The organism is Pandoraea sp. XY-2 (genome assembly GCF_004193915.1).
Classification (GTDB): domain Bacteria; phylum Pseudomonadota; class Gammaproteobacteria; order Burkholderiales; family Burkholderiaceae; genus Pandoraea; species Pandoraea cepalis.
This window is the reverse complement of the sequence record NZ_CP030849.1, coordinates 1033797-1956542: the sequence shown is the minus strand read 5'-3', so window position 1 is coordinate 1956542 and position 922746 is coordinate 1033797. Positions and strand designations below refer to the sequence as shown.

At 64.3% G+C, this 922746-nt stretch carries 776 protein-coding genes, 6 tRNA genes, 3 other RNA genes, 71 pseudogenes and 1 riboswitch (2 of these 857 running past the window's edge); of the genes and pseudogenes, 324 read left to right on the top strand and 532 right to left on the bottom strand.

What is annotated here, in order from left to right:
• From DRB87_RS08950 to ffs, 8 genes and pseudogenes are all read right to left on the bottom strand, one after another.
• Positions 1–291: the 5' end (the start) of a hypothetical protein gene (locus DRB87_RS08950; protein WP_130025646.1), read on the bottom strand. The gene continues 393 nt to the left of window position 1, outside the view; only the first 291 of its 684 coding nucleotides appear in the window; its start codon is at positions 289–291; its stop codon lies beyond the left edge, outside the window.
• A complete protein-coding gene (locus tag DRB87_RS08945; RefSeq protein ID WP_130025645.1) occupies positions 288–800 on the bottom strand; it encodes a hypothetical protein in 513 nt (170 codons plus the stop codon). The genes DRB87_RS08950 and DRB87_RS08945 overlap by 4 nt, the downstream gene beginning before the upstream one ends.
• Positions 801–805: 5 nt before the next feature.
• Entirely contained in the window at positions 806–1378 is a 573-nt protein-coding gene (locus DRB87_RS08940; RefSeq protein WP_130025644.1) for a hypothetical protein, read from the bottom strand.
• A gap of 752 nt (positions 1379–2130) precedes the next feature.
• Entirely contained in the window at positions 2131–3489 is a 1359-nt protein-coding gene (locus DRB87_RS08935) for a sigma-54 dependent transcriptional regulator (RefSeq protein ID WP_130025643.1), read from the bottom strand.
• 249 nt (positions 3490–3738) lie between these two features.
• The gene (gene recR / locus DRB87_RS08930; protein WP_017231406.1) at positions 3739–4335 is read right to left on the bottom strand and encodes a recombination mediator RecR; all 597 of its coding nucleotides are present in this window, start codon (positions 4333–4335) and stop codon (positions 3739–3741) included.
• A 35-nt stretch (positions 4336–4370) separates the two neighbouring features.
• A complete protein-coding gene (locus DRB87_RS08925) occupies positions 4371–4697 on the bottom strand; it encodes a YbaB/EbfC family nucleoid-associated protein (RefSeq protein WP_017231405.1) in 327 nt (108 codons plus the stop codon).
• A 158-nt stretch (positions 4698–4855) separates the two neighbouring features.
• Positions 4856–6816, bottom strand: a pseudogene (gene dnaX, locus DRB87_RS08920) (DNA polymerase III subunit gamma/tau).
• 322 nt (positions 6817–7138) lie between these two features.
• Positions 7139–7237: signal recognition particle sRNA small type (ffs, locus tag DRB87_RS08915), an RNA gene on the bottom strand.
• A 292-nt stretch (positions 7238–7529) separates the two neighbouring features.
• Between ffs and trxA the strand changes: the two genes are divergently transcribed.
• The 4 genes from trxA (at position 7530) to DRB87_RS08900 (ending at position 10508) form a co-directional block, all read left to right on the top strand.
• Positions 7530–7856 carry a thioredoxin TrxA gene (trxA, locus tag DRB87_RS08910; RefSeq protein WP_010807316.1) on the top strand — a complete coding sequence of 109 codons (327 nt, stop codon included), beginning with the start codon at positions 7530–7532 and terminating at the stop codon, positions 7854–7856.
• Between the two features lie 192 nt (positions 7857–8048).
• Complete coding sequence (gene rho, locus DRB87_RS08905) at positions 8049–9311, top strand: transcription termination factor Rho (protein ID WP_026132103.1); 1263 nt, start codon at positions 8049–8051, stop codon at positions 9309–9311.
• A 172-nt stretch (positions 9312–9483) separates the two neighbouring features.
• Positions 9484–9651, top strand: a complete 168-nt coding sequence (locus tag DRB87_RS23020) for a hypothetical protein (protein ID WP_165385264.1) — start codon at positions 9484–9486, stop codon at positions 9649–9651.
• A complete protein-coding gene (locus tag DRB87_RS08900) occupies positions 9612–10508 on the top strand; it encodes a lipopolysaccharide assembly protein LapB (RefSeq protein WP_130025642.1) in 897 nt (298 codons plus the stop codon). The genes DRB87_RS23020 and DRB87_RS08900 overlap by 40 nt, the downstream gene beginning before the upstream one ends.
• Positions 10509–10683: 175 nt before the next feature.
• Here DRB87_RS08900 and DRB87_RS08895 read toward each other — a convergent pair.
• Positions 10684–11738: pseudogene (locus tag DRB87_RS08895) on the bottom strand (extracellular solute-binding protein).
• Positions 11739–12340: 602 nt separating this feature from the next.
• Here DRB87_RS08895 and DRB87_RS08890 point away from each other — a divergent pair.
• Entirely contained in the window at positions 12341–13291 is a 951-nt protein-coding gene (locus DRB87_RS08890; protein ID WP_130027796.1) for a patatin-like phospholipase family protein, read from the top strand.
• A gap of 139 nt (positions 13292–13430) precedes the next feature.
• On the opposite strand, the gene DRB87_RS08885 is transcribed toward DRB87_RS08890, so the two are convergent.
• The 5 genes and pseudogenes from DRB87_RS08885 to DRB87_RS08865 form a co-directional block, all read right to left on the bottom strand.
• The gene (locus DRB87_RS08885) at positions 13431–14138 is read right to left on the bottom strand and encodes a C40 family peptidase (protein WP_130025641.1); all 708 of its coding nucleotides are present in this window, start codon (positions 14136–14138) and stop codon (positions 13431–13433) included.
• A gap of 290 nt (positions 14139–14428) precedes the next feature.
• Positions 14429–16045 carry an ABC transporter ATP-binding protein gene (locus DRB87_RS08880; protein ID WP_130025640.1) on the bottom strand — a complete coding sequence of 539 codons (1617 nt, stop codon included), beginning with the start codon at positions 16043–16045 and terminating at the stop codon, positions 14429–14431.
• On the bottom strand, positions 16042–17136 hold the full coding sequence (locus DRB87_RS08875; protein WP_130025639.1) for an ABC transporter permease: 1095 nt from the start codon (positions 17134–17136) through the stop codon (positions 16042–16044). The genes DRB87_RS08880 and DRB87_RS08875 overlap by 4 nt, the downstream gene beginning before the upstream one ends.
• A gap of 1 nt (position 17137) precedes the next feature.
• The gene (locus tag DRB87_RS08870; RefSeq protein WP_130025638.1) at positions 17138–18193 is read right to left on the bottom strand and encodes a microcin C ABC transporter permease YejB; all 1056 of its coding nucleotides are present in this window, start codon (positions 18191–18193) and stop codon (positions 17138–17140) included.
• A gap of 42 nt (positions 18194–18235) precedes the next feature.
• Positions 18236–20202 (bottom strand): annotated as a pseudogene (locus tag DRB87_RS08865) (extracellular solute-binding protein).
• Positions 20203–20477: 275 nt separating this feature from the next.
• Here DRB87_RS08865 and DRB87_RS08860 point away from each other — a divergent pair.
• On the top strand, positions 20478–21368 hold the full coding sequence (locus DRB87_RS08860; protein ID WP_240756235.1) for an aspartyl/asparaginyl beta-hydroxylase domain-containing protein: 891 nt from the start codon (positions 20478–20480) through the stop codon (positions 21366–21368).
• Positions 21369–21428: 60 nt separating this feature from the next.
• Here DRB87_RS08860 and DRB87_RS08855 read toward each other — a convergent pair whose 3' ends face one another.
• The 8 genes from DRB87_RS08855 to cysS form a co-directional block, all read right to left on the bottom strand.
• Positions 21429–22646, bottom strand: a complete 1218-nt coding sequence (locus tag DRB87_RS08855) for an MFS transporter (RefSeq protein WP_130025637.1) — start codon at positions 22644–22646, stop codon at positions 21429–21431.
• Between the two features lie 148 nt (positions 22647–22794).
• Positions 22795–23136 (bottom strand): FKBP-type peptidyl-prolyl cis-trans isomerase, encoded by a 342-nt coding sequence (locus DRB87_RS08850; protein WP_130025636.1) that lies wholly within the window; start codon positions 23134–23136, stop codon positions 22795–22797.
• Between the two features lie 121 nt (positions 23137–23257).
• Positions 23258–23351 (bottom strand) — tRNA-Ser (locus DRB87_RS08845).
• A gap of 223 nt (positions 23352–23574) precedes the next feature.
• Complete coding sequence (locus tag DRB87_RS08840) at positions 23575–24825, bottom strand: aspartate kinase (RefSeq protein WP_130025635.1); 1251 nt, start codon at positions 24823–24825, stop codon at positions 23575–23577.
• 197 nt (positions 24826–25022) lie between these two features.
• Entirely contained in the window at positions 25023–26516 is a 1494-nt protein-coding gene (gene tilS, locus DRB87_RS08835; RefSeq protein ID WP_255501468.1) for a tRNA lysidine(34) synthetase TilS, read from the bottom strand.
• A gap of 78 nt (positions 26517–26594) precedes the next feature.
• On the bottom strand, positions 26595–27563 hold the full coding sequence (locus DRB87_RS08830; protein ID WP_130025633.1) for an acetyl-CoA carboxylase carboxyltransferase subunit alpha: 969 nt from the start codon (positions 27561–27563) through the stop codon (positions 26595–26597).
• Positions 27564–27718: 155 nt separating this feature from the next.
• The gene (locus DRB87_RS08825) at positions 27719–28780 is read right to left on the bottom strand and encodes a DNA-3-methyladenine glycosylase (protein WP_370363952.1); all 1062 of its coding nucleotides are present in this window, start codon (positions 28778–28780) and stop codon (positions 27719–27721) included.
• Positions 28781–28936: 156 nt separating this feature from the next.
• Entirely contained in the window at positions 28937–30340 is a 1404-nt protein-coding gene (cysS, locus tag DRB87_RS08820) for a cysteine--tRNA ligase (RefSeq protein WP_130025631.1), read from the bottom strand.
• Between the two features lie 270 nt (positions 30341–30610).
• Between cysS and DRB87_RS08815 the strand changes: the two genes are divergently transcribed.
• From DRB87_RS08815 to DRB87_RS08800, 4 genes are all read left to right on the top strand, one after another.
• The gene (locus DRB87_RS08815) at positions 30611–31315 is read left to right on the top strand and encodes a tetratricopeptide repeat protein (protein ID WP_240756234.1); all 705 of its coding nucleotides are present in this window, start codon (positions 30611–30613) and stop codon (positions 31313–31315) included.
• A 71-nt stretch (positions 31316–31386) separates the two neighbouring features.
• Positions 31387–31965 carry a peptidylprolyl isomerase gene (locus DRB87_RS08810; RefSeq protein WP_130027794.1) on the top strand — a complete coding sequence of 193 codons (579 nt, stop codon included), beginning with the start codon at positions 31387–31389 and terminating at the stop codon, positions 31963–31965.
• Positions 31966–32009: 44 nt separating this feature from the next.
• Complete coding sequence (locus DRB87_RS08805; RefSeq protein WP_017234700.1) at positions 32010–32504, top strand: peptidylprolyl isomerase; 495 nt, start codon at positions 32010–32012, stop codon at positions 32502–32504.
• A gap of 64 nt (positions 32505–32568) precedes the next feature.
• Positions 32569–33387: a UDP-2,3-diacylglucosamine diphosphatase gene (locus DRB87_RS08800; protein ID WP_130025629.1), complete on the top strand. Its 819-nt coding sequence runs from the start codon at positions 32569–32571 to the stop codon at positions 33385–33387.
• A gap of 102 nt (positions 33388–33489) precedes the next feature.
• Here DRB87_RS08800 and cysE read toward each other — a convergent pair whose 3' ends face one another.
• Positions 33490–34269: a serine O-acetyltransferase gene (cysE, locus tag DRB87_RS08795; protein ID WP_130025628.1), complete on the bottom strand. Its 780-nt coding sequence runs from the start codon at positions 34267–34269 to the stop codon at positions 33490–33492.
• Between the two features lie 156 nt (positions 34270–34425).
• On the bottom strand, positions 34426–35244 hold the full coding sequence (locus DRB87_RS08790) for an RNA methyltransferase (protein WP_240756233.1): 819 nt from the start codon (positions 35242–35244) through the stop codon (positions 34426–34428).
• Between the two features lie 430 nt (positions 35245–35674).
• Between DRB87_RS08790 and DRB87_RS08785 the strand changes: the two genes are divergently transcribed.
• Positions 35675–36541, top strand: a complete 867-nt coding sequence (locus DRB87_RS08785; protein ID WP_130025627.1) for an inositol monophosphatase family protein — start codon at positions 35675–35677, stop codon at positions 36539–36541.
• 127 nt (positions 36542–36668) lie between these two features.
• Here the strand turns inward: DRB87_RS08785 and gltX are convergent, their stop codons facing one another.
• Positions 36669–38063 (bottom strand): glutamate--tRNA ligase, encoded by a 1395-nt coding sequence (gltX, locus tag DRB87_RS08780; RefSeq protein WP_130027792.1) that lies wholly within the window; start codon positions 38061–38063, stop codon positions 36669–36671.
• 220 nt (positions 38064–38283) lie between these two features.
• Between gltX and DRB87_RS08775 the strand changes: the two genes are divergently transcribed.
• Complete coding sequence (locus DRB87_RS08775) at positions 38284–39060, top strand: AraC family transcriptional regulator (RefSeq protein WP_130025626.1); 777 nt, start codon at positions 38284–38286, stop codon at positions 39058–39060.
• Positions 39061–39288: 228 nt separating this feature from the next.
• On the top strand, positions 39289–40953 hold the full coding sequence (locus DRB87_RS08770) for a phosphoethanolamine transferase (RefSeq protein WP_130025625.1): 1665 nt from the start codon (positions 39289–39291) through the stop codon (positions 40951–40953).
• A 66-nt stretch (positions 40954–41019) separates the two neighbouring features.
• Here DRB87_RS08770 and DRB87_RS08765 read toward each other — a convergent pair whose 3' ends face one another.
• From DRB87_RS08765 to DRB87_RS08635, 27 genes are all read right to left on the bottom strand, one after another.
• The gene (locus tag DRB87_RS08765; RefSeq protein ID WP_130025624.1) at positions 41020–42453 is read right to left on the bottom strand and encodes an NAD-dependent succinate-semialdehyde dehydrogenase; all 1434 of its coding nucleotides are present in this window, start codon (positions 42451–42453) and stop codon (positions 41020–41022) included.
• A 236-nt stretch (positions 42454–42689) separates the two neighbouring features.
• Entirely contained in the window at positions 42690–43760 is a 1071-nt protein-coding gene (hisC, locus tag DRB87_RS08760; protein ID WP_130025623.1) for a histidinol-phosphate transaminase, read from the bottom strand.
• Positions 43761–43774: 14 nt separating this feature from the next.
• Positions 43775–44962: an O-succinylhomoserine sulfhydrylase gene (locus DRB87_RS08755; RefSeq protein WP_130025622.1), complete on the bottom strand. Its 1188-nt coding sequence runs from the start codon at positions 44960–44962 to the stop codon at positions 43775–43777.
• Positions 44963–45108: 146 nt separating this feature from the next.
• Entirely contained in the window at positions 45109–46707 is a 1599-nt protein-coding gene (gene purF, locus DRB87_RS08750; protein WP_240756232.1) for an amidophosphoribosyltransferase, read from the bottom strand.
• Positions 46708–46762: 55 nt separating this feature from the next.
• Positions 46763–47665 carry a CvpA family protein gene (locus DRB87_RS23235; protein ID WP_240756231.1) on the bottom strand — a complete coding sequence of 301 codons (903 nt, stop codon included), beginning with the start codon at positions 47663–47665 and terminating at the stop codon, positions 46763–46765.
• A 1-nt stretch (position 47666) separates the two neighbouring features.
• Positions 47667–48434, bottom strand: a complete 768-nt coding sequence (locus tag DRB87_RS08740) for an SPOR domain-containing protein (protein ID WP_240756291.1) — start codon at positions 48432–48434, stop codon at positions 47667–47669.
• A gap of 302 nt (positions 48435–48736) precedes the next feature.
• Entirely contained in the window at positions 48737–50035 is a 1299-nt protein-coding gene (gene folC, locus DRB87_RS08735; RefSeq protein ID WP_130025620.1) for a bifunctional tetrahydrofolate synthase/dihydrofolate synthase, read from the bottom strand.
• A 189-nt stretch (positions 50036–50224) separates the two neighbouring features.
• The gene (accD, locus tag DRB87_RS08730) at positions 50225–51100 is read right to left on the bottom strand and encodes an acetyl-CoA carboxylase, carboxyltransferase subunit beta (protein ID WP_017234685.1); all 876 of its coding nucleotides are present in this window, start codon (positions 51098–51100) and stop codon (positions 50225–50227) included.
• 129 nt (positions 51101–51229) lie between these two features.
• On the bottom strand, positions 51230–52054 hold the full coding sequence (gene trpA, locus DRB87_RS08725; protein WP_017234684.1) for a tryptophan synthase subunit alpha: 825 nt from the start codon (positions 52052–52054) through the stop codon (positions 51230–51232).
• Complete coding sequence (locus DRB87_RS08720) at positions 52008–52880, bottom strand: site-specific DNA-methyltransferase (protein ID WP_150551542.1); 873 nt, start codon at positions 52878–52880, stop codon at positions 52008–52010. The genes trpA and DRB87_RS08720 overlap by 47 nt, the downstream gene beginning before the upstream one ends.
• 180 nt (positions 52881–53060) lie before the next feature.
• Positions 53061–54263: a tryptophan synthase subunit beta gene (trpB, locus tag DRB87_RS08715; RefSeq protein WP_130025618.1), complete on the bottom strand. Its 1203-nt coding sequence runs from the start codon at positions 54261–54263 to the stop codon at positions 53061–53063.
• Between the two features lie 58 nt (positions 54264–54321).
• A complete protein-coding gene (locus DRB87_RS08710; protein WP_130025617.1) occupies positions 54322–54978 on the bottom strand; it encodes a phosphoribosylanthranilate isomerase in 657 nt (218 codons plus the stop codon).
• On the bottom strand, positions 54975–55775 hold the full coding sequence (gene truA / locus DRB87_RS08705) for a tRNA pseudouridine(38-40) synthase TruA (protein ID WP_130025616.1): 801 nt from the start codon (positions 55773–55775) through the stop codon (positions 54975–54977). Before truA ends, DRB87_RS08710 begins: the two co-directional genes overlap by 4 nt.
• 97 nt (positions 55776–55872) lie before the next feature.
• Positions 55873–58290, bottom strand: a complete 2418-nt coding sequence (locus DRB87_RS08700) for a FimV/HubP family polar landmark protein (protein WP_130025615.1) — start codon at positions 58288–58290, stop codon at positions 55873–55875.
• The gene (locus DRB87_RS23015) at positions 58227–58910 is read right to left on the bottom strand and encodes a FimV family protein (protein ID WP_165385263.1); all 684 of its coding nucleotides are present in this window, start codon (positions 58908–58910) and stop codon (positions 58227–58229) included. Before DRB87_RS23015 ends, DRB87_RS08700 begins: the two co-directional genes overlap by 64 nt.
• Positions 58911–59035: 125 nt before the next feature.
• The gene (gene asd, locus DRB87_RS08690) at positions 59036–60166 is read right to left on the bottom strand and encodes an aspartate-semialdehyde dehydrogenase (RefSeq protein ID WP_083902239.1); all 1131 of its coding nucleotides are present in this window, start codon (positions 60164–60166) and stop codon (positions 59036–59038) included.
• Between the two features lie 60 nt (positions 60167–60226).
• Positions 60227–61294 carry a 3-isopropylmalate dehydrogenase gene (gene leuB, locus DRB87_RS08685; protein ID WP_017233063.1) on the bottom strand — a complete coding sequence of 356 codons (1068 nt, stop codon included), beginning with the start codon at positions 61292–61294 and terminating at the stop codon, positions 60227–60229.
• A gap of 24 nt (positions 61295–61318) precedes the next feature.
• Positions 61319–61969, bottom strand: coding sequence for a 3-isopropylmalate dehydratase small subunit (leuD, locus tag DRB87_RS08680; protein ID WP_130025614.1), 651 nt, complete (start codon positions 61967–61969; stop codon positions 61319–61321).
• Positions 61970–62090: 121 nt separating this feature from the next.
• The gene (locus DRB87_RS08675; RefSeq protein WP_130025613.1) at positions 62091–62219 is read right to left on the bottom strand and encodes an entericidin A/B family lipoprotein; all 129 of its coding nucleotides are present in this window, start codon (positions 62217–62219) and stop codon (positions 62091–62093) included.
• A gap of 55 nt (positions 62220–62274) precedes the next feature.
• Positions 62275–63684, bottom strand: a complete 1410-nt coding sequence (gene leuC, locus DRB87_RS08670; RefSeq protein WP_130025612.1) for a 3-isopropylmalate dehydratase large subunit — start codon at positions 63682–63684, stop codon at positions 62275–62277.
• Positions 63685–63965: 281 nt separating this feature from the next.
• Positions 63966–65267, bottom strand: a complete 1302-nt coding sequence (locus tag DRB87_RS08665; protein ID WP_130025611.1) for a citrate synthase — start codon at positions 65265–65267, stop codon at positions 63966–63968.
• A 29-nt stretch (positions 65268–65296) separates the two neighbouring features.
• Complete coding sequence (locus DRB87_RS08660; protein ID WP_026131783.1) at positions 65297–65569, bottom strand: succinate dehydrogenase assembly factor 2; 273 nt, start codon at positions 65567–65569, stop codon at positions 65297–65299.
• A 10-nt stretch (positions 65570–65579) separates the two neighbouring features.
• A complete protein-coding gene (locus DRB87_RS08655) occupies positions 65580–66284 on the bottom strand; it encodes a succinate dehydrogenase iron-sulfur subunit (RefSeq protein ID WP_026131782.1) in 705 nt (234 codons plus the stop codon).
• A gap of 12 nt (positions 66285–66296) precedes the next feature.
• On the bottom strand, positions 66297–68072 hold the full coding sequence (gene sdhA / locus DRB87_RS08650) for a succinate dehydrogenase flavoprotein subunit (protein ID WP_017233055.1): 1776 nt from the start codon (positions 68070–68072) through the stop codon (positions 66297–66299).
• A gap of 3 nt (positions 68073–68075) precedes the next feature.
• Entirely contained in the window at positions 68076–68441 is a 366-nt protein-coding gene (gene sdhD, locus DRB87_RS08645; RefSeq protein ID WP_017233054.1) for a succinate dehydrogenase, hydrophobic membrane anchor protein, read from the bottom strand.
• A gap of 1 nt (position 68442) precedes the next feature.
• The gene (gene sdhC / locus DRB87_RS08640; protein ID WP_026131781.1) at positions 68443–68856 is read right to left on the bottom strand and encodes a succinate dehydrogenase, cytochrome b556 subunit; all 414 of its coding nucleotides are present in this window, start codon (positions 68854–68856) and stop codon (positions 68443–68445) included.
• A gap of 191 nt (positions 68857–69047) precedes the next feature.
• Positions 69048–69890, bottom strand: coding sequence for a UTRA domain-containing protein (locus DRB87_RS08635; RefSeq protein ID WP_130025610.1), 843 nt, complete (start codon positions 69888–69890; stop codon positions 69048–69050).
• Between the two features lie 340 nt (positions 69891–70230).
• On the opposite strand from DRB87_RS08635, the gene DRB87_RS08630 reads away from it, so the two are divergent.
• From DRB87_RS08630 to DRB87_RS08605, 6 genes and pseudogenes are all read left to right on the top strand, one after another.
• The gene (locus DRB87_RS08630; RefSeq protein WP_026131780.1) at positions 70231–71214 is read left to right on the top strand and encodes a malate dehydrogenase; all 984 of its coding nucleotides are present in this window, start codon (positions 70231–70233) and stop codon (positions 71212–71214) included.
• Between the two features lie 572 nt (positions 71215–71786).
• Positions 71787–72284 carry a hypothetical protein gene (locus DRB87_RS08625; RefSeq protein WP_130025609.1) on the top strand — a complete coding sequence of 166 codons (498 nt, stop codon included), beginning with the start codon at positions 71787–71789 and terminating at the stop codon, positions 72282–72284.
• A gap of 209 nt (positions 72285–72493) precedes the next feature.
• Positions 72494–75202, top strand: a complete 2709-nt coding sequence (gene acnA, locus DRB87_RS08620; RefSeq protein ID WP_130025608.1) for an aconitate hydratase AcnA — start codon at positions 72494–72496, stop codon at positions 75200–75202.
• A gap of 206 nt (positions 75203–75408) precedes the next feature.
• Positions 75409–76894: pseudogene (locus tag DRB87_RS08615) on the top strand (AlkA N-terminal domain-containing protein).
• Positions 76891–77454, top strand: coding sequence for a methylated-DNA--[protein]-cysteine S-methyltransferase (locus tag DRB87_RS08610; RefSeq protein ID WP_130025607.1), 564 nt, complete (start codon positions 76891–76893; stop codon positions 77452–77454). Before DRB87_RS08615 ends, DRB87_RS08610 begins: the two are co-directional and overlap by 4 nt.
• Positions 77455–77588: 134 nt before the next feature.
• Positions 77589–78767, top strand: coding sequence for a DUF2863 family protein (locus DRB87_RS08605; RefSeq protein ID WP_017233045.1), 1179 nt, complete (start codon positions 77589–77591; stop codon positions 78765–78767).
• 70 nt (positions 78768–78837) lie between these two features.
• Here the strand turns inward: DRB87_RS08605 and DRB87_RS08600 are convergent, their stop codons facing one another.
• The gene (locus tag DRB87_RS08600) at positions 78838–79575 is read right to left on the bottom strand and encodes a tRNA (guanosine(46)-N(7))-methyltransferase TrmB (protein WP_130025606.1); all 738 of its coding nucleotides are present in this window, start codon (positions 79573–79575) and stop codon (positions 78838–78840) included.
• 314 nt (positions 79576–79889) lie between these two features.
• Here DRB87_RS08600 and DRB87_RS08595 point away from each other — a divergent pair, with 314 nt between their 5' ends.
• Positions 79890–80561 (top strand): BspC domain-containing protein, encoded by a 672-nt coding sequence (locus tag DRB87_RS08595; protein WP_130025605.1) that lies wholly within the window; start codon positions 79890–79892, stop codon positions 80559–80561.
• A gap of 44 nt (positions 80562–80605) precedes the next feature.
• On the opposite strand, the pseudogene DRB87_RS08590 reads toward DRB87_RS08595, so the two are convergent.
• Positions 80606–81753, bottom strand: a pseudogene (locus tag DRB87_RS08590) (M14-type cytosolic carboxypeptidase).
• 66 nt (positions 81754–81819) lie between these two features.
• Positions 81820–82599: a peroxide stress protein YaaA gene (gene yaaA, locus DRB87_RS08585; RefSeq protein WP_130025604.1), complete on the bottom strand. Its 780-nt coding sequence runs from the start codon at positions 82597–82599 to the stop codon at positions 81820–81822.
• A gap of 47 nt (positions 82600–82646) precedes the next feature.
• On the opposite strand from yaaA, the gene DRB87_RS08580 reads away from it, so the two are divergent.
• Together DRB87_RS08580 and DRB87_RS08575 are read left to right on the top strand one after the other, a co-directional pair.
• Positions 82647–83159: a putative toxin-antitoxin system toxin component, PIN family gene (locus DRB87_RS08580; protein ID WP_130025603.1), complete on the top strand. Its 513-nt coding sequence runs from the start codon at positions 82647–82649 to the stop codon at positions 83157–83159.
• Between the two features lie 139 nt (positions 83160–83298).
• The gene (locus DRB87_RS08575) at positions 83299–84495 is read left to right on the top strand and encodes a pyridoxal phosphate-dependent aminotransferase (protein WP_240756230.1); all 1197 of its coding nucleotides are present in this window, start codon (positions 83299–83301) and stop codon (positions 84493–84495) included.
• 108 nt (positions 84496–84603) lie between these two features.
• Here DRB87_RS08575 and DRB87_RS08570 read toward each other — a convergent pair whose 3' ends face one another.
• Entirely contained in the window at positions 84604–85260 is a 657-nt protein-coding gene (locus tag DRB87_RS08570) for a glutathione S-transferase (protein WP_130025602.1), read from the bottom strand.
• Positions 85261–85849: 589 nt separating this feature from the next.
• Between DRB87_RS08570 and DRB87_RS08565 the strand changes: the two genes are divergently transcribed.
• The 7 genes from DRB87_RS08565 (at position 85850) to DRB87_RS08535 (ending at position 92887) form a co-directional block, all read left to right on the top strand.
• Positions 85850–87406: a 3-hydroxyacyl-CoA dehydrogenase gene (locus tag DRB87_RS08565; RefSeq protein WP_130025601.1), complete on the top strand. Its 1557-nt coding sequence runs from the start codon at positions 85850–85852 to the stop codon at positions 87404–87406.
• 16 nt (positions 87407–87422) lie between these two features.
• Positions 87423–88202, top strand: coding sequence for an oxepin-CoA hydrolase, alternative type (locus tag DRB87_RS08560; RefSeq protein ID WP_130025600.1), 780 nt, complete (start codon positions 87423–87425; stop codon positions 88200–88202).
• 103 nt (positions 88203–88305) lie between these two features.
• Complete coding sequence (locus DRB87_RS08555) at positions 88306–89064, top strand: histidine phosphatase family protein (RefSeq protein WP_130025599.1); 759 nt, start codon at positions 88306–88308, stop codon at positions 89062–89064.
• Positions 89065–89188: 124 nt separating this feature from the next.
• Positions 89189–90337, top strand: a complete 1149-nt coding sequence (locus DRB87_RS08550) for a phosphotransferase (RefSeq protein ID WP_130025598.1) — start codon at positions 89189–89191, stop codon at positions 90335–90337.
• Positions 90334–91608 carry an acyl-CoA dehydrogenase family protein gene (locus DRB87_RS08545; RefSeq protein WP_130025597.1) on the top strand — a complete coding sequence of 425 codons (1275 nt, stop codon included), beginning with the start codon at positions 90334–90336 and terminating at the stop codon, positions 91606–91608. The genes DRB87_RS08550 and DRB87_RS08545 overlap by 4 nt, the downstream gene beginning before the upstream one ends.
• A complete protein-coding gene (locus DRB87_RS08540; protein WP_130025596.1) occupies positions 91605–92297 on the top strand; it encodes a glutathione S-transferase C-terminal domain-containing protein in 693 nt (230 codons plus the stop codon). The genes DRB87_RS08545 and DRB87_RS08540 overlap by 4 nt, the downstream gene beginning before the upstream one ends.
• Before the next feature lie 254 nt (positions 92298–92551).
• Entirely contained in the window at positions 92552–92887 is a 336-nt protein-coding gene (locus DRB87_RS08535; protein ID WP_130025595.1) for a YegP family protein, read from the top strand.
• A gap of 52 nt (positions 92888–92939) precedes the next feature.
• Here DRB87_RS08535 and DRB87_RS08530 read toward each other — a convergent pair whose 3' ends face one another.
• The 24 genes and pseudogenes from DRB87_RS08530 to DRB87_RS08415 all read right to left on the bottom strand — a co-directional run bounded on the left by DRB87_RS08530 (position 92940) and on the right by DRB87_RS08415 (position 115523).
• On the bottom strand, positions 92940–93395 hold the full coding sequence (locus tag DRB87_RS08530; protein WP_017233029.1) for a MaoC family dehydratase: 456 nt from the start codon (positions 93393–93395) through the stop codon (positions 92940–92942).
• Between the two features lie 52 nt (positions 93396–93447).
• Positions 93448–93921, bottom strand: coding sequence for a DUF1178 family protein (locus tag DRB87_RS08525; protein WP_130025594.1), 474 nt, complete (start codon positions 93919–93921; stop codon positions 93448–93450).
• A gap of 64 nt (positions 93922–93985) precedes the next feature.
• Entirely contained in the window at positions 93986–94579 is a 594-nt protein-coding gene (locus DRB87_RS08520) for an NUDIX domain-containing protein (RefSeq protein WP_017233027.1), read from the bottom strand.
• A 76-nt stretch (positions 94580–94655) separates the two neighbouring features.
• Positions 94656–94970 carry a DUF2818 family protein gene (locus DRB87_RS08515; protein WP_017233026.1) on the bottom strand — a complete coding sequence of 105 codons (315 nt, stop codon included), beginning with the start codon at positions 94968–94970 and terminating at the stop codon, positions 94656–94658.
• Positions 94971–95076: 106 nt separating this feature from the next.
• Positions 95077–96140: pseudogene (nuoN, locus tag DRB87_RS08510) on the bottom strand (NADH-quinone oxidoreductase subunit NuoN).
• 425 nt (positions 96141–96565) lie between these two features.
• Positions 96566–98047 (bottom strand): NADH-quinone oxidoreductase subunit M, encoded by a 1482-nt coding sequence (locus tag DRB87_RS08505; RefSeq protein ID WP_130025593.1) that lies wholly within the window; start codon positions 98045–98047, stop codon positions 96566–96568.
• Between the two features lie 18 nt (positions 98048–98065).
• Complete coding sequence (gene nuoL / locus DRB87_RS08500; protein ID WP_130025592.1) at positions 98066–100111, bottom strand: NADH-quinone oxidoreductase subunit L; 2046 nt, start codon at positions 100109–100111, stop codon at positions 98066–98068.
• A 17-nt stretch (positions 100112–100128) separates the two neighbouring features.
• Positions 100129–100440, bottom strand: a complete 312-nt coding sequence (nuoK, locus tag DRB87_RS08495; RefSeq protein ID WP_023596640.1) for an NADH-quinone oxidoreductase subunit NuoK — start codon at positions 100438–100440, stop codon at positions 100129–100131.
• Positions 100441–100449: 9 nt separating this feature from the next.
• On the bottom strand, positions 100450–101085 hold the full coding sequence (locus DRB87_RS08490) for an NADH-quinone oxidoreductase subunit J (RefSeq protein WP_130025591.1): 636 nt from the start codon (positions 101083–101085) through the stop codon (positions 100450–100452).
• A gap of 79 nt (positions 101086–101164) precedes the next feature.
• Positions 101165–101656: an NADH-quinone oxidoreductase subunit NuoI gene (gene nuoI / locus DRB87_RS08485; protein ID WP_017233020.1), complete on the bottom strand. Its 492-nt coding sequence runs from the start codon at positions 101654–101656 to the stop codon at positions 101165–101167.
• 23 nt (positions 101657–101679) lie between these two features.
• Complete coding sequence (gene nuoH, locus DRB87_RS08480; RefSeq protein ID WP_017233019.1) at positions 101680–102744, bottom strand: NADH-quinone oxidoreductase subunit NuoH; 1065 nt, start codon at positions 102742–102744, stop codon at positions 101680–101682.
• Positions 102745–105056 (bottom strand): annotated as a pseudogene (gene nuoG / locus DRB87_RS08475) (NADH-quinone oxidoreductase subunit NuoG). It lies immediately after the preceding gene.
• 29 nt (positions 105057–105085) lie between these two features.
• Entirely contained in the window at positions 105086–106378 is a 1293-nt protein-coding gene (nuoF, locus tag DRB87_RS08470; RefSeq protein ID WP_017233017.1) for an NADH-quinone oxidoreductase subunit NuoF, read from the bottom strand.
• A complete protein-coding gene (gene nuoE / locus DRB87_RS08465) occupies positions 106375–106875 on the bottom strand; it encodes an NADH-quinone oxidoreductase subunit NuoE (RefSeq protein ID WP_130025590.1) in 501 nt (166 codons plus the stop codon). Before nuoE ends, nuoF begins: the two co-directional genes overlap by 4 nt.
• 171 nt (positions 106876–107046) lie before the next feature.
• Positions 107047–108300, bottom strand: a complete 1254-nt coding sequence (locus DRB87_RS08460) for an NADH-quinone oxidoreductase subunit D (RefSeq protein ID WP_130025589.1) — start codon at positions 108298–108300, stop codon at positions 107047–107049.
• Between the two features lie 9 nt (positions 108301–108309).
• The gene (locus DRB87_RS08455) at positions 108310–108909 is read right to left on the bottom strand and encodes an NADH-quinone oxidoreductase subunit C (protein ID WP_130025588.1); all 600 of its coding nucleotides are present in this window, start codon (positions 108907–108909) and stop codon (positions 108310–108312) included.
• A gap of 12 nt (positions 108910–108921) precedes the next feature.
• Positions 108922–109401, bottom strand: a complete 480-nt coding sequence (locus DRB87_RS08450; RefSeq protein ID WP_010807413.1) for an NADH-quinone oxidoreductase subunit B family protein — start codon at positions 109399–109401, stop codon at positions 108922–108924.
• A 47-nt stretch (positions 109402–109448) separates the two neighbouring features.
• Positions 109449–109808 (bottom strand): NADH-quinone oxidoreductase subunit A, encoded by a 360-nt coding sequence (locus DRB87_RS08445; RefSeq protein WP_017233013.1) that lies wholly within the window; start codon positions 109806–109808, stop codon positions 109449–109451.
• 130 nt (positions 109809–109938) lie between these two features.
• Positions 109939–110023, bottom strand: a tRNA-Leu gene (locus tag DRB87_RS08440).
• A 143-nt stretch (positions 110024–110166) separates the two neighbouring features.
• Entirely contained in the window at positions 110167–110535 is a 369-nt protein-coding gene (secG, locus tag DRB87_RS08435; protein WP_026131777.1) for a preprotein translocase subunit SecG, read from the bottom strand.
• 93 nt (positions 110536–110628) lie between these two features.
• The gene (gene tpiA / locus DRB87_RS08430; RefSeq protein WP_130025587.1) at positions 110629–111438 is read right to left on the bottom strand and encodes a triose-phosphate isomerase; all 810 of its coding nucleotides are present in this window, start codon (positions 111436–111438) and stop codon (positions 110629–110631) included.
• A 148-nt stretch (positions 111439–111586) separates the two neighbouring features.
• The gene (locus tag DRB87_RS08425) at positions 111587–112591 is read right to left on the bottom strand and encodes an NAD(P)H-quinone oxidoreductase (protein WP_130025586.1); all 1005 of its coding nucleotides are present in this window, start codon (positions 112589–112591) and stop codon (positions 111587–111589) included.
• A 443-nt stretch (positions 112592–113034) separates the two neighbouring features.
• Positions 113035–113406 carry a response regulator transcription factor gene (locus DRB87_RS08420; protein WP_130025585.1) on the bottom strand — a complete coding sequence of 124 codons (372 nt, stop codon included), beginning with the start codon at positions 113404–113406 and terminating at the stop codon, positions 113035–113037.
• 146 nt (positions 113407–113552) lie between these two features.
• Positions 113553–115523, bottom strand: coding sequence for a diguanylate cyclase domain-containing protein (locus tag DRB87_RS08415; RefSeq protein ID WP_130025584.1), 1971 nt, complete (start codon positions 115521–115523; stop codon positions 113553–113555).
• A 309-nt stretch (positions 115524–115832) separates the two neighbouring features.
• Between DRB87_RS08415 and mutS the strand changes: the two genes are divergently transcribed.
• Positions 115833–118556, top strand: a complete 2724-nt coding sequence (gene mutS / locus DRB87_RS08410) for a DNA mismatch repair protein MutS (protein WP_130025583.1) — start codon at positions 115833–115835, stop codon at positions 118554–118556.
• A 43-nt stretch (positions 118557–118599) separates the two neighbouring features.
• Here mutS and DRB87_RS08405 read toward each other — a convergent pair whose 3' ends face one another.
• The gene (locus DRB87_RS08405) at positions 118600–118845 is read right to left on the bottom strand and encodes a hypothetical protein (RefSeq protein WP_130025582.1); all 246 of its coding nucleotides are present in this window, start codon (positions 118843–118845) and stop codon (positions 118600–118602) included.
• Between the two features lie 429 nt (positions 118846–119274).
• Here DRB87_RS08405 and DRB87_RS08400 point away from each other — a divergent pair, with 429 nt between their 5' ends.
• Entirely contained in the window at positions 119275–119943 is a 669-nt protein-coding gene (locus DRB87_RS08400; protein ID WP_130025581.1) for a hypothetical protein, read from the top strand.
• A 151-nt stretch (positions 119944–120094) separates the two neighbouring features.
• On the opposite strand, the gene DRB87_RS08395 is transcribed toward DRB87_RS08400, so the two are convergent.
• Positions 120095–120628 (bottom strand): peptidylprolyl isomerase, encoded by a 534-nt coding sequence (locus DRB87_RS08395; RefSeq protein ID WP_130025580.1) that lies wholly within the window; start codon positions 120626–120628, stop codon positions 120095–120097.
• Between the two features lie 130 nt (positions 120629–120758).
• On the opposite strand from DRB87_RS08395, the gene DRB87_RS08390 reads away from it, so the two are divergent.
• Entirely contained in the window at positions 120759–121982 is a 1224-nt protein-coding gene (locus DRB87_RS08390) for a cupin domain-containing protein (RefSeq protein WP_130025579.1), read from the top strand.
• Between the two features lie 175 nt (positions 121983–122157).
• Entirely contained in the window at positions 122158–122394 is a 237-nt protein-coding gene (locus DRB87_RS23010) for a hypothetical protein (protein ID WP_165385262.1), read from the top strand.
• Between the two features lie 121 nt (positions 122395–122515).
• On the opposite strand, the gene DRB87_RS08380 is transcribed toward DRB87_RS23010, so the two are convergent.
• The 10 genes and pseudogenes from DRB87_RS08380 to DRB87_RS08335 form a co-directional block, all read right to left on the bottom strand.
• Positions 122516–123307 carry an MBL fold metallo-hydrolase gene (locus tag DRB87_RS08380; RefSeq protein WP_130025578.1) on the bottom strand — a complete coding sequence of 264 codons (792 nt, stop codon included), beginning with the start codon at positions 123305–123307 and terminating at the stop codon, positions 122516–122518.
• Between the two features lie 8 nt (positions 123308–123315).
• Positions 123316–124458, bottom strand: a complete 1143-nt coding sequence (gene bamC / locus DRB87_RS08375) for an outer membrane protein assembly factor BamC (RefSeq protein ID WP_130025577.1) — start codon at positions 124456–124458, stop codon at positions 123316–123318.
• Between the two features lie 51 nt (positions 124459–124509).
• Positions 124510–125427, bottom strand: coding sequence for a 4-hydroxy-tetrahydrodipicolinate synthase (gene dapA / locus DRB87_RS08370; RefSeq protein WP_130025576.1), 918 nt, complete (start codon positions 125425–125427; stop codon positions 124510–124512).
• Positions 125428–125442: 15 nt separating this feature from the next.
• On the bottom strand, positions 125443–126081 hold the full coding sequence (locus DRB87_RS08365) for a bifunctional 2-polyprenyl-6-hydroxyphenol methylase/3-demethylubiquinol 3-O-methyltransferase UbiG (RefSeq protein WP_130025575.1): 639 nt from the start codon (positions 126079–126081) through the stop codon (positions 125443–125445).
• The gene (locus DRB87_RS08360) at positions 126078–127280 is read right to left on the bottom strand and encodes a tryptophan--tRNA ligase (protein WP_130025574.1); all 1203 of its coding nucleotides are present in this window, start codon (positions 127278–127280) and stop codon (positions 126078–126080) included. Before DRB87_RS08360 ends, DRB87_RS08365 begins: the two co-directional genes overlap by 4 nt.
• Before the next feature lie 25 nt (positions 127281–127305).
• Positions 127306–127971, bottom strand: a complete 666-nt coding sequence (locus tag DRB87_RS08355) for a site-2 protease family protein (protein ID WP_017232996.1) — start codon at positions 127969–127971, stop codon at positions 127306–127308.
• A 73-nt stretch (positions 127972–128044) separates the two neighbouring features.
• Positions 128045–128671, bottom strand: coding sequence for an L-threonylcarbamoyladenylate synthase (locus tag DRB87_RS08350; RefSeq protein WP_130025573.1), 627 nt, complete (start codon positions 128669–128671; stop codon positions 128045–128047).
• 12 nt (positions 128672–128683) lie between these two features.
• Complete coding sequence (locus DRB87_RS08345; RefSeq protein ID WP_130025572.1) at positions 128684–129541, bottom strand: 3',5'-nucleoside bisphosphate phosphatase; 858 nt, start codon at positions 129539–129541, stop codon at positions 128684–128686.
• An 88-nt stretch (positions 129542–129629) separates the two neighbouring features.
• On the bottom strand, positions 129630–130520 hold the full coding sequence (locus DRB87_RS08340; protein ID WP_130025571.1) for an alpha/beta fold hydrolase: 891 nt from the start codon (positions 130518–130520) through the stop codon (positions 129630–129632).
• A gap of 81 nt (positions 130521–130601) precedes the next feature.
• Positions 130602–131404, bottom strand: a pseudogene (locus DRB87_RS08335) (ferritin-like domain-containing protein).
• Between the two features lie 190 nt (positions 131405–131594).
• On the opposite strand from DRB87_RS08335, the gene DRB87_RS08330 reads away from it, so the two are divergent.
• From DRB87_RS08330 to DRB87_RS08320, 3 genes are all read left to right on the top strand, one after another.
• On the top strand, positions 131595–132119 hold the full coding sequence (locus tag DRB87_RS08330) for a gamma carbonic anhydrase family protein (RefSeq protein ID WP_130025569.1): 525 nt from the start codon (positions 131595–131597) through the stop codon (positions 132117–132119).
• A 168-nt stretch (positions 132120–132287) separates the two neighbouring features.
• Positions 132288–133223 (top strand): Hsp33 family molecular chaperone HslO, encoded by a 936-nt coding sequence (hslO, locus tag DRB87_RS08325; RefSeq protein ID WP_130025568.1) that lies wholly within the window; start codon positions 132288–132290, stop codon positions 133221–133223.
• Between the two features lie 20 nt (positions 133224–133243).
• On the top strand, positions 133244–133780 hold the full coding sequence (locus tag DRB87_RS08320; RefSeq protein ID WP_130025567.1) for a hypothetical protein: 537 nt from the start codon (positions 133244–133246) through the stop codon (positions 133778–133780).
• A gap of 88 nt (positions 133781–133868) precedes the next feature.
• On the opposite strand, the gene ftsB is transcribed toward DRB87_RS08320, so the two are convergent.
• The 9 genes and pseudogenes from ftsB to DRB87_RS08275 all read right to left on the bottom strand — a co-directional run bounded on the left by ftsB (position 133869) and on the right by DRB87_RS08275 (position 145975).
• On the bottom strand, positions 133869–134300 hold the full coding sequence (gene ftsB, locus DRB87_RS23920; RefSeq protein ID WP_343032345.1) for a cell division protein FtsB: 432 nt from the start codon (positions 134298–134300) through the stop codon (positions 133869–133871).
• 72 nt (positions 134301–134372) lie between these two features.
• A complete protein-coding gene (eno, locus tag DRB87_RS08310) occupies positions 134373–135656 on the bottom strand; it encodes a phosphopyruvate hydratase (protein ID WP_130025566.1) in 1284 nt (427 codons plus the stop codon).
• A gap of 390 nt (positions 135657–136046) precedes the next feature.
• Positions 136047–136900, bottom strand: a pseudogene (gene kdsA / locus DRB87_RS08305) (3-deoxy-8-phosphooctulonate synthase).
• Between the two features lie 37 nt (positions 136901–136937).
• Positions 136938–138595: pseudogene (locus DRB87_RS08300) on the bottom strand (CTP synthase).
• 186 nt (positions 138596–138781) lie between these two features.
• Complete coding sequence (locus DRB87_RS08295) at positions 138782–139612, bottom strand: alpha/beta fold hydrolase (RefSeq protein ID WP_130025565.1); 831 nt, start codon at positions 139610–139612, stop codon at positions 138782–138784.
• 304 nt (positions 139613–139916) lie between these two features.
• The gene (locus DRB87_RS08290; protein ID WP_130025564.1) at positions 139917–142862 is read right to left on the bottom strand and encodes a DNA internalization-related competence protein ComEC/Rec2; all 2946 of its coding nucleotides are present in this window, start codon (positions 142860–142862) and stop codon (positions 139917–139919) included.
• Between the two features lie 44 nt (positions 142863–142906).
• On the bottom strand, positions 142907–143782 hold the full coding sequence (locus DRB87_RS08285; RefSeq protein ID WP_130025563.1) for a TatD family hydrolase: 876 nt from the start codon (positions 143780–143782) through the stop codon (positions 142907–142909).
• A gap of 209 nt (positions 143783–143991) precedes the next feature.
• Positions 143992–144729 carry a lipoprotein-releasing ABC transporter ATP-binding protein LolD gene (lolD, locus tag DRB87_RS08280; protein ID WP_240756228.1) on the bottom strand — a complete coding sequence of 246 codons (738 nt, stop codon included), beginning with the start codon at positions 144727–144729 and terminating at the stop codon, positions 143992–143994.
• Positions 144722–145975 (bottom strand): lipoprotein-releasing ABC transporter permease subunit, encoded by a 1254-nt coding sequence (locus DRB87_RS08275; RefSeq protein ID WP_130025562.1) that lies wholly within the window; start codon positions 145973–145975, stop codon positions 144722–144724. The genes lolD and DRB87_RS08275 overlap by 8 nt, the downstream gene beginning before the upstream one ends.
• A 217-nt stretch (positions 145976–146192) precedes the next feature.
• Here DRB87_RS08275 and DRB87_RS08270 point away from each other — a divergent pair, with 217 nt between their 5' ends.
• The 5 genes from DRB87_RS08270 to lysS all read left to right on the top strand — a co-directional run bounded on the left by DRB87_RS08270 (position 146193) and on the right by lysS (position 152286).
• Positions 146193–147272, top strand: coding sequence for a regulator (locus tag DRB87_RS08270; RefSeq protein WP_130025561.1), 1080 nt, complete (start codon positions 146193–146195; stop codon positions 147270–147272).
• Entirely contained in the window at positions 147269–148966 is a 1698-nt protein-coding gene (gene recJ, locus DRB87_RS08265) for a single-stranded-DNA-specific exonuclease RecJ (protein ID WP_130025560.1), read from the top strand. Before DRB87_RS08270 ends, recJ begins: the two co-directional genes overlap by 4 nt.
• A 171-nt stretch (positions 148967–149137) precedes the next feature.
• Positions 149138–150242 (top strand): peptide chain release factor 2 gene (gene prfB, locus DRB87_RS08260; protein ID WP_174966640.1). Its coding sequence is split into 2 segments (ribosomal slippage): positions 149138–149209 and positions 149211–150242, totalling 1104 coding nucleotides; the frame shifts between segments, so codons are not numbered across the junction.
• A gap of 3 nt (positions 150243–150245) precedes the next feature.
• Positions 150246–150725: an Ivy family c-type lysozyme inhibitor gene (locus DRB87_RS08255; RefSeq protein WP_130025558.1), complete on the top strand. Its 480-nt coding sequence runs from the start codon at positions 150246–150248 to the stop codon at positions 150723–150725.
• 16 nt (positions 150726–150741) lie between these two features.
• Positions 150742–152286: a lysine--tRNA ligase gene (lysS, locus tag DRB87_RS08250; protein ID WP_130025557.1), complete on the top strand. Its 1545-nt coding sequence runs from the start codon at positions 150742–150744 to the stop codon at positions 152284–152286.
• Positions 152287–152309: 23 nt separating this feature from the next.
• On the opposite strand, the gene DRB87_RS08245 is transcribed toward lysS, so the two are convergent.
• On the bottom strand, positions 152310–152912 hold the full coding sequence (locus DRB87_RS08245) for a hypothetical protein (protein WP_130025556.1): 603 nt from the start codon (positions 152910–152912) through the stop codon (positions 152310–152312).
• Positions 152913–153240: 328 nt separating this feature from the next.
• Here DRB87_RS08245 and DRB87_RS08240 point away from each other — a divergent pair, with 328 nt between their 5' ends.
• On the top strand, positions 153241–153936 hold the full coding sequence (locus DRB87_RS08240; RefSeq protein ID WP_130025555.1) for a glycine zipper 2TM domain-containing protein: 696 nt from the start codon (positions 153241–153243) through the stop codon (positions 153934–153936).
• Between the two features lie 121 nt (positions 153937–154057).
• Here DRB87_RS08240 and iscX read toward each other — a convergent pair whose 3' ends face one another.
• From iscX to uvrB, 12 genes are all read right to left on the bottom strand, one after another.
• The gene (gene iscX / locus DRB87_RS08235) at positions 154058–154249 is read right to left on the bottom strand and encodes a Fe-S cluster assembly protein IscX (RefSeq protein ID WP_017234969.1); all 192 of its coding nucleotides are present in this window, start codon (positions 154247–154249) and stop codon (positions 154058–154060) included.
• Between the two features lie 53 nt (positions 154250–154302).
• Positions 154303–154644, bottom strand: a complete 342-nt coding sequence (gene fdx, locus DRB87_RS08230; protein ID WP_130025554.1) for an ISC system 2Fe-2S type ferredoxin — start codon at positions 154642–154644, stop codon at positions 154303–154305.
• 23 nt (positions 154645–154667) lie between these two features.
• A complete protein-coding gene (gene hscA / locus DRB87_RS08225; RefSeq protein WP_130025553.1) occupies positions 154668–156545 on the bottom strand; it encodes a Fe-S protein assembly chaperone HscA in 1878 nt (625 codons plus the stop codon).
• 86 nt (positions 156546–156631) lie between these two features.
• On the bottom strand, positions 156632–157162 hold the full coding sequence (hscB, locus tag DRB87_RS08220) for a Fe-S protein assembly co-chaperone HscB (protein ID WP_130025552.1): 531 nt from the start codon (positions 157160–157162) through the stop codon (positions 156632–156634).
• 199 nt (positions 157163–157361) lie between these two features.
• Entirely contained in the window at positions 157362–157607 is a 246-nt protein-coding gene (locus tag DRB87_RS08215; RefSeq protein ID WP_130025551.1) for a DUF3565 domain-containing protein, read from the bottom strand.
• Positions 157573–157896, bottom strand: a complete 324-nt coding sequence (iscA, locus tag DRB87_RS08210) for an iron-sulfur cluster assembly protein IscA (RefSeq protein ID WP_017234965.1) — start codon at positions 157894–157896, stop codon at positions 157573–157575. The genes DRB87_RS08215 and iscA overlap by 35 nt, the downstream gene beginning before the upstream one ends.
• A gap of 31 nt (positions 157897–157927) precedes the next feature.
• On the bottom strand, positions 157928–158335 hold the full coding sequence (gene iscU / locus DRB87_RS08205) for a Fe-S cluster assembly scaffold IscU (RefSeq protein ID WP_017234964.1): 408 nt from the start codon (positions 158333–158335) through the stop codon (positions 157928–157930).
• Between the two features lie 18 nt (positions 158336–158353).
• On the bottom strand, positions 158354–159577 hold the full coding sequence (locus tag DRB87_RS08200) for an IscS subfamily cysteine desulfurase (RefSeq protein ID WP_130025550.1): 1224 nt from the start codon (positions 159575–159577) through the stop codon (positions 158354–158356).
• Positions 159578–159607: 30 nt separating this feature from the next.
• Complete coding sequence (gene iscR, locus DRB87_RS08195; protein ID WP_017234962.1) at positions 159608–160135, bottom strand: Fe-S cluster assembly transcriptional regulator IscR; 528 nt, start codon at positions 160133–160135, stop codon at positions 159608–159610.
• 115 nt (positions 160136–160250) lie between these two features.
• Positions 160251–162359 (bottom strand): site-specific recombinase, encoded by a 2109-nt coding sequence (locus DRB87_RS08190; protein ID WP_130025549.1) that lies wholly within the window; start codon positions 162357–162359, stop codon positions 160251–160253.
• Between the two features lie 78 nt (positions 162360–162437).
• Positions 162438–162914: a low molecular weight protein-tyrosine-phosphatase gene (locus DRB87_RS08185; RefSeq protein WP_165385261.1), complete on the bottom strand. Its 477-nt coding sequence runs from the start codon at positions 162912–162914 to the stop codon at positions 162438–162440.
• A complete protein-coding gene (uvrB, locus tag DRB87_RS08180) occupies positions 162911–164998 on the bottom strand; it encodes an excinuclease ABC subunit UvrB (protein ID WP_130025548.1) in 2088 nt (695 codons plus the stop codon). Before uvrB ends, DRB87_RS08185 begins: the two co-directional genes overlap by 4 nt.
• Positions 164999–165318: 320 nt before the next feature.
• Here uvrB and DRB87_RS08175 point away from each other — a divergent pair, with 320 nt between their 5' ends.
• Both DRB87_RS08175 and DRB87_RS08170 read left to right on the top strand, forming a co-directional pair.
• Positions 165319–166518, top strand: coding sequence for an amino acid aminotransferase (locus tag DRB87_RS08175; RefSeq protein ID WP_130025547.1), 1200 nt, complete (start codon positions 165319–165321; stop codon positions 166516–166518).
• Positions 166519–166736: 218 nt separating this feature from the next.
• The gene (locus DRB87_RS08170; protein WP_130025546.1) at positions 166737–167978 is read left to right on the top strand and encodes a polyhydroxyalkanoate depolymerase; all 1242 of its coding nucleotides are present in this window, start codon (positions 166737–166739) and stop codon (positions 167976–167978) included.
• 107 nt (positions 167979–168085) lie between these two features.
• On the opposite strand, the gene DRB87_RS08165 is transcribed toward DRB87_RS08170, so the two are convergent.
• Complete coding sequence (locus DRB87_RS08165) at positions 168086–168724, bottom strand: TetR/AcrR family transcriptional regulator (protein WP_130025545.1); 639 nt, start codon at positions 168722–168724, stop codon at positions 168086–168088.
• Between the two features lie 104 nt (positions 168725–168828).
• On the opposite strand from DRB87_RS08165, the pseudogene rsxB reads away from it, so the two are divergent.
• Positions 168829–169721, top strand: a pseudogene (rsxB, locus tag DRB87_RS08160) (electron transport complex subunit RsxB).
• 65 nt (positions 169722–169786) lie between these two features.
• Complete coding sequence (gene nth / locus DRB87_RS08155; RefSeq protein ID WP_017234932.1) at positions 169787–170431, top strand: endonuclease III; 645 nt, start codon at positions 169787–169789, stop codon at positions 170429–170431.
• Between the two features lie 130 nt (positions 170432–170561).
• On the opposite strand, the gene DRB87_RS08150 is transcribed toward nth, so the two are convergent.
• Entirely contained in the window at positions 170562–171155 is a 594-nt protein-coding gene (locus tag DRB87_RS08150; protein WP_017234931.1) for a malonic semialdehyde reductase, read from the bottom strand.
• A 91-nt stretch (positions 171156–171246) separates the two neighbouring features.
• Positions 171247–172142: pseudogene (locus DRB87_RS08145) on the bottom strand (DMT family transporter).
• 203 nt (positions 172143–172345) lie between these two features.
• On the opposite strand from DRB87_RS08145, the gene DRB87_RS08140 reads away from it, so the two are divergent.
• On the top strand, positions 172346–172777 hold the full coding sequence (locus tag DRB87_RS08140; protein WP_130025544.1) for a DUF1841 family protein: 432 nt from the start codon (positions 172346–172348) through the stop codon (positions 172775–172777).
• Positions 172778–173013: 236 nt separating this feature from the next.
• Here DRB87_RS08140 and DRB87_RS08135 read toward each other — a convergent pair whose 3' ends face one another.
• Positions 173014–173427: a c-type cytochrome gene (locus tag DRB87_RS08135; RefSeq protein ID WP_017234929.1), complete on the bottom strand. Its 414-nt coding sequence runs from the start codon at positions 173425–173427 to the stop codon at positions 173014–173016.
• Between the two features lie 25 nt (positions 173428–173452).
• Positions 173453–173818, bottom strand: coding sequence for a cytochrome c (locus tag DRB87_RS08130; RefSeq protein WP_017234928.1), 366 nt, complete (start codon positions 173816–173818; stop codon positions 173453–173455).
• Positions 173819–174099: 281 nt separating this feature from the next.
• Between DRB87_RS08130 and DRB87_RS08125 the strand changes: the two genes are divergently transcribed.
• The 4 genes from DRB87_RS08125 to DRB87_RS08110 all read left to right on the top strand — a co-directional run bounded on the left by DRB87_RS08125 (position 174100) and on the right by DRB87_RS08110 (position 177844).
• Positions 174100–174942, top strand: a complete 843-nt coding sequence (locus tag DRB87_RS08125; RefSeq protein WP_130025543.1) for a MoxR family ATPase — start codon at positions 174100–174102, stop codon at positions 174940–174942.
• 13 nt (positions 174943–174955) lie between these two features.
• Positions 174956–176131: a VWA domain-containing protein gene (locus DRB87_RS08120; protein ID WP_130025542.1), complete on the top strand. Its 1176-nt coding sequence runs from the start codon at positions 174956–174958 to the stop codon at positions 176129–176131.
• Positions 176132–176215: 84 nt separating this feature from the next.
• The gene (locus tag DRB87_RS08115; protein ID WP_130025541.1) at positions 176216–177412 is read left to right on the top strand and encodes a benzoate/H(+) symporter BenE family transporter; all 1197 of its coding nucleotides are present in this window, start codon (positions 176216–176218) and stop codon (positions 177410–177412) included.
• Positions 177413–177505: 93 nt separating this feature from the next.
• Entirely contained in the window at positions 177506–177844 is a 339-nt protein-coding gene (locus tag DRB87_RS08110) for a DUF2322 family protein (protein WP_130027786.1), read from the top strand.
• A 112-nt stretch (positions 177845–177956) separates the two neighbouring features.
• On the opposite strand, the gene DRB87_RS08105 is transcribed toward DRB87_RS08110, so the two are convergent.
• Positions 177957–178799 carry a spermidine synthase gene (locus DRB87_RS08105; RefSeq protein ID WP_130025540.1) on the bottom strand — a complete coding sequence of 281 codons (843 nt, stop codon included), beginning with the start codon at positions 178797–178799 and terminating at the stop codon, positions 177957–177959.
• Between the two features lie 412 nt (positions 178800–179211).
• Here DRB87_RS08105 and DRB87_RS08100 point away from each other — a divergent pair, with 412 nt between their 5' ends.
• Positions 179212–179892, top strand: coding sequence for a methyl-accepting chemotaxis protein (locus tag DRB87_RS08100; protein WP_130027785.1), 681 nt, complete (start codon positions 179212–179214; stop codon positions 179890–179892).
• 102 nt (positions 179893–179994) lie between these two features.
• Here the strand turns inward: DRB87_RS08100 and DRB87_RS08095 are convergent, their stop codons facing one another.
• From DRB87_RS08095 to DRB87_RS08080, 4 genes are all read right to left on the bottom strand, one after another.
• A complete protein-coding gene (locus DRB87_RS08095; RefSeq protein ID WP_130025539.1) occupies positions 179995–180507 on the bottom strand; it encodes a DNA-deoxyinosine glycosylase in 513 nt (170 codons plus the stop codon).
• On the bottom strand, positions 180495–181103 hold the full coding sequence (locus DRB87_RS08090; RefSeq protein ID WP_017234920.1) for a chorismate lyase: 609 nt from the start codon (positions 181101–181103) through the stop codon (positions 180495–180497). The genes DRB87_RS08095 and DRB87_RS08090 overlap by 13 nt, the downstream gene beginning before the upstream one ends.
• 212 nt (positions 181104–181315) lie before the next feature.
• Entirely contained in the window at positions 181316–183202 is a 1887-nt protein-coding gene (gene htpG / locus DRB87_RS08085; protein ID WP_130025538.1) for a molecular chaperone HtpG, read from the bottom strand.
• Between the two features lie 239 nt (positions 183203–183441).
• Positions 183442–184887, bottom strand: coding sequence for a PLP-dependent aminotransferase family protein (locus tag DRB87_RS08080; RefSeq protein ID WP_130025537.1), 1446 nt, complete (start codon positions 184885–184887; stop codon positions 183442–183444).
• A gap of 211 nt (positions 184888–185098) precedes the next feature.
• Here DRB87_RS08080 and DRB87_RS08075 point away from each other — a divergent pair, with 211 nt between their 5' ends.
• The 5 genes and pseudogenes from DRB87_RS08075 (at position 185099) to DRB87_RS08055 (ending at position 189077) form a co-directional block, all read left to right on the top strand.
• Positions 185099–185452: a DUF2917 domain-containing protein gene (locus DRB87_RS08075; protein WP_130025536.1), complete on the top strand. Its 354-nt coding sequence runs from the start codon at positions 185099–185101 to the stop codon at positions 185450–185452.
• A gap of 54 nt (positions 185453–185506) precedes the next feature.
• Positions 185507–186193, top strand: a complete 687-nt coding sequence (locus DRB87_RS08070; protein WP_130025535.1) for a VOC family protein — start codon at positions 185507–185509, stop codon at positions 186191–186193.
• A 73-nt stretch (positions 186194–186266) separates the two neighbouring features.
• Positions 186267–187162 (top strand): annotated as a pseudogene (locus tag DRB87_RS08065) (DMT family transporter).
• 140 nt (positions 187163–187302) lie between these two features.
• Positions 187303–188492 (top strand): annotated as a pseudogene (locus DRB87_RS08060) (PLP-dependent aminotransferase family protein).
• A 129-nt stretch (positions 188493–188621) separates the two neighbouring features.
• Positions 188622–189077: a RidA family protein gene (locus DRB87_RS08055; protein ID WP_130025534.1), complete on the top strand. Its 456-nt coding sequence runs from the start codon at positions 188622–188624 to the stop codon at positions 189075–189077.
• A gap of 152 nt (positions 189078–189229) precedes the next feature.
• Here DRB87_RS08055 and DRB87_RS08050 read toward each other — a convergent pair whose 3' ends face one another.
• A complete protein-coding gene (locus DRB87_RS08050) occupies positions 189230–190021 on the bottom strand; it encodes an SDR family NAD(P)-dependent oxidoreductase (RefSeq protein ID WP_130025533.1) in 792 nt (263 codons plus the stop codon).
• A 74-nt stretch (positions 190022–190095) separates the two neighbouring features.
• Positions 190096–190860: an SDR family oxidoreductase gene (locus DRB87_RS08045; protein WP_130025532.1), complete on the bottom strand. Its 765-nt coding sequence runs from the start codon at positions 190858–190860 to the stop codon at positions 190096–190098.
• Positions 190861–190998: 138 nt separating this feature from the next.
• Between DRB87_RS08045 and DRB87_RS08040 the strand changes: the two genes are divergently transcribed.
• The gene (locus tag DRB87_RS08040; RefSeq protein WP_370363734.1) at positions 190999–192159 is read left to right on the top strand and encodes a LysR family transcriptional regulator; all 1161 of its coding nucleotides are present in this window, start codon (positions 190999–191001) and stop codon (positions 192157–192159) included.
• Here the strand turns inward: DRB87_RS08040 and DRB87_RS08035 are convergent.
• On the bottom strand, positions 192047–193315 hold the full coding sequence (locus tag DRB87_RS08035) for an MFS transporter (protein WP_130025531.1): 1269 nt from the start codon (positions 193313–193315) through the stop codon (positions 192047–192049). The two genes, DRB87_RS08040 and DRB87_RS08035, sit on opposite strands and share 113 nt — an antisense overlap.
• Before the next feature lie 131 nt (positions 193316–193446).
• On the opposite strand from DRB87_RS08035, the gene DRB87_RS08030 reads away from it, so the two are divergent.
• Positions 193447–194370, top strand: coding sequence for a LysR substrate-binding domain-containing protein (locus DRB87_RS08030; RefSeq protein ID WP_130025530.1), 924 nt, complete (start codon positions 193447–193449; stop codon positions 194368–194370).
• 19 nt (positions 194371–194389) lie between these two features.
• On the opposite strand, the gene DRB87_RS08025 is transcribed toward DRB87_RS08030, so the two are convergent.
• The 9 genes from DRB87_RS08025 to DRB87_RS07985 form a co-directional block, all read right to left on the bottom strand.
• A complete protein-coding gene (locus tag DRB87_RS08025) occupies positions 194390–194842 on the bottom strand; it encodes a CopD family protein (RefSeq protein ID WP_130025529.1) in 453 nt (150 codons plus the stop codon).
• A gap of 12 nt (positions 194843–194854) precedes the next feature.
• Positions 194855–197191 (bottom strand): DNA topoisomerase IV subunit A, encoded by a 2337-nt coding sequence (parC, locus tag DRB87_RS08020; RefSeq protein ID WP_130025528.1) that lies wholly within the window; start codon positions 197189–197191, stop codon positions 194855–194857.
• A gap of 453 nt (positions 197192–197644) precedes the next feature.
• Positions 197645–198415 (bottom strand): lytic transglycosylase domain-containing protein, encoded by a 771-nt coding sequence (locus DRB87_RS08015; RefSeq protein ID WP_240756227.1) that lies wholly within the window; start codon positions 198413–198415, stop codon positions 197645–197647.
• The gene (locus tag DRB87_RS08010) at positions 198399–198815 is read right to left on the bottom strand and encodes a DUF4399 domain-containing protein (RefSeq protein WP_206100078.1); all 417 of its coding nucleotides are present in this window, start codon (positions 198813–198815) and stop codon (positions 198399–198401) included. The genes DRB87_RS08015 and DRB87_RS08010 overlap by 17 nt, the downstream gene beginning before the upstream one ends.
• 108 nt (positions 198816–198923) lie before the next feature.
• Positions 198924–200903 (bottom strand): DNA topoisomerase IV subunit B, encoded by a 1980-nt coding sequence (locus DRB87_RS08005; RefSeq protein WP_130025527.1) that lies wholly within the window; start codon positions 200901–200903, stop codon positions 198924–198926.
• Positions 200904–201208: 305 nt separating this feature from the next.
• Complete coding sequence (locus DRB87_RS08000; protein ID WP_130025526.1) at positions 201209–203140, bottom strand: ATP-binding cassette domain-containing protein; 1932 nt, start codon at positions 203138–203140, stop codon at positions 201209–201211.
• Positions 203141–203226: 86 nt separating this feature from the next.
• The gene (locus DRB87_RS07995) at positions 203227–203715 is read right to left on the bottom strand and encodes a GNAT family N-acetyltransferase (protein WP_130025525.1); all 489 of its coding nucleotides are present in this window, start codon (positions 203713–203715) and stop codon (positions 203227–203229) included.
• 101 nt (positions 203716–203816) lie between these two features.
• Entirely contained in the window at positions 203817–204050 is a 234-nt protein-coding gene (locus DRB87_RS07990) for a hypothetical protein (RefSeq protein WP_130025524.1), read from the bottom strand.
• 554 nt (positions 204051–204604) lie between these two features.
• On the bottom strand, positions 204605–205120 hold the full coding sequence (locus DRB87_RS07985) for a hypothetical protein (protein WP_130025523.1): 516 nt from the start codon (positions 205118–205120) through the stop codon (positions 204605–204607).
• A gap of 154 nt (positions 205121–205274) precedes the next feature.
• On the opposite strand from DRB87_RS07985, the gene DRB87_RS07980 reads away from it, so the two are divergent.
• The 3 genes from DRB87_RS07980 to DRB87_RS07970 all read left to right on the top strand — a co-directional run bounded on the left by DRB87_RS07980 (position 205275) and on the right by DRB87_RS07970 (position 208513).
• A complete protein-coding gene (locus tag DRB87_RS07980; RefSeq protein ID WP_130025522.1) occupies positions 205275–205472 on the top strand; it encodes a hypothetical protein in 198 nt (65 codons plus the stop codon).
• A gap of 109 nt (positions 205473–205581) precedes the next feature.
• Entirely contained in the window at positions 205582–207300 is a 1719-nt protein-coding gene (locus DRB87_RS07975) for a glutamine--tRNA ligase/YqeY domain fusion protein (protein ID WP_130025521.1), read from the top strand.
• Positions 207301–207574: 274 nt separating this feature from the next.
• Positions 207575–208513 carry an urea transporter gene (locus DRB87_RS07970; RefSeq protein WP_130025520.1) on the top strand — a complete coding sequence of 313 codons (939 nt, stop codon included), beginning with the start codon at positions 207575–207577 and terminating at the stop codon, positions 208511–208513.
• A 286-nt stretch (positions 208514–208799) separates the two neighbouring features.
• Here the strand turns inward: DRB87_RS07970 and DRB87_RS07965 are convergent.
• A pseudogene (locus DRB87_RS07965) lies at positions 208800–210295 on the bottom strand (deoxyribodipyrimidine photo-lyase).
• 118 nt (positions 210296–210413) lie between these two features.
• Here DRB87_RS07965 and DRB87_RS07960 point away from each other — a divergent pair.
• On the top strand, positions 210414–210848 hold the full coding sequence (locus DRB87_RS07960) for a hypothetical protein (RefSeq protein WP_130025519.1): 435 nt from the start codon (positions 210414–210416) through the stop codon (positions 210846–210848).
• Between the two features lie 250 nt (positions 210849–211098).
• Here DRB87_RS07960 and DRB87_RS07955 read toward each other — a convergent pair whose 3' ends face one another.
• The 10 genes and pseudogenes from DRB87_RS07955 to DRB87_RS07915 all read right to left on the bottom strand — a co-directional run bounded on the left by DRB87_RS07955 (position 211099) and on the right by DRB87_RS07915 (position 222775).
• The gene (locus DRB87_RS07955; protein WP_165385260.1) at positions 211099–211329 is read right to left on the bottom strand and encodes an MgtC/SapB family protein; all 231 of its coding nucleotides are present in this window, start codon (positions 211327–211329) and stop codon (positions 211099–211101) included.
• A gap of 27 nt (positions 211330–211356) precedes the next feature.
• Complete coding sequence (gene dinB / locus DRB87_RS07950; RefSeq protein ID WP_130025517.1) at positions 211357–212487, bottom strand: DNA polymerase IV; 1131 nt, start codon at positions 212485–212487, stop codon at positions 211357–211359.
• A 282-nt stretch (positions 212488–212769) separates the two neighbouring features.
• Positions 212770–213468 carry a hypothetical protein gene (locus DRB87_RS07945; RefSeq protein WP_130027783.1) on the bottom strand — a complete coding sequence of 233 codons (699 nt, stop codon included), beginning with the start codon at positions 213466–213468 and terminating at the stop codon, positions 212770–212772.
• Between the two features lie 203 nt (positions 213469–213671).
• A pseudogene (locus DRB87_RS07940) lies at positions 213672–214753 on the bottom strand (CaiB/BaiF CoA transferase family protein).
• Positions 214754–214855: 102 nt separating this feature from the next.
• Positions 214856–216137 (bottom strand): annotated as a pseudogene (locus tag DRB87_RS07935) (CaiB/BaiF CoA transferase family protein).
• A 12-nt stretch (positions 216138–216149) separates the two neighbouring features.
• Entirely contained in the window at positions 216150–218168 is a 2019-nt protein-coding gene (locus DRB87_RS07930; protein ID WP_130025516.1) for an aconitase family protein, read from the bottom strand.
• Positions 218169–218296: 128 nt separating this feature from the next.
• Positions 218297–219183: pseudogene (locus tag DRB87_RS07925) on the bottom strand (ABC transporter substrate-binding protein).
• Between the two features lie 368 nt (positions 219184–219551).
• Complete coding sequence (locus DRB87_RS07920) at positions 219552–220463, bottom strand: LysR substrate-binding domain-containing protein (protein WP_130025515.1); 912 nt, start codon at positions 220461–220463, stop codon at positions 219552–219554.
• Positions 220464–220832: 369 nt separating this feature from the next.
• The gene (locus DRB87_RS23005) at positions 220833–220988 is read right to left on the bottom strand and encodes a hypothetical protein (protein ID WP_157211514.1); all 156 of its coding nucleotides are present in this window, start codon (positions 220986–220988) and stop codon (positions 220833–220835) included.
• 65 nt (positions 220989–221053) lie between these two features.
• A complete protein-coding gene (locus tag DRB87_RS07915; protein WP_130025514.1) occupies positions 221054–222775 on the bottom strand; it encodes an iron ABC transporter permease in 1722 nt (573 codons plus the stop codon).
• 301 nt (positions 222776–223076) lie between these two features.
• Here DRB87_RS07915 and DRB87_RS07910 point away from each other — a divergent pair, with 301 nt between their 5' ends.
• From DRB87_RS07910 to DRB87_RS07900, 3 genes are read left to right on the top strand one after another with little or no spacing between them, the layout of a single operon-like run.
• Positions 223077–224186 (top strand): ABC transporter ATP-binding protein, encoded by a 1110-nt coding sequence (locus tag DRB87_RS07910; RefSeq protein WP_130025513.1) that lies wholly within the window; start codon positions 223077–223079, stop codon positions 224184–224186.
• 59 nt (positions 224187–224245) lie between these two features.
• Entirely contained in the window at positions 224246–225040 is a 795-nt protein-coding gene (locus DRB87_RS07905) for a thymidylate synthase (RefSeq protein ID WP_130025512.1), read from the top strand.
• Positions 225037–225525, top strand: coding sequence for a dihydrofolate reductase (locus DRB87_RS07900; protein ID WP_130025511.1), 489 nt, complete (start codon positions 225037–225039; stop codon positions 225523–225525). The genes DRB87_RS07905 and DRB87_RS07900 overlap by 4 nt, the downstream gene beginning before the upstream one ends.
• A 218-nt stretch (positions 225526–225743) precedes the next feature.
• On the opposite strand, the gene DRB87_RS07895 is transcribed toward DRB87_RS07900, so the two are convergent.
• The 7 genes from DRB87_RS07895 to pmbA form a co-directional block, all read right to left on the bottom strand.
• Positions 225744–227183 (bottom strand): sensor domain-containing diguanylate cyclase, encoded by a 1440-nt coding sequence (locus DRB87_RS07895; protein WP_130025510.1) that lies wholly within the window; start codon positions 227181–227183, stop codon positions 225744–225746.
• Between the two features lie 382 nt (positions 227184–227565).
• Positions 227566–228279, bottom strand: coding sequence for an ABC transporter ATP-binding protein (locus tag DRB87_RS07890; RefSeq protein ID WP_017234881.1), 714 nt, complete (start codon positions 228277–228279; stop codon positions 227566–227568).
• Positions 228276–229079 carry an ABC transporter ATP-binding protein gene (locus DRB87_RS07885; protein ID WP_130025509.1) on the bottom strand — a complete coding sequence of 268 codons (804 nt, stop codon included), beginning with the start codon at positions 229077–229079 and terminating at the stop codon, positions 228276–228278. Before DRB87_RS07885 ends, DRB87_RS07890 begins: the two co-directional genes overlap by 4 nt.
• Before the next feature lie 18 nt (positions 229080–229097).
• Positions 229098–229973 (bottom strand): branched-chain amino acid ABC transporter permease, encoded by an 876-nt coding sequence (locus tag DRB87_RS07880; protein WP_130025508.1) that lies wholly within the window; start codon positions 229971–229973, stop codon positions 229098–229100.
• A 13-nt stretch (positions 229974–229986) separates the two neighbouring features.
• Positions 229987–230868: a branched-chain amino acid ABC transporter permease gene (locus DRB87_RS07875; RefSeq protein WP_017234878.1), complete on the bottom strand. Its 882-nt coding sequence runs from the start codon at positions 230866–230868 to the stop codon at positions 229987–229989.
• Between the two features lie 130 nt (positions 230869–230998).
• The gene (locus DRB87_RS07870; RefSeq protein ID WP_130025507.1) at positions 230999–232150 is read right to left on the bottom strand and encodes an ABC transporter substrate-binding protein; all 1152 of its coding nucleotides are present in this window, start codon (positions 232148–232150) and stop codon (positions 230999–231001) included.
• 218 nt (positions 232151–232368) lie between these two features.
• On the bottom strand, positions 232369–233727 hold the full coding sequence (gene pmbA / locus DRB87_RS07865) for a metalloprotease PmbA (protein WP_130025506.1): 1359 nt from the start codon (positions 233725–233727) through the stop codon (positions 232369–232371).
• Between the two features lie 115 nt (positions 233728–233842).
• Between pmbA and yjgA the strand changes: the two genes are divergently transcribed.
• Together yjgA and mog are read left to right on the top strand one after the other, a co-directional pair.
• On the top strand, positions 233843–234448 hold the full coding sequence (yjgA, locus tag DRB87_RS07860; protein ID WP_130025505.1) for a ribosome biogenesis factor YjgA: 606 nt from the start codon (positions 233843–233845) through the stop codon (positions 234446–234448).
• Entirely contained in the window at positions 234448–235068 is a 621-nt protein-coding gene (gene mog / locus DRB87_RS07855; protein ID WP_130025504.1) for a molybdopterin adenylyltransferase, read from the top strand. Before yjgA ends, mog begins: the two co-directional genes overlap by 1 nt.
• Positions 235069–235164: 96 nt before the next feature.
• On the opposite strand, the pseudogene orn reads toward mog, so the two are convergent.
• A pseudogene (gene orn, locus DRB87_RS07850) lies at positions 235165–235802 on the bottom strand (oligoribonuclease).
• A 103-nt stretch (positions 235803–235905) separates the two neighbouring features.
• Between orn and DRB87_RS07845 the strand changes: the two are divergent.
• Positions 235906–237153, top strand: coding sequence for a M48 family metallopeptidase (locus DRB87_RS07845; RefSeq protein ID WP_130025503.1), 1248 nt, complete (start codon positions 235906–235908; stop codon positions 237151–237153).
• Positions 237150–238091 carry a ribosome small subunit-dependent GTPase A gene (rsgA, locus tag DRB87_RS07840; RefSeq protein WP_130025502.1) on the top strand — a complete coding sequence of 314 codons (942 nt, stop codon included), beginning with the start codon at positions 237150–237152 and terminating at the stop codon, positions 238089–238091. Before DRB87_RS07845 ends, rsgA begins: the two co-directional genes overlap by 4 nt.
• A 91-nt stretch (positions 238092–238182) precedes the next feature.
• Here the strand turns inward: rsgA and DRB87_RS07835 are convergent, their stop codons facing one another.
• The 6 genes from DRB87_RS07835 to rpsP all read right to left on the bottom strand — a co-directional run bounded on the left by DRB87_RS07835 (position 238183) and on the right by rpsP (position 242528).
• Positions 238183–239121 (bottom strand): CobD/CbiB family protein, encoded by a 939-nt coding sequence (locus DRB87_RS07835; protein WP_130027782.1) that lies wholly within the window; start codon positions 239119–239121, stop codon positions 238183–238185.
• Between the two features lie 135 nt (positions 239122–239256).
• Positions 239257–239943, bottom strand: coding sequence for a CoA pyrophosphatase (locus tag DRB87_RS07830; RefSeq protein WP_026132134.1), 687 nt, complete (start codon positions 239941–239943; stop codon positions 239257–239259).
• 232 nt (positions 239944–240175) lie between these two features.
• Positions 240176–240562, bottom strand: coding sequence for a 50S ribosomal protein L19 (gene rplS, locus DRB87_RS07825; RefSeq protein ID WP_130025501.1), 387 nt, complete (start codon positions 240560–240562; stop codon positions 240176–240178).
• Positions 240563–240665: 103 nt separating this feature from the next.
• Entirely contained in the window at positions 240666–241436 is a 771-nt protein-coding gene (trmD, locus tag DRB87_RS07820) for a tRNA (guanosine(37)-N1)-methyltransferase TrmD (RefSeq protein ID WP_130025500.1), read from the bottom strand.
• Between the two features lie 60 nt (positions 241437–241496).
• A complete protein-coding gene (rimM, locus tag DRB87_RS07815; RefSeq protein WP_232424674.1) occupies positions 241497–242147 on the bottom strand; it encodes a ribosome maturation factor RimM in 651 nt (216 codons plus the stop codon).
• Positions 242148–242276: 129 nt separating this feature from the next.
• Positions 242277–242528 (bottom strand): 30S ribosomal protein S16, encoded by a 252-nt coding sequence (rpsP, locus tag DRB87_RS07810; RefSeq protein ID WP_017234865.1) that lies wholly within the window; start codon positions 242526–242528, stop codon positions 242277–242279.
• A gap of 199 nt (positions 242529–242727) precedes the next feature.
• Between rpsP and DRB87_RS07805 the strand changes: the two genes are divergently transcribed.
• The 5 genes from DRB87_RS07805 to DRB87_RS07785 all read left to right on the top strand — a co-directional run bounded on the left by DRB87_RS07805 (position 242728) and on the right by DRB87_RS07785 (position 247676).
• The gene (locus DRB87_RS07805; protein WP_240756225.1) at positions 242728–243933 is read left to right on the top strand and encodes a sorbosone dehydrogenase family protein; all 1206 of its coding nucleotides are present in this window, start codon (positions 242728–242730) and stop codon (positions 243931–243933) included.
• A gap of 196 nt (positions 243934–244129) precedes the next feature.
• Positions 244130–244930: an META and DUF4377 domain-containing protein gene (locus tag DRB87_RS07800; RefSeq protein ID WP_165385259.1), complete on the top strand. Its 801-nt coding sequence runs from the start codon at positions 244130–244132 to the stop codon at positions 244928–244930.
• Positions 244931–244939: 9 nt separating this feature from the next.
• A complete protein-coding gene (locus DRB87_RS07795; RefSeq protein WP_130025498.1) occupies positions 244940–245389 on the top strand; it encodes a hypothetical protein in 450 nt (149 codons plus the stop codon).
• A gap of 9 nt (positions 245390–245398) precedes the next feature.
• Positions 245399–246334, top strand: coding sequence for a Rossmann-like and DUF2520 domain-containing protein (locus DRB87_RS07790; RefSeq protein WP_130025497.1), 936 nt, complete (start codon positions 245399–245401; stop codon positions 246332–246334).
• A gap of 187 nt (positions 246335–246521) precedes the next feature.
• The gene (locus DRB87_RS07785; protein ID WP_130025496.1) at positions 246522–247676 is read left to right on the top strand and encodes a PA0069 family radical SAM protein; all 1155 of its coding nucleotides are present in this window, start codon (positions 246522–246524) and stop codon (positions 247674–247676) included.
• A 60-nt stretch (positions 247677–247736) separates the two neighbouring features.
• On the opposite strand, the gene DRB87_RS07780 is transcribed toward DRB87_RS07785, so the two are convergent.
• Complete coding sequence (locus DRB87_RS07780; protein WP_017234859.1) at positions 247737–248225, bottom strand: Lrp/AsnC ligand binding domain-containing protein; 489 nt, start codon at positions 248223–248225, stop codon at positions 247737–247739.
• A gap of 104 nt (positions 248226–248329) precedes the next feature.
• Between DRB87_RS07780 and DRB87_RS07775 the strand changes: the two genes are divergently transcribed.
• From DRB87_RS07775 to DRB87_RS07730, 10 genes and pseudogenes are all read left to right on the top strand, one after another.
• Complete coding sequence (locus tag DRB87_RS07775; protein ID WP_130025495.1) at positions 248330–249616, top strand: D-amino acid dehydrogenase; 1287 nt, start codon at positions 248330–248332, stop codon at positions 249614–249616.
• Between the two features lie 105 nt (positions 249617–249721).
• Positions 249722–250858 carry an alanine dehydrogenase gene (ald, locus tag DRB87_RS07770; protein WP_130025494.1) on the top strand — a complete coding sequence of 379 codons (1137 nt, stop codon included), beginning with the start codon at positions 249722–249724 and terminating at the stop codon, positions 250856–250858.
• Between the two features lie 205 nt (positions 250859–251063).
• Positions 251064–251762, top strand: a complete 699-nt coding sequence (gene ubiG / locus DRB87_RS07765) for a bifunctional 2-polyprenyl-6-hydroxyphenol methylase/3-demethylubiquinol 3-O-methyltransferase UbiG (RefSeq protein WP_130025493.1) — start codon at positions 251064–251066, stop codon at positions 251760–251762.
• Between the two features lie 198 nt (positions 251763–251960).
• Positions 251961–252488, top strand: a pseudogene (locus tag DRB87_RS07760) (HAD-IA family hydrolase); the annotation flags it as partial.
• Positions 252489–252599: 111 nt separating this feature from the next.
• Complete coding sequence (locus DRB87_RS07755; protein ID WP_130025492.1) at positions 252600–256604, top strand: DUF748 domain-containing protein; 4005 nt, start codon at positions 252600–252602, stop codon at positions 256602–256604.
• A gap of 30 nt (positions 256605–256634) precedes the next feature.
• Positions 256635–256993: a transfer-messenger RNA gene (ssrA, locus tag DRB87_RS07750) on the top strand.
• A gap of 179 nt (positions 256994–257172) precedes the next feature.
• Entirely contained in the window at positions 257173–258387 is a 1215-nt protein-coding gene (locus DRB87_RS07745) for an integrase arm-type DNA-binding domain-containing protein (RefSeq protein ID WP_130025491.1), read from the top strand.
• Positions 258388–258714: 327 nt separating this feature from the next.
• Positions 258715–258981, top strand: coding sequence for a BrnT family toxin (locus DRB87_RS07740; protein ID WP_130025490.1), 267 nt, complete (start codon positions 258715–258717; stop codon positions 258979–258981).
• Positions 258982–258990: 9 nt separating this feature from the next.
• Positions 258991–259311: a BrnA antitoxin family protein gene (locus DRB87_RS07735; protein ID WP_130025489.1), complete on the top strand. Its 321-nt coding sequence runs from the start codon at positions 258991–258993 to the stop codon at positions 259309–259311.
• A 183-nt stretch (positions 259312–259494) separates the two neighbouring features.
• Positions 259495–259803: a hypothetical protein gene (locus tag DRB87_RS07730; protein ID WP_130025488.1), complete on the top strand. Its 309-nt coding sequence runs from the start codon at positions 259495–259497 to the stop codon at positions 259801–259803.
• A gap of 68 nt (positions 259804–259871) precedes the next feature.
• Here the strand turns inward: DRB87_RS07730 and DRB87_RS07725 are convergent, their stop codons facing one another.
• From DRB87_RS07725 to DRB87_RS07700, 6 genes and pseudogenes are all read right to left on the bottom strand, one after another.
• On the bottom strand, positions 259872–260288 hold the full coding sequence (locus DRB87_RS07725) for a DUF2726 domain-containing protein (protein WP_130025487.1): 417 nt from the start codon (positions 260286–260288) through the stop codon (positions 259872–259874).
• Between the two features lie 5 nt (positions 260289–260293).
• Positions 260294–260494 (bottom strand): annotated as a pseudogene (locus DRB87_RS07720) (DUF4172 domain-containing protein); the annotation flags it as partial.
• A gap of 95 nt (positions 260495–260589) precedes the next feature.
• The gene (locus DRB87_RS07715; RefSeq protein WP_130025485.1) at positions 260590–262212 is read right to left on the bottom strand and encodes an acyl-CoA synthetase; all 1623 of its coding nucleotides are present in this window, start codon (positions 262210–262212) and stop codon (positions 260590–260592) included.
• Positions 262209–263378 carry an acetyl-CoA acetyltransferase gene (locus tag DRB87_RS07710; RefSeq protein WP_130025484.1) on the bottom strand — a complete coding sequence of 390 codons (1170 nt, stop codon included), beginning with the start codon at positions 263376–263378 and terminating at the stop codon, positions 262209–262211. Before DRB87_RS07710 ends, DRB87_RS07715 begins: the two co-directional genes overlap by 4 nt.
• A 34-nt stretch (positions 263379–263412) precedes the next feature.
• Positions 263413–264171 carry an SDR family NAD(P)-dependent oxidoreductase gene (locus DRB87_RS07705; protein ID WP_165385258.1) on the bottom strand — a complete coding sequence of 253 codons (759 nt, stop codon included), beginning with the start codon at positions 264169–264171 and terminating at the stop codon, positions 263413–263415.
• Positions 264172–264285: 114 nt separating this feature from the next.
• Positions 264286–265107, bottom strand: coding sequence for an SDR family NAD(P)-dependent oxidoreductase (locus DRB87_RS07700; RefSeq protein WP_240756223.1), 822 nt, complete (start codon positions 265105–265107; stop codon positions 264286–264288).
• Positions 265108–265360: 253 nt separating this feature from the next.
• Here DRB87_RS07700 and DRB87_RS07695 point away from each other — a divergent pair, with 253 nt between their 5' ends.
• The 7 genes and pseudogenes from DRB87_RS07695 to DRB87_RS07665 all read left to right on the top strand — a co-directional run bounded on the left by DRB87_RS07695 (position 265361) and on the right by DRB87_RS07665 (position 274559).
• Entirely contained in the window at positions 265361–266254 is an 894-nt protein-coding gene (locus tag DRB87_RS07695; RefSeq protein ID WP_130025482.1) for an IclR family transcriptional regulator, read from the top strand.
• A gap of 118 nt (positions 266255–266372) precedes the next feature.
• The gene (locus tag DRB87_RS07690; RefSeq protein ID WP_130025481.1) at positions 266373–267227 is read left to right on the top strand and encodes a PCC domain-containing protein; all 855 of its coding nucleotides are present in this window, start codon (positions 266373–266375) and stop codon (positions 267225–267227) included.
• Positions 267224–269566 (top strand): molybdopterin-dependent oxidoreductase, encoded by a 2343-nt coding sequence (locus DRB87_RS07685; RefSeq protein WP_130025480.1) that lies wholly within the window; start codon positions 267224–267226, stop codon positions 269564–269566. The genes DRB87_RS07690 and DRB87_RS07685 overlap by 4 nt, the downstream gene beginning before the upstream one ends.
• Positions 269567–269621: 55 nt before the next feature.
• The gene (locus tag DRB87_RS07680) at positions 269622–270641 is read left to right on the top strand and encodes a TRAP transporter substrate-binding protein (RefSeq protein WP_130025479.1); all 1020 of its coding nucleotides are present in this window, start codon (positions 269622–269624) and stop codon (positions 270639–270641) included.
• Between the two features lie 123 nt (positions 270642–270764).
• Complete coding sequence (locus DRB87_RS07675; RefSeq protein ID WP_240756222.1) at positions 270765–272561, top strand: TRAP transporter large permease subunit; 1797 nt, start codon at positions 270765–270767, stop codon at positions 272559–272561.
• Between the two features lie 200 nt (positions 272562–272761).
• Positions 272762–273534, top strand: a pseudogene (locus DRB87_RS07670) (transketolase).
• Positions 273531–274559 carry a transketolase family protein gene (locus DRB87_RS07665; RefSeq protein WP_370363711.1) on the top strand — a complete coding sequence of 343 codons (1029 nt, stop codon included), beginning with the start codon at positions 273531–273533 and terminating at the stop codon, positions 274557–274559. Before DRB87_RS07670 ends, DRB87_RS07665 begins: the two are co-directional and overlap by 4 nt.
• Positions 274560–274686: 127 nt before the next feature.
• Here the strand turns inward: DRB87_RS07665 and DRB87_RS07660 are convergent, their stop codons facing one another.
• The 14 genes from DRB87_RS07660 to DRB87_RS07605 all read right to left on the bottom strand — a co-directional run bounded on the left by DRB87_RS07660 (position 274687) and on the right by DRB87_RS07605 (position 290598).
• Entirely contained in the window at positions 274687–275790 is a 1104-nt protein-coding gene (locus tag DRB87_RS07660) for a linear amide C-N hydrolase (RefSeq protein ID WP_130027778.1), read from the bottom strand.
• Between the two features lie 177 nt (positions 275791–275967).
• The gene (locus DRB87_RS07655; protein ID WP_165385414.1) at positions 275968–277326 is read right to left on the bottom strand and encodes a cytochrome c; all 1359 of its coding nucleotides are present in this window, start codon (positions 277324–277326) and stop codon (positions 275968–275970) included.
• 26 nt (positions 277327–277352) lie between these two features.
• On the bottom strand, positions 277353–279128 hold the full coding sequence (locus DRB87_RS07650) for a GMC family oxidoreductase (protein ID WP_130025477.1): 1776 nt from the start codon (positions 279126–279128) through the stop codon (positions 277353–277355).
• A gap of 3 nt (positions 279129–279131) precedes the next feature.
• Positions 279132–279854 (bottom strand): gluconate 2-dehydrogenase subunit 3 family protein, encoded by a 723-nt coding sequence (locus DRB87_RS07645; protein ID WP_130025476.1) that lies wholly within the window; start codon positions 279852–279854, stop codon positions 279132–279134.
• Between the two features lie 323 nt (positions 279855–280177).
• On the bottom strand, positions 280178–281833 hold the full coding sequence (locus DRB87_RS07640) for a hypothetical protein (protein WP_130025475.1): 1656 nt from the start codon (positions 281831–281833) through the stop codon (positions 280178–280180).
• A 178-nt stretch (positions 281834–282011) separates the two neighbouring features.
• A complete protein-coding gene (locus DRB87_RS07635) occupies positions 282012–282854 on the bottom strand; it encodes a helix-turn-helix domain-containing protein (RefSeq protein WP_240756221.1) in 843 nt (280 codons plus the stop codon).
• 262 nt (positions 282855–283116) lie between these two features.
• Positions 283117–284577, bottom strand: coding sequence for a M20 family metallopeptidase (locus tag DRB87_RS07630; RefSeq protein WP_130025473.1), 1461 nt, complete (start codon positions 284575–284577; stop codon positions 283117–283119).
• A gap of 241 nt (positions 284578–284818) precedes the next feature.
• Positions 284819–285199 (bottom strand): hypothetical protein, encoded by a 381-nt coding sequence (locus tag DRB87_RS23000; protein ID WP_165385257.1) that lies wholly within the window; start codon positions 285197–285199, stop codon positions 284819–284821.
• Positions 285184–285351: a hypothetical protein gene (locus tag DRB87_RS22995; protein ID WP_165385256.1), complete on the bottom strand. Its 168-nt coding sequence runs from the start codon at positions 285349–285351 to the stop codon at positions 285184–285186. The genes DRB87_RS23000 and DRB87_RS22995 overlap by 16 nt, the downstream gene beginning before the upstream one ends.
• Before the next feature lie 1221 nt (positions 285352–286572).
• The gene (locus DRB87_RS07620) at positions 286573–286854 is read right to left on the bottom strand and encodes a hypothetical protein (RefSeq protein ID WP_130025471.1); all 282 of its coding nucleotides are present in this window, start codon (positions 286852–286854) and stop codon (positions 286573–286575) included.
• A 106-nt stretch (positions 286855–286960) separates the two neighbouring features.
• Positions 286961–287893: a DNA/RNA non-specific endonuclease gene (locus DRB87_RS07615; RefSeq protein WP_240756220.1), complete on the bottom strand. Its 933-nt coding sequence runs from the start codon at positions 287891–287893 to the stop codon at positions 286961–286963.
• Positions 287894–287944: 51 nt separating this feature from the next.
• Positions 287945–288103: a hypothetical protein gene (locus DRB87_RS22990; protein ID WP_165385255.1), complete on the bottom strand. Its 159-nt coding sequence runs from the start codon at positions 288101–288103 to the stop codon at positions 287945–287947.
• Positions 288104–288221: 118 nt separating this feature from the next.
• Entirely contained in the window at positions 288222–288866 is a 645-nt protein-coding gene (locus DRB87_RS07610; RefSeq protein WP_130025470.1) for an FMN-binding negative transcriptional regulator, read from the bottom strand.
• 109 nt (positions 288867–288975) lie between these two features.
• Positions 288976–290598: a restriction endonuclease gene (locus DRB87_RS07605; protein WP_130025469.1), complete on the bottom strand. Its 1623-nt coding sequence runs from the start codon at positions 290596–290598 to the stop codon at positions 288976–288978.
• A gap of 461 nt (positions 290599–291059) precedes the next feature.
• Between DRB87_RS07605 and DRB87_RS07600 the strand changes: the two genes are divergently transcribed.
• From DRB87_RS07600 to DRB87_RS07590, 3 genes are all read left to right on the top strand, one after another.
• A complete protein-coding gene (locus DRB87_RS07600) occupies positions 291060–291728 on the top strand; it encodes a phosphatase PAP2 family protein (protein ID WP_130025468.1) in 669 nt (222 codons plus the stop codon).
• Between the two features lie 149 nt (positions 291729–291877).
• Positions 291878–292408, top strand: coding sequence for a glycine cleavage system protein R (locus tag DRB87_RS07595; RefSeq protein ID WP_130025467.1), 531 nt, complete (start codon positions 291878–291880; stop codon positions 292406–292408).
• Positions 292377–293006 (top strand): SRPBCC family protein, encoded by a 630-nt coding sequence (locus DRB87_RS07590; RefSeq protein WP_130025466.1) that lies wholly within the window; start codon positions 292377–292379, stop codon positions 293004–293006. The genes DRB87_RS07595 and DRB87_RS07590 overlap by 32 nt, the downstream gene beginning before the upstream one ends.
• 84 nt (positions 293007–293090) lie before the next feature.
• On the opposite strand, the gene DRB87_RS07585 is transcribed toward DRB87_RS07590, so the two are convergent.
• Both DRB87_RS07585 and DRB87_RS07580 read right to left on the bottom strand, forming a co-directional pair.
• Positions 293091–293849 carry an IclR family transcriptional regulator gene (locus DRB87_RS07585; protein WP_130025465.1) on the bottom strand — a complete coding sequence of 253 codons (759 nt, stop codon included), beginning with the start codon at positions 293847–293849 and terminating at the stop codon, positions 293091–293093.
• Positions 293850–294177: 328 nt separating this feature from the next.
• Positions 294178–295026, bottom strand: a complete 849-nt coding sequence (locus DRB87_RS07580; RefSeq protein WP_240756289.1) for an NAD(P)-dependent oxidoreductase — start codon at positions 295024–295026, stop codon at positions 294178–294180.
• A 346-nt stretch (positions 295027–295372) separates the two neighbouring features.
• Here DRB87_RS07580 and ybgC point away from each other — a divergent pair, with 346 nt between their 5' ends.
• From ybgC to DRB87_RS07535, 9 genes and pseudogenes are all read left to right on the top strand, one after another.
• Positions 295373–295840, top strand: a complete 468-nt coding sequence (gene ybgC / locus DRB87_RS07575) for a tol-pal system-associated acyl-CoA thioesterase (protein ID WP_206100077.1) — start codon at positions 295373–295375, stop codon at positions 295838–295840.
• Between the two features lie 39 nt (positions 295841–295879).
• Positions 295880–296553 (top strand): annotated as a pseudogene (tolQ, locus tag DRB87_RS07570) (protein TolQ).
• Positions 296554–296574: 21 nt separating this feature from the next.
• Positions 296575–297009 carry a protein TolR gene (tolR, locus tag DRB87_RS07565; protein WP_130025462.1) on the top strand — a complete coding sequence of 145 codons (435 nt, stop codon included), beginning with the start codon at positions 296575–296577 and terminating at the stop codon, positions 297007–297009.
• Positions 297006–298076 carry a cell envelope integrity protein TolA gene (gene tolA / locus DRB87_RS07560; protein WP_130025461.1) on the top strand — a complete coding sequence of 357 codons (1071 nt, stop codon included), beginning with the start codon at positions 297006–297008 and terminating at the stop codon, positions 298074–298076. The genes tolR and tolA overlap by 4 nt, the downstream gene beginning before the upstream one ends.
• A gap of 76 nt (positions 298077–298152) precedes the next feature.
• A pseudogene (tolB, locus tag DRB87_RS07555) lies at positions 298153–299443 on the top strand (Tol-Pal system beta propeller repeat protein TolB).
• A gap of 30 nt (positions 299444–299473) precedes the next feature.
• Positions 299474–299971 (top strand): OmpA family protein, encoded by a 498-nt coding sequence (locus tag DRB87_RS07550; protein ID WP_017235174.1) that lies wholly within the window; start codon positions 299474–299476, stop codon positions 299969–299971.
• 10 nt (positions 299972–299981) lie between these two features.
• Positions 299982–300725, top strand: coding sequence for a tol-pal system protein YbgF (ybgF, locus tag DRB87_RS07545; protein ID WP_165385254.1), 744 nt, complete (start codon positions 299982–299984; stop codon positions 300723–300725).
• Positions 300726–301182: 457 nt separating this feature from the next.
• Positions 301183–302298, top strand: coding sequence for a YeeE/YedE family protein (locus tag DRB87_RS07540; protein WP_130025460.1), 1116 nt, complete (start codon positions 301183–301185; stop codon positions 302296–302298).
• 106 nt (positions 302299–302404) lie between these two features.
• Positions 302405–302480, top strand: a tRNA-Lys gene (locus DRB87_RS07535).
• Positions 302481–302639: 159 nt separating this feature from the next.
• On the opposite strand, the gene DRB87_RS07530 is transcribed toward DRB87_RS07535, so the two are convergent.
• The 12 genes from DRB87_RS07530 to DRB87_RS07485 all read right to left on the bottom strand — a co-directional run bounded on the left by DRB87_RS07530 (position 302640) and on the right by DRB87_RS07485 (position 313610).
• On the bottom strand, positions 302640–303011 hold the full coding sequence (locus DRB87_RS07530) for a single-stranded DNA-binding protein (protein ID WP_130025459.1): 372 nt from the start codon (positions 303009–303011) through the stop codon (positions 302640–302642).
• 38 nt (positions 303012–303049) lie between these two features.
• The gene (locus tag DRB87_RS07525; protein WP_130025458.1) at positions 303050–303397 is read right to left on the bottom strand and encodes a hypothetical protein; all 348 of its coding nucleotides are present in this window, start codon (positions 303395–303397) and stop codon (positions 303050–303052) included.
• Between the two features lie 71 nt (positions 303398–303468).
• On the bottom strand, positions 303469–304188 hold the full coding sequence (locus DRB87_RS07520; protein WP_130025457.1) for an isochorismatase family protein: 720 nt from the start codon (positions 304186–304188) through the stop codon (positions 303469–303471).
• A gap of 74 nt (positions 304189–304262) precedes the next feature.
• A complete protein-coding gene (locus tag DRB87_RS07515) occupies positions 304263–305363 on the bottom strand; it encodes an MFS transporter (RefSeq protein WP_165385253.1) in 1101 nt (366 codons plus the stop codon).
• Positions 305303–305596, bottom strand: a complete 294-nt coding sequence (locus tag DRB87_RS22985) for an MFS transporter (protein ID WP_165385252.1) — start codon at positions 305594–305596, stop codon at positions 305303–305305. Before DRB87_RS22985 ends, DRB87_RS07515 begins: the two co-directional genes overlap by 61 nt.
• 37 nt (positions 305597–305633) lie before the next feature.
• Positions 305634–306650 carry a hydroxymethylglutaryl-CoA lyase gene (locus DRB87_RS07510; RefSeq protein WP_130025455.1) on the bottom strand — a complete coding sequence of 339 codons (1017 nt, stop codon included), beginning with the start codon at positions 306648–306650 and terminating at the stop codon, positions 305634–305636.
• Complete coding sequence (locus DRB87_RS07505) at positions 306647–307456, bottom strand: enoyl-CoA hydratase/isomerase family protein (protein WP_130025454.1); 810 nt, start codon at positions 307454–307456, stop codon at positions 306647–306649. Before DRB87_RS07505 ends, DRB87_RS07510 begins: the two co-directional genes overlap by 4 nt.
• Before the next feature lie 54 nt (positions 307457–307510).
• Positions 307511–308719: a CaiB/BaiF CoA-transferase family protein gene (locus DRB87_RS07500; RefSeq protein WP_130025453.1), complete on the bottom strand. Its 1209-nt coding sequence runs from the start codon at positions 308717–308719 to the stop codon at positions 307511–307513.
• Positions 308716–309927 carry a CaiB/BaiF CoA-transferase family protein gene (locus DRB87_RS07495; protein WP_130025452.1) on the bottom strand — a complete coding sequence of 404 codons (1212 nt, stop codon included), beginning with the start codon at positions 309925–309927 and terminating at the stop codon, positions 308716–308718. Before DRB87_RS07495 ends, DRB87_RS07500 begins: the two co-directional genes overlap by 4 nt.
• Positions 309928–309998: 71 nt before the next feature.
• Complete coding sequence (locus tag DRB87_RS24190; RefSeq protein WP_370363700.1) at positions 309999–310829, bottom strand: biotin/lipoyl-containing protein; 831 nt, start codon at positions 310827–310829, stop codon at positions 309999–310001.
• Entirely contained in the window at positions 310763–311929 is a 1167-nt protein-coding gene (locus DRB87_RS24185; RefSeq protein WP_370363698.1) for an acetyl/propionyl/methylcrotonyl-CoA carboxylase subunit alpha, read from the bottom strand. Before DRB87_RS24185 ends, DRB87_RS24190 begins: the two co-directional genes overlap by 67 nt.
• A 55-nt stretch (positions 311930–311984) precedes the next feature.
• Positions 311985–313610 (bottom strand): acyl-CoA carboxylase subunit beta, encoded by a 1626-nt coding sequence (locus tag DRB87_RS07485; protein WP_130027774.1) that lies wholly within the window; start codon positions 313608–313610, stop codon positions 311985–311987.
• A gap of 193 nt (positions 313611–313803) precedes the next feature.
• On the opposite strand from DRB87_RS07485, the pseudogene DRB87_RS24180 reads away from it, so the two are divergent.
• Positions 313804–313923, top strand: a pseudogene (locus tag DRB87_RS24180) (hypothetical protein); the annotation flags it as partial.
• Positions 313924–313935: 12 nt separating this feature from the next.
• A complete protein-coding gene (locus DRB87_RS07480) occupies positions 313936–314580 on the top strand; it encodes an IclR family transcriptional regulator (protein ID WP_240756219.1) in 645 nt (214 codons plus the stop codon).
• A gap of 99 nt (positions 314581–314679) precedes the next feature.
• On the opposite strand, the gene DRB87_RS07475 is transcribed toward DRB87_RS07480, so the two are convergent.
• Together DRB87_RS07475 and DRB87_RS07470 are read right to left on the bottom strand one after the other, a co-directional pair.
• Positions 314680–315492: an IclR family transcriptional regulator gene (locus DRB87_RS07475; protein WP_130025450.1), complete on the bottom strand. Its 813-nt coding sequence runs from the start codon at positions 315490–315492 to the stop codon at positions 314680–314682.
• 177 nt (positions 315493–315669) lie between these two features.
• Positions 315670–316236 carry a VOC family protein gene (locus DRB87_RS07470; RefSeq protein ID WP_130025449.1) on the bottom strand — a complete coding sequence of 189 codons (567 nt, stop codon included), beginning with the start codon at positions 316234–316236 and terminating at the stop codon, positions 315670–315672.
• A 145-nt stretch (positions 316237–316381) separates the two neighbouring features.
• Between DRB87_RS07470 and DRB87_RS07465 the strand changes: the two genes are divergently transcribed.
• The 3 genes and pseudogenes from DRB87_RS07465 (at position 316382) to DRB87_RS07455 (ending at position 320229) form a co-directional block, all read left to right on the top strand.
• Positions 316382–317233, top strand: a complete 852-nt coding sequence (locus DRB87_RS07465; protein WP_130025448.1) for a fumarylacetoacetate hydrolase family protein — start codon at positions 316382–316384, stop codon at positions 317231–317233.
• 62 nt (positions 317234–317295) lie between these two features.
• Positions 317296–318819: a bifunctional 3-(3-hydroxy-phenyl)propionate/3-hydroxycinnamic acid hydroxylase gene (locus tag DRB87_RS07460; RefSeq protein WP_130025447.1), complete on the top strand. Its 1524-nt coding sequence runs from the start codon at positions 317296–317298 to the stop codon at positions 318817–318819.
• A gap of 64 nt (positions 318820–318883) precedes the next feature.
• Positions 318884–320229: pseudogene (locus DRB87_RS07455) on the top strand (MFS transporter).
• Positions 320230–320298: 69 nt separating this feature from the next.
• On the opposite strand, the pseudogene DRB87_RS07450 reads toward DRB87_RS07455, so the two are convergent.
• The 4 genes and pseudogenes from DRB87_RS07450 to DRB87_RS07435 form a co-directional block, all read right to left on the bottom strand.
• Positions 320299–321170 (bottom strand): annotated as a pseudogene (locus DRB87_RS07450) (oxaloacetate decarboxylase).
• 95 nt (positions 321171–321265) lie between these two features.
• Positions 321266–322662: pseudogene (locus DRB87_RS07445) on the bottom strand (MFS transporter).
• 58 nt (positions 322663–322720) lie between these two features.
• Positions 322721–323425: a GntR family transcriptional regulator gene (locus DRB87_RS07440; protein ID WP_130025446.1), complete on the bottom strand. Its 705-nt coding sequence runs from the start codon at positions 323423–323425 to the stop codon at positions 322721–322723.
• 196 nt (positions 323426–323621) lie between these two features.
• Positions 323622–324241 (bottom strand): annotated as a pseudogene (locus DRB87_RS07435) (flavin reductase family protein).
• Between the two features lie 294 nt (positions 324242–324535).
• On the opposite strand from DRB87_RS07435, the gene DRB87_RS07430 reads away from it, so the two are divergent.
• Both DRB87_RS07430 and DRB87_RS07425 read left to right on the top strand, forming a co-directional pair.
• Entirely contained in the window at positions 324536–325189 is a 654-nt protein-coding gene (locus tag DRB87_RS07430) for a DsbA family oxidoreductase (RefSeq protein WP_130025445.1), read from the top strand.
• 101 nt (positions 325190–325290) lie between these two features.
• Positions 325291–326601, top strand: coding sequence for an MFS transporter (locus DRB87_RS07425; protein ID WP_240756218.1), 1311 nt, complete (start codon positions 325291–325293; stop codon positions 326599–326601).
• Between the two features lie 59 nt (positions 326602–326660).
• On the opposite strand, the gene DRB87_RS07420 is transcribed toward DRB87_RS07425, so the two are convergent.
• From DRB87_RS07420 to DRB87_RS07375, 10 genes and pseudogenes are all read right to left on the bottom strand, one after another.
• The gene (locus DRB87_RS07420; protein WP_130025443.1) at positions 326661–327158 is read right to left on the bottom strand and encodes an Rrf2 family transcriptional regulator; all 498 of its coding nucleotides are present in this window, start codon (positions 327156–327158) and stop codon (positions 326661–326663) included.
• Between the two features lie 181 nt (positions 327159–327339).
• Positions 327340–328381 (bottom strand): annotated as a pseudogene (locus DRB87_RS07415) (branched-chain amino acid ABC transporter permease).
• Positions 328368–329258 (bottom strand): branched-chain amino acid ABC transporter permease, encoded by an 891-nt coding sequence (locus DRB87_RS07410; protein WP_130025442.1) that lies wholly within the window; start codon positions 329256–329258, stop codon positions 328368–328370. Before DRB87_RS07410 ends, DRB87_RS07415 begins: the two are co-directional and overlap by 14 nt.
• Positions 329259–329279: 21 nt before the next feature.
• Positions 329280–330034: pseudogene (locus DRB87_RS07405) on the bottom strand (ABC transporter ATP-binding protein).
• Positions 330031–330810: an ABC transporter ATP-binding protein gene (locus DRB87_RS07400; protein ID WP_130025441.1), complete on the bottom strand. Its 780-nt coding sequence runs from the start codon at positions 330808–330810 to the stop codon at positions 330031–330033. The pseudogene DRB87_RS07405 and the gene DRB87_RS07400 overlap by 4 nt, the downstream one beginning before the upstream one ends.
• Positions 330811–330814: 4 nt before the next feature.
• Positions 330815–331494, bottom strand: a pseudogene (locus DRB87_RS07395) (DUF2848 domain-containing protein).
• A gap of 44 nt (positions 331495–331538) precedes the next feature.
• A pseudogene (locus DRB87_RS07390) lies at positions 331539–332779 on the bottom strand (ABC transporter substrate-binding protein).
• A 105-nt stretch (positions 332780–332884) separates the two neighbouring features.
• Positions 332885–333265: a cupin gene (locus DRB87_RS07385; RefSeq protein WP_130025440.1), complete on the bottom strand. Its 381-nt coding sequence runs from the start codon at positions 333263–333265 to the stop codon at positions 332885–332887.
• A 70-nt stretch (positions 333266–333335) separates the two neighbouring features.
• The gene (locus DRB87_RS07380) at positions 333336–334817 is read right to left on the bottom strand and encodes a 4-hydroxyphenylacetate 3-hydroxylase family protein (protein WP_130025439.1); all 1482 of its coding nucleotides are present in this window, start codon (positions 334815–334817) and stop codon (positions 333336–333338) included.
• A gap of 26 nt (positions 334818–334843) precedes the next feature.
• Positions 334844–335362, bottom strand: coding sequence for a flavin reductase family protein (locus tag DRB87_RS07375; protein WP_130025438.1), 519 nt, complete (start codon positions 335360–335362; stop codon positions 334844–334846).
• A gap of 415 nt (positions 335363–335777) precedes the next feature.
• On the opposite strand from DRB87_RS07375, the gene DRB87_RS07370 reads away from it, so the two are divergent.
• Positions 335778–337010 (top strand): IscS subfamily cysteine desulfurase, encoded by a 1233-nt coding sequence (locus DRB87_RS07370; protein WP_130025437.1) that lies wholly within the window; start codon positions 335778–335780, stop codon positions 337008–337010.
• Between the two features lie 22 nt (positions 337011–337032).
• Here the strand turns inward: DRB87_RS07370 and DRB87_RS07365 are convergent, their stop codons facing one another.
• The 5 genes and pseudogenes from DRB87_RS07365 to ribA form a co-directional block, all read right to left on the bottom strand.
• Positions 337033–337575: a MarR family winged helix-turn-helix transcriptional regulator gene (locus tag DRB87_RS07365; RefSeq protein WP_130025436.1), complete on the bottom strand. Its 543-nt coding sequence runs from the start codon at positions 337573–337575 to the stop codon at positions 337033–337035.
• A gap of 170 nt (positions 337576–337745) precedes the next feature.
• Positions 337746–338479, bottom strand: a pseudogene (locus tag DRB87_RS07360) (transporter).
• A 153-nt stretch (positions 338480–338632) separates the two neighbouring features.
• On the bottom strand, positions 338633–341386 hold the full coding sequence (mgtA, locus tag DRB87_RS07355; protein WP_130025435.1) for a magnesium-translocating P-type ATPase: 2754 nt from the start codon (positions 341384–341386) through the stop codon (positions 338633–338635).
• 310 nt (positions 341387–341696) lie between these two features.
• Positions 341697–342053, bottom strand: coding sequence for a hypothetical protein (locus DRB87_RS07350; protein ID WP_130025434.1), 357 nt, complete (start codon positions 342051–342053; stop codon positions 341697–341699).
• Positions 342054–342588: 535 nt separating this feature from the next.
• A complete protein-coding gene (gene ribA, locus DRB87_RS07345; RefSeq protein WP_130025433.1) occupies positions 342589–343236 on the bottom strand; it encodes a GTP cyclohydrolase II in 648 nt (215 codons plus the stop codon).
• A gap of 386 nt (positions 343237–343622) precedes the next feature.
• Here ribA and DRB87_RS07340 point away from each other — a divergent pair, with 386 nt between their 5' ends.
• From DRB87_RS07340 to DRB87_RS07325, 4 genes are all read left to right on the top strand, one after another.
• Positions 343623–344261: a LysE family translocator gene (locus DRB87_RS07340; protein WP_130025432.1), complete on the top strand. Its 639-nt coding sequence runs from the start codon at positions 343623–343625 to the stop codon at positions 344259–344261.
• Between the two features lie 227 nt (positions 344262–344488).
• A complete protein-coding gene (locus tag DRB87_RS07335; protein WP_130025431.1) occupies positions 344489–344785 on the top strand; it encodes a DUF4148 domain-containing protein in 297 nt (98 codons plus the stop codon).
• A 256-nt stretch (positions 344786–345041) separates the two neighbouring features.
• Positions 345042–345719, top strand: a complete 678-nt coding sequence (locus tag DRB87_RS07330; RefSeq protein ID WP_130025430.1) for a heavy metal response regulator transcription factor — start codon at positions 345042–345044, stop codon at positions 345717–345719.
• Positions 345716–347179 carry a heavy metal sensor histidine kinase gene (locus tag DRB87_RS07325; protein ID WP_130025429.1) on the top strand — a complete coding sequence of 488 codons (1464 nt, stop codon included), beginning with the start codon at positions 345716–345718 and terminating at the stop codon, positions 347177–347179. Before DRB87_RS07330 ends, DRB87_RS07325 begins: the two co-directional genes overlap by 4 nt.
• 28 nt (positions 347180–347207) lie before the next feature.
• Here the strand turns inward: DRB87_RS07325 and DRB87_RS07320 are convergent.
• From DRB87_RS07320 to DRB87_RS07305, 4 genes and pseudogenes are all read right to left on the bottom strand, one after another.
• A pseudogene (locus DRB87_RS07320) lies at positions 347208–347965 on the bottom strand (aspartate/glutamate racemase family protein).
• Between the two features lie 30 nt (positions 347966–347995).
• The gene (hydA, locus tag DRB87_RS07315; RefSeq protein ID WP_130025428.1) at positions 347996–349411 is read right to left on the bottom strand and encodes a dihydropyrimidinase; all 1416 of its coding nucleotides are present in this window, start codon (positions 349409–349411) and stop codon (positions 347996–347998) included.
• 4 nt (positions 349412–349415) lie between these two features.
• The gene (locus tag DRB87_RS07310; RefSeq protein ID WP_130025427.1) at positions 349416–350150 is read right to left on the bottom strand and encodes an aspartate/glutamate racemase family protein; all 735 of its coding nucleotides are present in this window, start codon (positions 350148–350150) and stop codon (positions 349416–349418) included.
• 73 nt (positions 350151–350223) lie between these two features.
• Positions 350224–351522: an MFS transporter gene (locus DRB87_RS07305; protein ID WP_130025426.1), complete on the bottom strand. Its 1299-nt coding sequence runs from the start codon at positions 351520–351522 to the stop codon at positions 350224–350226.
• A gap of 218 nt (positions 351523–351740) precedes the next feature.
• Here DRB87_RS07305 and DRB87_RS07300 point away from each other — a divergent pair, with 218 nt between their 5' ends.
• Both DRB87_RS07300 and DRB87_RS07295 read left to right on the top strand, forming a co-directional pair.
• Positions 351741–352418 (top strand): GntR family transcriptional regulator, encoded by a 678-nt coding sequence (locus DRB87_RS07300; RefSeq protein WP_370363946.1) that lies wholly within the window; start codon positions 351741–351743, stop codon positions 352416–352418.
• Positions 352419–352604: 186 nt separating this feature from the next.
• On the top strand, positions 352605–353336 hold the full coding sequence (locus DRB87_RS07295; RefSeq protein WP_130025424.1) for an ABC transporter substrate-binding protein: 732 nt from the start codon (positions 352605–352607) through the stop codon (positions 353334–353336).
• A gap of 323 nt (positions 353337–353659) precedes the next feature.
• Here the strand turns inward: DRB87_RS07295 and DRB87_RS24175 are convergent, their stop codons facing one another.
• The 7 genes and pseudogenes from DRB87_RS24175 to DRB87_RS07265 all read right to left on the bottom strand — a co-directional run bounded on the left by DRB87_RS24175 (position 353660) and on the right by DRB87_RS07265 (position 359602).
• Entirely contained in the window at positions 353660–354646 is a 987-nt protein-coding gene (locus DRB87_RS24175) for an MFS transporter (protein WP_370363688.1), read from the bottom strand.
• Between the two features lie 86 nt (positions 354647–354732).
• Positions 354733–354936, bottom strand: a pseudogene (locus DRB87_RS24170) (MFS transporter); the annotation flags it as partial.
• Positions 354937–355071: 135 nt separating this feature from the next.
• Entirely contained in the window at positions 355072–355863 is a 792-nt protein-coding gene (locus DRB87_RS07285) for an enoyl-CoA hydratase-related protein (protein ID WP_130025423.1), read from the bottom strand.
• A gap of 44 nt (positions 355864–355907) precedes the next feature.
• Complete coding sequence (locus DRB87_RS07280) at positions 355908–356396, bottom strand: hypothetical protein (protein WP_130025422.1); 489 nt, start codon at positions 356394–356396, stop codon at positions 355908–355910.
• Positions 356397–356405: 9 nt separating this feature from the next.
• Complete coding sequence (locus tag DRB87_RS07275) at positions 356406–357629, bottom strand: CaiB/BaiF CoA-transferase family protein (protein ID WP_130025421.1); 1224 nt, start codon at positions 357627–357629, stop codon at positions 356406–356408.
• 152 nt (positions 357630–357781) lie between these two features.
• Entirely contained in the window at positions 357782–358666 is an 885-nt protein-coding gene (locus DRB87_RS07270) for a LysR substrate-binding domain-containing protein (protein WP_130025420.1), read from the bottom strand.
• A gap of 27 nt (positions 358667–358693) precedes the next feature.
• Complete coding sequence (locus tag DRB87_RS07265; protein ID WP_240756217.1) at positions 358694–359602, bottom strand: AraC family transcriptional regulator; 909 nt, start codon at positions 359600–359602, stop codon at positions 358694–358696.
• 309 nt (positions 359603–359911) lie between these two features.
• Between DRB87_RS07265 and DRB87_RS07260 the strand changes: the two genes are divergently transcribed.
• The 10 genes from DRB87_RS07260 to cynS all read left to right on the top strand — a co-directional run bounded on the left by DRB87_RS07260 (position 359912) and on the right by cynS (position 370252).
• Positions 359912–361300: an NAD-dependent succinate-semialdehyde dehydrogenase gene (locus DRB87_RS07260; RefSeq protein ID WP_130025418.1), complete on the top strand. Its 1389-nt coding sequence runs from the start codon at positions 359912–359914 to the stop codon at positions 361298–361300.
• A gap of 398 nt (positions 361301–361698) precedes the next feature.
• A complete protein-coding gene (locus DRB87_RS07255; protein WP_206100076.1) occupies positions 361699–363228 on the top strand; it encodes a sigma-54-dependent Fis family transcriptional regulator in 1530 nt (509 codons plus the stop codon).
• A gap of 217 nt (positions 363229–363445) precedes the next feature.
• Positions 363446–363985 (top strand): OsmC family protein, encoded by a 540-nt coding sequence (locus tag DRB87_RS07250; RefSeq protein ID WP_130025416.1) that lies wholly within the window; start codon positions 363446–363448, stop codon positions 363983–363985.
• Positions 363986–364029: 44 nt separating this feature from the next.
• Complete coding sequence (locus tag DRB87_RS24165) at positions 364030–364710, top strand: hypothetical protein (RefSeq protein WP_370363684.1); 681 nt, start codon at positions 364030–364032, stop codon at positions 364708–364710.
• A complete protein-coding gene (locus DRB87_RS24160; protein WP_370363682.1) occupies positions 364647–365168 on the top strand; it encodes a hypothetical protein in 522 nt (173 codons plus the stop codon). Before DRB87_RS24165 ends, DRB87_RS24160 begins: the two co-directional genes overlap by 64 nt.
• Positions 365165–366520 carry an FAD-dependent oxidoreductase gene (locus DRB87_RS07240; protein WP_130025415.1) on the top strand — a complete coding sequence of 452 codons (1356 nt, stop codon included), beginning with the start codon at positions 365165–365167 and terminating at the stop codon, positions 366518–366520. Before DRB87_RS24160 ends, DRB87_RS07240 begins: the two co-directional genes overlap by 4 nt.
• 59 nt (positions 366521–366579) lie before the next feature.
• Positions 366580–367965, top strand: coding sequence for a CmpA/NrtA family ABC transporter substrate-binding protein (locus DRB87_RS07235; RefSeq protein WP_130025414.1), 1386 nt, complete (start codon positions 366580–366582; stop codon positions 367963–367965).
• Positions 367966–367980: 15 nt separating this feature from the next.
• Positions 367981–368850 (top strand): nitrate ABC transporter permease, encoded by an 870-nt coding sequence (ntrB, locus tag DRB87_RS07230; RefSeq protein WP_130025413.1) that lies wholly within the window; start codon positions 367981–367983, stop codon positions 368848–368850.
• Entirely contained in the window at positions 368840–369769 is a 930-nt protein-coding gene (locus tag DRB87_RS07225) for an ABC transporter ATP-binding protein (RefSeq protein ID WP_130025412.1), read from the top strand. Before ntrB ends, DRB87_RS07225 begins: the two co-directional genes overlap by 11 nt.
• Before the next feature lie 33 nt (positions 369770–369802).
• Entirely contained in the window at positions 369803–370252 is a 450-nt protein-coding gene (cynS, locus tag DRB87_RS07220; RefSeq protein ID WP_130025411.1) for a cyanase, read from the top strand.
• Positions 370253–370474: 222 nt separating this feature from the next.
• Here the strand turns inward: cynS and DRB87_RS07215 are convergent.
• From DRB87_RS07215 to fdnG, 7 genes and pseudogenes are all read right to left on the bottom strand, one after another.
• Positions 370475–370570: transfer RNA gene (locus DRB87_RS07215), tRNA-Sec, on the bottom strand.
• An 86-nt stretch (positions 370571–370656) separates the two neighbouring features.
• Positions 370657–372567, bottom strand: coding sequence for a selenocysteine-specific translation elongation factor (selB, locus tag DRB87_RS07210; RefSeq protein ID WP_130025410.1), 1911 nt, complete (start codon positions 372565–372567; stop codon positions 370657–370659).
• On the bottom strand, positions 372564–373994 hold the full coding sequence (selA, locus tag DRB87_RS07205; RefSeq protein ID WP_130025409.1) for an L-seryl-tRNA(Sec) selenium transferase: 1431 nt from the start codon (positions 373992–373994) through the stop codon (positions 372564–372566). Before selA ends, selB begins: the two co-directional genes overlap by 4 nt.
• An 18-nt stretch (positions 373995–374012) precedes the next feature.
• Positions 374013–375050 carry a formate dehydrogenase accessory protein FdhE gene (gene fdhE, locus DRB87_RS07200; protein ID WP_370363680.1) on the bottom strand — a complete coding sequence of 346 codons (1038 nt, stop codon included), beginning with the start codon at positions 375048–375050 and terminating at the stop codon, positions 374013–374015.
• A gap of 42 nt (positions 375051–375092) precedes the next feature.
• On the bottom strand, positions 375093–375740 hold the full coding sequence (locus DRB87_RS07195; RefSeq protein WP_130025408.1) for a formate dehydrogenase subunit gamma: 648 nt from the start codon (positions 375738–375740) through the stop codon (positions 375093–375095).
• 2 nt (positions 375741–375742) lie between these two features.
• Complete coding sequence (fdxH, locus tag DRB87_RS07190) at positions 375743–376693, bottom strand: formate dehydrogenase subunit beta (RefSeq protein ID WP_130025407.1); 951 nt, start codon at positions 376691–376693, stop codon at positions 375743–375745.
• 9 nt (positions 376694–376702) lie between these two features.
• Positions 376703–379770 (bottom strand): annotated as a pseudogene (fdnG, locus tag DRB87_RS07185) (formate dehydrogenase-N subunit alpha).
• Positions 379771–379988: 218 nt separating this feature from the next.
• Here fdnG and DRB87_RS07175 point away from each other — a divergent pair.
• Genes DRB87_RS07175 through DRB87_RS07160 form a run of 4 tightly spaced genes read left to right on the top strand, consistent with a single transcriptional unit; the run spans position 379989 to position 383575 of the window.
• Entirely contained in the window at positions 379989–380621 is a 633-nt protein-coding gene (locus tag DRB87_RS07175; RefSeq protein ID WP_130025404.1) for a paraquat-inducible protein A, read from the top strand.
• A complete protein-coding gene (locus DRB87_RS07170; RefSeq protein ID WP_130025403.1) occupies positions 380618–381262 on the top strand; it encodes a paraquat-inducible protein A in 645 nt (214 codons plus the stop codon). The genes DRB87_RS07175 and DRB87_RS07170 overlap by 4 nt, the downstream gene beginning before the upstream one ends.
• Positions 381255–382919, top strand: a complete 1665-nt coding sequence (locus DRB87_RS07165; RefSeq protein ID WP_130025402.1) for an intermembrane transport protein PqiB — start codon at positions 381255–381257, stop codon at positions 382917–382919. Before DRB87_RS07170 ends, DRB87_RS07165 begins: the two co-directional genes overlap by 8 nt.
• A 14-nt stretch (positions 382920–382933) precedes the next feature.
• Positions 382934–383575, top strand: a complete 642-nt coding sequence (locus tag DRB87_RS07160) for a membrane integrity-associated transporter subunit PqiC (protein WP_130025401.1) — start codon at positions 382934–382936, stop codon at positions 383573–383575.
• A gap of 100 nt (positions 383576–383675) precedes the next feature.
• Here DRB87_RS07160 and mdtD read toward each other — a convergent pair whose 3' ends face one another.
• From mdtD to DRB87_RS07140, 4 genes are all read right to left on the bottom strand, one after another.
• Positions 383676–385121 carry a multidrug transporter subunit MdtD gene (gene mdtD, locus DRB87_RS07155; RefSeq protein ID WP_130025400.1) on the bottom strand — a complete coding sequence of 482 codons (1446 nt, stop codon included), beginning with the start codon at positions 385119–385121 and terminating at the stop codon, positions 383676–383678.
• A 113-nt stretch (positions 385122–385234) separates the two neighbouring features.
• Positions 385235–387106 carry a glycoside hydrolase family 15 protein gene (locus DRB87_RS07150; RefSeq protein WP_130025399.1) on the bottom strand — a complete coding sequence of 624 codons (1872 nt, stop codon included), beginning with the start codon at positions 387104–387106 and terminating at the stop codon, positions 385235–385237.
• A gap of 306 nt (positions 387107–387412) precedes the next feature.
• Entirely contained in the window at positions 387413–388642 is a 1230-nt protein-coding gene (locus DRB87_RS07145) for a CaiB/BaiF CoA-transferase family protein (protein ID WP_130025398.1), read from the bottom strand.
• Between the two features lies 1 nt (position 388643).
• Positions 388644–389423: an enoyl-CoA hydratase-related protein gene (locus DRB87_RS07140; RefSeq protein ID WP_130025397.1), complete on the bottom strand. Its 780-nt coding sequence runs from the start codon at positions 389421–389423 to the stop codon at positions 388644–388646.
• Positions 389424–389632: 209 nt separating this feature from the next.
• On the opposite strand from DRB87_RS07140, the gene DRB87_RS07135 reads away from it, so the two are divergent.
• Positions 389633–390307, top strand: coding sequence for a GntR family transcriptional regulator (locus DRB87_RS07135; protein ID WP_130025396.1), 675 nt, complete (start codon positions 389633–389635; stop codon positions 390305–390307).
• An 80-nt stretch (positions 390308–390387) separates the two neighbouring features.
• Here DRB87_RS07135 and DRB87_RS07130 read toward each other — a convergent pair whose 3' ends face one another.
• Positions 390388–391107 (bottom strand): GntR family transcriptional regulator, encoded by a 720-nt coding sequence (locus tag DRB87_RS07130; protein ID WP_130025395.1) that lies wholly within the window; start codon positions 391105–391107, stop codon positions 390388–390390.
• 292 nt (positions 391108–391399) lie between these two features.
• Between DRB87_RS07130 and DRB87_RS07125 the strand changes: the two genes are divergently transcribed.
• Positions 391400–392158 (top strand): 2-keto-4-pentenoate hydratase, encoded by a 759-nt coding sequence (locus tag DRB87_RS07125; protein ID WP_130025394.1) that lies wholly within the window; start codon positions 391400–391402, stop codon positions 392156–392158.
• Between the two features lie 268 nt (positions 392159–392426).
• Here the strand turns inward: DRB87_RS07125 and DRB87_RS07120 are convergent, their stop codons facing one another.
• From DRB87_RS07120 to DRB87_RS07105, 4 genes are all read right to left on the bottom strand, one after another.
• On the bottom strand, positions 392427–393377 hold the full coding sequence (locus tag DRB87_RS07120) for a LysR family transcriptional regulator (RefSeq protein WP_130025393.1): 951 nt from the start codon (positions 393375–393377) through the stop codon (positions 392427–392429).
• A 106-nt stretch (positions 393378–393483) separates the two neighbouring features.
• Positions 393484–395271 (bottom strand): NAD(P)(+) transhydrogenase (Re/Si-specific) subunit beta, encoded by a 1788-nt coding sequence (locus tag DRB87_RS07115; RefSeq protein WP_130025392.1) that lies wholly within the window; start codon positions 395269–395271, stop codon positions 393484–393486.
• A 15-nt stretch (positions 395272–395286) separates the two neighbouring features.
• Positions 395287–396417: an NAD(P) transhydrogenase subunit alpha gene (locus DRB87_RS07110; protein ID WP_130025391.1), complete on the bottom strand. Its 1131-nt coding sequence runs from the start codon at positions 396415–396417 to the stop codon at positions 395287–395289.
• 42 nt (positions 396418–396459) lie between these two features.
• Entirely contained in the window at positions 396460–396834 is a 375-nt protein-coding gene (locus DRB87_RS07105) for a hypothetical protein (protein ID WP_017231689.1), read from the bottom strand.
• Positions 396835–397084: 250 nt separating this feature from the next.
• Between DRB87_RS07105 and DRB87_RS07100 the strand changes: the two genes are divergently transcribed.
• Complete coding sequence (locus tag DRB87_RS07100) at positions 397085–398080, top strand: LysR family transcriptional regulator (protein ID WP_130025390.1); 996 nt, start codon at positions 397085–397087, stop codon at positions 398078–398080.
• Between the two features lie 62 nt (positions 398081–398142).
• On the opposite strand, the gene DRB87_RS07095 is transcribed toward DRB87_RS07100, so the two are convergent.
• The 7 genes from DRB87_RS07095 to oxlT form a co-directional block, all read right to left on the bottom strand.
• Entirely contained in the window at positions 398143–398916 is a 774-nt protein-coding gene (locus DRB87_RS07095; protein ID WP_130025389.1) for a fumarylacetoacetate hydrolase family protein, read from the bottom strand.
• A gap of 137 nt (positions 398917–399053) precedes the next feature.
• Positions 399054–400301, bottom strand: a complete 1248-nt coding sequence (gene frc / locus DRB87_RS07090; protein WP_130025388.1) for a formyl-CoA transferase — start codon at positions 400299–400301, stop codon at positions 399054–399056.
• 12 nt (positions 400302–400313) lie between these two features.
• Complete coding sequence (locus tag DRB87_RS22975) at positions 400314–400451, bottom strand: hypothetical protein (RefSeq protein WP_165385250.1); 138 nt, start codon at positions 400449–400451, stop codon at positions 400314–400316.
• Positions 400452–401000: 549 nt separating this feature from the next.
• Positions 401001–401441 (bottom strand): PAS domain S-box protein, encoded by a 441-nt coding sequence (locus tag DRB87_RS07085; RefSeq protein WP_017231694.1) that lies wholly within the window; start codon positions 401439–401441, stop codon positions 401001–401003.
• Between the two features lie 243 nt (positions 401442–401684).
• Positions 401685–402935 carry a formyl-CoA transferase gene (gene frc / locus DRB87_RS07080; RefSeq protein WP_130025387.1) on the bottom strand — a complete coding sequence of 417 codons (1251 nt, stop codon included), beginning with the start codon at positions 402933–402935 and terminating at the stop codon, positions 401685–401687.
• Positions 402936–402960: 25 nt separating this feature from the next.
• Positions 402961–404751, bottom strand: a complete 1791-nt coding sequence (gene oxc / locus DRB87_RS07075; RefSeq protein ID WP_240756216.1) for an oxalyl-CoA decarboxylase — start codon at positions 404749–404751, stop codon at positions 402961–402963.
• A gap of 191 nt (positions 404752–404942) precedes the next feature.
• Positions 404943–406289 (bottom strand): oxalate/formate MFS antiporter, encoded by a 1347-nt coding sequence (oxlT, locus tag DRB87_RS07070; protein WP_130027771.1) that lies wholly within the window; start codon positions 406287–406289, stop codon positions 404943–404945.
• Positions 406290–407029: 740 nt separating this feature from the next.
• Between oxlT and DRB87_RS07065 the strand changes: the two genes are divergently transcribed.
• From DRB87_RS07065 to DRB87_RS07035, 7 genes and pseudogenes are all read left to right on the top strand, one after another.
• A complete protein-coding gene (locus tag DRB87_RS07065; RefSeq protein WP_130025386.1) occupies positions 407030–408043 on the top strand; it encodes a 2-dehydropantoate 2-reductase in 1014 nt (337 codons plus the stop codon).
• A 566-nt stretch (positions 408044–408609) separates the two neighbouring features.
• Complete coding sequence (locus tag DRB87_RS07060; RefSeq protein WP_017231699.1) at positions 408610–408828, top strand: hypothetical protein; 219 nt, start codon at positions 408610–408612, stop codon at positions 408826–408828.
• A 29-nt stretch (positions 408829–408857) separates the two neighbouring features.
• Positions 408858–409571, top strand: a complete 714-nt coding sequence (locus DRB87_RS07055; RefSeq protein ID WP_130025385.1) for a GntR family transcriptional regulator — start codon at positions 408858–408860, stop codon at positions 409569–409571.
• 531 nt (positions 409572–410102) lie between these two features.
• Positions 410103–410569 (top strand): annotated as a pseudogene (locus DRB87_RS07050) (formate dehydrogenase subunit gamma).
• Complete coding sequence (locus DRB87_RS07045) at positions 410566–412167, top strand: NADH-quinone oxidoreductase subunit NuoF (protein ID WP_130025384.1); 1602 nt, start codon at positions 410566–410568, stop codon at positions 412165–412167. Before DRB87_RS07050 ends, DRB87_RS07045 begins: the two are co-directional and overlap by 4 nt.
• A 13-nt stretch (positions 412168–412180) precedes the next feature.
• Positions 412181–415045, top strand: a complete 2865-nt coding sequence (gene fdhF, locus DRB87_RS07040) for a formate dehydrogenase subunit alpha (protein ID WP_130025383.1) — start codon at positions 412181–412183, stop codon at positions 415043–415045.
• Positions 415046–415255: 210 nt separating this feature from the next.
• Positions 415256–415489 carry a formate dehydrogenase subunit delta gene (locus DRB87_RS07035; protein WP_130025382.1) on the top strand — a complete coding sequence of 78 codons (234 nt, stop codon included), beginning with the start codon at positions 415256–415258 and terminating at the stop codon, positions 415487–415489.
• Positions 415490–415624: 135 nt separating this feature from the next.
• Here DRB87_RS07035 and DRB87_RS07030 read toward each other — a convergent pair whose 3' ends face one another.
• Together DRB87_RS07030 and DRB87_RS07025 are read right to left on the bottom strand one after the other, a co-directional pair.
• The gene (locus DRB87_RS07030) at positions 415625–416473 is read right to left on the bottom strand and encodes an EamA family transporter (RefSeq protein ID WP_130025381.1); all 849 of its coding nucleotides are present in this window, start codon (positions 416471–416473) and stop codon (positions 415625–415627) included.
• A 421-nt stretch (positions 416474–416894) separates the two neighbouring features.
• On the bottom strand, positions 416895–417389 hold the full coding sequence (locus DRB87_RS07025) for a hypothetical protein (protein WP_130025380.1): 495 nt from the start codon (positions 417387–417389) through the stop codon (positions 416895–416897).
• A 355-nt stretch (positions 417390–417744) separates the two neighbouring features.
• On the opposite strand from DRB87_RS07025, the gene DRB87_RS23465 reads away from it, so the two are divergent.
• Positions 417745–417882: a hypothetical protein gene (locus DRB87_RS23465; protein WP_240756215.1), complete on the top strand. Its 138-nt coding sequence runs from the start codon at positions 417745–417747 to the stop codon at positions 417880–417882.
• Positions 417882–418292 carry a DNA-binding protein gene (locus DRB87_RS07020; protein ID WP_240756214.1) on the top strand — a complete coding sequence of 137 codons (411 nt, stop codon included), beginning with the start codon at positions 417882–417884 and terminating at the stop codon, positions 418290–418292. The genes DRB87_RS23465 and DRB87_RS07020 overlap by 1 nt, the downstream gene beginning before the upstream one ends.
• Here DRB87_RS07020 and DRB87_RS07015 read toward each other — a convergent pair.
• The 3 genes from DRB87_RS07015 to DRB87_RS07005 form a co-directional block, all read right to left on the bottom strand.
• A complete protein-coding gene (locus DRB87_RS07015; RefSeq protein WP_130025379.1) occupies positions 418276–418947 on the bottom strand; it encodes a ShlB/FhaC/HecB family hemolysin secretion/activation protein in 672 nt (223 codons plus the stop codon). The two genes, DRB87_RS07020 and DRB87_RS07015, sit on opposite strands and share 17 nt — an antisense overlap.
• Positions 418941–419435 carry a hypothetical protein gene (locus DRB87_RS07010; RefSeq protein WP_130025378.1) on the bottom strand — a complete coding sequence of 165 codons (495 nt, stop codon included), beginning with the start codon at positions 419433–419435 and terminating at the stop codon, positions 418941–418943. Before DRB87_RS07010 ends, DRB87_RS07015 begins: the two co-directional genes overlap by 7 nt.
• A 530-nt stretch (positions 419436–419965) precedes the next feature.
• Positions 419966–420268, bottom strand: coding sequence for a hypothetical protein (locus DRB87_RS07005; RefSeq protein WP_240756213.1), 303 nt, complete (start codon positions 420266–420268; stop codon positions 419966–419968).
• A gap of 380 nt (positions 420269–420648) precedes the next feature.
• On the opposite strand from DRB87_RS07005, the pseudogene DRB87_RS07000 reads away from it, so the two are divergent.
• A pseudogene (locus DRB87_RS07000) lies at positions 420649–421978 on the top strand (MATE family efflux transporter).
• 58 nt (positions 421979–422036) lie between these two features.
• Here the strand turns inward: DRB87_RS07000 and hisN are convergent.
• A complete protein-coding gene (gene hisN, locus DRB87_RS06995; RefSeq protein ID WP_130025376.1) occupies positions 422037–422837 on the bottom strand; it encodes a histidinol-phosphatase in 801 nt (266 codons plus the stop codon).
• Between the two features lie 197 nt (positions 422838–423034).
• Here hisN and rarD point away from each other — a divergent pair, with 197 nt between their 5' ends.
• The 3 genes from rarD (at position 423035) to DRB87_RS06980 (ending at position 425030) form a co-directional block, all read left to right on the top strand.
• On the top strand, positions 423035–423955 hold the full coding sequence (gene rarD / locus DRB87_RS06990; RefSeq protein ID WP_130025375.1) for an EamA family transporter RarD: 921 nt from the start codon (positions 423035–423037) through the stop codon (positions 423953–423955).
• Between the two features lie 93 nt (positions 423956–424048).
• A complete protein-coding gene (locus tag DRB87_RS06985) occupies positions 424049–424303 on the top strand; it encodes a hypothetical protein (protein WP_130025374.1) in 255 nt (84 codons plus the stop codon).
• A gap of 265 nt (positions 424304–424568) precedes the next feature.
• Positions 424569–425030: a universal stress protein gene (locus DRB87_RS06980; RefSeq protein WP_017233675.1), complete on the top strand. Its 462-nt coding sequence runs from the start codon at positions 424569–424571 to the stop codon at positions 425028–425030.
• 105 nt (positions 425031–425135) lie between these two features.
• Here the strand turns inward: DRB87_RS06980 and DRB87_RS06975 are convergent, their stop codons facing one another.
• From DRB87_RS06975 to DRB87_RS06910, 14 genes and pseudogenes are all read right to left on the bottom strand, one after another.
• The gene (locus tag DRB87_RS06975) at positions 425136–425954 is read right to left on the bottom strand and encodes a carbohydrate ABC transporter permease (protein ID WP_130027770.1); all 819 of its coding nucleotides are present in this window, start codon (positions 425952–425954) and stop codon (positions 425136–425138) included.
• Positions 425955–426016: 62 nt separating this feature from the next.
• Positions 426017–426892: a carbohydrate ABC transporter permease gene (locus DRB87_RS06970; protein ID WP_130025372.1), complete on the bottom strand. Its 876-nt coding sequence runs from the start codon at positions 426890–426892 to the stop codon at positions 426017–426019.
• Positions 426893–426999: 107 nt separating this feature from the next.
• Positions 427000–428304 (bottom strand): ABC transporter substrate-binding protein, encoded by a 1305-nt coding sequence (locus tag DRB87_RS06965; RefSeq protein ID WP_130025371.1) that lies wholly within the window; start codon positions 428302–428304, stop codon positions 427000–427002.
• A 118-nt stretch (positions 428305–428422) separates the two neighbouring features.
• Positions 428423–429594 (bottom strand): annotated as a pseudogene (locus tag DRB87_RS06960) (ABC transporter ATP-binding protein).
• Positions 429595–429714: 120 nt separating this feature from the next.
• Positions 429715–430584 carry a carboxylesterase gene (locus DRB87_RS06955; protein WP_130025370.1) on the bottom strand — a complete coding sequence of 290 codons (870 nt, stop codon included), beginning with the start codon at positions 430582–430584 and terminating at the stop codon, positions 429715–429717.
• Positions 430585–430586: 2 nt separating this feature from the next.
• Positions 430587–431468 (bottom strand): DUF4118 domain-containing protein, encoded by an 882-nt coding sequence (locus tag DRB87_RS06950; protein WP_130025369.1) that lies wholly within the window; start codon positions 431466–431468, stop codon positions 430587–430589.
• A gap of 176 nt (positions 431469–431644) precedes the next feature.
• The gene (locus tag DRB87_RS06945; RefSeq protein WP_130025368.1) at positions 431645–432463 is read right to left on the bottom strand and encodes a M55 family metallopeptidase; all 819 of its coding nucleotides are present in this window, start codon (positions 432461–432463) and stop codon (positions 431645–431647) included.
• Between the two features lie 24 nt (positions 432464–432487).
• The gene (locus DRB87_RS06940) at positions 432488–433597 is read right to left on the bottom strand and encodes a P1 family peptidase (protein ID WP_240756212.1); all 1110 of its coding nucleotides are present in this window, start codon (positions 433595–433597) and stop codon (positions 432488–432490) included.
• 20 nt (positions 433598–433617) lie between these two features.
• The gene (gene gsiD, locus DRB87_RS06935) at positions 433618–434526 is read right to left on the bottom strand and encodes a glutathione ABC transporter permease GsiD (protein ID WP_130025367.1); all 909 of its coding nucleotides are present in this window, start codon (positions 434524–434526) and stop codon (positions 433618–433620) included.
• A gap of 10 nt (positions 434527–434536) precedes the next feature.
• Entirely contained in the window at positions 434537–435457 is a 921-nt protein-coding gene (gsiC, locus tag DRB87_RS06930; RefSeq protein ID WP_026131899.1) for a glutathione ABC transporter permease GsiC, read from the bottom strand.
• Positions 435458–435553: 96 nt separating this feature from the next.
• Positions 435554–437113 (bottom strand): glutathione ABC transporter substrate-binding protein GsiB, encoded by a 1560-nt coding sequence (gene gsiB, locus DRB87_RS06925; RefSeq protein WP_130025366.1) that lies wholly within the window; start codon positions 437111–437113, stop codon positions 435554–435556.
• Between the two features lie 123 nt (positions 437114–437236).
• Positions 437237–439089: pseudogene (locus DRB87_RS06920) on the bottom strand (dipeptide ABC transporter ATP-binding protein).
• 160 nt (positions 439090–439249) lie between these two features.
• The gene (locus tag DRB87_RS06915; protein WP_130025365.1) at positions 439250–440206 is read right to left on the bottom strand and encodes an isoaspartyl peptidase/L-asparaginase family protein; all 957 of its coding nucleotides are present in this window, start codon (positions 440204–440206) and stop codon (positions 439250–439252) included.
• On the bottom strand, positions 440203–441309 hold the full coding sequence (locus DRB87_RS06910; protein WP_130025364.1) for a MurR/RpiR family transcriptional regulator: 1107 nt from the start codon (positions 441307–441309) through the stop codon (positions 440203–440205). The genes DRB87_RS06915 and DRB87_RS06910 overlap by 4 nt, the downstream gene beginning before the upstream one ends.
• 417 nt (positions 441310–441726) lie before the next feature.
• On the opposite strand from DRB87_RS06910, the gene DRB87_RS06905 reads away from it, so the two are divergent.
• Entirely contained in the window at positions 441727–441948 is a 222-nt protein-coding gene (locus tag DRB87_RS06905) for a hypothetical protein (protein WP_130025363.1), read from the top strand.
• A gap of 192 nt (positions 441949–442140) precedes the next feature.
• On the opposite strand, the gene DRB87_RS06900 is transcribed toward DRB87_RS06905, so the two are convergent.
• The 3 genes from DRB87_RS06900 to DRB87_RS06890 form a co-directional block, all read right to left on the bottom strand.
• The gene (locus DRB87_RS06900; RefSeq protein ID WP_017233659.1) at positions 442141–442698 is read right to left on the bottom strand and encodes a YggT family protein; all 558 of its coding nucleotides are present in this window, start codon (positions 442696–442698) and stop codon (positions 442141–442143) included.
• 64 nt (positions 442699–442762) lie between these two features.
• Positions 442763–444040: an enoyl-CoA hydratase/isomerase family protein gene (locus DRB87_RS23460; protein ID WP_240756211.1), complete on the bottom strand. Its 1278-nt coding sequence runs from the start codon at positions 444038–444040 to the stop codon at positions 442763–442765.
• Positions 444041–444131: 91 nt separating this feature from the next.
• On the bottom strand, positions 444132–445265 hold the full coding sequence (locus DRB87_RS06890; protein WP_130025362.1) for an acyl-CoA dehydrogenase family protein: 1134 nt from the start codon (positions 445263–445265) through the stop codon (positions 444132–444134).
• Between the two features lie 441 nt (positions 445266–445706).
• On the opposite strand from DRB87_RS06890, the gene DRB87_RS06885 reads away from it, so the two are divergent.
• From DRB87_RS06885 to DRB87_RS06875, 3 genes are all read left to right on the top strand, one after another.
• The gene (locus tag DRB87_RS06885; RefSeq protein WP_130025361.1) at positions 445707–447368 is read left to right on the top strand and encodes an acyl-CoA synthetase; all 1662 of its coding nucleotides are present in this window, start codon (positions 445707–445709) and stop codon (positions 447366–447368) included.
• 35 nt (positions 447369–447403) lie between these two features.
• Entirely contained in the window at positions 447404–448171 is a 768-nt protein-coding gene (locus DRB87_RS06880; RefSeq protein ID WP_130025360.1) for a 3-hydroxyacyl-CoA dehydrogenase, read from the top strand.
• Between the two features lie 173 nt (positions 448172–448344).
• Positions 448345–449454, top strand: a complete 1110-nt coding sequence (locus DRB87_RS06875; RefSeq protein ID WP_370363661.1) for an AraC family transcriptional regulator ligand-binding domain-containing protein — start codon at positions 448345–448347, stop codon at positions 449452–449454.
• On the opposite strand, the gene DRB87_RS06870 is transcribed toward DRB87_RS06875, so the two are convergent.
• Positions 449340–450719, bottom strand: a complete 1380-nt coding sequence (locus DRB87_RS06870) for an MFS transporter (protein WP_130025359.1) — start codon at positions 450717–450719, stop codon at positions 449340–449342. The genes DRB87_RS06875 and DRB87_RS06870 overlap by 115 nt on opposite strands.
• A gap of 248 nt (positions 450720–450967) precedes the next feature.
• Positions 450968–451759, bottom strand: a complete 792-nt coding sequence (locus DRB87_RS06865) for an IclR family transcriptional regulator (RefSeq protein ID WP_240756286.1) — start codon at positions 451757–451759, stop codon at positions 450968–450970.
• Positions 451760–452509: 750 nt separating this feature from the next.
• Between DRB87_RS06865 and DRB87_RS06860 the strand changes: the two genes are divergently transcribed.
• Entirely contained in the window at positions 452510–452905 is a 396-nt protein-coding gene (locus DRB87_RS06860; RefSeq protein WP_017233651.1) for a transposase, read from the top strand.
• Between the two features lie 166 nt (positions 452906–453071).
• Here the strand turns inward: DRB87_RS06860 and DRB87_RS06855 are convergent, their stop codons facing one another.
• The 8 genes from DRB87_RS06855 to DRB87_RS06820 all read right to left on the bottom strand — a co-directional run bounded on the left by DRB87_RS06855 (position 453072) and on the right by DRB87_RS06820 (position 461118).
• Positions 453072–454175 carry an NAD(P)/FAD-dependent oxidoreductase gene (locus tag DRB87_RS06855; protein WP_130025357.1) on the bottom strand — a complete coding sequence of 368 codons (1104 nt, stop codon included), beginning with the start codon at positions 454173–454175 and terminating at the stop codon, positions 453072–453074.
• A gap of 114 nt (positions 454176–454289) precedes the next feature.
• Positions 454290–455222, bottom strand: coding sequence for an electron transfer flavoprotein subunit alpha/FixB family protein (locus DRB87_RS06850; RefSeq protein WP_130025209.1), 933 nt, complete (start codon positions 455220–455222; stop codon positions 454290–454292).
• Between the two features lie 13 nt (positions 455223–455235).
• Positions 455236–455985 carry an electron transfer flavoprotein subunit beta/FixA family protein gene (locus DRB87_RS06845; protein WP_130025356.1) on the bottom strand — a complete coding sequence of 250 codons (750 nt, stop codon included), beginning with the start codon at positions 455983–455985 and terminating at the stop codon, positions 455236–455238.
• A 77-nt stretch (positions 455986–456062) separates the two neighbouring features.
• On the bottom strand, positions 456063–457292 hold the full coding sequence (locus tag DRB87_RS06840; RefSeq protein WP_130025355.1) for an MFS transporter: 1230 nt from the start codon (positions 457290–457292) through the stop codon (positions 456063–456065).
• Between the two features lie 90 nt (positions 457293–457382).
• Complete coding sequence (locus DRB87_RS06835) at positions 457383–458273, bottom strand: amidohydrolase (RefSeq protein WP_206100075.1); 891 nt, start codon at positions 458271–458273, stop codon at positions 457383–457385.
• A gap of 107 nt (positions 458274–458380) precedes the next feature.
• Positions 458381–459793, bottom strand: a complete 1413-nt coding sequence (locus DRB87_RS06830) for an FAD-binding oxidoreductase (protein ID WP_130025354.1) — start codon at positions 459791–459793, stop codon at positions 458381–458383.
• 50 nt (positions 459794–459843) lie between these two features.
• Positions 459844–460575 carry a FadR/GntR family transcriptional regulator gene (locus DRB87_RS06825; RefSeq protein WP_130025353.1) on the bottom strand — a complete coding sequence of 244 codons (732 nt, stop codon included), beginning with the start codon at positions 460573–460575 and terminating at the stop codon, positions 459844–459846.
• A 243-nt stretch (positions 460576–460818) separates the two neighbouring features.
• Positions 460819–461118 (bottom strand): antibiotic biosynthesis monooxygenase, encoded by a 300-nt coding sequence (locus tag DRB87_RS06820; RefSeq protein ID WP_130025352.1) that lies wholly within the window; start codon positions 461116–461118, stop codon positions 460819–460821.
• A 382-nt stretch (positions 461119–461500) separates the two neighbouring features.
• On the opposite strand from DRB87_RS06820, the gene DRB87_RS06815 reads away from it, so the two are divergent.
• A complete protein-coding gene (locus DRB87_RS06815) occupies positions 461501–462703 on the top strand; it encodes an ammonium transporter (protein WP_130025351.1) in 1203 nt (400 codons plus the stop codon).
• A gap of 135 nt (positions 462704–462838) precedes the next feature.
• Here the strand turns inward: DRB87_RS06815 and DRB87_RS06810 are convergent, their stop codons facing one another.
• The gene (locus tag DRB87_RS06810) at positions 462839–463732 is read right to left on the bottom strand and encodes a LysR family transcriptional regulator (RefSeq protein ID WP_130025350.1); all 894 of its coding nucleotides are present in this window, start codon (positions 463730–463732) and stop codon (positions 462839–462841) included.
• Positions 463733–463831: 99 nt separating this feature from the next.
• Between DRB87_RS06810 and DRB87_RS06805 the strand changes: the two genes are divergently transcribed.
• From DRB87_RS06805 to DRB87_RS06795, 3 genes and pseudogenes are all read left to right on the top strand, one after another.
• Complete coding sequence (locus DRB87_RS06805; protein WP_130025349.1) at positions 463832–465136, top strand: CitMHS family transporter; 1305 nt, start codon at positions 463832–463834, stop codon at positions 465134–465136.
• A 25-nt stretch (positions 465137–465161) separates the two neighbouring features.
• A pseudogene (locus tag DRB87_RS06800) lies at positions 465162–466528 on the top strand (acyclic terpene utilization AtuA family protein).
• Position 466529: 1 nt separating this feature from the next.
• Positions 466530–466841, top strand: a complete 312-nt coding sequence (locus DRB87_RS06795; RefSeq protein ID WP_130025348.1) for a hypothetical protein — start codon at positions 466530–466532, stop codon at positions 466839–466841.
• A gap of 50 nt (positions 466842–466891) precedes the next feature.
• Here the strand turns inward: DRB87_RS06795 and DRB87_RS06790 are convergent, their stop codons facing one another.
• A complete protein-coding gene (locus DRB87_RS06790; RefSeq protein ID WP_130025347.1) occupies positions 466892–467815 on the bottom strand; it encodes a LysR family transcriptional regulator in 924 nt (307 codons plus the stop codon).
• Between the two features lie 204 nt (positions 467816–468019).
• Here DRB87_RS06790 and DRB87_RS06785 point away from each other — a divergent pair, with 204 nt between their 5' ends.
• The 3 genes from DRB87_RS06785 to ttdB are packed head-to-tail and all read left to right on the top strand — an operon-like array spanning position 468020 to position 470869.
• Complete coding sequence (locus DRB87_RS06785) at positions 468020–469321, top strand: MFS transporter (protein ID WP_130025346.1); 1302 nt, start codon at positions 468020–468022, stop codon at positions 469319–469321.
• Positions 469322–469364: 43 nt separating this feature from the next.
• Positions 469365–470264: a L(+)-tartrate dehydratase subunit alpha gene (ttdA, locus tag DRB87_RS06780; protein WP_130025345.1), complete on the top strand. Its 900-nt coding sequence runs from the start codon at positions 469365–469367 to the stop codon at positions 470262–470264.
• Complete coding sequence (gene ttdB / locus DRB87_RS06775; RefSeq protein WP_130025344.1) at positions 470261–470869, top strand: L(+)-tartrate dehydratase subunit beta; 609 nt, start codon at positions 470261–470263, stop codon at positions 470867–470869. Before ttdA ends, ttdB begins: the two co-directional genes overlap by 4 nt.
• 164 nt (positions 470870–471033) lie before the next feature.
• Here the strand turns inward: ttdB and DRB87_RS06770 are convergent, their stop codons facing one another.
• Complete coding sequence (locus DRB87_RS06770; RefSeq protein WP_130025343.1) at positions 471034–472629, bottom strand: hypothetical protein; 1596 nt, start codon at positions 472627–472629, stop codon at positions 471034–471036.
• Between the two features lie 487 nt (positions 472630–473116).
• On the opposite strand from DRB87_RS06770, the gene DRB87_RS06765 reads away from it, so the two are divergent.
• Both DRB87_RS06765 and DRB87_RS06760 read left to right on the top strand, forming a co-directional pair.
• Positions 473117–474265 carry a flagellar brake protein gene (locus DRB87_RS06765; protein WP_130025342.1) on the top strand — a complete coding sequence of 383 codons (1149 nt, stop codon included), beginning with the start codon at positions 473117–473119 and terminating at the stop codon, positions 474263–474265.
• A complete protein-coding gene (locus DRB87_RS06760; protein ID WP_240756285.1) occupies positions 474174–474857 on the top strand; it encodes an IclR family transcriptional regulator in 684 nt (227 codons plus the stop codon). Before DRB87_RS06765 ends, DRB87_RS06760 begins: the two co-directional genes overlap by 92 nt.
• A gap of 120 nt (positions 474858–474977) precedes the next feature.
• On the opposite strand, the gene dmpG is transcribed toward DRB87_RS06760, so the two are convergent.
• Together dmpG and DRB87_RS06750 are read right to left on the bottom strand one after the other, a co-directional pair.
• On the bottom strand, positions 474978–475997 hold the full coding sequence (gene dmpG / locus DRB87_RS06755; protein WP_130025340.1) for a 4-hydroxy-2-oxovalerate aldolase: 1020 nt from the start codon (positions 475995–475997) through the stop codon (positions 474978–474980).
• A 34-nt stretch (positions 475998–476031) separates the two neighbouring features.
• A complete protein-coding gene (locus DRB87_RS06750) occupies positions 476032–477018 on the bottom strand; it encodes an acetaldehyde dehydrogenase (acetylating) (RefSeq protein ID WP_165385249.1) in 987 nt (328 codons plus the stop codon).
• Positions 477019–477696: 678 nt separating this feature from the next.
• Between DRB87_RS06750 and pagP the strand changes: the two genes are divergently transcribed.
• On the top strand, positions 477697–478359 hold the full coding sequence (gene pagP, locus DRB87_RS06745) for a lipid IV(A) palmitoyltransferase PagP (protein WP_130025338.1): 663 nt from the start codon (positions 477697–477699) through the stop codon (positions 478357–478359).
• Here the strand turns inward: pagP and DRB87_RS06740 are convergent.
• On the bottom strand, positions 478335–479702 hold the full coding sequence (locus tag DRB87_RS06740) for a sugar MFS transporter (RefSeq protein WP_206100074.1): 1368 nt from the start codon (positions 479700–479702) through the stop codon (positions 478335–478337). The two genes, pagP and DRB87_RS06740, sit on opposite strands and share 25 nt — an antisense overlap.
• Positions 479703–479950: 248 nt before the next feature.
• Between DRB87_RS06740 and DRB87_RS06735 the strand changes: the two genes are divergently transcribed.
• The 8 genes from DRB87_RS06735 (at position 479951) to DRB87_RS06700 (ending at position 485607) form a co-directional block, all read left to right on the top strand.
• Entirely contained in the window at positions 479951–480556 is a 606-nt protein-coding gene (locus tag DRB87_RS06735) for a hypothetical protein (RefSeq protein ID WP_130025337.1), read from the top strand.
• Positions 480544–480861 (top strand): hypothetical protein, encoded by a 318-nt coding sequence (locus DRB87_RS06730; RefSeq protein ID WP_130025336.1) that lies wholly within the window; start codon positions 480544–480546, stop codon positions 480859–480861. Before DRB87_RS06735 ends, DRB87_RS06730 begins: the two co-directional genes overlap by 13 nt.
• 311 nt (positions 480862–481172) lie before the next feature.
• Complete coding sequence (locus tag DRB87_RS06725) at positions 481173–481643, top strand: HU family DNA-binding protein (RefSeq protein WP_017233739.1); 471 nt, start codon at positions 481173–481175, stop codon at positions 481641–481643.
• Positions 481644–482122: 479 nt separating this feature from the next.
• A complete protein-coding gene (locus tag DRB87_RS06720; RefSeq protein WP_130027766.1) occupies positions 482123–482920 on the top strand; it encodes a transporter substrate-binding domain-containing protein in 798 nt (265 codons plus the stop codon).
• 287 nt (positions 482921–483207) lie between these two features.
• Complete coding sequence (locus DRB87_RS06715) at positions 483208–483855, top strand: PadR family transcriptional regulator (protein ID WP_130025335.1); 648 nt, start codon at positions 483208–483210, stop codon at positions 483853–483855.
• On the top strand, positions 483855–484694 hold the full coding sequence (locus DRB87_RS06710; RefSeq protein ID WP_130025334.1) for a siderophore-interacting protein: 840 nt from the start codon (positions 483855–483857) through the stop codon (positions 484692–484694). Before DRB87_RS06715 ends, DRB87_RS06710 begins: the two co-directional genes overlap by 1 nt.
• A gap of 57 nt (positions 484695–484751) precedes the next feature.
• Complete coding sequence (locus DRB87_RS06705; RefSeq protein ID WP_130025333.1) at positions 484752–485102, top strand: cupin; 351 nt, start codon at positions 484752–484754, stop codon at positions 485100–485102.
• A 157-nt stretch (positions 485103–485259) separates the two neighbouring features.
• Entirely contained in the window at positions 485260–485607 is a 348-nt protein-coding gene (locus DRB87_RS06700; protein ID WP_130025332.1) for a hypothetical protein, read from the top strand.
• Between the two features lie 124 nt (positions 485608–485731).
• On the opposite strand, the gene DRB87_RS06695 is transcribed toward DRB87_RS06700, so the two are convergent.
• Entirely contained in the window at positions 485732–486487 is a 756-nt protein-coding gene (locus tag DRB87_RS06695) for an SDR family oxidoreductase (protein ID WP_130025331.1), read from the bottom strand.
• A gap of 327 nt (positions 486488–486814) precedes the next feature.
• Between DRB87_RS06695 and DRB87_RS24155 the strand changes: the two are divergent.
• The 8 genes and pseudogenes from DRB87_RS24155 to dxs all read left to right on the top strand — a co-directional run.
• Positions 486815–487303: pseudogene (locus DRB87_RS24155) on the top strand (CDP-alcohol phosphatidyltransferase family protein); the annotation flags it as partial.
• A 237-nt stretch (positions 487304–487540) separates the two neighbouring features.
• The gene (locus DRB87_RS06690; RefSeq protein ID WP_370363943.1) at positions 487541–488353 is read left to right on the top strand and encodes a 2OG-Fe(II) oxygenase; all 813 of its coding nucleotides are present in this window, start codon (positions 487541–487543) and stop codon (positions 488351–488353) included.
• Entirely contained in the window at positions 488354–489376 is a 1023-nt protein-coding gene (locus DRB87_RS06685) for a flippase-like domain-containing protein (protein ID WP_130025330.1), read from the top strand.
• Positions 489377–489391: 15 nt separating this feature from the next.
• Positions 489392–490156, top strand: a complete 765-nt coding sequence (locus tag DRB87_RS06680) for an NTP transferase domain-containing protein (protein WP_130025329.1) — start codon at positions 489392–489394, stop codon at positions 490154–490156.
• On the top strand, positions 490153–491862 hold the full coding sequence (aepX, locus tag DRB87_RS06675; protein WP_130025328.1) for a phosphoenolpyruvate mutase: 1710 nt from the start codon (positions 490153–490155) through the stop codon (positions 491860–491862). Before DRB87_RS06680 ends, aepX begins: the two co-directional genes overlap by 4 nt.
• Positions 491855–493042 (top strand): phosphonopyruvate decarboxylase, encoded by a 1188-nt coding sequence (gene aepY / locus DRB87_RS06670; RefSeq protein ID WP_130025327.1) that lies wholly within the window; start codon positions 491855–491857, stop codon positions 493040–493042. The genes aepX and aepY overlap by 8 nt, the downstream gene beginning before the upstream one ends.
• Positions 493043–493082: 40 nt before the next feature.
• The gene (locus DRB87_RS06665) at positions 493083–494156 is read left to right on the top strand and encodes a 2-aminoethylphosphonate aminotransferase (RefSeq protein WP_130025326.1); all 1074 of its coding nucleotides are present in this window, start codon (positions 493083–493085) and stop codon (positions 494154–494156) included.
• Between the two features lie 22 nt (positions 494157–494178).
• A pseudogene (dxs, locus tag DRB87_RS06660) lies at positions 494179–496094 on the top strand (1-deoxy-D-xylulose-5-phosphate synthase).
• Between the two features lie 99 nt (positions 496095–496193).
• Here the strand turns inward: dxs and DRB87_RS06655 are convergent.
• On the bottom strand, positions 496194–498830 hold the full coding sequence (locus tag DRB87_RS06655) for an MMPL family transporter (RefSeq protein ID WP_130025325.1): 2637 nt from the start codon (positions 498828–498830) through the stop codon (positions 496194–496196).
• A gap of 222 nt (positions 498831–499052) precedes the next feature.
• Between DRB87_RS06655 and DRB87_RS06650 the strand changes: the two genes are divergently transcribed.
• From DRB87_RS06650 to DRB87_RS06630, 5 genes and pseudogenes are all read left to right on the top strand, one after another.
• Positions 499053–499700, top strand: coding sequence for a phospholipid-binding protein MlaC (locus DRB87_RS06650; protein ID WP_026132272.1), 648 nt, complete (start codon positions 499053–499055; stop codon positions 499698–499700).
• 337 nt (positions 499701–500037) lie between these two features.
• A complete protein-coding gene (ispH, locus tag DRB87_RS06645) occupies positions 500038–500997 on the top strand; it encodes a 4-hydroxy-3-methylbut-2-enyl diphosphate reductase (RefSeq protein ID WP_017235476.1) in 960 nt (319 codons plus the stop codon).
• Between the two features lie 23 nt (positions 500998–501020).
• Positions 501021–502142, top strand: coding sequence for an adenosyl-hopene transferase HpnH (gene hpnH / locus DRB87_RS06640; protein WP_130025324.1), 1122 nt, complete (start codon positions 501021–501023; stop codon positions 502140–502142).
• On the top strand, positions 502143–503138 hold the full coding sequence (gene hpnA / locus DRB87_RS06635) for a hopanoid-associated sugar epimerase (protein WP_130025323.1): 996 nt from the start codon (positions 502143–502145) through the stop codon (positions 503136–503138).
• Positions 503135–504336 (top strand): annotated as a pseudogene (locus DRB87_RS06630) (glycosyltransferase). The gene hpnA and the pseudogene DRB87_RS06630 overlap by 4 nt, the downstream one beginning before the upstream one ends.
• Positions 504337–504453: 117 nt before the next feature.
• Here DRB87_RS06630 and DRB87_RS06625 read toward each other — a convergent pair.
• The 4 genes from DRB87_RS06625 to hpnD all read right to left on the bottom strand — a co-directional run bounded on the left by DRB87_RS06625 (position 504454) and on the right by hpnD (position 509456).
• A complete protein-coding gene (locus DRB87_RS06625) occupies positions 504454–505149 on the bottom strand; it encodes a phosphorylase (protein WP_130025322.1) in 696 nt (231 codons plus the stop codon).
• Positions 505150–505160: 11 nt separating this feature from the next.
• Positions 505161–507233, bottom strand: coding sequence for a squalene--hopene cyclase (shc, locus tag DRB87_RS06620; protein ID WP_130025321.1), 2073 nt, complete (start codon positions 507231–507233; stop codon positions 505161–505163).
• A gap of 121 nt (positions 507234–507354) precedes the next feature.
• Complete coding sequence (hpnE, locus tag DRB87_RS06615; protein WP_130025320.1) at positions 507355–508608, bottom strand: hydroxysqualene dehydroxylase HpnE; 1254 nt, start codon at positions 508606–508608, stop codon at positions 507355–507357.
• Positions 508608–509456, bottom strand: coding sequence for a presqualene diphosphate synthase HpnD (hpnD, locus tag DRB87_RS06610; RefSeq protein WP_130025319.1), 849 nt, complete (start codon positions 509454–509456; stop codon positions 508608–508610). Before hpnD ends, hpnE begins: the two co-directional genes overlap by 1 nt.
• Positions 509457–509633: 177 nt before the next feature.
• Between hpnD and hpnC the strand changes: the two genes are divergently transcribed.
• Positions 509634–510497, top strand: a complete 864-nt coding sequence (gene hpnC, locus DRB87_RS06605) for a squalene synthase HpnC (protein ID WP_130025318.1) — start codon at positions 509634–509636, stop codon at positions 510495–510497.
• Positions 510498–510695: 198 nt separating this feature from the next.
• Entirely contained in the window at positions 510696–511874 is a 1179-nt protein-coding gene (locus DRB87_RS06600) for a nitronate monooxygenase family protein (protein ID WP_130025317.1), read from the top strand.
• Here DRB87_RS06600 and DRB87_RS06595 read toward each other — a convergent pair.
• Positions 511828–512520, bottom strand: a complete 693-nt coding sequence (locus DRB87_RS06595; protein WP_130025316.1) for a hypothetical protein — start codon at positions 512518–512520, stop codon at positions 511828–511830. The two genes, DRB87_RS06600 and DRB87_RS06595, sit on opposite strands and share 47 nt — an antisense overlap.
• A gap of 112 nt (positions 512521–512632) precedes the next feature.
• Between DRB87_RS06595 and DRB87_RS06590 the strand changes: the two genes are divergently transcribed.
• Positions 512633–513022 (top strand): LysR substrate-binding domain-containing protein, encoded by a 390-nt coding sequence (locus DRB87_RS06590; protein WP_130025315.1) that lies wholly within the window; start codon positions 512633–512635, stop codon positions 513020–513022.
• 21 nt (positions 513023–513043) lie between these two features.
• Here DRB87_RS06590 and DRB87_RS06585 read toward each other — a convergent pair whose 3' ends face one another.
• The 5 genes from DRB87_RS06585 to DRB87_RS06570 form a co-directional block, all read right to left on the bottom strand.
• The gene (locus DRB87_RS06585) at positions 513044–513484 is read right to left on the bottom strand and encodes a hypothetical protein (protein ID WP_130025314.1); all 441 of its coding nucleotides are present in this window, start codon (positions 513482–513484) and stop codon (positions 513044–513046) included.
• Positions 513485–513590: 106 nt separating this feature from the next.
• Positions 513591–515012: a short-chain fatty acid transporter gene (locus DRB87_RS06580; protein ID WP_130025313.1), complete on the bottom strand. Its 1422-nt coding sequence runs from the start codon at positions 515010–515012 to the stop codon at positions 513591–513593.
• A 153-nt stretch (positions 515013–515165) separates the two neighbouring features.
• A complete protein-coding gene (locus DRB87_RS06575) occupies positions 515166–516110 on the bottom strand; it encodes an ornithine cyclodeaminase family protein (RefSeq protein WP_130025312.1) in 945 nt (314 codons plus the stop codon).
• 34 nt (positions 516111–516144) lie between these two features.
• A complete protein-coding gene (locus tag DRB87_RS24150; RefSeq protein WP_370363643.1) occupies positions 516145–517155 on the bottom strand; it encodes a 2Fe-2S iron-sulfur cluster-binding protein in 1011 nt (336 codons plus the stop codon).
• The gene (locus tag DRB87_RS06570) at positions 517086–519605 is read right to left on the bottom strand and encodes a molybdopterin-dependent oxidoreductase (RefSeq protein ID WP_370363641.1); all 2520 of its coding nucleotides are present in this window, start codon (positions 519603–519605) and stop codon (positions 517086–517088) included. The genes DRB87_RS24150 and DRB87_RS06570 overlap by 70 nt, the downstream gene beginning before the upstream one ends.
• Before the next feature lie 98 nt (positions 519606–519703).
• On the opposite strand from DRB87_RS06570, the gene DRB87_RS06565 reads away from it, so the two are divergent.
• Positions 519704–520630: a LysR family transcriptional regulator gene (locus tag DRB87_RS06565; protein ID WP_130025311.1), complete on the top strand. Its 927-nt coding sequence runs from the start codon at positions 519704–519706 to the stop codon at positions 520628–520630.
• A 41-nt stretch (positions 520631–520671) separates the two neighbouring features.
• Here the strand turns inward: DRB87_RS06565 and pdxA are convergent, their stop codons facing one another.
• The 3 genes from pdxA to DRB87_RS06550 all read right to left on the bottom strand — a co-directional run bounded on the left by pdxA (position 520672) and on the right by DRB87_RS06550 (position 524025).
• Positions 520672–521673: a 4-hydroxythreonine-4-phosphate dehydrogenase PdxA gene (gene pdxA / locus DRB87_RS06560; protein WP_130025310.1), complete on the bottom strand. Its 1002-nt coding sequence runs from the start codon at positions 521671–521673 to the stop codon at positions 520672–520674.
• A 91-nt stretch (positions 521674–521764) separates the two neighbouring features.
• Positions 521765–523039, bottom strand: a complete 1275-nt coding sequence (locus DRB87_RS06555; protein ID WP_130025309.1) for a four-carbon acid sugar kinase family protein — start codon at positions 523037–523039, stop codon at positions 521765–521767.
• On the bottom strand, positions 523036–524025 hold the full coding sequence (locus DRB87_RS06550) for a 2-keto-3-deoxygluconate permease (protein ID WP_017235457.1): 990 nt from the start codon (positions 524023–524025) through the stop codon (positions 523036–523038). The genes DRB87_RS06555 and DRB87_RS06550 overlap by 4 nt, the downstream gene beginning before the upstream one ends.
• A gap of 337 nt (positions 524026–524362) precedes the next feature.
• Between DRB87_RS06550 and DRB87_RS06545 the strand changes: the two genes are divergently transcribed.
• The gene (locus tag DRB87_RS06545; protein WP_017235456.1) at positions 524363–525127 is read left to right on the top strand and encodes a DeoR/GlpR family DNA-binding transcription regulator; all 765 of its coding nucleotides are present in this window, start codon (positions 524363–524365) and stop codon (positions 525125–525127) included.
• A gap of 54 nt (positions 525128–525181) precedes the next feature.
• Here the strand turns inward: DRB87_RS06545 and DRB87_RS06540 are convergent, their stop codons facing one another.
• Genes DRB87_RS06540 through DRB87_RS06530 form a run of 3 tightly spaced genes read right to left on the bottom strand, consistent with a single transcriptional unit; the run spans position 525182 to position 528389 of the window.
• Complete coding sequence (locus DRB87_RS06540; RefSeq protein WP_130025308.1) at positions 525182–526507, bottom strand: dicarboxylate/amino acid:cation symporter; 1326 nt, start codon at positions 526505–526507, stop codon at positions 525182–525184.
• A 44-nt stretch (positions 526508–526551) separates the two neighbouring features.
• Positions 526552–527466, bottom strand: a complete 915-nt coding sequence (locus DRB87_RS06535) for an ornithine cyclodeaminase family protein (protein WP_130025307.1) — start codon at positions 527464–527466, stop codon at positions 526552–526554.
• Positions 527463–528389 (bottom strand): PhzF family phenazine biosynthesis protein, encoded by a 927-nt coding sequence (locus DRB87_RS06530; RefSeq protein ID WP_130025306.1) that lies wholly within the window; start codon positions 528387–528389, stop codon positions 527463–527465. The genes DRB87_RS06535 and DRB87_RS06530 overlap by 4 nt, the downstream gene beginning before the upstream one ends.
• Before the next feature lie 333 nt (positions 528390–528722).
• Between DRB87_RS06530 and DRB87_RS06525 the strand changes: the two genes are divergently transcribed.
• On the top strand, positions 528723–529658 hold the full coding sequence (locus DRB87_RS06525) for an AraC family transcriptional regulator (protein ID WP_130025305.1): 936 nt from the start codon (positions 528723–528725) through the stop codon (positions 529656–529658).
• Here DRB87_RS06525 and DRB87_RS23450 read toward each other — a convergent pair.
• The 7 genes from DRB87_RS23450 to DRB87_RS06495 form a co-directional block, all read right to left on the bottom strand.
• On the bottom strand, positions 529643–529825 hold the full coding sequence (locus DRB87_RS23450) for a cupin domain-containing protein (RefSeq protein ID WP_240756210.1): 183 nt from the start codon (positions 529823–529825) through the stop codon (positions 529643–529645). The genes DRB87_RS06525 and DRB87_RS23450 overlap by 16 nt on opposite strands.
• A gap of 98 nt (positions 529826–529923) precedes the next feature.
• The gene (locus tag DRB87_RS23445; RefSeq protein ID WP_240756209.1) at positions 529924–530394 is read right to left on the bottom strand and encodes a hypothetical protein; all 471 of its coding nucleotides are present in this window, start codon (positions 530392–530394) and stop codon (positions 529924–529926) included.
• 89 nt (positions 530395–530483) lie between these two features.
• Complete coding sequence (locus DRB87_RS06515) at positions 530484–531956, bottom strand: NAD-dependent succinate-semialdehyde dehydrogenase (protein WP_130025304.1); 1473 nt, start codon at positions 531954–531956, stop codon at positions 530484–530486.
• A gap of 87 nt (positions 531957–532043) precedes the next feature.
• Positions 532044–532538, bottom strand: coding sequence for an Lrp/AsnC family transcriptional regulator (locus DRB87_RS06510; RefSeq protein WP_130025303.1), 495 nt, complete (start codon positions 532536–532538; stop codon positions 532044–532046).
• Positions 532539–532657: 119 nt separating this feature from the next.
• The gene (locus DRB87_RS06505) at positions 532658–534061 is read right to left on the bottom strand and encodes an aminotransferase class III-fold pyridoxal phosphate-dependent enzyme (RefSeq protein WP_130025302.1); all 1404 of its coding nucleotides are present in this window, start codon (positions 534059–534061) and stop codon (positions 532658–532660) included.
• Between the two features lie 163 nt (positions 534062–534224).
• Positions 534225–535151, bottom strand: a complete 927-nt coding sequence (locus DRB87_RS06500; protein WP_130025301.1) for a glyoxylate/hydroxypyruvate reductase A — start codon at positions 535149–535151, stop codon at positions 534225–534227.
• Between the two features lie 13 nt (positions 535152–535164).
• Positions 535165–536049: a GNAT family N-acetyltransferase gene (locus tag DRB87_RS06495; RefSeq protein WP_130025300.1), complete on the bottom strand. Its 885-nt coding sequence runs from the start codon at positions 536047–536049 to the stop codon at positions 535165–535167.
• Positions 536050–536382: 333 nt separating this feature from the next.
• Between DRB87_RS06495 and DRB87_RS06490 the strand changes: the two genes are divergently transcribed.
• From DRB87_RS06490 to DRB87_RS06440, 11 genes are all read left to right on the top strand, one after another.
• Positions 536383–537861, top strand: coding sequence for an aldehyde dehydrogenase (locus DRB87_RS06490; protein ID WP_130025299.1), 1479 nt, complete (start codon positions 536383–536385; stop codon positions 537859–537861).
• A 310-nt stretch (positions 537862–538171) separates the two neighbouring features.
• Positions 538172–538840 carry a haloacid dehalogenase type II gene (locus DRB87_RS06485; RefSeq protein WP_130025298.1) on the top strand — a complete coding sequence of 223 codons (669 nt, stop codon included), beginning with the start codon at positions 538172–538174 and terminating at the stop codon, positions 538838–538840.
• 48 nt (positions 538841–538888) lie between these two features.
• Positions 538889–540166, top strand: a complete 1278-nt coding sequence (locus DRB87_RS06480; RefSeq protein WP_130025297.1) for an FAD-binding oxidoreductase — start codon at positions 538889–538891, stop codon at positions 540164–540166.
• Between the two features lie 74 nt (positions 540167–540240).
• Positions 540241–541854, top strand: coding sequence for an ABC transporter substrate-binding protein (locus tag DRB87_RS06475; RefSeq protein WP_130025296.1), 1614 nt, complete (start codon positions 540241–540243; stop codon positions 541852–541854).
• Between the two features lie 115 nt (positions 541855–541969).
• Positions 541970–542926, top strand: coding sequence for an ABC transporter permease (locus tag DRB87_RS06470; RefSeq protein ID WP_130025295.1), 957 nt, complete (start codon positions 541970–541972; stop codon positions 542924–542926).
• A complete protein-coding gene (locus DRB87_RS06465) occupies positions 542923–543867 on the top strand; it encodes an ABC transporter permease (RefSeq protein ID WP_130025294.1) in 945 nt (314 codons plus the stop codon). Before DRB87_RS06470 ends, DRB87_RS06465 begins: the two co-directional genes overlap by 4 nt.
• On the top strand, positions 543864–545750 hold the full coding sequence (locus DRB87_RS06460; protein ID WP_240756208.1) for an ABC transporter ATP-binding protein: 1887 nt from the start codon (positions 543864–543866) through the stop codon (positions 545748–545750). Before DRB87_RS06465 ends, DRB87_RS06460 begins: the two co-directional genes overlap by 4 nt.
• Positions 545747–546121 (top strand): (2Fe-2S)-binding protein, encoded by a 375-nt coding sequence (locus DRB87_RS06455; RefSeq protein WP_130025292.1) that lies wholly within the window; start codon positions 545747–545749, stop codon positions 546119–546121. Before DRB87_RS06460 ends, DRB87_RS06455 begins: the two co-directional genes overlap by 4 nt.
• On the top strand, positions 546106–547545 hold the full coding sequence (locus DRB87_RS06450; protein ID WP_130025291.1) for an NAD(P)/FAD-dependent oxidoreductase: 1440 nt from the start codon (positions 546106–546108) through the stop codon (positions 547543–547545). The genes DRB87_RS06455 and DRB87_RS06450 overlap by 16 nt, the downstream gene beginning before the upstream one ends.
• Positions 547542–548759, top strand: a complete 1218-nt coding sequence (locus DRB87_RS06445; protein ID WP_130025290.1) for an FAD-binding oxidoreductase — start codon at positions 547542–547544, stop codon at positions 548757–548759. The genes DRB87_RS06450 and DRB87_RS06445 overlap by 4 nt, the downstream gene beginning before the upstream one ends.
• Before the next feature lie 92 nt (positions 548760–548851).
• Positions 548852–549193 (top strand): helix-turn-helix domain-containing protein, encoded by a 342-nt coding sequence (locus DRB87_RS06440; protein ID WP_240756283.1) that lies wholly within the window; start codon positions 548852–548854, stop codon positions 549191–549193.
• A gap of 26 nt (positions 549194–549219) precedes the next feature.
• Here the strand turns inward: DRB87_RS06440 and DRB87_RS06435 are convergent, their stop codons facing one another.
• The 3 genes and pseudogenes from DRB87_RS06435 to DRB87_RS06425 all read right to left on the bottom strand — a co-directional run bounded on the left by DRB87_RS06435 (position 549220) and on the right by DRB87_RS06425 (position 553833).
• The gene (locus DRB87_RS06435) at positions 549220–550596 is read right to left on the bottom strand and encodes an MFS transporter (protein ID WP_130025288.1); all 1377 of its coding nucleotides are present in this window, start codon (positions 550594–550596) and stop codon (positions 549220–549222) included.
• Between the two features lie 158 nt (positions 550597–550754).
• On the bottom strand, positions 550755–552362 hold the full coding sequence (locus DRB87_RS06430) for an AMP-binding protein (protein ID WP_130027763.1): 1608 nt from the start codon (positions 552360–552362) through the stop codon (positions 550755–550757).
• 8 nt (positions 552363–552370) lie between these two features.
• Positions 552371–553833: pseudogene (locus DRB87_RS06425) on the bottom strand (aldehyde dehydrogenase family protein).
• Positions 553834–554120: 287 nt separating this feature from the next.
• Here DRB87_RS06425 and DRB87_RS06420 point away from each other — a divergent pair.
• Positions 554121–554885 carry an IclR family transcriptional regulator gene (locus tag DRB87_RS06420; protein ID WP_017235448.1) on the top strand — a complete coding sequence of 255 codons (765 nt, stop codon included), beginning with the start codon at positions 554121–554123 and terminating at the stop codon, positions 554883–554885.
• On the opposite strand, the gene DRB87_RS24145 is transcribed toward DRB87_RS06420, so the two are convergent.
• From DRB87_RS24145 to DRB87_RS06390, 7 genes and pseudogenes are all read right to left on the bottom strand, one after another.
• Complete coding sequence (locus DRB87_RS24145; protein ID WP_370363630.1) at positions 554875–555123, bottom strand: nucleotide-binding domain containing protein; 249 nt, start codon at positions 555121–555123, stop codon at positions 554875–554877. The genes DRB87_RS06420 and DRB87_RS24145 overlap by 11 nt on opposite strands.
• A gap of 425 nt (positions 555124–555548) precedes the next feature.
• Positions 555549–556262: pseudogene (locus tag DRB87_RS24140) on the bottom strand (four-carbon acid sugar kinase family protein); the annotation flags it as partial.
• Between the two features lie 35 nt (positions 556263–556297).
• Positions 556298–557578: a ribulose-bisphosphate carboxylase large subunit family protein gene (locus DRB87_RS06410; protein ID WP_130025286.1), complete on the bottom strand. Its 1281-nt coding sequence runs from the start codon at positions 557576–557578 to the stop codon at positions 556298–556300.
• Positions 557575–558129 carry a VOC family protein gene (locus DRB87_RS06405; protein ID WP_026132269.1) on the bottom strand — a complete coding sequence of 185 codons (555 nt, stop codon included), beginning with the start codon at positions 558127–558129 and terminating at the stop codon, positions 557575–557577. Before DRB87_RS06405 ends, DRB87_RS06410 begins: the two co-directional genes overlap by 4 nt.
• A 163-nt stretch (positions 558130–558292) precedes the next feature.
• On the bottom strand, positions 558293–560212 hold the full coding sequence (locus DRB87_RS06400) for a TRAP transporter large permease subunit (RefSeq protein ID WP_130025285.1): 1920 nt from the start codon (positions 560210–560212) through the stop codon (positions 558293–558295).
• 1 nt (position 560213) lies between these two features.
• Positions 560214–561266 carry a TRAP transporter substrate-binding protein gene (locus tag DRB87_RS06395; protein WP_130025283.1) on the bottom strand — a complete coding sequence of 351 codons (1053 nt, stop codon included), beginning with the start codon at positions 561264–561266 and terminating at the stop codon, positions 560214–560216.
• Positions 561267–561378: 112 nt separating this feature from the next.
• Complete coding sequence (locus DRB87_RS06390) at positions 561379–562194, bottom strand: SDR family NAD(P)-dependent oxidoreductase (protein WP_130025282.1); 816 nt, start codon at positions 562192–562194, stop codon at positions 561379–561381.
• Between the two features lie 215 nt (positions 562195–562409).
• Here DRB87_RS06390 and DRB87_RS06385 point away from each other — a divergent pair, with 215 nt between their 5' ends.
• The gene (locus DRB87_RS06385; protein WP_017235441.1) at positions 562410–563432 is read left to right on the top strand and encodes a LacI family DNA-binding transcriptional regulator; all 1023 of its coding nucleotides are present in this window, start codon (positions 562410–562412) and stop codon (positions 563430–563432) included.
• Positions 563433–563558: 126 nt separating this feature from the next.
• Here the strand turns inward: DRB87_RS06385 and galE are convergent.
• The 12 genes and pseudogenes from galE to DRB87_RS06325 form a co-directional block, all read right to left on the bottom strand.
• A pseudogene (gene galE / locus DRB87_RS06380) lies at positions 563559–564580 on the bottom strand (UDP-glucose 4-epimerase GalE).
• A 30-nt stretch (positions 564581–564610) separates the two neighbouring features.
• Positions 564611–566442, bottom strand: a pseudogene (glmS, locus tag DRB87_RS06375) (glutamine--fructose-6-phosphate transaminase (isomerizing)).
• Between the two features lie 162 nt (positions 566443–566604).
• Positions 566605–567504, bottom strand: a complete 900-nt coding sequence (locus tag DRB87_RS06370) for an endo alpha-1,4 polygalactosaminidase (RefSeq protein WP_240756207.1) — start codon at positions 567502–567504, stop codon at positions 566605–566607.
• Between the two features lie 20 nt (positions 567505–567524).
• Positions 567525–568904: an exopolysaccharide Pel transporter PelG gene (gene pelG, locus DRB87_RS06365; protein WP_130025280.1), complete on the bottom strand. Its 1380-nt coding sequence runs from the start codon at positions 568902–568904 to the stop codon at positions 567525–567527.
• Positions 568904–570451: a GT4 family glycosyltransferase PelF gene (pelF, locus tag DRB87_RS06360; protein WP_130025278.1), complete on the bottom strand. Its 1548-nt coding sequence runs from the start codon at positions 570449–570451 to the stop codon at positions 568904–568906. Before pelF ends, pelG begins: the two co-directional genes overlap by 1 nt.
• On the bottom strand, positions 570451–571113 hold the full coding sequence (locus tag DRB87_RS06355) for a hypothetical protein (protein ID WP_130025277.1): 663 nt from the start codon (positions 571111–571113) through the stop codon (positions 570451–570453). The genes pelF and DRB87_RS06355 overlap by 1 nt, the downstream gene beginning before the upstream one ends.
• A complete protein-coding gene (locus DRB87_RS06350) occupies positions 571110–571451 on the bottom strand; it encodes a hypothetical protein (RefSeq protein WP_130025276.1) in 342 nt (113 codons plus the stop codon). The genes DRB87_RS06355 and DRB87_RS06350 overlap by 4 nt, the downstream gene beginning before the upstream one ends.
• A complete protein-coding gene (locus DRB87_RS06345; RefSeq protein ID WP_017235434.1) occupies positions 571444–572856 on the bottom strand; it encodes a PelD GGDEF domain-containing protein in 1413 nt (470 codons plus the stop codon). Before DRB87_RS06345 ends, DRB87_RS06350 begins: the two co-directional genes overlap by 8 nt.
• A gap of 11 nt (positions 572857–572867) precedes the next feature.
• Positions 572868–573413 carry a penicillin-binding protein activator LpoB gene (locus DRB87_RS06340; protein ID WP_130025275.1) on the bottom strand — a complete coding sequence of 182 codons (546 nt, stop codon included), beginning with the start codon at positions 573411–573413 and terminating at the stop codon, positions 572868–572870.
• A gap of 30 nt (positions 573414–573443) precedes the next feature.
• A complete protein-coding gene (locus tag DRB87_RS06335) occupies positions 573444–577571 on the bottom strand; it encodes a tetratricopeptide repeat protein (protein WP_130025273.1) in 4128 nt (1375 codons plus the stop codon).
• A gap of 37 nt (positions 577572–577608) precedes the next feature.
• Positions 577609–580422 (bottom strand): sugar ABC transporter, encoded by a 2814-nt coding sequence (locus DRB87_RS06330; protein WP_130025272.1) that lies wholly within the window; start codon positions 580420–580422, stop codon positions 577609–577611.
• A gap of 1093 nt (positions 580423–581515) precedes the next feature.
• The gene (locus DRB87_RS06325; protein WP_130025271.1) at positions 581516–582808 is read right to left on the bottom strand and encodes an MFS transporter; all 1293 of its coding nucleotides are present in this window, start codon (positions 582806–582808) and stop codon (positions 581516–581518) included.
• Positions 582809–582923: 115 nt separating this feature from the next.
• On the opposite strand from DRB87_RS06325, the gene DRB87_RS06320 reads away from it, so the two are divergent.
• The 4 genes from DRB87_RS06320 (at position 582924) to DRB87_RS06305 (ending at position 588420) form a co-directional block, all read left to right on the top strand.
• The gene (locus DRB87_RS06320; RefSeq protein ID WP_130025270.1) at positions 582924–583871 is read left to right on the top strand and encodes a LysR family transcriptional regulator; all 948 of its coding nucleotides are present in this window, start codon (positions 582924–582926) and stop codon (positions 583869–583871) included.
• Positions 583872–584034: 163 nt separating this feature from the next.
• Entirely contained in the window at positions 584035–584451 is a 417-nt protein-coding gene (locus DRB87_RS06315) for a DUF2946 domain-containing protein (protein ID WP_130025269.1), read from the top strand.
• Positions 584452–584533: 82 nt separating this feature from the next.
• Complete coding sequence (locus tag DRB87_RS06310; RefSeq protein ID WP_130025268.1) at positions 584534–586834, top strand: TonB-dependent receptor; 2301 nt, start codon at positions 584534–584536, stop codon at positions 586832–586834.
• Positions 586835–586860: 26 nt separating this feature from the next.
• Positions 586861–588420: a PepSY domain-containing protein gene (locus tag DRB87_RS06305; RefSeq protein WP_240756206.1), complete on the top strand. Its 1560-nt coding sequence runs from the start codon at positions 586861–586863 to the stop codon at positions 588418–588420.
• A gap of 192 nt (positions 588421–588612) precedes the next feature.
• Here DRB87_RS06305 and DRB87_RS06300 read toward each other — a convergent pair whose 3' ends face one another.
• Positions 588613–589062: a DoxX family protein gene (locus tag DRB87_RS06300; RefSeq protein ID WP_206100073.1), complete on the bottom strand. Its 450-nt coding sequence runs from the start codon at positions 589060–589062 to the stop codon at positions 588613–588615.
• A 44-nt stretch (positions 589063–589106) separates the two neighbouring features.
• Positions 589107–589927, bottom strand: a pseudogene (locus DRB87_RS06295) (alpha/beta fold hydrolase).
• Positions 589928–590487: 560 nt separating this feature from the next.
• Between DRB87_RS06295 and DRB87_RS06290 the strand changes: the two are divergent.
• On the top strand, positions 590488–591039 hold the full coding sequence (locus DRB87_RS06290) for an antibiotic biosynthesis monooxygenase (protein ID WP_130025267.1): 552 nt from the start codon (positions 590488–590490) through the stop codon (positions 591037–591039).
• A gap of 247 nt (positions 591040–591286) precedes the next feature.
• Positions 591287–592312 (top strand): serine hydrolase, encoded by a 1026-nt coding sequence (locus tag DRB87_RS06280; RefSeq protein WP_130025266.1) that lies wholly within the window; start codon positions 591287–591289, stop codon positions 592310–592312.
• A 61-nt stretch (positions 592313–592373) separates the two neighbouring features.
• Here DRB87_RS06280 and DRB87_RS06275 read toward each other — a convergent pair whose 3' ends face one another.
• Complete coding sequence (locus DRB87_RS06275; protein WP_130025265.1) at positions 592374–598496, bottom strand: autotransporter outer membrane beta-barrel domain-containing protein; 6123 nt, start codon at positions 598494–598496, stop codon at positions 592374–592376.
• Between the two features lie 317 nt (positions 598497–598813).
• Between DRB87_RS06275 and DRB87_RS06270 the strand changes: the two genes are divergently transcribed.
• The 3 genes and pseudogenes from DRB87_RS06270 to DRB87_RS24135 all read left to right on the top strand — a co-directional run.
• Complete coding sequence (locus DRB87_RS06270; protein WP_130025264.1) at positions 598814–599536, top strand: response regulator transcription factor; 723 nt, start codon at positions 598814–598816, stop codon at positions 599534–599536.
• Positions 599537–599679: 143 nt separating this feature from the next.
• Positions 599680–601497 (top strand): ATP-binding protein, encoded by a 1818-nt coding sequence (locus tag DRB87_RS06265; protein WP_165385248.1) that lies wholly within the window; start codon positions 599680–599682, stop codon positions 601495–601497.
• A 20-nt stretch (positions 601498–601517) separates the two neighbouring features.
• A pseudogene (locus DRB87_RS24135) lies at positions 601518–601652 on the top strand (IS3 family transposase); the annotation flags it as partial.
• On the opposite strand, the gene DRB87_RS06260 reads toward DRB87_RS24135, so the two are convergent.
• Entirely contained in the window at positions 601649–602464 is an 816-nt protein-coding gene (locus DRB87_RS06260; protein ID WP_130025262.1) for a DNA-binding transcriptional regulator, read from the bottom strand. The pseudogene DRB87_RS24135 and the gene DRB87_RS06260 overlap by 4 nt on opposite strands.
• A 287-nt stretch (positions 602465–602751) precedes the next feature.
• Between DRB87_RS06260 and DRB87_RS06255 the strand changes: the two genes are divergently transcribed.
• The 5 genes from DRB87_RS06255 (at position 602752) to DRB87_RS06235 (ending at position 608755) form a co-directional block, all read left to right on the top strand.
• Positions 602752–604605, top strand: coding sequence for a bifunctional 3-(3-hydroxy-phenyl)propionate/3-hydroxycinnamic acid hydroxylase (locus DRB87_RS06255; protein ID WP_130025261.1), 1854 nt, complete (start codon positions 602752–602754; stop codon positions 604603–604605).
• 3 nt (positions 604606–604608) lie between these two features.
• Complete coding sequence (locus DRB87_RS06250) at positions 604609–605568, top strand: 3-carboxyethylcatechol 2,3-dioxygenase (RefSeq protein ID WP_130025260.1); 960 nt, start codon at positions 604609–604611, stop codon at positions 605566–605568.
• A gap of 15 nt (positions 605569–605583) precedes the next feature.
• On the top strand, positions 605584–606369 hold the full coding sequence (gene mhpD, locus DRB87_RS06245; RefSeq protein ID WP_130025259.1) for a 2-keto-4-pentenoate hydratase: 786 nt from the start codon (positions 605584–605586) through the stop codon (positions 606367–606369).
• Positions 606370–606478: 109 nt separating this feature from the next.
• Positions 606479–607765, top strand: a complete 1287-nt coding sequence (gene mhpT, locus DRB87_RS06240; protein WP_130025258.1) for a 3-(3-hydroxy-phenyl)propionate transporter MhpT — start codon at positions 606479–606481, stop codon at positions 607763–607765.
• Between the two features lie 111 nt (positions 607766–607876).
• Positions 607877–608755, top strand: a complete 879-nt coding sequence (locus tag DRB87_RS06235) for an alpha/beta fold hydrolase (RefSeq protein WP_130025257.1) — start codon at positions 607877–607879, stop codon at positions 608753–608755.
• A 274-nt stretch (positions 608756–609029) separates the two neighbouring features.
• Here the strand turns inward: DRB87_RS06235 and DRB87_RS06230 are convergent, their stop codons facing one another.
• The 14 genes and pseudogenes from DRB87_RS06230 to DRB87_RS24130 form a co-directional block, all read right to left on the bottom strand.
• The gene (locus DRB87_RS06230; RefSeq protein WP_206100072.1) at positions 609030–609320 is read right to left on the bottom strand and encodes a YciI family protein; all 291 of its coding nucleotides are present in this window, start codon (positions 609318–609320) and stop codon (positions 609030–609032) included.
• A gap of 324 nt (positions 609321–609644) precedes the next feature.
• Positions 609645–610591, bottom strand: a pseudogene (locus tag DRB87_RS06225) (electron transfer flavoprotein subunit alpha/FixB family protein).
• 23 nt (positions 610592–610614) lie between these two features.
• The gene (locus DRB87_RS06220) at positions 610615–611364 is read right to left on the bottom strand and encodes an electron transfer flavoprotein subunit beta/FixA family protein (protein WP_130025256.1); all 750 of its coding nucleotides are present in this window, start codon (positions 611362–611364) and stop codon (positions 610615–610617) included.
• Positions 611365–611391: 27 nt separating this feature from the next.
• The gene (acnA, locus tag DRB87_RS06215; RefSeq protein WP_240756205.1) at positions 611392–614070 is read right to left on the bottom strand and encodes an aconitate hydratase AcnA; all 2679 of its coding nucleotides are present in this window, start codon (positions 614068–614070) and stop codon (positions 611392–611394) included.
• Positions 614057–614920 carry a citryl-CoA lyase gene (locus DRB87_RS06210; protein ID WP_130025255.1) on the bottom strand — a complete coding sequence of 288 codons (864 nt, stop codon included), beginning with the start codon at positions 614918–614920 and terminating at the stop codon, positions 614057–614059. The genes acnA (DRB87_RS06215) and DRB87_RS06210 overlap by 14 nt, the downstream gene beginning before the upstream one ends.
• Entirely contained in the window at positions 614917–616119 is a 1203-nt protein-coding gene (locus DRB87_RS06205; protein WP_130027756.1) for a CaiB/BaiF CoA-transferase family protein, read from the bottom strand. Before DRB87_RS06205 ends, DRB87_RS06210 begins: the two co-directional genes overlap by 4 nt.
• A gap of 136 nt (positions 616120–616255) precedes the next feature.
• Entirely contained in the window at positions 616256–616972 is a 717-nt protein-coding gene (locus DRB87_RS06200) for an IclR family transcriptional regulator (protein WP_130025254.1), read from the bottom strand.
• Between the two features lie 70 nt (positions 616973–617042).
• Positions 617043–617743 (bottom strand): annotated as a pseudogene (locus DRB87_RS06195) (ABC transporter ATP-binding protein).
• Positions 617727–618488 carry an ABC transporter ATP-binding protein gene (locus tag DRB87_RS06190; RefSeq protein WP_130025253.1) on the bottom strand — a complete coding sequence of 254 codons (762 nt, stop codon included), beginning with the start codon at positions 618486–618488 and terminating at the stop codon, positions 617727–617729. The pseudogene DRB87_RS06195 and the gene DRB87_RS06190 overlap by 17 nt, the downstream one beginning before the upstream one ends.
• Complete coding sequence (locus DRB87_RS06185; RefSeq protein WP_240756281.1) at positions 618473–619339, bottom strand: branched-chain amino acid ABC transporter permease; 867 nt, start codon at positions 619337–619339, stop codon at positions 618473–618475. Before DRB87_RS06185 ends, DRB87_RS06190 begins: the two co-directional genes overlap by 16 nt.
• A gap of 122 nt (positions 619340–619461) precedes the next feature.
• Positions 619462–620319, bottom strand: coding sequence for a branched-chain amino acid ABC transporter permease (locus DRB87_RS06180; protein WP_130025251.1), 858 nt, complete (start codon positions 620317–620319; stop codon positions 619462–619464).
• A gap of 80 nt (positions 620320–620399) precedes the next feature.
• Positions 620400–621604 (bottom strand): annotated as a pseudogene (locus tag DRB87_RS06175) (ABC transporter substrate-binding protein).
• A 41-nt stretch (positions 621605–621645) separates the two neighbouring features.
• A complete protein-coding gene (locus DRB87_RS06170) occupies positions 621646–622788 on the bottom strand; it encodes an FAD-dependent oxidoreductase (protein WP_370363940.1) in 1143 nt (380 codons plus the stop codon).
• A 158-nt stretch (positions 622789–622946) separates the two neighbouring features.
• Positions 622947–623105, bottom strand: a pseudogene (locus DRB87_RS24130) (FAD-dependent oxidoreductase); the annotation flags it as partial.
• Between the two features lie 187 nt (positions 623106–623292).
• Between DRB87_RS24130 and DRB87_RS06165 the strand changes: the two are divergent.
• Positions 623293–624791 (top strand): annotated as a pseudogene (locus DRB87_RS06165) (aldehyde dehydrogenase).
• A 452-nt stretch (positions 624792–625243) separates the two neighbouring features.
• The gene (locus DRB87_RS23900; RefSeq protein WP_255501467.1) at positions 625244–625375 is read left to right on the top strand and encodes a hypothetical protein; all 132 of its coding nucleotides are present in this window, start codon (positions 625244–625246) and stop codon (positions 625373–625375) included.
• Positions 625376–625713: 338 nt separating this feature from the next.
• On the opposite strand, the gene DRB87_RS06160 is transcribed toward DRB87_RS23900, so the two are convergent.
• The 3 genes from DRB87_RS06160 to DRB87_RS06150 all read right to left on the bottom strand — a co-directional run bounded on the left by DRB87_RS06160 (position 625714) and on the right by DRB87_RS06150 (position 628078).
• Positions 625714–626457 carry an SDR family NAD(P)-dependent oxidoreductase gene (locus tag DRB87_RS06160; RefSeq protein ID WP_130025250.1) on the bottom strand — a complete coding sequence of 248 codons (744 nt, stop codon included), beginning with the start codon at positions 626455–626457 and terminating at the stop codon, positions 625714–625716.
• A 301-nt stretch (positions 626458–626758) separates the two neighbouring features.
• Positions 626759–627049: a YciI family protein gene (locus DRB87_RS06155; protein ID WP_206100071.1), complete on the bottom strand. Its 291-nt coding sequence runs from the start codon at positions 627047–627049 to the stop codon at positions 626759–626761.
• Positions 627050–627070: 21 nt separating this feature from the next.
• Positions 627071–628078, bottom strand: a complete 1008-nt coding sequence (locus tag DRB87_RS06150) for a quinone oxidoreductase (protein ID WP_370363615.1) — start codon at positions 628076–628078, stop codon at positions 627071–627073.
• Positions 628079–628162: 84 nt separating this feature from the next.
• On the opposite strand from DRB87_RS06150, the gene DRB87_RS06145 reads away from it, so the two are divergent.
• Positions 628163–629077 carry a LysR family transcriptional regulator gene (locus DRB87_RS06145; protein ID WP_130025249.1) on the top strand — a complete coding sequence of 305 codons (915 nt, stop codon included), beginning with the start codon at positions 628163–628165 and terminating at the stop codon, positions 629075–629077.
• 755 nt (positions 629078–629832) lie between these two features.
• On the opposite strand, the gene DRB87_RS06140 is transcribed toward DRB87_RS06145, so the two are convergent.
• Both DRB87_RS06140 and DRB87_RS06135 read right to left on the bottom strand, forming a co-directional pair.
• On the bottom strand, positions 629833–630204 hold the full coding sequence (locus DRB87_RS06140; protein ID WP_130025248.1) for a type II toxin-antitoxin system VapC family toxin: 372 nt from the start codon (positions 630202–630204) through the stop codon (positions 629833–629835).
• Positions 630155–630397: a type II toxin-antitoxin system VapB family antitoxin gene (locus tag DRB87_RS06135; RefSeq protein ID WP_130025247.1), complete on the bottom strand. Its 243-nt coding sequence runs from the start codon at positions 630395–630397 to the stop codon at positions 630155–630157. Before DRB87_RS06135 ends, DRB87_RS06140 begins: the two co-directional genes overlap by 50 nt.
• A 295-nt stretch (positions 630398–630692) precedes the next feature.
• Between DRB87_RS06135 and DRB87_RS06130 the strand changes: the two genes are divergently transcribed.
• Positions 630693–631001, top strand: a complete 309-nt coding sequence (locus DRB87_RS06130) for a hypothetical protein (protein ID WP_130025246.1) — start codon at positions 630693–630695, stop codon at positions 630999–631001.
• A 52-nt stretch (positions 631002–631053) separates the two neighbouring features.
• Here DRB87_RS06130 and DRB87_RS06125 read toward each other — a convergent pair whose 3' ends face one another.
• On the bottom strand, positions 631054–631242 hold the full coding sequence (locus tag DRB87_RS06125; protein WP_130025245.1) for a hypothetical protein: 189 nt from the start codon (positions 631240–631242) through the stop codon (positions 631054–631056).
• Positions 631243–631279: 37 nt separating this feature from the next.
• Between DRB87_RS06125 and DRB87_RS24125 the strand changes: the two genes are divergently transcribed.
• Positions 631280–631657: a tyrosine-type recombinase/integrase gene (locus tag DRB87_RS24125; RefSeq protein WP_130025244.1), complete on the top strand. Its 378-nt coding sequence runs from the start codon at positions 631280–631282 to the stop codon at positions 631655–631657.
• A 33-nt stretch (positions 631658–631690) separates the two neighbouring features.
• On the opposite strand, the gene DRB87_RS06115 is transcribed toward DRB87_RS24125, so the two are convergent.
• From DRB87_RS06115 to DRB87_RS06095, 5 genes are all read right to left on the bottom strand, one after another.
• A tRNA-Ser gene (locus tag DRB87_RS06115) sits at positions 631691–631781 on the bottom strand.
• 102 nt (positions 631782–631883) lie between these two features.
• The gene (serS, locus tag DRB87_RS06110) at positions 631884–633188 is read right to left on the bottom strand and encodes a serine--tRNA ligase (RefSeq protein WP_130025243.1); all 1305 of its coding nucleotides are present in this window, start codon (positions 633186–633188) and stop codon (positions 631884–631886) included.
• Positions 633189–633353: 165 nt separating this feature from the next.
• On the bottom strand, positions 633354–634760 hold the full coding sequence (locus tag DRB87_RS06105) for a replication-associated recombination protein A (RefSeq protein WP_083902402.1): 1407 nt from the start codon (positions 634758–634760) through the stop codon (positions 633354–633356).
• 142 nt (positions 634761–634902) lie between these two features.
• Entirely contained in the window at positions 634903–635553 is a 651-nt protein-coding gene (lolA, locus tag DRB87_RS06100; protein WP_130025242.1) for an outer membrane lipoprotein chaperone LolA, read from the bottom strand.
• Between the two features lie 5 nt (positions 635554–635558).
• Positions 635559–637889: a DNA translocase FtsK gene (locus DRB87_RS06095; protein ID WP_130025241.1), complete on the bottom strand. Its 2331-nt coding sequence runs from the start codon at positions 637887–637889 to the stop codon at positions 635559–635561.
• Positions 637890–638213: 324 nt separating this feature from the next.
• Here DRB87_RS06095 and trxB point away from each other — a divergent pair, with 324 nt between their 5' ends.
• Entirely contained in the window at positions 638214–639170 is a 957-nt protein-coding gene (gene trxB, locus DRB87_RS06090) for a thioredoxin-disulfide reductase (protein ID WP_026132246.1), read from the top strand.
• A 97-nt stretch (positions 639171–639267) separates the two neighbouring features.
• Entirely contained in the window at positions 639268–639945 is a 678-nt protein-coding gene (locus DRB87_RS06085) for a Smr/MutS family protein (protein ID WP_017235377.1), read from the top strand.
• Positions 639946–640237: 292 nt separating this feature from the next.
• Here the strand turns inward: DRB87_RS06085 and DRB87_RS06080 are convergent, their stop codons facing one another.
• From DRB87_RS06080 to DRB87_RS06060, 5 genes are all read right to left on the bottom strand, one after another.
• On the bottom strand, positions 640238–640576 hold the full coding sequence (locus DRB87_RS06080) for a P-II family nitrogen regulator (RefSeq protein WP_017235376.1): 339 nt from the start codon (positions 640574–640576) through the stop codon (positions 640238–640240).
• Positions 640577–640663: 87 nt separating this feature from the next.
• Positions 640664–642766, bottom strand: a complete 2103-nt coding sequence (locus tag DRB87_RS06075) for an NAD(+) synthase (protein WP_130025240.1) — start codon at positions 642764–642766, stop codon at positions 640664–640666.
• Positions 642767–642921: 155 nt separating this feature from the next.
• Positions 642922–644058, bottom strand: a complete 1137-nt coding sequence (locus DRB87_RS06070; protein ID WP_130025239.1) for a GNAT family N-acetyltransferase — start codon at positions 644056–644058, stop codon at positions 642922–642924.
• 172 nt (positions 644059–644230) lie between these two features.
• Positions 644231–644758, bottom strand: coding sequence for an inorganic diphosphatase (gene ppa, locus DRB87_RS06065; RefSeq protein WP_017235373.1), 528 nt, complete (start codon positions 644756–644758; stop codon positions 644231–644233).
• Between the two features lie 103 nt (positions 644759–644861).
• Complete coding sequence (locus DRB87_RS06060; protein WP_130025238.1) at positions 644862–646046, bottom strand: alpha-hydroxy acid oxidase; 1185 nt, start codon at positions 646044–646046, stop codon at positions 644862–644864.
• A gap of 150 nt (positions 646047–646196) precedes the next feature.
• Between DRB87_RS06060 and DRB87_RS06055 the strand changes: the two genes are divergently transcribed.
• Positions 646197–647072 carry an IclR family transcriptional regulator gene (locus DRB87_RS06055; RefSeq protein WP_017235371.1) on the top strand — a complete coding sequence of 292 codons (876 nt, stop codon included), beginning with the start codon at positions 646197–646199 and terminating at the stop codon, positions 647070–647072.
• A gap of 38 nt (positions 647073–647110) precedes the next feature.
• Here DRB87_RS06055 and DRB87_RS06050 read toward each other — a convergent pair whose 3' ends face one another.
• The 5 genes and pseudogenes from DRB87_RS06050 to DRB87_RS06030 form a co-directional block, all read right to left on the bottom strand.
• Positions 647111–648022 (bottom strand): dihydrodipicolinate synthase family protein, encoded by a 912-nt coding sequence (locus tag DRB87_RS06050; protein ID WP_130025237.1) that lies wholly within the window; start codon positions 648020–648022, stop codon positions 647111–647113.
• A gap of 47 nt (positions 648023–648069) precedes the next feature.
• Positions 648070–649776, bottom strand: coding sequence for an ABC transporter permease subunit (locus DRB87_RS06045; RefSeq protein ID WP_130027753.1), 1707 nt, complete (start codon positions 649774–649776; stop codon positions 648070–648072).
• A 99-nt stretch (positions 649777–649875) separates the two neighbouring features.
• Positions 649876–651020 (bottom strand): annotated as a pseudogene (locus DRB87_RS06040) (ABC transporter ATP-binding protein).
• 45 nt (positions 651021–651065) lie between these two features.
• Entirely contained in the window at positions 651066–652109 is a 1044-nt protein-coding gene (locus tag DRB87_RS06035; RefSeq protein WP_130027752.1) for an ABC transporter substrate-binding protein, read from the bottom strand.
• Between the two features lie 214 nt (positions 652110–652323).
• Positions 652324–653760 (bottom strand): FAD-binding oxidoreductase, encoded by a 1437-nt coding sequence (locus DRB87_RS06030; protein WP_130025236.1) that lies wholly within the window; start codon positions 653758–653760, stop codon positions 652324–652326.
• Between the two features lie 260 nt (positions 653761–654020).
• Here DRB87_RS06030 and DRB87_RS06025 point away from each other — a divergent pair, with 260 nt between their 5' ends.
• The 4 genes from DRB87_RS06025 to DRB87_RS06010 all read left to right on the top strand — a co-directional run bounded on the left by DRB87_RS06025 (position 654021) and on the right by DRB87_RS06010 (position 659412).
• The gene (locus tag DRB87_RS06025) at positions 654021–655460 is read left to right on the top strand and encodes an aldehyde dehydrogenase family protein (RefSeq protein ID WP_130025235.1); all 1440 of its coding nucleotides are present in this window, start codon (positions 654021–654023) and stop codon (positions 655458–655460) included.
• Between the two features lie 106 nt (positions 655461–655566).
• The gene (locus DRB87_RS06020; RefSeq protein ID WP_017235364.1) at positions 655567–656325 is read left to right on the top strand and encodes an SDR family oxidoreductase; all 759 of its coding nucleotides are present in this window, start codon (positions 655567–655569) and stop codon (positions 656323–656325) included.
• 93 nt (positions 656326–656418) lie between these two features.
• Positions 656419–657735, top strand: a complete 1317-nt coding sequence (locus DRB87_RS06015) for an MFS transporter (RefSeq protein WP_165385246.1) — start codon at positions 656419–656421, stop codon at positions 657733–657735.
• A gap of 168 nt (positions 657736–657903) precedes the next feature.
• Positions 657904–659412, top strand: coding sequence for an MDR family MFS transporter (locus DRB87_RS06010; protein WP_130025234.1), 1509 nt, complete (start codon positions 657904–657906; stop codon positions 659410–659412).
• A 33-nt stretch (positions 659413–659445) separates the two neighbouring features.
• Here the strand turns inward: DRB87_RS06010 and DRB87_RS06005 are convergent, their stop codons facing one another.
• The 4 genes from DRB87_RS06005 to hemC form a co-directional block, all read right to left on the bottom strand.
• Positions 659446–660618 (bottom strand): heme biosynthesis HemY N-terminal domain-containing protein, encoded by a 1173-nt coding sequence (locus DRB87_RS06005; RefSeq protein ID WP_130025233.1) that lies wholly within the window; start codon positions 660616–660618, stop codon positions 659446–659448.
• A gap of 9 nt (positions 660619–660627) precedes the next feature.
• Entirely contained in the window at positions 660628–661668 is a 1041-nt protein-coding gene (locus tag DRB87_RS06000; RefSeq protein WP_130025232.1) for a uroporphyrinogen-III C-methyltransferase, read from the bottom strand.
• A 118-nt stretch (positions 661669–661786) separates the two neighbouring features.
• A complete protein-coding gene (locus DRB87_RS05995) occupies positions 661787–662704 on the bottom strand; it encodes a uroporphyrinogen-III synthase (protein WP_130025231.1) in 918 nt (305 codons plus the stop codon).
• A gap of 77 nt (positions 662705–662781) precedes the next feature.
• Complete coding sequence (gene hemC, locus DRB87_RS05990) at positions 662782–663750, bottom strand: hydroxymethylbilane synthase (RefSeq protein ID WP_130025230.1); 969 nt, start codon at positions 663748–663750, stop codon at positions 662782–662784.
• A gap of 186 nt (positions 663751–663936) precedes the next feature.
• Between hemC and ppc the strand changes: the two genes are divergently transcribed.
• The 3 genes from ppc to argH all read left to right on the top strand — a co-directional run bounded on the left by ppc (position 663937) and on the right by argH (position 669411).
• Positions 663937–666795: a phosphoenolpyruvate carboxylase gene (gene ppc / locus DRB87_RS05985; RefSeq protein ID WP_130025229.1), complete on the top strand. Its 2859-nt coding sequence runs from the start codon at positions 663937–663939 to the stop codon at positions 666793–666795.
• Between the two features lie 405 nt (positions 666796–667200).
• Positions 667201–667800, top strand: coding sequence for a gamma subclass chorismate mutase AroQ (gene aroQ, locus DRB87_RS05980; RefSeq protein ID WP_165385245.1), 600 nt, complete (start codon positions 667201–667203; stop codon positions 667798–667800).
• A gap of 213 nt (positions 667801–668013) precedes the next feature.
• Positions 668014–669411 (top strand): argininosuccinate lyase, encoded by a 1398-nt coding sequence (gene argH, locus DRB87_RS05975; RefSeq protein WP_130025227.1) that lies wholly within the window; start codon positions 668014–668016, stop codon positions 669409–669411.
• Positions 669412–669524: 113 nt separating this feature from the next.
• On the opposite strand, the gene gltS is transcribed toward argH, so the two are convergent.
• The 4 genes from gltS to apbC form a co-directional block, all read right to left on the bottom strand.
• Positions 669525–670739, bottom strand: coding sequence for a sodium/glutamate symporter (gene gltS, locus DRB87_RS05970; RefSeq protein ID WP_130025226.1), 1215 nt, complete (start codon positions 670737–670739; stop codon positions 669525–669527).
• Between the two features lie 354 nt (positions 670740–671093).
• Positions 671094–673379, bottom strand: coding sequence for an arginine/lysine/ornithine decarboxylase (locus DRB87_RS05965; RefSeq protein ID WP_017235062.1), 2286 nt, complete (start codon positions 673377–673379; stop codon positions 671094–671096).
• A 105-nt stretch (positions 673380–673484) separates the two neighbouring features.
• Positions 673485–674054: a dCTP deaminase gene (gene dcd / locus DRB87_RS05960; protein ID WP_026132167.1), complete on the bottom strand. Its 570-nt coding sequence runs from the start codon at positions 674052–674054 to the stop codon at positions 673485–673487.
• A gap of 123 nt (positions 674055–674177) precedes the next feature.
• A complete protein-coding gene (apbC, locus tag DRB87_RS05955; RefSeq protein ID WP_255501466.1) occupies positions 674178–675305 on the bottom strand; it encodes an iron-sulfur cluster carrier protein ApbC in 1128 nt (375 codons plus the stop codon).
• Positions 675306–675535: 230 nt separating this feature from the next.
• Between apbC and DRB87_RS05950 the strand changes: the two genes are divergently transcribed.
• The gene (locus DRB87_RS05950) at positions 675536–676180 is read left to right on the top strand and encodes an OmpA family protein (RefSeq protein ID WP_017235059.1); all 645 of its coding nucleotides are present in this window, start codon (positions 675536–675538) and stop codon (positions 676178–676180) included.
• Between the two features lie 463 nt (positions 676181–676643).
• Positions 676644–678752, top strand: a complete 2109-nt coding sequence (gene metG / locus DRB87_RS05945; RefSeq protein ID WP_130025224.1) for a methionine--tRNA ligase — start codon at positions 676644–676646, stop codon at positions 678750–678752.
• A 162-nt stretch (positions 678753–678914) separates the two neighbouring features.
• Here the strand turns inward: metG and DRB87_RS05940 are convergent, their stop codons facing one another.
• Both DRB87_RS05940 and DRB87_RS05935 read right to left on the bottom strand, forming a co-directional pair.
• Entirely contained in the window at positions 678915–679643 is a 729-nt protein-coding gene (locus DRB87_RS05940; RefSeq protein ID WP_130025223.1) for a bifunctional 2-polyprenyl-6-hydroxyphenol methylase/3-demethylubiquinol 3-O-methyltransferase UbiG, read from the bottom strand.
• A gap of 96 nt (positions 679644–679739) precedes the next feature.
• Entirely contained in the window at positions 679740–680201 is a 462-nt protein-coding gene (locus tag DRB87_RS05935; protein ID WP_026132166.1) for an Lrp/AsnC family transcriptional regulator, read from the bottom strand.
• A 54-nt stretch (positions 680202–680255) separates the two neighbouring features.
• On the opposite strand from DRB87_RS05935, the gene DRB87_RS05930 reads away from it, so the two are divergent.
• Positions 680256–680582, top strand: coding sequence for a DUF6356 family protein (locus DRB87_RS05930; RefSeq protein WP_240756204.1), 327 nt, complete (start codon positions 680256–680258; stop codon positions 680580–680582).
• 45 nt (positions 680583–680627) lie between these two features.
• On the opposite strand, the gene bamE is transcribed toward DRB87_RS05930, so the two are convergent.
• The 4 genes from bamE to DRB87_RS05910 all read right to left on the bottom strand — a co-directional run bounded on the left by bamE (position 680628) and on the right by DRB87_RS05910 (position 687226).
• Positions 680628–681164 (bottom strand): outer membrane protein assembly factor BamE, encoded by a 537-nt coding sequence (gene bamE, locus DRB87_RS05925; RefSeq protein WP_130027749.1) that lies wholly within the window; start codon positions 681162–681164, stop codon positions 680628–680630.
• A gap of 133 nt (positions 681165–681297) precedes the next feature.
• Complete coding sequence (locus DRB87_RS23895; RefSeq protein ID WP_370363937.1) at positions 681298–681546, bottom strand: translocation/assembly module TamB domain-containing protein; 249 nt, start codon at positions 681544–681546, stop codon at positions 681298–681300.
• Entirely contained in the window at positions 681468–685370 is a 3903-nt protein-coding gene (locus tag DRB87_RS23890; RefSeq protein WP_130025220.1) for a translocation/assembly module TamB domain-containing protein, read from the bottom strand. Before DRB87_RS23890 ends, DRB87_RS23895 begins: the two co-directional genes overlap by 79 nt.
• A 98-nt stretch (positions 685371–685468) precedes the next feature.
• On the bottom strand, positions 685469–687226 hold the full coding sequence (locus tag DRB87_RS05910; protein ID WP_240756203.1) for an autotransporter assembly complex family protein: 1758 nt from the start codon (positions 687224–687226) through the stop codon (positions 685469–685471).
• Between the two features lie 338 nt (positions 687227–687564).
• Here DRB87_RS05910 and DRB87_RS05905 point away from each other — a divergent pair, with 338 nt between their 5' ends.
• The 4 genes from DRB87_RS05905 (at position 687565) to panD (ending at position 690368) form a co-directional block, all read left to right on the top strand.
• The gene (locus DRB87_RS05905; protein WP_017235051.1) at positions 687565–687747 is read left to right on the top strand and encodes a DUF3460 family protein; all 183 of its coding nucleotides are present in this window, start codon (positions 687565–687567) and stop codon (positions 687745–687747) included.
• Between the two features lie 222 nt (positions 687748–687969).
• Complete coding sequence (locus DRB87_RS05900; RefSeq protein ID WP_130027747.1) at positions 687970–688797, top strand: ScpA family protein; 828 nt, start codon at positions 687970–687972, stop codon at positions 688795–688797.
• 184 nt (positions 688798–688981) lie between these two features.
• A complete protein-coding gene (panC, locus tag DRB87_RS05895; protein WP_017235049.1) occupies positions 688982–689818 on the top strand; it encodes a pantoate--beta-alanine ligase in 837 nt (278 codons plus the stop codon).
• A 127-nt stretch (positions 689819–689945) separates the two neighbouring features.
• A complete protein-coding gene (gene panD / locus DRB87_RS05890) occupies positions 689946–690368 on the top strand; it encodes an aspartate 1-decarboxylase (protein WP_017235048.1) in 423 nt (140 codons plus the stop codon).
• Between the two features lie 101 nt (positions 690369–690469).
• Here panD and DRB87_RS05885 read toward each other — a convergent pair.
• Both DRB87_RS05885 and DRB87_RS05880 read right to left on the bottom strand, forming a co-directional pair.
• Positions 690470–691092: pseudogene (locus DRB87_RS05885) on the bottom strand (AAA family ATPase).
• Between the two features lie 60 nt (positions 691093–691152).
• Positions 691153–692709: a cobyric acid synthase gene (locus DRB87_RS05880; protein ID WP_130025219.1), complete on the bottom strand. Its 1557-nt coding sequence runs from the start codon at positions 692707–692709 to the stop codon at positions 691153–691155.
• Between the two features lie 40 nt (positions 692710–692749).
• Between DRB87_RS05880 and cobU the strand changes: the two genes are divergently transcribed.
• From cobU to DRB87_RS05860, 4 genes are all read left to right on the top strand, one after another.
• Positions 692750–693301 carry a bifunctional adenosylcobinamide kinase/adenosylcobinamide-phosphate guanylyltransferase gene (gene cobU / locus DRB87_RS05875; RefSeq protein WP_130025218.1) on the top strand — a complete coding sequence of 184 codons (552 nt, stop codon included), beginning with the start codon at positions 692750–692752 and terminating at the stop codon, positions 693299–693301.
• A gap of 6 nt (positions 693302–693307) precedes the next feature.
• Entirely contained in the window at positions 693308–694288 is a 981-nt protein-coding gene (gene cbiB, locus DRB87_RS05870; protein WP_130025217.1) for an adenosylcobinamide-phosphate synthase CbiB, read from the top strand.
• Complete coding sequence (gene cobD / locus DRB87_RS05865; RefSeq protein WP_240756202.1) at positions 694285–695343, top strand: threonine-phosphate decarboxylase CobD; 1059 nt, start codon at positions 694285–694287, stop codon at positions 695341–695343. The genes cbiB and cobD overlap by 4 nt, the downstream gene beginning before the upstream one ends.
• A gap of 223 nt (positions 695344–695566) precedes the next feature.
• Entirely contained in the window at positions 695567–695785 is a 219-nt protein-coding gene (locus DRB87_RS05860) for a hypothetical protein (protein ID WP_130025216.1), read from the top strand.
• Between the two features lie 258 nt (positions 695786–696043).
• Here DRB87_RS05860 and DRB87_RS22970 read toward each other — a convergent pair whose 3' ends face one another.
• Positions 696044–696208 carry a hypothetical protein gene (locus DRB87_RS22970; protein ID WP_165385244.1) on the bottom strand — a complete coding sequence of 55 codons (165 nt, stop codon included), beginning with the start codon at positions 696206–696208 and terminating at the stop codon, positions 696044–696046.
• 248 nt (positions 696209–696456) lie between these two features.
• On the opposite strand from DRB87_RS22970, the gene DRB87_RS05855 reads away from it, so the two are divergent.
• On the top strand, positions 696457–697410 hold the full coding sequence (locus tag DRB87_RS05855) for a cobalamin-binding protein (protein WP_130025215.1): 954 nt from the start codon (positions 696457–696459) through the stop codon (positions 697408–697410).
• A 27-nt stretch (positions 697411–697437) separates the two neighbouring features.
• Here DRB87_RS05855 and cobC read toward each other — a convergent pair whose 3' ends face one another.
• The 7 genes and pseudogenes from cobC to DRB87_RS05820 all read right to left on the bottom strand — a co-directional run bounded on the left by cobC (position 697438) and on the right by DRB87_RS05820 (position 704644).
• On the bottom strand, positions 697438–698028 hold the full coding sequence (cobC, locus tag DRB87_RS05850; RefSeq protein WP_130025214.1) for an alpha-ribazole phosphatase family protein: 591 nt from the start codon (positions 698026–698028) through the stop codon (positions 697438–697440).
• Positions 698019–698897, bottom strand: coding sequence for an adenosylcobinamide-GDP ribazoletransferase (locus DRB87_RS05845; RefSeq protein WP_240756201.1), 879 nt, complete (start codon positions 698895–698897; stop codon positions 698019–698021). The genes cobC and DRB87_RS05845 overlap by 10 nt, the downstream gene beginning before the upstream one ends.
• Positions 698894–699979 (bottom strand): nicotinate-nucleotide--dimethylbenzimidazole phosphoribosyltransferase, encoded by a 1086-nt coding sequence (cobT, locus tag DRB87_RS05840; protein WP_130025213.1) that lies wholly within the window; start codon positions 699977–699979, stop codon positions 698894–698896. Before cobT ends, DRB87_RS05845 begins: the two co-directional genes overlap by 4 nt.
• Before the next feature lie 31 nt (positions 699980–700010).
• Positions 700011–700667, bottom strand: coding sequence for a cob(I)yrinic acid a,c-diamide adenosyltransferase (gene cobO, locus DRB87_RS05835; RefSeq protein WP_130025212.1), 657 nt, complete (start codon positions 700665–700667; stop codon positions 700011–700013).
• Between the two features lie 92 nt (positions 700668–700759).
• A pseudogene (locus DRB87_RS05830) lies at positions 700760–701583 on the bottom strand (ABC transporter ATP-binding protein).
• Positions 701580–702574 (bottom strand): annotated as a pseudogene (locus DRB87_RS05825) (FecCD family ABC transporter permease). The pseudogenes DRB87_RS05830 and DRB87_RS05825 overlap by 4 nt, the downstream one beginning before the upstream one ends.
• Before the next feature lie 27 nt (positions 702575–702601).
• The gene (locus DRB87_RS05820; RefSeq protein ID WP_130025211.1) at positions 702602–704644 is read right to left on the bottom strand and encodes a TonB-dependent siderophore receptor; all 2043 of its coding nucleotides are present in this window, start codon (positions 704642–704644) and stop codon (positions 702602–702604) included.
• Positions 704645–704797: 153 nt separating this feature from the next.
• Positions 704798–705050: riboswitch (cobalamin riboswitch) on the bottom strand.
• Between the two features lie 89 nt (positions 705051–705139).
• On the opposite strand from DRB87_RS05820, the gene DRB87_RS05815 reads away from it, so the two are divergent.
• From DRB87_RS05815 to ssrS, 3 genes are all read left to right on the top strand, one after another.
• Positions 705140–705451 (top strand): hypothetical protein, encoded by a 312-nt coding sequence (locus tag DRB87_RS05815; protein ID WP_017235031.1) that lies wholly within the window; start codon positions 705140–705142, stop codon positions 705449–705451.
• Positions 705448–705759, top strand: coding sequence for a cell division protein ZapA (locus tag DRB87_RS05810; RefSeq protein ID WP_017235030.1), 312 nt, complete (start codon positions 705448–705450; stop codon positions 705757–705759). The genes DRB87_RS05815 and DRB87_RS05810 overlap by 4 nt, the downstream gene beginning before the upstream one ends.
• A gap of 35 nt (positions 705760–705794) precedes the next feature.
• A non-coding RNA gene (gene ssrS, locus DRB87_RS05805) (6S RNA) lies at positions 705795–705976 on the top strand.
• A 135-nt stretch (positions 705977–706111) separates the two neighbouring features.
• Here ssrS and DRB87_RS05800 read toward each other — a convergent pair.
• The 3 genes from DRB87_RS05800 to DRB87_RS05790 form a co-directional block, all read right to left on the bottom strand.
• Positions 706112–707893 carry an acyl-CoA dehydrogenase gene (locus tag DRB87_RS05800; protein ID WP_130025210.1) on the bottom strand — a complete coding sequence of 594 codons (1782 nt, stop codon included), beginning with the start codon at positions 707891–707893 and terminating at the stop codon, positions 706112–706114.
• Between the two features lie 176 nt (positions 707894–708069).
• Positions 708070–709002 (bottom strand): electron transfer flavoprotein subunit alpha/FixB family protein, encoded by a 933-nt coding sequence (locus DRB87_RS05795; RefSeq protein WP_130025209.1) that lies wholly within the window; start codon positions 709000–709002, stop codon positions 708070–708072.
• Between the two features lie 13 nt (positions 709003–709015).
• On the bottom strand, positions 709016–709765 hold the full coding sequence (locus tag DRB87_RS05790; RefSeq protein WP_130025208.1) for an electron transfer flavoprotein subunit beta/FixA family protein: 750 nt from the start codon (positions 709763–709765) through the stop codon (positions 709016–709018).
• A gap of 369 nt (positions 709766–710134) precedes the next feature.
• On the opposite strand from DRB87_RS05790, the gene DRB87_RS05785 reads away from it, so the two are divergent.
• Together DRB87_RS05785 and DRB87_RS05780 are read left to right on the top strand one after the other, a co-directional pair.
• Positions 710135–711040: an alpha/beta hydrolase gene (locus tag DRB87_RS05785; RefSeq protein WP_130025207.1), complete on the top strand. Its 906-nt coding sequence runs from the start codon at positions 710135–710137 to the stop codon at positions 711038–711040.
• 122 nt (positions 711041–711162) lie between these two features.
• A complete protein-coding gene (locus tag DRB87_RS05780; RefSeq protein ID WP_130025206.1) occupies positions 711163–711945 on the top strand; it encodes a ferredoxin--NADP reductase in 783 nt (260 codons plus the stop codon).
• Positions 711946–712024: 79 nt separating this feature from the next.
• On the opposite strand, the gene DRB87_RS05775 is transcribed toward DRB87_RS05780, so the two are convergent.
• Both DRB87_RS05775 and DRB87_RS05770 read right to left on the bottom strand, forming a co-directional pair.
• A complete protein-coding gene (locus tag DRB87_RS05775) occupies positions 712025–712867 on the bottom strand; it encodes an enoyl-CoA hydratase (protein WP_130025205.1) in 843 nt (280 codons plus the stop codon).
• 60 nt (positions 712868–712927) lie between these two features.
• Entirely contained in the window at positions 712928–713851 is a 924-nt protein-coding gene (locus DRB87_RS05770) for a histone deacetylase family protein (RefSeq protein WP_130025204.1), read from the bottom strand.
• Between the two features lie 430 nt (positions 713852–714281).
• Here DRB87_RS05770 and mltB point away from each other — a divergent pair, with 430 nt between their 5' ends.
• Positions 714282–715511 carry a lytic murein transglycosylase B gene (gene mltB, locus DRB87_RS05765; RefSeq protein ID WP_240756200.1) on the top strand — a complete coding sequence of 410 codons (1230 nt, stop codon included), beginning with the start codon at positions 714282–714284 and terminating at the stop codon, positions 715509–715511.
• A gap of 106 nt (positions 715512–715617) precedes the next feature.
• On the opposite strand, the gene cysM is transcribed toward mltB, so the two are convergent.
• The 24 genes and pseudogenes from cysM to gyrA all read right to left on the bottom strand — a co-directional run bounded on the left by cysM (position 715618) and on the right by gyrA (position 743229).
• Entirely contained in the window at positions 715618–716520 is a 903-nt protein-coding gene (gene cysM / locus DRB87_RS05760) for a cysteine synthase CysM (protein ID WP_130025203.1), read from the bottom strand.
• A 118-nt stretch (positions 716521–716638) separates the two neighbouring features.
• Positions 716639–717364: a helix-hairpin-helix domain-containing protein gene (locus DRB87_RS05755; RefSeq protein WP_130025202.1), complete on the bottom strand. Its 726-nt coding sequence runs from the start codon at positions 717362–717364 to the stop codon at positions 716639–716641.
• Between the two features lie 175 nt (positions 717365–717539).
• Positions 717540–718543: pseudogene (gene rfaD, locus DRB87_RS05750) on the bottom strand (ADP-glyceromanno-heptose 6-epimerase).
• Positions 718540–719529, bottom strand: a complete 990-nt coding sequence (rfaE1, locus tag DRB87_RS05745; protein ID WP_130025201.1) for a D-glycero-beta-D-manno-heptose-7-phosphate kinase — start codon at positions 719527–719529, stop codon at positions 718540–718542. Before rfaE1 ends, rfaD begins: the two are co-directional and overlap by 4 nt.
• A gap of 17 nt (positions 719530–719546) precedes the next feature.
• Complete coding sequence (locus DRB87_RS05740) at positions 719547–720920, bottom strand: UDP-glucose/GDP-mannose dehydrogenase family protein (RefSeq protein ID WP_130025200.1); 1374 nt, start codon at positions 720918–720920, stop codon at positions 719547–719549.
• A gap of 21 nt (positions 720921–720941) precedes the next feature.
• The gene (gene lapB, locus DRB87_RS05735) at positions 720942–722117 is read right to left on the bottom strand and encodes a lipopolysaccharide assembly protein LapB (protein WP_130025199.1); all 1176 of its coding nucleotides are present in this window, start codon (positions 722115–722117) and stop codon (positions 720942–720944) included.
• A 64-nt stretch (positions 722118–722181) separates the two neighbouring features.
• The gene (locus DRB87_RS05730) at positions 722182–722475 is read right to left on the bottom strand and encodes a lipopolysaccharide assembly LapA domain-containing protein (protein ID WP_017232086.1); all 294 of its coding nucleotides are present in this window, start codon (positions 722473–722475) and stop codon (positions 722182–722184) included.
• A gap of 241 nt (positions 722476–722716) precedes the next feature.
• The gene (locus DRB87_RS05725) at positions 722717–723010 is read right to left on the bottom strand and encodes an integration host factor subunit beta (RefSeq protein ID WP_017232087.1); all 294 of its coding nucleotides are present in this window, start codon (positions 723008–723010) and stop codon (positions 722717–722719) included.
• A 12-nt stretch (positions 723011–723022) separates the two neighbouring features.
• The gene (rpsA, locus tag DRB87_RS05720) at positions 723023–724726 is read right to left on the bottom strand and encodes a 30S ribosomal protein S1 (RefSeq protein WP_017232088.1); all 1704 of its coding nucleotides are present in this window, start codon (positions 724724–724726) and stop codon (positions 723023–723025) included.
• A 112-nt stretch (positions 724727–724838) separates the two neighbouring features.
• Complete coding sequence (cmk, locus tag DRB87_RS05715; protein ID WP_217425207.1) at positions 724839–725519, bottom strand: (d)CMP kinase; 681 nt, start codon at positions 725517–725519, stop codon at positions 724839–724841.
• Positions 725520–726039: 520 nt separating this feature from the next.
• Positions 726040–727380: a sigma-54 dependent transcriptional regulator gene (locus DRB87_RS05710; RefSeq protein WP_130025198.1), complete on the bottom strand. Its 1341-nt coding sequence runs from the start codon at positions 727378–727380 to the stop codon at positions 726040–726042.
• Positions 727377–729272 carry an ATP-binding protein gene (locus tag DRB87_RS05705; RefSeq protein ID WP_165385243.1) on the bottom strand — a complete coding sequence of 632 codons (1896 nt, stop codon included), beginning with the start codon at positions 729270–729272 and terminating at the stop codon, positions 727377–727379. Before DRB87_RS05705 ends, DRB87_RS05710 begins: the two co-directional genes overlap by 4 nt.
• Before the next feature lie 254 nt (positions 729273–729526).
• A complete protein-coding gene (locus DRB87_RS23435) occupies positions 729527–729805 on the bottom strand; it encodes a hypothetical protein (RefSeq protein WP_240756199.1) in 279 nt (92 codons plus the stop codon).
• Positions 729757–730233, bottom strand: a complete 477-nt coding sequence (locus tag DRB87_RS05700) for an ATP-binding cassette domain-containing protein (protein ID WP_240756198.1) — start codon at positions 730231–730233, stop codon at positions 729757–729759. Before DRB87_RS05700 ends, DRB87_RS23435 begins: the two co-directional genes overlap by 49 nt.
• Positions 730230–730937: an ABC transporter ATP-binding protein gene (locus DRB87_RS05695; RefSeq protein ID WP_130025196.1), complete on the bottom strand. Its 708-nt coding sequence runs from the start codon at positions 730935–730937 to the stop codon at positions 730230–730232. Before DRB87_RS05695 ends, DRB87_RS05700 begins: the two co-directional genes overlap by 4 nt.
• Positions 730927–731883: a branched-chain amino acid ABC transporter permease gene (locus tag DRB87_RS05690; protein ID WP_240756197.1), complete on the bottom strand. Its 957-nt coding sequence runs from the start codon at positions 731881–731883 to the stop codon at positions 730927–730929. The genes DRB87_RS05695 and DRB87_RS05690 overlap by 11 nt, the downstream gene beginning before the upstream one ends.
• Entirely contained in the window at positions 731876–732757 is an 882-nt protein-coding gene (locus DRB87_RS05685) for a branched-chain amino acid ABC transporter permease (protein ID WP_130025195.1), read from the bottom strand. Before DRB87_RS05685 ends, DRB87_RS05690 begins: the two co-directional genes overlap by 8 nt.
• Before the next feature lie 85 nt (positions 732758–732842).
• Positions 732843–734102 carry an amino acid ABC transporter substrate-binding protein gene (locus DRB87_RS05680; RefSeq protein WP_017232096.1) on the bottom strand — a complete coding sequence of 420 codons (1260 nt, stop codon included), beginning with the start codon at positions 734100–734102 and terminating at the stop codon, positions 732843–732845.
• A gap of 969 nt (positions 734103–735071) precedes the next feature.
• Positions 735072–736394 (bottom strand): 3-phosphoshikimate 1-carboxyvinyltransferase, encoded by a 1323-nt coding sequence (gene aroA, locus DRB87_RS05670; protein WP_130025193.1) that lies wholly within the window; start codon positions 736392–736394, stop codon positions 735072–735074.
• Positions 736394–737266, bottom strand: coding sequence for a prephenate dehydrogenase/arogenate dehydrogenase family protein (locus DRB87_RS05665; protein WP_130025192.1), 873 nt, complete (start codon positions 737264–737266; stop codon positions 736394–736396). The genes aroA and DRB87_RS05665 overlap by 1 nt, the downstream gene beginning before the upstream one ends.
• 21 nt (positions 737267–737287) lie before the next feature.
• The gene (pheA, locus tag DRB87_RS05660) at positions 737288–738370 is read right to left on the bottom strand and encodes a prephenate dehydratase (protein WP_130025191.1); all 1083 of its coding nucleotides are present in this window, start codon (positions 738368–738370) and stop codon (positions 737288–737290) included.
• A 110-nt stretch (positions 738371–738480) separates the two neighbouring features.
• Positions 738481–739592: pseudogene (serC, locus tag DRB87_RS05655) on the bottom strand (3-phosphoserine/phosphohydroxythreonine transaminase).
• Between the two features lie 282 nt (positions 739593–739874).
• Positions 739875–740462, bottom strand: a complete 588-nt coding sequence (locus tag DRB87_RS05650) for a DUF2059 domain-containing protein (RefSeq protein ID WP_130025190.1) — start codon at positions 740460–740462, stop codon at positions 739875–739877.
• A gap of 139 nt (positions 740463–740601) precedes the next feature.
• Positions 740602–743229 (bottom strand): DNA gyrase subunit A, encoded by a 2628-nt coding sequence (gene gyrA, locus DRB87_RS05645; protein ID WP_130025189.1) that lies wholly within the window; start codon positions 743227–743229, stop codon positions 740602–740604.
• 411 nt (positions 743230–743640) lie between these two features.
• Between gyrA and ompA the strand changes: the two genes are divergently transcribed.
• Positions 743641–744306 (top strand): outer membrane protein OmpA, encoded by a 666-nt coding sequence (gene ompA / locus DRB87_RS05640; protein WP_017232104.1) that lies wholly within the window; start codon positions 743641–743643, stop codon positions 744304–744306.
• 107 nt (positions 744307–744413) lie between these two features.
• Here ompA and DRB87_RS05635 read toward each other — a convergent pair whose 3' ends face one another.
• Entirely contained in the window at positions 744414–745202 is a 789-nt protein-coding gene (locus DRB87_RS05635; RefSeq protein ID WP_130025188.1) for a hypothetical protein, read from the bottom strand.
• Between the two features lie 286 nt (positions 745203–745488).
• On the opposite strand from DRB87_RS05635, the gene DRB87_RS05630 reads away from it, so the two are divergent.
• Complete coding sequence (locus DRB87_RS05630) at positions 745489–745959, top strand: EVE domain-containing protein (RefSeq protein ID WP_130025187.1); 471 nt, start codon at positions 745489–745491, stop codon at positions 745957–745959.
• Positions 745960–746146: 187 nt separating this feature from the next.
• Positions 746147–746854 carry an SIMPL domain-containing protein gene (locus DRB87_RS05625; protein WP_130025186.1) on the top strand — a complete coding sequence of 236 codons (708 nt, stop codon included), beginning with the start codon at positions 746147–746149 and terminating at the stop codon, positions 746852–746854.
• A 108-nt stretch (positions 746855–746962) separates the two neighbouring features.
• Here DRB87_RS05625 and DRB87_RS05620 read toward each other — a convergent pair whose 3' ends face one another.
• The 3 genes from DRB87_RS05620 to DRB87_RS05610 all read right to left on the bottom strand — a co-directional run bounded on the left by DRB87_RS05620 (position 746963) and on the right by DRB87_RS05610 (position 750594).
• Positions 746963–748495: a malonyl-CoA synthase gene (locus DRB87_RS05620; RefSeq protein ID WP_130025185.1), complete on the bottom strand. Its 1533-nt coding sequence runs from the start codon at positions 748493–748495 to the stop codon at positions 746963–746965.
• A gap of 67 nt (positions 748496–748562) precedes the next feature.
• Entirely contained in the window at positions 748563–749351 is a 789-nt protein-coding gene (locus DRB87_RS05615; protein ID WP_240756196.1) for an enoyl-CoA hydratase/isomerase family protein, read from the bottom strand.
• Between the two features lie 61 nt (positions 749352–749412).
• Complete coding sequence (locus DRB87_RS05610; protein WP_370363582.1) at positions 749413–750594, bottom strand: malonyl-CoA decarboxylase domain-containing protein; 1182 nt, start codon at positions 750592–750594, stop codon at positions 749413–749415.
• A 222-nt stretch (positions 750595–750816) separates the two neighbouring features.
• Between DRB87_RS05610 and DRB87_RS22960 the strand changes: the two genes are divergently transcribed.
• The gene (locus tag DRB87_RS22960) at positions 750817–751017 is read left to right on the top strand and encodes a hypothetical protein (RefSeq protein WP_165385206.1); all 201 of its coding nucleotides are present in this window, start codon (positions 750817–750819) and stop codon (positions 751015–751017) included.
• An 85-nt stretch (positions 751018–751102) separates the two neighbouring features.
• Here DRB87_RS22960 and DRB87_RS05605 read toward each other — a convergent pair whose 3' ends face one another.
• The 3 genes from DRB87_RS05605 to dctP are packed head-to-tail and all read right to left on the bottom strand — an operon-like array spanning position 751103 to position 754076.
• Positions 751103–752446: a TRAP transporter large permease gene (locus DRB87_RS05605; RefSeq protein ID WP_130025184.1), complete on the bottom strand. Its 1344-nt coding sequence runs from the start codon at positions 752444–752446 to the stop codon at positions 751103–751105.
• Positions 752443–753033: a TRAP transporter small permease gene (locus DRB87_RS05600; protein WP_130025183.1), complete on the bottom strand. Its 591-nt coding sequence runs from the start codon at positions 753031–753033 to the stop codon at positions 752443–752445. The genes DRB87_RS05605 and DRB87_RS05600 overlap by 4 nt, the downstream gene beginning before the upstream one ends.
• Positions 753030–754076 (bottom strand): TRAP transporter substrate-binding protein DctP, encoded by a 1047-nt coding sequence (gene dctP / locus DRB87_RS05595; RefSeq protein WP_017235571.1) that lies wholly within the window; start codon positions 754074–754076, stop codon positions 753030–753032. The genes DRB87_RS05600 and dctP overlap by 4 nt, the downstream gene beginning before the upstream one ends.
• A 340-nt stretch (positions 754077–754416) precedes the next feature.
• Here dctP and DRB87_RS05590 point away from each other — a divergent pair, with 340 nt between their 5' ends.
• On the top strand, positions 754417–755088 hold the full coding sequence (locus tag DRB87_RS05590; RefSeq protein WP_130025182.1) for a GntR family transcriptional regulator: 672 nt from the start codon (positions 754417–754419) through the stop codon (positions 755086–755088).
• A gap of 89 nt (positions 755089–755177) precedes the next feature.
• On the opposite strand, the gene lgt is transcribed toward DRB87_RS05590, so the two are convergent.
• The gene (gene lgt / locus DRB87_RS05585) at positions 755178–756068 is read right to left on the bottom strand and encodes a prolipoprotein diacylglyceryl transferase (protein WP_130025181.1); all 891 of its coding nucleotides are present in this window, start codon (positions 756066–756068) and stop codon (positions 755178–755180) included.
• 201 nt (positions 756069–756269) lie between these two features.
• Entirely contained in the window at positions 756270–757217 is a 948-nt protein-coding gene (locus DRB87_RS05580; protein WP_130025180.1) for a LysR family transcriptional regulator, read from the bottom strand.
• Between the two features lie 221 nt (positions 757218–757438).
• Between DRB87_RS05580 and ilvD (DRB87_RS05575) the strand changes: the two genes are divergently transcribed.
• The 3 genes from ilvD (DRB87_RS05575) (at position 757439) to DRB87_RS05565 (ending at position 761824) form a co-directional block, all read left to right on the top strand.
• Entirely contained in the window at positions 757439–759307 is a 1869-nt protein-coding gene (gene ilvD, locus DRB87_RS05575) for a dihydroxy-acid dehydratase (RefSeq protein WP_130025179.1), read from the top strand.
• A 257-nt stretch (positions 759308–759564) separates the two neighbouring features.
• A complete protein-coding gene (gene ilvD / locus DRB87_RS05570) occupies positions 759565–761238 on the top strand; it encodes a dihydroxy-acid dehydratase (protein WP_130025178.1) in 1674 nt (557 codons plus the stop codon).
• Positions 761239–761437: 199 nt separating this feature from the next.
• Positions 761438–761824: a c-type cytochrome gene (locus tag DRB87_RS05565; RefSeq protein ID WP_240756195.1), complete on the top strand. Its 387-nt coding sequence runs from the start codon at positions 761438–761440 to the stop codon at positions 761822–761824.
• 92 nt (positions 761825–761916) lie between these two features.
• Here the strand turns inward: DRB87_RS05565 and DRB87_RS05560 are convergent, their stop codons facing one another.
• The 3 genes and pseudogenes from DRB87_RS05560 to DRB87_RS05550 form a co-directional block, all read right to left on the bottom strand.
• Positions 761917–762261 (bottom strand): DUF2486 family protein, encoded by a 345-nt coding sequence (locus tag DRB87_RS05560; protein WP_165385242.1) that lies wholly within the window; start codon positions 762259–762261, stop codon positions 761917–761919.
• Entirely contained in the window at positions 762258–762680 is a 423-nt protein-coding gene (locus tag DRB87_RS05555; protein ID WP_130025176.1) for a DNA polymerase III subunit chi, read from the bottom strand. The genes DRB87_RS05560 and DRB87_RS05555 overlap by 4 nt, the downstream gene beginning before the upstream one ends.
• Positions 762677–764187 (bottom strand): annotated as a pseudogene (locus tag DRB87_RS05550) (leucyl aminopeptidase). Before DRB87_RS05550 ends, DRB87_RS05555 begins: the two are co-directional and overlap by 4 nt.
• Before the next feature lie 91 nt (positions 764188–764278).
• On the opposite strand from DRB87_RS05550, the gene lptF reads away from it, so the two are divergent.
• Genes lptF through DRB87_RS05535 form a run of 3 tightly spaced genes read left to right on the top strand, consistent with a single transcriptional unit; the run spans position 764279 to position 766936 of the window.
• Complete coding sequence (lptF, locus tag DRB87_RS05545; RefSeq protein ID WP_130025175.1) at positions 764279–765406, top strand: LPS export ABC transporter permease LptF; 1128 nt, start codon at positions 764279–764281, stop codon at positions 765404–765406.
• On the top strand, positions 765406–766545 hold the full coding sequence (gene lptG, locus DRB87_RS05540) for an LPS export ABC transporter permease LptG (protein ID WP_130025174.1): 1140 nt from the start codon (positions 765406–765408) through the stop codon (positions 766543–766545). Before lptF ends, lptG begins: the two co-directional genes overlap by 1 nt.
• Positions 766546–766555: 10 nt before the next feature.
• Positions 766556–766936 (top strand): sirohydrochlorin chelatase, encoded by a 381-nt coding sequence (locus DRB87_RS05535; protein ID WP_130025173.1) that lies wholly within the window; start codon positions 766556–766558, stop codon positions 766934–766936.
• Positions 766937–767089: 153 nt separating this feature from the next.
• On the opposite strand, the gene cobA is transcribed toward DRB87_RS05535, so the two are convergent.
• From cobA to DRB87_RS05510, 5 genes are all read right to left on the bottom strand, one after another.
• A complete protein-coding gene (cobA, locus tag DRB87_RS05530; protein WP_130025172.1) occupies positions 767090–767878 on the bottom strand; it encodes a uroporphyrinogen-III C-methyltransferase in 789 nt (262 codons plus the stop codon).
• Positions 767879–767961: 83 nt separating this feature from the next.
• Entirely contained in the window at positions 767962–769263 is a 1302-nt protein-coding gene (locus DRB87_RS05525) for a sulfate adenylyltransferase subunit 1 (protein WP_130025171.1), read from the bottom strand.
• 99 nt (positions 769264–769362) lie between these two features.
• A complete protein-coding gene (gene cysD, locus DRB87_RS05520; RefSeq protein WP_017235586.1) occupies positions 769363–770310 on the bottom strand; it encodes a sulfate adenylyltransferase subunit CysD in 948 nt (315 codons plus the stop codon).
• A gap of 129 nt (positions 770311–770439) precedes the next feature.
• Positions 770440–771156 (bottom strand): phosphoadenylyl-sulfate reductase, encoded by a 717-nt coding sequence (locus DRB87_RS05515; RefSeq protein ID WP_130027739.1) that lies wholly within the window; start codon positions 771154–771156, stop codon positions 770440–770442.
• Between the two features lie 103 nt (positions 771157–771259).
• Positions 771260–772036, bottom strand: a complete 777-nt coding sequence (locus DRB87_RS05510) for a sulfite exporter TauE/SafE family protein (protein WP_130025170.1) — start codon at positions 772034–772036, stop codon at positions 771260–771262.
• A 132-nt stretch (positions 772037–772168) separates the two neighbouring features.
• Between DRB87_RS05510 and DRB87_RS05505 the strand changes: the two genes are divergently transcribed.
• The 4 genes from DRB87_RS05505 to DRB87_RS05490 all read left to right on the top strand — a co-directional run bounded on the left by DRB87_RS05505 (position 772169) and on the right by DRB87_RS05490 (position 775535).
• Entirely contained in the window at positions 772169–773110 is a 942-nt protein-coding gene (locus DRB87_RS05505; RefSeq protein WP_130025169.1) for a CysB family HTH-type transcriptional regulator, read from the top strand.
• Between the two features lie 157 nt (positions 773111–773267).
• Positions 773268–774437, top strand: a complete 1170-nt coding sequence (locus DRB87_RS05500) for an ABC transporter substrate-binding protein (protein ID WP_130025168.1) — start codon at positions 773268–773270, stop codon at positions 774435–774437.
• Positions 774438–774444: 7 nt separating this feature from the next.
• The gene (locus DRB87_RS05495; RefSeq protein WP_130025167.1) at positions 774445–775329 is read left to right on the top strand and encodes an NAD(P)-dependent oxidoreductase; all 885 of its coding nucleotides are present in this window, start codon (positions 774445–774447) and stop codon (positions 775327–775329) included.
• A gap of 121 nt (positions 775330–775450) precedes the next feature.
• Positions 775451–775535, top strand: a tRNA-Leu gene (locus tag DRB87_RS05490).
• Positions 775536–775777: 242 nt separating this feature from the next.
• Here DRB87_RS05490 and DRB87_RS05485 read toward each other — a convergent pair.
• Positions 775778–776740: a D-glycerate dehydrogenase gene (locus DRB87_RS05485; protein ID WP_130025166.1), complete on the bottom strand. Its 963-nt coding sequence runs from the start codon at positions 776738–776740 to the stop codon at positions 775778–775780.
• A gap of 275 nt (positions 776741–777015) precedes the next feature.
• Between DRB87_RS05485 and DRB87_RS05480 the strand changes: the two genes are divergently transcribed.
• The 4 genes from DRB87_RS05480 to DRB87_RS05465 all read left to right on the top strand — a co-directional run bounded on the left by DRB87_RS05480 (position 777016) and on the right by DRB87_RS05465 (position 780921).
• Positions 777016–777774, top strand: coding sequence for an SDR family oxidoreductase (locus tag DRB87_RS05480; protein WP_130025165.1), 759 nt, complete (start codon positions 777016–777018; stop codon positions 777772–777774).
• Between the two features lie 61 nt (positions 777775–777835).
• Positions 777836–779158: an MFS transporter gene (locus DRB87_RS05475; RefSeq protein ID WP_130025164.1), complete on the top strand. Its 1323-nt coding sequence runs from the start codon at positions 777836–777838 to the stop codon at positions 779156–779158.
• 26 nt (positions 779159–779184) lie between these two features.
• Positions 779185–779577 (top strand): VOC family protein, encoded by a 393-nt coding sequence (locus DRB87_RS05470; RefSeq protein WP_130025163.1) that lies wholly within the window; start codon positions 779185–779187, stop codon positions 779575–779577.
• 99 nt (positions 779578–779676) lie between these two features.
• Positions 779677–780921 carry a citrate synthase gene (locus DRB87_RS05465; RefSeq protein WP_130025162.1) on the top strand — a complete coding sequence of 415 codons (1245 nt, stop codon included), beginning with the start codon at positions 779677–779679 and terminating at the stop codon, positions 780919–780921.
• Positions 780922–781126: 205 nt separating this feature from the next.
• Here DRB87_RS05465 and DRB87_RS23430 read toward each other — a convergent pair whose 3' ends face one another.
• The gene (locus tag DRB87_RS23430) at positions 781127–781408 is read right to left on the bottom strand and encodes a hypothetical protein (RefSeq protein WP_240756194.1); all 282 of its coding nucleotides are present in this window, start codon (positions 781406–781408) and stop codon (positions 781127–781129) included.
• Between the two features lie 10 nt (positions 781409–781418).
• On the opposite strand from DRB87_RS23430, the gene DRB87_RS05460 reads away from it, so the two are divergent.
• The 4 genes and pseudogenes from DRB87_RS05460 (at position 781419) to DRB87_RS23420 (ending at position 784867) form a co-directional block, all read left to right on the top strand.
• On the top strand, positions 781419–783284 hold the full coding sequence (locus DRB87_RS05460) for a TonB-dependent siderophore receptor (RefSeq protein WP_240756193.1): 1866 nt from the start codon (positions 781419–781421) through the stop codon (positions 783282–783284).
• A 292-nt stretch (positions 783285–783576) separates the two neighbouring features.
• Positions 783577–783897, top strand: coding sequence for a hypothetical protein (locus tag DRB87_RS05455; protein ID WP_130025160.1), 321 nt, complete (start codon positions 783577–783579; stop codon positions 783895–783897).
• A gap of 107 nt (positions 783898–784004) precedes the next feature.
• A pseudogene (locus DRB87_RS23425) lies at positions 784005–784517 on the top strand (NAD(P)H-binding protein); the annotation flags it as partial.
• Positions 784451–784867 (top strand): hypothetical protein, encoded by a 417-nt coding sequence (locus tag DRB87_RS23420; RefSeq protein ID WP_240756192.1) that lies wholly within the window; start codon positions 784451–784453, stop codon positions 784865–784867. The pseudogene DRB87_RS23425 and the gene DRB87_RS23420, both read left to right, overlap by 67 nt.
• 34 nt (positions 784868–784901) lie before the next feature.
• On the opposite strand, the gene DRB87_RS05445 is transcribed toward DRB87_RS23420, so the two are convergent.
• The 4 genes and pseudogenes from DRB87_RS05445 to DRB87_RS05430 form a co-directional block, all read right to left on the bottom strand.
• Positions 784902–785771 (bottom strand): alpha/beta hydrolase, encoded by an 870-nt coding sequence (locus tag DRB87_RS05445; protein WP_130025159.1) that lies wholly within the window; start codon positions 785769–785771, stop codon positions 784902–784904.
• A 22-nt stretch (positions 785772–785793) separates the two neighbouring features.
• Positions 785794–786099 (bottom strand): glycosyltransferase family 9 protein, encoded by a 306-nt coding sequence (locus DRB87_RS23415; protein WP_240756191.1) that lies wholly within the window; start codon positions 786097–786099, stop codon positions 785794–785796.
• The gene (locus tag DRB87_RS05440) at positions 786087–787895 is read right to left on the bottom strand and encodes a tetratricopeptide repeat protein (RefSeq protein WP_240756190.1); all 1809 of its coding nucleotides are present in this window, start codon (positions 787893–787895) and stop codon (positions 786087–786089) included. Before DRB87_RS05440 ends, DRB87_RS23415 begins: the two co-directional genes overlap by 13 nt.
• Before the next feature lie 149 nt (positions 787896–788044).
• A pseudogene (locus tag DRB87_RS05430) lies at positions 788045–790779 on the bottom strand (autotransporter domain-containing protein).
• Positions 790780–791212: 433 nt separating this feature from the next.
• Between DRB87_RS05430 and DRB87_RS05425 the strand changes: the two are divergent.
• Complete coding sequence (locus DRB87_RS05425) at positions 791213–791758, top strand: glutathione peroxidase (RefSeq protein WP_130025157.1); 546 nt, start codon at positions 791213–791215, stop codon at positions 791756–791758.
• Between the two features lie 227 nt (positions 791759–791985).
• Here the strand turns inward: DRB87_RS05425 and DRB87_RS05420 are convergent, their stop codons facing one another.
• The 18 genes and pseudogenes from DRB87_RS05420 to DRB87_RS05335 all read right to left on the bottom strand — a co-directional run bounded on the left by DRB87_RS05420 (position 791986) and on the right by DRB87_RS05335 (position 808448).
• Positions 791986–792957 (bottom strand): VOC family protein, encoded by a 972-nt coding sequence (locus DRB87_RS05420; RefSeq protein WP_130025156.1) that lies wholly within the window; start codon positions 792955–792957, stop codon positions 791986–791988.
• A 34-nt stretch (positions 792958–792991) separates the two neighbouring features.
• Positions 792992–793957 (bottom strand): PDR/VanB family oxidoreductase, encoded by a 966-nt coding sequence (locus tag DRB87_RS05415; protein ID WP_130025155.1) that lies wholly within the window; start codon positions 793955–793957, stop codon positions 792992–792994.
• Positions 793954–794448 (bottom strand): RidA family protein, encoded by a 495-nt coding sequence (locus DRB87_RS05410; RefSeq protein WP_130025154.1) that lies wholly within the window; start codon positions 794446–794448, stop codon positions 793954–793956. The genes DRB87_RS05415 and DRB87_RS05410 overlap by 4 nt, the downstream gene beginning before the upstream one ends.
• Before the next feature lie 17 nt (positions 794449–794465).
• The gene (locus DRB87_RS05405; protein ID WP_017235334.1) at positions 794466–795497 is read right to left on the bottom strand and encodes an aromatic ring-hydroxylating dioxygenase subunit alpha; all 1032 of its coding nucleotides are present in this window, start codon (positions 795495–795497) and stop codon (positions 794466–794468) included.
• A 65-nt stretch (positions 795498–795562) separates the two neighbouring features.
• On the bottom strand, positions 795563–795781 hold the full coding sequence (locus tag DRB87_RS05400) for a recombinase-like helix-turn-helix domain-containing protein (protein ID WP_017235333.1): 219 nt from the start codon (positions 795779–795781) through the stop codon (positions 795563–795565).
• A complete protein-coding gene (locus DRB87_RS05395) occupies positions 795781–796134 on the bottom strand; it encodes a hypothetical protein (protein ID WP_130025153.1) in 354 nt (117 codons plus the stop codon). The genes DRB87_RS05400 and DRB87_RS05395 overlap by 1 nt, the downstream gene beginning before the upstream one ends.
• 13 nt (positions 796135–796147) lie before the next feature.
• Positions 796148–797158: an ABC transporter substrate-binding protein gene (locus tag DRB87_RS05390; protein ID WP_130025152.1), complete on the bottom strand. Its 1011-nt coding sequence runs from the start codon at positions 797156–797158 to the stop codon at positions 796148–796150.
• A gap of 74 nt (positions 797159–797232) precedes the next feature.
• Complete coding sequence (locus DRB87_RS05385; protein WP_130025151.1) at positions 797233–798729, bottom strand: aldehyde dehydrogenase; 1497 nt, start codon at positions 798727–798729, stop codon at positions 797233–797235.
• 13 nt (positions 798730–798742) lie between these two features.
• On the bottom strand, positions 798743–799561 hold the full coding sequence (locus tag DRB87_RS05380) for an aspartate dehydrogenase (RefSeq protein WP_130025150.1): 819 nt from the start codon (positions 799559–799561) through the stop codon (positions 798743–798745).
• Positions 799554–801206, bottom strand: a complete 1653-nt coding sequence (locus tag DRB87_RS05375; protein WP_130025149.1) for a thiamine pyrophosphate-binding protein — start codon at positions 801204–801206, stop codon at positions 799554–799556. Before DRB87_RS05375 ends, DRB87_RS05380 begins: the two co-directional genes overlap by 8 nt.
• Positions 801199–802005, bottom strand: a complete 807-nt coding sequence (locus tag DRB87_RS05370) for an SDR family oxidoreductase (protein ID WP_130025148.1) — start codon at positions 802003–802005, stop codon at positions 801199–801201. The genes DRB87_RS05375 and DRB87_RS05370 overlap by 8 nt, the downstream gene beginning before the upstream one ends.
• Positions 802002–802949 carry an IclR family transcriptional regulator gene (locus DRB87_RS05365; protein ID WP_240756189.1) on the bottom strand — a complete coding sequence of 316 codons (948 nt, stop codon included), beginning with the start codon at positions 802947–802949 and terminating at the stop codon, positions 802002–802004. Before DRB87_RS05365 ends, DRB87_RS05370 begins: the two co-directional genes overlap by 4 nt.
• A 1-nt stretch (position 802950) precedes the next feature.
• A pseudogene (locus tag DRB87_RS05360) lies at positions 802951–803858 on the bottom strand (alpha/beta fold hydrolase).
• Between the two features lie 100 nt (positions 803859–803958).
• Complete coding sequence (locus DRB87_RS05355) at positions 803959–804516, bottom strand: cupin domain-containing protein (RefSeq protein WP_130025147.1); 558 nt, start codon at positions 804514–804516, stop codon at positions 803959–803961.
• 40 nt (positions 804517–804556) lie between these two features.
• Positions 804557–805348, bottom strand: a complete 792-nt coding sequence (locus tag DRB87_RS05350; protein ID WP_130025146.1) for an SDR family oxidoreductase — start codon at positions 805346–805348, stop codon at positions 804557–804559.
• An 18-nt stretch (positions 805349–805366) separates the two neighbouring features.
• Positions 805367–806149, bottom strand: coding sequence for an ABC transporter permease (locus DRB87_RS05345; RefSeq protein ID WP_017235322.1), 783 nt, complete (start codon positions 806147–806149; stop codon positions 805367–805369).
• 39 nt (positions 806150–806188) lie between these two features.
• Positions 806189–807058, bottom strand: a complete 870-nt coding sequence (locus DRB87_RS05340) for an ABC transporter ATP-binding protein (protein ID WP_017235321.1) — start codon at positions 807056–807058, stop codon at positions 806189–806191.
• A 313-nt stretch (positions 807059–807371) separates the two neighbouring features.
• Positions 807372–808448 carry a porin gene (locus DRB87_RS05335; protein WP_165385406.1) on the bottom strand — a complete coding sequence of 359 codons (1077 nt, stop codon included), beginning with the start codon at positions 808446–808448 and terminating at the stop codon, positions 807372–807374.
• A gap of 490 nt (positions 808449–808938) precedes the next feature.
• Here DRB87_RS05335 and DRB87_RS05330 point away from each other — a divergent pair, with 490 nt between their 5' ends.
• Both DRB87_RS05330 and DRB87_RS05325 read left to right on the top strand, forming a co-directional pair.
• Positions 808939–810096 carry an FAD-dependent monooxygenase gene (locus tag DRB87_RS05330; protein WP_130025144.1) on the top strand — a complete coding sequence of 386 codons (1158 nt, stop codon included), beginning with the start codon at positions 808939–808941 and terminating at the stop codon, positions 810094–810096.
• 83 nt (positions 810097–810179) lie between these two features.
• Positions 810180–811025, top strand: a complete 846-nt coding sequence (locus tag DRB87_RS05325; RefSeq protein WP_130025143.1) for an IclR family transcriptional regulator — start codon at positions 810180–810182, stop codon at positions 811023–811025.
• A 31-nt stretch (positions 811026–811056) separates the two neighbouring features.
• Here DRB87_RS05325 and DRB87_RS05320 read toward each other — a convergent pair.
• Positions 811057–811688: pseudogene (locus DRB87_RS05320) on the bottom strand (ArsR/SmtB family transcription factor).
• 213 nt (positions 811689–811901) lie between these two features.
• Here DRB87_RS05320 and DRB87_RS05315 point away from each other — a divergent pair.
• The 3 genes from DRB87_RS05315 (at position 811902) to DRB87_RS05305 (ending at position 816087) form a co-directional block, all read left to right on the top strand.
• Positions 811902–813131, top strand: coding sequence for a cytochrome P450 (locus DRB87_RS05315; protein WP_130025142.1), 1230 nt, complete (start codon positions 811902–811904; stop codon positions 813129–813131).
• A 213-nt stretch (positions 813132–813344) separates the two neighbouring features.
• Positions 813345–814733, top strand: a complete 1389-nt coding sequence (locus tag DRB87_RS05310; protein ID WP_130025141.1) for an MFS transporter — start codon at positions 813345–813347, stop codon at positions 814731–814733.
• 100 nt (positions 814734–814833) lie between these two features.
• Complete coding sequence (locus DRB87_RS05305) at positions 814834–816087, top strand: Hsp70 family protein (protein ID WP_130025140.1); 1254 nt, start codon at positions 814834–814836, stop codon at positions 816085–816087.
• A gap of 17 nt (positions 816088–816104) precedes the next feature.
• Here DRB87_RS05305 and DRB87_RS05300 read toward each other — a convergent pair whose 3' ends face one another.
• The 4 genes from DRB87_RS05300 to zwf form a co-directional block, all read right to left on the bottom strand.
• On the bottom strand, positions 816105–817604 hold the full coding sequence (locus DRB87_RS05300; protein ID WP_130025139.1) for an AMP nucleosidase: 1500 nt from the start codon (positions 817602–817604) through the stop codon (positions 816105–816107).
• A gap of 22 nt (positions 817605–817626) precedes the next feature.
• Complete coding sequence (locus DRB87_RS05295) at positions 817627–819525, bottom strand: bifunctional transcriptional regulator/glucokinase (RefSeq protein ID WP_165385240.1); 1899 nt, start codon at positions 819523–819525, stop codon at positions 817627–817629.
• Positions 819503–820180, bottom strand: coding sequence for a 6-phosphogluconolactonase (gene pgl / locus DRB87_RS05290; RefSeq protein ID WP_130025138.1), 678 nt, complete (start codon positions 820178–820180; stop codon positions 819503–819505). The genes DRB87_RS05295 and pgl overlap by 23 nt, the downstream gene beginning before the upstream one ends.
• A gap of 64 nt (positions 820181–820244) precedes the next feature.
• Entirely contained in the window at positions 820245–821732 is a 1488-nt protein-coding gene (gene zwf / locus DRB87_RS05285) for a glucose-6-phosphate dehydrogenase (protein WP_130025137.1), read from the bottom strand.
• Between the two features lie 232 nt (positions 821733–821964).
• On the opposite strand from zwf, the gene edd reads away from it, so the two are divergent.
• Entirely contained in the window at positions 821965–823812 is a 1848-nt protein-coding gene (edd, locus tag DRB87_RS05280) for a phosphogluconate dehydratase (protein WP_130025136.1), read from the top strand.
• A gap of 92 nt (positions 823813–823904) precedes the next feature.
• Here edd and DRB87_RS05275 read toward each other — a convergent pair whose 3' ends face one another.
• The 4 genes from DRB87_RS05275 to DRB87_RS05260 form a co-directional block, all read right to left on the bottom strand.
• Positions 823905–825296, bottom strand: coding sequence for an FAD-binding oxidoreductase (locus tag DRB87_RS05275; RefSeq protein WP_130025135.1), 1392 nt, complete (start codon positions 825294–825296; stop codon positions 823905–823907).
• 32 nt (positions 825297–825328) lie between these two features.
• The gene (locus tag DRB87_RS05270) at positions 825329–825541 is read right to left on the bottom strand and encodes a DUF1059 domain-containing protein (RefSeq protein ID WP_130025134.1); all 213 of its coding nucleotides are present in this window, start codon (positions 825539–825541) and stop codon (positions 825329–825331) included.
• 259 nt (positions 825542–825800) lie between these two features.
• Positions 825801–828542, bottom strand: coding sequence for a magnesium-translocating P-type ATPase (gene mgtA, locus DRB87_RS05265; RefSeq protein WP_130025133.1), 2742 nt, complete (start codon positions 828540–828542; stop codon positions 825801–825803).
• Between the two features lie 79 nt (positions 828543–828621).
• Positions 828622–828819 (bottom strand): hypothetical protein, encoded by a 198-nt coding sequence (locus DRB87_RS05260; protein ID WP_130025132.1) that lies wholly within the window; start codon positions 828817–828819, stop codon positions 828622–828624.
• Positions 828820–829305: 486 nt separating this feature from the next.
• Between DRB87_RS05260 and DRB87_RS05255 the strand changes: the two genes are divergently transcribed.
• Both DRB87_RS05255 and DRB87_RS05250 read left to right on the top strand, forming a co-directional pair.
• Positions 829306–829635 carry a hypothetical protein gene (locus DRB87_RS05255; RefSeq protein ID WP_130025131.1) on the top strand — a complete coding sequence of 110 codons (330 nt, stop codon included), beginning with the start codon at positions 829306–829308 and terminating at the stop codon, positions 829633–829635.
• Positions 829599–830036, top strand: coding sequence for a phosphatase PAP2 family protein (locus tag DRB87_RS05250; protein WP_165385239.1), 438 nt, complete (start codon positions 829599–829601; stop codon positions 830034–830036). Before DRB87_RS05255 ends, DRB87_RS05250 begins: the two co-directional genes overlap by 37 nt.
• Positions 830037–830191: 155 nt before the next feature.
• Here DRB87_RS05250 and rnk read toward each other — a convergent pair whose 3' ends face one another.
• Entirely contained in the window at positions 830192–830617 is a 426-nt protein-coding gene (gene rnk, locus DRB87_RS05245) for a nucleoside diphosphate kinase regulator (RefSeq protein ID WP_017235301.1), read from the bottom strand.
• Positions 830618–830748: 131 nt separating this feature from the next.
• On the opposite strand from rnk, the gene hemL reads away from it, so the two are divergent.
• The 5 genes from hemL (at position 830749) to ribD (ending at position 835383) form a co-directional block, all read left to right on the top strand.
• Positions 830749–832053 (top strand): glutamate-1-semialdehyde 2,1-aminomutase, encoded by a 1305-nt coding sequence (gene hemL / locus DRB87_RS05240; RefSeq protein WP_130025129.1) that lies wholly within the window; start codon positions 830749–830751, stop codon positions 832051–832053.
• Positions 832054–832137: 84 nt separating this feature from the next.
• Positions 832138–832752, top strand: coding sequence for a LemA family protein (locus tag DRB87_RS05235; protein ID WP_130025128.1), 615 nt, complete (start codon positions 832138–832140; stop codon positions 832750–832752).
• Between the two features lie 130 nt (positions 832753–832882).
• Positions 832883–833734: a YgcG family protein gene (locus DRB87_RS05230; protein ID WP_130027735.1), complete on the top strand. Its 852-nt coding sequence runs from the start codon at positions 832883–832885 to the stop codon at positions 833732–833734.
• Positions 833735–833739: 5 nt separating this feature from the next.
• On the top strand, positions 833740–834279 hold the full coding sequence (locus tag DRB87_RS05225; RefSeq protein WP_165385238.1) for a TPM domain-containing protein: 540 nt from the start codon (positions 833740–833742) through the stop codon (positions 834277–834279).
• Positions 834280–834285: 6 nt separating this feature from the next.
• Positions 834286–835383: a bifunctional diaminohydroxyphosphoribosylaminopyrimidine deaminase/5-amino-6-(5-phosphoribosylamino)uracil reductase RibD gene (gene ribD / locus DRB87_RS05220; RefSeq protein WP_130025126.1), complete on the top strand. Its 1098-nt coding sequence runs from the start codon at positions 834286–834288 to the stop codon at positions 835381–835383.
• Between the two features lie 125 nt (positions 835384–835508).
• On the opposite strand, the gene DRB87_RS05215 is transcribed toward ribD, so the two are convergent.
• Genes DRB87_RS05215 through DRB87_RS05205 form a run of 3 tightly spaced genes read right to left on the bottom strand, consistent with a single transcriptional unit; the run spans position 835509 to position 837306 of the window.
• A complete protein-coding gene (locus tag DRB87_RS05215) occupies positions 835509–836270 on the bottom strand; it encodes a 2-keto-4-pentenoate hydratase (RefSeq protein ID WP_130025125.1) in 762 nt (253 codons plus the stop codon).
• The gene (locus DRB87_RS05210; protein ID WP_130025124.1) at positions 836267–837097 is read right to left on the bottom strand and encodes a 2-keto-4-pentenoate hydratase; all 831 of its coding nucleotides are present in this window, start codon (positions 837095–837097) and stop codon (positions 836267–836269) included. The genes DRB87_RS05215 and DRB87_RS05210 overlap by 4 nt, the downstream gene beginning before the upstream one ends.
• Entirely contained in the window at positions 837094–837306 is a 213-nt protein-coding gene (locus DRB87_RS05205; protein ID WP_017235294.1) for a tautomerase family protein, read from the bottom strand. The genes DRB87_RS05210 and DRB87_RS05205 overlap by 4 nt, the downstream gene beginning before the upstream one ends.
• A 141-nt stretch (positions 837307–837447) precedes the next feature.
• Here DRB87_RS05205 and DRB87_RS05200 point away from each other — a divergent pair, with 141 nt between their 5' ends.
• From DRB87_RS05200 to DRB87_RS05175, 6 genes are all read left to right on the top strand, one after another.
• Positions 837448–838353 (top strand): LysR substrate-binding domain-containing protein, encoded by a 906-nt coding sequence (locus tag DRB87_RS05200; protein WP_130025123.1) that lies wholly within the window; start codon positions 837448–837450, stop codon positions 838351–838353.
• 426 nt (positions 838354–838779) lie between these two features.
• Positions 838780–839892, top strand: coding sequence for a branched-chain amino acid ABC transporter substrate-binding protein (locus DRB87_RS05195; RefSeq protein WP_130025122.1), 1113 nt, complete (start codon positions 838780–838782; stop codon positions 839890–839892).
• Positions 839893–839995: 103 nt separating this feature from the next.
• Positions 839996–840919 (top strand): high-affinity branched-chain amino acid ABC transporter permease LivH, encoded by a 924-nt coding sequence (livH, locus tag DRB87_RS05190; protein ID WP_017235291.1) that lies wholly within the window; start codon positions 839996–839998, stop codon positions 840917–840919.
• An 8-nt stretch (positions 840920–840927) separates the two neighbouring features.
• Positions 840928–842202 carry a high-affinity branched-chain amino acid ABC transporter permease LivM gene (locus DRB87_RS05185; RefSeq protein WP_130025121.1) on the top strand — a complete coding sequence of 425 codons (1275 nt, stop codon included), beginning with the start codon at positions 840928–840930 and terminating at the stop codon, positions 842200–842202.
• A complete protein-coding gene (gene livG / locus DRB87_RS05180) occupies positions 842199–842966 on the top strand; it encodes a high-affinity branched-chain amino acid ABC transporter ATP-binding protein LivG (protein ID WP_130025120.1) in 768 nt (255 codons plus the stop codon). Before DRB87_RS05185 ends, livG begins: the two co-directional genes overlap by 4 nt.
• A complete protein-coding gene (locus DRB87_RS05175) occupies positions 842966–843667 on the top strand; it encodes an ABC transporter ATP-binding protein (RefSeq protein WP_130025119.1) in 702 nt (233 codons plus the stop codon). Before livG ends, DRB87_RS05175 begins: the two co-directional genes overlap by 1 nt.
• Before the next feature lie 135 nt (positions 843668–843802).
• Here the strand turns inward: DRB87_RS05175 and DRB87_RS05170 are convergent, their stop codons facing one another.
• Entirely contained in the window at positions 843803–844300 is a 498-nt protein-coding gene (locus DRB87_RS05170; RefSeq protein ID WP_130025118.1) for an SRPBCC family protein, read from the bottom strand.
• Between the two features lie 2 nt (positions 844301–844302).
• A complete protein-coding gene (locus DRB87_RS05165; protein WP_130025117.1) occupies positions 844303–844635 on the bottom strand; it encodes a helix-turn-helix transcriptional regulator in 333 nt (110 codons plus the stop codon).
• Positions 844636–844875: 240 nt separating this feature from the next.
• On the opposite strand from DRB87_RS05165, the gene ribBA reads away from it, so the two are divergent.
• The 4 genes from ribBA (at position 844876) to DRB87_RS05145 (ending at position 848447) form a co-directional block, all read left to right on the top strand.
• Positions 844876–845997 carry a bifunctional 3,4-dihydroxy-2-butanone-4-phosphate synthase/GTP cyclohydrolase II gene (ribBA, locus tag DRB87_RS05160; RefSeq protein WP_017235287.1) on the top strand — a complete coding sequence of 374 codons (1122 nt, stop codon included), beginning with the start codon at positions 844876–844878 and terminating at the stop codon, positions 845995–845997.
• Positions 845998–846128: 131 nt separating this feature from the next.
• Positions 846129–846644 (top strand): 6,7-dimethyl-8-ribityllumazine synthase, encoded by a 516-nt coding sequence (gene ribH, locus DRB87_RS05155; protein ID WP_130025116.1) that lies wholly within the window; start codon positions 846129–846131, stop codon positions 846642–846644.
• Positions 846644–847096 (top strand): transcription antitermination factor NusB, encoded by a 453-nt coding sequence (nusB, locus tag DRB87_RS05150; protein WP_130025115.1) that lies wholly within the window; start codon positions 846644–846646, stop codon positions 847094–847096. The genes ribH and nusB overlap by 1 nt, the downstream gene beginning before the upstream one ends.
• Positions 847097–847241: 145 nt before the next feature.
• Entirely contained in the window at positions 847242–848447 is a 1206-nt protein-coding gene (locus DRB87_RS05145; protein WP_130025114.1) for a pyridoxal phosphate-dependent aminotransferase, read from the top strand.
• Positions 848448–848619: 172 nt separating this feature from the next.
• Here DRB87_RS05145 and DRB87_RS05140 read toward each other — a convergent pair whose 3' ends face one another.
• The gene (locus DRB87_RS05140; RefSeq protein WP_130025113.1) at positions 848620–849663 is read right to left on the bottom strand and encodes a lytic transglycosylase domain-containing protein; all 1044 of its coding nucleotides are present in this window, start codon (positions 849661–849663) and stop codon (positions 848620–848622) included.
• Between the two features lie 570 nt (positions 849664–850233).
• Here DRB87_RS05140 and DRB87_RS05135 point away from each other — a divergent pair.
• Both DRB87_RS05135 and DRB87_RS05130 read left to right on the top strand, forming a co-directional pair.
• On the top strand, positions 850234–851784 hold the full coding sequence (locus DRB87_RS05135) for a UbiD family decarboxylase (RefSeq protein WP_130025112.1): 1551 nt from the start codon (positions 850234–850236) through the stop codon (positions 851782–851784).
• Positions 851785–852423: 639 nt separating this feature from the next.
• A pseudogene (locus DRB87_RS05130) lies at positions 852424–854039 on the top strand (APC family permease).
• A 94-nt stretch (positions 854040–854133) separates the two neighbouring features.
• Here the strand turns inward: DRB87_RS05130 and DRB87_RS05125 are convergent.
• The 8 genes from DRB87_RS05125 to DRB87_RS05090 all read right to left on the bottom strand — a co-directional run bounded on the left by DRB87_RS05125 (position 854134) and on the right by DRB87_RS05090 (position 860806).
• The gene (locus DRB87_RS05125) at positions 854134–855900 is read right to left on the bottom strand and encodes an EAL domain-containing protein (protein ID WP_130025111.1); all 1767 of its coding nucleotides are present in this window, start codon (positions 855898–855900) and stop codon (positions 854134–854136) included.
• A gap of 545 nt (positions 855901–856445) precedes the next feature.
• Complete coding sequence (locus DRB87_RS05120; protein ID WP_130025110.1) at positions 856446–857258, bottom strand: MetQ/NlpA family ABC transporter substrate-binding protein; 813 nt, start codon at positions 857256–857258, stop codon at positions 856446–856448.
• Between the two features lie 57 nt (positions 857259–857315).
• Positions 857316–857969 (bottom strand): methionine ABC transporter permease, encoded by a 654-nt coding sequence (locus tag DRB87_RS05115; protein ID WP_017235278.1) that lies wholly within the window; start codon positions 857967–857969, stop codon positions 857316–857318.
• Positions 857959–858993 (bottom strand): methionine ABC transporter ATP-binding protein, encoded by a 1035-nt coding sequence (locus DRB87_RS05110; protein WP_026132220.1) that lies wholly within the window; start codon positions 858991–858993, stop codon positions 857959–857961. The genes DRB87_RS05115 and DRB87_RS05110 overlap by 11 nt, the downstream gene beginning before the upstream one ends.
• A gap of 158 nt (positions 858994–859151) precedes the next feature.
• On the bottom strand, positions 859152–859574 hold the full coding sequence (locus DRB87_RS05105) for a response regulator (protein WP_017235276.1): 423 nt from the start codon (positions 859572–859574) through the stop codon (positions 859152–859154).
• Positions 859575–859587: 13 nt separating this feature from the next.
• Positions 859588–860232, bottom strand: coding sequence for a response regulator transcription factor (locus DRB87_RS05100; protein WP_017235275.1), 645 nt, complete (start codon positions 860230–860232; stop codon positions 859588–859590).
• 138 nt (positions 860233–860370) lie between these two features.
• A complete protein-coding gene (locus tag DRB87_RS05095; protein WP_017235274.1) occupies positions 860371–860532 on the bottom strand; it encodes a DUF1328 domain-containing protein in 162 nt (53 codons plus the stop codon).
• A gap of 97 nt (positions 860533–860629) precedes the next feature.
• A complete protein-coding gene (locus tag DRB87_RS05090) occupies positions 860630–860806 on the bottom strand; it encodes a DUF1328 family protein (RefSeq protein WP_017235273.1) in 177 nt (58 codons plus the stop codon).
• Between the two features lie 269 nt (positions 860807–861075).
• Between DRB87_RS05090 and DRB87_RS05085 the strand changes: the two genes are divergently transcribed.
• The 5 genes from DRB87_RS05085 (at position 861076) to DRB87_RS05065 (ending at position 864808) form a co-directional block, all read left to right on the top strand.
• Complete coding sequence (locus DRB87_RS05085; protein ID WP_130025109.1) at positions 861076–862557, top strand: histidine kinase; 1482 nt, start codon at positions 861076–861078, stop codon at positions 862555–862557.
• A gap of 253 nt (positions 862558–862810) precedes the next feature.
• Positions 862811–863017, top strand: coding sequence for a CsbD family protein (locus DRB87_RS05080; RefSeq protein ID WP_017235271.1), 207 nt, complete (start codon positions 862811–862813; stop codon positions 863015–863017).
• Between the two features lie 106 nt (positions 863018–863123).
• Positions 863124–863261, top strand: coding sequence for an entericidin A/B family lipoprotein (locus tag DRB87_RS05075; protein WP_017235270.1), 138 nt, complete (start codon positions 863124–863126; stop codon positions 863259–863261).
• A 115-nt stretch (positions 863262–863376) separates the two neighbouring features.
• A complete protein-coding gene (locus DRB87_RS05070; protein ID WP_240756187.1) occupies positions 863377–863967 on the top strand; it encodes a hypothetical protein in 591 nt (196 codons plus the stop codon).
• Positions 863968–864505: 538 nt separating this feature from the next.
• Positions 864506–864808 carry a hypothetical protein gene (locus tag DRB87_RS05065; RefSeq protein ID WP_130025108.1) on the top strand — a complete coding sequence of 101 codons (303 nt, stop codon included), beginning with the start codon at positions 864506–864508 and terminating at the stop codon, positions 864806–864808.
• 123 nt (positions 864809–864931) lie between these two features.
• Here DRB87_RS05065 and DRB87_RS05060 read toward each other — a convergent pair whose 3' ends face one another.
• Positions 864932–866344: a methyl-accepting chemotaxis protein gene (locus DRB87_RS05060; protein WP_130025107.1), complete on the bottom strand. Its 1413-nt coding sequence runs from the start codon at positions 866342–866344 to the stop codon at positions 864932–864934.
• A gap of 308 nt (positions 866345–866652) precedes the next feature.
• Here DRB87_RS05060 and DRB87_RS05055 point away from each other — a divergent pair, with 308 nt between their 5' ends.
• Complete coding sequence (locus tag DRB87_RS05055) at positions 866653–867561, top strand: LysR family transcriptional regulator (RefSeq protein ID WP_130025106.1); 909 nt, start codon at positions 866653–866655, stop codon at positions 867559–867561.
• 67 nt (positions 867562–867628) lie between these two features.
• Here the strand turns inward: DRB87_RS05055 and DRB87_RS05050 are convergent, their stop codons facing one another.
• Complete coding sequence (locus DRB87_RS05050) at positions 867629–867961, bottom strand: flagellar hook-basal body complex protein FliE (protein ID WP_130025105.1); 333 nt, start codon at positions 867959–867961, stop codon at positions 867629–867631.
• Between the two features lie 214 nt (positions 867962–868175).
• Between DRB87_RS05050 and DRB87_RS05045 the strand changes: the two genes are divergently transcribed.
• The 7 genes and pseudogenes from DRB87_RS05045 to DRB87_RS05015 all read left to right on the top strand — a co-directional run bounded on the left by DRB87_RS05045 (position 868176) and on the right by DRB87_RS05015 (position 874777).
• The gene (locus tag DRB87_RS05045) at positions 868176–869033 is read left to right on the top strand and encodes a FliM/FliN family flagellar motor switch protein (protein ID WP_130025104.1); all 858 of its coding nucleotides are present in this window, start codon (positions 868176–868178) and stop codon (positions 869031–869033) included.
• Positions 869034–869049: 16 nt separating this feature from the next.
• Positions 869050–869568, top strand: coding sequence for a FliM/FliN family flagellar motor switch protein (locus DRB87_RS05040; protein WP_165385237.1), 519 nt, complete (start codon positions 869050–869052; stop codon positions 869566–869568).
• 23 nt (positions 869569–869591) lie between these two features.
• Positions 869592–870386, top strand: coding sequence for a flagellar type III secretion system pore protein FliP (locus tag DRB87_RS05035; protein ID WP_370363934.1), 795 nt, complete (start codon positions 869592–869594; stop codon positions 870384–870386).
• 10 nt (positions 870387–870396) lie between these two features.
• Positions 870397–870669, top strand: a complete 273-nt coding sequence (gene fliQ / locus DRB87_RS05030) for a flagellar biosynthesis protein FliQ (RefSeq protein ID WP_130025102.1) — start codon at positions 870397–870399, stop codon at positions 870667–870669.
• A gap of 39 nt (positions 870670–870708) precedes the next feature.
• Positions 870709–871524 carry a flagellar biosynthetic protein FliR gene (locus tag DRB87_RS05025; RefSeq protein WP_240756185.1) on the top strand — a complete coding sequence of 272 codons (816 nt, stop codon included), beginning with the start codon at positions 870709–870711 and terminating at the stop codon, positions 871522–871524.
• 4 nt (positions 871525–871528) lie between these two features.
• Positions 871529–872695, top strand: a complete 1167-nt coding sequence (gene flhB / locus DRB87_RS05020; protein ID WP_130025101.1) for a flagellar type III secretion system protein FlhB — start codon at positions 871529–871531, stop codon at positions 872693–872695.
• Positions 872696–872699: 4 nt separating this feature from the next.
• A pseudogene (locus DRB87_RS05015) lies at positions 872700–874777 on the top strand (flagellar biosynthesis protein FlhA).
• A gap of 286 nt (positions 874778–875063) precedes the next feature.
• Here DRB87_RS05015 and gcvA read toward each other — a convergent pair.
• Positions 875064–875981 (bottom strand): transcriptional regulator GcvA, encoded by a 918-nt coding sequence (gene gcvA / locus DRB87_RS05010; RefSeq protein WP_240756184.1) that lies wholly within the window; start codon positions 875979–875981, stop codon positions 875064–875066.
• Positions 875982–876158: 177 nt separating this feature from the next.
• On the opposite strand from gcvA, the pseudogene DRB87_RS05005 reads away from it, so the two are divergent.
• The 8 genes and pseudogenes from DRB87_RS05005 (at position 876159) to DRB87_RS04975 (ending at position 884880) form a co-directional block, all read left to right on the top strand.
• A pseudogene (locus DRB87_RS05005) lies at positions 876159–877006 on the top strand (transketolase).
• A complete protein-coding gene (locus DRB87_RS05000; RefSeq protein WP_130025100.1) occupies positions 877003–878001 on the top strand; it encodes a transketolase family protein in 999 nt (332 codons plus the stop codon). Before DRB87_RS05005 ends, DRB87_RS05000 begins: the two are co-directional and overlap by 4 nt.
• Positions 878002–878054: 53 nt before the next feature.
• Complete coding sequence (locus DRB87_RS04995) at positions 878055–878819, top strand: SDR family NAD(P)-dependent oxidoreductase (RefSeq protein WP_130025099.1); 765 nt, start codon at positions 878055–878057, stop codon at positions 878817–878819.
• Positions 878820–878917: 98 nt separating this feature from the next.
• Positions 878918–879961: a TRAP transporter substrate-binding protein gene (locus tag DRB87_RS04990; protein ID WP_130025098.1), complete on the top strand. Its 1044-nt coding sequence runs from the start codon at positions 878918–878920 to the stop codon at positions 879959–879961.
• Positions 879958–881811: a TRAP transporter large permease subunit gene (locus tag DRB87_RS04985; RefSeq protein WP_130025097.1), complete on the top strand. Its 1854-nt coding sequence runs from the start codon at positions 879958–879960 to the stop codon at positions 881809–881811. Before DRB87_RS04990 ends, DRB87_RS04985 begins: the two co-directional genes overlap by 4 nt.
• A gap of 104 nt (positions 881812–881915) precedes the next feature.
• Entirely contained in the window at positions 881916–883895 is a 1980-nt protein-coding gene (tkt, locus tag DRB87_RS04980; protein WP_130025096.1) for a transketolase, read from the top strand.
• 29 nt (positions 883896–883924) lie between these two features.
• A pseudogene (locus DRB87_RS23410) lies at positions 883925–884308 on the top strand (glycerate dehydrogenase); the annotation flags it as partial.
• Positions 884197–884880: an NAD(P)-dependent oxidoreductase gene (locus tag DRB87_RS04975; protein ID WP_240756278.1), complete on the top strand. Its 684-nt coding sequence runs from the start codon at positions 884197–884199 to the stop codon at positions 884878–884880. The pseudogene DRB87_RS23410 and the gene DRB87_RS04975, both read left to right, overlap by 112 nt.
• A 164-nt stretch (positions 884881–885044) precedes the next feature.
• Here the strand turns inward: DRB87_RS04975 and DRB87_RS04970 are convergent, their stop codons facing one another.
• From DRB87_RS04970 to DRB87_RS04905, 14 genes are all read right to left on the bottom strand, one after another.
• Complete coding sequence (locus DRB87_RS04970; RefSeq protein WP_130025095.1) at positions 885045–886271, bottom strand: flagellin; 1227 nt, start codon at positions 886269–886271, stop codon at positions 885045–885047.
• Positions 886272–886430: 159 nt separating this feature from the next.
• The gene (locus tag DRB87_RS04965; RefSeq protein WP_130025094.1) at positions 886431–887609 is read right to left on the bottom strand and encodes a hypothetical protein; all 1179 of its coding nucleotides are present in this window, start codon (positions 887607–887609) and stop codon (positions 886431–886433) included.
• Positions 887610–887663: 54 nt separating this feature from the next.
• Positions 887664–888560 (bottom strand): hypothetical protein, encoded by an 897-nt coding sequence (locus DRB87_RS04960; RefSeq protein WP_130025093.1) that lies wholly within the window; start codon positions 888558–888560, stop codon positions 887664–887666.
• Between the two features lie 25 nt (positions 888561–888585).
• Positions 888586–889917 (bottom strand): hypothetical protein, encoded by a 1332-nt coding sequence (locus tag DRB87_RS04955; RefSeq protein WP_130025092.1) that lies wholly within the window; start codon positions 889915–889917, stop codon positions 888586–888588.
• Positions 889918–889957: 40 nt separating this feature from the next.
• Positions 889958–890278, bottom strand: coding sequence for a hypothetical protein (locus tag DRB87_RS04950; protein WP_130025091.1), 321 nt, complete (start codon positions 890276–890278; stop codon positions 889958–889960).
• A 17-nt stretch (positions 890279–890295) separates the two neighbouring features.
• Positions 890296–891447, bottom strand: a complete 1152-nt coding sequence (locus DRB87_RS04945) for a flagellar basal body P-ring protein FlgI (protein WP_206100070.1) — start codon at positions 891445–891447, stop codon at positions 890296–890298.
• Positions 891448–891457: 10 nt separating this feature from the next.
• Positions 891458–892123 (bottom strand): flagellar basal body L-ring protein FlgH, encoded by a 666-nt coding sequence (gene flgH / locus DRB87_RS04940; protein ID WP_130027729.1) that lies wholly within the window; start codon positions 892121–892123, stop codon positions 891458–891460.
• Positions 892124–892183: 60 nt separating this feature from the next.
• Complete coding sequence (gene flgG / locus DRB87_RS04935; protein ID WP_130025090.1) at positions 892184–892972, bottom strand: flagellar basal-body rod protein FlgG; 789 nt, start codon at positions 892970–892972, stop codon at positions 892184–892186.
• 35 nt (positions 892973–893007) lie between these two features.
• Complete coding sequence (locus tag DRB87_RS04930) at positions 893008–893739, bottom strand: flagellar basal body rod protein FlgF (protein ID WP_130025089.1); 732 nt, start codon at positions 893737–893739, stop codon at positions 893008–893010.
• Between the two features lie 4 nt (positions 893740–893743).
• Complete coding sequence (locus DRB87_RS04925) at positions 893744–894847, bottom strand: flagellar hook protein FlgE (protein WP_130025088.1); 1104 nt, start codon at positions 894845–894847, stop codon at positions 893744–893746.
• Positions 894848–894862: 15 nt separating this feature from the next.
• Positions 894863–895549 carry a flagellar hook assembly protein FlgD gene (locus tag DRB87_RS04920; protein WP_130025087.1) on the bottom strand — a complete coding sequence of 229 codons (687 nt, stop codon included), beginning with the start codon at positions 895547–895549 and terminating at the stop codon, positions 894863–894865.
• Positions 895546–895956, bottom strand: coding sequence for a flagellar basal body rod protein FlgC (gene flgC, locus DRB87_RS04915; protein WP_130025086.1), 411 nt, complete (start codon positions 895954–895956; stop codon positions 895546–895548). The genes DRB87_RS04920 and flgC overlap by 4 nt, the downstream gene beginning before the upstream one ends.
• Positions 895957–895958: 2 nt before the next feature.
• Positions 895959–896345: a flagellar basal body rod protein FlgB gene (gene flgB / locus DRB87_RS04910; protein ID WP_130025085.1), complete on the bottom strand. Its 387-nt coding sequence runs from the start codon at positions 896343–896345 to the stop codon at positions 895959–895961.
• Positions 896346–896578: 233 nt separating this feature from the next.
• Positions 896579–896758 carry a hypothetical protein gene (locus tag DRB87_RS04905; protein WP_130025084.1) on the bottom strand — a complete coding sequence of 60 codons (180 nt, stop codon included), beginning with the start codon at positions 896756–896758 and terminating at the stop codon, positions 896579–896581.
• Between DRB87_RS04905 and DRB87_RS04900 the strand changes: the two genes are divergently transcribed.
• Positions 896758–897045: a hypothetical protein gene (locus tag DRB87_RS04900; protein ID WP_130025083.1), complete on the top strand. Its 288-nt coding sequence runs from the start codon at positions 896758–896760 to the stop codon at positions 897043–897045. The two genes, DRB87_RS04905 and DRB87_RS04900, sit on opposite strands and share 1 nt — an antisense overlap.
• Here the strand turns inward: DRB87_RS04900 and flgM are convergent.
• From flgM to DRB87_RS04800, 20 genes are all read right to left on the bottom strand, one after another.
• Positions 897027–897323 (bottom strand): flagellar biosynthesis anti-sigma factor FlgM, encoded by a 297-nt coding sequence (gene flgM, locus DRB87_RS04895; protein ID WP_130025082.1) that lies wholly within the window; start codon positions 897321–897323, stop codon positions 897027–897029. The genes DRB87_RS04900 and flgM overlap by 19 nt on opposite strands.
• A gap of 18 nt (positions 897324–897341) precedes the next feature.
• On the bottom strand, positions 897342–898208 hold the full coding sequence (locus DRB87_RS04890) for an OmpA family protein (protein ID WP_130027728.1): 867 nt from the start codon (positions 898206–898208) through the stop codon (positions 897342–897344).
• On the bottom strand, positions 898205–899077 hold the full coding sequence (locus DRB87_RS04885) for a motility-associated protein (protein ID WP_130025081.1): 873 nt from the start codon (positions 899075–899077) through the stop codon (positions 898205–898207). The genes DRB87_RS04890 and DRB87_RS04885 overlap by 4 nt, the downstream gene beginning before the upstream one ends.
• A gap of 14 nt (positions 899078–899091) precedes the next feature.
• A complete protein-coding gene (locus DRB87_RS04880; RefSeq protein ID WP_240756182.1) occupies positions 899092–900009 on the bottom strand; it encodes a FliA/WhiG family RNA polymerase sigma factor in 918 nt (305 codons plus the stop codon).
• Positions 900006–901280 carry a flagellar hook-length control protein FliK gene (locus DRB87_RS04875; RefSeq protein ID WP_130025080.1) on the bottom strand — a complete coding sequence of 425 codons (1275 nt, stop codon included), beginning with the start codon at positions 901278–901280 and terminating at the stop codon, positions 900006–900008. Before DRB87_RS04875 ends, DRB87_RS04880 begins: the two co-directional genes overlap by 4 nt.
• Positions 901270–901569 (bottom strand): hypothetical protein, encoded by a 300-nt coding sequence (locus DRB87_RS04870; protein WP_130025079.1) that lies wholly within the window; start codon positions 901567–901569, stop codon positions 901270–901272. Before DRB87_RS04870 ends, DRB87_RS04875 begins: the two co-directional genes overlap by 11 nt.
• Positions 901562–901939: a flagellar export chaperone FliS gene (gene fliS, locus DRB87_RS04865; protein WP_130025078.1), complete on the bottom strand. Its 378-nt coding sequence runs from the start codon at positions 901937–901939 to the stop codon at positions 901562–901564. Before fliS ends, DRB87_RS04870 begins: the two co-directional genes overlap by 8 nt.
• 35 nt (positions 901940–901974) lie before the next feature.
• Positions 901975–903393 (bottom strand): flagellar filament capping protein FliD, encoded by a 1419-nt coding sequence (fliD, locus tag DRB87_RS04860; RefSeq protein WP_130025077.1) that lies wholly within the window; start codon positions 903391–903393, stop codon positions 901975–901977.
• On the bottom strand, positions 903381–903956 hold the full coding sequence (locus DRB87_RS04855) for a hypothetical protein (RefSeq protein ID WP_130025076.1): 576 nt from the start codon (positions 903954–903956) through the stop codon (positions 903381–903383). The genes fliD and DRB87_RS04855 overlap by 13 nt, the downstream gene beginning before the upstream one ends.
• Entirely contained in the window at positions 903947–905227 is a 1281-nt protein-coding gene (locus DRB87_RS04850; RefSeq protein WP_130025075.1) for a FliI/YscN family ATPase, read from the bottom strand. Before DRB87_RS04850 ends, DRB87_RS04855 begins: the two co-directional genes overlap by 10 nt.
• Positions 905224–905964, bottom strand: coding sequence for a FliH/SctL family protein (locus tag DRB87_RS04845; RefSeq protein ID WP_130025074.1), 741 nt, complete (start codon positions 905962–905964; stop codon positions 905224–905226). Before DRB87_RS04845 ends, DRB87_RS04850 begins: the two co-directional genes overlap by 4 nt.
• Positions 905961–906980: a FliG C-terminal domain-containing protein gene (locus DRB87_RS04840; protein WP_130025073.1), complete on the bottom strand. Its 1020-nt coding sequence runs from the start codon at positions 906978–906980 to the stop codon at positions 905961–905963. Before DRB87_RS04840 ends, DRB87_RS04845 begins: the two co-directional genes overlap by 4 nt.
• Positions 906964–908610 (bottom strand): flagellar basal-body MS-ring/collar protein FliF, encoded by a 1647-nt coding sequence (gene fliF, locus DRB87_RS04835; protein ID WP_130025072.1) that lies wholly within the window; start codon positions 908608–908610, stop codon positions 906964–906966. Before fliF ends, DRB87_RS04840 begins: the two co-directional genes overlap by 17 nt.
• A 363-nt stretch (positions 908611–908973) precedes the next feature.
• Positions 908974–910572, bottom strand: coding sequence for an alkyl hydroperoxide reductase subunit F (gene ahpF / locus DRB87_RS04830; protein WP_130025071.1), 1599 nt, complete (start codon positions 910570–910572; stop codon positions 908974–908976).
• 261 nt (positions 910573–910833) lie between these two features.
• Positions 910834–911397: an alkyl hydroperoxide reductase subunit C gene (gene ahpC / locus DRB87_RS04825; RefSeq protein ID WP_017235263.1), complete on the bottom strand. Its 564-nt coding sequence runs from the start codon at positions 911395–911397 to the stop codon at positions 910834–910836.
• Positions 911398–911588: 191 nt separating this feature from the next.
• Complete coding sequence (locus DRB87_RS04820; protein WP_130025070.1) at positions 911589–912266, bottom strand: PQQ-binding-like beta-propeller repeat protein; 678 nt, start codon at positions 912264–912266, stop codon at positions 911589–911591.
• A 44-nt stretch (positions 912267–912310) separates the two neighbouring features.
• Positions 912311–913531: a helix-turn-helix domain-containing protein gene (locus DRB87_RS04815; protein ID WP_130025069.1), complete on the bottom strand. Its 1221-nt coding sequence runs from the start codon at positions 913529–913531 to the stop codon at positions 912311–912313.
• 88 nt (positions 913532–913619) lie between these two features.
• Complete coding sequence (locus DRB87_RS04810) at positions 913620–915119, bottom strand: YfcC family protein (RefSeq protein ID WP_130025068.1); 1500 nt, start codon at positions 915117–915119, stop codon at positions 913620–913622.
• A 107-nt stretch (positions 915120–915226) separates the two neighbouring features.
• Positions 915227–916021, bottom strand: a complete 795-nt coding sequence (locus DRB87_RS04805) for an IclR family transcriptional regulator (RefSeq protein WP_130025067.1) — start codon at positions 916019–916021, stop codon at positions 915227–915229.
• Positions 916018–916944, bottom strand: coding sequence for an N-formylglutamate amidohydrolase (locus DRB87_RS04800; RefSeq protein WP_130025066.1), 927 nt, complete (start codon positions 916942–916944; stop codon positions 916018–916020). Before DRB87_RS04800 ends, DRB87_RS04805 begins: the two co-directional genes overlap by 4 nt.
• 378 nt (positions 916945–917322) lie before the next feature.
• Here DRB87_RS04800 and DRB87_RS04795 point away from each other — a divergent pair, with 378 nt between their 5' ends.
• The 3 genes from DRB87_RS04795 (at position 917323) to DRB87_RS04780 (ending at position 921337) form a co-directional block, all read left to right on the top strand.
• Positions 917323–918555 carry a porin gene (locus DRB87_RS04795; RefSeq protein ID WP_240756181.1) on the top strand — a complete coding sequence of 411 codons (1233 nt, stop codon included), beginning with the start codon at positions 917323–917325 and terminating at the stop codon, positions 918553–918555.
• Between the two features lie 537 nt (positions 918556–919092).
• Positions 919093–919530 (top strand): MarR family winged helix-turn-helix transcriptional regulator, encoded by a 438-nt coding sequence (locus tag DRB87_RS04785; protein WP_130025064.1) that lies wholly within the window; start codon positions 919093–919095, stop codon positions 919528–919530.
• 52 nt (positions 919531–919582) lie between these two features.
• Positions 919583–921337, top strand: a complete 1755-nt coding sequence (locus DRB87_RS04780; protein ID WP_130027725.1) for a chloride channel protein — start codon at positions 919583–919585, stop codon at positions 921335–921337.
• A 72-nt stretch (positions 921338–921409) separates the two neighbouring features.
• Here the strand turns inward: DRB87_RS04780 and DRB87_RS04775 are convergent, their stop codons facing one another.
• Positions 921410–922746, bottom strand: partial view of an MFS transporter gene (locus DRB87_RS04775; RefSeq protein WP_130025063.1) — the 3' portion only. 40 nt of this gene lie beyond the right edge of the window; only the last 1337 of its 1377 coding nucleotides appear in the window; the start codon falls outside the window, past its right edge — the gene reads right to left on this strand; its stop codon occupies positions 921410–921412.

Genomic DNA, 922746 nt, shown 5'->3' with positions numbered 1-922746 from the left:
GACGATCGCCTGCTGATTCGTGCTCGACGCGCCGACGCTCACTCCGCCGCCATTGGCGATGACCGCGCTGTTGGCCTGGGCGTTGTTCACGCCGGCCGCTTGATTGACACCAAGGGCCCCGGTCACACCCACCGCCACTCCGTTATCGATGGTGGCGTGCGTGCCGGCGAGTTCGCCGTTCACGATCCACACGTCTTGTGCCGACGACACCCCTGCGACGGCGCTCAGGGCGGTGGCTGCCGCCAGAGCGATGGCGCGATGGGCACGATGCGACAGGCGATGCGCGCTCATTTCGCCGCTCCCGCCGCACCAATGCTCGTGAGCGGTGCCAGTGCCGAGTTGATCACTGACGGTACGAGCGTACCGATGCTGCCGATACCACCGCCACCGCCGACGCCCGCGCTGAAGCCGCCGCCCACGCCGTTCGAGGTGTTGAGGGCGTTGCCACCGCGGGCATTGCCCACCAGCACTCCCATCACCGGGTCGATGCCGGAGTGCACGGCCCCCGTGACGAGACCGACCGAGGCGCGGCCCGTCAACTCACTATCCATGACCTGATTGACAGCCCCCATGGCGGTGTTGAACGGCCCCGTCGGGAATGCCGGTACGGCGATGCCAATCGGGTTCTGCTCACGGGGCAAGCCGCGATAGGCGACTTCCGGGCCGATATTGCGTTCGATCACCAGGTCCCCGGGCGTCGCCGGTTCGGCGTGCGCGCGGCCGGGGAGCAGCGCCGGGGTCAGCGCCACCATCATCGTGGCGAGGACGCTGCCGGCATGCACCAGGGAGAATTGAGTCATCTGATTCACCGCGTGGAGTAAGTCACACGCGTCACCTGAACGTTGTTCACGCCGCTCGACAGTTGTTGCGGACGCGGCATCGGCGTCACGGCGCCGGGCAGTTCGTCCCACAACGTCACGCCGTTGGCGAGCGTCATGCCAGGTGACTGGACCATCGCGCCGCCTTGCAGATTGCGGCCGCGCTGGCTCCCGAGTTGTGCGTCATCGATGCGGGCTGCCGCAAGGGGCACCCCGGTCACGCCGATGTCCTGGACGCTGGCAGTGGGACTCGTGTCGTCGCCGCCGGCAGCGGCCGGAGCTTCGTCCGTCGTCGTCCGGGCCGCGACCGGTACCAGGTCGGAGACCGGTGCCACCATGGCAGGGTCGGCATCCGTGACCCGCATCGCAGGCAGCGTCGTCGAAAACGACGTCGGCACCATTGAGCCCGTCAGCATCGCCACATGCATAAGCGGCGAGCGCGAGAATTCATGCGCTTGCGCCGGTGCAGCGCACAGACCGAACGTCGCGGCAATGGCAGCGGCCAGCGCGCCTGCGCCTTGTCGTACTCGGTACTGAATGTCGGTGGTGAGAATTCGCATCGCTGTGCCCTCCTTGCCCGGCTCAATAAAGCGACTTCCGTGCCACCCGACTTAAGTGATTGAAAACATTGACGTTAGATTTTTCGACTTAGTCGAACGCCTGGGCCAATGCGCGAAAACGTTTCAGCATTGATACGCAGGCCATGCCAGGCCGCCGATGCCACATCACCGACGCATTCCACAAACATTCCGAACTGCGAACGATATCGGCGCCGCCAGCGACGCTTGCCCTGGAGCCCCGGTTGACAAGGGCTTCCGGTGACAGAATTGCGGCAGTTTTATCCGCCTGCGACATAACGACACAGCGTCGTCACAGATGCCCGCGCGAGGCGCGACGCCGTACGGTGCCGTGGATGTTTCATCTTTGATCGGTCTGCGCGACCACCGGCCGCGCCCATTTTCGGTGGCGGCAAAGCGCGTTCCCCCCGACCGCGGGCAGGACTTCGCGACGTTGAGAAAACGCAGGTGACGACGCGCCGCAGACGCACACGCATGACGCCGCGAGACGCGTGCTCTCGACAGGAGAGACAACGCAATGCGTATGGAAGAAGTTCAAGGGGACTGCGGGAAGGTTCGCCGGATTCGCCCGTCGTTATTGGCGATGGCAGAAGTCGTGGATTGCGAGGACAGCGGTGAAAACACAGCGTAGGCCGGTCATTCTTGTGGCCCCGACGCGACGATATTCAGGAGCCCAAAAAGAAACGACCGCCCTGCTCATCACAGGACGGCCGCCCTCTCTTCGCCAGAAGACATCAGGCCGGCACGCCCGATTCGTCACCACGCATTCCATATCGGCACATGAGCCGGTAGAGGGTAATGCGCGAAATGCCCAGCTCTGCCGCCACGTCCGTGAGCCGATGACAGTGGCGCAGCAATGCCTGCTCGATGGCCGTTCGTTCGGCCTCCGCGCGAATTTCCTCGAGCGTTCGCACGAGGGTCGGCACCCACGGCGTCAAGTCGAGATCCTTGGCCGAAATCATGCGGCCGTCGGCCATGACAATGGCGCGGCGCACGCGGTTGATCAGCTCGCGTACGTTGCCCGGCCAGTGATATTCGTACATCGCCTGTACCGCGCATTGAGTGAAGCCGCGGATCTTGCGATGGTTGTCGCCCTTGAAGCGTTGCAGAATATGGTGCGCGAGGATCTCGATGTCCTGCCCGCGCGCGCGCAGCGGCGGTTCGTCCACCCGCAGTACGCAAAGGCGATGGAACAGATCCATGCGGAACCGCCCTTCTTTGACGGCTTCCTCCAAATCGACGTGCGTCGCCGAAATGATGCGCACGTTGACCGGAATCACTTCATGGCCGCCGAGACGCTCGATGGCGCCCTGCTGCAGGAAGCGCAACAGGCTCGCCTGGCTTTCGATCGGCAGGTCACCGATTTCGTCGAGCAGCAGCGTGCCGCCATTGGCGGCCTCGACACGGCCGATCTTGCGCGCATTGGCGCCGGTGAAGGCGCCGCGTTCGTAGCCGAAGAGTTCGGATTGCATCAAGTGCGGCGGAATTGCCCCGCAATTGATCGCGACGAACGGCCCTTTGGCCCGCGAGGAGCGCTCGTGAATCGCCACGGCGCTCAGCTCCTTGCCCGTGCCCGACTCACCCGAGATGAACACCGGGGCTTCGGTATTGGCCACTTTGCGGATCGTGCGGAAGAGTTGCTGCATCGCCTCGCACGTGCCGACCATCTCCTGATCGCCGCCGACTTGCGGCGCGACGAACTGCGCCTCCGAGAGCGATGCCATGCCCCAGGCATGTCCGATCGAATGGGCGAGTTGGTCGTTCGTACAGGGAACGTTGACGTAATCGAAGCAATAGTCGCGGATCAGCCGGCGGATCGCTTTCGTCGTCAGTTGTTCGGGATTCGTCGCGGCAACCCAGCCGACCGTGGCGGGTTGCATGCAGGACTCGAATGCGCCCATCTCGCGGTCGCTATAACCGCTCGCCAGGTCGATGAGTGCTGCGCTGGTCGTCCCCGGATTCAGAATGCGACTGACGTCGCTGGCGCTCTTGGCCGGCAAGACTTGCCAGCCTTGCTCTCCCAGGAAAGACAACAGACCGTCGTTGTGCTTTCGGGAGGCGTAAATCAGGGTGCGCCCGGTATCGTTAGCCATACCTTAACTCCCTGCCTAAGCAGTGCCCGTGCGCAGTTATTGGGTCATCGACCGGATCTACGCGACGGGAATACGGCCCCGCGCCGCTTGTGAACTTTTTGAATGCCCCGTGCTGGTGGGTCATCAAGTCGGCAGGTTCAGTCTAGAAGACCGGGATAGGTGCAGAAATACCGAATAACAGCTAATCCGATTGGATGAGAGGAGCAGTACCTACGCGCAGCGTTGGACCGCGACACACGCGCGTCATGCTCAGAGCGTATGTCTGTCGAGCACGGCACGTGCGATCGTACCGGCATCCACATACTCGAGTTCGCCCCCCACGGGCACCCCCCGTGCCAGCCGACTCACGCGCAAACCGCGCGCCTTGAGCATCTGTCCGAGATAGTGCGCGGTGGCTTCGCCCTCGTTGGTGAAGTTGGTGGCGAGCACCACTTCCTTGACCACGCCGTCCGTGGCGCGGCGAATCAGTTGCTCGAAGTGAATCTCGCCGGGACCCACGCCGTCGAGCGGCGAGAGATGCCCCATGAGCACGAAATACAGCCCCTTGAAGGTCAGCGTCTGCTCCAGCATGTTCTGGTCGGCAGGCGTTTCCACCACGCACAGCAGGCTCGTGTCGCGCTCGGGATCGAGACACGTCTCGCAAATCTCGACTTCGGTAAACGTATTGCAGCGCGCGCAATGGCGAATCTGCTCGGCGGCATGCACCAGCGCCTCGCCCAGCCGCACCGCACCTTTGCGGTCACGTTGCAGCAGGTGGTAAGCAATGCGTTGCGCGGACTTCGGGCCGACCCCCGGCAACGCGCGCAGGGCATCGGCGAGTTCCTGCAGGCTCGAGAGCTGGGACATGCGTCGTGTATCTCTTGAAACTGGCGGAGGACCGCTCAGAACGGCATCTTGAAGCCCGGCGGCAGCGGCAGACCGGCGGTCAGGCCGCCCATCTTCTCCTGCGCCGTCGCTTCGGCCTTGCGCACCGCGTCGTTGAACGCCGCCGCCACGAGGTCTTCGAGCATGTCCTTGTCGTCCGCCAGCAGGCTCGGGTCGATGGTCACGCGACGCACGTCGTTCTTGCACGTCATCACGACCTTGACCAGCCCCGCCCCCGACTGACCCTCGACTTCGATCAGGGCAAGCTGCTCCTGCGCCTTCTTCATGTTTTCCTGCATTTGCTGGGCCTGCTTCATCAGACCTGCAATGTTTCCCTTCAGCATGGTGACTCCTGAATCAATCGTATGAGGTAGGTCGGATGCCGCGCGTCGAATACGGTACGCGCAGAGCATCGCGGTGTGTCGTCGTGTGTCGTCGTGTGTAACGCGCGTTTGAGGATTTTCTTCGAAAACCCGGCACCGAATTGCGACAGCGAACGGCCTTATTGTAACGGGCGAACGCTGCCCGGCAGAATCTGGGCGTCGAATTCGTCGATCAGTTCGCGCACGAGCGGATCGTCCGCGATCGCCTGTTCCGCCGCGCTTTGGCGCGCCGCCGCCGCTTGCGCGGCGAGCGAAGCCGCTGTCGTCCCCACCTGCCCCAGCTCGACATGCAGTTGCACCTCGGCGCCGAAGTGCTCGGTCAGCGTCTGACGCAGCTTGTCGGTGGTGGCCGCGTCGGCCAACTGACGCAGCGGCACGCGCAAATGCAACGCGCGACCGGCGACTTCGGTCAACTCGCTTTGAAACGCCAGTTGTTGGGCAAGACCGCGTGCCGGGAGACCGGCGGCCAATGCCGGCCATTCGCCGGTAAAGACCGGTGCGACACCGTCGGCTTCACGATAGATGCAAGCACGCGGGGTCGCCGCAGGCGCTGCCGTTACCGCACCGGCAGCCCCTTCAGGCTCGGGCTCCGGGTCGGCACCGGCTGGCGCCTCGTCCGGGGCGCGCGACGCGCTGCCGCGAGGGGCGCCTGCGCCGCCGGCTGCGCGCCCTGCCGTGCCCTTGCGTCCAGCATTGAGGGCGGCAAGGGCCGCGCGGGCGGGCGACATCGGGGCGCCATCGGCCGGCGCACTGCTTCGCGCCGACGGGGCACGGCGTGCCTCGGGTTGGGCGGCCGGGGCGGCAGGCGGCGAATCCGCCGACGATGCACCGGAAGCGGCTGAGGTGGGCGAACGCGATGACGCCGATGCCGCAGACGATGGGGACGCACGCCCCGTTTCCGCCATTGGGGCCCGCGACGGTGCGGCCGCTGGGCCGCAGCCCGCGCGACACCCGCCGTCTGCGGCGTTGGCGGTTCCGCCAGCGTGCCGCCCGCGAGCAACGGCGTGAACGCCGCCATTCGCAGCAGCGCCATCGAAAAACCGGTGTATTCGTCCGGCGCAAGTCCAAGATCGCCACGCGCACGCGTGGCGATCTGGTAATACAGCTGGACGGCTTCAGGCGACAACGCCTGCGCCAGACGTCGCACGTCCGCCGCTTCCGGCCATTCGTCCGACACGGCCTGGGGGGCGTATTGCGCCAGCGCAATCTTGTGCAGCAAGCTGCCGAGATCCTGCAATCCCGCCGCAAACGAGAAACTGCGCTCGGCCATTTCGTCGGCAACGGCCAGCAGGTCGGTGCGCGATTCGTCGTTGAGGGCGTCGAGCAGACGCACGAGCACGCTCTGATCGATGGCCCCGAGCATGCCGCGTACGGCCGTCTCGGTCAGCGGTCCCGCGGCATAGGCGATGGCCTGATCGGTGAGCGACAAGGCGTCGCGCATGCTGCCGCCCGCCGCCTTGGCGAGCAGACGCAATGCCTGCGTCTCGTTCTCGATGCCTTCCTCGCCGAGAATGGTCGTGAGGTGCGACACGATGTGCCCGGCCGGCATCTGCTTGAGATTGAATTGCAGGCAGCGCGAGAGCACAGTGACCGGAATCTTCTGCGGATCGGTCGTCGCCAGGATGAATTTGACGTGCGCGGGCGGCTCTTCCAGCGTCTTGAGCATCGCGTTGAACGCGTGCCCCGTCAGCATGTGCACTTCGTCGATCATGTAGACCTTGAAGCGCGCATCCGCTGGCGCGTAGACGGCCTTTTCCAGCAGCGACGTCATTTCGTCGACGCCGCGATTCGATGCCGCGTCCATTTCCACGTAGTCGACGAAGCGCCCTTCGTCGATCGCCCGGCAGGCCTTGCACACGCCGCACGGCTCGGCCGTGATGCCCGTCTCGCAATTGAGCGCCTTGGCCAGAATGCGCGAGAGCGTCGTCTTGCCGACGCCACGCGTGCCGGTAAACAAGTAGGCGTGATGCAAACGCTGTTGCTCGAGCGCGTGCGTCAACGCACGCACGACATGCTCCTGGCCCACCAGGGTCGAGAAGCCTTTGGGGCGCCATTTGCGCGCGAGTACTTGATAGGTCATGCCAAATTGTAACAGTTCGGCGTTGAGCGTCCGCACCGATGTCAACGCCCAATCGGGCGTTGTCAGTCCGGGAAATCCGTCAGGCTATCGGTGCGATAGAAAAAAATGTTGCGCGATTCTACCAAGCGGTCCTGGCCCACGCGATACGCGTTGAAATAGCACCGACGGGACGCACACGGTCGCCGTCAGCGGGCGTCGACGAACCACGGCGGCGCCCTGTCCATTCACCATGGAAACGGCCGATCGCTACGTCACGCGGCATGTGAAAGCGGAGGCGGAATGTGCGCGAATGCGCTGAGAACATTGATAAAACAAGGGGGTAGGTGACGAGCCTGACCCTCGGCACTGGCAGAAAACGGTTGTGGCTGCTTCGTTCCCGACCTGACCAGATTGGCCGCGCCACCATGCGAGGAGGCCCGTCAGGAACAGATTCTACCAGAGTCGGCGTGCCAACAGAAGCCCGACGCGCGAGAATGTGGGGCGCGGGCGCTCCCAACGGCAACCTCGCGGCGCGCTCAGGCACGACGCGCAAGCGTTTGCGATTTCCGCTAAGATGAGCACAAACTGCATTGGCGAACGCTATTGAAGCACGCGATTGCAGCCTCCATATGGAGAATGCACGCCCGGGAAAGCCGGGTGACGTCTCCGGCGTCGGTGAAAGCGCGCTGTTTTCACCGGACGTTTCCGAATAGTCAGACGAGGCAACAATACTCATGAGCGAACAAATCAAGCACATTTCCGACGCCAGCTTCGACGCGGACGTTTTGAATTCCGACAAGCCGGTGCTTCTCGACTTCTGGGCGGAATGGTGCGGTCCGTGCAAGATGATCGCCCCGATCCTGGAAGACGTGGCCAAGGAATACGGCGACAAGGTGCAAATCGCCAAGATGAACGTGGACGACAACCAGGCCACGCCGGCCAAGTTCGGCATCCGCGGCATCCCCACCCTGATCCTGTTCAAGAACGGCGCCGTCGCTGGCCAGAAGGTCGGCGCCCTTGCGAAGGGTCAACTGACCGCCTTCCTCGACCAGCATCTGTAATCCCCAGCCAATGACGGCAGGTGCCGGGCCTTTGTCGCCGCAGTGCGACAGCCCGGCGCCGGACAAGCGGCGCAGTGCTTGCGCGCGGCGCTGCTTGCTATATAATCCGGCAACAAGCATCTCAAAGTTCTTCGAGCGTTCGCTCACTTTTCCCTGATCCTTCACTTGTCGTCCGTCGGACGGCACCCCCGTATGCATTTATCCGAACTAAAGTCCCAGCACGTCTCCGAACTGCTTGAAATGGCGAACGGTCTCGATATCGAGAACGCAAACCGCCTTCGCAAGCAGGAGCTGATGTTCGCCATTCTGAAGAAGCGCGCAAAGACCGGCGAGACCATCTACGGCGACGGTACGCTCGAGGTGCTGCCGGATGGCTTCGGTTTCCTGCGCTCGCCCGAGACGTCGTATCTGGCCAGCACGGACGATATCTATATCAGCCCGTCGCAGATCCGCCGCTTCAACCTGCATACCGGCGACACGATCGAAGGGGAAGTGCGTACGCCGAAGGACGGCGAGCGCTACTTCGCGCTGGTGAAGGTCGACAAGGTCAACGACCATCCGCCCGAGGCCTCGAAACATAAGATCATGTTCGAGAACCTCACGCCGCTGCACCCGAACAAGCCGCTGCTGCTCGAGCGCGACATTCGCGGTGAAGAGAACGTGACGGGCCGCATCATCGACATGATTGCGCCGATCGGCAAGGGCCAGCGCGGTCTGCTCGTGGCCTCGCCGAAGTCGGGCAAGACCGTGATGCTGCAGCACATCGCTCACGCGATTGCCACCAACCATCCGGAAGCCAAGCTCTTCGTGCTGCTCATCGATGAGCGCCCGGAAGAAGTGACGGAAATGCAGCGCTCGGTGAAAGGCGAAGTGGTCGCTTCGACATTCGATGAGCCGGCCACGCGTCACGTGCAGGTCGCCGAAATGGTGATCGAGAAGGCCAAGCGCCTGATCGAAATGAAACAGGACGTGATCATTCTGCTCGACTCGATCACCCGTCTGGCCCGCGCTTACAACACCGTGATCCCCGCCTCGGGCAAGGTGCTCACCGGCGGTGTGGATGCCAACGCGCTGCAGCGCCCGAAGCGTTTCTTCGGCGCCGCGCGTAACGTCGAAGAAGGCGGCTCGCTCACGATTATCGCCACCGCGCTGATCGAAACCGGCAGCCGCATGGACGACGTGATCTACGAAGAATTCAAGGGCACGGGCAACATGGAAGTGCACCTTGAGCGTCGTCTCGCGGAAAAGCGCGTCTACCCGGCCATCAACCTGAACAAGTCGGGCACGCGTCGCGAAGAGTTGCTCATCAAGCCGGAAATCCTGCAAAAGATCTGGGTGCTGCGCAAGCTCATCTACGATATGGATGAGGCTGAAGCCATGGAATTCCTGCTTGGCAAGATCAAGCAGACGAAGAACAACGCCGAGTTCTTCGACCTGATGCGCCGCGGCGGCTGATTTCGCCCCCTGCGCGTCATGAGAGAAAGCCGCGACCCGCGTGTCGCGGCTTTTTCATTGCGCCCCCCCGCCGCTGCGCGGGCTGTCACGATGACTGTTATATGATGGAACGGCACCGCGCACTGGCCGCCAACACGCGTTCCCCAACGCGGTTCCCGAAGGAGAGATTGCAATGTCCGAGCAAGACGATTTGATGGCGGAAGCCTTTGCCCACCTCGAAGCCGGCGACCCCGAGTCGGCGCTGGAGATCGGCAAGCGGCTCGAGTCGATGCAGTACTCGGGGCCTATGAGGTGCAGGCAATGGCCTACGCCGATATGGACGACATGGAACAGGCCGTGACCATTCTGGAAGCCGGTGTCGCGCATGCGCCGGGCGTCTGGCTGCTCTGGCAACTGCTCGGCAACTACCGCTCCGATCTGGGGCGCTTCCCGGCCGCCATCGAGGCATACGAAGCGGCTGGCAATTGCGCGCCGGACGAAGACGTCGTCATCGTCGACTTCAATCACGCCAACGCCCTCACCCGCCACGGCGATTTCACGTCGGCACAAACGCGTCTCGACCGTGTGCTTGAGAGCCCGCACCTCGCACAGGCCGGACGTGCCTTCATCGAAAACGCCATTGCACTGCGCATGCACCTGTTCAACGCCCAAGGTGAGCCGAAGGCCGCCATTGCCACCTACGAATCGCTGCACCAGCACGAGCGTGACGACGAAGGTAGCAACGTGGCAATGGCCGACGTGCTCGCCGAGCTATCGCTGGCGTACAAGCAGTCGGGCGATAACGATAAGGCGCTTGCGTCGGCGCTGGAGGCCGTGCAGCTCTACAAGTGGAGCGACACTGCCCTGTGGGCCCTGCGTGCCGCACGCGACGCGCAATCGGATGTGGCCCACGTGATGCATCTGATCGTGGAAGGGCAATGGTATGAGCCGCTGGAGGATGAGGATCCCGATGGCCCGCCGCCCGCGTTCGTCACCACCTACGACGTGGTGGCCGAAGATGAAGCCGAAGCGCTGCGTCTGGTCGCGGAATGCGAGCCGCCGCAAGTGCGCGACTCACTGCGTATCGCCGAGACGCACCCGCTCGAGCACGACGAGGAGTCGCCTATGCCCTACAAGGGGTCTATGCCACGGGCGACTACCATATGTATCAGCCGGGCGATGATATCGACTGAGCGCACTGCCAAGCGCATCGCCTGAGCACACGGATCCCGCGGGTCGATCCACTGAATCGACCTGATTGTCCGGCATCGCACAGGTCATCAGCGACCGTTAGCGACAAAGGGCACCGGAATTCACCCGGTGCCCTTTGTCGATTGACTGCATGCACGCCGATGATCGCGGGGGCGTCGCGCCCCCACGATCACGCATCAGCTTATTTATAGCCCGCTCGATCGAGGATACGCTGCGCTTCCGGCAGGCTTTTCGCGATGGTGCCGATGGGCACGTCTTCTGCCTTGAATGGGCCCAGCGCGGCGAGTGCCGGGTTGTCGACGCGAGTCGTCGGCACGGCGGGCCACTCGTTGTTGCCGTTCGCGAAGTACCGCTGCGCGTCGTCGCTCGCGAGATATTCCAGGAACTTCACGGCATTGGCATGGTTCGGTGCATGCTTGGCAATGCCCGCCCCCGCGACATTCACGTGAGTGCCCTTGCCCGTCTGATCCGGCCAGATCAAACCCACCTTGGCCATCAGCGCCTTGTCCTCAGGTTTCTCCGAACGCGCCATGCGCACGTAATAGTAAGAGTTCGCGAGCGCCACGCTGCACTCCCCTGTCGCCACCGCCTTGATCTGGTCGGTATCTCCCCCGCGCGGCGCGCGCGCAAAGTTCGCCACCATGCCTTCGGCCCATTTTTGCGTCGCCGGCGCGCCTTCACGCGCGATCAGCGCGCCCACCAATGAGAGCATGTACGGATGCGAGCCCGACCGGGTGCAGACTTGCCCCTTGTGCGACGGATCGGCCAGCGAGGCGTAGGTCTGCACCGTCTTCGGGTCGATCTTGTCCTTGTTGTAGACGATCACACGCGCCCGCGTCGAAAAGCCGTACCAGTCAGTGCCGGCCGTCGTGCCCGCGGCATGCAGCTTGGCTGGAATGCGCGCATCGAGCGTCGTCGACCGGGTCGGCTGGAACAGCCCTGCCTCGTCCGCCTTCGCCAGACGCGCCGCGTCGACCATCAGAATGACGTCCGCCGGACTCTTCGCCCCTCGCTCTTCAACCGCTCCAGTAGCGCCGCGTCGTCCGCTTCGATCCGATTGATCTTGATGCCGGTCTGTCGCGTGAACGCACCGAAAAGCTGTTCGTCGGTCTGGTAATGACGCGCCGAATACAGGTTCAGCACGCCACCGGTGTCGGCCTGCGCGCCGAATGTCGCGCCCATCAACGTACCGAGTACCGTCAGTCGCGCCAGTTTGCCGATCGTCTTCGCCTTCATGGGCCATTCCCCCGCTGTCGTGGTTTCGTAGAGAGGAACAGGATAATGAATGATGACCAATATTGCAAATGATTCCCATTATCGTTAATTCGCATCTTCATTATGGGAAACGTGCAGGGCGCGGCTAGGTGGGGCGGTGGCGCGCGGGGTGCGGCCGGCAAATCCTCAAGGCCGCCGCCCCTGGGGACAGAAGGCACCCGAACCTGGCGCGCTCCGTCGGTTGCGGCTGATAAGACGAGGCACCCCGTCAAAGGTTCCGGTCAGGTGCGCGCCTCTCGACGATCTCCTCGAAAAGTGAACTGAATTGCGCCCGGGCGGCTCCAACCGCCGTAAAATTGCGCGTCGACGCGCGCCAGTCGCCCGCCATCCCCCGGATCGAAGGCGCCACGCGCGTTTGTCCTGCCCTGCCGGAGTTTCCCCTTGTTGTCGTCGATTCGAAAACTACGTCGCCCTGTCACACCGACAGTCCACGGCGCCCCCGCCCCGCGCGGCCTCACTCGCACTCGCTTTTGCTCCCTCTTTTGCGCCCCCTCTTGCCCTTCCTCGCCAGCGCGCGCGTCCCGCTCGCCGCCTCACCCCGCACGGCCTTGAGCGCACTCGCCATGGCCGCCGTGTTGGCCGGGTGCGCGAGCGCGCCAGGGGGCAATGCGCCCGTGACCTCTGCCGACAGCACGTCGTCGAGCGCGCAGACACCGACGGCCCCCGCCACCCCGGCGGCGCCGCCGAAGGTCGTCCGGCCGCTGAAGATCGGTCTTGCGCTCGGCGGCGGCGCAGCGCGCGGGTTCGCGCATGTGGGCGTCATCAAGGCGCTGGAGGCCCGTGGCATACACGCGGACATCGTGGTCGGCACCAGTGCGGGGAGCGTCGTCGGCGCAATGTACGCCTCCGGTCTGAACGGCTTCCAGCTCAACCGCCTGGCGTCGACGATGGATGAGGCATCGATCAGCGACTGGACGATGCCATTCCGCTCTCGCGGCATGCTGCGCGGCGAAGCCCTGCAGTCCTACGTCAACAAGATCCTCAAGGATCGCCCGATCGAACAGATGCCGCGCCAGTTGGGCATCGTGGCCACCGACTTGCAGAGCGGTGCACCGATCCTGTTCCGCCGCGGCAATACCGGACAGGCCGTACGCGCGTCGAGCAGCGTGCCGGGTGTGTTCGAACCCGTGCATATCGGCACGCGCGATTACGTCGATGGCGGTCTGGTCGCGCCGGTGCCCGCCGAATACGCCCGCCGGATGGGGGCCGACTTCGTGATTGCCGTCGACATTTCGGCCAACCCGACCGCACAGGCCACGCAAGGCCAGTTCGACATCCTCATGCAGACGTTCACGATCATGGGGCAGTCGATCAAGCAGTACGAGTTGGAGAAGAATGCGGACGTGGTGATTCGTCCGTCGCTGGCAAAGATGGGGGCCTCCGACTTCCAGGGCCGCAATCGCGCCATTCTGGCTGGCGAAGAAGCGGTTGCCGCGATGTGGCCGCAGATCCAGCGCAAGCTCGCCGAGGCACAGACGGAAGCCACGCGCGGCATGCCGCAAGCCTCGCGCTGAGCGAAGCAACGCCGGGCCGCGCCAGGCACCCGGCCAAGCGCAGAAAGCCGGCGCCTGAAATGAGAAATGCCGCCCACTGGGCGGCATTTCGTTTTGTTGTCTCGTCTGGATATCCGCCAACGCCGCGGACATCGAACGCTTACATCGGGTGGTCGTTCTTGAAGAGCTGCTCGACGCGCGTCAGTTCGGCGCTGGCCTTGAGCGTTTCGACACGGCGGGCGCCATTGTAGCGGGCCGACCAGTATGACTCACGCAGGTCTTCCACACGAATCTTGCCGCCGGTGGCCGGGGCATGCACGAACTTGTCGCCGCCAATATAGATGCCGACGTGCGAGAAGCTTCTACGCATCGTATTGAAGAACACCAGATCGCCCGGCTTCAGATCGGTCTTGGCGATACGCTCGCCCACCTGACTCATTTCTTCCGCGCGGCGCGGCAGCATGAAGTTGAGCGTGTCCTGGAACACGTAACGCACGAAGCCGCTGCAATCCAGACCGCTGTCCGGCGTATTTCCACCGTACTTGTAGCGCACGCCGATGTAGTTCAACGCGCCCAGCACCACGTCAGAGGCCTTGTCCGTCACGTTCGAGAGCAGCTTCTGTGCACGTTGCACACGCGATTCTTCGACAGGCGCTTGCGGCGCATCGGATGCCGCGACGGCGGTCGCCGCGCTCTGGGCAGCGCTGAAACTACCGCCGGCCTGGAGGGTGGCAGCGGCCGCTCGGGCGGCGGCGGTCGGGCCGTTGTTGTAGTCGTCAGCCTGCGCCGACAACGAGGCGGTAACGAGGCCGGCGGCAGTGAACGCGAGAAGGAGTGTCTTGCGGATGCGCGGAGGGATCGTCTGCATTAGTCGCCGGGTTGAGTGTGTCGGATGGCCGATGAGTAGCTCGTCAGGTGCAACAGGATGCTGCCGTGTCGAACGCCTTCGAGTTACGCCCGGCTGACCCACCGCCGAACCTGTCGTCTTGACTGACTGTTAACTCGTTGAATATTCAACTTAATTGGTACGCGATAGTAATGTGAACGTCACATGATGTCAAAAGGTAATAGAAAAAAACAATCAGTGCAATCGGAAAATTTTCATTAGCAATCAAGCCCTTGCGATTTAGCCGATGTTCCGCGACGTTGCGTGATATTTCACCGGGGCGTCATGGGGTCCTCCCCCATGGCCGCCGCGATCAGCGTCCTCGTGTAATCGTTTTGCGGATCGAAAAATATCGACTCCGTGTCCCCCTGCTCGACCAGTCGCCCGTCCTTGAAGACCAGAATACGATGTGCCATCGCACGCATGACGGCCAGATCGTGACTGATGAAGAGGTAGCTCAGGTTGTACTTGATCTGCAACTGCGCGAGCAAATGGAGCACTTGCTGTTGAATGGACACGTCGAGCGCGCTGGTCGGTTCGTCGAGCACGATCACCTGCGGATCGACCACGAGCGCGCGCGCAATCGCAATGCGCTGGCGTTGACCGCCCGAGAACTCGTGCGGATAGCGCGACATGGCACGCGCATCGATTCCCACCTCGCGCAACACGTCCGCGACACGGGCTCGCCGCTCGTCTTCCGTCTGTTGCGGCCGATGCAGCGCGAGCCCCTCGCCCACGATCTCGTCGATCGTCATGCGCGGCGACAACGAGCCGAACGGGTCCTGGAACACGATCTGCATGCGCGAGCGCAGCGTGCGCTGCGCCTTGCCACGATAGGCGGCGAGCGGCTCGCCCTGGAATTCGACCTGCCCGGCACTCGTGCGCTGAAGTCCCAGCAACGCCATCGCGAGCGTCGACTTGCCGGAGCCCGACTCGCCCACCACGCCCAACGTCTCGCCCTGGCGCAATGCCAGATCGACCGGATGCACCGCGCGGAATCGTCCGCGCTGAAACCAGCCGCGCATGCCGGGCTGCGAGGTCGGGTAGTCGACCGCGACCCCGCGCGCCTCGAGCAACACCGGCGCAATGGGCAACACCGGATGAATCTCCCGCTGCGGACGACTATCGAGCAGCTTGCGCGTGTACGGATGTTGCGGATCGGTGAAGAGCGTCTCGGTGTCCGCACATTCGACGAGAACGCCCTTCTCCATCACCGCGACGCGTTGCGCGAAACGCCGCACCAAATTCAGATCGTGCGTGATGAGCAGCACCGCCATGCCACGCGTCTCGGCGGCTTCGCGTTGCAGCGCCAGCAATAGTTCAACGATCTGGGCACGAATGGTGACGTCGAGCGCCGTGGTCGGCTCGTCGGCCAGCAGCAACTTGGGCCGGCACGCGAGCGCCATGGCGATCATGGCACGCTGGCGTTGCCCGCCTGACAGCTCGTGCGGGAAGTGCGCCACACGGCGCTCCGGCTCGGGAATGCCCGTGCGGCGCAGCAGCTCCACCGCGCGCGCCTTCGCCTCCCTGGCAAGAAGCCCTTCGTGCAGCTCAAGCGCCTCGGCAATCTGGTCGCCGATCGAATAGAGCGGATTGAGCGCGGTCATCGGCTCCTGAAAGATCATGGCGACGTCGTTGCCGCGGATGCCTCGCATTTCGCGCTCGCTCATGCCGGCCAGGTCGACACCGTCGAGCATGATCCGTCCCTGTACCTGCGCGTCCTGCAACAGGCGCAGGATGGCCAACGCCGTCACGCTCTTGCCCGAGCCCGACTCGCCGACCAGCGCGACCCGCTCGCCCCGCCCAATGGCAAGACTCACGTCCTTCACGGCTTCGGTGTCGCCAAAGTACACCGACAGGTTTTCGATACTGAGTAAGGGCGCGCTCACATTGCCCCCCCGGCGGCGGCCTGCTTGTCCGCTACACGCGTGTCGAGCGCATTGCGCAAGGCGTCGCCCATGAACGTGAGCAGCAACAGCGTGAGCACGAGCACCACGAACGTGGCCAGCGAAATCCACCATGCATCGAGATTCGCCTTGCCTTGATTGAGCAACTCGCCCAGGCTGGGCGTCGGCGGCGGCACGCCAAGGCCCAGGAAGTCGAGACTCGTCAGCGCAAGAATCGCACCGCTCATGCGGAACGGCAGGAACGTGATGACCGGCGTCATGCTGTTGGGCAGCACGTGACGCCGGATGATCTGCCAGTTCGAAAGTCCCATCGCCCGCGCAGCGCGAACGTAATCGAGCTGACGATTGCGCAGGAACTCGGCGCGCACGTAGTCGGACAAGCCGATCCAGCCGAACAGCGAGAGCAGCACGAAAAGCAGCCACAGATGAGGCTCGAAGATCGACGCAAAAATGATGAGCAGGTACAGCTCCGGAAGCGAACCCCAGATTTCGATCAGGCGCTGCAGCGTCAGATCGATGCGCCCGCCGTAGAAGCCCTGCACGGCGCCGGCCAGCACCCCGAGCAGCGTGCCGGAGACCGTCAGCGCCAGCGCGAAGATCACCGACAACCGGAACCCGTAGAGCAACCGTGAGAACACGTCTCTGCCGCGATCGTCCGTGCCCAGCCAGTTCTCCGACGACGGCGGCGCAGGATTGGGTGTGGTCGAAAAATAGTTGATGGTGTCGTAGTGGTAGCGCACCGGCGGATAGATCGCAAAGTTATCGCCCGCGCGGATGCGCTTCTCGATGAACGGGTCGAGGTAATCGGTCGGCGTCGGAAAATCGCCGCCGAAGGTCAACTCGGGATAGGTCTCCACGAGCGGGAAATACCAGTGCCCCTCGTAGCGAACGACCCACGGCTTGTCGTTGGCGATCACCTCGGCAAACAGACTGATGCCGAACAACACGACGAACACGACGAGACTCCAATACCCCAGTCGCTGGTTGCGAAAGCGCCGCCAGACACGCCAACGCGGCGACCGCGATGGGGCGAACGACGACGGGCGTGGCGTTGGCGTGGCGGATCGGGTCACGTCAGTGCTCCAGTCGATCGAATTGAATACGCGGGTCGACCAGGACGTAGCACAGGTCGGAGATGAGCTTGGTCACCAGGCCGATGAGCGTGAACAGATACAACGAGCCGAGCACGACCGGATAGTCGCGCCGCTGCACCGATTCGTACGAGAGACGCCCCAGCCCATCGAGCGAGAACAGCGTCTCGATCAGCAGGCTGCCCGCGAAGAACGCGCCAATGAAGGCCGACGGGAAACCGGTGATCAGCGGAATCAACGCGTTGCGAAAGATGTGCTTGAACAGCACCTTGCGCTCGGAGAGTCCCTTGGCGCGTGCGGTGAGCACATACTGGCGGCGAATTTCGTCGAGGAACGCGTTCTTCGTGAGCATGGTGACGACGGCGAAACTCCCCACGACCGACGCCGTCACCGGCAGCGTGATGTGCCACAGATAGTCGGTGATCTTCGCCGGCCACGATAAATCGCTCCAGTTATCGGAGACGAGTTCGCGCAACGGGAATAACTGCCAGAACGTGCCGCCGCCGAAGAGCACCAGCAGCAACACCCCGAGCACGAAGCCCGGGATCGCGTAGCCGACGAGCACCACCAGACTCGTGAGCGTGTCGAATCGAGAACCGTTGCGCACCGCCTTGGCGATACCCAACGGCACCGATATCAGGTACGTGAGGAAAAACGTCCACAGGCCCAGGGAGATCGACACGGGCAACTTCGAGACGATCAGCGACCACACGCTCTGGTGATGGAAGTAACTTTGGCCGAGATCGAATTTCGCGAAGCGCTTGAGCATGAGCCAATAGCGCTCCGCCGGCGTCTTGTCGAAGCCGTACAACGCCTTGATCTGGGCCAGTTGTTGCGGGTCGATGCCGCGCCGTCCGCGATAGTCGCTCGCGGCGCCGCCGCCGCTCGCTTCCCCGCCGCCGCCGCGCCCCTTGAGTTCGAGCATGACCTGCTCGACCGGACCGCCGGGCACAAATTGGATGACCACGAAGGTCAGCGTGATCACACCGAGCAGCGTCGGGATCATGATCAGCAGGCGTTTGAGAATGTAGGACCACATGGTTGGGGGGCAGCTCCTGTCGGTTCCTGACTCGGTGACGTGCTATCGGGACGCGGCAGACGCCGGGGACGGCGCAGCGGACATCGACGCCCCTGGCGTCGCCGCCTGCGTCTGCCCCACACGCGAATCCCACCACGTCGACACGAGCCAGCCTTCAGCGGTGTAGTACTTCGGCAACTTGTCCGGGAAGTGCAGATACTGCTTGTAGGCCATGCGATGCGTCGAAGAGAACCAGTGCGGCACGATGTAGTAGCCATGCATCAGCACGCGGTCGAGCGCGCGCGCCGCGGCCACGAGGTCGTCGTAGGTATGCGCACGCACGAGATCCGCCAGGAGCGCATCGACGGCCGGATCCTTCAGACCGATGGCGTTATCGGAGCCTTCCACGTCGGCCGAGTGGCTGCCAAAGCGGTCGAGCAATTCGGTGCCGGGAATCTGCGAATCGGGATAGCGCAGCGAAATCATGTCGAAGTCGAACGCCTCCAGACGCTTCTGATACAACGCGAAGTCGCTTGTGCGAAAGTTCAGCGTAATACCCAGCTTGGCGAGGTTGCGTGCGTAAGCCGACGCGACCGGCCCCATCGCACCGCCATCATCGAGAAACTCGAAGACGAACGGCTCGCCTTTCGCGTTACGCAGTGCGCCGTCGCGATAGGTCCAGCCGGCCTGCGCCAGCAGCTCGCGCGCCTGGCGCAGGTTCTCACGCAGACTGGCGGGCGGGGTCGTCGTCGGCTGCACGACCATCGGCCCGAACACGGCCGGATCGAGCGATTTGCGCAGCGGTTCGAGCAGCTTGCGTTCCGCCTCGCTCGGCAGTCCGCGCGCGGCGAGATCGCTGTTGGTGAAATAGCTGTCGATGCGCTGATACTGGTTGTAGAACAGTTGACGGTTAAGCCACTGATAATCGAGCGCAAGATCCAGCGCCCGGCGCACGCGCACATCGCGAAATTTGTCGCGTCGCAGGTTCAGGATGAAGCCCTGCATGCCCGCCGTGTTGTGATGCGCGAACTCGCGCTTGATCAGTTCGCCATCGCGAAAGCGCTTCCCCACATAGCTGCGCACCCAGCTTCTGGCACGGTATTCGGTGATGGCGTCGAACTCGCCCGCCTTGAAGCCTTCAAGCCGCACGATGTCGTCGGAGTACAGCTTGTAGACGATGCGCTCGAAGTTATAGGTGCCGCGTCGCACGGGCAGCGCGTTGCCCCAGTACGTCGGGTTGCGCCGGAAGGTGATGCGCCTTCCGCCGTCATACGACTCGATGAGATACGGACCACTGGCGATGGGCGTCTCGAACGTCAGCGCATCGAAGGCCTTGCGCTTGCCATCCGCGCCGGCCCCCACTTGGGCGAAAACACCGGCACCGTTGCCACGAGCAGCGGCAGGTCGGGACTCACGCGACGGAAGTCGAAGCGCACACGACGCGCGTCGAGCACGCTCACACCTTTCACGTCCGCGAACATCACCTTGAAGCCCGGCGAGGCCTGCGGGCTCATCAGCGTATCGAACGAATACTTGACGTCTTGCGCCGTCACCGCGTCGCCGTTGTTGAAGCGTGCGGCCGGATTGAGGTGAAACGTGACCGACGCGCCATCGGGAGCCACCGCGATGTCGTCGGCGAGCAGGCCGTAGACGGTGGCAGGTTCGTCGGCGCTGCCAATGCCGAGCGTCTCGAACATGAGGCCGAGCACGCCCGGGGCCGACGTGCCGCGCAGCGTGAATGGATTGAACTTGTCGAAGCTGGTGCGGCGATCGGGGTTGGCCAGCGTCAGCGTGCCGCCACGAGGCGCATCGGGATTGACGTAGTCGAAGTGTGTGAACCCTTGCGGATACTTCGGTTCGCCGTATTGGGCGATGGCGTACTTCGCCTGCGCCGACGGCGCCAGCAACAGGGCGACGGCGAGCGCCGGAACGAGGGCGGGAACGACGCTCAGCACGCGGACCAGAGAAGTCACCAAGCGGTTGAGCGAGCCGCGTGCCGTGTATGAGTGCCGTGAAGTGGGCGCTTTCATGCGTCTCCTGTGTTGGTCGGCCAGCGCCAGCCTGCCGGGGCCCGGACGCATCCAGCCCCCTCCCCTTCGCCCCGCCACCGTGTTTGGCGACGTGGCATAACGGCGCGTAACATCTCGTCATGGCGCATCCCTGTGCCGTCACGCACAATTCCCGCACGAGGCTTGGCGACATGGCCGGACCGCGCGACAATTGTACCCAAAAGCCCGGCGGTTACCGCACTGAAAGACACAATCTCGCCGGCCCGGTTCCCCTGTTTCCGCCCTGGAGGCCGACGTTGAGTGCTACACGATCGCCCGCGCAGAACCCCAACCGTACCCTGCCTCGCTGGCTCGCCCGATTTTTCTTTCAATGCGTGGAAGCGGCGCAACGTCGTATTGCGCGTGGGTCATTGGTCGGCGACCGACCCATTTTCGACAACGCGCAGTTCCCGTGGGTCGAAGCCCTCGAAGCGCAGGCGCCGGCCATCGCCGCGGAGCTCGACGCCGTCCTCGCCACGCCCGGGCGTTTGCCGGCGTTTCACGAAATCTCGCCCGACGTCGCCACCATCACGCAGGATCATCAGTGGCAGACCTTCGTGTTTCTTGGCTACGGCATGCGCGCCGAGCGCAATCTCGCGCGCTGCCCGGCCACTGCGGCCGCCCTCGACGGCATTCCCGGGTTGCGCACCGCGTTCTTCTCGATCCTCGCGCCGGGCAAGCAGATCCCGCTGCATCGCGGTCCTTACAACGGGGTGCTGCGCCTGCACCTTGCACTGAAGGTGCCGCGCGAGCGGGAGCACTGCTGGATCGAAGTCGACGCTCAGCGTTATGTCTGGCAAGCGAACCGCGCCGTGATCTTCGACGACGCCTATCCCCATCAGGTGCACAACGATACGCCCGAGACACGCGTGGTGCTGTTCGTCGACTTCGAGCGCCCATGCAAAGTCCCGGTATCGTGGCTCAACAAGTTGCTGCTGGCCTTCGCGCCGCTCACGCCGGAGTTGCAGCAGGCGAAGGCAAATCACGAACAGTGGGAGCGCGATTATTACGCGGCGCCCGCGCCGGCCGCAGACAATGTCACGGGCAAGCCGGTGCCCAATGCGCCGGCTGCCAACCCGGCAACGCCCCCTGAGAAAGCGGACTCGCCGACCACGCAGACCGTGACCGACGACCGCGCACACGGCTGACGCGACGCATAAAAAAACGCCAGCGACGCTTTCGCTGGCGTTTCATTGGGGCGGTCGGACTTACGAAGGCCGGCCGGGCTGCGCGAGCGCGTCCTGCGCGGGCGGTGGGACAAAGTTCGCCGCAAGCACCGCGACCAGCGCCGCTGCCATCATCGCACCGATGCCGAGCGCGGCATCGCCGAAGTGAAGGTACGCCACCTTCATCGTCTCGATCACGGCCACGGCCACAACGATGGTGATCATGCTGAGCATGCCGGCCACCGTCGCGCGATTGGGACTCTCGACAGCGAACAACGACTGGCGATACACGACGCCGTAACACAGGCCCATGCCGAACGCATGCAAAGACGTGCCAACCAGCAGGGCCGGATAGCCCGGCGCAAGAATCACTGTGCCGATGAGCGACACCGCCGCGCCAATCAGCATCGCCGCCACGCCCATCGCGAGCAATCGGCCATTCGACCAGCGCCCGACCTGACGCGCAAGCAACACATTGCCGAGAATCAGCGCCGCGAAGACCGGCACTTGCAGCAACGCGTATTGCATCTGCGACAAACCGGCGCGCTCGATCAGGAACACCGGGCCGAGGGCGATCCATGTCAGCAGCGGCGTGATGGCAAGCCCCGTGAGCACGGCACCGCGCCAGAACCGCGCGCTCGAGAGCGGCAGCTTGTAGCCCGTCCAGAGCTGCTTCGCGTTCAGCGCCGTGCGGTCATGGCGCGACAGTTCCGGCATGGTGCGATACAGCCCCACGAACGAAAACACGGCCACGATGGCGATGAGCCAGAAGATACTGCGCCATGGCCAGTACGACACCACGGCCGCGCCCGCGAGCGGACCGAACAACGGCGAGAGCAGCGAGACGTTCGCCATGAGCGCCATTACACGCACCGCCGTCTTCTCGTCGAACGCTTCGTGCACGGTCGGATAGCCCACCGTCAGCACGAAGCAGCACCCCATGCCCTGGAGGAAGCGCAGCGCAATGAACTGCGGCATCGTCTGCACGTAGTGCGTGGCCAGACAGGCGACGATGAACATCACGAGACCGCCGAGCAGCACGCGACGGCGTCCGAAGCGATCGGCGAGCGGTCCGAGCAGCCATTGCAGGCTGGCGTTGCCGAGCATGGCCGCAGTCAGCGCGAGCGTGGTCATGTCCGCCGACGCCCCGAATTCGCGCGTGACCATCGGCATGCCGGGCATGATCATGTCATTCGAGATGTAGACGGCAAACTCGAAGAGCACGAGCGAGAACGGAAACCAGAATCGGGAAACAGACATGGCGGGGTGAGACACCTAATGAAGGCTCCTTTGTGCAGCCATCGCGCATGGCGAAGGCCCACGTAAAAAGACAACACCCCCGGTACCTGCGAGGCACCGGGGGTGTCTATTGCATCGATGATGCCGCTTGGTGACGGCTTTGGATCGCTCAGACGTCCAGAAGTTCGACCTCGAAGACCAGCGTGGCGTTGGGCGGAATCACGCCGCCGGCGCCGCGTGCGCCATAGCCCAGTTCGGGCGGAATGACCAGCTTGCGCTTGCCGCCGACCTTCATGCCGGCAACCCCCTCATCCCAACCGCGAATGACCATGCCACCGCCGAGCACGAAGGCGAACGGGTCGTTGCGGTCCTTGCTGGAATCGAATTTCTTGCCGTCGGTCAGCCAGCCCGTGTAGTGCACGGTGACGGTCTTGCCCGGCGTGGCTTCGGCGCCATCGCCCACTTGCAGCTCGTCGTATTGCAGGCCGGAATCGGTAGTGATGATCGACATCGTTGTCCTCGCTCGAAACAGAAAGAGTATCGACGCGCGAGGTATCGCCAACGCGCGAACTCGGGAAAGAAAAAACCCCCGGCGCTCCGCGAAGCGCCGGGGGTGTTCCGCCAAGGCGACTTGGCGGAGACGGAGGGATTCGAACCCTCGATCCAGGTTTTGGCCCAGATGCTCCCTTAGCAGGGGAGTGCCTTCGACCTCTCGGCCACGTCTCCCAAACTTGTCGTCACATCAGGGAGGTGATGTAACGAAGGCGTGATATTACCTACTGTTCGTGATGTCGTCAAACATTATGCGCATCGAAAACCAACAAAATTTGCGCATGTGTCATGCCTTCGACACGCTTGGGGAACATTCCCCGCACTGCCGCGCGAAAATCGCGCGTCGCGCCGCATGCCTCTTGCGCGCATGCGGCACACTCGGTGTCGTCAACGACGCTCAGGCCTGATCGAGTTCGAACGCCTTGTGCAGCGCGCGCACGGCCAGTTCCATGTACTTCTCGTCGATCAGCACGGAGATCTTGATTTCGGACGTCGAGATCAGCTGAATGTTGATGCCCTCTTCCGACAGCGTGCGGAACGCCTTGCTGGCGATACCGACGTGCGAGCGCATGCCCACGCCCACGATCGACACCTTCGAGACTTTCGGGTCGCCCACGACTTCGGCGGCACCGATGTGGCCCTGCACATCCTTTTGCAGCAGCGTCATGGCGCGCTGGTAGTCGCCGCGCGGCACGGTGAACGTGAAGTCGGTCTTCCCCTCGATGCTCAGGTTCTGGATGATCATGTCGACATCGATGTTCGCGTCGGCGATCGGACCGAGGATCTGGTAGGCGATGCCCGGACGATCCGGCACGCCGCGCACAGTGATCTTGGCCTCGTCGCGCTGGAATGCGATACCCGAGATGATGGCCTTTTCCATTTGTTCGTCTTCCTCAAAAGTAATCAGCGTGCCCGAGCGCGCTTCTTCGTCCAGCGCGATCATCGGGTCGGTCAAGCTCGAGAGCACGCGCGTCTTGACCTGGTACTTGCCGGCAAATTCCACCGAGCGGATCTGCAGCACCTTCGAGCCGAGACTGGCCATTTCCAGCATCTCTTCGAAAGTGACCTTGTCGAGGCGGCGCGCGTCGTCGACCACGCGCGGGTCGGTCGTGTACACGCCATCGACGTCGGTGTAGATCAGGCACTCATCGGCCTTCAGCGCAGCGGCCACCGCCACCGCCGACGTGTCCGAGCCACCGCGACCCAGCGTGGTCACGTTGCCGTTCGGATCGATTCCCTGGAAACCCGTGATGACGACCACGCGCCCGGCATTGAGATCGGCCATCACGCGCGTGTCGTCGATCTCCGAAATACGGGCTTTGGTGAAAGCGCTGTCGGTCTTGATCGGTACTTGCCAGCCGGCATAGCTCACGGCATCGACGCCCGCTTCCTTGAGCGCCATCGCCAGCAGGGCAACGCTCACTTGCTCGCCCGTGGCGGCAATGGCGTCGAGTTCGCGCGGATCGGGATGGGCCGAAATCTCCTTGGCCAACCCCAACAGACGATTGGTCTCGCCAGACATGGCCGACGGCACCACCACCATCTTGTAACCGGCCTTGTGCCACTTGGCCACGCGCTTGGCGACATTCTTGATGCGCTCCACCGAGCCCATCGACGTGCCGCCGTATTTGTGTACGATCAGAGCCATAACATTGCTAACACATTGATTTGAAACCGTTTATGAATCACGCACGGAGACCCGCCGAAGGGTATCGGTAGCGTTTCGATTCGCGGAACTTTTGATTATCGCACGAATGTATCGCGCCTGAGCCAGTCTGGCGCAGATTGCACTGCCCAGGACGCAACGCGCCGCATTCGACAGCAGATTGTGCCGTTTACGGTCGCTTACGCTTCGTCGCGCCACATCATCCGCCAGCGCGCACCGCGGTATTCACCGGTTTGTGCCGCCCCGTCGATTCCCAGGCGGGGCACGAACACGATGTCGTTTCCCTGCCAGACGATCGGCACATGACGCAACCACGCCGCGACGCCGCGGCTTTGATACCAGTGCTTCAGCGAACGCGAATGACCCTGCGCGTGTTCGCGCCATCGCTCCCCACCCGCGCGCGCCCTCGCCACGAGCGGCCTTGCCCTTAGCACGCGCTCGTCGATGGATGCCTCGCCCCCCTCGCCCTCGCCCTCGGCGACCGGCACGAACACAATGCTTCCCTGCCATTGCGGCAACGACCATTCGCGCTCACCCGACCATCGCAATACGACATCGGAGGCTCCTTCGTCCTGCTGGACCGCGTCGTACACCGCGGTCCATTGCAAGGCGTCGCGATACAGACGCAAGACCGCGCCGCCATGGGGCAATTCGAGCGATGCGTCGTCGTGCGCGTCGCGAATCTGTCGCACCCATTCGTCCAGCCGCGCTTCGGGCGGCATCGCCAATCCGCGACGCGCCGCCCAATACCGCAGAAGGTTCGCCAGTCGTGGCGTGTCCAGCGCTTGCAATCGACTGCGCTGCAAACACTCGTCGCCAGATGCCTGGATCACGCGGGCCATGTCGAAATCCGTCTGCGCGAGCTGGTCGAGCAGCGATTGCGCTTGCGCGGCATGACGCGCAAACCGCGCCAACGTTTCCCGATACGCAGGCACGTGGGCCGCGATTGCGGGCATGACATCGTGACGCAGTGCGTTGCGCAAGTAGTGGCGATCGTCGTTCGATGGATCGTCGACCCATGACAGCGAGCGCGCCTTTGCATACATCAGCAACGTCTCGCGCGAGACGTCGAGCAACGGCCGCAGCAGCCGTGCACGACTCGGCTCGCCTGCCGCGACCGGCAACACGCCCTCCACGCCCATTGCCGCCACGCCGGGCAGCCCCGCACCGCGCAGCATCTGCAACAGCACGGTCTCGGCCTGATCATTCGCGTGGTGAGCGCTCAACAGCCAGCCCACGCCATGTGCGTCGCAGCACGCCGCCAGCGCTTGATAGCGCGCCGCACGCGCCGCGCCCTCGATGCCCTGCCGGGCGTCGCGCCGCACGCTCACCCGTTGCGCCTCGAACCCAAAACCGCGCAGACGCGCCTCGCGCTCGCACGCGGCGAGCCACGCGTCGGCGTGCGCGGAGAGTCCGTGATGGATGTGGATGGCCAGCGGTGGTGCGATCGCCTCGCCCGCGTCTCGGCGCGCCTGAACCCAATGCGCCAGCGCATCGAGCAGCACCATCGAGTCGAGTCCGCCGCTCAGCGCGACGGCCAGAGGCGGGGTGCCGTGGGAGGGGGGGATGACGCGAGGTGCGGCGTCGCATGCGGCGTCGCGTGCATCGCCAGGGCGAGGCGCAGCGCGACGTCCACATGGACCACTGCCGCGTCGCTTCGGGCAGAAGCGCACGCGGCAGCGGAAGCATCGTGACGAGGCATGGCATCCGGCGTCATCGCCACCACGGGCGACGACGCCGTGGCAGGCGCGTTACTTCGCGACCGCTTCCTTGTACTTGCCATAGCTCATCAGGCGCTCGAAGCGGCGCTCGAGCAGTTCCTTGTGGCTGTTGCCCTGGAACTGGCGCAGCGAGTCGGCCAACGCACGCTTGAGCATGCCGGCCATACCGAGCGGGTCGCGATGCGCGCCGCCCAGCGGTTCGTTGACGATCTTGTCGATCAGGCCCAGCGCCTTGAGGCGGTGCGCCGTCAGACCCAGCGCCTCGGCCGCCTCGGGCGCCTTGGCCGCGCTCTTCCACAGGATCGACGCGCAACCTTCCGGCGAAATCACCGAATACGTCGAGAACTGCAGCATCATGACCGTGTCGGCAACCGCCACGGCGAGGGCGCCGCCCGAGCCGCCCTCACCGATGATCGTGGTGATGATCGGCGTCTTGAGTTCGGCCATGACGAACAGGTTGTGACCGATGGCTTCGGACTGGCCACGCTCTTCGGCGTCGATGCCCGGGTAGGCGCCCGGCGTGTCGACGAACGTGAATATCGGCAGACCGAATTTCTCGGCGAGCTTCATCAGGCGCATGGCCTTGCGATAGCCCTCGGGACGCGGCATGCCGAAGTTGCGCAGTGCACGCTCCTTCGTATCGCGCCCCTTCTGATGACCGATCACCATGCAGGCCTGACCGTTGAAACGCGCCATGCCCCCCACGATGGCCAGATCGTCCGCGAACGAGCGATCGCCATGCAGTTCATGGAAATCGGTAAAGATGTCGCGAACGTAGTCGAGCGTGTAGGGGCGCTGCGGATGACGCGAAATTTGCGAAACCTGCCACGGCGACAGGTTCGTATAGATGTCCTTGGTGAGCTGCTGGCTCTTCTTCGAGAGGCGCTCGATCTCTTCGGAAATGTCGACGGCTGAATCGTCTTGCACGAAGCGCAGCTCTTCAATCTTCGCTTCGAGTTCGGCGATGGGCTGTTCAAAATCCAAAAAGGTGTTCTTCATCAGGCTTCCCCCGGAAATGCGGCAGCGTATTGTACCGCCGGCAACGTCTACCCGATCGAGATAGACAACTTTCATTGCCACTCAATCCACAATAGACGTTAATAATGACTGGATACGATGGGATGGACGCGGATTATACGTCTTTGACTGAACGTTCAGTATTCGACGGGCACCGGTTCGAGGCTTCTCCACATATACCAGGTGGCGACGGAGCGCCACGGCTCCCAATTGGCGGCCACGTCACGCGCTTCGCTGCGCGTGACGGGCTCCCCGCTGAAATAATTGACGCTGATGGCGTTGATCAGCCCGACATCGTCGAGCGGCAGAACGTCGGGGCGCAGCAGGTTGAACATCAGGAACATTTCGGCGGTCCAGCGACCGATGCCGCGAATGCCGGTCAACTCCGCAATGACCGCCTCGTCGTCCATACTGGCCCAGGCGTCGACGTGTAGCGCCCCCGATTTGAAGTGCGTTGCCAGGTCGAGAATGTACTCGGCCTTGCGGCGCGACAGCCCGCAACCGGCGAGCGCATCGTGCCCTACCTTGATGAACTGCGCTGGCGTGAGCTTCGGACAGGCGGCCTGCACGCGATCCCACACGGCCTGCGCGGCCTTGACCGAGATCTGCTGACCGACGATCGAGCGCGCCAGCGTAACGAACGGCTCGCCGCGCCCGGTCAGATGGGCCGGCCCAAATTGAGGGATCAACTTCTTGAGAATACGGTCGCGCTTCATGAGATCGGCGCAGGCCTGATCCCAGTAGAGCGGACGCGTCGCCCCGGCCGCGACCGGCAGCGGCACCACGCCTGTCACGACCTGCTCGACGATGTCGTGGTCGATGCGCTCGATCTCGGGCGTCACGATACGCGTCTCGCCATCGCGCTTGGCGATGACCCGGCGCGCGTCGTCGGGCGTCGACGGCGCGGCCTTCACCGGCGCCTTGCGCGCGACCTTCGTTCCCGCCTTCGGTGCGGCCTTTTTTGCGACCTTGTCGGTGACCGGCTTTGCAGCCTTTTCCGCGCTTTTTTGTACGCGCTTTTCTACGCCCTTCTCTGCGACTTTTCTCGCGACCTTTTGCGCAACCTTCTTTGCGGCTTTTTGCGCCGGCGGCGGCGCGGCCTTGCGGGCGGCGCCGGCCTGCGTTGCCTTCGCCGCCGCGTTACCCGTCGCGGTCTTGCGACCCGACTTGACGTTCGTCGTCGCGCGCTTGCCGGCCACCTTGGCCGGCGCGCGGCGTTCGCCATCGTCGGTCGGCGCGACCGATCGGGTGGCCTTCACGGCCCCCTTCGCGCCCTTCGCTGCGGCAGTTTTAGTCGCCACCTTAGCGGCCACGGAGTTACGAGTCACCATGAAATTTGCCTCGATGCGTCGCGCTCAGGCACGACGCCATTCGGTGGCGCCTCCGGGACGGTCTTCCAGCACGATACCTTCGGCCAGCAGTTCGGCGCGAATACGATCGGCCTCGGCGAAATTGCGTTCGCGCTTGGCTTGCGCACGGGCTTCAATGCGCGCCTCGACCGACGTGCGCAAGGCGTCGTCGTCGCCCGCCGAGTCGCTCCCCGCCGCCCCTTGCAGAAACGACTGCGGATCGCGCCCAAGCAGGCCAAGCGTAGCGGCGAGCCCCTGCAACTGACGCACGAGCACCGGATCGCGCTGCTTGTTGATTTCTCCGGCGAGGTCGAACAGCACGGCGATCGCCACGGCCGTATTGAAGTCGTCGTTCATCGCCGCGGCGAAACGCTGCGCGAACGGCTCGTTCCAATCGAGTGGCGCGCCGTCGCCCGTCGCATCCTTGAGCGCCGTGTACAGTCGCGTCAGACCGCCGCGCGCGTCGTCGAGATGCGCATCGCTGTAGTTGAGCGGGCTGCGGTATTGCGCGCGCAAAATGAAAAAGCGTACGACTTCCGCGTCGAACTTCGCGAGCACTTCGCGAATCGTGAAGAAGTTGCCAAGCGACTTGGACATCTTCTCGTTGTCCACACGCACGAAACCGTTGTGCATCCAGTAGTTCACGAACGTTTCGCCCGTCGCGCCTTCGCTCTGGGCGATTTCGTTCTCGTGGTGCGGGAACTGCAGATCCGCCCCGCCGCCGTGAAGATCGAAGTGATTGCCGAGCAACTGGCAGCTCATCGCCGAGCACTCGATGTGCCAGCCCGGACGGCCGGCGCCCCACGGCGAGGCCCATTTAGACTCGTCGGGCTCGGTCTCCTTGGCGCGCTTCCACAGCACGAAATCGAGCGGATCCTGCTTCGCGGCATTGGCGGCAACCCGCTCACCAGCGCGCAGATCCTCGATGGACTTGCCCGAGAGTTGCCCGTAGCTGGCAAACTTGCGCACGGCGTAGTTCACGTCGCCGTCGTCGGCTTGATACGCGTAACCGTTGCGTTGCAGCGTGCCGATCATGTCGACCATCTGCGGGATGAAGTCGGTGGCGCGCGGCTCGTGATCTGGGCGCTGGACACCGAGCGCGTCGGCATCTTCATGCATCGCGGCAATGAAACGCGTCGTCAGTTCGCGCATCGTTTCACCATTCTCGACGGCGCGCTTGATGATCTTGTCGTCGATATCGGTAATGTTGCGCACGTAGGTCACGCGGTACCCGAGCGTTCGCAGCCAACGTTGCACCATATCGAACACCACCATCACGCGCGCATGGCCGATATGACAGTAGTCGTACACCGTCATCCCGCAGACATACATGCGGACTTCGCCGGGAACGAGAGGTACGAACGGCTGTTTGTCTCGCGCGAGCGAGTTGTAGACACGCAGTGAATCCATAGATAAGCGCTTGACCGGGCGGCACCAGCGCCGGACGCTGCGACGATGGCTCCGGCGCCGTCACACATGGCGTGACGGGGGCGACATCGCGAGGCGGGCTGCGCGCCGTGCGGTAGAAAAAACAAACCTGCGAACCGCATTCGCCGCCATAACGAGAAATGGCGCGGGCCGGGCGCAGGTGTTTTGTTAGAATGCGGCCGAGTATAGCATCTCTTGCGCACCTCTCAGGTATCCCAAGCACCCACTATGACGCAACGAAGCCGGTCACTTTTGTCCCCCGCAACGCGCCTGCTCCATGCACGCCGCCCGCTCGCCGCTGCCGCTCGCAGCGCCCGCGCGCTGGCGCTTGCCGGCGTTACCCTCGGCCTCGCGGGCACGTTGTTCTCGCTACCCGCCGGGGCACAGGCCATCACCGATCCGCCGCCGCCCGCGCCGCTGCAAACACCGCAGCAGGCCAGCGAGTCGGCCATCGACAAACTGGTCGCCGCCGGCAAGTTCAACGACGCGCTCGCGAAGGCCGACGAACACCTCAAGCAATATCCGCGCGACGCGCAGGTGCGCTTCACACGCGGGCGCGTGCTCATGGAAATGGGCCGCAACGCCGAGGCCATCGACGCCTTCACCGCGCTCACGCAAGACTTCCCGGAACTGCCCGAGCCGTTCAACAACCTCGCGGCGCTCTACGCGCAGGTCGGTGAGTACGACAAGGCACGCGCCGCCCTCGAGAGCGCGATTCGCAATAACCCGAGTTTCGCCGTGGCATACGCGAATCTCGGCGACATCTACGCCAAGCTCGCGCAGCAGGCGTATCAGAAATCGCTCAAGCTAGCGCCGACCGCGCGCGTGTCGAACCGCGAAAAAATCCTGTCCAACATGCTCGCCCCGCAGCGCGCCGCCCCCGTGAGCCAGACCCCGTCAGCGCCCAAGACCGGCGACGACGCCGCGCTCAAGAACGTCGGCAAGTCGGGCAACTGAACCCCGCCCCCGTCTTGCCAAGAATCGATTCCTCATTGCCTACGGAGACATGCATGAATTTTCCGAATCGCCTGCGTCGCGCGCTGCTCGGCGGCGCACTCGCTGCGGCCGTCCTGTCGGGGACGAGCCTGAGCGCGTTCGCGCAGGACGTCCAGCCGCAAGTGCAGTTCAAAACGTCGGCCGGCAACTTCGTCGTCGAACTCAACCCGAAGGCCGCCCCGAAAACGGTCGAGAACTTCCTTCAGTACGTCAACAGCGGTTTCTATAACGGCACGATCTTCCATCGCGTGATTGGCAACTTCATGATTCAGGGCGGCGGTTTCACGCCGGAGATGAATGAAAAGCCCACGCGCGCGCCGATCCCCATCGAATCGCAGAACGGCCTGAAGAACGTGACCGGCACCATCGCGATGGCCCGAACGTCGAATCCGAACTCCGCGACCGCGCAATTCTTCATCAATGTGAAGGATAATGCGTCACTGGACTACCCCAACCCGGACGGCTACGGCTACGCGGTCTTCGGCAAGGTGGTATCCGGCATGGATACCGTCGAGAAAATCAAGGGCGTTGCCACGACCCGCAAGGGCATGTACCAAGACGTGCCGGCCACGCCCGTCGTGATCGAATCGGTCAGCGTCGTCAAGCGCTGACATTCTCCGGCCCAACGGGACCCTTTCATCTGAAGGAAAGCATCATGGTTGAACTGCACACGAATCACGGCGTCATTCGCATCGAACTGGACGCCGACAAGGCACCGAAGTCGGTCGAGAACTTCCTGAACTACGTCAAGAACGGCTTCTACGACAACACGGTGTTCCACCGCGTGATCAACGGCTTCATGATCCAGGGCGGCGGCTTCGAGCCGGGCATGAAGCAAAAGCCCACCGAGGCGCCGATCGAGAACGAAGCCAACAACGGCCTGAAGAACGTCAAGTACACGCTGGCCATGGCCCGCACGAACGATCCGCATTCGGCCACGGCGCAGTTCTTCATCAACGTCAGCGATAACGACTTCCTGAACCACAGCGCACCGACGCCGCAAGGCTGGGGCTACGCCGTGTTTGGCAAGGTCGTCGAAGGCCAGGACATCGTCGACCAGATCAAGGGCGTGAAGACCGGCTCGAAGGGCTTCCACCAGGACGTGCCGGTGGACGACGTCGTCATCGAGAAGGCCGTGATCGTCGCGTAAGCGCGCCCACCGCCAACGCAGACCCTCGATGTCAGCATCGACGGCGCGGTGCTCGCCATGTCCCGTGACACCACGGGGCGACGGGCCCGCGCTTTTCATTTCCGATCTTCACCTCTCGCCGGCGCTGCCGCGCACGGTGCAAGTCTTCGAGGACTTCCTGCGCGGGCCCGCGCGTGAAGCGTCCGTCCTGTTCATTCTCGGCGATCTGTTCGAATACTGGATCGGCGACGACATGCTCGACACCGCCACGCCGGCCGACCCCCGCACCGAAACCGCCACGCCCCACCCCGAACCCCTCGGCGCATTCGCACGTCGCATGACGGCCGCCATGGCGGAACTGTCCGCGAGCGGCGTGCCGATCGCCGTGATGCGCGGCAATCGGGACTTCCTCCTCGGCAAGCGCTTTGCGCGCGCGGCCGGCGCGATCCTGCTCGACGATCCGTGTGTCTTCTCGTTTCTCGGGCAGGCGCTGGTGCTCAGTCACGGCGATCAGTTGTGCACCGACGACGTGGGCTATCAGCGCTTTCGCCGCGTCGCCCATTCGCCGCTCGGCAAGGCGTTTTTCCTGACGCTGCCGCTGCGCTTGCGCATGGCCATCGCGAATCGCATCCGGCGGCGAAGTGCCGCCAAGGGCGCCCATCGCATGGCCTATGCCGATGCAAACGCCCAGGCCATCGCCGCCCTGCTCGACACCGCCGGTGAGCGCACCCTCGTGCATGGGCACACGCATCGTCCGGCACGCCATGCCGACGCTCGACGCGTGCGCTGGGTGTTGCCCGACTGGGAGTTCGATGTGGCGACGCCGCGTGGCGGCTATCTGCAATGGGACAGCCACGGCTTGCGGGCCATCGATCTTGCGGGCTCCGCGCCGGACAACACGTAAGGCGTCGGCCCCTCAAAACAAGACGGCCCGTGCGGATGACGGGCCTTCTTTGCAAGCACAAGCTCAAACGCAAGCCCAGGCGCGACGTCGCGCCATGGCGCGTTACATGTCCTGGATTTCCTTGCCCAGCTTGCGCAGTTCTGCCGTATCGATCTTGCTCGCGCCAAGCGCTTCGAGATGCGCGCCAAGCTGATTGAGCGCGGCCACCATCACATCGATCTTGTGTGCCTGATCGGTCGCGTTCTCGATCAGCCCGTGAATGGCGAGCGAGACGGGATCATCGGCATTCGGCGTAATGCCGTAAGCGGAGAATTCCGGCTTGCGCGCGTTGTCGTTCGGCTTGGCTTGCGCGTCCTCGCGGGGCGCGTCGGGACGAATGATGCGCGCGGGATTGCCCACCGCCGTGCCGCCGGCGGGCACCGCCTTCACCACCACCGCGTTCGAGCCGATCTTCGCGCCCTCACCCACCGTAAAGCCGCCGAGTACCTTGGCGCCCGCGCCAACGATCACCCCGGGCGCCAGCGTCGGGTGGCGCTTCGCGCCGCGCGCAAGCGACGTGCCGCCGAGGGTGACGCCCTGGTAAATCGTGCAGTCGTCGCCAATGACGGCCGTCTCGCCGATCACCACGCCCATGCCGTGGTCGATGAAGACACGGCGGCCAAGTGTCGCGCCCGGATGGATTTCGATGCCGGTGAGAAAGCGCGCGTACTGCGACACGTAGCGGCCGAGCCATTTGAAGCCGGACGTCCAGCATCCGTGGGCAACGCGATGCAGCATCACGGCATGCAGGCCCGGGTAGCACGTGAAGACTTCCCAGTTGCTGCGCGCAGCCGGGTCTTTCTGTCGAATGGCGGCGATATCTTCGCGAAGGCGGGTGAACATGAGTCTGGATTCGATCCTGTGGTGCGCGTCCGGCCGCTCTGTCGCGGATCGTCGCGGCGTTACCTGGGGCCATGCCGGTCATGACGGTCGTGACGGTCGTGACGGTTGGGCACAGCGGATACAGTTGGCGCTTCAAGCGCGTTGAGCGGTGGCGCGTTAGCGCCGGAGCTTGCGCTCCAGAATATGCTTCGCGATGCCGCGCAGGATGTTGACCTCCTCACGCTCCAGATGGCTCTTCGCGAAAAGTCTGCGCAGGCGCGTCATGAGCTTTTTCGGATTCTCGGGGTCAAGAAAATCGAGTTCGACGAGCGCGCGCTCCAGATGCACGAGCATGCCTTCGACGTCATCGCGTGTCGCCAGCGACGCATGCGCGGTGGCATCGAGTTCCGAGGGCAACACGGCCACCGTCGCGGCATGCGATCCCTCGCCGCGCTCGCGCGTCAGACAGCCCATGCGCACTTCGTAAGCGATGAGTTGCACCGCCTGCGAGAGATTGAGCGAGCTGTACACCGGGTTGGCGGGGATATGGACAAGCGCATTGCAGCGCTCGACATCGTCATTGGACAAACCCGTGCGCTCGCTACCGAACACGAACGCCACCGCCTCGCCCTGCCCCGCATGCTGCACTGCGATTGCGGCGCTCTCGCGCGGCTCGGCATTGGGCGGCCCGTATTCACGCGAACGCGCCGACAAGGCGACGGCCCAGCTCACGCCCTGCAAGGCCGAATCGAGATCGGGCACGACCCACGCATTCGCCAGCACGTCGTCGGCGCCGCTCGCGAGCGCCACGGCTTCCGGATCGCGCAGCACGTCGGCCCCCGCGCGCGGTGCGGCCAGGACCAACCGGCCAAACCCCATCGTCTTGATTGCACGGGCGGCCGAGCCGACGTTGCCGGGATGGCTCGTCTCGTTGAGCACGAAACGCACTTGATCGAACAACGACGACGCGGGATGGGCAACAACAGACTGTGACATGAGGCAGCGATGAGGAGTGGAAACAGAGGCATGCGGAAACACGACGCGCCGTCACCGGGATCGGGAACGGTCTCCGCTTGTCGTTCAGATCGGACGGCCGCTCAACGGCGAACATCGCTATTTTGCCCTGAATCGCGTGCGCTGCGGGCGTCCATGACGGCCCGATCGCCGGACCGCGCCGGCACTGGCACGAAACCTCGGAACCCTTAAAAGGGTCAGAAGAAGGCCCAAAACCCGAAGACGCCACAGCGCACACGCCGCGTTTTTGCTAAAATACGCGTTTTCGTCCTTGCAAACGAGCCGCCACCCGGTGCGCGGCGCTTGCAGGGCATCGCTCTTGCTCAATTTGTTCGCTTTGTCTGCCATGCCTGACGGCCGGCCCAGAGGGGGTCGCGCGTACCGTCGGCAATGGCCTTAACAGGAATCTGTCATGCAGCATCCCATGCTCAATATCGCGGTGAAGGCCGCGCGCCGCGCCGGCAACATCATCAGCCGCGCCTCTCTCGACATCGACACTGTCAAGGTCACCAAGAAGCAGCACAACGACTTCGTGACGGAAGTGGACAAAGCGGCTGAGCAAGCGATCATCGAAACCCTTCTGCAAGCCTATCCGGACCACGCCATCCTCGCCGAAGAATCGGGTGAGGAACATGGCAAGTCGGGTTCCGAATACCAGTGGATCATCGATCCGCTCGACGGCACCACCAACTTCATTCACGGCCTGCAATACTATTGCACGTCGGTCGCACTCGCCCACAAGGGTATCGTCTCGCAAGCCGTGATCTACGATCCGACCCGCAACGAACTGTTTACCGCATCGCGTGGCCGTGGCGCCTTTCTCGACGGCAAGCGCATTCGCGTGTCGCGCCGCGATCGTCTGGCCGATGGCCTGATCGGCACCGGCTTCCCGTTCCGCGACCTGCAAGGCGTTGAGAACTATCTGAAGATGTTCGGCACGATGACCGAGCACTGCGCGGGCATTCGCCGTCCGGGCGCGGCGGCACTCGATCTGGCCAACGTCGCGGCCGGCCGCATGGACGGCTTCTTCGAGCAGGGCCTGAACGCGTGGGACATGGCGGCCGGCAGCCTGCTGATTACCGAAGCCGGCGGTCTGGTCGGCAACTACACCGGCGAATCGGACTTCCTGTTCGAAGGCGAAGTGCTGGCGGGCAACCCGAAGATCTACGCGCAAATGGTCAAGCTGCTCGAAGGCTATTCGCGTGCGAAGCGCCCGGCATCGCCGGCCAGGGCCAGCGCCGCGAGCGCTGTTGTCTCGGAAGGCAACCTGCCGTCGTAAGGCCTGTGCAGGGACGCCGGATGTGATGGCGTCCCTCGTAAAAAACCCCGGCGATGCTCACGCATCCCGGGGTTTTGTGCTTCCGGCGCCGCCGCTGGCGGCCCGGAAAGGTCTCACGCGTGGTGCCTCAGGCGCCCAGACGCGCCAGCACCGCATCGCGGCCGAGCAGTTCGAGCACGGCGTCGATGGCCGGCGTGTGCGTCGTACCGACCACGAGCAGACGCACCGGCATCGCGAGCTGCGGCATCTTCATGCCGTGCTGGGCGAGCGTGGCCTTGAACGCCGGCGAGATGGCCGCCTTCGTCCACTCTGGCAGCGCCGCCAGCGCCGCGCCGAGATCCTTGACCGCCGCGCGCGCGGTATCCGTCATGTGCTGGGCCAGATCGTCGTCCGACGGCGCGGGCTTGCGGTAGAACATTTCGGCGCTCGCCGCGATGTCCTTGATCGTGTTCGCCCGGTCCTTGAACAGCCCGACCACACCTGCGAGCGACGGACCGCCTTCGATCGACACGCCCGCCTTCTGCAGGAACGGCTCGGTCAGCCCGGCCAGGCGCTCGTTATCCGCCTGCTTGAGGTACTGGTTATTCATCCACAGCAGCTTTTCGGGATTGTGCTGTGCGGGCGACTTGCCCAGATGATCGAGATCGAACCACGTCACGAACTGCTCGCGCGAGAACACTTCGGCGTCACCATGCGCCCAGCCCAGACGGGCCAGGTAGTTCACTACCGCCTCGGGCAGAAAGCCCTCGTCCCGATACTGGACCACGCTCATGGCGCCGTTGCGCTTGGACATCTTTTCGCCCTGGTCGTTGAGCACCGTGGGCAGGTGGGCGTAAATCGGCGGCTGCTTGCCGAGCGCCTCGAAGATGTTGATCTGACGCGGCGTGTTGTTCACGTGGTCGTCGCCACGAATCACGTGCGTGATGTCCATGTCGATGTCATCGACAACAACACAGAAGTTGTAGGTCGGCGTGCCGTCCGGACGCGCGATCACAAGGTCGTCGAGCTCGTCATTCGAGATTTCGATGCGGCCCTTGACGGCGTCTTCCCACACTACGCTGCCGGCGAGCGGGTTCTTGAAGCGCAGCACCGGCTGCACACCGGCCGGCGGCTCGGGCAGCACCTTGCCCGGCTCCGGACGCCAGCGACCGTCGTAACGCGGCTTTTCGCCGCGCTCGCGCTGCTGCTCGCGCAGTTCGTCGAGGGCTTCCATGCTCATGTAGCACGGATAGACGTGACCGGCGGCCTTCAGTTGCTCAAGCACTTCGCGATAGCGGTCCATGCGCTGCATCTGGTAGAACGGACCTTCGTCGTAATCGAGGCCGAGCCATTCCATGCCTTCGAGAATGACCTGCACGGCTTCCGGGGTCGAACGCTCGAGATCGGTGTCTTCGATGCGCAACACGAACGCGCCGTGATTGTGACGCGCGAAGGCCCACGGATAGAGAGCGGAACGGATGTTGCCCAGATGGATGAAACCGGTCGGGCTAGGCGCAAAGCGGGTGCGGACAGTGGTCATGATTTGGCGTGGATGCATCGCGTCGGCGACAAACAAAAACGCCCGCGGCGGAGGGTCTCGCGCAGGCGGGTCGCCAACATTCGGAAGCTGGCATTATATCAGCCACGTGCGCGCACTCACCGAGAACGTGAGGTCATCCCCCCTTGTGCGCCGTATTTCGTCGATCGGTGATAACGTCGAATAATTCGCCGTTCGCTCACGGTCGTATTCTCCTCCTCCTGCCATGTCCATCCCGATCCTCGCGCTCCGCGAATACTGTCCGACCGATCGCACCGACACCCACGACTTTCATCAGGTCGTGATCGGACTGTCCGGGCGCATGTCGATGTCGCTGGACGGCAACGCAACGCAATATGGGCGTGTAGGCGCGCGCAACGGCGTGGTGATTCCAGCCGGCGTGCGGCATGAGTACCGGGGCGACGGTCCCAACCGACAAGTCGTGCTGGATGTGCCGTCGCGTCTGGTGGCGACGACCGGCTCGCAGCGCGCGTTTGCGCACGAGGCTTTTTTCACGCTCGACGCCAACCTGCTGGCAATGGCTCGGCGCGTGAGCGCGCGCATGGACGGCGAGCGTCCCCTGAGCGCGGACGACCCTGTCGTGCGCGCTTGGCTGGGCGCCCTCACGGCGCGGCTGGCGTCGTCTCGCCCCGCACAGCGCTCCGTTCGGCTGGACCTGGCGCGCATCGACGCCCGACTGCGCACTGCGCTGGCAACGCCACCGGGTACGGGAACGCTCGCACGGGAAGCCGGCATGAGCGTGCGCCGTTTTCATGATGCCTTTGTCGCGATCACCGGCGAGACGCCTCACCAGCATCTGATGCGCCTGCGGCTCGCGCGCGCCGCCACATTGCTGAGCGCGGGCGACGCAACGCTCGCCGACATCGCCCTGGAAGTCGGCTTCAACGACCAAAGCGCCTTGTCCCACGCGTTTCGCCAGCACTACGGCCAGCCCCCCGCCGCGTGGCGGCGCGAGCGTCTCGCCCGCGGCCCTTCAGGCTAAGTCGATCGGTCGGGTGCAGGCGCATTGGTCGGAATGCGCTGAATATCGAATAGAATTCGCCCAAAAATATTCGCATCCACGACACCAATCTCCCAATTTCTGGTCGAATTGCGGCGCTGACCGGTGCCAGGCGCCACGCCGCATGCCAACCGGAACTGGCCCGGCGCCGGTCAAGCGGCCATCGACAGGCACGCAACGACGTGCGCGACGCATTGGGAGACACGCACCTTGAAACCACTTCTCTACCGCCTGCTCATCGGACTGGGCGGCCTGGCCCTGTTCTGGGCGTTCGGCATGCTCAGCGCCAAAGAGTACGGCAAGAGCGCGGCACTCATGGCAACCGCCCTACCCGGGCTCACGGGCTTGTGCCTGATGCTGCGCACGCGCCCGGCATGGCTGAGCGCGACAACGCTGGGCATCGTTGCCGTCTTCTTTCTCGACGCAGCAACCAAAGGGTTCCTGCGCGACTATTTCGGTCTGCGCCCGAACCATCTGCTGGTCCTGCAAGCGGTGTTCAACACGAACCCTTCGGAAGCCGGCGAGTTCTTCCGCCACCACTGGCGCGATCTCGCCGAGGCGAGCGGTGTCTTCGCCGTGCTGATGTCGGTGGTCGTCATGCTGGAGCGCCGCCTGTCGCGGGCGGAGGCCGCGAACGCTCCGCCGCCAATGCGACGCCGCAGCCAAATCGCCGTAACCAGCCTGCTCCTGGGCTTTCTCGCGCTGCATCTGAATCCGACGATGGCCAAGGAAAACCCGCTGCTCTACTGGCCGATCCGCTATCTCGACTACCAGCGACAACTCGCGCATGCCGACACGCTTCAACGCGAACTCGACCGCAACATGGCGCAGCGCAGCGACTGGCGCGTGCAGTATCGGGGGCCCGCGCGCAAGACCGTTGTGTGGGTGATCGGCGAGAGCCTGAACCGCAACAACATGTCGCTCTACGGCTACGCGCGCAACACCACGCCGATGCTCGACACATTGCGGCGCGAACTCACCGTCTTCCGTGACGTGGTGTCGTCCGAGCCCGCGACCATGGCCTCGCTCATCAAGATGCTTACACCCGCAAGCCTCGCCGATCCCGACGCCTGGACGCATCAGCCCGATCTCGTCATGCTCGCCAAGGAAGCAGGATATCGCACCTACTGGATCTCGAATCAGGCGCCCAACGACGGCTGGCTGGGACTCGTGGCCAATCGCGCCGACGAGCGGGTCTTCATCAACAAGGGCTTGGGGCGCGGCGAGAACAATTACGATGGCAACCTGTTGCCGGAGGTCGAAGCCGCACTCGCGAGCGACGCCCCCCGCAAGCTTATCGTCGTGCATCTGCTCGGCGCGCACCCGACCTACGATATGCGTTACCCGGAGGCCTTTGCACGCTTCGACAACACGGACGATGCCATCGCGCGCCAACTCGCGACGCAAGGTCGCTCGCTCTGGGTGCGTCGCCTGCGCAACGAATATGACAACGCCATCGCCTACAACGATTACGTGGTCGCCAGTCTGATCCGCAAGACCATGGCGGCCTCGGCGACGTCCGACGCCAGCCTGCTGTTCAGCTCAGACCACGCCCAGGAGGTTGGTCACACGCGCAATCACACAGGGCAGTCTGTCGCCGATGCCTCCGGCTACGAGATCCCGATGCTCGTCTGGACGCGAGACAGGATCGATGCGAAGCGACGCGCAACGCTGGAATCCCGGCCCTATCAAACCGACCAGCTCGACCACACCATGCTCGGCCTGCTCGACATCGACACGACTTACTACAATGCATCGCACGACGTGATGAGCGACGCGTTTGCCCCGGCAGCGCGCAGCATCAACGCACGCCCGTATCGAGCATCCATGGATATGGCGTCGGCCGACGGGGCAACAAAAAAGCCGATGCGATAGCTCGCATCGGCTTGCTACCCGACCGTTATCTGCTGACTTGTCGCAGACAACCCGGGCCAGCCCGCGTCAAGCCTCCAGCCGCGACACGAACTTCGGCTGCAGGTACGCTTCGAGCGCTTCCGGGCCGCCCTCCGAACCGTAGCCGCTGTCCTTCACACCGCCGAACGGCACTTCCGGCAGGGCCAGCCCCGAATGGTTGATCGTCAGCATACCGGTCTCGACGCGCGCCGACAGGCGATGCGCCGTGCCCTGCGACGTCGTGTACGCATATGCGGCCAGGCCGTACGGCAGACGGTTCGCCTCGGCAATGGCTTCCTCTTCCGTATCGAACGGATTGACGATCGCGACCGGGCCGAACGGCTCTTCGTGCATGATCTTCGCGCTCAACGGCACGTTGCACAGCACCGTCGGCGCGTAGAAGTGACCGCCTTCAGCCGCACGCTTACCGCCGGTTTTGAGCTGAGCGCCTTGGGCCACCGCATCGTCGACGATCGCGCTGATCGCCTCGAAACGCTTGCCATTGACCAGCGGCCCCATCGTCGTTTCCGGATCCAGCCCGTTACCCACGCGCACCGCTTCGGCGGCCTTCACGAAGGCGTCGACGAACTGATCGTACACGCCGCGCTGTACGAGGAAGCGCGTCGGCGCGATACACACCTGACCGGCGTTGCGGAACTTGCCGGCGGCAAGATTGCGCACGGCGGCGGCGATATCGGCATCGTTGAAAATCAGCACCGGCGCATGCCCGCCGAGTTCCATCGTCACACGCTTCATGTGCAGACCGGCCATCGCCGCCAGTTGCTTACCCACCGGCGTGGAACCCGTGAACGACACTTTGCGGATCGTCGGATGCGGGATCAAATACGACGAAATTTCGGCCGGCACGCCATACACGAGGTTCAGTACACCGTCGGGCAGTCCGGCGTCGGCGAAGGCGCGAATCAGCCCGGCCGGCGAGGCGGGCGTTTCTTCCGGTGCCTTGACGATCACCGAGCAACCCGCGGCCAGCGCGGCCGAGACCTTGCGCACCACCTGATTGACCGGGAAATTCCACGGCGTGAATGCCGCCACCGGACCAACCGGCGTCGGGATCACCATCTGGTAGACATTCGGCACACGGGCCGGCACCAGACGGCCGTAGGCGCGCTTGCCCTCTTCCGCGAAGAATTCGATGATGTCGGCCGCCGAGAGCAGTTCGCCCTTGGCTTCGCCGATCGGCTTGCCCTGCTCCATCGTCATCTGACGTGCGATGTCGCCGACGCGCTCGCGCAGCAGACCGGCGGCCTTGCGCATGAGCTTGGCGCGCTCGAACGGTGCGATTTCGCGCCACTTGGCAAAGCCCGCTTCGGCCGCCGCGAGGGCGGCGTCAAGATCCGGCTGGGTCGCGCGGGCGACGGTTCCGATGGTTTCGCCAGTGGCCGGGTTTTCGATCGGCAGCGTGAGGCCTTCCGCGCCTGCCTTCCACTGCCCGTTAATGAAAAGTTCTACGTTGTGCGACATGCTGAAGTCTCCGGTTGGCAACACGCCCAACAGCATAACGCAGGCGGCGGATTCCTGTTGCCCGCCCACCGAGACCCAGCCGATGCGTTTCCCGGGGACTACGGAGACATCTCATCACATGAAACAAAAGGGCCGACAGCCCCGGAAACGTTCCACGTCCCCGCGCTGCCGGCCCTCAGGGGATCGGTCATCCCGTCCCTGTCGTCTTGCGGGACGCCGAGACGCCCCTAGACATATCAGCCCGCCAGAATTTCCTTCAATGCGTCCGTGAACGCGACGCACTCTGCCTCCGTGCCGACCGTGATGCGAAGGAACTGGGCCACGCGCGCCTGCTTGAAGTGACGCACGATGATCGAGCGTTCCCGCAGCGCCGCCGCGAGTTGGGCCGCATCGTGCGACGGGTGACGCGCGAACACGAAGTTCGCCGTCGACGGCAGTACCTCGAAACCAAGCGCCGACAAGCGCGTCACCAGGGCCTCACGGCTTGCGATTACCGCCCGGCGCGTCTCGTCGAAATACGCCTCGTCTTCGATGGCGGCCACGCCGGCTGCCTGCGCAAGACGGTCGAGCGGGTACGAGTTGAAGCTGTTCTTCACGCGCTCGAGCGCTTCGATCAGATCCGGATGCCCGATGGCGAAGCCCAGACGCAACCCCGCCAGTGAGCGCGATTTCGAAAGCGTCTGAACCACGAGCAGGTTCGGGTACTTCGCGATCAGTTTCGCTGCGCTCTCGCCACCGAAGTCGATATAGGCCTCGTCGATGACGACCACCGAATCCGGATTTCCCGCCAGCAAACGCTCGATCTCGCCACCGGCCAGCAGGCGACCTGTCGGCGCATTCGGGTTCGGGAAGATGATGCCGCCGTTCGGTTTGAGGTAATCGTCGACGCGAATCTCGAACGTGTCCGTCAGCGGCACGTTCTCGAACGCCACGCCGTACAGCCCGCAGTACACCGGGTAGAAGCTGTAGGTGATGTCCGGAAACAGAATCGGCTTGTCGTGCTTCAACAATCCCTGAAACACGTTCGCCAGCACTTCGTCGGACCCATTGCCCACATGCACGTTGGCCACTTCCAGACCGAACCGCGTGGCGATGGCCTGCTTGAAGCGGCGCGCGTCGGGATCAGGGTACAACTTGAGCGCATCGGCGTCGCCGCCGAGCGCCTCGCGAATCGCGGCGAGCACGCGTGGCGACGGACCGTACGGGTTCTCGTTGGTATTGAGCTTGATGAGACGCTGCATCTGCGGCTGCTCACCGGGCACATAGGGCGTCAGATCCGCAACGCCCGCGCTCCAGAATCGACTCATGACGGCCACTCCGCTCAACTCACGAAACCGCGAGCCAAATCGGCCCGAATATCCGCAGGCGACTCCAGACCGACCGCCAGACGGATCAGGCCTTCGGTGATGCCCGCCGCCGCGCGCGCTTGCGGCGTGATGCGACCGTGCGTCGTGCTCGCGGGATGCGTAATCGTCGTTCGCGTATCGCCGAGGTTGCCGGTGATCGAGCACACCCGCGTGTTGTCGATCACACGCCAGGCGTTCTCACGCTGTTCGGCCGGGGTTGCCCCCTTGAGTTCGAACGCGACGATCGCGCCGCCTGCCTTCTGCTGGCGCTGGGCGAGTTCGTATTGCGGGTGTGACGGCAGTCCCGGGTAATACACACGGGCGACCTGCGGCTGCTGCTCCAGCCACTGCGCGATCGCCAGCGCGTTCTCCGATTGCTTCTCGACACGCAGCGACAACGTCTCCAAGCCCTTGAGCAACACCCAGGCATTGAACGCGGACAGCGTCGGACCGGCGCTGCGCACGTACGTAAACACCTTGCCCATGATGAATTCCTTCGTGCCGACAATCGCCCCGCCCAGCACGCGGCCCTGACCGTCGAGGAACTTTGTCGCGGAATGCACGACGACGTCAGCGCCGTACTCGATGGGCCGTTGCAACGCCGGCGTACAGAAGCAGTTGTCGACGACGAACAAGGCACCCGCTTCCTTCGCGATCTGGCCGATGGCGGTAATGTCGGCGATATCGGTGAGCGGGTTGGACGGCGTCTCGAGGAAGAACATCTTCGTGTTCGGACGGATCGCGGCGCGCCAGGCGTCGAGATCCGTCGGGTCGACGAACGTCGTCTCGACACCGAAGCGATTGAAGATCGTGGAGAAGACGTTGAGCGTGGAGCCGAAAATGCTTTGCGAACTGACGAGGTGGTCGCCGCCCGAGAGCGCCGACATCACGACCGAGACGATGGCACTCATGCCCGACGCGGTCGCCATGCACGCCTCACCGCCTTCGAGCGCGGCCAGACGGTCCTGAAACATCGACACGGTCGGATTGGTAAAGCGCGAGTAGGTGAAGCCCTCCTCCGAATGCGCAAAGCGTTCGGCGGCCTCGGCCGCGCTCTTGAATACGAAGCTCGAGGTCAGGTAAAGCGCCTCGGAATGCTCACCAAATTCGGAGCGCTGCGTGCCAGCGCGCACCGCAAGGGTATCGAAGTCGAAGGAGTCCATCGTGTGTCTCGTCATTAGGGTGGCCCGCCCGTCGGCCAAAAAAAGAAAAGCCCGTTTCGCTGATCAGCAAAACGGGCTCGAAATCCATCTGTCTAGGCCTCGCTTTAGCTGTTTCGGGGAAGTTCCCCCACGTCCGCAAGCTGAATTCAAATCGACGTGAAAACGAGTGTAGCACGTTGCCGACGGGGAGGGAAAATCCCCACCGCCCGCGGCACCTGGGTCGGCTCAGAGGCCGAGCTGCGCCCGCGCGGCTCGTTGTCGTCGCCGTCACCCGACTCCACCACCGGGGCCTTCGGCGCCTTGCGCTGCTGCTCCAGACGCGTCAGATACGCCGGCGTGACGTCACCGGTGATGTAGTTGCCGTCGAAGCACGAGGCGTCGAAGTCGGCCAGCGCCGGGTTGATGTCACGCACGGCCGCCTTCATGTCTTCGACGTCCTGATAGATCAGGGCGTCGGCGCCGATGATGCGCGCCACTTCCTCGTCGCTGCGGTCATGTGCCACCAGCTCGCTACGCGTGGGCATGTCGATGCCGTATACGTTCGGGAACTTCACGGGCGGCGCGGCCGACGCGAAGATCACCTTGCGCGCACCGGCGTCACGTGCCATCTGCACGATTTCCTGACTGGTCGTGCCGCGCACGATCGAGTCGTCGACGATCAGCACGTTCTTGTCCTTGAACTCGACGCGCATGGCGTTGAGCTTCTGGCGCACCGACTTCTTGCGCATCGCCTGGCCGGGCATGATGAAGGTACGGCCAACGTAGCGGTTCTTGAAGAAGCCTTCGCGATAATTCAAGCCCAGTCGCTTGGCGACCTGCATCGCGGCCGGACGGCTGGAGTCCGGAATCGGCATGACGACGTCGATGTCCTGATAGTCGATCTCGCGCCGGATCTTCTCGGCGAGGTAGTCGCCCATGCGCAGGCGCGCGTCGTAGACCGGCACGCCGTCGAGCACGGAATCCGGACGCGCCAGATACACGAGTTCGAAAATGCACGGATGCAACGATGCGGCGACGGCGCACAACTGCGACGTCAGCTCACCGTCGTTGCTGATGAAGACCGCCTCGCCCGGCTTGACGTCGCGATCGAACGCGAAGCCCATGCCCTCGAGCGCCACGGACTCCGACGCCACCATCCACTCCGTGCCGTTCGGGCCATCGAAGCGGCCGATGCAAAGGGGACGAATGCCGTGCGGGTCGCGGAAGGCGAGCAGACCGAAACCGGAGATGATGGAGACGATGGCGTATGAGCCCCGCAGACGACCATGCACCTTGCCCACCGCCTCGAACAGCGACCCGACGCTCAGGCCGTCGCGCGAGCTTTCCTGCAGCTCGTGCGCAAGCACGTTGAGCAGCACTTCGGAATCGGACGTGGTGTTGATGTGGCGGCGGTCGACACGGAACATCTCGTCCTTGAGCTGTTCCCAGTTCGTCAGGTTGCCGTTGTGGGCGAGCACTATGCCGTAGGGTGCATTCACGTAGAACGGCTGGGCTTGTGCGGCGCTCGACGAACCGGCCGTCGGGTAGCGCACCTGGCCGATACCGACGTTGCCCGGCAAGTCGCGCATGTTGCGCGTGCGGAACACGTCGCGCACCATGCCGTTGCCCTTGTGCATGTAGAAGGACTGGCCATCCGTCGTCGCGATACCGGCGGCATCCTGGCCGCGGTGCTGCAGCAGCAGCAGACTATCGTAGATGAACTGGTTGACCGGGGATTTGGAAACTACACCGACGATGCCACACATGGCATGAATCCTTCAAAAAACATCGAAATCTGCAACTAACGGACCGTATTATCCGTCATTCCGAAACCTTGTGCAGGCCGGTCGACGGCGTGACCGATCCGCCCGCCCCGCCTGCCCCGCCCGCCCCACCGACACGCATGCCCCACCCCTGCGATTGACCGAGCGCGCCTTGGCCGCTCAGACCATCGCCCGTCAGCCCCGTGCCGAGGCTACCGCTGCTGCTACCGCCGCTATCGCCGCGAACGGCGCCACCGCCCATTGGGGCTGACGTCCCCGAGCTCTCGGCAGCCCCGGACGTCCCCTTGGCTCGCTCACCGTCCGAATGGCGCGTCGAACCCTGCGCCCCCTGCCCGCCCGCATCCGGCGTGCCACGATACGGCGCCAACTGCGGCAACGGAATCGGCGTTCCCAGCGGATTGACGCTCGGCACCGCCGCCTCGGGATTGTGCAGGTAGTGCTGCACCGGCTCGGGCAGGTACGGCATGAGCCGCGACAACCCCACCTCGACCCACGGACGCACCAGCGACTGCTGCCACACCGGTTGTTGCGGCAATGACGTTAACTTGGCGGCGACCATCAACAACATCAAGAGCAACATGCCGCGCACGATGCCGAACACCATGCCCAATCCGCGATCGGCCGGACGCAACCCGATCAGATCGGTCATGCGCCCGACGAGCGCGCTGACGATACCGGCGCCGAACACTACCGCGACCAGCACCAGCAGGAAGCCGATGGCACCTTGCGTCATCTCGCCGCCCGGCAGATCGGCGGGCAACCAATGTGCGACCGACGGACCGAAGGCGCGGGCCACGAAGAACGCCACGACCCAGCCCACCAGATTGAACAACTCGCGCACCAGGCCGCGCAACATGCCCAGCAGCATCGAGCCGAGCAGGATGGCAATGGCCGCGTAATCCACCACGGTCAGCAGACCGCCATGCACCGGATCGCTCAACTCAGCCTGCCTCGGCGACCTGCGCCGTCAGTCCGGCGTCGCGAATCTTCTTGCTCGCCGCCTCCGCACTCGCGCGATCGGCGAACGGTCCTGCGCGCAGCAGGTAAAGCTCACGGCCACCCACCTTGCTCTTCACCATGTAGCTCGGCACATTCACGAGCTTCAGTTTGACGAGCCAGGCCTGCGCCCGGTCCTGCGTCGAAAATGCGCCAATGCGCACCTGGTACTTGCCGCCCGATGCCGCCGGCTTCTGTCCACTGTCGTGACTATCCGCCGATTTCGCGGATTTGGCCGTCGTGTTGTTCTGGGCGAACTGCGCAATCGGATCGGCGACGTTGTTGTTCGGCGGCGTCTTGGCTTGCGCCTTGGCCGTGTCGTGCGACTCCGGCTTCGCGGCCGGCTTCACCTCCGCGTGCGGCTCGGGCTTCTTGACGTCGGGCTTGATCTCCGGCTTCGCTTGCGCCACGGCCGGTTCCGGCACCGTGCTTGGCGAGGGAGCCATCGCGGCGGACGGCGGCACGGCCGTCGGTGCCGGGGCAGGCGTCGAGACCGCCGGCTTGGCGGCACTCGCGCCTCCCAGTGCGTTGCTGTCGAGCGCGACTTCGCCCTTGTCGAGCGACGCGTCGGTCGGCGGCGTGGCCGCCTTCGGCTTCACACGCACGGGCGGCGAGTTGGTGTCTTTTCCGGGGATCTGGATCGCGATGTTGTCAGCCGACGGTTTCGGCTCCGGGGCCAGCACCATCGGCAGAATGATGACGGCCGCGAGCACCAGCGCCAATGCCCCCACCAGACGGCGGCGCGCGCGTTGCTTCTCGGGCAGCAGCGGGTCGAGTTGCTCGTGCTCGCCGTATTCACCCCTCCCGCCGCACGGGCGCCGGTTCGGCCGCTCCGGCGGCTACCGCGCTTGGGGGGAACGGCTTCGGCGTCTTTCTTGCGGAAGGAAAACAATCCCATAGGCCCTTGGCTCTGGTCGTAACTCGCGTCGTTGGACGGATGATGATCGCGCATCGGGGGCGCCCAGCGCATGACATTTCTCGTAAGCAATTGTCACGGCCAACGTCCCGTCATGCCTTAATGGCGCTGTAATTTGCGGTGCGACATGACGCCGGACACCGTAAAGAACGATCCAAAAACCACGATTCTATCATTCTCGCCGCACTGCTCGAGCGCGGCGGCATAAGCTTTCTCGGGAGATTCAAAGGTCTCGACCGAATGATCGGCATCCGGCGCGAACCCCACCGCCCGCAGACTCGCTTCCAGCTTCTGTGGACTCGCGGCACGTTCGGTCGGCAGCGCGCACAGACGCCAGTGATCGACCTTGTCGACGAGATGCCGCAGCACCCCCTCGATATCCTTGTCGGCCATCGCCCCGAACACGGCGTATGTGTATGGAAAGTAGCCCATGCCGTCGAGATTGTGGCCAAGCGCGGCAGCGGCGTGCGGGTTGTGCGCCACATCGAGCACCACGGCCGGACGCCCCGGCAGCACCTGGAACCGCCCCGGCAACTCGACCGAAGAGAGCCCCAGCCGAATGTCCTGCGCCGACACCGGGAGCGTGTCGCGCATCGATTCGAGCGCGGCCAGCGCCGCCGACGCGTTGAGCAACTGGTTCGCGCCCCGCAAGGCTGGATACGCAAGCGACGGGCGGCGCATCTGGCGTCCGCCATAGCTCCACTGCTGCTTGTCGCCCTGATAGTTGAAATCGCGACCGAACAGCCACAGGTCCGCGCCGATGCGCTCCGCCTCGGCCAGCAGCGAGGCTGGCGGCACGGGATCGCCACAGATCGCCGGTTTTCCCGCACGGAAGATGCCCGCCTTCTCGATGGCAATCGCCTCGCGGGTGTCGCCGAGGTACTGGGCGTGATCGATGTCGATGCTGGTAACGACCGCACAGTCGGGGTCGATGATGTTCACCGCATCGAGACGCCCGCCCAGGCCGACTTCCAGAATCACGGCATCGAGCCCGGCGGTGGCGAACAAGTGCATGATCGCGAGCGTGGTGAACTCGAAATACGTGAGCGAGACCGGCGTTTCGAAGCTCGTGCGCGCGGACTCGACCGCCTCGAAATGCTTCAGCAGCGTGGCGTCGTCGACGTTCTCGCCATTCAGGCGGGCGCGTTCGTTGAACGAAATCAGATGCGGCGACGTGTGACAGCCCACGCGATAACCCGCCGAGAGCAGAATGGCTTCGATGATCGCGCAGGTCGATCCCTTGCCGTTGGTCCCGCCCACCGTGAAGACGGGGCACGGGAATTGCAGTCCGAGCGCCTCTTTCACGCGGCCAATGCGCGTGAGGCCCATATCGATGCCCACAGGGTGAGCGGTTTCCAGATGGGCGAGCCAGGCGTCGAGAGTGGAGTAGGTCGGCATGGATGGTCGGGCGGGAAAACAAAAACGCGGACGTCACGTAACGTCCGCGCTTTCTATCCTGCTGAGTGATGCGTTCAAGCGCCGCATGAGCGGCACGGCGTGGCGTTGCGACATTCTACGCCGTTGCACCGCCCTTTGGGGCACCGCAGCAGCGCTCGCGACGCCGTCGCGCCCGTGAATTTTCCGTGCTCAGGCGACGGCGTCCGCCGGCTGGCATTGCATCAGGGCGATCAGGCGAGCAATCTCCTCACGCATCTTGCGACGGTCGACGATCATGTCGATCGCGCCCTTTTGCAGCAGGAACTCCGAACGCTGGAAGCCTTCCGGCAGTTTTTCACGCACGGTCTGCTCGATCACACGCGGGCCGGCGAAGCCGATCAGCGCCTTGGGTTCGGCGATCACCACATCGCCGAGGAAGGCGAAACTCGCCGACACACCGCCCATCGTCGGATCGGTCAGCACGGAAATGAACGGCAGCTTGGCATTGGCCAGCTTGGTGAGCATGGCCGTGGTCTTGGCCATCTGCATGAGCGAGAGCAGGCTTTCCTGCATGCGCGCACCGCCCGAAGCGGTCACGCAGACGAACGGCACGCCCTGTTCCAGCGCGTTCTGCGCGCCGCGCACGAAGCGCTCGCCGACCACCGACCCCATCGAGCCCCCCATGAATGCGAACTCGAAGCAGGCGACCACGACCGGCAGCGTATGGATCGCGCCGCCCATGACCACCATTGCATCGGTCTCGCCGGTGTCGTCCATCGCTTCCTTGATGCGGTCCGGATACTTGCGGCTGTCCTTGAACTTCAGCGCGTCGACCGGCACGATCTCCTGGCCCAGTTCGTAACGGCCTTCCGGATCGAGCAGCGCGTCGAGACGCGCACGGGCGCCGATACGCATGTGGTGATCGCACTTCGGGCACACGTGCAGATTCGCTTCCACGTCGTTGCGATACAGCACCGCCTCACACGACGGGCACTTGATCCACAGCCCTTCCGGGATGCTCTTGTTGCGCTGCGTCGGATCGGTTTGCTTGATCTTCGGGGGCAGCAGCTTATCGAGCCAGCTCATAGTTTCTCCTTGGCAAACGCCCGCGCCAGGCGGGGCGGGCGTTTCTGGCGACCGTGCAACACGGCCGTGTCAATTCAGCGTTTCACCGGGCGGTTCGACGAATCGACCCCGCGAACAAACGCCGCAAATCTACGCCGATTTGGCGCCCTCGTCGAGCGCCTGGCGAATACCGCCGATGAATTCAGCGAGCGATTTTACCGCGTTATGGCCTTCCAGATCACGCGGCGTGTTTTCCAGGCGCTGAACGATGGCGCTGCCGATGACCACGGCGTCGGCCACGCTCGCGATGGCGCGCGCTGTCGCGGCGTCGCGAATACCGAAGCCCACCCCCACGGGCAGGGGTGCGACGGCCTTGATTTCAGGTATCTTCGCGGCCACGCTTTCCAGATCCAGGCTCGCCGCCCCCGTCACGCCCTTGAGCGAGACGTAATAGAGATAACCGCTGGCCTGCCGCGCCACAGCGGCAATCCGCGCTTCGGTCGAGGTCGGTGCGAGCAGGAAGATCGGATCGATGCCATGCGCACGCACCGCCCCGGCATAGGTCTCGGCCTCCTCGGGCGGATAGTCGACGACCAGCACGCCGTCGACACCGGCCTTGGCGGCCCGCTCGGCGAAGGTGTCGAGACCCATCGCCTCGATCGGATTGGCATAGCCCATCAGCACGACCGGCGTGCGGTCGTTGGTCTGACGGAACACTGCCACGTAGCCGAGCACCTCCGCCAGGCTCACGCCGCGGGCCAGCGCACGCTCGGAGGCGCGTTGAATCACCGGGCCGTCGGCCATCGGGTCGGAGAACGGCACGCCGAGTTCGATGACGTCGGCTCCGTTGTCGGCCAGCGCATGCATCAGCTTGACCGTCCAGCCCGGCTCGGGATCGCCGGCGGTGATGAACGGGATGAGGCCTTTTTTACCCTGCGCTTGCAAGGCTTGGAACGTCGCTTGAATGCGGGACATGATCGGAAAGTCTCTGAAGTCTTTGGTGGGCGAGCGCGTGGTAATGCGCGTTCAGCTCGAAGCCGACGAAACGCCGGCCGTGCAACGCGCATGCCACGGCCGTCGTGCCGCTGCCCATGAACGGGTCGAGCACGAGACCGCCGGGCGGGCAACTGGCCAGCACCATGCGCTCGATGATATGCAGCGGTTTCTGCGTCGGATGATCGACGCGTTCGGGGTCTTGCCGGTGCAATCGCGAGATCGACCACAGATCCTTCGGGTTGTAACCCAGTTCCAGCCACTTGCTGCCCTCGAAGATACGGCGCGAGCGCGCCTTCTTCGTCGCGGCGTCGTACGGCACCCGCACCGCATCGAGATCGAAGTAGTAGTCCTTCGAAACCGCGAAAAAGCCGATGTTGTCGTGCACCGACGAGAACCGCCGGGTGCTGCCGCCCATGCTGGGCACGCGGCGATCCCAGATGATCTCGTTGATCATCAGCATGCGCCGCTTCAGGAACACGAACAGCTCGGGGGCATACTGCCACGTACAGAACAGGTACAGCGAGCCGCGCGGCGCGAGCTTCGGTATGGCCGCTTCGAGCCAGCCATACGTCCAGCCGAGGAAATCCTCGCCGGAGCGCTTGTCGGAGTCGTTGCCATAATCCTTGCCGAGCCCGTAAGGCGGATCGGCAAGGATCAGGTCGACACTACCGTCGTCGAGTTCGTGCAAGTGCTCCAGGAAGTCGGCATGACGCAAGGTGATGTCGCCCGGCGCCCAACGCGCACGCAGCTCGCCGGCCGCTTCCCTGGCCTCGAGACGTGCGGCGGCGGCTTCGGTGGCGTCCATGGGGCGCTCGGCCCCGAGAACGTCAAGTGGCGCCTTGCGATCAGTCAGATCGGTCATGCTGGTTCTGGTGTCCTTGATGGATCTTGGAATCTGAGGATTTTAGGATCTGTCATCGATGGCGTCTCGCGACGCCGCCGATGTCGCCAATGTCGCCAATGTCGCCAATGTCGCAAATGCTGCTTATGCCCCGCTGGGCGCCGGCCTGGGCAGTGCCATCACGGTGTGCATGTCCTTGTCGCCGCGCCCCGAGAGATTGACCAGCACGATCTGATCGCTCGGCAGCGTCGGCGCCAGCTTGCACGCGTAAGCCAGCGCGTGGCTCGACTCCAGCGCCGGAATGATGCCTTCGATCCGGCAGCAGTCATGAAACGCGCGCAGCGCCTCGGTATCGGTCACGCCCACGTACTCAGCACGCTTGATGTCATGCAGCCACGCGTGCTCCGGGCCCACCCCCGGGTAGTCCAGCCCTGCCGAGATCGAATGCGTCTCGGTGATCTGACCATTGGCGTCCTGCAGCAGATAGGTGCGGTTGCCATGGAGCACGCCGGGCGTGCCACCGATGATCGACGCCGCATGACGGCCGGTCTCGATGCCGTCGCCCGCCGCTTCCACACCCACCAGCTTGACGTCCGGAACGTCGATATACGGGTAGAAAATACCCATGGCGTTCGAGCCGCCACCGACGCAGGCGAGCACATAATCCGGCTGACGGCCGGCCAGCTCGGGCATCTGCACCTTGCACTCTTCGCCGATCACGCTCTGGAAATCGCGCACGAGCATCGGGTACGGATGCGGCCCGGCCACCGTGCCGATGATGTAGAACGTGCTCTCGACATTGGTCACCCAGTCGCGCATGGCTTCGTTGAGCGCGTCCTTGAGGGTCTTCGAACCCGATTCCACCGGCACCACGGTCGCGCCCAGCAGTTGCATACGGTAGACGTTGGCCGCCTGACGCTTGACGTCTTCCGAGCCCATGTAGACCACACACTCCATGCCGAAGCGCGCGGCAATGGTGGCCGTCGCCACGCCGTGCTGGCCGGCGCCGGTCTCCGCAATCACGCGGCGCTTGCCCATGCGACGCGCCAGCAACGCCTGCCCGATCACGTTGTTCACCTTGTGCGCGCCGGTATGGTTCAGGTCTTCGCGCTTGAGGTACACCTGCGCGCCGCCCAGTTCCTGGCTCCAGCGCTTGGCGTGATAGATCGGCGACGGACGGCCGACGTAGTGCTTCAGTTCGTAATGGAATTCTTCGAGGAAGGCCGGATCGTGCTGGTACTTCGCATAGGCCTCGCGCAACTCGTCGAGGGCGTGAATCAGCGTCTCGGCCACAAAGACACCGCCGTACGGACCGAAATGGCCGCGGGCGTCAGGAAAATCGTACATGGTTGTCACTCTTCGCAGTACCGGTGCGCGGCCCAGGCGGGGCGCGCCGGCGGGTTGCTCATTCGGCGTCGGCGGCACGCACTGCGTGCACGAACGCCGTCATGCGGGCGTGATCCTTCACGCCACGCGACGCCTCCACACCGCTCGACACGTCGACGGCGTAAGGCGTCACCCGGCCGATGGCTTCAGCAACGTTGTGTGCGCTCAAGCCACCACTCAAAACGGCCCGACGCGCGATGTCTTTTGGAATAAGTGACCAATCGAAAACCTTTCCCCCACCGCCGTAGCCCTCGACCAGGGCATCGAGCAAGATGCCTTGCGCGGCGGTGTATGCATTGGCGAATTGTAGCAAATCGCCGCTGTCTTTCGTTTCCGGGCCGATACGCATGGCGCGCATGTACGGACGGTTGCCCGCCGCGGCCGCCAACACCGCGCACTGCGCCGGCGTTTCGTCGCCATGGAACTGCAGCGCGGTGAGCGGCACGGCCTCGACCGTCCGGGCGATCTCATCGGCCGTCGCGTTCACGAACAGGCCGACCAGACTCACGTACGGCGGCACCCGGCGGGCCAGCTCGGCCGCGCGCGCCAGATCCACGTAGCGCGGGCTCGGCGGGTAGAAGACGAGGCCGATGGCGTCGACGCCCAGCGCCACCGCGTGATCGATGTCGGCCGGCTGCGACAGGCCGCAGATCTTGATTCGAGTACGGGATTTCATGAACTTGCCCACGGCATCGGGAACGGCCACGCAGCCCAGTTGGGCTCGGGGACCGCGAAACGCTCAGGATACCCCACCCGCGCCAGATACAGCCCGTCCGGCATGAACGTCGGGGCGGCCTGACGACGGTCGAGACTCGCGAGCACATCCGTCGTCCAACTGGCCGGCTGACGCCCGCGGCCCACGGCGACCAGACAGCCCATGATGTTGCGCACCATGTGATGCAGGAACGCGCTCGCCCGAAAGCGGAACACAAAGAAGTGCCCATGCTGCTCGATGTCGATGGCGTACAGATGTTTCACCGGCGTCTTGGCCTGACACTCGGACGAGCGGAACGCCGAGAAGTCGTGCTCGCCGACCAGCACCTGGCTCGCGGCACGCATCGCTTCGAGATCGAGCGGCGTGTGCAACCAGCCGCATCGGCCGTCGAGCAAGGGTGAGCGCACGGGATGCACGTACAGCACATAGAAATACGTGCGCTCGAAGGCGGTAAAGCGGGCGTGGAAATCGTCCGGCATCGCCTGCGCCCATTGCACCGCGACCGACTTGGGCAGAAACGCGTTGACGCCGCGCACCCACGAGAACATGGCGCGGTCCAGATCGGTGTCGAAATGGGCCACCTGACCGATGCCGTGCACACCGGTATCGGTGCGGCCCGCGACGGTCGTGGGCAGCGCAACGCCGCCGAATTCCCGCAACGCGGCTTCGAGCGTCTGTTGCACGGTGTTGCCATGCGGCTGCGATTGCCAGCCGGAGAACGCCGTGCCGTCGTAATGGATGCCCAGTGCGATTCGCATATGAAAAAGAAAAATGGGCGCTCAACCTACGAGCGCCCCAAACTACGGTCAATCTGTGGTGGGTTCGTCAGCCTGTCGTGGCGTCAACTTCCCGGCGTCACTTGCCAAGCTCGGCGAGCCGTGTGCGGGCGACGGACTGCTGCGCGGCGTCGCCACCGGCAATCACCTCTTCGAGCAGTTCGCGTGCGCCTTCGTCGTCACCGATGGTCTGATACGCAGTGGCCAGCTCCAGCTTCGTATGGTATTCATCCGGCACGCCCGGCTCGACGGACGCCGCGGCGACGGGTGACGCCGGCACGGCGGGCACCGGCGCAACCGATTGCGGCACTTGCGGCGCCGCAGGTTCGGCCGCATACGGCGTTTCCGGCGCCGGTGCATGCAGCACCTCGTGCTCGATCAGGGCTTCCGTTCCGATATCGGTTGCCAGCGTCGGCGCGCTCACGAACGCCGGGCTCGCCTGCGCGTCGTCGCCCTTGAGATCGAGGCTAAAGTCCGATAGATCGAACGACAACGGCTTGAGCGAGGGTGCCTCGTGCGCGGTGTCCGTATAGCTGCGCGACGCGACGGGCGAGTGACTGGCCTGCTGCATCGCGGCGTCGAAGTCTGCATCGCTCAGTTCGCCGTCCGGCTCGTCGAATGCCTCTTCGTCCGCGCTGGCATGCGAGCGCAGCGGATCGTCCATCGGCGCCATCTTGAACTGCACCGAACCCATCCCCTTCGAGAGCGACGGCAACGCATCGCTCGAAATCGTGCCTACATGCGCCGCCTGTCCCGGGATCGCCAGATCCAGATCGCCCAGCATGCCGGCTACGCTGCCGTCGAGCGAAGCGTCGACGGGCTCGGCCGGCGCGGAAATGTTTGACTCAGGCGCAGACACTGACGTGGCGGCAGCACCGCCTACAGCGGCGGCGGCACCCAGCGCTTCGAGCGCCGACAAGGTGGCAGCCGCCGAGTCGTCATGGGCGGCGGGCGCTTCGTGGGAGTCCCCGGCGGCCTTGCCGGCTTCCTCGGCAAACGCAGCGCCCCAATCGATTTCCGGCTCGCTGGCGGCTTCGGCTGGTGTTTCCTGCGGAGGGGCCGTCGCCTCGCCCACGAACGGCTCAGCCACCGCTTCAGACGATGCCACGGAGGCCGACGACACCGGCAACACATCGCGACCTTCGTCATGCTCGTCGACGGACTCGTCGTTCAGGGCCACTGGCTCAGCGTTCCACGCATCGGGTCCACCGGCTTCGTCCACCGCAGACTCGTGCTGAATCGCGTGGACGGCGGCAACGCCCTCGTCCGATGCCGACCAGGCATCGTCGGCCGCTGGCTGCCGCGCTTCGGCTTGCGCTTGATTGGCCGCGTACAGTGCCGCGGCGCCTGCGGCACCCGCAGCCGCCACCGCCACGCCGTCCGACGCCTGCGTGGCGCCAGGTGCACCGTCATGCGGCACATCGTGGCCCTCGTGGTCGTCAGGCATATCACGCCCGTCGTCATACGGCCCGGGCTGCCCCACCGGTGCCGCCGCGCGACGGCGGCGCAACAGTGCCCACAAGCCAAGCAGCACCACCAGCGCGCCAGCGCCCGGCAGCACGTAAGGATTCTGGCTCACGGCACGCCAATTCATCGCGCCATTCGGCGCCGGCTTCGCTGGCGCAACCGCGGCACTGGCCGCCGTCGTCGCGACGACATCGCTTGCGGGTACCGCCGCCGCAGCCGCCGCCTCCGATGCTGCCGTGCTCGCCGATGCGGCGGAGGCAGCCACCGCGGCCTCGGTCACGGCAGCCCCCGAAGCGACGCCCGTCTCAGCCGCACTGTCAGCGCGCGCAGCGGCGTCGGTTTCGTTAGTGCCATTGCCGTTGGCGGAATTCGTTGCCGTCTTGGCCGCTGCCGCCGCAGCCGTCGTCGTGCCGCCGGCCGGTTTCGCCGTCTTTTCCTGCGCAGTCGCCCCGGAAGCGGTGGCGGCCTGTTGCTCCAGGTTGGCGACGGCCTGATTCTTCATCGCCAACAACTTCTGGAGATCTGCAACGTTCTTCTGCAACTCGTTCACCCTGCCCTGAGCCTCGGCCTGCGCCTTGCCCTGGGCGATTTGTGCTTCTTCGCTGCCGCCGGTTCGACCGGCCGTGCCGCCCGCCCCTCCCTTACCGGGTCGCGACAGCTTCAATTCATCGCGTGTCGCGGGCGTGGCAGCTTCCGGTGCCTTGCCCGCTTCGATCGCGCCCTGTGCACTGCGGCCACCGGCCGGTGCTGCCTGCTGCGCCGTCGATTCGGCCAGCCGCGCGCGATACGCGTCGAACTGTTCCCGTGCCGCCGACACGAACTTGCGGGCTTGCGCGGGAGGAATGCCTTGCACCTGCGCGTCGGACGGACGCGTGAGCGTCGCCCCCTGACGCAGTCGATTCGGATCGTTGCCGATGAACGCGGAGCGGTTTGCCTCGAACAGCGCGCTCATCATCTGCGCCAGCGTCACCCCGCCTTCGCCGCCCGTGAATTCACGGGCAATCGACGACAGCGATTCGCCATGCCCCACCTTGCGCTCGCCCCCGCCCCGACGCCGACGGCAGACGCCTTGCCCGGCTGGGCAGAGGTTGCGGACGCGGAGGTGGACAAGGCGGGCGCGGTGGACGCGGGAGACGCCGCGGGCGGGGCCTGACTCGCCGCCGCTGCGGGCACGACGGCCTGGGCCTGGGTCGCGCTCGCTTCCGGGATGGCGGACAGCGTCACGGCATTGGACTGACGGCCGGTGCGCCATTCGAGCACCAGCAACAGGTCGAGGAACGACGTACTGATCGGCTCGGCCGAATCGACATGCACGAGATACGTGCCGCTGTAACCGGGCGCGCGCCCCGCCGTTGGCGAGACCGAGACGGAAAGCTTCTCGAGCGTGGGGTCGTAGCGCAGACCGGCCTGCTTGAACGCGTCGCGCGGCGCGAGCTTCACCGACAATCCGTCGGCTTCCGCCTGCGACACGTTGCCCAGCACGATGACAGCACGCAACGGCTGGCCCGGGCCCGAGCGCACCTGCTGCGGGCCGAACTCCGCCGCACCGGCGTTGAGCAGCCCGAGGCTCCACAAGACGGCCGCTGCCGCGCTCAGGCGGAACGCATTACGGGACGAGTTTGCACGCTTGCCGATCGAGTATTTCCGCACTGTGTCTTGTCAGGCCTGTCAGTCGTTTGTCACTGGCCGCCCCGGCTACAAGGGGTGCCTCCCAAAGCGCGGACGGCGGCCTCGCGGGCCGCCGTTCTTCACGCCTTACCGATGCGCTGCGACGCTCAAGCGTCGAGCAGGATTCGCAGCATGCGGCGCAGCGGTTCCGCCGCGCCCCACAACAGTTGATCGCCGACGGTAAACGCCGACAGATACTCCGGCCCCATCGACATCTTGCGCAGGCGACCGACCGGAATCGTCATGGTGCCGGTCACGGCCGCAGGCGTCAAATCGGTCATCGACGCCTCGCGGGTGTTCGGCACGACCTTCACCCAGTCATTGGCCTGGCCGATGATGTCCGTCAGCTCGTCTAACGGCACATCTTTCGTCAACTTGATGGTCAGCGCCTGGCTGTGGCAACGCATCGCACCGATGCGCACGCACAGACCGTCCACCGGAATGGCGCGGGTGTTCGGGAAACCGTCGCCCAGCCCCAGGATCTTGTTGGTCTCGGCGCCGCCCTTCCATTCTTCCTTCGACTGACCGTTGCCCAGATCCTTGTCGATCCAGGGAATCAGGTTGCCGCCCAGCGGCACGCCAAACTGCTTGGTCTCGTCGGCCGTGAGCGCGTGCTGCTTTGCGAGCACCTTGCGGTCGATCTCGAGAATGGCCGAGTGCGGATCGTCGAGCAGCGCCTTGACTTCGGCGTTGATGCTGCCGAATTGCGTGAGCAGCTCACGCATGTGTTGCGCGCCGCCGCCCGATGCCGCCTGATACGTCATCGACGTAAGCCAGTCGACCAGACCGTGCTGGAACAGACCGCCCAGCCCCATCAGCATGCAGCTCACCGTGCAGTTGCCGCCAACGAAGTTCTTGGTGCCCTTGCTGAGCGAGTGCTTGATCACGTCGAGGTTGACCGGATCGAGAACGATGATCGCATCGTCCTTCATGCGCAGCGTCGAGGCCGCGTCGATCCAATAGCCGCTCCAGCCCGCCGCGCGCAGCTTCGGGAAGATCTCGGTCGTGTAATCACCGCCCTGGCAGGTAATGATGATGTCGCACTTCTTCAGCTCGTTGACATCATTGGCGTCTTTCAGCGAAGTCTCGTTCTTCGCCATCGACGGGGCTTTTCCGCCCGCGTTGCTGGTGCTGAAAAACACCGGCTCGATCAAGGCGAAGTCGTTCTCCTGTTGCATGCGCTGCATCAGAACCGAACCGACCATGCCCCGCCAACCTACCAGACCTACGGTTTTCATTTATCCACTCTCTTATCGTTGCAATTGCGCCGAGGGGCGTCTCACGACGCCCCGTCAACGTTATAGCGCGGCAACCACTGCCGCACCCATCTCGCGCGTACCGACCTTGGTCGCGCCTTCCTGCCAGATGTCCGGCGTGCGCAGCCCTTGCGCCAGCACCTTCTTCACCGCATTTTCCACGCGATCAGCCTGTTCCGCGCGGCCCAGCGTGTAACGCAGCATCATGGCCGCCGACAGGATCGTAGCCAACGGATTGGCGACACCCTTGCCGGCGATATCGGGCGCCGAACCGTGCGACGGCTCGTACAGCCCCTTGTTATTGGCATCCAGCGACGCCGACGGCAGCATGCCGATCGACCCCGTGAGCATCGCGGCCTCGTCCGACAGAATATCGCCGAACATGTTGCCGGTCACCACGACGTCGAAATTCTTCGGCGCCTTGACCAGTTGCATCGCGGCATTGTCGACGTACATATGCGAGAGTTCGACCTCCGGATACTGCTTGGCGACCTCGATCATGGTGTCGCGCCACAGTTGCGACGTCTCGAGCACATTGGCCTTGTCCACCGAACACAAGCGCTTGTCGCGCTTGGCCGCGGCCTGAAATGCGACGTGCGCGATGCGCTCCACTTCCGGCACGCTATACCGCATGGTATCAAAACCTTCGCGCGCCCCTTCGAAAGCGCCATCGGGCGACTGGCGGAAGCCCTTCGGCTGGCCGAAGTAGATGTCGCCGTTCAGCTCGCGAATGATCAGGATATCGAGCCCTGCCACGATTTCCGGCTTCAGGCTCGATGCGTCGGCCAGTTCCTTGTACAGGATGGCCGGACGGAAGTTGGCGAACAGCTGCAGATGCTTGCGCAGCCCCAGAATCGCCTGCTCGGGACGCAGTGCGCGCTCGAGCGAATCGTATTTCCAGTCGCCCACGGCGCCGAACAGAATGGCATCCGCTTCCTTGGCGAGCTTGAGCGTGGCGTCCGGCAGCGGATGACCCGCCGCCTCGTAGCCCGCGCCGCCCACGGGCGCTTCTTCCAGTTCAAACGTCTCGCCAAGTGCGTTCAGCACATTGACGGCTTCCGTCACGATTTCCGGACCAATGCCGTCACCCGGCAACACTGCAATTTTCATGCGATCTCCTTGAGTGCGCGGGCCTCAGCCCGGCAGGCGCGTTGCGAGCCACGGCTGCTTGGCGAGCCGCTCGGCCTCGTAGGCGCGAATCTTGTCGGCGTGACGCAGCGTCAGGCCAATGTCGTCGAAACCGTTCAACATGCAGTACTTGCGGAACGGCGCGATGTCGAACTCGTAAGCGCGACCGTCGGGCGTCATCACCGCTTGCTTGTCCAGATCGATGGTCACCTGAAAGCCGTTGAACGCGGCAGTCTCGTTGAACAGATGATCGACCTGCATCTCCGACAACGCGATAGGCAACAGCCCGTTCTTGTAGCAGTTGTTGAAGAAGATGTCGGCGAAGCTCGGCGCGATGACCGCGCGGAAGCCGAACTGCTGCAACGCCCACGGGGCGTGCTCACGCGAGCTGCCGCAGCCGAAGTTCTTGCGTGCGAGCAGCACCGTGGCGCCCTGATAACGCGGCTGGTTGAGCACGAAGTTCGGGTTGAGCGGACGCCCGCTGCAATCCTGGCCCGGCTGGCCGACATCGAGATAACGCCACTCGTCGAACAGGTTCTGGCCGAAGCCCGTGCGCTTGATCGACTTCAGGAATTGCTTGGGGATGATCGCGTCGGTATCGACGTTTTCGCGATCCAGCGGCGCCACCAACCCCGTATGGACGGTAAATTTTTCCATCACGAACCACCTGATCAAAACAGTTCGGCTGCGGCCGGTTGCGAAGCGCCCTGGCCGTCAAAACCGGAAATTTCATCGGTGCGCACGCGCGGCGATTGCCCGCGCGATGCGCACCGTCGCATCACTTCTTCGCGGCGTTTTCGAGGGCCGAGCCAGCGGCTTGCGTATCCTTGCCAAGGCCCGCCATCGTGTTGCAGCCCGACACGCCCAGCACCAGCACCGCACCGATCAGCATCCACAGTTTCTTCATGGTTTTTTCTCTGTCAAAGTCGATGTCAAACGACGGTTATATCGATGCGAGTGCGTCAGACCAGACGACGCACGTCGACGAAATGGCCTTCGATGGCGGCGGCCGCGGCCATCGCCGGACTCACGAGGTGCGTACGCCCGCCCGCGCCCTGACGGCCTTCGAAGTTACGATTCGAGGTCGAGGCGCAACGCTCGCCCGGTTCCAGACGGTCGGCGTTCATCGCCAGACACATCGAGCAGCCCGGCTCGCGCCATTCGAAGCCGGCGGCCTTGAAGACCTGATCCAGCCCTTCCTGCTCAGCCTGATGCTTCACCAGCCCCGAGCCCGGCACGACCATCGCCAGCCGCACGTTCGGCGCCACACGCCGACCGAGCGTCTTCACAACGTACGCCGCCGCGCGGATATCTTCGATACGCGAGTTGGTGCACGAGCCAATGAACACCTTGTCGACGTTGACACTGGCCATCGGCGTGTTCGGCGTCAGCGCCATGTACTCGAGCGCGCGCTCCATGGCACTGCGCTTGACCGGGTCCTTTTCCTTCTCGGGATCCGGCACACGGTCTTCGATACTCACGACCATCTCCGGCGACGTGCCCCAGCTCACTTGCGGGCGCAACGTGTTCGCGTCGATCTCGACCACGTGGTCGAACGCCGCGCCCGGATCGGTGTGGAACGTACGCCAGTAGGCTTCGGCCTGCTGGAATTCCACACCCGAGGGTGCGAACGGACGGCCCTTCACGTACTGGATCGTCGTGTCGTCCACCGCCACCAGACCGGCACGCGCACCGGCCTCGATGGCCATGTTGCACACGGTCATCCGGCCTTCCATCGTGAGCGAGCGGATCGCCGTGCCAGCGAATTCGATCGTGTAGCCCGTGCCGCCGGCCGTGCCGATCTTGCCGATGACGGCCAGCACGATGTCCTTGGCGGAACAACCGCGCGGCAGCGTGCCTTCGACCTTCACGAGCATGTTCTTGCTCTTCTTCATGAGCAGCGTCTGCGTGGCGAGCGTGTGCTCGACTTCAGACGTGCCGATGCCGAACGCCAGTGCGCCGAACGCGCCGTGCGTGGACGTGTGCGAATCGCCGCAGACCACCGTCATGCCGGGCAGCGTGGCGCCCTGCTCCGGGCCGATCACGTGCACGATGCCCTGACGCAGGTCGTTCATCTTGAATTGGGTGATGCCGAAGCTGTCGCAGTTGTTGTCGAGCGTGTCGACCTGCAGACGCGAAATCGGATCGGCGATACCTTGCGTGCGGTCGGTGGTCGGCACATTGTGATCCGACACCGCGAGGTTGGCAGACAGTCGCCAGACCGGACGCTTCGCGAGTTTTAGCCCCTCAAACGCCTGCGGACTGGTCACCTCGTGCAACAGATGACGGTCGATGTAGAGCAACGTAGTGCCATCGTCCTCGGTATGCACGACATGTGCATCCCACAATTTGTCATACAGCGTCTTGGCCATGATAAAAACGCGGGGCTAAATATCGTTGTAGGAACAAACGTCGTTCCGTGAACTTTTGATTATGCCATAGCGCTTTCGCGCCGGCGGAATACGAAATCCCCGGGAAACCGGGCGGTAAACGCACGATCAACCGGGGATTTGTGCGAATCACGGCAGCTTGTGCCGTGGCTTCGAATATAGCGCAACGAGGGCTCGTTGCGGCGCCGCACCGCCTTGCCGTTTCGGCAAGGTTGCAGTGCCGGCACGGCAAGGAGGCGCCGTGCCGAACGCCTCCGACAGGCTTAGCGCTTGTCGATGGTCACGACTTCGCGCGGCGTGTGGCCGATGAACAGCTGACGCGGACGACCAATCTTCTGGTCCGGCTCACCGATCATTTCGTTCCACTGCGCGATCCAGCCCACGGTACGGGCCAGGGCGAAGATGCAGGTGAACATCGACGTCGGGATGCCCAGCGCGCGCTGAACGATACCCGAATAGAAGTCGACGTTCGGGTACAGCTTGCGCGACACGAAGTATTCGTCTTCCAGCGCGATCTTCTCGAGCTGCATGGCCAGCTTGAACAGCGGGTCGTCGTGCAGGCCCAGTTCGTTGAGCACTTCGTAGCACGTCTCGCGCATGAGCTTGGCGCGCGGGTCGTAGTTCTTGTACACACGGTGACCGAAGCCCATGAGCTTCACGCCCGAGTTCTTGTCCTTCACCTGCTTGATGAATTCGGGGATCTTGTCGGGCGAACCGATCTGCTCGAGCATGGTCAGCGCGGCTTCGTTCGCACCACCGTGCGCCGGGCCCCACAGACACGCGATACCGGCAGCGATACAGGCGAACGGGTTGGCGCCCGACGAACCGGCCAGACGCACGGTCGACGTGGAGGCGTTCTGCTCGTGATCGGCGTGCAGGATCAGGATGCGGTCGAGGGCGCGCACCAGCACGTCGTTGACCTCATACTCTTCGCACGGGTTCGCGAACATCATGCGCATGAAGTTCGCGCTGTACGACAAGTCGTTGCGCGGATACACGAACGGCTGGCCGATGCTGTACTTGTACGCCATCGCAACGAGCGTCGGCAGCTTGGCGATCAGGCGGATGGCCGAGACTTCGCGGTGCGTCGGATTGTTGATGTCCAGCGAGTCGTGATAGAACGCCGACAAGGCGCCGACCGAACCGGTCAGCACAGCCATCGGGTGCGCGTCACGGCGGAAACCGCGGAAGAAGAAATTCATCTGCTCGTGCACCATCGTGTGACGGGTCACGGTCTTGACGAATTCGTCCTTCTGCTGGGCGTTCGGCAGTTCGCCCTTGAGCAGCAGATAGGAGCTCTCGAGGAAGTCGCAGTGGGTGGCCAACTGCTCGATCGGGTAGCCGCGATACAGCAGCTCGCCCTTGTCGCCATCGATGTACGTGATGGCGGAATTGCACGCCGCCGTCGACATGAAGCCCGGGTCATACGTAAACTTGCCGGTCTGGCCGTACAGCTTGCGGATATCGATTACATCCGGGCCCATCGTTCCCTGATAGATCGGCAGTTCGACGCTGGGCGAACCGTCAGAGAAAGATAGGGTGGCTTTAACATCAGACGGAGTCATATCGCTTCCTCAAAAAAATACTTAAACCCCTACACGGCACGCAAAAGCGCCAGCAGGCGCTGCACGTCCGGCCCGTCCAGATCCGCGTCGGGCTCTTTACGCGCTAGCAGCAGATCCATCAAATCGTTGTCGCTCAAATCGAGCAACCTGGTGAGGGCGCCCACATCCTCGTCGGTCATCGAGGCTTCGTACTTCGCGAAGAAGCGTTCGAGAATGAGGTCGTTTTCCAGCAAACCGCGGCGTGCCCGCCAACGCAGGCGGGCACGTTTGACCGGATCGGACTGGTGATTGATATCCGGCATGATCGCTAGGTCAGACGGCGCGACGCACCATCAGCTCCTTGATCTTGCCGATGGCCTTCGTCGGGTTCAGACCCTTCGGGCACACATCCACGCAGTTCATGATCGTGTGGCAGCGGAACAGGCGGTACGGATCTTCCAGGTTGTCCAGACGCTCGCCGGTGGCCGTGTCGCGGCTATCCGCAATAAAGCGGTACGCCTGCAGAAGACCGGCCGGACCGACGAACTTGTCCGGGTTCCACCAGAAGCTCGGGCACGACGTGGAGCACGACGCGCACAGAATGCATTCGTACAGACCATCGAGCTCATCGCGCTGTTCGGGCGACTGCAGACGCTCCTTCTCCGGTGCCGGCTCGGGGTTGATCAGGTACGGCTTGATCGAGTGGTACTGGTTGAAGAAGTGCGTCATGTCGACGATCAGATCGCGAATGACGGGCAGCCCCGGCAGCGGCTTCAGCACGATCTTGTTCGGCAGATCGTTCATGTTGGTCAGGCAGGCCAGACCGTTCTTGCCGTTGATGTTCATCGCATCCGAGCCGCACACGCCTTCGCGGCACGAGCGGCGGAACGCGATGCCTTCATCGAGCTTCTTGAGCTTGACCAGCGCATCGAGCAACATGCGCTCATGACCGTCGAGTTCGACCTCGTAGGTCTGCATGTACGGTGCGGCATCCTTGTCCGGATCGTAGCGGTAGACTTCAAAAATACGTTTCATGATCTTGCGAATCCCTTAGAACGTCCGCGCCTTGGGCGGAACCGAGTCGACGGTCAGCGGCTTCAACTGCACCGGCTTGTAATCCAGACGGTTGCCTTCGCTGAAGAACAGCGAGTGGCGCATCCAGTTGGCGTCGTCGCGCTCCGGATAATCGCTGTGCGCGTGCGCGCCACGGCTTTCCTTGCGGGCTTCGGCTGCGATCATGGTGGCCTTGGCCACTTCGATCAGGTTGTCCACTTCCAGCGCTTCCATGCGCGCCGTGTTGAACACCTTCGACTTGTCCTTCAGGTGAACGTGCGACACGCGCTCGGCCACTTGCTTGATCTCGTCCACGCCTTCCTTGAGCAGGTCGGACGTACGGAACACGCCGGCATGCTTCTGCATCGTCGCGCGGATGTCGTTGGCGATGTCCTGTGCGTACTCGCCCGTGCTGGAGGCTTCCAGACGACCCAGACGCGCCATGGCGTTGTCGCCGGCATCGGCGGGCAGCGGCTTGTGCTCGCCGTGGTTCTTCACGAAGTCGACGATGTGGTTGCCGGCCGCACGGCCGAACACCACGAGGTCGAGCAGCGAGTTCGTGCCCAGACGGTTGGCACCGTGGACCGACACGCAGGAGCACTCGCCCACGGCGTAGAAGCCGTTGACCGGGGTCGATTCGCCGTTCTGCTGCACGACAACCTGGCCGTTGTAGTTCGTCGGAATGCCACCCATCTGGTAGTGGATGGTCGGCACGACGGGGATCGGTTCCTTGATCGCGTCGACGTTGGCGAACTTCAGGGCGATTTCGCGAATCGACGGCAGGCGCTTCATGATCGTCTCGGCACCGATGTGCGAGAGGTCGAGCAGCACGTAGTCGCCATTCGGGCCGCAGCCACGGCCTTCCTTGATTTCCTGGTCCATCGAACGCGACACGAAGTCACGCGGCGCCAGATCCTTCAGCGTCGGGGCATAGCGCTCCATGAAGCGCTCGCCGTTCGAGTTGCGCAGAATACCGCCCTCACCGCGAACACCTTCGGTAATCAGCACGCCCGCGCCGGCCACGCCGGTCGGGTGGAATTGCCAGAATTCCATGTCTTCGAGCGGAATGCCCGCACGCGCGGCCATGCCAAGACCGTCGCCGGTGTTGATGAACGCGTTGGTTGAGGCGGCATACACACGGCCGGCACCGCCGGTGGCGAACAGCGTGCACTTGGCTTCAAGCAGGTAGACTTCGCCGGTTTCGAGCTCGAGCGCCGACACGCCCAGCACATCACCGTCTTCGTTGCGAATCAGGTCGAGCGCCATCCACTCCACGAAGAAGTGGGTCTTGGCCGCCACGTTCTGTTGATACAGCGTGTGCAGCAGGGCGTGACCGGTACGGTCGGCGGCCGCGCAAGCGCGCTGGACCGGCTTCTCGCCGTAATTGGCCGTGTGACCGCCGAACGGACGCTGGTAGATCGTGCCGTCCGCGTTACGGTCGAACGGCATGCCGAAGTGTTCCAGTTCGTAGACGGCGTTCGGCGCCTGACGGCACATGAACTCGATCGCATCCTGGTCGCCGAGCCAGTCGGAGCCCTTGATGGTGTCGTAGAAGTGGTAGTGCCAGTTGTCTTCGCTCATGTTGCCGAGCGAGGCGCCAATGCCGCCCTGAGCGGCCACGGTATGCGAACGGGTGGGGAACACCTTGGACAGCACGGCGACCGACAGACCGGCCTTGGCCAGTTGCAGCGACGCGCGCATGCCCGAACCACCTGCGCCCACGATGACAACGTCAAAGCGGCGACGCGGCAGCGAATTTTTAATTGCAGCCATTCTTTACACTCTCCACAGAATCTGCGCGGCGTAGCCAGCACACGCCAGCAGCCAGACGATCGTCAACGTGTACAGCGCCAGTCGCACACCGACCGGCTTGACGTAGTCCATCCAGATGTCGCGCACACCGACCCACGCGTGATAGAACACCGCGAGCAGCGTGACGAACGTCGCCAGCTTCATCCACTGATGCGAGAAGATGCTTGCCCAGCCTTCGTAGGAGAAATCCTTGGCGGTGAAGAACCACACCAGCAGGATCACGGTGTACACGGCCATGATGACCGCGGTCAGACGCTGCGCCATCCAGTCGCGCAGGCCGTAGTGGGCGCCGACGACCAGGCGCTTCGAACCGATATTGTTCTGTGCCATCTTAGAACGCTCCGAACAGCTTGAGGGCGACGGCCAGCGTCAGCACCAGCGACACGACCAGCACGACCACGGCCGAATTCTTGCCGCCTTCCTTGCTCACGGCGTCGTGATTGAAGTCCATGCGCAGATGGCGCACGCCGGCGCAGAAGTGCTGCAGGAAGCCCCACGACAGTGCCAGGATGACAAGTTTGACAAACCAGTTGGAGGCGATGCTTCGCAGAACGTCGAAGCTGAGTTCCGACGTGAGGCTCTGTTCGAACAAATAAAGCGCGAACGGCAACAGAAGGAACAAGATCACACCGCTAATACGGTGCAGAATGGACACGATCCCAGCCAGCGGGAGACGGTACGAGACAATCTGTCCAATACCGATATTCCTGTAGACTGGCCGCTCTTTTTTTACCACTTCAGCCATGCTAGACCCCATGTAGTTACATCAGCCCCAGATTTTAGCGCCGATTCTAGTGCGTTGCACCATACCGGTTCCAATGCTCCGGAAATTCCTGCCGACAGCACGCACTCCGCCGCCGCTCATGCCTGGACTTTCAGGCACTCGCCGGCCACGACGCCGGCTCGCCCCTGGGAAGTCGCCACCCTCTCAATGCGTCAACTCAATTCGTTCTGGTAATGATGTTCCGTCGTCACGTACCAGCCCCGGCGCACTTCCACCGGCTTGTCCCCGTAAGTGTAGGAAACACGCTCGACGCTCAACAGCGGAAACCCCTTCGGCACCTTGAGCAGATCGGCGGTCATGTCGTCCGCGGCCACGGCGCGAACTTTTTCCACGGCGCGGATCATGCGTGTGCCGAATTCATCTTCGAACAGGCCGTACATCGGCCCCTTGTATTCATTCAACCTTTCCGCCGTCAGGCCGCGGAACAGCGCGCCCGGCAACCAGATTTCGTCGAGCACCGTGGGACGGTCCGAGAAATCCAGCATGCGGCGGATCAGAATGACGCCATCGCCCGCGCGCAAATCGAGCTGGCGCGCGATTTCCGCCGGTGCACGCATACGGCGGCACTCGATCAGGCGGCTGGGCGGGTGATGGGGTTCGCCCGAATCGGGCGCGAGTCGCAGAAACCGGAACTGCACCCGGTCCTCGTGATGGGTCGCGACAAACGTGCCGCGCCCCTGACGGCGCACAAGCAGGTTTTCTGCGGCCAGTTCGTCGATGGCTTTGCGCACCGTTCCCTGGCTCACCTTGAAACGGGCGGCCAGCTCGACTTCGCTGGGAATGATTTCGCCGGGCTTCCATTCGCCGGCTTGCAGACCCTGGGTAATGAGCCCCTTGATCTGCTGGTACAGCGGGCTGAAGGTCGGCGACGCTCCTGCCGAAGCCGCACTCTGCGGGGCCTGGGAGGCCGGTGCGGCGTCACGCGCGCTGTCCGGTCGCTGCGGAGCATCGACAGGCGTCGTGGGGTTGGATGTGTCGCGAACATTCGCATTCATGGCGGCGATTTGACCACAAATCAAGACCTTCGTCTATCGAATAACAGCAATAATCCTATGTCTTATATAAGACATAAGATACAGTTGACATTCGTTGTGGCGACTCCTACACTGGCGCGGGCTAACAGGGGCCTGCAGACGCAGCACGGCTATCTTATAAGAGAGTCCGGCGCTTCGCACTTATTCACGGCAGTCGACCCCGCAGCCCGCAAGCTTCCGTAGGTCAAGGAATTTTAGGGGCTTTGTGTGACGCGGCGCTGTCAGCCTGGCGAAAATGCCACCCGGACGGCGAGCTTACTCCGAGCTTCGCAGGAATTTGTACACGTCTGGAGAGATTCTCATGGCAAAACCCGCAATGCGTGTCGCCGTCACCGGCGCCGCTGGCCAAATCGGCTATTCCCTGCTGTTCCGCATCGCCAATGGCGACATGCTCGGCAAGGATCAGCCCGTCATCCTGCAACTGCTCGACCTCCCGCAAGCTCAAGCCGCCGTCAAGGGCGTTGTGATGGAGCTGGAAGACTGCGCATTCCCGCTGCTCGCCGGCGTGGTTGTGACCGACGACCCCAAGGTCGCCTTCAAGGATGCCGACGTCGCCCTGCTGGTGGGTGCCCGTCCGCGCTCGAAGGGCATGGAGCGCAAGGATCTGCTCGAAGCCAACGGCGCAATCTTCACGGTGCAGGGCAAGGCCCTGGATGAAGTCGCCAAGCGTGACGTCAAGGTGCTGGTCGTCGGCAACCCGGCCAACACCAACGCCTATATCGCCATGAAGTCGGCACCGAACCTGCCGAAGGAAAACTTCACCGCGATGCTGCGCCTGGACCACAATCGCGCCCTGTCGCAACTCGCCGCCAAGACCGGCAAGCCGGTCGCGAGCATCGAGAAGCTGGCCGTGTGGGGCAACCACTCGCCGACGATGTACGCCGACTACCGCTTCGCCACGATCGACGGCCAGAGCGTCAAGTCGATGATCAACGACGACGTGTGGAACAACGACGTGTTCCTGCCCACGGTTGGCAAGCGCGGCGCCGCCATCATCGAAGCCCGCGGCCTGTCGTCGGCCGCTTCGGCGGCCAACGCGGCCATCGACCACATCCATGACTGGGTGCTGGGCTCGAACGGCAAGTGGGTCACGATGGGTATCCCGTCGGACGGCTCGTACGGCATTCCGCAAGACGTGATCTACGGCGTGCCGGTGATCTGCGAAAACGGCAAGTACAAGCGCGTGGAAGGCCTCGAGATCGACGCTTACTCGCGAGAAAAGATGAACTTCACGCTCAACGAACTCGAAGAAGAGCGCGCTGGCGTGGCACATCTGCTGGGCTAATCCCCCAGGGACTCGACCCCGGACGGCGTCATGAGCGTCGTCGGGGGCCGAAACTGCGCCGGCGGCTTACCCCCACTGCCGGCGCAACTCCCGCGATCGACGGAACGGCTCTAACGTCCGCAGCCCAGTGACGACATTTTGCGCAACGGTCCGCGCCATCTATCGCGCTATGACCTCGGCACGACGTCACGCAACACCGAGCGATTTCTTGGCCAAGCCAATGCCACGCCTGACTGCCGTGCCCCGCGCGCCATACCGGGCGACCGGTGAGCGCGCAATGTCCGCAGCGAGCGCGCCGCATGGTTCCCGGCGTTGGCTTCGCCAAGCATCCCGCCCGACACCCGTCATGTCCTCGCTCGACAACGGTTTCACGCGCGAGCGCCGTCCGGCCCCGCGCCCTCTCGAATTCCGCACTGCAACACCCCGCTCAGCGACGCCGGTCCGTACCGCCGACGCCGATGGCGCTTCGCACGAAGGAATTGAAAAAATTTGTATGGTGACGCCGACCAACGCAAACTTCGTACGATAATCTGCGTTTTTGTCGCACCTTACCTATTGTTTGGAGATTCACCATGAAGAAGCTTTGCCTGACCGTGTTGGTCGCCCTCTGCTCTGCCGCCGTTGTGCCTGCCGCGTTTGCCGCTGAACCGGCCAGCCATACTGCGGCCAAGAAGGCCGCACCGAAGAAGAAGCTGAAGCGGGCGCCCGCCAAGAAGAAGGCGACCGTCGCCGCTGCGCCGGTGCAACCGGTGGACGGTTCGGAACTCTGGAGCTGCAAGGAAAACGAGAAGCTCTTTATCAAGGGCGACATGAAGCGCGACCAGGTGCTCACCATGTTCTGGGAAGGCCGCAACTACAAGCTGCCGCGTCAACAGACGACGACCGGCGCAGACCGTTTCTACGACGCCGCCAGCGGTTTGGATCTGGTGGTGATTCCGGCCAAGGCCATGCTGTTTACGCACCGTGATGGCGGCAGCCGACTGGCCGACGAGTGTTTGACGCGCGAAATGGCGGAGCACGACAAGCTCGCCCCGACGCAATCGGTTCAACTGATCAATGTGACCAACTGAGCCACGCTCGGTTGACATCGATCGCTCGAGGCGCCGGCCGCTTTCCTGTTGCCGCCTCGGCATGACATGCAGTCCCCGGCGTACGGGTTACGCCGGTCGCTCGCCGTACCGGCATCGCAGGGGCGCCCACGCCGGCGCCCCTGCGATGCCGGGCTTCATTGAATGGCATTACCACCGCTTCGTTTTTCTGTATCACTCAAGGAAAGATCATGGCCCACAACCTCCACAAAACGCTTAAAGAGTTCAAGCTCGGCGGCAACAAGAAAGGCAAGTTCTACTCGCTGCCCCAACTGGGTAAAGCCCTGGGTGTGAACGTCGAACGCCTGCCGGTGTCGATCCGCATCGTGCTCGAGTCGGTGCTGCGCAATTGCGACGGCAAGAAGGTCACCGAGGCGCACGTCCAGCAGCTGGCCAACTGGAAGCCGAATGCCGAGCGCGTCGACGAAATCCCGTTCGTCGTGGCACGCGTCGTGCTGCAGGATTTCACGGGCGTGCCGCTGCTGGCCGACCTGGCCGCCATGCGTAACGTTGCCGAGCGCCAGGGCAAGAACCCCAAGCGCATCGAGCCGCTCGTGCCGGTGGATCTGGTGGTTGACCACTCGGTCACGATCGATCACTTCCGCGAGAAGAAGGCGCTCGACTTGAACATGAAGCTGGAATTCCAGCGCAACAACGAACGCTATCAGTTCATGAAGTGGGGGATGCAGGCGTTCGACACATTCGGCGTCGTGCAACCGGGCTATGGCATCGTGCACCAGGTGAACCTGGAGTACCTCGCACGTGGCGTGCACAAGAAGGACCACGTGTTCTACCCGGACACCCTGGTCGGTACCGACAGCCACACGACCATGATCAACGGTATCGGCGTGGTGGGCTGGGGGGTGGGCGGCATCGAGGCGGAAGCCGGCATGCTGGGTCAACCGGTGTACTTCCTCACGCCTGACGTTGTCGGTGTGGAACTGACGGGCCGTCTGCGCGAAGGCGTGACCGCCACCGATCTGGTGCTGACGATCACGGAAATGCTGCGCCGCGAGAAGGTCGTCGGCAAGTTCGTCGAATTCTTCGGCGAAGGCACGACGAGCCTGGCGCTGCCGGACCGCGCCACCATCGCCAATATGGCGCCGGAATATGGTGCCACGATGGGCTTCTTCCCGGTCGACGAAAAGACGATCGACTACTTCAAGGGCACGGGGCGCACGAAGTCGGAAATCGACGCCTTCGAATCGTACTTCAAGGCCCAGAAGCTGTTCGGCATTCCGAAGAAGAACGACATCGACTACACGAAGACGCTCTCGCTGGATCTGGGCACGGTTGCACCGTCGCTGGCCGGTCCGAAGCGTCCGCAGGACCGCATCGAAATCGGCAACGTGAAGTCGACGTTCAAGGACCTGTTCACGAAGCCGGTCGCCGAGAACGGTTTCAACAAGACCGAAGCGCAGTTCGACACGACCTACAAGACCGCCGGCGGCATCGACGTGAACAACGGCGACGTGCTGATCGCGGCGATCACGTCATGCACGAACACGTCGAACCCGAGCGTGCTGCTCGCTGCCGGCCTGCTGGCCAAGAAGGCGGTGGAAGCCGGCCTGAAGGTCGCACCGCACATCAAGACGTCGCTCGCCCCGGGAAGCCGCGTGGTGACCGAGTACCTCGAAGCGGCCGGCCTGCTGCCGTACCTCGAGAAGTTGGGTTTTGGCGTGACGGCCTACGGCTGCACGACCTGTATCGGTAACGCTGGCGATCTGACGGCCGAGCTCAACGACGTGATCGTGAAGAACGACATGGTCGCTGCCGCCGTACTGTCGGGCAACCGTAACTTCGAAGCGCGCATTCACCCGAACATCCGCGCCAACTTCCTGGCGTCGCCGCCGCTGGTCGTGGCCTACGCCATCGCCGGCAACGTCACGCGCGACCTGATGACCGAGCCGGTCGGCAAGGGCCGTGGCGGAAAGGAGATCTTCCTGGGCGACATTTGGCCGACCAGCGAAGAAGTCCAGAAGCTGATGAAGTTCGCGATGAACGCGAAGACCTTCAAGGCGAACTACGACACGGTGAAGGACCCGAGCCCTCTGTGGGCCAAGGTCAAGGGTTCGAAGGGCCAGGTCTACGATTGGCCGGGTTCGACGTACATCGCCGAGCCGCCGTTCTTCGAAGGCTTCACGATGGAGCCGAACGCCGACATCAAGCCGATCCATGGCGCGCGCGCACTGGGCGTGTTCGGCGATTCGGTCACGACCGACCACATCAGCCCGGCCGGCTCCATCAAGGAAAGCTCGCCGGCAGGCAAGTGGCTGCTCGAAAACGGCGTGCTCAAGGCCGATTTCAACAGCTACGGCTCACGTCGTGGTAACCATGAAGTGATGATGCGCGGCACGTTCGCCAACGTGCGCATCAAGAACCTGATGATCCCGGTGCAGGCCGACGGCTCGCGCGTGGAAGGCGGCCTGACGATTCACCAGCCGAGCGGCGAACAGTTGTCGATCTACGACGCTGCGATGAAGTATGTCGGCGAGAACACCCCGACGGTGGTGTTCGGTGGCGAAGAGTACGGCACGGGTTCGTCGCGTGACTGGGCGGCCAAGGGCACGCAACTGCTGGGTGTGAAGGCGGTCATCGCGCGCTCGTTCGAGCGTATTCACCGCTCGAACCTGGTCGGCATGGGCGTGCTGCCTCTGCAGTTCAAGGGGTCGGACAGCGCCCAGTCGCTGGGCATCACGGGCGAAGAAACGTATGACATCGAAGGTCTGTCGGCCGATATCAAGCCGCAACAGGACGTCACGCTGGTGATCCATCGCAAGAACGGCGACACGCAGAAGGTGCAAGTCCTGCTGCGTATCGACACGCCGATCGAAGTCGATTACTACAAGCATGGCGGCATTCTGCCGTTCGTGCTGCGTCAGTTGCTGGCTGCTGCCTGATCAGCCACGCTGTCGTGACCCACGCTGCCGGGTGACGATTCGTTGCCCCGCAGTCCGCAAAACCCGGCCCCGTGCCGGGTTTTGTCTTGTTGGGGGGATGTGTCGCTGTCATGTCCGAAAATGACTAGCACCTCATGCGCCTCGCGCGTAGAGTGGCAGGCATAGTCTCTGACCTCGTGCCGCCGGACCCACGCCGCCCCATGTCCATGCCCCTCGACCCAGAAGTCTGCTACAAGGCCGTCTCCGCCCGTGACCGGCGCTTCGACGGCTGGTTCTTCGTCGGCGTGTCATCGACCGGCATCTACTGCCGGCCGGTGTGCAACGTGCGCACGCCCCGCTTTGAAAATTGCTCGTTCCATGGCAGCGCCGCCGCCGCAGAGAAGGCTGGCTTTCGTCCGTGCCTGAAATGCCGTCCCGAACTCGCGCCCGGCCTCGCCCGTTTCGACGCCACCCGCGAACTCGCCGACGCCGCAGCCGCCATGATTGACGAAGGCTTCCTCAATCACGCCAGCCTCCCTGCCCTCGCGGACCGAATCGGCATCACCGAACGTCACCTGCGCCGCATCTTCGCTGACGAATTCGGCGTCTCCCCCGTGGAGTACGCGCAGACGCAACGACTCCTGCTCGCCAAACGTCTGCTGACCGATACGGCCATGCCCGTCACCGACGTTGCGCTCGCCGCCGGCTTTGGCAGCGTTCGGCGCTTCAACGGACTCTTCAAGACCCGCTACGGCTTCCCCCCGGCCGGCTCCGCCTGAACGCCCACCACGACGCCCTGCGCGGCAGCGATCTCGTGTTCCAGCTCGCGTATCGTCCGCCCCTCGCCTGGCACGCCCTGCTCGACTTTCTCGGCGAGCGCGCCATCGAAGGGGTCGAGCGACGCGATGACGACGTCTACACCCGTACGCTGAGCCTTGAACAGCCCGACGGACAGACGATCTCGGGCTGGTGTCGCGTCACCCCACTGCCGGATCGCCATGCGCTTCAGGTGACATTGCCGCCCACGCTGGCCGGCAGCGTGCCGCAGGTGCTGGCCAAGCTTCGACATTTGTTCGATCTCGGCGCGCGTCCAGACGTGATCGACGCGCACCTCGGCCCACTCGCCGCGGCGACGCCCGGCCTGCGCGTGCCGGGGGCGGTCGACGGTTTCGAGATCGCCGTGCGCGCCATCGTCGGCCAGCAGATCACCGTCAAAGGGGCGCGACGCTTGCTCGGCCGGCTCGCGCAACGCTTCGGCACGCCACTGCCCGCCCCGCGCACGGGCTGACGCATACGTTTCCAAGTGCCGCGCAACTCCTCGCCGTCGCCCCCGACGCCCTCGGCGAAGCCGGTATCATTCGAAGTCGTATCGCCGCCATTCACGGGGTCGCACAAGCGATGGTCAACGGCCGCTTGCGGCTCGATCCCCTGGTACCGCTGGACGCCACGCTCGACGGTTTGCTCGCGATCAAGGGCATTGGCCCCTGGACGGCGCAGTACATCGCAATGCGCGCGCTCGGCTCGCCCGATGCGATGCCCGTCGACGATCTGGTCCTGCGTCAGGCACTGGGCGCAGCCGATGGCCGTGCGGTCGCCGCGCGGGCGGCACAATGGGCGCCATGGCGGGCGTATGCTGCGCTGCACGTCTGGCGCGCGGCAGCACAGGGACCGGCGGGCCAGCCGGTCGAGACTTTGCAGGAGGTGTGCGCATGACCCACTACGAAACGTATTACGACAGCCCGCTGGGTGACATGCTGCTCGTCGCCAACGGCGACGCCCTCACCGGCGTGTATTTTTCGCATCAGAAGTATTTTCCGCAAGCGGGCGACACGCGCCGCGATGGCGCCGACGTCGCGGTCCTGCGTGACGCGAAGCGCCAGCTCGACGAGTATTTTCACGAAGGACGGCGCACCTTCGATCTGGCGCTGGCGGCGCACGGCACGCCGTTTCAGCAAGGCGTCTGGGCCGAACTGCAACGCATTCCGTTTGGCGAGACGCGCAGCTACGGCGACCTCGCGCACGCGTTGGGCGACCTCAACAAATCGCGCGCGGTCGGTGCCGCGAACGGCCGAAATCCGATCGCGATCATCGTGCCCTGCCACCGCGTGATCGGCGCAGACGGCACGCTCACCGGCTACGCCAGCGGCGTCGAGCGCAAGCTTGCCTTGCTCTCGCTGGAAGGGGCCGCGCTGGCCCCGGTGACAGGCGCCACCCAGATGGCCACGCGTCGAACCCGACTCTCGGCGCCCGCCAATCTCGCGTTCGATTTCTGACGGCCCGGGGCGCCAAGGCCGCGCCATATCGTCATTTTCAGGGCCGGCACGATGCAATAGGTGCGCGCGTCCCATCAATCGCGTTCACGCATGCCGTACAATCGTGAGTCCATGTATTTCTGCTTTGCACGACTATGCGCTCACGCACCGCCAAACGACTGACGCCCGACGCTGAAAAGCTGGTCGGCCATGCGCTCGCGCTCGCTGCCTCCGGCAGCCGTATCGAAGACCGCTTCTGGGAGGCCCAGCTCGACACGTTGCTCACGCGCGTGCTGCGCACCGGTAACCAACCGGCCATCGACGCCGCCCTCGACCATCTTCAGGCCAACCACAGCGAGGCCTATGGCGCGCTCGCCGATCTGATCGAGTCGCAAAGCGAATCCGCCGAACCGGAAGCCGAAGGTCAGGTGTGGGACGGTCTGCTCGTCGCCATCCCCATCCTCGCCTGGACCCGTTACGCGATTCCCTCGGGGCCGGTGAAAGCCGACGCGCTCATGCCCGTTCGCGCGCATCTGCACGCTCACGTGCTGGCCGAACCGGCGCGCGTGACCATTTCGCCGTATCTCTACAGCATCGACCAACTGCCGCGCACGCACTGCGAGTCGTGGAAGGTCACACAGCAATTGGTACGCGCGGCGGTCGAGAACACCGAAGTCAAGCAACCCGGCAGCGACCTGCCGGAAACGGCCCCGATTCTCGCCGACCCGCGCTTCCTGCTCGCGGCCGTCAGCGTACCCAAGGGCGCGCCGATGTTCCGTTGGCAGGAAGAAGGGGCGCGCCACGCCGAACGCGGCCAATGCCAGGAGGCATGGTCGACGCAGGGCGGCCCGAACCTCAATGCACTGCTACCCGGCTGCGAAATCGAGTGCCTGCTGCCCGACGCCTATTATGCGAGCTGCCGCGAAGCCGACGAGCGCATCCGGCCCCACACGATCCGCACGGCGCTGCGCTATCTCGAAGACGTGCTCACCCTCACGCCGGCCGAGTTGCGCGCCGTGGTGGCGGGCTTCGGCGAGCAGAACATTGACGAGTACCGCATCGGCTTCACGCAGCGGGGCAGCAACGACGTCATCTATGGGGTCGTGTGGCCGCTCTACGGTCGCGAGAATGGCGAGATCGAAGGCGGCGCGCTCGAGGAAGTCGCCGATCTGCTCAAGGCCTGCGGTGTGACCGAGATTCGCAAGCACCCGGGGCGCTTCGATCCGGAGTATTGCGACGATTGCGGCGTGCCGCTGTATCCGGATCCGGTGGGCGAAATCGTGCATGCGGAAATGCCGGAGGACGCCGAACCGAGCCGTCCGCATTTCCACTGATCGGCGGCGTGTCGAAGCGACGCGCGACGACAGCAAGACAATGGCCGTGCCCGATCAGTGCGCGGCCATTTTATTTGGGCGACGCGTTCGGCGTGCTCCACCTGTCACCCGGCGCCGATGGCAACGACGACGGCAACGTCACGACACATCGATGCAGCCCATGTCCCGATGCCAGATACTTGCGCTCGAACGGCGTCATGGGAGCGACGCCCCCCTCAGGCGTCCAGACCTCCACGGCCGGGCGCACACCGCTGAGCCACTCGACGGCCAACGCCATTTCCTCGATGTAGAGATCCCAGTTGCTGCGGCACTCCAGCACGCCGCCGAGCGCCACCACCGTGGGGAACACCGCGTGGGCATGCCAGCGTCGGGCGAGTTGGCCGATCTTCGGCCACGGGTTCGGATAGAGAAGGTAATGACGTGCCGGGCGAATGCCGGCCTCGAACAGTTGCCGCCAGAAGTCGACCAGATCAGCCCGCACCCACACGAAGTTCTCGGGCCACGCCCCGCCCCACCAATCCTTGCCGCGCACGATGCGGCTCTCCGATTGATCGATGCCAATGACGAAGTGATCGGGAAACTGCGTGGCCAGCCGCAACGTGCTTTCGCCGACACCGCATCCTGCATCAATGATCAGCGGTGCGGCGCCGGCGCTGCGCCACGCGACGATGGCGGCCTCGAACGCCCCCGCGCTATAGGCGGCGAGCGGCTTGCGAAAGACCGCGTCGCGATGACGTCTGACGAGCGCCGCCAGTCTGTCGTGCGGGCCGGTTTGAGCACTGGCCACGGTGCGTGAATTTGCGAACATGCTGAAATGAAGAAACGCGGGGCGAACGAAAGGCGTGCCTGCCGCATGCGCGAGGTTTTCTGCGCGGCGACGCGTCGGTCAGGCCCGCATTGTAGCGCTCTGTAACTTTCGCGGTCAGTCCTGTTACGTCCGAGGGCTTACCCGGCGGGCGTCGGCGACTTTTTTTCGGTTAAGATGGGAGCCGCTTTGCCGTTGTCTATCATAATGCGGTCAAGCCTCTTCGCGAGCGGCGCGTGCCGAAGACTCCTACGATGGGTCATCGCATGCCCGCATTGCTCTGCAATGCCTTAGCGCCCCCGAGAATACTTCAAGCAATGTCAAATCGATTTTTTCAACGCGCCGCCGGCGTCGTGATGCGCGCCGCGCGACAGGTCGTCGCAGCCGCACAGGCAGCCCCCATCGCATCCGTCGCGTCCGTCGTGTCCGTCGCTGTCCCTCTTTGCCTGTGCGCCGTTGCGGCCCCGGCACAGGCCTTCACCCTCGAACAACATCGCGCGCTGGTTGAGCAGTTCGTCAACACGCGTCACGCCGATCCGCTGGTGGCCGATTGCGCCGCGCACGCCAGTTTCGTCGTTGCCACGCTGCCCGGATACGAGAGCGTCGAGTATGCCGAGAACGCGCTCGATTCGGAGCATGCCAAGGTCTTGCCGTGGTCAGGGCCATTTGACGACCACAAGCAACGTGTGGACGTCACGCAGATGGTCGAACTCGACGGCGTCGGCAAGCGCACCAGCGGCCAAACGGACAACATCCATATTCGCTGCGGCTACGCCGACGGTCGCATGATGGGCTTCAACTATACGTCGCCGCTATCACAGGTCGAACAGCCGGTGACGCGTGCCAAACGCGGCAGCTCGCACGGCAAGGTGAAGCACGCGGCCGCGAAATCGGGCCGGCATGGCACCTCGTCCAAGGCGTCGCGCGGCAAGTCGTCGGCGAAGTCGAGCAGCACCAAGAAGACCGCGACGAAAAAGAAATCGCACTGAGCGCCGGGTGACGGTCGGCGCTCGCGCTGACCGTCCCTCCCCTCTCACGCGTTATCGGCCTGCATCTGTGCCCAGATCGCGGCAAGCATCGACGCGCCCAACGCGGCGCTTCGCGCGCCGCTCCACCCGACGTGCGGATCGGGACGGTTCGCGTTGTCCTTGAACGGCATCTCGAGTGTGAGCGACAGGCAGCCGAAGCGATGGGCGACCCACTTCGACGCGAGCTTGAGCGAGTCCGGCCCGTGTTTGCCCGGCGGATAGCCGAACCTGTCCTGGAAATCGAGGCTCGCCGCCTTCAGGCGCTCGCCGAAGGCCTTCTCGCGCGCGAGTGTCTCGTCGGTCGCCCATTCCACGCCGTCGTTGCCCGCCAGGAATACGTAGGGCAGCGCCTCGTCGCCGTGAATGTCGAAGAACATGTCGCAGCCGAGCGTCTCGATGGCTGCGCGCACGTGATACACCTCGGGCTGCGCATCGGGTCCGGCGCCAGCCACTCGCGATTGAGATTCGCGCCCACCGCATTGGTCCGCAGATGGCCGCGCGCCGAGCCGTCCGGATTCATGTTCGGCACGATATGCAGCACCGCTTCGTCGAGCACCGCCGTGGCGAGCGGGTCGCCCGCCCAGTCGCCCGCCCCGAGCAGGCGGCGCAAGAGCCCTTCCACGAACCACTCCGCCATCGTCTCGCCGGGATGCTGACGCGCGATCACCCAGAGATTGCGCTTGCCCGCGCGCGGTTCGCCCACGGTGAGCAACGTCATATCCCGCCCGTCGACGGTTTGCCCCAACGAGCGCGAACTCACCCTCGGCGAGTTCTGCGCCGTGCCGAGCAGTGCCAGGTGACGCTCCTCGGCATACGGCTCGAAATACGCGAGATACACGCTGTCATGCGCCGGCGTGAACGACACCGTCATGACCTTCGCGTCGTACGAGGTCGGCACGCGGAACCAGTTCACGCGATCGTACGACGCCACCGCGCGGTAGTTCTCCCAACCGCGCGGATACGAGGTTTGCCCCGCGTTATCGAACACGATTCGGCACGGCGTACCGCCCACCCCCTGCACACGGAAATGGAACCACTGCGCAAATTCGGCGGCACCGTCCCGGGCAATGCGCACGTGAATGTCGTCGGCACGCTCGGCACTCACCACTTCGATGGCGCCGCTATCGAACTTGCTGCTGATCTGGACGGTCATGACTTGTCTCGCTGGCGGAAATCAAAAACCCCGGGACACTTGCCCAGGGTCGAAGGCTCACGAACCTCAGGCCACGCGACGGCGGAAGACCCAAAGCGCATCGTTCGAAACCGTGTGGTCGAACGCGTAGCCTTCGCTGTCGAAGGCCTTGAGCTGCTGCACGTCGGTCACGCCGCGCTCGATGGCGTAACGCGCCATCAGGCCGCGCGCGCGCTTGGCATAGAAGCTGATGATCTTGTACTTGCCGCTCTTCCAGTCCTCGAACACCGGCGTGATCACCGGCGCCGCCACCAGACGGCGCTTGATGACCTTGAAATACTCTTCGGACGCCAGGTTCACGAGCACGCGACGCGTCTCGGCGTGCTCCGCGAGCGACGCGTTGATCGTCTGCGTCACACGCTCGCCCCAGAACGCGTACAAATCACGCCCGCGCTTATTGGCAAAGCGCGTGCCCATCTCCAGACGATAGGGCTGCAGCAGATCGAGCGGGCGCAGCACGCCGTACAGGCCCGACAGAATGCGCAGATGTTTCTGGGCGAAGTCGAGCTGCGTGGCGCTCAGGGTGCGGGCCGCGAGGCCCTCGTAGACGTCGCCGTTGAAGGCCAGCACGGCCTGCTTGGCATTGCTCGTGTCGAAGCGGGCGTTCCAGTCGGCGTAGCGGGTGACGTTCAGCGCGGCAAGTTGATCGGAAATGCTCATGAGCGAGCCCACCTGTGCCGGGCTCAGTTCGCGCAGACCGTCGATCAGTTCGGCCGCGTCGTCGACGAACTGTGGCACGGTGTGCGTGCTCACGTGCGGCGGCGTTTCGTAGTCGAGCGATTTGGCCGGCGAGAGAACAATTATCATATCGGGTGCAGCGTCCCTGCGAAAACGAGAAACCGACATTCTATCCAATGCTTCAGAACGCTGTTGCCACGCCCGCCGAACGGGCCTTCGCCGAGCATCTCGATACGCTCGCCACGCCACCGCGCGTGGTGCTCGACACCAATGTCTGGATCGACCTGCTCGTCTTTGACGACCCCATTGTGCGAGCACTGCGCGATGCCCTCGTCGAGCGCCGCCTCACGGCGCTCATGGCGTCGCGCTGCCGTGACGAACTCGCCGTGGTGCTTACTTATCCGCAATTCGCGTCGCGCGAAATCGACAACGACGCCGCGCTCGCCTGGGTCGACGCCAACACGCATCGCATTGTCGTGCCGGAAGACGCCACGCCGGGCGCCCCGCTGCCGTTGTGCCGCGACCGCGACGATCAGAAATTCCTCGAGGCCGCACGCGACGGTCATGCACACTGGCTCGTCAGCAAGGACAAAGCAGTGCTTAAGCTGCGCAGCCGGGTGGCACGCCAGTTCGGCTTTCGCATCGTGACGGCGAGCGCGTTCGCGTCGCTGCTCAATGCGAACGGGTAATGTCCGAAAGTCCGATCGGAATCGGCGGACGCATGGCCGCGGCATGTCCGAAAACGCGGCCCAACCTCCGGCATCGCCCGCAGGCCGGGCGCAGCGGCGGTAGAATGGCGGCCTGATCACTGCATCGTCCACTGCCTACATGAACGCGCCCCACACCGCATCTGTCGCGCCCGCCGCTCAGGCGTTGGTCGCCCCGCCGCTTGCGTCACGTCTGCCGAACGTCGGCACCACCATTTTCACCGTGATGTCGGCGCTCGCCGCCGAGAAGCAGGCGGTGAACCTCGGGCAGGGCTTCCCCGATTTCGCGTGCGATCCGAAGATCGTCGATGCCGTCTCGCGAGCCATGCGCGATGGCCACAACCAATACCCGCCGATGGCCGGCGTACCGGCACTGCGTCAGGCGATCGCCGACAAGATCGGCAAGCTGTACGGGCAGCATTACGACTGGAACACGGAAATCACGGTGACGGCCGGTGCCACCCAGGCCCTGCTCACGGCCATTCTCGCGTGCGTGCATCCGGGCGACGAGGTGATCGTGTTCGAGCCGACGTATGACAGTTACGTGCCCTCGATCGAGCTGGCCGGTGGCAAGCCGGTGTTCATCACGCTCGACGCACCCGAGTTTCGCATTCCGTTCGACAAGCTTGCGGCGGCGATCACGCCGCGCACGCGTCTCATCCTGTTCAACACGCCGCACAATCCCAGCGGCACCGTGTGGCACGAACACGATCTCGCGAAGCTCGCCGAGATCGTGGCCGGCACCGACATCCTGCTGATCTCGGACGAGGTCTACGAACACATGGTGTACGACGGCAAGCGGCATGAGAGTGTGGCGCGCCATCCCGAACTCGCGCGCCGCAGCTTCATCGTGTCGAGCTTCGGCAAGACGTATCACGTGACCGGCTGGAAGGTCGGATTCGTGGCGGCGCCGGCGTCACTCTCGGCCGAATTCCGCAAGGTGCATCAGTTCAACGTGTTCACGGTCAACACGCCGATGCAGGTCGGTCTGGCCGACTACATGCGCGACCCCGCGCCCTACCTCGAACTTGCGGGCTTCTACCAGAAGAAGCGCGACCTGTTCCGCGAAGGGCTAGCGGGCACGCGCTTCAAGCTGCTGCCGTGCGAAGGCACTTACTTCCAGTGCGTGGATTACAGCGCGATCAGCGACATGAGCGAAGCCGACTTCGCGCTGTGGCTGACCGGCGAGATCGGCGTGGCAGCGATTCCCGTCTCGGCGTTCTACCATGAGCCGCATGAATCCGGCGTGGTGCGCTTCTGCTTCGCCAAGCAGGACGACACGCTGCGCGAGGCGCTGACACGACTCGCCAAGATCTGACGCGAACCGCGTCAGCAAGACGCTAAAAGGGCCGCGATCTTTTTCAAATCGCTGCCCTTTCGTTTTTGCCTCGGCGCGTGATGCGCGGCGGTGGCAGGCTCGGCGGAATTACCCCGCCTTCTTTGCCTGCTGTGCCTGCTGGTACGCCTTCTGCTCGGCGCGCATGCGCTGGAACGACTCGCGTTCGGCGAGCCCCTTGCCATACGCCTTCCAGTCGATGCCGGCCGCTTGCAGGAAATCCTCCCCATACACGGCTTGCGTGGCCATCCCCAGGATCGGCAGATGGATGCCCGCGGCGACGTCGGCCATCGAGAAGGTATCGCCGGCAAGGTAAGGCGCAAACTTCGCCAGCCGCTTGAACGCCACGATGTTGCGGCGCAGCAGCTTCTCGGTGCGTTGGCGCGTGCCATCCGAGGCCGTCGCGCCAAAGAACGCCTGCCCGTAGATGTCGCGCACAACCAGCTCCAGGTGCAACTCCACCATCGTGAGCAGTTCGCGCTCCTTCGCCTGCCGCCACGGATCTTTCGAGAAAAGCGCGGGCGACGGATGCGTCGCTTCGAGGAAATCGCAGATCACCTGCGACTCGGACAGGAACCCTTGTTCCGTTTCCAGATACGGCACCTTGCCGAGCGGCGAGCATTGCAGCAGCGACTCATCCTGGCAGGGAATCGACTCCGACTCCTCGAATGCCAAGCCCTTCTCATACAGTACTACCTTGACCTTGTTGTAATAGTTGCTGATGGGAAAACCGTACAGCTTCAACATGATGTCTCCGATGCGTCACGGCTAGCGCCTCGGTTGTGGCCGAGGCCGCGGCACGTGTGCAGTGTCATGATGCGTCCCTGGTGCGCTGCCGCCGATGGAGCGGTAGCGCGTCGTTGTCGGCCGATCGCGCGACGGTGGTGCGACGGTTGCAGCATCGTTGTCGATCCACACGCTCTTCACGTCATGCAGCGAGAGCCACGGGGTCAACCTTGGCGATGCGTGCCGCCGACGCGACTGGCGGCCACCCGCAGTGTAACGGCATCGCACGATCGGTCGTGAGACACGCATACGGGAAGATGTCCCGAAATCTGCCTCTCGGCCCAACGGCAGGTCCAAGAACGGTCCGATGCACTACGCCCCCGGCCGACCGCCCAGCGGAACAAGCGCTGGCAGCCGCGGCAAGATCGGCGACAATAGCGCCAACGCGTGATGGGCACCGGTTTGCATCGCTCGGCGAGTCGTCAGGAAATTCATTTCCAGACCGACCGGTCGGACGATAGAATGTTGCATCCCCGCCGTGCCAGCGCCGGGCGCGCCCATCGCGCGACACCGATCGACGACCATCGACCCCCATTTCGAGACACTCCGAATGACTGCATCCTCCTCCCAGGCCTGCGCGAACGCCCCCGGCAAGACTATCGACGTGCTGGGTATCGTCGGCGCCGGCGCCATGGGCCGTGGCATCGCACAGATCGCCGCGCAGGCTGGCCTGCGCGTGAAACTTTACGACACCAACGCCAGCGCCGTGCAAGCCGCACTGGGCACCCTGCGCGACACGCTCGACAAGCTCGCCGCGAAGGGTAAGATCGAAGCGTCGAGTGTCGAGGCGACGATGGGCCGTCTGCAGGCATGCAGCGTCCTTGAGGATCTGGCCGATTGCCAACTCGTAGTCGAAGCCATTATCGAAAAACTCGACATCAAGCGCGATCTGTTCCGCTCGCTAGAGGGCATCGTCGCGGCAGACGCGATTCTCGCGTCGAACACGTCGTCGCTATCGATCACCGCGATCGCCGCCGCGTGCGAGTGCCCGGAGCGCGTGGCCGGCTACCACTTCTTCAACCCGGTACCGCTCATGAAGGTGGTGGAGGTGATCGACGGCCTGCGCACCGCCCCCGAAGTCGGCGATGCGCTGCTCGCGCTGGGTCAGCGCATGGGGCACACGGCCGTGCGCTGCAAGGACATGCCGGGCTTCATCGTCAACCACGCCGGGCGCGGCATGAACACCGAAGGCCTGCGCGTGGCGAGTGAAGGTGTGGCGAGCTTTGCTGACATCGACCGTATCCTGCGCGAGCAGGCGGGCTTTCGTCTTGGCACGTTCGAACTGCTCGATCTCACGGCACTCGACGTCTCGCACCCGGTGATGGAATCGATCTACCACCAGTTCTACGAAGAAGCCCGCTTCCGTCCGTCGCCGATCACAGCGGTACGCTTCGCGGGCGGCCTGCTGGGCCGCAAGGTCGGCGAAGGCTTCTATCGCTATGTCGACGGCAAACAGCAAGTGCCGCCTGAAGCCCCGGCGCCCGACACCCTGCCCGCCAGCGTCTGGGTGAGCCGGGCCGATACGCGCGGCTTCGCGGCCGTGGTCGAACTGCTCGGCGCGACGGGCGTGCCCCTCGAAAGCGGCGACAAGCCATCGGCAACGGCGCTGATCGTTGTCACGCCGCTCGGCCTCGACGCCACGACCTGCGCCGTTGAACAGGGACTCGACGCGGCGCGCACGGTGGCCGTCGACACGCTGCTGCCGCTCGCCGGCGCGAAGCGCCACACGCTGATGACCACGCCGATCACGACACCCGAAGCACGCAACGCCGCACACGCCCTGTTTGCGCACGGCGGCACTCCCGCGACGGTGATTCGCGACTCGGCGGGCTTCGTCGCACAGCGCGTGATCGCCACCATCGTGAACATCGGCGCCGACATCGCGCAGCAACGCATCGCGGCACCCGGCGACATCGATCGCGCCGTGACGCTGGGCCTGGGCTACGCCAAAGGGCCGCTCGCACTCGGCGATGCCGTCGGCGCACGCCAACTGCTTACCGTGCTGCGCAATCTGCAATCATTCTATGGCGATCAGCGCTATCGTCCGTCGCCGTGGCTCACGCGCCGCGCGCAACTGGGCGTGTCGCTGCTGACCGAAGAACAGTGATCTGGAGACTCGCCACATGAGCGCCGAACTGCTTGCCGAACGCGTTGACCACACGCTGGTGCTGACGCTGTCGAACCCGGGGGCGCGCAATGCGCTGCACCCCGACATGTACGCCGCCGGGGTCGAAGCGCTGAGCACGGCCGAGCGCGATCCGTCCGTGCGCGCCGTGGTGCTCACCGGCGCCGACAACTTCTTTTGCGCGGGCGGCAACCTGAACCGGCTGCTGGAGAATCGTCAGAAGGACCCATCGGTACAGGCGGCAAGCATCGACGCGCTCGCTGAATGGATCGAGGCGCTGCGTGCGTGTCCGAAGCCGGTCATCGCGGCCGTCGAGGGCGCCGCCGCCGGGGCGGGCTTCTCGCTCGCGCTCGCGTGCGACCTGCTCGTCGCGGCCGACAACGCCAAGTTCGTGATGGCCTACGTCAAAGTCGGCCTCACGCCCGATGGCGGCGGCTCGTGGTTCCTCTCGCAAGCCCTGCCCCGCCCGCTCGCCACCGAGATCCTGCTCGAAGGCAAGCCGGTCGCGGCGGCACGCCTGGCCGCGGCCGGTCTCGTCAACCGCGTGGTCGCGCCGGGACAAGCCCGTGCCGAGGCGCTGAACTGGGCGACCGATCTCGCGCAGCTCTCGCCGAACGCCGTCGGCCGGATCAAGTCGCTCATTGAAAGCGGCGCCCGGGAGACGCTCACCTCGCAGTTGGGCGCCGAGCGCGATAGCTTCGTCGCATCGCTTCACCATGCGGACGGTCTGGAAGGAATCAGTGCCTTCCTTGAGAAACGTCCGGCAAAATACGCCTGATGGCTTGACCGACCGCGCACGAACTTTGAACGCGCGCGGTCGGTCAAGGCCTTGCCGCAGCGCCCCGTTAGACTGCCGGCGCCCCTCTCAGGAGAGTTACCGAATGCGCGACTCACTCGGCCAATCCGGCGCCGCCGCCGGTCCCTTGGCATTCACGCCGCCACAGCGCCGCCGCATCTACCTGATGCGTCATGGCGACGTCACCTACTTCGACGACAGCGGCAAGCCTATCGACGCCGACGCCGTCGCGCTCAACGAGCTGGGGCGCTCGCAAGCCAGCGCCGCCGGACGCGCCTTTGCCGCCGAGAACATCCGCTTCGATCGCGTGATCGTGAGCGGCCTGCCGCGCACCCGCGAGACGGCCGATCGCGTGCTGGCCGAGACCGGGCAACAGATCGACATCGAGACGTGGACGTGCTGGCAGGAAATTCGCGCCGGCAACATTGCCGACCTGCCGCCGGGCGAGATCGCGCAGGCGTTTCTCGGCGCGTTCGACGGCCTCGTGCCCGAGAGCACCCGCTTCATGAACGGCGAGTCGGTGCGCGAGTTGCTCGACCGCGTGGTGCCGCCGCTGGCGGAGCTGCGCGCCGATACGTCGTGGGATACGGTGCTGCTGGTGTTGCACGGCGGCGTGAATCGGGCGATTCTCTCGCATGCCATGCATCCGCTCGGACGCCTCTTCCTGGGCCAGCTCGCTCAAACCCCCGCCTGCATCAACGCGCTCGACGTGGGCGACAAGCCCGAAGACTGGGTCGTGCGCCTGATGAACTTTGCGCCGCCGCAAGTGCTGCATCGCGATAACCGGCTGACCGTCATGGAAAAGATCTTCGCGTCGTTTGTGCGCACGCGAGCCCGAGGATAAGCTCGTCAGGCCATCGCGCGACGTGAAGCGTCCGCACACGCAATAAGCAACAAGCAACAAACAACGCAGTCGAAACTGTCGAAATCGTCACGAACAACGTAGCACCGGGAATGCAGGAGACAGCATGGCCGAGGAGCTCGCGCAGGACTATTCCACATTTGCCGGCGAACGCGCACTGGACGCGCGCGCGCCCTTCGATACCGCTGCGCTCGAAGGCTGGCTCGCCGCGCATGTCGACGGCGTCGTCGGGCCGCTGACGATCACGCAATTCAACGGCGGCCAATCCAACCCGACTTATCGCCTGACGACCCCCGACGCCGCCTACGTGCTGCGCACCAAGCCCGCACCGGCCGCCAAACTGCTCCCGTCCGCCCACGCCATCGAGCGCGAATATCGTGTGATGCATGCCCTCGCCGGCACCGATGTCCCCGTCGCCCGCATGCGGGGCCTGTGCATGGACGAAAGCGTGATCGGGCTGGCGTTCTATGTCATGGACTTCGTGCCGGGGCGCGTGTTGTGGGACCCCTCGCTGCCCGGCATGACACCGGCCGAGCGCGGTGCCATCTACGACGAGATGAACCGCGTCATCTCGGCCCTGCACCGGGTCGACTACGCGGCCATCGGCCTTGCGTCCTACGGCAAGCCTGGCGGCTACATCGCTCGACAGATCGCCCGGTGGAGCCAGCAATACCGCGCCTCACAGACGCAGACGATCGACGCGATGGACCGTCTCATCGAGTGGCTGCCCGCGCATTTGCCGTCTGGCGTGCCCGAGCGCACCAGCATCGTGCACGGCGACTTCCGCCTCGACAATCTGATCTTCCATCCGAGCGAGCCGCGCGTACTCGCCGTGCTCGACTGGGAACTGTCGACGCTCGGCGACCCGCTCGCCGACTTCAGTTATCACTGCATGGCATGGCACGTCACCCCCGGCGTGTTTCGCGGCATTGCCGGCCTCGACTGGGCCGCCCTCGGCATACCGGACGAAAACGCCTACGTCGCCCGCTACAGCGAGCGCACGGGGATTGCCCGGCCCGCGCAGTGGTATTTCTATCTCGCGTATAACATGTTCCGTATCGCCGCAATTCTGCAAGGCATCATGAAGCGCGTCGCCGACGGCACGGCGGTCAGCCAGCAGGCGCTCGATGCCGGCCAGCGCGCGCGGCCGATGGCCGAACTCGCCTGGATGTACGCGCAGCGCAGCACAGCCCCCGCGCAGTGCGGGTCCCGGGATCTCGATCACGCAGGCAGTCACGGAACGCAGACCTCATGAATTTCACCTACAGCCCGAAAGTCGAGGCATTACGCGAGCGCCTCACCGCATTCTTCGACGAGCACATTTTCCCGAACGAGCGTCACTATCTCGAAGCGATCGAGGTAGCGCGGCGCCAAGGCGACGCATGGCAGCCGTCGCCGGTCATCGAACGCCTCAAGCCGCTCGCGCAGCAGGCCGGGCTGTGGAACCTGTTCCTGCCCGACTCGGGGCGCGGCGCGGGCCTGACCAACGTCGAATACGCACCGCTGTGCGAGATCATGGGACAGGTCCCGTGGGCGCCGGAAGTCTTCAATTGCAACGCCCCCGACACCGGCAACATGGAAACGCTCGAGCGCTACGCGACCGACGCGCAAAAGGCGCAATGGCTCGAACCGCTGCTGCGCGGCGAGATCCGCTCCGCCTTTCTGATGACGGAGCCGGACGTGGCGTCGTCCGACGCCACCAACGTCCAGTGCCGCATTCGCCGCGACGGCGACGACTACGTCATCAATGGCCGCAAGTGGTGGTCGACCGGCGCGGGCGACCCACGTTGCGCCGTCTACATCGTGATGGGCAAGACCGATCCGGAGGCGCCGAAGCATGCCCAACAGTCGATGATTCTCGTGCCGGCCGACGCCAAGGGCGTGACGCGCGTGCGCCCGCTCACCGTCTTCGGCTACGACGACGCCCCGCACGGCCATATGGAAATCGTGCTCGATGACGTGCGTGTGCCGGCCAGCAGTCTCCTGCTCGGCGAGGGACGCGGCTTCGAGATCGCGCAGGGGCGTCTCGGCCCGGGGCGTATCCACCATTGCATGCGGCTCATCGGGCTGGCCGAGCGTGCGCTTTCGTTGATGTGCCAGCGTACGCTCTCACGGGTCGCGTTCGGCAAGCCGATCGCGGCGCAGGGCGTCACGCGCGAGCGCATCGCCGAAGCCCGGTGTTTGATCGAACAGGCGCGCCTGCTCACGCTCAAGGCCGCCTATATGATGGATACCGTCGGCAACAAGGCGGCGCGGGCCGAGATCGCCATGATCAAGGTCGTGGCGCCGACCATGGCGTGCCAGGTGCTCGACTGGGCGATGCAGGCCCATGGCGCGGCGGGGCTCTCGGGCGACTTCCCGCTGGCCTACGCGTATGCGAGCGCGCGCACGTTGCGCTTCGCGGACGGCCCCGACGAAGTCCATCGCAACGCCATCGCCAAGCTGGAACTGGCGCGCTACGCGAGCGCGCCGAGCGCCCCCGGCGCCCCGTCGTCGACCGACACCCCAACAAGGAGCCACAATTGATTCAACTCTATTCCTGGGCCACGCCCAACGGCCACAAGGTCCACATCATGCTCGAAGAGTGCGGGTTGCCCTACCACGCACATGCCGTCGATATCGGGGCGGGCGACCAGTTCAAGGACGCCTTCCTCGCCATCTCGCCGAACAACAAGATTCCGGCCATCGTCGACGAGGACGGGCCGGACGGCAAGCCGATCTCGCTGTTCGAGTCGGGAGCGATCCTGCTGTATCTGGCGGGCAAGACCGGGCGCTTCCTGCCCGAGGATGTGCGCGGCAAGTACGAGACGCTCGAATGGCTGATGTTCCAGATGGGGGGCGTGGGGCCGATGCTCGGTCAGGCGCACCATTTTCGGATCTACGCGCCCGAGAAAATCGATTACGCGATCAAGCGCTACACCAATGAAGCCCGGCGTCTGTACGGCGTGCTCGACAAGCGGCTCGGCCATCACCCGTACGTGGCGGGCGACATGTACACGATTGCGGATATTGCCATCTGGCCGTGGCTGCGCTCGTGGAAGAATCAAGGTGTGGTGATGTCGGACTTCCCCAATGTGCAGCGCTGGTTCGACGCCATCGAGGCCCGTCCGGCCGTGCAGCGCGGCATCAAGGTGCTGGCCGACGCGCGCAAGCCGCTTCAGGACGCCAAGGCCCGCGAGATACTGTTCGGCGCGACACAATACGCGCGCCATTAGGCCGCGGGGCGAGCGGTGGCGGTCCGGCGGGGCGTAGCGCGAAGTGGTTGACACTTCGCAACAGACTGCGGTTTCGCCGCGACGCTGGCGGTGCTAATCTAGGCGCATTACGCTCGATGCGTAGGCGCGTCGCACACGCCGAACACGTACCTGCAGACGTTTTTCAAACGTCTGCGACGCGGCTGGCCGCCGTCGTCCCCTTGCAGTTCGCAGTCCCTCGCCGCTGGCTTTTGGAAGATCCGGGAGATCCACATATGTCAGGCAAGTTCGAACTCAAGCGCAGTCCCAACGGTGAATTCCACTTTCACCTGATGGCCGACAGCGGGCACATTATCCTTTCGTCCGAGACATACAAGGCGCGGGCCTCTGCGCAGAACGGCATCGAGTCCGTTCGCAAAAATTCGGCCGAGGACCACCGTTTCGAGCGCAAGACGTCGACGTCCGGCCGCCCGTATTTCGTGCTCAAGGCGCGCAATGGCGAGATCATCGGCCAAAGCCAGATGTTCTCGAGCGCCGAGCAGATGGAAGACGGCATCTCGCAGGTCAAACGCGATGCCCCGGCGGCCTCGGTGAGCGATCTGTCACATTGAGTCCACCGCGGCAGGCCGACGCGAGCGCCGGTGAGCCCGATGCTCGCGTGACTCAGTCGCCGCGCTTCAAATAGAGCCCGGTTCCGCGGAACCGGCACACTTCTTCGCCATGCTGATTCGTTGCCGTCCAGAGCTGGCGCACGATGCCCCGATCGGGACGGCTTTTCGACGCGCGCACTTCCAGCGTGCTGCTCGTGACCGTGATCGTGTCTCCCGGACGCACCGGTTTGAGCCACTCGATCTGCTCGACGCCCGGCGACCCCATGCTCGACGAGCGCGAGAGCAGTTGGTCGACGTTCATCCGCATCATGATGCTGCACGTGTGCCAGCCGCTGGCCACCAGCCCACCGAAATGCGACTCGCGCCCGGCCGCTTCATCGATGTGAAACGGCTGGGGATCGAATTGCCGCGCAAAATGCACGATCTCGTCCGCCGTGAACGTGTATTCGCCCAGATCGAAGGTGTCACCCACCGTGAAGTCTTCGAAGTAGTACTCGAGAGTTGCCATCGCTAGCTCCTGCATGCGGCGTGCTGGCGTCATCCGCCAGACGGTTACGGGCTTACTGCAACGTATCCTTGAAGCCGTCGGGAATCGGCAGCGGCATGACGTCGATGCCCTCTTCCGCCAGCGCTTCGCTCTCTTCGCGCGACACCGTGCCGCGAATATTGCGCTCCGGGGCTTCCGCATAGTGAATCTTGCGGGCTTCCTCGGCAAACTGGCTGCCCACGTCTTCCGTGTTCGCCATGACGTGACGCACCGCCTTCATCCAGAGCGTCTGTAGCTCGCTTTTCGCTTTGGCGACGTCCCGCGAGGCCGTTTCGCCTGGCGGTCGCGCGGCCGGCGCGCCTTCGGCACGCAACGTCGCCCCCGACAGATTCAGGCGCGGCGCAGACGGCATGCGGGCAATCTGCGCGTCGCCGCAGACGGGGCATGTCACCAGCCCCCGCGCTTGCTGCGACAGGTAATCGTCCTCCGAGCCGAACCAGCCCTCGAAGGTGTGCTCGTGTGCACAACGCAAGTCAAAAACCTTCATGACGCAATGGATGTATCCCGACCCCGTGGGTCACGAGACCGGGGATCGAAAAAATGACGATGGATCAGCGTTGTGGCGACCGCTCGTTCGGCTGCCACACGCCCGATAATATCTTTTCCAGCCAGAACGCGCCGATGATCGATTTGACGTCCGTGATACGCCCGTCCCGCACCCATTGCAGCAGTTCGGTCGCGGGCATCTTGAACACGTCGAGAAACTCGCCCTCGTCGAGGCGTTGTTCGCCAAGCGTGAGGTCGCGCGCAAGCCAGATGTCGATGAATTCCGTCGAGTACGAAATCACCGGGTGAATACGCGTGAGGTAATCCCAGCGCTCGGCACGATACCCCGTCTCTTCCAGCAACTCACGCTGGCCGCACGCGAGACCGCCCTCCGCATCGTCGAGCTTGCCGGCGGGCAGCTCCGTCATCACGCGCTCGAGCGGATACCGATACTGACGCTCCATGAGCACCTGGCCGTCGTCGAAGAGCGGAATCACCATGACGGCCCCCGGATGGGTGGTGTATTCGCGCGTTGCCGTCTTGCCGTCGGGTAGACGCACGCGGTCGCGCTTGATGGTCAGGAACGAACCGTCATAGACCGTATCGCTCTCAAGACGCGTCTCAATCAGATGTCGATCGTCGAATTGACGCTGGGTCATAAGCCCTCCACGGCTGAAAATTGGCGAACCCAAAACAAAACGCCGCCCAAGGGCGGCGTCTTGCGAAGCAAACATCTCAGGCCACAACGGCAGCCGGTCGATGACGCCACAAATACCGGTACACGAAGCCCGGAAACGCGAACACGACGAAAAGACTGGCCGTGACCGCATAGAACTGCCAGCCCTGCGAAAACACGTTGCCGATGCCCGACTCGATCAGATAACCGAGCGCACCCACCACGAAATAAGCCACCGCCATCTCGACCAGTCGGCACCACAGCGGCTTGACTGCTCGCTTGAGCGCGATGACGCCAAACAGGCGCTGGTTCACGAACGGCAGATTCGCGCCCAACAAGGACAGCACAATCACCAGCATACCGCCTGCCGACATACCCATCGATCATCCCTCCGCCGGTTCGTGTATCGTGCGCCGGGCCGGTCATTTCGACCCGCCCGGCCGCCTTCGTGTAGTCTAACGCGCTCAGCCGCTCAGCCGCTCAGCTGGCGAGCGTCAGCTTGATGGTGCGCAGGCACCAGTCCATCAGCGGGCCCGGCATCAGGCCCAGATAGAGCAGGACCAAACCGTTGAGCGACAGCACGAAACGCATCGTGCCGCTGCCCTGCAGCGCATTGTGGTCGTCGGCCTTGTCGAAGTACATCAGCTTGACGACACGCAGGTAGTAGAACGCACCGATCAGCGAGGCCAACACCGCCACCACCGCCAACCACACCATGCCCGCGTTCACCACGGCTTGCAGCACGGCCAGCTTGGCGTAGAAGCCTGCCAGCGGCGGAATGCCGGCCAGCGAGAACATCAGCATCAGCATCACGAACGCGAACCACGGGCTACGCTGGTTCAGGCCCTTCAGATCGGAGAGATTCTCGGCCTCGAAGCCCTGGCGCGAGAGCAGCAGCACGATACCGAACGTGCCCAGCGTCGTGAGCAGGTAGATCACGCTGTAGAACATCGACGAACCGTACGCGTCGGCGATCCCGTCGATCTTGCCGCCCACCACGCCCGAGAGCATGCCCAGCAGCACGAAGCCCATGTGCGAGATGGTCGAGTAGGCCAGCAGGCGCTTGACGTTGGTCTGCACGATCGCCGTCAGGTTACCGATCACCAGCGAGAGCACCGCCATGATGATCAGCATCTGCTGCCAGTCGATCGCCAGCGGCAGCATGCCTTCGACGAGCAAGCGCAGCAGCAGCGCGAAGGCACCCAGCTTCGGCGCGCCACCGATGAGCAGCGTGACCGGGGTCGGCGCGCCCTGGTAGACGTCGGGCACCCACATGTGGAACGGCGCGGCGCCGAGCTTGAACGCCAGACCTGCCACCACGAACACAACGCCGAACACCAGCACGACCTTGTTCACAGCGCCCGAGGCGATGACTTCGAAGACCTTGGACAGTTCGAGCGAGCCGGTCGCGCCGTACATCATCGACATGCCGTACAGCAGGAAGCCCGAGGCGAGCGCCCCAGAACGTAGTACTTCATGGCCGACTCGGTCGCGTTCGTCGAATCGCGCCAGACGGCGGCAAGGGCGTACAGCGACAGCGACATCAGTTCCAGACCCAGGTACAAGGTCAGGAAGTTGTTGCCCGAGATCATCACCGACAGGCCCAGCAGCGAGAACAGGCTGAGGACGTAGAAGTCGCCGCGGGCGAGACCGCGGGCTTCCAGATACTTTTGACCGTAGACGAACGTGACGAACGTGGCGAGGCCACCAAAGGCCTTGAGCAGGTTCGACATCGGATCGGCGACGAACACATTACCGAACAGGTAGTGCGACGCCGGATCGCTGGCGTTGCATGCCCACAGCACGGACACGACCGCGGACGTGATGAGCGCCAGCACATAGTTGAGCTTGCGCGTCTGGCCGAGGAACGCGTCGCACATCATGATCACGAGGATCATGAGCAGCAGGATGGCCTCCGGCAACGCAGGCAGCAGATTGATGTTTTGCATGATCTGGATATCCTCCCCGATTAAGGCAGCTTGGTCTGCGCCACGTGGGCGAGGAGGTTAACGACGGAGGTGTGCATCAGGTCGGTAAAGGGCTTCGGATAGATACCCATGAACAGCGTGAGCGCCGCCAGCACGGCCAGCATGAAGAATTCGCGCTTGTTGATGTCGACCAGCTCGCGCACGTGATCGTTGGCGATCGCGCCGAAAATCACGCGCTTGTACATCCACAGCGAATACGCCGCACCGGTGATCAGCGAGGTCGCAGCAAGCAGACCCACCCAGAAGTTCAGCTTCACGGCGCCCAGGATCACCAGGAATTCGCCCACGAAGCCCGACGTCGCCGGCAGACCGCTGTTGGCCATCGCGAACAGCATGAACAGCGCCGCGAACTTCGGCATCGTGTTCACCACGCCGCCGTAGTCGGCGATGTTGCGCGAGTGCATGCGGTCGTAAAGCACACCGATACACAGGAACATGGCGCCCGAGACGAAGCCGTGCGAGATCATCTGCACCAGTGCGCCCTGCATGCCAATTTCGCTGAACATGAAGAAGCCGAGAATCGCGAAGCCCATGTGAGCGATCGACGAATACGCCACCAGCTTCTTCATGTCGGTCTGCACCAGGGCCACGAGGCCGATGTAGACGACGGCGATCAGCGCGAGCGTGATCATGAAGCCCGACAGGTAGTGGCTGGCGTCAGGCGCGATCGGCAGCGAGAAGCGCAGGAAACCGTAGGCCCCGAGCTTGAGCATGATCGCGGCCAGCACGACCGAGCCGCCGGTCGGCGCTTCCACGTGGGCGTCCGGCAACCAGGTATGCACCGGCCACATCGGCACCTTCACGGCGAAGGCCATGAAGAACGCCGCGAACAGCAGTATCTGCACGTTCATCGGCAGCTTCGCGGCGTACCAGTCGGTCAGCGTGAACGAGTGCGTCACGTTGTACAGGTAAATCAGCGCGACCAGCATGAGCAGCGAGCCGAGCAGCGTGTACAGGAAGAACTTGAACGCGGCATACACCCGGTTCGGGCCGCCCCACACACCGATGATCAGGTACATCGGGATCAGCGTGGCCTCGAAGAAGACGTAGAACAGCAGGCCGTCTTGCGCCGAGAAAACCCCGATCATCAGACCCGAGAGGATCAGGAACGCGGCCATGTACTGGGCGACGCGCTCCGTGATCACTTCCCAGCCAGCGATCACCACGATCACCGTGATAAGCGAGGTCAGCACGATCAGCCACAGCGAGATGCCGTCGATGCCGAGGAAGTAGTTGATGTGGAAGCGGTCGATCCAGCTCGATTTCTCGACAAACTGGAACGCCGCCGTATTGGCGTCGAAGTTCGAGATCAACGGCAGCGTGACCAGGAAGCTCATCAGCGACCCGATGAGCGACAGCGCACGTGCGCCGCCCGGGTTGCGGTCGTTACCCACCGCGAGGACAACGATCCCCGAGATGATGGGTAGCCAGATGGCCAGACTCAGAAGCGGTAGCGATTGCATTATTGTTGGCTCCCCCTATTACTTGCCGTTCAACGTCACAAACAGCGTCAGGAGCCCGAGCATGCCGAGGATCATGGCGAACGCGTAGTGGTAGATGTAACCGGATTGAACGAAGCGGATGACACCGGCGAACCAGCCCACCAGACGCGCGCTGCCGTTCACGACCGCGCCATCGATGAGACCTTGATCGCCCGCCTTCCACAGGCCGCGACCGATCTTGAGCGCGCCCTTGGCGAAGACCACTTCGTTGATCTTGTCCATGTAGTACTTGTTGTCGAGCAGGTTGTAGATGCCCGAGAACCGATGCTTCAGTGCTTCCGGAATATCCGGGCGCTTCAGGTAGAAGAACGCCGCGAGCACGATGCCCAGCGCCGACAGGGCGATCGGGAGCGTGCCGAACGAGTGCAACGCCATCGCCAGCCAGCCGTGGAAATCGTGGCTCAGCTCTTCCATCGCCGGATGGTTTTCGCCAACGTAGATCACGTCCTTGAACGCCACGCCTTGCTTGAAGAAGCTGCCGAACAGCATCGGGGCAATCGCGATGGCACCGATGATGACCGACGGAATCGCCAGCAGAATCAGCGGGATCGTGACCACCGCCGGCGACTCGTGCGGCTTCTGACCCGGGGCCAGACCGTGGTGGTGATCGGCGGTTTCCTCTTCTTCCTCGTGATGCGCGTCATGGTCGTGATGCACCTGACCGAAACGCTCCTTGCCGTGGAAGACCATGAAGTACATGCGGAACGAGTAGAACGCCGTGACGAAGACGCTGGCGACCACGGCGAAGTACGCGAAGCCCGAGCCCGGCAGATGCGAGGCGGCCACGGCTTCGATGATCGAGTCCTTCGAGTAGAAACCGGCGAAGAACGGTGTCCCGATCAGCGCGAGCGAGCCCAGCAGCGAGGTGATCCATGTGATCGGCATGTACTTCCACAGGCCGCCCATGTTGCGCATGTCCTGATCGTGATGCATGCCCATGATGACCGAGCCCGCACCGAGGAACAGCAGCGCCTTGAAGAACGCGTGCGTCATCAGGTGGAAGATGGCGACCGGGTAGGCCGACACGCCGAGCGCGACCGTCATGTAACCGAGCTGCGAGAGCGTCGAGTAGGCCACGACACGCTTGATGTCGTTCTGGATCATGCCCAGGAAGCCCATGAACAGCGCCGTGATCGCACCGATGATCGTGATGAACGACAGCGCCGTGTCCGAGAGTTCGAACAGCGGCGACATGCGGCTCACCATGAAGATCCCCGCGGTCACCATCGTGGCCGCGTGAATCAGTGCCGAAATCGGGGTCGGGCCTTCCATCGAGTCCGGCAGCCACACGTGCAGCGGGAACTGCGCCGACTTACCCATCGCACCGATGAACAGGCAGATACAGGCCACGGTGATCAGGCGCCAGTCGGTGCCCGGGAACGACAGGGCCGCGACCTCGTTGGCCTTCGCGAACACTTCGCCGTAGTTCAGCGTGCCGGTGAAGGCCAGCAGCAGGCCGATACCGAGCAGGAAGCCGAAGTCGCCGACGCGGTTGACCAGGAACGCCTTCATGTTGGCGTAGATCGCGGTCGGACGCGTGTACCAGAAACCGATCAGCAGGTACGAGACCAGGCCCACCGCTTCCCAGCCGAAGAACAGTTGCAGGAAGTTGTTGCTCATCACGAGCATCAACATCGAGAACGTGAACAGCGAGATGTACGAGAAGAAGCGCTGGTAGCCAGGATCTTCCGCCATGTAGCCGATGGTGTAGATGTGCACCATCAGCGAGACGGAAGTGACCACGCACATCATCGTGACGGTGAGCGTGTCGACGAGGAAGCCGATCTCGAGCTTGAGCTCGCCGATGCGGGCCCATTCGTAGACGGTGGCGTTGAAGCTCGCCCCGTTCATGACGTCGATGAACGTCATGACCGAGAGGACAAACGCGACCAGCACGCCGAGGATCGTGACCGTGTGGGCGCCCGCGCGTCCGACTTGCTTGCCGAACAGGCCGGCAATCAAGGAGCCGACGAGCGGCGCCAGCGGGATCGCGAGCAGCAGGTTGGGATTCAATGTGGATGCCATAACAGCGTTCGCTTTGTTTAACCCTTGAGGCGGTCGAGATCTTCGACGTTGACCGTTTCGAGCTTACGGAACAGCGTGACCAGAATGGCCAGCCCGATCGCGGCTTCCGCCGCGGCCACCGTAAGAATGAAGAACACGAATACCTGACCGGCAATGTCGCCCAGGTAATGCGAAAACGCGACGAAGTTCAGATTGACCGCGAGCAACATCAGCTCGATGGCCATGAGCAGCACAATCACATTTCTGCGGTTGAGGAAGATACCGGTAATGCTGATCGCGAAGAGAATCGCGCCCAACACCAGGTAATGCGCTAGCGACAACGACATCATGCTGTCTCCTTATTCCGCCGCCGGCGTGTCGGTGCCGGTGGACTGCTGCCGGGCTTCGGCGGGCATCGACACCAGACGCACGCGGTCGCGCGCCTTCACGCGCACCTGCTGGCTCGGGTCGGTCTGTTTGTGGTCCTTACGGGTACGCATCGTGAGCGCGACTGCCGCCACGACCGCCACCAGCAGGATCAGACCTGCCACTTCGAAGGCAAAGATATAGTCGGTGTACAGCGCGATACCGAGCGCCTTGGTGTTCGCCACGTCCGGGGCCGAGACGGCCTTGACCGGCGCGCGCGTGGCACCGTAGCCTCGCATGAGCACCAGTGCCGCTTCGACGATCATGATCGCGCCCACGGCGCTCGCCAGCGGAATGAACTTGCCGAAACCGCGCCGCAGTTCGTCGAGATTGATGTCGATCATCATCACCACGAACAGGAACAGCACCATCACCGCGCCGACATACACGAGCACGAGCATGATGGCCAGGAACTCTGCCTGGAGCAGCATCCAGATCGCCGCCGCATTGAAGAAGGCGAGCACCAGGAACAGTGCCGACTGCACGGGGTTGCGCGCGGTCACGACCTTCAGGCCGGAGATCACGAGGATCAGCGCAAACACGTAGAAAAGAAAGGTTGTGAATTCCATAATCACCGGGTGTTGCGAGAATTAGCCAACGTCAATTGCCGTACCGGGCGCACCGTCGCTGCGCTGCGCCCTGCCCTGCTTAACGGTACGGCGCATCGGCCGCCTTGGCCGCCGCGATCTCGTTTTCGTAACGATCGCCCACCGCGAGCAACATCTCCTTGGTGAAGTACAGATCGCCACGCTTCTCGCCGTGGTACTCGAGAATGTGCGTCTCGACGATCGAGTCCACCGGGCAGCTTTCTTCGCAGAAGCCGCAGAAAATGCACTTGGTCAGATCGATGTCGTAGCGCGTGGTGCGGCGGGTGCCGTCGTCGCGCACATCCGACTCGATCGTGATGGCCATTGCCGGGCACACCGCTTCGCACAGCTTGCAGGCGATGCAGCGCTCTTCACCGTTCGGATAACGGCGCAGCGCATGCAGACCGCGAAAACGCGGCGACATCGGCGTCTTCTCTTCCGGAAACTGCACCGTCACCTTGCGTGCGAACGTATAGCGCCCTGTGAGCGCCATGCCCTTGAGCAGTTCCAACAACAGGAAACTGCCGAAAAAGTCTTTGATTGCCCTTACCATGGGATTCCTCTACTCCGTTCGCCTCAGCCCCAGATGTTCCAGGGGGACATGATCCAGACACCCACCACGATCACCCAGATGATCGTCAGCGGCAGGAATACCTTCCAGCCCAGACGCATGATCTGGTCGTAGCGGTAGCGCGGGAACGTCGCACGCACCCAGATGAACACCGACAGCAGCAGGAACACCTTGAACGCCAGCCAGAACACACCCGGGATGAACGACAGGAAGCCGAACGGCGCACTCCAGCCTCCCAGGAACAGCACCGAGGCCAGCGCCGAGATGATGATCATGTTGATGTACTCGGCCAGGAAGAACAGGGCGAAGCCCATGCCCGAGTATTCGATCATGTGACCGGCCACGATTTCCGATTCGCCTTCCACCACGTCGAACGGGTGGCGGTTCGTTTCGGCAATGCCCGAGACGAAGTAGACGACGAACATCGGCAGCAGCGGCAGCCAGTTCCACGACAGCAGGTTCAGCCCCAGGCCCGCGAACATGCCGTGCTCTTGCGAGCGCACGATGTCCGACAGGTTGAGCGAACCGGCCGTCATCAGCACCGTGACCAGCGCGAAGCCCATGGCGATTTCATACGAAATCATCTGGGCCGACGCGCGCATGGCGCCGAGGAAGGCGTATTTCGAGTTCGACGCCCAGCCGGCCAGAATCACGCCGTACACGCCGATCGACGAAATCGCGATGGCGTAGAGCAGACCGGCATTCACGTCGGCCAGCACGGCGCCCGGCTGGAACGGAATCACCGCCCAGATCGCGAAGGCCGGCAGCACGGCCATCACCGGCGCGATCGCGTAAATGCCCTTGCTCACCTGCGACGGCGTAATGACTTCCTTGAGCAGGAGCTTCAACACGTCGGCGATCGGCTGGAGCAGACCGGCCGGGCCCACGCGGTTCGGGCCCAGACGCACGTGCATCCAGCCGATGAGCTTGCGCTCCCACAGAATCAGGTACGCCACGCACAGCAGCAGGATCACGGCCACGACGAGAATGCGGACCAGCGCCCACACCGTCGGCCAGGCCACGCCCAGCAGTTGCGTGCCGTATTGATTGATGACTTCGTTCAGGCTCATTTACGCCTTCTCCACCGAAATTTCACCGAACATCGCGCCAAGCGCGGCGGATGCCGGCGTGGCCGCCGGCACGCGCACCACATTGGCAGGCAACGTTTCCGAACGCGCAGCCGGCAGCGTGACCACCGCATCGCCCTGACGCACGCGCACGGCATCGCCCACGACGAGGCCCAGGCGATCGAACAGCGCCGCCGGGAGCGTGGCACGCAACGCGGCCTTGGCGTCGTTGGTCAGTTGCAGCGACGGGGCACGGCGGACCAGCGCGTCGGCCGAGTAGATCGGCACGTCGGCCAGACGCTCCAGGCCCTGTCCCGCTGCCGTCGGTGCGGCCAGCGCGGCCTTGGCGCGGTTATCGAGCGAGGCGGCCGAGAATCCGGCGAGCGCTTCGTCGCGCACCTGTTCCGCGGTGTCCTGCGCGAAGCCTTGCAGCTTGAGCAGATTGCCCAGCACGCGCAGCACCTTCCAGCCCGGACGCGTCTCGCCGAGCGCACGCACCACACCGTTGAAGTGTTGCGGCAGCCCTTCGGCGTTGACGAACGTACCGGCCGTCTCCGTGAACGGGGCGATCGGCAGCAGCACGTCGGCGTACTCGAGGCCGTGCTTGAACGGCGAGAGCGAGACAACCATCTTCGCCGCGTTCAGTGCCGTGAGCGCTTGCTTCGCGTCGGCCGAGTCGTACTCCGGCTCGGCGTTCAGCAGCAGATACGCCTGACGCGGTTGCGCGAACAGCGCAGCAGCGCCCTTGGCATTCGTGGCCTTCACTGCGTAGGCGCCGACCGTGTTGGCGCCTTCGGTGAGGAAGCCCAGCGTGGCGCCGGTGATATCGGCGATCACTTGCGCGATGGCGTGCAGTTGTGCGAATTGCGGATGCTGCACCACGGCGTTGCCCAGCAGGATGGCACGACGCTCGCCGTTCACCAGCGAGGCGGCGATGGCCTTGGCCGTATCGCTGACGTTCACGCCGGCGAGTTCGGCCGGGGCGGCAACGCCCTTGGCCGCCGCAGCGGCGAGCGCGATACCGGCCAGCTCGCTCACCCATGCGCTCGGTGCGGCGATGATCTTGTTGGCGAGCTTCACCAGCAGATCGTCGTCCGAGCCGTGCAGCACGTGCAATTGGCCACCGGCCTTCACGGCGGAACGCAGACGCGAGGCAAACAGCGGATGATCCTTGCGCAGGAACGAGCCGACGACCAACGCGCTTTGCAGCGTGTCGAGGTCCGCGATCGGCAGGCCGAGCCACGGAGCCCCCTGGGTGCCGCCCGACACGTCCGTCTGACGCAGACGGAAGTCGACGTTATCGCTGCCCAAGGCGCGCACGAACTTTTGCAGCAGGTGCAGTTCTTCGATCGTGGCGTGCGGCGAGGCCAGCCCGGCGACGGCATCGGCGCCGTGGTCGCGGATGATGTCCGTCAGACCGTGACCGACGTACTCGAGCGCCGTCTGCCAGTCGACTTCGTGCCACTCGCCGCCTTGCTTGAGCATGGGCTTGGTAAGGCGCTCGTCGCTGTTCAGACCTTCGTACGAGAAACGGTCCTTGTCCGAGATCCAGCATTCGTTGAGCGCTTCGTTTTCGAGCGGCACAACGCGCATGACCTGATTGTTCTTCACTTGCACCACGAGGTTCGCACCCACGCCGTCGTGAGGGCTCACCGACTTGCGGCGCGACAGCTCCCACGTCCGGGCGCTGTAGCGGAACGGCTTCGAGGTCAGGGCACCGACCGGGCACAGGTCGATCATATTGCCCGAGAGTTCGGAGTCGACCGTCTTGCCGACGAACGACGTGATTTCCGAGTGCTCGCCGCGCCCCAGCATGCCGAACTCCATCACGCCGGCCACTTCCTGGCCGAAACGCACGCAACGGGTGCAGTGAATGCAGCGCGACATCTCTTCCATCGAGATGAGCGGGCCCACGTTCTTGTGGAACACCACACGCTTCTCTTCCTGATAGCGCGACGCCGACTTGCCGTAACCGACGGCCAGATCCTGCAGTTGGCACTCGCCCCCCTGATCGCAGATCGGGCAATCGAGCGGGTGGTTGATCAGCAGGAACTCCATCACCGATTGCTGCGCCTTCACAGCCTTCTCGGAGTTGGTGCGCACGATCATGCCGTTGGCCACCGGCGTGGCACAGGCCGGCACCGCCTTCGGGCCTTCTCGACCTCGACCAGGCACATGCGGCAGTTCGCGGCGATGGACAGCTTCTTGTGGTAACAGAAGTGGGGAATATAGGTGCCGTTCTTCTTGGCAGCCTGGATCACCATGCTGCCTTCGGGCACCTCGACCTTTTGGCCGTCAATTTCGATTTCAACCATAGCGGTTCAATGCCAAGCGTCAAAAGGGATTAGTGAGCGCCGACCAAGCAATGCTTGTGCTCGACGTGGTAGGCGAACTCGTCCCAGAAGTGTTTGAGCATGCCGCGCACTGGCATCGCTGCGGCGTCGCCCAGCGCGCAAATGGTGCGGCCCATGATGTTCTCGGCCACCGAGTTGAGCAGGTCCAGATCTTCCTGGCGGCCTTCGCCATGCTCGATTCGATTGACCACGCGCCACAGCCAGCCAGTGCCCTCACGGCACGGCGTGCACTGACCGCACGATTCTTCGTAGTAGAAGTACGACAGACGCAACAGCGAGCGCACCATGCAGCGTGTCTCGTCCATGACGATCACGGCGCCCGAGCCCAGCATCGATCCAGCCTTGGCGATGCTGTCGTAGTCCATCGTCGTTTCCATCATCAGCCCGGCCGGCACGACCGGTGCCGACGAGCCGCCCGGAATCACAGCCTTGAGCTTCTTGCCGCCGCGCATGCCACCGGCCAGTTCCAGCAATTCGCCGAACGGCGTGCCCAGCGGCACTTCGTAGTTACCCGGCAGCTCGACGTCGCCCGACACCGAGAAGATCTTGGTGCCGCCGTTGTTCGGCTTGCCCATTTCCAGGTACTGCTGCGGGCCAGTGGCCAGCAGGAACGGAACCGCGGCGAACGTCTCGGTGTTGTTGATGGTCGTCGGCTTGCCGTACAGACCGAAGCTCGCCGGGAAAGGCGGCTTGAAACGCGGCTGGCCCTTCTTGCCCTCAAGCGATTCGAGCAGCGCGGTCTCTTCGCCGCAGATGTACGCGCCATAGCCATGGTGCGCGTGCAGCTCGAACGAGAAGTCCGTACCGAGAATGTTGTCGCCCAGATAACCGGCAGCACGCGCTTCCTCAAGCGCCTCTTCGAAGCGTTCGTACACTTCGTAGATTTCGCCGTGGATGTAGTTGTAACCGACGGTGATGCCCATGGCGAAACCGCCGATGGCCATGCCTTCGATCAGCGCATGCGGGTTGTAGCGCAGGATGTCGCGATCCTTGAACGTACCGGGTTCGCCTTCGTCCGAGTTACAGACCAGGTACTTCTGCCCCGGGAACGCGCGCGGCATGAAGCTCCACTTGAGCCCCGTCGGGAAGCCTGCGCCTCCGCGGCCACGCAGGCCCGATGCCTTGACGTCGGCAATGACCTGCTCCGGCGTGAGGCCTTCCTTCAGGATGCGGGCAAGCTGCTGGTAACCCCCGCGCTTGACGTAATCTTCGAGGTGCCAGTTCTCGCCATTGAGGTCGGCGAGGATCAGCGGCTTGATGTGACGGTTGTGCAGCGACGTCATGCTTTCTCTCCCGCGGCGCCCTGGGCCTTGAGCTCGTCGAGGAGCGCGTCGACCTTGGCTTCGTTCATGAAGCCGCACATGCGATGGTTGTTCACCAGCAGGACGGGTGCGTCACCGCAAGCGCCCATGCACTCGCCTTCCTTGACCGTGAAGAGACCGTCCGGCGTGATGTCGTTGTAGTCGACACCCAGCTTCTCTTTCAGGTACTTCGCCATCTCTTCGCCACGCGTAAGCTGGCAAGGCAGGTTCGTGCACACGGTCAACTTGAACTTGCCCACGGGGCGCGTGTTGAACATGGTGTAGAAGGTTGCGACCTCTTGCACCGCGACTGCGGGCATTTCGAGGTAGTCCGCCACGAATTGCATCACTTCGGGCGACAACCAGCCTTTCTCGACCTGCGCTACGGCAAGGGCGTGCATCACCGCCGACTGTTTCTGGTCGGCAGGGTATTTGGCAACGGCACGGTCGATTTTCTTCAGGGCTTCGGGAGAAAGCATTTCCGATCCGACGGTTCTTTAAAACGTTATCCCCGCTCGCGCCAGCGCTGGCAGACCGGTTTTTTCGGCCACCCGCGACTCACAGGCACGGCAACTGGAACGGCAATGGCATCGACCTGCGAAACCCTGCCGAATTAAAACTTGCGGGCGCCAGAGGCGCCCGCTGCGCGTTCAACGATCGATCTCGCCGAACACGATGTCCTGGGTCCCGATGATCGCCACAGCATCGGCAATCATGTGACCCTTCGCCATCTCGTCGAGCGCGGAAAGATGGGCAAAGCCCGGCGCACGAATCTTCAGGCGGTACGGCTTGTTCGCGCCGTCCGACACCAGATAGATGCCGAACTCGCCCTTCGGGTGCTCGACGGCGGCATACGTCTCGCCGGCGGGCACATGGAAGCCTTCGGTGAAGAGCTTGAAATGGTGAATCAGCTCTTCCATGTTCGACTTCATTTCGACCCGCGAAGGCGGCGCCACCTTGTGATTGTCCGTAATCACCGGACCTTCATTGGCACGCAGCCACGTCACGCACTGGCGGATCAGGCGGACAGACTGGCGCATTTCTTCCACGCGCACCAGATAGCGGTCGTAGCAATCGCCTTCCTTGCCCACAGGAATGTCGAAATCGAGACGATCGTACACTTCGTACGGCTGCTTTTTGCGCAGATCCCAGGCAATGCCCGAGCCGCGCAGCATAGCGCCGGAGAAGCCGAGCTGCATGGCACGCTCGGGCGATACGACGCCGATCCCCACCAGACGCTGCTTCCAGATACGGTTGTCGGTGAGCAGCGTTTCGTACTCGTCGACACACTTCGGGAAGCGGTTGGTGAAGTCCTCGATGAAGTCGAGCAGCGAGCCTTCGCGTGCTTCGTTCATCTTCTTGATGGCGCGCTCGTTGTGGAACTTCGATGCACGATATTGCGGCATCGCGTTCGGCAGGTCGCGATACACGCCGCCCGGACGGTAGTAGGCCGCGTGCATACGGGCACCCGAGACCGCTTCGTACACGTCGAACAGGTCTTCGCGTTCACGGAAGGCATACAGGAACACCGCCATCGCGCCCACGTCGAGTGCGTGGGAACCAATCCACATCAGGTGATTCAGAATCCGCGTGATTTCGTCGAACATCACACGGATGTATTGCGCGCGAATCGGCACGTCGACGCCGAGCAGCTTCTCGATCGCCATCACGTAGGCGTGCTCGTTGCACATCATCGAGACGTAGTCCAGACGATCCATGTACGGCACGGATTGCAGGAACGTCTTCGACTCGGCGAGCTTTTCCGTCGCGCGGTGCAACAGGCCGATGTGCGGATCGGCGCGCTGGATCACTTCGCCATCCAGCTCGAGCACCAGGCGCAGCACGCCGTGCGCTGCCGGGTGCTGCGGACCGAAGTTCAGAGTGTAGTTCTTGATGTCTGCCACAAGGCCACCTTAATGTTTCAGACCGGCGTAATGTTCTTCGCGGATGATGCGCGGCGTAATTTCGCGCGGCTCGATCGTCACCGGCTGATAGATCACCCGCTTCTGCTCGGGGTCGTAACGCATTTCGACATAGCCCGAGGTCGGGAAGTCCTTGCGGAACGGGTGACCGATGAAGCCGTAGTCCGTCAGAATGCGGCGCAGATCCGGGTGCCCTTCGAACACGATACCGACCAGATCGAACGCTTCACGCTCGAACCAGTTGGCCGAACTCCACAGATCGATCAGCGACGCCACGACCGGCAGATCGTCGTCCGGGGCGAACACGCGCACGCGCAGACGCCAGTTGTGGGTCAGCGAGAGCAGATGCGAGACGGCGGCGTAGCGCGGGCCGTCGTAGGCACCGTCGCCGTAGGCCGAGTAGTCCAGGCCGGCAACGTCCATCAACTGCTCGAACTTGAGCTCGGGATGATCGCGCAGCGCGCGCGCAACCTCGAGATAGTCGCTCGCCTTGACGGTCAGCGTCAGCTCGTCGAGGGCTTCCACCAACTGCTCGGCGCGGGCGCCAAGCACGTTTTGCAGGGTGGTCTTGAGTTGTTCTAGTTTAGACATGGGCGGGAGCGGTTATTTACGCGCGATCGTCGCAGTCCGCTTGATCTTCGACTGCAACTGGATGATGCCGTAGACGAGCGCCTCGGCCGTCGGCGGACAGCCCGGCACGTAGACGTCGACCGGCACGATGCGATCGCAACCGCGCACCACCGAGTAGGAGTAATGATAGTAGCCGCCGCCATTGGCGCACGACCCCATCGAGATTACCCAACGCGGCTCGGCCATCTGGTCGTACACCTTGCGCAGCGCGGGTGCCATCTTGTTGCACAGCGTACCGGCCACGATCATCACGTCCGACTGACGCGGGCTCGGGCGGAACACCACGCCAAACCGGTCCAGATCGTAACGCGCCGCGCCAGCGTGCATCATTTCGACGGCACAGCAGGCCAGGCCGAACGTCATCGGCCACAGCGAACCCGTGCGCGTCCAGTTGATGAGTTTGTCAGCCGTGGTGGTGACGAACCCTTCGCGCAAAACCCCTTCGATGCTCATATGCTTACCCTGAATCCTTCTGCAATGCGGCCAATACGATGCCGGCCTTATTCCCAGTCGAGCGCACCGCGCTTCCAGAGGAACACGAAACCGATCAGCAGCTCAAGCAGGAAACCCATCATGGAGATAAAGCCCACCCAGCCGATATCGCGCAGGGCGACGCCCCACGGAAACAGAAATGCCGTTTCGAGATCGAACAGGATGAAAAGGATGGCGACGAGATAGTAGCGCACATCGAACTTCATGCGCGCGTCTTCGAATGCCTCGAAGCCACACTCGTACGGAGAGAGTTTTGCGCTGTCGGGTTTGTTGGGGCCGAGGAATTTACCGACCCCAATCAGTAGCGCCCCAAGACCGCCACCTACCAGAATAAACAGCAGGACGGGATAATAGGTTCCGAGGTTCAACTCTACCCTCTTTTTGGTTAGTCCAAAAACCGCTTTCGTCATTGGCGTGGGGGCCAAAAAGCGGATGAACAGTGAGCACAAAATAAAATGCCAGCCAAAGCATAAACGCAAGGCTGGCATCGGAGAACTGTGGTGCCGACGGCGAGACTCGAACTCGCACAGCTTTCGCCACTACCCCCTCAAGATAGCGTGTCTACCAATTTCACCACGTCGGCATTCAAATTCTGCAATCCGCTGTCACTTACGAATCGCTTCAAGACCGCTATATTAGCGCTCTTCAGCATTTTGTTCAACGCACAAATCGATTTTTTTTCGATTTTCTTTACAGCTTATTACACGTCGCAAACCGTGCTGCGCCTTACTTCGGCACGTCCTGCGGATTGGCTGCGGAAGCACTCACCGGCGCACTTGCCGCGACCGCGCCCGACGCCGTCATCGGCGACGTTGCGGCCGGCAAATTACCAAGGACACCGATGTTTGCCGCCGGCTTGTACGAACCAAGATACGTGAGACCCAGCGTGGTTACGAAGAACACGGCCGCCAGCACTGCCGTGGTCCGCGACAGGAAGTTTGCGGAACCCGACGCACCGAAGAGACTGCCCGACGAACCGCTACCGAATGCAGCGCCCATATCGGCACCCTTGCCATGCTGGAGCAGCACCAGACCGATGATGCCCAGCGCGGAAAGCACCTGCACCACGATCAACAACGTTTTCAACAACCCCATCTCATCACCCGTATAGAAGAATCCGATTTGCCGTGCATTTTTGGTGCACTGCATCATAACCATTTCGTGCCGTTACGAAACCCGGCATCGGCGTCAGCGCGACAGACCCGCCTCGCAAATCGCCAGAAAATCGACCGCCTTCAATGCCGCCCCGCCGATCAACCCACCATCGACATCCGCCATCGAAAACAGCTCGGCCGCGTTATCCGGCTTCACACTGCCACCGTACAACACCGCCACATCCATCACCGCCTCGCCCTTCGCACGCAGCAGCGAGCGCAAATGCGCATGCACTTCCTGCGCCTCGGCCGACGTTGCCGTCTTGCCTGTGCCGATCGCCCAGACCGGCTCATAGGCCACAACAATCTGCACCGCCTGCGCCGCCGTCAGCGCCGTGAGCACCGCATCGAGCTGACGCGTCACGACAGACATTGTTTCGCCGGCTTCACGCTCGGCGAGCGTTTCGCCGACGCATACGATCGGCGTCATGCCCGCGTCGAGCACACGCAAGGTCTTTGCCGCGACGCCCGCATCGGTCTCGCCGTGGTACGTGCGACGCTCCGAATGCCCCACAATCACGAACTGTGCGCCGAACTCGGCAATCATCGGCGCGGAGACTTCGCCCGTGTAGGCACCACTCACCTGCGCCGACACCTCCTGCGCACCGAAGCCCAGCACCTGCCCCGAGAGGCGAGCCTGACATTGTGCGAGATAGGGGAACGGCACACACACGGCCGCCGTCACGCCCGGGGCGCTCAACACCGGTGACGCCAGCAGGTCGCCCAGCAGCGCCTCGTTGCCGGCCAGACTGCCATGCAGTTTCCAATTGCCCACGACGAGCTTGCCCGCCTTGCGGCCTAGGGTGCGAGCCGAAGCCGCAGTACCCGCAGTACCGATTGTCACGCGTGATCCCCCAATGCGTAAGGACGAAAAACCTCTCATTCTAGTGCGTCAGGGGCATGGGGGTCAATTTCGCCGACTTTCAAACGTGCGAATCCGCATGAAATGGGGCTTTCACGCGGATTCGCCTCGTGCGCCGACGCGAGATGACTTACCAGGTCAGCACGATCTTCCCGACGTGCGTACTCGTTTCCATCAATGCATGGGCTTTGTCTGCTTGATCGGCCGGGAACGTCTGATAAATCACCGGCCGGATCTTGCCAGCCGCGAACAACGGCCAGACCTTCTCGTAGAGGTTCTGTGCAATCGCCGCCTTGAACGCCACAGAGCGCGGACGCAGCGTCGAGCCAGTCACCGTCAGGCGGCGGCGCAGCAGCGCCCCCATATCCAGCGTGGCCTTGCTGCCGCCGAGCAGCGCGATGATCGCGATGCGCCCATCGAATGCCAGCGCCTGCACTTCACGCGGCAGATAGTCGCCCCCCACCATGTCGAGCACGACGTCCACGCCGCGATCGCTGGTGAGTGCCTTCGTGACGGCGACGAAATCCTCGGTTTTGTAATTGATGCCCCGCTCCGCGCCGAGCGCTTCGCACGCGCGAGCCTTTTCATCGGAACCGGCGGTCGCGAACACACGATGGCCCATGGCCACGCCGAGCTGGATCGCCGTCACGCCGATACCGCTCGTGCCGCCCTGCACCAACAACGTCTCCTTTTCGCCCGACTCGGTCTCGCCGAGGTGAGCGCGATCGAACACATTGCTCCACACGGTGAAGAACGTTTCGGGCAGCGACGCCGCCTCGACGTCCGAGAGCCCCTGCGGCACCGGCAGCACCTGCGCGAGCGGTGCGGCGCAGTACTCGGCATAGCCCCCGCCCTGCACCAGCGCGCAGACGCGCGAGCCGACTTTCAATCCCCAGCGGTTATCCGGGCCGTCGAGCTTGCCATCGACGATCTCGCCCGCCACTTCGAGCCCCGGCAGGTCCGAGGCGCCCGGCGGCACGGGATACTGCCCGATGCGCTGGAGCACATCGGGACGGTTCACGCCCGACGCGGTGACCTTGATGAGCACTTCGCCCGGCTTGAGTTCGGGGCGCGGCCGCTCTGTGAGCTTGAGCACTTCCGGTGCGCCGTATTGGGTGATCTCGATCGCCTTCATCGTGTCTTTCCTCGGTTGTCTGGACGACGCGCCGCATCAACGCCGGCTGCCCGTCTCGTTTCGTGGGATCGCGAGTCGTGCGGCCGCCCGCGAGTCAAACGCCGCGCGCGCCATGCCACAGACCTCGCATGAAAAATGGTGTCGAGCCGTACCTTATCACCGACGGCGCGATCGCGTCGGGCGTCGATGCAGGTCTCGGCGGCATTCGGGATCAAACGAGATCAAACGAGATCAAACGGGATTATTCGGGACAACTGAGGGGCAACTGAGGGACCACGGCCAGACAGGGGCATGCGCGGACGCCGGGGGCATTGGCGCGCGCGCCGTTTGACGAGCGCGTCGCGTGCGATCTCGAGACCGCGCGCGACGCGCCGGGTTAGCCCCAAAAGCGGGGCGCCGGCTGCCCGCAGGCCGCTCGGCGCCGCCACCTCGCCCTGGCGCCGTCAGGCGACGCCTTCCGACCCTTCGTCGATCAGCCCGTGCCGTATGGCGTAGTCGGTCAGCTCCGCACGATCGTCAAGCGCGAGTTTGTGCAGAATTTGTGCAACGTGTGATGCAATCGTCCGCTCGCTCAAATGCAACGCGTGCGCGACTTCATTGACGGCCAGGCCGTCGACCAGCATATGAAACACTTCATTTTCGCGAATCGACAAGCTCAGGTGCCTCGACTTGTCGTCGTGCGCATCGGCGTCGTGCCGCGCGCGCGGCCCCCGATGCGAAGCCTGCGGTGGCTCACGGCGCGCCCCGGGTTCGCGCCACCTTGCGTCGGAAGCCGCCCGCGATGCTGCCCGGCTTCGTCCGCCTTCGAGTTTCATGCCCGCCTCCTGTAAAGAAACGTCCCACGCCCGAACCGTCGGCCGCACGTCGAGGCGAACGGAGGGCGTCGCCTATTGTGCGTCAGACAATTCGCGCTCGTATCTTCGGGGAAGCTGATCGCTGTGGCGCATTCGATTGGTTGTGCCTAATCCGCCACGCATGCACCGTCGCCGAGCACGAAGCGGCCGCGGCCGCCATGCTTGGCGTCGTACAGCGCGCGGTCCGCCGCGTCGAACATCATGTCGGGCGTCTTGACTTCACCGCTCGCGACCATCGCCACGCCCACGCACGCGCCCACCGTGACGGCCCCGACGGACAGCGACATCGGCCGCGATGCTGCATCGAGAATCGACATGGCCGTGCGCTCCACATCGAGAATATCCTGTACGTCGCGCATGATGACGGCGAATTCATCGCCACCGAAGCGGGCAATGACGTCGCCCTCGCGCACGCTCGCGACCAGCCGTTTGGCCAGACGCCGCAGCAACTCGTCGCCGAGCGCATGCCCCCACGTGTCGTTGACGAGCTTGAAGCGATCCAGATCGACGAACAGCAGCGCCTGCGCGCCGCCCCCCTCGCGCGCCACGCGCAACGCACCCGCCAGCGCCTGATCGAAGCCCTTGCGATTGAGCAGCCCCGTCAGATGATCGGTGTGCGATTCGCGCCGCCAGCGCCGCTCGTTCGAGCGCTCGACGGTGATATCGCGGACAAACACATGAACGCCGGCGAGGACATCGTGCATGGCCCATTCCGGCTGATAGCTCACTTCAAAGCAGCGGAACGCCGCGTCGTCGCCAAAATCCCAGATGAACGTGGCGGCTTCGCCCGCGAATGCCCGGGCGAGATGCGGCGCGAACTCGCGATAGAGCGATGGGCCGAGCAGCTCGCTCGCCGTCGCCCCGAGAATGCGTTCACGCGGCCGCCGCAAACGCAATTCACAGGCCCGATTCACGAACGCAAAGCGCTCGTTGCTGTCGAGAAACGCGACGAGATAGGGCACCCGATCCGCAATTTCCTGCATGCGCCGCACACTCGCCCGCGCCGCCTCGCGCGAGCCCTCGAGCGCCTCGGTACGATCGCGCAGTTGCTCCATCATGTCGCGAAACGCGTTTGCGAGCGCGCCTATCTCGTCGGCACGCTGAACAGGCAGCGACTGCACCGCGCGCATGTCGCCGGCGCTGCGCCGCACGAGGTTGCGAAGTGTATCGAGCGGACGCAACATGTGCCGCGCCATCCACCACATCGCGAACGCGGCCAGCCCGATCGCGGCGATCGCGAGCAGGATCACGCGACGCCGCACGCGCGCAAGCGGATCGAACGCTTCGGCGCCGGGCACCACCGCGACGACCGACCAGCCGGTCGTGGCCATGGTCGCGCGCGCCACCAACGGATGCATGCGCAAGAGAGGGTTCGGCCCCGGATCGTGCACGCCGCAGAGCGTCTGCGCCGGGCCGACGGGCGAGAGAATCTTCGTCACGTCCGCCTGAATGACGTAGCGCGCGGGATTTTCATTCGTCGTCACGCAGTAGCGCCCGCTGGCGCCGACCGCATTGCTCGCCAGATCGACCATGAAGTTTTGCCGCAGCAGATTGATCGCGCCGCCGATCACGGCAATCGTCTTGCCCTGCGCGCCCACGACGGGTACCGCGAGGATAATGCCCGGCGAGCGGGTGATCCTGCCCGCGATCAGTCCGGACGCCGCCTGAGGCGCGCCCGCGAGCACCTGCCGGAAATAGTCGCGATCGGCAATGTTGATCGCCGTGGCGGGGAACGTCGAGTCGTAGCGCATACGGCCGTCGGGCGCGGCTACGAAAATCGTGTTGAAGGTCTCGGGCATCGACACCGACATGTTGGCGAAGGCATCGAACTGGGCGAGCGTCATCGCGTCCGGATTGCCAAGGTGGCGCGCCATGCGATGCAGAGCGAGAAACTTCCCGCGCATCTTGTCGTCGAGCTGTTCGGCAACAAGCTGGACCTGGGTGTCGAGCTGCGCCTGCATCGAGCTTCGCAACTCCCCGTAGACAAAGAATTCGATGCCGACGGCGACGCCGACGATCAATATCATCGAGACCAGGGCCGTCGTGGCTGCGACCCGTCCCTTCAACGACTTCACCATGCTGGCCCGTGCGAAAGTAGCTTGTGATGCTTTTTGGTTATTTTTGCGGGTGCTTATCCCCGAAACGGCACATTTTCTGGAAACTTGAGCAAAATTTGCCGCCTTCGTGTCACCACCTCATCGACACGCGCTTGCGACATTGCCGGATGGCGGCTAACGATGTTCGCCGAACCCGTCGTAAAATTGCGCATCCAACGCGCCACGAGGGGGCGACGCGGCGCGCGCCACGCTGAATCGGCGCGGTATCGGACGCCGGCAGGGTCTCCCCGCCACCCCTCGTGACCCGATCTGCCCGACCCGACCGAATTCATGACGAGCACCCAAGCCCAAGCCACCCCCGCCGCCGCCGCACCGATGACGCCGATGATGCAGCAGTACACGCGCATCAAGGCCGACCATCCGAACATGCTCGTCTTCTATCGCATGGGCGATTTCTACGAGCTGTTCCACGACGACGCAGCCAAAGCGGCACGACTGCTCGACCTGACGCTCACCGCGCGGGGCCAGTCGGGCGGGCAACCGATTCGCATGGCCGGTGTGCCGCATCACGCCGTGGAGCAATACCTCGGCAAGCTCGTCAAGCTCGGCGAGTCGGTGGCCATCTGCGAGCAGATCGGCGATCCCGCCACCGCCAAGGGTCCGGTCGAGCGCAAGGTCGTGCGCATCGTCACGCCGGGCACGCTGACCGACGCCGCATTGCTCAGCGACAAGGTCGACCAGTATCTGCTGGCCGTACAAATGCCGCCGGCGCGACGCGCCAGCGAGCGTGTCGCCGGCCTCGCCTGGCTGTCGCTCGCCAGTGGCGAGCTGCGCCTGATGGAAGTCGCCGCCGACAAGCTGCCGCGCGAGCTGGAGCGCATCCGCCCGGCCGAGACGCTGGTGCCCGACAGCGCCCTCGAAGCCTTCGAGGGCTTCTCCCTCGGCACCACGACGCGCGTGCCCGACTGGCACTTCGACACGGCCGCCGGCACGCAACGCCTGCGCGATCAACTGGGGGTCGCGAGCCTGACGGCCTTCGGCTGCGACGGCCTGAACCCGGCGCTCGGCGCAGCCGGCGCATTGCTGCAGTACGCGGCGGCCACGCAGGGCCAGTCCTTGCGCCATGTGCAAAGTCTGAACGTGGAGCGGGAAGCCGCCTATATTGGCCTCGACGCGGCCACGCGGCGCAATCTGGAACTCACCGAAACGCTGCGGGGCACCGAATCGCCGACGCTACTCTCGCTGCTCGACACTTGCGGCACCACGATGGGCAGCCGGCTGATGCGCCACTGGCTGCATCATCCGATGCGCGATCAGCAGGTGCCGCAGTCGCGTCAACTGGCCATTGCGACGCTGCTCGAAGGCCCGGGCACGTGGCGCGCGCTGAACAGCGAATTGCGGCATGTGGCGGACGTCGAGCGGATCACGGCGCGCCTGGCGCTGCTCACCGCGCGACCACGCGATTTGTCGAGCCTGCGCGATGCGTTGCGCCGCCTCCCCGAACTGCACACCACGCTGCGTGCCGTCGAAGCGCGCTCGCCGCTGCTTGCGATGCTGCACGAAGACCTCGCGATTCCAGAGGCCGCGCTCGCGTTGCTCACGCGCGCCATCGCCGAAGAACCGGCGGCCATGCTGCGTGACGGCGGCGTCATCGCGCGCGGTCACGATGCCGATCTCGACGAACTGCGCGATATCTCGGAGAACTGCGGCCAGTTCCTCGTCGATCTGGAAACGCGCGAGCGTGCGCGCACCGGCATCAACAATTTGCGGGTCGAGTTCAACAAGGTGCATGGCTTCTATATTGAAGTCACGCGCGGCCAGACCGACAAGGTGCCCGACGACTACCGCCGCCGCCAGACGCTCAAGAACGCCGAGCGCTACATTACGCCGGAGCTGAAGACGTTCGAGGACAAGGCATTGTCCGCGCAGGAGCGCTCGCTCGCGCGGGAGAAGCTGTTGTACGACGCGCTGATGCAAGCACTGCTGCCGCACATCACCGAGTTCAAACGCATTGCGCAGGCGCTCGCCCAGTTGGACGTTCTCGCCGCGCTGGCCGAGCGTGCCGAAACGCTCGGCTGGGTCAAGCCCGAGCTGGTGGACGATCGCGTGGTCGACATTCGCCAGGGTCGCCACCCGGTCGTCGAACGACAAGTGGAACGCTTCATCGCCAACGACTGCTCGCTGGACGACGCGCGCCGCCTGATGCTCATCACCGGCCCGAACATGGGCGGCAAGTCGACCTTCATGCGTCAGACCGCCCTCATCGCCCTGCTCGCTTACGTCGGCGGCTACGTGCCCGCCGAGGCGGTGCGACTTGGCCCGCTCGACGCCATCTTTACGCGAATTGGCGCGTCGGACGACCTCGCGGGCGGACGCTCGACGTTCATGGTCGAGATGACCGAGTCGGCTGCGATTCTGCACACGGCGACCGACCAGAGTCTGGTGCTGATGGACGAGATCGGGCGCGGCACGTCAACGTTCGACGGTCTCGCGTTGGCCTGGGCGATTGCGCGGCATCTGCTTGGGCACAATCGCAGCTACACGCTGTTCGCCACCCACTACTTCGAACTGACGCAACTGCCCGACGAGTTTGCGCAATGCGCGAACGTGCATCTGTCCGCCGTGGAGCACGGCGAAGGGATTGTGTTCCTGCATGCGGTGCAGGACGGCCCGGCCAGCCAGAGCTACGGATTGCAGGTCGCGCAACTCGCCGGGGTGCCGATGCCAGTCATTCGCGCGGCGCGCAAGCATCTCGCGTTACTCGAACAGCAGGCGCTCGATCCGGCCGCCCCACAACTCGATCTGTTTGCGCCGCGAGCACCGGTCGATGCCGACATCGATGACGCATCGGAGGACACTTCGGATAGCGTGCCGAACGGCCCGCTCGCGACGCAGGGTAGCGGTGGCTCGACGCACCGTGCCGCCGCCCTCGATCCCGCCGCCGAGGCGACGTTGGCGCGTCTGTCGCAGATCGATCCCGACGAGCTGCGCCCGCGCGAAGCGCTCGAGCTGCTGTATGAACTGCGCGGCCTGATGGACGGTCGCAAGCACTGACGTCGCCCCTCATGCCGAGCCTGCCTCGCCTGCGCGCCCCTCGTCACACAAGCCACGGCCTGCGCGCCGTGTGCCTCTTGGCGCTCGCGTTCGCGCTCGTCACGGGCACCGCACCGACGACGGCCGCATCGGCAAACGCCAGGATGGCCACGACCTCCAGGGGGAAGACAACGACCAAGCCCGGCGCCAAAGGCCCGCGCAAGCCGCCACCGTTCGAATTCGCGGTGCTGGGCAACACCCCCTTCGGCAACACGGAGGTGCCGGTGGTGCGCAACGTGCTCGCGAGCATTGGTGACAGTCAGGCCGTGTTCGTCGTCCATGCGGGCAATCTCAAAAGCGTGACGGAGTCGTGTCGCGACGAACTCGTCACGCAGCGCCTGAGACTTCTCGCCAGTTCGCCCAAGCCGCTCATCTACGTACCGGGGGCGAACGACTGGGCCGATTGCCAGCGCGCCACCGAGGGCGGCTACAACCCCGTGGAGCGGCTCGACTTCCTGCGCGATCAAGCGTTCAGCGACGATGCGTTGCTCGGCCCCGGCCCCGTGGGTCACGCGCCACTCGATCTCACGCGTCAAAGCGACATGGCGCGTTTTCGCCAGTATCACGAAAATGTGCGATGGTTCTATAACGGCGTGGTATTCGTCGGCCTGAATCTGCCCGGCAACAACAACAATTACCGCTCGGCGGGGGACGCAACGGCGAATTCGAGGACCGGGCCGTGGCGACGCGCGTCTGGCTGCAGCATGCGCTCGTCTACGCGAAGCAGAAGGAGGCGGTCGGCATGGTCATCATTGCGCAGGCCGATCCCGCGTTCGAACCGGCGCGACGCGCAGGGCTGGGAAGTCTTTTCTCGGATCGCGTGGGACGCCACGGCGTCGACGGCTTCAAGGAATTCCGGACGCAGTTGCTACGGCTCACGAATCGCTTCAAAGGACCGGTGCTGCTCATCGACAGCGGCAAGACGATGCGTCACGTGCAACCGCTGCGCGATGCCCGCGGCGCACCGGTGAAGTCGTTCACCCAACTGAGCACCTACGGCTCGCCAACCGCAAATCGATGGGTGCGCGTGCTGGTCGATCCGGGCGCGTCGTCACTCTTCCGTTTCGAGGGGGTGACACTACCGTCCAATAGCGCCGCGGCAACTAACACCCCGCGCGGCGGCGCAACACCGGCGTCTGGCGGACCCCCCGCCGGTGCGGCAGCGCCGGCGCCCGGCAGCTTGCCCCACGCAATGCCCTATGCAGCGCCCTATTCGGCGCTCTACCCGTCGTCCGGCATGTCGAACGACCTGGGCCCGGCCGCGTCGGATCCCAATCAAGGGGTCATGCCCATCGGGCCGGCGCTCCATCCGAACACGGGTACGCGCACCCCCAGGCGTGGCAACTGAATGCTCGCCTGAAAACGCAAACGCCGAATCCGGCGCATTGCATATCGCAATGCGCCGGATTCGGCGAAAGCCCGCGTACGGCGCGTGCGTCTTGCGTCACCTGCCCGGCCATGCGCCACAAGGCGGCAGCGGGCAGCGCGACGCGTCAGCCTCAATGCAGCGTAGGCGCGTCGTCCTGATCTTCGTCTTCGTCGACGACTTCAAGCCCCGACGCGCCATGGGCGTGCTGGTGCTCGATTTCTTCTTCCGTCGCCTGACGCACGTCGGCCACCTTCAGGTCGAAACGCAGCGCCATGCCCGCGAGCGGGTGATTGCCGTCGAGCACGACCTTGTCTTCGGCAACGTCGGTCACCGTGTAGATCAGCGTGTCGGCCTCCTCGTCGCCATCTTCCGGCGAGCCTTCGAACTGCATGCCGACTTCGAGCGGATCCGGGAAACGACCACGCGCTTCGATCTTGATCATCTCGGGATCGTAGTCGCCGAACGCGTCGGACGGTTCCAGTTGCAGTTGCGTTTCATAGCCCACGTCCTGGCCGTCGAGCGCTTCCTCGATCTTGGGGAACGTGCCATCATATCCGCCGTGCAGGTAAACCATCGGCTCGGCGCCGCTTTCTTCGATCAGGTTGCCCTGAGCGTCCGACAACTTGTAAGTCACCGAGACGACGGTATTCTTTTCGATCTTCATCAAACTCTCCGAAAAACAGCCCGCATTATACGCGCAGCTGCATGACATCGCCCCGCGCGCAACCCGACGCCACCTTGAATCGTACAACGGCGTGCATGGCGCAGCCCTCTCTTGATGCATTGATCCACCCATGACGACATCCCGCCTCCCCTCGCCTCTGCTCGGCGGCCTCGCGCCGGACGCATTCATGAAGCGCTACTGGCACAAGCGCCCGCTCCTCATCCGCCAGGCCATTCCCGGCTTCACCGCGCCACTCTCGCGCGACGCGCTGTTCGCGCTGGCGGCGCGGGACGACGTCGAATCCCGACTGATCAGCCATGCCCGCAAACGTTGGCAACTTGAACATGGGCCGTTCGATGCGGACGATCTGCCGCCACTGAGTCGCAAGCAATGGACGCTGCTCGTGCAGGGGGCGAATCTCCACTCGCCGGCCGTCGACGCACTCATGCAACAGTTTCGCTTCGTTCCCGACGCGCGTCTGGACGACGTGATGATCAGCTACGCCACCGACGGCGGCGGCGTCGGCCCGCACCTCGATTCCTACGACGTTTTTTTGCTGCAGGCGCATGGCAAGCGACGCTGGCGTATCGGGCCGCAGCGCGACACCACGTGGCTCGATGGCGTACCGTTGCGCATCCTGAAGCACTTCGAGGCCGAAGAGGAGTGGGTGCTGGAGCCGGGCGACATGCTGTACCTGCCGCCGGGGTATGCGCATGATGGCGAAGCGCAAGGCGAGTGCATGACCTACTCAATCGGCTTTCGCGCGCCGCTGGAGCAGGAAATGCTTCAGAACTTTCTGTACTACCTCGCGGAAAACGCGCCCGCACTACCGTTCGCCCGCCATTTTGCGGGCCGTTACGCCGACCCGGGACAATCGGCCGTCAAACATCCGGCGGCGCTACCCGATGCCATGATCGAGACCCTTGTGGCGCAGCTCGAAAAGGTGCGTTGGGGACAAAAAGAGGTCGAGGATTTCCTTGGGCGTTGGCTGAGCGAGCCCAAGTCGCATGTGTTTTTCGATCCGCCGCAAACCCCGCTTTCGGCGACAAGATTCGTGCGCGAAGCGGCCGCGCGCGGCTTGGCCCTCTCGCCCAAGACGCAATTGTTGTATCGACGCAACCGATATTACGTCAACGGCGAGCCGCTCGACGTCCCTGTCGATGCGCGCGCGACCTTACGGCGCCTCGCTGACCACCGTCAGTTAAATGCAGGCGAATGTGCGAATTTGGGGCAAAAAGACCAAGAAATCGTCGAAATTCTGTACGATTGGTATGCTTCCGGGTGGCTGCAGGTGGAAAGCGACCCGAAGACCCCGCTAAAGTTGCGCGCCGTAAGGAAAAAAGCGGGGAAATGACGCGAGATTGACGTGACGGGTTGGGGAAAACCCAATATAATTTCTCGCCAAGCAGCTTGCATGACCAAGGGTAATCCTCAATTGCCAATGTCTCGCAATCGGCTTTGCGCTGGCAAGAGCGTATTACCGTAATTAATATTCATTCGCTTGTCTTCTACCATAAAAGGACGTGATCATGAAGAAGTCTCTCCTCGTCGCTTCGTTGTTGGCTATCGCCCTGACCGCCTGCGGCAAGAAGGAAGAAGCCGCTGCTCCGGCTGCTGACACGGCTGCTTCGGCTGCTGCTGCTGTTGCTGACACGGCTGCTTCGGCTGCTTCGGCTGTCGGCGCTGCTGCTGACTCGGCTGCTTCGGCTGCCGGCGCTGCTGCTGATGCCGTTGCTTCGGCTGCTGACGCTGCTGCCAGCAAGTAAGCTATCGCTGCCGCAAGGCAGTTGAGAAAAAAGCCGGTCGAAAGACCGGCTTTTTTGTTTGTCGCAACGCTTCGCGTCCAACGCCAGGCACCCTGCCTGCATCAAGACACGCTCTGTATCGCTAGCACGTCAGCCAATCGAAGCCCCCCGCCTGCGTCGCCACGAGGATCTCGGTGGCCGCCGAGCCGATGACTGACGACATCGCCGCCATCGCCAGCTCGGGCGTATTGTTCTGCTCGCTCAAATGCGCACCGATCACGCGCTGCAGCTTCCTCCGGTCGATCGCTCCCAGAATCTCCGCCGCCGAGTCGTTCGCCAGATGGCCATAGGTGCCGCCAATGCGCGCCTTGAGCGATGCCGGATACTTGCTGTTCGCCAGCATGTCGCGGTCGTGGTTGCATTCGAGCACCAGGGCATCGCAGCCACCCAGTGCCGCGACCAGATGCGCCGTCGCGCACCCCGCATCCGTGAGCACACCCAAACGGCGGGCGCCGTCGGAAAACACGAACTGCAGCGGCTCGCGCGCGTCGTGAGGCACCGTGTAAGGATGAAGCTCGATATCGCCCACGGCAAGCCGCTCATCGGCGCGGCACCAGCGCACGAGGGCCGCATCGCCCTCGCCCTTGAGCGTGGCGTGGACCTTGACGGCCTGCCCCGTTCCCCAGCTCATGATGAGAGGAATCCGGTACTTGCGAGTGAGGGAAAGTGCGCTGCCGATGTGGTCGGCATGCTCGTGGGTGATGACAATGGCGTCGAGCGACGCCACATCGATCGCGCGTGCCGTCAGGCGCCGCTCGACCTCCCGCATCGAGAAACCGCAATCGAGGAGAATGCGTGTCGTGGAGGCGCCTTCCGACGCCTCCACCAGCAGGGCATTACCTTCGCTGCCACTGCCAAGACTGGCGAACCGCACGCCCCGCCTTAACGGAGTTGGTTGCCGATCACACTGATGATCGTCTGTGCGATCTGCGAGTTATCGACGTTACCCTTATCGTCGAGCACCTGCACACGGGTCTGGTTATCGCCGCGCCCCTGCACGTTCACGCTAAGCTTTTTGGCCTTCTTGCTGTCCTGCACTTCCTTCGCATGGAACAAGCTGTAGAAGAAACCATTGTCCTTCGCCAGCGATGCCGGATCCACGTAGCTCACGAAGTAAATGCCCTTCGCGCGGTCGCGATCGTCCACGGTGAAGTTACCGCGATCGAGCGCCACGCCGACACGGCGCCAGGCTCGATCGAACGGCTCGTTGATGTCGAGATACGCGGCGTCGGCCGTCTTCACGATCTGGCTCGACGGGCCGCCCGCCTTGGCGCCTTCGACTTGCGCCTTGGCCTGATCGGCCTGCACGCCAAAGCGCTGCATCAACTTGGTCAGGAAGATCGCCTCGAGACCCGGATCGTTCGGCGCCGGCTCCCACTTGGTCGTATCCTTCTGCGCGTTCGTGAACACTTCCACCATGCGGCGGTGCGTGATGTAGACGTCCGTACCGCCATTCGGATCACGTTCCACGCGCGTGCGGAAGCGATCGCGTTCGCCGGTCGAATACAGGCTGTCGAGCACCTTGCCGAGCAGATCGCGGATGATGTCCTGATTCAGCTTGGCGCGGTTTTCCGCCCAATCCGTTTCCATCACGCCCGTGTCCGGCGAATCGATCGTCAGCACAAAGCCGTTCTCTTGCCAGAATTCACGCAACGTCGGCCACAGGTCGCCCGGCGCCTTCTGAATCACCAGCCAGCGCTCGTTACCGTCGCGCACGACCTTCATGCCGGGCACCGCCGGCAGCACCGTGTCCGTCGGGTTGGCCGCGACGACCTTCTGCTGGTTCTCGTAGGTCGACAACGTTGCGATGCCGGCCGGCGACACGTACTTCCGGTCGGTCGCCTGGACGTTCGTCAGATCCGGCGGGACGTCGAGCGAGGGGCCGGTCTTCGAGCTCTTGTAATCGACCTTGTCAGAGGACAAGGCGCTCGAGAGCGAACTGCATCCGGCGACGAGGGCCAACGAGGCAATAGCGGCCCATGCCAGCACGGGACGAGCTACGGAATTACTGACGATTCGTTTCATGAGTCGCAAAAAAAGGGGTGGGCAATCGAACCCGGGTGCCGGAACGACAGGTTAGACAACGGCAATGTTGGCCGACTTGAGGGCACCAAGCACCGTGTCTTGGTAAGGCTGCGCCAGCGGCGTGAGCGGCAGGCGGATGCCCGACGCGATCATGCCCATCTGTTGCAGCGCCCACTTCACGGGGATCGGATTGGCTTCGACGAACATGGCGCGGTGCAGTTCGAACAACTGGAATTGCAGTTCCCGTGCCTTGGCCACATTGCCGGCCAGCGCAGCCACGCACAACTCGTGCATCGCACGCGGTGCCACGTTGGCAGTGACCGAGATATTACCCTGACCGCCCATCAGCATGAGCGCAACCGCCGTCAGGTCGTCGCCGCTGTACACGGCGAAGCTCTTCGGGGCACGCCGGATCAGGTCAATGCCGCGATCCAGATTGCCCGTGGCGTCTTTCACGCCAACGATGCCAGGCACTTGCGCCAGACGCAGCAGCGTGTCGTTGCTGGCATCCGCCACGGTACGGCCGGGCACATTATAGAGAATGACCGGCAGTTCGACGGCTTCGGCAATGGCGCGGAAGTGCTGGTACTGGCCTTCCTGCGTGGGCTTGTTGTAGTACGGCACGACCTGCAGCGACGCGTCGGCGCCCACCTGCTTCGCATGTTTCGTGAGTTCGATGGCTTCGGCCGTCGAGTTGCCGCCCGTGCCGGCAATGACCGGCAGTTTGCGGCCGCGCGACTCGCCGGCTTGCGCGGCTTGCTGCACGGCGATCTCGATGAGTTCGCAATGCTCCTCGACGTTGACCGTCGGCGATTCACCCGACGTGCCGACGATCACGATGCCGTCGGTGCCCTCGTCGGCGTGCCAGTTGATCAGGTTGCGCAGTGCTTCACGGTCAAGGCTGCCGTCCTCTGCCATCGGGGTGACGATCGCGACGATACTGCCTTGCATCGGAGTTTGGGTAGTCATGGTTGATCGAACAATTCAGCGATAAGGGTGGATTGTAGCGGATTCCGCCGTCGGCTCGTACAGGGCGGCATTGCCGGGGTTTTCCCCGGGGACGGCACGCGTGGCGCACACGCGCTGCACGCACGCCGCGCGCGGCGCCGCCAACGTGACATCCTCGAAACCCGCCACACGCAGGCCGGCCTCGCGCGCCACGTCGAGCAGTTCACCGGGAGCCAACAGAAACTGCGGATTGGACGGCTTTCCGTACCGTTCGTTTCCCTGCGCAAAGGTTTCGTAAATCAGCACGCCGCCCGGCGCGACACTGGCTGCGATACGCGACAAGAGCGGTCGATGCAAATAATTCGTCACGATGACGGCATCGAAGCGCTCGCCCTCGGCCAACGGCCACGGCGCGCCCTCCAGGTCGGCGGTCAGCGTCGTCACGTTCGCCAGCATTGACATCGTGGCAAGCGCCGCCTCGTCGCGATCCACGGCGATGACGTGCATGCCGCGGGACGCGAGCCAACGCGCGTGGCGTCCTTGACCGCAGGCCAGATCGAGTGCGCGGCCGCCCGACGGCATCAGATGCGCCCAGCGCACCAGCCACGGCGACGGCGCGCCAGTACCGTGCGCACTACCGCCTTGCACCACGCCGGGAGCGACCGCGTGCGTCATGAATATTGCAGCCCCATCGCTTCACGCACGTCGCGCATGATCTCCTGCGCGGAGCGTCGCGCCTTCTCACATCCATCGGCCACGATGGCGCGCAGCAGCGACGGATCGTCCATGTACTTCTGGGCGCGCTCGAGCATCGGCTGCTGTTCGCGCAGAATGCCTTCGATGACCGGCTGCTTGCACTCGATGCAACCGATCCCGGCGCTGCGGCAGCCCTTCTGCACCCAGTCGCGCGTGTCGTTGTCGCAATAGACCTGATGCAGTTGCCACACCGGACACTTCTCCGGGTCGCCCGGATCGGTTCGACGCACGCGCGCGGGATCGGTCGGCATCGTACGCACCTTCTTGGTGATCGATTCCGCGTCTTCGCGCAAGCCAATGGTGTTGTTATACGACTTCGACATCTTCTGACCGTCGAGTCCCGGCATGCGCGACGCCGGCGTGAGCAACGCCTGCGGCTCGACCAGAATCAGCTTGCGCGCGCCTTCGAGATAGCCGAAGAGCCGCTCGCGGTCGCCCATGGACAGCGACTGCGACTCGGAGAGCATCGCGCGTGCCTGTTCCAGCGCTTCGTCGTCGCCCTGCTCCTGGTATGCCGTCCGGAGTTCGAGATACAGCTTCGCGCGCTTGCCGCCAAGCTTGCGTGCGGCTGCCAATGCCTTTTCCTCGAAACCGGTTTCGCGGCCGTAGAGATAGTTGAAGCGGCGCGCAATTTCGCGCGTCATTTCGACGTGCGGCACCTGGTCCTCCCCCACCGGCACGTGCAGCGCACGGTAGAGCAGAATGTCGGCCGCCATCAGCACCGGATACCCGAGGAAGCCGTACGTCGAGAGATCCTTCTCCCTGAGCTTCTCGATCTGTTCCTTGTACGTCGGCACGCGCTCGAGCCAGCCCAGCGGCGTGCTCATGCCGATGAGCAGCGCCAGCTCCGCATGTTCGGGCACCTTGCTCTGGATGAAGAGCGTGGCCTGATTCGGATCGATCCCTGCGGCAAGCCAGTCGATCAGCACGTCCCATACGTTCTGTTCGATGACTTCCGGCGTCTCGTAGTGCGTGGTGAGCGCGTGCCAGTCGACCACACAGAAGTAGCATGGATATTCCGACTGAAGCTGAATCCAGTTCTTGAGCACGCCATGATAATGGCCGAGGTGGAGACGACCGGTCGGTCGCATGCCGGAGAAAACGCGTTCGGGATACATGGTCTCGTTATGTTCTGCAAAAACTTCAGGAAATCAGCGACAACAGCGGCGTGAGCATCCAGACGATGAAGTCACGCCCCCACTGAATCAGCGGCCACAGCCAGACACGGCCGAGCACACCGCTCACCACCAGCGCCATCACGATGAAGAACCCGTAGGGCTCGACGCGGGAAAGGCGATAGGCTGCACGCGCCGGCAGCAGCGACACGAGCACGCGGCCGCCATCGAGCGGCGGCACCGGAAATAGGTTGAACATACACATCACGAGGTTCACCAGGAGACCGGCCTGCGCCATCATCATGAAGAACGGCTCGTGAACGCCGGCGATTTGCAGCCCCACACCGAACACAGCCCACAGTATGGCCTGGACGAAGTTGCACAACGGACCGGCCAGCGCCACCCAGATCGTATCGACCCGCGGATTGCGCAGGCTGCCGAACGCCACCGGCACCGGCTTGGCATAGCCGAACAGAAACGCTCCGCTCGTCATGAAGTAGAGGGCAAGCGGCACGAGCACCGTGCCGATCGGATCGATGTGCTTGAGGGGATTGAGCGTCACGCGCCCCATCAGATAGGCCGTGGGGTCGCCGAAATACTTCGCGACATAGCCGTGCGCGGCCTCGTGCAGCGTAATCGCGAAGAGGACGGGGAGCGCATAGACCGCAACGGTCTGGATCAGGTCTGCATTCATAGCCGCGTATTGTAGCAAGCCGACCTGCGCGCCAGTATTACCGCGTATTGCAAGGCGAGCGACACGCGCCCGTTCACGACAGACCGAACGGCGCCAGCGAGCCGCGACCGCGACGCAGCACCTCGGGCGGCGTCACCGTCAGGTCGACCACCGTGGACGGTTCTTTAGGACAGGCCCCGCCGTCGATCACCAGATCCAGTTGCTTTTCCAGGCGCTCACGAATCTCGTCGGGGTCGTTCAGCGGCTCGGTTTCGCCCGGCAGAATCAGGGTGGTGGCGAGCAACGGCTGCCCCAGCGCCTCGAGCAGCGCCAGCGTGATGGCATGATCCGGCACCCGCAGACCGATCGTCTTTCGCGACGGATGCGAGAGCCGGCGCGGCACCTCCTTCGTCGCTTCGAGAATGAACACATAGGGCCCCGGCGTCGTCGCCTTGATCAACCGGTATTGCCGGTTATCCACCATGGCGAACTCGGCCAGCTCCGACAGATCGCGGACCAGGAGCGAGAGCAGTTGCTTGTCGTCGAGACCGCGAATACGACGCAGGCGTTCGACGGCCTGCCGGTCGTCGATGTGACAGGCGATCGCGTAGCTGGAGTCGGTCGGCAACGCCACGATGCCGCCCTTGTCGATGATCTGGGCGGCCTGCTTGATGAGTCGTGACTGAGGATTTTCCGGATGGATCTGGAAGAATTGCGACATAGTGTCGGAAAGTTACTGCCAGCGGCTCCAGACCGGGGTGAGATCGTCGGGCAGCGCAGGCAGCTTGCCGAGCAGCGCACGGCTCTCGGACGGCCCATGGAAATCCGAGCCGCGCGACGCCAGAAAATCGTAGCGGCGCGCGACGTCGGCATACTCGCGGTACTGATCCGGCGTATGGCTGCCGGTCACCACTTCGATGGCCTCCCCGCCCAGTTCGCGGAACTGATCGAACAGTACCCCAAACTCGAGCGGCGTGAATTTGTAGCGTCCCGGGTGTGCCACGACGGCAATGCCCCCCGCCCCGCGGATCCAGCTCACGGCATTCTCCAGCGTGGCCCAGCGGTGCGGCACGTAACCCGGCCGCCCCTCCGCGAGATACTTCGAAAACACATCGGAAACCGACGTGCATTTGCCGATTGCCACGAGATATCGGGCGAAGTGCGTGCGCGAAATCAGATCGGGATTCCCGACGAAACGCAGCGCCCCCTCGTAGGCGTGCGGAATGCCGGCGGCCGCCAATTGCTCGCTCATCTGCTGGGCTCGCAACGCCCGGCCACCGCGCGTGGCCGCCAGTCCATCGATCAGCGCGGGATTATCGGGATCGAGATTCAGCCCGACGATATGCACCGTGCGGTTGGCCCACGTAATGGAGATCTCCACACCGCTCACGTACCCCATGCCGAGCGCTTCGGCCGCCGCGCGCGCTTCGCGCTGGCCACCGATCTCGTCGTGGTCGGTCAGCGACCAGAGGTCGACACCGGCCTCAAACGCCACCTGCGCCACCTCGGACGGCGCGAGCGTGCCGTCGGACACTCGGGAATGACAATGAAGATCCGCGTTGAACATGATGAGCCGCCGGGGGGATGACATATCGCGTCCGCCCGGCACCGCCGTATGACGTGGTTGTGACGCCTTTATTCTACCGCTCAAGTGAGCGCGGCGCGAGTGACCCGCGGCCTCACTCCCGGCAGAAGTCGTCGATCAACCGGGCAACGACGTCGGGTTGGTCGTGATGCAGCATATGACCGGCATCATCCACGAAAGCCTCCGTCAAATTCGGAAAGACCTCGAAGCGCTCCCGGAACGCCGCCGTCCCCTGTGCCCCGACGAAATGTCGCAGCACGTCCGAGTCCGTGGCCTCCACATGCAGGACGGGCGCGCTCACGTTGCCCCATACCGCCATCGCTTCATCGAGCCGGTACGGGTAGGGATTGGCGATCTTGTGCGCCGCATCGGCAAGCAAATGCCATTGTCCATCGACGTCCTGGCGTGCCCAGCGTTGTGCCAGCCAGTCCGCCCGCACCTTCGTGAGGCGCGGATTGGTCTTGCGCAGCCGCGCCACCACCGCGTCGAGCGTGGCATAAGGACGCAACGTCGGCGCATGCTGCAAATCGTCGAGCCAACGGCCGAGCTGACGGATCGCCGCGATCGGCTGCGACGGTGGCAGACCGAAGCCCTCCAGATTCACGAGACGCCGAACCCGCGAGGGCCGCACCCCGGCATACAGACACGCGACGTTGCCGCCCATGCTGTGACCAATCAGCCGGACAGCTTCGCCGGGCTCCGTGTAGACGTCGAGCAGGGCGTCGAGGTCGGCGAGGTAGTCTGGAAACCAGTAGCTGCCGCAGCGGCCTTGCGCCACTGGCCAGTCGGTGAGGCCGAAACCGCGCCAGTCCGGGGCGAGCACATGCCAGCGCTGCGCCAGCGTTTGCGCGACGAACTGGAACGACGCCGACACGTCCATCCAGCCGTGCAACGCGAACAGTTTCGGCGCGCCGGGCGTACCCCACTGCCGGACATGGTGGCGCAGGCCGCGCACCGTCAGAAATTCGGATCGCGAATCGGTCATGGCGCTGGCAGAAAGTGAAGATCGAAACGATCGAGGAACGCCGAGTCTATCAGCGTCAAAAATGACGAATCGGCCGCGCCGTTACACAAGCGCCTGCAGCGCAGCCAGTTCGTCGTCGTCGAAGCCCGCCGCCCGGCGGGCCTCCAGGTTGAACGGCCCGCGCAGACGCGGCGCACCATATTGCGCCGCGAGCCGGGCATAGGTCTCGATGGGATCGCATCCGGCGCGCTCGCATCCCCAGCGATACCAACGGTTCCCGATGGCGACATGTCCGATCTCGTCGCGCAGGATGATATCGAGAATGGCGGCCCCGGCGGCATCGCCCGCGCTCGCCAGCTTGGCCTTGATCGGCGGGCTGGCGTCGAGCCCGCGCGCCTCCAGGGTGCGTGGCACCAGCGCGAGGCGAGCCAGCCAGTCGCCGGACGTCCTGCGCGCCATCTCCCATAAGCCGTCGTGCGCCGGGAAATAGCCGTAGCGGTACGGCTCACCGAGCGTGTTCAAGTGCTGGGCAAGCAGAGAGAAGTGATGCGCCTCCTCCGCCGCGACCTGAAGCCAGTCGTCGTAATAATCGGTGGGCAGGCCGTCGAAGCGCCACAGGGCGTCGAGCGCAAGATTGATCGCGTTGAATTCGATGTGGGTGAGCGCGTGCAGCAAGGCGGCACGGCCCTCGACCGACGTCGCGGCGCGGTGCTTCAATTCTCGCGGCGACACCAGCCGGGGCGCGGCGGGACGTCCCGGAATGCCGGCCTCCCCCGCGCGCGCCGGCGCCGCCGGCTCGGCCACCTCGAAGCGACGCTCGGGTGCCAGCGTGCACGGCCGTCTCGCACTACGTCGCGAAGTGCCGTCACGCCGTGCGCCTTCTCATACGGATCGCACAGGCGCAGGAGCGCAAGCGTGTGCTCGCGGGCACACGCCGATCCGGTGAACGCGAGATGCGCGTTGCCGGATGTGCAGGCTTCGGAGCCATGGCCGGGGTCGGCGTTGCGCGCGGCACGGCCGCTGGGCGTGGGAGTGAAATCGGTCATGACGTTACAATACCTAATTCATCGATTTTAACCGCGAACCGAAGCCGCCATGCCGATCTACAAACTTGGAGACAAGACCCCCCAGATCCACGAGAGTGCTTTCGTGGCCGACACCGCCAGCATCATCGGAGATGTGATCCTCGCCGAGAACAGCAGCGTGTGGCCGGGGGTCGCGATTCGCGGCGACAACGAGCCGATCAAGGTCGGCGTGGGTACCAACGTACAGGAAGGTGCCGTTCTGCACGCCGATCCGGGGTACCCGCTCACGCTGGCCAGCGGCGTGAGCATTGGCCATCAGGCGATGCTGCACGGCTGCACCGTGGGCGAAAACTCGCTCATCGGCATTCAGGCGGTGCTGCTCAATGGCGCGGTCATCGGCCGCGACTGTCTGGTCGGTGCGGGCGCGCTGGTCACCGAGCGCAAGACGTTCCCTGACCGCTCCCTGATCCTGGGTGTGCCCGCCAAGGTCGTGCGCGAGCTGACCGACGAGGAAGTCGCGAACCTCAAGCGCAACGCCGAGGGCTATGCGGCACGCCGTCAGGTCTTCAAGGAACAGTTGGTGCGCATCGGCTGATCGCCCCGCCGGTGTGTTGAAAATGCGGTGCGCGCCCCCAGATTACGCAGTATTGACGCGCCAACCACCGGCGTTCGTGCAGCATCCGGCTCGAATCTGCGCGGTCGTTACCGCGCAACGCGGCCCGCCACGACAACCGCCGTTGCCGCATTTTTCAGGAATTCAACCGTGTCCGATCAACTTCAGAAATTCATGTTCGACGCCGCCCCGGTGCGCGGCGAATACGTCAGCCTCGACGCGACGTGGCGCGCCGTGCTCGAGCGTCACGACTACCCGGCGCCGGTACGTCATCTGCTCGGTGAAATGATGGCCGCGGCGGCGCTGCTCACCGCCAACGTCAAATTCGACGGCGCCCTGATCCTGCAACTGCACGGCGATGGCCCGGTCACCATGATCGTCGTCGAATGTAACGCCGACCTGACGATGCGCGCCACGGCAAAGTACAGCGGCGAGATCCCCGACGACGCGACCCTCAAGGCGCTCGTCAACGTCGACGGCCGCGCACGCTTCGCCATTACGCTCGACCCGCGCGTGAAGCAACCGGGCCAACAGCCTTACCAGGGCGTGGTGCCGCTGTCGGATGAACACGGCCCCCTGCCCGATCTGGCGTCGGTGCTCGAACACTACATGCATCATTCGGAGCAGCTCGACACACGCCTGTGGCTCGCGTCAGACGACCGCCACGCGGTGGGCATGCTGCTGCAGAAGCTGCCCGGCCATGGCGGCACGGCCGGCACCGGTGCCGAGCGTGCGCCCGAGCAAGACGAGGACATGTGGAATCGCGTCTGCCAGCTTGGCAATACGCTCAAGCGAGACGAAATGCTGAGCGTCGATCGGGAAACGCTGCTGCAGCGCTTGTTTTGGGAAGAAACGGTGCGCGTGTTCGAGCCGGCCGTCACGGCGTTTCGCTGCACGTGCTCGCACGAGCGGGTCACCAACATGCTGCGCACGCTCGGCGAAGCAGAAGTCATGAGCGTATTCGACGAGCGTCCCGATCTTGAAGTGGCGTGTGAGTTCTGCCGCCAGACCTATCGTTTCGACAAGGTGGATGCGGCGCAGCTCTTTACGGAGCAACTGCACGCCGCGCCGTCCGCGCAACATTGAGCGACGCGGAGATCGCAGGCATGCGCCGGATAGACGTCACCAGGCACCGCATGCAGGATGTGGCGGGCGGTGGTTCGGCTCGCCACCCCGCTATCGCCCTCGGCGCATCGCTCATGCCGCGACTCGCGTTCAACGCCAGCACTACGCGCGCCACGCGTGAACGGCCCCCTCGGCTTGTCGTCGGCGCCCTCGGTGTCCTCGGCGCGCTGCTCCTGATGCTCGCCGCCGGCTGTGCGCCACTGCCACCGCCTGACGCGCCCGCGGCACGTCTGCCGCAGACGCAAGGCATCCCGGCAATGACCGATGCCCAGAAGCAGGACCTGACACGCTTGAACAAACGCATCTACGACGAGCAGGAAGCGACCATCGAGCACGAACGCGCACAGCGCGCCATCGAGGCTGCGCTGGGCAGCAACGCCAGCAACGCGTATTTCTACGGTGGTTGGGGTGGTCCTGCGTGGTATGGCCCGGGATGGTACGGACCGGGATGGTACGGACCGGGCGGATATGGCGGCTATGGCCCACGCGCATCGGTGGGTGTGGGCATCGGCTTCTAGTGTGCGGCACCGCGAGATGACATGAAAAAATGGCGTTCCCGTGGGAACGCCATTTTTTCGTACTGTCTGCGCGTTGTGCCGGCGACGCTCAGTGATGCTGAGCCTTGTGCGCCGCGTGCGCCCCGCGCTTCGCTGGGGACGAAGTCGGCGGTGCCGGTGGCGCTGCCGCGACCGACTTGTGTGCCGGTTCGGTCGACGAGACCAGTGGCGCACCCGCGGCGGAAGCGGCCTGCGGACCGCCCGAGCCGTCCGGCGCCACGAACTGAACGAACACTTCGCCGTCCTTGACCATACCCAGCTCGAAACGCGCGCGCTCCTCGATCGCCGACGTGCCGTCCTGCAGATCCTGCACTTCGCCGGCAAGACGATCGTTACGTTCTTTCAACTGCTCGTTCTTCTGCTGTTCGGCGCTCAACTCGTCGCGCAGTTCGTGCACGTACAGCCAACCACCATGGCCGAACCAGAGCGGATACTGGATCACCGCCAGCAGCAGCACCAGCAGCAAGGTCACCATTCGCATGCTTTCGCCTGGCAAGAATGCCGAGAAGCGCGCCTCGACAGCCGTCGGGGCGCAACCTCCCGGGAAACGGAATTAGCGCAGATTGTAGAACGCTTCCTTGCCCGGATACGAGGCGATATCGCCGAGATCCTCTTCGATGCGCAGAAGCTGGTTGTACTTGGCGATACGATCGCTGCGCGAGAGCGAGCCCGTCTTGATCTGGCCCGCGTTCGTGCCAACGGCGATGTCGGCAATCGTCGAGTCTTCGGTTTCGCCCGAACGGTGCGACACGACGGCCGTGTAGCCGGCGCGCTTGGCCATTTCGATGGCGGCGAACGTTTCGGTGAGCGTACCGATCTGATTGATCTTGATGAGGATCGAGTTGGCGACGCCCTGCTCGATGCCTTGCTTCAGGATCTTGGTGTTGGTCACGAACAGGTCGTCACCGACCAGCTGCACCTTATGGCCGAGCTTGTCGGTCAGGACCTTCCAGCCGGCCCAGTCGTCTTCCGACATGCCGTCTTCGATCGACACGATCGGGAACTTGTCGCACAGGTTGGCGAGGTAGTCGGCGAACGCTTCCGAGGTCAGCGACAGGCCTTCGCCGGCCAGCTCGTACTTGCCGTTCTTGAAGAATTCGGTCGAGGCGCAGTCCAGCGCCAGGAGCACGTCGTCGCCCATGCGGTAGCCGGCGTTCTCAACCGCCTGCTGAATGGTCGTCAGGCACTCTTCGTTCGACGCGAAATTCGGTGCGAAGCCGCCTTCGTCGCCCACGGCCGTGCTCATCCCCTTCTCGGCGATGAGTTTCTTCAGCGCGTGGAAGATTTCGGCGCCGCAACGCAGGGCTTCGCGAAAGCTCGACTGGCCCACCGGCATCACCATGAATTCCTGGATGTCCAGGCTGTTGTTGGCGTGCGCGCCGCCGTTGACGATGTTCATCATCGGCACCGGCATTTGCATGGCGCCCGAACCGCCGAAGTAGCGGTACAGCGGCAGGCCGGCTTCTTCCGCCGCGGCCTTGGCCACGGCCATCGACACGGCCAGCATGGCGTTTGCGCCGAGACGCGACTTGTTGTCCGTGCCGTCGAGTTCGATCAGCGTCTTGTCCAGGAAGGCTTGTTCCGCCGCATCCAGGCCCATGATCGCTTCCGAAATCTCGGTATTGATGTGCTCGACTGCCTTCTGCACCCCCTTGCCGAGATAGCGACCCTTGTCGCCATCACGCAATTCGATCGCTTCGCGCGAGCCGGTCGATGCGCCCGACGGCACTGCCGCACGGCCCATCACGCCCGACTCCAGCAGCACGTCGCACTCGACCGTCGGGTTGCCGCGCGAGTCCAGCACTTCGCGCCCGATGATATCTACGATTGCACTCATGTATTCCTCGGTATCTGTATGACAAAAACGCTAAAGGGAACCTGCTTCGCGCCGCGGCCCGTCACCTGCCCTGTTCACGTCGGGCGCTCGCGCCGAACCCTGACGTGGATGCCGGTGCGGCGCTCAAGCGCGCAACGACGCGGTACTGCATGGACGGGGAAACAACGGCACCTCGAAATAAGGTACGGCGGCCTGCGGGATGACATCGATGTCGACGGTGCGCTCGGCGTACCGCACGCGGGCATCTCCTTGTGGGCTTGCCCTCGCGGCGACTTCCGACGACCGCTGCGCGACAAGCTTAACGACTCGACGCCACGCTGCCAAGGCATCCGAGCGCTATACCCGTCCTGTGGGCGTGCTGATAGTGGCCCCAGGACGGCGTGTCTCATTTCAACTGAAATTATTTTCCAGGAACTCGCCCTGCTTCACCGCCGCATCAATCGTCTTGAGCGTGGTGAGCAGTTCGCGCATGCGTCCGAGCGGCACGGCGTTGGGGCCGTCCGACAGCGCGCAGGCCGGATCCGGGTGCGTCTCCATGAACAGGCCCGACACGCCCACGGCCACGGCGGCACGCGAGAGGACCGGCACGAACTCGCGCTGACCGCCCGAGCTGGTGCCCTGGCCGCCGGGCAACTGCACCGAGTGCGTCGCGTCGAACACAACCGGCGCACGGGTCTCGCGCATGATCGCCAACGAGCGCATGTCCGAGACCAGATTGTTGTAGCCAAACGAAACGCCACGCTCGCAAGCCATGAACACGTCATCGGGCAGGCCGGCCTCGCGCGCGGCGTCGCGGGCCTTGTCGATGACGTTGATCATGTCGTGCGGGGCAAGAAACTGCCCCTTCTTGATGTTCACCGGCTTGCCCGACTGGGCGCAGGCACGAATGAAATCGGTCTGGCGGCACAGGAACGCCGGCGTTTGCAGCACATCGACGATAGGCGCGGCCACGGCCACATCCTCTTCGGTATGCACGTCGGTGAGCACCGGCACGCCGAGTTGGCGGCGCACTTCCTCGAGGATCTTCAGGCCAGCCTCGCGCCCGGGCCGCGAAACGACTTGCCGGAGCTGCGATTCGCCTTGTCGAACGACGACTTGTAAATGAACGGAATGCCCAGCGCGCTCGTAATTTCCTTGAGCTGTCCCGCGACGTCGATCGTCATTTGCTCCGATTCGACGACGCAGGTCCCCGCGATCAGGAAAAACGGCTGGTCCAGGCCAACCTCGAAACCGCACAGTTTCATGAGAACTCCTTATGTCTCGCTCGCGGCGGGCGGGGCCTCAGGCGGCCTTCTTGCGCGACTGCTGACCCGCCAGCGCCGCCTCGACATACGCCTTGAACAGCGGATGGCCATCGCGCGGCGTCGAGGTGAACTCCGGGTGGAACTGAACGCCGACAAACCACGGATGCACCTGCTGCGGCAACTCCATCATCTCCGGCAGGTTCTCGCTCGGCGTGCGCGCCGAGATCACCAGACCGGCGGCTTCGAGCTGCGGAACATAATGATTGTTGACTTCGTAACGGTGGCGGTGACGCTCATTGACCGAATCGCCATAGATGCGCGACGCGAGCGTTTCCGTCTTGACGGGTACACGCTGCGAGCCCAGGCGCATGGTGCCGCCCAGATCCGAATTTTCGGTACGCTGCTCGATCTTGCCGTCGCGGTCCTGCCACTCAGTGATGAGGGCGACGACCGGATGCGGCGTCGACGGCTCGAATTCCGTGCTGTTGGCGTCGGACAACTTGGCCACGTCACGCGCGAATTCGATCACGGCGAGCTGCATACCCAGGCAGATGCCGAGATACGGCACGCGGTTCTCGCGCGCATAACGAATCGCCTTGATCTTGCCTTCGGTACCGCGTCGGCCGAAACCGCCCGGTACGAGAATGGCGTCCAGATGTTTGAGCGCGTCCGTGCCGTCCTTCTCGATTTGTTCCGAATCGATGTACTCGATGTTCACACGCGTTTCCGTGTGGATCGAGGCGTGACGCAGCGCTTCGATAAGCGACTTGTACGACTCGGTCAGATCGACGTACTTGCCGACCATGCCGACAGTGACCTCGTGCTTCGGATTCTCGACCGCGTGCACCAGATGCGTCCACATGGACAGGTCGGCCGGCTTGGCTTCGATCTTCAGTTCGTCGCAGATGATCTTGTCCATGCCCTGGTCATGGAGCATCTGCGGAATCTTGTAGATCGTGTCGACGTCCCACACCGAAATCACGGCGTCCTGCGGAATGTTCGCGAACAGCGAAATCTTGGCGCACTCGTCTTCCGGAATCTGACGGTCGGCGCGGCACAGCAGCACGTCCGGCGAAATGCCGATCTCACGCAGCTTCTGCACACTGTGTTGCGTCGGCTTGGTCTTCAGTTCGCCAGCCGTCGCAATGTACGGCACGAGCGTCAGGTGCACGAAGGCCACGCTGTTGCGGCCCAGGCGCAGGTTCATCTGACGCGCGGCTTCGAGGAACGGCAGCGATTCGATATCGCCGACCGTGCCGCCGATTTCAACGATGGCGACGTCGGATGGCCGTCCCACGTCGAACGCGCACCGCGCTCGACGAAAGCCTGAATTTCGTTGGTGATGTGCGGAATGACCTGAACGGTCTTGCCGAGATACTCGCCACGGCGCTCCTTACGGATCACCGATTCGTAGATCTGGCCCGTCGTGAAGTTGTTCGCACGACGCATCTTGGCGCTGATGAAGCGCTCATAATGGCCCAGATCGAGGTCGGTTTCCGCACCGTCCTCGGTGACAAACACCTCGCCGTGCTGAAACGGGCTCATCGTGCCCGGGTCGACGTTGATGTAGGGATCAAGCTTGAGGAGGGTGACTTTGAGGCCACGCGATTCGAGAATCGCGGCCAGAGATGCGGCAGCAATTCCCTTACCAAGAGAGGAAACCACGCCGCCCGTGACAAAAACAAATTTGGTCATCGCAGTAATTGCTCGCGGGAAAGCCGGATTATACCCGAAAGCGGCCCCGCCCTCGACGTGCGGCGCGGCAAATTTTGACCTTGACAGGCGCCCTGCGCGGCGCTCCGCATGGCCGGGACATCGCTCCCGACCGGCAAGCATGCGCCCGGATCGGACACCCCGCGACGCGATTCCCGCCCGGGCGTCTCAGGCGGCCAGCGAACGCCGGCGCTCGCCGCGCAGTTCCGCGAGCATGTCGCGCACGGCGGCGGCCGTTTCCAGCGGATGCTCCATCGGAAAGAGATGGGTGCCCTGCACGTAACGCAGATGGGTGCCGACGATACGACGCGTCGCCCCGATCCCGGCTTGCCGTAGCTCGCGAGACTCGGTGCCCGCGAGAAAACCGACTGGCACCGGCACGCCGCGCATTGCACGCACGGCGAGCAGCGGCGGCAGCGTCAGATAGATCCGATATTCGATGTCACGCGCAAACGCAAGACGCCGGGCCTCGCCCTCGCCGGTCGGCATCGTGCCGCGGTCGATGTAGTCACGCAGCACGTCCGAATCCCAGCCGGCGAACACCGGCTTGCTCGCGAAATGTTGCCAGGCCGTTTCCCAGTCGGGCCAGTGATCGCGACGCCGCTTGGTCACGCCCGCAGGCGACATTCGCTCGTACAGTCCGGTGAGCAGGCCCAAGCGGAGCATCTGCGTGCGCCAGCCGGGCGTAACGATGGGCGAATCGATCATGACCACCCCGCGCACGCACTGCGGCGCCTTGAGCGCGGCCATCAGGCTCAGGAAGCCGCCGAGCGAATGTCCGACGAGCCAGACCGGCTCACCGCGGTATTCGCGCATGAGGGTGTCGACCAGTTCGTTGCGCAGATAGCGCCAGCCCGGCGTGACGGGATAGTGCGGGTCGTGACCGATGCGGTCGATGGCGCGAACGTCGTAATCGTCGGCCAGCGCGCCCAGCAGCTTGCGATAGACGCCGGCAGGAAAGCCGTTGCCGTGCGAAAAATGAAGGATGTCTCTTGTCATGGCATTCGTTGTCGTGGCGAGCCGGCCTTGTGCGAAATGTGCTGAAATCGGCCGCCCGGCGGCCACTGAAAACCAGGGACGACAGCCCGCGGCAATCGGTGCAGATCGACGGGAATCACTGTGTGGGTCAGGCCCAGCCGGTGCATGCGCGAGCGCACCGCAATCCGGCGCATCGGGCCATTCTAGCGAACCGCTCGTTAAGTACCGGTAGAGGTTTCCGTCGAATCGCGACGCCCGGGCACACTCCGCGATCCCGTGGCGAAGCGCCGGAATGTCCACGCTTGCCGGTGGCATGACATCAACGTCATGACGTATCCGGTACTTCCGCGTGCCAGTACCGTCGATATTGCTCGCGGTAAGACTGCGCCTCGATTCCATCCTTTGTGAACGAAAACCGAACGCCCCCGTGCGTCACGCTTTGCCAAATCCGCGCGCCGGCTGCCTGATAACGAGCCACGACCCCGGGCCTTGGATGTCCAAAGCGGTTGCGGTAGCCCGCCTGGAACACCACGTGCGCTGGCGATACAGCCTCGATGAACACGGTTGTCGACGACGTCAGGCTACCGTGATGCGGTGCCAACAGGATGTCAGAGCGCAAACCGGCACCGAAGCGTGCCAGCATGGTGCGCTCCTGCGGCGCTTCGGCATCCGCCGCGAGCAGCGCACTGTGCTCGGCGTTCGATACGCGCAGCACACAACTGACGCTGTTCGGTCCCATGCGTCCCTCCCAGCCGTCGCGCAACGCCCCTTTATCAGGATGCAGGAAGCGAAACGTGACGCCGTCCCACGTCCATTGCTGCCCGGCCAGGCAAGTGCGATGGGCCGCTGCGGCGCTTCGCACCCCATGCGTCGCCGGCAGCGACGACAGTACCTGCGCCGACGGATACGCCCGCAGCACGCTCAGTGCGCCGCCGAAATGATCGTCATGCGCGTGGCTGATCACGAGCCGATCCAGCCGCCGGATGCCGTGCGCGCGCAGATAGGGAACGATCACGCGGCGCCCGGCATCGCTATATCGCCCCAGCGGCGGCCCGGCGTCGAACAACAGCGTACGCGACGCCGTCTCGACGAGCACCGCATTGCCCTGCCCGATATCGAGCAGGGTGACCCGAAATTCTCCGGTGCCCGGCCGCGGCGGCGACGCGAGCAACGCCGGCCCCAGCAACGCGAAGCCGGCAAAACGAACACCGACGCGCCCCCCCCTCAGCCGACGCATCGCGGCCGGCCAAGGCATCAGACAGAGCAGCACGCCGCCGACAGCGGCCGCCTGCGCCCAGGGCGGCGCAACGGCCGCTCGCCACACCGCCCAGGGCCACGCTGCCAGCATGCCGAGCCAATTGGCCAGCCAGACGACCACCGCGTGCGCTACCGCCAACGCCCAATGGGCCAACATCTCGGGCAGCAACAGGCTCGCCAGCGTCAGCGGTGTCACGATCAACGTCATCACCGGTATGGCAATCGCATTTGCCAGTGGCCCAAGCAGTGGCACCGACCCAAACCATGCCAACGTCAATGGCACCAGTCCGATCGTGACCGCATATTGTGCGCGCACCGCAGGCCGCAGACGGGCCAGGGTCGCCGCGCGCCAGCGGCGGATCACGCCTTCCCGACGTTCAGCGTCCTGAGGTTTACCGCCCCGACGTTTGCCTGCCTGATATTCAAGGCCCTGACGTCCGCCGTCCCGACTGTCGCCCGGCCGACGTTCACCGCCCTGACGCTGAGCGCCCTGAAGCGGAACGTCCCGACATTCGCCTGGACGCCGCACATCCGCCAACGCGCGCCCCATCGTGCTCGCTGTTGACGGCGACCGCGCCACCTCCGGGATGCCGCGTCGACGTGCCACCCGCGGCGTTTGCTTCCGCCCAGCGCCCAGGACCAGTGCCGCGACCGCACCAAACGAGAGCCACAGGCCCGGCGTTACCACGGCCCACGGATCGAGCGCGACAACGGCGGCCAACGCCCACGCCAGCACATACGATGGCGCCGCCATACGGCCATTGAGCAAGGCGAAGACCAGAATCGCCACCATGCCGACGGCGCGCCGCACCGGAACGCCCCACCCCGCCACCGCCCCGTACGCCATCGCCGCCAGCAGACCGGCGACGGCCGCCGCCTTGGGCGCAGGCCACCATAGCGGCAAACTGAAGCGCCGTCCGCAAGCGCGCCGCCAGAGCGTGCCAACCAGTGTCGCGAGCACCCCCGCCACGAGCGACACATGCAATCCGGAAATCGCCAGCAAGTGACTTACACCGGTATCCGCAAAAACCTGCCAGTCGTCGGCCGCGATATCCCCCCGCTCCCCCAACGCCAGCGCGATCAAAACGCCGCCGTATCGCGCCGACGGCCCGAGTCCGGCACGAAGTTTGTCGCGCAGCCGTTCCCGCCAGGCTACGAATCGATACCCGGGCACCGTCTCCGCTTGCAGACGAAGCGGCGCCATTGTCCCAGTCGCGCCGTCTCTGCCGCTCAACGCCCGCACGTATCCCGTCGCGCGAATGCCGCGCACCAGCGCCGTCAACTCGGCATCGGCCCCATGCCAATTCGCAAAACCTCTTGGCGCTTTGAGCCGCACCGGCAAGCGCCATCGCTCACCGGCGTGCGGATCTCCCGCCGCCGCCCCACCCCGGCCCGGTTTGCCCCCCAATCGCGAGCGCCCCGGCCACACCAACTCAATGGCCTTCGGCACACGCACCGCCCGGCACGGCACGGCGCGGGTATCGGCGTCGCGTCGGTCGCCGCGCGTGTCCGACATTGAGCGCACCGTCGCGGACATCGGCATCTCACATCGTTTGTCCAAGACGTACGCGCGCTCCACATGGAAAGCGAACCGCCGCCCATCATCCGTCGACGCAGGAAGTCCGGACACGACACCGACGACCATCACGTCGCGCCCTTCCAGTTCGACGGGCAGCCGATCGTTCAATCGCGCCTCCGCCCGAAACGCTGCCCACGAATAACCGAAGACACCCGAGCAAAGCGCCAGTACGGCCACCACGCTCCGGTGACGCCAGCGCACGCCGGCGTGCGCGCCGCTTCGTGCGAAGCGTGCGCCACTGTCCCGCGTCGTCGGGCTGGCGCGCGCAGCACCGCGATCGCACCCCACTACGCCCCAGATCGCCCACACCGCCCACATGGCAAACAGGCCCGCGGCAACGCCGAGCGCGGCACCGAACGCTCGCCCCTGAGGCAACACGGCCGCCTGTTGCAACCACCAGACGCCGGCGACCCACGCAAGCAGCACAAGTCTCATGACGTCACCGCGTCATGTATTCGCGACCGCGCAACGCCGCATCGTCAGCGCGCCAAGCCGTCAGAGCTATCGGAGATGTCGGAGATGTCGGCGATCAGAGAAACGCCGGTAGCCGGCCCGTCGCCCGGCGCCATGGCCATGGCGCCAGCCAGACGCGGCAACACGCGCCAAGCATTGCGGCAAGTCGCCTGCGCCAAGGCTGCAGTCGTCACCCCACGCAGGTCCGCCAGCACTTGCGCGATGCGCGCCAACTCGACCGGGCTATTACGCTGCTTGTAGCGCCATTGCGGCGCAATATCGGGCGCGTCGGTCTCCAGCACGAGCGCATCGAGCGGCAGATCCGACGCGAGACGCCGAATCTGCAGGGCGCGCTCGAATGTCATCTGCCCGCCAAACCCCAGGCAGAAGCCACGCTCGACGAACATGTCCGCTTGTTGCCGGCTACCGTTGAACGCGTGCGCGATGCCGCCGCGCGGGGTGAAAATGCGCAGTTGCTTGAGCAAGGCATCCTGCGAGCGACGCACGTGAAGGATGACGGGCAAATCGAAGTCGCGCGCGATCTTCAACTGCTCGACATAAAAGAATTGCTGACGCTCGGGGTCCAGCGTCGTCACGAAGAAATCGAGACCGATCTCGCCGATACCGACGAAGCGCGGATCGCCCATCGCCCTCGCCACGGCACGGCGCAGCGTGGCGATGTCCTCGTCGCGCGCGCGTGGCGTGTAGAGCGGATGAATCCCCAGCGCGTAAGCGCCGCCGGGGATTGCGCGAGCCGCGGCCCGCGCCGCGTCGAACGTTGCGCATTCGACGGCGGGCACCACGAGCCCCACCACTCCGGCAGCAGTGGCGTCGGCGATCACGGTCGCACGGTCGGCGTCGAACTCGGCCGCATCGAGATGGCAATGGGTATCGATCCACATGGTCAAAGGTCCTTGAGCGTCAATTCTACGGGTCGTTGACAAGGCTCGCACATCGTTCTGGCGATGACCATCGGAAGACACCGCGTTACGGTCTAGGACGTTGCCGAAATCGACGGCGGCTGCCGCCTCGCGAAATGCGAAACGCCGGGGAGAACCCCGGCGTTTCGCTCACGTCAGCCGCCGCTCGCGCTAACGCGCTTGCACCACGGTCATGCCGGTTCCAGCACCCCATCGCGCAGTCGCAGAGCACGATCGCAGCGCTTCGCCAGATCGATGTCGTGCGTCACGATCACGAAGCTGGTCTTCAGGGTCTCCGACAACTCGAGCATCAGTTCGAACACGGTCTCGGCGGTATGCCCGTCGAGGTTGCCGGTCGGCTCGTCAGCCAGCACGCAAGCCGGCTGCGTGACCAGCGCGCGCGCCATTGCCACGCGCTGACGCTCGCCTCCCGACAACTCCGAGGGACGGTGCTTCACGCGCGAGCCGAGCCCGACACGCTCAAGCATGGCCAGCGCCGTCGCTTGCGCCTGCTCGGTCGGCAAGCGGCGAATGCGCAGCGGCATCGCCACGTTATCGAGCGCCGAAAACTCGGCCAGCAGGTGGTGGAACTGATAGACAAAGCCCAGCGACTGATTGCGCTGCGACGTCTTCTCGCGCTCGCGCAACGACGAAAACGGCTTGCCGAGCAGCGACACCTCGCCGCGCGACGGATCGTCGAGCCCGCCCAACACGTGCAGCAACGTGCTCTTGCCCGATCCCGACGCGCCCACGATGGCCACCTTCTCGCCGGGGGCCACGTCGAGACTCGCGCCGTTGAGCACCGTCACATTGAGCTGGCCTTGACGGAATGTCTTGTGCAGATCGCGCGCGCGCAGCACCGGTCCGTCATAGGCAAGGTTCGGCACACCGGCCAACGATGCATTCGCTTGATTTTTCGCGTTACTCATAGCGCAGGGCCTCCGCCGGTTTGACGCGCGAGGCACGCCAGCTCGGGTAGATCGTCGCCAGCGCCGAGAGGATGAACGAAATCACCCCGATGCGGATCACGTCCGACGACTGCAGATCCGAGGGCAATTCGGAGATGAAATAGATGTCTTGCGGCAGGAAGTGGATACCCAGCAAGTGCTCGATGAATGGCACGATGGTGCCGATATTCACCGAAATCAGGCAGCCCAGCGCCACGCCGAGCAGCGCTCCGGCAAAACCGATCGTCACGCCCTGCACGATGAAGATCTTCATGATCGAGCCGGGCTGTGCGCCCAGCGTGCGCAGAATGGCGATGTCCGCATATTTGTCGGTCACCGTCATCACCAGCGACGACACCAGATTGAAGGCCGCCACGGCGATGATGAGCGTCAGGATGATGAACATCATGCGCTTTTCGGTCTGCACCGCGATGAACCAGTTCTTGTTCTGTTGCGTCCAGTCGCGCACCCACATATTGCCGGACAGGGTTTTGGCCAACTCGCGGGCCACGAGCGGCGCCCGCTCCATGTCATGGATCTTCAGCCGCACGCCGGTCGGGCCGTCGAGTCGGAAGAGCGTCTCGGCATCGTGCAGATCGATGAGCGCCAGCGAGCTGTCGTATTCGTAGTGCCCCGCCGTGAAAACGGCCACCACCGTGAACTGTTTCACGCGCGGCAACACGCCTGCGGGCGTGATCGTCCCTTGCGGGGCGACGAGGGTGATCTTGTCGCCGATGCTCACGCCCAGCGCCCGCGCCAGTTCGCGACCGAGCACGATACCGAAGCTGCCCGGCGTGAGATTGGCGAGCGAGCCCTCGGTAATCTGCTTGCCGAGATCGGACACCTTGGCTTCCTCGCTCGGAACAATGCCGCGCAACACCACGCCGCGCACGTTGTCCTCGCGCGTTAGCATGGCCTGCTCGCCCACGTAGGGCGCCGCCGCAATCACGTTCTTGTTCTGCAACGCTTCGGCCGCCGTGCGGTGCCAGTCGGGCAGATTGCCGTCGACCGCGAAGACTTCGATGTGCGCAAGCACGGAGAGCATGCGGTCCCGAACTTCCTTCTGAAAACCGTTCATCACCGACAGCACCACGATGAGCGCCGCCACGCCGAGCGCAATGCCGGCCATGGAGATGAAGGAAATGAAGGAAATGAAACCGTTGCCGGATGATCGCTTGCCGGTGCGCGTATAGCGCCAGCCGATCTGCCATTCGTATGGGAATTTCAAACGGATTCCTGATTCTTGATAAGGATCGATCGGAGCGTTCCGGCGCCAGTCCGCACCGGTGCCCAGCGCCCATGTATCTGACCGCCACGTGGCCACCATGTCGTCGCGGCCCGGCGGCCACCTGACCCGAACCCGGCTCGACACATGGCTCGTTCAGCCCCCGACGTGAGGGTCAGCCAACTGCCAGCGCGAAGTTTGCCATACAATTCGCCTCGATATGGATACACCTGCCCTGCACTTTCTCTTGCCGTTCGCGCTGCCCGCGTCGGCCCATTTGCCCGCACTGCTGGCCAACTTGGAGTTGCCTGCGCTCGAAAAGTTGCTCGCGCGCGGCGTCCAGGCTGCGCAGGACGTGCCGGCCGACCCGTTTGTCCCCACGCTGCCCCATGAACGCTGGCTGACCGAAGCCTTCGGCCTGCCCGGCGGGCCGTCGCGCGCGCCGCTCGCGCCGTTCATGCTGTTCGAGGACAGCGGCATGCTCGACACCCGGTTCTGGTATTGCGCGCAGCCGGCGCACATCCACATCGCCACCGACCACCTGGTACTGACCGATCCCACCGAACTCGCGTTGAGCCACGAGGATTCAGCCGCCCTGTTCGCCACCGCGCACGCCCTGTTCGCGGAGGTCGGCGGCGACCTCGTCGCCCCGCGCCCGGACCGGTGGTACCTGAGCGCGCCGGCGCTGGGCGACCTGCTGACCGCGTCGCCCGCGCGCGCGGCCGGCCGCAATGTCGACATCTGGCTGCCGCAAGGCAAGGCCGAACTGACGTGGCGCAAATGGCAGAACGAAGTCCAGATGGCGTGGTACGACCATCCCGCCAATCAGGCGCGCGAAGCCCGCGGCCTGCCGCCGGTCAATGCCATCTGGCTGTACGGCGGCGGTCAGCGCATTGCCGCGCCGCGCCTGAACCGGCCCTGCGTGACGATCCTGGCAGACGCCCCCGCCACCCGCGGTCTGGCGAACCATCTGCAAATCGCCTTGCACGGCACGGACGCCGGCCTTGCCGCCGCGAACGGCAGAACCGTCGTGCAACTCGACACGCTCACGCCGCATTTCCTGACGGAAGACTGGGCGCGCTGGCGCGATGCCCTCGTCGACATCGACCGTGACTGGCTGGCGCCGGCGCTCGCGCGTGTCGCCCAGGGCCAGGCCCGCGAAGTCTCGCTCACATTGTGCGGCGACAGTCACAGCGTGACGATGCGCTCGCGCGGCGGCGACTTGCGCAAGTTCTGGCGCCGTCAGGCGCTCGCCGCCCGCATGGTGCCGCTCGCGCGGCTTGGCGAGGAAGTTGCATGACCGACATCGTCACCCGTCATGTCGACGACGCGACGGCCAACGCCCTCGCGCGCGACGGCGTCCACCCGGTGCTTGCCCGCCTGTTCGCATCGCGCGGCGTGGCCGAGACCGCCGAGACCGAAACGGCGCTGGCCCGTTTGATCCCCCCGACCCAGCTCAAGGGCGCGCAAGAGGCGGCCGCCTTCCTCGCCGACGCCATGGCCGCCGGCAAGCGCATGCTCGTGGTGGCCGACTACGATTGCGACGGTGCGACCGCCTGCGCCGTGGCCGTGCGCGGCTTGCGCATGTTCGGTGCGAAGGTCGAGTACCTGGTGCCGAACCGGTTCGAATACGGCTATGGCCTGACGCCCGAAATCGTGGCTCTGGCCGCGCAAGGCAAGGCGGGGCCGCCGGACGTGCTGATCACCGTCGACAACGGCATCGCCAGCCTCGAGGGCGTGGCCGCCGCGCAGGCGCTCGGCATCGAAGTCGTGGTGACCGATCACCATCTGCCGGGCAACGAATTGCCCAACGCGCGTTGCATCGTCAATCCCAACCAGCCGGGCTGCGCATTCCCGAGCAAGCACCTGGCCGGTGTCGGCGTGATGTTCTACGTTCTGCTCGCGCTGCGCGCCGAGTTGCGCGCGCGCGGGGCGTTCGAGGCGCGCGAACAGCCGCGGCTCGATACGTTGCTCGACCTGGTCGCACTGGGCACGGTCGCGGACGTGGTCAAGCTCGACGCCAACAACCGCATCCTCGTGGCGCAAGGCCTCTCGCGCATGCGCGCAGGGCGCATGCATCCCGGGATCAACGCGCTCTTTCGCGCGGCCGCCCGCAATGCGCGCCAGGCGGGCAGTTTCGATCTGGGCTTCGGCCTCGGGCCGCGTCTGAACGCCGCAGGGCGCCTTGCCGACATGTCGCTCGGCATCGAATGCCTGCTGACGGACGACGACGCTCGCGCCTGGACGCTCGCGCAGGAACTCGACGCGATGAATCGCGAGCGCCGTGAGATCGAAGCAGGGATGCAGCAGGAAGCCCTGGCCGATCTGGCGCGCTTCGACCCTCGCGCCGCCACCACGCTGTGCGCGTTCAACGAGACCTGGCACCAGGGCGTAATCGGGATCGTCGCCGCACGGCTAAAAGAAAAGTTCTACCGTCCGACCATCGTGTTCGCCCCGGGCGACGACGGCCAGATCAAGGGGTCCGGCCGCTCGATCCCCGGCTTTCACTTGCGCGACGCGCTCGATCTCGTCACCAAGCGCGAACCGGGTCTCATCGGCAAGTTCGGCGGTCACGCGATGGCCGCAGGCCTCACGATCGCTGCCGACGCCCTGCCGCGCTTCCAGTCGGCATTCGAAGCCGTGGGACAGGCGTGGCTCGACGAGACGGCGCTCTCACGCGTGATCGAGACCGACGGCGACATCGGCGACGAGTGCTTCGTGCCGCCCTTTGTCGCCCTGCTCGACGCACAAGTGTGGGGACAGGGTTTCCCGCCGCCCGTGTTCTCGGGCGAGTTCGATGTGCTCTCCCAAGCCATCCTCAAGGACAAGCACCTGAAGTTGCAACTCGGTCGCGGGCGCATGCGCTTCAACGCCATCTGGTTCAATCACGCCGATACCTTGCCGAGCCGTGCGCGATTTGCCTATCGGTTGGCCGCCGACACCTTCAACGGCGTCTCGCGCGTGCAGATGATCGTCGAACACGCCCAGGGCTGACCGTATGCGGTGCCAGGGCCGCCCGTCTTGCCCGCCGACAGCGAAATCCGGCCAGCGGCTGGCAGTCACCCGCCGTCAGGACGGCGTCTCAACTGCCCGGGAAAAGTGGGGAAACGGGGGCTTCGCTGCGCTATAATCCTCGTTTCCCCGAATTCGCCCCTGTCAAAGCTCATGGAAGCCGAACGCCTTAACGCACTTGAATCCCTGCTCGCCGACCTGCGCACCCGCGTTGGCGAGCTCAGGGGGTATCTTTGACTTCGATGTCAAGCAAGCTCGCCTGATTGAAGTCAACAAAGAACTAGAAGACCCCAACATCTGGAACGATTCCAAGCGTGCGCAGGCACTGGGCAAGGAAAAGAAGGCGCTCGACAGCATCGTCAGCAACCTGACCGAACTCGACGCCAGCCTTTCCGATACGCAGGAACTGTTCGAAATGTCCCGCGACGAGGGCGACGAAGACTCGTTGCTGGCGCTCGAGAGCGACACGCAGGGTCTCGCCGCTCGCGTGGGCGAGATGGAGTTCCGCCGGATGTTCAACACCCCGGCCGACCCGAACAACTGCTTCATCGACATCCAGGCCGGCGCCGGCGGCACCGAGGCCAACGACTGGGCCGGCATGCTGCTGCGCCAATATCTGCGCTACTGCGAACGCAAGGGCTTCAAGGCCGAAGTGCTCGAAGTGTCGGACGGCGACGTCGCGGGCATCAAGAGCGCCTCGCTGAAGGTCACCGGCGACTACGCCTACGGCTATCTGCGTACGGAAACCGGCGTGCATCGTTTGGTGCGCAAGTCGCCGTTCGACTCGTCGGGCGGTCGCCATACGTCGTTCGCCAGCTTGTTTGTGTACCCGGAAGTGGATGATTCGATCGACATCGAAATCAATCCGGCCGACGTGCGTACCGACACGTATCGCGCGTCCGGCGCAGGCGGTCAGCACATCAACAAGACCGACTCCGCCGTCCGTCTGACGCACATCCCGACCGGCATTGTCGTCGCCTGTCAGAACGACCGTTCGCAGCACCGCAATCGCGCAGAAGCGTGGGACATGCTCCGCTCGCGCCTGTTCGAGCATGAGATGCGCAAGCGTCGCGCCGAGCAGGACAAGCTGGAGTCAAGCAAGACCGATGTGGGCTGGGGCCATCAGATTCGCTCGTACGTGCTCGACCAGTCACGCGTCAAGGACCTGCGCACCGGCGTGGAAACCGGTAATACCGGCAAGGTACTCGACGGCGACCTGGACGACTTCATCTCCGCGAGTCTCAAGCAGGGAGTGTAAGGAATGGCGTTTGTCCGCACGCTAGCCGTGTGGGGGGTGAGCGCGCTGTGTCTGCAGTGCGCCGCCGTTGCTGCCCCGGCCAGTACACCGGGCGCACCGGGAGCCAATCCCGAGACGGGACCGTACCTGCATGAATTGCTCAAGCGCCCGGACTTCTCGGGGGCGTATGCGCGCATCATCACGCCACGCAACGTTCCCGCGTGGGTGCGTCAGGGTGGCACATCGACGCCGTCGCAACGCGTGAGCGTCGCGGGCAAGCCCTGGTTGCTGGTGCAGAGCTGCAAGCCGCACGATTGCCCGAGCGAGTATGTCCACATTTTGTATGAGCCGCGCTCACAGGCGATCGCGGCGCTGTTCGTGCGGGACCCGAGTGCGGCGGCCAATGCCGGACCGCATCAGGACCGCACGGAATTGATCTGGCTGGGCACGCCCGACGGCTTGCTCAAGAATGCCCTGCTGCACACGCTGCGTTTTACCGAATAACCTCATCGCTCGCATCATGACCGATCACAATACTCCGGCCCATACGGGCACCCCGGCGGGCGACCTGCCGCACGACGACAACAAGCTCATCGCGGAGCGTCGCGAGAAGCTGCAGGCGCTGCGTGCCAACGGCGTGGCGTTCCCGAACGACTTCCGTCCCGAACAGCACGCCGGCGACCTGCAGGCGCGCTATCAGGACGTGGACAACGAGGTGCTCGAAGCCGAGCCCGTCCCCGTGTCGGTGGCCGGTCGCATGATGCTCAAGCGCGTGATGGGCAAGGCCGCCTTCGCCACCGTGCAGGACGGCAGCGGTCAAATCCAGTTCTTCATCGGCCGCGACGACGTCGGCGCCGATGCCATGACCGCCTTCAAGGGCTGGGACATCGGCGATATCGTCGCCGCTACCGGCACGCTGTTCCGTACGCGCACCGGCGAACTGTCGGTCAAGGTGAAGGCACTGCGGCTGCTCGCCAAGGCGCTGCGCCCGCTGCCGGACAAGTTCCACGGCCTGTCGGATCAGGAGACGAAGTACCGTCAGCGCTACGTCGACCTGATTACCTCGCCCGAAACGCGCAGCACGTTCCGCGCCCGCGCGAAGGCCATCGCCTCGATGCGCAAGTACATGACGGACGCCGACTTCATGGAAGTCGAAACGCCGATGCTGCACCCGATTCCGGGCGGCGCCGCGGCCAAGCCGTTCATCACGCACCACAACGCGCTCGACATGCAGATGTATCTGCGTATCGCGCCGGAGCTGTATCTGAAGCGCCTGATCGTCGGCGGCTTCGAGCGTGTGTTCGAGATCAACCGTAACTTCCGCAATGAAGGCGTGTCACCGCGCCACAACCCGGAATTCACGATGATGGAGTTCTACGCGGCCTACACGGACTACCGTTGGCTGATGGACTTCACCGAAGCGCTGATCCGCAACGCCGCACTCGACGCGCGCGGCACCGCAACCATCGAATACCAGGGCCGCGAACTGGATTTGTCAAAGCCGTTCCACCGCCTGACGATCGTCGAAGCGATTCGCAAATACGCGCCCGAGTACACCGAAGCGCAACTGGCCGACATCGAATTCGTGCGTGGCGCGCTGGGCAAGTATGGCGTGAAGGTCGATGCGCCGCAGTTCAAGAACGCGGGCCTCGGTGCGCTGCAACTGGCCCTGTTCGAAGAGACGGCCGAGAGCCAGTTGTGGGAGCCGACTTTCATCGTCGACTATCCGGTGGAAGTCTCGCCGCTCGCGCGCGAGTCCGATACCGTGCCGGGCATCACCGAGCGCTTCGAACTGTTCATCACGGGCCGCGAGATCGCCAACGGCTTCTCCGAGTTGAACGACCCGGAAGATCAGGCAGCACGCTTTCGTGCGCAAGTCGAGCAGAAGGACGCGGGCGACGAAGAGGCCATGTATTACGACGCCGATTACATTCGCGCGCTCGAATACGGCATGCCCCCGACGGGCGGCTGCGGCATCGGCATCGACCGTCTGATCATGCTGCTCACCGACAGCCCGAACATTCGCGATGTGCTGCTCTTCCCGCACCTGCGCCGCGAAGACTGAGTCGTTTGGAACGGTTGCGACACTTAGAAGGCCGGAACGCCGCGATAGGCGGACGGCCACTCCCCATCGAGCCGCAACCAAGTGCGCGCGATGGGGAGAATCGCACCGCTCGCCGCCCCTTCGACCAATTGCCGTAACGCCAGCGACGACAGCGTTTTGGCATCGGTCGGAAACGCGAGAAGCAATGTGCGATTGACGGGGACGGCCGCAAAGTCCGTCACCTCGAAATGCTCGACCATCGACTGGTAGAGATTGCCCAGCACCAGGCCGCCAGCCGGTGCCATCCAATTGCCGCGACAGCCGGCAATCGGCGTGCCGTCGTCGAGCCGCGCAATGCCGAACTCGAAATGCCCCGCCTTCCATGCGCGCGCGAGGTTCGACGCGGCTTGCGCAAATGCCGCCTCGAACGTCAGACCAGCCGCGCGCAAATCCTCGCCCTGCAGCCGGCGCAGTCCAGCCGTGCCATCGAGCACGAGCGTCACGAAAACGTCGTCCGAAAACGGTTCGCTGACCTCCCCTTGCGGATCGTGGACGTCGACCCACGCGCGTTGTACTACGTACGGATAGAGGTGCGCGTGGCTTGCGGCGTCGAGCGGGGTATCCAGCGGCGGCAGCGTATCGATCATGGCGTTGGGACGAATCGGCAAGAAGGACGTTGACGGACAATGCGTGCCATTATGCGCGCGGCGCGACTTGTTTCATTTGTTATGACAACCGTGCGCGATGACGACGCAGCGCCCCATCAATTGCGAAAAATTCTCATATTTTTCAATGAATTAGCGATCAGTCAAAGGGCACTCGCCTGGGACTGCCGCGATGCACATCTTACATCGCGTTACAAAATGAAACGGATGCCGCGCCTGCCATGACGGAGACTTTTCTCATGCGAAGCCTCCCGTGCCTGTCAGCACGAAGAATGGGGTTCGCGACAACCGCACGATGGAGAAAAACCACATGAATAACGATCTTCAACCGCGCCGCATGCATCCGCTGGTCGCTGCCGCAGCCGGCAGCATCGTGGTCGTCAGCCTGCTCGGCGTTGCCGCCATCACGGGCGTGCTCCCTGTCGCCAAAAGCACCGACGGCCCCGCAACGACCGTCGATCATTCGCAGTACGCGCTGACGTCGGCCCAACAGCCGTCTTCGAACGCGATGCGCAGCTCGCAGGTGACGGAGCAGCCGACCCAGCAGACGCAATACGCGCCGCAGCAAGCTCAGTACGCGTCGCAGCGGGCGCCGGCACAACGGGCCCCGGCGCCGCCGCCGTCATATGCCCAATCCTCGGCCGCCCCCGCACAGCGCCAGGCGGCGACATGCTCGACGTGCGGCACGGTGCAGTCAGTGGAACCGATCAGCACGCAAGGTCAGGCCTCGGGCCTGGGCGCCGTCGGCGGTGCCGTTGCTGGCGGCCTGCTCGGTAACCAGTTTGGCGCGGGTAACGGCCGCACGGCAATGACCGTGGTCGGCGCGCTGGGCGGCGGTCTGGCCGGCAACGAAGTCGAGAAGCGCGTTCGCTCCGAAACCGTGTATCGCGTGTACGTGCGCATGGATACCGGCAAGACGCGCTACTGGACCTATCAGTCCGCCCCTGGCGTGCAGCCGGGGGATCGCGTGCGGCTCGAGAACAACGGGCTGGTGCGCGCGGGCTAAGGGGGTGGGATCCGCGTCACGCCGTTCGTGCCGCGACGGATCTCGTGTTAACGCAAAAGCCGCTCGTCATGAGCGGCTTTTGCGTCTGCGGCAGCGTCGCGCACCCTGCGCGATCGTCGGGTCAGACCTCGTCGATCCACGCCATCTGAATCGCTTCAAGCACCTTCTCACCGGCACGGTCGGGCGCGTCGTCAAAGCCATCGAGCGCCATCACCCATTGATGCAGGTCAGTAAAGCGCACGTACTGCGGGTCGATGTCGGGATGCGCCTCGGTAAGCGCAATCGCGATGTCCTGAATGTCGGTCCATTTCATGGGCAGAGTCCTCTTCTTCTGACGTGTCGCCACGCAACGCCAAACGGCGTCGATCAGTGGCTTTCCTTGGCGTGATTGATCGTGTACTTCGGAATCTCGACGACCAGATCGGTGTCGGCGGGCATCTTCGCCTGGCACGACAGGCGCGACGTCGGCTCCAGGCCCCAGGCCTTGTCGAGCAGATCCTCTTCCTCGTCTTCGGCCGGCTCCAACGCCTCGAAACCCTCGCGCACGATCACGTGGCACGTGGTGCACGCGCACGACAACTCGCACGCGTGTTCGATTTCAATGCCGTTGTCCAACAACGCTCTGCACACGGTGGTGCCGGTCGGAACGTCCAGCACCGCGCCCTCCGGGCACAGCTCGACGTGAGGCAATACAACAATTTGAGGCATGGCTTTGGCTTTCCGTGTGTGTCTTACAGTTTGTCGATGTCCGCCACGCGCCGGCCGGCCAGCGCCGCGCGGATGCTCTTGTCCATGCGGCGCGCGGCAAACGCGTCGGTCGCATGCGAGAGCGTTTCGGTCGCCGTCTTGATGGCAATCTGATCGTCGCCGGACGCCTTCTGGCGCAACTCAGCCAGCAAGCCGTCGATCTGTGCGCGCTCGTCGGCGTCGAGCAGTTCCGGGTCCGCCTGCAAGGCGCTGTCGATCGCAACCAGCAGACGCTCGGCTTCCACTTGCTGCTCGCGCAGCGCGCGGGCGCGCATATCCGCCTCGGCCGAACCGAAGCTGTCTTGCAGCATGCGCGAGATATCGTCGTCCGCCAGACCATACGACGGCTTGACCTCGATAGAGGCCGCCACGCCCGAGTGCAACTCCTGGGCGGAGACGGAGAGCAGCCCGTCGGCGTCGACCTGATACGTCACGCGAATACGTGCCGCGCCGGCCGTCATCGGCGGAATGCCGCGCAATTCGAACCGGGCCAGCGAGCGGCAATCGGACGCCAGCTCACGCTCGCCTTGCAGCACGTGAACGGCCATCGCCGTCTGGCCGTCCTTGAACGTGGTGAATTCCTGCGCACGCGCCACGGGAATCGTAGCGTTACGCGGAATGATCTTCTCGACAAGGCCGCCCATCGTCTCGACACCGAGCGACAGCGGAATCACGTCGAGCAGCAGCCAGTCGTCACCGTCAGCCTGATTGCCCGCCAGCAGGTTCGCCTGCACGGCAGCGCCGAGCGCCACCACCTGGTCCGGATCGAGATCGATCAGCGGTTCGCGTCCGAAGAAGGTCGCCACCGCGGCACGCACTTGCGGCATGCGCGTGGCGCCCCCGACGAGCACGACGCCCTTGACGTCCTCCGGGCCCATGCCGGCGTCGCGCAACGCCTTGCGCATCGGGCCGATCGTGCGTTGCACGAGCGGCGCGCCCAGCGCCGTGAATTGGTCGCGCGTGAGCGTCAGCGCGAGGTTGCGCTCGCCAGACAGCGTCAGGGCGATCGTCGTTTGCGCGGCGTCGGTCAACGCTTCCTTGGCGGTGCGCGCGTGATCGAGCAAGCCGCGCACATCCTCAGGCGTGAGCGAAGCCGCGTCGAGACCGGCCGCTTCCACCGCCCAGCGGTAGATCACCTGATCGAAGTCGTCGCCGCCAAGCGCCGAATCGCCGCCCGCCGCAAGCACTTCGAACACGCCCTTCGTCAGTCGCAGAATCGAGATGTCGAACGTGCCACCACCCAGGTCGTAGACCGCGTAAAGACCTTCCACCGCGTTGTCGAGACCGTAGGCAATCGCCGCCGCCGTCGGCTCATTGAGCAGCCGCAGCACATTGAGGCCGGCCAGACGCGCGGCGTCCTTGGTCGCCTGACGCTGCGCGTCGTCAAAGTAAGCGGGCACGGTGATCACAGCGCCCACCAGATCGTCGCCGAGCGTGTCTTCGGCGCGCTGACGCAACGTGGCGAGAATTTCGGCAGACACTTCCACCGGGCTCTTGACGCCGCCGGCCGTTGTCATCTGCACCATGCCCGGCGCGTCGACGAAATCGTACGGCGCGTTGTCGGCATGGGCGACATCGGCCAGGCCCCGGCCCATGAAGCGTTTGACGGAGACGATGGTGTTGCGCGGATCGCTGGCGGCGGCCGCACGAGCGTCGTAGCCGATCTGGGTACGGGGACCGCCCAGATAGCGCACGACGGACGGCAGCAGCACGCGGCCCTGTTCGTCCGGGAGCACTTCGGCCACACCGCTACGTACGGAGGCCACGAGCGAATGCGTCGTGCCCAGGTCAATGCCCACGGCGAGTCGCCGCTGATGCGGCGCGGGGGACATGCCGGGTTCGGAAATTTGCAGAAGGGCCATGACTTTGCAATGCGGGCGACGCGCTCGCGCGGCCGCCCTGTTCTCAAGCAGTTCTCAATGACATGTGACGGCGCCGCACCGGGCCGTCACGCGTTTTCCAGCATTTCGATGCGCTGCGCGATGTCTTCGTCGGCGCGCGCAATGAACATCAGTTGCCGCACGGCTTCGGCGGCCGGTTGCCACGCCTGGCTTTCGAGCCAGTCGCCCAGCTTGGCCAGCCGCACGCGACGATCCTCGCGCAACGATTTGGCAAGGGTTTCCAGAGCGCCGATATTGCGCGCGTCCACGGCGTCGTCGATGGCTTCGCGCCACTCCATCTGCTGCATCAGGAAATCGGGGGCCATCGCGGTGTTGTTCTCCGCGCCCACATCGATGCCCTGCAGCGTGAGCAGATACGTCGCGCGTTGCAGCGGGTCGCGCAGCGTGCGGTAGGCGGCGTTCGCCTGCGCGGCCCATTGCATGGCCACACGGCGCTCTGCATCGCTCGCACTCGCGAATCGATCCGGATGCACGCGCGATTGCACGGCACGGTAGGCCGTGTCGAGCGCGTCTGCGTCGAGCGCAAATCGCTGCGGCAGATCGAACAGCGTGAAGTAGTTGTCAGTCAATGCACTCATCGCGCACTCATCATCCATCCAGGGCGCCCATGCGAGGGAACGTCGCGCCATGCGCGCCATGCCCCCCCGCCGTCGGCCCGTAAAAAAAGCGGCTCGCGCCGCCTGGTTGCCTACGCTGCTGCTTTGGCGCCGAACCGTCCGACGGTCCGGCGACGTATTTCGCGGCTACGGTGACCGCCGCCACGCGAAGCCCACCGCCTCACGCATCGGGCGGCTCGCCGCGCTCACATTTGCGGCAGCGCAACCGGCTACCCAGCATCGCGTCGCGACCTGCCGCGCTTTGCGTCCATGTCCGGATCTGCCACGGGGGAAGATGCCGGACATGTTGCCCATGCCCACACGCCAGACGCGCGACCCATTGGCCTTCGTCGTCCTGCCGGAACCCGACGATCTTGCGCAACGGCGCGGTGTCAGATCCGGAACGACTCGCCGCAGCCGCACTCATCCTTGACGTTCGGATTGTTGAAGCGAAACCCTTCGTTCAAGCCTTCGCGCGCGAAGTCCAGCTCGGTGCCATCGATATACGGCAGACTCTTCGGATCGACGATCACTTTCACGCCGTGGCTCTCGAAGACGGTGTCCTCGCCCGCCACGTCGTCGGCGTATTCCAGCTTGTAGGCCAGGCCCGAGCAGCCGGTCGTCTTCACGCCCAGCCGCAGGCCCACGCCCTTGCCGCGCCGCGTCAGATAACGCGAAACGTGCTGCGCGGCCTTCTCGGTCAATGTAATGGCCATGATTGCCTGATTCCTTTATCCGTCGTGCCGCTTACGCAGCCTTGGCCGGCTCGGCCGTCTGGCCGTGCTTCTGCTTGTAGTCGGCCACGGCCGCCTTGATGGCGTCTTCGGCCAGAATCGAGCAGTGAATCTTCACCGGCGGCAGCGCCAGTTCCTGCGCGATCTGGGTGTTCTTGATATCGAGCGCCTGATCGAGCGTCTTGCCCTTGACCCACTCGGTGACCAGCGACGACGATGCAATCGCCGAGCCGCAGCCGTAGGTCTTGAACTTGGCGTCTTCGATCACGCCGGCTTCGTTCACGCGAATCTGCAGCTTCATCACGTCGCCGCACGCCGGTGCGCCGACCATGCCCGTGCCGACGGCGTCATCGCCCTTTTCGAACGAACCGACGTTGCGCGGGTTTTCGTAGTGATCCAGAACTTCCTTGCTGTAAGACATGGCTAACTCCTTGAATGCTCAGTGTGCGGCCCACTGGATCGAATTCAGATCGACCCCGTCCTTGTACATTTCCCACAGCGGCGACAGATCGCGCAGCTTGCCGATCTTGGCCTTGAGCAGATCGACCACATAGTCGACTTCCTGCTCGGTCGTGAAACGACCCACCGTGAAGCGAATCGAGCTGTGCGCCAGTTCGTCGTTGCGACCCAGCGCACGCAACACGTACGAAGGCTCCAGCGAGGCCGACGTGCACGCCGAGCCCGACGACACCGCAACGTCCTTGATCGCCATGATCAGCGACTCGCCTTCGACAAAATTGAAGCTGATGTTCAGGTTGTGCGGCACACGCTTTTCCATGTCGCCGTTCACATACACTTCTTCCATTTCCGTCAGACCGCGCAGCAGACGATCGCGCAGCATGCGCACGCGCTCGTTTTCCGTCGCCATCTCTTCACGCGCCAGACGGAATGCCTCGCCCATGCCCACGATCTGGTGCGTGGCGAGCGTGCCCGAACGCATGCCGCGCTCGTGACCGCCGCCGTGAATCTGTGCCTCGATGCGCACACGCGGCTTGCGACGCACGTACAGCGCGCCGATGCCCTTCGGGCCATACGTCTTGTGTGCCGAGAACGACATCAGGTCGACCTTCAGCTTGGCCAGGTCGATGGGCATCTTGCCCGTGGCCTGTGCGGCGTCGACGTGGAAGATGATGCCCTTCTCGCGGCAGATCTCTCCGATCGCCTCGATGTCCTGGATCACGCCGATTTCGTTGTTCACGGCCATGATCGACACGAGAATCGTGTCCGGACGCAGCGCGGCCTTGAAGACGTCGAGATCGAGCAGACCGTCGTCCTTGACATCCAGATACGTGACTTCGAAGCCTTCGCGCTCCAGCTCGCGCGTTGTGTCGAGCACTGCCTTGTGCTCAGTCTTCACCGTGACGAGGTGCTTGCCCTTGCCTTGGTAGAAGTGCGCCGCGCCCTTGATGGCGAGGTTGTTCGACTCGGTGGCGCCCGACGTCCAGACGATCTCGCGCGGATCGGCGTTCACCAGCTTGGCGACTTCCTCGCGTGCCTCTTCCACGGCCTGCTCGGCAGCCCAGCCGAACGAGTGGCTGCGCGATGCCGGGTTGCCGAACTGCTCGCGCAGGTACGGCAACATCTTGTCCACGACGCGCGGGTCAATCGGCGTCGTGGCGCTGTAATCCATGTAAATGGGGAGGTTGAGGGTATCGTTTTTCATGGGTGCTCCAGGATCGTGCCGTGGCGCCAGTTAAGAACGGGCCATATCGAAGACCGAATTGGGAATGCGCGTGGCAATGGTCTGGCTGGGTGTGCCGGACTCGCGCGTGTCGTGCAGCACGGCCTGTTGGGCCTGCTTGCTGCGCTGCTGCTCGACGAGGTCGCGCAGCGAAACCGAATCGAGATACTCGACCATCTTCTGGTTGAGCGTTGCCCACAGCTCGTGCGTCATGCAGTGGCCGCGATGGCCGTCCTGGCCCTTCTCGCAATTGCCTTTGCTGCCGCACTGCGTGGCGTCGAGCGGTTCGTCGACCGCGATGATGATGTCCGCGACCGTCACCTCTTCCGCGCGACGCGCCAGACTGTATCCGCCGCCCGGCCCACGCACGCTCTCCACGATCTCGTGGCGGCGCAACTTGCCGAACAACTGTTCCAGGTAAGAGAGGGAAATCCGTTGACGCTGACTAATGCCCGCAAGCGTCACGGGACCCGCGTCCTGGCGCATGGCCAGGTCGATCATCGCCGTGACGGCGAAACGGCCTTTCGTGGTAAGTCTCATGAGGATGCAGGGATTAATCTCGACTATTTTCGTCAAGTATAAATTCCCTACGAAATCAGTCAAGTACTTCTGGCCCATTTTTTGCAAAAGTTCCGTCGTCCATTTGGGAAATTTGCTAATTTTCGGGACGCGCGTTCGCCTGGGGGGCGCGCAGGGGGAACAGCAGCACCAGCGGATTGCGCAGCACGGCGCGCCAGAGGGCACGGTGAATGTGCCGGCGGTCGCCCATTCGCAGGGGACGCGATCTGAGCGCCATGTGGAATGCTAACGCGAAACTCACCCCGACGTTGAGCAGCGCCATCGACCCGACACCGGCAACGGCCAGCCAGAGTGCCGGATCGCGCAGCACCGGCATGCCCAGCACGCCGATCGACGTCGCGATCGCGCCGGTCGACAGCGTGACGTGGCGCACTTCGAACGGCAGCGCGAACGCCGTCAGCACCGCCGGCACGAGACCCAGCATGAAGCCGAGCGTCAGATTCCCGAGCACCGGCGCAATGTGACGGCGGCATGCGTCCGCCAGCCGCGCCGCCCCGTTCCGTCCGAAGACGAAGCGCAGTCGTCGGTTGTAGGCCAGGACATCCCCGATGCCGTGCAGCGCAAACCAATTGTCGGCCCAGCCTGAAATCAGACTGGAGAACCACAACAGCACCGCCGTCATGGCCGCGAACAGCGGCGTGATGCCCAATATCGAGAACGAATTCAGCGTCGCATGGGCTTTTTCAGGCGGAATCGTGTTCATGCCAAGCGCCGCCGACACCGTCCATTGCACCAGCAGGCAGAACGGGAACACCACGGCCAGGTTCCCGAAGATAGCCGCCGCTTGCGTACGCACCAGAGCGATGACCTCGCCCACGAAGGCGTCCATACCGGCGGGCGTGTCGACGTCGTCGAGCTTGCGGGCGATGGCCGGCGCGGTCATGGCCGGCTGCTTGGTCGCGAGCGTGAAATGGCAGAAGTGCATGAACAGGAAGCAGAGCGCGTAATTGGCCCCGGCAAGGAACCCCTCGACGACGCTCGGCAGGTGCGCGCTCGCAATCAGGAACTTGACGTAGACGGTGACCACTGTCACCAGCCCGCCGCCGCACGCCATCTTCAGCATGGTGAAGTACTCGCTGCGATTTCGGGCGATGTAATGCTCGCCCGTCTCGGCGCTGCGCTCGACGACCTTGCGCGCGAGCAACCCGAACGAAGTGCGCGCCAATTCGCCCACGCTCTGGCTCGCCCGGTTCGCACGCACCAGATCGGCGAGGAGCTGCACCCGCGCGACGGCGCGATCGCCGCTCTCGCCGTGCGTCAGCCAGGCTTCGAGCAGACGCTCGAGCCGACGGATCCGCGCCTTGGTGCGTTCGACCTGAAATACGATGTCCACGCTCACGCCGTTTTCGTCCAGATGGGCATAGACCTGACGCGCCGCGCGCGCGCAGTCGTCGATCAGCGCGCGGAATACGTTGATCTGCTGCACGAAGTGCTGCGACGGTGGCGCACCATGGGCGAACGCCTGCCCAGCCGATTCGAGCGCCTGCATGGCGCGTCCGATCTGGTAGAACGGCGATTCGGTGGCGCGCGGATATGCCAGGCGCGAGCGCACCGCCTGCGACAGCCCGGTCGACCCAATCTGGTCGACGAGGTGGTGCATCGCGACGAGCAAGTCTTCGCCGAAAGGGTTCCAGTCGGCGTTGTCATCCTCGTCCTCGCCTTCATGCAAAAGCGCGATGAGGTCGGCCAGCAATGCCGGCGGCATGGCGGCGATCCAGTCGGCGGCGTCGCCATCGGGAAACATCAGCGAGCACAGTGCCGAGAGATCGCGCCGCGTCGGCGGTGGTGGAATCAGCGCCTTCTCGACGCGCTCGACCAGCGCCCCCCAAAACCCTGGGCGCACCGGCATGCCTGTATCGCACAGCAGCGAAATGGCGTCGCTCTCGGCAACGACGCTGCGCAGCGTGCGCGCCACGGGGAGTCGCCATGCGGGGTTCCGCTCGAGCATCTGCAGCAGATAGCGCAGCCGCGTGTGCGGGCGATAGCGCGCCGCCTCCCCCTCCCCGCGCGCCTCGTTGACGAGGGCGCCGCGCTTTTGCACCCAGTGCGCCAATTCGATCAGCCATTGGTTACGGACCGCCAGCGGCGCAGACGGATCGGCGTGCGCAAGCAGTTCGTCGAGCTGATGGCCGGCGTGACGCGACGCGCGCCATTTACGCCAGTACGAAGTGAGCGAAGTGAGCATCGATGGGAGACGAGGTGAAGGGGGAGGAGAAAAGCACAGTACTACAGGACAGACCGCGCAAAGCAACGTCGCTGACGCTCAGCGTTGCGTTTCCAGATGGGCGAGCAGGCCGTCGAGCCCGTCTTCGATGTAGTCGAGCACGGTCTCGAAGCCTTGTGCACCGCCGTAATACGGGTCGGGCACTTCGGTGGCGTCGTGCCGCGTGGCAAAGTCCATCAGACGCACGATCTTGTGACGATACTCAGCCGGACAGCGCGCCACGAGTTCGGCGACGTTGGCGTCGTCCATCGCCACGATCCATTCGAAGCGCACGAAGTCATCGGCATCGACGCGGCGCGCGCGCAGTGCGCTCAGGTCGTAGCCTCGCCGCTCGGCAGCGGCCTGCGTGCGTTCGTCGGGGGCGTGACCGAGATGATAGCTGTGCGTGCCCGCCGAATCGACGGCGATCACGTCGGTGAGCCCAGCGGTGGCCAGCCGGTGACGAAAGATGCCGTCGGCGCTGGGGGAGCGGCAGATGTTGCCCATGCAGACGAAGAGAACAGAGGTCGTTTTCATGCCTTCGGCCCCAACTCCGCCTCGCTCGCCCCATCGGTGCCGAAGACCAGTGCCTTGACGTGCAGCAACTGGTCGCGCGCCTTGGCGGCCTTCTCGAACTCCAGGTTGCGCGCATGCTCCTGCATCTGCTTTTCGAGCTTCTTGATCTCGCGCGCCAGTTGCTTTTCCGACATGTCCTGGTAGTGCGCCTGCTCCTTGGCTTCGGCGAGTTCCGCCTTGGCGTCCTGCGGGTCGTAGACACCGTCGATGATGTCCTTGATACGCTTCTTCACCCCCTGCGGCACGATGCCGTGCGCCTCGTTGTGCGCCATCTGCTTGGCACGGCGACGCTCCGTCTCGCCGATCGCGCGCGTCATCGAATCGGTCATCTTGTCGCCATAGAGGATGGCCGTTCCATTGACGTTACGCGCCGCGCGCCCGATCGTCTGAATCAATGACCGCTCGGAACGCAGAAACCCCTCCTTGTCTGCATCGAGAATCGCCACCAGCGACACCTCGGGAATATCCAGCCCCTCGCGCAGCAAGTTGATCCCGACCAGCACGTCGAACGCGCCCAGACGCAGATCGCGAATGATCTCCACGCGCTCGACGGTATCAATGTCGCTGTGCAGATAGCGAACCTTCACCCCGTTATCCGACAGATAATCGGTGAGTTGCTCGGACATGCGCTTGGTGAGCGTGGTCACAAGCACGCGCTCTCCCACGGCCACGCGCTTGTTGATCTCACTCAGCACATCGTCGACCTGTGTCTGCGCCGGACGCACGATGATGATCGGGTCGATCAATCCGGTCGGGCGCACCACCTGCTCCACCACCTGCCCGGTGCGCTTTGCCTCGTAATCGGCCGGGGTCGCCGACACGAAGATGGCCTGACGCATCTTGCGTTCGTATTCGGCAAACTTGAGCGGACGGTTGTCGAGCGCCGACGGCAGCCGGAAGCCGTAGTTGACGAGGTTCTCCTTGCGCGCCCGGTCGCCGTTGTACATGCCGTTGAACTGCCCGATGAGGACATGCGATTCGTCGAGGAACATCAACGCATCGGGCGGCAGATAGTCAACGAGGGTCGGCGGCGGCTCGCCCGGTGCCGCGCCGGACAGATGCCGCGAATAGTTCTCGATGCCCTTGCAGAAACCCAGCTCCTGCAACATTTCCAGATCGAAGCGCGTGCGCTGCTCAAGGCGCTGCGCCTCGACCAGCTTGTTTTCCTTGTAGAAGAAGTCGAGGCGCTCGCGCAGTTCGTCCTTGATCGTCTCGATGGCGCGCAGCACCGTATCGCGCGGCGTCACGTAGTGAGACGACGGGTACACCGTGAAGCGCGGCACCTTCTGCCGCACGCGTCCCGTGAGCGGATCGAACAGTTGCAGCGTATCGACTTCGTCGTCGAACAGGTCGACGCGCAACGCCAGTTCGGCGTGTTCCGCCGGGAAGATGTCGATGGTGTCGCCGCGCACGCGGAACGTGCCGCGACCGAAGTCGGTTTCGTTGCGGGTGTACTGCATCGCGATCAGGCGCGCGATGATCTCGCGCTGCCCCAGCTTGTCGCCCTGCCGAATCGTCAGAATCATCCGATGGTATTCGCTCGGATTGCCGATACCGTAGATCGCCGAGACGGTCGCCACGATCACCACGTCTCGCCGCTCCAGCAGGCTCTTCGTCGCTGACAGACGCATCTGCTCGATGTGTTCGTTGACGGACGAGTCCTTCTCGATGAAGAGATCGCGCTGTGGAACGTACGCTTCCGGCTGGTAATAGTCGTAGTACGAGACGAAGTACTCCACCGCATTTCGCGGGAAGAACTCGCGGAATTCCGAGTAAAGCTGCGCGGCGAGGGTCTTGTTGGGCGCGAACACGATGGCCGGCCGGCCAAGACGCGCCAGGACGTTCGCCATCGTGAACGTCTTGCCCGAGCCGGTCACGCCAAGCAGGGTCTGAAAGGCGAGCCCGTCCTCCACGCCCTCGGTCAACTGGGCAATGGCCGCCGGCTGATCGCCGGCCGCGTCGAATGGGCAGTAGAGCTGATAAGGCGAGTCCGGAAACGTCAGGAACTTGCTTTCGTCGAGATCGTGGTCAGCCGCAGGAGTCATGGCGAGCGCGCAAGCGTGTGGGACGTAATCGAGCATTCTAGCGCGTCGGACGATTCCCTGAGGCCCATGGGTGACAACGGATCGGGCAGCGGCGCGAATCAGAGCCGACGCTGTCGCCACATGGCCCACGACAGGGCGATGTCGTCAATTTCTGGCAATACGTGGCAGTTTTCGTGCCGAAAGCGGGCAATTTCGCGCGGCGTGGGCCGGTGTTTCCCACAAGCGTGGAGAATCTTCGCTAAAATGTCGCGTTGAGCTGATCGCGCGTCTGATGCCGCCGACCCGCCGCGTTTTCCTACTACCTGCCTCGAGCCGTCGAAATGACCCTGTTCTCCGCTGTCGAACTCGCCCCGCGCGACCCCATCCTTGGCCTGAACGAAGCCTACAACGCCGATCACCGCACCGAGAAGGTGAACCTGGGCGTGGGCGTGTATTTCAATGCGGAAGGCAAGCTCCCCCTGCTCAAGGCCGTGAAGGCCGCCGAAGAACAACGCGTGGCCGCCGGTCTGCCGCGCGGCTACCTGCCGATCGAAGGCATTGCCGCCTACGACAAGGCCGTGCAGGAAATGCTGTTCGGCAAGGAATCGCCCGTGCTGGCCGAAGGCCGCGTGGTCACCGCGCAAGCCCTGGGCGGCACCGGCGCCCTCAAGATCGGCGCTGACTTCCTCAAGCAACTGAACCCGAATGCCACCGTCGCCATCAGCGATCCGAGCTGGGAAAACCACCGTGCGCTGTTCAGCCAAGCCGGCTTCAACGTCGTCTCGTACCCGTACTACGACGCCGACTCGCATGGCGTGAACCTGGCGGGCATGCTCGACATGCTCGGCAAGGAACCCGAAGGCACCATCGTCGTACTGCACGCCTGCTGTCACAACCCGACCGGCGTCGACCTGTCGATGGACCAGTGGGCGCAAGTCGTCGAGGTCGTGAAGGCCCGCAAACTGGTGCCGTTCCTCGACATCGCCTATCAAGGTTTCGGTGACGGCATCGACGCCGACGCCGCCGTGGTGCGCCTGTTCGCCTCCACCGGCCTGGACTTCTTCGTGTCGAGTTCGTTCTCGAAGTCGTTCTCGCTGTATGGCGAACGCGTGGGTGCCTTGTCGATCGTGACGGGCAGCAAGGACGAATCGGCCCGCGTGCTCTCGCAACTCAAGCGCGTGATCCGCACCAACTACTCGAACCCGCCGACGCATGGCGGATCGGTCGTCGCCGCCGTGCTGGGCAGCCCCGAACTGCGCGCGCTGTGGGAAGAGGAACTGGCCGAAATGCGTGAGCGCATCCGCGCGATGCGTCTCGCCCTGGTCGAGAAGCTGCGTGCGCATGGCGTGGAGCGCGATTTCTCGTTCGTGATCAAACAACGCGGCATGTTCTCGTACTCGGGCCTCACCGCCGACCAGGTCGAACGCCTGCGTGAAGAGTTCGGCATCTATGCCGTGAGCACGGGCCGTATCTGTGTGGCCGCGCTCAACGACAAGAACATCGACCGCGTCGCCTCGGCCATCGCCCAAGTGCTGCGCTAAGCCCATCCGGCATCGTCGAAGTCGAAGCCCGCCACCCGGCGGGCTTTTTTTGCACCCCAATTTGTTGCAGCGCAGCAACGATAATTGAAAACAATTGTCAAAATAGTCAAAAGCTATCGCAATGATGCAGAAATGCCATATATCAGGGTTATGCTGCGTTGCACAGCCGCGATAAACGGTTGCATAATTCGCTCACCATCCGCCTCTGGGCTCACAACATGCTGTATCAGATTCACGAATACAACCGTGCGTGGTTGAACCCCCTCACCACTTGGGCCAAGGCAGCGGCGACCACGTTTGTCAATCCGAGCAGCCTGCTGGCCATGATGCCGGGCGCGCCCCGCATCGCCGCGGGATACGAGTTGCTCTACCGGCTCGGCAAGGATTACGAGAAACCCGAATTCAATATCAAGGCCGTCGAAGTCGACGGTCACAATATTCCGGTCGTGGAAGTCACGGCAATGGAAAAGCCGTTCTGCCGCCTGCTGCGCTTCAAGCGGTACGCCGACGATGCCGGCGCCGTCGGGCAGCTCAAGGACGACCCGGTCGTGCTCGTGGTCGCGCCGCTCTCCGGCCACCACGCCACGCTGCTGCGCGACACCGTCACCACGCTGCTCAAGGACCATAAGGTCTACATCACCGACTGGGTCGATGCGCGCATGGTGCCGCTCGAGGCCGGCGCGTTCCATCTTGACGACTACGTCGCGTACATCCAGGCGTTCATTCGCCACATCGGCGCGGAGAACCTGCACGTCATTTCGGTGTGCCAACCCACCGTGCCGGTGCTCGGCGCCATCTCGCTCATGGCATCGAATGGCGAAACGACGCCCAAGACCATGACGATGATGGGCGGCCCGATCGACGCGAGCAAGAGTCCGACGTCGGTCAACTCGCTGGCGACGAACAAGTCGTACGAGTGGTTCGAGAATCACGTGATCCATCCGGTGCCCGCCAATTATCCGGGCTCGGGCCGGCTGGTCTATCCGGGCTTCCTTCAGCACGCCGGGTTCGTGGCGATGAACCCTGATCGTCACCTCACGTCGCACTGGGATTTCTATCTGGATCTGGTGCGCGGCGACAACGACGACGCCGACTCGCATCGTCGCTTCTACGACGAGTACAACGCGGTGCTCGACATGGCTGCCGAGTACTACCTCGACACGATCAAGACCGTTTTCCAGGACTTCAGCCTCGCGCGAGGTACGTGGGATGTGGCTGGCCAACGGGTTCGTCCGCAAGACATCAAGACCACGGCGCTCTTCACCATCGAAGGCGAGCTGGACGACATTTCCGGCAGCGGACAGACGCAGGCCGCGCATGAGCTGTGCATCGGCATCCCCGCCAAACGGCGGGCGCATTTTACCGCCCCGGCTTGCGGTCATTACGGCATTTTCTCGGGCAGCCGTTGGCGCAGCGTGATTTATCCGCAGATTCGCGACTTCATCGCCAAGCACGCCTGAACCGTCACCGGTTCGCCGGGCGGCCATGACAAAACCGCCGCGGGGCTTCGGCCCTCGCGGCGGTTTTGTTTTAACGAGCCTACGGCAAGCGCCGCACGCTTAATCGGTCATCGCGTACGCAATGAATCCAGCAGCATTTGCGTATTGAAGGACGAATACGACTTGCGCGCGTCGCCGGCCATGAAATCACGCCCCATCACGATGGACAGCGTGTGGCGGTTCGACATCACGTAATAGCCCATTGCCGAGATCGTCACGTACAGATCGACCGGATCGACGCCCGGCCGGATTTCGCCGCTGGCTTCGCCGCGCTTGAGCGTCTGTGCGAGCAGCTCCACAATCGGCGAGACCTGTTGGCGAATCTCGGTCGACTGACGCATCGACTTCGCGTCGTGCAGATTCTCGTTGTTGATGAGCCGAATCAGTTCCGGATGGTCGGCGTAATAGTCCCACACGAAGCGGGCCAGTTCGGCCACGGCGTCGAGCGGCGCCAGCACATCCAGCCTGAGCGCGTGTTCGGCGCGGTTGAACTCGCCATAGACCTCCTCGAGCACCGCCAGATAGAGCTGGTCCTTGTTGCCGAAGTAGTAATACAACATGCGCTCGTTGATGTCGGCCCGGCGTGCAATGCTGTCCACGCGCGCACCGCTTGAACCCCGCTCCGCAAACTCCTCGATCGCCGCAGCAAGAATGCGCTGACGCGTGCGTTCGGGGTCGCGTTTGATCTTGGTTTGAGGTGTAGTCATGATCGGCCGGTCGTTCTCATCGGGCGGAATTATGGCACATCGGTTTCAGTGTTTCCGGAAAATGCAGGATAATTCGACTTTCCGCCGAATCCCCCTCAAACCACGTGTCCGAAGTTAGCGCGCTCGCGCAGCGCATCGATGCCCTTTTGCCCCAGACGCAGTGCACCAAGTGCGGTTACGCCGGGTGCCGCCCGTATGCCGACGCCATCGCCAGCGGCCAGGCCAGCTACAACCAGTGCCCGCCCGGCGGCGCCGAGGGCGTGGCGCGTCTGGCCAAGCTGCTGGATCGCCCCATCATCGCGCTGAATCCGGACAATGGCGCAGAGCGTCCCCGGCCGCGCGCCGTCATCGACGAATCGCTGTGTATCGGTTGCACGCTCTGCCTGCAGGCCTGCCCGGTCGACGCCATTGTCGGCGCCGCCAAACTGATGCACACCGTGATCGAGGACCGTTGCACGGGCTGCGATCTCTGCGTGCCGCCCTGCCCCGTCGACTGCATCGACATGGTGCCGGTCACCGGCGAGCGCACCGGCTGGGACGCCTGGTCGCAAACGCAAGCCGACGACGCGCGCTCGCATTTCGAGGTGAATCAGGCCCGTCTCGCGAAGGATCGGGCAGCGCGGGAAGCGCGGCTGGCCGCGCGCGCGGCGCGGGTTGCCCCCGCAGCGCCCGGCACGCCTTCGGCGCCCGCCTCGGGGCAAGATGTGTCGCCGGTAGTGCAAACGGGCGACGTGGCGCCGGCGCCTTCCCCGTCGCCGATGAAGCCGCTGCGGCCGCAGCTCGCAAGCAGGCCATCATTCAAGCGGCTTTGGCGCGCGCGAGAGAGAAAAAGGCCGCGCTGGCGGCCGAAGGGCTCGCGCCCAAGAACACGACGCACGTTTCGGCCGCCGTGCAGGCACAGATCGACGAAGCGGAAGCCCGTCGCAAACGCCTGGGCCTCAGCGCAGACGACGATGCCGCCCCCTCGGGGGCCGACAGCGCCCCGCAAAAAGTCTAGGCGGGCGGCCGCACACGCCGTCACCTGATAACAAGACAGACGCCCCAACCCACGCGCCACCCGCCATGAACGACGCCAAACGACGCGCCCTGTTCGAAACGTTGCAGCAACTGAATCCGCATCCGACGACGGAGCTGGAGTACACGTCGCCATTCGAGTTGTTGATCGCCGTGCTGCTTTCGGCCCAGGCGACCGACGTCTCCGTAAACAAGGCCACACGCAAGCTCTACGCGGTGGCCAACACCCCGGCAAAGATGCTTGCGCTGGGCGAGGCCGGGGTTGCCGATTACATCAAGACGATCGGGCTGTACCGCACCAAGGCCAAGAACGTCATCGCCACCTGCCAGTTGCTGCTCGACGCGCACGGCGGCGAAGTGCCCCGCTCGCGCGAAGCGCTCGAAACGCTGCCGGGCGTCGGTCGCAAGACGGCCAATGTCGTGCTCAATACCGCGTTCGGCGAAGACACCATTGCTGTCGATACGCACATCTTCCGCGTGGCGAACCGCACGGGTCTCGCGCCTGGCAAGGATCCGCTGGCCGTGGAACTGGCGCTGGAGCGCGTCATCCCGCGCGAGTTCAAGCACGATGCGCACCACTGGCTCATTTTGCACGGCCGCTATGTGTGCAAGGCGCGCAAGCCGGAGTGCTGGCACTGCGCCATCGAGCCGTTGTGCGACTTCCGCCCCAAGACACCCGCGCCGAAGGGCTGACCGGCGCTCCCCCGGTAACGCCGTCGCAAACGACGCAGACGACACAAATGACAACGGGCGGTCCCGACATCGGGACCGCCCGTTTGTTCTGTACGCGCCGAGAATACGCGCGGCGCGCGACAAATCCTGCTTAGATGATGCGCGCCGCCTCGTCGAACGACAAACGCGGATTGCGCGGGAACAGCTTGCCGTGATCGCCGTAGCCCAGATTGCAGATGAAGTTCACACGCCACTCGGTACCGCCGAAGAAGGTGTCGTTGACCTTCTGTGCGTCGAAACCGGCCATCGGGCCGCAGTCGAGGCCCAGCGCCCGGGCAGCGAGGATGAAGTAGCCGCCTTGCAGCGAGCTGTTCATGTGCGCGGCACCGGCAGCCTTGGCGGGGTCGCCCGAGAACATCGGCACCATCTTGTCGGCCCCGTTCGGGAACAGCTTGGGCAGGTGCTCGTAGAACTTCAGGTCGTACGCGATGATGGCCGTCACGGGCGCCGTGCGGGTCTTGTCCACGTTGCCCGGCGCCATGCATTCAAGCAGCTTGTTCTTCGCTTCCGGGCTCTTCACGAAGACCACGCGCGCGGGCGTGGTGTTGGCCGAGGTCGGGCCCCATTTGACGAGGTCGTACAGCTCACGCAGCGTTTCATCGCTGACCGTTTTGTCGAGCCACACATTGTGCGTGCGGGCATCGGTGAATAGTTGGGCGATGGCTTCTTTGGCGATGATGCTCATGACAATGGACCTCGGGAGATGAGTGGCGAATGACCGGCGATTGTACCGTTGCCGCGCGACACGCGCTGACGTGGCAAAAATGCCCGCGAGATCAGGGGGTTGCGGCGGCGCCACGCGCCGACAGCCAGACCACGCCCGCCAGAATCAGCATGCCGCCGCCCAGTTGTGCCGCCGTGAGCGTTTCGCCCAGCAGCATGGCCGCGAGCAGCACCGTGACGACCGGCTCCAGCGTCGAGAGCATGGAGGCGCGTCCCGCCCCCAGTCGTTGCAAACCAGCGAAGAAGGTCAGAATGGCAACGACCGTCGAACACACCGCAATGGCCGCGAGCGCCGCCCAGCCCCCGGCGCCTGCGGGCCAGTGCAGCGGCAGCCCTTGCGTGGTTCGCACCGCCGCCATCGCTCCGAAGGAAACGGTGGCCGCCAGGCAGACGAGCGTTGCCGTGGCGCGGGCATCGACACCGCGTGTCAACCGCGTGCCGATCACGATGTAGCCCGAATAGATCAACGCCGCCACCACGGCCAGCGCCATGCCCAGCGGCTGCCCCTGTCCCCCCCGACGGTGAGCGCCGTGCCCAGCGAGCAGAGCGCGAGCGCGCCGAGCGTCACGGGCGTGAGGCGTTCATGGAGGAAGATGGCCGCCAAAATCGTCACAAAGACCGGGTAGAGATAGAGCAGCAGCGCGACGAGCGACGCCTGCGCGTATTGCAGCGCGCCGAAATAGCAAAGCGACTGGCCGACGTAGCCGATGCCGCCCATCAGCGCAATGCCGAGCGCCTGACGGCGCGACGGGAAGCGCACCCGCTGCAACCGACACCAGGCCAGCAGCAGGACCGCGGCGACGAAAAAGCGAAACAACAGCATCGCGAAGATGTCGGCACCGGACGCCGCCGCCGCCCGTGCGAAGATGGCCATGGCGCCGAACGCGGACGCCGACACGGCGATCAGCGCGACGCCGGTCCAGGCCGAGGGACGGGGGGCCGGCGGCATGACGGCGGCGTTGCCGGAGGGCGCGTGCGCGCGAGGGCTTTGCGACATGACTGGATAAATTGAGCGACAATACGGCGAGATTTTCAGGCGTTGGCGGCGCGTTTCCCCTGCGCCTGGCACGATGCACGGCAGCGATCGATCCGCCATTGTAGTCAAGGGGCGGCGCGCCGCAAGCGGCGACATCAGAACCCCACGGAGTCCCCATGTTCAATCCGAGCCGTGACGAAGTCCGGCAATTCTTCTGCACCACCTGGCAAAAGCAGCGCAGCGGCAGCATTCTCACGCCGCTTGAGACCATGGCCGCCGACTGGATCCAAGCCCATCCCGAGTATCACGACGCGTTGTCCGACACCGAAGACGCCAACGCCCGCGACTACTCGCCCGAGGCCGGGCAGACGAACCCGTTCCTGCATCTGTCGATGCATCTGGCGATCAGCGAGCAGGTCTCGATCGACCAGCCGCCGGGCATTCGTGCCGCCTACGAGAAACTGAGCCAACGGCTCGATTCGCCCCACGAGGCGCAGCACCGCATCATGGAGTGCCTGGGACAAACGCTCTGGGAAGCGCAACGCAGCGGCCAGCCGCCCGACTCGGACGCCTACCTGCAGCGTATCGAGCAGCAAGCGTCGCGCTGAGCGCCAACGTCGGCTTATCGGCTTATCGGCTTATCGGCTTATCGGCGGATAGGTGGATAGGTACATCGGGAGGCAGGCACGTCGGCACATCGACGTATCGACGGCTCGTGAGCGACGAACGCCGACCGACAGCCCCGATGACAGCGACGCTCCCCCCATTCACGCCCATGAAAAGCGACGACGGTCCCCCTGAGGGTCACCGTCGTGCCTGATGCCGGATAGCGCGGCCGGTCTGCTTACTTCTTCGTGACGAGATCGCCGGGCAGCGATTCGACATAGGCCGAAATATCACGCAACTCCTGCGAGGTGAACGGACGCGGCTTGCCGTCCTTACCGACCGTGGCGGGATTGGACATGACCTGCGTCTTCATGATCGCGTTGCTGCGACCGTAAATCAGGCTGGTTTCGTTCTGATACGCCCGCAGCGCGTTATAAACGTAGTCTGCATACTGACCGGCCAGCTTCGGATACTCAGGGCTGATCGGCGCGTTCAGATTGGCGCCGTGGCAGCTCACGCACATGCCTTTCTCGACGAGCGCGCGTCCATTGGCGACGTTGCCGGCGGCAAACGCCGAGCCGACCCCACCCGCGAGCACGGCGCCGAGCGCCAGGGATGCCGCCGCGGCGGCCTTTACCATCGAATGCTTCATCGTGTTCTCCTCAGCCACGCACGTTTTACTTCTGGGGATTGACCGGCGTCGACGCCGTCTGCGCCGCGTAGTAGGCGGCAATGTCGACGATGTCCTGCTCGGTCAACGTGGCTGCGATGCCATGCATCGTCTGGAACTTGCGGTCGCCCTTGGCGTACTCCTTCAGGGCGTTCTCAAGGTACTTCGCATTCTGTCCGCCGAGCCGGGGCACGTGATAGACCTCGGGAAACGCGGTGCGATAGTCGGGAATGCCGTGGCAGCCAATACACATGGCGACCTTGTCCTTCGCCGCGTCGAGATTGGGCTTGAGATCGGCCGCATGCGCCGCGCCGAGCGACATGAACGACGTGCTGCCGAGCGCCAGCGCCATCATCGTGAGGAACTTTTTCATGGTCTTCTTGGGAACGTTTTTGGTTGGAATACCGGCCCGCAACACGCAGGTCGACGGCCCGACTCCAAGGCCACCGTCCTGTGAAAAAAGCAATCGATTGTAACCCACAGCCTTCGGTCCGCAAACTCGGGGCTGACCCGCACAGTTCTCCGAAGTTTTCCCGCAAGCCTTTGATGTCACAGCCGATTTCCGCTGTCCGAGCGAGCCGTATGCGCAATGTCTTATACTGAACTTTTTCCCTGCCCGGCCGGTAGGCCGGCTGTTTGCGGACGGCTCAGACAATGCGCTTCGAAGGCTCTTCCCAGTACGTCGCGACCGACGACCTCAAGCTCGCCGTGAACGCGGCGGCCACACTGCAACGACCGCTGCTCATCAAGGGTGAACCCGGCACCGGCAAGACGATGCTCGCGGAGGAAGTCGCCGCCGCGCTCGACATGCCACTGCTGCAATGGCACGTGAAGTCCACCACCAAGGCCCAGCAAGGCCTGTACGAATACGACGCCGTCTCGCGACTGCGCGATTCGCAACTGGGCGACGAGCGGGTGCGCGATATCGCCAACTACATCGTCAAGGGCGTGCTCTGGCAGGCCTTCGAGGCCGACCAGCCCGTCGTGCTGCTGATCGACGAAATCGACAAGGCCGACATCGAATTCCCCAACGACCTGCTGCGCGAACTCGACCGCATGGAGTTCTATGTGTACGAGACGCGCCAGCTCGTGAAGGCACGCCACCGCCCGCTGGTCATCATCACGTCGAACAACGAAAAGGAGCTGCCCGACGCTTTCCTGCGCCGCTGCTTCTTCCACTACATCAAGTTCCCCGAGCCGTCGACGATGCAGTCGATCATCGACGTGCATTTCCCGAACATTCGCCGCGAGCTGGTGAACGCCGCGATGGCGACCTTCTTCGAGGTGCGCGATATTCCCGGACTCAAGAAGAAACCGTCGACCTCGGAGCTGATCGACTGGCTCAAGCTGCTGATGGCCGAGGAGATCGGCCCGGAAGCGCTGCGCAGCGCCGACAACAAGCTCGCGATTCCGCCACTGGCCGGCGCCCTGCTCAAGAACGAACAGGACATGCACCTGTTCGAGCGCCTCGTCTTCATGAATCGCGCCAATCGTTAAGCGCGCCGCCGTCATGCTGATCGACTTCTTCTATACCTTGCGCGCGGCGAAGCTGCCGGTCTCGGTCAAGGAATACCTGACGCTGCTCGAAGCGCTGCAGCGTCAGGTCATCGCGCCCTCGCTCGACGAGTTCTACTATCTGGCGCGTCTATCGCTGATCAAGGACGAGAAGCACTACGACAAGTTCGATCAGGCCTTCGGCGCGTATTTCAAAGGCGTGCAACACATCGTCGACGCCTCGGGCGAGGTGCCGCTCGAATGGCTCAAGAAGCGCATGCAACGCGAATTGTCGCCGGAAGACAAGGCGCGCATTCAGGCTTTGGGCGGGATCGACAAGCTCATGGAGCGCCTGAAGCAACTGTTCGACGAGCAGAAAGGCCGCCACGAAGGCGGCAACAAGTGGATCGGCACCGGCGGCACCTCGCCGTTCGGCAATGGCGGCTTCAACCCCGAAGGCATCCGCATCGGCGGCGAGAGCAACGGCAATCGCACGGCGGTGAAGGTGTGGGACCAGCGCACTTACCGCGACTACGACGACGCCGTCGAACTTGGCACGCGCAACATCAAGGTGGCACTGCGGCGCCTGCGCAAGTTCGCGCGCGAGGGCGCCGCGCAGGAGCTGGACCTCGACGACACCATTCGCTCGACGGCAGCCAACGCCGGCTGGCTCGACCTGAAGCTCGTGCCGGAGCGTCATAACAACGTGAAGGTGTTGATGCTGCTCGACGTGGGCGGTTCGATGGACGACCACATCGCGCGTACCGAAGAGCTGTTCTCCGCAGCGAAATCCGAATTCAAGCATCTCGAGTTCTACTACTTCCACAACTGCGTCTACGACTATTTGTGGCGCCAGAACCGACGCCGCCACAACGAGCGCTTCGACACGTGGGACGTGCTGCGCAAATACCCGCCCGACTACAAGCTGATCTTCGTGGGCGACGCCACGATGAGTCCTTACGAAGTGCTGCAGGCAGGCGGCTCGGTCGAGTACAACAACGCAGAAGCCGGGGCGGTGTGGCTACGCCGCTTCATCGACCGCTACCCGCGTCACGCCTGGCTCAATCCGGAGCCCGAGGCGATATGGCAATATCGCCAGTCGATCTCGGTCATTCGTCAGGTATTCGCCGGCCGCATGTATCCGATCACGCTCGCAGGACTGGAGTCGGCCATGCGCGCGCTGAGCAAGTAAGGCTCGCCGCCCGACGTCGCAGGGCGCGGCAAGGCAACGCAACGCACCAACAACGTAACAAGAACCCAGAGACCGCTTCCCATCATGACGTCCAGCACGACTCCCCTGCCACCGCTCCGGCCGTTGGCGGACACGTCGCCGTCGGCCATCGTCGCCGGCTTCGTTGCCATGATGACGGGCTATACCAGCTCGCTCGTCCTGATGTTCCAGGCCGGACAGGCCGCCCATCTCACCCCCGCGCAGATTTCGTCGTGGATCTGGGCGCTCTCCATCGGCATGGGCGTGACAACCATCGGGCTATCGCTGCGCTATCGCACGCCGGTGGTCGTGGCGTGGTCCACGCCGGGCGCCGCGCTGCTGATCACCTCGTTACCGGGCGTGCCCTATGGCGAGGCCATCGGCGCGTTCATCGTCTGCAATGCCCTCATCGCCCTGTGCGGGCTGACCGGGGGCTTCGAGACGATCATGCGCCGCGTACCGCCGGCGCTGGCGTCTGCGCTGCTCGCGGGGATCCTGTTTCGCATCGGGCTGGAGATCTTCGTCGCCGCGCAGCACCAGACGGCGCTCGTGCTCGCGATGTTCTTCACGTATCTCGTCGTCAAGCGCTTCGCGTCGCGTTACGCCATTCTGCTGGCGCTGATCGTTGGCACGGCGGTCGCGGGCAGCGCGGGCCTGCTCGATTTCAGCCACTTCCACGTCGCGCTGGCGAAGCCCGTGTGGACGACGCCCTCGTTCTCGCTGTCGGCCGCGATCAGCATCGCGATCCCGCTGTTCGTGGTGGCGATGGCCTCGCAAAACGTGCCCGGGCTCGCCGTGCTGCGTGCCGACGGTTACACCGTGCCGGCCTCTCCCCTCATCTCGACGACGGGCATCGCCTCGGTACTGCTCGCGCCGTTCGGCTCGCACGGTATCCATCTGGCGGCCATCACGGCAGCCATCTGCACCGGACGCGAAGCCCACGAGGACCCGGCCAAGCGTTACACGGCCGCCGTGTGGTCCGGCGCGTTCTATCTGATCGCGGGCACGTTCGGGGCGACCATCGCTGCCTTGTTCGCGGCGTTTCCGAAGGCCCTCGTGGTCTCGATTGCCGCGCTCGCCCTGTTCGGCTCGATCATGAACGGCCTGGCCAACGCCATGCACGACATGCGCCAGCGCGAAGCGGCGCTCATCACGTTCATGGTGACGGCGTCGGGCCTGACGCTGTTGTCCATCGGCTCGGCGTTCTGGGGCCTGATCGCAGGCGTGCTGACGCTGACGATCCTGCAATGGCGGCGCGCGTGAGCGTTGTGTGAAGCCGCGCGGGCCGGAGTGATACCATTCGGCCCGCAACATTTTTCGAACGCAACGTAACCGCAGGAGCCGCACCCCATGGCAATGATCGAACCGACCCCGGTCTTCAAGGACAACCTCGCACGGATGGCCGCCATCGGCAGCATCGAGGGCATCGCGCGCATTGCGCTTCGCGACGGCACGGGCGCCGTCGTGGCGAGCATCGAGAACGCACCGGGCAAGCAAGGCTCGCTCGCCGTGTACCACTATCTGAAGCAGGCCTTCGGCACGCTCGACGCCAAGGCGGCCGAGCATGGGTTGGCGGTCTTCGGCGAACACACGGCCGATGCGCGCAATCGTCCGGGCGCGCACCCCAACGTCGACCGCCTGCTGGCGATCGTGGCCGGCGGCGAGACACTGAGCATCGAGGAAGTCGCAGCCTGAGAAGGCCACACCCGTCGCACCCAATGAAAAGCCAGCCTCGCGGCTGGCTTTTTTACATCCACGACAGGCATCGCCGCGCAGAGGTGCGCCGAAATGCGCCGACGCTCTGAGGTCAGATCGTCAGCACCGGACCACCGTCGCCGTTGGCCGAGCGAAGCTGCTTGACCCAACGCTTGGCCGGCAGGCCCGTGGCGGCTTCCACCACCTTCGCGCGGGCTTCCACATCCTTCCACTCCACCGAGAGCAGCGGACCGTTGAAGGCCAGCACGATCACGTTGCCGTCGTGCACTTCCGGGAATTCGATCACACGATTGTCGAAGGCCTGACGCAGGCGACGGATGTTCTTCGGATAGCTGTCGTGATCGCCGAACAGGTTCGTCGTCAGCATGCCGGGTGCGCTCAGCGTGGCGCGGCAAGCCTTGTAGAACGCGGGCGTGTCATGCACCGGGCCACGTGCGGTCGCGTCGTAGAGATCGACTTGCAACACGTCGACCGTGCCGTGCCTCGCCGGGTCGGTAACGAAATCCCAGGCATCCGCTTCCAGCACCTTCAATCGGCGCGAGTCATCCGGCAGGCTGAACATGGTGCGCGCCGCCACGACCACGGCCGGGTTCAGCTCCACGGCGGTGACCTGTGTACGCGGGAACTGGCGATGCGAGAACTTGGTGAGCGACCCAGTGCCGAGACCCAGTTGCACCACGTGCTTGGGCGCACGCATGAACAGCAGCCACGCCATCATCTGTTGCGCGTATTCCAGCTCGATCCGGTCAGGCTTGGACAGACGCATTGCCCCTTGCACCCACGGGGTGCCGAAGTGCAGGTAACGCACGCCACCCATTTCGGAAAACGTCACCGGCGCGAAACGCGGCTTGTACGCGGGACGCGGGGAACGGACGGTGCGCTCGTCGCTGACGAACGCTTCGGCTTCGATGGATTTGCGTTTGATGAGGGTCATGTGTCCTTCAATGAAACTCGGGAGATTCCGATGGGAACGCATTGTACCGGGTTCGCTTCCCGTCCCCCGTCGAGACGCCGCAACGCACGCGTCGCGATGACGCATCCGGCACAAGATCAGTGCCCCCGGGCAGGATCCGCCGCACCATTTCGCTGCGCCCCGACGCTCAGGGCCGCCGCAATGAGCGATGGCATGGATATTGCAGAAGACACGCACAGGCCAACGGCGGCCTGAAAACAAACTGGCAAGTCGCGATGACACGCTCCGGCAAGGAGCGTCCCGGGCAATGGCGCCCCGAAGCGAGATGACCAAGCACCGGGCAACCGGCTCGCAGGCATCTCGCTTCGGGGCGCTTTTGCTTTGCCGGTCAGCGCGGCGCGCCTCTGCGTCGACACTCTCTGTAAGGCATGGCATGAACGCTTTCTCCACGCAGTCAACCGAGGCCGAAGTGTCCGCCGAAACCCTCGGCACATTGATCAACCTCTCCGGCAGGCAGCGCATGCTGTCGCAACGAATCATCCTTCAGTTGTTACTCGCTTCGCGTGGGGACACGGCCGCGCTCGATATCGCACGCCAGTGTCTGTCGATGTTCGAGTCGGCGCATTCGGATCTCGCGACGGGCAATGAGCGCTTCCCCGGCGCGTTTTCCAGCGCCTTGCAGCAGCTTTATTTCGGCAGTCCGCGCGCCGACGCACGTATCCGTGATTTCATCGCCCAGGTCAGAGCCGCGATAGACGCCCCTTTGGCGGACCCGCAACGGCAAGCGTCATCCCTCGATGCGCTGGTCGCACAGGCCACCCCGCTACTTGACCTGCTACAGACCGTCACGCAGGCCTATCAGGAGGAAATGCACCGTTGCGAAGTTGCCGTGCGCAAACGCCAGACCGACCTCGTGGAGCGCCTCAGCGGTATTTCGATGCAAGCCAATATCGTTGCGCTCAATGCGCGCATCTCGGCAGCTCGGGCGGGAGAGCATGGCAGGGAGTTCGCGGTGATCACGCAGGTGCTTGCCGACATCATCAAGGAGATGGATCAGTTGATCCGCAACGTCGTCGGTTCGAACGACAAGTCCAAAGGTTCGGCCAGGATTTGATGCGCCGACACCCGTGGATCGCTCCCCCCGCGCCTCGCACAGTGGCGTGCAGCCACGCGCGGGCATGACCGAGCGACCCCGGACGCGCCGCTCGACAGGCCGTCACGCGATCAATGCCTGCCACATGCGCAGCTTTTCCGCATAGGCCAATGTGTAGGCCGGGCTGCTGGAGGGAAGCATCACGATCCGGTACCGCTGCGCATGATGCGCCAGCGCTTTCATGCCCAACCGGGCCGCCGTGCCGCCATTGAATGCGATCACCTCGAGATCCGGTAGCGTCTCGATGAGACCCATCAGGTCGTTGCCCGTATGGTCGCGGATATTGCTGTCGAGGCTGCCTTCGCGCCGGGCCTCGGCGACCACGTCCCACAACCCGATGCGATGGGCGAGCAGTGCCTGCAGCTTCGCATCGTAGGCGAGCGACGGCAGGTCGACGCGGATCGTATCGCCCACCAGATGCCAGAAGCGATTCTGTGGATGCGCGTAATACTGCTGATGCGCGAGCGAGACGTCGCCGGGCAGGCTACCGAGAATCAGCACGCGCGTTTGCGCGTCCACCACCGGCGGAAAGTTGCGTTTGCGTTCGGGGGTGAGGTCCGTCGTCATGACACGCATCCGTCGTGAGCCAGCGCACCGTGCGTCGCTTCCAAACGCCGCCAGAAACGCGGCAGGAACGCTTCGGTGACAAGCAACGGCGCGCCACGGCGTACGAAGACCGAACGACGCGCCCACAACCGCGCACGTGGATTCGCACCGACGAGCGGGTCGCGCGCATCGTGACGCGCACGGCCGTGCAACAGGTGGCGTGGCGCGAGCGGGCACGACACCAGCATGGACCGCGTGACGGTGGGATCGTGATAGAGCAGATCGGCCAGCGGCCGCGTACGCAAACGGCGCATGGCCTGCCAGATCGAGCGGCTATAGGCGAGCGGCGTGACGCTGTGCGCCACGACCACCGGTTCGCCGTCGACCAACAGGATGACATCGCGGGCCCACATCGGCGTGCGCAATGGCACACCGATGGCGCGGCACTGGTCCGCGTCGGCGGGCATCACTCGCTCCGCCACGACGCGCACGCTCACGCGCCCCAGGGTCGACAGATGGCGCGTGAGCGCGCCGCCCCGGGTAAGCCAATCTTTATGACGACGCGAAAGCGCCGGCGCCGGGACAGCCTGCCAGCGCCGCCCCCCCACATCAAATCGGAAAGTCATGGCTCGGCATTATAAAGGCGCAAGGCGACGGCGCACCGCCCACACGTCACGCAGCGGCGGCATTGAAGCCGGTCTCCGGACACCGGTCCAACACCCTTGATCCGCCGCCCCGTAACGCTCGCGCCCAAAAAGCAAAAAGGCCCCGCGACATATCGACGCGGGGGCCCATCGGCAACACCATGGTCAGCGCTGCGCGCTCTGCACTGGCGCGCTCACTGCGCGGCGAGCAGCAACGCGTTCGTACGCTTCACATACGCCGCCGGGTCTTCCAGGCTGCCGCCTTCGGCCAGCAGCGCCTGATCGAACAGCAGTTGCGCCCAGTCCGCCAGATCGGCACGCTCTGCCGTCAGACGCTGGATCAACGCATGCTCCGGGTTGATTTCGAGAATCGGACGGAATTCCGGCATCTTCTGCCCCGCCGCCTTCATCAAGCGCTGCAGCGTGCCGCTCATGTCGTTCTCATCCGACACCAGGCACGACGGCGAATCGGTCAGACGGAACGTCACACGCACGTCCTTGGCCTTGTCACCGAGCACTTCCTTCATCTTCTCGATGAGCGGCTTGAGGTCGCCGCTGGTCTTCTCCTGGGCGGCCTTTTCCCCCGCATCTTCCAGCGCGCCCAGATCCAGATCGCCACGCGCCACGCTCACGAGCGCCTTGCCGTCGAAGTCGTGCACGTACGAGAGCATCCACTCGTCGACGCGATCGGTCAGCAACAACACTTCCACGCCCTTCTTGCGGAACACTTCCAGATGCGGGCTGTGGCTCGCCGCCACCCAGCTCTCGGCCGTGACGTAGTAAATCTTGTCCTGACCGTCCTTCATGCGGCTCACGTAGTCGGCCAGCGACACGTTCTGCTCGGCCGAATCGTTGTGCGTGCTCGCAAAGCGCAACAGCTTGGCAATGCGCTCGCGGTTCGCCTGATCCTCGCCGGTACCTTCCTTGAGCACCTGCCCGAACGCGCCCCAGAACTGCGTGTACTTGTCCTTCTGGTTCTCGGCCAGATCTTCCAGCAGTCCCAACACACGCTTTGCGCAGCCTTCGCGGATTGCCTTCACATCGCGGCTTTCCTGCAGGATTTCACGCGACACATTGAGCGGCAGATCGGCGGAGTCGACCACCCCGCGCACGAAGCGCAGGTAGTTCGGCAGCAGTTGTTCCGCGTCGTCCATGATGAACACGCGCTTGACGTACAGCTTCAGCCCGCCCTGCGAATTGCGATCCCAGAGATCGTACGGCGCATGGCCCGGCACATAAAGCAGTTGCGTATATTCGCTGCGCCCCTCGACGCGGTTGTGCGTCCACGCCAGCGGCGCCTGCATATCGTGCGCGATGTGCTGATAGAACTGCGTGTACTGCTCGTCCGTGATTTCGCTCTTGCTGCGGGTCCACAGCGCGCTCGCCTGGTTGACGGTCTCGTCGGACTCGGCGGGCACCATCGCCTTCTTTTCTTCGTCCCATGTTTCGCCGCGCATGACGATCGGCAGCGAGATGTGATCCGAATACTTGCGGATGATCGACTGGAGTTGCCACGACGAGAGCAGTTCGTCTTCGCCCTCGCGCAGATGCAGCGTGATGGCGGTGCCGCGCGGGGCGCGCTCGATGGTCTCGACCGTGAAGTCGCCCTCGCCCGCCGACGACCAGCGCACACCCTCCGAAGCCGGCAGCCCGGCGCGGCGCGACTCGACCGTCATGCGATCGGCCACGATGAAGCCCGAGTAGAAGCCCACGCCGAACTGGCCTATGAGCGCGGCGTCCTTCTGCTGATCGCCCGACAGGCGCGAGAAGAACTCCTTGGTGCCGGACTTGGCGATCGTGCCGAGATGCGCGATGGCTTCCTCGCGGCTCATGCCGATGCCGTTGTCCTCGATGGTGACGGTGCGGGCGTCCTTGTCGAACGACACGCGAATCTTGAGTTCCGGATCCTGCTCGTACAGCGCGGCGTCGTTGATCGCCTCGAAGCGCAGCTTGTCGGCGGCATCCGAAGCGTTGGAGATCAGTTCGCGCAGGAAGATTTCCTTGTTGCTGTACAGCGAATGAATCATCAGTTGCAGAAGCTGTTTGACTTCTGCCTGAAAGCTCATGGTGTCTTGCGCCATGGTCGGGAATCCTCGTGAATCGGTGAGATGGATGGAATATCGACACTGACCGCCGGCCGGCGCACTTGCGCGCGCGCTGCCGGAGCGGCGGTACCCGATGAAAATAGGGACGGCGGGCCGGCATTTCAAGGCCGGCAGCAGGGTTATTTCGCGGCAGCTTGCGCGACGATACGGGAAATTACGGCAAAACCTGGCGAAGCGCCGTGCCAGCGAGACGGTCGAACCGCCCCCACACCCGCTCAGGCGGCCAGTTCGAGCTGCCGCGAGAGGAAGGTCAGCATGGCGGGGTCGCTGGAACAGGCGATATTCATGCGCATCCAGGTACTCGGCGCCTGACGCGGCGAGAACAACGCCCCCGGCGCAAACAGGAAGCCCGCTTCGTGCCCCGCGGCGGCGACCGCGCTGGTATCGACGCCGGTGTCGACCCAGAAAAACATGCCCGACGTCGGTTCGCCGAACATGCGCAGGCCGATGCGCTCCAGACGCCGGCGCGTGGTGTCGCGCACCTCGTCGAGACGCGTACGCAAGCGCTCTACGTGACGCCGGTAATGCCCCTCGGTCAGCGCCTTGTAGACGATCCGCTCGTTGATCTCCGGCGTCGTCGAGCCGGACAGCATCTTGTGATCGACGAAGGTCTTCGCCAGCGCCGGCGAACACGCCACGAACGCCACCCGCAGGTTCGCGGCGAGCGTCTTCGAGAAGCTGCCCATGTAGATCACGCGCTTGAGCTGATCGAGACTCGCCAGTCGCGCCACCGGCTGGTGCGACGGGCACAGATCGCAGTAGATGTCGTCTTCGAGCACCATGAAGTCGTACTGCTCGGCCAGACGCAGGATCTGGAAGGCGCGCGCCGCCGTCAGCGACGTTCCGGTCGGATTCTGCAGGATCGAATTGAGGATCAGCAACTTGGGCCGATGCTGCTGTACCAGGCGCTCCAGCGCCGGCATGTCGAGTCCGTCGGGGGTGTACGGCACGCCGATGGTGTGGGCGCCTTGCGACGCGATGCGTCCGAACATGACAAACCACGCCGGGTCCCCCACCAGCACCGTATCGCCCGCGCGCACGTACAGGCGCAGCAGAAAGTCCACCGCCTGCGTAATGCCTGACGTCAACACGATTTGCTCGGGGCGCGCGCCGATTTCGAGTTCCGCGAGTTGCGTCTGAAGTTGCACGCGCAGTGGCAGGAAGCCGTGCGGGTTACCACTTTGGAGCAGATGCGCGCTCGACTGACGGCTCATCGAGCGCATGGCCGACGTCATCATGTCGGCATCGAGCCAGCTCGGCGGCAGATAGCCCATGCCCGGACCGCGCTCCGGCGCGACCGAGTGAAGCATGCTGCGCACGAGCCAGGCCACGTCGATCGGCCCCTGCGCGACCATCGGCGCCGCCGCGTTCTGCGCGGGCATCACAGGCCGCTCGCGCACGTAAAAGCCCGAGCCGCGCCGCGCCTCGAGATAGCCCTGCGCGACCAGCCGCTCGTACGCCTCGACGACGGAAAAGCGCGACACACGCTTGTCTTCCGCCAGCGAGCGAATCGACGGCATGCGCATGCCGGGCAGGAAGACGCGCTCCTCGATGCGCAGGCTCGCCCAATGCACGAGCTGATCGACAAGCGTCATGCGCGACGTGTCGAGCGCGGCGTTATCGGCCAGCACCAGCGGAGAAATGGGGGTCGTTGTCGTCATCGTCTATCCACCTGGGCAAAGCTGAGCGCCGCGTCGCGGTCAAAGTGTCTGCTGCGCGTCGGCCCGGTATTGCGGGGATTGTCCATCGGTCGCCACTCTACGCGCGCCAAATTCTCTGTCAATCCTTAACTGTACCGAAGATTACTTTGTCATCTGTACCGGTACTGTACCGGAGTTAACCGATAAAGTGTCTTCTCAACTGGAGACCGCCATGCGTGAAATCCGACTCTTCGAACTGGACCGGGAACAGACCGTCTTCTGGCAGGCCCCGGCTGCCGACCTGCCGCAATCGCTTCAGGTGCTGCAAGGCGTCCTGTGGCTGACCGTGGAAGGTGAGCCCGCCGACCATTGGCTGCAAGCCGGCGAGAGTTTTGAGATTCGGGCCGGTCAGCGCGTGTGGCTGGGCACATGGCAAGACGGCGTGCGTCTGCGCGTGAGCCATCCTGCGGCCACACTCACCGCGTCTGCCGGCAAGCGCCTCGTGCGCGCCGGGTGGCGACTGGCGTGGCGCGATCTCGCCGTGCGCATGGCCAATCGGACGATGACGCGACTCTCGCGTGGATGACCCGAGGAAGGAACGAGGCGGAGTAAGCTATCGATTTTGCCGCCCGAACCCGCCATGACCGCACCCCAAGTCCTGAAACTGGATCATCTCGTCGTTGCCGCGCAAACGCTGGAGGCGGGCGAAGCCCATGTCATCGAGCAGCTCGGCCTCACCGAGGTCGTACCGCAGCGCGGCGGCAAGCACGCCCGCATGGGCACGCATAACAGTTTGCTGGGCCTGTGGGGTGGCGCTTACCTAGAGATCATCGCCATCGATCCGGAAGCCCCGCCGCCAGACCGGCCGCGCTGGTTCGGCCTCGACGACGAGGCCGTTCAGGCGCGCCTCGAGGCCGGCCCCTACCTCGCGCACTGGGTGGCGCGCGTGGAACGTCCGCGCTCGCTGCCACGCTGGCAAGCGCAGTATCCGCAGCGGTTGGCGCCAGTCATGGCGATGCAGCGCGGCGCGCTGTCGTGGCGGATCGGCGTGCCCGACGACGGCAGCCTGCCCGCTTGGCAAGGCGCCGGACAAGGTCTGCTGCCCACGCTGATCCAATGGGATTCGGCGCAGCACCCGAGCGATGCGCTGCCGAGCGCCGATTGTGCCGTTACCGCGTTGCGCGGCTTCCATCCGCAGGCGGCGGCGATCCAGGCGCAATTGCAGTGGCTTGGGGCCGACGCGCTCGTCAACGTCGAAGCCACGCTGGTCGAGCCGTCGCTCACCGCCGAAATCGAAACCCCCGACGGGCCGCGCACGTTGCGCTAGGCCCGCCGCACCGAACGCCCGGCACACCGTATGACGGGCGGATGACGCAGGACCAGACATACGAGGCGACACCATGAATTCGCGTGAATCCCGGGGCATGCTGATCGGATTGATCGGTGTGCTGATCTTCAGCCTGACGTTGCCGATGACACGCATCGTCGTCGCGGAAGTCAACCCGTTGCTCAATGGGCTGGGGCGCGCGCTGGTCGCCTCCGTCTTCGCGGGCGCCCTGCTCTGGTGGCGTCGCGAGGCATGGCCCACGCCACGCCAGATCAAGAGTCTCGCCATCACCTCGTTGGGCGTGATCATTGCGTTCCCGGTGTTTTCCGCATGGGCGATGAAGACGATTCCGGCGTCGCACGGCGCGGTCGTCAACGGCTTGCAGCCGTTCTGTGTCGCGATCTATGCCTATTGGCTCGGCGGTGAACGTCCGTCGCGCGGGTTCTGGGCTGTGCCCTCGCCGGCAGCGTGCTGGTGATGGCCTTCGCGCTGCGCGCCGGGGGCGGCAGCCTGCATGCGGCCGACGGGCTGATGCTGCTGGCGGTGGTCATCGGTGCGCTCGGCTATGCCGAGGGTGGCAAGCTCGCGCGCGAGATGGGGGGCTGGCAGGTGATCTGCTGGGCGCTCGTAGTGTCGGCGCCGGTGCTGGTGCTGCCGGTGGGCTGGCTGGCGTGGCATCAGCCGTGGCCGGTCAGCGGCAAGGCATGGGGTGCGTTCGCCTACGTGACGCTCTTCTCGCAGTTCATCGGCTTCTTCGCGTGGTATGCGGGTCTCGCCATGGGCGGCATCGCACGCGTGGGCCAAGTACAATTGCTTCAGATTTTCTTTACGATTGCGCTGTCCGCCCTCTTTTTCGGCGAACACGTCGACACGGCAACGTGGCTCTTCGCCGCGGGCGTCGTCCTGACTATCGCACTCGGCAAGCACATGAAGATCGGCGCCTCGCGACTCACGGGCAAACCGGTCTGAAGGCACGCCACGGCGCATGCGATCCCTGCGCCGCGACGCGTCTCCCCCCGGCGTTTGCGCCAGCCCCCACGCGCTCGGCATGCGCAACGCCCGATATCAGCGGCCGGTCGATCCGGCCGCCCTCTCAAAGCGAGACCCTCATGCATGATTGGCAATATTCCGAACGTGCCCGCCATCTGACCAGCTCGGCGATTCGCGAAATCCTCAAGGTCACGGAGCGCCCGGACGTCATTTCGTTCGCCGGCGGCCTGCCGTCGCCCGCGACCTTCCCCGTCGAGCGCATGCGCGCGGCCGCCGAGCGCGTACTGACCGACTCGCCGCAGGCCGCTCTGCAATACAGCGCCACCGAAGGGTTCGCCCCGCTGCGCGAATGGATCTCGAAGCGCTACTCGCGAGATGGCCTGACGCTCGCGCCCGAGAACGTGCTGATCACCACGGGGTCGCAGCAGGGCCTGGACCTGATCGGCAAGATCTTCATCGACGAAGGCAGCCGCGTGCTGGTCGAAGCGCCGAGCTATCTGGGCGCGCTGCAATCGTTCTCGCTGTTCGCCCCGACGTATGTGCCGGTGCCGACCGACGACCACGGTCTGCTGCCCGAGGCGCTCACGCCCGAGCAAACAAAGGGTGCGCGCTTCCTGTATGCCATGCCGAACTTCCAGAACCCGACCGGACGCCGCCTGCCGATGGCGCGCCGCGAAGCGCTGGCCGCCGTTGCCAAGCGCGACGGCCTGGCGATCATCGAAGACGATCCGTACGGCGAACTCGACTACGAAGGCCAGCGCCTGCCGAGCCTCATGTCGCTCGCCCCGGCGCATGTGCTTTACATGGATCGTTCTCGAAGGTGCTCGCGCCGGGGCTGCGCCTCGGCTTCATCATCGGCCCACAGACAGTGATCGCCAAGCTGGTGCAGGCCAAACAGGCCGCCGACCTGCACACACCGAGTCTCACGCAGCGCATCGCCTACGAGGTCGTGAAGGACGGCTTCCTCGACACGCACATCCCGTCGATCCGCACGCTCTACGCCGCGCAGGCCAACGCGATGCTGGCATCGCTGGCGAAGCACATGCCGGCAGGCACCCGTTGGACCCCACCGGCCGGCGGCATGTTCGTCTGGTTGACATTGCCCGCCGGCATCGACACCATGCAGTTGCTGGAAAAAGCGATTGCGCAGAATGTGGCGTTCGTGCCCGGCGCGCCGTTCTATGTCGGCACGCCGCCCGCGAATACGCTCCGGCTGTCGTTCGTCACCGTGCCGCCCGAGAAGATCGAGGTGGGCGTTGCGCGCCTCGGGGCGCTCGTCGCCGAAGCGCTCGCGCGGCGCGCCGCCTGATCCGTTTGTCGCCCCTGCCGGCCTGAAGCGATTCAGGCCGGTCGTCGACGCGATCGACAGGCTCGCACTCAACCAACCTATCGGGCCGATGGCTCGGTCCGATTCAACGCATCTGCAAGGAAGCCGTACATGTCCGTCTACGACAAACTGAAGCAACTGGGTATCGAACTGCCGACCGCCGGCGCGCCCGCTGCCGCCTACGTGATGAGCGCGCAGACCGGCAACACCGTGTTCCTCTCGGGCCACCTGCCCAAGAAAGACGGCAAGATCTGGACCGGCAAGCTCGGTCAAGACGTGAGCGTCGACGAAGGCAAGGCCGCGGCGCGTGCCATCGCCATCGAATTGATCGCCACGCTGCACGCGCACACGGGTGACCTGAACAAGGTCAAGCGCGTTGTGAAGCTGATGAGCCTGGTCAATTCCACGCAGGACTTCACCGATCAGCATCTGGTGACGAACGGCGCATCGGAACTGATCGCCGAAGTCTTTGGCGAGGCCGGCAAGCATGCGCGTTCGGCGTTCGGCGTCGCGCAAATCCCGCTGGGAGCGTGTGTCGAGATCGAGCTGATCGCCGAACTCGCCTGATCATCGTTCGATGGCCGCCTGACGCTCGGCGCATGGCGTTGTGATGGGAGGCGTGCCGCCTTGCGGCCGTCTTCCTCCCCCAACCACAACCGCTCCCCGCCGATCCGTCATCGAGCCAGCACTGGGCAGCGCCGGCCAATGCTCGTGTGGGTCTAGAACGCGCTCTTGATCACGCCCCCGTCGGCTCGTAACGCCGCGCCTGTCGTCGCCGACGACAGCGGACTGGCGACGTATGCCACGAGCGACGCAATTTCCTGCGGCGAAGCAAATCGCTTGATGAGCGATGTCGGGCGGACCGTCTCGAAGAATTCTTTTTCGAACGCCTCGAACGACTTGCCGTCGGCCTTGGCAAGGGTCTCCACGAATTCCCCCACGCCCCGCGATTTCGTCGGCCCCGGCAGAACGCTATTGACGGTAATGCCCGTGCCGGCAACGGCTTCCGCCAGCCCGCGCGAGACTGCAAGCTGCGCGGTTTTCGTCATCCCGTAGTGAATCATTTCCGTGGGAATCTGTACGGCGCTTTCGCTTGAAATGAAAATAATGCGGCCCCAGTTGGCCTGCCGCATCGCCGGCAGGAACAGACGCGCCAAACGCACGCCACTCAGCACGTTGACGTCGAAGAAGCGCTGCCAGTCCTCGTCGGGAATGGCTTCAAACGGCTTGGGCTCGAAGATGCCCAGGTTATTGACCAGAATTTCCACATTCGGATAGCGCCGCGCGAGTTCGTCCGCTGACGCCGCGGTACTCAGATCCCCCGCAAATCCGCACACGTCGCCGCCGGTGTTCGCTTTGAGTTGCGCAACCACGTCGTCGACCGATGACTGGGCGCGACCATTGACGATCACGCGCGCGCCTTCCTGCGCCAGTGTGCTGGCAATGGCGAGACCGATGCCGGCCGTGCTTGCGCTGACCAGCGCGAGTTTGCCCTTCAATTGCAGGTCCATGAGTGATTTCCTATTCAGTGAATGCATTGAGATGACGACGTCCCGTCTTGAACAACGGAACGTCGCCCACAGGTTCACGTACGGGTGATCGAGGCGCCGCCATCCACCAGCGACGCCGTACCGGTCACGAAAGACGAATCGTCCGACGCAAGATAGAGAACCGAACGCGCCAGTTCTTCTGGCTTCGCGACGCGCTTGAGCGCATGCAACCCGGTCACGAATGCCTGCGACGCGTCGGTATCGTTCATGTCGCGATACATCTCCGTGTCCACGGCGCCGGGCAACACGGCGTTGACGCGCACACCCTGCGCACCGTACTCGGCGGCAAGCGCCTGCGTCAACCCGATCAGCCCGGCCTTGCTCGCCGCGTAGGCTGCCGTGCCGGGAAACGCGAACGAGTAACCCACGAACGTCGACGTGAAGATGATCGATCCGCCGCCTTGCTTCAGCATCTCGGGAATCTGGTGCTTCGCGCCCAGAAAGGCACTCGTCAGGTTCGTCGCCAGCGTGGCGTTCCAGCCCGCTTCGGAAATGCCGGTGGTCGGTCCCATCTCACCGAGCGTGCCGGCGTTGTTGTAGGCGATGTCCAGACGGCCGAAGCGGCTTACCGCAAGCGCGACCAGCGCCTTCGCAAAGTCCTCCGATTGCACGTCGCCGGCCAGATACGCGGCTTCGCCACCTTCGCTGACGATCTCCGCCGCGAGCGTTTCCAGTTCCGCCGAGCGGCGCGCCGCCATCACCACCTTGGCGCCTTCCTTCGCGAAAAGCTTAGCGGTGGCTCGTCCGATACCCGCACTGGCCCCCGTGACGATGGCGACTTTCCCTGTCAAGCGTTGCATGTTCAATCTCCTGAACCGCTGTGTCGGCCAGTGCGGTATGCCCTGGCCCGTGAAGAGACTATAGGTTTCATATTTGATTGCAAAAAGGCATAGAAAATGTTTATATCATTCATCTTTTATGAATGATTGCGAATGGGTATGGACCGTCTTCGCGCCTTTGAGGTTTTCGTGACCGTGGTCAGTCGGAGGGGGTTTGGGCGCGCGGCGGAGGCGCTCAGCACGTCGCCCGCAAACGTCACTCGCTATGTCAACGAACTGGAAGCGCATTTGGGCACGCGCCTGCTGAATCGCACGTCGCGTACGCTGTCGCTCACCGAAGGCGGAGAGACGCTCTACGCCCGCTGCAAGTCCATCCTTGACGATGTCGCGGAGACCGAAGGACTTGTGAGCTCCGCAGCGGTCGAACCGCGTGGACGACTTCGCATCAATGCGCCCGTGAGCTTTGGGATTCAATATCTGGCACCGCTATGGCCTCGGTTCACGCAGACCTATCCCGGCATCGAACTCGACGTTGCGCTGATCGACCGCGTCGTCGATATCGTCGACGAAGGCTACGATCTGGCGATCCGCATCTCGCGTGCCGGTCCGACCAGCCACGCCGCCCGCAAACTGGCCACATCGCAAAACATCCTGTGTGCGTCGCCGGCCTACCTGGACCGCGTCGGACATCCAACCGTGCCGGCGGACCTGTTCACGCATCGCTGCATCGGATACACGTATGCGGCCACCGGCGACGAGTGGCAACTGATCGACGGTGGCGGCAAGACCCACGCCGTGCGGGTCGACTGCCACATGCATACCAATAACGGCGATACGGCGCGCGCGGCGGCGTTGGCCGGACAAGGCATCATCTGGCAACCCACGTTCCTGATCGGCAACGATCTGCGTGCGGGCACGCTCGTTCAGGTGCTGCCCGACTATCGTCTGCCTGAAATCGACATACTTGCCATGTACCCGAGCCGCCGACACCTCAGCGCACGCGTGCGCGTCATGATCGACTTTCTGGTCGGTGCGTTCGGCGGTGTGCCCCATGGGATCGGGGTGACGCAAACGAGGTGGGCATCGCGCCGGCGACGCGCTGATGGCGCGTCACGCGCCTATGTTCGGCGTGCTCGGACGTTCCGGTTCAGGGGCCGGGGAATCGTTCTGCGCGTTGGTGCGCGTTGGTGCGCGTTGCCGGTGACGATCAACGCGGCTTGCCGCTGCCGTAAGCGCGCCGCATGGCTATCGCGACAGCAAGCGATATCACAACCGCCACCGCCAGCAGCGCAATCACGCCGTGCCAGCCGTGCGACTTGAGCATGACGCCCGAGTAGCTGCCGAGCAGGCTTGAGCCCATGTAGTAGAAAAACAGGTATAGCGCCGAGGCGATCGCCCGCCCCTCGGTCGCGCGGCGCCCCACCCAACTGCTGGCGACGGTGTGCGCCCCAAAGAAGCCGAACGTCAAGATCGCGAGACCGATCACCACGCCCAGCACTTGCGACGCCAGCAGGGTCACCAGTCCCACGAACGCCAACGCCACCAGCACCCACAGCAGCCGGGGACGTCCCACGCGGTCCGACAGCGGTCCCGCGATGAACGAGCCAATCACGCCGATCAGATACATCGCAAAGATTGCGCCAATGGCGGCGTGCGGCAAGTGAAATGGCGGCGCCGACAGGTGAAAGCCCAGATAGTTGTAGACGCTCACGAAGCTGCCCATCATCAGGCCGGCGAACAGGTACAGGCCGAGCAGCGCCGGATCACCGAGGTGCCGCCGCGCATGTCCGATCGCTTCGCGCACCGTCATGTCGCGCGGCGAAAAACGACGCGAATGCGGCAGGCTGCGGGCGAACTCCAGCCCCATCGCCAGACAGACCAGCCCGATTACCGCCACCGACACGCGCCACGAGAACAGGTCGGCAATCAACGCAGACAGCACGCGCCCGGCCATGCCACCGAGAATGTTCCCGCCAATGTAGAGCCCCATCGACATTCCGAGCGAGCGCTGATCGATTTCCTCGCTCAGGTATGCCATTGCGATCGCGGGCAGTCCAGAGAGCGCCAGGCCCTTGAGGGCGCCAAGGATGACGATCGTCTCGAAGTTGGTAGAAAAGGCACTCGCAAGCGTGAGCACCGACGAACTGAGCAGCGCAATGGTCATCATCCGCTTGCGGCTCACACGATCTGCGGCGACACAGGTCACGAGCAGACCCAGCGCCATCATCATCGTGGCTGCCGAGACCGACCAACTCGCCTGTGCCGGCGTGATGCCGAAGGTCGTGGTCAGCAGCGGCAACAGCGACTGCATGCAGTACAGCTGAGCAAACGTCGAGAACCCGCCGAAAAAGAGGGCCCGGCTGATGACGGCGTATTCGCGTGTACCGCGCGCGACACCCGCCGGAAGCTTGGATGCCGACGTACCGGCGCTTGAGGCCATGCCATTGGGAAGCGGAAGGGAGTTCGTTGATGCCATGACGCTGGACCGGCTCACGCGAGTCTGGGGGGAAATGTATACAGCGAATGATAGGTTTGCCGTTACCCCACGTCCAATATATATTTAATCGATATTTCCATATATAAAACAGATCAATCGAGGACTGAAGGATGGAACTGCGTCATCTGCGCTACTTCGTGGCCGTCGCTGAAGCGTTGCATTTCAGCCGTGCGGCGCAGAAGCTCAATATCGGCCAGCCGCCGCTCTCCATGCAGATCCGCGCGCTGGAGGACGAGTTGGGCGTGGCGCTCTTCGAGCGCTCACAGCGACGCGTTTTCCTGACCACCGCCGGGCGGGCGTTCCTCGTGCGGGCGCGTCAGATCCTCGCCGACGCGGAAGCCGCCCGTCAGGAGGTGCAACAGATTGCGGGACTCGACGCCGGGGAATTGCGCATCGCGTTCACGACGTCCGCACCGATGACGAACCTGATGAAACGGGTCCTCACCGGCTATCGCCTGCGATATCCGCGCGTGACGCTGACGTTGATCGAATCGCCTTCGGAGCGGCAACGGGACGCGCTCACCGAGCGCACGCTGGACATTGGCCTGGTGCGTCAGGCGGACGACGCGCCGCCAATCGCAGGGCTCAGTTTCGAGACATTGATCGACGAAGCGCTCGTCGTGGTCTTGCACCAGGGTCATGCGCTGTCAGGGCGCGCAAGCCTGTCCATGGCCGACCTCGCCCATGAGGCGTTCATCATGCATCCGCACGATGTGGGCACGGCGATCGATGGAAAAATACGGCGGATGTGCGAGCGCGCAGGGTTTTCGCCGCGCGTCGTACAGGAAGCCCGCGAGTCGACCACCATCGTGGCACTCGCGGCGAGCGGGCTGGGCGTGGCGATACTCCCGGCCGCCGTACGATGCATCCAGATCGAGGGCGCATGCTTCATGGACCTTAGCGAGCCCGACGCGCACACGCCCCTGCTGCTGGCCAAGCGACGCGACGACACGAGCCCATTGGTGCAGGCGTTCGTCGCGATTTGCCGCGAAGTGGCGGGCCGCCTTCATGAGACGACGCCGCCAGGCGCATGAGGTCCCGCGAGGTCCGCAATCAGCCGCGCAGCGACGCTGCCAGACCGATGACGACGACGCCCAATACAAGATTCAGGATCACGAGCCGCCGGATCCCATTGACCGCGGCAGCGCCGTCCGGCCACGACTGCGCCTGCACCGCGCGTTGCAGACGCGGAAACAGCGCAAAGCGAATGTGACCGAAGACGAGCATCATCACCACGCCAATGCCGGCCATCGCATGCACGGGCCAACGGGCGCGCATGCCGCCCATCCCGAGCATCATGTGTCCGCCCGAGAGCAGGATCAGAACGATGGCCACGCCGACCCAGGTGAAAAAGCGCGAGAGCGCCGCCTCCCATAACGGCAGTCGTTGCTGCGGCGACAATTCGGAGGATGCCGGACGCAGGCAGGCGAGCGCAAAGAACATCCCCCCGATCCAGACCGCCACACTCACCAGATGCAAGAACAAGCTCAAGGCATAAACGTTCATGCGTGACTCCCGTCAGGATGCCGAAGGGGCGGCCGGCAGTACCGGCTCGAGCGAACGCGGCTTGAACGTCGCGAACTTGACTGCCGGCGCACGTCCCTTGCGGGCGCGCTTGCCGATGTTCGGGGCGAGCGACGGCCCAGAGAGCGTCTCGGCCTGAAGCTTGCCTCCGCGCACTTCGCCATACACGGTAACGCCCGCTTCGCCGATCGGCACGGCCGACACCAGCGTCTGCTTGTCATCGAGCCCGATCAGCGTGACACCGCGTCCGCCCGCGGTAAGCGACTTCATCTCGTCCATGCCGAACACGAGCAGTCGACCGTCGCTCGACAGGCACGCCACCGCACTGGCACCCTGCCAGATCGGCGTGGGAGCCAGCGGTGCCGCGCCTTCGTCGATGGTCATGAACGACTTGCCGGCCTTCACTCGGCTGACCATATCGCCCAGCTTCGTCGTGAAACCGAAGCCCGTCGACGTTGCCAGCAGCAGCGGTTGCTCGCCCGACGCCGCGTAGTAATGCAGCAAGCGCGAGCCCGACTCCAGTTCGATCAACGACGTGAGCGGTACGCCATCGCCCCGCCCGCCCGGCAATAGCGCCACGGCCACCGAATAGACGCGGCCATTACTGCCCCACGCGATCAGCGGATCTATGGTGCGGCATTCGAACGCGCCATACAGCGCGTCGCCCTGCTTGAACGAGAAGCCTTGTGCATCGAGGCCATGGCCCTTGAGCGCGCGCACCCACCCCTTGGCGGACACCACGACCGTTACCGGCTCGTCGACCACACGCGCTTCGGCCACCGCACGCTTCTCCTCCTGAATCAGCGTGCGACGATCGTCACCGAACTGCTTCGCGTCGGTTTCGATTTCCTTGATGATCAAACGCTTCATCGTGCTGTCGTTGGCGAGCAATTCTTCGAGCTTCGCCTTCTCGTCGCGCAACGACGCCAGCTCCTGCTCGATCTTGATCGCTTCCAGACGCGCGAGCTGACGCAGACGGATTTCCAGAATGTCTTCCGCCTGACGCTCGCTCAACCCGAACGCGCTCATCAGCGCGGCCTTTGGCTCGTCGGACTCGCGAATGATGCGAATGACTTCGTCGATATTCAGGAAGACGATCATCCGGCCTTCGAGAATGTGAATCCGGTCGTCGACCTTGCCCAGACGGTGGCGCGAACGACGTGTGACCGTCTCGAAGCGGAATCCGATCCACTCGGACAGAATGTCGCGCAGCGACTTCTGCGTCGGGCGGCCGTCGGCGCCGACCATCACGAGGTTGACCGACGCGCTCGACTCAAGGCTCGTGTGCGCGAGCAGCATCGTGATGAATTCCTGCTGGTCGATGCGGCTCGACTTCGGCTCGAACACCAGTCGCACGGGGGCGTCCTTGCCCGATTCGTCGCGAACCGCGTCGAGCATGCCGAGCATCGACTGCTTGAGATTCTGCTGCTCGGGCGTGAGCGTCTTCTTGCCGAGCTTGACCTTTGGGTTGGTGATTTCCTCGATTTCCTCGAGCACCTTCTGACCCGACGTGTTCGGCGGCAGCTCATAGACCACCGCCTGCCACTGACCTCGCGCCATCTCTTCGATCTTCCAGCGCGCGCGCATCTTGAGGCTGCCACGGCCGCTTTCGTAGGCCGCGCGAATTTCCGCAGCACTCGAAATCAACTGGCCGCCGCCGGGGAAGTCCGGTCCCTGCACGAGCGCCATCAATTCGGCGTCGTCGAGCTTCGGGTTGCGAATCAGGGCAACCGCCGCCGACGCGACTTCGCGCAGATTGTGCGACGGAATTTCCGTCGCGAGACCCACGGCAATCCCCGACGCCCCGTTGAGCAGCACGAACGGCAGGCGCGCCGGCAATAGTCGCGGCTCCTGCGTCGAGCCGTCGTAGTTCGGCACGAAGTCGACGGTGCCCGCGTCGATCTCGTCGAGCAGCAGCTTCGCAATCGGCGTCAGACGCGCTTCGGTGTAACGCATGGCCGCCGCGCCGTCGCCGTCGCGCGAGCCGAAATTACCCTGACCGTCGATGAGCGGATAGCGCATGGAGAAATCCTGCGCGAGACGCACCAGCGCGTCATAGGCGGACTGGTCGCCGTGCGGGTGAAACTTGCCGAGCACATCGCCGACCACGCGCGCCGACTTCACCGGCTTGGCGTCGGCCGCGAGGCCCATTTCATTCATTGCAAACAGAATCCGGCGCTGCACCGGCTTCTGGCCGTCGCACACATCCGGTAGTGCGCGGCCTTTGACCACACTGATCGCATAGTCCAGATAGGCACGCTCGGCATAGGCGCCGAGCGTCAGCGTGTCGTCATCCGACGGTTGCGTAAAGAGATCTTCTACTTGTTCCATAAAACCTATGGGTTTGCTGCGAACGTTTGACGAGAGTTCGAGGAGACGTTGACCGCGAGATCATACCAAGCTCGTCGGCACATTTCGGCAAAAACACGTCCGATTGGCAAAGCGAGACGTGTTTTCGGATCAGAGGACGCGGGAATCGGCAGAATTGCGCACGCATTTCGGACAAATCCGAGCGTCAGACCGTGGCAATCGACAGGCGACGGCGCCGCCGGCGCCTTCGTGACGCCGCCCCTGGCAGCGTTGCTGGGGTGCCTCAATCAATCGTTGGCGAAGACGACAGCGCCCCTTGCGCCGATTCTCGGACCGACGCATTCGGCATAGCAGCCGGCACGACGGGCAGTCCGGACGGCGCCCCCAGAATGACGTGGATGCGACCGTCGCGCGAGCCGCTCACGCGCGCGCCGCCAACGCGCCCCACGTGAGCGCCGCCCGGGCTCGCCCCGCTCATACGTAACGCCCCGCCGCCCTGCCCCAGCGCGGGCGCATCGGGATCGAAGCGTCGATAAAGTGCGAGCACGGTCGCCACGTAGTCGCGCGTCTCGGCATACGGCGGGATCTGGTCGGCGTGACGCGCCACCGCCCCTCGCCCGCGTTGTACGACGCGAGCACCAGTTCGAGACGGTCGGGATAACGCGTTTGCAGATCACGCAGATAGCGGGCTCCGGTCAGCACATTCGTCCGCGGATCGGCGAGCTTGTCGGCGACTGTGTGCCGCGCGTCTGCGCGCACGCCGTAGCGCTCGCCCGTTGACGGAAGCACTTGCATCAAGCCAACGGCGCCTTTGGGTGACACTGCGGCGCTATCGAATCCCGACTCCGCCGCAATGACCGCTTTGAGCAACGCCACATCGACGTGATAACGCTGCGCAGCCTGCGCGATCACGGGAGCCAGCGTCTTCAGATTGGGATGTCGGGCGAGGGCATCGTACAGGCGCGAGCGATCCACGCCACCGGCCGTATCGCCGTGCGGCGCACGCAGGTCGACGTTGCCGCCCGCCCCGACGACCGGACGATAACGCGCGTCGAGCTTGCGTGCCGCGAGATGGGCGACGCCGTTCTCATCGACATAACCGTAGAGTTCCGCGTGTGCGAATGGCGTCGCGACAAGCAGCACGGCGGCCAGCGCGGGCCCAACGAAACGTTGCGGCGCGCAATGTCGGCAGATCGCTCGAATGCGGCGCGCCATCGAAACGGTGAAGTTACCGACCTTTGACATGCACCTTGATGGTCTGGCTCATGGCGGGACCGTACGATTGGTGAGCACCGTTGGCGAACTGCAGCGTCAGCGTGTGATCGCCGGGCGTGAGATTGACGCTCGTTTCGGTCTGCCCTTTACCAAAATGCAGGTGCGTGTCGTCCGTGGGGACAACCTGACCTGCGGGAATGGGATCGCCGTCGATGATGAGATGGTGATGACCGGTGTTGGGCGTCATGTCGCCTGCCGGTTTGATCGCCATGCCCTCGACGCCGAAATTGACCGCGACCGGGTTCGACACCGTTGCGCCGTCCGTCGGCGCCACAAAGAAGACGCGCGGCTGAGGCGACTGCGCCAGCGCGGTGGCGCTTGCGCCGGCAACCAACAGCGACACAAAAATGCAACGCATGGAACGCAACATAACGCGACTCCCGGAAGGGTGAAGCGTGGATTATCCCACGATGTGAGCGCTCACGCTGGCCTGCCAGCGCGTGCGGCACCCGCCACTGCACCGATGCCGGGAATCCGCTCAGATGTCGGCCTCCACCTCATTGCCCTTGGCTTCGAGCCAGCTGCGTCGCTGCGCCGCCTCGCCCTTGCCCATGAGCATGTTCATGCGCGCCACGGTCGCATCGAAATCGAGTCCCCCGAGCGCCACGGGGCTCAACCGGCGGGTGTCGGGATTCATGGTGGTTTCCCACAACTGTGCGGCACTCATTTCGCCCAGCCCCTTGAAGCGGCTGATCGACCACGCGGTGTCACGTACGCCATCCTTGCGCAGCTTGTCGAGGATCGCTTCCAGTTCGCCCTCGTCGAGTGCGTAGAGCTTCTGTGCGGGCTTCTTGCCACGGGCCGGCGCATCGACGCGATAGAGCGGCGGGCGTGCCACATACACATGTCCCTTCGCGATCAGTTGCGGGAAATGGCGGAAGAACAGCGTGAGCAGCAGCACCTGGATATGCGAGCCGTCGACGTCGGCATCCGAGAGAATGCAGATCTTCCCGTAGCGCAGATTCGACAGGTCAGGCGTGTCGTTCGCGCCATGCGGGTCGACACCGACGGCCACGGCGATGTCGTGCACTTCGTTGTTCGCGAAAAGTCGGTCGCGCTCGGTCTCCCACGTGTTGAGGACCTTGCCGCGCAGCGGCAGAATCGCCTGAAACTCCTTGTCGCGCCCCATCTTCGCCGAGCCGCCCGCCGAGTCGCCCTCGACCAGGAACAGTTCGTTGCGCGTGATGTCCTCGGTCTCGCAATCCGTCAGCTTGCCCGGGAGCACCGCCACGCCGGAACTCTTCTTCTTCTCGATCTTCTGGCCCGCGCGCGTGCGCGCCTGCGCCTGACGAATCACGAGTTCGGCCAGCTTCTTGCCATGCTCGACATGATGGTTGAGCCACAGCTCGAGCGCCGGGCGCGTGAAGGACGACACCAGACGCACGGCGTCGCGGCTGTTCAGGCGCTCCTTGATCTGGCCCTGGAACTGCGGATCGAGCACCTTCGCGGACAACACGAACGAGACGCGCGAAAAGACGTCTTCCGGCAGCAGCTTCACGCCCTTGGGCTGCAGGTTGTGCAGTTCGATGAACCCGCGCACCGCCTGGAACAACCCTTCGCGCAGACCCGATTCGTGGGTGCCGCCTGCCGGTGTCGGAATCAGGTTGACGTATGACTCGCGCACCGGCGCGCCATCTTCGGTCCATGCCACGACCCAGGCCGCGCCCTCGCCTTCGGCGAAGCTTTCCTCGTTGCCATCGGCATAGCGCTCGTCTTCGAACAGCGGGATCAGCGGCTCGGCGCCGCCCAGCGATTCGACAAGATAACCGCGCAAACCATGCTCATAGCACCACGTCTGCTCGTCGCCGGTCTTCTCCTGCCGCAACGTGACGCGCACGCCCGGCAGCAGCACCGCCTTCGAGCGCAGCAAACGTTGCAGCTCGCTTAGCGGCAGCGTGGGATTATCGAAGTACTTCAAATCGGGCCAGACGGTGACGCGCGTGCCGCTCTTCTTCTCGCCGCGTTGTGCGGCGCGCGAGTGCAATGCCACGTCGACATTGCCGCCATCGGCGAATTCCAGCTCGGAGACCTGGCCGTCGCGCCAGACCGTGACGGCCAGTCGCGTTGCCAGGGCGTTCGTCACCGACACGCCAACCCCGTGCAAGCCGCCCGAAAACGTGTAGGCGCCACCGGCAGCCTTGTCGAACTTGCCGCCCGCATGCAGGCGCGTAAAGACGATCTCGACGACCGGCACGCCCTCTTCCGGGTGAATGCCGACGGGAATGCCCCGGCCGTCGTCCTCGACGCTCACCGAACCATCCTTGTTCAGTGTGACGAGGATCTGCTTGCCGTAACCGCCAAGCGCTTCGTCAGAGGCGTTGTCGATGACTTCCTGGATGATGTGCAGCGGATTTTCGGTGCGGGTGTACATGCCCGGGCGCTGCTTGACCGGTTCAAGGCCCTTCAGGACCTTGATGGACGCTTCGCTGTATTGGGCAGGCGTATTTTTTTTCGACATAGCGTGACTGAATTAGGGTACGAGGCCCGGCGATTATCCACAGTTCCTGTGGACAACCACGGGGAAAACCCATGAACACATGACAAAAGTGACGCCGTATCAACGACTTGAGTTGCGGCGCCCACAGAATGGGCACGCTGAACACGGCCAGCGCCCGGCATGCGTTGTCCGGAGGCGAGCCGCGCCCGATGCATCGCGGCCTATTGTACTGTCACTCGCGACGTGATCGGGCGAGAACACCAAGGGGCCAATGCAACGCGGTCGGGTACCCGGCCGCTCGCCGCTCGCTGACTGGATGCCGACGCTTATGCGCCCTCGCCGCGCTGCTTGGCTTCGAGCACTTCCCAGCGTTCGAGCGCTTCGAGCAACGCCAGTTCAATCGCGTCGAAACGTTCGGACAACGCCGCACCGGCGGCCGGATCTTTCGCATAGATCGAACCGTCTTCGAGCTTTGCCCCCACTTCCTGTTGCTCGGTTTCCAACGCAGCGATGCGCGCCGGCAGGCCGTCGAGTTCGCGCTGCTCCTTGTAGCTCAGTTTGGCGGTGCGATTCGTACTGCGCTTTGATGCGGTTGCCGTGTCCTTCGCGGCGACTTCGACGGGGGCGCGTTGCGCGGCGAGCGCAGCGGACCGATGGCTCTGTACCTGCCAATCAGTAAACCCGCCGACATACTCGCGCCAGTTTCCGTCGCCTTCGGCCGCGATGACCGAGGTCACGACGTTGTCCAGGAACGTGCGATCGTGGCTCACGAGGAACACCGTACCGCTGTATTCCTCGAGCAACTCTTCGAGCAGTTCGAGCGTCGGGATGTCCAGATCGTTGGTCGGTTCGTCGAGCACCAGCACGTTGGCCGGACGCGCGAACAGGCGCGCGAGCAGCAGACGATTGCGCTCGCCGCCCGAGAGCGACTTCACCGGTGAGCGCGCGCGCTCCGGCGAGAACAGGAAGTCGCCGAGATAGCTCATGACATGCTTGCGCGCGCCATTGATTTCGATCCAGTCGCTGCCCGGGCTGATCGTATCGAGCAGACTCTTCTCGGGATCGAGTTGCGCGCGCATCTGGTCGAAGTACGCCACCTGAAGATTGGTACCGACACGAATCTGTCCGCTGTCCGGCGCGATCTCGCCGAGAATGAGTTTGAGCATCGTCGTCTTGCCCACACCATTCGGGCCCACCAGACCGACCTTGTCGCCGCGCATGAGCGTCGCCGTAAAGTCGCGCACGATGACACGCTCGCCGTAAGCCTTCGTGACATGGGTCAGCTCCGCCACGATCTTTCCGGACTTCTCGGTCTGCGCCACATCCATGCGCACGTTGCCCTGAATCTCGCGGCGATCGGCACGTTCGCTACGCATCGTCTTCAGGCGCTCGATGCGCGACACGCTGCGCGTACGGCGTGCTTCGACACCTTTGCGAATCCACACTTCTTCCTGCGCGAGCAGCTTGTCGAACTTCTCGTTCTCCACGCGCTCGATCTCGAGCTGCGCAGCCTTGCGCTCTTGAAACTGGGTGAAGTTGCCCGGATAGGAGAGCAGACGCCCACGATCCAGTTCGACGATACGCGTGGCCACACGATCCAGGAAACTACGGTCGTGAGTAATGAACAATAGCGCGCCACGATAGCCGATGAGCAAATCCTCCAACCAGCGAATCGCTTCGAAATCGAGGTGATTGGTCGGTTCGTCGAGCAGCAGCACGTCGGGTTTGGCCACCCAGGCCTGCCCGAGCGAGACACGCTTTTGCATACCGCCGGAGAGCGACCCGACGCGCGCGTGTCCATCGAGGCCGAGTTGCGCGACCGTCGTTTCCACCCGTGTCTTGAGTTGCCACGCGTTCGCGTTGTCGAGCGACGCCTGCAAAGTATTCAACCGCGCGAGCAGCGCGTCGTGCTCGGCGCCCTCAGGGGCATCGGCAAGCGCGTCGACCGTGTGTTCGTAGTCGGAGAGCAGCCCATGCAATTCGCCGAGGCCAAGCGCAACGGCGTCGAAGACCGTCAGGTCGGGATCGAACACAGGCTCCTGCGGCACATAGACGGTATTGAGTGAGGCCTGCCGTGCCACAAGGCCGTCGTCGGGGACCATCAGCCCCGCCACGATTTTGAGCAGCGACGACTTACCGGCGCCGTTGCGGCCGATAAGCCCAACGCGCTCACCGGCTTCGAGCGAAAAATCGGCATTGTCGAGCAATGCCACGTGACCGAACGCCAATTGGGCGCCCGAAATGGAATACAAGGCCATGTGTCGGGGGAACGGGAGAACTACGATGGGAGATATTGTAGTGCCGGGCGCGAGGGCCCGGCCGATAATGCACGGCTACGGCTTGGCTATGGCTTGAAGGTTGTTCTGTTGGACGCCGCCGGCGGACGCAGCATTTCGATATGCAGAATGCCGTCTTCGTCATACGGCTCACTGGCCTTGACGAAACCGAAGGCGCCATAGAATGCCTCGAGATGCGCCTGGGCCCCGATGCGCAGCGAGGCCAACGGCCATGCCTCTTCGGCGATCGCCACGGCCCGCGCCAGCAATTCGCGCCCGAGGCCGGTGCCCCGATGCGACGCCGCCGTGATCACACGCCCGATCGACGCTTCGTCGTAGGCCAGTCCGGGCGGCAACAGGCGCAAATACGCGGCAATCTGCAGCGCACCCGCCGCATCGCGCACTTGCGCGACGAGATGCAGGCTGTGAGGGTCGCGTCCGTCGATGTCCTGATACGGGCATTGCTGCTCGACCACGAACACGGCATTTCGCGCGGCCAGAATACGGTAAAGCAGGGAGCTGCCCAGCGCATCGAACGACTCGCACATCCATTCCATTCCCGACTCTCCCGCCATACGTTGCGAAAGGCGGGACTATAGCACCGTCGCCACACAACGATGCCGGTATCGCGCACAGGGAATGAATGGGGGAAATCGACTTACTGGAAGTAGACGATGCCCTGCTCGATGTCGGCACGGGCATTACGCTCGGCGTCGTCGAGGGCGTTGCCTTGCGTGGCAAAGCCGTAGGCGGTCTGGACCTGGTAGGCCCCGACTTTTTCCAACCCGCCATGGGTCGGGCGGTGAATCTCGTAAAACGCGTCCCAACGAGCGTTGTCGCGCTCGACGGCACGCACGATGTACTGAAATTCTTGAAATTGTGTTGTTTTCATTTTTGAATCCTTCTTACTGCAAAAAATATGACTGATAACTATCCCTCTCGAATCGGCTTACGGTGATGAGAGTGCAAATCTGCACAAATGTTTCCGTGAAGTGCACGCAGCCTATCTGCTCCATATGACAAACACACGACATTCGCGTGACTGACATACGACAGGCGGTGCAGGTGAACGCGTCACGTAGCGCAAGGCCACGTGCGCACCGGCATTGCGCAATGCGGGCGCAATGAGGGCGTTCTGTACGACTTCCAGTTTCGGGGAACGATGCGCTGTCGCCCAATCGGGGGCGACGGCAAGAACGTTGGACGCGAGGATTCACGCCAAGCGTTCAGCGTGACATGCGGTAGCAAAGTCGTGCGGCACATTTGTAGTGATAATCGTGCCACACGCCAGCCGCCTCGGGACAAGCTCTCAGCCGGTCCCGCCATTCATGCCTCGCGTGACTGCCAACCGCTTGGTTCGAAATTAACGAAAAAAACGGTGCAGATGGCGAATGATAACAGAAAATTACTGTCTCGACACCAAAGCAGTCCCATGCTGAAGTCAGGTTACGACGCGGCGGCGCGGTCGTCGATTTGGGCGAGCACCCAATACATATAGCCCGCGAACGCGCCGAAGATCACGTGTCCGGCCACCATCGTCCAGCCGCGCGAGGCGACGAACCATGGGAACCACTGCGTCATGACGTAAAAATTGACGGCGTACACGGCCAGCCCGAAGATCGCCCCCGCCACCGACACCGTCACCACATCCGAATCCAGCCGGAAGGGGGCGACGATCGCGCCAAGCACCACGCCCAGCACGACACCGATGACTGCGTGGACAATGAGCGCCATCGCGACGATGGACAGATCGAACGTGGCAGGCTGCGACAGAATGCCGGGCCCCAGCGCGATGGCCGCGACCATGCGGGATGGCACCCATGGGCTCTGGCCGGAGACCAGCAGCACCATCAGCATTTCCACCGCCGAGAAGAAGGCGCAGGCGACAAAACCGGAAACGGCGGCGGCGGCCCAGTCGGGCGAGCGGTGCGTGTAGCGATGCGAGTGGAGGTGCAGTTCCATGATGTTCTCCCTTGAGGGTGACTCTTGGAGCCGCCGGCAGGGCCGGCAGTGCTTTCAGGATAGAACAATCCAGACGCGGCGAAGGCGGATCCGCGCGATATACTTGGACTTGGTGCCACGCCCCGCCGCCGGCGGGGCTATCGGGAGATATCGTATGTCCAGTCTCATTGGCTTGCTCGTCGCTATCGTGCTCGTGGGTGTTCCCGTCTGGCGGATTCTGACCCGCCTCGGCCTGTCCCCCTGGTTCACGGTGCTGGCCTTCATCCCGGTCGTCAACATCATCTCCCTCTGGCTGTTGTCCTACGCCACTTGGCCGGGCCAGCGGACATCGGTCCAAGCGTCCAACGGGTAACACCTGCGGGCCGAGATCACTTGCCTTTGTCGACAGGGCGTGTCGACGCCTGTCCGTGGTGCAGTGCGGTACGGTAGAATATTCGCCAAACTCCGAACACTGGACTGGCATGAGCACAGAGCTGAACGCGGCATCCAATTTCATCCGCAACATCATTGACGAAGACAATCGCTCGGGCAAATGGGGCCAACGCGTCGAAACGCGCTTCCCGCCGGAGCCGAACGGTTATCTGCACATCGGCCACGCCAAGGCCATCTGCCTGAACTTCGGCGTGGCGCGCGACTACGATGGCGTGTGCCATCTGCGCTTCGACGACACCAACCCCGAGAAGGAAGAGACCGAATACGTCGATTCGATCATCGACATTGTCAAGTGGCTCGGCTTCAGCTACCAGACGCCGCAAAAGGAACACCTCTACTTTGCGAGCGACTATTTCGAGCAGTTGTATCAGGGCGCCGAGATCCTGATCCAGCGCGGCAAGGCGTATGTTGACAGCCAAAGCGCCGACGACATGCGCGCCAGCCGCGGCAATCTCACCGAGCCGGGCAAGGATTCGCCGTTCCGCAACCGCTCGGTTGAGGAGAACCTCGATCTGTTCCGTCGCATGCGCGCGGGCGAGTTCGCCGACGGCACGCATGTGCTGCGCGCCAAGATCGACATGGCTTCGCCGAACATCAATCTGCGCGACCCGGCGATCTATCGGATCCGTCACGCGCACCACCACCGCACCGGCGACGCGTGGTGCCTCTACCCGATGTACACCTATGCGCATCCGCTGGAGGATGCCATCGAGAACATCACGCACAGCCTGTGCACGCTGGAATTCGAAGATCAGCGTCCGTTCTACGACTGGGTACTCGGCGAGCTGGCCGACGCGGGCATGTTCAAGCGGCCGATGCCGCAGCAGATCGAATTTGCGCGCCTGCAACTGACCTACGCCATTACGAGCAAGCGCAAGCTGCGCCAACTGGTCGACGAAAAGCACGTCGACGGCTGGGATGACCCACGCATGCCCACGCTCGTCGGCCTGCGCCGTCGCGGCTTCTCGCCGGAAAGCCTGCAGTTGTTCTGCGAGCGCATTGGCGTGGCCAAGTCGGCGTCGTGGATCGACATGAGCGTTCTCGAGCAAGCCCTGCGCGATGACCTCGACCCGAAGGCACCGCGTGCGACGGCGGTGCTCGACCCGCTCAAGCTGATCATCGACAACTATCCGGAAGGCAAGCAGGAAGACTGCCAGGCGCCGGTGCATCCTCACGCGCCGGAGCGAGGCATGCGTACGTTCCCGATCTCGCGCGAGCTTTGGATCGAGCGCGAAGACTTCCAGGCCGAGCCGGTCAAGGGCTTCTTCCGTCTGTTCCCCGGCAACAAGGTGCGACTGCGCTACGGTTACGTGGTGGAGTGCACGGGCTTCGATACCGACGCCGATGGCAACGTCACTGCCGTGCATTGCCAGTATTTCGAGGACAGCCGATCAGGTACGCCGGGCGCCGACAACTACAAGGTCAAGGGCAACATCCACTGGGTGAGCGCGCCGCACGCGCTTGCGGCGGAGGTGCGCATTTACGACCGTCTGTTCGTCGATCCGAATCCGGATGCGGGAGACAAGAATTTCCTCGACGCCATCAATCCGAACGCCAAGCGCGTCACGCAGGCCTACGTCGAACCGGGCCTGATGAGTGTTGCGCCGGAAGATCGCGTGCAGTTCGAGCGCCACGGCTACTTCGTAGCCGACCGTCAGGACTCGGCACCGGGCAAGCCGGTGTTCAATCGCATCGTCTCGCTTAAGGACAGTTGGGCGGTCAAGCCGGCCAAGGGCGGCGGCAAGTAAACGCTTCGCGGAAAATCTCCGCGCAGCACTCAACCCGCGCCCTCGTGCGCGGGTTTTGTTTTTTGGGGCGCCGGTCAGACGCAGCCTCGCCGCCATACCTGCGCGCTATCGGAGCACTACCGACACAATGCCAACGCTATACCCACTATAAGGCGCCGACGCGCCCGAAAACGCCGGTTCGGCGTAAGCTCGCGCCCATTGTTCGCCCACCGCTCAGCCGCTGTGCACCGGATGCCGCGAGCCCCCCGATTCGCCCGATTCTCCACGATCGCCCATGTCAATCCCTCACCTTTCGCCGCCCACGGCATCGCCCGCGACGTTGGCCCTGCCGCGTGCCGCTGCCAAGCGCCGAGGATGGATCGATGCGTTGCCCGGCATGGCGGCGAATTTTGCGCAGATCTATTTCGTCCCTTCGGCAAGGGTCGGATTGTTGCTGTTCGTCCTACTCGCCCTCGCCAACCTCTCGGCTGCGATCACAGGATTGGCGGCGAGCGTCGCCGCGTCGTGCCTCGCCGTCACGCTACGACTGCCACACGCACTGCTTCGTAACGGGCGATTGGGATACAACGCGACCCTCACCGGTATTGCATTCGGCGCGTTATGGCAACCCGACGCCACGCTCCTCGCATGGCTGGCGGTCTGTGTCTGCCTGACCGTGATCGCAACCGCGATCCTCTCGCGTTACGCACTGCCTGCCCTCACCGGCCCGTTCGTGGGTGTGATGGCACTCACCTGGGCGATGCAGCCGTGGCTGCATTGGTTACCGCGGGCCGGGGCGCTCGCCTGCGACACCGGCACGCCGGGTTTCGTCTTCTGCTCGGTCGGTCAGGTCGTTTTCGTCGCCCCACTGGTGCTGGGCCTGCTGACCTGGTACGTCCTGGCCCTCTGGAACCCCCGCGCCACGCTGTGGGCGCTCGCGGCGGGCGTCACCGTCTGGTCGGGTCTCGCCGCACTGGCGACACTTTGGCCGGCAATGGCCACGCAGGCAGGGGGCATTGGCATCAACGCGTTTCTCGCTGCACTCGGCCTAGGGATGTTCGGACATCGCCCAACCGTACGTTTCGCGGGCGCCTTTCTGGCCTCCATCATTTGCGTTGCGCTCGGCACCGTGTTCGGTCCGTTCGGCTGGCCGTACTTTACGTTGCCGTTCAATCTGGCGGTATGGGCCATGCTACGCGCGACGGCCCGGCCAAGGCCACCGATCTCCGCATAAAAAAATGCCCGAAACGCTAACGTTCCGGGCACTCGCTCATCGCTAACCCCGTATTGCGAGACTGCCGTCTGCGCGGCGAAGCATCCGCTCGCTGTCCCGTGTGGTTTTGGCTTGCCCTTGCTCGTTCCCGAGCCGTGCCGTCGTTATTGTGTTGCTTCTCCCCCGACACCCGCAAACGCCCCCCGACGTTGCCGATGCACCACCGAAGCCCGGCCCTCTCGCGTGCCTTACCTCTATCAACGGTGAGACGCGTGAAAAGTTGACGGGGGTATACACCGATCGTTGCTCAGTCGGCATCCGAACCATCATCGTGCGTGCCGGAAACCGCCGGCGTCTTCACGACCGCATATCGTGCCAGCGTTTCCTTGCGCGCCACGTCGTGCGCCACCCGCGGCGGCGGATAGTCGCGTCCCAGCTCCACGTGGGCATCGAGCAGCGTCTGCGCGTCGGCCCGCCAGGGAGCATGCAGCGCCTTGTCGGGCAGATTGGCCAGCTCCGGCACGTACTTCCGAATGAAGCGCCCTTGCGGATCGAACTTCTCCGACTGCGTCACCGGATTGAAGATGCGGAAATACGGTTGCGCGTCGCATCCGGTCGACGCCGCCCACTGCCAGCCGCCGTTGTTCGCTGCGAGGTCGAAGTCGTTGAGCGCGTGCGCAAAGTACGCTTCCCCGCGCCGCCAATCGATACCGAGATCCTTGACCAGGAAGCTCGCCGTTACCATGCGCAGGCGGTTGTGCATGTAGCCGGTCTGGTTGATCTGGCGCATGGCGGCATCGACGAGCGGATACCCCGTGCGTCCCTCGCACCAGGCCTGAAAATCGGCATCGGCCGCTTGGCCGGCAGCCCATTCGATAGCATCGTAGGCCGGTTTGAATGCCTGGGCCACGACGCGCGGATGATGGTGCAGGATCATGAAATAGAACTCACGCCAGATAAGCTCGCTGAGCCATGTTTGCGCGCCGCGACCGGCGTCCCCCCTTGCAACATGGCGGCATGCGCCTCGCGGGCGAGCGTGCGTATCGAAATCGTGCCGAAACGCAGATGTACCGACAGATAGCTCGGCCCGCGTACGGCAGGGTAGTCGCGTCGCTCATGGTAATGCGTCATGCGCGGCAGAAAATCGTCCAGCAATTGACGGGCGCCAGACTCCCCGGCAGGGATGGCCATCCGGCGCGCGTCGGATACCTCGAAACCCAACGACGCCAGTGACGGGAGCGCACCGCTGCCCGGCGGCGGCACGGCCAATCGCTGCCGATCGGCGTCGCGTCCGTGCGGCGCCAAATCCACCGGTCTCACTTGCTTCAACCAAGCGCGCTGGTACGGGGTGAACACGCTGTAGGGCTCGCCCTGCGCCGTGAGAATCTCACTCGCCTCGAAGATCACCTGATCCTTGATGCCTTCGAAGGCAATGCCGCGTTCGTCGAGCGAGCGCGCCACCGAGCGATCGCGCGCCACGGCGGCGGGCTCGTAATCGCGCCCGGCAAAAACAGCCTGTACGCCGAGCGACTTCGCCAGCCACGGAATCTCGGTCACCGGATCCCCGTGCCGCACGATCAATGCGCCTCCGGCATGCGTCAGCGTGGTGGCCAATTCACCCACGCTGTCGTGGATGAACGCGACACGACGATCGTCGCGCGGCAGGACGTCGAGAATCGTTGTGTCGAACACAAACACGACGTACACCTCTCGGCACGTGGCGAGTGCGTGCGCAAGCGTTGCATTGTCTGTGCAGCGCAAATCGCGCCGGATCCAAACCAACCCCTTCTGGAATTCGCTCATGTCAGATCGGCGCAACACATGCGCGCCATTGTAGGTTCTGTCCAATCCCGTACCATAGCGATATCGCGGACTTTATGCCATCGGCCTCGATTACCTTATGATTCGGAAGCTTCCGATTTTGACTCGCACTCGCGGGGTGGTGCCGGCCCTGTTCTGCCTCGCGGCCGCGCTGCTCGTGACCGCCTGCGCCACCTCGACAGCGCCGCGCGGCGCATCGACCTCGGCGCGTTCTGGCGCGCCCGATGCCGCCCAGTTGCGCGAGCATCATCTGGCGGCTGCCGACGCCGCTGCCGACCAGTACCGCACATGCCTATACGGCCACGTCGCCCGTTACGTCGACCTCGTGCCGGACCCGATCCGGCTGGCGGACGAAGCCGCCGCCGAGTGCGCCCCGATCACCGGGCGCTTCAGACGTGAGCGACAGGCTGCTGTTGTGACGTACACCTCAGCAACCGACGCCTCGCAGCAAGCCGATGCCGCCACACTCACGCTTCAAGCCGACGGCCTGCGCGTGGCGCGCGCACGTGCCAGGGAGTTGCGCGCGCTGCGGTAAGCGTCTCGCCGGTCTCGCGTCGAACCGACGGCGTCTCATGGGCGTGCTTTCCCTAATCGGGCAACCCCGATTGGCGAACGACCGGCCGCTGACCAAAATGCAATCGCCCTCTTACGTCCTTTTGGGGGTACTGCGACAACGTCATTTGCCCGCCTCGGCGGGCATTTTCTTTGGTATCCGCAGGATCTTCCAATGACGTCCACCGGGGAGCGAGGTCGACGTGCCCCGTCCCGGTCACGCCGGATGGCGCTTACTTGTCGTCGGGCTCGCGCGGCACCGGCGTGCCCATGTCGGACGGCGGCCCCGGCAGCTCGTCGTGTCCCAGCCATCGGTGAGCGACGTCTTCGATACGCCCGCCGATCGCCAGTACGACGAGCAGCAGGACCATCGCCGCCAGCGCGATATGCCAACGGCCCAAGCCGCAGATAATGCCGATCCCCGTGGTACTCCAGAGCGCCGCCGCCGTGGTGAATCCGTGCACCGACGCGCTGCGGTTCGGCCGAACGATCTATGCCTGCGTTGATGCATTATCGCCCGTCCCGGGCAGGGTGAGTCGGGTCGTGTCGACCTCGTCGTCGAACAAGCGCAGTTGGCGCGCGGCCTGGGCTTCGAGCAGGCGCACCCCCACGCCCATCAGGCGCACCGGCCGGCGTTTCCGGCCGACGGCCTCGGCCAGCAATTCGCGACATTGCGCGGCATCGACACTCAGCGCGCCGGCTTCTGCCGTGGTTCTTGAAAAGTCGGCGAAACGAATCTTGACGAACACCTTGGCGATCGCCAGCGGCTCGCTGCGGCGCGCCCGCTCGATCCGCTCGGATAACTGACGAAGCAGTGGCTCAAGGGCCGCCTCGCAGTCAGCCGGCGTGCGCAGATCGCGCGTGTAGGTGGTCTCGACACTGATCGACTTGCGTTCCCGGTCCGGGCTGACGTCGCGCGTGTCGATGCCGCGGCAGCGCTCATACAAGCGCTGACCGAACACGCCGAAACGCTCGGCAAGATCGGCCATCGAATGGCTGCGCAGATCGCCGCAGGACTGCACTCCAAGCGCCCGGAGCTTCTCCGCCGTGACCTTCCCCACGCCGAACAGGCGCTCGACCGGGAGCGCGGCCACGAAGGCGTCGATTTCCGCCGGTCTCACGACGAACATGCCGTCGGGCTTGCGCCAGTCGCTGGCGATCTTGGCGATGAACTTGTTGGGGGCGACGCCGGCCGAGACGGTGAGCCCGACCTCCTCTGCGACCCGTGCGCGAATCTCGCGGGCGATCAATGTGGCCGAGCCGTCGCAACGCTCGCTGTGCGTGACATCGAGATACGCCTCGTCGAGCGAAAGCGGTTCGACGAGATCCGTGTAATCGCGGTAGATCGCCATGATGCGCTGCGATGCCTCCTGATAACGGCGCATCGTCGGCGCAATGATGCGCAACTCGGGACAGAGCTTGAGCGCCTGTGCCGAGGGCATGGCAGAGCGCACCCCGAAGGCGCGTGCCTCGTAGTTGCACGTTGCGACCACACCTCGCTGATCGGGCTGGCCGCCGACGGCCAGCGGAATGCCCCGCAACGATGGGTCATCGCGCATCTCGACAGAGGCGTAGAAGCAATCGGCGTCGCAGTGAATGATCTTGCGTGTAGAGGAGGACATGGCTCGCAACGAAAACACTGTGTAAATATACAGCATTCACGCCGCATGTGCGCCCGACGCGTGACATTGCGTCAGCGCCTCACCGCATCACCGCATCACCGCCTCACTGCCTCACCGCATCACTGCATCACCGCATCACCGCATCACTGCATCACTGCATCACTGCATCACTGCATCACTGCATCACCGCATCACCCACATCTTCACCTCTTCACCTCTTCACCTCCACGCCTCAGCAACGCCACACATCTGCACATCCGCAACGCTCCCCCCCCCAGCGCCTCATCGCACAGGCAGGAACTGGAGGAACTGTGCGCCGAGCACATTCTGGACGTACCCGATGCCGGCGCGCCGATACTTCTCGTCGAGCATCTCGGCGAGCAGATCGAGCCGACCGATGATCTTGCCGAACTCCCGTTCGAAGCTCACGTTGCGCACGTCGGTAAGTTCGTTAGCCAGCAGCAGCGACTTGCCCGTCATGTCGTGACGACTCGACAGCAGCCACGCCGCGATCTCGACGTTGCGTGCCGCATTGTAGATTCGCTGTGCGTCGAGGCCATCGCTCAGGTAGAAGACCGTCGTCCCGCCATGCGCCGCGACGATCGTGTCAGAAAGACTGTAGACGAACGCGGCCACGCGATCGCCACTGAAGGCCGGGTCGAGCGAGAGGGATAATGCCTTCACGTCGCGCAAATTCCGCAGCGCCGGCAGGTTTCGTCGCCCTTCGATGTCCGCGCGCAATTGCGTCATCGCCTGCGCCTGTGTCGCAGCCCCGCCCTTGCGCCATTCGCGCGGGTTGCGCTTGTAGAGCTTGTCGGCAAGCCGGTACAAGCCCTCGAGGTTGGCCCGCATGCCCAGCGTCGCCATGCGATTGATGTCCGTCTGTGCGAGATCGGCGGTCGTCATGGCAGTCGAGCGCACTTTGCCATGATCGGTGGGCGCGTCTTGATAGGAGACGCATCCCGTACACATCGCCGCCATCACTACCGCAACCATAACCACCACTGCCGTCATTCGCCCTGCCGCGGCATGGGCGATCCCGTTTCGTGCTTGGCGCAAGGCGAGCCGTCGTGTCATGGCGGTATCAGGGTGGGCAAGCGATGACTCTACGCGAACAAAGGCCAGACTTCGTGTCGTTGCCCCTTGAAAAGTTGTGACATTCGGTAACGCAGCCTCGCCCGACGTCAGGGCGTCAGCGCCTCGCGGGCCTGCGCGAACAGCGCGTGGTTCATGGCCTCCTCCAGGCGAAGCACTGGCGTCACGCAGCAGTCGGCATCGGCAAAACGCAACGTCCAGTCGGCCTGCGACGCGCTCGCAAATACCGCCGCCAGTTCAGCCTGAAGCGCACGTGCGTCGTCGCCGCCGATCGTCTGTCCGAGCGACCAATGCCGCACCTTCCATTCGCTGCGCCCCAGTACGTCGCACAACGTTTGCCAGAACTTGAGTTCGAGAGCGCCCACGGCCATGTAACGTCCGTCCCGCGTGCGATAGACCTGATAGCAAGGCACGCCGCCGTTGAGCAAGTCCGCGCCCGCCCGCGGCGCATGCCCTTGCCGATGCAGAGCGACGGCGGGAATGAGATTCGCGCGGAACACCTCGTGCGTCATCGAGACGTCCAGCCACCGGCCGCGGCCGGTGCGCTGCGCCGCGACCAGCGCCGCCAGCACGGCTTGGACCGCCGCCTGCCCGCCGCCGTACAAGTCGCCAATCTGGAAATTCGGCACGATCGGCGCGTCGTTTGAATCACCCAGTTGGTCGAGCACGCCCGCGTAGCCGATGTAATTGATGTCGTGTCCGGCGGCCTGCGCCATCGGCCCCTGCTGACCGTACCCGGTGATCGATGCCATCACCAACGACGGCCTGAGGCGCGCCAGCGTCTCGTAATCGAAACCGAGCCGCGCCATCACCCCTGGGCGAAACCCCTCCAGCAACACGTCGGCGCGAACGACCCAGTCGAGGAACGCCGCGCGGTCGCTATCGCGTTTGAGATCGAGTCGCTCGACCGATTTGCCGCGATTGAGCAAACGCCAGAATGCACTTGGCGGCGGCTCGCCATCGTTGAGCATCATCTCGCGGGCGTAGTCGCCGGCCCCGGTGTCTTCGATCTTGACGACATGCGCCCCAGTTCCGCGAGGCGCAGTCCCGCGAGCGGACCGGGCAGCAAGCGCGTGAGATCCAGCACCGTGACGCCGGCCAGCGGTGCGTCGGCGACGACAGACGATTCACGGGCGTCGGGGCTTTCAGGCAAATCGAGCGATTCGGTCATGGCGAGCGAGCAAGGGATGAAGGAGGATGTCCACACCGTACCGCGCCGCACTGTCCGCGGGCAAGCGGACGGAACGCCTTCTTTGCTCGGACACTTCCGAAATCAGCCCCGATCCGTGCCGTCTTCCCGCAAAACGGGACCGGTGGCGTCGCCGAGCCTCGGCGTCTCGCCGGCCGAACCGTCGCGCAGCGGACCGGCCACCACCGCGTCCGTCAGCAGCCGCGCGATCTGGCCGTCGAGATACCCCAGATCCCGCAAGATTTCAAACGTATGCTCGCCCGCAGCGGGCAACGGCCGGCGCGCGGGCAAGCGCTGCCCGCCATCGCGATCGGCAGCAGCGGCACCTGCGTGTGCTCGCCTTGCTCGGTCACCAGATCGCCCAGTCCGCCGCTCGCGCGCAAATGCGGGTCGTCGAACAGCGCCTGGGGCGTGACGATCGGCGCGAACGGCAGACCGTGCCGCTCGAACGCGGCCGCCAGATAACCGGCGTCGAACCCCAACATCATCTCGCGCAGCAAAGGCAGCAGCCAGTCACGCGCGAGTACCCGATCGTTGTTCGTCGCGAGTCGCGCGTCGTCCGCCAGATCCTGCCGGCCGAACACGTCGCAGAAGATGCGCCACTGGGTGTCGCTCACCACCGCGAGGAAGATTTGCACGCCGTCGCGCGCCGTAAACACGTCGTAAATCCCCCAGGCCGACACGCGGGCGGGCATCGGGTCGGGCGCCACGCCCGTCACCGCGAACTGCTGCATGTGTTGCGCCGCCAGCAGCACGCAGTTCTCGAACAGCGCACCCTGCACCTCCTGTCCGCGCCCGGTGCTCTTGCGCTCGTATAGCGCGGCCAGCGCGGCGAGCGCGCCAAACACGCCCCCATGATGTCGTTGACCGAGGCCCCCGCACGCAGCGGCTGACCGGGCGGTCCCGTCATATACGCGAGCCCCGCCATCATTTGCACGACTTCGTCGAGCGCGGTGCGTGCGGCGTACGGGCCGGGCAGGAACCCCTTGAGCGAAACGTAGACAAGCGCCGGATTCAAGCGTGATAGCGTCGCATAATCCAGGCCGAACTGGCGCATGCGCCCGGGCTTGAAGTTCTCGGTCAGCACGTCCGCCGTGCTCACCAGGCGCAGAATCAGCTCGCGCCCCTCCGGCCGTGTGACATCCACGGCAAGACTGCGCTTGTTGCGATTGAACGCCCGGAAGAAGCCCGCGCCCGTACCCAGCAGGCACCGCGTGGGGTCGCCGCCGACCGGTTCCACCTTGATGACGTCGGCACCGAGATCGCCGAGCACCATACCGCAGGTCGGGCCCATGACCATATGAGAAAACTCCACAACCCGAATGCCTTTCAACGGCATAGGCGTTGCAGCAGACACGTCCGGCATCGGCTATTCTCCTCAACCCGCGCGCAACGCGTCGCCACGCCGCCGATCCGGCAGGCGCGCGGCATGCGCCGCGAAGCCGTTGCGTCGTAATTGATCGAAGCCGACGATGTACCCCGCCAAGGCACTCGCGGCCACGGTGGCCGGACTGCCCAGCCACATCTGCCCGGGTCCCGAACGACCCGGGAAATTTCGGTTCTGCGCGCTGATGACCACCTCGTCGGGTGCACGCGACACGCCCGGGCCAGCGTTCACACACGCGCCACACCCCGGCGAGAGCACCTTGACGCCGGCCGCCGCGAACACGTCCGAGTAGCCCTGTGCCTCGCACCACGCACGGACATCTTCGCTGCCGTACTGCAGGTAGAAGCGCACACCATCGGCGACCTTGTGCCCTTGCGACAGGCCCCATGCGAGCACTTCGTGGCATGCGCGCAGGTCCTCACGCTTGCTGCCCGTACACGATCCCCCGTACGCGATATCGATCGGCACCTCCGCCGACAACTGGGTGAGCGCCACGCCGTTGCCCGGATCGCCGGGACTCGCCACCATCGCGCCGAGCCGGGCGCAATCGATCTCGATGACGTGGGCGTAAGCGGCCTGCGCATCGCTTGTCATCCACGGCGCCAACGCAACGTCGACGCCGCGCCGTTCACGCAGGTATCTCAAGGTCTCGGCATCGGGCACGATGAGCCCGGTCAGTCCACCGATTTCCGCCACCATGTTGGTCAGCGTCGCCCGCTCGTCGGTCGACAGGTGGGCCACCGCCTCGCCGGAAAATTCGATGATCTGACCGATGGCACGGCCGTCGCGGATGTACGGGAGATGCAGCAAGTGCAGCGCGAGATCCTTCGCCCCCACGCCCGCCGGCAAGCGCGAGCGCAGATGCACGAGACAGGTGCCCGGCACCGCCAGTCGCGCGTCGCCCGTCAACCAGGCGTTCGCCATCTCCGTGGCGCCCACGCCGAACGCAAACGCACCGACCGCGCCGCAATGCGGCGTATGCGAATCGGTGCCAACGATGACCTGCCCCGGCAGCGCGTAGCGCTCGAGCATCAAGGCATGGCAGATGCCTTCCGAGCCACCGCCCGCCGCGCGTCCATGCAGACGCAGATCATGCTGCGCGCAGAACTCGCGCTGGACCGAACCCAGACGCTGCGCCGCATCCACCAGCGGCGGCGGCCTGCCACTGCCGACGGACACCGTGTCGAGATGGGTCAGGTGATCCTCAAAGCACAGCATCGACGCCGGGTCATGCAGCGCCGGCACCGCGTCGCCGAAGGCGTGACGCAGGAAGCTCACGGCCATCGGCGTCACGTATTCGTGGGAAAAACGCCAGTCGGCGGGGACGAACACGGCGTCGCCTGCGCGCACACGAGGCACGCCGAGCGCCCTGGCAATGATCTTCTCGCCGTAGGTCATCGGTCCCGGCGCATGGGCGGGCCGCGGCGCCACGACGTCTCCCGCCAGCCGGCGCCGTGTATAACCGAACAATCCCCCGCTGCGCACGATCTCCTCGCCCAATGGATCGCAGTCTTCGAGAAAGGCGTCGATGGCGACCGTCTCCCCCGCTTGCAGCCGCTCCGCGAGCGCCAAGTCAGTCGACATCAGCAGCCCGAGGTTCTGGCAGTTCTGCGCATAAATGCGCTCGAAACTCTCGGCGATTACGATCCGGATGCCCGCGCACCATTCGGCGAACGGACTGGCCTCGCGCGACGACCCCTTGCCACGGCGCATGCCGGCGACCGACAACGCGAAGCCGCCTTCGCGCACCGCCTTCTGCCTAACGGGAAACACGCCGGCCGGATTCGTTGCGTCTGCACTGCATCGCAATCCGACATAGACGTAGTCGCCGAGCGTCTCATCGAACGCCAGACACGCCCATGCGGGCGTCATCTCGTCGGTGGATATCTGGTCGCGCAACGGTCCGGCTTCGGTGCGCGTCAACGATTCGCCCGCCAGTTGCCGGGCCATGGCCTCAGCCCGGTCGCTCAACCACAGCACACGTCCGTGGAGTTGCACAGTGGCTTGCATGAGATCGCTCCTCGAATGTTCCCTAAGGGGTTCACCCGTCTCGATCGCACGTTCCGTACCGCGTCCGCTGGCCGCCGCGGGACGGACGTGAGGTCATGAGATCCAGACGCGCGTTCGTCTGGACATCATCAGGGATACTGCCGATTGGCCTGTGCCGCAAAAACGTTGGTCCACGTATCGCCGAGCCGGATCTGCGACGGCTTGACCTCGGGCGTGAACGACGCAAGCGCCTTGAGCGCCGTGGCCGGACCGCCGGCGGGCATCATGCCGTCTGGCGAGAACGCCTCGCGGCAGTTGGCGAACGCTTCCAGGTAAAGTGCCTTGTTGCCCAGCAGATAGGACTCCGGCACGGTCTTGATCAGTTCGGCGGCGGTGGCGTGCTGAAGCCATTTGTCCGCCCTCACGATGGCGTTCGCGACGGCCTGCACGGTGTGCGGATTCTTCTCGATGAAGCTCTGCGGCGCGTACATCACGGCCGCCGGCATCGGCCCGCCGAACATGGCGCGGGTGCCCGCCTGCGTACGCGTGTCGACGAGTACCTTGATGTCGCCCGACGACTGCAGCAGCGTCATCATCGGATCGACGTTGGAGACGGCATCGACCTGCCCGCCACGTGCGGCGGCGACGACCGTCGCATTGCTGCCGACGCCCACGATGGACACGTCGCTCGGCTTGAGCCCGGCTTTGGCGAGCGCCACGTTGACCAGCATATGCGTGCTCGACCCCGGCGCGCTCACGCCGATGCGCATCCCCTTCAGGTCCTTGACCGATTTCACCTCCGCGGCCTTGGCCTTGACCACACCGAGCACCAGTTGGGGGCCGCGCCGAGCACCACGAACGCTTGATAGGTCAATCCCTTGGTCTGCATGAGCAAGGTATGCTCGAAAGCCCCGGCGCCCACGTCGGCGCTACCACCGACGACCGCCTGCAAGGCTTTGGAGCCGCCGGCGAAGTCGTCGATGGTGACGTCGAGTCCTTCGTCCTTGAAGTACCCGAGTTGTTCGGCGATGGTCAACGGCAGATAGTAGAGGCCGGGCTTGCCGCCCACGGCGATCGTGAGCTTCGGCTTTTCGAGCGCCTGTGCGCTCGCGGCGCAGGCCCCGGTGCTCAGCCCCAATGCTGCGAGGCCCGACGCCACCAGCGAGAAGACGAGAGCCCAACGTCCTACGGCAACGCGCACGCGGCGCGCTTCGGTATGTGTCATCGCGTGTCTCCTCCCGCCCTATGCGGGAAATCGGCGCGCTCCAGCTCGTCGGCCGGAATCGCTATCGGCTCTGAGAGCATCCGCTGCCCCGAAGCGCCGACAAGTTGTGTTTCGGCATGCCAGACATCGCCGTTCGCGACGCTTGCCGCCCTGGGGCGAACCTTTGGCGTTCCTATGCTTTACGCAATGTTGCGAGCGCACAGGTGGTCAACGAGCATGCGCGAGGCGACGGGCAACGCGTCGTAGCGTCGCACGCACACGATCAGCCGGCGCTGCGCCCACGGATCGGTCAGCGGCACGATGCGCAGCGCCTCCCCGTCAGTCGCCTGCGAGTAACTGCCGACGGCCTCGCGCGGTACCACGGCCAGCCCGAGATTGGCGCGCACCATGCGGCACACCGCCTCGAACGTCGACACATGGATGCGAAATTTGACCGTCTTGCCCTGCTCGGCCGCCAAGCGCCGCAGCACGGTGTACATGGCGCTGTCCGGATGCACGCCGATATGATCGAAATCGAGCGTGTCGACAAAGGCGAGCTGTTCGCGGCCGGCCAGCGCGTGGTCGCGGTGCAGTACGGTCACGATCTGGTCGTTGCGATAGGGGAAGACCTCGACGTCGCGGGTATCCACGGCGTCCCAGCAAATGCCGATGTCGGTGGCCCCGTCCGCCACCCCCCGCACGACCTGTGCGCTGGTGTGGTCTTCCAGGTCGACCTTCACGCCGTCGTGGCGACGCAGGAACGCGCCGAGTTCATCGGGAAGGGTTTCGACGATCGAGGAAACGTTGGCGAAGATGCGAATATGGCCGCGCACACCGCTGGTGTACTCGGACAGATCGCCCTGCATCTTCTCGAGGCTGCGCAACACATTGCGCGCGTGGTGCAGGAGAGCCTCGCCTGCCGGGGTCGCCCGCACGCCCCACTTGTGACGTTGGAGCAACGCCGAACCGACCAGGGACTCCAGGTCGTTGATCCGCTTGCTGACGGCAGAGGGCGCGATGAATTCGCGCTCGGCCGCCCGTGCAATGCTGCTTTCTTCGCAAACGGCGACGAACAGTCGCAACGAGACTAGATCGATCCGCCATAGCGCCATGCCTGGTCTCCCAAAGGCACTGCATTGACAGCGATTCTGCGGCGCATGTGGCGAAAACGCCACGGTCTACCGCCCCGACGACACAGAAAAACACCCGCGAAGCGTCAACGTGCGACAACGACCACCCTGGTGAACGACGGCAAACGACTACGACATTCGGGGAAGCGGCGAGTCGAATCAGGGCGAAGCGACTCGTCAGGCGCGGGAAGCGGTGAAACCGACGTCAAGTCCCGGAAATACACGTTCCCATCGGACGTCGCGCATCCGTCTCGAAGTGCCGGTGCCGGTCCCTCCCGGGACACCCGCTAGCGCATCGCTCCCGCCAGCAGCACGGCGCCCCAGCCGCCGTCTGCCGTGTTCAGCGGTGCCTCAGGTGGCGGTGCCGACGCCAAGGCCATGAACAGCCAACATTTGCAAATGACGATCGCAATCATTTTGTTGACGCTCGATCATCCCGGCATCGTTGCCGGGCCTGCTTTGACTATAGTGCGGCGCTATCGGAGCGGCAACCAGGAAACGTTTCAAACGGGAATTCGATCGGGGTTCCCGCCACAAGTCGCGCGAAGCCTCGATGCCGCCGCCCCATCCATTCAGGCGCGCTTCGCGATGGCGCGCGCCAGCACCAGCACCGGCAACAGGCCCACCAGCACAAGCGTCAATGCCGGCACGGCCGCCTCGGCGAGGCGTTCGTCGGCGGCCAGATGACTGGCAACGACCGCCAGCGTGTCCATGTTGAACGGCCGCAGTGCGAGCGTGGCGGGGAGCTCCTTCATCACGTCGACGAACACCAGCAGCGCGGCCGTCAACACGCTGCCGCGCAGCAGTGGCAGATGCACCCGGCGTAGCATCGCCCAGCCGCCCACGCCGAGGCTACGGGCGCTGGCATCAAGATTTGGCGGGATGCGGGCGAAGCCGGCGTCCACGCTCTGTAGCGCCGCCGGCAGAAATCGCACGAGATAGGCATAGATCAACACGCCGCTCGTGCCTGCAAGCACCAGTCCGTTAGCGCCGAACACGTGGCCCAGCCACGTGTCGAGTCGGAGCACCGGCGTGAGAATGCCCAGGGCGATGACCGCGCCCGGGATCGCGTAGCCCACGCCCACGAGCCGGATGGCGATACGCGTAACGCGTCCCGGGGCCAGTCGCTGTGCGTACCCCAGCACCACGGCGAAGACGCTGGCGACAAGCGCCGCCAGCGCCGCGAGGCGCACCGTATTGAAGACCCACTCGCCGTACCGATGCCAAGGCACCTGATCGAGCTCGGCGACCGCCAGCCGCAGCATGATGAGCACGGGGAGCACGAAGCCGATGATGAGCGGCAGCGCGCACGCGAGGGTTGCCAGGGCGGCGCGCACCCCGGACAGACGCGCACGCCGCGACGTCGACGGCGCCCGGCCCGGCGCCCCGTAGAACCGAAGGCGTGTCCGGCTGCGCGCTTCCGCGATCAGCAGGACGAGGACGGCGAACAGCAGACAGGCGGAGAGTTGCGCGGCCGCCACCCGATCGCCCATCGACAACCACGCGCGATAGATGCCGGTCGTGAGCGTCGGCACGCCGAAGTACGCCACCGCGCCGTAATCGGCGAGTGTCTCCATCAGCACCAGCGCCAGCCCCGCGACCAAGGCCGGTCGCGCCAGCGGTAACGCCACGCGCCAAAACCCCTGCGCAGGCGTACATCCCAACGTGCGTGCGGCTTCGAGGTACCGTTGGCTGTGTTCCAGAAAGGCCGTGCGCGCCAGCAGATAGACATAGGGATAGAAGGCGCCGGCGAAGACCCAGGCAGCGCCGTACCAGCTGCGAACTTCCGGGAAGCCGGCGAGACGTTCGACCGCGAGCAGCGTGCGCAACGCGCTTTGCACCGGCCCGGCGAACTGCAGGAAATCGGTATAGGCGTAAGCGGTAACGTAAGCGGGCATCGCGAGCGGCAGGATCAGTGCCCACTCCAGCACACGGCGCCCGGGAAACGCGCAGTGCACGACCAGCCAGGCACTGGCCACGCCCATCACCAGCACACCGGCGCTCACGGCCATCGAGATACGAAGCGAGTTGAGCAGGTACTCAGGCAGCACCGTATCGAGCATATGCGCCAGCACGGCATGCGTCTCCGCGTCGCCCGCGCCGAGCGCCGCCACAATGCCGAACATCGGCACGAGCACAACCAGCGCGGGAACCCATGCGACCAGCCGCCACGCCCAGGCGCCGGAAAGACGGCCAGCGCGCCTGCGGCGGGCGACGGGAGGCGAACGCTCGGCCATGACGGGATCGATGGCGGCAGAATCGGCGGCGGCGCGGAACGGGGGCGTCGATGACATCGGCAAATCGTAACGGGTAGCGGAAATGGGGCGGACGAGCGAGCGGCGGGAAAACCCCCGGGCGACGGCGCACAGCCGTTGCCCCGTCGCGTGACTTCGGGGAACTGGTAGACACTTACCGGTCTAAAGCGTTGTAAATTATACGCATTCGCGATTGCGACTCTGACGCGCACGGCCGCAGAAAGTGCCCGGCCTCCCGCGAAAATGCCACCTTGCGGGCATTCATGTCCATTCGCGTCGGCTCGTTTCCATGACTCTGCTTCGTTGACGTGCTTGCGTCGACTCACACTTTTCCACGCCGATGCCCCTGCCCTACCTGCTGCTCGACCATCTCTGTGTAAATTACGAGACTGACGGCCACGTCCACACCGCGGTACGCGACTTGTCGCTGTCGCTCGCGCGTGGCGAGATCGGCTGCCTGCTCGGCCCGTCCGGCTGCGGCAAGACGACGGTGCTGCGCGCCGTGTGCGGGTTCGAGCCGTTGGCGGGCGGGCGCATCGTGCTCGATGGTCACGAAGTCGCCAATGCGCAGTTCAGCGAGCCGCCGGAGCGTCGCCACGTCGGTGTTGTGTTCCAGGACTACGCGCTGTTCCCGCATCTGGACGTTGCGCGGAACATCGGCTTCGGCATCGGGCGCATGGCGCGGGGCGAGCGTCAGGCGCGGGTGGAGGGGCTCGCCGAGCGCGTGGGGCTGGCGGGGGCGTTGAAGAAGTACCCTCACGAGCTCTCCGGCGGTCAGCAGCAACGCGTGGCGCTCGCGCGCGCCCTGGCCCCCGCCCCGGCACTGCTGTTGCTCGACGAACCTTTCTCGAACCTCGATCTTGATTTGCGCGAGCGACTGGCGGTCGAGGTGCGGGAGATCATCCGGGCGAGCGGCGCGACGGCGATCCTTGTCACCCACGACCAGCATGAAGCGTTCGCGATGGCCGATCGCATCGGGGTGATGCATGCGGGGGCCATCGCTCAGTGGTCGCCCGCGCAAGCGTTGTGGCGCATGCCCGCCAACCGTGTGGTGGCGGATTTCATCGGACGCGGCGCCTTGATACCCGGCACCTTCCGCGGCAATGCCGACGGTGGCGGCATCTCGCTCGAACTTGGGGAACTGGCCGTCTCGCCCATGCTGGCCGACAAGCTGCTGAGCAGCGCCGCCAAGGACACGTACCCCGTGAGCGTCGACGTTTTGCTGCGCGCAGATGACATTGCCCACGACCCGGCCAGCCCGTTCGAAGCGACGCTGGTACGGCGTGCGTTCCGCGGGGCCGATCAGCTTTACACGCTTCGTCTGGCGTCGGGTCGCGAGGTGATCGCTCGCGTGGATAGTGAACTGGCCCACGAGGCGGGCGAGCGCGTGGGCGTACGCCTGACGGTCGAGCATCCGGTGGCTTTCGCCGCGAGTGTCGCCGACGTCTGACCCTCGCGCAGCACGGCGTCCCCCGGAGGCTGGTAAAATCCGGCAAAACGGATGGGCCTATGAAACAGTACCTAGACTTCATGCGCCATGTACTTGAACATGGCACAGACAAGACCGACCGCACCGGCACGGGCACGCGCTCGGTGTTCGGCTACCAGATGCGCTTCGACCTGCAGGAAGGTTTCCCGCTCGTCACCACCAAGAAAGTGCACATCAAGTCCATCGTGCACGAACTCCTGTGGTTCCTGCAGGGCAGCACCAACGTGCGCTATCTGCAGGAAAACGGCGTGTCCATCTGGAACGAATGGGCCGATGCCGAGGGTGAACTCGGCCCTGTCTACGGCGCGCAGTGGCGCTCGTGGCCGACGCCCGATGGCGGCCATATCGACCAGATCACACAGCTCGTCGAGCAAATCCGCACGACGCCCGACTCGCGCCGTCTGATCGTGTCCGCCTGGAATGTCGGAGAGATTCCGCGCATGGCGCTGCCGCCGTGTCATGCGTTCTTCCAGTTCTATGTGGCTGACGGCAAGTTATCGTGCCAGCTCTATCAGCGCAGCGCGGATATTTTCCTGGGCGTGCCGTTCAACATCGCGAGCTACGCGATGCTCACGCACATGATGGCGCAGCAGACCGGGCTCGAGGTGGGGGATTTCGTCTGGACGGGCGGCGACTGCCATCTGTACAACAACCACCTCGAGCAGGTTCGCACGCAGCTTGCGCGCGAGCCGTTGGCGCTGCCGACGCTTGAGATCTCGCGCAAGCCCGATTCGATCTTCGATTACCGTTTCGAGGACTTCCATATCGCCGGATACGAAGCGCATCCGCATATCAAGGCACCGGTGGCCGTATGACGATCCTGACGCTGGTGGTCGCCCGCGCCAAGAATGGCGTGATCGGGCGGGACAATCAATTGCCGTGGCGTCTGCCGGAAGATCTCGCTCATTTCAAGCGCACGACGCTGGGCAAGCCGATCGTGATGGGGCGCAAGACGTTCGATTCGATCGGCCGTCCGTTGCCGGGCCGCCGCAATATCGTCGTATCGCGCAATCCGGATCTGAAGATCGACGGCTGCGACGTGGCCGGGTCGCTCGTCGACGCGATGCGGCTGTGCGTAGGTGTCGAGGAAATCTGCCTGATTGGCGGCGCGCAGTTGTACGCGGAGGCGCTGGCAAGCGCGGACAAAGTGATTGTCACCGAGATCGCGAAGGCGTTCGAAGGCGACGCGCACTTCCCGGATTTGCCCGCGACCCAATGGCGGGAAGCTGCCCGCGAAACCCACCACTCGCCCGCGCCGAACGACTTCGACTATGCGTTCGTGACTTACGAACGGATTTGAAGCGACGAGACCCACGCCGCTCACCGCTCACCGCTAACGACGCCTGTGACGCTGCGAGCAGCATCAGCACCGTGACGCCCTCCGGCAGGCATTTCAGGTCGGCAATCGCTCGCAACGGATCGACGCGGCCATCGTCGCTGGACACTTCGCGAGAATTCCCGCATCACTGTTCAATCGGCAGTTGTGGGTCATGCCGAACGCATGGCGTCTCCCCCCGCTCATGCACTAAGGTTTTCGCGCGGCGCCTGCGCGAGCGCGCCGTGTCGTTCGCCGCCGTTTGTCGGCAGGTGCTCCGACACATGTACGCGATCACGGCCGAGGCGCTTGGCGGCGTATAACGCGTCATCCGCCAAGGCGATCAAACGCGCCGGCGTATCGCCTGCCCCCCCCTGCTGCGGCACATACGTTGCGCAGCCAACGCTCACTGTCACGTATCCCGGCGGCCCCGGATCGGGCTCCGCCAGTGCCCGAACACTTTCCGTCACGCGCGTAGCGACGAACCTGGCGCCGTTCTCGTCGGTCTCCGGCAGGACGACCACGAATTCCTCCCCGCCGTATCGCGCTACGAGATCCGTGGGTCGATGCGTCGCCCGCATGATGGCCAGCGCCACATGTGCCAGGCACTCGTCGCCAAGCGGATGCCCATACGCGTCGTTGTAGCGTTTGAAGTGATCCACGTCGACCATCAACAACGATAACGGATGACCCGAGCGGCGGGCCTGATCGAAGTCGCGCGGAAACCGGTCGTTGAAGTAGCTGCGATTGAAGATGCCTGTGAGCGCATCGCGGTTGCTGTATTCGATCAGACGCTCGTGCGCGCGCGCCAGCTCGCGGTATAGCCGCGTGACTTCCCACACCAGCACGCAGACAAGCAACCCCGGGGCCGACATGCTGAATAGCCGCGCCAGGTACCACCCCAGCGAGAATCGCACCGTACTCATCAGGCTGAGCACGGTATCCGTCACACAGGCAAGCACGGCGAGCGCTACCCACACGTCGAGCACCGTGTGCAGGCGACCGATCGCCAGTACGGCGCACAGTGCGACGAGATTCACGACGAGCAGCACGATGCCAGCACCGCCGCTGGAGAAATCCCCGGGCGCGCTCGCCGGTGACAACGCAGGCGGCAGTGGCACGGTCAGCGCCGTCAGGCAGAGCAGCACGCCCATCACAAGCGGCAGGCCCACAAAGAGCCACATCGCACGACCGGTGGGCGCCAAATCCGTCACGGACTGCGGAGTCAAACGGCGTCGCACCGTCATCGCGATGAGCACGAGGGCGGGGAACCCCACATGCCAGAAGACCCAGATCCAGCCGGATGTCGTCGGAAGCGCCCCGAGCAGCCCCTGCGGCGCAAAAAGACCCGGGAGCGTCAGCAGTTGCATCGCGACGGTCAATGCCATGAAGGCATAAGCTCCGGCAAGCAGCCCGAGCACCGGCAGCCGGCTCACCCGAAACTGTGCCGCCAACAAGAACGAAGCGATCGTCGCCGTCGTGAAGACCGCCAGCCCACACATGGGCAGGAACGCAGCAACCGCCGGGAATGCAGCGGTCGCCCGCGGCGCCGTGGATATCAGGGCAGCGAGGATGACAATCGCCAGGCAACAGGCAAAAACCTGCTGCCCGGGCGACGCACGCTCCATCAGAAAGGCGTCCATGAGATACCCTTTGATTCTGGATGTCCGATGCAGGCAACAACAATCGGTAGCGTTGGGTACACCTCTCCCCCGCCCTATGCCAGTTAGCCGAAGCATGCACCAATTGCGCTGGTCTGCCAATGCGTCTGGTCGTCCGTTCTCCCCCTCCAGCCAAATTGAAGCCCGCCCAAGTCGCTTGGACATCAACCCAACGGGCGGCAGGAACGGGCTCCGATCCGTCTGCGCAAGCGTGCCGGCTCACTGCGTCTGCTGCCTCGCACAAAAAAAGCGGCGTCGACACGCTATCGTCAGATAGCCCGTCGACGCCGCCTGATCGACGCCGTCCTCGTCCTACGGTGAAGCGACGGGCAGCGCGCACGCGACCGCGCCCCACCGCCAGACGTCAACCGCCCAGATACGCCTCGAGCACGCGAGGATTGCCCAGCAGATTTCGCCCCGTGTCTTCGAGCACCACCTTGCCGGTCTCGAGCACGTAGCCGTGTTGCGCAATCTTCAGCGCCTGGCGCACGTTCTGCTCGACCAGGAAGATGGTCAGCCCCTCGGCGTTGATTTCCTTGAGGGTGCTGAAGATGCCCTGCACGATGATCGGCGCGAGCCCCATCGACGGCTCATCGAGCAGCAACAGACGCGGCCGCGCCATCAACGCACGACCAATCGCCAACATCTGCTGTTCGCCACCCGACAAGTTGCCGGCCATCTGCTCGATACGCTCGGCAAGCCGTGGGAAGCGCCCCAGCACCTTGTCCAGATCCGCCTTCACGTTCTGCTTGTCGCGACGCGTATAAGCACCAAGCTCCAGGTTCTCGCGCACGGACATCGTCGTGAGCGTGGCGCGTCCCTCGGCCACCTGCACCAGACCGCGCTGCACGATCTTGTTCGGTGCCAGTCCGCCGACGTCCTCCCCTTCGAAGAGAATCGTGCCCGCCTGCTTCTTGATGAGACCCGACAAGGCGAGCAGCGTCGTCGACTTGCCCGCGCCATTGGCACCGACGAGCGAGGTGATCTCGTGCTCGCGCAACGAAAAATCGACGCCCTTCACGGCTTCGATATGCCCATAGGCCACCTTCAGGCCCTTCACTTCGAGCAGCGCGCTCATGCCTTGTCCTCCGCGCCAGCCGCGAGGGCAGCCGCATCGTCGTCATCGTCATCGCGGCCGAGATAGGCTTCGATGACCTGCGGGTTGTGCTTGATTTCGTCGGGACTGCCTTCGGCGATGATGCGTCCGAAGTTCAACACGGCGATGCGTTCGCACAAGCCCATCACAAAGCGCATGTCGTGCTCGATCATGAAGATCGTGTAACCGCGCGCCTTGATGTTCTCGATCTCGCTCATGAGATCAACCTTCTCGCCCGTGTTCATGCCGGCTACCGGCTCGTCGAGCAGCAACAGCTTGGGCTCGGTCGCCAGCGCCCGTGCCAGCTCGAGCTTGCGCTGGTCACCGTACGACAGGTTGTCGGCAATGTCATGCGCCTTGTGATCGAGCTTCACCCAAGAGAGCAACTCATGCGCGCGTTCGCGCGAGCGCTTCTCCATCTCTCGATACCCTGGCAGCGAGAGCAGCAGGCCCGCCGGGCCATACGAGAGATGCCGGTGCATGCCGACCACCACGTTCTCGATCAGCGTCATCTCCTTGAAGACACGAATGTTCTGGAACGTGCGGGCAATGCCGCGCTGCGTAATCTTGTGCGGCTTCTGCCCCACGAGACTCTCGCCGTCGAACGTAATGCTGCCGCCCGTGGGCTGCAACAGTCCGGTGATCAGATTGAAGACGGTCGTCTTACCCGCCCCGTTCGGGCCGATCAGGCCGAAGATCGTGCCTTGCGGCACCTCGATGTTCACGTCCTGGAGAACGTGCAGACCACCGAATCGTTTGGAAATATTGGAAAGCTTGAGCATGTCGTATCCCTCGTCCGCTTACGTGGAAGAGGCCGAGCGCGTCTTGCCGGCACGGAACCAACGGCGAAAACGCACCGGATCCCAAATGCCCTTGGGCAGGAACAGCACGATCAGCACCAGAATCAGACCGTTGACCACCAGACGGAAGGCATCGAACGCACGCAGCAATTCGGGCAGCAGCGTAAGAATCGTGCTGCCGAGCACCGGCCCCACGAGCCCGTTGATACCACCAAGAATCGCCATGGTGAGAATCTCCACGCCGCGGTCGAAGCCGAATTCGTTCGGTCCGATGAAGAACGTCAGATGCGCATTGAGTGCTCCGGCCAGCCCGGCGAGCACCGCCCCCAGCACGAACGCCAACATCTTGTAGCCCGTGACGTTGATGCCCATGAGGCCCGCCGCCGTCTCGTCTTCCTTGATGGCTTCGAAGGCACGGCCCACTTTGGAGCGGCGCAGGCGCCACAGCACGACGAGCGAGATCACCACGGCCCCCGCCACATGCCACCACTGCGTGAGTTGAGGAATGCCGTTCAGGCCCAGCGCACCGCCGGTCAGCCCCTCGGCGTTGAGCGTCAGCACACGCACGACTTCGCCGAAGCCCAGCGTCGCCATCGCGAGATACACGCCCGACAGACGCAGCGTCGGCTTGCCGATGATGAACGCGATGAGCGCGGGCGCTGCCATGCCACCGGCCAACGACACCGCAAACGGCGTGTCGTAGTTCATCGTGAGCAACGCCGCCGTGTATGCACCGATGCCCATGAACGCGGCATTGGCCATGGCCAGCATGCCGCACGAGAGCGTGAGGTAAATCGACAGGGCCAGCAGCGCATTGGTGCCGAATGTCAGCACCAGATTGCTATAAACCGCCCAGAAATTGTTAAACCAGTCCATTGCGCCCCCGTGATTACGCTTTGCGTTCGAGCACTTTGCCGAACAACCCCTGCGGACGCACCAGCAGGATCAGGAACAACAGGCCGAATGCCACGGCGTCGCGCATGTTCGAGCCGATATACGCGACCGACAACACTTCCGCGAAGCCGAGGAAGAGGCCGCCGATCATCGCGCCGCGAATGTCGCCCATGCCGCCGAGAATGATGACCGCGATCCCCTTGTGCAACATCGGCTGCCCCATCAGCGGGAAGACGGCGTTCGAGTAAAGCCCGATCAGCACCCCCGCCATGCCGCCCAGCCCCGCCGCGGCGAACGACGTCGCCAGGAACAGGCCCTCGACGTTAATCCCGAGCAGGTAGGCTGCCTTCGGCGACTCGGCAATGGCGCGCAGTGCGCGCCCGAGTTGCGTCTTCTTGATCGTGGCAATGAGCACGGCCATGAGCGCAAACGAGATGAAGATGATCGCGAGTTCCAGTACCGTCATGTGCACGCCGGCCACCGTCAGGGTGTCCTGCGGCACGAGTTCGTACGGGAATCGCAGGTTCTCCGCGCCGAAAATACCTTGCACTCCGTTGTTGAGCAGAATGCCCACGCCAATGGTGGCAATCATCGGAATCAGGTGAGGCGCACCGCGTTTGCGCAACGGTTTGAGCACCAGCACGTCGATGAGCAGGCCGACCAGGCCAGCCACCACGACCGCCGTGACGATAGCCGCCCACAGCGGCAGATGAAGACGCACGACGGCTTGCAGCGCCGCATAGGCGCCGACCATGAAGACCGCGCCGTGCGAGAGATTGATAACGCCGAGGATGCCGAACACGAGGGTGAACCCGAGCGCGAACAAGGCGTACACGCACCCGAGGGAGAGTGCGTTGACGAGTTGCTGTTCCAGCATGGTGTCTATTCCAGCCTGAGGGACGGGGACACGCGCCGCACGGGGGTACGGCGTGCGCCAGAAACGCCGATGGGCGTAGCGCCTTTCAGCTCTACGCCCATGCGGACTTCTTCAAGTACTGCCGGGCTGCTTACTTCTCGATGACGTACTTGGTGCCCTTCGTCACGCTGACGATAGGCGCCTGTTGTGCGTCGTACCCGGCCGGCTTGCCGTTCTTGCCCATGGCCTGACGGAACGCAAACTTGCCCGTGGCGCCGTCGTGCGTGACCTTCGGCAGCGCGTCGCGCAGCGCCTTGCGGTCGGCATCCAGGTTGCCCGAGATCTTCACGCTCTTGATTGCGCCCGCCGCGATATACATCGCGTCATAGGCTTGCGCCGCGAACTGGTCCGGAGACACGTTGTACTTCGCCTTGTAGGCGGCGATGAACTTCGTGTTGGCCGGCGTGCTGTTCTCGATCGACCACGGGCTACCCACCCACAAGCCGTCCGAGCTGCCCTTGGCCAGATCGAACACCTTGACCGAGTTCATGCCGTTGCCGCCGATGAACGGCACGTTGATGCCCAACTGACGGGCCTGCACCATGATCGGCGCGCCTTCGGCGATCAGGGCCGACAGCACGATGGCGTCAGGGTTGCTCGCCTTGATCTTCGTGAGCTGTGCCTTGAAGTCCACGTCACCCTTGGCAAACGTCTCGGTCGTCGTGACCGGGATCTTCAGATCGGCCAGCGCCTTCTTGAAGTTGTCGTAGCCGCTCTTGGTGAACACGTCGTCGTTGCCATACAGCACCGCGACTTTCTTGATGCCCGTGTGCTTGGTCGCGACCTTGATGGTCTCGGGCAGCACGTCGGCTTCCGTCACGGAGTTGCGGAAGATGTAGTCGCCGATGGACGTAATGCCGTCAGCCGTATTCGACGTGCCGAACGCCACCGTCTTGGCGGCTTGCGCGATCGGATCGGCCGCCTGCGCCGAGTTCGACAACGTCGGGCCGAAAACCATCAGCACCTTGTCCTGGAAGATCAGCTTCTTGAAGACGTTGATCGCCTCTTCCTTCTTGCCCTGCTCGTCTTCGACCTGCAGTACGAGCTTGTTGCCGTTGATGCCGCCGGCGGCGTTGATTTCGTCAGCCGCGAGCTGGAAACCGTTCTTGATGGCGGCGCCATATTGCGCCGCACCGCCCGACAGTGCCTCGGCCACGCCGATCTTCAGATCGGCTGCGTGAGCCGCAGCCACCATTCCGGTCGCGACAAGCGCGCTCAGCAACTTGGTCATGGTGCTTTTCATGAGTCTTTTTCCTCCAATTCCTGGTCTCTAGTTATGAGAAGGCGCGCCTTATGAGCGCGCCCATTACCCTAACTACCGCGTCTGTTCTTAAGCCACGGCTTAAGAAAACCCCTAAGCATAACGCAAACTACTTGTACCGGACACGGCAAATGGGGTTTTGCCCCGTTGCGGCGCACAAATGCAACGCGTTTATGGCGTCGCAACGGCGATTCGCAGCATCAATGACCGGCGATGGTCATTTGTTCAATCAGGATTGACCCGACCTCCTTGGTACCGCGCACGAGGGCGTCGGCCCCGATCGCCACGATCTGGCGGAACATGTCGTTCAGGTTGCCGGCCAGCGTGATCTCCTCGACCGGATACTGAATTTCGCCGTTCTCCACCCAGAAGCCCGAGGCGCCGCGCGAATAATCGCCCGTCACATAGTTCACGCCCTGCCCCATCAGTTCGGTCACGAGCAGGCCCGTGCCGAGCTTGCGCAGCATCGCTCGGAAGTCGTCCGTCGGCGCGGTGAGCTTGCTGTACATGCGCAGGTTGTGCGAGCCGCCCGCGTTGCCGGTCGTCTGCATGCCGAGCTTTCGGGCCGAATAGGTCGACAGGAAGTAACCCTGCACCACGCCATCGCTCACCACGTCTCGGGCGCGCGTCCTCACGCCTTCTTCGTCGTACGGAGCGCTGCCCATGGCGCGCGGCACGTGCGGATCTTCGTAAATGCCGACATGATCGGCAAACACCGGCTTGCCGAGGGTATCAACGAGGAACGTGGCCTTGCGATACAGCGCGCCACCGCTCACACCCTGCACGAACGCCCCCAGCAGACCGGCGGCGAGCGGTGCCTCGAACAGCACGGCGCACTTGCGCGTGGACAGCTTGCGCGCGTGCAGGCGGGCCAGCGCGCGCTCGGCGGCGTAGCGGCCGACCGTTTCGGGCGAGGCCAGGTCTTCGGCGGCGCGCTTGGACGAATACCAATCGTCGCGCTGCATATGGCGGCCCGATCCGGCAATCGGCGAGACCGACAGGTAGTGTCGCGAGTACGGATATCCCGACAGGAAGCCGCGAGTCGTCCCCAGCATGAATTGCGAGTGCTGGGCCGACACGCCGGCGCCTTCGGAATTCCGGATGAGCGGACTCACCTCGAATGCCGCCGTCTCGGCGCGACGCGCCAATTCGACCGCGTCGTCGGCCGAAATGCCCCACGGGTGAAACAACGACAGGTCCTGCGGATGCATCTCCAGCAGTTCGGACTCGGCAAGCCCGGCGCAGTCGTCTTCGGCCGTAAAGCGGGCAATGTTATAGGCCGCATCGACCGTGTCGTGCAGCGCCTTGCGCGAGAAGTCGGACGTGCTGGCATTGCCGCGGCGCTGACCGATGAATACCGTCACGCCCACCAGCTTGTCGCGATTGCGCTCGATGGTCTCGACCTTGCCGCGACGCACCGAGACCGACAAGCCGTCGCCCTCGGAGATCTCAGCCGCGGCATCGGTGGCGCCGAGCGAACGAGCGTATTGCAGTACGTCGCTGACAATTTCCTTGAGTTGATCTTGGGTATGCGTGAAATGCTGGGTCGCTTGGGACATCGGCGCGATTCGGTCAGTGGCTGAATAGGAACCGCCATCTTAGCGCGACTTCCCCGCCGCCGTGCGTCGGCACGGCAACTATTTGGACGCCGCGCGCCGCGCTACAATAGCGCCCATGACGCACAATCAACGCTTTAACCAAATCGCCCACGCCGAGCTTCCCGACGAAGGCCCGAGCAAATCCCAACGCAAGCGCGAGTCGCATGCCTTGCAGGATCTTGGCGAAGAACTGGTCAATCTGGCCAAGGACGCGCTCGCCCGCGTGCCGATGCCCGAGAACCTCGAACGCGCCGTCAAGGACTGCCGCAAGATCACCGCACATGAAGGCCGCCGTCGCCAGATGCAGTACGTGGGCAAGCAAATGCGCACGCTGCACGAGTCGGAAGTCGAAGCGATTCGCCGCGCCCTCGACGTCATCAAAGGCGTCTCGAAGGCGGAAACGGCCAAGCTGCATGCGCTCGAGCGCTGGCGCGAGCGCCTGCTGGCCAAGGACGAGGCGCTCACCGAGCTGCTCGCCCAGCACCCGCAAGCCGATGCCCAGCAACTGCGCACACTGATTCGCAACGCCCGCCGTGAGCAGGCCGCGCAAAAGCCGCCCAAAGCCTTCCGCGAGCTATTCCAGGCGCTCAAGGATCTGCTGGGCACCGGATCGTCCCACGCCGAAACTTCAGACGACGCCGAGAACGAACTGCCGGAATTCCCAACCCGCGAGGAAGAGTGATGGTCGCCCGCTCCCACCCGGACGAACTTCGCGTAGGCCTCGTCTCGATCAGCGATCGAGCGAGTCAGGGTACCTATGACGACCAGGGCATTCCGGCGCTCCAGGCCTGGCTTGGCGCCGCGCTCCGGTCCCCCTGGGTGGCCGAAACTCGCCTGATTCCCGATGATGCCGACGGCATTACCGCCACGCTGATCGACCTGGTCGACACGATGCAGTGCGATCTGGTGCTCACCACGGGCGGCACAGGCCCTGCGCGACGCGACGTCACGCCGGAGGCCACATTGCGGGCGGGTACGAAGGAGATGCCCGGCTTCGGAGAGCAGATGCGTCAGATCAGCCTGCGCTTCGTACCGACGGCCATCCTGTCGCGTCAGGTCGCCGTGATCCGCGAGACGCCGGCGCGTGCCGCGCTCATCATCAACCTGCCCGGGCAGCCCAAGTCGATCAAGGAAACGCTCGAAGGGTTGCGCGATATGGACGGAAAGTCGATCGTGCCCGGCATTTTTGCCGCCGTGCCGTACTGCATCGACCTGATCGGCGGACCTTACATCGAGACCGACGACGCCGTCTGCAAGGCCTTCCGTCCCAAGAGCGCCATTCGCGCACCGAAACCCGCCTGATGGACTGACGACAGGACGTTCCGGGCCATGCCACTCGGCCATCCAAAGCACAACGCCAGCGATGTGGCTGGCGTTGTGAAGTGTCTGTGGTGAAGATCAGGCCGAAGTGGGTGCGGCCGCCTCGGGGGCGCCGGGTACGGTCGTCTTCAGGAAATGCTCGCGGTAGTACACCAGTTCGTCGATCGACTCATGAATGTCGGCCATCGCCGTGTGGGCGGCCCGCTTGTTGAAGCCCTTGTAGACCGCGGGTTCCCAGCGACGGCAAAGCTCCTTGAGCGTGCTGACGTCCAGGTTCCGGTAATGAAAGAACGCTTCGAGCCTGGGCATGTAACGCGCCATGAAACGGCGATCCTGACAGATCGAATTGCCGCACATCGGCGACTTGTTGGGCGGCACGTACTGCGAGAGGAACTCGATCAGTTGCGCTTCGGCAGACGCCTCGTCCACCGCCGATGCCTTCACGCGTTCGATCAGCCCCGAGCGCCCATGTGTCGACTTGTTCCAGTCGTCCATTGCGTCGAGCACGGCGTCCGATTGATGGATCGCGAACACCGGCCCTCGATGCGGCGCGTCAGCGCGGAGTCCGTGACGATCACCGCCACCTCGATGATTCGGTCGCTGTCGGGCTGCAGGCCGGTCATTTCCATATCGAGCCAGACCAGATTGAACTCGGCGCGCGCAAGCGTCGTCTCGGCATCGGCAGACGTGGGATGTTGGGATGGAATGACAGACATGGTCGGAAGACTCTGGAAAACGCGTCGGTAGGCGACCGGCAAGGGCGCCCCGCCGGTCGAAAGAACTTATAATTCTCGCATACTTCGGATTCTCCTTAAGCGCATGCTCACTTACCTCTTCGTGATCTTCCTGCTGGCGATGGTCATGACCAAGCTTTGGCTGGCCGCTCGTCAGATCCGCCATGTGGTCACCCATCGGGCGGCCGTTCCCGAGCGATTTGCCAGCACGATCACACTGACCGACCATCAGCGGGCCGCCGATTACACGGTCGCCCGCACCCGTCTGGGCATGGCCGAGATCTTTGCCCAGGCGGTACTGCTCGTCGCTTTCACGCTGCTCGGCGGGTTGAACCTGCTGCATATCGGCGTGACCGAGTGGCTCGGTGAAGGCTATCTGGGCCAGATCGCATTGATCGCCGCCGTGCTGTTGATTTCCGGCCTCGTCGACCTGCCCTTTACTTACGTGCGGCAGTTCGTGATCGAACAGCGTTTCGGCTTCAACCGCATGTCGCTCGGGCTGTTCATTGCCGATATGATCAAGGCCACCGCCATCGGCGTCTTGCTCGGACTGCCGTTGCTGTTCGCCGTGCTGTGGCTCATGGAGCGCGCAGGACCGTTGTGGTGGCTGTACACGTGGGTGGTCTGGGTCGGCTTCAATCTGTTCGTGCAGTTCATCTTCCCGCACGTCATCGCGCCAATGTTCAATAAGTTCGAACCGCTCTCGGACGTGTCGCTGGCGCAGCGCATCGAGGGGCTGATGCAGCGCTGCGGCTTCGCGGCGCGCGGTTTGTTCGTGATGGATGGCTCGAAGCGTTCGGCACACGGCAATGCCTATTTCAGCGGCTTCGGCCGCACCAAGCGCATTGTGTTTTTCGATACGCTCATCGAGCGGCTCTCACCCGCCGAAATCGAAGCCGTGCTGGCCCACGAGCTGGGTCACTTCAAGCGTCGTCATATCACGAAGCGCCTGATCGTCGCCTTCGTGCTGTCGCTGGCATTCCTTGCCCTGCTCGGTTGGCTGATCGGCCGCACATGGTTCTACACCGATCTCGGCGTGATGCCGTCGCTGACCGGCAGCAACAACGCGTTGGCGCTGGTGCTGTTCTTCCTCGTGCTTCCAGTGTTCGGCTTTTTCGCCAGCCCGCTCGGCAGCCTGACATCTCGCAAGCACGAGTTCGAAGCCGACGCCTTCGCCGCCAGCCAGACGCAAGCCAGCGATCTGGTCAACGCCCTCGTCAAGCTTTACCAGGACAATGCGTCGACGCTCACGCCCGACCCCGTCTACACCGCGTTCTACTATTCGCATCCGCCCGCCTCCCAGCGCATCGACCGTTTGCTGGGGCACGCATGAAGCGCAGCCTCAAGGGAAAAGCCGCGCCGGCCGAAACAACCGCGCAGGAACGCCGTCACGGCCGAGTCACGGCGGCGCACGGCCGTCACTACGTCGTGGAAGCCGACGATGGCGAAACGGTGCTGTGCTTTCCGCGCGGCAAGAAGAGTGAAATTGCGGTCGGCGACGAAGTCGCCTGGGCGCGCACCGGCGATCAGGGCGTGATTGAAGAGATCCTGCCGCGCCGCAACCTGCTTTACCGCTCAGACCAGTTCAAGAGCAAGCTCTTCGCCGCCAACATCGACCAGTTGGTCATCATGTTGGGCACCGAGCCGTACTTCAGTGAGGATTTGCTGGGCCGAGCACTGGTCGCCTCGGAAGCCAATGCACTGCGACCGCTGATCGTGCTCAACAAGACCGATGTCACCGCGGCCTTGCCCGCTGCGCGAGAGCGCCTGGCGCCCTATCGCGCGCTCGGATACGACGTGCTGGAGCTTTCCGTGCGGGCGGACCCGGAAGGGGCGAAGGCGCTTTTGCTGCCTCGCTTGGCACATCAAGCGTCGTTGCTGCTCGGGCAGTCGGGCATGGGCAAGTCCAGCCTCGTGAACCTGCTCGTCCCCGATGCCGACGCCGCGACACGCGAGATCTCCACGGTGTTGAACTCGGGCAAGCATACGACGACCTTCACGCGAATCTTTCACCTGCCCGAAGGCGGACTGCTCATCGATTCGCCGGGCTTTCAGGAATTCGGTCTGCATCACCTCAAGGAAGGCGCACTGGAGCGCGCCTTCCCCGAGTTCCGTGCGCTGCTCACCGGCTGTCGTTTCTACAATTGCCATCACCTGAAAGAACCCGGTTGCGCGATTCTCGCGGCCGTGTCCGACGGAAGCATCTCGCAACAGCGCCATACGCTCTATGCCCAGCTCGTTCACGAGTCGGAGCAAGAGATTCCCTATTGACGCCTCGGTTGGCGGTAGAGAGAAGCCAGCGCGAGTCGGCCATAAAAAAACCCCGCTTTTGCGGGGTTTTTTGCGGGATCTTCCTTGAGCGTCAGCCCAGCCACACGGCGAGGGTCAGCAGCAGCAACAGGAGCATCCAAAGCAGAACCGCCCGCCAGACCAGGCCGACGGCTGCCTGAAGCGTGCGCGGCGTGCATTCGCTGCCGACAGGCAGGACGGCGTCGTCGCCCTGGTTCAGCGCATCGACGCTCGAGACCTCGGCCAGCGGGCCGGTCAATCGCGCGCCGAGTGCGCCGCTACCCGCGGCCAGCAGAATGCCTTCGTTCTCGTTCGGCCACTGCTTGGCATAGTGGCGCCAGGCATAAATAGCGTCTTCGAAGTTGCCGACGATGGCGAAACCGATGGCGGTCAAACGAGCCGGCACCCAGTCGATGACATAGAAAACCTTGCGCGCGAAGGCCCCGAACGCCGGGCTGCGATCGGGTGCGGGTTCCGTCCAGCGACGCGACAGATATTCGGCGAGACGGTACAACACCGCCCCCGCCGGACCGACCGGCATCAGGAACCAGAAAAACACGCCAAAAACGTGGCGATGCGAGGCAATGACCGCGTGCAACAGTGTGTGACGCACGATCTCGTCCACCGGCATGTCGACCGTGTCGATGCCAATCCACTGATGCAGGATTTCTCGTGCTTCGTTCACGTTATCGTTGTTCAGCGCAACGTGAATGTCCGTGAAGTAGTGACTGAACTGCCGGAATCCCATCGTCAGGTAGACGACGAGCACGTTCCACGCGAAGCCCAGGAAAATGTTGACCCGCATGAGCAGGTAGTAGATGACGCCGACCGCCAGCACAAACGGCAGCACTACGACCAGCCACGCAAGCACGCCATGGCGGGGTAGCCCGGCATCGAACGATTGCGACGTATGGGTCGCGTGGGAGCGAATCAGGTTGTAGATCGGGTTTTGCGTGGAGAGGGCACGCATCTGCTCGAGGATCAGCGCGAGGAGTACCGAAAAGAATGTCATGCGTGCGTTCAGATCACCAGACGGAATGGTGTAACGATAGCACAGCTTCTCGCAAATGCCCGCCCCAGGCGCCTGCACGACGCACTCACTTCACGCTATAGGCAGACAACTCGCGAAAACGATCGGTCTCTCGCGTCAGGCCCGCAGGAGCTGATAGAAATTACGAAGCATGCCGGCCGTTGCACCCCAAATGAAGTATTCACCTCCCGCGGGCTTCGGATAAGGCATCGCGTAAAACCGGCGTTCGCCCACCTGATAGTGGAAGACGCGGATCTGATGATGTGCAGGGTCCATCAGGAAATCCAGCGGCACCTCGAAAATCTCGTCGACTTCACCGGCGTCGGCGATGAGATCGAACGGCGGCTTGACCAGGCCCACGACCGGTGCAACACGAAAGCCGGTTCCGGTGACGTAGTCGGGCAGGCGTCCGATCACTTCCACCGCCCCCGAATCGAGACCTATTTCTTCACGCGACTCACGCAAGGCTGTGGCGATCGGCGACAGATCGTCGGGCTCGCGGCTACCGCCAGGAAAACTCACTTGCCCGGCGTGCGTGCTCAGATGTTGGGTTCGCTGCGTCAGCAGCACAGTCGTGCCATGCGCGCGCATCACCAACGGCACGAGCACGGCCGCCGCGCGCGGCGTAAATTGCGCAGGCGGCGCGAGTTCGATCGCGCCGGCCTCCGGCGTCCAGATCGGCGGGCTCGCGAGCCGGTCACGCAACGCGGCGGGCGTTAGCCGCTCCGCCGGCACCGCAGGCTCCCCCTCGCCCGTCGAGACGATGGGTAACGCTTCAGGATGCAGGATCAGAGGTGGCGCCACGTAGACCTTTGCTGGGTGGAGAACTTCACTATTTTAGCGAGGAAGCCCTGAACACGTACACGCAAACAAAATGCCAATGGCACGGCAATTCGTGGCGTTCGATGACGAGGACACGCCGCAACATCGGCGTCGATGAAAGACAGCACAACGAAAAAAGCACCCCGAAGGGTGCTTTTCCATACGGCTTTGGCTGCGCCCGGCCACGAGGTCGCCAGGCGTAGCGGCGTCCGACTTACTGGGCAGCAGCGGTCTTGCTCTTGAACGAGAGCTTTTCCTTGATACGTGCCGACTTGCCCGAACGCTCACGCAGGTAGTACAGCTTGGCGCGACGAACGTCACCACGACGCTTGACTTCGATGCTGGCGATCAGCGGCGAGTACGTCTGGAACGTACGCTCAACGCCTTCACCCGACGAAATCTTGCGGACGATGAATGCCGAATTCAGGCCACGGTTACGCTTGGCGATGACGACGCCTTCGTATGCCTGAACGCGCTTGCGCGTACCTTCAACCACGTTCACGTTGACGATCACGGTGTCGCCCGGGGCGAATTCGGGAATCGTCTTGTTCGCGGTCAGACGCGCGATTTCTTCCTGCTCGATCTTGGCGATCAGATTCATTTACCACTCCTTGTGCCATCGTATCGGCGTTATATACCGGCATGCCGGCCCCGACAGAGGATGGGTGCAAACCGAATGCCGTCCCCATGACGACACCCGCTACCTACTTGGCCGACGTATCGACCCGCAGGCTTGCCAGCCATGCCTCATCGGCACGACTGAGCAATCCGTTGGCGCGTGCGCTCTCGATCAGATCGGGGCGTTTGCGCCAGGTATTGGTCAACGCCTCGCGGCGTCGCCATTTTTCAATCTCTGCATGATGCCCGCCCAACAGCACGTCGGGCACACGCACCCCTTCGTACTCTTCGGGTCGCGTGTAGTGCGGACAATCGAGCAGGCCATTGACGAAACTGTCCTGCTCGGCCGACTGCTCGTCGTTCAGTGCCCCCGGCAGCAGCCGGATCAGCGAGTCCATCAGTGCCATGGCGGGCAACTCTCCGCCCGACAGCACGAAATCACCAACACTGACCTCTTCGTCCACGACGCGATCGATCAAACGCTGATCGATAGCTTCGTAGCGCCCGCAGAGCAGAATCAATCCCTGCTCCTGTTCGCGCAGTTCCACGACACGACGATGCGTCAGTGGCTTGCCTTGCGGCGACATCAGCAACACCCGGCCGCGCGGTACGCCGGCTTGCGCCTGCGCAGCCTTTGCTGCCTCGATGGCGTCGTCGAGCGGCTTGGCGAGCATCACCATGCCCGGGCCGCCGCCGTACGGTCGATCATCGATCGTGCGGTAGTTGTTATGCGTGAAATCGCGAGGATTCCAAAACCGCAGACCGTAGCGCGACTGCTTGAGCGCCCGGCTGGTGACGCCCCAGTCGGTCAGTGCCCGAAACATCTCGGGAAAGAGCGTCACGACGTCAAACTGCATCAAACCGGTTCCGTCCAGAGGTGCCCGGACACCACAGCGGCCGGGCGATCAATCGGTATCTCAGTAGTCGAGACCCCAGTCGACCACAATGCGCCCCGCCTCGATATCGACGGATTGCACATATTTGGCGACGAACGGGATCAGACGCTCAGCGGTCTTCGCCGACTTGTCGTCGACGGCAGGCGCCTCGTAAGCGACACGCAACACGGTGTGCACGCCGTTGTCGAGCAACCCGACGACCTTGCCAAGCGATTCGTCCTGCAGATTCGTTACCTGGGCACCTATGAGGTCCACCCAGTAAAACTCGTCTTCACCGGCGGTCGGAAACGCACTGCGCGGCACCCAGACCTGAAGGCCCTTGAGCGCCTCGGCAGCCGACCGGTTTTCGCTGCCGCGCAATTGCGCGACCACGGTACCGGAATGCCCTCGACTGTGCAGCACATTGGCCTTGGTGTAGGCCGACTCACCGGGACGACGAAAATACCAACAATCGGCGGACAAGAGACCTTCGCCCTCGCCCGTATGCGGCTGCACCTTGATCCAGCCGCGAATCCCGTAGGCGTCGCCAATGTAACCCAGCTCGACGAGATCGTCGGGCACTTCGGTCACCGGGGCGAGCACCTGCTCGGCACGCATGCCGGCGGCGCGGCGCGCCTCAGCACCGATTTTCAGCGGTACCCGCTCACGTGCGGGTCGAGCGGAACGAACCATGCCAATCCAACGTTGTGACGAACACACGGCGATGACCGCTCCAGATCGCTCGGGAGCAGGCACCGCCGTTCAATTCTCATGCCATCGGCAAACCGACGGCAATGCTGATAGCTTGACTAGCCGAAGCGCTTAGGCAGCAGCCTTGGCGCCTTGCTTGATCAGACGAGCCACGGTCGGCGACAGTTGTGCGCCAACGCCTTGCCAGTACGTCAGACGGTCTTGAGCAATACGCAGACCTTCCGTGCCTTCGGCAGCGACCGGGTTGTAGAAGCCAATACGCTCGATGAAGCGGCCATCGCGACGGTTACGCGAGTCGGTTGCAACGATGTTGTAAAACGGGCGCTTCTTCGCGCCGCCGCGAGCCAGGCGGATAACGACCATAATAAATCCTTGTGAATCCAGAAGTGTTCGGACAGAAAACGCGACATTATAGCGCAAAACCCTCGTCAAAACAAACACTTCCCCGGACACCGGCGGCGCCCCGCCAAGCCGCGCCCCGATTGGGGGACAAGACCGCCACGTTGGCTCCGGCGGGCACTGGTCTACAATGCACGCATTCTGTGCGTGAAGCGAGTCCAGCATGCAACGATTGACCGGTGGATGGCAACGCCCCGCTCGGCCGCAATGGCCAGTGCGGGTCGCCTTGCGAGTCATCCATCTTGTGAAGCATGTGCGTCAAGTCGGTTTGTTTTTCGGTGCCGCGCTGGCGCTGGCCCCATGCCTCGCCACGGCGCGCGACGCCCTTCCCATCGAACGTCTCGTCCTGCCGCCCGGCTTCCACGTCGAAGTCCTCTCCGACCGGGTGCCCGGCGCCCGCGGCATGACGCTTGGCCCGAAAGGCACCTTATTCGTCGGCAGCCGCGCACAAGGCGTTGTCTATGCCATCACGCTCGATCCGTCGCGCGCCTATGCGGCCAGGGTCCAGACCGTCGCCACGGGGCTGAACATGCCCGTCGGCGTCGCATTACGCAACGGCGCACTCTATATCTCGGCCGTCTCGCGCATCGTCAAGCTCGACAATATCGAAAGCCGGCTCGACAATCCCGGCAAACCGATCGTCGTCTACGACAAGCTTCCTGGCGAAAGTCACCACGGCTGGCGATACATCGCATTCGGCCCCGATCAGCGCCTGTATGTCGGCGTGGGCGCACCGTGCAATGTCTGCAAGCGCGACGGCGATCGTTTCGCGATGATCGGCAGCATGAAGCCGGACGGCACCGACTGGCAGGTCGTCGCCCGTGGCGTGCGCAACACCGTAGGCTTCGACTGGCAACCCAGGACACGCACGCTCTGGTTCACCGATAACGGTCGCGATCAACTCGGCGACGACGTGCCGGACGACGAGCTGAACCGCCTCACACGCCTCGGCGAACACTTCGGATTCCCTTACTGCCATGCCGGCAACATCGCGGATCCTGAATACGGGCGAGAGAAACGCTGTGCGGACTTCACGCCCCCCGTGGCAAAGCTTGGCGCCCATGTGGCCGCGCTCGGCGTGCGCTTTTACACCGGCAAACAGTTCCCCAAGGACTATCGCGGCAGTCTGTTCATCGCAGAGCACGGCTCCTGGAACCGGAGCCGCAAGGTCGGCTACCGGGTCGTACGCGTCGTGCTCGACGCCAAGGGCAACGTCGCCAGGCAGGAAATCTTCGCGCAAGGCTGGCTGGGAGACGACGAGTCGGTCTGGGGCCGCCCTGTCGACCTCCTTACGTTACCCGACGGCTCACTGTTGATCAGTGACGATGAGGCCGGCGCGATCTACCGTATTACTTATCGGAAACCGTGACGCGGCCGCACGACGACGACCGACATCGACTCGGGAATCTCACCGCAATGACGATGCAAGGAACTGCACTGACCGGCATTCGGTCAACCTTTCATGGACTCAGGGCTGCGCACGGCGTCCGCCGCCTGCGTGTGCCGCGACACTTTCGCTGATCGTGCCCTCCCGGCACGCCCGGCAATTCCACCAAGACATGATCATGACCCAACGCCGACGCTCTTTCCTGCCCGCCTCGTTCGCCATCTATATGGCAACGCTCCTCGTGCCGGCGGCCATGTTGGCCGGCTGCGCCGCCCCGTCGGGCGGCGCCGGTCCATCGCAGGCGTCGCCCGGTGCGCCGGCCGCCGCCACCGCCCCGGCCGACATCCTCGGCACCTGGCAACTGATGCGATGGGAAGGTGTCGACGACTTGCCAAGTCTGCCGGAGAGCCGCGCCATCAACCTGACCTTTAACGACAAGGGGGCGTTCTCTGGCTCGGGCGGATGTAACCGGATCTTCGGCCAGTACTCGGTGGGGCCGGCCAAGGGCCAGGTCAGCCTTCAGGCGCCGGCCGCCACGCGCATGGCTTGCCCGGACTCGATGGCCTTCGAAGACCGCTACCTGAAGACGCTTCCCCGCGTCACCCGTTTCGAACGCCGCGACACACAGTTGATTTTGCGCACCCCGAATGGTGAGACGCTGACCTACGCCTCTCAGACGTTGCTGGATCGTCCGGTCGCCAGCACCACCAAGACAGAAGACCGTATTGTCGATGTCGATTCGCAAATGGCGGATTGCGTGGGCGTCGCGCCGCGAAAGTGCCTGCGCGTGCGCAACGCCGACGATTCCAGGAAAGCGCCGTGGGAACTCTGGTATGCCCACATCGATGGCTTCTCGTGGAAGCCCGGCGTAGAATACCGCGTGAAAATCCACGGCGAACCCGTCGTCAATCCGCCCGCCGATGCGTCGAGCATGCGCTGGACGCTGGTCGAAGTCATTCGCGAAACGCCAGCCCGATAACCCATCCCAATGAATGCAGTCGCCTATAAATCCAAGACCCTGACCGCGGGCCTGGCAATGCTGTTCGGCACGCTGGGGCTGCATCGTTTCTACCTGTACGGTCTGCGCGACCGCTTCGGGTGGGCCCATGTCGTGGGATCGGCCTGCGGTGTAGCGGGTTGGGGGCTGCTGGTCACGAGTGAGCTGCAGTCTCCCGCCGGATGGGGCCTGACGATTCTCGGCGCCATCTCGCTGTTTTCCGCATTCCTGGCGGCGATTGTCTACGGACTTCGGCCCGACGAGCGCTGGGATGCCCAGTTCAACGCCAGCGCCCAGCGCAAATCGCGCTCGGGGTGGATCGCCGTCATCATCGTAAGCGTGTCGCTGTTCGTGGGTGCGATGTTGATGATGGTTGGCCTCGCCGTGGCGTTCCAGACATATTTCGAAACGCACGACACGCCGAATCGCCTGTCGCAGTAACGCGTCAGCATGACCCCACGCTCCGCCACCACGCCCCCTCGACCGACACTCGGCTTCATCGGCGCCGGTCGCGTTGCATGCGCCCTCGCGCTCGCGGCGGCACGCGCGGGGTATGAGGTGACGGCGATCGCAAGCCGACGCCTCGATGCGGCGCAACGCGTCGCGGTCGCCTTGCCGGCGTGTAAGGCCCTGCCAATTCACCGGCCGAACGACATGAACGCGGTCTTCGCGCATGCCGACCTTGTCTTCCTGAGCGTTCCCGACGACGCCATCGCCACGTGCGCCGCGCATCTGTCGCCGAGCGCCGGGCAGGCACTGGTACATTGCAGCGGCGCCTCGGAAGTCGGTCTGCTCGCGGCCGCCACCCAACACGGTGCGCAAATTGGCGGCTTCCACCCGCTGTTTCTTTTTGCCGGTCTCGATGACGACGCGATGCGCCTGCCGGGCAGCGCCATTACCATCGAAGCCGACGCCCCGCTGAACGCTGTGCTCCACGCGCTCGCGAGCGCGATGGGGTGCCGCGCCCTGTCGATCCCGGCGGGCGAACGGATGCGATATCACGCCGGCGCCAATTACGCCGCCAGTTTTCTGCTGTGCCTGCTCGATGAAGCTACCCAGCTCTGGCAAGCGATCGGCATGCCGGAAGCCGACGCCCAAGACGCCATGTGGCCGCTGGTCATGGGCACCCTCACCGCCGCCCGCGAGCGCGGACTCGCCGGTGCGCTCTCCGGCCCGGTGTCGCGGGGCGACGCAGGCATCGTCACCCGCCACACCGAAGCGCTTGCCTCGCTGGGCGGCAATCACGCGACGCTGTATTCGCTGCTGACGCTCAGGGCGATTCACCTCGCCCATCAACGCCCGAACGCGGACGGCGCCGCACTCGACGCCATCGCACGCGCCATCGCGCCATATTTGCCGCCGTCCGCCCCAGAAAGCGCCGCATAAGGGCATCCAGCGCCTCCAGCCCATCCAACCGCTCGACGCTCCCCACCCGCGCCACCCCGCCTCGCCCGCCAGTCCGTTCTGTGTCATGCTCGCCCCTCGGATACTGTACAAAAACACAGTATAATGACAAGCATTCCTCGCGAACGCCCTGCCTTCGCGCCCCGGACTGCCATCAAGGAGACAAGTCATGGCTTCCTCATTCGCGCCGCCCCCGTCGCGTAAGGGCCGAGGCGCTACCGCCAATCTCGAATCGCGCTTTTCCGAATTCCGGCGCGAAAGCGATGAGACCCGACATGAATCGGATGCTGCCCAAGAATGCGAGGTCAAGTTCGTCACGCAAGTCGCGCTGGAAAATGCGCGAACGATCATCTCGCGCAATCAATCGACGGACATTCCCTTCGACCGTTCGATCAACCCATATCGGGGATGCGAGCATGGCTGCGCCTATTGTTTTGCGCGTCCCACGCACGCCTATCTCGGCCTCTCGCCGGGGCTCGACTTCGAAACCCGCCTTTACGCGAAACACAACGCCGCCGAGCGCCTCGACGCCGAGTTGCGCAAGCGCGGCTATCAGCCCGCCCTGCTCGCACTCGGCGCAAACACCGACCCGTACCAGCCCATCGAACGTGAATACGGCATCACCCGAAGCGTGCTTGAAGTGCTCGAGCGTTTCGGCCATCCCGTCGGCATCACCACGAAATCCGCACTGGTCACGCGCGACATCGACATCCTGTCGCGAATGGCGCAGCGCGGTCTGGCCCGCGTATTCATCTCAGTGGGAACGCTCGATGCGGAAATCGCCCGCAAGATGGAGCCGCGCGCCAATACCCCGGCACGTCGCATCGAGGCCATCCGCAAGCTGACGGACGCGGGTATCCCCACCGGGGTGATCGTGGCGCCCATCGTGCCGGCGCTCACCGATTTCGATATCGAACGGGTATTGACGACAGCGGCGCAAGCCGGCGCAACGTACGCGGGCTATGTGATGCTGCGACTGCCGCGCGAAGTTCACGATGTTTTCGTGACGTGGCTCGAAGCGCATTACCCGCTCAGAGCACGCCACGTCATGAGCCTGATCGAGCAGGTGCGCGACGGCAAGCACAACAGTTCCGAGTTCGGCACGCGCATGCGCGGCACCGGTTTGCATGCGGAGTTGATCCGTCAGCGCTTTCATCTGGCGGCACGCAAGTTGGGTCTCAATCAGGCGCGACCGCCGTTGCGGAACGATCAGTTCAAGGTCCCTGCACCGGCAACCTCAAGCGCCGCCAATGGACGGCAAACCGCCGCGCAAGCCACCGTAGCCGGGACGGACAAGGCCGACCCGCAGATGCCACTCTTCTAAAGAGGGACGCCGAACGCAACGGCAATTTAGGTTTCTCGAAGCCCTCCCGCTGCCCCCCGCTCACTCCTCGACGTGGATGGTGAGCGTCTCCTTGATCTCCTCCATCACCACGTAGCTCTTCGACTGCACGGCCCCTGGCAGTTGCAGCAGGATGTCGCCGAGCAACTTACGGTACTCGGACATCTCTCGAATGCGCGCCTTGATCAAATAGTCGAAGTCGCCCGAGATGAGATGGCACTCCATCACCTCCGGGATGCGCAGCACTTCCCGCCGAAACTGATCGAACATGTTGCCTGACTTGTGATCGAGCGTGATCTCGACGAATACCAGCAACGCGGCGCCAAGCGCGGCCGGATTCACCCGGGCGTAGTACCCCATGATCACGCCGTCGCGCTCCATGCGTTTCACGCGCTCGATGCAGGGCGTAATCGACAGGCCGACCTGCTCGGCGAGGTCTTTCATCGACATGCGCCCGTCTTGCTGAAGCAGCGCGAGAATGCGCCGATCGAGGCGATCCAGCGTTCGGATCGATTGCTGCTGGACTCTCATTACTTATTCCTGAATTTCAGATATATACATTAACTAAACCTACCAATCAGATAATACTATGCCAATTATTACTGGATAACCATGGTTTTACAGGAGTCAACGCAATGAAGGTCATCGTTCTCGGTAGCGGCGTCATCGGCGTCACCAGCGCCTATTACCTGGCGAAGGCCGGGCACGACGTCACGGTGCTCGATCGTCAAGCCGGACCGGCGCTCGAGACCAGCTTCGGCAACGCCGGCCAGATTTCGCCGGGCTACGCCTCGCCGTGGGCAGCGCCGGGCATTCCGATGAAGGCCATCAAGTGGTTGTTCCAGAAGCACGCCCCGCTCGCCATCCGTCCGGACGGCACGCTCACGCAACTCAAGTGGCTCTATCAAATGCTGCGCAATTGCACGCCCGAGCGTTATGCCGTCAACAAGGAACGCATGGTGCGGATCGCCGAGTACAGCCGCGACTGCTTCCGTGCGCTGCGCGCGGAGACGGGCATTCCTTACGAAGGTCGTCAGGCGGGCACACTGCAACTGTTCCGTACCGACGAGCAACTGGCGAACGCCGCGCGCGACATGGCGGTGCTTGAAGAGGCCGGTGTGCCGTTCGAGTTGCTCGACCGCCAGGCACTCGCCAGCGCCGAGCCGGCATTGGCGGCCGTTGCTCACAAGCTCGCGGGCGGCCTGCGCCTGCCCAACGATGAAACCGGCGACTGCCAGTTGTTCACCACGCGTCTGGCGGCGATGGCCGAGGCACTCGGCGTGAAATTCCGCTACGACATGCCGATCGACGGTTTGAACGTTGTCGGCGACAAGATCGATGGCGTGGTCTGCGCAGGCACGGTGCAACGCGCCGACGCCTACGTCGTCGCCCTCGGGTCGTACACCACACCGTTTCTGCGCGGCCTTGTCGACATTCCGGTGTATCCGCTCAAGGGGTACTCGATTACGGTGCCCATCGTCGATGCATCGCGCGCCCCGGTGTCGACCGTGCTCGACGAGACCTACAAGATTGCCGTCACCCGCTTCGACGACCGCATTCGCGTTGGCGGCATGGCCGAAGTGGTCGGCTACGACAAGACGCTCAATCCGGCTCGCCGCGCCACGCTGGAAATGGTCGTGAACGATCTGTATCCAGGCGCCGGCAACACGGCCGACGCCTCGTTCTGGACAGGGCTGCGCCCGATGACCCCCGACGGCACGCCGATCGTGGGCGCCACCGCCCTGCGCAATCTGTTCCTGAATACGGGACACGGCACACTGGGCTGGACGATGTCCTGCGGCTCCGGGCAGTTGCTGGCCGACCTGATGTCGGGACGGCGGCCCGCGATTCTGGCCGACGATCTGTCGGTGGCGCGCTACAGCCGCGCGCCCGACGCGCAGGCCCAACCGGCCTTCGCCTGAGCTTCCAGACGGCACCTTCGGGTGCCGTTTTGATTGGCGCCGCTGAAATGTTGGCATGCGCTGTCGTCACTTTTTACTGTCACATCACAAAAAAGGAGACGCATCATGAAAATCGGTGTACCCAAGGAGATCAAGAACCACGAATACCGCGTCGGCATGACGCCCGCCGCCGTGCGCGAAGTCGTCGCCCGCGGGCACGAAGTGTGGATCGAGACCCAGGCCGGCGCCGGCATCGGCATGGACGACACGGTCTACGCCGCCGCCGGTGCGCGCATTGCCGCAACGGCGGTCGACGTGTTCGATCGCGCCGAACTGATCGTGAAGGTCAAAGAGCCGCAGGCCGTCGAACGCGCCCGGCTTCAGCCCCATCACACACTCTTCACGTATCTCCATCTCGCCCCCGATCCCGACCAGACCCGTGACCTGCTCAAGAGCGGCGCCACGTGCATTGCCTATGAGACGGTGACCTCTGCGAATGGCGGACTTCCCCTGCTCGCCCCCATGTCCGAGGTCGCCGGACGCATGTCGATTCAGGCCGGGGCCACCGCGCTCGAAAAGACGCATGGCGGACTGGGTCTGCTCCTCGCCGGTGTACCGGGGGTGGAAGCCGGCAAAGTCGTGATCCTGGGCGGTGGCGTTGTCGGCACCAATGCCGCGACGGTGGCCGTGGGCATCGGCGCGCAGGTGACGGTGATCGACAAATCGGTCGACGCGTTACGCCGCCTCAATGCGCAGTTCGGTGGCCACGTGCAGACGGTCTATTCGACGCAACACGCCATCGAAACGCATTTGCACGACGCCGACCTCGTCATCGGCGGTGTCCTCATTCCGGGCGCGGCGGCGCCGAAACTCATTACGCGCGCGATGCTCGGGCTCATGCGCAAGGGCGCTGTCATCGTCGATGTCGCAATCGATCAGGGCGGTTGTTGCGAGACCTCACACGCGACGACGCACGCCGATCCGGTCTACGTCGTGGACGGGATCGTGCACTATTGCGTCGCCAACATGCCCGGCGGCGTGCCGCGCACCTCCACGTTCGCGCTCAACAACGTGACGCTGCCGTTCATTCTGCAACTGGCCGATCATGGGCCGGTCGCCGCGATGCGCGCCGATTCGCACCTGCTTGCCGGACTCAATGTGGCACGCGGCAGGGTGACCAACCGTGGTGTCGCCGACGCGCTGGGTCTGGTCTATCACGATCCGCATGCCGTACTGGCGGACTTACTACCGACCGCAGCGTAAGCACAACGATGTAGACGCGAGGCATGGCGCGACGCCGGGGATCTTCACACCCGGCGCCGCGCCATGCCTCGCGCTTTGGACATGGGCACACTCCCTTCGTTATACTTGCCTCATCTCGACGGCGCCCACCGGTCAAGCCGGTCTCCGGGCACGTGCTGCCGCGCGGCATTCTGCCTGTCCCCAAGCCGTCCCTGTCCATGAGCAAGTGATGAACGCCGACCCGCAAGAACTCAATAAATTCAGTGAATTGGCCCACCGTTGGTGGGATCCGCACAGCGAATTCAAGCCGCTGCACGAGATCAACCCGCTGCGCCTCGACTGGATCGAGCAGCATGTGCCGCTCCACGGCAAGCGCGTGCTGGACATTGGCTGCGGCGGCGGCATTCTCTCCGAATCGATGGCGCGCCAGGGCGCACACGTCAAGGGAATCGATCTGTCGAAAAAGGCGCTCGGCGTGGCCGATCTGCACAGCCTCGAAGCCGGCCTGTCCATCGACTACGAAGAGATCTCCGCCGAGGCGCTCGCCGCGCGCGATGCGGGTACGTACGACGTCGTGACCTGCATGGAGATGCTGGAACACGTGCCGTCGCCGGCATCCGTCGTGGCGGCCTGTGCAACGCTCGTCAAACCGGGCGGTCATGTGTTCTTCTCGACGCTCAACCGTAACCCGAAGGCCTGGCTGCTGGCCGTGGTCGGCGCCGAATACGTGCTGCGCATGCTGCCGCGCGGCACGCACGATTACGCCAAGTTCATCCGTCCGTCGGAACTCGCGTCGTTCGCCCGCGCCAGCGGCCTGACGGTGCGGGATCTGCGCGGCATGACCTACAACCCGCTGAGCAAGCGTTACGCGATCAACCGCGATACCGACGTCAACTACATGATCGCGTGCACCCGCGATGCCTGATATGTTCGAGCCCCCCGCCCGAGTGCCCGCAACGCCCTTCGCCGCCGATGCGCAACTGCTCAACGGCAACGTTCACGCCGTCCTGTTCGACCTGGACGGCACGCTGGCCGACACCGCGCTCGATCTCGTCGCCGCCGTCAACAAGGTACGCACCGACCGCGGTCTGCCGCCGGGCCCCTACGAGACGCTGCGCCTGCAAGCGTCGCACGGCGCGCGCGGGCTGATCGGCAGCGCCTTCGGCGTCGCCCCGAGGATGCGGCGTTCCCTTCCTTGCGCGACGCCTTCCTCGCCAATTACGAAGCTGCCTTGTGCGTGCAGAGTCGCCTGTTCGACGGGATTCCCGCGCTGCTCGAGGCCTTGGCCGCGCGTGGTATGCCGTGGGGCATTGTGACCAACAAGGCCGCGCGTCTGACCGATCCGCTCGTCAAACTGCTCGGGCTCGCCGAGGGCGCCGCGTGCGTGGTGTCGGGTGACACGACGCCGCACAGCAAGCCTCACCCCGCCCCCCTGCTGTACGCCGCCGAGTGCATGGGCATCACGCCCGGGCGCATCGTGTACGTCGGCGACGACCTGCGCGACATTCAGGCGGGCAAGGCGGCAGGGATGGCGACTGTCGCGGCGGCCTATGGCTATTGCGGCGACTCGCTGGCCCCTGCCGAGTGGCAGGCGGACGCTGTCGTCGAACACGCGGGGGCGATCGCCCCGCTGGTAATGTTGCCGGCCTGACGGGTCGGGTCATTACCTCCCGGGACAGGGCCACCGCAGCCGATCCCGGGTCTGTCTCGCCGCGCAACAGTGGCGCGGCGCCTGCGTCACTGGCGACTTACGGGAGACCGCATGGCCGAGCAAGAGAACGATCGCAAACCCCCTTCAGCCTCGCCGGAATCGTCCGCCGACGGCAATCGTCTGCAACAGGGTCTCGTTCGTGCCCGCGCGCTCGGGCGCGACCCCAACGTGCGCCGCCGTGCGCGCAAGACCAGCCTGTGGACCGCCGGGGTGATCGCCGTGTTCGGCGTCATCGGTTATTTCACCGTGCCGGCGGTGGTCAAGCATTACGCCATCGAAAAGCTCTCGGCCTATCTGGAACGACCGGTGAGCGTGGGCGACGTCAGCTTCAACCCGTACACACTGCGCCTGGATTTGCATCAGGTCCACATCGGCGACAAAACGCCGGGGCAGCCATTCGTGGACGTGGGCATGCTGCGCGTGAACGCCTCCTGGGGTTCGCTGTTCCGCCTTGCGCCGGTCGTCGACGAGCTTTACGTCGACACGCCGGTGCTCAACATCGTGCGCACGGCCCCTCAACGCTTCAACTTCTCGGACATCATCGATCGCGCAACGTCGGGACCGCCGTCGCCCGAGCCGTCCAAGCCCGCTCGCTTTGCACTGAATAATGTTCAGATCAAGAACGGTACGGTGCGCTTCGACGACGCCGTGCAGAACGAAAAGCACGTTATCGACCATCTGCAGGTCGGCGTGCCGTTCATCGCGAACCTGCCGGCCGACACCGACATCTTCGTGCAGCCGCTGCTGCAGGCCTCCATCGACGGCTCGCCGGTGCGGATCTCGGGCCAGACCAAGCCGTTCGCCGATTCTCTGGAATCGACGGTCGACATCAAGCTCGACCGGTTCGACCTGACCAAGTACCTCGGGTATTCGCCGGTCAACGTGCCCGCGCAGATCAAGAGCGGCGCCATCAGTACCGATCTGAAGCTGCATTTCACCCGCGATAAAGACGGCAATCACGTGCTGCTCACGGGTACGGCGGGATTGTCCGACGCCGTGGTCAACGAGCCGGACGGCTCGCCGCTCGTCGCCGTCAAACAGGTCGACGTGAAGCTGGGCAAGGTCGAGCCGCTGGGCAATATCTATCACATCGACAGCGTGCGAGTCGACGGTCTCGACCAGCACGTCACGCTGGAAAAAGACGGCTCGATCAATGTCGCCAAGGCGCTGCTGCCGCAGCGTCAGGTCATCAAGGCGGTGGGCAAGGCGGTGGATCAGGCTGCGGCGTCGCCGCAAGCGAGCGAAGCGGCCAAGGCGGCACCGAAGGTGCCGGCCGAGCAGACGGCACGTCCTGCGTCGCCGGCGTCGGCGGCCGAAGCGGCCCAGGCGAAAGCGTTGGCCGCTGCCGAGCCCGCGCCGCTCGACCTGCTGGTCGGCGACGTCTCGCTCGTCAACAGCAAGGTGCGCTTGACCGACGAGCGCGGCGCGAAACCGGCGAGCCTCGCGTTGGAGAATATCCAGATCGGCGTGAAGCAGTTCTCGACGCTCGGCAAGGACCCCGCGACGTACGACGCCTCGCTGGGTATCCAGAGCGGCGGCTCGCTCAAAGCCCACGGCCAGTTCAGCTTGCCCGCGTACAACGCGAGCGGCGAACTCGAGGCCCAGTCGATTGCGCTCGCCGCCCTGCTGCCCTTCGCGCAAGGCGCGCTCGCGGGCGATCTGAAGAGTGGCACGCTCGGCGCCCAGGCCAGGTTCAGCGCGGCGTTTGCCCCCGACAAGCAGCCCAACGTCCAGATTGCGCCGGCCACGGCCACGCTCGAGAAGATCGAATGGCTGACCGGTCTCAAGGGCGACGCGCCGGTCAAACTGGCCAAGGCTGAAGTGAAACTCTCGCACTTCGATCTGGGCGCGCGGCAAGCGGCGATCGACGAGGTCACCGTCAACGGACTGCAGGTGTCGGCGCGTCGCGACAAGGACGGCAAGATCAACCTGCTTGCCCTGACCGGCGACGGCCAGCCGAAAGCCGCGGCAAACCAACGCAAAGGCAAAGGCATCAAAGCGCGCGTGGGCACGGAGCGCGGCCGGCGAACGTCCGCCTCGGCGACTTCATCGAACGCGCAGGCGGGCGCCGGTGGCTGGCAATGGACTGTCGGCAAGGTGGCGTTGGAAAACGCCAGCCTCGGGTTTGAAGACCGCGACGTCAAAGGCCGTCCGATCAACGCGACGTTCGCACCGCTCAACGTCAAAGTGCAAGGCGCGTCGCAGGACATGAGCAAGCCGTTGCAGGTGGACATCAGCGGCACGCTCAATAAGAAAGGGTCGCTTAACGCCACCGGTCACGTCACGCCGCAACCGCTCGCGGCCGATCTTCAGATCAAGACGCAGCAGCTCGATCTGGCGGCGTTCGATTCGTACATGAGTGACCAATTGAACGCGAGCATCGCGAGCGCGCTGCTCTCCAGCAACGGGCGGGCCACGTTCGCGATGAAGGGCGACACCCCGCAGGCAACCTATCGCGGCGATGCCACATTGGGCAACGTACGTCTGCTCGACAAGGTCACGACGGATGACTTCATGCGCTGGAATGCGCTGGCGGTGCAGCAGATCAATCTGGCGGTGGGCAGCGGCAAGCCTAACGTCCAGTTGGGCAGCATTGCGTTGTCGCGCTTTTACGCGCGTTTGATCATCAACGCGAACGGGCGCTTGAATCTGGCCGATGTGGTCGGCAACAAGGAAGCGGCACCGCGTTCGCTGACGCGTGCGAATGAAGGCGTGCCGCTCGGTGGATCGACGGCCAAGCCACCGCTCGATGCGGCGGCGTCCGCCGTGGAAGCGGGACAACCGACGGGCGTCGAGACGCCAGCGCAGAAGCCTGGCGAGACGACGGCACAGCGCGGCCCGGGCTACGGCGCCGGCAAGGCGCTGCCTGCGGATGTCCACATCGGGCGTATCACGCTGCAAGGCGGAAACATCAACTTCACGGACAACTTCGTCAAGCCGAACTACACGGCGAACCTGACGGATATCGGTGGGCAAATCGGCGCATTCGGCACGGCGACGACCGAGCCCGCTGCAGTCTCGCTGCAAGGCAAGGTCAACCGGAATTCACCGATCGGCATCAACGGCAAGATCAATCCGCTTGCGCCGATGGCGTTCGTGGATCTGAGTGCCAAGGCCGACGGTATCGAGCTGACCAATCTCACGCCGTACTCCACGAAGTACGCGGGCTACCCCATCGAGAAGGGCAAGCTCACGGTCGATGTGCACTACCTGCTCGATCAGGCGAAGCTGACGGCGAACAATCACATCTTCATCGACCAGTTGACGTTCGGGGATCACGTGGACAGTCCGACGGCGACCAATCTTCCGGTGCGTCTGGCGGTATCGCTGCTGAAAAATTCGCGCGGCGAAATCGATGTGGACATCCCGATCTCCGGCTCGCTCGACGATCCGCAGTTCAGCCTTGGCGGGGTGATTTTCCGGGCGTTCGTGAACCTGATCGTCAAGGCGGCGACGGCGCCGTTCAGTTTGCTGGCGTCGGCGTTTGGCGGCGGCGACCAGGAGCTGGGCTACGTGGAGTTCGCGCCAGGCAGCGCGCGTCTGACGCCGGAGAGCGAGAAGCGGCTGGAGACGCTGGTCAAGGCGCTGACGGATCGTACGGCGTTGAAGCTCGATATCGAGGGCCGGGTCGATCCGGCGAAGGATACCGACGGTCTGCGCAAGGTGGCGGTGGAGCGTGCGATCAAGGCGCAGAAGGTCAAGGCGATGGTCGGCAAGGGAGAGAGCATCGACGTGGACACCGTGAAGGTCAGTCCGGAGGAGCGCAGCAAGTACTTGACGGCCGCATACAAGGCAGCGGACTTTGCCAAGCCGCGCAACATGATCGGGTTTGCGAAATCGCTGCCGGACGACGAGATGGAAAAGCTCATGGAGACGAACGTCAAGGTGGGCGACGACGATCTGCGGGCGCTGGCGGATCGGCGGGCGCAGCGCGTACGGTCGTGGCTGGACGGCAAGATCGCGTCGGATCGGATGTTCGTGGTGGCGCCGAAGCTCAACGCGGACGGCATCAAGGACAAGGGGGCGACGACACGGGTGGACTTTGAACTTAAGTAGGCCATTTGTGTCATAATCAGCGTTACCACTGGGGCCGACATGGTTTCGACGTGGGTAGCGAAGCGAATCAGGGCATACCGAGGACCCGTCACCTCGTTAATCAATGGGAAAATTAGTAACTGCAAACGATAACTCGTACGCACTGGCTGCCTAAGGGCGCCTGCCTCGCACTAGCTCTCTGACGGGTTAGGGTAGCAATACCAAGCGAGGTTATTCACGTCAGATAATCTTCGGTGGTGCCACGGCGCCGGAGCCTAAAATCAAGTGGATCGCTGTTGCGTAGCGTGTTCGTCCGCGACAAAACGGTTAAATCAAATGACTGAACTAAGTATGTAGAACTGATCGTAGAGTACTTGCGGACGCGGGTTCGATCCCCGCCGGCTCCACCAACAACACTTCCGAAGACTGTCTCAGTCTTCCTCAAAACCCCGATAGAGCAAGCCTCTTCGGGGTTTTTCTTTTCCTCCGTCGATGATTCCCATTCGCGCTTTTCCGGTGGTACGTGGTGGTATTTGTGGTGGCATCTGCGCTAGGCTGAGAACCCGATACCACCAACACCACCCGTGAGATGCCGCTTACTGACATTGCCGTCCGCAAGGCCGCACCGGCTGACAAGCAATACCGCTTAGGTGATTCCGCAGGCACGTACCTTGAAGTACAGCCGAGCGGCGCGAAGTACTGGCGCCTGCGGTACCGGTTCGACCAGAAGCAGAAAACGCTCGCGCTCGGCGTCTACCCTGCCGTCGGTCTGAAGGACGCACGCGAAGCGCGCGATGCGGCCCGCGCTCTGCTCGGCAAGGGGGTTGACCCGGGCGCAGCACGTGCGGCCACAAAGTCCAGTCGCGGAACCGCTGCGGCAAACTCGTTCGAGAGTATCGCGCGGGAGTGGCACCGCAAGTTTTCAGCGGATTTTTCCGAATCGCACGCGGCGAGGAACCTGCGGCGCTTGGAGGCGCACGTCTTCCCCTACTTCGGCCGGATTCCCATTGCGGACGTGGACGCGCCGACGATCCTTGATGCGCTGCAACGGGTTGAGGCGCGGGGAAACCTCGAGACCGCCCATCGGCTGCGCTCGATCATCGGCCAAGCATTTCGGTACGCGATCGCCACCGGCTGCGCCACGCGTGACCCGAGCGCAGACCTGCGCGGCGCGATCCCTCCCAAGCCCGTGCGGCACTACGCAGCGATCATCGACCCGGAGCAGCTTGGCCTGACGCTCAGGACGATCCACGGTTACACCGGCAATCCCGTCGTGGAAGCGGCGCTGAAACTGAGCCCCTACCTTTTCCAACGGCCGGGCGAGCAACGGCTGGCAGAGTGGTCGGAGTTCGATTTGGACGGCGCGACATGGGAAATCCCGCCGAGCCGGATGAAACGCACGAAGGAGGAAAAGGCAAACGGTGCGGGGCACGTCGTGCCGCTCGCTCGCCAGGTGGTCGACATTCTGCGGGATTTGCATCGCCTGACTGGCACCGGACGGCACGCCTTCCCGAGTGTTCGCGGCGATGCACGGCCGATCAGCGATGGAACCTTATCGGCAGCGCTCAGGCTCATGGGATTCGACGCCCAGACCATCACCCCACATGGATGGCGCGCCACGGCTCGCACACTATCAGTCGAAGCACTGGGCTTTCCCGCTGAAGTGGTAGAGATGCAACTTGCGCACTGTGTGCGCGACTCGCTCGGGCGCGCCTACAACAGAACGCAATGGCTAGAGAAGCGCCGGGGATTGATGCAGGCATGGGCTGACTATCTCGACCATTTGAGAGAGTCCGCGAAGTAACGACCACCCGCGGCTACAGCGATCGGCAAAGAGAAGCCGCTTTCGATTTGAAGGCGAACCAAGGATTCGGCTCTCCCCGGACCTGCGGATTATGATTCTCGCGCCAGAACGGCTCGAATCATGAGGTTGAGCCTCGTTGATGTTCCGATCCGGCGAGGTGACGGCAGGGCTAAGATCCTTACCCCGATTGGGATGCGCAAATGCTTGCGGAACGATTTTCGGTCGGAAGGCCGGCCCCGTTTTCCAGCGGTTCACGCTGTGTCATGCAAATTTATGCCCATACAAAAAATCATTGACGCACAGAATTTTCGCCCATACAATAAATAAATGCAAATCGAATTCGACCCAGCGAAAGACGAAGCGAACCGTGAGAAACATGGGCTGTCACTGGCGCTTGCAGAACTGTTTGACCTTGAGGCTGCACTGCTGGCGATTGACGAGCGGCACGACTACGACGAGGAGCGATTCGTTGCGCTCGGCCCGCTTGGCGACAGGCTCCATGTCATGGTGTTTACGGTGAGAGACGAGTCGATTCGAGTTATCAGTCTCCGCAAAGCTAATCGACGCGAGGTGAAAAAGTATGACGAAGCGTAAATTCCCCCGATGACCGACGCTGAGGATGCTGCTATTACGCGTGCCGCTGAAACAGATTCGGATAGCGCACCGTTGAGCGATGAGCAGTTGCGCAAGATGCGCCCCGCGCGCGAGGTGCTTTCCAATGTATTGGGTAAAGAGCGTGCCGATGCCGTGTTGAAGCGCCGGGGACGCCCGGCAATGCCGGAGAGTCAACGAAAAGTGGCGCTCAACATGCGTGCCGACCGGGACGTGGTGGAAGCATTCAAAGCCACCGGCGATGGTTGGCAAACGCGCATGAATGAGGCCCTGCGCGAGTATGCCCAGTCGCATCACATGTTGCCTGCTTGATCTTACGGGGCACTCTTGGTCTGTCGTACGCTGTAAGCGTTTCTGCCGCGTGTCGAAACGTTTCGAGTGTCGACGCATAGGCTGGGGTATTCGGAAGTTGCTGAAACGCAAGGCTCGGCACTCCTGCGATGATGGATTCAGCCGTTAGGTCGGCTCAATCCACTCACATTTCAGGAGACTTGGATGAACGATTCAACCAAAAGCGACGGAAAGGATGGAGGAAACGACGGTCAAGGCGATGACGGACTCGATCTCCCCAAGTCGTTGACGCGTGAAGGGCATGTTGTCTGGTTCCACGAATACAGGAAGTACCTCGGTTACGCGTGGGACGAGACAGCAGGAGAAATCAGGCGAGCGCACGTGTCCGACCCTGAGCATGCGATTTACTTCGAGACGTTCGCGGAGGCGATGGTGGCGACGGATAGGTTGATGGGGCCCCACGTCATCCTTCACACGGCGAAGCGGGGCGAGAAACCGCGATTGGTGCGGTAATTGTGGTTGCGGCCCATCCAATGCGGTGGGCCGTTATCCGCAAATTCTGGATTCACCCTCGCATTTTTCTAAGCCGCCACCGACTGACATTTCTCATTTTCGTTTTGGCCAAGCACTTGCTTGCGAACTTCAAATTCGGACGGATAGCGTCTGACGTCAAACCGGATGAGACGCACGCCGGTGGCCTTCATCACCGCATCCTTTTCCTCATCGCGCGTTTTCTGTCGTTGTCGGTCATGCGATGGATCGTCTAGCTCGATAGCCGCAACCACGGAAAAATCACGACGACATATCACGTAGTCCAGTGAAAGCTGTGCCACTCGATTGAAATGCTGGTGGCTCTTGTTTCGCTTTGTTCTCACGATCCGCTTGATGTCCACCTGAGCCAGGATCACGTGGCCGGGCAAACTACTTTCGATGCGTCGAAAAAATGCTTGTTCTGTCGCGGTTAACGGCTTTACTGCGTAGTACGCGGACGCATCAATTTCTCGCTGGTGTTGATGACATACTCCGTCAGTGCCGACAGACTGGCCTGATCGCGCAACGTCATTCCGACATCGGCCAGGCGTCCCATCAACAGACCCTGGGCGCGGCTGACGTCGGCCAACGACGGGGCCATGCTAGCCAGATCGTAGCGCCAACTTGGCCCGTCGTCGGCCTGCCAGATATAAGTGTAATCGCCGCTTTTCATGCGGAGGTTATGGGCCGCATTCTCCGCAAACGCAAGCTATTCGCCGCATATAATGCGGTGATAGTGCGGCCCATTCACCGCCCCGCCCCATCCCCTCAATCCGACCGCATCTCCACCTCCTGAGAGGCCTCATCGCGCCGCTTCAACTCGTCGAGCACCAGCCGCTTCGGCACCTTGCCGTAGCCCGACTTCGGCAGCGCGTCCCAAAAGACCATTCGCTTGGGAACCTTGTACTTGGCGATACGGGTCTTGAGCCAATCCTGCAGCGCCGATTCGTCCAGACGCTCCCCGGCATGCAAAACGCAGACGGCCACACCGACCTCGCCCCACTGCGCATCCGGCACGCCGACCACCGCGACCTCGTTGATCGCACCGTGGGTCAGTATCAATTCCTCGATCTCGCGCGGATACACATTGGAGCCGCCCGAGATATACATATCCGACGCCCGACCGGTCAGATACACATAACCGTTCTCATCCATATGCCCGATGTCGCCCGTGCGAAACCAGCCATCGCGGAACGACTTGGCATTGGCTTCGGGGTTGCGGTAATAGCCAGCGAAAACCGCCGGACCGATGACGCAGACCTCTCCCGTCTCGCCCGGCCCAAGTTCGTTGCCCGCATCGTCCTGAATCGTCACTTGCATGCCGCTGCGCTCGACCCCACACGTCCGCGGTCGCAACGCGATGGTCTCGTCGTTGTGGTCGTGCGTCGGCAACACGGTAATGTTGCCGGTGACTTCCCCCAGGCCGTAATACTGCACCAGCACAGGTCCGAGCTTGGCCAGCGCGCGCTTCTGATCCTGCTCGTACATCGACGCGCCCGCGTAGATCACGTAGCGCAGACTCGCGTGGTCGTACGCGTCGACAGCCGGGTGCTCGACCAACATCTTGAGAATGGTCGGCACCGTGAACATATTGGTCAACCGATACCGCTCGATCAGCGCGAACGCTTGCGCCGGATCGAGCTTCTGGGCCGGCATCATCACCGTCGTGCCGCCACGCGCCATCACGTTGAGCTGATGCATGCCCGCGCCGTGCGAAATCGGCGCGACCACCAGCGAGCCATCCTCGTGCGTCAGGCCGGGCATGAGATCACACAGGTGGTTGTTGATGACGAACGCCAGTTGTCCGTGCGTGAGCACCGCCCCCTTTGGACTCCCGGTGGTGCCCGACGTAAAAAACAGCCAGCACGGCGTGTCGCGCTCGACCACCGCGTTGGCCATCGGGGCCGACAGGTGGCGATCGATCAGCGCACTCACGTGCGGCGATTCGTCCGGTGCCGCATTCTCACCAGTGAACCAGACGATGTTGCAGCCCGGACGCTCTGCGACAACCGCCGCAGCATGTTCCGGGTAATCCGTCTGGCACAGAAATACCGTCGGTTCCGCCACGCGTGCCATGGTGACCACCTCGCCCGGCGCGAGCCGGAAGTTGGTCGGCACCCATACCGCGCCCAGACGAAACACGGCGAGCATCGCCTCGATCATCTCGTTGCTGTTGCGCGAGTGGGCAAGCACGGTATCGCCGGCGCCCACACCGACCGCGCGCAAGCCCGCCGCGAGCGCCGAAACGCGTGCGTCGAACGCTTGCCACGTCCATTGCTGTTCGCCGAAAACGATCGCCGAATGATTCGGAAAACGACGCGCGTTGCGCGTCGCGAAATACGCAAGATTCATCACTCGTGCCGAGCTCGGCGTCATGTGGATGAAGCTCATTTGGCGCGCTCCATGATCGAGACGTAGTTGGCCACTGCGGCGCCCCCCATGTTGAAGACGCCCGCGAGCGTGGCGTCAGCGATCTGCATGTCGCCCGCCTCCCCCGTGAGCTGCATCGCCGCCATCACATGTTGCGAGACCCCCGTCGCACCCAACGGGTGGCCGCGCGACTTGAGCCCGCCCGACGGGTTGACCGGCAAGCGCCCGTCGCGCAACGTCACCCCCTCCTCGATCACCCGCCAACCCTCACCGGGCTCGGCAAGCCCCATCGCCTCGTACTCGATCATCTCGGCGATCGTGAAGCAGTCGTGCGTCTCGACAAGACTCAGATCCCCCAGCGTCACCCCTGAGCTGCCGAGCGCCGTGCCCCACGCGCGACGCGCGCCTTCGAACGCGATCGGATCGCGCTTCGCGAGCGGCAGGAAATCGTTGACCTGCACGCGTGCGCGAAATCGAATGGCACGGTGCATCGTCATCGCGACCTCGGGCGCGGCGATCACCATCGCTGCGGCGCCATCGGAGACGAGCGAGCAATCGGTGCGGCGCAGCGGGCCGGCGACGAACGGATTCTGTTCCGACGGCGTATTGCAAAACGTGAAACCCAGATCCTTGCGCAAGTGCGCATAGGGATTGCGCACGCCGTTCGCATGGTTCTTGGCCGCGATCATCGCCAACGCGTCGCTGTGGTCGCCATGGCGCTCGAAGTATGTCTGCGCGATCCGTCCGAAAATGCCGGCGAAACCGTCGGGGTTGCTTTCCTCGCGACGATAACACCCGCTCATCAGGATGTCGGGAATGGCCCGCCCCGGCACGGCGGTCATCTTCTCGGCCCCGATCACCAACGCGAGCTTGCCACGCCCTGCCGCAATGAAATCCATCGCCGCATGAAGCGCTGCAGATCCTGTCGCGCAGGCGTTCTCCACATGCATCGCAGGTGCGAAGCGCAGGCCCGGTTGCGCAAGCGAAGCGAGAGCGCCCTCGAAGCCCTGCGGCGTGAGGCCGTTGTTGTAGACCCCGACCATCACCGCGTCGATGTCTTCGGCCACGACGCCCGCGTGCGCCAACGCGTCGCCAATCACGTCCCGCATCAGCGTTTCCACGTCAGGCGCATCAAGCTTGCCGAAGCGCGAGTGCGCCCAACCAACCAGCATGGGTTGCGTATTCATCTTGTCTCTTCCTTAAGCTCGGTGCAGGCCAGCGTCATTCGTCGAGGATGCCCGCGGCAACGAAGCCGCCATCGACCGCGAGCGTCTGGCCGGTCACGAAACTCGCCCCCTCCGACGCGAAGAACGCGACTGCCGCGGCAATCTCGCTCGGCTGGCCGTAGCGCTTCATCGGCACTTGGCGCAGATAGGTCTCGCGCGCCTGCGCCGAGTGATGCCGGGTGAGCGGCGTCTCGACCGGCCCCGGCGCGATTGCATTCGCCGTGATCCCCGACTGGGCAAGCTCGATCGCGATCTGTCGCGTGAGCCCCATCATCGCGGTCTTCGACGTGCCGTAGCCGGTGCGCCCGGCACCGGCGCGGATGCCGCTCGTCGACGCGATGTTGACGATCCGACCCCACTGGCGCGCGCGCATGCGGCGCGCCGCGTGCTGCGCGAGCGCCAACGGGCCGGTCACGTTGATCTCCATGATGCGGCGGAACGTGTCGAGCGGGAAATCGATGAATGGCTTGAGGCTCGCGATACCGGCGTTGTTGACAAGCACGTCGCACCGGCCATGTCGGTCGTCGAGCGCGGCGAAGAACTGTTCGATCGAATCGTCGCTACCCACATCGAGCGTCATGGCATCTGCGCGACGTCCGCGCGCCATGATCGCCGACGCCACGGCCTGCGCGGCCTCCAGTTCCAGATCGCTGACGATCACCATGAACCCATCGTCGGCCAGCCGTTCGGCGATCGCCGCGCCGATGCCGCCCGCGCCGCCCGTGATCACCGCGACCCGTGACTCTGCTTGCATGTGTAGCTCCTGTGTCGAATTCGAGATGCCCGCGCTGAACGCCGCACGGGTCGATGAAATTGCGGAATCGATGATGGGCATTCGCGCGACGTCACGCATCGCCCACGGTGTGCGTTACGTGAGCGGAACCATCGAGCAGCTCTGCCCGCCATCGACGGGCAAACACACGCCCGTGATAAATCGAGCTTGCTCCGAAGCGAGAAAGACGGCCGCGTTGGCCACGTCCCACGGGTCGCCCATGCGGCCCATGGGTACCATCTTGTTGCGTGCCTCGATCATGGCTTCCACGCTGCTGTACTGCGACGCGATCTGCGTGTAGATCAACGGGGTGTGAATCGCGCCGGGAAGCACGCAATTGGCCCGAATGCCATGGCGTGCGTACTGCATCGCCATGCTGACGGTGGCCTGATTCACGGCCGCCTTCGAGGCCGAGTAAGCGAAATAGGGATAGCCGGTCCACCCCAGCGCTGCCAGCGACGAGATGTTGATGATCACGCCGCTGCCGCGCTCGATCATATGCGGCAAGACGGCCTTGGCCGTGCGATAGACCGAGCCGAGATTCAATTCGATGGCGAGATGCCAGGTCGCTTCGTCCAGCTCGACCGGGCCGCCCATGTGCGTCACGCCCACGTTGTTGTGCAGTACGTCGATGCGCCCCAGGCGCGACAGCGTCTCGGCAACCGCTTGTGCCACCGACGCGGCGTCCGTGACATCGGCACGCACGGCGAGCGCCGTGCCCCCCGCTTGCTTGATTGCATCGGCCGTGCCGTCGGCCAGATCGCCGTCGAGATCGACGCAACACACACTTGCGCCAGCACGCGCATAGGCGAGCGCGGCCGCTTTGCCATTGTTCCAGCCATCGCCTCGGCAGCCCGCGCCGAACACAATCACCGTCTTGCCTTGCATCGACGCCGTGGCGTTCATGGATTCGTTCACACACCACCTCGCGATCTCGTTAATTTATTTAAATCCATAATGTGGACTGCAAATAAAACGGAATACGTTGAACGAAGAATAGGAGATTACCCGCATTTGTGGATAGTGCTCGTTAACCACGATTCATAACGGAGCGCTAATCCCTATAATTTTCGCAGGGTTACACACATTAGCCGTCCACAATGTGAATTAAGCAAGTGTTAATTCACACATCGAATTCAGAATCAATAGTCCACAATGTGGAGTTTAATAAATGATTCAATCGTCCGCCGATAACAAGCGGTTGCAAGGCGAAGACACGACCGCCGCCGTGGTGCCGATCGAACGAGATGGCTCGCAAAGCATCGACCGCGCGATGGCGTTGCTCAGTCTTGTGTCGGCGCAGAGCCGGGTCGGCATGCCGTTGCGTGAACTGGTCGCACAAAGCGGCCTGAAGCAGCCCACGGTACACCGCCTGCTCGGCGCGCTCACGCGAGCCCGTCTGATCGAGCAGGATCCGCAGAGCAAGCGCTATCACCTCGGCATTGAAAGCTACGTGCTGGGCACGCTGGCGGCCGAGCGCTTCGGCGCGCATCGCATCGCCGTGGGCAGCGTGGTGCGGCTCGCGCATCAGTCGGAGGACACCGCCTTTCTGACCGTGCGCCGTGGCGATTACGCCGTTTGTATCCACCGTGAGGAGGGTGCGTATCCGGTGCGCGCGCAGGTGCTGACGATCGGGGACTGCCACCCGCTCGGCGTGGGTGCCGGCGCCATCGCGCTATTGGCGGCACTGGACGACGACGAGGTCGAGCAAACGCTGCGCGCGAACGCGGCGAGTTATCGCGAACATTACCCGTCGATCACGCCCGAGGGGCTGTGGGCGCTGGTGCGCGAGACGCGCGAACGAGGCTACTCGATGCATCGCGGCTTGGTTCACCCCGGCTCATGGGGCCTGGGCATCGTGTTCCACGACGAATCGGGCACCCCGGCCGGCGCACTCTCGATCGGCGCGATCGAGAGCCGCATGGGCGAGGACCGTCAGCAAAAGCTGGTTCGCATGCTGCAGTCCGAGGTACGCAATATCGAGACGCGCTTGAAACAACGATCAGACGCCCGCCCCGCCGATGCATCGGTGACGGCAGTTCGCGCCGGTCGCCGCGCGAAGTAAGTCAGGTCCGTCGCCAGACGGCGACGACAACGAGCCCCCTCGCACGCGCCAACCAAACGCCTGGAGACACCTTGAATCTGCCCTCCCAACGTCATTTGAAGCAGCCCGGCCCCCGGCTGTGCAGCGGATCGAATCCATCGTCGGCGACGCCCTGTCGCTCACCTTCGCCCTGGCCGGCGGCCAAAGCTTGCGCGATGCCATTCTCGGCCCGCTTGAAGCCGCCGGCATGGCCGCAGCGACCGTGCGTATCGAAGGCCTGCGAGTGCACTCGATGCGCTATGTCCGCCCAGCGGCGTCGCCCGACGACGAGCACGTGGCGTTCTATAGCGAGCAGCACCGCATCGACGAACCCGTCACGATCGAGCTGGCCTGCGCGACGGTCGGTCGCCGCGACGGCGGGCCGTTCATCCACTGCCATGCCATGTGGCGCGCTGCCGACGGTCATTGGCAGGGGGGGCATATCTTCTCCGACCAGGTGATCGTCGCGCAGGACACCGAGGCGCGCGCGTGGGGCATCGCCAACGCCGAGATGCGCGCGGACTTCGATGACGAAACCAATTTCACGCTGTTTCGTCCGGTGCCCATCGAGGCCGCGCACAAGCCAGTGCCGGCGTCTACCGGCCGCCGATGCGTGGTCGCGCGCATTCGCCCCAACGAGGATCTGGTGCAGAGCATTGAACAGGTTTGCCGCGAACACGGTCTGCGCGCGGCAACGATTCGCGGCAGTGTCGGCAGCATCGTCGGCGCGCGCTTCGAGAACGCCGCGCCGGTCGACGACATCGCCACCGAGATCTTCGTGCTCGACGGTGTCGTTGCCGAGGCCGCAAACGGTCCGCGCGCAACGCTCGATATCGCACTGATCGACCCGCGCGGCAACATTCACCAGGGTCGCGTGGTACGCGGCGACAATCCGGTGCTGATCTGCTTCGAACTGTTCCTGGAGGAGTCCCTCGCCGTCGGGACTGCGGCATGACGCGATACACGCTCTCGCACTGGGGCGTCTACGAGGCCGGCGTCGACGACACGGGCAAGACCTGTCTGCGCCCGTATGCGAAAGACGGCGACCCATCGCCGATCGGCACTTACCAGACCGCCGCTTCGCTGCGCGCCCTGCGCGTTCGCCGTCCGTCGGTGCGGCGCGGCTGGCTCGAGAATGGACCGGGAAGCGCCACGCATCTGCGCGGCAAGGAGCCCTTCGTCGAAGTGTCATGGGACGTCGCGCTCGATCTCGTCGCGAAGGAACTTGCGCGGGTTCGCGAGACCTACGGCAACACGGCGATTTTCGGCGGATCTTATGGCTGGGCGAGCGCGGGCCGGTTCCACCACGCCCAGAGCCAGGTGCATCGTTTCCTGAACTGTGTCGGTGGTTACGTCCGCCATCGGGATTCATACAGCCTCGGCGCAGCCCACGTGATCATGCCGCATGTCGTCGACGACATGAACGAGTTGATCGGCTATCACCATTCGTGGGACGTGCTCGCCGAACACACGGAACTCTTCGTGACCTTCGGCGGCGTGCCACAGAAGAATGCCCAGTCGGCACCGGGCGGCGTCGGGCGACATCGCGTTCCTGGTGGACTGCGCGCGATGCACGACGCCGGCGTCAAGTTCGTCAACGTCGGCCCGGTCTCGGACAATCTCGACACCGGCGGCGAGGTCGAATGGGTCGCATCGCGCCCCGGTACCGATACCGCCTTGATGCTTGCCCTCGCCTGGGTGCTGCGTCACGAAAACCTGCACAGCCCCGCGTTCCTCGCCTCGCACTGCACGGGATACGACGAATTCGAGCAGTATCTGCTCGGACATGTCGACGGCATTCCGAAGACGCCCGCGTGGGCGGAACCGATCACCGGCGTATCAGCCGACACGATCACCGCGCTTGCGCGCCGCATGCACGCGAGCCGCACGATGCTCAACGTCGCATGGTCGTTGCAGCGCGCGCATCACGGCGAGCAACCGTTCTGGATGGTCGTCACCCTCGCGGCGATGCTCGGCCAGATCGGCCTGCCCGGCGGCGGCTTCGGCGTCGGCTACGGCTGCGTGAACACCTTGGGCACGCCGCACGACAAACTCGGCGGACCCACGCTGCCGCAAGGCCGCAATCCGGTCAGCGAGTTCATTCCCGTGGCGCGCATCGCCGACATGCTGCTCAAACCCGGCGAGCCGTTCGACTACAACGGCGAGCGCTATCGCTATCCCGACACGCACCTGGTCTACTGGGCCGGGGGCAATCCATTCCACCACCACCAGGACATCAACCGCCTGCTGCGCGCCTGGCGGAAGCCCGACACGATCGTCGTCCACGAGCAATCGTGGACGGCAACCGCGCGATACGCCGACATCGTGCTGCCGATTTCCACGTCGTTGGAGCGCGACGACCTCGGCTACGCGTCACAGGAAGCGATCCTGATGTGGATGGCGAAGATCGACGAGCCGGTCGGCGAATCGCGCGATGACTTCACCGTCTTCGCGGGTCTCGCGCAACGACTCGGCGTCTTCGCGGAATTTACCGAGGGCCGCGACGCCGACCAGTGGCTAAGGCACATGTACGAGGAGACGCGCAAGCGCTATGCGCGCGCCGACATCGTGTTACCGGACTTCGACACCTTCCGCGACGTGGGTATGGTCGATCTCCATTCACGCGCGCGGCCGGTGGTGATGCTCGAGGCGTTTCGCGCCGATCCCGCCGCTGCGCCGCTGAATACGCCGTCAGGACGCATCGAGCTGTATTCGCACGCGATCGCCTCGTTCGATATTCCTGACTGTCCGGGCCACGCGTGTTGGCTGCCGCCCGCCGAATGGCTCGGCGCACCGCTCGCGACGACCTATCCGCTGCACCTGCTCTCGGACCAGCCACGCCATAAACTCCACAGCCAGCTCGACGGCAGCCCTTACAGCGCCGCCAACAAAGTCAGGGGCCGCGAGCCGCTCTACCTTCACCCGCGCGACGCCGCCGCACGCGGCATCCACGACGGCGACATCGTCGAGGTGTTCAACGCGCGTGGTCGCTGCCTCGCGGGCGTGCGCATCACCGATCGCATTCTGCCCGGCGTGGTGCGGATGTCCACCGGCGCCTGGTACGACCCGGAACCGGACACCGGGCGCGACAAGCATGGCAATCCCAACGTCTTGACGGCCGACTTGCCGGCCTCGGGCCTGTCGCAGGGCTGCGCCGCGCAGTCATGCCTGGTCGAGGTCAGTGCGCCGGTCACGAACCCGCCGCCGGTGAGTGCCTTCGACTTACCCCGCTTCACGACGGAAATCCCGACCGAAATCACTGCCGCAACCGCCGCACCGACCGAGCGCCACTAGCGCCCGGTCGCATCAGGCACCCAAATCCAAAAAAGCAATCTTCAGGAGACACATCATGCAGAGCCTTTCCCGCCGTTCGATGCTGAAGCTTTCCCTGGGTACGGCGATCGCGGCCCCGGCGATCCTCAAGCACACGCGCGTCTACGCGGCCGACTTCACGCTGAAATACGCCAACAACGCGCCGATCACCCACCCGCTGACGGTACGCATCACTGAGGCTGCCGAGGCCATCCGCAAGGAGACGGGCGGCAAGGTCGACCTGCGCGTGTTCCCGAACAACCAGCTCGGCGGCGACACCGACATGCTGTCGCAGTTGCGCGCCGGCGCGCTCGACTTCTTCACGCTGTCGCCGATGATCCTCTCGACGCTCGTGCCCAAGGCCGCGATCAGTGGCGTGGGCTTCGCGTTCAAGGGCTACGACCATGTGTGGAGCGCGATGGATGGCGAGCTGGGCGACTATGTGCGCGCGCAGATCGAGCGCGGTGGTCTGCACCCGTTCCCGCGAATCTTCGACAACGGCTTCCGTCAGATCAGTTCGTCGACGCGATTGATCAAGACGCCCGACGACCTGAAGAGTTTCAAGATTCGCGTCCCCCCGTCGCCGATGTGGACCTCGATGTTCCAGGGCTTCGGCGCGGCACCGCTCACCATCAACTTCGCGGAAGTCTATTCGGCGCTGCAGACGAAGATCGCCGACGGACAGGAAAACCCGCTGGTCACGATCAATTCGGCCAAGCTCTACGAAGTGCAGAAGTACGTGGCAAAGACCAACCACATGTGGGACGGCTTCTGGTTCCTGTCGAACCGCGCGTCGTGGGGCAAGCTGCCGGCGGAAGTCCGCAAGGTGATCGAAGACCAGATCACGGCCGCCGCGCTCAAGCAGCGCACCGATGTCGCCGCGCTCAACGACTCCCTCGAAAAGGACCTCACCGCGAAAGGCATTGCCTTCAACTCGGTCGACGCCGCGGCCTTCCAGAACAAGCTCCAGACCGCCGGCTTCTACAAGGAATGGCAGGGCAAGTTCGGCGAGCAGGCCTGGGCACTGCTGCAAAAGAGTGCGGGCCGCACGCTCTGAGCCCCCACAGGCCTTTCGAAGGAGACAGCGTATGAACCGCGCCAGGCTGGAGACTCGCATGAACAAAGGCATACTGCCGGCAGCCCCTGCCCAGGGGGGCTGATCGCCGCGCTGCAATCCACCTTGGCGAAGTGTGTCGAGCTGCCGGCCGCACTGCTCGTGCTGGCCGAGATCGTCACGCTGTTCGCCGGGGTCGTCAGCCGCGCCGTATTCCACAGCCCGCTGGTATGGTCGGATGAGCTGGCCTCGATCCTGTTCATCTGGCTGGCGATGCTCGGCTCCGTGATTGCCTTGCAGCGCGGCGAACACATGCGCATGACCGCCCTGGTCGGGCGCATGAACGCCGGCCGGCGCGCGTTCCTCGACGTGCTGGCGATCGCCACGCCGCTCGCGTTCCTGCTGCTGTTCATGCCGAGCGCTTACGACTTCGCGGCAGATCAGGCCTTCATCACGACGCCGGCGCTCGAAATTGCCGACTCGTGGCGGGCCGCCGCGATTCCGGTGGGCTGCGCGCTGATGGTGCTGACCGCGTTGCTGCGGCTGGCCCGTCACGGCAACTTGCGCATGGTCGTCACTGCCGCGGTAACGATCGGCGCGATCGTCGGCGCGCTGCTGCTCGCGCAACCCGTGCTGCGTGGGCTTGGCAACCTGAACCTGCTGATCTTCTTCGTCGGCTTCGTTGCGCTGATGGTGCTCACCGGCGTGCCGATCGCCTTCTCGTTCGCGCTCGCCACCTTCGGCTACCTGTCGCTCGGCACGACCACGCCGGTCGTGATTCTGGCGGGTCGGATGGACGAAGGCATGAGCCACTTGATCCTGCTCGCGGTGCCGCTGTTCGTGTTCCTCGGCCTGCTCATGGAGATGACGGGCATGGCGCGCTCGATGGTGGCGTTCCTCGGCAGTCTGCTCGGCCACGTGCGCGGCGGCCTGCAGTATGTGCTGATCGGCGCGATGTACCTCGTCTCCGGCATCTCCGGTTCGAAGGCAGCCGACATGGCCGCGGTCGCGCCGGTGTTGTTCCCGGAGATGCAACGCCGAGGCGCCAAACCCGGCGACCTCGTCGCGCTGCTCGCCGCCACCGGCGCGCAAACCGAGACGATTCCACCGAGTCTCGTGCTGATCACCATCGGCTCGGTGACCGGCGTATCGATTGCGGCCCTGTTCACCGGCGGCCTGCTGCCCGGCGCGATCCTCGGCGTCACGCTGTGCACACTGGTGTGGTGGCGCTATCGCAACGAGAAGGTGGGCAGCGGCGCGCGCGCCTCAGGCCGGGAGATCGCGAAGAGTTTCGCCATCGCGCTGCCCGCGCTCGCGCTGCCTTTCGTGATCCGTGTCGCGGTGATCGAGGGGATTGCCACGGCGACGGAAGTGTCGACCATCGGCATCGTCTATTCGGCCGCGATTGGGATACTGATCTATCGCCGCTTCGATCCCAAGCGGGTCTATCCGATGCTGGTCGAGACGGCCTCGCTGACGGGAGCGATCCTCTTGATTATCGGTGCGGCGACCGGCATGGCGTGGTCGCTCACGCAGTCAGGCTTCTCGACGATGCTCGCCGCAGCGATGCGCGACGTTCCGGGCGGTCCGGTCGGCTTCATGGCGATCTCCATCCTGGCGTTCATCGTTCTGGGCAGCGTACTGGAGGGTATTCCCGCCATCGTGTTGTTCGGCCCGCTGCTGTTCCCGGTCGCGCAGAGCGTGGGCATCAACGAAGTGCACTATGCGATGGTGGTCGTGCTCTCCATGGGCATCGGCCTGTTCGCGCCGCCGTTCGGCGTCGGCTACTACTCCGCCTGCGTCATCAGCAAGGTTCATCCCGACGAGGGCATGCGGCCCATCGTCGGCTATATCGTCGCGCTCGCCGTCGGCCTGGTGTTGGTCGCCGCCGTGCCCTGGCTCTCGACGGGCTTCCTGACCTGATTTTCCCCACTTCCCCGAAATCCGGATCGGCCAACGATCGGCCAACGCAGCGCGCGCTGCCATGCAGCGCGTGGCCCGACGCGCGCCGGAATACGTCCACTTTGCACAGGAGACTTTATGAGCAGCGTTGCATCCCCCCCACCGATACCCTGAGTACGCTTGCGCAGCGCGCGCATCGCATCCGCCACAACGCCATCACCATGGCCGAGGTTCAGGGCCAGGGCTATGTCGCGCAAGCCTTGGGATCGCCGACGTGCTGGCCGTCGCCTATTTGCATGCGATGAACGTGCGGCCGCACGAGCCGGAATGGGAGGCACGCGATCGCTTCCTGCTGTCAGTCGGCCACTACGCCATCGCGCATTACGCCGTGCTCGCCGAGGCCGGCTACTTCCCGAGGGAGGAACTCGTCACCTATGGTTGCGACGACAGCCGACTGCCGATGTCGGGCATGATGTCGTACACGCCGGGCGCGGAAATGTCGGGCGGCTCGATCGGTCTTGGCCTGCCGATGGCCGTCGGCATGGGACTTGGCCTCAAACGCAAACAGTCGACGTCGTTCGTCTACACGCTGATGGGTGATGGCGAGCTTGCCGAAGGACCGACCTGGGAAGCCGCCACATCGGCCTCGGCGTTCAAGCTCGACAACATCATTGCCGTCGTCGACGTCAACGGCGTGCAAGCCGACGGCCCGTCAACGCTCATCATGCCGACCGAGCCGCTGGTGCAGAAGTTCGAGGCGTTCGGCTTCTACACACAACGCGTGAATGGCAACGACCTGGCCGCCGTGCTGCAAGCCTTCGACAATGCCCGGTCGCACGACCAGCCCGTGCCGCGCATCATCATCTGCGACACCAAGATGGGCAAAGGCGTCGATTTCCTGGAAGCCCGCGAAAAGAATCACTTCATCCGCCTCGACCCGCCCGAGTGGCAACGAGCATTCAGCGCGCTCAACGCGCAAGGGAGCGCCGCATGAACACGTCCGTAGCCGATCAACCGACGACAACCCAAACCAGTCGGAACGCCATGCCCGCCACGCCCGCCATCATCGCGTCGTCGGTCGATGAGGGACACCGCACACGCGCCACTCCGTTCGGCAAGGCGCTCGTGACGCTGGCCGATGCGCGTCCCGAGATTGTCGGCATGAGTGCCGATCTCGCGAAATACACGGACATGCACATCTTCGCGCAGGCCTATCCGGAGCGGTTCTACCAGATGGGCATGGCCGAGCAGTTGATGGCGACCGCCGCGGGCGGACTGGCCAAGGAGGGCTTCATTCCCTTCGCGTCGACCTACGCGACGTTCGCCGCGCGCCGATGCTACGACTTCATCTCGCAGGGCATCGCCGAGCAGGATGCCAACGTTAAAATCATTGGCGGCCTGCCAGGCCTGACCACGGGCTACGGCCCCAGCCACCAGGCCACGGATGACATTGCGATCTTTCGCGCGATGCCCAACCTGACCGTGATCGATCCGTGCGACGCCCTGGACATCGAGCAAATCGTGCCGGCCATCGCCGACCACCCCGGTCCGGTGTATATGCGTGTGTTGCGCGGCAACGTTCCGCTGGTGCTCGACGAGTACGACTACAAATTCGAACTCGGCAAGGCCAAGCCGATACGCGATGGCAACGATGTCCTGATCATCTCGACCGGCTTCATGACCATGCGCGCCCTCGACGCCGCCAAGGCACTGGCGTCGGATCGCGTTGACGTGGCGGTGCTGCACGTGCCAACGATCAAGCCGCTCGATGAGGCAACCATCGTGCGCGAAGCCGCGCGCGGCGGGCGTCTGGTGGTCGTTGCGGAGAACCACACGGTGGTCGGTGGTCTGGGCGAAGCGGTAGCAAGTGCGCTCATGCGCGCCGAGGTATCGACGCGCTTTCGCCACATCGGTCTGCCTGACCAGTTCCTGGACGCGGGCTCCCTCCCGGTGCTGCAGGATCGCTATGGCATTTCGCGCAAAGCGATCATCGCATCGATCAAGCATTGGTTAGCGTGACGCGGGCGAAATGAGGCGGGGCCGGCAAGCGCGATGACGGATGCGCCACCCGCTTTACATGCCCGGCGCATGCCGGGCATGTCTGCTATCGGGGACGGTTGACGGCGTCAGGGCTGCCACGTGCCGTTCACAGGCCGGTGCTTCCTGACCGGTCTTTCGACGCAGGCACGGGAACGTCGCGCAATCCCAGAAACGGAAACGGCGGCGCCACCTTGAAATCGGCCGAGACCTCACCGCTGAAGGTATTGCGCTGATCCTTGCCGAGATCGAGCCGCTTCACGGGCGCCCCGGCCGCGAAATCGACCTTGTTCAGATCCACCCAAAACGTGTTGGGCGTGAGCGCCGATTCAAAGAAGTAAAGCATGCGCTTGTGATCGACGACCGTGCGCCAACGCGTCGACGAAATATTCGGCTCGCCCGGCGTCGTGATGCCGAACGGCACCGACGCATTGCGAATGACACTGAACACGCTCGCCAACGCCTCGACCGGCGATTCGGTCTTCGGAATCGCATTGATGTAGAACGACGCTCGCGCAAAGCGATCCGACGAGCGATTCGTCCCCGGAAGGAACGTCGTTCCGCCAATCTGCTTCCAGTAACTGTTCAACGCAAGCTGCTCGTCAAACGTCGGCGAATTGGTCATCACCTGATACTGGCGGCCGTGGTGAATCACCTGCCGGCCGTTGATGTACTCGACGATCGCACTGTCGCCCGACTTGTCGGACATCGACAGATGCAGCGTCGCGATCCGATCCTCGCCGGGCACGTTGTCCGTCACGATCGTGAACGGCGTCTTCTCCAGCGCCGCCACGGCTTGTGCGACCGTCGCGAAGTTATCCAGCACGTACTGCGCCCAGGCCGCGATCGTCAGCCCCGGCTTCGACCCCTTGTCGAACGTCGGATACTGCGACTCCACCAACCAGAGCAACTGGGCCGACAGCCCCTTCTCGTTGACGCCGTCGGTCGTCGACACGTCGTAGCCCGTGGCCACCACGCTGCCGTACTTCGCCGTCCAGCGAAGCGAGTTGGGCCCCGCCTCGCCCGAGCGCGTCATGCCGCGCGGCAACACATAGAGATTGGTGGCGACGTCGACCCTCCAGTCCATCGAGCGCGCGGTAATGACGTCGTCGTTCGCGCCGAGATACACCACACGGGTACAGGCCAGTGCCGACAGCGCAGACAGGGCGAGCGTTGCGGCGGCGACGAGACACGGCAAGGTCTTGGCGAACATTCGGGCCATGGCGATACCTCACGTTGGGGAGACGGTTGCGCAAGAACCGTCAGTATAACGATGGAATCCGCTCCCTCCCCCGCCCGATCGAGAACAACGAAGCCCCGCCAGCGATGCTGCCTGGCGAGGCTTCGACTTCCCCCCTGGGGCCGGTCACCGGCCCTACGATTTGCCGACTCAGCGCTGCGGCTGCGCCGCCGCGCCAACCTCCTTGCGCACCTTGGCCACCTGGGTGGCCGTCACCGCCGGCGCCTTGTTGCCCCAGCTCGAGCGCACGAACGTCAGCACGTCGGCCACATCCTGATCGGTCAGCCGGTCGTCGAAGCCCGGCATCGCGTAATGCGTGGGCGCCGACTTCGTCCACGGCATTTCCGCGCCGCGCAACACGATGTGGATGAGCGAGGTCGGATCGGCCGAGTTCACCGTCGAGCTGAGGGCGAGCGTCGGGAACGTCTGCGTGTAACCCTTGCCGGTGCTGCGATGGCACGCCGCGCAGTTGTCGAGGAACGTGAGCGCACCGTTGCCCTTGCCTGCGCCCGTCCGCAATGCCTTGGCCACGGTGTCGTCATAGGCGAGCGCCTTGGCGTTCGGATCAACCGGCTTGAGCGTCTTCAGGTACTTAGCAATCGCCGTGAGGTCGTCGTCGTTCATGTGCTGGGTGCTGTGCTGCACCACGTCCGTCATCCCGCCGAACGCCGCGGAGTGGTCGTTACGTCCGCCCTTCAGGAACGCCGTGATATCGCCTTCGCTCCAGTTGCCCAGACCGTCGGTGACATCGCCCCGCAGATTCTTTGCGAGGAAGTTGTCGACCACACCGCCCGACAGGAATGCGGTGCTGTCGTCGGTGAGCGCCTTCTCCTGGAACGCAAAGCCGCGCGGTGTGTGGCAGGCGCTGCAATGGGCCAGGCCTTCGACAAGATAGCGTCCGCGCGAGATCGGATCGTTATCGGTCGAGGCGGTGTCGCCAACGACCGCGGGCGCGAACATGTTGCGCCAGATCGACAGCGGCCAGCGCATCGACATCGGCCACGGGATATCGGTCGACTTGTTGGTCTGCGCGACGGGCTTCACGCCGTTCATGAAGTAGGCGTACAGCGCCTTGACATCGGCCGGACGCACCTTCGCGTACGACGTGTACGGCATGGCCGGATACAACGTCGCGCCATTTCTCGCGATACCGTGACGCACCGCCTTGTCGAAGTCCTCGAGGCTGTAGCTGCCGATGCCGGTGTCCTTGTCCGGCGTGATGTTCGTCGAGTAGATCGTGCCGATCGGCGAGGCGATCGGCAGGCCGCCGGCGAACGGTAGCCCCTTGGGCGCCGTGTGGCACGCGGCACAATCGGCCGCGCGCGCGAGGTATTCGCCCTGCTTCACGAGTTGCGCCTGCGGGTCGTTCGCGGCGGGCGCCATCGGCGTCGGCGACACGGCTGGTGCGGCCGGTGCCGAGGCCGGCGCCGCCGCATTCTGCGCCCACACGGCAAAGGCCGCGAGCGCGAGGGTCCCGGCGGCAAGTGTGATCGCGGAGCGTTTCATCATCGTTTTGCGGATCATGGTTGCGCTCCTCAGGCCTGGACCAGCGGGCCGGCGTTCTTGAGGTACTGTTCGCGAATCGCCTTCGCAGACCAGTACGCCAGCGCCGCCACCACGCCCGTGGGGTTGTAACCCATGTTCTGCGGGAACGCCGACGCGCCCATCACGAACACGTTGGACACGTCCCAGCTTTGCAGGTACTTGTTGACCACGCTGTTCGACGGGTTCGTGCCCATGATCGCGCCGCCGGTCGTATGCGTGCTCTGGTAGATCCGCGTGTCGTAGTGCGTGCCCTTCTTGCGGATCGCGCGGAACACCTTCTCCGGATTCATCGCGCGGCCGACCGCTTCCATGCGGTCGCCCATATAGCCCAGCATGGCGTACTCGTTGTCATGCCAGTCGAACGTCATGCGCAGCAACGGTACACCGTAGGCGTCCTTGTAGGTCGGATCGAGATCGAGACACGCGTCGCGATACGACATGACCGAGCCGGAAATGCCGATCGTCATGTAACGTTGATACGCGTCCGTCACACCCGCTTTCCACTTGCTGCCCCACGACGGTGTGCCCGGCACGCTCGGCGTCATCTTGATCGGACGCCCGCCGGTGCGCACGTGACGGATGCTCGCGCCGCCGATAAAGCCCAGCGGCCCGTGGTCGAACTGGTCGCCGTTCAGATCGTCCATCGACACGCCGCCCGCGCCCGTGCCGATGAATGGATTCAACTGCGTGCCCTTGGGCAGCAGCACATTCACGGCGCCGTTCATCTGGTACGCATAGTTTTTGCCGACAACGCCTTCGCCCGTCTTCGGATCGTAGGGCTTGCCGATGCCGGAGAGCAGCAGCAGGCGCACGTTGTGCATCTGGTACGCGGCCATGATGACCAGATCGGCCGGTTGCTCGACTTCTCGGCCCTGTGCGTCGATGTACGTCACGCCCGTGGCCTTCTTGCCGTCGCTGTCGAGATTGACCTTGACGACGTAAGCATGCGTGCGCAGTTCGAAATTGGGTTTCTTGAGCAACACCGGCAGAATGGTCGTCTGCGGCGACGCCTTCGAGTACATGTAACAGCCGTAGTTTTCGCAGAAGCCACAGAAGTTGCATGGCCCGAGACGCACACCGTACGGATTCGTATAGGGCTGAGAGGTATTCGCGGCGGGGGCCGGATACGGATTGAAGCCGACTTCGCGGGCCGCCTTCTCGAAGAGCGTCGCGCCATAGGTGGTCTGTAGTGGCGGCGTGGGGAATTCGCTCGACCGCGCGCCCTCGCGCGGATTACCGCCAGGCACGATCGTGCCGTTCAGGTTGCCGGCCTTGCCCGACGTTCCGAACACTTTCTCGGCGAAATCGAAGTGCGGCTCCAGTTCCTCATAGCTCACGCCGAAGTCCTGAATCGTCATGCCGTCGGGGATGAACTTCTTGCCGTAGCGCTCTTCATAATGACTGCGAAGCTTCAGTTCTTCCGGCAGGATGCGGTAGTGCATGCCGTTCCAGTGAAAGCCCGCGCCGCCCACGCCATTACCCAGCAGAAACGAGCCGTTCTGGCGGTAAGGCACCGCGAGATCGTCCGGCGTATGACGAATCGTAACGGTCTCGCGGGCCAACTCCTGGAAGAGCTTGCCCCGCACCGAGTATTCGAGTTCGTCAATGACTTTGGGGTACTGCGCGTCGGTGGGCGTATCGCGCATCGCACCGCGCTCGAGCGCCACGACGTTGAGCCCGGCATCGGTGAGTTCCTGGCCGAGGATGGCCCCGGTCCAGCCGAAGCCCACGATGACGGCGTCGACCTTGTCTTTCTTGATGGCCATGAATTAGCCCCGCTTTCCGGAAATCGACACGGGCCCATACGGGTACTTGACGTTCGGCTGATCCGCCCAGTCGAGGAAGTCGGCGCGCGCGCCGGGGAACCCCACCATCTTCCAGCCCACCATGTCCTTGTTGCCGCCGTGGATCGGATCCGAGAAGAAACCTTCCTTCGTATTGGCGAGCAGATAGGAGAAGAACGTGCGCGCCGGCACGCTATCGAACTCGACCTTCGCGTGCTCCAGATCGCCGAGCACCGTCTCCTGCGTGGCGTGATCGAGATCGGCAAATGCCTTGTTGTACTGCTTTTTGCAGTAAGCGTCGCACGCCGCAATGCCGTGACGATAGATGTCGCGCGGCACGAGACTCAACTGGTAGCCCATCTCGGGAGGCTGATCGGTATGAAACGGCCCCTGCATATACCAGAGCTTGCCGTGCCCGAAGGGCGTTTCCATCTGACGGTCGATGAACTGTGGCACGTCGGCCTGAAGCGCTCCCGGGCCGAGGTCGTCGGCGGGAATCAGGCGGTCGACGGCGGCATTCACAAAACGCCATTCGTCGGCGGTGAAGTACTTGGGCTCGTAGGGCGCGGTGGACGCGGCGGGGGCGACGGGCTTGTCGCTGCTGCAGGCGGACTGACTCAACGTCGCACCGGTGGCGAGGGTCGTGGCGGGCACGATCGCCAGCACCTGGCGCAAAAAGCGCCGGCGCGGTTCCTTGTCCTGTGACATGGGGTTCTCCGTTTTGTGGGGGACGAATCACGCATGACAGTCAAGCAATGGATCGCCATGCGTGAAGAAAACCTGACAGGCTATTCGCTTCGCGTAGCGTTTTTTTAACGCGACCATTCTACTGACAAGCCCCCACGCGGCAAAACCCAAGTGTTGCTTAAACCTCGCAAACCGTTGATTAAAAAGGCTTGCGAATAATTAAAGTATTTACTATTACGCGCGCACGAAGCGTTTTGCCACATAAAATCTTTCGCGCGGCTTTCGCATGAAAAAGGCCGCTCCGTGTTCCGGTAGCGGCCTGACCTGCCTAATGCAGCGGTGGATTACTCAGGAATGGGCGGCAGTGCCGACAACGGCGGCGGTGGCGACAATGGCGGCGGCGGTGGCAGTGGCGACGGCGTCGCGACGGCTCGAGCGCTGCCGACGGGGCCGTGTCCGCCTGCGGCCTGTTCGCTCGGCAACGGCGAGGACACCATCGATCGAGCAAACATTGCCCCCAGGCTATGCTGCCTGCCCGGATGCGCGTTGCAGAACGCCTGCGCAAAAATTTCGCGCCGCGAGGGTTGCGACGTCGCGCTGGTCGATGCCGGCGAGCGTTCGGCTCGCGTGACGCGCGCGTATTCACTGCCGTCCGGCGCGACAAAGTGGGGCACGTCCGACGGGGTGTCTGACCTCACGAGGCGGGCGTAACCGCGCGCGTCCATCTCCGATGTCTCGGAATCGTCGGAATCCTCAGAATCGTCGAGCACCAACTCGGCGGAAGGCTCGGCCAGCGAGGGGCGAACGAGATCGGAAAGCCGGGTGGCATCGATCGGATTGGCCGTGGTCCGACGCGACCGCTCACGACTCGGACTCCGTGGGTCCACGCCTGAGTCGACTTCGTCGCCAAGCAGGCTGTCGTCGTGCGCAGGCGCCGGTGTGTCCGCCGGCGCGCGACACGTGTCGGACGGTGACAGGCCATCGTACACAGCACGGGTGGCGGCCTTCCAACTGTCGATGTCCAGCGCCCTGACGGCGAGCCAGGAACGCGCGGCGTCGCGGCCGCTGGATCTGGCATCGTTGAGCACGGTCGTGTACTCGTGCGCGCCGAACCCCCGACTGCGAATCATCTTGAGCGTGACAGGCTGGTCGGCCGGGTAGCCAAGGAGGAGTGCCAGCCGAGCCGAATCATTGGCCGCCCGCGTCTTGTTCCTGGCGAACCAGGAGGTCGACGCGGCAGGCTTGAGAACCCAGTTGCCATCGCGTACAGCCAGGCGCAGCGGTACGTCGGCGCCACCGTTGCTCATCTCTCGCTCCGCCTCGCGCGCCATGTCGTTCAGCGCGATCAGGGCGTTCAGTTCCGAGCGAAGCAGATCGTCCTTCCTGCCATGCGAATTCATGGTCAATCGCGCCATCGCATCTCTGAGCGCAGCAAGGTCATCGCGATTTCTTAGCGCAATTTTCCTGGCGCTCCCGTCGGGCAACGACGGGATGGTTGCAGTCAGCTTGCCCACCTCATCGCTCAGACGCGCGATCTCGCCAAGTTGCGCGCGCACCGAGCCAGTGGCAAACGTTCGAATGAAAGGGGTCGGCTCGGCTGGAGTCCTGTGACGGACCCGCTGCATGGCCGACGCACGCTCACGCTCGAAGGTCACGTCGGCGGCGACGGCGTCGGTAAACTGGGTGCGCCAGCGCCCAAGTCCCTCGCCGACGAATTTTGGCATCAGCGGGTCGGCGCGCAGGCGCTTGGCGTGAAGCACCTCGCGATCGCGCTCCGCGCACCAACTCCCCAGCGGAATGCCACTGTTGGCTTGCGTGCTTCGCGGCCGCACGGGATAGGACTGCCAGGGCTTGCCAGTCGGACTGAGCGCGGACGTGGCGACCGATCCCAGTCGCTGAAAGTCCGAGCCGAAGCTGTTCCCATCGTCGGGCGGCTTCGACCGGGTGATGGAAATGAGTTGCACCGGCGAGCCGCGCGATGCGGCGGAAATGGTTCCCATGATCGTCTCCAAGGTAAACAGACCGGATGGTCGTCAAGCGCAAGGAGACTAGAGTGGTTTGCCGCGATGTGATGTCGAATGTGTGGGAAGACTTCGTTTTGTGGAACCGGTTCGTCGTTTTCCCGCACGCAAAGCGCATGCTCAACGACGGTGGTCGACGCGTGGCCCGCCCGCCCCTTCAGAACCGGGCCAGCAGTTCTTCGAGCACCGCCGCGCCCTCCCTGCCCTTGGCGGCATCCGCCCAGAGACGATCGATCATGGCGCGATACATGCCAACGCCGTCGGGTGACGTCGTGATGGTGGCGATGCCGGTACGCAGATTCGGTAGTTCGCCCAACCGGAACGGCGAGACCGCCACGTAGGCTTCGCCCTGCGCCTCGAAGATCTGGAACGACTCGTTGGGCATGTTGTCGCTCACGATGCCGATCTGCACGCCCGTCGTGTCGGTCACGAGAAACTCGACGATGCGCGCCACTTCACGCCGCGCAGCCATCTTCCGTTCGAGCTGCACGCCAGGCGGGAGTCCCAGCCGTCCGACGAGTCCGTGATGCAGAAACTGCTCGATCTGACGCAGCCCGATGAGGCTCGTCACCGCCAGCCGCTGGCGCGAGAAGCTCGACTTGCGCTCCTGCAAGATGGCCAGCACGCGATCGATCGTGTTTGTCCAGCGCTGGTCGGCGAGCTTGGGCGGTATGCTCTCGTCGAGCATGTGGCGCAGCCAGACGTCGTAATCTTCGGACGTCAGCAGGAACGAAATGGGATCGAAATGCGCGACGATACGCTCGGAACGGCGCTCCAACTGGCGCATACGCTCGAAGTAGCTGACCGCTGAGTCGTGATATTCGACCTCCACGCCCAGCAGATTCGCCAGCGACACGCCCAGCAGCGCCGCGAGCCGTTCCAGCGTATCGATCTTGACGATCTCGCCGCGCTCGAGCTTGTAGATCGCCGCGCGTGAGATATCGAGCTGCTCCGCCACATCCTCGCTACGCAACTCCGCAGCGATCCGGTAGGCGCGCAAACGTTCGCCGATAGCTCGGAAATTGAAACGCGCGCCCCTCGGCGCGCGGGATGTCGTCGCAACGCGATTCAAATCGTCCCCTTTCGGATGCCCGTGCGCCGCGCGGCGGATCGCGCCGCGCCCACATCGCAGAGCGGCGATTATACCGGGTGCTCGCATGCCTCGATGCGGCTTGCCCCCCCGTCGGCAACGCGCTCGACCCGGGGGACGAGGCCGCCGCGCGCTTGCCCGGCCGGCTGCGTCGTGACAACGCGAGCGCCGTCTACGGCGCGAGCGCGATGACCTCGGCCACCGCGGCCGTCAACTTCTTCGCGTAAGGTACGTGCAGGAATTCGTTCGGGCCATGCGCGTTCGACTTCGGTCCGAGCACACCGCACACCATGAACTGCGCCGACGGGAAACCCGCCAGCAGTGTATTCATCAACGGAATGGTGCCGCCCTGCCCGATGTACGCCACGTCTTCCCCGTAGTGCCGTTGCGACGCCGTGTTCAGTGCCGACGTGAGCCACGGCGCAACATCGGGCGCATTCCAGCCAGAGGCCGCGCCGGCGTCCGGCTTGAACGTCACCCTGGCGTTGTAGGGCGGATCGAGTTCCAGCAGCGATTTGAGTTCGGCCACCGCCTGCGCGGCGTCGACGAGCGGCGGCAGACGCAGCGACAGCTTGAAGGCCGTGCGCGGACGCAGCACGTTGCCTGCATCCGACAGCGCCGGCAGTCCCGCCGCCGCGGTGACCGACAGCGACGGGCGCCACGTCGAATTGAGCAGCGCCTCCTTCGGATCGGTCGTGGTCGGCAATACCGACAGGCCGTCCTGACCGCAGGCCCACGGCATCTTCTTCCAGACATCGTCGCCAAGAATGCGCGCCGTCGCTTCCGCCTCCTTCAGGCGCTGCAACGGAATCGGCGTATGAAAGCCCTCTGGCAGCACATTGCCGCTGCCTGCGTCTTCCAGACGTTCGAACAATTGACGCATGATGCGAAAACTCGACGGCGCAATTCCGCCATAGCCGCCCGAATGAATGCCCTCGTCGAGCACTTGCACTTCGAGACTGCCGGAGATCAGGCCGCGCAGCGATGTCGTGAGCCACAACTGATCGTAGTTGCCTGCGCCCGAATCCAGGCAGACGACCAATCCGACACGGCCCAGTCGCTCACGCAGCGCGTCGACGTAAGGCAGCAGGTCGTAACTGCCCGACTCCTCGCACGTCTCGATGAGACCGACGCAACGCGGGCGCGCCACGCCCTGGGCATCAAGGGCCGCGAGCGCCGTCACGCTGGCATAGATGGCGTAACCGTCGTCCGCCCCGCCTCGGCCATAGAGCTTGCCGTCTTCAAACTTGGGCGTCCACGGGCCAAGATCGCGACGCCATCCATCGAACTCCGGTTGCTTGTCGAGGTGGCCGTAGAGCACGATGGTTTCGTCGCTGCCCGAGCGCGTAGCGGGGGCCTCGAAGAAGATAACCGGCGTGCGTCCGTCAAGGCGAATCACTTCGAGCTTCAGCCCCTTCACCGGCTGGCGTTCGGCCCATTGCGCGGCGTCGCGCACGACGCGATCGATGTATCCATTGCGTGCCCAGTCGGCGTCGAAGCCCGGGCTTTTGGCCGGCACGGCAATGTAGTCGGTCAGCGCGTGCAGGATGTCTTCATTCCATTTGCGATCGACGAATTCGCGCAAGGCAGCGGTGTCGAGCGACGGCTGAGTCGGGGTGACGATGTCGTTCATGGGGGCGTCCTTAGGGAGGGCTTGTTTGATGTGGCGGACCGGACCGAGCGGATCAGGCGTGGCTCGAGGATCCTGCCAGGGCACGCGTCGGGTACGCCGGCGGGCCGTATGACGACATCATAGCCATTCCCGGCGGCAGTGGCGACTGGCCGTCAAGACAGCGCGCGGCCGCCTTGGGCGCCGCGCCAGCATGCTCAAGATACTTGCGCCATGCAAACGGGAAGACGGGCGCGGTGGGTGCTCAGTTGCCGGTGCCTGGCGGGCCAAAACGAAACACGATCTCTCCGGCGGCCCCTGCCGCCTTCAAACACGAGGTCGATTGCGTCCCCTTGCCGGGGATGCCCAGCGAATGCTCGGTGTCCGCAGCGCTGCACCGCCAAAAGAACGAGACCGGACGGTCGCACCCGTTCGATGCCTCGTACCGGTATTGCGTGACGTCGGCAGGCAGTGCACGTAGCGCCCCGCAGGGGTTCCCGGCAGCATCGAGCGGTTCGGACGGCGCGGGCGTCGCGGATGACGTTTGGGCGTGAACCGACGCGCTCGCCGCGAGCGCGAGCCACACCACCGCTGCCGTCATCCTCAAGCGGTGCGCTGCCGTGACGACCATCAGAGCCAGCGCCAAGCAATGGCGACGGCCCCGACGGCAATGCCAACGGAGATGACGACGCCAAACCATGCCAGTTGCGCACGCCGCGCCCGACGACGGCTCGATTCCGAAGTGTCGTAAAAACGACCCAATCCGCCCGAGTACAACTTTTCCCAGCGAATTTCCATGGCGCACCTCACAAATCAATCAAACCGGCCCGCGTGATAATCTTTTTTCTTCTTTATCGAAAATTCTGAGACGCAAGACAATTCGGATAAATCCGGGCAAATCCGGAACCCAGGACTACCCAAAATTCCGACACAGCGCCGTCGCTTCAAGATGTCACTATTCTTTCGTTAACGCAATAGCGTGAACCCGCAGAATGCTGCGCCGGCGCCACGAGAGACCACGTTATCGACGATGGATATCAACGTGCTTAACGCGCTTTATCGCAGGCGGCGTCGAATCTTTAAGGGAAATGGCAGCGATTTGTAGTAATTCAGACGTGCCAGCCTTTCCGAAACGCCGCGCTCATGTAACAAAACGTTTCAAAACATCGCGGGTGTGCTGTTGCATCGGGTGATTGAAGCGACGCGGCGAACGTGCCGAAACCTCCGTAGCATAAGCTCGGGAGGCGGCATTGGCTTGGAAGTCGTGGAGGAAAAGCGTTAGCCGAAGCAACGCGGCGCGGCCGTCCGCCGGAGGCGGTGCCGCGCACGAAAAGGAAGATGGGTGACTTTAGCGTCCCAGGAAGGCCGCACCGACCGACAAGAGCACGAATCCGCCGACGCTACAGGCGATCGCGATTGTCAAAAGGCGTTGAAAGAGCTGCTCGCGCTCGCTCGCGCTGCGATGGGAACGGGGTGCATCGTGATGAATCGTTCCCCAACCACTCGAATACACTTTTTTCCAACGGATGTGCATAAGTTACCTCGCGTTGTTTAGTGTTCTTAGCCTTGCCCGTCATCGATTCACACTGTCGGAATCGACGAGACGCAGGGCTAGTATGCGCTTCGCCGAGCCGCCGTAAACCCCCCATCCGTGCTGCGTCGCCGCAAGCCAACCCCTTGATTTCGATGGATTCCGAGACGGGAGCGAGTGAGGTTGAATCCTGCCCCTCCGACGCAACGAGCGATTTATGACAGAGGGTGTCAATGCGACAGAATGTCGCAGGTGCGACAAGTTGTCGCGCAACCCGCATGGATCTTGGAATTATGGATTTCAACCGGTGCGACGGGGCCAGTCATGTCGCAGGTGTGAAAGCGGTGGCCGGCCGGACGACCCGGGTGTTCGAAGCCGCGTAGGCGTGTCCGGCGCGCGACATCGTGCAGCGCAACATCGATTGTTCGAATAAGCGACAAAGCTGGGGTAAATCCGGGGGAAGGAAATGGGCCCCCTCCCCACCAGGGTCACGATTCGAATGGATTTCTCACCTGTCGCGCCGTCGTGCCCCCCGGCGCGCCCGCCTGGGCCGGCAGATCGGCGCGGGAGAGCGTCGCGACCACGGCGTCGAGCACCGCTTTGAGCATCTGCGCCTGACGCAGCCCTTCGGCATCACGGCGAATCTCCAGATTGCCAAAGAGCGCGACGTGGTCCGTATGGTTTTCGACGTTCAGCTCACCCAGCGTGAGCGCGTCGGCATCATTGGCGAACGGGACGAACGCGGCATTGGCAGAAGACGAAGTGGACATTCTGGACTCCTGAATCGAGGGATAGTCAGTCAGTTGAGATCGGCCGACGGGGTGGCCATCGTCAGTGGCGGGGCAAGGACAACGCCTGTGGCGATCGGCGTCGTGCTTAGCGAATGATCGTACGCAAGAAATCGAGCACCGTCTGCACCTCCCGATACGACGGCACGCTCGGATCGCGCTTGCGCTTGCCGCCAGCCGCCTTGGGCGCGGGCAGGCGCATGGCCGTGCGCTTGACGTCCAATGGCATGCCGGGGAAAAAGTCGATGCCGGCGAGCGTCTCGAGTTCCGCCACGCTCACCACCGAATAGTCGCTCGTGGCCTCGTTCGCCACCAGGTAGGCACCGGCCTGCTTGCGTTTCGGGTCGTAGACAATCTTGTAGAGCTGCGTGGGCACCATCACCCGATCGCCGACCTGCGTGATCGACTTGCCCTTGAACAGCGGGCCCGTAATGACGAACAACTCGCCGCGATCCTGCGCAAGCTTGCGCACGCTCGACTCGATGCCCGCCCACAGATATCGATTGTTCTCGCTGTTCTGCGGCACCATGTTCGACAGCGAAAAGCTTTCCGACTGCGCTTGCGCATTCGGCATGTCGGCCGACGGCGCCATGTGCCCCCGGTCGTATCCCGAACGCACGTAATCGCGAAGCTCGGCCCGTTCATCGGCGGGAAGGCGAGATTCGGCATGGAAATTGTTGACGCGCGAGATCTGGCGCGCGTCACGCAAGCCCGCTGCGCTCAGGTGCTCGGCCGACCAGAGCGGGGTACGTGTCACCCCCGAATGCATGACACCGAACGCGCTGAAGCACACTTCGCGCGCGTCGCGATTCATGGCGGACTGGGTAATGTCGGGCGCGGTAGCGGCCCAGTAATGCTCCCCGCAGGCCGAAGCGGCGGCGATTGCATGGCCCGAAAAGGTCATGACGCACGTCACGACCCCGACTCGGGTAAGGGTGGCCAGAGAGGCGGCCAACTGCCCGGCCATCGCGCGCAAGCGGCTTGCGCGCACCGCGGTGACCGTCCATCGAGACTGCTTCATCGCACTGCTTACGGTAAGACGTGAGGGGGTGCGATTGTAGCGGATGAACCGCTATTCGGGGACGACACTGCCCACACCGTAAGCGGCGCATTGCAGGGTCTGGGCGGGGCCGAGGTTGTCGCACTCGTCCGCGCGCGCACTCGGCAGCCACGCCTGTGCCAGGAACAGCACACAGAGCACCAGCGCGAGCACGAGGAGCAGCGTCTTCATTGCGGCATCCGAGTAGGGTTGCCGCATTGTATGCGGGGACGCCCCCACACAACCGGTCCGGCGCGCCCGAGAATTGTTTCGTAGCGTTACCGCGCCGCGGGCTGGACGTTCGTCGCCATCACCCCACGGACACCTCGCCTCGCAGCGCGACGAGCGCGGCCAACGGCTCGCTCAATGCGCCTTCGGCGCGCAGGCCATCCACCACGCCAACACGGTCGGGCATCGCGCGATTCTGCGACATCTTGAATTTGCCTTCGATGCGGCGAATCGGAATTTCCACGCCGACGATGGCGCGCAGCATGCCGTCGATGTAATCGGCCGGCGCGTCTTCCACCGCCCACGGCGCGGCACGCCCCTGCTCCTGCGACTGCGTGAGATCGCCGACGAGGCGACGCAACCACGAGGCATCGTCGATCACTTGAGGTTTGCCCCATACATGCACCGCCGCGTAGTTCCAGGTCGGCACGACTTTGCCGTGCTCCACCTTGGCGGCATACCACGAGGGGGTGATGTACCCTTGCGGGCCGGTAAACGCCACGAGGCAATCGCCGACCCCACGCAGCGCCGCAGCATGCGGATTGGCCCGCGCCAGATGCCCACGCAAGAGGCCGAACTCGCCTTCTTCCGGATACATCAGAAACGGAATCGAATCGGCGATCAGCCCCTGCGAACCGGCGCTGACGAGCAGGCCAAGCGGATGGGTGCGAATGAGGTCGTGCAGGATTTCAGGGCGATCCTCGGCAAAGGCGACGGGCTGGTACATCGACGACTCCGGACAAAAGCAGCGGGAAGGGAATGACGCCGAGCCTACGCCCTCCCATGGCCCTTGGCAAAGACCCAAAACCGATCATTTTTTTGGTGCCACGATACGGTCAGAGCGGCGCGGCGGCGGGGGCGAGTGCCTCGGGCACCCCGACGCTGGCATCGACGCCCGCGTTCTCCTTGAGCAGGAAGACCAGATGATGCCCGGCGAGCAGCTCGATGCGACGATCGCGTGCGAACTCTTCCACCCCATCGTCGAACGCCCCCGTGGTAATCAACATGCCACGGGCGGCGCCAATCTTCTGCATCTCGGCGAGCATGGTGCGCGCGGCGGCGATCTCCAGACGTGCGCCGTGGTGCATTTCGCGATAGACGTGCACGACAACGTCGCCCCCGAAAATCGGATGCGGATCCCACGCGCGGCAGGTCAGCATGCCGGCCTGCTCGCCGGGCAGAAGCGGCGGCCCTTCGAAACCGTGCGAGCGCAGCAGGTGGAACATCACCTGCGTGAAGTCCTTGTCGGTGAGTGTCATCAGATTGAAGCGGCGGTCGACGGCGACGTCGGCGTCCGTGACGACCTTCGTCATGTCGACACCGGCCACCGGTGCGACCGCCTCCAGCGCCTCAGGGCTCGCTGATACGCGCGCCCCCAGCGCCGCCAAATGTTCCGCCGGATCGCCCTCGGCCAATGTGAGCGCCGCGAAGTCGGCGCGCGCCACATGGACGCTCGCCAGACACACGCGCGTATCGCCATCGCTGGCATACGCATTGAAGACGATGGCGTTCACTTGACGCAGCGGATCGGCCGAGAACAGCTCGTGCAGCGAGCGGAGCACGAGCTGGCGCAACGCGTTGGCATACACCTTCGCGCGGACGGCATCGCTTGCCGGCACGCCCTCCACGCGCCCCTGCGCGGCATGGTAGTGATAGTCGAACGCGACGGGCACGGCGGCGTCGAGCGTCGGCACGTCATAGCCGATGGCCAGCAACTTGTGGTGCTCGACGTAGTGCGCCGCGAGCGTCTGCATGAACGCTTCGGGATACGGACTGCGGCTGAGCACGATGCGCGCATAGCCCGTGATGGCCGCCGCTTCGCCGCGCAACAGTGCCCCTTCGAAATCGGCCACGGCCGCGTTGTGACGTGCACTCTCGGCCCGTGCGGCTTCCGTGGCCTTTTGCTGCGCGATCTGGAGAATCATCGAACCCTGCGCTCGGCGGACCTTCGATGCCTCGTGCTCGCGTTCCGCATGAACGAACTCGCCACGCGCCTTGGCGACGGCTTGCTCGTAACGCCCCGACGCGCCCGGCATGGCCAGCGCGAGCCGGCCCGGCTTCTCGGGCGCGAAGGCTTCCCACTCGGGCTTGGGCAAGATCTTTGGGAGATGCCGGGTATCGAGCACCGGCGGCGTGGTGCTCGCGCGCAGGTCGGCCGGCGCAATGCGCAGATCGCGCGCGAGACCGTCGGCGAGCAAACGCTCCAGCCGCGCGACCTCCAGTTTGGCCTGAGCGCCTTGCGCTGCCGCTTCGGCTTGTCGCCACGCCACATGTGTGCGCTCACGCGCGGCGGCGTCGGCGACCGGCGCCGCTTCCATGGCGCGCAATGCCTGATCCACGGCGCGGACTTCCGCCAGCGAGCGCGCCAGCATTTGCGCATGCTGCTGCTCGCGCACGTGCGCGGCGCGCCAAAACTCACGCGCCAGACGATCAATGATGCTCTCGAATCCCCGGTTCACTACTGCCCCCGCAAGCGATATTGGTTTTGTTTTGTCAAGCCCACTACAACATCCACGACGTTCGGAACGAAGCCACTTGGCCCGCGCCGCGCAGGAAGCGGAAATGTTCACGCAGCGTCGTCGTCGCGCTGAACGCCGCCCCCCTGAAAACCGCCCGCTGCGCCTTGTGACATCAGGCTGGCACACGACTTTTGCGTAGGGGACGATTGTAGGACGATGGCCGCTCGCCAAGCAAAAAATCTTTCATTTCCTTCCCGGGCGAGCATGTCATGCGCGCAACACGGGTGCCCTGATCGTCATCAAATCGCAATGACGGCACAGACCGGCACATACGCCCCCCCGGCCGGGGAAAACGTTGCCCCGTTGTCATCAATGACGGTTACCATGACGCGGCTTCCCCGACGGTCGATGCCGCCGGGGTCCGCTCGGATCCGGTTCCATTTCTCTACCGACATCGCATCATGAACGAGCTAGCGCCCGCCCCTGCCGTCGCCTCCCTTTGCCTGCGTAGCGCATGCGTGAGCGCGTTCGCGTGCTTGTTGCTGGCACTTGTCGCCATCCCGTGGATCGACCGTCCGGTGGTGGACTTCGTGCATGCGCATACGCAAGGTACGCCGTGGATTCAGCACGTTGCGGAGTTGCCCGCGCCACTGTTTGTGCTGGCCTGGCCGACGTTTGGGATCGTTGGCGCCGCGCTCGTCTGGCGACACCGCCTCCCGGCGTGGGCCACGACGCTGTGGCTTGCGGCGGGTGCCGTGGGCGTTGGCAGCGTGCTCAAGCAAGGACTGAAGTTCGCTTTCGGGCGGACGTGGCCGGCCACGTGGGTTCATGACAATCCGTCTTATCTGCGCGACGGCGTGTTCCAATTCCGGTGGTTCGGCGGCGATACTGCCGCGTATGCGTCGTTCCCCTCGGGGCATCTCACCGTCATGCTGGCGTTCGCCACCGTGCTCGCGCTGCGACACCCTGCGCTGCGCTGGCCGTGCGCCGTTGCCGTTGCGCTGACGGCCTTCGGCCAACTCGCCGCCGCGTATCACTGGACGAGCGACGTGCTCGCAGGGGCCGCGCTCGGCATCGCGGTGGGCACGATGTTTGTCGGGCTTGGCAACGCTGGGCCACTCGGCACGTGATTGCGCTGTAGATGGATTGGCGGGCATGCCGTAGCGGCGCACCGCACGATTGCACTACACTTGAACCTGCTGCGCGCAACGCCTCCCATCGGAAATCGAGCGCGCTGCCTGCGCCGCCTCTTGCCCCCTCAGTTTCGACGGAGCCTGTGATGACGACGTCCCTGATTCTCAATGTGATCGGCCCGGATCGTCCGGGTCTGGTCAACGCGATCGCAGATCGCGCGAGCGCCGCTGGCGCCAACTGGCTGGAGAGCCGTCTGGCCAATCTGGCCGGCCAGTTCGCCGGCATCATCCATCTGCAAGTTCCCGACGAACACGCCGACGCGCTCACGCAAGCCCTGCAGGCGCTGGAAACCCAAGGCCTGCGCATCGCCGTCACACGCGCCCAGAGCGCCGCCGCCGACCCGGCCGCACGCGCGCTTCAGCTCGATCTTGTCGGGCAGGATCATCCAGGAATCGTCAAGGAAATCTCGCACGTGCTCTTCTCGCGCGGCATCAGCATCGACGAACTCGCCACGGAGTGCGTCGAAGGATCGATGTCGGGCGGCACGCTGTTTCGCGCGACCGCCCGACTGCACGTTCCCGCGAGCGTCAGCACGGAATCGCTGCGCGAGACGCTCGAAAGTCTGGCCGACGACCTGATGGTCGATGTCGAACTCGATTCGCCTTCCGGTGCGTGAGCGCGCACGGATGAAGCGGGTCTTCCTGTTCTTCCTCGGGGCGGCCGTCGTCGTCGCCCTGCTCTCGCTGCTGCCGGTGCCGTTCGAGCGCCGGACCCACATCGTGAGCACGGTCACGGTGCAGGCGCCGCCGCAGGCCGTCTACGACTACGTGACCACGCCGGCCAACTGGCCGAAATGGCATCCGGCGTCGCTCGCCGTGCAGGGCACGACCGATCACTCGCTCGTCGTGGGGGAAAAAGTCGCCGAAGAGTTTCGCCTCGCGGGACGTCACGGCATCATTCACTGGAAGGTCGTCGAGGCGAAGCCACCGCTCGAATGGCGCCTCGAGGGCGAGATGAACCGACGTCCGTCGGGAGAAGTCCGCTACACGCTCACGCCCGACGGCACGGGTACGCGCTTCGAGCGCGATGTCGTCTATCGCACGCCGAATCTGCTGTACCTGATGCTCGATCCGGTCTTCATCGGCCCGCGCATGCGCGCGGAGTCGGCGCAGGGCGCGAAGCAACTCGAACAAATCTTCGCGACATCGACGGCCGGCATCCCCGCGCCGGCGTCGATGTCGGCCGTCGCCACACGTCCCGCGCAGGCCCAGTAGCGGTGGGGGTCGCGGTGTCGTAGCGTGCCGGTGGCGTGGTGGCGCGGCGCCGAGGCATCTCAGTGTCGCCTCGCAGCGCCCAGCCTACTCGTTGAACGTGGCCGCCATCGCCTCGGCCGCCGCCTGAAGTTCCGGCAGAAACGTCATGAGCGCATCAAGCGTGCGGCGCTGCGCGCTCGCCTGCACCGCGATGGCCGCACACGCGCGATTGCGGTCGAGCATTACGGGCACGGCCACGGCGATCATGCCCGGCACATGCTCTTCGTTGTTGGTGCCGACCCGGCGCTTGCGCGTCTCGCTCAACTCCTCGCGCAAGTCCTCGAGATCGGTGATGGTGTTCTCCGCACGCGGTCGCAGCGGCAGATGCGCGATCAACTTCTCGCGGCGCGCGCGAGGCAGGAACGCCAGCAGCAGCTTGCCGCTCGCCGTGCAATGCAACGGCACACGCGAGCCCGGCGCGAGCTTGAGCTGACGCGACCAATCCGTCTCGACACGATCGAGATAGACCAGGTCGTCGCCCGAGAGCATCGACAGATTGCACGTCTCACCCAGCTTGTCGACCAGTTGCTGAAGAATCGCATGACGCGCGGCTGCCGGGCCGACGTGCATCAACGCATTGACGGCCATCGCGCGCACCCGCGACGACGGCTCGTAATGCCGGCTGCCCGCTTCGCGCGACACGAGAAACGCCGCTTCGAGCTGCTTGAGAATGCGATGCACCGTCTGCTTGGGCAGACCGATGACAGCGACAATTTCCGCCAAGGTCATTGGCGTGCCTGACGCACTGAGAATTTCGAGAATGCGAAATGCGCGGACGGCCGCGGCGTTCGACTGATTGCTCATGTCGGTACTGGGGTCTCGGGGTCGAGTTGTTTTCTGGATCGTTATCGCTCGCGGTGGTCTCCCTGCTGCCCGACGTCGACACGCCACCGTCCCAACCCGCTCCCGAGCTGCCACGCCGCCATGCCGTCGCACCGCGACGTCCCGTTTTCCGCATTCTAGTGCCAATCGGCCTTCGCTGACGATTGGAGACAAACCCGGAGATATGCCGAATATCTTATATCTATGACCCCATGACGGCAGGCGAAGACCCGGCCGGCTCTCGGGTCGTCCCCTGCCCCAACGTCTCGAGCGTGGCGCCACGATGCCGTGACCGAAGCGCCGCGGCCGCTCAGGCCTTGCCCGACAGCATGCGCAGCCGATGAATCAGGCTTGAGGTGTCCCAGCGCGAACCGCCGAGCGATTGCACATCCCCATAGAACTGGTCGACGAGCGCCGTGACCGGCAGCGATACACCGTTGCGCTGTGCTTCGGCCAGGCAGAGCCCCAGATCCTTGCGCATCCAGTCCACCGCGAAGCCGAAATCGAACTTGCCGTCGATCATCGTCTTGCCGCGATTGTCCATTTGCCAGCTCGCTGCCGCCCCTTTACTGATGACGTCGAGCACAAGCGGCATGTCCAGACCGGCACGCTGGCCGAAGTGGATCGCTTCCGACAGTCCCTGCACGAGACCGGCGATGCAGATCTGGTTGACCATCTTGGCCACCTGCCCCGCGCCGGCCTCGCCAACGCGCGTGACGGCTCGGCCGTAGGCGCCCAGCGTTGGGGCAACCCGGTCGAATGCCGGCGCATCGCCGCCGCACATGATGGTCAGCACGCCGTTCCTGGCACCGGCTTCGCCACCCGAGACGGGGGCGTCGACAAAGTGCAGCCCCTTCGCGTGCGCGGCGGCGTAGAGTTCGCGTGCCACGTCGGCCGAGGCCGTCGTGTGGTCGACGAAGACGGCGTTCGCCTTCATGCCGGCGAAGGCGCCATGCTCGCCGAGCACGATACTGCGCAGGTCGTCGTCATTGCCCACGCAGGCGGCCACGATCTCGGCGTCGCGCGCCGCCTCGGCCGGGGTGGCGGCGGCCGCACCGCCATACTCCTTGGCCCATTGCTGCGCCTTGGCGGCCGTACGGTTATAGACCGTGACCTGATGACCGGCACGTTGCAGATGACCGGCCATGGGATAACCCATCACGCCCAGGCCGAGAAACGCGACGCGGACAGACGTTGCTTGCGATGAAGGGGAAGTCAATTCGAGGGCCTCGCAGGTTGATTCGCTATGAGGGAACCCAGGGGCGCACGATGCAGGGAGCACCCATGGGGTCCTGTCTGAAATTCAGGGGGCTTGCGAGCCCCCATTATAAAGATGGCCTTCGCTCGGGCGCCAGCGCAATCCCCCGCCACACGGGGATCTGCGCAAACCAGCCCCAATTTGGTGCGCCGTAGGGCTTTCAGTAATTCCCCGTAAACATGAGGCCGTCGTTACCGTTTGAAAAATTGTGTTTCCGTGACTGGCGTTGGTCCAAGGTTCCGCTACAATGCGCGGCATGGCTGATTTTGATACCTGTTGGTCAATTCGCGTTTACTACGAGGACACGGACGCCGGAGGCGTCGTCTTCTATGCCAACTATCTGAAATTCTTTGAACGGGCCCGTACCGAGTGGCTCCGTTCGCTCGGCATCGAGCAACTCGCGCTGGCCCGCGAAACCGGCATGATTTTCATCGTGCGTGCAACCGCACTCGACTATCTGGCCCCCGCCCGGCTCGACGATCTCCTCACCATCAAAAGCCGCATCGAGCGCGTTGGCGGCGCCTCTGTCGATTTTCACCAGGAAGCCTGGCGAGAGGCGCCGGACGGCAGCAGCGAACTGTTAGTGCGCGGCAGCATCAAAATCGGCTGTGTGGCGGCCAGCACGCTGCGCCCAGGCAAGATGCCCGCGAACGTGCGCCTCGCCATGCTGTCGGCCGCCACAGCGGGTGAACCGCCCCGTTCGGCAGCCGCCTGAAGCCAACAACAAGAATTCCGGTCAGTCAATAACCACACCATGCCCGATCAAGACCTTTCCATTATTTCGCTGGTCCTGCATGCCAGCGTGCTCGCTCAGGCCGTCATGGGCCTGCTGCTGCTGCTCTCGCTGCTCTCGTGGACCCACATCTTCCGCAAGATCTTCGCGATTCGCCGCGCGCGCACCCAGACCGAGCGCTTCGAGCGCGATTTCTGGTCGGGTGGCGATCTTCAGGCGCTCTATCAAAGCGCGCTGAACAACCGTCATCAGACGGGGCGCTCGAGCGCATCTTCGAATCGGGCATGCGCGAGTACATCAAGGCGAGCGAGAAGGGTCTGCACGATCCGAGCGCCATTCTGGACGGCGCGCGTCGCGCGATGCGCGCTTGTTATCAACGTGAAATGGATTCGCTCGAAGCCAATCTCCCGTTCCTCGCATCGGTCGGCTCGGTGAGCCCGTACATCGGTCTGTTCGGCACGGTGTGGGGTATCATGAACGCTTTCCGCGGCCTGTCGAACGTGCAACAAGCCACGCTCGCCAATGTGGCGCCCGGTATCGCGGAAGCCCTGGTGGCGACTGCCATCGGTCTGTTCGCCGCAATCCCTGCCGTGGTTGCCTACAACCGCTTCGCCAACGACATCGACCGGCTGTCGATCCGCTTCGAAAGTTTCGTCGAAGAATTCTCCAACATCCTGCAACGGCAGATTCACTAAGCACTCCGGGAGCGCCGAGACATGGCAGGTTCTATGCGCAACGCTCGCCGCGGCCGTCGCGCCATGGCGGATATCAACGTCGTACCGTACATCGACGTGATGTTGGTGCTGCTCGTCATTTTCATGGTGGCCGCGCCGCTGGTCGCGCCCTCGATCGTCAACCTGCCGAGCGTCGCCAACGCGAGCCCGCAGCAGCAGACGCCGCCCGTGGTCGTCAACATCGAAGCCGACAACCGGATGCTGGTGCGCTACAAGGATGGCGAGAACACCATCGAGCAGCGCATGGGCGCCGCCGATCTGACCGGCTTCCTTCAAGGGCGCCAGGCCGCGAATCCGGATCAGCCGGTTGTCATCGCCGCCGACAAGACGGTGCGCTATGAAATCGTCATGAACGTGATGTCCGATCTCAAGGCCCAGGGCGTCAAGCGCGTGGGCCTGCTCGTCAAGCAGAAATGAGCCGCACCGCAGCCCGCACCGACCGTCCCAATCGCCCTATCGGCCCACGCAACGATGAGCGGGGCACGGGTCGGGCATTTCTCCTCGCGCTGTTCATGCACGCGCTGCTGTTCGCGCTGCTCTTTTATGGCATGCGCTGGCAGAACAGTTCGCCGGCCGGGTCAGAGGCCGAGCTGTGGACACCGTCCGAAGTCGCGGAGCCGACGCCGCCCGTGGTGACGCCACCGCCGACGCCCGCGCCGCCCGCCGTGGCCGCGCCGACGCCGCCGGTCGAAGACGCCGACATCGCCCTCCAGCAAAAGAAGCGCAAGCAGGAGCAGCAGGCCGCCGAGCAGGCACGCCTGCTCGAAGCGCAGCAGGAGAAGGCCCGTCAGGAAGCGCTCAAGCAGAAGCAACTTGCCGAGCAGCAGGCAGCAGCCGACATCGCTCGCAAGAAGGCGGCGGAGGAAGCCGCCCGTCAGCAGAAGCTGGCCGACCAGAAGAAGGCCGACGAGTTGAAGCATCAGAAGGACGAAGCGGCGAAGAAGGCCGAAGCGCTCAAGCAGCAGCAACTCGTCGATGCACAGAAGAAGGCAGACGCCGAGAAGAAGGCCCAGCAAGACAAGGCGGCCAAGGCCAAGGCCGCGCAGGAAGCGGCGGCGCAAAAAGCAGCCGACGCGGCACGCGCCCAGCGTCTGGCGGCGTTGCGTGGGATGGCCGGGGGCACGGCCGGCGCGACCGGCAACGGTCTGGGCTCGCAGGCGGGCGGTACCGGCTCGGGCGCAGGCGGCACAGCGTCGGCGGGCTATGCCGATCGCGTGCGCGCGAAGGTCAAGCCGAACATTGCTTATGGCGGCGACACCACGGGCAATCCCACGGCCGTCGTCTCGGTACGTCTGGCGCCGGATGGCAGCGTGCTGTCCATGCAGCTGGTCAAATCGAGCGGCAATCCCGCCTGGGACGCCGCCGTGCAGTCCGCTATCACCAAGTCCGATCCATTGCCACGCGACACCAATGGCAAAGCCCCCCGAGCGTCAACCTTCGCTTCAGCCCCAAAGGCTGAGAGTGTTGTCAAACGGGAACGATAACCGAGCGACGTGAGTCCATTTTCATCCGAGTGTGGTAAAAATGGCGCTTGCACCGCGTAACTGACCAATCGAACGCATGCGAATTTCCAGTCAATATGCATGGCGTGCGCTGGTGGCCACCTGGCTCACCGCAGCGTGCACGATCGCCCATGCGCAGACGCCGCTGACCGTCGACATCACGGGCGTCGGCACCAACCGTTACCCGATCGCCGTGTCCAATTTCAAGGGCGCCGCGCCGACGGACATCGTGTCCGTCGTCAAGGCCGACCTGAGCAACAGCGGACGCTTCAATCAGATCGATACCGGCGGCGCCGCCGTCGGCGTGGACGATTCGGTCGATCTCGGCACGTGGCGTGCCAAGGGGCGAACGCCTTCGTCTCGGGCACGATCGTCCCCGCGGGCAACGGCAACTTCCAGGTCAGCTTCCGTTTGTACGATGCCGTGAACGGACAACCGCTCGGCGGTCTGGCCCTCACCTCGTCGGCCGCGAACTTGCGGCTGACGGCGCACAAGATCGCTGACTACATCTACCAGAAGCTGCTGGGCGACCGCGGTGTGTTCGCCACGCGTCTGTCTTACGTGTTGCACAGCGGCAACCACTACCAGTTGCAGATTTCGGATTCCGACGGCCAGGATGCGCGCGTTGCGCTCAACAGCCGCGAGCCGATCATCTCGCCGGCCTGGTCGCCGGATGGCACGAAGGTCGCCTACGTCTCGTTCGAGAAGCGCAAGCCCGTCGTGTACATCCACGATCTGCCGACCGGCCGCCGTGCCGTGTTGGCCAACGAGAAGGGCAACAACTCGGCGCCCGCGTGGTCGCCGGACGGCAGCAAGCTTGCCGTAGCCCTTTCGCGCGACGGCAACACCCAGATTTATCAGGTCAACGCCAATGGCGGCGGCCTCAAGCGTCTGTCGCGCAGCGGCGCGATCGACACCGAACCGCAGTATTCCCCGGACGGCAAATGGATCTACTTCACGAGCGATCGTGGCGGTGGTCCGCAAATCTACAAAATGCCGGCCGGTGGGGAAGGAGCAGGCGCTGCGCAGCGCGTGACCTTCAAGGGGAGTTACAACGTCAGCCCGCGAATCAGTCCCGACGGCAAGTTGCTCGCGTTCATTGCGCGACAAGGCGGCGGATTCAAACTGTGCGTGCAGGATATGAGTACTGGCGATGTTACGGCTCTGACCGACACCAGCCACGACGAGTCACCGAGTTTTGCCGCGAACGGCAAGTACATTCTTTATGCAACGCAGTCGGGGGCCGCAAGGTTCTCGCGGCAGTCTCGGTGGACGGGCAAACCCGGCAGATTCTTCAGGTTCGGGGAGGGGAAGTTCGCGAACCCTCCTGGGGCCCTTTCATGCAATAACATCAACAGCAACATCAATCGGAGGCTCAAATGAGTTCCCTGCTTCGTAATATCCTCGCCATCTCTTCGCTGGCCGCTCTGGCCGCTTGCTCGTCGGGCGTGAAGCTCGACGATCAGGCTAACGCCAACAAGGGTCAAGCCACGGACGCCCGCGCTGTCGCCCCCGTCGACGCCTCGGCTGACGAACTGAACAACCCGAACGGCCCGCTCGCCAAGCGCAGCGTGTACTTCGGCTTCGACCAGTACAGCGTCGATGCTCAGTACACTCCGATGCTCCAGGCGCACGCCGCGTTCCTGAACAAGTACTCGCAGCGCCACGTGCTGGTGCAGGGCAATACCGACCCGCGCGGCACGAGCGAGTACAACCTGGCCCTGGGCCAGAAGCGTGCTGAATCGGTGGTGAAGGCGATGTCGGCACTGGGCGCCAACACCAACCAGATGGAAGCCGTTTCGCTGGGCAAGGAAAAGGCAACGGGTACGGACGAGGCCAGCTGGGCTCAGGACCGTCGCGCCGATCTGGCTTATTGATTGAATCGTCATGACGTCTCGTTTGCTTAAAAACATGATCTGCGCGGTGACGCTCGGCACTGCGGTGCTGAGTCCGCTGGCGCATGCCGGATTGTTCGATGACGACGAGGCGCGCAAAGCGATCCTCGATATCCGCAGCCGTCTGGATTCGGACAAGCAGCGGATCGAGGGGCTCACGCGCAACGTGCTGGATTTGAACAATCAGATTCAGCAGTTGCAACGTGATCTGGCCGACCAGCGCGGTCAGAACGAAGATCTGAAAAACCAGCTTGCGAACCTGCAACAGAGTCAAAAGGATTTCTACAACGACCTCGACGGTCGGCTGAAGAAATTCGAACCGCAGCAGATGACCGTCGGCGGCGTGACAGGCACCGTCCAACCGGGCGAGAAAGATGTCTTTGACGCCGCGCTGACGAAATTCCGCAATGGTGACTATAAGGGCGCGCAAACGGCATTCCGAACCTTCTCGGCCAAGTATCCCGACAGCCCGTATCAACCCGAAGCTCAGTTCTGGCTTGGCAATGCGCAGTACGCCAACAAGGATCTGAAGGGGTCGACCGCGACGCTGCAAGGGATCGTGACGAAGTACCCGACGAGCCCGAAGGCTGCCGAGGCAATGCTGGCAATCGCCAGCAACCAGGCGGAATCCGGGCAGATTGCGACAGCGAAGAAAACGTTGCACGATTTGATGGCCAAGTACCCGGACAGCGAATCGGCAGCCGAGGCCAAGAAGCGTGTGGCCAAGCTGAAGTAAGACGTCTCACGGGAGACTGTGCGAACCAGCCTACCGTGCGAGGTCACTCGTCAAACGCATAACGCCGCCTTTGGGCGGCGTTGTCGTTTCCAGTTACCGTCGTTGCCGTCGTTACCGTCGTTACCGTCGTTACCGTCGTTGCCGTCGTTGCCGTCGTTGCCGTCGTTACCGTCATCGTCAACGGTCGCGCGACCGCCAGGCGCTCCCATCCTTCCCGGCTTTGCGGATGCCGAACGCGACCTCAAGTAGAATACGGGCTTTGCAAGCGTTCGAAGCGCGGCGTCTCAGGGGATGTGTGCGGGTCCAACCGGGTCTGCAGGGCATGACGACCGCACCCGCGATGTGATCGCGCGCAGACTGTGCGCGGCACGTCTGATAATTATCATGCCGGCTACGCCCCGTGGCTCGCGACAACGAATCGAATGGCCGGGCACGGCCGCCATCGCCTTCTCGCCTCATGACCGACGTCGATCTCACTGCCCTCTCCCACACCGTAGTGTGGTTCACCTTTGCGCTGGCCTTCGTGTTTGGCGCTGTGCTGCAGCGCACGCATTTCTGCACGATGGGCGCGCTCTCCGACATCGTGAACATCGGCGATTGGAACCGCATGCGGATGTGGTTGCTCGCCATCGGTGTCGCGACCATCGGCACGGGGGTTCTGGCGTCGCAGGGTGTCATCGATCCTATCAAGGCGATTTACACGACGCCGCGCTTTACCTGGCTGTCGTATCTCGTTGGCGGCTGGCTGTTCGGTTTCGGCATGGTGCTGGCGTCCGGTTGCGGCAGCAAGACACTGGTGCGCATCGGCGGTGGGAATCTTAAGTCGCTGCTGGTTTTCGTGATGATCGGTCTGTCGGGCTACATGACGCTCAAGGGCTTGTTCGCGGTATTGCGTGTGACGGCCATCGACAGCGTGCAAACCACGTTTGCGACATCGCAGGATCTGCCGACATTGCTGGGCGGCTGGTTTGGTGGTGACGTACACCGCGCGCAACTCATTCTCGGGTTGGCGATTGGCGGGGCGTTCGTGATCGCGGCGCTCGCACGACGCGAGTTCTGGACGTTCGACAACCTGCTGGGCGGCCTCGTCGTGGGCGCGATCATCGTGGCGCTGTGGTACGTCTCGGGCAAGTTAGGGTACGTGGCGGAGAATCCGAATACGTTGGAGGAGAGTTTCGTTGCCACGAATTCAGGGAAGATGGAAGCGTTGTCGTTCGTCTCGCCGCTCGCGTACACGATGTATTGGCTGATGATGTGGAGCGACACGAGCAACGTCATCACGTTGGGCATTTCGAGCGTGTTGGGCGTGATCGCCGGTTCGTTCGTCTATGCGCTGGTGTCGCGCAATTTCCGTTGGGAGGGCTTTCTGGGCACGGAAGACACGGCGAATCACATGGTGGGTGGCGTGCTGATGGGCTTCGGCGGCGTGACGGCCTTGGGCTGCACGGTCGGTCAGGGGTTGTCGGGCGTGTCGACGCTGGCGCTGGGATCGTTCCTCGCGACGGCGGCGATTCTCGTGGGCGGCGTCTGCGCGTTCAAGTACCAGATGTGGCGCATTGAGCGCAGCGTTTGAGCACAAGCCGCGCACAACCGCTCGAATCGCACCAGAAAGAGCCGCCGTCGCGCCACCCAGGTATTGACACTATGGTGACAGCGCCGCTATAATTTTGGTCTTCGTTGGGTCGTTAGCTCAGCTGGTAGAGCAGCGGACTTTTAATCCGTTGGTCGCAGGTTCGAATCCCGCACGGCCTACCAAACGAATTCAAGGGGTTACAAGCGCTTCGCTTGTAACCCCTTTCTCTATTCCGGCGTCATGGAACCGCCTTGCCGGCGGATTGCGTCAATGAGACGCTGGCGCAACCAGCGCTACGCGCTGGCATCCCACATCACAACGCCCCGCCCCCCGCATCTCCTTTAGCGATCGTCGTCCTCAACGTGGTCGCCGCTCGCCGGCGCAGACTCTCGTTGGACGGCTTGTCGCTTGCACTTGACGTGGTAGGCCGTCAGCACTGCATGCGCCACCATATCCAGCGCGGGGCGCGTCTCGCCGTTCTTGTCCGTCCATACCTTCGGCGTGAGCGCACCAGACAGAGAAACAGAATCTCCGTCATCCAGCGCTAACAGTGCTGCCCGCGCATCGTCAGCAAAGGCAATTACGTTCACGAACAGGGCCTCACCGTCGCCCCCGGCAGCGAGCACCTTCGCAGTGGCATATGCCGTGCCGCCTTGCCCTTTGCGCTCAGCGGGCTTTCCGTAGATCTTCCCACCAATCAGACCATCAATCATCTTTCACCTCGTTATCACGCGCGACTGCCGCCCACGTTTCAATTGAACCCTCGAACGTCGAACCATACCCGTTCCACACGCCGGCGTGTTGGATACCCGTGAAGCAGCCGTCCGAAACACCGGACAAAATCTCGCACTTGAACCAACGGGTCGACATAGAACGTAGACGAACGAGATTCTCCGGGAGGCAGTTGAATGTAGCCGAGCAGAAGATGGTGAGCCGCGACGTGACGCTTCAACACAGCATCCGCGCGCCCTTTCCCCAACACCTCGGTCAGCACTTCGCGCGCCGGACGCATCTGCCCCAACTGCTGGTCGGTCAACGGTGGGTTATCGGGATCCGTCTCGGCGGCACGCGTGATGGCCGCATCCTCGGCGTCGGTCATTGGGGAGGGTCTACATTTCGAGTGCCACGCTCGGTGTGGTGCCCCGTCGCCGGGCAACGCCGGCAGCGAGCCTACCGTGGATCTGCTCGAACCGAAGCCCCGCCGGCATCCGCGGCGCCCACGTCGACCAACGCCAGCAATTCGTCGGACGTGCGCACGTCCGCAAACCACAACACCATATTGCACAGCGTCGCGTTGTGCTCGTCGTCGGTGCGGGCCGCGTTCGCGTCGGCGACGAAGTGGACCTTGTAGTCGAGCATCATCGCATCGCGGGCAGTCGATTCGCAGCAGACGTTCGTCACCGTGCCAGTCACGATCACGGTGTCGATGCCGCGCGCGGCAAGGCGTTGATGCAGATCTGACGAGCCCTGGATAAACGCGCTGAACCGCGTCTTGTCGACGATCTCATCCGCATCGCGAACGTCGAGCGGCGGATACAACGCGTGCCCGGGATGTCCGTCGACCAACGTCTCGCCCAGACTCGCGCCCCATCGCGCGCCGAATTCGTCGAAGCGCTGCCACGGCGCTTCGCCTGGCACGACCTGCGTGTGACGAATCCAATACACGTGACCTCCCGCCTGACGCAGCGCGCTCGCGAGCCGATTCACATTCGGCACGATTTCGCGTGCCATCGGCAATTCGCCGGGAAAGCCTGGGGCGACAAAGCCGTTCTGCAGGTCGATGACGAGCAGCGCGGTCTTCGACGCGTCGAGAGACTCGTAAACGTGCCGCCGGCCACGCCGGGCGATGGCCCGATCGACGACGGATTGGGGAATTTCGATGGGGTGCATAACAGGAACTCAAGAAACGTTGTAAATCAGTTACTGCGCCGTGCCAGCCGGCCCTCTCCGGCACGGCGGGTGCGCTAGTGCGCCGTCGCGTCGCCGCCGCGCGGCCCGCGAAACGACAACAGGATTGCGACGGCGGCCACGAACAGCAGGCCGGCGATCGCGTCGAGTCCGCCAGCAACGCTGCCGGTCAGATTCTTCGACGCGTTGATGATCATCGGACTCGCGAACGAGCCAAGCTGACCGATCGAGCTGACGAGCGCAACGCCGACCGCCGCGGTGCTCGCGCGGAAGTGTTGACTCGTCAGCGCCCAGAACACCGGATAGCCGGACAGATTGCCGACCAGCACGAGCGAGAGCGCTACCAGCAGTATCGGGAGATTATGCGCCGTCATTCCGGCCAGCACGAATCCCACGCCGGTCAGCGTGAGCAGACCCGAGCAGAAGCGCCGCCGCTCCGCCAGGTGGTCCGAGCCGATACCGAACAGCACCATGCCGATACCGCCAGCGGCGTACGGTATCGCCGTCAACATGCCGATGAACACCGACGACGTGTCTTGGGAGGCCTCACGCAAAATCTGCGGCATCCAGATGCCGATGCCGATGACCGACGCGTTCAGCGCCGAGTAACCCAGGAACAGCACGTACATGCGCCAGTCTGTCAACAGCGTGTGCCACACGCCCCGCTCGTGAGACGCCGCCGGCACCATCGAGCGCGCGAGGTCGCGCTCGATCTGTTCGATCTCACCGGGAGCGAGCCAGCGATGTGCGTCGCGCGGCCGGTCCGTGAGACACTTGAGCACGATCGCACCGAGCAGCACCGACGGAATCGCCTCCAGTAGAAACATCCACTGCCAACCGTGCCATCCGTTCGCGCCATCGAGACGCTGCATGATGAGCCCCGACACCGGTGCGCCGATGAAGCCGGCGAAGGCGACCGGCAGCATGAACAACGCAACGATCTTCGCGCGTCGCAGCGGCGGAAACCAGTACGTCAAATACAGCACGACGCCGGGAAAGAAGCCGGCCTCGGCCGAGCCCAGCAAAAATCGCAGCGCGTAGAACTGTCCGGGCGTGCGCACGAACATCGTGGCTGCCGAAATCAGCCCCCACAGGATCATGATCCGCGCGAGCGTCTTACGCGTGCCGACACGCTCGAGATACAGGTTACTGGGCACTTCGAACAGCAAGTAGCCGATGAAGAACACACTCGCCCGAAGCTGAACGCCGTGCCGGAAAAGTTGAGGTCGGCGCGGATCGCCATCTGCGCGAAGCCGATGTTGATGCGGTCGAGATAGGCCGCGATATAGCACAGGAACAGCAGCGGAATGATCCGCCACGTGACCTTGCGATAGATCGCGTCCGCGCTGCTGGTCGGCGCCTGTCCGATCAAGTGGGTGTCTGCGTGCATCGTTGTCTCCGTGTTTTGATGTTGTGGTACTGCCGTGTTATCCATTTCGTCCGCCGTGGCGCGTGTCCAGCGAGTCCGGCAATGCCAGCCGCTGCGCACGCGCGCCGAGCAGAGGATTCAGTCCCGAGCGCGTTACGCGGCCGTTGAGCGGTCTGCCCAGCGCGGCCTCGCAACGGGCCGCCAGTTCGAGCAGTTGCGCGAGATCAATCCCGGTCGCGACCCCCATCGTCTCGAACAGATTGACGAGATCTTCGGTGCACACGTTACCGGTATAGCCGCCGCCGTAGCGCACCTTGGCCGGATGTCCGCCGACGCCGCCGAACGACGCATCGAAGTAGCGCACCCCGGCCTCATACGCGGCGACGCAATTGGCCATCGCGGTGCCGCGTGTGTCGTGAAAGTGAGCGATCAGCGTCACTTCGGGAAAGCGTCGCGCAATGCGTGCGGTCAGCGACGCGACACTCGCGGGCGTTCCCATGCCCGTCGTATCGCCGAGCGTGATCCACTGCACGCCGCGCATGACGAACGACTCGACCGCACGGACGACCTCCGCCTCCTCCACCCGCCCCTCGAACGGGCAGCCGAACGCGACTGATACCGTACCGATAATGCGAAACGCCGGACCGGCCCGCTCGACCATCTCGGCGATGTTTTGCCACTGCGCATCGCGGCTGCGTTTCAGGTTCTTCAGCGAATGCGACTCCGAGGCCGACACAAGCACGCTGATTTCATTCGCGCCGAAACCGGTGTCGGCATCGGCGAGCGCCCGCTCGACCGCACGCACATTCGCGCAGGTCGCCTTATAGAACACGCCAGACCGGCGCGGCAACAAGCGCAGCACCTGGCTCGCGTCGGCGAACTGCGGCACGACCGCCGGATTCGAATACGAAGTCGCCTCGACGCGCCGGAAGCCAGCGCCGGCAAACGCGTCGACCAGTTCAGCCTTGTGCGCCGCCGGCAGGATCGTGGTCTCGTGTTGCAGCCCGTCGCGCGCGAAGCATTCGCAGATCACCACCTCGGGCTGCGCGGGCGTATTGCGTCCGATTGGCGTCATGCGTTCTCCGTTGCCGATTGCGCCGCGCCGGAAGCCGCGCGCCCGCGCGAGAAACCGCGCATCAGGATATTGGTGTCGCGCCCGGCGAGCAGTCCCTGCTCCAGCGACAGTTCGCTCACGCGATACAGCAAGCTCTTGGTCGTCGCCATCGCTTCTGGACGGTGCGCGGCGAGCGCCTCGGCCAGTTGCAGGGCGTTCGGCAATACCTCGGCGGCCGGCACGCTGGCCGTGGCGATGCCAAGGCCAAGCGCGCCGGCGCCGTCAAGCGTCTGGCCGGTCGCAACCAGCCGAAACGCGACCTTCTGCCCGACCTGTCGCACCAGATTGGCCATCACGATCGCCGCGACGATGCCATGCCTGAGTTCCGGATAGCCAAAGCGCATGTCGTCGGCGACCACCATCAGATCGCACGCAAGCGCGAGGCCCGCGCCGCCGCCCAGCGCAAAGCCGCGCACCGCCGATACGATCGGCTTGCGCACTTGCGTGAATGCGCGGTGCAGTGCGCAGGTCAACTCGGCGCGTTCGCGCGCGAAGGCGGTTTCGTCGCCCGACAGCGCCGCGAATTCGCCGGTATCCGCCCCGGCGCAGAACGACCGGCCCGCGCCAGTCAGCACGATCGCGCGGCATTCACTGTCATGCTGCGCCGCGTTGAGCGCGGCGAGCAGCGCCCGCGTGAGCGGGTGATTCAACGCGTTGTGCCGCTCCGGACGATTCATCGTCAGCACGCGCACGGGGCCGTGATTTTCAACGAGCAACGCGTCGGCGTCGCGTCCGCCGTCAGAAGGGTTTTGCTGCGGTGTCTCCATGCTTCACTCCATTGCTTTTAGATCTTTCCTCGGACAAGTCGCTCGATGGCGTCGTCATGCCCAGCCGTTACCGGTTTGCGCTTCGATCACGACACCCGCCTTCAGTAGCGCGTCGACCTCGCTTTCCGACCACCCAAAATCGACCAGCACGTTCCGGCTGTGCTCGCCCTGCCTCGGCACCGTTCCGATCTTGCCGCCGCCGGCCAGTCCCGGTACGCCCGCGAACGGCAATCCGGGCGCGTCGCCGAGCGTCAAACTGCGGAACACGCCGGCGTGCGCCACCTGCGGATCGGCGACGAAATCGCCGTAATCGTTCACGACGGCGCACAGCACGTCATGCGCTTGCAGACGTTCGAGCCAATCGGCGCTGTCGCGCTCACACAGCACATCCGCGATCGCCGCATTGATCTCGACACGCCGTACGAGCCGCTTTGCGTTGGACGACCACGCGTCGCGCGATGCCCATTCAGGGTGCCCGAGCGCATGCGCGAGCCGAAAGAACATCTCGTTGCGCAACGCGACCACATTGATGAAACCGTCGCGCGTGCGGAACGTGCCCGAGGGCACCGTCGCTGGCAACCGCTCGCGGCCCGCGCTCATGAAGTGATCGAGAATCGGGATCGTTTGCAGTGCCGCGGTCACTTCGAGCAACGACAGCTCGACATGCTCGCCCTGGCCCGTCACGCTCCGGCCAATCAGTGCCGCCCCCACGCTTTGCGCGGCATACACGCCGCACACCGCGTCGACAATCATCATGCCGATGCGGCGCGGCACGCCCTCGCCGTCACGGTTCATCACCATCATTCCGCCCAGCGCCTGCAGCACCGAATCCGAGCCCGCCTTGTCACGGTACGGTCCGCTGGGTCCGAAGCCCGTGATCGACAGATGAATCAGCGCGGCATTGAGCATCGATGTGGTTCGATAGCCGAGCCCGAGCGTGTCCATTACGCCGGGGCGGAAGCTGTCGATCAGCACGTCGGCCTGCTCGACCATTTGATGCAGCACCGCGCGTCCCTCGGCACGCGTCGCGTCGATACAAAGCGCGCGCTTGCCGGCATTCGCGCCGATGCTGATCGCCGTCAGGCCGTTCTCGCCATCGCCCATCAGACGCCCCCAATCGCCGGCCGGCGGCTCGACCTTGATGACGTCCGCGCCCTGCCGCGCGAGCAACGCGCCGCACGACGGCCCGGCGATGCCCTGACTCAGGTCGAGCACGCGAATCCCTTTGTAAGGCAACCGATTTGGCTTCGCGGACCCGCTCATGGTGTGACCTCCTCGCGCGCGAGCCGCAGCGCGCCGTCACCGGCCAGCGCGTCGATGCGTTCGTCGCTATAACCGAGTTCCCGCAACACCTCACGCGTGTGCTCGGCAAACTGCGGCGGACGCCGACGGATCTGCGCCGGCGTGCGCGAGAGCTTCACCGGAACGCCAACCCCTTCGTAATCGTCCACCGTGACGCGCATGTGCCGATGCGCCGTATGAGCGTCGGTCAGTGCCGCGCCGACGTCGCGCACCGCGCCCGCAGGAACGCCCGCGTGCGTGAGACGGCGACATAGCGCGTTGCCCTCGATGCTGCACAGGCGCTCGGCGATCATCTGGCGCAGCAGGTCACGATGTGTCATCCGCGCGCCGTTCGAGGAAAAGCGCGCGTCGTCCGCCCATTCCGGGTGCCCGACGTGCTGCGCGAAAATCGCGAACTGCCGGTCGTTGCCGACGCCGAGAAACACGTCGACCGTGGCGGTCTTGAACTTGTCGTACGGCACGATGTTCGGATGGCCATTGCCGAGCAACGGCGGCACGCGGCCCGACATGAACCAGTTGGCTGCGGGCGGATGCAGCAGCGACAACGCCACGTCATACAACGCGATGTCGACGAACTGGCCGCGCCCCGAGCGCGCCCGCTCCAGCAGCGCGAGCAGAATGCCGTTGACGCTCGCCTGCCCCGACGCGAGATCGACGATCGGCACGCCAATGCGGGTCGCGCCACTCGCCGGAGCACCGTTGATGCTCATCAGTCCGGACATCGCCTGAATCACTGCGTCGTAACCGGGTAAGCCGCCGAGTGGGCCATCGGCGCCGAAGCCGCTGATGCGGCAATGCACGAGCCTCGGAAAGCGGGCGGCCAGCGTGTCCTCATAGCCCAGGCCCCAGCGCTCCAACGTGCCCACCTTGAAGTTCTCGACAAGCACGTCCGCCTGTTGCAGAAGATCGAGCAGCACCTCGCGCGCGTCGGGCTGGTTCAAATCGAGCACGATCCCGCGCTTATTGCGATTGACGCCCATGTAATACGAGGCCGCGCCGTCACGAAACGGCGGCCCCCAGAGCCGGGTGTCGTCCCCGGCGGGCGACTCGACCTTGATGACCTCGGCGCCGTGATCGGCCAGCGTCTGCGCGCAGGCCGGGCCGGCCAGCACGCGCGATAGATCGACGACCTTGATGCCGGCGAGGGCACCGCTTCCAGTATTCGACATGTCAAGCGTTCCTGATTGCGTGTGGTTCGTATGAAGAAGGTTGGCGTGTGGCATCGGCGCTCACCGGACAATCACGCGGTCGGTTCGAATTCGAGCAGCACCTTGCCGGTCGTCACCGACTGCCCGACGTCGATCAGCACACTGCGCACGACGGCTGCGGCGGGTGCCGTCACCGTGTGCTCCATCTTCATCGCCTCGATCGTGAGCAGTGCCTCGCCCTCGGCGACACGCTGTCCCGCGCTCGCGTACAGCGCGACAATTCGCCCGTTGGACGGCGCGCGCAAACGACCATCGAGTTCACCGTCACTGGCCGCAGCAGTCGCATACGAGCGATCCGAGAACGACCACGCATGACCGTCGATCTGCACATGGACCTGATCACACGACAGCGCCCAGACCGCCTCGCGATCGACGCCGTCGAACGTGAAGCGCACGCGCGGGCGCTCGACCTCACAGGTGTCGAATGTGATCGAGCGCGCATCGGATGTGATGCACAGCCCGCGTTCGCCGCTCGGTGCCACATGCAGGTGATAGGCGCCGCCAGCGTCGTCGGCGAGATACACGGCCGAGCCGCGCCAACCGCTCGTGCGTGTACCGGGCGACAGTGCGGCGGCGGCCACCGCCAGCGCCAGCCACGGGCTCTCGTCCTGTGGCACAAGGACGTCGTCCTTGTGCTCGATCAGAAAGGCGGTAGTCACACCGCCCGCGATGAACGCCGGATGTTCGAGACACCGGATCAACGCCTGGCGGTTCGTGCGAATGCCCAGCACCACCGTGTCGCGCAGCGCCTTGACCAGCGAGCGCCGCGCGTCCTCGCGCGTCTTGCCCGCACCGATCAGCTTCGCGAACATCGAGTCGTAGTACGGCGAGACGACGAAGCCACTGCGCACCGCGTGCTCCACGCGGATATCGTCGGGGGCGCCCACAGTTCGATCGAACCGCTCTGCGGCAGGAAGCCGTTGCGTTCGTCCTCCGCGCACAGCCGCACTTCGATCGCATGCCCGGCAAGACGCACGTCTTGCTGACCGAAGTCGAGCGCGTCGCCCATCGCGACGCGCAGTTGCCATTCGACGAGATCGATGCCGGCGATGCATTCGGTGACCGGATGCTCGACCTGCAAGCGCGTATTCATCTCCATGAAATAGAACTCGCCGGACGCATCGAGCAGAAACTCGAACGTACCGACCCCCTCGTAGCCGAGCGCGATCGCCGCGGCAACGGCCGCGCTGCCCATGCGCTCGCGGGTTTCAACCGGCAGGCCGGGCGCGGGCGCCTCTTCGATCACCTTCTGGTGTCGGCGCTGCACCGAGCAGTCGCGCTCGCCGAAATGCACGCCATTGCCATAACGATCGACGAGTACCTGAATCTCGATGTGGCGAGGCTCGCGCACCACCCGCTCGACGATCATGCGCTCGCTGCCGAACGCCGCAAGCGCTTCGGAGCGCGCCGATTCCAGCGCGCGCTGGAACCCGCCCGCGTCTTCGACAACACGCATGCCGCGCCCGCCGCCCCCCGCGGTCGCCTTCACAATCACCGGATACCCGATGCGCGCCGCCGCCTCGGCGAGCGCGCCGGCGTCCTGCGCTTCGCCGTCGTAGCCCGGAATGCATGGCAACCCGGCTTCGCGCATGAAGACCTTCGCCTCGGCCTTGTCGCCCATCACGCGGATCGCGTGCGCGGATGGGCCGACGAACGTCAGGCCCGCGTCGACGCACGCTTGCGCGAACGCGGCGTTCTCCGACAGGAAGCCGTAGCCCGGGTGAATCGCATCGGCGCCGGCACGTTGCGCCGCCTGTACGATCGCCGCGATGTTCAGATAGGACGCCGTGGCCGGTGGCGCGCCGATGCATACGGCGCGCGTCGCCATCCGCACGTGTGGCGAGTCGGCGTCCGCATCGGAATAGACCGCGACGGTTTCGATACCCATTGCGTGGGCGCTACGGATGACACGCGCGGCGATTTCACCGCGGTTGGCTATCAACAGCCGTTTGATGCTACTCATGGATTCCGGTCTCTGGGTAAAGTGTTAGCCTGGCGACTCGGCGCGTCGATGCCCCTCACGGACGCGCGACGCCGAACTGCATCGGCACGAGTTGCCGGTGCGCGGCCGCCTCGCAGAGTTCCAGCACCCTGGCGACCACGCGGCGCGTATCGCGCGGATCGATGACACCGTCGTCGAGCACATGCGCGCTCGTCGCGAACACGTCCATCTGACGCTCAAAGTTCTCGATCACCTTGCGGGAAATCTCCGCGAGCCTTTCTTCGTCCACTTCACCAGTCTTGCGAAGCATCGCCGCGCGGCTCACGCTGACCATCGTCTGGGCAGCCTGCTCCGCGCCCATCACTGCCGTCTTCGCGTTCGGCCAGGAAAAGCTGAAGCGCGGATGAAAGCCCTTACCGCACATCGCGTAGTGCCCGGCGCCGAAGGACGCGCCGCAAAATATCGTGATCTGAGGAACGCTCGCGTTGCTGATTGCCTGGATCAACTTCGAACCGTGCTTGATGCTGCCCGCCTCCTCGAACGCGCGGCCGACCATGAAGCCTGTCGTGTTGTTCAGATAGAGCAACGGGGTCCGCGACTGACAGCACGCCTGAATAAAGTGTGTCGCCTTGGCCGCGCCGGCTGGCTCGATCGGTCCATTGTTGGTAATGATGCCGACCGGCCGCCCTTGCACCGATGCATGGCCGCACACGGTCGCCGAGCCGTAGCGCGCTCCGAATTCGCGGAAATCGGAATCGTCGACGATCCGGGCGATCACTTCGCGCATATCGACCGGGCGGCGATGGTCGTCAGGCATCACGCCGAGCAATTCCTCCGCGCTGTAGCGCGGATCACGGAAATCCAGTTGCCGAGGTAGCGGCGCACGCGCCTGCCAATTTAAGGAACCGACGATTTCGCGCGCGAGCCGCAACGCGTCGCGATCGTCTTCGGCCAGGTAGTCGCCGAGGCCCGACACCGACGTATGCATTTCCGCGCCGCCAAGTTCCTCTTCGGTCGCGACCTCACCGGTTGCCGCCTTGAGCAATGCCGGCCCGGCGAGGAACGCGCGCGAACGTCCGCGCACCAGCACGATGTAGTCCGACAGTCCGGTCTGATAAGCGCCGCCGGCGGTAGACGGACCGTGCGTGACCGTCACGACCGGGATGCCCGCCGCCGACAGGCGCGCGAGATTACGAAACTTCTGCCCGCCGTTGACGAAGTTCTCAACGCGATAGGCCAGCAGATTGGCGCCGGCACTCTCCACCAGTTGCACGAAAGGCAGCCGGTTCTCCAGCGCGATCTCCTGAATGCGCAGCAGTTTCTCAAGCCCCTTCGGCTGGAACGCACCCGCGTCGATGCCCGAATCGGTGACGCTTAACATGCAGACAGTGCCCTCGATCGAACCGATTCCGGCGATCAGGCCGCCCCCCGCAATTTCCCGACCGTCCGCGCGCGTGGCGCCCAGACCGTAGCCGGCAATCGAACACAGTTCAAGAAACGGCGCCCCCCTGTCCAGCAGCACGCTCAAGCGCTCGGCGGGCAAGAGCTGCCCACGTTTGCGGAAACGCGGCGCGGCGGCTGCCGACACCTCGCGCGTTGTCGCCTCGATCGACCGAAGCCGTTCCAGCCGGTCGATCATTGCCCGCCGGTGACGGGCAAAAGACTCGCTGGAAGGCACCAGCGTTGACTCAAGCACTGACATGGGATTGCCTATCGTAAATATGATCCATTTAAATTTGCATCTGATGCAAATACGAGATATTCTTCTGTTTGGTCGAATTTTACGTATACAGGCATTATTTCCAAGATAAATCTGCAAATTAGCGGGTTAACACGGGTGCATAGACATAGAAATTAATAATCTATTTTCATTGAGTGCAAACGCAGAGGGTGAAATGAAGGCAAATCCCCCCAATCCCATCGGCGCGATCGAAAAGGCGTGCCGGGTCCTGAAGGCAATGAGCGATGGTCGCAACGTCCGACTTGTGGACATCGCGGATTACTGCGGCCTGGACCGCTCGACCACGATGCGCGTGCTCGACATCCTTATTCGCGAAGGCATGGTGGCGCGCGACGCCGACTCGCGGCACTACCGACTCGGTGCGGAGATCGTCAGGATCGCCAACGGCGTGGAGGAGGAGATCGACTGGCGCGCGGTGGCGCGCCCGAGTCTGCTCAGGTTGAGCGGAGAATTCGGGGACACGTCGCTGATGTCCGTGTTGAGCGGGCTGGAGATGGTATGCGCCGACCTGCAGATCGGCGAGTACCCGGTTCGTGCGAATTTCCAGGCGCTAGGCAGCCGCCGCACGTTAGGCGTGGGATCGAGCGGGCTCGCGGTGCTTGGCGCCATGCGCGACCCCGAGCGCGAGGCTGTACTGGCGCAGATTGCGCCGCGCGTCACGCACTACCCGATGCTAACGGATACGTTTTTGCGTGAGGCGATCGCGCGCGTACAGGAAAAGGGCTATGCCGTGCTGATCGATGCGGTCGTGCATCGAATGGGAGGGATCGCGGCGGCGATCCGCTCGCCGGATGGCGAGGTGATCGCCGCTGTGGCGATTTCCGCTTTGTCGGAGCGAATTCTGGAGCGGGAATCCGAACTCGCGGCGGCAGTGAAAAAGGAGGCGGCGGCCATCGAGGTCGCGCTCGCTGGCGCAAAGACTCGCGTGTGAAGCGCTAAGCAGACGAGACCCCTGCCCCCTGGTCAGGGGATGACTCGCTTAGGCATTGTTCGGGCATCGCTCAGACATGACCTGCGGATTTCGATTCGACTATGCGGATCGCCTCGGACGCGCCCCACCCTGCGATGAGGCATCGGCGCTGGTCTGACGGCTCTCGATGACAGCGCGCGTGCGCTGGGAAATTCGGGCCGCGGCCTCCTTGATCGATTCAACGAGCCGATCGAGATTGGCGAACTGCAGACGCTGCGTCGGCACGATCACCGCGAGCGCGCCGACCGCCTCCCCCGAGTCGTCGGTGAATAGCGGCGACGCAAGCGCCGAAATCCCGACTTCAAGTTCGTCTTTCGAGAGATAAAAGCCTGCGCGCCGAATCCTGAGCAGCGACCCGCGAAAGTCCTCGAGCGTCGTGCCGAGCCCGCTCTGCGCGATATCTTCGGGATATTGATCGAACAGGCTCGCGAGCTTGGCCTTGGGGAAGGTCGACAGGATCGCCTTTGACGCTGCACCGAGAAAAAGGGGACGTGGACGCCCCCGACCGTACCTGAGGTCAAGCGATGCGTCGTGCGTCTCTCGATGGGTGTCGACAAGCTCGTTCCCATACCACCGAGACATCACGACGTCGAAACCTGAATGCTCGCTGAGCTCGCGCATGATCGGCTGGCCGACGGCAAGCAGTGGATCGGACACGCGCAAGTGATAGTCGAGCTTGATGATGCGAGGCCCAAGCCCATAGTCCCCTCCCGCAAACCGCACGAGCAAACCCGCATCCACCAGCTCTCGCACATAGCGGTAAGCCGTCGGAATCGAGCAATCAAGCTCCGCGCCAACGTCTTCGGCAGACAGAAACGGCTTGGCCTCGGAAAACAGATCGAGGATGGATAAGACTCTCGTGATGCTCGACATCTGGACAGTGAACCCTGTGGACGTGCGTGAATTATAGCCAGAGCGAGCAGCCGCCTGGTCGGGCCCATTCGCACGTGCAAAGCGCGCGCGAGGGTCGGACACTCCCCCGCGGCATCACGCGAAGTCCGACCCCGATTCAAGCGACGACGCATTGCCCCCCTGCTTTTCGTCACCCGATCACACAAGCCCCATGCGTGCCGCCATCTCCGCCTGCCAGACGCTTCGAGGCCGGAAGCCAGGCAGGGTGCGCGCGTGGCGCTCGACATCCGCCATCAGTTCGGCGTCCGGCCGGTCGAAGTCGACCGGCACGCGCATCGGCTGGTCAACGTACCACGGCGTATCGATGAAGAGTTCCAGCCGGTTGCCCTCCGGATCTCGTGCATAGATCGACACCGCATTACCGTGGGTCACGGGGCGGATCTCGTCAAGCCCCTCCGCCACAAACTTTTGGTGGAACTGCCTGAGCGTCGCAAGACTGTCCGCCTCCAGCGAAATCTGGTTGATCGGATTGAACGCCAGATGCGCCGGTCGCCCACTCGCTAGCACGATCTGATGGTGTACCGCCGGATCACGACTCAGAAATACCAACCGCACTTCGCCATTCGGCGTCTGCAACTTGCCACGATCCGTCACCGTAAACGCCAACACCCGCGAATAGAAATCCTCGACCCGCGCCATGTCGTTCACATAGAACCCCATGTGGCTCAACGAGAGACCCTGCCGCTTCTGCTTCATTCCTTCCATGTCTGCCTCCGATAGTGATAAACCCTAACGAAAAACACGTTGTGCCATTCGTTAAATTTAGTTTATTCTCAAAATACGATAAACACACTAATTTTTTACGGCGGTGTGCCGATCAAAACCACCGTTATTTATCATCGGAGCATCAATGAAACTTGCCAGCTTCTCCACCTCCCAGGGTCCTTCGTTCGGCGTGGTTCGCGACGACGTCATCTTCGACCTGGGCAAGCGCCTTGATGGTCGCTTCGCGGACCTCAAGGCGCTGATTGCCGCCGACGCCTTCAGGGAAGCGGCTCAGGCCATCGAGGGCGCGCAGGCCGACTACGCGCTCGCGGACGTGACGCTGCTGCCGGTCATCCCCAATCCTGAGCAGATCTTCTGCGTCGGTCTGAATTACGCCGAGCACGTCAAGGAAACGCATCGCGAAGTGACCGAACAGCCTGTGATTTTCATGCGGCTGCCCGCCTCCCAGGTCGGCCACGCTCAGCCGATGCTGCGCCCGCCCGAGTCCCAGCAGTTCGACTACGAGGGCGAGATCGCGGTCATCATCGGTCGCGGCGGACGTCGCATCGCCGAAGCCGACGCGTGGGAGCACATCGCGGGCTACGCCTGCTACAACGACGGCTCCGTGCGCGACTGGCAGCGTCACACGACGCAATGGGGGCCGGGCAAGAACTTCTACCGCACCGGCGCGTTCGGGCCGTGGATGGTCACGCGCGACGAGATCGCGCCGAACGCGCTGATGACGCTCGTCACCCGCCTGAACGGGCAGGAAGTGCAGCGCGCAACCACGGAGATGCTCATCCACGGCATCGCCAGGCAGATTGCCTATCTCTCGACGTTTACGCCGCTTTTCGCCGGCGACGTGATCGTGACCGGCACGCCGGGCGGCGTGGGTGCAAAACGTAACCCGCCGCTGTTCATGAAACCGGGCGATGTGGTCGAAGTGGAAGTGGATCGCATTGGCGTGCTGCGCAATTCGATTGCCGACGAAGCGTAAGGGTCGTGACCGGGTGCGGCAGCGGCACGCCGCGCCCGGTGTCTGAACAGCGGGAAACGAACATGTCAAATCAAACTATTCCAACGCCTACATGCGACTACGATGTCGCGATCATCGGCCTCGGCCCCACCGGTGCCACATTGGGTAATCTGCTTGCCATCCAGGGGTTGCGGGTGCTGGTGCTGGAGCGCGACAAAGACATCTTTGCGCTGCCCCGCGCGGTGCATTTCGATGGCGAATGCATGCGCGTGTTCCAGACGATCGGGATTGCAGACGCCCTGCTCCCCAACCTGTTCGTCGGCCCGGGAATGAAGTTCGTGAACGCGCAAGGCCAATTGCTGATCGACTGGCCACGTCCGACCCACATTGGACCTCACGGCTGGTGCGCCAGCTACAAATTCCACCAGCCCGATCTGGAGAATGCATTGCGCGAGCGCCTCGCGCAGCAACCTAACGTTGAAGTCCGTCTGCGTCACGAGGTATTTTCGCTCGACGAGACAGCCGACGGCGTGGAAGTCCGCTTCGAGGACACGCGTTGCGGCAAACTGGGACGCACCACGGCGCGATATGTCGTCGGGTGCGACGGCGCGCGCTCCATTGCGCGGCGCTTCATGGGCACCGAGCTCACCGATCTGAAATCGCACGAACGCTGGGTCGTGGTAGACGTGATGCTCAATGCGCCACGGCCTGAACTGGGCGACGTCTCGATTCAATATTGCGACCCGGCGCGGCCGACCACTTATACGCGCGGCCCCGGCAACCGTCGTCGCTGGGAAATCATGGTGATGCCTGGCGACGATGCGACGCAACTCACGACCCCGGAATGGCTGTGGGACAAGCTCGCTCGCTGGATCTCGCCCGCCGATGCACGGCTTGAGCGCTCAGCCGTCTACACGTTTCATTCCGTCGTTGCCAACGGCTGGCGCCGTGGGCGGTTGCTGCTCGCGGGAGACGCCGCGCATCAGACACCGCCCTTCATGGGCCAAGGCATGGCCGCCGGCATTCGTGACGCGTCGAATCTCGCATGGAAACTGGGGGCCGTACTTCGCGGCGAAGCCTGCGACGCGCTTCTCGATACCTATGAATCGGAACGCTCGCCGCACGTTCGCGAATTCATCGAGACCGCCGTCCAGCTCGGCGCGGTCATTCAGACCACTCACCCTGACCTTGCGAACGCTCGCGACGGCGAGATGGCTGCAGCGATCCGCAATTTCGTCACGCCGCAACCGAAACTTGGGCCGGGGGAGTGGGTGGACGACCCCTCGGGCACTGCGGGACAGATTGCCCCGCAGCCTCGCCTGAACGACGGGCGGCGACTTGACGACGTCGTCGGCTACCGATTCGCACTGGTTGCCTTACCGGAGTTGCTCAGCGAGTGCCCGGATCTGCCGGATCAGGCGGCCCGCGCAGACGTCGAGCTGATCGCAGGCGACGATGCCTCGATCCGCGAGTGGTTCAGGTCAACCGGCACCGTCGCCCAATTGGTGCGCCCCGACCGCTACGTATTCGGTGTCGCGCCTGACAGGCATGCCCTGACACAACTGCTTGAAGAGACACTGACTCATCGGCGCACGGCAAACGCCTGATCGGCCGCCATCGCGCACGCATACCCCTCGTTGGACAAAGAAGCCAACCCTTTCTGGAGACGTCATGGAGACAACCCGCAACCCTGTCGGCGAACTTGGCCGCTCACCCTCCGCCGGCCTGACACGCTCGCAATGGAAGATGATTCTCATCGCGAGCCTGGGCGGCTCACTGGAGTTTTACGACTTCATTGTGTACGGCTTTTTTGCGCAGTACATCGCCGCGCAGTTCTTTCCGAACGCGTCGGCGCTGTTGAGCATGCTCGCCGCCTACTCCGTGCTGGCCATCGGCTATGTGATTCGACCGCTCGGCGGCATCGTGCTGAGTAGCTGGGGCGATCGTTATGGCCGCCGGCCGGTCTTTCTCGGCTCCATCGTTGTCGTGACCACCGCGACGATTTGCCTTGGCCTGCTGCCGAACTACGCGCACTGGGGGATCACCGCATCGATCTTGCTGATCGTCCTGCGCATGCTTCAGGGATTCTGTGTCGGCGGGGAAATGCCCGGCGCCATTACGTATGCAGTGGAAGCCGCGCCGCATCGCGCCGGACTGGCCGCCGGCGTCATCATCTGCGCGGTGAACGTGGGCGTATTGCTTGCGACCGTCGTCAACCTCGTCATCCAGAGTTCCCTGTCGAGCGCGGATGCCGCGGCGTATGGCTGGCGCGCCGCATTTTTGTTCGGCGGCCTGTGCGGCATCGTGTCGTACTGGATGCGACGCAACCTCGACGAGTCTCCGGAGTTCAAGAAGATGCACGGGGCCGTGATCAAGCAACCGTTTCGCGAAACGCTTCGGCACCACGGTCAATCGGTTGCCGCTGCCGCGCTCACGATCGCGGTCATGGCCGGGGTCAATGGCATCCTGTACGGACACATGCCGGCTTACCTCGTGCAACAACTTCACTATGCGCCACGTACGGCAGCGATCGCGCAGAACGCCTATCTGATCGTCAGCTCGTTTGGCCTGCTCGCCGCGGGCTGGCTTGGCGACAAGGTGCCGCGCCGGTACCTTCTGCGCGCGTCGGCCGCGCTGCTGGTGGTATTGAGTTATCCGTTCTATTACGCGCTGGTCGGCCACACCGTGAATCTGGTGACCCTGTTCATCCTCGCGGGGTGGTCTTCTCGCTCGCCAGCGGTACGTGGGCATCCGTGCTTGCCGATCAGTTCCCGGTTCAGGTGAGGTTCAGCGGCATCGCACTCTCGTATAACGCCTCCGTCCTCGTCTTCAGCGGTTTCGCGCCGTTGCTGGCGACCATGCTGATCCGCGAGACCGGCTCACTGGCCGCGCCGGCGTACTTCGTGATCGGGGCCTGCGCGATCGCGCTGCTCGCGAGCTTTGCCCTGCCCGCCAGCCGATCGACATCGCCGCGCGCATTGCCGACGGACCGACTCGACGGCGAACCGTCGCGCTGAACCTGCACCGCCGCACCGCCACGAGTGCGGCGAAAGCCACTGATTGTGCCTTTCGCCGCCTGCACTCGCTCAGTCCGCGTGAGCGCGATCGAACGCCCACACTTCGGGAAAGCCCATCAACGCGCACATTTGCGAGAACGGATACAGGGCGTTGTCGATGCTCATCGTGCCCTTGCCGGCCTTGATCTGCGCGTACGCGTGCTCAAGGGCGCGCGCGGCGGCCAGGAAGCCCGTCGCCGGGTAGATCGCGATGGAAAACCCGAGCGACTGCAATTGCGCCGGCGACAACTGCGGTGTGCGTCCGCCCTCGACGATATTGCACAGCAACGGCACATCGAAGGATTTGCCGATCGTCTCCAGCTCTTCCACGCTCTCGGGCGACTCGATGAACAGGACATCCGCGCCCGCCTTCACATAGGCCTCGCCTCGGCGCAATGCCTCGTCCAATCCGAGCGATGTGCGGGCATCGGTACGCGCCACGATCTGGAAGTTCGCGTCGTCGCGCGTCTGCGCCGCGACCTGGATCTTCTTGACCATATCGCCGGTCGGAATCACCCGGCGACCCGGCGTGTGGCCACACTTCTTCGGAAATTCCTGGTCTTCAAGCTGAATCCCTGCCGCCCCGCCCGCTCGTAGCCACGCACTGTGTGCATGACGTTGAGCAATCCACCGTAACCGGTGTCGCCATCGCAGATCAACGGCGTGCGGCTGTTGCCGCAGAACGCCGTCACACGATTGAGCATGTCGGTATAGGTCGCCAGGCCAGCATCGGGCACGCCCAGATACGAGGCCACCGTACCGAAACCGGTCATGTAGAGGCAGTCGAACTGCATCGCGTCAGCCATGGCGACCGAGATCATGTCGTAAATCCCCGGCGCGACCACAACGTCTTGCCGAGCCAGTTTCGCTTTGAGTTGACTGCGTTTTTCTTGGGCGTTCATCACAATTCCAATAAGTCGGTGAAGCAAGATTTCCGACGCGCTGGACTATCGACCCGCGCGTCGTTTCGAATCCGGACGCCGTATGGCGCCGGACGTCAGCGTTGCGATTTCCCGGAGAATTCCGACTCGCCGAGCGCGGCCGTACCGAGCCCGCCCGCGTTCGGTGCGATGTCCTCCAGCGAGCGGCGATTGGTCTCGATGCCGAACAGCGCGAGCACGATCGACATGGCCGCCAGCACGCACGCAATCGTCGTGAGGACGTGCTGGATACCGCCGGAGGCATAGAGTGTGACGACCATCTGCGGTGCGAGAATCCCCGCGATGCGGCCGGCACAGCCCGCGACACCGTTGCCGCGCATGCGGTTCTCTGTCGCGAAAAGTTCGGGACAATAGGTCGCGATACCCAGCGCCACCATCAGATAGGTCAGCGTAAACAGCAGGAAGCCGAGTACGGTCGCCATTTCCACGCTAGTCGAGTGGCCGTAGGCCCACCCCACCACCGCCGCGAGTGCCGAGACCGCGATCATGCCGTTCTTGCGACCGATCCGGTCGGCCACGAGCACGCCCACCAGCGCGCCTGCCGGACCGCCGAGCGACATCAACGTGGTGTAGCCGAGCGACGACGCCATGCCGATGCCCTGCTTCATCAGGAACGTCGGCACCCAGACGATGAAGCCGTAGATCACCACGTTGATACCGATCTGCACGCAGATCGCCACCACCGTGCGACGAATCTGCGAAGGTGTAAACAGGTCCAGCAGCGTGGTGGGTCGCGTGACGACCGGCGGCATCTGGCGCACCGGGGGCAATACGCCGCCGCGCGCCGACTCGGCTTCGGCCGCACGCAGAATCGCGTCGGCCTCGTCGAAACGTCCCTTCGATTCCAGCCAGCGCGGCGACTCGGGCATCTTGGCGCGCACGAACCACATGACCAAGGCGCCCACGCCCACGATCGCGAACATCGCGCGCCAGCCAATCGAGGGAATGATCAGATAACCGAGGAACGTCGAGAAGAACAACGCGGAATTCGTGATCAGCGACAGGTAGGCCGACCACTTGCCGCGCACCGCGGGCGGCACGAACTCACCGAGCGAGCCGTAGCCAACCACGATCTCAGCGCCAAGCCCAAGCCCCATGAAGAAGCGACAGACGATCAGCCACGTCATGTTGGGCGCGAATGCACCGGCGAGCGACGCCAGACCAAAGATCGCCAGGTTGAACTGATAGGTGAACTTGCGTCCCTTGCGGTCACCCAGCACACCCGCCGTCAACGCACCGAGCAGCATGCCAACAAAGGTCGCCGACAGAAACGTGGCGTTGAGCTGCATTGTCGACCATCCGCTCTTGGCCAGGGCCCCCAGCACGCCGCCGGCCAGATAGATGTCGAACGAATCGAGGAACATGCCGCCCCGATCAGCCACAGGATCCGGCGATGGAACCCAGAAATGGGCAGCCGGTCCAGCCGGGGCCCCGCGTTTATCGAACTCAACATGCGCTGTCTCCTCCGTCGTTATCGACGTGATGTTTTCGGGTACTGCTGATGGAACCGGCTAATCCCCTGCCAACGCGGGCGCGACGGTGTTGCCCGCCGGCGTGCGTGACGCACGGCCCAGCACCACGCTCTGCGCCGCAGCGATATGGCAGCGCACGATCGCCTCGGCCCAGACGCCGTTGCGCTGTGCAAACGCGTCGACGATTTCGAGGTGCTGTCGTGCGCTGCGTTCGCGGTCTTCGGGGTTGTAGGTGTCGAACGTCCACTTGACGAGTGGCGTCTCTTTCATCGACTTGAGAGAGCGGTCGAGGCGGCCGTTGCCAGCGCCGCCGCTGATGATCGCGTGGAAGGCATCGTTAAGCGCAAACCAGCGTTCGGTCAGCGCCGCCGTCGGCGGCTCGCGCGCAATATCGAACATCGTCACGGCCAGTTCGCGCAGCCGTGCGACATCGTCGTCGGTCGCCCGTTGCGCCGCGCGACCCGCCAGATACGGCTCGATCAGCAACCGAGCCTCGAAAATCTCGCGCGCGTCCTGCTCGGTCCACGCCCGCACGCGTACGCCATAGTTGGGCACCGCTTCGACCCAGCCCTCCGCATCAAGCCGGCGCAAGGCCTCGCGCACCGGCGTGCGGCTCACGCCGAAGCGCTCCGCCAGTTGGGTCTCACGCAGATACTGCCCCGCGGCGTACTCGTGTTCGGCCAGCGAGGTCTTGATGGCCAGGTAGACATCGGCAGAGGACAGGGTGAGCGGCGAAGACGACATTGTATGCAATGTTTAAATATTTACGAGATTGCCTACTGACTTCAGGCGAATTTTGTAAACATTGTATGCAATGTTGCGAATCGCTGGATCGGTAATTCCCCTAGACAGGCCCTCGCGGCGACAGCGACGGCTTTGCTGCGCCCTTTTCAGGTTCCCGCGCCACCGTGGACGCGGAGGCACGCGATGGCGACGCCATTCAGGCCTTTGGGCGACGCAAATCGAACATCGGCCCGATCTCCGCATAGTCGCCGAGATAGCCCGCGCGCATCACCGGATGCGCCTTCGCCGTATCGAAGATGCCGTCTTCGCGCAGATACTCGCGGCGGATGTGCACGCCGACGACCTGCCCAGAGCGAGCCAGTTGTCCATCGGCTTGCCGTCGAGATTGTGCAGGCGCACGATCTGCAGCAACTTGCATTCGAGCGAGGCGGGCGACTCGGCCACATGCGGTACGTCGACATTGACGCCGGCGGCCTTCGTCAGCCCTGCCAGTTCGAACTCGTCGACGTCGTGCGGCACGGGGGCCGACGTCCGGTTCATCTTCGCGACGAGCGACTTGCTCGTGAAATTCCAGACGAACTCGCGCGTGGCTTCGATGTTGGCAATCGAGTCCTTGTAGCCCTCGCTGCAGAAACCGACGATCGGCGGAAACGTCGCGAAAGCGCCGAAGAAGCTGTAGGGCGCGAGGTTGACCCGGCCGTGCGCATCGTTGCTGGAGATCCAGCCGATTACGCGCGGCGCGACAATCGCCTTGAACGGATCGTGAGACAGACCGTGACCCTTGGCCGGGTCATAGAAGTGAACGTCGTTGGACATGAGGCAGTGAAGATCCACGTGAATGAATGCCCCACACGATATCGCATTGCCACAGGCCGCAGGTCAACGACCAACCAAAGATTCACCAGACGAAACAAGAATTCCGACAGTCAAAACACGCCACGCTTCAGGCAACGGCCCCACCTACGCCCCGAATGCCGCATGAATAAAGGCTTGCGGCGCCGCCCGGGTGGTCTCCGGCGAGATTCACCGATTTATGCGACGATTGCCCGTGTTGCGTCGCGCAAGGCGACGCGTTTTTCATTGCGCGCGCCGCCACGGCGCCGACAGACCATGCCCACCACGCTCAAGATCGATTTTGTCTCCGATGTCGCCTGTCCCTGGTGCGCCATCGGCCTCGCCTCATTGAAGACGGCCCTCGGCCGCCTGGGCGACGATGTCGAAGCCGACCTTCATTTCAGCCCCTTCGAACTCAACCCCGACATGCCGGTCGACGGCGTTCCGCTCGCCGATTACATGTCGCGCAAGTACGGCCTGTCGCCGAAACAGTTGGCACAGAATCAGGCCAACATCAGCGCGCGGGCGGCGGCCGAAGGGTTCCCGATGCGCATGGACCTGCGCACGCACGCCTACAACACGTTCGACGCGCATCGTCTGCTGCACTGGGCGCAGACTGTCGGCAACGACACGCAGCTCGCCCTGAAGGAAGCGCTGTTGCGCGCCTACTTCGTCGAGGGCAAGCGCACGAGCGACCCTGAAGTGCTCGTCGACGCCGCGCGGCAGGCCGGCCTCGACACGACGCGTGCGCGCGAGATCCTCGCCTCCGACGAGTATGCGGAGCAGGTGCGCGCGCTTGAGCGCCACTACCAGAATCTCGGCATCCAGTCGGTGCCGGCGATCATCTTCAACAACCGGCATCTCGTGAGCGGCGGACAACCGCCGGAAGTGTTCGAACAGGCCATTCGTCAGATTCTGGCCGAGGGCTGATCCGTCATGTCGTCCCTGCCCCGATCGCCGATACCGCGGCGGCCAGCGCCCCAGCGGCGGCGCACACGCACGAGCCGCCGGCCACCGGGCGCGGTCTCGCCATGACGGCGATTCTGCTCGCCGTCTCGCTCGCCAGCCTCGACACCGCGATCGCCAACACGGCCCTGCCGCAGATGGCACTCGATCTGAAAACAACGCCGTCGGCATCGGTCTGGATCGTGAACGCGTACCAATTGGCGATGGTGGCGACCCTGCTTCCGTTCGCTTCGCTCGGCGAGCGCGTCGGGCACAAACGCGTCTTCATGTCGGGCGTGGCGGTGTTTCTCGTGGCGTCGCTGCTGTGCGCCCTGTCGCCGACGCTCGGCTTTCTCGCAGGCGCTCGCGTCTTGCAGGGCGTGGGGGCTGCTGCGGTCATGAGCGTGAACATCGCGCTTATCCGGTTCCTGTATCCGGCGCATCAACTTGGGCGCGGGGTGGGCCTGAACGCGTTGATCGTCGGTATTTCGTTCGCCATCGGGCCAACGTTGGCGTCGCTCGTCCTCGCGTTCGGGAGCTGGCCGTGGCTGTTCCTGATCAACGTGCCGACGGCGTTGCTGGCGCTGGCGTTCTCGCGCCGCAACCTGCCCGACACACCGCGCAGCGCGCACAAGCCGGACATGATCGCCGCGTTGCTCAATGTGGCGACGTTTGCGCTGCTGATCTTCGCGCTGAGTCAGAGCGCACAACGGGCCGATTGGCGTCTGACGGTGACGTGCTTCGTGGGCGCGCTTGTGTTTGGCTGGGCCCTGATTCGCCGCGAGCGTGGCCATCGCGCGCCGATGCTGCCAGTCGACTTGCTGCGTCTGCCCGCCTTCGCGCTCTCGACGCTCACGGCCATCTGTGCGTTTGCGACGCAGGGACTGGGACTCGTGTCGTTGCCGTTCTATTTCGAGAACGTGCTGCATCGCAGTCCTATCGAGACAGGCTTTCTGATGACGCCCTGGCCGTTTTTCGTGGCCGCGATTGCGCCCTTGGCGGGACGTCTGTCCGACCGCTATCCGCCCGGCGCGCTGGGCGCGATTGGCCTGGCGATGCTGAGCGCGGGTATGGGGTTGCTGGCGATCATGCCCGAGCATGCGCAACTGTGGGATATCGGCTGGCGGATGGCGTTGTGCGGCCTGGGGTTTGGTTTCTTCCAGTCGCCGAATCTGAAGGCGTTCATGCACAGCGCACCGCCGGAGCGCAGTGGCGGGGCAAGCGGCATGGTGGGAACGTCGCGACTGCTGGGGCAAGCGACGGGCGCTGCACTCGTGGCCCTGGCGTTGGGCATAGCAGGCGCCCAAGGTTCGTTGTGGGCGTTGGCGTGGGGTGCGGCGTTCTCGGCCGCAGGGTGTCTTGCGAGCGGGTTGCGATTGGTGCGACGTCAAGCTTGAAAGCTTGAAAGCGCGGAGGGGAAACGCGACGGGAAACCGACGTGTTCCCCCAAGGCGATTCAGGAGGACGATTCGGTGACCCGCCGTTTGACCTTGATGTCGGCCACCGGGATCACCGCGGCCACCGCATCCCCGAGCAAGCGACGCAACTCGGCGGGTTGGCCGACCAGATCGGCCAACGTGTAGCGGTCGAGCACCGCAAAATAGGTGCGCAACGCCTCGCCCAGCACGCCGCGCAGGTTGCACGCCGACGTGATGACACAGGCGTTATCGCCTTGGTGGAAGCACTCGACCATCGCGAAGTCGGGCTCCATCGCCCGCACTACTTCGCCAAGCCCGATGCGCTCCGGTGCGCGTCCCAGACGAATCCCGCCCGAGCGCCCGCGCACCGTGTGCAAGTAGCCCAATTGGCCGAGCTTCTGCACGATCTTCACGAGGTGGTTCTTGGGGATGTCGAACGCATCGGCCACGGCCTGCACGTGCACCAACTCGTCGGGGTGAACCGCGACGTAGATCAGGGTGCGCAAACTGTAATCGGTGTGGTCGGTGAGTCGCATTCGACGGGGGAAGCGCTGCAGGAACGGGTCAGGCGGCACCCAGTGCCGCCTGCAACTATCGCGAACCAGTTTAACATGGCTTTCATAGGCATCTTATGCTGCGCCGAAGCCCTGCGCCGCCGTCTCGCCAGCCCGCATCAGCAGGCGTTGATGGCGCATCGACCCACCGCCCCGCTCGCCCCTACCCTTCGACCCCGCTGGCGAGCGCCGCCGGGCGAGCGCCAGGGCCGCGGCGCCCCTGCCAGCGCTGCTGCCAGACGAGCCATTCGCCCACGAGACCGCGGCGGAACAAAAGCACGCAGAGCACGAAAATTCCCCCTGTCACCACGCTCACCATCGAGCCCAGTCCGGCGAATGCTTGCCACCCCGTGACCTGCATCAGCCAGGTCCCGATGTCCCCGAGCTTCGTCTCCAGCGAGACGATGAGCAGCGCCCCCGCCACCGGGCCGAAGCGAGTGCCCATACCGCCGACAAGCGTCATCAGAATGACCGATCCCGAGAGCGACCAATGCACATCGGAGAGCGTGGCAAACCCGAGCACGAGCGTCTTGAGCGCACCGGCAAGGCCGGCGATCGCTGCCGAAAGAACGAAGGCCAGCAGTTTGAAACGCGAGGCCTCGTACCCGAGTGAGATAGCACGCGGCTCATTCTCCTTGATCGCCGCCAGCACACGTCCGAAGGGCGACGCGATGATCCGCGAGATCAGCGCGAACGTGGCGGCAACCACGCCTACCACCACGTAATAGAGGGTGATGTCGTGGTCGAGCGACAGGCCGAACAGCGCCTGACGCGGCACCCCTGCAAGCCGTCCTCACCGCCCGTGAACGGCGCTTGCAGGCAGAAGAAGTAGAACATCTGCGCGAAGGCGAGCGTAATCATGGCGAAGTAAATGCCCTGCCGCCGGATCGCGAACAAGCCGATAATCAGCCCGAACACGGCGCCGGTCGCGACCCCGGTCATCACGCCCAAGAGCGGCGACGCTGCCAGATCCCGCATCACGTAGCCGGCGAAGTATGCGGCACCGCCGAAGAACGCGGCATGGCCAAACGACAGCAGCCCTGTATAGCCGAGCACCAGGTTGAGCGAGCAGGCAAACAGCGCAAAGCACAGCACCTTCATCGCGAACACGGGGTACACCCGAGAGCCGGCAGCGCGGCCAGTATCACGAGCAACACAAGATCGAAACGGTATTGACGCATCATCGACGACTCACTTGTAGGCATAACCACCGAACAGACCATGCGGGCGCACGAGCAGCACGAGCGCCATGATCACGAACACGACCGTGGCCGAAGCCTCCGGGTACCAGAGTTTGGTCAGCCCCTCGAGCACCCCGAGGACAAGACCGGTCAGCACCGACCCGGCGATCGACCCCATGCCGCCGATCACCACGATGGCGAAGACCGTCACGATCATCGGCTGCCCCATGAGCGGCGAGACCTGCATGATGGGCGCCGCCAGCACGCCCGCGAACGCCGCCAACGCGGCGCCGAACGCATACGTGAGCGTGACCATGAGCGGCACGTTCACCCCGAACGTCTCGACGAGCCGCGCATTCTCGGTACCGGCACGCAACAACGCCCCGATGCGCGTGCGCTCGATGACGAACCACGTGAGTGCGCAGGCGGACAGCGACGCGACCACCACCCACGCGCGGTAGTTCGGCAACACCATGAACGGCAGACGCGTGGCACCGGCCAGCAGTGCCGGCCCCTCGAACGACATGCCCGACACACCGTAGGCCGACCGACCCAGCCCCTCGATGACAAGCGTTAGCCCGAGGGTGAGCAGCAATCCGTACAGATGATCTAGCTGGTAAATGCGCGAGAGCAGCCCGCGCTCGATAGCCGCGCCGAGCAAGCCCGCGACCAGCGGCGCGAGCACCAGCATCGTCCAGTAGTTCAGCCCGAGATACTGGCCGCCCATCCACGCGACAAGTGCGCCGAACATGAAGAGCGCCCCGTGCGCGAAGTTGATGACGTTGAGCAAGCCGAAAATGACCGACAGGCCCAGGCTCAGCACGGCATAGAAACAGCCGTTGACCAGGCCGAGCATCAGTTGGCTGAGCAACGCCGGCAGAGGAATATCGAAAGGGTTCACGGCAATGGCCTTCAGAACGGGTTACACATTGAGAAGCGTCTGCAGCGTCTGTGTGTGGGCGGGCAACTGGGCAGCATCGAATTGCAGCGCAATGCGCCCGTGCTCCATCACATAGAAGCGCTCGGCAAGCGGGGCGGCGAAGTGGAAGTTCTGCTCGACGAGCACGATCGTGTAGCCGCGCGACTTGAGCGTCTCGATCATGCGGGCGAGCGTGCGCACGATGGCGGGCGCCAGCCCCTCGGAGATCTCGTCGAGCAGCAACAGGCGCACGCCTGTGCGCAGAATCCGCGCGATGGCCAGCATCTGCTGCTCGCCGCCCGACAAACGCGTGCCCGGACTGTGCCGGCGCTGCGCCAGATTCGGGAACATCGCGTAAATCTCGTCGAGCGACATGCCCGCCTGTCCGGCGGAGGCACCGCCCGGCGCCAGCACCGGCGGCAGCAACAGGTTTTCCTCGCACGACAGACTCGCGAAGATGCCGCGCTCCTCCGGGCAAAAACCCACGCCGCACCGTGCGATCTTGCGCGTCGGCAAGCCGATGGTCTCGCGCCCGAACACGCGCACCGAGCCGTCGCGGCTCCCTGTGAGCCCGAGAATGGCGCGCAGCGTCGTGCTGCGTCCCGCCCCGTTGCGGCCCAACAGGCTGATGACCTCCCTTGCCCCGCCATCAGATCGACGCCATGCAGGATGTGCGATTCGCCATACCAGGCCTGCAGGCCGGTGACTGCCAGCGCCGGGACAATGGCGGCAACGAGAGACGATTCGTGTGCCTTCATGCGTGCGCTCCTTCCAGCGTGGCGTCCGCCGAGCCCATGTAGGCTTCGCGCACGCGGGCGTCGGCGGTGACCGCGGCGTAGTCGCCTTCGGCCAGAATCTCGCCGCGTTGCAAAACCGTGATCGTGTCGGCAATGCCCGATACGACCTTCATGTTGTGCTCGACCATCAGCACGGTGCGCCCGGCCGCGACCTGCCGGATGAGCGCCGCCACGCGGTCGACGTCCTCATGCCCCATGCCCTGGGTGGGTTCGTCGAGCAGCATGACGTCGGGCTCCATGGCCAGCGTAGTGGCAATTTCCAGCGCGCGCTTGCGCCCATACGGCAGCGACACGGTCAGCGCATTGGCGTAAGCCGCGATGCCCACTTCGTCGAGCAAGGCCATCGCGCGCGTATCCAGATCGCCCAGTGCGCGTGCGCTGCGCCAGAAGTGATAGGACTGCCCGGTGGCGCGTTGCAGCGCCACGCGCACGTTTTCGATGACCGACAGGTGCCCGAACACCGCCGAAATCTGAAACGAGCGGATCATGCCGCGCCGCGCGACGGCCGCCGGCGCGAGGCCCGTAATATCCTCGCCGCGATAGAAGATCTGGCCGGACGTTGGCGTCAGGAACTTGGTCAGCAGGTTGAAGCACGTCGTCTTGCCTGCGCCGTTCGGGCCGATGAGCGCATGAATCGCCCCGCGCCGGACCTTCAGATCGACGCCGCCCACGGCGGTGAAGCCGCGAAACGCCTTGGTGAGCTGCCGGGTTTCGAGAATGATGTCGTCGTGATGCATGCGCTCACCCCACCACCGGTAGCGGCGTGATGCCGTAACCGTGTTGCAAACGCCGGTCGAGCACCGGATCTTCGAGTTCGAAATCGAAGCGCTCGGCCGAACGAATGCCGCCGATGGCCGCGAGCGTGCCGCACAGCATGGCCGTGCCGTCCTCGAAGCGCCCGCCCGCCTCGACGAAACGCGCGAGCAGATCCTGCGGCGAGCGCATCGCCGTCACCGGCCCCTGCTGATACAGCACTTTCTCGCCGCCGATGTTGGCGTAGCTGCGCAACACGAGCCGGTCCCAATGCGCCTCGACGTCGGCCAGCGGCCAGAGCACCGCCGCACAGGGCTTCTCGCACATCTGCTTCGAGACCGTCACCCCATACGTCTCCACGTCGCGGTCCGTATGGTCCGACGCCACCCCCACGTACGTCTCGCCCCACTGCGCACGAGCAGGTACTCGACCTCGCCGCTGCTGGCGCGCCCGCTCGCCTCGATATGCGCCTGCGTGGTGAGCCGGTCGCTCGACACGCGGTAGAACATCGGGGTGGCCGCCGGGCGTTTCACACCGAGCGCCTCGAGCTCACGGATGTGATGCTCCATCGCTTCGGCGTCCCGCCCCGTCCAGCCCGCGACCACGAGCTGTTTGATGGCGATATCGCGATCGACGGCTCCGTTCGCCCTCTGTACAACGAAATGCATGAGATTCATCTTGCCGACTCCGATCATGGCCTGACTTTCTGGCTTCACTTCTTGACGAACGCGCACTGGCTCTGGGCGAGCGGGCGGAATGCCTCGTTGGCGGGGATCGTCTGCAGCACCTTGTAGTCGTCCCATGGCTTCGTCGACGCCTTGGGCGACTTCACCTCGACGAGATACATGTCGTGCACCATCAGGCCGTCCGGACGAATGCGGCCGCCCTTGGCGAAGAAGTCATTGATGGGCGCCTGCTTCATCGATGCCATGACGGTGTCGGCGTCGTCGGTACCGGTGCGCTGCACGGCCTGCAGGTAATGCATGACCGACGAGTAAGTGCCGGCGTGAACGAGCGTCGGCATCTTGCCGGTCTTCGCGAAGAAGCGCTGCGCCCACGCGCGCGACGCGTCGTCACGGTCCCAGTAGAAGGCCGTGGTCAACGTCATGCCCTGCGCAGCCTCGAGGCCCAGGCTATGAATATCGCTGATGAACATGTGCAGCCCCGCGAGCTTCTGCTTGCCTGGGCCGCTGATGCCGAACTCGCGGGCCGTCTTGATAGCGTTGACCGTGTCCGCCCCGGCGTTGGCCAGCGCAATCACCTTGGCGCGAGACGCCTGCGCCTGCAGCAGATACGACGACAGATCCGGCGAATTGAGCGGATGCTTGGCGCGACCCACGACCTTGCCGTTCGCGTGTTGCAGAGCGTCGGTGGCGTCCTTCTCGAGCGATGCCCCAGCGCGTAATCGACTGTGAGGAAGTACCAGCTGTTGTCGCCGCTGCGGGTCATCGCCTTGACCGTGTTCGACGCAAACGAATAGGTATCGTACGAATACTGCACGGTGTACGGCGAGCAGTCCTCGTTCACCAGCCGCGTGGTGCCCGCGCCGGTCACCATGGCGATGCGATGCTTGGCCTTGGCGACATTGGCAACCGCCAGCGCCACGGACGACGGCAACAGATCCTCGACCACGTCCACGTGCTGGTTGTCGAACCAGTCGCGGGCGATTGTCGCTGCGACGTCGGTCTTGTTCTGATGGTCGGCCGAAATGACCTTGACCGGCACGCCGTTGACCTTCCCGCCGAAGTCATCGACGGCCATTTGCGCGGCAATCACCGAGCCCTTGCCGCCGATATCCGAGAAGATCGACGACATGTCGGTGAGTACGCCGATCTTCACTACTCCGTCGCTCATCTTGCCGGCCTGCGCCCGGGCGGCGAGGGGCGTAGCGAGGGCGGCGGCGAGCGCCAGTGCGGCCATTGACGTGATACGACTTGCGCGAAACGTAACCATGATGTTTTCCCTATAGCCTGTAGAGGGTCGTGTGGGTGAAACGGTCTCCGAACGGCGGGGCAACGCCCTGAGGGTTGCCGCGCCCGGTGCCCTGCCTTGCACGTGTCAGGCTGGGTCGTAGTAGTGAATTTCGAGAAGCAGACAGCCGTCGTTCGACTTGAACGGGCCATGAAACGCGCCCGGCGGACGGCAGGCATAGGTGTTCGGCGCGAACGCTTCGCCGCCTTCGCCCTGCGCGTCGTTGCCGACCGTCAGATCGCCCGCGACCAGATAGACCTCTTCCCAATAGGTATGCACGAACGGCGCCTTGGTGTAGATGCCCGGCGCGAAGCGCAGCAGGCGCGTGCGGCTGCCCGCACGGTTCTGCTCGTCGAGCGAGCCCGCGAGAATCTTTTGCTCGATGCCCGGCGGGTATCCCGGCGGCACTTCCCAACCGTCCTTCATATCGATGGTGTGAAACTCGTCATGCAGCTTGTTGATCGCCATGGGAACTCCTTGTCTATGTCTCTGGCTGCGGCAGGGAATGCCGTTGTCGTTGGGATGGGGTGGATGTGGGTCAGGCCGCGACCGGCTGCCGGACGATCTCGTCCGAGAGCGCGTAGGTGCCGAGCAGGTTGTCGACCAGACGCGTGGCCTTCTGCCAGTCGTACGTGCGATAGGCGTGGCCCTTGGTCACGAAGGTGGCGCCGGCGTAGAACATCTCGTACTGGTTGTGGCGCGACGCAAATTCGGAGCCGACGGCATCCCAGGCGAGCTTGAAGAACTTGACCCGCTCTTCGGCGTCGGCCACCGGCGACTTCTGCGTCTTTTCGATGATGCTGGCGAGCATCGGGTTCTCGAAGTCATGAATGCTCGACGGCAACATGATCATGCCGCCGCCGGCCAGTTCGCGAAGCGTGCTGAGCACCTTCGTGTAGAGCTGCTGCGTGAGCACCTGCGAGCCATAGAGCAGGCTGCGGTCCGGCACGTAGTAGCCTTTCTCCATACGGCCCTTTACCTCCATGCCGTGCACCCATGCCTCGACCATCGCCGCCTCGGCCGCCAGTTGTCCCAGCGTTTCGCGCACCTGCGGGAACGCGTTGGTGCCGTTCACTTCGGTAATGCGCAAGGCGATGCCCACGAGAAAGCGCAGCTTGACCATCAGACGTACCTGGCACTGGTAGTTCTGGTAGCTGTGGGCGGGCGTGGCGTGAAACTGCTTTGCGCACATGGCCGTGTCGCCGGCCACGAAGATGCGCTCCCACGGCACTTTGACGTCGTCGAAGTACAGCACGGCGTCGTTCTCGTCGAAGCGCGACGCGAGCGGGTTGTCGAACACCGACGTGGCATTGCCCTCGTACGACTTGCGCGACAAAACGCGCAGCCCCTTGGAATTCATCGGAATGGCAAACGACAGCGCGTACATCTCGTCGCCCGCCTTGAGCGGCTGAATGCAACTGCAAAAGACCTCGTTGGCCATGATGCCGCTGGTGGCGAGCATCTTCGCGCCGCGCACCGTAATGCCCTCGTGGTCCTGATCGACGATGCCGACGGCGAGGTACTTGTCCTCCTGCTCGTGGGCGGCTTTCGACTGGTTGGCCTGCGGATTGACGATCACGTAGGTCAGGAACAGGTCGTTGTCGCGGGCGTACTTGTAGTAGTCGTGCAACGCGCCGGCGCGCTGCGTGTCGTATTGCTCGAAGACGTCGATGCCCATGACCATCCCCGACAGGCATGACGCCACGTGATCCGGCGAGCGCCCCATGAAGCCGTAATGCAGTTCGCTCCAGGCTTCGAGCATCTCGCGGCGCTGCACCAGCTCGCCGTAGCTCGTGGGCAATTGCCAGATGCGCGAAACGCGATCGCCCGTATCCGGCGACGCGAACGTCATCGCCTCGAGGTTTTCGGGACGCGCCTGGAAATCGTACAGATTCGCGTAACTGCGAATGGAGTTGCGAAACGCCGGATGGGTGGTCACGTCGCCGACGGGCTTGCCGTCGATGTACACCTCGCGACCGTCGCGCAATTGGCCGATATGTTGACTACCGTTCTTTACCATGACTCTCTCCTGAAATCCTGGGAAACTCACGCCGCGACCGGCGTGGTGTCGAGCGAGCGGTACTGCCCGCCGAAGAAAATGAGCGGACGGCCGTCGTGCCGCGCCGTATGACGCACGACGCGTCCGACAAAAATCACGTGATCGCCGCCGTCGTGCTGGGCGTGCGGTTCGCATTCGAAGGCGGCCAGCGCCCCCGGCAGACGGCCAATGCCCGCCTCGTCGAAACTCACCCCGTCCCATTTGTTGCCACGAGCGGCGGCGAAGCGGTTCGACGTCTCGCGCTGACTCTCGTCGAGCACATTCACGGTGTAGCGCCCCGCGGCGCACAGGTCGTCGAGGCTCAGACAGCGCCGGTCGACGCTGAACAGAATCAGCGGCGGCGCCAGCGAGACCGAATTGAACGACGCCACGGTGATGCCGATGGGCGGCCCTTCGGCACGCGGCGCGGTAATGACAGCCACGCCGGTGGCGAACATGGCGAGCGTGCGACGGAACTGTCGCGCCTCGTCCTCCTGAGTCGGCACTGCGGTCGATACCTGGTTCATGGCTACCTCCTTTGAAAGCCGGCCCGACGGGTAAGGCGATCTCGATTCCTTCGCCCCACCCCTCTGACAGTCTTTTATATTTAGCTTTGTTTGTTAGTCATTATTGAACGTTAACAAAATTAGCTAATCAAGCAAGGTAAACCCTGAGAGCAGTATCGGTGCGTGAGCATCTCGATGGTGCGTCGATGCACACAGGATGGGCAGAAGTCTTGCTGGCATTGGGGTTTCAAGGGAATCGCAGCACACAGTGCACCACCGCATTGCGCACAACCCATCGCGTTTACCCGAGGCAAGCGACCGCCAAAACCGACCGCATGAAACCCTTTTTTCAATGTGGGAGAGGACGAAACGCGAGACACGCGGTGCTACACTCGGCCGCAATTCATGATGTCCACCGGACGATTCGGAGTCCCCTATGCCGTCGATCACGCCGTCGCTTTTCGAAGCCCCCATCTACATGGACTACAGTGCAACGACCCCGGTCGATCCGCGCGTGGTCGAGACCATGGTGCCGTACCTGAACGTCAATTTCGGCAATCCGGCCTCACGTAGCCACAGTTACGGCTGGACGGCCGAGGAAGCCGTGGAAACCGCGCGCGAGCATGTCGCCGCGCTCCTGGGGGCCGATCCGCGCGAGATCGTCTGGACGTCGGGCGCGACCGAAGGCAACAACCTCGCGATCAAGGGCGCCGCAAGCTTTTACAGCGGCAAGGGCAAGCACCTCATCAGCGTGAAGACCGAGCACAAGGCGGTGCTCGATACCCTGCGCGAGCTGGAAAGGCAAGGCTTCGAGGTCACCTATCTCGACGTGCAGGAGAACGGGTTGATTGCTGTCGAGACGGTGCGCGCCGCCCTGCGCCCCGACACCATCCTGGTGTCGGTAATGATGGTCAACAACGAAATTGGTGTGATTCAGCCCATCGCGGAGATCGGTGAGCTATGCCGCGAGCGTGGCATCGTGTTCCACTGCGACGCCGTGCAGGCCGCGGGCAAGATTCCGATCGACCTGCAAACGCTGAAGGTCGATCTGATGACGGTCACCGCGCACAAGCTCTACGGTCCGAAAGGCATTGGCGCGCTGTACGTGCGCCGCAAGCCGCGCATTCGTATCGAGGCGCAGATCCACGGCGGCGGACATGAGCGCGGCATGCGCTCAGGCACGTTGCCAACTCATCAGATCGTGGGGATGGGCGAAGCGTTCCGGCTGGCAAAGTGCGAACTGGCGGCGGAGGCCGCGCGCGTTCGCGTGCTGCGCGACCGTCTGCTGGCGGGGTTGCAGACGATGGACGAGATATACGTCAATGGCGACATGACGCATCGCGTGCCGCACAACCTGAACGTGAGCTTCAACTTCGTGGAAGGAGAATCGCTCATCATGGGGATCAAGGGTGTGGCGGTGTCGTCGGGCTCGGCGTGCACGTCGGCCTCGCTCGAACCGTCGTTCGTGCTTCGCGCGCTCGGGCGCAGCGACGAACTCGCGCACAGCTCGATCCGCTTCACGCTGGGACGCTTCTCGACCGAGGTCGAAGTGGACAGCGTGATCGAGCAGGTGCGCGGCACCGTCGGCAAGTTGCGCGAGATGAGTCCGCTGTGGGATATGTATCAGGACGGCGTCGATCTGAACACGATCCAGTGGGCCGCGCACTGATCGCGAGCGGGAAGCGCCGCGCCTAGCGCGTGTCGCGTGTCGCCAACTGGTGGCCCAGATCGAGCGTGGCGCGGTCTCCGTTGGCGACGAGCCGATCGACCACGGCGCACAGCACCTTGAATTCGGTGCGAGTCACGCCGTCGAACAGCACGTCGTTGATGCGCTGCTGCGAGGGTGTCAGTTCGTGGAGCAGTTTGGCACCGGCGGGCGTTACTGTCAGACTCATCTTGCGCCGGTCGTCCGGATTCTGACGCTTGTCGATCAGCTTGAGCGCCTTGAGCTTGTTCGTCTCGATGGTCACGAAGGCCCCGGACAGGTGCAGATGTTCGGCCAGTTGATTGACGGTGACATCCGCGAGCGACGACAGGTGCACGACCGACTGCAGCAGCGAATATTGAATGCCGGTCAGGCCGATCAGGCTGCCGAAGCCGTCGCGCACGGACAGCAGGCGCGCGGCGAACGGCAACAGGCCATTGATCAGATGCCGGAATTCGGCGTCGGAACCGTCGATGAGACAGGCCGGGTTGGTAACGGTGAGCGCCTTGGACGGCGACGATTTGGGCATGAGAAAAAGGAAATAAGCGACGCAGCGCGCCCGGACAATTACTTTGAAAAAAAATTATACTGCAAAGTTATCGCCCCGCTCCCCGCCCGCTACCCGGTGGCGGCGTTTTGCGATGCGCTGCCGCGCCCCGGCATGGCTCATCTCGCCGGCGGATCGAACGGCGGATCCATTTACCAGCGCACGGTCATCCCGCCCATCCAGGAATAGTCATAGGTCTGCGGATTGAGGCCGCGTCGATAGCCGACGTCCAGATCCAGCCACGACTTCGGGCTGTAGATCGCACCGAGAATCATGAACGCCGGGTGCGTCCGCTGCGTGAAGTCGGGGTTCTGCGAAGCGCCCACATCCAGAATGAGCTGCGTTGTCGGCAACACGCGATACAGCACCGCCCCGAAACCTTCCACAATGACTGGCGATCGCCTTGACGGTTCGGCTGATAGGCGGCCCCGGCGTTGAACAGAAACGTCCATTTGTCGATCTCGTATTGCGTGAGCAACGTCGCGCCGGCGTTCACCCGGCCGCTGCCGAGCCCGCGCCGGTCGTTGCCCGTAGGGAAACTCAGGTACGGCTTGAGGCCGATGCTGAACGCCCCGTCGTCGTACATCCGCCACTTGGCGCCCGTCTCCACATCGCCGACACCATTGCCCGCTGTGTCCGAGCGGTTTTGAAGGTGCGTATAGGGAACGTCGACATACAGATCGAGCGCCTCTCTCACCCCTCGGGTGAGCGTGCTGTTCCAGAGCGTCTGGCGGCCGATTTCCGGCTGCTTCGACGTCACTTCGCCATTCGTCTCGAACTGCCAGTTGCCGTCGCCCTGTGTGCCGGTATCGTCGGACACCAGCGGATGGGCGGCGAAGGCGCTGAGCGGGCAGAGCAGCGCCAGAGACATCAGTTGCTTCTTCATGAGTCGTTCTCTTGCTTACGTGTGCCGCCCCGGTGCGGCGAGCGGCGGGGCGGGCGTGTGTGAGTGTTGGCGACCGCCCGGCCGGGCGGGAGCGTTGTATCAAATCAATGGGGAAATGATTCGGCCGTCTCGGTCGACGCGGCCGATACCCAATCAGAACCAGCGGCCAAAGCGGCGGATGTAGATCGTCTTCACCACTTGGGCGAGGGCGATGTAGCCGAGCATGGTCGCAGCCAGCCAGTAGAAATACGTCCCCGGCAGTGCCACGAAGCCCAGCGCTTCGGCAAACGGCGAGTAAGGCAGCCAGCAGGCCAGCGCGATCGCCACCGTCGTCGACAGCATGATCGGCAGCGCCGGCGTGCTTTGCAGGAACGGGATCTTCTGCGTGCGCAGCAAGTGAACGACCAGCGTCTGCGACACCAACCCTTCGACGAACCAGCCCGAGTTCATGATGACCTGCCCCGCATCGCCGCCGTGCGCGTGATACAGCGCGCCCGCACCGAACACCGTCCACATCAGCGCATAGGTCGTGATATCGAATACCGACGAGGTCGGTCCGAGCCACAGCATGAAGCGCCGGATGTTGCCCGCGTCCCATTTGCGCGGCTTCTTGAGGAATTCGGGATCCATGCGATCCCATGGCAGGAACATCTGCGAGATGTCGTACACAAGGTTCTGCACGAGCAGTTGCATCGCGAGCATCGGCTGCCACGGCAGGAATGCGCTCGCCACCAGCACCGAGAACACGTTGCCGAAGTTCGAGCTGGCCGTCATGTTCAGGTACTTGAGGATGTTGCCGAAGGTCTCGCGGCCCTTGATGACGCCCTCCTCCAGCACCATCAGGCTCTTTTCGAGCAGGATGATGTCGGCGGTTTCCTTGGCGATATCGGCACCGGTATCCACCGAGATGCCGACGTCGGCATCGCGCAGCGCGGGGGCGTCGTTGATGCCGTCGCCCAGGAAGCCCACCGTGTGGCCGTTGGCCTGCAAGGCCTTGACCACGCGCGCCTTGTGCAGCGGCGCGAGCTTGGCGAACACGGTCGTGCGACCGACCGCCTCGCGCAGCGTGGCGTCATCCATCGGCTCGATGTCCGTGCCGAGCAACGGCGTGCCGGGTTCCAGGCCGACCTGACGGCACACGTTGATCGTAACGATCGGGTTGTCGCCGGTGAGCACCTTCACCGTCACGCCATGCTCGCGCAAGGCGGCAATGGCCGGGGCGGCCGAGTCCTTGGGCGGATCGAGGAAGGTCAGGAAGCCGCAGACCGTCAGCCCCGCTTCGTCGGACGTCTTGTACTGCGTCTTCGTCTCGCCTGCCGGGATGTCGCGCGTCGCCACGACGAGCACGCGAAACCCATCGGCGTTGTACGCCTCGGCGCGCGCCAGCAGGATGGCTCGGGACGTATCGTCGAGCGCGCGCACGCCCTGCGGGGTCTGCACATGCGTGGAGACCGACAGCATCTCCTCGACGGCGCCCTTGGTAATCATCAGGTGCTCGCCGTGCGCGTCGGCCACCACCACCGACAGACGCCGGCGCACAAAGTCGAACGGCAATTCGTCGATCTTGGCGAAGTCGCGCGGTTGCACCGACTCGCCGATCTCGTTGGCACGGCGGATGATCGCGACGTCGATCAGGTTGCGCTGGCCACTCTGGTGATAGCTGTTGAGCCAGCCCAGACGCAATACGTCTTCGCGCTCGTCGCCCGCCACATCGAGATGCTGTTCGAGAATGATGCGGTCCTGCGTGAGCGTGCCGGTCTTGTCGGTACACAACACGTCCATGGCACCGAAGTTCTGCACCGAGTTCAGGCGCTTGACGACCACCTTGCGGCGCGACATCGCCATGGCGCCGCGCGCCAGGTTGGCGCTCACGATCATCGGCAGCATTTCCGGTGTCAGACCCACGGCCACGGCCAGCGCGAACGTGAGCGCACTCACCCAGTCGCCCTTCGTCAGACCATTGATCATGAAGACGACCGGCACCATCACCAGCATGAAACGAATGAGCAGCCAGCTCACACTGTTCACGCCGCGATCGAAGCTCGTCTCGACCCGCTTGTGACTCACCACGTTCGTTGCCAGCGCGCCGAAATACGTGTCGCCCGCCGTGGCGACGACCACGCCGGTGGCCGTGCCGCTGACCACGTTAGTGCCCATGAAGCAGATATTGGACAGGTCGAGCAGGTTCGCATTGCCCTGCCCGGCCGTCGTTTCGGCGGACTTTTGCGCGACGGCACCCAGCGTGTCGTACTTCTCGACGGGCAGCGCTTCGCCCGTGAGGACCGCCTGACTGATGAACAGGTCGCGCGATTCGATCAAACGCAGGTCCGCCGGGATCATGTCGCCCGCCTGGAGCGTCACGATGTCGCCCACCACCAGCTCGCGCATGGCGACCTCGTGACGCTCCGGCTCGCCCGTCGCCGTCACACGGCGGCGAACGCTGGCCGTGGTGCGCACCATCGCCTTGAGCTTTTCGGCCGCGCGCAGCGACCGGAACTCGGAGAAAAAGCGCAACAAGCCGCTGATCGTCACCATCGTGAGCAGGATGGAGATGCCCATGTAGTCTTCATCGCCTGGATCGGCGAAGTAGACGTCGGTGAAATAGCTGACGGTGGCGAGCGCCAGCAGCACGATCACGAAGGGGTTCTTGAAGGCGCCGAACAATTGCACCGCCCAGTGCGGCGGCTTGTCGTGCGCGATTTCGTTAGGGCCGTAGCGGGTCTGGCGCTGACCGACGTCGGCGAGCGTGAGACCTTTCAGGTCGCTGTCGAGGGTTTTCAGGACGTCCTGCAGCGGCTCATTGGCGAGCCGGGCAACGACGTCGGGGCCGACGGGCGGCACGTCTGAGGATGTCGAGCGTTCGACGAAGCCGCGCTGCTTGCGGCGCGAGTGAAGGTGCTTGTTCATGACGAATTCCTGGCGCGGCTTACGCGGGTATGGCGGCCGGCCGGTCTCGTCAGGCGCTACCGGAGGTCATGTCTCCGAAAAAAAAGCGCGCGAACGTACCCAGCCGCGCCGCGCGGCGCGCGGTCGGTGATGGTGAAAAGATTTGGGGATCGCCCGTCGGAACCCTACGTGCGAAGCACAGGGTCCCGACGGGCCTCATTCGGCTACTTCCATCTTCCATATTGGACTCCTTACATTTTTATATTCAGCACACCGGCAGTCATTGGCGCCCTGTCTGGCAAGAAACACCGTTGCGACAGGGACGACGGAATCAGCCGAGTGTGGACCTTGCGCCAGCGCTCGCGTGTCGGGCCGCATCGTCGGACCAGAACACGCGGCGCACGCTGCGCTCGCCGGACAGGCGCATGACGAGCGACGTGAGCGACGCGCGCGAAGCGGCCGGACAGTCGAGCGTGACGGTGGCCGAGGCTTCGTCGCGATCGCTCCAGCGAGTGATGCTGACGCGCGTGGCACGCAGGCCGAGGGCAGTGAGATCGATGAACATCTGCTTGCGCAATGCCCCAAGGGCATCGGCCAGGCAGACGATGGTCAGACGCGACACCGGGGTGGGGAGCGTCGGTGGGCTCTGGAAAGCCTGAAAAGTTTGCAACGTTTGAATAGCGCGCATGATTTCCTCGCATGGCTGCGAATCGTCCCTACCGCGCACGGCACGGACGGCCGGCCGGTGCGGGCGCGCCGTTGCGATGCCAAACGCATGCGCAAGACGACAACGCCCCTCACGGGCACGACAGTGAAATTTCTGCGGGAATTGCGCCGGAGCGGTCACGCTCAAGGCGAGCGTTCGGTGGCGCTAGACACCGCATCCTGCATGAGGACGCGGCACAGGGAATGGCTGTGGATCCTCAGGCAATCAGTCGATCAAAGGTCGACTACTACTGGCATCGGAATTCACGGACAAACCCCTTAAGTGGAAGACAGGGCGGATGGTAACTGCTGCCAAATTGCAACGTCAAGCACAAATTGCTGCGCCGCACACCAGATGGGAATTTGCCCATGCCGCGCGGTGTTTTCTTCGAGGTGAAGCGCGCAACGGGCCCGCCACAGGTCAGGCGTTTCGGCCGACGTATGACTATAACGCCCGCCTCGCGGGCAGGATGTGTGCGTTCATTGGGAAGCTCGTCGCGGCACTGCGCGACACGGGCTTACTCGTTCTCTTCGAAGTAGTGCCCGAACTTGACCTGCTTGGTGCGGATATAGCGTTCGTTCTCTTCGCGCATCGGGATGTCGAGCGCTACGCGCTCACACACCGGAATGCCGTGCTTCGCGAGGGTGTCGAACTTCTTCGGGTTGTTGCTCATGAGGCGCACCGAACGCACGCCCAGAATGCGCAGAATCGCGGCTGCCGAGTCGTATTCACGGGCATCGTCGGGCAAGCCCAGATCGAGATTGGCCTCGACGGTATCGCGGCCCTGCTCTTGCAGCAAATACGCGCGAATCTTGTTGCTCAGGCCAATACCGCGCCCTTCGTGGCCCCGCAGGTACAGCATCACGCCGCGCCCTTCCTCGGCAATCTTGCGCATCCCCGCATCGAGTTGCTCTCCGCAATCGCAGCGATAGGAACCGAAGACGTCCCCCGTCAGGCATTCGGAGTGCAGACGCACGAGCGTAGGCGCATCGCCGCCGACATCGCCCATGACCAGCGCGAGGTGCTCGTTGTCGCTGCCCTTGACGCGAAATGCGTGAGAGGTGAAGGTGCCGTATCGGGTCGGCAGGGTCGCCGTTGCGACAAGCTCGACGCATTCGCCAGCGTCGCACGTGGGCGTGGCAGAGGCAATACCAGGGGACTTCATGTTGACGTTCAAACAGGCCGAAATTGGGGAGTCGCCCGCCACCGGATGGCGGGGCGTGCGCTAGAAGTGTAACGCCATTTCCGAATTTCGGCCGGCAGCGGCATGCAACACACCGTTTCACGGCGCCTGATCATCGGCTGACACCCGGCCAGCGTCCAGTCAACGTCGATCTAACGTATTGCGCGCTGCGGCACGTCGCGCACTGGGTAGGCTACGGCGCAATGTCGCGCCGCGCCGCGCCGGCAAGGACGCCAACGAGACCATCGTGCCCCCGCTGCGCCAGCCGTCACGATGTTACGATGCCCGGGCGCACCGTCATGCCTGCGACACCGGCCAATGCTTCCGCGCCTTCCGTTGCGTCACCGAAAGCACCGCTCCCTCTGCCCATGATCGATATCACCGTGCTTCCCTACTTTCTGGTCACCGTCGCCGTACTCGTTGCGATTCCGGGACCGAATACGATCTACATCGCGACCGCGAGCGCCAGCCAGGGATTTCGCTTCGGGTTGGCGTCGTGCTTCGGCGTGATGCTGGCCACGCTTGTCCACGTTGCCCTCGCGGCTGGCGGACTGACCGCCCTGCTGCTGGCCTCGCCACTGCTGTTCGGCGTGATCAAATGGCTCGGCGCGGCCTATCTCATTTTTCTGGGCATCAAAGCGATGCGTAGCCGCCCCGCAACGGTGGGTGCAGTGCCGCCGCCCGCACGCTTGCTCGGCACGTCGATCAAGAAGGGCTTTCTCGTCAACCTGCTCAACCCGAAGACAGGCCTGTTCATCGCCGCCTTCCTGCCGCAATTCGTGAACGCCGCTTCTGGCCACGTCCCCCTGCAAATCGTCACGCTCGGTCTGCTGCTTGTCCTGATCGGCGGATTGAGCGACTTCACGTACGCGGCACTCGCCCGCACGATCGGCAAGGCGCTCACCCACCGGCGCGCAACGCCGGGGGTCGGGAAATACGTGACCGGTCTGCTGTACATCGGCCTTGGCGTCGCGGCGCTGGCCACGTCGAACGGCACGACGCTGTAACGCCACTTCGCACGCGCGGCGTGCCCTCGCCCCTGCCGGACGCCCCACCTGGCGTCGTTTCCGCCCCCCCGCAGACACCTTTCATTTTTGTAATCTCCCGGTAACGATCAGGTCAGCCCCTGAATTGCAAAATGCCTTCAACGCTGAGACGCCAACGTCACGGCGGGACCGGCCGGCGCGAAGCGTTCGCGTTGGCACTCACAACCAAACCGTTGAGGCAAAACATCATGAAATCGATCGTAAAGTCCGTCATCGTCGCTTGCGCGCTCGCCATCCCCGCCCTGTCGTTTGCTCAGGCATCGCAGACAACACGTGCAAGCGTTCAGCATGAGCTCGTTCAGATGGAGAAGGCTGGCTATGTTCCCTCCGCGAGCAACGCTCACTATCCGGACAACATTCAGGCTGCAGAAGCCAAGCTGCAATCGCAACCCCAAACCGCGAGCACGTCGAGCCTTGGCGCTGCACCGCAAGTCCTGAGCCAGCAAAGCACGAACGACACGGCGGCGATGTACGTTGGCTCGTGATCGTGTCGCGAGTTGATACGCACGGCGAACGGTCACCGGCGGCAATGGAATTTGCACCGTGGCTCGTCCGCCGTGCCGCAAGGCTCGTCAACAGGTCAGCCCCGCGAAGCCGCTCGCTCGTGACAACGCGCCGACACAATGCCCGAAGCGGACTATCGCCGAAATGGCGTTCAAGACGCGCTCCGCGTTCGGCTATCATGGGCAAGCGTAGCGTCGGCCAATGCGGCGCGACGCGCCTATTCCGAGGCGACAAAGCATGCGCGTTCTGTTGATTGAAGATGAACCGAAGACCGGTGCCTACCTGAAAAAGGGATTCGAGGAATCCGGCATCTCGTTGGATTTGGCAACCGACGGCGCGCAGGGGCTGCTGCTCGCCCAGGAAGAGGAGTATGACGTCATCATTCTGGACGTCATGCTTCCCGTCATGGACGGATGGGCCGTGGTCAAACGCCTTCGCGCGACCAAGGGAACGCCCGTGTTGTTTCTCACGGCGCTGGACGACGTCCACGATCGGGTTCGCGGCCTCGAGGCCGGGGGCGACGACTATCTCGTCAAACCTTTCGCCTTCGTTGAGCTGCTGGCCAGAGTCCGCACGCTTGCCAGGCGGGGGCCTCCGAGAGACTCGGAAACGCTGCGCGTCGGGGATCTCGAAATTGACCTGTTGCGCCGGCGTGTCAAACGGGCCGGCCATCGGATCGAACTCACGCCGCGGGAGTTTGCCTTGTTGCAACTGCTGGCAGGTCGGCAAGGGGAAGTGCTCACGCGCACGCAAATCGCCTCGTATGTCTGGGACATGAACTTCGACAGCGACACCAACGTCGTCGAAGTTGCCATCCGCCGGTTACGATCGAAAATCGACGATGACCAAGCGCTGAAGCTGATACATACCGTGCGTGGCGTAGGGTATGTGCTCGAGGTCCGAGACGAATCATGATTCGCCGTTCCCTTGCCGCAACGCTGGCCCTGTCGTTCGGCGTCACGCTACTTGCCGTTTTTGTCCTCGTGGGGTGCTATCTATATTTGGCACTGGACCGTCAGGTCATGACGGAGCTCGACTCGGATGTCGTGCTGGCCAGTCGTCACGTAAGACGTCTGGCGTCCGAACTCGACACCAAGGACGACGTGAAGTCGCACACGCCCCGCTTGGTGAGTGCCGTGCTGGGCGATCGCGCGTTGTCCCTCGTGCTGTTCGACCCGAAAGGCGATCGACTCCTCTCCTATGGCCCGAATCAGGTCGTTGACGACCTGGATTCCGCACCGGGCAAGGGCCTCCGGCTCGACCCCGCCACCATCCCGTTGCAGCAGGCGCGCGTGTCGGACAACGCCAAGATCGCTTCGTCGGATGTCGTCGCGTGGACAACGGATCAGAAAATCCCGGTCAGGAGCGTTGCTTTTGACGTTCGGCTGCGCGACGGGACCCGTTTGAACGGGATCGTGGTTCGCGATGTCAGGGCCCCGCTCCGGTTGCTGGACAAATACCGGGATCAGCTCACCATGGCGGGCATCGTCGGCAGCCTGGTCACGATGCTTGCCACCTATCTGTTGATTCAATTTGTCCTTCGGCCGCTACGTCAAATGACCGCTGACGCCACCGACATTACTGCGACCCGTCTCGATACCCGCCTGCAGGTCGTGCAATCGCCAACGGAACTCAGCGCGTTGGCAATGTCGCTCAATCGAATGCTGGCGCGCCTGGAGGAAGGGTTTCAGCGACTGTTTCAGTTCACCGCAGACCTCGCCCATGACATGCGAACGCCCATTGGCAATATCAAAGGGGCGACAGAGGTCGCCCTTCGTCGACCGCGCAGCGTCGACGAATATGAAAATTTGCTGGCGTCGAATCTCGAGGAGTGCGACCGCCTGTCGCGGATGATCGAGAATGTGCTGTTTCTCGCACGAGCGGAGCACCCCCAATTCATTACCCATATGCAAGTGTTCAATGTTGCCGACGAACTCGGGAACATAGCCGGCTATTTTGAAGGGTTGGCAGACGAAGCCGGGTCGGCGATTCACGTATCAGGCCGCGCCGATACGATGCTGAAAGCCGATTTGGAATTGTTCCGCAGAGCCGTGGGGAATCTGCTCGCCAATGCGATCCGGCATACCCATGTCGGCACGATTGAAATCTCCACCGAGGTCAAGGCAGGCCGAGTCGACGTATCCGTGTCCAACCCCGGCGTCGCGATCGACGATGAAGATATCGAACGCATTTTCGACCGCTTCTACCGGGGGGACAAATCACGACGGCAGTCGTCGGGCGTCGGCACCAGCGGCGCTTCGGCCGGGTTGGGGCTCGCCATTGTGCAAACGATCATGGGGCTTCACGACGGGCGCGTCGCCGTCACGAGCCGTGACGGCAGAACGACATTCTGCCTGTCGTGGCCCCAACGTTGACGGTGTTTTTTCCGGGCAATCTCCGGCGTCAAACGTCCCGTGCGCCGGGCGTTTCGAGCATCCGGCTCACGGCGAGCGGCAGCCCCGCGTGTGGCTTCACCGGCGGGCGCTGGAAGCTGCCCAGGCGCGCCACGCCCGGCTGCAATGCCACCAGCGACTCACAATGCCGGACCGCGCTGGAAACGCCATCGACGACTGGCACCGGAATGCGATCGCGCAATGTCCGCGCCAGTCCTGCCAGCGGCGCGCCCGCCACCACGATCACGTCGGCGCCATCTTCCTCCACGGCTTGCCGACTCAGCTCGATGAGGCGCTCCGCGTGGTCCTCCTGCACGGTCGCAATATCGCGCAAGGGCGACGTCAGGCTGCGAATGCTGGCGAGCCGCGACGTCAGCCCGTTCGCTTCGACACACTCCCGATACCAGGCTTGAATCCGGTGCGAGATGGCAATGATCGAAAAGCGCGCGCCGAGCAGGCACGCGCTCGCCAACGCCGCTTCGGTCATGCCCACGACCGGCACGTCGAATAACTCCTTGATCCCCCCAACCCGGGGTCGCCAAACGCGGCGACCACGAGGCCATCGAACGTGCCCGCCTGTTCCGCAGCGGCACACGCCGTGGCGTAGCCGCCGACGAGCGCTTCGAAACGCGTCTCGATATAGGCAACGCCAAACGACGCCGTCGCGAAGGCGAGCGTCGTTTCCGGCGATGCGGCACGACGGGCTTCGGCCTCGATCAGCCCCGTCACGCTTGTCGAAATATTCGGATTCACCACAAGTAAGCGCATGAAATCTCCTGCCACTGTTGTTGTCTTGCGTCACACCAGGGATGGCGCGTCTGCGGGCAGAAAACGCCCTCGCCCCGCAGTGGGCGCCAGATATTGCCCGCCGGCCACGAGTTGTTCACCGCGCGAGAAGCAGTGGACCGGCCAGCCGACGACCTCGCGCCCCTCGTACGGCGTGTAGTCGACGGCATGATGCAGTTGGGTGTTGCGAATCGTCGTGCGCACCTCCGGATCCCACAGCACGATGTCGGCATCGGCCCCCACCGCGATGGTGCCCTTGCGCGGATACAGACCGTAAAGCCGCGCCGGACGGTACGACGTCAGCTCCACGAACTGATGAATCGACAGGCGCCCGCGATGCACGCCATCGAACAGCAAGGGCAGGCGCGTCTCAATGCCGGGAATGCCGTTGGGGATATGCTCGAACGACTGGGGCTTGCCCCCCGGTTTCTTGCCCTGGGGATCTTCATAGTTGAACGGCGCGTGATCCGACGAGAATACCGAGAACACGCCTTGCTTCAACGCCTTCCACACGGCCTCCTGGTTGTCGGCATCGCGCGGCGGCGGGCTGCAGACGCATTTGGCGCCCGCGTAACCGTCATCGCCCGGATGATTCATGTCCTCGGCGCTCAGATACAGATACTGCGGACACGTCTCGGCCAGAATCTGCATGCCCCGGCCCTGTGCCCAACGAATCTGACCGATGGCATCCTTGCCCGAGACATGGACAATAAGGATCGGCACGTCCACCAGTTCAGCGAACGTGATCGCCCGGTGCGTCGCTTCGCGCTCGACGGCCGCGGGCCGCGCGAGGCCATGGAACTTCGGCGCAATGCGCCCCTGCCCGACGAGCTTGTCCGTCAGCCATGCGATGCAATCCGAATTCTCCGCGTGCACCATCACCAGCGCGCCATGCTCGCGGGCCACGGACAACACCTCCAGAATCTCACGGTCCGAGAGCTTCAGATCGTCGTAGGTCATGTAGATCTTGAACGACGTGTACCCTTCGCGAATCAATTGCGGCAGCTCTTCGCGGAGCACCTTCTCCGTCGGATCCGCAACGATCAGATGGAACCCGTAGTCGACCACCGCGCGCCCCTCGGCGCGGCGGTGATAGTCGTCGACGGCCGCGCGCAACGAACCGCCCTTCTCCTGCGCGGCAAACGGGATCACCGTCGTCGTGCCGCCGCACACGGCGGCGCGTGTACCGGTGAAGAAGTCATCGGCCATGCGCAGGCCGTCCGGCATCGGCTGGTCGAGATGGCAGTGGCCGTCGACACCGCCGGGCAGCGCAAGCAATCCCGAGGCGTCGACCTCACGCGCACCGCTGGCCAGGTTCCGGCCCAGCGCGGCGATCACACCGTCGCGCACGCCGATGTCGCAAGTAAAGCGATCGGCGGCCGTGACCACGTCAGCGTGCCGAATGACCAGATCGAAGGTGTCGCTCATCGTCTTACTCTCCTTGCTGGAACAGTTGGCCCCAGTCGCTCAGGGCGCGCGTGTCGACGCCGGCGAGCCGCAGCGACTTCCAGAGCACCGTCGAGATGGTGTCGTACACGGGAATGCCGGTCTTGGCTTCCAACGCGCGGGCGAGCGGCGCGGCGTGCAGGTTGGTGCAGAACGTGGTGATGGCTTGCGGGCGCGCTTGAGCCACCTCGTTGACGAGTGCCTCCAGCGTCTGCGCGCTGACCTCGGAAAACTCGAAGTTCTTGCTCAGCCCCAGATGGCGCTCTGCCGTGCAACGAATGCCTCGACGCGCATAGTTCGCGACGATGCGTTGCTGCACGTCTTCCAGGTACGGGGTCACGAGACCGAGCTCGGTCACTCCCGTGCGCGCGAGGATCTCGTTGAGCGCCAGCACGGACGTGGTGGCGGGAATGCCTGTCGTTTCGGTGATCTGTCGGCACAGCGCTTCGTCGGTCTCGAAGCCCAGCCACCCGGCGGAAGTGCCGTTCCACGCGATGACATCGACTTCGGCGTCGGCGAGGAGCTGCGCCGCGTCGAGAATCTTTTCCAGGTCGAATTGGCCAAGCGCGTTCTCGCCGAGAGAAATCTGCGTGACGCGAAAGCGGGAGAAATGGACAGAGACATGATCGAGGTCAGCCACCATCGCGCTGGTAATCGGTTCCAGCGCGGTGTTGGAAGACGGCGTGAGCATGCCAAGCAGTTTACGTTTTTGGGTCGTCATGGTCTTACCAAAAATGCGATGACCGGCCGCCTGGGCGGCGTGCCGATCAAGGGAGAAACGTGTGTCCGATGAATCAAACCGGAAGCTTGCGTTCGTAGTCGATCAGCGTCGAGCAGATGAACAGCCCGACACCGGCGGCCGCGAAGAACATCAGCGCGAGGAAATACGAACCGGTGGTCTGCACGATCACGCCGACAATCAGCGGAACACTGATGCCCCCGATGTTGCCGCCGAGATTCATCACCCCGCCGAGGAACCCGACCTTGTTGCGCGTGCCGAGAATGGACGGAATGCACCAGTACAGGCCACACCAGCGCAGGAAGAAGAGCGTCGAGGACAGCAGCACCACGGTGATGACATCGCTCTTCACGTACGCCACCGAGAAGATCGACGCGGTCGCGATGACGGCAGCAATGCCGAAGAGGGTACGCATGACCTTATTGGGTGAGCCGCCCGCGGCCTTCCACTTGTCGCCGACCCAGCCGCCGAACAATTCGCCGATGAAGCCGCAGAAGAAAATGATGAAGCTCGCGCCGCCCATCTGCTTGATGTCGAAGCCGTGCACCTTGTGCAGGTAATTCGGCATCCAGGTCAGCAGCCCGTAGAAGACCGTGTTGAAGCACATCCAGCCCAGTGCCATGCACCAAACCGAGCGGTATTTGAAGAAATCCAGCGAACGACCGGAGAGATTAGCCGGCTCGGCGCGGTGTTCGTTCGCCTGCGCTTCCTCGATGTAGGTTGCCTCTTCGTCGTTGACGGCCGGGTGTTCACGCGGGGTGTTGCGGATGTAGCGCCAGGCGACGTAGCCGGCCAGCACGGTGCCCACGCCTGCGACGACAAACGCCAGACGCCACGAGCCAAGCATCGTGATGAGCCAGGTGATGATGATGGCACCAAGGGCAGCCCCCAGCGGTGCGCCGCCATCGAGCAGCGTTGCGCCACGGCCGCGCTCGTACTGCGTCATCCAGATGGCATTCAGCTTGCCGCCCGCCGGATAGATCGGCGCCTCCGCCGCGCCGAGCCCGAAGCGCGTGAGCAGAAGTGCCATGGAGCTGGTGCACAGCGCGGCAGCCGCCTGGAAGATGCCCCAGAAAACCGTGGCCAGCGCGATCACGATGCGCGGCTTGTACTTGTCAGCCAGCATGCCGCCCGGAATCTGCATGACGGCGTACGTCCAGAAGAATCCGCTCAGGATCAACCCTTCCATCGCGGGCGTGAGGTCGAACTCCTTCGAGATCAGCGGCATGGCCACCGACAACGACGCCCGATCGATGTAGTTGATCGAGATCAGACACAACATCAAGAAAAATATCTTCCAGCGCACAGCGCTCTTCGTGCCTGCCATAGCGGCAACCCTGCCTGTCGACTGCATGGTGAATCTCCAGAGTAGATGACTTACATACCTTTCGTCGCGACTTGAGAGTGAGTATAGAATCTGTAATCTGTAATTACAATATCGGTAAATAATTGATTTCATTGAAATCTACGCTAGGGATTTCCCTACGTGGTAGGATGTTTATGACACTGATAAACGCGCTAGAGACCGTGACCCTTCCCCTTCAGAAGTCCCTCAAACTCCGCACGCTAGGCATGGCGGCCGAGATTACGGCGCGCTTGCGCGTCATGATCGAAGAAGGCGAGCTGCCGCCGGGCGAGCGCATCGACGAGAAGGCGCTTTGCGAAATGTTCGACGTCTCGAAGACGCCGTTGCGTGAAGCGCTGAAGACGCTCGTGTCAGAAGGACTGGTGCTGCATCGGCAATACATCGGCTACCGGGTCGCGCCACTCGATCTCGACGAGCTTCGCGCGACGTTCGAGATCCTGCATGGACTGGAACGCATGGCGGGCGAGTTGGCATCTCAACGATTGACCGAGAGCGCGCTGGCCGCGATCGAGAGGAAGCACGAGCAGATGCTCGATGCGCATGGCAAAGGCCTTCGGACGGAGTACTTCCGGATCAACCAGCAGATCCACCAGATGATTGTGGACGGCGCGGCCAACCCGGTGCTCTCATCGCTCTATGCCACGCTGATGAGCAAGGTGCACCGCGCACGCGGCGCCGCGAACGCGGATCTATCGCGTTGGCAGGAATCGCACGAAGAGCACGACCGGATCATGGCGGCCCTGCGCGAAGCCGGACGCCCCCACTTGGGCGAGGTGCTCAAAGCGCACTCGGAGAACACAGGGACCGAAGTGCTGAGCGTGGTCGCCGAAGCGATTCGCCTCGGCGAGCCCCAGCGTCGTGGCCGCGAGATCGGGGCAAGCTGACGCGTCATGCCCTCGCATCGGCCGCCGCGACATTGGTAAAAGGGCGCATCGGGATGGCCTGAGCGTTGGCGTGAGCCAATCTTACGGCCGGTACCGGTGTACCGAACGCCTCCCCCTGCGCCACACCGGCGACGCCATCGGCAAGATTGCCGATATTTTCGAACCCCAGACCTCCCGATCCTGACCATGACGCTCGATTCGACCCTCCTTGCCGCGTTTGCGCCAACTGGCGTGCTGCGCGCCTGCATCAACCTTGGCAATCCGATTCTGGCGGGGCTTGATGGGCAGTCCCGGCCCATTGGCATTTCGGTCGATCTGGCGGGAGAATTGGCAAGGCGGTTGGGCGTCGAGCTTGCGCTTGTCGTGGTCGATGCCGCCGGCAAATCGGTGGAGACGGTGACAAACGAGCAGGCCGACATGGGCTTTTTCGCCATCGATCCGCGCCGCGCCGCGACGATCGGTTTCACGGCACCGTACTTGCTCATCGAAGGCTTTTACCTGGTGCGCGACGCCTCGCCGGTGACGACCAACGCCGAGGTCGATCAGGCGGGCACGCGCGTTGTCGTCGGTAAAGGCAGCGCGTATGACCTGTTCCTGACGCGCGAACTCAAGCACGCGGAAATCGTGCGCGCGCCCACATCGCCGACGGTGGTCAAGACGTTCATCGAGACGGGTTGTGAAGTGGCCGCTGGCGTGAAGCAACAACTCGAACACGACGTGGCCGCGCTGACGGGCTATCGGCTGCTCGACGAGCGTTTCATGGTCATTCAGCAAGCGATGGGTATGCCGATCACGCGCGGCGAAGCGGCTATGGCATTTCTGACGACGTTCGTGGAAGACATGAAACGCGAAGGGTTCGTGGCGGATGCCATGCAACGTCATGGTGTGACGGGGGTCAGCGTTGCGCCGGCGGCGTGAGACGCCTTACGTCTCCGAAGCAAGGACAAAGACGGCGAACCGACGTTGACCGGCTCGCCATCGGCGAGGCCCCCTTTCCGAATCGGAAACGCGTTGACGGTGTGTGAAGCTCATACTTGCCGATCCTGCGCGAGCAGCAAGATTCGCTCAATTTAGCTGCACGATCCCGACCCGAATCTGATCGAGATCTCCGAGAGGGCCGATGCGCGATGGCGGGCGGCTCTCCGGATATCCCCCTCCCGCTAGCAATCGGCGCCCCCCCTCACGGCGGATTATCGACGTGGTTACCGACAGCAAGCGAGTGCAAAATGTTGCCGGGCGTGTTACTTACCGGCCGGTGCTGGCGCGTTCATCAAATCCGGCTGGCGATTGGCGCGATCTCGTTTGAATCCCCAGAAATAAGTAACCGCAAGACAAGGCACCAGCGACGTAATCGAATAGGCCACTCCTGCCAGTTGGTTGCCGGTCAGCGCTACCAGCGACAGGCTGATGAGCGGTAAAAATCCACCAAACAGGATGTTGCCCAGTTGCTGCGCGAGTCCGAATCCGGTTGTCCGACTCTGAGGCGGGAAGCACTCAGCGATAAATGCCGGTAGCGGCGCCATGATCATGGCGGTCAACACGGCGAGTAGAGTGATAAATGCCGCGACCACACCCCAGGCTTCGTTGAGCACACCCGTGCGGATCCCCGCAAAGGCCGGATACGCGCTGGCCATCCATAGCAGAATGCCGATGAACATCACACGCGCCCGCCCGATTCGATCGGATAAGCGGCCAAACACCGGGAACATCGGTGTCGCGATGATGATGCCGACCGCCACGCAAAGACTGGCGTGAGTCGGCTCGACCTTGAGCACGTTCTGCAGAAAGTACAGCATGTAGACAATCGACGTGTACAACGATACCGAAGTGCCCCCTTGGGCACCGAAAATCGCCACGAGAATGGCTTTCCATGAGGATCTGCTGGTCACCGTGTCGGACAGGGGCGCTTTCGACAAACGCCCGCTCACCTGCATTTCCACGAACACCGGCGTCTCCTTCATGCCCAACCGAATCATCGTTGCAATCGCGACGATCGGTGCGGAGACCAGGAACGGCACGCGCCAACCCCAGGTGGCAAATGCTTGGGCGTCAAGCGTCATTCGCAACGCTGACACTATCGCTAGGGCGAGCAGCAGGCCGACCCCGGCCGTGCTCTGCAAGACGCTCGTGAACATGCCGCGCTTGTCCTTCGGTGCGTATTCGACCACATAGACGACAGCTGAGCCGTACTCCCCACCGAGCGCAATGCCTTGCGTAATACGCAGCACCAGCAAAGCGACGGGGCGGCCACCCCGACTGCGCCATAAGTCGGCAAACAACCGATGCCGACAGTCGCGACACCCATCAATGCAAGTGTGATGACAAAGGTCTTTTTGCGCCCGATACGATCCGCCATGGGGCTAAAGATAATCGTGCCGATGGGTCGCGCGAGGTAAGCAATGCCAAAAGTCGCGACGCCCGCGAGCGCAGCGACGGTTCTGTCCTGCGACGGCAGAAACAATTGCGTCAGTGTGCCCGTCAGCGCGACGTACACGAAGAAGTCGTAGTACTCGAGCATCGTTCCCAAGCTTGAGGTTGTGATGATCTTCAACATTTGCCGTAGCGCCGCCGGTTGGCGATGATGCGTGTTCATGACTGTCTCCTTCCATTGATTTTTATTTGTATTACATAGCGCACGTCGTCTACCGACGCTTCACTTGAGAAACCGGCGAACCGCGGCCTTGTGCTCGTCACCGCAAAGAAGAATGGCCTGCATCGATGCGGCCATCTCCAAGGCTGTCGGCAACGATGCTTGCGCCGACTGGCGAACCAGTTGCTTGGCCATTCGCAAAGCGTGGGGAGGGCTGCTGGCGATTGTTTCAGCCAGTCGCTCCGCCTCCGCGTCCAATGCGTCGTCGGCCACGACTCGCGAGACGATGCCGGCATCAAGCGCTTGGAACGCATTGATGAATTCGCTGGTCAACGTCAACTCCATGGTCTTGGCGACCCCGACAATCCTAGTGAGGAACCAGGCTCCGCCGATGCCAGAGACCAAACCGAGCCGCAGAAAGCTTTCCGAGAAACGGGCATTTTCCGCGGCAATGCGCAAATCGCACATCAATGCGACGTCGAATCCCGCGCCCACTGCGGCACCATTGACGGCGGCGATGGATGGCACCGGCAGCGCATGCAACGCGCGGGGAATGCGATGCAGGCTACCCGCGAGGCGCTCTCTGACCGCCTCGACAGAGCCTTGCATCAGATCGGCACCAGCCTCCATGTCTTTCACGTTGCCACCCGTGCAGAAATGCTTGCCCGAGGACCGCAGCAACACGCAGTGCACGTTCGAGAGCCCGCTCGCCCGCTCCAGGGCATCTGCCAGCGCTTCGGTCATCGCCACATCGAGCGCGTTACCGGTTTTCGGTTCATTCAGCGTGATTGTCATCACACCGTTGGCGACGCGGGTCAAAATCAATCCTTCGCTTTGAGCGTCGTCGGTCGTCATGACATCCTGTCTGGTGTTCATTGCGTAGCGATTCATACTGATACTCACTTATTGAGAAATTCCGGCGCTCGCTTCTGCAAGAGCGCCGCCATGCCTTCCTTCTGATCGTGCAACGCGAAGCCAGCATGAAAAAGCCGTCGCTCGAATAGCAGACCGTCGTCCAGGGACGACTCAACGGATCGGCCCTCGGCTTCCTGGATCGCGATTAAAACGGGCGATGAGTGTCTTGCCATCGAATTAGCCATATCGAGCGCTCCAGCAACTGGCGGTTTGCAACGCGCCCGGAGGCGATCGCAGTTCCGGCCAACGTAGTCCGATTGAGAAGCATCGGCATATGTCAGCGCCGACATCGCCGCTATGTCAGCGCCCGCTGCAAATTTCCTGTCAGAGCCAGTGATGAAAGTTGCATGCACTGGGTCGTCGGAATCGATCCGACCAACCGCATCAGTTAGCGGATTACATGGATTGTCAGATGCCAGCCTGAGCAACGTGACCCTTCGTGGCTTCTCGATAAGTACGGCAGCGAACGTCACCCCCACCTCCTACAGAGAGACCGGCGCATCTTGCGCAGCGGTGGTCTGAATCACGCCCAGGCTGATCAGCCTGGTGATCTCCTCGTGGGTAACACCGTATTCCGCGAGAACCTCGATTGAGTGCTGCCCGACTAACGGCGCGGCAATATCCGCGGCACACGTATCGTCGCTTTTGCCGAAGACAAAGCCAGGCAGCCGCACCGTACCGGCAATCGGATGATCGACGCTCGAATCGATACCGCTTTCGCGATACTCGCGAGAATCCACCACCTCGCTGTATGTCGAAACCGGAGCGCACAGAATGTCGCGAGTGGCCAACAGGTCGAGCCATTCGGATGTGGTGCGGGTCGCAAAGCATTCCCCCAGCGCGCGGCGCAGGGCAGCCCGATTGCGCACGCGATCCGTGTTGGTGACAAAACGTGGGTCCGATGCGAGATGCGGCAAGTCAACCGCCTCGCAAAGCGACACCCATCTTTGCGGGTGATAAGCGGCAATCATCAGCCAGCCGTCACGGGTTTGGAACGCTTCGTTGGGAGACGCATAAGGCGCGGCACTGCCGACCTTTTCCGGGTTGGTATCGGAGGCGAGAAACGACGTGAAGCCGACCTGTTGCAGCGCGATGGCTGCTGTGAACAAGCTGATGTCCAGGTGCTGGCCGGCGCCACCGCCATGGACCTCGTGCAGCGCCGCGAGCACAGCGATGCTGGCCATATAGCCGCCCACCATGTCCGCCACAGGAACCGGTACCTTCAATGGCGCCGAGCCCGGCTCACCGAGCGTGCTCATCAGTCCGCTGGCGGCCTGAATGATGCCGTCCACGGCGGGACGACTGCGCGCAGCACCAGTTTGTCCAAACGCGGAGATCGAGCAGTAAACGAGCTTGCCGTGAGTTGCTTCAAGCGACGCATAATCCAGACCCCACGTTGCCATGACCCCGGGTCGGAAGTTCTCGACAATCACATCGGCCTGCCGAACCATCTCCCTTATCGTTCGCTGGCCAGCCTCGGCTTTCAGATCAATCGCCAGACTGCGCTTGTTGCGATTGACACTGAGATTGGCGACGCTCTCGCCGTTGATCCATGGCGGCCCGATCTTGCGCCCCAGCTCACCGAACGGCGGCTCGATCTTGACCACGTCCGCACCGAGATCGGCCAGCATCATGGAACAAACCGGCCCGGCCAGCACGTGCGAAAAATCCAGCACGCGTACGCCTCGAAGACTGTCTCTTATCATTTTTTCCTATCCGGTTCTGCGCTGCAAATGACTTTCGTGTCACCGATTTGCAGCCATTGAGAACAGGATAGAGAGCGCAATCCGCGCGGACAAACGACTTTATCGACCGTACCTTTTGACTTTTTGTAAAGAGATGTGCCCTACCATCATCGCTAGCTGTGCACCACGGTAGCAAGCCATTCGCGAAGCGCGCGCAATGCCCCTGTCTGCCGCTTGCCCGAGGGCCATGCGAAATAGTAGGTGTATGCGCCGCGATCGAGTGTCGGCCCAAACGGGATGACCAGGGTGCCGTCGGCCAAATCCTTCTCGACCAGCGCCTTCTGTGCGATCGCCACGCCGTGCCCCTCGATCGCCGCCTGGTATGCCAACAGCGATGTCTCATAACGCATGCCGCGCAACGCGTTGATTCTCGACACGCCCGCGGCGGCCAGCCACAGCCCCCAGTCGTCGGGGCGAGCGAGCGAATGCAGCAGTGTTTGACCTTCGAGCTGTCTCGGCTTTTTCAAGCTGAGCATGGGCGCAGCCACCGGCACCAGTTCGTTGGGAATCAGGCGCTGCGTGTTCATGCCGGGCCAGTCGCCATCGCCCAGTTGAATGCCCGCGTCGATGTCTTCCAGCGCGAAGTTCAGCGGCGCCGACGACGTGGTCAATTGCACATCGATGTTTTGATTTAGCCGGTGAAAGCTGGCCAGCCGCGGAATCAGCCAGCGCACCGCGAACGTGGCCGGCGAGCGGATGCGCAGCACATTGTCGCTCTGGCTGCCTGACACGATCGCCTCCGTCGCTTCGCGCAGCGTGGCGAAAAGCGGCATCAACTCCGACAGATAACGAGCGCCCACCGTGGTCAACACGAGACCGCCGCGTACCCGTTCGAACAGCGGCGCCTTCAGAAAATCCTCGAGCGTTCTGACCTGCCGGCTCACCGCCGCGGGGGTGACGGCCAACTCGTCGGCCGCCTTCGAAATGCTGAGCAGACGCCCGGTCGCCTCGAAGGCGCGCGTGGGATTGAGTGGCGGAAGCGAGTCGCGGCGGGCCATGTTCGAAGGTTGTCCAGAGTGTATGGGTTAGTGCGACGACACAAAAATCGACGGCGCGCCTTCGTCGGGTAGCGCAAAATTGCGCTTCATGCGCGCGATTTCCTGTAATGGGCTGCCGCCGAACAGCCGCTTGAACTCGCGACTGAATTGAGACGGACTTTCATAACCGACCTGGCTACTCGCCGCCGCCGCGGTCGTGCCGAGCCGCGCCATCAGCAGCCGCGCCTGATGCAAGCGCGTGGACTTGATGTACTGCAGGGGCGAGGTGTCGGTCACCGCCTTGAAGTGCACATGGAAAGTCGGCACGCTCATGCGCGCTTCGGCGGCGAGTTCCTCCACCGTCAACGGTTCCGCAAAATTTGTATGAATCTTGCGGATCGCGCGGGAAATGCGGCCGAAATTGCCTTGACGACTCAAAGCGGCGCGCATCGAGCCGCCCTGCTCGCCCAAGAAAACCCGGAAATAAATTTCCCGCACCAGCGCCGGCCCGAGGATCTGAGCCTCAAGAGGATTCAACATGGCCTGCAAAAAGCGCAAGACGCTCAGCCCCAGCGGTATATCGAGCGTGGTCGTTGCCATGCCGCGAGGTGGCATCGGCGTCAGCGCTTCGTGCTCCTCGAGCTGTAGCAGCAAATCGGCGGCAATGCCGAAATCCAGCCGCAAATAGATCGCCAATAACGGCTCGGCTTCGCTCGCGTCGGTCTCCATCGAAAACGGCAACGGCACCGAGACCACCAGATAGCGCTGGGCATCGTAAAGATAGACCTGATCGCCCCAGAAGCCGCGCTTGCGCCCCTGGCACACGATCACGATGCCCGGCTCATAGAGCACTGGCGTTCTGGTCAACGACCGATTCGAACGCAGGAAGCGTATGTCTGGCAGCGGTGAAAGGTTATAGCCCTCATTGGGCGCGAGCTCGAGCAACAACTCGATCATCTGTTGGCGCACGCGCCCCTGACGTTTCGATGCGGATTCCATGGCGGAGACGAAACAAACCTTAGCGGTCGACGAGCGCAGTTTCGCATCCAGTCGGGAAAAGCACCAGCCACTCATAGGATCAGGCAAGAATCACAGACGAATGCGCGTTTTCCGCCTTGTCCCGCGCTCATAACATTTCCACAGGTTGTCGCATGCGGTCGTGCCGAGGGCGCGTCTTCGGTCGACGAGCGTCGCGCACGTCGCGTGCTTTGGGCGTATTTCCCGCTCACGACAATCACCCTTCCAACATGAACTCAAGGATACTTCATGATCGAAGTCAGGAATCCCGCGGACGACAGCGTGGTGGGTCACGTCAAGCATCATACTGAACAGGACGTGCGTGAGGCGATCGATCGCACCTGCGCCGCTTTTTATCAATGGTCCCGAACGCTGGCCAGGCAGCGCAGCGACTTGCTTCGCAAATGGTTCGAGCTGGTCAGGCAAGACAGGCGGGAATTTGCCGAACTGATCTCGCGTGAGAACGGAAAGTGCCTGACCGAAGCGCTCGGCGAAATCGACTATGGTCTGGGCTTTATCGAATGGTATGCGGAAGAGGCCCGGCGCGTGTATGGCGATACGATTCCATCGCACGCCGCCGACGCTGCAGTGCTGGTTACAAAGGAGCCGATCGGCCCTGTAGCGTCGATCACGCCTTGGAATTTTCCGTTCATGATGATTGCACGCAAGGTCGCGACCGCACTCGCTGCGGGTTGCACGATCATCATCAAGCCTGCCGAGGAGACGCCGCTGACTGCCTACAAGTTGCTTGAATATGCAAGGCGCGCTGGCATTCCCGAGGGCGTTTTTGAAATGGTGACGGGCGACCCTGCGTCCATCGGCGGCATGATGACCGGCGACTCGCGCATCCGGAAGATTTCGTTCACCGGGTCGACCAGAATCGGCCAACTGCTCGCAAGGCAAAGCGCAGATACGCTGAAAAAGCTGACGATGGAACTCGGTGGCAACGCGCCGTTCATCGTGTTCGATGACGCAGACATCGAACAGGCAATTTCGGGGCTCGTTGCGGCAAAACTACGCAACTCGGGACAGGTCTGCATCTCGCCGAATCGCATCTACGTGCAGGCCGGCATTCATGATCGCTTCGTGCTGCGCCTGAAGGAAGCCGTCGAACGCATCCGTGTCGACCAGGGATTACAGCCCGACTTCGTAGTGGGGCCGCTGATCAATCAGGCGGCACTCGACAAGGTGTCGCGGCTCGTCGAGCAGGCGCAAAAGAGCGGCGCGAAGACGCTGCTCGGCGGGCGGCGGCACGACAACGGTGGTCTCTTTTATGCGCCGACTATCCTCACGAACGTCGCCGACGACATGGATATCTGCTCGACGGAACTCTTCGGTCCGGTATTCCCGGTTTACACATTCGCCTCCGAGAAGGAGGTAGTTGCGCGTGCGAACGCCACCGAATACGGTCTGGTCGCTTACGCATTTACCCGCGATCTCGGGCGGGCATTTCGCCTCTCGCGCGACATCGAGGCAGGCATGGTGATCCTGAACTCAGGCTCGGTAGGTACGGCTTCCGTTCCGTTTGGCGGGGTCAAGCAGTCAGGCTATGGTCGGGAGGGAGGCTATTACGGCATCGAAGAGTATGTTCAAGTGAAGTATGTGCTGATGGCTGGGTTGGCGGAGGCTGCCCAATAGGTTCGATTGGAGGTGCGGACAAATACATGAACTACCTGGAGGTAATTCATGTATTGACCCAGTGAGCGCCCGCTCACGTCATTTTCGAGGATCCGACGATGAGCTAGGCATCGGAAGAAGACATCAAAAGACGGACGGCCAGGCGCAAGATATAGGTTCCCCTACCGTCTTGCCGAAAATTGAGCCATAGTCTGGCCGGCCTTATCCCCCCTAACCAGGCGCTCTCGCCTCGTTGCTTCCCCTATCGAATGGGTGCGCATACATCGCTGGCGAATTCGGCCCACGAATATGTTTCATGCCCGGGTTGATCTTATGATGGGATCTGTTATCCCACGGGTGGCCAGATGAGTTCCCAGCATAGTGAAAGCGATTCGCCGGCATTCTGGAGAGAGCAGGAGATGCTCCTTCTCCAACAAATAATGAGCCTCGTAGGCAAAGGGCTATCGCCGGACGTCATTCTTCGTGAAACGCTCCATCTGATGTCCGAACTCCTCGGGCTGAACCGCGGGCGCATCGTGCTTCTGGACGATGCCGCGACTGACAGTTGCAGGATCCAATATGCGTATGGCCTCAAGCCGGAAGAAATCGAACGGGGGCACTACAAGGTCGGTGAAGGCATAACAGGGCATGTACTGCGCCATGGCCAGTTGACGATCGTGCAGGACATCGATCGAGACGATGTCTTTCTTGCGCGGGCGGTTACACGAGACCGCCTTCCGCCGGGGCCCGTGTCGTTTATCGCGCTCCCCATCCGAATTGAGGATCGAAGCGTCGGCGTCCTGGCATGCCACCGAATTCGTGTCCGCAATCGCGCATTATCGAGCGACGTGTCTATTTTGCGGATCTTGTCGACACTGGCCGGCCACCTTCTTCATCTTGATTCGATGATGAAGGCAAAGACTCGCGCACTCGAAGAGCAGAACGAGATGTTGATGCACGCGCTTGAGCATGAGAGCGCGAAGTACGGAATCGTGGGGACTTCGCCCGCGCTGCTTAAAGCGATCTCGGAGCTGGAGCGCGTCTCGGATGCATCGGCGAGTGTCTTGCTGCTCGGCGATTCAGGCACCGGCAAGGAGCTGTTCGCCAGAGCACTGCACTTGTCGGGTCAACGCCGTGATAAGCCGTTCATAAAGGTGAACTGTGCAGCAATCCCCGACACGCTTTTCGAATCCGAATTGTTTGGCTACGAGCGGGGCGCGTTTACGGGTGCGACGGGTGTGCGAGAGGGACTTTTCGAACAGGCGTCTTCGGGGACGATCTTCCTTGACGAAATTGGTGAGCTGCCTCTCACGTTGCAGGGAAAGCTGCTTCGCACATTGCAGGAGGGAACGATAACCCGGCTGGGTGGGAAGCGTGAAATCAAGGTGGACGTCAGACTTGTAGCGGCGACGAACAGAAGCCTGGAAACAGATGTTTCGAACGGCCTGTTCAGACAGGATCTCTACTACCGACTCAACGTTATTCCCATTCGTCTTCCGTCGTTAGCCGAGCGCAAAGGTGACATTCGCGCTTTGGCATTGCATTTTCTCAGCCGTACAAACCAGGCAAACCAGCGCAACGTCAATCTTGCGCCCGATGCACTCGCAAGGCTCGAGGACCACCAATGGCCTGGCAATATCCGCGAACTTTCGAATTTTATCGAACGCGTCGTGCTGCTCGCCGACAGGCCAATACTCCATTCGGAAGATGTTGAACGGTTTCTACCCGCAGCGGAACCGGCGCCACTGTTTGAGACTCCCGGTTCGACCCTGCAGCAGAGGGTTCAAATTCCGGAAGGGGTGCGTCAGTACATGGCGAACGACTCACATTCGGAAGATGAACTGCGTCAGGCATTGCGCTTGGCTGGCGGCAACAAGTCGCGCGCAGCGCAACGCCTCGGGTTGACGACGCGTCAGTTCTCGTATCGCTGGCAGAAAATCTGCGGCTAGATGAGACTGACAATGTTCGACAAATTGTCGACATTGTAAACAATTTGGGATTGGGTGCTCATTGGGCTTGCAGCGTGGTCGGCCATAAAAAATATAAGGAATACAGCACCCTATAGATTTTTACACCCCCTGGCACGGTCTTTGCATTGATGGATGTGCGATCTCGCAGATCGTTTCATCCGCCTCATATGCCACGTCTGTCACCAGGAGAATTACCTTGAGTACCGAAACCGTCACCACCTACCTGCGCCCCATCGACCGCGAAGGCCTTTTGAAGTTTGCCGCCGCCGGCCGTGAAAATCCCGAGCGCAAGGGCAGCAACAAGGTCCATACGGTCATGCAGGGGCAGTTCCGCTCGTGGAGCTATGTCGGCACCCACAACCCGGTCGTCGTGGACGAGCCGGTCCATCTCTTCGGTGAAAACACGGTGCCTGCGCCGGGCGAGATCGCGCTCTCGGCGCTGGGCGGTTGCCTGAGCGTCGGCATTACGGCGGTGGCGACCTACCGCCAAGTCAAGCTTTCGCGTCTCGAAATCTTCCTGGAAGCCGACATCGGCAATACCGCCGCGTGGGGCGCTGGTGGCGCCGAACGTCAACCCGCGCAAATGGGCTTCCAGGAAATTCGTGTGAAGGTCCTCATCGAGGGCGACGCCACGCGCGAAGCACTGGACGACATCGTCAAGCACGCCAATCACTACTCGCCCGTTGCAAACACCATGCGCAATCCCGTCCCGTTCAGCATCGCGCTCGCGGAGTAAGCCGCCGCACGCTCCATCACACTGAATAACGGGAGTATCGCATCATGAAAGCGGTTGAATTTCCTGGCGACCGGATCGATTCGACGTGGACCGATTCCCACGTCATGGCAAACGTGACAGCCATCTCCGACGGCCCGCTCGCGCAAGCCGCGCATCGTATCGATGAGGGCCATTACCCGCTCGAAATCCTGGGGTCGCTCGGCGCCGCAGGTGCATTCGGCGCGCACCTCGAGCGAGGCGGTCGTAGGGTTGGCCTGGCGCTGGACGCTATGCGTGCGGTGAGTCGCCGTTGTGGATCAACAGGCTTTCTCACATGGGCACATGACGTCTGTGGGCTTTACATGGAGCAATCCGGTAATCCTGCGCTGACTGGCGAACTGCTCGATGATCACACGATGGGGCGTACCTTCGGAGGTACGGCGCTTTCGAACCCGATGAAAGCAATTGCCGGCATCGAAAAGATGCTGCTACGCGCAGTGAAGGTGCCCGGTGGCTATCACGTTAGCGGCGCGCTGCCGTGGGTAAGCCATATCGCGCCGGGACATTACTGCGGCGCCATGGCAGGCGTGTTCCGCGACGATGGCTCGGTGTCGCACGAGATTATGTTCCTGCTGAAGCTGACGCCCGAGGTCGTATTGCGCCAATGCCCGAATTTTCGGGCATGGAAGGAACCAGCACCTGGGGCGTGCGCCTCGACAATTACTTTGTCGACGACGCCGCAATGATCGCGGATCCTGCTCGTCCCCTCATTGCGAAGATACGCGCTGTATTTGTGTTGCTGCAAGCCGGCATGGCAATGGGCATTGCACAGGGCAGTATCGACTCTATCCGCGAAGTCGAGCCAGTCCTTGGTCACGTCAACCAATTTCTGGAGGACGGTCCGGCCGAGCTTCAAGCGGAGTACGACGAGTTGGGGAGTCGCGTCGCCAAGCTCGCGCAAACGCCATACGACGGCAGCAAAGACTATCTACTTCATGTGCTGGATGCACGCGTACAAGGCGCGCAACTGGCACTGCGTGCCGCGAATTCTGCGCTTATGCATCAGGGTGCGCGCGGCTACCTTATGAGCGCTGCGCCGCAACGCCGTATTCGTGAGGCTCAGTTCGTCGCGATCGTAACGCCTGCCATCAAGCACCTGCGTTGGGAGATGGCTCGTCTGTCGAAAGAGGAGATCCCCGAATGAGCACCCCGACGAATTTGCCGTGGCGGCAATTCCTCTGTCGCGCCTGCGGCTTGATTTACGACGAGGCATTGGGCGACCCCGATAGCGGGCTTGAACCGGGGACGAGATTTGAGGACATTCCGGAGGACTGGGCTTGTCCGCTCTGTGGCGTTGTAAAGGCGGATTTCGAGCCTTACGAACCGTTGGAGTGCACTGCACGCTCGGACGATGCCGCGGTCGTTGCGCCGACGCGTGAGCTCGGCGTCGTGATCGTGGGCGGTGGCATTGCCGGTTGGAGCGCAGCAGAGGCGTTGCGTGCGCTCGACCCCACTGTACCTATTACGCTCGTGACCGCATGCAACGGCGACAGATACCTCAAGCCCGAACTGTCCGTCGCGCTCGGGCGCAGCTTAAAGCCTGCCGATCTGGTTCGGGAGTCCGCCGCCAATGCAGCGCGGCGCCTTAATGTGCGTCTGATGACGGAAACGTTTGTCGTCGGCATTTCTCCGTCCATCAAACAGGTACGTACCACGCGAGGCGCAATTCGCTATACGAAGCTCGCGATCGCGCAGGGCGCGCGCCCTGCACTACCGGAGCAGATGCCGGCCTCCCTATGTTGGCGTGTCAATGATTTGGCGGGATGGTCGGGGATTCACGCACGCCTGGATGGCGCGAAAAAGACCGTTGCGATCGTCGGTGCCGGGATGATTGGGTGCGAACTCGCGGAGGATTTTGCGCGTGCAGGCCATGCCGTGTCGCTTATCGATGTCAACCCCGGCCCGCTGGCCAGTCTGGTTCCGGCGGTCGTCTCTGACAGGCTGCTGACGGGCCTACAGGATGCAGGTGTCAGATTCTTGGGAGGGCGTCGCATCGAGAGGATCGAGAAAGCGGAAAACGGCCAAAGGACCCTTCAAATGCAAGGCGGCGAGCAAATTCGCGTTGACGAAGTCGTCGCTGCGACGGGGCTCGTCACTGAGACCCGCCTCGCGAAAATGGCCGGGCTTGCGTTTGATCGAGGCATCGTTATCGATCCGCACACGATGCAGACAAGCATCGAAGACATTTATGCGATTGGCGATTGCATCAGCGTTGCCGGCGTGCCGTGCCGATTCATCGAGCCGATCGCGCGGCAAGCGGGGGCGCTTTCGCATCACGTGCTCAACCGCGAGCATGCCGGCTATGTTCACAGCACGCCGCTGATTCGCCTGAAAACGAAGGCATTCCCCATCGTTATCCACGGCGTCCCGAGCGCCAAGGGTACATGGGGTGCTCCCGATGATCGAGATGGTCAGATTCGGATTGAGCAACGCCTCGATGGTCGAGTCATTGCCCGCCTCGAAGCGGGCTTCACGCAGCAGCGGCTAGTCGCTTGAATGCCTTGCCGCCCGTGGGGCGGCCAACCCGAGTCCGGATCAAACCAGGTGCGTCGAACATGAAAGATGAAAATCCGTATCGTCCGTATAGCCCAGACCACTCGCTGGAGCGCTGCTCATGTGGCAGGCACGCCAGTCAGGACGAACACGATGGCGTTGTAGCTCACCGCCCAGTGCGCGATGAAGACGTCCAGTCGCGCCATTTCCTCGAAATGGCAGCCGTCAGGGCGCTGTTCCCCCACGACGCGCTGCGCCGGCGATTCCTTCGTGCGGTCGGCATCAACGCCGCGCGTGCCGCCATTGCCAGCGTGCTCCCATTGGCCGACCTTCAGGCGATGGCGGAAGAAAGGCGTCCTCTGGAAAAGAAGGACCTGAAGATAGGTTTCATCCCGATCAACTGCGCCACACCGCTGATCATGGCGGATCCCATGGGCTTTTATCGGGAGCAGGGTCTCAACGTGTCGCTTCGCAAGACGGCCGGTTGGGCGCTGGTTCGAGACCAAATGCTTAATCACGAGCTCGACGCGTCGCATTTCCTGGCACCGATGCCGCTCGCTATTTCCATGGGGCTCGGGTCGTCCGCCCAGCCCATGCGAGTTGCGGCTATTCAGAACGTCAACGGTCAGGCAATCACGTTGGCGCTGAAGCATAAGGACAACCGGGACCCGAAGCACTGGAAGGGCTTCAAGTTCGCCATTCCGTTCGAGTATTCCATGCACAACTTCCTGCTCCGCTACTACCTGGCAGAGCATGGACTGGACCCCGACCGTGATGTTCAGCTCCGCGTGACTCCGCCTGCGGAAATGATCGCCAATCTGAGGGCCGGCAACATTGATGGGTTCCTCGGACCGGATCCCTTCAATCAACGCGCTGTGTATGACCAGGTGGGTTTCATTCACATCTTGTCGCGCGACATTTGGGACGGGCACCCGTGCTGTGCGTTCGGTGTAGCGCAGGGGTTCATTGACCAGAACCCGAACACATTCGTGGCGTTATACCGTGCGTTGCTGAAGGCGTCCGCGAGCGCTCACAAGTTAGAGAACCGTCCAGCGATCGCGCGCGCCATCGCGACGCCAAACTATCTGAACCAGCCGGAATCGGTCATTCTGCAGGCGCTCAATGGCCACTACGCCGATGGGCTCGGAAATGTGCGTGATCAGCCAGATCGCACGGATTTTCAACCGCTTCCGTGGTACTCGATGGCCACCTGGATGCTCACGCAAATGCAGCGATGGGGCTACATCAAGAAGCAAATTTCCTACGACGACCTTGCCAAGAAGGTGTTCTTGCTTACAGATGCGAGTGCGCAAATGAAGGCACTGGGGCAGGAAGTCGACCACGATGCGTTGGCTGGCGGGATGCGGAAATTCTCAGTGATGGGCCGTGAATACGACCCTGCCAACCCGGCCAACTACCTTGCAAGTTTTGCGATCAGGCGGACCTGATTCAGAGGATATGAGATGAAGTCTTCAATTCGATTGCAAGCTGCACTGGTGTCACTCGCCATGGTTGCGATTTTTCTCGTTTGCTGGCAATTCGCGACTACGGCGGGGAAGCAGGCTCAGCACACACCAATGACAGCGGAGCAAAAAGAGTATGCACAGTTGATGGGGCAGACGCCCGACGCCCCATCGTCGGAGCCGAAGAACGACGGTTTCCCCACACCCGCACAGTTCTTTGCTGTCGCAGCGCAGAACCTCGCGCACCCATTTTACGATCATGGTCCCAATGACAAAGGAATCGGCATTCAGTTGGGCCATTCGCTTCTGCGTGTCGCTGGCGGCTATCTACTCGCCGTCGTCGTGTCGATCCCTTTGGGCTTCTTGATTGGCATGTCTCCGCTGCTATATCGCGCTTTTGATCCATTCATTCAGTTGCTCAAGCCGATCTCTCCGCTCGCGTGGATGCCAATCGCGCTGTACACGATCAAGGACGCCTCTGTCTCTGCAATTTTCGTGATTTTCATCTGCTCGCTATGGCCGATGCTGATCAATACCGCGTTCGGCGTGGCGAACGTAAGACGTGAGTGGCTAAACGTTGCCCGCACTCTCGAAGTCTCGCCGTTGCGTAAGGCGATGCAGATTGTCTTGCCCGCCGCTGCGCCAACCATCATCACCGGCATGCGCATCTCGATGGGGATTGCGTGGCTTGTCATCGTGGCTGCTGAGATGTTGGTCGGGGGAACGGGCGTCGGCTATTTCCTGTGGAACCAGTGGAACAATCTTTCGCTGACAAATGTCCTGTTTGCGGTGCTCGTCATCGGCGTGGTTGGGATGCTGCTTGATCAACTTTTTGCCCGCCTGCAAAGGAAGGTGACCTATGCAGAGTAATGACAATCGTGCCGCAAGCGGCAGTGCTTTCATTGAGGTCGACAACCTCTCGAAGCGCTATCGCGCCGATCTTCCGCCGGTCTTCGAAGACGTGACATTCAAGATTGATCGTGGCGAGTTCATTTGCGTAATTGGTCACTCCGGCTGCGGAAAGAGCACGATTTTGAACGTACTCGGAGGGCTTGAGCAGGCGAGCGGCGGCGGTGCCGTCATGGGCGGGAGAGAGATTGCAGGCCCGAGCCTCGATCGCGGGGTCGTGTTCCAAGGTCATGCGTTGCTACCCTGGCTCACCGCGAAGCAGAACGTCGAATTCGCCGTTCGCTCCCGGTATCCGGATTGGACGCGCCAGCAAATCGAAGAGTGCGCAATGCGCTTCCTCGATATGGTCGGCCTCACGCGCGCGATCGACAAAAAGCCATCGGAGCTATCGGGTGGCATGCGCCAACGCGTGGGGATCGCTCGTGCATTCTCCGTCGCACCCAAGATGCTTCTGATGGACGAGCCGTTCGGGGCACTCGATGCGCTCACGCGCGGTGTTATCCAGGATGAACTTCTGCGCATCTGCCTGGCGACGCATCAGACCGTTTTCATGATCACGCACGATGTCGACGAAGCGATATTGCTCGCTGATCGAATCTTCTTGATGAGTAACGGGCCGCGAGCACGCCTTGCAGAAATTGTGGTGAATACGATGCCACGGGAGCGAACGCGAGAGACGCTTGTCCACGATCCCCAGTTCTACCGGATTCGAAACTATCTTATCGATTTTCTGGTGAGACGCTCCGCCACGATTCAACAGGATATTGAACACGGTCGTGAAACGCATCAAACGACGCAAATTGTTCGTCCAGGCTTATCTCAGGACAACGTTACGGAGCTTGATCAGGGCCGCGCGCTCCGCATGGGCAATACGGCTTAATTTTCCAGTGGTAGTTTTTTCGAGGATAGTCACATGATTTCGAGTCGCACGCAGGTTACCGAGATGATCGTCTCGGCGAAGGTTCGCAAGGGCCTCAAGTGGGCAGATGTTGCGGAAAAAGTCGGCATGGCCAAGGAGTGGACGACTGCCGCATGCCTCGGTCAAATGCAGTTGAGCCGGGAGCAGGCTGCCGTCGTCGGTGAGATCTTCGAGCTTTCCGACGAGGCCATCGCATGGCTGCAGATCGTTCCGTATAAGGGCTCACTGCCGACGGCTGTTCCGACGGACCCGCTGATCTACCGCTGGTACGAGTTGGTGAACGTCTATGGCACGACCATCAAGGAACTGATCCACGAAGAATTCGGCGACGGCATCATGAGTGCAATCGACTTCTCGATGGACATTCAGCGTCAGGCGGACGCGAAGGGCGACCGCGTCAACGTGGTGCTTTCCGGCAAATTCCTGCCGTACAAGTCCTACTGACCGGCTGGCAGGGAGGCCTATGACGCTCATCGGGGCCATCTAAGGCCTGGCCATCGGCGCCGTGCCCGGCTTGACTGGAACTGGCGCGTGATGGCCGGGCACTACGTGCGCAATCGACGCTGCGACAAAGCGAAGTCCACGAAGTGAATTTTGCGGAGCAGATGATATTTGCGTAACAAAAATATGGCGGATTTCCGGAACGCAAAATCGCTGAAAGCCTTGTGGCGGAAAGCAGCCGGAGTCGAACCGACCTGGGAGCGGCTGACGCCCCCAACCGGGTTTGAAGCCCGGCCGCATCACCGGATACGGATGCCTTCCTTTGGACAACGCAATGTGACTGAGTAAATCGTCATGCACGGGCTCAGGCATCGCTTGAATCACCTGAGTTCGGCATCCCGACTACTTTACGCCGCGCCCCATTCCGCCCCGGGGCGCCGCACATGCCAATCGCCAACGCGGCGAGTATATCCCGCACGATCGAAGAACTCCAGAATCTGGATCGCACGCTTGCGTCCCAAGCCCGTCGCGTCGCGAAACGCGCCCGCTTCGACCTTGCCGCCCGCGTCGGCGATCATGCCGGCGAGCGTCTGGACACTCGCGTCGTCGAAAAAGAGATCCTTGACGATCTGATGCACTCGTCCCTGTCTCGCAAGCTTGCGCAAGACCGCGCGCACCCGCTCTTCCGGCACGCTCAACGCACGGCCCATATCCCTTACCCAAGGCGGATCGAAGCGCCCCTGCGCCAGCAGCGGCGTCAACGCCTCGGCCAGCGCACTCTCCGCGTCCGTCATCTCCACGCGGTGCGTCGGCAGATGCCACCACGCCCCGGTACGCGCCAGCGCCCCGTCGCGCAACATGGCCTGCACCACGACGCGCCAACGCCACGCGTCCAGCGACGGCCACGTCATGCGGCCCAGCCGCGCCGCATCGAGTCCCGGCTCGTCCGGCAGGCGCGCATGATAGTCGCGAAGCACATCGAGCACGCGCGTGCGCACGGCGTCCCACGCCTGAGGGGCGAACGCGAGCGACTCGCCCTCCGCCCCCGCCAGCACCACCGCGTTCGCCGGCCACTGCCACTGCCCCGCCGGCAATCCGGTGAGCGCTACGACCTGCGCGCTCGTCAATCCAAACGCAGACTGCGCAAGCAGCGCGTCCAGTCCTTCACCGTCGAGAGAACGCGCCACCGCGTCGAGCCACGCCAACCGTGTCGCCGAACGCCGCTTGCGCTCCGGCGCCGCCGGGTCGAGCACCCGCCCGCCACCCACCGTTGCCGTCGCCTGCGGATTGCGCACGATGAAGCGGTCGCCCGGCATCGTGCACACCGGCGCGTCGAAAACCAATTGCACGCGCATCGTGCCACCCGGTGCCAGCGTGTCCCCCTCCAGCAGTACCGTGCGCGCCTGCCCATGCGTCGTCCCGAGATGCACATGCAGCGGAAACCACTGCGTGAGCGGCGCGCTGCCCTCGAGCCAATGCAGTTCGACATCCACATGCGTCGACGGCCCCGGCAAACCCGCCGCCACGATCCAGTTGCCCCGCCGAAGCTGGTCGCGCTCCACCCCGGCCAGATTCAGCGCACAACGCTCCCCGGCGCGCCCCGCTTCCACCGGACGGTTCTGCGCATGCACGCTGCGCACGCGCACCGGCAGTCCCTGCGGCATCACGGTAAGGTTGTCCCCCACGCGCACCGTGCCAGCGAACGCCGTGCCGGTCACGACCGTGCCATGGCCTGCCAGCGTGAAGACACGATCGACGGCGAGACGAAACAATGCGTCCTCGCGACGCGTCGCATTGCCTGACGTGTGCAATGCCTGCGCCGCCTGCGTCAGTTGCTCACGAAGCACCGCCACGCCCGTGTCGCCCGTCGTCGTCGCTGACACCGGCACCGTCTCGGCCGCGGCGAACGGCGTGTTCGCAAGCCATTGCGAAATCTCCTGGGTCACAGCGGCCAGCCGCGCCGCATCGACGCGATCCGCTTTCGATAGCGCGACCACGCCACGCCTCACCCCCAGCATCGAAAGAATGGCGAGATGCTCGCGCGTCTGCGGCATGATGCCGTCGTCCGCCGCAATCACGAGCAGCGCGAAATCAATGCCGACGGCCCCCGCGGCCATCGTGTGAATCAGCTTTTCATGGCCGGGAACATCGATGAATCCCAACACCTCGCCATCCGGCAATGGGGTGTAGGCGTACCCCAATTCGATGGAAATGCCGCGCGCCTTTTCTTCTTTCAGACGGTCGGTGTCGACCCCGGTCAACGCGCGAACGAGACTCGTCTTGCCATGATCGATGTGACCGGCGGTGCCCACGATCATGTGCGTAGCTCCACGAACTGCAACGCCAGACGCGCTTCGTCAGTCGCTTCGAGACATCGCAGATCGAGCCATAGCGTTTGATCGGCAATCCGGCCGATCACCGGATACGGCAGCGCGCGCAACGCGGCTTCGAGCGCTGCCAGCGCACGTCCGCTGCCGCGTTTGCTGCCGCCCGCAGGCATGATCGTCAAGCCATAACTCGGCAACTGCTCGACCGGTAGCGCGCCGCTGCCGATCTGGCTCACCATCGGCGCGGCGCTCACGGTATAAGCATCGCCCAGCGACTGCGCGAGCACCGGCGCCAGACGCTGCGCCTGCGCCATCATGTCGGCGCGCGTTCGCGTGAGCAACCGCAATGTGGTGAGCCGCTCGGCCAGATGATCGGGATCGCGATACAGACGCAACACCGGCTCCAGCGCCGCAAGCGTGAGCTTGCCCACGCGCAGCGCTCGCTTGAGCGGATGTTTCTTGATCCTCGCGATGAGATCCTTGCGCCCGACGATCATGCCCGCCTGCGGACCGCCCAGCAGCTTGTCGCCGGAGAACGTCACGAGATCGGCCCCCGCGGCTATCGTCTCCTGCACGGTGGTCTCGTGCGGCAGCCCCCAGCGCTCCAGCGGCGTCAGCGTGCCGCTGCCGAGATCGACCGCCACCGGCACGCTGTGCGGCTTCGCAATCTGCACGACCTCGGCAACGTCAACGCTCTTGGTAAAGCCGGTGACCGCGTAATTGCTGCAATGGACCTTCATCAGCAATGCCGTCTTCTCGCCGATGGCATTGCGGTAGTCGGCCGCATGCGTACGGTTGGTCGTGCCCACTTCGACAAGTTTCGCGCCAGCATGCGTCATGATGTCGGGAATCCGAAACGCACCGCCGATTTCCACCAGCTCACCGCGTGACACCACGACGTCGCGGCGCTTCGCAAGCGTCGCCAGCATCAGCAGCACCGCCGCCGCGTTGTTGTTCACCACGGTTGCCGCCTCGCCGCCCGTCAACTCGCACAGCAAGGGCGCGACGAGATCGTCGCGGTCGCCGCGTCCGCCGGTCGCGAGGTCGAATTCGAGGTTGGCCGGCGCCGTGAGCGCTTGCATGACCGCTTCCACGGCAACCTCGGGCAGCAACGCCCGCCCAAGGTTCGTGTGCAGCACGGTGCCGGTGAGATTGAAGACCGGACGCAGCGCCGCCCGGTTGCGCTCGGTCAACGCACGCGTCACGCGCGCCCCGAAGGCAGCCGGGACCAGCGTGTCGTGTGTAAGCGTGCCCGCAAGCGCCGCCGCGCGGCACGCGTCGAGATCGCGACGCAACGCGTCGGTCACCTGCGTGCGACCGAAGTCGACCAACGCTGCCTGAAAGTCGGGCATCCCCAGCAGCCGGTCTAGCGACGGGAGATCCGCCGCCCCCGCAAACTCAAGATCGTGCTCGGCCATCCGCACCCCCGCAATTCCCTACGCCGTTTCGGTGTTCTGCCAGAGCAACGGATTGCCGTTGGCGCGCGCGTACCCCGCTTCGCCCATCAGAACGTCGAGGGCCAGGCTCGCGAGATCGTCGGCAACCGGCTCCACGAAAGGATCCTTGTCCTGGTAGAAGATCTTGCGATAGCTATGACAGTCGTCGCACGACTCTGCCCGGATCGGGGATGACGCCACGCGTTTGGCCGCGTCGTCGAGCGCCGGACGACCATCGGCCCCCCTGAGAACGTCCCCTCCGACATGTGCCGCCTGCAGGTCCGCCCCTGATGCCGCTGCATCCCCGGTTCTGTCGAGCACGTGATAAGCGACATGCTGGCTCGCTTCGCAATGTGTGCATTTCACGCGAACCATATGCCACTCGGTCGAGCACAGCCCGCACGCGAGATAACGATAGCCCTCATGCGCCCCGCCAATGCGCACGACGCTCGCCACCGGCAGCGTGCCGCACATGGGACAGACGTTGGGGACGTCGAGCATCGGCACGTCGCCCGCGTCGAACGTGCTTGCCACGCCCGTCCAGAGCACTTGCAGCGCCGCCGTCAGGAACGGCGCACTGGCGGCATCGACGCCCTTGCCATGCCCGGCGAGCAACGATTGCGCCGCCGAGTCGAGCGCGGCCGGACTGGAGGCACGAACGCGTTCAAGCACAGCGCGTACCGGCGCGGGCAAGTCCGGCAGTGCCGACATGGTATCGAGCAACCGCGCGAGCAGCGGCTGCCATCGGCCCGCGTCGTATCCCCCGCTCGCGGGCACGAGCGGCATGCAGTGCAATTGCGCCTGCTCGATCGACTCGGCCGTCGGACGCTCCGCCTGAAAAGTGTCGAGCACGCGCTGCTGCGCGTCGACCAGCGAGGCCATGAGGCGCAGGTAGTCGCCGAGTGGATGGCCGTCGGCCAGTTGACGCAATCGTGCCGCGCGCGCCGAGAAAACTTCGGCGCGTTGCGGCATGCGTAGACGGGGGATGGCGGTCCGATCGAGCGACTCGATCTGTCCGGGTTCAAGGATGCGTTGCAAGGTAGCCGGCCTCGTAAGAGCGCCCGGCCACCGGGGCCGGACTCATTTGTTGAGCTGCTTGTACCAGGCGCGATGGTGCTTCCACGCCCAGCCGCGGGTGACGGTGCCGCGCGTCATCGCGCGTACGGAACCTTTGATCCAGATCGCTGCATAGATGTGCGTAATGATGCCGCAAATCAAGACGAATGCACACACCGCGTGCACGTCGGACGCCAGGCGTATCACCCCGATCGGGAAGTAAAGGGAAAAGTAGGCGCGCCAGATCACGATGCCCGAGAGCAGCAACCCGATCATGCACAACACCATCACGTAGAAAAGCAGCTTCTGGCCGGCGTTGTAGCGTCCGACTTCCGGCAGATTCTCTTCGCGATTGTTCAGCACGTCGCCGATTTTCTTCATCCACTCGGTGTCGCGCGATTCGAACCGGTTGTAGCGCGCGAGCCGCAGGGCGAGGCACACAAAGGTGACGAACATCACCACCCCCACAAAGGGATGCAGAATCCGTGTCCACGATCCACCACCGAACAGCGTGGCCAGCCAGAACATCGACGGATGGAACAGCGCCAGCCCGGACAGTGCGAGCAGAATGAACGTGCCCGCGACAATCCAGTGGTTAATGCGCTGCCCGGCACTGTAGCGCTCGATCAGATCGTCGTTGCCCGCCTGACGATCACTGCGTTCGTTCGACATGGTCAGACCTCCTCGTGCGTGGCGGCGCTCTTCTGGCCATCGGGACCGTTACCCTTTCGGGATGCGTCGTAGCGGCGGGCCGCCGCCTCATCGTCCTCGGTCGTCTCGTTCGGACCGGTCTTGATGTAGTGGAAGAACCCGGCGAGCGCCGTCAGCGCCATGGCGGCCACGCCCAGCGGCTTGGCGATGCCCTTCCAGAGCGTCACCATCGGACTGATGCGCGGATTGTCCGGCAGACCGTGATACAGCGACGGCTTGTCGGCATGATGAAGCACGTACATCACGTGCGTGCCGCCCACCCCCGCCGGATCGTACAGCCCGGCGTTCTCGAAACCCCGTGACTTCAGGTCTTCGATGCGCTCGGCCGCCTGATCTTTCATGGCGTCCTTGGTGCCGAACAGGATCGCGCCGGTCGGGCACGTCTTCACGCACGCCGGCTCCAGTCCCACCGACACCCGGTCGGAACACAAGGTGCATTTGTACGCCTTGTGATCCTTCTGCGAAATACGCGGGATGTTGAACGGGCAGCCGGTGATGCAGTACCCGCAGCCGATGCAAGCCTCTTCGTGGAAGTCGACGATGCCGTTGGCGTATTGCACGATGGCCCCCGGCGACGGGCATGCCTTCAGGCAGCCCGGGTTTTCGCAATGCATGCAGCCGTCCTTGCGGATCAGCCACTCGAGGTCGCCCTTCGGGTTCTCGTACTCGGTGAAGCGCATGAGCGTCCACGAATCCGCCGTCAGGTCTGCGGGGTTGTCGTACACGCCGACGTTCGTGCCGACCTCGTCGCGCAAGTCGTTCCACTCCATGCACGCCGTCTGGCAAGCCTTGCAGCCGATGCATTTCGACGTGTCGATGAGCTTGGCGACCTCGCCCGTGTACGACTCGCGCACCGAGGGCGATGGCAGGGTGGTGGCCGAGCGCCGTTTGATATCCAGTGATTGCAATGCCATGGCGCCCCCTTATGCCTTCTCGACTTTCACCAGGAACGACTTGAACTCGGGTGTTTGCGAATTCGCGTCGCCCACGATCGGCGTCAGCGTATTCGCGAGGAACCCGGGTTTGGTCAGCCCCTTGAAGCCCCAGTGAATCGGAATGCCCACGTGGTGAATCATCTTGCCGTCCACCTTGAGCGCACGAATGCGCTTGGTCACGACCGCCTTCGCCCTGATGACGCCGCGATTGGACGAAACCTTGACCATGTCGCCCGACGCAATGCCGATCTCCTTTGCGAGCGCTTCGCCGATCTCGACGAACTGCTCGGGCTGAATGATCGAGTTGAGCAACGCGTGCTTGGTCCAGTAGTGGAAGTGCTCGGTCAGACGGTAAGTCGTCCCCACATAAGGGAACTTGTCGACCGTGCCCATCTTGGCCAGATCGTCCGGGAACACGCGGGCGCCCGGATTGCTCGTGGCCGCCGGCTGCTTCGGATGCAGCGGGTTGTACCCGAGCGGCGTCTCGAACGGCTCATAGTGCTCGGGGAATGGCCCTTCCGCCATGCTCGCCTTCGCGAAGAAGCGCCCCACGCCCTCGGAGTTCATGATGAACGGACTCATGCCGAGCGCCGGATCCTCGTCGACCTTGTAGTCCGGTACGTCAGCGCCCGTCCAGGCTTTACCGTTCCACCACACGAGCTTGCGCTTCGGATCGAACGGCTTGCCCTCAAGGTCGGCAGACGCGCGGTTATATAGAATGCGACGGTTCGCGGGCCACGACCACGCCCAGTTCAGTGTCTGCCCGATGCCGGTCGGATCGCTGTTGTCGCGGCGTGCCATCTGGTTACCCGCTTGCGTCCACGCGCCGGCAAAGATCCAGCAGCCCGACGACGTACTGCCGTCGTCCTTCAACTCGGCGAAGCCCGCCAGTTGCTCTCCGGCCTTGCGAGTGACCTTGCTCGGATCCTTCGGATCGACGAGGTCCTTGAGCGCACGACCGTTATACTCCTTGGCGAGTTCTTCGGGAGATGGGCTCTCCGGCCGGGCGTACGGCCACGACAGGTTGACAATCGGATCGGGGAATTTGCCGCCCTGCGTCTTGTACATCTCGCGCAGACGCAGGAACAGCCCCGTCATGATCTCGATGTCCGTGCGCGCCTCACCCGGCGGCTCGCCCCCCTTCCAGTGCCATTGCAGCCAGCGCCCCGAGTTGACCAGCGCGCCGTCTTCCTCGGCGAAGCACGTTGTCGGCAGGCGGAACACCTCCGTCTGAATCTTGCTGGAATCCACGTTGTTGTGCTCGCCGAAGTTCCGCCAGAACTCCGACGTCTCCGTGGCCAGCGGGTCCATGACGACCAGGAACTTGAGCTTGGCGAGCGCCTGATCCCACTTGAACTTGCCCGGTCCCGCCGCGAGCGGGTTGAAGCCCTGCGCGATGTAGCCGGTCATCTTGCCCTGGTTCATGAGCTCGAGCACCTGCAGCATGTCGTATGGCTTGTCGAGCTTGGGCAGATAATCGTAGCCCCAGTGGTTCTCGGGCTTTGCGGCATCGCCCCACCACGCCTTCATCAGGCTTACATAGAACTTCGGATAGTTTTGCCAGTAACTGAGCTGGTTCGGGCGCAGCGGCTTTTGCGTGCGCGCCGCCAGATACTGCTCGGCGGTCTGCTCAGCCTGCTTGGGCAACGTCAGATAGCCCGGCAGCAAGTCGGTCATCAGCCCCAAGTCAGTCAACCCCTGGATATTCGAGTGCCCGCGCAGCGCGTTCATGCCACCACCGGCCACGCCAATATTGCCCAGCAAAAGTTGCACCATCGCGCCGGTGCGGATCATCTGCGAGCCGATCGAATGCTGCGTCCAGCCCAGCGCGTACATGATGGTCATCGTGCGCGTCGGCGTGGAACACTCGGCGATCAACTGGTAGACATGCTGGATCTTCTCGGCCGGCGTGCCGCACACGCGCTCGACCATCTCAAGGGTGTAGCGCGAGTAGTGCTGCTTCATCAACTGGAACACCGTACGCGGGTGTTGCAGCGTCGGGTCCGTGACGACGTAGCCATCCGCCCCCTTCTGGTAGTCCCAGGAGCTGCGGTCGTAAGTGCGCTTCTCGGCGTTGTAACCCGAGTAGATACCGTCTTCGAACGCGAATTCGTCTTTCACGAGGAACGTGAAATCGGTGTAATTCTTGACGTATTCGTGCTGGATCTTGTCGTTCGTGAGCAGGTAATTGATCAGCCCGCCCAGGAAGACGATATCCGTGCCGGAACGAATCGGCGCGTAGACATCGGCGACCGATGCCGAACGGTTGAAGCGCGGGTCGACCACGATCAGGCGCGCATTGTTGTGCGCCTTCGCCTCAGTCACCCATTTGAAACCGCATGGGTGCGCTTCGGCGGCGTTGCCGCCCATGATGAGGACCAGATCCGCGTTCTTGATGTCGACCCAATGGTTCGTCATCGCACCACGGCCAAACGTCGGGCAAGACCTGCCACCGTCGGGCCGTGTCAGACACGTGCCTGGTTGTCGAATCCCAGCATCCCGGTACTGCGGATGACTTTGTGCGTGATATAGCCGACTTCGTTACTCGACGCCGAGGCGGCCAGCATGCCCGTCGTGACCCAGCGATTAACCGTCAGGCCGTCGTCCGTCTTCTCGACAAAGTTGGCATCGCGGTCGTCCTTCATCAGCTTGGCGATGCGATCGAGCGCATCGTCCCAGGACATCCGCTCCCACTTGTCCGATCCCGGCTTGCGGTATTCCGGATGCGTGAGGCGGTTCGGGCTGTGGATGAAGTCGATGAGGCTCGCCCCCTTCGGACACAACGTGCCGCGATTGACCGGATGGTCAGGGTCGCCTTCAATGTGGAAGATGCTTTTCCGCGCGTTTTTCGCTCCGTCGCCGTAGCTATACATCAGCACGCCGCAGGCCACGGAACAGTACGGACAGGTGTTGCGGGTCTCCGTCGCACGCGCCAGCTTGAACTGACGGACTTCCGCCAGCGCCGCGTCGGGCGCGAACCCGAGCATTGCCAGGCTGGACCCGGCCAATGTTGCGCCACTCACTTTCAGGAACTGGCGCCTCGACATATTCAGCATGGGGGAAATCTCCTCAAATATTCGAAAACTTTGCGGGAGTCCGTTGAGTATAGAGCAAACCATTGCGGTTTTCCGTGACTCAGCACAAACCATGCCGAATGTTGCACCGCAACGCACAATGCAGGAACTTCCTCAACAATTTGGTATTCTGAGCGTCACTTTGGTCACCGTCCCCGGGAATGAACCCCTTGCCCCCTGAAGATGACGTGACAAACCTGATGGCATGCCCCAACTGCGACACGCTGCACCGTCGCACAGACGTGCCCCCGCGCGAGGCGGCCCGCTGCGTGCGCTGTCACTCGGTGCTTTACCGCGCCCCCGACCTGCGCCTGTCGCGCGTGCTGGCGCTCACTCTGACTTGCCTGATCGTGTTCGCCATCGCGAACGCGTTTCCCATCGTCGAGATCGAGGTGCAGGGCATCTACACGCGCACCACGCTCATCGGCGCCGCCTGGGCGCTGTATCGCGAAGGCATGTGGCTCGTCGCCTTGCTGGTCTTCACCACCACGGTGCTCTCGCCCCTGTCGCAATTGCTCGCACTGGTCCATCTGATCGGCCCGCTCTCGGTCGGGCGGCGCCCGTATGCCGTCTTCCATGTGATGCGCGCGATCGAGTTCTGCCGGCCCTGGGGCATGATCGAAGTGTTCATGCTCGGCGTCCTGGTATCGGTGGTCAAACTCTCGTCCATGGCCAGCGTGTTGCCCGGCATCGCGTTATGGGCCTTCGGGGCGCTCACGGTGTTGCTGGCAATGGTGTTGTCTTACGACCTGCGCAATCTCTGGCTCGTGATCGACCACACACCGGATGCGGACGCGCCCGACGCCTCGCCATCGCGCACGGTGCCACGATGAAATACCTCACCGCCAAAGACGCCGGACTGGTCGCGTGCACCGCATGCGGACGGCTTTCGCGCTATGTCAGAACGCTCGAGACCGCGCGCTGCCCGCGCTGTGGCGCGGCCCTGCATCAACGCAAGATCGACAGCCTCACGCGCACCTGGGCCTTGCTGATCGCCGCCGCGATCCTGTACATTCCCGCCAACGTCCTGCCCATGATGCAGACGCGCTCGCTGCTCGGGAATTCCAGCGACACGATCATGAGCGGGGTGATCTATTTCTGGGTCAGCGGCGAGTACGATCTGGCTATCGTCGTCTTTACGGCGAGCATTCTCGTGCCGATGCTCAAGCTTATTGCGCTGTCGCTGCTATGCCTCACCGCGCAGCGCGGTGCCCGCTGGAACCCGCATCAACGCACCAAGCTTTACCACATGATCGAGTTTATCGGCCGCTGGTCGATGCTCGATGTCTTCGTCGTCGCGCTTATGGTCGCGCTCGTGAACATTCAGTCGCTGGCCGTGATCCAGGCCGGTCCCGGCATTGTGGCGTTCGGCGCGGTGGTCGTGCTCACGATGCTCGCCTCGATGCAGTTCGACCCGCGGTTGATCTGGGATCAGATCCGCGACGACGATACCGAACAGGACGATCATGACTGACCCGAAAGATCCGCAAGCCCCCAACGCCGCGCCGCCGCCCGGCGCCGGCGAGCTGCCCACGCCGGTCATCGAGCCGCGCAAACGCTGGGCGCCGTCGCTCGTCTGGCTCATTCCGCTGGTGGCCGCCGTGATCGGCCTGTCGCTCGTCGCCAAGGCGATCATCGAGCGGGGCCCCAGCGTCGTTATCGATTTCAAGACGGCCGAAGGCCTCGAAGCCGGGAAGACGAAGGTCAAGTACAAGGAAGTCGATATCGGCACCGTCAAGAATATCGAGCTGTCCGACGACCTGTCGCACGTGCGCGTGACGGTCGACCTCACGCAGAACGCCAAGCGGTTCGCGGTCAAGGATTCGCGTTGGTGGGTGGTGCGACCGCGCGTGGCCGGCGGCAGCGTCTCCGGCCTGTCGACGCTGCTCTCGGGCGCCTATATCGGCGCCGATGCCGGCAAGTCGAAGGAATCGTCGGAGCATTTCGTGGGCCTCGAAGTGCCGCCGGTCGTCTCCAGCGGCCAGCCGGGCAAGCCCTTCGTGCTGCATGCGGCCGACATCGGCTCGCTCGACATCGGCTCGCCGATCTACTACCGCCGCATTCAGGTCGGCCAGGTCGAAGCCTTCGCGCTCGACCCGGACGGCAAGGGCGTGACGCTGCGCGTGTTCGTCCAGGCCCCTTATGACCAGTATGTCGGCTCCAACACGCGCTTCTGGCATGCGAGCGGCATCGACTTGCGGCTCGATTCGAGCGGCTTTCAGGTCAATACGCAATCGCTGGCGTCGGTGGTCATCGGCGGCATCGCCTTCCAGGCACCGAACGAGTCGGGCGCCGGCGTGATGGCCAAGGCCGGGCAGGAATTCCGCCTGGCCCCTGATGAAACCACCGCCATGAAGGCCCCTGATACGCATCCGATGACGGTCGTATTCCGCTTCCAGCAGTCGCTGCGCGGTTTGGCGGTGGGTGCGCCGGTGGATTTCCGCGGCATCACGCTGGGTGAAGTGACGTCGATCGGCGTGGAATTCGACCAGGCGACCAAGCAGATCAACATGCCGGTGACGGTCGAAGTCTATCCGGATCGTCTGCGCCGCCGCGATCCGAAGAACAACCTGCCGCCGGACGAACTTGCCAGCCGCCAGATTCTGAATTCGCTCGTGGCGCGCGGTCTGCGCGGTCAGTTACGCACCGGCAATCTGCTGACGGGCCAGTTGTACGTGGCGCTCGACTTCTTCCCGAACGCCAAGCCCGCTCGCGCCGAGGAAGTCGACAACGTGGTCGTCATGCCGACGGTGCCCAACACGCTCGACCAGTTGCAGCTCCAGATTGCCGACATCGCGACCAAGCTCGACAAGATTCCGTTCGACAGCATTGGTCAGAATCTCGATTCGTCACTTCGCAAGCTCGACAAAACGCTCGACAGCGCGCAGGGTCTGTTCCGCCAGCTCGACGGCGAGATTGCGCCCGAGGCGAAGGCCACGCTGAGCGAGGCGAAGAAGAGCTTCGGCGCTGCCGAGCGCACCCTCTCCGAAGACGCCCCGGTGCAGCAGGACGTTCGCCAGGCCATGCAGGAACTGACGAAGACCCTGCGCTCGCTGGGCACGCTGGCCGATTATCTGCAGCAGCATCCCGAGGCGCTGCTGCGCGGCAAACCCAAGGATCCGCAACCATGACGAGGCCGCCCGACATGACCCGTAGCCCGCGCCGCCGCGCGAAGCCGTTGGCCGGCGCCGTGCTCGCCGCCCTTGCCTTGACGCTCGCCGGTTGTGCATCGCCGCCGTCGCGCTTCTACACACTGACCGACGGCACGGGAACGCCCAAGAGTGGCGCCAACGCACCGGTGGCACGCTATGCGGTCGAAGTCTCGCCGGTCGCCGTGCCTGAGCAGGTCGACCGGCCGCAGATCGTTGTCACGCGGGGTGGCGGTCGCGTCGACATTCTGGAGGAATCGCGCTGGGCCGCCCCGCTAAAGACCGAGCTGACGTCGGCGATCTCACGCAATCTCACACAGCATCTCGGCGCAATGGACGTCTATGGCCTGCCCCGCGCGGACGGCCTGACCGTGTATCGCGTCTCGACGTCGGTGCAGCGCTTCGAGTCGGTGCCGGGTGAGCAGGCTGCGCTTACGGCCGTGTGGAGCGTTCGCCGGGTGCCGGGCGACGTCGTACTCACTTGCCGCTTCTCGGGCACCGCCCCCGCGTCGGGCGATGCGGGTGGCATCGATGGCGTTGTCGCGGCGCAGCGCCAGCTCGTCGACCGGCTGGCGCTGAGCATCGGTAACGCCATTGCCACAAGCGCGCAGGGCGCCACGCCGCACTGCGAGCGCTGAACGCCGTCGCAGCCGTCTCCTGGAGACGATTCCGGCCGACAAGGCGTTTGCCCCGTTGGCCGACTCGAAGTGTGCGCTGGTAAAGAAGTAACCCGCGCGCTCAATGCCTGAGATCGGTGGCGGACGCCTGTCGCGCCTCGCCACCGGCTTGGGCGGTCCCCGCCGCCGGATCTTCCACGCGGCGGAAAATCAGCGCCGACGCGAGCGTAATCAGCCCGACACATACGAACGTCAGTCGAAACCCCGCCACCGTACCGCCCATACCGCCCTCGCCTGCCTGCCCGGCCAACTGACCGAACAGTGCCAGTAACTGGCCGCCGATGGTCACGCCCAGTCCCAACGCAAGCATCTGTGCCATCGAGAACAGGCCGTTGCCCGCGCTCGCGCGACGCGTGCCGAGATCCTTCAGGGTGACGCTGTTCATCGCGGCGAACTGCATCGAGTTCGCGCCGCCGAAGATCGCCAGTTGCCCCAGGCCCAGCCATATCGGCCACCCCGGGCCGAACAGCGCGAAGCTCGCGATGGCACCGCCGACCACCGCCGTGTTGACCATCAGAAAACGCGTGTAGCCGTAGCGCTCCACCAGCGGCGTGACCATGCGCTTGACCACCACGCCCGCCAGGGCGACCGGCAACATCATCAGGCCCGACGCGAGAGGGCTGTACCCCATGGCCACCTGAAGCAGCAGCGGCAACAGGAAAGGCACGGCGCTGCTGCCAATCCGCGCGACGAGATTGCCCAGCAGCCCCAGGCGGAAACTACGCGTAGCGAACAGTTCGAGCGGAAACAGCGGCGCGACGCGAAGCCGCGCATACGGCCAATATCCCAGCGTCGTGACGACGCAAAGCAGCGCCAACCCCACGGACACGCCCCATCCCCTGTCGGAGAACGGGTGATCGAGCGCCAGTGTGAAAGACACCATCGCCATCGAAAGCAGCGCGAAACCTGCCCAGTCGAAACTGGCATCCATGCCCTCGTCGCGCACTGGGCGCGGCAAGTAGCGCCGCACCGCCAGACTGCCGACGATGCCGATCGGCACGTTGATCAGGAAGATCCAATGCCACGAGGCAACCTGCACCAGCCAGCCGCCCAGCACCGGGCCGATCATCGGCCCGACCTGCCCGGCAATCGATACGAACGCGAGCGCCGCCAGATATTGCCCCGCCGGGAAGGTGCGCAGCACCGCGAGACGCCCGATCGGCAGGAGCATCGAGCCGCCCGCCCCCTGCAACACACGCGCGAGCACCAGTTGCGTCATCGTGTGCGCCATCGCACAGCAGATCGAGCCGAGCACGAACAACAGAATCGCGACGAAGTAGACGCGCCGCGTGCCGAACCGGTCCGCCAGCCAGCCCGATGCCGGGGTCAGCATGGCCATCGTCAGGGAGTACGAGACGACCACCGGCTGCATGCGCAGCGGGTTCTCGCCAAGGCTCGCCGCCATCGCCGGCAGTGCCGTGTTGACGATGGTCGTATCGAGCGCCTGCATGAAAAAGCCCGCCGCTACGATCCACAGCAGCGCGGTGAGTGTCTTGTCTTGCGTCATGCGGCGTGGTGACGAGACACGGTGGTCAACCCTGTCTCTCAAAAGAATTAAGCGAAAGCAGAATTCTAGCCCGCTTCAGGCGGAGTCGACCACGTTGCGCCGCCTGCGCCATCTCAAGCCCTGACCGCGCGATACCCTACATGCTCGAAGCGATCTTCGTCATCGGCATCTAGTTCGTCTACCGAATTATCCGCACGGTCGTCGTCGGCAAGCGCTTCGAGTCGGATGGCCGCGTGCACGAGCGCGATGTGCGAAAACGCCTGTGGGAAGTTGCCGACCTGACGCGCATGATGCGTGTCGTACTCCTCGGCCAGCAGGCCAACGTCGTTGCGCAACGACAGCAACCGCTCGAACAGTTCACGGGCATCTCGCTGACGGCCGATCATCACCAGGCAATCGACCATCCAGAAGCTGCATGCGAGAAATGCACCCTCGCCTGCCGGCAGCCCGTCGTCGACCCGGCTCGTGCGATAGCGTTGCACCAGCCCGTCGTGCATGAGGTCGCGCTCGACCGCTTCGATGGTGCCGATCACGCGCGGATCGTTCGCCGGCAGGAAGCCCACGAGCGGAATCATCAGCACGCTCGCATCCATCTCCGACGAGCCATAGGCCTGCATAAACGCATTGCGCGTCGTGTCGAAGCCATGCGCGCAAACGTCCGCGTGAATCTCCTTGCACAAGTCGCGCCAGTGATCGATCGGCCCCGGCAAGCCAAAGCGCTCGGCCGACTTGATCGCCCGATCGAACGCGACCCAGGCCATGACCTTCGAGTAGGTGAAGTGCTGGCGTCCGCCGCGCACTTCCCAGATGCCCTCGTCCGGCTTGCGCCACACCGTCTCGAGGTGCGCCACGAGCTTCGTCTGCACCTCCCAGGTGGCCTCGTCCGGCGTCAATCCGCCCAGACGCGCCTGATGCAACGCGTCCATCACTTCGCCATACACGTCGAGCTGCAACTGCCCGACCGCGCCATTGCCCACGCGCACGGGCTTCGCCCCTTCGTAGCCGGGCAGCCAATCGACCTCCCACTCGGGCAAACGCCGCTCGCCCGAGAGTCCGTACATGATCTGCACCTGCGACGGCGCACCGGCCACGGCGCGCACCAGCCAATCGCTCCAGTCGTTCGCTTCGGTGTAGTAGCCCCCGAGCATGAGCGCCTGCAAGGTGAGCGTGGCGTCGCGCAACCAGCAATAGCGATAGTCCCAGTTGCGCTCGCCGCCGAGCTGTTCGGGCAACGACGTCGTCGGCGCGGCCACCACGCCGCCCGTCGGCACGAACGTGAGCGCCTTGAGCACGATGAGCGAGCGACGAATCGCGTCGGCCCAACGGCCGTCGAGCTGGCAGCGGTGGGCCCAGGTGCGCCAGTAACGCTCGGTATCGGCGAGGGCGGCGAGCGGATCGATCTCGCGCGGATCGGCGTGATGCGACGGCACACGCGAAAGCACGAACGGCACGGTGTCACCGGCCTTCACATCGAAGCGCGCGCGCAGACTGCCCGGCACATCCTGAATCTCGATGGGGGTGCGCACCACGACCTTGTCGGGTCCCGCGATGAGCCGCATCCCCGGCCCGGTGGAATCGTCGCCGTCGAGCCGACGCGACCAAGGCACCGACGCCCCATAGTCGAAGCGCAGGATCAACTCCATCGACATGGTCACCGTTCCGTGGATGCCCTTGACCAGCCGCACAAGGTCGGCCGCGCCGTCGCGCAACGGCATGAAGTCGATCACGGCGACGCAGCCCTCCACCGTCTCGAAGCGGGTCTCGAGAATCAGCGTGTCGTCGTGATAACGACGCGTACAGGTCACGCGAGGATCGTCGGGGGCGAGCTTCCACCGGCCATGCTCCGGGCCGCCAAGCAGCGCCGCGAAACACGCGGGCGAATCGAAATACGGCCAGCAGAGCCAGTCGATCGAGCCGTCGCGCGCGACGAGCGCAGCGCTTCGGCAGTCGCCAATCATTGCGTAATCTTCAATACGTGCCGGCATGCTCACCTCGCGAAGGGAAGAGGAACAGCGCGCCCATCGGCAGACGATGGCGCGCAAGCGAGTGAAGCCCTATGTTACGCGCGTGGTCAAGGCGCGACCATCGGGCCGGCGACGGGCCGAGACGATTGCCGGAAATACTGCCAGAAGTCATGCGCTCCCTCCTGTCGACGTTGGGCGTCGGGTCGGATTGATCGGTGGCCTGTCGTGCGCCAGTCTAAAACCGACCGGCCACCGGGAGGGAAGTTCTGTGCCGCGCCTCAACACGCGGAGAATCCGCATCGCCGACGGGCGGCGTACGTCATGCACTCACGCGTGCCGGTCCTCCAGCGCATGCACCGCCCCCTGCGCGATCAAGTCGCGAATCCGCGTCGTGTCGAAGCCATACGCCATCAACACCTCGCACGTATGTTCGCCAAGCCGCGGCGCGGGACCGCCCGTGCGTTTCGGCGTCTCGGAGAAGCGGATCGGCAGACCGATGCTGCGTGTCGGGCCGTCCAGCGGGTGCACGGTTTCCACCACCATCTCGCGCGCCACGATCTGCGGGTGCGTCACCGCTTCGGAGATCGACAACACCGGACCGACCGGCAAGCCCACGGCGTCGAGCCGTTCGACCCAGCGCTCGGTGGTGTCGCGCATCAAGTACGCCGTGAGGCGCTCGACGAGTTCGGCACGGTGCGCCGTGCGCCCGGCGTTGGTGGCGAAACGCGGATCACCGCCGATCTCCGGGGCGTCGAGCACCTGCAGCAACCGCTCGTAGTTCGCCTGATTGGCCGCGCCGATATTGATCCACCCGTCTTGCGTGCGAAACGCCTGATAGGGGGTGCTCGTCGGATTCGCCGAGCCAAGCTTCGGCGGATTCTCGCCGCTCGCGAAAAGGTTGGCCGCCGCCCAGTACATCTGCTGGAATCCCGCTTCGAGCAGCGACGTGTCGACGATCTGCCCTTGCCCCGTGCGCAGTCGATGTGCATACGCCGCCGAGATGCCGAGCGCCGCCAGAATGCCCGCGTTGATATCCGCAATCGGCGAGCCCGCCTTGATGGGCGCCTGGCCCGGCTCGCCGGTCACGCTCATCAAGCCTGAGAGCCCTTGCGCGATCAGATCGAAGCCGCCTTTGTCGGCGTACGGGCCAGTGCGTCCATAGCCGGAAATCGAGCAATAGATGAGCGCCGGATTGGCTGCGCGCAGGGTCTCGTAACCAAGACCGAGCTTCTCCATCGTCCCCTTGCGATAGTTTTCGGTGACGACATCGGCGCTCGCCAGCATCTCGCGCAACACCGCGCAGCCGCCCTCCGTCTTGAGATTGAGCGCGATGCCACGCTTGTTGCGATTGAGCATCATGAACGACGCCGATTCGCCGTGCGGAAGGATCGGCGCAAAACGACGGGCGTCGTCGCCGTCCATCTTCTCGACCTTGATGACGTCGGCGCCCATGTCGGCCAGCATCATGCCGCACACCGGGCCGGACATGATGTGCGACAGCTCGATCACCTTGACGCCCTGCAACGGCCCGCCTGCCGGTTTGACGGTATCGGTCATGTCACCGCCCCTCGAACACGGGCGGCGTCTTCGCGAGGAAGGCGCGATAGCCCGTCTGAAAATCGGCCGTGCCGAAGCACGCGAAACCTTCGTCGATCTGTGCGGCGCTGAGCGGCTGGCCGCTGGCCAGTTCGCGCACGAAGCGCTTGTGCCAGCGCGCCACCAGCGGCGCGCCGGCAGCGATGCGCGACGCGCTCTCCAGGGCTTCGCGCGTGACATCACCGTCGGCCACCACGCGGGTCACGAGCCCGATGCGCAACGCCTCCTGCGCATCGAAGATCCGGCCTTCAAGCAGGATCTCGAGCGCGCGCGAGGGACCGAGCAGGCGGACCAGGCCCGACAGCTCCGCGTGCGCCATCACCAGGCCCAGCTTGTTGATCGGCGCACCGAAACGGCTCGATTCGCCGCAGATGCGCACGTCGCAGGCCGCCGCGATCTCCATGCCGCCGCCGACGCAAATGCCGTGAATCATCGCGACGAGCGGCACAGGGCATCGGGACAAGGCGTCGAGCGTACGGTGCATGAGTGCGCCATACGTTCTTGCCTGCTCGACGTTGGCGCGATCGGTCTCGAACTCCGCAATGTCGTTGCCCGGCGCGAAGGACTTCTCGCCCGCCCCACGCAGCACGATGCAGCGCACGTCGGGCGTCTCGGACAACGTGAGGATCGTGTCGCCCAAGGCCTCCCACATCGGCTTGGTCAACGCGTTGAGCTTCTCAGGACGATTGAGCGTGACCCGCGCGATGGCGCCGTGTCGCTCGGTCAGAACGGTGGATGTCACATAGCCTCCTTCCAACGCCAGCACGCACCCGATGTCGGCCAGCTTCTCGTTTTGGTATACCAATTTTTATAAACGATAAGATCTCCGAGATGGGATTGGCAAGCGGCAATCGTAAAATTTAGGGTTAACGTGGAAAAAGCGCGCATTATCGATTGACGACGGATAACATCCCCATCAAAATTGGCATTCCATTTTGCCGATCATTGCGCATGAGCACGTCCGCCTCGCTGAACGCCGCCGCTTACGAAGCCCTCAAGGCGCGCATTGTGCGCGGCGAGCTTCGTCCCGGCGCGCCCCTCTCGGAACGCGCGCTATGCGACGCGCTGGCTGTCTCGCGCACGCCGCTGCGTGAAGCGCTCAAGCGACTGGCGAACGAAGGGTTGGTGGAAATCTCGGAAACGCGCCGCGCACGCGTGGCGCGTGTGAGTGTCGACGAAGTCGTGAATCTGCTCGCCGTGATGGCAGTCCTCGAAGGACTCTCGGGCGAGCAGGCGTGCGAAAAGGCGTCGGAAGCCGATCTTGACGCCCTCACGCAACTGCAAGCCGACATGGAATCGGCTTACGCTCGCGCCGATCACGCCGCCTACTTCGCCCTGAATCAGCAGATTCACCTGAGCATTCTGCGCATGGCGGACAACGGCCCGCTGGCCGAGTATTTCCACAATCTCAACGCACGCTTGCGGCATGTGCGCGAGCGATTGACGCCAACGCCCGAGCGCTGGCGTCAGGCCGTCGATGAACATGCGGAAATGCTCGCGCTACTACGGCGACGCGATGGCAAGCGACTGCGCACGCTGATGGAAGCGCACCTGCGCAGCAAGACCGACGCCTATGTCGCCGCCATGCTCAACGAAGGATTGGTGAGTCTGGGGCGCGCGGCGTGAGCCTGTGAACGCATGAACGGGCGAACGTGTGAACGTGTGAACACGCCAGCGCATTCCGACGCCTGCGCCGCACCGGCGTGTCACGCGGCGGCAAGTCGATGGGCGAGCACGGTGGCACACTTGGCCATCAGATGCCCGCGCAACAGTCGACCGAGCGCGGCACCGTCGCGCGCATGCAGGGCGCGCAGCATCGCAACGTGCTCGTCGACGGCTTGCTCCCACTTGCCGGCGTGCAGATTGGAGCGGAATCGCAGCGCCTGCAGCCGTTGATTGACCGATTGGTACATTTGCGTGAGGGCGGGATTACGCGCCGACGCATTGATGCGATCGTGAATCCGCTGATTGCAGTCGAAATAGCCGGGAAGGTCGCCGTTCGCGTGACACGTCAGCATTTCGCTGTGCAACGCCTGAATGTCGTCGATTTCCGCGGACGTGATGCGCGCGCAAGCCAATTCGCCAGCCAGCGCTTCCAGGCCGCTGAGCAGTTCGAAGGCATCGGCGATATCGCTGGCCGACAACGTCACGACACGCGCGCCGCGATTCGGCAGCAATTCGATCAGCCGCTCGACGGCCAGCATCTTGAGCGCCTCGCGCAGCGGCGTGCGCGACACACCGAGTTGCTCGCACAGGGCGCGCTCGTTCAGGTGCGCGCCCGGCGGCAGGGTGCCTTCGATCATCATCTTGCGCAGGCGGTCCATCACGGCAAGATGCAGCGCCTGCCGGCTGATCGGCGCCGTCGTCTCGCCGTCCGGCGGATGAATGACAGGATCACGCAGGACGTTCAGGGTCACAGAGTGCATAGGCTTGGCCAGGTCGTTCGCTTGGAGAAGAAGGTCATCGACTGCACGCACTGCACTTTCGCAAGCCGTGGCAAGCGTCCCCGCTACCACGTCGTGCGAAATATTACGAAATATTACGAAGTCCGATTCTCGCAGATCCCCAGGACTTTGACTACGTTAGGTGGTGTTTTCACCGAGTAGGCGTCATGTTCACCGCACCGCGCAACGACGACTGAATTTTGTATACGATGTGGAGTCATTTGTCGCCAGCGCATCGCTGGGGGCATCGCCTTTTCCCTAGGAGACTTGCAAGATGTTCGAGACCCCCGCCGTCGAATCGCTGGCCCAATTGCTGGCCGACACCCGTCGCGGCGATACGCCGATCGCCTCCCCCGCCCCGGCGCTGCTGCCGGTGGACTTCGACGCCGCCTACGCCGTGCAATTGCGCACCCTCGATTTGCTCGGCGAGACGATCGCAGCGTGGAAAGTAGGGGCGAAAGCGCCGATGGATCTGCCGAATTGCGCGCCGATTCCCGCCTCCGTCGTGAGCGACGCGGGCGGCACGCTGGCGTTGGGTGACTTCTTCCGGCCGGGATTGGAGTTGGAGATCGCGTTCCGATTGGCCCGCGATATCAAGCCGGGGATTTACGACGAGCGTGAGGCGCTCATGTTTGTTGGCGAAACGCTCGTGACAATCGAGATCACCGACAGCCGCTTCGCGACGAGCGGTCTCGACAGTCGGTTCACGTTGGCCGACTTGCAGAACAACGGTGCGCTCGTGATCGGGAGCGGGCGCGCTTACGATGCGTCGCTCGACTACCTGACGCCGAAGCTTACGTTCTCGCTCGATGGGGTGAACATCGCGCCGGCGGACACGGGGTTCAACACGGGGGGCGATCCACGCACCTTGCTCACGTGGCTCGTGAATCACAACGGCAAGCGCGGCATCACGATGCACGCGGGCGCCGTCATCACCTGTGGCTCTTACGTTGGCATGATTCCCGTGCGCGGTGCGGGCGTACTGCGCGGCACGATCGACGGAATCGGCGAGGCATCCCTCACACTGAAGTGATGGTCGGTGGGCGCCCGGGGCGCCGTAAGTGTCTCCTTCGGTTAAGCCGCGACTTATCCACAGTTTTTGTTCACAACGTTGTGGACAACGAATGAGGCACGGTTGCCAAGCGCTTGATCGGTATGGCGTTTTCGACCGAAGGGATCAGGAGGCGCTCCCCGCAGGCAAACTGCCTGCGAGCGCCTACGATTTATCCACAGATTTTGTGTTCAAGTCTGTGGACAAGTCCTTGATGAGAGAACGCAAGCCGTTGATTCGACTCAGGGATTCAGTTGACGGCCGTCGTGGAAGCAGCGCTCTGGCGGTCCATCGCCAGCGCAAAGCTCTTGTTGCGCTCGCGAACGACACGGTGAATCAGGTCCCACACCGTATGCGCAACGGGCGAGAGCGAACGGTTCTTGCGCCGCACGAGCACGATGTTGCGCTCGAACGCGGGCAACAGCGGACGCACGGCCAACGTGGAGTTCTCCGGCAACGGCAACGCGAGCGGCGGCAGCACGCTCACCCCCAGCCCCTCCTGCACCATGCGGAAGATGGTGCTCACATGCCCCAGCTCCTGCGTGATCGTTCCCTGCACCTTTTGCGTGGTGAGCGCGCGATCGATCAGCGCACGGCTGCCCGAACTCTGATTGAGCAGCACCAGGTTTTCGCCTGAGAGCTCCGACCAGTGCACGGCCGCCTGCGTGGCCAGCGGATGATCGCTGCGGCACACCAGACAGAACGGCTCGCTCATCAGGTGCTCGGTCGTGAGGTCGTCCGCGCCCTGCGGCGCAACCACGATGCCGAAGTCCACATCGCCCGCGCGCACGCTGTCCAGAACGGCGCGCTGCATTTGGTCGACGAGGGCGAGCGCCACATCCGGATACGTCGCCTGCGACGCCAACAGCACACGCGGCATGAGCGTCGCCGAGATGGTCGGGGCGGCGCCGATGCGCACCCTTCCGGTCGTGCGGGCTTCCGCGCCATGCGTCTGCAACAGGGCGATCTCGAGTTCGTCGAGCACACGGTCGAGACTGGCGGCGAGCGTCACACCGGCGTCGGTCAGGGCGACCTCGCGCGTGGTGCGGTCAACGAGACGCAGGCCAAGCTGTCCTTCCAGTTCATTGATGCACCGGCTGATGGCCGGTTGTGTCAGGCCGATCTCGGCCCCGGCGCGGCTGAAGTTCTTGCTGCGCGCCACGACCATGAAAACCTTCAGTTGTCTCAGCGATACGTTCATGTGCGATTGCCCTGCGGAAAATTAAGCGAACGAACCACCGCAGTGGCTCCGGCGCGCCGCGCTCGGCGGCGCGCCCCGTATTACGCAAGTCAAACGGTCGCGGCGATCAGGCCGCTGCCTTGACCATCTCTTCGACCACTTTCTTCGCGTCGCCGAAGACCATCATGGTCTTGTCGAGGTAGAACAGGTCGTTGTCCAGCCCGGCATAACCCGCCGCCATCGAACGCTTGTTGACGATGATCGTCTTGGCCTTGTACGCCTCGAGAATCGGCATGCCGGCAATCGGCGATGTCGGATCGGTCTTCGCGGCCGGATTCACCACGTCGTTCGCGCCGAGCACCAGCACCACATCCGTCTGGCCGAATTCGCCGTTGATCTCGTCCATCTCCAGCACCTGGTCGTACGGCACTTCGGCTTCCGCGAGCAGCACGTTCATATGACCCGGCATGCGCCCCGCCACCGGGTGGATCGCGTAACGCACACTCACGCCCTTCTCGACGAGCTTATCGGTCAACTCCTTCAGGGCGTGCTGAGCGCGGGCGACGGCCAGGCCGTAACCCGGCACGATCACCAGCGATTCGGCGTTGCTCATCAGGAATGCAGCGTCGTCAGGCGAACCCGACTTCACCGGGCGCTGCGGTTGATCGCCCGCTGCGCCACCCGCCCCCGCCTGGGCACCAAAGCCGCCGAGAAGCACGTTGAAGAACGAACGATTCATGGCCTTGCACATGATGTACGACAGGATGGCGCCGGACGAACCCACGAGCGAACCCGCGATGATGAGCATCGGGTTGTTCAGCGAGAAGCCGATACCGGCGGCCGCCCACCCCGAGTACGAGTTCAGCATCGACACGACGACCGGCATGTCCGCGCCGCCAATCGGGATGATGATGAGCACACCGAGCACGAACGCAATGGCCGTCATGATGGCGAACGGCGTCCAGCTCTGCGAGACGAAGAACGCGCCACCAAAGCCGAGCATCGCAATCGCCAGCGCCAGATTCACCATGTGCTGGCCCGTGAAGACCACCGGCGCGCCCTGGAACAAACGGAACTTGTACTTGCCCGAGAGCTTGCCGAAGGCGATGACCGACCCCGAGAACGTGATGGCGCCGACGAACGTGCCGATGAACAGCTCGATACGATTGCCTGCCGGCAACGACGTCTGCCCCGCAGGCACAATGCCGAACGCCGCCGGTTCCGCGACCGCCGCCACCGCGATACACACGGCCGCCAGACCGATCAGGGAGTGCATGGCCGCGACCAGCTCCGGCATCTTGGTCATCTCGACCTTGCGCGCGACGAAGGCGCCGATGCCGCCGCCGACCACGAGGCCCGCGAGGATCAATCCGAGTCCGGAGAAGTTGCCGTTCGAGAGCTTGCGCAACTCGAAGATCAGCGCCACGGTCGTAAGCGCCGCAATCGTCATCCCGATCATGCCGAACGCATTGCCGCGTCGCGCCATCTTCGGGTTCGACAGGCCCTTGAGCGCCTGAATGAAACAGATCGACGCGACCAAATACAACAGCGTCACAAGATTCATGCTCATGTCAGTGCGCTCCCTTGGCTGCGGCTTCGTCATTGGCCGCGGTCTTTGCCGGGCCTTGTCTTTCTTCTTGAACATCTCGAGCATGCGCTGTGTGACGAGGAAGCCCCCGAACACGTTCACCGCCGCAAGCGCCACGGCCACGACACCCATCGTCTTGCCGAGCGCGCCTTCCGTGAGCCCGGCCGCGAGCATCGCGCCCACGATCACGATGGCCGAGATCGCGTTCGTCACCGCCATGAGCGGCGTGTGCAGCGCAGGCGTGACGTTCCACACCACGTGATAGCCGACGTACACCGCCAGCACGAAGATGATCAGATTGATCACCGTGTGATTGATCATTTCCATGGTCGTGTCTCCCCCTTATGCCGCACGCAGCACTTGACCGTCGCGGCACATCAGGCACGCACTGACGATGTCGTCGTTGGTATCGATGACGAGCTTGCCTTCCTTGTCGATCACCAGCGTCAGGAAGTCGAGCACATTACGGGCATACAGCGCCGAGGCGTCGGCCGCCACCATGCCCGCGAGGTTGGTGTAGCCCGCAATCGTCACGCCATGCACCTTGACGACCTCGTCGGCCACCGACAGCGGGCAATTGCCGCCGCCGTTCGCGCCGCGCCCTGCCGCCAGATCGATGATCACCGAGCCGGGCTTCATGGCCTTGACGGTGTCTTCGGCGATGAGCGTCGGCGCGGCGCGCCCCGGAATCAACGCGGTGGAGATGACGATGTCCGCTTGTGTGAGACGCGTGTGCACGAGTTGCGACTGGCGCGCGAGCCATGCCGCCGGCATCGGGCGCGCATAGCCGCCCACGCCCTTGGCGATCTCGCGTTCCTCGTCGGTCTCGAACGGCACGTCGATGAACTTGGCGCCGAGCGATTCGATCTGCTCGCGCACGGCGGGGCGCACGTCCGACGCTTCGATGACCGCACCGAGACGCTTGGCCGTGGCGATGGCCTGCAACCCGGCGACGCCGGCGCCCAGCACGACCAGACGCGCGGCCTTGACCGTGCCGGCAGCCGTCATGAGCATCGGCATGAAGCGCTGATACAGGTTGGCGGCAAGCATCACGGCCTTGTAGCCGGCGATGTTGGCCTGCGAGGACAACACGTCCATGCTTTGCGCGCGCGTGGTCCGCGGCGCGGCTTCCAAGGCGAAGCCAATGACACCCGCCGCCGCCATGCGCGCATTGTTCTCGGCATCGAACGGATTGAGCATGCCGACGACGACACTGCCACGTGGAATCAATGCGATTTCCGCGATCGACGGCGCGCGTACCTTGAGCACCAACTCGGCGCCAAGGGCTTCGGCCGCGCTACCGCTCGACGCGCCCGCTGCGACATACGCGGCATCAGGCACGCTGGCCGCCTCGCCCGCACCACGCTCCACGGTGACGCGATGCCCTGCGCCCACCAGCTTCTTCACCGTTTCCGGTGTGGCCGCGACGCGGGATTCGCCGGCGGCCGTCTCCTTTGGAATGCCAATATGCATAGTTATTGTCTCGGGGTCTGAGCCCCTGTCGTGTTGTGAAACTCAGGCCGCAACGGCTCTCGGCGACTGCATCGAACGCCCTTCATTGGCCGCTTCGAAGCAACGCACCTTGGTGCAGTGAATCAGGTCGCACAGGAATTCCGGCTCGTAGGCGCGCAGCAGATGCGGCTGATGTCCGTCGAGATATGCCCCGATCAGCAGCAGCTCGGCCATGCGCAACGCCTGCGCCGAAGCGCCTTCGAGATACGCCAGCGGTAAATCTTGGTTCCCGGTCGCGTGCAGCAAACGGGCATAGGTGGGGTGATCCCAATACCAGTCCAGCCCCAATTCGACGAATGCGTTGTTGAACGCATGCAGATGGGCGTTGGCAACCGGTGCCAGGGCGGCGGGTTTGATATGCGATTCGATGACAGACATGATGGCGCTCTCCCAAAACAGTGATCGTCTCCAGAACACGCAGACCCGCGCTCGCCTGACATGACAGGTCACCGACGCTTTGCTGTCACACCACTTTCATGCGGGCTGCCATTGCAGATTACGCAGCCCAATCCATAAAAGACAGTTAAAGTTAATTATGCAAACCATCAACGATTACTTATACTTCTTCGACAACGCTTCGCGCGCGGAAATCATTCCGCCGCCCCACTGATGTCAGGATGACCGCCGCATGAAACACGCCACGCTTCGTCAACTCAAGGTCTTCGAAACCGTGGCGCGCCATTTGAGCTTTTCGCGCGCCGCCGAAGAGCTTCACCTCACGCAACCGGCCGTCTCGACACAGGTCAAGCAGCTCGAGAGTCACGTCGGCCTCCCGCTTTTCGAGCAGTTGGGCAAGAAGGTCTTTCTCACGCCGGCGGGCGCCGAAATGCTCCATTACAGCCGCGCGATCATTGCGCTCTTTCGCGAAACCGAAGAGGCAATGGATCACCTCAAGGGCATCACGGGCGGCAAGCTCAACGTGGCCGTGATCAGCGCGGGCGACTATTTCTTTCCCAGGTTGCTCGCGGCCTTTACCGCACGCCATCCCGGCGTGACGCTCAATCTCACGGTTCACAACCGCGAGGAACTCCTGCATCAGCTCACCGAAAACCTCACCGATCTGGCGGTGATGGTGCGTCCGCCACCGGAGATCGACACGATCAACGAAGCCTTCGCACCCCATCCGTATGTCATCGTGGCACCGCCGGATCATCCGCTGGCGAGCCAGCGTCAGATTCCCTTCTCGCGTCTGACGGAAGAACCGTTCATCAGCCGCGAGCGCGGATCCGACACGTGGAATTCCCTGCAGGACGCCTTCGGTCAGCGCACCCAGCGACTCAAGATCACGATGGAGATCGCCAGCACGGAAACCATCAAGCAAGCGGTCGTGGCGGGCATGGGCATCAGCTTCCTGTCGGCCCATACCGTTGGCATGGAGCTTCAGACCGGTCAGTTGACGGTGCTCGACGTCCAGGGCTTTCCGGCCTGGCAAAGCTGGTACGTCGTGCATCGTCGCAGCAAGCGGCTGCCGCCGGTCGCGCTCGCCTTCCGGGAATTCCTGCTGGCCGAAGGCGCTGCGCTCATCGACGGCATGATGGCCTACAAGAGTCCCGTGCCGCCTCCCGCTGCGCGCGGCGGCGATCACGCCGCCTCGCGCCGGACAGATCCCGGATCCGCCGAATGAAAAAGGGCGATCGACTCAGGCCTTTGCCACCCCGGCCGACCACCGTGAAATCGATTGCTCCCTCAGCCGCCCATGCGGTTGGCCAACGTCCCCAGTCCGTCGATGCTCACCTCGACCAGCGCGCCCTCTTTCATCGAGCCCACGCCAATCGAGGTGCCCACGGCGATCACATCCCCCGGCATCAGGGTCATGTCCTGTGAGATACGCGCGACGAGTTGCCACGGGTTGAAGATCATGTCGGCGAGCGGATAGCGCTGACGCTCCGTGCCGTCGAGCCGCGTGACGACCTCTGCCTCGCGCCAGTCGAAATCCTGTGCAATGACGGGGCCGAGACAGCCGAACGTGTCGAAGCCCTTGGCCCGCGTCCACTGTGCGAAGTTGCCGTCCTGCTCGATGATTTCAGCGGCGGTCACGTCGTTGACCAACGTGTAGCCGAGGATGTAATCGCGCGCGGCTTCCTCGCTCACTTGGCTCGCGCGCTTGCCGATCACAACGCCCAGTTCGCCCTCGAACACGATCTTGCCCGCATACGACGGGGGACGCTGAATCACCGCGTCGGGCCCGTTCAGCGACGTGGCCGGCTTGATGAGAAAGAGCGGATGCGACGGCGCGGCCTTGCCGAGCTTCGCGCCGAGCGCGTGAAAGTTGTTCCACAGCGCCACGATTTTCGAGGGCTCGCACGGGCACAGCAGGTCGACCGTATCGCGCGCGATCGTCGCGCCCGTGGCGATCGGCTGATCGTAGAGATCGCCGCGATGTTCGAGAATATGGTCGTCCTGCAGCAGGCCAAAGCCGATGCGACCATGTGCGGTCTTGAAACGGGTCCAGAGCTTCATGCGTATGCCTTATCTGTAACCGCCCGGCGCTACGGCAGGGTTCGCCGTTCGCGCGCCGGACGCGATGTCGTGACGTCATTCCCATCTGCCTCGTGCAGACGACTTGCGTTCGTGCGACGACGCTTACGCGGCGCCGCTTATACCGCGCCGATTTCGCGCAGTGCCGCGATCTGCTGTGTGCTGTAGCCGAATTCCGAAAGCACGTCGTCGGTGTGTTCGCCAAGCAGCGGCGAGCGCTCCACGTGCGTGGGGCTGGCCGAGAGCTTGATCGGGTTGCCGACGGTGAGGTACTTGCCGCGCTTCGGGTGATCGACTTCGACGATGGTCCCGGTCTCGCGCAGCGACATATCCTCGGCAATCTCTTTCATCGACAGAATCGGACCGCACGGGATGTCGTACTCGTTGAGGATCGCCATGACCTCGAACTTCGTCTTGGTCATGGTCCAATGCTCAACCGTGTCGAAGATCTCGCGCAGACGCGGCAGACGGGCACGCGGCGTGGCGTAGTCGGGATGCTCGACCCACTCGGGCTTGCCGATCACCTTGCAGATCGAGCCCCACACGGGCGCCTGGGCGATGAAGTAGATGTACGCGTTCGGGTCGGTCTCCCAGCCCTGGCATTTGAGAATCCAGCCCGGCTGACCGCCGCCCGACGCATTGCCGGCACGCGGCACCGCGTCGCCGAACTCGCCGTTCGGGAACTGCGGATACTCTTCCATCACGCGCGCGCGCTCCAGGCGCTGCTGATCGCGCAGCTTCACGCGGCACAGGTTCAACACCCCGTCCTGCATGGCGGCGAGCACGCGCTGGCCCTGTCCGGTCATCGTGCGCTGATACAGCGCCGTAACGATGCCCAGCGCCAGATGCAGTCCCGTGCCCGAGTCGCCGATCTGCGCGCCCGTGACCATCGGCGGGCCGTCGTCGAAACCGGTCGTCGACGCCGCACCGCCCACGCACTGCGCCACGTTCTCGTAGACCTTGCAGTCCTGGTACGGACCGGGTCCGAAGCCCTTGACCGAGGCCACGATCATGCGCGGGTTCAACGCGTGGATGTGCTCCCACGTGAAGCCCATGCGATCGAGCGCGCCGGGGGCGAAGTTTTCAACGAGCACGTCGCAGTCGCGGATCATGCGCTCGAGCACCGCCTTGCCTTCCGGGTGCTTCGTGTCGAGCGTGATCGAACGCTTGTTGCTGTTGAGCATCGTGAAGTAGAGACTGTCCGCGTCGGGAATGTCTCGCAGTTGATCGCGCGTCACGTCGCCGTGTCCCGCGCGCTCGATCTTGATCACGTCCGCGCCGAACCAGGCGAGCAACTGCGTGCAAGTCGGCCCCGACTGCACGTGCGTGAAGTCGAGAATGCGCACACCTTCAAGTGCCTTGCCCATGATCGGCTCCGCTCAGCAAGTGGCCCGGGCAGCCGCGCCCGACGCCGACAGTTGAACTTGCGCATGGCGCACGGCACATGCCGCGACCTGCTGAATGTGCGTGCCACGCGCTGGGCGGGCTTCGCGCCGGATGCTGGCGACGATGATCATGGTTTGTCTCCTCCTGATGCGACGGCGTTTATGTAATCGGTGCGCGAGACGCGACGACACGCGAGGCTCGCCTGATCGCTCGATGGTTGTCGCCTCTGCGGGCGCCATCCCCATCGTGGATCGATTGTTGTGATATACAGTATTTCATACACGATATTTTATCAACGGCTTTTTGTTGCCGATGAGATTTGCTGTCTCGCCGCATCGATCGGCAAAAAATCGCCAGAATCCCCATGTATCAAGGGAGTCCGCACCGCAACATGGTCCATGCGATCCGACCGGGCTACGGGTTTACAGGCATGTGTCACAGCGATGAAATTCGGTCGCCTGCGGTGCGGATTCCTTGCAAATCCTGTGAATATATTGAATACAAAATATTTTCATCCCGCCGCATCGCCTTTGCCTGGCGGCCGAAATGCAAAAAGCACCGATTCGCGACGCCGCCCTTTCGGGCGCGTTGCGAATCGGTGCTTCCTGTCTCTTGCGGTGACGGCCGGGCGTTAGCGGCGACCCCAGGCGCACCGCGCTGCGTCGACCGACATCGAATGATCAGCCTGCGGTGGCGGCCACCTTCGCCTCGAGTTCCGCCACGCGCTTGCGCAACTGACGATCTTCCTGGAAGCGCGCAGTCTCGTCGCGAATCACGGCCACGATGCCGGTGACTTCGCCGCCCTCGCCATGCAACAACGCCACGGTGAACGCAATCGACATGGCGCGGCCGTCCTTGTGCGCGGCGGGGACTTTGAGCAGATCGCTGCCGTACTTCGTCTGCCCGGTCTCCATCGTCTTCACATAGCCTTCATTGTGGCGCGCGCGCAGCCGCTCGGGAATGATGATGTCCAGCGGCTGCCCGAGCGCCTCGGCCTCGGAGAAGCCGAACATCTTTTGCGCGCCGCTGTTCCACAGCGTGATGATGTTGTTCGGATCGGCCACGACGATGGCGTCGCCCACTACCTGGACCAACTGACTGACGTCGACGGATGCGCTCATGATGTCTCCAATAATTTTGTGGGAAATGCGATTGGCAGGGATATCAAACATGCCAATAAAGTACATCAATTAGAGGACAACACGGTCCCGAAAATAAAAATGGGTGCTGGCTCCGCTCGGCGCCGCACCCATGAACATTTCCTGCCTTGCGTCCCGCGCGCCGTCACCGCCCAAAGGCGGCGTCGGCACAGGCGGCGCATTGGCGGCGAGCCGGGCTCGGCCTGACTCGCCCCCCTCGCGGACTTAAACCGACCGCGACGAATGCAGGTTCGCGATCTGGTCCTTGCTGTAGCCCAGCTCGGCCAGGATCTCGTCGGTGTGCTCACCCAGCAGCGGCGAACCGGTGATTTCCGGCTTCAGACCCGAGAACTTGATCGGGCTGCCGACGGTCAGATACGTACCACGCTCCTTGTGCGGCACTTCCACGATCGTGCCCGACGCGCGCAGCGACGGGTCGTTCGCGATTTCCTTCATCGACAGGACCGGTGCGCACGGGATATCGAACTTGCGCAGGATGTCGACCGCTTCGTACTTCGTCTTGTCGGCCAGCCAGGCTTCGATGGTCGCGAAGATGTCGAAGATGTGCGGTTGACGTGCTTGCGGCGTGGCGTAGTTCGGATCTTCGATCCACTCCGGCTTGCCCAGCGCGCGGCAGATCGGCTCCCAGGCGTGGCCCTGAATCGTGAAGTAGATGTACGCGTTCGGGTCCGTCTCCCAGCCCTTGCACTTGAGCACCCAGCCCGGCTGACCGCCACCGCCGGCGTTGCCGCCACGCGGCACCACGTCGCTGAACTCGCCATGCGGGTACTGCGGATACTCTTCGAGGTAGCCGATACGGTCCAGGCGTTGCTGGTCGCGCAGCTTCACGCGGCACAGGTTGATGACCGAATCCTGCATCGAGACGGCGACCTTCTGACCACGCCCCGTCTGGCCACGGCCGATGATGGCCGTCAGAATGCCGATCGCGAGGTGCATGCCGGTGTTGCTGTCGCCCAGCGCCGCGGCCGACACCGTCGGAGGGCCGTCCCAGAAGCCCGTCGTCGATGCCGCGCCACCTGCGCACTGCGCCACGTTCTCGTACACCTTCAGGTCATCGTAGTGGTGACCGTCCGAGAAGCCCTTCACCGAGGCCATGATCAGCTTCGGGTTGAGTTCGTTCAGACGCTCCCACGAGAAGCCCATGCGATCCAGCGCGCCCGGGCCGAAGTTTTCCACCAGCACGTCGGATTCACGCACCAGCTTTTCGAGAACTTCCTTGCCTTCCTGCGTCTTCGTGTCCAGCGTCAGCGAGCGCTTGTTGCTGTTGAGCATCGTGAAGTACAAGGCGTCGGCGTCGGGGATGTCGCGCAGTTGGTTACGCGTGACGTCGCCCGAACCCGGGCGTTCCACCTTGATGACGTCCGCACCGAACCAGGCCAGCAACTGCGTGCAGGCGGGGCCGGCTTGAACGTGCGTGAAGTCGATGATCTTGATACCTTCGAGGGGTTTGCTCATGTCATGTCTCCTTAATTGACTCGAGTTACTTTTTCATCGCCGCGCTTTGCGGATTCAGGTTCGTCAGACGGCCGCTTTCGGTGCCCGCCGCTTCGTCGATGACGGCGTTAATCAGCGCCGGCTTGCCTGCTGCGATGGACTCCTGCAGCGCCTTCGTCAGTTCTTCCGGCGTGGTGACGTGGTAGCCGATGCCGCCGAACGCTTCGATCATCTTGTCGTAGCGCGCGCCCTTGACGAACACCGTCGGTGCCACGTCCTTGCCGCCCGTCGGATTGACGTCGGTGCCGCGATACACACCGTTGTTGTTGAAGATGATGGTGGTGACCGGCAGCTCGTAACGGCAGATGGTTTCGAGTTCCATGCCGCTGAAGCCGAATGCGCTGTCGCCTTCGATGGCCACGACCGGCTGACCGCTCGTGACGGCCGCGCCGATGGCGAAGCCCATGCCGATGCCCATCACGCCCCACGTACCCGAGTCGAAGCGCTTGCGCGGCTGGTACTGGTCGATGATGGCGCGCGCGTAGTCGAGCGTGTTCGCACCTTCGTTGACGAGGTTGATGTCCGGATGCTGCTTGAGCACGTCGCGAATCGCACCCAGCGCGCTGTGGAAGTTCATCGGCGACGGATTCTGCGCCAGCGTTGCCGCCATCTTCGCCAGGTTCTTGTTCCTGCGCTCGGCGATGGCGCCGGTCCATTCGGTCGACGGCTTGCCGAAGTTGGCGTCCACACCGGCGAGCAGTGCCGACACGCACGAGCCGATGTCACCGATCACCGGGGCCGCGATGGCCACGTTGCTGTCGATTTCCGTGGGCGAGATGTCGATCTGCACGAACTTCTTCGGGGCGGCGCCCCACGTCTTGCCCTTGCCGTGCGCGAGCAGCCAGTTCAGGCGCGCGCCGATCAGCACGACAACGTCGGCTTCCTGCAGCACGAACGAACGTGCGGCCGCGGCCGATTGCTCATGCGTGTCGGGCAGCAGCCCCTTGGCCATCGACATCGGCAGGTAGGGAATGCCGGTCTTCTCGATGAGGGCGCGAATGTCGGCGTCGGCTTGTGCGTACGAAGCGCCCTTGCCGAGCAAGATCAGCGGACGCTTGGCGCCCTTGATGACGTCGAGCGCGCGCTGGACGGCATCCGGTGCCGGGATCTGACGCGGTGCGGCGTCGATCACGCGAATCAGGGAGTCCTTCGCCTTCTGTGCGTCGATGGTCTGGGCCAGCAGCTTGGCGGGCAAATCCAGGTAGACGCCGCCCGGGCGGCCCGACACGGCGGCGCGAATGGCGCGGGCCAGGCCCACGCCGATGTCTTCGGCGTGCAGCACGCGGTAGGCAGCCTTGCAATACGGCTTGGCCGCATTGAGCTGGTCCATCTCTTCGTAGTCGCCCTGCTGCAAGTCGACGATCTCACGCTCGCTCGAACCGCTGATCAGGATCATCGGGAAGCAGTTGGTGGTCGCGTTGGCGAGGGCGGTCAGGCCATTCAGGAAGCCAGGGGCCGACACGGTCAGGCAGATGCCGGGCTTTTGCGTCATGTACCCGGCGATGGCTGCGGCATGCCCGGCATGCTGTTCGTGGCGGAAGCCGATGAAACGCATGCCTTCGGCTTGCGCGAGTCGCGCCAGATCGGTGATGGGAATCCCCACCAGACCGAAGATGGTGTCGATGTCGTTCGCTTTCAGGGCGTCAATGATCAGATGGAAGCCATCAGTCGTTGCTGCCTCGGACACGATGTTCGCGTGTCGGCTGGTGTCATTGAGCGTGTTGCCCGCGGTGTCGTTTTCCGCTTTGCCGACTGGCACGGTCATCGCAATGGACATAATTCTCTCCTCCAATTTTTCCGGTTTCAGTGTTGCGTCGTCTTGTCTGACGATTAATGGGTATTCCCAAACTGCTGCGCTACTTGCTCACCCGGCCGTGCAACCGGCCCCGCAAGGGCACGGATTGCACGCCGGTCAAACATCTCTTCAATCCAGCCGCTCAGGCGACGTCTTCATATCGTCAGTTCACGTTACGTGGTACTGCGCGATAGATCCGCCGCCTGCACGACCGGCTCGCTGGCTTGCGCCTTGTAGTCACTGGCGTAACGCTGTGCCAGACGGGCACGCATCGGCTTGAGGACGAACAAGGCAAGGAAGGCGGCGAAGGCGTTCATGGCGCAAGCGATCATGAACACGGCCTGCCAACTGCCGGTCGACGTGGTGATGATGCTCGAGAAGGGCACCAGCAACGCGGCGGTCCCCTTCGCGGTGTAGAGCATCCCCGCGTTGGTGGCGGCGTACTTCGAGCCATACGTGTCGGCGCAGGTCGCCGGGAACAGGCTGTAGATCTCTCCCCAGGCGAAGAACACCAGCCCCGTCAGGATCACGAAGGCCACCGGATGCTGGCCGAACTTGGCCAAGGCATAAATCCCGACGGCTTCCATCGCGAAGGCGATGAACATCGTGTTTTCGCGACCGATCTTGTCGGAGATCCAGCCGAACACCGGACGCGTCACCCCATTGAGCACACGGTCGATAGCCAGTGCGAAGGTGAGTGCGGGCAGCGTCAGACCGAGGATCGACACCGGGGCCTGATCGAGACCGTAGTCCTTGGCGATCGGACCGAGCTGTGCCGTCGCCATCAAACCGCCGGCGGCCATCAGCACGAACATCAGATACATCATCCAGAACACTGGCGAGCGCATCACTTCCGTCGGCTTGGCGTTGTAGCGCATGGCACCCGGGGCCAACTTCTTGAGTGCCTCGATCGATGCCGGCGGGTTGCAGAGCGCCAGACCCAGCAGCAGCACGATGATCCCCTGGCCCAGACCGAAGGTCAGGAAGGTGTTTTCGTAGCCGCTCGACTTGATCATGTTGGCAATCGGCACCACCGTCAGTGCCGAACCGGCGCCGAAACCCGCGGCGGTCAAGCCCGCAGCCAGACCGCGGCGATCCGGGAACCACTTCAACGCATTACCCACGCAGGTGCCATATACCGCACCGGCACCCACCCCGCCCACGGCCGCCGCGAAATACAGCATCGGCAGCGACGAGGCATGGGCATTCAACACCCAGGCGACACCGCACAACAGACCACCCCCGACCACCACCGGGCGCGGGCCGAATTTGTCGACCAGATACCCTTCGATCGGCACCAACCAGGTTTCGGTCACGACAAAAATCGTGAACGCCACCTGAATGGCCGTACGGCCCCAGTGATACTTCTCATCGATCGGGTTGACGAACAGCGTCCACCCGTACTGCAAGTTGGCGATCATCGCCATGCAAATCACGCCGAACACGAGCTGAACCCAAGGGCTCGCGAACACGGATTGCTTACCGTGTTGATTTTTCGTCTCCACTTGTACCTCCTCCATCGGTTTCCAGTTGTTTGGCAGCTTCACAACAACAACACCTTCCGGATGGGGTCTGTGCCCCTGGGTATGCTTTACGAGGTCTTCGCCTCGTCGACTTGTCTCTGATGCTTACGGGGGCCATTGCATTTCCCGTAAATATACCGAACGAAATATACGATATATCAGATATAAGTCAACACTAATTTATTGCGATCCTCGTCGTCCGCTTCGTGTACCGCAGTCGTTTTCGTCCATTGCAGCGAAAACCATTCCGGCACACGAGGCACTGTTCTAAGTGGCGGCTAGATACAGTAACGCCACTGTAGGCCCGAGCGACGCAACAACGCAATGCGAAAATACTAAGGAGTTAACCTGATCTGAAAGGCTTGCCTGATAAGGCATTCCGCCTTTTTATATCGGCCTCCTTGGCAATTTTTAAAACCAACACAAGACGATATTTTTGATAGTTTTTCTCACAATATACCCACTTCGGGCATTCTCGCGAATCTCTTGTAATACACCGTAATAATTCACCTAAGGGACGCGCAACGCGTTTTCCAGGCCCCCTTCTCATGCCCGATGTGCTCACACATCCCGACGCCGGTTTTGGGTGCGTCTGCGGGGAAACCATGACGGGAATTGCCCCCAGAAGGCTTGGCGCTCCGGATCTTGTGATATACGATATACAACATTTGGTATTAGAAAAATAAATGGCCAGTACCAGGCCCAGGTTTCGATTCACCTTTGGAGGGAGAGACTTCATGAAGATTTGCATCTATGGCGCCGGTGCCATCGGTGGCTATCTCGGCGTGCAACTCGCACACGCCGGAGCCGATGTCAGTCTAGTGGCCCGCGGCCCGCATCTGGCCGCCATGCGCGAGCACGGACTCAAGCTGTTGATCGATGGCGAGGAACGCGTCGCTCAGCTGCGTTGCACGGACGATCCGCGTGAACTCGGTCCGCAGGATTACGTGATCATCGCGTTGAAGGCGCATTCGGTCCCCGCGGTACTGGACGCGATGCAGCCCCTGATCGGTCCGAATACGGCGGTCGTCACGGCCGTGAACGGCATCCCCTACTGGTACTTCTATAAGCACGGCGGCGCGCTTGAAGGCACGACGCTCGAGAGCATCGACCCGGGCGGCCGTCAGTGGCGTCAGCTCGGCCCCGAGCGCGCCATCGGCTGCGTGGTCTATCCGGCCACTGAAGTGGTGGCCCCCGGCGTGATCCAGCACGTCTACGGGAACAAGTTCCCGCTGGGCGAAGCCAGCGGCGAGCGCACCGAGCGTGTGGAGAAGCTCTCGCAGTTGATGACCGCCGGCGGACTCGACGCGCCGATTCGCGAGAATATCCGCGACGAAATCTGGCTCAAGCTCTGGGGCAACCTCTGCTTCAACCCGATTTCGGCACTCACGCACGGCACGCTCGATATCATCGCGAGCGATCCGGGCACGCGGGCCATTGCGCGCGCCATGATGCTCGAGGCCAAGGCGATCGGCGACAAGTTCGGCGTGCATTTCCGCGTCGACGTGGAGCGTCGCATCAACGGTGCGGGTGCGGTCGGTGCCCACAAGACGTCGATGCTGCAGGATCTGGAACGTGGCCGTGCGATGGAAATCGATCCGCTCGTCTCGGTGGTGCAAGAGATGGGGCGCCTCGCCAACGTGCCGACACCGACGCTCGACGTGGTGCTGGCGTTGATCAAGCAGCGCGAGTTCATGACGCAGCCCGACGCGGTCGCGGCCGCGCAAGCGCGTCTGGCCAAAGCGGCCTGAGCCAAACGTTGTTTCCATGAAACACTCCTCGCGGGACTGACAGGACTGTCCCGCGAGAATGAGCCCCTCTATATATAGAGAGGCGGCGCACGCAAGCGAAGGTAGGAATGGGTTCATCGCCCCGCCCTGCCGTCGTTCGAGTGGGCCGCCACCGAATCGCCGGCCGCGGTCGATTTTTCGCCGATAACCCGCGCCCCGTCGCACCGAACCACGCCATTGCCGATGTGGTTTCGCGGCAACGCAATAATTCGCCTTTGCACCACGTTCAGAGCACTTCGGGTTCTCCCTGAAACCACGCGCGCCACGGGCGTCCCGAAATCCGCACCAATGCAAGCCTGACGGACCACCCAGGAGGTTCACCGCCACCCTCGACCCACAGAACAAAATCGGAAAAAAAGACAAATCCGGGCAGTCAAGCATCGCAACGACACAGGGAACGTCCCGAAAAACGATAAATATTGGTATTTGGTATGTGGTATATCTTGAGACTTGTTGCAGCGCGACATACAATGCAAAGCAAGTTCTCCCCCACATTTCATTCGTCAACTTTTATCAGGAGTATCACCATGTTCGTCGCTGCGCTGACTTTGCTTGCCCTTGCTTCCGCCCTTGCCACCGGTGTTGCGATGGTTCACCTCTTCGTCGCCCTGCCGGCCTCGATGCTCGAAAAGGCCGAAAAGAACGGCCGCTTCGCCTACCTGGCGGAAACCACGCAGGCAAATGAATCGGGTAAACTCGTTACCAAGCCGGCAACCATCGTGGGGCAGCAAGCATTGCGCCTCTGAAGGGGCCGTAATACCTAGGAGACTATTGCATGTCCCTGATCACCCCAACTCCGGCGCGCGTGACTCCGCTCGCGCTGGAGCCGATCGACACCACCACGAGTTTTCGCAATCAGGCGTATGCGCTGCTGAAAAAAGCCATCGCCGATGCCGATATATATAACCAGAAGGAAGAAATTCGCCTGGACGAGCGTCAGCTCATCCAGGTGCTTGGCGTTTCGCGCACGCCGATTCGCGAAGCGATGACCTTGCTGGAACAGGAAGGTTTTCTGCGGACGGTGCCGCGCCGGGGCATCTTCATCATCCGCAAGACCAAGCGCGAAATCGTCGAGATGATTCAGATGTGGGCAGCGCTCGAGGGGATGTCCGCGCGTCTGGCGACATTGCACGCAACCGACGAGGAAATCGCCAGGCTGCGCCATCTGTTCGACGAGTTCGTCAACGCGCCGCCGACGGATCATATCGAAGAGTATTCGGACGCGAACATCGACTTCCATCAGGCGCTGATCAATCTTGGCGGCTCGCAAGCCATCGCCAATACGATCAAGAACCTGTTCATTCACGTGCGCGCCATCCGCAAGGTGACGATCGCTCAGAACGACCGGGCCGCCCGCTCGATTGTCGATCACCTGAAGATCATTACCGCCCTCGAGAAGCGCGACACGGAACTCGCCGAGAAGCTCGCGCGCGACCACACCCTCGGCCTGGCCGCCTTCGTCGAAGAGCATTGCGACTTCCTCGAATAACGCGCTTGTGCCGCTGCACCGCGCCCGGCAACGGACGCGAGCCCCAAAAAAAGCCAGTGACATCGGTATGTCGCTGGCTTTTTTCTTTTGCCCCCGCCCTATCGCGTTCCCGCCCAAGTCCCGCGTCACGCCGGCATCCCTTCTGCCGCCCCCCTACAGTCTCGACAATTGCGGGGGATTCTGGCGCCGAGTACCAGCCCCCAATTCGGGTAAACGAGCCTGTCAAACCCGCCCCGAATCTATTGCACGTATACCGTATATCATATATCGTGTTTCACATACGGATGTACCGCAGCACCGACTTGTTGACGCAGGTTGACGAAGTAAGCCACGGGCGAGAGGCCGAGCTCGTGCGGCATATGGTGGGGGCTATGTGCCGCACGCTCGTCCGGCGCCGCGCTGATCGCTAGACCCGAGCAGCGTCGCCGGATGTGACCATTGGGCCTCTCGCCCCAGGGCAAGACAAGAACAGATAACTCACACCCTCAGGCGCCCCGTTCCCCGCAGGGTGCCAAACAGGAGACAACAGCCATGCGCGAGGCTTTTTCCATCGCCACGGTGCACGCGATTCTGGACGCTCATTCGGCTCAGGAAGGTCCGCTTCTGCCGATCCTTCATGACGTTCAGGACGCTTTCGGCTACGTCCCCCGGACGCCGTGCCCGTCATCGCCAACGCCCTCAACCTGTCTCGCGCCGAAGTGCACGGCGTGATCACGTTCTACCATCACTTTCGCACCAGCCCGCCGCCGCGCCACGTCGTGCAGATCTGCCGCGCCGAGGCGTGTCAGAGCATGGGCGCCGACGCGCTTGTCGCGCATGCCGAACGCGTGCTGGGCTGCACGATGCACAGTCATCACGGCGACGTTGCGCTCGAACCGGTGTATTGCCTGGGCCAATGCGCGACGTCACCCGCGATCACGATCGACGACAAGCTTCACGCGCGCGTCACCCCCGAGAAATTCGACCGTCTGGTCGCCCGCGCCAAGGATGCCGCATGAGCCAATCCTCCACTTCCGCCCAACCGTCCTCCGGCAAGGTACGGCTTTATTTGCCGCGTGACTCCGCCGCGCTCGCGCTCGGTGCCGACGACGTCGCCGACGCCATCCTGGCGCAAGCCGCCCAGCGCGGTATCGACATCGAACTGGTGCGCAACGGTACGCGCGGCATGCTGTGGCTTGAACCGTTGCTCGAAGTCGCGACCCCGGCGGGGCGCGTCGCCTATGGTCCGGTCGATGTCGACGACGTCCCGAGCCTGTTCGATGCCAATGTCACGGCCGGTGGCGATCATCCGCTCGCCCTCGGACTGACCGAAGAGATTCCGTATTTCAAGAAGCAGGAACGGTTGACGTTTGCGCGCGTGGGCATCACCGATCCCGTATCGGTCGACGACTACGTTGCACATGACGGCTATCGCGGTCTGCGCAATGCGCTCGCGTTGGACGGCGCGGCCATCGTCGCGCAAGTCACCGAATCGGGCCTGCGCGGTCGCGGCGGTGCGGCGTTCCCGACCGGCATCAAGTGGAAGACGGTGCTCAACACGCCCGCCGCGCAAAAGTACATCGTCTGCAATGCGGACGAAGGCGATTCGGGCACGTTCGCCGACCGCATGCTGATGGAAGGCGATCCGCTCGTGCTTGTCGAGGGCATGACGATTGCCGGCATCGCCGTGGGCGCCACGCGCGGCTATATCTACGTGCGCAGCGAGTATCCGCATTCCATCGATGTGCTCAACGAAGCCATTGTCAACGCCGGCAAGGCGGGCTACCTGGGCGATGACATCCTGGGCTCGGGCAAGACCTTCCATCTCGAAGTGCGCAAGGCGGCCGGGGCTTACGTCTGCGGCGAAGAAACCGCATTGCTGGAAAGTCTCGAAGGCAAGCGCGGCGTGGTGCGCGCCAAACCGCCGCTACCGGCCATCGAAGGTCTCTTCGGCCTGCCCACCGTCATCAACAACGTGATTTCGCTGGCGTCGGTACCGATCATCATGGATCGCGGCGCGGCGTTCTACAAGGACTTCGGCATGGGTCGCTCGCGCGGCACGCTGCCGATCCAGCTCGCGGGCAACATCAAGTACGGCGGCCTGATCGAGAAGGCCTTCGGCGTGACGCTGCGCGACATCCTGTACGAGTTCGGCGGCGGCGCCATCACCGGTCGCCCGCTGCGCGCGGTACAGGTCGGCGGCCCGCTCGGCTCCTATCTGCCCGAATCGCAATGGGACACCCCACTCGACTACGAAGCGTTCGCCGCACTCTGGGCGGTGCTCGGCCACGGCGGCATCGTGGCGCATGACGACACCGTCGACCTCGCCACGCTCGCGCGCTATGCGATGGAGTTCTGCACCATCGAGTCGTGCGGCAAGTGCACGCCGTGCCGCATCGGTTCGACGCGCGGCGTCGAAGTGATGGACAAGATCATCGACGGACGCGACCGTCCCAAGCAGATCAAGCTGCTGCGCGACCTGTGCGACACCATGCTCTCCGGCTCGCTGTGCGCGATGGGCGGCATGACGCCCTACCCCGTGCTGTCTGCACTGAACCATTTCCCCGAAGACTTCGGCGCGGCCGAACCGTCGAATCTGCCGACCCAGGCCGCCTAGGAGATCGCCCACCATGATGGACCCGATGTTTGAGAAGGATTACGGCACCCCGCGTCGCGAATCGACGCAGGAAGTCACGCTGGAAATCGACGGCGAACAGGTCACCGTGCCCGCGGGCACGTCGATCATGCGCGCCGCCTCCGAAGGCGGTGTGAACGTGCCCAAGCTGTGCGCCACCGACTCGCTCGAGCCGTTCGGCTCGTGTCGTCTTTGCCTCGTCGAGATCGAAGGCCGACGCGGCTACCCCGCGTCGTGCACCACGCCCGTCGAACCGGGCATGAAGGTGCGCACGCAATCGCCGAAGCTCCAGGAACTGCGCAAGGGCGTGATGGAGCTGTACATCTCCGATCACCCGCTCGACTGCCTGACCTGCGCGGCCAACGGTGACTGCGAACTGCAGGACATGGCCGGCGTGACGGGCCTGCGCGAAGTGCGATACGGCTTCGACGGCGACAATCACTTCGACAGCCAGAAAGACGAGTCGAACCCCTACTTCACCTACGACGCCTCGAAGTGCATCGTCTGCAACCGTTGCGTGCGCGCCTGCGAAGAAACGCAGGGCACATTCGCGTTGACGATCTCGGGCCGCGGGTTCGAAGCGCGCGTCTCGGCGGGACAGGATCAGTCGTTCATGGATTCCGAATGCGTGTCGTGCGGCGCCTGCGTGGCCGCCTGCCCGACCGCGACGCTGCAGGAAAAGTCGGTCATCCATCTCGGCCAGGCCGAGCACGCCAAGATCACCACCTGCGCCTATTGCGGCGTGGGTTGCTCGTTCAAGGCCGAGATGAAGGGTAACGAAGTCGTGCGCATGGTGCCGCACAAGGACGGTCAGGCCAACGAAGGCCACGCCTGCGTGAAGGGCCGCTTTGCCTGGGGTTACGCCACGCACAAGGACCGTATCCTTACGCCCAAGATTCGCAAGAAGATCACCGATCCGTGGCAGGACGTGTCGTGGGACGAGGCGCTCGACTATGCGGCGTCCGAGTTCAAGCGCATTCAGGCCAAGTACGGGCGCGATTCGATCGGCGGTCTGGTGTCGTCACGCTGCACGAACGAAGAAGACTACCTGGTGCAAAAGCTCGTGCGCGCCGCGTTCGGCAACAACAACGTCGACACCTGCGCACGCGTGTGCCACTCACCGACCGGCTACGGCCTGAAGGCAACGCTCGGCGAATCGGCCGGCACGCAGACGTTCAAGTCGGTCGAACACTCGGACGTGATTCTCGTGATGGGCGCGAACCCAACCGACGGTCACCCGGTGTTCGGCTCGCGCATGAAGAAGCGCTTGCGCGCAGGCGCCAAGCTGATCGTGATCGATCCGCGCCGCATCGACCTGGTCAACAGCCCGCACGTCAAGGCCGACTACCACCTGCAACTGCGTCCGGGCACGAACGTGGCGATGATCAACGCGCTTGCGCACGTGATCGTCACCGAAGGCCTGATGGACGACGCGTTCATTGCCGAGCGTTGCGAGGACCGCGCGTTCCAGCAGTGGCGCGAGTTCACTGCCCGCGCCGAAAACTCGCCCGAAGCCACCGAAGTGCACACCGGCGTGCCGGCGCACCTCGTGCGCGGTGCCGCGCGTCTGTATGCCAAGGGCGGCAACGCGGCGATCTATTACGGTCTGGGTGTGACGGAGCATGCGCAAGGTTCCACGACGGTGATCGGTATCGCCAACCTCGCCATGGCCACCGGCAACATCGGCCGTGAAGGCGTGGGCGTGAACCCGCTGCGCGGCCAGAACAACGTGCAGGGCTCGTGCGACATGGGCGCATTCCCGCACGAACTGCCGGGCTACCGTCACGTGTCGGATTCGACTGCCCGCGCGCTGTTCGAAGCGGAATGGGGCGTCGAGATCCAGTCCGAGCCGGGCCTGCGCATTCCGAACATGTTCGACGCGGCGATCGCGGGCACCTTCATGGGCCTGTACTGCCAGGGCGAGGACATCGTGCAGTCCGACCCGAACACGCAGCACGTGACCCATGCGCTCGAACAGATGGAGTGCATCGTCGTGCAGGACATCTTCCTGAACGAAACGGCGAAGTATGCGCACGTGCTGCTGCCGGGCTCGTCGTTCCTGGAGAAGGACGGCACGTTCACCAACGCCGAGCGTCGTATCTCACGCGTGCGTCAGGTGATGCCGCCGCGCGCCGGTTACGCCGACTGGGAAGTCACGATCCAACTGGCCAAGCGACTGGGCTACGAGATGAACTACTCGCACCCGTCGGAAATCATGGACGAGATCGCACGCCTCACGCCGACGTTTACCGGCGTGAGCTACGAGAAACTCGACCAGTTGGGCAGTGTGCAGTGGCCGTGCAACGAAGCAGCACCGGACGGCACGCCCGTCATGCACATCGACGAATTCGTGCGCGGCAAGGGCAAGTTCCTCATCACGCAGTACGTGCCCACGGATGAAAAGGTCACGCGCCGTTTCCCGCTCATTCTGACCACCGGGCGGATTCTGTCGCAGTACAACGTCGGCGCGCAAACGCGCCGCACGGACAACGTTCACTGGCATGACGAGGACCGGCTCGACATCCATCCGCACGATGCAGAAGAACGCGGCGTGAAGGACGGCGACTGGGTCGGCATTCAGAGTCGCGCGGGCGAGACCGTGCTGCGTGCCGTCGTGAGCGACCGCATGCAGCCCGGCGTGGTGTACACAACGTTCCACTTCCCGGAGTCGGGCGCGAACGTGATCACCACCGACAACTCCGACTGGGCGACCAATTGCCCCGAGTACAAGGTGACAGCGGTGCAGGTCACGCCGGTGGCGCAGCCGTCGGAATGGCAGCGTCAGTACTCGGACTTCAATCGCCAGCAAGAGGCCTTCCTCGAACACGCTCGTGGTGCGAGCGAGGCCAACGCGAACTGAGTCAGGGCAGGAAAAAGGGAAGCAACGCGCGCCGCGTCATCGGGGAGACCTTCGAGGCGGCGCGCTGCGACGGACAATCCGCGTCCATCGCCGGCGGCTGCGGCGAGCCTCATCGTCGATTGCCATCAGACGGTGCGGCGGACGCGCGATTGGCCACGTAAATGACGGCGGCCAACGCACCGAGAACGAATTCAGGGGACACAACAGATCATGGACACCGACAATCTGGTCAAGATGGCCAATCAGATCGGGGATTTCTTCGAGACGATGCCCGACCGCAGCGAGGCGCTCGACAACATTGCAGGCCACCTGCGACGCTTCTGGGCGCCGCGCATGCGCATGACGATTCTCGAACACCTCGAATCCACCGACGGACATGGGATGCGCGAGATCGTCGTGGCGGCGATCACGGCGCATCGCGCCGAACTCTGGCCACGCGGCTGAGCACACCCCACCCAGGTACGACGCATGGCCGCCGTGGCCGCTGATCGGGTGACTGATGCATCGACGGGTGCCTTCGCAGATGTCGCCACGTAGTCGCTGCGCAGGTGCCGCTCAGGTCAGCGCTCGGGTGCGCACCTAAGCGCTCAGTTTGATGAGTACCGCCCCGCCGACCACGAGGCCGCACGCCACGAGACGGCGGGCATTGAGCTTTTCGCGCAGGAACAACCAGCCCAGCAGCACCGCGATGATGGCGCTGGACTCGCGCAACGCCGACACGACACCCATGGGCAAGTATTGCAGCGCGAACACCACCATGGCATAGGCGCATTGCGCGACGATGCCCGCCCCCAGCGCTTCGGCCACGCGGCGGCGCGGCGCAAGGAACATGCCGCGCAATCCGCCCCGCCACTTCGCCACGGCACCGATCACCGGCACGCTCGCGAAAAGGTAGGCCCATGCGAGGTACCCGAAGCCGTTGCCGTTCGACAATCGCACGCCGAAGCCGTCGACAATCGTGTACGCCGCAATGAACACTCCCGTGAGCAACGCCGCAGGCACGCTGTCGCCCGAGAAGCGGCGCCCACGCAACGCCAGCGTCAGAATGCCGGCGCAGATACCCACGATGCCCCACGCCGCCATCGCCGTCGGCCACTCGCCCGCCAGCAGCAACGCCGCCCCCGAAATCAGCAACGGAGAAATGCCGCGTGCGATGGGATAGATCTGCCCGAACTCACCGACGCGATAGGCCCGGATGAGCGCCGCCGTGTACGCGACCTGCGCGCCGGCGGAGAGCAGAACAAGCGGCCAGACCTGTACTGGCGGCAGCGGCAACCACACGATGCCGGCCACGGCGGCGAGTCCTTGCGGCACCGCCATCACGCCGACTTGCCAGACGCGATCGGGACTGGCGTGGAGAAAGGCGTTCCAGGTGGCGTGCATCAGTGCCGAGAGCAGCACCAACAGCACAATGGGCGTGGTTGTCATGGGAATGAATCGCAGCGGGCGGATGCCCGGGGGACGACGCAGGCCGCCCGCGTCGGACAGCACGCAAAGCGCCATTGTCGCAGCGGCGACCCCATCGAGATAGGGCCAACGTGAAGGATTCCTACGGGGCCAGGCCGCTGCGCGATCGCCGCGCCCCACGTCATCGATTCACGTCGCCTGCACCTCGTCGCTCGGTTGCGATGGCGTAACCGGTGCGCGCGGGCCTCGGTCGACGGTGCGCAAGCCACCTGCCGCCGGCGCCGCGCCGGCAAAAGTTGTCCACACCCTGTGTGGATAACCCACTGGATAACCTGCCCTTACCTTCTCGAACGCCTCACGAACAAAGGCTGTCAAGAGCCATGCTCAAAAAACGATCAGCCGCGGAACAAATTTTCGGCTTGACGGTCTTCCCCCTCCCTGCTCAGGCGCCGTCGCCTTCGTTTGCCGACGCATCGGGCTCCTTCGCAACCGGCGCATCGGATTTCCCGGATGCGGCGGGCGACGACTGCGGCGCGCCGCGCAGCGCCGCCACCACCTGACTCTGCCCGAGCACCGCGTCCGGCGCCTGCTGCAAGGCCAGGCGATAGCGCTCGCCGAACTCGACGTCGGTGTGACGGAACAGCTTGGCCGCTTCGTCGGCCAGGGCAATGCCGGCGTCTGCCTGCGGCGGCGTCTGCTCCAGCCATTCGTCGAGGGCGACGATCAGACGCGAGAGCGGGTCGAGCCAGCGAAACCAGGCGTCTTCGGTGAGCAACTGCACGAAGCGTCCGGTGGGCACCGGTCCGAAGACTGCTTCGTATTGCAGACGATCGTTGGCGATCAGCACCTTGTGCTGGGCGAGCAGCGCGGCGCGCAACGCCTGCATGGCAGCGATGTGGGCGGCACTGGCCGGTGTATTGTCAGTCGGTTCGGTCATCTATCGCCCCGTGTACGTCAGAAAGGTTGGGAAACGGAAATGGAAAGCGTCTTACATGCACTTTAGGACTTGGCCCATAGCCAGCAGACGTTTGGGTCACGATACTACACGGGTCTCGCAAACACCTCGCGAGATCGGGCTTTCACTTCCCCGTGGAAGGCCTGCTTCCTCACCCGCCAAGCCGGCGGGTTTTTTTTGCCCGTGTGCCCCCCGCTGCGCGGTCATCCCCACAATCTGCCAACGCCTTCTGGCGGGCCCGACACGTCGTCGACGTCGCCTGCCGTCGATCGCGCTGGGCAAAGTCGTTTATCATCGGCACCGCTGCTTCCCCTCCCCCTCGATTCCGCCATCCGATATGAGCCATTCCGTGCGTCCCCAAACCATTGGTGTCATGGGTTCCGGCAAACAGCCGTGGACTGAACTGGCCGCGCCGCTCGGCCGCGCGATCGCCATGGCCGGGTTCCACCTGCTCACCGGCGGGGGCAGGGCGTGATGGCAAGCGTGAGCGAAGCGTTCTGTGCCGTTCCGCAGCGCCTGGGCCGCTGCATCGGCATCGTGCCGACCGAGGCCGTCGGCAACGATGACGAGCCGGTCAGGTTCCGCCCCGCGCCCGGTTATCCGAATCCGTTCGTGGAAGTGCCCATCGTGAGCCCGTTGCCGCGCCATCTGCCCGATGCGCCGCCAGGCACGCTCTCGCGCAATCACATCAATGTGCTTTCCAGCGATGTCATCGTCGCCCTGCCCGGCCAGCACGGGACACGCGACGAAGTCGGGCTCGCCGTGCGTTACGGCAAGCCCGTCATTTTGTTCGGGGACGTTGAGCATTTCACGGACATGCCCGCGACGCTCGTGCGAACGGTATCGCTCGATACCGTCATGGATTTCGTCAGAACGGTACGGTGAGCTTCGCGTCCACCGACTGGAAGCGATACGACCAGCCCGGCAGGCCGCTCGACGATGGCATCCACGGCGCGTTCAGGCGCTGCATCACCGACAGATCGAGCTTCGACGCCCCGAAATTGTGCGTGTGGCTCAGCCCCAACTCGGCATAGCTGTCGTAGGTGTGAAGCGCGTTCGGGTCTTCCGTGCGACTCCTGTTGTAGCGCAATTCCAGACCCGTCGAGCCATTCGCCGTGAAGTCGAACGCGCGGCGCACGCGCCATTGCAAGGTCTGTGTCTGCGTAATGCCGGCGTCGATCTGGTCCTTCGCCGCGTTGGCCTTGCCGGTGATCCCGACCGTCCAGTCGGCATCGATCGGCACCGAGTAATTGGCCGACAGATCGCGGTTCGTCGCATCGCGACGCGCATTCTGCAAATCCTGACTGAGCGTCGTATTGAACTTCCCGTACATGCCCAGCGGATTGTGCATCAACAGATTCGCCGTGCCCTGCATCTTGCCCGAGGAGGTCATGCCGCTGTTGTTCATGCCGACGTTGAATTGGTAGGGCCGCTCGTTGATTACCTGGAGGCCCACGGCCCCCTCGCCGGGCGTGCGGCTGAGTGTAGCGACGAACGGCAACTGCGCGTCGCGCACCACGAGCCCTCCACGCATCAACATGCGGATGTTGCGATCCGCGCGACTCTCGTGTCGCGGCAGTCCGCGCAGACACGAGGCACGCGCAAGGAACGCATTGGGCGGCGCGATATCCGGGCCGGCGGCGGCTCGCCGCGCTCGGCCGATGCCGCCGATGCCGCCGCATCCAGGTCGACGGCGGTAATGGCCGTGCCGTCAGCGCTCAGCTCCGGCGCCACGGCAAAATCGGCGGCCGGTAGTGGCGGCGATGGCGCCGGCGCCTGTGCCGACGGCGCGCTTGCCATGCCGTCCGCCTCCGGCGCGTCTTGCGACGGATCGACGCGCGACGCTTGTGCATCCGATGCCGGCTGCGGGGCCTCGGCCGCCGCGTCCCCGGCAGCGACCACGTCACTCGCCACTGATGGCGCGGCGCGCTTGGCGGCGTCGCGCTCGACGGCGGCGGCGACCGCGTTCGGATCATCCCCCGCGAACAAGGCAATGGGGTCGGAGGCGGCATCAGGATCCGTGGCCACCGGCGGCGCAGGCGCCGGGGGGGCGGCACGAAATACTGAGGTGCGAGACCGCGATCCCACAACCCGTAGGACACTGCGTTCCGCTCAGTAAAACAAGGTGGATTGATATCCGAGAACAAGGATTGTGCGTACGCGCCCACCGGCATCCCGGCATTCAGGCACGCGGCCAACACGAGGCAACTCCGCACGACCAGCTTTACCGACATTCGACACCTGAAAATCTCACCCCGCGCTGATGTCATCCACCGGCGTCGTGCGCCGCGTCCGACATGAGGGGGGTGTAGCGACAAAGCGCCATTTTACGTCGATCGAGTGTCCCCCTGCCAGTCGCAAAACGCGGGGAACTCTTTCGCCCGATCGCCACTCATATCGCGTGACTTCCCCTGTAGTGATTTTTGCCCGCCTCGCGCGGGCATTTTTATTGACGCTCGCCGATGACATCCGTCGCACCGCCTCCAACGCTTGTCCGGCGGACACATACGTCGGATGGCTGATGAATCAGCCGGCGTGCGAAGCGCTTCGCTACCACGTCATTTGGGCGCGCGAATCTCGTGAATCGTGCCTGGCCCCCAGCCGGTGGACGCCCAGGCGCCGTCGCGCAACGTCCATTCGTGACGGCCCGTCTGCTCCCAATGCGGCGGCGTGTAGCGCATGCCCGGGCGCTTGGGTTCCATATGTCCGTCGACCCAGTCGTAGCGACCGTCTGTCCACTGCCAGTAGCCCGGCACCCAGAATTGTCCGTGGGGCGCCGCGTGGTGATCCTCGAAGCGCGGCGGTGGCGGCCCCCGTTGCAGGGTCACGTCGGCGAGCACCGGCAGGCTCAGCAGACACAAGGCGCCCGCCAATGCATAACGACGGCGGGCAACCCGCAAGGCCGAAGATCGCAGGGAGGACGCGAGCCTCGAAACAGAAACGAGAGTCGAGGGCATCCGGCGCGAAGGCGAGGACGGCGAAGACGGCATATGCGGCCTTTTGTGACGAACGGAGACGTCGGGCATTGTACCGTTCGGGAATGGCACACCCCCGATCGCCGCGGCGGGCGCCCATCGCCCGGACGACTGCCAGACCTTATAATCGGCGCACTCGCAACCTGCCGCCGCTTGTGGCTTCCCGAATACCGGGTTTCCCGCCTTTCCGCTTTCCCGGATTGGCGGATTACCCGATTCCCCGATTCGATGGCAATCGCCCTGACCGGCCGCTGCCCAACTCACTCATGAACCCTGCCCCTGCGGCCGTCGGCCACCGGCAACTGCTTCGTCTGGCGGTGCCTATCGTGCTCGCCAATCTCACTCAGCCCCTGCTCTCGGCCGTCGACACAGCCGTGGCCGGTCATCTGCCGGGCGCCGCTTATCTGGGCGGCGTCGCCCTCGGTGCGCTGCTGTTGAACCTGCTCTTCTGGGGCTTCTCGTTCCTTCGCATGGGCACCACGGGCCTCGCGGCACAAGCGTTCGGTGCCGGCGACGCCGAGCGTCTGCGCGACACGCTCGCACGCGCGCTGACGCTGGCGTTCGCGATTGGCGCCGTGTTGCTTGTCTTTCGCGAGCCGCTGGTGTCGCTGGGGGTGTCGTGGCTGGGGGAAGCGCCCAAGTCCAATCCTTAGGACGACAATATGCAAGCATCCGCGTGCTCGCCGCGCCGCTGGCGCTCGGCAACTACGTGGTGCTCGGCTACCTGCTGGCGTGTCAACGCGTGCGGCAAGGACTTGCCGTGCAGGTGTTCATCAATCTCGTGAACATCGTGGCGGTGTTGATCTTCGTGCGGGGCTTCGACTGGGGGTGGCGGGCATTGCAGGGGCAACCGCGCTGGCCGATGTGCTCGGCTTTGCGCTGGGCGCATGGCTGCTCTGGCTCGCACGTACGCCCGGCTTGCCGCCGCTGCGACTGGCCGCGCTGGTCGAGCGCGGCGCCCTATGGCGCTTGCTGCGGCTCAATCTCGATATCTTCCTGCGCACGCTGTTTCTGCAACTCGCCTTTGCCTGGTTCGCTCGCGTGGGTGCGAGACTTGGCGACGTCACGCTCGCCGCCAACGCGCTGCTGCTGAACTTCCAGACGTTCATGGCGTTCGGCCTCGACGGCTTCGCCCACGCGGCCGAAGCCCTTGTAGGCGCCTATGTCGGTGCGCGTCAGCGAGCGGCGCTGCTGCATGCCATCCGGTTGTCGCTGGGCTGGGCGCTGGGGTGCGCCGTCGCGTTTTCCCTCGTCTACGCCGTGGCGGGTGGCGCGATCATCGATGCGCTGACCGATCAGCCGGCACTGCGCACGACGGCGCGCGAATTCCTGCCCTGGGCCGTGCTCTCGCCGCTCGTGGCGGTGTGGTGCTTCCAGCTCGACGGCGTCTTCATCGGCGCGACGCGTACGAGGGAACTGCTGACGTCCTCGTTGATCGGCCTGCTGGTCTTTGGCGCGGTCATGCCGTTCACGCTCGATGCCTGGGGCAATCACGGCTTGTGGGTCGCCCTCATGGCATTTCTCGCGACACGCGGCATCGTGCTGGGGGTGTTGCTGCCGCGCATCTGGCAAGGGCTTGCGCGCCCGATCACGTAACCCGCCAGCGAGGATGACCGGCACAACGACGACCGGGCGACAACTACCGTCGACGGCCTCAGTCCGCGCGAATACACGCCAGCGCGGCGGCGTGCAGCTCGGCATTCGCGGCGGCCAGCACGCGCCCCTGCGAGGTGAGCGTAAGCGGCCGGCCCTCCCAATCGGTGATGACGCCACCCGCCGCCTCGACCACCGGCGCCACGGCCAGATAATCGTAGGTTTGCAATCCCGCTTCCATGACCAACTCGATGTGTCCGCTCGCCAGCAGCCCGTAGGCGTAGCAATCTCCGCCGAAGCGGCGACGGCTGACCGCCTTCGTCAGCCGCTCGAATTGCGCATACTCCGCCGCGTTGAAGATGTCGGGCGATGTCGCATAGACGGTCGCGTCGGCCAGCGTCGTCACCGGGCTGGTGGCGCACACCGCACCGCCGAAGCGGGCCTCGCGCACGCCGCTGGCGGCGTCGTTCACGCCGATCCAGCGCTCGCCGGTCGCCGGAATGTCGATCAGGCCGACGACTGGCTGGCCGTGGTGCAACAGGGCGAGCAGCGTGCCCCACAGCGGGTGTCCCGTGATGAAGCTGCGCGTGCCGTCGATGGGGTCGACCGACCAGACGAATTCCGCGTCCACGCCCTGCTTGCCGAACTCTTCGCCCCAGATGCCGTGCGACGGATAGCGCGCCGCGATCTGCGCGCGCAGCGCCGTCTCGACCTCGCGATCCGCAATCGTGACCGGGCTCTCATCAGCCTTGTCGTCAACCGCCAGGCGCCGGCGGAACCACCCCAACGACAGCGGTCTCACAGCATCGGCCATCGAAGCGGCGAAAGCCGCATACTCGGCAACAGCGGGTACGGACGACATGCACGAATCTCCTGCAAAGATGCCGCACGCGGCGGCAATAATGGAAAACGATCGACGAATTGCGATCATACGCGTTCGCGGGCATCGCGGACCGTTCCGCTGCCATACGGCAGGCACGCCCCGATCTGGTGCGAATTTGCTATGCTCGCGATCTGACCCGGGCCTCGCCCTTTCCTTGCCCCGCTCACAGGACCCCCATGCTTTCCGGTCGCGGCGTGATGCTCTCTGTCTCGGCATCCGTCATGTTTTCCGTTATGCCGGCGCTCGTCGCGCAACTGGCGCCCCTGTCCGGGCTGGACGTCTTCGCCTGGCGCATGCTGCTCACGCTGCCCGGCACGCTCGTCATTGTGACGGCACTGCGCCGGTGGCATGTGCTGCGCAGCACGCTCTCGCATGTGTTGCATCGCCCTGCGCTGCTCGGCGCCGTGCTGCTGTGCTCAGCGCTGCTGGGCGTTCAGCTCTGGCTGTTCGTCTGGGCACCGCTGCAACAGCGATTGCTCGACGTCTCGCTCGGTTACTTTCTCTTGCCGCTCACGATGGTGCTCGCCGGCCGCACGTTTTATCAAGAGCGTCTGAGCCGACTGCAGACGGCGGCCGTCATCATCGCCGCGCTGGGCGTCGCACACGAACTCTGGGTAACGCACGCCTTGTCCTGGGTCACGGCGCTCATTGTGTTCGGCTATCCGCCCTACTTCTTGCTGCGCCGCCGGCTGAGGCTCGACGCGCTCAGCGGCTTCATCATGGAAGTGCTCGCGATGACGCCGGTGGCCGTCTTCGTGCTCTGGCACGCGTGGCCACAAAACGCCACGGTGCTCGGCGAGCCGCGCTACTGGTTCTGGCTGCCCGCACTCGGCCTGCTCAGCGCCAGCGCACTGGCGAGCACACTGGGTGCCGCGCGCTTGCTGCCCATCGGCCTGTATGGCATTTTCGGGTACGTGGAGCCGGTGCTGCTGTTCGCCGTGTCGATCGTCGTGCTCGGCGAGCCTTTCACCGCGCGCGGGCTCTGGACGTACGTGCCCATCTGGTTCGGCGTTGCGCTCATCGTGTTCGACAGTCTGCACACGCTGCGCCGCCAGCGACGGGTCAGTGTCGCCACGCGTGCCGACACGCCCCGTTGAGCCCGCTCGAGGCGTCGCCCCAAAGGCGGGCAGCCTTGCGCAGCAACGTCGCAGCGCCGCGCTATACTCCCGAGAGCTTATAAGACGACCTCTATGACAAATCTCGCCAAGATCGCTACGCTGCTCGCCTCGGGGCTTATGACGGTTGCGCTGTCGGCTTGCAGTTCGTCGGCCCCGCTGTTTACCTCGGACGGGCGTCCCACCCAGCAAATTCGGTGCTCGGCCAGCACCGCCGGCGACTGCGACCAGCGCGCCCGCACGCAATGCGTACAAAAGGACTACGACGTCCTCACGCGCGACGTGACGGCCGGTGTCGCCCATCTCGTGATCGCCTGCCGGCCGAACTAAGTCACGCGGTCCCCAAGGCCGCCTGGCGTTCCGGACGTTGAAACACCCTTCCCCTCTCGACGCGAGTCGCCCCGGCGGATACGCACCGACCCGTGACATTCCGATGGATGCTTGCGTGCGGTCAATACCGCGCCATGTCGCGGGATGACTTTCGATGCCCGCGATGCGAGAATGAAAATATTCCAACGAATTGTCGTGCATCGCGGTCGCGATGCCGCCCAGGCACCAAGCCTTCACGCACTTCCCGCACATAGAGGACACCATCATGTACGAACGCATTCTGGTCTCGATCGACGGCAGCACGCCCTCGAACCGCGCCATCGATGAAGCCGTCAAGCTCGTGGCGCTCAGCCAGGGCAAGATTCGCCTGGTGTCGGTCGTTCCCTCTCTCGCCAACGCCTACGCCGCCGGCGCCTACAGCGGCTTCGTGCCGTTGGAGAGCCAGGAGTCGTTCGAGAAGGAAACCGCGGAAATTCTGGCCAAGGCACAAACCGACCTGAAGCAGCGCGGGGTCGATGCCGAGACGAACATGATTACGCTCGAAGCCGGCACCGACGAAATCGCCGACGCAGTGCTGCGCGAAGCGCAAGCGTGGAATGCCGACGTGATCGTGCTCGGCACGCACGGCCGCCGCGGCATCAACCGACTGCTGCTTGGGAGCGTTGCCGAAACGCTGCTGCGCATCACCACGCTGCCGATCCTGCTGGTCAAGGCCACCGACAAGTAAGCCTGCAAGCGCCCGGCTTCACCAGCGCAAGCGACGCGACGGCACGCTCCCCAGCGTGCCGTTTTGCCTATTGCGGTCGCGCGACGTCGCGCGCCGCCATGCCTTTCATCGAATGCCCGCACGCATGAACGACTGCACGAACTGGCGCTGAAAGAGCAAAAATGCGACGAACAGCGGCGCGGCGGTCATCAGCGTCGCGGCCGTGATCATCGTCCAGTCGATGCCCTGATCGGTCGACGCAAACACCTGCAGGCCGACCGTGAGCGGACGTGTCTCGACGGAGTTCGTGACGATGAGCGGCCACAGGAAGTTGTTCCAGTGGTGACTGATCGACACCAGCGCGTAGGCGACATACACCGGGCGGGCGAGCGGCACATACACGCGCCAGAGCACCTGCCACGCGTTGGCGCCTTCCACGCGCGCCGCGTCGTCCAATTCGCGCGGCACGGTCTTGAACGCCTGACGCAACAGAAAAATGCCGAACGCGGACGCGAAGTACGGCAACGCAATGCCGAAGATCGTGTCGCGCAGTCCCATCCAGGCGATCGTGCGATAGTTCTCGACGATCAGCACGTCGGGCATGACCATCAGTTGGAGCAGCACGACCATGAACGCCACCTCGCTGCCGCGAAACGTGAAGCGGGCAAAGGCATACGCTGCCAGCGTGCCCAGCACGAATTGCGCCGCCAGGATCACTGTTACTAGAACGAAAGTATTGACGAGGTAGCGCCCAAACGGTGCAGCCTGCCATGCGTGCTCGAAATTCGCGAGCGTAAGCGGCGCACTCATGGAGAAGTGCGTGGCGTAGGCCGACGGATGGAACGCGCTCCACAGCGCATAGAGCAGCGGCAGCAGCCACAGCAGTCCGAGCAGCCATGCCCCGACGACGTCGAGCGGCGTCGTGTGACCGGTTGCGGAAAACACCGCAAGCGCGGCGCCTGGCTTTGTGGGCTTGCGGGGGCGCGTGTTCGGGCTGGCAGAGGTCGTCATTGATAATGCGTGCGTGAGTCGAGCAGACGGAATTTCACGAAGGCGACGACGGCGAGCAGCGTGAGCAGGACCACGGTGAGCGCTGCCGCGTATGAGGTATCCCAGAAACTGAAGGCCACCTGATAGATGTAGTACAGGAGCAGTTGCGTGGCGTTATCGGGTCCTCCACGCGTCATCACGATAATGTGATCGACGAGACGGAACGCGTTGATGACGGCATTGATCACCACGAACACGGTCGTGGGCATGAGCAACGGCCACTGAACGCGGCGAAAGAACTGCCAGCGCGAGGCGCCTTCGAGCGCCGCCGCCTCGGCCAGGGTGGGCGAAATCTGTTGCAGTGCGGCCAGGTAGAAGATCATGAAGAACCCGGCCTCTTTCCAGATCGTTACGACCATCAGCGCCGGGAGCGCGGTGTCGGGTTGCCCGAGCCAGTTGTGATCGCCCCACCCGAGCGCCTGCGAAATCTGCGCGATGAGACCGTACTGCGGCGTGTAGAAAAACAGCCAGATGTTCGCCACGGCGATCATCGGCAAAATCGCGGGCGTGAAGTACGCGAGGCGCAATAACGTGCGCCCCGGCACTTGCCGGTGCACCCACAGCGCCATGGCGATCGCGAGCGCAATCGCGGCGGGCACGGTGACCAGTGCGAACAAGAGGTTGTTGCGCAGCGCCTGCCAGAAGACCGGGTCGTCGATCAGAAGCCGATAATTCTCGGTGCCGACAAAGACAGACGGCATCCCGGCGCGGCCCGTCGAGAAAAAGCTGTGCCACAGCGTGGCGACGGCCGGATAGTGGGTGAAGGCGACGAGCAACACCAGCGCCGGAGACAACAGCAGCCAGGGCACCCACGAAGCAGAAGAGCGATTCATCGACGGTCCATCGATTCAACATGCGAGGCCGTGAAGATCGCGATCGTCGCGACGTTCAGGGCCCGCATTTCAACGAGACTGACAGCGAAGTCCGGCGTCGGCCAGACTCATCGAGCGTACGGACGCAGGATGCGATCCGCTTCACGTTGCGCGTCGTCCAGCGCCTGCTTGGGCGACTTGGTGCCGGTGAGCGCCGCTTGCAGGGCGTCGTTCAGGGCCTTCGTCACGCGCTGGTTGTCGTGCGTCGAGAACTCGGCCACGCTCACCGCGAGCTGATCGCGTGCCACGGCCGCAGCAGGCACCTTCTGCACATATTGCTTCATCGCCGGGGTTTCCCAAGCAGCCGGCGTCACGGCCACGTAGCCCGTGTCGATACCGAACTGCGCCGCACGCTCAGGCGAAGTGGCCCACTTGATGAACGTCATCGCCGCCTGCTTTTCTTCCGGCGAGGTCTTCTTGAACACGTAGAAGTTGCCGCCGCCCGTCGGACTGCCGCCGCGCACCTTGGCCGGCATCTTGCCGACACCGAACGGGAACGTGGCGTTGGTCCGGATGTTGGTCAGGTTGCCGGTGGTCGTGTAGATGATGGCCGCCTTCTTCTCGAGAAAGTCCTTCGGCGTGGTGCCCCATTCGATCGCCCCCGTCGGCATCGCCTTGTACTTCGTCGCAAGATCGACCCAGTACTGCAACGACTCGACGGCCTGCGGCGCGTTCAGGAACGTCTTGGTTCCCGACGGATTCATCAGTTCGATACCCGCCGGCGTGGTGAACGCCTGGAACAGCCAATACGGGAAGCCCACGGACGGCACCTTGATACCCCACTGCGTCACGTTGCCCGATGCGTCGCGCTTGGTGAGCTTCTGCGCGTCGCTGGCCAACTCGGCCCAGGTCGCCGGGGCGCGGTCCGGGTCGAGCCCCGCCTCACGGAACATGTCCTTGTTCCAGTACATGACGATGGTCGAGCGCTGGAACGGCACGCCCCAGGTGTGGCCGTTGACGCGCGAGTTCAACATCAGTGCCGGGTAGAAGCCGTCGAGCCACTGCTTGTCGGCCGACGTGTTGGCGATGCTGTCGATGGGCACCACCGCGTCTTCGTCGATCAACGTGAACACGTCGGCGGCAGCGAGCACAGCCAGTTGCGGCGGCGTGCCCGCCTTCGCGGCTGTCAGGGCCTTGACGACGGAATCCTGGTAAGTCCCGGCATATACCGGCTTGACCTTGATGCTCGGATGATCCTTTTCGAAGTCGGCCACCAGATCGTTGATGATCTTCGTCACCGGACCGCCGACGGCCACCGGGTAATAGAACGTGAGTTCCACCGGCTTCGTCTGCGCGATGGCCGAGCCGCTCAGGCCACCCAATGCCAGCGCGGCCAAACTGGCCGAAAACGTTTTCAGGATCGTGCGTCGCATATCGTTTGGTTCCCCATGTAAGCGTTGTGGTGATGTGCCGCCGTCGCGCCGCACCGAACCGATGCGGCAGGCCGGTGGCGGCCCTCGCGTCAGACGTGTTGTTCTGGGTTTTGCAACGTCACTGCGCCCCCGGAAGCGGCCGCGCCGGTGCAAGCGCGGCCTCAGGTGCGCAGACCGTGCTTGCAACGACAGACTCGGCAGCGTCGATTGCCACACGGCCCGCTGCGCCCGCAACGAGGCGTTCCCCGGAGGTCGCGTCGAACAGATGCTGGTCGATCGCCGCCCATTGCAGACCGACGGCGTCGCCCACGGCGAACGGCCGATGGCCGGGCACCCGCGTAGTGATCGTGCCCGCGTCGCCAAGCTTGCAAGCAACGAGCGTGTCCGCGCCCAGATATTCGATGGCGCTCACTCTGGCGAGCACTGCGCCCAGCGAGGTGGGCGGAACCGCGCGCACATGCTCCGGGCGCAGGCCGAGCAGCGCGGCGTTGCGCGCACCGGCCGCCACCAGCGCCGGGCCGGACTGCCCGGCGGGCACCAGGGCGTCGCCATGGCGTACAAGACGCAACAACTGCATCGGCGGCGTGCCGATGAAGCTCGCGGCAAAGCGCGTCGCCGGGGTGGCGTAGAGCGTGTGCGGGGCACCGCACTGCTCGATGCGGCCATCTCGCAGCAGCACGACCTGATCGGCCATGCTCATCGCTTCGGTTTGATCGTGGGTCACGTAGACAAGCGTCATGCCGAGCTGCTGTTGCAGCGCCCGGATCTCGCGACGCATGTCCTGACGCAGTTGGGCGTCGAGATTCGAGAGGGGTTCGTCCATCAGACACACGGACGTCTCGGCAATCACCGCGCGGCCCAGCGCCACACGCTGCTGCTGCCCCCCGAGAGTTGCGACGGCTTGCGCTCCAGGTACGGCGCCAGCCCGAGCAGCGACGCCACGCGCGCCAGACGCTGCGGATACTCGCGCGCCGGTTCGCCGCGCACGCGAAGCCCGAACAACAGGTTTTCGCGCACCGAGAGATGCGGGAAGAGCGCGTACGACTGGAACACCATCGAGAGCTTGCGACGCGCAGGTGGCAGCGCGGTCACATCGGCGCCGCCAAGCACAATGCGCCCGGCGCTCGGCGTATCGAGGCCTGCGATCATGCGCAGCAGCGTCGACTTACCGCAGCCGGACGGGCCCAGCAGCACCACCAGCGAGCCGGCTTCAGCGGTGAAACTCACACCGTCGAGCGCACGTGTATTGCCCCACTGCTTGCAGACGGATTCGATGATGAGCGAGGACATGGCCGGATGAGCGCAGCGCCACCCTCAACTAACGCGGGTGGCCGTATCGGAAAACCACGACCATAACCGCCCATCGATGGCAGTTTGATGACACCACGCGCCGACCTCCGGCGCGTTCGGTCAGGCGGCGGACTGCCGGCGCTTGGCGCGCAGCAGCGCCTTCGAGATGATGCGCGTCTCGGACGTGGCGGCGCCGGTACGGCGCGCCACGGCGTCGCGGAAGAAGCGCCGCGTCTCGTCGGCAACGGTTTCGCGCTCGTTGTCCATCGTCAGAATGTGATAGCTCTCGCCGAGCAGGCACTTCTGTTTCACCTTGGACGACACCCCGTCGTAGACGATGCGCGCGTTGTGCGGGCTCGACGTGTCGTCGTCCACCGCGTGAATGACGAGACAATCCGCCGTCACCCGAGCCAGGCGCGCGCGCACGTGCGCGGCAAGCCGCCGCGCGTGATACAGGTGTGCGAGCGGCAGCGACGCCGCACCGATTTCGGACGCATCGTGCAGCGACATCGATTTCGCCACGCGTGCTCGCAGCACCTCATTCTTCAGGCCGAACGGCGCGCGCTCGCGATAACGATAGTAATGGCGCAACGGCGTATGGAAGCCCAGATCGATGAGCGGGTAATACCACGGGATGGTCCAGCCGTCGTACACGAGGGTGACGGAGAGCAGCGAGAGCGCTGTCACATCCGGTTCCTCCTCCGCGACGGCCAGGCTCAACGTCGCGCCGATACACAACCCGCACAGCGACACCATCGCGTGCGTTGCCCGCAGTTCACGATACTTCGCCCGCGCGGCGGCAATCCAGGCGCGCCAGTCCGTGCATGGCCCGCCGAGTCCGTAGCCTTCGATGTGCGGCACCCAGACGGTGTAGCCCTCGCGATGCAACGCCTTCGCCACCGGACGCATTTCGAGCGGCGTGCTCGACAGCCCCGGCAGCATCAGCACTGCGTGCTCGCCGCCCTTGTAGAAAATATCGTCCTGGAACATGGTCAAATCCCGTCGGAGACGACGGGCGTCTCGGTGACAGCATGCGCCGTGGCTGCCGGTGTGAGCGTCTGCAGCGGCGCGACCGGACGCACCGTCGGCCCCGCATGCAAGCGCAAAATCACGTACGTGCCAACGTGCGCGCGAAAATACTGCAATTCGCAATGGCACATCTCGTAGCCGCCGTCGCGCGTGCGGATGCGCAGATTGTGCGCGCCATGATGGGGGCGCTCGCCATCGAGGGCAAACAGCCCCGCCATACGCTGTGCGTCCTCCGGATGCAGCAGCGCGCGCAGCCCCTCGCGCTTGACGACATCGGGCGCGACGCCCGTCGCCCGGCGAAAATGCTCGTCGATGTATTCGTAATGCGCGGCCGGATTGGACAGATAGAAGATCGTATCGAGGTGCTTCGTCAGATACGTCATCAGCGCATTGCCCAGTTGCACCGAGTCGGACAGGAGCATGCGCTCGTTTTCGGCGCGCAGCAGCATCTCATAGCGTGTCTGCGCGACCTCCGCGATCAGCTCGGCACGGTACTGGGCGCGACGCAGGCGCTCGATCAGCACGACGGCAAGTGGCGTAATCAACAGGAAGCCGGAGACGATCAGCACATCGCGCCGGTCGAACTGAGCGATGTCGCGAAACGGCGGCACGAAGAAGAAGTCGAAAATCGGGATGCTGATGATCATGGCCATGATCGCCGGCCCCAATCCCCATGTGAATTCGACAATGATGACGGCGCAAGTAAAGAAGATGCCCGGCATCGAGTGATCGAGCACCGGGTGCAGCAGGCTGCGCACGACAAACGCGGCAAAAACCACGAGCAACGCCCCGACGTAACGCTTCGCGCCGGGTTCCGCCCACCGTCGGGCGTTTCTGATATCCATGATGCCTCGCCCGGCCCCGCCGGTGCTCAATGATCCAGGGGGCAACCGATAGCACGGCGCCGCCGTTACGAAATATTACGGATTATCGCATGCCAGGCATTGACATTTCGTGACGGAGAACCCTGATTCAGTAGCGCCTTAACAACATGGGACGGGAGGTGGCGCCAAAACGGCACTCAGCGCAGCATGAACGACATCGCCGAGAGGCAGTTCAGTATCCGCACGGCCGCCTCGACGCTTGGCGCAACGAATTGCAGCGTCACGCCATCGACACGCTCGAGCGTCGGCCACTGGCAGAAGAGGTCGGCCAGCGCGGGGGTCTGCGCCTGCAGGCGCACCTCGACGGGCGTCTCGACCCTGTAGGCATGCCACGTGCGCGGGTCCGCGAGCGATGCCTTGGCGGCGTCGCGGATCAGGTCGCACGACTGGCTCGGGTTGAGCGTCATGCCACTGCCCTGTCCCCAGGCGGCTTTCGTCTGCACGTAATGCGCATGGGGAAAGATTAGTTGCGTCTCTTCGCAGAAGACGTCGTCGCCACTGGCCATGACCATCGGCACACCGCGCTCGCCGGCGAGCGCGCCGTACAACATGGCCTCGCTCGCTTCCTCCCCCGCCAGCCACACGCGCGCGAAGGCGAAGCTGTTGATCGTATGCGCCAGGATCCCGGCGCTCTGCGATCGGCTGTGGTAGCCGATCATGAAGAGCGCATCGCAACCGGCCTCCACCCCCGCCACCATGCCAAGATAGCGCGGCTTGCCCAGCACGAGGCGGGCGCGCGGATCGAGTTCGTCCGGCAGCAGGTTGCGAAAACCGCCGTGCGAATCGTTGACCATCACTTCGGTCGCGCCGCCGGCAAACGCGCCTTCGACAGCGGCATTGGCCTCGTGCGTCATCCAGCGGCGCGCGCGTTCGTACTCGCCATTGCCCGCCCGGGTCTGTTCGGCGTGGAAGACGCCCGCGACGCCTTCGATATCGGTGGAGATCAGGATTCGCATGATGTCGGCTCTGTCGTGAAAGGCTTACAGCGAGGCCCAGTCGGGCAGCACGTCGGCGAGGGCGCGGCGCACGTGCGCGTCGCGCCCGAGCACCGACTCGGCCGCAAAGAGCGCGTGCAGGATCGCCTGCTCGGTGGCGTCCGCCGTGGCCTGGAAAATCGGATCGAGCAAGGCGTCCGGCACAAGCGCGGCGGGCGCAACGCGGCCCGTCGCGTCATGCGACACCGTATAGCCCGTGGTGAAGGCGAGTGCGACATCGCCGCTGCCGTGGCCGTACACGGACCCGGTGCGCGCCAAGCCGGCACCGGTACGCGTGGCGACCCTGCGCAACTGGCGCGCATCGAGCGGCGCGTCGGTGGCCACCAACATGATGATGGAGCCACGCTCGGGTGCCGCGCTCAACGCCGGCTGCGCCAGACGCGCGTCGAGCACCGGCCCGACATGACGCCCGGCGATCGTCAGTTGCGACGGACGGCCGAAATTCGACAGCACGAGCACGCCGACGGTAAAGCGCGCCCCGGCCGTCTCGACTATGCGCGACGCGGAGCCAATACCGCCCTTGAGGCCGAAGCTCGACATGCCGCGCCCCGCGCCGACCGCGCCCTGCGCGACATCGCGCGACGCATTCGCCAGCGCCTGCGCATAGTGTGCGTCGGTCACAGCAAACGCCTGCATATCGTTGAGATAGCCGTCGTTGCATTCGAGCACCGTCGGATTCAGCGACGGGCTGCCACGGCCGATGTCCGGATTCGCCGCGATCGCCGCGCGCAACTGGCCAAGCACCACGTGACTGACGGAAAACGTGTTGGTGAGCGCCACCGGCGCCTCGAGCACGCCGAGTTCGTCGATCTGCATCAATCCGACGCTCTTGCCGAAGCCATTGATGACGGCAGCGGCCGCCGGAATCTTGTCCCGGAACGGATCCCAGCCGGCGTCAGGCACTTCCGCGGCGGCAGCGTTGGCGGGCGTCGGGCACACCACCGTCACGCCCGTCTGCACCGGGCCTTGCGCGAGCGTGGCATGACCGACGTACACGCCCGGCACGTCGGTGATCGCATGGCGCGGCCCGGCCGGCAGATGCCCCACGTAGGGCGCACCGAACAAGGCTTCGCGCGGGTCCGTCGACGGTATCATGCGGCGCTCCTGCGCAGTCATCAATGCCGATCGAGCTTCGGATCGAGCGCGTCGCGCAGGCCGTCGCCCAGCAGGTTGAACGCGAGCACGGTCAGGAAAATGGCCAGGCTCGGGAAGATGGCGATGTGCGGGGCGTTGACCATGTCCGCACGGGCTTCGTTGAGCATCGCCCCCCACTCCGGCGTGGGCGGTTGGGCACCCAGACCGAGGAACGACAGACTCGCGGCCGTGATGATCGACGTGCCGATACGCATCGAGAAGTACACGACAATGGACGACACCGTGCCTGGCAAGATGTGCCGCATGATGATCGTCCAGTCCGACGCCCCGATGGAGCGCGCCGCTTCGATATACGTCAGATGCTTGAGCACCAGCGTGTTGCCGCGCACGAGCCGAGCGAAGGCCGGAATCGAGAAGATGGCGACGGCGACGATCACGTTGATCATGCCGTTCCCCAACACGGCCACCACACCGATGGCGAGCAGAATGCCCGGGAACGCGAAGAGCACGTCGGAAATGCGCATGACGATGCGATCCCACCAGCCTTCGTAATAGCCCGCGAGCAGCCCGAGCACCGTGCCGATCACCGCACCCAGCGCGACCGACCCGAACCCGGCGGCCAGTGAAATCCGTGCACCCGCGAGCACGCGGCTGAAGATGTCGCGCCCCAGCGAGTCGACACCGAACCAATGCGTCGCCGACGGCCCGGCGTTCAGGGCGTCGTAGTCGAAGTAGTTCTCCGGATCGAACGGCACGAGGTGCGGTGCAAGAATCGCGATGATGACGAGCGCGAGCACAAACGCCCCGGCGACCATGGCGATGTGCTGCTTCTTGAATTTGCGCCAGAACTCACGCCACGGCGTGCGCACGCGCGTTTGGCTGGTGGAGGCCGCGGCGTTGGCGGTAGTAGTCGGTTGACCCGCGTTCATGGTGCGTGCCTCACTTGTAGCGAATGGTCGGGTTGATGACGGCGTACAGCACGTCGACCACGAGGTTGATCAGAATGAACTCGAGCGAGAACAGCAGCACCAGCGCCTGGATCACCGGGTAGTCGCGCATCTCGACCGAATCGATCAGCAAACGCCCGAGCCCCGGCCAGTTGAAGACCACCTCGACGACAATCGAGCCGCCGAGCAAGAAACCGAACTGCAAGCCCATCATGGTGACGACGGGAATCATGGCGTTGCGCAGCGCGTGCTTGAAGACCACGCGCATTTCATTGAGCCCCTTCGCGCGCGCCGTGCGCACGAAATCTTCGTGCAACACGTCGACGAACGCCGAGCGGGTGAAGCGCGCCATCACGGCCGCCACCGCCGCCCCGAGGGTGATCGACGGCAGGATATAGCTCTTCCACGAATCGGCGCCCATCGTGGGCAGCCAGCCGAGCTGCACCGAAAAGACCTGCATCAGCAGCATCCCCAGCGCGAAGGCAGGGAACGAAATACCGGAGACGGCGAACGTCATGCCCAGCCGGTCGGGCCAGCGGTTGCGCCAGACCGCCGAGGCGACCCCGAGGCCCATGCCGATGATCACCGACCAGATCATGCTCACCAGCGTGAGCCACAGCGTCGGCATGAAGCGGCTGCCGATCTCTTCGGAGACCGGCTGCTTGCTGCGCATCGACAGCCCGAAGTCGCCACGCACCGCGTGCGTGATGAAGTTCGTGAACTGCGTGAGCAACGGCTTGTCGAGGCCGAGATCCTGGCGCACCAGCGCCACGGTCGCCTCGTCCGCCTGCGGACCGGCGGCCAGACGCGCCGGATCGCCCGGCAACATGTGCACGAAGGCGAACACCAGCACAGCCACGATCAACAGCGTGGGAATCAGGCCGAACAGGCGCTTGAGAGAGTAATTGAGCATCGCAGTCTTGCCGAACGTCTTGCCAAACCATGTCTTGCGGTAAACCGCGCCGCCGGCCAATGCAGGCGGCGCGGGCACGTCACACTTGCGCGGCGCTTACTTCATCGAGATATCGGTGAAGTTGAACGATCCGTCAGGCATCGTGTAGACGCCCGACAGGTTCTTGTTGCGCGCATACAGCAGCTTTTCCGTCACGAGGAACGCCCACGGCGCGTCGTTCCAGATCTTCTTCTGCGCGTCGGTATAGAGCTTGGCCTTCTCCGCGCGGTCGGTCGTGAGCAGCGCCTTGTTGAAGTCGGCATCCACCGCATCGTTCTTGTAGTACGCCGTGTTGAACAGCTTCGGCGGGAACGACTCGGAGGCCAGCAGCGGACGCAGCGCCCAATCGGCTTCACCCGTCGATGACGACCAGCCCACGTAGTACATGCGCACCGGGGCCTTGTCGGGATCCGGCGCCGACTCGACGAGGTCGACACGCTGACCGGCTTCGAGCGCGCGCACCTGCGCCTTGATGCCGACCTGCGCCAGTTGCTGCTGCACGAACTGAATCACCTTCTGCGCGGTGGTGTACGTGTATGCCGACCACAGCGTCGTCTCGAAGCCGTTCGGGTAACCGGCTTCCTTGAGCAGTTCCTTGGCCTTGGCCGGGTTGTACGGCCACGGGCCGGTCTTGGCAGCGTAATCGACCCCCTTGGGCACCACACCGTCGGCCGGCGTTGCGTAGCCTGCGAAGGCCACCTTCACCAGGGCTTCCTTGTTGATGGCGTAGTTGATCGCCTGACGCACGCGCACGTCGTCAAACGGCTTCTGGCGGGTGTTCAAGCTGATGTAGCGTTGGATGATCGACGGGCCGGCGATCACATCGACCTTGCCGCTGGCCTTCAGCGTGGCGGCCTGCTCGTACGGCAGCGGGAAGGCGAAACTGGCTTCGCCGGTCTGCATCACGGCGGCACGCGTGTTGTTGTCGACAACCGGCTTGAAGGTGATCGTGTCGACCTTCGGATAGCCCTTCTTCCAGTAGCCGTCGAACTTCTTCACCTTCACGTAATCGGTGCGGTTCCATTCGACGAACTCGAACGGGCCGGTGCCGACCGGGTGCGAGGCGATGTCCTTGCCGTACTTCTTGAGCGCCTCGGGCGAAATGATCACGGCCGACGGGTGCGCCAGCGTATTGATGAACGGCGAGAACGCCTCCTTGAGCGTGAACTTCACCGTATGCGGATCGACCACTTCCGTCTTGGCGATTTCCTTGTACAGGTTGTAGCGCTTGAGTTTGTTGTCCGGGTTCGTCACGCGATCGAAGTTCGCCTTGACGGCGGCGGCGTCGAAGGTCGTGCCGTCCTGGAACTTCACGCCCGACTTGAGCTTGATCGTGTAGACAAGGCCATCCGGCGACACCGTATAGCTGTCGGCCAGCACGTTGATGAGTTTCATGTCCTTGTCGAAGCCGAACATGCCTTCGTAGAACGACTTGGCAACGGCTTGCGACAGCGTATCGTTGGCGTCGTACGGGTCCATCGTCGTAAACGTCGACTGCACGGCCATCACGACATCCTTGGCGGCGAACGCCGGGGCTGCACTGAGCACCGCGGACGCCACGGCAACGGACGCGATCGCGGTTTTCCAGCGAGCGCCCAACAAAGCGTTTTTCGACATCTGTCTTTCTCCTTCTTGTCTGACGGGGTCGCCGCGAGCGAGTCTTGCGACTGCATCCCTTGGCGGGCATTGTGGCTACAACGAGAACTGCAACTGGGGACTGCCTGAGCTACTGAATCACGATCAATACACGCCGGCCACGCGGTGGCGCGCCACGAAGTGCCCCGCGCCGACTTCCACCAGCGGCTGCACCTGCGGTTCGTCGCCGACCGCGCGGATCGGGCTGGGAATCTCTTCCGTCAACAACTCGCGCTTGGCGTGACGACGCGCCGGATCGGCAATCGGCACCGCCGACATCAACTTCTTCGTGTATGGATGCTGCGGGTTTTCGAAGATGGCGCGACGCGGACCGATCTCCACGATCTGGCCGAGGAACATCACCGCCACCCGATGGCTGATGCGCTCGACGACCGCCATGTCGTGCGAGATGAACAGGAACGCGATGCCGAACTCCTTCTGCAGATCGAGCATCAGGTTGATGATCTGCGCCTGCACGGAGACGTCGAGCGCCGAGACGGATTCGTCGGCGATCACGACCTTCGGCTTGAGGGCCAGCGCCCGTGCAATCGCAATACGCTGGCGCTGCCCGCCCGAAAACTCGTGCGGATAGCGCTGGGCGTAATCTGCCGGCAAGCCAACCCGCTCGAGCAGTTCGGCCACGCGCCGCTCGGCCTCGACTCCGCTGGCCACGCCGTGCACGAGCAGCGGCTCCATGATCGAGAAGCCCACGGTGAGGCGCGGATCGAGCGACGCGAACGGATCCTGGAAAATGAACTGGATGTCGCGGCGCAGCCGCTGCAGCGCGCGTCCGGCGAGATCCTGAATCGGCTTGCCGCCGAATTCGATGGAACCGCCCTGGCTGGCGACCAGACGCAGCAACGCGCGCCCCGTGGTCGACTTGCCGCATCCGGACTCGCCCACGAGACCCAGCGTCTCGCCCGGGTACAGATCGAAACTCACGCGCTCGACGGCGTGCACGCGCTGCTTCACGCCACCGAAGAACCCCGACGGCACATCGAATCGGGCGACCAGATCCTTCACGCGAAGGATCGGGCCGGCGTCGGTCTTGACCGGCGGTTGTGGCGTTTCCGCCAGGGGCTTGGCGTCGGCCGGGGCGTCGTAGCGCAGCAGCGGGAAACGCGCCGGCAGGTCGGTCCCCTGCATCGAGCCCAGACGCGGCACGGCCGAGAGCAGTGCCTGTGTGTAGCGCTCGCGCGGCGCCGCGAAAATCTCGCGCGACGGCCCCTCTTCCACCGCGTCGCCGCGATGCATGACGAGCACGCGGTCGGCCACTTCCGCCACCACGCCCATGTCGTGCGTGATGAATACGACCCCCATGTGCATCTCGTCTTGCAGCGCACGAATCAACTGCAGGATCTGCGCCTGAATCGTCACGTCCAGGGCGGTCGTGGGTTCGTCGGCAATCAGCAGGCCCGGCTTGCACGACAACGCCATCGCGATCATGACGCGTTGACGCATTCCGCCCGAGAGTTGATGCGGGAAGCGGTCGAGCACGCGGCGTGCTTCGGGAATGCGCACGAGTTCGAGCATGCGCAGGGCTTCGGCACGCGCGGCGCCGGTGTCCTTGCCCTGGTGCAGGCGGATCGATTCGGCAATCTGTTCGCCCACCGGGAACACCGGGTTGAGCGAGGTCATCGGCTCCTGGAAGATCATCGCCATGTCCGCGCCGCGAATGCTGCGCATGGTGCTGCCGCTCGCGCGCGTGAGGTCGACGAGCGAGCCGTTGCGGCGGCGCATGACCATCGAGCCTTGGGCGATGCGCCCCCCCCGGTCTCGACGAGGCGCATGGCGGCCAGCGACGTCACCGACTTGCCGGAGCCCGACTCGCCCACGATGGCGAGCGTCTCGCCACGGTCGACATGGAAAGACAGGTCGCGCACGGCCGTGACCATGCGCTCGGACGTCGCGAACTGCACGGTAAGGCCGCGCACGTCGAGCACGCGCTCGTCGGGCAACGAAATCGTAGGGGTTGTCTTGCGCTCTGCCACGCCTGTCCTCGCTAATCTTCGCTTGCTGGTCTGAATCTTGATTCGGCGTGATGCCGTGTGATACCAAGTGATACCAGGCGATACCGAGGCCCAGACCGATGACGGCCAGGCCCCTCGCCTTCGAGCGTTACTCGTGAATGGACGTCACGGGCGTCTCGCCCACGCGGGCCACGCCACGATACATCCCTTCGGTATTGAAGGGCAGTGCGACGTTGCCTTGCGCGTCGACGGCGATCAGGCCGCCGCGACCCTGCACGCGCGGCAGCCGCTCGTGAATCACGCGCTCGGCGGCATCGGCGAGCGACAGGCCCGCGTACGCCATCAGCGCGCCCACTTCGTAACACGCCACCGTGCGGATGAACGCCTCGCCGGTCCCCGTCGCCGAGACGGCCGCTGTCGCATCGCTCGCATAGCACCCGGCGCCGATGAGCGGCGTGTCGCCCACGCGGCCGACCGCCTTGTTCGTCATGCCCCCGGTGGACGTCGCGGCCGCCACGTGTCCATGCATGTCGCATGCCACGGCCCCGACTGTGCCGAACTTGGTGTCGGGATCGATCGGCTCTTTCTTGAGCGGCATGTCGTGGTCGAGCGCAACCGCCGCATCGGCCAGCGCGCGTTGCCATTGGGCGTAGCGACCTTCGGTGAAAAAGTACCCGGACTCGACCAGTTCGGCCCCGTTGGCCGCCGCGAAGGCTTCCGCGCCCTCGCCCATGAGCAATACATGCGGGCTATGTTCGAGCACCGAGCGGGCGGCGAGAATCGGGTTGCGCACGCGATGCACGCAGGCGATGGCGCCCGCGTCGAGCGTGGCACCGTCCATGATGGCCGCGTCGAGTTCGTGCGTGCCCTCGTGGGTGAACACGGCGCCGCGTCCCGCATTGAAGCGCGGGCAATCTTCGAGGTGACGCACGGCTTCGGTGACGGCATCGAGCGCCGATCCGCCCGCGGCGAGCACGGTCTGGCCCGCGCGCAAGGCGTCGGCCAATGCCTCGTGATAGGCCGCGATTTCCGCCGGCGAGGTGTCGCGACTGATGGTTCCGGCACCGCCATGAATGGCGATGACCGCGCGTTGGGTGTGACTCATGAGGCTTTGTCCTTTCTGTCCAGACGGCCCGGCGCAAGGCGGGGCGTGGCCGGTGGGGCCGGGTTCGGTTGGCTTTGCATCGTGACGCCTGCCGCCGTGGCCGCGCTTGTCAACGCCTTTGCCGTGACCGTGGCGGCCGCCGTGCGTTGCGGCGTAACGATTTGACCCACGGCCGATCCTGCCGGCACGTTAGCCAGACGGCCTGCCGTGGCCGCCGGGGCCAGCGAGGCGGAATCGAGCCACGGCAGCAGGAAATCGGTGAGTTCCGTCGCGCGATCGACGGCGTGTTTGGCGCGTTGGGCTACGGCGTCGCACAGGGCGTCGATCATCGCCAGCACGCTCGCTTCAGAGTTGCTGGACAGCCGCGGCTTGCTGCGCACGAAAATCACGATGTCGCCAAGCGGAGCCAACGGCGACGTCGGGCTGTCAGTGAGCGCCAACAAGGGCACCCCGCGCCCGCGCAGGCGTCGGCAAAGCGTGATGGTGTCCGTCACATATCGCGGGAAGGCGAGCGCGATCACCAGGTCGCCCTCGCGCAGTTTGAAGAGCTGGCGCGCAGCATGCGTCGATCCCCCGGCGCCGACCACCGCTTGCACATTCTCACAGTATGGATCGAGACCGTGATGCAGCAGGCCGGCGAGATAACCGCTCGCGCCAAGCCCCAGCACGTAGATGCGCCGCGCCTGCAGAATCGCGTCGACGGCACGCTCGCAAGTGCCGGCGTCGAGCGTGCGACGCGTCCATTCGAGGTTCTCGGCGGCCTGCGCCAATGACGCCGCCATCACATCGGCGCTGGCGCTCGCCTGCGCTTTGCTCGTGCGCAGGCTTTCGATTGGGGCCAGTGTGGCCTCGAACCCGCGCACCATCGCGGCCCGGCATTGCGGATAGCCGTCGAAGCCGAGCGCGCGGGCGAAGCGATTGACAGTGGCGAGCGACACGCCAACGGCGTCGGCAAATTCGTCGATACGCATGGTCGCCGCACGAAACGTGTTTTCGAGCACGAACGCCGCCATGCGCTGCTGCGCGGGCGTCAGATCGGGCATGGCGCGCACGATGCGCTCGGTGAGCGGCAAATCGGCGGGCAACGAATCGGCGTTAATCATGGACCAAGGCGTTCTATGGGTGACGAAGAAAGTATATTTTCATTCACCCCCCGTCAAAAGAAAAAAAATAGTTCAAATGATGGCGAGACGAGCGCGCGCCCCCTCGAGTTTCGCGGCAACCCCTGTCAAAACAGGGGGGAAGCCCGCCATCGAGACGCAAAAAGCGGTCATACTAGGGGAAACCCGAATACACGAACTTGCCGGACGCTTTGCGATCCGACGTTAGCGTACGGCGTCACCGCGCGGCGATTTGCGACCGACGTGAACCGTCAGGCCGCCGCATCACAGCACCGTCAAAGGATCTTCTGGGGAGGCGGGGTCGGAGGCGAGTCGTAACGTGCGGTAAACATGGCGTAGCCGAGGGCTTACATTTGCCCGGTACGCTGACGAAAAGCCTTCGCCTCAAGGAGCATGACCATGCTGAGCCCGCATGAAATCGCCACGCTGTTGCTGGCGGCCGCATCCCTTGGCCCTATCGATGCCGATGCGCTCGAACCACCGGACGTCGCGGCGCTGGAGCAAGCGCGTCTGGTGCATGTGAATGTCGACGAGGGACAAGCCAAAGTGATCGTGACCGAGGATGGTCGCCGCGTCCTGCATCGGCTGGGTCTGGCGCGAGCGGGCAGAGAGCGCGCGTAGGCGGCGCGGCCAACGATGGCGTACGCGCATCACGCAGGGCAAGCGGGTGGGCGTGTCGTCAGCCGGCGGTCCGCATCGACCACACCGACCGCATCAGCGAGGACGGCAGCGGGGTCGATGGAGTCAACGGGATAGCCCGTCAACTCGACCGCCCGTGAGTGTCGGCAGGCAGCGACGCTGCCCGCCAATGCATCAGAGCGTCGCGAAGAAAAGGCTTAAGCGCGCGAGCACGATCAGCAGGATCTGCATCAGCAGGAACAGTCCCAGCGGCGACAGATCGAAGCCGCCGACCATCGGAATGACGCGACGGATCGGGCGCAGCAGCGGGTCGAGCAAGTGCTGGAGAATCGGCATGGCGGCGGCACGCGGATTGACCCACGACAGCACGGCCATCAACAGCGTCATCCACATCACGAGGTTGGCGCCCCACTTGGCCACCAACACCAACGCCACCAGCAAGCCGCGCGGGAACACCGCGACCGGCGAGACGCCCACGACGGCGGTGATCAGCACCAGATAGACGATGCCGCACAGCCACGCGGCGATCAAGCTCGCCCAGTCGATGCCGCCCACGCCCGGCACGATACGCCGCAACGGCAACACCATCCAGTTGGTGAACTGGAACACCCCTTGTGAGAGCGGATTGCGCGGAGGCAACTGCGTCGCTTGCATCCACACGCGCAACAGCAACAACGCGCCGAATAGCGAGAAGACGAGGTCTAAGAGTAGACGGGCGATTTCGACAAGCATCTGGACTCCAACGGATGGTGCGGTCCCCCGCAAAGCGGGCATTGTCGCATGCGTTCGCCGAAGTTCAATGATCTCCCAACGCTTTCAGGGGATGCTCGCCTTGCGGCCACGGCGAGACGAAGAAGGCCTCGACCTGTGCCGGCGGGACTTCATCCAGGGTGGCGTAGCGCCATCGCGGCTGTTTGTCCTTGTCGATCAGCAGGGCGCGCACGCCCTCGACGAAATCACCGGACGCGAACGCGTGATATCCCAGCACCAGCTCCATGCGAAACGCGTCGGCCAGATCGAGCCGACGTCCCTTCGCCAATTGCCGGTCGGTCACGCACAGGCTCAGCGGCGAGCGCTGCTGCAACAACGCGAGCGTGTCGATGGCCCAGGGGGTCTGCGCGTCGCTGGCGAGCGACGCCACAATCCCCGGCACGTCGATTGCGCTGAAATGCCGGTCGAGGGTGGCCCGCACGTGCGCCAACGGCGCGGCGTCGGTCCACGTGCGCCCCAGCGGGAGGATAACGGATCGAAGCCGTTCCAGCAGATCGGCCGACGCAGATACCGACGCATGGCGGTCTGCCCGGCATGCGCCGTTGGCCCCCGCGTTGACCCCCGCGCTGGCCGCAGTAGCGTCGTCCGCCTCGTCCGCCCCACTTGCACCGCCTGCACCTCCTCCTGCCCCGCTTGCGTCGAGCTTCGCATCGCTGGCAGGTGCATCTTCCGGCCAATTGAAATGCCGGAGTGCCGCCCGTAATTGCTCCGGCGCGTCCCCTTCGAGCCAGACGTCGGCGAGCCCGCAATACAGGGCATCGGCCGCAGTAATGGTCGCGCCGGTCAGACCGAGATAGCGCGCAAGCGTCGGTGCCAGATGCCCGAGGAACCAGCTGGCGCCCACGTCAGGAAACAGGCCGATGCCCGTCTCCGGCATCGCCAGTCGAGTGCGATCCGTAACGATACGCAGCGCCGCCCCTTGCGCGACGCCCATGCCGCCTCCCATCACAATCCCGTCGAGCAGAGCGATATATGGCTTCGGGTACCGGTGTATCAGATAGTCGAGACGGTATTCGTCGATGAAGAACGCCTGGTGATCGCTCGCGTCGTTCACGCGGCTTTCATAGAGCGCTCGCACGTCGCCGCCTGCGCAGAACGCCTTTTCGCCCGCGCCTTCGATCAACACGGCCCGCACCGCGGGGTCGTCGGCCCACGCATTGAGCTGGCGCCACATCGATCGCACCATGCCGTGCGTGATCGCGTTCAACGCCTTCGGCCGGTTCAGGGTGATAACGCCGAATCCATTGACCACGTCGAACAACACTTCGTCTTGCGCCTCGACGGCGCGCTCATGCTGAGTCACTCCCCCTCCCCTTTGGCCATGCTGCGCCAATCGTCGCCGCCAGGCCCATGATCTCGTCGCCGTATCGCTTGCCACGTTTGCCGTTTCGCGATCAGTCCAGCGCGCGGGCAATGACCTGACGCTGAATCTCGCTAGTACCCTCGTAGATCTGCGTAATACGGGCATCGCGGTAGTGACGCTCCACCGGATAGTCCTCGAGATAGCCGTAGCCGCCGTGAATCTGGATGGCGTCGGAGCACACCGACTCCGCCAGCTCCGACGCGAACAGCTTGGCCTGCGACGCCTCGGACAGGCACGGCAATCCCTGGGTGCGCAACGCCGCCGCGTGCAGGATCAGGAATCTTGCCGCGTTGATACGCGTCGTCATGTCCGCCAGCATGTTGGCGATACTCTGATGCTCACGGATCGGCTTGCCAAACTGCTGGCGCTCGCCGGAATACCGTAGCGCTGCTTCGAACGCCGCCCGCGCCACGCCGAGCGCGAGCGCGGCAATGCCGATGCGCCCGCCCTCGAGATTGGACAACGCAATCTTCAGTCCCTGCCCCGGTTCGCCAAGGAGCGCATCGTCGCCCACTTCACAGTCGACGAGGGTGATCGGGCACGTATCCGACGCCCGGATACCGAGCTTGTGCTCGGGATGCCCCACCTCGAACCCCGGGGTATGCGTCGGCACGATAAACGCCGAGATGCCACGCTTGCCGGCCGCGGGGTCCGTCACGGCGAACACGATGGCGATCGCCGCGCGCTTGCCGTTCGTCACGAACTGCTTGCTGCCGTTGAGCACCCACTTGTCGCCGCGGCGCTCGGCACGCGTTCGCAGATTATTGGCCTCCGACCCGGCCTGCGGTTCAGTCAGGCAGAACGCTCCGATCTTCCGACCGGCAGCCAGATCCGGCAACCAGCGCTCACGCTGCGCGTCGGTACCGAATTTCAAAATCGGCCCGCAACCCACGGAGTTGTGGACGGACATCATCGTGGCTGTCGACGCACAACCGACGGCAATCTCCTCCATCGCCAGGGCATACGCCGTGTAATCCGTGTACGAGCCGCCGTACGTTTCGGGCACCATCATCCCCAGCAAACCAAGCTCGCCCATTTGCGCGACCATGGCGTTGGGCAACGCGCAGTCGCGGTCCCATTGCGCGGCATTCGGCGCAAGCTGCTCGCTGGCAAACGTGCGCGCCATGTCGCGAATCATGCGTTGGTCTTCGGTATAGAAATCCATGTTCTGTCTCCTGCACCCTGCCGTTATCCGAAGGGATCGCCAGCACCAGTGCCCTATCAATGGAATCAGTGTAGGGATCGCGCCGCATCGGCACCATAGCCAAAAGCAGCAAACTGCATGAGCGGAATTGCCATCGGAAACGGACGAAGCCACCCTCGGTAAAACCCTCGGTTCGGTCTGCGTCACTGAAGCGCCTTGCCCGGCGGGGAGCCCCGCCACCATTCAAGTCCCCACTGACGGAGTGGATAAATCCCTCACGTACTCTGACCCGTTTGGGCATTGCCTCTCGCCGACGCCACGCATTAGGATGAATTTTGCCAATGCCGAGTGAGCGCCGCGTCCCGGATCAAGACGGCGCCACGGCGGTCCGCGATGCGTGCCCGAGCCTTTCCATCATAGGCGCGCTGTTGCGGACCGGCATCCGACTACAGGAGACGACCCATGACTGCCGACTACGCCGACACCTACCGCGCGTTCGACCTCGACGCGACCGTGCGCGCCACGCTTGCCGGCCAACTCGACGCGATGAACGCGTGCGTCGAGTGCTGTGACCGCCACGCGCTTCCCGGGCGCATCGCCCTGTTCTGGGAAGGGAAAGACGGCACGAGCCAGACGTGGACGTTTCGTCAATTGCAAACGCTCTCCGCGCGCTTTGCCAATTTCCTTCGCGAACAGGGCGTGCAGCCCGGCGACCGCGTGAGCGGGCTGCTGCCGCGCACCCCCGAACTGCTCGTGACGATTCTTGGCACCTGGCGCGCGGGCGCGGTGTATCAACCGCTCTTCACGGCATTCGGCCCGAAGGCCATCGAACACCGGTTGCACAGCGCCCAGAGCAAGCTGGTGGTGACCGACGGTGCCAATCGGGCCAAACTCGACGAAGTGGCCCTCTGCCCGCCCGTCGCCACGGTCAGCGGACCGCGCGGGCAAGGGGTGCGCCGGGGCGACTTCAGCTTCTGGCATGAAGTCGAGCAACACGCCCCCGACTTCGCACCGGTGCTGCGCCGCGGCGACGATCCGTTTCTGATGATGTTCACCTCGGGCACGACCGGCGCCGCAAAGCCGGTCATGGTGCCATTGCGCGCGATCCTGGCGTTCGTCGGCTACATGCGCGACGCCGTCGATCTGCGACCGACCGATACGTTCTGGAACATTGCCGATCCGGGTTGGGCCTATGGCCTCTACTACGCGGTGACGGGCCCGCTCGCGATGGGCATTCCCACCACCTTCTACGACGGCCCCTTCAACGTCGAAAGTACGTACCGAATCATCCAGAAACTGGGTATCACGAATCTGGCCGGCTCACCGACCGCCTTTCGCCTGCTGATCGCGGGCGGCGACAAGGCGGCCGCGCCCGTAAAAGGAAAGCTGCGCGCCGTGTCCAGTGCGGGCGAGCCACTCAACCCCGAAGTCATCCGCTGGTTTGCCGAGCACCTCGGCGTCACCATTCATGACCACTATGGGCAGACTGAACTCGGCATGGTCGTCTGTAATCACCATGCGCTGGCCCATCCCGTGCGAGCCGGGACTGCCGGCTTCGCGTCGCCGGGACATCGCGTGGTCGTGCTCGATGACGACGGACGCGAGTGCCCGGTCGGGCAGCCGGGCGTGCTCGCCCTCGATCGACGGCAATCGCCGCTGATGTGGTTCAACGGTTACTGGGAGCGGGACACGCCTGCGTTCGTGGGCGAGTACTATCTCTCCGGCGACACTGTCGAGCGCAACGACGACGGCAGCATCAGCTTCGTCGGACGCAACGACGACGTCATCACGTCGGCCGGGTATCGCATCGGGCCGTTCGATGTCGAGAGTGCGCTGATCGAGCACCCCGCGGTGATCGAAACCGCCGTGGTCGGCAAACCGGATCCGGAGCGCACCGAACTGGTCAAGGCGTTCGTCGTGCTGCACCCGCAGTTCGCGCCGACGGACGCGCTCGCGCAGGAATTGCAAGCGCATGTCCGCCACCGGCTGTCCACGCACGCCTATCCGCGCGAAATCGAATTCGTCGCCGAACTGCCCAAAACACCGAGCGGCAAGCTTCAGCGCTTCATCTTGCGCAACCAGGAAATCGCCAAGGCCGCGCAGACTTCTGCCGGCGCGGTCTGAACCTCGACGCGCTTTTCTTTCAGGAATCGCAGCCCATGCAAATCAAGGATCGTGTCTTTCTCGTCACCGGCGCATCGTCGGGTCTCGGTGCAGCCACCGCCCGCATGTTCGTCGACGCGGGCGCCAAGGTCGTGCTCGGTGACATCAACGCCGAGGCCGGCGCCCGACAGGCCGAGGCATTGGGCGACGCCGCGCGTTTCGTCGCGACCGACATTACCCGCGAAGACGACGTTCAGCGCCTGGTCGACACGGCCCAAAGCGCGTTCGGCCGTCTGAACGGCGTGGTCAACTGCGCCGGGCTCGTCATGGGCGAACGCATTCTGGGCAAGCACGGCCCGCACCGGCTCGACAGCTTTGCCCGCATCGTCAATGTGAATTTGATCGGCACGTTCAACGTGCTGCGCATCGCGGCAACGGCCATGGCCACGGGCGATGCCGACGCCGAGGGCGAACGCGGCGTGGTCGTCAACACGGCGTCGGTCGCCGCGTTCGACGGACAGATCGGGCAAGCCGCGTATGCGGCCTCGAAGGGCGGCGTTGCCGCCCTGACGCTGCCGGCCGCACGTGAGCTGGCGCGCGTTGGCGTGCGCGTGGTGACGATTGCGCCGGGCATCTTCGAAACGCCGATGATGGCCGGCATGACGCCGGAGGTGCAGGCCGCGCTGGGCGCTTCGGTACCGTTCCCGCCGCGCCTTGGTCGTCCGTCGGAATATGCCGCGCTGGTGCGCCATATCGTCGAGAACGTCATGCTCAACGGCGAAGTGATTCGTCTCGACGGCGCGCTGCGCATGGCACCGAAATAAGTCGTCGCCAGTCTCGTTGTCATACGCTGAACGCGAATTCGGAAAGCGCCGATCCTGTTTTCGGACGGCATCGGAGGCGTCTTCAGGGGCCGCACTGCTAGAATCGTTGCGTCCCCTGGCTACGATGTTCCGTTTCGCGACGCATGGAAAAAGGCAGCATTTCGATTCATTTCGTGATTAACGCATTGGCGCACGTCGAGCGGCTCGGCGGCGATCCGGCGGCATTGCTGCATGCCGCGGATATCGCGCCATCGCTGCTCGCGCACCCGCAAGCCCGCGTTTCCGCGGATCGCTATGCGCAGCTGTGGCGGCTGATCAGTGTCGCGCTCGACGACGAATTCTTCGGGCAGGATTCGCGCCGCATGAAAGTCGGCAGCTTTGCGATGCTGTGTCACACCGTCGTCGCGTGCCGCACCCTCGAGCAGGCGCTGCAACGTGCAACGCGTTTCATGGGACTCTTGCTCGACGACCTGCAGATGCACCTGGTGCGGGACGGCGCGCTGGCCCGACTCGAAGTCCGTGAGCGCGCGGACGAACGGTCGCCACGCATCTTCGGGCACGAAACACTGCTGATTCTCTTCTATGCGCTGACGTGCTGGCTGATCGCGCGTCGGGTGCCGTTGAGCACAGCCTATTTTTCATTTTCCGAGCCGGCATACAGCGACGAGTATCGGACGATGTACTCCCCGCGTCTGGTGTTCCACGCGACACATACGGCCATCGAATTCGATGCGGCCTGCCTGGACTTGCCGGTGGTGCAGAACGACGCGTCGGTGAAGGAATTCCTGCGCGCGGCGCCGGGTAACATCATCCTCAAATACAAGAATACGAAGGGCATGGTCGCGCGCGTGCGGCGGCGTTTGAAGACGATGCCGACCGATCGCTGGCCGGCCTTCGACGCGCTGGCGGGCGAGTTCCACACCACACCGTCGACGTTGCGTCGGCGACTGGAGGACGAGGGGCAGTCGTATCAGTCGATCAAAGACCAACTGCGGCGCGATTTCGCGATTCATGCGCTGTGCCACACGTCCAAGCCGATGCTCGAGATTGCCCTGTCGCTGGCTTTGCCGATCCGAGCGCGTTCTTTCGTGCGTTCCGAAAATGGACCGGGGCGCGTCCCGGCGACTATCGCCGTCAAGCCGTGGCCGCGTGACGTCGGTCGGGCCGTTCAAACCGCGCGCGCATCCGCGTTGGCACCATTGCCCTCGCCCCGCTCCCCCCGCTCGCCGGGCGCGTCGTCATCGAGCTCGATGCGCTTGACCTCGCCCAGCAGCAACAGGTAGCACAACACGCCGGCGATCGCGAAGAGACTGATAAGCCCGAGCGCCCAGCCGAACGATCCGGTCGCCTTGACGATGAACCCGATCGCAATCGGCGTGACGATGCCCGACAGGTTACCGGCGAAGTTCACCGCCCCGCCCGTGATGCCCACCATGCCCTTCGGCGCGATGTCGGCCACCAGCGACCACGAGGCCGAGGCCACGCCTTGCGCGAAGAACGCGAACGACATGATGGCGATCACAAGGCCGTTGGCGTCGGTCAGCACACTGAGCGACATGGTCGGCACCAGCAACAAGCCGGTCACGATGGGCGTCTTGCGCGCCGTCCCCACGGCAACGCCGCGACGCAGTAGCCAGTCCGAGAGCAGGCCGCCGCAAACCACGCCGATGGACGCCGCCACGAAGGGCACGGACGCCATGCCGCCCGCCTTGAGCACCGTCATGTGGCGCTCGGTGATCAGGTACGTCGGGAACCACGTCAGGAAGAAGTACAGCGACGAGAGCGACGCGAATTTGCCCACGCAGATCGCGATGATCTGACGATTCCGGAACAGCGCGAGCAACTTGCGCCACGGGAAAGCGTTCGCGGCGGACCGATCGGTTGGCGCCACCTCGACAAGCGCCCCACCGCGACGAATGTGCGCCAGCTCGGCGGCGTTCACCCAGGCACATTGATCCGGGTCGCGATAGCCGACGAACCACACGCCCGCCCAGACAATGCCCAGGAGACCGGTCGCGTAGAAGATTTCGCGCCAGCCCCACGTGTGGGCGATCCAGAACAGTACGGGCGTGAGGGCCGCCATGCCGATGTACTGGCCCACCAGATAGACACTGGTGGCCACCCCACGCTCACGTTGCGCAAACCAGATCGAGACCACGCGGTTATTGACCGGGAACGTCGGTGCTTCGGCGATACCCACGCCCAGACGCATGGCGAACAACGCGGCAAAGCGCGAGGCGAAGCCTTGCATGAATGTCAGCATCGACCAACCGAGAATGGCGACGCCATAAATCGCACGCGTACCGAAACGGTCGATGACCCAGCCGCCCGGAATGTTCGCGATGACGTAGGTCCACGCGTACGCCGAGAAGATAAAGCCCAGCGCGACGGGGTCCAGGCCGAACTCCTGCTTGAGCATCGGGGCGGCCACGGAGAGATTCGCTCGGTCGACATAGTTGATGACCGTGCCGACGAAGACCAGGAAGAGCATCCAGAAACGCACTCGCGACGGGCGCTGAGCCGCAGACGGACGCAGGGAAACTGACATGATGACTCTCGTAGTAAGCCGCGGGACAGCGGCACCTCTTCGCCTCGCATTAACCAAATATGGAACGATGGTTATTGGGCGAAACAATTATGACGAAGTGGTTTGCGCGAGACAAGCGCAATCATCTGGAGCGGCGCGTGATCAAGGCGTGCTGATACAGACCCACTGATGGGGGCGCACCGTAGACGACCCGTTGACGACACACCGAAGGCATGGCGCGTGGGCTGACGCGCGCGAGCCGATGCGCTTTACTTCGTCGCCGCCGACGTTGCGCCTGCGCGGTCCGAGCGGTAGTTGAGCTTGTGCGAGAGTTCGTCGGCGGCGGACACGACCTTCTCGACGATGCCGCTCTCGAGCAGGTCCGCTTCTACGCGCGACTGAGGAATCGTCACGCTGATCACGGCGACGATCTTTCCGAGATGATTGCGCACGGGCGCCGCGATCGTCGAGATGTTCTGCTCGAAGAATGCCTGGCTCATGCTGTACCCGCGGGCGATGTCTTCCTGGACCACGCGGTACAACGCTTCCACGGTCGTTGGCGTGTGGGCCGTATAGCCTTCGAGCTTGGCTTCCGGGTAAAGCTGCTTGAGCGCCGGCAGCGAGTAGTCGCCGAGCAGAATGTGTCCGACGACCGTCGCATGGGCGGGCAGGCGAGTGCCCACGCGGACCGTGCCGAACACCAGTTCACGGCTCGCCGCTTTGGCGACAAACACCGCGTCGCGCTGATCGAGAATCAGAATATGGCTGGAGAAACCCGTGGCATCGCGTAGCTTTTCGATGACCGGCGTTCCGAGATCGGTCAGTTCGAGCGAATTCAGATACTCGAAACCCAGGCGAAGCACTGCCACGCCCAACCGGTAATGACGATCGTCCCCGGCCTTCTCGATGAACCCCTCGGCTTCGAGTGTCTGCAACAGGCGGAACACCGTCGAGCGTGGGATGCCGAGTCGTCGCGCCAAGTCGGCCCCGGCCAGCACGGGCTCGCGCGCCGAGAACGTCATGAGAACGCGCAATCCGCGCTCGAGGCCCGGACGGAGTATTTGTTATCGCTGTCGTTGCTCATGCCGTTTGCGCACGCTGGCGCCGACCGGTGTGCAGGGGTGCCGCGCAACCGATAGACGATATTCATCGAAGGCGCACATTATAGGCCACAGGCCCGCCGTCGGGCCATGACGAAACGCCACCCGGCGACCAGGCCACTTTCTCACCTCCCGAGACTCGGTTGCACCGCGTACGCGCGGAGTTGCGCCCTACCTCGCGTCACCATGCCCTATCGGGGCGCAAGTGAGCACTCATCTTGGGCGACTCGCCGGCAACACGGCCGATGCACCGCAATGGGGGTAATTCCGAAGCGCGTCGACGCGCGCTTTTTGTCATCATGGCGGTTGCAAGCTTGACAAGCTGGCGCATGTGGAGCGAGACACTCTGGCCGGGGCCGAGAATAATAAACGATCCGGACTGGCCAAAAGGCACGTATTCCTTTTCTCCTGACGCTTTTGCGATTGCCTATCCCAATAGCCACCCAGGAGCTGCGCCCACCTGCCAAGTGGGCGTTTTTTTGCTGATCAAACGCTCCCTTCGCAGTGTGGTCCGCCCCGCCCGCGGCGTTCTTCATAAGAGAACCCGATGATCTGGCATGCTTGTTGCTTGTATTTCCAGCATCGGGGAACGACGCCGCCTTGGCCGAGGTTTCACGAATAAGCACTTACCGGATTGCATCGGTACCTGCCGGATCGTGAAACTCGGACTCGCCCCCTGCGGCGCCTCCGTTTGTTTTGGGTCGAGGTGTTATGTTTACTGAACTGAGCGACGTTGAATGGCACGCCCTGCGTGATCTGATTTGTGACCGTCCGGTCCGTACGGAGCGGCGTGGCCGCCCTCAAGTCGAGCAGCGCACGCTGACTAATGCTGTCTTGTGGGTGCTGTTCACGGGCGAAAGCTGGTCCAAGCTACCCATGCAGTACCCCTCCGTGCCGACTTGCCGCCGCAAACTCAACGAGTGGCGCGAATCAGGCATGCTCGATACGATCCTGAAGCGCCTGCAACAATCGGGCCGCGATATCAGCACCTGCGCGGGTCAGATCAGCAAGCCGACCCGCAGCACGCCCTGCGGCGACACCGATCGCCTGCGCGGGGTGTTCTGGACCAACCCGGCCTCGTGGAAGCCGCCGGTTGCCGTTCGCTGACCGGCAAACCCACCACGACCACCTTCACACCGATTCTTGTCCGACAGGCATGCCGCGCAACGCCCGCGGCACCGTTGGAACCGCACGCCGGGGTTAGCCAGATAGCGGCCTAATGCGCGAGAGGTGACCACCGGTCACCTCTCGCGTTTTTACATCGAAACGCACGTCAAAGCGCCGCGCGCACCGCTTCGGCAATCGCGAGTGACGCCGTCAGTCCGGGGGACTCGATACCGAACAGGTTGACGAGTCCCGCGACACCATGCACCGCCGGCCCATCGATGCGGAAGTCTGCCGCCGGCTCGCCGGGTGCGCTGATCTTCGGTCGAATGCCGGCATAGCCGGGCTGCAGCGCGCCGTCTGCCAATGCCGGCCAATAGCGCCGCACCGCCGCGTAGAAACCATCGCCATCGGCGGCATTGACGGTGTAGTCAATCTCGTCGACCCATGCCACGTTCGGCCCGAAACGGGCTTGTCCCGCGAGATCTAGCGTCAGGTGTACGCCCAGCCCGCCCGGCTCCGGCACGGGATAGATCAGGTGCGAGAACGGCGCGCGCTGCGCACAGGTGAAGTAACTTCCCTTCGCGTAGTAGCGCGGCGGAATGTATTCGGGGGCAAGGCCGACGAACGTGCGCGCGACATCCACGGCATAAAGACCTGCGCTGTTGACGACGATGTTGGCGCGCAGCGTCGACGTGACACCTGCCGTGTCGACATCCAGCTCGATGCCCTCGGCGTGCCCCACCCGGGCACCGACGACGCGCGCGTCGAACGCGAGCATGGCCCCCGCGCTTTGCGCATCGCCCTGCAAGGCGAGCATCAGACCGTGGCTGTCAACGATGCCCGTTGACGGCGACAGTAACGCACCAAAGGTTTGGAGTGTCGGCTCGCGCCGGGCGACTTCGCCTGCAGTGAGCCATTGCAGGTCGTCTACACCGCTGGCGCGCGCATTGGCGGCAATGGCCTCGAGCTCGCCCACCTGACGATCGTTGGTCGCGACGATCAACTTGCCGCAACGCCGATGCGCCACGCCATGCGAGGCGCAAAACGCATACAGGCGATGCTTGCCCTCGACGCACAACGTCGCCTTGAGCGAGCCGGGTGGGTAGTAGATACCGCCGTGAATGACTTCGCTGTTCCGCGAGCTGGTGCCGGTGCCGATCGCGCGCTCGGATTCCAGGATGATCACTTCCCGGCCGGCCATGGCCATCGCCCGCGCGACGGCCAACCCGACGATACCCGCGCCGATCACCACGCAATCGACTTTATCCATCGCTGTTCCTTCGTGACTTTCCGATTCGCATGAAGACGCCGCACCGCCGCGGGCCAGCCTCCTCATGCGGATCGGCTGCGGGAGACGATCCCGCAGCCTCACCTCACGACTCGCTTACAGCGCGCCCGTCAGCTCCGGCACCACCGTGAACAGATCGCCCACCAGACCGTAATCCGCCACCGAGAAAATCGGCGCTTCCGGATCCTTGTTGATCGCCACGATCACCTTCGAATCCTTCATCCCCGCCAAGTGCTGGATCGCCCCCGAAATGCCCACCGCCACGTACAACTGCGGCGCCACGATCTTGCCCGTCTGCCCGACCTGGTAGTCGTTGGGCACGTAACCCGCATCGACCGCCGCGCGCGAGGCGCCCAGTGCCGCGCCCAGCTTGTCCGCCAGCGGCTCGAGCACCTTCGTGTAGTTCTCGCCGCTGCCCAAGCCCCGGCCGCCCGAGACGATGATCTTCGCGCTCGTGAGTTCCGGACGATCCAGCTTCGTCACTTCACGACCCACGAACTGCGACACGCCCGCGTCCGGCGTGGCCGCCACGGTTTCCACCGCCGCGCTGCCACCGCTGGCCGCAACGGGATCGAACCCCGTCGAGCGCACCGTGATCACCTTTACCTTGTCCGCGCTTTGCACCGTCGCAATCGCGTTGCCCGCATAGATCGGGCGCTCGAACGTGTCCGCGCTGTCGACCTTCGTGATGTCCGAAATCTGCGCGACATCCAGCAGTGCCGCCACGCGCGGCGCGATGTTCTTGCCGTACGCCGTGGCCGGCGCCAGGATGTGCGAGTACGCCCCTGCGATCGACACCACCTCGTCGGCGATGTTCTCGGCCAAGCCATCGCCGAAGTACGGCGCATCGGCCAGCAGTACCTTCTTCACACCGGCGATCTGCGCGGCCGCGTCAGCCGCTGCCTTCGCGTTGTTGCCCGCCACCAGCACATGCACGTCGTCGCCGCATTGCAGCGCGGCGGCCACCGTGTTCAGGGTCGCAGCCTTGATCGATTGATTGTCGTGTTCCGCAATTACCAGAATGCTCATCTCGTCGTCTCCCTTAGATGACCTTGGCTTCAGTCTTCAGCTTCTCGACGAGCGCCGCCACGTCCGCCACCTTCACCCCCGCGCTGCGCTTGGGCGGCTCCACCACCTTGAGCGTCTTCAGGCGCGGGCTCACGTCCACCCCCAGATCCGCCGGCTTGACCGTCTCCAGCGGCTTCTTCTTCGCCTTCATGATGTTGGGCAGCGTCACGTAACGCGGCTCGTTCAGGCGCAGGTCCGTCGTGATCACCGCCGGCAGCGACAGCGACACCGTCTCCAGACCGCCATCCACTTCGCGCGTGACTTGCGCACGGTTGTCCGCCACCGTCACCTTCGAGGCGAACGTCGCCTGCGGCAGCTTGGCCAGCGCCGCGAGCATCTGTCCGGTTTGATTGGAGTCGTCGTCGATGGCCTGCTTGCCCAGGATCACCAGTTGCGGCTGCTCCTTGTCGACGATGGCCTTGAGCAATTTCGCCACGGCCAGCGGTTGCAGTTCGTCGTCCGACTCGATCAGGATCGCGCGATCCGCGCCGATCGCCAGTGCCGTGCGCAGCGTCTCCTGCGACTGCGCCACGCCCGCCGACACCGCGATTACTTCCGTCGCCACGCCCGCTTCCTTCAGGCGCACCGCCTCCTCCACCGCGATTTCGTCGAACGGATTCATCGACATCTTCACGTTCGCTATGTCGACGCCACTGCCGTCGCTCTTCACGCGAACCTTTACGTTGTAATCCACTACCCGTTTGACGGGGACAAGCACCTTCATGCGGAACTCCCTTGATTCAGAAAACCCGGGCGGCGAGCCACGACGACGGCGCTTGCCCCCCCCGGGAACGTACGCCCTTACTCGATCTCGCGCCCTTTCGTTTCAGGCAACAACAAGGCGGTAATCAGCACGACAAGATAGGCACCGCCGGCAAACATGCCGATGGCCGCACCAAGACCGCTGGTCTTGGCCAGATAACCGACCAGGCTCGGGAACAGCGCACCGAAGCCGCGCCCGAAGTTGTAGGTGAAGCCCTGACCATTGGCGCGCACCGCCGACGGAAACAACTCGGTCAAGTAAGCCCCCATGCCGCTGAAAATGCCCGACGCCGCGAAGCCCAGCGGGAAGCCGAGGACGAGCATCTGATCATTGCTCAATTGAAGCTGGGTATAAGCGTAGATGGTCACGCCCGACAGCACGGCGAAAATCAGCAGGTTGGCCCGACGCCCCAGACGGTCGGTCAGATAAGCCCCCGTCAGATAGCCGATGAACGACCCCAGAATGATCACGAGCAGATAGCCGCCGGTACCGATGACCGACAGATGACGCTCCGTCTTCAGGAACGTGGGCAACCATGTCGTCACGGCGTAATAACCGCCCTGCACGCCGGTACACAGCAGCGCGGCAAGCGCCGTGGTCTTGATGAGCGACGGCGAGAAAATCGCCCAGGCCGACGTGCGCTTGGCCGCGGAGGCTTCCTGCTTGCGTGTGCGCTCGAACAGCGCCGGTTCCGGTACGTTCTTACGAATGAAGAGCACGAACAGCGCCGGGATCACGCCAATCCAGAAGAGTACGCGCCAGGCATAAGTCTCGGGCAGCAACGAGAACGACGCCGTGTAGCACAGCGCCGCCACCGCCCAGCCGATGGCCCAGCCGCTTTGCACCGTGCCGACGGCGCGTCCGCGATACTCGGTGCGAACGATCTCGCCCATGAGCACCGACCCCACGGCCCACTCGCCGCCAAAGCCCAGCCCCTGCAACGCGCGCAGCACGAAGATCTGCTCGAAGTTCTGCGCAAAGCCGATCAGGACCGTGCAAATCGAGAACCACAGAATCGTCGCTTGCAAAATGCGCACGCGCCCGAAGCGGTCGGCGAGCACGCCCGCCAGCCACCCGCCGATGGCCGAGAACAACAGGGTCACGGTGGCCAGCATGCCGGCCTGCGCCTTGTCGATCTGGAAGACGGTGATCAACGTCGTGATGACGAAGGTGAACACCATGAAGTCGAGCGCGTCGAGCGCCCAGCCGCCGAATGCCGCGACAAACGTGCGCCGCTCCGTCTTGTTCATCTGCCGATACCAGTCCATCTTGTCTCCTCATGACGTTTTGAAGTGCTTTGAAGCGGGGTTCGTACGCGGGCGCGCGGTGCGCCCGACAATGCCGGCAAAGTCAGTGCGTCAGACCGTTACCGGAAAACCGTAGAGACGCGCCGGGTTGTCCACGAGAATGCGGCGGCGTGTGTCGGCGTCGGGCGCCCACAGCGGCAGCAGATTGCGCAACGCACCGGTGTTCGGCATGCGCGTGAGCGACACATGCGGCCAGTCGCTGCCCCAGACCATGCGATCGGGGGCGTCTTCGATCAGTGCTTGCGCGAACGGCGTGACGTCGTCGAATGTCGGGAAACGCTCGCTGATGCGATAAGCCCCCGAGAGCTTCACCCAGTACCCGTGATCGCGCACGAGCGAGCGCAGTGCTGAAAAGCCGGGGGCATCGATCCCTTGCGCCACCGGCGTGTGTCCCATGTGATCAACGATACCCGGCACCGGCAGCTTCGTCATGCGCGGCATGAGCTCGGGCAGCGCGTTCACGTCCATCAGGAACTGCATGTGCCAGCCGAGATCCTTGATGCGATGCGCGAGCGTTTCCATCGCCTTGAAGCCGATGCCGCCGCCGAACAGCACGTTGATGCGCAGCCCGCGAACGCCCGCCGCGTGCATCGCCTCGAGTTCGGCGTCGGTCACCTCCGGCGAGACCACCGCGATACCGCGCAGACGGTCGGAATGACGGCGCAGTGTCTCGAGCAGATAGCGGTTATCCGTGCCGTAGACGCTGATTTGCACCAGCACGCCATAGGTCATGCCGGTGGCATCGAGCATCGCGAGATACTTGTCTTCGGGCGCGGGCGGCGGCGTATAGCTGCGCTCGGGCACCATCGGGTACGCCTCGCTCGCCGCGACCACGTGCGCGTGCGTGTCGACGGCGCCGAACGGCACCACGAACGACGGTGGATCAATCTCGGGCAGCGGGCCGAGGCACAGCGGCGCTCCGGCGGCGGGGGAAACAATCATATCGACTCCTCAAGGGATGCGAGGGCGACGCTCGGAACGTCGGGCGCACGCCGGGGGAAAACCGATCGAGCGCCGGGGACGCCGGCACTCATCGACAAAGCACGCGCTTACAGCAGCTTGCCCGGATTCATGATGCCGGCCGGATCGAACACGGCCTTGATCTCGCGCATCAAGCGCAACTCCAGCGGCGACTTGTACTTCGCGAAGGACGCGCGCTTGAGCTGCCCGATGCCGTGCTCGGCGCTGATGCTGCCGCCGTAACGCGCCACTTCGTCGAGCACTTCGGCGGTGATCGCCTCGCCGTGCTTCGCCATGAAGTCGGCCGCCTCGCCCGCGGGACGCGACAGGTTGTAATGCAGATTGCCGTCGCCGAAATGCCCGAAGATGAAGGGACGCACCTGCGGGCACACGCGCCGCACGCGCGCTTCGGCGCTCGTCATGAAATCCGGAATCGCTTCGATGGGCAGCGAAACGTCATGCTTGAGGTGCGGTCCGTCGGCGCGCTGCGCCTCGGAGATTTCCTCACGCAACTTCCACATCGCCTCCACCTGCCCGAGCGTGGACGACACCACGGCGTCGGCACACAGATCGCGCTCGATGGCCGTTTCGATCACGCGCTCCAGCAAGGCGGCCAGCGCTTGTTCGTCCGCCGTATCGGCCAGCTCGATCAGCACGTAGCCGGGGTGTCGCTCGCCGAATGGCGCACGCACGTCGGGCACATGCGCCATCACCAGGTCGACACACTCGCCCGTGAAGAACTCGAACGCCTGCATGCGCGGGCCGCACGCCGCAAACAGCAATTCATACAAGGCCAGCGCCTGACGCGGCGACGTGACCGCGGCAATCACCACCTGACGCACGGGGGTCGGCGCGTAGAGCCGCAATGCCGCTGCAGTGATGATACCGAGCGTGCCTTCCGAGCCGATGAGCAACTGCTTGAGGTCGTAACCGGTGTTGTCCTTGCGCAGGGTGCGCAGGCCATGCAGGATCTCGCCGTTCGGCAGCACGGCTTCGACGCCGAGCACCAGTTCGCGCGTCATGCCGTAGCGCACGACGTTCACGCCGCCGGCGTTGGTCGCGAGGTTGCCGCCGAGCTGACACGAGCCCTCGGCCGCGAGACTGAGCGGCAGCAGGCGGTTCGCGTCGCGCGCGGCGCGTTGCAAGTCTTCGAGAATGCAGCCGGCCTCGGCCACCAGCGTGTTGGCGATGGTATCCAGACTGCGCACGGTATGCATGCGATCCAGACTAAGCACCACGTTCTGCGCCGATGCGTCGGGCGTGGCGCCACCGCATAGGCCCGTGTTGCCGCCACGCGGCACGACCGGCGTGCCCGTGCTCTGGCACAGCGCAAGAATCTTCGCGACGTCTTCCGTCGTGCGCGGACGCACGACCGCCTGGGCGTTGCCGCGATACATGCCGCGCCAGTCAGCGAGCCACGGCGCAACGTCGTCGGGGGAGGTGAAAACGCTGTCGGCGCCGACGGCGTCGACAAGGCGTTGAGCGAAAGCAGCGAGAGTCATAGGATCACGCGTCGAGGGTTACGGTGCGGAGGATGGCATCTGACGACGAGTCAGGCGCGGGTCGGCGCGATGGCGCCGGTAATGATGTCGCGCTCGGGCAGCGTCAGCCCGAGACGCGCCGAAGCACGCAACAGATGCGAGAGCGACGCCGCGCGCGCGAGCAGCGGATCGCGCGCTTTGATGGCGTTGAAAACGGCCACGTGTTCCTGATGCACCTGCGCGGCGAGTCCCTCGTGGCGCAGCGTGTTCGAACGCGCCGCTTGCACGACCTGCCGCATTTGCAGGTTCAGGTACTGAAGAAGATCGGCGTAGTAACGATTGTGCGTCGCACGTGCAATCGCGGCGTGAAATGCGGTGTCGTACTCCACGCCGTTGTCGGCGTGATACAGATTCGTCTCGAGTTTCGCCAGGATGTCGGCGAGTCGGCGAATGTCTTCGTCGGTATGACGAACGGCGGCGAGCGCGGCCGCCGTGCTCTCCAGATCGAGACGCAGTTCATAGACGCTGGCGAGATCGGCGGCATCGTGCCCGGCCGGAACCTGGAAGCCGCTCGAAGGCGTGCGGGCCTTCACGGTCACGCCCGCCCCTTGCCGGCTGTCGATCAACCCTTGGGCGCGCAGACGCTCAGTCACTTCGCGGATCACCGCTTGGCTCACGCCGTACGTCTCGGCGAGTTGCTTGCCGGTCGGCAGCTTGGTGCCAATCGGATACGCCCCCTGCCGGATCGCGTCCTGCAGTTGTTGCGCGACCTGTTCGGTCAAGGTTCTGGGCTTCGTCGTCATCCTGGCATGCCATCCGATATTTTTCTGGTTTGCATGTTATATGAAAACTTTTGACGTGCCTCATCGCGTTAACCCTAGGCTTCAGCCGGATTCTGTCACGGCTTGGCCGCTCGCCCCCGTCCCATTTCCATCGCGCGCCCATTCCATGAATGACAAAGGCGGCGAGGGAGACTTACCCCCTCACCGCCTGCGGTACGGCATTGATGCGCGCGACACGGGGATTGCGCGTGTTGCGCGACGCGCTTAGAAGCCGATCAGCGCTTCCGTGACGTGGCCGACGTTCGGCGGCGCCGCGAAGCAGTCGCTCACCAGCGCACGCCATTGCTGGAACGCTTCCGAGTTGCGGAAGTGGACGGTGTGGTCTTCGAGCGTTTCCCACGTCACCACGAGGCTGTAGTGCGTCGGTTGCTCGATGGACTTGAGCAAACGCATACCGTGGCAGCCTTTGGAGCCCTTGAACAACGGCGTCGCCTTGGCGACACCTTGCTCGAACGCGGCTTCGGTGCCGGGCTTCACTTCGATCTGGGCGATTTCAAAGATCATCGGATTTCCTCAGTGATTTGCGCGTGATAGCGCTTATGTCGATCTGGTTGTCGTCGCATGATGGCGCGGCCCGCGGCCCGGCATCGTCGACACCGGGCAGGCGCATGGCCCCGCGAGACCGTCAGATTCTATACCGCGCGTTCACGCGACGCATCGCATGAACGGCTGCACATCCTTTCCGCTTTTTTCGGCCATCGCGCGTCACGTCAATGCACGGACTTCGCTCATCGACACGCCACACGGCACCATGAGCGTGCAGCATGGCGCCGACAATTTCATATCACCAGACAAAACATCAATATCAATCAATGGGATACAAATTGCTGGCATTACTCTTGCATATCGTCATTCTTCTTCATGTTTGCACCAAAAGAGCACATTCATGCCCAATTCCAATACACCCGGCGACGTGCTGTTCCTTCTGCTCGGCGCGATCCTGGTGCTTGCCATGCACGCCGGCTTTGCGTTTCTCGAACTCGGCACTGTTCGAAAGAAGAATCAGGTCAACGCCCTGGTCAAGATCCTGACCGACTTCGCGGTCTCGGGTCTCGCCTATTTCTTCATCGGCTATCCGCTCGCGTACGGCGTCGATTTCTGGTCGAGTGCCACAGTGCTGTCGGAGCACAACGGCTATGCGCTGGTTCGCTTCTTCTTCCTGCTGACATTCGCGGCGGCGATTCCCGCCATCGTGTCGGGCGGCATTGCGGAGCGCGCCAAGTTTCACCCGCAGTCCGTGGCGACGTTCTTCCTCGTCGGCGTGATTTATCCGTTCTTCGAGGGCATCGCCTGGAACGGCCATCTGGGGGTTCAGGACTGGTTCACGCATGCATTGGGTGCACCGTTCCATGATTTCGCGGGCTCGGTGGTCGTGCATGCTGTCGGCGGCTGGATCGGGCTGGCGGCGGTGTTGCACCTCGGCGCACGCCGCGGACGCTACAACGGCCAGGGACAAGTCGCCGCGCATCCGCCGTCGTCGATTCCGTTCCTGGCGCTTGGCGCGTGGATCCTGATTGTCGGCTGGTTCGGCTTTAACGTGATGAGCGCACAACGCGTGGGCGGCATCTCGGGGCTGGTCGCCGTGAACTCGCTCATGGCGATGGTGGGCGGCACGCTCGTGGCGATGTGGGTCGGCCGCGACGACCCCGGCTTCATCCATAACGGCCCGCTCGCGGGACTCGTTGCCGTGTGCGCGGGCTCGGACGTCATGCATCCGCTGGGCGCGCTTGTTGTCGGTGCGGTCGCCGGCGGCCTGTTCGTGTGGCTGTTCACGGTGACGCAGAACCGTCTGCGCATCGACGATGTGCTCGGCGTGTGGCCGTTGCACGGCGTGTGCGGCGTGTGGGGCGGCGTGGCGGCCGGCATCTTCGGACAGAAGGCGCTCGGGGGCGTGGGCGGCGTGAGCTTCCTCGCACAGATCGCCGGGACCGTGATGGGCGTGGTGATCGCCTTCGCCGGCGGGTATGTCGTGTACGGTGTGATCAAACGTTGTGTGGGCCTGCGGCTCGACGACGAACAGGAATACTACGGCGCCGACCTCTCCATCCACAAGATCACCGCCACGCCGGAGCGTGAGACGAATTGGTGAGTGTGTTCGCGCCACGTCGCACGAAGTGCTGACGCGCAACGCTGCGCCGATCGCGAGGCTTGGACGTCAATATTGCTCGAAGGCCGCCTGAGCGCCGGGATCGGTCTCCGGCCTCTCGCCCCTTACCCCTTCGGCTTACCCCGTCGCCAACCTCTCCAGCAACATCGCCACAAACGTTTGCGTGACGGGAGGCAATGTCCTCCCGCGCTTCTTGATCAACGCGATGGGCCGCACGAACGCGTCGTGATCGATCGGGCGAACCCGCAATTCCGGTTCCGCCCGCACTTCCCGGGCCGACGCCGGCAGGATCGTCACCCCGAGTCCCGCGCGGACCATGGCGACGGCCGTCATCATATACGTCGGCTCGCAGGCAATTTCCGGCGTGCAGCCGCCGCTCGCGAACGCGCCGTCCACCACCGCCCGCACACTGGTGCCTGGCGCCGTCAGCACCAGTGGCACGCTGGCGAGATCCGTCAGCGATACGCGTTTGCGTCGCCCAAGCGCATGCCCCGCAGGCAGCACCGCCACCAGTTGATCGGCGCCCGCGTACAGCACGTCGACCTCCGCGTCGCTCAACTCGCCGCCCGTCAGGCCGATATCGACCTCTTCGTGACGCACCAGTGTCTCGACCACGCCCGCCACCGCATCTCTCACGTGAAAACCGGCGCGCGGCACCGCTGCCTTCACCTGCTGGATCAACTCCGGCAGCACACTCGCCGCAAACGTCGGCAGGCAGGCAATGCGCACCGTGCCGCTCGACCCATCGCCGAGCGCACGCGCATCGATCAGCACATGCTCCATGTCATGCAACGACTTCTGCAACAACGGCAGTAGCTCGCGCCCCGTCGGCGTCAGCGCAACATTGCGGCTGTTGCGATCGAACAGCCGCACGCCGACCGTCTCCTCCAGCCGCCGAATCTGCACAGTCAATGCCGGCTGTGACAAATGCAGTCGGGACGCCGCGCGCGTGAAGCTGCCCGTCTGCGCCACCGCGATAAACGCCCGAATGTCTCGTAGATTCAAATCCATTATGTTTTTTGATTGCTGCGATCAAATCATTTCAATTGATTTATCAACGCCTCGAACTTACGCTCGATCGCATCAAAAAACAACATGGGAGACAAGCACATGCTGCCATTACTGGGGCTGGCTACCATCGTCGTGCTGCTCGGCGCGATACTTTCGAAACGCATGTCGCCGCTCGTGGCGCTCATCATCGTGCCGATCGTGGCGTCGTTGATCGGCGGGTTCGGCTTTCATACCAGCAAGTTCGTCATCGACGGTCTCAAGAGCCTCGCACCGGTCGTCGGCATGTTCGTCTTTGCGATTCTCTACTTCGGCACCATCACCGACGCCGGCACGCTCGATCCGATCATTGATCGCATCCTGAAAGCCGTCGGCACCCGACCCACGCGCATCGTCATGGGCACGACGCTGCTGGCCCTGCTGATCCACTTGGACGGCTCCGGCGCCGTGTGCTTCCTCGTGACGATTCCGGCCATGCTCCCGCTTTACGACCGTCTGGGCATGGACCGCCGCGTGCTGGCAGCCGCCGTGTCGATGGCCGCGGGCATCAACTTCCTGCCGTGGACCGGGCCGATGATTCGAGCGTCGGCGTCGCTCCGCCTGCCGGTGTCGAGCCTGTTCAATCCGCTGATTCCGGTGCAAGCCATCGGGCTGGTCTTCGTATTCGGCATGGCCTACTGGCTCGGCCGCCGGGAAGAGAAGCGGCTCGGTCTCACCGCCGCGAGCGGTTCGATCCCGATGCCCAGACGCGAACTCTCGCCGGAGCAACAGGCGCTGCGCCGTCCGAAGCTCTTCTGGTTCAACATCATCCTTACCCTGGTCGTGCTCGGCACGATGGTCGTGATGGGCGAGAAGCTGCCGCCCGCGATCATGTTCATGGTGGGCCTGTGCGTCGCATTGATGGTGAATTACCCGGACGTCGACATGCAACGCAAACGCATCGACGCACACGCACGCGCGGCGTTGATGATGGCCGGCATTTTGCTCGCCGCGGGCGTCTTCACCGGGGTGATGCAAGGCAGCGGCATGCTCAAGGCGATGGCGCAAGCGGCCGTCGGCTTCGTGCCGCCGGACATGGCGGGCCACATTCCGGTCGCGCTCGGTCTGCTGTCGATGCCGCTGAGCATGCTCTTCGACCCCGACTCGTTTTACTTCGGCGTACTGCCTGTCATTGCCGAGGTCGCCGGACAACTGGGCGTGCCGGCCGTGCACGTCGGGCAAGCCGCCCTGCTGGGCCAGATGACGACAGGATTCCCGGTCAGCCCCCTCACGCCCGCCACCTTCCTGGTCGTCGGCCTGTGCGGCATCGATCTGGCCGACCATCAGAAGTTCACGTTTCCGCTGCTGTTCGGCGCATCCATCGTCATGACGATCGCGTGTGTCGCACTCGGCATCTTCACGCTTTAAGCCTTACTGAACGGACCCGACCCGCATGAACGGCACGCAACCCACCCCGTCTTCGCGACGAATCCGGATCGGCGCAGGCGCCGGATACTCGGGCGACCGCATCGAGCCTGCCGTTGAACTCGCGCAGCGAGGTGCGCTCGACTATCTCGTCTTCGAATGCCTGGCCGAGCGCACGATTGGGATCGCGCAACAGGCACGTCGCCGAGACCCGCAATCGGGCTACGACCCGTTGCTGGAAGCACGCATGACCGCCGTACTGCCGGCAGCGCTGCGCAATGGCGTGCGGATCATCTCGAACATGGGCGCGGCCAACCCGCTCGCGGCGGCACGAAAGACAGCGGAGATCGCTCGCGCACTGGGGCTCGGCGACGTGAAGATCGCCGCCGTCACCGGCGACGACGTGCTCGACGTCGTGCTGCAAGGCGACGCCCACTTCGAAGAAACGGGCGAGCGCGTGGCGTCTTACGGGAATCGTATCGTGTCGGCCAATGCGTATATGGGCGCGGCCGGCATCGTCGATGCCCTGGCGGCGGGCGCGCAAATCGTGTTGACGGGTCGGGTGGCCGACCCTTCGTTGTTCGTCGCGCCGCTGATCCACGAGTTCGGATGGCGCATGGACGATTGGGAAACGCTGGGACAGGCCACCGTCGTCGGGCATCTGCTGGAGTGCGCGGGACAGATCACCGGCGGCTACTTCGCCGATCCGGGCTACAAGGACGTGCCCAACCTCGCGACGCTCGGGTTCCCGATTGGCGAAGTCGCGCCCGACGGATCGGTCGTCATCACCAAGCTGCCCGACGCCGGGGACGCGTGACACAAGCCACATGCAAGGAGCAGTTGCTTTACGAGATTCATGATCCCCGGCGATATCTTCAGCCCGACGTCGTGGCCGACTTTTCGCAAGTGCGCGTGGCGGAAGAAGCCTCCGACCGGATCCAGGTGACGGGCGGACGCGGCACCCCCCGCACGGACACGCTCAAAGTTTCCGTCGGCTACGTCGACGGATTCATTGGCGAAGGGCAGATCTCTTACGGGGGCCCGGGCGCCGTGGCACGGGCGAGGCTAGCGCTCGATATCGTTCGCGAACGACTGGCATTGACGGGCGTGCAGACGAACGAATTGCGCTGCGATCTGATCGGCATGAATTCGCTGCACGGAGAAACGGCGGGCGCGCGCCACGCCGAGCCGTATGAAGTCCGTGTGCGCGTGGCGGGACGTATGTCATCCGCCGAGCAGGCATTACGCATTGGCAACGAAGTCGAGACGTTGTACACCAACGGTCCCGCCGGCGGTGGTGGCGTGACCAAGTCCGTACGCGAGGTGCTCGCGGTCCAGTCGGTGCTGTTGCCACGTGAGCACGTCAAGCCATCCTTTACCTTCGTGGAGATCTGAGATGAAGCTGCGTGAACTCGCGCATTCGCGCACGGGCGACAAGGGCAACACGCTCAACGTCTCGCTCATCTGCTACGACGCAAAGCATTACGAGCACTTGCGCGCCGAAGTCACGGCAGAGCGGGTGAAGGCGTTTCTGGGGGACGTCGTGCTTGGCGATGTCGTGCGTTACGAACTGCCTTGCCTGGGCGCGTTCAATTTCGTCCTGGGCAAGGCGCTCGGGGGCGGCGTGACGCGCTCGCTCGCGCTGGACGCCCACGGCAAATCGATGAGTTCAGCCTTGCTGGATTTTGAGGTCGCGACGCCGGATTGACACGCGACGCGCTCGACGCGCCGACACGCCCCCCCCGGACGACCGACGCCCTACCATTTCGCACCGACCGGCGACGGCCCGTCGGCATGCTGGCCAAGATAGTCGCGCAGATGGTCGACGAAGCAAGTGACCTTCGCCGAGAGGTTCAGGCGCTCCGGATACACCGCGTAGATGTCGGCCGGCGGCGTCTCGTACTCGGTTAGCACGTGCGCCAGTCGACCGGTGCGCAAATACTTCGCCACATCCCACTGGGCGCGCATCAGGATGCCGCGCCCGTCCAGCGCCCAGTTCAGGGCGACCTCCCCGTCGTTGGTGCTCAGCTTGCCGTGCACCTTGATCGTCTCGGTATTCCCGCCCCGGCTGAGCCGCCAATTGCCGTAAGCCCCGTCGTTCTGACGCAGCACGATGCACTCGTGCTGCGTCAAGTCATGCGGATACGCCGGCTCGCCCGCCGCGCGCAAATAGCCCGGCGAGGCCACGAGCATGCGCCGGTTCGCGGCAATCCTGCGCGCCGTGAGCCGGGAGTCCGGCATCTCCCCGAATCGGATCGCGATATCGATGCCGTCGTCGGGGAGCCCGACGGGCCGGTCCGTGAGGTGTAGTTGCACTTCCACATCGGGATACGCCAGCGTGAACGACGAGATGGCCGGGCCGACATACGAGCGCCCGAACCCCAAAGGCGCATTGACCCGGAGCGTCCCTTTCGGCGCCGCCCGGCTGCTCGATACCAGGCGCTCCATGTCGTCGATATCGCTCAGGATGCGCTGCGCGTGGGCGAAGTACACCTCCCCCTCGCTGGTCAGGCTGATGCGGCGCGTCGTCCGGTTGAGCAGCCGCACGCCAAGACGATCCTCCAGATTCGACAACCGCCGCGACACGGCCGGCGGCGTGAGGTTCAGCTCGCGTGCCGTCGCCGCAAGACTGCCCTGCCGGACCAGCGTACAAAAGAATTGGAGTTCGGTATCCGCGTTCATTCATAATTTTTTTGCAACAATGAATTAACTTTACATCGATTCAACTATTTATCCCAAGCATTAATCTCCGTTACCAGCCAGCCTCGTGTCGCGAACGCCCGATTCGGACACGTGCATCGAGGTCGGCCGGCATGCCACATCAGATGGCAGACAACACCCATGCAGCCAGACCCGGCTGCGTGTCGGAACAACAGGAGACACCCCATGGATAACGAGCTGGAAAAACGCACGCTGCGCCGCATCACCTGGCGCATCGTTCCCTTCATCGTGCTGCTGTATTTCATCGCCTACATCGACCGGGTCAATATCGGCTTCGCGGCGCTGACCATGAAGAAGGATCTGGGTTTCAGCGCCTCGGCGCTCGGCTTCGGCGCAGGCATTTTCTTCTGGGGCTACTTCATGTTCGAAGTGCCCTCCAACATCGTTCTGCACAAGGTCGGTGCCCGCCTCTGGATTGCGCGCGTCATGGTGACGTGGGGGATCATCTCCGCGGCCATGGCCTTCGTTCAGGGGACGACCAGCTTCTACATCGTGCGCTTCCTGCTCGGCGCGGCGGAAGCCGGATTTTTCCCCGGCATCATTCTTTACCTGAGCTACTGGTTTCCCGCGCGGCACCGTGCCGGTGTGACGGCGCTGTTCATGGCCGCTGCCCCGCTGTCGACCGCGATCGGCTCGCCCATCTCAGCCGCGCTTCTGCAAATGCATGGCCTGGCGGGTCTGGCCGGCTGGCAGTGGATGTTCGTTCTCGAAGCCGTGCCGGCGCTGGTATTGGGCGTGGTCGTCTTCTTCTACATGACCGACAAGCCGGAGCAGGCCAAGTGGCTCAAGGACGACGAGCGCACCTGGTTGGTCGACACGATGCGCGCGGAAGCCGCCGGCAAGGCGGGACATGCGGCGCACGGCCTCCTGAGCGGCTTGGCCAATCCGCGTGTGCTGGCGCTCTCCCTGATCTACTTCGGCACCTCGGCAGGGCTCTACACGCTGGGCATCTGGGCACCGCAGATCATCAAGCAACTCGGCGTCTCGTCGATGACGGTCGGCTTGCTCAACGCCATCCCCCCGCTTCTCTCGGTCGTCGCGATGATCGTCTGGTCGCGTCATTCGGACCGCACCGGTGAGCGCGCCTGGCACGTCGTGATCGCTTGCCTGGCGGCCGCCGTGGGACTGGTCGTGGCCACGGGCGCCACCAGCATCGTCGGTCTCATTGCCGCACTCGCGCTCGTGAACATCGGCATCAGTTGCGCCAAGCCGCCGCTGTGGAGCATGCCGACGACGTTCCTGTCGGGCACGGCCGCCGCGACGGGCATCGCCACCATCAACTCCATCGGCAACCTCGGCGGCTTCGTCGGCCCGGCCATGATCGGCTGGATCAAGGACAAGACCGGCAGTTTCGAGGGCGGACTGTATTTCGTCGCCGGCCTGCTCGTGCTCTCCGCCGCACTGACGCTCGTGCTGGCCCGCACCCGCAAGCCGGCATCCACAGCAAACGGTGCCGTCGCGCATTGAGTGCACCGAGCACGCCACCGAACCATTTTTCAAGGAGCACCCCATGGACAAGGAAGCATCCATTCAGTCCCTGACGGACACCATGGCCAAATTCACGGCCTACATTGGCAAGCGATTGCCCAAGGACGTCAAGGCAAAGCTGGCCGATTTGCGAACGCTGGAAACCAACCCGCTCGCCAAGTCGGTGTACGACTCGATGGCGGGTAACCAGGAAGCCGCGGACAAGCTCGATCGTCCAAGCTGCCAGGACACCGGCGTGATCCAGTATTTCATCGAGGCCGGCGCCAATTTCCCGCTGTTGGGCGAACTGGAAGAGATTCTGCGCGAGGCGACCGAAACCGCCACGCGCATCGGACCGCTGCGCCACAACGCGGTTGAAACCTTCGACGAGCACAACACCGGCACCAACACCGGCACGCAGATTCCGTGGCTCGACTGGCGCATCGTGCCGCAACAGGACACCTGCACGATCGACGTGTATATGGCCGGTGGCGGCTGCACCCTGCCGGGTGCCGCCAAGGTGCTGATGCCGGGCCAAGGCTACGAGGGCGTGGCGGAGTTCGTCATGGACGTCATCACCGAGCGTGGCGTGAACGCCTGCCCGCCGCTGCTCGTTGGCGTGGGCGTGTCGACCTCGGTCGAGACGGCGGCGCGGCTCTCCAAGCTGGCGATTCTGCGTCCGGTCGATTCGAAGAGCGACAACCCGCGCGCCGCGCTGATGGAACAACTGCTCGAACAGGGCCTGAACGAAGTCGGCATCGGCCCGCAGGGGTTGACCGGCAACCACAGCGTGATGGGCGTGAACATCGAATCGTCGGCGCGCCATCCGTCCACCATCGGCGTGGCGATCAACACCGGTTGCTGGGCCCACCGTCGCGGCAAGATTCGCTTTAACGCCGACCTGTCCTACGAAGTGCTTTCCCACGAAGGAGTGGTGCTGTGAAGAAGATCCTGACGACCCCGATCAAGGATGAAGACCTGGAAGACCTCAACGTCGGCGACGTGGTGTACCTGACCGGGCGTCTCGTCACGTGTCGTGACGTGGCGCACCGTCGCTTGATCGAACAGGGACGCGAGTTGCCCGTCAACCTCGAAGGCGGCGCGATTTTCCACGCGGGACCCATCGTGCGCAAGAAGGACGACGGCGGCTTCGAGATGGTGTCCATCGGCCCGACCACGAGCATGCGCATGGAGAAGTTCGAGCGCGAATTCATCCGCAAGACCGGCGTGAAGCTGATCGTCGGCAAGGGCGGCATGGGACCGGAGACGGCCGCCGGCTGCCAGGAACACAAGGCCATTCACGCCATTTTCCCTGGCGGCTGCGCGGTGCTGGCAGCAACATTGGTCGAGGAAATCGAAGGCGCGCAATGGCAGGACCTGGGCATGCCGGAGACGTTGTGGATCAACCGCGTGAAGGTGTTCGGGCCGCTCATCGTGTCGATCGACACAAAGGGCAACAACCTGATCCAGCAAAACAAGGTGACGTTCAACGAGAAGAAAGCGCCGATTCTCGCGAAAATCAGTGAACAACTGAGTTTCATCAAGTAAGCGCAGGAACGCAGGGGCGCCAGAACCTAGGCCGCCGCCCGTTGCGAGTCCCCTGCGGGCCGCCGCTGGCCGGCGGCCAATTCATTTCCATGGCCGCGCACGCACGATCAACGAACGCCAAGCCGCCGTCATGACGGCTCAGCGTGCGTCGGTACGCCATCCCCTCACACCCACGTCGACTCGATATCGACATGCGCTACGCCCGAGCGCGTGCGTGTAACGCCCGGCGGGACAGTGGGTCGATCATTCGGCGACGCCTCGGTCGCTTGCGCCGCCGGCGTACCGCACGACGACACTACGCGTTCCAGTAACGCCGCGCTCCAGTGCTGATACAGGAGCAGCAACCGATACGACGTTCGGACTGGCGTCGTGCCCCCACATTGCCACGCATCCCCCTTCCATCGATATCCCCACGGACTCTCGGCCGGATTCAGGCTCAGATAGCGGTGGCCATCAACGCACGACGCGTGGCACTGTACGTCGAACGCGACACAAGCGGCGGCAATGTCGTTCGCCGTCAACGATTCGCCGCACGCCAGTAAGCGCTCACGTAAAGCCTCGCTCGACGCGATGGCCGCCAGCAGCGGCGTGTCGCAATGCGCGGAGAGCTGCGTCACACGATCGACGCGATCGAGGACTGTCGCCTGATCGTCGGCCGATACCGTCGCGAGCCGCTCGCAAAGCGCTTCCCATCGGCGCGTCAAGTCCTGCGCATCGAGCGTGAAAACCGCATTGCGCGCCCAGGTGCCGAGCAGACTCGTCACCGCGCGACAGGAATCGAGCATGAGCCCGGCCACGCGCAAGATGCCTCGATAACCATCGGTCCCGCTAGACGGGCTCGGCTCGCTCGCGAACCAGGACGGCATCCAAAGACCCAGCCGCGCGGGCGGCACGGCCGTGTTGGCGAATGTGAAGAGCGTGGCGACGTCGCGCGCACGTGTAAGCGTGCTCAGCGTGCCGCGCCACGACGACGGCGCGTCATGGGATGGCGCAGGCGGTACCACGCACGCTTCCAGCAGCCGGCATCCCGCGTCCATGCGCTTGAGCACTTCGTCGACGGCATGGTGACGAATCAGCGTCGGCGACCCGAGCGACTGCGTCACGACGCCCTTCGCGCCCTCGAACGCCAGCAGCGTCCAGTCGGCCCACGGCACCCCAAACGGGGTGTTGGCGATCGAGGCGCCGCGACCGGCGCCCGGCGTCCCGTCGTCCCCTGGCGCGCCCTCCTCCTGGTAAAAGCACGCGGCAATGATCGCGAGCAGCGACAGGTTGCCCATGAGCGACAGGGCATCGCGCGTCGCACGAAAATGCCAACCGCGATCGCCGGTCGCGGCCACCGTGTCGATCCATCGCGCAATGTCGCGACACATCGGGTCGACATCGACCTTGATAGCAGTGGGCGTGGCGGATGCGTTGGCGTTGGCGTCGACGTTGACGGTAGCGGTAGCCGGGCGACTCGCGTTAGCGGTGCCGTAATGCACGCCCTCGTCGTGAGTGGGCGCCAACATCGCCTCGACCTGCGCGACGTTGCGCGCCAGACGCGCGTCGCGCGCGTGCGCAAGATCGAACTCCTTGCGATAGAAGTGCTGGCATGGCCCGGTCGTCACCCACAATCCCGCCCACGCCTTGGCAAAGGCCTGCGCAAGCGCAGGATCGACGCGACGTGACAGCACGCCCCCATCGCTGCGCGCATCGCTCGCCGTGTTGGCCGTCTGCGCCAGACGGGCGCCAATATCGGTTTGCGCTGCGCGGCGCGGCATCGTCGCCTCCGGCCGTCCCGACCGCCCAACGGCCGGCGCCGGGCCCCAGGCCCCTCCCCAACCGCTTGCGCCTGCACACTGCTGGTACCACATCGCTCCCCCCCACCTGGTCGCCGCCGGGCGCGCCGGCAAACCGTCAACTATAGGGAGATGGCACGACGCATGCCGTGCCCCATGGAGCGAGCACGCGCGCCCATCCCGAATCCAGCCGTTGAACCCCGTCAGTGCCGCGTCGCAACCATCCCCCAGCGAGTGCCCACTTACGCAGCTTGCACAGGGCAGAGTACAACTCCCCTCTCGCCAAGTGCCAATGCGCCGGGGTAGACTTTCGGACACCTGACGTCAGCGGTCGCTCGCGCAATCCGGCGAGTCCCCCTTCGCTACGATTGCCGCGAAGCCGGTGGGCCGATACCATGCCGGCCAGCTAACGATCCACGACATTTCAACGCACGAACGCGAGCGCGCCCGCCGCGCGCCCCCTGCCCCAATGGTCGATACCTCATCTCAGACGTCTGCCGCGCCCCTCCATGCGCTTCCCCTTGTCCCGCTCGCGCCCCACGAGATCCCCCTGGGCGACGCCCTGCCCTGGGCCATCGTTGATCGCAATGGGGAACCCCTGCTTGCCGCGGGCGATATCGTCCCCACGCAGGCGGGCCGCGACTGGCTGTTCGCGTCGTTCGCCCCGCACCGGGTCGCCAACCTCGGTGGAGACGACCTCGCCCCATCCGACGTTACCGCGCCCACGGCGGCGGCTCCCGACAATGCGAGCTCTGCCGCCGCCGGCGCGACGCAACCGCAGTACGCGCTCACCGACCTGAATCTGCGCCCCGGCGACTGGCTGCAGATCCAATTGCCGCCGGGCGCCGGGTCGCAGCGGGTGCGCACGCGTGTGATCGGATACGCGCCGAATCAGATGCTGTTCATCACCGCCCCGACGGGCCGCGTCGCGCCGCTGACCCTACACGCCGGCGAACGGCTCGAACTCTGGACATTCTCCGGCGAAGACATTTACCACTTCGTCTGTACGGTGGAGCGTGTGAAGCGGCTGCCGTTCGATTACGCCGTGCTCTCCGCGCCGGCGCAGATCCGCCGCAAGGTGCTGCGCCGTTCGCAGCGCGTGCCCGCCAGGCTGGTCGTATCGGTCGGTGCGGGTGAGGCGCGCCACCTTGCCCTGCTGCAAGACGTCAGCGCCGAAGGGGTCTCGCTGCTGGCCGACGCGCCGCTCGGCGCGCCCGGCGACAGCATGCAACTCGCGTTCCGCGTGCGTGTCGGAGACATCGACATGCCCATCGAAGCCAGTGGCACGATCCGCAGCGTGCAACAAGGCGACGACGGCAGTCATTTGCACGGCGTCGAATTGCCCGTGCTCGATCCGTCGCATTACGTCGCGCTCAAGTGCTACGTCTACGAGCGCCTGCTGGCGCTCGGGGGGCCTGATGGCGAAGCCGAAGCCTCCCGAGGCCGAGCGTCCGCGCACGCTCGCCAGCCAGACGCTCTTCCGCGGCCTCGATATCGTGGAAGCCGTCGCCGCCGGCATCGACACCGTGCCGGCACTCTCGGCACATACCGGCATCACAACGTCGACCACACACCGGATCGCCTCGGCGCTCGTGCACGCGGGGTATCTGCGTTTTGAGCCGCGTCGCGGCTACCGGCTGGGCAACAAGCTCATCGAACTTGGGTTTCTTGCCTACCGACAAATCGACTTGCCACGCGTCGCACGCCCCACGCTCGAATCGCTCGCGAGCGAGACGCAGGACACCGTGCATCTGGCCGTCGCCGACGGCTGGGAAGTGATGTACCTCGACAAACTGCCGGGACAACGCGCCGTGGAGATCAGCTCGCGCATTGGCGGACGCAAGGCGATCTGCGTGACCGGCGTGGGCAAGGCGCTGTTGCTCGATCAGGACGAAGCGGCTTGGAAGGCACAACTTGCTCACTATCAGTCGCAAGCGCCGTCAACGTCGATCGATACGAAGGCGTGGCTCGCCCGCATGCACGACTACGCCCGTCTCGGTTACGCCTTCGATCTGGAAGACGACACGCCGCAAATTCGCTGTGTGGCCGCGCCGGTGTATGACGCAAGCCAGCATATCGTGGCCGCCATCAGCGTCTCGAGCACGACCAAGTACATGAGCCGCGAGCGCATGCAGGAACTCGTGCCGCGCGTGAAGCACGCCGCCGCGCAAATCAGTCACCAGCTCGGCTGGTCCGGTCACGGGGGCTAAGGCTCGTCGACCGAGATTCTCGTCGATAAAAAAACGGCCCTTGCGTGCAAGGGCCGTTGGCGTTAAGGCGTGGGAGACGCGGCTCCCTGGGAGATCCCTGGGGCGATGCGCGTCCGGGCGCTACGCCGCGCGTCGCTTGAGCAGATCGAGCGCCACGTCGACGATCATGTCCTCCTGACCGCCCACCATGCGACGCTGCCCCAGCTCGACCAGTATGTCGACGGTCTTGAGGTCGTAGCGCGCGGCAGCGGCTTCCGCGTGACGCAGGAAGCTCGAATACACGCCGGCGTAGCCGAGCGCCAGCGTCTCGCGATCCACGCGCACCGCGCGATCCTGCAACGGGCGAACGAGGTCGTCGGCGGCGTCCATCAACGTGTACAGATCGCAGCCGTGGTGCCAACCCAAACGCGACGCCGCGGCGATAAACACTTCCAGCGGCGCGTTGCCCGCGCCCGCGCCCATGCCCGCCAGACTCGCGTCGATGCGATCGCAGCCCTCCTCCACCGCAACGATGGAGTTCGCCACGCCGAGGCTCAGGTTGTGGTGCGCGTGCATGCCGGTGAGCGTCTCGGGCTTGAGCACGTCCTTGAAGGCGCGAAAGCGCTCGCGCACGTCGTTCATACCCAGCGCGCCGCCCGAATCCACCACATAAATACACGTCGCGCCATACGACTCCATCAACTTGGCCTGCTCGGCGAGATGCTGCGGCGTGGTCATGTGGCTCATCATCAGAAAGCCGACCGTGTCCATGCCCAGCTCGCGCGCGTAGGCAATGTGTTGGCGCGAGACGTCGGCCTCGGTGCAGTGCGTTGCGATACGCACCACACGCGCCCCTGCGTCGTAGGCTTCGCGCAGATCGTGCACGGTGCCCACGCCCGGCAACAACAAGGTGGCGACCTTGGCGTGCGTGACCGTCTCGGCCACGGCGGCAATCCATTCGAGATCAGTATGGGCGCCGAAACCGTAATTGAAGCTGGAGCCGGCCAGTCCATCGCCGTGCGCGACTTCGATGGAGTCGACATGCGCGGCGTCGAGCGCGGCGGCAATCGCTTTCACATCGGCAATGCGGTACTGGTGTCGAATTGCGTGGCTGCCGTCGCGCAGCGTCACGTCGGAGATATAAAGCTTTTTCTGCGTCATGATGAGGTGTGTCTCCTGAGAGCGCGTGCGACCGTCAGGCCGCGAGCGCCAGGCGAGTGGCGGCGATACGGTCGGCGCAGGCCAGCGCGGCGCTGGTCATGATGTCGAGGTTGCCTGCATACGCCGGCAGATAGTGCGCGGCCCCTTCCACTTCGAGAAAGACCGAGGTCTTCAGGCCGGTGAGCTTGCCCAAGCCCGGCACGTTGAGCGGGCGCGATGCGTCGAACAACTCGAACTGCACTTTTTGCTTGAGACGATAGCCCGGCACGTAGGCATGTACCTTGTCGACCATCGCCTGAATGCTTGCGGCAATGGCGGCCTGATCCCCCGGCTCGGACAGCACGAACACCGTGTCACGCATGATGAGGGGCGGCTCCGCCGGGTTGAGCACGATGATCGCCTTGCCGCGCGAAGCCCCGCCCAGCACTTCAATCGCTTTCGACGTCGTTTCCGTGAACTCGTCGATGTTGGCGCGCGTGCCCGGCCCCGCCGACTTGCTCGAAATCGACGCGACGATCTCCGCGTAATGCACCTTCGCCACCTGCGAGATGGCCGCGACCATGGGGATGGTCGCCTGACCGCCGCACGTCACCATGTTGATGTTTCGCGCGTCCAGATGCGCGTCGAGGTTGATCGACGGAATCACGTACGGGCCAATGGCGGCCGGCGTCAGATCGATCACCTGCACGCCACGCGCTTGCAGCAGCGCGTTGTGATGCGCATGCGCCTTGGCCGAGGTCGCGTCGAATGCGATGCGAATGTCCTCGAAACCGGGCATCGCCAGCAGGCCGTCGATACCTTCCGCGGTGACCGGCACGCCGAGGCGCTGCGCACGCGCCAGGCCATCCGAGGCCGGATCGATACCGACCATCGCGCCCATTTCCAGATGTTCGCTGTTGCGCATCACCTTGATCATCAGGTCGGTGCCGATGTTGCCCGAGCCGATGATCGCCACTTTCTGTTTGCGTCGTTCCGTCACTTTCGTCTCCTGAACGTATCCGTCCACTGATATGAGCCGCATCGTAATTGCGCGACACTCGAAATGTCAATATGTAAATATTGATCCCATATATTGAGATTGATAAAACACGAGCTTATCCACATTTTTTGTTCACAAGCCCGTTGATAACTTGCGGAAAAGCAGGGCAAGTGGCTGATTCGACAGGGAAGAATGGGGGCGCGCGAAAGTTGAGCCACGGGTAGAAAAACGCCGTCTGGCGCGGGTTTCGCGGAAGTTCGTTATCCACAGAATTTGTTTGCAAGCCAGTGGACAACTCGCGGATAGCTTTCTCAAGTCCTTGATCGGACAGAGAAAAAAGGTGGCGCGCATTTGCTGCGCGCCGTCGAGCGTCTTGCGATACCCCAATTTCGCATGGCCCACGCGGGCGCACGCGGCGAGATGTTATCCACAGAAAATGTTCACAACCCGGTGAATAACACGTCGATATCCACGATAGGTCATTGACGCGAAACGACTTCTTCGGCGAGCGACAGGTTCGATCAGCCCGTGCTTCGGGCTTGGGCCGTTACGCGAAAAATCGGCCATTCGAACTTTTGCAACGGCGACGAGGTCTAGGAAGATTGGAATGCCGGTCACGAAGCGCGTCGGGGCGACGTCCCAAGTTCGCGGCGTGCCGTTTGCCGGCACCATGCCGACGACCGTGATCGACACGTTTCTTGCAAAACGACAAGCTCAACCATGAATACGAACCCCCGACGCACCGGGCGGCTCGCGCCATCGATTCGACTCGCACCGCCTGCCTCGCCCTCAAGAATTTCTCTCTCGTCTGGCCGCCACACGTTTGTCGCGCTGGGTGCGGCGTTGACGTTGTTGTCACCGCTGGCAGCCCATGCCGACGACGCCCCGAGTGGCATCTCGACGTGGACCGGCGCCATCGTCGATGAAGTGCGCGACGTTGCCACGCAAGGTGCGAGCGATCTCTACGTACCGCTGCATACCCATCACCTGCGCTTCGCCTACACGAGCGAAAAGATCGCCCAGTACAACGAAAACCCGTGGGGACTCGGCTACGGACGTGTGTTGTCCGACGGCAATAAGGGGTCGCGAATGCTGTACGCCATGGCGTTCAAGGACTCGCATAACGACTGGTCGCCGATGGCCGGCTACGGCCGCATCTGGAACATCGCCAACGCCGGGCCCGTGCGTTTCGGGCTCGGCTATACGGTCTTTCTGATGTCGCGCTCGGACACGCTCGGCGGCGTGCCTTTCCCCGGCGCGCTGCCCCTCGCCGAAATCGGCGTGGGGCGCGCCTCGGTCTCGACCACCTATGTGCCCGGCGGCAAGGGCAACGGCAACGTGCTGTTCTTCTTCGGTCGTTATACGTTCGGCAAGCCGGGTTGATCGTCGGACGTTGACCGGCCGCTCGCGTTCACCGGCCCGAGCGCCGCCTCATCGTGATCGCCGGCAGCAGATTCGGGCGCGGTGCGTGTGCACCATGCCCCGAACCCCGCGATGTAGCCGTACGCCAGCGCAGGCACGAGGAACGACAGCGCGATCCCCACACCATCGGCCAGCGCCCCCTGCAGATAGGGCAATACGGCCCCGCCGACGATTGCCATGCAGATCAGCCCGCCCCCCTCGCTTACACGCGCCCCCAGTCCGCCCACCGACAGCGAGAAGATCGTCGGAAACATGATGGCGTTGCCGAGGCCGCACGCCAGCAGCGCCGCCATCGCCAACGACGCTGGCAGCGCGAGCGACGCGAGAATCAGCACCACGTTGTAGATCGCGCAAAGACTCAGCAGCCGCCCGGGCGACACCTTGCGCAACAGCCACGCGCCCACGAATCGCCCCGCCATCGCTCCACCCCAATACAGCGCCAGATACCGGCTTGCCTGCGCATGGTCGACGATGCCCGTGCCCGCTTGTGTCAGATAGGCGATCAGGAAACTGCCGATACTGACTTCCGCGCCAACATAAAGAAACAGCGCCACGATGCCGTAACGCAAGGGACGGTGTGACAACAGACTGCGCACGTTGCCGAGCACGCTCGGTGGCGACACGCGGCGCGCACGGTGTTCCGGCGGCGTCAGCCGCCAGAGCACCCCGCCGCCGATGGCCAGCACCGCCGCCAGCAGGCCATAGGGGCCGCGCACGCTGTCTACGGCGTGGCCGGTTGCGGACTGCGCCTGCGGCGCGAGGATCCAGAGCGCGGCGAGCGGCGGTCCGACGGTGGTGCCCAGCGAATTGAACGCCTGCACCAACGTGAGCCGGCTCGCCGCCGCCCCGCGCGTGCCCAACGTCTCGACGTAGGCGTTCACCGCGACTTGCAGCAGCGTGATACCACTCGCCAACACAAAAAGCGCGGCGAGAAAGCAGGGATAGGACATGAGTGCGGCGGCAGGGAAGAACAGCGCGCAGCCGACGCCGGCCAACCACAACGAACTGGCCAGCGCGCGACGGTAACCGACGCGTGCGGTGTATTGCCCCGCCGGGTACGACACGACGAAATACGCGGCGAAGAAACTCGATTGAATCAGGGCCGCGTCGCGAAAGGTCAGGTCGAACGCGGCCTTGAAGTGAGGCACCAGAATGTCGTTCAGCGACGTAATGAGCCCCATGGCGAAGAAGAGCGTCGCGAGCATGGCCAGCACGCGATTCGCGGAAGGCATGGGGGCGGTGGGGAATTCGTTGGGCGAGGGAATATCAGGCAGACCAGGGGCATTCGTGCGATCGACAACCATGCATGTCTCCAGTGGACAACGAGCGGTGTTCTCGTTGAGAGCGGGGGCCGGGCATTAGCAGTCTAGAACGCGTTCTCGATGTCGGGACACGGGCGAAATCTCATAATTGCGCGACACCGGGATGGCATGTGATGCGGCTTCGCGTCCCCGAGTCCCCCTACGTTTCGCGACTTTCGACACTTGTCAGCCGACAACTTTTGATCGACTATCCGCGGCATAACGATTGCCGCCACATTCGGAGAAACATCATGCGGGGTTTGGCTTCCATGAGCATCGCGACGGCGTGGCTCGTCGCGGGCATATTCGGCCTCGCCGGCCAGGGATACGCGCAGTCCGGCGGCGCATCGCGTGCGCCGGCCGCCGCGTGTGACTGTGCCCAGGTCGTCGCCGACTGTTCGGCCTCCGTGTCGGTGATTCCGATACGTGCGGTCAACGGCGCCTTCTCCGCCGACGTCATGCTGCAAACGGACGCCCCGTCGTGCGCCAAGGTCGATTACCGGCTAGACGACACGCCGTACGTCACGGTGCTGCCCGACGGCGCCGCAGGCGGCCAGCGCCTCTACGCCACGCGTGCGCTGACGCGCAACAGCGTGTCGCACCTGTCGTGTCATGTGTGCGCGGCGGCATCGGCACCGGTGCCGAACGACGGCCTGTCTCCCGGTATGGCCCGTGTCGACGGCGCCCCCGGCACGTACAGCGCGGCGCCCGCCGGCAGCGCTGGCACAGTGACCACTGCCGCCTCGACTGCGACTACCGCTACGACTGACACCACGACCTCCACGACCGTCTACACGCCGCCGATGCCGTCGGGCACAGCGGCGCAACCGGGCGCAGCCGCCCCTTGCTCGTGGTGAATCCGTCCGGGCACTGGCGCGGTCTGTGCACGAATGCGCCGCCGTGGTGGAAGCCTTGGGGCTCGCCGATGACGCGTCTGATGGCGCTCGCGCTCAATGGCGCGCAGGTCACGGGCAGTGTCGACGACGTCGAGCCCAACGTTCACACCACGGTGCAGGGCACACTGTCGGGCGACCGTCTGCAACTCGCCGGCAGCTACGGCGCGAAGCACGACATCACGTTCGGCGCGAATGGCACCACGCTGACCGATGCCTGGTGCAACGGCGACGGTCGCTGCGAAACCTGCGAAATGCAGCGTTTTTAAGGCTTTGCGGGCCATCGACGTCGACGGCGGCGCGAGGCATGCGCACCAAAATCGCGCAAAAAAAGTGCTGAAGGCCGCACGAAATTCGAGAGGCAAATTCTCCAACACGAGGACGGATCGCCACGTTCCCGATGAAACGAAGCGAAATGCGGCGCGCTTCCCCGCTCAGCCTTGTGCGGCAGGCACGCAACATAATTCGCGCACGGCTCGCACAACGCGATTTCTTAGGTAGAATCGTCGGCGCAGCAATACGTATCATTCGGGTGGCCGTTCTACGACGGCACTTTCTTATTCTCATCGATTGGATCGATATGGCAACGGCAAAGAAAGCAGCAGCAAAGAAGGCCCCTGTGGCAAAGAAAGCCCCGGCAGCGAAGAAGGCGCCGGTAGCGAAAAAGGCAGCACCGAAGGCCGCCCCGAAGGCAGCCGTGAAGGCCGCTCCGAAGGCAGCCGCCAACGGGAAGGTGTCGCCGATCAAGGACGCACTCAACAAGACCCAGCTCGCAGCCCACCTCGCCGAGCAATCGGCAGTCGCCGTGAAGGAAGTCAAGGCAGTGCTGGCCGCGCTCGAGAACACCATCGTCAGCTCGCTGCACAAGAAGGGTGTTGGCGAATTCACGCTGCACGGCCTGTTCAAGGTCACGTCGCAACAAATCGCCGCCAAGGCGAAGCGTTTCGGCAAGGACCCGTTCACGGGCCAAGAGCGCTGGTTCCCCGCCAAGCCGGCGTCGGTGCGCGTGAAGGTTCGCCCGCTGAAGAAGGTCAAGGACGCCGCCCAGTAAGTCCAGCGCTCACGCCGCCGTGGCATCCACGGCAATGTGATTTGCCAGGACCGGGCAAGCAGTGCCTGAACACGGTGCCGAATTTCGGCACCGTTTTTTTCGTCTTCATCTTCCTGTCTCGTGCACGCCGAGACACTGATTTCGTCGTCCTCATCACTGTCTCGACACGGCGCCGCTCGTGCGGGACTCAGGGTTTTCGCTGGGGTTTGTGCGGAGTGGACGCGTCTTGTACCGCCCGCTACCATCGCTCGGGTTAACCGTCAGACGGCCGCGAGACGTTCGCCTCGCACCCGACCTCAGCATTCTGGTAACGCCTTCGCAGCCTCAGGAGACCCAGCATGACTCGCAAGTTATCGCGTCACCCTGCGCAAGTTCGGCATTCCCATTCCTTTACGCATCCGGCCAGCCGGCCAAACGTTCCCGTCACCCCCGACCTTCGCTCGCGTCGCGGCTTTCTCACCGCGCTCGGCGTGGCGGCCATGCCGGCCGGTTTCGTCGGATCGCTCGGCGGCACCCTGGGCGGCCTGCTCACGAGCACCCTGACGCTGTTTTCCACGCCTGCCCACGCGCAAACTGTGGCCGACATCAGGAAGAAGGGCACGCTCAACGTCGGCATGCTCATCGACTTTCCGCCGTACGGCACGACGAACGCGCAGATGCAGCCTGACGGCTACGACGCCGACGTGGCAAAACTGCTGGCGAAGGATCTGGGGGTCAAGGTCAACATCATGCCGGTGACGGGACCGAACCGGATTCCCTATCTGCTCAGCGGCAAGGTCGATGTGCTGGTCGCGTCGCTCGCCATCACCCCGGAGCGCGCCAAGCAGGTGCAGTTCTCCAAACCCTACGCCGCCGCGACCATTGTGCTGCTCGGCAAGACCGGCGCGCCCATCAAGTCCGCCGCCGATCTGAAGGGCTTGCGAGTGAGCGTCGCGCGGGCGAGTACCCAGGACATGGCCGTTACGAAGACGGCGCCCGAAGGCACCGAGATCCGTCGATTCGACGATGACGCGTCCGCGATGCAGGCGCTGCTCACCGGGCAGGTCGATGCCATCGGTTGCTCGGTGACGGTCGCGAACGCGATTCGTCAGCGAGCACCGGGCCAGTTCGAGCCGAAGTTCAATTTGCTGCAGCAGGCGATGGGCATCGCCTTGCGTCCCAATCAGCCGGAACTGCTCGCGGCGATCAACGACTTCGTCACGCGCAATACAGCCAACGGCGAGCTGAACAAGCGTTATCGCAAGTGGCTCGGCACCGATCTGCCGCACATGCCATAAGCACCGCCGCCCCCGGCGCTGAGCGCGCTGGGGCGCTTGGTTCCCCAGCAATTGTCCGACCGCGCCCGTGCCGACTCCGGCACGGCGCCAACCTATCGAAATGCACATTTCGATCCAATCTCCGCACCTCGCGAAGCCCTCCCGTAATACTCCGTAATTCCCTGCCGTCCCCGCCCCACGGTCATCCCCCGCCCTTCCGACGTGATCTTCACAAAAATAGCTTTTCTTTCGATGTAATTTAGATATATCGTAAACACGTCTTAACTACATCGATAAGGAGTCGCATCATGCGTGGATCACGTGGCGATTTCATGGGCCGAGGCCCGCTGGACCTGGACAACATGGAGGTTGGCGACGACCGGCGCGGTGGGCGCCATGGACGGCGCGGCAGTGGCGAGGGATACGGTGACGCCCGCTTCGGACGCGGCGACGAAGGGCGCGGCGAGCGCGGCGGCAGGGGCGGACGTGGCGGTGGCCGCCTCTTCGGTCATGGGGGCTTGCGGCTCGTGCTGCTGCACCTGATCGCGCAGCAACCCCGCCACGGTTACGAACTCATCAAAGCCATCGAGGAGAGTGTGAACGGCACGTACAGCCCGAGCGCGGGTGTGGTCTACCCGACGCTCACGCTGCTCGAAGAAATGGGCTATCTCCGTGTGCAGGAGAACACGGGCGACAGCCAACGGAAGTCTTACGAAATCACCGATGCCGGCCGCGCCTATCTGGCGGAAAACGAGGTCGCGGTCACGGAACTGCTCGCACGGCTGACGACGCGCCGTGAGCGTTCGGAAGACATGCCGCCGCAGGTCATGCGCGCGCTGCACAACTTCAAATACGCCGTGCATCTGCGCCTGGGCGGCGAGCCGCTCTCGACCGAGCAGGCCAACGCATTCGCCGCCATTCTCGACGCGGCGGCGCAACAACTGGAGCGACTTTGATGAGAGATAACGCAGCACCGCCCGTCATCCCCGATCGCACACCGCAACGCGTGCGCCACGAACTTCGCCTGCGTCGGCTGGAAGTCCGTCACGTCGAACAGCTCACGCCGCACATGCTGCGCGTGACCCTGGGTGGCGACGATCTCGAAGGCTTCACCAGCCCCGGCTTCGACGACCACGTCAAACTGTTCTTCCCCGACCCGGCGACCGGCGAACTGGTGCTCCCGCAGCCCGGCGCGCAAGGGGTCGCCAAGCCCGCGCCCGGCGACGCACCACGACTGATGCGCGATTACACGCCGCGCCGGTACGACGCGGCGTCGCAAACCCTGGTGATCGATTTTGCGATGCACGACTCCGGCCCCGCCACGCAGTGGGCGCGCTCGGCTCAACCGGGTGACAGCATCGGTGTGGGCGGTCCACGCGGCTCGCTCGTCATTCCCACGACCTTTGACGGCTATGTCTTGATCGGCGACGACACGGCGCTGCCCGCGATCTCGCGGCGTCTGGCCGAATTGCCGGCCGGCGCGCTGGCGTTCGTCTTCGCGGAAATCGACAGTCCGGCCGACCGCCTGCGCTTCGCCAGCGATGCCGACGTCGTGGTCGAATGGCTCTATCGCGAAGGCACGCCGGCCGGTCAAAGCACCGCGCTGATCGACGCGCTCTGCGTGGCCACGCTACCCGCTGGGGATGTGCATGCCTGGGTCGCGGCCGAGGCCGGCGTGGCGAAGGCCGTGCGTCGCCATCTCGTCGACGCGCGCGGGCTCAACCCGAAATGGGTGAAGGCGGCCGCCTACTGGCGACGCGGCGACGCCGCCGTGCACGAGACGCTGGACGACTGAGCTCGGGGCCGCGTGTATGCTTTCTATCCCCCGCAGACGAAAGAACGCTCGGCACCGATGAATACGCCCCTGCTACCCGATACGAATCTATTTGCCGGCCTGCCGTCGCCTCCGGACCCGGCCGCAGCCGAGCAGTTCACTACGCTGCTTGCGCACCCCGGGATGCGTGTCGAGCGCATCGTCTCGACCGGACAGGCGTCTCCCCCAGGCTTCTGGTACGACCAGGCGCAGCACGAATGGGTCGTGCTGCTCACGGGCGGTGCGGGCTTGGCCTTCGCCGACACGCCCGGCCAGACACTCGTACTGAAGCCCGGCGACGCCGTCGCGATTGCCGCGCATCGCCAGCATCGTGTCGCCTGGACGACACCGGGCGAAACCACCGTCTGGCTGGCGATTCACTACGATTGACGACGTCCGCCGCGTTCCCCTTTGGAGAAATTCCCTGCCGTCTTTCGGAATTGCCTGATAGAAATGCCTGGAACAAATTCCGACTATGGAAACGCGTCCCGGGGATGTCGAATCTCGGCACCCGAAGGGCGGTTCACCCAAAAGGGGGTACGACGACATGGAGCAACGCAAACGACACGACGGCTTCGAGCGTTGGGCAGCGGGCGCGACGGCGCGTCAGGCGGCGCGCGATGATGCTCGCTGGCGCGTGTTTCGGGCACCAGAGCAGGCCGACTTTCACGGGTTTGTCGTCTGGTGTTACACGCAGGGTGTGTTTCTCGGTCAGGAATTCGATCGGCGCACCGACACCATCACGCACTGCTATGTGCGTAACGGTGCTTGGGCCGTGCAGTTCGATTCATTTGGGGAGGCGTGTGAACGTGCCTTCGACATTCATGCGCCAACGCTGATTCTGTACGCACCGGAGCGCAACGGCAGCGTCTTCATCACCAGTACCGAGCAGTAGGCCGCACGACGCGCCGACGTCTTCGGCGAAGGGATGGCACCGGCCGGCGAAACGCCGCCCGGTGCTTTCTTCCGTGCTTGCCAGCCGAGCCGCGACAGCAGGCGTGTACGACTGTCGGGTCGGATCAGGCGTAGTGGCGGATGTCGTCGATTTCGGTCTGACCGAAATCGTCGCGCTCGGTCAGCGCCAGAATGCGCTGCGCCACCGCATCCGGCGACGACAGCTTGCCGCTGGCCTTGAGGTCCTGAAAACGCGCCAGCGCCGGAAAACTCTCCACGCTGCTACCGCGAATCGTCTCTTGCATGCCGGTATCGACCACACCGGGCGCGAGCGATACGGCCTGAACGCCGTGCTCGCGATGCTCCGCGTTGACCACCCGTGTGTACATGTCCAGTGCGGCCTTGGTGGCGCAGTAGACCGACCAGCCGGCGGTCGGATTGCGGCCTGCACCCGACGAAATGTTCACGATCTGTCGCTTGGCCGCGAGTCCCTGCGTAGCGGCGAGAAAGCGCGCCGTGAGCAGCATGACGGCGGTGACGTTCAGGGCGAAGGCCGCGCCAATGGCCGCCGGGTCCGTGAGGGCCGCGGCATTCGCGACCGGATTGACCGTGCCCGCATTATTGATCAGCAGGTATCGCGAGGCATCGCGCGGTAGTGCCGCGAAGATGCGCTCGGCGACCTGCGCTGCGGCATTGGCATCGGCCAGATCGACGGCCACTTGTTCAAGCGTCGCGCCTTGCGCGCTGGCCAGCGCCGCAAGGTCGTCGTCCGTGCGACGGGCCAGCGTCACGAAATGGGTGCCGGGGGCGAGCAGACCGCGCGCGAGCGCCGCGCCGAGACCACGGGATGCGCCGGTCAGAATGGCAATCGTTTGGGACATGGGGAATTGTGCGGTCGTATTAAGCCGCAGCATGAGACGAACAAGCCCGTCATTATCCGCGCATCGTCCCGGCCCCGCTATCCCGACGACACGTCGATTTTCCGTCGACCCGACGCCCGCTGCCTGAAATGCGAAATGAGGTATTGCGGAATATAATCACAATCAAACTGCGCCGGTGATGGCAAGTATCGAAAACGCATTCGGCGAGACGCGCGCAACGCGCGGCACGCAGGCGCAGTGCAAGCATTGCGCACGCGTCGGTGTCCTGAATCGCCATGGTTGTCGCGGTCGGACCAGCGATTCGCCTGCGCTGCACGGTACCGCCTTATGGGTATATATTTCCCCCTCATGGAAACGATACCGAGAACTATTCCGGCGCCGGATGTTGCGCCAGCCGCAAGCAACACCGCACGCCCGGTGCCACCGCGCCCGCGCCAATACGATGCGCGGCTTGCGCGCTGGATGGTGACGCCGCTGGTCGACACGCGGGTCACGCCGAACCACCTCACGACGCTGCGCCTGATCGTCGGCCTCGCCTGCGCGTGGGCATTCGCGCAGGGCGGCTATGCGATGGCCAACCTGGGCGCCGTGCTGCTCGTCCTGTCGAACTTCATCGATCATACGGATGGCGAACTGGCGCGCGTCAGCGGCAAGACGAGCCGTCTCGGTCACTTCTACGATCTCGCGTCCGACGCCTTCGTCACGGTGCTGCTGTTTGGCGGTATCGGCATGGGCGTGGCGGCCGGTGCCCCGGGGCAATATGCAGTGCCTCTGCCGCTGTCTGCCTCGGTGCTCGGCTGGATGGCCGGGGTTGCCGTCGCCCTGATCTTCTTCCTGCGCATGCGCATCGAGGAACGTGTCGGCAAGGCCGGCACGACACAAGCGCGCGTCGGCGGGTTCGAGACGGAAGACGTGCTTTACCTGATGCCGATCGTCACGCTGTTCGACGGCACGCGCGGCTTCCTGATCGCCGCTGCCATCGGCGCGCCGCTCTTCGCGCTGCTGGTCATCGTCGACTACGTGCGCGCAATGCGCCGCCCGCTGCCGGTGGAGATGAGCGATGCGCTCCAACGGTCGGCTGCCGCCCCGGCAGGCGCTGCGGAGCCGGCCGCGCCGCCAGCGCGCACGGCTTTCACGGCAGATGCCGACATCGAACGGGCGCTGGACGTCATCGACGTCGACGCGCTCACGCGCGAATTCAAATCGCAGGACGCCTTCGTCTATCTCGAGACGTTCCTGCCCGACGCCGTCATGCAACCGTTGATCGCTGCCGCCCGCGCGGTGACACCGAACGTGAACCGTAACTACCTGCCCGGTCACAAGCAGGGGGGCAGCGTGAGCCGCCACACGCTCGACGAGCACGCCCCGTTCGTGGTCGAGTTGTACCGCTCGCCGGCGCTGATGCGCTTCCTGGAGCGTCTGGCTGGCGAGAAGCTGCTGCCGTCGCCGCAGGACGACCCGCACGCCTATGCGCTTTACTACTACACGCGTCCTGGCGATCACATCGGCTGGCATTACGACACGTCCTACTACAAGGGCCGCCGCTACACGCTGTTGCTGGGTGTAGTGGATCAATCGAGCTGCCTGCTCGAATACCGTCTTCACACGCGCAACCCCGGCGTGCCGCAAGTCGATGGTGCCGTCGCGTATCCGCCCGGCGCGCTGGTGTTCTTCGACGGCGACAAACTGCATCACCGCATCACACCGCTCGGCGAGAACGAGGAGCGCATCTCGCTCACGTTCGAGTACGTGACCGACGCGCGCATGGGCGCGTGGCAGCGCTTCATCTCGAACATGAAAGACGCGGTCGCCTATTTTGGATTCCGGCAAGTGTTTCGTCAGCTATTGGGACGGACGAAACGCTAAATGAACCGGACTGCCATCGTCTCTCTCACCCTTGGCTTCGCCCTTTTCGTCGCCCTGTTGATCTGGCAGGGCACGGGATCGGTGATGTCCACGCTGGCCGTCGCCGGCTGGGGCCTCCTGCCTGTCGCCGCGTTTCACCTCGTGCCGTTGCTGCTCGACGCCGCCGCCATCCAGGTGCTGATCGCCAAATCGTGCTCGCTGCGCCGCGCCACGCTCACCCGCTGGGTGGGCGAGTCGGTCAACAGCCTGTTGCCCGCCGGACAGATCGGCGGGCCGATCGCGATGGTGCGCCAGATGAAGCAGCGCGGAATGGCCGGGCGCGAAGCCGCGGCGGCCATCACGGTCAGTACGACGCTGCAAGCCGTGGCGCAGATTGTGTTTGCGCTCCTGGGACTGGCCGTTTTCGGCATCAGCGCCACGCACCGCTCCGATGACAGCCTATGGCTGCCGATGCTGCTCGCCACCGCGCTTATCTCCGCTCTGCTCTATGCGTTTTACGCGGCGCAGCGGCGCGGCCTCTTCGGCTGGGCGTTTCGCCTGCTCTCGAAGCTGTCGTCCAAGCGCGACTGGTCGTCGCTGCTCGACCGGGCCGACGCCGTCGACGACATCGTGCAACGCATGTACGGCCAGCGCCGTGAGGTGCTCGCAAGCTTCTCGCTCAGTCTCGTGGGCTGGATCGTCGGCACCGGGGAGGTCTGGTTGATTCTGCAGTGCATCGGGTACCCGGTAAGCTGGGTCGACGCCCTGCTGCTCGAAAGCCTCGGGCAGGCCATTCGCGGCGCCGCGTTCTTCGTGCCGGGCTCACTCGGCGTGCAGGAAGGCGGGTACCTGCTGCTCGCCCCGCTCGTGGGTCTACCGGCCGACACCGGGCTGGCCCTCTCGCTGGCCAAGCGTACGCGCGAGCTGCTGCTCGGCGTGCCCGGCCTCGTCTATCTGCATTTCTCCGAACGCGGCTGGCGCCGCCAGCGGGCCGCGCAAGACAGCGCGTCGCTGCCTGCCGCCACCGATACCGCACCGCTTTAAAGAAGGATATCGACCATGCGGGCCATCATTCTCGCAGCAGGCATGGGCCTGCGTTTGCTCCAGCCGGAAGACAGGCAGTCGCCCAAGTGCCTGCTCGAGTTCGACGGTATGTCGTTGCTGGAGCGCCACTTGCGCATGCTGGCCGCGGCCGGCATCACCGACGTCGTGTTGGCGCTCGGCTTCCATCACGAGCAAGTGAGCGAGGCCATCGAGCGGCTGAACTGGACGCCGCGGCCGCAGATCCGTCTCAATTCCGAGTTTCATCTGGGCAGCGTGCTGACGCTGCACACCGCCGCCGACGCCATGACAGCGGGAGGGGACGTACTCGTCATGGATGCCGACGTGCTCTACGACCAACGTATCTTCAACGCCCTGGTCGCGGGCAAGACGGCAAACCGCCTGCTCATCGACCGCGACTTCGAGGTCGGCGACGAGCCGGTCAAGCTGTGCCTGCGCAACGGAGTGCCGGTCGAGTTGCGCAAGCAGGTCATGGTCGGTCTCGACTACGACACCGTCGGCGAATCGGTTGGCTTCTTCCGGTTCAACGAAGCGACGGCCACGCGCCTTGCGGAAATCACGCGCGATTATGTCGAATCGGGTCGTGCCAAGCTGCCGCACGAGGAAGCCGTGCGCGATTTGCTGCTCGAGCGCGGCGCGCAATTTGAAACAGCCGACGTCACCGGCTTCCCCTGGATCGAAATCGACTACCCTGAAGATGTGAAGCGCGCCGCCGACCAGGTGCTGCCACAACTCGAACCGCTCACGATGGTGTCCGAATGAACGCGCCCGACACATTCGCTCCTCCGCCGGTCGCGACCCGTGCGTCGCAACTGCGCGACATGCTGCGCAGCCCGCAGCTCGAATTCCTGATGGAAGCCCACAACGGCCTGTCCGCGCGCATCGTGCGCGAAGCCGGTTTCAAGGGCATCTGGGCGTCCGGACTCGCGATTTCGGCGCAGTTCGGCGTGCGCGACAACAACGAGGCGAGTTGGACGCAGGTGGTCGACAACCTCGAATTCATGGCCGACGCCAGCCAGTTGCCCATCCTGCTCGACGGCGACACCGGCTACGGCAACTTCAACAACATGCGCCGCCTCGTGCGCAAGCTCGAGCAACGCGGCGTGGCCGGCGTGTGCATCGAAGACAAGGTCTTTCCGAAGACCAACAGCTTCATCGGCGGCGAACGCCAGCCACTCGCCGATATCGACGAGTTCTGCGGCAAGATCAAGGCCGGCAAAGACTCGCAGGCCGACGACGACTTCTCCATCGTGGCGCGCGTTGAAGCGCTGATCGCCGGCTGGGGCATGGAAGAGGCGCTGCGCCGCGCCGAAGCCTATCGCCAGGCGGGGGCGGACGCCATCCTGATTCACAGCAAGCTGAGCCGTGCCGACGAGATCGTGCAGTTCGCCCGGGAGTGGGGCCGCCGCTGCCCGCTCGTGATCGTGCCGACCAAGTACTACAGCACGCCGACCGACGTGTTTCGCGAAGCGGGCATCAGCGTCGCCATCTGGGCGAATCACCTGATTCGCTCGGCCACGTCGGCCATGCAGGCCGTGGCGGCCGAGATCCACCGCAGCGAGACGCTCGTCAACGTCGAAGACCGCATCGCGACCGTCGACGAGATCTTCCGCCTGCAGGACACCGCCGAATACAGCGAAGCCGAGGACCGCTACCTGTCGGCCGCGAACGGGCCGCGCTCGGCGATCGTGCTGGCCGCGAGCCGTGGCAAGAACCTCGAGAGCGTGACGACCGACCGCCCGAAGGTGATGCTTCCCGTGGCGGGCAAGCCGTTGCTGCGTTGGCTCGTCGACGGCTTCAAGAAGCAGAACGTGAACGACATCACCGTCGTGGGCGGCTATCGCGCCGACGCGATCGACACGGCGGGCATCACGCTCGCGATCAACGAGCGTTACGCCGAGACCGGCGAACTTGCTTCGCTCGCGCGCGTGGCGAACGCCTTCGCGCACGACACGGTCGTGTCGTACGGCGACCTGCTGTTCCGCAGCTACATCGTGCGCGATCTGGTCGAGAGCGAGGCCGACTTCACGGTGGCGGTCGACTCAACGGCGACAACAACCGCGCAGGCGGCCAACGCCAGCGTGCGCGACTTCGCCTATTGTTCAGCCGGCGACGATCGCGGCCTGTTCGGCCAGCGCGTACTGCTGGAGACGATCAGCCCCGACGCTGCGCACGCCGGGCGTGCGCCCAATGGCCGCTGGATCGGCTTGCTGGGGGTGCGAGGCGATGACGCCCGCGCGCGGTTGCTGCGCGTCTTCGCGGCCCTGCAGGCCCGCGCGGACTTCGACCGGCTCGGCATGCCCGACCTGATCAACGCCCTCGCCGCCGACGGCGCCAGCATCGAAGTGCAATACGTGCACGGCCACTGGCGCGGGGTGAACGACATGGACGAATTCCGCCACGCGGCCGACTTCGCGCATGGCCAGACGCCGTTGGGCGGCGCCGCGACGGAGACCCCGCATGATTGAGGCCGGACAGTTCGTCGAAGCCGCACGCCAGCACGGCTTCACGTGGTACACCGGTGTGCCGTGCTCGTTCCTCACGCCGTTCATCAACTATGTGCTGCAGGATCCGACGCTGCACTACCTGTCGGCCGCCAACGAAGGCGACGCGGTCGCCATCGCCGCCGGGGCGACGCTCGGTGAAGGCCATGGCGCTCGCGCGGTCACGATGATGCAGAACTCGGGCCTGGGCAACGCCGTGAGCCCGCTGACCTCGCTCACGTGGACCTTCCGACTGCCGCAGTTGCTGATCGTGACGTGGCGCGGTCAGCCGGGCATTACCGATGAGCCGCAACACGCGCTCATGGGCCCGATCACGCCCGCGATGCTCGACCTGATGGAAGTCCCCTGGGAGTTGTTCCCGACCGAACCCGAGGCCATTGCGCCGGCGCTGGCGCGTGCCGTTCATCACATGGACGAGACCGGTCGCCCCTATGCGCTCGTGATGCAAAAGGGCAGCGTCGCACCCTTCCCGCTACAACCGGCCGAGCGCCCCGCGCGTCCGGCGCAACCCGCCCCGGTATCGCTCATGCGAGACGTCACGCCGGCCGAGTTGCCCACGCGTCGCGACGCCCTGGCGCGCATCATCGCCCGGACGCCGCTCGAAGGCACCGTCGTGCTCGCGTCGACCGGCTTTTGCGGACGCGAACTCTACGCGCTCGACGACCGCGCCAACCAGCTCTACATGGTCGGGTCGATGGGATGCGTAACGACATTGGCCCTGGGCCTCGCGTTGTCGCGTCCCGACCTGCGCGTGGTCGCGCTCGACGGCGACGGCGCCGCGCTGATGCGCATGGGCGCGTTCGCGACGTTGGGCGCTTACGGCCCGTCGAATCTCGTGCATCTGCTGCTCGACAACGCGTCGCACGACTCGACCGGCGCACAGGCCACGGTCTCGCCAACGGTCTCGTTCGCGGGCGTCGCGGCGGCCAGCGGCTACGCGCTCGCGCTCGAAGGCGACACGCTGGACGTCATCGAAGCCTTGTTCGACGCCCCCGCCGCCCGCCTGAACGACGGCCCGCGCTTCGCTTGTCTGAGCACGCGTCCGGGAACGCCTGACGGGCTGCCACGCCCGAAAGTCACGCCCGAAGCGGTCAAGTCGCGCTTGATGGACCACATTGCACAACGCGCGCAGACTTCTGCCTGAGCGTCCCCCCTTTCAAAAAAACTGCCGAGGAACCTTCGCCATGCTGTTACTGAATCCGGGCCCTGTTACGCTGACCGAGCGTGTCCGCAAGAGCTTGCTGCAACCCGATCTGTGCCACCGCGAGCCCGAATTCTTCGACCTGCAGGATGAGGCGCGCGCGCGTCTGGTCGCCGTGTATGGCCTCGATCCGGCCGTGTGGACGCCGGTGCTGATGACCGGCTCGGGCACCGCCGCCGTCGAGAGCATGACGGCAGGGCTCGTGCCGGAAGGTGGCCGCCTGCTGATCGTCGAGAACGGCGTGTATGGCGAGCGCATCTCTCAGATCGCCAAGCAATACCGCATCGATCACGACGTCATCCATTTCGAGTGGATGCAAGCGCCGGACCTGGCGCAGATCGTCGACAAGCTCGACACTGCGGGCGATCGTCCGTACACCCACGTGTCGATCATCCACCACGAGACGACGACGGGCCGCCTGAACGATCTGACCGGTCTCGCCGGTGCATGCCGTGAGCGCGGCATCGGCCTGCTGGTCGACGGCGTGAGCAGCTTTGCCGCCGAAGCCCTCGACTTCAACGATTCCGGTATCGTGGCCGTGGCCGCCACCGCGAACAAGTGCGTGCATGGCGTGCCGGGCGTGTCGTTCGTGATGGTGCGCAAGGACGCCCTCGCCAAGGCCGCGAGCCGCACGTATTACCTCGACATCGCGCGTCTGGCGAAGCTTCAGGCCGAGCGCAACACGCCGTTTACGCCGTCGGTGCATGCCTACTACGCGCTCGTGGAAGCGCTGCGCGAACTCGACGACGCCGGGGGGTGGCAAGCACGTCACGCCCATTACGGCGCGCTCGCCGAGCAGGTGCGCGCCGGTCTGGCCGCACTGGGCATCGACAGTGCACTGCCGCCGGGCGAGTCGTCCGTGGTGCTGCGGGCCTACAAGCTGCCCACCGGGGTCGACTATCCGCGCCTGCACGACTGGCTCAAGGCCGACGGCTTTGTGATCTACGCCGGCCAAGGCGGACTGTCGAAGGAATTGTTCCGCATCTCGACGATGGGCAACCTCACGGCCGCCGACATCGACCGCCTGCTGGCGTCCTTCGCCCGGCTGGTGAAGTGAGCGCGGGAACGAACCTTTGACCATGACCGAATTGCTCGCCAGCGTCTCCTCCCCTGCCGACCTGCGTGCGCTCTCGCGCGCCGACTTGCGCCGCGTGGCCGACGAATTGCGCGCCTGTGTGCTCGATAGCGTTTCGCGCACCGGCGGCCATCTGTCGTCGAACCTGGGCACGGTCGAACTGACGATCGCGCTGCACTATGTCTTCGACACGCCCAACGATCGCATCGTTTGGGATGTGGGACACCAGACCTATCCGCACAAAATCCTCACCGGGCGCCGTGGGGCGATGCCAACGCTGCGGCAATGGCACGGACTGTCGGGCTTTCCGAAGCGCGACGAATCGCCTTACGACACGTTCGGCACGGCGCATTCGAGCACGTCGATTTCGGCGGCACTCGGCATGGCACTGGCCAGCCGGGTCAAGGGCGAGAAGCGTCACGCCATTGCCGTGATCGGTGACGGCGCGATGACGGCGGGCGAAGCGTTCGAGGCCCTGAACAACGCGGGCGTCCACGACGACCTGCCCTTCCTCGTCGTGCTCAACGACAACGACATGTCGATCTCGCCCCGGTCGGCGCGCTCAATCAGTACCTCACGCGGCTGATGTCCGGGCAGTTCTACTCGGCGGGCAAGGAGAGCGTGCGCCAGTTGCTGCGCAACGCGCCCGCGCCGATGCGCGAGCTGGCCCACAAGCTCGAAGAGCACGCCAAGGCCCTCGTTTCCCCCACGGGCACGATGTTCGAGGAGTTCGGCTTCAATTACCTGGGCCCCATCGACGGCCACGATCTCGACGCGCTGATTCCCGCGCTCGAGAACATCAAGGCGCTCAGGGGGCCGCAGTTCCTGCACGTCGTCACGCGCAAGGGACGCGGCTACAAGCTCGCCGAGGCCGATCCGGTTCTCTATCACGGCCCCGGCAAGTTCAATCCGAGCGAAGGCATTCGGCCGGCCGCACCGGGCACTGTCTCGGCCAAGACCTATACGCAGATCTTTGGCGAATGGATGTGCGATGCGGCGGCCGCCGACCCGCGTGTCATCGGCATCACACCGGCCATGCGCGAAGGCTCCGGCCTCGTCGCGTTCGAGCAGCGCTTCCCCGAGCGCTACTATGACGTCGGCATCGCCGAGCAACATGCGGTGACCTTCGCAGGGGGATTGGCGACCGAAGGGCTCAAGCCCGTCGTGGCCATCTATTCGACGTTCCTGCAACGTGCCTACGATCAGTTGATCCACGATGTGGCCTTGCAGAACCTGCCGGTCGTCTTCGCGATCGATCGCGGCGGCCTGGTCGGCGCGGATGGCGCCACCCATGCGGGCGCGTATGACATCGCCTATCTGCGCTGCATCCCGAACATGGTGGTGATGGCCCCCGCGGACGAAAACGAATGCCGTCGGATGTTGCAGACGGCGCTCGGAATCGACGGCCCGAGTGCCGTGCGTTATCCGCGTGGCACCGGTCCCGGCGTAACGATCGAATCGGGGTTGTCGACGCTGCCCGTGGGCCGGGCCCAGATACGGCGTCGAAGCGCCGCCCCGGCAGGCCGTCGCGTGGCGATGCTGGCGTTCGGCTCGATGGTCGCACCGGCGGAACAGGTGGCCCACGAGTTCGACGCGAGTGTCGTCAACATGCGCTTCGTCAAGCCGCTCGACGACGCGACGCTGCTTGACATGGCGCGCACGCACGACCTCGTCGTCACGCTCGAAGAGGGCGCGGTGATGGGCGGTGCGGGCACGGCCTGTGTCGAGGCGCTCAATGCCAATGGCGTGCAAGTCCCACTGCTGCAATTGGGCTTGCCGGACACCTACATCGATCAGGGCACGCCCGCGCAGCAACTCGCGTCGGTCGGGCTCGACGCCCCGGGCATCGCGGCATCGATTCGCCGGGCGCTGGCCGAGCGTCTCGGCGGCAAGGTCGAGGCGGTGCCGTCGGCGACCTGAGTGCGGCGGTTTATCCCGCTCGGTTCAGCGCATCCGATTTAGCGCATCCAAAACGACAAACGGCACCTTTCGGTGCCGTTTTTCCTTGCGTCGCTGCCGTCAGGTTGTTGGCGGCGGCGCCGGCTTCTTGCGCGGCTTGCCCATGAGCACCGGCTGGAAGAACACGGCGCCGATCAGCGTGCAGACGAGCGAGAGCGCCAGCAGCTTGCCCATGCTCGACGTGCCCGGGTGATGCGACAGCCACAGGCTGCCGAAGGCGATGCCCGTGGTCGCGGCCGACAGCACGATCGCCTGCGTCAGACCCGATGCGAGCAGCCGCGTCTGCCCGTGACGCCATGCGATCACATAGTAGATCTTGAACGCCACGCCCACGCCCAGCAGCAATGGCAGTGCGATGATGTTCGCAAAGTTCAGCGGCAGGCCAATCAGCACGCTGAGTTCGAGCGTGACGCCCGCCGAGACCAGCAGCGGCACCAGCGTGCGCAGCACGTCGCCAAAGTTGCGCAGCGCCAACCATAGCAGCAAGGTGATCGAAAGCAACGCCAGCGCCCCCGCCTCGATGAACGCGCGAATGATCGTGTCGGCCGAGCGCAGGATCGAGATCGGTCCCCCTACGGCGTCCGGCGTGGTCGCCAGCACGGCGGCACTGAACTTGCGCAGCATGGCGTCGTCACTCGGATCCGCGCCCTTCGCCACGCGCGGCGAGATGTTCACGAGTGCGCGCCCATCGGCCGCCACCCATTGCGAGGTGATGTCCTCGGGCAGCGACTCACGCGTCACGGCATGCGGCTGCAGGGCATCGCGCAACTGACCGAGCGCGAGTTTCAAGGGCTCGGCGATTGCCCGATCCGCGCGATCGCGTGTCGCGGCGTCGGCCGCGGCGAGCTTGCGCAACGCAGCGGCCAGGCGCTGCGCCGGCTTTGCGCCGTCGCCCGGATGATCGAGCGCGGCGTCCTCCAACTGACCGGCGGCCGTCTTGAGCGCCGACACGCGCGCCGCATCGGCTACCGGTGCCAGCGGCGTTTGCGAAAGCACCGGCAGCAACGATTCGGCCGCCGTGCCGATCAACGCAAGCTTGGCGGGCTGCTCTGCCGGCAGGAATGTCGTGAGCGTGACCACGCGGCCGACTTCAGGCACGGCGCGCAGCTTCGCGGCGTCGGCGTCGGCGGCGGCGAGCGTCGGGGCGAGCAGTTGCACGTCGTTGACCCCGGCCTCCGGCGAATTGGCCAGATCCCTCAGCGTCGCCATCGACTCGGTGTTCGGATCCTTCAGATGCAACGGGTTGAAGTCGAAGTGCAAATGGGCGAGCAGCGGCAGGCCCGCGACCACGAGGGCGAGCGTGCCGTACAGCAACGGCTTGCGGTGCTTCTCGGTGAATTCGTCGACCGGACCGAGGCTGCGAAAGCCCGGCGGACTCGGTTCGCCCTTCGGCTTGAACACACTGATGAGCGCCGGCAACAAGGTGATGGCCGACGGGAATGCCACGCACAGGATGCCCACGCCTGCGATCAATCCGAGTTCGGACACGCCGCGATAATCGGTCGGCAGAAACGAGAAGAAACTCGCGGCCGTGGCGGCGGCGGCCAGCGACAGCGGCATCGCAATTGCCCGGCCCGCACTCGTGAGCGCGCCGTGGAGTGCTTCGTCGCCCGACGCTCCCGGCCGATGGTCCAGGCGATGGCGCTCCTCGCGATAGCGCACGCCGAACTGAATACCGAAGTCCACCCCAATGCCAACGAACAGAACCGCGAACGCGACCGAAATCATGTTGAGCGCGCCGACCATCATCAATCCGAGCGCAAACGTGACGGCCAGCCCGGCCAGCAGCGTGATGAACACCGCAATAATCATCTTGCCCGAGCGCACCGCCAGCCACAGTACGACCAGCACGGCGAGCAGCGTGACGACCGCGTTCGGACCAGCGTCCTGACGCACGGAGGCGAACTCCTCGTCGGACAGCGGGCGCGGGCCCGTCAAACGCACCGTCGCGCCATAGCGCTCACCCAGCTTCAGGTCGGCCACCGCCGCGCGAATGCGCGTCGCGGCATTCGCCCCGGCTTCGAGGGCCGCGTAGTCCACCTTCGGCTGCACCTGGACGTAGCTGCGGGCCACGGTGTCGGGCGCGACGAGCGCTCGCCACGACATGGCCGCCGGACGCCCGGCAAGCACCGCCTCGGTCGTCTCGGCCGCATCCCCGAGCAGGTTGGCCATTTCCGGCAGCTTGACTTGTCCGCTGAGGAGCGGCGTTTGCAGCGTGACCGACAGCAGGTTCGACAAACCGGTCAGGCTAGGGTCCTGCGCCAGACGGTTGAGCAGGGGCTTGGCGTCATCGAGCTTGCCCGTGAGCGACTTCACGTCGTCGAGCGGCGCGAAGAGCAGCGCGTTGTGCGCAAAGAACGCCCCCGAGCCGGGACGGCTCACCGCCCGGAACACGTCGGTCTCGGTCACCAGCTTCGCGGCCAGCTCGGCGGCGGCCCGGTCGGCGAACTCGGCCGCCGGGGCCTGCACTACGGCCAAGGTGAGGTCTGTCTTCTGCGGGAAAGCGCGATCGATGGCACGACCGCGCTCGGCGGCGGGTGTATTCAGATCGATCAGGCCCGAGATATCGGTGTTGATCGCGAAGTGCTTGGCGACGTACACGCAACTCGCCATCACGAGCAGTAGCGAAGCGAAAATGACCAGATACGCGTGCTTCGCCGAAAAACGGACGATGCGCACGACGAGCGACGTCAGCATGTAGCGGTTCCGGAAGAGAATCGAGGTCCCCCGCCCCGGCCGCCGCGCTCTAAAAGGCCACGAAACGCAATGTATCAAGCGATACCGGGGAACCAATCGCAGACGAAGTCCGTCGATCAGCTCATGGAAGACAAGGAAACGGTGAATTGACGAAATCGCAGCAGTATACAAGGCCGCGTGAACTACACTACGGCCAACCCGATTGAAATCCACGAAGACGGTATGAACAAATTTCTGGTGACGGCACTCTCGGCCGTCGCATTCAGCGGCATCGGCCTCGCCTCTGGCGCCTGGGCACAGGCAAGCAGCAACAATCCGAACGACATGGTGAAGACGGCGGTCGAGACCGTCGTCAAGGCGGCCAAAGCCGACGCGGCAGCCCGCGACGGCGATGTCGCCGCCACCGCCCGTGTCGTGGCCCGCGACTTCCTGCCCTATACCGATTTCCATCGGACCACGCGTTACGCCGTTGGCTCGAAGGCGTTCGATGCGGCCACCCCGGCGCAGCAGCAGCAGATCTTCGAGCAGTTCCAGCAATTGCTCGTGAACACCTTCGCACTGCAACTCTCGCAGGTGCGCGGTAGCCAGATCGCGTTCAAGTTCACGCCGGCCAAACTCACGGCGAACAGCAGCGACGTGGTGGTGGGCGCCTCGGTCAGCGGCAACGGCGACAATCTGTCGGTGGCCTATCGTCTGGCCAAAACGGACAAGGGGTGGAAGATCTACGACATCAACATGATGGGCGAGAACGTGGCCAACGCATGGCTCATCCAGTTGTATCAACCGCAATTCAAGGCGCGCATCGCCCAGGGCGGTATCGACGGCCTGATCACCTACCTGCGCGACAAGAACGCGCGTTTCGGCAAGTAAATCAACTGCGTGACGACGCCTGACGTGTCCGGTACCGCCGGGCCGCGGGCGTCCGTGGCGACTTGGCGGCACCTTCGACGCAAATCAGATCCAGATAAGCGCCGATTCGTCAACATTTACGAAATATGCGCTGGCGTCTCTCTACTCGGGAGTGCTCAGCAGCATTTGGCGGCGGCGGTTACAATCGTCGCTTGTCAAACGACCGGACGGCGGTCCCCCCAAGGGTGCGCGCGAATTGCCATTGGCACTGGCGCCGCGGGCGCCATGAGGCCATGGCGATCAGGCCATGCACCTCGATGGGAACCGTCATCCCGGCCGACCTGAGCCGGAGAGCTGAATGCAAGTCTTCCTTGCCCAACCCCGCGGTTTTTGTGCGGGTGTCATACGTGCCATCGAGATCGTGGAACGCGCCCTGGAAAAGTACGGCGCCCCGGTCTACGTGCGCCATGAGATCGTTCACAACAAGCATGTGGTCGATTCGCTCAAGGCCAAGGGCGCGCGCTTCATCGACGAGCTGTCCGAAGCCCCCGCGGGCGCGGTCACTATTTTCAGTGCCCATGGCGTGGCGCGCGTCGTTGAACAGGAAGCACAGACGCGCGGCCTGCGAGTGCTCAATGCCACCTGCCCGCTCGTGACCAAGGTGCACCTGCAAGGCAAGAACTACGTGTCCGCCGGGCGTGACGTCATTCTGATCGGCCACGCCGGGCACCCGGAAGTCGAGGGCACGATGGGCCAGATCGACGGCCCCGTGCATCTCGTGCAGACCGAGCGCGATGTCGACGCGCTGCCGCTGGCCGTCGACACGCCGGTCTCGTATGTGACGCAGACCACACTGTCGGTCGACGAGACTCGGGGTATCATTGCGGCGCTGCAAGGTCGCTTTACCGATATCGTCGGTCCGGACACCAAGGACATCTGTTACGCCACGCAAAACCGCCAGACCGCCGTGCGCGAGCTGTGCGAGCGTGTGGACGTGCTGCTCGTGGTGGGTGCGACGAACAGCTCGAATTCGAACCGCCTGCGCGAAATCGGCGCCGAAATGGGGCTGCCGAGCTATCTCGTGGCCGACGGCACCGAGGTCGATCCGGCATGGGTGCGCGGCCAGGCCCGCATCGGCATCACCGCTGGGGCGTCCGCGCCCGAACGCATGGTCGAAGACGTGATCGACGCGCTGCGCCGCATCGACACCGTCGAAGTGACTCTCATGGACGGCATCGAGGAAACCATCCAGTTTCGCCTGCCGTCGGAACTGACCAAAGACGAGCCGGTCGCCGCGCATCACGCGCTGGCCGGCTAACGCAATACGAACAGGAGCCGAACGTGGCCATCCCCTTCCTGCAACAGGCGTATGTTGGCGCCTATCTGATGAAACAACGCTTCAAGGGCAACAAGCGCTACCCGCTGGTGCTGATGCTCGAACCGTTGTTCCGCTGCAATCTCGCCTGCTCGGGCTGTGGCAAGATCGACTATCCGGACCCCATTCTGAACCAGCGCGTCTCGCTCAAGGACTCGCTCGATGCCGTGGACGAATGCGGCGCGCCGGTGGTCTCGATTGCCGGTGGCGAACCGCTGCTGCACAAGGAAATGCCGGAGATCGTCAAGGGCATCATCGCGCGCAAGAAGTTCGTCTATCTGTGCACGAACGCGCTGCTGCTCGAGAAGAAGATCGACGACTATCAGCCGAGCCCGTTCTTCGTTTGGTCGATTCACCTCGACGGCGACCGTGAAATGCACGACGCCGCGGTGTCGCAGGATGGCGTGTACGAACGCGCCGTGGCCGCCATCAAGCTGGCCAAGTCACGTGGCTTCCGCGTGAACATCAACTGCACGCTGTTCAACAACGCCGACCCGGAAAAGGTTGCCAAGTTCTTCGATTCCACGAAGGAAATGGGCCTTGACGGCATTACCGTGTCGCCGGGCTATGCCTACGAGCGCGCCCCGGACCAGCAGCACTTCCTGAACCGCTCGAAGACCAAGCAACTGTTCCGCGACATTCTCAAGCGCGGCAACGGCGGCAAGAACTGGACATTCAGCCAGTCGAGCCTGTTCCTCGATTTCCTCGCCGGCAACCGTTCGTACCATTGCACGCCGTGGGGCAACCCGACGCGCACCGTGTTCGGCTGGCAGCGTCCGTGCTACCTGCTTGGCGAAGGCTATGCCAAGACGTACACGGAACTGATGGACACCACCGACTGGGACAAGTACGGCGTGGGCAACTACGAGAAGTGCGCCGACTGCATGGTGCACAGCGGTTTCGAAGCCACGGCCGTGAACGAGACGCTCTCGCATCCGTTGCGCGCGCTGGGCGTGGCGCTCAAGGGGGTCCGCACGGACGGCGCGATGGCCGACGACGTTTCGTTCGCCAAGCAGCGTCCGGCCGAGTTCGTGTTCTCGAAGCACGTCGAGATCAAGCTCGACGAGTTGCGCCGGGCCAAGGCCTAAATGCCGTCGCGTGTCCTGGTCACCGGCGCCTCCGGGTTCGTCGGGTCCGCGGTAGCACGCGCGGCGCTGACGCGCGGTCACGAGGTTCGCCTGCTGGTGCGCGGCACCAGTCCGCGCGCGAACCTCGCCGATCTTCCTGTCGAGGTCGTGGAAGGCGATATGCGCGACGCGGCGTCGATGCAGCGCGCGCTCGCCGGCGTGGATGCCCTGCTCCACGTGGCCGCCGACTATCGTCTCTGGGCGAAAGACCCCAACGACATCATGCGGGCCAATATCGACGGCACGCGCACGGTGATGGAAGCCGCGCTGCGCGCGGGCGTCGGGCGCGTGGTCTACACCAGCAGCGTTGCCACGCTGCGCGTGCACGACGCCGTCGGCCCCGTCGACGAAACCTCCCCGAACGACGAAGCGACGACCATCGGCGTGTACAAGCGCAGCAAGGTCGCCGCCGAGCGTCTGGTCGAGCGGATGATCGCCCACGACGGCTTGCCCGCCGTGATCGTCAATCCGTCTACGCCCATCGGACCGCGCGACATCAAGCCCACGCCGACGGGACGCATCATCGTCGAGGCCGCGCAGGGCAAGATCCCCGCGTTCGTTGATACCGGTCTTAACCTCGTGCACGTCGACGACTGCGCCGAAGGCCATCTGCTCGCCCTGGAGCACGGCCGCATCGGTGAGCGCTACATTCTTGGCGGCGACGACGTGCCGCTGCGTGACATGCTCGCGGGCATCGCCGACATGGTGGGGCGCCGCGCTCCGAAGATCGCGCTGCCGCGCTGGCCGCTCTATCCGCTCGCGATGGCGGCGCAAGGCGTTGCGCGCTTCACCGGCAAGGAGCCGTTCGTCACGGTCGACGGCTTGAAGATGTCGCGGTATCAGATGTACTTCTCATCGGAGAAGGCGAAACGCGACCTCGGCTACACTGCTCGTCCCTACGCTGCGGGCCTGCAGGACGCGCTCGCCTGGTTTGGCTCCGCCGGATATCTGACATGACCGTTCTGGCCTGGATCGCCGCGCTTTCGCTGGGCATCTGGATCTACCTGCTCAGCTCGCAAGGCGGCTTCTGGCGTGCGCGCGAGCGAGACGATCTGGATGAAGACCGTCTGCCTGTGCCCGAAGTCTGGCCGTCGGTGGCGGTGGTCATTCCCGCGCGCAACGAGGCGGAATCGATCGCACAGGTCGTGGCATCGTTGTGCCGCCAGGACTATGCCGGGCGGCTGCGCATCGTGGTCGTCGACGACCAGAGCAGCGACGGCACGGCCGATCTCGCGCGCGAAGCCGCCGCGCGGGCGGCGGCCGACGGCTTCACGCGCCGCGTGGATGTGCTCAGCGGCCAGCCCCTGCCCGGCGGCTGGACCGGCAAGCTGTGGGCCGTGAGTCAAGGGGTCGCGTTCGCGAGCGATCCGGGCACGAACGACGATGGCATCCCCCCGACTACCTCCTGCACACCGACGCCGACATTGCCCATCTACCCGAGAACGTACGCCGACTGGTCACGCGGGCGGTCGGCGATGGCCGCGTGCTCGTCTCGCTGATGGCGAAGCTGCGCTGCACCGCCTGGTTCGAGCGCACACTGATTCCAGCGTTCGTGCTGTTCTTCCAGATGCTTTACCCGTTCGCGTGGGTCAACGATCCGAAGAAACGCATGGCTGCGGCCGCGGGCGGATGCATGTTGATCCATGGCGCTTCGCTCGAAGCCGGCGGCGGCATCGAAGCCATTCGCGACGAGATCATCGACGACTGCGCGATGGGACGCCTGCTCAAGCGGCAAGGCGCGATCTGGCTGGGGTTGACCGAGCGCGCCCTGAGCGTGCGTCCGTACGACAACCTCGGAGAGATTCGCAAGATGGTGTCGCGCACGGCCTACGCGCAGTTGCAGTATTCACCGGTGTTGCTTGCGGGGACCCTCGTCTCGCTACTGCTCACGTTCATCGTGCCGCCGGTCATGACGATCTTTGCCACGGGCATCGCCCAATGGCTCGGCCTCTTCGCGTGGATGGCGATGACGCTGGCCTACGTGCCGATGTTGCGCTTCTATCGGCAGCCGTCGAGCTTCGGCCCGCTGCTGCCGCTCGTCGCTGCGCTCTATACCGTCTTCACGTTCGACTCGGCGCTGCAGCACTGGCGCGGTCGCGGTGGCATGTGGAAGGGGCGCGCTCAAGCACGCGGCCAGCAATCGTCGGACGCTTGAATCGGCACACCGACCGACGTGTGCCCGAAAACAAAAATGCCAGCCCGTCGACAACGACGCGCTGGCATTTTTGTTGAGGGTGATCGTGGTGACGGATGGCGGGGAAAGACGCCGTGATCAGAGGCCGGCAGCCACCGCACCGAATCCGTCGCCCAGTTCGCGCGCGACGACCTCGCGTCCATGGCGCATGGCCTGATTGGCGCGGCTCGCGTCTTTCCCGACACGCAGCAGCGCGGGCAATTGAAGCGGATTGAGGGCGAGCGAGCGCAGCACGCCGAGGATATCGGTGGAGCCGTCGCTGCGAAGTCCGGCGAGCGCCGCTGGGGGGAGCGAGCGCTCCGCCGGGTCGATCACCACGCGGGCGGCGACGAACGGTAGTCCGTGCGCCTGTGCCACGCGTGCGACGATGTGCGACTCCATGTCGGCCGCCGCCGCCCCGCTCTCGCGCCACAGGGCGGCCTTGTCGTCGGCCCTGACGACAGGGGCCGTCACCCCGGCCAGATCGGCGTGCAAGGCGTCGGGCATGGCACGACGCAGCGCATCGGCCCAGCGCACGCACGACACATACGCGTGCGCCTGCTGCGGCATATCCAATACCCTATGCGCAATCACCCACCGACCGGGCGCCACGCCGGGCCTCAAACCGCCCGCCGTGCCGAAGCTCACCAGCCCGCGCGTGCCGTCGCGTGCCATCGCGGCCTCCAGGTCTGACGCGAGCGTATTGTTTTGCGCGCAGACCACGACCACCCCGTCGCCGCGCGCGATGCGGGCTTCGAAGGGCATACCGGTCACCACGATGATGGGCGGGGTCATGGCGTGCGCGATCACATCCCGCACGGCACCGGGCAGTCATTGCGCACCGTCAGGTTGCGGTAGCGCGCGAGTGCCCACAGCGGGAAGAACTTGCGATAGCCGTGATAGCGCAGATAGAACACGCGCGGGAAGCCCGTCGCCGTGTACAGGGCTTCGTCCCACAGCCCTTCATCGTTCTGCGTACTCAGCAGATAAGCGACACCGCGCTTGACCGCCGGATCGTCGGCCTTGCCCGCCGCCATCAGGCCGAGCAACGCCCACGCCGTTTGCGACGCCGTGCTCGGTGCCGCTTCGTAGCCCTGGTAGTCGAGCTTGTAGCTCTCGCCGTCCTCGCCCCATCCGCCGTCGGCGTTCTGGATCGAGAGGAGCCATTGCGCCGCGCGCGCCATGGCCGGATGCGCCGGCGGCACCCCCGCCGCCTGCAAGCCGCACATCGCCGACCACGTGCCGTACACGTAATTCATGCCCCAGCGGCCGTACCAACTGCCGTCGGCTTCCTGATCGTCGAGAATATATTTCAACGCCAGATCGGCCGAGGCCTTGCGCTCCGGCGATGGCGGCAATTGCGCGAGCATCGACAGGCATCGCGCGGAGACGTCCACCGTTGGCGGATCGAGCAAGGCGCCATGATCCGAGAACGGGATGCTGTTCAGATACAGATGCGTGTTCTCGGGCTCGAATGCGCCCCAGCCGCCGTTCCCGCTCTGCATGCCGATGACCCACTCCGTGCCGCGATCGATCGCGTGACGCATCGGCCGCGGGCTCGCGTCGACCGTGTCGTTCCCGAAGGCGCCCACGAGCTTCTCGTAGCGATCCATCGCCATGGCGACCACGGCGGTGTCGTCGACATCCGGGTAGTGCGGATTCGCGAACTGGAAGGCCCAACCGCCCGGACGCACGTTCGGGCGGCGGGAAATCCAGTCGCCGCGCACGTCCAGGATCTGTAGCGGAATGAGCCACTTCAGCCCCTTGCCTGCTTGCTCGATGGCGCGCTTGTCGCCGGTTTCGAGCAGCGCGTGCGCGGCCAGCGCGGTGTCCCACACCGGCGACAGACACGGCTGCACATAGGTCTCGTGATCGGCAGGCGTCACCAGCTTCTCGACCGACCGGCGGGCGATCGCGCGGCTCGGATGCGCTTCGGGATAGCCAAGCGCGTCGTACATCATGACCGCGTTGGCCATGGCAGGATAAATCGCACCGAGGCCGTCCTCTCCGTTCAGGCGCTCCTCGACGAACGCGACGGCACGCTGGATCGACTTCTCTCGCAGTTTTCTCGGAAAGAACGGATCGAGGGCTCGCAGCACATGATCGACGCCCGAAAAGCACGTGAACCAGAAGCGGCTCTGGTGCGGTGCGCGCCTGGGCGGGCCAACGTCTTTGGGACGACCGATGAACAGCTCGTCGATGCCGACGCCCTTGGGATTACGCGCGCGCGGGCGCTTGGCTTGCAGCACAAGCAACGGCACGATCACGGTGCGCGCCCAGTACGACACCTTCGACAGATGGAAGGGGAACCACTGCGGCAACAGCATGATCTCGACGGGCATCATCGGCACGGCCTTCCACTCCAGCACACCGTACAACGCCAGCAAGATCCGCGTAAAAACGTTCGAGTTCTGCGCACCGCCACGCGAGAGGATGGCCTCGCGGGCGCGCACCATGTGCGGGGCGTCAATGGGATCGCCGATCATCTTGAGCGCGAAATACGCCTTCACGCTCGCGCTCATGTCGAACTTGCCCTGATGGAACAGCGGCCAGCCGCCGTGCTCGCCCTGGATGCGGCGCAGATAGGCGGCGATCTTCGCTTCGAGTTCGGCGTCGACCGGCTCGGCCAGATGATGACGCAGCAGCACGTATTCCGCCGGAATCGTGGCGTCGGCTTCCAGTTCGAAGAGCCAGTGACCGTCGTCTTGTTGCAGGTCGAGCAACGCCGTGATCGAGCGGTCGATGCCCGTCTCGAGCGTCTGTGTTGCCATTGCCGTGCTCACCTTATGGGCAAGCTCGGTATGCAGTTTGAGGTCCACGGCCGTGGCAGTGGCCGTGCGTCGCGCTTCCTTTTCGGAAGCATCGCGTATCGTGTCCATGGCATTCTTGCCTACTCAAAGGCGTGTGATCGGCGCGGTGTACGCGCCGGTTAAACAGTGTCATTGACGACAGGTGCCGGGTTCTGTCGCCCGGCTCATGCACGAGACGGTTCGACAAGCCTCAGGCGGGATGCAGCACGTCGGCCGCCCGGTTGCCGCTGCGCAGCGCGCCTTCGATGGTCGCGGGCAGGCCGGTGGCCGTCCAGTCTCCAGCGAGCGCGAGATTGCGCCAGCGCGTGCGCGCGCCGGGGCGACGCTTGTCCTGCGCCGGCGTTGCCGCAAACGTGGCGCGCTTCTCGCGCACCAATTGCCACACCGGCATCGGCGTGGCGGGTACCTGACAGGCGCGCGCAACCTCGTCCCAGATGCGCAGCGCGAGCGATTCCCGAGATTCGTCGAGCAAATGGTCCGCCCCGCTGATCGTCACCGACAACCGGCCGTCGAACGCGAAGATCCAGTCGCTCACGCCGTTCACCACGCCGATCATCGGCGGGCAGCCCGGCGGCGGCGGCACCTGGAAATGGGCGTTGACGATGGCCCTGTATTCGTCGGGCGTCGTCAGGTCCGGCACCAGCCCGGCCGCCACGTTTGGCGGCACCGCCAGCACGACGGCATCGTCCGCCGCCAACGCCTGCGGTCCGTCGCCAAAATCGATCGACGCCACACGACTGTCGTCCGGCGCAAATTCCAACGCCCGCACGCGGTGCTGCATCATCACGCGCGCGCCGTTCGCTTCCAGGAACGCCAGCGCAGGCGTGACAAACGATACGTCCAGGCCCTCGCTCGCGATCAGCGGATGACACGCCTTGCCGCCCGCCGCGAGCGTTTCGCGAATGACGGCGGCCGCCATCTGCGCCGAGCCTTCGGCCGGATCGGCGTTGAGCACGGCGAGAAACAGCGGGTGAATCAGGCGCTGGTAAAGCGCGGGCGGACAACGCATCGCGTCGGTCATCGTCGCGTCGGGCCCGGCGCGCAGCAGCGGCGCGAGCGACAGGTAGTCCGACCACTTCGTGCCCGGCACGCGGGCGGTGCTGTCGAAGATCCACCATGGCAGGCGCCCTTCCGACAGACGCACCGTCCAGCGCTCGTCGCTCGTCAGATCGACGAATGCGAATTCCGCACGATCGGGGCCGGTCAATGTGTGTTCAGAGCCGATGGTGCGCGTAAATTCGCGCATCGTCGTATTGCCCGAGAGCACCAGGTGATTGCCGTTGTCGATCACCGCGTTCAACTGCCGGTCGAAGTAGGACCGGCAGCGTCCGCCTGCCTGCGGTGCCGCCTCATGCAGCACGACCGGCACGCCACGCTTCACGAGCCTTACCGCGGCGGCCAGGCCTGCCAGACCGGCACCGATAACGTGAGCCGTGCCCGACATCAGAACGCCATCTGCCGCAGCAGCATCAGCATGAGACGCCAGCGCGGCACACGCACGCGCTCGCGAGGCACGGCAAAGCCGCGCGCAATGAGCTTGTCGAGGATCGCGCCGTAGGCTTTGGCCATCACAGCGGGCGCAATCACCACGCGGCGCGGGTACGGCGCCATGATGGCGCGCGCCTTCGCATAATGTTCTCGGGCCTGCGCCACCAGGGGCGCACAGGCGCGGTCGAGCTGGGCGGCAACGACGTTCTGCGGCGTGGCGCCCACGATGCCGGCCTCGGCCAGCGTTTCGCGCGGCAGATAGACGCGGCCGATGCCGGCATCTTCGTCGATGTCGCGCAGGATATTCGTCAGTTGCAAGGCGCGACCGAGATGATAGGACAGGTCGATACCGTCCTGCTCGGGCATGCCGAACACCTTGACCGACAGACGACCGACGGCGCTCGCCACGCGATCGCAATACAGATCGAGCGTGGGCAAGTCGGGCGCGACGATGGGGCCGCAGGCATCCATTTCCATGCCGTCGATCACGGCGAGAAAGTCATCGTGCTTCAGGCCGAACTGCTTGACCACGCGGGCAAGGTTCGCGAGCGACGGCGCCGGGCGTGCGTCGTACAGATCGGCCAGATCGCGTCGCCACGCGGCCAGACGCGCCATGCGGCTCGCCGACGTGTCGTCGCCGTCGTCGGCAATGTCGTCTACGGCGCGGCAAAAGGCATAAATCTCGAACATGCCTTCGCGCTGCGCGGGCGGCAGAATGCGCATGGCAGCGTAAAAACTGCTGCCCGACGCCACGCGTGCGCTGCTTGGCTCAGGCGACATTTCGATCGGTTCGGCGACGCTCACGAGGCTCCTCGTCGTGCAGGGGAACGGGGTGACACCACGGAAAAAACTCAGGGGATTCTTGCAAGGAGGGAAGTATACCGGGGATTGGCGCGACTTTCCCGCCAGGATTCGGAACGATAGCATAGAATCTCGGGGCCCTCAGCGCCGCCGCGTTGCCCCATTTGCCCCACCCGCCTGATGACTTCCGACGCCAAGATCGAGCATTACGAGAACTTCCCGGTCGCCAGTATCCTGCTGCCGCGCGAGATGCGCGCGCCGGTCGGCGTGATCTACAACTTCGCGCGCACGGCCGACGACATTGCCGACGAGGGCGATGCGTCCGACGCCGAGCGTCACGCCGGCCTCGCGGCTTATCAGGCGGAACTCGACAAGATCGCCGCCGGACAGCCCACGTCGCCCGACAAACCGCTGTTCGCGGCCCTTGCGCGTGTCATTGCCGAGCATCGGCTCCCGGTCCAGCCATTCTCCGACCTGCTGAGCGCGTTCGATCAGGACATCGACGTCAAGCGTTACGCGACATTCGCCGACCTGCGCGACTACACGCGCCGCTCGGCCGACCCGGTCGGGCGCATCATGCTCGGCCTGTTCAAGCTCGACACCCCCGAGAACATCGCCTGCTCGGACGACATCTGCTCGGCCCTGCAACTCATCAACTTCTGGCAGGACGTGGAAGTCGACTGGCGCAAGGCGCGTGTGTACCTGCCGCAGGACGACATGGCGCGCTTCGGCGTGACCGACGCCGACATCGGCGCGCAGACGTTCGACGATCGCTGGCGCGCGCTCATGCGCTACGAGGTCGACTTTGCCCGGCGGATGATGCTGCGCGGCGCGCCGCTCGCCAACCGCGTCCCCGGCCGTTTTGGGCTCGAACTGTGCTGCGTGGTGCATGGCGGGCTGCGCATCCTCGACCGGATCGATGCCGTCAACTACGACGTCTTCCGTCATCGTCCGCAACTGGGGAAGACCGACGGGCTGCGCGTGTTCCTGCGTGGCCTCGGCATGAAACTGAGCGGCACGCCGCCCAAAGCCCGCGCGGACTAGCGTCTGCTCACAAGCGGCCACACGCGGGGCCAGCGGCTGCGACGTCATGCCGCAGGCTCCGCACCGCCTGAGCGCGCCCGCGCTTGACCCATCGCAAGACCCGTTCGCGGGGCAGGTGCCAGACTGCCCTTTTCGCGTGGGCGCGCCGTCACACGGCGCCATCGCCCGCGCGAGTCCACCTCGACGAACGGAACTGACATGAACGAGCAATGGTTGACGCTGGCCGGCCGCCGGCTGGTGCCGGTAGTGCAAGGCGGCATGGGCATCGGCATCTCCGCGCACCGGCTCGCCGGCACGGTGGCACGGCACAACGGCATGGGGACGATCGCGAGCATCGATCTGCGCCACCATCATCCTGACCTGCTCGCCGAAGTGGACGGCCTTCACACCCCGGAGGGCAAGAAGGCGGCCATCGAGGCGGTCAACCTGATTGCGCTGGACCGCGAGATCCGCGCCGCCAAGGCGATTGCCGACGGTAACGGACTGGTGGCGGTCAACGTCATGAAGGCGGTGAGCGCACACGCATCGCTGGTACGGCAGGCGTGCGAGAGCGGCGCCGACGCCATCGTCATGGGCGCCGGATTGCCGCTCGACCTGCCGGAACTCACGGCGTCTCATCCGGGCGTCGCGCTCATCCCGATTCTGTCGGACTCGCGCGGCGTCAGCCTCGTGTTGCGCAAGTGGCAGAAGAAGGGCCGCCTGCCGGACGCCATCGTCATCGAACATCCGGCGCATGCGGGCGGGCATCTTGGCGCGTCGCGCATCGAGGATCTGGGCGACGCGCGCTTCTCGTTCGATCGCGTGCTCGCGGAGTGCCGCGAGATCTACGCGACGCTTGGCATCGAGTGGGCCCGCGTGCCGTTGATCGTGGCTGGCGGCATACACCGTCACGAGCAGGTTCGCCACTGGCTGGGACAAGGCGCGGCAGGCGTGCAGTTGGGCACGGCGTTTGCGGTCACCGAGGAATCGGACGCGCACCCCGCATTCAAGGCGGTGTTGGCGAGCGCACGGCCGGAAGACATTGCCGAGTTCACCAGCGTGGCCGGGCTGCCTGCGCGTGCGGTGTTGACACCGTGGTTGAGAAAGTACCTCTCGCGTGAGACCGCCCTTCAAGCAAAGGCGAAGGTGCGGCAGTGTCTGGAGGGATTCGACTGCTTGCAGGCCTGCGGGCTGCGCGACGGCGTGGCGCGCATCGGGCAGTTCTGCATCGATCTGAAACTCGCCCAGGCGGTGCGTGGCGATGTGGCGCGCGGACTCTTCTTCCGCGGCCGCGACCCGTTGCCCTTCGGTGAGCGCATTCGCCCCGTGGGCGATCTCATGCGTTACCTGCTCACGGGCGAGCGGCCGGAGGACGGCGACGCGGTCGCGGTCGCATAGCCGTGCTCACTTGGCCGGCGCCGCCGGTGCGGGCGGCGCGCTTGCTGCGGCATCCGCCCCGGGCTCGGAGGGCTGCCCCACCGGCATCGTCCGCACTGACGGGTGCGGCACGTGCCGCAATACGCCGGTCGAGGAACGCGGCGAGCGCCGGGTCGTTCACCTTGAGATCGAACTGACGGTCATCCACCGCCGAGAAATAGCCGTCGCACAGATCCGCTTTCGCGCTCTCGGTCGGCTGATCGTCGATGCTGCGGGAATAGACGACGAACTGGCGCTCGACAAGCATCGGCAATTGGTTGCGCAGCAAGTCGTCGAAGCGCGCGCGTTCGTCGGGGTCGGTATAGGCGGATTGCAATTCGGCGCGCACGCGACGGCCCTCGGCGAGATAGTCGCGATGACGCGTCTGCCATGCGCGCAATGCCGCATTCCCGTGGGTTCGCGTGGCGTCGCCGTAGAGCCCGCACTTCTGCACGAGCCGCGCGAGCACCTCACCGACACCTTCGGGCGCCGCGATCGCCGCGCCCATCAACTCGGCGTCGTTCTTGTACTGCGGCGGTTGCGCCAGCGTGGCAGCCGTGTATAAGCCTGCCGCACCCACGATCATGCAGGCGAACAGACTTCGCCAACCGTTGCCAAATGGCTTCATTGCCGGATTGTCGGAATGGCGGGCTCGAACGGCCTCGCTCTCGGAGCTATCGCATCGGCCACGACGTCGATGCTTGCATCTTAGCCGAAGTGACGTTCCGAGGTGCCCCACTGTGGCGTCGCCCGCCGAACGATACGTCGCGTTCGGGCATGTCGTGGCGTCGCGGCACGGCGCCGGGCGGGGGCCTGTCGATGTCGCACTTGAGGCGTTGGGTCTGCACCGCGACATTGTCGCGGTGGTGCCAAGCTTTCCGGCGGCGTTGTCCGTGGCGCAGGCGTCCGGCTTGATCGCGCTGGTGCCCGCGTCACTCATGAGGCAACGCGCCGCACGGCGCGTCGCAACCTCATCCGCGTCGGTCCACGTGGTCGACCTGCCGGTGACGACCGGACAGATTGCCGTGTCGTTGATGTGGCATCCCCGAATGGACGCGGACCCCGTTCATCGCTGGCTTCGACAACATGTGCTGTCGGTGTGCCGCCCGGACGATGCGGCATCGCGATAATCGAAAGCGGTAAGACGGCGCTTATCGTGAGGGGGTCGCCCCACATTGCACCTGCCCCGACACCGGATCTCGCTTGCAAGCGGTGGGCCCCTGCTCGTTGAAGTAGACCGCACCCTGCGCGTTCGTCGACGCGCCCGGGAAACGACCTTGCGGCGCGCGTTGCGGATCCGTCAGTTGCCTCATCTGCATATCGTTCGTCGCGGACGACTCACGCTGGCGTTGTGCCTGCCGCTCACCCTCCGCCATGCCCTGCTTGAACCGTGCGCCAACGCCGCCCTCCCTGTCAAGTGTCGACGCGGGTGGCGTAAGCCCCACGCCGGGCTGACCACCCGGCGCGGCCTGATTCGATTGGCGGATGCTGTTCAGATCGCCACTCTGCAAGTAGGACTGAGCGGCCGCGCCACCGGCCACCGATATTCCTGCGGTGGCCAGGCAGGCGATCAGCAAGGTTCTGGCTGACATGTTTCGAACTCCCCCGTGAAGTGCGCAATGACTCTTTTTCTCGGGGCACAGTGTAGCGCCAATCGCAATCCGCTTCGACGTCCGAAGTTGCGCGACAGCCTGCACCTCACGGCATCACCGGCGGGTGATACGTCAATGTCTGCGCGAGCAGCCACAGCATGACGATGACCACGGGGAAGTGCACCAACAATTGCGTGAACGTGTATCCGACAATGTCGCGCGCGCGCAGACCGAGCACCCCCAGCAGCGGGAGCATCCAAAACGGATTGATCAGGTTCGGCAGCGCTTCGGCTGCGTTGTACACGGTCACCGCCCACCCCAGGTGCACGTGCAGGTCGTTGGCCGCCTGCATCACGTACGGGGCCTCGATGATCCACTTGCCGCCGCCCGACGGCACGAAGAAGCCCAGTACCGCCGAATACACGCCCATCACACCCGGGAAAGACGTCTGTGACGAGATCGCCACGAAGAAGCTCGACAGGTGGTGCGAAAGCGTCGCCCCATCGATGCCCGGCGCTTTGGTCAGCAGGTAGGCAATGCCGCCGTAGAGCGGGAACTGGATCAGCACGCCCGCCACGGACGGCACCGACTTCGCGATCGCATCGAGAAACCGGCGGGGACGCCAGTTCAGCAACATGCCCAACATCAGGAACACGAAGTTGTAAGTGTTCAGATTGGAGATCGCCAGCAACGGATCCTTTGTCGTGAACTCATGTCCGATCCAGAGCACACCCAGCGCCACGATCAGCACCGTGACTACCGGGCTGTGTTCAAGCCAATCCCCCGGGCGTTGCGCACGCACGTAAGGCTTCGCCATATCGTCGAGCGACACACCGAGCTCGGCCGCGACGGTGGCGCGGTCGTCGCGCGGTGCCGAGTAGTAAGCCAGCGCCACCGACACCACCGTCAGCACGGCGGCAATCGCCATCGATTGCGGCAGGAAGATGGTGTCGGCGAACGGAATGACGCCGGTGATCTCGACCAGCGCCTTCGGCAAGCTTGCCGGGTTGGCCTGCAACTGTGCCGCCGACGAACTCAGGCCGAGCGCCCACGTCGCCCCCATGCCCAGATACGCCGCGGCACCCCCCGCACGGTAGTCCATGCGAATATCGTCGCGGCGCGCAATCGCGCGCACCAGCAAGCCGGCAAAGACCAGGCTGATGGCCCAGTTGAACAGCGAGAGCACGATACTCACAAATGCCACATAGGCCACCGCGCTACGACCGCTGCGCGGCAGCGTGGCCATCTTGCGGATGAGCAACGCCGCGGGCGGCGAGACGGCCACCACATAGCCGGAAATCGCCACGATGGCCATCTGCATCGTGAACGGGATCAGGCTCCAGAAGCCGTCGCCAAAGGCCACGCCCACCTTGACCGCCGGGACACCGATGGCGAGCGCGCCGCCCGCGCATACGATGACGGCAAGCGCCGCGAAAAGATAGGCGTCCGGAAACCAGCGCTCGGACCAACGCGTGACCGCCGCCGCCAGACGTTCCAGAAGTCCGCCGTCCCGCGGCGTCTCCGACATGCTCGAAAGTGAATTTCCCGGTTTCATTGCCTGTGTTCCCTTAGGTTTGTCATGATCGGCACCGCCGCACCTCGCGATGCTCGCCCCGTGCCCTGCCCTGCGACAGCGATTTATCATCTCCGCCGTCGTCCATCGCCAGTTGCCCGCGTCGTGTCAAGCGTGTCGTGTCGCCTGCCAGACGAGCGTGGCGGCCGCGAGATCTTCCAGCGCTGTCCCTACGGCCTTGAATACCGTGCGCTCCCCCTCGCCGTTACGACATCCGCGTCCTGCGCGACACAGGTCGGCCAGCGTGCCGCGCACGTCCGACGCGGCGAACACGCCTCGCGACATCGGTCCGAGCAACTCTCCCGATTTCGCCAGCGCTTCGTCGGTGTCGACGTACAACGACGCGCCAGCAAAGCAGAGATCGTCGGCTTCGCGCATCTGCGGCGTAAAGCTGCCGATCAGATCCAGATGGACGCCCGGCGCCAACCAGTCGCCCTGCACGATGGGCTCGGTCGCCAGCGTTGCGCAGGTGACGACGTCCGCGCCCTCGACGGCCGCCTTCGCGGTGTGGCACACGACCGCGTCGAGACCTTGCGCATGCAGGCGATCGACCAGACGCCCGGACGCCTGCACATCGCGATCCCACACGCTCACACGTGTAATGGGACGCACCGCACGATAGGCCAGCGGCACGAGCGCCCCCACGCGTCCCGCGCCGAGCAGCGCGAGATGCGACGCATCGTCACGCGCCAGATACGATGCAGCCAGCGCAGAGGCTGCCGCCGTGCGGCGCGACGTGATCTCGTTGCCGTCCATTTGCGCCAGCGGCACGCCCGTCGTGGCGTCGTAGAGCAGGTAGGTCGAATGCAGACCCGGCACGCCGCGCTGCGTATTGGCCGGTGCGATGTTGACGGTCTTGATGCCGAGATATCCGCCGGGCTGCCACGCGGGCATGATGAGCACGGTCATCGCATCGCGCGAGCCCGATTCCGGGATGACGTGCGTGTGGCGCAGCGGCACTTCGCATCCGGTGACGAACAGGCTGCGAAGCGCGTCGAGCAACGGGCCGAAAGCCAATGCCGCGCGAGTGGCGTCGGCGTCGATGAATTTCATGAGTACAGCTCCTCGTCGAGGTGAAAATGAGATGTCAGGCGTCGAGCACGATGGCTTCGCGCGGCACGGCCTGACAGGCCAGACACATGCCGGGCTCGTCGAGCGCCACGTCGCCCAGATGCTCGACCTCGCCGGCCAGCACGCGCACCGCGCAACTCTCGCATTGCCCGACACGGCAACCGCTTGGCAGTGCCAGCCCCAGCGACTCGGCAAACGACAACAGGCTGCCGTGCGAAGGCGTCCAGACAGCCTCGCGGCCCGAGCGGACGAACGTAACGGGCCACGCGGCCCCGGCGTCCACACGCGCAGCGCTCGGTGAACGGAACGCCTCCTTGAACATGTCGAACGCGGGTACGCCACGCGCCGCCAACCCCTCCATCACGGCCGTCATCATGGGCGCCGGACCGCACAGGTAGAAGCGTGCGCGTCGCTTGATCAGTTCGTCGGACGCCACGGCCGCAGACAGCCGTTCTGCCGATGCGTAGTCGCGACCGAGAACATCCGCCTCGCGCGGTGCGTCGTAGTAATTGACGACGCGCACGTTGGGCAGGCGCTGCGCAAGCGCCGCCAGCCGATCCCGGAAGGCATGCGTGGCGCCATTGCGGTTGGCGTAATGCAGCCAGACCTCGGGCAGCGGCAAGGGCGCGCGCTCGGCCTGCGCCGCCAGCGATTCCAGATAGCAGAGGAAGGGCGTGATACCAATGCCGCCGGCGAAGCACACCACCGGCTGACGGCTGTGCAGCGGCATGACGAAACGCCCCGACGGCGCGCCAAGTTCGATCACGTCGCCCACGCGAGCGCCGGTGTTCAGCCAAGTCGAGACCACGCCGTCAAACGGTGCGCCCTCGGACGTGCGCCCCTGCTGATGACGCACGGCAATGCGATAGCCGCGACGGTCGCGCTCGCTGGAGGGACCGGTGAGCGAGTACGCGCGTGTCACGGGCTGCCCTTGCCCGGGGATCGATACGCGCACGGTCACGTGCTGTCCCGGCAGATAGTCGGGTAGCCCCACGTCGTCGAGCGGATCGAGCGCGATGGCGCACACCCCTCGGCCGCGGCATCGAGCGCGGCAATGCGAAAGCGCGCCATGCCGCGCCATGGCCGGCGGGCCGGATCGCTCGTCGGATCGCGCGCAACGTCGCATCGAAACGAGCGCAACGGCGACGCACCGCTGATCGGGTCGATGTCCTGCGTCGTCACCAACGCGTTGAAGTTGCTCGACGCATCGCCCGCCATCGCAAAACCGTCACGTCCCACACTATCGCAAGCCTGCCACCAACCGTATTCGGCAAGCAGCACGTCGTCGCCCAATCCCGTATCGAACGCGGCGCGAAAGCGCGCGACCCCGGCCGGCGTCGTCACCCGCACCCAATCGCCCTCTGCGATGTGCTTTCGCGCCGCCAGCGACGGATGCAGATGCACCACGGGATCGGGGGCGCGCATGCGCAGGCTCGCGAGTCCGCGATGCTGACTGTGGCAGTAGTAGCCGTTCTTGGTCGAACCGAGCAGCAGCGGGAAGCGCTGCGCCTCGTCGTCGCTCACGGCACGGGGCGCCACGTGCACCGGTACCGGCGGATATCCGTGACGCAGCAGATGCTCGGAATAGAGCTCCACGCGCCGGGTTTCAGTGGCGAAGCCGCGCACATCGCCGGCCTCGGCACGCGCGTATTTGCGCTCATATTGCGGCTGCGGACGCGAAATGCCCTCGGGATGGGCGCGCAACGTCTGCACGTCGAGCCCGAGCGGGGCGAGTTGATGATTCCAGCCGGCATCGAGACTGCCGCCGAAAAAGGCGTCGCTCATTCCCAGGCGCACCGCGAGATCGAACACGATGTCGTTGTCGCTGCGCGACTCGCCGCGTGGCGACACCATGCGCTGGCGAAGTTGGATCAGTGCATCGGCGCGATCGTCGATCTCGAAGCCGGCGCGCAAGCCTTCGCGTTCCCACGGCGTGTTCACCGGCAGCACGATATCGGCGAAACGCGCCGACGGCGTCTCGAACAGATCGCAATGGACGTGAAACTCGAGCGCTTCGAGCGCCTGGCGCGCCATCGCATAATCCGCCTGCGACGCCAGCACGTTGGTACCGAAGCAGAACAGCGCGCGCACACGATAGGGCGCGCCATCGAGAATCGCGCGGTAGGTATCGCGCGCGGTCACCCAGCCGCGCGCAGGCGGTCCCAGCGGACGTTCGTCGATGCCCAGCGCCCTGGCCTGCTGCTCGGGACTCAAAAGATCATGCTGACTGACGGCATTCAGCGGTTGACGCGTCATCACGCGATTGCCCCCGCGTCTGTCGAAGCTGCCGGTCAGTGCATACAAGACCGCGATGGCGCGCTCGATTTGCGTCGCGTTCGCGTGCTGCGCGACACCCGACCATGCGTGATAAGCGACGCGCTGTGCCCCGGTGAAGAGGTCGGCGGCGGCGTCGAGCTGCGCCGGAGAAACGCCGCAGAGTGCGCTAACGGACGCCGCGTCGTAAGCGGCCAGCCCCGCGCAGAGATGATCGAACGCTGGCCGGCAGGCAATGCGCGATCCGTCGCGGGACATCACCGCAAACTCGCCGCGCAGGGCGGCTTCGTTTGCAGCATCTCGGCTCAGCGCATGGGTCGTATCGTAGGGTTGCGGTGCCGAAGTCGCTTCATTCCAGATAACGAAAGCTTCCGGCGGTGCGCCAGCGTCCGTCGCCACCAGATCGCACGCGCGCAGGAAATGGCCGTTGTCATTGCGCACGAGCAACGGCGCGTTGGTCCACCGGCGCACGAACGTCTCGTCATAGCGTCCGCTGTCGATCAGACGACGGGCGAGACCGAGCGCCAGCGCCGCATCGGTGCCGGGCCGCACGGGCAGCCAGGCGTCGGCGTCGGCGGCAAGCGGTGTCTTGCGCGGGTCGACGACGAGCAGCTTGGCGCCACGCGCGCGCCCTCGCCCGATCGCGTTCGCCTGACTCAACCACGTACTCGTGGGGTTGTGCCCCCACACCATGATGACGTCAGCCTGCGCGTAATCGGCGGTCGGCATGCCGCACCCGAACGTGAATGCGTGCGCGAAATCCTTGTGCCAATTGCAGATTTCCGTCGCGTAAACCGTGTTCGGGCTACCGAACACCCGGATGAAGCGCTCGATCCAATCGATGCTGTCTGATAGTGGCGTGCCGCTCGGTGTCGTCACGCCAAACGCGACGGCATGCGCACCGCTCTCGCGACGGATGTCGCCCAGGCGCGCCGCAATCTCGGTGAGCGCGTCGTCCCACGAGATGGGCGTCCAACCCGGGTCGTCCGCCCCTTTCGGCGCCGTGCGGCGCAGCGGCGTGGTCAACCGGTCGGGGTGATGCACCAGCTCCGGCGCCGCCTTGCCCTTGCGGCACATCGCGGCGCCATTCGGATGCGACGGATCGGGTTCGACCGCGATCAGCGCATCGTTTTCCACGCGAGCCAGTGTGCCGCAGCGGGAGCGGCACAACGTGCAGAACCCGGGCTTGACCTCCTGAACCATGTCTCATGCGTCTCTATAGGAATCGATGTTCCGATGCTATACAGCCGTCACTTTTATTACTAATATAAAAAATATAGTTTGCAATATTGATTTTTTAAATGAAACCAACCCTGCGTCAGATCGAGTATTTCGTGGCCGTGGCCGAGACAGGACAGGTGATGCGCGCGGCCGAGCGATGCAGCGCGTCGCAGTCGTCGCTAACGATCGCCTTGCAGAATCTGGAGGTGATCGTCGGCACACCGCTTTTCGTGCGGCATGCGAAGGGGCTGCGCCCGACCGAGGCCGGCGAGCGATTTCTGCGTCACGCCTACCGAATCCTCAACGCCACCGACGACGCGCTGCAAGAGGCCCGCACGCTTCCGGACGATGCCGGTGGCCGTCTGCGACTGGCCGTCACCGAAACGATTTCGGCGTATCTGCTGCCTTCGGTGGCCAGCACCTTGTCCAAGCGCTTCCCGAACGTCGAACTCACGTTGATCGAGGGCGACCGCCGCGAACTGGAAGCGGCCGTACTGGGGGGCAAGGTCGACCTGGCGTTGCTGTTAGTGTCGAACGTCGTGGCTGACGGACTCGTCTCGCACACGTTGCTGCGCTCGACGCGCCGGCTGTGGACCAGCCCCGGACATCCGCTGCTCGACAAACCAAGCGTCACGCTCGACGACGTGCGCGGACAGCGCTTCCTGCTGCTTGATATGGATGAACACGTGCAGACGGTCGAGCGCTACTGGCATGCCGCGCAGGTCGAACCGGTCGTGCACTTCCGGACTCGCTCGATCGAGGCAATTCGTAGCCTCGTGGCGCAGGGCTATGGTGTATCGATTCTCTCGGACCTCGTCTATCGCCCCTGGTCGATCGACGGTGGGCGAATCCTGCGACGGGATTTGAGCACGGGCGTGCCGTCGATGGATGTGGGACTCGTATGGGCGCAGCGACGTCCGCCTGAGGGATTGACCGAGCGCATCGTCAGCGCGTTGCGCTCGCTGATCCGCGAAATCAACGATCGCGGACACATGGGGGTGGAATGATCAACTGACGACGACGCTCGACGCGTCGGCGTCAGCGGCATTCATGCCCGACGCGTAGCCAGTTCAGACCCTTGGCGCAGCGCTTCGAGCAGGCTGCGCTCGTCGGCAATGCCCTTGCCTGCGATGTCGAACGCCGTGCCGTGGTCGACCGACGTGCGCACCACCTGCAAGCCGACCGTCACGTTCACGCCCGCCTCCAGGCCCAGCACCTTGACCGGGCCATGCCCCTGATCGTGGTACATGGCGACCACGAGATCGAAATCGCCGCGCCCGGCGCGGAAGAACAACGTATCGGCGGGCAACGGGCCTTCGATATCCCAGCCGCGCTCACGCAAGCGTTGCACGGCCGGCACGATCTTCTCTTCCTCTTCCCCGTAGCCGAACAAGCCGTTCTCGCCCGCGTGCGGGTTGATGCCGCACACGGCAATGCGGGGATTCGCGATGCCCGCCTTGACCAGCGTAGCGTGACCGCGCTCGATCGTACGCTGGACCAGACCCGGCTCGATCTTGCGAATCGCATCGATGATGCCGATGTGAGTCGTGACGTGAATCACCCGCAGGTTCGGCGCGACAAGCATCATCGACACCTCTTCGATACCCGTCAGGTGAGCGAGCATCTCGGTGTGACCGGGAAACTTGTGCCCGCCCGCGTGCAGCGCTTCCTTGTTCAGCGGTGCCGTGCAGATCGCGTCGATTTCCCCGGCTTCGGCCAGCTTCGCCGCGTGCGCGATGTAGCGGTACGCGGCATCGCCCGCGATCGCCGACAGTTGGCCAAACGGCAAGTCCTCGGGAATCAGGCCCAGGTCGATGCACTCGATCACGCCTGGCGTGAAGCGCGCTTGCGCGACCGTCTCGATACGACGCACGCTCAGCGGCATCTTGACGATGGCGATGGCCTGCTCGAGACGTCGCGCGTCGCCGATCACGACGGGGCGGCATTGCTGGTAGACGCTGTCGTGCGCCAGGCTCTTGACGATAATTTCCGGGCCGACGCCAGCCGCGTCACCCATGGTGATGCCAATGACGGGGAGATATTGATTCATGGCGTTTGCGTTGATATCCATTTCGTTGGGATGACGTCCGGAACCTGTTCCGGGATGATGTTCTGTTGTTGCGCTACCGGCTCGCGTTGCCTCAACGGCGCTCGCGCAGGTCGGGCGTCGTGCGCAAATATTGGTAGGCGCTATGCAGCGCCGCTTCGCCGCCGAAAGCGCCGGCCTTCGTCACGATGCGCATCGGCGCACCATTGGCCGGCCGCCCCACGGCGACACCAGGCTCCACTTCCGCGAGCAGCTCGAGCGCGCCGATACCCACCGCGCTCAACATCGCGCGCGCCGTCTCGCCGCCGGTGACTACAAGGCCCGACAGGCGCGCGAAGTGCGGCGCGATCAACGCCGCCAGCGAGGCCGACAATTGCGCCCCCTCCCGCGGATCGAAGGCATCGTCACGCCCGATTCGCACCAGCAGGTCGCTTCCCTGCCCAAGGGCATCGCCAATCGCCGCACACCAGCGTGCGCTGTCGGGATGCGACGCGCCGGCGCGCAGAACCGCGGGCGGCACGATCCATTCGACCACCGCGTGCTCCGCGCACAAACGCGCGCACTGCTGCTGCGACACGGCGGACAGACTGCCCACCAGCGTCAGCAAGGGGCCGGTCGTTCCGGCGTCGCTCGTCACATGTGCATTGTCTCGCGCGCTCCCCGTGCCATGCATCGGCGCGAACAATGCCGGTTGCTCGGCCAGTGCGCGAGCGAGACCGCCCGAGCCGACCCAGAAGATGTCCGTGAGCCCGACGCTCGCGCGCGCCAGCATGACGAGATCGTCATCTGTCTGCGCATCGACGATCAACGCCGTCACACCGTTGGCGCGCGCCTGCGCAACGACATCGGTCAACGCGGCACGCGCCGCCGCAAAATCCTTGCGCAGCAGCGCCGAGGGCACGATCTGCGCGCTCACCCCCGCCGCCGCCAACATCGGCGCGAGTCGCGCCTCCTGAGCGTCATGCTCCAGTCGCCAGGTGTCGGTCTCGGCCAATGGCACACCGCGCACGAACACTTCTCCGTCTCGCACGACACGCCCCGTGGCAGGGAAAGCCGGCGCCACAATGGCAAGGCCCGCAAGCGGCTGCAGCGCAGCGACTTCCGCGACCCAGTTGCCACGCAGTGTCGAGTCGATCTTCTTGTAGAGACGCCGTTCTGGCGCGGCAAGCCGCTGCCAAGCCGCGACTGCGCGTGCGGCGGCCTCGTGCGCCGTCAGACGGCGCGTGTCGATGTCGATCGCCACCACTTGCGCCGTCGCATTGAAGCCTTCGATATCGAGCGACACGACGCTGCGACGACCGGCGTTGGTAAAGCCGATCGCGCAGTCGGCCGCGCCGGACAAATCGTCGGCGACAATGAGCATGCTCACTGCATCGCTCCCTTGGCCGCAGCCCCCAGACCCCGGGCCGCCACACGCTTGGCGACCGCTGCCGTCAGGATCGGCGAGACGATGGCCGTCACCACCACACAGGCGGCCACCAGCAGCGTTGCGCTCTTGGCGGCGGCCTCGTAGACCGGATTGGCGGCAGCGATCAGCGCCGGTACCGCGGCGGCATTGCCAGCCGTGTTCGCGGCGGCCGTACCCGCCACGCCCGTCCCGCCCGTCAGGCGGTCGACGATGTAAAGCGGAATACCGGTGACCACGACGACGGCAAAGCCAAGCAGGATGCCCAGCAGGCCCGCCTGCCAGACCTTGTGCAGATCAAGCCCCGCGCCGAGCGCCAGCGCGAAGAACGGAATCATCACCGGCACGGCACGCCCCAGAAAATCGCGCATTTCACGATCGAGATTGCCCAGCAACATCCCTACGGCCAGCGGCAGGATACTGCCCACCAGCGTCGGCCACGGGAACGCGGACAACCCCGCGACACCCAGCGTGACCATCGTCAGAAACGGGCCCGATTCGAGCGACATGATCGTATAGGCGCCCACGTCTTCCGAGCGACCGTACTGCCCCATCAGCGCCATGTACAGGCCACCGTTGGTGTCGTTCATCGCCGCGACCACCGCCAGCGTGGAAATGCCCGCGAACATGCCCGACGCGACCGGTGCCTCACCCAGGAAGTGCCCCAGCACGATACCGACCACAATCGCCGCGCCGATCTTGGCGGCGAACAACGCCCCGCCTTTCTTGATCAGGTACGGCGTTGCCTTGACATCGATACTGGCGCCCATACAGACGTAGAACACCGCGAGGATCGGCAGCGCGCCCGTGAACAACGCGTTGGTAAACGAGCCGAAGAACGTCGGCATCCCCGGCATGAAGGTGGCAATCAACGAACCGATCAGCAAGGGAACGATCATCATCCCCCCCGGAACGCGCTCGATGGCGCGCTTGATACGAATTTGAGCCATGGTTGTCTCCCGACCAATGTGGATATAAACCAATCAATCATTATTTTGATCGATTTGATCAGACGGAAGTCTAATCGCTGCCAGAAAAATGTGCAAACATTGTGACCATCGGGGAATTTCCAGGTGAAACCCACTCCCCGAGGGCTTTCATCACGTCGGGATTGTCGACAAAATGATCGAATCAATCATTTTTTCAGCACCAGCGTGAGCGTATCGTCGTCGTTCGGGGCGGCGCGTTGGACGATTGCCGCACGCGGGGACGCTACACTATGCGCGCCGCGCGGCGAACACGTCCTTCGCTCGCATTTCTCTCGTTTTGCTCAGCACCGATCCACCCATGAAAGTTGCGAACCGCCGTGAGGCGATTTTCAAAGCCGTCCTGTCAGGCATGACGGATGTCGCTGCCTTGTGCGCCCATTTCGGCATGTCGGAGGCAACGGTGCGCCGCGATCTGCGCGCCCTGGCCGACGAGCGTCGCGTCGTGCGCACCTACGGCGGCGCCGCCGCGCCGATACGCATGCACGAACCCGAGGAATCGTTGGAGCTGCGTCGCGAGAGCTTCCGCGAACAGAAAGATGTCATCGCACGTGCCGCCGTGGCACACGTCGTCGACGGCGATACGATCTTTCTCGATGGAGGGACGACCACCGAAGCGATGGCGCGTTTTCTTGCCGGGCGTGAGGGGGTGCAGGTCGTCACGAACAACTTGCTCGTCGTCGGTGCGCTGGCGGCCAACAAGGTGCCTGTGACGCTGATCGGCGGCGACGTGCGACCGTCGAGCATGAGCGTACTCGGGCCGTTGGCACAACTGGCGCTCTCTCGCGTGTCGGTCGACAAGGCATTTCTGGGTGCCGACGGCGTCGTCGCCGGACGCGGTCTTTGCGAAGCCTCCGCCGAACAGGCGTGGCTCAAGGAGTGCATCGTCCGCCAATCGGCCGACGTGTATGTGCTGGTCACCGCCAATAAGCTCGACCGTGCGAGTCAGCAACACTGGACGCCGCTGGAACGACTCTGGACGCTCATCACCGAAGCGCGCGCCGACGATGACAGACTGGCGCAATTCCGCACGCATCCCGAGATCACGATCGAGTCCGCGGGCTGACGCACGGCCGACTCGAGAGGCCGCCGTGCCGATTCGCGCCCATGATCGACGGGTTCAAACGTGATTAGGCTCACTTTCCAACGCCAGGCCGAGCCCGGCCGGTTCGCGCAGCTCATCCGGCGTGAGGCCCAGCGAAGGCGCCGAGTCGTCGTGTGTCGCCGGGGCAAGCACCCCTTCCCATTTGGCCACGGCCGCCGAAGCCACGGCGTTGCCCAGCACGTTGGTCGCCGTGCGCCCCATGTCAAGAAAGTGATCCACGCCCATCACCAGTAACAGTCCGGCCTCCGGAATATTGAACTGGCTCAACGTCGCTGCGATCACCACAAGCGAGGCGCGCGGCACCGCCGCCATGCCTTTGCTCGTCAACATCAGGATCGCCAGCATCGACAGCTGTTCGGCAAACGACAGGTGTACGCCATAGGCCTGTGCGATAAACAGCGTCGCGAACGTGCAGTACATCATCGTGCCATCGAGATTGAATGAATAGCCGATCGGCAGCACGAAGCTCGCGATCCGCGTGGGCACACCAAACCGCTCCAGCTGTTCGAGCGTCTTTGGATAGGCGGATTCGCTGCTCGCGGTACTAAACCCCAATAGCATCGGTACGCGCATATACCTCACAAGCGAAAAGACACGGCGACCGAACATTACACCGCCGGCCAGGACAATCAGCGTCCAAAGCAGTAGCAACCCGCCGTAGAACTCGCCCATGAAGCGACCGTAGGTCACGAGGACCGACAGCCCGCGCGTCGCAACGACATTCGCCAGCGCACCGAAGACAGCGAGCGGGGCGGCGGCCATCACGTATGACGTGACCCGCAGCATCACGTGCGAGGTCTGGTCGAGCAGGCGTACGATACTCTCCCCCTTCTCGCCCAACGCCAACAGGCCGGCACTGAAAAATGCGGCAAATACGACGATCTGCAGAATCTCGTTGCTCGACATGGCCGCAACGATGCTGCTTGGCACGAGATGTACGACGAATTGATTGAGCGATAATCCGCCGGCGTTCAAACCGGTTGTCACGTCGGCGGGCGGCAACGGCAGATCCAGCGCGGCGCCGGGCTTCAGCCAATTCGCCAGACCGGCACCCAGTGCCAGCGACAGAAAGCCCGCCGCGAGAAACCACGCCAAGGTGCGCAGGCCAATGCGCCCCGCGGCACGCACATCCCCGATCTTCGTCACGCCGATCACCAGCGTACAAAAAACCAGCGGCGCGATGATCATCTTGATGAGTCGAAGGAACAGCTCGGCCAGCAGGGAGAAATATCCACCGGCACGCGCGGCTTCATTGGCCGGCAGCCAGGTGTGGCAGGCATAGCCAACGGAGATGCCAAGCAGCATCCCGATCAATATGCGTAAGGTGAGAGGAGACTTCATGGTGGATTCCTTGACTTCAGCCGGCATTGCCGGCGAATGGTGCATTACGCGGTGAGGCGCGAGTAGGCAAGATAGGCGACGGCGGCATCCTGCAACGCGATGCCGACGGCTTTATAGATCACGATGTCGGTAGCGTCCGCACTACGGTGCTCGTCCGCGGAAATCACCGTTGAGAGATCAATGAGCGCCGACGATGCGAGCCATGTCTGCGCGGGCAGACATAGGTCTCCGGTTTCGTGCGGCGTTTGCCCCGTCCAGTCGACAACGATGCGTGATGCGCGTTGTAACGATGCATCGTCCATTTCGCGTTGATCCGGGCGCGTCGCACCGATGCTCGCCACGAAAGCGCCCTCATGCAGCCACGCGCCACGGATGACCGGCGCCGACGCGCGCGTCGCAAGCACGACGAGATCGGACGAGGCCGCTGACCTAGCGTCGGTAACCTCCGCCGCCAGGCCGTGGTCACGTTCAATGTCGGAGGCAAGCGCCTGGGCGCTGGATACGTCGTGACTATGGATTCGGACGTTGCGCAGGTTAGGACGGCTCGCAAACGCCAACGCGTGCGCCCTCGCCTGAATGCCGCTTCCGAAAATCCCCAGCGTGTGACTGTCGGGACGCGCCAGATGGTTCGCCGCGAGTAGCGTCGTCGCGGACGTGCGGAACCCCGTGATCGCATCGCCTTCGAGCAGCGCGATCAGCGCGCCGTCGTCGAGCGAGAGCAGCGCGACGTAAAATCGAAAACGACCATCAATCGTCGTATAGAGCTTGCTCGCCGCGATGCGCTGCGAGCCGAGCATTGCGCTCATCGCACTGAACTTGACGTCATCAAGGCCGATTCGCACACGCGGCTGCACCGCTGCGGCATTTCTCGCCATGTCGAGATAGGCTGCGCGAATCGCCTCGGCCACCGACGCAACGTCGAGAACACTGGCCACTTGTGCATTGCTGAAGGTCTTCATGTCGTCGGCTCCAGCATGGCAAACTCCACTGCGCCACTGATCCAGCACCCCGCCTCGATATGATCGGCATCACGTAATGCCACGCGGATACACGACGGACGCCCCATCGCGAAGCCCTGATAGACCTGCATCGACGATTCGCCTTCGTTCAGCAAACCATAGTGAATCGCGCCGTACAGCGTTGCCGCGGCAGCGATACCGGTGGCCGCGTCTTCCGGATAACCCGACAACCGTGGAAACTGGCGCGCATGCAGCGTCAGAGGCCGTGCTCGCTCGAGCGCGAACGGATACAGCCCCGTCGAGTCCAGTGCGTCGCACAAGGTGCGCACGTCTTCCAGGGCGGGCGACAACGCATTGAGCACCTGCACAGATCGGACCGGAATCAGCGTTTTCGTGCGACTCGTTCGAGCGTTGACGATGCCAAAGGGCGCAAGATCGTCCGGATCGAGTCTCAGCACCCGACATACGGCGTCCACGAGTGACCGATCGCCAATGGGCTCGACAATGCCACGCGGCTGGCCGACATCGAGACGTCGCGACGTCTCGTCGTAACGTACGTCAACGAGGCCGCTTAGCGTCTCGACGGTGGCATCGGGGGTCGTCCACCGGCCGGCTTGGCGCAACAACCACATCGCGCCGAGCGTCGCATGGCCGCACATCTCCATTTCGTGCGCCGGCACGAAAAAGCGGAGCCGAACGGTGTGGCGCGGGTCGCGGCTTTTGCAGACGAAGGCGCTTTCGTGGCCATAGCGCGATGCGATGGCCATCATCTCATCGGATGACAAGGCGTCTGCGTCGAACACGACAGGCGCAGGGTTACCGCCGCCCGCACCTGCGGAAAACACGCTGACGAAACGCAAATCCGGCGCATCGTGGCGGCGCAAGGGGAAATCGGTTGGGGGGATCGTGTCTTCCAAGGTCATCGGGGCGTTCCGGGAGTCAAGTAGCGCAAGCATGCCGAAGCCCCAAAAAAACGTCGCGCCCGATCGGGCCACTCGGCACGCCCTATCCGGCCAAAGGCGGGCGGCACCCGTATTTTCGCCCCCAAGATTCGACGGTCGCCTCGCAGGGATGCGGCAGCCGTTGCCGTTTTCCGTCACCCGGCAACCTGATGCCGTCGCGCCTCTCCCGCGCCTCTCATCGCGCTTCGTCAAGCGTTATACTGAGCGTCGACTGCCCCACGCCATCCACTGCGTTGCGTTCACGGCCGTCTGCACGGGCTGCGAGTGTGTCCCGTCACGCAAAGGAAGCGCCTGGTGAAACCCTATCCGACTGCCCCTCGTCATCTCGAAGGCGACCGCGTCGCCGATGTCCGGCATGTCTCGGTCGGCGAATACCGCACGCGTCCGCATCGGCACGACGACGAGTTCATGTTCCTTCTCCCCAGGACGGGACAACTCGTCCTCAACGTCGAATCGAATGTCGCGCCGGTACGCGTTGCGCCGAAATCGTTCGTCGTCGTGCCGCCTCAACGCCTGCACGACACGCGAGGCTATCGCCCCGATCAGGCGCATGTGGCGGTGTACGTCGCCAGCGATTTCGTGGTCTTTTGCGAACGCAAGGCGCGACGCAAGCTATCGTGTGCGCGCATCTCGATATGGTCGGCGCCACTGCTGTTGCTCGACGCAGCACGCGTCGCCACGGGAACGGCGCGCTCAAGCGAGGACCCGACGAGTGAGCTTGCGGAATTCCGCGCGGAGCTTGCCGCCCGCACGTTGGCCGCGAGCTGTGTGCAAGCCGGCTTGATGGCCGCCGCGTTGCCATCAAACCGCGCCGATGCACGTGCCGAAATCGTGCGCGACATCTGCGCATTTCTCGATGAAACGCTTGATCAGCCCATCTCCCTGGAGCGTATCGCCTACGAATTCGGGCTATCGCAGCGTTCCCTGACGCGAGTCTTTCGCGAGGCCACCGGCGAGTCCGTCGTCGACTATCAATCCCGGCGACGCGTGCAAATCGCAGCAACGCTTCTGAACTCGCCTGGTATGACGGTGCTCGCGGCCGCTGCGGCCGTTGGCCTGGAGTCACCGTCGTATCTCGCGCGGCTATTCAGAAAGTATGGCTATGGGCCGCCGAAGGGTTATAAGGGAGACGCCACGCCGATCGGGTCTGCCGCCCCCTTGCCGCGATTACGCGCGGCGTGTCAACGTCGTGACGTCACCGGCGGCAGGCGGCGTCAGGTGGGGCGGTAGATCGCGTACACCTTTGCCACGTTGCCCCGACTTTCCCAACTGCACTGCGCGTTCTGTTCGACGAGAAAGATGTCGCCGCACGAGAACGTGCCGCTGCGTCCGGTTTCGTCCACGAAGGTCACGCTGCCCTCGAGCAGATGCATGAGTTCGTAGTGGGCGTAACGCATCGCGATGCGATGATAAGGCGTCGAATCCCACGTGCCGCACGTGAATGTCGCATCCGATGAGCGAAAGTCCGTGAAATTGCGGCACACGGGCGCCGGCGTCAGAAGCAGTTCAGCGGCAGGCGCCCCGAGGGCGCCAACGACGGGCTCGGATCAATCTGCACGAGACTGCGCTCGGCAACATTCCCGCCCTCGCAGCGCATGAAGACGATCGATGTGGAGCCCTGCGTCGACCACATGAATGCCGAGCCCTGAGGGAGCACCGCGCTGCCCCCCGGGCCGAGCGTGAATGCGTGCGCCCCCTGCTGGAACATGATCGCGCCTTCGCAGACGATGACGAATTCGTCCGCCGGGTGAGACGACACCGCCCCGTTCGCCGCGTCGAGGGCAATGACGCCGACCGTCACAGGCCCCGGCAGTAGATCCGCCAGACGGCGGCTTGCCAGAAAGCGGTCGTCGCTTGCCGACGTCGCCGGGGCAGTGCCCTGGCGCTCATCCGACGCAAAGGCCTTGAGGTCCAAAAACGATCGGGGGCGATCACACGGCGCCATGGCGCGTTGCAGTTCGGGCATTTTGTCTTCCAGCGAGGTTCATTGGGTGAGCGCGGTTGCCGCCCGGGACTCGGGGACGGCACCGAAAGTCTTCGTGCAGGCAAATCCCGTCAGCCCAGATTGCCCTGACAGAGATACTTGATGGCGAGATAGTCGTCCAACCCGTACTTCGATCCTTCCCGACCGTATCCCGATTCCTTGATACCGCCGAATGGCGCCGCCTCGCTCGCGAGCGCGCCCTCGTTGATACCGACAATACCGGCTTCGAGCGCGCTCGCCACCCGCTCGATGCGCCGCAGATTCTCGCTGTAAAAGTAAGCCGCGAGGCCGAAAGGCGTATCGTTGGCGCGCGCAATGCCCTCGCCTTCCGTCTCGAACCGGAACAGCGCCGCCACCGGCCCGAAGGTTTCCTCGCATGACAGCGCCATGGCTTCATGGGCGTCGCACAACACGGTGGGCGCATAGTAGTTCGGCCCCAGGGCCGCAAGGCGTTGCCCGCCGGTCATCACGCGCGCCCCCTGAGCGAGCGCGTCGTCCACGTGACGCGCAATCTTCTCGACCGCTCGCGCATTGATCATCGGGCCGATCTGCGCGAGGGCATCCGTCGCGGGCGCCACCCTGAGCGAGGCCACGGCCTCGGTCAGCAACCCGGCAAAGCGGTCATAGACGCCCGCCTGGACATAGATCCGATTCGGGCTCACGCACGTCTGACCGCCATTGCGGAACTTGGCCGCCATCAGCCCGGCGACGGCCGCCGGCAGATCCGCATCGTCGAAAACAATGAACGGCGCATTGCCTCCCAGCTCCAGCGACAGCTTCTTGAGCGTGGCCGCCGACTCACGCGCCAAATGCTTGCCGACCGGTGTCGATCCCGTGAACGTCACCTTGCGCACACGCGGATCGGCGAGCCACTGCGCCACGGCATCGACCCCCTGCTCTCGCGACGCGACAATCATATTGAGTACGCCGGCCGGCAGACCCGCCTCGTGCGCGAGATAGGCCAGTGCCAGCGCAGTAAGCGGTGTGTCCTCGGCGGGTTTGGCAACCACGGTGCAACCGACGGCGAGCGCCGGGGCGATCTTTCTCGCAATCATCGCGAGCGGAAAATTCCACGGTGTGACGGCCGCGACAATCCCGATCGGTTCTTTCACGGCGCTCATGCGCTTGCCGCGCGTCTGGGTCGGGAGTAGATCGCCGTACACTCGCGTCGCTTCGTCGGCAAACCACGCGACATACGACGCGCCGTAGTTGACCTCCCCAAGTGCCTCGGCCAGCGGCTTGCCCTGCTCCCGCGAAATGAGGCGAGCAAGATCGTCGCGATGCGCCACGATCGCCGCATGCCAGCGCCGCAGGAATGCGGCGCGCTCGGCGGGTAACGTCGCTCGCCACGCCGGCAGCGCGCGTTCGGCGGCGTCGACCGCATCTCGCGCATCGGCCGGTTGCGCATCCGACACCATCGCAACGGTATCGCCCGTCGCCGGGTCGACGACCGTGAAGCGCTGCGCCGTGGCGGCGCCCCGCCAATGTCCAGCGATCCATTGTTGTGTGCGCAGCAAATCGCCACGCGTGAGGTCAAGCGTCATGATGGGGTTCTCCGACTTGCGGGATAGGGTCGCACGTCAACCGCCCCGCCATCGGGGGGCAGACGATTGCGCAAGCCGACGACGATGTCAGCCTTGCGGCGGGAATAGGGTTTCGAGCGGGTAGTGCGTCTTGACGAAGGGTGACTTGATGATCACGAAGCTGAAATACTTCTCGATGCCGATATCGCGTTCGAGCAGCCCCTCGATGATGCTTTGATAGTGACTCACGCTGCGTGTGACGAACTTGAGCAGGTAGTCGTAGCCACCACTGGCGAGATGGCATTCGACGATCTCGTCGACGTCTCGGATGGCATCGACAAAGCGGATGAAATCCTCCCGTCGATGGTCGGCGAGCGTGACCTCGGTAAACACGATCTGAATGTCGCCGAGCTTTTCGAGTTGAATCCGTGCGCCGTAGCCGACGATATAACCCGCCTTCTCCAGGCGCTTGACGCGAATCAGGCAGGGGCTGGGCGACAAGCCCACGGCGTCGGCGAGTTCCACGTTCGTGATACGCCCGCGCTTTTGCAGTTGGCAAAGAATGCGCAGATCGATGCGGTCGAGTTTGCTGTCCGTGCCCATCGTAATTTCGAAGCGCCAACAAGGGCGCGGTCAATCGTGAATCGTGAACGATCTTAACACAGCGGATTGGCCGCACAGGCTTGACCCTAACCGTATCGCCTATCACGTCAATCTCCTGTTTACGCGGCTTTCCGGGCACCTAGCGCGGCGCGCCGAGCGGCACTGACCGCATCGTCCGCCAGCACTTCGTCGAGCGTCGCCCTCACCCGCTCGACCATGAGTGCTACATCCTGTTCGGTGAAACAAAGCGCCGGCGCAAATCCCAGAATGTTGTCGGCGAACGCTCGGAAGATCACGCCGTTCCGATACGCCGCGGCCGAAATCTTGTCGGCCAGTCGCAGCGACGGATCGAAACGCGCCTTGCTTGTCTTGTCCGCAACGAGTTCCAGGGCACCCAGCAATCCGCGATGCCGCGAGTCGCCGACCAGCGGATGATCGAGCAGCGAATCCAGCCCGGCCCCGAATGCGTGGGCCACGGCCTGGCCATTGGCGATCAGACCGTCTTCGTACAGGCGAATCACCTCGAGCGCCACGGCGGCACTCACGGGATGCGCGGAATAGGTCTGGCCGTGCCCCACCACCTGCCCCTGCTCGCCGTCGGCGATTGCCTGATAGATGGCGTCGCTCATGAGGACTGCGCCCATCGGCGCGTAGCCCGCGGTCAACCCCTTCGCGATCGTCATCATGTCGGGCTCGACGTGCTCCGCCTCGCATGCAAACATCGGCCCGGTACGACCGAAGCCAGTGATGACTTCGTCGGCGACGAACAGGATATCCAGGCGGCGGCAGGCATCGCGCATCGCCTTGAGCCAGCCCACGGGGGGCACGATCACACCGCCGGAACCCTGTATCGGCTCACAGAAGAATGCAGCAACGTGGTCGCTGCCGCCCAGTTCGGCCACCTTGGCTTCGAGCGCGGCCACACTTGCCGCGATGAGGGCCTGCCCGTCGCGCCCGAGCGGGTCGCGATACGCATAGGGTGACGGAAGGTAGTGTTGTGTTGGCAACGGCACGTCGAAGCCGCGATGAAACGACGCGATCGCCGTCAGGCCCGCGCCGATCGACGACGAACCGTGGTAGCCGCGTTCAAGCGAGATGAAATGCTTCTTCTCCGGGCGGCCCGTCACATTGCAATAGTGCGTGATGAAGCGCAGCGCTGCGTCCACGGCATCTGAACCACCGAGTGAAAAATACACATGCTGCAGCGAGCGCGGCGCGATCGACACCAGCTTCTCGGCGAGTTGCGCGGCCGGTGCGCTGCCGAAGTGAAAGTAGCCCGTGGCATACGCCAGTTTCGCCATCTGGGCCGAGGCAGCGTCGACCACACTCTGCTGTCCATACCCCACGTTGACGCACCACAACCCGGCAAAGGCATCGAGCAACTCGTTGCCGTCGATGTCGCGCAGATAAACACCGTGCCCGGATTCGAGCAACGTCGCCCCTTGCTGCTCGTGGGCGCGAAAGCTGACGACGGGATGGATGAGATGCCGGCGGTCGGCATCGAGGAGTGATTGCTTGGACATGGGATCTCTCGGCGTGTCGGATGGGACGGGGGATGAACCTGTGTCCATACTAAAGAGCCGGCAGCGCAGATGCGTCGCCAAATTAAGCCGTAAAAAAAACGCGCGCCGCGAAATTGCGACGCGCGCAGCATTTTGTGCTGCCGGTGTGGGCACCCCGGCGCGCTCAGTACCCGTGTGTGCGATCGATCTGCCCGATCATCGGTAAGCCGGCGCGATGCCTGCGCAGGTTTTCCAGTACCACTTCCACCGCAGTCTCCGGTCGCGTGGCGCTGGCGATATGCGGGGTGATGCGCACCTTCGGATGCGCCCACAGCGGATGCGACGGCGGCAGCGGTTCTGGGTCGGTGACATCGAGAATCGCGCCCGACAGATGCCCGCTGTCAAGCAACTCCATGAGCGCGTATTGATTGAGATGAGGACCACGTCCGACATTGATCAGCCAAGCGCCGCGCGGCAATCCGCTCAGCAAGCGCTTGTCGAGAATGCCACGGGTCGCCGACGTCAGTGGCAGCAGGCAGACAAGGATGTCGGTGCGGGCAAGGAAGGCACCGAGCGACTCGTATCCCGCGTAGCAACCGACCCCATCCACCTGCCGCGGCGTTCGGCTCCACCCCGCGCAGTCGAACCCGAAAGCATGCAGGCGCGACAGCACTGCCTGCCCGAGCATGCCGAGACCCAACACCCCCACACGGCGCTCGCTTGCAGGCACCACGCTCAGTTCCGTCCACTCACGCGTGGCTTGCTGCCGCGCATAGGCAAAGATGTCGCGGTGAATCGAAAGGACCGCCTGCGTCACGTACTCGACCATGCCTTCGACGATGCCGGGCTCGACCATGCGAACGACCGGAATATGATCCGGCACCCGCGACAGGTCGAACTGGTCGATGCCCGCCCCCGTCGAGAATACGACTTCCAGGTTCGGCAGCAGCGTGTCGATATCTTCCGGCGGCTTCCAGGCAGCGAGGTAACGCACCTCGCGCGCGTCGCCAACATCGGGCCACAGTCGGAACGCCGTCTCCGGCGCCCGCTGGGCGAACAACTGCGCCCACACCGCGCCGCGTGCCGGATCGGCCTTGTAAAGAAACGACATCTGCGCTCCCGCGTCAGCCGATGGCTTGATTGATGATGGCGAATTGCCGAACCTCGTCGTCGACGACCGGCGTGCCGTTACGGGCCATCTTCACGACCGTGTCGACGCGCTCGAGTCCAAGCACCTCGAGCCACTCGGTCAGCCCGCTGTCCGAGGGCGTGTCGATGCGCACAAAACGGCCTTCATGCAGCGTCAGCCAGTGGGCGATCATGGCCTCGGCACGCGCACGGGTGAGTGACTCGGCGTCCGAGCCGCTGACGACGACCACCGGGCCGATCGCAAAGCCGCGGCCGAATCGCCTGAACAACGAGAAGCCGAGCAGCTCGCCGTCGCGTTCGATGGCAATGCCGTCGGCGACATCGAGAAGCGCGGGCAGAATGCGCCCCCTGTCGAATCCGCTCGCGCGGCTGGCGAGGGTGACGAGCCGGTCGGGATCGTTGGTACTCAACGGCCGCAAACGTTCGCCTGGCGGCAGCTCCATGAGCGGCGGGCGACGCGCCGTTCCCTGGTGCTGGTCGATGCTGCCCACCGCTTTGAACCCGAGCTTTTCATATAGCGGTTGTCCGGCCGGGGTGGCATGCAACAGCGTCAGGCGGGTTCCCAGTTGATCAAGCATGCGCTCCATCAACGCGCGCCCGATGCCGCGTCCTTGCTGTTCCGGCGAAACGATCACCATACCGAGCGAGCCGCCGGCCTCACCGTGCTGCCAATACAGTGCGGTACCCACGACATCGTCGCCATCCAGGGCGACGAAGCCTTGTCCCTGGCGCGCCAGAAATCGCCAGTCATCGGGTTTGTGCGGCCAGCGCACGGCGCTGGACAGACGATAGCCAGCCGCCACATCCGTGTCGGTAAATGGCCGGTAGACGAGTTGGGAAGATGCATGGAATTCGGACACGCCGAGCCTCCTTGGGGCATTGCCGGATGCGAAACAGTGGGCCACGCCCACCACGACTGCACTATGGCGACCTGAGCAGACGCTGCATAGGACGATTCTGTTGTTCGCCCGCACGATCGAAGGCCGCGGGACAAACGGCGCATTCATGCCGCCATCGCGCGCAAAAAAACATGCCGCGTGCGGTCCACGTCATTGTTTCGATGCAATCTGCCGGCCCGCTGCCCCTACCATGAAGAGCGTCGCCATGCTCAGGCGGCCACGATTACCCGTGCCCCTCCCCTTTGTCGATTGCCCGCCCCGGCGCGTGCGCCGTAACGGCTCCGGAGAATCATCATGGACAGTTTCGATCCCGCGCAGGTGGGTATTCCCACCGGTCATTTCATCGACGGCAAGTTAGTAGAAGCCGGCGGCACCACACTGGACGTCATCTGCCCGTCGAGCGGTCGCCCCTACGCCGACCTCTCGCTAGCCTCACCCGACACGGTAGCCCGCGCGGCAGACAGCGCGTGGCACGCCTTTCGCCACAGCGGTTGGGCCACCTGCGCACCGCGCGAGCGCGCGCGCGTGCTGCGTCGCCTCGCCGATCTCGTCGAGTCCGACGTGCGCACACTCGCGCCGCTGGAGGCCATCGGCTCTACGCGCCCGGTCCGCGAAGCGGCGGCCTGGGACGTGCCCTACACCGCCGAGTGCCTACGCTTTTACGCGGAGCACGCCGACAAACATGGGGGCGAGCTGGCGGCCACCGACCCGTCGCACCTCGGCATGACGATCACCGAGCCGATCGGCGTCGTGGCGGCCATTGCGCCGTGGAACTTCCCGCTTGTCATGGCCGCCTGGAAGATCGCCCCAGCACTCGCCGCAGGCAATGCGGTCGTGCTCAAGCCGTCGGAGATGACACCGTTCTCGGTACTGCGTCTCGCCGAACTTGCCATACAGGCGGGCGTCCCGGCCAATATTCTCAACGTCGTGCAGGGAGACGGCAGGACGGCCGGCGACGCACTCGTGCGCCACCCACGCGTCGGGAAAGTCACTTTTACCGGATCCACGCGGACCGGGGCCGCCATCATGGCGGCCTGTGCGCAATCGGGGACCAAACCCGTGACGCTCGAACTGGGCGGCAAGAGTCCACAAGTGGTCTTTGCCGATGTGCCCGATCTGGACGCGGTCGCACGACGCGTTGCCATGGGCATCACCGGCAATGCGGGCCAAGTGTGCAATGCGGGCTCGAGGCTTGTGGTCGAAGCGGGCATCGCCGACGCACTGCTCGAAAAGCTGCGCGCCATCTTCGCGTCACTGCATCCGGGCGCCACGTGGTCGGCGGGCACAACGCTCTCCCCCATCATCAGCGAAGGCCAGGCGCAGCGAATCGACGCGCTTGTCGCGCGGGCACGCGACGCGGGCGCCAACGTGTACTGCGGCGCCGAGCGCGCGGCCGCGGATCAGGATGGCGCTTGGTATGCCCCCACCGTCCTGACCGGCGTCGCGCCGCACGCCGAGATCGTCCGCGAGGAAGTGTTCGGCCCCGTGCTCACGGTGCAGACGTTCACGTCAGAAGAAGAAGCATTGCAACTGGCGCAGCACGACGACTACGGACTGGCGGCGGGCGTTCACACGGCCAACCTGGGGTGCGCCTTGCGCATGGTGCGTGGCATCGACGCGGGCAACATCTGGGTCAACCGTTACGGCAGGTCGTCGGACTTCGTGCTCCCCACGGGCGGCTTCAAGCGCTCCGGCCTGGGCAAGGATCTCGGCCGTCAGGCGTTCGAAGCCAATCTGCGAAGCAAAGCTGTCCTCATCGACTTGAACGGATGAGCGTCTGGCGTTCGCGTTTGCCGCAGCGCCTTGTCGCCCAGCGTTGATGCGGGTTAACACGGCATCGGAAAAGCACAAAGCATTTCGTGCTGTTCATGCCCCCCAAAACGCATCGAATTCTATTTTTGCCTTGAATATTTCAACGCCAAGCCGAGATTTTGACCTGATTTAATTTTTCACAGGGACGTCGCAGATCGCGCATCAGGCCGCAAGCCCGCTTCGCCAGTCTCGACCCACGCCGGACCGCTTTAACTCAAGCCCTTTTGCCCAAGAATCCCTCGGGATTCGCCCTACACAGAGGATAAAGATCATGATCGACTTCGAGCCGAAATTCATTACCTTCGATTGCTACGGCACGCTGGTCAAATTCCGCATGGCCGACATGGCCCGCGAGATTTACGGCAACCGTCTGCAGGGCGAGGCGCTCGAGAATTTCGTCAAGGTGTTTGCCGCCTATCGTCGCGATGAAGTTCTCGGCGCATGGAAGCCGTATCGCGACGTCGTCGTCGATTCGGTGCGCCGCACCTGCGAACGCACCGGCGTGGTGTTCAACCTCGACGAGGCCGAGCAAATCTATCTGGCCGTGCCGACCTGGGGCCCGCACCCGGACGTGCCGGAAGGCCTCTCGCGCCTGGCCAAGAAATACAAGCTGGTGGGCCTGACGAACGCCGCGAACGAACAGATCATGAGCAATATCGAGAAGCTGGGGGCCCCCTTCCACGCCGTGATCACCGCGGAAGAGGTCGGCGCTTACAAGCCTCGCATGCAGGGCTTCGAGTACATGTTCAAGAAGCTCGGCGTGCAACCGCACGAAATTCTGCACGTCTCGTCGAGCCCGCGCTACGACCTGATGACGGCCCACGACCTCGGTATCAAGCACAAGGCCATGGTGCTGCGCGGCCACGAACCCGAAGCGCCGTTCTACGAATACACGCCGGTCAAGGACATCATCGATCTTGCCGTGCAGCTCGGGTTGTAACCGACGCTTGCGTTGCGCTTCCCTGCGGCCTTGGACCCTCGCCCCGACATGAAACTCGAATCGTACTGGCTCGACACCGTTGCACGCTTTACCAGCACCCAGGAGGGCCCGGTGGAGGGTCGCGCCGACGTGGTGGTGATCGGCGCGGGCTTCACGGGACTGTCCGCTGCGCTGGCGCTGAGCCAGCGCGGTGCAACGGTCACCGTGCTCGATGCGGGCGCGGTCGGCGCGGGGGCATCAGGTCGCAACGGCGGCCACTGCAACACCGGCGTGGCGCAGGACTACGTCGCGCTCACGGCGCAACTTGGTGCCGAGCGTGCGCGGGCCTGCTATCGCGCCTATGCGGCGGCCGTCGATACCGTGGAACGTGTGATCCGGGAGGAAAGCATCGACTGCGACTACAGCCGTCGCGGCAAACTGAAGCTGGCCGCCAAACCTCACCATATGGCGCATCTGGCGGCGACCGCCGAGTTGATCGCGCGCGATGTCGATCCCGACGTTCAACTGATCGACCGCGCCGGCATCGGCGCCGAAATCGCCTCGGACGCCTTCCACGGCGGCCTGCTGCAACGCCACGGCGGACAGATGCACATGGGCAAGTTTGCGGCGGGTCTGGCGTCGGCCGCCGTCCGTCACGGCGCTCGCCTCTACGAGCATGCGCCGGTGACACAGATTGCGCGTCAGGGCGACGGGACGTATCGGGTCAAATCGGATCGCGGCGAAGTCGTCGCCACGCAAGTCCTCGTCGCCACCGGCCCGTCCCGTCATGGCCCATTCGGTTGGTATCGCCGGCGCATGGCGCCGGTCGGTTCGTTCATCATCGTGACCGAGCCGCTTGGCGCCGCAACGCTCGACCAGCTTCTGCCGAACCGCCGCGCCTACGTCACCAGCCGCCTGATGCACAACTACTTCCGCACCACCCCGGATCACCGGCTCGTACTCGGCGGGCGAGCCCGCTTCACCGCGTCGGAGCAACCTTCGGACGAGCGCAGCGGACGCATATTGCGAGCCAACCTCGCCACGCTGTTCCCGCCGCTCGCCCAGGCACGCATCGACTACTGCTGGGGCGGACTGGTCGACATTACCGCCGACAGGCTGCCTCGCGCCGGACAGCACGACGGCATCTATTACTCCATGGGCTACAGCGGTCATGGCACGCAGATGGCCACCCACATGGGGCAAATCATGGCCGATGTGATGAACGGCCGCGTCGAGGCCAACCCCTGGCGTGATTTCGACTGGCCCGCGATCCCGGGACATACCGGCAAACCGTGGTTCCTGCCGCTCGTCGGCGCGTATTTCCGCATCAAAGATATTTTCTATTGATTTACCCGGCGCGCAATCGCCGATGAAGGCTGGCAGTCCTGATCCCTCGGCAACCCCACAAGTGGAGATGTGCAATGAATTCAGATAAATCGGTCAACGGTGTCGACCTGAGCGCAGCAGCGGATGAGAGCCTGAGTCAGCGCGGCGCCCAGCGCCGGGATCTGCTGCGCGCGATGGCCGCCAGCGGGCTGCTGACCCTGACCGGCACGGGCCTGCTGAGCGTGAGCGGTCAGGCCTTTGCCCAGACGCCGAAGCGCGGTGGCAAGATTCGCGTCGCCACGCAATCGGCGTCGGCCGCCGATACGCTTGATCCGGCCAAGGGCGCCCTCGCCACCGACTACGTCCGTGGCAACATGATCTACAACGGGCTGACCGAACTGGATTCGAAGCTTGGCGCCAAGCTTGCGCTCGCTCAGTCGATCGATACCAAAGACGCCAAGGTCTGGGTGATCAAACTGCGCAGCGGCGTGCAATTCCACGACGGCAAGCCCCTGACGCCGGCCGACGTCACGTATTCGATCTTGCGACACAAGGACCCCGCGACCGCGTCCAAGGCGAAAACGCTGGCCGACCAGATCAAGGAAGCGAAGGCGACCGGACCCAACGAGGTGACCATCACGCTCGAAGGCCCGAACGCCGACCTGCCCGTGATTCTCGCCACCTCGCACTTCCTCATCATCAAGGACGGCACCAAGGATTTCACGACGGCCGTGGGTACGGGGCCGTTCAAGGTGAAGGAATTCTCGCCGGGGGTGCGCACGGTCGGGGTGCGCAACGAGAAGTACTGGAAGTCTGGACAGCCTTATCTCGACGAAATCGAGCTGATCGGCATTGGCGACGAATCCGCCCGCGTCAATGCCCTGCTCTCCGGCGACGTTCAACTGATCAACGCCGTGAGTGCGCGCTCGACCGAGCGTATCAAGACCACACCGGGATACACGGTGCTCGAAACCAAGACGGGGCAATACACCGACCTGATCATGCGCGACGAGGGCGGCATCACCGGCAACACGGATTTTCGCCGGGGCATGATGCATCTGTTCGACCGCGAACAGATCCGGAAGACCGTATTCCGCGGCTTTGGTGCGATCGGCAACGACCAGCCCATCGACCCGAGCAACAAGTACTACATGGCCGGACTGCCGCAACGTACCTACGACCCCGAGAAGGCGGCCTGGTACTTCAAAAAGGCCAACCTGCCCACGGCGCCGCTTCAGGTCTACGCCACGCCCGCCGCCGAAGGGTCGGTTGAAATGGCGATGATGCTTCAGCAAATCGCCCCGAAGGCCGGCCTGAATCTGCAGATCACCCGCGTACCGGCCGACGGCTATTGGTCGAACCACTGGATGAAGCACCCGCTCACTTTCGGTTCGGTGAATGCTCGCCCGAGCGCCGACGTACTGCTCACACAGTTCTTCCGCTCGGATGCCCCGTGGAACGAAGCGAACTGGAAGAACCCCAAGTTCGATCAGTTGCTCCTGGCCGCGCGTGGTGAACCCGACGATGCGAAACGCAAGGCGCTCTATGGCGACATTCAGACGCTGATTCACCAGGACGGCGGCATCGGCATTCCCTTGTTCCTCTCGTCACTCGACGCCCACACCACCAAGCTCAAAGGATTGGGGTCGATCCCGCTGGCCGGTCTCATGGGCTTCGCCTTCGCGGAACATGTCTGGCTCGACGCCTGAGATTGACCGAGCACTGCAGCAGTAAGAGGGCGATGCGCGCCGCCAGGCACGGTGCGCATCGGTCTGACACCGTCGTTTCCCCACGAACGGCGTCGTATAACGGGAGAAGTTTCCGATGAAATCCCAAGTGCAACGACTTATCGCGGCACGCTTCGGCCTGGCCTTGCTGACACTGGTGCTGGTGTCCGCAATCGTATTCACGATCACGGCCCTGCTGCCGGGCGATGCCGCCCAGATGGCGCTCGGTCAGGCCGCGACCCCCGAAGCCGTCACCGCGCTGCGTCACCAGCTCGGCCTGGACCAGCCAGCGGTGACCCGTTACTTCCAGTGGCTCGTTCACATGAGCGCGGGCAACTTCGGCGAATCGATGTCGAACAATCTGCCGGTCGCGCAACTCATCGCCAGCCGTCTGCCCAACTCGCTCGTACTCGCGGGGCTGACCACGCTCGTCTCGGTGCCGCTGGCGCTGGCCATCGGCATCGCCGCCGCCATGTGGCGCGGCTCGCTGCTCGATCGCGTACTCAATATCCTGACGCTCTCGGCGGTGGCCGTGCCGGAATTTCTGGTCGCCACCATCGCCGTGCTGATCTTCGCCGTCAAGCTGCGCTGGCTGCCGGCACTGTCGTATTTGTCGTCCGTCAATTCGTTCGACGATCTGGTGCGGATCTACGCCATGCCGGTCATGACCCTGTGCTGCGTGATCGTCGCGCAGATGGCGCGAATGACACGCGCCGCGGTGATCGATCAGTTGAGTTCGTCATACGTGGAGATGGCCATCCTCAAGGGGGCGTCGCCCATGCGCGTCGTCTGGCGACACGTGCTTCCGAATGCCATCGGCCCAATCGCCAACGTGGTCGCCCTGAGCCTGTCATATCTGTTCGGCGGCGTGGTGATCGTCGAGACGATCTTCAATTACCCGGGCCTCGCCAGTTTGCTGGTCGACGCCGTCACCAACCGCGATCTGCCGCTCGTACAAGGCTGCGTCATGGTGTTCTGCGCGGCCTATCTCTTGCTCGTGTTGATCGCCGATCTGTGTGCGGTCGTCTCCAATCCGAGGCTGCGTCAACGATGAATCCGATATCTCGCCCTCCTGTCAGCCCCGCGGAAGCCCTGCCGCCCGCCCTGCCCGCCCCTGCGGCGCCCGACACCGTCACCTCGCCTGCAGCCCCTCGATCGAGCCGCTTCGCCGGTCTGCGCGAACGCGTCTCCTGGCTTGGCATGACCGGTGCAGCGCTGGTGCTGTTCTGGCTGGTGATCGCCTGCATCGGCCCGCTGATCGCGCCGCATCCGGGCGGCGCCTTCACGTCGGCCGATGTCTTCGCGAGCTACAGCGCCGCGTATCCGCTCGGCACCGACTACCTCGGGCGCGACATACTCAGCCGGATCCTCATCGGCACGCGCTTTACCGTCGGCATCGCCTTGGCGGCCGCCGTGCTCGCCAGCACGGCGGGCACCTGCTTCGGCCTGTGTGCGGCGGTCGCGCCGCGCTGGGTGGACGAGGTGCTCTCGCGCGTGTTCGATGCGCTGGTGTCCATCCCGAGCAAAGTGCTGGCGCTCGTCGTCATCGCGGCGTTCGGCTCCGGCAACACGCTCCTGATTCTGGTCACCGCATTTGCCTATATTCCGGGCGCATTTCGCATCTCGCGTTCGCTGGCGGTAAATCTCATGACGCTCGAATACGTGCAGGTCGCCCGCGCTCGCGGCGAAAAGCTGCTCTACATCGCCCGCGTGGAAGTACTGCCGAACATGATTCATCCGATGCTGGCCGACTTCGGGCTGCGCTTCGTGTTCATCGTGCTGCTGCTCTCCGGCCTGTCGTTTCTCGGCCTCGGCGTGCAACCGCCAAACGCCGATTGGGGCTCGCTGGTCCGCGAAAACATCGGCGGTCTGGCCGAAGGCTCGCCCGCCGTGCTCATGCCGGCCCTGGCGATCGCCTCGCTGACCATCGGGGTGAACCTGCTGATCGACAATCTTCGCCGGCGCGGTGCGTTCGGCACCGGAGCACCGAAATGACGATGCAGCCCTCAGCAGGCACCTCGTGCCCACCCGTGATGATCGACGTTCGCGCTCTGCGCGTCGTGGCCCGCAGCCGAGGGGTCACCACGGAGATCGTACGCGGCGTCGATTTTTCGGTACGGCGAGGCGAAGTCCTCGCGCTTATCGGTGAATCCGGTTCCGGCAAAACGACCATCGCGCTGTCCTTGCTGGGGTATGCCCGCAACGGCTGCGACATCGCGGGGGGGCAGATCCGGATCGGCGACGTCGACGTGCTCTCGCTCGACGACCGGGGCCGGCGCGCGCTTCGCGCTCGCACGGTCGCCTACGTGGCGCAAAGCGCCTCGGCGGGCTTCAACCCGGCACGCACGATCATGGATCAGGTGATCGAACCCGCCCTGCTTCATAAAACCGCCACGGCGGCGCAAGCGCGCGTGAAGGCCGTCGAGCTGTTCAGGGCGCTGGCGTTGCCGTCACCGCAGACCATTGGCGAGCGGTATCCGCACCAGGTCTCGGGTGGGCAGTTGCAGCGATTGATGGCCGCCATGGCGCTGATCACCGATCCGGCCGTGGTGGTGTTCGATGAGCCGACCACCGCGCTCGACGTCACGACGCAGATCGAAGTCCTCGCCGCGTTCAAGAAGGTGATTCGCGAGTTGGGCACCACGGCGGTGTATGTCTCGCACGATCTCGCCGTCGTGGCGCAGATGGCCGATCAGATCGTCGTGCTCAACGGCGGCACGGTCCGCGAGATCGGTACGACCGCGAAAATACTGCGCAGCCCCGACGATGCCTACACCCGCGAGTTGCTCGCCGCACGCCGGCACGACGATCTGTCGGTCGCAAGCGCGGCACGCAGCGAAACGCCCGCCCCGCCGCTGCTCGAAATTCGCGGGCTGCACGCGGGATACGGCAGTCGCGACCGGCATGGCCTGCCGGCGACGCGCGTGCTCGACGATGTCAGTCTTCGCATCGCCAAAGGCAGCGCGCTGGGCGTGATCGGCGAATCGGGCTCCGGAAAAACGACGTTGGCCCGCGTGGTCGCGGGCCTGGTACCCCGCGCGCGCGGCGAAGTGTGGTTCGACGGCGAGCCGCTGCCCGATTCGCTGAGCGAGCGCAACGCCGAGCACTATCGCCGCATCCAGATCGTCTTCCAGAACGCCGACACCGCGCTGAATCCGAGTCACACCATTGCCGACATTCTGGCGCGTCCGCTCAAGCTGTACCACGGCCTGCGCGGCAACGCCGCGAAGCAGCGAACGTTGGCGTTGCTCGACCGGGTTCGGCTACCGGCCACGCTGCTCGATCGCACACCGGGCGGCTTGTCCGGCGGGCAGAAGCAGCGCGTGAATCTGGCGCGCGCGCTGGCGGCCGAGCCGTCGCTGATCCTTTGCGACGAAGTCACCTCGGCGCTAGACACCGTCGTGGGCGCCGCGATCATCGATCTGCTCGCGGAACTGCGCCGGGAACTGGGCCTGTCGTATCTCTTCATCAGCCACGATATTTCGACGGTGCGGGCGATCTGCGACGAAGTGATGGTGCTGTATGCCGGCCAGCGAGTGGAATCGGGGGCGCGCGAAGTGCTGAGCTCGCCTCCCTGGCATCCGTACACCCGGATGCTCGTCGAGTCGGTACCGGACTTGCGTCAGGGCTGGCTCGACGAGCGTCGCGCGTGCGTCACGAAGCCCCTCCCGCCCTTGGCAGCCAGCGCCGACGTGGCGGAATTGTGCGCGTTTCGCGATCGCTGCCCGGTGCGTATCGACGGCAAGTGCAACGTGACGCCCCCGTCGCTCAAAGTGCTCGACAACGGTGCCGCCATTCTTTGCCACCATGCGGGCGGCGACCTCGATGCGCTGCAGGTTGCTCATCGCATGCCACGCGAACCGGAGCTGAGCGCATGAGCCCCTCGCGAGATCCCTCGCAAGCACGCTTCGTGCGCGTTGCCGAAACCGGGCGCGCGACGGTGTCCTTGCACGTCGATGCCCGCCCCGTGCAAGCCTACGAAGGCGATACCGTCATGGTCGCCATTCTGACGACGCAGGGCGGCCTTCGGGATGCCGAATTCGGTCCCGAGCGCCGCGCCGGCTTCTGCGTCATGGGCGCGTGCCAGGACTGCTGGGTCTGGACCCGCACCGGGCAACGGTTACGCGCCTGCACCACGCCCGTGAGGGCCGGCATGGACATCGTCACACGGCTCGTGCGCGGTGACGACGACACCGCGCCGATGCGCGCGACGACCTGCGGCGAGGAGGCACTATGGCCGCTCGCGTGATCGTCATCGGTGCCGGGCCGGCCGGGGTCCGCGCGGCCGAAGCCCTGGTCGAGGCGGGTGTGCGGCCGCTCGTGATCGACGAAGGACGCCGCGACGGCGGCCAGATCTATCGCCGTCAGCCGGAGGGCTTTCGCCGCACCTACGCTGCCCTTTATGGTACGGAAGCCGCACGGGCTCAGCGCCTGCACAGTCGCTTCGACGCGCTGCGTCCCCACATCGACTATCTGCCGGAAACGCTGGTATGGAATATCCGAGAGGGCGTCGTCCATCTGGCCAATGCGCACGATGCGAGCCACGCCCGCTTCGATGCGCTGATCGTATGCACCGGCGCCACCGACCGGCTCATGCCGGTACCGGGTTGGCAGTATGCCGGCACCTACAGTCTCGGCGGTGCCCAGGTCGCCCTCAAGTCGCAGGGTTGCGCCATCGGCGAGCGAACGGTCATGCTTGGCACCGGACCCCTGCTGTATCTGCTCGCCGCCCAGTACGTGAAGGCCGGCATGACGCCCGCCGCCGTGCTGGATACCTCTCCCGCACGTGCGCGCCTGCGCGCATTACCGCAATTGCTGGTCAAACCGGCCGTTCTGCTCAAGGGCGCGGCCCTGCTGCGCACGCTGCGCGGGGCAGGCGTACCGATACACCGTGGCGTCACGCCGGTACGCATCGACGGCGATGACGCGCTGGGCGTGCGCGGCGTACACGTGAAATTGGCCGACGGCACGGCGCTCGACGTGCCGGCCAATGCCGTCGCGATGGGCTTTCACCTGCGCCCCGAAACGCAGATCGCCGATCTCGCCGGTTGCGCATTCGCCTTCGACGACGCCGCGGGACAGTGGCTTCCCGAGATCGACGAAGACGGGCGCAGCAGTGTCCCGGGCGTCTACCTTGCGGGAGATGGCGCGCGCGTGCGCGGCGCCGATGCCGCCGAGCGCGCAGGGCGGCTTGCCGCGCTGGCCGCGTTGCGCGACGCAGGCGTCGAACCGAAACACGACGACGCCGCGCGACTGCGTGCCGAACTGGCTCGCTTCTCTCGCTTTGCGGCCGGGCTGCGTGCGGCATTTCCCTGGCCGGCCCACCATGCGCGGCAATTGCCCGACACGACGGTGGTCTGCCGCTGCGAGGGCATCACCGCCGGAGAATTGCGCCGCGTTTGCACGCAGGACGGCGCCGTGGAGGCCAATCGGGCGAAGGCGTTCTCGCGTGTCGGCATGGGGCGATGCCAGGGCCGTTTTTGCGCGCACGCAGGGGCGGAGGTGATGGCTGCCGCGCTGGCAGTGCCACTGGCCGACGTCGGCCGGCTGCGCGGTCAGGCACCGGTCAAGCCGCTCGCGGTCGCGCTCGACCCCGCGCCGTGCGCAGACGTCACCGTCGCAACACAAGACAACGCGGCGAGCGCAACGCCCCGCAGCATGGAGCTTTCATGAGCACGCATGCTTCGCACACGGCACATGCCGACGTCATCGTGATCGGTGGCGGCATCATGGGCTGCAGTACCGCCTACTTCCTGCGCCGCCACGGGCTATCCGTGGTGCTTCTTGAGCGCAACATGACCGGGCAGCAGGCCAGCGGCACCAACTTCGGCGGCGTACGCAGGCAAGGCCGGGCGCTGCCACAGTTGGCCATGTCCAATCGCGCGTTGCGGATATGGCGAGCTTCTCGCGAACTGCTCGGCAGCGACGTCGAGTTTCTGCCCTCCGGGCATACGCGCGTGGCCTATCACGCGCACGATGCCGAGTATTTCGACGACTATGCCCAGCAGGCGCGCGACTACGGGCTCGACCTCGAGGTGCTGCACGGTGCAGCGATGCGCCGCCGCTTCCCGTTTCTCGGACCGGACGTTCTCGCCGCCTCGATCTCGCCGCTCGACGGGCACGCCAACCCGCGACTGGCCGCCCCCGCTTTCGCGCGCGCGGCGCGCGCACTAGGGGCCGACATTCGGGAAAATGCGTCCGTACGCCGGGTCGAGCGAACCGCGACGGGGTTTCGCGTCGAGACCTTCTCCGGCGAGTCCTTTGTGGCCGAACGCCTCGCCATTTGTGCAGGCGCATGGACGAATGCGTTGGCATCGCAGTTCGGCGAATCCGCGCCGCTGACGGTGCGCGGTCCGCAGATGGCCGTCACCGAGCCGGTGCCCTACGTGTTTCGCTCGTCGATGGGCGTCTACACATCGATCAAGGAAGAGAGCATCTATTTCCGGCAGATCCCCCGCGGCAATCTCATTTTGGGCGGGGGCCCGCCGGGTCCGGCCGACGCGGCAACATCGCGCGCTGCCGTATTGCCCGAGAACACGCTCGGTCAGCTGCGGCAGTTCAGACGGCTGGTGCCGGGCGTTGCGCCGCTGCACATCATTCGCGTCTGGAGCGGCGTCGAGAGCTATCTGCCCGACGGCGAGCCCGTCATCGGCAAAAGCGGCACGACCGACGGACTTTATTACGCGTTTGGGTTCAGCGGTTCCGGCTTTCAGATCGGCCCAGGCGTGGGCGAGACGCTGGCGGAACTGATTGCCACCGGCCGATCGGAGATTGATCTGCAACCGTTCCGGATCCAGCGCTTCGACGCTCCCGGGCCAAGTACGCCGGCATCGGCGCCGACCATGGCGCAAGGCGGCCCGCCCACCCCCACGGTAACCTCGTCATGAACGCGACCTCAACTTCATGCTCGTCGGCCTCAAGGGCTGTGGCGTATCGCAAACCCGCGCCGACCGGCACGCTCGACGACGCACGCGCGTTCATGGAATCTCATTTCAATGAAGCGCTCTCCGTACCGCAGTTGGCCGAGATGTGTGCGCTGTCGGTGTCGCGTTTCGCCACGGCATTTCGACAGCGATTCGGCGAGGCGCCCCATCGCTATCTGTGCAGCGTGCGCGTTGCTGCTGCGCAGCGACTCCTGCTCGCTGGGGTGCCGGGCTCCCACGTGGCCACCGATGTCGGGTTCTTCGACCAGAGTCATCTGGCACGCCATTTCAAGCGCCTGTGCGGCGAGACCCCGAGCGAGTTCGTTCAGCGGCATCGAACTCACGAGCGGCACCGCCCACGCGTGAGGTGGGCGGACACGTCCTTGCCTTTACGGTGAAGCCGGCGGCGCCGCCGCCGCCCCCCTTACCGGCGCCACCGCAACGGCCGGCGCAGCGGATGTCGCTGCGGTCCGACCCCGACCCAGGCCGGCGCGGCGTCAGCCGCTCCAGCGATCGCTTCGCGCTCCGCCGCTTCCTCATCCTTCTCGACGGTCTTGCTCGTGTCGATGAACAGTGCCGCAATCACGCCCACCCCGAGCAACGCGGCCGAGATCGCGAACGGCACGTTGTAGCTGCCGGTCGTCTCGATGAGGTACCCGAACGCCACCGGCGAAATCATGCCGGCAAGGCCGAAGCCGGTGTTCATCATCCCGCCCGCGGTGCCCGCATATTTGCCCGCAATGTCGAGCGGCAGCGTCCAGAGCACCGGGTTGGTGATTTCGAGGAAGAAGAACGATGCCGAGAGCAAAAACACCGCCACCATCGGATCGGACACCCGCGTCATCGGCAACAGGAACGCCAGCGAACCGCCCATGCCGACCACCATCACCGATACCCGCGCGAGGCGCAACCGGCCGGTCATCTTGTACAGCTTGTCCGAGACCACGCCACCGAGCGTGTCGCCAATGACGCCGGCGAGCAGCGGCAGCGACGTGAACAACGCGAGTTGCTTGAGATCGAAGCCCTGCGATTCGCGCAGATAGGAAGGCATCCACGTGAGGTACACCCACAGCAGCCAGCCATAGCAGAAGTCCACGAACGTCACCAGCCACATGCGACGCACGAGCTTGCGCCACGGCGTCGACGCACGTTTCGCCCGTTCGCAATCGCCCGCTCGGTAGCCGATCTCGGCCGTCTCCTCGGGCGTGATGCGACGATGTTGCTCCGGCGTGTTGGTAAACACCTTCATGTAGAGCATCGTCCAGACGAGGCTCACCACCCCGAGCACGATGAACGCCTCGCGCCAGCCGAACGCCACGACGATCGCCAGCACTACCGGCGGCGTGATGGCGCCTCCCAGGCGAGCAAAGCTGTGCGTGATGCCCTGCGCGAAGCCGCGTTCGCTGACCGGCATCCAGTACGTGAAGGCGCGCGTGGCCGTCGGAAACGCGCCGCCCTCGCCTACGCCCAGCACGAAGCGCAACGCCACCAGCGTCGCGATGCTGCCGGCAAACCCGGTAGCCAGCGTTGCGGCGCCCCAGATCAGCGAGAGCACCGTGAGCACCAGCTTCGGCCCGAAACGGTCAGCCAGCCACCCGCCAAAGATCTGCATCGCGGCATACGGATAGGCGAACGCTGAAAACACGAGTCCGAGTTGCACCGTCGTCAGCCCCATCTCCTGTCGGATGAACGGGCCGGCGACGGCGATGTTGACACGATCGATGTACGAGATGAAATACATCAGGCACATGACCGCCAGGATGATGTGGCGCGTCTTCACGCGACCGGTGCGCTTGTCCATGTTGTCTCCTATGTATTTACGTCACACGCGTCTTGCGCATGCGATCGTGTCCTGCAAAGTGAAGCGGGTTGCCCTCGCGGGCCGTGGGTCTTTCTTGAGTCTTGGGTCTTGGGTCTTGGGTCTTGGGTCTTGAGCTTGCGTCCTTGCGCTGCCGCGCGTTAGCTTTTCAGCAGCTTGAGGCGTTGCACCTTGCCCGACGGGCCACGAGGCAAATCCGTCACGAAACGAAATTCCTTTGGCGTCTTGTAGCGCCCCAGCGTTTGCAGGCAGTGTTCGCGAAGCGCCACCGCATCGGGCGGCGGGCAGTCGCTGCCGTTGGCGTCACTGCCCCGCTCGCGGACCACCACGAACGCCACGATGTCTTGTCCATACGCGGGATCCGGCACCCCTACCGCAGCCGCCTCCAGCACGCCCGGATGACGCATGAGGGCTTCGTCGATCTCGCGCGGCGCAATGTTTTCGCCGCCCTTGATGATCAACTCCTTGGCACGTCCGGTGATATAGAAATACCCGTCGCTGTCGCAGTAGCCAAGGTCGCCGGTACGCAGCCAACCATCGGCCGTGAAGGTGGCCGATGTCTCGTCCGGGCGCTTGTAGTAACCGCACATGACCTGTGCGCCGCGCAACACCAGTTCGCCGGTCTCGCCGGGGGCCGTCGGTGCGCCGTCGCGCCGGATCACCTTCGCTTCGCCGCCCGACGGCAAGCCGATGCTGCCCACGCGTCGGCGGGTCGCGTCGAGCGGATTGCTGAACACTGGGGCCGCCGTCTCGGTCATGCCCATCGTCTCGATGATGCCGATACCGAAGCGCGCCTCGAAGGCTCGATGGTGATCCGCCGGTAGCGCCGCCGAGGCGCTTCGGCAAAAGCGCAGCGCCGCCAGCGCGGTGCGGTCCGGCACCTCGCCTTCGAGCAGATAGGCCACGATGGTCGGCACCACGTTGATCCACGAGCATTGCGCGGCCGTCACGTCGCGCCAGAACGTGCGCGCCGAAAAGCGCGGCGCCATCGCGACCGAGCCGCCGTGAAACAACGGCGCGAGCAGTGTGACCACGAGTCCGTTGATGTGATAGAGCGGCAGCGACGCGAGCACACGGTCGTCCGGCGTCAGACAATGCTCCGCGCTGATGAACCCCGCGTTGGCCAGCAGGTTCCCGTGCGTGAGCATCACCCCTTTCGGCACGCCTGTCGTGCCCGACGTGTACATGAGCAACGCGACGCCGTGCATCTCCGACGGTACCGGCCCGGCAAGTTGCGTCAGCGGGGCAATCTCGGGCAACGTTGTCGCCTCGGGCGAAGTGCAGACGAGCGCCACGGGTCGCGTCATGCCTTGCGCGCGCAACGCGTCCACCGCTTGCGCGATGGCGGGCAGCATCGCCTCGGACACGAAGATCAGCCGTGTGTCCGAGTGCTCTACGATGTACTCCATCTGCGCAGGCTGGCACAGCAGGTTGATCGGGTTGACGATCAGGCCGCTGTACATCGCCGCGAGAATCAACCGTGCCGTCTGAAGGCCGTTGCCCATGCAGACCGACACGATGTCCCCCTGGCGCAGTCCGGCGGCGGCAAATCGTCGGGCGAGTTCGCGGCAATCGTCGCGCAAGCCGGTAAAGGTGAGCGTGACGGTGTCGTCGCCCGTCTCGCGGGTCGTCAGCAGGTAGGTCTTTTGGCCGAACGCGTCGGCTTGGGTGTCGATGAGCTCGCGCAGCGTGCGCGGCGTCCTCTGGGTTTCGTGGGCTGTGACGTCGGCGACCGACGCCAGATTCATGGGCGCGTTCATCGTCCGACCCTCCCGAAATAGTCGCCCAGCAGATCGTCGACGTCGGGCACGGCCGATGCGATGGGGAACGCCACGCGTGTCACGTTCAGGTACTGACGAAAGCCGAGGTTGTCGGTGAAATTGTTCTTCCCCCAGGTGCCGCAGCCCATCGACAACGAGAACGGCAGGCCGTTGTCGAAATTACCACCCGTTGCGAAGCAATGCGCCTGGTTGACGATCACGCGTGCGACCGGCAACGTCTCGGCCAACGTCACCGCCTGCGCCGGATCCGACCCATGCAGTCCGACGGAATGGCCCGCGCCCATGTAGGCGTAGATCCGCTCGACGAGCGATGCCGCCTCGGCAAAGTTCCCGGCACGATAGACCGTGAGTACCGGCGAGAGTTTTTCGCCCGAGAACGGATGATCGGCGCCCACGCCCGACTCCTCGACCATCAGGAACGCCGGTTGCTGTGCCGCCACGTCGTCGAGCCCGGCCAACTGCGCGATCGTTTGCGCCGCTTTCGCCGTACAGCCGCCCGCCAGCTTGCCATCCACCCACATGACGTCCTGAAGTGCGCGCTTCTGGCTGGCGCTCAGCAGCACGCCGCCGGCGGCACGCAGCGCGTCGATCATGGCGTCGTAGACCGGGCTTTCGATCACGACACTGTTCTCCGACGAACAACTCGTCGCGTTATCGAAGGTCTTGGAGCGCGCAATCTTGCCCGCCGCATCGGTCAAATCTGCGCTGGCCGTCACGATCGACGCCACGTTGCCCGCTCCGACGCCGAACGCCGGCGTGCCGCTCGTATAGGCCATGCGCACGTTCGCCTGCGAGCCGGTGGCGACGATCAGGTCCGCCTGACGCATCAGCGCCGCCGTGGCGGCCTTGGTGATCGGCGCAGGCAGCATCTGCACGAGGTCCGGCGACAACCCGGCCTTGGCGAGTTCCGCGTGAATGAATCCGAGCAATAACGCGCACGCCGAATGTCCCTTGGGCGACGGCGCGACGATCACCGCATTGCCACACTTGAGCGCGTTGACAATCTTGTTCGCGGGGTGGCCGCGGGGTTGGTGGATGGCGTGATGGCCGCGACGACGCCCACCGGACGCGCAATCTCTACGATGCCTTTCTCTGTGTCCCGCGCGATGACGCCATGCGTCTTGCGCCCGTGCAGATCGCGCAGCAGGCCGAGTGTCTTGCGGAAGTTCTTCTGGAACTTGTCGTCGACGTTGCCGAGTCCGGTGTCGCGCACCGCGAGTTCGGCCAGTTGGCGATTGCGCGACGGCTCCATGATCGCCCACGCCGCCGCGCTGGCCGCCATGTCGAGCGTGTGTTGCCCCGCGCTCGCGAAGTCGCGCTGCGCCGCTTGCGCGCGGGCGACGAGTGCCGCGACCTGAGCGTCGACGTCCTGCTGCGCAAGCGCGTCGGCGCGGGTGCCGGTTGGAGGAACGATGGCTCCGAAGGCCCGTGAATTCATGTGATGTCTCCTGATGCGCAAGGCGCCGGTTGTGGCTTGGGTTCGCGACTCCAATCTAGCCAACCGGGTGGTGTCGCAGGTCTCAAATTCCCGGACAAACCGGACACATTGGACAGGTGTATCGGTCGTCTCGATATTCGGGACCGGTGTGGTCCGCAAAAGCGATGAAAACGATGCAAAATCACGTTAAACAGCGAAGCCGGAATGTGGGAGTCGCAGGTGCGGCGAGTCGGAACCCGTCGCATCGGCAGACCGGGACTGCGCGAGGCATGGCATCAGGAGACAACATGACGGCATCGAATCAATCGAACGCAGCCGCGGTGCGGGCGTTCCGCGTGCTCGAGACCCTGGCGACGGCTGGCGGGCCGCTCTCGATGATGGATCTCGTCAACGCGCTGGATTTGCCGAAGCAGACGGTGCATCGCATCCTCACCCAGCTCAAGGACGCCTGGCTCATCACGCGCAGCGCCAACGACCGCCGCTACGAATGCTCGCCGCGCGTTCGTGCGCTGGCGATCAACGTGCTGATGCAGACCGGCGCCGCCGCCGCGCGGCACGGCTTGCTCGAGCAACTGGTCACGCGTATCGGCGAGACGTGCAACCTCACGATGCTCTCGGGCAACGACGTGATTTATGTGGATCGTGTGGAGACGGAATGGCCGCTGCGCATGCACCTGCAGCCGGGTTCGCACGTGCCGATGCACTGCTCGGCCAGCGGCAAGCTGCTACTGAGCTTCCTGCCGAAGGAACGGCGTGAACGGCTGATCGAAACCCTGCCGCTGCGCAAATTCTCGGAGCAGACGTTGACCGACCGCGGTGAATTTCGCACCGAACTCGAGCGCACGCGCCGGCGCAAGATGGGCATCAACAATCAGGAACACTTGCAGGGCTTGATTGCGATTGCGGTGCCGGTCATGCTCAACCGCAATCGCGCCTGCGCGGCCATTGCGGTGCAGGCCCCCATCGGGCGGCTGACGCTCGACGATCTCCTCGCCTTCGAGCCGGAGCTGAGATTCGCCGCCGAGGAGACGGCGAAAACCTTCAAGAACTGAGTGACTCGTTGCGTGACGATGTGCCACGCACCAGACGTTCGAACAGATCGACCCCGCCCATCTGCCCGCCTTTGAGCAGTATCTCCATGCCGTCGAGCGCTGGCGCATCGCTGCGAAGCCGGCACAAGGGCGCCCCCGGCGACACCATGCCCGCGTAAGCCAGCCCCCAGGCATCGAGCGCGCGCACGCCGTGGCTCGACGTGTCACCGCCGGCAATCGCCATGCGGGAGACGGGCACCTCGTCCAACACCTGCCTGAGCAGCCGCCCGCCCGCTTGCGCCAATGCCAGCGCAGGGACCGCCCGATTCTGCGTCGACGGTTGGGGGGTGATTCAGTCGATGCGTCGGCGAACGGCACGGTGCAGGCGAGCGTGTGGCGTCCGGCGCGAAGATGCGTGGCCAGTTGCGCGGCGGCCTCGCGGCAGTAGCGACCATCCGGCTCGATCAGTCGGGCGGCGTCGAGGCGCACGACCTCGAACGACACCGCGGCCGTCACCTGGGCCGCCGTCACCGGCGACAGGCTTCCCGCCAGCACCAGCACCGGACCCTTCGCCGGCGGGACATCGTCATTCACTGCCTCGCCGCTTCGCGACATCGCGCTTGCCAGCGCCTGCGTCACGCTGCTCGGCCCTACGGCCAGCAGCGGTGAGCGCCGCGCCGCGCCCCAGAGCTGCGCGCCGATCTGCGGCAAGTCGCCCTGCCGGGCCACGTCCCAGAGCACGTTGACCACACCCTCGGCCCGTAACGCGTCGACACGCGCCGACACGACATTCGTCGCAGCGGTCTCCCCAACGTCGTCCCCCGGCGGAGTGTCGTAGCATGTCCAAGGCACGAGACCGATATCGTTCAGGCCCTGCTGCGCCAGATGACGCCGCAGATCGGCTTCATGCATCGGCGTCACCGGATGACGGCTCATCGTCGGATGCCGGTCGATGCGTACGACTTCACCGCCCACGCCGGCCGCAGCGAAGAGATTGCCGAAAAGGCAGTAGCGGCCAAGATTGGGCTGGCCCCCGACGATCGCGACCCATGGGCTCGGCATCGACGACGACAACACACTCACGGCCTCGCCAATGCTTCCGACCTCCGGCGCGCTATCGAACGTCGAGCAGGTCTTGTAATGCAGCACCGTGGGTTGCAAGTGCCGGGCCAGCGCCGCAATCGGCGCCAGCTCTTCACGCATGCGGGCCGGCGCGAGCGAGCGCGACACGCCGGCGATTCCCAGGCAATCGAGTGGCCCGAGCGTCGTGAGACGCGCCGCATCCGGGGGCGCGAACAGCAGAATGCTGCGCAAGCCTGCGCGTGCCGCACTCGCCAGGGTATCCGTCGCACCGGTGAAGTCATCGCCGTAATAAAGCAGTTGGGGACGATGTGTCATATCCGCCGGAGATTCGATAGGCATGGCAGCACCGGTCAATGGCCAAAGAATCGCAACGCGGCCGCCAACGCGGGCGCATCGCGAGACGCCTCTTCGAGCGACTGGCCGGCACGCACCGCCGCCCAAGCGTCGCGCAGACTCCGCACGCCCGCCGCCGGGCCATCGGGATGCGCCAGAATGCCGCCGCCCGCCATGAAGAGCAGATCGTCGCGGCCGACGGCGCGCCAGGTCGCCGGCACCGTGCCGGCCCATTGCCCCGACGAGAACGCCGGCATCACCTGGTCTCGCCCGATGTCCTGCTCGGCAGCATCGACGGCCAGCGGCGCATAGCAGTCGTGCGCCGACTCGATCACCTCCTCGTCGGCCTGCGCGAACTTGCCTTGCAGGCCATGCACATGCATGTGATCGACACCGGCCAGTCGCCAGAGGGTTTGATAGGCCTGAAAGCCCATGCCCAGCATCGGATCGCGCGACATCGCACCGTAGCCGTTCCGATGCGCGTGGATTGCCAGATCGGTGTGACGGCGCAGCGTCTGCACGGCAGAGAATCCGCACCAGTTCAGGCTCACCATGACGCAATTGCCGCCTTCGCGCGTCACGAGATCGGCATGACGTCGCATCGCATCCGTTTCGTCGGTGATATTGAAGGCCACCATCACCTGCTTGCCGGTGCGCGCCCGATGCTCGCGTACGGCAGCCATCACCGCGGGCACCCGCTGCGCGAGCGGCGCGTGCACGGGGTTGGCACACACTTCGTCATCCTTGATGAAGTCCACGCCCGCCGCGCACAGTCGCGCGACCAGCGCCGCCGTTTCCGCGGCGCTCATGCCGACATTCGGCTTGAGGATCGTGCCGACCAGCGCGCCTTCGCGCACGCCCGTCGCCTCGCGCGTGCCTGCGATGCCATAGCGCGGAAAGTCGAACTGCTGTCGGTAGCTCGCCGGCAACGCAATGCGCTCCAGCCGCATGCCCGTCACTTCGCCAAGGTCATACAGATTGCCCGCAAGCGTGGCGGCGAGCGTTGGCAGATTGACGCCGACGTTGTCATACGGAAACGCTATCCGAACACGGGCCCGATGCCACGGGCCACGGATGCCCTTGCGCTCGAGAAAGGCGTTCGGCAACGACGGCTGCGCAACGTCGCCCACGAGGTCGACCGCTTCGACCACGGCGCGCGCGCGCTCACGCAGCGCATCCGTCTCTCCCGCCACGCGGGTAAATGTGCCGCAGGACTGCTCGCCGGCCATGACTTCGGCGACCTTGCGCGGATCGAGCGGCGTCTCGATCAGATAGGTGGCAGACAGGGTCGCGCTCATAGCGTCGTGAGGTCCGGAAAGGCGCGCACGGGATCGGTGCCGTCCCAGGCGGCCGCAGCCTCGCGAATCATCGTGAAGAGCTTGCCCTTCGGGCCGGCGACTTCGGACAGCTCGATCGTCGTCCCGGGATGACAGCCGGGGTCGGCGCTGCGGTCCTCGAAATAAACGAAGCGGCCGTTCTCGCCGACTTCACCGCTCATGCAGACTTCGAACCCGGCGTCGCGCGCGCGCGCCAGATCGGCGTCGAAGTCCTCGGTCCAGTACGCCACGTGCTGCGCCCCGCTGCGCCCGGCATTGAGGAAGTCGCGGTACATCGACGGCACGTCGTTGCGGATCTGCAGCAATTCGATCTGCAACCCGCCCGCGTTCGCCAGCGCCACGGCGTTGTGCGGTTCGAAGCGCTCGCCGCGGTAGGTGTAGTTGCGGATCGGCACCTTGGGGTTGTAGTACCACGGCCCGACACCGAGTACGTTCGACCAATAGGTCATTGCCGCCTCGATGTCCGGCACAAGGTATGCCACCTGGCGAATCTCGCCGAAGAATCTGCTCATGGTCTTCTCTGTAATCGTCTTTTGCGTAAGGTCCGGATGGGCGGCGCCACGCGAGGCGCATCGACCGCGCCCGCCGCCATCCTTGAATGTGGTGATGCATACCACTGCATGGTTCACTTGCCGCGCCGTGGTGTCGTCGGTGTCGTCGGTGTCGGCGGCTTCGTCAATGAAGGAAGCCGATCGAGATCCAGGGAATTGCCGCCACGCAGATCAAACCGACGATGAGCGCCGCGAGATAGCCCCAGATCGCCCGCATGCCTTTCGCGGGGTCGACCTTGCCGATGGCACAGGCGGCGTAATACCCCACGCCGAACGGCGGTGCGAACAGCCCCAGCCCCATCGAGAGCACCACGATCATCGCGTAATGCACCTCGTGCACGCCAACCGCGCGGGCGATCGGAAACATCAGCGGTCCGAACAGCACGATGGCCGGAATGCCCTCGAGCACGCTGCCCAGCACGATGAAGGCGACGATGGACACCACGATGAAGCCCGCACTTCCACCGGGCACGCGTTCCATCGCGGCCGCGAAGTCCTGCGCGAAGCCCGATTGCGTGAGTCCCCACGCCATGCCGGTCGCCGCACCAATGATGAAGATGATCGCGCCCGACAAGGCTGCCGTCTCGATCAGCATCGGCAGCAGCCGCCGCGTGTCGAACCTGCGATAGAGCAGCAAGCCCGCCACGACCGAATATGCGATGCCGATGGTCGATACCTCGGTGGCCGTCGCAATGCCCTCGACGACCGCCGCACGAATCACGAACGGCAGCGCCACCGCCGGCAATGCGTACACGAAGGCGCGCCACACATCGCCCTTCTTCGCCTTCTCCACACCGGACAGATCCTCGTGGCGATAACGCCACCACACCACGCTGCACAGCGCAATGCCGAGCACCACGCCGGGCAGCAAGCCCCCGGTGAACAGCGCCGAAATCGACACCCCCGTCACCGACCCGATGGTGATCAGCACGATCGAGGGCGGAATGGTCTCGGTCTGTGCGCCCGTCGTCGAGAGTAACGCCACGAGATCGCCGGGATCCGCCCCGCGCTTCTTCATCTCGGGGAACAGCACGGGCGCGATGGCCGCCATATCGGCCGCCTTGGAGCCGGAGATACCCGACACCAGGTACATCCCGCCGATGAGCACATAGCTCAGGCCGCCACGCACATGACCGAGCAGGCTCGCGAGAAACTGCACCATCGCCCGCGCCATGCCCGTCATCTCGATCAGCAACCCGAGGAAGACGAACAGCGGCACCGCCAGCAGGATCAGGTGCGACATGCCTTCGTCCATCCGGCCGACGAGCACGACCATCGGCGTGTGCGTCGTCAGCGCGAGAAAGCCGAAGGTCGCCAGGGCGAACGAGAACGCGATCGGCACGCCCGCGAACACGCACGCCCCGACGACACCCGCGAAGAAGATGACCAGATTCCAGCGCCCGAGCGGCGCCAGCACCGGTCCGAGCAGCCAGAAGCCGACGCACACCACGCCCACCAGCGCTACGGCCTGGATCACCCGCGCGGCGGGCGCGGTGCGCAGCAGCCGCAATACGCTCACCACGAGCATCAAGGCCACGCCAACCGGCAACGCCGCCGCGCGCCAGACGTTGCTGATCTCCATCGCGGGCGTGATCACGAACGCCTCCTCCGACGCGTACTCGTACGCCGGATGCACGATGAGCAGCAGGAACGCGAGCGCGGCGGCGATCGCCAACACGTCGAGGAATGCCCGTGTCGACGGCGATGCCTTGCCGACGAACGCCGTCATGCGCATATGCTCGCCGCGCCGCAACGCGACCACGGCGCCGAGCATCGACATCCAGAGAAACAGGATGCCGGCGAGTTCGTCGCCCCAGACCAGCGGGGCATGGAACACATAGCGGGCGATGACCCCGGCGAGCATCACGAGGATGTCCGCGAGCACGAGCAGCGCCGCGGGAATCTCCGTGAGCCAACCGATGGCGCGATCGAGGCTGCCGACGAACGCCCGCCAGCCATGCAACGGCAGGTCGGCGGCACCGCTCGCCGGCAGCGAGTCCCCGGCGGGCGCGCCGTGCGGGGAATGCGCAGGACGGGGAGTCATCTCAGGCCACCTTGCCGGCCGTCGCTTCGAGAAGCGCCCACGCTTCCGGGCCGAATTTCTTCTTCCACTCGGTGTAGTAGCCCGACTTCTGCAACTGGGCGCGGAACGTCTCCGGCGCAGCGGCATTGAACGCGAGCCCCTTGCTCGAGAGCGCGTTCTGCAGGCCCGTGTTGAGCTTGTAGACGTCTTCGCGCTGCTGGATCGCGGCCTCGTTGAAGGCCCGCGCGGCAATGACCTTGAGGTCGTCCGGCAGCGCGCGCCACGAACGGCCATTCACGACAAGGTGATAGCCGTCCCAGCTATGGTTCGTGACCGAGCAGAACTTCTGCACTTCGTAGAGTTTCGCCGTCTCCACGATGGCGAGCGGGTTCTCCTGCGCGTCGACAACATGCGTCTGCAGTGCTGAGTAGACCTCGCTGAACTGAAGGCTCGTCGGCGACGCCTGCAGCGACTTGAACAGCGAAATGCCCATCGGGCTCACCGGCACGCGAATCTTCATGCCGGCAAGATCGGTCGCCTTCGTGATGGGCTTGTTGCCGCTGGTGATCTGGCGGAAGCCGTTGTCCCACATCTTCTCGAAGGTGTAGAGCCCCGTCTTCGCGAAGGTCTCGCGAATGCTGTTGCCGAGCTTGCCGTCGACCGCGTGCCACACCTGGTCGTAGTTGGAGAACGCAAAGCCGACCGCCGTAATGGCACTGATCGGCGCGAGCGTCGCAATCACCATCGTGCCGGCGTTGAAAATGTCAATACCGCCATTGCGCACTTGCGCGAGCATGTCGGTGTCGCCGCCGAGCTGATTGTTCGGGAAGATGCGCAGTTCCATGCGCCCCTTGCTCTCCGAAGCGATGCGCGCCGCGACCTCCTGTGCCCGCACGTTCAGCGGGTGGCTGACCGGCAGATTGTTGCCGTACTTGAACACGTATGCCGGCGCCGCGGCACGCGCCATGCGCGGCAGCGCGCCCGTCACACCGGCAACGCCCGCGACACCCAGTGCGGGCAAGGCGGAAAGCGCGCGCAGAATGTTGCGTCGGCCCTGAGAAGTTGAGTCGGTCATGCGCATGTCTCCTGATTTATGGTTTTTTACACAAGCGTCGGCGCGGCGTTAAGCGCGACGGCGCGAAATGCCGACACCCCGTTCGCCGATTGATCCTCCCGGCGGCGTGGCGTCAGTTGCAGCGAACGTGCATGCCGCCGTCGACGAGCAATTCCACGCCGTTGATGTAGCGCGCCTCGTCCGACGCCAGAAATACGGCCGCATTTGCCACGTCCCAACCATCCCCCATGCGACCGGTCGGGGACAGACGGTTGCGCGCCTCCACCATCGCCTGCGCGCTCGGGTAAAAGCCGGAAATTTGTTGATAGATGTGCGGCGTGTCCATCACGCCCGGCAGAATGCAGTTCGCCCGGATGCCCTTGGCCGCATACTGCAATGCCACGCTCTGGGTGAGCGAATTCACCGCCCCCTTCGATGCCGCATAGGCGCAATAGGCATAGCCAGTCCAGCGCACGCCGCCGAGCGCGCCGATGTTCACGATCGCGCCGCTGCCCTGGGCCTCCATGAGCGGCAGCACGGCCTTGCACGTGAGGAACATGCTCTTGACGTTGACCGTCATCACGCGATCCCAGACGTCCTCGGTGGTTTCCACGGGCCCGCCCTGGGAGGTAATGCCGACATTGTTGTGCAGAATGTCGACGCGACCGTAGGTCTCGATGGCGGACGCCACGGCACGCTGCACGTCGTCCCAGCGCGTAACATCGGCGGCCAGCGCGACGGCGTCGTTGCCTTCGTCGGCGATCACACGGCATGTGACGTCGGCCGCTTGCTGCGCCCGGTCCACGGCCACGACCTTGGCGCCGCTGCGGGCATAGGCCACGGCAGCCGCCTTGCCATTGCCCCACCCATCGCCGACCGATCCCGCGCCGAACACCAACGCCACGCGTCCCGCCAACCGACGCGGCGCCGACTCACCGACTGCTGCCATCACAATGTCTCCTGTGCATTCGCGTACCGGCCTGGCGGTACGTTCGTGGATGTCTTGAAGACGTACGATAGGTCGCAACGCCATGATCGACCAACTCTGAATCATGATGTGATTTGATGCGTTTTGATGAAGTATGCTGTGATCGTCGACGCGATGGCACGTCAAGCGAGACCGCCGCCGCACATCACATCGAGGGGAAGCGAATGAGACGAAACATGCCCAATCTGGCCGACATCGCACGTCTGGCGGGCGTTTCCACGGCCACGGTCGATCGTGTTCTGCATCGCCGCGAGGGCGTGCGGCAGACGACCGTGCAGCGCGTGCTGCATGCGGCCGGTGAGCTGCAATACCTGCCTGAGCCGGCACTGGAAGCGGTTCGGGCGGTGCCTCCCACGCAGGTGCTGTTCGTCCTGCCCGGTCGCAGCAGCAAGTTCCTTCGCATGCTGGGCGAATGGGTACAGTGCTCGCAAAACCAATGGGCGCCGTATCACGTGAACTGTCGCGTCCAGTTCATCCAGGGGTTCGATCCGGACGCACTGTCAGCCGCATTGCTGCGACGTGGACGCGGCTGCAACGGGGTGGCCTTCATGCCGCTGGAGCATCCCAAAGTGCGCGAGGCGGTCGACACGCTGGCCGACGAGGGTGTGGCGGCCGTGACGTTGGTGTCCGACCTGTCGCACTCGCGGCGCATCGCCTATGTCGGGTTGGACAATGGCTCTGCAGGGCGAACGGCGGCGTATTTGATCGCGCGCTTCGTCGGCGCGAAGCGGCACGCGAAGGTGGCGCTCATCGCGGGCTCGCTCAGTTACAAGGCGCACGTTGAACGCGAGGCGGGATTTCTGCAGCTCTTCTCAGAGCAATACCCGCAGATGCAGGTCGTCGGGCTTCGCGAAGGCTACGACGACGAAGCGGTCAACTACCGACAGACGCGGGCGCTGCTCGAACAGCATCCGGATCTCGCGGCAATCTACAACATCGGCGGTGGTTCGGAAGGCGTTGGGCAGGCGCTCAAGGAGGCGGGCATGCAACACAAGGTCGTCTTCATCGGGCACGGACTGACGCCCGACACCCGCGCGCTGCTCATCGACGGCTCGATGGATGCCGTCATCACCCAGAGCCCGCAAAGCGCCATCATGAACTGTGTGCGCATCTTCGCCAATCTGCGCGAAAAACGCGATCTGTCCGCCGGCATCGAGGCGAATCGCAGCCAGGTGATCTTTCGCGAGAATCTGCCGTAAGCCATCGCACGGCGGCGAGGCGTTGCGCGCCCTGCCCGCAGGTTTGCGTGACGCGTACCGACGCGTCGAACCCGTGCCCCCTTCCCCGTGCTCGACACGTCGGCCGACCAAGACGAAACACCAGGCTCAGCGATAACCGTTCGGGTTGCGCATCTGCCAGCGCCAGTGATCGGCGCACATGCGATCGATACCGTATTCGGCTTCCCAGCCGATGAGATCGCGCGCCATCGCGGTCGCCGCGTAGCAGCTACCGATGTCGCCGGCGCGTCGCTCGACGATTTCGTACGGCACCGGCTGGCCGCTCGCGGCTTCGAACGCCTTCACAACCTGCAGCACGGTGTAACCGTGCCCGGTGCCCAGGTTGACCGTGAAGCCGCCATCGCGTTGCTTGAGCGCATCGAGTGCGGCCAGGTGCCCGCGCGCGAGATCGACCACGTGAATGTAGTCGCGCATGCCCGTGCCGTCCGGCGTCGGCCAGTCGCCGCCGAACACCCGCAGGCGCTGGAGCTTGCCGACCGCCACTTGCGCCACGAACGGCATCAGGTTGTTCGGCACGCCGGCGGGATCCTCGCCGATGCGCCCGCTCTCGTGTGCGCCCACCGGATTGAAGTAACGCAACAGCGCGATACGCCAGCTCGGGTCCGCCTTGGCCACGTCGTTCAGGATCGTCTCGGCCATGAGCTTGGTCTGACCGTAGGGATTCGTCGCCGACAGCGGGAACGATTCGTCGATGGGTACCGTTGCCGGATTGCCGTACACGGTCGCCGAAGAGCTGAACACGAGGTCCTTGACGCCATGCGACTGCATGGTCTCGACCAGCGTGAGCAGGCTGTCGATGTTGTTGCGATAGTAGGTGAGCGGCATTTCAACCGACTCCCCACCGCCTTGAGCGCGGCGAAGTGAATGGCGCCGGTAATGCCAAAGCGAGTGAACAGGTCGTCGAGCACGGGCTTCGAGCACGCGTCGCCCTCGATAAAGATCGGGGCGCGCCCGGCAATTTCACCGATGCGCCGCACCGCCTCCCGATGGCTGTTGACCAGATTGTCGAGAATGACCACGTCATAGCCGTGCGCGAGCAGCTCGACACAGGTATGCGAGCCGATGTAACCGGCGCCGCCGGTCACGAGAATGGTTCCGAGTGTATTCATGCTTTGCCCTTGAGGCATCTCATCCGTTGGCTATTCGACGGTCACCGATTTCGCCAGATTGCGGGGCTTGTCGACGTCGGCGCCCGGGCACACGCCGTATGATAAGCCAGCAATTGCAGAGGCACCACGTGGAGCACCGGCGACAGCTCACCGTAATGCTCGGGCATGCGGATGACACGAATACCGTCCGCGCTGGCAATGCGCATATCGCCGTCGGCCAGCACGTAGAGTTCGCCGCCACGCGCGCGCACTTCCTGCATGTTCGACTTGAGCTTCTCCACCAGCACGTCGTTCGGCGCGACGGTCACCACCGGCATCTGCTCGCTGACCAGCGCGAGCGGGCCGTGCTTGAGTTCCCCTGCGGGGTACGCCTCGGCGTGGATGTACGAAATCTCCTTGAGCTTCAGCGCCCCTTCGAGGGCGATCGGATAGTGCAGCCCGCGCCCGAGAAACAGCGCGCTCGGCACGTCGGCAAATTGCGCCGCCCAGGCAATGAGCTGCGGCTCGAGCGCGAGCACGCTCGTGAGCGCCGCCGGCAAGTGACGCAACTGCGCGAGGTGGCGCGCCGCTTCGTTCGCATCGATGCGCTTGCGCTCGACACCGAGCGTGACGGCCAGCATGAACAGCGACACGAGTTGCGTGGTGAACGCCTTGGTCGACGCCACGCCGATTTCCGTGCCCGCGCGCGTGATGAACGACATCGCCGTCTGCCGCACGAGCGCGCTGGTCGCCACGTTGCAGATCGCCAGCGTGCGATCGTGTCCCAGGCTCTGGGCATGCTTGAGCGCGGCAAGCGTGTCGGCCGTCTCTCCCGACTGCGAGATGGTCACGACGAGCGCTTGCGGATTGGGCACCGACTCGCGATAGCGGTACTCGCTAGCGATCTCGACCTGCGTGGGAATGCCGGCGAGCGCTTCAAGCCAGTATTTGGCGGTGAGCCCCGCATAGTAGCTGGTGCCGCAAGCGAGAATCAGCACACCGTTCACCTGCGGCAAGACGTCGGCGGCGCCTTCGCCGAACAAGGCCGGAGAAAACTCGGTGATATCGGCAATCGTGTCCGCAATCGCCCGCGGCTGCTCGAAGATTTCCTTCTGCATGTAATGCTGATACGGTCCCAGCGAGACTTCGGACTGGTACGCCGCCATCGCGCGAACCGAACGCTCGACCTCCACGCCCTGCGCGTCGAGCACCGACACGCGCGCGGGTGTGAGCAACGCCACGTCGCCTTCCTCGAGATACATGAACCGGTCGCAGTGACCGGCGAGCGCCATGGCGTCGGAAGCGAGGAAATGCCCATCCGCCGCAAAGCCGATCACGAGCGGCGAACCTTGACGCGCGCACACCATGCGCTCCGGTTCGTCCTTGCTGATGACGGCGATGGCATAGGCGCCCCGCAATTGCGCTACGGCCGAACGCACGGCGTGCACGAGCGTGCCACCGTCGTTCGCCGCGAAATGCGCATCGACCAGATGGGCGATGACTTCGGTGTCGGTCTGGCTCGTGAACTCGTAGCCCTTGGCCCGCAGCGCTTCGCGCAGCGCCTCATGGTTCTCGATGATGCCGTTGTGCACCAGCCCGATCCGTTCGCGCGAGAAGATCGGATGCGCGTTCTCGGTCGCCGGCGCGCCGTGCGTCGCCCACCGCGTGTGCGCGATGCCCAGTCCCGCGCCCATGGCCGCGTCGGCCAGTTGCGCCTGAAGTTGCGCCACGCGCGACACGCTGCGCACGCGCGTGAGCCGATGCGCTGCGTCGAGTACGGCCACGCCGCACGAATCATAGCCACGATATTCGAGACGGCGCAGTCCTTCGACCAGCACCGGTACCACGTCACGGCGTGCCACGCCGCCCACGATTCCACACATGACTTCCCCTCAACAATCAATTGGATGAGCGCAGCACGACGCCACCGCCCGAATGGCCGGTTGCGTTCGCCTGCGTGTTGACCTGTCTGATGTCCGGCGTGGTGATGACGGCTCGCCGGGATTGTCTTCCGCCTTCTTCGTTGTCTCGCGCGGTGCGCTGCGTCAGTTCTGCGCCGCGGCGGGATTGACCTGCATGAGGTGACCGTCGCCCACGTAAGGAATGAGGCCCTGCGCGCGAATCTGCGCAACGGCTTGCCTGGCGCACTCGGTATCCGAGGGGGCGCAGTAATCGATAGCGATCACCGGCAGGTCGTAGCGCTCGCGCACTTCGCGCGCCCGCGCGAGCAACCACGCGCGATCGTCTTCCGGCACCGCCACGTAGCGCTGATTCCCCTCGTCCCAACCGCGATAGAGCGATTCGAACGCCACGGCCGCCACGTCGCCGTGCACCTCGGGCATCAGCACGAAACCGCGATTCAGAATCAGTTCGGCGCGCGGGAAACGGCGCCGAATTCGCTTGATGACCGCGACCAGCCCGGCTTGCTGACGCGCACGCTCGGCATCGGTCTTGGCGACCAGTTCGTACGAATCGAGCGTGTCGAGGAAAAAGCCGCGATAGCCCTTGGCCCATAACGGCGCGATGACCTTCTCCACGAAAAACTGAGGCCAGCCCGGGGCGGCCTGATCGATCACTTCCGATTTCCAGTCGCCATTGCGGCCAATACGCCAGGCTTTCGGGATCGCGGCGTAGTAGTCGCGCGTGGACAAGACTTCGCCCACGCTGACGTAAGCGATCCAGCGCCGGCCCTTGGGCTCGGTGGCCGGGTCGACGGCCTTCGGCACGAAGCCGTTGTCGGGCTCGATCACCACCTGATCGTAGCCGGCAAGCGCCTTCGGATCGAGCGTCGCGCCATAGAAAAACGCAATGCGCCCGAAGGCAGGCGGCTGCGCCGATGCGGTGTTGAGGAAGAAGCCGGCAAAGACCCCCACCACCCCGCCCATGAATCGAGCCAGTGGGCAGCGCCACCAAGTGGCGTGCGGTTGCGTCGTGTTGTCAGACATGGCGATCGGCAGCGGCAGTGTCAGCGCTGCTGTTGCAGCATGTAGGTTTCATATTCGAGCGCATCGAGCCGGCGATCGAGCAACTGCATCGCCACCATCACGACGACCAGCAGCGCCAGCGCGAAACCGTAGCCGTAGGCATTCGGTCCGAGCATCAGCGTGGCCCACGTGAACAGGCCGTTGGCGACGACCATCGCGGCAGTGAGCGCCAGCACCGTGCCACGCCGGTCCAGATAAAAGAAGATGTTCAGAATTCCGAGGAAAAGCACTTGCAGGCTCGCGGAAATGACGTCGATGTGCAGCAGCGGCAGATACAGCACCGAAATGCCGATGAGCCGTAACAGCTTGTCGCCGAACGCGAAGATCAGCAGCGTAACGACCGCCTGGATCTTCAGAATTTCGTACAGACCGGTGCGGACCGAGCGCACCATCATGTCGCGCGATTCTTCGATGTACTTGAGCGTGCCGCCGGTACGCACCGCGTTGAAGAACTGATCGTAGTACTCGACGAAATCCGTCTCGATACGCAGCAGAAACACCGCCATGCCCGGAATCACGCACAGGTACGAGAGGAACACCGGCAGATCGTAGATCACCGACGCGCGCAGCGGGCCAATCACGTCCTGCCCGGTGACCGGATAGAACCAGAACATCAGCTTGTCGAGCCAGATGCCCAGATTGAACAGCAAACCCACGAACATCAACGACGGATACGAGAAGCGACGCGCAAAGACCTGCCAAAGCAGATATTCGTCCGTGCGGTAGTTGCGGTGAATCAGACAGACCATGCCGAGCAGCAGGATCAGGTGACCGATGACGAAACCGCCGAGCAGCCCTTCGAGTCCGTAGCGGTTGAGCAGCACCGCACTCACCACCGTCACGGTGTAGCCGACGAAGAAGATCCCCAGCACGGCACGGTATTGCTTCACGCTCGTGAGAAACAACACGCCGATCCAGATATTGCTCACGATCACGAAGCCCGTGAGCATCAACAGCCGATAGCCCGTCGACTGGCCGCGGAACACGGTCAGCGCGAGGATGAGACCGATGATGCCCGTGCCGACCGTCGTGACCAGTGCGACCGCGTTGTAGTTCGGCAGCACCAGATCGGGACGCCGCTCGAACAGCCGGTCGCTCAGAAAACGCGTGAACGAGAGTTGAAGTATGCCCGTGACGATGAGACTGAACGCGATCAGATACGTCACCGACACCTGGAACTGCACGATGAGGCCCGGCGGTTGCACGACCGCGAGGCTCATCAGGCCGATGAGCAGAATACCGAGAATCGAGAGAATCAGCGGGCCCGCGCTGATGACCCCGGCGTAGCCATAGGCCGCCAGCGTGCTGGTCAGCGTGTCGCGCCGGAGAATCTTGCGAAGTTCAAAGCCAATACCGGCCATCAGTGGTCTCCCGCAACCACCCCGGCGGCGGGACGCGCCAGCAGTGTCTCGTACAGACTGCGATAGGCGTCCTGCATCTGGGTGATCGTGTAATAGCGTTCGACGCGCGCGATCGCCGCGCGCTGGGCCGCATGCCAGGTGGTGGGCTCGAGCACGTCGAGCAGCGCCTGGGCGAATTGCTCCGGGTTGGCGATCTGCACGACCTTGCCGGCAGGCCCGAGGGCGCGATCCTCATCGCCCAGGCCTTCGACCAGTTGGCGGCACGAGCCGACGTCGGTCGTCACCACGGGCACGCCGGCCGCATAGGCCTCCAGCACCACCAGCGGCAACGCTTCGGAAATCGACGACAGCGCCATGACGCCGACCTGCGGCAGGATGTCGGACACCTTTTGAAAGCCCATGAACCGAAGGCTGTCCTCCAACCCCAGGCTCGCCGCAATGTCACGACACTCCTGCGCGTAGGCCGGATCTTCTTCCTCGGGGCCGACCACCCACCCCTGCAGCCCCGGCATGTGGCGGCTGGCGATGAAGATCGCCCGAATGAACGTCTTGATGTCCTTGATGGGCACCACCCGGCCGATCAGCGCCACCACCGGCGGGATGTCGGCCGGACGCTGCTCGCGCAGCGGCGCAAACTGCGCCACCGAGATGCCATTGGGCGTGTTGCGGGTCTTGTGCTCGGGCGCGCCGTCGGCGATCTGGCGCAGACGATTGCCCTCGAAGAGCGCGGTGATCTCGTCGGCCGCCTCGTAGCACACGCGTCCCATCGCTTCGAAGAAGCGCACCCACAGGTTCTGGAAATAACCGACCTGCGAGATGTCGCGCTCGAACAGGCCCCGGTTGTCTCGAATCCACTGGCTCTGCAGCAGATCGATCTTGCGCTCCTTGGTATAAATGCCGTGCTCAGAGACCAGCAGCGGACGCTGGTGCTTGAAGCGCAGCAACGCGCCCAGGAAGCCCGCGTACCCCGTGGAAACGGTGTGGTACACCTTGGCCGGGATCAACTGGTCGCAAATGCGCGCGAGTTGCCACAACGGCTTGTGCATGATCCGGATCGTCCAGAAATAGTCCGTGAACGACGGATCCAGGCAGTACTTCTTGTAGCGATCGGTGATCATGTCCCACGAGCGCCGGCTGTGCAGGAAATTGGCCTCGCTGATCTCGCCGTCTTCGGCGAGCATCGGAATCACGTCGTGAATCAGCTTGCCGATGCCTTCCAGGTCGTCGCGCCGACGCAGCATGTCATGCATCTTCTCCATCTTCTCGAACGCCTGCGCGTCACCCTCGGCGGCGCGCATCGGCGCGGGCGCCTCGAATTCGTAGAGATAATGCGCCTCGAAATGCACGATGTTGTCGTACATCGGATAGACCATGTCGCCGTAGTCTTCGCGACGGCTACCGATGAACACGACGGCAAACGTCAGGTCCGGGAATGCGCGGATCATCTGATCCACCCACGACGACACGCCACCCCGCACATACGGGAAGGTGCCTTCGAGCAGCAAAGCGATGTCGGCCGAGTCAGCGCGACGTTCGTTGGTACGCATTAGCGGGTCCAGAAACGCATGACGGGCTGCAGCATCGGGGTGGCCGTGCCATTCCCGAGCCCGGCGAGCATCTGCCCGACCCGTCCATATTGATGTTTGAGGAACGCGACTTCGGCAAGCCAGGGCACGAGTCGGTCCGCAGGAAATTGATGGAACTCGGCACGCTGCAGACACTGTTCCGCTTGCTCCGGATCGTGACGCATCAGCGCGCAACGGCCCAGCAGGTACCACATGACCGCATCGCTCTCGCGATGGGCGAGCGCCTCGCGGGCAAATCGCTCCACGCGCTCCATCGTGAATCGGTACACCTCGCCACGCACGAGGTTCTGATAAATCAGCTCCCAGTACAACTCGGCGAGCCGATGGTTCGCGTCGGCACGATCATCGTCGTTCTCAGCACGATCGCGCTGGGTGCGCGCGTCGAAAATACGCTGCATGATCTGCTTTTCCACGCCGTCGATAATCCCGTAGGCGAGCAACCGGATCTCTTCCACCGGATCGGCCAGCAGGTCACGCATGATCTCGCCGGTGGCCCGCGACGGCAGGGCCTGCACCGACACCAGTGCGGCCACGCGGTCTTCGCTGGTGCCTTGCGTGTTGCGCAAACGCGCACGCAGGCGCGCACCGGCGCCGTGCGTGACGCGCGAGACCAGATACGTCACGAACTCGGGCGGTCAACGGCCCCGGAGCGGGCGAGCTCTTTCGGCGCGGGGAACAGCACGCTGATCGCCATCACGCCGAGGAACAGCAGCAAACCGCCCACCGGCATGAACAAGCTGATCGCCAGGCTGTGCCAAAACGCCCCGGTACGCCCGTGGTAATGCTCTGGCAGTACCGAACGAACGAAGGTCGCGGTGAGCACTGCCGTGAGCAGTTGCCATCCAAAGAAGACCACGAGCGGGTCGATCCGCCAGGCCGGCTCGAAGAGCGTGCGCACCGCCTGGGCCTGCGCGAGCAGGGCCAGGATACCGAGCGTGATCGCCAGCAGTTTTTTAAGCATGATCGCGGCAGCGCTCCAGCAATTTGCTCAGCCCCTCGCCCGGGGCGCGCTCGTCCACGCTCGCCGAGTGCACCGCCACGTGACCGGTTTGGAAATCCAGCCCGTATTGCTGACGCAGCGCGCTCTCAATGCGGATGAGGTACCCGTCGATGCCATTCTCATCGGTAATCGGCATCAGGGCGATGGCGATTTGCTGACGAGGGCCTGACTGAATCCACAAGGCGTCGAGCGCCCGGCGCGAACGCACGGTCTGCTCGAACAGCGAATCGCCGCTCGCGCCGCGCGGGAAAACGAGCGCCACGAGCGACGACTGGATGCCGCTCTGGCGCTTCATGCGAGCAAGGCGTCCCAACTCCAGCGCGAAGTCGTAGGGCACGCTTGGCACCTCGTCGCGCACGCTCGCCACCACGCCCTGCTGCGCCACGCCGTCGGCGTAATAGGCCAGCAGCACCAGCAGCAATTGCAGGTTGTCGTGATTGAGCGCGAGGAACGACATGCGGCGCACGATCAGCATGCCGTTGATGTTGCCGTCCGTGTCGGTGAGCGGTGCGCACACAATATACGCACTCCCCTCGCCGACCGTCACGTCGTCGCGCACATGCGAGAGCGTGCCTTCGCGCAGGCAAGTCTGCACGAGCGGATCACTCTCCACGGGCGTGAACGCCTCGCCCACGCACGCCACCGCCGTGGGCACCAGCCGCCCGAGGTGCACCGGGAAGACCGACGCCACTTCGATCTGGCACGTCAGCGCGGCAAACTCAAGCATCGGCTGCGCGTTGGGCAACGTTTGCGCCGCGGCGCCCGCCTCGTTGGAGGTCGTCAGTTCTCGCAATCGCATGATGGCGTCGCGCATGGTGCTCGGCTTGGTGAGCAAATCGCGCTCGAGCCGTTCGTGCGAGACACGCAGCAGGTAGTGATTGTTCGTAATGGCGACGAGGCGATCGTTCAGATACGTGTTGATGCCCCGAGCCCGGGTCGCGCGGTTGCCCCAGATGTCGCAGAAGTGCCCGCCAACAACGATCATCGTGAAGCCGCCGACGAAGAACATCGCCGGGAACGGCTCGCCATGCAAGCCATACAAGCCGTACCAGACGGCGGCAAGCACGAGCCCCGCCACCACGCCGAGCAGCGCGCCGTAGCGCAGCGCCATGACCAGGGCGACGAGCCACATCCATGGAAAGCCCAGCCCGATGAGCAGCGGATCGCCGGGTCGCAGCAGCCAGGCAATCGCCACGGCGAGCGCCATGCCGGTGACCACCTCGAAGACCGCTACCGGGCGCGCCACGGCCGGCGCGATCAGTCGGCCATAGGTGCTCACGTTGCCGAACGGCTCCGAGCGTCGCACCTGTTCCGGGCCGACGGGCTTCGCGTCGATGGCAGCGTCCTGTTGAGTCGCGGTTTTCACGATGCGGCCCGTTACCGTTGCGCCAGCGGTGCCAGCAGATTGCGAATCAACGTCTGACCGACGCCGGCCAGGCTCGAACGGCTCCAGCCGCTGCGGCTGCCGGTCGCGCTCCAGACGATGCTGCCGTTCGAGACATCGATGACATCGAACGTCACGCCGGCCACTGGTTCACCATCGACGCCGACCTTGTAGCGCCATTCGGTCACAGCCCCCGAGAGCGCATACTTCGCGCCGGTCTTGCGCGCCCATTCCAGGGCACGCATGCGCGCTTGTGCGCTGTTGCCGCCGACGAGCGAATCGCCGCCGTCCGGATCGCCGACATAGCGATGCAGATCGGTAAAGCCGTTCTGGACCAGAATGCTTTGGGCAATACTCTCGGCGCGCTGGCCGGCATCCGGCGTTTCCGTCGTATTGGCGATCGGCAGAATCGCCCAGGCGGCCGTCTTGGGCAGATTCGGGGCGTCGCCGACATTCATCGTCGAACAGCCCGCCACCAGCGCGGTCAGGACGGCAGCGCCGGCCAGGCGGCGCCACAGCTTACTCACGATTGTCTTCATGGTCTTGCTCTCCCTTGCGGATGCGAAATTTCAGTAGAACAGCCGGTACGCGATGCCGACCTGCGTTGTGGCAACACCGGTGCCGTTGGTGATGTCGTGCGAGTAATACACGCGAGCGTGATCGTTGCCGAGCACCGACCCCGCGATGCCCAGGTTGACCTGCGGCCCCCAGCCCTGCTGACTGTCGTGAATGTAGCCCACGTCGAGATACGGCCGCCAGGCACGCCGGTAAGCATTCTGGTAGTCCTGCCCGAAGCCTGCCATGACACCGTACTGGGTCGTCGTGATCGGCATGAACTCCGAGGCCACCGGCGCGGTGCCGGTCGGCAGCAGCACGGCGAGCGACGGGATGGTGGCTGTGCCCGGCGTATAAATGCCGCGCTCGGCCACGAGCCTGATGTTCAGGTCCGGGTAGTCGATGCGCAGCTTGTACCCCAATTCGCCGCCGAAGCGCCAGCCACGTCCCAGATACGTGCGGTCCTGCGCGTGAAAACGGTCGTACTCGGCGTTCGCCTGACCGTACCAGCGACCATCGCCGGCCCACAGCATCTGCACACTGCCGAAGTCGCGCGTTCCGGCGACCTGCGTGTTCGGCGCAATGTCGGTGAACTGGTTGTAGCCCGCCTGGAAAGTCGTGGTCAGGGGCGTATTGCGGTTGAATGCGGCCGACGCAAGTCCGGTGAAGAAGCTGTTCAACTCGCTGCGATGCCCGACGGTGAGCGCCAGATCCCGCGCCACGGTGCGATCGCGTACGGTGAAGTTGAAGATCCGGTCATGCGACGGCACCCAGGCAAGCTGCGACGTGTCGATGGTTCGCTGATTGCGCTGGATCGCCTCGACCGTCACACCGATGCGGCTGGTGAGGTTGAGACTGCCGACCAGCGAACTCTCCAGATAGCTCAGCGGCGCCTGACGCGAATAGAAGAGATCGAAGCCCGCATTCGATCGATCGCGCAGGATTGTGTCCGTGAATGTCGTGTGCACGGCGTCGTTGTTCGGTGCACCGTCAGCCGCACGCCACGCGAGCGTCTCGGCCTGGGTCGAGCGTCCGAGCCGTTCGTTCGCATCGACCTCGCTTTCGATCGGCATGCGACCTTGGCGGCGGTCGAGCAGTTGCGCCATCTTGTCGCGGTCGTTGTTCTCGAGCGCGAGGGCAATCTCCGCATCGGCCGGGCGCAGCAGTCGATTTGCGTATTCGCGTGCCAGCCAGGCACGGGCCAGATCGAAGTGTTCGCCGGACAGCGCCCACGCCAGTCCGACGTCGCGCGTGGTCGCGCTGAGCACCGCCTGTCGCGAGAGCAACGCGGGGGCGCGCGTCGCCGGCGAGTCGGTCGCGTCGCCGGCAGGTTTGAGCGGCGCCAGCTCGGCCGATTCGCCCAGCAGCGAGTCGCCGACCTTGGCGCTGTCGGCCGAACGACGGTCATCGCGCAGCAGATTTGCCAACAGCTGGCGCGACGTGTCGCCATTCGAGAACACTTGCGCGAGCGTGACACGCGCGGCTTGCGCTTCGAGCACGCCGTCGTTATCCGAGGTCTGCGCCGCAAGGCGTTGCACCACCGCGCCCGGCCGCCGGCGCGGGGCGATGCGCAGTTGTCCGGTCTGGGCACGCGTTTGCAGATCGCGCCAGGCGCCGCGACGAATGCGCCACGCGGTATGGGCATCGCCGGCCGCCTCTTCGGCGTCGGCGAGCGAGAGCATCCACAGCGGGTCGTCGTCCGAGAGCGACGCCTGTTGGCGCAAGTACGTCAACGCCTCACGTGCATTGCCCAGGCGCAGCAGACCGGCCCCGTAAGCCCCCCAGTATTCGGCGTTTCCGGCCACGAGCGGACGATAGTCATGTAGCGCCATGCCGAGCGCGTCGTCGCTGCCATAGTCGACCAGCGCCCACAGGTAGGCAACTCGCACTTCGTCACCCGCATTGTCCAGGCGGGATGCCGCACGCAGATCGGCCAGCGCCGCGTCCCAACGCTGAATCTGCTGATAATAGGTCGCGCGGGTGGAGAGCAGTTCGCTCGACTTGGCGAAGCGATCGCGCTGCTCGGCGTCGAGACCGTCGAGCAGGGCCTGCACCCGATCATAGGCGCGGGCCGTCGTGTAGAAGTAGATGGCCGACTGGAGCGCAAGATCCGAATCGTTCTGCCGGAATTCCGCTTCGGCCGTGCGGCCGGCATCAAGCGGATACCCCTGATAGAAGTAGGTCATCGCATTGAGGTCGAGCGCCTCGGCCTTGCCCGTGCGCAACAGACGCGGATACGCGTAGTTGGCATCTTCGTCGCTTTGCGCCAGGCGTGCCACTTCGGCGTACGTGCGCCAGTAGCGCGCGTCTTCCGGCAGCGTTCCGGCGATGTCGCGCACCTTGCGCAGCTCGGCCAGCGCCGGCTTCACCTGGCCCTTTTGATACATCAGGCTGGCAATGCGCAGCGCATAGTCCGGCGACGGACCGAATTCCTTTTGCAGCGTCTCGAACGTCGCCAGCGCCTCGGCGTCCTGCCCAACGCGCTGGGCGACGTCGCCCTCGCGCTCCAGCAGCGCGCGGCGCTGATTGCCCGCCGCGTGACGCTTGAGATACGTCAGCGCCTCGTCGGGGCGGCCGAGACGTTCGTAGGTATTGACGATATCGTCCTTGAGCTTGAGATCGCTCGGCTGACGCTCGGCTTCGAAGATCTGCGCCGCGAGATAGGCCTGATCGTCATTGAGCTGCGGCGCGAGCTGATAGACGTTCTGCCATGCTTCGGCGTTGCCCGTGGCGTCCGCGTACTTGCGCCAGTAAGTGAGCGCGACCGAGGGGTGCCCGTTCCATTGCGCGACCTGCGCGAGACGGCGAGTCCAGATGAGCGGATCGAGCTTGCGCTGCAGCGCCTGCTGCGCGAGCTTCTCGGCGTCGTCGAGCTGACCTGCTTCGACAAACGCCTTGAAGGCCACGTCGTAATCGTTCGCCGTCACGCCGTTGACATTGGCACCGCTCTCGGACGGCTTCGCGGCTGCCGTACCGGCTTCCCAATCGAATTTCCCAGGAGCGTCCGGCTTGAACGTCTTGTCCGCGTTCGCCGCCTTCGTTGCTTTCGTTGCTTTCGTGGATGCGTCCGATGCGGCATCCGCCGCACTCGCGCCGCGGGCCAAGCCCACATCGGCGACACGAACGATGCGATACGCGTCCATGCGCTCGCGTGCGCGCACGCCTTCCGGGCCATCGAGATAGCGCAGATGCGCACGACCGGCGCCGTCGAGCCCGCGGCCGTCGGCGGTCACCCCCGGCAACCAGCCGGCGAGCTGCACATGCGCCCCACGCGACTGCGGCACCAGGCTCGACAGTTGCGTGAGTGCCCGCGCGTACTTCGTCATCAGGTCCGGGCGGCCCGCCTGACGAGCGACATCGAGCAGATATCGCAGGGTTACCGGATCGTTGACCAGTTCACCCACGCGTTTCTCGCCTTCCGCGCATGCGCGCGAAATCTGGTTCGCCGACACGAGCACGCGGATGCCCGCGAGGAACAGGCGACGGCGATCGTCGCGCGTGGTTGCCGCGTCTTGTGCGGCGAAATAGGCATTGGCGGCATCGTCATACGCGGCGTGAGCGAAGGCGGCGTCCGCCAGCTTCTCCTGCCATTGCGCGGCGTTCTTGGCATCGGCGGCCGCCAGCAGGCGATAGTCGCGCAGCATCAAATTCTGGGCACCCGCCAGCCGGGCCTTTTCCGCCAGCATACGCAGCGTCGGCACGTCCCACTGGTACTGCGACGTTGCGTCAAGCAGTTCCACGTATCGCGCCATGCGCTCGGCGCGACGCGGATCGTCGGCGGGCACTTCGTACGCCCGCTGCTCCGTGGCCGCCAGCGCGAGCAGAATGCCGCGACGGCGGTCTGGCTCGTCGGACATGCCGCGCAGCGTCTTCGCAACGCCCATTGCGTCGTCCCAACGGCCCAGCCCCAGATATTGTTGGCCGAGCAGATCGAGATAACGGGGCGCGCCGGGTTCAATGCGCAGCCACGCTTCGAGGTAGGCCACCGAGAGTTCGCTCGGCGGTTGCGCGGCGAGCGCGCGCGTCTGGTCGTCGTCGCTCGGGTGGGCCGCGGCAAGCGCGAGCACGATGCCTGCGCCGATCGCGACCGTCAGCCACGGCGCGCTCAGCCGTTCGCGCTTGTCGAACGGCTTTCCAGTCACTGCGTCGGCAATCCTGTCGGGATCGGGGCGAACGGCATCAGTCACAGTCGACCCCCACGGTATGCATGACGACCGGCTTCTCGGCAACGCCGGAGACCTCGGCGCGCAGGCGACCCGCGCCATCGGCGCGCCCCTTGGCCACACCGTCGACGCTGATGCGGCAACCGGCGGCATTGACCACGCTCACGAACGGCTTGTAGTAGCCGCCAAAGCGGAACGACAGATTGCGCCCGGTGCGCTGGAAGTCGCGGATGAACCCAGCGGCTTCGTCGATGTGCGGCGTGCGCTCGGCGCCCTTCGGGGCGATCGAGAACTCGGCGGTGTCGCCCCCCATGTGGATGTACAGCCCGCCCGGCCCCGGCAGATAACCGGCGACGTCATCGGACGTCCCCATGACCGGCACACCCTCGCCCGGCCAGCGCATTTCGCGCAAATCGGCACCGCTGCGCACGCGCCAGCGCGTGGCGCCGTCCGCGGTCACCTCGCGCGCCACGGCCACGCGACGCCAGTCCAGCACGCGGCGGATGTATTCCGTGGTGAAGATCGGGAACACGGGCTGCTTGAGCACCGCGTTATAGACTTCCTTGAGCGCATTGAGCGATGCGACCTTCGTGCCCGAGTACATGTGGTAGTACAGGTTCACCGCCTTGAAGCGAATCGGCTTGTCGGTCATGGCGAACGTTTCGAGCACGCGCGTGTAGCCGTAGTAGGGCCCGAGCCAGTCGTTCGTGTAGACGTTTTCGTCCATCACGGCGGCATACACCTGGAACTCGGTCGGCAGGCTGCCCTTCTCTACGCCGTACGGTGCGATGTTGGTCCAGCTGTTGTTCGTCTTCGTGATGATCGTGTCGCCGCCGTTGATCGACAGCACGCCCGCGGCCCATGCCTTGCGAATCGCAATCGCGGGGGCCTGCGCATCGCCCGGCCATTGCAGCACCACGACCTTCTTGCCCGGGGGCGCAAGACGCCCGTTGATGTAGTCGATCGATCCCTGGATCTCACGATCGAGGTTGAACTTGTAGTTGGGGATGTCGAGCGAGAAGGCATCGTCTCCGCCCCACTCCTTGTTCGCCTTGCCGGTGATTCGCTCGCCGGTAGTCTGGTTGATCTGCTCCAGATTAAACGGGTGCGAGAAGGTGTGCGTGCCGATCTCGACGTTCGGCAGTGCGAACATCTTGCGAGCAATCTCTTCGAGACGCGGCGAAATCTTCGGATACATCCCCTTCGCACCGACCTCGCCCTCGATCACCGACAGCGTCGTGGGCACAGGATACTTCGTGTAGATCTGTTCATACAGCGCCATCGCGCCATAGTCGACGCCCGGGAATTCCGCGCGCGAGGCAAAGCCGTCGCCGTCGACGTGTACGAACATCAGTCGGCGGCCGTTCTCGGTGGTCACGTCGGGCACCGGCATCTGCGGCAGCGCCAGCGCCTGACGCAGGAAGTCGATCGGCTGGATCGCCCAGCGCTCCTGCCCGATGCCGGACAGCGACGTCACCCCATAGGGGTTGAGCGTATAGCCGCCCCACGGCAACATGCCGGCCATGTCGTAGGTGTAGGTGCCCGCTTGCAGACGCAGCAGCGGCTGGCCGGTCGGCCCCACGCGCACACCGAGGGCGTCGCGCACGTCGGGCGTCGGCATGATCTCGAAGCCCATCATCGGCGCCTTGCTCACCACGCTCGGCACCACCGAGCCGGGCACGGTGCCCGCCACACGTTCGAGGCCCAGCACCTGAGCCGTCTGCTGATCGATCGGGAAACCGAACTGTCCGATCACCGCCACGCGCATGCCGTCATGAATTCGGGCCAGCAGCCAGCGTCGCCACGCGCCGGCATTGTTCACATTGCGATCGATGGATACGACAATGCCCGCATAGCGGTCGCTGCGCACATTGGCCGGCATCGGGCCCTTGTTCACATTGACGTATTGCACGTCGTAACCGAGGTAGTTCAGCGGCATGGAAATATCGCGCGCACCCGTCGTCAGGTCGATCGGTTCGCCGTCGCCCGGCGCCTGCACCATCAGCACTTTGCGCGGCATCACTTCGATGCGGCCAACACCGACCGTCTCAACGTCCGGATCGGTGACGAACGCACGCACGCCTGTCTGATTGAGCGTGCGCGCCGTGTCGCGGCGGCAGGCCACATCCGCGCTCGCGCAGTAGTCCATCGCAAACGTCGGAAGATGGGATTGCTCGCGCAACGCTTTCAGTTGATCGAGCGCGGATTGGCGCGCGTCGGCCGGCGTGTCAACGAAAATCATCGCCCGCGCGTCGTATCGATGCAACAGTCCGTCGGCCAGAACACCGGCAAGCGCGGGGGCCAGAGACGCCGCCAAGCCCAAATGGTTTCGCAGTACGAGACGCGCATCGGCATAACGGGCGCGCACCGCTTTCACGCGCGCGGCCATGCGCGCGTCGCTCTCGGCATCGGCCGCGAGCGGGGTACCGTCGTCGATCAGGAAATTACGATAGCCTTGCGCCCAGAGCGGCGCGACGCGCGCGTCGACAAACGCCTCTGGCGTTTGCGCGGTGTCGCGCGCATCCAGGCGTGCGAACCAGGTGGTATGCGAGGTTAGCGATGCGTCGGGCAGCGAAGTTTGTGTCGGGTCGATGACGACCCAATCGAAGGACTGCAGCGCGTCGACCGGCAGGTCGCGACCATAATAGAGCGCTATGTCGGGCACGGCGGACGACAACGGCGCCATGGCCGCGGCGGCGGGCATTGTCGGCGCTACCGATGGTGCTGCGGCCAGGGCCATGCCGGCCGGGATCATCGTCGTGAGCATGACGAACGACCGCAGCGAACCGGTGACCAGACCGCGCGTGCGGCGCCACCAACGGCCGAACACATCACGACTTCCCCGATTCCCCAAAACGCCGCGGAAATTCCCTGTCTCCGCCGCGAATGCTTGTCCCTTCGATGCCATTAGCGTGTGTGCAATCAATGATTTGCGTTCGACCCTATCACGCGTCTCACGCACTGATCAATCTTCGGAGTCTCCCCGCCGCACGGCGAAACCGTCGGACAGGAAAGTTCGTGGTGGTACGTTGGCCGCAGTTCCCCCCCCGGGGCGGTGACCGATGTCGCACGTACGCGTCAATAGCGCAATCTACGACGGGATGATGTCTGATACACGCACTCAAGCACGATGTCTGCGATTCGAACCTGGACGATCATGTGGCTTGAACTGAGCGACGGATTTCCAGATGACCCGATTCGTCCTTCCCGCGAAGGTCTGTGCGCATGCCGATTGTGGCATTTGGACTGCCCAGCGCTCCGAAATCCGGTGTCACCTCATCACAGCCACGGACTTTAAAGGGCAACCGTCCCATAAGCGTCCCCCAGACAGTTATGGGAGGATTGACGAAATTGACCGGATGGGCATCGCGCTCGCCCGCAACCGCTGCCATCGTCGTTCAGGAGCCGGTAGGACGGGCCTGCCCGAGGCGGGGAGCCGCCAATGGCGATGACCTTGCATCATCGGCTGGCCTGACATGGGTGTCAACCAGAGGTTGACGCGGAAATTTGGCGGTGCCTCCCGGGCCGCCATCGATGTGGCTGACGGCGGTGCCTGACACTGCGCGACTTCTCGTCGTGGCGGTAGTGCTGACAATGCCGACGGTGTTCATTTCGGTGCCCATGATCACCGAAGTCGTTCCACGCCGGATGCGCGCGACGGGTCCGGCCGTCGTCTATGGCCTGGGCGTGTCCGTGTGCGGGGGGACTCACACAGTGCGTCGCGACATGGCGCATTGGCGTGACCGACGCCACGCTCGCGCCGGCCGGCTACGTTATTGACGCGCCACGGACACGCCACGCAACTGAGGCGGCCGCCCGGCATTCGAGACGCCTTCGGAAACGGACGGTCGACGCCGTGGTGCAGACTCGACGAATGCCCGGTGGACGCCTCCCCGCGCACATCCACCGTCACACACCAGTGATCAGTGATGCCCCGCAGCACGGTCCACGCAGCCGAGGACGAACAACGCGCCCGTGAATCCCAGCGCGACGACGCACACGCCCCGCCATCCGTCCCACGCCCACGCGGCCCCCGAGAGCACCGCGCCAAACGCGCCGCCGACGAAGAAGATCCCGACGAAGAGTGCGTTCAACCGGCCACGCGCCGACGGATTGATAAGGTTGATGGCGCGCCGTCCGAGCGTCTGGTCCGTAATGACGCCGGCGTCGAGCGTTGCGGCGCCGGCAACCAGAAGCGCAAGCGCCAGGCCCGGGTGCATCGTTGGCGAGAACCCGCCCCATCCGGCGCCCGCAGCGCCAAGCATCAGCACAGCGACAATCATCGCGAGATGGGCGACGAACTGCGTCGTGCGGCCCTGCCCACGGTCCCCCAGATATCCGGCGAGCGGTGTCACGATGGCGCCCGTGGCGCCAGCCAGTGCGAAGCCCGCGATGCCCTGCATTCCAAGCGAAAACGGCGGTTGCGCGAGCAGGAGTGCGATAGCCGTCCAGAACGCGCTGAATGCGCCGAGCGCGAGCGCCGCCTGCATGGCGCGCCGTTGCAGGACCGGCTCTGTGCGCAAAAGCGTCCAGAGCGAGCGAAGCAACGCCGGGTAACGTGCCCCGGCCTGCGGTTTGCGGTTCGGTAACCGGGCGTACAGAACGATCGCAAGCAACGCGTTGGCCAACGCCGCAACGCCATAGAATGCGCGCCAGCCCCACTCGCCGGCGATCAGACTCGCGAGCGGACGCGACAGCAAAATGCCCAGCATCAGTCCGCTCATCACGTTTCCGACGGCCCGCCCTCGACGGCTCTCAGGGGCCATCGACGCAGCCATCGGCACGAGCATCTGGATCACACTCGACGTCGCGCCCGCCAGGAACACCGACACGAGAAACACGCCGCCCGAATGCGCGAACGAGGCGAGCGCAAGAAACGCGGCGCAGCAGGCGAGCGTCCGAAAGATGAGCCTGCGATTTTCGACCAGATCGCACAGCGGCACGAGCAGTAGCAAACCCGCCGCGTAGCCGAGCTGCGGCAGCATTGCGATCAGACCGGCAAGCTCCGTGGGCAGCTTCAGCGCCCGACCGACAGGCCCGGTCAGCGGTTGCGCTGCCGACAGATTCACGACGACGATGCCGACCGCGGCGGCAAAGAATACGGTCAACGGCGTGGTCAACGTGGCAGGCGTCGCTGGCGTCGCTGGCGATGGTGGCGATGGTGGCATGGGCGCGGCGACGGCATCGCGCGAACAGGGGGAAGCCGGCTGAGTCATGTTTCGATTCCGATGAATGACTGAAGGTCACAAGGCGTGACGGTTCGGCCGATTGTAGAAACCGGTGCGTCATGCCACAATTGAATTATGTTTATATTCATTATGCGAGTTTGTTTTGAACACACATGACTTGCAGGCTTTCGTCGCCGTGGTTGAAAGCGAATCGATGGCACAGGCGTCGGAGAAGCTCTTCCTCACGCAACCGGGTCTCACGCGACGCGTCCAGAATCTGGAGAAGATGCTGGGCATCGAGTTGCTTGACCGGCATAGCAAGCCGCTAAAACCGACGCCTGCCGGACGCGAGGTGTACGGATTGGCCCGCACGGTGTTGCGCGCGGTCGACGACTTGAAAGCGGTTGCCTCGCCCGATACGGAGCCGTCGGGCGAATTCCGTATTGGCGTGCCGCCATTTCTCTCCGAGCTTGCGCTGGAACAACCCATCGACTTTCTTCGCAACACTTTCCCGAAGCTGACGCTTCGCGTAACGGCGGCATGGTCGCCGGGACTGTTGCAAAGTCTCGAGCAGGCAAAGGTGGATGCCGCCGTCGTGCTACTGCCGGAGAGCGTTGCGTTGCCCGAAGGCGTGACGTCGACGCTTCTCTCGCGCAAGCCCATGGTGGTCGTCGCGCCCAGCGCCTTCGGGCTGGCCGACAAGCCGGCCACGCTCGCCGATCTTGCGAATCATCCGTGGGTTCTGAATCAGGATGGCTGCGGCATGCGCTCGGGACTTGGCAGAGCGATGGCGATGGCCGGACTGCCGTTCAACGTCGCGGTGGAAGCGTTCGGCTCGGAGTTGCAGTTGTCGCTGGTTGCGCGCGGCCTCGGCGTAGGACTGGCCACCCCCGAAGTCCTTGCCCGCAGTGCGCATGCCCAGGCGCTGCAAGTCCTCGACGTGCCTGAGTTCCGAAGCGGGCTGAACGTCTGGCTCGTGCACGGCGCGTTGCCGAGCCGGCTTGCTCGCCCAGTCGCGTTGATGCGCGACGCGTTGGCGGCGAGGCTGGCAGCGGATGACGTCCGGCTGGCGCCCTCCACGCCCACACGCAAGCGACGCAAGACCTCATGAAATTCGTCGTCGCCACGTTGGGTGTGGACGGCGGACAAGCGGCGAAGCGGCGTTTGATATATCGGAGGCCCACCATTTAGCGAATGCGACGCATTCGTGATACGATCCTGGCGAATTCCAGATTCGGCCATCCCGGCGGACCGAAAATCGGCCTTTCACAACGATGCTCACTCGCTCACGCAAACGTTTCAGCGCATGGCTTGGCTTGACCGCCATGTGCCTGGCGCTTTGCGCACCGATCGTGAGCCAGTGGCTGGCCGCGCACCGCGCCAGCGTTTCGCAGATCGACGCAACCTTTTGTACGGCAGACGGATTGACGCCGTCGGCCGTACCAACCATCGCGCACGACGATTCGCACGCGGACATGCGTCACGCACCGGCCGCCGATCATGGCGGGCACGGTGACGCCTGCGGCTATTGCTCGTTACTTGCGAACCATCCGCCGTTGGTCATGCCGCCGCACGCCAGTGCGGTGTCGTTTGTCTGGATCGCCCGGGCCGGTCCGACGTCGACCGTCTCGCCGCAACTCCGTCCGCTCGCCTACATTCCGCCCGCCCGGGCCCCGCCCCACCGTTCCTGATTGACGCCTTTTCGTGCCCGGCAAGCCATTGCACTGCATTGGCCTGCCGGTCGTCATTCGCTCATCGCAGTCAGGAAAATCCATGCTCTCCCCCTTTGCGCGCAAGACGCCGCTGGCGCTCGCGCTGGCCGCCATGCTGCCGGCCGTCGCGTACGCCGACGACACCACTCAACCGTCCGCCGTCGAACTCGCGCCGACATCCGTCGCGGTCTCCGCCGAGCGCACGCCCAAGCACGTACTCGATCCGAACTTGCCCGCCTCGAGCGCCACGGTCACCGCGGACCAACTGCAGTACCAGAACGTCGAGACGACCGAAGACGCCTTGCGATATGTCCCCGGCATGGCCGTTCGACGCCGGTTCATCGGCGATCTGAATTCCACCATCGCCGTGCGTGGGACGAGCAACTCGCAAACGGCTCGCGGCCTTGTCTACGCCGACGGTCTGCTGCTGAGCAACTTCCTTGGCAACACCTGGACATTCGCGCCACGTTGGTCGATGGTGTTTCCGGAGGAGATCGATCAAGTCGATGTCATTTACGGGCCGTTCTCGGCGCTCTATCCGGGCAACGCCATCGGCGCGACAGTGCTCATCACGACCCGCATGCCGGAGCAGTTCGTGACCGACGCGAAGGTTCAGGGATTCACCCAGCACTTCGACCTGTTCGGGGTGAACCGAAGCTTCAACGGCAGCAACGTGAGTGCGAGCGTTGGCGACAAGTTCGGCAATCTGTCGCTGCTGGTGGGCGTGGACCACATGGAGAACACGGGACAACCGCTCCAGTTCTACGCGGCGTCGCAATCGACCACGCCTGCCACGGCAAGCGCCAAGGTCGTGAGCGGCGCGTATTCCTATCGCGACCAGAACGGCGTGCCGGGTGTGGTGATGGGCGTGAACGGAGAAGGCATCGAGCGTGTGACGCAAGACCAGCTCAAGCTCAAGGCCACCTACGATTTCACGCCGACGCTGCAAGGCGGCTTCAGCTTTGGCTACTGGCATCAGAACTACAACAGTCAGACGAGCACGTTCCTGCGCGACGCGAACGGCAATCCGGTGTATTCAGGGGCGGTCAACATCAATGGCTACCAATATGTCATTCCGGCATCGGCATTTGCGCTGAGTCAGGGCGTGAGCGAGAACCTGCTTTACGGCCTGTCGCTCAAGACACGCCACAAATCCGGCTGGAATTGGGAAGCCATCGCGTCGTACTTCGATATTTCGCAAAGCGAGGCCCGCACGGCCAGCACCGGAGCGCCCGGCAACGGACCGGGGACGGTAACGTATGGCGACGGTACGGGCTGGAAGTCGATTGACCTGCGCAGCACCTATACGCCCGCCCAGGTCGGGGCGGGCGCGCATTGGCTGGCGTTCGGTTATCACTTCGACACGTATTTCCTCGATAACCGCACGTTCAATACGGCGGCATGGGTCGACGGAAGCGATACGTCGCTCGCCAATGCGTTCGGCGGCAATACGCTCACGCAAGCACTGTACGCCCAGGATGCATGGCAGTTCCTGCCGCGCTGGAGACTCACAACCGGCCTGCGTTACGAAGATTGGCGCGCCTATTCGGGCGCGCGCACGCTCGGCGGCATGACGCTGCCGTATGTGGGATCGTCCGACAGCCACTTTTCGCCAAAGCTGTCGCTAGCGTTCGCGGCGACGCAGGACCTGACGCTGCGCGCATCCATCGCACGCGCCTACCGGTTCCCGACCGTCTCCGAGCTCTTCCAGGGCTCGATCACCGGCACGAACATCGTCAACAACAACCCGGGACTGCGCCCAGAAGACGATCTCGCGAAGGAGTTGAGCGCCGAGTGGCAACTAGAGGTCGGCAAGGTGCGCGTCTCGCTGTTCCAGGACGACGTAAAAAACACGATCTTCAGTCAGACAAATACGACCGTGTTCCCCAACGTCACGAACTTCCAGAACATCGACAAGGTTCGCTCGCGCGGTATCGATACGGCTTTCGACGGTCAGGACGTCCTCTTTCAAGGCCTCGACATCGCAGCCGGCCTGACGTACACGCAGTCAAAGATCATGGCGAATACGAATAATCCGGCTTCCGTCGGCAAGTATTTCTATCGGATTCCGCTGTGGCGCGCGAATCTGGTGGCGACCTACCGCTTCAATGCGAAGACGGCAGTGACCGGCGCGATTCGTTACTCGGGCCGTCAGTACAACACGCTGACCAATACCGACAACAATCCGAACACGTTCGGCGGCACGAGCACCTACACCGTCGTCGATGCGAAGTTCACCTACAAGCCGACTGCGCGCACGCAGATCGGTATCGGCGTGGATAACCTGTTCGACACGCGCTACTTCGTCTATCACCCCTACGCTGGCCGCACTTTCTTCATCGAAGGCAAGTTCGCCATCTGAATCGCAGGCCAAGGAGATCACGAATCATGGGGATATCTTTCACGGCGATGCGCGACGTGCCGCCCAATCAGGCCGCCGGCCGCTATCGCACGCTGTGGCGCTGGCACTTCTATGCCGGGCTGTTCGTCATGCCCTGGCTCATGGTGTTGGCCGTCACGGGAACGATCTACGTCTTTCAACCACAGATTGAACCGTGGCTCTATCACGACCGTATGGTCGTTGCCGCGTCGCAGGCACCTCGTATGACCGAGCAAGCGCTGATGAACCGTGCCGCGGCATCGCTGGCGCGGGGCGCCACGATCAGTTCGGTCGAGGTGAATCGCGACCCGGCACGAAGCGCGGAATTCATTTTCCGCCTACCCGACGGCGAGCGCGAGAGTGTGTACGTCAACCCGTATTCGGGCGAGGTGCTAGGCACGCTCAGCGTCGAGCATCGGCTGATGAAGCAAGTGCGTCAGTTGCATCGCGCGATGATGCTCGGCAAACCCGGGGAACTGCTCATGGAGCTGGCCGGGTGCTGGACACTGGTCATGGTGGTGACCGGCGTGGCGCTGTGGTGGCCGCGCGGCAACGCGACATGGGCGGGTGCGCTCAAACCGCGGCTTCAGTTGCGTGGCCGGCCTTTGCTGCGCAATCTGCATGGCGTCGCGGGCCTTTGGCTCGCGGCGGGCGGACTGGCATTCGTGCTCACCGGGTTGCCTTGGTCGGGCTCGTGGGGCAAGCAGTTCAAGGCGATCGCGACGCAAGCGGGCATGGGCTATCCTGCCGGCGCGTGGGGAGAAGCGCCGGTACGCTCGCGCATGCCGACAAAGATGGATGATCTACCGATCGCTCAAATGCCGTGGGCCGTGGGCGACACGACGGTGCCCAATTCGAAGGTGCCAGCGCACGAGATGAGCGACATGCACGGCGATCACGGCGATCCAGAGCGGGCCGAAATGAAAGGCATGGGCACCTCGTCTCAAGCCGGCGGCGCAAGCGCCGCCGACGAACATGCCGCGCACGGTGGCAGTGGCCGCACGAAGGGGCTGACGATCGCTCAACTTGACGCTCAGGGTGCGCTGCCCATCGACCGCGTGATGGAAATTGCGGCAAGCAAGGGCGTGAGCACCGGATACAGCCTGGTCGTTCCGTCGCGCGCCGATGGTGTCTACACCGTTTCTTACTTCCCACCTGATCCGCGCGACGAACGCACCCTGCACATCGACCAGTACAGCGGTACGGTGCTGCGCGACATCGATTACGACGCCTATGGTGGCGTCGCGCAGGCGATCTCGTATGGCACGTCGCTGCACATGGGCCGATACTTCGGCGCCGCAAATCAATGGCTATGCGCGCTGATTTCGATGGGGCTCTTCGCAATGGCGGCCACAGGCGCCGCGATGTGGTGGATACGCCGCCCGTCTCGCTCGCTGGGCGCGCCCGCGCGAATGCCGACGCGCGTTCCCATGCGTGGCTGGATTGTGTCCCTGGTCGCGTTGGGCGTCGTGTTTCCGCTGATGGGCGCGACGATGCTCGCGGTCTGGGCACTTGACCGGATGTGGGTCAGGCGGGCCACGAAACTTGTGCGGCGGGCGGCGCAGTGAAGGCCATTGATGGGGGCCGCTCGGCAGGCGCCCCCCTAGTGCGCGTTGGGCTGCACCTGCCCATTGGGATACGGCAATAGCCTTTGTCGAGCACCCGACAGGCGCCGACCCCGAGGAACACATGCCGAGATCGCCATACATGCGCCCGCAGCCAGGCCACTCACGTGAAGTGAGACGCGCGAGCGCGTTTCGTCATGCGCTTCGGCAAACGTTTGCGCTCAGGTCATACCAAGCGACGGCGACGAATCCGCCCACCAGTCCGAGATGCTCGAAAAAGCCGTTGGCAAGCATCAGCCGCGCCTCGGGAGGCGCGGCCCAGAACCGGTTGGCGAGACACGACGCCGCCAGCGTAAAGCCGGCCAACGCCAACGCCCCCAACCACCGCCACCGGCCCGTCAGGATCAACAGTGACGCGCCGATCTCAAGCACGATAACGGCCAGTGCCATCGGCGCGGCTGGCGACAAGCCGAAGTGCCGCATCTCGGCGATGGCGCCCGGGAAATCCATCGCCTTGTCGATGCCGCCTTGCAGGTAAGCGCTACACAATAGCAACAGCGCGAGCCAGTAGATCCAGCTTGGTAGCGAACGCGTCTTGCGAGCGATCGCAGATGAAGCATCCGGCGACGACGGGAGGGGAGTCATGGAGCACCTCGGTTATCACATGCTGATGAAAACGTTCAGCATGCTCACGGGTTGATGAAGGTCAGCAGGTCGGCGTTGACCTGATCGGCGTTGATCACGCACATGCCGTGGGAAGCCCCCTTGTACACCTTGAGCTTGGCGTTGGGGCGATCTTGACCGACAGCTCGGCGGCATTGCCGATCGGGACGATCTGGTCGTCGTCGCCGTGCAGGATCAGCGTCGGGATCGTCATTTTCTTCAGATCTTCCGTGTAGTCGACTTCCGAGAATTCCTTGACGCACAGATACTGGCCCAGAATGCTGCCGGTCATGCCCTGCGCCCAGAACGCGTCGACGGTGCCCTGCGAAACCTTGGCATCCGGACGGTTGAAACCGAAGAACGGCACTGCCAGATCCTTGTAGAACTGCGAGCGATTGTCTGCCACGCTCTTGCGGATGTTGTCGAACACCTCAAGCGGCAAGCCGTTCGGATAGGCTGCGGACTTGGCCATGATCGGCGGCACCGCGCCGATCAACACCGCGCGCGCAACGCGCTGCGTGCCGTGGCGGCCAATGTAGTGCGCGACTTCTCCGCCGCCCGTCGAGTGACCGACCAGCGTAGCGCCCTGAATGTCGAGCGAGTCCAGCAGCGACGCCAAGTCGTCTGCGTAGGTATCCATATCGTTGCCATGCGCCGACTGGCTGGAACGCCCATGGCCCCGGCGGTCGTGCGCGATGACACGACAGCCGTGCTGCACCAGGAAGAGCATCTGCGCGTCCCAGGCGTCGGCGTTGAGCGGCCAGCCGTGCGAGAAGACCACGGGCTTGCCGCTGCCCCAGTCCTTGTAGAAGATTTGCGTGCCGTCTTGGGTGGTGATCGTATTCATCGTCTGAGCTCCGAGGAAGGAAGGGCGGACTGGCGAGAGCAGCTTCGAATTGAAACCAGTGTGGGCCGCGTTTGCATCAAAGGCCGCCACAGCGGCGGCCGCACCAAGTGTCTCGGTACTGCGGGCCATCTGCGACGGAAGTGTCGACGGTGCTGGCCGGCGTCTGGTGTTGTACCTCAACGCCTGACGGCCGATCACAAAGCAGACTAATGGCTCCGTGCCGGCGCCGCCATCGTCACTTGGTATTAACCGCCCGGGCCGCGCGTCTCGGACGACTCGTTAGAATGCGCCCTCCCCCGATTGAGCGTCAACCGGCGATTCACGGCTGCCGATATGTATGTCTATCGCACGCGCGCCGGGCACGAACTGGTGGTCCACCTCGTGCGAGGGTCGCTGCCGGTGTTTGCGCGAGCCGACGAAGCCAGCAGGTTGTTCGGCACCCCAATTGGCGGGGTGCTTGGCGGCGAGCCGGCGCGGCACACCTTTGTACTATTGGTGAGCGCGCCGGAATGTGATCTGATGATCGCGTTCTCCCCATCACGCCCTGCGCGTTGTCCATCATGACCGGCGAGCCCAACGACATCGTCACGAGCATCATTACCCACGAGATCATTCCAGAAGCGACGCAGCGCTACGAGCAATGGCTCGCCGATATCCGAAAGGCTTGTGAGCGCTTCGATGGCTATCTTTCCACCGATGTGATCCGGCCGCTCGGTAAGCAGCGCACCTATGTAGTGATCATTCGCTTTGATGGTTTCGAAAACCTCACGCGCTGGATGGAGTCTGCCGAACGTCGCGATTTCCTGAAGCGTATGCAGCCCTTTTTGCCGAAGGGCGATCGCTACCAGATCCGCACGGGACTGGAATTCTGGTTCGAGCCTCCTGCGCACAAGCCCGCCACGCCATGGAAGCAGTGGCTGGTGACGTGGTCGGCGATCTTTCCCTTGTCGGTCCTGGTGCCTTGGATACTCGGGCCGGTATTCGCCCTGTGGCCCTTCCCCGGCGAGTCGATCGTCGCCCGGATGGCCGGTAGCGCGGTGATCGTGTTGCTGATGGTCTACGTGGTCATGCCGCGCTACACGAAGGCGGTCGCCGGCTGGTTGTTTCGCTGAGGTGTAATGAACCCGCGGAGCCAGCACGGGTTAAGCGGCTAACGGGAACGCCTCAGCCGGCGTTTTCAACTTTAGCGCCTGGTGGCGCCGTCGGTGGCTGCGGAAGTGAATTCAGTCGGCCCTCTGCCTACCCAAAACGAGGGATCGCGACAGCGCCGCCCGCGTGTTAACGTTGCCCCGGCCTCGCCGCAGCGGCAAGCAGCGCTCGGCACGCTGCTCACCGTCCCTTGTCCAGGAGCCTTTTGCGATGACCGATTTTCGTCCCACCCGCCGAAAAGCGCTGAAACTCACGGCGGCGTCACTTGCTGCGCCGACGTTGCTGTCGCCCGCAACCAGCGCCATCGCTGCCGGGCGCGCCGATCTCGACGGCGCCATCAACCGCTTTGTCGCCCTCGCGCCGAAAACGACCAGTTGCCTCGTTGCCGCAACCCCACCCCAAGGGCCGGGCTGGCGTGCCGGCTACGCGCCGGAGCAACGCCTGTTCGTCGGCAGTGCCGTCAAAACGTATATCCTCGGCCAGTTCCTGCTCGACGTTGAGTCCGGCCGCAATCAACTCTCCGGCAGCCAACTCTGCACCGTTAGTGACGCCGTGCGCACGCCGGGCAGCCCAGTGCTCATCGGCCTGAATGGACAAACGCTGTTCCGAACCGCACTCGAGTCGATGATTTCGCACAGCGACAACATCAGCACCGACATCACGCTGGCCGCTGTCGGGCCGGCGCGCGTGCGCGAACTGGTCGGGCGAATGGGACTGAACACGGTTCGCATCCCCGATTCCACGCGCGTCCTCTTTTCCTATCTGGCGGGCGCGCCGTCGGGTGTCGATCTCGGCTGGGACGGCATGCAAAAGCTGGAGCACAACGAGAAGGTCTATTACGACAATCATCTTCTCTCACCCCGCACCGATGTCATCAACGACAAGCAATCGATGACCAGTTCGGCCAACGATCTCGTGAATTGGTATCAGCAGGTGCTGGCAGGAAAGGTCTTCGCGAAGCCGACGTCGCTCGTCGAATTCAAGCGAATCTCCGCGATGGCCGACGCGGTGTGGATGACGGTGCCCCAGGGGCTGCTCGCCTATGGCAAGGGCGGCAGTCTCGACTGGGGGACGTTCCACGCCCTGTGCTTCGCCGGGCAGATGCTCGTGGGCAAAACGCCGGTGACGTTCAGCTTTACGTCGAACTGGCTGGACGGCAAGACCAGCGGCGAGCGCACCGAAGCATTCATCTCGGCAGTCAGCGACGTCCTCAAGGCCGCCGCCAACGCCGTTTGAGTCATCCGTGACATCGGTCCCGAACCGTCGTTCGGGACCGCGACGTATCCCTCCTTCGGACTCAGAAGTGCTTCGCCAGCCGCAACGCGGCGCTTTGTACCGTCTGTGACGATGCGGTGCGCAGGTTGTATTCCGCCCGAACCTCGAGCCCTTTCGACGACAGCAGTTCAACCCCAAGCGCAAAGTTGCCATAGACACGCGACTGCGACGACGTGATGCGAAACGCCGCGCTCGGGAACTGGACGAACGACGCCTCGGTACTCACATCCCCCTTCGACGCAAAGCTCACTCCTGCCGACAGATAGGGGCGCACGGTCGTGCCACGATAGTCGAGACGTGCGCCCACCTCGACGGCGGGACTCAACACCGCCGTTGTGCGCCCCTCGCTTTGCATCGCAAGATCGAACACGCCGGCGCCACTTTCACGGTAAGCCGAATTCCTGTCGTAGACGACGTCCAGATCGGTGTAGGGCTTCACATACCCTGCGGCGTAGTTCAATTGATAGGACAGCCGGGATCGTGTGCCGACAAAAAAGGCGTCCGGCCGACTCGTGGCTCGCGCGGACGCCCCCGGATATTCGATCGTTCGATTCTGCGTGCCGCTCTCGTAACCGCCCAGCACGGCGAGCGCGATTTGCCACGGCCCCATCTGACGCTTCAACGTCAGTCCGCCCCGGAAGCCATCGCTCGATATGTCCAGCGAGCGATCCGACGAGCGGGCATGCGTCACCACGTAACTCGCCGAACCGCCGACAAACCAGTCAGGCGCAAACTCCCTCTGAGCCCCGAACTGATAGGTCACCTGCTGACTGCGGAAGCCCACATCATCTGCAGTTTGGAAGCGATCGGCGCGGGTGCCGATCACGCGCGCCCAGACGCAACTGCCCTCGCCCATGCGCGTGCCGTCGGTGACGAACTGCGGGCAGCTCATCAAGCGATTCAGGAAGTCGTAGTTCTCATGCCCTCGCGAACCTGCGCGCATGAGTGACGCCGCCCCGGAAAGCACGTCGAGCGTCTTGCGGTAAGACGCCGCATCGCCTGCACTCACGAACGGCTGGAACAAGGGGCCCGCCGCGACCATGCCGGCGTCCCAATGGGTCTGAAGTAGGTCCGCAAACGACGCCTGATTCGCATTGAGCGACACGCCCGGCGGCCGGAAGTTGGCGTCCACCGAAATCAGCGGATCCCGCGAGCCGCCATAGTGATCTTTCATCTGATAGTTGAAGACGAGCGCCGTACTCTTCGCGACGGCCGTCTCACCGGTCGACGCGTTGTCGAAGTGCCCGATGCCAAGCCAGATGTTCTTGACCGGATTGCGAAGGATCGGCACGACGCTGCCGCCGAACGTCAATGCCCCCGTCACCGTCAGGAAGTCGCTGTTGTGATTCGTGAAATCGAGGTCGGGCGCGTAGACGCCGGTGCCCGTCTGCGAGAAGCTGCCAATGATTTTCGACGCCTGGAACACGCCCGCCCCCCCGGGGCTGATCGTGCCGTAGTTTTGCGTCAGCCCGGCCGAGAGCGACTGCGCCGTACGTAGCTCGCCGCCCGCGCGGTTCTCAACCGTGCTGTCGGTCGTCAGTTCCACATTGCCCTGCATCAGGCCGCTGTTGATGACACTCGCGCGACTCAGCGACGCGACAGCCGTTGCCGCCGATACCGTACCGGCATTCTCGACGGTCACGCCATCGGTGTTGATGGCGAGAATGCCGATCCCCGAAGTTGCATTGGCCATCACGCTCGCGCCGCTGCCGATCGTCACGCCGATCGGCTTGCCCTGCATCGAACCGCCGCCCGCGTTGCCCATGCTGATCGCCGCAATCGCGGGGGAGTCCGCGCCTAAGGCGGCAACCACGCTGCCCGGTTGAAGCGTCACGTCGATTGCGCCGCCCGTGTTGCCGCTCGCGCTCCCAGGCTGTTTCAGCCATACGCCGCCATCGCTGAACACGGCCCCGCCGCCAAGACTCATCGCAAGAATGGCCGGGGCGTGCCCGCCGTCAGTGACCACACGGCCGCTCGTATTCACCTGCACCGCGCCCCCCGCCCCCACGGCGCCGGAGACGTTGGCCTGCCGCACCATGTCGAGACCGTAGCTCACTGCGGCGGCATCGCCTGTGATACCGCCTCCACCGCCCACGGACTGCGCCAGCACGCCTGCCGCCCCCTCGCCATGCGTTTGAACGCTACCATCGACGACCACGTCCACCGTGCCGCCTTCGTTGGCGCCAGCGCGTGTGACGACATTGTTGACCGACGCTAGCGTGACGCGTCCCGGCGCGGTGGTCACGCCTGCAATGCCGCCTCCCCCGCCGACGCTTTGGGCAACGATGCCGTGCGCGTCCTGACCCAGCGTTTGCACAGCGACGTTACGCGCGACGCTCACGTCGACGTCCGCGCCGTTGCCGAACGTGTCGCCTTGCGCCCCGAGCGTCAGGCTGGTGACCGGCAGCGCCGACGGATTGCCGCCCTCAACCAGCGCGACATACCCGCCGCCACCGCCGATACTTTGCGCCAGCACGCCGAACGACAACGTCCCTCGTGTCGACACGACCGCCTGGTCGGCTGCAGGGTTCGTCAGATCGACGGTGACGCTACCGGCGTTGGCTTGCAGACTGCTGCCGCCCGCAGGCGACGCACCAAGCTTGATGACCGCGCCCCCGAGCAAGGACGCAACCGACGCGTCGACGGTCATGCCGGCGGCGCCGCCGCCCCCGGCGACGGACTGCGCGAAAATGCCGTGTGAGAGCACGCCGCTTGTATCGATGCTGCCCGAACCCACGACCGAGACCGGCGCACCATTCATGCTCGACGGCGACAGTTCGCCGCTCAGCGTGCTGCCCAACGTGATGACCGGGGCGGCGACCTGCTGCCCTGCAGCGAGATGCGTGCTCGCATTCCCCGTCAGGCCCACCGCTGTGGCACCGCCGCCGCCCGTGATGCTTTGCGCGACGACACCGCTCGCGTCGTTCCCCTGGGTCGCGATGACGCCACCACTCTTGACGTTCACGCGAGAAAACTGTCCCGCATTGCCCGCCAGATTGCCGGTGTATGTTCCCCCAAGCGCGAGCGACACCGCCGGCGATGTCGATCCGGCAGCGGCCCCGAGGCTGCTCGCGCCGAAGGTGTAATCCGTCGCGGCCGCCTGCCCTCCGCCGCCGGAGATGCTTTGCGCAAGAATGCCCGGCGAACTGTCGCCGGTGGTTTGAATGCGACTGGCAGCATCGCTGGCGTCGACATTGACCGTCCCGCTGCTTCCCCCGCTGCCGCCCTGCCCCCCAACGCTGACATTGACGCTGTGTTGCGCGCTGGCGAGATTCGAGCCGAGCAGGTCGATGAGGCGGGTGACCTCATCGATGATGCCTGGCGCGTCCTTCGGTGCCCAATTCGAGAGGAAAAGCTCGAGGTTCTGCGAAGTCGCCGCCCCCGCTCCGCCACCGCCGCCCACGCTCTGCGCGACGATACCCGGCGCACCGAAGCCCGCCGTGGACAGCGTTCCGGTGTTGAGTACATTCGCTTGCCAGGCGTCGCCGCCGGAGCCACCCGATCCGCCAACGGCCACATGCGTCCCGACATTGGGTGAGACGTTGAAGTAGGTGCCAATCCTGCCAGCCATCACGCCAAGCAAGCTATCGACGCTCGAAAGCAGGCTCGACACGCTGGTCGATGCAGCCGTGCCGCCCTGACCGCCGCCACCGCCGATACTCTGCGCGACGATCGCCGCCGCGCCGGTGCCCGATGTCGTCACCGGGCCGTGGTTATTGATGGCGGCCACGTTGCCAGCCCCGCCCTCACCGCCCGTGCCACCGACGCGAACATCCACACCAACAGTGAGTGAACCGAACGCCACGTTCATCGAATTGCCGGAGGTCGTCAGCCAATTGCCGATCGACTGCAACAGCCCCTGAACCGATCCGGGTGCGCCGAGTGTTGCGCCGAACGACTTCGCGGTTTCCTGTTGCACCATACCGCCCACGCCACCGCCGCCACCGATGCTTTGCGCGACGATGCCATACGAGTGATCGCCAGCCGTGAGCACGCTGCCGTCGACGTTATTGTTGACCAGCGCGACTGCACCATCGCCCCCGCTGCCACCGGCACCGCCGATCGTCGCGCCCACGCTGATGTTGAAGCGACGGTTCGGCGTGGCGATCGATTGCGCCCGTAACGCGGCGGCAGCACTTCCCCCGGCACCGCCGCCCCCGCCGATGCTCTGGGCCAGTATGCCGATGCTCTTGTCACCCAGCGTCCAGATACCGCCGCTGTTGTCGACCTGGGCCAACCCGCCGCCGCCGCCGTCGCCGCCGCTACCACCGATGGAGACGTGCGGACTGAGCGTGGCGGAAGGCACCTCCGGGCCGAGATCCGGTGCGATAGTGAGCGTGGCCGAACTGGCGAGTCCGCCATAGCCACCGCCACCGCCGATGCTTTGCACGACGACGCCATCGCTTGCGACGGCCTGCGTCGTGACGCTGCTCCCGTCGTCCAGCGTGGCATGCGCCACGCCACCCGCGCCACCGCCCCCGGCGCTGCCGCCATGACTGACGGCCACACCCAGTCCAACACCGACGGTCATGGCGCTGGACGACCCGCCAGCGCCACCACCGCCCCCCACGCTTTGCAGCAGAACGCCGCTCGAGCCTGCGCCAGCGGTTGAGATCGCTCCGCCCAGATCCATGAGGGCATCGCCGCCGGTTCCGCCGGCACCACCGTGCCCGCCGGTGGCAATGCCAACGATGATGCCGGTCGTATCGGCGTCGCCGCCGTGCCCCCCGCCGCCACCGATGCTCTGCACCTGCACACCGGCGCTCTGATCGCCCGTGGTGAAAATCGAGCCGTTGCTGCTGAGCGTCGTGTTGCCACCGAGTCCGCCGTTGCCGCCGGACCCACCGCCAATGTTCATGATCCCCTGACTCAGTTCGGCCGCCCCCGCGCCGCCCCCCACCGCGTGCGCCAGAATACCGACGGCGTCGTTACCCGACGTCATGATCGTGCCGTCGTTTCTGATATCGACGGCCAGATTTCCGGTGTTGCCACCCGCACCGCCATTCCCGCCATGCCCCGACCAGGGACTGGATTCGCCACCGTTCCCGCCGGCGCCCCCGACGACCGAAACCCGCATCCCCATCGCACCGACGCCGCGCGTCGCGATGCTGCCGGTGTTGGTGAGCGTGACGGCCCCCGGCGTTCCACCATCGCCGCCCTGAAATCCGTTACCGGTGACACCGCCGCCGCCATCGCCGCCGTCCCCCCCAAGGCTGTAGGCGGCAATGCCCGGTGCGTTAGCCCCATCGGTGGAAATCGCCGCGCCGTTCGTGATGGTGATGTTGCCGGCGTTACCGCCGTTCGAGCCTTTGACGTCCGTGCTATCGCTCATGCGTTTCGGGCCGTTGCCGCCGACGGAACGCGCCAGCAGGCCGACTTCGCCATCGCCATGGGCCGTCACGGTGCCGTCCGCCGTCGACACGGTGACATTGCCCGCATTCCCGCCCCATCCGGAGAGCACATAGCCGCCCTCCCAGTCGTCGATTCCCAATCCCCCCTGACCGCCCAGCGATTCGGCCCGAATGGCCGCGCCCTCGCTTCCACCGCTCGCGCTGGCGGTGACGGTGGCCCCGCCACGCACGACCACGCTGGCGTCCCCGGCGTTTCCCCCGACCCCGCCGTTCACGCCGGGCCCCCAGGGAATCGCGCTGGTCTGCCCGTTCCCGCCGATCGATTGCGCCGACAGACCGTAGCCCACAGCGCTCACCGAGCCGCCATCGAGCGTCAGGCGTGCGAAATTGCCGTTCCCGCCGTTACCGTTGCCTTCGCCGCGATTGCCCCACAGACCGCCGTCTCCCCCCTTGGAGAGGACCGAGGCGCCAAAACCGTTGCTGATGACGGTGCTTTGCGCGAGCACGAAATCGACGACGCGCCCAAAGCCGCCACTGCCACCCCAGTGATCGCGGCCACTGACATCGTCGCCGTTACCGCCGTTGCCGCCGCTCACGTCGACGGCGACGCCGGTCGCCCCATGCGTCGAGAGAATGTTCAGGCCCGAGAGCGTGCGCTCGACGTCGATCTGACCGGGTGCGCCGTCGAAACCGTTGGCGTTGTGACAGCACCCGCCTGTGGCGCCGCGATAGTCGAGAAACAGCGGACCGGACGTCTGCGCAACGGCCGGCCCGGCGAGCATGAGTCCTGCCACGCCGCATATGGCCTTGAGGCGACGTGGCGTCGCCCTTGCGGAAAACCGTTCTCCCACGCTGCCCCCCAATCCGAAAGCGTATGCCCGACTCCCGGATTTGCACGCCGTGTCACGTCGATGTCGTGCGCATTGTGTTGATCCTTGCGCAGCGCGAACCCGTTTGTGCGAAACGTAGCATTCGATGTGTGATGTCTGGCATCCCCCGAATTGAGTAAATTCGGGCTCTGACTACCCTGTTTGGGGGATGGGCGCTACGATAGCGGTGCGCTAATTTGCATGACATTGTCTCCCCGCTTAATTGTCTGGAATCCCAAGCCATGCCTGCCAGCCCGTCAGTCGATGCCGAACCGGTGCTCCCCGGACCGCTATTGCTCGTGGAAGACGACCCGGCGACACAAACGCGCATGTGCGGCATTCTGAAATCGCTGGGCTACCGCAATGAGATGGTCTGTGTGGCCGGAAGCCTCGCGCAGGCGCGCGCGCATCTGGCAAGCACGCCGTGCGCGCTGATACTGGTCGATGTGGGCCTGCCGGACGGCAGCGGCGTCGATCTGATCGGCGAGTTGCACGAAAGCGATCCCGCCCTTCCGATTCTGGTAATCTCCGCGTGGAGTACGGAGCAGATCATTGTGCGTGCACTAAGGGCAGGCGCGACCGGGTATCTGCTCAAGGAGCGCGACGACGAGGAAATTGCGCTCTCGATACGCAGCGCACTGCGCGGGGGTGCGCCGATCGATCCCTTTGTTGCCAGGCATATTCTTAGCCTAGTCGGCGTCAGCCGAGCGATGCCACACGCACCGGCGGCGACGCCAGTCACCGGTCAGTCGCCGACGGCCGAGGCCGTGCCTGCATTGAGCCCGCGAGAAATCGAGATTCTCGGGCTCGTCGCCAAAGGCATGACGAACCGCGAGATTGCAGCCCTGCTCAATATCTCCAGTCTCACGGTCGCATGCCACATCAAGAACATCTACAAGAAGCTCGCCGTCAACTCGCGCACGCAGGCCGTGTTCGAAGCGCGTACCTTCGGCTTGTTACCCTGACCCGCCGCATCGCCACGATGCATTCGGCTCGGGGCAGGTCTCTGTCTCTGCGCTGTCTTATCTCGTTTTCCTGTTTTATCGGTCTGGTCCCCGGCATCTTGGACGCCCAGGGACAGACACGCCCGCCCGAGAACAGCGCGCCGATGTTCGATCGCATCGAAGCCGTGCGCGCCACGAGCGATGGCGTCGCGAGCATGAACCCCGACGCCGCCAACTGGACTACGGTGCACGCCCCAGACGTCGGCTGGGCCGACGTCACGCTGCCCGACGTCTGGACACGCCGCTGGCCGGACTACAACGGCGTGGTCTGGTATCGGCTTACGTGGCGGGAACCGGAGCACCCACAGCCACGTGGCGTGCTGCTGGAATACGTGAATATGGCCGGTGCGGTGTACTTGAACGATGTCCTGATCTCGCGCGACAACTCGCTTGTCGAGCCACTGACGCGAGCGTGGAACACGCCGAGGTACCAAATTCTGGACACGCCGGCGTTACGTCCCGGCGTCAACACGATACTCGTACGCGTCTCGGGCCTGGCGGCATACAGCCCTGGGCTTGGCCCAGTCGTGCTGGGCAGGCCCGACGTCGTGCACGAGCGCTACGAGCGGGAGCAATGGATACGGCGCGACCTGCAACTCTTCAGTCTCGCCATCACCCTGACCCTCGGCATACTCGTGTCGATGCTTTGGTTGTATCGACGCGACGAATCGGCCTACGGCTGGTTCAGCATGATGTCGCTCACCTGGTGGCTCTATGCGGTCAATCAAGTGGTCACCCGGCCGTGGCCATTTGCGACGAACGACGCGTGGGAGATCTTCGTCTCCATCGCATTTCTCGCTTACTGCGGCAGCTTCACGATGTACGTGTTGCGCTTTTGCGGCCGACGCATGCCGCGCCTCGAAGCGTTGTTATGGACAACGTTCGGCGCCGGAGCACTCTGGCTGATCGTCATGCCACACGATCGCATCGAGACATCGCGCGCGATCTGGGCCATCGTGCCCGGCGTGACCTATCTGGCGAGTTGCGTGCTGCTTTTCGTCCTCACATGGCTTGAGCGCAGGCTGGAACAACGTATCGTCTCAATGTGCGCGTTGACCTTCGTCGTCGCCGGCACCCATGATTTTCTGGTGTATTTTGGCGTGCTCACGTCAAACGTCTATTACACGACGCAAACGTCTCAGGTGCTCATGATCGGCATGGCCATCGTGCTTGCGAGGCGCTTTGCCGAAAACGCGCGGAGAATCGCGCAGTTCAACGACGAACTACGCGTGGGCATCGATAATGCGCGCGAGGAACTGGCGCATACACTCAATCGTCAGCACGAGCTCGAAGTCGTCAACGCGCGCCTCGCCGAGCGGCTGAATCTCGCACACGATTTGCACGACGGACTGGGCGGCGCATTGGTGTCGAGCATCGCGGCCATCGAACATGCGCCGCACACGTTGCCGCCGGCGCGCTTTCTCGCGTTGCTCAAGGAAATGCGCGACGAACTGCGTTTCGTCATCGACACGGCGGCCACGCATCAGCAAGGTGAGCTGGCGCTCGCCGAGCAGATTGCCCCATTGCGGCATCGGATTTCGGTGCTCTTCGAGACGCAGAACATCGAGTGTATCTGGCGGCTCGACGGTATCTCGACGTGCGTGCTGAGCGCCGCACAATCGCTGGAGTTGCTGCGCATTCTCCAGGAAACGCTGACCAACGTGCTCAAGCACGCGCAGGCAACCCGTATCATTGTCGAACTGCGGCACGACGGCAATCGGGTCACCTTGCGCGTTGAAGACAACGGTGTCGGTTTCGATATGCAGGGCATGCGAATCAATACCGACGCCCCTCAGGGCGGGCACCTTCACGGCACCGGGCTTAACAGCATGCACCGGCGTGCCCAACGATTGGGGGGCTCACTCTCGCTACTGAGGGAGAACAGTGCGACGGTCGTGATGGTGCAATTCGACCTCAGCTGACGCTCGGCTTATCACGACCAGGCCTGAAGGGCTACATCGACCACGACAACCGGCACCGCATCAAATCGAAACTTGGTGGACTGAGTCCCGTGGAATACCGGATGCAAGCGGGAAAAAATCAGCGGTTCACCGTCATGGCGAGCGGCGGCGCTTAATCGTCGGCGGGCATCGCATGCACGGGAGCGGCCGGTGCCACGGCAGCCGCCATCTGCGCCGCCGCCTCCTGAAGCGGCGGCACGAACCGCCGCACGGCCTCGGCCGCGCTCACAGCCTGATCGAGATAGATCACGTTAAGACTTGCCAGCACACGGCCCTCCGACGCAATGGCGACCGCGACCGCGCCGATCTTGCGCTGGTCGAGCCAGTCGCCATGATTCGAGCCGAAGCCATTCTCGCGTGTCTGGCGCACGAGATTGCGGATGAACGCGTCGTCGCAGGCGAACCGCTGCTGCAACTCCCCGCCCGCGCCCGTACGCAGCAAATCGAGAATGTCCTCGCGCTCCGCCTCCGGGCACATGCCGAAGTACGCCCGTCCGGCGGCGGTGAACAGCATCGGCAGGCGCCGTCCGACCATGGCGCGGTGAAACGACAACGGGCTGAAACGATGTGTCGTCTCGCGGATGATCATGGCGTCGCCGTCGGGGGTGGTCAAATCGGAGGGCCACACCACACGTTGCATCAACTTCCCCATGATCGGCGGTGCGACGGTCGCGATGCGTTCGTCGTCCGTGAAGCCCTCGCTGAGCGAGCGCACCGCGAGCGCCAGTCGGAAGGTGTCGTCGGAGGTGCTGCGTCGCACGAATCCGTCTTCCAGCAATGTCTCCAGCAGTCTGCGCACGGTGGTGCGGTGAAGTCCCGTCGCTTCGCTCAACTGCTGCGGCGTCGCGCGTCCCCGCGCCATCGCGTTGAGCGCCCGCAATACCAGCAGGCCGCGCGACAAACCGCGCACGTTCGGATATTTGCTCATGAAATCGTATTTAAAATCAATGATGTGCATTCTATGCACATTTCGCTGAAATTGTTGAGCGCTTTTCGCGACCTGCCTAGACTCATCGAAAAATCAGAGCGCTAGCGGAGACACCTTCTTTTCGGTGTGAGCGAGTGTCGTCGAAGACGCCTCGCTCGACGACCGACCCCGGCCCAACGATTAGCGGACAACACGAGCCGCGACGGAATCAACGAACGCAGCACGCCATTCGAACGCGCCAGACCGGCGTGCAGGGCGCGCTCGCGCTCAAAAAAGGAGCGAGACACATGAGTACATTCGACAAAGCCGCCAATGCCGTGGCCGACACCCCTGCCGACATCACGACGGACGTGGCCATCGTCGGGGCCGGCCCGGTTGGGTTGATGATCGCGAATATCCTTGGCTTGCAAGGCGTGCGCGTCACAATCCTGGAAAAGCTGGATCAACTCATCGATTATCCGCGCGCCATCGGTCTGGACGACGAGGCCTTGCGTGTGTTCCAGGCCGTCGGCCTTGCCGATGCCCTGCTTCCGCACACGACCCCCGACCACTGGATGCGGTTTCTCACGAGCGATGGTCACTGCTTCGCGTCGATCGAGCCGCGCACCGACGAATTCGGCTGGTCGCGCCGAAACGCCTTCATTCAACCGCTCGCCGATCGGGTGCTGTTCGAGGGGCTCGAGCGCTTCGCCCATGTGGACGTGCGCTTCGGGCACAGCGTCGAGGCGCTCGCGCAGGACGCTCGGGGGGTGACGCTGAACACGCGAACGAGCGATGGCGAAGTCCGTACGATTCGCGCGGGTTACGTTGTCGGCGCCGACGGCGGCAACAGTGTGATTCGTCGCCTGCTTCAGGTGCCCTTCGAAGGGCGCACGAAGCCAAACCAGTGGATCGTGGTCGACGTGCGTAACGACCCGGTGGGCGCGCCTCACGTTTATCTGCACTGCGATCACGAGCGCCCGTATGTTTCGGCGGCCCTGCCGCACGGCATTCGCCGTTTCGAATTCATGGTCATGCCGGGCGAGACGGAAGAGGAACTCTCCAGGTCAGAGAACATGGCGGCGCTGATTCGCAAGGTGGTCGCGCATCCGGACCGGGTCGATTACATCCGCAAGCGGGTCTACACGCACAACGCGCGGCTGGCGGAAACGTTCCGCGTGGATCGCGTGCTGCTGGCGGGCGACGCGGCGCACATCATGCCCGTATGGCAAGGTCAAGGCTACAACAGCGGCATTCGCGACGCCAACAACCTTGGCTGGAAGCTTGCGATGGTGCTCAAGGGGCAGAGTCTCCCGAGCCTGCTCGACACATACACCGCCGAGCGCCGGCCGCATGCGCGCTCGATGATCCACCTCTCCGAGGTCGCGGGCGACATCTTTGCACCGACCACGCGCTTTGGCGTGCGCTTCCGGGACGCCTTCGTGCGCAGCTTCAACTGGTTTCCGTCGGTCAGGCGCTACTTCGTGGAAATGCGGTTCAAGCCGATGCCGCGCTACGAAGAGGGCGTGGTGCTGCTTCCTCCCTCGAAATCCAGCGGCGGCTGGCTGGCGCGCCTGCTAAAGCGCTCGGGCAACTCAGCGCCGGGCCGCCTGCTGGGCCTGATGAGTGAGAAGCGGGATTCGTGGCTCGGCCGCCGGGTGTATGGCCGCGACCCATTTGCCAGTTCGCCGGTTGGCCGCCTGTTCATTCAGCCCAATGTCCGCACACGGACCGGCGAGCTTCAGCGCCTCGACGACGTCATCGGCAATCACTTCGCCGTGCTCGCTTGGGGAGCGGACCCGACGTTCGGCCTGACGGTGCGTGCGCGCGCCGTTGCCGAGAAGCTTGGCGTGCGCTTCGTGCTGGCCAAGCCCGATGTCCAGATGGCGCACACCTACGATGTGCCGGAGGGCGTGATCGCGATCGGGGATCCGCTCAATCGATTGAAGGACTGGTTCGGCGCGCGTTCGCAATCTGTGGTGTTGCTGCGCCCCGATCGATTCGTCGCGGGTGTCTGCGCTCCGCAGGAAGTGTCGGACGCGCTGACCGAACTCGCCGGCAAGGTAGCGCTCTGCGACGATCCGGCGCGGCAGGTGACGCCGCTGCGTGCGCCAACGAACCCCGCCCACGCCGTCGTAATGCAGCAAGTTGCCGGAGCCTGAGTGATGCCGATTCATCTCGAATGCATTTCGCACACGCCATTGCATGGCTACTTCGATCCGCCCGAGGACATCGTGTCCGAAGTGAAGCGGGTGCAGGCGCAGGCACGCGAGCGCGTGCGAGCGTTTGATCCTGAACTGGTTGTCGTATTCGCGCCGGATCACTTCAACGGCTTCTTCTACGACGTCATGCCGCCGTTCTGCATCGGCGCGGCGGCCACGGCCATCGGCGACTTCAACAGCCTGGCCGGCAAGTTGCCGGTCCCGTCAGACATCGCGCATGCGCTTGCCGAGCACGTGCTGGCGTCGGAGGTTGATGTCGCGCTGTCGTACCGCATGCAGGTCGATCACGGCTGCGCCTATGCGTTGGAAGTGCTCACGGGCGGGCTCGATGCCTACCCGGTCGTGCCGGTGTTCATCAACTCCGTCGCGCCGCCGATGGCGACGCTGCGCCGGTCTCGCCTGCTGGGCGATGCCATCGGCCGGCACCTGGCCCGCACGGACAAGCGCGTGCTGGTGGTGGGATCGGGCGGTATCTCGCACGAGCCGCCCGTGCCCGAGCTGATCGGTGCGACCGAGGAAGTCGCCGAGCGTCTGATCGCCGGTCGCAACCCGTCCGCCGAGTCGCGCGCGGCGCGCCAGGCACGCACGGTGGCCGCCGCCGAAGCGTTCACGTTGGGAACGAGTCATCTGCATCCGCTCAATCCGCAGTGGGACCACGCGTTTCTCACGCTTCTCTGCGACGGGCATCTGAGCGCTGTCGATGACATCAGCAACGACGCGATCACGCGCGACGGCGGCAAATCGGCCCACGAAATCCGTACGTGGGTAGCCGCGTTCGCGGCGCTCGCCGCTTATGGCGAGTACGGTGCGTCCCTCGATTACTACCGTGCGATTCCCGAGTGGATTGCCGGCTTTGCCGCGATGCATGCCATGCCGCAAACGGCACTGGCCGCGGCCGCCTGATAGAAGGAGTCTCCCATGTCGAATTCCCCGCTGATTCAGACCCTCGCCGAACGTCTTCGCCGCGCCGAAGCCACGCGCCAGCCCATTGCACCGGTTCGCGGCGAAATCGCGCCCGACGACATGGCGAGCGCCTATGCGGTGCAGCAGTGTAACGTCGCCGCGCGCGCCGCCAGGGGCGAGCGCATCGTCGGCCGGAAGATCGGCCTGACATCGCTCGCGGTGCAGCGCCAGCTCGGTGTGGATCAGCCAGACTTCGGCGCGCTGTTTGCCGGCATGGCTTACGGCGATGCGCAGCCGATGCCGCTCGCGAGCCTCATCCAGCCCAAGGTGGAAGCCGAGATCGCGCTTGTGATCGAGCGTGATCTCACGTGCGAGAAACACACGTTCGCCGACATTCTGCGCGCCACCGCCTACGCGGTCGCGGCCGTGGAAGTCGTCGACAGCCGCATCGAGCAGTGGAATATCCGCTTCGTCGACACCGTGGCCGACAACGCGTCGAGCGCGCTGTTCGTGCTGGGCAGCCGCCCGGTCGCGCTCGCCGACATTGACCTGACAGCCTGCGCGATGACGCTTTCGCACAACGGCGAAGTGCGCTCGCGCGGCAACGGCGCGGCCTGTCTGGGCAACCCGCTGAATGCCGCGGTCTGGCTTGCCGATCGCATGGCGCAACTCGGCACGCCGCTGCGCGCGGGGGACGTGGTGCTCACTGGCGCGCTCGGCCCGATGGTCCCCGTTACCGAGGCAGGCACGTTCGTCACGGAAATCGAAGGTCTTGGCAGCGTACGCGCGACGTTCGCGTAAGAAAGCCCAGGCTTTGCGCCGTCGGGCATCGAGAGGTAAGGCGCGTAACGCCCAAGATTCAACCTGACCGCCGAGAAGAGCGGATTTTCCTGCAACTGGAGACAAAGCAATGCAAGCATCATCACCGCAAGGCGCGGCGCCCGCCAAGGGTCGCCTCGCGACCATCGGACTGTGTTTGGCCATCGCGCTGCTAGAGGGCCTCGATCTGCAGTCGGCGGGTGTGGCGGCGCCACGCATCGCCAAGGAGTTCGCGCTTTCCGTGGCGCAGATGGGATGGGCGTTCAGCGCCGGTGCCATCGGCTTGTTGCCCGGCGCCGCACTTGGCGGGCGTCTGGCCGACCGTTGGGGACGCAAACGGGTGCTGATGTTGTCTGTCGCCCTGTTCGGCATTTTCTCGCTCGCCACGGCACACACCTGGAACTTCGAATCGCTGCTGACGGCGCGCTTTCTGACCGGTCTCGGTCTCGGTGCCGCCATGCCCAATCTGATCGCGCTGTGCGCTGAAGCCGCACCGGAAGGCCAGCGAAGCACGGCTGTTGGCGCCATGTATTGCGGCATGCCGTTCGGCGCAGCATTCGCTGCCGTGATCGGCATCATGAGTCCTGGCGACGAAGGCTGGCGTCACGTGTTTTACGTCGGCGGCTTCGGTCCGATGTTGATGGTGCCGCTGCTGGGGCTTTATCTGCGTGAGTCTGCCCAGTTTGTCGCCACGCGGGTGACGCGTGACTCCGGCGTCGGCGGCACCACGGCGCCGCACGATGTGCCCGGCGCGACACCGAGCATCACGCACGCGCTGTGGAAGGAGGGCCGCACGCGCACGACGATCGCACTGTGGACGAGCTACCTTGGCACGCTCATCGTCCTGTACTTCCTGATGAACTGGCTGCCGTCGATGGTCGTGGCCAACGGGCTGTCGCGCGCGCAGGCAGGCATGGCCATCATGATGTTCAACGTGGGGGGCGGCATCGGGGCGATCGGCATTGCGAGCGTGATGGATCGTTGCTCACCGCGCCTGACCGTGATCGGCATGTACCTCGGCATTGCGTTGTCACTGGCCGGGTTGTCGGGGGCCAACGGTGCGGTGACGATGGCCTGCGGCGCCTTCTTCTGCGGATTGTTCCTGGTCGGGGGGCAGTCGGTGCTGTATTCGATGGCCGGTCAGGCGTATGCCACAGAAGTGCGGGGCACGGGCGTGGGGGCGGCGGTAGCCGTCGGGCGTCTCGGTTCGATCCTGGGGCCGCTGATCGCCGGTCAGTTGTTCGCGCTGGGGCAACGTGCGTCGATGCTGGTGTCCTCGAGCATTCCGTTGATTGTGATCGCAGCCGTTGCCGCGCTGAGCGTGGTGAGCACGTTCGCACCGCGCATGGTCGCCGGCGTCGCTCAGCCGGGGCGGTGACCGGCCGGTGCCGAGCATCTCCGAGCGCTTGAGAAAGTCTTTGGGAGGGTGGCGCGTTTCATCGCGACGCGCGCCATCCTCAACGATTCAATATTGGTAGAGGGAGTCATCATGACGACAACGCAATCGGCCGGCATAGCGCTCACGGAGGCGTCCACGAGCCGTTTCGTGACGATCCGCGACGCGGACGCGGAATTTCGCATTCACTACAACGATGCCGGCAGTGGCGCCGACACGGTCGTGATGCTGCATGGTTCTGGACCCGGCGCGACCGGCTGGGCCAATTTCAACCGCAACGTCGAGCCGATGGTCGACGCCGGCTACCGCGTGCTGCTGGTCGATTGCCCTGGCTGGGGAAAAAGCGATCCGGTCGTCAACACCGGATCGCGCTCCGAACTGAACGCACGCGTGCTCAAGGCCGTGCTCGATGCGCTCGACATCGAGCGCGTGCACATTATCGGCAACTCGATGGGGGGACACAGTACCGTGGCCTTCGCCCTGTCGAATCCCACGCGTGTCGGCAAGCTGATCCTGATGGGCGGCGGCACCGGCGGGCCGAGCCAATTCGTGGCCATGCCGACGGAAGGCATCAAACTGCTCAATGGTCTGTACAAGGAGCCGACCATCGAGAACCTGAAGCGCATGATGAACGTGTTCGTCTTCGACGCGAGTTCGATCACCGAGGAGCTGATGCAGGCCCGGCTCGACAACATGCTCGCGAATCGCGACCACCTCGACAATTTCGTGAAGAGCCTTGCCGCGAATCCGAAACAGTTCACGGACTATGGCGCACGATTGGGCGAGGTCGCGGCGCCGACACTGCTCGTTTGGGGGCGTGACGACCGGTTCGTGCCGATGGATGTCGGCCTACGACTTCTGGCCGGCTTGCCGAATGCGCAATTGCATGTGTTCAACCGTTGTGGACACTGGGTGCAGTGGGAGCACGCGGACGCGTTCAATCGCATGGTCATCGACTTTCTGGCGCACTAGAAGCAAAGCCCGCGTCGGCTTCCCTGTCATAGGGTCGTCGCATGACAGGGAGGCTTCGCGGATCGGTGAGCCTCGGTCTTTCGCGTCGTGCTTGCTTGGCTGGGATGCCGAGGTCAGCGTATCCGAGCGCCGGCAGGTCGAACGCCGACTTCAAGATAGGTGACCGTATCGTCGGCACGGCACCTTCTCACGGCCAAGCATCGGCTTGGCGAACGCATCCGAATGATTTGATCGCGCTGTTCGCAGCGCTGCCGCTTGAGCATGGAGCGCAAAGCTACGCGCCGAAGTCGGGCATGCCCGGAGCGGCCATCGTCGGCTCCCAGGCAATGATTTGGTAGCTGGCGACCCCGGCCTGATGGAAGGGGTCTTCGGAAATCCATTGCGAGACTTCTTCAAGCGCGTTGGCTCTGGCGAGAATCACGCCACCGGTTCGCGGCGACTTCCGGCCCGAGAGCAAGAAGTGCCCCGCCGCGTAATGGCGATTCAGAAAGGCGCGATGGTCGTCCATGTGGACGTCCACTTCGGACAGCGGGCGAAGATAGTCGAGAAGGATGAGAAACAGCATGATGATCCTCGTTGCTTTTGCTCAGGGACGCAGGAGAATGGCACCGACAGTTTGCCCGGCTTCGAGCCGGCGATGTGCCTCCGCCGCGTCGCCTTATTAACGGATAACGATCTGGGACGCTGCTGATGAAGCGTGAAATGATTCGCGCTGTGTCATGGCGTTCTCCTGATGGATGAGCTTGCAAGCGCAGCTTACGTCTAGCAAAATGCCACATCAATTCGCCAAATATCGACATTTGCCGCGCAAAAAAACACAGCCATCACTGGCATTGGAAAGTGCGCTCTCCAGTGGGATGACGTCCGTTATTTTCTGGAACTATCTTCGCTACTGCAATCGTTGGACCAGTTCCGGCACGATCTCAAAAAGATCGCCGACGAGGCCGTAATCCGCAACGCTGAAGATCGCCGCTTCCGGGTCCTTGTTGATCGCCACGATCACTTTTGAATCCTTCATACCCGCCAGATGCTGGATTGCCCCCGAGATGCCGATGGCAAAGTACAACTGTGGCGCCACGATCTTGCCTGTCTGCCCCACTTGGTAGTCATTCGGCACATACCCCGCATCAACCGCCGCGCGCGAGGCGCCCAACGCAGCGCCCAGCCTGTCGGCCAAGGGCTCCAGCAGGCGTTTGTAGTTCTCTGCGCTACCCAGCCCGCGCCCCCCGACACGATGGTACCCGCGCTGGTCAATTCTGGGCGGTCCAGCTTGGTCACATCCCGGCTCACGAATTTCGATGATCCCGCGTCGGGCGCCGCGTCGATGCTTTCGATCGGTGCGCTGCTGCCCTCAGTTGCGTCCGCGTCGAAGCTCGTCGCTCTGACCGTGATGACCTTGATCGAATCGCGCGATTGCACCGTTGCAATCGCATTACCTGCGTAAATCGGTCGCTCGAACGTGTCTGCGCTGCACACTGCCGTGATATCGCTAATCTGTGCCACGTCGAGTTTTGCAGCAATGCGAGGCGCTATATTCTTGCCCGATGCAGTAGCCGGCACCAGTATGTGCGAGTAATTCCTCGCGATGTTCAACACCGTCGCCTCGATGTTCTCGGCCAGGCCCGCTTCTAGCTGCGGTGCATCGGCCAGCAACACCTTACTCACCCCTGCGAACTTCGCCGCAGCCTCCGCGGCGCTATGCGCATGATGGCCCGCAACCAGAACGTGCACGCTCTGCTGCGCGAATGACTCGATCGCCTTCGCCGCTGCCACTGCCCCGAGCGTCGCGGCTTTGACGGTCGCATTGTCGTGCTCTGCAATTACCAGAATCGTCATGTCTTTCCTCTCTTGCCCGTTTGTCAGAGTACGTTCGCCTCAGCCTTCAGCCTCTCCAGTAGCGACGCCACATCCGGCATCCTCACACCGGCGACGCGCTTCGCAGGTTCCACGACCTTGAGTGTTGCCAGCCGTGGCGTGACGTCAACACCGAGATCCTCGGGCTTGATCGTCTCGATCGGCTTCTTCTTGGCTTTCATGATGCTCGGCAGCGTCGCATAGCGCGGCTCGTTCAAGCGCAGGTCGGTAGTGATCACGGCGGGAAGCTTGACCGACAATGTCTGCGCACCGCCGTCCACTTCACGCGTCACAACCGCGCTGCCGTCAGCGATAACGACCTTCGACGCAAACGTCGCCTGCGGCAGATCTCCAAGGGCCGCGAGCATTTGGCCAGTCTGATTCGAGTCGTCATCGATGGCCTGCTTACCCAGGATGATGAGTTGCGGCTGCTCCCGGTCTACGATGGCCTTCAACAGCTTTGCCACGGCCAGTGGCTGCAACGCCTCATTCGACTCGATCAGGATGCCGCGATCCGCGCCGATCGCCAGCGCCGTGCGCAGCGTCTCCTGCGCCTGGGCCACGCCCGCAGAAACTGCGATCACCTCGGTGGCCACGCCCGCCTCCTTGAGCCGAACCGCTTCCTCCACTGCGATCTCGTCGAAGGGATTCATCGACATCTTTACGTTCGCGGTGTCGACACCCGTACCGTCCGACTTCACCCGGACATTGACGGTGTGATCTACCACGCGCTTCACAGTCACGATAATCTTCATTTCCTGATTTCCATATCAATAGGCAATTCAATCGCTTGCTCGATGGCGATCGCCGTCTGCGGCGCCCACGATCTGCGCTTCATACACGTAGCGGAGCACGCCGCCCGATCGCAAATACCGAAGCTCGGCGGACGTATCGACGCGCAGCGTCGCCGCCGATTGCGCCACCGTCGTTTCCCCTCGGGTCACGACAACGCGCACGGGCTGCCGGCAGGTCAACGAATCGCTGTCGAAATGAATGTCGACCGACTCGTCTCCGTGCCATTCCATCTCGTCGAAATCCGTCGATTCCGGCAACTCGATCGGCATGACGCCCATCAGAACGAGATTGCTGCGATGGATACGTTCAAAGCTACGGGCAAGAACTGCGGACACGCCAAGCAACGACGTTCCGCGCGCCGCCCAATCTCTCGCGCTACCCGCGCCATACGATTTCCCCGCGACGATGACGCTGGGCACGCCATCGTGCGCATTCTCCCGAGCGACTTCAAATACCGTGCGTACGTGCCCATCACGCGCCGAACGCGCAAGCGGGCCGACAAGCGGGTGCACCAACGCGTTGACCAAGCGCGGGCTCGCGAAGGTTCCGCGCACCATGACGTGGTGATTGCACCTGCGCGCGCCGTAGGTGTTGAAGTCTTCTGGTGCAACGCCTTGCTGTCGCAAATAGCGCCCAGCATCGCCCTCTTCCGCGATGCGCCCCACGGGGCTGATGTGATCTGTCGTGATGGCGTCGCCGAGCACGGCAAGCACGCGCGCGCCGGTAATGGACGCCGCGCCGATCGCTTGCTTTGTCCTGTCGAAGAACGGTGGCTCAACGAAATACGTGGAGCCGTCCTGCCATTGATACACTGTGCCGCCCTCCGATGCGATTGCATTCCACGTCTGTCGCGCTGCGCCACTTGCGTCGGTGATAGACGCGTAATCGCGTTGATCGAGAACGTGCCGAAGCAGCGCCTCCGCCGTGGCGTCATCCGGCCACAGATCGCGCAGAAATACCGGATGCCCGTCACGATCCGTGGCCACCGGCTGCGCTTCGAGATCCGTCAGAACAGTGCCGGCGAGGGCGTAAGCAACCACGAGTGCAGGGCTAGCCAGATAGTTCGCCTTGACCAGCGGATGAATTCGCGCCTCGAAATTCCGGTTTCCGGAAAGCACGGCCGCCACGGTCACATTCCTCGCAACGATGTCGTCCTCCACGCCGTCTTGCAGAGCCCCGGTATTTCCGACGCAAGCCGAGCACCCGTAGGCCGCCACGTAGAATCCCAAGGCCTCCAGCGGTGAGAGCAGGCCAGCGCGCTCCAGATACTTCGTAACCGCAAGGGACCCAGGCGCAAGCACGGTCTTCACGTATTGCGGCACGGTCACGCCACGCTCGACGGCGGCCTTTGCCACGAGCCCTGCCGTCAACATCGCGGCGGGGTTGGCGGTGTTGGTGCACGAGGTGATCGCCGCGAGCACGACTGCGCCGTCAGCGAGCGCCGCCATGTCGCCTCGCGACGAATCAGCCCGCGAAGGGTCGACTGGAAGACTTGCCGCAACGTCCGGCAACGACAATGTCTGATGCGGACGGTGAGGGCCGGATACCAACCGGCCCACGCGCGAAAGGTCGATTTCGAGTGTCGCGGAATAATCCAGATCGGTGGCTTCCGGGATACCCAGCAAACGCTGCCGAAGGCAGTAGGCGCCGAAGCGATCGACCCGTTGCTTCGAGCGGCCGGTGTCTAGAAAGTACGCCAGCGTACTTTCGTCGGTCGCGAAGTAGCCGACCGTCGCACCATACTCCGGTGCCATGTTCGCGATCGTGGCGCGATCGGGAACGCTCAATCGGCGCGCCCCTCGTCCGACAAATTCGAGAAACTTGCCAACCACACCGTATTCGCGCAGCACACCTGTCAGGTAAAGCGCCAGATCGGTGGCATTCGTCCCCGCCTGCCGCGCCCCCGAGAGCGCAACGGCGATCACGTCCGGTGTCGGCACGTAAAGCGGCAGACCGAGTACGGCCAATTCTGCCTCCAGCCCTCCCACACCCCAGCCGAGAATGCCAAGTCCGTTCACCATCGTCGTGTGCGAGTCGGTTCCGATCAGGGTATCGGGGAAGGCGAATCCGTCGCGCTGCGCGAGCCCGGTTGAGAGATATTCGAGATTGACTTGATGCACGATGCCGTGACCGGGCGGAACGACGCGCAAGCCATGGAACGCTTGCTCCGCCCATTTCACGAACCGATAACGCTCGTCGTTGTTCGCAAACTCGCGCGCAAGGTTCTGCGCCTGCGACAGAGGGGTTCCCGAGAAATCCGCGACGACCGAATGATCGATGACAAGGTCTACCGGAATACGCGGCTGAACACACTCGGGCGCAATGCCGTCGCGCCACGCGGCGGCGCGCATTGCCGCAAGATCGCTGAGCAGCGGAATGCCCGAAGCGTCCTGTAGCAACACCCGCGAGAACCAGGCCGGAATTTCATCGCGCACCCCGCTCTGCCACGCGAGAAGATTGCTGAGATGCGCACCCGTTGTGTGTTCGCCATCGAAGCGCCGCACCACGCCTTCGAGCAGGATTCGGATCGACATCGGAAGGCGTGCAACGGCCGGGAACGCCCGCTCGATCTCGCGCAGCGACACAATGCGACTTCGCCCGCCGTCGGCCCAGTCGATCGGCTGGATGAACGCGTTGGCGTTCATCATCGCTTCAATGCTGGTCATCTGCACACCGATCGATCGAAGCGGGAAGGTCACGTCGCCCCGGTCCCGTATAGGTATAGGGAACGCTGGTCGGCATCGGACCCTTGATGCGCTCTTGTGCCTGCGACTGCTCGTACGCGTGCGCGAGGATGCCAACCGAGCGCGAAAGAATGAAGAGCCCGCGCCCCAGCGCCGCCGAAAAACCCAGCTCGCTATAGATCACCGCCGTCGCCCCGTCGATGTTGATGGGGATTGGCTTGTTTGCACGTCGGGCGAGCGTGGCCTCGATCGCCCTCGCCGCAGCAAGGTACTGTCCAGTGACCATGCCTTCGCACCGCGCTTGCTCGACAAGCGCGAGCAAGCGCGTGGCGCGCGGGTCCACGGTGTGGAAGCGATGACCAAATCCAGGAATCATCTTCGACACATTGCGCTGGTGATCGTCCACCACGATATCGCTCGCATGTGCGATGTCGCACTGCTCGGCGCTAGCGCATTCAAGCACACTGCTGAACAGATCCATGCATTGCTGCCCCGCCCCGCCGTGGACGTCGCCCAGCACATTGATCGCCGATGCCATTGCGTTATTGATGTCGACGCCACATGTCATGCTCATGCGCGCAATCGCAATCGACGGTGCCTGAGGCCCATGATCGACAGCCGCGACAAGCGCGGCCTCAAGTAGCGTCGCCAGCGGCCTCGACGGGACTTCGCCGCGCAGCATCAGCCAGACCATTTGCGCGTAGCTCAGATTGCCGATGAGGGTTTCGATCGGGTATCCGCGAATACCGATTGCACCGGGCTGAATGTCGATGATCGACGTTTTCCACCATTGTTCGGGCGGCGTCGATGGCTTTCCGGTTGTCTGCTTCATACCGCCCCCTGATGCTTGAGCTGTTCAATTTCGAGACTCGTAAACCCGAGCTCGCCCAACACCTGAGCGGTATGCTCGCCCAGCGCGGGCGGTGCACAAGCGACGTCCGGTTCCGCTTCGCGCATCTTGAATCCGGAAAGCACCACCGATACGTCCCGTTCGTTTCTGACGGCGCGTCGAAACGACTTCACCAACCGGCGTTGCATCACCTGCGGCTCGGCAAGCGCACTCGCCACATCCAGCACCCGCCCTGCGGGAATGCCTGCCCCGGTCAGCGCCGGCGCCCATTCGGCAGCGGACTTCGCCTTCAAGGCAGCCTCGATGAGCGTTTTCAGTTCCGCCCGGTTCCGCTTGCGCGCCTCGCGCTGGGCAAAGCGCGCATCGCTGGCGAGTTCGGGAATACCGAGGAGCGCCACGAGCGCAACGAACTGCTCCTGCTTGTTCGCAGCGATGTTGAGGAGGCCATCCGCCGTTTCGAAAGTGCCGGAAGGGGCAGCCGTGAAGTTCTCGTTCCCCATCGGTTTAGGCCGCTGCCCCGCAATCAGATAATTGGAGATGACCCACCCCATTGACGCCAGCATGCAATCGAGCATCGAAACGTCAATGGACGTACCTACTCCCGTTGCCGCCCGGCGCACCAGCGCCGCGCTGATCGCAAAAGCCGCGGTCACACCGCCCAACGTGTCGGCGACGGGGTAGCCGACGCGCATCGGCACGCTCCGTTCGTCGCCCGTCACACTCATCACGCCAGACATGCCTTGAACGATCTGATCGTAGGCAGGGGCATCTTTGAGCGGGCCTGTCTGACCAAAGCCGGAAATCGCGCAATATACGAGGCGCGGATTGATCTCGCGCAGATCGTCGTAACCGACGCCGAGGCGATCCATTACGCCGGGCCGAAAGTTTTCGATGACAACATCGGCAGACGCCGCCAATTTGTGAAAGATGGCTTTGCCGGCCTCACTCTTCAGGTTGAGGGTCACCGAACGCTTCCCCGCGTTCTGAGCGAGAAACGACGTCCCCATCAACTCGGCGTTCAGCGCCGGATCGGCGCCAAGCTGGCGGGCCAGGTCGCCGGTACCCGGGGTTTCGACCTTGATGACGTCGGCCCCCAATAACGCCAGTTGATACCCGCAGAACGGTCCCGCCAGGACGTTCGTCACATCGAGAATCCTGATTCCTTCCAATGCCTGAGTCATTTTTACCTCGATTTCAGAATTATTTTCTGAAACATTGACCAAAATCGATCAACGTAGGTCTATCTGATAGAACGCTGTTCTATCAATAGCTTAAAAAAGCAGGCGGCCTTCTTGCAGTACCGCCTAATGGGTTCGGTTAGCGCTGCTGTGCAGCCTTTAGCAAACGTGTCTCGTCGCCTCCGCATTGTTTCGTCAACTCTGCAGCGAACTTCAACAGCGTCGGTACATACGATTCCAGGGTCTCAGCTTCGAGCCGATAGCGCGGCCCCGATATCGTAATCACGCCAACCAATTGGTTGCGCACGCCGAGCACAGGGCATGCCAGTGCGGCCGTCTCGGGATCCCGCTCCCCCACCGAGGCGGCGTACATGCGGTCGCGGATGCGTTCGTACTTATCGCCGGACAAGCCGCTGAACGCAAGGATGACATGACCGCCCGCCCCAACGTTCAGCGGAAGCCGGTGACCAACGTGTACCGAATCACGTATGGCACGATCGGCGTCCTGCCGATGCAGGCAGACACGCGTATCGCCGTCGCGAACGTAAAACGAAGCGCTCTCGTTGATCTCATCGACGAGTCGGCGCAAGGCCTGAGGGACGAGATCAGACGTATTGAAATTTCGCTGATACATGAAGCCGAGCGACAGCGTCTTGGGTCCGAGCCGGTAAAGTCCGTCGGAAGCACGTTGAACGTAGCCGTATTTTTCCAGCGAATCAATCAAGCGGAGAATCGTGCTCTTGTAGAAACCCGTGCGGCTTGCGATTTCGGCAAGCGTAAGCGCGCCATCACGCTCGTTGAACGCCTCAAGGATATCGAGTGCGCGTTCAACCGCTGCTACACCGTCTGAACTCATAAGTCTCCCTCTCTGGATCGCCCGTATATTAAACGAATCCGTTCGGTATTGATCGCTCCCCGCGCTGCGCTCACCCAACCTCCACTGCAAGATACCGATTCCGGACGTCTTCGGCGCCTGCGAACTCATCGCGGGTACCGTGATAAACGATATTCCCCTCTTCCAGGATGTAATGGCGATCCCCAACGACATGCAGACATCGACGCTTTGCTCGACGAGCAGAATAGGAATGCCTTCGGCGCGGATCGTGCGACAAATCGCCATGATTTCGTCGACGATGACTGGTGCCAGCCCTTCGCTCGGTTCATCGAGCATCAAGAGCTTGGGGCCGTTCACCAAAGCACGTGCGATGGCAAGCATTTGCTGCTCGCCGCCCGAGAGGGCTGACCCCCCATTCCTTCTGCGCTCGCGCAACCGGGGAAACAGCGTGTACACGGCGTCAATGGACCATATCGAGTCTCGTCGCGCCGCTATACGCAAGTTTTCCTCCACCGTGAGCATTGCGAAGATGCCTCGGTGCTCCGGGACCAACTTCAGACCGTGCCGCGAAACAACATCGGCTCGTCTGGGCACGATCGCCTTGCCTCCGAGACGAACCTCCCCGGCGAACAATGGGAGCGCGCCCGCAATCGCGCTCAGGGTCGTTGTCTTACCCGCGCCGTTACGGCCGAGCAGGCAAACGATCTCGCCCGCAGCCACTTCGAGCGAAACGTTGTGCACAATGCGTGCGCTCCCGTATCCGGCGCACAAACCGTCAACCCGCAACATGATGTCGCTCCCCCAGATACACGCGACGAACGCGCTCGTCCCGTCTGATTTCGTCCGGTGTGCCTTCAGTGAGCACCTGTCCCTCGAAGAGGACGGTGATCCGATCCGAAAGCGTCATGACCAGATGCATGTTGTGCTCCACGTACACCACCGTGTGGTCACGGCTCAAATCTTTGAGCAGCGCGCGCATTACAGGCAGATCGTCGACGCCCATGCCGGACGTCGGCTCGTCGAGAAGCAGCAATTTCGGCCGGCCGGCCATGCTCATCGCGACTTCAATGATGCGCTGCCGCCCATGCGACAGCTCGCCAACGCGGCGCTCGGCCTCTGTTCGCAGCGCCAATCGTTCGATGAGGTATTCCGCCATCTCGGAGGCCTGCGTGTCGCGCTCGCGTTTCGAAAAGAAGTCGAGCGCACGCACCGAACGCAAGCCTTGCGCGGCAAGGCGCAGATTTTCTCTCGTCGTTAGCCCGGGAAACAGATTCGTTATCTGAAAGCAGCGCGCCATGCCTGCATGCAATCTGCGATGTACGGGCACGCGGGTCACGTCGCAGCCGTCGAACATGACCCGGCCTGACGATGTCTCGATGCGGCCCGACAGAGCATTGAAGAACGTGGTCTTGCCCGCCCCGTTCGGGCCGATCAGCGCGTGGATCGAGTTGCGCTTCACACGCAGATCGACGTTCTTGTTGGCGACGAAGTTCCCAAATCGCACCCCAACGGCTTGCGCTTCTAGAATGTAGTCCATTGCTTGTCCTTTCGATCATAAGTTTGGCGCCGCACGCGCGAAACAAGGCGCCGCCAGAGCCCCGACAAGCCGTCCGGCGCGAAAATGACGAGTAAGACCAGAAGTACGCCGAGCAGCATCTGCCACCGCGGCCAGAGGTCCGAAAGAAAGTCACTCGCTACCACGAGCGCGGCTGCGCCGAACACCGAGCCGCTCAGCGAGCCCGCCCCGCCGAGAATGGCAGCGATCAGAATGTTCTGACTCGTGCCGATGTCGATATTTGAGAGCGGCACCATGCCGAGCAACAGGCCATCGATGGCGCCGGCGAGCCCCGTCAGCGCACCTGACAGAACAAACGCGAGCGTCTTGTAGTGCCGAACGTTATAGCCAAGCGGCCCGACGCGATGTTCATTCTCGCGAATCGCGATCAGGACGGAACCGAACGGCGAGTCGATCACGCGAAGCAGCAGGCCATACGCCGCGATGAATGCGATCGCGATCAGGATGTAAAGCGCGACGCTGTCGGCCACTGGCAGGCCTTTCAGGAACGGCAGCAACGTTGGCAATCGAGGCAGACCCTCCATCCCGTTGTCGCCGCCCGTCAATGCGGGCAGCGAATACGCGATGAAATAGAAAAGCTGTGCGAAAGCCAGCGTCAGCATCACGAAATACAGCCCTTTGCGCCGGATGGCTACAGCGCCAATTAGTCCGGCGATAAGGCCGCACCCCACGATTGCGACGACGAGCGCGGTGAGAACCCCACAATGCCCCCGCAGCAGCGCGAGTCCAAACAGATATCCGCCCAAGCCGAAGAACGTGCCCTGACAAAAGGACAACAGTCCGCCATAACCGAGAAGCAGGTTGCAGGCCATCGCCGCCACCGCGTACACCAGCACGGAACCCGCCAGCGTCGGAGACGACACGACGAACGGCAAGACAATCGCGAACGCGAGAGGAAACAGCACGGGTGACGCGAAATTCATGATGCGGCTCATCACGCTCTCCCCAGAATGCCGCGCGGCGCGGCGATCAATACCAGTGTCATGACGACGTACACCATCAGTTGGGCCCCCTCCGACCAGAGGGTGCTCATCACACTTTGAACGACCCCCACCAAAATGCCGGCAACGATCGACCCCGTAAAGCTCCCCATGCCGCCAATGATGACAACCACGAAGGCAATCCCCAGGGCCTCGCCGCTCATGCTGGGGTCGGCGCCGCGTATCGGGGCAATCAGTACGCCCGCGACCGCGGCGATCATGCCGCCGAGCGCAAACGTCAAGCTGGTCAGTGTTCGGACATCGACGCCAAGCAGCTTCACCATTTCTGAAGATTCACTGCCGGCGCGAACGAGAGCGCCGAACGTCGTTCGCTCGAGCAGCAGCCAAAGCGCGATCGCGAGCACCGCAGCAACGGCCACGACGAACACGCGGTAGAGCGGATATTGAAAAGTCCCAAGCGAGACCACACCGGCCAGCGAATCCGGCACGGACACGCCGTTGCCGAGGGGTCCCCACAGCATCACGACGGCCTCTTGCGCAATCAATACGATGCCGAGTGTCGCGACGATCTGGTACTTGTGCGGCAACTTGTACGTTCGGACGAGAATCGCACGTTCAAGCGTGAATGCGAGCACGGCGACCACCAGCGGAGCAGCCACCGCCGCCGCCCAGAAGCTGCCGCCCCACGAAACGATCTGAAACGTCAGATATGCGCCCAGCAGATAGAACATGCCGTGTGCGAAGTTGACGAATCCAAGCAACCCGAGGGTGATGCTCAGTCCGACTGCAACGAGAAAGTAGATCATCCCCAGACCGATGCCGTTGATGATCTGAAACAGATAGATGCTCATGACTTGCACCTGAATCGGGTTTGCCGGCGGCGCCCATGGCGGTTGACCAATGGCGCCGTCGTCAGATTATGAAAATGTCTTCAGGCAAGCTTGCACTGCGACTGTCCCTGGTTCGGGAATGACTTTCCGAACGACACGACTTCGGCAAAATCGTCGGCATCGCGCATCTTCGCCTTGGCCTTGCCTCGCATCAGAAAATAGTTCTTCGACACTTGATGATCGAACGCGCGCATTTCCTCATCGCCGGTGATGCCCGCCCATTTCATCGATTCAAGGGTCTGCGCCACGCGCTTCGGATCGGTCGTGCTCGCACGACGCACCGCGTCGAGCATCATGCTCGTGACAGCGAAGTCAGCAGCAGTGAAATAGGTAGGAGTCGCACGATTGACTTCACGATTGAGCGCGACGAAGGCCCGGTTGGCTGGCGCATCGTGGCCGTGCCAGTACTGCACGCCGAAGAAAACGTCTTCACAGATATCGGGACCGAGCGTCGCAAACTGGTCAAGGCCAGCCGACCATGCAACGACGATTTTCATCTTCTTCTTGAGGCCGAAGCTGACCGCCTGCCTGAGGGTATCGATGCTTTGCTGACTGAAGTTCAGGATCAACAGAACGTCCGCATTGGAAGCCGCCGCGTTGGTCAGATAGCCCGAAAACTCTTTTTCTTGCAACGAGTGATAGCTGTTGCCCACGTGTTCGATACCCTTTTCCCGGAACACGTCCTTGGCGTTGTTGAGTAACCCTTCGCCAAACACGTATTGCGGGGTTATGGTGTACCAGCGCTTTGCCTTGGGGAACATGTCGGCCACCGGCGCGACGGTCTGGCGAATGGCGCCGTAGGTTGGCACGGCCCAGCGGAACGTCGCGCGGTTGCACGCCGATCCGGTGATTTCGTCGGCGCCGACATAGGTGATATAGACACCGCCGGCGTGCTCGATTTCACGGCTGACGGCGAGCGCCTCGCTCGACAGCGCCCCCCCAGGAACAGGCGTCCCTGCTTCTGGTTGATCGCCTCTTGAATCTTGCGCACTGCCGTACCGGTATTCCCCTGCGTGTCGATGGTGTGATAGGCAACGCTGCGGCCCATCGATGGCGACAGGCTCTTGACCGCGAGGCGGCCTCCCATTTCACCGAACTTGCCGTTTGCGGCAAATGGGCCGGAGAACGCGCTGAGCATGTAAAGATCCAAGCCGTCGGCGGCGAGCGCCCGTTGGATGTCGGCCACACCGAACCCGCCCGCTAATCCGGCAGCGGCGCTTAATCGAAGAAAATCGCGACGTTTCATGAGTTGTCTCCTCGCTTCACTCGTTTAGTACGGCTGTCGTTTCAGGCGCGCTCTAGCGCTGCCGTCTTCCCCGCACGGCGGCCGAACACGATGCCGCGCAGCACGGAAGTCGATCCCGTGTACACCTGGTGGTAGATGCCGACCGTCTCGCCCGCAGCGAGCAGCCCCGGAATGGCACGCCCGTCGGTATCGAGCACGCGCGCCTGCGTGTCCACCTTCAATCCACCGAAGGTGAAACAGTTCGCCGAAATGATGGGATAGGCAGAAAATGGCCCGGCTTCGATGGTGCGCGCGTGATTCGACTTGGCCGGCCAGACGCCCTTGGTGCTGAGCCCGTCCAGAGTCATGCCGCCATCGAACGCGTCCGGTGCGGGACAGGCCGCGTTGTAGGCGTCGATGGTCGAGATGAAGGCGTCAACCGGAAGTCCCAGCTTCCGCGCGAGTTCCGGCAGCGAATCAGCCTGAATGGCGGGCTGGTCGCTGCGAATGCTGGTTTGCCAGCGCGGAATGTCGTTGACCTTGTTGTCGAAGATCACGTACGCCACGCCGCCGGGCTGCTCGCCGATCGCACGGGTGATGTTGTCGTAGTGGGCGTCGACCGTACCCGGTGCCTCATCGACAAACCGGCTGCCGTTGCGATTGATCAACACGCCGTAGGGATAGATGAAGACAACCGCTTCGGCCATCGCTGAGCGCGGGTCGACGGGTTCCGCATGGTACGAACCGAACTCCCCTGCGGGTGCGGCACCGAGATCGAGCGCCATGCGAATGCACTCGCCCTTGTTGTAATACCCACCGCGAGCGACTGGACGAATGTTGCTCGCTTTCGGACCGAGATACTGCGTCAGCATTTCCGGATTGCCTTGGTATCCGCCTGAGGCAAGCACGACGTTCCGCGCGTGGAACGTCAACGGGCCAGCCTCGGTGGACACCGCACGCACGCCGGTCACGCTGCCGTCGCCGTCTTGCAGCAATGCCTTGGCAGTGGTGTTGTAATGGAATTCGACGCCCAACGTCCGGGCTTGCTTGAGCAGCGCCACGAGAATCGCGAGACCGCCTCCCACCGATGCGATGCGCGTCGTGTTCTGGGTGAGCAGGTAAATGGGCATGGGTTCGAATCGGCAGCCGAACTGCTTGAGCCATGCAAGCGCGGAGGGGCCTCGGCGGCGAAGAACGAGATCAATTCGGGGTCGGGGAAGCCGTGTGCCTTGACGATCGATGGCCAGTGCGAATACTCGGATACCGCCTCGGAGAGAATCATCGGATCCGGATTCGCCCCCGCATTCTCAGCGAAGTGACTCTCGAAATCATCGCTGACCTCGCTGTCATTCTTCATACGCATGTACGCTTCGGTCCAGCGACTGTTTCCGCCGAAGTCCTCGAAAGGTGCACGCTCCAGCACCGCAACCGCAGCACCAGCCTGCGCTGCGGACACCGCTGCCGACAACCCTGCGACGCCGTGGCCAACCACGAGAACGTCGACATTGCTTACCTTCGCCATCATCTCCTCCAGAACATTGAGACCTTCACGAACCGGCCGCAGTCTCAGGCTGTGATCTTTCCTTGCAACCCGGCGGCTTTTGACAAATAATAGAACTGCGTTCTGTTTAACGCAACGAATTATTCTATAGGGTTTCACCCTACAGAATTTATATCTGATTTTCGCAAGTCCGATTGGAGACATCACCATGGATCAACAGCTCCGCGAAACCGATCTCCCGCGCTATGGCAACTTCATTGGCGGGCAGGAGATTGCGCCATCGACCGGGAAGTATTTCCCTACGGAGAACCCTTACGACGGAAAAGTCTGGGCCGAGATCGCCCGCAGCGATGCACGCGACGTAGACGCCGCCGTGACTGCGGCACATGCGGCGCTAAACGGCGCGGCTTGGGCATCGCTCACCGCGACCCAGAGAGGCGCATTGCTGCGGCGTCTTGCAGATCTCATCATCGAAAATGCGCCGCATCTCGCCGCGATCGAGATGCGAGACAACGGCAAGCTGGCGGCCGAAGTGACGGGTCAAGTGCGCTATCTGGGCGACTATTACCATTACTACGCAGGCCTCGCCGATAAGGTTCAGGGCGCTGTCATCCCAACCGACAAGAAGGGCGTATTTGCGTATACGAAGTACGAGGCGAAGGGGGTGGTTGGGATCATCACGCCGTGGAATTCGCCACTTGCTCTGACGAGTTGGAAGCTCGCACCAGCGCTGGCGGCGGGATGCACTGCGGTCATCAAGCCGTCCGAATTCACGTCCGCATCCATGATCGAGCTTGCGCGCCTTATCAAGCAGGCGGGCTTTCCTGACGGCGTAGTCAATGTCGTGACGGGCTTCGGTCAGGAGGTTGGCGAACCGCTCGTCACGCATCCGCTGGTGGCACACGTTGGTTTCACCGGCGGCGGGGGGCTGGTCGAAAGATTTACGAACTTGCGGCGCGCGGGCTGAAGACGGTGACGCTCGAACTCGGCGGTAAGTCGCCGAACGTTGTTTTCGACGATGCAGATCTCGATCAGGCTGTGAAGGGAGTTGTTTCCGGCGTGTTCGCTGCGTCCGGCCAGACGTGCATGGCGGGGTCGCGGCTGCTCGTGCAGCGCAATATCCAGGAGGCCTTCGTACAGCGACTCATCGATTTTGTGGGGCAGGCGAAGATCGGTGATCCGTCGAAGATGGATACACAAATCGGACCGATTGCCACGCGCCCCCAGTTCGAACGCATCATGGCATGCATCGAAAGCGCCAAGCTGGAAGGTGCGACCTGTGTGCTGGGTGGGCGCGCACGCTCGGACTTGGGCGCAGGCCAGTTTGTGGAGCCGACCATCTTCACCGATGTGACCAACGACATGCGCATCGCGCAGGAGGAGGTGTTTGGACCGGTGCTCGCAGTGATTCCGTTCGATGACGAAGAGGATGCCATCCGGATCGGCAACGACGTTGCCTATGGTCTTGCTGCTGGCGTGTGGACACGCAGCCTGCACCGCGCGATGGTCATGACCGACCGGTTGAAGGCCGGCACGGTTTGGGTGAACAACTACCGCGCTACGAGCTTCACGTCACCATTTGGCGGCTACAAGCAGTCAGGCATCGGCCGCGAATCCGGCGTTGAAACGATCAAGGAATATCTTGAGACGAAATGCGTCATGATCTCTACGAACCTCGACGTCCCCAACCCCTTCATTCGACGATAGCTCGACAGTGTTTAACAGGCGAATTCGCCGGGAGAGGCTCCCGCAATCGTGTTGCCGTCTCCTGGCGAATGTCAGTTCTCACGACCGGTTGCGGGAGCATTCACGCTTGCAACATACTTCGTCCCGCTTCTTGGCTCACTTAGCCTTGAACGGCGCGCCCATAGCCGCTCGTGATTAGTCACAACGCGTGGAGCAACTGCTGCAGCCGGACGGATGCCTCTGCCGGTGTCCCATATGCTGAATCGCCCTCGCCTACGAATCCTCGACTGTGTCCGCGTTGCGGCGCTGACCACGTTGAACGGCGCAATCAGGTCCGTAAGGTGGTGGCACCTTTGGCACGCTCGTCAGGGTATGACGGGCGTGGCCATGACGCCATCAGGTGCCGAACCGGGCGCAACGGTGGGGGTGATCGCCGCCCCCATAGTCTCCGTGTCCGATGCCTCTCAGGCACGATGCTTCCCGGACTCGCCGCGAGCGCTGCCGGCTATACGGCAGACACCGCCATGGGCGAAGTCATCGACGAAAACGTTCTCGACAATCATCGCCGAGTGGCCAGCGACGATCACCAGCGCGACGCCGCCTGATTCGGCGCTGGCGCTGCACTCAAATAGAACGCCGGGGACGAGGCAATGAACCTACTCGATTGAATCCTCCTTCGAGATGGCTTACGGCCCCGCCAGGATCCATCTTCGCTGAGTTCAAGGAGATGCCCCCACCCTACACACGGTTATCGCGGCAGGGTGCTTTCATTTTGGAGGCAATCAAGCAAAAGGTGCCGTCGGTAGAAATTAACTTAGGCAAGCGCTCGTTCCACCGTCATGGCATGGGGGGATGAGGCAAAGCGACATTTCTCAATGATGGTGAAGTGTGCAGCACATTCCATTCGCATCACCACTTCAGCATGCCGTTTCACGCCTGATCTTCAAAGTGTTTGCCCGTTCTCGGCCTTGATGATCTGGCCGGTCAATGAGCGGGACGTGAGCAGCAGGGAGATGGTCTCTGCAATATCCTCCGGTGTCGAGATGCGCTGAAGCGGAAGGTTGCCCGAGAGTTGGCGCATCTTGGCCTCAATGCCGGACCACCAACGGGTTTCGACCGCTCCGGGCGCGATGCAATTGACACGGATTTCCGGCGCCAGTGCGTGTGCCAGAGATTTGGTCATGCCATGCAGGGCCGCCTTGGAAACGGCATAGGGGAGCGACGAGCCATAGCCGGTTTCTCCGGCTATGCTGCCTACATTGACGATGGCACTACCGGGTACTGCGCGCAAGTGCGGTGCTGCCGCCCGACTACAGTTGAATGCGCCTTTGACGTTGACCGCGAAAAGATCGTCCCAAACGTCATCGGCAACTGCCTCCAGGTCAGCGAATGGCATCTGTCGGGTGATGCCGGCGTTGTTGATGAGATAGGTGATGTTCCCAAAAGACTCGACGACTTCGGCCATCGTGCGCCGTACCTGGGCGTCGTCCGCAACATCGGTTTGGATGGCGATGGCGTCCTGGCCTCTAGCGCGAATAGCGCTCACCGTGTCGTTGGCTTCTGCGTCGCTGCGCGAATAGATGATCACCACCGCGCATCCGGCTGCTGCCAGTTTCTCGCTTGTGGCCCGACCAATACCCGTACCGCCGCCAGTGATAACGGCAACTGGTTTCTGGGTGCTGTTCATTTCAATGTCCTCTTTTCTAAGTAATCTATTTGTCTAGTTCCCGTTCCTTCGAGCGAATTTCCACCACCCGTCGAGCAGGATCCCCGCCAACCCATCATCGGGATAACGCACTTCGTCGCCGGCAGACCGATCGCCGAGATTTCTTGTGGTTCCGCGCGCTCAGGTTTGCAACGTGCCTCAATATTTGCCTTTCAATCGCGCGAGAAATCTCTCGATTTTCTGTTTCCAGCATGCTCCGATGACTGATCGTCGCCGCCAATGGCTTGGCCGGCGACGACAGTGTCTTTGGCATTCGGCAACGCTACGCTCCGAACGCGGGCATGCCCTGAGCGGCCATCGTCGGTTCCCAGGCAATGATTTGGTAGCTGGCGACCCCGGCCTGATGAAAGGGGTCTTCGGCAATCCATTGCGAGACTTCTTCAAGTGCGTTGGCTCTGGCGAGAATTACGCCACCGGTTCGCGGCGCCTTCCGGCCCGAGAGCAGGAAGTGCCCCGCCGCGTAATGGCGATTCAGAAAGGCGCGATGGTCGTCCATGTGGACGTCCACTTCGGACAGCGGGCGCAGATAGTCGAGAAGGATGAGAAACAGCATGATGATCCTCGTTGTTTTTGCTTAGGGACGCAGGAGAATGGCACCGACGGTTTGCCCGGCTTCCAGCCGGCGATGTGCCTCCGCCGCTTCGCTCAATGGAAGGATATCGCCGACCGTCGGCCGCAGCCCGGCCTGCAGTTGCCGGATCGTGGCCAGTGCACCTTCGCGGTAACGTTCCAGATCCGTCATGAAACGGAAGACACCGGGCCGGGAGAGCGCCACCGAGCGCGCCGGACCGAGCAGCGACAGATCGAGCAGTCCGGGGTCACCCGCCACTTGGCCGACATTAGCGACCATACCGTAGGGACGTACGCAGCCGAGAGTATCGAGCAGGGTCTTTCCACCGATGCCGTCGATAGCGTAATCGACGCCCTGCCCATCCGTCAGCCGCAGGACCTCTGCCACGAAGTCCTGATCGCGGTAATTGATGGCGTGGTCCAATCCGTGTGCGATGGCCAGTTCCGCCTTGGCCGATGAACTAACGGTGCCGATGACGCGAGCGCCCATGGCCTTCGCCCACTGCACAAGCACTAGCCCGAGACCTCCGGCCGCGGCGTGCACGAGCACCGTTTCGCCGGCCTTCAGCGAATAGACGTAAGTCAGCAGCATGTGAGTGGTGATGCCGCGCAACAGCAGACTGGCCACCGCATCGTCGGGTACGTCGTCGGGCAATGCGATGGCCCGGTCGGCCGGCAGGTTGCGGGCGCTGGCATAGCCGCCGGTGGGTAAGCCGGCGTAGGCAATGCGTTGGCCCAGGCGCACCGTGTGGACGTCTGGCCCGAGTGCCTCGACGATGCCAGCGGCCTCGACACCGAGCACTGCGGGAAGGGAGGGCAGCCGGTAAAGGCCGATGCGGTGATAGATGTCGACATAGTTGACACCGATCGCCGTGTGCCGGACGCGGATCTCGCCGGCCGCCGGCGGAGGCAACGGTTCGTCTACGGTGGTCATTGCCGACGCGTCGCCATATTGACCGATAACGATCCGGGACGCTGCTGATGAAGCGTGAAATGATTCGCGCGGTGTCATGGTGTTCTCCTGATGGATGAGCTTGCAAGCGCAGCTTACGTCTAGCAAAATTACCCATCAATTCTCCGAATATCGACATTTACCGTGCAAAAAAACACAGCCATCACTGGCATTGGAAAGCGCGCTCTCCAGTGGGATGACGTCCGTTATTTTCTGGAACTGGCGCGCACGGGCAGCCTGTCGGGCACGGCTCGCCGGCTCGGCGTCGAGCACTCGACCGTGGCAAGGCGCGTCGAGGCACTGGAACAGTCGCTGGGGATCAGGCTCTTCGACCGCTTGCCCAAAGCCTGGTCATTGACGGCGGAAGGCGAGACGCTGGTCGCCCAGGCTGGCCGACTGGACGACGAAGCCCAGGCGTTTTCGCGGGTGGCACTCGGCGTTTCATCCTTGCAGGGAACGGTCCGGCTGTCGGCCCCACCTGCCTTGGCGGGTCATTTCCTCGTGCCTCGCCTGGCCGCCATGCGCTCCAGGTGGCAGAACATCGATCTTGAGGTTATTGGTGAAGCGCGGGATGCCAATCTGGCGCGGGGCGAGGCCGATCTTGCGGTCAGAATGTCGCGGCCGACTGCGGCGGGACTGGCTGCGCGTGGCATTGGGGACATGGGTTATGGACTTTACGCAGCCCATGGTTATATTCGCCGGCCGGCGGATGCCTGGGAGTTTCTGGGTTACGACGATAGTCTTGACCAAGTACCGCAGCAGCGCTGGCTGACCCAGGTTGCCGGCAATCGGCGTTTTGTCTTCAAGAGCAACGATCTCACTGCATTGCTCAACGCCGCCCGTGTGGGTCTTGGAATCGCGGTACTCCCTCATTTCCTGGCAGCCAACGACGATGCATTGTCGTTGGTCCCAGACCCCGTCTGCACCACGGTAAGAAAGCTATGGCTGGTGATGCATCCCGATGTCAAACGCTCACCACGTGTGCGGTTGCTTGCCGATCTACTGGTGGAGGTGGTCGTCGAGGCGCAAGCGCTGCTGTTGGGAAATGCCCCCGAGTGATCTACCAAGGGTTTTTCCATCTTGCTGTCGCTGCAAAAGATTAATTCTCCAAAAAGCTCGCATCGCGGCTGGTCCGGATTTAGCCGAGCAAATCACACCCAGTCAAAGACGGGAGCCGAGTTGAAAATATTGATCTCGCCCGAGATTGATGAGTGCTTGGCTCTCGCTCGAAGCTCCGGCAAGAAAATCGCAGGCATAACCCTCCTCCACCGTAGCAACGGCAAACCCTATGCCGAGAAGCACCTGAGCGCGACGTTCAGAGTGGCTCGTACGAAAGCAGGTATTGCGGACTTCGCGCTATAGGATCTGAAGGGCAAAGGGGCAACCGATATGTGGCTTGCAGGCGTACCATGCGAGCGTATCCAAGTGTTATGCGGACACGATGGCGTGACGACAACGGAGATCTACGTGAAGTCGCATTGGCGCGGCGTAGTAGAACCCAATCGCGTGACGCAGCAGGCGTCGTAAGTCCGGAAATATTAGACAAATGTCTAATATTCGAAGCGTACAGACGAAAAAAATGCCCGCTAGGTTAGCGGGCGCTTTTTTGCAAAGCAAGATGCTTGGCGGAGAGGGTGGGATTCGAACCCACCCGGATTGCGAGGGGTGTGAAATGCTGGGGAGGGCGGTGGAATGGACCACTCGCCAGAGCCAAAACGATCATAAAGGGATGCTGTGGTCAAAAAATCCCCCCACCATGTTCGCCATCGGCACCGGGCTTTCTGGAACGGAATTCCGACGACCGCCGATTTCTCTTAGTGAAGAATCTTTGCAGCGAGAGATAGTCGCTCGACCGTTGCGGCTAGACGCTTATCTCGTGTCCAAATGGTGGCACCGGGCGTGAGGCGTGTTGCCGCAAGCAGATGGGCATCGACATAGCCGATGCCCAAACCGAAAAGCGTTTGCTCCCCGATGAAACGCAAGACCTCGTCATCCGTTGCCACCGTAACGCGCGGAAGATCGCCCAGCGTCGAAACGACTACATCGCGATTCTTGAGGCTGCCAAGCGCAAGTTCGCCAATCACGTAGGGATGAGCCAACACTCGTCCAGTCTCTAGCAACCGGACGAGTGTGGCGTCACCGGCCCTCAGATGGTCGATCCAAACCGATGTGTCGACCAGAATCATGCGGGCTCCGTTTGGCGGCGGGGGATATCGGTGAGGTCTGCCTCTGTTCCCCCAGACGAGCCAAACGACGGGCGCTTTCGCGCTCGATCAAAGCCTTGAGCGCTTCACGGATCAATGCTGACTTCTCCTGCAAGCCCGTGAATGCCTGCGCTTTCGCGAGAAGTTCGTCGTCCAACGCCAAAGTAGTGCGCATATGTCACCTCCATCGATGTGAGTGGCATAATTATAGCATCAAATGATGTCATAAATCGTGCCATCAGTTGGCTGGGCACCGTGCATGTCGTCAAGCTGTCGTCTACAGACGTTTGGCCCACATTCATTTCGCCTGTCATACGACACAAACGTTTTCGCGGTGCGTCGAAACGTTTTGAGTGTCGACGCATAGGCCGGGATATTCGGAAGTTGCTGAAACGCAAGGCTCGGCACTCCTGCGATGATGAATTCAGTCGTTAGCGCGGCTAAATTCATCGACATCTCAGGAGACTTTGATGAGTGATTCAAACAGAACCAGCGGGAAGGACGAAGGAAGCGGAGGTCAGGGGGATGACCGGCTCGACCTTCCCAAGTCGTTGACGCGTGAAGGGCATGTTGTCTGGTTCCACGAATACAAGAAGTACCTCGGTTACGCTTGGGACGAGTCAGCGGGCGAAATCAGGCGAGCGCATGTGTCCGACCCCGAGCACGCAATTTACTTTGAGACATTCGCGGAAGCGATGGTGGCGACGGATAGGTTGATGGGGCCTCACGTCATTATTCGTGCGGCGAAGCGTGGCGACAAACCGAGGTTACTTCGGTAACTTCGGTAGTCGCGGGGATGGCCCATCAAATGATGGGCCGTTCTAGAGCGGATCAGGTTTTCAATACGGCACGGAACGTTGCTCGATGTCGTTGAATACGCTGCGCGTCACTTTCCGGCTCATCGTCGGATGTCCAGAAAAGATCATCCTCAAGCTGCAATTCAAGATCGTCTTCTCGCTGCTTGATTACTCGTTCCTGCGCATCAATTCTTTCCCGGTACCTTTCGAAATATCTCTTCATCGCTGACTCGTGGCCCGCGAGAATCGGGAAAGGAAGCATGCACGTAGCGCAAAATCCGAAGTGGGCTGCGGACACAAAGAACGGGTTACCCCGTCTTGTGCCGATAAACCCGCGTATTGCGACTTGTGCACGGAGCCTGAAGCAAGCCACGCCAAAGATCACGATTCAACGGGCGTTCGAGCGAGCACGACGAGATGTAGAAATGTCGCATTTGCACTTCCATGACCTGCGGCACAGTGCGGCCAGTGCGTTGGTCAATGCGGGAGTCGATCTATTCACGGTGGGACGTATCCTCGGGCATCGGGATACACGTAGCACGCAACGGTATGCGCACCTGGCCGTCGACTCACTGGCAAGCGCGGTGAACAAGATAGGACAAAAAAATCCCCACCGCAAAAACAAAAATGCCCGCTAGGTTAGCGGGCACTTCTTTGCAAAGCAAGATGCTTGGCGGAGAGGGTGGGATTCGAACCCACGGTACGGTATAACCGTACACCGGATTTCGAGTCCGGCGCATTCGACCACTCTGCCACCTCTCCAAGCGTTCTTTCTGCTTTGGTTCGCTGCCCAAGTGGCCTCAAGCAGCGAGAAAGAGATTATAGCCGAATTTCGTCAGCCGCCAACCCCCTTTCCAAATTTTTTTACGCAGCCGGCGCGAGGCGCTCGATGCCGCCCATATACGGACGCAGCACATCGGGCACCGTCACCGAGCCGTCCGCGTTCTGGTAGTTCTCCAGCACCGCGACCAGTGCGCGCCCCACGGCCAACCCCGATCCGTTGAGCGTGTGCACCAACTCCGGCTTGCCCTGCGCATTGCGGAAACGCGCCTGCATCCGTCGGGCCTGGAAGCTCTCCATGTTCGAACACGACGAAATCTCGCGGTACGTGTTCTGCGCCGGAATCCAGACTTCCATGTCGTACGTCTTCGCGCTGCCGAAGCCCATGTCGCCCGTACACAGCACAATCGTGCGGAACGGTAGTTCAAGCTTCTTCAGAATCGCTTCCGCATGCCCCACCAGCATCTCCAGCGCATCGTACGACTCCTCCGGACGCACCACATGTACCAACTCGACCTTGTCAAACTGATGCTGGCGAATCATGCCGCGCGTGTCCTTGCCATAGCTGCCCGCTTCCGAACGGAAACACGGCGTATGCGCCACCATGCGCAGCGGCAACGCATCGCCCGCCAGCAATTCGTCGCGCACAAGGTTCGTCAGCGACACTTCCGCCGTCGGAATCAGATAGAAGTTCTCGATGCGCTCACCGTCCTCACCGCCCACCTTGCGCGGCACCTTGAACAGATCGTCCTCAAACTTCGGAAGCTGCCCCGTGCCACGCATCGACGCCGCATTCACGATGTACGGCACGTACGTTTCCGTATAGCCATGCTCGCTCGTGTGCGTATCGAGCATGAACTGCGCCAACGCACGATGCAGACGGGCAATACCGCCCTTCATCACCGAAAAGCGCGCACCGGCGAGCTTCGCCGCCGCGTCAAAGTCCAGACCCAGTGCGGCGCCCAGATCGACGTGATCGCGCGGCGTGAAGTCGAACGCGCGCGGCGTGCCCCACCGGCGCACTTCCACGTTCTGCGTTTCGTCCGAGCCGAGAGGCACGCTCTCGTGCGGCAAGTTCGGCACGCCCAGCAATACGTCCGACAGACGCGTCTGAATCTCCTCCAGACGCACCGACGACGCCTTGAGCGTGTCCGCAATGCCGCCGACTTCAGCGATTTCGGCCGAGGCGTCCTCGCCCTTGCCCTTTTTCATGCCGACCTGCTTCGAGAGCGCATTGCGGCGGGCCTGCAGCTCCTCGGTTTGCGTCTGAATCTGCTTGCGCTCCGCCTCGAGCGCAGCAAACGTCGCCACGTCCAGCGTGTAACCGCGCGCCTTGAGTCGCGCCGCAACGCCGTCGAGATCCTTGCGAAGAAGTTGAATGTCGAGCATGGTGGGGTGTCTGTCGTTAGCGGCCCACCGTCGTGGGCCAAAAAATTCGTTCTGGCTGCCCGCTTGCCCATCAAGGCACCGGAGGCAGCATCAAGCCAGGGATTTTACCAAACGCACACGGCGATTTCGCCATTTGGCGTGTTGGCGACGGCAGGCGCGTCCGCGTCAGGCCGATTCATCGTCGGAAGGCTCGGCCGGCGCGGGCTTTCCGGAAGGCATCGCCCCCGCACCCGACGACTTCGCCGGGGCATCGGCACCACGCCCCTTGGTGTTCGCGCGCCGCCACTCGGCATCGAGCGACTTCAACCAGTTGAGCTTCTCCCCAATCTTGCCCTCCAGCCCCCGCGGCACCGGACGGTACCAATGCTGGGCGCGCAGATCGTCGGGGAAATACGTCTCGCCCGCCGCGTAGGCATCGGGCTCGTCATGCGCATAGCGGTACTCGTGGCCGTAGCCAAGTTCCTTCATCAACTTCGTGGGCGCGTTGCGCAGATGGATCGGCACCGCCCGCGACTTGTCCTTGCCGACGAATGCCCGCGCCTGGTTGTAAGCGTTGTAGCCGGCGTTCGACTTCGGCGCCGCCGCAAGATACAAGATGGCCTGCGCGAGGGCGAGTTCGCCTTCAGGCGTGCCGAGGCGCTCGTAAGTCTCTGCCGCGTCGAGCGCGATGCGCGCCGCGCGCGGATCGGCCAGACCGATGTCCTCCCACGCCATGCGCACAATCCGGCGCGCGAGATAGCGCGGATCGGCGCCGCCGTCGAGCATGCGGCAGAACCAGTAAAGCGCACCGTCCGGCGAGCTGCCCCGCACCGACTTGTGCAACGCGCTGATCTGGTCGTAGAACGCATCGCCGCCCTTGTCGAAGCGCCGCAGATTCTCGGCAAGCACGCTGGCGAGCAACGCTTCGTCAATCGTCGTGACGTTCTGCATCGCCGCTGCCTGCGCGACGATCTCCACGTTGTTGAGCAGCTTCCGGCCATCGCCGTCCGCCGAATCGATCAGGCCCTGGCGCGCTTCGTCCGTAAATCCGATGTCGCCCAGTTCATGCGCCGCGCGCACGATCATCTCCCCGAGTTCGTCGTCATTCAGGCTCTTGAGGACATACACCGCCGCGCGTGAGAGCAACGCACCATTCACCTCGAACGACGGATTCTCTGTCGTCGCCCCCACGAAAATGAAGAGCCCCGATTCGACGTGCGGCAGGAACGCGTCCTGCTGCGCCTTGTTGAAGCGATGCACCTCGTCGACGAACACCACGGTTTGCTTGCCCTGTCCGCGCTGGATCTGCGCCGCTTCGACAGCGTCGCGAATATCCTTGACCCCCGAGAGCACCGCCGACAGGGCGATGAAGTATGCCTTGAACGCATCCGCCATCAGGCGCGCCAGCGTGGTCTTGCCCACGCCCGGCGGCCCCCACAGAATCATCGAGTGCGGACGCCCCGCTTCGAACGCCACCCGCAAAGGCTTCCCCTTGCCCAGCAAATGGCGCTGGCCAATCACGTCGTCGATGGTACGGGGGCGCAGGCGCTCGGCCAAAGGCACCGAAGCCGACAGAGGGGCGTCGTTTGACATGTTCTCAAGCAGCGCGGCCGGGGAATCCCCGGCCGCTTTCAGATCGTCAGATGTCCCCATTATGCCAGCCCGGACACCGCCCCGCCGGCAAGTAACGCCACCGAGGACGGGCACAGCGCGGACTGACGCGGACGAAGTGCGTTCAACCCTTGATCAGATCCGCCCCCTTGGGCATCGTGAACTTGAAGCTGTCCGCCGGCATCGGCGGATTCTTCTGCATCTTGTCGAATGTCAACAACGTGACGTTGCCGAACGCATCGTAGAGTTCCATCGCCGCCAGATTCCCGTCGCGAAACCCGATACCCACGCGCTGGAACTGCGTGTCTTTCGCCTTCGGTTTCAGCTCCACCCAGTCGATGCCATTCTTCACGCCGGCGTCCTTGAGGGTGAAATTCTTCTCGATGTCGTTGCTGCCGAACAGGATCGCCGCCGGGCTCGCGCCCAACGAAGCGCCCAGCTTGCGCTCGGTCACCTGGTTCAGATCCTTGTCATAGATGTAGAGCGTCTCGCCGTCGGCCTGCAGCAGTTGGTCGTAAGGCTTGACGTAGCGCCAGATGAAGCGGCCCGGGCGCGCAAACTCGAAGGTCCCCGAGGCTGCGTTCGACACCTTCACGGCCCCATCCTGCTGGCCCTTGACCTGCTTCTGCTCAAACTCGCCACGCGCCGACTTCACTTGCGCGACAAACGCCTTGAGCTGCGCCGTGCCGCTGGCATAGGCGGGGGCAACCAGCGCCGCCAGCGTCACACCAACAGCACCCGCGATAAGCGGCAAGCCGCGCTTGAATCCCAACATATTCCTTACTCTCCTTCGCGATTCGGCACCAGAATATCCCGGTTACCGTTGCTCGCCATCGCCGACACAACGCCGGACTGTTCCATCTGTTCGAGCAGTCGCGCCGCCCGGTTGTAGCCGATGCGCAGATGCCGCTGTACCAACGAAATCGACGCACGGCGCTGTTTGAGCACCAGGGCCACGGCCTGATCGTACAGCGGGTCGGACTCGCCACCGCCCTCGCCGGTTCCGCCGCCGGCGCCACCGGCACCGTCGATGCCGCCGTCTTCACCGTCGACAACGCCGTCCAGAATGCCCTCGACGTAATTCGCCTCGCCCTGCTCGCGCAGGCGCTCGACCACGCGATGCACTTCGTCATCGGCCACGAACGCCCCGTGCACCCGCAACGGCAATCCCGTGCCCGGCGGCATGTAAAGCATGTCGCCCATGCCCAGCAACGTCTCGGCCCCCTGCTGGTCGAGAATGGTGCGCGAATCGATCTTCGACGACACCTGGAACGCCACGCGCGTCGGCACGTTCGCCTTGATCAACCCGGTAATGACATCGACCGACGGACGCTGCGTTGCCAGAATCAGGTGGATACCCGCCGCACGCGCCTTCTGCGCGATGCGCGCGATCAGCTCTTCGACCTTCTTGCCGACGACCATCATCAGGTCGGCCAACTCGTCGATCACCACGACGATATACGGCAGGCGCTGCAACGGCTCCGGCGCGTCGGGCGTGAGCGAGAACGGATTCGGGATGTGCTCTTCGCGCTTGGCGGCGTCGTCGATCTTGTTGTTGTAACCGGCGAGGTTGCGCACCCCGAGCTTGCTCATGAGCTTGTAACGGCGCTCCATCTCGGCCACGACCCAATTCAGCGCATGGCCCGCCTGGCGCATGTCCGTGACTACCGGGCACAGCAGATGCTGGATGCCTTCGTACATGCTCATTTCGAGCATCTTCGGATCGATCAGAATCAGCCGCACCTGCTCGGCAGTCGCCTTGTAGAGCAGCGACAGGATCATCGCGTTGATCCCCACCGACTTGCCCGAGCCCGTAGTACCGGCCACCAGCAAGTGAGGCATTTTCGCCAGATCGGCCACCACGGGCTTGCCGCTGATGTCCTTGCCCAGCGCGAGCGTGAGCAGCGATGCCGAGTCGTTGTATATCTCGGAGCCGAGAATCTCCGTCAACCGCACCGTCTGACGACGCGGATTCGGCAGTTCCAGCCCCATGAAGTTCTTGCCGGGAATGGTTTCGACCACGCGGATCGATACGAGCGACAGCGACCGCGCCAGATCCTTCGCCAGGTTGACGATCTGGCTGCCCTTCACGCCGGTGGCCGGTTCGATTTCGTAGCGCGTGATGACCGGCCCCGGATATGCGGCCACGACGCTCACGTCGACCCCAAAATCCTTGAGCTTCTTCTCGATGAGGCGCGATGTGAATTCGAGCGTCTCGGCCGAGACGGTCTCCTGTGCGGCCGGGGCGGCGTCGAGCAACGCGAGCGGCGGAAGGATCGAATCGGGCAAATCGGCAAACAGCGGCGCCTGCTTTTCCTTCTCGACACGCTCGCTGCGGGCCACGACCTTGACGGGCGGCACGATCTGCACGGGTTCGTGTACTTCCGCACGCACGCGGTTCTGCACGATGGCGCCTTCGCGTGCAATTGCGGCCTCCTCGCCCAGCCGACGGTCCTGGCGCGCCTCGCGGCGGCGGCGGATCACGGTGCCGGTATCGAGAATCAACGCGCCGAACTGCTCGGCAACGCTTAGCCACGAGAAATGGAACAGCAGCGACAGGCCGAAAACGAAGATGAGCAGCAATGCCAGCGTGCCGCCGGTGAACCCGAACGCGTGCTGGAAGAAGCCGCCGACAGTCTCGCCGATCACGCCGCCCGAGGCGCGCGGCAATTGGGCTTTGAGGCGATATAGACGCAGCGATTCGATGCCGGCACTGGAGAGCAACAGCATCAGGGACGAAACGATCTCGACCCATCCGCCGCTGGCCAGCCGTTCGCGCAGCGGGGGCGCTTCGCGCTTGGCCGAGATCCGGCGATAGCCGGAAATCACGCGCCGGGCGATGAACACCACCAGCCAGTACGCCGAGAGGCCCAGCATGAGCAGCAGCATGTCGGCCACCCAGGCCCCCACGCGCCCCGCCCAATTGGCGATGCGCTCCACGTGCGCCGCATGCGTCCAGCTGGGGTCCAGACGGCTATAGGACAGCAACGCCATCAGCAGGAACACCATCAGCGCGACCTGCGCCATCCAGCGAATTTCATGGAAGAGGTGCGTCACCCGGTTGGGTAACGACGATCCGGCACCAGCAGAGTAGGAAGATTTCGTCGTCATCAAGCCATGCGGTTGGGCGGGCAGACGGGCGGCCTGCCGCGCGGCAAGGCTCCATTGTAAACAACTATTCCCCCACTTAATGTACGAATACGTGACAAGCCGTAACGCCGGGCCTCCCGGCGGCCTTCGGCAGACCGCCGCGACCGGGCGCTCACCCGACACACTCTGGTGGCGCGCGGGCTATCGCGTCGATTGCAAGACTCGATCAACGAAACGACCTCGGCCCCTTATAATGGCGGTTTGCGCCAATCCCCGCGCCGCGCCATCGCGGTGCAGGATCGGATCGGGCGCCAGCCCCCATCCCTTTCCGGTGAGTCCTCGTTCATGTCCGTTGCCAAGCACGCCAAAGTCCTGATTCTCGGTTCCGGCCCCGCCGGTTACAGCGCCGCTGTCTATGCCGCGCGCGCCAACCTCAAGCCCGTGCTGATCACAGGCATCGCCCAGGGCGGCCAGTTGATGACCACGACGGATGTCGAGAACTGGCCCGGCGATCCGACCGGCGTGCAAGGCCCCGAGCTCATGGCCCGCATGCAGGCCCACGCCGAGCACTTCAACACCGAGATGATCTTCGATCACATTCACACGGTGCATCTGAATGAGCGTCCGCTGCGTCTGATCGGCGATTCCGGCGAATACACCGCCGATGCCCTGATCATCGCCACGGGTGCCTCGGCACAATATCTCGGCCTGCCGTCGGAAGACGCCTTCTCCGGCCGCGGCGTGTCGGCCTGCGCCACGTGCGACGGGTTCTTCTACAAGGGCAAGGAAGTCTGCGTGGTCGGCGGCGGCAACACGGCCGTCGAGGAAGCGCTGTACCTCTCGAACATCGCCAGCAAGGTCACCGTGATCCATCGTCGCGACAAGTTCCGCGCCGAGCCGATCCTGATCGACCGTCTGCTGGAAAAGGCCAAGCAAGGCGCAGTCGAACTCAAGTACGACACTGTGCTCGACGAAGTCACCGGCGACGACTCGGGCGTGACCGGCATTCGCATCAAGAACGTGAAGACCGGCGCCAGCGAAGCCATCGCGCTGCATGGCGTGTTCATCGCCATCGGCCACAAGCCGAACACCGACATCTTCGAAGGGCAGCTCGAAATGAAGAACGGCTACATCGTCACGCACAGCGGCCTGAACGGCAACGCCACGGCCACCAGCGTGCCGGGCGTGTTCGCGGCAGGCGACGTGCAGGATCACGTCTACCGTCAAGCCATTACCAGCGCCGGCACGGGCTGCATGGCCGCGCTCGACGCCCAGCGTTACCTCGAAAACCTCGACCAGTAACCGCTGAATGACCTGCGACGGCGCCCTCGCCACGTGAAATTTCACACGCTGGGGCGCCGTTGTCGTTTGATCTCCCACCGTCCTTGTTCGCACGACCATGAGCAAGAAGCCTCCCAGACTCGGCCTCGGCGATCTCGCCGGCCTGCGCGACGCGATCGCCAAGGATTCGGCCGCGCGCGAAGCCGAACGCCTGGCCGCAGCCAAACGCGCTGCGCAAGCCAAGCGCGACGCCAACGTGTTCCGCGACAGCGTGGGCGACATCGCCCCGATCGCGCGCAAGGGCGCGACCGATCGCGTGGAGCATCCGCGCCAGCCGCCCGAGCCGGTGGCCCGTCAGACGCAGGAAGACGAAGCGGCCGTCCTGCACGAGTCGCTGTCGGACGAGTTCGACCCCGAAGCCCTGCTCGACACCGACGATCGCCTGTCATATCGCCGCCCCGGCATCAGTCACGACGCCCTGCTCAAGCTGCAGCGCGGCGAATGGGTGGTGCAGGCGCAGATCGACTTGCATGGCATGCGTCGCGACGAAGCCCGCGAGGCGCTGTCCGCCTTCCTGAACGACGCCGTGAAGCGCGGACTGCGTTGCGTGCGCGTAATCCACGGCAAGGGACTCGGTTCGGTGAACCGCGAACCGGTACTCAAGGACAAGGTCCGCGGCTGGCTGGCGCAAAAGGACCAAGTGCTGGCCTGGGCGCAAGCCCAAGGACGCGATGGCGGCAGTGGCGCGTTGGTCGTCCTGCTCCAGGGTGCGCAGACGCGAGCGCCGCGCGGGTAATCCACACGCGCCCGGGCGCGCGACGTCTTGCGCGAACGCGCGCCGCATACACCACGTCGCATGCCGCTGCAGGCATCGCACCGTGGGAAGCGACATCGCCGTCACCTAGCCGTCATCGCGGCGTTAAGCAGAATCAAGCGGCATTAAGCGGCATCAAGCGGCATCAAGCGGCATCAAGCGCCATGAACGCCGAAGGGCGACGCCGCCTGCGCAGTCGTCGCCCTCCTCCGTCCAGCCCTTGGCGTCTCGCCCCGCTCGCCGCCGCAACCTCGCGACGACGCCCGAACCGGCGTCAGACCGCTTGCTCGCCCTCTTCGCCCGTACGAATGCGGATCACGCGCTCGACATCGGTCACGAAAATCTTGCCGTCACCGATCTTTCCGGTGCGCGCCGCGCCCAGTACCGCGTCAATGACCTGATCGGCCTGTGCCGAGCCGACCACCACTTCGATCTTGATCTTCGGCAGGAAGTCGACCACGTATTCGGCGCCGCGATACAGTTCCGTGTGACCCTTTTGACGGCCGAAGCCCTTCACTTCCGTGACGGTCAGGCCGGTCACGCCGACTTCGGCCAGCGCTTCGCGGACTTCGTCGAGCTTGAAGGGTTTGATGATGGCAGTTACGCGTTTCATTGTCGCCTCGATATCTTGGTTGGATTGTTCTGAGAATTCGCCGGGCTATTGTACCGGTCCGCGCAAGGCGCGCCGATCACAGTAGGCTCAGGCATGCGGGTCGTCGGGCACGGTGTCCAGGTCGGCGAGCCACACCACCGACTCCGAATCGCTCGGTGCCCGCCAGTCGCCGCGCGGTGAGAGCGACCCGCCCGTGCCGACCTTTGGCGCGTTCGGAATGCATGATCGCTTGAACTGACTGGTGCGGAAGAACCGATCCAGGAAAATGCGCAGGTTTCGCTTGATCGCCACCAGATCGTACGCGTGATGCGCGACGTGTCCTTCGTCAGGCCAGCGTCCCGTCGACGCGTCGTGCCACGCGCTCCACGACAGAAACGCCACCTTGCGTGGCGCGTAGCCGAAACGCAGCGTGTAGTAGAGATTGAAGTCCTGCAACTCATAGGGACCGATGAAATGCTCGGTGCGCTGTTCCGGCGCGCCGTTGGCCTTGCCCGGTACGAGTTCCGGGCTGATTTCGGTCTCCAGGATATCGATGAGCACGTTGCGACGCGATTCGGCGTCCTTGCCTGTCTTGCTCGCGGGCTTGGCCGACGCCGCGCCGCCCAACTGCCCGGTTTCCGCCACCCATCGCACGAGGTGCATGATGAGCGTCTTGGGCACGCTGGCGTTCACGTTGTAGTGCGACATATGGTCGCCAACGCCGTACGTGCACCACCCCAGCGCCAGTTCGCTCAGATCGCCGGTGCCGATCACGATCGCCCCGAGGTGATTCGCGAGCCTGAACAGATGATTGGTACGCTCGCCGGCCTGCACGTTCTCGAACGTGACGTCGTAGACTTCCTCACCCCGCGAAAACGGATGGTCGAGGTCTGCCAGCATCTGCATGCAACTCGGGCGGATGTCGATCTCACGCGCCGTGCAGCCGACCGCCGCCATCAGCTCGCGCGCCTGGCGCAGCGTTCGCTCGCTCGTGGCGAAACCGGGCATGGTGTAGGCCAGGACGTTCGCGCGTGGCAGCCCGAGCCGATCCATGACCTTCGCGCACACGAGCAGCGCATGCGTCGAATCCAGGCCCCCGGACACCCCGATCACGACCTTCTGAATCTTCGACGAGGCCAGACGCTGCATCAGCGCCTGCACCTGGATGTTGTAAACCTCGTGGCAACGCTCGTCGCGGCGGCGCGGGTCGGACGGCACGTACGGGAAGCGTTCAACGGCCCGCGCGAGCGGCAGCTCGGCATTGCGCGGCATCGCGACGTCGACCTTGATCGTGCGGAAGCGCGCCACCTCGTCGGCATGGCGGCGCACCGACACCCCGAACGTCGTCTGATGCATACGCTCGCGCGCGAGCCGCTCCAGATCGACGTCCGCATAAATCAGATGCGATTCACTGGCGAAGCGCGCCGACTCGGCCAGCAGGTCGCCGTTTTCATAGATGAGCGCCTGGCCATCCCACGCGAGATCGGTCGTCGATTCGCCCTGCCCGGCCGACGTATACAGATACGCCGCGAGGCATCGCGCCGACTGTTGTCCGACCAGTTGATGGCGATACGCCGACTTGCCGACGACGACGTTGGATGCCGACAGGTTGACGAGTACCGTCGCGCCCGCCAGTGCGGCAAACGACGACGGCGGCACGGGCACCCAGACGTCCTCGCAAATCTCGCAGTGAAAGCGCAGCAACGGCTGGTCGGCCGCCTCGAAGACGAGCGCGCCGAACGGCACCTCATTGCCGAGCAGCATCACCGTGTCGACGCCCGCGTCATCGGCCGCGTTGAACTGACGCGCTTCGTAGAACTCGCTGTAGTTCGGCAAGTAGGTCTTGGGAACCACGCCATGCACGCGTCCGCGCGCGACGACCACTGCGCAGTTGAACAAGCGTTGCTGCACGCGCACCGGCATGCCCACGATCAGTGCGGCGCCCAGTTCGCGGCTCGCCGCCACGATGTCGGCCAGCGCCACGTTGCAGGCGTCGAGCAATGCACGTTGCTGGAACAGGTCTTCGCAGCTATAGGCGGGGATGCCGAGTTCGGGGAAGGCGACGAGCACGGCGCCCGCGGCATCGGCCTGCTTCGCGAGGGCAATGGTCTGCGCGGCGTTGTAGGCAGGATCGGCGACACGGCATTGCGGCACTCCGACGGCCACACGCGCGAAATCGTGATTGTAGAGATTGAGAAATCGGTTGGTCATGTCGGCGGCTACGAGGCATCGTCCCTGAGCCGATACGCCGGCAGGCGAAGCGGCTAGGGGCCGACGCCCGCCCGACGCGAGCGGCGGACGTGAGAATCGCCAGTATATTACGCGCGACGCTGCCCTGCCCGGCGCGCACCCGCGTCGCTGTGGCGTCAGGACGCCGTGCGCTTGAACGGCGTATGAGCCTCCAGCTCGCCGATATGCTCGTCCATCGCCGAGGTCTCCGCATCGAGAAACTCGGCGATGGCGTCGGCGAAGCGCGCGTCGGCAATCCAGTGCGCCGACCAGGTAGGCGTGGGCAGCAGGCCGCGCGACATCTTGTGGACGCCCTGCGCGCCGCCCTCGAAGCTGCGCAGCCCATGCGCGATGCAATACTCGATGCCCTGCGCGTAGCACGTCTCGAAGTGCATGCCGGAGACGAATGCTGTCGTGCCCCAGTACCGCCCGTACATCGTGTCGCCGCTCACCACGTTGAGCGCGCACGCCAACGGCTCGCCCTCGCGCTCGGCCACGACGAGCAGCAGCGTGTCGGGCATCGCCGCATGCCACTGGCCAAAGAAGGCGCGGGTCAGATACGGCGCATTCCAGTGCTCTCGATAGGTGTTGTCATAGCACTGATAGAAGAAATCGAGCGCGGCTTCGTCGATGTCGGCACCGCGCAGCCACCGGTACGTTACCCCGGCATCGCGCACACGCCGGCGATCCTGTTTGAGCTTCTTGCGCTTTTCCTGATTCATCTGCGCGAGGAAGTCGTCGAACGAGGCCACGCCAGGGTTCTCCCAATGGAACTGCACGCCCTCGCGCAGTGCATAGCCGGCCTCGGTGAGCGCCGCCAGATCGTCGTCGTGCGCGAACAGCACGTGAATCGACGACAACTCGAGTTGCTTCGCGAACGCGATCGCGCCGCGCGCGAGCGCGACCCGGTCGGCGTGGGTGCGCGCCAGCAGGCGCGGCCCCGTCACGGGCGAGAACGGCACCGCGCACAGCAGCTTCGGGTAGTAGTTCAGGCCATGACGCGCAAACGCCTCGGCCCACGCGTGATCGAACACGTACTCGCCGCGCGAATGTGATTTGACATAGAGCGGCATGGCGCCCACGAGGCTGTCGCCGGCCTGCATGAGCAAATAGGCCGGCTGCCAGCCGGTGCGCTTCGACGCGCATCCGCTCGTATGCATCGCATGCAGGAACGCGTGCTGCACGAACGGGTTGCCGCGCGCGAGCGCATTCCACGCGTCGGCCGGCACGTCTTCAATCGATTGCACTACACGGATGACTACGTCGCTGCTCACCGCTCACCTCGTCTGCGAACCTGCGAGCCGACGTCGCGGCCGTCGGCATTGATCCATGGAACTGGTAGCCATTGTCGCCGAACTTGGCGAGGCTTTCAGCGGGCAACAAAAAAGCCCGGCACACGGCCGGGCTTCTCTGGCGTCGACGAGCGACGCCGCAGGCGAAAATCGCTTACTTCTTGGCGTTGGCCACGCCGTCGACGATTTCCTTGTGGGCGGCTTCGATGCCTTCCCAGCCTTCGATCTTCACCCACTTGCCCTTCTCGAGCGCCTTGTAGTTCTCGAAGAAGTGCTTGATCTGGTCCTTCAGGTAACCCGGCACGTCGTCGATCGACTTCATGTGCGCCGTCATCGGGCAGATCTTGTCGACCGGCACGACCACCAGCTTGGCGTCCACGCCCGACTCGTCGGTCATGTTGAGCAGACCCAGCGCGCGGCAGCGCACGATCGAGCCAGCCAGCAGCGGGAACGGCGTGACGACCAGCGCATCGACGGGGTCGCCGTCACCGGACAGCGTTTGCGGAATGAAACCGTAATTGGCCGGGTAACGCATGCCCGTACCGATGAAGCGGTCGACGACCAGCAGGCCCAGTTCCTTGTCCGCCTCGTACTTCACCGGGTCGCTTTGCGCCGGGATCTCGATGATGACGTTGAAATCGTTGGGGATGTCCTTGCCGGCAGGCACGTGGTTGAAGCTCATGATGGCATTCCTGTGTTTGAAAAGGGGCACGCCGCCGCACGGCGTGCACGCCCCGCCAACCCGCCGGATGCCACGCCGCCCGACGGCAATCGGGCGCGGAACATTATAGCGGGTTTGCCTGATTCGCCTGTATTGACGGCAGTCGGACCAGTCGCTGCGACGTGAGGTCGCCCATGTTTGCGCAGCCCAGCAGTTGCATCGTCGTGCGCAACTCGCCCAGCAGCAGCGCGAGCACCCCGGCCACGCCCTCGCCGCCGCGCGCCGCCACGCCATACAGCGGCGCACGGCCGAGCAACACCCCCTTGGCTCCCAGCGCAACGGCCTTGGCCACGTCGGCGCCGCGCCGCACGCCACCATCGAGAAACACGGCCATCGCGGGCCCGCGAGCGCTCAATGCCTCGACGATCGGCGGCAGCGCCTCGAGCGGCGCAAGCGTGCTGCCCAGTTGTCGCCCGCCGTGATTGGACACGACGATGCCATCCGCGCCGTGCGCCTGCGCCAGTCGGGCGTCCTCCACCGTCTGGATCCCCTTGACGAGCACTTCACCGGGCCAGTGGCGGCGCACCCAGGCCAGATCGTCCCAACCGAGCGACAGGTCCATCTGACGGCTCAGCACTGCCGCGTGACGGGCCAGATCGGCGCGCTCGCCCACACTCCTGGCGATGTTGCGCAGTTGCGGCGCGCCGTAGGCCAGCATCTGCCAGCTCCAGTGCGGGTGCCGCATGCAGTCGGCGATGAGCCGCGGCGTCATGCGCAACGGCAGTTTGAAGCCGTTGCGCGTGTCGTGATCGCGCTTGCCATGCACCGGCGTGTCGACCGTCAGCAGCAGCGTGCGGAAACCCGCCTCACGCGCGCGGCCCATCATGCTCTCGGCAATTCGCCGGTCTTGCTGCACATAGAGCTGGAGCCACATCTCGCCATCGGGCACCGCCGCGCGAACGTCTTCCAGCAGCGACGTCGACGCCGTCGACAACACGAACGGCAGCCCGGCGTCGGCCGCCGCTCGGGCGAGCCGCTCATCGGCACGTGGCCAGAACAGCCCGTTGAGTCCAGTCGGCCCCACGGCCATGGGGGCGGCGGCGTCACGCCCCCAGAACGTCGTCGCACTCGAACATTGCGACGTATCGGTCATCACGCGCGGCGCAAAGCCCCACTGTGCGAACGCATCGCGGTTGCGACGCAGCGCGTCGCCGTCTTCCGCCCCGCCCTCCAGGTAATCGAACGCCAGCTTCGCCAGACGACGCCGGGCAGCCCGACGGTAATCCTCCACGCAGGAAAACGCGTGCATTGCTCCCCCTATTCTCATGTTCCCCCGTGGCGCTCGCCACACAGCCTCATTCCTCGCCCAACGACGGGCTCTCCCAGTAATTCGTCACTTGCACACAAACAATTGCATTACAATCACAATCGTTACAATCCGAACATATTGGTACATTCCATGCCGCGCTTGCCCGCCCGGTCATCCGGCCGTACTGAAGACGCGCCGGCCACCGCGTCAGCCAAATCCGCCAGCGTGTCGGACGCTGCGCCGTCGACGCCCCGCTCGTCGCTCTTCGTCGGATCCACCGAAAAGACGTTTCAGGTGCTGCACGCCTTCGACGGCCCGGCGCGCTACATGACGCTTGGCGACATCGCCAAGGCGGCAGGGCTCGATCGCAGCGCAACGCAACGGCTCGTGCACACCCTCGAAGTGCTCGGCTATTTGTTTCGCGTGCCCGAGACCCGCACCTACGGTCTGACCACCAAGGTGCTTCAGTTCTCCTACAACTACATCCGCGCGAACGATCTCGTCGAGAAGGCCGCGCCGTATCTCCTGGACATCTTCCGCCGCGTTGGCGAGACGACCAACCTGCAGGAGCTGGACGGCCACGAGATCGTGTACGTCGCGCGCTTTCCCGGTCAGCATCTCGTGAATATCGGCATCGTCGTCGGCGCCCGCCTGCCGGCAATGTTCACCGCCTCCGGCATCGCCATGCTGTCGCGCCTGCCCGACGCACGCGTGCGGGAAATCCTCGCGAATACCTCGCTTGAACCGATGACGCCATACACCACGACAGACGAGAAGAAGCTCCTCGAACGCATCCAGACGGCTGCGCGGCGCGGCTATGCCATCGTCGAAAGCGAAACCGTGATGGGGGACATCTCGGTCGCCGCCCCTATCACCGATCACGATGGATACGCCGTCGCGGCCATCAACATCTCGGTGCCCACCTCGCGCTGGACACGCGAGCGCGTTGAGGCCGAACTCGCGCCGCACGTGCAGGTCGCCGCCACCTCGATCTCGAAGTCGCGAATCTCCACCTTCCGCCGCTAAATCGCGCCAGCGGCGGCAGGTCCAGACCGCGCCCGGCCTCAGCGGCCCTCGAAGATCGCCAGTTGCCTGGCCAGTTCCTCGCGCAATTGGGCCGACAGCGCCGGTGCGGGCGGCACCAGCGGGGCGAGCATCGCCGGCGCGTCCACGCCGATCAGGTCCATCACCGACTTCATCGGCCCCGGGTTGGTCTCGGCAAACGCCAGGTTCATCAGCGGAATCAGCGAGCGGTGCAACTCAAGCGCGTCGGCCGTCCGGCCTTCTGACGCGAGCATGAAGATGCGCTGCCATGCGCTCGGCAATAGCGACGCTGTCACCACGATGCCGCCTCGCGCGCCCGCCGCCACATGGAGCGGGAACAGCGTGTCTTCGCCGCTCAGCACGGCGAACGACGCATCGACGCCCGCGATCGTGCGCAGGAAATGCCACATGTCGGTGTTGCACGCCTTCATGCCCACGATGTTCTCGTGGCGCGACAGCTCGTGCAGCACTTCCGGGGCGATCGCGATGCGCGTGCGATACGGGATCTCGTAGATCAGGATGGGTACCGGCGACTCGTCGGCATAGCGCAGGAAGTAGTCGCGGATACCGGCTTGCGTCGGGTTGGTGTAGTACGGGGTGAGCACGAGCAGGCCGTCGGCACCTGCTGCCGCGAAGTCGCGACCGGCTTCGATGGCGTCGTGATAGCCCGGGTCGAGCACGCCGGCGATCACCGGCACGTCGCGGCCGTGCGCTTTCACTTCCTGGGCCGTGAGTTCGGCCATGCGCACGCGCTCGGCGCGCGAGAGCGCCCCGTACTCGCCGGTGCCGCCGAGCGGCACCACGCCGTCGATGCCCTGCCCCAGCAGATACCGCATCAGCGCGCGCGCCGCATCGGTGTGAATCGTGTCGTCGGCGTTCACCGGCGTGGGAATCGCCGGCAGAATGCCCTTCAGTTGTGCAGAGCGAAGCATGTGTTAAACGTCCGTGAATCGTGAGTTCGGTGAAATCGGATACCGCATCAGGTCGCGAGGCTGCGCCGGCGCAAGCGCTCGGCCACCCAGATGAGTGCGGCGATGAAAAGGAACAGGCACGTGGAGACCGCGGCGATCACCGGCGAGATCTGCATCGTGATCTCGTCCCAGAACTGCTTGGGCAGGGTGGTCGACAGACCGCCCGACGTGAACAGCGCAATCGTGAGTTCGTCGAACGACGTGGCGAACGCGAACAGGAACGACGACAACAGGCCCGCACCGAGAATCGGGAACGTCACGCGGCGCAGCGTCGCCCACGGACGGGCCCCCAGGCTGTAGGCCGCCAGGTCGAGGCGCGTGTCGTAGTTGCGCAGCACCGCCATCATCGTGATGACGACATACGGCACGGCCACGACGGTATGCGCGAGGGTCAGCCCGACGCTGGAGCCCACCAGCCCGATCTTGGCGAAGAAATAGAACACGCCCACGGCCAGAATCATGCGCGGCACCACGATAGGGGCGAGCACGAAGGCGAGCATCGCCGACTTGCCGCGCATGCCGCCGCGCACCAGCAAGAACGCGGCCGGCGTGCCTATCAGCATCGACAACAGCCCCGCGCCGATGCCGACAAGCATCGAGCGAGTGACCGCCTGCATCCACAACGGCGATTCCCAGATCTGCTGATACCACTGCAGCGAGAAACCTTTCGGCGGCCAGGCCAGGCCCGAGGCCGAGTCGAACGACATCGGAATCATGAGCAGGGCCGGTGCGGCAAGAAACACCACCAGCAGGACCACGATCGTGCGCAGCACGCGCCCATCGCCCTGCTCGCCCTTGTGGCGGGGCATCGCGCGCAACAGCAGATCGGTGGCACTGCCCAGCGCCGAGAGCACGCTCTCGCCAAGCGCCCGGCTCCACCCGCCGCGCCGCTTGCCGGTCTTGATGTCGCCCGCGCCGCCGGCCATCGTCGACAGTCCGACCAGGCGGTCGTAGACGAAGAACACCACCAGCACCACGGCGAGCAGCAGCACCGAGATCGCGCCCGCGAAGCCCCAGTTCAATGCCTGCATCACCTGATCGATGATGAGCTGCGTAATCATCGTGTCGTGACGACCGCCGAGCAGCGTCGGCGTAATGAAGAAGCCGATCGATGTGACGAACACCATCAACGCGCCGGCGGCCACGCCCGGCAACGACAAGGGGAAATACACCCGCCAGAACACGGTGCCGGGGCGCGCGCCCAGCGTCGATGCCGCGCTCGGCAGACGACGGTCGATGTTCTCCATGACGGAGAGCATCGTGAGCACCGCCAACGGCATGAGCGCATGCACCATGCCGATCAACACGGCCGGAAAGCTGTAGAGCAGCGAGAGCGGCGCATCGATCAGACCCAGATCGAGCAATGTTCGATTGATCACGCCGTTGCGCCCGAGCAGGACCACCCAGGCAAACGTACGCACGAGAAAACTCGTCCAGAACGACAGCAGGAGCCAGAACAACAACCGCTGCTTGCGCGCGCCGCTCAGTGTCGAGAGCCGATACGCAATCGGATAGCCCGTGAGCACCGCGAAGAAGGTCGTGTATAGAGAGACCTTGAGTGTGATGAGCAGCACCTCGACATACACCGACGAGGCGAACAAGCGCTGATATTCGGCGAGCGTGAAGCCGCTCTCGCCGCGAATGCTCAACAGCAAGAGTTGACCGACCGGATAAATCAGCATCACCGCCAGCAGAATGACGATGGGCGCGGCCATGAGCAGCGGGCGCAGGCGCTCACGCCAGCGGGCCCGGCGCGGCGCCGGCTGGGCGGGACGGGACGACGAAGGACGAACCACGGCGGATGCACTCATCGCTTACCCCGCGATCGCCACGGCGTCGTCGGCACGCCATGCGAGACCGAGCGTCTGCCCGATCTCGAAACGGTTGCCACGACGATGTGTCGGAAACGACGCCACGAGCGACTTGCCCACCTCGCCCCCCTCGCTCACCGCCCCGCCCATCACCGACGACTGCAGGTACAGCTTCGTCATGCCGCCCGTGACCATGATGTCGGTCAGCTTCGCCGAGATCGTTGCCACGCCATCGCGGTTACCGCCATCGCCCCCGTCGGCGCCCTCGTGGATGTGCAGGTTCTGCGGACGCAGCAGCAGCTTGACCGCACGGCCCGGCTCGACCTTCGGGTCATAGACCATCGCACCGGCACCCTGCGCGCCTTCCACGCCCGGCATCGCCACGCGCACCTGATCGCCCGCGCGCGTCAGCACGGTGGCATCGAGCAGGTTGGACTCCCCGAGGAAATCGGCCACGAACACGCTCGACGGACGGAAATACAGATCGTCCGGCGTGCCCAGTTGCGCGATTTCCCCGGCGTTCATCAGGCAGATGCGATCGGACATCGTCATCGCTTCCTCCTGATCGTGCGTCACGTACACGATGGTGGTACCGAGTTCGCGGTGAATCCGCTTGATCTCGAGCTGCATGTGATCGCGCAACTTCTTGTCGAGCGCGCCCAGCGGCTCGTCCATCAAAATGATCGACGGCCGGTAGACCATGCAACGCGCGAGGGCGATGCGCTGCTGCTGCCCCCCGAGAGTTCGCGCGGATAGCGCTCTGCCACATGCGGCAGATGCACCATCTCCAGCGCGTTCATGACCATCTTGCGAGCGGCCTGTGCGTCGGTGCGACGCATTTGCAACGGGAATGCGATGTTCTCCGCCACGGTCATGTGCGGGAACAGTGCGTAGTTCTGAAACACCATACCGATGTCGCGCTCGTACGGCGCGCCGTACGTGACATCGGTCCCATTGATGCGGATGGCGCCTGCATCGGGCTGCGACAGACCCGCGATGAGCGAGAGCAAGGTGGTCTTGCCCGAGCCGCTTGGGCCGAGCAAGGTCAGGAATTCGCCCTGGGCGACATCGAGGTCGGTCGGGGCAAGCGCGACGAAATCGCCGTAGCGCTTGGACAGACCCGACACTTGGAGATTGGCAACGGTCATGAGATCAGCACTCTAGAATGCATGAAACGGAACAGCAGGTGAGGATCAGGTCAGGATCCAACGATTGAATCGCTCGAGCGCCACGCTCTGGTTTTGCTGCCAGAACTTCGCGTTGATCTGCACGCCACTCTTCATGTTCGCGGGGAATGTCGGGCAGTGCTTCGCAATCTCGGGCTTGACGTAGTTGAACGCCTCGGGCTGCGTCATCCCGGCCGGGAAGAACTTGGTCAGTTCGGCCTGACGCTTCGGATCGCTCACGAACTTGATGAACTCGCGGCAAGCACCGGCGTTCGGCGTGCCCTTGAGGATCGACCAGTTGTCGCACCCCCAGATGTTCTGGTTCCACACGATCTCCACGGGCGCGCCGTTGGCCTGCGCCGACTGCGCGCGCGAAGCCCACGTGGCGACCATGTCGACCTCGCCCGAGCCGAGCATCTGTTCGAGCTGTGCACCGGTGGTCCACCATACGTCCACATGCTTCGCAATCTTGTCCAGACTCTTGAATGCACGATCGAAGTCGCACGGATACACCGCGCCGGACGCCACGCCGTCGGCCAGCAGTGCTTCTTCGATGGTGTCGAACGGGTACTTGCGGATGGAGCGACGGCCCGGAAAGTCCTTCACGTTCCACAGATCGGCCCACGACGCCGGTGCCTTGCGGCCCTTGAACGCATCGGTACGATAGGCGAGCACCGTCGAGTAAATGTTGGTTCCCACGCCGAACGGCGACATGTACTGCGAGGGGATCTTCGCGATGACGGGGTCCGACTCGAGACCATGGCGTTCGAGGTACTCCTTGCCGCCCCCCGTCAGCAGCAGGATCGCGGGCTGGCTGATCTTGGCCATGTCCCACGTGTAGCTGCCCGCCTCGACCATGCTCTTGATCTGCGCCGTCGGCTCGGCGTTGGCCTGCACTCCCACGACTTCGATGCCGGTCGCCTTGGCGAACGGCTTGTAGAACACGGCGTCGTACGCCTTGTTGTAGATCCCGCCATCGTCGCGCACGACGATGCGCTTGGTGGCGGCGCGCGAGGACGTCCACACGAACGGGAACGCCACGGCTGCGGCACCGACGAGCGCCGTCTTCATGGCCGTGCGGCGGCCCGGCTGTGCTAGCGATGCGGCGTCGTTGTCGGCGTGGGTGTCAGCGATGTCAGCAGTATCGAGCGGGCTTGCGAAGGGCTTGCGTTTCATCTTGGTCTCCGGTCTTGACTGGGAGGGTGGGCGCGGCGACGGTGTGCGACTTCGGCACAGCCGCCGCGCGCGCGGTTATGGCACAACAAACAGCAATGCGTGAAATGACTCAGGGAACGAGACGTCCCGGATTGAACAACTGGTTAGGGTCGAGTGCCGCCTTCACGGTGCGCATGAGGGCGAGTTCGGCCGGCGCCTTGTAGCGCTGCATGAGCGGCAAGCCCGTCTGGCCAACGCCATGCTCGGCGCTGAACGTGCCGGACAGCCGTGCGGCCACGTCGTTTACGCACGCGCGCATGATGTCGGCCATCGACGCACTGTCGGCCAGCGCCGCCCAGGCGGCAAACGAGAACATCGGGATGAAGTGCACGTTGCCGTCGCCCATATGGCCGACGATGGCGATGTCGAGCCCCGGCACGACGGCGTGTACGGCGCGCGTGGCGGCGTCGATGAATTCGGGCACGCTCGACACCGGCACCGCGCAATCGGTCGTGAGCCCGACGGCGGCCTTCTTGTTGGCTTCGCTCACGCTGTGACGCACTTCCCAGAGATCGGCGCGCTGCGTGTCGTTCGCGGCGATGACGGCGTCTTCGACGAGCCCTTGCTCGATGGCCTCGCCCAGCGTCTGCGTCAGCACGGCTTCGAGCCCTTCGGCGTCGCGCGTGTCGCTCAGCTCGACCAGCACATGCCAGGCATGCGCGTGCGCGAGCGGATTGCGGCGATTCGGCACATTGGCCAGCACCAGATCGAGCTGGTGACGGTTCATGATCTCGAAAGCCGACAGGCGCGCGCCGCAGGCGTTCTGAAACCTACCGAGAATCTGTTGCGCGGCGGCGGGATCGCGCGGCGCAAACCACGCGAGCGCATGCTGCGTGGGCAACGGATGCAGCTTGAGCGCGGCGGCCGTGATGACGCCCAGCGTGCCCTCCGCCCCGATGAACAGATGCTTGAGATCGATACCGGTGTTGTCTTTGCGAAGTGCGCGCAGACCGTCCCAGATCGTGCCGTCGGCCAGCACGACTTCCAGGCCCAGCACGTTCTCACGCGTGTTGCCATAGCACAGTACGCTGGTGCCGCCCGCGTTGGTCGAGAGCGTGCCGCCGATCTGACACGACCCCTCGGCACCAAGACTCACCGGATACAGACGTCCAACGCCGGCCGCCGTCTCCTGCACGGTTTTCAGGATGCACCCGGCCTCGACGACCATCGACCCGTTGGCCGCATCGACCTGCCGAACGCGACGCATGCGCGCCAGGTTCAGAATGACGGGCGCCGGGCCGTCGGTCGGCGGCACCGCCCCGCCGCACAGGCTCGTGTTGCCGCCCTGCGGCAAGATCGGCACGCCCGCGGCAGCGCATAGCCTGACGACATCGCTCACCTGCGCGGTGGTCGAGGGCAGCGCGACACACAGCGCCTCGCCCCGATAACGTCCCCGCCAGTCCTCGGTGTAACCGACGGTATCGGGCGCATCGCTGAGCACGGCTTGGGCGCCCAGCGCGTCTCGCAACCGAGGGATCAGTGTTTCACGCGTCACTGCGTCGTTCATTGCCTGCGGACTCCTGAATACTTCCGTTCGACGTTGTCGCCACGACGCGGATAGCCGTATGCGACGAGCGGTGGGGCTACGCCAGATGTCCGTCTGGCGATTCATTACGATCAAGGATAGGTGATAAAAAATTGCAATAAAATCTCTTTAATTACAATACGATCAATTTAGGTGTTTGTGCGGATGTGACGCATGTGACGGTCAACGCCCTCACGAGTTAAGTGATAATGAGGGCCACCCCCACACGAGGTGACGTCGTCATGCCCGAAGCTACACACTTCATCGGCAACCAATGGGTCGCTCCCGCGAAGAGCCCGACGATTCCCGTTGTTGACCCTTCCGACGGACAAGTCTTTACCCAGATCGCCCGCGGCGACGCCGAGGATATCGACCGCGCCGTGAAGGCCGCACGTTCGGCCTTCGAAGGCGACTGGGGACGCATCGGCGCCGCCGAGCGCGGCCGCGTACTCTACGCAATGGCGAACGTGCTCGCTCAACATCACGAGGCGTTGGCGCAGCTCGAAGCACGCGACACCGGCAAGCCGCTCAAGCAGGCACGCGCCGATGCCGCCGCCATCGTGCGCTATTTCGAGTTCTATGCCGGGGCCGCCGACAAGCTGCACGGCGAGACGATCCCCTACCAGCCCGGCTTCACCGTATTCACCGTGAGAGAGCCGCACGGCGTGACCGGTCACATCATTCCGTGGAATTACCCGCTGCAGATCTTCGGGCGCAGTGTCGCCGCGGCCCTTGCGAGCGGCAACGCCTGCGTCGTGAAGCCGGCGGAAGACGCCTGTCTGTCGTTGCTGCGCGTGGCCGAGCTGTCGATCGAAGCCGGGCTGCCGCCGGGCGCGCTCAATATCGTGACCGGTTACGGCGCCGAGGCGGGTGCGTCACTCGCGCGGCATCCGGGCATCGATCACATCTCGTTTACCGGCTCGCCCGCGACCGGCACGCTGATCTCGCAGATGGCCGCGGAAAACCATACGCCCGTCACGCTCGAACTCGGCGGCAAATCGCCGCAGATCGTTTTCGCCGACGCGGACATGGACGCCGTGCTGCCCGTGGTGGTCAATGCGATCGTGCAGAACGCCGGACAAACGTGCTCCGCCGGCAGCCGTCTGCTCATCGAGCGCGACGCCTACGAGCGCCTGCTCGCGCGTCTGGCCGAGGCGTTTGCGCATCTGCGCGTGGGACCGTCGCAGGACGATCTCGATCTCGGCCCGCTGATCAGTGCGCGCCAGCAGCAACGCGTGTGGGACTTCCTGTCCGAAGCGCAGCACGATGGCATTGCGGTGATGTCGCAGGGTGAAGTCGTCGGCAGCGCACCGGAAACCGGGTTCTATCAGGCCCCCACGCTCCTGCGCGACGTTCCCGCCACCCATCGTCTCGCCCGCGAGGAAGTGTTCGGCCCGGTGCTCGCCGCCATGCCGTTTATTGACGAGGCCGACGCCGTGCGGCTGGCCAACGGCACGCCCTACGGTCTGGCCGCCGGGGTCTGGACGCGCGATGGCGCACGCCAGATGCGCCTGGCACGCGACATTCGCGCGGGACAGGTCTTCATCAACAACTACGGCGCGGGCGGCGGCGTGGAGCTACCTTTCGGCGGGCGCAAGCACTCCGGCCACGGACGCGAAAAGGGCTTCGAAGCCCTCTATGGCTTCACGACACTCAAGACCGTGGCCATCCGGCACGGTTGATTCGCAGGACCGGCGGCACACTCCCTGATCTAGATCGCGGCGAAGCATCGAGCGCACGCCCTGTGTCCGACGCTTCGCCATCCCCAGGCACTTCAGGAGACAAGGCATGCGTTTGCAAGAGAAAGTGGCCATCGTCACGGGCGCCGGTTCCGGCTTCGGCGAGGGCATCGCCAAGACGTTTGCGCACGAAGGCGCCGCCGTCATCGTGAACGATCTGAACCGCGAGGCCGGCGAACGCGTGGCCGAGGACATCGCCAAGGCCGGTGGGCGAGCGGCGTTCGTATGCGGCGATGTGTCCCGGGAGGACGATCACGTCACCCTGCTGGACGAAGCCGTCACGCGCTTCGGCCATCTCGATATCGTGGTCAATAATGCGGGCACCACGCATCGCAACAAGCCACTGCTCGAAGTCACCGAAGCCGAGTTCGATCGCGTCTATGCCGTGAACGTCAAGAGCATTTTCTGGAGTGCGCGCGCGGTCATGCCGTACTTCCTGCAGCGCGGCGCCGGTGTGATGATCAACATCGCGTCGACGGCGGGTGTGCGCCCACGCCCGGGGCTCGTCTGGTACAACGGCAGCAAAGGGGCCGTGATTACCGCGAGCAAGGCCATGGCCGCCGAATTCGGCCCGAAGAACATCCGCGTGAACTGCGTCAACCCGGTCATCGGCGATACCGGATTGACCGCCGAATTCATGGGCGTGCCGAACACCCCCGAGAACCGCGCCAAATTCCTCGCAGGCATTCCGCTCGGGCGCTTCTCCACGCCGCAGGACATTGCCAACGCCTGCCTCTACCTCGCCAGCGACGACGCCGCATTCATCACCGGCGTGTGCCTGGAGGTCGACGGCGGACGCTGCATCTGATCGACCCATCGTTTTTGCAGTCGGTAATCCCGTAGTTGTCGCACTCACACCATAACGACAGACAACACCACGTCAAACCGGAGGAGCTTTCGTATGAACAGCGTTCCCACGCCCCCCTCGCCCATGACCGATGCGTCGTCGGCCGACTTTGAAGCGGCCACCTACCGCAAGGTCGGCTGGCGGCTGATTCCGTTTCTACTGCTGTGCTATGTGGTCGCGTATCTCGACCGGGTCAACGTCGGCTTCGCCAAGTTGCAGATGGTCGGCGACCTGCAATTCTCCGACACCGTGTTCGGTCTCGGCGCGGGTATCTTCTTCTTCGGCTACTTCCTCTTCGAAGTGCCAAGCAACGTGATCCTGCATCGCGTAGGCGCCCGCGTGTGGATCGCGCGCATCATGATCTCGTGGGGCATCATCTCGGGCGCGACGATGTACGTCACGTCGCCACAGATGTTCTACATCATGCGATTCCTGCTCGGCGTGGCCGAGGCGGGCTTCTTCCCCGGCATCATCCTGTACATCACCTACTGGTATCCGGCCTCGCGGCGCGGACGCATGACCGCCTGGTTCATGACGGCCGTGGCGTTGTCAGGCCTGATCGGCGGGCCGCTCTCGGGCTGGATCCTCAAGGACATGAGCGGCGTGAATGGCCTTGCCGGTTGGCAATGGATGTTCCTGATCGAAGCGATCCCATCGGTGGTGATCGGGCTGATCGTGCTGGTCGTGCTCGACGACCGCATTCGCGATGCCAAGTGGCTCAACGATGCCGAGAAGTCGATGCTCGAGCGCAACATCGCCAGCGATGTGCTCAGCAAGGAAGACCTGCCGCTGCGCCGGGTGTTCTCCAGCCCCCGCGTGTGGATGATGAGCCTGATCTACTTCTCGTTCGTGATCGGCCTGTACGGTGTGGGCTTCTGGCTGCCGACGATCATCAAGGGCACGGGCGTGACCGATCCGCTGCAAATCGGCCTGCTTACGGCCATTCCGTATTTCTTCTCGGTGATCGCGATGGTCGTGGTCGGGCGTCGCTCCGATCTGCGCGGCGAGCGTCGCTGGCACATTGCGATACCCGCTTTCGTCGGCGCCATCGGCCTGTTCCTGTCGACGACCTGGAGCCACAACACCCAGCTCGCCATGGTCGCCCTGACGCTGGCCACGATGGGCATCATGATCGTGCTACCGCTGTTCTGGAGCCTGCCCACGGCCTTTCTGGGCGGCACCGCCGCCGCGGCCGGTATCGCGATGATCAACTCGCTGGGCAATCTGGCCGGTTTCGTGGGCCCGTACCTGATCGGCTTTCTCAAGGACGCCACGCACAGCACCAACAGCGGCATGTTCCTGCTCACGATCTTCATGATTCTGGGCGGACTGCTTACGCTGGCCGTGCCCGCGCGGCTCGTCAACCAGTGACGGGTACGGCGGGATCGGCTGACGAAACCGCATCTCGCCGGGCAAGACCGTCCCGCCACGGGGCCGCTGGCCGGGTCGCCACCGTGGCCATCCGTTGGGAGTAATATATTTCGCATCGAGAAGGCCGTCCTTGCCGGGACGGCCTGTTTTTTGCCCCCAAAGATCCGCATGCCCGCCAATGACTCTCAGACGACGCCGGCCGGCGTCTCGCTCACCCCCACCGAGGTCAAGTCGATCCTCTCCGGCCTGCTGCTCATCATGTTTCTGGGCTCGCTCGACCAGACCATCGTCGCGCCCGCCCTGCCGACCATCGCCCGAGACCTCGGTAGCTTCGACGCCGTGTCGTGGGTCGTCACCGCGTATCTGCTCTCGTCCACGGCCATTACCCCCATCGTCGGCAAGCTCTCCGATCTGCTCGGACGGCGCGTCGTCATCGCCGTGAGCGTGGCCGTTTTCCTCGTGGGGTCGGTGCTGTGCGCGCTGGCGCCGAGCATGCTCGCGCTGATCGTGGCGCGCGGCGTGCAGGGGCTGGGCGGCGGCGGCCTCATCGCGCTGTCCAACACCGTGATCGCGGATATCGTCTCGCCGCGCGAGCGCGGCCGATATCAGGGATATATCTCCGGCATGTTCGCCGTCTCCGGCGTGGCGGGGCCCATCACCGGCGGGGTATTCGCCCAGTACCTGAACTGGACGCTCATCTTCTGGATCAATCTCCCGCTCGGTCTGCTCGCCATCTACCTGAGCGACCGCGCGCTGCGCCACCTGCCCCGTCGCGAGGGCAAGCCGAGCATCGACTATCTCGGGTCGGCGCTGCTCATCGCCGCGACCGTCTGCCTGCTGCTGGCGCTCACCTGGGGCGGACATCGCTACGACTGGGTGTCGATGCCCATTGCAGGCCTGCTCGCCGCGAGCGTGATCGTGGGGGCGATCTTCCTGCGTCACCAGCGTGCGGTGCGCGAACCATTGCTACCGGTGGCGTTGCTTGCCAACCCGGTGTTCCGGATGACATCGACGATGGCCGTGCTCGTGATGATGGTCAACATCAGCATCGGGATCTACGTGCCGCTTTATCTTCAGTTGCAGCGCGGCGAATCGGCTAGCCGTTCGGGGCTGATGCTGATCCTGCCGCTGCTGGGCATCGTGGTGGGAGCGCTCAGCGCGGGGCATTACATGCGCGCGACGGGGCATTACAAGCGTCCGCCGCAGATCGGCCTGCCCGTGGCGTTGCTGGGACTGACGACGATTGCGCTCGGCGTGCAGTCACTGCCGCTCTGGGTCGTGGGGCTGTGTCTCGGACTGGTGGGGATCGGCTTCGGCTCGGCCATGCCGGTGATGACCGTGGCGACGCAAAATGCCGTCGCGCCGCGCGACATCGGCATTGCGACGGCCGCACACGCATTCTTCCGGGCGCTCGGCGGGATGATCGGCGTCGCAATGTTCGGCGCGCTCATCGTCGGGCTGTTGGTCTCGGCAGACGGCGGCGCGCCGCGCGAACTGACCGACTTCCTTCGCCCAGGCGGCGCACCGCCCGGGATGGAAGATCATGTACGGCTCGCCTTCGGTGCCTTCTTCGGCGGTAGCGCCCTCATTGCCGCGCTGGCCATCGTCGCGCTCGGCCGCTTGCCGGAACTGCCGTTGCGTCAGAGTTCGGGAAACGAAGCAACCGCCATCGAGTGACGTTGCGAGCCTGACGGCTCGCTCGCCAGCCAATTACGCCGTCGCGCAGGCCCGATAGTGACGGTTGGCCAGTTCCATCTGCTCGAGCCCCTCGAAGAGTTGCGCCAGCGCGAGATGCACGCGCTGCTGCAGATGCCGGTCGTCGGTATGACGCAGTGCCCCTTCGAGGAACGTCTGCGCCTTGCCCCACAGCCGCTGGTGCTGGCACAGCTTGCCCAGTGCGAAGAGCAGATCGGGATCGTTCGGATGTCGCTGCTGCCACGCCTCGGCCTTCTGGATGAGCGGCAGGGCATCGCCGCCGGCACAATCGGCATAGCGGCGCAGCAGACGTGGGTCCCAGTGCTCGGCCAGCGCGGCCTCGACGATATCGCGCGCCTCGCGCAGGCGGTCGAGCGAAATCAGCAACTCCGCCGCGACATCGGCAATCCGCGCCGACGTGCGCGCATCGGCCGGCAATTCGTTCCAGCACTTGAGCAGCGCGTCGGCATCGTGGCGGTGATCGCGCAGAATGCCCTCGCTGGCCGTCTGCTTGAGCTTGGCCGCCAGCGCCGGATGCAGCGCTTCGCGCTTTTCCAGCACCTTGAGCAGCGCCAGGACCTCGGGCCAATGCTTCAGGTGTTGATGTGCCCGCAAGGCGACCAGCTGCGCCTGCATGCGGCGCGCGCCCTGCGCGCGCATCTCGGTCAGGGCTTCGAGCGCCCCTTCCGCATCACGGGTATCGACGCGCAACTCCGCCGTCTGCAACAGACGCGCCTCTTCGAGGTTCGCCCCCTGCGCCTCGGCCAGCCAGCTGTCGCGACGCGCAAACTCGCGCATACGATGCGCCGCGCGCGCCCCGATGATCGCCGCCACGCCACGATTGTCCTCTTGCTCGGCGGCTTCGCGCGCCGCTTTCTCCGCCCGCGTGTAGCGTCCCGCGAAGAGATTCGCCACGGCATCGCGCAACGCGATGTTCGCGCGACGGCTGCGTTGGCGATTGCGGTAAGCGGCCACGCGCTCCGGCATCTTGTAGATGTTGCGCAGAATACGAATGACGACGTACAGCGCAACGAACAAGGCCAGCAACGCCAACACAAAAAGATTCAGCGATACGTCAACACGGTACGGTGGCACGAGCATCACCACCTGCCCGTGATTGAACGTCGCCAGCACGGCAAAGCCGGCCGCGACCGCGAACAGGAGCGTCAACCAGATCAGTCCTCGCATGCCGGCTCCTTAGGGCTTGTCCTTGACGTCCTTGACCTGACCGATGGCGGTCAGGCTGGCGTCAAGGGTCGGCAGTTCGATCGTGCGCGAGCCCGCGTCGACCTGGTCGAGCAACGTTTTCACGGCGGCGATGCGACGCGACTTGGCGTCGAAATACTTGTCCAGCGCGGCCTGCGCGACCACCACGTCGCTATGCACAGCTGACGCGTTGCGCGCAAGCAGCGCCAGACGCGCATTGAGCAGGCGCAGCTTGAGATTCGCCCGCAGGAACGCGCCCTGCTCCGGCGCCACGAGCATCACGTCCGGGTCGTCCAACCGGCGGACCTGCACCAGTTGCTTGAGGCTGCCCAGCATCTCCGAGGACAGGCGATGCCACGTCGCGATCCAGCCCGCTTCGCTCACGCTGCCCGCACCGGCCGCGCCCCCCGCCGCCGACGTCGGGTCGACGCGCCGCTCCTCGGCCTGCAACGGCAACGTGTCGACCATGGCAATCGCCTGATCGAGCTTGCCGGTCAGTTGCGGCAAATCGGCCGCCGGCACGGCCTTGAGCCGGTCGATGTCCTTCTTCAACGCGTCGCGCACGCCTGCGAGCTGCGGTGCGCCGGAGCGTGCCAGGCGAGCGTCGGCACCCTCGAGCGCAATCAGCGCGCCGCGAACGTTGCCGGTGAGCTGCAATTGTTGATTCGCACTCGTGACGATCTGCTCGGTCTCGGCGAGCACCCATTCGTCTCGGTTGTGCGCCAGATCCTGATAGAGCTGTTCGAGTGCGGCCTGCTGGCTGCGCGAATCGGACACTCGCCCTTCAAGCGCCGTGAGCCGATTTTGCAGATCGCGCTGATTATCGAGCGCCTGCGCCGTTCGCACCTGCGCCTGCATGACCTGTGCATCGCCCGTCTGCTGACGGCGCGCCATTTCCTGCTGCACGCGGTCGAGCTTCTGGTTCAGCGACCAGCCGCCGATGCCGGCCCCGGCCGACACAAGCACGAAGAGCAGCCAGGGCAACGCGGCCCCGACCCTCGACGCCGAGGCGGCGGCTCGGGCGGCTGCCATGCGGGCGGGCTACCCGTCGTGCCATAGGGAGCACCGCCGGCCGTGGTTGCATTCGACGCCGCCGGGCCGGTCGACGCCGACGGGTTCTGGGAAGACTCGGGAACGCGATTATCTGTCGTCATGCTTTGACTTGAATGGGATCCGCCCATGTTTTGAGTGCCGCCAACAAGTTCTCGTCGCCGGGCGCGCATTGCGTAATCCTATCAAACCCCGCAGCCCGCGCGGCATCTGCGATGCGCACATGCGACGTAAAGCACCGCGCCGCCAGGATTTGCGCCAGCACCTGCGGGGTGCCCGGCGTGTGAATGCCATCGCGCGTGCCGTAGCGCGCAGCGAGCTGTGTGGCCAGATGACGCACCGCCTCGGAGCTGGTCAGCACCCAGGCGCAACGCTCGGGCGAAGCCAGCCGGGCTTCCAGCGCGGCCCACGCAGCGGCGTCCGGCGCGGGCGCCCGGCGCGTGTAGGCGCTGACGAGGTCCACCTGCGCGCCACCGGCGCGCAACGTGTCGGCCAGCAGTTCGCGGCCGCCGTCGCCCCGCACGATCAATACGCGGCGTCCCGCCAGCGAAGCGAGGTCGAGTTGCGCGAGGAGCGCTTCCGAGTCGAAACGCGCCGCCGGACCGCCCGGCGGCACGATCACCCGATGTCGTGGCGCGGCGATGCCCGCGTCGGCCAGCGCCTGCGCACTCCCTGGGCCGACCACGGCCACCGGCAATGCCGCGGGCCACAAGTCGCCCACGTGGGCACCGACATCGGTGAGGTCGTCGCTCGTTCGATGATCCAGGGATGCCAGAAGCGCCAGCCGAGCCAGGCCATGCGTCACCGCGTTGGGCGAGACGAACACCGCCAGCGCGTAGGACGCCAGCGAGCGCAATGCGCGATCAAGCGCCGCCAATGTATCTGGGTCGGCCTGCGCGGCAATGTGCAGCAGCGGGAATGCGAGCGTGTCGATGCCTTCTGCGCGCAACGCGCGGGCAAGTGCATGGGCTTGTCCGTCGGGGCGCGTCAGGATGGCGCACGGCGAGCGAGGCGACATTGCCCCACCGGCAAGGCGCCCGCAGACGGACGCTGGCGCAACGCCAGCGGCGGGCGGCAAGACCGGCGCGCGCGGGCTCAAGTGGGAGGATCCTTGGGCTCGGGCGGCGGCACCAATGCCAGGCCTCCCGCATCGATCAGTTCCTGCGCGACCCGCTTCCCGAGCGCCTCGGCGCCGGCCACATCGCCTTCGGCGACATTGGCCGTGCCCTGAGCGCGAAGCACCATCGCGCCGTCCGTCGACGCAATGAAAGCGCGCAGTGCCAGGTCGCCCTGCGGCGTAAATTCGGCAAACGCGCCCAGCGGCACCTGGCACGAGCCCCCCAGCGCACGCGACACGGCGCGCTCGGCGCTCACGGCCAGCGTGGTGTGGCCGTGGTGAAGTGCAGCGAGCCATTGCAGGATTTCGGGACGTCCCGCGCGCACTTCGATGCCCAGCGCGCCCTGCCCGGCGGCCGGCAGGCTCACCTCCGGCGCGAGCGTGGCGCGAATGCGCTCGCCCAATCCCAGGCGTTTGAGACCGGCCGCCGCAAGAATGATCGCGGCGAAATCGCCCCGGTCGAGCTTGCCCAGACGCGTATCGAGGTTGCCCCGCAACGGCGCCACCTTCAGATGCGGATACCGGGCACGCAAACTCACTTCACGGCGCAGGCTCGACGTGCCGACCACCGCCCCGGCCGGCAATGCCTCGAGACTGTCGTAGTCGTTGCTCACGAAGGCGTCGCAGGGATCCTCGCGCTCGAGCACGGCGGCCAGCGTGAAGCCGTCGGGCAATTGCATCGGCACGTCCTTGAGCGAATGGACGGCGAGATCGGCGCGTCCATCGGCCAGGGCAAGTTCGAGTTCCTTGACGAAAAGCCCCTTGCCGCCGACCTTCGCGAGCGAGCGATCGAGAATTTGGTCACCGCGAGTGGTCATTCCGAGGATACTCACGCGACACTGCGGATATAATTTGTGCAGCGCGTCACGCACGTGTTCGGCTTGCCACATGGCGAGCCGGCTCTCGCGCGAAGCGATCACCAGGGTTTCAGGAGCAGCGAAGTTCATTCAGCAACCGCGTGAAGACCAAAAGAAAAAATGGTAACACGCTTGACCGGCCCGAACGGCGGGTCGTGAGAGGAGCGACATGAAGAGCAGCGCAAAGGTAAAAGCCCCGCAAGAGGGCCTCGCCAAGTCGGTCGGCAAGATTTCCCCGCGAAAGCAGCAGCCGCGGCCCCATCCACTTCCCGCCAGGTGGCGGATGGGCCGGCCAAGGGCAAGGCCCGCCGCTCGCGTGAAGACAAGGACGCCCCGCTGCGCGAGGACATCCGCTTCCTGGGCCGTCTGTTGGGCGACGTGCTGCGCGAGCAACAAGGCAGCGACGCGTTCGATCTGGTCGAGACCATTCGCCAGAATGCGGTGCGCTTTCACCGCGAGGGCGACCGCAGCGCCGCGAAGGCGCTCAACAGCCTGCTCAACGGCCTGACCAATGAGCAAGCCATTCAGGTCGTGCGCGCGTTCAGCTACTTCTCGCACCTGGCCAATATCGCCGAGGACCGCCATCACAACCGCCGCCGCCGCGTGCATGCGCTCGCCGGTAGCCGCGCCCAGCCGGGCAGCCTGCGCGCCGCCCTGCAAAGTCTGAAAGATGCCGGCCTCGCCGATCCTGCCACGCTCCAGGCGTTCTTCGCGAGCGCGCTCATCGTGCCGGTGCTCACCGCCCACCCGACCGAAGTCCAACGCAAGAGCATTCTCGACGCCGAGCGCGAAATCGCCCGTCTGCTCGCCCATCGCGACGACGCCCTCACCGAGCGTGAGGCCTCGCGCAACACGGAATCGATGCGCGCCTACGTCACCACGCTCTGGCAGACGCGCATGCTGCGCAGCTCGCGCCTGACGGTGGCCGATGAAATCGAGAACGCACTGTCTTACTACCGCAGCACGTTCCTCTCCGAGATTCCCGCCCTGTACGACGACGTGAGCGCCGAGCTTCACGACGCCGTGCCCGCCGTGCGCGCCGAAGGCCTCGGCCGCTTCCTGCAAATGGGTAGCTGGATCGGCGGCGATCGCGACGGCAACCCGAACGTCACGGCGCAAACGCTGCAACTGGCCATCACGAGCCAGGCCACCGAGATCTTCGCGCACTACCTCGAACAGGTGCACTTGCTGGGCGCGGAGTTGTCCGTCTCGCAACTGCTCGCCGGCTCCAGCGACGCGCTGCTCACGCTCGCGCGCCGCTCGCCCGACGATTCGCCACACCGCACCGACGAGCCCTATCGACGCGCCCTCATCGGCGTGTACGCGCGTCTGGCCGCCACGGCGCGCGAGTGGGTCGGCCATGTGCCGCACCGCGTCGCGGTCGGTCGCGCCAGCCCGTATCTCGACGCGAGCGAATTCATCTCGGATCTGAATACGGTCGTCGCGTCGCTCATGGCGCATCACGGCGGCGCCCTGGTCGCCCAGCGCCTCGGGCCGCTCGTGCGTGCCGCCGAAGTGTTCGGCTTCCATCTGGCCAGCATCGACCTGCGCCAGAGTTCGGACATTCACGAAGCCGTCATCGCCGAGCTGTTCGCCAAGGCGGGCATCGAAGCCAATTACGCGAAGCTCGACGAAGACCAGAAGCTCGCCCTGCTGCTGCGCGAACTGCGCGAGCCGCGCCCGTTGTTCTCGCCCTATCTCGACTACTCGCAGCGCACGCGCGACGAGCTGGCCGTGTTTGCCGCGGCGCGCGACATCCGCGCCCGCTTCGGCCCCCGCGCGGTGCGCAACTACATCATTTCGCATACGGAAACCGTGAGCGATCTGGTGGAAGTCATGCTGCTGCAAAAGGAGACCGGCCTCTTCCAGGGGGCGCTGGGTGGCAACGGCGCGAAGGCCATCGAGCCCAAGGTCGGTGCGATGGTCATCCCGCTGTTCGAAACGATTGCCGACTTGCGCAATGCGCCGGTCATCATGCGCGCGTTCTTCGACATTCCCGGCATGTCCGAGGTGGTCACGCAGCAAGGCGGCGAGCAGGAAGTCATGCTCGGCTACTCCGACAGCAACAAGGACGGCGGCTTCCTCACGTCGAACTGGGAGCTGTACAAGGCCGAACTCGCGCTGGTGCATCTGTTCGAGGAGAAAGGCATTCGCCTGCGCCTGTTCCACGGCCGCGGCGGCACTGTGGGGCGTGGCGGTGGCCCGACCTATCAGGCCATCCTGTCGCAACCGCCGGGCACGGTGAAGGGGCAGATTCGTCTGACCGAGCAAGGCGAGATCATTGCGAGCAAGTTCGCCAACCCGGAGATCGGGCGTCGCAACCTGGAGACCATCGTGGCGGCCACGCTCGAAGCCACGCTGCTGCCGAGCCGCAACCAGCCGCCGCGTCTGGCCGCGTACGAACAGGTCATGCAGACACTCTCGGACACGGCCTTCGCCGCGTATCGCGACCTCGTCTACGAGACGCCGGGCTTCACCGACTACTTCTTCTCGGCCACCCCGATCGCGGAAATCGCCGAGCTCAACATCGGCTCGCGTCCCGCCTCGCGCAAGTTCTCGGATCCGAAGAATCGTCGTATCGAAGACCTGCGCGCGATTCCGTGGGGCTTCTCGTGGGGCCAGTGCCGTCTGCTCATCACCGGCTGGTACGGCTTCGGCAGCGCCGTGCAGGCATTTCTCGACGGCGGGCAAGGCAAAGCCGCGAAGGCCGACGCCGAAGGTCGCGAAAAGCGTCTCGATACCTTGCGCCAGATGGTCAAGCGCTGGCCGTTCTTCGCGACGCTGCTCTCGAACATGGACATGGTGCTCGCCAAGACCGACCTGGCCGTGGCGTCGCGTTATGCCGAACTGGTCCCGGACGAAAAGCTGCGCAAGCGCGTGTTCAATCGCATCGTTGCCGAATGGCAGAGCACCTCGCAGGCGCTCGCGCTCATCACCGGTCACGAGGAACGACTGGCGGACAACCCGCTGCTCGCCCGCTCGATCAAGAACCGCTTCCCCTACCTCGATCCGCTCAACCACTTGCAAGTCGAGTTGTTGCGCCGGCATCGTGCGGGGGAATCGGACGAGCGCGCCCGACGTGGCATCCACCTGTCCATCAACGGCATTGCCGCCGGGCTGCGCAACACGGGCTGACGTCCTCGCGGCGTGACGCCGCCGCGCCGGCTCCGCAGTCCGCGGGGCCGGCGCACAACGGCGATGGGCCGGAAACGCCATCTTGGCCGCGCGCTACTCTGCTTGAGATTCTCCCCAACGACAGTGGATCGATAGAACGGTATATTTCGGAAATTCGATTCGATGGCTGCTGGGGGCCCATCCATCATGCAATCCGATTCCAACGCAGTATCCGCGCGAGGTACCCGCTTACGACGGGTCTCCAGACGCCTCACGGCCACCGCGCTTGGCCTGATTTGCGCAGGCGCGCAGGCGGGTCCGGCCATCCAGATGTCACCACACATCGCCAGCACCAGCCTTTCCTCATCCGCATCCTCGCCCCCGCCCGCGCCCGTTTCGCATGCACTCGCTGCGGCGCCGCACGGCGTGCGCGGTTTGGCCGTACGCCTCGTCTCGCAAACGCTCGCGACGTCGCCCGCCAGTCCACCCAAGCCGCGGCCGATCGTCGATCCCGTGCTCGACCCGCTGATGCACGGCATTCTGGAGCGGCTGGCGATCAGCGAAGCGGTTGCGCGGACCAAATACACGTCAGGCAAGCCGGTGCAGGACACCCCGCGCGAGCAGGCGTTGCTTGACAGCATGGGAGACCGGGCCACCCAGTACGGCCTGACGCCCGCGCAGGCGCGCACGTTCTTCCGTCTTCAGATTGAGGCGGGCAAGCTGGTGCAGACGGCCTTACTGGCCCGCTGGAAGCGCGAAGGCAGCGCGCCCGGGGAGCCGGTCGATCTGGCCACGCGTTTGCGCCCGGCGCTCGACCGGCTCGGCACTTCGCTCATGCGCGATCTCGGTCGCCTGTGCGCATTGCCCGACGATCCATCGCGCATGGCGCGCATTCACCACGCCCGCGAGCGGATCGCCAACGCGGCGAAGCTCGAAGCGCTGCAACGTGCGGCGTTCGACGAGGCGACCTCGGGACTGTGCCTGTCGGCGCCGCCGCGCGTCTGGACGCTGTCGATGACGCACTGACCGGCACGCGCTGGCCCGGCCGCGCTCGACGCTGCGCGGACCGAGGCACCCTGCCCTGAGTGCTGTCGATGCGGCGCTGGCTCGGGCGCGCTGGCCCCGCCGTCGGCCGAGTCGATGGGCCAACGCCGGGGTTGTATAATCCCGGTTTGCCGTGCTCCGCCACGGTCCGCTTCCATCTGCCCCCGATGGGCCTCGATTAGCCAAGCTACGACAATGACCTCCCAACTCCACAAGAAAGGCGAAGCCTGGTCGGCCCGCTTTTCCGAACCCGTTTCCGAACTCGTCAAGCGCTATACGGCGTCGGTCTTTTTCGACAAGCGCCTGGCGCCGTTCGACATCGAAGGGTCGCTTGCCCATGCCGATATGCTTTCGGCGCAAGGCATCATCAGCGCCCAGGATCTGGCCGACATCCAGCGCGGCATGACGCAGATTCGCGGCGAGATCGAGCGTGGCGAGCTCGAGTGGCAACTGGATCTCGAAGACGTTCACCTGAACATCGAAGCGCGCCTGACCGCCCTCATTGGCGATGCCGGCAAGCGCCTGCACACCGGACGCTCGCGTAACGATCAGGTGGCGACCGACATCCGACTGTGGCTGCGCAGCGAAATCGATCGCATCGGCAATCACCTCGGCGACCTGCGCCGGGCATTGCTGGATCTGGCCGATCAGCACAGCGCCACGATTCTGCCCGGCTTCACTCACCTGCAAGTCGCACAACCGGTGACGTTCGGTCATCACCTGCTGGCTTACTTCGAGATGTTCAGCCGCGACGCGGAACGCATGCTCGACGTGCGCCGCCGCGTGAACCGGCTGCCGCTGGGCGCTGCGGCGCTCGCCGGCACGAGTTATCCGATCGATCGGGAACGGGTCGCGGCGACGCTTGGCTTCGAAGAAGTCTGCGCGAACTCGCTCGACGCCGTGTCGGATCGCGACTTCGCGATCGAATTCACGGCCGCCGCCGCGCTCGTGATGACGCACATCTCGCGCTTCTCGGAGGAGTTGGTGCTGTGGATGAGCCCGCGCGTGGGCTTCATCGATCTGGCCGACCGCTTCTGTACCGGCAGCTCGATCATGCCGCAGAAGAAGAACCCGGACGTGCCCGAACTCGCGCGCGGCAAGACCGGTCGCGTCAACGGTCACCTGATCGCGCTGCTCACGTTGATGAAGGGGCAGCCGCTCGCGTACAACAAAGACAATCAGGAAGACAAGGAACCGCTGTTCGACACGGTCGACACCGTGATCGACACGCTGCGCATCTTCGCGGACATGGTGCCGGGCATCAAGGTACGCGAAGCCAATATGCGCAACGCCGCGCTGCAAGGCTTCTCGACCGCCACCGATCTGGCCGACTACCTCGTCAAGAAGGGTCTGCCGTTCCGCGACGCCCACGAAATCGTGGCGCATGCCGTGAAGATCTGCTCGGATCGCGATATCGATCTGGCCGACCTGTCGCTCGCCGAGTTGCAGAAGTTCTCGCCGCTCGTCGGTGAGGATGTCTTCGATTGCCTGACGCTCGAAGGCTCGGTCGCCAGCCGCAACCACATCGGCGGCACCGCGCCCGCCCAAGTGCAACGCGCCATCGCCGCCGCACGCGCGAAGCTCGCCAAGTAAGTCGGCCTGGCCAGGTCGTTCGACCTGGCGGGCGCCAACGAAAATGCCACCCGGATGGGTGGCATTTTTCATGCGCGCGAGATGGACGTACGCGCGGGATCACGGCCCTCGCATCAGAACAGCGGCAGCGACAGGAACCCCTTGATGATGATCGCGTTGAGGATGTCGATGAAGAACGCCCCCACCATCGGCACGATCAGGAATGCAATGTGCGACGGGCCGAAGCGCTCGGTCACCGCCTGCATGTTGGCGATGGCCGTCGGCGTCGCACCCAGCCCGAATCCGCAGTGGCCCGCCGCGAGCACGGCCGCATCGTAGTTGCGTCCCATGACGCGGAACGTGACGAAGATCGCATAAGCCGCCATCGCGACCGCCTGCACAACGAGAATCACGATCATCGGCAGCGCCAGCGTCGAGAGATCCCACAGACGCAGGGTCATGAGCGCCATCGCCAGAAAGAGCGAGAGACTCACGTTGCCAAGCACCGACAGCGAGCGCTCAAACACCTCGTAGCCCACGAGCGACAGCAAATTGCGCACAACGACACCGCTAAACAGCACGCACACGAACGTCGGCAATTCGAAGGCCGTGCCCGCCAGCCAGCGCGCAATGACCTCGCCGCCCAGCAAACAGATGGCAATCATCGCCACCGTTTCGATCAGCGCCTGCGCGGTGATCAACCGCACCGTGTGCGGCTGCTCGAAGCCCTCCGGCGTGGTCTGTTGCGCCGCGGCGGCGCCCGGCACGTTGGTGCCCAGACGCCCCACCAGGTAACGCGCGACCGGCCCGCCCAGCAATCCGCCGAACACCAGCCCGAAGGTGGCGCAAGCCATCGCGATTTCCAGTGCCGACTGCACACCGTAGCGCGCGGTCAGCGTGTCACCCCATGCCGCGCCCGTGCCGTGTCCGCCTGCCAGCGTAATCGACCCGCCCAACAAGCCGACGCCCGGCGCCAGCCCCATCATGGACGCAAGTCCCACGCCGATCGCGTTCTGTACGATCAGCATGCCCGCCACCACGCCAAGGAACAGCACCAGGCGACGCCCGCCGGCCTTCAGGCTCGCTAGATTGGCCGACAGCCCGATGGTCGCGAAAAAGGCGAGCATGAGCGGCGTTTGCAGCGACGTGTCGAACTTCAACTCAACCTGCCCGAACTGGCGCAGCGCCAACGCGCCCACGGCCACCAGCAGGCCAGCCGCCACGGGTTCAGGAATGCTGTAGGTGCGCAGCGGCCCAATCCATTCGACCAGCTTGCGCCCAAGCAACAACACCAACGTGGCACAGACAAGTGTGCCGTAGGTGCTGAACTCCAGTTGTCCGGTTTCCATGAATCCTCCCGCTCGAAAAAAGTGCGTCGAGTGTAGCAACCGATTCGGTCCAAATTAACGGGAAATCACCCAAATTGGCGCAGTTCGAGCCAAACCACAAATCGGGCATGCCGCGCCACATTTCAACGATCGCCGGCCATCTTCCGCCATTTCACGGCCAACTTCACAGACTCATCTACGCATCTTGCGCCCGGCGACGCCCAGCAACGCTCACCACGCGAAATGCGCCCGGCAAAAACGGGCGTATAAGGCGCGACGCCACGCGTTGGGCATCCGCATGCCGACTTCGCTGAAACAAAAAAGCCCCGTGCTTTCACACGGGGCCGGATGTCGCCTCAGGCGCGCTCGCGTCGCTTACTGGCGCACGCAATCCACAAAATACTCGGGGCGTCCGTCCACTTCCTCGACGACCAGACCGTGGATATCGGTATGGAAGCCCGGGAAGCGTTCGTTGAAGTCGCGCGCGAAACGCAGATACTCGATGATCGCGGCGTTGAAGCGTTCGCCGGGAATCAACAACGGAATACCCGGCGGATACGGCGTGAGCAACACGCTCGTCACGCGCCCTTCGAGTTCGTCGATGGGCACCCGGTCGATCTGGCGATGCGCCAGCTTCGAGAACGCGTCGGTCGGCTTCATCGCGGGCTGCATGTCCGAGAGGTACATCTCGGTGGTCACGCGCGCCACGTCGTTCGCCTTGTACACGCTGTGGATCTGATCGCACAGATCGCGCAGCCCGATGCGCTCGTAGCGCGGGAACTGCGCCACGAACTCCGGCAGCACGCGCCAGAGCGGGCGGTTGTGATCGTAATCGTCCTTGAACTGCTGCAGCTCGGTCACCATCGAATTCCAACGGCCCTTGGTGATGCCGATGGTAAACATGATGAAGAACGAATAAAGCCCGGTCTTCTCGACGATGATGCCGTGTTCGGCAAGGTACTTGGTGACGATGGCCGCGGGAATGCCGCTCTCGCCAAACTCGCCGTCCACGTCCAACCCCGGCGTGATGATCGTCGCCTTGATCGGATCGAGCATGTTGAAGCCGTCGGCCAGATCGCCGAAGCCGTGCCAACGCTCGTTGGCACGCAGCACCCAGTCGTCGCGCTGAATCGTGCCCTCGTCGCCCAGATGCTCCGGGCCCCAGACCGAGAACCACCACGAATCGCCATACTCGGCCGCCACCTTGCGCATGGCGCGGCGGAAGTCGAGCGCCTCGACGATCGACTCTTCCACCAGCGCCGTGCCGCCCGGCGGCTCCATCATCGCAGCCGCCACGTCGCACGACGCGATGATCGCGTACTGCGGCGAGGTCGACGTGTGCATCAGGTACGCCTCGTTGAAGCGATACGTGTCGAAGGTTCGCGCCTCCGATTCCTGCACCACGATCTGCGACGCTTGCGAAATACCGGCGAGCAACTTGTGCGTGGAGTGCGTGGCGTAGACCGTAGCCTCAGCCGAGCGCGGGCGCCCTTCGCCGATCGCGTGCATGTCGCGATAGAACTCGTGGAAAGCCGCGTGCGGCAGCCAGGCCTCATCGAAGTGCAACGTGTCGATGTTGTTGCCCAGCAATTCCTTGATCATCTCGACGTTGTAGATGACGCCGTCATAGGTGCTCTGCGTGATCGTGAGAATGCGCGGCTTGGCATTCGGATCGCGTTCGAGCACTTCGCGCGCGAACGGGTTCGCTTCGATCTTGGCGCGAATGACTTCCGGCTCGAACTCCGACTTCGGAATCGGGCCGATGATGCCGAGGTGGTTACGCGTCGGCGTGAGGAACACCGGCACGGCGCCCGTCATCGTGATCGCGTGCAGGATCGACTTGTGGCAGTTGCGGTCGACCACGACGATGTCGCCCGGCGCCACGGTGGCATGCCACACGATCTTGTTCGAGGTCGACGTGCCGTTCGTCACGAAGAACAGATGATCCGCGTTGAAAATACGCGCCGCATTGCGCTCCGACGCGCCCACCGGGCCGTTGTGGTCAAGCAACTGACCCAACTCTTCCACGGCATTGCACACGTCCGCGCGCAACATGTTCTCACCGAAGAACTGGTGGAACATCTGGCCCACCGGGCTCTTGAGGAACGCCACGCCGCCCGAGTGGCCCGGGCAGTGCCACGAATAGGAACCGTCGGCCGCATAGTGCGTGAGCGAGCGGAAGAACGGCGGCGGCAGCGAGTCGAGGTACGACCTGGCTTCACGGATGATGTGACGCGCCACGAACTCCGGCGTGTCTTCGAACATGTGAATGAAGCCGTGCAGCTCGCGCAGGATGTCGTTCGGAATGTGGCGCGACGTGCGCGTCTCGCCGTACAGGAAAATCGGAATGTCCGGGTTGCGACGGCGCACTTCCTGCACGAACGCGCGCAGGTTGATGATGGCCAGCGCCAGCTCGCCCTCGCCTTCACCGCCCGCTTCGCTCGAAAACGTGCCGAACTCGTCGTCGTCGATGGACAGGATGAAACTCGATGCGCGGCTCGCCTGTTGCGCAAACGAAGTCAGGTCACCGTAGCTCGTGAGACCGTTGACCTCCATGCCCTCGGCTTCGATGGCCTCCGCCAAGGAGCGAATCCCGGATCCGGAGATGTTTTCGGAACGGAAGTCTTCGTCGATGATGACGATCGGAAAACGGAATTTCATTGGCGTTCCTTCGACAAAAGAACGAGCCACGGTCCGACATGGCCGTGGCTCTTGGGCAGTGCGACGTTGCGGGTGCTCACCGGTGGCGAGTCAAGCCTGCGCAGGCTAGGTTTTCGGCAGCGTGACGCCACGCTGTCCCTGGTACTTCCCGCCGCGATCCTTGTACGACGTCTCGCAGACTTCGTCGGATTCGAAGAACAGCACCTGAGCCACGCCCTCATTGGCGTAGATCTTGGCCGGCAGCGGCGTGGTGTTCGAGAATTCCAGCGTCACATAGCCCTCCCATTCGGGCTCGAACGGCGTCACGTTCACGATGATGCCGCAACGGGCATACGTCGATTTGCCGAGACACACGGTGAGCACGTTGCGCGGAATACGGAAGTACTCGACGGTGCGCGCGAGCGCGAACGAGTTCGGCGGAATGATGCAGACATCGCCGGAGAAGTCGACGAACGACTTTTCGTCGAAGTTCTTCGGATCGACAATCGTCGAGTTGATGTTCGTGAAGATCTTGAATTCAGCCGCACAGCGAATATCGTAGCCGTAACTCGACGTGCCATAGCTGACGATCTTCTGCCCGTCCTGGGATTGCCGGACCTGCGACGGCTCGAAGGGCTCGATCATGCCGTGCGCCTCGGCCATACGCCGGATCCATTTGTCGGACTTGATGCTCATGTGTGGGCCTGAATGGGCGTGGTACGTGAAAAATTGGGCGTATTTTACGCGATTGTTGCGGTGCGGTGAGGTTTTCACGCGCACCGCGCCGCACGGGGCTCCCCGGGCCCCTGTGCGCCGTCCTTACGTGTTCTGAACGACGATCGACGGGAACTTGCTCGTCATGTCCTTCTGACGTGCCGCGATCTTCACCGCCATCTTGCGGGCAATGGCCTTGTAGAGCGCCGCGACCCGGCCGTCCGGGTCGCCCACCACGCTCGGCATGCCGGCGTCGGCGTGCACGCGGATACTCATCTCCAACGGCAGCTTGCCCAGCAGCTCGACGTCGAAATCGTGGCTCATGCGTTCGCCGCCGCCCACGCCGAAAATCGGCTCTTCATGTCCACAGTTCGAGCAGATGTGCAGACTCATGTTCTCGATGAGACCGAGGATCGGCACGCCGACCTTCTCGAACATCTTGAGACCCTTGCGGGCGTCGAGCAGCGCCAGATCCTGCGGCGTGGTGACGATGACCGCGCCCGTGACGGGCACCTTCTGCGCGAGCGTGAGCTGGATGTCGCCCGTGCCCGGCGGCATGTCGACGATCAGGTAGTCGAGGTCGTGCCAATTCGTCTGGTTGAGCAGCTGTTCGAGCGCCTGCGTGACCATCGGGCCGCGCCAGACCATCGGATTGTCCGGCTCGATCAGGAAGCCGATCGAGCTGGCTTGCAGGCCGTGCGCCGTCATCGGTTCGAGCGTCTTGCCGTCTTTCGACTCGGGTTTGCCGTGAATGCCCAGCAGCGTGGGTAGCGACGGACCGTAGATGTCGGCGTCGAGAATGCCGACGGTAGCCCCCTCGGCCACCAGCGCCAGCGCCAGATTCACGGCCGTGGTGCTCTTGCCCACGCCGCCCTTGCCCGACGCCACCGCCACGATGTTCTTCACGTTCGGCAGGAGCTTCACCCCGCGCTGCACCGCATGCGCCACGATTTTCTGGCTGATGTCGACCGCCACGCGTTCGACACCGGGCAGCTTGCCCACGGCATCGGTAATGCGCGTGCGCATCGCCTCGAACTGGCTCTTCGCCGGATAGCCGAATTCGATCTGGATACCGACGTGACCATGCTCGGCCACGACCTGCTTCACATACTTTCCGGCAATCAGGTCGAGCCCCGTGTCGGGATCGACGATGCCACGCAGCACTTCATTGATTTGGGCGACTTCCATTTGGGTCTCTCGCTCTGTCGAGGCGCGCCGGGAAAGCCCCGGCAAGCGCTAACAACTTGTAACATCCGTGGCGCACGCTCTCGATTAGCATGCGAGGCGCGCGTGTTATGGGGAACCCGCCGGCATGGCAATCTGTCCTTGCCTGCGGTTGACACTCAGCGCTATTGTAAAAGACCGCGCGCCGGCAGGTTCAAAACCCCTGCGACGCACGCGTGCTTCGGCGAAGTGCTCACGCGTTGTTTCACGACTGCTAGCTAATCGATAAGGAGCCTCACATGAATAAGAACTCTCTGCGCGCTTGCGCGCTCGTCCTGACCGCCGCCGCCATGCTGGCCGGTTGCCAGACGCCGCAGGGCACGAACACGGCGGTCGGCACCGGTGTGGGTGCGGCAGTGGGCGCAGGACTGGGCAACCTCATCGGAGGCAACACGACAGGCACGCTGATCGGCGCCGCCGTGGGTGCCGCCGCTGGCGGCGCGACGGGGTATAACTGGAGCGCGATCAAGAACACCTTGGGCGGCCACACGGCCGGCACGGGCACCACGATCTCCGAGCAGCCGGACGGCTCGCTCAAGGTCGCCGTCCCGAGCGACGTGACGTTCGACACCGGCCGCGCCGACATCAAGCCGAACTTCCGCGCCGTGCTCGACGACGTTGCCGCGTCGCTCAACCAGAATCCGGGGATTACGGCCAACATCGTGGGCCATACGGACAGCACAGGCGGCGATCGCATCAACATCCCGCTGTCGCAAAACCGCGCGTCCAACGTGATCCAGTATCTGAACAGCCGTGGTATCGCGATGAATCGCATGAGCGGTACGGGCGTCGGTTCGAGCCAGCCGGTCGCCTCGGATGCCACCGCCGCCGGCCGTGCGCAGAACCGTCGCGTCGAAATCCTGCTGCACGCACCGCGCGGCTGAACGCCTCGCGATTCGCTTTCTGCCGCCCGCTTTCTACCTGACGGGGCATTGGGATTTCGCCGCACAATCGCAGGTCCGGTCCGCCGGGCCTGCGTTCTGCCGACGCACCCGAGCAGCATGCTGCGACGCACCATCGAAAATCGGCACCTCAGTTGAACTAAACCCGTGTCACATCGCTCAGACCCTTCGGAAGTGCTGACTGTGGGCGCTTCCATCTCCTCTTTGTTATTGACGTTACGTGTGCCTAGTTAAGCCGGAACCTGGTTCCGGCTTTTTTTTGGTTCATCGTGGATTACCGCCCCACAGACGTCGCCGGCGCCATCGGCAACGGTCGGCCATTGCCTCGCTCTCGCCTCTGCGCCGCCGTGCCGGATTCATTGACCGAGTCGGGCGGTTGGGCGTCAACTGGCCTCGCCTGCTAGAATCGACCTTTCCCGGTTCCCTCAACGCACAGTCGATCCTCATGTCCCGCCGCATTCTTGTCACCTCCGCCCTGCCGTACGCCAATGGCCAGATTCACATCGGCCATTTGGTCGAATACATCCAGACCGACATCTGGGTACGGTTCATGCGGATGCAGGGCCATGAGGTCTACTACGTCGGCGCGGACGACACGCACGGCACGCCCGTCATGCTGCGCGCCGAGAAGGAAGGCCTCACCCCCAAGCAATTGATCGAACGCGTCTGGAAGGAACACAAGCGCGACTTCGACAGCTTCGGCGTCTCGTTCGATAACTACTATTCGACGGATTCCGAGGAAAACCGCGAATTGTCCGAAGGCGTCTATCTCGCCCTCAAGGCACAGGGTCTGATCGAAGCCCGCGATATCGAACAGGCGTATGACCCGGTCAAGGAAATGTTCCTGCCGGATCGCTTCATCAAGGGCGAGTGTCCGAAATGCGGCGCCAAGGACCAGTACGGCGATTCGTGCGAAGTCTGTGGTTCGACCTACGCGCCGACCGATCTGCTCAACCCGTACTCGGTGGTCTCGGGTGCCACGCCGGTGCGCAAGACATCCACGCATTACTTCTTCAAGCTCTCGGACAAGCGCTGCGAGCAGTTCCTGCGCAAATGGGTGGCCGGACTCGCGCAACCCGAAGCCGCCAACAAGATGAAGGAATGGCTCGGCGAAGACGGCGAGTCCACGCTGGCCGATTGGGACATCTCGCGCGACGCGCCCTACTTCGGCTTTGAGATCCCGGGCGCCCCGGGCAAGTATTTCTACGTGTGGCTCGACGCGCCGGTCGGCTACTACGCCAGTTTCAAGCACCTGTGCGCGCAGCGCGGCCTGAACTTCGACGAGTGGGTCAAGCCGGGGTCGACAACCGAGCAGTACCACTTTATCGGCAAGGACATCCTGTACTTCCACACGTTGTTCTGGCCGGCGATGCTCGAGTTCTCGGGCCATCGCACGCCGACCAACGTGTTCGCCCACGGCTTCCTGACGGTGGACGGCCAGAAGATGTCGAAGTCGCGCGGCACGTTCATCACGGCGCAAAGCTTCATCGACACCGGCCTCAATCCGGAATGGCTGCGTTACTACATCGGCGCCAAGCTGGGCAACACGATGGAAGACCTCGACCTGAACCTCGACGATTTCATCGCTCGCGTGAACAGCGACCTGGTGGGCAAGTACGTGAATATCGCCAGCCGCGCGGCGGGCTTCCTTCTCAAGCGCTTTGACGGTCGCGTGTCGCCGGACGCCATGCAGGCGCCACTGCTGGGGCAACTGCGCGCGGTTGCCCCGCAAATCGCTGCGCACTACGAAGCGCGCGAGTTCGGCAAGGCGCTGCGTCTGGTAATGGAACAGGCCGACGCCGTGAACGGTTACGTCGACACGGTCAAGCCGTGGGATCTGGCGAAGGATCCGGCACAAGCCGGCGCGCTGCACGAGGCCTGCTCGGTGTGCCTCGAGGCGTTCCGCCTGCTCACGCTGTACCTCAAGCCCGTGCTGCCTGTGACGGCCGAGGCCGTGGAGCGCTTCCTGACCATCGCGCCGCAAGTGTGGCAGGACGTGAGCCGCCCGCTCACCGCCGACACGGCGATCTCCGCCTACAAGCATTTGATGACGCGCGTCGAAGGCAAGCAGGTTGAGGCGTTGCTCGCGGCCAACCGCGACTCGCTGCAAGCGGCCGCACCGGCGGCCGAGGCGGCAGCGGCGAAGGGCAAGGACAAAGCCGCCAGGACGTCGGAGAAGGCCGAGAAGGCCGAGAACGGCGCGCAAGCCGGGGTCATCAACATCGACGACTTCGCCAAGATCGATCTGCGCATCGCGCGCATCGTCGATTGCAAGGCGGTCGACGGGTCGGACAAGCTGCTGCAACTTACGCTCGACGTGGGCGAAGCGCAAACGCGTAACGTCTTCTCCGGGATCAAGTCCGCATATCCGCAGCCCGAAGCGCTGGTGGGCAAGCTCACGGTGATGGTCGCCAACCTCGCGCCGCGCAAGATGAAGTTTGGTCTGTCCGAAGGCATGGTGCTCGCCGCCTCGGCCGCCGACGAGAAAGCCGAACCGGGCCTCTACATCCTCGAGCCGCACGACGGCGCGAAGCCCGGTATGCGCGTGAAGTAAAGCATCAACGTCCCGCCCGGATACGCCAGCGCCGTCGCATGACAACCGCCGGCGCTGCCCACCGAAAACACCCCGAATGCCAGACCGCTCGTCTGGCGTTGGGGTGTTTTGTCTTGTAGCGACGACCTCGTCATCGGCGTGGCCGCCGATCCGGCTGCCGCCCTATCGCGACGCCGACACCAGCAGCAGCATCGGCCGCTCCAGTTCTTCGGCCAACGACGGCACCTCGCGAATCTGCGCGGCGGTCGGTGCGAACTCGTCGATCTTCAGAATCCGAAAGCCGGCGTCGACAAGCGTATTCACCGTTGTGGCAAGCGTGCGGTGGTACTTCAACACCCCCTTGGCAAACCAATCGGTCCGACGCGCCCCCTCGACCGCATAACCATTGACCGGCCACGTTTTGCGCCCGTCTTCGTCGGCGATCCACTGCGGATGGGCCGCCGCCATGAACACCGGATGTTCGATGGTGAAGACGAAATGTCCGCCGGGCGACAGTGCCTCGTGGATGGCGCGCACCAGACGCCCGAAGTCGAGCACGTAGTGAAACGTCAGCGCGCTATAGGCCAGATCGAAGGCCGCGGGCGGCAGGTCGAGCGTATCGAGATCGGCGATGCGAAACGCAATCGCAGGATCGGACGTGTCGGCGCTCGCACGATCGATCATGTTCCGCGACAAGTCGAGTCCAAGCACTGAGGCCGCACCCTGTTCGCGCATCCAGCGCGAAGCCCAGCCAAAGCCGCAGCCGAGATCGACCACGCGCTTGCCGTGCAGGTCGGGCAGCATCGACTTGACGGCCGGCCATTCGGGCGCGCCGTCCAACCCCCACACCTGTCGAGGCAATTGGCTGTAACCGGCAAAAAAATCGGGATTGTCGTAGATGTTCTGGGCCATGAGATGCCTCCGAATGAATCGTTCGATGCGCCAGGGCGCCGGCGGCGCCTGGCATCGAATCTCTCACGAAGCATTCGGTGACATCAGGCCCGCGGGCTAGCGCAGATGATCCACCGGCAACGCGGTGGTGAATTTCACCGTTTCCATTGAAAAGCTCGCGCTGATGTCTTGCAGATCGGCCACGCGAATGAGCTTTTTGTAGAAACGGTCGTAGGCAGCGATGTCCGGCAGATACACCTTGAGCAGATAGTCGATCTCGCCCGCCATCCGGTGCATCTCGACAATTTCAGGCAATTCCCGTGCGCCCGCCACGAAGCGGACCATCCAGTCCTCACTGTGCGCTGCCGCCTTGATGAACACGAACGCGGTGACGCGCAAATCGAGTTGCTGAGGATCGCACAGCGTGACCTGCCCCGTGATGACGCCGTTCTCGCGCAGGCGCTGCACGCGCCGCCAGCAGGGCGTGGGCGACAGATGCACGGCTTCCGCCAGTTCGCCCAACGAGCGCGAGGCATCGGCTTGCAGATTTTCGAGAATTGCGAGATCGGTTTTGTCCATGACAGCCACCAGAGAGGAAAATTTTTCCAAATCCTACGCCATTCGGCAAGAAATTTGAAACCCTTTACCTCTCGTTGGCACGTAAACTTCAGAAACATTCCGAAAACAGGCGGCATCATGAAAATCTTCACTCAGCATCCGGCCTCTGTCGGTGAAAATTACCTCCAACACATGGGGTCGGCACTGTCCTTCGCGCTGCCCTTGCTGGGGGCATGTCTGGCGTGTCTCGTGCACGCACTGCTGCCGTTCCTGTTTGAGAAAACGGGCAGTCGAATCATCGTGCGCCTGCACGAACGCATGGTGACGCATCGCGACCGGCACGCCATGTCCGCGACGCCGTCCGAGAAGGCCGACGGCCAGCGATCGCAGGCAATGCCATAAAGCCGAGTCGCCGAGGCCGAGCGATCGGCCATCGCCTTGCCCCGATCAGGGACGCTCCGACGCAGGATCCGCCGAGCGCGACGTGACCGTCACCCGGCCATCGGGGCCGAAGTGGGCGTTGAACATGCCCGCCGTGTTGACGCCGTCCTCAAGCCAGCGCCAGCTCCACACGGTCTCCTTCTTCAGTCGGTACTCCGCCACGGTCGTCGGCTTGCCGAGCAGGCGCCGCACATCGTCCTGCGACATGCCCGGGTGCACCTGTTCGAAGTTCTCGGGTGAGAGCGCCTGGATGACGCCACGCAGCTTCCCGTCAGGCGAGATGTCAACCATATAGGTCCGCAAGCCCCCCGGCGCACGCGGATACTCCAGCCGCCGTGAGCCGTCGTCGTTCTCCCAGACGATTTCCGGCTTGCCCATCTGCTCGCGCACCTGGGCTTCGGTCGTGACGCCCGGTGTGAGGTTGCGCAACAGCATGTCATCCGGCTTGATAGCGTTGACCGTATCGCGCGCTTTTTCACGCACCTTGTCGATCTGCTGCTGATCACAGCCGAACAAGCCCAACAGACTCGCGAACAATCCCATGGCGACTCCCGAACGAAGACCCCGGCGCAGCTCCTGCGCCGAGTGAACGAAACTGCGCAACGTTGTCATGGCAGCACCTCCTTTTTTCCGTATTTTTCCACGCATTTGGCGCGCCGCGCCGTCCCGGCATCGATCAGTCGAAGCGACGGTTGAACAGCACGTCGAAGCCGGACAGCGAACCGGTGCGCAGCACCAATTGCCAGCGACGCGACAGTTGCCACGTAATTTTCACGATACTCGCGGCGCTGGTCAGACTTTGCTCGTATCCCAGGGCGAAGTTGTCCGAGATTGCCTTGCCCACCCTCACGACCTGCTCGTCGTCCGACAGGCCCGAATCGCTGGTGCCGATGCTGAACTCGTCGATCCCGAGATCCTTGATGATGCGTCTGCCGCCCGTGGCCCCGAGCAGTGCCGTGGCCGCCCCCGCCATCGCCTGACGCTGGCCGAGCCCCGCGCCATCGGGCCGTGGCCGAACATCAGCCACGAGAGCTTCTCCTCGTCCGACACGTTCGGCTCTGAGACGAGCGACACACGCGGCTGGCGCACCGTGCCCGTCACCAGCACCCCGGCGGCGACTTCCTGATTGCGGCGCATCGCCTGAATGTAGATCTCCGGATTGTCGAGCGGGCCGACGAAGTTGATCTGACCGCGCTCGATCGCGAGCTTCCGGTCGAACGCCTCGTACGTGCCCTCCGCCACCGTGATCGTGCCGGTTGCGCGCATCGTCGTGAGTGGATCACTCTGCAAACGCACGCTGCCGCGCAACAGCAGGTCGGCCCCGGCACCGACGAAACGGAAGTCCCGCCCCAGATCCACGTTCACGTTGATGTGCGGCGAGAAGCGGCTGGCCGGCTTCGCGCTGATGCGGGCAGCCTCTTCCTTCGCATCGAGCGGCCGGGTGCGGGCCTGCGCGCCGCCGCGCACCACCACGACATCGTCGCCAAGCTTCGGCGCGCTGGTCGGCGGCAGCGCAAAACGGGCCCGGTCGATGGTGAACTTGCCGGTCACGGCCATCGCGTCGCCACTGCCCATCGCCTTCGCCTCGCCGGTAAGGGATAGCTGCCGGTCCGGCGCGGCGAACAATTGCAGCTTGTCGGCCGTGAGCGTAACGCCGAGCGTCGGCTCGGGCGTGTCGAGCCGGATGTTGCCCGTTGCCCGTGCCGTGCCACCGCCACCGCCCGTCACGACCACGTCGCGCAGCACGATCTCGGTCGGCGTGAGCAGCACGCGCACGCGTCCATTCTTGACGCGCACGCCCGTGTCGAACATCTGCATCGACAGATCGTCGGCGGTCAGCTCGCCGGTGGGACGCGGCTTGCCTACCGTGCCCGCGAGCGTCACTTGCAGGTTCGCACGCCCCTTGAAGGCAAATTGCGCCCCGGCCAGACGCTCGAAATTCGACAGATCGGGAATGGCAATGGCGAGGCGTCCGGCGAGCGGCGCGGTGTCCGGCACCTCGGGAATGCCGCCCTGCACATGCAGGCCCGCCTGTATGTCGGCGTCCAGCGTGCCGACCAGCGACGAGACGGCCTTGAGCGTGACGTGCGCTGTCTGCCCCGCCAGGTCGACGCGCGCGCGCAGCGCCGAGATCCCGAGCGGCACGCGCGCCCCCACGCCGCCCTTCTCCGCTGTCAGGCCGGGAACGCCTGTCACCGTCACGTTCACGCTCTCGTTCAACCCGCCGCGGCGCAACGTGACGTCACCACTGCGCCGCACGACTTCGACGAAGCCGTCGGCCCGCTGACCGGTGTGCACGTCCCATTTGCCGTCAAGCACAAGGTCGCTGGCGACCGACGGCGACTCGCCCGTGAACGCGTGCATGACGCGCAGCACCTGCGCGACGTCGAGCGTGTCGAGGGTGCCAGCCGTCTTCAGTTGTCCATCGCCGTAGTCGAGGTTTGCCAGTGACGCCGTCCCTGCATCCGTCACGAGTTTGGCCGCGCCAAGATGTACGCGATCGGCGCTCACCTGGACCTGCCACGGGGACGCAAGGGTGAGCTTCGGCACGCCCCGGTTCTCGAGCGTCTGGATCGTGCCGCGCCAGCCTGGCTTGCCGCGCGTATCGGTCACGGCGCCGGCGGCATCGAGATTCATGTCGAGCGGCGCTTCGCGAAGCTTGCCCGCCGCCTTCAGGTGCAATGTGTGTGCGCCGCGTGTGCCCGCTAGCGCAAGCGAGAGCCGGTCGAGCCGCGCGATGTCGCTGGTCAGGCCCTGGCCCTCGAGCGTCACGTTCAGCCGGTCGCCCGCCGCGCCCGGCAGGCCGCCGCTGACGTCCACCTTCCCGCTCAGATGCTGGAGCTTTTGCGCCCCGAAGACGAGCTTGTCGGCCGCGAGCGTCGCGACCACGACCGGACGCTCGATCGTGCCCGACACCTGCCCGTCCAGTTGCAGGCGACCTGCGAGGCCGAAGCCGAGCTTGTCGAGCGACGGCGCGTCGATCTTTACCGCCATCTTGTCGCCCGCGGTGCCAAAGCTGCCGCGCAATTGCACCTGGTTGCCCGCCACGAGCAGGTTGGCGTCACTGGGCAGCAGACGCGTGCCCGCCAGCCTCACCGTGCCAGACCCGCTCATCGGCAAATCGGCGTAGACGCTGTCCTGCAATGCAAACTTGAGCGCGAGTCCGAACGCCGGACGCAGCGCCCCCTGCGCATCGACCTGACCCGTGACGCTCGCCGCTGGTGGCTTGGTACCCCGCTTTTGCGGGCCGTAAAGGTCATACCAGGCGGCGGGATCGAAGCGTGTGAGTTTGATCTGCGCCCGATAGGCGCCTGTATCGTCGTTTTCGAGAACGCCGGTGGCCGCAACCTTGCGATTGCCGGCCTCCAGCGAGAGCGCGTTGACGGTGGTGCCCTTGGCATCGAGACCGATGTCGGCCAGCACACGTCGGGCCGCGTCGCGCCAGTCGAGGACGATGTGTTGCCCGGTGGCGTCGAGCTTGATGTCGAGCGGCCCGCCGAGCGTCGTCGCAGGCAGCTTGCGGTACAACGCGCGCAGATCGAGATCGCGCATCGTCAAAGCGAAGCCGCCGACGGTCGACTCGGCATCCGCCGACGTCGGCGGCGCCGCCTTTGCGGCGCTGGCCGCATTCGCCCCCTTCGCCCCCGTCGCCCCCGTCGCCCCCTTCGCCGCCGACGCGACAGGCGCCGTTGTCGCCGCCACCGATACGGCCCCCCTCTCCCGACGCAGCTCGCCACTGCCGGTAAGCCGGCCACCGCCCACAAGCTTCAGCTCGATATCGGTCAGCGCCTGATGCGTCGCATCGAGCAGCACCTGCGTGCGCAGGCTCTCGACGGGCAGCCCGCCGGCATCGATGGCCCCTGGCTTGGCATTCGTCACGGACACCGGCCCCACCACGCGGAATGTTTTGGCCCCCGGCGCCGGTCGCAAATCGGCCTGCACCGCGAGATCCGCCTGCGGCGCCGTGGGATCGAAGTCGCGCGGATTGAGGTGATTGAGCGACACCTGCGCGCGCGAGAGCGGCACGGCGCTGAACGGCGACGCGGCAATGTGCGCCGTACCGTTCAGCGTCTTTCCGGTCGCCGTCAAGTCGACGACGAGCGCGTCGAGCGAGCCGGACAGGTCGGCCTGCAGAGCGACCGGAATATCGCCCGCCTTCGCTTGCAAGCCGACGTTGCCGCCCAGCGCGAACGGACGCCGGCCGTTCAACTGCACATTCGCCCGCACTTCGCCGTAGGGCGTGCCGAGATGTTCGATCCGAATCGTGTGTTGCGTGCCGTCGCTGCGCGCGGCGACGCGAACGTCGTCCAGCACCAGCGCAGGCGAATGCAGTGTGAGCTTCGCCACACGCACGTCGTTGAGCGTGAGGCCGAGCGGCAGACGCAGGCTCGACGGCATCGTCGTGGGTGTGGTCGACGGCGGCGATGGCGCAAACGCCATCTCCACGTCCCCCGCCTGCAACTTGTCGACGGTGAAATGCAGCGGGCGCAAGCGCAAGTCCCAACGGCTTTCGAGTCGGCTCACGGTGATGCGCGTCGCCCCGTCGAGATAGCGCAGGTCGTTCACGGTGAAGCCGTGCGCGAGGCTGCCGCTGCGCCATTCCCCCGAGAGTTTGCCGCCGAGCGTCGACACGGCCGTCTGCCACAGCCAGCGGCTGCCGCGCTCGCTCGACATCGCCCAGAGCAGCGCGCCAATGACCAACACGACGATGAGCAGGACGGCGAGTACGACGCCCGCCAGCGCTCGCACCCATCGCCGGTGACGCGCAGGCGGCGATGGTGGCGTGGGTGGCGATGGTGGCGGCTCGGATGGCGACGGCGGCGGTGAGGTATCGAGTGGCATCGTCATCAGAAAGCCACCCCCAACGAGATGGCAGGACGGAACTGCTTGTTGCGCACGCCATAGCCCAGGTCGAGGTTCACCGGCCCGACCGGGCTGCGCCAGCGCACACCGACCCCCACGCCGTGATACAGCGGCGTGGGATGACGATAGTCGTCGGTGGCCGTGCCGACGTCCCAGAACACGGCCCCGCCCCAGTCACGCGTGACCCAGCGCTGATATTCGAGACTTGCCGTGCCAAGGTACTTCGTGGGGAACGTGGTGCCGTTCTGCTGACGGCCAATGCTCTGATACGTATACCCGCGAATCGACGACGTGCCGCCCGCGAAGAACAGCAGCGACGACGGAATCCGGTTGCTGTTGCCGTTGGTGAGCACGGCGCCAAGCTCCAGGCGCGCGATCACGATGTCGCGTTGGCCCACGGGAAAGTACTGACGGATACGGCCATAGAGACGCCCAAAACTCTGATCGGTGAGGACCGGCTTCGCCGCGACGCCGATCTGCGTGTTCACAATGTTGCCCTTGCGCGGAAAGATCAAGTCGTCGACATCGCGACGGTTCCACGAAAATGCCGCCACGAGCGCCTTGTTGAGGAAAGGCTGGCCGCCGTCGGGACGTTCGTCCGCGCGGTAAAAGTCGAGCGTATAGGCCCAGTCGTAGCGATCGCGCGAGCGGGCGCGCTTGATGCCGATCTGGGTCGAGCGTTGATCGAGACCATTCAGATACGTGCGCTCGAACGATCCGCGAAGGCTGTTGGTGTAGGCGCTGGTGTCGGGCGGCATGGCGATCTCGGCGTATCCGCCCTGCCGGTACTGTTCCAGACGCGCCTGCGTATCGAACGTCCACGCGCGGCCAAACAGGTTGTAGTACGAATAACGCCCGTTGACGCTCGCGCCGGTATCGGTCGTATAGCCGACCCCGCTTCGCACGCGCTGCGTGGGGAATTCGCGCACCTTGACTTCGACCGGTGCGTTTTCGGCACGCGCCGGGTCCTCCGTGACCGAGATGATGACGTTCGAGAAGTATGGCGTGGCCTGAATCTGACGCTGCAGTTCCCGCAAGCGCTCGGCGTCGAACGGCTCGCCCTCGGACAGCGGATTGACATTGCGGATGATCTGCGCCGGATAGCGCCGCGTACCGGAGATGATGAGCGGACCGAGGGTGAAGGGCGGACCGCTCTCGTACGTCGCGACGAGCGAGGCAGCGTCGTTATCGGCATCGACCACGGCGCGCGCGAAGGCCATTTTCGCCGCGTGATAGCGCTTCTGTCCCAGTTGGAACAGGGTGTCGTCCTTGGCCTTGTCCCAGTCGGCCTGACGGAACGGCGCATCCACCGGCAGCGCCCAGGCATTGCGCAACTGCGCGACACGCTGTGGATCCTGCTCGATCACCGGCCCGGTGAACGTGAGATCGACGTTCTTGATATGCGTGCGCGGGCCGGACGCCACTGCGACATGAACGTCGCGCTTGCCGTTGATGGTGGCCACATCCACATGCGTGACGGGCGAGAAATAGCCTTCCGTCGACGTGAGTTCCTGCACCTGCTCGCCCACGGTCGCGATCAGATGTTCGAACTGGGCCTCGCCAATGTCGTCACGCGCGGCGTAGCGCACGAGATCGAGGTTGTCCGTCAGGAGCTTGGCCAGGCCGTTGGGGGCGTCGACACGAACGCGATAGTCGGCTTGCGCCGCACCGGGCATTCCCAGGCCCAATATCAAGCCGGCCAGCGTGACCAGCTTGGCCGGTAGCGTGCGCAAAGGGGGCACGACTGGGCGACGGCAAACGTCGTCACCGGGAGGGATCTGCGAGACGGTCAAAACCTTCCTTGGCGTGTTCAATGGTGCCGCCGGTCGTGCGGCATGCGGTCAATGGCGCTCAATCGCACCTTGGGTGCAAGCATGGCACAGCATTGGCGCGTGCGATGCGCATGTAAGGCGTATTTGAGACGTGTATGACGCGTATTTGACCATAACCCTTCCCCCCGTTCACCCGCTTGGCCCAAAACAGCCAAAACGGTGGGCCGGGGACGGGTTTGCGGTAGAATCTGCGTCGATTGGCGCCGTCCCGATGGCGCCGCTGTTGCCTATTTTTCGAGCAATCGACCATGTACGAATCCGACATCACCCAATTCATCAAGCAACTGAAGACCGAGAAGCCGACGCTGGAAGCCGAACAGCGTCAAGGTCGCGCCCTGCTGTGGGACAAGCAGCCGATCGATTTGGACGAGCGCCGCCAGGCCCAGCAGTCGCGCGTGGCCCAGCAGCCCTACGTCTATCAGGGCGAGTAAGTCGCCGCTGCCCGGCCGAGTCCCGTCTTGAATCCGAGTCCGCCCGACGATCCGTCGTACACGCCCGAGCCGATCCCCGACGTCGCGCCGGCGTCGGCGCACGTCGATGCGACGGCGTCCGAGGCATCGTACGCACCGGAGATATCGGACCGACCGGAAGCCCCGGACGCGTCGGGGCCAGCATCGCCCCAGCCGCGCCCGGCCGGCAGCGCGGCGACGGAGCTGCCCGCGCCGCACAGCGGACATGACTCCACGCCCGACACGGTCGACGGCGTGGCGCGTGCGCGCCTGTATGGCGAGCCGCTCTTCGCCCTGCCGAACGATCTGTATATTCCGCCGGACGCGCTCGAGATCTTCCTCGAAGCTTTCGAAGGCCCGCTCGACTTGCTGCTGTATCTGATCCGCAAGCAGAACTTCAACGTGCTCGACATCCCGATGGCGCAGGTCACGAAGCAGTACCTGCTCTACGTCGAACAGATCCGCCGGACCAATCTCGAGCTCGCGTCCGAGTATCTGCTCATGGCCGCGATGCTCATCGAGATCAAGTCGCGCATGCTGCTGCCGGTCAAGAAGGCCGACACGGGTGAAGACGCCGAGGACCCGCGCGCGGAACTCGTGCGCAGGCTGCTCGAGTATGAGCAAATGAAGCTCGCCGCGCAGAAGCTCGACACGCTGCCGGTGCTCGGCCGCGACTTCCTGCGCTCGCAGGTCTATATCGAGCAAAGCCTCCAGCCGCGCTTCCCCGATGTCGACGCCGAGGACCTGCGCGCCGCGTGGGCCGAAGTGCTGCGCCGGGCCAAGCTCGTGCAGCATCACAAGATCTCGCGTGAAGAGTTGTCCGTGCGCGAGCATATGAGCCAGATTCTGCGACGCTTGCAAGGCGCACGCTTCATGGAGTTCACCGAACTGTTCGACGTCACGCGCGGCGTGCCGGTCGTGGTGGTCAACTTCATCGCCATGCTCGAACTCTCACGCGAGTCGTTGCTGGAGATCACCCAGGCCGAGCCGTTTGCGCCGATCTATGTCCGCCTGACCTACTCGCCCAACTGAGCGCCCAACGAAGCGCCCAGGAAAACTCGGGGCGGCGCGAGTCCGCCATGCCAGCGCGGTTTTGCGCACGCCCATTGAGATTTCCTCTACAATCGCCCGGACGTTTTGGCGGCCACGCCCTTGCCAGACAAGGCGCGCGCCACGCCTGGACGTAACACACACGTACGCCACGCACGGAACCTCAATGAAAGTCATCCCTTCGATTCATGAACTGCGCGACCAACTGCGCGGACAGAATCGCGTCGCCTTCGTGCCCACGATGGGCAATCTGCATGACGGGCATCTGTCGCTCATGCGGCTGGCGCGCCAGCACGGCGACCCGGTCGTTGCCAGCATCTTCGTGAACCGCCTGCAATTCGGGCCGAACGAAGACTTCGACAAGTATCCCCGCACCATGGCGGACGACGTCGAGAAGCTCACGCGCGAGAACGTCTACGTGCTGTTCTCGCCGGATGAAAGGGAGATGTATCCGGAGCCGCAGGAATACCGCGTCGAGCCGCCGCACGATCTGGGCGACATTCTCGAAGGCGAGTTCCGCCCGGGCTTCTTCAAGGGCGTGTGCACGGTCGTCACCAAGCTCTTCTCGTGCGTGCAGCCGCGCGTGGCCGTGTTCGGCAAGAAGGATTACCAGCAACTGATGATCGTGCGCAGCATGTGTCGTCAGTTCGCGCTGCCTATCGAAATCATCGCCGCCGAGACCGTGCGCGCCGACGACGGCCTGGCGCTGTCCTCGCGCAACCGCTACCTGTCGGACGCCGAGCGCGCGGAAGCGCCGCAGCTCTATCGTCTGCTGGGCCAGGTTCGCGACGACGTCAACGGGGGCAAAACGGACTATGCGGCGCTCGAAGCCGCGGCCATGCAAACGCTGACCGAGCGCGGCTGGAAGCCGGATTACGTGGCGATTCGTCAACGCGCCAACCTGCGCGTGCCGGCCCCTGGCGCCGCACCGGCCGAGAGTCTGGTGGTGCTTGCGGCCGCCAAGCTCGGCGCGACACGACTGATCGACAATCTCGAAATCTGAGCGCCGGGCACGCCGCATACGGTCGAACGACCGTTGCCGTGTGCTCCCGACGCAAGCCGCGCGTGCCGGTTGCACGCGCATCTTTCGTCGCGCCGCTCGCGCGACACCGTAATACTAGAGGCAAGCCATGTACCGCACCATGCTCAAGTCGAAGATCCACCGCGCCACCGTGACGCATTGCGAATTGCATTACGAAGGCTCGTGTGCGATCGACGAGAATCTGCTCGAAGCCTCGGGCCTTGTCGAAAATGAGCAAATCGACATCTTCAACGTCAACAACGGCGAACGCTTCACGACCTATGCCATTCGCGGCGAGCGCGGCAGCGGCATGATCTCGCTCAATGGCGCCGCGGCCCGCCGCGCACAACTGGGCGACGTCGTCATCATCGTGTCGTACGCACAGGTCGAGGAAAAGGAAGTGCTGGCCGGGTTCAAGCCCAAGCTGGTGTTCGTCGACGAGAAGAACGTGCAGAAGGGCGAACGCGATCACGTGCCGCTGCAAGCGTGGGAAGAGACACGCGCCTTCGAGGCGGCGCAAGCAGCCAAGTAAGGCCGCCCGTAGACGCCAACGACAAGTGTCGAATAACCAAGGGGCCCGCGGGCCCCTTGGTCATTGTCGTCGCGCCGGCTCATTGACCGCCCCGCAGACGATCACTTCGCGACAAAGGCCGTAATGCCCTCCCACTGCGGCAGATCGCGTTCAACGCGTCCCGGCGCCACGTCCCACAGCGTGAGGCCGTGCGCGGCGAGCTGCACATAGTTCTGCGTGTTGCGCAGCATGCCGAGCACCGGCAAGCCGGCCTCCTCGCAGTAGCGCGAGAGCTGATCGGCCGCGCGAGTGCGGGCATCGACCCGCATGCCGACCACGCCGATACGCACATCGCCCTGACGCACCGCCCGCTCCTCGCCCAGCTTTTGCAGGAAATCGCGTGTGGCGAGAATATCGAAGATCGACGGCTGCAGCGGCACCAGCACGTGGTCGGCGAGTTTGAGGATCGACTCGAGCCGCTTGCCGTGCAAACCCGCGGGGTGTCGAGCACCGCATGGGTCGTGCCCTTGGGTGGACGGGCGACATCGTTGTGATCGACATCCCAGGTGGCGATCGGACGCAGTCCAGGCGGGCGCAAGCCCAACCAGGCCCGCGACGACTGCTGCCGATCCGTGTCACCGAGCATCACCGCATGCCCCTGCGCGGCCAGATAGCCGGCCAGATTCGTTGCCAGCGTGCTCTTGCCCACTCCCCCCTTCGGATTCGCCACCACAATCACCGGCATTGCAGACTCCCCTAGGTCGATTTGCCGTTCATCTTACAACGGCGGGATGGCGGCCTCGCGTCAGTCCACCTTCGCTGTGCACTCATGCAGACACGCCCAGACGCGCGATAGATCCAGATGCGCCGCCAGCGAATCCGCCAACCGGTCGAGCGACGCCTCGCGTAGCGCGTTGTAGTCCTGCGCCTCGACACCACCGGCGCCGGCCCACGTGAGCAGCGCTTGCAGGGCCTGTGGCGTATCGAACAGGCCATGCAGGTAGGTCCCCATCACCTGATCGTCGGCCGAGCGGGCGCCGTCGGCACGGGCGGCCGCTTCACTCGATTGCCCCGCGTGGCTCGCTTCGCCCGCCAACCAGACAGCCGGCCGCTCGAGCGCCGCCCCGTGCGTCACGCCCATGTGGATCTCATAGCCGCTCACGGGGGCATCGCCGACGCTCAGGTGTCCCGTCACGACACGGAGCTGCTTTTGCGGCTGCATCGTGGTCTCGAGGTCGAGCCATCCGAGGCCGGCGGTCGTCCCCGCCTCGCCTTCCAGCCCGAGCGGGTCGTGAATCGCCGTCCCGAGCATCTGCAAGCCGCCGCAGATACCCAGCACCTTGCCGCCGTAGCGCAGATGCCGTGCGATGGCCGGAGCCCAACCCTGCGCCCGCAGCCATGCCAGATCGGCACGCACATGCTTGCTGCCGGGCAGAATCACGAGATCGCTGTCGGGCCACGGCTCGCCCGCACTGACATAGCGGAAATCGACCTGCGGGTGCGCCCGCAAGGCGTCGAAGTCAGTGTGATTGCTGATGCGTGGCAAAGCGGGTACCGCGACGCGCAGCCGCGTCTCACTGCGCGCGGCCGAGTGGCGCTCGTCGGGCAGCATGTCTTCGCCATCCAGGTGCAGGCCGTGAAGATAGGGCAACACGCCCAGCACCGGGATGCCGGTGCGCGCCTCCAGCCATTCGAGGCCACTGGTCAACAGCGACGGATCGCCTCGAAACCGGTTGATGACGAAACCCTTGATGCGTGCACGCTCGCGCTCGGACAGACACGCGAGCGTGCCGAGCAATTGCGCGAACACACCGCCCCGGTCGATATCGGCGACGAGCAACACTGGCGCGTCGACCGCTTCGGCGAAGCCCATGTTCGCGATGTCGCGCGCGCGCAGGTTTACCTCGGCCGGACTGCCTGCCCCTTCGACGAGCACCGCATCGTAGCCGGTGCGCAAGCGCTGGTAAGCGGCCAGCACGGCGGCCATCGCACGCGGCTTGTACTCGTGATACGCACGCGCATCCAGATCGGCCATGACCTTGCCGCCGATGATGACCTGCGCGCCGCGGTCGCTGCTCGGTTTGAGCAGCACGGGATTGAAGTCGGTGTGCGGCGCGATGCCGGCCGCCTGCGCCTGCAGGGCCTGCGCCCGACCGATCTCGCCGCCGTCGGCCGTCACGGCACTGTTGAGTGCCATGTTCTGCGGCTTGAACGGTGCCACGCGCACGCCTTCACGATGGAGCAAACGGCACAGACCGGCAACCAATGTGCTCTTGCCGGCATCGGACGAGGTGCCCTGAATCATCAGGGTGCCCCGATAGGCGCGTGCGGGCGCCGCGAAATTGACAGGGAATTCACTCATGACGCGAATTATCGCATCGGCCGCTCGTACAATATTGCCCATGAGTGCCCTCGACCTGACTTTCGTGCTGGGTGGTGCGCGCTCCGGCAAGAGTGCGTTCGCCGAACGTCTCGCCGGACAAAGCGGCCTGCCGGTCACCTATGTCGCTACCGCCGCGGTAAGCGACGAGCCCGAGATGCGCGCGCGCATAGCCCATCATCGCGCCAGCCGTCCGGCGCACTGGCGCACCGTGGAAGTCGGACGCGATCTCACGGGAACGCTGCGCGACGTCGCCCGCGACGGCCATTGCGTACTGGTCGACTGTCTGCCGCTGTGGCTGGCCGGTTGGCTCTGCCCGCCGGACGATCATCCCGAAGGGCCCGCCAGCGATGCGCAGTGGCACGATGTCGTCGAATCGCTCGGCCGGGCGCTGGAATCGCTGCCCGGCAAGATCGTTGTCGTCAGCAACGAAATCGGACTCGGCGTGATTCCGATGGGCTCGCTGACGCGACGCTACGTCGATGAGCTGGGCCGTCTGAACCAGCGTGTCGCGGCACGCGCCCCGCAAGTGCGTTTTGTCGTCGCCGGATTGCCGATGGCCGTCAAAGGATAATCGCCAATGCTCACTGCCATCGCCCCCGAATCGCTCTGGCTCGCCGCCCTGATCGGCGTACTGCTCGACGCCTGGCTCGGCGAGCCGCGCCGGTGGCATCCGCTGGCCGGATTCGGCTACATCGCCAACGGCGTCGAAGCCTGGCTCAACACGCCCGACATCCAGAACAAGCCGTTCAGCGCCATGGTGCGCGGCGCCTGGGCGTGGGCGATCATGCTGGTACTGCCCGTCGCGATCGCCTGGGCGCTGACGTTCCTGCCCGGTTGGGGCGGCATCGTCTGGCAGGCGCTCGCGTTGTACGCCGCCTTGGGGGCGCGCAGCTTGCGCGAGCATGTGATGCCCATCGCCCAGGCCCTGCGCGACGGCGACCTGACGCAAGCGCGTGCGCTCACGGCGCGCATCGTCTCGCGCGACACTGAAGACGCGAGTGCCTCCGATCTCGCGCGCGCAGCGGTGGAGTCAACGCTGGAGAACGGCAACGATGCCATCTTCGGCGCGCTGTTCTGGTTCGCCATCGCAGGCGCGCCCGGCGTCGTGCTGTTCCGACTCGCGAACACGCTCGACGCCATGTGGGGCTATCGCACCGACAAGTTTCTGTACTTCGGCCGACCTGCCGCTCGCATCGACGATGCCCTCAACTGGATTCCCGCGCGGCTGACCGCTGCGAGCTACGCCATCTTCGGCGACGTCGCCCGGGCCATCGATTGCTGGCGCACGCAGGCGAGCGCCTGGTCCAGCCCGAACGCCGGGCCGGTGATGGCCGCCGGGGCCGGCAGTCTCGGTGTCCAGTTGGGCGGTCCTGCCCGCTATCAAGGCGAGTGGGAAGCACGTCCGGCCCTGGGTTGCGGCATGACGCCCTCGCCGCAGCACATCGAGGCCGCGTGGCGGCTTATCTCGCGCTCGATGTGGATGTGGCTGATCGTCGGCGGCGCGCTGGCGCTTTTCGCGGCCTCACAGGCCGATAGCGTGCCGACGGGAATGTTGTGAGCGCGACGGCATTCCCCGCGTTGGACGCGTCGCCAGCGCCTCGCCATGGCGGCAATCTCGGCGAAGCCATTTTGCGGTATCAACGGCCCCGCGAAGACTGGCTCGACCTGTCCACCGGCATCAATCCGAACGGCTATCCCGTGCCGATGCCGCCTGCGAGCGTCTGGCGCGACTTGCCCGATGCCTTCGACGATCTGCGCGACGTGGCGGCGCAGTACTACGGCGCGCCGGTCCAGACCGTGGTGCCGTGCGCCGGATCGCAGGCCGTCATTCGCGCGTTACCCGCGCTGCTGCCGCCGGGACGCGTCGCCGTCGCCTCGCTCACCTACAGCGAGTACGCGCCGGCCTTCGCCCAAGCCGGACACACCCTTGTGCCATGGCTGGGGCCCGAGGCCGGCTTGCCCGACGTCGACTACCTCGTGTGGGTCAATCCCGACAATCCGACGACACGGTGCGTTTCACGCCAGACCCTCTCCCGATGGCAAGGTTTGCTGGTCGAGCGCGGTGGCATGTTGATTGTCGACGAGGCATTTGCCGACGTGTCGCCCCACGCGTCGATGACGTCCCACGCGGGCGAGGATGGCCTCGTCCTGCTGCGCTCGGTCGGTAAATTCTTCGGGCTGGCGGGCATTCGCGCGGGCTTTGCGCTCTGTCCGCACGGGGTGGCGACGCGCTTGGCCGAGCGGCTCGGCGCGTGGACGGTCAGCGGCCCGGCAAGGTTCGCGGTACGAACTGCCCTGCGCGATACGGCCTGGCAAGCGGCGACGCGCGTGCGTTTGGAGAAGGACGGCGAGCGCCTGCTCGCGCTGTTGCGAGGGCGGGGCTGGCCCGCGCAAGGCACGCCCCTTTTCGCATGGACACCGCATGCGATGGCGCCGCGATGGCACGCCCAGTTGGCGGCCCAAGGCATCTGGACACGTCTTTTCGAGGCACGTCCGATCGCCGTGGAAAACGGGGAAACGCGGACCTTGCCGAGTCTGCGGCTCGGCCTGCCGTCGACCGAGGCCGAGTGGCAGCGATTACAGTCGGCACTCGACGGCTCGCACCCCGAATGACATTTTAGGGAACTGCGGAAGTGAGGGGCCGTCCAAATTCCTCGTAACGCGCCCGAAGGGTCGCCTCATCTGCGCTTACCTCGTATCGAACGACGTGAGACGCGAGCCCTTTTTCGTTACAAATTGAAGCATTTCTGCAACAAATGCATACAGTCATCGCCGAAGGGCGCCGTTAGACTGAAGGTTCTTTCGCAAGGGCTTTCCCCGATAAAAGGACGACCAAATGAAAAAACTGCCTCTGTTGCTCGCGACCCTCCTGACCGCCGCTGTCGTGACGGTTGGTTGTACCAAGAAGGAAGACCAAACGGCCGCGCCGGCCGCCGACACGTCGGCATCGGCACCGGCGGCAGGCATGGCCGCACCGGCCAGCGACGCAGGCGCTGCCATGAGCGCTCCGGCGTCGGACGCAGGTGCTGCCGCCCCGGCCCCGGCGTCCAACTAAGGTCGCCAACCGGTTGGCCGGGCACTGCCGCGCACGCGGTTCTGTCACACGGTGCACCATCAACCGGTCGCCGGAGTCTCGCTTCAGTAACGCTGCAGTCAGGACGTAGTCACGCTTCAGTCACGCCCTGACAATGCGTTAGCGATCGCGCCCCTTGAACTCTCCGGAGTCCGGGGGCGCGGTCGTTTTCACTTGCGGCGCGATCGCCAGCGTGTTGTCTCACGAGGCTTCGCACCATGCGCCTATCGACACGCCCCACTATTTGACCACCGTTACGCCGCCGTCAATCACGCCGTAGGCTTGCACCTTGCTCGTGCCGTTCGCGGCGCTCACACCGCCATGTCCGTCCGGCGCCGCACACGCACCGAGCATCATCACCAGCGCGAGCGTCAACGCGCTCCTCATTCCGATATTTCGCTTCACGACTTCCACTCCTGGAATCCGGCGCACGGGCCGTACGTGTTGTCTGCCAATGTCCCGACGCGCTCCAGCCTATCGCGTCACGCATCGTTCGACCTCTCATGCATGACATCGGTTCGCGGGATCAGCACGCCAGCCCCTTGTCGCGACGCCACAACCCGCAGAGAATGGCGAGTCAGCACGCGGACCGGTGCGTTTTCGCGACGCTCCACCGTGCCAACCCACGTCCTTCAACCCCCAAGCCCGCCCAGATGCCGCTCAATCTTCCGGCCGTGCCCCTGCTTTGCCGTCTCCGCGGAATTCGCCGCTATGGAATTGCCCTGGCCGCTGCCTGGCTCGCCACGCTCAGTGCCCACGCCGCCATCTACGTCAGAGATGACTCCGGTGCCATGGTCACCCTCCCGGCGCCGGCCCAGCGCGTGGTGAGCCTCTCGCCGCACGCGACCGAGCTGCTGTTTGCAGCCGGCGCGGGCGACAAGGTCGTGGGCGTGGTCGCCTACTCCGACTACCCCGAGGCCGCGCGTCGCCTGCCGCGCGTTGGCGACAACAGCGCGCTCGATCTCGAACGCATTCTCTCGCTCAAACCCGACCTGCTCGTCGTGTGGATGCATGGCAACTCGCAGCGTCAGGTCGAAGCATTGAGACAGTTGAAAATACCGATCTTCTATTCCGAGCCGAAGCATCTGACGGATCTGCCCGCGGCAATCGAGACGCTGGGCACGCTGACGGGAACACCTGCCAAAGCGCAAGCGTCGGCGCAAACGTTTCGCGCGCGCTACGAAGCGCTGCGCAAACGGTACGCATCGCGCTCTCCTGTCGAGGTCTTCTATCAGGTGTGGACGCAACCGCTCATGACGCTCAACGGCAACGCCATGGTGAGCGACGTGATCCGGCTATGCGGCGGTGTGAACGTCTTCGCCGACGAAGCGCCGCTCGTGCCGCGCGTGTCCATCGAAGCGGTACTGGCCAAACGTCCGGAAGCGATGTTTACGGCGACGTCTGGCGCAACGGCGTCCGCCAAGCCGCTCGCCACGCTCGATGCTTGGCGCAAGTGGCCGCAGTTGCCTGCCGTGGCCCATAACAACCTGTTCGGCATCGACGGCGACCTCATCAGCCGGCCCGGCCCGCGCATTCTCGACGGCGCACGCGCGATGTGCGAAGACCTCGATATCGCTCGCGCACGTCGCCAACCTGCCGTGCAGTAATGCCGTCGCGGGGCGGAGCCCGGCCGCTCACGCGTTCCAGCGAATCAATCGCGCATGGCCGTCGTCGGCGACGTGAAGGTGGCAGAGCGCGCCGAAGTCGAGCGCCCATGACAGGCATGCCGTGGTCGGCATGCGCAACGCCGTTGCGGTGTGCAGACGAATCGGTCCAGCGTGGGCGACGGCCACATGCACGTCGTTCGCGACGGCGCGCAACCCCCTCGCCCACGCGTGCATGCGCAATACGACGTCGCGCGCGGATTCACCGCCGGGAGGCGAGAATCCATGGATGTCGCGTGCCCACGCATCGAGATCGCGCCGGTCGAGGGTGTCCCATGGCCGCATTTCCCACGCGCCGAAGTCCATCTCCGCGAGACGCGCATCTTCTGTCACCGGCACGCCGAACGACGTCGCCAGGGTGTGGGCGGCGCGTCTTGCGCGCTGCAAGGGACTGCAGTGAATCGCCGTCGGCGCGCGGCCGTCAAGTTGCGCCGCGAGTCCGGCCCGCATCGCGGCGACACACGCGTCGAAGCGCGCCGCGTCGACCGGCAGGTCGGTCCGGCCGTAACAGACGGACGAGGCGACATCGGGCGGCGGATGCCGCATCAGGATCAGATCCATGCGCACACCGTGAGATACAGCGCGAGTTCGCCAAGTTGTTGGGCAAAGCCGAGCGTGTCGCCGGTGTAGCCGCCAAGGCGGCGGCGCAGATACCGGATGAAGCCCGCGCGCAATGCGATCAGCACCACCGCGCCCGTCACGCCGGCGCGCCAGTCGGGCCACCCCCACCACGGCACACTGCACGCCACGCCGAACAGCAGCTCGCGCAGGTGCAAACGTTGCGCGACCGGCTTGGCCTTGCCTTCCGGGCGCACGTAATCGAGCGAGCGCAACAGACTGATCGCCATGCTGCGGCTGGCGGCGTGCGCGCCGATCAGCACGACGGCAAAGCCGCCCCACCCCGCCGCCGCCTGTATATCGACGAGGGCCTGCCATTTGACGGCAAGCGCCAGCCACAACGCCACCGCGCCGTAGGTGCCGATGCGCGAGTCGTGCATGATCTCCAGCACGCGCTCACGCGTGAACGCGCCGCCGAACGCGTCGACCGAATCGGCCAACCCGTCCTCATGAAAAGCCCCCGTGAGCAGCACACTGATGCCCAACCCCAATGCGATCGCGAGGTGCGGCGACCACAACCGGCCCATCGCCACCGTCAACAACGCGACGAGCGCGCCGACGAACACGCCGACGAGCGGGAAATAACGCGTCGCGGCATTCAGTTGCTCGGGCGAATGACCGACCCATGGCGGAATCGGCACCCGTGTAAAAAACCCGAGCGCGGTCAGGAAAAGCCGCACCTGTCCCTTGATGCCCCCGAACGCCCCGGCGAAAGCCCCTTCGCGCGCCGGGCGATCCTGCGTTGCCAACGCGCTCGACGGCGCATCGACATCGTCGCAGGGGCGCGAGGGATCGGGGGACGAGGGGGTCATTGGTCCGACGCCTCGCGCTCGCTCACGCCCGCCCCTTCGAACGTTGCCATCTCGCGCAGAAACGCGGCGGCCGCCTGAATGAGCGGCATCGCGAGCGCAGCGCCCGTGCCCTCGCCGAGACGCAGGCCCAGTTGCAGCAACGGCGTCGCCGTGAGGATCTCGAGCATGGCACGATGGCCGGTTTCGTCCGATGCGTGCGCGAAGACGCAATAGTCGAGCACCGCCGGCGACACGCGCGCGGCGACCAACAGCGCCGATGTGCTGATGAAGCCGTCCACCACGATGACGAGTCCCAGCTTCGCGGCCGCGAGATATGCGCCGGTCATCATTGCGATCTCGAAGCCGCCAAAGGTGGCGAGCGTCTCCAGCGGATCCGGCATTCCGTTCGCCACGTGCGGATGCGCCGCCAGCGCACGCTCGAGTATGGCGGTCTTTCGCGCGAGACCGGCGTCGTCGACACCGGTACCACGCCCGACGCATGCCGCGAGCGGCAGGCCGGTCAGCCGCTGCATCAGGCACGCCGCCGACGACGTGTTACCGATGCCCATCTCACCAAAGCCAATCATGCGCGTGCCGAGCGAGGCGTGCGCCACAACGCGCGCGGCCCCGGCGGCCAACGCCGTTTCGAGTTGCTCGCGGGTCATGGCGGGCGCTTCGAGGAAGTTCTGCGTGCCGCGCGCCACGGGAATGTCGACGAGCGACGCATGCGACGGAAATTCAGCGGCAACGCCCGCGTTGACGACCTCCAGCCCAATGCCGTGGGTGCGGCAGAACACATTGATGGCCGCACCGCCGCGCAGGAAGTTATGCACCATCTGCGCGGTGACGGCTTGCGGATATGGACTCACGCCCGCAGCGACGATGCCGTGATCGCCCGCGAACACCAGCATGGCCGGACGCGCGAGATCGGGCGTCGCGCTCTGCTGAATCCGGCCGACCTGGTGGGCCACGCGCTCGAGCGCGCCCAGGCTGCCGGGCGGCTTCGTCTTGATGTCGATGGCGTGCCTGAGCGTGGCGTCCATCGCCGTGGCAGGCGCGTCGATATCGAACAGTTCGGCGAGCGAGGGGCTGAAAGCATTCATACGGTGACGTCCTGAAACAATGAGGCGGTGGTTACATTTCCACGCCGGCCTGCGCACGGATGCCCTGGGCAAACGCATGCTTGACCGGCGTCATATCGGTCACGGTGTGGGCCACGTCGATCAGCGCTTGCGGGGCGCCGCGTCCGGTGATCACCACGTGCTGCATCTCCGGTCGTGCCTGCAAATCGGCAATCACCGTGTCGACGTCGAGATAGCCGAGCTTGAGGGCAATGTTCAACTCGTCGAACAACACCAGACCGAACGACGCGTCGCGCAGCATTCGGCGCGCTTGCTCCCAGGCCGCTTCGGCCTTTGCGATGTCGCGTGCGCGGTCCTGCGTCTCCCAGGTGTAGCCCTCGCCCATCACGAAAAACTCGCACTCCGAAGGAAAGCGGCGCAGGAAGGTCTCCTCCCCCGTCGGGATCGCGCCCTTGATGAACTGCACGACGCCCGTCTTCATGCCGTGCCCCATCGCGCGCACGACCATGCCGAAGCCGGAGCTCGATTTCCCTTTGCCATTACCGGTCGTGACGACGATCACGCCACAGTCGCGCTGGGCCTGCGCGATCTTGTCGTCGATCACCTCCTTCTTGCGCGCCATGCGCGTGCGATGGCGCGCATCGCGCCCGTCGTCGGATGCCGATGGCGATTCGGATGGCGTCGGAGATTGCGGCGTTTCTTGCGTCATGAACAGCACCTGTCAAAAGCGGGCATGCGACGCGGGACGGCCGCACGCGGTTGAGAGTGTACGCCCGTACGACGGGGCATCATGCGCGCCATTCACAGGCGACGCACGGGCACGAGGGCCTCGTCGTCGCCATCGCGAATGAGACGCAGCGGATACCCGAAGGCGTGGCTGCAATGCTCGGCGCAGAGCACGTCGTGCACCGGGCCGGCGCGCCATCCGCCACGGCCGTCGAGCAGCAAAGCGTGCGTGGCGAAGCGTCGCGCCAGATTCAAATCGTGGCAAGAGAAGATGACGGCGGCATCAATTCGTTCCGCGTGGCGCGCGACGCGCTCCAACGCGTCGATCTGGTGATGCAGATCGAGATGCGAGACCGGTTCGTCGAGCAACAGCAACGGCGTGGCCTGCGCCAGCACGGCGGCCAGCGATACGCGCTGGCGCTCGCCCCCGAGAGCGTGGTGACGTCGCGCGCGGCGAAGCGCTCCAGGCCGACCTGCGCAAGGGCGGCCATGGCGGCGGCGATGTCGTCGTCCGACTCCCATGCCCCCCAGCGGCCTCGCGCCAGATAGGGATGACGGCCCGTCAGCACCACTTCGAGCGCGGTGGCGCCGAACGCGTCGCGCGTCTGTTGCGGCATCAGCGCGCGCACCTTGGCGAGCGACGCCGGACGCCACTGCGCCGGCGCCTTGCCGCCCAGCGTAACCCGGCCGCTGGCGCTGAGCGGGACACCGCGCGGCGGTATGTCGTCGATGTGACGCAGCCCGGCGAGCGTGCCAAGCAATGTCGTCTTGCCCGCGCCGTTGGGCCCGGCCAGACACCAGCACTCGCCCGGCGCGATCACGAGATCGAGCTGGTCCACGAGCACCCGTTCGGCGGCGCGCAGCGTCAGCGCGTGTGTTTGCAGCAGCGGTGCGCTCATTGGATGGCTCGTCGGGAAAGCAGCCACAGGAAAACGGGCACGCCGATCATCGCCGTGATGACACCAACGGGCAATTGCGTCGGCGCAATGACAGTGCGCGCCACGAGATCGGCGAACATCAGCAACGCCCCGCCCCGAGCGCGGCGGCCGGCAGCAGCATGCGCTGATCGTTGCCGAAGCGCAAACGCAGGATGTGCGGCACGACGAGACCGACGAAGCCGATGCTGCCCGCGGTGGTCACTGCCACGGCGGTTGCCAGCGACGCCGCCAGATAGATGCGGGCGCGCAGCGGGCCGACGGCCACGCCCACGCCATGCGCCACCGCTTCGCCACGCAGCAGCACATTCAGGCGATGCGCGACCGGACACACGATGAACAGCGTCGCCGCGAGCGCGATCAACGGCAACCAGGCGCGGTCGACGCCGTTCAGATCGCCCGTGAGCCAGAACAGCATGCCGCGCAGGCTGGCGTCGGGTGCGAGGGTGAGAATGAGCGTGGCGAGCGCGCCAAAGCCGGCGGCCATCATCACGCCGGTCAACAACAATTGGGTACTGCTGTCGTGATCGTCATGGCGTAGAAAGCTTCGGCGAGACAGCGCCATCACGAGGGCAATGGCCGCAAGCGCGCCGACGAAGGCGCTCGTCTGCACCCAGAAAAAGGGCAGCATGAGCGCCAGCGACGCCAGCGCGGCAACCCCCGCGCCGCCGGAAATGCCCAGCACGTAAGGGTCGGCGAGCGGGTTGCGCAACAGCGTTTGCATCAACGTGCCCGCGACCGCGAGCAGGCCGCCACAGGCGAACGCGGCGAGTGCGCGCGGCAGACGCAGACGCCAGACCACGTCGCCGGCAAGACCGGCGTCATGGCCGAGCAGCAACGTGCCGATTTCGCGCAGCGAGACCGGCACGCTCCCCAGCATGAGCGACACCACGAGAACGGCCAGCGCCACACCGGCCAGTCCCGTCCAGATGGCGAGGGCGCGACGCAGCGTCATGCGACGTCTCGCCCTGCCGGGACGTCGTTAGAACTGCTTCCAGCCGAGCGAGACGTAAATCGCGCGTCCAAGGGTGTTGTAGCCATAGACCGTCTGGGAATGCTTGTTGAAGACGTTGTCGAGGTGCGCCGAGACGTACCAGGATTTGTCGATATCGTAGCGTGTCTGAAGGTTCACGAGCGTGTAGGCACCGAGATGCTGACCGCCCGTATCGTAACGCTCGCCGTTGTAGAAGACATCGCCGCCGACGGTGAATTTGCCGAACGTCTTCGACAGACCGACCGACCCGAACTGCCGGGCGCGACGCGCCAGTTGCTTGTCGGCATCGAGATCGGTTGGGTTCTGCCGCGTGAACGACGCGCGCACGTCCATGCCGAGGAACGGACGGCCCGCGTAGGTCAACTCCAGGCCCTCGACGCGCGCGTTTGCGACGTTCGCGGCCGTGTACGGAAACACCGTGAGCGACTGGATCAGGTTGGTGTAGTGGGTCCGGAACCCCGTCAACTTGACCAGGCCGAGGCGCTCGCCGCCGTTGAACTGCACGGCGAGTTCCTTCGAAATCGAGCGTTCCGGTTGCAGGTTCGGATTGCCGAAGCCCGGATAGAACAGCTCGTTGAAGGTCGGTGCGCGAAAGCCGTCCGACGCATTGGCCATGACCTTCCACTGCGGCGTGAGCGAGTAGCCATAGCCGGCCCAGTAGCTGTTCGCGCCGCCGAAATCGGAATACACGTCGCGTCGCACGTTGGCCTGAATCTGATGCTTGCCGAATCGTCCCTCGTATCCGACGTAGCCCGAATCGAGATGGCGGTTGTTACGGTCGTAGTTCGTACTGCTCTCGACCGTTTGCTCCAGACGCGTGTAGCCGGCGATCAGCTTCTGATCCGGCATGAACGCATATTCGTTGGCCCAGTCGATCTGGTTGCTCGACGTATGGAAGTTGCCGTTACCGCTGCCGTTCAGATAGTTATAGCTGTAGTCGTCGCCCTGTGTGACGGTGATCCGGGTCTTCCACTTGTCCGTGAGGTTGCCCTTTGCATAACCAGAGATCTGGCGAACGCGGGCGTCGCTGTCGTTCAGGTCGGTGGGTTTGCCGTAGGCATTGTCGTAGCTGCTGCTGCCGTCGCTCTGGAACAGGCGCGCACCGACCTCCCACGTGTCGCCGACCTTGCGCGACAGCGATGCGCTCACGCTCGTGTTGTCGTCGCCGTTGCGGTTGGGGTTGACCTTCGGCGCGAAGCGCGGGTCCTGCGCCGAGATGCCGTTGGTGTGAAACCGCGAGACGTCCAGGGAGAAGCGGGTCTTGCCGTCGTCGAACGAGCCGGCGATGCCGGCGTTGGCCTGCGTGGTGTTGTTCGTGCCGTAGCCCACTTCGGCATAGGCGCGGGGCGGGCCGCCGTTGCCCTTGCGCGTGAAGATCTGGATCACGCCACCGACGGCCTGCGAACCATACAGGGCCGAGACGTTGCCGCGCACGATCTCGATGTGGTCGATCTGCGACACCGGGATCTGGGCGATGTTGGTCGTACCGGTTGTGGCTGCGTTGACGGGCACCCCGTCGATGAGCACGAGCGAAGCATTCGATGCCGCGCCGCGCATGAAGACGCTGGCCGACGTGCCGAAACCGCCGTTCTGCACGATTTCCACGCCGGCCTGTCCGCGCAGCAGCGTCGGCAAATCCTGCGTCTGGCTGCGTTCAATGTCTTCGCGCGTGATGACCGAGGTGGCCGCGAGCGTGTCTGTCAGCGTCTGGTCGGTGCGCGAGGCTGTCACCACGGTCGCCTTGAGTTGCACGGCGGTGGGGCTGTCGGTCGCGGGGTTGTCGGGCGGATTGGCGGCGAGCACCGCCGGCATGGGCGACGCCGTCGATGCGGCATCGGCGGACTGGGCCGACTGGGCATGGGCGCCGATGCTGGCGGCCAACAGGGCCGCCGCGAGGGCAAGACGGTGCGGAGCGGCAACAGACGTGGCCGGTGCAGAAGTAATGCGGGCAATGCGGGTAATGCAGCCAGTGCAGGTGGGACGTGGCAAGACAGGCGCGTGCAGCGCCATCGCGCGAACGTGGGTGCGCATGATCGGGTGTGACTTCCGTAGTTTTCTTATTGCCTAGGCCCGTTCCCCCGCAGGCCGCTGGCGCAAGGGGAGCGCCGGTGACACGTCACGGATGCGAAGCACCGACACATGAAAACGACGACTGCCCGCCACCGGCTGCGCCGGATGGCATGGCGTTTCCCCACTCACTCAGGCCGGTATCCGGGCTGGTCATTGTGGCGCCTGACCGGCCTTCCCGCGAGCGGATAACTCACAGTGGCGATGAAGGTGAAGCGCGTTTTCGGAAACCTTTCGGGCCGAAAGAATGACTTACCGTTGCGGGGGCAGCACAGGTTGACCAGCCCGTGTGGGGGCGCGGCTCCCTGTTTCCCGTTTAACTGCGCATGCCGGGAGGGCGTGCGCGAGCACCGAAGTGCCGCAAGTGTAGGGGCCATTCGAATGAGCGTCAATGCTCGTTCGTCGGGCATTGGCCGCCGATTCCGTTAGAATGTAGGGCAATTAAGAGGACGCAGCCCGATGCTCACCGATCTCGACAATCTCACCGACAAAATTGAACAGTTGGTTGTGATCAGCCAACGTTTTCATCAACACAACCAAGCGCTGCTCGCCGAACTCGATCGCGCGCGTGCTGAATGCGACGACACACGCACCGCCATCGAGCAGTTGCGTGTCGAGCGCGACGCCCTGCGTCTGCAGCGCGATCAGCTTGCTGCCAAGATCGACGAAGCGCAGGTTCGCCTGAATGCCATTCTGGAAAAGCTCCCGACGCAGAACCCCGCTGAAGGTCAAATGGATCTGCTCGGCACCCCCGGTGGAGAAAACGCATGACGATCAAGCAGCTCGAAGTCAATATTCTGGAACAGTCGTATCGGCTCGCCTGCCCGCCGGAACACGAGGCCGACTTGCTGTCTGCGGTGTCGCGCGTCGATGCCGAGATGAGCAAGGTGCGTGCGCAAAGCAACGTGCGCGGCACCGACCGGATTGCCGTCATGGCAGCCTTGAGTCTGGCATCCGAATTGCTTGCGCTGGAAAAAAGTATTGCTGCTGGACAAGCATTCCCCGCGGAAGAAATTCAGAGTAGAATGAATCGCATGAACGAACGACTGAGTGCTGTGATCGATCAGTATCAAAGCTGAAAATTCACTGGCTGCCGTTCGATTCAAAAAGTTAGTTTTCCCTGCCTGGTTCGCGAAAGTCATAGATTCCTTGAACCAATGATCTGTTGCAGGTTGCGGAAGTTTGTAGTGCTGGTGTGATCGTCACTCTGTCTGATGAACCCGAAGCGTTACTAACCGCGACCACCTTGAACCTCACGGTTCAGGATGCCGGCTTAGCGGCTGAGGCGGGGACCCAATACACGGCACTGCGCATGCAGTGCCGTTTTTTTTCGTCCGTTGCTGTCGCGTTCGCATGTCGCGCTCGCCCAAAAAGAAAGCGGCCCGTAGGCCGCATTTCCATCGATCGCCTCACGCCAGCGTGGCAGGTCGATCAGAACTGCGCTTCGCTCAACGACAGGGTCGACGCCGCGCCCTCGGTAATCGCCAGCGCAAGGCCCGGGGCGCGCGTGAGGAAGTGATCCGCGAAGAAGCGCGCGGTGCCGATCTTGGCATCGTAGAACGACGGGTCCTGATCGCGTAACGTCTGTGCGGCCAGCAACGCGCGGCCCATCTGCCATCCACCCAGCACGATACCGGCTAGCGTCAGGTACGGCACGCTGCCTGCAAACACTGCATTCGCATTGTCCTGCGTGTTCGCGAGCACATAGTCGACTGCGATCGAGAGCGCTTCGCGCCCCTTCGCCAGACGGTCTGCCACGCCCGGCCCCACGCCGCCCAGCGCCCGCAGTTCGTTTTCCGTCACCCTGATCTGCTCGCACAGGGCGCGAGCCACGGCACCGCCGTCGCGCAGCGTCTTGCGGCCGATCAGATCGTTCGCCTGAATCGCCGTCGTGCCTTCGTAGATCGGCAGGATGCGCGCGTCGCGGTAGTACTGCGCCGCGCCCGTTTCCTCGATAAAGCCCATGCCGCCGTGCACCTGCACGCCGAGGCTCGTCACCTCCAGCGACATCTCGGTGCTCCAGCCCTTGACGATCGGCACGAGAAATTCATAGACGGCCTGTGCACGTTTGCGTTCGGCGGCGTCTGCTGCGTGATGACCGATATCGGCGTGTGCTGCCGCCACGTAAGCGAGCGCACGCGCGCCTTCGGTCAGCGAACGCATCGTCATTAGCATGCGCTTGACGTCCGGGTGATGAATGATGGCTACGGCGTCACGCGACGAGCCGTCGACCGGACGGCTCTGCAAACGATCGCGGGCGTACGCCACGGCATGCTGATATGCCCGCTCGGCGATAGCCACACCTTGCATGCCGACCGCGAAGCGCGCGGCGTTCATCATGATGAACATGTATTCGAGGCCGCGATTCTCCTCGCCGACGAGGTAGCCCGTTGCCCCGCCGTTGTCGCCGAACTGCAGCACCGCCGTCGGGCTCGCCTTGATGCCGAGCTTGTGCTCGATCGACACACAATGCACATCGTTGCGCGCCCCGAGATTGCCCTCGGCGTCGACGTTGAACTTCGGCACGATGAACAGCGAAATGCCCTTCACGCCGGCGGGCGCATCAGGGGTGCGGGCGAGCACGAGATGCACGATGTTCTCCGCCATGTCGTGCTCGCCGAACGTGATGAAAATCTTCGTGCCAAAGATGCGATACGTCCCGTCGGCCTCGCGCTCGGCGCGCGTGCGCACCATCGCGAGATCGGAGCCCGCTTGCGGCTCGGTCAGGTTCATCGTGCCGGTCCACTCGCCCGAAAGCAGTTTCGGGACGTAGAGCGCGCGTTGTGCATCAGTGCCCGCGGTGAGCAACGCCTCGACAGCGCCGTCGGTCAGCAACGGACACAGCGCGAACGACAGGTTCGCGGCATTGAGCATTTCCGTGCACGGCGTGGCCACCAGCTTCGGCAGCCCCTGCCCGCCAAACGCTTGCGGATGCACCACCCCCTGCCATCCCGCCTCGGAGAACTGACGAAACGCCTCCTTGAAGCCCGGCGTGGTCGTGACGACGCCATCCTTCCACGTGCTCGGCTGCTGGTCGCCAATGACGTTCAGCGGGGCCAGCACTTCCTGATTGAAGCGCGCCGCTTCCTCGAGCACCGCCTGCGCGAGTTCGGGCGAGGCGTCCTCATAGCCCGGCAGCGCCGAGATGCTCGTCAGATCCGCCAGTTCGTTCATCACGAACTGCATGTCCTTGATCGGGGCCTGATAACTCATGTCGTTCCTCCAACGAATTCCGATTGCCTGCGGATGACGGCGAATGCCGAGATGCTTAGGATGTTTTTATGTTTTTGTTCGACCGATTCGCATGAAGACGCCGCACCGCCGCGGGCCAGCCTCCTCATGCGGATCGGCTGCGGGAGACGATCCCGCAGCCTCACCTCACGACTCGCTTACAGCGCGCCCGTCAGCTCCGGCACCACCGTGAACAGATCGCCCACCAGACCGTAATCCGCCACCGAGAAAATCGGCGCTTCCGGATCCTTGTTGATCGCCACGATCACCTTCGAATCCTTCATCCCCGCCAAGTGCTGGATCGCCCCCGAAATGCCCACCGCCACGTACAACTGCGGCGCCACGATCTTGCCCGTCTGCCCGACCTGGTAGTCGTTGGGCACGTAACCCGCATCGACCGCCGCGCGCGAGGCGCCCAGTGCCGCGCCCAGCTTGTCCGCCAGCGGCTCGAGCACCTTCGTGTAGTTCTCGCCGCTGCCCAAGCCCCGGCCGCCCGAGACGATGATCTTCGCGCTCGTGAGTTCCGGACGATCCAGCTTCGTCACTTCACGACCCACGAACTGCGACACGCCCGCGTCCGGCGTGGCCGCCACGGTTTCCACCGCCGCGCTGCCACCGCTGGCCGCAACGGGATCGAACCCCGTCGAGCGCACCGTGATCACCTTTACCTTGTCCGCGCTTTGCACCGTCGCAATCGCGTTGCCCGCATAGATCGGGCGCTCGAACGTGTCCGCGCTGTCGACCTTCGTGATGTCCGAAATCTGCGCGACATCCAGCAGTGCCGCCACGCGCGGCGCGATGTTCTTGCCGTACGCCGTGGCCGGCGCCAGGATGTGCGAGTACGCCCCTGCGATCGACACCACCTCGTCGGCGATGTTCTCGGCCAGGCCGTCACCGAAGTACGGCGCATCGGCCAGCAGTACCTTCTTCACACCGGCGATCTGCGCGGCCGCGTCAGCCGCTGCCTTCGCGTTGTTGCCCGCGACCAGCACATGCACGTCGTCGCCGCATTGCAGCGCGGCGGCCACCGTGTTCAGGGTCGCAGCCTTGATCGATTGATTGTCGTGTTCCGCAATTACCAGAATGCTCATCTCGTCGTCTCCCTTAGATGACCTTGGCTTCAGTCTTCAGCTTCTCGACGAGCGCCGCCACGTCCGCCACCTTCACCCCCGCGCTGCGCTTGGGCGGCTCCACCACCTTGAGCGTCTTCAGGCGCGGGCTCACGTCCACCCCCAGATCCGCAGGCTTCACCGTCTCCAGCGGCTTCTTCTTCGCCTTCATGATGTTGGGCAGCGTCACGTAACGCGGCTCGTTCAGGCGCAGGTCCGTCGTGATCACCGCCGGCAGCGACAGCGACACCGTCTCCAGACCGCCATCCACTTCGCGCGTGACTTGCGCTCGGTTGTCCGCCACCGTCACCTTCGAGGCGAACGTCGCCTGCGGCAGCTTGGCCAGCGCCGCGAGCATCTGCCCGGTTTGATTGGAGTCGTCGTCGATGGCCTGCTTGCCCAGGATCACCAGTTGCGGCTGCTCCTTGTCGACGATGGCCTTGAGCAATTTCGCCACGGCCAGCGGTTGCAGTTCGTCGTCCGACTCGATCAGGATCGCGCGGTCCGCGCCGATCGCCAGCGCCGTGCGCAGCGTCTCCTGCGACTGCGCCACGCCCGCCGACACCGCGATCACTTCCGTCGCCACGCCCGCTTCCTTCAGGCGCACCGCCTCCTCCACCGCGATTTCGTCGAACGGATTCATCGACATCTTCACGTTCGCTATGTCGACACCACTGCCGTCGCTCTTCACGCGAACCTTTACGTTGTAATCCACTACCCGTTTGACCGGTACCAGGATCTTCATGAACTCGCTCCAAAGTTACGTTAACGTCAATCCGCTGTCATTATAACCACACAGTGAATGACGCATTTATTGTCAATTAAATGCATTTTGTTGCATTGATTCGTGATGCCCGTCTGATTTGCCGCAAATGCACAATCCGCAAGTCAGCGACGCCATAACGCGACCGGCACGCGCTGTCACGCAACCGATCAACCCCGAACGATCGTGCTATTTTTATGGAAATCACGACGGGCAGCCAGTCCCCGTGTGGTGCATTTCCTCTAGAGAAATCACCCCGCCGCTCAGGCGCCTATGATCGAATGGCGCACCCAATATTCGCTGTGCCATCGCAAGCGTGACGGCCACCCGGCCAACGCGCCAGGAGGAGACATGACCACGTATTCCGAATCGAGCCTGCGTGCGAGCGACGGCCTTTCACTGCACGTTCATTGCTGGACGCCCGATACCGACGGGGCGCGGTTGCGCGCGGTGGTGGCCATCGTCCACGGGATGGGCGAGCACGGCGGGCGTTATGCGCGGCTGGCGGAGCACTTCGCCGCGCTAGGCCTCGCCACCGTCACTTACGACCTTCGCGGTCACGGCCGTTCAGGTGGATCGCGGGTCTTTGTGAAGCATTTCGACGAGTACCTCGACGACACTGAAATCTTCCTCACACACGTGCGCACCCAGTTCGGTCCGGCACCGTTGTTCCTGCTCGGCCACAGCATGGGGGGCGCCATCGCGGCGTTGTACACCATCACCCGGGCACCGGCGAACGTGCGCGCACTGATGCTGAGCAGCCCGGCACTCGCGCCGGGCGAGCCCGTCGCCCCATGGATGATGAAAGCCGGGCGGTGGGTGTCGCGCTGGCTGCCCAAGGTGCCCGTCTTCAAGATCGATCCGACGATGATCGCACGCGACAAGGCCGTGGTAGCCGCGGCCAAGCGCGATCCGCTGAACGCTTATCGCGGCACACCGGCGCGCACCGCCGCCGAACTGCTCGACGCGATGACTCGCATTCACGCCAACGCCGACGCGCTACGTCTGCCGCTTTACATCTTCCACGGCACCGCCGACCGACTCACCGCCCCGTGGGCAAGCGAGCAATTCCATAGCAACGCGGGCTCTCAGGACAAGACACTGCGCCTCTATCCCGGGCACTTTCACGAAACACTCAACGATCTCGATCGTGAAAAGGTCATCGACGAACTGACACAGTGGCTGTTGCAGCACCTGCCCGACACGCCAGCGGCCCAGCCAACGCAACCGACCGTCGGGGCACACGGCAGCATCTGAGCATTGGCGCCTGCCAGGCACTCGACGCACGCCCGGAACCCCGCACGCGAGCAGGGTCTCGTCACGCGTTGCCCCGGTGCGCGCTACACTGAAGACGTGTGGAACTGCGAGGAGCCTCAGGCATGCAAGCGCAGACGAAATACTCACCGCAAACGGTCACCGGCATGCATTTCTGGACGCCGACGATCTTCAGCTTCAAGACCACGCGACCGCCCGGCCTGCAATTTGCGGCGGGACAGTTCGTACGGATTGGACTTCCCGAGGGGGACAGCGAAGGGGCCGAGATGATCTGGCGACCTTTCTCGTTAGTGAGTTCGCCCGCCGAAGATACCTTGGAGTTCTACGCAATTACGATTCCAGAAGGGAAGCTCACGCCGCGCCTGGCGCAGCTCAAGGTCGGTGACACGTTGTTCGTGGATCACACCGCCTATGGCTTCCTGACGCTCGACCGCTTCACCGGCGGCGAGGATCTCTGGCTGCTCGCCACCGGCACCGGCCTCGCGCCCTTCATGTCGATCCTGCGCGACCCGGCCGTATGGCATCGATTCAAGCGAATCTTCGTCGTGCACAGCGTGCGATGGCAGCACGACCTTGCCTATTACGACGAACTGAAACACTTCTCCCATCCCGACGTCGATCCGTCGCTGGTCGATAGACTGCATTACGTTGTGTGCGTAACGCGCGAGCAAATGCCCGGCGCGCTGAACGGACGTGTGACGTCGCTGCTGGCGTCAGGCGAACTGGAGAGGGCGACGGGCGCGACGCTCGACCCCGCCACGTCGCGCATCATGGTTTGCGGCAATCCGGACATGATCAAGGCGCTGCGCGCGTGGTTCACCGACAAGGGATACGCCGTGAGCCGCACGGCAATGCCCGGGCCGCTCGTGCTGGAAAAGCAGTGGTAAGGCGTGAGCGGTGCGACAAGGTCTGAAGAGAGCGTGCGACGTCCCAAAGCCGTCGGGGGGCTTTGGGGCGCCGTTCCCGTCAGTCGGACCGCTTCGCCCAGTCGGGGGCGCGCTTCTCGATGAACGCTTGCACCCCTTCGAGCGCACATTCGTCCATCATGTTGCAGGCCATCGTCTGCCCCGCCATCTGATAAGCGGCCTCGATGCCGGTCTCGACCTGCCGGTAAAACAACCCCTTGCCCGCTGCCACCGCCGCGGCGGGCTTCGCCAGGATCGAACGGCATAGCGCCGCCACTTCCGCGTCAAGCCGCTCCATTGCCACCACACGATTGACGAGACCGCGCTCGCGGGCCGTCTGCGCGTCGATGAAATCGCCCGTGAGCAGCATCTCCATCGCCTGCTTGCGCGAGAGATTGCGCGAGAGGGCCACGCCCGGCGTCGCGCAGAAAAGGCCGACGTTGATGCCGGAGACAGCGAAGCGCGCCGCCGACGTCGCCACCGCCAGATCGCACATCGCAACCAGCTGACATCCCGCCGCCGTTGCAATGCCATGCACGCGGGCAACGACCGGCTGCGGCATGCGCTGCATCGTCAGCATCACACGCGTGCATTGATTGAACAGCGCGCGGTAGCTGTCGAGCGACGGTTCGGCGCGCATTTCCTTGAGATCGTGTCCGGCACAGAACGCCGGACCGGCGGCCGCCAGCACAACCACGCGCGCGCTGGCATCGCGCTGCGTGTCGTCGAGCGCACGTTGCAGCGCCTCGAGCATCGCTATCGAAAGGGCATTGAATTGGCGCGGGCGATTCAGCGTCAGCGTGACCACGCCGGCCAGTTCCCCCTCACCTCGCGTGACAAGGACAAGCGGCTCAGGCGTCGCTGTCGTCGCTGTCGTCGCTGTCGTCGCTTCGGATGCGGTCATGGTCTCTCTCCCGTACCGCGTCGTTTCGCGCGGCATCGCACAGTCGTCAAGCGCGAAATATCAAACGTCGGCGAGCACTTTCAGATGCGCCACGACACTGCGTCCGAGCGCCGAAAGGTTGTAGCCGCCCTCCAGGCAGCTCACAATGCGCCCCTTCGCATGACGATCCGCCACCGCTTTCACGCGTTCGGTGATCCACGCGAAGTCCGCCTCGGTCAGACCGAGATTGCCGAGGTCATCTTCGCGGTGCGCGTCGAAGCCCGCCGAGAAGAAGATCATCTCCGGACGGAACGCATCGAGTTGACCCAGCCAGCCGTAGTCGATCGCCTCACGGACCTGCATGCCCGAGGTACGCGCGGCGATCGGAATGTTGAGCATGTTCGGTGCCGGATCGACCGCGCCGGAAAACGGGTAGAAAGGGTGTTGAAAAATGCCGCACATCAGCACGCGTTCATCGTTGCCGAACGCGGCTTCCGTGCCGTTGCCGTGATGCACGTCGAAGTCGACGATCGCCACCCGCGAGAGTCCGTGCACTTCGAGCGCGTGCGCAGCCGCAATCGCCACGTTATTGAACAGACAAAAGCCCATGGCGCGCGTAGGCGTGGCGTGATGGCCCGGCGGGCGAACGCTGCAAAACGCGTTCTCGAGCTCGCCGCGCAGCACGGCATCGGTCGCCGCAATCGCCGCACCGGCCGCACGCGTGGCCGCACGCCACGAATACGGGTTGAGCAACGTGTCCGGATCGATCGGGAAATAGCCGGACTCGGGGATGTTGTCGCGAATGAAGTCGATGTGATCCTGCGTGTGCACGAGCCGCAGGCTGGCTTCGTCGGCCGCTGGGGCTTCACGGCGCTCGAGCAGGCCGTCGATGCGTCCTGCGATCAATTGGTCCTCGATGGCGCGCAGCCGTTCGGGACATTCCGGATGCCACTCGCCCATTTCGTGACGGATGCAATCGGGGTGCGTATAAAACCCGGTAGCCATTCGGTGTGTCGCCTATCGCTTCGAATCGTTATGGTGGGACGGGTGGGGGATGCCCGCCGTGCCGTGCGCCTCGCGTCCGGTAGCGGCCGGGCGGAGCGCGTGGCATGCGATGCCGCACTCCACTGGCGCTCGCTTGCCGATGGCCGGCATCCCCCATGAGTCCTGTCACGGACAGTGCTCAGGCCTTAAGGTATCACAGGTGCACTCGGTTATACTGCCAAGCAGTCTCCCAGCAGACCCGTGTCAGCCGGCAAGGGCCGTTCACCTGAATTTCGGGACGGCGGGAACCGGCATGAATGGTTGACGCTCTCGTTATCGGCGCGTATCGGATCACTGACGCACGCCCTGACGAACGCGTCAACGCGACTAACGCGACGGCGGCCAAGGTGGCTGCGTTGCCTTCGGACTTCATACAGGCCTGACAGACAGCATGACATCACCGGTACGGATGTACGATTCGCTCTCGCCGGCGCACACGCGCCCGCCCCATCGACCGGACACTGACCGCCCTCGCGCGGCTGCCCTGCGCAAACGTGCCGACGCCCCCGCCCTCTCGCCACTGTTGCGGCTCGCGCAGGCGTTCGGCGTGTTGCTTTGCGTCGGCACGTTCGCGCTGACGTCTGCCGGCGTGCACGCGCAAACACGCGCCAAGCCGATCGCGAAGGCGGAATTCGAGGAAGAGGTCGTACCGCAACGCTATGCGGCGAACCCCGAGGTCGACGCGTTCATCAACGACCTCGTGGCGCGCGACGGATTCGATCGCGGTGCGCTGCAAAATGTCTTCTCGCGCGTGGTGTTCTCGCAGACGGCGGCGCGTCTGGCCGCACCGCCCGCCACGCCCGGCCAGAAGAACTGGACACGATACGAGCGGAATTTTCTCGATAACACGCGCATCAACGGCGGCGTGCGTTTCTGGAACCAGAACGCGGCAGCACTCGCGCGCGCGGCGAAGCAATATGGGGTGCCCGAGGAGATCATCGTCGCGATCATCGGCGTCGAGACCATTTACGGGCGCCACATGGGCAACTTCCGCACCATCGATGCGCTCACCACGCTGGCGTTCGACTATCCGCCCGCCCGCAACCGATCGGAGCGCATGGCGCTCTTTCGCAATGAGCTGGAAAACCTGTTGCTCTACGCTCGCGAGCGCGGTGTCGACCCGTTCGGCATCTACGGCTCGTACGCGGGCGCCATCGGCATTCCGCAGTTCATGCCGTCCTCGATCCGCAACTACGCCGTCGATTACACCGGCGACGGCAAGATCAACCTCACGAACGATGTGGCGGACGCCATCGGCAGCGTCGCCAATTTCCTCAAGCAGCACGGCTGGCAGGCGAAACAACCGGTCGTCTGGAATATCGCCGGGGATCGCGGCAGTCAGGGGTTGGCCGAAGCCGGCGCAGACGGACAACCTGAGCCGCATTGGAAGCTCGGCGACTTCATCAAGGCAGGCATGCTGATGAACGAGCCGCGGCTCGATGTCGGGGCATCGCTCGACACGCCGGTGCTCATCGTCGATCTGCCTACGCCGGGACAAGCCACCGAATACCGCATGGGTCTGACCAACTTCTACGTGCTCACGCGTTACAACCGCAGCTTCTTCTACGCGATGTCGGTGTACGATCTTGCCGACGCGATCAAGGCAGCGCGCGCTCCGTAAGACAGGATGCCGAGCCGCACTCGTCATGCACAACGGGACCCAGTGGGTCCCGTTGTGCATGGTGCGAGGCATCCCGTCACGTGCGCGTGACCGGCACCGCGGCGCCTTACGCCGGGAACACCCCGGTCGACAAATAACGATCGCCGCGATCGCACACCACGAACACGATGGTGGCGTTCTCGACTTCATGCGCGAGATTCAACGCAATCTGGCAGGCGCCCGCAGCCGAGATGCCGCAGAAAATACCCTCTTCCGCCGCAAGACGGCGCGCCATGATTTCCGCTTCCGCCTGCGTCACGGAGATGGTGCGATCCACACGTGCCCGATCGAAGATCTTCGGCAGGTACGCTTCCGGCCACTTTCGAATGCCCGGGATGCGCGAGCCTTCGGCGGGTTCGGCGCCGATGATCTGCACCGCGTCGCTCTGCTCTTTCAGATACTGCGATACGCCCATGATCGTGCCCGTCGTACCCATCGCGGAAACGAAGTGGGTGACGCGCCCTTCGGTATCGCGCCAGATCTCTGGACCGGTACTCTCGTAGTGCGCAAGCGGGTTGTCCGGGTTGGCGAACTGGTCGAGGATGATGCCGCGTCCGTCGCGCTGCATCTGCTCGGCGAGATCACGGGCGTACTCCATGCCCCCTTTGACCGGCGTCAGAATGATCTCGGCGCCATAGGCCCCCATGCTCTGACGACGCTCGATGGAGAGATCTTCCGGCATGACGAGGACCATCTTGTAGCCACGAACCGCCGCAGCCATCGCCAGAGCAATGCCGGTATTGCCGGAGGTGGCTTCAATCAGCGTATCGCCGGGCTTGATGCGGCCGCGCAATTCGGCGTGCTTGATCATCGATAGCGCCGGACGGTCTTTCACTGACCCCGCCGGGTTGTTGCCCTCGAGCTTGCCGAGAATCACGTTGTTGCGGCGACGGATTTCGTCGTCGGGCAAACGCATCAGTTGTACCAGCGGCGTATTGCCGATGGTGTCTTCGATTGTCTTGTAGGCCATTGCGCTAAGCTGTTTCGGTCGGGAATCGGAACATTCTAATCCACCGGCCACGTCCGCGCTCAGGGGTAGCGATTTCGGCCGGACATCGCAATGGCGATGCCCGGCCGCCCGTCGGGCGTCAGCGCTTCGGTGCGCTAGCCGCCGCCGGAGCCTTGGCCTTCTTGGATTTGGACGGCTTTGCCGGGGCTGCGGCAGGCGCGGCCGCCGGCGCCGATGCCGCGGCAGGGGCCGCGCCGGCCTTGGCCGCCTTGGCATCCTTCGACTTCTTCGAGCGGGTCGCCTTCGCGTCCGATGCGCCTGCGGCGGACGCCGCCGCCGGAGCCGGCGTCGAGGGCTTGGCCGACATGGCCGCCGCACCCGGCGCCGCGGGTTTCATCGTCGAACCGGCGGCAGGCGTCGCCACAGGCGTCTTTTGTGTCGTCGTCGACGGGACAGGCGCCGCCGGCGTCATGGGCTTAGCGGTCGTCGCAGGTGCCACAGGCGTTTGCGCGGCAGGCGGCATCGGTTTGGCCGGTGCCGCAGGGGCAGGTGCGGGCGCGGGCGCCGATTTGGCGGCCGCAGCGGGCGCCGCGGCCCCACCCTGCCCGTTGATCGTCATGCCTTCGGACTGAAGCGTGGTCACGGACTTGGCGCCCAGCCCCTTGACGCGTTTGGCAACGTCCGCCGCATCCTTGTATGGGCCGTGGGCGTTACGCTCATCGATGATGGCTTTGGATTTGACCGGCCCAATGCCCTTGAGCGATTCGAGCTGCGCCTGGTCGGCGGTATTGATGTCGACGGCAGCCATGGCCAGGCCGCACAGGGTAAAAAAGGCAACAACCGCCAGCAAGAACTTGCGAAGCATGATCTGTTCCTTATGAAGTCACTCGGGCCGATATCGAGGATATCGTGGACCTCCTCGACACCCCGATTATGGCTTAACGTCCAGGAACGGCTACGGATGACATCGCACGCCCACAACGTCAAACAAAACGGGGAGCCAGTGGGCTCCCCGTCGGTCTTGCGCTGTGATTCGCCCTTTACTGCGCGAGCAACCAGCGCACGTACCGCGAAACGCCCTCACCCACCGTGTAGAAAGGCTGCTGATACCCCCCGATTGGCGAAGATTATCGATATTCGCCTGCGTAAAGCATTGGTACTTGCCGCGCAGCGCGTCGGGGAACGGGATGTACTCCACGAGTCCCTGCTTGACCAGTTCGTCGAGCGACAGCGCCGCCTCACCCGCTTCGGCACGAAGCGTGTTGATCACGGCAACGGCGATGTCGTTGAACGGCTGGGCACGGCCCGTACCGAGGTTGAAGATGCCGCTTCGCTCGGGATGGTCAAAAAAGTGCAGGTTCACCTTCACCACGTCTTCCACCGACACAAAGTCGCGGCTTTGCGTACCGGCAGCGTAGCCGTTGTATTCACCGAAGAGCTTCACCCGCCCATTGGCGCGGAATTCGTTGAAGTTGTGGAACGCCACCGAAGCCATGCGGCCTTTGTGCGCCTCACGCGGGCCATAGACGTTGAAATAGCGGAACCCGGCCACCTGACTTGGAAGCTTGCCACCGGCCTCGCGCATCGCCCGACGCACGATCTGGTCGAACAGAAACTTCGAGTAACCGTAGACGTTGAGCGGCTTCTCGAATTCACGGTTCTCCACAAACGTTTCCGACGCACCATACGTCGCCGCAGACGACGCGTAGAGGAACGGCACGGACTGCGCCTGGCACGCTTCAAACAATGCTCGCGTGTACCGGAAGTTGTTCTCCATCATGTAGCGGCCGTCGGTCTCCATGGTGTCGGAGCAGGCGCCTTCGTGGAAAATCGCGCGCACACGGCCGAATTCACGGCGCTGGAAGCGCGCAACGAAGTCGGTCTTGTCGAGGTAATCGCTGATCTCACAGTCGACCAGATTGCGGAACTTGTCGGCGCGCGTGAGGTTGTCGACCGCCACGATGTCGGTTTCGCCGCGCTCGTTGAGGGCTTTGACGAGGTTGGCGCCAATGAAGCCCGCGGCACCGGTCACGATGATGGTCATGTCAGTTCGGAAAAGAGTTCGGTGTAGTCCACAGTCGCCGTACCCAGCTTGCCGACGACAATACTGCCCGCGCGGTTGGCGAGCACAACGGCCTGCGCGAGCGGCAGACCAGCGGAAAGCGATGCGGCGAGCGTTGCGATCACAGTGTCGCCCGCGCCTGAAACATCATACACTTCGCGCGCCTGCGCCGGCACGTGCAGCGCGCCGCTCGCGGTGAAGAGCGTCATGCCTTCTTCCGAACGCGTGAGCAGCAGGGCCTCTAGATCAAGCGACTCACGCAGGGTCTGCGCGCGGGCCGTCAGGTCGTCTTCCGAGCGCCACTCGCCCACGACCTGCTGCAATTCAGAGCGGTTCGGCGTCAGGATGCTGGCACCGCGATATCGCTCGTAATCACTGCCCTTCGGGTCCACAAGTACCATTTTGCCTGCGGCGCGCGCAGCTTCGATCATCGGCTGCACATGCGTCAGGCCGCCCTTGGCGTAATCCGAGAGCAGCACGACGTCGTAGCTGTCGAGCAGTTGGCGATACTGATCGAGCACCGCCAGCAGCACTTCCCGCGCCGGCTGATTCTCGAAATCGATACGCAGCAATTGCTGCTGACGCGACACGATGCGCAGCTTGATCGTCGTCGCCAGATCGGCGTCTCGGGTCACAAAGGCCGTCACACCGCTCTCGTCGAGCAGGTCGACGACGCGCTCGCCCGGTTCGTCTTCACCCAGCACGCAAAGCAGCCCCGCCTGCGCCCCCAGCGACGCGGCGTTGAGCGCCACGTTCGCCGCACCGCCCAGCCGCTCCTCGTTGCGCTTGACATGCACCACCGGCACCGGCGCTTCCGGGGAAATGCGATTGACGTCGCCGAACCAGTAGCGGTCGAGCATCACGTCGCCGACGATCAGCACGCGCGCGCGGCTGAACGCCGCGCGAGGCACGGTGGGCACGCCGGGTGCCTGCACCGTGCGCGTGAGCGAAGTTGCCGTCAAAGTCATCTGTCGCTCCTCGTCACTCAGGCTGACTCGTGCAACCCGCGGCCGATGCCGTGGTACTCGATGCCCAGCTCCTTCATGGCGTCCGGTTCGTACAGATTCCGGCCGTCGAAAATCAGCGGCAGCGAAAGCGCCGCCTTCACGCGCGTGAAGTCCGGGCTACGGAACGCTTTCCATTCCGTAACGATCACGAGCGCGTCGGCGCCCGTCAGCGTGTCGTTCTGCGTCGCACAGAATTCGATGCGGGCGTGCGCCTCGGCATCATCTGCGAAGTCCAGCGCGACCACGCGGCGCGCTTCATCGAGCGCCACCGGATCATAAGCCCGCACCCGGGCACCACGACGCACCAGCTCGGCGATGACGCGGCGACTCGGGGCCTCGCGCATGTCGTCCGTGTTCGGCTTGAAGGCCAGCCCCCACAACGCGAACGTCTTGTCCGACAGATCGTCGCCGAGGCGGTTGACGATCTTGTCGATCAGCACGGCCTTTTGCGTTTCATTGACGGCTTCGACTGCGTTGAGAATTCGCAACGGCAGGCCATAGTCCTCGGCGGTGCGCACGAGCGCCTGGACGTCCTTCGGGAAGCACGAGCCACCGTAGCCGCAGCCGGAGTACAGGAAGTGGTAGCCGATACGCGGGTCCGAGCCAATGCCCTTGCGCACGTCTTCGATATCCACGCCGACGCGATCGGCCAGATTAGCCATCTCGTTCATGAATGAGATGCGCGTAGCGAGCATGGCGTTTGCCGCGTACTTGGTAAATTCCGCCGAGCGCACGTCCATGTACAGGGTGCGCTCATGGTTGCGGTTAAACGGCGAATACAAGCGCTTCATCATCGCGCGCGCCTGTTGGCCGTCGGTGTCGTCGTCTACACCGATCACGATACGATCCGGGCGCATGAAATCGTCAACGGCCGCGCCTTCCTTCAGGAATTCGGGGTTCGAAACGACGGAGAACGACACGTTTTCGCCGCGCTTGCCGAGTTCGTCGGCCACCGCGGCACGCACCTTGTCGGCCGTACCGACCGGCACGGTCGATTTATCGACGATGACCTTGAAGCTCTTGGCGTAGCGGCCAATGTTGCGTGCCGCGGCCACGACATATTGAAGGTCGGCCGAGCCATCTTCGTCCGGGGGCGTGCCCACCGCGATGAACTGAACGTCGCCATGGGCGACCGAGGCCTCGACATCGGTCGAAAATTGAAGGCGGCCAGCGGCGCGATTGCGCGCGATGACTTCCTGCAGGCCGGGTTCGTGAATCGGCACGCCGCCGTTGTTCAGGATTTCGATCTTGCGCGGATCGACGTCGAGGCAGAACACGTCGTTGCCGACGTCCGCCAGGCACGCCCCAGTGACGAGGCCGACGTATCCGGAGCCGATGATAGTGACTTTCATGATTGCGCGAACTAAGAGAAATTAGGAGGCCGCCGGCACGTCGACACGTCGCGGCGTATAGGTCTCCCAGCCGTTACAGCCGGGGCATTGCCAATAAAACAATCGCGCGCGGAAGCCGCACTGGTCGCAGACATACCGGGGCAACGACTTGGTACGCTGCGTGATGAGCTTGCCCATGAGCTGCAGGTCCGACTGCGTGTCGCCGTGCGCCGTGGCGGCATGTGCTTCGAGCAGGCGCACCATGCCGGGCGCGCTCGGCGCGCGGTGCATCTGTTCGCGCATGAGCTTGAGCGCCGCTTCCGGGCCTTCGAGGGCAATCGACTGCTCATAGACGATCTCCAGCAGATCGTCCGACGGATTCTTGCGCAGCGCATCGCTCAGCACAGCGAGCCCTTCCGTCGCCCGGCCCAATGCCTCGTACGCCCGCATCAGCCGCTTGGCCGCGAGGCCGAGGTACACCGGATTCTGCTCCTCGATGGTGCGAAGCACGCGCAACGCACCTTCGGCGTCGCCCGCGGCGAGCAGCATGTCGCCGCGCAGCAGCGGCGCACGCACGTTGGCGGGATTGACCGCGAGCGCGGCGTCCAGCGCTTGCGTAACGGCGTCGGCGTCCTTGCGTTGCAGCGCTTCCTGCGCCAGCTCGCAGTGGAACTGCGCGATCTCCTTGCGGTACGACACGGCAGGGTCGAGCTCACTCAGCGCCTCGGCCTCGGTCAGCGCCTTGTGCCATTCCTTCTCGATCTGATAGATCGTGAGCTTTGCATGTTGCGCTGCCTTGGCGTAAGCCCCAGTGTGCAGTCGGCCGAACGCCTCTTCGGCACGGTCCAGCAACCCCGCCTTGAGAAAATCGTGGCCGAGTTCGTAGAGCGCGTGCTCATGATCGGCTGACGGCAGGTCATGGCGCGAGAGCAGGTTCTGGTGCACACGAATGGCGCGCTCCGTCTCGCCGCGACGACGGAACAGACTCCCCAGCGCGAAGTGCAGCTCGGTGGTCTCGGGATCCAGCTTGGCGACTTCGATGAAGGCATCGATCGCCTTGTCGGGCTGCTCGTTGAGCAGGAAGTTCAGACCGCGAAAGTAGGACGCCGGCAGATTACGGCTCTCGGAGAGCAAGCTGCGCAGATCCAGGCGTGCGGCCACCCAGCCGCAGCCAAAAATCACGGGGATGGCCAATAGCCACCAGACCTCGAATTCCATGAATGCGTGTTGTCGTTGAAACAGTCGATGAAGAGGGCGAGCGTCGCGCGCCGTGTCGCCCGAATTAGACCGGCGGTAGCATCGGCGGTTGATCCCCCGCCTCGGGGTCGCGTTGTGCACGGGCCAGATCGCGCCGCGTGCGGCGTAGCTCCAGGCGCTGACGCATCAGGCTCGGCAATGTCGCGAGCACGCCGATGACGCCACCGACCACGAAAAACGCCAGGCCGATCATGATGAGCGGTGCCGTCCACGTATGCCCCAGGAAAAGGTTCAACGTGACTTCGCCCGTGTTGGCGAGCGCGAGACACAGCAACACCACAAACACGATGAGACGAACGATCCAAACAATCAGCTTCATGCCGAAAGGCTCCTGCGGCAGGGTTGCCGTATGTTTTGCGACTTGAGCGGCCCCGGGGCCACGGCGTCGATGCCGCCGACGCACCCGGGCCGGCACGTGGCCGTATTGTACCGGATGTGCTCCGTCAGGCGCCGTTACTGCAGCAAGCTTCACATTGGCGTCAATGGCCCGCACGTCTTGCCGCCAAATGCAAAAAAAGCGCCCGAAGGCGCTTTTCTCGCGTAGTAGATCCCAAAGGGCCTTATTGGTCCGACGCCTTGTGATCAACCCGCTCTCGCAACTCCTTGCCGGGCTTGAAGTGCGGCACAAATTTCTCCGGCACCATCACTTTCTCACCCGACTTCGGATTGCGGCCGACACGCGGTGGCCGACGGTTGAGCCCGAAGCTACCGAAACCGCGGATCTCGATTCGATGACCGCGCGCAAGCGCGTCTGCCATCGCATCGAGAATGGTCTTCACCGCGAAATCGGCATCCTTGAGCACCAACTGGGGAAACCGCGCCGCCAACTGGTTGACCAATTCAGACTTGGTCATAGGCCTTGGACCTTACTGATTCTGGCTGTCCAGCTTGGCTTTGAGCAGGGCACCCAGATTCGTGGTGCCGCTCGCTGCCGAGCTATCCGACGACATCTTGCTGATCGCTTCCTGCTGTTCAGCCGAATCCTTCGCCTTGATCGACAGGTTGATGTTGCGCGACTTGCGATCGATGTTGACGATCATTGCATTGACGGCTTCACCTTCCTTGAGCACGTTGCGGGCATCTTCCACACGGTCGTGCGAAATTTCCGAAGCGCGCAGGTAACCTTCGACGTCTTCACCCAGCGACACGACGGCACCCTTCGGGTCGACGGCCTTGATGGTACCGTCAACGATCGAGCCCTTGTCGTGAATGGCCACGAACGAGTTGAACGGATCGCCTTCGAGCTGCTTGATGCCCAACGAGATGCGTTCCTTCTCGACGTCGATGCCCAGAACCACGGCTTCGACTTCGTCGCCCTTCTTGTACTTGCGCACGGCGTCTTCGCCGGTTTCGCTCCACGACAGGTCCGACAGGTGAACCAGGCCATCGATGCCGCCCGGCAGACCAATGAACACGCCGAAGTCGGTGATCGACTTGATGCCGCCCTTGATCTTGTCGCCCTTCTTGAAGTTGCGCGAGAAGTCGTCCCACGGGTTCGCCTTGCACTGCTTCATGCCCAGGCTGATACGACGACGGTCTTCGTCGATCTCGAGCACCATGACTTCGACTTCGTCGCCCAGCTGGACAACCTTGGTCGGCGCAACGTTCTTGTTGGTCCAGTCCATTTCCGACACGTGAACCAGGCCTTCGATGCCCGATTCCACTTCGACGAATGCGCCGTAGTCGGTGATGTTGGTGACCTTGCCGAACAGGCGGGTACCTTGCGGGTAGCGGCGAGCAATGCCTTCCCACGGATCGTCGCCGAGTTGCTTGACGCCCAGCGAGACGCGGCCCTTCTCTTGATCGAACTTGAGGATCTTGGCGGTGACTTCCTGGCCAACCGACAGCACTTCGCTCGGGTGACGCACACGACGCCAGGCGATGTCGGTGATGTGCAGCAGGCCGTCGATACCGCCGAGGTCGACGAATGCGCCGTAGTCGGTGATGTTCTTGACCACGCCCTTGACGATCGCGCCTTCCTTGAGCGTCTCGAGCAGCTTGGCGCGCTCTTCACCCTGGGTGGCTTCGATCACGGCACGACGCGAGAGCACAACGTTGTTGCGCTTGCGATCGAGCTTGATCACACGGAATTCGAGGGTCTTGCCTTCGTACGGGGTCGTGTCCTTGACCGGACGCGTGTCCACCAGCGAGCCCGGCAGGAATGCGCGGATGCCGTTGACCATGACGGTCAGGCCGCCCTTGACCTTGCCGGTAATCGTGCCGGTCACGAGCTCGCCCGATTCGAGGGCCTTTTCCAGTTGCAGCCACGAGGCCAGACGCTTGGCCTTGTCGCGCGACAGCACGGTGTCGCCGTAGCCGTTTTCCAGGGCATCGATCGCCACGGAAACAAAATCGCCGGCCTGAACTTCGACCTCGCCCTGATCATTCAGGAATTCTTCGATAGGGATGTACGCTTCGGACTTGAGCCCGGCGTTGACGACCACAAAGTTGTGGTCAACCCGAACGACTTCTGCGCTGATGACTTCACCAGCACGCATGTCTTGACGGGAGAGCGACTCTTCGAAGAGTGCCGCGAATGATTCGTTAGTCGAGGTTTGCAGGTCGGACATAAATGTGGATTACGCCGCTGACGTCCGTCTCCCGAAGGGGGGTGACGATCACGCACAACGGTTGGGTTAAAGGTTGACAAAGCCACGACGGGTGACTGCATGAAACACCCTGTCAGGCGCCTTGCGGATACTGCACTTGCGCGAACCATTCGAGCACCTGGGCCACCGCCTGATCGACGTTGAGCCCCGACGTGTCGAGTACCCGCGCACCCTCTGCTGGCCGTAGTGGCGCTTCGGCACGGGTACGATCCCGCGCATCGCGCGCCTCAAGATCCAGCATCAGACTGTCTATGTTAGCAGAAAATCCTTTTTCTATCAATTGCTTATAACGCCTCTCGGCGCGCGCCTGCGGTGTGGCCGTCAAAAACACCTTCAAATCGGCCTCCGGGAAGATCACCGTGCCCATGTCGCGACCGTCCGCAACGAGGCCTGGCGCGGTCTTGAAGGCCCGCTGAAGCGACACGAGCGCGTGACGGACCGCCTTGTGCACGGCGATGCTCGATGCCCGATTGCCGATCGCCTCGGCGCGTATCGCGTCGGTGACGTCCTCCCCGGCCAGCCAGATGCGCTGCTCCTTGAATCGCACATCGAGCGTCTCGGCGAGCACCGTCAGCGCCCCGACGTCGTCCGGATCGATCCCGTGCCGGGCGCTCGCCAGCGCTGTCAGCCGGTACAGCGCCCCACTGTCGAGATAGTGAAAGCCCAATGCATCGGCCACACGGTGCGCCACCGTCCCTTTGCCGGATGCCGTTGGGCCATCCACCGTAATGACCGGAATCGAGTCGTCCACCATCGTGAAATCAGGCATCCCTTCGTCTCTGTGTGTTCAAAACATCAAAAAAATGAAATCTCGTGCGCAAATAGTAATGATTACCATTTTTGCGCAGGCACCATTGGCGCGCCCCGAAAACTCGGCCGCCGCGCAAGATCGCGATTATCCCTTAGCCAGTCCAAAGGGGGGCCCTACGCGCGTCAGGGCGACATGCCGCGTGGTTCGCACCGATGAGTCGGGCGCACGGGCGCGCTCAAGAGCGCGGGTGAGGTAGATCCCGGCCACCGGGCTGCGGCGGCCACGAGGGGCGCTATGCGAATTCGCTACCGCACGTTGTCCCGCCTTCGAACGGCCCGGGGTCAGGGGGCAATGAGGGATCGCGACCGTCGATTCGGCGACCGGCGGCGAACTCAAGCAACGCTCGCCTGACCAGTATAGCCGTCGTGCCTCGCGTACGACTGACGCGCCGCCGGAATTGCAGTCTCGCGGCGGCAGGGGGCTCGACCGGCCGATGGATCCGATCGCTTCCCTTGCCCTGATTTCACTTGAAATCATCGGACGCGATGCCGAGGCGCCGCATCTTGTCGTACAAGGTCTTTCGGGGAACGCCCAGCTTTTCGCAAGCGAGCGATGCGCGTCCGCCGGACGCGCGCAACGCCTCTTCGATGAAACGCCGCTCGAACAGGTTCATCTGCTCGTCAAGCGTGCGCGGCGCCCCCTGCGGGCCGTCGTCCGGATCTCCGGTCCCGAGTCCGAGCGTAAAGCGCTCGGCGACGTTGCACAGTTCGCGCACGTTTCCGGGCCACGGGCGCGCCATCAGCCGATTCAGACGCTCGGCGCCGATCTCCGGCACCGGACGACCGTACGCCGCCGCCGCCCGCAGCACAAAATGCTCGAACAGCAGCGGAATGTCTTCCCGACGCTCCCGTAGCGAGGGGATCTCGAGCACGATCACCCCGAGCCGATAGTAGAGATCGTCGCGAAACCGCTGCTGGCGTGCGAGCTCGAGCAGATCCGCCTTCGTCGCGGCAATGATCCGGCAATTCATCGGCAGCAGTTCGTTCGAGCCAATCCGCTCGAACTGGCGCTCCTGAAGCACACGCAGGAACTTGACCTGAAGCGCCATCTGCATCGTCTCGATCTCGTCGAGAAAGAGCGTGCCGGCCTGCGCATATTCCAGCTTGCCGATGCGACGTTTCAACGCCCCCGTGAACGAGCCCGCCTCATGGCCGAACACTTCGCTCTCGAATAACGATTCGGGAAGGCCCGCGCAATTCAGCGCGGCAAAGGGTTTGTCGCGGCGCGGGCCGAAGTCGTGCAGGCAGCGCGCAACAAGTTCCTTGCCGGTGCCCGTCTCGCCGAACACCAGCACGTTCGCATCGGTATTGGCCAGTTCGAGGATCAGCTTGCGCAAACGCTCCACGGGTCGCGAATTCCCGAGGATCCTCGCATCGATACGATCGCGACTCTCGAGCTGCCTGCGCACGGCCGTCAGTTCGAGCGTAAGCCGTCGGTGCTCGAGCGCACGTCGCGCAAGCTCGACGATCCGCTCCGACGCGAACGGCTTTTCAACGAAGTCGTAAGCGCCGAGGCGCATGGCCTGTACCGCCATCGCGATGTCGCCGTGCCCGGTCACGAGAATGACCGGCATCGACGCGCTCATTGCCTTCACGCGTTCGAGCAGCTCGAGCCCCGTCATGCCGGGCAGGCGCACATCGCTGACGACAATACCCGGAAAATCGCCGTCGATGTGCTCAAGCGCCTCCTCGGCGCTTCCAAACGCGTCGACCTCGATGTCCGCTAGCTGCAACGCCTGGACAGTACCGAGCCTCACGGCCGCGTCATCCTCCACGAGCAGCACGCGCAAGCTGTCTGGGATCACGGGTTGCCCTCCCTGTACGTACGTAGATAAATACTGAACTCGGCGCCGCCCTCGGGCCGGCCGGAAGCTTTCAGTGAACCGCTGAACTCACGCACGATGCCCTCGGAGATCGCCAAGCCGAGGCCCAGCCCCGTGCCCTGCTCCTTCGTCGTGAAGAACGGCTCGAAGAGCCGCGCGCGCACAGCCTCGGAAAGCCCCGTGCCGGTATCACGCACCCGAATCACGGTCGTATTGCCATCCGCCTCGACCGTCACCTCGAGGCGTCGCACCGGGGTGATGGCCATCGCGTCGAGCGCGTTCGTGAACAGGTTCACGAGCACTTGTTCGAGCCGATTGGCATCGGCGAGCACGCGCGCGTCGGCCAATTGCGGGTCGAAAATGAGCTCGACCCGCTCCTTGCGCAGCCGCTGCCCAACGAGGAACAACGCGTTATTGATCGCCTCGGCGGCAACGACAGGCTGGAGCTGCGTCGGCGCCTTGCGGGCGAAGCGCTTCAGTTGCGACGTGATCCGCCCCATTCGCTCTATCAACTCGCCGATCATCCGAAGATTGGCCTCGGCGTGACTCGCCCGCCCCCGTTCAAGGAATGTCAGCGCGTTATCCGACAGCGTGCGTAGCGCCGCGAGCGGCTGATTGAGCTCGTGGGTGACGCCCGCCGCCATCTGCCCGAGCGCCGCCATCTTGCCGGCCTGCACAAGCTCCTCGAATGCCGCCTTGAGCTGCGCTTCGGTTTCCCTGTGCATCGCGACCTCGTGCTCCAGATTGCGGTTCGCGCGGCTCAGCGCCGCAGTGCGCCGCGCGACCTTGCGCTCGAGCTCCTCGTTCAGTTGCTGCAGCGCCTCGCGCAGCGCGAGCCGTTGCGCGACGATGCGCCGTCGCTGCCACACCGTCAGCGCCAGCACGACGACGAATGCGAGCCCGAGCGCGGCGGATCGGGCCAATGCACGCGCCACCGCTCGCGCAGGCGCGAGATTCGACAGCACGACAATGTGCCAGTCGGTGCCCGATACGGGACGGGTCACGACCAGGAACTCGGTTGGGAACGGGTGGGGGGTCGGCAGGCTGGTAGCCAGCGGATTGTCGCGCGCCACCGATTCGATCCACACATTGGGCGCGAGTGTGCGCTCGATGGTAAATCCAGCCGGCATGAGTGCCCCCGGCGCGTCGTACTGGTGCGTACTCACAATCTCGGCGCGCGCGGCTGCCGACAGCGGGCGAAGTGTCCTGTATTTGAGCCCCGGCACCGACGACAGCATGATCACGCCATGCGAATCGACGGCGAGCACGGGCTCGGCGCCCTGTCGCCAGACCGATTCGATCCGATCGAGATTGACCTTGAGCGTCACGACGCCAAGCACGCGATGCGCGTCGTCATAGATCCGTTCGGCCAGGAAATAGCCCGCCTCATGACTCACGGTGCCCAGCCCGTAGAAACGGCCATGGCCGTCACGCATGGCGCCGATAAAGTACGGGCGGAACGAGAAGTTCGACCCGACGAATGTCTTCGGCTGGTCCCAGTTGCTTGACGCGAGCGTATTGCCTTGCTTGTCCATCACGTAGAACGCGCTGGAGCCCGCGTCTGCGTTGACGGTCTGCAGATAAGCGTTGACCCGCGCGACCAGATCGCGATCGGTCGGATGGCGCAGCATCGATAGCACGTCGGCATTCAAGCTAGCGAGCGACGGCAGATAGCTGTAGTGCCGAACCTCGCTCGTCAACGCGTTTTCGTAGCCGTCTAGCCGGTGCGCGGCGGTGTCTCGCAGCGTGCTGAGCTCCACCTGTTCCGCGTAACGATAGGCCACCCAAGCGCCCACCACCGTCAGCAAGGCAAACGCGGCCACGAGCGCGAGCAGGGCGCGCGTGCGACGCGACGTTGCGCTGACGAACTTCACGACCGCCTCCCCGCAAGCCAGCACCCCGCGAGCCCGCGAACGTCCATTGCCCACCGCTCCATCGCACCGTCTCCTCTGAAGCCATCATTCTAACGGTGCGGCTCGCGACTGCCATCGGCATAAGCGCTTGTCCGGCGTGCCCGATCCCCGTGCTCCGCTCGACCCTCTACGGGAAAGCGGGCCTCATCAGCCCCGCGTCCTGCGTCCGGAATGACACCACGTCGACATCCCGGGCATCGTTCACCAAACAAGCCTTACAACCCGAAGTAAGTCTCGCGCACGGCGTCGCTCGCTTCTAGCTCCGCGCGTGAGCCCGATACCCGTACCTTGCCGTGATCGAGCAAGTAACCGCGATCGGCAAGATCGAGGAACGCGATATTCTGCTCCGCGATCAGCAACGAGGTTCCGTCGCCAATGGCCGTGCGCAACGCGTCGATCACGTGCTTGACGAACACCGGCGCGAGACCGGAGGACGGCTCGTCCATCAACAGGAGGCGGGGCTCGGCGATGAGCACCTTCGCGATGCCGAGCATCTTGCGTTGCCCCCCGACAGGCTTGCCGCGGCAGCACGCCGCTTCGCCGCCAGTGCGGGAAAAAGCGCGAACAACACTTCCTTGCGCTGACGGATTTTCGCTTCGGGCATGAAATAGCCGCCGAGCGCGATGTTCTCGTCGATCGACAGCGTCGGAAATACACCGAGCTCCGACATGAACGCGATGCCGCGCCGAATGCGCTGATCAGGCCGCAGCATGTCAATGCGCTCGCCGTCGAGCGTGATGCGCCCGCCCGTGCACGGCAATAGCCCAATCAGCGTGCGCAGCAGGGTCGTCTTGCCCGCGCTGTTTGCACCGAGCAACAGCACGGTTTGCCCGGGCTCGACCCGCATATCGACGCCCCAAAGCACCTGCATGTCCCCATAGCCGGCCTCCACGCCTTCGATTACCAGGGATGCCGTCATCATGCCGCTCCAATGAATGCAGCGATCACCTCGGGGTCGCGCGCGGCCGACGCAAGCGGTCCCTCGAACAACATGCGCCCGGCGCCGAGCACGATCACACGTTCGGTGATGCGGTTGAGAAAATCGAGCAAGTGCTCGACCACGATCATCGCGATGCCACGTGCCGACAGTCGTTGCAGCAACTCGGCAATCACATTCAATTCCGCGGGATTGAGCCCCGCGCCGATCTCGTCGACCAGCAGCAGTTGCGGGCGCGTGGCGAGCGCCCGTCCGAGATCGAGTAGCTTCTGCTGATTCACCGTCAGCGAACCCGCGACACGCGACGCCACACTGGCGAGACCGATGTCTTCGAGAATCGGTCCGATTTCGCGGGGATCCAGCCGCACGCTGCGCGCCGCGACTTCAATGTTCTCGTGCACGGTCATGTCGCGAAACACCTTCGGCACCTGAAACGTACGGTTGATGCCAAGGTGTACACGCCGGTGCATCGGCATGCGGTTGATCGTTTGCCCGAGGAAATCGATCGCGCCCTCATCCGCCTGCAGGAGCCCCGAGATCACGTTGATCGTCGTCGTCTTGCCGGAGCCATTCGGACCGACGAGGCCGACGATCTCGCCGGGCACGACAGCAAAGTTCACATCGTTGAGCACGACCTGTGCGCCGAAGCGCTTGTGAACGCCCACGAGTTGCAACAATTCAGAAGACATGGATACCCCGACGTTGCAGCAGCGACAGGAGGCCGCCCGGCAGAAACAGCACGAGCAGCACGATGAGACCGCCATAGATGAACTGGAAGTACTGTGGCGTGGAGATCCCGATCACCGCATACAGGACGTAGAGCAGCCCCGCGCCGACAATCGGCCCGATGACCGTGCCGACACCTCCGAAGAGTGCGAACACAATGGCGAAGACCGAGAACTGCAACGTGAACACCGCGTCGGGATAGAACACCGAGATGCCCCATGCGTAGGTGCCGCCCGCGAGCCCGGCGATCAATGCCGACACCAGCCACGCGACGAGACGCGCCTGCACAACGTTGACGCCCGCCATCGCCGCGCTCACCGGATCCTGCTTGACCGCACGCAGCGACATGCCAAAGCCGGACGTGCGGAAGTACGCCGCAAATGCGCACGCGATGAGCAAAACGCCGAGCATGCAGGCGTAGCTTGCGTCCGGACTGTAGACCTGTTCGATCTTGAGTCCGTAGGGGCCGCCGGTCACGTCGGACAGGTTCGGGTTCGACACAACGAAGTAGATGATCTGCGACGCGGCGAGATTCGCAATCGAGAAGTAGGCGCCCGAGAGCCGCAACAGCGGCCCGAGCACCAGCCCGAGCAGTGCGGCCGCGAGGCCGCCGCCCGCGACGCACGCGAGTACGGGCAGGTGCGTATGAAGTACGAGCAGCGACGTTGCATAGGCACCGCTGCCGAAAAAGCCCACATAGCCGAACGGCAAATAGCCGGTGAAGCCGTACAGCAGGTTGAGTCCCTGTGCCAGCACGATGAACGTCATGATCGTGAACAGCAGCGACTGGTTGGCGTACACACGAGGTGCCACGAGGAAGGTCGCGGCAACCACTGCAAGCGTGATGGCCGGTGCGCGCAAGCGTCGCGGCGCCGTCTGTCCGGTTGGGTTCAGAATGGTATCAAGCAAGACGCACCGCCTTTCCGAGCAAGCCCGAGGGACGAATGAGCACAATGATCAACAGCAGCGCATACGGCACTACGTTCGACCACGACGAGTAATAGGTTTGCATCAGCATCGTGCCGAGACCGAACACGAGCCCGCCGGCAATCGTGCCAAGCGGATTGCCAAGGGAGCCGATGACCACGATCGCGAACGCGGTCGTGGTGAGGTTGTCGCCAAGATCGGGCGACACCGAGCCGAGGAGATACGGCACGAACACGCCCGCGATGCCCGCGAGCGCGAGACCTGCGACGAACGCAATGGTCGACACACGGCGCACGTCGATTCCGGTGGCAACGGCCTCTTCCCGATTGGCCATCACTGCGCGCGTTGCATAGCCGAACCGCGTGCGCGAGAAATACAGCCACAGCACGACCAGCGCCGCAACGCTGATGCCGGCGGCCCACCACCAACTATCGGGAAACTGCTGGCCGAAGGCCCCCAGATTGCCGCTGCCGAGTGCATCGTCGGGCAACGAGCGCTGGTCAGCGCCGAACATCAGTACCGTCAACGACTCGAGCATCTGGCCAATGCCGAAGAACAGGATGAACGACAGCATCTCCGGGTCGGCGCTGCGCTGCAGTCGCGGCACGACGGCCCGATACATCGGCCAGCCAATGATCGTTGCCGCGGCCACCGACACTGGAATGGCCCACAACGGACTCAGGCCGAAATGATGCGAGACCATCCACGCCGCATAGCTGCCCAGCACGATGAACTGCCCGTGCGCGAGATTGATGATACGCATCACGCCGAACACGAGATTGAGTCCCAGTCCGACCAGCGTGAAGAAGATACCGTACAGAATGCCGCCCATGACGGCATAAGCAAGAAGTTCCACGTTCGTCCCTTCGCAAGCGAGGATGTCGTCGCCGGCGCCGTCGTTCGGCGCCGGCCGGTTCCTGATCAGACGATGCGACTGACGATCAGTGCGTCGGCGCCGGATACACCGGCTTGCCGGTCGCATGCGAGTCCGGATACACGACGACGAACTTGAGCCCCTTGTTGCCGTCCGGCACCATCTGGGCGACCGGGAACGGTTGGCCGAGCTGCGCCCCGTTCGCATTGATCTGGAACGGCCCCAGCAGCGTGGTCGTTTTTCCGGACATGTCCATCAAGGCCTGATGGAAGGCCGGTTGTGCAAACGTCGGTGCGTCGCCAAGCATCTTCTCCATGACAATGCCCGTGTTGTAACCGGCCGAGTCGAGGAAGGTCGGATCCTTGTGTTGGTCGGCCTGGAACGCCTGCACAAATTGCGCGGTATTCATCCCGTAAGTGACCTTGTCGTACTTGACCAGCGGCGGCGTGGGGTACGTGTACGTGTAGGCGAGCGCATCGACCCCCGCATTCTTCGTGAGCAGTTGCAGCAGTTGGCCCGGGAAGATCGTGAACGTCATGTCGAAATGCAGGCCGCTTTGCGACAGCGCGCGCAGGAATGCGATGTCGTTCGGCGCGTAGCCGAATTCAAGCAACGCCTGGGGATTGGCTGCCTTCGCCGTGTGCAGCAGCACGTTGTAGTTCGATTCCGTGGTCGGCACGCTGTGATAGAACACCGGCGTCACGCCCCCCTTCGCGAGTTCCGCCTTCATCGTTTCGGCTTGCGAGGCATCGAAATCGTTCGCGCCATAGACAATCGCCACGCGCTTGATCTTCTGCTTGAGGAGGAAGTTGGCGAGCGGCACCGGCCAGACCGTCGACGACGGAATACTCACATCGGCGAGGTAATCGGTCTTCTGCGTGAAGAAGTTCGCCCCCGAGCCGGTCGGATCGATCAACAGCATGTGGTGCTCAGCCGCAAGCGGCACCGCGACCGACGTAAGCACCGACCCAAAGTCGGCCACGAGTATGTCGACCTTGTCCTGCGTGATCAACTGGTTATAAAGCGTGGTCGCCGTGGACGTCGAACTCTGGTCGTCGTACGCCACGATCTTCACGGGAATCTTCTTGCCGTATGCCTTGACGAGCACCCCGCCCTGCTTGTTGACGGTGTCGGCCCAGAACTTCAGCCCTTCGTATTGCCCCTGGGAAGCCACCGCGAACGGGCCAGTGCTCGCGTAGAGCGTGCCAATACTGATCTGTGCTGGCGCCTGTGCAGCTTGCGCCCCCAGACTGGCGAACGCGCAGGCGATCGCGGCAGCGGTCATTTTCAGCGAAGTGGCGGTTTTACGGGTCAGTCGCGCGTGCATTGAAATCTCCTCTGGATCGTTTTGACATCAAGACCTGTCCACGCCGCACGGCGAAAGCCGCAATGACGCACGTGGTCAGGGTTCTGCTACGTGGGAAGCGAATGGGAACCGACGGCCTGAGGCCGGGCCGGTTGGGCCCGGCGGGTCAGCAAATGGGGAAGCGGGTGAACGTCATGACATGTCTCCTGATGATCGATATTGGATTGTTTGGAGAACGTTATGCAATTCGCATGCCAATCACATCGGCGAACGCAATGCCTTGATGCAGCACGGTGCCGGCGAGTCGCGACGTGCGCGTTGCGCGAAAATCCGCACAAATGCGCCGACGGGTGGCTGGGAAAAGTGACGTCCGGCCGGCTCGCGTCGGACGCCCTGGATGCCTTGGATGCCTTGGATGCCTTGGATGCCTTGGATGCCTTGGATGCCTTGGATGCCTTGGCTGCCTTGGCTGCCTTGGACGCCCTGGACGCCTTGGATGCTCTGGACGCTCTGGACGCTCTGGATGCCTTGGATGCCTTGGATGCCTCGGATGCCTTGGATGCCTTGGATGCCTCGGATGCCTCGGATGCCCTGACTGCGCCGGACGCTGCAGGGTGCTTTGGGGCGTGCTCGGGCTCGCTCGGACGCTTCAGGGCGTGTTCGAGCGTGTCAGGACGCCACAGGGCGTGTCAGGCAAACGAAGCCGCGGCGAGCGGCGTGACGGCGTTGGTGGATGCTTGGCCGAGGCCAGGCCGGGAGAGCACGCCTATCCCAAGCCGAGCGGCAAGCAGGGCTGTCCAGATAGACAGGCGGGAGGGTCAGTCAGACGGACCAGACGGTCGATCGCGTGCCAGGGGCTTGGCTCCGCGAACAGGCGCCGCGATCGTCCCCCCCCCGAGTGGCCTTCGGAAAGTCGGGGGCCGATGCGCGTGCGAACCGTCAGTTCGGTGGGTTCAACAACGGCGTGCGAGCACGCAGTTGCGACGCGCGCTAGGACGCAACGCGCGCAAACTCGGTGAAATACGTCGGGAACGTCTTGGCAACGCACTTCGGATCGTTGATCGTCACCGGCACGCCGCCCAGGCTCACGAGTGAAAAGCACATCGCCATGCGGTGATCGTCATAGGTATCGATGGCCGCGTTGGGTGTCAGCGCGGCGGGCGGCGTGACGCGCAAATAGTCCGTGCCCTCCTCCACCGTTGCCCCCACCTTGCGCAGTTCGATTGCCATGGCGGCCAAACGATCCGTTTCCTTCACGCGCCAGCTTGCGATATTTCGCAGCGTGGTGGTGCCGTCCGCGAAAAGTGCGGCGACCGCGATCGTCATTGCCGCGTCGGGAATGTGATTGAAGTCCATGTCGAGCGCGCGCAGCTTGCCGCTCGGCGTGTCGACGCCATGCACTTCAATGGCGTCGTCGAACAGTGTGACGCGCGCGCCCATCGCCGCGAGGGCGTCCACGAAACGCACATCGCCCTGAATGCTGTCGCGGCCGACGCCTTCCACACGCAGCGGCCCGCCCCCAATGGCCCCGGCGGCGAGGAAGTACGACGCCGACGACGCATCGCCTTCGACCCGGATCTCGCCCGGACTCCGATACTTCGCGCCGCCGGCATCCGCCGCCGGCAACGTGAAGCGCGACCATCCGTCTTGCCTTACATCGATGCCGAAGCGCCGCAACAGTCGCAGCGTGATGTCGATGTACGGCTTGGAAATCAGCTCTCCCTCGACTTCAACGACGATCTCGCCCGTTGCCGAAGGCAACAGCGGCAACGTGAGCAGCAGCGCGGTAAGGAACTGGCTCGATACATCGCCACGCACGCGAATGGGCGCCGACGGTGCGGCCACATCGGCCGGCTGGATATGCAGCGGGGGATAGCCGGCGTTACCGACGTAATCGATATGCGCGCCGAGCTGACGCAAGCCGTCAACCAGGTCGCCGATCGGGCGTTCGTGCATACGCGCCACCCCTGAGACTGCATAGTCGCCGTGGCTAAGCGCCAGCGCCGCCGTCAGCGGACGAATGGCCGTGCCCGCGTTGCCCATGAACAGCTTGGCCGTCTTGACGGGAAATTCACCGCCGCAGCCCTCGACGATGAAATCGCGCGAGTCACCGACCTGCGTACATTTGACGCCAAGCGTCGCCAAGGCGTCGAGCATGACCTTCGTGTCGTCCGACGCGAGCAGGTCGCGCACGCGGGTTGTGCCGTGGGACAACGCGGCGAGTAGCAATACGCGGTTCGAGATACTTTTCGAGCCGGGCAGGCGCAGCGTGCCTTCGGCGTGTCCGTAAGGACCGAGATCGAGCGTTTCCATTACTTTTCCTGTTGCTTGGCCCAGTTCGTGCGGGCCTGGCTGGTGCGCGCGAAGACGGCCTCGAGACCGGCGCCGTCACCGGCATCGATCAATTGACGCAAACCCGCGAGCGTCGCGACGTAGCCATCGAGTTCGGCGAGCAATGCCTCGCGATTGGCCATACAGATATCGCGCCACATTTCCGGATTCGATGCCGCGATGCGCGTAAAGTCGCGAAAACCGCCGCCCGCGAAACCGAATTTCGAGGCAGCGTCGGGGGCTTCGAGAATCTGCGCGATGAGCGCGTACGAGAGAACGTGCGGCAGGTGACTGACCGACGCGAATACGCGATCATGCTGCGTCTCGGACATTTCCGACACACGCGCCCCGGTCGCCTCCCACATCGCGCGCACCCGCGCGACGTCCTCGTGACGATTGTTCGCTTGCGGACACAGCACGACGCGCCGGTCGAGATACAAATCGGCTTTCGCCGCATCGACACCGGACAATTCCGCCCCGGCGATGGGGTGCCCCGGCACGAAGCGCCAGACCTCGTCGCCCAGTGCGGCCTTGGCGGCGGTCACGGCGTCCGTCTTGGTACTTCCCGCGTCGGTCACGATCGTATCGCCACCGAGAAACGGGCGGATCGCCGCGAGCAATGCGGGCGTCTGCGCCACTGGCGCCGCGAGCACGACGACATCGGCCCCCTCCACGGCCTCGGCCATTGACACGGCAGCCCGATCGATCACGCCGAGTTCGCACGCGCGCGCCAGCGACGCCTCGCTGCGCCCGACGCCAACGACTTCCTTCACGGCACCCGCGGCCTTGAGCGCACGTGCGAGCGAACCGCCAATCAGGCCGACGCCGCAGATGACGAGTTTATTCAGACTCATGGTGTTTCGCCCGCCGCCCCGTTATGCGGAGCGCGGGTATGACCCGAGCACTTTGCAATAAGCCGCGTTCTGACGGAGCGCGTCGAGCGCCTTGGCGACGTTGGGATCGTCGCGGTGGCCCTCGAAATCGACGTAGAAGTAATACTCCCACGCGCCGCTTTTGGCCGGACGCGACTCGAAGCGTGTCATCGACACGCCATTGTTCGCCAGCGGTTCGAGTAACGCGACCACGGCACCGGCGCGATTCGGCACCGAGAGAATCAGCGATGTTTGATCGTGGCCGCTCGGCGTCGGATCCTGCGTGCCGACAACGACGAATCGCGTGCGGTTGTGCGGATCGTCCTGCACGTGCGCGTAGGCGACCTGCAGTCCGTACTGGGTCGCCGCGGACTCGCCGGCTATCGCCGCAATGGTCGGGTCGGCCGACGCCATACGTGCCGCCTCCGCATTGCTCGACACCGCCTGCCGCTCCAGCAGCGGGAAGTGCGCCGTAAGCCAGTGCTGACATTGGGCGAGCGACTGCGCATGCGAGCAGATGCGCTTGACCCCGTCGAGCGTGCCCGACAGCGACATCAGATTGTGATGAATCGGCAAAGCCACTTCGCCACTGATCGTCAGCGGACTTTGCAGCAGCAGGTCCAGCGTGCGCGACACGACACCCTCGGTCGAATTCTCGACCGGCACGACGCCGAAGTCTGCGCTGCCTGCCTCGACGGCGCGGAACACCTCGTCGAGCGACGGGCACGGCAAGCCTTTCACGCTTTGTCCGAAGTAGGCAAATGCCGCCTGTTCGCTGTAAGTGCCGGCCGGCCCCAGGTAAGCGACCGTCATGACCTTCTCCAGCGCACGGCTGGCCGACATGATCTCGCGCCAGATCGACGCCAGATTGTCGCCGTACAACGGACCGTCGTTGGTTTGTTGCAGACGCGAAATGACCTGCAATTCGCGCTCAGGCCGGAACACCGGCGCGCCGAAACGCTTCTTGACTTCGCCCACTTCCAGGGCGACGGCGGCGCGTTGGTTGAGCAGTTTCAGAAGCTGCGCGTCGATGTCATCGATTTTCTCCCGCAAGGGGCGCAGCAATGCGTTCAGATCGTCTTCCATGGAGCGTATTGTCGTCATGCAGTGGAACAGGGGCGGGCGATTCGGCCGTGCTTGGCGCGATGTCCCGAAGCACGTCGGGACATTCCTTTTGCGCCGGCCGTTCGCCCTCGTCAGCCGTGGCTGCGCTCGAATTCGCGCAGATAATCGACCAGCGCCTTGACGCCGGCCAGCGGCATCGCGTTGTAAATCGAGGCGCGCATACCTCCCACGGACTTGTGGCCCTTGAGTTGCAGCAGGCCGCGCTCGCGAGCGCCGGCCAGGAAAGACTCGTTCAATGCGTCGTCGTGCAGGAAAAACGGCACGTTCATGCGCGAGCGGCAATCCTTCGCGACGGGTGTGCGGTAAAACTCGCTGCTGTCCAGGTAGCCATAGAGGCAATCGGCCTTGGCCTTGTTCTGCGCCTCCATGGCCACCAGCCCCCCTGGCGCTTGAGCCACTGGAACACCAGACCGGCGATGTAAATCGCGTAGGTCGGCGGCGTGTTGAACATCGAGTCGTTCTCGGCAACGATCTTCCAATCGAACGCACTCGGCGTGATCGGCAATGCGCGGCCAAGCAGGTCGTCGCGCACGATGACCACCGTCAACCCCGACGGACCGATATTCTTCTGCGCACCGCCATACATCACGCCGAACTTCGACACATCCATCGGACGCGAGAGGATGTGCGACGAAACGTCCGCCACGAGGGGCACGTTCGGCAGGCCGGCGGCGCCCAGATCCGGCGTCCAGAAATACTCGACGCCGTGAATGGTTTCGTTCGTGCAGATATGCACGTAAGCCGGATCTTTGGACAACTGCCATTCGTCCATTGTCGGCAGACGGGTGAACTTCTCGGCTTCGGTGCTCGCGGCGATATTGACGTCGCAATACTTGCGCGCCTCCTTCTGCGACTTCACCGACCACGACCCGGTGACGACGTAGTCCGCCCTTCGACGCTCTCCCGCACGCTCGCCGCCCAACAGGTTCATCGGGATGAGCGCGTTCTCGGCCAGCGCGCCGCCCTGCATGAACAGAATCCGGTAGTTGTCCGGCACGGCGAGCAGCTCACGCAGATCGGCCTGCGCCTGCGCCAGAATGCTCATGAACTCACGACCGCGATGGCTCATCTCCATCACGCCCATGCCGGCTCCATGCCAGTCGAGCATTTCCTCGGCAGCCTGTGCCAGCACCTCGGCGGGCAGCGCCGCCGGACCGGCGGAAAAATTGAAAGCGCGCGTCATAATCGTTTTGCTACGGTAAAAGTGAAACGCAAGCCGACGGACAGGAACCCGTGCGGCTTGCGTTTCACGTCTGGCGATGATTCGTTTGCGCGGCGGCGAAGACCCACTATACCGCCAGTTGCCCTCGACGTGCGGCTGTCCGCCCGAATTCCGCCACAGGACGATACCTTTGCCGGAAAATTCCGAGCAAACCCGGCGATTTACGCCGTCAATGCAAAATGGCCGTTTGCGATCACTCGCAAACGGCCATTATCGGTCAATCCCGGCGGGATCGGCCGAAATTTACTTCTTGGCCGGTGCCTTCGGTGCCGACTTGGCCGCCGCGGCGATCTCGGCGTCCGCTTGCTTGCTGGTCGCGTCGATCGATTGCGGCATGTACTTCTGCATCAGGCCGCCAACGACTTCCTGGCCCACCTGATCCTGCACCTTGATGTACTTCTGGCCGACCGGGCTCTTGTAGAAGGCGGTCAGACCCTTGATTTCGTCGGTGGTGTAGAACTTGCCATAAGCCGCGTATTGGGCTTGGACGGCATCATTCTTGAACGCGTCGGAAGTGAACACCTTGCCGGCACCTTCGACAAGCTTTTGCACTGAGTGCGCTTGCAGCGTCGGCACGATGGCCTGCTTCTGCGCATCGCTCATCGTCTTGTTGGCGACCAGTTGGCGCTCGAGCACTTGCGGCGCCAATTGCTGGGCTTGCTGCTGCGCGCCAGAGCCGATGGCCGAGACGAGCTTGTTCGCGTCGATGGCGTCGAGCAGGTCCTTGATGGCGGCCTTCTTGTCGGCGTCGAGCGGAGCGCTCTGTTGAGCCATCGCCATTGCCGGCGCTGCGAGCAGCAGCCACATCCACTTCTTGACGTTATGTTGCATAGTAATAGTCACTCCAAAGTTCGCCGGCTTTGTCCGGCGATAAATAGATGCATCCTCGCCTGGGCACTTCACTGCATCGAGCCAGATTCTACTGACTTTTCGGGGTAATGCGCCCGCAGCTTACATCGCGTTACGTCAGTCATGATTCCGTGACATCCGCTTCCGGCGTGTCGTCGCCATCTTGAGCATCACCGCCATTCTCCGCGATTTCGGCATCGGACTCGACGATGCGTTGCAGGCCCGAAAGCGTCGTGCCTTCGTCCAGGCTGATCAGCGTCACCCCCTGCGTGGCCCGGCCCATTTCGCGAATTTCCGACACGCGCGTACGGATCAGCACCCCGCCGGTCGTGATCAGCATGATCTCGTCATCCGGCTCGACCAACGTCGCCGCGACCACCCGGCCGTTGCGCTCGCTCGTCTGGATCGCAATCATACCCTTAGTGCCACGGCCGTGGCGCGTATATTCAGTGATCGACGTGCGTTTGCCGTAGCCGTTTTCAGTCGCCGTGAGCACCGACTGCTGCTCGTTCTCGGCAACCAGCAGCGCGATGACCGTCTGCCCGTCTTCGAGCTGCATGCCGCGCACGCCACGCGCTTCGCGTCCCATCGGACGCACATCGTTTTCGTCGAAACGCACCGCCTTGCCGCTGTCCGAGAACAACATGACGTCGTGAGCACCGTCGGTGATGGCCGCGCCGATCAACACGTCGCCGTCATCGAGATTCACCGCGATGATGCCCTTCTTGAGCGGACGGCTGAAGGCCGTCAGCGGCGTCTTCTTGACCGTGCCCAGGCTCGTGGCCATGAACACGAAGCGATCTTCCGTGTATGCCTTGACCGGCAGCACCACATTGATCTTCTCGCCGTCCTGCAACGGGAACATATTGACGATCGGACGCCCGCGCGAGGTTCGCGACCCCTGCGGCACTTCATACACCTTGATCCAGTACACACGGCCGCGATTCGAGAAGCACAGAATCGTATCGTGCGTATTGGCGATGAACAGCGTGTCGATCCAGTCGTCGTCCTTGGTCGCGGCGGCCTGCTTGCCGCGGCCACCGCGCTTCTGCGCGCGGTATTCGGACAACGGCATCGACTTGATGTACCCCGAATGCGACAGCGTGACCACCATGTCCTGCGGCGTAATCAGGTCTTCGGTGTCGAGTTCGGTGGCGTTGTGTTCGATGGTCGAACGACGCTCGTCGCCGAACTCGGCACGCACGGCCGTCAGTTCTTCGCTGATGATCACCGTCACGCGTTCGGGACGCGCCAGGATGTCGAGCAGGTCGGCGATCTGCGCCATCACTTCCTTGTACTCGGAGACGATCTTGTCTTGTTCCAGACCGGTCAGGCGCTGCAGACGCATCTGCAGAATTTCCTGCGCCTGCGTCTCCGACAGACGGTAGAGTCCATCGGCCTGCATGCCCACTGCGGCGTCGAGCCCTTCCGGACGGTAGGCCGCACGGCCGCCCTGCGTATCGCTCTCGGCACGCGAGAGCATGTCGCGCACGACCGACGAATCCCACGCCTTTTCCATCAACGCGGCCTTCGCGATCGGCGGTGTCGGCGCCGCCTTGATGATCGCGATGAAGTCGTCGATGTTGGCAAGCGCTACCGCCAGACCCTCGAGCACATGCCCACGCTCACGGGCGCGACGCAGTTCGTAGATCGTGCGGCGAGTAATCACTTCGCGGCGGTGCGCAAGGAAGTGCACCAGCATTTCGCGCAGGTTCAGCAGCTTGGGCTGGCCGTCGACCAGCGCCACCATGTTCATGCCGAACGTGTCTTGCAGCTGCGTGTGCTTATAGAGATTGTTGAGCACAACCTCGGGCACTTCGCCGCGCTTGAGTTCGATTACCACGCGCATGCCGCTCTTGTCGGACTCGTCGCGAATGTCGGAAATCCCCTCAATACGCTTCTCGTTGACCAGCTCGGCAATACGCTCGAGCAGTGAGCGCTTGTTCACCTGGTACGGCAGCTCGTCGACGATGATCGCCACGCGCTGGCCGCGATCGATGTCTTCGAAGTGAGTCTTTGCTCGCATCACCACACGACCGCGACCGGTGCGGTAGCCTTCGCGCACGCCGGAGATGCCGTAGATGATGCCGGCCGTCGGGAAATCCGGGGCCGGAATGATCTCGATGAGTTCGTCGATGGTGGCGTCCGGGTGCTTGAGCACGTGCAGACAGCCTTCCACGACTTCATTGAGATTGTGCGGCGGGATGTTCGTGGCCATGCCAACCGCAATCCCCGACGAACCGTTGAGCAGCAGGTTCGGGATGCGGGCCGGCAAGATCAATGGCTCTTTTTCGCTGCCGTCGTAGTTCGGACCGAAGTCGACGGTTTCCTTGTCGATGTCCGCGAGCAGCTCGTGGCCGATCTTGGCCATGCGCACTTCGGTGTATCGCATGGCAGCGGCGTTGTCGCCGTCGACCGAGCCGAAGTTCCCCTGCCCGTCGACCAGCATGTAGCGCAGCGAGAACGGCTGCGCCATACGAACGATGGTGTCGTATACAGAGGCGTCGCCGTGCGGGTGGTACTTACCGATGACGTCACCGACGATACGTGCCGACTTCTTGTATGCCCGGTTCCAGTCGTTATTCAACTCGTGCATGGCAAACAGTGCACGGCGGTGCACCGGTTTCAGGCCGTCGCGCACGTCTGGCAGAGCGCGGCCTACGATCACGCTCATGGCGTAATCGAGATACGACCGCCGCATTTCTTCTTCAAGCGAAATCGGGAGAGTTTCTTTGGCGAACTGATCCATTATTCGTATCTATCAAACCCTAATCGCGATAGGCGGTTGCCGGCGATATGATCTTAAGATTCTAACATGCCCGTCATTGGCATCCGAAACGAGCGTGATGCGACGCACAAGACATGTCCGGCATGCCAAAACGATCGGCGACGACGAAGAATGAAACGGTTGGCGAGGGGCCTCAAAAGGTGTTGCGCTCACACCACAACTGCGCCACGACGGGCGGCAAACTTGGGGTTTTGCTCACGGGTGGCGGAAGCGCTATGGCAAAATGCCGTGGCATAAGTTAGACATTATTCGAAGTGCATGGGCCATGCTTTGGCGCAAAGGCCGATGTTATACTTCGAGCGATGTAAGACTTTGGTACCGTCGTCTAGGCTCGCAGTAACCCTGCGGTAATCTCATTTCGAGAGGAGAAATATGAATAAATTCGCTAAGCTCGCGATCGTTGCAGCTACCGCAGTGATGGCTGCTTCGGCTATGGCTCAAAATTATGTCCAGACCGCTCCGGGTCCGATCGCGGCCTCGAAACAAGCTGTCAACGACAACTGGGTTAACGGCAGCGGCGAGTGGGTTTGGAAGAACGGCTCGGACGAACTGTGCTGGCGCGATGCCTACTGGACCCCGGCCACGGCCAATGCCAAGTGCGATGGTTCGATCATCGCCCAGGCACCGGCTCCGGCACCGGCTCCGGTTCCGGTCGCTCCGGTCTCGCAGAAGGTGACGTACCAAGCTGACGCCCTGTTCGATTTCGACAAGGCCATCCTGAAGCCGGAAGGCAAGGCCAAGCTGGACGACCTGGCTGGCAAGGTTCAAGCACTGAACCTGGAAGTCGTGGTTGCCACGGGCTACACCGACCGCATCGGTTCGGACAAGTACAACGACCGTCTGTCGCTGCGTCGCGCTCAAGCTGTGAAGGCCTACCTGGTCAGCAAGGGCGTTGAAGCCAACCGCGTCTACACGGAAGGCAAGGGCAAGCGCAACCCGGTCACGACCGGTTGCAACCAGAAGAACCGCGGTCAGCTGATCAAGTGCCTGGCACCGGATCGCCGCGTGGAAGTCGAAGTCGTCGGCACGAACAAGTAATACGGTTCACCGACTACGAAAAAACCCCGCCTCGGCGGGGTTTTTTTTCGTCTGCCGTGTTCGGATCCGTCATCCGAACCGTCGCGAGGTTCCGACAATCGGCGCCCTCACGCCTCGCTGCCCAGTTGCGGATACTGCCGACGCACCATAAAGCTCAGCAGCGCCTTGACCGGACGATCGCGCCACCACGATCCCGTCTCCAGCGGCTTGAACATCATGCGCGTGGCCGCCTCGACAGGCATGTACTGCTTCATCACATCGCCCGACATCGCGAGGAACGCGTCCCAAGTCATCGTCTCGAACGGCGGCGGTGTGCGCCAGAATCGATTGAGCGGCTCGAACGCGAACGCAATGTCCTCGTCGCGCACCAGTTCGCTGCGTGCGACCATGGTTCTCAGCCGCCGGATCACCCCGCGCTGCTCCACCGCGTTGTATCGATCGAATGTCTTGCGGAAATAGCGATAGTGGCCGACCTCCTCATTGCTCAACTTGTGCATCATCTGCTTGAGTTCCTCGACCGGCATATAGGATTCCAGGCAGCGGTAGATCATGGCCGTTTGCGTCTCGGTCACGCAGCGTGAGAGCGCCTCGAGCGCCAGCGACGGCCGCATGTGCTGCACATCGCACCGCGGCTTATAGCGTTCCAGAAATGCGTCGTACGCCGGCGCCCAGTCGAACTCGGGCCAGACGCGCGCGATGTAGTCCTTGGCGAGCCGCCCGTGCTCGACCTCCTCGGGAAGCCAGGTATCGCGCAGCCACGTTCTCATCTCGTCGTCGTCGCCATACATCTGGTTGAGCGTGGAGACGAACTCCGGCACGCTGGTCTCGATGAACGACACCGTCGCGAGGGAATAAAAGATGAACGCATTGGTTCGAACAGACGGCTCTGCTGCCATGACACTCTCCTATCGGCATAGGGGGTTGAACATGTATCGCTCAAGCACGTACGCGCGACCTGTGTGAATGGCGGGTCGACGAGCGCATCGAGCACTGCCCGTTGCGAGATCGGACAGGGCAGTCGGCCAACCGGTCACATCAATCGTCACACGAAGATCACAAACGCATAGTATAGGATTTGGCCAAGGATCGCAGCGCAGCAACCCATCCATTCGAAATGCGTCGATTTTTGGTTCATTTGAGCGATGTTTGCTACCGTTACAACAACTTTGACTCTGAGACGGCATGACACAACGTTACTGGTTGATGAAGTCCGAACCCGAGGAGGCGAGTATCGACGATCTCGCCAGCGCGAAGCACCAGACCCTGGCGTGGACGGGCGTGCGCAACTATCAGGCACGAAACTTCATGCGCGACGAAATGCGCGTGGGCGATGGCGTGCTCTTCTATCATTCGAGCTGTGCAGTGCCCGGTATCGCCGGACTCGCGACGGTGGCGTCGACGCCCTATCCCGACCCTACCCAGTTCGACTCCAAGAGTGCTTATTTCGATCCCAAGTCGACGCCGGAATCGCCACGTTGGCTGCTGGTCGACGTCAAACTGGATCGCAAGACACGGCTCATGCCGCTCACGGAAATGCGGCAGACGCCGGAACTGGACGGCATGCTGGTTCTCGCACGCGGCAACCGTCTCTCGATCACCCCCGTGTCGCCCAAACACTGGAAGTTCATCACCCGGCATTTACTTGAAGCCTGAAGGTGTCGGGGGGAACCAACCCCGTTGTGATAGCGTCTGTATCAGGTTGCCGATACCGGCATAGCCTGTGGCCATGACCGCATGACGCCCCATCATGTCGCGGACGTCATGCCGCGCAGGCCGCGCGAGCGACCGGTCAAACGTTCGCCACGCACAGGTGAACTCTCACTCGAAAAAGGACAATACGATGCGCAAATCCCTCGCCGCAGCGCTGCTGATCGCCACCGCCGCCAATGCCGCCTACGCCCAATCGGGTGACGATGCCAACCGCCAGCTCTCGGGCGTGCTGGGCCTTGAAGCCCACGCCACGAAGGAGGTCGAGCAGGACACCGTTCACATCACGATGTCCGCGCAGGAGCAAGGCGCCGACGCCGCGACCGTGTCGCGCAATCTCACGCAGAAGGCCAACAGCGCGATGTCCGTGGCCAAGGGCCAGAATGCCGTGCAGGTTCAGACCGGTAGCGTCTCGCTCTACCCGACGACCAACCGCGACGGCAAGATCACCGCATGGCGAGGCCGCACCGAACTGCAAATGACATCGAAGGATTTCGGTGCCGCATCGCGTCTCGCCAGCCAGATCTCGAACCAGATGCAGATGGACGGCGTGTCGTTCTCGCTTTCGCGTGAAGCGCAGGAGAAGACCCAGGCCGAGCTGACGAATCAGGCCATCCAGGCGTTCCGCGATCAGGCGCAGAACAACACGAAGGCCTTCGGCTACAGCAGCTACTCGATCCGTCAGGTGCAGGTCGGTGCGAACGCGCCGATGATGCCGCGTCCGTACGCGATGAAGGCAATGGCCATGAGTGCGGGCGCCGACGCCGCGCCGCCGATGCAGCTCGAAGGCGGCAAAACGCAAGTGACCGTGACGGTCTCGGGCACAGTGCAGATGAAGTAAGTCGCGCGGGCCGGCACGTTGTCAGGTGAGTTATCATGCCGCCCCATCGAGGGCGGCATTCTTTTACGTTCGATATTGGACGACCGACGCGCGACGCTGCGTGAGCGCTTACTTGAAGCGCTCACGCAGCAAGTTCTTTTGCACCTTGCCCATCGTATTGCGCGGCAATTCGGCGACGACGTGCACGCGCTTGGGCACCTTGAAGTTGGCGATACGCTGCTTGAGCGTGTCGATGACCGTTCGTTCGTCGGGTGCCTTTGCGCCGTCGCGCGGCACGATGACGGCCACCACCGCCTCACCGAAGTCCGGGTGCGGAACACCAATCACCGCCGACTCGGCCACGCCGTCCATCTCGTCGATGAAGCCCTCGATTTCCTTCGGATAGACGTTGTAGCCGCCCGAGATGATGAGATCCTTCGAGCGACCGACGATGTGCACATAGCCGTCCTCGTCGAACTTGCCAACGTCACCCGTCTTGAAGAAACCGTCGTCGGTGAACTCTTCCGCGGTCTTCTCCGGCATGCGCCAGTACCCGGCGAAAACGTTCGGCCCCTTGACCTGGATGTGACCGATCTCGCCGGAACGGCATGGTTGCATGTCGTCGCCGACCACGCGTACCGTCACCCCCGGCAGCGGCACGCCAACCGTACCCGCGCGGCGCACGCTCGCCGCATCGCCACGGTATGGGTTCGAGATGAGCATGACCGTCTCGGACATGCCGTAACGCTCCAGAATCGTGTGCCCGGTGCGCTCGCGGAACGCGTCAAACGTCTCGCTCAACAGCGGTGCCGAGCCCGAAATGAAGAGCCGCATGTTGCGACACGCCTCGCGATCGAGCCCCGCCTCCGCCAGCAGCCGGACGTAATACGTCGGCACGCCCATGAACACCGTGGCATGCGAAAGTTGATGCAGCACTTCGCGCGCATCGAACTTCGCCATCCAGATCATCTTACTGCCGGAATACAGCGCCGCGTGGCTCGCGACGAACAGCCCGTGCACGTGGAAAATCGGCAGCGCATGCAGTAGCACGTCGCCGCCCTCGCGCTCGCCCCATCCCCAGAACTCGTGCAACACGCGGGCGTTGCTCGCGAGGTTGCCGTGAGAGAGCATGGCCCCCTTGCTGCGGCCCGTCGTGCCCGACGTGTACAGAATGGCGGCGAGATCGTCCGGCGCACGCGGCACAGTCTCGAAGGTATCGTCGAACCACGCCGCGCGCTCCAGCAGCGAACCCGTACGATCGTCTCCGAGCGTATAGACATGCTTCGCACCGTTCGTGAATGCGACCTTCGACACCCAGCCGAAATTTGCCGGACTGCACACCACGACATCCGGCGCGGCGTTCTCGACGAAGTAAGCGATCTCGCCCTCGCGATATGCCGTATTCAGCGGCAGATACACGAACCCCGCGCGCAAGGTGGCGAGGTAGAGCAGTAGCGCTTCGGGCGACTTTTCGACCTGCACGGCAATGCGTGCGCCGGGGGTCAGGTCGAGACTCGCGAGCAGGTTCGCCATGCGCGCGCTCGCGCGCTCGACGTCGTCCCAACTGTAATAGAGCCCTTCGGGCGTCTCGATTGCGCACGCCGATTTATCGGCGGGAAAGCGCTCGGCAAAAATTCGGTAGAGATTGGTGTCTTGCGTCATAAACAGAACCGGATTTGAAACAGTGGATGCGTTGACTGGAAAAAAAGCAGCGACGACGTGGCGTCGCTCACCGTCCGCAAAAGTCAGGCGGGCGCTTCTCGAGGAATGCCGCCACCCCTTCGCGGTGATCGCGCGAATCCCAATACGAAAACGCATTTTGCCATTCGGCCTCGGACAACGGCGGCACGGTCGGTGCCAACCGGGCGATCAGCCATTTGTTCAGTTGGGCGGCCAACGGCGCACCGGCGGCGAGACGCCGCGCGCACGCATAGCCCTCGTGTTCCACCACGTCGTCGGCCACCACGCGCGTGAGCAGTCCTTTCTCGCGCGCCTCCGCCGCGCCAAAGACGCGCCCCTCCAGCAGGATTTCGAGCGTTGTCGCGCGGCCTGCCAGGGCGAGCACGCCGCGCAGTTCGCCGGGCGCCATTGGAAAGCCGAGCTTGTTGATCGGCACACCGAAACGAGCGCCCTCCCCGGCAATGCGCAAGTCGCAATGCGCCGCGATCTCCAGGCCGCCGCCCACGCAAACCCCCTCGATCAGCGCGACGCTCGGATGCCGACAATGGGCCAAGGCGTCGAGCGTCGGCCCGATGACCTCGCCGTGATAGCGACGCAGCGCGTCGTAGCTGCCGCGCTCGACCGGAAACTCCTCGATATCCGCCCCGGCCGCGAAGTGGCCTTGCGCCCCGCGAATGACGATGGCGCGCACGCGCGCGTCTTCGTCGAGCGCTTGCAGATGCGCGCGCAGCGCGCGCCACATGGCGACCGAAATTGCGTTGAGCTTGCCGGGATTCGACAGCGTCAGCGTCACCCATCCGTCGTCTAGCGAACGGTCGTCGCGCAGGACTTCACTCACGCGTTCCTCCGTGCGGTTGATGGGCGTGAATAGCAGTAGGCATACGGGAACGTCCTCATATTCATAGCCGGCGCGCCACGGCGCGTCCGAGCGCGGGTTCGCCGTCGATGAGACGTTGAAGGTTGGCGTCGAGTTCGTCGGGCTCGTAAAGATAATTGACCATCATGCCGCACGACTGCTTCGCGCCCTTCTTCGAAAGATCGGCATGCCAGTTGATGCGCTCCACTCGCGCGCCGTTGCCAAGATGGAACCGCGCGACCGGATCGCGCGGCTGTCCCCGCACGGTTTCGCGCGCCAGGTAGTGCGCGGCCAGCGCTTCGCCAAGACTGCGCTGCAACGCTTGCGCGCCCTTGCGCTCGGCAGAGGCCTGCAACCACGCCACCATCTGCGCGCCGGAGGCATCGGGCGCCGGCGCCCCCTCCTGCCCCAGCAGCTTCGCCCGCTTTGGGCCAAGCACTTGCGCAAGCGCCTGGGTCGACAACGACTTGAGCCAGTCGTTGAACCCCGGAATCGGGGAGAGCGTCGCAAAATTGCGCAGCTTCGGAAAATCGACTTGCAGTTCGTCGATCACGCGCTTGAGCAGGAAGTTGCCGAAGCTCACCCCGCGCAGGCCGGGCTGCGTGTTCGAGATCGAATAGAAGATCGCCCAGCGCACGCGACGCAGATCCTCGAGCGGCGCCTTCTCGTCGAGCAGCGAATGCACATCGGCGGCCATCTCGGGCACAAACGCCACTTCAACGAAGATCAGCGGCTCGCGCGGCATGCGCGGATGAAAGAACGCATAGCAACGGCGGTCGGAATCGAGCCGGTTGCGCAGATCCGCCCACGACGAAATCTCATGCACCGCTTCGTAGCGCATGAGCTTTTCGAGCAGCGACGCCGGCGAATCCCACGTGATCGGATGCAACTCCAGCAGTCCGACGTCGAACCATGTCGAAAAGAGACTGCCGAGATCCTCTTCGAGCGCCGCGAGTCCGGGCAACACCACGCGGTGTTCCAGCATGTCGGCGCGCCAGCGCACGAGGAACGGCAGGCCATCGGGCAGCGCATTGAAGCGCTTGAGAAAGCGCACACGCGCACTGCCGAGCGCACCGGCCAACCCGCTGGCCGCGCGTCTGGCACTGGCTCCGTCGCCGTCCCTGCCGACCTCGGCACCCGGGGAGCCGTCGCTCGCACAAGCGTCGGCGACGACCGCGAGCAGCGCCAGTTGCATGTCGGGCGACGCCGCGGTGTAGCGCGTCATGAAATCGCGCGCGGCGTCGTTGGCGGCGGAGTCCGTCAACCGCGCCGACAGGCACAGCGTCAACTGCCGCCGCAGCGCGTTCTGCGCACGTGGCGACAGCGTTGCCGGCGTGACCTTGGCGCTCCCTTTGCCGTCCTTGCCATCCTTCGGCCCGCCGCCCTGCCCCCCGATTTACCGCCGCCGCGGCCGAACCACTGTCCGAGGCGCGCCCCGAGCGACGGCTTGGGCGACGGTACCGGCGCGCTCACGTCAGTCACGGTCTCGGGCGTGTCCCGCCCCGGTTGGGAAGGCGACGACGAGGATGGCGAGGACGAGGCCATGGCGGTAGACGACGCGGCCATCGTTGAGTCCATCGCCGACGGACTCAACGAGACGGGAACGGACATGGCTGACATGATTGGCTCATCCTTCATGGCTTCCTGACATTGCGCCCGGGTAGGCAAGCACACCGGCTATACGGCGATGACGCACCCTCCGGCGAATATTGCCGCATTTCGTGAAAGCGCTCTCATCCCATCAGTCGATCCGGCAACCACAGCGACAAGCCGGGCAACGCACAGATGAGGACGACGGCCAGCACCATCAACACCACAAACGGCATCACGCCCCACACGATGTCGCGCAACGCGATATCGGGCGCGGTATTCTTGATGACGAAGATGTTGAGTCCTACGGGCGGATGAATCAACCCCAATTCCATGACGATCGTCATCACCACGCCGAACCACACCAGGTCAAAGCCGGCGGCCCGCAGCGGCGGCAGGATGATCGGCGCGGTCATCAGGATGATGCTGACCGGCGGCAGAAAGAAGCCGAGCACGACCACCATCAGCAGAATCGCCGTGAGCAGCACCCAGCGCGACAAATGCAGCCCCACGATCCATTGCGCCGCCGACTGGCTGATGTGCAGATAGCTCATCACGTACGAATAAAGCAACGACATGCCGATGATGAACATCAGCATGGTCGACTCGCGCAACGTGCCGGACAGAATCGGCGCAAGCTGGCGCGGGTTCCACATCCGATAGATCACGGCGATCAGCCCCAACGCCAGCAGGCCGCCGAGGCCAGCCGTCTCCGACGGCGTGGCATAGCCGCCGTAGAGCGCCGCCATCACGCCGATGAGCAGCGTCACGAACGGCAGCACGCGCGGCAACAGCGCCAGCTTCTCGCGCATCGTGGCCGGCGGCTCGCTCGGGAACGGCGACGGCGTGCCGTCGCGGGCGAGGGCCACTTGCGCGCACGCGTACTCGTGTCGGTAGCGCCACGCCGCATAGCACGAGAACAGCCCCACCAACAGCAGCGCGGGCACGATACCGGCGAGGAACAGCCGCCCGAGCGACTGCTCGGCGGCCACCGCGTAGAGAATCATCGTGATCGACGGCGGAAGCAGAATGCCCAGCGTTCCGCCCGCCGCGATGATCCCCGCGGCGAATCCCGGCGAATAGCCGCGCTGGCGCATCTCCGGAATTCCTGCACTGCCGATGGCGGAGCACGTCGCCGGGCTCGATCCGGCCATCGCGGCGAACAGCCCGCAGGCGAACACATTGGCGATGCCCAGACCGCCCGGAATCCGGCGCATCCACGCGTGCAATGCCAGATAGAGGTCCTGGCCCGCGCGTGACTTGCCGATGGCGGCCCCCTTCAGAATGAACAGCGGAATCGAGAGCAGCGTAATGCTCGCCATCTCCTCATAGACGTTCTGCGTGATCGTATCGAGCGACGAGACCGGCATGAAGCCGAGCATGAACGCCACCGCCACGGCGCCCAGGGCAAATGCGATGGGCATGCCCGAGAACATGGCGACGAGCGTCGCGCCACCATAGAGCAATCCGATACCGAGTTCGCTCATGCATGCCCTCCCGTACGATCCGATCCGAGCGGGGCGTCATGGCCCGCAGGTTTTCCCATTTCGCCAGCGCCAATCGCCACCTGCAATAGCAATTGCACCGTGAGCAACGTCATGCCGAAGGCCATCAGGCCATACGGAATCGACAGGGGCGGCCCCCACGTCGAACTGCTCGTCTGGCCATCGACATAGGCCTCCCAGAACAGCGTCCACGACTTCCATGCAAAGAAGCCGCAGAACGCGAACGAGACCATGTCCACGCACCAGCGCCGCACCCGGTTCACGCGCGGCGAGAGCAAGGTCGTGATCGCTTCGATGCCGATATGCCCACGCAAATGCTGCACATGCGCGGCGGAGACGAAGGTCGCGCCGACCAGCAGGAACACAGCGGCTTCGTCCTGCCAGTCGGTGGCGAGCTTGAGCACGTGCCGCGCGAACACGCTGTAACTGAGCACGAGCGCGGCCCCGACCAGCGCCAACATGCACACGACCATGAGCAGACGACTCACGCCCTGTAACAAGGCATCGAGCCGCCGCAGCAGGCGAGTACGGGCCGCCGCCGGTTCCGTGCTCACGGCGGCCCCACTCATGCAGGCACCTGCTGGGCGAGCGCGAGCAGTTTCGCGCAGGTGTCGGATCGGCCCGCGTAGTCCTTCCACGCGGTGCGCCGTGCGATGTCGCGCCACTTCATCACCGTTGCCTCGTCGAGGTCGTAGACCTTCGCACCGGCCTTGGTATAGACGCTGGCAATCTGCGCATCGTCGGCCTTGGCGGCTTCGGTGCCGAACGACTCGAGTTCGGCCCCCACTTGCAGGATCGCCTGCTGTTGGTCCTTGGGTAGCTTGTCGAAGACCTGCTTGGACATCAACAGCGGTTCGAGCATGAACCAATACGACTTGTTGCGCCCGGTGGTCAGATGCTTCGATACCTCCTCGAGACGGAATGACATCAGGCTCGTCGATGAAGTCATCGCCGCGTCCATCGCGCCCGTCTGCATGGCGGCGTAGAGTTCGTTCGACGGCAGCGAGATGACGGCCGCGCCGGCCTCTTTGAGCATCATGTCCATCTCGCGGCTGCCACCGCGCACCTTGAGCCCCTTGGCGTCGTCGGGCGAAACGAGCGGCTTGGCGCGGCTCGCAACGCCGCCCGCCTGCCAGACCCAGCTCACGATCACGACGTTCTTCTCGGCCAGCACGTCGGTGAGCACCTTGCCGATTTCGCCGTGGCGCCACGCAGCGCCCTGCGCATATGACGTCACCAGCCCCGGCATCAGCCCGATGTTGAGTTCGCGCACTTCCCCACCCGCATAGGGCAGCGGATAGAGCGAAAGATCGAGAGCCCCGCGACGCAGCGCCGAGAACTGCGCATTGGTCTTCATGAGCGAACTGCCCGGATAGACCTGGAACTTCAGCGCGCCGTGGGTACGCTTCTCAACTTCCTGCGCGAACTTGCGGCAGAGCCGGTCGCGGAAGTCGCCTTCGGTGAGTGTGCCGCCGGGGAACTGATGGGAAATCTTGAGTGGGCCGGACTGCGCGAATGCGTTGCCCCATGGGCTGGCCAGGCCGCCGGTGGCGAGTGCCGATGCGGCGCCGAGCATGAGTTGCCGCCGCAGCGGGGAATGATTTGTCTCCATGGCGTCTCCTGTCACTTCTGTCAGTGGTGAACCAGCGAAGCCCGGTGCCTGACATCGCCCGCTGCGGGTTTTGCTTCCCGCCGCGGGTGCACCACCGGTTCGCCGGCACTGCATGTACGGATGACTGCTTTGATTTTTGGTATTTCGAGTGCGCGAGTTGCCGCTCTCGGGATGAAATCGTATAGTCAATCCAGAATCGTGTATACAAACTGACCATCAAAAAAATACATTTTCGGCGTATACCCCGATCTTCAAGGCAGGCTTCAAGCGTTACTTTGACAACCATGAATCCGACTGAGCCCCGTGCGACGGGACCGAAACACGACCCAGCGAGAGCGTCATGACCGTAAAACCGAAGCGATCGGAAGCGCTGCGCCAGGCGATCGAGGAGAAGATTGCCGTGGGCGAGTACCCGCCCGGCATGCGGCTCGACGAGGTCGAACTGGCGAGCGCGTTCGGCGTGTCGCGCACGCCCCTGCGCGAGGCGTTGATTCAATTGGCGTCGTCGGGGGTCATCGAGATTCGTCCTCGCCGGGGCGCCGTGGTCGCGCAAATCGACCCGCAGCGGTTATGCGAGATGTTCGAAGTGATGGCGGAACTCGAATCGATGTGCGGACGCCTCGCCGCGCGCCGCATCACCGAAGAGGAACTGGCCGAGTTGCGCGAGACGCACGAGGCCAGCCGGGCGGCGGCCGAGGCCCGGAACATCGACACTTATTACGAAGTCAACGCGCATTTCCACGCGTTGATTTATCAGGCCAGTCACAACACCTATCTTCAGGAAACGGCGTTGCAGCTGCACCGACGCCTGCGCGTGTACCGCCGCTTGCAACTGCGCGTACGCGACCGGCCGAACCAATCGTTCTCCGAACATGACGCCGTGTTCCGCGCCATTGAAGCGGGCGATGCCGACGCGGCATCGGAACAGCTTCGCGGCCACGTCACCGTGCAGGGCGAGCGCTTCGCCGATCTGATGGCCTCTTTGCGCGCGCTCGAGCGCAAGGCGAGCTGAAGCCTGCCCCAAAAGCCAACGGGCCGCCGGAGGAAACCTCTCCGGCGGCCCGTTGCCTGATTCTCTGTAGCGCAGCGCCTGCCGACGCCTTAGGCGCGAGACCGCGCTGGCCGGCGGCGATACGCCCACACGAGCATGATGACGCCCGCGACGATCATCGGCATCGACAGCCATTGGCCCATCGACAGCCCGAACGAGAGCAAGCCGAGGAACGCATCGGGCTCACGCGTGAATTCCGCGAGGAAGCGGAAGACGCCGTAGCCCACCAGGAACATGGCGGACACCGCGCCCACCGGCCTCGCGCGTCGCGCGAAGAACCACAACAGCAGGAACAGCGCCACGCCTTCGAGCGCGAATTCGAACAACTGCGACGGATAGCGAGGCAGCCCGTGGAATTGCGCGAACACCGCCGCCATCGCCTGATCGGCCATCGCCTGCGGATGCGCCATCGCCCACTGAACGTCTTCGCCCGCCGATTGCGGGAACAACATTGCGAAGCGCGAATCGGGTGACGTCACGCGCCCCCACAATTCGCCGTTGATGAAGTTGCCCAGACGACCGGCGGCGAGCCCCAGCGGGATCATCGGTGCGATGAGATCGGTGCCTTCAAGCAGCGAATGGCCACGACGGCGGGTGAACAGCCACATCGCGACGAGCACGCCAAGGAAGCCGCCGTGGAACGACATGCCGCCTTCCCACACCTTGAAGATGTCGATCGGATTCGCCAGATAAAACGCTGGCTTATAGAAGAGTACGTAGCCGAGACGTCCGCCAAGAATCACCCCGAGCACGCCATAGAACAGCATATCGTCGAGATCCTGCACCTTCCAGCCTTGCGCGGCGATGGACGGCTGGCGCACGCGCACGCGCCCCACGACCAGGAACAGAATGAAGCCGACCAGATACATCAGGCCGTACCAGCGGATGGCGAGCGGGCCGAGATGAATCGCGACCGGGTCGAATTGAGGATGAATCAGCATGGATCAGAAGAATCGATTCGTGAACAAAAGTTCCGTCGGAGGGCGGATGAGCGCTCAAGGCAACCCATTGCTGCCGTCGAGTGGCACGCCAGCGACAGCTCGCCAGGAAAACCGAACCGGCAGGCGTTGGGATGGGCAGCACAATACCACGAGCGCCCCCTATCGCGGCAGCCTGGCAGGCGCCGCCAATCACCGCGACCTTCAGTTCGTCAGCGTTGCCCCCGGTGGTGTATGGGCCACAGCGCGCGCCGTTTCGAGAAATCCTTCGAGGACAGGGGTGACTTCGGCCGTGCGCCAGAGCAGGCCCGTCTCGATGAGGGTGCTCGTTTCGCACAGCGCGCGATAGGTCACGCCGGTGCGGCGCAGATGGCACAGCGATTGCGGCACCAGGGCCACGCCCATGCCCGCCGACACCAGGCTCACGATGGTCTGCATTTGAATGGCCTCCTGCCCCACGCGCGGCGTGAGGCCAAGTGCGGCGTAGCAGCCCATGATGATGTCGTAGAACGCCGGCGCCACGCGCCGTGGGAAGATGACGAGCGGCTCGTCGGCAAAGTCGGCCAGACTGACCGGGGCGCCCGGCTGGGCGTCGGCAGCGGTGTCGTCGCCGGTAGCCATGCCCCGCCCCGCCGGCAACGCCAGCATCAGCGGTTCGCGCACGATCGGCAGATAGGACAGTTCGTTGACGTAACGGGCAGGCACCGGCGGGATGAAAAGACCGGCGTCGATGCGTCCATCCATGAGCGCCTCGACTTGCACGTCGCTCGTCGCTTCGAGCAGTTGCAGACGCACGCGCGGATAGCGCTCGCCGAACTCGCGCAGCAGCGGCGGCAGAATGCCATAGTCCGCCGTGGAGACGAAGCCTAGCGAGAGCGTGCCGACCTCCCCATGCGCCAGTCCCTGTGCGAACGCGGGCAGCGCGTCGGCGTCCGCCAGAATGCGCCGCACCTCGGGCAGTAGTTGCCGGCCCACGGCCGTCAACTCCACCGACCGGTTGGTTCGCACGAAAAGCGGCGCCCCCAGCGACGCCTCCAGCGCCCGGATCTGCTGCGAGAGCGGGGGCTGGGTCATCGACAGACGCTGGGCCGCACGGCCGAAATGCCGCTCTTCGGCCACCGCGACGAAGTACCTGAGTTGACGGAGATCCATGATATGTTTTTCGACTCAATCCGAGTCAAATAATATATTTGACAAGCATTCAAGGAAAGACGAATCTTGACGTCCGGCCGACGCTGGCGTGCCACGCGGCCATGGCGGCTTTGCCCAGCCACGCGCAAGTCCAGACCGAATCCAGAGCGAACTCAGACCGAATGTCGCCTGGCGGCCCCGTATTTCGTTCATCCCACAAGCACAGCGTTCCAGAGACGACCATGCCTCAATACCGTTCCCGCACCTCGACCCACGGCCGCAACATGGCCGGCGCCCGCGCCCTGTGGCGCGCCACCGGCATGAAAGACGACGACTTCGGCAAGCCGATCATCGCCGTGGTCAACTCCTTCACGCAATTCGTGCCGGGTCACGTGCACCTGCGCGATCTGGGCGCTGTGGTCGCCAAGGAGATCGAGGCGGCCGGCGGTGTGGCGAAGGAATTCAACACCATCGCCGTGGACGACGGCATCGCCATGGGTCACGGCGGCATGCTGTACTCGCTGCCGTCGCGCGAGCTGATCGCCGACTCGGTGGAATACATGGTCAACGCGCACTGCGCCGATGCCATGGTCTGCATCTCGAACTGCGACAAGATCACCCCGGGCATGCTCATGGCCGCCATGCGCCTGAACATTCCGGTCGTGTTCGTCTCGGGCGGTCCGATGGAAGCGGGCAAGGTCAAGAATGGCGACGGCCAGGTCATCGCCAAGATCGACCTGATCGACGCCATGATCAAGGCGGCCGACCCGAAGGTGAGCGACGCCGAAGTCGCGGAAATCGAGCGCAGCGCCTGCCCGACGTGCGGTTCGTGCTCGGGCATGTTCACCGCCAACTCGATGAACTGCCTGACCGAAGCCATTGGTCTCGCGTTGCCGGGCAACGGCACCATCGTCGCCACGCACGCCTGGCGCCGCGGGCTGTTCGAGCAGGCCGGCCGTCTCGTGGTCGATCTGTGCCGTCGCTATTACCAGGAAGACGACGCCTCGGTGCTGCCGCGCAACATCGCGACCAAGGCCGCCTTCGAAAACGCCATGGCGCTCGACGTGGCCATGGGCGGCTCGACCAACACGGTGCTGCACCTGCTCGCCGCCGCGCAGGAAGCGGGCGTCGACTTCAAGATGGCCGACATCGACCGCATCTCGCGCAAGGTTCCCTGCCTGTGCAAGGCGGCCCCGGCGACCGACAAGTACCACATCGAAGACGTGCACCGTGCGGGCGGCATCATCGGCATTCTGGGTGAACTCGCGCGCGGCGGGCTGCTCGATACATCTTGCGGCAACGTGCACAGCGGCACGCTCGGCAACGCCATCGCGCAGTGGGATGTGGCCGCCGACGCGGGCGACAAGGCGCACACGTTCTACAGCGCCGCCCCCGGCGGTGTGCCCACGACCATCGCCTTCAGTCAGTCGTCCGTCTATCCGTCGCTCGATCTGAACCGGGAAACCGGATGTATCCGCGACAAGGAACACGCCTATACGAAGGACGGCGGCCTGGCCGTGTTGTATGGCAACCTCGCCGAAAAGGGCTGTATTGTGAAGACGGCCGGCGTCGACGAATCGCAGTGGGTCTTCACGGGCCGTGCGCGCGTGTTTGAGAGCCAGGACGATGCCGTCGACGCCATTCTGGGCGACCAGGTGCAGGCGGGCGACGTGGTCGTGATCCGTTACGAAGGCCCGAAGGGCGGCCCGGGCATGCAGGAAATGCTGTACCCGACGTCGTACCTGAAGTCGAAGGGCCTGGGCAAGACCTGCGCCTTGTTCACGGACGGCCGCTTCTCGGGTGGCTCGTCGGGTCTGGTGATCGGCCACGCCTCGCCCGAAGCGGCCGAAGGCGGCATGATCGGTCTGGTGGAAGACGGCGACGTGATCGAGATCGACATCACCCAGCGCAAGATGCATCTGGCCGTGTCCGACGACGAACTGGCCCGCCGCCGCGCCGCCATGGAAGCGCGTGGCGACGAGGCATGGCAGCCGGCGAATCGTGAACGCGTGGTCTCGCAGGCGCTGCAAGCCTACGCCGCGTTGGCCACCTCGGCCGACCGTGGCGCGGTGCGCGACCTGTCGCAACTGAAGTTGGGCAAGCGCGGATAATGCGACGAAAGCGCCGATTGGACTGATTGGACTGATCAAAGCAATCGGTGCGATCGGCGTGCATCACGGGAGCGGCCGTGCGTGCGGCAGCTCCCGCGCAGAAGTTGACGTACAGTGACGCAGTAGTGAAGCAGCAATGACCTTGAGCGGCGCGCTCGGATGACGCGTGTGCCGCCGGCATGACAGCGTGATACAACAACGCATGTGCGCGACGCTGCGGTAGCCTGTGGCGTGGTGCATCCTCACAGGAGACCGTCATGGCATTCAACCGTCGTTCGCGAAACGTCACGCAAGGCGTGGCACGCTCGCCCAACCGCTCGATGTACTACGCGCTGGGCTACAAGGAAGAAGACTTCGACAATCCGATGATCGGCGTGGCCAACGGTCATTCGACGATCACCCCGTGCAACGCGGGGCTGCAGCGGCTGGCAGACGCCGCCGTCGATGCCATCAAGACCCATCAGGCCAATCCGCAGACGTTCGGCACCCCCACCATTTCCGACGGCATGTCGATGGGCACGGAGGGCATGAAATATTCGCTTGTCTCGCGCGAAGTCATTGCCGACTGCATCGAGACCGCCGTGCAGGGGCAGTGGATGGACGGCGTGGTCGTGATCGGCGGCTGCGACAAGAACATGCCGGGCGGCATGATCGCGCTGGCACGCATCAACGTGCCGGGCATCTATGTCTACGGCGGCACCATCAAGCCGGGTCACTGGAAGGGCAAGGATCTCACTATTGTCTCGTCGTTCGAGGCCGTGGGCGAATTCACCGCCGGGCGTATGACCGAGGCCGATTTCAAGGGCATCGAGAAGAATGCATGTCCGTCGACCGGGTCGTGCGGGGGCATGTACACGGCCAACACGATGAGTTCGTCGTTCGAGGCGCTGGGCATGTCGTTGCTGTATTCGTCGACGATGGCCAACCCCGATCAGGAAAAGGTCGACTCGGCGGCCGAATCGGCGCGCGTGCTGATCGAAGCGGTCAAGAACGACCTCAAACCGCGCGACATCATCACGCGCAAGTCCATCGAAAATGCGGTGGCGCTCATCATGGCCACGGGCGGCTCCACCAACGCAGTGCTGCACTATCTCGCCATTGCGCACGCCGCCGACATCGATTGGACCATTGACGACTTCGAGCGCATTCGCGAGCGCGTACCCGTCCTGTGCGACCTGAAGCCGTCGGGCAAATACGTGGCGACCGACCTGCACAAGGCCGGCGGCATTCCGCAAGTGCTCAAGATCCTGCTCGACGCCGGCCTGCTGCACGGCGATTGCATGACGATCACCGGCCGAACCCTCGCGGAAGAACTCAAGGACGTGCCGTCGGTACCGCGCGCCGACCAGCACGTGATCTTCCCCATCGACAAGGCGCTGTACAAGGAAGGCCATCTTGCCATCCTCAAGGGCAACCTGGCCGAGGACGGCGCGGTCGCGAAGATCACCGGCCTGAAGAACCCGGTCATCACCGGCCCGGCGCGCGTGTTCGACGACGAGCAAAGTGCGATGGACGCGATCCTCGCCGACAAGATCCAGGCCGGCGACGTGCTCGTGCTGCGCTACCTCGGTCCGAAGGGTGGGCCGGGCATGCCGGAAATGCTTGCGCCCACGTCGGCGATCATCGGCAAGGGACTCGGCGAGACGGTCGGCTTCGTCACCGACGGCCGGTTTTCGGGCGGCACGTGGGGCATGGTCGTCGGACACGTGGCGCCCGAAGCGTTCGTGGGCGGCACGATTGCGCTCGTGCACGAAGGCGACTCGATCACCATCGACGCGCACAAGCTGCTGTTGCAACTGAACGTGCCGGACGATGAACTGGCAAGGCGTCGCGCAGCGTGGAAGGCGCCCGCACCTCGTTATACCCGGGGCGTCATGGCCAAGTATGCCGCACTGGCACAACCGGCCAACAAGGGGGCGGTCACGGGCTGACGGCGACGGTGTACAGACGAACGGCACCGCTTGCCTCACTGGCCACGGTGCCGTTGTTTCATGGGCCTTTGTGCCGAGTCGCGCATTGTGCGCGCCGTCTTATAATGGCGCATCGATGCACCTGCCCAACGTCGTCACCCATGGACGTCCAACCCACGCAGCCTCGCATCGGGATCCGTGAACGATCGGGGAGTATCGAATGAAGGCAAGCAACGGCAAGTCTGCCGGGGCGATGGTCGGTGCGTGGCTGATGATCGCGGCGGGCGCTGCCCTCGCGCAGACAACCCCGCCGTCGCCGTCGGCCACGGGTGCGCAATACACGCAAAACGCCCAAGCCATGGAAAAGCTCGCGCGCGAGCGCAATTGCATGACCTGCCACGCCGTCGACCGGACGTTGCTCGCGCCGTCCTACCGGGATATTGCCAAACGTTACGAAGGAAAACCTGGCGCCGCCGCCGATCTCGCACGAACCATTGCGGAGGGCAGTCGCGGCAAATGGGGGAGCATTCCGATGCCCGCCAGTCCTCAGCTCGCCCCGGGCGAGGCGAGCCGTCTGGCACGGTGGATTCTTGGCCTCGGACATTGAGGCGTCGGGCACTGAGGCGTCGGATACCAGGCCGATAGCGTTGCCGAGCGTTACGGCAAGGCCGCCGCCGGCCACCCCCCGTCCCCTGGGCGCTACGAGCGAACCTGCTTCGCAACCTCTTCGATCACCGCCTGCCGGATTCGGTCCGGCAATTGCGCTTGCAAAGCGTCGGCGACCTGCTTGCCGATCAGTTGCACCAGCCAGGACGTCTGGTCGATCAGTGCGTCGTGACAGCGGCGCTCCACCATCGTCGTGATTTCATCGGCCAGTTGCAGCGTGAGCCGGGCACTCACACGCTCGGCAAACACCGCGACATCGGCCGGCACACCCACCTCGGCGGCCGGTGCGGTATCCGGCAACGGCGTTGCCTCCCCGGGGGCGAGCACTTCGGTCAGCGTGGGAATGCCGGGGTCCGTGCGCTCGGGCTCGTTCGTCACGATCCGCCTCTCTGGTCGTAATTGTTGAGGGTGTAGCCGCGATCGCGGTAGAAACGATAGCGTTCGCGCGCGCCGGACAATTCGTCCGGCGTGTCGCCCACGATCTCGACCACGCGTTCGAAGCGTGCGAAGTGCGTCGGCACGCTGCCCGCCAGATTCAACAGCACCTGATGATGCTGCACCTCTTCATCGAGGGTGGCCAGCACGACGGGCGTTTGCGGGGCAAGCGGATCCTGAGTGAAGCAATGCGGTACGAACTCCAGCGGCGAGAACGTCCAGAGCGTCTGGTCGAACGCGCGCAGCACGTCGGGCTCACCGACGACCACGAGCGTTTGTCCGGCGCCGTAGACCTTGCGCGCGAACCGGCACGCGTAATCGAGCCGGTTCGCCACGTGCGTGTGGAAGTCGACGCGCGTCACCGGGCTTCGCGATCGATCAGGAACTGCGTAAGCAACGGCACCGGACGCCCCGTCGCCCCCTTGGCCGCCCCGCTCTTCCATGCCGTGCCGGCGATGTCGAGGTGGGCCCATTCATACTTCTCGGTAAAGCGCGACAGGAAGCAGGCTGCCGTCACGCTGCCGGCCGGGCGCCCGCCGATGTTCGCCATGTCGGCGAAGTTCGACTTGAGCTGCTCCTGATACTCCTCCTCGACCGGCAGACGCCAAGCCGTGTCGCCCGCCGTGCGACCGGCCGCGAGCAGTTCGTCGGCGAGCGCGTCGCTCTTCGAGAAGAGACCCGTGTTCACGTGACCAAGCGCGATGATGCAGGCGCCCGTGAGCGTGGCGACGTCGATCACGGCGGCCGGCTTGAAACGCTCGGCATAGGTGAGCGCGTCGCACAGGATCAGACGGCCTTCGGCATCGGTGTTGAGCACTTCGATGGTCTGGCCGGACATGCTGGTCACCACGTCGCCCGGCTTCGTCGCACGCCCACCCGGCATGTTCTCCGTGGCCGGCACGATGGCGATGACGTTGAGCTTGAGGCCCATCTCGGCGACGGCACGCATCGTTCCGAGCACAGAGGCCGCGCCGCACATGTCGTACTTCATCTCGTCCATGCCCTCACCGGGCTTGATCGAGATGCCGCCCGAGTCGAACGTCACGCCCTTGCCGACCAGCACGATCGGGGCCTGCTTGGCGGCGCCGCCTTCGTACTTGAGCACGATGAACTGCGGCGGCTGCACCGACCCCGGGCGACCGACAGGAACGAGCCCATCTTGAGCGCTTCGATCTGCTTCGGCCCGAGGATGTCGGCCTTGAGCTTGAACTCGCGCGCGAGCTTGCGGGCCGTGTCGGCCAGATAGGTCGGCGTGCACACATTGCCCGGCAGGTTGCCGAGGTCCTTGGTCAGCGCCATGCCGTTGGCGATCGCCTCGCCGTGCTTGGCCGCGACCTTGGCCGCCTTCAGGTCCTCGGGCGCCACCGCGAAGAGCACCTTGCGCAGCGCCGTGTTGGCCGGCTCGGCCTTGCTCTTCATCTGCGTGAAACGATAGGTCGCCTCGCGCAGGGCGAGGATCGAGGCGCACACGGCCCAGGCGGTGTCCCGCTTGGCCACCGCGGCTTGCGGCAGCGTCCAGATGGCATCGGTCGCGCGCGACGCCAGCACCGCGCGCGCGGCGGCGCGCGCGGCTTCGTTGAAGTTTTTGGGCGAGAACTGGTCTTCGCGGCCCAGACCGACGAACAGCACACGTGCCTGGCTCCATCCGGCGACCTCATGCAGCATCAGCGTGCTGCCGAGCTTGCCATCGAGTTCACCACGTTTGACCATGCGGGCAAGCAGGCCTTTGCTTACGACGTCCAGCGCCTTGGCGAGCCCTGCGAGCGGCTGTTGCTCGAACACACCGACCACCAGACACTCCGTCTTGGCGTTGGCAAGGCCGGCCTGGCCGGCCTTGGTCGAATCGAAGGCTTTTGTGCTAAAGTCCATCGCGCTTTCCTCGGGTAAAATTCGTACGATCCGCAATTATCCGCTTTTTTCCCCGCTCGCCCAACCGCGAGAGCACCCCAATCGCCATCACATGATTTTTCAGCGTTCCCTGCAGCGCGAGCTGAACTACACCGCCGGGGCCGTCTTCATGGTGCTGATCACCGTCATGCTCACCACGATGATGATCCGCATCCTGGGCTTCGCCGCGTCCGGGAAAGCCGACCCGCGCGACGTCCTCGTGCTCATCGGCCTGGCCGTGATCGGCTACCTGGCCATCATTCTGATCGTGACGCTGTTCGTCTCGATTCTGTTCGTGCTCACCCGCTGGTATCGCGACTCCGAAATGGTCGTGTGGTTCGCCTCGGGCCTGTCGATCACCCACTTCGTCAAGCCGGTGCTGCGCTTTGCCGCGCCCTATCTGGCCGTGATTACGTTCTGCGCACTCGTGGCGTGGCCGTGGGCGAACCAGCAGATCTCCGCGCTCGAAGCCCGATTCGCCCAGCGCGACGACGTCTCGATGATCGCACCGGGCCAGTTCCGCGAAAGCGCCGCCAACCACCGGGTGTTCTTCGTCGAGACCGTTTCGCCGGACGCGACCAAGGTGCACAACGTTTTCGTCTCCAGTACCGAAAACGGCAAGGTCAGCGTGGTCGTCTCGAAAGAGGGGCATATCGAGACGGCCAAGGACGGCAATCGCTACATCGTGCTGGAAAAGGGGCGTCGCTACGACGGCGTGCCTGGCCAGCCCGATTACCGTGTGATGGAGTTCGAGCGCTATGGCGTGAAGATCGACAACCCGGCAGCCGCGCCAACCGACAACACCCCGACCAAGGGGGTTCCGACCCTGCGCCTGTTCCGTGAGATCCATAACCCGATCTTCCGCGGCGAGATCGTCTGGCGTATCGGCCTGCCGCTGCTCGCGCTCGCGCTGGTGTTGCTCGCCGTGCCGCTGGCCTATCAGAACCCCCGCCACGGCCGCACCGTCAACCTGATCATGGCCGTGCTCATCTACCTCGCGTACACCAACCTGTTGAGCCTCTCGCAGGCGTGGGTGGCGCAAGAGCGCATGCCGCTCGCCATCGGCGTGTGGTTGCTGCACGCGCTGGCCATGGTCGTCATCGTGCTTCTATACCTGCGCCGCGTGCGCTTCCGTGGGCTGTTCGGTCGCCGTCGTCTCAGCCGATCCGGCGGGATGCCCGCACCGGGAGGGACTCGCTGATGCGCATCTATGAGAAATACTTTGCTCGCCAAATCTATCTGGCGTTCCTGTTCGTTCTGCTCGCGTTCGTCGGCCTGTTCGTCTTCTTCGACCTGGTGAGCGAACTGGGCGACGTCGGCCGTGGGGGATACCGCTTCCAGCATGCCCTCGCCTATGTGCTGCTGTTCGCGCCGCAGCGCATGTACGAGATCATTCCGGTCGCCGCGCTCATTGCCGCCATCTATGTCTGCGCACAACTGGCGGGGAACTCGGAATTCACGATCTTCCGCGTCTCGGGGCTCTCGACCGGTCAGGCGCTGCGCTCGTTGCTGAAGATCGGTTTCCCGATCGTGCTGATCACCTTCATCATCGGCGAGTATGTCGCGCCGAATGCCGAACAGCTCGCGCAGAAGATTCGTCTCGAAGCGCTGGGCAGTTCGGTCTCGGCCGGGTTTCGCTCCGGTGTCTGGGTCAAGGACACCGTCGATCAGGACGGCTCGCGCCTCACCCGCTTCATCAACGTCGGCACGCTCAATCCCGACAACACCATTGCCGACGTTCGCATCTACGAATTCGACGACAAGTTGCGTCTCGACAGCGTGCGACTGGCCAAGCTGGGGCAGTTCGACGCGCCGAACTTCTGGAAGCTGACGGACGTGTCCGAAACGGTCTTCAGCGCGACGGACGATGCCACGGCCAGCACCGATCCGCTGCGCGCCCTGGTGCAGAGCAAACAGGTGCATATCGCCACGGTGCAGATGCGCTCGGAACTCACACCGCAGATCCTGTCCGTGCTGATGGTCTCGCCCGACAACATGGCCATCGGCAGTCTTTACAGCTACATCGGCCATCTGAAGGAAAACCAGCAGAACACCGACCGCTACAATCTCGCGCTCTGGCAGAAGCTGCTGTACCCGTTGGCCGTCTTTGTGATGATGGCGCTGGCGCTGCCGTTCGCTTACTTGCACGCGCGCGCCGGGGCCATCGGCCTGAAGGTGTTCGGCGGGATCATGCTCGGCATGAGCTTCCAGTTGATCAACAACCTGTTCTCGCACCTGGGCCTGCTCAACACCTGGCCGGCGTGGTTCACCGCCGCGTTACCGTCATTACTCTATCTGGTGCTCGCCATCGCGGCTTTGCGCTGGGTCGATAAACACTGAGCCGCCGAACATGTCCAGCAAACCCGGCATCGTTCTGTTCGCCCACGGATCCCGCGACCCGCGCTGGGCCGAACCGTTCGAGCGTCTGCGCGACAAGCTGAGCGCCCGGCGTCCCGACGCCGACGTTCAGCTAGCCTTTCTGGAACTGATGACACCGAACCTCGGCGACGCCGTGGCGACCATGACCTCGAGGGGAACGTTCGATATCACGTTGGTGCCGGTCTTCTTGGGCCAGGGTGGCCACGTGAGGCGTGATCTTCCGGCGCTCGCCGACGCTTGCCGCGTCGCCCATCCCCACCTCGACTTGCGCGTGAGCGCCGCCATCGGCGAGGACGACACAGTGCTCGACGCCCTCGCCGACTATTGCGGCAGGATGATGGACGGCAGTTGAGGGAAATCGCCCCATCTCGGCAGGGCGGCAGAGCATCACCCAAAATGAGAAACGGCGTCACAGTGCACACTGTGACGCCGTTTTTCCTGGACCCGCGTTCGTCAACCACTACCGGCCCCTACGACAACCGCTGACGCTCGCCAGCGCGCGCCGTCAGGCCGCCATCGCCGCCTGCGTCGCCCACTCGTGCAACGACGCGGCATCCGCATGTGCGAACGCCTCGCCGATGAGCAGGACACTCGGCTGCGACGCGTCGAACCACGACGCCGCCAGCCCTTGGCGAACATCGTCCAGCGTAAGGCGCACACGTCGCTCGCGCGATGTCGTGGCGGCCTCCACGATCGCCACGGGCGTCGCTGCGGGCTTGCCGGCCGCGATCAATTCCACTGCAATGCGCTGGGCACTGTCTCGTCCCATGTAATAGACGAGCGAGTCGGCCGACGCCTGCGCCGCGATCTCGGCCGACTCGGGCGCACGGCTTTGCGTGGCGAAGGCCACGCTGCGGGACACGCCGCGCAACGTCAGCGAACGTCCCAACGCTGCCGCACTGGCCAGCGCCGCCGTAATGCCGGGCACGACTTCCACCGCAATGCCTGCCGCCTCCAGCGCGCGCAACTCCTCGTCGGCGCGACCGAACAGCATCGGATCGCCGCCCTTCAAGCGCACGACCAGCGCGTGGGTCCGCGCGTGATCAATCAACTGCTTGTTGATGAAGTGCTGCGCACTCGATTGCTTCCCGCAGCGCTTTCCGACAGCAATGCGCTTGGCCTGCGGGCACAGCGCCAACATCTCGGGTTCGACCAGCGCGTCGTGCAGCACCACGTCGGCCTGAGCCAACAGTCGTGCGCCGCGCACCGTGATCAGATCGGCCGCGCCGGGGCCCGCCCCAACGAGATAGACCTTGCCCGGCGCCGTACCGGTTTGCGAGGAAGTCACCGTCATGATGTCGCCATGGTTCGTGAGGATTGGCGCCGGCCCCATCCGGGGACCGTGCGCCGGGTAACGCAATGTGCAATACGCAATAATTACGCCGCGAGGCTGCGGATCATGCCCGCCGCCACCGTGTGGTGCGTGGCTTCGTCGATCAACACAAACGCGCCCGTGGCCGGGTTCGCGTCATACGTGTCGGCGGCCACCGGCTTCTGCAAGCTCAATTGCACACGGCCGATGTCGTTCATGGCGAGGGTCGCCTTATCCGTGCCGTGCAAGAGCGTGCTGACGTCGAGCACCGTGTCCACGCTGCCGACCTTCACGTACACCGTGCTGGTCGCCTGCTTGAGCAGGTATTTGCGCTGCGGCGCGAGGGCATCCTCATCGAACCAGCACACGTCGGCCGCCAGTTTGCGCGACGGTTCCAGCGTGGAGGCACCCGCCACGAACGTGTCGCCGCGCGACACATCCACGTCTTCCGTCAGACGAATCGTCACGCACTGCCCCGCAAACGCTTCCTCGAGCAAGCCGCGCGGCCCGATGATCTCGGCGACGCTTGCCGTGCGGCCCGCCGGCAGCACGCGCAGCGCCTGTCCGACACGCACCGAACCCGATTCCACGCGCCCCATGTAGCCGCGGAAGTCGTCGGCATGAGCGCCGTCCTGACGCGCCACCAGTTGCACCGGGAAGCGCAGTTCGCCGCCCGACTGCGCGACCGGCAGCGATTCGAGCATGTCGAGCAACGGTTCGTCCTGATACCACGGCATGCGCTCGCTCGCGTACACGATGTTGTCGCCCTTGAGCGCGGAGACGGGCACGAAGCGCACGTCCGCCAGCCCCAGGCGCTGCGCCAGATCCAGATACGCGGCGCGAATGGCGTTGAACGCTGTCTCGCTGTAGTCGATCAGGTCCATCTTGTTGATGGCGACAATGACGTGCTGAAGGCCCAGCAGTTTGACGATGGCACTGTGGCGCTTCGTCTGCGCGAGCAACTCCGTCTGGCCGTTGACTTCGGTCACGCGCGTGGCATCGACCAGAATGATCGCGGCGTGCGCCGTCGATGCGCCCGTGACCATGTTGCGCGTGTACTGCTCGTGGCCCGGCGTGTCGGCGATGATGAACTTGCGACGCGCGGTCGTGAAGTAGCGGTAGGCAACGTCGATGGTAATGCCCTGCTCGCGCTCGGCTTCAAGGCCGTCGGTGAGCAGTGAGAAGTCGATGTCTTCACCGGCGGTACGTTTGTGCTTGGCGCGGGCGATGGCGGAGAGCTGGTCGGTCAACACCGACTTGCTGTCGTACAGCAGACGGCCGATCAACGTGCTTTTGCCGTCGTCAACGCTGCCTGCCGTGATGAAACGCAGCACGCCGAGGTCTTCCAGATGCGGGGTGAGGCTCATGATGTCTTTACTCGCTTGCGTGGCCCCTGGCGCGGCGAATCTGCGCACCCGGCGGGCCGATGTGTCTGTACTTAGGGCGGATGGCGGCCGTTCGGCGCCTTAGAAATAGCCCTGCTTCTTGCGCTGTTCCATCGCGGCTTCCGATGCCTGATCGTCCATGCGGGTGGCACCGCGCTCGGTAATGTCGGTCACGGCCGTCTCGGCAATGATCTCCACCGGGCTCGCCGCCACGCTGGCCACCGGGCACGTGCAACTGATGTCTCCGACGGTACGGAAGCGCACCGACGCCAGTTCGCTCGACTCGTCGTCCTGCTTCGGCGTGAGCGGCGTGACCGGCACGAGCAACCCGTTGCGACGCACGATTTCGCGCTCATGCGCGTAGTAGATCGACGGCAGATCGAGGTTCTCGCGGGCGATGTATTGCCACACGTCCAGTTCGGTCCAATTCGAGATCGGGAACACGCGCAGGTGCTCGCCTTTGTGCAGACGCGCATTGAACAGATGCCACAGTTCCGGCCGCTGCGCCTTCGGATCCCACTGACCGAATTCGTCGCGGAACGAGAAGATACGCTCTTTTGCGCGAGCCTTCTCTTCGTCGCGGCGCGCACCGCCGATCATGGCGTCGTAGCCGTGTTCGGCGATGGTTTCGAGCAGCGTCACGGCCTGCGCCGCGTTGCGCGAATCGTTCTCGCGACGCAGGCGGACCGTGCCGCGCTCGATCGAATCTTCCACGTGACCTACGACCAGTTCGGCGCCGAGCGCCTTTGCGTGACGGTCGCGGAACTCGATCACTTCCGGATAGTTGTGACCGGTGTCGATATGGACGAGCGGAAACGGCAGTACCGTCTTGCGGTTCGGGCCCAGGCCGAAGGCCTTGAGCGCCAGGTGCAGCACCACGACCGAATCCTTGCCGCCCGAGAACAGCAGCGCGGGTTTGCGGCACTCCGCCACGACCTCGCGCAGGATGTACATCGATTCGGCTTCGAGCCAGTCCAGATGATCCATACGCGAGCCGTTGGCTTGCGCGACTTCGTGCATCGCACCCATAGTGTTCCCTTCCTTGATGATTCCGAAATTTCCGTGATTCGATTCGTCACGATGCGCCGCCGCTTGAGGTCGTCACATCGTCATATGTCTTGCCTGTTTGCCTGATCCGCCGGCGCCCTGCCCGATGCCTCAGCGCGACTGCACGGACACCGGGATCTGGCTCAGGTTGCTTGCATGCAATCCGCATTCCTTGCTGTCGCGTGACTCCCACCACCAGCGCCCGGCGCGGCTGTCCTCCCCCGGGCGGATGGCGCGCGTACACGGCTCGCAGCCGATGCTGGGGTAGCCGCGCGCATGCAGCGGGTTCACCGGCACGTCACGTGCCGTGAGATAGGCCCACACCTGCGCTTCGGTCCAGTCGAAGATCGGGTTGTACTTGGCGATGCCCCGCGCGTCGTCGTGCTCGGCGAATGCCAGTTCCTCGCGCGTGATCGACTGCTCGCGTCGCTGGCCGGTGAGCCAGGCGTCGGCGTCGGCCAACGCGCGGCCCAGCGGCTCGACCTTGCGAATCTGGCAGCACGCCTTGCGCAGGTCCACACTTTCGTAGAACGCATTCGCACCGTGCTCGGCCACGTATGTCTCGACGGCATCGGCCTGCGGCGCGTACTGCGCAACGTCGTAGCCATAGCGCAATTTGATCTGATCGAGCATGCCCAGCGTCTCGGCATGCAAACGCCCGGTATTGAGCGTGAAGACGGTGATCGGCAGTTGCTGGCGCAGAATCACGTGCGTAATGAGCATGTCTTCAGCGGCCAGACTGCTGGCAAACTTCACATTGCGATGCGAACCCGCGATGCGGGCGAGGCGCTCGGCCAGCACGGCTTCCATCTCGTCGAGCAGCGCCATGTCCTGAAGCTCGGCATCGGCCCCGTTCGACGGTGTATTGGCTTGCGTGGGTTCCCAGCGGGATTCGTTTCGCATGTCGCGAACTCCTTGTTGTCTGTGGGGGTCAGCCGACCAGCTTCACTGCCGCGAGCGTGAGCGTTGCCGCCAGCGCCCCGCGCACCACGCGCTCGGGCAGATGACGGGTGAGCTTCGCACCCAGCCAGATCCCAGGCAGCGAGCCGATCAACAGACTGCCGAGCAGTGCCCAGTGCACGGTCCCGAGCCAAATATGACCCAGCGCCGCGATGGCCGTCAGCGGCACCGCGTACGCGATATCGGTTCCGGCGACTTCGGCCGGTTCCAACTGCGGGTAAAGCATCAGAATCAGCGTCGCGCCAACGGCACCGGCGCCAATCGAGGAAATCGTAACGAGCACGCCGATCACGGCGCCCACCAGCACGGTGGCCACGACTTGCTTGCGGCCCGTCAACTGCCAGTTCGGGTGGGTGCGCAGCGCCGCCAGCAGCTTGGCGCGGAACAGCAGCGAGAGCACCGTGAGCAGCACCGAGGCCGCGATCGTCAGTTTGATGACATGCAGCGCCGCGTCGTCGATGCCACCCAGGCGCTTCAGGACAACGATCGTCACCAGCGCCGCCGGCAAGGCGCCAAGTGTGAGCCGGCGCACGATGTGCCACTTCACGTGGCCGTGCGAGCGATGCGCGACCGTGCCGAAGCTCTTGGTCACCGCCGCGAAGGCCAGATCGGTGCCGACCGCGACCGGCGCCGCGTAGCCCAGCAGCAGCGTGAGCAGCGGCGTCATCAGCGAGCCCCCGCCGACGCCGGTCAGACCGACCAGCAGGCCGACGCCAAATCCGGAGAGGGGTTCGAGCCACAGCGACATGTATGACGTTCCTGTTGGTGCTTAATGCCTGGCGGGAATAACGTTATCGAAACAGTGGCACCCACTGTAATGAAAACGCTATATACTTCAAACGAATTAAAAATTGTTTGTATATTTTCGAAAGTTATACAAATGAACCTGCACCAGTTCCGCTTCGTGCGCGAAGCCGTACGCCAGAATTTCAACCTGACCGCTGCCGCCAAGGCGCTGTTTACCTCCCAACCGGGTGTTTCGAAGGCCATCATCGAGCTGGAAGAAGAGCTCGGGGTGGACATCTTTGCCCGGCATGGCAAGCGCATCCGTAATCTGACCGAGCCCGGGCGCATCATTTTCGAGTCCGTCGAGCGGATCCTGCTGGAGGTGGAAAGCCTCAAGCGGATCGGCAAGGACTACGCCGCGCAGGATCAGGGCAGTCTGGCGATCGCCACGACGCATACGCAGGCGAGATATTCGCTGCCGCACGCGGTGGCCGAGTTCAAGCGGCGGTATCCGAAGGTGCGGCTCTCGATCCTGCAGGGCAGCCCGACGCAGATCGCCGAAATGGTGCTGCACGATCAGGCGGATCTGGCCATCGCGACCGAAGCGATTGCCGGCTATAAGGATCTGGTGTCGCTGCCTTGCTATCAATGGCAGCACGTGGCCGTGGTACCGCCGGATCACCCGCTGCTGCAACTCCCGTCCGTGGGCATCGAGGATCTGGCGAAATATCCGCTGATTACTTATGACCCCCAATTCGCCGGCCGCGCCAAGATCGATCAGGCCTTCGCGCTGCGCCATGTCCAGCCGGACATCGTGCTCGAGGCGATCGACGCCGATGTCATCAAGACCTATGTGGAATTGGGGCTTGGCGTGGGCATTCTGGCGGGGGTGGCGTTCGATCCCGAGCGCGACCGTAACCTCCGGGCGCTCCAGGTCGGGCACCTGTTCGGCACGAACGTGACGCGCGTCGCCCTCAAACAGGGCGCCTATCTGCGAGGCTACGTGTTCACGATGGTCGAACTGCTCTCACCGATCCTGACTCGCAAACTGGTCGAGCAAGCCTTGCGCGGCGAACACGAGAGTTACGAGCTTTAAGCCCTCCAAGGGGCGTTGGGGAAAAATAGCGCGCGGCACGCCCGGTCACGGGACGTGCCGCGCCCCGCATTCCGGGGTCGGCCCGGCACTATTTTTCTTCGCTGGCCGAACGCATGCGGTGCGGTATGCTTACGCGATTCGATCAACAGGAGACCTCATGCGCTCACCTCTTCGCGGCATCCGCCTGTCGGGCCTGCTGCTTGCCCTGACCCTTGCCGGTGTTGTGACGGCGGCTCGCGCCGATATCACCGTCGGCATCGATCTGTCGTCGACCGGCCCGGCGGCCGCCATCGGTATCGCCAGCAAGAATGCCATGCAACTTTGGCCCGACCATATTGGCGGGCAAAAGGCGCACTACCTCTTTCTTGACGACGGCACCGACCCCGGTACGGCCGTGAAGAACGCGCGCAAATTCATCAGTGAAGACAAGGTCGACGTCATCGTTGGCCCGAACATCACGCCGAGCGCGCTGGCCATGCTCGACCCGATCTCCGAGGCCGAGACGCCGATGATCACCCTGATCGGTTCGGCCGTCGCCGTGGAGCCGCAGGATGCCAAGCGCCGGTGGGCCTTCAAGATGGCCGCGAACGATTCGGCGATGGCCGACGTGATGACGCGCTACATGGCCAACCACGGGATCAAGACGGTGGGCTTTATCGGCTTTGCCGATGCCTACGGCGAGAGCTGGTGGAAAGAGTTCTCGAAGTTTGCCGAACTTCGCAAGATCAAGGTCGTAGCCCAGGAGCGTTTCAACCGCACGGACACGAGCGTCACGGGCCAGATCCTGAAGCTGATGGCGGCCAAGCCTGACGCTGTCCTGGTGGCCGGATCGGGCACGCCCGCCGCATTGCCGCAGCGTACGTTGCAGGAGCGCGGGTATGCGGGGAAGATCTACCAGACGCACGGCATCGCCACGTACGACTTTGTTCGCGTGGGGGGCAAGGACGTGGAAGGCACGCTGTTCCCGACGCAACCGGGCGTCGTCGCCAAGACGTTGCCGGCCGGGCATCCGGCGCGCACGGCGGCGTTGGCGTTCACCAAGCAGTACGAGGCCAAGTACGGCCCCGATACGGTTACGCAGTTCGCCGCGGACGCCTATGGCGTATGGGATCTGCTCAACGATGCCGTGCCGCGCGCCGTGAAGGTGGCGGCGCCGGGCACGCCGGCATTCCGTGCGGCGCTGCGCGATGCACTCGAATCCACGCACAATCTCGCCATTCCGAACGGCATCATGAATCTCAGCCCGAAGGACCACGTGGGGCTGGACCAGCGCGCCAGCGTGATGGGGCAGATCAAGAACGGCAAGTTCGTCTACGTCTCGAATTGATCCCGGCATGACGACCTACACCATCGCGTTTATCGGGCTGGGCGCCATGGGCGGCCAGATGGTTCGTCATCTGATGGCGGCGGGGCATCGGTTGCATCTCTACGCGCGCCGGCCGGAGGCTGCGGCCTCGTTTGTCGCGCAGGGCGCGCAAGCGTTCGCGACGCCGGCACAGGCGGCCGCCGATGCCGACTTCGTCGTGACCAATGTCACGACGACACAGGACGTAGAGGCGGTGCTGCTCGGGCCGGACGGCGTGGTGCATGGGGCGCGCCCTGGCACGATCTGCGTGGATCACAGCACGATTTCGGCAGAGGCGACGCGGCGCATGGCGGCGCGTCTGGCGCTTCAAGAGATCGCGCTCGTCGACGCGCCGGTGTCCGGTGGGCCGTCGCGCGCGGCCGACGCCTCGCTGTCGATCATGGTCGGCGCGTCGCCTGACGTCTTCGAGAAGGTCAAACCACTGCTGTCGGTGTTGGGCACGACGATCACGCATGTGGGCGACGTGGGGGCGGGTCAGGTGGCGAAGGCGTGCAATCAGATCGTGCAGGTGATCAATATCCAGGGCATTGCGGAGGCGATGCTGTTCGCGGCGCGCAACGGCGTGGATCAGGACAAGGTCATCGAAGCGATTTCGCAGGGGCTGGCGGGCAGTCGAATGCTCGACATGATGGGGCCGAAGATGGCCCATCGCGACTTTGCGGCGGGCATTGAAGCGCGCTTGCACGACAAGGATTTCGCGATGATCCTGGACGCCGTGGCCGACGCAGGGCTCTCGCTGCCGGCGCTGTCACTGGTGAAAGCCCAGCTGACGGCGCTGATGGAGCGCGGCTGGGGGCATGACGACACGTCGTCGCTGCTGCGCGTGCTCGAGAGTCAACAGCAAGTTCATTGAACACCGACGGGGGCGGGCTTGTGGCCGCGAAGAATTTCGGTCATAATCTCGCCTTCGTCCGGTGAGCCGTTAGGTTCATTGAACGAGTCGCGCTGCGGCACCGCTCGGTGAACGCACACCTGCCCAGGTGGTGAAATTGGTAGACGCAGGGGACTCAAAATCCCCCGCCGCAAGGCGTGCCGGTTCGATTCCGGCCCTGGGCACCACAAGCGCTATATCCCGCAAGGCTTTCCCGGTAGTTTGGCGTAATTTTGGCGTAACGCCATCTCATCAGTCCGAGAAAGGATTCGCGCCTTGCATGGATTCCATGACATGCAAGACCTATATCGCGCGAAATCCATCACAGTCGGCAGACACGACGCCTCCCCAGCCGTGATTCCCTGCCGCGCCGCTTAGTCATCACACATCGACGCAAACGCCTATGGGTGCTTTGCACATCCGAATCCCGTTAGACCGGATTCAGCCCCCGTCGCCCCTCAAGCACTGCCGCCACATTATCCAACGCGGTGAAACCCATCTGGTCACGCGTCTCGATCGTTGCGCTCGCCATATGTGGGGTGAGAAATACGTTGTCCAACGATGCGAAGCGGGCATCGACATTGGGCTCATTTCGATACACGTCGAGACCCGCGCCGAAAAGATGCCCCGACGTCAACGCGCCGTAAAGTGCGTCTTCGTCCACCAGGTCGCCACGCGCCGCGTTCACAAAGACCGCGCCCTTCGGCATGAGATTGAACTGATGCGTCGTCATGAGCGGCGAGCCGCCACCGGGAACATGCAGCGAAACCACCTGGCAATGCGGCAGCAGTTCCTCGAGGCTTGAATAGAACACCGCCCCGTTCTCCAGCGCCGGCGATGCCCGCTGGATGTCGGTGTAAGCCACGTTCATGCCAAATGCCTGAGCGCGCTTTGCGACCGCTCGCCCGATACGTCCGAAACCCACGATACCAATCGTCTTTCGATTGACGCGCGTGCCCAGCATGTCCGTCATACCGAATGACTTCCCCCACCCGGCCCGCATAATCTTTTCGTATTCCGAAGCTCTTCGACTTGCCGCCAAAACCAGCAACATAGCGAAATCCGCCGTGCATTCTGTCAATGCGTCGGGCGCGTTCGTCACGACGATACCTCGCTCGCGGGCGAACGCCACATTCATGTGATCAACGCCCGCGCTGGCGTTGGCAATAATTTTCACGGTGGGCGGCAACGCGGCGATGTGCGCTTCCTGCAAGCCTGACTTCTTTCCGATCAGAACAGCCGGCACGTCGTGCGTCTTGCAAAAATCCACCACCGCCCATGCGTCCATATCAGACTCGGTCACGTAGGCGTTGAACTCCGACAATGCACGGCTCGCCACAGCTTGTGGCACTTTTCGCGCGATCAATAGTTTGGTGCGACTGCTTTCCGACATGATCTTTCCTCAAAGTAGACGGTCGCACACAGACTACGGAACTCGCTCGCGCGAGGTCAATGTTGATTGAATCAATCAACCCCAGAACTGCCCCAAACGCGCTCCCCAATCGCATCCCACCACGGGACCGCCCCTGCACATCTGGCGTCTCAGGAAAACCCTGAGGAACCACCGAGTGGCTGCGCGTCCGGATGTTGATTGAAAGAATCAAGATTGCCCGGCAGTCTCGGCCGATGCCATTCTCGGCTCGTGACTCAACGAGAAAAGGTAATTTCATGTCGACTTCGAAGAAGTTCGCCGCCGTCACAGGTGCCGGTTCCGGCATCGGTCGAGCGGCCGCCATCGCCCTCGCCGCTTCCGGATTTACCGTCGCGCTGATGGGACGCAGAGATGAGCCCCTGCGCGAGACCAAAGCGGCCATCGAGGACGCCGGCGGAGACGCGTATGTCGTGGCGGCCAATGTCGCCGATGAACGGTCCGTGGAAGCGGCGTTCGCTCAAATTTCGCGCGAATTCGGGCGTCTTGACGTCCTCTTCAACAACGCCGGCCGCAACGCCGGCGCCGTGGCCCTGGAAGAATACGCGCTCGATTTCTGGAACGATGTCGTGGCAACCAACCTGACGGGCGTCTTCCTGTGTGCGCGAGCCGCCTGGCGCATCATGAAGAATCAAACGCCGCAAGGTGGACGAATCATCAATAACGGCTCTCTCTCGGCGCACTCCCCTCGCCCCAATACCATCGCCTACACGGCCACCAAGCACGCCGTGTCGGGCATCACAAAATCGTTGGCGTTGGACGGCCGCCCATACCGCATCGCCTGCAGCCAAATCGACATTGGCAACGCGGCAACGTCGCTCACCGAGCGGATGACGCGTGGCGTCCTTCAGGCCGACGGCAGTACGGCGCCCGAAGCGCGAATCGACGTCTCTCATGTCGCGAACGCGGTCGCACATATCGCCAGCCTGCCGCTCGAAGCGAACGTTCTGAACATGACCATCATGGCCACCACCATGCCCTTTGTAGGCCGCGGATAACCCGGCACGACCTGCCCCACAAAAAATTCGCCACAGGCAGGCACCTGATCAGGAGACATCGATGAAATTTGCAGAGGAACAACACCTGTCATCGCTCGATACCGCTTCGCGCGATATCGCGGCAAGACCGTCAAAAGTCAGATACGTCGTGCTATCGATGTTGCTGGTCGCGACGATTCTTAACTACGTCGACCGATCCGCCCTCGGCATCGTCGCCCCAAGCCTTTCAAAAGATCTCGCATTAAACAAGATGCAGATGGGCGAGCTGTTCGCCGCCTTCGGTCTCGCATACTCCATGGCCTTGCTGCCCAGCGGCATCCTTGCCGACGTGCTTGGCTCACGAATTGCCTATGCGCTGTCGCTCGTGGGATGGTCGCTCGCGACGGTGACGCAGGGCTTGGCCAACGGCTATCACATGCTGCTCGGGTCCCGGCTAACGATGGGCGCGCTCGAGGCCCCCGCGTTTCCGTCGAATGCTCGCGCGGTGACACTATGGTTTCCCACGCAGGAGCGCGGATTCGCAACTAGCGTCTACGTGATGGGACAGTACATCGGAACGCCCATTTTCACGGGCCTTCTGCTGTGGATATCGGCCACCGCGGGGTGGCGTTCCGTGTTCTTTGTGACCGGAGGCTTCGGGATTCTTTTCAGTGTGATCTGGTTCTGCGCATACCGTGATCCGTCGCGACATCGCTGGGTGAACAAGGCTGAACTCGAATACATCAATGAATCGCACACGCCGTGCGCACCGAAGCCACGGGAGAAGTTCAACTGGCGGATGGCACTCAAACTGCTCGGGTATCGCCAGATTCTGGCCATTTGCCTCGGCAAGTTCTGCAACAACACGATACTGGTCTTTTTCACCACCTGGTTCATGACGTATTTGGCCGAGGCGCGTCATATGTCGATGATCAAGGTCGGGATTTTTCAGGCACTCCCGTTCTTGGGCGCAACGCTTGGCATCCTCATCGCGGGCTGTCTCTCGGACTTCTTTATTCGTCGTGGCGTCTCCCTCTCCGCCGCGCGCAAAGCACCGCTGGTCATTGGAACGCTGCTCGGCTCATCCATCGTCCTGGTGAATTTCGTGGAATCGAACGCGTGGGTCATCGCCATTCTGACCATCGCCTTCTTTGCGCAAGGTGTCGGGTCGATGTCCTGGGCCGCCGTGTCCGAGATTGCTCCCCGCCAGTACGTCGGCCTCACCAGCAGCATCACGAGCCTCGCCGCCAACATTGCTGCCGTGACCACTCCGCTGATGATCGGTTACGTCATACAACGCACGGGACAGTTTTACTGGGCACTGAATCTGATGGGCGCTATCTGCCTGCTCGGGACGTTTTCGTATTCCGTTCTCCTGGGCAAGCTCTCCAGAATCGAGCTTTGACCGCCCCCAACTATCGATCGAACAACATGATTGAATTCAAATGGGATCACCTTCAGCTATGTTCTGCAGACGCTGAAGCCACGGCAGCGTGGTTTGCCCGGTGCCTGAATGCGGAAGTCGTTCGACGTCCAGGGCGAGTGGATTTGCGCATCGGGTCCATCAACTTATTCATCACCCAACTGTCCTGCGCGCATACGACCGAAATCTCACGTGGCACGCGCACGCAAGGCATCGATCATTTCGGCGTGACCGTCGATGATCTCGATGCCGCCTTCGACCACCTCAAGGCCTGCGAAGCCGACATCGTCGAGCCGATCAAGCCGGTCCGTGCCGGCGTCCGGGCACTTTTTGTGAAGTCTCCGGGCGAGATCCTCATTGAAATCCTTGAGCGCAAGCCCAGCGAGATGACTTTTACTTGAAGAGCCGTCAATATTGAGGCGCCCCCTCGGGACTCGCTCGAAACGAGCGAGTCCCGCTGCCCGTTTTGAGCGCCCTGTCCCATACCGAACGCCCATTCCATGCGAACCTGGATCACGTTGACCGAAGCGGCCCGACAGTTGGGCGTGCAAGCGCAGACGATCTACGCCTACGTCAGCCGAGGCAACATCGCCGTCATGCCGGACCCCGCCGACCCGCGCAAGAGCTTGTATCTCGCAGAGGACGTGGCGATCCTTTGCCGAAAGAAGCAAGTCGGCCGCAAACGCGCCGCCCTTGCCGCAGGCACGATATTCGGCGCCGAGCCTTGCATCCACAGCGCAATCACTACGTTTTCCAAAGGGCGCGCGTACTACCGCGGGCGCGATAGCATTCGCCTGTCACAGACATCGACGCTCGAAGACGTTGCCGCCATCCTGTGGAATGCACGATCGCCAATTGCCTTTGACATTGACGGAAACCCGCTGCAGTGGGAAGAGCGCGGCAGACAGTGCGCTTTCATGTCCTTGGCCGCGCTTGCCGCGAACGGTCACTCGACACACGGCCGAACCGACCGGGCACTGCATACCGAGGCAGGCCACCTGGTCGCGCTCGTCTCCCAAGCGTTTGGTGCGAAATGCAACGAGAAGGCGACGCTCACGCATGAACGACTGGCGCTTGGATGGGGGCAAGGAAGCGAAGGCACCGACCTTATTCGCAGAGCCCTGGTACTCGTTGCCGACCATGAGCTAACCAGTTCGGCCTTTGCCGCAAGAATCACAGCATCCACCGGCGCATCGCTGCCGGGATGCCTGCTCACCGGGCTGGCGGCCTTCTCAGGCCCGTTGCACGGCGACGCCTCAGGCCGTGTCCGTGCCGTGTTCGATCACGTAGAGCGAGTGGGGGCGGAAAGCGTGGTGGCCCATCACTTACAGTCGGCCATCCCGATCCCTGGGTTCAGCCATCATCTCTATCCCGAAGGTGACCCGCGCGCTCAGGCGTTGCTGGAGCGCCTCGATCCCCCCGACGAACTGGCGTCATTTATCGAGAAGGTGATCCGTTTGACGGGGCTTCAACCGAACATCGATGTCGCGCTTGCCGTTCTGGCTTCTCAACTCAAGCTTCCACGCGACGCCTCCTTCGCCCTATTCGCCACCGCCCGAAGTGTCGGCCTGCTTGCGCACAGCATGGAGCAGCTCAAGGTCGGAAAGGTGATCCGACCGCGCGGACGCTACACCGGCCCCGTTCTCGAGGACGTGGATTCGGTGCCCCCCAAAGACGATGGCAATGGCTTGCCTGACGCGGCGACCGTCGACCGAAATCGCGTATTCAAGACGATCATCCGCTAGCTGAGATCCCGCCGGTTCACCCTATCGTAACGGCGGACACGATCTCACACTCGGTTGGATGAGCCCGCCCCGCGCGGGCACTCGGGACATGGGCAATATTTCAACGCGCATTGATTACCGAGGACGACCCGTAGTAGCATACGCAACTTAATTAATAATAATTCTCATTTCTATTTTTATTATCCTCGATGCGCCGCCTCCAGAATTACGCTGCACTGCCGCTGGTCTTCATCGCGGCGTCGCCGCTCGCCTTCGCGCAGGCCACGTCTACTGACGTGGCGAGTTCGGCTGCCTTGAGCGCAACGAACGCCGACACCGCCACGCCCGACGCCACGTCCATGAGTGCATCTGACACCGTTGCGCTGCCCGCAGTGTCTGTCAGTGCGAGCGGCGCGCCCCGCACCGCGTTCGACATGCCGGCGGACGCCCAGGTCACGAAGTCGTCGGTGCCTTTGAGCGAGACGCCGCAATCGATCAGCGTCGTCACGCGCGATTTGATGGACGCGCAACAGGTCCAGACGCTCAACGACGCGCTGCACGACGTGCCCGGGGTGATCTCGGGCACGTACGGCAGACGGGGCTGGGACGACTTCATCATTCGCGGCCAAACGGCGTCGGATTCCGTGTATCTCGACGGCCTGCGCACGGCCATCAACAATCGCTTCGCCGAAGAAACCTTCGGTCTGCAGCAGATCGAAGTGATCAAGGGACCGGCTACGTTGCTTTCCGGACTCGTGCTGCCGGGCGGCATGGTCAACATGGTCAGCAAGCGCCCAGAAGCCGACACGTTCGCCAACGTCGATGCCACCGTGGGCAGTCACGGCTTCTACCAGAGCACCATCGACATGGGCACGCCGCTCTCGGAGAACGGCAAGGCCGCATTTCGTATCAATGCGCTCGCGACGAACAGCCACGACGCCACCGACTATGTCTGGTCGCGCAATCGTTATATCGCGCCGTCGCTATCACTTGATCTCGGCCCGCGCACGGAATTCACGATCCTGACGAGCTATCAGGAACGCGACTACCTCCGCCAACAAGGCCTGCCGTGGTCCGGCACGCTGATCCCGAATAAGAACGGAAGCCTGTCCCGCAACACCTTCACGGGCGAGCCCGGTGAGCGGCCCTACTCGGGGCACGAGGCACGTATCGGCTACCGCTTCGCCCACCATTTCGACTCGGGCTGGACCGTGAACCAGAATGCTCGCTGGCAACAGTTCGCGCTGGGCGGCCAGCTCGTCGCCAATGGAAAGGTCGCCTCGAACGGCTACACGCTGAGCCGCACGGCCACCGATTCGCAATGGTCCGGCGACACGCTCTCGCTGGACAATAACGCGCAGAAGACCTTTGACACCGCGTTAGGCCGCCACGAGATCACCCTCGGCATGGACTACATGCGCGGGCGCGAAGACGTCACCACCACCACGTGCTCGGTCGGCTCGATCAACATGTACGCCCCGGTCTACACGGGTGCGATCACGTGTCCATCCACGCCGCGAACGCGCGCGTACACCACGATCCGCGATCTGGGTGTCTACGCGCGCGATCAGATCGCACTCGGCCAGCGCTGGCGCGTGCTGGCGGGCATGCGCTACGACAGTGCGTCGAGCAACGTCCTCAACAAGCTGACCGACACCACGAGCGGCAACCCGTCGAATGCCACCACGGGCTCGCTTGCGCTGATGTACGAGCTGTTCCCCGGCGTGCGCCCTTATGTGAGCTACGCGACCTCGTTCTATCCAAACAGCGGCGCGGACGTGAGCGGCAACGCCTTCGATCCGGAAACCGGCAAGCAGTGGGAAGCGGGGGTGAAGTTCGACGTCCAGAAGGGCCACACGAGTGTGACGCTCGCGGCATTCGACCTGCGCCGCCGCAACGTGCTGGAGAGCGACCCGAACAACGACGGCTACAGCATTGCCGTGGGCGAGGAGCATTCGCGCGGCGTCGAATTCAGCTTCAACAGCGCGCCGACAAACCGGTTGAGCGTGACCGGTGGCTACGCCTACACCTCGGCCGTGATCGCCGACGACGGAGGCCAGACACCGTCGACTAACGGCGTGCGTATCAACAACGTGCCGCGTCACAGTTTCAACCTGTTCGCGCGCTACCAATTGCCGGGCGAACTGCGCCGCTGGGAGATCAACGGTGGCTTGCGCGGCCAGAGCAACCTCTATGCGTATGGCTACACGATTCCGGGCTTCGTGGTCAGCGACGTGGGCGTGCGCTACACCGCACCAAGCTGGCATGCCGCACTGAAGCTGAGGAACATCTTCAACAAGCATTACTACACGGGCGGTCTGAGCAATGCCGTGGCGCTGGGAGACGATCGCTCGGTGATGCTCACGCTGGGATACCGCTATTGAAGCTCGCGATGCGCAGACCGCCCCATGGACGACAGGCACCCGCCTCCCGCACGGTTGCACCCCGCTCCGTCCAGAAAGTTGCCCCCGCCGGAAGGGCTTTCGCGCCCGACGCCCCGAGTAACACGAGCCCCGGGGTACGCCCCACGCATCGATTCGGGAAATGCGCCGAGCCTTTCGTACGGTGACGTTTATCCCGCGTGATTCGGACGTTGCTGAAACTCAAGTGACTTCACGGCTGGGATGATAGAAGCGTCCCCCCCACATGGGTGGGGGCGACTTCTGGGAGCAACCTATGCGCGATTCGAATGATGAGAACGTGAAATCCCGAGGTGCAGGCATGGCGAGGCGATTCGGGACGAGCGAGACACCGGACATGCCGAAGCCGCTGTCAAGAAAGGGCTATGTCGTCTGGTTCCACGACCACTGCGAATATCTGGGACTCGCATGGAACGAGTCGGCGCAGGAGATAGAAAGAGCCCACGTGGCAAATGCCGATCATGCGATCTACTTCGAGACTTTCGCCCAGGCGGCCGTCGCCAGCGACAAGTTCATCAGCCCCTGTCGGGTGCTCCATTCTCCCGGGCCCGGCAAACGACCCAAGCTTATGCCCTAGACAACGTGACGGCCCATCACCGTAGTTGGGCCGTTACGCCTGCGATTTATGCGGCGCCGGTTCCCGTGTTACTTTTACGGCAACGTTACTGCGTGTGAGGTGTGGCCATGTACACCGTAATGGGCATCACGGGGCGAGTGGGCAGCGTGCTGGGGGACGACCTTCTCAAGGCAGGTCTACCGTTGCGGGTCGTCGTCCCCGATGCTGTCAAATCAAGCCGATGGGCCGCACTCGGCGGTGAGTTTGCCGTCGCGGAAAACGACGACGTCGACGCCCTCACCCACGCGTTTCGCGGCAGCGAAGCCGTATTCGTGATGCTCCCACCGAACGCAGACCCCGAGCCGGACTTCTCGCATGCGCGGCACCTGATCGACGCGATTCGGCAAGCGCTGGCCGCCACTCGCCCGAAACGCGTGGTGTGCCTGTCGAGCATCGGTGCCGACTGCGAAATGCCCAGCCTGCTCACCGCGCTGCGCTTGTTCGAGGCGGCGATGCTCTCGTTATCGCTGCCGGTGACGTTCCTGCGCCCGGCGTGGCTGATGGAGAACTTTGCGTGGGACATCGAGCCCGCTCGCGAACGCGGGGAGCTGCCGAGCTATTTGCAACCTGTGGATCGGGCGCTTCCGATGGTCTCGGCAAGCGACGTCGGCCATATCGCGGCGCGCGCCATGCAGACGCCGTTCAGCGACAACCCAATCTGGGAAATCGAAGGCCCGAGCGTTATTCGCCCGACGACATCGCCGCCGCACTCGCCCGTGCGCTCGTTCGCGACGTCAGCGCCGAGGCGGTGCCCCGAGCGGGCTGGGATCCGCTTTTTCGCGCGCAAGGCATGCGCAACCCGCTGCCACGTATCCAGATGCTCGACGGATTCAACAACGGCGACTTCCGCTTCCGCGACGACGGCAAACATGCGCTGCGTGGCGGTGTCACACTCGTCGAGGCAATCGCCGCATTGGTGCGCGAAAGCTGACACCGGCGACGGGCGTCAGGCCATCCCCACTCCGCTAACGGTCTCTGCAAACCGGCACTTGTGCGAGCAGTTCACGCCAATGTTGGGCCCAATCGCCGTCGTGCGCGACCCCGCGCACCGTGACCGTCGTCACACAGGATCCCCCCGCAGCAGCCGCGAAGCGCCGCGCGACTTCCGGCGGCACGATCGTATCCTGCGCGCTGCTGAAATGGATCTGCGCAATTCCTGCGATTCGCCGCGCCACGTCGATAGGATTACGAGACGCCGGCATCGGCGAGACGTGATGCAGCCGATTGATGTACTCGGTGTCGAGGTTGCCCGCGACCGTGCGCAGCGCGGCGACGTCGTGGCGGCGCGCTGCGATCAGTACTGCAATGGCGCCGCCGCCCGAGTAGCCGACAAGTTCCACGGGCTGCCCAGGGGTACGGGCCACGAGTTGATCGACTGCCGCGTTCATCGATTCGATCACTTCGGGGGCGAACCGCTTGCCGGTCCAATACGCGACGGCGCAGCGGGGATTGTCCTGCATCGGCGTAAATTGGCAGGGTCGCGCCAGATAGGCGACGTTGTCGGCGGCCTTCGCGGACGAATCTGCGGCGGCCAGCGCCAGCCCCGTTGCCGCGACCGGCGTGGGGTCCAGCGACGGCTCACTGCGCGAAACCCAGGCCAATCCATCGCCTTCAATGTAGATGCGCAGAGGCTTGTCAGGGCGGGTAATGCGCGAGAACACGGTAAGGCGGAAATCGCCCGCCGTCAGCACTTCCCGGTGCAGTCCCGCCGGTCCGGCCAACGCATCGGCATGCGCGTCTCGATCCACACTGGCACACCCGGACGCCAGCGATAGGGCAGCCAGTGCCGCAACGTAACGCTTCCCGCGCTGCCACCCTGCAAGCATGGCGTTCATGGCGCTCGGCCGCGCCCTTCGGTCAAATCGCGCCATCACGCCATTCCACCACAAAGTGCTTGAGTGTCCGCGCCATGCGTTCGACCACGGGTTGCCAGTGTGCGCGGGCCTCCTGGCGGAACAGACGCATCCCCGGATACCAGGGCGAGTCGTCGCGACCGAGCAGCCAGCGCCAGTCGGGAACAAACGGCAACAGCACCCATACCGGACGTCCCATCGCGCCGGCCAGATGAACGGGCGACGAATCGACCGACACCAACAAATCCGCGAGATGCAAAATCGCCGCAGTGTCCTCGAAATCGCGGATCCCGTCGCTCAGCGACACCATCGACATGCCTTCGGGGGCGTGCTTGCCTGCGAGGCCGCCGGCCCCTTCTGAATCGAAAGGAACGTCGCGCCACTCGCCCCCAACGGGCCGAGTTGTGCAAGCGACACGGACCGGTTGCCGTCGTTGACGTGTTCGGGGCGCCCCGCCCACGCCACGGCGACCCACGGTCGCGGCACGTCGGCCAATTTTTCGCGCCAATGGGCGACGCGCTCGGGGTCGGCGCTCAGGTACGATTCTTCGCCCGGCAGATCGGCGAGTGTCAAGCCCATCGCCATTGGCAGGCTCATCAGTTCGCAATGCTGATCGAACGTCACCGGCAACGTACCGCGAGCGACGATATCGTCATCGCCCCACATGCGCCTGGCGATCGGCAAGGCTTGCGGATTGACCTCCAGGATCACGCGCGCCTGACTGCGCTCACGCGCCCAGCGCGCCATGCGCAGGAACTGGAACGTGTCTCCGTAGCCCTGCTCGTCGTGGATGAGGAGCGTTTGGCCGGGAATCGGTCTGCCGTCCCAACGCGGGCGTTGCACCTTGCGCTCAATGGACTGCGTATGTTCGAGGCTGTAGCGATGGCGATACTCGCGCCAACCACGCTCGAAGTCGCCGAGCAGGAGCAACGTCTCGGCGAGATCGAAGCGGTTGGACAGATCGCCAGGCACCTGACGAGCCAGCCTGTCGAGTATGTCTCGTGCCTCGTGCACCTTGCCTTGCGCACGCAAGACCATCGCAAGCAACCGCCACATCAGCACGGGCGCGGTCTCGGCGCCCACGACCTCGCGCAGCATCGACTCAGCCCTTTCGTACGCGTGTGCATGGACACACGCCACGATGGCGTCGTGAACCGAGGTCAAATCCGGCGGCGTGGCCGGCAACCGCGGCACCGAGGGCGGGACACCGTCGACGAGCGCCGGGCGATTGCGCGTTACCCTCTGCGCCTCGACAAGCGCAAGCGCAGCCCGCGCATCGTGACTCTCCGGCTGGAGCGCGAGCGCATCGCGAGCACAAGCGAGTGCGTCGTCCAGCCGCCCCACCAGCGGCAGAATCCGGGCACGCGTCACGAGCGTGGAGAAATGCTGGGGGGCGAACGCCGACATGATCTCCACGACCTGCAACCCCGCCGTCACGTCCCCACTGGAAACTTCAATGTCGGCAAGATTACGGTAGGCGTCGACGAACGACGGATCCAGCTCAATGGCGCGGCCCGCCAGCGTTCGCGCTTCCGTAAAGCGCTGCTGTGCGCTCAGCAGCGACGCCAGATTGCTGTGCACGTCTGCGCGTAGCGGGTCGATGTCAAGAGCGCGCAGATAGTGCGTCTCGGCGGACGCCGGACGCCCCAGCAAGCGCGCGGTATTCCCGAGATTGTTCTGCGCATCGGCCGACGCGGGCAACAGTTCGCTCACGCGGGTGAGGCATGCCATGCTCTGATCGAGCTGTCCGACCTCCTGCAACACTATTCCGAGGTTGTTCCACCCGGCAGCAAACGCCGGATCGATCTCGACGGACCGGCGCGCCGCCGCCAGCGCCTCATCGAGCCGGCCCGCCTGCCGGCACATCTCGGCCAGATCGGACCAACTGGACGCCGGCGCACCGGGCGCCCGGCAGGTGGTGCGCAGATGGTCGATCGCCATGTCGCGCTTGCCATAGGCATGGGCCATGAGGCCGAGGAGATAATGCGCGTCCGGGTGCTCGGGCGACGCTTCCAGCACGCGCCGACACAGGACTTCGGCCTGGGGCACCTGTCCCGCCTGCCAATGCGAATGGGCTAACGCAATCGCCTGAGCGAAGGTCAGCATTCCGGGAGTCGAAGCAGCAGCAGACATCGAGAGGCGGTCGGGAGACGGTAGGCACTGCGCGATACTTCCACGGCGGTCGCGGCCATGTCAATCGTTGCGACCGCCGGACTCGTACGAACGTTTCCGAATACACACGACGCGCACGACGCTCAGAAGCGCTGTTGTACGCGCACAATCCCCGTGTGCGACACAAAGCCGGCCCCCGCTTGCAGGTCGTAGCGAATCGAGGCACTCAGGTTGTTCGCTTTCATCAGGGTCAGGCCCAGCGAGATATCGGCCAGGTCCGACACCGGCGTAGCGCCCACGGTCGTGAACGCCGTCTGGCCGGACGGATCCGCGGCGAAGCTCGCGCCCGTCGTTTGACGCGTACGGTTGTACTCATGCAGCCAACGCACGCTCAGTTCGGGCACCCACATACCCCTCGCCGTTTCGAATGGCAAGGCGACCTTCGCCCCAGCGCGCTACGCACCGAACTAGCGCCGACACGGCCGACCGTAAGCGCCGAGCCATTGCCGCCAGTTTCGGTATAGCCGTTCTGGTTCAGATAGCCATATGTGACGCCCGCCAGCGGCGTGACGATGGCACGTCCCAGCGCCAGTGGCCAGCCGAATTCGGCGCCGAACACGTATTGTTGACCGTTGAAGTTGCCATGGGCCACGCCGTTGAAGCCCGGCATCGATACCGATCGCGTCGTATCGTAGTGTTGCAGCACCGCCGAGCCTGACAGGTTCACGTACCACGGCTCGCCGGTGTAAGCGGCGTACCCAATGAGGCCGTACCCGTTCACGCCGGTCGCATTGCCCGAGGTGCTACCGTCATTGTCGATCGCCGTGCGCGAGAACTGGACCGCTCCTCCCGCGCGCCAACGCTCGCCGAACGCACGGTCAGCACCGATGACCAATCCACCGTAGTTGGCGCTGTAGCCGTCGACGTCGTTACGCGCCGACTGGCTGGCGTGACCGCCGAAGGCCTGTCCCCAGACGCCCCAGTTGGCTGCGCTATCGCCCGTCGCAATCCCGGTGCCCCCGGCCTGCGCTACGCGCAGGCTGTTGACGTGCGCACCGACCACGCCCAGCGATTCGAATGTGGCCGCGCCTGCGGCACGCGTATTCTGCGCCGGGGCAAGTTGCTTGCCGACCCGATTGGCCGAGTCCGTCGAACCGCCGCTCAGCGATCCGAGTGCCGCGTTGTACAGATTCAGCAGTTGGGCGTCGCTCACCCCGGTGTAGCCCAGCAAGCCCCGCAGCGACGACTGCGCGTTGGGTGCCGACGCGAGCAAGGCGTTGGTGCGAGGGTCGGCGGGCGGTGTCGTACCGGTGCCGCCGCCGTTGTCGGAACCGGCATTCGTATCCGAGATCAACGTCACGACCAGATCCTGCCGACTGCCGTTAGCGACCGTGGCGCCGGACGCGCCGAGCGTCGACGAACCGTTGACGCGATAAACCAGCGAACCTTCGTTGTAGGTGGCCGAGCCTGCCGTGTCGATCACGACATAGCGCTGCCCCGCCGCAAACGAATAGCCGAGCGACTGCAAGGCGATGCTCGAACCCGCTGCCAGTGTCGTGTTGCCGCTCACAACCAGGCGCCCGTAGCCGCTGTCGGTCGTCAAGTCGCCGGTCGTAACCGCATTGCCTGCCACACCGATCTGAAGCGTAGCACCTGCCGCCTGCGCGTAATCTCCTGAGACCTGGATGGCATTGTTCACTTGCAATACCGACGCGTCGTTGAACGCCGTTCGTGTGCCAGCGAGGTTCAGGTGGTCGTTAAGCAGGAGATTGCCGCCGTTGAAGTGTATATCGGCGAGCGAGCTGGAAAGGGTTCCGGGAACAGCACTGCCGAAACCCGTGAGGGTGCCCTGCGCTGCGCCCGACGCCCCCGCGATGGACAAGGCTTGCGTGCCGGAATGGGAAATGTTGCCCGCAATGATGCCGGCGTTATTGATCTGGCCGATCGTGGCCGCTGCGGAGGCATTCGCGATGGCCTCGCCGGCGCTGGAAATGAGCCCGCCCGCGAGATTGTTGATGGTACCGATCGAGTCCTCGTTGTAAATGCCGTAGTTCCCGCCCGAAATCGTTCCAGCGTTGTTGATCGTGCCAATGATGCCGTGATAGGTCGTGCCACCGATCACGGTACCGCGGTTGTCGATGCCGGCGCCGGAGCCGAGCCCACTGGTGCCATCGATCAGGCCAAGGGGCAGGTTGTCGATCGTCGTGAGGGTCGCGCTTCGGTTCATCACCCCGCTTTGCGCGCCCGTAATGGTGCCGCTGTTCGTCAGCGTGCCCAACTGCGTCGATACACTGCCCATGAACGAGGCCACGCCATAACGGCCCGAGATAGTCCCCGTGTTGGTCAATTGGCCGAGATGCGACGTATTCTCCACCCCATACCCGTTGGCGGCGGAGATCGAGCCGGAATTGAATGCGGACGCCAGTGTGCCGGCGTTGTCGATGCCCGCGTTGCTCGGCGAGAAAATCAACCCGCTGTTCTCGAGACGCGTCACATTGCCCCGCGGCGAAATCAGCAATGCGTTACCGCCGACCAGCGTGCCAGCGTTCGAAATTGTCCCGAACGTGTTCGCGATTTGGGCGAACGTCGTGCCTGTGATCGACAGGATCGTGCCGTCGTAGCGCCAATTCGTCGACGAAGTGGTGTCCGCCTGACCGGCAACGAGAAACGTGCGACCATCCATGATGGCGGCCAGCGGGATTGCCCACACCGGTCCTGTGTTCAGCGAAGCCGCTGCAACGACGGCAGCGACCGCCGCTTTGCGCACACGGCGATGGTCCGCCGAGCGCGACGTTCCGCCGTGACCGCCAGCCACTTCGGACGCGACCTGATGCGTGCCCAGACTGGCGCTCCATACCACACGATAGATGCGATTCATTCGATTTCCCGGAATACGGCTTTCAGATTGCAACGCGTTGACTCGTGAATTCGGAAACGTCGTGCGCGCAGCGACCGACACATAGGCGCAAGACCTCTGTCACGGCAGGGAAGGCCGGCCGTATCGGTCAGAAGGATTGGATGCGTGAGCGCCGCGGCACACGCTCGCTACGGCATGAGCGCGGTCTGATTCAAGGCGATGACGTGGCCTGCTTCTGGGGCAGGATCACCGATGCTGCGAGAAGCGGCACGAAACATTCGAACGACCCCGTGTTTGTTCACCTGTACGACGCGCTTGACAGCGCTTGTCATTTTTTAGTCCGCGAATCCTTCCATACCCTTTACCGACTGTCAATCGGCATTTTTTCGCCGGTCGGCAGGCTCCCACAGGCTTGCGCTACACTCGGCTAACCTAACCAAGATAGGAAATACGCATGAGCACCCTCATCGAAAACATCGCGGTGACGCGCAACGACGGCCGCGCCGCGACCTTGGGCGACTATACGGGACGCGTGCGTCTGGTGGTCAACGTCGCGTCGAAGTGCGGCCTCACACCGCAGTACGAGGGCCTTGAACGCTTGTATGAAGACAAGCGCGCCGCCGGCCTCGAAGTCCTCGCCTTCCCCGCCAATAACTTCAAGGGTCAGGAGCCCGGCACCGATGCCGAGATCCTCGACTTCTGCACCACGCAGTACAACGTCACGTTCCCGCTGTTCGCCAAGCTCTCGGCACTGGGCGACGACCGTCACCCGCTCTACACGGCGCTTGTCGAAGCACAGCCCGAAGCGATCGGCGAAGGCCCGTTCCGCGAGCGTCTCAAAGGCTTCGGCGTAGTCCGCGAGAACCCGGCCGACGTGTTGTGGAATTTCGAGAAGTTTCTCATCGGACGCAACGGACAGGTCGTGGCCCGCTTCTCACCAGACGTCAAGGCCGACGACCCGCGTCTGGTCGCCGCCGTCGACGCGGAATTGGCGAAGTAATCGCACCATGCAAAAAGGGGCAGCGCAAACGCGTGCCCCCTCGTGCCACAAGCGTCGGCAGGACGGTTGCCGGCGCGCCATGAGCGCCCTCCGAAACGACCTCACGTCTGGCAAGGTCGATCCGGGCCTCATGACGCCACATCGCGCGCCGGTTCCCGCTTCTCGCGACAACTCGTGAAACACGGCGCGTCATCCCCCCGGGACTGACGCGTCCGCGATGACTCGACTCAGCGCTTGGCCGTGTCAGTCATGAACTTGCCGGTCGGCGCTTCGCTCCCCTTTTTCTGACGACGCGTGTTGCCGTCGAGTCCGCCGTCCACCGCCCATTCGGCAAATACCGTCGGCCCCGGCTCGAAGTCGCGCGGCTGCCATTCCGGCGTAAGGATGTCCTCATCGGCGTAATACTCGATGAGCGCGCCGCACGGATTCTTGAAGTACCAGAAATACGCCGACGAAATCGGGTGACGCCCCGGGCCCAACTGGGTTTCCCATCCGCAGCGGTCGATGTGCATGCCGCCGCCGAATACTTCGTGGATGTCGCGCACGGTGAACGCCACATGGTTCAGCCCGCGCTTGCCGTTCGGCAACGCCAGCAGGAACAGATCGTGATGGCCGCCGTGCGGCGCGCAACGCATGAACGCACCACGATCCGGATAGCGATCCGACAGCTCGAAGCCGAGCTTCGTTTCGTAGAACGCTTGCGTGGCCGCGAGCGCGTTGGTGAAGAACACGACATGCCCCACTTCGATCGGCTGAGCACGCTCATACACCGGGCTCGGCGTGTTCACGCGCTGCGCCGCGATCCCCCACGGATTGCTCAATGCGCCCTTCACGTCCACGGCCCGCTTGGCAGTCACTTCCACCCGCACGGCCAGACCGTTGGGATCGATGCAACCCGTCGCACCGTCCTTGAAGAAATAGCCTGGCTGGTCGGCGAAGCGGTCTGCGATAGCGGCCACTTCCTCGGCCGTCGTCACGCCCCACGTCACTTCGCGCAGCGTCGGTCCATCTTCCATCGCCGGCGGCAGCGACGGATCGTCGTGACGCACGGCCAGCACACGGCAACCGTTCAGCGTTTCGAAGCGCGCGCCGTGCGCGTCGGCGGACACCTCGGTCAGGCCCCAGTCGCCCAGGAAGCGACGGCAGGTGTCGAGGTCGGTGACCCCGTAGGTAATTTGTTCGATGCCCAGAATCGTCATGACAGTCTCGGGTAGGGGTTCAAGGTGGGAGCGGTCACAGATCCAGCGTCAGACGGTCGCCCTTGCAACCGGACACGCAAATCATCATGACCTTGTTCCCGGCGCGCTCAGCCGCGCTCAGCACCGAATCACGGTGATCGGGGCAGCCTTCGAGGACGCGCGTCTCGCAAGCGCCGCACACGCCTTCCATGCAGCTATGTTCCGCGTCGATACCCGCGGCGAGCAACGTCTCGAGCAGCGTCGCCCCGGCCGGCACGCTCAGCTCCTTGCCGGACTTCGCGAGCTTCACCACATAGCCCTCGGACGTCGCGGGCGGCGGTGCATCCGGCGCCGCGGCGAAACGCTCGATATGCACGTTGGCGATACCGGCTTCGGCACAGGCCGCCTCGAAGGCGTCGAGCATCACGCCGGGCCCGCAGCAGTATGCATGCGTGCCCGCCGGTTGCCCGGACAGAAACGCGGCGAGCGACGCCGGCTTGCCGCCATGCTGGTCGTCGAAGTGATAGGTGATGTCGCCGCCCAACGCGTTCAGTTCGTCGATGAAAGCGGCTTGCGGCGCCGTGCGTGCGCAATACATCAGCTTGACGTTGCGACCGAGCGCACGCAGGCGTCGATACATACAGAGAATCGGCGTCACCCCGATGCCGCCCGCGACGAGCACGGTATGCTCGGCGGTGGCGTCAAGCTCGAAGTGATTGCGCGGCTCGGAAATCTCCAGCGTCATCCCCACGCGGAAATTGTCGTGGATGAAGCGCGAGCCGCCACGGCTTTTCGGATCGGCAAGAATGCCGAGTACGTAGCGATTCGGCTCTCCCGGCGCATTCACGAGCGAATAGCTTCGCACCAGCCCGCTCGGCAGATGCAGATCGATGTGCGCGCCCGGCGTGAAGTCGGGAAACGGGGTGTCGCTGCCCACCGCAGGCACGAGTTCGATGCTCATGATGCCCGCCGCTTCGAAGCGAAGCGTGCGCACCATTGCCGACAGGTTTGACTTGCTCATAACGCCGCTCTCTGATGTTGCTGATTCTCTTGACGTCCGCCGGCTAAGCCCGCGGCGGACAAATCGATGTCGAGACGTGCGAACGCCTCGATTTCCACGCGCAGCTCCGGAAAGACCAGTGCGCTCACTTGCACGAGCGTCGAACAGGGGTAAGCTCCGCCGTTCGCCGCCACTTCCGCAAAAAACTCGCGACGGGCCCGTCCGACCTCATCCTTGTCGGCAATGTCGGTCACGTACACCACGAGCTTGTAGATGTTGGCGAGACTGCCGCCGCCCGCCTCGACCAACGCGCGGATCTTGCCGAGCACCACGCGCGTTTGCTCGTAGGTCGTAAGCGGCTCGGCGGCATCGCGCGTGGCCGGGTGCGCGGTCATGCCCGACATCAGGATGTCATTGCCCGCGCGAATGCCGTTGCTCCAGGTCGCCGTACCCAGATCGGGCACGGCCTGGGCACGGATACGCTCGGCCTTGATGAATGGGTCGATGGGCATGAAGCGTCTCGCGCGGCTTACGCCTTGCCCTGCGCAATGCGCTCGAGTTCCGCCTTCGCCAGGTTCTTCAGATGGCGACGCAGACGCACGATACCCATGTCGTGTTGATACAGATGCTCGCTCTGGTTGGCATCCGGCTCCATATCTTCGAGCATGACGCGATCCTGTTCGAGCACCGCCCAGTGGCGCGCTTCGAGACGGTTGCGATACAGGAAGCGCCACGTATCGCGTTGCCAGCCGTCGAGCTTGCGGCAGCGCCAGTGGAACACGGCGGCCAGCGTCGGCGAGACCGGCGTGTAGCTGCCCACGATCACGAAGTTGCCGCCGGGGCCGCCCGTCTTCGGGTAGGGAATCTCCAAACGCATCCAGTGCGTGCCGGTATCGGCCCACTCGGTCCAGTCGAAGTTCACATCGCGCTGGCCTTCCTTTTCGAAGACGAAGCCGCGGTCGGTGTCGCGAATGCGGAAGGCCGCCGTGTTGTCGCCTTCGGCCATCGAGTGCGACTGCTTGTGCAGATACGTGCCGTGCATCGGGTCCATCACGTTGTCGAGCACGTACCGGTAGTCGCCCTTCCACTCGGTGTAGCACAGGAACGACGAGTACTCGCCGTCGGCATCGAGTTCCTCGGGCAACACGAGCGGCGGCGGCGTGTCGATGTTTTCGGTGGCGTTGTAGAGCCAGATCGCGTCGTTGCGCTCGACGATGTGATACGCCTGCGTCGGACGCGAACCTTCGAGCTTGCAGCCCGGGCTACCCGGCACGCGCATCACGGTGCCGTCACAGCGCACTTGCACGCCGTGATAACCGCAGGCGATGCGATCGCCCATCACGATGCCCTTGGACAGCGGGGCGCCACGGTGCGGGCAATGATCATCGAGGGCATGCACCTGGTTGTCCTGATCGCGCCAGAACACCAGCTTCTTGCCCAGGCGGCGCAGCGAGACCGGCTCGCGGCCAACCATGTGCGACGGGCAAATCGGATACCAGAGGTTCTTCAGGCCGCGCTCGAGAATGGCGTCGGCAGTGAGGATAGGCTGTTGCGTAGTCATGGGGGACGTCTCCATCGCGATCGCTGCGCACGCGCGGCGTGCAGCGATCGAACTCTGTGATGTTGTTACTCTTCGGCCATTCGGGCGATCTGCGCGGTGTACACCGCCTCGGTCCACACGTCGCCCGCTTGCGGGCCGGGGCCCGTGCGATTCAGGTAGGCCACCAGCCCAGCCAGATCGTGTGTGCCGGCGGCATAGGCGCGCTCGATGGCGTCGCCCAGCAGGCTTTCGTATTGCGTCGGCTCATGGCGACGCGCTTGGTGCGGTTCGAGATAGCGGTCCATCATTTCCCTCCATGGCGAACCCGTTCGCGAATGCGCGCGTGCACGGGTACAAAATCGTAAGTCGGATAGCATTCGGTGCGAAACACGCCCCAGGCCGAGCGCTCCAGCTCGACGTTGACCGTCGGCAGCAGGTGCGGCGGCAGTTCCAGCGTGACGATCTGGCCAAAGCCCATCGCCACCGTCCACGACACCACCGTCACACCGGCCGGCGGGAAGCGCTCCCACCATTCGGCCGCCTTCAGGCGTTCCTGGAATTCGTCCAGATTGTTTGACTGATCGTGACGCAGGAACACCGTCAGCAACATCGTGTCGGGCTGGGTGGCCGCAGCGGCGCCCGGGGCGTTTTCGTTCATGTGGCGTCTCGCGTTATTGCACGAACTGGTTGGTGAACAGGTCGGCCAGGTTCGACTTTTCGCGAATGATCTTCTCCTGCATATAGAAATCCTGCAGCTTCGTCACACGCGCCGGATCGAACGCACCGAGACGCTCCTGACCCGGATACACGTTGCGGGCGTAATACGTCAGGATCTTCTCGATCTCGGCTTCCTTGCCCTTGTAGCCGGGCACGGTCGCGCAGTATTCCTTGGCCGCGGCCGCCGGGTCGCGCATGATCTCGGCCACCGACTTGATCGTGGCACGAACGAACTTGCGGACCATCTCCGGCTTCTCGGCAATGGTCTTGTCCGAAGCCAGAATCGCCTGCGCCATGCCCGGGAAATACTTGTCGGTCGAGGTCATCGTGACCTTCACGCCGGCATCTTCGATATTCTGCGCCCACTCCGGCGTGCCCACCATCGCGTCGGCCTTGCCCGTGGCGACCTGCTGCCACACACCCGCCGGGCCAGCGCCCTGGATGCGCGCATCGGTACGCGTGAGACCCGCGGAGGCGAGCAGGCCCAGCGTCGCGTAGAAGCCGGTGTCTTGATAGGACAGCACCGTGATCGTCTTGCCCTTCAGGTCGGCGGGCGATTTGATGTTCGCATCGTTGCGCACGACCAACTGGTGCAGCGTGCGACCGCCCAGCAGCGCCACGCCCTTGATGGGAATGCCGTTCGGACGCAGCACGATCGGGGTGTCGCCCAGGCCGCCGCCCAGATCGCCATTACCGGAGGCGAGCTGCTTGCCGACGTCGGCACCGCCTTGCACGGTCAGCCAGCGCACCGACAACCCTTCCGCCGCGTAGTAGCCCTTCTTCTCGGCCAGCATCAGCGGCGCGAAGGCCGGCAGGTTGGCCGGCGCCGGGAGCAGATAGGTAATCTGCTGGGTAGCCGGCTGCGCCATCACCGGCGCCGCCAGGCTCGTGAGTCCCGCCACGGCGCACAGGCCAACAGCACGACGCGCGCGGCGCGCCAACGATCCACGGAAAATCGACAACATATCTCTGCCTCGCTCAAGTATCGGATGACCGCAATACCCTGTGCATTGCGGCGTGTTCTGCCACTGACTGACGTTCAGACCTTGCCCGCCCACGCGAGCGGACTGTCGTTGATGCCCCAATAGAGGCTCTTCTGGTTCGTGTACTCCAGCAACCCCAGACGCCCCTTCTCACGCCCCATGCCACTCTCTTTCCAGCCGCCGAACGGCGTCGAGATCGAAAACTGCTTGTAGGTGTTGATCCAGACTGTGCCGGTCTCGAGCGCACGCCCGATCCGCCAGGCGCGCTTGAAGTCGCGTGTCCAGATCCCGGCCGCAAGACCGTAGACGCTGTCGTTGGCCTCGGCCAAAAGGTCGTCTTCGTTCTCGAACGGCAGCACGGCCAGCACCGGGCCGAAGATTTCTTCCTGCACCATGCGTGCCTGGTTCGTCAGACCCGCGATGATGGTCGGCTGATAGAAGTAGCCCTTCTCGCGGCCGTCGCCCGCCGCACGCTCGCCACCGCACAACAGGCGGCCGCCCTCTTCCAGCCCGATGGCGACATAGCGCTCGATCGACTCGCGATGCGACGCCGTCACCAGCGGCCCCATCTGCGTGTCTTCGCGCAGCGGATCGCCCACGCGGAGTTGCTTCGCGCCGGCCACCAGGCGCTCGACGAACGTGTCGAAAATGGCCTTGTGCACGAAAAGACGCGAGCCTGCGATGCACGATTCGCCCGACGAGCTGAAGATGCCGTAGAGCACACCGGCCACCGCATGATCGATGTCGGCGTCTTCGAAAACGATGGTCGGCGACTTGCCACCGAGTTCAAGCGAGACCGGCATGAGCTTTTCCGCTGCCAGCCGTGCAATGCCGCGGCCGACTTCGGTGCCGCCGGTGAAGGCGACTTTCTTGACCTTGGGATGACGCACGAGGATGTCGCCGATGACCGAGCCCTTGCCCGGCAGTACCGACAGCACGCCGCGCGGCACACCGGCCGCTTCGCAGATGCGGCCGAGTTCGAGCGAAGCGAGCGGCGTGACTTCCGCTGGCTTGAGCACCACGGCATTGCCCGCGGCGAGCGCCGGGGCAAGCTTCTGCGCGTCCGAGGCAATCGGCGAATTCCACGGCGTGATGGCGGCAACAACGCCGAGCGGCTCGTGCACGCTCATCGTCAGGTAGTCGCCGCGCGACGGCGTGAGCGTTTCCTCCAGCGTCTCAAGACACGAGGCGAAGTAACGGAACGTGCTTGATGCGCTGGCGACGAGCGCGCGCGTCTCGCTGATCGGCTTGCCGTTGTCGCGTCGTTGCAAATGCGCCAGCGCTTCGGCGCGCTGCGTAATGCCGTCGGCCACGCGATGCAGCACGGCGGCGCGCTGATGCGGCTTCAAGCCCGCCCAGTCGGCGCGACGCCAGGCCGCATCGGCCGCCTCGACGGCGTCGATCGCATCTTCGGCGCCCGCCGCCGCGATCTCGGCATTCACGCTCTCGTCGGCCGGATACAGGCTCTGATAGCGCTTGCCGGTGCCGGCGCGCCATTCGCCGCCGACCAGAATGTCGCTCGAAAACCCTTGCAGCAAATCTTGATGGCTCATGATGCTCTTCCTGCTAAATCACACAGTTCGCAACGCGATTGCGTAGCGCGCGAATGGCCGAGTACGCGGTCAGTGCCGACGTCTTGGGGTTGTCCGGCAACGGCTTGCCGCACATCTCCAGCGACATCTCGCCGAACGCCCCGCGGGCGATGATGTGATGCACGTTGCGCGTGCTCGTCGGGTCGGCGATCAGACGCACGCGCGTCGCGTCGAGCCCCAGACCGGCGATGGCCACGGTCGCCGCCACGTTCGCATTCTTCGGATACAGACGCGCCGCGTCGCGGGCGCTGCCCTCGAAGATCACGGTCGCGGTGGTAAGCGTTGCCAGATCGCAGACCTGCTCGGCCGGCGTGCCGAGCCAGCCCGTCGGCGGCTTGCGACCGGTGTACAGCACTTCGTCCAGACCGCCTTCGCGCGCCGCGGAAATCGCATCGATACCGCCGATGGCGCCCGAGAGCAATGTGACCGTCGATGCGCCGTCCTTGGCCGCTTGTTCCAGTGCGGCGAGCAGATCGGTGTCGGACAGCGCACCGATCGACGCCACCGCGCAATCCACCCCCGACTTGAGCAGCGGCACCACGTGCCCCGACAGCGCGCTGTGACCCGCGCACTCGAGCACGAAGTCCGGGCGGCTGGAGAGCGCCTGCGCCGAACACACCACTTCGGTGTCGGCGCGCACGCTCTCGCGCACGCGGGCGGCGGCGTCCTCCGGCACGATCACGTGGCCCACGCGCAGATATGGATCGCTCGCGCACGCCTCATAGACCTTCGAGCCGATCGCGCCGAAGCCGATCAGCGCGACGTCAACGGGACGGTGGTTCAATTCATGCATTCGCAGGCTCCCGGACCGGCGGACCGGCAAAGTGCGAAGCGAAGCTGCCCACCGACAGCATGTCCACTTCGAGCAGCACCGGGCCGTCGTGCGCCATGGCGCGTGCGACAGCCGCCTCCGCCTGATCGATGGCCGTGATGCGCTCGTGCTTGAGCTGCAGGCTCGCGCAGAACGCGGCGAAGTCCGGCTGGTGCAGTTGCACGTAGTGGCGGCGACCGCCGTACTGCGCATCCTGAATGTTGCGAATCACGCCGTAGCACTGATCGTTCATCAGCAGGATCACGACGGGCGCCTTTTCCTGCACGGCGGTGGCGAGTTCGCCCACGTTGACCATCAGGCCGCCGTCGCCGCACAGGGCGACGGTCTTCTTCGCGTTGCCCGCGAGCGCCGCGCCGATACCCATCTGCATGCCCTGACCGATCCCGCCGCCCAGTGCGTGCACACCGGCGCGCGGCGAGAAGAGCTTCAGCAGACGGTTGCCCCACGTGCTGTTCGAGATCGTGACGTCGCGCACCCAGTTGAAGTCGCGGCCCAGCGCGCCTTGCAGCGCAGCGACGAGTTGACGGTACGGGCCGAGACCTTCCGCGACCTGCTTGACGGCCACCTCGCGAGCGGCCGCAAGATCGGCGTGGAATGCCGGATCGATCGACAGGCGCCCTTGCAGACGGTCCGCCAGCGCGTTCAGCACCCGTGCGGCGTCGCCCTGGATGAACAGGTCGTTGCGGTAGCCACGGCCGTCCGCCAGGCCATCGGCGTCGACGCGATAGAGCGGGCGCGGCAGCGCGAGTTTGTACTTCAGCGTTTCGTTGCCACGCAGACGCGAGCCGACCACGAGCACAGCGTCGCACGACTTGTAGAACGTCTCGACCGTCGGGTGGATGTTGAACGCGCCGAGCGTGGCCGCATGATCTTCCGGCACGATGCCGCGACCCTGCACACTGGTGACCACGCCGAAGCCCATGTCGACGAGACGCTTGACGGCGGCTTCCGCCCCGCGCGCCCCACCGCCCAGCCACAGCATCGGACGATGCGCAGCGGCCAGCTTGTCCGCCAGTTCGGCCACGCGGGCGTCGTCGTGCGTCGGCACCGTGATGTGCGGCGCGGCCAGATCCGCGGGCCATTCGATTTCCGCCGCCTGGATGTCGATGGGAATCTCCACGCTCACCGGGCCGGCCGGCGCCGTGAGCGCGGCGCGCACGGCTTCGCGCACGGTCGAGAGCGCAGTGTCGACGCAACGCACGCGATAGGCGGCCTTCGAGATCGCGTGCAGCATGCTGAGCTGATCGGGCGCTTCGTGGATATACGCGAGATCGCGATCGAGGAACTCGGTCTCGATCTGGCCGGTAATGTGCAGCACCGGCGTGCCGGCGGTGAGGGCTTCGACCATGGCGCCCGCCGCGTTGCCCGCCGCGGTCCCCGTGCTCGTGAAGGCCACGCCGAGGCCGCCCGAGACACGGGCGAGGCCATCGGCCATGTTCAGCGCACCGGCTTCGCCGCGCGCGCCGACGTAACGGATCTTTTCGCGACGCGCGATGGCGTCGAGGATCGGCATGTTGTGAATCGAGATCACGCCGAATGCGGTCTTCACACCGCACTGCTCGAGAAACGCCGCGATGACTTCGCCGACGGTGGTTGTGTTAGACATGTCTTGCCAAGCCTCCGGAAACATCGATATGGCTGCCCGTCGTATAGGACGACTGCGGGCTTGCCAGGAAAAAGATCGCTGCGGCCGCCTCTTCAGGCCTGCCCAGACGTTGCAACTGAATTTGCTTCTTGCGGGCCAACTCGCCGGTCCATTCCTCCCAGGTCTTGCCTTCGCCTTGCGCGGCAAAGCGACGGCGCCACTGGCCCGACTCCACCAGTCCGATCAGAATGCTGTTGACGCGCACGCCGTCAGGCGCGAATTCGCTCGCCATCGAGCGCACCAGGTTCTGGATCCCCGCGCGCGCCGACGACGTCGCCACCATGTGCGGCTCCGGCTGGAGCGCGAGCAGCGAGTTGACGCAGACGATGGCGGCATCTCCCGTCTCGCGGGCGGCTTCGCGCAGCATCGGCAGGCAAGCGCGCGTGGTGCGAATGACGCTGAAATACTTCAGCTCCAGCTCTTCGCGCCAGGCGTCGTCGGTCGTGTCGGCAAACGTCGACACACGGCCCTGACCCGCGTTGTTGACCAGCATGTCGAGACGACCGAATTCGCCACGAATGCGCTCGGCCAGCGCGGCGACGTCGTTCGCATCGAGCACGTCGCACTGTGCGGCGATGAGGCGCGCATCGGGATGGCGCTCGCGCAGGCGGGCTTCCGCTTGCACCAGCCGCTCGGGGTTGCGGCCGCAGATGGCGACAGCGGCACCGGCGTCGAGCAGGCGCTCGGCCGTGGCGAGGCCGATGCCGGACGAGCCGCCTGTGACCAGCGCCGCGCGTTGGGTGAGGTCGATCTTGATCATTTCAATCCCAGTGACTTCATGTAGGGGGTGGCACGGTCGTCGCTGCCCGGCCGGTAGTTCAGGCGGTGCGACAGCGCGTCGGCCGCCTCGCGCACCTGTGCGATCAGCCCCGCGTCGAGCACCGACGCGTCGAGCGTGGCGCGCGGAATGGTGACGGTGATCGCGGCGCAGATGCGTCCCGCGTCGTTGCGCACCGGCGCGCTCACCACGCTGATGCCGCGCTCGAACGACGAGGCCGATACGGCGTAGCCGCGCTCGGCGTCTTCGCGCACGCGCTCGAACAGCTCGGTGATCGTTTCGGGTGTCTGCGGCGTGTATTTTTCGAGCGACTTCTCGGGGTACAGCGCGCGAAGCTCGGCCAGCGTCAGGTCGCCCATCAGCACATGACCGTGTACGGTCGCATGCGCCGGCAGGCGCGTGCCGACGTTGACCTTGATCGAGTTGAACACGCTCGCCACGCTCTGCGCCTTCGCCACGAACACGATGTCGCGCCCGTCGCGGATCACGATGTGCGACGTGAGCTGCGTGGCGTCGCGCAGCCGTTCGATGATCGGAATGCCCAGATCGGTCAGCTCCAGCGAGCTGAGGTATTCGAAGCCCAGACGCAGCACGGCCACGCCCAGACGGAAATTCTTTTCACCGCCTGCGCGCTCCAGGAAACCCATCGCTTCGAGCGTTTGCAACAAGCGGAAGACCGTGGTGCGCGGAATGCCCAGCCGTTGCGAGAGCTCCGGAGCGCTGAACACGGGCTCGCGCGGCGAGAATTGCGTGAGGATGCGCAGGCCGCGCTCAAGGCCCGGCACCAGGTAGCGCGACTCGGTGGCCGCGCCGTCGACGAGATCGTCGCTCTCGCCCTCGCCTTGTATCGCGCGCTCGCGCAGCGTGTCGTCTTCGGTGAGCGCCTCGGCCATTGCCGTCATGCGCTTGGGCGTTACGGATGCCATCTCAACGCTCTCCTGCCGCAATAGGTTCGAGCCACGCGGCGAGCGCGGCATTCAGCGCGTCTGGCGTTTCGATATATGACGCGTGTCCAGCACCTTCGATGATTTGCAGCGGCACATCGGCCGCCTCGGCGATCGCTTGGCAAGCCGCCGGGGCGTCACGGCATCCTGGGCGCCGACCGCCACCGCGACCGGGCCCGCATTCGCCGCGACGTAGTGCGCCAGCGCGCCGGCGGCGTCGCCATTCGAGAGCAAATGCGTTGCCTGACGGTAGCCCGCGGGCAGCACGCGGGCCATGTTCCATTTCACCCACGCGCGCGGCAGTGCCGCGGCGTTCGGGGCGACGAGGTTGTCGCTGCGCTCGCGCGCCATGCCGGCCGGGCCGAGCTTATCGAGCATCGCCAGACGACTGTCGCGTTTGCTCAGACGCACCTGCGCGTCAGCCTTGCCGTAACCGCCGGCCGGCGAGCAGAGAAAGAGCCCGCTCACGCGCTGCGGCGCGCGGCTCGCGAACTGGGTTGCCATGATCGCGCCCAGCGAATGACCGACGAGCGCGACGCGTGCCAGCCCCAGCGCATCGAGCCAGGCCGCGAGCGCATCGGCATAGGCGTCGGCGTGCGGCTCGGCGTCGGCGACATTCGTCGTCTGGCCGTAGCCCGGCGCGTCCCATGCGTAAAGCGCGGCATGCAGGTTCGTGGCTTCGAATTGCGCGAGCCATGACGCCGCACCGGACCCGATGCCGTGCAGCAGCACGACCGGCGTGGCACCTTCGGCTTGCGTTCCAGCGCTGCGATAGCCGACGGTGCCCGCGCGCGTGGCGACGGTGCGGTACGGGAAGGCGTCCAGACGCGCGCATAGCGGCGCGAGGGCGGCATCTTCGGGTACTTCGGACAGAAAGGCTTCGGCTTGCATGGCTTGGACTGAACGTCTTGCTTTGTGAATTCCTGCCGGTGTGGCGCTTGCGACGGGCAAGCCCCTCACCGGACTTTCCGGGACAACGGCCCCCGGCGGCTTACTTCAGATCGCGCTTGATCTGCGCGAGCGGCGAATCCGGCGGATACGTCGGCGTGACCGGCTTTTGCGAGCCGAGCATCACGCACATGAGCGCGTCTTCGTCACCGATGTTGATTTCCGTGCGGTACACGCCCGGCGGCACCGAGATCAGGTCGCGCTCACCGAGAATGGCTTCCCAGGTTTCGCCATCGCGCTCGCAGATCACCTTCATCTTGCCGCGCATCACGAAGAAGATTTCTTCGACATCCATATGGATGTGGCTCGGGCCGATGTTGCCGGCCGGGATCACCATCGTCGAGAACGTGAAGTGACCGGCAGGGACCGTGTTGACGTCCTTGGCCACGCCCGTGCCGCCCGTGCCGACGTAGCGCATTTGCGCGCGGCGGTACTTCGGGTCGTAGTCGGCCTGGAACTTCAGGGCGTCCCAGTCGTACTTGCGCGTCGAGAAGCGGGCTACGCGCGTGTCCAGCCAGTCACTGAATGCCTGGCCTTCGGCCTGCGTCCAGCTCTCGACGGCCTGTGGCGTCGCGGTGTTTTTAGCGTCGGCTTGCGCCATGGTCAAACTCCTTGAAGGCGTTGCGAATAAGAACGGCTCGTCAGGGCATCACGAAGCCGCCGTTGACCGGCAGCACCTGCCCGGTCACGAAACGGGAAGCATCGGAGAGCAGGAACAGCACGGGGCCGATCACGTCGTCGGGCACCTGGGCGCGAGGCAGCGCACGTCCCTCCAGGTAATGACGATGACGCTCGGCGGGCACATAGGCGGTGGCTTCCACCTCGACGAGTCCCGGCGCGATAGCGTTGACGGTGATGCCGTCTGGGCCAAGTTCACGCGCGAGCGAACGTGTCATCGCCATGACGGCCCCCTTGCTGGCGGTGTAAGCGAGCAGGCGCGGCGCGCCCCACAGCGCGGTATCCGACGCGATGTTCACGACGCGCCCCTGCCCCGATGCACGCAGAAACGGCAGCGCCGCCATCGTCATGAGCCAGGTCCCACGCACATTGACGTTCATGACCGCGTCCCATGTCTCGACGCTCAACTCAGCGGCCAGCTTTCCGCCCGAGTTGGTGATCGCACCGTTGTTGACCAGGCCGTCGATGCCGCCCATGCGTTCGGCAGCCCCCTTGGCGGCCGCGTCCACCGATGCGGGATCGGAGAGGTCGACGCGCACGAACGACACGGCATGTCCCGCGCCGCTCAGTTCGGCCGCGAGGGCCTCGCCGGCCTGCGACGCGATATCGGCAATCGTCACTTGCGCGCCGCGTGTCACGGCGGCACGGACGAACCCTTCGCCAAGGCCACGCGCGCCACCGGTGATCAGCAGCTTCTTGCCGCCGAGTGGCGCCAGCGTGTCGGTGTCGAGCGGGAGAATGGGCAATTCGTTCACGTTGCAGTCCCTCGTCGTTCAGGCAATGTTCATGGCGGCACGCGGCACGTAATGCAACGCGCGGCGCTCCAGCCAGACCACGGCGGCGTACGCCGCGATACCGATGACAGTGAGCCCGGCGATGGAGACGAACACCATCGCGGTATTGCCCTGGCCTTCGCCATACACCAGCAGATAGCCCAGGCCGCGGTCGCCACCGACCAGTTCACCCACGGTCACGCCGATGACGGCCAGCGTCGACGCGATGCGCAAGCCCGCGAAGAGCGCCTGCATGGCCGACGGGAATTCAACGAAGCGGAAGATCTGCCAGCGGCGGCCGCACAGGGCGCGCACCAGGTTGACCATGTCCGGGTCGACGGCGCGCACGGCGCCGAGCACATTGATCATCACGGGGAAGAAGACGATCAGCACGGCCACGAGAATCTTCGGGTAGATCGTGTAGCCCATCCACATGACGAACAGCGGCGCAAACGCGACCTTCGGCGCAATCTGCAGCGCGAGGATGTACGGCGAGAGCATGGCTTCGGTCGACGGCGACAAACCGAGGACGACGCCGATCACCACGCCCAGCGCCGAGCCGATCACGAAGCCCGCGATCACTTCGATGGCCGTCACGCCGATGTGCAGCCACAGGTTCTCGACCTGGAACATGCGGGCGCCTTCGATCACGGTCGACGACAGTTTGGGCAGCACGAACTCGGGTACGCCGAACGCCGTCGGGCCCCATTGCCAGATGGCCGCGAAGATCAGCAGCAACACGAAGCTGCCAACGGTCAGTTGCGTTTTGGAAAGGGATTTCATAGCGAGGATTCCAGTGTCTTGCAGTGTCGGGGACGAGGATCAGCCGAGGTGGTCGTCGCGACCCACCTTGAGCAGTTCCATCAGATGGGCCACGTATTCGTTCATGCCCGCCTGCTTGCGGCGCTCGATCGGGTTGTCGCGATGCGGCAGATCGATCGTGATCTCCTCGATGATCGTGCCCGGGCGCTCGCTCATCACGAACACACGATCCGAGAGCGCAATGGCTTCGGCGAGGTCGTGGGTGATCATCAGCGCGGTCTTGCCCTCGTCGGCGAGCATCTGCGCGAGATCCTGCTGGAGCACCATCTTGGTCTGCGCATCGAGCGCCGAGAACGGCTCGTCCATGAGCAGTACGTCCGGCTCGACGGCCAGCGTGCGGGCCAGGGCGGCGCGCTGGCGCATGCCGCCCGAGAGCTGGTGTGGATAGTGATTCTCGAAACCCTTCAAGTGGCAACGCGCGAGCAGCGCCTTGGCCACTTCCGCCCGCTCGGCCTTGCTGCGCCCACGGATCTGCATGCCCAGCTCGACGTTCTTCTGAATCGAGCGCCACGGCATGAGCAGGTCCTTCTGCAACATGAACGCGACTTGCTGCGACGGGCCGCGCACCGGCTTGCCCGCGAGCGTCACCTGCCCCTCGCTCGGCGCGTAGAGACCGGCGCCCATGTTGAGCAGCGTGCTCTTGCCGCAGCCGCTCGGGCCGATCAGCGAGACGAACTCACCGGCCTTGATGCCGATGGAGACGTCCGAGACGGCCGTCATCTCGCCCTTGCCCTGGCGATTTTTGAACCGACGCGTGACGCCGCGGTATTCGATGGCGAACGGCAAGGGTGCCGCCGCCGGCTGCGCCTGACGTGCCTCGGCATTCGCCTCGGCTACGTTCGCGTCCTTCAATTGAATCGACCTGAGCATGGGAAACCACCGTGTTTCTGGATGTTCAACTTGCCTCGGGCAGCCTGCTGCGTCGTTTCGCCTGCATGGCTTGCCACCTGTCTTCCCTAGCGGGACACGTTTCATATGTGAAACGTTGATTTACTTATGGATCAATTATAGGGAGGGATTCGCCGGTTCAAAATTGTTTTTTGACTAGGGGAAACCCGCACCCACAGGCGTTGCACAGCCAACACAACGGCCGAAGCAAAAAAAACGCCGGCAGGCAAAGGCCGGCCGGCGTGGGAAGTGAGACCACCAGGAGCGTCTCGCAATGCGTTGGCGTTGCGAGGTGTCAGAACGAGTGATGCACGCCCGACAGGATGATGAACTGATTGCCCGTCGACGAGGCGCCGATCGTGTTGATGGCCGTCACCGCCCCATTGCCGCTCGCGTGTTGATACACACCGCTCAGGTACACCTGCGTGCGCTTGGAAAACGCGTAGACGTCGCCCAGGCTGACCTGAGTCCAGCGCTTGCCCGTCAGCGAAGTCGTGGCCGCGCCGAAGGTGATCGTGTTGGCCACGCCCGTCGCATAGTTGGCACCGCCGTCGAACGACTGGTACGTGTCGCTGAAGCCCGGCGATTGCAGTTTCACGCGCGTGTACAACGCGTGCAGCAGCCACGGCCCGAAGCCATACGACACGCCGGCGCCCATGTTCTCGACGTTCGACGCTGCATAGCTGCCAACCGCCTGTCCCTGGAAGGTCGCGCCGCCGAGCACGGCAACGTTCGGCGTGCGGTTGTTCTCGTTCGAGTAGACTGCCGACGCCTTGAAGCCACCGTTCGTATAGTTCGCGGCCACACTCCACTTGCGCCCGTTGGCGAAGTTCGTGTTGTTGCCGAACGAGATCATGCTGCCCGCCTTGAAGCCGGCAAAGTCCGGCGTGACGTAGCGCACGGAGTTGTCGACCTGCACGACGGACGTGTTCGCCAGCTCGTCGAGGTTACCCGGGTGGAACATGTACCAGTTCATGCCCAGGTAGGCCGTGCTCATCGGCCCGAGCCAGTCGAAGTTGAACGTGGTCATGTGACCGATGGTCAACGTACCCATCTTGTTCGACTGCAGACCGACCCACGACTGGCGGTTGAACATCGCGCCCGCCTTGACCGTGTTGCCGGAGAGCGTCGAGAAGCCGTTTTCCAGCTGGAAGATGGCACGATTGCCACCGCCCAGATCCTCGACCCCGCGAAAGCCCCAGCGATCCGGCTGCGTCGCGCCCTGCTGGGCGATCCAGTTCGCGTTGCCGCCCTGATTGTTCACGTACGCCATGCCGGCATCCAGGCTGCCGTAGATCGTGACGTTGCTCTGCGCCTGCGCAGCGACCGGCACCCCCGCCACCAGCAGCATTGCCGCCGCCAGCGCCGTCATGCCAGGGATCCGCCCCATCGGAAACCGCTTCATCTGTGTACTCCTGTCGTTCGATGATTCAAAAACGGTGACGACGCCGGATGCGATGCGCGGCAACCCAAGCCAGTCGCCTCGTCCCGCATTTATTTTCGACGTTTCACCTATGAAACGTTGGATCACTTATGAAACCAACTGAGCGAAGCTTAGGCCAGGTGACGCATGAGTCCCGCAGCGGAGATTCACGAATTGATAACAGGAAATTGGCGTGCTAATGCGCGGGTGCGGCGACAAAGATTGCCGACCCAGCCGCACAGGGAGCGGCACCGTTCGTCCCGCGGGCGTTGCCGGGCGTCCTGGCTCGCTTCCCGTCAGGGCTCGTCCGTTTCCTCAGGATTTACCCGAGGATGCCTTGCCTTTGATCGAATCAAAAACAATAATATTTGAACACTGTGTTCATATTTGAACTTATTATTTTTTTGGTTTGTCGTCACTTTCGTCAAAGGATGTTCCCATGCAAGCTCCTCTCATCGGCATCAACGGTGCCGGCATCGGCGGTTTGGCCGCCGCCATCGGCTTACTGCGCGCAGGTTTCCGTGTGCGCGTGTATGAGCAGGCAGCGCAGTTCGCCCGGGTCGGCGCGGACATCAACCTGACACCCAACGCCGTGCGCGCGCTCGACGGCCTCGGGGTCGGCGACGCCTTGCGCCAATCGGCAGCACAACCGAGCCATCGCATCAGCCGCACCTGGGATTCGGGCGAGGAGACCTCCCGTCTGGAGATGGCCCGCACGGCGCAGACGAAATACGGCGCGCCGCAACTCACGATGCACCGCGCCGACCTGTTGCAGGCATTGGAGCAGGCCGTGCCCGCGACATCGATTGCGCTGGGCAAGAAACTCGTATCGTTCGAAGCGCCGGGCATCGCACAGCCCGGCCCCATTCGACTCGCGTTCGCGGACGGCACGCACGACGACGTCGATGTGCTCATCGGCGCGGACGGCATCCACTCGGTCGTGCGCACCGGCCTGTTCGGGCCGGAATCGCCGGAGTTCACGGGCGTGGTGGCATATCGCGCGGTCGTGCCCGCGGACAAACTCGACGGCGTGCCGAATCTCGGCGCGTTCACGAAGTGGTGGGGACCGAACCCGTCGAGCCAAATCGTGACGTTCCCGCTCAATCTCGGCCGCGACATCTTTGTCTTCGCCACGACGCCGCAGGACAGCTGGACGTTGGAATCGTGGACGGCACCCGGCGACGTGCACGAGTTGCGCGCGATGTACGCCGACTATCACCCCGAAGCGCGCGCCCTGCTCGACGCGTGCGACAGCGTGCTCAAGTCGGCGCTGTATGTGCGCGATCCGTTACCGCAATGGTCGCGCGATCGGGTGTCGCTGCTGGGCGACGCGAGCCATCCGATGATGCCGTTCATGGCACAAGGCGCAGGCATGGCGATCGAAGATGCTGTGGTACTGTCTCGCCACTTGGCGGCCGTGGGCCCGAGCGCCGAGCGCGCCACGCTCGCCGCCGCGCTCGCGCGCTACGAGGTATCGCGACGCGAACGCACGGCACGCGTGCAGATCGGCTCGCGCGGCAACCAGTGGCTCAAGGAAGGCGGCAATGCCGACTGGGTCTACGAGTACGACGCGTGGCAAGTCCCGCTCGCGGCCTGAGCGACCCGCGGCGGCGCAAGCGCGATCGCTGCGCCCGCCCTATACCGATGCCCCCGATGCCCCCGATGACTGGAATCGACCGCATGAACAAAGCGATGCAAGACATTGAGTCCACGACCGACGCGCAAGACACTGGACACGCGGGCCTCGTGACGCCGGTCATGCGTGCGCTCAAGCTGCTGCGCTTCGTGGCGGACGGCGGGTCGACCGCCAATGTCAGCGACGTCGGCCGCCGCATCGGGGTGAATCGGGTGACCGTCATGCGGTTGATCGAGACGCTCCAATTCGAGGGCGTGCTGGAGCCGTTGCCGCAGGGTGGCCATCGGCTTGGCTTGAATTTCCTGACGCTGGCGGCCAGCGCACTCGCCGGCGAGGATCACCTGGCGACAGCGCGGCGCGTACTCACACGCGTGACGACCGAGACCGGACTATCGAGCTATCTCACCGTGCTCGACGGCGCCCAGGTTCGCTATCTGCTGTGCGAAACGCCGGCGTTACCGCTCGTCAGCAATATCCGCGCGGGCAGCCGCGTCACGGCGCATCTGACGGCACCGGGCCGGTCGCTGCTCGCGCATCTGAGCACCGAGCGCCGCCGTGCGTTGCTCGGGCCGGAACCGCTCGCTGCCGCCACGGCACAAAGCGCACGCACGCATGCTGCGCTCGACGCCCAGCTCGAACGTGATCGCGACGCCGGATGCGCCTGGAGTCAGGACGGCTTCGAAGCGGGCATCGACGCCTGCGCCGCCGCTGTGCTGGACGCTCACGGCAGACCGTTGGCAGCCCTGAGCGTTGCCGGTCCGCGTACGTTGGTGGGCACTGATACATTGACGCGCGAGCGCACCGCGCGCGTGGTGAAGTCGGGCGCGGCCGATCTCGCCATCCTGCTGGCCGACGCACCCGCGTTTCTCGCCGCAGCCGAACGAGGCTGAGCCCTCGCTATTTCGCCGCCATCACCTCGCTTCAGAGGGCGATGGCCGCGAGCTTGCGTTCCCCTAGTGGCGTGACGCGCAACGCGCGCGGCTCCCGGGTGGGTTCGAGCCACTTGGCGTCGAGGCAGGTACTGAGCAGCGCCGCCCCAACGCGCCCCCCAAATGCGGCTTGCGCTCGCTCCAGTCGGGGCAGGTGCAGGCGAAGCGGCGTCGATGGGCGCGGGCCGTGGCGAGGTTGACGCCAACGGTCGTGAGTCCCTCCACGCCCATATCCGTGAGCGCCACGTCGCTACCGTCGATCCGTAGCCAACGGCGCGCATGCATCCGCGCGAAGAGATCGACCGCAACTTCCCCAGCGAGATGGTCGTAACAGGTCCGCGCGTGGCGAAGCGGCATCGGCGTGGAACGACTGACAGGTACTGAGCGCGGCCGCAGATCGCGCGTGGCAAGCACGGCACTGGCAAGCGCTTCGATGGCCGCGGCGGTCTCAGGCGTGGCGATGCGGAAGTAACGATGGCGTCCGCGTGCTTCCTGCGCCAGCACGCCGCCGTCGACCAGCCGGGCAAGATGGCCGCTTGCACTGGAAGGCGACAGCCCGGCCACCAACGCCAACTCTCCCGCCGGACGGGCTGAACCGTCCATCAACGCCCACAGCATGGTCATGCGCCCGGCATCGGCGAGCAACGCGGCGAGTGAGCTGACGCCGGGGGCGTGATCTCTTGCGATGTCCACAGCAGGACTCCTGTCAGGATGATGAAGCACAGCATCGGCAGTATAGGCTGGGGGATGCGTTCAACACTTCAGCATGGGATGAAACGTGCCGGTCGGCCGATGCGCCATGATGAGTCCCGTTCCCCTAATATCGAGCTGCCCGCCATGTCTGCCGCCACCGCCGATCGCCTCACCGTGCCGCCGCCCGCCAATGCCCTGGCCGCCGTCGTGCACCCCAACCCGTATCCGTACTACCAGTCGCTCGCCGCGCGACGTCCGTTCGATTTCGATGCCTCGCTCGGCATGTGGGTCGCCGCCAGCCCGCAAGCCATGGCCGCCGTGCTGCGCCATCCGGCGTGCGGTGTTCGGCCGGCTGGCGCGACCGTCCCCGCGGCATTGGCCAATGGCGCCGCCGGCGACTGGTTCGGCACACTCGTCAGGATGAACGACGGCGCCGCGCATGCGGCAATGAAGCCCTGGCTCAAGGCACGACTCGCCACGCTGCATGCCGACGGCGCCACCCTTGACCGGCTGCGCAACGCCAGCCAGGCCGCCTGTGCAGATGCCTATCTCGCCCAAGGGCAGACGCCCAGCGCGCGCCTCGACGACTTTGTCTTCCGTCAGCCGATCTATGCCCTCGCGGCGTGGCTGGGCGTTCCGCCCTCACAGTGGGTCGACGTGTACGACGACGTCCGCACGCTGGTCGCCGCGATGGCCGAGTCCACCCAGTCGTCTGCGCACGCCGAGACGCTCGCACGCGGACACAGCGCCGCCACGACGCTTCGCCATCGCGCCATGCGTTGGCTCGACAACGACGCCGCCCCAGGAACCTGGTTGCGCGACACGGCCCGCAGCGCGGCGCGCGACGAGGCCGTCGACTACGCGGCGCTCACGGCCAATGTCGTGGGCCTCTTTACGCAAACGCATGACGCCTGCGCCGGACTCGTGGCCAACAGCCTGCGCCGGCTCGCGCAGCACGCGTCGCCCGGCGCTGTGCCCGCCCTCAACAGTGCCCAATCGCTACCGGCCAACCTTACCGTCGCCATCACCGCCATCGGCGAGGTGATCCGTCACGACCCCCCCGTGCAAAACACCCGTCGATTCCTGCACGCGCCCGCCATCATCCATGAACGCACGCTTGCACGCGGCGATGCGATCCTCGTGGTGCTTGCCGCCGCGCCCGCCCGTGCCGCACCGGACGACGTAGCCTGGACCTTCGGGCACGGCGCCCACACCTGCCCGGGACGCTCGCCGGCCAGCACCATCGCCGCCATCGGCGTCCAGACGATACTCGATAGCGATGTCGATCTCGCCGCCATCGCGACCGGCTCGACGTATCACCCGCTCGGCAACATCCGGATCGCGCGCTTCCACAGTGGCGCGGCGGCGGCTTGAGGTAAGTTACCGGCTTCGGCGGGCCAGTTTTATCCAACGGAACATAGGTTCCATCTGTCAAAACACAGTGTGGTAAGTGAAACCCCTGTAAACACAAGGCTCCGCGCCGGGGCACCGCGTGGTTCGGGAATTTCGGGCAGGATGACGTTTTCGTTGTGCGCACCGCCCGCTGTGGCGTCCTGGTGCGCGCCCGTCCCGTCTTCCGCTGCCCACATGTCCGACACACACACCGACGGTATGCCCATGCCCGCCCGGGTCTGGGCCGTTGCGACCGTCATGCTCGCGATCTCGCTCGCGGTGCTCGATGGGGCGATTGCCAACGTCGCGCTCCCCACGATCGCGCGCGACCTCAACGCCAGTCCCGCCACGTCGATCTGGATCGTCAACGCTTACCAGCTCGCCATCACTATCTCGCTGCTGCCGCTCGCCGCACTCGGCGAGATCGTGAGTTACCGCCGCGTCTATACCGTCGGGCTCGCGCTGTTTACCGTCGCCTCGCTTGGCTGCGCGCTCTCGGATTCGCTCGTCACCCTCACCCTCGCACGCGTGGTGCAGGGCTTCGGTGCGGCGGGCATCATGAGTGTGAACACCGCGCTGGTGAAAGCCATCTACCCGTCGCGCTGGCTCGGGCGCGGCGTCTCGCTCAACGCGCTCATCGTTGCCATTTCATCCGCCGCGGGCCCGACGATCGCCGCCGGCGTGCTGTCCATCGCGCACTGGCCGTGGCTCTTTGCCATCAACGTGCCGCTCGGCGTCGTCGCCTTTGTCATCGCCGTGCGCTCGCTGCCCGACACGGCCCGCGCCTCGCACCCCTTCGACTGGACCGGGGCGCTGCTGAGTGCGCTCACCTTCGGCTTGCTCATCTCCGGCATCGACGCCTTCGGGCATGGTCAGGCGCGTTGGCTGGTCGCGCTCGAAGTCGCCGCCGCGATCGTCATCGGTACGGTCTTCGTGCGACGCCAACGCACCCAGCCCGTGCCGCTGTTGCCGCTGGACCTGCTGCGCATTCCGATTTTCGGGCTGTCGATCTGCACGTCGATGGCGTCGTTCTGCGCGCAAATGCTCGCGTATGTCGCGCTGCCCTTCTTCCTGCAGGATTCGCTGGGCTTCGATCGTGTGCAAACCGGCTTGCTGATGACGGCCTGGCCGCTCACCATCGTTGTCGTCGCGCCGCTGGCCGGGCGGCTGCTGGAGTATTACAAGCCCGGTCTGCTCGGTGCGATTGGTCTGGCGGCGTTCGCCCTCGGCCTGCTCGCGCTCGGACTGCTGCCCGCGCACCCGCAATCGGCCGACATCGTCTGGCGCATGGCCCTGTGCGGCTTCGGCTTCGGCTTGTTCCAGTCACCCAACAACTACGCGATGCTCATGGCCGCGCCCGCCCATCGCAGCGGCGGCGCGAGCGGCATGCTGGGCACTGCGCGCCTGACCGGGCAAACGACCGGTGCGGCGCTCGTGGCCCTCATCTTCAGCGTCGCCCCGTCAGGCTTCGGCACACGGGCCTCGCTCTATGTTGCGGCCGCGTTCGCTGCGGTGGCGGCCGTGGTGAGCAGCCTGCGCACGTTGCCCGCCGCCCAGCCTGACGCGAATTCGGCACGCGGATGAGGGTCGTGCAGCGCGCGCCGGAGCGCCTCCGTCCGGCCGACCGTCCGGCCGTGCTACACTGCCGACCTTTTACGGCTCGCCTGTGCGGGCCGCAAATGCCATGAGCTTCTGCGCCATCGATTTCGGCACTTCGAATTCTGCCGTCGCCGTGCAAGACGGCGCCGCCATGCGTCTGGTCGAGCTGGAAGCCGGCTACGGCACGCTGCCGACCGCCGTATTCTTCAACGCCGATGAAGGTGGCCGCGTGTCGTTCGGCCGTCAGGCCGTCGCCGATTACGTCGATGGCTACGACGGGCGCCTCATGCGCTCGCTCAAAAGCCTGCTCGGCTCCTCCCTGATCGAAAGCACCACCGACCTCGGTAACGGGTCGGCGATGCGCTATATCGACATCATCGCCACGTTCCTGCGCCATTTGCGCACGCACGCACTCAAGGCCAGTGGCGGCGATTTGCGTCACGTGGTCATGGGTCGCCCCGTATTTTTTGTCGACGACGATCCGCGTGCCGACGCGGCCGCGCAACGCTCACTGGAGCAAAGCGCGCGCGACGTAGGTTTCCATGACGTGCATTTCCAGTTCGAGCCGATTGCGGCCGCGTTCGATTACGAATCGCGTCTGAGCGATGAACAGCAGGTGCTCGTCATCGATATTGGCGGCGGCACTTCGGACTTCTCGCTGGTGCGTGTCGGGCCGGAACGGGCACGCCATCTGGATCGCAAGGGCGACGTGCTCGCCCACCACGGCGTGCATATCGCCGGCACGGACTTCGACCGCCGCATCGAGTTGGCCACGATTCTGCGCGAACTCGGTTACAAGGCGCTCGGTCCCGACGGCAAGGAAGTGCCCAACCGGATCTATTTCGATCTCGCCACGTGGCACCTGATCAACACCGTCTACACGCCGAAGCGCGTTGGTGAACTGGCGCTCACAGCGCACCTGTACGCCGACCCGGCCCATCACCGACGCCTGATGCGCACGGTCGAGCAACGCCTCGGACACGCGCTCGTCGGTCATGCGGAAGACGCGAAAATCAACGTCGCCTCGGGCGGCGAGACGCGTATCGACCTGTCGGTGATCGAACGCGACCTCGCGGTCGCGTTCTCGGAAGCGGGGTTGGTGGAAGCGGTCAGCGACGAAATCGCGAGCATCACGGCAGGCGCCGTGCATACGGCGGCGTTGGCCGGCCTGCGCGCCGAGGATGTCGACGCGCTCTACTTCACCGGCGGCTCCACGGGGCTGCGCAGCCTTTCCGGTGCCATGTGTGCTGCCTTTCCGAAAGCGACACCGGTGTTCGGCGACCGTCTCGCCAGCGTGGCGCTGGGTCTGGGCATTCACGCCAGGCGCGTGTTTTCCTGAGCGGTCGCCGGCGTCCGTTACTGAAACGCGACTTCGTTGAAACTGCGCAGCTTGCGACTGTGCAGACGATCCAGACCGTTATTGCGCAGCAGCTCCATCGCCTTCACGCCGATCTTCAGATGCTGGTCGACGCGCTCGCGATAAAACCGGTCCGCCATGCCGGGCAGCTTCAGCTCCCCGTGCAGCGGCTTGTCGCTCACGCAGAGCAAGGTGCCATACGGCACCCGGAAACGGAAGCCGTTCGCCGCAATCGTCGCACTCTCCATGTCGAGTGCAATCGCCCGGCTTTGACTCATGCGCTGCACCGGCTCGCGGTGATCGCGCAATTCCCAGTTGCGATTGTCGACCGTGACGACCGTGCCCGTGCGCATCACGCGCTTGAGTTCGAAGTCGTCGAGTTGCGTGACGTCGGCCACGGCACGCTCGAGCGCGACCTGCACCTCGGCCAGCGGGGGTACCGGCACCCATAGCGGCAGATCGTCGTCGAGCACGTGATCCTCGCGCACGTACCCGTGCGCCAGACAGTAGTCGCCCAAGCGCTGCGAGTTGCGCAGCCCCGCGCAGTGACCCAGCATGACCCAGGCATGCGGACGCAGCACGGCGATGTGATCGGTGATGGTCTTCGCGTTGGAAGGCCCCACGCCGATATTGACCATCGTGATGCCCGTGTTGTCCGGGCGCACGAGGTGGTATGCCGGCATCTGCGGCAGGCGCGGCGGCGGCGTGCCCCGCGCGTCGAGCTCGGCAATGTTCTGGTTCCAGTGCGTGACGTTGCCCGGTTCGACGAACGCGGTGTACTGACTGCGGTACTCGCGCAAGGCCGGATCGTCGGTCGCGCTCATCAGCTCGCGTCCCAGTTCGACGAACTCATCGATATAGAACTGGTAGTTCGTGAAGAGCACGTAGTTCTGAAAATTCTCGGGCGATGTCGCCGTGTAATGGCGCAGGCGATGCAGCGAATAATCAACGCGCGGCGCCGTGAACAGCGCAAGCGGCAAGATCTCGCCGGGCATGGGATCACGCGTGCCGTTCACGATGCTGTCGTCCATCGTTGCCAGATCGGGCACGTCGAACGCGGTGCGCATGGCGCGCAGGTGTGTCTGATCGAGATCGCCTTCGAGATACACGCCGTCCTGATAGGCGAAGTGCACGGGAATCGGTTCGTCGGAGACGCCCACTTCGAAGGCAACGCCGTGATTGTGCGCCAGACGGCGCAGTTGCTCGACGTAGTAGTTTTCGAACAGATCCGGTCGCGTGACCGTCGTCTGATAGCGGCCCGGCCCCGACACAAAGCCATAGGACAGGCGTTTGTCCAGTTGGGTGATGTCTTCGGTGGTGATGCGAATGAATGGATAGTGCGCACTCACGCGCCGCGCCGCCTCCTTCTGCGTGGCGAAGCGGTCGAAAGCGGCACGAAGGTACGCCGTGTTGGCATCGTAAATCGTTTTCAGGTAGGCGACGGCTTCCACCGGATCCGCGATCGATCGGGTGGCATGGACCGGTTCTTGTTCGGACATGCGCAAACCTCTTCTGTCTTAATCATGAGGGGGAGTATGCGCCCATTGTGACACGACCGGCGGGCGTCTCCGCGTCCCGTCCGCTGCCGTGGCCAAGCCAGTCGAGCGCGCCCTCGCCAGCCGTCTCCGCCCCTGGCCCGGCGCGCCGTATCGCCACGCCCACGGCGAGCACATCGATCGCCGCGAGGTGCAGAATTCTGGCGATCATCGTCACGTGCGCGCCCATCGTCTCGACGTGATCGTTGGGCAGCACGAGCGTCGCCTTGCGCGCCAGCGGCGAGTTGCGCGCCGTGAGCGCAATCACTTTCGCACCGCGCGCCACGGCGATGTCGACCGCGCGGTTCAGATCCGCCGAGCGGCCCGACGCGGAAATGGCGACCACCACATCGCCGTCTCCCAACAGCGCTGCCGACGCCTGCAACAGGTATGGGTCGCCGTACGCGATGGTCGGCATGCCGAAGCGGAAGAACTTGTAGTGCGCGTCCTGCGCGATCACGCCGGAGTTGCCCAGCCCGTAGAACTCGATGCGGCGGGCACCGTCGAGCAAGGTGACGGCCGCCTCGAGCGTGCGCGCGTCGAGATGCTCGCGCATCTGCAGAATCGACGACACGGTGTTGTCGAGTACCTTGGCGCTGAATTCGGCCGCCGAGTCGCCCACGTGCACCTGTCCATGACGCACCGGCAGCGTGCCGGTCAGCGCACTCGCGAGTTTGAGTTTGAAGTCCGACAGTCCCTGACAGCCGAGCTTGCGGCAAAAGCGAATGACCGTGGGCTGGCTCACCCGCGCCAGACGCGCGATTTCCGACACCGGCTCCGCGAGCAGGGCACGCGGTTGCTTGAGCGTGAGTTCGGCCACGCGCTGCTCGGCCGGGCTCAACCGGTCGCGCAACCGATGCAGACGGTCGATCAGCGCACCCGCGCCCGCCGCATGCGTGCCGAGCTGTTCGGCAAGGATGGCGGACGTGCCCAGAAACGCCGGATGATCGGCCGTAATGACGTAAGTCGGGATCGCCTTCAGATACGCCTCGAATCGCCCCTTCGCCTCGAAGCGCTGACGAAACGGTGAGTCCTCGAACAACTTGCCGAGCTTCGGAATCACGCCGCCCCCCAAGTACACACCGCCCACCGCGCCCAGCGACACCGCGACATTGCCCGCGAGCGTGCCCAGCATCGCGCAAAAGCAATCGACGGTCTCACGCGCGAGCGCATCGCCCGCCTGAGCGAGCTTTACGATGGCGGGCGTCTCCAGCGATGGCGCCGGGCGGCCGTCTCGGGCCGCCAAGGCTTGATAGACGAGCGCCATGCCGGGCCCGGCCACCAGACGCTCGAATGACACGTGGGCGAACTGCTTCCAGGCATAGCGCAGCACTTCGATTTCGCGCTCGTCTGCCGGCGCGAACGTCGTGTGCCCGCCTTCGCTGCCGAGCGCGATCCAGCGGTCTGCCGCCGGAATCAAGCCCGACACCCCAACGCCGGTGCCCGGACCGAGCAAGCCGATCACACCGCCCGGCTGCGGTTCGCCGCCGCCCACCTGACGCCTCTGTGCCTCGGACAGGTAAGGCAGTGCCATCGCCAGTGCGGTGAAATCGTTGACGACCAGCAGCGTCTCGAAACGCAGCGCACGACGTGTCGCTTCAATCGAGAAGTGCCAGTCGCGATTCGTCATGCGCACCTCGTCGCCGGCAATCGGATTCGCAATGGCGATCGCGGCATGCCGCACCGGCTCAGCGTGATCGGCCTCGTCAAGATACGCACGGATGACTTCGGGAACGCCGGGGAAATCGTCGCAAGCATAGTCGCGGATCTCGACGAGATCGCCGGGTGCGACTTCCAGCGCGAACCGGGCGTTGGTACCGCCAATGTCGGCCAGCAGTCGGGGACCGCTTACGTGCGGCGGATTATTCCTCACTCCAGAAGACATCGATGTTCACTCCTTCACAGTGGATCAGCCGGGAGATGGCGTTGTCCTGCACCTCGGCCTGCGCCGCTTCGAAGACGGCGCGTTTGGCCGGGCCTTGAATTTGCAGCAAGAGGCGCTCGCAGGACGCGAGCGCGGCGAGCGACCACGACACGCGCAGGTGCGGCGCGTGCTGCGGCTGCACAAGCACGAATTTGTCGTGCGTGGCGATGGCGTCGTGCCATTGCGCCGCGTCGGCGAAGAGCGACGCCGTATGGCCGTCCTCGCCCATGCCGAGCACGGCCACTTGCGGCACGCCATGCCTCCACGTGTCGTTGAGCGTTCGCACCTGCAGCGCGGCGGACGTCGCGGTGTCCACCAGCGGCAACCAGTGCGCGCCGGTCGCACCGGGCAGCAGTGTCTCGGCCACCAGCCGGGCATTGCTCTGCGCGTGCGTCGGCGGCAGCCAGCGGTCGTCGACGAGCGTGATGTCGACGTCGCGCCACGCCACGGGAAGCCGGGCCAGTTGCAAGAGAAATGCCTTCGGACTCGTGCCGCCCGATACGGCCAGCAACGCGCGCGGACGAATCGTCAAGGCTTCGTCGAGCCGCGCAACGACGGCGTTGGCGAGCGCCAGCGCCTGTGCCTGCCGGGTGGGGAAGGTGCGCCAGTGGATCATGGGTATTTGCCTCCGGTTGGCTTGACGTCAGACCGACGCGCCGGGCCTCGCCCGGCGATCCGCCTCAGTTGTCTTCTTCAACCCAACTGGTGCCGGACTGTGCCAGAAGCGCGCTTGCGGCGGGCGGCCCCCACGTGCCGGCGGCGTAACGCTTTGGCCCTTTGTGCTGACGCGACCAGTACGCCTGGATCGGCGCGACCCAGCGCCAGGCCGCCTCTTGCTCGTCTCGACGGACAAAGAGCGCGAGACGCCCGTTGATGACATCGAGCAGCAGGCGCTCGTACGCATCCATCCGGTGTCCCTTGAAGAACTGGTCGAACGCCAGATCGAGGTGCACCGTTTGCAGGGTCATGCCTTCGCCCGGCTGCTTCGCCAGACAGTAAAGACGAATCGATTCGTTCGGCTGCAGACGGATGACGAGACGATTGGCGCCGGCCTGCGCCGTGGCTTCGCCGAGCAACGGATAGGGCGTTGCGCGGTAGTTGACAACGATCTCCGCCACGCGCTCGCCCAGCCGCTTGCCCGTGCGCAGGTAGAACGGCACGCCGGCCCAGCGCCAGTTGTCGATCTCAGCCTTGAGGGCCACGAACGTCTCCGTCTGGCTGGACGGCGGTACGCCCGGCTCGTCGACATAGGCTGGCACCGCCGATTTGCCGATCGCGCCACCACCGTATTGGCCCCGCACCACGTTGCGCGCGACCGTGTCGTCGTCGAGCTGACGCAGCGAACGCAACACGCGCAGCTTCTCGTCGCGCACGGCGTCGGCGTCCATCGACAGCGGCGGCTCCATCGCGACGATGGCGAGCAGTTGCAGCAGATGGTTCTGCACCATGTCGCGCAGCGCGCCCGTCTGTTCGTAGAACTCGCCGCGCCCTTCGACGCCAATTTCCTCGGCAATGGTGATCTGAATGCTGTCGATCAACTCGCGTCGCCACAACGGCTCGAAGATTGCGTTGCCGAAGCGCAGCGCCAGCAGGTTTTGTACCGCCTCTTTCCCAAGGTAGTGGTCGATGCGGTAGATCTGGTCTTCGCGAAAACTCGCGCCCACCGCATCGTTGATCGCCTCCGACGAAGCCAGATCGTGCCCGAGCGGCTTTTCCAGCACGATCCGGCTGTTCTCGTTGAGCCTGGCGCTGCGCAGTCCTTCGCAGATGGGGATGAACAGCGACGGGCCGGTGGCCAGGTAGAAGATGCGCACGCCCTGCCGTTGGGCGAGGCGCTCGGCCAGTACGCCGAACTCGGCTTCACGCCCGAGATCGAGCGGCATGTAGTCGATGGTGGTGAGAAACCGCGACCAGGCGCCCTCGTCCCAGACATCGGACTTGATGTGCCCGCGCACGTGTTCCTCACACCACTTGTGGTACGCGGCGGCCTCCATCGGCTTGCGGGCAATCGCCAAAATGCGGCCGGTACTCGCACCGGTGCCAGCGTCGGCATCGGCGCCCAATTGCCCCGTGCGAAACGCCCGGAACAGCGCGGGCAACACCTTGCGCAGTGACAAATCGCCGGTGGCGCCGAACAAGACAAAGGTATAGGGTGAAGGCGTGGTCATAGACAGCGTGGACTCCCGTGCGGCCGAACGCTTCTCCCGGGCACCGCTCGGCGCGCCGACTGGCGAGCCAGCAAGCGGCGAATGGGCCGCCGGACACGGCGAATGTCCGAATGTCACCGGAGAAGCGCAACTTTGACACTGCATTGTAGTTTAACTACACTTTAAATCAACGAAATTTCGTTCTTTGACTACATCCCCCACGTCGGGCGACCCACAACGTTCCGGACACCCCATGACCCAGTCTTCGCAAAATGTACCGCTGCATCCGGTGGTTGAGCGCGTGACCCAGCGACTGATCGAGCGCAGCCGTTCAAGCCGTCAGGCCTATCTGGAGGGCGTGGCCCGCGCCACGCAGGGGCAGCCCGGTCGCGAATCGATCGGCTGCGCCAATCTCGCGCACGCGCTGGCCGCCGCCCCCGCCGACGACCGCATCAAGATCCGCACCGAGCGCACGCCGAATATCGGCATCGTCACGGCCTACAACGACATGTTGTCGGCGCACGCCCCGTTCGTTGAGTTCCCCGACGTCATCAAGTCCGCAGCACGGGCGCATGGTGCCAGCGCACAGGTGGCCGGTGGCGTGCCCGCAATGTGCGATGGCGTAACGCAGGGTTATGCGGGCATGGAACTCTCGTTGTTCTCGCGCGATGTGATCGCGATGGCCTCGGTCGTGGCGCTCTCTCACCAGATGTTCGACGCCGCCATGTTCCTCGGCGTGTGTGACAAGATCGTGCCGGGGCTGGTCATCGCCGCTCAGGCGTTTGGCCATCTGCCCGCCGTTTTCACCCCGGCGGGCCCGATGCCCTCCGGGCTGCCCAACGACGAGAAGTCGCGCATCCGGCAGGAGTATGCCGCGGGCCGCGTCACGCGCGCGGCGCTGCTCGACTCCGAACTCGCCGCGTATCACACCGAAGGCACCTGCACGTTCTACGGCACCGCCAACAGCAATCAGATGCTCATGGAGTTCATGGGGCTGCACTTGCCCGGCGCGTCGTTCGTCAATCCGCATACGCCGCTGCGTCACGCGCTCACGCAGGCGGCCACGGCGCGCGCCGTGGCGCTGGCGAAGACCGGTATCAACACGTCGCATATCCTCGATGAGCGAGCGTTCGTCAACGGCGTCGTCGGCCTGCTGGCCACGGGCGGCTCGACCAACCACACGCTGCATCTGGTGGCGATGGCACATGCGGGCGGCATTCTGTTGGACTGGCAGGACTTCGCCGAGCTGTCGGACGTCACACCGCTGCTCGCTCACGTCTACCCGAACGGCAAGGCGGATGTGAACCAGTTCCATGCGGCGGGTGGCCTGAACTTCCTGATTCGCGAGTTGCTCGACGCCGGCTTTCTGCACGATGACGTGACCACGGTCATGGGTCACGGTCTTCGCCCATACACGCAGGAAGCCGTGCTGCACGACGACGTGCTCTCCTGGCAGGACGCCCCCAACGACAGTCTCGACGAGGGCATCGTGCGCCCGGCATCGCGGCCGTTTGCGCGCGAAGGCGGCTTGCGCATGCTCGCGGGCAACCTGGGACGCGCGGTCATCAAGTCATCCGCCGTCAAGCCGGAACATCAGACGGTACGCGCTCCGGCGCGCGTGTTCTCCGATCAGGAGAGTGCGCAAGCGGCGTTCAAGGCGGGAGAACTGACGCGCGATGTCGTCGTCGTGGTGCGTTTCCAGGGCCCGCAGGCCAACGGCATGCCGGAGTTGCACAAGCTCATGCCGATGCTCGGCCTCCTGCAGGACGAAGGCCATCATGTGGCGCTCGTGACTGACGGGCGAATGTCCGGAGCGTCGGGCAAGGTGCCCGCCGCCATTCACCTGTCGCCGGAAGCGGAGCAAGGCGGCATGCTCGCGCGTGTGCAGGATGGCGACATCATCACGATCGATTGCGAGAGGAACCTGCTGCACTGCGAAGTCGACGACGCCACGCTCGCCGCGCGTGCCGCGGCCCCGGTACCGCAACGGCCGTTCGATCCGTGGCGCAACGTGTTCCGCCTATTCCGGCGCAATGTCGGTACCGCGCCGCATGGCGCGTGCGTGCTGTTCGACGACTCGGAGTATCCGAAGCACTCGTGACCGGCAGGCGCATCGCCCTGCCGGGGCAAGGGCACGGGACGAAGGGGCAACGCGTCAGGCCGTCCTGACGCCGGAGGCGCCCCCAAGGCCGGTCATGCGCCGGAAGGTTTGATGTTCTGGTTGCAACGGAACAGGTTCTGCGGGTCGTAGCGGGTCTTCACCGCGACAAGACGATCGTAGTTCGGGCCATAGGCCGCGCCGATTCGCTCAGCCTCGTCCTGCGTCAGGAAGTTCACGTACACGCTGCCCAGTGCAAAAGGCGCAGCCGATTCGAAGAACGCGCGCGCCCAGGCGACGCATCGATCATCGTCGCTCGCCTCGGTCCAGCGGGCGTGCACATTCATGACATATTGCGCATCGCGGCTTGAATAGGCCGTGGCCTCGACCGGAACCCGACCGGTTTGTCCCCCGATCTGCCCGAAGAAGATTTCGCATTGCGGCGAGGGAAGATGGCCGACGGCGTCGATCAGCACGTCGAGCAGACCATCCGATATCTCGGCCAGATTGTGGGATTTCCAGTAATTGCGCGCACCGGCGGTGAGCAGCGGATCGAACGCCTGTTGCCACATGGCATACGGCATCGGCCCGAGATGCTCTCCATAGGGGGTGCCGAACGTGCGTACCGCCTCGACGGCTGCCGGACCGTCGGCGAGTGCACCGTGATAGCAAATCGCAAAGGCCACAATCGGTTTGCCGTGAACGTCTGCCCGCAGGAATGGCAGCGGTGGCGCGAGGCGCAGCACGGCCCAGACCGACAGGTCATCGGGCATCGTGTCAAATGCCGCACGATATTTCACGAGCGCCGGCTTTGCCTGGTCCAACGGCAATACGACGAGCCCGCCGTAGACCTGCGGGCCCACCGGGTGCAATCGGAACTCGAACATGGTGACCACCCCGAAGTTGCCGCCACCGCCACGAATTGCCCAGAACAGATCCTCATGATGATTCGCATCGGCATGAACCAGTTCGCCGTCTGCCGTGACGATATCCACGGACACCAGATTGTCGACCGTCATTCCGTATTTGCGACTCAGCCAGCCGAATCCGCCGCCAAGCGTCAGCCCGGAAACACCGGTGGTTGAATTGATCCCGAGAGGTGTCGCCAGCCCGAACGCCTGCGCTTCATGGTCGAAAGCGCCAAGCGTCGCGCCCGGTTCGACGTACGCGCGACGCGTCGCCGGATCGACGCGTACAGACGTCATGGGCGACAGGTCGATCATCAGCCCGTCGTCGCAGACGGCGCTGCCCGCGATGTTATGCGCACCGCCGCGAACGGCGAGCCGAAGTGGGTGATCGCGCGCGAAGGCCACCGCGCGGCGGACATCGGCAACGCCCTTGCAGCGCACGATTGCCGCCGGGCGGCGGTCGATCATGGCGTTCCACAGACGGCGTGCGTCGTCAAAACCGGGATCGGCCGGCAGCAGCACTTGCCCTCTCGTGCCGGCCTTGAGATCCGCGATCGCATCGCTGGACAAATTGACCATGAGACACCTCCTGGCGGGCAAACGACGCGCGATTACGCGTGACGCGGTGCATCAACCGGCGGTGTCCCGTCGTGAAATAGCGTACGCAGTTGCGAACGCAGCTCGGCGGAATCGGTATGTCCGTGAACCGTAATGGCGTGTTGCACAGCCGCCTCCATCAGTTCGTTTTCGGAATCTGCGGATAGCGCCACGGAACAGTTCATTGCGCTCGGGAATTCCCGGCAATCGATGAATTTGCGGGTCATGATGGTCTCCTCACACGAGAGCGTGATGTGGGGTAAATGACCGCGCCTGATGCCACGCGACGTCTGCAGGGCGCGATTTCACCTTCTGCGGATGGCAAACAAAATCATTCTGAAAGTATAGGTCGCGGGTGGCGAAACTTCGCTAGCTCAACGGTGACGTTGAGCGTGCCGAATCACGAGGGCTCATCCAAACGTCGTTTGAAGGCCAGCGGCAATCCTCTCGCCGCTGGCGTGGCGTGTCACGCCGAGGCCCGAGCGCTCACTGCCACCCGAACCGACGCGCGAACATGCCTTTCATCATTTGCGTGAGCACGGCATAGGCAAGCAGGATGGCCGCGAGCATCGGGAAGTACGCAAGCGGCAATGCCTGCATCTTGAACGTGTCCGCGAACGGCGACATCGGCAGCATCACGCCGATCAGCATCACCGCGGCCGTCATCATCAGCAACGGCCATGCCGCGCGGCTCTGCACGAACGGAATGCGACGCGTGCGGATCAAGTGCACGATGAGCGTCTGCGACAGCAGCCCCTCGACGAACCAGGCGGACTGGAACAGCGTTTGATGCTCGGCGCTGTTGGCGCCGAACCAATGCCACATCGCCACGAACGTCAGTACGTCGAAAATCGAACTGATCGGGCCGAAGAACACCATGAAGCGCGACAGATCCGCCGGATTCCAGCGCTGGGGTTTCGTGAGCTGTTCGTCGTCGACGTTGTCGAACGGAATGGTCGTCTGCGACAGATCGTAGAGCAGGTTCTGCGTGAGCAACTGCAACGGCAGCATCGGCAGGAACGGCAGGAAAGCACTCGCGATCAGCACCGAGAAGACATTGCCGAAGTTCGAACTGGCCGTCATCTTGATGTACTTGAGCATGTTCGCGAACGTGCGACGCCCCTCGATCACGCCCTGCTCCAGCACCATCAGGCTCTTTTCCAGCAGGATCAGGTCGGCCGCTTCCTTGGCGATGTCCACCGCCGTGTCCACCGAAATGCCGATGTCGGCCGCGCGCAAGGCCGGTGCATCGTTGATGCCGTCGCCCATGAAGCCGACGACATGACCGTTCGCGCGCAACAGGCGCACCAGGCGCTCCTTGTGTGACGGCGTGAGCTTCGCGAATACGTTGGCGCGTTCGACCGTGTGCGCCAGTTCGGCGTCGCTCATCGCCTCGATGTCGTCGCCCAGCACACAGCCGTTCACCGCCAGCCCCACTTCGCGGCAGACCTTCGCCGTCACGAGATCGTTGTCGCCCGTGAGCACCTTGACCTGGACACCCGCCGCCGCGAGCGCCTTGAGCGCCGGCGCCGTCGACTCCTTGGGCGGATCGAGAAACGCGATATACCCGACGAGCACGAGTTCGCTCTCGTCCGCAATGCCATAGCGGTCGCGCACCGGCGGCAAGTGGCGCGTTGCCACGGCCACCACGCGCAGACCTTCGGCATTCAGGTCGGCCGTGACGCGACGCAGGCGGGCCAGCACATCGGGCGTGAGCGGCTCGACGTTCGCACCATGCTGCACGCGATTGCACACGGCCATCACCTCCTCCACCGCGCCCTTGCAGATCAGTTCGTGATGATCGCCGTTCTCGCTGACCACCACCGACATGCGACGGCGCTGGAAGTCGAACGGGATCTCGTCGATCTTGCGATACCGGTTCACGATGTCGAGATGCTGGTGCAGCTCCGCATGATCGAGCACCGCCACGTCGAGCAGGTTCTTCAGGCCGGTCTGGTAGAAGCTGTTGAGATAGGCATACTCGAGCACGTCTTCCGATGCATGGCCCCACACATCGGTATGACGCTCGAGACAGATCCTGTCCTGCGTGAGCGTGCCGGTCTTGTCGGTGCACAGCACATCCATCGCGCCGAAGTTCTGGATCGCGTCGAGCCGCTTGACGATCACCTTCTTGCGCGAGAGCACGACCGCGCCCTTGGCAAGCGTGGCCGTCACGATCATCGGCAGCATTTCAGGCGTGAGTCCCACCGCCACCGAAAGCGCGAACAGCGACGCCTCGAGCCAGTCGTGCTTCGTGAAGCCGTTGATCAGGAGCACGATGGGCGTCATGACCAGCATGAAGCGAATCAGCACCCACGACACACGATTCACGCCCTGTTGGAACGACGTCACCGTCGGTTGCTGCGCCGTGACACGCTGCGCGAGCGAGCCGAAGAACGTGCGCGCCCCCGTCGCCACGACGACAGCCGTGGCCGACCCGCTCACGACGTTCGTGCCCATGAACGCGAGGTTGTCGTAGGCGAGCGGATTGCTGCCGCCGGACTCGCAAGCGTGCGCGAATTTTTCGACGGGCAGTGCCTCGCCGGTGAGCGCCGATTGCGAGACGAACAGATCCTTGGCCGCGAGAATGCGCACGTCCGCCGGAATCATATCGCCCGCCGCGAGCAGAACAATGTCGCCCGGCACCAGTTCGGCCAACGCGATTTCACGGCCCATGCGCCCCAAACGCCGCACGTTGTCGGCCTCCGCGCCCTCATGGCCGAACGCTTCGCGACGCAGCACCGTCGCCGTCGTGCTCACCATGGCCTTGAGCTTTTCGGCGGCCTTGGTCGAGCGCGCCTCCTGCACAAATCGCAACACCGTGGAAATGATCACCATCGACGCGATGATGATCGTTCCCTCGGTGTCGTCGGTCGCGTACGACACAGCGGCCAGTGCCGAGAGCAGCAGGTTGAACGGATTGCGGTAGCAGTTGAACAGGTGCCGCCACCAGGGCAACGGCTTTTCGTGCTCGACTTCGTTGACGCCGGCGTGGGCCCGCACGGTGGCGGCCTCGTCATCCGACAGACCGTCGCGCGTCGTGTGCAGACGGGCGAGCAGATCCGGGCCGGCGTCGCGGGCGGCGTCGAGCAGACCTGGCGGTGCCTCGTGGCCATGCGCTGGCGCATCGAGGGTTTCGAGCATGTCGCGGCGGCGGAAGAAGCGCAGGCCAAGGCGCGCGCCAAGCACCGCAATCAGTCGCTCGCTGAACGTGAGAGCTTGTTGCATCGGATACATCCTGAAAATACGGTTGATATCGCCGGGCACCGGCCAGTCGCCGATGCCTGGGGACCGTTATCGCGCAGGCTCAGCCCGCGCGTCCGGTCGGTGCGTTGCGACGCACGAGCGCCAGCAGCCACTGTCCGAGTCGCGCACTCGCGCCCGGGCGCGCCGTGACAGCGGCGTCTTCGGCATGTGGGGCGACGTGATAGTGATGCAGGCACTCGGTGGGCAGCATCAGGGCTTGCGGATTGCCTCCGCGAAGGGTCATGGAGTAACGGAACACGATGATTCTCCCGGCCGCGCGGCAATCGGCCCGGCGCGCACGAGAGGCTCGCATTTCATCACCGGCGCCCACGGCAAACGGCCTGAAAACGAACCCCTGCGCGCCACGGGACAGCCCGAACGGCAGATGTAAAGCAAATTAGGGAGCGTGCTACGAAAGACGGACGCTATCGGTATGGCCCAAGAAAACCCTTCGGCGCGGCGGCCAAGGGCATTGGACATTCGATGCGTACATCAGAGGTGCGCGCCAACCCGGCTATGCGAGTTAGCGGCAGGGAAGATCCCGGGGACTAACTCGCGGTGAGGGTGTCGACCTGCGCCGACCGGCAACTACCACTAGAACTACTGTCCACGGAAGGACCTCCTGAGAGCTATGACGGCGCGATTTTACCCCCGAGTGCGTCGAAAGAAAAGTGACAATTCACCGTGTTACAAAATGATGACGAATGCAACTTTCCAGCGGGAAGCGGCTCAGTCAGAATCTGTCATGTTTTCGTCACAAACCGCCCGCCGGCGGCCGTCGAGGCACCGGCACCGCACGCAACCCGGTGGCGTGCCGGGCGACCGGCCTGGCCTGTTCGTGCTTCCTGCTTTCTGCTTCCTGCCCCCGGACTTCATGGATTCAATCAACCGCGCCCTGTTCCTGGCCGTCAATGCCTCGCCCAATGTCAGTGAAGGCGAACTGGCCATCGCCGTTCTCCTCGCCAAATACCTGATCCTGCTGCTCCCGGTGGGCCTGACCCTCCTGTGGTTCGCTGGCGGTCGCGACCGCGAGGGGCCGTGCACGGTCTGCTGGGCGTGGCGCTCGCGCTACTGATCAACGGTGCGATCGGTCTGGCCTGGTTCGAACCGCGGCCGTTCGTCGTCGGTCTCGGCACGAACCTGCTCCCGCATGCGCCGACGAGTGCCTTCCCCAGCAATCACGCGTCGATCCTGTTCACGTCGGCGTTCGTTCTGATGGGCACGCTCGCGCGCTCGCCGCGCCTGCTCGGCCGGCTCCTGCTGCTATGCGCCCTGCCCGTGTGCTGGGCGCGCGTCTACCTTGGCGTGCACTGGCCGCTCGATATGGTCGGTGCGCTGGCGGTGTCGATCGTAGTGGCGCTCATCATGCACACCGCGAGTGCGCGCGAGACGAGTCGTATCGTCGCGGCTATCCTCGAAGCCCTCTATCGCCGCTTGATGGCGTGGCCGATTGCGCGCGGCTGGCTGCGTCGCTGAGCCGGCGGACTTGGGAAACGACGGGAACTGCGGAATTGCGGACCTGCGGGAAGCGGTGGAAGCGCCAGGGGGGGTGACGAACGGGCAGGAACGATAGGGAGACTTGGGAGACTCGGGAGACCCGAATCTCCCAGTACGGCGTCGGAGACGGGGGATCAGCGGTGGTATTCGCCGGCGGCTTCGGGCTGGTAATCGATGCCGAGCAATGTCAGCGCGATCTGGTGGCCGCCCGGCACCTGCCACTGAATCGACTGGCCAACGCGCAAGCCGAGCAACGCGCTACCGACCGGCGCGAGCACCGAAATGCCGCTCGGCGTGCTCGCCAGATGTTGCGGATACACAAGCGTGACGCGATGTTCCTGCTGCGCGGCGAGATCACGATAGCGCACCACCGAGTTCATCGTGGCGATGTCGGCCGGCATCTGCTCCGGTTCGACGACGCTCGCCCGGGCAAGCTCTGTTTCGAGTGCCTCCACATACGGCAATGCCGCGCGGGGCGCCTGGGCCATGAGCGCTTCGAGGCGTTCGAGGTCGAGCGTGGAGACAGTGATCGAGGGGCGTTGCGAATGGACGGTGAACATGTCGGCGGGCCTGTTTTTCCTTGATGTTGAGGGAGTGGCCTTCAATCTAACAGAAGCCCCGCGCGGCGAGAAGTCCCGGACTTGACCGCCATCCGCTAGAATCGACGCATTAGGCACACAAAGTCGAAGTCATGTCCGAACACACTACCAATGCCGCGCTCTTCGAGCGCGCCCAGCAGACCATCCCCGGCGGCGTGAACTCGCCGGTGCGCGCCTTCCGCTCGGTCGGCGGCACGCCGCGCTTCATCGCCCGCGCCCAAGGCCCTTATATGTGGGACGCCGAAGGCACGCGCTACATCGACTACATCGGCTCGTGGGGCCCGATGATCGTCGGCCACCTGCATCCCGACGTCGTCGCTGCCGTGCACGCCGCGATGTCGCAAGGCTTCAGCTTCGGCGCGCCCACTGAAGCCGAAGTCGTGATGGCCGAAACCCTCAGCGCTCTCGTGCCGTCCATCGAGCAGGTGCGCCTGGTGTCCTCGGGCACCGAGGCGACGATGAGCGCACTGCGCCTGGCGCGCGGCTTCACCGGCCGCAACAAGATCGTCAAGTTCGAGGGCTGTTATCACGGCCATGCCGACAGCTTGCTCGTGAAGGCCGGCTCGGGCCTGCTCACGTTCGCCGATTCGACGCGCAACGCGCCGTCGTCGGCCGGCGTGCCGCCCGAAGTCACGCGCGACACGCTCGTGCTCGAGTACAACAACGTCGAACAGCTTCGCGAACTGTTCGCGGACCAAGGCGGCGAGATCGCGGCCGTGATCGTCGAGCCGGTGGCCGGCAACATGAACCTCGTGCGCGGCTCGCGTCACTTCCTGCAGACGCTGCGCGAGCTGTGCACCGCCCATGGCGCCGTGCTCATCTTCGACGAGGTGATGTGCGGGTTCCGCGTCGGGTTGGGCGGCGCGCAAGCGCTCTACGGCATTACGGCCGACCTCACCTGCCTGGGCAAGGTCATCGGCGGCGGCATGCCCGCCGCGGCGTTCGGCGGGCGCCGCGACATCATGTCGCATCTGGCGCCGCTGGGCGGCGTCTATCAGGCCGGCACGCTCTCCGGAAATCCGCTGGCCGTGGCCGCCGGGCTCGCCACGCTCAAGCTGATTCAGGCGCCGGGCTTCTACGAGGATCTGGCCAAGCGCACATCGAAGCTCGTCACGGGGCTCGTCGACGCCGCCCAGACGGCTGGCGTGCCTTTCTCGGGCGACAGCGTCGGCGGCATGTTCGGTCTGTACTTCCGCGCCAACGTGCCGCAGAGCTTCGCCGAAGTGACAACGTCCGACGTGGCCCGATTCAACAAGTTTTTCCATGCGATGCTCGATCGCGGCGTGTATCTCGCGCCGAGCGCCTTCGAAGCGGGCTTCGTCTCTGCCACGCACGACGACGCGATCATCGACGCCACGCTCGACGCTGCCCGCGACGCGTTTCGTGCCATCGCGTGATCGTTGTCGGTCACGTGTCTGCCTTCGGCCGGGTTTCGCACACGTAGCGAATCGGCCCGTCTGACCCTCACAGGGAGAAACATCATGCAAGTGTCGTTGCCGACAAAGCTTCGCCAGTCGTTCGTGCGCTGGCTGGCGCTGGGGTTGCTCACCTCGTTGCTGTCCGCCTGCGGATACAACCAGATTCAGGTCAAGGACGAAGCGGTCAAGGCCGCCTGGAGCGAGGTCGTCAACCAGTACCAGCGACGTGCCGACCTGGTGCCGAATCTGGTGAACACGGTCAAGGGCTACGCCACGCACGAGCAAACGACGCTCACCGAGGTGATCAACGCCCGCGCGAAGGCCACGAGCATCACGGTCACGCCGGAGACGCTCAACGACCCCGAGGCGTTCAAGCGCTTCCAGCAAGCGCAGGGTGAACTGTCCGGCGCACTCTCGCGCCTGATGGCTGTCTCGGAGAACTATCCGAACCTGAAGGCCGATGGCCTGTTCCGTGATCTGCAATCGCAGCTCGAAGGCACGGAAAACCGCATCACCGTGGCGCGCAATCGCTACATCCAGGCGGTGCAGGACTACAACGTGTATGTGCGCCAGTTCCCGAACAATCTGACGGCGAAGATGTTCGGCTACGGGCCGAAGCCGAACTTCACGGTCGAGAACGAAAAGGCCATTTCGACCGCGCCGGCCGTCAAGTTCTGAGGATCGGATCATGGCTGCCGTCTCCGCGGACTACAAGGTGTCGCCAGAGGGCCGCGGGATGCTGACGCGCCGTCCGGTGACGGACGACGCGCGCTCGCGTTGGTTGCATCGGGGACCGACGCTTTGGGCGATGTTGGCGCTGGCGTTGGCGTGTCTGGCGTCGCTGGCGTTGCCCGCCAGCGCAGAGGATCTCGTGGCCGTGCCCGCGCTCACCGCGCGCGTGACCGACCTGACCAGCACGCTCACGCCCGAGCAGCGCAACGCGCTCGAGACACAGCTCGCACAATACGAGCAACAACGCGGCAGCCAAATTTTCGTTCTGATGGTGCCGAGTACGGCTCCCGAGACGATCGACCAGTACAGCATTCGCGTGGCCGATGCCTGGAAGGCCGGCCGCAAGGGCGTGGACGACGGCGTGATCGTGCTCATCGCCAAGAACAATCCGAACGACCTGCGCAAAATGCGCATTGAAGTCGGACGCGGGGTACAAGGCTCGCTGACCGATGCCATCTCCGGGCGAATCCTGCGCGACGTGATGGCCCCCCATTTCCGCAGCGGCGACTTCTTCGGCGGTCTGGCCGCCGGCGTCGCGGCGGTCGAGGCGGCGATGAACAACGAGGCGCTGCCCGCCCCGAATTTGCCGTCGACGCGCGCGCCGCACTCGGATCTGTCCGACTTCCTGCCGCTGCTCTTCATCGTCTTCATCATCGGGATGGTCGTCCTCATGGAAAGCCGCAGGCGGTTCCAAGGACCCGGTCTGCCCGGCGTGAGCCCCACCGACCCGCGTTCGCGCGTGCTCACCGGCCAACGTGGGCGTATCGGTGCCGGGGGGTTCGGTGCCGGTCTCGGCGCCGGCTTGGGCGGCGGCTTGGGCGGCTGGGGACGCAACGACGGCGGCGGATTCGATGGCGGCGGCGGGGGCAGTTTCGGCGGTGGCGGTGGGGGTGGATTCGACGGCGGCGGTTCGTCAGGGAACTGGTGATGGCGATGGCAAACGAAGCAATCGCAACGCAACACAAGACGCACGATATCTCGCGCTGGCTGCGGCATTTGGGCACCTGGCGAGCGCACGCCCGGTGGCTCTTCCCCGACAAGGCGCTCGATGCCCTCGAAGCCGCGATCCGCGATTCCGAGAAAGAACACCGCTGCGAGATCCGCCTCGTGATCGAAGCGGCCATGCCGCTCGCTGCCGTATGGCACGGGCATACCTGCCGTCAACGCGCCGTTCACTTGTTCCGCCAGCTCGGCGTGGCGCATACGGGCGAGCGCACGGGCATTCTCCTGTACATCAACATCGCCGATCACGATATCGAGCTGATCGCCGACAAGGGCGTCGATGCGCTGGTATCCCCCCGCACGTGGGACACCGTCGTTGCGCAGATGAGCGCCGGGTTTCGTGACGAACGTTATGTCCAGAGCGTGCTCGACGCGCTGAACACCCTGCGCGGCATTGCGCGCGAATTCCTGCCGGCCCATGCCGGCGCGGCGCCGGACAATGCGTTGACCGACCGGCCGCTGATGCTCTGACGCCTCATGTTCTCCGAACAGGATTTCTCTTATATGCGTCGCGCGCTGGCGCTCGCCGAGCGCGCGATGTTCACCACCACGCCGAATCCTCGCGTTGGCTGCGTAATCGTGCAGGACGGACGGATCATCGGCGAAGGCTTCACGCAGCCGGCCGGCCAGGATCACGCCGAAGTGCAGGCCATGAAAGACGCGCGCACGCGCGGCGAGTCCGTGCGTGGCGCCACGGCCTATGTCACGCTCGAACCGTGCAGCCATTACGGCCGCACCCCACCGTGCGCGAAGGGACTCATCGACGCGGGCGTGAAACGCGTGATCGCCGCGATGGAAGATCCGAACCCGCTCGTGGCCGGGCGCGGCCTGAGCCTGCTGCGCGACGCGGGCATCGAAGTGCGCTGCGGACTGCTGGAGCATGAGGCGCGCGAAATGAACATCGGATTCGTCGCCCGCATGACGCGCGGCACGCCGTGGGTCCGCATGAAGGTAGCGGCCAGCCTCGACGGCAAGACCGCCCTGCACAACGGCGTGAGCCAATGGCTGACCGGCCCGGCCGCGCGCGCCGACGGCCACGCGTGGCGGGCGCGCGCGTGCGCCATTCTCACCGGCATCGGCACGGTGCGCGAGGACGATCCGTCGCTCACCGTGCGCGAGGTGGAAACGACACGCCAGCCACTGCGCATTGTCGTCGATTCACGTCTTGAGATTTCCCCGACCGCGAAGGTGCTCGCGAACGGCAACGCGCTCGTGATCTGCGCCAACGGCGATCACGAGCGTGCGTCTCGTCTGCGCGACCTGGGCGTGGAGGTGCTCGACCTGCCCAATACGACCGGCAAGGTCGACCTCTCGGCGCTGCTGCGCGCGCTCGGCGAGCGCCAGCTCAACGAACTCCATGTAGAGGCGGGCTACAAGCTCAACGGCTCACTGCTGCGCGAGCGCTGCGTGGACGAGTTGCTCACCTACCTCGCGCCGTGCATCGTCGGTGACGCGCAAGGCATGTTCCACCTGCCTGCGCTCACGTCGCTCGACGACAAGCTCGCGCTCGAATTCACGGACGTGCGCATGATCGAAGGCGATCTGCGGGTGATGGCTCGCGTCAAACGCGACTGAATCCGCGTGCTGCTGTCGAAAGGGATGCAGGCAGGACAACACAGGGCGTGCCGTCGGGTGCGCCCCGCGTACTTTGCATGGCCGGACGCGCTCGCCCTGCCATGACACGCCCCTCCCCTGCATGCTCAGACGTGGAAGCCCACGCGACCGAGCGCCTCCATTTCCACCGACACAAACTGGCCCGGCTGGATGTATTCAGCCGGCGTTGCACCGCCAGCCATCACGATCCAGCCGGCTTGGAGCGGCTCGCCCGCGGCGGCTGACAGACGCGCCGCCGCGACCAGCGAACGCAGCGGATGGCCGAGCAGCGCCGCGCTCGACCCCACCTGCACGGTGCGACCGTTGATCGTCATGGCCAATCCCAGATTCGAGAAATCGACATGCGGATCGTGCCAGGCCCCAATCACGAAGCCGCTCGACGACGCGTTGTCGGCAATCACTTCCGGCAACGTGAACTTGAAGTCCTTGTAGCGCGAATCGATGATCTCGATGGCCGGCGCAATCGCTTCGACCGCCGCGAGCGCCTGCGGGCCCGTGACATTGCCGTCGAGCGGTCGCTTCAGGATGAAGGCGATTTCCGGCTCGACGCGTGGATGCACGTACCGCGTGAAGTCGATGGCCGTGCCCTCTTCGACCTGCATGCCGGACGTGAGGCGCCCCCATATCACGTCGGACAGTCCCATCTGCATCATCTTCGCCCGGCTGGTAAAGCCCATCTTCACGCCGACACGCGTTTCGCCGCGTGCGGCACGACGGGCGAGCGATGCGGCCTGAATGGCGTAGGCGTCGTCGAGCGACAGACGATTGTCGGTATCGAACTGCTCGACCTCGTGCGCGAAATGCGCCGCGTTGTCGAGCAGCGTTGCGTAGTCTTGAATGTGGCTCATCGTGCCGCCTCGCTGGCAGGTTCGAACACGGCGCGGACCGAGCCCAGGCCGTTGATGCGGGTCTCGAAAATATCGCCGGGCGAGACAGTGGCCATCGGGCCAAGCGCGCCCGAGAGCACCAGGTCACCCGCCTTGAGCGGCGTGCCCACCGCCGCCATCGTGCGGGCGAGCCACACCACGGCGTTGATCGGGCTGCCCAGGCAGGCCGCGCCCGCGCCGACGGACACCGGCTCGCCGCGACGCTCCATGACCATGCCGCACAGGCGCACGTCGAATTCGGCGAGCGTCTTCGGCGTGTTGCCGATCACGTAGGCCGACGACGATGCGTTATCGGCAATCGTGTCGGTGATGCGGATGTTCCAGTCGGCCACGCGGCTGCCGACGATCTCCAGCGCGGGCAACGCGTACTCGATGGCGTTGATGACGTCGAGTTGGCCCGGGTTGTCCACACGCAGATCCCTGCCGATGACGAAGGCGATCTCGGCTTCGATCTTCGGCTGCGTGAGGATCGAGGCAGGAATCGGCTCGCCGTCGCCATAGCCCATGTCGTCGAACAGCAAGCCGAAATCGGGCTGATCCACGCCGAGTTGCTTCTGCACGGCGACCGACGTCAAGCCAATCTTGCAGCCGACAGTGCGACGCCCGGCCGCCAGACGCCGCTCGGTGTTGATGCGCTGAATCGCATAGGCGTCGTCGATGGTGAGCGGCGCGTACGTCTCGCGCAACGGAGCGATGAAGCGGTGCAAGCGCCCGGCGTCGTGCAGCGCGTCGGCCGCCTGCTGCAAGCGCGCCTGCGTGGCGGCGTCGCGGGGTGAGGTCGCGCTCATCGGGCGTCCGCCCTGGCCGGCGCCGCCGGCTCATCCTTGGTGTGCTCGCCCACCGCCCAATGCGCGGCCGGTACTTGCGTCGCATACACGCGGATCGATTCGAGCGGTGCGCCGAGTGTTTCGTGGACGGTGCGTGCCACGGCCTTGACGCAGGCCTTCACGGTGGCGTCGTCGCGACCTTCCACCAAATGGATTTGTACGATTGGCATGAGGCTGTCCCCTGAAAATGCCGAAAAGAAAGCTTTCGGAGGAAGCCATCATGCGCGCGCCGAGAGATACCGTCCAATACCGATTTTCCAGATTCCGATACTATTTCGGTATCACACTATCCCGCCGGAACGGAGCCTTCCATGGACATCAAGCAGATGCGTTACTTTCTTGCCGTCGCGCAGGAAGGCCATTTCGGGCGGGCGGCACAGCGGCTGAACATGGCGCAGCCACCGCTCACCCGCCACATTCACACGCTCGAAGCCCAGTTGGGCACGCAGCTATTCGTGCGTACCCCCAAGGGCGCTACGCTGACCGCTGCCGGGCAAACGCTGCTCGCCGAAGTGCCGAACATCCTGGCGCTCGCACGCCGCGCCGAGGAGCAGACGCGCCTCGCCGGCGAAGGCTATATCGGGCGGCTCGACGTCGGCATCTTCAGCTCGGGCATTCTCAACGCGATTCCGCGCCTGCTGGCGAGCTTTCACACCGAGCGCCCCGAAGTGAAGATCGGTCTGCACAACCTGTCGAAGACCGACCAGATCGCGGCGCTGCGCGAGCGACGCATCGCCATTGGCTTCAATCGGCTGATTCCGGACGAGCCGGATCTCGTCGTCGACTGGATTCATCGCGAGCCGTTTCTCGTCGCGCTGTATGAAGGTCATCCGTTATGCGAGCGCGCGTCGCTGAGCTTGGCCGATCTCGATAACGAGCGAATGATCCTCTACCCGAATGCACCGGTCGCAGGACTCGCCGAGGAAGTCGCCGCCGCGTTTCGGGCCGAGGGGGTGACGTTGCGCGTGGAGCAGGAAGTGGAGGATGTAGTGACGTCGATCGCGCTCGTCGCGAGCCGCTTCGGCGTTTGCGTGACAACGGAGTCGGCGGCGAACCTGCGGCTGCCCGGCGTGGTGTACCGGCCGTTGAAATCACGACATCTGCGCGCCATCGAACTGAACTGCATGTACCGGCGCGACGACGATTCCCCGATTCTCAACGCCTTTCTCGCGCTCATCCGGCGCTCGCGCAATCGGCGTCACACCTTGGCGATGTAGCGCGTCGATCGATCCGGCGCTCCCGAGATCGGATGCAAACCGCCAAAATTGGATATCAATGACCGGCGGATTGTATCCAAAATGTCCTACTCGACAATCCATCCCGTCTTCTCCCCTGGCGCCGAATCGCCCCCTCGATTTTTCGATTCATCTCCGATTTCTTTAATTTTCAATCTGCGTAGTACTACGCATCATTGCTGTGACGACTCTTATTTTTTCCTTACGACTGTCTTGAAACGCTTTATTCATGCGGGTTTCACGGCATCACTGGATAGCTATTCCAATTTAACGGCGGATTACGCTACTATGGCGCATCGTTTCTGCCGCCTGCGGCAGGAGTGAGCCAATACCGACCGGGTTCCGCCGTCGATCAAGCGCACCGCACGACCGGGTGCTCAAAAAATACAAATCAAGGAGATGTCCACGATGCAGTTCCGTCACAAATCCCTGTTCGTCGCCGCTGCGCTTGCCGTCCTCGGCACGGGCGCCAACGCCGAGACCGTCAAGATCGCCATCGCCGGCCCGTTCAGCGGTTCGGTCGCCCAATACGGCGACATGGTGAAGGCGGGTGCGCTGACCGCCATCGACGAAATCAATGCGGCAGGCGGGGCGAACGGCAACAAGCTGGAAGCCGTGATGATGGACGACGCGTGCGAGCCGAAGCAAGCGGTCGCCGTCGCCAACAAGATCGTCAGCCAGAAGATCAAGTACGTGATCGGTCACGTGTGCTCGGGCTCGACGATTCCGGCATCGGACATCTATGAGAACGAAGGCGTGGTGATGATTACGCCGTCGGCGACTGCACCGCAGCTGACCGAAGGCAAGAAGCGTCACTTCATCTTCCGCACCATCGGCCGCGACGACCAGCAAGGTCCGGCGGCCGCGCAGTACATCATCAACAAGGTCAAGCCGAAGAAGGTGGCCGTGCTGCACGACAAGCAGTCGTACGGCCAGGGTATCGCCACGTCGGTGAAGAAAGACCTCGACGCTGCCAAGATCCCGGTTGTGCTGTTCGAAGGCATCAACGCCGGCGACTCCGACTACTCGGCCGTCATCACCAAGCTCAAGGCACAGGGTGTGGACTTCGTGTACTTCGGCGGCTACCACCCGGAAATGGGTCTGCTGTTGCGCCAGGCACGCGAGCAAGGTGTGAAGGCCACGTTCATGGGTCCGGAAGGCGTGGGCAACAAGGACGTGACGGCCATTGCCGGCCCGGCCTCGGAAGGCATGCTCGTGACGCTGCCCGCCGACTTCGCAGCCGACCCGGCCAACGCCAAGCTGGTGAAAGCCTTCGCGAGCGCCAAGCGCGATCCGAACGGTCCGTTCCAGATGCCGGCCTACACGGCGGTGCAACTGATCGCCAAGAGCATTACCGGCGCGAAGAGCACCGACTCGGAGAAGGTGGCCAAGTACCTGCACGCGAACACGTTCGACACGCCGATCGGCAAGGTGGCGTATGACGCGGCAGGCGATCTGAAGTCGTTCAAGTTCGTGGTCTACACCTGGCACAAAGACGCCACCAAGACCGCCGCCAACTGATTTCCTGACGCATTACCGGCCAGCGAATCCCCCCAGCCGCCCGCCGATCCCGGCGGGCGGCGTGCATTCGCGCTCGGCCCCCGCTCGTCGCGAGGCTTCCCGCATGAACGAATTTTTCCCGCAGTTTGCCCAGCAACTGGTCAACGGCCTGACGCTGGGCGCGATCTACGCGTTGATTGCCATCGGCTATACGATGGTCTACGGCATCATCGGCATGATCAACTTTGCTCACGGCGAGATCTACATGATCGGCGCCTACGTCGGTCTCGTCACACTGACGGCCATCGGTACCGCAGCGGGTTACCCGTTGCCGCTCGTGCTGGGCGCGGCGCTGCTGGTCTCGGTGCTGATCACCGGCCTGTATGGCTTTGCGATCGAGCGGGTGGCGTATCGCCCGCTGCGCGGCGGCCCGCGTCTCGGACCGCTGATCTCCGCCATCGGCATGTCCATCTTCCTGCAGAACTACGTGCAGATCGGCCAGGGAGCGCGCGACGTGTCCGTGCCGATGCTGATCTCCGGCGCCATCGATATCCCGATGGGTGACTTCACGGTGACCATTCCCTACGCTCGCATGCTGATCGTAGGGGTGACCGTCGCGCTGATGATCCTGCTCACGCTGTTCATCGCCAACTCGCGCATGGGACGCGCCTGCCGTGCCTGCGCCGAGGACATGCGCATGGCCAACCTGCTCGGCATCGATACGAACCGCGTGATCTCGTTCACGTTCGTGCTCGGCGCCATGCTCGCGGCCGTCGGCGGCGTGCTGATCGGCCTGACCATCGGCAAGCTCAATCCGTACATCGGCTTCATCGCCGGTATCAAGGCCTTCACGGCGGCGGTGCTGGGCGGCATCGGCAGCGTTCCCGGCGCCATGCTGGGCGGTGTACTGCTGGGGCTGGCGGAAACGCTCGCCTCGGGCTACATGCCTTCCGAGTACAAGGACATCGTGGCGTTCTGCCTGCTGGTGCTGGTGCTGCTGTTCCGCCCCACCGGCCTGCTGGGCAAGCCCGACGTCGAGAAAGTCTGAGGTCGACCATGACACAACCACTCACGCTCAAGTCCGGCGCCGCCCAACGCGCACCGGCCGGAGGCACGCTCAAAGGTGCGGTCATCTCCGCACTCGTGACGATCGTGCTCACCGCCCCCATCCTCGGCCTGCAACTGAAGCTCGACGGCTACCGCGTCGTGATCGAGCAGCACTGGCGTCCGGTCTGGATCGCCGCTGCCGTCGTCTTCGTGTTCCAGATGCTCAAGCCGTTCCTGCTGCGCTCGACGCGTGCCGTGAAGCTGCCCGCCATGCCTACCCTGGGACGCCGTCAACAACTGAGCGCGGTGTGGGTGCTGCTCGCCATCGGGCTCGTGTGGCCGTTCGTCGGCTCGCGCGGCGCGGTGGACGTCGCAACGCTCGCGCTCATCTACTGCGTGCTCGGCCTGGGCCTGAACATCGTCGTGGGGTTCGCCGGCCTGCTCGATCTGGGCTACGTCGGCTTCTACGCGGTAGGCGGCTATACCTATGCCCTGCTCAACCAGTATTTCGGCCTGACCTTCTGGGAATGCCTGCCGATCGCCGCGCTCATGTCGGCCACCTTCGGTTTCCTGCTCGGCTTCCCCGTGCTGCGTCTGAGGGGTGATTATCTGGCCATCGTGACGCTCGGCTTCGGGGAAATCATCCGCCTGCTGCTCAACAACCTGACGAGTCTCACCGGCGGGCCGGACGGCGTGTCGGGCATTCCGAAGCCCAGCGTCTTCGGCATCGAGATGGCGCGATCATCGAGTGTCGATGGCGTGAAGACATTCCACGAACTGATCGGCTTGCCGTATGACGGCTCGCACATGGTGATCTATCTCTACCTGCTGGCGTTTGCGTTGGTGGGCTTCACGCTGTTTGTCACCAGCCGCCTGATCCGCATGCCGATTGGCCGCGCCTGGGAAGCGTTGCGCGAAGATGAAATCGCGTGCCGCTCGCTCGGCCTGAACCCCACGCGCATCAAGCTCTCCGCGTTCACACTGGGGGCATCGTTCGCCGGGCTCGCCGGCGCATTCTTTGCCGCACGTCAGGGGCTGGTCACGCCCGAATCGTTCACGTTCATCGAATCGGCGCTGATCCTCGCCGTGGTCGTGCTCGGTGGCATGGGCTCGCAGATCGGCGTGATTCTCGCGGCCATTTTGCTGACCGTCCTGCCGGAGGTCGCGCGCGACTTTGCCGAATACCGCATGCTGATTTTCGGCCTGGTGATGGTGCTGATGATGATGTGGCGTCCGCAGGGCCTGTTGCCCGCCACCCGCCCGCACGTGGAGCTGCCGCAATGAGTGCACCCCTATTGAAACTCTCTGGCCTGCAGATGCGCTTCGGCGGTCTGCTGGCCGTCGATGGCGTCGATTTCGACGTCCGATCGCACGAAGTCTTCGCCATCATCGGCCCGAACGGCGCCGGCAAGACGACCGTCTTCAATTGCGTTGGCGGCTTCTATCGCCCCACGGGCGGCTCGATCACGCTCGACGGCGACAACATCACCGGCCTGCCGAGCCATAGCGTGGCGCGACGTGGCCTCGTACGCACGTTCCAGAATATCCGCCTGTTCCGCCAGTTGACGGTGGTGGAAAACCTGCTCGTTGCACAGCACATGCGCGTGCATAGCGGCTTTCTGCAAGGGCTGTTCTCGACGAGCGCGTTCCGTCGCGCCGAACGCACGGCGCTCGAGCGCGCCAAGGCGTGGCTCGACCGGTTGGGCCTGACAGCCGTCGCCAACCGCGAGGCCGGCACGCTGTCGTACGGACACCAGCGACGTCTGGAAATCGCACGCTGCATGATCACCGAGCCGCGTCTGCTCATGCTCGACGAACCGGCCGCCGGCCTCAATCCGCAAGAGAAGGTCGAGTTGCAGCAACTCGTCGACAACCTGCGTCACGAGTTCGGCATCTCAGTGCTGCTGATCGAGCACGACATGAGCCTCGTCATGGGCGTGTCGGACCGGATTCTCGTGATGGAACACGGCAAGCCGATCATGACCGGCAAGCCCGACGAGGTGCGGCGCGACCCGCGCGTCATCAAGGCCTACCTCGGGGAGGAATAATGCTCAAGCTGGAACAGATCCATACCCATTACGGGGCCGTCGAGGCGCTCTCGGGCGTGTCGATCGAAGTGAACAAGGGCGAGATCGTCACGCTCATCGGCAGTAACGGCGCGGGCAAGACCACATTGATGATGACCGTATGCGGCACGCCGCGCGCATCGAGCGGACGCGTCATGTTCGAAGGTCGCGACATCACGGGATGCGCCACGCACGACATCATGCGCATGGGGCTGGCGATTTCACCGGAAGGCCGCCGGGTATTTCCGAGTCTGACGGTCATCGAGAACCTGAAGATGGGCGGCTTCTTTGCCTCCAAGGATCAAATCGATGCCGGGATGGACCACGTCTTCAAACTGTTCCCGCGGCTCGCGCAGCGCGGCAAGCAGCGCGCCGGCACGATGTCGGGCGGCGAACAGCAGATGCTGGCGATCGGGCGTGCACTGATGAGCCGTCCGCGCCTACTGTTGCTCGACGAACCGACGCTCGGCCTGGCACCGCTCGTGATCGCGCAGATCTTCGATATCATTCGTGCGATTCGCGAAGAAGGTGTCACCGTGTTTCTGGTGGAGCAAAACGCGAACAAGGCGCTGCACGTGGCCGATCGCGGCTATGTGCTCGAGACCGGTCGTGTCGTACTCGCCGACTCGGCCGCAAACCTGCTTGCGAACGACGACATCAAGCGCGCGTATCTCGGCGCCTGACATTGCGTCACGGCCTGGCGCACGCGGGATCGACGTCAAAAGCAAAATGGAAAATGGGAACGTCCCCTTCGGGCGCTCCCATTTTTCATTCGGCGATGCGAGTGTGCGCCCCGCGACCTTGTGAAGGTCGGCGCGTCACGTCATCAGTTCGACCAGTTGATCGAGCGCCTTGCCCCAACCGTCGTGGAATCCCATGGCCTCATGTTGCGCACGGGTCGCTTCGTCAGCATGCATGGCAATGGCCGTATAACGCGTGCCTTTGCCGTGCGCCTCCATGAGCACGGCGGCGGTGAAGAGGAAGCCACCATGTTCCGCGACCGGCGCAGGGGCCGGACGAAACCCCGGCAGCACAGCATTCGTCCATACTAGCCGCGCGTTCTCCACCACTTCGAGGTAACACCCAACGTTCGGAAAGTGCTGCCCCTCCGGCGAACGCATGACCGTACGAAACAATCCCCCTGGACGTAGGTCGATCTCGCACGCAACGGTCTGCCAAGGCACAGGCGTGAACCATCGTTTGAGATGTTCCGGTTGCGTCCACGCGGCCCAGACGCGCTCGCACGGCACATCGACATAACGCTCCAGCACCAGATCCAGCGTCGGATCGACGGAGAAAAGACTGGCTTGACTCATGTTCACGTCTCCTTCATCTGCAAAAGATAGTCATCGAGTTGATCGAGACGGCGCGCCCACCTGTCGCGTTGAAAGCCTAACCAGTCCTGTGCGCCGGCCAAGGCCTCGGTGGCCAGCGCGTAGGTGCGAACGCGCCCGGTTTTGTGCGAGACAACCAGACCGCTGTCCTCCAGCACACGTAAGTGCTGGGAGAAGGACGGTAATGCCATCGAGAACGGACGCGCCAATTCGCTGACAGACGCCGAGCCCAACGTCAGGCGCTCGACGACCGCGCGTCGCGTGGGATCGGACAACGCCAGAAAGATCCGATCCAGCGGAATGGAATGCTTAGTCATTTGCCTGACTATAGTCCCCGCCATTACTTAGGTCAACACCTAACTATCAGGGAATTGCGACACTCGGGCGGACAGACCTCGCCTGCGCCAAGCCGATTCTTCCGCGATTCGAATCGAACGCCGCCGGAATTGTCCATCCCGGCCGATTCCGCGGGGCGTTCCGTGCGAGATTCGGGCGCAGACGGACACCGGCATGGCGTAGAATAGAGCCTTTCCAAATTCCGCCCTGCGTTGTCCGCTATGCCGTTGGCCACTACAGAAGAAATCATTGCCGAGCTGAAGGCCGGCCGCATGGTTGTCCTCGTCGATGAGGAAGACCGCGAAAACGAAGGCGACCTGGTCATGGCGGCCGAGTTCGCGACGCCTGAAGCCATCAACTTCATGGCCAAATACGGCCGCGGCCTGATTTGCCTCACCCTCACGCAGGCGCGCTGCAAGCAGCTCAACCTGCCGCTGATGACCTACCGCAACGGGACCCAGTACGGCACCGCGTTCACGCTGTCGATCGAGGCGGCCGAAGGCGTCACCACGGGTATCTCGGCGGCGGATCGTGCCCACACGGTTCAGACGGCCATTGGCCGCGACGCGCGTCCGGAGGATATCGTCCAGCCGGGCCACGTGTTCCCGATCATGGCGCAGCCCGGCGGCGTGTTGGTGCGCGCCGGTCACACCGAAGCCGGTTGCGACCTGACGGCGATGGCCGGTCTCACGCCCGCCGCCGTCATCTGCGAGATCATGAACGACGACGGCACGATGGCACGCCTGCCGCAGTTGCTGGAGTTCGCCGAGCAGCACAACATCAAGATCGGCACGATCGTCGATCTGATCCACTACCGCAGCCGCACCGAATCGATGATCGAGACGGTCGCCACGCGCGAAATGCAAACCGCGTGGGGCCCGTTCCAGGCGACCCTTTACCGCGACAAGCCGAGCGGCAATCCGCACCTCGCGCTGGTGCGCGGGGTTCCGAACCCGGCCGACGAAACGCTCGTGCGCGTGCACGAACCGCTCTCGGTGCTCGACCTGCTCGAGACCGGCGTGTCGACCCACTCCTGGACCCTCGCGGGCGCGATGCAAGCGATTGCCGAAGCGGACAAAGGGGTTGTCGTGCTGCTGAACTGCGTGGAGACGCCCGAGCATCTGTTCAATCAGTTCGAAGCGCTCGACGAAACCGAGCAGGCGGCGCGCGCCAAGCGCCGCCCTGTGGACTTCCGCACGCACGGCGTTGGCGCGCAAATCTTGCGCGAGCTGGGCGTCGGTAAAATGCGGGTGCTCTCGAGCCCGCGCAAAATCCCCAACATGGCAGGTTATGGTCTGGAGGTCACCGGCTTCCAGCCGATGCCCGGCGCACCGGGCGCCTGAATAGTCTTGTATCGATGGCCCGCCCGCCAGTGGCAGCGGGGCATCATCTTGCCGAGCCATGCCTGTCTCGGGCATGCCGGCACAACGTTGGCCGCACCGCCTGGACGGTACGTTTTTAGAGGAAGCCCATTATGGACATCGGACAATATCAGCCCGAACTCGACGGTGAAGGCCTGCGCATAGGCATTGTGCAAGCACGATTCAACGACGCCGTTTGCACGGCACTTCGCGCCGCTGCCGTGGCCGAACTCGACCGCCTCGGCGTCGATGGCGACGACGTGCTGCTCGTCACGGTGCCCGGCGCATTGGAAATTCCGCTGGCATTGCAGAAGATGGCCGAATGCGGCCAGTTCGACGCGCTGATCGCGCTCGGCGCAGTCATTCGCGGCGAGACATATCACTTCGAACTGGTCTCGAACGAGAGCGGTGCCGGCATTTCGCGTATCGGTCTCGATTTCGGCATTCCCATCGCCAATGCGGTGCTCACGACCGAGAACGACGAACAGGCCGAAGCGCGCGCCGCCGAAAAGGGCCGCGATGCCGCCCGCGTGGCGGTGGAAATGGCCAATCTGCTCGAAGCGATCGACATGCTCGGTGGCGACGACGGATTGGACGAAGACGAAGACGAAGAAGAGGAAGATCGGTAATGAAGAGTGCTCGCCGCCGCGCGCGCGAATTTGCGTTGCAAGGGTTGTATCAATGGCTGCTCTCGCGCGACCACGCGGGTGAGATCGATGCGCACCTGCGCACCACCCCCGGCTACGACAAGGCCGACCGCACTCACCTGGATGCCCTGTTGCACGGCAGCATCCGTGAGGCGGACGCCTTGTCGCAGCAACTCCAGCCCTACCTGGACCGCCCGGCCGCCGAACTGTCGCCGGTCGAGCATGGGGTGCTGGTCATCGGTGCCTACGAACTGATTCACCACCTGGACATTCCGTACCGCGTGGTCATCAACGAGGCGGTCGAACTCGCCAAGACCTTTGGCGGTGTCGAAGGCTTTCGCTACGTGAATGGCGTTCTCGACAAGTTTGCCGCGGAAGTGCGGCCAGACGAAGTCGCCGCGAATCGCAATGGCGGCCGCGGCAAAAGCGCATAACCCTACCCGAGGGTTGCGCAAGGTATCGCAGGCCGGCAGGCCTGACGATTCCTCCCGCCTCGCCTGCTCGGCCAACGGGGCAGTCGCCCCATAGCGCACGCCCCGCAAGTCCCTCACCCTCTCCTCACTGTCTCCCCCCGACATCATGGACCGCACGCCCGACCTCGCCCACGCCACACTGAAGCTGGCGCAACGTGTCGACGACATCGCCCCCTTTCACGTCATGGAATTGGCCAAGCAGGCTGCACTGCGCGAAAAGGCCGGGCATCACGTGATCCACATGGGGATCGGCGAGCCGGATTTCACCGCCCCCGAGGCGGTGATCGAGGCGGCGGTCAAAGCCATGCGCGACGGGCGGACCCAATACACGGGGGCGATGGGCATCCCCGCCCTGCGCGAGGCCATCGCTGGCTACTACCGTAGCTTTTACGGCGTGGAGGTCGAACCGTCGCGCATCGTCGTGACGGCGGGCGCGTCGGCCGCCCTCGTATTAGCGTGTGCCGCGCTGGTCGGCGTGGGCGACGAAGTGCTCATGCCGGATCCCTGCTATCCGTGCAACCGCCATTTCGTCTCCACGTTCGACGGCAAACCCGTGTTGATCCCCTCGGGCCCCGCGGAGCGCTTCCAGCTCACGGCCGAGCGCATCGAATCCCATTGGGGCGCGGCGACGAAAGGGGTGCTGCTCGCCTCGCCGTCTAATCCGACGGGCACGTCCATCGAGACCGACGAACTGGCCCGCATCGTCAAGGCCGTGCGCGCGCGCGGCGGCTTCACGCTTGTCGACGAGATCTACCAGGGCCTGTCCTACGACAGCCAGCCCACCACGGCGCTGTCCTTCGGCGACGATGTCCTGGTCGTGAGCAGCTTCTCGAAATACTTCAATATGACGGGCTGGCGCCTCGGCTGGCTGGTCGTGCCGCCGTCGATGGTGTCGACGTTCGAAAAGCTCGCGCAGAATCTGTTCATCTGCCCGTCTGCCGTGGCACAACATGCGGCGACGGCCTGCTTCCAACCGGAAACGATGGCGATCTTCGAGGCGCGCAAGTACGCCTTCCGCGAACGACGCGACTATGTCGTGCCGGCGCTCGAACGCCTTGGCTTCCAGGTTCCCGTGATGCCTGACGGTGCGTTTTACGTCTATGCCGACTGCACCGGCGTATCGCATCCGGACGCCGCCGACAGCGACCGCCTCACGCAGTCCCTCCTGCAGCAAGCCGACGTCGTACTCGTGCCGGGACTCGACTTCGGTTTTGCCGAGCCGCGTCGTTACATCCGCTTGTCGTATGCCACGTCGCTCGAGCAGTTGCACGAGGCGATGGACCGGATCGGACGGGTGTTCGCGGCGGGCTGAGTCGCCGCCCTGTCCAGTGTTCGGGACAGGAAAATGAAAAAACCCCTCGAATCGCTTCGAGGGGTTTTTTATTGGGCGGCGAGGTGCCTCTATATATAGAGCGCCATCGCGTACCGACGACCCGACGGGATACGATGCGCCGACCGAGGCGCACCGTGCCGCCGATAGCCGATCAGGCGGCGGTGCTGTCGTCCGCTTCGAGCGACTTGGCGGCAGCCTTGCCCACCGAGGCCGCGGGCGTAGCCACCGAGTCCGCGGACTCGCCCGACTTGCCGGCCGAGACCGGCTTCGCCACCGGCTTGGCCGAGCTGACGATCACCGGCGCTTGCGGCGCGTTGGGCGAGACCTTGTGTCCCATGGCAACGCTACGCAGTCGATCGCGCTCGGCGAGTACCTTGGCACCGTATCCACCGTCGCCCGCGCTGGTCGACCCCACGTAGCGGCGCAGACCGCCGGCGAGCGAGCCGCCGCTGGCGATGCATTCCTTCAGGATCAGCGCCCCCACCTTGATGTTGGCAATGGGGTGCAGTGCCGCCTCGGGACCGCCGAAGTACTCAAGCTTGTCGCGATGCACCTTCGACATCACCTGCATGAGGCCCTGCGCACCCACGGTACTTTCGGCATACGGGTTGAAGCCCGATTCGATGGCCATCACGGCCAGCAACAGCAGCGGATCGAGGCCCACTTCCTTGCCGGTCGAGTACGCCGCCCGCACGAGGTTGCCCGTGACATCACCAGCCACGCGATAGCGACGTGCCAAATAATCGGCGACGGCGATTTGCTCGCGCGAGTCCAACGGCTTGGTGGCGCGCGCATCGGCGGCCACACGCTGGTTCGGAATATAGGCCGCGAGCACTGCGGCCGACGGCACGTGCTGCGCCGCTTGCGCCATCATCGATGCGTCGGACGTCGACCGCTGAGCGACCACACTGCCGTTGCTGCCCGGATCGGCCGCATGGGCTGATCCCGTGGCTGCCTCGAGCAGCGGACCGACTTTCGACGCCAGGTCGGCGCGCCACGTCGGTTGCGCCCACAGCGCCAGCGTACCGACCACGGCAACCAGGCCCACCGCGCTGGACGTATAGAGCCCAACACGACCGCCGTGCCATGCGAGGCGACGCCAATCGCGACGAGCCAAGGCTACCGTTGCCGCGCCTCGCGCGCCGAGCGCACGGATCGCGGCCAGTAGCCAGGGTGATAAACCAGACTTCTTCATACTACGTACTCCGGTTACGCCGTCACCACGGGGTGGCCCCGGGGCGTATGGAAATGAGCCGTTATGCCCGCCAGGCATCCCGTGTAACGCTCATTTACGGCATAGGGAACAAGGCGGGGCATCGTGTGTGTCTTGGACGATGCCACTACCGCCGCAGCACGCCGACCTGTTCAGGTCTCTGGCGCTGACGAGCTATTGCCCGCGCTGCTTCCTAAAACACTGGTTTCCCGACCTCGGTGAGAAAACCAGCGACTGAAAATCCACGTCAGTGTTGTAGTTATCGCTAAGCTTGAGCGGGTCGGCCTACCCGTCTTCAAAGCCGCCTTTTTGGATTCAACGGGCGGATTGTAGCAGCCATATATAAACAGTCAATACTATTATCACGACAAAACATTACCAAAAGTAATTTGTAACAACGGTTTTGCCGTGACGTCTGGACACCTTGACCGGTAAAATGCCCTGCCTAAGCCCCGCGTTTACAAGGGTGTCACTCCGACTTTCCTGGAATTCAAACGGCCGTTTTCACCGGCCGTATGAATTTCGTAAAAATTTTTGGTAACGGTTTGTTTCATGAAATATGTCGATCTTCGTGACTTCACCGCGCAACTGGAGCGATCCGGCCAGCTTCGTCGCATAGACGTGCCGGTCTCGCCGGTGCTGGAGATGACGGCGCTCGCCGACCGTGTCCTCAAAGCGGCCGGCCCGGCGCTGTGGTTTGCGCGGCCGACCGGTTACGACATGCCCGTGCTGGCCAACTTGTTTGGCACCCCTGAACGAGTGGCGCTCGGCATGGGCGTCGATAAGGGCGAGAACGCGCTCGGTTCGTTGCGCGATATCGGTCGCCTGCTCTCAACGCTCAAGGAGCCCGAACCGCCACGCGGGCTCAAGGATGCGGGCAAGCTGCTGGGCATGGCCAAGGCCGTTTGGGACATGGCGCCTAAGGAAGTCGGCAGCCCTGTGTGTCAGGAGATCGTCTGGGAGGGCGACGATGTCGACCTCGCGCGTCTGCCGATTCAGACGTGTTGGCCCGGCGACGCCGCCCCGCTCATCACGTGGGGCCTGGTGATTACCAAAGGGCCGCATCGCAAACGCCAGAATCTTGGCATCTATCGCCAACAGGTCATCGGACGCAATCAGGTCATCATGCGCTGGCTCGCCCACCGGGGCGGTGCGCTCGACTTCCGTGAGTTCGCACAGGCGAATCCCGGCAAGCCTTTTCCGATGGCCGTCGCACTGGGCGCCGATCCGGCGACCATGCTCGGCGCCGTGACCCCCGTGCCCGATACGCTGTCCGAGTATCAGTTTGCCGGCCTGCTTCGCGGTAGCCGCACCGAGCTGGCCAAGTGTTTGACGCCGGGGCTGGAATCGCTGCGCGTGCCCGCACGCGCCGAGATCGTGCTCGAGGGCTTCATTTATCCCTCCGAGACACCGCCGAGCGTGCCCAACGGCGCCCCGCCGCCACCGACGCGCGGCGCGACGGCGGGGTACGCCCATGCGCTCGAAGGCCCCTACGGCGACCACACCGGCTACTACAACGAGCAAGAGTGGTTCCCGGTGTTCACGATCGAGCGCATTACCCTGCGCCGCAACGCGGTCTATCACTCCACCTATACGGGCAAACCGCCCGATGAGCCAGCCGTGCTCGGCGTCGCGCTCAACGAAGTCTTCGTGCCGCTGCTGCAGAAGCAATTCCCCGAGATCACGGATTTCTATCTGCCTCCGGAAGGCTGTAGCTATCGAATGGCCATCGTGCAGATGAAGAAGGCGTATCCGGGGCACGCCAAGCGCGTGATGTTCGGTGTCTGGAGTTTCCTGCGGCAATTCATGTATACGAAGTTCATCGTCGTGGTCGACGAGGACGTCGATATCCGGGATTGGAAGGAAGTCATCTGGGCCATCACCACGCGCGTCGATCCGACCCGGGACACAACGCTCGTCGACCAGACCCCCATCGACTATCTCGATTTCGCGTCGCCCACGGCAGGACTGGGCTCGAAGATGGGGATCGACGCGACTAACAAATGGCCCGGCGAAACGTCGCGCGAATGGGGACGCCCCATCGAAATGACCGCCGACGTCGACGCGCGCATGGCTGCGCTATATCGCGACCTCGGCCTGTAGGCCTGACTTTGGGACGAAGGGGCCTGAGGGTCGGCAGTTTCGCCGCCGATCCTCGTGGCCCAAGCCGTTCCCCGGTTCGGCACCACCGACGTCGCTCTCGCGCGGCCCCTTTCACACACGGCATCGGTCGGGCCGGACACGTTGCTGAAGGCGTGGCAACCGGCAACGTCGACATCGAGCAATTCTCCCCGGAAATGAAGTCCCCCTTGGTCTCGCTGGGGCGCACTTTTAATCTGACCCTTTAATAATTTGTAATAGGTGCTTTCCCGAGGCCGAGAACCGCGTCCTGTCTGGCTTGCGCGCACTCCGACCCACTGCCGTCACCCCGGAGCCCCTTGCGAAAGTGCCACAAAGTCCCACACGGCGGTGCCGGCTCGGGTAGAATCGCGATTTTTTTGCGATCGGCGACTCCGACCCCAATTCGGGTGATGCACGCGCCCGCGTGTGTTGCGCAGTCGGACAGACGTCGAAACTCGCGAAGCCCATCAACAGAAGTTGCGTCCGCCAGCGCCGTCCCCCCGCCGTCATTTTCCCGATGACGACGACCGGCCTGCGGACAGTTTGTCCGCCCTCGCGCAGCGTACCGCCCGCCCTCATCGGGACCGGTGCCTGCTCCCCCGGGCGTGGAGAAGACATCAAATGGATAACAATCAACCCCTCATGCGTAACATCGGGCCCTTCGCCCTGATGTTGACCGGTCTTGGTTCGATCATCGGCTCCGGCTGGTTGTTCGGTGCCTGGAAAGCCGCCAAGATCGCCGGCCCCGCCGCCCTTTTCGCGTGGCTCATCGGCGCCGTCGTCATCCTGGCCATCGCGCTCACTTACGCCGAACTCGGCGCGATGTTCCCCGAGTCAGGCGGCATGGTCCGCTACTCGCGTTATTCGCACGGCAGCCTCGTCGGTTTCATCGCCGCGTGGGCTAACTGGATTGCCATCGTCTCGGTCATTCCGATCGAGGCCGAAGCCTCGATTCAGTACATGAGTACATGGCCGTACGAGTGGACGCACGCGCTGTTTGTCGACGGCACGCTCAGTACGAGCGGCCTCATGCTCTCCGCGCTGCTGGTGATCGGCTACTTCATGCTCAACTACTGGGGCGTGAAGCTGTTCGCGCGCGCCAACACGGCCATCACACTGTTCAAGTTCGCCATTCCGGCACTGACCATTGCCGGCCTGATGATCGCGGGCTTCCACCCGGGCAACTTCAACATGGCGGAGCACGGCGGTTTCGCGCCGAACGGCATGTCGGCCGTGTTCACCGCCGTCGCCACGTCGGGCATCGTGTTTGCGTTCAACGGCTTTCAGAGCCCAGTGAACCTCGCCGGCGAAGCGCGCGACCCGGGGCGCAGCATCCCGTTCGCGGTGGTCGGCTCGATCCTGCTCGCCACTGTTATCTACCTGCTGCTGCAAGTGGCCTACATCGGCGCACTCTCGCCCGAGCAACTGGCCGGCGGCTGGCACATGGTGAGCTTCAGCTCGCCGTTCGCGGAATTGGCGATCGCACTCGGTCTGAACTGGCTGGCCATCGTGCTGTATTTCGATGCGTTCCTGAGCCCGAGCGGCACCGGCACCACCTACATGGCCACCACGAGCCGCATGATCTACGCGATGGAGCGCAACCGCACATTGCCCGCGATCCTCGGTCACGTGCATCCGCTGTATGGCGTGCCGCGCCCGGCGATGTGGTTCAACCTGGCGATCTCGTTCATCTTCATGTTCTTCTTCCGCGGCTGGGACTCGCTGGCCGCCGTGATCTCGGTCGCGACCGTGATCTCGTACCTGACGGGCCCGATCAGCGTGATGGCGCTGCGTCGCTCGGCCCCGAGCTGCACCGTCCGCTGCGCCTGCGAGGCCTGTCACTGATCGCACCGTTCGCCTTCGTGTGCGCGTCGCTGATTCTTTACTGGGCTCGCTGGCCGCTCACGGGTCAGATCATCGTACTGGTGATCGTGGCGTTGCCCGTCTACTTCTACTATCAGGCGAAGGATCGGTGGCAGGGTTTCGGCCGTGACCTCAAGGCATCGTGGTGGCTGATCGGTTACTTGCCGGCGATGGCGTTTTGCTCATATATCGGCAGCAAGGAATTCGGCGGTCTTGGCCTGCTGCCGTATGGCTGGGATATGGTGATTGTGGCCGCCATGTCGCTTGCGTTCTATCACTGGGGCGTGAAGGCCGGCTGGCGTACACCGTACCTGGCGGGTGAGCGTGAAGAAGACGTCGCCAGCATGGAAGGCATGCCCGCGCTCTCGCACTAAGCGCTCCGAACGTCGGCAGCGCCGACGGAAAAGCCCGCCTGCAATGCATTTGCGGCGGGCTTTTTTTACGTCATGCGCGGCATGCCGGGCACGCTCACCGATGGGCGCGCCGACGCTCGACGAACAGGCTGTTGCCCAGGGCGCGCTTGGCCATCTTCTTGGCATCCGCCGCCGCGGCCGAGACTTCCACGTGCGAAGGAAAGCTCTCCGGCGTGACCGCCACCACGCCGATCGACAAGCTCGTGATCGGGTGAAAGATGATCATGCCGCGACGATCTTCCGCTTCGAACCCGCCCGCCGCAATCTGATCCGGATGGAAGTATTCCGTCACGGCCTCGCCGAAGCGCGTGAGCGCATCGCGGCAGCGCGCCTCCCAGTCGGGGCTGCGGAACACCACCAGAAAGTCGTCGCCACCGATGTGACCAAGGAAGTCGCGCTCAGGGTTGCGCACCGCCATGAGCACGCGCGCAACCAGTTGGATCAGGTCGTCGCCGCGCCGGTAGCCGAACACGTCGTTGAACGGCTTGAAGTTATCGAGATCGACATAGCAGGCGTAGAACGACTGCCGCTCACCGATCATGCGATCCATGTAGTCGTCGATCGGCACGTTGCCCGGCAGCAGCGTGAGCGGGTTGGCGTACCGCGCCGCGTCGAGCTGCATATCGGTGATGTGACGCATCAGGGCATGGCCCTGCGCCACACCCAGATATCGCCCTTGATCGGTGACGATCAAACCGCCCGCGATTTGCCGGCTCGCGCCCTCGGCGATCATGCGACTCAGATCCTCCATGCGCGCGCTCTTGTCGAACGTGAGCGGGCGCGGCTCCATCACGGCCGAGCAAGGCTTGCGTCCATAGAGTTCACGCGTAAAAGGCCGAGCGAACCGGCCGATCAGCGACGCGCGGCCGATCAATCCCACGGCTCGGTCATGCTCGACCACCGGCAGCACATCGAGCGTCGCATCGCTCTCGAAACGCGCCACGACATCTTCGCTGCGGGTCTCCGGCGAGACAGGCGGCACATACGACGCGATTCGCTCCAGCGTCACATTGCCCGCGCCAAGTTGACTCGGTTGTTGATGCACATAGGCGCGGCGCTCGTTGACAACCGCCCGCACGTGCGCAGTGATCGCCCGTTGCGGCTTGGCTTCCGGACGCGCAATGAAATACCCCTGACCGAGGAAGATGCCGAGATCGCGCACGACCTGCAGTTCCTCGGCGTGCTCGATGCCCTCCGCGATGACCCGCGTGCCGCTCGTCTCCGCGATCTGGCGCATCGACCGCACGAACTGGAGTTTGACAGTGTCGGTGTCGATGCCGTCGACGAAATGACGGTCGATCTTGACGTAGTCGGGCCGCAGCTCGGACCACAGCCGCAGGCTGGCGTAGCCCTCGCCCATATCGTCGAGCGCCACTTCGAAACCCAGCGCGCGATACGCCGTGAGCGAAGCGCGCGTGCTTGCCAGATCCAGCGCGGGTGCATGCTCCGTGAGTTCGAGCACTACACGCTCGGGGGCGAGGCGCAGCGACTGGAGCATGGCAAATGTTTCGTCGAGACCGAGCGATTCGCTCACGCCGCCGACGGGATGGGCACGGGTGACCGGGCCGATGTTCAGGAAGAGGCGTTCCGGCAGATCCTGCTCGACGAAGCCACGCAGCACCGTGCGACGGCACGCCAGTTCGAGCGGCGCGAGCAGACCGTGACGTCGGGCTGCGGCGAACAGTGCCAGCGGCGAATGGATCGCCGTGCCGGCGGGCCCCGCACCAGCCCCTCGTAGCCGGCAACGCCCGACGTGCGAAAGTCGAGAATCGGCTGGAACACGCAGGTCAGACCGATACCCTCGCACAGCTCGGCGAGCCATGCGGCCTCGTCGGGTTCCGCATCGGGCACTGACGCCGCGACCGACGTCGATATCGCATCGTGCAATGTTCCAGGCGCGGCAAAGCGCTCCGGCGGACGTGTCGCGACAGGCGGGGGAAGGTTCAACGGGAACTCCGTAGGTCGGTGCGGTGCGCCGCCATCATGCAAATCGCATTGCGTTGTGCGGGCATGTGCCGGGCGCGTCCATGCCCATCGAAGGCGCGTTGCGCTCCGATGAAGCGTTTCACCCGTTCCCCGTGCTTCGCTTGCGGTAGCTGCTCTATGGCCCGTATCCGCGTCTTTTGACGGTGCCCGCAGGCACCCTCTTTTACTTGCCCTCAGGCTATCGCCGTTATTTGACAAATCTGTGACAGTGTCGGATTTGCCACACACGCCGAGACGGCGGAATCATCACCGTCGAACACCCTGGATATCCATCGCGTGAGCTCGGCATTCCTCCGGCATGGAGACGAAAAAAAACGGCAACGCCGCAAAGCGTTGCCGTTGCTTCGCGAGGGTGCCGCCGACCGGCGCGCCCTCCCGAACTTACCAGGCAGTGACCACCGAGCCGCCGAACTTCTTCTCGATGAAGGCCTTCACTTCCGGCGAATGGTAAGCCTTGATCAGCTTGGCCACCCAGGGCTTGTTCTTGTCGGCGGTACGGATGACCAGTACGTTGGCGTACGGGCCGCTGGCGTCTTCGATGGCGATCGAATCACGCTTCGGGTTCAGACCGGCTTCCATCGCGAAGTTGGTGTTGATGACGGCCACCGCCACATCGTCGAGCGAGCGCGGCAGTTGTGCGGCGTCCAGCTCCACGAACTTCAGCTTCTTCGGGTTGTCGACCACGTCGAGCGGCGTCGCCTTCAGACCGGCGTCGGCACGCAGCTTGAGCAAACCTTGCTTCTGCAGCAACAACAGGGCACGGCCGCCGTTGGTCGGATCGTTCGGCAGCGACACCTTGTCGCCCGTCTTCAGATCGGCCAGCGACTTGATTTTCTTCGAATAGATGCCCATCGGGAAGATCACGGTCTTGGCGATCGACTCGAGCTTGTAGCCACGGTCCTTCACTTGGGCGTCGAGGTACGGCTGGTGCTGGTAGCTGTTCGCGTCCAGGTCGCCCGACGACAGCGCGGCGTTCGGCTGCACATAGTCGCTGAACTCGATGACCCTGATGTTCAGGCCATCTTTGGCCGCAACCTTCTTCACTTCGTCGAAGATCTGCGCGTGCGGGCCGCCCGTGACACCGATCTTCAGATTGACGGCATCGGCGGCAGCCGCCGGCGCAGCGAATTGCGTGGCGAAAACCGTAGCGGCACCGACACCGGCCAGCAGTTTGAAAAGCGTGCGACGTTGCATAGAAAAACCTCGTGTGTGTGATGTGCCGGTGCGCCGGCGACGTTGTTATATGAGACGTTACTTATGGCTCAGGCGGCGCACCAGCCAATCGCCGAATGTCTGGACCAGTTGCACGAAGACGATCAGGATCAGCACAACGGTAATCATCACTTCGGGCAGGAAGCGCTGATAGCCGTAACGGATGCCCAGGTCGCCCAGACCGCCGCCGCCGATGGCGCCGGCCATTGCCGAATAGCCGACCAGACTGACGAACGTGATCGTCAGACCGGCCACGATGCCGGGCAACGCCTCGGGCAACAACACCTTGGTGACGATCTGACCGGTGGTCGCGCCCATCGACTGCGCCGCCTCGATCAGGCCACGGTCGACCTCGCGCAGGGCCGTCTCCACCAGGCGCGCGACGAACGGCGCGGCGGCGATGGTGAGCGGCACCACGGCCGCCATCGTGCCGATGGACGAGCCGACAATCAGACGCGTGAACGGGATCACCGCGACGAGCAGGATGATGAACGGTGTCGAGCGCACCGCGTTGACGAGGATGCCGACGACACGATTGGTCGGCAGGTTTTGCAACACGCCGTTGCGATCCGTGAGATAGAGCAGCACGCCAAGCGGCACGCCGACCACGGCACCGATCAGGCCGGAAATCCCGACCATGATGAGCGTCTCCCAGAAGGAGGAGACGAAGAGATCGAACATTTCACTCCACATGGCTCAGCTCCTCAACGACAACGCCTTGACTGGCGAGGAACGCCATGGCTTCGGCCACCCGGGCCGGGGTGCCGCCCGCCAGCACGGCGAGCGATCCGAACGCCTGCCCCTGGATCTCGTCGATCTGGCCGTGCAGGATGTTGAAATCGAGTTCGTAGCGACGAATCGCCTCGGAGAGCAGCGGCTGATCCACGCCCGCGCCCGAGAACGCCAGACGATACAGGTGATCGTGACCGTTGCCGATGCGCGACGCGACACGCTCACGAACGCCCGCGGGCAGCTCCTGCGAAATCACGTCGCCGATAAGCGCCCGCGTAACGTCGTGACGCGGGCGCAGGAACACCTCGATGACACGGCCCTGCTCGACCACACGGCCGGCATCGAGCACGGCGACACGGTCGCACACCTGCTTGATGACTTCCATCTGGTGCGTAATCAGCACAATGGTCAGGCCCAGCTCGCGATTGATACGCTTGAGCAACTCGAGAATCGAGCGCGTCGTCTCGGGATCGAGCGCCGACGTCGCTTCATCCGAGAGCAGCACCTGCGGCTCGCTCGCCAGCGCGCGGGCAATGCCCACCCGCTGCTTCTGGCCACCGGAAATCTGCGACGGATAACGATCCTTTTGTGCCGTCAGACCGACGAGCTCGAGCAGCGGCAGGATCTTCGCGCGAATCTCCGCCGCCGACAGACCCGCCAGCTCCAGCGGCAACGCCACATTCTCGTAGACGGTGCGCGAGTTGAGCAGGTTGAAGTGCTGGAAGATCATGCCGATGCGGCGGCGCGCCTGACGCAGCGCGTCGGACGACAGCGACGTGAGGTCCTGCCCGTCGACGCGCACGCTGCCGTCGCTCGGACGATTGAGCAGGTTGATGACACGCACGAGCGTGCTCTTGCCGGCGCCGCTTCGGCCAATGATGCCGAAGACTTCGCCGCGCTCGATCGACAGGCTGATATTGGAAAGCGCGTCGATCGGCCCCTTGGGCCCAGCGAAACGCTGGGTAATGTTCTGGAGTTCGATCATGCAAAAAAATAGCAGCCCCACTGCTGAAACCGCCCGCAGTGCCGCCGCTTTGACTCGATATTCAGTGCAAAGACAACATTCTAGCCCATGCATCTAAATAGATGAAAATAATAAAACTTGATCTCCTTATATCGGATTTCAACTGAACCTGACGGCGATCACGCTTGTCTGCGAGAGGCGAAGTCGTCGAGCACTTCGATCACGCGGTCAAATTCGAGCGATTTGTCAAAGAAGTACTGCACGCCCAGTTGCTGGCATCGCTTGCGGTACGTGGCCAATGCATAGTTCGTGAGCACGATGGCCATGAGTTGGGGCAGCAGTCCCGCGTCGTGCAGGTAAGAGAGCACGTCCATGCCGGAGCCGCGTCGCAGTTGAATATCGACGATCACCGCGTCGAACGAATCTTCCTGGAGTGTGCGCACCGCGTCGTCGGCCGTCTCCGCCACGCCTGTCACCTGGAGCATCCCGGTCGAACCGAGCGCTTCGGACAGGCTTTCGCGGATGACCGCCGAGTCTTCGATCAAGAGCACCTTGAGGGGCAAACCGGACCCCGTATGCGTTGCCGCGTTCCCGGTTGGCATGACAACCTCGCTATCAACTGATCAAGCCGTTCTTGAGCGCGTAGAGCGTCAGGTCGGCATTGGTTTTCAAATGCATCTTTTCCAGCACGCGCGCGCGATACGTGCTGACGGTCTTTACCGACAGATGCAACTCGTCCGCAATTTCGGTGGGCGTGCGGCCCTGCGCGAGCTTGCAGAACACTTGGAACTCGCGCTCCGAGAGTTGCTCGTGGATCGGCTCGTCGCCCGGCTGGTCCAGCTTCTGCGCGAGCAGGTCGGCGGTACCTTCGCTGACATAACGGTGGCCGCGCGCGACCGTGCGGATAGCCCGAATGATTTCTTCGGGCGCCGCATCCTTCATCAGATATCCGTTCGCGCCGGCGCGCAGGAGGTTGACCGCATACTGCGCTTCAGGATACGTCGACAGGAACAGTACGCCCTGAGCCGGGCGCAGCTGTTTGATCACGCGCAACGTATCGATACCGTTCTTGTCAGGCATGGCGATATCCAGCAACACGACGTCGAAGGCCGTATCGCGAACCGCACGGATCACTTCGTCGCCGCTCGCCGCTTCGCCCAGCACTTCCATGTCCGACTCGTCGGCAATGAATTGCTTGAAGCCGGTACGGACAATCGCGTGGTCGTCGGCAATCAGGATTTTTATTGTTGTCGGTGACATCTAAGCTCCAGTGACGCTCGGTCGCTCGAATAATGAATCATCTGCCGGTAACTCTCAATGGTGCCGCACGAGATCCTGGCCTCCACAGCCAGCACGCCGGGCCGCCAGGCGAGCCGCCCGGGCGGCCCCAGACGTCGTCTATCGTCGGAACACCCCAAAGAGAAGCGTGACCAGGAAGATCACCAGAAAGATGAAGAACAGGATCTTTGCGATCTCTGCGGCACCGACGGCGATTCCCGTAAAGCCGAACACTGCAGCGATCAACGCGATCACGAAAAAAACGACAGCATAGTGAAGCATCGCAACCTCCTTGTAGGGGAACGGTCCGCGCGCGTCTGCATGACGCGTCACAGTATCGCTTCAGCGCACGGACAAGCCCCGTGCGGCAGCGCTCCGTCTAATCGACGATCTTCTTGGCGACAGTCAGTCCAAGCAGCAGGAAGATCACAAACAGCACCAGGAACAGCACGAACAGAATCTTCGCGATCCCGGCAGCACCCGCGGCGATCCCGGTGAAGCCCAACAGGCCCGCCACGATCGAGATCAGTGCGAACATCAACGCCCACTTCAACATAGCGCTCTCCTCGGTCAATGCATCGTTTCCCGGAGACCTCGTTCGCCTCCGACGGCGCGACACCGGCTTGCGCAACGCGGCGCGAACCCTCGGACGCTGAGTGAATGGTAGAAAAACGGCGCGCAGGAGACTGCCCGGACCCCGCTGGTTTTTGCGTAGGAATTGACTGACAATTCGCGAAACAACGCGATTTTCGACTTATGATCGAAACGCGTCCGATCATCGGTATTCCCTGAACGCCCCTCGTCAACACCACGCCACAGGCCCTCATGTCCCGATTGCTCACGTCCTGGTTGCGTCGCCGAAGCTGGATCATCGCCATGATCGCGGCGATCGCCATCACCGTTGGCAGCCTGATCGGGCTGGAGTCTGCGCACCGCCGGCTGGCGTCCACCTACGAGGCGGCCTTGCAGGCCATGACCGCGGCCAATGAACTCAACGAGATCATGGCGCGCACGTCGACCGTTGTGTCGAGCCAACGCGGCTACCTGCTCACGAACGACCCGATCTATCTCGATCCCTACCTGTCGGCCGTGCGGCGCATTCGTGATCTCGCCGCCCTGATCGTGCGGCATTACGAAGCAACGGGCGACACGCAGGCCACGAAGGACTTTGCCAATGTGATGACGCTGTTCTCGCAGCGCATCACCGCCATGGAAACAGCGCGCGCGGCGGTCAAGCAAGGGGCGATGAACTTCGAAGAGGCGCTCTCGCCCGCCAGTCTCGGCATCGGCACGATGGAACCGGTGCAAGACGGCATCACCAACCTGTACAACCGCGAGCTGGCGCGCGCGCGCACCGCACAGGACGACGGACGCTTCGATCAGGCGATCTCCGCGATAAGCGCCGGCGCGCTCTCGGTGCTCACCATCCTGCTGTTCGTGCTGCTGTTTCGTTCCCTCGGCCGGCAGATGCGGCAGGAGCGACTCGCGCGCGACCGGTTGAGCGAGCAACAAGCACATCTGGATCGGGTAGTGCGCGAGCGCACCGAACAACTGGACGAGTTGGCCACCCACTTGCAGAACGTCAGCGAAGACGAGAAGACCCGTCTGTCGCGCGAGCTGCACGACGAACTCGGCGCGATTCTCACCGCCTGCAAGATGGATGTGACCTGGGCGCATCACAAGCTGCGCAACGTCGATCCGGTGATCGCCGAAAAGCTCGCGCGCGCGCAGCGCAATCTCGACGCCGGCATTCAGACGAAGCGCCGCATCATCGAGAATCTTCGGCCGACGGTACTGATCAACTTCGGTCTCGTGACGGCGTTGCGCTCGCTCGCCGAGGAAACCGCCGATCAACAGCACTGGCAGCTCGATCTCGACCTGCCGGAAGAGGACTTCGCCCTGCCGGAGTCGACGGCCATCGTTCTGTTCCGCGTTGCCCAGGAAGCGCTCACGAACGCGGGCAAGTACGCGCGTGCCACCACGGTGCGCGTGGCGCTGGCATGCGACGATCAGCGTGTGCGTCTCGAAGTCATCGACAACGGTATCGGTCTCACACCGGATCAGTTCAACAAGCCCAAGACACATGGCCTGTTCGGCATGCGCCAACGGGTCTCCGCCAAGGGCGGACGCATCGACATTCACTCGCTGCCGCTGCGAATCGGCACCGAGATCCAGGTCGTGCTGCCGTTGTGCAATCCGGCGGACGCGCCCAACATCGCGACAGAAGTCACCGAAAGCACCGCCACACATACACCTGCCCCCGGGAAGCCCGACGACGGCGCGAGCGCCTCGCCGCAAACGCCTTAATCCTCTCATCCTCAATACGGCGTCCTCGGTACTGCGTCCTCGATACCGAGCACGTCGGAATGCGCCGACAGCGCAACCCGACGCCACCTACGCCGCGACGCTATCGCGGCTGACATCGCGAACGCTTCGCACTCCCTACCATGGAATCTCGTGCCGCATCGAAAGCGCGGCGACGGGGCGCGCCGCCTTGCGTGCCGAAGCGATAGAAATTCTCCGAACCGAACCTATCCCAACCCAACATGAAGGAGTTGCTATGAACTCGGATCTGATCAAGGGCAAGTGGAACCAACTCAAGGGCGAAGCGAAGAAGCAGTGGGGCAACCTGACGGATGACGATCTGCTCAAGATCGAAGGCAACCGCGACAAGTTCGTGGGGACGATCCAGGAGCGCTATGGCAAGGCGAAGGCCGAAGCCGAACGCGAAGTCGACACGTGGAACGACCAACACAAGCTCTGGTAAGCGCTTGCCGCCGTGCCCGCCCAACGGCGGGCGCCCCGACGCGCCCCGCTCACTTCGCGCGCGTACCGCGCGTCGCACAACATCCTTTGTCAAAGGAGACATTCAAATGAAACGACTGATCGCCATCGCATTGCTCTCCGGCTTCGCCCTGGGCCTCGCCGGTTGCAACACCATCCACGGCGCGGGCAAGGATGTCGAACGAGGGGGCGAAGCCATTCAGGGCGCCGCCGATCGCGCCAAGTAACCCGGCATATCGCCGAATCCACGTTCACCGCATGTCCCCCCGCCCCCCCGAAACTCGATGCATCGGCATTGCGCCTCATGCGCATTCCATTGCCAGCCTGAAGGAGGACCCCGACATGTCACATCGAACTGTCATGAACATCCTGACCTGCGCCAGCCTGACCGTGGGCACCGCGGGAATGCTGAGCACCGCGGCGGCCCACGCAGCCGACGCGGCGGCCAAGGATCGCTACGAGGCGACGCAGAAATCGGCCGAGGCCGACTACAAGGCGTCGGTCGCGCGTTGCAAAGCGCTCAAGGACAACGCGAAGCGTGTCTGCGTCGAGCGTGCAAAGGGCAACGAAGCCATTGCCAAGGCCAATGCGCAGGCCGACTATGAGCAAACACCCAAGGCGCGCTACGAGGCCGCCATCGCGAAGGCCGACGCCGATTACCGCGTTGCCAAGTTGCGCTGCGACGACAAGAAGGGCAACGACGAGGACGTTTGCGTCAAGGACGCCGAAGCCGCCAAAACCAAGGCCTACGGCGATGCCAAGGTCATGCGCACGAGCCGGGAATCGTCGAAGGACACGATGGCCGCGCGGCAGGACGCCAATGCCGAGGCGGACAAGGCGCAGTACAAGGCCGCGCTCGAACGCTGCGACGCGCTGGCCGGCATTCCCAAGGACACCTGCGAGGCACACGCCAGGGCGCGCTTCCACCAGTAAGCGCAGGGATCTCCCAAACCATGCGGATCGCGGCCACGGATCCGTCCCAAAAAGCAGCAGATCCGGACGCACCGGGCGAACCGGCTAGGCAGGGAGGAGACGGCGGCGTTGCGTGCAGTCCCGCGACGTCGATGGCGGGCGGATGCGGCAAAAGCAGCTTTCGCCTGCTGTTTTTGTGCCACAGGCGGCGAGCGTGCATGTAAATGAATGTAACAAGCGCGGCCCGACCTGACGCTAGCCGACGCGAGCCCGGCAACGCGAGACGCTCACCGAAACGAGCGCAAATCGTTGATTCTGAATAGAATGAGCGCTTGATTCACACGTTTGGCGGCTGCTTTTCTACGCCCGGACGTTCCCTGTGCCGTGTCAATGCGCATACTTTGCAACAATTGCGCCACGCCCGTGTTTCGGAACTTCAGTAAAGTTAAGCCAAGGAATCTGACGAACAACGGTGCTCAAGGGCACCCGGCGCGTCGCACGGCATGGTGCCGTCCGGGCGCGGTCATCAGTACGCTGCCAAGTCCGCAGGAGAAATGTCATGAAAACCAAGTTTGCCGCCCTTGCCATCGCGGGGATCGCGCTCGCTGCGGGTGCCGTCGGGACAGCGCAGGCTCACGTCTCGGTCGGTATCGGCATTGGCTTGCCGCTAGTCGTCCCGGCACCGGTCTATGCGCCGGCCCCCGTGTACGTCGCGCCCCCGCCGCCCGTCTACTATGCCCCGCCGCCCGTCTATGTCGCGCCCGCGCCAATCTATTACGGTCCTCCGCGGGGCTACTACGGTCGTCCGTACTACGGTTACGGGCACGGCCACTGGCGCCGAGACCGCTGGCATCGCGATTGAGCAACGGCCGGCGTCACGCGGGCTGACTCACCGGCTAACGCACCGCTCCCGGAAAAATGAACGCGCCACCGACTGCGAAGTCGTGGCGCGTTGTCGTTGGCGGCGCCGACCGGCGCAACGGGTCTAGCGACCGACGCGATAGGCGATACGAAAACCGCCCCAATGACGCCCATTCACATAAATCGGAGCCGAGGCGTCTTTCATCACCATGAACTCCCCGCCGCCCATATCGCGCCGGTAAGTCTGCAGCAGCAGCGGTTGGGTGTTGCGTCCGGCGGCCGCGCCCGTGCGGTCGTTGAACAAACGCCGGTTGCGGCAATGCGCGGCATTCCAGACCGGATCGTTGGTCGGTGCCTGCGAGAACTTGCGGTTATGCGTCGGCAGATAGCCGTTCTCGTCGACGGCGGCGCAAAAGGCGATGCGTTCGTTGAGCGCGAGCAACGGCTCCTGGATGGCCGGCAGCGTCTCGTCGGTAAACCGCGTGAAGCTCGCCATCAACTGCTGCGGGTTCGAACCGGGGATCGGCTCGTAGCGGCGGTCAAACAATGCCTGCTCGGTGATCTTGCCCTTGGCAAGCGCCGCCTCGAAGCTCTCCCCGACCTGCTTGGCCGCGCGGCGTACCGCGCGAATGAACGGCGTGTCCTCTGTCTCGACGTCGCTGCCGGCGATCAGGCCGATCAGATGCTCCGAGACGCCCAGCAAACCGTTGATGCGCTCGCGCGCACGCTCAACGTGTTCCGCCGAATGCGAAACGCCGTCGGCCATTTCATCGACGTGGGCGACGAGCGTGGCGCATTCGCTTTCGATGGCTTCGCTGGCCTGCGCGATCTGTCCGGCCTGACGGTCGAACGTGTCGAGCGCAGTCCCGGCCGTCTCGATCACGCTGGCGATGGCGCGGGTGCCTTCGCGGGCGTCGTTGGCGCGCGCAACATTCGCGTTGCTCTCGCGCATCAGGCGCTCGGTGCGCTCGCCCAGCGTGGCGAGCGTGTGCTCGATCTGCTGCGTCGCCTCGGCCGTCTTGCTCGCGAGCAGTTTGACCTCGGTGGCCACGACCGCGAAGCTGCGCCCGGCCGCCCCGGCGCGCGCGGCTTCGATGGCGGCGTTGAGCGCCAGCAGATTGGTCTGGCGGGCGATGACCGAAATACCTTCCGCCACCTTGCCGACGTGATCGAGCGCGTCGCGCAGCCCGGCGATTTCGCCAGCCATGCCGGAGACACCCTCCACGAGACCATGGATCGATGCCAATGACGCGTCGGCCGTGTGGCGCGACGCCGCAATTTCGGCGCTCGCGCGATCGGCCACATCCCGGGCCTCGCGCGCGGCGCTGGCGATACGTTGGTTGCCTTCGCTGGTCTCGGTGGCCGTTTGGTGCAGCGCCTGAAACACGTCGGCCTGACGCTTGATGCGAACGGCGATCTCGTCGACGTTACCGGCGATATCGCATAGTTCAACGCCGAGGGTGCCGGCATTGGCCGCTACCTCGTTCATGATGTTGACGGTTTGCGCCGCTCCCCGGGTGCGCGTGAATAGCCCCATTGTCAGTCTCCTCGCGTCTCTGATCCACTTGTTATGACGAGGGCGCGACAGTCGCCGTACCGGACGGAAAACATCGGGGCAGACGCTCGCGCCACACGCTGGTGTGTCGAAAGAGATAACGGGAGAAAAAACGGTCGACTTGAGGATTGTCTCGCTGGTCGCCGCCCCGCGCTTCCGACTTTATAGGACCACCCTCTCATGCACGGCTTACGCGGGACTTACTGACAGGGCAGTGTCGCGTCGGCACGCAATCATCCGAATAATGGCTATGATGATGACAAATCATCACCCTATCCGATGGATTCGATATGACGCCGGACCAATTGCTCACCTTCGCGACCGTGGCCGAACTCGGCAACATCAGTCATGCGGCGCAAGCGCTGCACCTATCGCAACCGGCCGTCTCCGGCCAGTTGCGGCTGTTGCAGGAGTCGTTCGGCGAGCCGTTGTATCGACGCGATGGACGCGGCATCCGGTTGACGGCCGTGGGCGAGCAGGTCGCCGTATACGCCAACAAGCTGCGGCAGGACTATCGCCAGGCCATGGCACTGCGCGATAGCCTGCGCGGCATGGAAACCGGGGCGCTGCGCATCGGGGCGAGTACGACGCCGGCAAGCTACCTGCTGCCTTACGCAATTGCGGAATTCCATCAACGCTACCCTGCCGTCGCACTGCATATCATCGACGGCAATACCAGTGAAATCGTGGCGCAACTCGATCGGCTCGACGTGGCCTTCATCGAAGGCGCCGTGCCGCCGGGACTGTCGCCGGAGATCGCGGTGCGTCCCTGGCGCGACGACGAAGTCGTTGCCATTGCCCGGGCCGACCATCCCCTCGCGCGACATCCGCAAGGCGCATCGCTGCAGGCGATCGCCGAGTTCCCGTTGATCCTGCGCGAACCGGGTTCGGGGGTGCGAGCGCTGGTCGCGCGCGCATTCTCGGTGGCCGGACTCGCGCCTCGCGTGGCACTGGAACTGGCCGGGGTGGAAAGTATCAAGGAAGCCGTGCGGGCGGGCATGGGCGTGGGCTTCGTGTCGGCGATGTCGATGCGTCACGAAGACGCGGCACTCGCTTCGATTCGCATCGATCCCCCGCATGGCCTCAAGCGTCTGCTGACGGCGCTCGTGCCGCATGCCGACGCCCTGTCGCGCCCGACCGAGCGATTTCTCGCCCAGTGCTTCGCCACGGTCACTGACGAACCGGCAACGTTGCGGTAACCGCCTGCGGTTCGTCCGCGCGTCGGCACGGGAGCCCCAGCGACGCACCCCGCTTGTCGCGTCCCGCTCAGAACGGCATGCGTACCAACTCCTCCACTGCGCCCACGACCTTGTCACGCGTTCGCATCAGCAACGAAAACGACAAGTCGGCCTGAGCGCTCGCCAGCATCGCACCGGTCAGGTCGTCGCTCTGGCCCAGATCGAATGCGCGCATGCGCTCGCCGGCGTCGCGCTGGGCCGCGTCCACGCTGCGCAGCATCGCGCCGAAGTCGGGACCGACTGAAGCACCGGCCAGAGCAGGGTCTGCGTCGCGCACACCCGCCACGCTATCCAGTTCGCGCTGCGTCGCATGCATGCGACGCATCTCAGCCATCAATGACTGTTCCATCGAGACGGGCATTCGGATCTCCTGAGTGAGTTTCGAGGTGTGCCGCGCGCGTAAGGCAGGCAGCACCGACAAGACTCCGCACTTTACGCACACTCTCCCCCACCCAGAATGGGGAATCCCCCAAAGCCCACGCAGTTGAGTCATTCCCCATCAACACAGGGGGAGGACGCCTTTAGGATGCGAACTTCCCTGCGCCACCGAGCTCTGCGAACCGACATCCAAACACATGAACACAATGCACGCGCCTACGCCGCCCGGCGCGATCCGGGCACTCGATCCGTGCCGGCTGGGACAGCCGACGCAGCTCCTCGACCCCCTGACCGAGCGGCTGCGCTCGCGCCTCGATGTCCAATTGCCGCAGCACGTTCGCCATCGTCATGCTATGGCATGGCGCGTCGCCGCCATGTCGGTGAGCGCCAGCGCGCCGAGCGTCACCGATGTCATCGTGCAGCGCTTTCAGGTGGACGGTCACGGCATCGACGTTGCCATCGACGCGGGACTGCTGCGCGACGCGTTCCGGCTGCGCTACGACGCGGACGACTTCGTCGGGCCGCCCGCCCTGCACGCCGCGCCACCTGCGGCGACCTACGAGCGTTTCGTGACGCGCTTCGCGAGGCAGATGCTCGACGCACTGCGCCAGGCCGTCTCCGCCGAGATGTCGCCGACCACGGCGTATGTCGAGACCCTGCAGAGCGCCCCGGGGTCGACGCCGCCGTCGCTCTGGATCGGCGCGCGCATCGCGGATCGTGCGGCCGATGCGCCGCTGGGCACGGTCACCTTCCGGCTCGCGGCGGAGGACGCACGCCGCTGGCTGACCATGCTCGGCCCCGACGCGGGGGAACGTGTCGCCGAGCACACGCCGCCCGCCTGCGACGTCACCACGATTCCGGTGCGCCTGAGCGCGCACTGGCTCGACGTCGACTTGTCGCTCGGCGCGCTGCTCGACGCGCAACCGGGGGATGTCCTGCCGGTGCGGTTCATGCAACGCGCCCTCGTTTGCGTGGACAACGACCCGTTGATGAGCGCCGATATTGTCGAGCGCGATGCGCACTTGTGCCTCACGCACTTCCAAACTCTTGAGTAAGGACTCTGTATTCGTCATGTCTACCCACTTTCCTCACGCCCCGTCCGGTCAAGCGCCTCACGCCGGTGCGCCCGCCGACGTCACGACGTCCACCGCTGCCGATCGGCGGATGGACGCGCTGACCGATGATCTGCCTGCGCTCGGCGCGCTGACCCACCTCGCCGACCTCGCCGATCTGCCTGACGATTTAGCCGGTGACTGGCTCGGTGAGACGGGCAGCGACAACGCCGCGCCCGCCTCCCGTTCCGCTGACGCGGCCGGCACAGCACCGGTGCCGCTCGCCATGCGCGAGACGCTGCGCCGTGTGCCGGTGAAGCTCACGCTCGAAGTCGGCGCAACGCGTCTTACGCTGGGCGAGCTGGCGGCCCTGCGTGCCGACGACGTGCTGAGTCTCGATCGCGCGGCGGGTGCACCGCTTGCCGTGCTGGTCAACGGTGTGCCGGTGGGACTGGCGGAAGTCGTCGTCTCGGGTGCGCAGTACGGGCTGAAGATCCTCACGCTCGATGCGCTCGAGCTGGACCGGCTGGCGCCATGAAAGCCGCGCTACACCGCCTGCGCCTGCGGCGCTCGCGCCTTCACGCGTCGCGCAACTTTCCGATGTGCGCCTCGGAGACGCTCGTGCTCGCGATCCTCGCGATCGGCTTCGCGCTGTTCGCCACCGGAGCGCACGCCGACGAGACGGGCGAACTGATGCGCCTGCGCACGCAAGGCGGCACCACCGACTTCTCCGTCAAGACCCAGTTGCTCATTCTGATGACGCTCCTGGGACTGCTGCCGATGCTGCTGATGGTGATGACCACGTTCGTGCGTTTTGCCATCATCCTCGCGTTGCTGCGCCAGGCACTGGGCCTGCAGCAGGGGCTGCCCTCGCGCGTGCTAACCGGCATGGCCTTGCTGCTCAGCCTGCTCGTCATGCGCCCTGTCGGCGAAGCGATCTGGACGCAGGCGGTCGTGCCCTATGACGAAAATCGCATCACGCTGACCGAAGCGATTCGCGTCGGCGAAGCGCCGCTCTCTCGCTTCATGCTTGCACAAACGCGTCAGACGTCGCTCGAACTGATGGCCCGGCTGACCGGCGAGACGCACGTTGCCGAGCCGCAGGCGCATAGCTTCCTGGTCAAGGCATCGGCATTCCTGCTGAGCGAACTCAAGACGGCGTTTCAAGTCGGCGCGATGCTCTTCGTGCCGTTTCTCGTCATCGATCTGGTGGTGGCCTCGGTGCTCATGGCCATGGGCATGATGATGCTCTCGCCGCTGGTCGTCTCGTTGCCGCTCAAGCTCCTGCTGTTCGTGCTCATCGACGGCTGGACACTCACGGTCAGCACGCTCGTCACCAGCGTGCAGGCGGTCTGAGGAGAACGCCATGCTCACCAGCGACATCGCCATCGACATGGGGCTGGACGCCCTGCGGCTCGTGATCGTCATCGTGCTCGTGCTCATCGTGCCGAGCCTTGTGACCGGTCTGGTCGTGGCGCTCTTTCAAGCCGCGACACAGATCAACGAGCAGACGCTGTCGTTCCTGCCGCGCCTGATCGTCACACTGCTGACGCTCGGGCTCGCGGCGCCATGGCTCGCCGGCACGCTCACCGATTTCGCCGCCGACATCTTCGCCCGCGCGGCGACGCTCGCTGGGTAGCGCGGCGCGCCGCCAACGCCCGCAGCCGGACCCCCGATCATGCCGTTTCCTCTTCCCTTGGCCGCCTGGCCTGGCCTCGAAGGCTGGCTCGCCCAATGGCCCGCGCAGCTCGTGATGCTGTGGTGGCCGTTCTGTCGCTTCGTTGCCGCGCTGAGCATGCTGCCGCTCGTCGGCGAGGGCGTGGTGCCGATGCGCTGGCGCGTACTGGTCGCGCTCGTGCTCAGCCTGTCGCTATGGCCGGTGCTCGCCAAAGGCGGCGTGCCCCCGATCGATCCGTTCTCGCTGGCCGGCATGGCGCTGGCCGCGGAGCAAGCGATCATCGGCGCGTGTCTGGGGCTGGCCTTCTTCATCGTGCGCAGCCTGCTCACCCTTGTGGGCTACCTGTGCGCGTCGCAGATGGGACTGGCCATGGCGGCCATGAACGATCCGATGAACGGCGAAGCCAGCGAGCCGGTCTCGCTGCTGATGGTCTGCCTCGGCACCCTGCTGTTCTTCATCGCCGACGCGCATCTCATCGCGGTGGCCATCGTTGGCCGCAGCTTCGAGGTGTGGCCCATCGGCGGGGGACTGCCGCTCAGCGACCTCGCCGGTTTGTTGCGAGCGCTGGGTTGGACGCTGGCGGCTGCCGTAACGCTGGCGCTGCCCGTGGTGCTGACGACCTTCGTCGTTCAGTTCGGGCTCGGTCTGCTCAATCGCGCCGCGCCGGCGCTGAACCTGTTCTCGCTGGGCTTCGCCGTGACGACGGCCGTCGGCCTCGTTGTGCTCTCGGCGGTCATCCCGGCCCTACCTACCCACTACCTGGCGCTGACCGAACGCGTGCTCGACGCGCTCGGCCCCGTCGCCCGACCGATTTGAGCCCATGACGACCCAAGACACCGGCGACAAGTCCGAAGCCCCCTCGTCCCAGAAGCTGCGCCGCGCACGCGAGCAGGGACAGGTGGCGCGCTCGCGCGATACGGCCACGGCGGTCGGCATCATGAGCAGTGTGGCCGTGCTCGCTGTCACCGCGCCCGCGCAGCTCGACGCATTCCGCTCGCTCTACGCCGCGGCGTTCGCGGATCTCGCCGGCATCGGCTTCGACGACGCGTGGACGGCCTTGCTGCCGGCGGCGATGTGGCTGCTCGTCAAGCTCCTCGCGCCGCTGGCCGCGATTCCGCTGTGCATCAGCGTGGCGGCCATGCTGCCCGGGGGCTACGTCTTCAGCACGACGCTGCTCAAGCCCAAGTGGCAGCGGCTCTCGCCCAAAGCCAACCTGGGCCGACTCGTCTCGATGAAGCACTACGCGCAGGTGGGCATCGCCGTAGCGAAGGTTGTGCTGGTGGCGGCCGTGTTGGTCTTTGTCGTGCGCGCGCACTGGGACGCGTTGCTCGCCCTGCAGGCGAGTGCCTCGCGCGAGGCGATTGCCGTGGGACTCAGGCTGTTGCGCGACGCTGTGCTCGTGCTCGGCGGCGCGTTCGTGGCATTCGCGTTGCTCGACCTGCCGATGCAGCGCTACTTCTTCCTGCGTGAGCAACGCATGACCAAGCAGGAAGTCAAGAACGAGCACAAGCAGTCCGAGGGACGTCCCGAAGTCAAACAGCGTATTCGACAGATCCAGCGTCGTATGGCCGAGCGCAGCTTGCGCCGCACGGTGCCGTTGGCCGACGTGGTGATCGTCAACCCAACGCACTACGCCATCGCACTCAAGTACGACACCGAGCGTGCGCAAGCGCCCTATGTCGTGGCGCGCGGCCTTGACGAAATGGCGGGCGTGCTGCGCCAGATCGCCCGCGACCACAAGATCGACGTCGTGAGTGCCCCGCCGCTGGCGCGAGCGCTTTACCACACGAGCCAGGTCAACCAGCAGATTCCCGCCGCGCTATACGAAGCGGTCGCGGTGATTCTTGCCTACGTGCTGCAACTGCGCGCATGGCGAACCGGCGAACGCGCCACACACCCCGACCGTCCGGACACGCCCGCCGTGCCCGCCGCACTCTCCGATCCTACTGATCCAACCGCCCCAACCGACAAACGCCCCCGTCCCTGAACTCATGAGCCGACTACTGACCCACCTTCGGCGTCAAAAATTCCTGACGCCGCTTCTCGTCTTCGCCATCCTCGCGATGGTGATCCTGCCGCTGCCGCCGCTGCTGCTCGACACGCTCTTCACGTTCAACATCGTGCTTTCGATGGTCGTGATCCTGGTGAGCCTGTCGGTGCGGCGTCCGCTCGACTTCTCGGTCTTCCCGACGGTCATTCTCGCCACGACGCTCATGCGTCTGACGTTGAACGTCGCGTCCACGCGCGTGGTGCTGCTCAAGGGCAACGAAGGCACCCATGCGGCCGGTAGCGTCGTCGAATCGTTCGGCAATGTCGTCATCGGCGGCAACTTCGTCGTGGGCCTCGTGGTGTTCGTGATCCTGATGATCATCAACTTCGTGGTCGTCACCAAGGGCGCGGAGCGCATCTCCGAAGTCTCGGCACGCTTCACGCTCGACGCGCTGCCCGGCAAGCAGATGGCCATCGACGCCGACCTGAACGCCGGGCTCATCAATCAGGAAGCCGCACAGACTCGCCGTCGAGAGGTGAGTGCCGAAGCCGACTTCTACGGCGCGATGGACGGGGCGTCGAAATTCGTGCGCGGAGACGCGGTGGCGGGCATTCTTATCCTGCTCATCAATCTGATCGGCGGTGTCGCCATCGGCGTGACGATGCACGGCATGAGTGCGGGCGATGCCTTCCGCCAATACTCGCTGCTGACCATCGGCGACGGTCTGGTCGCGCAGATCCCGGCACTGCTGCTCTCGGCGGCGGCGGCGATCATCGTCACGCGGGTGTCCGACGCCGGCGACTTCGAAAAGCAAGTCGGCGACCAGTTGCTCGCGTCGCCGTCGGTGCTGGCGAGCGTCGCCGTGCTGATGTTCGTGCTGGCGCTGATTCCGGGCATGCCGACCGCGCCGTTCCTGGCGTTCGCGGCCGTCGTGGGATTCGTGGCGTGGCGCGTCGGCCAACGCCGCGCGCCCGACGTCACCGACGACACCGACGCGCTCGAAGCGGCGCTCGGCGCTCACGAGCCCCCACACTCACATGGCAGCAACTACCGTTCGTCTCGCCGGTGACCGTCAGCCTCGGCTATCAGATCGTGAGCCTTGCGGACAAGCGAGACGGTGCGCCGCTGGTGCAACGTCTCTACGGCATGCGGCAAACGCTCTCGCAGACCATGGGCTTCCTCGTGCCGGCGGTCCGGCTGGATACCGGACTCGGCCTAGGGGCGAATGAATATGCAATTGACGTTGGCGGTGTACGCGTCGCCAGCGCGTCGCTGCCGCACGATCGGTTGATGGCGATTGCGGCGCCCGATTGCTATGGCGACCTCGACGGCATGCCCGCCATCGATCCGTCCTTCGGCATGCCTGTCGTGTGGATCGAGCCGGAGCAGCGCGCGCATGCGCTGGGGCTGGGTTACCAGATTGTCGATCCCGCCGGCGTGATCGCCACACACGTCCAGCAAGCGATGAAGACCCATCTGGCCGATCTGTTCACCTATCAGGACGTCACCTCGCTCGGTGAGCGCTTGCGTGAGTTGTCGCCCGCGCTGGCCGACGCGCTGGACAAGGCGCTCACGCATCAACAGCAGTTGGCGGTCATTCGTCAGTTGCTCGCCGAAAGCGTGTCGTTGCAGGACATCGGTGTGCTGGCGACGGCGCTGGTCAACGCAGCCGCGACGAGCAAGGAGCCGCTGGTGCTGGCCGCCGAGGCGCGCAGTGCGCTGGGGCGCCGGTTGGTGCACGGCCTGATTGGCGATGCGCCAACGCTGCACGTCTATCAGCTCACGACCGATCTTGAGAACCTGTTGCTGGGCGCCTATACCGCCGCGCAGCAGTCGGGCAAGACCACTGCCGACGCTTTCCCGCTCGATCCGCAATTGCTGGAACAGTTGCAGGCCCACATGCCGCAGGCACGCGAGAACATGAAGCAAACCGGCCACGCGCCGGTGCTGCTCGTGATGCCGCAACTCCGGCCGCTGCTCGCGCGCTATGCACGGATGTTCGCGAGCGGGCTGCATGTGCTCTCGTATAACGAGGTGCCGCAAACGAAGGAGATCGAAGTGGCGGGAACGCTGGGATGAAAAACGTCCATCGTCGAGCTTCTTGTGGGGCAGGCAGCGGCGCGAGAGGCCTTATGTAGCGGTGGGTCAGGCCAGTTTTCGGCGACGGCGCAATTTTGTGGCTTTTTGTGTCACGCGCCACCTGGGTGCTTCGGGGTGGAAAGCCAGGGAGCAACTCAGCGGGCAAGGATGGTCTGGCACCCTGCTCCTCGCCCGATAGCGAAAGCGCAGCCGTTGGACTGCGCTTTTTTTATGCCCGCCGGGGTTGGACACGACCAGATTATTTTGTCGCACGACGCGCGCACATTCATTTCTCCAGCTCGCCGAACAGCCAGTCGTGGAAACTGCGCACCTTCGGCAGTTCCGCGCGGGATTTGAGCACATTCAGCGTATAGCCCCGCACCGTGAGTCCCGTCAGGCCGAGCGGGGCAACCAGTTGGCCGGTTTCGAGCTCGCGTTGCGCGAGCAGCAGGCTATCGAGACAAACGCCCAAACCGTCGACGGCCGCGCTGATCGACATGAAGGAGCGGTCGAAACGCGGCCCGCGCGTGACGTCGAGCGGCGCTTTGCGATGCTGGCGCATCCAGTCGCGCCAGCCCACCAGACAACCCTCGCTGTGAATCAGCGTGTGATGCTGCAAGTCAGCCGCCCGGATGATCGGATGCTTGCCACACGCAAGTTCTGGCGAGCAAAGCGGTGCGACGATCTCGGGCGGCAGCTCGAAGACCATCGCGCCGGGCGGCTGCAACTTGCGGGCGCCATAACGGATATCGACGTCGATCTCCTCCGACAGCAGGTCGACCGCGCCGGCGGAGGCGTTCAGGCGCACATCGATGTCCGGGTGAAGTGCGCTAAAGCGCGCCAGGCGCCGCATCAGCCATTGCGTGGCGAAGCTCGGCGTGCAATGGATCGTGAGGATGTCGCTCTTGGCGGCTCGACCCAGCTCCCGGGTTGCGTGATCGATGCGCGCGAATGCCGCCGCGACTTCCTCGGCGTATTGCCGGCCCAGGTCGGTCAGGACGACCGCACGATGCACGCGATGGAACAGCCTGACGCTCAACTGCTCTTCCAAAAGCTTGATCTGATGACTGATCGCCGATGGCGTCACGAACAATTCCTCCGCAGCAAGCGCGAAGGAAGACAGCCGCGCGGCGGCCTCGAAAGCCTGAACTGACTTGAGCGTGACGTGATTGTGCATCGCAACGAATACGTGAATTGAATTCACCGATAGGCCCATATTAATTCGTTTGAGCCGGCGCATTCAACTCTTTAAGCTTATTTCACTGGCTGCGACGGCAAGCCTCTTGCCCAAGCCCAGATTCTTGCGAGGCGGCGGTTGCGCGCCCGCATTCCTAAAACTCATCCGGTCGCGCCTGGGCGCGACGGCCGGGACAAGGAGAACATGGTGACTACGAGCGACCCCGGGTTGCATGCCCGTCTCGCGGAGTGTGCCTACCGTATCCGGCGCAACGCGATACGCATGGGCGAGGTGCAGGGTCAGGGCTACATTGCCCAGGCTCTCGATATCGCCGACGTCCTCGCGGTCGCTTACGGCCACGCGTTGCGCTTGCGGGCCGACGACCCCGAATGGGACGGACGCGACCGTTTTTTGCTGTCCAACGGACACTACGCGATTGCCTTGTATGCGGCATTGATCGAGGCCGGCATCCTCCCGAGGAAGAATTGGAGACGTATGGCAGCGACGACAGCCGCTTGCCGATGTCGGGCATGGCCAGTTATACGCCGGGCATGGAAATGTCCGGTGGCTCGCTTGGCCAGGGCCTGACCATCGCGGTGGGACGTTGCCTGGGCCTCAAGCGGCGCGGCTCGGACGCCTTTGTGTACACGCTGTTCTCGGACGGCGAGCTCGATGAGGGCGCGGTGTGGGAGGGCATCATGTCGGCCAGCCACTGGAAGCTCGACAACCTGATTGGCATCGTCGACGTCAATAACCAGCAGGCCGACGGACCGTCGACGCAGGTCATGGCCTTCGAGCCGCTGGTCGACAAGCTGCAGGCCTTCGGCTGGTTCGTGCAGCGCATCGACGGCAACGATCTGGCCGCCGTGATCGCCGCCTTCGACGCGGCCCGCGCCCACCGCGGCGCATGCCCGCGCATGATCGTGTGCGACACCAAAATGGGCAGCGGCGTGCCGTTCCTCGAAGCCCGCGAGAAAAACCACTTCATTCGGGTCGAGGCGCACGAATGGCAACTCGCGCTGCAAGCGCTCGACGCCGGGAGACAAGCATGAACACCGCCGCAAGCAAGCCGCGCCTGAAGACATCGGCGATGATCGCCTCCATCGCGGGCGATGGCCAGGCCACGCGCGCCGCACCTTTCGGCAACGCCCTGGTGGCGCTGGCGCGCGAACGCGCCGACGTCGTCGGCATGACCGCCGATCTCGGCAAATACACCGACCTGCACCTCTTCGCGCAAGCCTTTCCGGAACGTTATTACCAGATGGGCATGGCCGAACAACTGCTGATGGGCGCGGCCGCCGGCCTGGCCCACGAGGGCGCGTTGCCGTTCGTCACCACCTATGCGGTATTTGCCGCGCGCCGCGCCTACGACTTCATTCATCAGGCAATCGCCGAAGACAATCTGAACGTCAAAATCGTCTGCGCGCTGCCGGGTCTGACCACCGGCTACGGGCCGAGCCACCAGGCTGCCGAGGATCTGGCGCTGTTTCGCGCCATGCCGAACCTGACGGTGATCGATCCGTGCGACGCGGTGGAGATCGAGCAAATGGTGCCCGCCATGGCAGCTCATCACGGCCCGGTCTACGCGCGCCTGCTGCGCGGCAACGTGCCGGCGGTGCTCGACGAATACGACTATCGCTTCGAGCTCGGCAAGGCCAAGCTACTGCGCGACGGCGCCGACGTGCTGATCATTTCGTCGGGGATCATGACGATGCGCGCGCTCGAAGTCGCCAAGACGCTGGCGCACGACCGCATCGACGTGGGCGTCTTGCACGTGCCCACCATCAAGCCGCTCGATACCGCCGCGATTCTGCGCGAGGCGCGCCGCAGTGGCCGTCTGGTGGTGGTCGCCGAGAACCACACCGTGATCGGCGGGCTTGGCGAGGCAGTTGCCGGCGTGCTGCTCTCCCATGGCGTGACACCGGCGTTCCGTCAGATCGGCCTGCCCGATGCATTTCTCGATGCTGGCGCACTGCCGACCCTGCACGATCGCTACGGCATTTCCACGCAAACCATGACCGATACCGTGAAAACCTGGCTGCGCTGACGCGTCCTCCCCCTCACGAAAATCCGTCGAGTGCCCTACCTTAGGATGACAAAATGAGCGAGACAAAACTTCTGGACGGCAAGGTTGCCGTCATTTCCGGCGCAGCGTCGCCGCGCGGCATCGGCATCGCCACCGCGCGCATGTTTGCCCGGCACGGCGCGCGTGTGGCCATCCTCGACCTCGATCAGGCGGCCGCCAACGAGGCTGCGGCGAGCCTTGGCGCAGGGCATCGCGGTTATGCCTGCGACGTGACCAACAAGCAAGCGTGCGTGGCCGCGGTCGAGCAGGTCGTCGGCGATTTCAGCAAGATCGACGTGTTGGTCAACAACGCCGGCATCACCCAGCCGGTCAAGCTGCTCGACATCGACGCGGCGAGTTGGGACAAGATCCTCGACGTGAATCTGCGCGGGGTGCTGTATCTGTCGCAAGCCGTCATTCCTCAGATGAAAAAGCAGCACAGCGGCTCGATCGCCTGCATGTCGTCGGTGTCGGCGCAGCGCGGCGGCGGCATCCTGGGCGGCCCGCATTACTCCGCCGCCAAGGCCGGCGTGCTGGGCCTGGCCAAGGCGATGGCACGCGAATTCGGCATTGACGGCATTCGCGTGAATTGCGTCACACCGGGCCTGATTCACACCGACATCAACGCCGGCAAGATCAGCGACGAAAAGCAGGTCGAAATCCTGGCGGGAATTCCGCTGAACCGCATCGGCGTGCCCGACGACGTGGCCGGCGCCTTCACGTTCCTCGCTTCCGATCTTTCGTCCTACATCACCGGCGCGGTGATCGACGTCAACGGCGGCATGCTGATTCACGGTTAAGCCGTCGCATCACCCCGGCGCGCTGCGGCGCGCCGGCGCGGTTCAAGCAAGCGTTAAAACTACAACAGCGGTACACGCCATCACCGGAGGAGCACATTATGAGCACGGATTCCAACACGAAAACCCGCATCAACCGCCGTACCTTTCTGAAAGCCGGTGCAGCACTGTCGGTGGCCGCGCCGTTGGTGAGCGTCTCCGGCAGGGCGTTTTCGGCGCCGCAGTTCTCTTACAAGCTGGCCACCGGCCAGGACCCGAGCCATCCCGTGAACGTGCGCGCCAAACAGGCCGCCGAGCGCATTCTCAAGGCCACCGGCGGGCGTCTGGAGATTCGCGTGTTTCCGAGCAATCAGCTCGGCTCCGACACCGATTTGCTGTCGCAGATTCGCAATGGCGGGGTCGAATTCATCAACATGGCTGCCTCGGTGCTCTCCACGCTCGTGCCGGCCGCCGGCATCGCCAACACCGGCTTCGCTTTCCCCGACTACGATCACGTCTGGAAAGCCATGGACGGCGATCTGGGCAAATACATGCAGGCGCAAATCGGCAAGGCCGGCATGCTCGCGATGTCGCGTCCGTGGGACAACGGATTCCGTCAGATCACCTCGTCGACCAAGCCGATCCGCACGCCGGACGATCTGCACGGATTCAAGATTCGCGTGCCGGTCGCGCCGATGCTGATCTCGCTGTTCCAGTCGCTCAAGGCCGGACCCACGCCGATCAACTTCAATGAACTGTATTCGGCGCTGCAGACCCGTCTGGTCGACGGTCAGGAAAATCCGCTGCCGATCATCTCCACTGCGAAACTCTATGAAGTGCAGAAGTACGTCAGCATGACCAGCCACGTCTGGGATGCCTATTGGATTCTAGGCAACCCGGCGGCTTTCAAGCGCCTGCCGAGCGACGTGCAGGCCATCGTGCTCACGGAGTTCGATCGCGCGGCCACCGAAGAGCGGGCCGACATCGCCGCGCTGAACTCGACGCTGAGCCAGAGCTTGGCCAGCAAGGGGCTGCAGATCGTCGACGCCGACAAGCAGGCGTTCCGCGAGCAGTTGAGCAAGACCAGCTTCTATCGCGACTGGCGCGCCAAGTTCGGCGCGCAGGGTTGGGATCTGCTGCAGCAAACCACCGGGGCACTGGCATGACAAGCGCGCTCTCGATCGACGAGCACGCCTTGCCTGCCTGGCAGGGGCGCTGCGACAGCGCGCTCGGCTGGCTGATCGAGATCCCCTCGGCAATCGCGGTACTGGCCGAGGTCGTGATCCTGCTGATTGGCATCGTCGCGCGCTTCGTCTTCAACCACCCGTTGGTATGGAGTGACGAAATCGCGTCCATCCTGTTTCTGTGGCTGGCGATGCTCGGCTCGGCCGTCGCCCTGCGGCGCGGGCACCACATGCGCATGACGGTGCTGGCCGCGCGGCTACCCGGCCGATGGAAGGCGTTTGCCGAGGTGCTGGCGATCGGCGCGCCTTGCCTTTTTCTGGTCATCATGCTCGGCCCGTCGATCGATTACGCATCGGATCAGTGGATCGTGCAGACGCCTGTGTTGGGCCTGCACGACACCGTGCGCGCGGCGGCAGTACCGGTGGGCGCCGCGCTGATGCTGGCGATCTGCGCGGTGCGGCTGATGCGGTACCGGACGCGCGAGCTGCTGCTCGGATTCGGCGCGCTGGCGCTTATCGCACTCGCTTTGTATGGCGGGCGCGATCTGCTGGCGAACATGGGCAACTGGAATCTGGTGATCTTCTTTGGTCTGTTGCTCGGCGGGGGCGTGCTGGTCGGGTTGCCGATCGCGTTTTGCTTCGGGCTGTGCACGGTGGCTTGCCTGCTCACCACCACGACCACGCCGCTGGCGGTCATCACCGGGCAGATGAACGAGGGCATGAGCTCGTTGGTGCTGCTGGCCGTGCCGCTGTTCATCCTGTTGGGCCAGCTCATTGAAATGACCCATATGGCCAAGGCGATGGTGGGCTTTCTCGCTTCGCTGCTGGGTCACGTCAAGGGCGGACTGTCCTACGTATTGATCGGTGCGATGCTGCTGGTCTCCGGCATTTCGGGCGCCAAGACGGCCGATATGGCGGCAGTGGCGCCGGTGCTGTTTCCGGAAATGAAACGGCGCGGCATTCCCGAGGGCGAGCTGGTTTCGCTGCTGGCCGCCTGCGGCGCGATGGCCGAGACGATTCCGCCGTCGCTGGTATTGATCATCATCGGTTCGGTCACGGGCGTGTCGATCGCGGCATTGTTCAAGGGCGGGCTGCTGCCGGGCTTGGTGCTGGCGCTGGCGTTGGCGGTGATCGCGCGGCGGCGCACGGGGGACGCGGCGGCCGAAGTGCCGCGGGCGAGCCTCAAAACCGTGTTGCGCACGCTGGTCGTGGCGCTGCCGGCGCTTGTCTTGCCGGTGCTGATCCGCTATGCGGTCGCCGAGGGGGTGGCCACGGCCACCGAAGTCTCCACCATCGGCATTGCCTATACGGTGGTGATCGGACTGCTGGTGTATCGACAGTTCGACTGGCGGCGCATCTATCCGATGCTGGTCGAAACCGCATCGCTGTCCGGCGCGATTTTGCTGATCATCGGCGCGGCCACCGCGATGGCGTGGGCCTTGACCCAGGCGAGCTTCTCGCAGGCGCTGGCCGATGCCATGGCGCGCATGCCGGGCGGCGCATATGGGTTCCTGTTCATCTCGGTGATCGCCTTTGTCGTCCTCGGCAGCGTGCTCGAAGGCATTCCGGCGATGGTGCTGTTCGGCTCGCTGCTGTTCCCGATCGCGCGCCAGGCCGGCATCAACGAAGTGCATTACGCCATCACCGTCATCCTCGCCATGGGCATCGGCCTGTTCACGCCGCCGTTCGGCCTGGGCTACTACGCGGCCTGCACCATCGGCCGGGTCGACCCCAACGCCGGATTGCGCCGCATCTGGCCGTATCTGGGCGCGCTTGCCGCGGGCCTGGCGGTGGTCGTGGCCGTGCCGTGGATCTCCACCGGGTTCCTTTGAACCCCGGGTGCGGCGCGCCCAGGCGTTGCCGCACACAGACACTCCGTGACTTACTTCTTGATTGACGCGGCCCTGCCAAGGGCCGCGCGAAGGATGCTTTTGACATGTCGCACACCGATGCCAAGGCGCTGGCCAACGCAATACGCTTTTTGTCTATCGATGCCATTCTGCAAGCCGGCGAGGGGCATCAGGGCGTGCCACTGGGCATGGCCGAGATCGCCACGGCGCTGTTTACGCGCCAGCTCAAATTCAATCCTGCCGACCCGACCTGGGCCGATCGCGATCGCTTCGTGCTCTCCAACGGCCACGGCTCGATGCTGCTTTACTCGCTGCTTTACCTGAGCGGCTACGCGCGCATCGGGCTCGATCAGATCCAATCGTTCCGGGAACTCGGCTCGCATTGCGCCGGCCATCCGGAATATGACCCCGGCGCCGGCATCGAGGTCACCACCGGACCGCTCGGGCAAGGCATTGCCAATGCGCTGGGCATGGCGATCGCCGAGGCCTACCTGGCGGCCCGCTTTGGCCGCGGCATTGTCGACCACTACACCTACGCGTTTGTCGGCGACGGTTGTCTGCAGGAGGGCATCGGCCAGGAGATGATCTCGCTGGCCGGGCACTTGCGCCTGGGCAAGCTGATTCTGTGTTGGGACGACAACCGCATCACCGACGACGGCAGCACCGAACTGTCGATCAGCGAAGATGTCGCGGCGCGCTTTCGCGTGGCCGGCTGGCATGTGCAGGAAGTCGACGGTCACGATCTCGACGCGGTGTCGACGGCACTGGAAATCGCGCGTCAGGACCCGCGCCCCTCGCTACTGGCATGCCGCACCGTCATCGCCCACGGCATCACGCGCCTGCAGGGTCAGCGCGGCGGCCACAGCGGCCACCTGTTCGCCGCCGACGCCGAGCAGATGCGCGATGCGCTCGACTGGCCGCACGCGCCGTTCGAGGTGCCGGGCCCGGTGCTCGACGCGTGGCGTGCCGCCGGGCGCCGCAGCCAGGCCGAATACCGCGCCTGGCACGAGCGCTTAGCGGCGCTGGCACCGGCCGAGCGCGCCGAGTTCGAGCGCATACAAGCCGGCGCGCTGCCCGAGGGCTGGCGCGAGGTGCTCGAAGACTATCGCCAGCGTGCGATGCAAAGCGACGAGGCGCCGGCGGGCATCATGATCTCGGCCGATATCAACGACTTGCTCACGCCGCATCTGCCGGAGCGCATGGTCGGTTGCGCCGATCTGGAGGCGCCGACCGGACACAAGCGGCAACTGCGGGCCTTCGCGCCCGGCGAGCGGGCCGGCGCCTATGTCCATTGCGGTGTACGCGAGCATTTGATGGGCGCGATGGCCAACGGCATGGCCGCGCACGGCGGCGTGATCGCGCTGGCCGTGACCTATCTGGCGTTCTCCGACTATGAGCGACCGGCGATGCGCATGGCCGCGCTGATGGGCTTGCCGGTCAAATTCGTCTTCAGTCACGACTCGATCGGCGTGGGCAAGAACGGCCCGACCCATCAGCCGGTCGAGATCCTGGCGTCGTTGCGGGCGATGCCGAACATGCAGGTGATGCGCCCGGCCGATGCGGTCGAGGCCGCCGAGTGCTGGATGCTCGCGCTCGAACACCGCGCGGGCCCCAGCACGCTGGTGTTCGCCCGCCAAGCGCTGCCACGGGTGCGCGCCAAACACGTCGATGAGAATATGTCACGGCGCGGCGCGTACGTGCTGGCCGAAGCCGAAGGCGGCGCGCGGCAAGTCACCTTGCTGGCCACCGGCTCGGAAGTCGCCGTGGCGCTGACCGCCCGCACGCGCTTGCAGGGCGACGGCGTGCCGACCGCCGTGGTCTCGATGCCGTGCTGGTCGCTGTTCGAGGCGCAGGACGCCGACTATCGCGCTGCCGTGCTCGGGCCCGGCACCGTGCGCGTCGGCGTCGAAGCGGCGGTGCGCCTCGGCTGGGACCGCTATCTCGGCGAGCGCGGCGCCTTCGTCGGCATGACCGGCTTTGGCGCCTCCGGACCCGCCGAGGCGCTTTACGAACACTTCGGCATCACCGCCGAGCAGGTTGCATCGCAGGCCATGCGCCTCCTTTGAATCGCGCCGCACCGTCACACCTCTCGACCATGCATAAAATCGTTTTTCTCGACCGCGCGACGCTCGCGCCGCAGATTCGCCTGCGCCGCCCCGGCTTCGCACACGAATGGATCGAATACGACCAGACGCAGCCGCATGAAGTCACGGCGCGCCTGGCCGATGCGACCATCGTCATCACCAACAAGGTCGCACTGCGCGAGGCGGTGCTGAACGAAGCGCCCGCGCTGAGACTCGTCGCGGTCGCGGCTACCGGCACCGACTGTGTCGACAAGACGGCGTGCCGCTCCCGCGAGATCGTCGTGTGCAACATCCGCGGCTATGCGGTGGACACCGTGCCCGAGCACACCTTCGCGCTCATTCTCGCGCTGCGCCGCAATCTGGTCGCTTATCGCGACGACGTGCTGGGGGGGCCTGGCAGCGCGCCGGACAGTTCTGCTTCTTCGATCATCCCATTCGCGACCTGCGCGGCGCGCGCCTGGGCATCATCGGCGCGGGCGGGCTCGGCCAACGCGTCGCGGAAATTGGCCGGGCCTTCGGCATGGTGCCGCTGTTCGCCGCGCACAAGGGAAGAAGCGGACTCGGCTCGCTCTACACGCCCTGGGAGGAAATGCTGGCCACTAGCGATATCATCACGCTGCATTGCCCGCTCACGCCGCAAACTCAGGGGCTGCTGGCGCTTCCCGAATTTCGCGCGATGCAACGCCGGCCGTTGATCATCAACACGGCCCGCGGCGGACTCGTCGACGAAGCCGACCTGGTTACCGCGCTCGACGAAGGATGGGTGAGCGGCGCCGGTTTCGACGTCGCAGCCGGCGGCGAGCCGCCTCCGGCCGACAGCCCGCTCATGCGAGCCGCGCATCGGCCCAACGTAATCGTCACGCCGCACGTCGCCTGGGCATCGGACGAAGCGCAGCAGGCGCTGGCCGATCAACTGATCGCCAATATCGAGGCGTTCGTGGGTGGGGCGAGGATAAACGAGGTGTGAATGTCGGGATGCCATCGCGTTCTTGATAGTCGCGGGTCACGTTGACGTGGCCGCGATGGCGTCAAGGTGAAATGAAAAAAGCCAACGGTGCAATACCGTTGGCTTTCCTGTTCACACTTGCCGGCCGGCAGACTTCACCGGCCGGTACCGCGTGACGAGTGCGATTAACGCAGCAGCATCTGGATCATGCTCGGCATTTCGCCGGCCTTTTGCAGCATTTGCAGGTTCACGTTCATCTGCGTTTGCAGCTTGGTCAGCTCCGACACCGATTCGGCGAAGTCGACTTCGTTCAGACGCGAGTTGGCTTCACGCGTGTTTTGCAGCAGCGTCGATTGCACTTCCTCGCGACCGTCCAGATCCATCATGGCGGCACCGATGCTCGCTTGCACGGTAGCCAGTTGGCCGATGGCGGTTTCGAGGTTGGTGATGGCGTTTGACGCCGAGGGCGCGTCGAGCAGTTGCGTCGACGGCGCATTGAAGCGCGCGTTCAGCACTTCGTCGAAGGCGTTGAAGAGCTTGGCTTGCTCACCCAGATCGAGCGAGTTTCCCGCCGTGGCCGCGAGCGTGTTGAGCGGCGTGGTGAGGGCCGTGCGCAACGCAGCGAAATCGGCGCGAGTACCTGCCGCCAGACCTTCGATCATCGTCGACAGACCGGCCTCCCAGGTCACGTTGCCCGTGGCGTTCTGCACCTTGCTCAGGATAGCGCCGATGCCGGGCTTCGCCGAAAGGTCCTGGATCAGTTGTGCCGCGGCATCACCGTCAGTACCGGCGCCCAATGCGGCCGTCAACGAGACACCGGCCGGGTACGACGAGGTCGTCTGTGCGCCGAAATTGGCCGTGGCACTACCAACGCTGGCAAACAGGCTTTGCAGATCGCTGCTGATGTCCATGACCTTCGTTTCGGCCGCGCCCGCGCCGACTTGCAGGTCGATCTTGCCGGCGGCGAGAATACCCGTCGCCGTGCCGCCGAACTCCATCTTCAACAGGTTCTTGCCGGCGAAGGTGGTGTTCTCGAAGATCGCCTGAAGCGCTTGTGCGTTGTTGGTGTATTGCTGTTGCAGCGCGGTCTTCTCGGCGTCGCCCTTCAGGCCATCCTTGGCCTGCGTGGCCAGATCCTTCATGGTCACCAGCAGTTCGTTGGCCTTGTCCAGCGCGCCCTGGGCAACGCGAGTGCTCGACTGTGCGTACTTCATGTTGCTGATGGCCGCCTTGGTGCCGCTGGCGTGCATGTTGAGCATGGCCGAAATGCGGGCCGCCGCCGGATCGTTCTTGTACAGGTCGTTCTTGGTGCCGGTGGACAGGTCGCGCATGATGGCGTTCAGCTTGCCGCCAGTGCTGCGTTGCGAATTCAGCGACGACATTTGCGCCACGTTGGTGTGCAGAGTCAACATTGCTAGGGCTCCTTGTGCTGGTGAGCAATTTGGCAGACTGGATTGTCTGCCTCACCGTGATAAGGCGTCCCTTCGCATAAATTGTTAATGCCTTTCGGCGATGATTTTTCCCATCTGACGAGCCCCTTGTCGGCGTTCGCGCACGACACGCGCCTGCCCTTACCGATCGACCAGCAACGCCCGAACATTGGCACGCGTGACGGGCATACCCGCCGGCATCGCGAGCCTCAGCGCCACGAACGGCGGCTGCTTGCCCAGCCGCGTCGTCCACGCAGTTGCCGAGGCGATTGCCATCTCGTAGGCGCTGCTATCGGTCGCCACACGCCCGTCAGTTGTCGGCGCACGACTGACGTCCTGCGCCGACGTCCGTGCCGTGTGCTTTGCCAATGCGTGAGCCGCACGAACGCTGCGCACCATCGATGCGAGCACGCGTCGCGTTTGCGTGACGCCGTCTGACCCATCGACGCGCCATGTCCGAGGGGCGACGGCATCGGGTGCCTCGCGAAGCATTGCGCGTCGCGGGTGCCCGTCGGCGCCACCGGAGATGACCTGCGGCGAGGTGGGCGACGCCGTTTGCGCAATGGCAAAACGCGACGCCAGCGACGGCCACGCGGCGCCGGAGGTGCTCATCACCCACCCGCGCTCCGGCGCTGGGGGAGACGGCTCCAGCGTCACGCCATAGGCGGCGAGCGCGCGCGTTGCGCGACGGCGCAATGCCGCCTGCGACACCGCGTTCGCCACGTCGATCTCGACACCCGCCTGGTAGGGCCCGGCGGGATAAAGCGTGATGTGCTCGGCTTTCGACGCACGCCACTGCGCGGGGGCAACGCCCTCGACCGTGAACCGCTTCGGCACGCTGCCTTTTTCATCGAATTGCAGCCGGTCATCGACCGTCCCCAGGCTTGCGCGCTCGCGGGCGTCCCATTGGACCGCCAACGCCTCCAAGGCCCGGTGTGCCTGTGCGTGTGATGCCGGATCGCCGGCGCGCCAACGCGATAGCGACGCCAACGCCGCGCTGGCCGACGCATGAAGCGTCGATAGCCATTGCGCGCCCGCACTGGCACGGCTGGCCGTGGCATGCGTCGAAATCAGGTCGGCGACTTGGGCGACACGCTGCCGGTCGACTTGCGCCGCGCCCGAGGACGCCAGCCGTGCCGACGCGCCCGCGCGCATGGCGCCGGTCACCCCCGGCGTAGCGGATGTCGAACGCGCACCTGTCAACGCGCGCGTCGATGTGCCGGGTTGCGCGGTGTCGCCCCGACGCAGATTCCCGCGGGCCGCGCTGCGCGCGTCGTCGAGCGCCGGGCTCCCGGGAATCTCTCGAATCACGTCAACCATGAGTCGTGTCCTGTTTGTTCAGACGATGTGGCCACATGACGGCATCGAATGCCATCAGAGGACATCGAAGAACGACAACTTGCCCACCTCGGCATGTGCCGTACGCGCAGCCGACATGGCGCGATACAAGGCCATCAGTTCCGGGAATGCTTCGGTGGCGGGCTTGCCCTCGATCGCGAGGCGCGCCTTGACGAGCACCTCGCTGTGCACCCCATGCTCCTTGCGCACCGCCTCGAGACGTTTTGCGCTGTGGTCATTCGCGAATTGCACGTCGGCAATCCGGGTCACCTGATCGTCGATCGGCTCGGTCAACTCACGCAGTACCGCGGCCGCATCGGCGTCGAGGTCATTCGTCAATGTCGCCGCGGCGGCCCCGAGGCGATTGAGCAGATCAGGCAACCCGTGCCACATATGCGGCGGATGGGTATGGTGCAGCCCGTCGCCAATCTCGATGGAAGCCGGCGCGTGCCCGTTCGTCGCCAACGTGAAATTCGTCGTGGCGGCGTCTGGCCCCGCCGTGTTGGTGATGGGCGCGCCAATGCGCGCGAAGACGTGGCTGCCGTCGGCGCGACGAATGTTGAACGCGTCCGTGAGACCGCGCATCAGCGCACGAATCTTGCCGACATCGTCCTGAGTCTCGCCACCTTGCAGCCCGCCCGCCTTCGTCACGACATCGCTCTTGAAGGCGCTCAACCGGTCGTGAGCGTTCTTGAGACTCACGCTCACTTGCTTGAGATCGGCCTCGAGGCTGGCAATGACCTTGGTGCGCTGCGCGAGGGTCTGCTGCGCACGGTCGATACGCGCGATGCGCTCGAAGTCGACCGGATCGTCCGACGCGCGAAGCACGCGCTTCTCCTCCCGCGCGTGGTCGGTCAGTCGTTCAAGTCGCTCGTTCATGTCGCGCAGCACGTGCTCGCGTTCGAACCGGCTGAAGTGATGATGGATTTGCATGAGGATGTCCTTTGCCGAGCTTCGCTCAGACCATGGCCAGCGTGGCGTCGAACAGCTCGTTGGCCACCGAGGCCACCCGGGCGTTCGCGCGGTAGAGCTTCATGTAGGCCATGAGCGCACCGCCCGACTCCGTCTCGTCGACGCCCGCCTGCTTCTGAAACTGGGCGCGCGCGGAGACCAGCACGGCCCCCGCCGACGCGGTGCTCGCTTCGGCCTCGCTTACACGACGGCCTGTCTCGGCAGCCAGCGCACTCATGGCTTCGACAAGCGTCGTCCCCACGCGCCCCGAAAGCGCCACCGGGCCGCCGATCGCCCCCTTCAAACGATGCAACGTCTTGCCATTTCCGTTGGCGCTGTCCGTGTCCAGAGCAAGGTCCTGCGCTGTCTGGACCGTGCGCTGCATCATCGGCAAGCCATCTGGTCCAGTGCTCAGCTTCAGCAACGGCGTGTCACTGAAATCGCCCGAAGCCACATCGGCATGCGCCCGATTCAGTTGATCGACCAGCGTGCTCGCAACGTCAGTCATATCCGCGATGCGCGAGTCGAGGGCTCCCGTGAGGAAACTGTCGAGGCCGCCCAACCGTCCGCCGAGCGTGTTGGCCGGCACATCCACACGCGACGACCCCGCCACGACGGAATAGCCGCCATCCGGACGCGCTTCCAGTTGCGCTGCGCGATTGCCCAGGACGAGCGGTTGTCCGCTTCGGGTAAGCACGTGATACGCCCCGCTGGCGTCGTCCCGCACATCCACATCGAGAAACGCCGCCAATTCGCCCAGCGTCTGATCGCGTTGATCTTCGATGGCCAGTCGGCCCGCCTCGTCCGGCGCCAGACGGTGCAGACGATTCAGATCCGCCAGGGCCGTCGTGAGGCGATTCACCTTTTCCGCTTCCCCGCCCCGCACCGCGTTGACGGTATCTCGCAGGCGCTCCAACGCGGAGAACATCGCGTTGGTGCGCTCGGCGACACGTCCCAGCGCCGCGAAGACGCCGTCAGCATGGACATCGCTGCCAAGCGTCTGGGCTTCGTGATCGAGTGCGCCGACGAACTCGCGCAGGCCGAGCGGATCGCTGGCCACGTCGGTCCCGCCCAACTGCGTGAGCAGCGCGGCGAGGTGCGGCTTCTGCACGTCCAGTTCGCTGGCGCCGGACACGGCGCGCCACAACTGACGCCGCTGCTCCAGCCCGGCCACGCGAACGACGTCTTGCGCCTGCACCGTGCCGTCGGCGCGCGACGTGACGCGCACGTTGCGGCGCGTATACGCCGAATTGCTCATCTGCGAGATGTTGAGGGCCTCGTTGTCGAGCAGCGACTGCGCAGTTTTCACGCCTTGCGTGGCGATATTCAGCATGTTCATGGTTCAGTGCCTGTCCTGTCGGTATCGGCGCAGCGCGCGCTCAGCGCCCCGCCATTTGCCGGATGATGATGTCGGCGATGCCGAATGCACGGCGCGCCGCAAGCGCCTGTGCGACCTGTGTGTCCGCCCATTCGTGCAGGCCGTGCGTCGTGCGGTCGCGTTTGCCCAGCGCGCCGGCGTCATCGCGATCGTCGCGCAGCGCCTCGGTCGCCCGTCGCATTTCGCCGAGCAACTGGGCGACGAAGATCGCTTCGAACTGTTCGGCGGCGGCTTCGAGCGTCGCACTCGGCGCAACCGGCGTTGCGCCTGCCTCAGACAAAGGCGACCGGGCGGTGGAAATAGGCAAGGGGTTCGGCGTCATCGGTGGGGTCATCGGTCTCAAATCACATGCAGCTCGCCGTTCAGCGCGCCGGCTTCGTCCAGCGCCTGAAGAATCGAAATCACATCGTCGGGCGTGGCGCCGGAGCGGCGCAGACTGTCGACGATGGTCTGTAAATCGACGCCGGCCGGCCAGACGTGGATATCCATTTCGTCTTCCGCGACGTCGACGCGCGAGCGTGCCGCGCCCGCCGTTCGGCCGCGCGAAAACGGGGCCGGCTGGGCGATGACGGGCGACTCGGTCACCGTCACGCGCAACGAGCCATGCGACACGGCGACCGGCCGCACCGTTACGCCCTGCGAGATCACTACCGTGCCCGATCGCGCGTTGATGACCGCGCGCGGCACCCGGCTCACCCCCGGCACGGGCAGTGCATGGACCTCGGCGAGAAAGCGCACGCGCGCATCGGCGTCGTCTGGCGATGTCACCTCGACGGTGCTGCCGTTCTTTGCCAGCGCGGTGCGTTCGCCAAAGCGGGTGTTGATGGCGTCGGCGATATTCGCCGCGAGCTGGAAATCCGGACGCTTCAGGCTCAGGCGCATCGCGCCGCCCTCGCCGGCCGGCACGGGAATCTCCTGCTCGATGGTCGCCCCGTTGGGCACGCGCCCGGCGGTCGGCGTGTTCTTCTGCACGCGCGACCCGCTGCGCCCCTCGGCCTGCATCCCGCTCACGACGAGGTTGCCCTGGGCAAGCGCATAGGTCTGGCCGTCGACGGCACGAAGTTGGGTCAGCAGCAGCGTACCGCCGCGCAGGCTGCGCGCATCGCCCATCGACGACACGGTGACATCGATGGTCTGTCCGCGGAGAAAGCCCGACGGATAGGTCGCGCTGACCATTACGGCGGCGACATTGCGCGAGCGCAATTGCACGTTCTCGGGCATGCTGACGCCGAATTGCTTGAGCAAGTTGGCGAGCGACTGGCTGGAATGGCGCGAGCGCGGGCCGTCACCGGTGCCGGCCAGCCCCACGACGAGACCGTAGCCGACAAGCTGGTTGTCGCGCACGCCTTCCACGTTGACGTAATGGCGCACGGTTTGCGCATGACTGGCCGGGGAGATCGTCGTCATCGACACCATGACGATCGTCGCCGACAAGGTCAACGCGTTGAACCAGCGAGGCACGCGCGCGAGCGCGTCAGGCATTCTGAACATACGGGCTCCCTCAGAGCGGTGCGAACTGGCTGTTGAAAAATCGTGTGAGCCAGCCGGGATTGTTGCTGTCGGCCAGCGCGCCCGTGCCGAAATACTGAATGCGCGCATTAGCCACGCGCAGCGACGAGACACGGTTGGTCGTATCGATATCGCCCGCGCGCACATAGCCGGCCACGCGCACGGTTTCCTCACCCTGGTTCAGAAACAACCGCTTCTCGCCGCGCACGTGCAGCAGCCCACTAGGCAACACCCGATGCACGATCACCGTGATCGCGCCGCGCAGTGTGTTCTGCGCCGTGCTCGAGCTATCCCCGCGAAAGCCCCGTCGCGCACCGAGCGCGGTATCGCCGATGAGCGGCTTTCCCATCAGCGTGGCGTCGTCGATCGACATGTCGCTGCGTTTGTCCAGTCGAGTGCCCGCGCGCTTGCTGGCCTGCGTTTGCTCCTGCAGCACGATGGTCAACACGTCGCCCGCGCGAAATGCCCGCTGATCCGAGGTGAGCGACAAGGCGTGCCCGGCTGAAAAGAGCCCGCCCGCCTGCCCTTGCGACGACATCTCGGCCACGCCCGGCAGGTCGTCGCTCTCTTCGAGCTGCGGCGGCAGAAAGCCCGCGCAGCCCGTGAGCGCCACGGCGAGCACCACCGTGACCCCGGCACCCGCGCTACGACAGCGCATTCGGGCATTACGCGGCCCACGGGGCGTTGCGTGCGTCATCGTCGTCTCCGTCCGCGTCCGTTAGCGCGCAACCTGCGCGAGGTTCTGCATCATGTTGTCCGCAGCGGACAGCACCTTGGTGCTCATTTCATACGCGCGCTGCGCGGTAATCATGTTCACCATCTCTTCGATGGCCACGACGTTCGAGCCTTCGAGCGCTTTTTGCCGCAGCAGGCCGAGGTTCTCTTCGCCGGGATTGCCTTCGATGGCCGGCCCGCTTGCGGCCGTCTCGGCGAACAGGTTGCTGCCCATCGGGCGCAGGCCGGAAGGATTCACGAAGTCGGCGAGTTGCAGGCGGCCGAGCGACATCGGCTCGGTGTCGCCCGTCTGCGTTGCGCTCACGTCGCCGTCGGCGCTGATCGTGAGCTCGCGCGCACCCGGCGGCACGACGATATCGCCCACGAGCGGGTGACCGGCCTGCGTGACCATACGTCCATCGGCGTCGAGCCGAAGATTGCCGGCGCGGGTATAGGCCGTCTCACCATCGGGCATCTCGACTTGCAGGAAGCCACGGCCGGTGATGGCGACATCCAACGCGTTCTGCGTGTCCTGTTCGGTGCCGTTGATGAACTGCTTCTGCGTGCCGGCAAGCCGCACCCCGGTACCGAAGTACATGCCGCCGGGCAACGTCGCGTCGCCTTGCGTACGGGCGCCCGCGGGGCGAACGGCACGATAGAAGGTGTCTTCGAACGCAAGCCGGTCGCGCTTGAAGCCCGTTGTGCTCACATTGGCCAGATTGTTGGCAATGGTCTGCAACTGCGCGTCTTGCGCGTGAACCGCCGTGCGGGCGATGAGAAGTGCGGGATTCATGACATCTCGAAGGGAGGGGTTGGAGTTGACGCGCGTTATCCGCGCATGAGTCGGTTGCCGCCATCGGCCATGTCGTCGGCGATCTTGAGCACGCGCATCTGCATCTCGAAGTCGCGGCTCGCGCTCATGCTCTGGACCATCGCTCCGACAGCCGACACGTTGCTCGCTTCACGATGGCCGCCGCGCAGCGTGACGTCGTCGCCGGGCAACACACCGGCATCGCTCATGAGCACGCCGCTGCCCGCGTTGCGCATGTCGCCGGGCATGGCAAGCACCCGTTGCAGACGGCCTATCGGCACAGGTTCCGACGCGCCCGCGAGCACCACCGCTACCGTGCCGTCCGCGCCGATGTCGAGTTCGCGATGCGGCGGCACCACGACCGGCCCGCCGTCGCCGAGCACCACACGGCCATGCAGTCGCAAGGTGCCGTCGCCATCGAGCGTGAGGGAACCGCCGCGTGAGTACACGACATCCGCGCTGTCTTCGGGACGCGCCGCGAGCGCGAGATAACCGTCCCCGTCGATGGCGACGTCGAGCGCACGTCCCGTGGGCTCCAGCACGCCCGGCGTAGTGTCGAGACCGGCCGGCGCCTGCACGGCGAAGTGGCGCGAGGCAAGACCGGCGCCCGGCAAGGCGTTGGCCTGCGCAACGGCCAACGACGCGCGAAAGCCGGTGGTCGCCGTGTTGGCGAGATTTTGCGCCACGACTTGTTGGGTGTCCTGCGCACGTTGCGCGCCGGACATCGCGGTATAGATCAGGGCATCCATCGCGTCAGATCGATTGCATCAGGTTGCGCATCATCTCGTTCTGCGTCGAAATAACCTTGGTGTTCGCTTGATAGTTACGCTGCGCGGACATCAGGTTGACCAGTTCGTCCGTCACATTGACGTTCGACCCTTCCAGCGCGTTACTCACGAGCACGCCCGTGGCGCCCTCGCCCGGACGACGCAGTTGCGCCACGCCCGACTCGCCGGTCTCGCGCCAGACGGTGCCGTCGGCGGGGGCGAGGCCGCCCGCATTGGCGAAGTCACCGAGAGCGAGTTGATATCGCGTTTCGCTCGCGCCGTTGCTGTACTCCGCCACGACCGATCCGTCCTTGTCGATGCGGGCACGAACGAACTCGCCCGCCTCGCGGCCACCGACTTCGGTCGCGCTCGCGGTGAACGCGCCACGCTGGGAGGCCATGCCGGTGAAATCCAGTGTCGGCAGCGTGCCGGTACCGGCCATCCGGTCCAACGTCATCGTTGCGGGATCGAGGGTTCCCAACACGGTCACATTGCCGCCGTCGACTTCGGAGACTTCCAGGCGCAACGGGCCGTCCTGCATGGCGAATCGCAGCCCTCTCACCGCCATTTCGCCGTTGGTGTCGCGAAACGTGACCGACGTCTCTCCGATCTGGCCGGCCGTCGTCGGCAACGGGTCCGGCAAGCGGCCTTTGATGTCGACCCCTGTGCTGGCCAGCGCCGCCACCGGGCGCTTGTCGATCGTCACGTCGGACACGTTCGACTGTCCCTGCGCGAAGCCCTGTACGAGTCGCCCGCTCCCGTCGACGAGCCTGCTGTCCTTGTCGACGGTGAAATCGCCTACACGCGAATAGACGCGCTGGCCATTCGTCTCCCTAAGCACGAAGAAACCGTCACCTTGAATCGCCTGGTGCAGACGGTTCCCGGAATTCTGCAGACTGCCGCTGGCGCCGACCGAATATTCGGTGCCGCTGACCTTGACGCCGGCCGGTTGCGCCTCGGCCATGGCCGAAGCAAAGCGGGTGGTGGCCGACTTGTATCCTTTCGTCGACACGTTGGAGATGTTCTGCGAGATCGTCTCCAGCGACTGATTGATAGCGTTGATGCCCGACAGGGCGATATCGAAACTCATGGTGTCCTCGTGTACTCAGGCCGCGCCAGAAGAGGCGCTGCTCGACAATTCCTTGATCGCTGCGGCGTCGAGGTTCGTCCCTACGCCCAACACATCGACGCGCGTACCGGCGTCGCCCAGATGCACGCGCTCGACGCGGCCCGACAGACGGACCGGCAACGTCGTGCTACCGGTCTGAACGTGGATGTCGAAGCGGCCCGCGCCCAGACGGTGCTCGGCGAACCATGCATCGTCGAGCGCGAACTCGGTTCGTCCCGAGGACGCCGGCAACGGTTTGCGGATCGTTCTGCCGTCGCTGCCGCGCAAAACGACCTCGGCCCCCTCGCCCTGCGCAGGCAGATCGACCGTGCCTCGAATCGGCTGCCCGCTCACGCGCTCGACGCGCGTCGTCTCGATACTCACGTCGCGACCGACGTGGCTGCCCAGCGCATAGCCCTGCATGCCCGAGAGCACCTTGGTCTGCGCGAGCACCCGCTGGCTCATCTGCTGCATCGATTCCGCCTGGCTCAGTTGCGTGAGCTGCCCGACGAACTGCGCCGGATCGGTCGGGTTGAGCGGGTCCTGATGACGAATCTGCGCGACCAGCAGCTTCGTGAACATCGCTCGCATCTCTTCGCCTGCGCCGTTCGCAGACACTGATGTCGCGGCGCCGCTTTGCGCTGCGGCGCGAGCGACGTCGTCGGGTCCAATTGCTAGCGTCATCCGCGCTCTCCGAGTCGTAACAAGTCCTGCTGCGCCGCGCGCACGCGGGCCAGCACTTCCAGATTGGTTTGAAATGCACGCGACGCATCGAGCATGTCCGTCATTTCCTCGATCGCGTTCACGTTTGCGTAGAAGACGTTGCCATCGGCGTCGGCGAGCGGGTTCCCGGGTTCGTGCGCAACACGCGGCAGATCCTCGCTCTCGTAGATATCAACGACCTGCACGTGCTGAGCCCCCTGGGCATCGCCAAGCGCCGTGGCAAACACCGGCTTGCGTGCGCGATACGCCGTCTCGGCGTCGCCTGCGACGGCACCGGCGTTCGCCAGATTGCTCGCCACGGTGTTCAGTCGAATGGTTTGGGCGGCCATCGCCGAGCCGGCGATTCCCGCAATCTCCCTGAAGCTCATCGTCAACGGCCTCCGTCGATGACTTTCTGCAGTCCGGCGAGTCGCCGATTCAGAAAGGAAAGGCTGGCCTGCCAGTCAGACAGGTTCTGCGCGAAGAGGGCCTGCTCGATACCCAGTTCCACGGTGTTGCCATCGGCGCGCGGTTGCATTGGCACGCGGTAGCGCAAAGCATCGGACGCCACGCTCGCCATGGGCGAACCAGCGTCGTGCACCGCCGCCGTTGCCGCATCCAGATGCTGCTGCACGCGCTCACCGAAATCGAGGTCACGCGCCTGATAGCCCGGCGTGGCTTCGTTCGCGAGGTTGGCCGCAAGCACACGCGTGCGATCCTCTCGCGCGCGCAATGCCGCAGCGTGAACACCTAGCGCCTGCGAAAAAAATGTCTGCAAAACTTCGCCTCCGTGGTTGACCGATAACGACGTCGCCCATTGTCGACAAAACTATCGAAAAGCGGCCCAAACGCGCGTGAAATTGACGCGTTTCCCAAACCCATGGATCGGCTTTGGGACAAAGACGCTATTTGCGTGGTGGTTTGTCGATTGATTTCCCCGTAACCTGCGACGCTGCGCCGCTTGCGCTACAAGGCGACGAGGCTACGACGCGGCGCGCCGACGCCAGGGGCTTATCGCGGTGGCGTGTAGGTCGCGGACTGTGAGGCGGGGGATAACACAACGTCGAGGGCATGGAGGCGCGTGCCGATCTCGCGCAGGTTGCGCGTGTTGATCGCCTTGCAGCGGGCCGCGCTCGCTTGCAGCGCCTGCCAGCGGGCGGACAAGGCGTCGCGGGCGGGGTATCCAGCCATTGGAAAACGGGCGTCAGGGTGTCGGCGGCGGCTTCGCCGAACGCCTGTTCGAGACATTGCACGCGACGGCGTGCCCGAACGCGCAAACGGCTGACCAATTGCGCCGCGCGATCGTGAGCGCGCGTGAGTGTGTCGAGCTTGTCCGCGACGAGCGCGCGATGCAGCGCGTCGAGCGTCTCGATCAGCCGGTGGTAGTCGACCAGATCGGCGTCGACATCGGCCACGATGCGCCCCACGCATTCGCGGCGCAAGCGCTGCGCGGCGGTGTTCACCGCAGCATCCCGTGATGACTGAGCATCCGGCTCGCGACTCGCTCGCTGTCGAACGTCAGCTCGCCGCGCGCGAGTTGCGCCTTGATCCGCGCGACCTTGTCGGCGTCGATACGCGCAACGGACTCGACGGCCGCTTGCGCGCTGGCGAGCCAATCGCTCGCATCGGCCCGCGCGGCGCGCACCGCGCCCGCGGGAGCGGCGTGCGCCACAGGCGCCTTGGCTGCAGCCGACGTCAGGCGCCGACGTGCAGGGTCGATAGGCATGACATTGACCATCGAGTCGATCTTGGGCATGAGAAGAGTCCTGGGAAATTACGGTTCACTCACATCAGGCGACCGATCGCCGTCGTTTGTTAAGCGTGCAGGCAGTTTGGCGATCTCGGCCGCGTCGGCCTGCGCGTCGCTTCCGGAGAGCACCAGCGCCGCATCGTGCGAGGCGCCAAACATCTGCGCCAGTTGCGTCGCCCGGGCTTTGGTGAGGACGACGAATTCGATGCGCCGATTGGCCGCTGCCGTGGGATGGTCGGTCAGCAAGGGCGCGTGGTCGGCCATCCCGACGGCCATGAGCACGCGACCGAGTGGCAGCCCTCCGGCGACCAGTGCGGTGCGTGCAGCCAGCGCGCGTTCCGACGACAGGTGCCAGTTGGTGTACCCGTCGGCGGCGGACGTTCGGTATCGCACGGCATCGGTGTGGCCCACGATCATCAACGCGTTATCGACGCCGCCCAGCAGCCCCCCGATGCGCGAGAGCAGTGCGCGGGCGCGGGGCGACGGTGTGGCGCTGCCGCGCTCGAACATGCCTTGCTCGTCGGAATCGGCCAGCCGCACCCGCAGCCCGTCCGGCGTGATGGACGTGCTCACATGATCCGACAGATTCGCGATCTGGCTGAGCTGTTGCACGGCAGATGCCAGGCGCGCCATGTCGGCGGGCGATTCGAACTGCCCCTTGGGGGTCGCCTCTATCCGGCCGGGATCCGTTGGCAGCGCGGGCGGCAACGCGGCTGAGGCCTGCGTACTGGTGCCCGGCGCCTCGGACGACGGCTGCGACTCGAACACGCGCCGCTCCAACACCCACATCACCACGAACAGACACATGAGCACCAGGCAGAGATCGGCAAATGCCACCTTCCAGGCATGACTGCCCTCTTCAACCGTGGCGCGAGCTCGACGCGTACTCATCGTCCGTCCTCGGCGCTACGCACCCAACCTTCGAGCGCATTGAAGCTCGGCAACGCGCCGTATTGCAGCATGCGGCGTCCGGCGTCGGCCGAGAGCAGCGGCGTTTTCCCGCTCAGGAACGCGATGATCGCCGCGCGCACGCATTCGTAGCCGGTCATCTCCACGGCGACAGATTGCGACAGCCGGTTCGCAATCGGGCTCAACACGGCGTAGCAGGCGAACACGCCGAAGAACGTGCCGACCATCGCCACCGCGACCTGACGGGTGATCATGGCCGTTGCCGCACCGGCCCCGATGTCGTACATGGCGAGCACCAGGCCGAGCACGGCGGCGATGATGCCGAAGCCCGGCATCGACTCGGCAAGCTTGTGCAGCGCCTGAACGGGATGCATCATGCGACGCTCCCGACTCTCGATTTCCATCGCGAGCAGGCTATCCAACTCGCCCCGCGAGCCTTTGCTCAGTGCCGCGACGCGCAAGGCATCGACCGTAAAGTCGATCAGCTTCTTATTGGCGAGCACGTGAGCACTGCGCTGGAAGATGGCGCTGCGCGCCGGGTCGTCGAGATGGGCGTCGAGCGCACGATCGCCGTCGCGCGACGAAGTTTGCAGTAGCGTGTAGGTGAGCGTGAGCAGTTCCCGCTCGAACGCCTCGCCATGACGTCGCCGCCGCATGGCGGCCGCGACGACCGCGCGCAGATCGCCCAGCACGCGCGATGTGTTGCCCACGAGAAACGCCCCCAGCGCCGTGCCGACGACCAGCACCAACTCATTCAGATGGAATACGGTTTCGAACTGGCCGCCGTTGAGCCAGAACATACCGAACACGCTACCCGCGATCACGGCAGCCCCAAGCAGCAGTAGTTTCATTGTCTTTGCCTCGTCTATCTCGTCAAACTCGTCTGATCATTGCGTTGTGGGACGCGCGCGTTTCGCGCGCCACTTCGCCCTGCGTCGTGCAAGGCGATCTTCATTTTTCCAAGCGCCACCTGATGAATCTGGCAGATCCGGGCCCGGGTCAACCCCAGCACCTCGCCGATCTCCTCGAGATTCATGTCGAACTCGTAGTACAGCTGCACGACGCGCTGCTCGCGCGGGTCCAGCGCGTCGAGCGAGCGCGTCAGACTCTGGCGCATGGCGACCAGATCTTCCGGACTGCGCCGTTCGACGAGCACTTCGTTGGCCGCCATGCCACCCTCGGCGAGCAGTTCGTCAAAGCTCGCGATGCTCTCCGCGTAGCCCGCCATCTCGGCTTCTTCCAGCGCCGCGGCGTCCATCCCCACATGGACACGCAGTTCTTCACGGGTTGGCGCGCGCCCGAGCGTGCGTGTCAATTCGCGTTCGGCATCGCGCCGCCGATGCGACGCCTGCCGCAACGTGCGCGGGCGCCAATCGAGCCGACGGAGTTCGTCGAGCACCGCCCCGCGAATACGGGTCGCGGCGTAAGCGGTAAAACGTTCGTCCGGGGGACCGTACCGTCGTATGGCATCGAGTGCGGCGATCAGGGCGATCTGCGTCATGTCTTCCTGCGCCATCGCGACACTGGTCTGGGGCGCCAGCGAGCGCACGATGCGCGCGATCAACGGCATCAGGCGCAAGACTTGCGTTTGCTCATCGGCGGCCGGGATCGCCTGCCATGCCAACGGCGACGGTTCCGGCGGCGCAGCCTGCGCCCGCTCGACACGCAACGACGGCGGCGCGCCCACGCCGTTGGCTGCGCTCGCCGTGTGGGCGTCGCTGCGTCTGTCGTCGCACCTGTCGTCACATGAACGCGTGACGGGGCCATACATCAGTGTGTTCATAGCCGGAATGCCTCGTCATTGCGACCCGCTGCCCCCAATGCGATGCCCGGGCTCGCGTCGCCGGCCCGGTGGTCGCGCGCATGCCGATCTCGCGCATTGCCCGACGCGCCGTCGCCGCCGTGTTGCGGCAGGCTTGCGATGCTCACATGGACATCCCCGGCGTGCCGTTGCGAGAGCATGTCCCGCAACAACCCGACCGTGCCCTGAACGAGGCTCAGCACCTCGGGGCGCGCCACGTGCAAGCTCACACTAAGCTGCATGGGCGACTTGCGCACGACAATGCCGATCTCGCCGAGCTCTGCCGGCATCAACCGCATGCGTGCTTCCTGGACACCGTTCTCCATCATCGACTGCACGCGTTCGGACAGCGTTCGGGAAACGGCCGCTCCATCGCTCGCCGCCAGGGCTCCCCCAAGCGTTCCGCCCGACACGGTCGCGAGACTCGTCAGTCCAGACAATCCCGTTGCGGCGGTCAATTCCGTCGCCACTGCGCTCCCGGACAGCGTCGGGGAGAACGCAACGCGAGGCGCATGCGCCACTCCGTCATCGTTCGTCATGGTCGCGGGCAGCGATCCCACGGGCGGCGGCGACATTGACGCCACGACGCGTACAGCAGATGCCGTCGCAGACATGGAGGTCGATATGTCGACAGCGCCGTTCCCGCGCTCGGTCGGTTGCGCACTGCCCACGGCCCCCTGCATCCGATGCTCACGCGCCGCGAGCATCGTTGCGAGATGCGTCGCTGCCGCGTCGTCCGGCGATTCGCCGTGACTCGAATACCTGTCGAGCGGCATCAACGCGGGCTCACCAGCATCGCGCGTGACGGCCGCTGTCGTGACCGACATGACAGGCATCACCGGGTTGACAGGCATGGTTGGCGCGAGGACGGCGACCTCGCGAACGATGCCTGCGTCGTCGGGTTCCGGGTCGGGCTTGCCATTCGTGTCGACGGCGTTCTGCGGGTCAGGCCCCGCCAGGGGCATCGCGGATGCGGCCGCAGCGCCGACGCGCACCTCCACACCTTGGCGCAAAGCGGTGTCCGGCGCGTCGACCGACACAGCCCACCCTGTCTCGGACTCACCGGCCGCGGCGTCCAGGTCAAGGCCCTGCGTCGACAAGCGAACCAGCGAGGCGGCAAAGTCGTGCGACGCCATCGCGTCCTGGGGAGCCGACACCGCTTGCGCCGAGTCGGCGGGCGGCACGCCGTGCGCCACCTTGCTCAGTGGGTCCGCATGGGTGAAGGTCGTGAGACGCACGGGTTCAACGATCATCGTGCATCCTCAGGTAGCCAAGCGCACCGTCGCGCCAATGGCCGAGTCCGGCCAATTGTCTGCGGGCTTCCGATGCGGCGCGCTGGGACAGCAGGTAAGCCTGGTCGTGAGCGACGCGCGCATCGGCCATGGCCTGCGCGAGCCGCGCATCCCTCGCGTCGGGCGCGGGGGCGTGCCGCCAAGCCCGACGGAACAGCGCGTCGGTCGCCTGCAGCAAGCCCCACTCGCGCGCCGCGGAATGCCCTCGCAGATCTCGCGCCAGCGTCTGAAAGGTCGCCGCATCAACCACACCGCGTCTCCAGGGAACGCCAGCCCTGCGCGAGCTGGGTGACCACGGCCGTGACCTCGTCGAGCTTGGCGACATCGCCCTCCACGCTTGCCTGCGCGACTGCGCGCATGCAGAAGTCGTACACGGTCGCCAACGGTTGCGTGACGCCGGGGCCGTCGGCCGCATCGATGTGCGACGCCAGCCCATTGAGCAGATTCAGGCATTTGGTCACGCTGCGCAGACGCGCGTCGTTGCGCGAATGCTCGATGTGCGCGCGCACGCGCGCCAGTTCGTCGAGCAGCCCGTCGAGCAGGATCAGCATGAGCTGCAACGGGGTGGCGCCCGCGATGCGGGCGTCGAGGTCTGAGACGTGGTATTCCTGATAAGCCATGTTCGGTTTGACTCCCTAGAGGATGACGACGCGCATCATTCGTCGGATTTGCGCGATCCGCGGAAGAGCGCATCGACAAAGCTGCGTGTCTCGTTCATTTGCTGGCGAACCTGCTCCGCGCGCGCGAATTCACCGGTGTAACGGGCGACGAGTGCGCGAAAGCGCGTCTCCAGCCGGTCCTGTTGCTCGGATAGCCGGCGCGATGCGATTTCGTCGTTGTCGCTGCGGTGCTTGAGCACGCCGGCAATCTCGTCGGTCCACTCACGGATGCGCACCGCGAGCCGCATGCCCGCCGGCTGCTTGTCCAGGTCGGCGCTGGCGTCGCGCTTCATGACGTCGGCACTCTCGCCGAACCACTTGGCCAGTCGTTCCTTGTCCTCGGCGTAGGCGGCCTCGAAACGCGCCGCGTCGAAGGTGACCGACCCGTCGGCATTGCGCTTCACGCCGAACTGGGCAGGATCGAATGTCTTGCCGTCGATCGTCACGGGCCGTTCGAAATTGCGCTCCAGGTCGCGCAGCAATGCCCGCACACCGGCATCGGCGTAGAACGGGCCCGCCGCCTTGATGTCTTCGCGCTTCTCGTCGCCATCGAGCGAGACCGTCGCGCCCGGGGTGCCGGGGTCCATCAGTTCGCGCACCTGCTTGCGTAGCGCGTCGTAGGCTTGAACGAGGGCACGCATGTTCGCCGCCGTCCCCTCTCGGTCCGGCACGACAGAAACACGCGTCGTCTCGGTCCCGGTATCCGCCTTTTTCAACGACAGCGTGATCCCTGCAAACAGAGCGATCTCGTTGGTCGGATACGCTTCGTCCTGCCCCGCTTGATCGCCGAGGCGCACAATCGCGTTATCGCCTTTCGCAAGCACCGTTCCGGCATCGACGTCGGCGCCATCCTTAACGCTGAAGCGCGCGCCCATCCCGGAGGTCTTGGCCGTCAACAGAAGCCGTGGCACGCCGTCGCTCGCGACGTACCGAAGATCGGCGCGGACGTGGCCGCTCAAGTCGGGGTCGGCGTTGATGCGTCGGGCAAGCGCCCGGACACCCTCGGGCGTCGTCAGGTCCAGTCCGGACGTATCCAGCGCGACCGCCGCGTCGCGTCCCGCCACGGCCACCTTGCCGGCGGCGAGCGCCTCGACGTTCTGGATTTGCACCTGATGCACGGTGGCGAGCTGTTTGACGTGCACGTCGAAATCGAGCTGCTGCACGCCCTTCTCCAACTTGACGGAGAACGCCTGGTCGTTCGATTGCGTGGCCTTGTGCTGGCGCAAGTCCGCACTGTCGCCAAGGCGTCGCAATTGTTTCTCGAAGGTGCCCAGCACCTCCTTGAGCGTCGCGACACCGCTTTGGCGGGATTCGGTGCTGGCCTTGTCTTTCCCAAGACGGCCGAACTCCGCTCGCATGCGGTTGGAAGCGACATCTTGGGCCAGCTTCTCGATACGGTCTTTCACTTGCAGCATGGCGGAACTCCTGTTTCAGGGTGGGCACGAGACGCGAAACGCGTGGTTTTCTCCACCAAAGCGACCTCCGTGCGCACTTTGTCAACGCCAGGGTTCGAGGGGATTTCCTCATTTCGCGTCCGCGCGCTCGCCCTTCGCTGCCAAATCGCCAGCGCCTGGGCGGCCTGCTCGCGCGCCTCGCGCTGCCACGCCGCCTGTCTCGCGGTCATCTCATGGCGCGCGACGAGCGTTGCCACGCCTTCACGCCGACGCTGAGCGTCACGCACAGCCTGCGCCGCCACCGACTGCCAGCGCGCCAACTGGGCCATCGGCACCTGCTGCGTCTCGATCATCTCCACGAGCGTGCGCTTGTAATCGGCGCGATTCTGAAAGCTGTGCGCACTCGCGCGCGTGCCGTTGATCGCCACGGCGCGATAGAGCTGCGTGAGCTGGGCAACGTTGCGCGCCAGCCGTTGTTGACGTTGCGCGAGCTGGCGGCCATCACGCTGTGCCGCGTCGAGTTCGCGCTCGCGCATCGACAGCAACGCGCGCAGGGCACGCGGCGTGTTCCCGGTCATCGACATAACGCCTCCAGTCGCTCGCACAGATCGTGCGGCGCCCGGTGTTCCCCGTCGTGCTGGCACAGAAAGTCGAGCATGGCGGGATGTCGCGCCACGGCACGGTCGGTCTCGGCGTGCGCGCCGGGCACATAGGCGCCGAGCGGAATCAACTCGCGAATTTGTCGATACGCGTGCCACTGCGCCTTGAACGCGCGCGCCGCGCTCGCCTGGCGCGCGCCCACCGCCTGCGACATGCACCGGCTCACCGATGCCCCGATATCGATTGCCGGGTAGTGCCCCGCGTCCGCCAGTTCCCGCGAAAGCACGATGTGACCATCGAGCACCGCTCGGGCGGTGTCGACCACGGGGTCCTGCATATCGTCGCCCTCGGCCAGCACCGTGTAGATCGCGCTCAGACTGCCCGAGCCCGCGCCATTGCCCGCGCATTCGACCAGACGCGGCAAGCGGGCGAACACCGATACCGGATAGCCGCGCGCCGCGGGCGCCTCGCCAAGCGAGAGCGCGACCTCGCGGCACGCCATGGCGTAACGCGTGAGCGAATCGACGAGCAGGAGCACGTCGCAGCCCGCGTCGCGAAAATGTGTCGCGATGGCATGGCACAACTCGGTGGCTTTCATGCGCTGCGCGGGCGGTGCGTCGGCCGGCGCAGCAACGACGATAGCCTTGGCCAGCCCGGCGCGCCCGAGCGTCTCCGTGACGAACTCGCCGACTTCGCGCCCTCGCTCGCCGATCAGCCCGACCACGACGATCTGGGCTTCGGTATGCCGCGTCATCATGCCGAGCAACACGCTCTTGCCCACCCCGCTACCCGCGAACAGCCCCACACGCTGCCCCTTGCCAAGACTCAGCAGCCCATCGATCGCACGCACGCCCACGGCAAGCGGCTCGGCAATGGCGCGCCGATCCAGCGGCGCCGGCGGCGAACTCCGCGTATCGAGCCAGGTATCGCCGTGCAACGGCCCCTTGCCGTCCAGAGGCTGCCCGAGCGCGTCGACCACGCGGCCGAGCCACGCCGGCCCGATGCGCAGCGCCGGCGTCGAGTGGCCGGGCAGCACACGGGCACCGGGCACGACGTCGGCCACACACGCCAACGTCACGAGTTGCAGCGTGCCATCGGCAAACCCGACGACCTCGGCGTCGGTCCATCGGCCGGCGGACGTTTCAACACGACACGGCTGTCCAAGCGGAAACCGTTGGCCGCGCGCGTCGAGCACCGCGCCATTGGCCCGCGTGACGAACGCCATCGGTGTGGCCAGTGCGATCGCGTCGTTCATCGTTGAGCCTCTGGCGTCTCGTCCAGCATCGGGGCCGGCATGCACGCGTCGACCCAGTCAGCCAATCGACGCCGCACGACGTCATGCGTTGCGGCCTGGCGACCGTCGCATCCGGCGTCGTACCAAAGGCCGTCGGCGTCGACTCGGCAAGCACCGCGACCGAGCGAAGGATCGGCGACGATACGCCAACCCGGACGGTCGCCATCCGTATGCGAGGGTGTGTCAGCGATGTCGCCCCCGATACGCGTCGCGAGTACATTGGCGTCGTCGGGGCTGACGTAGACGGTGACCCGGTGGTCGCTCGCGCCCAACTGTGCGAGCAGTCGCTGCACGATGCCGGCGATGTCGGCCGGTGCCGTGTCCAACTCGCGCTGTACGATTGCTTGCACCGCGCGTGTCGCCACCTCGCTCACTACGTCGAGCGCCCCCGCCGCGAGTCGCGCGTGGACTTGCTCGCGCGCCGCCTGCAGCGCCGCGAGCGGCAGTGCGATGACCTCGAGTTCGTCGCGCAGCCGCGCGGCGTAAAACGCCTGCAAGCGCGCCTCGGCAGCTTGCTCGCCATCGGCGCGTCCGGCGTCGAACGCTTCCTGCCACACGGCACGACGCGACTGCGCAGCGCCATGCGCCACGCCTAGCGAGTACGCCTGCGCACGCAGAGTCTCCAGATCCGGCTGTACGGGCACCCACCCCCGCTGCGCGGCGGCATCCGACTTCGTGCCAAACCGGTGCGGCTTCATTCGAGCACCTCGCCGTCTGCCAGACGCAGGAAGAGATTCGCATCGCGCGCTCGCGTGCGCAGTGCCGCCATGATCTCGCCGCGCGCGGCGTCCACGCGCGCCGCCGACACCGCCCCGAGACGCTGCATGGCCTGTGCGAGCGCGTCTTCCTGAAGGCGGGACATGCGCTCGCGCACGACTTGCCGCATGCGGGCGTCCGTCCCCTTGAGTGCTGTCGCCCACGTTTCGGTCGACACCTCGCCCACGGCCAGATCGATCACTTCCGGGGCTTGGTAGGCCAGGATGTCAAAGCTATACAGGTTCGCTTCCACGGACTCCGCCAGCGTGGCGTCATGCGCGCGCAGGGCTTCCATGAGCCGCTTTTGATCGTCGGGCACATGGCCGATGATTTGCGCCGCGAGTCGTGTGCCCGGGACATCGGCATTGTCGGCCGACAGTCCGGCGAGACAACGGTCCGCGATCAGTTCCAGATCCGCCAGCAGTTCGCGATCGACGCGCGTGAGCTGTGCCGTCGCCAGCAACAGCGCTTCCTGCTGCGACTCGGGCAGCGCACGAAGCAGTTGTCCCGCGAGGTCGGCGGGCAGATAGGCGAGCAGCAACGCCTGCATGCGGTGATGCTCGCGCGAGAGCACGTCGGCGAGCCTTGTCACGCTCACCCATTGCAGGCGCGCCAGCTTGGGTCGAACCCGATCGCCATAAATGCCGTCGAGCACGTTGCTGGCGATCCCCTCGCCAAGCGCTGCGGCGAGCGAGCGTTCAAGGTACGCGCGCGGTGCGGCGTTCGCACCGCCATGCTGTGTACAGGCGTCGAGGAATTGGTCGACGATGGCGTGCACGTCGTGCTTCTTCACGCTACCGGCACGCGACATGGCGTGTGCCACGCGCAATAGCTCGGCGGGCGCGAGTTGCGCCATCACGGCGGCGGCAGCCCGCTCGCCCATGCAAAGCAGCAGCACGGCGGCGCGGTCGACGCCATTGATCTCACTCAGCGCGGAAGTGTCAGCGGGAAGCGGCATTCGTACCCATCCATTGTTTGATGATCTGGGCGACCCGCTCGGGTTCGCCGTCGGCCAGGGTTGTCAGGCGCGCCAGCTTCGTATCGAACGACGCCTCCGAGGCCGGCGGCAGGTCCGAGGCGAAGGCCGGCAACGCGGCTTGCTGCGCGTCGCTCTCGGCTTCCTGCCGACGACGCTCGCGAGCCTGCTCGTCGGCGGCAAGTGCGGCAGCCTTGCGGCGGCGCGCACGCCGGGCCAGTGCGGCCCACAGGCCCAACGCCAGAACGAGCGTCGCGGCGGCCGCGATGGCGGCATATTTCATTTGTGCGTCGCTCAGCAACGGGGGCTGGGCGGTCGGCTCAGCCGTGTCGACGAGCGCTGCGCGATCGGACGCCGCGAACGGCATGGCGCTCACCACCAGCGTGTCGCCACGCGCGGTCTGAATGCCCGTGCCGGCGCGCAAGGCACGCTCGAGCTCGGCGAGGGACTCGGCGGTCCACCCGTTGCCGCCCGGTGCTGCCTGCGAGTCGACCATCACGGCCACGTGCATTTGACGCACGCGTGGACGGTGACGCTTCGTCTGCGTGATCGAGCGGTCGTAAGCGAACTGACGTGTGGCCGAGGTGGTGCGCATTGCCCCCGCATCGCCTGCGAGCAACGGGGCGGCGTCCACCGGGCGGTTGGTCATCGCCCCGGGCACGCCGCCGACAACGGCGTCGTCGTCGCGCGCTTCGCGCACGGCTTCCTGCATCACGCGCGGATCGGCACCGAGCGCCTCGGTGGTGTTGGACACCAGGTCCTCGTCCAGATCGACGCTCACGCTTGCGCGATAGCGAGCGGGGCCGAGGATGCCGTCGAGCAGGCCGCGCACATTGCGAAGTGCATCGTCGCGAGAGCGGGTGCGGACTTCGGCGTTACCGTGCGTTGCATCGTCCAGATCGAGATTCGCCGTGAGCGGGGTGCCGTGCTGATCGACAACCGCAACATGCTCCGCCGCCAGACCGTTCACACTGCCCGAGACGAGCTTGACGATGGCACTGACCTGCTGCGGCGCAAGCGTCTGTCCGGCGCGTACGGAAATCAGCACCGATGCGCTGGCCGACGCCTTGGTATGGGTGACGAACGACGTTTTCGGTGCCAGCGCAATGTGTACGCGAGCGACATCCACCGCGTCGATCGACATGATGGTGCGCGCAAGCTCGCCCTCCAGCCCCCGACGAAAACGCACGTCCTGCACGAACTGGCGCACCCCCAGGCGTTCGTCGCGGTCGACCAGTTCGAGCCCTGGCGGCAGCTCCGGCGTGACGCCTTTGGCGGCCAACGCAAGACGCGCGCGTCCGACCCGGTCATGCGGCACGAGGATCGCGCCGGTGTCCGGATGCATGCGGAACGGGATCTGCTCCGCTTCGAGCACGCCGGTGGCCTGCGCGATCGGAATGCGCTGGTGCTGCCCGAAGAGCGGCGCGTAACCGGTGTCGCGCGAATACCAGGCGAGTGTGGCCGCGGTAATGGCACCGGCGGCGACCACGATCGGTAACGCACCGCGCAGGTGTCCGGCAAAGCCCGATGGCTGCGCGCGCCACTTCAGCCATCGCGCTCGCGATTGCGTGCCAGCGCTGCCCAGCGCACGAAAAATGTTGTCGATTCCCATATGTCGATTCACTTGACCGAATCACGGGTAGCCGGATCGCAATCCCACCACCGTCACTCCGCTAAGGGGTGACGCAAAGACCGCCTGCGTCGTGTGCCAAATTGAAGGAGCACATGGTGACAACGATTCCGTCAACTATCGAAAATCTGCGTAGCCTTTGGGCATCGGCCGCATTCAAAGCTAATTTTTGGTGCGTTTTCCCATTAACACGGGGATCGATGAGGGGCGCACCACCGCATCATGTACAAGCGCGCATCGGCGATCAGCCCCATGCGTGGCCCATACGTAGCAAAGCCCTCACGCGCGTCACACGTGAGGGCTTTGCTATCTTTCGGCGGCGGCGCCGGGCCGCGTCGGTTCGCGTCAGGCGGCGATTTTCTCGGGCGTTACCGCCTCGTCCTCCACCGAGCTGAGCATCAGATGCTCGAAGGCGCCCAGCGAGGCCTTCGCGCCTTCCCCGACGGCGATCACGATCTGCTTGAACGGCACGGTCGTGACGTCGCCCGCGGCGAACACGCCGGGCACCGACGTCGCGCCCTTGGCATCGACTTCGATTTCGCCGTGACGCGTGAGCGACACGCTCCCCTTGAGCCATTCGGTGTTCGGCACGAGACCGATCTGCACGAACACGCCTTCGAGCGCGATCGTGGAAACCTCTCCCGAGGCACGGTCGCGATACACAAGACCGTCCACCTTCTGCGCGTCGCCACGGATCTCGGTCGTCTGTGCGTTCATCAGCACACGCACATTCGGCAGGCTGCGCAGCTTGCGCTGAAGGACGTCGTCCGCGCGCAGTTGCGTGCCGTATTCGATCAGCGTGACTTCCTTGACGATGCCGGCCAGATCGATGGCGGCTTCCACGCCCGAGTTGCCACCCCCGACGACCGCCACACGCTTGCCCTTGAAGAGTGGGCCGTCGCAGTGTGGGCAATAGGCTACGCCCCGGTTACGGTACTCACGTTCGCCCGGAACGCCAATTTCACGCCAGCGCGCACCGGTGGCCAGCACCACTGACCGCGCCTTGAGCACCGCGCCGCTGGCCAGATGCACTTCGTGAATCTTGCCGGGAATCAAGGCTTGCGCGCGCTGCGTGTCGATCACGTCGACGTCATGCGTCTTCACGTGCTGTTCGAGTGCTGTGGCGAACTTCGGTCCTTCGGTGTGCGTCACCGAGACGAAATTCTCGATGGCCATCGTGTCGAGCACCTGGCCGCCGAAGCGCTCGGCGACCACGCCCGTCACAATTCCCTTGCGGGCGGCGTAGATCGCGGCGGCAGCGCCTGCGGGGCCGCCGCCCACGATCAGCATGTCGTAGACCGGCTTGTTCTCGAGCGCCTTCGCGGCGCGCACGCTTGCACCGGTGTCGAGTTTCGCGAGCAATTCCTTCACACTGGTGCGGCCCTGCGTGAACGATTCGCCGTTGAGGAACACGGTGGGGACCGCCATCACCCGACGCGCCTCGACTTCGCCCTGGAACAACGCGCCGTCGATGGTGACTTGCTGGATGCGCGGATTGATCAGCGCCATGACGTTCAACGCCTGCACGACTTCCGGACAGTTCTGGCACGACAGCGAGATGTAGGTCTCGAAGCGGAAATCGCCGTCGAGCGCACGAATCTGCGCGACGGTGTCGTCGTCGAGCTTGACCGGGTGACCGCCCACTTGCAGCAAGGCGAGCACCAGCGACGTGAACTCGTGCCCCATGGGCAGCCCGGCGAAGCGGATGCGCGGTGCTTCCCCCGGCGTGCCGATGGCGAAGGACGGACGACGCTCGCCCGCGCTGTCGCCGCCGTCGGCGTGCACCACGACGGCGATCTGCGGCGAGAGCGGGGCGATCTCGTCGACCAGCGCCTTCATCTCGGCTGACTTCGGGCTGTCGTCGAGCCACACGGCGATCTCGATCGGGCGCGTGACTTTCTGAAGGTACGTTTGCAACTGGGCTTTGAGGTTCGCGTCCAACATGGTGTTTCTCCGTCTCGATAGAGCGTGATGGGGTCAGCAAGGCCCACCGCGCGGGCCGCAGGCGGGCGCAGGTCGGCATCGGGGTTCGGGGTCGGGGTTCGGGGTCGGGGTTCGGGGTTCGGGGTCGGGGGCCGGCGCGCCAGACTCAGGAGGCTGGCGCGCCGGCGAGGCGCGTGCGGCGGCGATCGTGCGTAGCGCAGGGGTGGGCCCGGTAGCGCCCCGTAACGCCTGGATCTCGCCTGGATCTCGCCTGGATCTCGCTTAGATCTTGCCGATCAGGTCGAGCGACGGGCTCAGCGTTTGCGCGCCCGGCGTCCACTTGGCGGGGCAGACCTCGCCCGGATGGGCGGCGATGTACTGCGCCGCCTGCACCTTGCGCAGCAGTTCCTTGGCGTCGCGGCCAATGCCGTTGTCGTGGATTTCACACAGCTTGATCTCGCCTTCCGGGTTGATCACGAACGTGCCGCGCAGTGCCAGACCTTCTTCTTCGATCAGCACGTCGAAGTTGCGCGAGATCGCCAACGTCGGGTCGGCAAGCATCGGGTACTGGATTTTCTGGATCGTGTCCGACGTGTCGTGCCAGGCCTTGTGGGTGAAGTGGGTATCCGTCGATACGCTATAGATCTCGACGCCCAACTTCTTGAACTCGTCGTAGTGATCGGCCAGGTCGCCGAGCTCGGTCGGGCATACGAAGGTGAAGTCGGCCGGGTAGAACACGACCACCGACCACTTGCCCTTCAGGGTCTCGTCGGTCACGGTGATGAAATCGCCATTTTGGTAGGCGTTGGCTTTGAACGGCTTGATCTGGCTGTTGATGATCGGCATGTCGTTGTCTCTCTGACGGGGTGGAAAGTGTTGACAGTATGCCGAATGCTATCAATTAACTTAAATTGATTATTAAAATCTATGTCATTGGTTCAGGCTATCGGCGCCGATAGCCTTCCCGAGCGCTTCCGACATGGCCCACCATGCCGGCTTTGCCGCGTCAGACCGGCCATTGTCCGACGCTCGGCGGCTCAGCGCTGCGGATAACGCACCGCGCGAACCTTGCCGCTTCCACCGCCGCCGCAGAAGAACAGATCGGCACCGTTATGCTCCAGGCCGCTCACGCCAATGCCCTGCGGCATCTCCACGCGCATGAGCACTTCACCGCTGGCGGGGTCGACCTGACGCAGTTCGCTCTCGTCGTTCTCCCACGTGCCGTGCCAGAGTTCATCGTTCACCCAGGTCACGCCGGTCACGAACCGATCGGACGCGATGCTGCGCAACACCTGCCCGGTGGCAGGATCGATCTGGAGAATGCGGCGATCGCGATATTGCCCGACCCACAGGCTGCCCTCCGCCCACGTCAGTCCCGAGTTGCTGCCGCTGTCGGGCGCGGGAATCGACGAGATGACCTTGCCGGTCGACGGATCGATCTTGTCGATACGCGATTCGGCGATCTGATAGAGGTGCGTGCCGTCGAAGGCCGTGCCGGCGTCGCTCGGGGCGGCGATCGTGCGACGAACTTCGCCCGTGGCGGGATCGAAGGCGATCAGGGTATCGCCCGTTGCGGCCCATACCTGTCGGCCGTCGAACGTGACGCCATGGATTCGCTCGTTGCCCGCGAACGGACCGTACTCACAGGCGATATCGGCCGCCATCACGGCGGCTTGGGGCAGCGGACGTTCCACTCGTTGCAGTTTGCTTGTCATGTCAGGCTCCGGTTGTGACGCCGTCGTCGGCGTGCAAGTCCACTCTAGCCAAACGACCATCCAACAGGGAGTAACAATGTCGTCGTGAATTCGGTGAGGGGCGGCGATGTCCATCGACGAGCCCTTGCGCGGCCGAGCCCGCACACGCGACCCTCGTGCTCCAGCGCGGACAAGGCGCGCTGCACGGTGCGTTGACTCGCACCGAGTGCAAGGGCCAGGGCGGAAGTCGACCACGCCGCACCGTCCGACAGCAGAGCGACAAGCGACGCGCGATTGCCGTCGATGGGCGGCAGCAGCACCGACACTGCGCGCTCACCTTGCGTGCGCAGCACGAACCCGCGCGGCGTCGCGTCGATGTCGGCGAGTCCCTTGAGCAACGCGCGCAGACGGCCGATCTCCACACGCAGGCGAGCGCGGTGGGTGTCGTCGGGGCGCCGCAGTCGAAACACTTCCCCGATGAGCGTATCGCGGTCGACGTCGCCGGGCCAGGCGCGCGCGAGTTGCAGCGCCAGGGTGAAGAGCGCCGGACGCCGTGCCAGCGGTCGCCAGCTGCTGCCGGCGCTGATGCCGCGCCGACAGGCATCGACAACGAGCACATCCGAATGCAGCAGTCGTGCCACTTCGTCGAGGTTCAATGCGCGCTCGCCGTCGGACTGCGCGAGGCGAGCCGCCGGTCGCGCCAAGGCTGCATGCACGCTCTCGACTTCGGCGATCAGCGCGGGAATGTTGGCCGCCGACGCGGCCGTTTGCGCATGCGCGAGCATGGCATGCGCTTGCGGAATGCGCAGTGTGCGCAGCGCCAGCTCGGCGCAGATCAGCGCATGTCCGGCGACGAGGCGCGCCGGGACGGCATCTGACGGGGTGTCCTGCAGGGCTTGCGCAGCGGCGTCGAGCTTGCCGAGCAGCACGAGGCGGCGGGCAAGGACCAGATGCGCGAGCATGGCATTGGGGATGTCCGCATGCGCAAGCAACACGGCGGCGGCGGCGTGGAGCGATCGCGTCGACCCGCCAAGGTCGCGCATGGCGAGCGCGACTTCGGCGTCGGCGACAACACATCGAGCGCGTGCCAGAGCCTCATGCGGGCCGAAGCTTCGCGCCGCCCGCTTGAACAGCTCTCGCGCGCGGGCGAACTCGCCCAGCTGTGCCATGGCGATGCCGCGCAGCGCGAGCGCGGGCGCGTCGTCGCGCAACGCGATCCGGCGCAAGGCACCCAGCGAATCGCCGGCAGCGAGCGCGCGGGCGGAAGCAGCAATGAGGGAGTCCATCGCGCGATATTACCTCGCGCACAAGGCGATGCCGACGGCGCGATGTCGGCATCGCAAAAGCGTTACAGACGAGGCGCGCTCGTGAGACTCAATACCCGCTCAACACCGCGAACGCGAGCACACCTCCCGAGAGCACCAGCAACACGAAGAACAGCGGCAGGATGAACTTCAGCCACTGTCCGAAGCCGACCCGCGCGGTCGCGAGATAGGCGAGCAACATGCCGGACGTCGGCGTAATCATGTTCGTCAGCCCGCCGCCCAGCAAAAACGCCAGCACGGACGTCTGAGGACTCACGCCCGAGAGCTGCGCAATCGGCCCGATGATCGGCATGCTCACTGCGGCCTTGCCGGAGATTGACGGAATGAAGACATCCAGTGCCATCTGCACGCCCATCAGACCATTGGCGACCGCCACCGCCGATTGACCGCGCACCGCACGCGTGAAGTCGTTGATGAGCGTATCGAGCACATAGCTCCCATGCAGGATGATCTCGACCGATGCTGCCAGTCCGATCAGCAGGCCCGCGAGCATCATGCCCTTGAGGCCTTCGACGAACGCGTCGGCGGCTGTGCGGGAATCAAGGCGACCGACGACGGCCGTCACCAGGCTTGTCAGCACATAGAACGCCGACAGCTCGAGGTTGCCCCACTTCAGTTCGCGCGTGCCGTAGACCAGCATGGCAGCGGCAAGCGCCAGCACGAGCAGCGTGGCCTTGTGCCGTCGCGAGAGCCGCGCATGTAGATGCGCCACCGACGCCATTTGCGCCCGCGCCTCGGCCAGGCGGTACTCGCTGCGGTGCACATGCCAGAGAAAGTAGGCGATGCCCAGCGCCAGGAACCCCACGAACACCGCCACGCGAAGCCCGACGCCGGAGAACAGCGGCAAGCCGACGAGGGGTTGGGCGACAGCGAGCGCCAGCGGATTCGTGACGGACGCGATGTACCCGATCTTCGCCGCAATCGCCACCAACGCCACCGCGAACAGGTTCGACAGGCCCAGACGGCGCGTGAGCACCATCACCATCGGAATCACGACCAGGTATTCGGAAATGAAGCCGAGCAGCGTGCTGCCCAGCGCGATCAGCACCATCAGCAACGGCGCGAGGACGTACATGTTGCCCGCAGTGAGTTGCAGCAACCGGTCGATGCCCGCGTCGATGGCCCCCGTCTTGCGCATCACGCCGAACATGCCGCCCACGAACATCACCATGAAGATGAGCGGCGCATTCTTGACGAGCCCCTGCGGCACCGCGAGAAATGCCGACACCACGTTGGCGGGCTGCGCCTGCGCCGGTGTGCTGTGCGCGGCCTTGGGCGCCACGAGCGTCGCAATGTCGTGCGTCTTCGGCACGACTTGATAGGTGCCCGGCACCACGAGCTTGCCCTCGCGCGAGAAGCGCCCGGCGTCGACCCACCACGTGATCGCCACGGCCGCGATCAGCACCCAAAGCATCATGACGACGGGGTGCAGCATTTTGCCGTGCGGTTTTTCGACCTTGCCGGGCTCGCCGTGCGCATGCCCGGCTGGCGCGCTCGCGAGATCGGAATGGGAATGCCCGTCGACGGGCGTCGGCGCTAGCGCTGTCATGTCAATCCTGCCTGTTGTCTCTTTCGTGTTGTTGATATGACGTCGCCTGGCGCCTTGCCGCCACCGGCCGCCAATCCCTGGCGAACCGGTGCGGGTCTGGCGCCGCGCTACGCCACGTTGTCGGCTTGCGCCTCGTTCGGGGTCTGCGCGAGCGCAGCGCCCGCATACCCCAGTTCCGCCGAAATCTGGCGGCTGCACGCCTGCAGACGCTCCAGATAGTCGGGAATTTCGATGCGGCTGATACGCGCCTCCGGTCCCGAAATCGAGAGCGCCGCCACGACTTCGCCGGACACGTCGCGCACCGGCACCGCAATGGCGATGGCCCCGCTCGTGACTTCTCCCGCACTGATCGCATAGCCCTTGCGCGTCACGGCGGCCAGTTCTTCGGCCAACGCCATCGTCTCGGCTGCGCCCGGCAGGTGCTTCATGCGCGTAAAAAATTCGTTGCGAATGGCGTCCGGGGAAAACGCGAGCAACACCTTGCCCGACGCTCCCGAACTGATCGGCCGACGATTGCCGACAGATCCCACCGAGCGCACCTGATGCGTGGATTCGCTGCGCGCCACGCATACGGTCTCCAGCCCTTCGCGCACACGCAGCACGATGGTCTCGTTGATCGCCTGATTGAGCACGAGCATCGACTTTTGCGCTGCACGCACGAGAATGTTCTGCTGCGAGGCGGCCACGCCGATCACAAACGCCTGCGGCCCCAACGAATAGGTTGTGGTGCGCTCGTCCTGCAATACGAACCGGTTGTGTTCCAGCGTGCACAGCATGCGATACGTGCGCGACTTGTTGATGCCCAGACGATTGGACAGCTCCGTCACGCCGAGTCCCGGATGCTCCGCGACCAGCGAGAGCAGTTTCAGGGCGCTGTCGACCGAATCGACGATGTAGTTCATGGGATTTCCTTAGGGCTTGCCTGCGCCCGCACCCAACGGGCGAGCGTGGCCGTGAACGTTTCCAGATTGCGCCCGAGCGTATCAAATCCGGTGTGCTTCACAAAGCGCGCCTCATCCATGTACAACGCGCGATTGATCTCGATCTGCAGACTCGAACGCCGGCGCGCGGGATCGCTCACGGCGGTGAGCAGGTCGCCGCCCTGGTACGGCGTATTGACCTGAACGCGATATCCCAGCTCGCGCAGCGTGCCCGCCACCCACTCGGTAAACGCCGGATCGGCCGTGGTACCGAGGCGGTCGCTCACCACCATGTCCGGGCGCGCGACCCCGTCGTCCACATTCATGGCGTTGCCGCGCGACTTCATCGAATGGCAATCGACGTGCCACAGCGCGCCATGCATCGCGTAGGCTGCATCGGCCACTTCCGTCAGCGCGTGGCGATACGGCAGGTAGTAGCCGTCGATGCGACGGCGGACTTCGGCCACCGATAACTTGCGGTCATACATCGGCATGCCCGGCAACGCGTAGCGGCGCAGCAGCCCCATGCCGCGTGCCGAATATTTTTCCGGCGCGATGGGGTCGGGCCAGGGCCCATCGAGCATGTCCGTGTCGATATCCGTCACGGCGCGATTCGCGTCGATGTACATGCGGGGGAAATTCGCGGCGATCAGCGTGCCGCCATGACGCGGCACGCAGGCCCAGAGTTCGTCGACGAATGCGTCCCATCCCGAGAGCAGCGCCTCGCGCGGCACCACCGTGTCGAAGTCGGCCGGCAATGTGGCGCCGCTGTGCGGTGAGTCGAACACGATCGGCAGTGACGACTCGACCGGACGCACGACGACACATGCGTCATTGCGCGACACGCGCACGTCGGCGGATACATCGGCGTCCAAGGCAGTCGTGTTGTTTTCTTGCGTCACCATCAAAATTTTTCCCACATGCTTGCGACCGCCTGACGGGCCGGAATAGCGAAATCTTTCATCGCCAAATCATCGTTGTTTTGTTTGTTAAAACAACGTATTAAAAATTAAGCCTGAAAAAATTTAGGCGGTCAAGTGAGGAATCTGTCAGCGGCACGCGCCTATTTTGGTAGCGACCCGCATAATTTGCCAAAATTCACTATTTTTTCCGCGTTTCAATGGATGAAATATCAAATTTGTCAGTATCTTGATTGCGCGGGTTCGGAAAATTTTTCCACCGATTGACGTTGCCACCCCCTAAATTCAATAATTTTCAAAACATCGTTTCAATCATTAAAACATTGAAACACGACGTCGTTCCACACACCCAGAGGGGGAGATATGAAGCAGAAGGCAGGGTTAATCGCACGCGTCGCCATCATGGCCACCGGGGTCGCAGGATTTGCGGCCGTCAGCCCGTCGGCCGACGCACAATCGAACGTCAGGCTCTACGGCCTTCTCGACAGCGGCCTCACGTACGTGAGCAAAGTTGCAGGGCCGAGCGGCACGGCGACCGGCAACCGATTGAGCATCGATAGCGGTGATCTTCAACAATCGCGTTGGGGCATGAAGGGGACAGAGGATCTGGGCGGCGGCATGAAGGCGCTGTTCATCCTCGAAGGCGGGTTCTCAGTCGCCAACGGCACCGCTGGGCAAGGTGGCCTGGCGCTAGGACGCACGACCGTCGTCGGCCTGTCGAGTCCTTACGGCACTGTGCAGATTGGCCGTCGCAAGGACTACATCGACGAAATCGCCACCTGGTATTCGAGCGTCCACGACTTCGGCGTCTTCATCAACGGCGTTCACGACAACAATCTCGACCGCGTCGGTGGCAATCGCGCCAACAACTCGATCCGCTACGATTCGCCGGACTTTCGTGGTCTGAGCGCCAATGTTACTTATGGCTTCGGCGGCACCCCCGGATCGATGGCCACGGGGCAATCGCTGGGCTTCGGTGCGAACTACAAGTACGGCGGCTTCGGCGTCGGCTTCGGGTATTGGCAATCACGACTGGGCACCGGAACCGGGACGACGAACGCATCGAGCGATGCCGGCGCGACCCCTGGTGGAGGTTGCGATCCGGCCTACGGACATGCAAGCGATGTCTGCATTCGCACGTGGATGGTCGGCACGAGCTACCGGTGGGACAAGGCACGCGTCTACGCGTCTTGGTCGCGCACGCTGCAACCGCTAGCACGCTTCGGAGGCACGACGGCCCCCCTGGCAACGGCCTTCACTAGTGCCGCCGGCAGCGGCGCCTTCGCGGCCGCAGGTTCGAACAACGACGCGACCAACGTGTTCGACGTCGGTGTGAACTACTGGGTGCTACCGAATTTGAAGCTTGCCGCGGCAGTCCTGCACTCGCGGTATTCCTTCGTCGGCGCCTCGGCCACGGGTCGTCTGCTCCAATTCAATGTCGGCCTAGACTACTTCCTGTCCAAGCGCACCGACCTCTATTCAAACTTCGCGAACCTGCGCGCGTCGCATATGTACAACCCGGGCATCACGGGTGGCGCACCGGGACGCGACGCGACCCAGAGCGCCGTGACCCTCGGCCTGCGTCACGTCTTCTAAAGGGGAACACCGCGCCCTGCCATGGGGCGCGGCAGCCATGCCGTGCAGACGAGTCAATGGGACTGAGTCGCCGGGTCGCCGCGACAATCGCTCCCGGAACAGGACGATGCCGCTTTGCGCACGTGCGCTCCCGGCCCGGACGACGTGCCCTGACGTCCGAAACCGATCTGCTGAAAAACGCCGCCACCCAGTTCAAAACCGGAGGCGTAGTGATAGGCGGCCACTGTGGAGCCCAGCGCCACCGATAGCAACAACAACGTTCCCGTACGCCAGCGGCGTCGGACCGTGGAAGCCATGTCTCCTCCCTGTCAGAGGTCGGCCCGCTCGAACGGCGCTTGTCACCGACTATCGGCAACCAGCCTTCCGTCATCTCGGCGGGGATCGAGTTCCCGTCACTACTGAGTCTCGTTTTTTCGCGATTCTGCACGCACTGGGCCCAGTTTGTCATCCCGGCTATCCCTAAGCCCACCGAATGTATCGCGATATGATATATTTTTTCGTTTTTGGACTATGCGGCGCCTCTCGCCCGCTCGACTCATGCCTGCGCCTCCCTCGCCCAATCCAACGGTCACCACCGATGCGCTGACCAAGAGCGATTTCGAAGCCCTATCGGAATTCCGATATCGGCTGCGCCGCTTTCTCAATTTCAGCGAGTCCGCCGCACGCGACGAAGGCATCACACCGCAGCAATACCTGTTGCTGCTGCACGTCAAAGGTATACCGGGGCGCGACTGGGCGTCCATCAGTGAATTGGCCGAGCGCCTGCAAGCCGTGCATCACAGCGTGGTGGCGCTTGTTGCCCGCTGCGAGAAAGCCGGGCTCGTCACGCGCCGCCAAAACGAAAGCGACCGGCGAGTGGTGGAAGTGCACCTCTCAGCGGCAGGCGACGCGTGTCTCATGAATCTCGCCGCCCAGCACCGCAACGAGTTGAGCACCTTTGCGGACATCTTCCACATTCGTGGCGTTCATTTGTAATCACGGCATTGCCATGGCTTCCGTTCCCCATACTCCTTCGCCTCACTCCATCATGGCCGCGCCCGCCAACGCACGGGACTTTTCGCGTGCGCCGGGCCTGCCTCGACTCATTGCGCTGGCCGCCGTCATCGGCTTTTGCGGTGTGCCTGCCGCGTGGTTGCTGCTGCACCTCATCCAGGGCTTCACCAACCTCTTCTTCTATCAAACGCTCTCGTTCGCGCCACGCTCGCCCGCCAATAACACGCTCGGCGCGGCGGTCATCGCCCTACCGGTCATCGGCGGGCTGATCGTCGGCGCGATGGCCCGCTTCGGCAGCGACAAGATTCGCGGTCACGGCATTCCAGAAGCCATCGAGGCGATTCTGTTCGGCAAGAGCAAGATGTCGCCGCGCGTCGCCATCCTCAAACCGTTGTCCTCGGGCATTGTGATCGGCAGCGGCGGGCCATTCGGCGCGGAAGGCCCAATCATCATGACGGGCGGCGCCGTCGGCTCGCTCATCGCCCAATACTTTCATCTGAGCGCCGCCGAGCGCAAGACACTGCTCGTGGCCGGCGCCACCGCCGGCATGACGGCCGTATTCGGCACGCCGGTCGCCGCCGTGCTGCTCGCCGTGGAACTGCTGCTCTTCGAATGGCGTCCGCGCAGCCTGCTGCCGGTGATCGCCGCATGCGCGGTCGCCGGTTTCGCACGGCCGCTGATGCTCGACGCAGGTCCGCTCTTTCCGATGGCGGAATCCGTCGTCGCACCCATCGCCCTGCTGTCGTGCGTGATCGCCGGGGTATGCGCGGGCATCCTGTCCGCCAGCATGTCGCGCGCCCTCTACGCCATCGAAGACGGCTTTCACAAGCTTCCCGTGCATTGGATGTGGTGGCCAGCCATCGGCGGTGTCGCCATCGGCATTGGCGGCTATCTCCAGCCGCGTGCGCTCGGCGTGGGCTATGACGTCATCGCAGACCTGCTCGCCGGACACTTCACGCTGCATGCCGCGCTGGCGCTGCTGGTGGTCAAGGCGATCATCTGGGCGATTGCCCTGGGATCGTGCACCTCGGGCGGGGTGCTCGCGCCGCTGCTCATGATCGGTGCCGGGCTCGGCACGCTCCTCGCACCGGTGCTGCCGGGTGGCGACGTCTCGCTGTGGGCACTGGTGTGCATGGCGGCAACGCTCGCCGGCGTGCTCGGCGCGCCGTTGACGGCCATCGTCTTCGCCCTTGGTCTCACGCACAACGTAAATGCGTTGCTGCCGCTACTGCTCACTTGCGGCATCTCGTACGGCATCACGATCTGGATCATGCCGCGCTCGATCATGACGGAGAAGATCGCGCGACGTGGCCGTCACATCCATCGCGAATACGGCGTCGATCCGCTGGAGCGCCTGCACGTTGGCGAATTGATGACCCGAGAGCCGGTGTCGCTGGCCGCCGGCATGCTCATCGACGAAGCGGCACAGCAAGCCTTCGGCGCGGGCCAGCGCCATCGCGCCTACCCCGTGGTCGACGCTGAGCACAGCGTGCTCGGCATGGTCGACCGGCAAGCACTCACGCGCGCGCAGGCACAAGGGCTGCAAACGCTGGGCCAACTGTATGGCGCGAATCCGCCGCTCGTCGCGCTGGCGTCGGAGACGGGGCGTATCGTGTCGGCACGCTTCGCCGCGCATCACCTGGAACGACTGCCGGTCGTGAGTGATGCCGCTTCACGCAAGCTCGTCGGCATCATCAGCCGCAGCGATCTGGTCAAACCGGCTGAGCACTGGCGCTCGGAAGAAGAAGTGCGCGAGCGCATGCTTCATCTCGGACGCCGACGTAGCTGATCCCAGATACGACGACGCGCCGTCAACCCTGGTTGACGGCGCGTCGGGACGCAACGAGACGAACGTCGGTGGTCAGTGCATCGGCGCCGAGTTGCGCGCGTCGTGCGAGGCAGCCGGCGGATTGCCGCTGGCCCGTTCCCAGGCATTCTTCGCGAGCAAGGCGAGCGTGGCGAGCACGGCCGGAATCGCCAGCAGCGAGAACGTCGACGCAAACCCCAGGTGACGGCGCATCAGCTCCGCACCCAGCAACGCACCGGCAATCCCGCCGAAGCGCCCGACACCGAGCATCCATGCCACGCCCGTGGCGCGGCCGTGCGTCGGATAGAACATCGCTGCCAACGACGGCATCGACGACTGTGCACCGTTCATCGCCGTGCCTGCCAGGAAAATCAGCACGACCAGCGCGCCGATGTTGCCCATCGCCTGCCCCACCGCATACACCAGCACGGCCGTCAGCGCGTAGCCCACAGCCACCACTTTCTGCGCGTTGAACTTGTCCATGCACCAGCCCGACAGAATCGTGCCGATGCCGCCGCCCAGCGGGAAGAGGGCCGTGATCAGCGCAGCCCGTTCGATCGTGAACCCCGCATCCTTGAACAGCAGCGGCATCCAGCTCGTGAGCAGATAGAAGATCACGAGGCCCATGAAGTAGGTGACCCACAGCATCAACGAGCCGAAGCCGTACTGCTTCGAAAGCACCACGCCGATGGCGGAACCGGCCCGTTTCGGCGCGGCTTCATTGACCGTGAACGTGCCGACGTCGTCGAGCGGCTCGCCCGAGATCCGCGACAGAATACGACGCACGCGCTCGACCGGCTTGTGACGCACGACGAGGAACTTCACCGACTCCGGCAAGCACAGGATCAACAGCACCGAGAGCACCAGCGGCAATACGCCGCCGAGCACGAGCACGGCATGCCAGCCAAAGTGCGGAATGACCCACGAAGCAACGAATCCGCCTACCGACGCCCCCAGCGGGAAGCCGCAGAACATGGTGTTGACGATGACCGCACGACGCGATTCCGGCGCGTACTCGGAAATCAACGTCACGGCATTGGGCATGGCCGCACCGAGCCCCAGCCCCGTCAGAAAGCGCAGTGCCGTGAGCGTTTGCAGATCCTGAGCGACGGCCGTCGCGAGACTAGCGATGCCGAAGAAGACGACCGAGAGCACCAACAGCGTCTTGCGCCCGAGCTTGTCGGCGAGCGGACCGGCAAAAATTGCCCCGCCCGCCAGACCAAAGAGCGCCGCCGAAAGCACCGGGCCGAGCGAGCCTCGGTCGATGTGCCACTGCTGCACCAGCGAAGGCGCGATGTAACCGATCGCTGCGGTATCGAAGCCGTCGATGGCGACGACGAAGAAACACAGGATCAACACCAGCCACTGGTAGCCGGAAAATCGGTGTGCGT

Coding starts and splice junctions, on each gene's coding strand:
- DRB87_RS08945 (WP_130025645.1), bottom strand. CDS start 800: ATGACTCAATTCTCCCTGGTGCATGCCGGCAGCGTCCTCGCCACGATG.
- DRB87_RS08940 (WP_130025644.1), bottom strand. CDS start 1,378: ATGCGAATTCTCACCACCGACATTCAGTACCGAGTACGACAAGGCGCA.
- DRB87_RS08935 (WP_130025643.1), bottom strand. CDS start 3,489: ATGGCTAACGATACCGGGCGCACCCTGATTTACGCCTCCCGAAAGCAC.
- recR (WP_017231406.1), bottom strand. CDS start 4,335: ATGTCCCAGCTCTCGAGCCTGCAGGAACTCGCCGATGCCCTGCGCGCG.
- DRB87_RS08925 (WP_017231405.1), bottom strand. CDS start 4,697: ATGCTGAAGGGAAACATTGCAGGTCTGATGAAGCAGGCCCAGCAAATG.
- trxA (WP_010807316.1), top strand. CDS start 7,530: ATGAGCGAACAAATCAAGCACATTTCCGACGCCAGCTTCGACGCGGAC.
- rho (WP_026132103.1), top strand. CDS start 8,049: ATGCATTTATCCGAACTAAAGTCCCAGCACGTCTCCGAACTGCTTGAA.
- DRB87_RS23020 (WP_165385264.1), top strand. CDS start 9,484: ATGTCCGAGCAAGACGATTTGATGGCGGAAGCCTTTGCCCACCTCGAA.
- DRB87_RS08900 (WP_130025642.1), top strand. CDS start 9,612: ATGGCCTACGCCGATATGGACGACATGGAACAGGCCGTGACCATTCTG.
- DRB87_RS08890 (WP_130027796.1), top strand. CDS start 12,341: ATGGCCGCCGTGTTGGCCGGGTGCGCGAGCGCGCCAGGGGGCAATGCG.
- DRB87_RS08885 (WP_130025641.1), bottom strand. CDS start 14,138: ATGCAGACGATCCCTCCGCGCATCCGCAAGACACTCCTTCTCGCGTTC.
- DRB87_RS08870 (WP_130025638.1), bottom strand. CDS start 18,193: ATGTGGTCCTACATTCTCAAACGCCTGCTGATCATGATCCCGACGCTG.
- DRB87_RS08855 (WP_130025637.1), bottom strand. CDS start 22,646: ATGTCTGTTTCCCGATTCTGGTTTCCGTTCTCGCTCGTGCTCTTCGAG.
- DRB87_RS08850 (WP_130025636.1), bottom strand. CDS start 23,136: ATGTCGATCATCACTACCGATTCCGGCCTGCAATACGACGAGCTGCAA.
- DRB87_RS08840 (WP_130025635.1), bottom strand. CDS start 24,825: ATGGCTCTGATCGTACACAAATACGGCGGCACGTCGATGGGCTCGGTG.
- DRB87_RS08830 (WP_130025633.1), bottom strand. CDS start 27,563: ATGAAGAACACCTTTTTGGATTTTGAACAGCCCATCGCCGAACTCGAA.
- cysS (WP_130025631.1), bottom strand. CDS start 30,340: ATGGATTCACTGCGTGTCTACAACTCGCTCGCGCGAGACAAACAGCCG.
- DRB87_RS08805 (WP_017234700.1), top strand. CDS start 32,010: ATGGTTGAACTGCACACGAATCACGGCGTCATTCGCATCGAACTGGAC.
- cysE (WP_130025628.1), bottom strand. CDS start 34,269: ATGTTCACCCGCCTTCGCGAAGATATCGCCGCCATTCGACAGAAAGAC.
- DRB87_RS08790 (WP_240756233.1), bottom strand. CDS start 35,244: ATGTCACAGTCTGTTGTTGCCCATCCCGCGTCGTCGTTGTTCGATCAA.
- DRB87_RS08785 (WP_130025627.1), top strand. CDS start 35,675: ATGCAGCATCCCATGCTCAATATCGCGGTGAAGGCCGCGCGCCGCGCC.
- DRB87_RS08775 (WP_130025626.1), top strand. CDS start 38,284: ATGTCCATCCCGATCCTCGCGCTCCGCGAATACTGTCCGACCGATCGC.
- DRB87_RS08765 (WP_130025624.1), bottom strand. CDS start 42,453: ATGTCGCACAACGTAGAACTTTTCATTAACGGGCAGTGGAAGGCAGGC.
- hisC (WP_130025623.1), bottom strand. CDS start 43,760: ATGAGTCGATTCTGGAGCGCGGGCGTTGCGGATCTGACGCCCTATGTG.
- DRB87_RS08755 (WP_130025622.1), bottom strand. CDS start 44,962: ATGGACTCCTTCGACTTCGATACCCTTGCGGTGCGCGCTGGCACGCAG.
- purF (WP_240756232.1), bottom strand. CDS start 46,707: ATGTGTGGCATCGTCGGTGTAGTTTCCAAATCCCCGGTCAACCAGTTC.
- folC (WP_130025620.1), bottom strand. CDS start 50,035: ATGCCGACCTACTCCACTCTCGACGCCTGGCTCGCCCATCTGGAAACC.
- accD (WP_017234685.1), bottom strand. CDS start 51,100: ATGAGCTGGCTCGATAAGCTGCTGCCCCCGAAGATCAAGCAAACCGAT.
- trpA (WP_017234684.1), bottom strand. CDS start 52,054: ATGTCCCGCATTCAAGCGACGTTCCAAGCCTTGCAAGCGCAGGGTAAA.
- DRB87_RS08720 (WP_150551542.1), bottom strand. CDS start 52,880: ATGGACGCCACCGAAGCCGCCGCCGCACGTCTCGAGGCCAGGGAAGCG.
- trpB (WP_130025618.1), bottom strand. CDS start 54,263: ATGTACGATTTTCCTGACGCCCGCGGCCATTTCGGTCCGTACGGCGGT.
- DRB87_RS08710 (WP_130025617.1), bottom strand. CDS start 54,978: ATGAAATCCCGTACTCGAATCAAGATCTGCGGCCTGTCGCAGCCGGCC.
- truA (WP_130025616.1), bottom strand. CDS start 55,775: ATGCGAATCGCACTGGGCATCCATTACGACGGCACGGCGTTCTCCGGC.
- asd (WP_083902239.1), bottom strand. CDS start 60,166: ATGAAAACCGTAGGTCTGGTAGGTTGGCGGGGCATGGTCGGTTCGGTT.
- leuB (WP_017233063.1), bottom strand. CDS start 61,294: ATGAAAATTGCAGTGTTGCCGGGTGACGGCATTGGTCCGGAAATCGTG.
- leuD (WP_130025614.1), bottom strand. CDS start 61,969: ATGGAAAAATTTACCGTCCATACGGGGTTGGTGGCGCCGCTGGATCGC.
- DRB87_RS08675 (WP_130025613.1), bottom strand. CDS start 62,219: ATGAAGAAACTGTGGATGCTGATCGGTGCGGTGCTGGTGCTGGGCGTG.
- leuC (WP_130025612.1), bottom strand. CDS start 63,684: ATGGCCAAGACGCTGTATGACAAATTGTGGGATGCACATGTCGTGCAT.
- DRB87_RS08665 (WP_130025611.1), bottom strand. CDS start 65,267: ATGACTCCGTCTGATGTTAAAGCCACCCTATCTTTCTCTGACGGTTCG.
- DRB87_RS08660 (WP_026131783.1), bottom strand. CDS start 65,569: ATGCCGGATATCAATCACCAGTCCGATCCGGTCAAACGTGCCCGCCTG.
- sdhA (WP_017233055.1), bottom strand. CDS start 68,072: ATGGCTGCAATTAAAAATTCGCTGCCGCGTCGCCGCTTTGACGTTGTC.
- sdhD (WP_017233054.1), bottom strand. CDS start 68,441: ATGGCACAGAACAATATCGGTTCGAAGCGCCTGGTCGTCGGCGCCCAC.
- sdhC (WP_026131781.1), bottom strand. CDS start 68,856: ATGGCTGAAGTGGTAAAAAAAGAGCGGCCAGTCTACAGGAATATCGGT.
- DRB87_RS08635 (WP_130025610.1), bottom strand. CDS start 69,890: ATGAATGCGAATGTTCGCGACACATCCAACCCCACGACGCCTGTCGAT.
- DRB87_RS08630 (WP_026131780.1), top strand. CDS start 70,231: ATGGCAAAACCCGCAATGCGTGTCGCCGTCACCGGCGCCGCTGGCCAA.
- DRB87_RS08625 (WP_130025609.1), top strand. CDS start 71,787: ATGAAGAAGCTTTGCCTGACCGTGTTGGTCGCCCTCTGCTCTGCCGCC.
- acnA (WP_130025608.1), top strand. CDS start 72,494: ATGGCCCACAACCTCCACAAAACGCTTAAAGAGTTCAAGCTCGGCGGC.
- DRB87_RS08610 (WP_130025607.1), top strand. CDS start 76,891: ATGACCCACTACGAAACGTATTACGACAGCCCGCTGGGTGACATGCTG.
- DRB87_RS08605 (WP_017233045.1), top strand. CDS start 77,589: ATGCGCTCACGCACCGCCAAACGACTGACGCCCGACGCTGAAAAGCTG.
- DRB87_RS08600 (WP_130025606.1), bottom strand. CDS start 79,575: ATGTTCGCAAATTCACGCACCGTGGCCAGTGCTCAAACCGGCCCGCAC.
- DRB87_RS08595 (WP_130025605.1), top strand. CDS start 79,890: ATGTCAAATCGATTTTTTCAACGCGCCGCCGGCGTCGTGATGCGCGCC.
- yaaA (WP_130025604.1), bottom strand. CDS start 82,599: ATGATAATTGTTCTCTCGCCGGCCAAATCGCTCGACTACGAAACGCCG.
- DRB87_RS08580 (WP_130025603.1), top strand. CDS start 82,647: ATGCTTCAGAACGCTGTTGCCACGCCCGCCGAACGGGCCTTCGCCGAG.
- DRB87_RS08575 (WP_240756230.1), top strand. CDS start 83,299: ATGAACGCGCCCCACACCGCATCTGTCGCGCCCGCCGCTCAGGCGTTG.
- DRB87_RS08570 (WP_130025602.1), bottom strand. CDS start 85,260: ATGTTGAAGCTGTACGGTTTTCCCATCAGCAACTATTACAACAAGGTC.
- DRB87_RS08565 (WP_130025601.1), top strand. CDS start 85,850: ATGACTGCATCCTCCTCCCAGGCCTGCGCGAACGCCCCCGGCAAGACT.
- DRB87_RS08560 (WP_130025600.1), top strand. CDS start 87,423: ATGAGCGCCGAACTGCTTGCCGAACGCGTTGACCACACGCTGGTGCTG.
- DRB87_RS08555 (WP_130025599.1), top strand. CDS start 88,306: ATGCGCGACTCACTCGGCCAATCCGGCGCCGCCGCCGGTCCCTTGGCA.
- DRB87_RS08550 (WP_130025598.1), top strand. CDS start 89,189: ATGGCCGAGGAGCTCGCGCAGGACTATTCCACATTTGCCGGCGAACGC.
- DRB87_RS08545 (WP_130025597.1), top strand. CDS start 90,334: ATGAATTTCACCTACAGCCCGAAAGTCGAGGCATTACGCGAGCGCCTC.
- DRB87_RS08535 (WP_130025595.1), top strand. CDS start 92,552: ATGTCAGGCAAGTTCGAACTCAAGCGCAGTCCCAACGGTGAATTCCAC.
- DRB87_RS08530 (WP_017233029.1), bottom strand. CDS start 93,395: ATGGCAACTCTCGAGTACTACTTCGAAGACTTCACGGTGGGTGACACC.
- DRB87_RS08525 (WP_130025594.1), bottom strand. CDS start 93,921: ATGAAGGTTTTTGACTTGCGTTGTGCACACGAGCACACCTTCGAGGGC.
- DRB87_RS08520 (WP_017233027.1), bottom strand. CDS start 94,579: ATGACCCAGCGTCAATTCGACGATCGACATCTGATTGAGACGCGTCTT.
- DRB87_RS08515 (WP_017233026.1), bottom strand. CDS start 94,970: ATGTCGGCAGGCGGTATGCTGGTGATTGTGCTGTCCTTGTTGGGCGCG.
- DRB87_RS08505 (WP_130025593.1), bottom strand. CDS start 98,047: ATGCAATCGCTACCGCTTCTGAGTCTGGCCATCTGGCTACCCATCATC.
- nuoL (WP_130025592.1), bottom strand. CDS start 100,111: ATGGCATCCACATTGAATCCCAACCTGCTGCTCGCGATCCCGCTGGCG.
- nuoK (WP_023596640.1), bottom strand. CDS start 100,440: ATGATGTCGTTGTCGCTAGCGCATTACCTGGTGTTGGGCGCGATTCTC.
- DRB87_RS08490 (WP_130025591.1), bottom strand. CDS start 101,085: ATGGAATTCACAACCTTTCTTTTCTACGTGTTTGCGCTGATCCTCGTG.
- nuoI (WP_017233020.1), bottom strand. CDS start 101,656: ATGGTAAGGGCAATCAAAGACTTTTTCGGCAGTTTCCTGTTGTTGGAA.
- nuoH (WP_017233019.1), bottom strand. CDS start 102,744: ATGAGCCTGAACGAAGTCATCAATCAATACGGCACGCAACTGCTGGGC.
- nuoF (WP_017233017.1), bottom strand. CDS start 106,378: ATGACGTCGCTGCACAACCGTCACATCAAGCCGCTGATCCTCGCCGAC.
- nuoE (WP_130025590.1), bottom strand. CDS start 106,875: ATGCTTTCTCCCGAAGCCCTGAAGAAAATCGACCGTGCCGTTGCCAAA.
- DRB87_RS08455 (WP_130025588.1), bottom strand. CDS start 108,909: ATGTCTAAACTAGAACAACTCAAGACCACCCTGCAAAACGTGCTTGGC.
- DRB87_RS08450 (WP_010807413.1), bottom strand. CDS start 109,401: ATGAGCATCGAAGGGGTTTTGCGCGAAGGGTTCGTCACCACCACGGCT.
- secG (WP_026131777.1), bottom strand. CDS start 110,535: ATGGGGTTGTTGAAAACGTTGTTGATCGTGGTGCAGGTGCTTTCCGCG.
- DRB87_RS08425 (WP_130025586.1), bottom strand. CDS start 112,591: ATGAAGGCGATCGAGATCACCCAATACGGCGCACCGGAAGTGCTCAAG.
- DRB87_RS08420 (WP_130025585.1), bottom strand. CDS start 113,406: ATGAAACTCGAAGGCGGACGAAGCCGGGCAGCATCGCGGGCGGCTTCC.
- DRB87_RS08415 (WP_130025584.1), bottom strand. CDS start 115,523: ATGGTGAAGTCGTTGAAGGGACGGGTCGCAGCCACGACGGCCCTGGTC.
- mutS (WP_130025583.1), top strand. CDS start 115,833: ATGACGAGCACCCAAGCCCAAGCCACCCCCGCCGCCGCCGCACCGATG.
- DRB87_RS08405 (WP_130025582.1), bottom strand. CDS start 118,845: ATGCTCGCGAGCACGTTGCGCACCACCGGCACCTCCGTGTTGCCGAAG.
- DRB87_RS08395 (WP_130025580.1), bottom strand. CDS start 120,628: ATGAAGATCGAAAAGAATACCGTCGTCTCGGTGACTTACAAGTTGTCG.
- DRB87_RS08390 (WP_130025579.1), top strand. CDS start 120,759: ATGACGACATCCCGCCTCCCCTCGCCTCTGCTCGGCGGCCTCGCGCCG.
- DRB87_RS23010 (WP_165385262.1), top strand. CDS start 122,158: ATGAAGAAGTCTCTCCTCGTCGCTTCGTTGTTGGCTATCGCCCTGACC.
- bamC (WP_130025577.1), bottom strand. CDS start 124,458: ATGAAACGAATCGTCAGTAATTCCGTAGCTCGTCCCGTGCTGGCATGG.
- dapA (WP_130025576.1), bottom strand. CDS start 125,427: ATGACTACCCAAACTCCGATGCAAGGCAGTATCGTCGCGATCGTCACC.
- DRB87_RS08365 (WP_130025575.1), bottom strand. CDS start 126,081: ATGACGCACGCGGTCGCTCCCGGCGTGGTGCAAGGCGGTAGTGCGCAC.
- DRB87_RS08360 (WP_130025574.1), bottom strand. CDS start 127,280: ATGTATCCCGAACGCGTTTTCTCCGGCATGCGACCGACCGGTCGTCTC.
- DRB87_RS08355 (WP_017232996.1), bottom strand. CDS start 127,971: ATGAATGCAGACCTGATCCAGACCGTTGCGGTCTATGCGCTCCCCGTC.
- DRB87_RS08350 (WP_130025573.1), bottom strand. CDS start 128,671: ATGTCGCAATTCTTCCAGATCCATCCGGAAAATCCTCAGTCACGACTC.
- DRB87_RS08345 (WP_130025572.1), bottom strand. CDS start 129,541: ATGTCATCCCCCCGGCGGCTCATCATGTTCAACGCGGATCTTCATTGT.
- DRB87_RS08340 (WP_130025571.1), bottom strand. CDS start 130,520: ATGACCGATTCGCGATCCGAATTTCTGACGGTGCGCGGCCTGCGCCAC.
- DRB87_RS08330 (WP_130025569.1), top strand. CDS start 131,595: ATGCCGATCTACAAACTTGGAGACAAGACCCCCCAGATCCACGAGAGT.
- DRB87_RS08320 (WP_130025567.1), top strand. CDS start 133,244: ATGCGCCGGATAGACGTCACCAGGCACCGCATGCAGGATGTGGCGGGC.
- ftsB (WP_343032345.1), bottom strand. CDS start 134,300: ATGCGAATGGTGACCTTGCTGCTGGTGCTGCTGCTGGCGGTGATCCAG.
- eno (WP_130025566.1), bottom strand. CDS start 135,656: ATGAGTGCAATCGTAGATATCATCGGGCGCGAAGTGCTGGACTCGCGC.
- DRB87_RS08295 (WP_130025565.1), bottom strand. CDS start 139,612: ATGACAAGAGACATCCTTCATTTTTCGCACGGCAACGGCTTTCCTGCC.
- DRB87_RS08290 (WP_130025564.1), bottom strand. CDS start 142,862: ATGAGACTTGTGCTGCTTGCGTGGGTCGCCGGCGTCTGGTGGTTGCAA.
- DRB87_RS08285 (WP_130025563.1), bottom strand. CDS start 143,782: ATGTGGATCGATACCCATTGCCATCTCGATGCGGCCGAGTTCGACGCC.
- lolD (WP_240756228.1), bottom strand. CDS start 144,729: ATGAGTAACGCGAAAAATCAAGCGAATGCATCGTTGGCCGGTGTGCCG.
- DRB87_RS08270 (WP_130025561.1), top strand. CDS start 146,193: ATGGATACACCTGCCCTGCACTTTCTCTTGCCGTTCGCGCTGCCCGCG.
- recJ (WP_130025560.1), top strand. CDS start 147,269: ATGACCGACATCGTCACCCGTCATGTCGACGACGCGACGGCCAACGCC.
- DRB87_RS08255 (WP_130025558.1), top strand. CDS start 150,246: ATGGCGTTTGTCCGCACGCTAGCCGTGTGGGGGGTGAGCGCGCTGTGT.
- lysS (WP_130025557.1), top strand. CDS start 150,742: ATGACCGATCACAATACTCCGGCCCATACGGGCACCCCGGCGGGCGAC.
- DRB87_RS08245 (WP_130025556.1), bottom strand. CDS start 152,912: ATGATCGATACGCTGCCGCCGCTGGATACCCCGCTCGACGCCGCAAGC.
- DRB87_RS08240 (WP_130025555.1), top strand. CDS start 153,241: ATGAATAACGATCTTCAACCGCGCCGCATGCATCCGCTGGTCGCTGCC.
- iscX (WP_017234969.1), bottom strand. CDS start 154,249: ATGAAATGGACCGACATTCAGGACATCGCGATTGCGCTTACCGAGGCG.
- fdx (WP_130025554.1), bottom strand. CDS start 154,644: ATGCCTCAAATTGTTGTATTGCCTCACGTCGAGCTGTGCCCGGAGGGC.
- hscA (WP_130025553.1), bottom strand. CDS start 156,545: ATGGCCCTTCTGCAAATTTCCGAACCCGGCATGTCCCCCGCGCCGCAT.
- hscB (WP_130025552.1), bottom strand. CDS start 157,162: ATGAGTGCATTGACTGACAACTACTTCACGCTGTTCGATCTGCCGCAG.
- DRB87_RS08215 (WP_130025551.1), bottom strand. CDS start 157,607: ATGAGTGCGGCTGCGGCGAGTCGTTCCGGATCTGACACCGCGCCGTTG.
- iscA (WP_017234965.1), bottom strand. CDS start 157,896: ATGGCCATTACATTGACCGAGAAGGCCGCGCAGCACGTTTCGCGTTAT.
- iscU (WP_017234964.1), bottom strand. CDS start 158,335: ATGTCTTACAGCAAGGAAGTTCTGGATCACTACGAAAACCCGCGCAAC.
- DRB87_RS08200 (WP_130025550.1), bottom strand. CDS start 159,577: ATGAAAAACGATACCCTCAACCTCCCCATTTACATGGATTACAGCGCC.
- iscR (WP_017234962.1), bottom strand. CDS start 160,135: ATGAGACTTACCACGAAAGGCCGTTTCGCCGTCACGGCGATGATCGAC.
- DRB87_RS08190 (WP_130025549.1), bottom strand. CDS start 162,359: ATGCTCACTTCGCTCACTTCGTACTGGCGTAAATGGCGCGCGTCGCGT.
- DRB87_RS08185 (WP_165385261.1), bottom strand. CDS start 162,914: ATGAAAACGACCTCTGTTCTCTTCGTCTGCATGGGCAACATCTGCCGC.
- uvrB (WP_130025548.1), bottom strand. CDS start 164,998: ATGACTCCTGCGGCTGACCACGATCTCGACGAAAGCAAGTTCCTGACG.
- DRB87_RS08175 (WP_130025547.1), top strand. CDS start 165,319: ATGACCCTGTTCTCCGCTGTCGAACTCGCCCCGCGCGACCCCATCCTT.
- DRB87_RS08170 (WP_130025546.1), top strand. CDS start 166,737: ATGCTGTATCAGATTCACGAATACAACCGTGCGTGGTTGAACCCCCTC.
- DRB87_RS08165 (WP_130025545.1), bottom strand. CDS start 168,724: ATGACTACACCTCAAACCAAGATCAAACGCGACCCCGAACGCACGCGT.
- nth (WP_017234932.1), top strand. CDS start 169,787: ATGAACGACGCCAAACGACGCGCCCTGTTCGAAACGTTGCAGCAACTG.
- DRB87_RS08150 (WP_017234931.1), bottom strand. CDS start 171,155: ATGAGCATCATCGCCAAAGAAGCCATCGCCCAACTATTCACCGATGCC.
- DRB87_RS08140 (WP_130025544.1), top strand. CDS start 172,346: ATGTTCAATCCGAGCCGTGACGAAGTCCGGCAATTCTTCTGCACCACC.
- DRB87_RS08135 (WP_017234929.1), bottom strand. CDS start 173,427: ATGAAGCATTCGATGGTAAAGGCCGCCGCGGCGGCATCCCTGGCGCTC.
- DRB87_RS08130 (WP_017234928.1), bottom strand. CDS start 173,818: ATGAAAAAGTTCCTCACGATGATGGCGCTGGCGCTCGGCAGCACGTCG.
- DRB87_RS08125 (WP_130025543.1), top strand. CDS start 174,100: ATGCGCTTCGAAGGCTCTTCCCAGTACGTCGCGACCGACGACCTCAAG.
- DRB87_RS08120 (WP_130025542.1), top strand. CDS start 174,956: ATGCTGATCGACTTCTTCTATACCTTGCGCGCGGCGAAGCTGCCGGTC.
- DRB87_RS08115 (WP_130025541.1), top strand. CDS start 176,216: ATGACGTCCAGCACGACTCCCCTGCCACCGCTCCGGCCGTTGGCGGAC.
- DRB87_RS08110 (WP_130027786.1), top strand. CDS start 177,506: ATGATCGAACCGACCCCGGTCTTCAAGGACAACCTCGCACGGATGGCC.
- DRB87_RS08105 (WP_130025540.1), bottom strand. CDS start 178,799: ATGACCCTCATCAAACGCAAATCCATCGAAGCCGAAGCGTTCGTCAGC.
- DRB87_RS08100 (WP_130027785.1), top strand. CDS start 179,212: ATGAACGCTTTCTCCACGCAGTCAACCGAGGCCGAAGTGTCCGCCGAA.
- DRB87_RS08095 (WP_130025539.1), bottom strand. CDS start 180,507: ATGCGTGTCATGACGACGGACCTCACCCCCGAACGCAAACGCAACTTT.
- DRB87_RS08090 (WP_017234920.1), bottom strand. CDS start 181,103: ATGACTTTCCGATTTGATGTGGGGGGGCGGCGCTGGCAGGCTGTCCCG.
- htpG (WP_130025538.1), bottom strand. CDS start 183,202: ATGGCGCAAGACACCATGAGCTTTCAGGCAGAAGTCAAACAGCTTCTG.
- DRB87_RS08080 (WP_130025537.1), bottom strand. CDS start 184,887: ATGACGACAACGACCCCCATTTCTCCGCTGGTGCTGGCCGATAACGCC.
- DRB87_RS08075 (WP_130025536.1), top strand. CDS start 185,099: ATGCGTGAAATCCGACTCTTCGAACTGGACCGGGAACAGACCGTCTTC.
- DRB87_RS08070 (WP_130025535.1), top strand. CDS start 185,507: ATGACCGCACCCCAAGTCCTGAAACTGGATCATCTCGTCGTTGCCGCG.
- DRB87_RS08055 (WP_130025534.1), top strand. CDS start 188,622: ATGTCCGTCTACGACAAACTGAAGCAACTGGGTATCGAACTGCCGACC.
- DRB87_RS08050 (WP_130025533.1), bottom strand. CDS start 190,021: ATGGACCTGCAATTGAAGGGCAAACTCGCGCTGGTCAGCGCAAGCACG.
- DRB87_RS08045 (WP_130025532.1), bottom strand. CDS start 190,860: ATGCAACGCTTGACAGGGAAAGTCGCCATCGTCACGGGGGCCAGTGCG.
- DRB87_RS08040 (WP_370363734.1), top strand. CDS start 190,999: ATGGACCGTCTTCGCGCCTTTGAGGTTTTCGTGACCGTGGTCAGTCGG.
- DRB87_RS08035 (WP_130025531.1), bottom strand. CDS start 193,315: ATGGCATCAACGAACTCCCTTCCGCTTCCCAATGGCATGGCCTCAAGC.
- DRB87_RS08030 (WP_130025530.1), top strand. CDS start 193,447: ATGGAACTGCGTCATCTGCGCTACTTCGTGGCCGTCGCTGAAGCGTTG.
- DRB87_RS08025 (WP_130025529.1), bottom strand. CDS start 194,842: ATGAACGTTTATGCCTTGAGCTTGTTCTTGCATCTGGTGAGTGTGGCG.
- parC (WP_130025528.1), bottom strand. CDS start 197,191: ATGGAACAAGTAGAAGATCTCTTTACGCAACCGTCGGATGACGACACG.
- DRB87_RS08015 (WP_240756227.1), bottom strand. CDS start 198,415: ATGTCAAAGGTCGGTAACTTCACCGTTTCGATGGCGCGCCGCATTCGA.
- DRB87_RS08010 (WP_206100078.1), bottom strand. CDS start 198,815: ATGTTGCGTTCCATGCGTTGCATTTTTGTGTCGCTGTTGGTTGCCGGC.
- DRB87_RS08005 (WP_130025527.1), bottom strand. CDS start 200,903: ATGTCGAAAAAAAATACGCCTGCCCAATACAGCGAAGCGTCCATCAAG.
- DRB87_RS08000 (WP_130025526.1), bottom strand. CDS start 203,140: ATGGCCTTGTATTCCATTTCGGGCGCCCAATTGGCGTTCGGTCACGTG.
- DRB87_RS07995 (WP_130025525.1), bottom strand. CDS start 203,715: ATGGAATGGATGTGCGAGTCGTTCGATGCGCTGGGCAGCTCCCTGCTT.
- DRB87_RS07990 (WP_130025524.1), bottom strand. CDS start 204,050: ATGAAAACAACACAATTTCAAGAATTTCAGTACATCGTGCGTGCCGTC.
- DRB87_RS07985 (WP_130025523.1), bottom strand. CDS start 205,120: ATGGAACTGCACCTCCACTCGCATCGCTACACGCACCGCTCGCCCGAC.
- DRB87_RS07980 (WP_130025522.1), top strand. CDS start 205,275: ATGTCCAGTCTCATTGGCTTGCTCGTCGCTATCGTGCTCGTGGGTGTT.
- DRB87_RS07975 (WP_130025521.1), top strand. CDS start 205,582: ATGAGCACAGAGCTGAACGCGGCATCCAATTTCATCCGCAACATCATT.
- DRB87_RS07970 (WP_130025520.1), top strand. CDS start 207,575: ATGTCAATCCCTCACCTTTCGCCGCCCACGGCATCGCCCGCGACGTTG.
- dinB (WP_130025517.1), bottom strand. CDS start 212,487: ATGTCCTCCTCTACACGCAAGATCATTCACTGCGACGCCGATTGCTTC.
- DRB87_RS07945 (WP_130027783.1), bottom strand. CDS start 213,468: ATGGCGGCGATGTGTACGGGATGCGTCTCCTATCAAGACGCGCCCACC.
- DRB87_RS07930 (WP_130025516.1), bottom strand. CDS start 218,168: ATGCAAGCCACTGTGCAACTCCACGGACGTGTGCTGTGGTTGAGCGAC.
- DRB87_RS07920 (WP_130025515.1), bottom strand. CDS start 220,463: ATGGCGCTATGGCGGATCGATCTAGTCTCGTTGCGACTGTTCGTCGCC.
- DRB87_RS07915 (WP_130025514.1), bottom strand. CDS start 222,775: ATGTCATCGACGCCCCCGTTCCGCGCCGCCGCCGATTCTGCCGCCATC.
- DRB87_RS07910 (WP_130025513.1), top strand. CDS start 223,077: ATGCCCCTGCCCTACCTGCTGCTCGACCATCTCTGTGTAAATTACGAG.
- DRB87_RS07905 (WP_130025512.1), top strand. CDS start 224,246: ATGAAACAGTACCTAGACTTCATGCGCCATGTACTTGAACATGGCACA.
- DRB87_RS07900 (WP_130025511.1), top strand. CDS start 225,037: ATGACGATCCTGACGCTGGTGGTCGCCCGCGCCAAGAATGGCGTGATC.
- DRB87_RS07895 (WP_130025510.1), bottom strand. CDS start 227,183: ATGGACGCCTTTCTGATGGAGCGTGCGTCGCCCGGGCAGCAGGTTTTT.
- DRB87_RS07890 (WP_017234881.1), bottom strand. CDS start 228,279: ATGAGCGCGCTGCTCGAAGTGAAGGGCCTGAAGGTGGCCTATGGGCAT.
- DRB87_RS07885 (WP_130025509.1), bottom strand. CDS start 229,079: ATGCTCAAGCTTTCCAATATTTCCAAACGATTCGGTGGTCTGCACGTT.
- DRB87_RS07880 (WP_130025508.1), bottom strand. CDS start 229,973: ATGGACTGGTTTAACAATTTCTGGGCGGTTTATAGCAATCTGGTGCTG.
- DRB87_RS07875 (WP_017234878.1), bottom strand. CDS start 230,868: ATGCTGGAACAGCAACTCGTCAACGCACTCTCCCTCGGGTGCGTGTAC.
- DRB87_RS07870 (WP_130025507.1), bottom strand. CDS start 232,150: ATGAAAAGCACCATGACCAAGTTGCTGAGCGCGCTTGTCGCGACCGGA.
- pmbA (WP_130025506.1), bottom strand. CDS start 233,727: ATGTCCCAAGCGACCCAGCATTTCACGCATACCCAAGATCAACTCAAG.
- yjgA (WP_130025505.1), top strand. CDS start 233,843: ATGACGCACAATCAACGCTTTAACCAAATCGCCCACGCCGAGCTTCCC.
- mog (WP_130025504.1), top strand. CDS start 234,448: ATGGTCGCCCGCTCCCACCCGGACGAACTTCGCGTAGGCCTCGTCTCG.
- DRB87_RS07845 (WP_130025503.1), top strand. CDS start 235,906: ATGCTCACTTACCTCTTCGTGATCTTCCTGCTGGCGATGGTCATGACC.
- rsgA (WP_130025502.1), top strand. CDS start 237,150: ATGAAGCGCAGCCTCAAGGGAAAAGCCGCGCCGGCCGAAACAACCGCG.
- DRB87_RS07835 (WP_130027782.1), bottom strand. CDS start 239,121: ATGACATTCTTTTCGGTACTCCTCGCGCTGATCCTCGAGCAGATGCGT.
- rplS (WP_130025501.1), bottom strand. CDS start 240,562: ATGAATCTGATCGCCAAGATCGAGCAGGAAGAAATCGCGCGTCTGACC.
- trmD (WP_130025500.1), bottom strand. CDS start 241,436: ATGCAGTTTGACGTCGTGACGCTCTTTCCCGAGATGTTTCGGGCACTG.
- rimM (WP_232424674.1), bottom strand. CDS start 242,147: ATGGTTCGTTCCGCTCGACCCGCACGTGAGCGGGTACCGCTGAAAATC.
- rpsP (WP_017234865.1), bottom strand. CDS start 242,528: ATGGTCGTTATCCGCCTGGCTCGCGGCGGCGCGAAGAAGCGCCCGTTT.
- DRB87_RS07805 (WP_240756225.1), top strand. CDS start 242,728: ATGCAACGATTGACCGGTGGATGGCAACGCCCCGCTCGGCCGCAATGG.
- DRB87_RS07800 (WP_165385259.1), top strand. CDS start 244,130: ATGACCCAACGCCGACGCTCTTTCCTGCCCGCCTCGTTCGCCATCTAT.
- DRB87_RS07795 (WP_130025498.1), top strand. CDS start 244,940: ATGAATGCAGTCGCCTATAAATCCAAGACCCTGACCGCGGGCCTGGCA.
- DRB87_RS07790 (WP_130025497.1), top strand. CDS start 245,399: ATGACCCCACGCTCCGCCACCACGCCCCCTCGACCGACACTCGGCTTC.
- DRB87_RS07785 (WP_130025496.1), top strand. CDS start 246,522: ATGGCTTCCTCATTCGCGCCGCCCCCGTCGCGTAAGGGCCGAGGCGCT.
- DRB87_RS07780 (WP_017234859.1), bottom strand. CDS start 248,225: ATGAGAGTCCAGCAGCAATCGATCCGAACGCTGGATCGCCTCGATCGG.
- DRB87_RS07775 (WP_130025495.1), top strand. CDS start 248,330: ATGAAGGTCATCGTTCTCGGTAGCGGCGTCATCGGCGTCACCAGCGCC.
- ald (WP_130025494.1), top strand. CDS start 249,722: ATGAAAATCGGTGTACCCAAGGAGATCAAGAACCACGAATACCGCGTC.
- DRB87_RS07755 (WP_130025492.1), top strand. CDS start 252,600: ATGGCCGAGCAAGAGAACGATCGCAAACCCCCTTCAGCCTCGCCGGAA.
- DRB87_RS07745 (WP_130025491.1), top strand. CDS start 257,173: ATGCCGCTTACTGACATTGCCGTCCGCAAGGCCGCACCGGCTGACAAG.
- DRB87_RS07740 (WP_130025490.1), top strand. CDS start 258,715: ATGCAAATCGAATTCGACCCAGCGAAAGACGAAGCGAACCGTGAGAAA.
- DRB87_RS07735 (WP_130025489.1), top strand. CDS start 258,991: ATGACCGACGCTGAGGATGCTGCTATTACGCGTGCCGCTGAAACAGAT.
- DRB87_RS07730 (WP_130025488.1), top strand. CDS start 259,495: ATGAACGATTCAACCAAAAGCGACGGAAAGGATGGAGGAAACGACGGT.
- DRB87_RS07715 (WP_130025485.1), bottom strand. CDS start 262,212: ATGAGCTTCATCCACATGACGCCGAGCTCGGCACGAGTGATGAATCTT.
- DRB87_RS07710 (WP_130025484.1), bottom strand. CDS start 263,378: ATGAATACGCAACCCATGCTGGTTGGTTGGGCGCACTCGCGCTTCGGC.
- DRB87_RS07705 (WP_165385258.1), bottom strand. CDS start 264,171: ATGCAAGCAGAGTCACGGGTCGCGGTGATCACGGGCGGCGCGGGCGGC.
- DRB87_RS07695 (WP_130025482.1), top strand. CDS start 265,361: ATGATTCAATCGTCCGCCGATAACAAGCGGTTGCAAGGCGAAGACACG.
- DRB87_RS07685 (WP_130025480.1), top strand. CDS start 267,224: ATGACGCGATACACGCTCTCGCACTGGGGCGTCTACGAGGCCGGCGTC.
- DRB87_RS07680 (WP_130025479.1), top strand. CDS start 269,622: ATGCAGAGCCTTTCCCGCCGTTCGATGCTGAAGCTTTCCCTGGGTACG.
- DRB87_RS07665 (WP_370363711.1), top strand. CDS start 273,531: ATGAACACGTCCGTAGCCGATCAACCGACGACAACCCAAACCAGTCGG.
- DRB87_RS07660 (WP_130027778.1), bottom strand. CDS start 275,790: ATGTTCGCCAAGACCTTGCCGTGTCTCGTCGCCGCCGCAACGCTCGCC.
- DRB87_RS07655 (WP_165385414.1), bottom strand. CDS start 277,326: ATGATGAAACGCTCCGCGATCACACTTGCCGCCGGGACCCTCGCGCTC.
- DRB87_RS07650 (WP_130025477.1), bottom strand. CDS start 279,128: ATGGCCATCAAGAAAGACAAGGTCGACGCCGTCATCGTGGGCTTCGGC.
- DRB87_RS07645 (WP_130025476.1), bottom strand. CDS start 279,854: ATGTCACAGGACAAGGAACCGCGCCGGCGCTTTTTGCGCCAGGTGCTG.
- DRB87_RS07640 (WP_130025475.1), bottom strand. CDS start 281,833: ATGGGAACCATTTCCGCCGCATCGCGCGGCTCGCCGGTGCAACTCATT.
- DRB87_RS07630 (WP_130025473.1), bottom strand. CDS start 284,577: ATGAACGACATCGTCACCCCGACTCAGCCGTCGCTCGACACCGCTGCC.
- DRB87_RS22995 (WP_165385256.1), bottom strand. CDS start 285,351: ATGGAAATTCGCTGGGAAAAGTTGTACTCGGGCGGATTGGGTCGTTTT.
- DRB87_RS07620 (WP_130025471.1), bottom strand. CDS start 286,854: ATGTCCACTTCGTCTTCTGCCAATGCCGCGTTCGTCCCGTTCGCCAAT.
- DRB87_RS07615 (WP_240756220.1), bottom strand. CDS start 287,893: ATGAAGCAGTCTCGATGGACGGTCACCGCGGTGCGCGCAAGCCGCTTG.
- DRB87_RS22990 (WP_165385255.1), bottom strand. CDS start 288,103: ATGAAGACGCTGCTCCTCGTGCTCGCGCTGGTGCTCTGTGTGCTGTTC.
- DRB87_RS07610 (WP_130025470.1), bottom strand. CDS start 288,866: ATGTACCAGCCCGTCGCCTTTGCCGAGGATCGCCCTGAAATCCTGCAC.
- DRB87_RS07600 (WP_130025468.1), top strand. CDS start 291,060: ATGAACGAGCTAGCGCCCGCCCCTGCCGTCGCCTCCCTTTGCCTGCGT.
- DRB87_RS07595 (WP_130025467.1), top strand. CDS start 291,878: ATGACGACGTCCCTGATTCTCAATGTGATCGGCCCGGATCGTCCGGGT.
- DRB87_RS07590 (WP_130025466.1), top strand. CDS start 292,377: ATGTCGAACTCGATTCGCCTTCCGGTGCGTGAGCGCGCACGGATGAAG.
- DRB87_RS07585 (WP_130025465.1), bottom strand. CDS start 293,849: ATGAGCAATCAGTCGAACGCCGCGGCCGTCCGCGCATTTCGCATTCTC.
- DRB87_RS07580 (WP_240756289.1), bottom strand. CDS start 295,026: ATGGGTTATCCCATGGCCGGTCATCTGCAACGTGCCGGTCATCAGGTC.
- ybgC (WP_206100077.1), top strand. CDS start 295,373: ATGCGCGGCATGGCTGATTTTGATACCTGTTGGTCAATTCGCGTTTAC.
- tolR (WP_130025462.1), top strand. CDS start 296,575: ATGGCAGGTTCTATGCGCAACGCTCGCCGCGGCCGTCGCGCCATGGCG.
- tolA (WP_130025461.1), top strand. CDS start 297,006: ATGAGCCGCACCGCAGCCCGCACCGACCGTCCCAATCGCCCTATCGGC.
- DRB87_RS07550 (WP_017235174.1), top strand. CDS start 299,474: ATGAGTTCCCTGCTTCGTAATATCCTCGCCATCTCTTCGCTGGCCGCT.
- ybgF (WP_165385254.1), top strand. CDS start 299,982: ATGACGTCTCGTTTGCTTAAAAACATGATCTGCGCGGTGACGCTCGGC.
- DRB87_RS07540 (WP_130025460.1), top strand. CDS start 301,183: ATGACCGACGTCGATCTCACTGCCCTCTCCCACACCGTAGTGTGGTTC.
- DRB87_RS07530 (WP_130025459.1), bottom strand. CDS start 303,011: ATGATTGATGGTCTGATTGGTGGGAAGATCTACGGAAAGCCCGCTGAG.
- DRB87_RS07525 (WP_130025458.1), bottom strand. CDS start 303,397: ATGACCGACGCCGAGGATGCGGCCATCACGCGTGCCGCCGAGACGGAT.
- DRB87_RS07520 (WP_130025457.1), bottom strand. CDS start 304,188: ATGCACCCCATCGAAATTCCCCAATCCGTCGTCGATCGGGCCATCGCC.
- DRB87_RS22985 (WP_165385252.1), bottom strand. CDS start 305,596: ATGCACGCAGACACCCACTTGATCGGACAGGCGCCGACCAGCAGCGCG.
- DRB87_RS07510 (WP_130025455.1), bottom strand. CDS start 306,650: ATGACGCCAATCGGACGCAATACGCCCGCGCAGCCCGAGGTGGTGATC.
- DRB87_RS07505 (WP_130025454.1), bottom strand. CDS start 307,456: ATGGAGACACCGCAGCAAAACCCTTCTGACGGCGGACGCGACGCCGAC.
- DRB87_RS07500 (WP_130025453.1), bottom strand. CDS start 308,719: ATGAGCGGGTCCGCGAAGCCAAATCGGTTGCCTTACAAAGGGATTCGC.
- DRB87_RS07495 (WP_130025452.1), bottom strand. CDS start 309,927: ATGTCGAATACTGGAAGCGGTGCCCTCGCCGGCATCAAGGTCGTCGAT.
- DRB87_RS24185 (WP_370363698.1), bottom strand. CDS start 311,929: ATGAGTAGCATCAAACGGCTGTTGATAGCCAACCGCGGTGAAATCGCC.
- DRB87_RS07485 (WP_130027774.1), bottom strand. CDS start 313,610: ATGTCAGTGCTTGAGTCAACGCTGGTGCCTTCCAGCGAGTCTTTTGCC.
- DRB87_RS07480 (WP_240756219.1), top strand. CDS start 313,936: ATGCGCGTGCTCGACATCCTTATTCGCGAAGGCATGGTGGCGCGCGAC.
- DRB87_RS07475 (WP_130025450.1), bottom strand. CDS start 315,492: ATGTCGAGCATCACGAGAGTCTTATCCATCCTCGATCTGTTTTCCGAG.
- DRB87_RS07470 (WP_130025449.1), bottom strand. CDS start 316,236: ATGGAAGGAATGAAGCAGAAGCGGCAGGGTCTCTCGTTGAGCCACATG.
- DRB87_RS07465 (WP_130025448.1), top strand. CDS start 316,382: ATGAAACTTGCCAGCTTCTCCACCTCCCAGGGTCCTTCGTTCGGCGTG.
- DRB87_RS07460 (WP_130025447.1), top strand. CDS start 317,296: ATGTCAAATCAAACTATTCCAACGCCTACATGCGACTACGATGTCGCG.
- DRB87_RS07440 (WP_130025446.1), bottom strand. CDS start 323,425: ATGTCGTCTTCGCCGCTCACCCTGTCCTCTGCCGATGTCTACCTGGCC.
- DRB87_RS07430 (WP_130025445.1), top strand. CDS start 324,536: ATGCCCACCACGCTCAAGATCGATTTTGTCTCCGATGTCGCCTGTCCC.
- DRB87_RS07425 (WP_240756218.1), top strand. CDS start 325,291: ATGACGGCGATTCTGCTCGCCGTCTCGCTCGCCAGCCTCGACACCGCG.
- DRB87_RS07420 (WP_130025443.1), bottom strand. CDS start 327,158: ATGCGACTCACCGACCACACCGATTACAGTTTGCGCACCCTGATCTAC.
- DRB87_RS07400 (WP_130025441.1), bottom strand. CDS start 330,810: ATGCATCACGACGACATCATTCTCGAAACCCGGCAGCTCACCAAGGCG.
- DRB87_RS07385 (WP_130025440.1), bottom strand. CDS start 333,265: ATGGCGATCAACAAGCTGCATGACGAGTTTCACACCATCGATATGAAG.
- DRB87_RS07380 (WP_130025439.1), bottom strand. CDS start 334,817: ATGGTAAAGAACGGTAGTCAACATATCGGCCAATTGCGCGACGGTCGC.
- DRB87_RS07375 (WP_130025438.1), bottom strand. CDS start 335,362: ATGAACCAGGTATCGACCGCAGTGCCGACTCAGGAGGACGAGGCGCGA.
- DRB87_RS07370 (WP_130025437.1), top strand. CDS start 335,778: ATGCCGTCGATCACGCCGTCGCTTTTCGAAGCCCCCATCTACATGGAC.
- DRB87_RS07365 (WP_130025436.1), bottom strand. CDS start 337,575: ATGCCCAAATCGTCGCCGTCCAAGGCGCTCACCGTTACCAACCCGGCC.
- mgtA (WP_130025435.1), bottom strand. CDS start 341,386: ATGAACAAGCACCTTCACTCGCGCCGCAAGCAGCGCGGCTTCGTCGAA.
- DRB87_RS07350 (WP_130025434.1), bottom strand. CDS start 342,053: ATGCGCGCTATTCAAACGTTGCAAACTTTTCAGGCTTTCCAGAGCCCA.
- ribA (WP_130025433.1), bottom strand. CDS start 343,236: ATGAAGTCCCCTGGTATTGCCTCTGCCACGCCCACGTGCGACGCTGGC.
- DRB87_RS07340 (WP_130025432.1), top strand. CDS start 343,623: ATGATCGATATCACCGTGCTTCCCTACTTTCTGGTCACCGTCGCCGTA.
- DRB87_RS07335 (WP_130025431.1), top strand. CDS start 344,489: ATGAAATCGATCGTAAAGTCCGTCATCGTCGCTTGCGCGCTCGCCATC.
- DRB87_RS07330 (WP_130025430.1), top strand. CDS start 345,042: ATGCGCGTTCTGTTGATTGAAGATGAACCGAAGACCGGTGCCTACCTG.
- DRB87_RS07325 (WP_130025429.1), top strand. CDS start 345,716: ATGATTCGCCGTTCCCTTGCCGCAACGCTGGCCCTGTCGTTCGGCGTC.
- hydA (WP_130025428.1), bottom strand. CDS start 349,411: ATGAGCGACACCTTCGATCTGGTCATTCGGCACGCTGACGTGGTCACG.
- DRB87_RS07310 (WP_130025427.1), bottom strand. CDS start 350,150: ATGACGACCCAAAAACGTAAACTGCTTGGCATGCTCACGCCGTCTTCC.
- DRB87_RS07305 (WP_130025426.1), bottom strand. CDS start 351,522: ATGCAGTCGACAGGCAGGGTTGCCGCTATGGCAGGCACGAAGAGCGCT.
- DRB87_RS07300 (WP_370363946.1), top strand. CDS start 351,741: ATGGCGGCCGAGATTACGGCGCGCTTGCGCGTCATGATCGAAGAAGGC.
- DRB87_RS07295 (WP_130025424.1), top strand. CDS start 352,605: ATGACGCTCGATTCGACCCTCCTTGCCGCGTTTGCGCCAACTGGCGTG.
- DRB87_RS07285 (WP_130025423.1), bottom strand. CDS start 355,863: ATGACGACCGACGACGCTCAAAGCGAAGGATTGATTTTGACCCGCGTC.
- DRB87_RS07275 (WP_130025421.1), bottom strand. CDS start 357,629: ATGATAAGAGACAGTCTTCGAGGCGTACGCGTGCTGGATTTTTCGCAC.
- DRB87_RS07270 (WP_130025420.1), bottom strand. CDS start 358,666: ATGGCCCGCCGCGACTCGCTTCCGCCACTCAATCCCACGCGCGCCTTC.
- DRB87_RS07265 (WP_240756217.1), bottom strand. CDS start 359,602: ATGATCGAGTTGTTGCTCGAGCTCGCGCCCAATGAGGGCTATAACCTT.
- DRB87_RS07260 (WP_130025418.1), top strand. CDS start 359,912: ATGATCGAAGTCAGGAATCCCGCGGACGACAGCGTGGTGGGTCACGTC.
- DRB87_RS07255 (WP_206100076.1), top strand. CDS start 361,699: ATGCTCCTTCTCCAACAAATAATGAGCCTCGTAGGCAAAGGGCTATCG.
- DRB87_RS24165 (WP_370363684.1), top strand. CDS start 364,030: ATGAAAGCGGTTGAATTTCCTGGCGACCGGATCGATTCGACGTGGACC.
- DRB87_RS24160 (WP_370363682.1), top strand. CDS start 364,647: ATGGAAGGAACCAGCACCTGGGGCGTGCGCCTCGACAATTACTTTGTC.
- DRB87_RS07240 (WP_130025415.1), top strand. CDS start 365,165: ATGAGCACCCCGACGAATTTGCCGTGGCGGCAATTCCTCTGTCGCGCC.
- DRB87_RS07235 (WP_130025414.1), top strand. CDS start 366,580: ATGAAAGATGAAAATCCGTATCGTCCGTATAGCCCAGACCACTCGCTG.
- ntrB (WP_130025413.1), top strand. CDS start 367,981: ATGAAGTCTTCAATTCGATTGCAAGCTGCACTGGTGTCACTCGCCATG.
- DRB87_RS07225 (WP_130025412.1), top strand. CDS start 368,840: ATGCAGAGTAATGACAATCGTGCCGCAAGCGGCAGTGCTTTCATTGAG.
- cynS (WP_130025411.1), top strand. CDS start 369,803: ATGATTTCGAGTCGCACGCAGGTTACCGAGATGATCGTCTCGGCGAAG.
- selB (WP_130025410.1), bottom strand. CDS start 372,567: ATGATCGTGGGCACCGCCGGTCACATCGATCATGGCAAGACGAGTCTC.
- selA (WP_130025409.1), bottom strand. CDS start 373,994: ATGGCCGAGCACGATCTTGAGTTTGCGGGGGCGGCGGATCTCCCGTCG.
- DRB87_RS07195 (WP_130025408.1), bottom strand. CDS start 375,740: ATGTCGAACGAACGCAGTGATCGTCAGGCGGGCAACGACGATCTGATC.
- fdxH (WP_130025407.1), bottom strand. CDS start 376,693: ATGGCATTGCAATCACTGGATATCAAACGGCGCTCGGCCACCACCCTG.
- DRB87_RS07175 (WP_130025404.1), top strand. CDS start 379,989: ATGGCATGCCCCAACTGCGACACGCTGCACCGTCGCACAGACGTGCCC.
- DRB87_RS07170 (WP_130025403.1), top strand. CDS start 380,618: ATGAAATACCTCACCGCCAAAGACGCCGGACTGGTCGCGTGCACCGCA.
- DRB87_RS07165 (WP_130025402.1), top strand. CDS start 381,255: ATGACTGACCCGAAAGATCCGCAAGCCCCCAACGCCGCGCCGCCGCCC.
- DRB87_RS07160 (WP_130025401.1), top strand. CDS start 382,934: ATGACCCGTAGCCCGCGCCGCCGCGCGAAGCCGTTGGCCGGCGCCGTG.
- mdtD (WP_130025400.1), bottom strand. CDS start 385,121: ATGACGCAAGACAAGACACTCACCGCGCTGCTGTGGATCGTAGCGGCG.
- DRB87_RS07150 (WP_130025399.1), bottom strand. CDS start 387,106: ATGCCGGCACGTATTGAAGATTACGCAATGATTGGCGACTGCCGAAGC.
- DRB87_RS07145 (WP_130025398.1), bottom strand. CDS start 388,642: ATGACCGATACCGTCAAACCGGCAGGCGGGCCGTTGCAGGGCGTCAAG.
- DRB87_RS07135 (WP_130025396.1), top strand. CDS start 389,633: ATGAGCACGTCCGCCTCGCTGAACGCCGCCGCTTACGAAGCCCTCAAG.
- DRB87_RS07130 (WP_130025395.1), bottom strand. CDS start 391,107: ATGCACTCTGTGACCCTGAACGTCCTGCGTGATCCTGTCATTCATCCG.
- DRB87_RS07125 (WP_130025394.1), top strand. CDS start 391,400: ATGTTCGAGACCCCCGCCGTCGAATCGCTGGCCCAATTGCTGGCCGAC.
- DRB87_RS07120 (WP_130025393.1), bottom strand. CDS start 393,377: ATGAACGTATCGCTGAGACAACTGAAGGTTTTCATGGTCGTGGCGCGC.
- DRB87_RS07115 (WP_130025392.1), bottom strand. CDS start 395,271: ATGGAAATGATCAATCACACGGTGATCAATCTGATCATCTTCGTGCTG.
- DRB87_RS07110 (WP_130025391.1), bottom strand. CDS start 396,417: ATGCATATTGGCATTCCAAAGGAGACGGCCGCCGGCGAATCCCGCGTC.
- DRB87_RS07105 (WP_017231689.1), bottom strand. CDS start 396,834: ATGTCTGTCATCGAATCGCATATCAAACCCGCCGCCCTGGCACCGGTT.
- DRB87_RS07100 (WP_130025390.1), top strand. CDS start 397,085: ATGAAACACGCCACGCTTCGTCAACTCAAGGTCTTCGAAACCGTGGCG.
- DRB87_RS07095 (WP_130025389.1), bottom strand. CDS start 398,916: ATGAAGCTCTGGACCCGTTTCAAGACCGCACATGGTCGCATCGGCTTT.
- frc (WP_130025388.1), bottom strand. CDS start 400,301: ATGGGCAAGGCACTTGAAGGTGTGCGCATTCTCGACTTCACGCACGTG.
- DRB87_RS22975 (WP_165385250.1), bottom strand. CDS start 400,451: ATGATCATCGTCGCCAGCATCCGGCGCGAAGCCCGCCCAGCGCGTGGC.
- DRB87_RS07085 (WP_017231694.1), bottom strand. CDS start 401,441: ATGAGCGCATCCGTCGACGTCAGTCAGTTGGTCCAGGTAGTGGGCGAC.
- frc (WP_130025387.1), bottom strand. CDS start 402,935: ATGAGCAAACCCCTCGAAGGTATCAAGATCATCGACTTCACGCACGTT.
- oxc (WP_240756216.1), bottom strand. CDS start 404,751: ATGTCCATTGCGATGACCGTGCCAGTCGGCAAAGCGGAAAACGACACC.
- oxlT (WP_130027771.1), bottom strand. CDS start 406,289: ATGGAGGAGGTACAAGTGGAGACGAAAAATCAACACGGTAAGCAATCC.
- DRB87_RS07065 (WP_130025386.1), top strand. CDS start 407,030: ATGAAGATTTGCATCTATGGCGCCGGTGCCATCGGTGGCTATCTCGGC.
- DRB87_RS07060 (WP_017231699.1), top strand. CDS start 408,610: ATGTTCGTCGCTGCGCTGACTTTGCTTGCCCTTGCTTCCGCCCTTGCC.
- DRB87_RS07055 (WP_130025385.1), top strand. CDS start 408,858: ATGTCCCTGATCACCCCAACTCCGGCGCGCGTGACTCCGCTCGCGCTG.
- DRB87_RS07045 (WP_130025384.1), top strand. CDS start 410,566: ATGAGCCAATCCTCCACTTCCGCCCAACCGTCCTCCGGCAAGGTACGG.
- fdhF (WP_130025383.1), top strand. CDS start 412,181: ATGATGGACCCGATGTTTGAGAAGGATTACGGCACCCCGCGTCGCGAA.
- DRB87_RS07035 (WP_130025382.1), top strand. CDS start 415,256: ATGGACACCGACAATCTGGTCAAGATGGCCAATCAGATCGGGGATTTC.
- DRB87_RS07030 (WP_130025381.1), bottom strand. CDS start 416,473: ATGACAACCACGCCCATTGTGCTGTTGGTGCTGCTCTCGGCACTGATG.
- DRB87_RS07025 (WP_130025380.1), bottom strand. CDS start 417,389: ATGACCGAACCGACTGACAATACACCGGCCAGTGCCGCCCACATCGCT.
- DRB87_RS23465 (WP_240756215.1), top strand. CDS start 417,745: ATGAGCCATTCCGTGCGTCCCCAAACCATTGGTGTCATGGGTTCCGGC.
- DRB87_RS07020 (WP_240756214.1), top strand. CDS start 417,882: ATGGCAAGCGTGAGCGAAGCGTTCTGTGCCGTTCCGCAGCGCCTGGGC.
- DRB87_RS07015 (WP_130025379.1), bottom strand. CDS start 418,947: ATGTTGATGCGTGGAGGGCTCGTGGTGCGCGACGCGCAGTTGCCGTTC.
- hisN (WP_130025376.1), bottom strand. CDS start 422,837: ATGTCGTCCGTACCCGCTGTTGCCGAGTATGCGGCTTTCGCCGCTTCG.
- rarD (WP_130025375.1), top strand. CDS start 423,035: ATGCTTTCCGGTCGCGGCGTGATGCTCTCTGTCTCGGCATCCGTCATG.
- DRB87_RS06985 (WP_130025374.1), top strand. CDS start 424,049: ATGACAAATCTCGCCAAGATCGCTACGCTGCTCGCCTCGGGGCTTATG.
- DRB87_RS06980 (WP_017233675.1), top strand. CDS start 424,569: ATGTACGAACGCATTCTGGTCTCGATCGACGGCAGCACGCCCTCGAAC.
- DRB87_RS06970 (WP_130025372.1), bottom strand. CDS start 426,892: ATGAATCGCTCTTCTGCTTCGTGGGTGCCCTGGCTGCTGTTGTCTCCG.
- DRB87_RS06965 (WP_130025371.1), bottom strand. CDS start 428,304: ATGCGACGCACGATCCTGAAAACGTTTTCGGCCAGTTTGGCCGCGCTG.
- DRB87_RS06955 (WP_130025370.1), bottom strand. CDS start 430,584: ATGTTCCAGGACGATATTTTCTACAAGGGCGGCGAGCACGCAGTGCTG.
- DRB87_RS06950 (WP_130025369.1), bottom strand. CDS start 431,468: ATGGATATCAGAAACGCCCGACGGTGGGCGGAACCCGGCGCGAAGCGT.
- DRB87_RS06945 (WP_130025368.1), bottom strand. CDS start 432,463: ATGCGAATCCTGATCTCCACCGATATCGAAGGCGTCGCGGGCGTCTTC.
- DRB87_RS06940 (WP_240756212.1), bottom strand. CDS start 433,597: ATGATACCGTCGACGGACCCGCGCGAAGCCTTGTTCGGTGCGCCCTAC.
- gsiD (WP_130025367.1), bottom strand. CDS start 434,526: ATGAACGCGGGTCAACCGACTACTACCGCCAACGCCGCGGCCTCCACC.
- gsiC (WP_026131899.1), bottom strand. CDS start 435,457: ATGCTCAATTACTCTCTCAAGCGCCTGTTCGGCCTGATTCCCACGCTG.
- gsiB (WP_130025366.1), bottom strand. CDS start 437,113: ATGTCGAAAAACGCTTTGTTGGGCGCTCGCTGGAAAACCGCGATCGCG.
- DRB87_RS06915 (WP_130025365.1), bottom strand. CDS start 440,206: ATGAGTCACACCCAACGCGCGGTCATCGCCATTCATGGCGGTGCCGGA.
- DRB87_RS06910 (WP_130025364.1), bottom strand. CDS start 441,309: ATGATTAACGCCGATTCGTTGCCCGCCGATTTGCCGCTCACCGAGCGC.
- DRB87_RS06905 (WP_130025363.1), top strand. CDS start 441,727: ATGCTGAGCCCGCATGAAATCGCCACGCTGTTGCTGGCGGCCGCATCC.
- DRB87_RS06900 (WP_017233659.1), bottom strand. CDS start 442,698: ATGCTTGTCGAAATCGCCCGTCTACTCTTAGACCTCGTCTTCTCGCTA.
- DRB87_RS06890 (WP_130025362.1), bottom strand. CDS start 445,265: ATGGATTTCTATACCGAAGACCAACGCATGATTCGCGACATGGCGCGC.
- DRB87_RS06885 (WP_130025361.1), top strand. CDS start 445,707: ATGACTGCCGACTACGCCGACACCTACCGCGCGTTCGACCTCGACGCG.
- DRB87_RS06880 (WP_130025360.1), top strand. CDS start 447,404: ATGCAAATCAAGGATCGTGTCTTTCTCGTCACCGGCGCATCGTCGGGT.
- DRB87_RS06870 (WP_130025359.1), bottom strand. CDS start 450,719: ATGTCAGTTTCCCTGCGTCCGTCTGCGGCTCAGCGCCCGTCGCGAGTG.
- DRB87_RS06860 (WP_017233651.1), top strand. CDS start 452,510: ATGTTTACTGAACTGAGCGACGTTGAATGGCACGCCCTGCGTGATCTG.
- DRB87_RS06855 (WP_130025357.1), bottom strand. CDS start 454,175: ATGGATAAAGTCGATTGCGTGGTGATCGGCGCGGGTATCGTCGGGTTG.
- DRB87_RS06850 (WP_130025209.1), bottom strand. CDS start 455,222: ATGAGCATTCTGGTAATTGCGGAACACGACAATCAATCGATCAAGGCT.
- DRB87_RS06845 (WP_130025356.1), bottom strand. CDS start 455,985: ATGAAGGTGCTTGTCCCCGTCAAACGGGTAGTGGATTACAACGTAAAG.
- DRB87_RS06840 (WP_130025355.1), bottom strand. CDS start 457,292: ATGGACTGGTATCGGCAGATGAACAAGACGGAGCGGCGCACGTTTGTC.
- DRB87_RS06835 (WP_206100075.1), bottom strand. CDS start 458,273: ATGATTGTTTCCCCCGCCGCCGGAGCGCCGCTGTGCCTCGGCCCGCTG.
- DRB87_RS06830 (WP_130025354.1), bottom strand. CDS start 459,793: ATGACTCTCGCTGCTTTCGCTCAACGCCTTGTCGACGCCGTCGGCGCC.
- DRB87_RS06825 (WP_130025353.1), bottom strand. CDS start 460,575: ATGACGACGAAGCCCAGAACCTTGACCGAACAGGTCGCGCAACAACTG.
- DRB87_RS06820 (WP_130025352.1), bottom strand. CDS start 461,118: ATGATCTTTGAAATCGCCCAGATCGAAGTGAAGCCCGGCACCGAAGCC.
- DRB87_RS06815 (WP_130025351.1), top strand. CDS start 461,501: ATGCCCAATTCCAATACACCCGGCGACGTGCTGTTCCTTCTGCTCGGC.
- DRB87_RS06810 (WP_130025350.1), bottom strand. CDS start 463,732: ATGGATTTGAATCTACGAGACATTCGGGCGTTTATCGCGGTGGCGCAG.
- DRB87_RS06805 (WP_130025349.1), top strand. CDS start 463,832: ATGCTGCCATTACTGGGGCTGGCTACCATCGTCGTGCTGCTCGGCGCG.
- DRB87_RS06795 (WP_130025348.1), top strand. CDS start 466,530: ATGAAGCTGCGTGAACTCGCGCATTCGCGCACGGGCGACAAGGGCAAC.
- DRB87_RS06790 (WP_130025347.1), bottom strand. CDS start 467,815: ATGAACGCGGATACCGAACTCCAATTCTTTTGTACGCTGGTCCGGCAG.
- DRB87_RS06785 (WP_130025346.1), top strand. CDS start 468,020: ATGGATAACGAGCTGGAAAAACGCACGCTGCGCCGCATCACCTGGCGC.
- ttdA (WP_130025345.1), top strand. CDS start 469,365: ATGGACAAGGAAGCATCCATTCAGTCCCTGACGGACACCATGGCCAAA.
- DRB87_RS06770 (WP_130025343.1), bottom strand. CDS start 472,629: ATGCCGCGCCGCGCAGCGCAAACCGATATTGGCGCCCGTCTGGCGCAG.
- DRB87_RS06765 (WP_130025342.1), top strand. CDS start 473,117: ATGGTCGATACCTCATCTCAGACGTCTGCCGCGCCCCTCCATGCGCTT.
- dmpG (WP_130025340.1), bottom strand. CDS start 475,997: ATGACGCAGAAAAAGCTTTATATCTCCGACGTGACGCTGCGCGACGGC.
- DRB87_RS06750 (WP_165385249.1), bottom strand. CDS start 477,018: ATGCGGCTCATATCAGTGGACGGATACGTTCAGGAGACGAAAGTGACG.
- pagP (WP_130025338.1), top strand. CDS start 477,697: ATGAATACGAACCCCCGACGCACCGGGCGGCTCGCGCCATCGATTCGA.
- DRB87_RS06740 (WP_206100074.1), bottom strand. CDS start 479,702: ATGGTTGTCGATCGCACGAATGCCCCTGGTCTGCCTGATATTCCCTCG.
- DRB87_RS06735 (WP_130025337.1), top strand. CDS start 479,951: ATGCGGGGTTTGGCTTCCATGAGCATCGCGACGGCGTGGCTCGTCGCG.
- DRB87_RS06725 (WP_017233739.1), top strand. CDS start 481,173: ATGGCAACGGCAAAGAAAGCAGCAGCAAAGAAGGCCCCTGTGGCAAAG.
- DRB87_RS06720 (WP_130027766.1), top strand. CDS start 482,123: ATGCCGGCCGGTTTCGTCGGATCGCTCGGCGGCACCCTGGGCGGCCTG.
- DRB87_RS06715 (WP_130025335.1), top strand. CDS start 483,208: ATGCGTGGATCACGTGGCGATTTCATGGGCCGAGGCCCGCTGGACCTG.
- DRB87_RS06710 (WP_130025334.1), top strand. CDS start 483,855: ATGAGAGATAACGCAGCACCGCCCGTCATCCCCGATCGCACACCGCAA.
- DRB87_RS06705 (WP_130025333.1), top strand. CDS start 484,752: ATGAATACGCCCCTGCTACCCGATACGAATCTATTTGCCGGCCTGCCG.
- DRB87_RS06700 (WP_130025332.1), top strand. CDS start 485,260: ATGGAGCAACGCAAACGACACGACGGCTTCGAGCGTTGGGCAGCGGGC.
- DRB87_RS06695 (WP_130025331.1), bottom strand. CDS start 486,487: ATGTCCCAAACGATTGCCATTCTGACCGGCGCATCCCGTGGTCTCGGC.
- DRB87_RS06690 (WP_370363943.1), top strand. CDS start 487,541: ATGAGCGATGCGCTCCAACGGTCGGCTGCCGCCCCGGCAGGCGCTGCG.
- DRB87_RS06685 (WP_130025330.1), top strand. CDS start 488,354: ATGAACCGGACTGCCATCGTCTCTCTCACCCTTGGCTTCGCCCTTTTC.
- DRB87_RS06680 (WP_130025329.1), top strand. CDS start 489,392: ATGCGGGCCATCATTCTCGCAGCAGGCATGGGCCTGCGTTTGCTCCAG.
- aepX (WP_130025328.1), top strand. CDS start 490,153: ATGAACGCGCCCGACACATTCGCTCCTCCGCCGGTCGCGACCCGTGCG.
- aepY (WP_130025327.1), top strand. CDS start 491,855: ATGATTGAGGCCGGACAGTTCGTCGAAGCCGCACGCCAGCACGGCTTC.
- DRB87_RS06665 (WP_130025326.1), top strand. CDS start 493,083: ATGCTGTTACTGAATCCGGGCCCTGTTACGCTGACCGAGCGTGTCCGC.
- DRB87_RS06655 (WP_130025325.1), bottom strand. CDS start 498,830: ATGCTGACGTCGCTCGTCGTGCGCATCGTCCGTTTTTCGGCGAAGCAC.
- DRB87_RS06650 (WP_026132272.1), top strand. CDS start 499,053: ATGAACAAATTTCTGGTGACGGCACTCTCGGCCGTCGCATTCAGCGGC.
- ispH (WP_017235476.1), top strand. CDS start 500,038: ATGCAAGTCTTCCTTGCCCAACCCCGCGGTTTTTGTGCGGGTGTCATA.
- hpnA (WP_130025323.1), top strand. CDS start 502,143: ATGCCGTCGCGTGTCCTGGTCACCGGCGCCTCCGGGTTCGTCGGGTCC.
- DRB87_RS06625 (WP_130025322.1), bottom strand. CDS start 505,149: ATGACCCCGCCCATCATCGTGGTGACCGGTATGCCCTTCGAAGCCCGC.
- shc (WP_130025321.1), bottom strand. CDS start 507,233: ATGGACACGATACGCGATGCTTCCGAAAAGGAAGCGCGACGCACGGCC.
- hpnE (WP_130025320.1), bottom strand. CDS start 508,608: ATGTCGGGCACGGCTCACGTTATCGGTGCCGGTCTGGCAGGCCTGGCC.
- hpnC (WP_130025318.1), top strand. CDS start 509,634: ATGACTTCCGACGCCAAGATCGAGCATTACGAGAACTTCCCGGTCGCC.
- DRB87_RS06600 (WP_130025317.1), top strand. CDS start 510,696: ATGAACGAGCAATGGTTGACGCTGGCCGGCCGCCGGCTGGTGCCGGTA.
- DRB87_RS06595 (WP_130025316.1), bottom strand. CDS start 512,520: ATGAAGCCATTTGGCAACGGTTGGCGAAGTCTGTTCGCCTGCATGATC.
- DRB87_RS06585 (WP_130025314.1), bottom strand. CDS start 513,484: ATGTCAGCCAGAACCTTGCTGATCGCCTGCCTGGCCACCGCAGGAATA.
- DRB87_RS06580 (WP_130025313.1), bottom strand. CDS start 515,012: ATGTCGGAGACGCCGCGGGACGGCGGACTTCTGGAACGTCTGGCGGCG.
- DRB87_RS06575 (WP_130025312.1), bottom strand. CDS start 516,110: ATGAAATTCATCGACGCCGACGCCACTCGCGCGGCATTGGCTTTCGGC.
- DRB87_RS06570 (WP_370363641.1), bottom strand. CDS start 519,605: ATGGTTCAGGAGGTCAAGCCCGGGTTCTGCACGTTGTGCCGCTCCCGC.
- DRB87_RS06565 (WP_130025311.1), top strand. CDS start 519,704: ATGAAACCAACCCTGCGTCAGATCGAGTATTTCGTGGCCGTGGCCGAG.
- pdxA (WP_130025310.1), bottom strand. CDS start 521,673: ATGAATCAATATCTCCCCGTCATTGGCATCACCATGGGTGACGCGGCT.
- DRB87_RS06550 (WP_017235457.1), bottom strand. CDS start 524,025: ATGGCTCAAATTCGTATCAAGCGCGCCATCGAGCGCGTTCCGGGGGGG.
- DRB87_RS06545 (WP_017235456.1), top strand. CDS start 524,363: ATGAAAGTTGCGAACCGCCGTGAGGCGATTTTCAAAGCCGTCCTGTCA.
- DRB87_RS06540 (WP_130025308.1), bottom strand. CDS start 526,507: ATGAAGTCTCCTCTCACCTTACGCATATTGATCGGGATGCTGCTTGGC.
- DRB87_RS06535 (WP_130025307.1), bottom strand. CDS start 527,466: ATGAAGACCTTCAGCAATGCACAAGTGGCCAGTGTTCTCGACGTTGCG.
- DRB87_RS06530 (WP_130025306.1), bottom strand. CDS start 528,389: ATGACCTTGGAAGACACGATCCCCCCAACCGATTTCCCCTTGCGCCGC.
- DRB87_RS23450 (WP_240756210.1), bottom strand. CDS start 529,825: ATGCGTTACGCCCACTACGAACTCATGCATCTGCTCGAGGGCAGCGTG.
- DRB87_RS23445 (WP_240756209.1), bottom strand. CDS start 530,394: ATGCCCGAACTGCAACGCGCCATGGCGCCGTGTGATCGCCCCCGATCG.
- DRB87_RS06515 (WP_130025304.1), bottom strand. CDS start 531,956: ATGACGCTTGACCTCACGCGTGGCGATTTGCTGCGCACACAACAATGG.
- DRB87_RS06510 (WP_130025303.1), bottom strand. CDS start 532,538: ATGGGCACGGACAGCAAACTCGACCGCATCGATCTGCGCATTCTTTGC.
- DRB87_RS06505 (WP_130025302.1), bottom strand. CDS start 534,061: ATGTCCAAGCAATCACTCCTCGATGCCGACCGCCGGCATCTCATCCAT.
- DRB87_RS06500 (WP_130025301.1), bottom strand. CDS start 535,151: ATGTCGTTTCTTTACAAGGCCGATCCGGCACGCGGCGCGGTGTGGGCG.
- DRB87_RS06490 (WP_130025299.1), top strand. CDS start 536,383: ATGGACAGTTTCGATCCCGCGCAGGTGGGTATTCCCACCGGTCATTTC.
- DRB87_RS06485 (WP_130025298.1), top strand. CDS start 538,172: ATGATCGACTTCGAGCCGAAATTCATTACCTTCGATTGCTACGGCACG.
- DRB87_RS06480 (WP_130025297.1), top strand. CDS start 538,889: ATGAAACTCGAATCGTACTGGCTCGACACCGTTGCACGCTTTACCAGC.
- DRB87_RS06475 (WP_130025296.1), top strand. CDS start 540,241: ATGAATTCAGATAAATCGGTCAACGGTGTCGACCTGAGCGCAGCAGCG.
- DRB87_RS06470 (WP_130025295.1), top strand. CDS start 541,970: ATGAAATCCCAAGTGCAACGACTTATCGCGGCACGCTTCGGCCTGGCC.
- DRB87_RS06465 (WP_130025294.1), top strand. CDS start 542,923: ATGAATCCGATATCTCGCCCTCCTGTCAGCCCCGCGGAAGCCCTGCCG.
- DRB87_RS06460 (WP_240756208.1), top strand. CDS start 543,864: ATGACGATGCAGCCCTCAGCAGGCACCTCGTGCCCACCCGTGATGATC.
- DRB87_RS06455 (WP_130025292.1), top strand. CDS start 545,747: ATGAGCCCCTCGCGAGATCCCTCGCAAGCACGCTTCGTGCGCGTTGCC.
- DRB87_RS06450 (WP_130025291.1), top strand. CDS start 546,106: ATGGCCGCTCGCGTGATCGTCATCGGTGCCGGGCCGGCCGGGGTCCGC.
- DRB87_RS06445 (WP_130025290.1), top strand. CDS start 547,542: ATGAGCACGCATGCTTCGCACACGGCACATGCCGACGTCATCGTGATC.
- DRB87_RS06440 (WP_240756283.1), top strand. CDS start 548,852: ATGGAATCTCATTTCAATGAAGCGCTCTCCGTACCGCAGTTGGCCGAG.
- DRB87_RS06435 (WP_130025288.1), bottom strand. CDS start 550,596: ATGGACAAGCGCACCGGTCGCGTGAAGACGCGCCACATCATCCTGGCG.
- DRB87_RS06430 (WP_130027763.1), bottom strand. CDS start 552,362: ATGAATCTGGCGTCGGTCGCCGACGTCACAGCCCACGAAACCCAGAGG.
- DRB87_RS06420 (WP_017235448.1), top strand. CDS start 554,121: ATGACGGCATCGAATCAATCGAACGCAGCCGCGGTGCGGGCGTTCCGC.
- DRB87_RS06410 (WP_130025286.1), bottom strand. CDS start 557,578: ATGAGCGCGACCCTGTCTGCCACCTATCTGATCGAGACGCCGCTCGAT.
- DRB87_RS06405 (WP_026132269.1), bottom strand. CDS start 558,129: ATGAGCAGATTCTTCGGCGAGATTCGCCAGGTGGCATACCTTGTGCCG.
- DRB87_RS06400 (WP_130025285.1), bottom strand. CDS start 560,212: ATGACTCCCCGTCCTGCGCATTCCCCGCACGGCGCGCCCGCCGGGGAC.
- DRB87_RS06395 (WP_130025283.1), bottom strand. CDS start 561,266: ATGACCGACTCAACTTCTCAGGGCCGACGCAACATTCTGCGCGCGCTT.
- DRB87_RS06390 (WP_130025282.1), bottom strand. CDS start 562,194: ATGGCAGCAGTCGGTGAGTCGGCGCCGCGTCGGTTGGCGGGACGCGTG.
- DRB87_RS06385 (WP_017235441.1), top strand. CDS start 562,410: ATGCCCAATCTGGCCGACATCGCACGTCTGGCGGGCGTTTCCACGGCC.
- DRB87_RS06370 (WP_240756207.1), bottom strand. CDS start 567,504: ATGTCTGACAACACGACGCAACCGCACGCCACTTGGTGGCGCTGCCCA.
- pelG (WP_130025280.1), bottom strand. CDS start 568,904: ATGGCCGGTATTGGCTTTGAACTTCGCAAGATTCTCCGGCGCGACACG.
- pelF (WP_130025278.1), bottom strand. CDS start 570,451: ATGCGTACCAACGAACGTCGCGCTGACTCGGCCGACATCGCTTTGCTG.
- DRB87_RS06350 (WP_130025276.1), bottom strand. CDS start 571,451: ATGCTTAAAAAACTGCTGGCGATCACGCTCGGTATCCTGGCCCTGCTC.
- DRB87_RS06340 (WP_130025275.1), bottom strand. CDS start 573,413: ATGAAGACAATCGTGAGTAAGCTGTGGCGCCGCCTGGCCGGCGCTGCC.
- DRB87_RS06325 (WP_130025271.1), bottom strand. CDS start 582,808: ATGACTCAGCCGGCTTCCCCCTGTTCGCGCGATGCCGTCGCCGCGCCC.
- DRB87_RS06315 (WP_130025269.1), top strand. CDS start 584,035: ATGCTCACTCGCTCACGCAAACGTTTCAGCGCATGGCTTGGCTTGACC.
- DRB87_RS06310 (WP_130025268.1), top strand. CDS start 584,534: ATGCTCTCCCCCTTTGCGCGCAAGACGCCGCTGGCGCTCGCGCTGGCC.
- DRB87_RS06305 (WP_240756206.1), top strand. CDS start 586,861: ATGGGGATATCTTTCACGGCGATGCGCGACGTGCCGCCCAATCAGGCC.
- DRB87_RS06300 (WP_206100073.1), bottom strand. CDS start 589,062: ATGACTCCCCTCCCGTCGTCGCCGGATGCTTCATCTGCGATCGCTCGC.
- DRB87_RS06290 (WP_130025267.1), top strand. CDS start 590,488: ATGACCGGCGAGCCCAACGACATCGTCACGAGCATCATTACCCACGAG.
- DRB87_RS06280 (WP_130025266.1), top strand. CDS start 591,287: ATGACCGATTTTCGTCCCACCCGCCGAAAAGCGCTGAAACTCACGGCG.
- DRB87_RS06270 (WP_130025264.1), top strand. CDS start 598,814: ATGCCTGCCAGCCCGTCAGTCGATGCCGAACCGGTGCTCCCCGGACCG.
- DRB87_RS06265 (WP_165385248.1), top strand. CDS start 599,680: ATGTTCGATCGCATCGAAGCCGTGCGCGCCACGAGCGATGGCGTCGCG.
- DRB87_RS06260 (WP_130025262.1), bottom strand. CDS start 602,464: ATGAGCAAATATCCGAACGTGCGCGGTTTGTCGCGCGGCCTGCTGGTA.
- DRB87_RS06255 (WP_130025261.1), top strand. CDS start 602,752: ATGAGTACATTCGACAAAGCCGCCAATGCCGTGGCCGACACCCCTGCC.
- DRB87_RS06250 (WP_130025260.1), top strand. CDS start 604,609: ATGCCGATTCATCTCGAATGCATTTCGCACACGCCATTGCATGGCTAC.
- mhpD (WP_130025259.1), top strand. CDS start 605,584: ATGTCGAATTCCCCGCTGATTCAGACCCTCGCCGAACGTCTTCGCCGC.
- mhpT (WP_130025258.1), top strand. CDS start 606,479: ATGCAAGCATCATCACCGCAAGGCGCGGCGCCCGCCAAGGGTCGCCTC.
- DRB87_RS06235 (WP_130025257.1), top strand. CDS start 607,877: ATGACGACAACGCAATCGGCCGGCATAGCGCTCACGGAGGCGTCCACG.
- DRB87_RS06230 (WP_206100072.1), bottom strand. CDS start 609,320: ATGCTGTTTCTCATCCTTCTCGACTATCTTCGCCCGCTGTCCGAAGTG.
- DRB87_RS06220 (WP_130025256.1), bottom strand. CDS start 611,364: ATGAAGATTATCGTGACTGTGAAGCGCGTGGTAGATCACACCGTCAAT.
- acnA (WP_240756205.1), bottom strand. CDS start 614,070: ATGACCAGCATTGAAGCGATGATGAACGCCAACGCGTTCATCCAGCCG.
- DRB87_RS06210 (WP_130025255.1), bottom strand. CDS start 614,920: ATGAAGCAGACAACCGGAAAGCCATCGACGCCGCCCGAACAATGGTGG.
- DRB87_RS06205 (WP_130027756.1), bottom strand. CDS start 616,119: ATGACTCAGGCATTGGAAGGAATCAGGATTCTCGATGTGACGAACGTC.
- DRB87_RS06200 (WP_130025254.1), bottom strand. CDS start 616,972: ATGAGTTCAGACGGTGTAGCAGCGGTTGAACGCGCACTCGATATCCTT.
- DRB87_RS06190 (WP_130025253.1), bottom strand. CDS start 618,488: ATGGACTACATTCTAGAAGCGCAAGCCGTTGGGGTGCGATTTGGGAAC.
- DRB87_RS06185 (WP_240756281.1), bottom strand. CDS start 619,339: ATGGCCTGCAACCTGCTTCTCGGTTATGGCGGACTGTTGTCCTTTTGT.
- DRB87_RS06180 (WP_130025251.1), bottom strand. CDS start 620,319: ATGAGCATCTATCTGTTTCAGATCATCAACGGCATCGGTCTGGGGATG.
- DRB87_RS23900 (WP_255501467.1), top strand. CDS start 625,244: ATGCTTCCCGGACTCGCCGCGAGCGCTGCCGGCTATACGGCAGACACC.
- DRB87_RS06160 (WP_130025250.1), bottom strand. CDS start 626,457: ATGAACAGCACCCAGAAACCAGTTGCCGTTATCACTGGCGGCGGTACG.
- DRB87_RS06155 (WP_206100071.1), bottom strand. CDS start 627,049: ATGCTGTTTCTCATCCTTCTCGACTATCTGCGCCCGCTGTCCGAAGTG.
- DRB87_RS06150 (WP_370363615.1), bottom strand. CDS start 628,078: ATGACACCGCGCGAATCATTTCACGCTTCATCAGCAGCGTCCCGGATC.
- DRB87_RS06140 (WP_130025248.1), bottom strand. CDS start 630,204: ATGATTCTGGTCGACACATCGGTTTGGATCGACCATCTGAGGGCCGGT.
- DRB87_RS06135 (WP_130025247.1), bottom strand. CDS start 630,397: ATGCGCACTACTTTGGCGTTGGACGACGAACTTCTCGCGAAAGCGCAG.
- DRB87_RS06130 (WP_130025246.1), top strand. CDS start 630,693: ATGAGTGATTCAAACAGAACCAGCGGGAAGGACGAAGGAAGCGGAGGT.
- DRB87_RS06125 (WP_130025245.1), bottom strand. CDS start 631,242: ATGAAGAGATATTTCGAAAGGTACCGGGAAAGAATTGATGCGCAGGAA.
- DRB87_RS24125 (WP_130025244.1), top strand. CDS start 631,280: ATGCACGTAGCGCAAAATCCGAAGTGGGCTGCGGACACAAAGAACGGG.
- serS (WP_130025243.1), bottom strand. CDS start 633,188: ATGCTCGACATTCAACTTCTTCGCAAGGATCTCGACGGCGTTGCGGCG.
- DRB87_RS06105 (WP_083902402.1), bottom strand. CDS start 634,760: ATGTCAAACGACGCCCCTCTGTCGGCTTCGGTGCCTTTGGCCGAGCGC.
- lolA (WP_130025242.1), bottom strand. CDS start 635,553: ATGTTGGGATTCAAGCGCGGCTTGCCGCTTATCGCGGGTGCTGTTGGT.
- DRB87_RS06095 (WP_130025241.1), bottom strand. CDS start 637,889: ATGACGACGAAATCTTCCTACTCTGCTGGTGCCGGATCGTCGTTACCC.
- trxB (WP_026132246.1), top strand. CDS start 638,214: ATGTCCGTTGCCAAGCACGCCAAAGTCCTGATTCTCGGTTCCGGCCCC.
- DRB87_RS06085 (WP_017235377.1), top strand. CDS start 639,268: ATGAGCAAGAAGCCTCCCAGACTCGGCCTCGGCGATCTCGCCGGCCTG.
- DRB87_RS06080 (WP_017235376.1), bottom strand. CDS start 640,576: ATGAAACGCGTAACTGCCATCATCAAACCCTTCAAGCTCGACGAAGTC.
- DRB87_RS06075 (WP_130025240.1), bottom strand. CDS start 642,766: ATGACCAACCGATTTCTCAATCTCTACAATCACGATTTCGCGCGTGTG.
- ppa (WP_017235373.1), bottom strand. CDS start 644,758: ATGAGCTTCAACCACGTGCCTGCCGGCAAGGACATCCCCAACGATTTC.
- DRB87_RS06060 (WP_130025238.1), bottom strand. CDS start 646,046: ATGCACGCGTTTTCCTGCGTGGAGGATTACCGTCGGGCTGCCCGGCGT.
- DRB87_RS06055 (WP_017235371.1), top strand. CDS start 646,197: ATGCCGCGCTTGCCCGCCCGGTCATCCGGCCGTACTGAAGACGCGCCG.
- DRB87_RS06050 (WP_130025237.1), bottom strand. CDS start 648,022: ATGCTTCGCTCTGCACAACTGAAGGGCATTCTGCCGGCGATTCCCACG.
- DRB87_RS06045 (WP_130027753.1), bottom strand. CDS start 649,776: ATGGCCGCGCCCATCGTCATTCTGCTGGCGGTGATGCTGATTTATCCG.
- DRB87_RS06035 (WP_130027752.1), bottom strand. CDS start 652,109: ATGAAGACGGCGCTCGTCGGTGCCGCAGCCGTGGCGTTCCCGTTCGTG.
- DRB87_RS06030 (WP_130025236.1), bottom strand. CDS start 653,760: ATGAACGACGCAGTGACGCGTGAAACACTGATCCCTCGGTTGCGAGAC.
- DRB87_RS06025 (WP_130025235.1), top strand. CDS start 654,021: ATGCCCGAAGCTACACACTTCATCGGCAACCAATGGGTCGCTCCCGCG.
- DRB87_RS06020 (WP_017235364.1), top strand. CDS start 655,567: ATGCGTTTGCAAGAGAAAGTGGCCATCGTCACGGGCGCCGGTTCCGGC.
- DRB87_RS06015 (WP_165385246.1), top strand. CDS start 656,419: ATGAACAGCGTTCCCACGCCCCCCTCGCCCATGACCGATGCGTCGTCG.
- DRB87_RS06010 (WP_130025234.1), top strand. CDS start 657,904: ATGCCCGCCAATGACTCTCAGACGACGCCGGCCGGCGTCTCGCTCACC.
- DRB87_RS06005 (WP_130025233.1), bottom strand. CDS start 660,618: ATGCGAGGACTGATCTGGTTGACGCTCCTGTTCGCGGTCGCGGCCGGC.
- DRB87_RS06000 (WP_130025232.1), bottom strand. CDS start 661,668: ATGGCAGCCGCCCGAGCCGCCGCCTCGGCGTCGAGGGTCGGGGCCGCG.
- DRB87_RS05995 (WP_130025231.1), bottom strand. CDS start 662,704: ATGTCGCCTCGCTCGCCGTGCGCCATCCTGACGCGCCCCGACGGACAA.
- hemC (WP_130025230.1), bottom strand. CDS start 663,750: ATGAACTTCGCTGCTCCTGAAACCCTGGTGATCGCTTCGCGCGAGAGC.
- argH (WP_130025227.1), top strand. CDS start 668,014: ATGACCTCCCAACTCCACAAGAAAGGCGAAGCCTGGTCGGCCCGCTTT.
- gltS (WP_130025226.1), bottom strand. CDS start 670,739: ATGGAAACCGGACAACTGGAGTTCAGCACCTACGGCACACTTGTCTGT.
- DRB87_RS05965 (WP_017235062.1), bottom strand. CDS start 673,379: ATGAAATTCCGTTTTCCGATCGTCATCATCGACGAAGACTTCCGTTCC.
- dcd (WP_026132167.1), bottom strand. CDS start 674,054: ATGAGCATCAAGTCCGACAAATGGATCCGGCGTATGGCCGAGGCGCAC.
- DRB87_RS05950 (WP_017235059.1), top strand. CDS start 675,536: ATGAATAAGAACTCTCTGCGCGCTTGCGCGCTCGTCCTGACCGCCGCC.
- metG (WP_130025224.1), top strand. CDS start 676,644: ATGTCCCGCCGCATTCTTGTCACCTCCGCCCTGCCGTACGCCAATGGC.
- DRB87_RS05940 (WP_130025223.1), bottom strand. CDS start 679,643: ATGGCCCAGAACATCTACGACAATCCCGATTTTTTTGCCGGTTACAGC.
- DRB87_RS05935 (WP_026132166.1), bottom strand. CDS start 680,201: ATGGACAAAACCGATCTCGCAATTCTCGAAAATCTGCAAGCCGATGCC.
- bamE (WP_130027749.1), bottom strand. CDS start 681,164: ATGGGATTGTTCGCGAGTCTGTTGGGCTTGTTCGGCTGTGATCAGCAG.
- DRB87_RS05905 (WP_017235051.1), top strand. CDS start 687,565: ATGTACGAATCCGACATCACCCAATTCATCAAGCAACTGAAGACCGAG.
- panC (WP_017235049.1), top strand. CDS start 688,982: ATGAAAGTCATCCCTTCGATTCATGAACTGCGCGACCAACTGCGCGGA.
- panD (WP_017235048.1), top strand. CDS start 689,946: ATGTACCGCACCATGCTCAAGTCGAAGATCCACCGCGCCACCGTGACG.
- DRB87_RS05880 (WP_130025219.1), bottom strand. CDS start 692,709: ATGAGTGAATTCCCTGTCAATTTCGCGGCGCCCGCACGCGCCTATCGG.
- cobU (WP_130025218.1), top strand. CDS start 692,750: ATGAGTGCCCTCGACCTGACTTTCGTGCTGGGTGGTGCGCGCTCCGGC.
- cbiB (WP_130025217.1), top strand. CDS start 693,308: ATGCTCACTGCCATCGCCCCCGAATCGCTCTGGCTCGCCGCCCTGATC.
- DRB87_RS05860 (WP_130025216.1), top strand. CDS start 695,567: ATGAAAAAACTGCCTCTGTTGCTCGCGACCCTCCTGACCGCCGCTGTC.
- DRB87_RS05855 (WP_130025215.1), top strand. CDS start 696,457: ATGCCGCTCAATCTTCCGGCCGTGCCCCTGCTTTGCCGTCTCCGCGGA.
- cobC (WP_130025214.1), bottom strand. CDS start 698,028: ATGGATCTGATCCTGATGCGGCATCCGCCGCCCGATGTCGCCTCGTCC.
- DRB87_RS05845 (WP_240756201.1), bottom strand. CDS start 698,897: ATGACCCCCTCGTCCCCCGATCCCTCGCGCCCCTGCGACGATGTCGAT.
- cobT (WP_130025213.1), bottom strand. CDS start 699,979: ATGAATGCTTTCAGCCCCTCGCTCGCCGAACTGTTCGATATCGACGCG.
- cobO (WP_130025212.1), bottom strand. CDS start 700,667: ATGACGCAAGAAACGCCGCAATCTCCGACGCCATCCGAATCGCCATCG.
- DRB87_RS05820 (WP_130025211.1), bottom strand. CDS start 704,644: ATGCGCACCCACGTTCGCGCGATGGCGCTGCACGCGCCTGTCTTGCCA.
- DRB87_RS05815 (WP_017235031.1), top strand. CDS start 705,140: ATGCTCACCGATCTCGACAATCTCACCGACAAAATTGAACAGTTGGTT.
- DRB87_RS05810 (WP_017235030.1), top strand. CDS start 705,448: ATGACGATCAAGCAGCTCGAAGTCAATATTCTGGAACAGTCGTATCGG.
- DRB87_RS05800 (WP_130025210.1), bottom strand. CDS start 707,893: ATGAGTTATCAGGCCCCGATCAAGGACATGCAGTTCGTGATGAACGAA.
- DRB87_RS05795 (WP_130025209.1), bottom strand. CDS start 709,002: ATGAGCATTCTGGTAATTGCGGAACACGACAATCAATCGATCAAGGCT.
- DRB87_RS05790 (WP_130025208.1), bottom strand. CDS start 709,765: ATGAAGATCCTGGTACCGGTCAAACGGGTAGTGGATTACAACGTAAAG.
- DRB87_RS05785 (WP_130025207.1), top strand. CDS start 710,135: ATGACCACGTATTCCGAATCGAGCCTGCGTGCGAGCGACGGCCTTTCA.
- DRB87_RS05780 (WP_130025206.1), top strand. CDS start 711,163: ATGCAAGCGCAGACGAAATACTCACCGCAAACGGTCACCGGCATGCAT.
- DRB87_RS05775 (WP_130025205.1), bottom strand. CDS start 712,867: ATGACCGCATCCGAAGCGACGACAGCGACGACAGCGACGACAGCGACG.
- DRB87_RS05770 (WP_130025204.1), bottom strand. CDS start 713,851: ATGGCTACCGGGTTTTATACGCACCCCGATTGCATCCGTCACGAAATG.
- mltB (WP_240756200.1), top strand. CDS start 714,282: ATGACATCACCGGTACGGATGTACGATTCGCTCTCGCCGGCGCACACG.
- cysM (WP_130025203.1), bottom strand. CDS start 716,520: ATGGCCTACAAGACAATCGAAGACACCATCGGCAATACGCCGCTGGTA.
- DRB87_RS05755 (WP_130025202.1), bottom strand. CDS start 717,364: ATGCTTCGCAAGTTCTTGCTGGCGGTTGTTGCCTTTTTTACCCTGTGC.
- rfaE1 (WP_130025201.1), bottom strand. CDS start 719,529: ATGACTTTGACGGCAACTTCGCTCACGCGCACGGTGCAGGCACCCGGC.
- DRB87_RS05740 (WP_130025200.1), bottom strand. CDS start 720,920: ATGAAAGTCACTATCATCGGCTCCGGATACGTCGGCCTCGTCACTGGG.
- lapB (WP_130025199.1), bottom strand. CDS start 722,117: ATGGAATTCGAGGTCTGGTGGCTATTGGCCATCCCCGTGATTTTTGGC.
- DRB87_RS05730 (WP_017232086.1), bottom strand. CDS start 722,475: ATGAAGCTGATTGTTTGGATCGTTCGTCTCATCGTGTTTGTGGTGTTG.
- DRB87_RS05725 (WP_017232087.1), bottom strand. CDS start 723,010: ATGACCAAGTCTGAATTGGTCAACCAGTTGGCGGCGCGGTTTCCCCAG.
- rpsA (WP_017232088.1), bottom strand. CDS start 724,726: ATGTCCGACCTGCAAACCTCGACTAACGAATCATTCGCGGCACTCTTC.
- cmk (WP_217425207.1), bottom strand. CDS start 725,519: ATGGTGGACGACTCGATTCCGGTCATTACGGTGGATGGCCCAACGGCA.
- DRB87_RS23435 (WP_240756199.1), bottom strand. CDS start 729,805: ATGCTCGGCATCGCGAAGGTGCTCATCGCCGAGCCCCGCCTCCTGTTG.
- DRB87_RS05700 (WP_240756198.1), bottom strand. CDS start 730,233: ATGATGACGGCATCCCTGGTAATCGAAGGCGTGGAGGCCGGCTATGGG.
- DRB87_RS05695 (WP_130025196.1), bottom strand. CDS start 730,937: ATGTCTTCTGAATTGTTGCAACTCGTGGGCGTTCACAAGCGCTTCGGC.
- DRB87_RS05680 (WP_017232096.1), bottom strand. CDS start 734,102: ATGCACGCGCGACTGACCCGTAAAACCGCCACTTCGCTGAAAATGACC.
- aroA (WP_130025193.1), bottom strand. CDS start 736,394: ATGGAAACGCTCGATCTCGGTCCTTACGGACACGCCGAAGGCACGCTG.
- DRB87_RS05665 (WP_130025192.1), bottom strand. CDS start 737,266: ATGAGTCTGAATAAACTCGTCATCTGCGGCGTCGGCCTGATTGGCGGT.
- pheA (WP_130025191.1), bottom strand. CDS start 738,370: ATGGAAGACGATCTGAACGCATTGCTGCGCCCCTTGCGGGAGAAAATC.
- DRB87_RS05650 (WP_130025190.1), bottom strand. CDS start 740,462: ATGCAACATAACGTCAAGAAGTGGATGTGGCTGCTGCTCGCAGCGCCG.
- gyrA (WP_130025189.1), bottom strand. CDS start 743,229: ATGGATCAGTTCGCCAAAGAAACTCTCCCGATTTCGCTTGAAGAAGAA.
- ompA (WP_017232104.1), top strand. CDS start 743,641: ATGAATAAATTCGCTAAGCTCGCGATCGTTGCAGCTACCGCAGTGATG.
- DRB87_RS05635 (WP_130025188.1), bottom strand. CDS start 745,202: ATGGCAGCAGAGCCGTCTGTTCGAACCAATGCGTTCATCTTTTATTCC.
- DRB87_RS05630 (WP_130025187.1), top strand. CDS start 745,489: ATGACACAACGTTACTGGTTGATGAAGTCCGAACCCGAGGAGGCGAGT.
- DRB87_RS05625 (WP_130025186.1), top strand. CDS start 746,147: ATGCGCAAATCCCTCGCCGCAGCGCTGCTGATCGCCACCGCCGCCAAT.
- DRB87_RS05620 (WP_130025185.1), bottom strand. CDS start 748,495: ATGACGCAAGACACCAATCTCTACCGAATTTTTGCCGAGCGCTTTCCC.
- DRB87_RS05610 (WP_370363582.1), bottom strand. CDS start 750,594: ATGACGCGCTACACCGCGGCGTCGCCCGACATGCAACTGGCGCTGCTC.
- DRB87_RS05605 (WP_130025184.1), bottom strand. CDS start 752,446: ATGAGCGAACTCGGTATCGGATTGCTCTATGGTGGCGCGACGCTCGTC.
- DRB87_RS05600 (WP_130025183.1), bottom strand. CDS start 753,033: ATGAGTGGGGCCGCCGTGAGCACGGAACCGGCGGCGGCCCGTACTCGC.
- dctP (WP_017235571.1), bottom strand. CDS start 754,076: ATGGAGACAAATCATTCCCCGCTGCGGCGGCAACTCATGCTCGGCGCC.
- DRB87_RS05590 (WP_130025182.1), top strand. CDS start 754,417: ATGACCGTAAAACCGAAGCGATCGGAAGCGCTGCGCCAGGCGATCGAG.
- lgt (WP_130025181.1), bottom strand. CDS start 756,068: ATGCTGATTCATCCTCAATTCGACCCGGTCGCGATTCATCTCGGCCCG.
- DRB87_RS05580 (WP_130025180.1), bottom strand. CDS start 757,217: ATGGATCTCCGTCAACTCAGGTACTTCGTCGCGGTGGCCGAAGAGCGG.
- ilvD (WP_130025179.1), top strand. CDS start 757,439: ATGCCTCAATACCGTTCCCGCACCTCGACCCACGGCCGCAACATGGCC.
- ilvD (WP_130025178.1), top strand. CDS start 759,565: ATGGCATTCAACCGTCGTTCGCGAAACGTCACGCAAGGCGTGGCACGC.
- DRB87_RS05565 (WP_240756195.1), top strand. CDS start 761,438: ATGAAGGCAAGCAACGGCAAGTCTGCCGGGGCGATGGTCGGTGCGTGG.
- lptF (WP_130025175.1), top strand. CDS start 764,279: ATGATTTTTCAGCGTTCCCTGCAGCGCGAGCTGAACTACACCGCCGGG.
- lptG (WP_130025174.1), top strand. CDS start 765,406: ATGCGCATCTATGAGAAATACTTTGCTCGCCAAATCTATCTGGCGTTC.
- DRB87_RS05535 (WP_130025173.1), top strand. CDS start 766,556: ATGTCCAGCAAACCCGGCATCGTTCTGTTCGCCCACGGATCCCGCGAC.
- cobA (WP_130025172.1), bottom strand. CDS start 767,878: ATGACGGTGACTTCCTCGCAAACCGGTACGGCGCCGGGCAAGGTCTAT.
- DRB87_RS05525 (WP_130025171.1), bottom strand. CDS start 769,263: ATGAGCCTCACCCCGCATCTGGAAGACCTCGGCGTGCTGCGTTTCATC.
- cysD (WP_017235586.1), bottom strand. CDS start 770,310: ATGGGTGCGATGCACGAAGTCGCGCAAGCCAACGGCTCGCGTATGGAT.
- DRB87_RS05515 (WP_130027739.1), bottom strand. CDS start 771,156: ATGGCGCTGCTCGACGAGATGGAAGCCGTGCTGGCCGAGCGCCTCGCC.
- DRB87_RS05510 (WP_130025170.1), bottom strand. CDS start 772,036: ATGTCGCTGTGGCTCGAACCCCTCTCCGGATTTGGCGTCGGCCTGCTG.
- DRB87_RS05505 (WP_130025169.1), top strand. CDS start 772,169: ATGAACCTGCACCAGTTCCGCTTCGTGCGCGAAGCCGTACGCCAGAAT.
- DRB87_RS05500 (WP_130025168.1), top strand. CDS start 773,268: ATGCGCTCACCTCTTCGCGGCATCCGCCTGTCGGGCCTGCTGCTTGCC.
- DRB87_RS05495 (WP_130025167.1), top strand. CDS start 774,445: ATGACGACCTACACCATCGCGTTTATCGGGCTGGGCGCCATGGGCGGC.
- DRB87_RS05485 (WP_130025166.1), bottom strand. CDS start 776,740: ATGTCGGAAAGCAGTCGCACCAAACTATTGATCGCGCGAAAAGTGCCA.
- DRB87_RS05480 (WP_130025165.1), top strand. CDS start 777,016: ATGTCGACTTCGAAGAAGTTCGCCGCCGTCACAGGTGCCGGTTCCGGC.
- DRB87_RS05475 (WP_130025164.1), top strand. CDS start 777,836: ATGAAATTTGCAGAGGAACAACACCTGTCATCGCTCGATACCGCTTCG.
- DRB87_RS05470 (WP_130025163.1), top strand. CDS start 779,185: ATGATTGAATTCAAATGGGATCACCTTCAGCTATGTTCTGCAGACGCT.
- DRB87_RS05465 (WP_130025162.1), top strand. CDS start 779,677: ATGCGAACCTGGATCACGTTGACCGAAGCGGCCCGACAGTTGGGCGTG.
- DRB87_RS05460 (WP_240756193.1), top strand. CDS start 781,419: ATGGACGCGCAACAGGTCCAGACGCTCAACGACGCGCTGCACGACGTG.
- DRB87_RS05455 (WP_130025160.1), top strand. CDS start 783,577: ATGCGCGATTCGAATGATGAGAACGTGAAATCCCGAGGTGCAGGCATG.
- DRB87_RS05445 (WP_130025159.1), bottom strand. CDS start 785,771: ATGAACGCCATGCTTGCAGGGTGGCAGCGCGGGAAGCGTTACGTTGCG.
- DRB87_RS23415 (WP_240756191.1), bottom strand. CDS start 786,099: ATGGTGTCGCTGAGCGACGGGATCCGCGATTTCGAGGACACTGCGGCG.
- DRB87_RS05440 (WP_240756190.1), bottom strand. CDS start 787,895: ATGCTGACCTTCGCTCAGGCGATTGCGTTAGCCCATTCGCATTGGCAG.
- DRB87_RS05425 (WP_130025157.1), top strand. CDS start 791,213: ATGAGCACCCTCATCGAAAACATCGCGGTGACGCGCAACGACGGCCGC.
- DRB87_RS05420 (WP_130025156.1), bottom strand. CDS start 792,957: ATGACGATTCTGGGCATCGAACAAATTACCTACGGGGTCACCGACCTC.
- DRB87_RS05415 (WP_130025155.1), bottom strand. CDS start 793,957: ATGAGCAAGTCAAACCTGTCGGCAATGGTGCGCACGCTTCGCTTCGAA.
- DRB87_RS05410 (WP_130025154.1), bottom strand. CDS start 794,448: ATGCCCATCGACCCATTCATCAAGGCCGAGCGTATCCGTGCCCAGGCC.
- DRB87_RS05405 (WP_017235334.1), bottom strand. CDS start 795,497: ATGACTACGCAACAGCCTATCCTCACTGCCGACGCCATTCTCGAGCGC.
- DRB87_RS05400 (WP_017235333.1), bottom strand. CDS start 795,781: ATGGACCGCTATCTCGAACCGCACCAAGCGCGTCGCCATGAGCCGACG.
- DRB87_RS05395 (WP_130025153.1), bottom strand. CDS start 796,134: ATGAACGAAAACGCCCCGGGCGCCGCTGCGGCCACCCAGCCCGACACG.
- DRB87_RS05390 (WP_130025152.1), bottom strand. CDS start 797,158: ATGTTGTCGATTTTCCGTGGATCGTTGGCGCGCCGCGCGCGTCGTGCT.
- DRB87_RS05385 (WP_130025151.1), bottom strand. CDS start 798,729: ATGAGCCATCAAGATTTGCTGCAAGGGTTTTCGAGCGACATTCTGGTC.
- DRB87_RS05380 (WP_130025150.1), bottom strand. CDS start 799,561: ATGCATGAATTGAACCACCGTCCCGTTGACGTCGCGCTGATCGGCTTC.
- DRB87_RS05375 (WP_130025149.1), bottom strand. CDS start 801,206: ATGTCTAACACAACCACCGTCGGCGAAGTCATCGCGGCGTTTCTCGAG.
- DRB87_RS05370 (WP_130025148.1), bottom strand. CDS start 802,005: ATGATCAAGATCGACCTCACCCAACGCGCGGCGCTGGTCACAGGCGGC.
- DRB87_RS05365 (WP_240756189.1), bottom strand. CDS start 802,949: ATGGCATCCGTAACGCCCAAGCGCATGACGGCAATGGCCGAGGCGCTC.
- DRB87_RS05355 (WP_130025147.1), bottom strand. CDS start 804,516: ATGGCGCAAGCCGACGCTAAAAACACCGCGACGCCACAGGCCGTCGAG.
- DRB87_RS05345 (WP_017235322.1), bottom strand. CDS start 806,149: ATGAAATCCCTTTCCAAAACGCAACTGACCGTTGGCAGCTTCGTGTTG.
- DRB87_RS05340 (WP_017235321.1), bottom strand. CDS start 807,058: ATGCTCAGGTCGATTCAATTGAAGGACGCGAACGTAGCCGAGGCGAAT.
- DRB87_RS05335 (WP_165385406.1), bottom strand. CDS start 808,448: ATGACGGCGCTGGCGGCGGCAATGCTGCTGGTGGCGGGGGTGCCGGTC.
- DRB87_RS05330 (WP_130025144.1), top strand. CDS start 808,939: ATGCAAGCTCCTCTCATCGGCATCAACGGTGCCGGCATCGGCGGTTTG.
- DRB87_RS05325 (WP_130025143.1), top strand. CDS start 810,180: ATGAACAAAGCGATGCAAGACATTGAGTCCACGACCGACGCGCAAGAC.
- DRB87_RS05315 (WP_130025142.1), top strand. CDS start 811,902: ATGTCTGCCGCCACCGCCGATCGCCTCACCGTGCCGCCGCCCGCCAAT.
- DRB87_RS05310 (WP_130025141.1), top strand. CDS start 813,345: ATGTCCGACACACACACCGACGGTATGCCCATGCCCGCCCGGGTCTGG.
- DRB87_RS05305 (WP_130025140.1), top strand. CDS start 814,834: ATGAGCTTCTGCGCCATCGATTTCGGCACTTCGAATTCTGCCGTCGCC.
- DRB87_RS05300 (WP_130025139.1), bottom strand. CDS start 817,604: ATGTCCGAACAAGAACCGGTCCATGCCACCCGATCGATCGCGGATCCG.
- DRB87_RS05295 (WP_165385240.1), bottom strand. CDS start 819,525: ATGTCTTCTGGAGTGAGGAATAATCCGCCGCACGTAAGCGGTCCCCGA.
- pgl (WP_130025138.1), bottom strand. CDS start 820,180: ATGATCCACTGGCGCACCTTCCCCACCCGGCAGGCACAGGCGCTGGCG.
- zwf (WP_130025137.1), bottom strand. CDS start 821,732: ATGACCACGCCTTCACCCTATACCTTTGTCTTGTTCGGCGCCACCGGC.
- edd (WP_130025136.1), top strand. CDS start 821,965: ATGACCCAGTCTTCGCAAAATGTACCGCTGCATCCGGTGGTTGAGCGC.
- DRB87_RS05275 (WP_130025135.1), bottom strand. CDS start 825,296: ATGGTCAATTTGTCCAGCGATGCGATCGCGGATCTCAAGGCCGGCACG.
- DRB87_RS05270 (WP_130025134.1), bottom strand. CDS start 825,541: ATGACCCGCAAATTCATCGATTGCCGGGAATTCCCGAGCGCAATGAAC.
- mgtA (WP_130025133.1), bottom strand. CDS start 828,542: ATGCAACAAGCTCTCACGTTCAGCGAGCGACTGATTGCGGTGCTTGGC.
- DRB87_RS05255 (WP_130025131.1), top strand. CDS start 829,306: ATGTTTTCGTCACAAACCGCCCGCCGGCGGCCGTCGAGGCACCGGCAC.
- rnk (WP_017235301.1), bottom strand. CDS start 830,617: ATGTTCACCGTCCATTCGCAACGCCCCTCGATCACTGTCTCCACGCTC.
- hemL (WP_130025129.1), top strand. CDS start 830,749: ATGTCCGAACACACTACCAATGCCGCGCTCTTCGAGCGCGCCCAGCAG.
- DRB87_RS05235 (WP_130025128.1), top strand. CDS start 832,138: ATGCAAGTGTCGTTGCCGACAAAGCTTCGCCAGTCGTTCGTGCGCTGG.
- DRB87_RS05230 (WP_130027735.1), top strand. CDS start 832,883: ATGTTGGCGCTGGCGTTGGCGTGTCTGGCGTCGCTGGCGTTGCCCGCC.
- DRB87_RS05225 (WP_165385238.1), top strand. CDS start 833,740: ATGGCAAACGAAGCAATCGCAACGCAACACAAGACGCACGATATCTCG.
- ribD (WP_130025126.1), top strand. CDS start 834,286: ATGTTCTCCGAACAGGATTTCTCTTATATGCGTCGCGCGCTGGCGCTC.
- DRB87_RS05215 (WP_130025125.1), bottom strand. CDS start 836,270: ATGAGCCACATTCAAGACTACGCAACGCTGCTCGACAACGCGGCGCAT.
- DRB87_RS05210 (WP_130025124.1), bottom strand. CDS start 837,097: ATGAGCGCGACCTCACCCCGCGACGCCGCCACGCAGGCGCGCTTGCAG.
- DRB87_RS05205 (WP_017235294.1), bottom strand. CDS start 837,306: ATGCCAATCGTACAAATCCATTTGGTGGAAGGTCGCGACGACGCCACC.
- DRB87_RS05200 (WP_130025123.1), top strand. CDS start 837,448: ATGGACATCAAGCAGATGCGTTACTTTCTTGCCGTCGCGCAGGAAGGC.
- DRB87_RS05195 (WP_130025122.1), top strand. CDS start 838,780: ATGCAGTTCCGTCACAAATCCCTGTTCGTCGCCGCTGCGCTTGCCGTC.
- livH (WP_017235291.1), top strand. CDS start 839,996: ATGAACGAATTTTTCCCGCAGTTTGCCCAGCAACTGGTCAACGGCCTG.
- DRB87_RS05185 (WP_130025121.1), top strand. CDS start 840,928: ATGACACAACCACTCACGCTCAAGTCCGGCGCCGCCCAACGCGCACCG.
- livG (WP_130025120.1), top strand. CDS start 842,199: ATGAGTGCACCCCTATTGAAACTCTCTGGCCTGCAGATGCGCTTCGGC.
- DRB87_RS05175 (WP_130025119.1), top strand. CDS start 842,966: ATGCTCAAGCTGGAACAGATCCATACCCATTACGGGGCCGTCGAGGCG.
- DRB87_RS05170 (WP_130025118.1), bottom strand. CDS start 844,300: ATGAGTCAAGCCAGTCTTTTCTCCGTCGATCCGACGCTGGATCTGGTG.
- DRB87_RS05165 (WP_130025117.1), bottom strand. CDS start 844,635: ATGACTAAGCATTCCATTCCGCTGGATCGGATCTTTCTGGCGTTGTCC.
- ribBA (WP_017235287.1), top strand. CDS start 844,876: ATGCCGTTGGCCACTACAGAAGAAATCATTGCCGAGCTGAAGGCCGGC.
- ribH (WP_130025116.1), top strand. CDS start 846,129: ATGGACATCGGACAATATCAGCCCGAACTCGACGGTGAAGGCCTGCGC.
- nusB (WP_130025115.1), top strand. CDS start 846,644: ATGAAGAGTGCTCGCCGCCGCGCGCGCGAATTTGCGTTGCAAGGGTTG.
- DRB87_RS05145 (WP_130025114.1), top strand. CDS start 847,242: ATGGACCGCACGCCCGACCTCGCCCACGCCACACTGAAGCTGGCGCAA.
- DRB87_RS05140 (WP_130025113.1), bottom strand. CDS start 849,663: ATGAAGAAGTCTGGTTTATCACCCTGGCTACTGGCCGCGATCCGTGCG.
- DRB87_RS05135 (WP_130025112.1), top strand. CDS start 850,234: ATGAAATATGTCGATCTTCGTGACTTCACCGCGCAACTGGAGCGATCC.
- DRB87_RS05125 (WP_130025111.1), bottom strand. CDS start 855,900: ATGGCTCGCCGAGCTGTGCGAGGGTATCGGTCTGACCTGCGTGTTCCA.
- DRB87_RS05120 (WP_130025110.1), bottom strand. CDS start 857,258: ATGCAACGTCGCACGCTTTTCAAACTGCTGGCCGGTGTCGGTGCCGCT.
- DRB87_RS05115 (WP_017235278.1), bottom strand. CDS start 857,969: ATGTGGAGTGAAATGTTCGATCTCTTCGTCTCCTCCTTCTGGGAGACG.
- DRB87_RS05110 (WP_026132220.1), bottom strand. CDS start 858,993: ATGATCGAACTCCAGAACATTACCCAGCGTTTCGCTGGGCCCAAGGGG.
- DRB87_RS05105 (WP_017235276.1), bottom strand. CDS start 859,574: ATGCCAACCGGGAACGCGGCAACGCATACGGGGTCCGGTTTGCCCCTC.
- DRB87_RS05100 (WP_017235275.1), bottom strand. CDS start 860,232: ATGTCACCGACAACAATAAAAATCCTGATTGCCGACGACCACGCGATT.
- DRB87_RS05095 (WP_017235274.1), bottom strand. CDS start 860,532: ATGCTTCACTATGCTGTCGTTTTTTTCGTGATCGCGTTGATCGCTGCA.
- DRB87_RS05090 (WP_017235273.1), bottom strand. CDS start 860,806: ATGTTGAAGTGGGCGTTGATGTTCGCACTGATCTCGATCGTGGCGGGC.
- DRB87_RS05085 (WP_130025109.1), top strand. CDS start 861,076: ATGTCCCGATTGCTCACGTCCTGGTTGCGTCGCCGAAGCTGGATCATC.
- DRB87_RS05080 (WP_017235271.1), top strand. CDS start 862,811: ATGAACTCGGATCTGATCAAGGGCAAGTGGAACCAACTCAAGGGCGAA.
- DRB87_RS05075 (WP_017235270.1), top strand. CDS start 863,124: ATGAAACGACTGATCGCCATCGCATTGCTCTCCGGCTTCGCCCTGGGC.
- DRB87_RS05070 (WP_240756187.1), top strand. CDS start 863,377: ATGTCACATCGAACTGTCATGAACATCCTGACCTGCGCCAGCCTGACC.
- DRB87_RS05065 (WP_130025108.1), top strand. CDS start 864,506: ATGAAAACCAAGTTTGCCGCCCTTGCCATCGCGGGGATCGCGCTCGCT.
- DRB87_RS05060 (WP_130025107.1), bottom strand. CDS start 866,344: ATGGGGCTATTCACGCGCACCCGGGGAGCGGCGCAAACCGTCAACATC.
- DRB87_RS05055 (WP_130025106.1), top strand. CDS start 866,653: ATGACGCCGGACCAATTGCTCACCTTCGCGACCGTGGCCGAACTCGGC.
- DRB87_RS05050 (WP_130025105.1), bottom strand. CDS start 867,961: ATGCCCGTCTCGATGGAACAGTCATTGATGGCTGAGATGCGTCGCATG.
- DRB87_RS05045 (WP_130025104.1), top strand. CDS start 868,176: ATGAACACAATGCACGCGCCTACGCCGCCCGGCGCGATCCGGGCACTC.
- DRB87_RS05040 (WP_165385237.1), top strand. CDS start 869,050: ATGTCTACCCACTTTCCTCACGCCCCGTCCGGTCAAGCGCCTCACGCC.
- fliQ (WP_130025102.1), top strand. CDS start 870,397: ATGCTCACCAGCGACATCGCCATCGACATGGGGCTGGACGCCCTGCGG.
- DRB87_RS05025 (WP_240756185.1), top strand. CDS start 870,709: ATGCCGTTTCCTCTTCCCTTGGCCGCCTGGCCTGGCCTCGAAGGCTGG.
- flhB (WP_130025101.1), top strand. CDS start 871,529: ATGACGACCCAAGACACCGGCGACAAGTCCGAAGCCCCCTCGTCCCAG.
- DRB87_RS05000 (WP_130025100.1), top strand. CDS start 877,003: ATGAACACCGCCGCAAGCAAGCCGCGCCTGAAGACATCGGCGATGATC.
- DRB87_RS04995 (WP_130025099.1), top strand. CDS start 878,055: ATGAGCGAGACAAAACTTCTGGACGGCAAGGTTGCCGTCATTTCCGGC.
- DRB87_RS04990 (WP_130025098.1), top strand. CDS start 878,918: ATGAGCACGGATTCCAACACGAAAACCCGCATCAACCGCCGTACCTTT.
- DRB87_RS04985 (WP_130025097.1), top strand. CDS start 879,958: ATGACAAGCGCGCTCTCGATCGACGAGCACGCCTTGCCTGCCTGGCAG.
- tkt (WP_130025096.1), top strand. CDS start 881,916: ATGTCGCACACCGATGCCAAGGCGCTGGCCAACGCAATACGCTTTTTG.
- DRB87_RS04970 (WP_130025095.1), bottom strand. CDS start 886,271: ATGTTGACTCTGCACACCAACGTGGCGCAAATGTCGTCGCTGAATTCG.
- DRB87_RS04965 (WP_130025094.1), bottom strand. CDS start 887,609: ATGGTTGACGTGATTCGAGAGATTCCCGGGAGCCCGGCGCTCGACGAC.
- DRB87_RS04960 (WP_130025093.1), bottom strand. CDS start 888,560: ATGCAAATCCATCATCACTTCAGCCGGTTCGAACGCGAGCACGTGCTG.
- DRB87_RS04955 (WP_130025092.1), bottom strand. CDS start 889,917: ATGAACATGCTGAATATCGCCACGCAAGGCGTGAAAACTGCGCAGTCG.
- DRB87_RS04950 (WP_130025091.1), bottom strand. CDS start 890,278: ATGACGCCGAACCCCTTGCCTATTTCCACCGCCCGGTCGCCTTTGTCT.
- DRB87_RS04945 (WP_206100070.1), bottom strand. CDS start 891,447: ATGTTCAGAATGCCTGACGCGCTCGCGCGCGTGCCTCGCTGGTTCAAC.
- flgH (WP_130027729.1), bottom strand. CDS start 892,123: ATGCGCTGTCGTAGCGCGGGTGCCGGGGTCACGGTGGTGCTCGCCGTG.
- flgG (WP_130025090.1), bottom strand. CDS start 892,972: ATGAATCCCGCACTTCTCATCGCCCGCACGGCGGTTCACGCGCAAGAC.
- DRB87_RS04930 (WP_130025089.1), bottom strand. CDS start 893,739: ATGGATGCCCTGATCTATACCGCGATGTCCGGCGCGCAACGTGCGCAG.
- DRB87_RS04925 (WP_130025088.1), bottom strand. CDS start 894,847: ATGAGTTTCGATATCGCCCTGTCGGGCATCAACGCTATCAATCAGTCG.
- DRB87_RS04920 (WP_130025087.1), bottom strand. CDS start 895,549: ATGACGCTAGCAATTGGACCCGACGACGTCGCTCGCGCCGCAGCGCAA.
- flgC (WP_130025086.1), bottom strand. CDS start 895,956: ATGAGCTTCAGGGAGATTGCGGGAATCGCCGGCTCGGCGATGGCCGCC.
- DRB87_RS04905 (WP_130025084.1), bottom strand. CDS start 896,758: ATGGCTGGATACCCCGCCCGCGACGCCTTGTCCGCCCGCTGGCAGGCG.
- flgM (WP_130025082.1), bottom strand. CDS start 897,323: ATGCCCAAGATCGACTCGATGGTCAATGTCATGCCTATCGACCCTGCA.
- DRB87_RS04890 (WP_130027728.1), bottom strand. CDS start 898,208: ATGAGTACGCGTCGAGCTCGCGCCACGGTTGAAGAGGGCAGTCATGCC.
- DRB87_RS04885 (WP_130025081.1), bottom strand. CDS start 899,077: ATGAAACTACTGCTGCTTGGGGCTGCCGTGATCGCGGGTAGCGTGTTC.
- DRB87_RS04880 (WP_240756182.1), bottom strand. CDS start 900,009: ATGAACACACTGATGTATGGCCCCGTCACGCGTTCATGTGACGACAGG.
- DRB87_RS04875 (WP_130025080.1), bottom strand. CDS start 901,280: ATGATCGTTGAACCCGTGCGTCTCACGACCTTCACCCATGCGGACCCA.
- fliS (WP_130025078.1), bottom strand. CDS start 901,939: ATGGCTTATCAGGAATACCACGTCTCAGACCTCGACGCCCGCATCGCG.
- fliD (WP_130025077.1), bottom strand. CDS start 903,393: ATGCTGCAAGTGAAAGACCGTATCGAGAAGCTGGCCCAAGATGTCGCT.
- DRB87_RS04855 (WP_130025076.1), bottom strand. CDS start 903,956: ATGTCGATGACCGGGAACACGCCGCGTGCCCTGCGCGCGTTGCTGTCG.
- DRB87_RS04850 (WP_130025075.1), bottom strand. CDS start 905,227: ATGAACGACGCGATCGCACTGGCCACACCGATGGCGTTCGTCACGCGG.
- DRB87_RS04845 (WP_130025074.1), bottom strand. CDS start 905,964: ATGAAGCCGCACCGGTTTGGCACGAAGTCGGATGCCGCCGCGCAGCGG.
- DRB87_RS04840 (WP_130025073.1), bottom strand. CDS start 906,980: ATGCCGCTTCCCGCTGACACTTCCGCGCTGAGTGAGATCAATGGCGTC.
- fliF (WP_130025072.1), bottom strand. CDS start 908,610: ATGGGAATCGACAACATTTTTCGTGCGCTGGGCAGCGCTGGCACGCAA.
- ahpF (WP_130025071.1), bottom strand. CDS start 910,572: ATGTTGGACGCGAACCTCAAAGCCCAGTTGCAAACGTACCTTCAGAAA.
- ahpC (WP_017235263.1), bottom strand. CDS start 911,397: ATGCCGATCATCAACAGCCAGATCAAGCCGTTCAAAGCCAACGCCTAC.
- DRB87_RS04820 (WP_130025070.1), bottom strand. CDS start 912,266: ATGACAAGCAAACTGCAACGAGTGGAACGTCCGCTGCCCCAAGCCGCC.
- DRB87_RS04815 (WP_130025069.1), bottom strand. CDS start 913,531: ATGGACTCCCTCATTGCTGCTTCCGCCCGCGCGCTCGCTGCCGGCGAT.
- DRB87_RS04810 (WP_130025068.1), bottom strand. CDS start 915,119: ATGACAGCGCTAGCGCCGACGCCCGTCGACGGGCATTCCCATTCCGAT.
- DRB87_RS04805 (WP_130025067.1), bottom strand. CDS start 916,021: ATGAACTACATCGTCGATTCGGTCGACAGCGCCCTGAAACTGCTCTCG.
- DRB87_RS04800 (WP_130025066.1), bottom strand. CDS start 916,944: ATGGTGACGCAAGAAAACAACACGACTGCCTTGGACGCCGATGTATCC.
- DRB87_RS04795 (WP_240756181.1), top strand. CDS start 917,323: ATGAAGCAGAAGGCAGGGTTAATCGCACGCGTCGCCATCATGGCCACC.
- DRB87_RS04785 (WP_130025064.1), top strand. CDS start 919,093: ATGCCTGCGCCTCCCTCGCCCAATCCAACGGTCACCACCGATGCGCTG.
- DRB87_RS04780 (WP_130027725.1), top strand. CDS start 919,583: ATGGCCGCGCCCGCCAACGCACGGGACTTTTCGCGTGCGCCGGGCCTG.